Origin of the sequence: Chryseobacterium endalhagicum, from assembly GCF_016745235.1 — a bacterium.
Taxonomy (GTDB): domain Bacteria; phylum Bacteroidota; class Bacteroidia; order Flavobacteriales; family Weeksellaceae; genus Chryseobacterium; species Chryseobacterium endalhagicum.
On sequence record NZ_JAELVM010000003.1, the window covers coordinates 403701 to 1120425 of the forward strand.

598 protein-coding genes, 15 tRNA genes, 2 pseudogenes and 2 riboswitches are annotated in these 716725 nt (G+C 38.8%); of the genes and pseudogenes, 272 read left to right on the forward strand and 343 right to left on the reverse strand.

The annotated features are described in order from the left end of the window. Positions 1-153: 153 nt before the first annotated feature. The 3 genes from JET18_RS17540 to JET18_RS17550 form a co-directional block, all read right to left on the reverse strand. Positions 154-705, reverse strand: coding sequence for an NADPH-dependent FMN reductase (locus JET18_RS17540; protein WP_202093177.1), 552 nt, complete (start codon positions 703-705; stop codon positions 154-156). A gap of 37 nt (positions 706-742) precedes the next feature. Then, on the reverse strand, positions 743-1471 hold the full coding sequence (locus JET18_RS17545) for a pirin family protein (RefSeq protein WP_202093179.1): 729 nt from the start codon (positions 1469-1471) through the stop codon (positions 743-745). Positions 1472-1974: 503 nt separating this feature from the next. Next, positions 1975-2352, reverse strand: coding sequence for a winged helix-turn-helix transcriptional regulator (locus tag JET18_RS17550; protein WP_228728588.1), 378 nt, complete (start codon positions 2350-2352; stop codon positions 1975-1977). A gap of 88 nt (positions 2353-2440) precedes the next feature. Between JET18_RS17550 and JET18_RS17555 the strand changes: the two genes are divergently transcribed. Next, the gene (locus tag JET18_RS17555) at positions 2441-3040 is read left to right on the forward strand and encodes an FMN-dependent NADH-azoreductase (RefSeq protein ID WP_202093184.1); all 600 of its coding nucleotides are present in this window, start codon (positions 2441-2443) and stop codon (positions 3038-3040) included. Positions 3041-4256: 1216 nt separating this feature from the next. Here the strand turns inward: JET18_RS17555 and JET18_RS17560 are convergent. From JET18_RS17560 to JET18_RS17590, 7 genes are all read right to left on the reverse strand, one after another. Beyond that, on the reverse strand, positions 4257-5660 hold the full coding sequence (locus JET18_RS17560) for an MFS transporter (RefSeq protein WP_202093186.1): 1404 nt from the start codon (positions 5658-5660) through the stop codon (positions 4257-4259). Continuing rightward, positions 5660-6184 carry a nuclear transport factor 2 family protein gene (locus JET18_RS17565; RefSeq protein ID WP_202093188.1) on the reverse strand — a complete coding sequence of 175 codons (525 nt, stop codon included), beginning with the start codon at positions 6182-6184 and terminating at the stop codon, positions 5660-5662. Before JET18_RS17565 ends, JET18_RS17560 begins: the two co-directional genes overlap by 1 nt. A 7-nt stretch (positions 6185-6191) precedes the next feature. Then, the gene (locus tag JET18_RS17570; RefSeq protein ID WP_202093190.1) at positions 6192-8060 is read right to left on the reverse strand and encodes a glycoside hydrolase family 13 protein; all 1869 of its coding nucleotides are present in this window, start codon (positions 8058-8060) and stop codon (positions 6192-6194) included. A gap of 157 nt (positions 8061-8217) precedes the next feature. Next, positions 8218-10374, reverse strand: coding sequence for a glycoside hydrolase family 97 protein (locus JET18_RS17575; protein ID WP_202093192.1), 2157 nt, complete (start codon positions 10372-10374; stop codon positions 8218-8220). 76 nt (positions 10375-10450) lie between these two features. Continuing rightward, the gene (locus JET18_RS17580) at positions 10451-11566 is read right to left on the reverse strand and encodes a SusE domain-containing protein (RefSeq protein ID WP_202093195.1); all 1116 of its coding nucleotides are present in this window, start codon (positions 11564-11566) and stop codon (positions 10451-10453) included. Positions 11567-11584: 18 nt separating this feature from the next. Beyond that, positions 11585-13189 carry a RagB/SusD family nutrient uptake outer membrane protein gene (locus JET18_RS17585; protein ID WP_202093204.1) on the reverse strand — a complete coding sequence of 535 codons (1605 nt, stop codon included), beginning with the start codon at positions 13187-13189 and terminating at the stop codon, positions 11585-11587. An 11-nt stretch (positions 13190-13200) separates the two neighbouring features. After that, positions 13201-15954, reverse strand: a complete 2754-nt coding sequence (locus tag JET18_RS17590) for a SusC/RagA family TonB-linked outer membrane protein (protein WP_202093206.1) — start codon at positions 15952-15954, stop codon at positions 13201-13203. Positions 15955-16281: 327 nt separating this feature from the next. Here JET18_RS17590 and metG point away from each other — a divergent pair, with 327 nt between their 5' ends. Then, positions 16282-18318: a methionine--tRNA ligase gene (gene metG, locus JET18_RS17595; protein WP_202093215.1), complete on the forward strand. Its 2037-nt coding sequence runs from the start codon at positions 16282-16284 to the stop codon at positions 18316-18318. A 227-nt stretch (positions 18319-18545) separates the two neighbouring features. Here the strand turns inward: metG and JET18_RS17600 are convergent, their stop codons facing one another. From JET18_RS17600 to JET18_RS17630, 7 genes are all read right to left on the reverse strand, one after another. Further along, on the reverse strand, positions 18546-19250 hold the full coding sequence (locus tag JET18_RS17600; protein ID WP_202093218.1) for a class I SAM-dependent methyltransferase: 705 nt from the start codon (positions 19248-19250) through the stop codon (positions 18546-18548). A gap of 363 nt (positions 19251-19613) precedes the next feature. Next, complete coding sequence (locus JET18_RS17605; protein ID WP_202093221.1) at positions 19614-20426, reverse strand: siderophore-interacting protein; 813 nt, start codon at positions 20424-20426, stop codon at positions 19614-19616. 123 nt (positions 20427-20549) lie between these two features. Beyond that, entirely contained in the window at positions 20550-22142 is a 1593-nt protein-coding gene (locus JET18_RS17610) for an MFS transporter (protein WP_202093223.1), read from the reverse strand. Positions 22143-22371: 229 nt separating this feature from the next. Next, on the reverse strand, positions 22372-23484 hold the full coding sequence (locus JET18_RS17615; protein ID WP_202093225.1) for an HlyD family secretion protein: 1113 nt from the start codon (positions 23482-23484) through the stop codon (positions 22372-22374). Positions 23485-23506: 22 nt separating this feature from the next. Then, positions 23507-24817, reverse strand: a complete 1311-nt coding sequence (locus JET18_RS17620; RefSeq protein WP_202093228.1) for a TolC family protein — start codon at positions 24815-24817, stop codon at positions 23507-23509. An 89-nt stretch (positions 24818-24906) separates the two neighbouring features. Continuing rightward, positions 24907-25752 (reverse strand): helix-turn-helix domain-containing protein, encoded by an 846-nt coding sequence (locus JET18_RS17625; RefSeq protein ID WP_202093230.1) that lies wholly within the window; start codon positions 25750-25752, stop codon positions 24907-24909. 39 nt (positions 25753-25791) lie between these two features. Next, positions 25792-26859: a DUF2891 domain-containing protein gene (locus JET18_RS17630; protein WP_202093232.1), complete on the reverse strand. Its 1068-nt coding sequence runs from the start codon at positions 26857-26859 to the stop codon at positions 25792-25794. A gap of 151 nt (positions 26860-27010) precedes the next feature. On the opposite strand from JET18_RS17630, the gene JET18_RS17635 reads away from it, so the two are divergent. Next, entirely contained in the window at positions 27011-27886 is an 876-nt protein-coding gene (locus JET18_RS17635) for a DUF4349 domain-containing protein (protein WP_202093234.1), read from the forward strand. Between the two features lie 148 nt (positions 27887-28034). Here the strand turns inward: JET18_RS17635 and JET18_RS17640 are convergent, their stop codons facing one another. The 5 genes from JET18_RS17640 to dnaA form a co-directional block, all read right to left on the reverse strand. Beyond that, on the reverse strand, positions 28035-28412 hold the full coding sequence (locus JET18_RS17640; protein ID WP_202093235.1) for a hypothetical protein: 378 nt from the start codon (positions 28410-28412) through the stop codon (positions 28035-28037). Positions 28413-28580: 168 nt separating this feature from the next. After that, positions 28581-30377, reverse strand: a complete 1797-nt coding sequence (locus JET18_RS17645) for a lytic polysaccharide monooxygenase (RefSeq protein ID WP_202093238.1) — start codon at positions 30375-30377, stop codon at positions 28581-28583. 486 nt (positions 30378-30863) lie between these two features. Further along, positions 30864-31562: an SAM-dependent methyltransferase gene (locus tag JET18_RS17650; protein ID WP_202093239.1), complete on the reverse strand. Its 699-nt coding sequence runs from the start codon at positions 31560-31562 to the stop codon at positions 30864-30866. Positions 31563-31573: 11 nt separating this feature from the next. Next, positions 31574-32044 carry a low molecular weight protein-tyrosine-phosphatase gene (locus JET18_RS17655; protein ID WP_202093241.1) on the reverse strand — a complete coding sequence of 157 codons (471 nt, stop codon included), beginning with the start codon at positions 32042-32044 and terminating at the stop codon, positions 31574-31576. 132 nt (positions 32045-32176) lie between these two features. Next, positions 32177-33631 (reverse strand): chromosomal replication initiator protein DnaA, encoded by a 1455-nt coding sequence (gene dnaA / locus JET18_RS17660; RefSeq protein WP_040996098.1) that lies wholly within the window; start codon positions 33629-33631, stop codon positions 32177-32179. A 136-nt stretch (positions 33632-33767) separates the two neighbouring features. On the opposite strand from dnaA, the gene JET18_RS17665 reads away from it, so the two are divergent. From JET18_RS17665 to JET18_RS17685, 5 genes are all read left to right on the forward strand, one after another. Continuing rightward, positions 33768-34178 carry an acyl-CoA thioesterase gene (locus JET18_RS17665; RefSeq protein WP_202093244.1) on the forward strand — a complete coding sequence of 137 codons (411 nt, stop codon included), beginning with the start codon at positions 33768-33770 and terminating at the stop codon, positions 34176-34178. 194 nt (positions 34179-34372) lie between these two features. Next, entirely contained in the window at positions 34373-35221 is an 849-nt protein-coding gene (gene pheA, locus JET18_RS17670; protein WP_202093246.1) for a prephenate dehydratase, read from the forward strand. Positions 35222-35598: 377 nt separating this feature from the next. After that, entirely contained in the window at positions 35599-36306 is a 708-nt protein-coding gene (locus JET18_RS17675) for a hypothetical protein (protein ID WP_202093248.1), read from the forward strand. A 110-nt stretch (positions 36307-36416) separates the two neighbouring features. Continuing rightward, complete coding sequence (locus tag JET18_RS17680) at positions 36417-38630, forward strand: DUF2339 domain-containing protein (protein WP_202093250.1); 2214 nt, start codon at positions 36417-36419, stop codon at positions 38628-38630. A gap of 235 nt (positions 38631-38865) precedes the next feature. Beyond that, positions 38866-39297: a hypothetical protein gene (locus tag JET18_RS17685; protein ID WP_202093252.1), complete on the forward strand. Its 432-nt coding sequence runs from the start codon at positions 38866-38868 to the stop codon at positions 39295-39297. A gap of 211 nt (positions 39298-39508) precedes the next feature. Here JET18_RS17685 and JET18_RS17690 read toward each other — a convergent pair whose 3' ends face one another. Beyond that, complete coding sequence (locus JET18_RS17690) at positions 39509-40786, reverse strand: replication-associated recombination protein A (RefSeq protein ID WP_202093254.1); 1278 nt, start codon at positions 40784-40786, stop codon at positions 39509-39511. A gap of 101 nt (positions 40787-40887) precedes the next feature. On the opposite strand from JET18_RS17690, the gene yidD reads away from it, so the two are divergent. Continuing rightward, on the forward strand, positions 40888-41139 hold the full coding sequence (gene yidD / locus JET18_RS17695; protein WP_202093255.1) for a membrane protein insertion efficiency factor YidD: 252 nt from the start codon (positions 40888-40890) through the stop codon (positions 41137-41139). A 441-nt stretch (positions 41140-41580) separates the two neighbouring features. Further along, positions 41581-42429: a prolipoprotein diacylglyceryl transferase gene (gene lgt / locus JET18_RS21905; protein WP_317193282.1), complete on the forward strand. Its 849-nt coding sequence runs from the start codon at positions 41581-41583 to the stop codon at positions 42427-42429. Between the two features lie 186 nt (positions 42430-42615). Here the strand turns inward: lgt (JET18_RS21905) and JET18_RS17705 are convergent, their stop codons facing one another. Further along, positions 42616-44133, reverse strand: a complete 1518-nt coding sequence (locus tag JET18_RS17705; RefSeq protein WP_202093259.1) for an NAD(P)H-hydrate dehydratase — start codon at positions 44131-44133, stop codon at positions 42616-42618. Positions 44134-44376: 243 nt separating this feature from the next. On the opposite strand from JET18_RS17705, the gene mscL reads away from it, so the two are divergent. Continuing rightward, positions 44377-44757, forward strand: coding sequence for a large conductance mechanosensitive channel protein MscL (gene mscL, locus JET18_RS17710; protein ID WP_202093260.1), 381 nt, complete (start codon positions 44377-44379; stop codon positions 44755-44757). 374 nt (positions 44758-45131) lie between these two features. Here mscL and JET18_RS17715 read toward each other — a convergent pair whose 3' ends face one another. Both JET18_RS17715 and JET18_RS17720 read right to left on the reverse strand, forming a co-directional pair. Further along, positions 45132-46091, reverse strand: coding sequence for a D-2-hydroxyacid dehydrogenase (locus tag JET18_RS17715; protein ID WP_202093262.1), 960 nt, complete (start codon positions 46089-46091; stop codon positions 45132-45134). Between the two features lie 99 nt (positions 46092-46190). Further along, positions 46191-46592: an LNS2 domain-containing protein gene (locus JET18_RS17720; RefSeq protein ID WP_202093264.1), complete on the reverse strand. Its 402-nt coding sequence runs from the start codon at positions 46590-46592 to the stop codon at positions 46191-46193. Positions 46593-47041: 449 nt separating this feature from the next. On the opposite strand from JET18_RS17720, the gene idi reads away from it, so the two are divergent. The 3 genes from idi to gcvT are packed head-to-tail and all read left to right on the forward strand — an operon-like array spanning position 47042 to position 49111. Then, entirely contained in the window at positions 47042-47551 is a 510-nt protein-coding gene (gene idi, locus JET18_RS17725) for an isopentenyl-diphosphate Delta-isomerase (protein ID WP_202093266.1), read from the forward strand. A gap of 3 nt (positions 47552-47554) precedes the next feature. Further along, positions 47555-48025, forward strand: coding sequence for a hypothetical protein (locus JET18_RS17730; RefSeq protein WP_228728589.1), 471 nt, complete (start codon positions 47555-47557; stop codon positions 48023-48025). A gap of 9 nt (positions 48026-48034) precedes the next feature. After that, the gene (gcvT, locus tag JET18_RS17735) at positions 48035-49111 is read left to right on the forward strand and encodes a glycine cleavage system aminomethyltransferase GcvT (protein WP_202093270.1); all 1077 of its coding nucleotides are present in this window, start codon (positions 48035-48037) and stop codon (positions 49109-49111) included. A 60-nt stretch (positions 49112-49171) separates the two neighbouring features. On the opposite strand, the gene JET18_RS17740 is transcribed toward gcvT, so the two are convergent. Next, positions 49172-49357 (reverse strand): hypothetical protein, encoded by a 186-nt coding sequence (locus tag JET18_RS17740; RefSeq protein ID WP_202093272.1) that lies wholly within the window; start codon positions 49355-49357, stop codon positions 49172-49174. A 168-nt stretch (positions 49358-49525) separates the two neighbouring features. On the opposite strand from JET18_RS17740, the gene JET18_RS17745 reads away from it, so the two are divergent. Then, the gene (locus tag JET18_RS17745; protein ID WP_202093274.1) at positions 49526-51277 is read left to right on the forward strand and encodes an alkaline phosphatase D family protein; all 1752 of its coding nucleotides are present in this window, start codon (positions 49526-49528) and stop codon (positions 51275-51277) included. 301 nt (positions 51278-51578) lie between these two features. Here the strand turns inward: JET18_RS17745 and JET18_RS17750 are convergent, their stop codons facing one another. Next, positions 51579-51941, reverse strand: a complete 363-nt coding sequence (locus tag JET18_RS17750; RefSeq protein ID WP_202093276.1) for an arsenate reductase family protein — start codon at positions 51939-51941, stop codon at positions 51579-51581. Positions 51942-52065: 124 nt separating this feature from the next. Between JET18_RS17750 and JET18_RS17755 the strand changes: the two genes are divergently transcribed. The 5 genes from JET18_RS17755 to JET18_RS17775 all read left to right on the forward strand — a co-directional run bounded on the left by JET18_RS17755 (position 52066) and on the right by JET18_RS17775 (position 58053). After that, on the forward strand, positions 52066-52533 hold the full coding sequence (locus tag JET18_RS17755) for an acyl-CoA thioesterase (protein ID WP_202093278.1): 468 nt from the start codon (positions 52066-52068) through the stop codon (positions 52531-52533). 40 nt (positions 52534-52573) lie between these two features. Beyond that, entirely contained in the window at positions 52574-54196 is a 1623-nt protein-coding gene (locus JET18_RS17760) for a T9SS type A sorting domain-containing protein (RefSeq protein WP_202093285.1), read from the forward strand. A gap of 140 nt (positions 54197-54336) precedes the next feature. Then, positions 54337-54404: riboswitch (Fluoride riboswitch) on the forward strand. Positions 54405-54435: 31 nt separating this feature from the next. Then, positions 54436-55704, forward strand: a complete 1269-nt coding sequence (locus JET18_RS17765; RefSeq protein WP_202093287.1) for a voltage-gated chloride channel family protein — start codon at positions 54436-54438, stop codon at positions 55702-55704. Positions 55705-56152: 448 nt separating this feature from the next. Next, positions 56153-57034 carry a LysR family transcriptional regulator gene (locus tag JET18_RS17770; protein ID WP_202093289.1) on the forward strand — a complete coding sequence of 294 codons (882 nt, stop codon included), beginning with the start codon at positions 56153-56155 and terminating at the stop codon, positions 57032-57034. Positions 57035-57096: 62 nt separating this feature from the next. Continuing rightward, positions 57097-58053 (forward strand): YeiH family protein, encoded by a 957-nt coding sequence (locus JET18_RS17775; protein ID WP_202093291.1) that lies wholly within the window; start codon positions 57097-57099, stop codon positions 58051-58053. Between the two features lie 82 nt (positions 58054-58135). On the opposite strand, the gene JET18_RS17780 is transcribed toward JET18_RS17775, so the two are convergent. The 9 genes from JET18_RS17780 to JET18_RS17820 form a co-directional block, all read right to left on the reverse strand. Then, positions 58136-58315 carry a hypothetical protein gene (locus JET18_RS17780; protein ID WP_202093293.1) on the reverse strand — a complete coding sequence of 60 codons (180 nt, stop codon included), beginning with the start codon at positions 58313-58315 and terminating at the stop codon, positions 58136-58138. 280 nt (positions 58316-58595) lie between these two features. Continuing rightward, positions 58596-58781, reverse strand: coding sequence for a hypothetical protein (locus JET18_RS17785; RefSeq protein WP_202093295.1), 186 nt, complete (start codon positions 58779-58781; stop codon positions 58596-58598). 283 nt (positions 58782-59064) lie between these two features. Further along, positions 59065-60306, reverse strand: coding sequence for an MFS transporter (locus JET18_RS17790; protein WP_202093297.1), 1242 nt, complete (start codon positions 60304-60306; stop codon positions 59065-59067). A gap of 75 nt (positions 60307-60381) precedes the next feature. Then, a complete protein-coding gene (rny, locus tag JET18_RS17795; protein WP_202093299.1) occupies positions 60382-61950 on the reverse strand; it encodes a ribonuclease Y in 1569 nt (522 codons plus the stop codon). 228 nt (positions 61951-62178) lie between these two features. Then, complete coding sequence (locus tag JET18_RS17800) at positions 62179-62466, reverse strand: cell division protein ZapA (RefSeq protein ID WP_080778693.1); 288 nt, start codon at positions 62464-62466, stop codon at positions 62179-62181. Beyond that, positions 62466-62768, reverse strand: coding sequence for a hypothetical protein (locus JET18_RS17805; RefSeq protein WP_062652529.1), 303 nt, complete (start codon positions 62766-62768; stop codon positions 62466-62468). Before JET18_RS17805 ends, JET18_RS17800 begins: the two co-directional genes overlap by 1 nt. 140 nt (positions 62769-62908) lie before the next feature. Beyond that, positions 62909-63691: a type IX secretion/gliding motility protein PorT/SprT gene (porT, locus tag JET18_RS17810; RefSeq protein WP_202093301.1), complete on the reverse strand. Its 783-nt coding sequence runs from the start codon at positions 63689-63691 to the stop codon at positions 62909-62911. Between the two features lie 3 nt (positions 63692-63694). Further along, positions 63695-64426, reverse strand: a complete 732-nt coding sequence (gene ubiE / locus JET18_RS17815; protein WP_034726327.1) for a bifunctional demethylmenaquinone methyltransferase/2-methoxy-6-polyprenyl-1,4-benzoquinol methylase UbiE — start codon at positions 64424-64426, stop codon at positions 63695-63697. A 3-nt stretch (positions 64427-64429) separates the two neighbouring features. Beyond that, complete coding sequence (locus JET18_RS17820; RefSeq protein WP_202093302.1) at positions 64430-64999, reverse strand: hypothetical protein; 570 nt, start codon at positions 64997-64999, stop codon at positions 64430-64432. A 101-nt stretch (positions 65000-65100) separates the two neighbouring features. Between JET18_RS17820 and JET18_RS17825 the strand changes: the two genes are divergently transcribed. Together JET18_RS17825 and JET18_RS17830 are read left to right on the forward strand one after the other, a co-directional pair. Continuing rightward, positions 65101-66168, forward strand: a complete 1068-nt coding sequence (locus tag JET18_RS17825) for a 3-oxoacyl-ACP synthase III family protein (protein WP_202093303.1) — start codon at positions 65101-65103, stop codon at positions 66166-66168. A gap of 69 nt (positions 66169-66237) precedes the next feature. Then, the gene (locus tag JET18_RS17830; protein ID WP_202093304.1) at positions 66238-67443 is read left to right on the forward strand and encodes a metallophosphoesterase; all 1206 of its coding nucleotides are present in this window, start codon (positions 66238-66240) and stop codon (positions 67441-67443) included. A 423-nt stretch (positions 67444-67866) separates the two neighbouring features. On the opposite strand, the gene JET18_RS17835 is transcribed toward JET18_RS17830, so the two are convergent. Both JET18_RS17835 and JET18_RS17840 read right to left on the reverse strand, forming a co-directional pair. After that, entirely contained in the window at positions 67867-68619 is a 753-nt protein-coding gene (locus JET18_RS17835; RefSeq protein ID WP_202093309.1) for a polysaccharide deacetylase family protein, read from the reverse strand. Between the two features lie 84 nt (positions 68620-68703). Further along, positions 68704-69669: an NAD-dependent epimerase/dehydratase family protein gene (locus JET18_RS17840; RefSeq protein WP_202093310.1), complete on the reverse strand. Its 966-nt coding sequence runs from the start codon at positions 69667-69669 to the stop codon at positions 68704-68706. Between the two features lie 282 nt (positions 69670-69951). Here JET18_RS17840 and ggt point away from each other — a divergent pair, with 282 nt between their 5' ends. Both ggt and JET18_RS17850 read left to right on the forward strand, forming a co-directional pair. Continuing rightward, positions 69952-71640, forward strand: a complete 1689-nt coding sequence (ggt, locus tag JET18_RS17845; RefSeq protein ID WP_202093311.1) for a gamma-glutamyltransferase — start codon at positions 69952-69954, stop codon at positions 71638-71640. A 233-nt stretch (positions 71641-71873) separates the two neighbouring features. Then, entirely contained in the window at positions 71874-73154 is a 1281-nt protein-coding gene (locus JET18_RS17850) for a dicarboxylate/amino acid:cation symporter (RefSeq protein ID WP_202093312.1), read from the forward strand. Positions 73155-73413: 259 nt separating this feature from the next. On the opposite strand, the gene JET18_RS17855 is transcribed toward JET18_RS17850, so the two are convergent. The 6 genes from JET18_RS17855 to gyrB all read right to left on the reverse strand — a co-directional run bounded on the left by JET18_RS17855 (position 73414) and on the right by gyrB (position 81750). Continuing rightward, on the reverse strand, positions 73414-74265 hold the full coding sequence (locus JET18_RS17855) for a diacylglycerol/lipid kinase family protein (protein WP_202094356.1): 852 nt from the start codon (positions 74263-74265) through the stop codon (positions 73414-73416). A 44-nt stretch (positions 74266-74309) separates the two neighbouring features. Then, entirely contained in the window at positions 74310-75137 is an 828-nt protein-coding gene (locus JET18_RS17860; protein WP_202093313.1) for an RsiV family protein, read from the reverse strand. A gap of 77 nt (positions 75138-75214) precedes the next feature. Continuing rightward, a complete protein-coding gene (locus JET18_RS17865; RefSeq protein ID WP_202093315.1) occupies positions 75215-77152 on the reverse strand; it encodes a transglutaminase-like domain-containing protein in 1938 nt (645 codons plus the stop codon). Between the two features lie 7 nt (positions 77153-77159). Continuing rightward, on the reverse strand, positions 77160-79052 hold the full coding sequence (locus JET18_RS17870) for a DUF3857 domain-containing protein (protein ID WP_202093317.1): 1893 nt from the start codon (positions 79050-79052) through the stop codon (positions 77160-77162). A 253-nt stretch (positions 79053-79305) separates the two neighbouring features. After that, a complete protein-coding gene (locus JET18_RS17875; protein WP_202093319.1) occupies positions 79306-79731 on the reverse strand; it encodes a DUF5684 domain-containing protein in 426 nt (141 codons plus the stop codon). A gap of 84 nt (positions 79732-79815) precedes the next feature. Beyond that, complete coding sequence (gyrB, locus tag JET18_RS17880; RefSeq protein WP_202093321.1) at positions 79816-81750, reverse strand: DNA topoisomerase (ATP-hydrolyzing) subunit B; 1935 nt, start codon at positions 81748-81750, stop codon at positions 79816-79818. A gap of 231 nt (positions 81751-81981) precedes the next feature. On the opposite strand from gyrB, the gene JET18_RS17885 reads away from it, so the two are divergent. Continuing rightward, complete coding sequence (locus tag JET18_RS17885) at positions 81982-83325, forward strand: cytochrome ubiquinol oxidase subunit I (RefSeq protein WP_202093331.1); 1344 nt, start codon at positions 81982-81984, stop codon at positions 83323-83325. Further along, the gene (locus tag JET18_RS17890) at positions 83322-84326 is read left to right on the forward strand and encodes a cytochrome d ubiquinol oxidase subunit II (RefSeq protein WP_202093333.1); all 1005 of its coding nucleotides are present in this window, start codon (positions 83322-83324) and stop codon (positions 84324-84326) included. Before JET18_RS17885 ends, JET18_RS17890 begins: the two co-directional genes overlap by 4 nt. Positions 84327-84401: 75 nt before the next feature. Here JET18_RS17890 and lysS read toward each other — a convergent pair whose 3' ends face one another. The 4 genes from lysS to JET18_RS17910 all read right to left on the reverse strand — a co-directional run bounded on the left by lysS (position 84402) and on the right by JET18_RS17910 (position 88107). Beyond that, on the reverse strand, positions 84402-86096 hold the full coding sequence (gene lysS / locus JET18_RS17895) for a lysine--tRNA ligase (RefSeq protein ID WP_202093335.1): 1695 nt from the start codon (positions 86094-86096) through the stop codon (positions 84402-84404). Positions 86097-86585: 489 nt separating this feature from the next. Next, positions 86586-87512 (reverse strand): 23S rRNA (adenine(1618)-N(6))-methyltransferase RlmF, encoded by a 927-nt coding sequence (rlmF, locus tag JET18_RS17900; RefSeq protein WP_202093337.1) that lies wholly within the window; start codon positions 87510-87512, stop codon positions 86586-86588. After that, entirely contained in the window at positions 87512-87889 is a 378-nt protein-coding gene (locus JET18_RS17905; RefSeq protein WP_202093340.1) for a c-type cytochrome, read from the reverse strand. The genes rlmF and JET18_RS17905 overlap by 1 nt, the downstream gene beginning before the upstream one ends. Continuing rightward, the gene (locus tag JET18_RS17910) at positions 87889-88107 is read right to left on the reverse strand and encodes a hypothetical protein (protein ID WP_202093342.1); all 219 of its coding nucleotides are present in this window, start codon (positions 88105-88107) and stop codon (positions 87889-87891) included. Before JET18_RS17910 ends, JET18_RS17905 begins: the two co-directional genes overlap by 1 nt. A gap of 139 nt (positions 88108-88246) precedes the next feature. Here JET18_RS17910 and JET18_RS17915 point away from each other — a divergent pair, with 139 nt between their 5' ends. From JET18_RS17915 to JET18_RS18000, 18 genes are all read left to right on the forward strand, one after another. Next, on the forward strand, positions 88247-88891 hold the full coding sequence (locus JET18_RS17915) for a hypothetical protein (protein ID WP_202093344.1): 645 nt from the start codon (positions 88247-88249) through the stop codon (positions 88889-88891). A 252-nt stretch (positions 88892-89143) separates the two neighbouring features. After that, positions 89144-90568, forward strand: a complete 1425-nt coding sequence (locus JET18_RS17920; RefSeq protein WP_202093346.1) for an anthranilate synthase component I family protein — start codon at positions 89144-89146, stop codon at positions 90566-90568. 100 nt (positions 90569-90668) lie between these two features. After that, positions 90669-91277 (forward strand): anthranilate synthase component II, encoded by a 609-nt coding sequence (locus JET18_RS17925; protein WP_202093347.1) that lies wholly within the window; start codon positions 90669-90671, stop codon positions 91275-91277. A gap of 38 nt (positions 91278-91315) precedes the next feature. Next, positions 91316-92305: an anthranilate phosphoribosyltransferase gene (trpD, locus tag JET18_RS17930; protein ID WP_202093348.1), complete on the forward strand. Its 990-nt coding sequence runs from the start codon at positions 91316-91318 to the stop codon at positions 92303-92305. Between the two features lie 98 nt (positions 92306-92403). After that, a complete protein-coding gene (gene trpC, locus JET18_RS17935) occupies positions 92404-93183 on the forward strand; it encodes an indole-3-glycerol phosphate synthase TrpC (protein ID WP_202093349.1) in 780 nt (259 codons plus the stop codon). 18 nt (positions 93184-93201) lie between these two features. Further along, complete coding sequence (locus tag JET18_RS17940) at positions 93202-93873, forward strand: phosphoribosylanthranilate isomerase (protein ID WP_202093350.1); 672 nt, start codon at positions 93202-93204, stop codon at positions 93871-93873. 52 nt (positions 93874-93925) lie between these two features. Beyond that, positions 93926-94378: an IS200/IS605 family transposase gene (tnpA, locus tag JET18_RS17945; RefSeq protein ID WP_202093352.1), complete on the forward strand. Its 453-nt coding sequence runs from the start codon at positions 93926-93928 to the stop codon at positions 94376-94378. A gap of 103 nt (positions 94379-94481) precedes the next feature. Continuing rightward, on the forward strand, positions 94482-95006 hold the full coding sequence (locus tag JET18_RS17950; protein WP_202093354.1) for a hypothetical protein: 525 nt from the start codon (positions 94482-94484) through the stop codon (positions 95004-95006). A 51-nt stretch (positions 95007-95057) separates the two neighbouring features. Next, the gene (trpB, locus tag JET18_RS17955) at positions 95058-96245 is read left to right on the forward strand and encodes a tryptophan synthase subunit beta (protein WP_202093356.1); all 1188 of its coding nucleotides are present in this window, start codon (positions 95058-95060) and stop codon (positions 96243-96245) included. 146 nt (positions 96246-96391) lie between these two features. Next, entirely contained in the window at positions 96392-97126 is a 735-nt protein-coding gene (gene trpA / locus JET18_RS17960; RefSeq protein ID WP_202093358.1) for a tryptophan synthase subunit alpha, read from the forward strand. Positions 97127-97203: 77 nt separating this feature from the next. Then, on the forward strand, positions 97204-97932 hold the full coding sequence (gene lipB / locus JET18_RS17965) for a lipoyl(octanoyl) transferase LipB (RefSeq protein ID WP_202093360.1): 729 nt from the start codon (positions 97204-97206) through the stop codon (positions 97930-97932). Between the two features lie 583 nt (positions 97933-98515). Beyond that, on the forward strand, positions 98516-99559 hold the full coding sequence (locus tag JET18_RS17970; RefSeq protein ID WP_202093361.1) for a serine hydrolase domain-containing protein: 1044 nt from the start codon (positions 98516-98518) through the stop codon (positions 99557-99559). Between the two features lie 404 nt (positions 99560-99963). Beyond that, positions 99964-100917 (forward strand): protein-glutamine glutaminase, encoded by a 954-nt coding sequence (locus JET18_RS17975; RefSeq protein WP_202093362.1) that lies wholly within the window; start codon positions 99964-99966, stop codon positions 100915-100917. A 58-nt stretch (positions 100918-100975) separates the two neighbouring features. Continuing rightward, positions 100976-101287, forward strand: coding sequence for a hypothetical protein (locus JET18_RS17980; RefSeq protein WP_202093364.1), 312 nt, complete (start codon positions 100976-100978; stop codon positions 101285-101287). Between the two features lie 331 nt (positions 101288-101618). Next, on the forward strand, positions 101619-102251 hold the full coding sequence (locus JET18_RS17985; protein ID WP_202093366.1) for an NAD(P)H-dependent oxidoreductase: 633 nt from the start codon (positions 101619-101621) through the stop codon (positions 102249-102251). A gap of 33 nt (positions 102252-102284) precedes the next feature. Further along, entirely contained in the window at positions 102285-102719 is a 435-nt protein-coding gene (locus JET18_RS17990; RefSeq protein ID WP_202093368.1) for a MarR family winged helix-turn-helix transcriptional regulator, read from the forward strand. Continuing rightward, positions 102720-103142 (forward strand): organic hydroperoxide resistance protein, encoded by a 423-nt coding sequence (locus tag JET18_RS17995; RefSeq protein ID WP_202093370.1) that lies wholly within the window; start codon positions 102720-102722, stop codon positions 103140-103142. 71 nt (positions 103143-103213) lie between these two features. Then, positions 103214-103933, forward strand: a complete 720-nt coding sequence (locus JET18_RS18000) for an NERD domain-containing protein (RefSeq protein WP_202094358.1) — start codon at positions 103214-103216, stop codon at positions 103931-103933. Positions 103934-103948: 15 nt separating this feature from the next. On the opposite strand, the gene JET18_RS18005 is transcribed toward JET18_RS18000, so the two are convergent. The 9 genes from JET18_RS18005 to JET18_RS18045 form a co-directional block, all read right to left on the reverse strand. Then, the gene (locus JET18_RS18005; RefSeq protein ID WP_202093372.1) at positions 103949-104578 is read right to left on the reverse strand and encodes a peptide deformylase; all 630 of its coding nucleotides are present in this window, start codon (positions 104576-104578) and stop codon (positions 103949-103951) included. A gap of 268 nt (positions 104579-104846) precedes the next feature. Beyond that, positions 104847-105719 (reverse strand): ChaN family lipoprotein, encoded by an 873-nt coding sequence (locus JET18_RS18010; protein ID WP_202093375.1) that lies wholly within the window; start codon positions 105717-105719, stop codon positions 104847-104849. Between the two features lie 364 nt (positions 105720-106083). Then, a complete protein-coding gene (locus JET18_RS18015) occupies positions 106084-107112 on the reverse strand; it encodes a hemin-degrading factor (RefSeq protein WP_202093377.1) in 1029 nt (342 codons plus the stop codon). A 4-nt stretch (positions 107113-107116) separates the two neighbouring features. Further along, positions 107117-107767 carry a class I SAM-dependent methyltransferase gene (locus tag JET18_RS18020; RefSeq protein WP_202093379.1) on the reverse strand — a complete coding sequence of 217 codons (651 nt, stop codon included), beginning with the start codon at positions 107765-107767 and terminating at the stop codon, positions 107117-107119. A 2-nt stretch (positions 107768-107769) separates the two neighbouring features. Further along, positions 107770-108540 (reverse strand): heme ABC transporter ATP-binding protein, encoded by a 771-nt coding sequence (locus JET18_RS18025; protein WP_202093381.1) that lies wholly within the window; start codon positions 108538-108540, stop codon positions 107770-107772. Continuing rightward, entirely contained in the window at positions 108540-109580 is a 1041-nt protein-coding gene (locus JET18_RS18030; protein WP_202093382.1) for a FecCD family ABC transporter permease, read from the reverse strand. Before JET18_RS18030 ends, JET18_RS18025 begins: the two co-directional genes overlap by 1 nt. Then, positions 109564-110442: a heme/hemin ABC transporter substrate-binding protein gene (locus tag JET18_RS18035; RefSeq protein WP_202093384.1), complete on the reverse strand. Its 879-nt coding sequence runs from the start codon at positions 110440-110442 to the stop codon at positions 109564-109566. Before JET18_RS18035 ends, JET18_RS18030 begins: the two co-directional genes overlap by 17 nt. Positions 110443-110463: 21 nt before the next feature. Then, positions 110464-111570 (reverse strand): HmuY family protein, encoded by a 1107-nt coding sequence (locus JET18_RS18040; protein WP_202093385.1) that lies wholly within the window; start codon positions 111568-111570, stop codon positions 110464-110466. A gap of 15 nt (positions 111571-111585) precedes the next feature. Further along, on the reverse strand, positions 111586-113691 hold the full coding sequence (locus tag JET18_RS18045; protein ID WP_202093386.1) for a TonB-dependent receptor plug domain-containing protein: 2106 nt from the start codon (positions 113689-113691) through the stop codon (positions 111586-111588). A 93-nt stretch (positions 113692-113784) separates the two neighbouring features. Here JET18_RS18045 and JET18_RS18050 point away from each other — a divergent pair, with 93 nt between their 5' ends. Next, positions 113785-114603 (forward strand): T9SS-dependent choice-of-anchor J family protein, encoded by an 819-nt coding sequence (locus JET18_RS18050; RefSeq protein WP_202093387.1) that lies wholly within the window; start codon positions 113785-113787, stop codon positions 114601-114603. 181 nt (positions 114604-114784) lie between these two features. Continuing rightward, a complete protein-coding gene (locus tag JET18_RS18055; RefSeq protein ID WP_202093388.1) occupies positions 114785-116074 on the forward strand; it encodes a T9SS type A sorting domain-containing protein in 1290 nt (429 codons plus the stop codon). A gap of 174 nt (positions 116075-116248) precedes the next feature. On the opposite strand, the gene JET18_RS18060 is transcribed toward JET18_RS18055, so the two are convergent. The 3 genes from JET18_RS18060 to JET18_RS18070 form a co-directional block, all read right to left on the reverse strand. Then, positions 116249-116539, reverse strand: coding sequence for a putative quinol monooxygenase (locus tag JET18_RS18060; protein ID WP_202093389.1), 291 nt, complete (start codon positions 116537-116539; stop codon positions 116249-116251). 88 nt (positions 116540-116627) lie between these two features. After that, positions 116628-117515: a sulfite exporter TauE/SafE family protein gene (locus tag JET18_RS18065; protein ID WP_202093390.1), complete on the reverse strand. Its 888-nt coding sequence runs from the start codon at positions 117513-117515 to the stop codon at positions 116628-116630. A 134-nt stretch (positions 117516-117649) separates the two neighbouring features. Beyond that, positions 117650-118057 (reverse strand): RrF2 family transcriptional regulator, encoded by a 408-nt coding sequence (locus tag JET18_RS18070; RefSeq protein WP_202093392.1) that lies wholly within the window; start codon positions 118055-118057, stop codon positions 117650-117652. A gap of 96 nt (positions 118058-118153) precedes the next feature. On the opposite strand from JET18_RS18070, the gene JET18_RS18075 reads away from it, so the two are divergent. The 3 genes from JET18_RS18075 to JET18_RS18085 all read left to right on the forward strand — a co-directional run bounded on the left by JET18_RS18075 (position 118154) and on the right by JET18_RS18085 (position 121247). Next, entirely contained in the window at positions 118154-118582 is a 429-nt protein-coding gene (locus JET18_RS18075; RefSeq protein WP_202093394.1) for a DUF4268 domain-containing protein, read from the forward strand. Positions 118583-119200: 618 nt separating this feature from the next. Continuing rightward, positions 119201-119872 carry a hypothetical protein gene (locus tag JET18_RS18080; RefSeq protein ID WP_202093396.1) on the forward strand — a complete coding sequence of 224 codons (672 nt, stop codon included), beginning with the start codon at positions 119201-119203 and terminating at the stop codon, positions 119870-119872. Positions 119873-120011: 139 nt separating this feature from the next. Then, a complete protein-coding gene (locus JET18_RS18085; RefSeq protein ID WP_202093398.1) occupies positions 120012-121247 on the forward strand; it encodes a serine hydrolase domain-containing protein in 1236 nt (411 codons plus the stop codon). 135 nt (positions 121248-121382) lie between these two features. On the opposite strand, the gene gldG is transcribed toward JET18_RS18085, so the two are convergent. The 4 genes from gldG to kbl all read right to left on the reverse strand — a co-directional run bounded on the left by gldG (position 121383) and on the right by kbl (position 125778). Beyond that, positions 121383-123053 (reverse strand): gliding motility-associated ABC transporter substrate-binding protein GldG, encoded by a 1671-nt coding sequence (gene gldG / locus JET18_RS18090; RefSeq protein WP_202093400.1) that lies wholly within the window; start codon positions 123051-123053, stop codon positions 121383-121385. Between the two features lie 4 nt (positions 123054-123057). Continuing rightward, the gene (locus tag JET18_RS18095) at positions 123058-123786 is read right to left on the reverse strand and encodes an ABC transporter permease subunit (protein WP_202093401.1); all 729 of its coding nucleotides are present in this window, start codon (positions 123784-123786) and stop codon (positions 123058-123060) included. 60 nt (positions 123787-123846) lie between these two features. Continuing rightward, positions 123847-124398: a CopD family protein gene (locus JET18_RS18100; protein ID WP_202093402.1), complete on the reverse strand. Its 552-nt coding sequence runs from the start codon at positions 124396-124398 to the stop codon at positions 123847-123849. Between the two features lie 183 nt (positions 124399-124581). Further along, complete coding sequence (gene kbl, locus JET18_RS18105) at positions 124582-125778, reverse strand: glycine C-acetyltransferase (protein WP_202093403.1); 1197 nt, start codon at positions 125776-125778, stop codon at positions 124582-124584. Positions 125779-125938: 160 nt separating this feature from the next. On the opposite strand from kbl, the gene JET18_RS18110 reads away from it, so the two are divergent. Next, complete coding sequence (locus JET18_RS18110; protein WP_202093404.1) at positions 125939-126817, forward strand: cupin-like domain-containing protein; 879 nt, start codon at positions 125939-125941, stop codon at positions 126815-126817. 186 nt (positions 126818-127003) lie between these two features. On the opposite strand, the gene JET18_RS18115 is transcribed toward JET18_RS18110, so the two are convergent. The 11 genes from JET18_RS18115 to JET18_RS18165 form a co-directional block, all read right to left on the reverse strand. Next, complete coding sequence (locus tag JET18_RS18115; RefSeq protein WP_202093405.1) at positions 127004-128935, reverse strand: M1 family aminopeptidase; 1932 nt, start codon at positions 128933-128935, stop codon at positions 127004-127006. A 254-nt stretch (positions 128936-129189) separates the two neighbouring features. After that, a complete protein-coding gene (locus tag JET18_RS18120; RefSeq protein ID WP_202093407.1) occupies positions 129190-131115 on the reverse strand; it encodes a M1 family aminopeptidase in 1926 nt (641 codons plus the stop codon). A gap of 82 nt (positions 131116-131197) precedes the next feature. Continuing rightward, the gene (dacB, locus tag JET18_RS18125; protein WP_202093409.1) at positions 131198-132667 is read right to left on the reverse strand and encodes a D-alanyl-D-alanine carboxypeptidase/D-alanyl-D-alanine endopeptidase; all 1470 of its coding nucleotides are present in this window, start codon (positions 132665-132667) and stop codon (positions 131198-131200) included. Positions 132668-132827: 160 nt separating this feature from the next. Next, positions 132828-135275, reverse strand: coding sequence for a replication restart helicase PriA (gene priA, locus JET18_RS18130; protein ID WP_202093411.1), 2448 nt, complete (start codon positions 135273-135275; stop codon positions 132828-132830). An 845-nt stretch (positions 135276-136120) separates the two neighbouring features. Further along, positions 136121-137029 carry an AEC family transporter gene (locus tag JET18_RS18135; protein WP_202093413.1) on the reverse strand — a complete coding sequence of 303 codons (909 nt, stop codon included), beginning with the start codon at positions 137027-137029 and terminating at the stop codon, positions 136121-136123. A gap of 297 nt (positions 137030-137326) precedes the next feature. Further along, positions 137327-139825, reverse strand: a complete 2499-nt coding sequence (locus JET18_RS18140; RefSeq protein ID WP_202093415.1) for a beta-mannosidase — start codon at positions 139823-139825, stop codon at positions 137327-137329. Continuing rightward, positions 139818-140204, reverse strand: coding sequence for a GxxExxY protein (locus JET18_RS18145; RefSeq protein ID WP_202093417.1), 387 nt, complete (start codon positions 140202-140204; stop codon positions 139818-139820). The genes JET18_RS18140 and JET18_RS18145 overlap by 8 nt, the downstream gene beginning before the upstream one ends. Positions 140205-140749: 545 nt before the next feature. After that, a complete protein-coding gene (locus tag JET18_RS18150) occupies positions 140750-141412 on the reverse strand; it encodes a copper homeostasis protein CutC (RefSeq protein WP_202093418.1) in 663 nt (220 codons plus the stop codon). 27 nt (positions 141413-141439) lie between these two features. Continuing rightward, positions 141440-141973 (reverse strand): hypothetical protein, encoded by a 534-nt coding sequence (locus JET18_RS18155; protein ID WP_202093419.1) that lies wholly within the window; start codon positions 141971-141973, stop codon positions 141440-141442. A gap of 100 nt (positions 141974-142073) precedes the next feature. Then, on the reverse strand, positions 142074-143066 hold the full coding sequence (locus JET18_RS18160) for an isoaspartyl peptidase/L-asparaginase family protein (RefSeq protein ID WP_202093420.1): 993 nt from the start codon (positions 143064-143066) through the stop codon (positions 142074-142076). A gap of 143 nt (positions 143067-143209) precedes the next feature. Continuing rightward, a complete protein-coding gene (locus JET18_RS18165) occupies positions 143210-145477 on the reverse strand; it encodes a glycoside hydrolase family 20 protein (protein ID WP_202093421.1) in 2268 nt (755 codons plus the stop codon). Between the two features lie 102 nt (positions 145478-145579). On the opposite strand from JET18_RS18165, the gene JET18_RS18170 reads away from it, so the two are divergent. Beyond that, positions 145580-146389: a DUF4197 domain-containing protein gene (locus tag JET18_RS18170; protein WP_202093423.1), complete on the forward strand. Its 810-nt coding sequence runs from the start codon at positions 145580-145582 to the stop codon at positions 146387-146389. A gap of 1158 nt (positions 146390-147547) precedes the next feature. On the opposite strand, the gene JET18_RS18175 is transcribed toward JET18_RS18170, so the two are convergent. After that, positions 147548-148201, reverse strand: a complete 654-nt coding sequence (locus JET18_RS18175; RefSeq protein WP_202093425.1) for a CoA transferase subunit B — start codon at positions 148199-148201, stop codon at positions 147548-147550. 339 nt (positions 148202-148540) lie between these two features. Here JET18_RS18175 and JET18_RS18180 point away from each other — a divergent pair, with 339 nt between their 5' ends. Continuing rightward, a complete protein-coding gene (locus tag JET18_RS18180) occupies positions 148541-150343 on the forward strand; it encodes an ABC transporter ATP-binding protein (protein ID WP_202093428.1) in 1803 nt (600 codons plus the stop codon). Between the two features lie 232 nt (positions 150344-150575). Here JET18_RS18180 and JET18_RS18185 read toward each other — a convergent pair whose 3' ends face one another. After that, on the reverse strand, positions 150576-151277 hold the full coding sequence (locus JET18_RS18185) for a CoA transferase subunit A (protein ID WP_202093429.1): 702 nt from the start codon (positions 151275-151277) through the stop codon (positions 150576-150578). A 160-nt stretch (positions 151278-151437) separates the two neighbouring features. Between JET18_RS18185 and JET18_RS18190 the strand changes: the two genes are divergently transcribed. The 3 genes from JET18_RS18190 to JET18_RS18200 all read left to right on the forward strand — a co-directional run bounded on the left by JET18_RS18190 (position 151438) and on the right by JET18_RS18200 (position 154953). Then, positions 151438-151920, forward strand: a complete 483-nt coding sequence (locus tag JET18_RS18190) for a DoxX family protein (RefSeq protein ID WP_202093431.1) — start codon at positions 151438-151440, stop codon at positions 151918-151920. A 303-nt stretch (positions 151921-152223) separates the two neighbouring features. Then, positions 152224-153750, forward strand: a complete 1527-nt coding sequence (locus JET18_RS18195; RefSeq protein WP_202093432.1) for a toxin-antitoxin system YwqK family antitoxin — start codon at positions 152224-152226, stop codon at positions 153748-153750. Between the two features lie 513 nt (positions 153751-154263). After that, positions 154264-154953, forward strand: a complete 690-nt coding sequence (locus JET18_RS18200; RefSeq protein ID WP_202093433.1) for a DUF3667 domain-containing protein — start codon at positions 154264-154266, stop codon at positions 154951-154953. 107 nt (positions 154954-155060) lie between these two features. Here JET18_RS18200 and JET18_RS18205 read toward each other — a convergent pair whose 3' ends face one another. Next, the gene (locus JET18_RS18205; RefSeq protein WP_202093434.1) at positions 155061-157799 is read right to left on the reverse strand and encodes a fibronectin type III domain-containing protein; all 2739 of its coding nucleotides are present in this window, start codon (positions 157797-157799) and stop codon (positions 155061-155063) included. Between the two features lie 292 nt (positions 157800-158091). On the opposite strand from JET18_RS18205, the gene rplS reads away from it, so the two are divergent. After that, entirely contained in the window at positions 158092-158448 is a 357-nt protein-coding gene (rplS, locus tag JET18_RS18210; RefSeq protein WP_034704964.1) for a 50S ribosomal protein L19, read from the forward strand. Positions 158449-158849: 401 nt separating this feature from the next. Here the strand turns inward: rplS and JET18_RS18215 are convergent, their stop codons facing one another. From JET18_RS18215 to rpsA, 5 genes are all read right to left on the reverse strand, one after another. Next, positions 158850-159845 (reverse strand): alpha/beta fold hydrolase, encoded by a 996-nt coding sequence (locus JET18_RS18215; RefSeq protein WP_202093435.1) that lies wholly within the window; start codon positions 159843-159845, stop codon positions 158850-158852. Between the two features lie 242 nt (positions 159846-160087). After that, positions 160088-161068, reverse strand: a complete 981-nt coding sequence (locus JET18_RS18220) for an EamA family transporter (protein WP_202093436.1) — start codon at positions 161066-161068, stop codon at positions 160088-160090. A gap of 288 nt (positions 161069-161356) precedes the next feature. Further along, positions 161357-163957 carry a T9SS-dependent M36 family metallopeptidase gene (locus tag JET18_RS18225; protein ID WP_202093438.1) on the reverse strand — a complete coding sequence of 867 codons (2601 nt, stop codon included), beginning with the start codon at positions 163955-163957 and terminating at the stop codon, positions 161357-161359. Positions 163958-164313: 356 nt separating this feature from the next. Continuing rightward, complete coding sequence (locus JET18_RS18230; protein ID WP_202093439.1) at positions 164314-165732, reverse strand: T9SS type A sorting domain-containing protein; 1419 nt, start codon at positions 165730-165732, stop codon at positions 164314-164316. 200 nt (positions 165733-165932) lie between these two features. Then, positions 165933-167723, reverse strand: coding sequence for a 30S ribosomal protein S1 (gene rpsA / locus JET18_RS18235; RefSeq protein ID WP_202093441.1), 1791 nt, complete (start codon positions 167721-167723; stop codon positions 165933-165935). A gap of 268 nt (positions 167724-167991) precedes the next feature. Here rpsA and JET18_RS18240 point away from each other — a divergent pair, with 268 nt between their 5' ends. Both JET18_RS18240 and JET18_RS18245 read left to right on the forward strand, forming a co-directional pair. Beyond that, a complete protein-coding gene (locus JET18_RS18240) occupies positions 167992-169260 on the forward strand; it encodes a C45 family peptidase (RefSeq protein WP_202093443.1) in 1269 nt (422 codons plus the stop codon). A gap of 339 nt (positions 169261-169599) precedes the next feature. Continuing rightward, entirely contained in the window at positions 169600-170907 is a 1308-nt protein-coding gene (locus tag JET18_RS18245) for a DEAD/DEAH box helicase (RefSeq protein WP_202093445.1), read from the forward strand. Between the two features lie 85 nt (positions 170908-170992). Here the strand turns inward: JET18_RS18245 and JET18_RS18250 are convergent, their stop codons facing one another. Further along, on the reverse strand, positions 170993-171886 hold the full coding sequence (locus tag JET18_RS18250; RefSeq protein WP_202093447.1) for an SMP-30/gluconolactonase/LRE family protein: 894 nt from the start codon (positions 171884-171886) through the stop codon (positions 170993-170995). A 268-nt stretch (positions 171887-172154) separates the two neighbouring features. On the opposite strand from JET18_RS18250, the gene ccoG reads away from it, so the two are divergent. Then, positions 172155-173597, forward strand: coding sequence for a cytochrome c oxidase accessory protein CcoG (gene ccoG / locus JET18_RS18255; protein ID WP_202093449.1), 1443 nt, complete (start codon positions 172155-172157; stop codon positions 173595-173597). Positions 173598-173729: 132 nt separating this feature from the next. On the opposite strand, the gene JET18_RS18260 is transcribed toward ccoG, so the two are convergent. The 4 genes from JET18_RS18260 to JET18_RS18275 form a co-directional block, all read right to left on the reverse strand. Next, entirely contained in the window at positions 173730-174611 is an 882-nt protein-coding gene (locus JET18_RS18260; protein WP_202093451.1) for an AraC family transcriptional regulator, read from the reverse strand. A 115-nt stretch (positions 174612-174726) separates the two neighbouring features. Then, positions 174727-177393: a reprolysin-like metallopeptidase gene (locus tag JET18_RS18265; protein WP_202093453.1), complete on the reverse strand. Its 2667-nt coding sequence runs from the start codon at positions 177391-177393 to the stop codon at positions 174727-174729. 281 nt (positions 177394-177674) lie between these two features. Further along, positions 177675-180350 carry a reprolysin-like metallopeptidase gene (locus tag JET18_RS18270; protein WP_202093455.1) on the reverse strand — a complete coding sequence of 892 codons (2676 nt, stop codon included), beginning with the start codon at positions 180348-180350 and terminating at the stop codon, positions 177675-177677. A gap of 281 nt (positions 180351-180631) precedes the next feature. Beyond that, positions 180632-183304, reverse strand: a complete 2673-nt coding sequence (locus JET18_RS18275; protein WP_202093457.1) for a reprolysin-like metallopeptidase — start codon at positions 183302-183304, stop codon at positions 180632-180634. 314 nt (positions 183305-183618) lie between these two features. On the opposite strand from JET18_RS18275, the gene JET18_RS18280 reads away from it, so the two are divergent. Both JET18_RS18280 and JET18_RS18285 read left to right on the forward strand, forming a co-directional pair. After that, positions 183619-183963: a MerR family transcriptional regulator gene (locus JET18_RS18280; RefSeq protein WP_034704939.1), complete on the forward strand. Its 345-nt coding sequence runs from the start codon at positions 183619-183621 to the stop codon at positions 183961-183963. Positions 183964-184162: 199 nt separating this feature from the next. Then, positions 184163-185443, forward strand: coding sequence for a helix-hairpin-helix domain-containing protein (locus JET18_RS18285; RefSeq protein WP_228728590.1), 1281 nt, complete (start codon positions 184163-184165; stop codon positions 185441-185443). A gap of 452 nt (positions 185444-185895) precedes the next feature. Here the strand turns inward: JET18_RS18285 and JET18_RS18290 are convergent, their stop codons facing one another. The 7 genes from JET18_RS18290 to JET18_RS18320 form a co-directional block, all read right to left on the reverse strand. Continuing rightward, positions 185896-187116, reverse strand: a complete 1221-nt coding sequence (locus JET18_RS18290) for a hypothetical protein (protein ID WP_202093460.1) — start codon at positions 187114-187116, stop codon at positions 185896-185898. Positions 187117-187356: 240 nt separating this feature from the next. Then, positions 187357-188079, reverse strand: coding sequence for a 23S rRNA pseudouridine(2604) synthase RluF (rluF, locus tag JET18_RS18295; RefSeq protein WP_202093462.1), 723 nt, complete (start codon positions 188077-188079; stop codon positions 187357-187359). Between the two features lie 61 nt (positions 188080-188140). Further along, the gene (gene truB / locus JET18_RS18300) at positions 188141-188839 is read right to left on the reverse strand and encodes a tRNA pseudouridine(55) synthase TruB (protein ID WP_202093464.1); all 699 of its coding nucleotides are present in this window, start codon (positions 188837-188839) and stop codon (positions 188141-188143) included. Next, on the reverse strand, positions 188839-189288 hold the full coding sequence (locus JET18_RS18305) for a hypothetical protein (protein ID WP_202093466.1): 450 nt from the start codon (positions 189286-189288) through the stop codon (positions 188839-188841). Before JET18_RS18305 ends, truB begins: the two co-directional genes overlap by 1 nt. 4 nt (positions 189289-189292) lie before the next feature. Further along, a complete protein-coding gene (locus JET18_RS18310; RefSeq protein ID WP_202093468.1) occupies positions 189293-190111 on the reverse strand; it encodes an undecaprenyl-diphosphate phosphatase in 819 nt (272 codons plus the stop codon). Positions 190112-190206: 95 nt separating this feature from the next. After that, the gene (locus tag JET18_RS18315; RefSeq protein WP_202093470.1) at positions 190207-190503 is read right to left on the reverse strand and encodes a DUF3098 domain-containing protein; all 297 of its coding nucleotides are present in this window, start codon (positions 190501-190503) and stop codon (positions 190207-190209) included. Between the two features lie 2 nt (positions 190504-190505). After that, complete coding sequence (locus JET18_RS18320; protein ID WP_202093472.1) at positions 190506-191405, reverse strand: cell division protein FtsX; 900 nt, start codon at positions 191403-191405, stop codon at positions 190506-190508. A gap of 91 nt (positions 191406-191496) precedes the next feature. Here JET18_RS18320 and rsmA point away from each other — a divergent pair, with 91 nt between their 5' ends. Further along, positions 191497-192267: a 16S rRNA (adenine(1518)-N(6)/adenine(1519)-N(6))-dimethyltransferase RsmA gene (gene rsmA, locus JET18_RS18325; RefSeq protein ID WP_202093474.1), complete on the forward strand. Its 771-nt coding sequence runs from the start codon at positions 191497-191499 to the stop codon at positions 192265-192267. Positions 192268-192468: 201 nt separating this feature from the next. On the opposite strand, the gene JET18_RS18330 is transcribed toward rsmA, so the two are convergent. From JET18_RS18330 to JET18_RS18365, 8 genes are all read right to left on the reverse strand, one after another. Further along, the gene (locus JET18_RS18330; protein ID WP_202093475.1) at positions 192469-194847 is read right to left on the reverse strand and encodes a choice-of-anchor L domain-containing protein; all 2379 of its coding nucleotides are present in this window, start codon (positions 194845-194847) and stop codon (positions 192469-192471) included. A 139-nt stretch (positions 194848-194986) separates the two neighbouring features. Beyond that, entirely contained in the window at positions 194987-198592 is a 3606-nt protein-coding gene (locus JET18_RS18335; RefSeq protein ID WP_202093476.1) for a choice-of-anchor L domain-containing protein, read from the reverse strand. Between the two features lie 172 nt (positions 198593-198764). Continuing rightward, on the reverse strand, positions 198765-201134 hold the full coding sequence (locus tag JET18_RS18340; RefSeq protein WP_202093477.1) for a choice-of-anchor L domain-containing protein: 2370 nt from the start codon (positions 201132-201134) through the stop codon (positions 198765-198767). 347 nt (positions 201135-201481) lie between these two features. After that, entirely contained in the window at positions 201482-202030 is a 549-nt protein-coding gene (locus tag JET18_RS18345) for a DUF1003 domain-containing protein (RefSeq protein WP_202093478.1), read from the reverse strand. A gap of 12 nt (positions 202031-202042) precedes the next feature. Next, positions 202043-202813 carry a TIGR02757 family protein gene (locus JET18_RS18350; protein WP_202093479.1) on the reverse strand — a complete coding sequence of 257 codons (771 nt, stop codon included), beginning with the start codon at positions 202811-202813 and terminating at the stop codon, positions 202043-202045. Positions 202814-202820: 7 nt separating this feature from the next. Further along, the gene (locus JET18_RS18355; protein ID WP_202093480.1) at positions 202821-203735 is read right to left on the reverse strand and encodes a ribonuclease Z; all 915 of its coding nucleotides are present in this window, start codon (positions 203733-203735) and stop codon (positions 202821-202823) included. Between the two features lie 55 nt (positions 203736-203790). Next, on the reverse strand, positions 203791-204366 hold the full coding sequence (gene rdgB / locus JET18_RS18360; protein ID WP_202093481.1) for an RdgB/HAM1 family non-canonical purine NTP pyrophosphatase: 576 nt from the start codon (positions 204364-204366) through the stop codon (positions 203791-203793). Positions 204367-204440: 74 nt separating this feature from the next. Beyond that, positions 204441-205271 carry a CPBP family intramembrane glutamic endopeptidase gene (locus JET18_RS18365; protein WP_202093482.1) on the reverse strand — a complete coding sequence of 277 codons (831 nt, stop codon included), beginning with the start codon at positions 205269-205271 and terminating at the stop codon, positions 204441-204443. A gap of 566 nt (positions 205272-205837) precedes the next feature. On the opposite strand from JET18_RS18365, the gene JET18_RS18370 reads away from it, so the two are divergent. Further along, complete coding sequence (locus JET18_RS18370) at positions 205838-207433, forward strand: peptide chain release factor 3 (RefSeq protein ID WP_202093483.1); 1596 nt, start codon at positions 205838-205840, stop codon at positions 207431-207433. Between the two features lie 73 nt (positions 207434-207506). On the opposite strand, the gene JET18_RS18375 is transcribed toward JET18_RS18370, so the two are convergent. Together JET18_RS18375 and JET18_RS18380 are read right to left on the reverse strand one after the other, a co-directional pair. Further along, a complete protein-coding gene (locus JET18_RS18375) occupies positions 207507-209765 on the reverse strand; it encodes a zinc-dependent metalloprotease (protein WP_202093485.1) in 2259 nt (752 codons plus the stop codon). Positions 209766-209772: 7 nt separating this feature from the next. Then, positions 209773-210162 carry a hypothetical protein gene (locus JET18_RS18380; protein ID WP_202093487.1) on the reverse strand — a complete coding sequence of 130 codons (390 nt, stop codon included), beginning with the start codon at positions 210160-210162 and terminating at the stop codon, positions 209773-209775. Between the two features lie 387 nt (positions 210163-210549). Here JET18_RS18380 and JET18_RS18385 point away from each other — a divergent pair, with 387 nt between their 5' ends. After that, positions 210550-211500, forward strand: coding sequence for a DUF4349 domain-containing protein (locus JET18_RS18385; protein ID WP_202093489.1), 951 nt, complete (start codon positions 210550-210552; stop codon positions 211498-211500). A 202-nt stretch (positions 211501-211702) separates the two neighbouring features. Here JET18_RS18385 and JET18_RS18390 read toward each other — a convergent pair whose 3' ends face one another. After that, positions 211703-212068, reverse strand: a complete 366-nt coding sequence (locus JET18_RS18390; protein WP_202093491.1) for a hypothetical protein — start codon at positions 212066-212068, stop codon at positions 211703-211705. Between the two features lie 23 nt (positions 212069-212091). Next, positions 212092-213231 (reverse strand): acyl-CoA dehydrogenase, encoded by a 1140-nt coding sequence (locus JET18_RS18395; RefSeq protein ID WP_062652654.1) that lies wholly within the window; start codon positions 213229-213231, stop codon positions 212092-212094. A gap of 243 nt (positions 213232-213474) precedes the next feature. Between JET18_RS18395 and JET18_RS18400 the strand changes: the two genes are divergently transcribed. Beyond that, positions 213475-215253 carry an AMP-dependent synthetase/ligase gene (locus tag JET18_RS18400; RefSeq protein WP_202093493.1) on the forward strand — a complete coding sequence of 593 codons (1779 nt, stop codon included), beginning with the start codon at positions 213475-213477 and terminating at the stop codon, positions 215251-215253. Between the two features lie 343 nt (positions 215254-215596). On the opposite strand, the gene JET18_RS18405 is transcribed toward JET18_RS18400, so the two are convergent. Both JET18_RS18405 and JET18_RS18410 read right to left on the reverse strand, forming a co-directional pair. Further along, positions 215597-216373 (reverse strand): zinc ribbon domain-containing protein, encoded by a 777-nt coding sequence (locus JET18_RS18405; protein ID WP_202093495.1) that lies wholly within the window; start codon positions 216371-216373, stop codon positions 215597-215599. A gap of 2 nt (positions 216374-216375) precedes the next feature. Continuing rightward, positions 216376-217473 (reverse strand): Nif3-like dinuclear metal center hexameric protein, encoded by a 1098-nt coding sequence (locus JET18_RS18410; RefSeq protein WP_202093504.1) that lies wholly within the window; start codon positions 217471-217473, stop codon positions 216376-216378. Positions 217474-217534: 61 nt separating this feature from the next. On the opposite strand from JET18_RS18410, the gene JET18_RS18415 reads away from it, so the two are divergent. Beyond that, positions 217535-218362 carry an ion transporter gene (locus JET18_RS18415; RefSeq protein WP_202093505.1) on the forward strand — a complete coding sequence of 276 codons (828 nt, stop codon included), beginning with the start codon at positions 217535-217537 and terminating at the stop codon, positions 218360-218362. Between the two features lie 46 nt (positions 218363-218408). Beyond that, positions 218409-218567: a hypothetical protein gene (locus JET18_RS18420; protein WP_162265933.1), complete on the forward strand. Its 159-nt coding sequence runs from the start codon at positions 218409-218411 to the stop codon at positions 218565-218567. Between the two features lie 97 nt (positions 218568-218664). On the opposite strand, the gene JET18_RS18425 is transcribed toward JET18_RS18420, so the two are convergent. The 5 genes from JET18_RS18425 to dnaE all read right to left on the reverse strand — a co-directional run bounded on the left by JET18_RS18425 (position 218665) and on the right by dnaE (position 232092). Next, positions 218665-220248, reverse strand: coding sequence for a GEVED domain-containing protein (locus JET18_RS18425; protein ID WP_202093507.1), 1584 nt, complete (start codon positions 220246-220248; stop codon positions 218665-218667). 115 nt (positions 220249-220363) lie between these two features. After that, positions 220364-221671 (reverse strand): T9SS type A sorting domain-containing protein, encoded by a 1308-nt coding sequence (locus JET18_RS18430; protein WP_202093509.1) that lies wholly within the window; start codon positions 221669-221671, stop codon positions 220364-220366. A 292-nt stretch (positions 221672-221963) separates the two neighbouring features. Further along, positions 221964-223448, reverse strand: a complete 1485-nt coding sequence (locus JET18_RS18435) for a T9SS-dependent choice-of-anchor J family protein (protein ID WP_202093511.1) — start codon at positions 223446-223448, stop codon at positions 221964-221966. A gap of 294 nt (positions 223449-223742) precedes the next feature. Further along, positions 223743-227099, reverse strand: coding sequence for a fibronectin type III domain-containing protein (locus JET18_RS18440; RefSeq protein ID WP_202093513.1), 3357 nt, complete (start codon positions 227097-227099; stop codon positions 223743-223745). A gap of 331 nt (positions 227100-227430) precedes the next feature. Continuing rightward, positions 227431-232092: a DNA polymerase III subunit alpha gene (gene dnaE, locus JET18_RS18445; RefSeq protein WP_202093514.1), complete on the reverse strand. Its 4662-nt coding sequence runs from the start codon at positions 232090-232092 to the stop codon at positions 227431-227433. Between the two features lie 375 nt (positions 232093-232467). Between dnaE and JET18_RS18450 the strand changes: the two genes are divergently transcribed. The 3 genes from JET18_RS18450 to JET18_RS18460 all read left to right on the forward strand — a co-directional run bounded on the left by JET18_RS18450 (position 232468) and on the right by JET18_RS18460 (position 238021). Continuing rightward, positions 232468-234594, forward strand: coding sequence for a S8 family peptidase (locus JET18_RS18450; RefSeq protein ID WP_202093516.1), 2127 nt, complete (start codon positions 232468-232470; stop codon positions 234592-234594). 199 nt (positions 234595-234793) lie between these two features. Further along, positions 234794-236866 carry an alpha-ketoacid dehydrogenase subunit alpha/beta gene (locus tag JET18_RS18455; protein WP_202093518.1) on the forward strand — a complete coding sequence of 691 codons (2073 nt, stop codon included), beginning with the start codon at positions 234794-234796 and terminating at the stop codon, positions 236864-236866. A 129-nt stretch (positions 236867-236995) separates the two neighbouring features. Then, positions 236996-238021 carry a bestrophin family protein gene (locus JET18_RS18460; protein ID WP_202093520.1) on the forward strand — a complete coding sequence of 342 codons (1026 nt, stop codon included), beginning with the start codon at positions 236996-236998 and terminating at the stop codon, positions 238019-238021. A 1-nt stretch (position 238022) separates the two neighbouring features. Here JET18_RS18460 and JET18_RS18465 read toward each other — a convergent pair whose 3' ends face one another. Then, positions 238023-238481, reverse strand: coding sequence for an Lrp/AsnC family transcriptional regulator (locus JET18_RS18465; protein ID WP_202093521.1), 459 nt, complete (start codon positions 238479-238481; stop codon positions 238023-238025). A 158-nt stretch (positions 238482-238639) separates the two neighbouring features. Here JET18_RS18465 and JET18_RS18470 point away from each other — a divergent pair, with 158 nt between their 5' ends. Then, the gene (locus JET18_RS18470) at positions 238640-239866 is read left to right on the forward strand and encodes an aminotransferase class I/II-fold pyridoxal phosphate-dependent enzyme (protein WP_202093522.1); all 1227 of its coding nucleotides are present in this window, start codon (positions 238640-238642) and stop codon (positions 239864-239866) included. A 602-nt stretch (positions 239867-240468) separates the two neighbouring features. Here JET18_RS18470 and JET18_RS18475 read toward each other — a convergent pair. Beyond that, positions 240469-241473, reverse strand: a complete 1005-nt coding sequence (locus JET18_RS18475) for a glycosyltransferase (protein ID WP_202093523.1) — start codon at positions 241471-241473, stop codon at positions 240469-240471. Positions 241474-241673: 200 nt separating this feature from the next. Here JET18_RS18475 and JET18_RS18480 point away from each other — a divergent pair, with 200 nt between their 5' ends. Both JET18_RS18480 and JET18_RS18485 read left to right on the forward strand, forming a co-directional pair. After that, entirely contained in the window at positions 241674-242687 is a 1014-nt protein-coding gene (locus JET18_RS18480; protein WP_202093524.1) for an SDR family NAD(P)-dependent oxidoreductase, read from the forward strand. Positions 242688-242725: 38 nt separating this feature from the next. Next, positions 242726-243532 (forward strand): helix-turn-helix domain-containing protein, encoded by an 807-nt coding sequence (locus JET18_RS18485; protein ID WP_202093525.1) that lies wholly within the window; start codon positions 242726-242728, stop codon positions 243530-243532. Between the two features lie 120 nt (positions 243533-243652). Here the strand turns inward: JET18_RS18485 and JET18_RS18490 are convergent, their stop codons facing one another. Continuing rightward, on the reverse strand, positions 243653-244531 hold the full coding sequence (locus JET18_RS18490) for an endo-beta-N-acetylglucosaminidase H (RefSeq protein ID WP_317193274.1): 879 nt from the start codon (positions 244529-244531) through the stop codon (positions 243653-243655). Positions 244532-245098: 567 nt separating this feature from the next. Between JET18_RS18490 and JET18_RS18495 the strand changes: the two genes are divergently transcribed. Beyond that, positions 245099-246022: a hypothetical protein gene (locus tag JET18_RS18495; RefSeq protein WP_202093527.1), complete on the forward strand. Its 924-nt coding sequence runs from the start codon at positions 245099-245101 to the stop codon at positions 246020-246022. Between the two features lie 283 nt (positions 246023-246305). On the opposite strand, the gene JET18_RS18500 is transcribed toward JET18_RS18495, so the two are convergent. Next, positions 246306-246722 carry a branched-chain amino acid ABC transporter substrate-binding protein gene (locus JET18_RS18500; protein ID WP_202093528.1) on the reverse strand — a complete coding sequence of 139 codons (417 nt, stop codon included), beginning with the start codon at positions 246720-246722 and terminating at the stop codon, positions 246306-246308. A gap of 172 nt (positions 246723-246894) precedes the next feature. Further along, positions 246895-248058 (reverse strand): THUMP domain-containing class I SAM-dependent RNA methyltransferase, encoded by a 1164-nt coding sequence (locus JET18_RS18505; protein WP_202093530.1) that lies wholly within the window; start codon positions 248056-248058, stop codon positions 246895-246897. A 136-nt stretch (positions 248059-248194) separates the two neighbouring features. On the opposite strand from JET18_RS18505, the gene JET18_RS18510 reads away from it, so the two are divergent. Together JET18_RS18510 and JET18_RS18515 are read left to right on the forward strand one after the other, a co-directional pair. Further along, entirely contained in the window at positions 248195-248923 is a 729-nt protein-coding gene (locus tag JET18_RS18510; RefSeq protein WP_202093532.1) for a class I SAM-dependent methyltransferase, read from the forward strand. After that, positions 248920-249627 carry a ZIP family metal transporter gene (locus JET18_RS18515; RefSeq protein ID WP_202093540.1) on the forward strand — a complete coding sequence of 236 codons (708 nt, stop codon included), beginning with the start codon at positions 248920-248922 and terminating at the stop codon, positions 249625-249627. Before JET18_RS18510 ends, JET18_RS18515 begins: the two co-directional genes overlap by 4 nt. Before the next feature lie 566 nt (positions 249628-250193). Here JET18_RS18515 and JET18_RS18520 read toward each other — a convergent pair. Further along, positions 250194-251597 carry an OmpP1/FadL family transporter gene (locus JET18_RS18520; RefSeq protein ID WP_202093542.1) on the reverse strand — a complete coding sequence of 468 codons (1404 nt, stop codon included), beginning with the start codon at positions 251595-251597 and terminating at the stop codon, positions 250194-250196. 29 nt (positions 251598-251626) lie between these two features. Continuing rightward, a complete protein-coding gene (locus JET18_RS18525; protein ID WP_202093544.1) occupies positions 251627-252697 on the reverse strand; it encodes a prolyl-tRNA synthetase in 1071 nt (356 codons plus the stop codon). Positions 252698-252841: 144 nt separating this feature from the next. Between JET18_RS18525 and proS the strand changes: the two genes are divergently transcribed. The 5 genes from proS to dnaJ all read left to right on the forward strand — a co-directional run bounded on the left by proS (position 252842) and on the right by dnaJ (position 259255). Then, positions 252842-254317, forward strand: a complete 1476-nt coding sequence (proS, locus tag JET18_RS18530) for a proline--tRNA ligase (RefSeq protein WP_202093546.1) — start codon at positions 252842-252844, stop codon at positions 254315-254317. Positions 254318-254435: 118 nt separating this feature from the next. Further along, the gene (locus tag JET18_RS18535; protein WP_202093548.1) at positions 254436-255734 is read left to right on the forward strand and encodes an OmpA family protein; all 1299 of its coding nucleotides are present in this window, start codon (positions 254436-254438) and stop codon (positions 255732-255734) included. Positions 255735-255848: 114 nt separating this feature from the next. Further along, on the forward strand, positions 255849-257180 hold the full coding sequence (locus tag JET18_RS18540) for an Nramp family divalent metal transporter (RefSeq protein ID WP_202093550.1): 1332 nt from the start codon (positions 255849-255851) through the stop codon (positions 257178-257180). Between the two features lie 354 nt (positions 257181-257534). Continuing rightward, positions 257535-258071: a nucleotide exchange factor GrpE gene (locus JET18_RS18545; protein ID WP_202093552.1), complete on the forward strand. Its 537-nt coding sequence runs from the start codon at positions 257535-257537 to the stop codon at positions 258069-258071. A gap of 62 nt (positions 258072-258133) precedes the next feature. After that, entirely contained in the window at positions 258134-259255 is a 1122-nt protein-coding gene (gene dnaJ / locus JET18_RS18550; RefSeq protein ID WP_202093554.1) for a molecular chaperone DnaJ, read from the forward strand. Between the two features lie 99 nt (positions 259256-259354). On the opposite strand, the gene JET18_RS18555 is transcribed toward dnaJ, so the two are convergent. Further along, complete coding sequence (locus JET18_RS18555; RefSeq protein ID WP_202093556.1) at positions 259355-260254, reverse strand: DUF808 family protein; 900 nt, start codon at positions 260252-260254, stop codon at positions 259355-259357. 165 nt (positions 260255-260419) lie between these two features. Here JET18_RS18555 and JET18_RS18560 point away from each other — a divergent pair, with 165 nt between their 5' ends. Continuing rightward, a complete protein-coding gene (locus tag JET18_RS18560) occupies positions 260420-261808 on the forward strand; it encodes a serine hydrolase (protein WP_202093558.1) in 1389 nt (462 codons plus the stop codon). A gap of 92 nt (positions 261809-261900) precedes the next feature. Then, positions 261901-262770 (forward strand): alpha/beta hydrolase, encoded by an 870-nt coding sequence (locus tag JET18_RS18565; protein ID WP_202093560.1) that lies wholly within the window; start codon positions 261901-261903, stop codon positions 262768-262770. Between the two features lie 558 nt (positions 262771-263328). Here the strand turns inward: JET18_RS18565 and JET18_RS18570 are convergent. Beyond that, positions 263329-264024 carry a DedA family protein gene (locus JET18_RS18570; protein ID WP_202093562.1) on the reverse strand — a complete coding sequence of 232 codons (696 nt, stop codon included), beginning with the start codon at positions 264022-264024 and terminating at the stop codon, positions 263329-263331. Positions 264025-264111: 87 nt separating this feature from the next. Then, positions 264112-265224 carry a peptide chain release factor 2 gene (prfB, locus tag JET18_RS18575; protein WP_202094362.1) on the reverse strand — a complete coding sequence of 371 codons (1113 nt, stop codon included), beginning with the start codon at positions 265222-265224 and terminating at the stop codon, positions 264112-264114. A gap of 303 nt (positions 265225-265527) precedes the next feature. Between prfB and JET18_RS18580 the strand changes: the two genes are divergently transcribed. Continuing rightward, the gene (locus JET18_RS18580; RefSeq protein ID WP_202093564.1) at positions 265528-265671 is read left to right on the forward strand and encodes a hypothetical protein; all 144 of its coding nucleotides are present in this window, start codon (positions 265528-265530) and stop codon (positions 265669-265671) included. A 221-nt stretch (positions 265672-265892) separates the two neighbouring features. Here the strand turns inward: JET18_RS18580 and JET18_RS18585 are convergent, their stop codons facing one another. The 3 genes from JET18_RS18585 to JET18_RS18595 all read right to left on the reverse strand — a co-directional run bounded on the left by JET18_RS18585 (position 265893) and on the right by JET18_RS18595 (position 269773). Then, positions 265893-266999: an NAD(P)/FAD-dependent oxidoreductase gene (locus JET18_RS18585; protein WP_202093566.1), complete on the reverse strand. Its 1107-nt coding sequence runs from the start codon at positions 266997-266999 to the stop codon at positions 265893-265895. Between the two features lie 227 nt (positions 267000-267226). After that, positions 267227-268591: an ATP-binding protein gene (locus JET18_RS18590; protein ID WP_202093568.1), complete on the reverse strand. Its 1365-nt coding sequence runs from the start codon at positions 268589-268591 to the stop codon at positions 267227-267229. Positions 268592-268777: 186 nt separating this feature from the next. Continuing rightward, positions 268778-269773, reverse strand: a complete 996-nt coding sequence (locus JET18_RS18595; RefSeq protein ID WP_202093570.1) for an alpha/beta hydrolase — start codon at positions 269771-269773, stop codon at positions 268778-268780. Between the two features lie 192 nt (positions 269774-269965). Between JET18_RS18595 and JET18_RS18600 the strand changes: the two genes are divergently transcribed. Next, a complete protein-coding gene (locus tag JET18_RS18600; protein ID WP_202093572.1) occupies positions 269966-270877 on the forward strand; it encodes an ABC transporter ATP-binding protein in 912 nt (303 codons plus the stop codon). After that, the gene (locus tag JET18_RS18605; protein ID WP_202093575.1) at positions 270870-271715 is read left to right on the forward strand and encodes an ABC transporter permease; all 846 of its coding nucleotides are present in this window, start codon (positions 270870-270872) and stop codon (positions 271713-271715) included. The genes JET18_RS18600 and JET18_RS18605 overlap by 8 nt, the downstream gene beginning before the upstream one ends. Before the next feature lie 338 nt (positions 271716-272053). On the opposite strand, the gene msrB is transcribed toward JET18_RS18605, so the two are convergent. The 4 genes from msrB to JET18_RS18625 form a co-directional block, all read right to left on the reverse strand. Beyond that, positions 272054-273151 carry a peptide-methionine (R)-S-oxide reductase MsrB gene (gene msrB / locus JET18_RS18610; protein ID WP_202093583.1) on the reverse strand — a complete coding sequence of 366 codons (1098 nt, stop codon included), beginning with the start codon at positions 273149-273151 and terminating at the stop codon, positions 272054-272056. 56 nt (positions 273152-273207) lie between these two features. After that, entirely contained in the window at positions 273208-273657 is a 450-nt protein-coding gene (locus JET18_RS18615) for a DUF417 family protein (RefSeq protein WP_202093585.1), read from the reverse strand. Between the two features lie 80 nt (positions 273658-273737). Beyond that, a complete protein-coding gene (locus JET18_RS18620) occupies positions 273738-274010 on the reverse strand; it encodes a hypothetical protein (RefSeq protein ID WP_202093587.1) in 273 nt (90 codons plus the stop codon). Positions 274011-274027: 17 nt separating this feature from the next. After that, positions 274028-274579, reverse strand: a complete 552-nt coding sequence (locus tag JET18_RS18625) for a sigma-70 family RNA polymerase sigma factor (RefSeq protein ID WP_202093589.1) — start codon at positions 274577-274579, stop codon at positions 274028-274030. A 642-nt stretch (positions 274580-275221) separates the two neighbouring features. On the opposite strand from JET18_RS18625, the gene alaS reads away from it, so the two are divergent. The 6 genes from alaS to JET18_RS18655 all read left to right on the forward strand — a co-directional run bounded on the left by alaS (position 275222) and on the right by JET18_RS18655 (position 286835). Further along, positions 275222-277825, forward strand: coding sequence for an alanine--tRNA ligase (gene alaS / locus JET18_RS18630; RefSeq protein ID WP_202093591.1), 2604 nt, complete (start codon positions 275222-275224; stop codon positions 277823-277825). Between the two features lie 194 nt (positions 277826-278019). Beyond that, positions 278020-279501, forward strand: a complete 1482-nt coding sequence (locus JET18_RS18635) for a hypothetical protein (RefSeq protein WP_202093593.1) — start codon at positions 278020-278022, stop codon at positions 279499-279501. A gap of 67 nt (positions 279502-279568) precedes the next feature. Beyond that, positions 279569-281383, forward strand: coding sequence for a cytochrome-c peroxidase (locus JET18_RS18640; protein ID WP_202093595.1), 1815 nt, complete (start codon positions 279569-279571; stop codon positions 281381-281383). 1292 nt (positions 281384-282675) lie between these two features. Continuing rightward, positions 282676-285090, forward strand: coding sequence for a hypothetical protein (locus tag JET18_RS18645; RefSeq protein ID WP_202093597.1), 2415 nt, complete (start codon positions 282676-282678; stop codon positions 285088-285090). A 31-nt stretch (positions 285091-285121) separates the two neighbouring features. Beyond that, positions 285122-285358, forward strand: a complete 237-nt coding sequence (locus JET18_RS18650) for a hypothetical protein (RefSeq protein WP_202093599.1) — start codon at positions 285122-285124, stop codon at positions 285356-285358. Positions 285359-285365: 7 nt separating this feature from the next. Continuing rightward, positions 285366-286835: a M20/M25/M40 family metallo-hydrolase gene (locus JET18_RS18655; RefSeq protein WP_202093601.1), complete on the forward strand. Its 1470-nt coding sequence runs from the start codon at positions 285366-285368 to the stop codon at positions 286833-286835. Positions 286836-288866: 2031 nt separating this feature from the next. Here JET18_RS18655 and ilvA read toward each other — a convergent pair. From ilvA to folP, 7 genes are all read right to left on the reverse strand, one after another. Then, positions 288867-290123: a threonine ammonia-lyase IlvA gene (gene ilvA / locus JET18_RS18660; RefSeq protein WP_202093603.1), complete on the reverse strand. Its 1257-nt coding sequence runs from the start codon at positions 290121-290123 to the stop codon at positions 288867-288869. Between the two features lie 12 nt (positions 290124-290135). Beyond that, on the reverse strand, positions 290136-291182 hold the full coding sequence (gene ilvC / locus JET18_RS18665) for a ketol-acid reductoisomerase (protein WP_202093605.1): 1047 nt from the start codon (positions 291180-291182) through the stop codon (positions 290136-290138). A gap of 53 nt (positions 291183-291235) precedes the next feature. Continuing rightward, entirely contained in the window at positions 291236-291517 is a 282-nt protein-coding gene (locus JET18_RS18670) for an ACT domain-containing protein (RefSeq protein ID WP_202093607.1), read from the reverse strand. A gap of 18 nt (positions 291518-291535) precedes the next feature. Beyond that, positions 291536-293263: a biosynthetic-type acetolactate synthase large subunit gene (ilvB, locus tag JET18_RS18675; protein ID WP_202093609.1), complete on the reverse strand. Its 1728-nt coding sequence runs from the start codon at positions 293261-293263 to the stop codon at positions 291536-291538. 11 nt (positions 293264-293274) lie between these two features. Next, positions 293275-294954: a dihydroxy-acid dehydratase gene (gene ilvD / locus JET18_RS18680; protein ID WP_202093611.1), complete on the reverse strand. Its 1680-nt coding sequence runs from the start codon at positions 294952-294954 to the stop codon at positions 293275-293277. Between the two features lie 212 nt (positions 294955-295166). Beyond that, on the reverse strand, positions 295167-296039 hold the full coding sequence (ilvE, locus tag JET18_RS18685; RefSeq protein WP_202093613.1) for a branched-chain-amino-acid transaminase: 873 nt from the start codon (positions 296037-296039) through the stop codon (positions 295167-295169). A gap of 350 nt (positions 296040-296389) precedes the next feature. After that, positions 296390-297160: a dihydropteroate synthase gene (folP, locus tag JET18_RS18690; protein ID WP_202093615.1), complete on the reverse strand. Its 771-nt coding sequence runs from the start codon at positions 297158-297160 to the stop codon at positions 296390-296392. A gap of 814 nt (positions 297161-297974) precedes the next feature. Here folP and JET18_RS18695 point away from each other — a divergent pair. The 6 genes from JET18_RS18695 (at position 297975) to tpiA (ending at position 303728) form a co-directional block, all read left to right on the forward strand. Then, positions 297975-298538, forward strand: coding sequence for a DUF1599 domain-containing protein (locus JET18_RS18695; RefSeq protein WP_202093617.1), 564 nt, complete (start codon positions 297975-297977; stop codon positions 298536-298538). Positions 298539-298544: 6 nt separating this feature from the next. After that, entirely contained in the window at positions 298545-299657 is a 1113-nt protein-coding gene (locus JET18_RS18700) for a BT_3928 family protein (protein ID WP_202093619.1), read from the forward strand. Positions 299658-299661: 4 nt separating this feature from the next. Continuing rightward, the gene (locus JET18_RS18705; protein WP_202093621.1) at positions 299662-300342 is read left to right on the forward strand and encodes a DUF6058 family natural product biosynthesis protein; all 681 of its coding nucleotides are present in this window, start codon (positions 299662-299664) and stop codon (positions 300340-300342) included. A gap of 2 nt (positions 300343-300344) precedes the next feature. After that, a complete protein-coding gene (locus tag JET18_RS18710) occupies positions 300345-300695 on the forward strand; it encodes a tellurite resistance TerB family protein (protein ID WP_202093622.1) in 351 nt (116 codons plus the stop codon). A 27-nt stretch (positions 300696-300722) separates the two neighbouring features. Next, positions 300723-302849: a S9 family peptidase gene (locus tag JET18_RS18715; protein WP_202093624.1), complete on the forward strand. Its 2127-nt coding sequence runs from the start codon at positions 300723-300725 to the stop codon at positions 302847-302849. Between the two features lie 117 nt (positions 302850-302966). Beyond that, positions 302967-303728, forward strand: a complete 762-nt coding sequence (gene tpiA / locus JET18_RS18720; protein ID WP_202093626.1) for a triose-phosphate isomerase — start codon at positions 302967-302969, stop codon at positions 303726-303728. Between the two features lie 147 nt (positions 303729-303875). Here tpiA and JET18_RS18725 read toward each other — a convergent pair whose 3' ends face one another. From JET18_RS18725 to dnaG, 3 genes are all read right to left on the reverse strand, one after another. Beyond that, the gene (locus JET18_RS18725) at positions 303876-305138 is read right to left on the reverse strand and encodes an esterase-like activity of phytase family protein (protein WP_202093628.1); all 1263 of its coding nucleotides are present in this window, start codon (positions 305136-305138) and stop codon (positions 303876-303878) included. 171 nt (positions 305139-305309) lie between these two features. Further along, on the reverse strand, positions 305310-306002 hold the full coding sequence (clpP, locus tag JET18_RS18730) for an ATP-dependent Clp endopeptidase proteolytic subunit ClpP (RefSeq protein WP_202093631.1): 693 nt from the start codon (positions 306000-306002) through the stop codon (positions 305310-305312). A 122-nt stretch (positions 306003-306124) separates the two neighbouring features. After that, a complete protein-coding gene (gene dnaG / locus JET18_RS18735) occupies positions 306125-308107 on the reverse strand; it encodes a DNA primase (protein ID WP_202093633.1) in 1983 nt (660 codons plus the stop codon). Between the two features lie 263 nt (positions 308108-308370). On the opposite strand from dnaG, the gene tsaE reads away from it, so the two are divergent. The 7 genes from tsaE to JET18_RS18770 all read left to right on the forward strand — a co-directional run bounded on the left by tsaE (position 308371) and on the right by JET18_RS18770 (position 315087). Further along, entirely contained in the window at positions 308371-308778 is a 408-nt protein-coding gene (tsaE, locus tag JET18_RS18740) for a tRNA (adenosine(37)-N6)-threonylcarbamoyltransferase complex ATPase subunit type 1 TsaE (protein WP_202093637.1), read from the forward strand. A gap of 69 nt (positions 308779-308847) precedes the next feature. Continuing rightward, positions 308848-310041: an alanine dehydrogenase gene (locus JET18_RS18745; protein ID WP_202093639.1), complete on the forward strand. Its 1194-nt coding sequence runs from the start codon at positions 308848-308850 to the stop codon at positions 310039-310041. Then, positions 310041-310412 (forward strand): hypothetical protein, encoded by a 372-nt coding sequence (locus tag JET18_RS18750; RefSeq protein WP_202093641.1) that lies wholly within the window; start codon positions 310041-310043, stop codon positions 310410-310412. The genes JET18_RS18745 and JET18_RS18750 overlap by 1 nt, the downstream gene beginning before the upstream one ends. Before the next feature lie 185 nt (positions 310413-310597). Beyond that, on the forward strand, positions 310598-311368 hold the full coding sequence (locus JET18_RS18755) for a histidine kinase (RefSeq protein ID WP_202093643.1): 771 nt from the start codon (positions 310598-310600) through the stop codon (positions 311366-311368). Then, complete coding sequence (locus JET18_RS18760; RefSeq protein WP_202093644.1) at positions 311346-312056, forward strand: LytR/AlgR family response regulator transcription factor; 711 nt, start codon at positions 311346-311348, stop codon at positions 312054-312056. Before JET18_RS18755 ends, JET18_RS18760 begins: the two co-directional genes overlap by 23 nt. A gap of 108 nt (positions 312057-312164) precedes the next feature. Further along, positions 312165-312554 carry a hypothetical protein gene (locus JET18_RS18765; protein WP_202093645.1) on the forward strand — a complete coding sequence of 130 codons (390 nt, stop codon included), beginning with the start codon at positions 312165-312167 and terminating at the stop codon, positions 312552-312554. A gap of 244 nt (positions 312555-312798) precedes the next feature. After that, positions 312799-315087 carry a cation:proton antiporter gene (locus JET18_RS18770; protein ID WP_228728593.1) on the forward strand — a complete coding sequence of 763 codons (2289 nt, stop codon included), beginning with the start codon at positions 312799-312801 and terminating at the stop codon, positions 315085-315087. Positions 315088-315215: 128 nt separating this feature from the next. On the opposite strand, the gene JET18_RS18775 is transcribed toward JET18_RS18770, so the two are convergent. After that, positions 315216-315875: a hypothetical protein gene (locus tag JET18_RS18775; RefSeq protein ID WP_228728594.1), complete on the reverse strand. Its 660-nt coding sequence runs from the start codon at positions 315873-315875 to the stop codon at positions 315216-315218. A 356-nt stretch (positions 315876-316231) separates the two neighbouring features. Here JET18_RS18775 and JET18_RS18780 point away from each other — a divergent pair, with 356 nt between their 5' ends. Beyond that, entirely contained in the window at positions 316232-316711 is a 480-nt protein-coding gene (locus JET18_RS18780; protein ID WP_202093646.1) for a hypothetical protein, read from the forward strand. 209 nt (positions 316712-316920) lie between these two features. Beyond that, entirely contained in the window at positions 316921-317763 is an 843-nt protein-coding gene (locus JET18_RS18785; protein WP_202093647.1) for a prephenate dehydrogenase, read from the forward strand. A gap of 121 nt (positions 317764-317884) precedes the next feature. Here the strand turns inward: JET18_RS18785 and JET18_RS18790 are convergent, their stop codons facing one another. From JET18_RS18790 to JET18_RS18820, 7 genes are all read right to left on the reverse strand, one after another. Beyond that, positions 317885-319303, reverse strand: a complete 1419-nt coding sequence (locus tag JET18_RS18790) for an L-serine ammonia-lyase (protein WP_202093650.1) — start codon at positions 319301-319303, stop codon at positions 317885-317887. Between the two features lie 98 nt (positions 319304-319401). Further along, on the reverse strand, positions 319402-320748 hold the full coding sequence (locus tag JET18_RS18795) for an ammonium transporter (protein ID WP_202093652.1): 1347 nt from the start codon (positions 320746-320748) through the stop codon (positions 319402-319404). Positions 320749-320857: 109 nt separating this feature from the next. Next, positions 320858-321499: an alpha/beta hydrolase gene (locus JET18_RS18800; RefSeq protein WP_202093654.1), complete on the reverse strand. Its 642-nt coding sequence runs from the start codon at positions 321497-321499 to the stop codon at positions 320858-320860. A 269-nt stretch (positions 321500-321768) separates the two neighbouring features. Continuing rightward, positions 321769-322398 carry a YceI family protein gene (locus tag JET18_RS18805; protein ID WP_202093655.1) on the reverse strand — a complete coding sequence of 210 codons (630 nt, stop codon included), beginning with the start codon at positions 322396-322398 and terminating at the stop codon, positions 321769-321771. Positions 322399-322476: 78 nt separating this feature from the next. Then, positions 322477-323043 carry a YceI family protein gene (locus JET18_RS18810; RefSeq protein WP_202093656.1) on the reverse strand — a complete coding sequence of 189 codons (567 nt, stop codon included), beginning with the start codon at positions 323041-323043 and terminating at the stop codon, positions 322477-322479. A gap of 147 nt (positions 323044-323190) precedes the next feature. Continuing rightward, positions 323191-324240 (reverse strand): glucokinase, encoded by a 1050-nt coding sequence (locus JET18_RS18815; protein WP_202093657.1) that lies wholly within the window; start codon positions 324238-324240, stop codon positions 323191-323193. Between the two features lie 114 nt (positions 324241-324354). Beyond that, positions 324355-324918 (reverse strand): hypothetical protein, encoded by a 564-nt coding sequence (locus tag JET18_RS18820; RefSeq protein ID WP_202093658.1) that lies wholly within the window; start codon positions 324916-324918, stop codon positions 324355-324357. Positions 324919-325157: 239 nt separating this feature from the next. On the opposite strand from JET18_RS18820, the gene JET18_RS18825 reads away from it, so the two are divergent. Beyond that, positions 325158-326537: a DUF1800 domain-containing protein gene (locus tag JET18_RS18825; protein ID WP_202093659.1), complete on the forward strand. Its 1380-nt coding sequence runs from the start codon at positions 325158-325160 to the stop codon at positions 326535-326537. Positions 326538-326731: 194 nt separating this feature from the next. Beyond that, positions 326732-327916, forward strand: coding sequence for a DUF1501 domain-containing protein (locus JET18_RS18830; RefSeq protein ID WP_202093660.1), 1185 nt, complete (start codon positions 326732-326734; stop codon positions 327914-327916). Positions 327917-328275: 359 nt separating this feature from the next. Here JET18_RS18830 and JET18_RS18835 read toward each other — a convergent pair whose 3' ends face one another. The 3 genes from JET18_RS18835 to JET18_RS18845 form a co-directional block, all read right to left on the reverse strand. Next, on the reverse strand, positions 328276-330027 hold the full coding sequence (locus JET18_RS18835; protein WP_202093665.1) for a hypothetical protein: 1752 nt from the start codon (positions 330025-330027) through the stop codon (positions 328276-328278). Between the two features lie 184 nt (positions 330028-330211). Continuing rightward, positions 330212-330310: transfer RNA gene (locus tag JET18_RS18840), tRNA-OTHER, on the reverse strand. A 107-nt stretch (positions 330311-330417) separates the two neighbouring features. After that, positions 330418-331800: an RtcB family protein gene (locus JET18_RS18845; protein WP_202093668.1), complete on the reverse strand. Its 1383-nt coding sequence runs from the start codon at positions 331798-331800 to the stop codon at positions 330418-330420. Between the two features lie 193 nt (positions 331801-331993). Between JET18_RS18845 and JET18_RS18850 the strand changes: the two genes are divergently transcribed. From JET18_RS18850 to JET18_RS18860, 3 genes are all read left to right on the forward strand, one after another. Continuing rightward, positions 331994-332326 carry a HopJ type III effector protein gene (locus tag JET18_RS18850; RefSeq protein ID WP_202093669.1) on the forward strand — a complete coding sequence of 111 codons (333 nt, stop codon included), beginning with the start codon at positions 331994-331996 and terminating at the stop codon, positions 332324-332326. Positions 332327-332638: 312 nt separating this feature from the next. Beyond that, positions 332639-333658, forward strand: coding sequence for a helix-turn-helix transcriptional regulator (locus JET18_RS18855; protein WP_202093670.1), 1020 nt, complete (start codon positions 332639-332641; stop codon positions 333656-333658). 124 nt (positions 333659-333782) lie between these two features. Beyond that, the gene (locus JET18_RS18860; protein ID WP_202093671.1) at positions 333783-333920 is read left to right on the forward strand and encodes a hypothetical protein; all 138 of its coding nucleotides are present in this window, start codon (positions 333783-333785) and stop codon (positions 333918-333920) included. 221 nt (positions 333921-334141) lie between these two features. On the opposite strand, the gene cobC is transcribed toward JET18_RS18860, so the two are convergent. The 3 genes from cobC to cobT are packed head-to-tail and all read right to left on the reverse strand — an operon-like array spanning position 334142 to position 336468. Then, on the reverse strand, positions 334142-334696 hold the full coding sequence (gene cobC, locus JET18_RS18865; RefSeq protein ID WP_202093672.1) for an alpha-ribazole phosphatase: 555 nt from the start codon (positions 334694-334696) through the stop codon (positions 334142-334144). Next, positions 334681-335463, reverse strand: a complete 783-nt coding sequence (locus tag JET18_RS18870) for an adenosylcobinamide-GDP ribazoletransferase (protein ID WP_228728595.1) — start codon at positions 335461-335463, stop codon at positions 334681-334683. The genes cobC and JET18_RS18870 overlap by 16 nt, the downstream gene beginning before the upstream one ends. Beyond that, positions 335464-336468 carry a nicotinate-nucleotide--dimethylbenzimidazole phosphoribosyltransferase gene (gene cobT, locus JET18_RS18875; protein ID WP_202093673.1) on the reverse strand — a complete coding sequence of 335 codons (1005 nt, stop codon included), beginning with the start codon at positions 336466-336468 and terminating at the stop codon, positions 335464-335466. Positions 336469-336921: 453 nt separating this feature from the next. Between cobT and JET18_RS18880 the strand changes: the two genes are divergently transcribed. From JET18_RS18880 to JET18_RS18905, 6 genes are all read left to right on the forward strand, one after another. Then, positions 336922-337665, forward strand: a complete 744-nt coding sequence (locus JET18_RS18880) for a nucleotidyltransferase domain-containing protein (protein WP_202093674.1) — start codon at positions 336922-336924, stop codon at positions 337663-337665. Between the two features lie 273 nt (positions 337666-337938). Beyond that, a tRNA-OTHER gene (locus JET18_RS18885) sits at positions 337939-338071 on the forward strand. A gap of 102 nt (positions 338072-338173) precedes the next feature. Further along, positions 338174-339550, forward strand: a complete 1377-nt coding sequence (locus tag JET18_RS18890) for a TROVE domain-containing protein (RefSeq protein WP_202093676.1) — start codon at positions 338174-338176, stop codon at positions 339548-339550. Positions 339551-339603: 53 nt separating this feature from the next. Continuing rightward, positions 339604-340038 (forward strand): AAA family ATPase, encoded by a 435-nt coding sequence (locus tag JET18_RS18895; protein WP_202093678.1) that lies wholly within the window; start codon positions 339604-339606, stop codon positions 340036-340038. Continuing rightward, a complete protein-coding gene (locus JET18_RS18900) occupies positions 340028-340789 on the forward strand; it encodes a tRNA(His) guanylyltransferase Thg1 family protein (RefSeq protein ID WP_202093680.1) in 762 nt (253 codons plus the stop codon). Before JET18_RS18895 ends, JET18_RS18900 begins: the two co-directional genes overlap by 11 nt. Before the next feature lie 8 nt (positions 340790-340797). Next, the gene (locus JET18_RS18905; RefSeq protein WP_202093682.1) at positions 340798-341856 is read left to right on the forward strand and encodes a nucleotidyltransferase domain-containing protein; all 1059 of its coding nucleotides are present in this window, start codon (positions 340798-340800) and stop codon (positions 341854-341856) included. A gap of 325 nt (positions 341857-342181) precedes the next feature. On the opposite strand, the gene JET18_RS18910 is transcribed toward JET18_RS18905, so the two are convergent. Further along, positions 342182-342526, reverse strand: coding sequence for a TfoX/Sxy family protein (locus JET18_RS18910; RefSeq protein ID WP_202093684.1), 345 nt, complete (start codon positions 342524-342526; stop codon positions 342182-342184). 154 nt (positions 342527-342680) lie between these two features. Here JET18_RS18910 and JET18_RS18915 point away from each other — a divergent pair, with 154 nt between their 5' ends. The 7 genes from JET18_RS18915 (at position 342681) to JET18_RS18945 (ending at position 352917) form a co-directional block, all read left to right on the forward strand. After that, the gene (locus tag JET18_RS18915) at positions 342681-343196 is read left to right on the forward strand and encodes a DUF2975 domain-containing protein (RefSeq protein WP_202093686.1); all 516 of its coding nucleotides are present in this window, start codon (positions 342681-342683) and stop codon (positions 343194-343196) included. 1 nt (position 343197) lies between these two features. After that, a complete protein-coding gene (locus JET18_RS18920; protein WP_034726695.1) occupies positions 343198-343401 on the forward strand; it encodes a helix-turn-helix domain-containing protein in 204 nt (67 codons plus the stop codon). A 243-nt stretch (positions 343402-343644) separates the two neighbouring features. Beyond that, the gene (locus tag JET18_RS18925; RefSeq protein WP_202093688.1) at positions 343645-344517 is read left to right on the forward strand and encodes an ABC transporter ATP-binding protein; all 873 of its coding nucleotides are present in this window, start codon (positions 343645-343647) and stop codon (positions 344515-344517) included. Positions 344518-344519: 2 nt separating this feature from the next. Further along, the gene (locus JET18_RS18930; RefSeq protein ID WP_202093690.1) at positions 344520-347687 is read left to right on the forward strand and encodes an ABC transporter permease/M1 family aminopeptidase; all 3168 of its coding nucleotides are present in this window, start codon (positions 344520-344522) and stop codon (positions 347685-347687) included. 257 nt (positions 347688-347944) lie between these two features. After that, entirely contained in the window at positions 347945-348385 is a 441-nt protein-coding gene (locus tag JET18_RS18935; protein WP_202093692.1) for a MarR family winged helix-turn-helix transcriptional regulator, read from the forward strand. Between the two features lie 5 nt (positions 348386-348390). After that, complete coding sequence (locus tag JET18_RS18940) at positions 348391-350805, forward strand: TonB-dependent receptor (RefSeq protein ID WP_202093694.1); 2415 nt, start codon at positions 348391-348393, stop codon at positions 350803-350805. 45 nt (positions 350806-350850) lie between these two features. Next, positions 350851-352917: a M13 family metallopeptidase gene (locus JET18_RS18945; protein ID WP_202093696.1), complete on the forward strand. Its 2067-nt coding sequence runs from the start codon at positions 350851-350853 to the stop codon at positions 352915-352917. A gap of 440 nt (positions 352918-353357) precedes the next feature. Here JET18_RS18945 and JET18_RS18950 read toward each other — a convergent pair whose 3' ends face one another. Together JET18_RS18950 and JET18_RS18955 are read right to left on the reverse strand one after the other, a co-directional pair. Beyond that, positions 353358-354008, reverse strand: coding sequence for a hypothetical protein (locus JET18_RS18950; protein ID WP_202093698.1), 651 nt, complete (start codon positions 354006-354008; stop codon positions 353358-353360). Between the two features lie 482 nt (positions 354009-354490). After that, entirely contained in the window at positions 354491-356752 is a 2262-nt protein-coding gene (locus JET18_RS18955) for a polyribonucleotide nucleotidyltransferase (protein ID WP_202093700.1), read from the reverse strand. A gap of 697 nt (positions 356753-357449) precedes the next feature. Between JET18_RS18955 and JET18_RS18960 the strand changes: the two genes are divergently transcribed. Beyond that, on the forward strand, positions 357450-358871 hold the full coding sequence (locus JET18_RS18960; RefSeq protein WP_228728596.1) for a sugar MFS transporter: 1422 nt from the start codon (positions 357450-357452) through the stop codon (positions 358869-358871). A 217-nt stretch (positions 358872-359088) separates the two neighbouring features. Further along, positions 359089-359454, forward strand: a complete 366-nt coding sequence (locus tag JET18_RS18965) for a DUF4260 domain-containing protein (RefSeq protein ID WP_202093705.1) — start codon at positions 359089-359091, stop codon at positions 359452-359454. Positions 359455-359676: 222 nt separating this feature from the next. Here the strand turns inward: JET18_RS18965 and rpsO are convergent, their stop codons facing one another. Further along, positions 359677-359946: a 30S ribosomal protein S15 gene (gene rpsO / locus JET18_RS18970; RefSeq protein WP_202093720.1), complete on the reverse strand. Its 270-nt coding sequence runs from the start codon at positions 359944-359946 to the stop codon at positions 359677-359679. Between the two features lie 174 nt (positions 359947-360120). Between rpsO and JET18_RS18975 the strand changes: the two genes are divergently transcribed. From JET18_RS18975 to JET18_RS19000, 7 genes are all read left to right on the forward strand, one after another. Beyond that, positions 360121-360672, forward strand: coding sequence for a pyruvate decarboxylase (locus JET18_RS18975; RefSeq protein ID WP_202093721.1), 552 nt, complete (start codon positions 360121-360123; stop codon positions 360670-360672). Between the two features lie 334 nt (positions 360673-361006). Continuing rightward, positions 361007-361159, forward strand: a complete 153-nt coding sequence (locus tag JET18_RS18980) for a bacteriocin-like protein (protein WP_202093722.1) — start codon at positions 361007-361009, stop codon at positions 361157-361159. Positions 361160-361197: 38 nt separating this feature from the next. Next, a complete protein-coding gene (locus tag JET18_RS22010) occupies positions 361198-361341 on the forward strand; it encodes a bacteriocin-like protein (protein WP_449507508.1) in 144 nt (47 codons plus the stop codon). Positions 361342-361377: 36 nt separating this feature from the next. Next, on the forward strand, positions 361378-361521 hold the full coding sequence (locus tag JET18_RS18985) for a bacteriocin-like protein (protein WP_202093726.1): 144 nt from the start codon (positions 361378-361380) through the stop codon (positions 361519-361521). 27 nt (positions 361522-361548) lie between these two features. Then, positions 361549-361713, forward strand: a complete 165-nt coding sequence (locus tag JET18_RS18990; RefSeq protein WP_202093728.1) for a bacteriocin-like protein — start codon at positions 361549-361551, stop codon at positions 361711-361713. Between the two features lie 379 nt (positions 361714-362092). Next, positions 362093-363415: a magnesium transporter gene (mgtE, locus tag JET18_RS18995; protein WP_202093734.1), complete on the forward strand. Its 1323-nt coding sequence runs from the start codon at positions 362093-362095 to the stop codon at positions 363413-363415. Positions 363416-363437: 22 nt separating this feature from the next. Further along, positions 363438-364175: an ABC transporter substrate-binding protein gene (locus tag JET18_RS19000; RefSeq protein WP_202093742.1), complete on the forward strand. Its 738-nt coding sequence runs from the start codon at positions 363438-363440 to the stop codon at positions 364173-364175. A gap of 302 nt (positions 364176-364477) precedes the next feature. Here the strand turns inward: JET18_RS19000 and JET18_RS19005 are convergent, their stop codons facing one another. Both JET18_RS19005 and JET18_RS19010 read right to left on the reverse strand, forming a co-directional pair. Continuing rightward, the gene (locus JET18_RS19005) at positions 364478-364927 is read right to left on the reverse strand and encodes a GAF domain-containing protein (protein ID WP_202093744.1); all 450 of its coding nucleotides are present in this window, start codon (positions 364925-364927) and stop codon (positions 364478-364480) included. A gap of 14 nt (positions 364928-364941) precedes the next feature. Continuing rightward, entirely contained in the window at positions 364942-366369 is a 1428-nt protein-coding gene (locus tag JET18_RS19010; RefSeq protein WP_202093746.1) for a TonB-dependent receptor, read from the reverse strand. Positions 366370-366423: 54 nt separating this feature from the next. On the opposite strand from JET18_RS19010, the gene JET18_RS19015 reads away from it, so the two are divergent. Next, the gene (locus tag JET18_RS19015) at positions 366424-367191 is read left to right on the forward strand and encodes an MBL fold metallo-hydrolase (protein WP_202093749.1); all 768 of its coding nucleotides are present in this window, start codon (positions 366424-366426) and stop codon (positions 367189-367191) included. 68 nt (positions 367192-367259) lie between these two features. Next, positions 367260-367339, forward strand: a tRNA-Leu gene (locus tag JET18_RS19020). 180 nt (positions 367340-367519) lie between these two features. On the opposite strand, the gene JET18_RS19025 is transcribed toward JET18_RS19020, so the two are convergent. Then, entirely contained in the window at positions 367520-369013 is a 1494-nt protein-coding gene (locus JET18_RS19025; RefSeq protein ID WP_202093751.1) for a BspA family leucine-rich repeat surface protein, read from the reverse strand. A 478-nt stretch (positions 369014-369491) separates the two neighbouring features. Between JET18_RS19025 and JET18_RS19030 the strand changes: the two genes are divergently transcribed. Next, positions 369492-370277, forward strand: coding sequence for a LuxR C-terminal-related transcriptional regulator (locus JET18_RS19030; RefSeq protein ID WP_202093753.1), 786 nt, complete (start codon positions 369492-369494; stop codon positions 370275-370277). Positions 370278-370393: 116 nt separating this feature from the next. On the opposite strand, the gene JET18_RS19035 is transcribed toward JET18_RS19030, so the two are convergent. The 7 genes from JET18_RS19035 to JET18_RS19065 form a co-directional block, all read right to left on the reverse strand. Then, entirely contained in the window at positions 370394-370822 is a 429-nt protein-coding gene (locus JET18_RS19035; RefSeq protein ID WP_202093755.1) for an META domain-containing protein, read from the reverse strand. A 59-nt stretch (positions 370823-370881) separates the two neighbouring features. Beyond that, positions 370882-371688, reverse strand: coding sequence for a hypothetical protein (locus JET18_RS19040; protein WP_202093756.1), 807 nt, complete (start codon positions 371686-371688; stop codon positions 370882-370884). Positions 371689-371741: 53 nt separating this feature from the next. Beyond that, positions 371742-372722, reverse strand: coding sequence for a hypothetical protein (locus JET18_RS19045; protein WP_202093758.1), 981 nt, complete (start codon positions 372720-372722; stop codon positions 371742-371744). 294 nt (positions 372723-373016) lie between these two features. Continuing rightward, entirely contained in the window at positions 373017-373940 is a 924-nt protein-coding gene (locus tag JET18_RS19050; RefSeq protein WP_202093760.1) for a carbohydrate kinase family protein, read from the reverse strand. A gap of 113 nt (positions 373941-374053) precedes the next feature. Continuing rightward, positions 374054-374788, reverse strand: coding sequence for a hypothetical protein (locus JET18_RS19055; protein WP_202093762.1), 735 nt, complete (start codon positions 374786-374788; stop codon positions 374054-374056). A 25-nt stretch (positions 374789-374813) separates the two neighbouring features. Further along, positions 374814-376160, reverse strand: coding sequence for an MFS transporter (locus tag JET18_RS19060; protein WP_202093764.1), 1347 nt, complete (start codon positions 376158-376160; stop codon positions 374814-374816). Positions 376161-376166: 6 nt separating this feature from the next. Further along, positions 376167-377603 (reverse strand): mannitol dehydrogenase family protein, encoded by a 1437-nt coding sequence (locus tag JET18_RS19065; protein ID WP_202093766.1) that lies wholly within the window; start codon positions 377601-377603, stop codon positions 376167-376169. Between the two features lie 163 nt (positions 377604-377766). On the opposite strand from JET18_RS19065, the gene JET18_RS19070 reads away from it, so the two are divergent. Continuing rightward, the gene (locus JET18_RS19070) at positions 377767-378774 is read left to right on the forward strand and encodes a LacI family DNA-binding transcriptional regulator (RefSeq protein ID WP_202093767.1); all 1008 of its coding nucleotides are present in this window, start codon (positions 377767-377769) and stop codon (positions 378772-378774) included. 94 nt (positions 378775-378868) lie between these two features. On the opposite strand, the gene JET18_RS19075 is transcribed toward JET18_RS19070, so the two are convergent. The 4 genes from JET18_RS19075 to JET18_RS19090 form a co-directional block, all read right to left on the reverse strand. Next, positions 378869-380125 (reverse strand): hypothetical protein, encoded by a 1257-nt coding sequence (locus JET18_RS19075; protein WP_202093769.1) that lies wholly within the window; start codon positions 380123-380125, stop codon positions 378869-378871. 262 nt (positions 380126-380387) lie between these two features. After that, positions 380388-381203, reverse strand: coding sequence for a ferritin-like domain-containing protein (locus tag JET18_RS19080; protein ID WP_202093771.1), 816 nt, complete (start codon positions 381201-381203; stop codon positions 380388-380390). Between the two features lie 25 nt (positions 381204-381228). Further along, positions 381229-381942: a ferritin-like domain-containing protein gene (locus tag JET18_RS19085; RefSeq protein ID WP_202093773.1), complete on the reverse strand. Its 714-nt coding sequence runs from the start codon at positions 381940-381942 to the stop codon at positions 381229-381231. A gap of 81 nt (positions 381943-382023) precedes the next feature. Further along, on the reverse strand, positions 382024-382593 hold the full coding sequence (locus tag JET18_RS19090; RefSeq protein WP_202093775.1) for a fasciclin domain-containing protein: 570 nt from the start codon (positions 382591-382593) through the stop codon (positions 382024-382026). A 249-nt stretch (positions 382594-382842) separates the two neighbouring features. Here JET18_RS19090 and JET18_RS19095 point away from each other — a divergent pair, with 249 nt between their 5' ends. Both JET18_RS19095 and JET18_RS19100 read left to right on the forward strand, forming a co-directional pair. Beyond that, positions 382843-383439 carry an RNA polymerase sigma factor gene (locus JET18_RS19095; RefSeq protein WP_228728597.1) on the forward strand — a complete coding sequence of 199 codons (597 nt, stop codon included), beginning with the start codon at positions 382843-382845 and terminating at the stop codon, positions 383437-383439. Between the two features lies 1 nt (position 383440). Beyond that, a complete protein-coding gene (locus JET18_RS19100; RefSeq protein WP_202093777.1) occupies positions 383441-384250 on the forward strand; it encodes an anti-sigma factor in 810 nt (269 codons plus the stop codon). Between the two features lie 447 nt (positions 384251-384697). Here the strand turns inward: JET18_RS19100 and JET18_RS19105 are convergent, their stop codons facing one another. After that, a complete protein-coding gene (locus tag JET18_RS19105; RefSeq protein WP_202093779.1) occupies positions 384698-385645 on the reverse strand; it encodes a beta-1,6-N-acetylglucosaminyltransferase in 948 nt (315 codons plus the stop codon). 511 nt (positions 385646-386156) lie between these two features. On the opposite strand from JET18_RS19105, the gene JET18_RS19110 reads away from it, so the two are divergent. After that, positions 386157-386813 (forward strand): DEAD/DEAH box helicase, encoded by a 657-nt coding sequence (locus JET18_RS19110; RefSeq protein ID WP_202093781.1) that lies wholly within the window; start codon positions 386157-386159, stop codon positions 386811-386813. A gap of 110 nt (positions 386814-386923) precedes the next feature. Further along, entirely contained in the window at positions 386924-387118 is a 195-nt protein-coding gene (locus tag JET18_RS19115; protein ID WP_034741125.1) for a cold-shock protein, read from the forward strand. Between the two features lie 319 nt (positions 387119-387437). Here JET18_RS19115 and JET18_RS19120 read toward each other — a convergent pair whose 3' ends face one another. Further along, positions 387438-388346 carry a helix-turn-helix domain-containing protein gene (locus tag JET18_RS19120; RefSeq protein WP_202093783.1) on the reverse strand — a complete coding sequence of 303 codons (909 nt, stop codon included), beginning with the start codon at positions 388344-388346 and terminating at the stop codon, positions 387438-387440. A 104-nt stretch (positions 388347-388450) separates the two neighbouring features. Next, positions 388451-389386 (reverse strand): NAD-dependent epimerase/dehydratase family protein, encoded by a 936-nt coding sequence (locus tag JET18_RS19125; RefSeq protein ID WP_202093785.1) that lies wholly within the window; start codon positions 389384-389386, stop codon positions 388451-388453. A gap of 237 nt (positions 389387-389623) precedes the next feature. On the opposite strand from JET18_RS19125, the gene lgt (JET18_RS19130) reads away from it, so the two are divergent. Then, on the forward strand, positions 389624-390460 hold the full coding sequence (gene lgt / locus JET18_RS19130; RefSeq protein ID WP_202093787.1) for a prolipoprotein diacylglyceryl transferase: 837 nt from the start codon (positions 389624-389626) through the stop codon (positions 390458-390460). 432 nt (positions 390461-390892) lie between these two features. Here the strand turns inward: lgt (JET18_RS19130) and JET18_RS19135 are convergent, their stop codons facing one another. From JET18_RS19135 to JET18_RS19150, 4 genes are all read right to left on the reverse strand, one after another. After that, entirely contained in the window at positions 390893-391594 is a 702-nt protein-coding gene (locus JET18_RS19135) for a LytR/AlgR family response regulator transcription factor (RefSeq protein ID WP_202093789.1), read from the reverse strand. Next, positions 391575-392648, reverse strand: a complete 1074-nt coding sequence (locus tag JET18_RS19140; RefSeq protein WP_202093791.1) for a sensor histidine kinase — start codon at positions 392646-392648, stop codon at positions 391575-391577. Before JET18_RS19140 ends, JET18_RS19135 begins: the two co-directional genes overlap by 20 nt. A 79-nt stretch (positions 392649-392727) precedes the next feature. Then, complete coding sequence (locus JET18_RS19145; protein WP_202093793.1) at positions 392728-393123, reverse strand: DoxX family protein; 396 nt, start codon at positions 393121-393123, stop codon at positions 392728-392730. Positions 393124-393399: 276 nt separating this feature from the next. After that, positions 393400-394155, reverse strand: coding sequence for an SDR family oxidoreductase (locus JET18_RS19150; protein WP_202093795.1), 756 nt, complete (start codon positions 394153-394155; stop codon positions 393400-393402). A 708-nt stretch (positions 394156-394863) separates the two neighbouring features. Here JET18_RS19150 and JET18_RS19155 point away from each other — a divergent pair. After that, on the forward strand, positions 394864-395292 hold the full coding sequence (locus JET18_RS19155) for a cold-shock protein (protein ID WP_202093797.1): 429 nt from the start codon (positions 394864-394866) through the stop codon (positions 395290-395292). Between the two features lie 197 nt (positions 395293-395489). Here the strand turns inward: JET18_RS19155 and JET18_RS19160 are convergent, their stop codons facing one another. The 4 genes from JET18_RS19160 to queG form a co-directional block, all read right to left on the reverse strand. Further along, the gene (locus JET18_RS19160) at positions 395490-395945 is read right to left on the reverse strand and encodes an SRPBCC family protein (RefSeq protein WP_202093799.1); all 456 of its coding nucleotides are present in this window, start codon (positions 395943-395945) and stop codon (positions 395490-395492) included. A gap of 16 nt (positions 395946-395961) precedes the next feature. Further along, positions 395962-396609 carry a murein L,D-transpeptidase catalytic domain-containing protein gene (locus JET18_RS19165; protein ID WP_202093801.1) on the reverse strand — a complete coding sequence of 216 codons (648 nt, stop codon included), beginning with the start codon at positions 396607-396609 and terminating at the stop codon, positions 395962-395964. A 5-nt stretch (positions 396610-396614) separates the two neighbouring features. Then, on the reverse strand, positions 396615-397292 hold the full coding sequence (locus JET18_RS19170) for a TIGR02117 family protein (protein ID WP_394369526.1): 678 nt from the start codon (positions 397290-397292) through the stop codon (positions 396615-396617). A gap of 770 nt (positions 397293-398062) precedes the next feature. After that, positions 398063-399019, reverse strand: coding sequence for a tRNA epoxyqueuosine(34) reductase QueG (gene queG / locus JET18_RS19175; protein ID WP_317193275.1), 957 nt, complete (start codon positions 399017-399019; stop codon positions 398063-398065). Positions 399020-399120: 101 nt separating this feature from the next. On the opposite strand from queG, the gene JET18_RS19180 reads away from it, so the two are divergent. From JET18_RS19180 to JET18_RS19190, 3 genes are all read left to right on the forward strand, one after another. Continuing rightward, complete coding sequence (locus JET18_RS19180) at positions 399121-400332, forward strand: outer membrane beta-barrel protein (protein ID WP_202093805.1); 1212 nt, start codon at positions 399121-399123, stop codon at positions 400330-400332. Between the two features lie 73 nt (positions 400333-400405). Next, a complete protein-coding gene (locus JET18_RS19185) occupies positions 400406-400705 on the forward strand; it encodes a rhodanese-like domain-containing protein (RefSeq protein ID WP_202093807.1) in 300 nt (99 codons plus the stop codon). Between the two features lie 26 nt (positions 400706-400731). Continuing rightward, entirely contained in the window at positions 400732-401349 is a 618-nt protein-coding gene (locus JET18_RS19190; protein WP_202093809.1) for an HD domain-containing protein, read from the forward strand. A 492-nt stretch (positions 401350-401841) separates the two neighbouring features. Here the strand turns inward: JET18_RS19190 and JET18_RS19195 are convergent, their stop codons facing one another. From JET18_RS19195 to JET18_RS19235, 9 genes are all read right to left on the reverse strand, one after another. Continuing rightward, positions 401842-402612 (reverse strand): alpha/beta fold hydrolase, encoded by a 771-nt coding sequence (locus JET18_RS19195; protein WP_202093812.1) that lies wholly within the window; start codon positions 402610-402612, stop codon positions 401842-401844. Between the two features lie 16 nt (positions 402613-402628). After that, positions 402629-403618 (reverse strand): NAD(P)H-dependent flavin oxidoreductase, encoded by a 990-nt coding sequence (locus JET18_RS19200; RefSeq protein WP_202093815.1) that lies wholly within the window; start codon positions 403616-403618, stop codon positions 402629-402631. Between the two features lie 445 nt (positions 403619-404063). Next, positions 404064-405428: a peptidylprolyl isomerase gene (locus JET18_RS19205; protein ID WP_202093817.1), complete on the reverse strand. Its 1365-nt coding sequence runs from the start codon at positions 405426-405428 to the stop codon at positions 404064-404066. A gap of 87 nt (positions 405429-405515) precedes the next feature. After that, positions 405516-406439 carry a PfkB family carbohydrate kinase gene (locus JET18_RS19210; protein ID WP_202093819.1) on the reverse strand — a complete coding sequence of 308 codons (924 nt, stop codon included), beginning with the start codon at positions 406437-406439 and terminating at the stop codon, positions 405516-405518. Positions 406440-406466: 27 nt separating this feature from the next. Continuing rightward, positions 406467-407024, reverse strand: a complete 558-nt coding sequence (gene gldD, locus JET18_RS19215) for a gliding motility lipoprotein GldD (RefSeq protein ID WP_202093821.1) — start codon at positions 407022-407024, stop codon at positions 406467-406469. 44 nt (positions 407025-407068) lie between these two features. After that, positions 407069-408100, reverse strand: a complete 1032-nt coding sequence (gene mutY / locus JET18_RS19220; protein ID WP_202093823.1) for an A/G-specific adenine glycosylase — start codon at positions 408098-408100, stop codon at positions 407069-407071. 67 nt (positions 408101-408167) lie between these two features. Beyond that, complete coding sequence (locus tag JET18_RS19225) at positions 408168-408641, reverse strand: hypothetical protein (RefSeq protein ID WP_202093825.1); 474 nt, start codon at positions 408639-408641, stop codon at positions 408168-408170. A 65-nt stretch (positions 408642-408706) separates the two neighbouring features. Beyond that, complete coding sequence (locus JET18_RS19230; RefSeq protein ID WP_202093827.1) at positions 408707-410068, reverse strand: DUF5458 family protein; 1362 nt, start codon at positions 410066-410068, stop codon at positions 408707-408709. Positions 410069-410089: 21 nt separating this feature from the next. After that, positions 410090-410536, reverse strand: coding sequence for a type VI secretion system contractile sheath small subunit (locus JET18_RS19235; protein ID WP_167443735.1), 447 nt, complete (start codon positions 410534-410536; stop codon positions 410090-410092). A gap of 486 nt (positions 410537-411022) precedes the next feature. On the opposite strand from JET18_RS19235, the gene JET18_RS19240 reads away from it, so the two are divergent. Next, positions 411023-412069: a hypothetical protein gene (locus tag JET18_RS19240; RefSeq protein ID WP_202093829.1), complete on the forward strand. Its 1047-nt coding sequence runs from the start codon at positions 411023-411025 to the stop codon at positions 412067-412069. Between the two features lie 517 nt (positions 412070-412586). Here the strand turns inward: JET18_RS19240 and JET18_RS19245 are convergent. The 7 genes from JET18_RS19245 to JET18_RS19275 form a co-directional block, all read right to left on the reverse strand. Beyond that, a complete protein-coding gene (locus JET18_RS19245; protein WP_202093831.1) occupies positions 412587-414683 on the reverse strand; it encodes a M13 family metallopeptidase in 2097 nt (698 codons plus the stop codon). Positions 414684-415073: 390 nt separating this feature from the next. Then, positions 415074-417131, reverse strand: a complete 2058-nt coding sequence (locus tag JET18_RS19250; RefSeq protein ID WP_202093833.1) for a M13 family metallopeptidase — start codon at positions 417129-417131, stop codon at positions 415074-415076. Between the two features lie 115 nt (positions 417132-417246). Continuing rightward, positions 417247-418497 carry a CinA family nicotinamide mononucleotide deamidase-related protein gene (locus JET18_RS19255; RefSeq protein ID WP_202093835.1) on the reverse strand — a complete coding sequence of 417 codons (1251 nt, stop codon included), beginning with the start codon at positions 418495-418497 and terminating at the stop codon, positions 417247-417249. Positions 418498-418624: 127 nt separating this feature from the next. Continuing rightward, positions 418625-419167 (reverse strand): lipocalin family protein, encoded by a 543-nt coding sequence (locus tag JET18_RS19260; RefSeq protein ID WP_202093837.1) that lies wholly within the window; start codon positions 419165-419167, stop codon positions 418625-418627. A 73-nt stretch (positions 419168-419240) separates the two neighbouring features. Beyond that, complete coding sequence (locus tag JET18_RS19265; protein WP_202093839.1) at positions 419241-419975, reverse strand: LytR/AlgR family response regulator transcription factor; 735 nt, start codon at positions 419973-419975, stop codon at positions 419241-419243. A gap of 53 nt (positions 419976-420028) precedes the next feature. Next, a complete protein-coding gene (locus tag JET18_RS19270; RefSeq protein WP_202093842.1) occupies positions 420029-420742 on the reverse strand; it encodes a PA3715 family protein in 714 nt (237 codons plus the stop codon). A gap of 10 nt (positions 420743-420752) precedes the next feature. Beyond that, the gene (locus JET18_RS19275) at positions 420753-422534 is read right to left on the reverse strand and encodes a histidine kinase (RefSeq protein WP_317193276.1); all 1782 of its coding nucleotides are present in this window, start codon (positions 422532-422534) and stop codon (positions 420753-420755) included. A 473-nt stretch (positions 422535-423007) separates the two neighbouring features. On the opposite strand from JET18_RS19275, the gene JET18_RS19280 reads away from it, so the two are divergent. From JET18_RS19280 to JET18_RS19295, 4 genes are all read left to right on the forward strand, one after another. Further along, entirely contained in the window at positions 423008-424762 is a 1755-nt protein-coding gene (locus tag JET18_RS19280) for an amidohydrolase family protein (protein WP_202093851.1), read from the forward strand. 226 nt (positions 424763-424988) lie between these two features. Then, complete coding sequence (locus JET18_RS19285) at positions 424989-425663, forward strand: SIMPL domain-containing protein (protein WP_202093853.1); 675 nt, start codon at positions 424989-424991, stop codon at positions 425661-425663. 153 nt (positions 425664-425816) lie between these two features. Then, a complete protein-coding gene (locus JET18_RS19290; protein ID WP_202093855.1) occupies positions 425817-427421 on the forward strand; it encodes a DUF4139 domain-containing protein in 1605 nt (534 codons plus the stop codon). 18 nt (positions 427422-427439) lie between these two features. Continuing rightward, positions 427440-428633, forward strand: a complete 1194-nt coding sequence (locus tag JET18_RS19295) for a vWA domain-containing protein (RefSeq protein WP_202093857.1) — start codon at positions 427440-427442, stop codon at positions 428631-428633. A 34-nt stretch (positions 428634-428667) separates the two neighbouring features. Here JET18_RS19295 and JET18_RS19300 read toward each other — a convergent pair whose 3' ends face one another. Further along, positions 428668-429348, reverse strand: coding sequence for a hypothetical protein (locus JET18_RS19300; RefSeq protein WP_202093859.1), 681 nt, complete (start codon positions 429346-429348; stop codon positions 428668-428670). Between the two features lie 213 nt (positions 429349-429561). Here JET18_RS19300 and JET18_RS19305 point away from each other — a divergent pair, with 213 nt between their 5' ends. Next, the gene (locus JET18_RS19305) at positions 429562-430140 is read left to right on the forward strand and encodes a Crp/Fnr family transcriptional regulator (RefSeq protein ID WP_202093860.1); all 579 of its coding nucleotides are present in this window, start codon (positions 429562-429564) and stop codon (positions 430138-430140) included. 33 nt (positions 430141-430173) lie between these two features. Here JET18_RS19305 and JET18_RS19310 read toward each other — a convergent pair whose 3' ends face one another. Further along, positions 430174-431379 (reverse strand): NAD(P)/FAD-dependent oxidoreductase, encoded by a 1206-nt coding sequence (locus JET18_RS19310; RefSeq protein ID WP_202093862.1) that lies wholly within the window; start codon positions 431377-431379, stop codon positions 430174-430176. A 116-nt stretch (positions 431380-431495) separates the two neighbouring features. Between JET18_RS19310 and JET18_RS19315 the strand changes: the two genes are divergently transcribed. Further along, positions 431496-431876: a SpoIIAA family protein gene (locus JET18_RS19315; protein ID WP_202093864.1), complete on the forward strand. Its 381-nt coding sequence runs from the start codon at positions 431496-431498 to the stop codon at positions 431874-431876. A 327-nt stretch (positions 431877-432203) separates the two neighbouring features. Here JET18_RS19315 and JET18_RS19320 read toward each other — a convergent pair whose 3' ends face one another. Then, on the reverse strand, positions 432204-433406 hold the full coding sequence (locus JET18_RS19320) for an MFS transporter (RefSeq protein WP_202093866.1): 1203 nt from the start codon (positions 433404-433406) through the stop codon (positions 432204-432206). Between the two features lie 193 nt (positions 433407-433599). Here JET18_RS19320 and JET18_RS19325 point away from each other — a divergent pair, with 193 nt between their 5' ends. After that, positions 433600-434460, forward strand: coding sequence for an AraC family transcriptional regulator (locus JET18_RS19325; RefSeq protein ID WP_202093868.1), 861 nt, complete (start codon positions 433600-433602; stop codon positions 434458-434460). Between the two features lie 370 nt (positions 434461-434830). Here the strand turns inward: JET18_RS19325 and lipA are convergent, their stop codons facing one another. Next, positions 434831-435697: a lipoyl synthase gene (gene lipA, locus JET18_RS19330; protein WP_202093870.1), complete on the reverse strand. Its 867-nt coding sequence runs from the start codon at positions 435695-435697 to the stop codon at positions 434831-434833. 212 nt (positions 435698-435909) lie between these two features. Between lipA and JET18_RS19335 the strand changes: the two genes are divergently transcribed. Further along, positions 435910-436542: a hypothetical protein gene (locus JET18_RS19335; RefSeq protein WP_202093872.1), complete on the forward strand. Its 633-nt coding sequence runs from the start codon at positions 435910-435912 to the stop codon at positions 436540-436542. A gap of 228 nt (positions 436543-436770) precedes the next feature. On the opposite strand, the gene JET18_RS19340 is transcribed toward JET18_RS19335, so the two are convergent. Further along, complete coding sequence (locus JET18_RS19340; RefSeq protein ID WP_202093873.1) at positions 436771-437331, reverse strand: RNA polymerase sigma factor; 561 nt, start codon at positions 437329-437331, stop codon at positions 436771-436773. Between the two features lie 215 nt (positions 437332-437546). Between JET18_RS19340 and tyrS the strand changes: the two genes are divergently transcribed. Next, entirely contained in the window at positions 437547-438842 is a 1296-nt protein-coding gene (tyrS, locus tag JET18_RS19345; RefSeq protein WP_202093874.1) for a tyrosine--tRNA ligase, read from the forward strand. A gap of 235 nt (positions 438843-439077) precedes the next feature. On the opposite strand, the gene JET18_RS19350 is transcribed toward tyrS, so the two are convergent. Next, positions 439078-439584: an outer membrane protein gene (locus tag JET18_RS19350; RefSeq protein WP_202093875.1), complete on the reverse strand. Its 507-nt coding sequence runs from the start codon at positions 439582-439584 to the stop codon at positions 439078-439080. Positions 439585-439775: 191 nt separating this feature from the next. Between JET18_RS19350 and JET18_RS19355 the strand changes: the two genes are divergently transcribed. Then, on the forward strand, positions 439776-441773 hold the full coding sequence (locus JET18_RS19355; protein WP_202093876.1) for a tetratricopeptide repeat-containing sensor histidine kinase: 1998 nt from the start codon (positions 439776-439778) through the stop codon (positions 441771-441773). After that, positions 441748-442401 (forward strand): response regulator transcription factor, encoded by a 654-nt coding sequence (locus JET18_RS19360; RefSeq protein ID WP_317193277.1) that lies wholly within the window; start codon positions 441748-441750, stop codon positions 442399-442401. The genes JET18_RS19355 and JET18_RS19360 overlap by 26 nt, the downstream gene beginning before the upstream one ends. Before the next feature lie 66 nt (positions 442402-442467). On the opposite strand, the gene JET18_RS19365 is transcribed toward JET18_RS19360, so the two are convergent. Beyond that, positions 442468-442890 carry a hypothetical protein gene (locus JET18_RS19365; protein ID WP_202093877.1) on the reverse strand — a complete coding sequence of 141 codons (423 nt, stop codon included), beginning with the start codon at positions 442888-442890 and terminating at the stop codon, positions 442468-442470. 225 nt (positions 442891-443115) lie between these two features. On the opposite strand from JET18_RS19365, the gene JET18_RS19370 reads away from it, so the two are divergent. The 3 genes from JET18_RS19370 (at position 443116) to JET18_RS19380 (ending at position 445731) form a co-directional block, all read left to right on the forward strand. Further along, the gene (locus JET18_RS19370; RefSeq protein ID WP_202093879.1) at positions 443116-443754 is read left to right on the forward strand and encodes an alpha/beta hydrolase; all 639 of its coding nucleotides are present in this window, start codon (positions 443116-443118) and stop codon (positions 443752-443754) included. Between the two features lie 117 nt (positions 443755-443871). Beyond that, on the forward strand, positions 443872-445200 hold the full coding sequence (locus JET18_RS19375) for a PDZ domain-containing protein (protein ID WP_202093882.1): 1329 nt from the start codon (positions 443872-443874) through the stop codon (positions 445198-445200). Positions 445201-445203: 3 nt separating this feature from the next. Then, positions 445204-445731, forward strand: coding sequence for a hypothetical protein (locus JET18_RS19380; RefSeq protein ID WP_202093884.1), 528 nt, complete (start codon positions 445204-445206; stop codon positions 445729-445731). 175 nt (positions 445732-445906) lie between these two features. On the opposite strand, the gene JET18_RS19385 is transcribed toward JET18_RS19380, so the two are convergent. Together JET18_RS19385 and JET18_RS19390 are read right to left on the reverse strand one after the other, a co-directional pair. After that, positions 445907-446929: a L,D-transpeptidase gene (locus JET18_RS19385; RefSeq protein WP_317193278.1), complete on the reverse strand. Its 1023-nt coding sequence runs from the start codon at positions 446927-446929 to the stop codon at positions 445907-445909. A gap of 128 nt (positions 446930-447057) precedes the next feature. Beyond that, positions 447058-447816, reverse strand: a complete 759-nt coding sequence (locus tag JET18_RS19390) for a response regulator transcription factor (protein ID WP_202093888.1) — start codon at positions 447814-447816, stop codon at positions 447058-447060. A gap of 161 nt (positions 447817-447977) precedes the next feature. Between JET18_RS19390 and JET18_RS19395 the strand changes: the two genes are divergently transcribed. Further along, positions 447978-448355 (forward strand): hypothetical protein, encoded by a 378-nt coding sequence (locus tag JET18_RS19395; RefSeq protein WP_202093890.1) that lies wholly within the window; start codon positions 447978-447980, stop codon positions 448353-448355. 357 nt (positions 448356-448712) lie between these two features. Here JET18_RS19395 and JET18_RS19400 read toward each other — a convergent pair whose 3' ends face one another. Genes JET18_RS19400 through JET18_RS19410 form a run of 3 tightly spaced genes read right to left on the reverse strand, consistent with a single transcriptional unit; the run spans position 448713 to position 450564 of the window. Continuing rightward, on the reverse strand, positions 448713-449543 hold the full coding sequence (locus tag JET18_RS19400) for an XAC2610-related protein (RefSeq protein WP_202093892.1): 831 nt from the start codon (positions 449541-449543) through the stop codon (positions 448713-448715). Positions 449544-449557: 14 nt separating this feature from the next. Then, positions 449558-450133 carry a hypothetical protein gene (locus JET18_RS19405; protein ID WP_202093894.1) on the reverse strand — a complete coding sequence of 192 codons (576 nt, stop codon included), beginning with the start codon at positions 450131-450133 and terminating at the stop codon, positions 449558-449560. An 11-nt stretch (positions 450134-450144) separates the two neighbouring features. Then, positions 450145-450564: a hypothetical protein gene (locus tag JET18_RS19410; protein WP_202093896.1), complete on the reverse strand. Its 420-nt coding sequence runs from the start codon at positions 450562-450564 to the stop codon at positions 450145-450147. 212 nt (positions 450565-450776) lie between these two features. Here JET18_RS19410 and JET18_RS19415 point away from each other — a divergent pair, with 212 nt between their 5' ends. Beyond that, a complete protein-coding gene (locus JET18_RS19415; protein ID WP_202093904.1) occupies positions 450777-451457 on the forward strand; it encodes an aspartate/glutamate racemase family protein in 681 nt (226 codons plus the stop codon). 483 nt (positions 451458-451940) lie between these two features. On the opposite strand, the gene JET18_RS19420 is transcribed toward JET18_RS19415, so the two are convergent. The 21 genes from JET18_RS19420 to JET18_RS19520 all read right to left on the reverse strand — a co-directional run bounded on the left by JET18_RS19420 (position 451941) and on the right by JET18_RS19520 (position 468473). Next, positions 451941-452014 (reverse strand) — tRNA-Asp (locus JET18_RS19420). Between the two features lie 32 nt (positions 452015-452046). Then, positions 452047-452120: transfer RNA gene (locus JET18_RS19425), tRNA-Asp, on the reverse strand. A 33-nt stretch (positions 452121-452153) separates the two neighbouring features. After that, positions 452154-452227 (reverse strand) — tRNA-Asp (locus JET18_RS19430). Positions 452228-452262: 35 nt separating this feature from the next. Continuing rightward, positions 452263-452336 (reverse strand) — tRNA-Asp (locus JET18_RS19435). Positions 452337-452468: 132 nt separating this feature from the next. Then, positions 452469-452786 carry a thioredoxin gene (gene trxA / locus JET18_RS19440; protein WP_202093911.1) on the reverse strand — a complete coding sequence of 106 codons (318 nt, stop codon included), beginning with the start codon at positions 452784-452786 and terminating at the stop codon, positions 452469-452471. 85 nt (positions 452787-452871) lie between these two features. Then, positions 452872-454047 (reverse strand): cysteine desulfurase family protein, encoded by a 1176-nt coding sequence (locus JET18_RS19445; RefSeq protein ID WP_202093913.1) that lies wholly within the window; start codon positions 454045-454047, stop codon positions 452872-452874. 2 nt (positions 454048-454049) lie between these two features. Further along, complete coding sequence (locus tag JET18_RS19450) at positions 454050-454514, reverse strand: hypothetical protein (RefSeq protein ID WP_202093915.1); 465 nt, start codon at positions 454512-454514, stop codon at positions 454050-454052. Positions 454515-454537: 23 nt separating this feature from the next. After that, complete coding sequence (locus tag JET18_RS19455; RefSeq protein WP_202093917.1) at positions 454538-455125, reverse strand: HAD family hydrolase; 588 nt, start codon at positions 455123-455125, stop codon at positions 454538-454540. A gap of 639 nt (positions 455126-455764) precedes the next feature. Further along, the gene (locus JET18_RS19460; RefSeq protein WP_202093925.1) at positions 455765-456490 is read right to left on the reverse strand and encodes an SDR family NAD(P)-dependent oxidoreductase; all 726 of its coding nucleotides are present in this window, start codon (positions 456488-456490) and stop codon (positions 455765-455767) included. Further along, on the reverse strand, positions 456490-457809 hold the full coding sequence (locus JET18_RS19465) for an FAD-binding oxidoreductase (RefSeq protein ID WP_202093927.1): 1320 nt from the start codon (positions 457807-457809) through the stop codon (positions 456490-456492). The genes JET18_RS19460 and JET18_RS19465 overlap by 1 nt, the downstream gene beginning before the upstream one ends. Beyond that, positions 457806-458693 (reverse strand): decaprenyl-phosphate phosphoribosyltransferase, encoded by an 888-nt coding sequence (locus tag JET18_RS19470; protein WP_202093929.1) that lies wholly within the window; start codon positions 458691-458693, stop codon positions 457806-457808. The genes JET18_RS19465 and JET18_RS19470 overlap by 4 nt, the downstream gene beginning before the upstream one ends. A gap of 108 nt (positions 458694-458801) precedes the next feature. Next, positions 458802-459491 carry an OmpA family protein gene (locus JET18_RS19475; RefSeq protein ID WP_202093931.1) on the reverse strand — a complete coding sequence of 230 codons (690 nt, stop codon included), beginning with the start codon at positions 459489-459491 and terminating at the stop codon, positions 458802-458804. A gap of 25 nt (positions 459492-459516) precedes the next feature. Next, positions 459517-460008 carry a lipocalin family protein gene (locus tag JET18_RS19480; protein ID WP_202093933.1) on the reverse strand — a complete coding sequence of 164 codons (492 nt, stop codon included), beginning with the start codon at positions 460006-460008 and terminating at the stop codon, positions 459517-459519. A gap of 125 nt (positions 460009-460133) precedes the next feature. Further along, a complete protein-coding gene (locus JET18_RS19485; RefSeq protein WP_202093935.1) occupies positions 460134-461816 on the reverse strand; it encodes a S8 family serine peptidase in 1683 nt (560 codons plus the stop codon). Between the two features lie 25 nt (positions 461817-461841). Further along, positions 461842-462459: a WbqC family protein gene (locus tag JET18_RS19490; RefSeq protein ID WP_202094371.1), complete on the reverse strand. Its 618-nt coding sequence runs from the start codon at positions 462457-462459 to the stop codon at positions 461842-461844. Between the two features lie 65 nt (positions 462460-462524). Further along, entirely contained in the window at positions 462525-464165 is a 1641-nt protein-coding gene (gene lepB / locus JET18_RS19495) for a signal peptidase I (RefSeq protein WP_202093937.1), read from the reverse strand. Positions 464166-464292: 127 nt separating this feature from the next. Continuing rightward, positions 464293-464994, reverse strand: coding sequence for a 4-hydroxy-tetrahydrodipicolinate reductase (gene dapB, locus JET18_RS19500; protein ID WP_202093939.1), 702 nt, complete (start codon positions 464992-464994; stop codon positions 464293-464295). Between the two features lie 67 nt (positions 464995-465061). Next, the gene (locus JET18_RS19505) at positions 465062-465727 is read right to left on the reverse strand and encodes a DUF5683 domain-containing protein (RefSeq protein ID WP_202093941.1); all 666 of its coding nucleotides are present in this window, start codon (positions 465725-465727) and stop codon (positions 465062-465064) included. Further along, complete coding sequence (locus tag JET18_RS19510; RefSeq protein WP_202093950.1) at positions 465727-466617, reverse strand: ParB/RepB/Spo0J family partition protein; 891 nt, start codon at positions 466615-466617, stop codon at positions 465727-465729. The genes JET18_RS19505 and JET18_RS19510 overlap by 1 nt, the downstream gene beginning before the upstream one ends. A gap of 71 nt (positions 466618-466688) precedes the next feature. After that, the gene (locus JET18_RS19515) at positions 466689-467462 is read right to left on the reverse strand and encodes a ParA family protein (protein WP_202093952.1); all 774 of its coding nucleotides are present in this window, start codon (positions 467460-467462) and stop codon (positions 466689-466691) included. Positions 467463-467624: 162 nt separating this feature from the next. Further along, the gene (locus JET18_RS19520; protein ID WP_202093954.1) at positions 467625-468473 is read right to left on the reverse strand and encodes an energy transducer TonB; all 849 of its coding nucleotides are present in this window, start codon (positions 468471-468473) and stop codon (positions 467625-467627) included. A gap of 390 nt (positions 468474-468863) precedes the next feature. Between JET18_RS19520 and JET18_RS19525 the strand changes: the two genes are divergently transcribed. From JET18_RS19525 to JET18_RS19545, 5 genes are all read left to right on the forward strand, one after another. Continuing rightward, positions 468864-470465 carry a hypothetical protein gene (locus tag JET18_RS19525; RefSeq protein WP_202093956.1) on the forward strand — a complete coding sequence of 534 codons (1602 nt, stop codon included), beginning with the start codon at positions 468864-468866 and terminating at the stop codon, positions 470463-470465. Positions 470466-470650: 185 nt separating this feature from the next. After that, positions 470651-472555 (forward strand): hypothetical protein, encoded by a 1905-nt coding sequence (locus JET18_RS19530; RefSeq protein WP_202093958.1) that lies wholly within the window; start codon positions 470651-470653, stop codon positions 472553-472555. A gap of 240 nt (positions 472556-472795) precedes the next feature. Then, complete coding sequence (locus tag JET18_RS19535) at positions 472796-473623, forward strand: N-acetylmuramidase domain-containing protein (protein ID WP_202093960.1); 828 nt, start codon at positions 472796-472798, stop codon at positions 473621-473623. A gap of 593 nt (positions 473624-474216) precedes the next feature. Further along, positions 474217-475011, forward strand: coding sequence for an FkbM family methyltransferase (locus JET18_RS19540; protein WP_202093962.1), 795 nt, complete (start codon positions 474217-474219; stop codon positions 475009-475011). Between the two features lie 8 nt (positions 475012-475019). Next, on the forward strand, positions 475020-476498 hold the full coding sequence (locus JET18_RS19545) for a lipopolysaccharide biosynthesis protein (RefSeq protein ID WP_202093964.1): 1479 nt from the start codon (positions 475020-475022) through the stop codon (positions 476496-476498). 779 nt (positions 476499-477277) lie between these two features. On the opposite strand, the gene JET18_RS19550 is transcribed toward JET18_RS19545, so the two are convergent. From JET18_RS19550 to JET18_RS19565, 4 genes are all read right to left on the reverse strand, one after another. Further along, positions 477278-478324 carry a hypothetical protein gene (locus JET18_RS19550; protein ID WP_202093966.1) on the reverse strand — a complete coding sequence of 349 codons (1047 nt, stop codon included), beginning with the start codon at positions 478322-478324 and terminating at the stop codon, positions 477278-477280. A gap of 171 nt (positions 478325-478495) precedes the next feature. Then, positions 478496-479350: a glycosyltransferase family 2 protein gene (locus JET18_RS19555; RefSeq protein ID WP_202093968.1), complete on the reverse strand. Its 855-nt coding sequence runs from the start codon at positions 479348-479350 to the stop codon at positions 478496-478498. Positions 479351-479452: 102 nt separating this feature from the next. Further along, positions 479453-480853, reverse strand: coding sequence for an aspartate ammonia-lyase (gene aspA / locus JET18_RS19560; RefSeq protein WP_202093970.1), 1401 nt, complete (start codon positions 480851-480853; stop codon positions 479453-479455). Between the two features lie 67 nt (positions 480854-480920). Continuing rightward, positions 480921-481946 carry an N-acetylmuramoyl-L-alanine amidase gene (locus JET18_RS19565; protein WP_202093972.1) on the reverse strand — a complete coding sequence of 342 codons (1026 nt, stop codon included), beginning with the start codon at positions 481944-481946 and terminating at the stop codon, positions 480921-480923. A gap of 135 nt (positions 481947-482081) precedes the next feature. On the opposite strand from JET18_RS19565, the gene JET18_RS19570 reads away from it, so the two are divergent. The 5 genes and pseudogenes from JET18_RS19570 to JET18_RS19590 all read left to right on the forward strand — a co-directional run bounded on the left by JET18_RS19570 (position 482082) and on the right by JET18_RS19590 (position 482858). Next, a tRNA-Ser gene (locus JET18_RS19570) sits at positions 482082-482166 on the forward strand. 28 nt (positions 482167-482194) lie between these two features. Beyond that, positions 482195-482269, forward strand: a tRNA-Pro gene (locus JET18_RS19575). 32 nt (positions 482270-482301) lie between these two features. Continuing rightward, positions 482302-482375: transfer RNA gene (locus JET18_RS19580), tRNA-Arg, on the forward strand. Between the two features lie 174 nt (positions 482376-482549). Beyond that, positions 482550-482753: pseudogene (locus JET18_RS21985) on the forward strand (GIY-YIG nuclease family protein); the annotation flags it as partial. Further along, positions 482740-482858 (forward strand) — tRNA-Ile (locus tag JET18_RS19590). The pseudogene JET18_RS21985 and the gene JET18_RS19590, both read left to right, overlap by 14 nt. 227 nt (positions 482859-483085) lie before the next feature. Here the strand turns inward: JET18_RS19590 and JET18_RS19595 are convergent. Continuing rightward, positions 483086-484174, reverse strand: coding sequence for a fatty acid desaturase family protein (locus JET18_RS19595; protein WP_202093974.1), 1089 nt, complete (start codon positions 484172-484174; stop codon positions 483086-483088). 609 nt (positions 484175-484783) lie between these two features. On the opposite strand from JET18_RS19595, the gene JET18_RS19600 reads away from it, so the two are divergent. Then, on the forward strand, positions 484784-485869 hold the full coding sequence (locus JET18_RS19600; RefSeq protein ID WP_202093976.1) for a serine hydrolase domain-containing protein: 1086 nt from the start codon (positions 484784-484786) through the stop codon (positions 485867-485869). Between the two features lie 22 nt (positions 485870-485891). Here the strand turns inward: JET18_RS19600 and JET18_RS19605 are convergent, their stop codons facing one another. Then, positions 485892-487844, reverse strand: a complete 1953-nt coding sequence (locus JET18_RS19605) for a KUP/HAK/KT family potassium transporter (RefSeq protein WP_202093978.1) — start codon at positions 487842-487844, stop codon at positions 485892-485894. A gap of 443 nt (positions 487845-488287) precedes the next feature. Between JET18_RS19605 and JET18_RS19610 the strand changes: the two genes are divergently transcribed. From JET18_RS19610 to JET18_RS19635, 6 genes are all read left to right on the forward strand, one after another. Then, positions 488288-489565, forward strand: coding sequence for an erythromycin esterase family protein (locus JET18_RS19610; RefSeq protein WP_202093980.1), 1278 nt, complete (start codon positions 488288-488290; stop codon positions 489563-489565). After that, on the forward strand, positions 489565-490467 hold the full coding sequence (locus JET18_RS19615; RefSeq protein WP_202093987.1) for an ABC transporter ATP-binding protein: 903 nt from the start codon (positions 489565-489567) through the stop codon (positions 490465-490467). Before JET18_RS19610 ends, JET18_RS19615 begins: the two co-directional genes overlap by 1 nt. Then, on the forward strand, positions 490460-491230 hold the full coding sequence (locus JET18_RS19620) for an ABC transporter permease (protein WP_202093989.1): 771 nt from the start codon (positions 490460-490462) through the stop codon (positions 491228-491230). Before JET18_RS19615 ends, JET18_RS19620 begins: the two co-directional genes overlap by 8 nt. Before the next feature lie 246 nt (positions 491231-491476). Further along, positions 491477-491551 (forward strand) — tRNA-Pro (locus tag JET18_RS19625). 32 nt (positions 491552-491583) lie between these two features. Continuing rightward, positions 491584-491657 (forward strand) — tRNA-Arg (locus tag JET18_RS19630). Between the two features lie 307 nt (positions 491658-491964). After that, positions 491965-492522 carry a DUF7010 family protein gene (locus JET18_RS19635; protein ID WP_202093991.1) on the forward strand — a complete coding sequence of 186 codons (558 nt, stop codon included), beginning with the start codon at positions 491965-491967 and terminating at the stop codon, positions 492520-492522. A 79-nt stretch (positions 492523-492601) separates the two neighbouring features. On the opposite strand, the gene JET18_RS19640 is transcribed toward JET18_RS19635, so the two are convergent. From JET18_RS19640 to JET18_RS19675, 8 genes are all read right to left on the reverse strand, one after another. Beyond that, the gene (locus JET18_RS19640) at positions 492602-493444 is read right to left on the reverse strand and encodes an SH3 domain-containing protein (protein WP_202093993.1); all 843 of its coding nucleotides are present in this window, start codon (positions 493442-493444) and stop codon (positions 492602-492604) included. Between the two features lie 19 nt (positions 493445-493463). Next, the gene (prmA, locus tag JET18_RS19645; protein WP_202093995.1) at positions 493464-494291 is read right to left on the reverse strand and encodes a 50S ribosomal protein L11 methyltransferase; all 828 of its coding nucleotides are present in this window, start codon (positions 494289-494291) and stop codon (positions 493464-493466) included. 385 nt (positions 494292-494676) lie between these two features. Continuing rightward, positions 494677-495390: a 3-ketoacyl-ACP reductase gene (locus JET18_RS19650; protein ID WP_202093996.1), complete on the reverse strand. Its 714-nt coding sequence runs from the start codon at positions 495388-495390 to the stop codon at positions 494677-494679. Between the two features lie 696 nt (positions 495391-496086). Further along, positions 496087-497652 carry a calcineurin-like phosphoesterase C-terminal domain-containing protein gene (locus tag JET18_RS19655; RefSeq protein ID WP_202094373.1) on the reverse strand — a complete coding sequence of 522 codons (1566 nt, stop codon included), beginning with the start codon at positions 497650-497652 and terminating at the stop codon, positions 496087-496089. A gap of 61 nt (positions 497653-497713) precedes the next feature. After that, positions 497714-499159, reverse strand: coding sequence for a SusD/RagB family nutrient-binding outer membrane lipoprotein (locus JET18_RS19660; protein ID WP_202093997.1), 1446 nt, complete (start codon positions 499157-499159; stop codon positions 497714-497716). A gap of 11 nt (positions 499160-499170) precedes the next feature. Beyond that, positions 499171-502143, reverse strand: coding sequence for a SusC/RagA family TonB-linked outer membrane protein (locus tag JET18_RS19665; protein WP_202093999.1), 2973 nt, complete (start codon positions 502141-502143; stop codon positions 499171-499173). A 411-nt stretch (positions 502144-502554) separates the two neighbouring features. After that, positions 502555-503301, reverse strand: coding sequence for a glycerophosphodiester phosphodiesterase family protein (locus JET18_RS19670; protein ID WP_202094002.1), 747 nt, complete (start codon positions 503299-503301; stop codon positions 502555-502557). A gap of 61 nt (positions 503302-503362) precedes the next feature. After that, positions 503363-506449 (reverse strand): TonB-dependent receptor, encoded by a 3087-nt coding sequence (locus JET18_RS19675; RefSeq protein WP_202094003.1) that lies wholly within the window; start codon positions 506447-506449, stop codon positions 503363-503365. 327 nt (positions 506450-506776) lie between these two features. On the opposite strand from JET18_RS19675, the gene ligA reads away from it, so the two are divergent. The 3 genes from ligA (at position 506777) to JET18_RS19690 (ending at position 514859) form a co-directional block, all read left to right on the forward strand. Continuing rightward, on the forward strand, positions 506777-508783 hold the full coding sequence (gene ligA, locus JET18_RS19680; RefSeq protein ID WP_202094004.1) for an NAD-dependent DNA ligase LigA: 2007 nt from the start codon (positions 506777-506779) through the stop codon (positions 508781-508783). Positions 508784-508887: 104 nt separating this feature from the next. Beyond that, complete coding sequence (locus JET18_RS19685; protein WP_202094007.1) at positions 508888-511473, forward strand: DUF7619 domain-containing protein; 2586 nt, start codon at positions 508888-508890, stop codon at positions 511471-511473. Between the two features lie 917 nt (positions 511474-512390). Continuing rightward, positions 512391-514859: a DUF7619 domain-containing protein gene (locus JET18_RS19690; RefSeq protein ID WP_202094016.1), complete on the forward strand. Its 2469-nt coding sequence runs from the start codon at positions 512391-512393 to the stop codon at positions 514857-514859. A 78-nt stretch (positions 514860-514937) separates the two neighbouring features. Here the strand turns inward: JET18_RS19690 and JET18_RS19695 are convergent, their stop codons facing one another. From JET18_RS19695 to JET18_RS19745, 11 genes are all read right to left on the reverse strand, one after another. Then, entirely contained in the window at positions 514938-515399 is a 462-nt protein-coding gene (locus tag JET18_RS19695) for a hypothetical protein (RefSeq protein ID WP_202094018.1), read from the reverse strand. Between the two features lie 7 nt (positions 515400-515406). Then, positions 515407-516846, reverse strand: coding sequence for a hypothetical protein (locus JET18_RS19700; protein WP_202094020.1), 1440 nt, complete (start codon positions 516844-516846; stop codon positions 515407-515409). A 170-nt stretch (positions 516847-517016) separates the two neighbouring features. Continuing rightward, on the reverse strand, positions 517017-517529 hold the full coding sequence (locus JET18_RS19705; protein ID WP_202094022.1) for a hypothetical protein: 513 nt from the start codon (positions 517527-517529) through the stop codon (positions 517017-517019). Continuing rightward, positions 517526-517720 (reverse strand): hypothetical protein, encoded by a 195-nt coding sequence (locus tag JET18_RS19710; RefSeq protein WP_202094023.1) that lies wholly within the window; start codon positions 517718-517720, stop codon positions 517526-517528. Before JET18_RS19710 ends, JET18_RS19705 begins: the two co-directional genes overlap by 4 nt. A 273-nt stretch (positions 517721-517993) precedes the next feature. After that, positions 517994-519706, reverse strand: a complete 1713-nt coding sequence (locus JET18_RS19715) for a HAMP domain-containing sensor histidine kinase (protein ID WP_202094026.1) — start codon at positions 519704-519706, stop codon at positions 517994-517996. A gap of 5 nt (positions 519707-519711) precedes the next feature. Then, positions 519712-520821 (reverse strand): sensor protein KdpD, encoded by a 1110-nt coding sequence (locus tag JET18_RS19720; RefSeq protein WP_202094027.1) that lies wholly within the window; start codon positions 520819-520821, stop codon positions 519712-519714. Between the two features lie 702 nt (positions 520822-521523). Next, entirely contained in the window at positions 521524-522609 is a 1086-nt protein-coding gene (locus tag JET18_RS19725) for a porin (protein ID WP_202094028.1), read from the reverse strand. A 237-nt stretch (positions 522610-522846) separates the two neighbouring features. Next, complete coding sequence (locus JET18_RS19730; RefSeq protein ID WP_202094029.1) at positions 522847-523404, reverse strand: K(+)-transporting ATPase subunit C; 558 nt, start codon at positions 523402-523404, stop codon at positions 522847-522849. A gap of 10 nt (positions 523405-523414) precedes the next feature. After that, entirely contained in the window at positions 523415-525454 is a 2040-nt protein-coding gene (gene kdpB, locus JET18_RS19735) for a potassium-transporting ATPase subunit KdpB (RefSeq protein ID WP_202094030.1), read from the reverse strand. 171 nt (positions 525455-525625) lie between these two features. Then, the gene (kdpA, locus tag JET18_RS19740; RefSeq protein ID WP_202094031.1) at positions 525626-527320 is read right to left on the reverse strand and encodes a potassium-transporting ATPase subunit KdpA; all 1695 of its coding nucleotides are present in this window, start codon (positions 527318-527320) and stop codon (positions 525626-525628) included. Positions 527321-528091: 771 nt separating this feature from the next. Then, the gene (locus JET18_RS19745) at positions 528092-529417 is read right to left on the reverse strand and encodes a sigma-54-dependent transcriptional regulator (protein ID WP_202094032.1); all 1326 of its coding nucleotides are present in this window, start codon (positions 529415-529417) and stop codon (positions 528092-528094) included. A 244-nt stretch (positions 529418-529661) separates the two neighbouring features. Between JET18_RS19745 and JET18_RS19750 the strand changes: the two genes are divergently transcribed. Continuing rightward, positions 529662-532529: a M16 family metallopeptidase gene (locus tag JET18_RS19750; RefSeq protein WP_202094033.1), complete on the forward strand. Its 2868-nt coding sequence runs from the start codon at positions 529662-529664 to the stop codon at positions 532527-532529. Between the two features lie 328 nt (positions 532530-532857). Here JET18_RS19750 and JET18_RS19755 read toward each other — a convergent pair whose 3' ends face one another. From JET18_RS19755 to JET18_RS19765, 3 genes are all read right to left on the reverse strand, one after another. Next, on the reverse strand, positions 532858-533937 hold the full coding sequence (locus JET18_RS19755; RefSeq protein WP_202094035.1) for a GNAT family N-acetyltransferase: 1080 nt from the start codon (positions 533935-533937) through the stop codon (positions 532858-532860). Continuing rightward, entirely contained in the window at positions 533934-534932 is a 999-nt protein-coding gene (locus tag JET18_RS19760) for a polysaccharide deacetylase family protein (protein ID WP_202094042.1), read from the reverse strand. Before JET18_RS19760 ends, JET18_RS19755 begins: the two co-directional genes overlap by 4 nt. A gap of 69 nt (positions 534933-535001) precedes the next feature. After that, positions 535002-537140 (reverse strand): S46 family peptidase, encoded by a 2139-nt coding sequence (locus JET18_RS19765; RefSeq protein ID WP_202094044.1) that lies wholly within the window; start codon positions 537138-537140, stop codon positions 535002-535004. A 536-nt stretch (positions 537141-537676) separates the two neighbouring features. Between JET18_RS19765 and JET18_RS19770 the strand changes: the two genes are divergently transcribed. Further along, positions 537677-538165, forward strand: a complete 489-nt coding sequence (locus tag JET18_RS19770) for a copper resistance protein NlpE (RefSeq protein ID WP_228728598.1) — start codon at positions 537677-537679, stop codon at positions 538163-538165. 38 nt (positions 538166-538203) lie between these two features. Here JET18_RS19770 and JET18_RS19775 read toward each other — a convergent pair whose 3' ends face one another. Continuing rightward, a complete protein-coding gene (locus JET18_RS19775; RefSeq protein WP_202094046.1) occupies positions 538204-538851 on the reverse strand; it encodes an MgtC/SapB family protein in 648 nt (215 codons plus the stop codon). Between the two features lie 130 nt (positions 538852-538981). On the opposite strand from JET18_RS19775, the gene JET18_RS19780 reads away from it, so the two are divergent. The 6 genes from JET18_RS19780 (at position 538982) to JET18_RS19805 (ending at position 542953) form a co-directional block, all read left to right on the forward strand. Then, positions 538982-539539 carry a YdeI/OmpD-associated family protein gene (locus JET18_RS19780; protein WP_202094056.1) on the forward strand — a complete coding sequence of 186 codons (558 nt, stop codon included), beginning with the start codon at positions 538982-538984 and terminating at the stop codon, positions 539537-539539. Between the two features lie 28 nt (positions 539540-539567). Continuing rightward, the gene (locus tag JET18_RS19785) at positions 539568-539966 is read left to right on the forward strand and encodes an immunity 22 family protein (RefSeq protein ID WP_202094060.1); all 399 of its coding nucleotides are present in this window, start codon (positions 539568-539570) and stop codon (positions 539964-539966) included. A 121-nt stretch (positions 539967-540087) separates the two neighbouring features. Beyond that, positions 540088-540564 carry a hypothetical protein gene (locus tag JET18_RS19790; protein WP_202094062.1) on the forward strand — a complete coding sequence of 159 codons (477 nt, stop codon included), beginning with the start codon at positions 540088-540090 and terminating at the stop codon, positions 540562-540564. Between the two features lie 153 nt (positions 540565-540717). Further along, a complete protein-coding gene (locus JET18_RS19795; protein WP_202094065.1) occupies positions 540718-541332 on the forward strand; it encodes an FEKKY domain-containing protein in 615 nt (204 codons plus the stop codon). 66 nt (positions 541333-541398) lie between these two features. Further along, positions 541399-542133, forward strand: a complete 735-nt coding sequence (locus JET18_RS19800; RefSeq protein WP_202094069.1) for a protein phosphatase 2C domain-containing protein — start codon at positions 541399-541401, stop codon at positions 542131-542133. An 88-nt stretch (positions 542134-542221) separates the two neighbouring features. Next, positions 542222-542953 (forward strand): hypothetical protein, encoded by a 732-nt coding sequence (locus JET18_RS19805; protein WP_202094070.1) that lies wholly within the window; start codon positions 542222-542224, stop codon positions 542951-542953. A 445-nt stretch (positions 542954-543398) separates the two neighbouring features. On the opposite strand, the gene polA is transcribed toward JET18_RS19805, so the two are convergent. The 17 genes from polA to tssO all read right to left on the reverse strand — a co-directional run bounded on the left by polA (position 543399) and on the right by tssO (position 565540). Further along, entirely contained in the window at positions 543399-546236 is a 2838-nt protein-coding gene (gene polA / locus JET18_RS19810) for a DNA polymerase I (RefSeq protein WP_202094071.1), read from the reverse strand. Positions 546237-547001: 765 nt separating this feature from the next. Beyond that, on the reverse strand, positions 547002-547406 hold the full coding sequence (gene tssD, locus JET18_RS19815) for a type VI secretion system tube protein TssD (RefSeq protein WP_202094072.1): 405 nt from the start codon (positions 547404-547406) through the stop codon (positions 547002-547004). A 372-nt stretch (positions 547407-547778) separates the two neighbouring features. Continuing rightward, positions 547779-548039, reverse strand: a complete 261-nt coding sequence (locus JET18_RS19820; protein ID WP_202094073.1) for a tetratricopeptide repeat protein — start codon at positions 548037-548039, stop codon at positions 547779-547781. A 198-nt stretch (positions 548040-548237) separates the two neighbouring features. Next, complete coding sequence (locus tag JET18_RS19825; RefSeq protein ID WP_202094075.1) at positions 548238-548825, reverse strand: hypothetical protein; 588 nt, start codon at positions 548823-548825, stop codon at positions 548238-548240. A 164-nt stretch (positions 548826-548989) separates the two neighbouring features. Next, positions 548990-549445, reverse strand: a complete 456-nt coding sequence (locus tag JET18_RS19830; RefSeq protein ID WP_202094077.1) for a tetratricopeptide repeat protein — start codon at positions 549443-549445, stop codon at positions 548990-548992. 3 nt (positions 549446-549448) lie between these two features. Further along, positions 549449-550087: a hypothetical protein gene (locus tag JET18_RS19835; protein ID WP_202094078.1), complete on the reverse strand. Its 639-nt coding sequence runs from the start codon at positions 550085-550087 to the stop codon at positions 549449-549451. A 390-nt stretch (positions 550088-550477) separates the two neighbouring features. Then, positions 550478-551821, reverse strand: a complete 1344-nt coding sequence (locus JET18_RS19840; RefSeq protein ID WP_202094079.1) for a hypothetical protein — start codon at positions 551819-551821, stop codon at positions 550478-550480. A gap of 112 nt (positions 551822-551933) precedes the next feature. Beyond that, positions 551934-552503 carry a hypothetical protein gene (locus JET18_RS19845; RefSeq protein ID WP_202094080.1) on the reverse strand — a complete coding sequence of 190 codons (570 nt, stop codon included), beginning with the start codon at positions 552501-552503 and terminating at the stop codon, positions 551934-551936. Position 552504: 1 nt separating this feature from the next. Continuing rightward, positions 552505-553566, reverse strand: coding sequence for a LysM peptidoglycan-binding domain-containing protein (locus JET18_RS19850; RefSeq protein ID WP_202094081.1), 1062 nt, complete (start codon positions 553564-553566; stop codon positions 552505-552507). Positions 553567-553570: 4 nt separating this feature from the next. After that, positions 553571-555742 (reverse strand): type VI secretion system Vgr family protein, encoded by a 2172-nt coding sequence (locus JET18_RS19855; protein WP_202094082.1) that lies wholly within the window; start codon positions 555740-555742, stop codon positions 553571-553573. 223 nt (positions 555743-555965) lie between these two features. Continuing rightward, the gene (gene tssD, locus JET18_RS19860) at positions 555966-556376 is read right to left on the reverse strand and encodes a type VI secretion system tube protein TssD (RefSeq protein ID WP_202094083.1); all 411 of its coding nucleotides are present in this window, start codon (positions 556374-556376) and stop codon (positions 555966-555968) included. 359 nt (positions 556377-556735) lie between these two features. Then, the gene (locus JET18_RS19865) at positions 556736-557605 is read right to left on the reverse strand and encodes a lytic transglycosylase domain-containing protein (RefSeq protein ID WP_202094085.1); all 870 of its coding nucleotides are present in this window, start codon (positions 557603-557605) and stop codon (positions 556736-556738) included. A gap of 77 nt (positions 557606-557682) precedes the next feature. Further along, positions 557683-560178, reverse strand: a complete 2496-nt coding sequence (locus tag JET18_RS19870) for an ATP-dependent Clp protease ATP-binding subunit (protein WP_202094087.1) — start codon at positions 560176-560178, stop codon at positions 557683-557685. An 889-nt stretch (positions 560179-561067) separates the two neighbouring features. After that, on the reverse strand, positions 561068-563467 hold the full coding sequence (gene tssR, locus JET18_RS19875; protein ID WP_202094089.1) for a type VI secretion system protein TssR domain-containing protein: 2400 nt from the start codon (positions 563465-563467) through the stop codon (positions 561068-561070). Between the two features lie 47 nt (positions 563468-563514). Then, positions 563515-564423, reverse strand: a complete 909-nt coding sequence (locus JET18_RS19880; RefSeq protein ID WP_202094092.1) for a PKD domain-containing protein — start codon at positions 564421-564423, stop codon at positions 563515-563517. A 40-nt stretch (positions 564424-564463) separates the two neighbouring features. Continuing rightward, entirely contained in the window at positions 564464-564988 is a 525-nt protein-coding gene (locus JET18_RS19885; protein WP_202094094.1) for a type VI secretion system transmembrane protein TssO, read from the reverse strand. An 18-nt stretch (positions 564989-565006) separates the two neighbouring features. Next, entirely contained in the window at positions 565007-565540 is a 534-nt protein-coding gene (gene tssO / locus JET18_RS19890; protein ID WP_202094096.1) for a type VI secretion system TssO, read from the reverse strand. 181 nt (positions 565541-565721) lie between these two features. On the opposite strand from tssO, the gene JET18_RS19895 reads away from it, so the two are divergent. The 7 genes from JET18_RS19895 to JET18_RS19925 all read left to right on the forward strand — a co-directional run bounded on the left by JET18_RS19895 (position 565722) and on the right by JET18_RS19925 (position 572573). Then, complete coding sequence (locus JET18_RS19895) at positions 565722-566393, forward strand: LuxR C-terminal-related transcriptional regulator (protein ID WP_202094098.1); 672 nt, start codon at positions 565722-565724, stop codon at positions 566391-566393. Positions 566394-566530: 137 nt separating this feature from the next. Continuing rightward, positions 566531-566821 carry an HU family DNA-binding protein gene (locus JET18_RS19900; protein ID WP_002984212.1) on the forward strand — a complete coding sequence of 97 codons (291 nt, stop codon included), beginning with the start codon at positions 566531-566533 and terminating at the stop codon, positions 566819-566821. 367 nt (positions 566822-567188) lie between these two features. Then, on the forward strand, positions 567189-568748 hold the full coding sequence (locus tag JET18_RS19905) for an Rne/Rng family ribonuclease (protein ID WP_202094100.1): 1560 nt from the start codon (positions 567189-567191) through the stop codon (positions 568746-568748). A 64-nt stretch (positions 568749-568812) separates the two neighbouring features. Beyond that, positions 568813-570201, forward strand: a complete 1389-nt coding sequence (locus JET18_RS19910) for a T9SS type A sorting domain-containing protein (protein WP_202094108.1) — start codon at positions 568813-568815, stop codon at positions 570199-570201. Between the two features lie 86 nt (positions 570202-570287). Next, positions 570288-571217: a PD40 domain-containing protein gene (locus JET18_RS19915; protein ID WP_202094117.1), complete on the forward strand. Its 930-nt coding sequence runs from the start codon at positions 570288-570290 to the stop codon at positions 571215-571217. Between the two features lie 10 nt (positions 571218-571227). Continuing rightward, positions 571228-571698: an OsmC family protein gene (locus JET18_RS19920; RefSeq protein ID WP_202094119.1), complete on the forward strand. Its 471-nt coding sequence runs from the start codon at positions 571228-571230 to the stop codon at positions 571696-571698. 224 nt (positions 571699-571922) lie between these two features. Continuing rightward, positions 571923-572573, forward strand: coding sequence for a response regulator transcription factor (locus JET18_RS19925; RefSeq protein WP_228728599.1), 651 nt, complete (start codon positions 571923-571925; stop codon positions 572571-572573). A gap of 528 nt (positions 572574-573101) precedes the next feature. Here the strand turns inward: JET18_RS19925 and JET18_RS19930 are convergent. The 6 genes from JET18_RS19930 to JET18_RS19955 all read right to left on the reverse strand — a co-directional run bounded on the left by JET18_RS19930 (position 573102) and on the right by JET18_RS19955 (position 578561). Beyond that, on the reverse strand, positions 573102-574613 hold the full coding sequence (locus tag JET18_RS19930) for a carboxypeptidase-like regulatory domain-containing protein (protein ID WP_202094123.1): 1512 nt from the start codon (positions 574611-574613) through the stop codon (positions 573102-573104). An 11-nt stretch (positions 574614-574624) separates the two neighbouring features. Then, positions 574625-575989 carry a CsgG/HfaB family protein gene (locus tag JET18_RS19935; RefSeq protein WP_202094125.1) on the reverse strand — a complete coding sequence of 455 codons (1365 nt, stop codon included), beginning with the start codon at positions 575987-575989 and terminating at the stop codon, positions 574625-574627. 26 nt (positions 575990-576015) lie between these two features. Next, positions 576016-576426 (reverse strand): curli production assembly/transport component CsgF, encoded by a 411-nt coding sequence (locus JET18_RS19940; protein WP_202094126.1) that lies wholly within the window; start codon positions 576424-576426, stop codon positions 576016-576018. An 11-nt stretch (positions 576427-576437) separates the two neighbouring features. After that, complete coding sequence (gene csgH, locus JET18_RS19945) at positions 576438-577169, reverse strand: curli-like amyloid fiber formation chaperone CsgH (protein ID WP_202094128.1); 732 nt, start codon at positions 577167-577169, stop codon at positions 576438-576440. 10 nt (positions 577170-577179) lie between these two features. Continuing rightward, positions 577180-577581 carry a hypothetical protein gene (locus JET18_RS19950; protein ID WP_202094129.1) on the reverse strand — a complete coding sequence of 134 codons (402 nt, stop codon included), beginning with the start codon at positions 577579-577581 and terminating at the stop codon, positions 577180-577182. Between the two features lie 161 nt (positions 577582-577742). Beyond that, on the reverse strand, positions 577743-578561 hold the full coding sequence (locus tag JET18_RS19955) for a hypothetical protein (protein ID WP_202094131.1): 819 nt from the start codon (positions 578559-578561) through the stop codon (positions 577743-577745). Positions 578562-578911: 350 nt separating this feature from the next. Between JET18_RS19955 and JET18_RS19960 the strand changes: the two genes are divergently transcribed. From JET18_RS19960 to JET18_RS19975, 4 genes are read left to right on the forward strand one after another with little or no spacing between them, the layout of a single operon-like run. Further along, entirely contained in the window at positions 578912-579541 is a 630-nt protein-coding gene (locus tag JET18_RS19960; protein WP_202094133.1) for an NUDIX hydrolase, read from the forward strand. A gap of 27 nt (positions 579542-579568) precedes the next feature. Beyond that, entirely contained in the window at positions 579569-580375 is an 807-nt protein-coding gene (locus JET18_RS19965) for a lysophospholipid acyltransferase family protein (RefSeq protein ID WP_202094135.1), read from the forward strand. A gap of 15 nt (positions 580376-580390) precedes the next feature. Next, on the forward strand, positions 580391-580828 hold the full coding sequence (locus tag JET18_RS19970) for a hypothetical protein (protein ID WP_202094136.1): 438 nt from the start codon (positions 580391-580393) through the stop codon (positions 580826-580828). A 6-nt stretch (positions 580829-580834) separates the two neighbouring features. Next, a complete protein-coding gene (locus tag JET18_RS19975) occupies positions 580835-582172 on the forward strand; it encodes a UDP-N-acetylmuramate--L-alanine ligase (protein ID WP_202094137.1) in 1338 nt (445 codons plus the stop codon). A gap of 411 nt (positions 582173-582583) precedes the next feature. Here the strand turns inward: JET18_RS19975 and JET18_RS19980 are convergent, their stop codons facing one another. From JET18_RS19980 to JET18_RS19995, 4 genes are all read right to left on the reverse strand, one after another. Beyond that, on the reverse strand, positions 582584-583027 hold the full coding sequence (locus JET18_RS19980; protein ID WP_202094138.1) for a lipocalin family protein: 444 nt from the start codon (positions 583025-583027) through the stop codon (positions 582584-582586). Between the two features lie 232 nt (positions 583028-583259). Beyond that, complete coding sequence (locus JET18_RS19985) at positions 583260-584321, reverse strand: NAD(P)H-dependent flavin oxidoreductase (RefSeq protein ID WP_202094139.1); 1062 nt, start codon at positions 584319-584321, stop codon at positions 583260-583262. A 619-nt stretch (positions 584322-584940) separates the two neighbouring features. Next, positions 584941-585645: a DNA alkylation repair protein gene (locus JET18_RS19990; protein ID WP_202094140.1), complete on the reverse strand. Its 705-nt coding sequence runs from the start codon at positions 585643-585645 to the stop codon at positions 584941-584943. Between the two features lie 116 nt (positions 585646-585761). Continuing rightward, positions 585762-586637, reverse strand: coding sequence for an aldo/keto reductase (locus JET18_RS19995; protein ID WP_202094141.1), 876 nt, complete (start codon positions 586635-586637; stop codon positions 585762-585764). 234 nt (positions 586638-586871) lie between these two features. On the opposite strand from JET18_RS19995, the gene JET18_RS20000 reads away from it, so the two are divergent. After that, positions 586872-587306, forward strand: coding sequence for a GNAT family N-acetyltransferase (locus JET18_RS20000; RefSeq protein WP_202094143.1), 435 nt, complete (start codon positions 586872-586874; stop codon positions 587304-587306). Next, positions 587307-587774 carry a GNAT family N-acetyltransferase gene (locus JET18_RS20005; RefSeq protein ID WP_202094144.1) on the forward strand — a complete coding sequence of 156 codons (468 nt, stop codon included), beginning with the start codon at positions 587307-587309 and terminating at the stop codon, positions 587772-587774. On the opposite strand, the gene JET18_RS20010 is transcribed toward JET18_RS20005, so the two are convergent. After that, positions 587727-588647, reverse strand: coding sequence for a LysR family transcriptional regulator (locus JET18_RS20010; protein WP_202094145.1), 921 nt, complete (start codon positions 588645-588647; stop codon positions 587727-587729). The two genes, JET18_RS20005 and JET18_RS20010, sit on opposite strands and share 48 nt — an antisense overlap. A gap of 41 nt (positions 588648-588688) precedes the next feature. After that, the gene (locus tag JET18_RS20015; protein WP_228728600.1) at positions 588689-589450 is read right to left on the reverse strand and encodes a metallophosphoesterase family protein; all 762 of its coding nucleotides are present in this window, start codon (positions 589448-589450) and stop codon (positions 588689-588691) included. 172 nt (positions 589451-589622) lie between these two features. Here JET18_RS20015 and JET18_RS20020 point away from each other — a divergent pair, with 172 nt between their 5' ends. The 6 genes from JET18_RS20020 (at position 589623) to JET18_RS20045 (ending at position 594915) form a co-directional block, all read left to right on the forward strand. Then, complete coding sequence (locus JET18_RS20020; protein ID WP_202094146.1) at positions 589623-590237, forward strand: NAD(P)H-dependent oxidoreductase; 615 nt, start codon at positions 589623-589625, stop codon at positions 590235-590237. Between the two features lies 1 nt (position 590238). Next, positions 590239-591123: an NAD-dependent epimerase/dehydratase family protein gene (locus JET18_RS20025; protein WP_202094147.1), complete on the forward strand. Its 885-nt coding sequence runs from the start codon at positions 590239-590241 to the stop codon at positions 591121-591123. Positions 591124-591125: 2 nt separating this feature from the next. Next, positions 591126-591413, forward strand: coding sequence for a putative quinol monooxygenase (locus JET18_RS20030; protein WP_202094148.1), 288 nt, complete (start codon positions 591126-591128; stop codon positions 591411-591413). 79 nt (positions 591414-591492) lie between these two features. Continuing rightward, positions 591493-592167, forward strand: a complete 675-nt coding sequence (locus tag JET18_RS20035) for a type 1 glutamine amidotransferase domain-containing protein (RefSeq protein WP_202094149.1) — start codon at positions 591493-591495, stop codon at positions 592165-592167. A gap of 717 nt (positions 592168-592884) precedes the next feature. Beyond that, a complete protein-coding gene (locus JET18_RS20040) occupies positions 592885-593868 on the forward strand; it encodes an aldo/keto reductase (RefSeq protein ID WP_202094152.1) in 984 nt (327 codons plus the stop codon). A 75-nt stretch (positions 593869-593943) separates the two neighbouring features. Beyond that, positions 593944-594915 carry a cyclase family protein gene (locus JET18_RS20045; RefSeq protein WP_202094153.1) on the forward strand — a complete coding sequence of 324 codons (972 nt, stop codon included), beginning with the start codon at positions 593944-593946 and terminating at the stop codon, positions 594913-594915. 83 nt (positions 594916-594998) lie between these two features. Here the strand turns inward: JET18_RS20045 and JET18_RS20050 are convergent, their stop codons facing one another. From JET18_RS20050 to JET18_RS20060, 3 genes are all read right to left on the reverse strand, one after another. After that, a complete protein-coding gene (locus JET18_RS20050; RefSeq protein ID WP_202094154.1) occupies positions 594999-595442 on the reverse strand; it encodes a carboxymuconolactone decarboxylase family protein in 444 nt (147 codons plus the stop codon). Positions 595443-595450: 8 nt separating this feature from the next. Further along, positions 595451-595879, reverse strand: coding sequence for a DoxX family membrane protein (locus JET18_RS20055; protein ID WP_228728601.1), 429 nt, complete (start codon positions 595877-595879; stop codon positions 595451-595453). 63 nt (positions 595880-595942) lie between these two features. Then, the gene (locus JET18_RS20060; protein ID WP_202094157.1) at positions 595943-596515 is read right to left on the reverse strand and encodes a Crp/Fnr family transcriptional regulator; all 573 of its coding nucleotides are present in this window, start codon (positions 596513-596515) and stop codon (positions 595943-595945) included. 65 nt (positions 596516-596580) lie between these two features. Here JET18_RS20060 and JET18_RS20065 point away from each other — a divergent pair, with 65 nt between their 5' ends. Further along, a complete protein-coding gene (locus tag JET18_RS20065; RefSeq protein ID WP_202094158.1) occupies positions 596581-596946 on the forward strand; it encodes a DUF1304 domain-containing protein in 366 nt (121 codons plus the stop codon). A gap of 446 nt (positions 596947-597392) precedes the next feature. Here JET18_RS20065 and JET18_RS20070 read toward each other — a convergent pair whose 3' ends face one another. After that, the gene (locus JET18_RS20070) at positions 597393-597770 is read right to left on the reverse strand and encodes a winged helix-turn-helix transcriptional regulator (RefSeq protein WP_202094160.1); all 378 of its coding nucleotides are present in this window, start codon (positions 597768-597770) and stop codon (positions 597393-597395) included. 91 nt (positions 597771-597861) lie between these two features. Between JET18_RS20070 and JET18_RS20075 the strand changes: the two genes are divergently transcribed. Both JET18_RS20075 and JET18_RS20080 read left to right on the forward strand, forming a co-directional pair. Continuing rightward, entirely contained in the window at positions 597862-598854 is a 993-nt protein-coding gene (locus JET18_RS20075) for an NADP-dependent oxidoreductase (protein WP_202094163.1), read from the forward strand. Beyond that, the gene (locus JET18_RS20080) at positions 598847-599317 is read left to right on the forward strand and encodes a cupin domain-containing protein (protein WP_202094165.1); all 471 of its coding nucleotides are present in this window, start codon (positions 598847-598849) and stop codon (positions 599315-599317) included. The genes JET18_RS20075 and JET18_RS20080 overlap by 8 nt, the downstream gene beginning before the upstream one ends. Positions 599318-599929: 612 nt before the next feature. Here JET18_RS20080 and JET18_RS20085 read toward each other — a convergent pair. Continuing rightward, complete coding sequence (locus tag JET18_RS20085) at positions 599930-600391, reverse strand: thioredoxin family protein (RefSeq protein ID WP_202094167.1); 462 nt, start codon at positions 600389-600391, stop codon at positions 599930-599932. Continuing rightward, positions 600388-602457, reverse strand: a complete 2070-nt coding sequence (locus JET18_RS20090; protein WP_202094168.1) for a TonB-dependent receptor plug domain-containing protein — start codon at positions 602455-602457, stop codon at positions 600388-600390. The genes JET18_RS20085 and JET18_RS20090 overlap by 4 nt, the downstream gene beginning before the upstream one ends. Before the next feature lie 121 nt (positions 602458-602578). On the opposite strand from JET18_RS20090, the gene JET18_RS20095 reads away from it, so the two are divergent. From JET18_RS20095 to JET18_RS20130, 8 genes are all read left to right on the forward strand, one after another. Continuing rightward, a complete protein-coding gene (locus JET18_RS20095; protein ID WP_202094169.1) occupies positions 602579-603766 on the forward strand; it encodes a homogentisate 1,2-dioxygenase in 1188 nt (395 codons plus the stop codon). A gap of 25 nt (positions 603767-603791) precedes the next feature. Beyond that, positions 603792-605063, forward strand: coding sequence for an acetyl-CoA hydrolase/transferase family protein (locus tag JET18_RS20100; RefSeq protein WP_202094170.1), 1272 nt, complete (start codon positions 603792-603794; stop codon positions 605061-605063). A 139-nt stretch (positions 605064-605202) separates the two neighbouring features. After that, positions 605203-605997: a hypothetical protein gene (locus tag JET18_RS20105; RefSeq protein WP_202094171.1), complete on the forward strand. Its 795-nt coding sequence runs from the start codon at positions 605203-605205 to the stop codon at positions 605995-605997. A 234-nt stretch (positions 605998-606231) separates the two neighbouring features. Then, positions 606232-607362: a 4-hydroxyphenylpyruvate dioxygenase gene (gene hppD, locus JET18_RS20110; protein ID WP_202094172.1), complete on the forward strand. Its 1131-nt coding sequence runs from the start codon at positions 606232-606234 to the stop codon at positions 607360-607362. Between the two features lie 70 nt (positions 607363-607432). Further along, positions 607433-607891 carry a hypothetical protein gene (locus JET18_RS20115; RefSeq protein ID WP_202094173.1) on the forward strand — a complete coding sequence of 153 codons (459 nt, stop codon included), beginning with the start codon at positions 607433-607435 and terminating at the stop codon, positions 607889-607891. 84 nt (positions 607892-607975) lie between these two features. Then, positions 607976-609223: a fumarylacetoacetase gene (fahA, locus tag JET18_RS20120; RefSeq protein ID WP_202094174.1), complete on the forward strand. Its 1248-nt coding sequence runs from the start codon at positions 607976-607978 to the stop codon at positions 609221-609223. Positions 609224-609325: 102 nt separating this feature from the next. Further along, positions 609326-609739 (forward strand): GxxExxY protein, encoded by a 414-nt coding sequence (locus JET18_RS20125; protein WP_202094176.1) that lies wholly within the window; start codon positions 609326-609328, stop codon positions 609737-609739. An 87-nt stretch (positions 609740-609826) separates the two neighbouring features. Further along, entirely contained in the window at positions 609827-610648 is an 822-nt protein-coding gene (locus JET18_RS20130) for a flavin reductase family protein (protein WP_202094178.1), read from the forward strand. Between the two features lie 530 nt (positions 610649-611178). On the opposite strand, the gene JET18_RS20135 is transcribed toward JET18_RS20130, so the two are convergent. Further along, positions 611179-611691 carry a hypothetical protein gene (locus tag JET18_RS20135; protein ID WP_202094180.1) on the reverse strand — a complete coding sequence of 171 codons (513 nt, stop codon included), beginning with the start codon at positions 611689-611691 and terminating at the stop codon, positions 611179-611181. A gap of 306 nt (positions 611692-611997) precedes the next feature. After that, positions 611998-612840 carry an alpha/beta hydrolase family protein gene (locus JET18_RS20140; protein WP_202094182.1) on the reverse strand — a complete coding sequence of 281 codons (843 nt, stop codon included), beginning with the start codon at positions 612838-612840 and terminating at the stop codon, positions 611998-612000. Positions 612841-612987: 147 nt separating this feature from the next. Between JET18_RS20140 and JET18_RS20145 the strand changes: the two genes are divergently transcribed. Together JET18_RS20145 and JET18_RS20150 are read left to right on the forward strand one after the other, a co-directional pair. Continuing rightward, the gene (locus tag JET18_RS20145) at positions 612988-613761 is read left to right on the forward strand and encodes a HipA family kinase (RefSeq protein WP_202094184.1); all 774 of its coding nucleotides are present in this window, start codon (positions 612988-612990) and stop codon (positions 613759-613761) included. Further along, positions 613748-614131, forward strand: coding sequence for a DUF3037 domain-containing protein (locus tag JET18_RS20150; RefSeq protein ID WP_202094186.1), 384 nt, complete (start codon positions 613748-613750; stop codon positions 614129-614131). The genes JET18_RS20145 and JET18_RS20150 overlap by 14 nt, the downstream gene beginning before the upstream one ends. Before the next feature lie 58 nt (positions 614132-614189). Here JET18_RS20150 and JET18_RS20155 read toward each other — a convergent pair whose 3' ends face one another. Both JET18_RS20155 and JET18_RS20160 read right to left on the reverse strand, forming a co-directional pair. Continuing rightward, positions 614190-614678, reverse strand: a complete 489-nt coding sequence (locus JET18_RS20155; protein WP_202094188.1) for a hypothetical protein — start codon at positions 614676-614678, stop codon at positions 614190-614192. Between the two features lie 41 nt (positions 614679-614719). Beyond that, on the reverse strand, positions 614720-616801 hold the full coding sequence (locus JET18_RS20160) for a hypothetical protein (protein ID WP_202094189.1): 2082 nt from the start codon (positions 616799-616801) through the stop codon (positions 614720-614722). Positions 616802-617278: 477 nt separating this feature from the next. On the opposite strand from JET18_RS20160, the gene JET18_RS20165 reads away from it, so the two are divergent. From JET18_RS20165 to tenA, 5 genes are all read left to right on the forward strand, one after another. Then, positions 617279-619120, forward strand: a complete 1842-nt coding sequence (locus tag JET18_RS20165; RefSeq protein WP_202094191.1) for a carbon starvation CstA family protein — start codon at positions 617279-617281, stop codon at positions 619118-619120. A 54-nt stretch (positions 619121-619174) separates the two neighbouring features. Next, a riboswitch (TPP riboswitch) is annotated at positions 619175-619268 on the forward strand. Positions 619269-619329: 61 nt separating this feature from the next. Further along, positions 619330-620127: a hydroxyethylthiazole kinase gene (gene thiM, locus JET18_RS20170; protein WP_202094193.1), complete on the forward strand. Its 798-nt coding sequence runs from the start codon at positions 619330-619332 to the stop codon at positions 620125-620127. Beyond that, positions 620124-620759 carry a thiamine phosphate synthase gene (gene thiE / locus JET18_RS20175; protein WP_202094194.1) on the forward strand — a complete coding sequence of 212 codons (636 nt, stop codon included), beginning with the start codon at positions 620124-620126 and terminating at the stop codon, positions 620757-620759. Before thiM ends, thiE begins: the two co-directional genes overlap by 4 nt. Then, positions 620756-621589, forward strand: a complete 834-nt coding sequence (gene thiD / locus JET18_RS20180; protein WP_202094196.1) for a bifunctional hydroxymethylpyrimidine kinase/phosphomethylpyrimidine kinase — start codon at positions 620756-620758, stop codon at positions 621587-621589. The genes thiE and thiD overlap by 4 nt, the downstream gene beginning before the upstream one ends. Next, the gene (gene tenA / locus JET18_RS20185) at positions 621576-622226 is read left to right on the forward strand and encodes a thiaminase II (protein ID WP_202094202.1); all 651 of its coding nucleotides are present in this window, start codon (positions 621576-621578) and stop codon (positions 622224-622226) included. The genes thiD and tenA overlap by 14 nt, the downstream gene beginning before the upstream one ends. 427 nt (positions 622227-622653) lie before the next feature. On the opposite strand, the gene JET18_RS20190 is transcribed toward tenA, so the two are convergent. Then, entirely contained in the window at positions 622654-625380 is a 2727-nt protein-coding gene (locus JET18_RS20190; RefSeq protein WP_202094203.1) for a TonB-dependent receptor plug domain-containing protein, read from the reverse strand. A gap of 585 nt (positions 625381-625965) precedes the next feature. Continuing rightward, positions 625966-628296 carry an ATP-dependent helicase gene (locus JET18_RS20195; protein ID WP_202094204.1) on the reverse strand — a complete coding sequence of 777 codons (2331 nt, stop codon included), beginning with the start codon at positions 628294-628296 and terminating at the stop codon, positions 625966-625968. Between the two features lie 348 nt (positions 628297-628644). On the opposite strand from JET18_RS20195, the gene JET18_RS20200 reads away from it, so the two are divergent. The 4 genes from JET18_RS20200 (at position 628645) to secG (ending at position 633040) form a co-directional block, all read left to right on the forward strand. After that, the gene (locus tag JET18_RS20200) at positions 628645-628887 is read left to right on the forward strand and encodes a bacteriocin-like protein (protein ID WP_202094205.1); all 243 of its coding nucleotides are present in this window, start codon (positions 628645-628647) and stop codon (positions 628885-628887) included. A 250-nt stretch (positions 628888-629137) separates the two neighbouring features. Further along, complete coding sequence (locus JET18_RS20205) at positions 629138-630451, forward strand: M16 family metallopeptidase (RefSeq protein WP_202094206.1); 1314 nt, start codon at positions 629138-629140, stop codon at positions 630449-630451. Between the two features lie 54 nt (positions 630452-630505). Then, positions 630506-632551 (forward strand): M16 family metallopeptidase, encoded by a 2046-nt coding sequence (locus JET18_RS20210; RefSeq protein WP_202094208.1) that lies wholly within the window; start codon positions 630506-630508, stop codon positions 632549-632551. Between the two features lie 132 nt (positions 632552-632683). Further along, positions 632684-633040 carry a preprotein translocase subunit SecG gene (gene secG, locus JET18_RS20215; protein WP_202094210.1) on the forward strand — a complete coding sequence of 119 codons (357 nt, stop codon included), beginning with the start codon at positions 632684-632686 and terminating at the stop codon, positions 633038-633040. 52 nt (positions 633041-633092) lie between these two features. On the opposite strand, the gene JET18_RS20220 is transcribed toward secG, so the two are convergent. Both JET18_RS20220 and recR read right to left on the reverse strand, forming a co-directional pair. Further along, a complete protein-coding gene (locus JET18_RS20220) occupies positions 633093-633932 on the reverse strand; it encodes a glycosyltransferase family 2 protein (protein ID WP_202094377.1) in 840 nt (279 codons plus the stop codon). Continuing rightward, the gene (recR, locus tag JET18_RS20225) at positions 633928-634539 is read right to left on the reverse strand and encodes a recombination mediator RecR (protein ID WP_202094211.1); all 612 of its coding nucleotides are present in this window, start codon (positions 634537-634539) and stop codon (positions 633928-633930) included. The genes JET18_RS20220 and recR overlap by 5 nt, the downstream gene beginning before the upstream one ends. 429 nt (positions 634540-634968) lie before the next feature. On the opposite strand from recR, the gene JET18_RS20230 reads away from it, so the two are divergent. The 5 genes from JET18_RS20230 to JET18_RS20250 all read left to right on the forward strand — a co-directional run bounded on the left by JET18_RS20230 (position 634969) and on the right by JET18_RS20250 (position 638825). Next, positions 634969-635574 (forward strand): LURP-one-related/scramblase family protein, encoded by a 606-nt coding sequence (locus JET18_RS20230; RefSeq protein WP_202094212.1) that lies wholly within the window; start codon positions 634969-634971, stop codon positions 635572-635574. A 21-nt stretch (positions 635575-635595) separates the two neighbouring features. Continuing rightward, positions 635596-636087, forward strand: a complete 492-nt coding sequence (locus JET18_RS20235; RefSeq protein WP_202094213.1) for a hypothetical protein — start codon at positions 635596-635598, stop codon at positions 636085-636087. Between the two features lie 119 nt (positions 636088-636206). Continuing rightward, positions 636207-637652, forward strand: a complete 1446-nt coding sequence (locus JET18_RS20240; RefSeq protein WP_202094214.1) for an aminoacyl-histidine dipeptidase — start codon at positions 636207-636209, stop codon at positions 637650-637652. Positions 637653-637857: 205 nt separating this feature from the next. Further along, on the forward strand, positions 637858-638439 hold the full coding sequence (locus JET18_RS20245; protein WP_202094215.1) for an LOG family protein: 582 nt from the start codon (positions 637858-637860) through the stop codon (positions 638437-638439). Positions 638440-638456: 17 nt separating this feature from the next. Further along, positions 638457-638825, forward strand: coding sequence for a hypothetical protein (locus tag JET18_RS20250; protein WP_202094216.1), 369 nt, complete (start codon positions 638457-638459; stop codon positions 638823-638825). A gap of 70 nt (positions 638826-638895) precedes the next feature. On the opposite strand, the gene JET18_RS20255 is transcribed toward JET18_RS20250, so the two are convergent. Together JET18_RS20255 and JET18_RS20260 are read right to left on the reverse strand one after the other, a co-directional pair. Further along, positions 638896-639225 (reverse strand): 2Fe-2S iron-sulfur cluster-binding family protein, encoded by a 330-nt coding sequence (locus tag JET18_RS20255; protein WP_202094217.1) that lies wholly within the window; start codon positions 639223-639225, stop codon positions 638896-638898. Positions 639226-639237: 12 nt separating this feature from the next. Continuing rightward, a complete protein-coding gene (locus JET18_RS20260; protein ID WP_202094219.1) occupies positions 639238-640293 on the reverse strand; it encodes an NAD(P)/FAD-dependent oxidoreductase in 1056 nt (351 codons plus the stop codon). Positions 640294-640450: 157 nt separating this feature from the next. Between JET18_RS20260 and JET18_RS20265 the strand changes: the two genes are divergently transcribed. Continuing rightward, the gene (locus tag JET18_RS20265; protein WP_202094221.1) at positions 640451-641221 is read left to right on the forward strand and encodes a DUF3108 domain-containing protein; all 771 of its coding nucleotides are present in this window, start codon (positions 640451-640453) and stop codon (positions 641219-641221) included. Positions 641222-641279: 58 nt separating this feature from the next. Here the strand turns inward: JET18_RS20265 and JET18_RS20270 are convergent, their stop codons facing one another. The 3 genes from JET18_RS20270 to JET18_RS20280 form a co-directional block, all read right to left on the reverse strand. Beyond that, on the reverse strand, positions 641280-641837 hold the full coding sequence (locus tag JET18_RS20270) for a hypothetical protein (protein ID WP_202094223.1): 558 nt from the start codon (positions 641835-641837) through the stop codon (positions 641280-641282). 402 nt (positions 641838-642239) lie between these two features. Then, the gene (locus JET18_RS20275) at positions 642240-643250 is read right to left on the reverse strand and encodes a phenylalanine--tRNA ligase subunit alpha (protein WP_202094225.1); all 1011 of its coding nucleotides are present in this window, start codon (positions 643248-643250) and stop codon (positions 642240-642242) included. A 126-nt stretch (positions 643251-643376) separates the two neighbouring features. Further along, complete coding sequence (locus JET18_RS20280) at positions 643377-644036, reverse strand: YceI family protein (RefSeq protein ID WP_202094227.1); 660 nt, start codon at positions 644034-644036, stop codon at positions 643377-643379. A 75-nt stretch (positions 644037-644111) separates the two neighbouring features. Here JET18_RS20280 and JET18_RS20285 point away from each other — a divergent pair, with 75 nt between their 5' ends. Then, positions 644112-645047 (forward strand): sulfate/molybdate ABC transporter ATP-binding protein, encoded by a 936-nt coding sequence (locus JET18_RS20285; protein WP_202094228.1) that lies wholly within the window; start codon positions 644112-644114, stop codon positions 645045-645047. Positions 645048-645334: 287 nt separating this feature from the next. On the opposite strand, the gene JET18_RS20290 is transcribed toward JET18_RS20285, so the two are convergent. Continuing rightward, positions 645335-645679: a zinc ribbon domain-containing protein YjdM gene (locus JET18_RS20290; protein WP_202094229.1), complete on the reverse strand. Its 345-nt coding sequence runs from the start codon at positions 645677-645679 to the stop codon at positions 645335-645337. A 465-nt stretch (positions 645680-646144) separates the two neighbouring features. On the opposite strand from JET18_RS20290, the gene JET18_RS20295 reads away from it, so the two are divergent. From JET18_RS20295 to JET18_RS20380, 18 genes and pseudogenes are all read left to right on the forward strand, one after another. Continuing rightward, entirely contained in the window at positions 646145-647350 is a 1206-nt protein-coding gene (locus JET18_RS20295; RefSeq protein WP_202094230.1) for an RsmB/NOP family class I SAM-dependent RNA methyltransferase, read from the forward strand. A 214-nt stretch (positions 647351-647564) separates the two neighbouring features. After that, positions 647565-649232 (forward strand): GLPGLI family protein, encoded by a 1668-nt coding sequence (locus tag JET18_RS20300; RefSeq protein ID WP_202094231.1) that lies wholly within the window; start codon positions 647565-647567, stop codon positions 649230-649232. A 319-nt stretch (positions 649233-649551) separates the two neighbouring features. After that, positions 649552-651225 carry an asparagine synthase B gene (gene asnB, locus JET18_RS20305; RefSeq protein ID WP_202094232.1) on the forward strand — a complete coding sequence of 558 codons (1674 nt, stop codon included), beginning with the start codon at positions 649552-649554 and terminating at the stop codon, positions 651223-651225. A gap of 544 nt (positions 651226-651769) precedes the next feature. After that, a complete protein-coding gene (locus tag JET18_RS20310) occupies positions 651770-652582 on the forward strand; it encodes a hypothetical protein (protein ID WP_202094233.1) in 813 nt (270 codons plus the stop codon). Between the two features lie 137 nt (positions 652583-652719). Continuing rightward, a complete protein-coding gene (locus JET18_RS20315) occupies positions 652720-654123 on the forward strand; it encodes an MFS transporter (RefSeq protein WP_202094234.1) in 1404 nt (467 codons plus the stop codon). 112 nt (positions 654124-654235) lie between these two features. Beyond that, a complete protein-coding gene (locus JET18_RS20320) occupies positions 654236-655111 on the forward strand; it encodes a pirin family protein (RefSeq protein WP_202094236.1) in 876 nt (291 codons plus the stop codon). A gap of 234 nt (positions 655112-655345) precedes the next feature. After that, positions 655346-655658, forward strand: a pseudogene (locus JET18_RS20325) (GNAT family N-acetyltransferase). A 57-nt stretch (positions 655659-655715) separates the two neighbouring features. Continuing rightward, positions 655716-656615 (forward strand): pirin family protein, encoded by a 900-nt coding sequence (locus tag JET18_RS20330; protein ID WP_202094238.1) that lies wholly within the window; start codon positions 655716-655718, stop codon positions 656613-656615. Between the two features lie 22 nt (positions 656616-656637). Next, positions 656638-657177: an NADPH-dependent FMN reductase gene (locus tag JET18_RS20335; protein ID WP_202094240.1), complete on the forward strand. Its 540-nt coding sequence runs from the start codon at positions 656638-656640 to the stop codon at positions 657175-657177. Next, positions 657170-657748 carry a TMEM175 family protein gene (locus JET18_RS20340; protein WP_202094242.1) on the forward strand — a complete coding sequence of 193 codons (579 nt, stop codon included), beginning with the start codon at positions 657170-657172 and terminating at the stop codon, positions 657746-657748. The genes JET18_RS20335 and JET18_RS20340 overlap by 8 nt, the downstream gene beginning before the upstream one ends. A 1-nt stretch (position 657749) precedes the next feature. Continuing rightward, positions 657750-657968: a (4Fe-4S)-binding protein gene (locus tag JET18_RS20345; RefSeq protein ID WP_202094250.1), complete on the forward strand. Its 219-nt coding sequence runs from the start codon at positions 657750-657752 to the stop codon at positions 657966-657968. Further along, entirely contained in the window at positions 657968-658363 is a 396-nt protein-coding gene (locus JET18_RS20350) for an OsmC family protein (RefSeq protein ID WP_202094252.1), read from the forward strand. The genes JET18_RS20345 and JET18_RS20350 overlap by 1 nt, the downstream gene beginning before the upstream one ends. 1 nt (position 658364) lies before the next feature. After that, the gene (locus JET18_RS20355; RefSeq protein WP_062653147.1) at positions 658365-658652 is read left to right on the forward strand and encodes a GNAT family N-acetyltransferase; all 288 of its coding nucleotides are present in this window, start codon (positions 658365-658367) and stop codon (positions 658650-658652) included. 113 nt (positions 658653-658765) lie between these two features. After that, positions 658766-660205, forward strand: coding sequence for a sodium:solute symporter (locus JET18_RS20360; protein WP_202094253.1), 1440 nt, complete (start codon positions 658766-658768; stop codon positions 660203-660205). An 86-nt stretch (positions 660206-660291) separates the two neighbouring features. Then, positions 660292-660981, forward strand: coding sequence for an SGNH/GDSL hydrolase family protein (locus JET18_RS20365; RefSeq protein WP_202094255.1), 690 nt, complete (start codon positions 660292-660294; stop codon positions 660979-660981). Positions 660982-661075: 94 nt separating this feature from the next. After that, positions 661076-661594 carry a hypothetical protein gene (locus JET18_RS20370; RefSeq protein ID WP_202094257.1) on the forward strand — a complete coding sequence of 173 codons (519 nt, stop codon included), beginning with the start codon at positions 661076-661078 and terminating at the stop codon, positions 661592-661594. 106 nt (positions 661595-661700) lie between these two features. After that, positions 661701-662555: a transketolase gene (locus JET18_RS20375; RefSeq protein ID WP_317193283.1), complete on the forward strand. Its 855-nt coding sequence runs from the start codon at positions 661701-661703 to the stop codon at positions 662553-662555. Between the two features lie 85 nt (positions 662556-662640). Continuing rightward, positions 662641-663588, forward strand: a complete 948-nt coding sequence (locus JET18_RS20380; protein WP_111959260.1) for a transketolase family protein — start codon at positions 662641-662643, stop codon at positions 663586-663588. A 69-nt stretch (positions 663589-663657) separates the two neighbouring features. Here JET18_RS20380 and JET18_RS21910 read toward each other — a convergent pair whose 3' ends face one another. The 3 genes from JET18_RS21910 to JET18_RS20395 are packed head-to-tail and all read right to left on the reverse strand — an operon-like array spanning position 663658 to position 665204. Then, positions 663658-664170 carry a hypothetical protein gene (locus JET18_RS21910; RefSeq protein WP_228728603.1) on the reverse strand — a complete coding sequence of 171 codons (513 nt, stop codon included), beginning with the start codon at positions 664168-664170 and terminating at the stop codon, positions 663658-663660. Continuing rightward, complete coding sequence (locus JET18_RS20390) at positions 664167-664631, reverse strand: hypothetical protein (protein WP_202094261.1); 465 nt, start codon at positions 664629-664631, stop codon at positions 664167-664169. Before JET18_RS20390 ends, JET18_RS21910 begins: the two co-directional genes overlap by 4 nt. Before the next feature lie 33 nt (positions 664632-664664). Next, positions 664665-665204 (reverse strand): hypothetical protein, encoded by a 540-nt coding sequence (locus JET18_RS20395; RefSeq protein ID WP_202094262.1) that lies wholly within the window; start codon positions 665202-665204, stop codon positions 664665-664667. A 348-nt stretch (positions 665205-665552) separates the two neighbouring features. Between JET18_RS20395 and JET18_RS20400 the strand changes: the two genes are divergently transcribed. From JET18_RS20400 to gwsS, 4 genes are all read left to right on the forward strand, one after another. Beyond that, positions 665553-665870, forward strand: coding sequence for a grasp-with-spasm system A modified peptide (locus JET18_RS20400; RefSeq protein WP_202094263.1), 318 nt, complete (start codon positions 665553-665555; stop codon positions 665868-665870). A gap of 50 nt (positions 665871-665920) precedes the next feature. After that, positions 665921-666814, forward strand: coding sequence for a hypothetical protein (locus JET18_RS20405; RefSeq protein ID WP_202094264.1), 894 nt, complete (start codon positions 665921-665923; stop codon positions 666812-666814). A 5-nt stretch (positions 666815-666819) separates the two neighbouring features. Next, complete coding sequence (gene gwsG, locus JET18_RS20410) at positions 666820-667722, forward strand: grasp-with-spasm system ATP-grasp peptide maturase (protein WP_202094265.1); 903 nt, start codon at positions 666820-666822, stop codon at positions 667720-667722. A 175-nt stretch (positions 667723-667897) separates the two neighbouring features. Then, positions 667898-668971 (forward strand): grasp-with-spasm system SPASM domain peptide maturase, encoded by a 1074-nt coding sequence (gene gwsS, locus JET18_RS20415; RefSeq protein WP_202094266.1) that lies wholly within the window; start codon positions 667898-667900, stop codon positions 668969-668971. Positions 668972-668991: 20 nt separating this feature from the next. Here the strand turns inward: gwsS and JET18_RS20420 are convergent, their stop codons facing one another. The 3 genes from JET18_RS20420 to JET18_RS20430 form a co-directional block, all read right to left on the reverse strand. Beyond that, complete coding sequence (locus tag JET18_RS20420; RefSeq protein WP_202094268.1) at positions 668992-669369, reverse strand: hypothetical protein; 378 nt, start codon at positions 669367-669369, stop codon at positions 668992-668994. A gap of 70 nt (positions 669370-669439) precedes the next feature. Beyond that, positions 669440-669910 (reverse strand): Lrp/AsnC family transcriptional regulator, encoded by a 471-nt coding sequence (locus tag JET18_RS20425; protein ID WP_047455018.1) that lies wholly within the window; start codon positions 669908-669910, stop codon positions 669440-669442. A gap of 134 nt (positions 669911-670044) precedes the next feature. After that, entirely contained in the window at positions 670045-674835 is a 4791-nt protein-coding gene (locus JET18_RS20430; RefSeq protein WP_202094270.1) for a translocation/assembly module TamB domain-containing protein, read from the reverse strand. Positions 674836-674839: 4 nt separating this feature from the next. Here JET18_RS20430 and tsaD point away from each other — a divergent pair, with 4 nt between their 5' ends. From tsaD to JET18_RS20445, 3 genes are all read left to right on the forward strand, one after another. Further along, complete coding sequence (tsaD, locus tag JET18_RS20435) at positions 674840-675856, forward strand: tRNA (adenosine(37)-N6)-threonylcarbamoyltransferase complex transferase subunit TsaD (RefSeq protein WP_202094272.1); 1017 nt, start codon at positions 674840-674842, stop codon at positions 675854-675856. Continuing rightward, on the forward strand, positions 675853-676263 hold the full coding sequence (locus tag JET18_RS20440; protein WP_202094274.1) for a hypothetical protein: 411 nt from the start codon (positions 675853-675855) through the stop codon (positions 676261-676263). Before tsaD ends, JET18_RS20440 begins: the two co-directional genes overlap by 4 nt. 244 nt (positions 676264-676507) lie before the next feature. Beyond that, positions 676508-677209, forward strand: coding sequence for an RsmE family RNA methyltransferase (locus JET18_RS20445; protein WP_202094275.1), 702 nt, complete (start codon positions 676508-676510; stop codon positions 677207-677209). 77 nt (positions 677210-677286) lie between these two features. Here JET18_RS20445 and JET18_RS20450 read toward each other — a convergent pair whose 3' ends face one another. Further along, positions 677287-677958, reverse strand: a complete 672-nt coding sequence (locus tag JET18_RS20450) for a TrmH family RNA methyltransferase (RefSeq protein ID WP_202094276.1) — start codon at positions 677956-677958, stop codon at positions 677287-677289. A gap of 81 nt (positions 677959-678039) precedes the next feature. Here JET18_RS20450 and JET18_RS20455 point away from each other — a divergent pair, with 81 nt between their 5' ends. From JET18_RS20455 to JET18_RS20465, 3 genes are all read left to right on the forward strand, one after another. Further along, positions 678040-679056, forward strand: coding sequence for an asparaginase (locus JET18_RS20455; protein WP_202094277.1), 1017 nt, complete (start codon positions 678040-678042; stop codon positions 679054-679056). Between the two features lie 56 nt (positions 679057-679112). Continuing rightward, positions 679113-679199, forward strand: a tRNA-Ser gene (locus JET18_RS20460). Between the two features lie 304 nt (positions 679200-679503). Then, the gene (locus JET18_RS20465; RefSeq protein ID WP_202094278.1) at positions 679504-680232 is read left to right on the forward strand and encodes a DUF2490 domain-containing protein; all 729 of its coding nucleotides are present in this window, start codon (positions 679504-679506) and stop codon (positions 680230-680232) included. Positions 680233-680454: 222 nt separating this feature from the next. Here the strand turns inward: JET18_RS20465 and JET18_RS20470 are convergent, their stop codons facing one another. From JET18_RS20470 to JET18_RS20535, 14 genes are all read right to left on the reverse strand, one after another. Beyond that, positions 680455-681156, reverse strand: a complete 702-nt coding sequence (locus JET18_RS20470) for a hypothetical protein (RefSeq protein WP_202094279.1) — start codon at positions 681154-681156, stop codon at positions 680455-680457. A gap of 357 nt (positions 681157-681513) precedes the next feature. Beyond that, positions 681514-683046: a M20/M25/M40 family metallo-hydrolase gene (locus JET18_RS20475; protein WP_202094280.1), complete on the reverse strand. Its 1533-nt coding sequence runs from the start codon at positions 683044-683046 to the stop codon at positions 681514-681516. Between the two features lie 122 nt (positions 683047-683168). Further along, positions 683169-683630 (reverse strand): hypothetical protein, encoded by a 462-nt coding sequence (locus JET18_RS20480; RefSeq protein ID WP_202094281.1) that lies wholly within the window; start codon positions 683628-683630, stop codon positions 683169-683171. Positions 683631-683779: 149 nt separating this feature from the next. Then, complete coding sequence (locus tag JET18_RS20485; protein ID WP_202094287.1) at positions 683780-684181, reverse strand: hypothetical protein; 402 nt, start codon at positions 684179-684181, stop codon at positions 683780-683782. Between the two features lie 26 nt (positions 684182-684207). After that, complete coding sequence (locus JET18_RS20490) at positions 684208-684630, reverse strand: hypothetical protein (RefSeq protein WP_202094289.1); 423 nt, start codon at positions 684628-684630, stop codon at positions 684208-684210. 175 nt (positions 684631-684805) lie between these two features. Further along, positions 684806-685129 carry a hypothetical protein gene (locus JET18_RS20495; RefSeq protein ID WP_202094291.1) on the reverse strand — a complete coding sequence of 108 codons (324 nt, stop codon included), beginning with the start codon at positions 685127-685129 and terminating at the stop codon, positions 684806-684808. Positions 685130-685223: 94 nt separating this feature from the next. Then, complete coding sequence (locus JET18_RS20500; protein WP_202094293.1) at positions 685224-688880, reverse strand: DUF6443 domain-containing protein; 3657 nt, start codon at positions 688878-688880, stop codon at positions 685224-685226. Positions 688881-688889: 9 nt separating this feature from the next. Next, positions 688890-690014 carry a hypothetical protein gene (locus JET18_RS21915; RefSeq protein ID WP_228728604.1) on the reverse strand — a complete coding sequence of 375 codons (1125 nt, stop codon included), beginning with the start codon at positions 690012-690014 and terminating at the stop codon, positions 688890-688892. A gap of 12 nt (positions 690015-690026) precedes the next feature. Next, a complete protein-coding gene (locus JET18_RS20510; protein WP_202094295.1) occupies positions 690027-693410 on the reverse strand; it encodes a hypothetical protein in 3384 nt (1127 codons plus the stop codon). 3 nt (positions 693411-693413) lie between these two features. Further along, positions 693414-695039 (reverse strand): T9SS type A sorting domain-containing protein, encoded by a 1626-nt coding sequence (locus JET18_RS20515; protein ID WP_202094296.1) that lies wholly within the window; start codon positions 695037-695039, stop codon positions 693414-693416. Between the two features lie 258 nt (positions 695040-695297). Then, on the reverse strand, positions 695298-696740 hold the full coding sequence (locus JET18_RS20520) for a TolC family protein (RefSeq protein WP_202094297.1): 1443 nt from the start codon (positions 696738-696740) through the stop codon (positions 695298-695300). Further along, positions 696727-699921: an efflux RND transporter permease subunit gene (locus JET18_RS20525; RefSeq protein WP_202094298.1), complete on the reverse strand. Its 3195-nt coding sequence runs from the start codon at positions 699919-699921 to the stop codon at positions 696727-696729. The genes JET18_RS20520 and JET18_RS20525 overlap by 14 nt, the downstream gene beginning before the upstream one ends. A gap of 22 nt (positions 699922-699943) precedes the next feature. After that, a complete protein-coding gene (locus tag JET18_RS20530; protein WP_202094300.1) occupies positions 699944-701029 on the reverse strand; it encodes an efflux RND transporter periplasmic adaptor subunit in 1086 nt (361 codons plus the stop codon). 146 nt (positions 701030-701175) lie between these two features. Beyond that, positions 701176-701565 carry a hypothetical protein gene (locus JET18_RS20535; RefSeq protein WP_202094301.1) on the reverse strand — a complete coding sequence of 130 codons (390 nt, stop codon included), beginning with the start codon at positions 701563-701565 and terminating at the stop codon, positions 701176-701178. Between the two features lie 560 nt (positions 701566-702125). Between JET18_RS20535 and JET18_RS20540 the strand changes: the two genes are divergently transcribed. The 3 genes from JET18_RS20540 to JET18_RS20550 all read left to right on the forward strand — a co-directional run bounded on the left by JET18_RS20540 (position 702126) and on the right by JET18_RS20550 (position 704427). After that, positions 702126-703127, forward strand: coding sequence for a hypothetical protein (locus JET18_RS20540; RefSeq protein ID WP_202094302.1), 1002 nt, complete (start codon positions 702126-702128; stop codon positions 703125-703127). Positions 703128-703558: 431 nt separating this feature from the next. After that, positions 703559-703951: a hypothetical protein gene (locus JET18_RS20545; RefSeq protein ID WP_202094303.1), complete on the forward strand. Its 393-nt coding sequence runs from the start codon at positions 703559-703561 to the stop codon at positions 703949-703951. Positions 703952-703992: 41 nt separating this feature from the next. Then, positions 703993-704427, forward strand: a complete 435-nt coding sequence (locus tag JET18_RS20550; RefSeq protein ID WP_202094304.1) for an META domain-containing protein — start codon at positions 703993-703995, stop codon at positions 704425-704427. 187 nt (positions 704428-704614) lie between these two features. On the opposite strand, the gene JET18_RS20555 is transcribed toward JET18_RS20550, so the two are convergent. The 9 genes from JET18_RS20555 to JET18_RS20595 form a co-directional block, all read right to left on the reverse strand. Beyond that, positions 704615-704872, reverse strand: a complete 258-nt coding sequence (locus JET18_RS20555; RefSeq protein WP_202094306.1) for a SemiSWEET transporter — start codon at positions 704870-704872, stop codon at positions 704615-704617. Positions 704873-704911: 39 nt separating this feature from the next. Continuing rightward, complete coding sequence (locus JET18_RS20560; protein ID WP_202094308.1) at positions 704912-705946, reverse strand: NAD(P)/FAD-dependent oxidoreductase; 1035 nt, start codon at positions 705944-705946, stop codon at positions 704912-704914. A 56-nt stretch (positions 705947-706002) separates the two neighbouring features. After that, the gene (gene porN / locus JET18_RS20565) at positions 706003-706941 is read right to left on the reverse strand and encodes a type IX secretion system ring subunit PorN/GldN (protein ID WP_202094315.1); all 939 of its coding nucleotides are present in this window, start codon (positions 706939-706941) and stop codon (positions 706003-706005) included. A gap of 20 nt (positions 706942-706961) precedes the next feature. Next, positions 706962-708554: a type IX secretion system motor protein PorM/GldM gene (porM, locus tag JET18_RS20570; RefSeq protein WP_202094318.1), complete on the reverse strand. Its 1593-nt coding sequence runs from the start codon at positions 708552-708554 to the stop codon at positions 706962-706964. Positions 708555-708606: 52 nt separating this feature from the next. Beyond that, on the reverse strand, positions 708607-709299 hold the full coding sequence (gene porL / locus JET18_RS20575; RefSeq protein WP_202094320.1) for a type IX secretion system motor protein PorL/GldL: 693 nt from the start codon (positions 709297-709299) through the stop codon (positions 708607-708609). Positions 709300-709359: 60 nt separating this feature from the next. Further along, entirely contained in the window at positions 709360-710781 is a 1422-nt protein-coding gene (gene porK / locus JET18_RS20580) for a T9SS ring complex lipoprotein PorK/GldK (protein WP_202094322.1), read from the reverse strand. A gap of 108 nt (positions 710782-710889) precedes the next feature. Beyond that, positions 710890-712743: a glutamine--fructose-6-phosphate transaminase (isomerizing) gene (gene glmS, locus JET18_RS20585; protein ID WP_202094324.1), complete on the reverse strand. Its 1854-nt coding sequence runs from the start codon at positions 712741-712743 to the stop codon at positions 710890-710892. A gap of 39 nt (positions 712744-712782) precedes the next feature. Further along, positions 712783-714414 (reverse strand): DUF4270 family protein, encoded by a 1632-nt coding sequence (locus tag JET18_RS20590; protein WP_202094325.1) that lies wholly within the window; start codon positions 714412-714414, stop codon positions 712783-712785. Positions 714415-714427: 13 nt separating this feature from the next. Continuing rightward, complete coding sequence (locus JET18_RS20595) at positions 714428-715198, reverse strand: glycogen/starch synthase (protein WP_202094326.1); 771 nt, start codon at positions 715196-715198, stop codon at positions 714428-714430. A gap of 171 nt (positions 715199-715369) precedes the next feature. On the opposite strand from JET18_RS20595, the gene panC reads away from it, so the two are divergent. Further along, complete coding sequence (panC, locus tag JET18_RS20600) at positions 715370-716218, forward strand: pantoate--beta-alanine ligase (protein ID WP_202094327.1); 849 nt, start codon at positions 715370-715372, stop codon at positions 716216-716218. 193 nt (positions 716219-716411) lie between these two features. Here the strand turns inward: panC and JET18_RS20605 are convergent. Then, a tRNA-Lys gene (locus tag JET18_RS20605) sits at positions 716412-716484 on the reverse strand. Positions 716485-716725 lie beyond the last annotated feature (241 nt).

Consider the following 716725-nt stretch of genomic DNA (forward strand, 5'->3'; position numbering starts at 1 on the left):
CGACAATCTTGGTAGATTATCGGCCGTTATATTATCTCAGAATTTCAGAGCCCATAGTTTTCCCTTTCTTTGAAAAACATTCTTTAAAAGTGGTCTGAATTTTCATCTCTTTTCTTTTTGCAAAAATAGTAATTTTAAATTAATATTCAAACTCTATTTTTCAAGGATCGTTTCAATGGCTGAAATCTTCTTTATTTTTTCTCTTAATTCGCTGTTTTTCTCCTCATTAGAAATCTTCTGAGCTGCTTTATCAAAGTTGTCATTAAAGAAAGGCAATGAAAATGTTTCTACAATATTTCCACCATGGAAAGGGAAACGCTTGGATGCAGCTTCCAGAACCCCGGCTCCACCTCTTCCTCCGGGAGAGGTAGACATCAGTAACATCGGTACTTCATTCCAAACGGTTCTGTCCTTGATTCTCGATACCCAGTCGAACACATTTTTAAAGGCTGTAGAATAAGTTCCGTTGTGCTCCGGCAATGCAACCAGAAGGAGGTTAGCTCCATCTATTTTTGCTGCAAAATCCTTTGCTTCCTGAGGAACTCCGCCTGCCAGTTCTCTTTCGTGCTTATAGATCGGCATTTCAAAAGGGTTCAGGTCTACGACTTCTACTTCTGCATTCTCAAATAATGATGATGCATAAGCCACTAACTGTCTGTTCATTGAAGCATCCGAATTGCTTCCTGCTATTGCTAAAACTTTCATTTATTTTTATCTATTTTTTAATGTACAAATTTAATTTTTATTTAAGATAAGCCGGCAGGTCCATTGGAACTTCCATTAAAAGGATCTCAGCATCGTCTATGGCTTCAATATTAAAGCTCTGGGTGTCCCAAATACCTAATCCGTCTCTTTCATTCAATATTCTGTCTCCTACTTTTGCACTTCCTTTTAAAACAAAGGCATATACTCCGTTTCCTTTTTTGTTAAGCATATAATTCTTACCGTTTCCGGCTTTGAAATTAGCCAGATTAAACCATGCATCCTGATGGATCCATACACCGTCATCATTTTTGTTTGGAGAAAGGATCTGCTGGAATCCGTTGATCTTTTCGCCTTCTTTTATGCTTTTCTGATCGTATCTTGGTTCAACATTCAGTTCTTTAGGGAAAACCCAGATCTGAAGAAACTTCACTGCCTCATCTTTATTTTTATTGTATTCGCTGTGCATGACACCTGTTCCGGCACTCATCACCTGAATTTCTCCTTTTTTGATAACCGCTGTAGTTCCCATGGAGTCTTTGTGTTCCAGATCTCCTTCCAACGGAATTGAAATAATTTCCATATCCCTGTGGGGATGTGTCCCGAATCCCATTCCCTGCGAAACGGTGTCGTCATTCAACACTCTTAGTACTCCAAAATTCGTTCTGTCTTTGTTTTGATAGTTGGCAAAACTGAATGTGTGGTAGCTGTTTAGCCAGCCGTGATCTGCGTGGCCTCTTGAATCTGCTTTATGATATACTGTTTTCATACTGTGATTATTTTATGGTACAAATGTAGTGGATAGAAGCTTTTGAAAGTGTTGATGTAGGTTAAGAAAGGATTTTTTGCACTAAAAGAAATGAAAATTGTGATTGTTTTTGGTAATGTTTTTTGGATAAACGCAAAGGCGCAAGAAATTACTCTTCTTTGAATCTTTTTAAGGCGCAAGGATTTTATCAAAGATAAAATTGTTTGAGGATATAAATTGGTTTTGAAATGTATAATTTTCTTATCTCGCGGATCTGGCAGATTGAGCTAATTTATAAAATACATTTATCTGTGTTATCTGCAAAATCTGTGGGAAAATATGTTGCAAACCTTATTTAAACGAATGATGTGATATTTTATATTTGGGCTAAAGCCGTTCTAATGCAGCATATTTTAAAGCGGGCTAAAGCCCGCTCCTATTGAGTTTTTTTAAGAATATTTTCTGGATAAACGCATATGTTGTTATCTCTCGCGGATCTGGCAGATTGGGCGGATTGGTAATGGCTACTTTTGATCAACATTTTCTGTTTCTGCAGGAGTTCCGAAAATATGTTTACGATGGTTTTGGCCCCAGTCTTTCAAAGATTCAACAACAGGCTGAAGTGTTTTGGTATAAGGTGTAGGGCAATACTCAATGCTTACGGGATAGGTGTCTTTGACTATTCTTTCAACCAATCCGTTTTGTTCGAGCTCTTTTAATTCTTTGGCTAAAACTTTTGAGGTAAGCTTTGGAATGCTTCGTTCAATCTCCGTGAAACGTTTATTTCCTGCATTTAACGAAATAATAATCTGCAGTTTCCATTTGCCATTAATGACATCAAGAGTGTCACGAACAGGTTTTAATGCCTGCATGCAATCTTTATGATTATGTTGTTTTTCCATTTTTCACTTTCCTTTAGGTAACCACTATACTTTGGAAAGTAAATTTACAATAATTTTGTCAGTAATAAAAATCAAAAAATTTAAAACAATGGCAAATATTTTAAATATCCAAACCAGCATCAGCGGAGAAAATTCTGTAAGCAACAAACTTTCTCAAACCGTCATTAATCAATTGCTGGACAAAGATCCAAACAGTAAAGTTCTGGTTCGTGATCTGGCTTTAAACCCGATTCCCCATCTGGAAATTCATCATTTCAGTGCTTCCAGAATTCCGGACGAGGAAAAAAATGAGGAACAGAAAAAAGCATCCCAATATTCTGATGAAGCATTAAAAGAAATTCAGGAAGCTGATATTATTGTGATTGGAGTTCCTTTCTATAATTTCACTTTTCCATCTACTTTAAAATCATGGATCGACAGTATTGCTGTTGCCGGAAAAACATTTTCTTATGCTGACGGAACACCAAAAGGTCTTCTCCAGAACAAAAAATTATATTTAAATTTTGCCATAGGCGGCGTGTATGAAAACGGGCTTATTGAGAATATGGAGCATTATTTAAAAACATTATTCGGTTTCATCGGGATTACTGATGTGGAAGTTTTTAAATCCCAGGGAATGATGGTTCCTCAACTGAAAGATGAGAATTTTTCTAAGACGGTGGCGGAAATTGAAACGGTTTTGGCGTAAATAAGTTTAATTGTTAAGATATTAAGTCTTTCTTGACTTATAGAAGCTGTCTCTTTTTGAGGCGGCTTTTTCTATTAGATTTTTGTTAGCCATTATTTGTTGGAAAACGCAATGGCGCAAGGCTTTTTTATTCTTTCTGAATGTTTTAAGACGCGAGGATTTTATCGAAGATAAAATTGTTTGGGGATATGAAGTAGTTTTGAAATGTATTGTTTCTTATTTCACGCAGATCTGGCGGATTTGGCAGATTTTTATAATCCGGGATTGTGTGTATTCTAAGACATATGCGGGACTGATCTTTTAAACCATTAAGATCAATTAAGCAGATAGGGAAAGTTAAGATCAATGATTCTTCAGCGAGTATTACTTAAAGCGAAGCTTGCCTTAATAATCTTAACAACTTAAAATTCCTTAATGGTTTCCAAAAATAAAAGATCTGTGTCATCTGAGAAATCTGTGGGAGAATATATTGCAGACCTTCTTTATGTAAGACGAATGATGTGATATTTTATGTTTTGGCTAAAGCCGTTCTACTCCTGCATATAATAAAAGCGGGCTAAAGCCCGCTCCTATTGAATTTCTTGAGAATATTGGATAAAAACGCAATGGCGCAAGGTTTTTTATTCTTTGTGAATGTTTTAAGACGCGAGGATTTTATCGAAGATAAAATTGTTTGGGGATATGAAGTAGTTTTGAAATGTATTGTTTCTTATTTCACGCAGATCTGGCGGATTTGGCAGATTTTTATAATCCGGGATTCTGTGTATTTTAAGACATGTGTGGGAACTGATCTTTTAAACGATTAAGATCAATTAAGCAGATAGGGAAAGTTAAGATCAATGATTCTTCAGCGAGTATTAATTAAAGCGAAGCTCATCTTTATAATCTTAGCAACTTAAAATTTTTTAATGGTTTCCAAAAATAAAAGATCTTTGTCATCTGAGAAATCTGTGGGAGAATATATTGCAGACCTTCTTTATGTAAGACGAATGATGTGATATTTTATGTTTTGGCTAAAGCCGTTCTACTGCTGCATATAATAAAAGCGGGCTAAAGCCCGCTCCTATTGAATTATCTCGTGATTATTGATATAATATCTTCAAAATTTCCATCTTCATCATCAACTCTCCAGCCCCTTCCTCTAACTTCTAACTTCTAACTTCTAACTTCTAACTTCTAACTTCTAACTTCTAACTTCTAATCTCTAACCTCTTTTCTAAAAATGCACCTGTTTGATCTCCTCTTCTATTTCCTGAGGAGTTTCATCTTCAGACTTTACGAAAATCATGGTCACTACAGCGCCAATCAGCATGCAAATTCCTCCGACAACGATATAATCAATGGCTTGTTTTCCAAAAACACTGCTTACAATTGGACCTCCGAAAATACCGTTGATAATTTGCGGGATGACAATAAAGAAATTGAAAATTCCCATATAGACTCCCATTTTCTTTTGCGGGATAGAGTCAATCAGCATAGCGTAAGGCATGGCTAAAATACTTGCCCATGCAAATCCTAATCCGATCATGGAAATCCAGAGGTTATGAATATCTTTAATGAAATACATGGAGATCAAACCCAGTCCTCCACAAGCCAAAGCCAGTGCATGGGTCTGTTTCTTGCCTATAAACTTTGCAATGGGAGTTAGTGCAAAAGCAAAGAAAATTGCATAGAAATTATAGCTTCCGAATAAACTTCCCGTAAGATCTCCAGCTTTATTAAATTCTGCAGAATGCGTATCGTCAGGAGAAAGCCCGAAATGGTGGGTTGCCAGCGCACTGGTCGTGAACACCCACATCGTGAACAGGGCAAACCATGAGAAAAACTGCACGATTCCCAGTTTCTTCATCTGAGAAGGCGCATTCCTGAAATCTTTAAAAATATCTGAGAATTTCGATTCGTTTTTTACAACAGGTTTTCCTCCTTCGAATGAGGCAAATTCCTCCGGAGAATATTCTTTAGTGGTAAAAATGGTGTATAAAATTGACAGAATCAAAACGGCTGCTCCAATATAAAAAGCATAGATTACATTATCTGCCACAAATCCTTTCGGTGCCTCATTGGAAACACCCCACTTAGTCAGCCAGCCCGGTAAATCGGAACCGATTACGGCCCCAATCCCGATCAGAATAGTCTGAACAGAGAATCCAATGGTAGCCTGATGTTTCGGAAGCATATCTCCTACCAGTGCACGAAAAGGCTCCATGGCTACGTTGATGGACGCATCCATCATGGCCAGGAAAATAACAGCGATGAGTAAAACATTGGCAGCCATCATCTGTGTTGCAGAAGCGGCATTCGGAAGCATGACTAAACCGATGGCACACAAAACGGCACCAATCAGAAAATAGGGTTTCCTTCTGCCCAGCGGACTCCAGGTATTATCTCCCATATGCCCGATAATAGGCTGAACAATGAGTCCTGTAATAGGAGCAACAAGCCAGAACCATGAAAGTTCATGAACATCTGCCCCGAAATTGGCCAAAATCCTGCTCGCGTTGCCGTTCTGCAGGCCAAAAGCCATCTGAATTCCCAAAAAACCCATGCTCATATTGATGATCTGGGCCATTGAAAGGTTCGGTTTTATCTTTCTTGAAAGAGTACTGTTTGAAGGATTCATTACTCTTGCTTTAATGCTTTTATTAAGGTATCCTCAATAGCTGCTTTTTCTGAAACTACTTTATCCACTACATCATTCGGAACGGTTACAGAAAGTACATATTGTTTTACTTTCCAGCTTCCGTTTATTTTTTCCACCACGCCTGAACCTCTGCAGATCTTCATTTGGGTATCCAGCAATTCATCGAACCAGGCCAGTTTTCCGTCTTTGCTGAAATACACATTTCTTTTAAGAGCTTTGAAGTTCCAGGTTTTCTTTTTGTCGAAATAAGGTTTTGCCCAAACCATGAACGCTTTTTTATCCCAGATTTCCGTAGCATCGGTGCCGATGAAGGTGGATTCATCTGCGAAGTAGTCGAAATAGGCATTGAAATCAGCCTGTGCCGCGGCAGTATTGAAACCGTCCAGCATCGTTCCTATTTCCGTTTTTTCTTTTTCAAACTGAGTTCCTTTGGATTGGGCATTCATCCCTGTAAATCCAAACATAAAAAGCACCAGTGTGCAGATGATTGTTATTTTTTTCATTGTATAATTAATTTTTGTTTTGGAATTCGATGATCAGAGGCGTTTTAGCAGGTACAGCAAGACTGTTTTCCAGAGAAATATCTTTTCCTGAAATAACCTCTTTACCTTTTTTCACCCCGTTCAATGATTCAGAAAAACGTTTTAAGTCTACCATCTGATCTTTTTCATTATTGTTGATGACCACCATTACATTTTCTTTATCATTGTATCTAAAATACACAAAAATATCATTCTGGGGAACGTAATTTTTAGTTTTTCCGGTATGGATCACGTCTTTTCCTTTTCTCCAGTTCAATAATTTTTGCGAAAACTGATAAAAATCCTTTTGTTCAAGGGTTTGTGATGAAGGGTTGAAAGCATTTTGAGTATCAGATTTCCAGCCACCCGGAAAATCCCTGCGGATATCGGCATCACCGCCTTTGGTTTTATCACCGCGCATCCCTATTTCTGAGCCGTAATAAATTTGTGGAGTTCCTCTTACCGTAGAAATCATGGCCAGTGCCATTTTATAAGCCTTTGGATCGGCATTGAAAATCTCGTTCCATCGTTCCGTATCGTGATTTTCAAAGAAAACCAGAAGATTATTAAGATCAGGGTACAGGAAATCGCTTGTAAAAACATTGTAAAGCTTGATCATTCCGGTATCCCAGCCTTCTTTTTCTTTGAGGGCTTTCGGCATATCGGCAAACAGCATAAAATCCATCACGGAAGGCAGATTGGAATTGTATCCGGCGGCTTCTCCGGTTTTAGAGTTTTTCTGCCATGCGGAGATCTGTCCGGCGGTATACAGCCAGGTTTCACCTACAATATTGAATTTTGGATATTCATCGGTAATGGCTTTTGCCCATTTGGCCATAGCCTCTTTATCATTGTATGGATAAGTATCTACGCGTAAACCGCCCAGTTCGGCATATTCTATCCACCAGATTGCATTTTGGGTGAGGTATTTTAAGACCAGCGGGTTTTTCTGGTTAATATCGGGCATTGTTGTATCAAACCATCCGTCCAGTGCATATTTCTTATCAATTTCTGATGCATTGGGGTCAAACTGTGTGGTGGTTTTGTAATTGGAACGGTAAAAGCCGTTTTTCCCTTCATCAAACCAATGAATCCAGTCTTTGGAAGGAAGATCTTTGATCATCCAGTGGGAAACACCCCAGTGATTCGTTACATAATCCATGACCAGCTTCATATTCCGCTTGTTCAGTTTCCGGGAAAGTTCGCGGTATTCTTCATTGGTTCCGAAGCGTCCATCAATTTTATAAAGATCCGTCTGTGCATATCCGTGGTAAGAGTATACTTTTTCATTGTCTTCATTCACGGGTGTGAGCCAGACAGAGGTTGCGCCAAGGTTCTGGATATAATCGAGGTTGTTGATAATTCCCCGAAGGTCGCCGCCGTGTCTTCCGTTCGGTAAGCTGCGGTCATTTTTTTCAATGAGATCAGGTCTGGAATCATTCTTTTCATCTCCATTGGCAAAACGGTCCGGCATAATGAGGTACATGACATCTTTTGAAGTAAAAGATTCGCGGTCCGCAGAGCCGGCTGCTCTCTGTTTAAGCTCATAATCGTAGGAACTTATATTTTTCTTTCCTTTTTTAATATTGATTTTAAACTTTGGAGCATTGATCTCGTTGGTATTAACGGTGATAAATACATAGTTTGGGTTTTCAACTTTTTTGATATCTTTTATCTGAATACCGTCGGAAAGCTCAATTTCATTTTGTGCAATATTTTTTCCATAGACCAGAATCTGAAGCTCAGGATTTTTCATTCCTTTCCACCAGAATGCAGGCTCTACTTTTTCTAAAGGTTTGGTCTGGGAAAAGGCTGCAGCAGCTATCGAAAGTGCCAATACAATGGATAGTTTTTTCATTTTTTCAGGATCAAATTTCAATTTAATACTATATTTCGAAAACAAGGTTAGAAAACGTAAAATTTTTCGCGTGATTATCGTGCAAAAAAGATAATGCCCCGGATCATTTTCCTGATGTACAATGAGCCGGGGCATCCCTGAAATATCAATTCAGATCTTAATTTACAGGCTTCACAGAAACTGCGAAACCGCCGCTTCTCGCCATTTTGAAATTCAATTTAGATTTGCTTGTGATCTGTTTTTTGTAGATGTTATAGCTTTGAGGATTGTCGATGTAGTCTGCATCTTTTCCGTCCTCATACACCGTTACTTCATATTTTTTGCCCTTATCAAGGAATGAGAAATCTACCGTGTATTCACGTTTGTTTTCATCGGTAATACCGCCTACGAACCAGTTTTCTGTTCCTTTTGCTTTTCTTGCCGTGATGACATAATCGCCGGGCTCGGCTGATAAGATCCTGGTATCATCCCAGTCTGCCGCCACATCCTTGATGAACTGGAAGGCATCCATATGCTTTTTGTAGTTCTCAGGAAGATCCGCCGCCATCTGAAGAGGCATGTACATGGTAACATACAGCGCCAACTGTTTTGCCAGTGTGGTTTTCACAAAACGTTTATCTCCAGGGAAATAATAGTCTAATTTCGTCTGGAAGATTCCCGGTGTATAATCCATAGATCCACCCATCCATCTGGTGAATGGAAGAACGGTCTGGTGATCCGGCTTGTTTCCTCCGAATGCTTCATATTCAGTTCCTCTGGCCGCTTCTGCCGAAATATAGTTCGGGTAGGTACGGCTTTCTCCTGTAGGACGAACGGATTCATGGGAATTGACCATAATTTTATACTGATTCGCTTTTTCAGCAATTCTGTAGAAATGGTTGATCGTCCATTGGGAATAATGATGCTCCCCTCTTGGAATAATATCGCCTACGTATCCTGTTTTCACGGCATCATAACCATATTTATTCATGACTTCAAAAGCTTTATCAGCCCATCTTTCATAGTTGGTTGCAGAACCTGAAGTTTCGTGGTGCATGATCAGCTTAATTCCTTTTGAATGGGCATAATCATTCAGCATTTTGATATCAAAATCCGGGTAAGGGGTAATGAAATCAAAGACATATTCTTTGGAGTGACCGAACCAGTCTTCCCATCCGATGTTCCAGCCTTCAATCAATAGTCCCTGGAAGCCGTTTTCAGCAGCAAAGTCAATATATTCTTTAACTTTTGTATTGTTGGCTGCATGTTTCCCGTTCGGGGTAAGCTTTGCAAAATCTGTTTTGTCCAAATGAACATTTTCTGCTGTAGAGTAAGCCCACTGGGATTTTCCGATGATCATTTCCCACCAGACTCCCATGTATTTTGTAGGGTGAATGTAAGAGGTATCGGTATATTTTGTAGGTTCATTAAGATTGAAGATCATTTTGGAATCCATCACTTCTTCAGCTTTCGGAGCAACAATAATGGTTCTCCACGGCGTTACAGACGGTGTCTGAATGTATCCTTTCGCACCCTGTCTGTCAGCCGTAAGATGGGTTTTGAATTTAAAATTCTGAGCATCCACTTCAAGATGGGAAGCCGGGTAATCCAAAACGGCTGCTTCTGCAACGTTTACATACAATGGCTCTTTACCTTCTTTTTTAAGCATTAACGGAGACTGAACCGCATTTTTAACCAGTTTCTGTGAAGCGTTGGCATCAAATGCTTTGTCCCACTGTGCAGGAATTTCGGAAATTTTGGTTTCCTGATACTGGTATTCCTGAGAATCGTAATCTGCCACCATCCACCAGGCTTTCATATCGGTAGGAAAATCGATTTCGGAATCTTCTTCCCTGATGACGAAATAATTCAGGTTTTTCTGCTGCGGGAATTCATACCGGAATCCAAGACCGTCATTGAACAGTCTGAACTTTACGACAATACTTCTGTCTGTAGAAGCCTGATCAAGGGTAACCGCAAGCTCGTTATAATGATTGATATAGTTTTTCTTTTCGCCAAGAACCGGCTGCCAGGTTTCGTTTTTGGAGTCGCGTTTTTCATCTTTTTTCGTGAACCCGTTATTCAGATCAAATTTGGCATCATCCGGTTTTGCAATTTCGGATGCAAATTTAATGGCTGAGTCTTTAAATAATCTCAATCCTAATTTAGAATCTTCCACGACCACAGCCCCGTTGTATTTCAGGTTGTAATAAGGTACTCCCTGTTTCAGCTGAAAGTTCATTTCAAACTTTCCATCCGGTGATTTCAAAGACTGTGCATTCACCCCCACGAACATCATTGAGAGCAAAAATGCTCCAACTGTAATTTTCTTCATAATGACTATTTATAAACTTAAAAATAGATAAAGTGCTGCGGTAAAGCAACACTTTATCTGCTTAATTGGTATTATTTTACAATTTTGTAACCGTTAACTTGTAATAGGCTGAATTATGAAGATCCAGTTCTATTTTATAGTTTCCTGCTTCTGATACTTTATAGCCAGGATCACCGTCTACTGTATTTTCAGCATTGAAATAAGTCTGTACGGCTTTTCCTGAAACCAGTGCTTCATCCGTTTTCTTAGGCTGGATTTTCAACAACCAGTCGTCGTTTGCTCTGAACTTAAACAATCCTGTGCTGTTCAGCATAATAGAATTGATTACATAAGTTTTGGTAGCCGGATTATAGACAAAATCTGTATCTGAACCCCATCCCGCAGGCGTGGCATCTCCAATCACCCCGAAGTTGGCCAGTACCGAAGAATAGGTATTGGCTGCCCAGTCCACTTTCATGTAGAAGGTTCCTGCTGAAGCCGGCACGATATCTGACCCGTCTACAACCAGTTTTCCGGTTTTTGTTCCGTCATCCCCTTTATTTCCCGGCCAGTCCTGATTAATCGCGAATTTGTACTTCCCGTTATCACCTGCTGCATTGTTAATCCAGATAAATCCTCTGTAATTATCATTCTTTTCAGGGGAAAACAGGTTGGGAGAATTGGCTGGCGTCCAGTTGGCATATCCCGCCGCTCCTGCATAAGCTCCCGGTACATTGATCTTTGGATAGATCAGATCCGGATTTGGAGTATAAGGCGTTACTTTAATCGCTATTACATTGGAATAAAAAGCTGCTGATCCTACAGATGTTTTTAATCTTGCTTCCACTTCATTCACCACATCCGGAGTGGCCCCGATGTTGAACATCGCAGCATTCACCGCGGCATGGGTAGCAGAACCTTGTGTAACATCATTGGAAAAATCAATGGTCGCACTTTTTTTGAAGCCATCTCCTTTTAAACCAAATTCTATCTGCTGAGAAGGAACTACGGCAATATTAAATGATGGTTTTGTCCATGAAAAGCTGATGACAGCATCATTTGCCGTAAGCTCACTGAGAATTATTGTATTTTTATCAGAGGAGACCTTACCTGCAGAAGTTTCGCTGATTACTGCCTTGTCTTCGTCCTTTTCACAAGATACCAGCAATATTCCCAGTACGGACAGGGATAATATTTTGAATAAATTTTTCATTTTAACAGTTTTTAAAGGTTAGTAACCAGGATTCTGAATCAGGTTAGGGTTAGCGATAATGTCTTTGTTCGGAATAGGGAAAAGATTTCTATAGCTTTCCACTGCTTTTCCATCTTTCACATTTCCTTTCCAAGGCCATAGATAATCTGCTGTTGTATATCTGTTAAAACGCACAAGGTCTGATCTTCTGGTTGTTTCCCATGAAAGTTCTCTTGCTCTTTCATCCAAAATAAAGTTCAGATTGATTGAGGTTACGTTTCCACTTGTATTTCCGTAAGCACGTTCTCTTAACTGGTTCACGTAGCCAACTGCAGTTGCCTGGCTTCCTCCGCCACCGCCTCTAAGGACTGCTTCAGCGTACATCAGATAAATATCCGCAAGACGGTATAAAGGAATATCAGCTTCTACCCAGTTGTTGTGGGCTCCTGCTGCTCCATTGCTTTTTATATTTTTATACTTGATAAATGCATAACCATCGGTAAATGAACCTAAGTCATTAATTTCCAGGTTTTGTCCTGCTGTAAAGAATCTTCCTCTTTTATCACTTCCATTAGATGGGAATAGTCCTACAAATGCTTTCGTGGTTCTTAAACCGCTCCATCCGCCATTAACTCCGAATTCCACTGCTTTCATATCACCCCCGATCGCAGCATGCACAAGGAAAGTGGTTCCACCATTGGTTTGTGTATTGATTCCGTCAAAATTGACACTGAAAATCTGCTCCGGGTTGTTAAGATTATTATCTGCAAGGAACAGCTCATCGTATTTCGGCTTTAAAGAGTAACCTGCTGCAATGACTTTGTTACAATAGGTGATACAATCTGTATTTCTCTGTGTTCCTGTATATACTTCTGCATTTAAATATAATTTTGCCAATAATGACCATGCAGCGGCTTTATCCGCTCTTCCGTACTCATTGGTTTTAGGGTCTTTCAATTCTGCTGCTACGGCAACCAATTCAGACTCAATAAAATTAAATAATGATTTTCTGTCTATTCTCTGTGGCGGATTTACCGATCCAGGAAGATAGGTTTCATCTACAAAAGGAACATTTCCAAACATATCTATGGCATGCGTATAAGACTGTGCTCTCAGGAAACGGGCTTCTGCTCTCATAAGTTTTGCCTGGGCAAGATTGTCTCCTGTAATATTATTTTCCGTCAGCTTTTCATCCGTTACATTTCTCAGGAACTCATTACAGAAAGCAATTTCCGTATAGATCCTGTAATACATGGCTGCAATGAATTCGTTGGAAGAATCCCAGGTCATTTTGTGCAGGGTATGAAGGTTTCCGTCATTCCACCCGATTACAGCTTCATCAGTGGTAACCACATTCAGATTGTACAGTAATCTGGTGTACTGGGAGAATCCACCGTTGATTCCATTGATATCACTATCAGGCTGGTCACCATCCCCGCTTATCTGCCCACCCATAGCAAAACCTCCATAAAGCTTGGCTAAAATATTTTTATAATTAGAGAAATCTTTGTAGATATTCGCTGATGTTACGTCCGTAATAGGCTCTCTTTCCAGATCACTGATACATGCAGATGCAGTAGTGAGTAAAAATGCAGCAGAAAGAGGCAGTACTATATTTTTAAGTTTGATTGTATTTAGTTTCATCGTAATAAAATTTAAAATTGAAAGTTTAAGCCTAATGAATATATTCTAGGCATCTGATAGTATCCGTTGTCTATGCCGCCAAAAACTTCAGGATCTACTCCTGTATATTTGGTCACTACAAAAACATTCTGAGCCATACCATAGATTTTCAGGTTGCTTCCCTTAGAGAAAACTTCTCCGAAATTGTAGCCCACATTAATATTATCCAATCTTAAGAACGATGCGTTCTCTACATAAATATCTGATTTATACTGAGGTACAGCGAATTTATATTCCGGTGCCGAGGAGAATACATTCTGAAGGTATTCATTGGTGGATGTAGACTGTATTGAGCTGTTGGAAGCCATATTGTTATACACATAGTTTCCTAAAACCGCTCTTGCACTCAGGGCAAAATCCCAGTTTTTATGAGATACTTTTGTTGAGAATCCTAAAATTGCATCCGGAGTGGTAGATTTGTAATAATACATATCTTTAGGTGTGATAGTCCCGTCTCCGTTTCGGTCTACAAATGCGCCGTCCACAGGTTTTCCGTTACTGTCATATACCTGCTGATATACCCAGAATGAATTGGGAGCATATCCTACGGCGTGAGCCTGGATTTTGTTTCCTGAACCTCCTTCAATGCCTCCAACTTCCATGTTGAAAGATTCATCAGCCCTATCTTTAAGCTTGGTCACTACCGGTTTGTAATGAGTTGCATTAAAACTCATTTCCCATGTTGTTTTTTCGTTTTTAACAGGGATTACCGTAATGCTTCCTTCAATTCCCTGATTCTTCATATCCCCTACATTCTGCCAGCTGGCGTTGCTTAAACCTCCTGCAGCTTCATCTGCATATACTAAAAGGTCTTTGGTATCTTTTCTGAAAAGATCAATGGATCCTGTAATTCTATTTTTAGCAAAACCATAATCTAAACCTATATTCTTTGTAGTCGTAGTTTCCCAGGTAAGATTCGGATTATAGTTAGCAGGTCTGAACATAAAATAGAATTCATTTCCAAACTGGTAACTTGCTTCAGGGTAACTTGGATTATAAGCTGCAAAAGCCGGATAGTTATTAGGTTTATTACCATTTAAAGCGGGAAGTTCCTGCTGTCCTGTTTTCCCCCAGCCTGCTCTCAGTTTCAACGTACTGATGGCAGAAATATTTTTGATAAAACTTTCCTCGTTAAGCTTCCAGGCTAATGAAACTCCCGGAAAAACACCCCATACGTTATCTCTTGTTTTGTTAAAGAATCTTGAAGAACCGTCCTGACGAACAGATCCTGAAATAATATATTTATTCGCTACTGTAAAAATTGCTCTTCCATAAAAAGAAACCAGTGTATATTGAGTCCTGAAATCCAAGTCCTGTGTATTAATTCCGGTTCCTCTATAGGTAACAGCTCCCGGAATACTCATACGGAAATCCTGGTAAGCATATCCTGCCGTAATATCCACACCGGTATTAATGGCACTGATAGTCTTCACATAATTAAAATAGGTTTCCAAAAGCTTGTTGTTCTTTTCCATTGTATAGAAGTTCGAACTTCCCTTGTCTTCAAAACCTGGTCTATAAGTGGCATCTTTATACTTATGTCCTTCACTTTTTGTATAATCATAACCAGCGTTTACGTTAAAATGCAGGTCCGGAAGAAAGTGAAATTTATAGTCTAGCTGAATATTTCCCAATCCTCTGGTAACGGAAGATACATCTCTTACCCCATAGATCAGTCCAAGTGGATTGGTGTTGGCGTTCACATTGTATCCTGTTGCAGATCCCGCAGCCAGCCATTCATAATACCCTCCGTAATTGGAATTTCCTGAATACACAGGTTGTGTAGGATCAAAATAGGTAGCCGCCTTGATTACTCCGCCATCTACAAACCGGTTATCCGTAAAGGTCCCTTTTGCATTTACATTTACTGATAAGTGATTGTCAAAGAATTTTGGATTTAAATTCAAGCCTATTGAAGTTCTTCGGAAAGAGTTCGACTTTACGATACCATTCTGCTCATTATACCCTAATGATAAACGGTAAGGCAGTCCTTTAATACCTCCGGCAAGGGCTAAGTTGTTATCTGTTCCCCATGCAGCCTGATAAATCTGGTTCTGCCAGTTGGTATCAGAAGTTCCAAGCTTGGCTTTGTAATTGGCAGATCCATAGGTATTCACAAAATCTCTGAATTCCTGCGCATTAAGCACATCCACATTTCCCATCTTAGTGGAAACTGAAGCCACTGTAGAGAAATTTACCTTAAATTTTCCGGCACTTCCTTTTTTAGTCGTGATCAAAATAACCCCGTTGGAAGCTCTGTTACCATAGATCGCAGTAGCAGAAGCATCTTTCAGGATATCAAAGGTCTCAATATCATTGGGATTGATTAAAGATAGAGGATCAGAAACCCCGTTCATTCCCACAAAATCCTGAGGAACTCCGTCAATGACGATCAATGGGGAGTTTTCTCCACTCAAGGAAGAGGTACCCCTGATTCTGATCTTGGTTCCTGAACCTGGTGCACCACTGTTGTTCGTGATCTGCACCCCTGGTGTTTTCCCCTGAATCAATTGCCCGGCAGAAACTGCACCTCCGTTAAAATCCTTTGAACTTACGGAAGTAATGGATCCGGTAAGGTCTGATTTTTTCTGCTTCCCATATCCGATCAATACCACTTCCTCGATCTTTTTCTCCTTTGTAGCGGAGTCCTGTGCCTGCGCATGCATCATTGAACCAGCCAATAGAAATGCAGGCGCTATTTTTAACACCGTTGTAAAATTTCTCACAATATCGTTTTTTTAGTTTCGTTTTAATTAAGCTGTCTGACCAGCTTTGCAATTTATAAAAAAATTATAATTATCATAAAATTATTGAAAATTTGCACAATTTTACGTAAATTTACAATCCATTCAATACCAAATACCTGTTATTCATAACTTTACGTTAACTTATGCAAAGCATAATACGTGAATTAAATTAACATTTAGTTAAACATTTGTTTAACTAAATGTAATATCCTTCGCTTCCTGAAGAGGAAAAAACTTATTATAATGGAAGTTTAAGCGGTTTTACTGAGATAATCCTTATCTTTGCAGTTAAAACTTTACTATAAAATGTCAAACAGAAAGATGATTACGGCAGCTTTGCCTTATGCAAACGGACCGGTTCATATAGGACATTTGGCAGGTGTATATATTCCTGCGGATGTTTACGCAAGATTTCAAAGAAGATTAGGAAAAGATGTAGCGTTTATCTGCGGGTCGGATGAACACGGAATTCCTATTACCATCAGAGCAAAAAAAGAAGGAGTAACGCCTCAGGATATCGTAGATAAATACCACGAGATCATCAAAAAATCTTTTTCGGATCTGGGAATTTCTTTTGATGAGTATTCCAGAACGACCTCTAAAAAGCATTACGAAACCAGTCAGGATTTCTTCAAAGTTCTTTATGAAAAAGGGAAATTCACGGAAGAGGTTTCTGAGCAGTATTTTGATGAGCAGGCCGGAGAATTCCTGGCAGACCGTTATATTGTAGGAACATGCCCGAACTGCGGCAATGAGAATGCTTACGGAGATCAGTGTGAAAAATGTGGCTCTACCCTGTCCCCTTCAGAACTGATCAATCCGAAATCGATGCTGAGCGGAAATATTCCGATCCTAAAAGACACCAAAAACTGGTATCTTCCTTTAAATGAATACGAAGACTTCCTGAACGAATGGATCATTGAAGGCCATAAAGACGACTGGAAGCCGAACGTTTACGGACAGGTTAAATCCTGGCTTAATGACGGTTTAAAGCCGCGTGCAATGACCAGAGACCTGAACTGGGGAGTTCCGGTTCCACTTCCAAATGCGGAAGGTAAAGTGCTTTACGTATGGTTTGATGCGCCAATCGGATATATTTCTTTCACGAAAGAATGGGCAGAGAAAAACGGAAAAGACTGGAAAGATTACTGGCAGAACGAAAACAGTGACCTGGTTCACTTTATCGGAAAGGATAATATTGTATTCCACTGCATTATTTTCCCTGCGATGATGAAGGCTCACGGAGATTATATCATGCCGAAAAACGTTCCTGCATTTGAATTCCTGAACCTTGAAAACGACAAGATCTCAACGTCAAGAAACTGGGCAGTCTGGGCGCATGAATATGTGGAAGAATTCCCGGGACAGCAGGATGTTTTAAGATATGCACTTCTTTCCTCCGCTCCTGAAACAAAGGATAATAATTTTACATGGAAGGATTTCCAGACTAAGAATAATTCTGAACTGGTAGGAATTTTCGGGAACTTTATCAATAGAGTTGCTGTACTGATTCATAAATATTATGATGGTGTTGTTCCTCAGGGAGACGTCAACAGCCCTGAATTAGTAGAAATCAACAAAGCGGCTAAAGAAATTTCAGGATTCCTGGAAAATTATGAATTCAGAAATGCTTTAACTGCGTTAATGAATCTTGCCCGTTTTGGAAACCAGTATCTTCAGACTGAAGAGCCCTGGAAAACCATTAAGGACAGCCCTGAAAAAGCAGCACAGTCTTTATTTGTTGGTGCTCAGCTTGCTGTTGCATTAGCTCAGTTATGTGAACCATTTATGCCTTTCAGCTCTGAGAAGCTACTAACAATGTTTAATGCTCAGCAGGTAAACTGGAATGATGTAGAAACTCAATCTGTCTTAGTAGAAACAGGTCATAAAATCAATGAAGCTTCTCTTCTTTTCTCTAAAATTGAAGACAGCGTAATTGAAGCTCAGATTGAAAAACTGGAACAGACGAAACAAAACAATAAAAAAACAAACCCTAACGCCAACCCTATGAAAGAAGAGATTTCTTTTGATGATTTTGCTAAAATAGACCTTAGAACAGCAACCATTTTAGAAGCTGAAAAAGTAGAAAAAGCTGATAAATTACTGAAATTCAAAGTAGATACAGGTGTTGATATCAGAACTGTAGTTTCAGGTGTGGCAGAAAGCTTTACACCGGAAGAACTGGTAGGAAAACAGGTAATGATCCTGTTAAATCTTGCTCCAAGAAAAATAAGAGGCATTGAGTCTCAGGGAATGTTCTTATTAACTACAAAACCGGACGGAAAACTGTCTTTCGTAACCCCGGATGACAGCAATGTAGAAAACGGTATTGAGATAGGATAAACCTATATTTCAGATAAAACAAAAGACACACGATTTTCGTGTGTCTTTTTTATTTTGTTCCTATCATTGCGAGCGAAGCGAAGCAATCTCTTAAAACGAAGTTTATACTTAATAATCTTAAAAACTTAATTTTAATCTTAATGGTTCAACAAATAAAACCATTAAGGACCGTTTAGCGATTAAGAATATTAAGAGATTGCTTCGCTTCGCTCGCAATGACAGAAGAGTTACTTTTTAGTCAGCCTTGTCAGGTAAGCATCTTCATCCTGCATTACTTTTTCTACTGTAAAACCATTATTTTCTGCAGCATTTTTCAAGGTCTGAAAATCAAGATACAGCCATTTGATCGGGTTTTCGGATTCTCCTTTGTAATGAACTACGTAATCCAGCTCGCCATAATAACCGCCAGCCGGAATATATACACCACCGTCTTCATCACGGTCGAACATATACAGGATATCTGTGCTATCGATTAAGATTTGTCCGTTATCATTCAGGAAAGTGTGAAGTTTTTTAAGGTAGGTATCAATTTTGTCCAGGCTTTCAAAAATTCCGGTTCCATTCATCAAAAGCAGAACGGTATCGAAAGTTTCACCGGAGAAATCAAGCATATTTTCACAAACCGCTTTTTTTATTCCACGGAGTTTGCAGACTTCAATCGATTTTGGTGAAATATCTAATGCCAAAACATCAAGATTCCTTTCATTCTGAAGATACAAAGCATGAGAACCGGCACCGGCACCAATATCCAGCACCTTTCCCTGAGCTGCATCCAGCGCTTTCTGCTCAATATCGTTCATCTCTTCAAAATCCCTGAAAAGGTAGTCTACCGGAAGTTCATCCAGTTCCGATATTGAAGTTTCCGTCTGCAGATCTTCTGGATTTTCGTTGTGAAAATAATCCCAGACTGCCTTACCCATTAAATCTTTCATTGCTGTCTTTAAAAGTGCAAAGATAAGGGTTTCGGGGGCTGGGTGCAAGTTGTTTCGGGGTACGGGGTTCGCGGTACGAGGTATGGGGTTCGAGTTTCGGGGTACGGGGAATTATGGTTTTAGTCAGAATAGTAAGGTCAATGGTGAATTTTGCTTCGCAAGTGAGTGGTGAATGGAGGATTCAAGAACCAGGAACCAAGAAACCAAACATCACACAACGGGTATCAAAAATAATACACCCTTATTAACCGAACTACTCTAACCAGTAACCAAAAAGCCAGCAACCAGCAACAAAAAACTCGCAAATAAAAAACAAAATCCACATCTCGAATCCCGAAACCCGAACCACGCATCCCACAACACCTACCCCATCGAATCCTTCTCCTTATGCCTATCCTTCTCCGATTCATTTTCCGCTACGCCCGCTTTCCAGTAGGAATAGGCGTTCAGCTCCTGTGCGGTCCAGTTTTTTTCTTTCCGCAGGTAAGTCCGTATGTCTTTGACACTTGAAAATTCTGCTGCAATGTACCCGAATTTTGTGGTTTCCGGAATATTGATGCTTTTTACGGTATCAGCCATTTCACTGCTGATATGAGGTGTTGCGTTATGAAGCCAAATGAATTCAATATCAGCTTTGGTTTCAAAAATCTGTTCGTCTTCTTTTCCGTGAACTTCGATGATGCAGACTCCTTTTGCTTTTTCCGGCAGTGTTTCCAGCATGGCTCCAAGAACCGGAATGGCTGTAGCATCTCCAGCAAACAGGTACCAATCTGCTTCCGGATACATTTCTTTTGTTTCTGTACGCATCATGATGCCGAGCTTTGAACCTGCTTCAGATTCTCTTGCCCATTTTGAAGCGGGACCACCGTCTCCATGATCCACAAAATCGATGATCAGTATATTTTTCTCAAGATCTATTCCGCGATGGGTGTAGGTTCTTACGGCCGGAGCCACTTCTTTTGGAGGATAAACCCACTGGCGGTTTTCATCCAGAGTGGGAAAATGGATTTCATTTAAACCCGCCGGAGGTACAGCAATTTTATTATTATCGCCGATGGAAGTATTTTTGAACAAATGAGCATCAGGAGAATAGAGATACACTCTTATAAAATGGCCTGTGATATATTCTTTTCTGATAAGTTCTGCAACAACGCGGCCTGTTGGAATTCTTGTCATCTTTTTATTTTTTATTCAATACAAATTTAATTTTATTTTGTCTAAATAAAAACAATTAATCTAAAAATGTAAAGCTCCGCTACAAAATTGCAGCAGAGCTTTACGGTGAAAAACAAGGTATCTTTAAACCGCAGGTCCTGCTGCGTCTTTTATTTCTTCTATTAATTTTTTATGTTCGCGAAGTCTTCTTCTCGCAATTACAGATTTACCGCCTAAAACCCTGATAAATCTTAAATACTGGAATCTTTCTCTTCCGAAATGATGGGTCAGTACATAGAGCAATACTCCAAACCCGGTTAAAATAATGTATCCAAAGATCTTTTTACCGGATACGATAATGGCATTCAGCTGAATAGTCTTCATATTGGCTGCTATATTCTGGGGACTCACCGTCATTCCATCAATATACACAGCAAGATCACCTACCGCCGTCACCTGAAAACGGTACTGAAACCATGAATACAGTGCTGAGAAAAAGCCCACCGCCAGGAAAGTTCTCCAAACCAAGACCAGCCCGATGGCTGCCAGCATATCATCCAGTTCAAGTTTATCCAGCGTATAAAACCACACTGAAATAAACAGCGAACACATTCCATATCCTTTTAAAAACATCGGCAGATACCAGTTTTCATAATTGAATTCCAGGACCATTGAAAAATACATGATCAATGAATATCCCATCATCGCAGAAAAACCGGAGAAGATGAACATTTTCAGGGGTATTTCTTTTTTGAACCAGAATACAGCGACTGCACCTGCCAGAATAATTCCCGGAATCATCAGCATATTCAATCCAGCATTCGTCTGTTGGTCGTAACCAAGAACTCCTACCGCAAAGGTATTCTGAAGTGAAGTCGTTCCTAAGAACATTCCCAGGCACAACAGCATAAACAAACCATGCTGCACATTATTTTTTGTGAAAATTTTGAATGATAAATAAGGTCTTTTTAAAGTAAACTGACGAACCACCAGCAATGCAAAGCTTACAAAAGCCGCAATGCTCGCATTCATAATGTCTTTTGAATTCCACCAGTCCTGCTGTTTCCCGAATGAAAAAACATATGCGGAAAACATAAACGTCGAAACGAAGAGCATGATACTCATCCAGTCAATGTAGTGTAACGGAACTTTTAATGCAAAATATTTATCATGCATAACAACCCAGTGAATCAATGCCAGTATAAAACATAATACCGCTGCAATCACATAAAAATGCTGCCAGTTGTAATTAATAGAAACTACCGCTGCATAATAAGCCGCCACCTGATTCATCGCCAAAACAAAGGTGTAAAACAATCCGTAAAACATCCCTCTGTTCCCGATCATCGCCATAAGGGGAAGAAACAGCTCAATCGTCACCATCATCTTTAAAAAACCGATAAACAGAGCCGTAAATACAAATATCATAGGCTGCATTGTCGTTCCGTTGATGTAGCTCAGCAGTCCTAACAATACGAGCAGTATGGTCATTTTATCCCTCACCTTGAATCTCATCTTCAGTCTGAGGACAATCGGCATACAGGCACCCATTCCTATGGTTGTCGCATAATTAGCCCACATGAAATATTCGGTCATGGCTCCGGTACCGCTTACCAGATAACTGATATTTCCCGTATACACACCACCAAGCGGCATCACCACAGCCAGCAGCAGTACGATAAGCAGAAGCTGTACGGGTTTTGGTACCCAGTTGTTGTATAGTCCTTTGTTGTACATGAATTTAGAAGTTAGATATTAGAGGTTAGAAGTTAGAGGATGGAAGCGGGAGGATGGGAGATGGAAGTTTATCTTTGTCGTTATACTTCTGCATTCCAAATAAGTTCCTTTAGAAAAATTAGAAATTATCAGAGAGGAGCCAGAAACTGTTTTTTCATCTGCATCAGCTTCCCTCTTCTGGCTTCCGGCTTCCTTTCTTAATCTTTTAATCTCTAAATTTTTTAATTTTTTAATTTACATTCACATTCATATTCATTCCCGCACTCAGCTGAGCCAGGTCTTCCTTTTTATTGGCAGTGCTGAATTCTATCCTTACCGGAATTCTCTGCTGTACCTTGATAAAGTTTCCTGTGGAATTATCGGTAGGAACGTTTGAATATCTTGAACCTGTTGCAGCGGAAATAGCCGTAACCGTTCCTTCAAATTTCTTTCCTCCCAAAGCATCAGCAGTCATCATCATTTTCTGACCGACTTTAATATTCGGCATCTGTTTTTCCAGGAAATTGGCGGTTACCCATTTCTGACCGTTCAGAACGATGGTCGCCACCTGCTGACCGGGCTGAATCAGCTGTCCTTCAGAAATCGTTCTCCGTCCCATTACCCCATCATAAGGTGCTGTGATTACGGTATAAGAAAGATTGATCTTCGCCATATCCAGTGCAGATTTCGTTCTTTTGATCTCCGCATCATTGATTCCTAATTTACTTTTCACCTCAGTGGTAGAAAGATTGGCAGACTGCTTCTGATTCACCAGTGTTTCATACGCTGCTTTCTGCGCATCATATTCAGTTTTGATCTGGTCATACTGCTGTCTGGTCACCGCTTCTGCAGCAAGAAGGTTTTTATATCTGTTTAAATTTTGCTCGGCATTCCACAATCTGGCTTTAGCACCTGCAATATTGGATTCCATCACGCTTACGTTATTGGAAACGGTATTGACGGATGAACTTGTTGCCGATCTCTGTGCCAGTGCATTCTGATAAGCAGCTTCCGCCTGACCCAATTGGGTTAAAAGTTCATTTTTATCCAGAATAACCAAGGTATCTCCTTTTTTAACTTTCTGGTGTTCGATGAATTTTATGTCTTTAATATAGGCTGAAACCCTTGTATTGATCGGGTTGATGAATTCTTCTACCTGAGCCGCTTCCGTATACGTTTTATCTCCAATGTGGAAATATTCACGGACCAGCCAGAAAAGCCCGAATCCTATTACCAGAAATACTACGATATTAGAAATTACCGCTCTTATTTTATTCTTTTTATTCTGTTTCTTTTTCACCACCGCTCCTGACTGTGCCGGAGCCGCCTGAGTATTTTGAGTTGTTTGTTCCTTGTTTTCCATTGTCTTGATTTTCAGTTTTAAATTAAAGAGTCCCCGCAGCTTTCAGCAGGTTGTAATATTGATACAGCACATTGATTTCCGCATTGGCAAAATCCAGCTCCGATTGCAGCTTCTGATTTTGTGCATCAATCATTTCTGCCTGTACTGCCAGCTGGTTCAGGTATTTCGCTTCCGTAATCTTGTAGTTTTCTTCTGCCAGTCTTTTCGCATCATTCAGAATATCAGCCTGCTGGATCGATTCCTGGTATTTTACATAAGAAGCATTTACCGCCATGTCCACATTCTGCTGAACCAGCGTTACCGCGTCTCCTGCCTGTGTTTTCTGCAGTTCACCAAGCTTTACTTTCTCCTTTGTTTTATACAGGTTATCAATATTATAGCTTAATGAAACGCCAGCCTGCCATCCTCCTGAATACATATCCAGAACAGGATTTCTGTTTGTAACCGGACGCTGTAAAGTATATCCTCCAAACCCTGAAAGTGTGGGCATCTGATCTGTTTTGATGATTTCTATATTTTTATAAGCAACATCAATGTTTTTCTTGGCAGATTTCAGCTGTGGATGGCTGTCATGGGCAAGATCCATATAATAATCCATGCCGATACCGGATTCTTTACCTTCAAGACTTTCAACAGGAACAATTTCCGTTTCAGAAGGCAGTCCCAATGCCATATTTAAATTATAATTAAGGATCTTTTTATTGTTCGTTAAGGTCAGAATTCCCTGATCCAGGTTTTTGATCGCCAGCTCTCCACGGATCACTTCATTACGGGTCACCATACCCTGCTGATAAAATTTCTGAATGTTTTTAAGACGTTCCTGTGCCAGCTTTTTATTATTCTGAAATACAGATTCCTGATTCACCATTTTGTAAACGTCCAGATAATTGGAGATCACAAGAAATTTTACATCAAGTTTGTTTTTTTCCAGATCCAGTTCGGAAAGCTGTTCACGAAGAGCCGCCATTTCAACGGATTTATTCACTAAACCTCCTTTAAAGATCAGCTGCGTTGCCTGTACCGCATACGAGCTTCCGTAATGAGGCATCGGAATATTGGTTGAGCTTGAAAAATCTTTGTCTATGGCTACCGCATCACCTAAATAGAACTGGCTTGTAGAAGCTGTGATATTAGGGAGCTTTTGAAGTTTTGCCACATTTGTATTCTGTTTCGCAATGTCTATATTCTGAGCAGACACTTTTAACTGCTGATGGTTTTTCACAGCCAGATCGGCCGCTTCACCTGCAGTCATCTGTTTGATCTGTTGAGAAAAAAACAGCGCAGGGAATAGAGCTACCACGAGTGATAGTGCTGTTTTTATATTCTTTGTCATTTTACCTTGTTTTACGAAGGCAAAGTTACGGCAGCTATGAAGTCAAACAAATGTTTGAATTTTGGAAAAAGATGTTCAAATGTAAGATTTTAATTTTCGAACTGATGTCTGTACTGGGTAGGACTTACATCAAGATGCTTTTTAAAAAAGTGGGAAAACGAGTATTGATCGCTGAATCCAAGGATTGAAGACACCTCTGAAACCGGTTTATTGGAGGAGTTTAAAAGCACTTTCGCTTCATTCATCACAATTAAAGCAATAATCTGGCTTGCAGACTTTCCTGTAATGGATTTCACCACCGAAGAAAGATGTCTGGTTGTAATGGACTGGCGTTCGGCATAGAACTCTACCGTCCGCTCGGTAAGATGATGGTTGGAAAGATCCGTAAGAAATACAAAAACAATCTCCTCCTGTCTGGACATCTGATTCATAGAGTAGCTGTCCTCTTTAGAAATAATTCCGGACATCTGATAGCAGAAAACCGAAAAAAGATGCTCTACCATTTCTTTTTTATACAGCATTTCTGCATCTGAATCCAGAATAAATTTCAGGAAATTGACACTTTTCCAGACTATATCCATTTCGTTTTCAGGAAAAGGAACGCCTTTATTCATCTGCTGGCGGAAATAGCGGTACGTGATCAACCTGTTGAATTTAAGGGACAACGCAGAGATAAATTCTCTTTTATAGGAAACCATCCGGGACTGAAAATCCCCGCTTACAGAAACCATCTCATAGATCGTCTGCGGATCGGTAACCATAAACATATTGGCGGAAAGCTCCAGATCACTGAAATGCTGACGGAGCTTTATAGTCCCCGACTTGATAAAAATAAAGGCAGGATTTTCCGGGCGGAAAGGCTTATCCGCAGAAATTCTCTCGAAAATATTATGTTGGGTAAAAATCTCAACACCGAATTTTTCTAAGGCTGACATATCACAAATGTAGCCAATATATTCTGTGTCTACAATATTTTAGTCTTCCAGGGAATACACTGCAAAGCTCGCCAGCCAGTGATCTCCGCCATAATTTCCCTGAAACAGCAGAGGAAGCCCGTTCGCTAAAAATACATCAGCCGTTTTTCTGAAATCTTTTTTCAAAGGATGACCGTCAGGAAGTGCTTTTGATATTCCTTTCATACACCAGGCTTTGGAAAAGGACAATCCCACAAGGTGAACGGTCTGATAATCGCTCAGGTCGCTTACCACAGGAATTTTTTCAATATTCTCCAGGCTTCTTTTTTCATAGAAATTATTCAGCCAGACGACAAACTCCTTCTGAGGAAGCACTCTTCTCATCAGGTCGGCAATTTCAAGACTTGGCGAAAAGAAGTCGGATCCGTCCGGTTCCAGATACGCAGGGGTTTTCTGGTCTTTTCCGTAAAAATATTTTGCTTTTTCTTTCAGCTGATTCTCAAATTCCTTATCATTGTTTGCAATAGCCCAGTCGATGGCAAAAGCCAGTCCGAATGCAGTATTCGGGTGAACTCCGGTTCTGTTCGGGTAGGTTTGTTTGGGAAGATAAGTCTTCCAAGACTGTAAGATCTTATCTGTTAATGGTTTTAAATTTTCGTGCCAGATCTTAGCTTTAGGATGATTCCAAGTAGTCAACTCTTCATCAAGCTTTAGCAGCCATGCCCAGCCATAGGTTCTCTCAAACGTTGTAGTCAGCTGATATTTAGTGAAATAATCAGCTTCGGTCTGTAGGTTTTCTTTATTTAACGAATTGTCAAGAATTTTCTCGATGTCTTTAGCATTGGCAAGATTCGGTTTTGTCTTCAGCAATCTCACAAGCATCCAGTGGCCGTGGACAGAGCTGTGCCAGTCGAAACAGCCATAAAAGCTTGGGTGAAGATCTTTTGGCGTCAGAGGAACTTCTCCGGCATTATTAATGATATGTGCCGTTTTATTTGGGTATTCCTGATTGATACAGTGAAGAGGTTTTTCCAATAATTTAACCGCCATTTCATCAGTTAATTTCGGAGCTTCCTGAGCATACATCAGAAATGGAGAAAACACGAATGCTAAAAGACTTTTTTTCATTGTATAAAAATAGAAAATAATTTAGATTCAAAAATGATTTTTAAACTTCATTAAAATATATAAATCATAAAAATTCTCATAAAACAATATGAATTTTTAACAAAACAAAGATTTGTGCATAATTTTTGATAAGATTCAATAAAAAATATTCATGATCAAATTATTTTTACCTTTATGTATGCTTCTTTTAATGAGCAGCTGCAAAAAATCTGAAATGGATGCTGTAAGTTCTCCAGATATAGTTAATAGTCAGCCTCCACCAAGAGAAGAAGCCTATCAAATGGCGCCTGTAAGCTCTATTTCAGAAAAATCAGAAACAGTAGATCAGTCTCCACAACCCGCTCTATCGCCAAAACCAATCGACACCATCAGTAAAAAGGTCATTAAAAACGGCAATATGAAAATCCAGGTGGGAGATATTAAAAAAGCACAGAATCAGGTAGGAGATATTCTGAAGAAAAACAATGCTTATATTCAGACTGAGCAGTATCAAAACACCGATAATGATGATAATCTGGATCTTGTGATCCGTGTTCCGCATAAAAATTTTGATGCTTTAATCAATTCTTTTTCTGACGGAGTGGGCTCTGTTTTGTCCAAAAATATTTCGTCTGATGATGTTACAGAAGAATATACGGATGTTTCCATCAAATTAGCCAATAAAAGAATTTATCTGGAAAAGTACCGGAATATGCTCAGAAGTGCTTCTACCACTAAAGACATGATTGAAATTCAGGAGAAAATCCGTGAACTTGAAGATGAAATAGATGTTGCGGAAGGCAGACTTCGGTTTATTGATGACCGTGTGAATTACAGTACACTCAACCTGAGTTTATACAAAGAAAAAGTGAGAAGCTCTGCTACCTCAAAAATTGGCTTCGGAAGCCGGTTTGCCGATTCTGCCACTGAAGGCTGGAACAGTTTTGTAAGTTTTCTGCTGGGAATTATTTCATTCTGGCCGTTTTTATTGCTGATTCCAATTCTTATTTATTTGTGGAGAAAATGGAGAGCCGGAAGAAAAAAATAGCCTGAGGTTTCGGGATGCGGGGTTCGGGGTTCGAGTTTTTGAGATTCGTGTTTCCGGGTTCGGGCTAAATGACAAGAATAATGTTTTATATATACTAAAAATCCGGATATCGTGAAGATACCCGGATTTTTATTGCATGATCTGTTATTTAAGCATTAAAATGTTCTTTAACCTTTTCCAGCACCTGCTCATCCGACATTTTCTGCGCGGTATCCAGCGTTATGCTAAGGTTTTTAAACTGAGCTGTATCGTGAAGATAATTCTTCAGCTCTTCCTGAATGGTTCCCGGACCTGTAATATAAACTTCCTGGGAGTTGGTAAGAAGATGTTCCACTTCTTTGAAGAATTTGACTCTGTTGGTACGTTCTGCATTGTTGGCTGCATTTTCACTGGAATTTCCGTGCTGTATTTCTGCTTTCACGGGGCTGCAGAGAAAAAATTTGAATGCATTCTGAGCATCGTGATTTTTTACAACAATTGCTTTTTCCGTATCAATCCAAAGTCCTGCTAATTTCTTGTCTGACATAATTTATTTTTTTGTGTTATGTCCTGTATAAAACAAGAATGGTGCAAAGGAGATGTTAAGGGCTGTTAAATGTTTTTTGAAGCTACTTTCAGATGTATACAGACCGTAAAAAAGCCACCTTTATCATAAAGATGGCTTTAATTGATTTTTTATGTATTAACCTGTATTCTACTTTTTGATCGTTTTAGTGACACTGCCTCCATCTTTGTATATAATTTTTACAAAATAGATTCCGCGTTGAAGAGTACTGATATTCAAGCTGCTTTTTGAAACGTTTCTTGAAGAAAGCATCTGAAGACCTTGAGTATTAATTACCTGCACTTCACTGATCTTCCCGTAATAGCTTTCCGGTGCAAAACTGATCAGATGATCCGATACAATTACTGAAAGTCCGTCTTCCTGACTATTTCTTCCAACAGCAGTACATTCCGGACCTTCATTGCAATTGCTTACAACTTTCCATACGGCATTGCTTCCCGGTGCTTCTCCCGGATTTGCATACCATTTGTTTTCCCAGATTTTGCAGGCATGAAATACTTTTGTACCCGCAGTTGCGTAAGCCTTAGCCGGATTATATGATTGTGATCCGCAATAGGTAACTGGACCGCTTGTCTGGCAGTTCGGGCCTTCTGTACATGTACTGATTTCTTCCCAAACCATATTGCTTCCGGGAAGTTCATTCGGATTAGCATACCATTTATTTTTCCAGATTTTACAGGCATAGAATACGCTTGTCTGAGCCGTTGGATAAGCATTGGCCGGATTATATTGCTGCGCTCCGCAATACACTCCATTTCCGCCTTCTATTTTTTTAGTTCTGATTTTTAATTCATTGCTGGCATCAGAAATCTGGTCGTTCTGCGCCACAGCTTTTATCGTGTAGCGATATTCCGTGTCATGGTTTAAACCTGTCCGTAAGAAGCTGGTTTGCGTTGTTTCTCCAACTTTGGCTCCATTTTCAAAGATTTGATAATTCTTAATGCCCAATGTATGACTTGAAGCCATCCACATCAGTGAAACAGAGTTTTCAGTGACGCCCATTGAATGGAGATTCGCTGGGGCTACAGGTTTTTCAGGAGTATTCTGACTGTCGGTTTTCACAATAAGCGGAGCGCTTTTCGGTGAAGTCAGTCCTGTAGAACCTTTAGCCTGTATTTCATAAGTGTAATTCGTATTGGCAGTTAAGCCGCTATCTTCAAATTCAGGAACGTTTACATTCTGTACAGCCTGTCCGTTACGGAAAACCGTATAGGATGCAGCATCTGACTGCGGTGTCCAGCTGATTTTTGCCGTAGAGCTTGTTACTCCTATTTTGGTGAGACCTGTAGGGGCAGCCGGCTGTGTAGGCGTTACTGTTGATTGTACATTCACATCAATGACATTATAAAATGCATTCTCGGTATCTGCCACATCCCAAACGGCAAGAATAACGTGATACCCCTGACGGTTAGCGGGAATAGTGATATGATGCGGTGTATTATCCTGAGGCGGCGTACCATTATGGACCACCTCACCGATAAGCTCCAAGTTCTGACGTGAAAGCGGCTGATTGGGGTTCCAGCCCGGTTTCGTCATATAATAATGCCATTTTGCTGTGGCGTGATAAGCGAGATACTTCCAGATAAAGGTATTCACTCCGGTTGTGATATTGGTTTTCTTCCATCGGTCGGCGGTTTGAAGGTCCAGAACCGTATTGCCTCCTATACTTCCATTGGCAGAAGCGATCATTCCGTCTGCCGGACCGAATGCCGGAAATCCTTTTTTGGCTTCGAGAGATCCGGGTTCATTGATTACACTGCCATAAATTCCCAATGCAGCGGTGTAACCGAGTGTAGCCTTGTCAAGACTTCCCTGATAGCCCCGTGAAGCCGGACTCATTACGTATCCGTGGGCTGACAGCTGTGTTGAAGAAAATGCCAGAGCACACAACAATAGTGCTGAAAAAAAGTTTCTAAGTTTAATCATATTTAATGTATTTAAGGTGTTTCATTATTTTTCCAGCTAATCTGACGGAAAGACTACTCTATTTTATCATCACCAGATCTTTAATAAAAACCGGGTATTTTCTGATCAAAAAAATGATGAGCGGACATCCTAAAGAATTCGCTGTTAATCATAACAATTAAAAACCATAGGAGTATATGATTAGCTATTTAAGCACTGTAAACGGAATTCGTTAAAGCGATACTCAAATTTAAAAAAACATCTTATAATTAATACATTTAAGTGAAAATTAATTCAAATAAATATAATTATGATTAATATTAATCAACATAAATTAATTATGAAATAAATTACTTTAATTTCAAAAATCATTAGAATTATCTTCAAGTTCAGACGCAGCAAGACCACCGATTTTCGTCACTTTTCTTAGTGCCAATCAGTGTTAATAAGTGAAATTAATGAATGTAAACCCGGAAAAATTAAAAATGGATTTATCTTTTCAGCCTTTTATTTTCCCAGTACAAAGACAGCAGGGATTTTATGAAGTTCCGGTTTTACCTTTTTCCAGTCGTTGATGGTTTTGGTCTGGATGAATTCATGTTCCGGATCGTTGATATTGGCTGCGATGCAGAGCTTTGTGTTTGGAGACAGAAATTTAGTCAGATCTTCAAAAAGCGCATTGTTCCTGTATGGTGTTTCCATAAAGATCTGTGAATATCCGGTTTGCTGAACCAGGCTTTCAAGGCGCTGGATCTGTTTTTTCTTTTCTCCTTTATCAATCGGAAGATACCCGTGAAATGTGAATTCCTGCCCATTAAATCCACTGGAAATTAATGCCAGAATAATAGATGAAGGCCCTGAAAGCGGAATCACTCTGATATTTTTCTCATGGCACCATTTTACAATCAGGTTTCCGGGATCAGCAATACATGGGAGCCCCGCCTCAGAAAGCAATCCGAAATCCTGGCCTTTAAGCATCAGATTCTGAGCTTCTTTGATATCCGCATTTTCCGTGTATTTATCCAGCAGAAACAGATTCAGATCAGCCTGCTTCTTTTCAGGAGCGAAAAATTTAACCACTTTTCTGGCTGTTTTTTCGTTTTCCACAAAGAAGTAATCCGTCTGCATAATATACTCTTTCAGAACGGGTGAAAAATGAGTGATAGACGTGTTTTCTGATAAATAAGCAGGGAGTAGAAAAAGCATTGTATTGTTTTTTAGTTCTTTATTGGATTAATGACAGAAGAAAGCTGGTTCTTAATAGCTTCACAGCCTCTGTCTATCAGCTGGAAAACTTCTTCAAAATCGTTCATATCTCCCCAGTAAGGATCGGGAACTTCTGTATTTTTGTGATCACCAAGGACTTCCAGAAATAATGAAACTTTCTGACGCTGTTCTTCATTGCGTGTCTTTGAGACCACATCTGCATATACATCAATATCCATGCAGTAAATCTTATCAAAAGTATCAAAGTCAGCTTTGGTAATGGGTCTGGATTTCTGTTTTGAAATATCAATCCCATGATTTGCAGCCGTCTTGACAGCTCTGTTATCTGGATGTTTTCCTTCATGCATGGAAACGGTTCCTGCTGAGTCTACAAAAACATTTCCAGGAACTTTCGTCTTCATAATACCTTCTGCTAAAGGACTTCTGCAAATATTCCCGAGGCAGACCATTAGTATTTTCATATATTTTTTAATTGAAAGATTAAATAATTTAATGATTTAAAGATTTTGCCGCTGTTCACCAGAAGCAAAACTAAATAAAAAATGAAGAATACTGCTATTCTCCATTTCAATTTATTCAGATAAAATTATTTTCTATTTTTTGATTCTTTCAGCAAGATCTTTTACATACTTCTTTACTTCTTTATCAATTTTTGATACATCCTTGATGGTATCGCAGGCGTACATTACGGTTGAATGGTCTTTCCCACCCATTTCCTCACCTATTTTTGTAAAGGTAGCATTCGTTAATTCTTTTGAGAAATACATCGCCAGCTGTCTTGGAAGGGCAATTTCTCTTTTTCTTGTTTTGGAAAGAAGCTGCTCTTTCTTGATTCCGAAATAATCGCACACCACTTCCTGAATATAAGGAATATTGATGACTTTCTTCTGGTTCGCAGCAATTTTATTGATGGTATCTTTCAGCAATTCAAGGCTAAGATCTGTTCTGTAAACCGTAGAGTAAGCAATTACAGAGTTGATCACCCCGATAAGTTCTCTTACATTGGTTTTAGCTTCAGCAGCTAAGAAATCAAGCATATCCCCCGGAAGAACGATTCCATCTCGGCTTAATTTATCTACAATGATCTGTCTTCTTGTAGAAAGATCCGGAGATTTGATCTCAGCAGAAAGTCCCCATTTGAAACGGGAAACAATTCTTTCCTGAATATCCATAATATCTGCAGGTGCCTTATCTGAAGTAAGGATGATCTGCTTTCCGTTCTGGTGAAGATGATCAAAGATATGGAAGAAACTGTCCTGTGTGGCAGATTTACCGGACAGGAACTGAATATCATCAATGATCAGAACATCCACCATCTGGTAGAAGTTGGCAAACTCGGTCTGCTTATGAGCTTTCGCGGCAGAAATAAACTGCTGGATAAATTTTTCAGAGGACAGATAAAGGACTACTTTATCCGGAAACTGGTTTTTCACTTCAAGGCCTACCGCCTGTCCCAGGTGTGTCTTCCCTACTCCATATCCTCCGTGAAGGAATAATGGATTGAAAGCGGTTGCTCCTGGTCTTTTAGCAATGGATCTGGCTACCGTAGCAGCAAATTTATTACTTTCTCCTTCTATATAATTATCAAAAGAATAGTCAGACTTCAGGTTTGAGTCTATATTTACCTTTCTGATTCCCGGCACTACAAAAGGATTCACAATATTGGCAGAGAATCCCTGCGGCATTGTTTCCTGCATTTTTGGTGTTGGAACGCTTTTCCCCTTCATGTTCATCGTTACTGGCTTTTCCTCTCCGGTAGGCCTGTTTTCCATCACAGAGTACCACAATTTCACTCCTTTTCCAAGATTTTTCTTCAGGGCAGCAGAAAGCAGGGATAGGTAATTATCCTCAATATATTCCTTGTAAAAATCGCTCGGCACTATAAGCGTAAGGTTATTGGCAACCAACGAAAGTGGCTGTACCTTATCGAATAGCATGTCGAAGGATTTTTCAAGCTTCTTTAGATCAGAATTGTCTTCAGCTGCGTTCAAATTATCACGCATGAACTGAAGGCACTTCTGCCATATCATCATTAAATTTTCATCCATATTTATGCCCCGATTAATTCTTTGTTAGTACTTTTTGTAGAAGGAAGACAAAGGTCCAATTTTTTCTTTTTAAAAAAAAATATTGCGGGTATTGATTATTTAAAAATATATTTGTATGTATAAATACAGACTAAAAATGATACATACAACCCACTCAATACGAGTACGTTACGGAGAAACAGACCCTATGAAATATGTGTACTATGGGAACTATGCAGAGTACTTTGAAATTGGAAGAGTTGAACTGTTCAGAAACATAGGAATGTCATACGATGAAATTGAAAACCAAGGAATTTGGCTCCCTGTTTCAGACTATAAAATCAAGTATCTGCGTCCGGCCTTATATGATCAAAAATTGGAAATCCATACGTATGTGAAAAAAATTCCCGGTGTAAGAATTGAATTTGAATATGAAATTTACAATGAAGATCAGGTGAAAATCACAGAAGCATCCACCACTCTATTCTTTTTGGACGCCAAAACCAACAAGGTGATCAAGTGTCCGGATTTTCTGATGAAGCTGATTGAGGAGAACTGGAGTAATTAGATGTTAGGTGGCAGATGTTAGGTGGCAGGTCGCAGATGATAGGTAGCAGGTTATAGGTAGCAGGTGGCAGGTTATAGGTGAAAGTTTAGATATGGAGAAGGATAGTTCCTTAAAGTATGGCTGTTTTTAAACTAATTTGCATCTTTGCACTTCCATAATAATTATTTTAATACTATATACATTTATATATATCTATGAAGATCGCATTTTTGGGCCCGCATGCAAGTTTCACACAACTTGCGGCCACGCAGCTTTTTCCTGATGATGAACTCCTTCCCCAAGCCAATATTTTAGATTGTTTTAATGCAGTGAATTCCGGGGAAGCGGACAAAGCAGTTGTTCCTTTGGAGAATTCTATTGAAGGAACGGTTTCTATGACGCTGGATTATTTATACAAAACACCATCCATCAAAATAGAAGCGGAAGGCGTCATGCCCATCGCCCACCATCTGATGATCCATCCCGAGAATACTATTGAGGATGTTGAAAAAATATATTCGCACCCGCAGGCTCTGGCGCAAAGCTTTCATTTCCTGGATACCCGTTTTAAAGAAATAGGAAGACAGGATTTTTCCTCCACCGCCGCCGCCGCAAAATATGTTTCGGAAAATAAGGATCTGAAAATAGCAGCAGTCGCCAATCAGTTTGCGGCTAATTTATATGGATTAAAGATTGTTCACCGCAATATCCAGGATTTTGAACAGAATCACACCCGGTTTATCGTGATCTCAAAACAGCAGAATACATACCATAATGAAAGTCTTCAGGTGCTGGGTGAGAAATCAGGAATGCTGATCAATCTTCCGGAAGATCACCCGGGAGGTCTCCATCAGGTACTTTCTGTTTTTGCATGGAGAAAAATGAACCTCAGCAAAATAGAATCCAGAACTTTAAAAACAGGACTTGGAAATTATTTCTTCTTCATCAATGTTGCCGGAAAATGGGAAGACATCCTGCATGGGAACGCACTTCTGGAACTCCAGTCGATCAATGCAGAAGTTGATTTTCTCGGAAATTACAAAGAATTCCTTCTGGAAAGCTAAAAAACATTCATTTTTACCCCATAGACACTGCTTCGAAAGGCAGTGTTTTTTTTGTTACATTATTACTCCAAAAATCCCATTATCATTTGGGTACTGACAGAATTACTCCACTTTTTGTCACAAAAAATGACAGTTTTTGACATTTTTTCATGTTAAATATTTCATTAATTAGTGATATAAAGAAATAAATTACATATTTTTACAGCATAAAATAAATTCTAAAATAAAGATACATAACCACATTACGGGATAAAGTCAAATAAATAATAAACATATGTTTAAATTATTCATACGATAATTAATAATTTATTAAATAAATCATAAATAAGGCATGATTTTTGCATTACTTCTTTGAAAACTAATTAAAAAACTTACACATGAAAACCAAAATCTACAGCTTATTATTAGCTCTGTCTACCGTTCCCGTATTTTCCCAAGTTGGGATAAATACAGCTTCGCCTTCAGCTACATTGGACGTTAATGGTACTGTAAAGGTGCGTGACATTCCTTTAACTACAGCCCTTCCAGGGTATGAAATTCTCGCATTGAATACCGGAAGTGCACAGATCGCCAAAGTAGACCCTCAAGTTCTTTACAATTCTACCGTAAATACCAGTGTTTATGCGGCCAAAAAAACTACAGGAATCAATCTTCTGAGTTTAGGTCTTTTCCCGGATGGATTCAGGGCGGTTAACTTTTTAGCTTCCGAAAGATCAGTAGGATCCGCAGCACTATTCTCTGATACGGATAACACGTTCACCATCCCTTCTACAGGGGTTTATCAGGTAGGATTTTCGTTCCGTTATGGCGCAGGGCTTCAGGCAGCCATTCTTACAAATACGCCGGGAATTGGAATTTTTAGAAACAGAGCAGGTGTTGGTACTCTTATCGACAATCGTGTATTCAGCGGCCTTACCATTCCTCTTTTATTAAGCTTAACCATTTCAGACAGCTCTATTAATTCCCTGTATTCATTTCAGGCAGGAGACAAGATTTCATTCGGGCTTACAGGATCTTCTGCTTTAGAGGCAGCAATACTGGGGACAAGTGTCAGCTCTTTCTTTATCTACAAAGTATCCAATTAGAACAAAAATCATTTAATCACTCTACACAGTTAATCCATCACAGAATATGTGGTGGATTAATTTTTGATCCGGTTAAAAACATTTGCTTTATATTTGATAAAAACTAAAGAATGAGTGAAGTTCTCTTAATTATATTAATCATAGCTATCCTGTTTTTTATCTTTAACAACCTTAATGCTAAGATTAAAAGGCTTGAGAGAGAGGTTGATGATTTAAAACTTAAATTTCATGAGCCTCAAAAAAATGCGGTAGATCAACAGTTTGAAAGAGAACCTGCCACAGAATCTGAAATACTGCAGCAGGCTCAAAATACTCCGGAACTTCAACAATCCAATGCTCCCGAACTTCCTTCACCTCCTCAAAAAGATTGGCTGGAGCCTGTTTTTGATTTTCTGAAACAAAATATCCTGACGATTATTGGTATTTTTACCCTTGTTCTTGGGATAGGGTATTTTGTAAAATATGCCATCGACAAAAACTGGATCGGTGAAACAGCAAGAGCCGGAATAGGTCTTGCGGTGGGAGCAGGAATTATACTGGCCGGACATTTCTTACGAAAAAACTATGCAGTATTTGCATCCATCATCACCGGAGGCGGCATCGCGGTTCTGTATTTTACAACCACTATTGCCTTCAGGGAATATCATCTTTTTACACAGAATACGGCTTTCTTCATCACTACACTGATTACCGTAATTTCTATTGCTCTCGCCTATTATTATAAAAGTGAACTTCTTATTATTTTTGCACTGCTGGGCGGGTTTTCAGCACCGCTGATGATCAGTACGGGACAGAGCAATTATCTGTTCCTCTTCACTTACCTTACTCTTCTGAATATCGGTATGCTTGCCGCTGCATTTCTTAAAAACTGGAGAAGTGTGGGTTGGACGGCTTATGTTTTCACGAGTCTCTATCTGTTTTCCTGGACTTCTGAAAAGCCGGAGCTGCTTACCGTGTTTTTTTATATGATCAGTTATATTATTTTCTACTTTTTTGCCCTTCAGGATTATATCAGGAACAAAGTACTTTCGCCCTGGAATACCTTAATGCTTGTTCTGATCAATTTTTCGGGTATTATAGGCTTAATCTATATTTTCAACACAGCCGGCTACGAGCCTGTTATTATTTTCCCGCTTATTTTTGCTGTGGTTAATGCTGTTCTTCTTTTAAAGGAATATCAAAAAAAGGATTTCGGTTTCAGCTACTCTATCTTTGCGGCACTCACCATCAGTCTTATCACTGTTGCGGTTGCTCTTCAGTTTAAAACACACCTCATAACCAGTGTTTGGGCTGTAGAAGCATCACTTCTGCTTTATATCTGGAAAAAAAGTGGTCATCGCATTTTCAAAACCTGTTTTTATGTTTTGTTTCCGCTGGTGATTATGGCCCAGATTGTGACGTGGTCCACCTATTTCAATAAGGAAAATATGACTGTGGTTTTTAATCCGGTATTTCTGACCAGCCTGGTTACCATTGCGACAACAATCGTGAATCTTTTTCTTCTGAAAAAAATCAATGAGGACAGAAAAACGGAAGACGGTTTCTTTGAGACTGTTTTCTCAATAGCAAGTTATGGGATTATCTATCTTGCTTTGCTGCTGGAGATCACTTATCATATTTCAGACAGGCCATGGTCTGTTATCATGAGTATCGGAGTCCTTTTCAGCATCTATTATATTTCCGGCCTGCTGCTGCTCAGAAAAAAACTGGATATAGACAAAACCATCCAGGCCGGACTGGTCTACCTCATCCTGATCCTGATTGCTTTTAATGCTTCATTTGTAGCCTCAGAACTGGCAACCTCAGTCTTATATAAAAACGTGGCGCTCAGTTTTTATATGCTTCATCTTTTGCACTGGATTCCTTTTGTTTATATCCTTTGGAACACCTCTCTTGTTCCTGATTTTTATAAATCAAACATTTCTTACTGGGCCTTGTCTGCAACGCTTACAGTTGCGGTGAGCTGCGGTTTTTACAATACCTACCTTGTAAGTTCTGTAACTGACCTCGACCAGATTTACAAAGCAAAAGAACACTTTACCATTCTTTATCTTCCTATTATATGGACAGTTCTGGCAAGTCTGTTTATCTATATCAGCCTGAAAAAAAACATTCCGGAATACAGCAGAATCGGCTTTATCCTCATTGGAATCATGGTTCTGAAGCTCTACAGCTATGATGTCTGGCAGATGGACAATATCTCCAGAATTACGGCATTTATTATTCTGGGAGTTATTTTATTATTGAGTTCGTTTACGTTCCAGAGGCTGAAGAATATTATTAAAAATATGGTTGATAAGAAGGAGAAAGAGGAAGATGTTTAATGTTTAATGTTTAATGTTTAATGTTTAATGTTTAATGTTTAATGTTTAATGTTTAATGTTTAATGTTTAATGCAAAATTAAACAGTATTTGGGGACTTCCCTCTTCCAGTCGCGTAGGTTATTTCCGAAAAAAGCTATTATTTCTAAACAATATTTAAAATATCGTAAAAATTCATTCACATTTTATAAAAATTAGTTATATTTATCCAGTTTTTAACAGTTACATATTCTGGTTATGAAAAAAATTCTCTATTCTTTTTTAATATTATCATCTGCAACATTATTTGCGCAGAAGAATCCTTCTGTAAAATTTGCCGTTGCCAATGATATTGTCGGAACAGTTGGTATGTTCAATGCAAAAAAAGCCATCGTTCAGAGCTCAAACGCTTACAAAAATGCTGCAGGACTGCCTCAGGGATTAAAAAAATACGGCTTTATTGCTGAAAGAGGTCTTACAGAGTTCAAAATCAAAAACGGTTACGAAGCTCTTGACAGAATATCCCTTGCTGAACTGAACACTCAAAACGGTGTTGCGGAAAATACCCCTGTTTTTATTGAGGGCTATGAATTTCCGGATACCAACATCAAGATTTACGGTGATATACTGGGCAAAACGGAAGTTAAAGATCACAACGGGAAGAAAACAGTATTCCTGAAGGTTCTTTAAAAATACTTTGTCTACAACAATATAAAAAAGGATACCATGGCGGTATCCTTTTTTATGGTCAGGAAGTTTGAAGATGGAAGTTGTTGTGGCCGAAAGTAAAACTACAGTGTTTTCCTGTTTAATTTTTAGCCTTCTACATCAAATTTTAGAGAACCGGTTAAAAGTATCGACTACGAATAACCTCAAACTTCCCTCTTCCAGCTTCCCATCCTTAATATCTGTCGCTCCATTTTTTCTTAAGCTCCTCATAGATTTTTTTCTCAGTGGCATTACTGCCGGGCTGATAAAGTTTTACATTTTTAATTTCTTCCGGAAGAAAATCCTGATCTACAAAATTCCCTTCGTAGGAATGGGCATACTTATAGTCTTTCCCATAATCCAGATCTTTCATCAGCTTGGTGGGTGCATTTCTCAGATGCAGCGGTACCGGTAAATTTCCGGTCTGCTTCACCAGAGCCAGCGCCTCATTGATCGCCATATAGGTTGAATTGCTTTTCGGGGAAACCGCGAGATACACCGCAGTCTCACTCAAAATAATTCTGGATTCCGGATTTCCGATCACATTAACCGCCTGAAAACAGTTATTCGCAATCACCAACGCATTAGGATTGGCCAGCCCGATATCTTCAGCCGCCAGAATAAGCATTCTTCTTGCAATGAATTTAATATCCTCACCTCCCGCAATCATCCTTGCCAGCCAGTAAACGGCACCGTTGGGATCACCGCCACGCATGGATTTTATAAAAGCGGAAATAATATCATAATGCTGCTCACCGTTTTTATCATAAAGGGCCATGGTTTCCTGCAGAACCTCAAGAACATCTGCATTGCTGATCTCTTCCTTATCCGAATTTTTGTACTGGTTAAGGACAAGCTCAACAGAATTGATCAGTTTTCTTGCATCGCCTCCGGAATACTGGATGAGTGCTTCATTTTCTTTGATTTTAAAATGAGTTCCTTCATCTTTATTATATCTCTGTGACGCGGTATCAATCAATTCCTCTAGTTTTTCATAGCTCAGTGCTTTCAGAATATAAACCTGGCTTCTGGACAAAAGCGCCGAAACCACTTCAAAGCTTGGGTTTTCTGTGGTCGCGCCAATTAACACAATCCACCCTTTCTCAACGGCATGCAGAAGCGAATCCTGCTGGGACTTATTGAACCGGTGAATCTCGTCTATGAATAAAATAGGAGATTTCCCTGAAAATAAATTCTGCTTTTTGGCATCTTCAATCACATCACGTACGTCCTTCACTCCTGAGGAAACCGCAGAAAGCTTATAAAACTTCCTCCCGGATTTTTCAGAAATAATTTCCGCCAGCGTTGTTTTCCCTGTTCCCGGAGGCCCCCAGAGAATGAGTGAATTCAGGGTATTATTTTCGATCATCTTCCTGATCGTGCCCTTTTCACCGGTAAGATGTTCCTGCCCCAGAACTTCCTCCAGGGTTTTGGGTCTTAATTTTTCGGCTAATGGTATATTTTGGCTCAAGATAATTTAATTTTTAGGATGAACAGCTTCAGTTTTTTGTCTCTGAAACTTCTAACAAAATTAAACTAATTTTAATTTTTTTACCCTATTTTTGCATTGTTTTGAAACTTACATTCAATAAAATCATTAGTTTTCCTTTGGTAATTTTGATCAAATTTTACCAGTGGTTTATTTCGCCCCTGCTTCCCAAAAACTGCCGTTATCAACCTACCTGCTCACACTATATGGTGGAAGCTCTTCAGGTGCACGGTATTTTCAAAGGACTCTGGCTGGGAGTAAGAAGAATTTTAAAATGCCATCCGTGGGGAGGCAGCGGCTACGACCCTGTTCCGCCTAAAAAATTAAATCAATAACAAACTATTAAATCAATAGAAATGAGTAACCTATTTTTCAGAATTTATCTTGTTGTATTTGCATTTATGATGCAGTTCACATTTGCTCAGGACTATCCTGGAGGTTTATCAGACGGTACCCTGAAAGTAAACGGTGGAAACGTTCCTGTAAAAATCTTTTCTACCACCGAGATAGACCAGCTGAATGCTTTTCCTGAAACAAACGCAGGCAGTAATGTTCTGGTCATTCTGAACGAATCCAATTTTGAACCGGCTTACGTGAATTACAGTATGACCACGCTGGAAAAATACAAAGGTTTACAGTACCAGTTCTTCGACAAAAATTTTAAACTGATCGACGGTCCTGCTACAAAAGATAATATCACTCATTTCAAGTATGCGGTGAAAACTGCAAAACCGATCAGCGGATCAGATACTGTTGCGCTTGACACTCCATTTAAAATCTGGGATCCTTCCAAAGGAATTCAGCTGGGGCCGGTTACCCTGCATTTCTACAGCTTAATGTTCGTTTTTGCCTTCGGGTTTGGGTATATTTTAATGCTCAGAATCTTCAAAATTGATAATGTGAACCAGAAATATCTGGAACCGCTTTTCACATGGACCTTAATCGGAACCATTTTAGGAGCAAGACTTGGGCACGTTATTTTCTATCAGCCTGAACTGTTCAAAGAAGATTTCTGGAGTGTATTTTTACCGATAAGCACTAAAAACGGATTCAAATTCACAGGATTCTCCGGACTTGCGAGCCACGGAGCTACCATAGCACTGATTTTCACTACCTTATATTATTCATTTAAGATCATTAAGAAAAACCCTTTCTGGGTGTATGACAGAATCGGAATCGTGGTTGCTTTAGGCGGTGCTTTTGTAAGAATCGGTAATTTCTTCAATTCTGAAATCGTAGGAAAAGCTGTTGATCCTAATTCTCCATTGGCTGTTCTTTTCCCGCAACAGAGCAGTGAATACGGTGCTACCGTTCCCCGTTATCCAGGACAACTTCTTGAAGCTGCCGGATATTTCCTATTGTTCCTCCTATTATGGGTATTATACAGAAAAACAGACAAAAAATATCAGCAGGGATGGCTGTTCGGATTATTCTTTATCATTCTTTGGGCTGTAAGATTCTTTGTTGAATTCTTAAAAGAGCCTCAAGGCGATGAATTTATCCAGATCGGCGGACTCAACACGGGACAGGTACTTTCCATTCCGTTTATGATTGCCGGGGTTGTAATCATGATTATTTCCAAGAAATTTAAAATCACTCAGGCGGAAAACGAGAAACCTGAATAAATATGAAAGGGCAAATTGGCGGAAAAGCGAATTTGCCCTTTTTTTATTGGGATAAGAGCCAAGAAGCAAGATGCCAGACATCAGACGTCAGACATCAGACTGAACCAGCTAACCGGCAAATGGCAAAACCCATTAAGTTTAAACCTTTCAAACGTCCTGACTCTAAAACTCTAAAACTCTCTGACTCTAAAGTTTCACGCCGTTTCTCCTGTTTAACTCTTCGAAGACACTTCCAAACGTATTAATTACATCCGTAGGAAGCATAGATTCTTTAGAATACTTTTCAGCCGCTACATCTGCTGCTTTTCCGTGAAGCCATACCCCTAAAATACAGGCATTTTTTGCAGAATATCCCTGTGCAAGCAGTGACGTAAGAACTCCGGTGAGAATATCTCCACTTCCGCCTTTTGCTAAACCTGCATTTCCGGTAATGTTATAATATGTTTCTCCTTCAGGAGTCACGATCTGGGTATGATGGTCTTTTAATACGATATAGATATTGAATTCCGCAGCTTTTTCGATGGCAAGCCTTAGCCGTTCAAACGAATTTTCTGTACTCCCAAATAACCTTTCAAATTCCCTTGGATGTGGAGTTATAATAGATTTTCCGGGAACCTGCCTGAGGTATTCCGGATTTTTTGAAATGATATTCAGGGCATCAGCATCTAGTATAAGAGGTTCTTTATAGTTTTTCAGAAAATGTAAAAGTCCTTTTTCAGTCTGGCTGTCACTTCCCAGTCCTGGCCCGATTCCGTATACCATCCCCTCTTCCGCTTCAATGTTTTCAATATACCGAGTTCCGCTTTTTATAAACATGGCTTCGGGACAAGAGGTTTGCAAAATAGCATAACCGCATTCCGGAGCCAGCGTAAAAGTAAGGCCGGCACCTGTTTTTAATGCCGCTTTGGTCGCCAAAACCACAGCTCCTATCTTTCCATAGCTTCCTCCTGCTATCGTAACTTTCCCATAGGTTCCTTTATGGGAGAATTCCTGTCTGGGTTTAAAAATGCTGTCTGCAAGCTTTTCATCAATGACAAAATCTACAGCAGCTTCTGTATGAGAATATTCAGGATGGAGATCTATATCAAGGATGATCACTTTTCCTGCATATCTTCCGGTTTCAGGATGAAGAAAACTTTTTTTCCAGCACTGAAAGCTTAAGGTATAATCTGCTTTAAAGATGACTGCTCCCTCTTCAAACAGATGATCGGCAGGCAGTCCCGAAGGAACATCAACTGACATTTTAATACAGCTTTTTTCATTCAGAAATTCAACTGTTTCTTTGCTGATTCCTTCTAATGGGCGGGAAAGACCAGTTCCAAAGAGAGCGTCAAGAATAATCGTTTTACTGTCAAAATTATACTGATCGGCTTCTTTAAAATCTTTCACAGAAATTCCTGAAAAATCCCGGAGTCTTTTTAAGTTCACCGAAGCATCATCTGAAAATTTCCCTTTCACATTCTTTACAAATACATCTACATCAAAGCCTTTCATATAAAGAATTCTTGCGGCTGCCAATCCGTCACCGCCATTGTTCCCGTTTCCACAAAACAGCGCTATTTTTTTGTGGTTTTTGCAGTTTTCCGAAATCCAGCCCGCCAGTGCTTCTGAAGCTCTCTCCATCAACTGTATGGAAGAAACCGGTTCTTGCACAATGGTAAACCGGTCCCAGCCGCGTATCTGTTCTGCAGAAAATATTTTCATAGGATGTTCAAACTTTTAACCAAATTACGAAAGTTTTCCTGTTTGATTTGTTTCTTCATGATAAAAATACATTTAGATCATTATGGCAAGAAAGCTTTCAACCGACTGATTCTGATCTGGTGAAAAACCTTTTAAATGCTACGCATAATTCAATATTGATGGAATAAAAAAACTTTGAAAAGTTATGTTTTTTACATTTTTTAATTCTATTTTTGTGTATATACTAATTAAAAAATATAAATTATGGGATTTGTTAAAGAATTTAGAGACTTTGCTTTCAAGGGCAATGTACTTGACCTGGCTGTCGGTGTCATCATCGGTGGAGCGTTCGGGAAAATTGTTTCCTCATTGGTAGAAGATGTTATTACACCGCTTTTGCTGAATCCGGCTTTGAAAGCTGCAGGTGCTGAAAACATTTCAAAACTTTCATGGAACGGGGTAACTTACGGGAATTTCATTTCTGCTGTGATCAGTTTCCTTTGTATTGCCATGGTGCTGTTCTGGATCATCAAAGGAGCCAATAAAATCGTTAAAAGAGAAGAGGCTGCTCCGGCAGGACCTACTGCAGACCAACAATTGCTTACGGAGATCAGAGATCTTCTTAAAAGCAAGAATAATATATAAAAACAGAAAAGACTGCCTTAAGTGGCAGTCTTTTTTTTACTATTTTGATTTGTTCTTTTGCCTTGAAGCAAAATGAACCAAAAATTCAAGACTTAGAAACTTCCACTAAAAATGAAATCTGTTCTCTAAAAACTCTAAATTGACTCTCTCCGTTCGTCGAACCACTTCGTTAGGTTTCGTGCGGAAGCATTCTATGTTTAGAATTAAAATCTGTCCCGCACTCGGACAATAGAGTTTTCTTAACGTTCACAGAATTCATTTTCTTAACCTTCCAGTTTCTTAGGTCACTTGTAGGACTTTCTATTTAATTTAGTCAAGAAAAAGACCATCTCAGTTAAGAGACAGCCTTCTTTTATTTTTATATGGTTCAGCTGTTACTGAATCTGTAAAATGCTTGAGATCTGCTCTGCCAGAGAAAGCCCGATCCTGTCCTGTGCTTCTAAAGTAGAGGCTCCGGTGTGAGGCGTCAGGGAAATCTTTGAATGATTCAGTATAGCTTTGGAAGGCGTAGGCTCATTAATGAAAACATCAAGTCCTGCAAATTTCACCTTTCCGGAATCCAATGCATCAATTAATGCTGATTCGTCGATAACACCACCTCTTGAACAGTTCACGATGGCAACACCGGTTTTCATCATCTCAAATTCATCTTTCCCGATCATGTATCCGTCTTTCTGAGCCGGAACGTGAAGCGTGATGAAATCCGAATGTTTCAAGACGTCCTGAAGCGGTTCTGTTTCAATATCTACGTTGATGAACTGGTTATTGTAGAATTTCACCTTGATGCTTGCTTTTCCTACATTATTATCCGCAGCTACCACTCTCATTCCTAATCCAAGGGCAATTCTGGCTACTTCCTGTCCTATTCTTCCCATCCCAACGATTCCGATGGTTTTTCCTCTCAGTTCAATCCCTGCAGTATAGGCCTTTTTAAGTCCGGCAAATTCCGTATCTCCTACCAACGGCATTTTTCGGTTTGAATCCTGAAGGAATCTCGCTCCTGAAAACAGGTGGGCAAAAACCAGTTCAGCCACTGATTCTGAAGAAGCAGAAGGCGTATTGATTACATGAATTCCTTTCTCTCTTGCATAATCGACATCAATATTATCCATTCCTACTCCGCCACGTCCGATAATCTCTATGGAAGGACAGCCGTCAATAATATCTTTTCTTACCTGTGTAGCACTCCTTACCAACAGGGTACGGATCTTATGCTCATTAATGTAATCTACCAAAAACTCCTGCGGAACTTTTGCAGTGATTACTTCAAACCCTTTTTCAGCCAGCGCATCAATTCCAGATTGATCCAGCCCGTCATTTGCTAAAACTTTCATAAATACAATTGATATTAAAAGTGAAAAAGATTTAAAAATTAAAGGTTTCGGGTGTGTACACCTCAGTCATTTAATTTTTAAATCTTCGTATATGTTGTCTTAATCTTTGAAAACTTCAATAGTAACCTGCTTTTCTACAAGGTCTGTAAATTTGCCTTTGTATCTTGTAGCTCTCACCAGGTGGTTGTCTATCCAGTGGTAGTTTCCTCCTCTTGGTTTTCCGCAGAGTACGCTGTGGTATTTGAAACCATGTTTATCAAGCCAGTCGATGGTGATTTGCTTCAGATTTTCTGTTCTTGAAGTAAAAAAACAGATCTGATGTCCTTCGTCATACCATTTATTCACTGTAGCAAGCGCATCAGGATAAGGCTCACAGGTAACCATTCTTTCCGGTTCTTCATTCGGAACGTCATCTGTAATGGTTCCGTCAATGTCTATTAAGTAATTTTTTACTCCATCCTTAAGAATCGGACTTAAATGCTCTTTGTATTCTAACTCCATTACTAATTATTAAGATGCAAAGTTAAGACTTTTATAAACAAAGAAAGTATTAAATTGAGTTTAAGTTAAAAATTTACTATAAAAAATGTTATTTAATGAATAAAATAAGTAATTTATTCGTTTTTTAAAGCATTATGATTAAAAATTTTCTTATTTATCTTTTTATCCCTATAATATTAAAATTAGATAGTATTTATCCTACTTAAAGTTTGACCTAATGATATTTTATTTTTTTAACCACAGATGGCACGGATTTTCACAGATGATTATGTTTTAGCTTTGTTTTGAATGATTAGTTGATCATTGCCGTATTTTTACTTATAGTCTGAAACTCAAAAATCAGCAATTTTGCCTTTCCGCTTTTTTTCCTTTTTCTCTTGCCATTCCAAAGAATATGATGTTTATCCAAAAATTTTCAAAATACATTTATTAGGCTTACATTTGTAGAAATGGAAGAATTTGTAGTTTTAGTAAATCCTGAAGATGAAGTTCTGGGTCTTATGGAAAAGCAGCAGGCTCACATCAACGGTCTTCTGCACCGTGCATTTTCTGTATTTTTGTTCAACAGCAAAGGTGAGATGCTCCTTCAGAAAAGAGCGTCCGGAAAATACCATTCTCCCAATCAGTGGACCAATGCCGTATGCTCTCATCCAAGAGAGGATGAAACGTATATAGACGGTGCCAAGCGCAGATTACAGGAGGAACTGGGAATTGAAGCTGAGCTTTCGGAAAAATTCAATTTTATCTATAAGGCAGATGTGGGAGGCGGTCTTTGGGAACATGAACTGGACTATGTTTTTACAGGAGATTATGAAGCGGATTTTCATTTGAATCAGGACGAGGTGGAAGAAGTAAGATTCATTTCCATTGAAGATCTTGATAAGGAAATGGCTGAAAATCCTGAAAATTTTACGGCATGGTTTAAAATTATCCTTGAAGAATATAAACACCATTTTTAATTGATGAAAAAAATCCTTCTTGTCTCCGCTTTTTTATCGGTAAGTCTGTTTTTTGCCCAGAAAGCAAAAGTGTACGACACGCCCAGCTACTCTATCAACGTTCCTGAAGGCTGGAGATCTACGAATGACAGTGAAATAGTGAATATTTTCCCTGATAATGAGATCGGAGCCATTACCATTTCGGAATACCACGATCTGAATCTTCCGAAAACAGAAATGAAAAAATTTATCCTGGCTCTTTACAAATCTGAGGAACCGGAGAGTAAAATAAAAGAAAGCAGGGGTAAAAAAGGATACACCGAATTTTTTTACGAATATTTTGATGAAAAGGAAAAACTGTTCTGGATCACCAGAGCATTTCAGAAAGACAAGGATTTGTATCTTGTTTCTATCAACTGCGGCCAGAAATTCTGGAACGGAAATTATATGAGCCTCTTTAACGAAACTTTCAACAGCTTTAAAATAAAGAAATAAAAATTAAATATGAAGAAAACAGCCTTATACGATAAACACGTTTCTTTGGGCGCTAAAATCGTACCTTTTGCAGGATTTGAGATGCCTGTACAATATTCCGGTGTTACGGAAGAGCATTTTGCAGTAAGAGAAAAAGCAGGATTGTTCGATGTTTCCCACATGGGACAGTTTTTTATTGAAGGTCCGGGATCTAAAGATCTTTTACAGTTTGTAACAACGAACAATGTAGACGCTCTTGAAAACGGAAAAGCCCAATATTCTTGTCTTCCCAACGAAAACGGAGGAATCGTGGACGATCTGATTGTTTACAAAATGGAAGACGACAAATATTTTGTTGTGGTAAACGCTTCAAATATTGAAAAAGACTGGAATCATATTTCAAAATATAATACGTTTGGTGCCCAGATGACCAACGCTTCTGACGAAATGTCATTATTAGCAGTTCAGGGACCAAGAGCTACGGAAATCCTTCAAAAGCTTACAGAAACCAACCTTTCTGAAATTCCTTACTACAGTTTTGTGGTAGGAAGTGTAGACAGAATTGAGAATGTGATTATTTCCAACACAGGATACACGGGAAGCGGTGGTTTTGAGATCTATTTCAACAATGCAAACGCAGAACAGCTTTGGGATGCTATCATCAATGCAGGTGAAGCAGAAGGAATTGTTCCTGCCGGACTTGCTGCCAGAGATACTTTAAGACTGGAAAAAGGTTTCTGCCTTTATGGAAATGATATTGATGATACGACCTCTCCTATTGAAGCAGGATTAGGATGGATCACCAAATTTGATAAAGATTTTGTTTCTAAAGAGACATTCGCAAAACAGAAAGAAGAAGGCGTTACCAGAAAACTGGTAGGTTTTGAACTTCAGGACAAAGGCGTTCCAAGACATGATTATCCGGTAGTGGATGTGGAAGGAAATGTGATTGGAAAAGTAACTTCAGGAACACAGTCTCCTATGAAAAAGATTGGATTGGGTCTTGCTTATGTAGCTAAACCTCACTTCAAACTGGGTTCTGAAATCTTCATTCAGGTTAGAAATAAAAATATTCCTGCAAAAGTAGTGAAAGCTCCTTTCGTATAAATATTCAAAATATTCAGAAAAAGAAGAGGCTGTAATTCATTTTACAGCCTCTTTTTTTGATTAGTAGCAGATACAGCAGATCGATCTGTCCGGATTGCAGGCATCACCGATACCCGGTCTGTTGGAAATCACACCTCCTGCCGGGCCGCATAATATACTACATACCGGAATCCTTGCTGCTCCTCCGCTGATCTGTTTCAATTCAGATCTGTTCAGTTTTTTTGTTGTTAAAAAGTTTTTTTTCATGTTACTATTTTTTTGGTGATTCTAATATAAGCATTTAAGAATTAATGGTTTTCGAATTGGTTTCTTAAAAGTATTATGCAATACATGAATTAAATAATCATAAAACATAATTAAAGCTGAGTTAATAGACTTATTCTTTCAATTATCTTCTTTTGCAGGAAAAAATTGATGGATAACAAAAACTCAATCAACAGAAGGAAATTTCTTAAACATTCACTGCTTGCAGCAGGAGGAATCTTTATTGCTCCTTTAATTGAAAGCTGCTCGGACGATGATATTACCAATCCCGGAAGTGGCCCTGTTGATCTGCAAAATAAAGGATTTGAAACCGGAGTAGCCAGTTTTGATCCCACCCAGACAGGCGTGATCATCTGGACGCGATACTCTGTAGCTGTAGATGCTGAAATTACCTGGGAAATCAGCAGAAACAGTAATTTTTCCGATATTGTAAGATCAGGAAAGGCCAATGTAACGTCAGTGAATGATTTTACCGTGGCCGTGGATGTTCAGAATATTCCATCCCATACGAAATATTACTACCGATTTTATAATATTAAAACCAAGGAAACCAGTGTGACAGGAGAAACGCGAACGCTGCCGTCAAAAACAGATTCAGTAAATGACGTGAAAATGGCCGTGGTTTCCTGTTCTAATTTTCCTGCGGGGCTTTTTAATGTCTATGGAGCAATCGCTCAGTCTGATGCAGATGTAGTGGTTCACCTGGGAGATTATATCTACGAGTATGCTCCGGGACAGTACGGAACCAACCCTTATACCAATCAGTTGGGGAGAGCTCATCAGCCTGCAAAAGAAATCCTTACGTTAAGCGATTACAGGGAAAGATACAGACAGTACAGAGGAGATAAGAACCTTTTGCTCCTGCATCAGAAAAAACCGTTTATCTGCGTTTGGGATGATCATGAGTTTGCCAATGACACCTATAAATCCGGGGCAGAAAACCATCAGCCCAATGAAGGAAGTTTCGATGCCCGGAAGATGGCCGCATTCCAGGCGTATAGCGAATATATTCCTTTAAAAACAGGAAAAGATCTGAGAATCTACAGAAGCTTCAACTTTGGAAACATTGTATCGCTTTATATGATGGATACAAGAGTAATTGCAAGGGACAAGCAGCTGGACTATGCAGATTACCTGGATGCCGCCGGAAATTTCGATCAGGTAAAATTTAAAACCGATTTTCTAAGTTCCGGCAGAAAACTGATCGGAAGTGAACAGATGTCATGGCTTGGTTCACAGATCAATGCGGACACCTCAACATGGAAAGTTTTGGGCCAGCAGATCTTAATGACCAAAATGCTGATTCCCGCCGAAATGCTGATGGTACTGAACAGAATTCTTGCAGAAATAAAACAGTACGGAAGTGCACAGCCTGCCACGATGTTATTACTTAAAGACACTATTTCCCAGCTGATTGTTCTGAAAATGAGACATCAGCAGCAGGATCCTACCCTTACCCCTCAGGAAATCGCGAGAATTACAACCACCCTGCCTTATAATCTTGATGCCTGGGACGGTTACTTTATGGAAAGAGAGCAGCTCTACTCCATTCTTGCAGGAAAAAAAGTAGTGGTTCTTGCAGGAGATACCCACAATGCATGGCTGGGAAAACTGACGAATGCTCAGGGGAATTTTATAGGAACAGAACTGGCTTGCAGCTCCGTCTCATCTCCGGGACTGGAAGGCTATCTGGGGATCACTTCTGATCCTACACAGGCTATAGAACTGGCCCAGGCATTTTCTGTCCTTATAGATGATCTGGAATATGCCAATCTGTATAAAAGAGGCTATCTGAATGTGAAATTTACTTCGGGAAGTGCACAGGCAGAATGGAAATTTGTAGACAATATCGTTTCAGAAATCTATACTACAGTGACCGAGAAGACGTATACAATCAACTGATAAGAAATGCATTTAACCTGAGGATTAAAAGGCGGGAAGCTGGAAGATAGAGGCTGGAAGTTAATATTAGACAATGATTCAACAGCTGCCTTTAAATTGGTTGAAGCGGGATTAAAAAAATAATAAAAACCCGGGATTTCTGGCTTTAGGCTTCAATAACTTCCCTCTTCGTGCCTCAGACTTCCTGACCCGATCATACAAACGAAAATGTTTTATTCCGAAGTCAGGGTACATTTAATTTAAAATAGAAAAGAGCTGTAGAATGAATCTGCAGCTCTTTTATAATCGTATAAATATTTTTTTAATCTTCTGCTTCCACTCCAAAGAATACCCTCAAAGCTTCCACATTCTTTTTATCATTTCCAACAAAGATCTCCTTATCTGTAAGGAAAACCGGACGTTTTAAAAAGGTATAATGATCCAGAAGAAGATCTTTAAAATCTTTCTCTTCAAGCGTTTTTACATCCAGATTTCTTAATTTGATCTGTGTGGATTTTTTACTGAATAAGGCTTCGTAGGATTTTGTTTTTTTGTGCATTGCACTCAGCTCCTCCTTTGTAATGGGTTCTTTTTTGATCTCACGCAGTTCCCAGTCACTCAGGTCGAATTGCGCTAAAATCTTTCTGCATGTATCGCATGTATTAAGGTAAAATACTTTCTTCATTATGATTCTTTAAATCTGTTTGTTATTTAAATTCCACCGCTTTTCAGCAGTTTGGTCTTTCAAAAGTAGGATTTAATCCAAGATTCTGGAAATTATTAAATAACTTTATTAAAATTTTATAAAGATGCAGAACAAGCCCATCACTTTTCAGTTTATTTCAGAGCCTTCAGATGTCAATTACGGAGGAAATGTACATGGAGGAAGCGTTATGAAATGGATTGATCAGGCAGGTTACGCCTGTGCCACCACATGGAGTGGAAATTATTCGGTGACCGTTTATGTGGGCGGGATCCGTTTTTATGAGCCTATCAAGATCGGGGAAGTGGTAAAAGTAGATGCACAGGTGATTTATACGGGATCATCCAGCATGCATATTTCCATTAATGTATTTTCCAGAAACCTGAAGCAGCCTACTTTTGATAAAAAGACGCACTGCATCATTGTTTTCGTGGCAGTGGATGAAAACGGCAAAAAGCTTCCCGTTCCCAAATGGATTCCTGAAACCCCAGAGGAAAAGCAGCAGGAACAGTATGCAAAACGCCTGATGGATCTGAGAACCCAGATTGAGGATGAAATGAAGCCTTTTTTATAAGCTATCAGTTTTTTTCTTAATTTTGTATAAAACTTTAACTATGAAAAAAATATTAATAGCATTTATCTTAGCTGGCCAATTTTCTTATGCACAGTCCATTGATCCCTACTTTGGATCAGGAGGTACCTTGACATTAGGTGAAAGTAGCGAAATGGGAAGCATGATTTTCAATTCTGACGGTAATCTTATTATTTCAGGAAACTTATATGGAAAGTTATCAATTCATAAGGCCACTTATAACGGGCAATATATTAATGATAATTTTGCTCAGACCAATACAACTATCTGGCGTGGCATTGTTGTCCTTCCATACGGAAATTTTCAGGGACAAACTTTTTATGAATCTACCTATACGAAACTGATTCAGTTAAGTAATAATAAATATTCAATATTGGGTAACTACAGGTCAGAATCACCTTCCTCCAGTGTTAAATCATTTTATAGTCTGTTACTTAATAATAATGGTGTTGCAGAAAAATACAACTCTATTAAAATGGATTATCCGAATTATGCCACCAGTAATTCACCTAGTTTCTATGACAAAGTCACTGATTTTGTAGAGTTATCTGACGGAAAGGTGTTACTTTGTGGAATTGCAGATTATAATTATCCTAAAACCAAGACTGCGCTGACTAGATTTAACCAGGATGGAACTGTTGACACCACTTTCGGAAATAACGGACGATTATATATAACAATAAATGAAAACAATAGCAATGAAAGTTCAGGAGCAAAGAATGTTTTTCTTCAAAACGACAAGCTGATCATTGTAGGTACCGGTAATATCAATGACCCTTCAGGAACTCCCATCAATAATGACATTTACATGATCCGATTAAATCTTGACGGGACCTATGATACAACTTTCGGAAATAACGGGAGGCTGATATTTAATCTAGATATTCCCAATCCTTCTCAGTATTCAAAAGCAGTTTGGGATAATAATGGCAATTTTTATATCACCGGCTACTCCAATTTATCTAGTGTACCCGCATCTCCATCCTACCAGACTTGGATTGCAAAGGTATCACAAGATGGAATAATGAACTCTTCATTTGGAACAAACGGAATCGTAAAACATAATTCGTATATGCTTACTGGTAAAAGTGGAAGACTCTTAACTGTAGCAGCCAATAATACAGGAGTGTATATTGCCCAGGAATATCCTGATATGTCTCATGGCTCAAATGTTAGCGGACCTGATGCATATATTAGTAAATTTAATGTAAATGGTACTATTGACAATACCTTTGGAAACAACGGGTTATTTTATTCGATTGGTTCTACTCCCAAAACAGATATGATCTTCGATAATCAAAACAGACTTATGATTTCCGGTAAAGTATATGGACCCAATCACATTAATGGTGCGGTAAGAAGACTCTCCCCAACAACATTATCGACATCTGAAACGACTCCATCAGAAGTTTTTTCATATTATCCAAATCCTGTAAAGGATGTCTTACATATTGTTATGAAAAGAGAAAGCGAGATCAAGGAAATACAGCTACTAAGTTATTCGGGACAGTTTATCAAGAATATTACTTTTAATAAAAACAGTAAAACTATTTCCGCTGATGTAAAAGATGTTGCTTCCGGAAGTTATCTTCTTAAAATTAAAACTAATGATAATTATCAAACCTTAAAAATTATAAAAGAATAAGTAACTGTTTTTTTATATTCGATAATCCTGTATCTGATAGTGTAGTTAACAAATACATCATAACTATTAATCAATAAAGTGGATATAAATCATTTTCAAAACAATTATTAAACATAAAAACTAAATCTTATTTCTATATTTGCATCAAAGGAAATGGTGCTCTTCCTTACCCAACCGCTTTACAGAAGCTGATGACGCCTGATTAAGAGATTATTAACCAATAACTTATCAGGATTATCATGTCAAAAAATCAAAGAACAATACGCAGAAAAGCAGTTTTTCATACCCGTTTTTTTTTCAGAAAATATCCGGCACTGCCTTATATTTCCAAATGGTTATGCATCAGTATCATTATTGGTGCTTTGGTGGGAACAGCTTCTGCAGGATTTTTACAGTCTCTGAACTGGGCAACGCAATTCCGGGAACATCATATCTGGCTGATCGCCCTGCTTCCTGCTGCCGGTTTCTTGATTGGTCTCCTTTACCATTATTTCGGAAAAGATATTGAGGCTGGAAATAACCTGCTCATCGACAGTATTCATGATCCTAAGGAGATTATTCCTTTCAGAATGGCGCCTTTTGTTTATCTCGGAACTATTGCCACCCATTTCTTTGGAGGTTCAGCAGGCCGGGAAGGTACTGCCCTTCAAATGGCCGGAGCTATTGCAGACCAGCTCAGCAAACCGTTTAAACTTGACAGAAACGAAAGAAAAATACTACTGATCGCCGCCATTGCAGCAGGTTTCGGATCTGTTTTCGGGACACCGCTCGCCGGGGCCGTTTTCGGACTTGAAGTTTTTCTGATCGGAAAAATACGGTATAATGCCATCTTCCCGGCATTTGCTTCAGCTATTCTTGCAGATATGGTCACCAATCTCTGGAACGTCAAACATACCCATTATCATATCGCCAGTATTCCTAAGCTGGAATTTCTGCCTATTTTGTACAGTATTCTTGCAGGAATTGCTTTTGGAATCTGTGCAGCAGCTTTCAGCAAGGTTATTCACTGGGCCGGTTCGGTTTTTAAATCAAAGATCAAATATCCGCCATTCCGTCCTGTAATTGGAGGAATTATCGTTGCTCTGGCAGTTTTTGTGATGGGAACAACGAGATATATAGGATTGGGAATCCCCGTGATCCTGGAATCATTTGAAAAACAGCTTCCATTATATGATTTTGCGTTAAAAATGATCTTTACCATCGTAACCCTTTCGGCAGGATTTAAAGGCGGTGAAGTCACTCCTTTATTTTTCATCGGAGCAACTCTTGGAAGCGCATTATCACTGTTTATTCCCTTACCGTTTGGGCTTCTTGCCGGAATGGGTTTTGCAGCCGTTTTTGCCGGAGCTACCAACACTCCTCTGGCCTGCATGCTGATGGGAATTGAATTATTCGGAGCAGAATCCGGAGTGTATATTGCCATTGCGTGCGTGGTCTCCTATCTTTTATCGGGACACAACAGTATTTATAGCAAACAGAGGATGGGTGAAGTGAAAAGCGGGAGGTGAGTGCGGGTTTCGAGGTTCGGGTTATCGGGGTTGCGAGTTGCTGGTTGCGTAGGAGAGTTGGAGGGTTTTAAGGAGAAGGAAATATTACTGGTGGTTTCGAGAACCTCAACCACCAGATGGTTGTCCTTTATTCAATATTTCTGAATCACAGTCTCAAACTCGCCAAACCTGAAATACTAAAACACTCCTTTTATAAAATCTAAAACATTTCCACTCTCACCTCGTAACCTGCCACCCTGATAACCCGAAACACTAAAACGCTCCAACTCGTATCCCGCATCCCGAAACTAATCACTCATCATTTATAACTCATAACTCAAACAAGCGCTCCAACTCTAAAACCCTCCAACCCTAAAACTCTCCAACTCTCCAACACCAAAACCCTCCCACACAACCCGAATCCGAATCTCACATAATTTAACTAAATTTGTTATCCAAGACTAATACCATGTTTGATTACAGACTTAAAGTTTTTCATACCGTAGCTTCCAGACTGAGTTTTACAAAAGCTTCGGAAGAGCTTAATATTACCCAGCCCGCGGTCACCAAGCATATCAAAGAAATTGAAAATCAGCTTGCTGCCAAATTATTTGACCGGAAAGGAACGAGCATCCAGTTAACTGCGGCCGGAGAAATTCTGTTTGAATATGCAGAAAAGATCCGGAGTCTGTACCGTGACCTTGAATTTGAAATCAACCAGTTTAATCAGGAGCATAAAGGAAAACTGATTGTAGGGGCAAGCACAACGGTAGCCCAGTACGTTCTGCCTGAAATTCTGGCCACTTTCCATTCTTATTACAAAGACATTAAAATTGAACTGATTACCCAGAATACGGAAACGATTTCGGCTCTTCTTAAAGAGGGAAAAATAGATGTAGGCATTATTGAAGGGGAATCGCAGTCTTCATTTTTTGAATATCACCCCTTCAAAGCAGATGAAATTGTTCTGGTCGCCAAATCCAATCATCCGCTGGCCCGTAAAAATCTGCATCTGAAAGATTTATATGATCTGGATCTTATTTTCCGGGAGCAGGGTTCGGGAACGCAGGAATTTATTCAGAACCGTTTAAAGGAAAAAGGGATTCACCTGGAACATCTTACCGTCATTATGCAGCTTGGAAGCAGTGAAAGCATCAAGAACTATCTTCTTCATTCCGAATGTATGGCTTTCCTGTCCATCAGCACGGTTTTGAGTGAGCTTAAAAACAATACCCTCAGCATTATAGATATCAGGAACTTCAGCATTGAAAGGAACTTTCATTATATTCTTCCCAAAGGGGAACAGTCCGAGCTGATCAAACTTTTCCTGAAACACCTTAGTTATAACTAAAAGTTATATTCAATAACAAAATACAATTTATTTTGTGATGATAATTTGCGGAATTTTGAAGCATGATTTCAAAGTTCTATAACGTGAAAAGTTTTATTCAAAATGAAGCCTCACAAAAAATAATTTTCATCGGATCAGGTCTTATCTGTCTCACTCCATTGGTCTCCTCACCCATTGCACTGGCTTTAGGTTTTGGATTGGTCGTTTTTATAGGCAATCCGTTTGAAAAATATCTTCATCAATATATCCATCTTCTGCTTCAGATCTCTATTGTCGGGCTGGGTTTCGGTCTTAAGCTGGATGAAGCACTTCAGGCAGGAAAATCGGGTTTTGTTCTTACTGTTGCGAGTATTTTAACAGTAATGATTGCCGGATACATTTTAGGAAGGGTATTTAAGCTTGAAAAAAAACTATCCTATCTTATTTCTGCGGGTACGGCTATTTGTGGCGGAAGTGCCATTGCAGCGGTCTCTCCGATCATTAAGCCGGCAACAAAAGAAATCTCTCTGGGACTTGCCATTATTTTCACTCTGAATTCAATCGCATTGTTTGTTTATCCGGCTGTAGGACATTTACTGCAGCTTTCGCAGGAACAGTTCGGCCTTTGGTGTGCGGTGGGAATTCACGATACGAGTTCTGTTGTAGGTGCAGCGGGAAAATATGGTGATGAAGCTTTAAAAATAGCAACTACTGTAAAGCTGGCGCGTGCTTTATGGATCATCCCGGTTTCTGTGATCACGATGTTTATCTTTAAAAATAAAGAATCCAAAATTAAAATACCGTGGTTTATCGGCTGGTTTATTCTCGCTATCCTATTGAATACTTATTTTCCTGTGTTTGACAAAATCAGCAGTTCTGTAACTACCGTAGCGAAATCCGGACTGAATCTCACTTTATTCTTTATCGGTTCTACCCTTTCACTTCAGACTTTAAAAACAATCGGGATCAAACCGTTGGCCGCTGCGGTTATCTTATGGGTGATGATCAGTGTAGGAAGCCTTATTTATATCATCAGCTAAATGACAAAAACCTTTTGGAAGGTCCCAAAAGGCTTTTGCGTTTATTAAATGTGGAAATGTTTATTTCTTACTGAAACAGTTCTTAAATTGCTGACTGGTCACAAGTATACACCTGTGGACAACCAATATACTCTACGCAGTACCAAGGTCCTGTTACAGAACCTGAACAGCTGCATCCGCAAAGTGATAAATCAGGTTTTCCGCTGATTCCTCCGATAATGTTTTTTAGATCTGCCTTTTTTAATTTTTTAGCGTTTTTCATAATGTTACGTGATTTAGTTTAAGATTAAACGATATAGTTTAGTTACCTTTCAAAGTTAAACAAATATTAATTATTCGCAACATAATTTATTACAAAATATATAAAATACTGATTTCATTGACATTAATAAGCAATCAATGAATTTCAGGCTGAAAATATTTTTAAACAAGTATACTATTTCATGAATTAAATTGTTCCCTGTTTCAATTTTTTGGGTGCAATAAAAATAAAACCTTTCAATAGCTTGAAAGGTTTTTTATTATAGTTAATTGTTTTTCTGTTAGCAGGTGATTACCTGAAGACACTTTTTGTATTTTACACAATAGGAAGGTCCCGTTACTGCACCTGTACAGCTGCAGCCACATTTTGAAAGGTCCGGGGTTGTTACGCCGCCAATCCCTCCGATAATGTTCTTAAGATCATCTTTTTTTAACTTTTTCGCTTTTTTAAAAATTTCCTGTGACATGATGTTTTGATTTTAATTAAACAATAGAATTAATTCGGTTACTTTCAAAAGTAAACAAATAATAATGTTTATAATCACAAAAAAATGTTAATACGTTCATTGAGTGGTAGATATTTATTGGAAGATCGCAAGGACTCAAGGGTTTTTATGCTTTATTATTTTTAAAAGACACAAGAAAATCAAAGATTTTCAGCTAAACTGGCTATCAAATATTTAAAATAAACAGTGCTTACTATAAAAAATATTAGTTAAATCACTTTAAAACTCCTGATCCTCCAGTGGTTTATTCTGTAAATTCAAGGTCTTTATCATGGGTTTCTGAAATGGTCAGGGATGAATAAAAAGCGAGTCCGAAGACAACAATTCCGACCACAGCCGCGCTTATAATTACTGTAAAATTATTTTTCAGCAAGTCGAATGCAAGAATCATGACAGGTACTAAGCCTCTTACCATATTGGGAACGGTGGTAGTAGCCGTATTTCTGATATTGGTTCCGAACTGTTCCGCAGCCAATGTCACAAACATGGCCCAATAGCCTGTCCCCAATCCCAGCCAGACACAGAAAATATAATATCTGGTTTCTGTATTGGTATTTCCGAAGAGCATTACAGCCACGCCAATTATAGTGAACAGCAGCATATAAAAAATAGCCATCTTACGGGATTTGAGGGCATGGGAAATAAATCCGCTCATCAGATCACCGACAGAAATACCCACGTAGGCCCACATAATGGCTTTTCCGGGATTCAGCTCCGTGATTCCCAATTCAGGGGCAAACTGATTGGCCAAAACAGCCAGAATACCTATACAATACCACGTAGGCAGCCCTACGGCTATGCATTTGAGATATCTGATCAATCTGTCTTTATTGGTAAAAAAAGACAGGAAATCTCCTTTGGAAATATTTTTATGCTCTAAATTTTTATAGATCCCGGACTCCGAGACACTTATCCGCAGGATTAACAGCATAATTCCCATGACCCCGCCAATGATGTAGGAAATATTCCATCCGCCGGCCAGTTCCACGGTGAGTTGGGCAACTACCGCACCCATTAATCCGAAACCTGCAACAACAGACGTCCCGATTGCTCTTAAACTCTTCGGCAGACTTTCAGAAACCAGGGTAATTCCGGCTCCAAGCTCTCCGGCGAGTCCGATTCCTGCAATAAACCTTAAACCCGCGTATTGGTAGACCAAATGTTCTTTGGGAAAATAGGGCAGAAATCCGCAGGCGATGTTTGCTAAGGAATAGACCAGGATAGATCCGAACAGTACGGACAGCCTTCCTTTTTTATCACCGAATATTCCCCAGAAAACACCTCCGATAAGAAGCCCTACCATCTGACAGTTGAGAATAAAGGTTCCGTCGGCATCAGGATTGAGGCCTAATGCCTTTAAACTGGGGATACGTACGATACCGAACAAAAGCAGATCGTAGATATCTACAAAGTAGCCCAGGGCTGAAATAATAACAGGGATAGAGAAGATGTACTTCAATTTTGAAGACAAAGACAGTTCATTCATATTTATGTTTTTGCTAAAAATAAAAAAAACCTTCCAATTATTTGAAAGGTTTTTATAAATATTTTGATATTGCTGTTATCTTGCAATATTCACAGCTCTTGTTTCTCTGATCACGGTTACTTTTACCTGTCCAGGATACGTCAGTTCATTCTGGATCTTTTCGGAGATGTCGTAAGATAACTGGTTTGCTACTTCGTCATTTACTTTTCCGCTTTCTACCATTACCCTCAGTTCTCTACCTGCCTGGATTGCATAAGCGCTGGATACCCCATCGAAGCTTAATGCAGCAGATTCAAGATCTTTCAGTCTCTGGATATAAGATTCCAGCACCTGTCTTCTTGCTCCCGGTCTTGCTCCTGAGATGGCATCGGCTACCTGGATGATTGGTGATAATAATGACTTCATTTCAATTTCGTCGTGGTGAGCTCCGATTGCGTTTACAACTTCTGCGTTTTCACCATATTTCTCTGCCCACTGCATCCCTAGTAAAGCGTGAGGAAGTTCTGATTCCTGCTCCGGCACTTTACCGATATCGTGCAAAAGACCTGCTCTTTTTGCTAGTTTTACGTTTAATCCTAATTCAGCAGCCATAGTTGCAGCAATGTTCGCTACTTCTCTTGAGTGCTGTAGTAAGTTCTGTCCGTAAGAAGAACGGTATTTCATTCTACCTACGATTTTAATCAGTTCCGGGTGCAATCCGTGGATTCCAAGATCAATGATGGTTCTTTTACCCACCTCAATGATTTCTTCTTCGATTTGCTTTCTTGTTTTCTCTACTACTTCTTCAATTCTTGCCGGGTGGATTCTTCCGTCCGTTACCAATCTGTGAAGGGATAGTCTTGCAATCTCTCTTCTTACCGGGTCGAAACATGAAAGAAGAATAGCTTCCGGAGTATCATCAACGATAATTTCCACACCTGTTACCGCTTCTAAAGCACGGATGTTTCTACCTTCTCTACCGATGATTCTTCCTTTTACCTCATCTGATTCAATATTGAAAACAGACACTGAATTTTCAATCGCCTGCTCTGTCCCGATTCTCTGGATGGTCTGAATCACAATTTTTCTGGCTTCGTTCTTAGCATTCAGCTGAGCTTCTTCCATAATCCCCTGAACATGTGCCTGAGCTCTTGTTTTGGCTTCTGCTTTCATGGTTTCTACCAATTCTGCTTTAGCTTCTTCAGCGGTGTAATTCGCTATTTTTTCCAGAATTTCTACCTTTTTAGTGGTAGCTACATCCAATTCCTGCTGTTTTCTGTCTAAGATCTCGTTTTTCTTGGCGTAATCTCCAATCTGTCTGTCAAGATCTTTTTCAAGTTTTCCGGTCTTGCTCAGCTCATCATTAAGCTTGTGCTCCTTGTCTTTGATCCTTTTTTCCACTTCCTGCATTTTTTTCTCGCGGGACTGGATATCTGCATCATGCTGGGATTTCAATTCCAGGAATTTTTCTTTGGCCTGCAGATTCTTTTCTTTTTTTATGGATTCAGCTTGAACGTTTGCTTTTTCTATAAGGTTTTCGGCATTTTTCTTTGCATCATCTACAATAAATTTTGCTTTGGTATTGAGCGAGCTTTTAGAGAAAAGTATCCCTACTACTGCCCCTACTACTAAGCAAATAACGCCGACTATAATGGCTGTTGTCATAATATATATTGAGTTTTAATTGTCTTACACTTATCTAAATAAAAAAAACCTACAACAATTCAGGGATTGAGAGTAAACTCCTAATCAACACGATTTGAACTGATTTCCACTGTCTGTAATCCGGAGAACCGGCGCGCCATTCAGCGGACATTTGCTCGGTAATTGTTTAGCGTTGAGTTTACCTTAAATGTGTTAGAATTATTGTAGGCAGTCTGATGGGAAAAAAATCTATTTCCCAATTTCATTCAACGACTGATTGATTTTCACTAATCTTTCGTTGGTAGAATTTATATTTTTTTCGTAGTTAAGAGAAACTACTTCCGCATTGGTCCCCAGTTTAAGGGCACACATGGCCAAAGCATCCTGTTTATCTCTTACATCGAAGTTCTGTTCAAAATCTTTAATCATATTCTCGATCTGCTTTCCTACCTTACGCAGAGTTTCTTCCTCGGCGGCCGGCACGTTCAGCGGATATACCCTTCCTGCAATGTTGATGGTTATTCTTCTTACCTCCATTATAATCCACTGTTTTGAAGCTGTGCAATACAGAAGTCAATTTCTTTTACCAATCGGTTGATATGGTTTTTCATTAACCTGTTGTGTTCAGGATTTCCTGATATTGCTGAATAAAGTTTTATATTTTTTTGTTCTTCTGCTAATACCTGATTTCTTCTTCTTTCCTCATCATATTTCGTCTTCAGTTCCTCATGCTCAATACTTAAGTCTGATAATCTTTCAGTAAGATTTTTATAATTCCTTTGTAAAAGCAAAATCTTTCTCTCTAATTCTGAAAAATTGTTTTCTAAATCTTGAAGCATTTCAGGTTTTGTATATTCTAACTAATAGCAAAAATAACAAAATAATAACAGTAACAAAAATAAATGCCCCTATATTTTGAATAGCAACAAAAAAAGGAGATACTGATGCATCTCCTTTGGTATTTTTAATGTATATTCTTCTATTCGAATTTCAACACAAACATGATGGCTCTTGTCTGAAGTGTAGACATGGCCGTAGCCCAGTATGGAGGCGTATTGGCGTTATCAGCAACCTTCTCATTGTTCATGAAAAATGTTCCTCTTACCGCCGGAGTAAGTTTGAATTTGTTGAAATAAAACTGGATTCCCATTTCAGCTGACCATGCAAAGTTATGCGTGGTAGATCTGAACACCTGCTGCATGTTATCATCTTCAGAATCTGAATTGGACTGAAGGTTCACCACATAGTTCACCCCTGCCGCAATGTAAGGTCTGGAATTGTACCATCTGTTCCCGTGAAGTTCCAAGAGTACAGGAATGTCTACCAATGTAGATTTAATTTCTCTTACTTTATCTTTCTCAGTTAAAGCAATTGGGAAAAAAGGAGGGTTCGTCAATGTTCCAGCAGCGTACTGGTCATTGGACTGGGTATTGAAAGTCAACTGCCTTTGAGCAAATTGCAAGCCTGGTTCCAATCTTAAATCCAAATGATCATTCAGTCTCCATTTGGCGATCAAACCTGCCCCGAAGCTGTAGCTTTCTTTGGATTTAACAAGATTCTGATTCCCTTCCGAACCGTATCTCGGATGAAGGACGATACGGTAGTCCAGCCTGTTGCCGTTTAAATAAAAACCCCAACTGAATTTCTGCTCGTCAAAGTCTTCCAACTTATCCATTCTGTTTCGGGTTCTGAATTGCGCATCTGCAAAAACTGCAATATTAACTGAGGCTAAAACCAGTGCTCTTAATAGAAATTTATTCATAGGTTACTTTGTTGCTTTATAAATTGTGGCTATACCTAAACTTAGCTTTTTATATTCTACTTTCTTAAATCCTGTATCTAAAAGAATTTGCTTCATCTTTTCCCCGAAAGGAAAAGCATTTACAGAATCCGGAAGGTATGTATACGCCCTATTATCTTTGGAAACCAATCTGCCGATGGCAGGTAATATATTTTTGAAATAAAACATATAAAATGGACCTAAGAACCCCTCAACCTTTGAAAACTCCAGTATATAAACACTCTTGTTATCTTTAACTACTCTTCTTAATTCTGCCAAACCTTTGGTAAGGTTTTCAAAATTCCTTACTCCAAATGCAACGGAAACAGCATCGAATCTATTGTCCTCGAAAGGTAAATTTTCTGCATCTCCTTTTTGCATGGAAATTTTGCCGTCTAATTTAAGTTTTTTTATTTTAATAACGCCAACATTCAGCATTTGTTGTGATAAATCTAAACCAATTACTTTCGCATCGGTTCCTTTTTCAATGGTAATTGCTAAATCTCCCGTTCCTGTAGCCACATCCAGCACTTCCTGCGGATTGTCTTTTTTCATCATTTTCACCAGTGTATTCCTCCATAAAACATCAATTTTCATGGATAAAACATGATTCAGAAGGTCGTACTTCGGTGCAATATTGTCGAACATATCCTCTACCTGGCTTTTCTTGGTAGCCTCGGAATTGTAGGGAGTAACTTTGGTAATATCTTTTGTCAAAACTTAAAACTTGTAATATTCTTTGTAATAATTTAGGAAATCCTGCTTTCTGAAAATCTTTGATCTGGATTCCACTTTCTGGATATTTTTGATCACTTTGTCATAATCTTCATCCACATTGTAATAAAAATCTTCAGAATAAAGCTTGTTGAAGTGCTTAGCTCCTCCAAAATAATCTTTTCCGTCTATCGTGATTTTATCAAGAGCCAAAAGTAATGAATCTTTTTTAAGATTGTATCCATAATATTGATCATTGATATAATAATCCTGATGGGCGATATTGATCAGCCCGCGGATCTTATTCACTTCAAATGCAGAATCATAGAGCATTTTCTTATTCTGGTCAAAAACCTGAATAGCGTTTTTCCCCTGCTTCAGGTCTACATGCACATACTGCCCCGCAGAAATAATTCCCTCGGAACCATTATTGATCTTGAAATAATAGGTGTTGGAAGTAGGATTATCTACGACAAAATAATTTTTCTTTGCTAAAAAAAAGAAGTAGATCCCAAAGGCGAGGATAAACACCACAGCTGCAATAAGTAAGCCTTTTAAGGACGAGTTGTTTTTCATACGATTGTAAAGTACAATTTTTGCAAATTTAATAATATTTTTAATTCTCCGTTATTAATATTAATTATTAACTTTGCATCTTTAAAAAATCATATAAACGAATGCCGAATACGATCATTATTGGTTCCGGGTCCTATATTCCTAACAGAGTTATTGGTAGAGATTATTTCATGGATTCTGAGTTCTACACTGAAGACGGAGTAAAGATTGAAAAACCTGCTGAAGAAACCATCGCGAAGTTTGTAGAAATCACAGAAATAGAAAACAGAAGATTTATTGAAGACGATCTTTCCAACTCGCAGATCGGCTCTGAAGCTGCAAAAGCGGCGCTTGAGGATGCTAAAATAGATGGTGAGGAACTGGATTATATTATTTATGCAAGCAACTTTGGAGAAGTTACTGTAGACGGATATGTGAACTTTATGCCTAATATGGCAGCAAGGGTAAAGAATAAGCTGGGCATTAAAAACAGAAAATGCATCACTTATGATATGATCTTCGGATGTCCGGGATGGGTGGAAGCCATGATCCTTGCCGACAACCTTATCAAGGCAAAAGCTGCCAAAACCATTCTTGTGATTGGGGCAGAAACCTTAAGCCGCGTTACTGATCCGCATGACAGAAACAGAATGATCTTTGCTGACGGAGCGGGTGCTGTAGTGGTACAGGCTACCGATCAGGAAAATGTAGGTATTATTTCACACAACACAATCTGTGACAACGGTCCTGAGCTGTGTTATCTTGAAAATGCGCCATCAATCAACGCCAATGTAGACCAGAGACGCCTTTATGTAAGAATGCAGGGTAGAAAGATCTATGAATACGCGCTTAAAAATGTACCTTCAGCCATCAAGGAAACTATAGAAGACGCAGGTCTTTTGCTTGAAGATATCGATAAGATCCTGATCCACCAGGCGAATGCAAAGATGGATTATGCCATGATCGAAAGACTTCACAAGCTGTATGACGTGAAAGATTATGACCATGCGATCTCTCCTATGACAATCCAGGACTTTGGAAATACGTCTGTAGCAACCATTCCTACCATGTATGATTTAATAATTAAAGGAAAAATGGAGGGTCAAACGTTTAAAGATAAAGGTAACATTGTGATGACGTCGGTAGGTGCCGGAATGAACATCAATGCTATCGTTTACAGATTTCCTTAAAAATATTTAATTAACAAAAAAATATAAAGCACAGGGAAACAAATTCTTTGTGCTTTTTTTAGACCGATTATGCAAAGAAATTTTTTGATTATTGCTGCCATATTCCTGTTTCTAGAAGTATATATCTATCAGGCCATCAGAACTTTAACAGATAATTTCTGGATCAGGCTCGGGTATTGGGTGGTATCTTTAACTGTGTATGGGATTTTCGCCTATGAAATTACCCATTTCCAAAGATCAGACAAAAGCTCCATGAGGGTCCAGATCACCATTTCACTATTCCTGATCTTTATATTGCCCAAAATCTTTGTGGTTCTGTTTTTACTGATTGATGATATTTTCCGCACCGGAACTTATCTGATCGGCTTAACCAGGCCCCAGGAAAACTTTTTCCCGGAAAGAAGAAAGTTCCTGAGCATGGTAGGATTAGGCCTTGGAGGCGTTCTTTCGGCACTGTTTATCGACGGAATTACGTTTGGGAAATACAGGCATACGGTAAGAAAAATCAAGATTAAAATACCGGGTCTTTCAAAAAAATTCACCGGATATAAAGTGATCCAGATTTCCGACGTACACAGCGGCAGCTTCTCGGACCCATCCAAACTTCAGCATGCCATTGATCTGATCAACGAACAGAATCCGGATCTTGTGCTTTTCACCGGAGATATGGTGAATAATATTTCTGATGAATTCAAACCATTCATTCCCTTATTTTCAAAAATTAAGGCTAAAGATGGCAAATTTGCTGTACTGGGGAACCATGATTACGGCGACTATGTAACCTGGACTTCTGTGGATGCTAAAAAGAAGAACCTCGACACCCTTATCGAATACGAAAGACAGGCCGGTTTTGATATGCTGAGAAACGAACACAGAGTGATCGAAAGAGACGGCGAAAAACTTTACATTCTCGGCGTTGAAAACTGGGGACTGAAGCCATTCCCTCAATTCGGAAAAATAGATGACGCGTTAAAAGGAGTTCCGGAATCCGCTCCGAAGATCCTGATGAGTCATGACCCTACCCACTTTGATTATGTGGTCAAAAAACACCCTGGAAACATCCATCTGACCCTTTCAGGACACACCCATGGGATGCAGTTCGGTCTGGATCTGAAAAACATCAAATGGTCTCCCGTTCAGTACCGTTATCCAAAATGGGCTGATTTGTATGAGAGCGAAGGCAAAATGCTGTATGTAAACAGAGGATTCGGTGTATTAGGATACCCGGGAAGAGTGGGTGTACTGCCGGAGATTACTTTGTTTGAGCTGAGCTAGTTTTGAGTTTGAGAGGGAGAGGGTTTTAGGGTCTGAGAGTTTTAGAGTAAATGAGTTTGAAAGTGGTTGCTGGTTACGAGTTGTGTGATTCGGGGTTTCGTGATTCGGGTTATTAAGATTTGAGATTATAGATTTTCAAATTAAAGATTCACAATTGACAATTAATTTCACTCATTTGTAAGTTACTGGTTGCTAGTCTGTAAAAGTAAAGTTTATGAGTAATCACCTCATGATTGGCGTCTAAAGTCTGACGTCTGTCTACCCCACCATTCACTTGCGAAGCAAAATTCACTATTGACCAGTAATCCGTCTGAAATCCAAGTCAAAAGACCATAGTTTCAACCTTCGGCAAAATCCCCAATCCCTAATCCCTAATTCCTAATCCCTACAACCTATCACCTGCTACCTAATATCTGCCACCTATTAAAAAATATAATCCTTCATCCGCGACGTCGCCATATCATGCTCATTGATCCAGGTAAGGAGCGTATCCAGCTTGTCTTCCATTTTCTTTCCTGAGAACAGGCTTCTGTAAAACGGGATATCAAACCTGTATTTCTTAAAATCCGTAAACTGCCAGGAATTGAGATAGATTAAAACAAAATCATCATTCTTGAGGGTTTCAAAAACCATACTCTGATAATACTTCATCGGCAGGATCTGGAACACGAAATCATTATACGGCAGCTGGCTGTAGGGTGAGATGCTTTCGGGTACAATACTCAATCCGTCCTCTTCGTTGATCTCCGTATCTCTTTTTAATCTTTTGAATGGAAAAAGAATGTCTGCATTATCGATATTGGAGACATAATTAAACTCCAGCAATTTCAGATTTTCCTGAGGAATTTTAAAATCTTTCTGCCGGATTCCCCGCACCTGTTTTTCTAAAAGATCCTGAATATTTTTTTTGACTTCTTCAATTTTCTGAAGTTCAGAATTCAAATTATAAAAAGCAATTTCATGCCCTTTGGATGAAATTGCTTTTATTAAATTCTGCAGTTTTTCTGCGATGGAAATCTCCACAAAAAAACTGGCTTTGATGTCATGAATATCTAAAATCCGAAGGACAGCTTTCGTGTTGTCTTCGGTGATCTTCAGTCTCTCTTCATCAGAAATCTGACCGCTGTTTTTGGCTTCAGCCTCAATATTTACGATGTTAAAAGTCAATAAAATCATTTAAATTAAATTTTAGATAATATTTGTAATTAATTAAAAATCAAATGTTAAAATAACTTTTATCTAAACATTAACTTTAAGTAATTAATTTTTGTTTAATTTCACTCTAAGATTCTTGATCATGTCTTTAGACATTTCAGAAATTCCGAAATCATACGTCAGTCCCCAGTCTTTTTTCGCTACGGAATCATCAATGGAAGCCGGCCAGGAATCTGCAATTGCCTGTCTGAAATCCGGCTGATAATCGATGGAAAAATCCGGGATTTCTTTCTTGATTTCTTCCGCCAGTTCTTTCGGCGTAAATGACATTCCTCCTAAATTATAAGACGAACGAACCGTAAGACTTTCCTTCGGAGCATCCATTAATTTCAAGGTCGCGTTGATGGCATCATCCATATACAACATCGGCATTCCTGTATCTTCGGAAATGAAACTTGTGTATTTCCCATCCTCTATGGCTTCGTAAAAAATCTCAACAGCATAATCTGTAGTCCCTCCACCTGCAGGAGTTTTCCAAGAGATAAGACCAGGATATCTGATGCTTCTCACGTCTACTCCGTATTTATCGAAATAGTATTCACACCATTTTTCTCCGGCCATTTTAGAGATTCCGTACACAGTTGTAGGATTTAAAACCACATCCTGTCCTACATTATGTTTTGGAATTCCTTTTCCAAATACCGCGATTGAACTTGGCCAGAAGATCTTTTTAAGAAGCCCTTCCTTTGCCAGTTCGCAAAATTGAAGCAGAGGTTCGAGATTCAGTTTCCATGCGAAAATAGGCTGCTTTTCTGAAGTTCCGGACAAAAGAGACGCCAGGTGATATACTGTAGTGATTTCATAATCCTTGATCACCTGTCTTACCAGCTGCGTATTGGTCACATCCATTCTTTCGTAGTGCCCTGCAGCGGTAATTCCTTTCTGCCATCTGTCCAATCCTGAGGCTACAACATTTTCAGCGCCGTGAATTTCAACCAGTCTGTTCGTCAATTCGGTGCCGATCTGTCCCAAAGCACCTGTAATCAATATTCTTTCCGTATAGGATTCCATTTTACTTATTTTTTTTAGAGTTGTACAAAAGTAAAAAAATCATGCTTATCATAATAAAAAAGCTGTATTTAAAAACAGATTACTGATTTGTACTATGAAAAAGTGATTAAAAAAATAATATTTTATAAATCAATCATATTCATCATTTCATGAAAATTCATTAAAAATACCTGACCATAACTATTGTTTCTTTATAAATAAGATCCCGAACAGTTATTTCACAGGTTCAGCCTGCATTCTTTACATTAAAAAATTATCTACTTTTGTCTTAAACATAATCTTATGAAGAGAGTATTTCTGGCTGCCGTGCTTATGGCATTTCATTTTTCACCTGCGCAGTTTACAGGGTTCAATATCATTAAGGAAGTAAAAGTAAAGAATAAGGGCGTGGTAGTCTCCGCGCATCCCCTTGCCAGTGAAGCCGGCGCGGAAGTGATGAAGATGGGCGGAAATGCCTATGATGCCGTTGTTGCCACCCAATATGCGCTGGCTGTAGTGTATCCTCAGGCCGGAAATATTGGCGGCGGAGGTTTTTTAGTAGGCGTTAAAAATAACGGTGAAAAATTCACGCTGGATTATAGGGAAACCGCTCCTAAAAAAGCATCCAGAGATATGTACGTGGACAAAAACGGAAAAGCCAATACAGATCTTTCCCAATACGGAAGGCTTGCTGTAGGTATTCCGGGAAGTATTGCCGGATTTTTTGCCACTTTAAAGCATTGCAGACTTCCGATGGATAAAATCATCCAGCCTGCGATAGATTTAGCTGAAAAAGGATTCGCTATCACAGAAATGGAAGCCGAAATGCTGAATACGCACAAAGAAAAATTCCTTAAACACAATACCTCTTCCATTGCTTTTGTAAAAGATACTCCATGGAAAGCCGGGGATATTCTCGTACAGAAAGAACTGGCGGCAACGCTGAGATTGATTCAGAAACAGGGAGCAAAAGGATTTTATGAAGGGAAAACAGCTGACCTGATGGTGGCTGAAATGAAGAAAGGAAACGGAATCATCACCCTGGAAGATCTTAAAAATTATAAAACCGCAGAAAGAAAACCTCTTGAGTTTGATTATAAAGGAAACCGTGTAGTCACGATGCCTCTTCCATCAAGCGGCGGCGTGCTCCTTGCCCAAATGCTGACCATGGCCGGATACGAAAATCTGGAAAAATACCAGCAGAATTCTACGGAAGCCGTACAGATCATGACCGAAGCTGAAAGAAGAGCTTTCGCAGACAGGGCCGAATACATGGGCGACCCGGATTTCATTGAAGATAAAACGACTTATCTGACTTCCGATGCCTATTTAAAAAGCAGATGGAAAAGCTTCAGCTTCAGTAAAGCTACCCCAAGCTCAGAAGTTGGAAAAATCATCAGCCAGCCGAATGAATCAACGCAAACGACTCATATTTCCGTGATTGATAAAGACGGAAACACGGCCTCTGTAACGACTACCCTTAACGGATATTATGGAAGTAAAGTGGTGGTTTCAGGAGCGGGATTCTTTCTAAATAATGAAATGGACGACTTCTCTATCAAGCCCGGAGTTCCCAATATGTTCGGAGCTGTAGGCGGAGAGGCCAATTCTATCCAGCCCAATAAAAGAATGCTTTCTTCAATGACGCCTACCATTCTTCTTAAAAACGGAAAACCCTATATGGTGGTAGGTACTCCGGGAGGAACCACTATTCCTACCTCCGTTTATCAGTCTATTGTAAATGTGGTAGATTTTAAGCTGAATGCGAATATCTCTGTAAATGCACCCAAGTTTCACCATCAATGGCTTCCTGAAAAAATTACAGTAGAAAATAATTTCCCCGAAAGTACAATCACAGCACTTAAAAGTAAGAATTATGTGATTGAAAAGATAAAATACATCGGAAAAACAGAACTGATCCTGATGGACGACAACGGTAATATTCATGCAGTGGCGGATGGCCGCGGGGATGATTCTGTTGCGGTGGAATAAGCCGGATCCGGGATTCTGATTATACATGCTTCGACTCCGCTCAGCATGACCCATTACATCAACATGGTCATTCTGAGTGGAGTCGAAGCATTATTTTATCCACTATTATTACCTATAACCTACAGAACCTCCATCTCCCATCTCTTTCTTCCATCATTAATTTTAACTGACTTTCGTCATGTTTTCAGATAAAAATTCTTAATTTTCGGTTTCAAAATCTAAAAAAACATCCTTTGAAAGCAAAAGAATTCTATCATCAGCTTTATTTTCAGGTTATTATTGCCATAGCAGCAGGTATACTTTTAGGAACGTATTATCCTGAACTGGGCGAAAAAATGAAACCGCTGGGTGACGGATTCATCAAACTGGTAAAAATGATCATCGCTCCGGTGATTTTCATTACCCTTACTTTAGGGATTGCTCATATGACCGATCTCAAAAAAGTAGGCCGTATTGCCGTAAAAGCCATGATTTATTTCTTTACATTTTCCACTTTAGCATTGATCATAGGATTAATTGTGGGAAATCTTTTACAGCCGGGACATGGTTTAAATATTGATCCCGCCACTCTTTCCGGCGATGTTTCCCAATATCAGCAGAAGGCCCACGACTCTACGCTGACGGGTTTTATCATGAATATTATTCCTGAAACGCTTTTCAGTCCGCTGGTGGGAGAAAATATTCTTCAGGTGCTGCTTGTTGCTATTTTAATGGGTATTGCATTGGTTTTGACTAAAGAAAAAAGCCAGAAAGTCACTGATTTCCTACAGGATCTGTCTACCCCGATTTTCAAAATCGTCCATATGCTGATGAAGCTGGCTCCGATAGGAGCTTTTGGCGCCATGGCTTTTACGATTGGAAAATATGGTCTTCATTCTGTCCTGAACCTGATATTTCTGGTGGGAACGTTCTACATCACCTCTATCCTGTTTGTTGTTCTTGTTTTGGGAGCAGTGGCATGGTACAACGGATTTAATATATTCAAACTGATGTATTATCTGAAAGAGGAACTGCTGTTGGTTTTAGGAACCAGCTCTTCTGAATCTGCTCTTCCGGGAATTATGGAAAAACTGGAAAAGGCAGGCTGCTCAAGAGCTATTGTAGGGCTTGTAGTGCCTACCGGATATTCTTTTAACCTGGATGGAACCAATATTTATATGACGCTGGCTTCTCTTTTTATCGCTCAGGCTCTGAATATTGATCTTTCTTTGGAAAAACAGCTGATGCTTCTTCTGGTTGCGATGCTAAGTTCAAAAGGTGCAGCAGGCGTTACAGGCGCCGGATTTGTCACCCTGGCAGCAACACTGGCTGTTGTCCCTGAAATTCCGATTGCAGGAATGACCCTGATCCTGGGAATAGATAAATTTATGAGTGAATGCAGGGCTTTAACCAATGTTGTTGGAAACTCCGTAGCAACTGTCGTTGTGGCCAACTGGGAAAAGCAGCTTGATAAAAAACAGCTGCAGTATTGCCTGGATCATCCCGGTGAAATTGAGAAGAAACTGGAGGTTTGATTGGGAAAGAAAGGAAGATGGAAGCTGGGTGCGGGAAGTTTTTTTTCCGCGTATATTTCAGGATGGGTGATAAATATCAATAATGTTGGCTTTTTCTAAACCTTATAGGGTTAAGGTTTGTGCGCTGTCAAAAATGATACATGAAAAGACTAGAAAAGTTCTTCATCCTATTTTCCACAATGAATCCCGAGCCTTTACACTCTAAAAACATTAAACATTAAACATTAAACTTTAAACATTAAACTTTAAACCTTGAACCTTAAACCAAAATATTCAAGCTTGCCGGAGAAACCTTCACATGAATGGGTGATTTTATTTTATTGAATTCCCCATCCAGATGCCAGTTTTTGGTATTGACTTTAAATGAAATTTCTGAAACGGGAAGATACGTAACGTATTCATCATCCTTCAGTCTTTTGGTGAACATTCTGAATGCAAAAAGCGCTGAATAGGTCAGTGGAAATTTTTTCACAAGAACCATATCTACCAGTCCGTCACTTTTACTTGCGTTGGGAGCAATGTAAGCATTATTTCCAAACTGGCGGGTATTGGCTACGTTCAGCATCAGGTATTTTCCATTGTACTGCTGGTAGGCTTCATCAAAAAATTTAACCTTGATGGGTTTATAATTAAAGAAAGTTTTCAGGGAAACCTTAATGTAATTCTTGAATCCACGGCTGGTTTTTTCGAATTCTTTTACCACTTTTCCGTCAAATCCGGTTCCTGAAACATTGATAGACAATCTGTCGTTAACCGTAAAAGTATCTATTTTCCTGGATGATTTGGCTTTAATCTTTTCTAAAAGTTCGTCAAGATTCTTACTGAATTTAGTCTCATTAGAAAAACCATTCCCCGATCCGGCCGGGAATATGGCAAGGATCTTATCTGTATGGATCAGGTTTCGGGCCACTGTTGAAATGGTTCCGTCACCGCCGATGGCAACAAATATATCAACTTTATCAAAACGCTCCTGGATAAATTCATCCGTCCCCGCTATAGAATCTGAGATATAATAGGAAGGACGGTCCACCTTCTTTTTTAACTCGTCAAGAAAGGGCTGATAATTCTTTTTGGCCGAAAAAGGATTGATAATAAAAGCTACTTTTTCCATTACCGCAAAAATAGAAAATGCTTCCGCATCCGGAAGCATTAATTTTACTTTATTTTCATTCTTTCTTTAAACTCACCATTGATTGTGCCTTCAAGCTCTTTCCAGGAAACTGGAATTACTATGTCTCCGGCAGCGAAAGCCGCAATTTCGTAAGGGCTGTAATGGAAATACAGGTTTTTCTGATCGAAATAAAAATTATTGCTCGCCGGAATAACTTCTACCAGCAACATATCTGAATTTTTTACATCTCCTCCACTGTCTGTTGTTCCGCTTTTAACATTATTAATATTTTTCATCAACAAAGCTTCAAGTTTAGCTTTTGGCATGGATGTAATGTCTTTAAGCTCCAACTTTCTGTTGTTTTTAAGGTCAAAAACCCTTTCAGAGAATCCATAATTATCATGGGCTCCCCCTTCATATGAACTTCCTGCATATTGGATATGCATATAATCATTTTCATTGGAAATCAAATTCATAGAGGAGTTTGAATACCATTCCTGAGCATAGGAAATATCTGAAATCCAGTCTTTGCTGTCACTTTTAATCGATTGAAAATATTTGTTTTTTTCTTTATCCAGATAGGCTTCCAGTCCTTTTTTGGAAAAGTCTTTGATTCCCTGGTTATGAAAATAAATACTGTCCAACAGTTTTTTATCTTTCAGGGTTGGAAAAACAAGCAGCTTGGAAGTGAAAGCTACTTTCAGTGAATCTGAAATCTTTGAGGAATCACTCACTTTCGCAGAGTCTATTACAAATTTTTCCGGTTGTGAAGCTTCAGTTGTATTAGAGGAAGCGGCTGTATTTTCTCCTTTTTTACAGGCTGAGAATGCCAGGAGCGAAGAAACTGCCAGAACGGCAATTGTGTTTTTCATAATTATCTTTTTAATATGAATGCAAAAACCATTCAAAAATGAATGGTTCTGCAAAATTATTTTTATTAATCTGGAAATTATGACTTTTTGATCAGGCTGATGACCTGGTTTTCGCTTTTTGAAGCAGTTTCCCATATCTGCTTGAAAGCGGGATAATATTCTTTAGGATAATCCGGGCTGGCAATTTTTGTAGTGGAAACCACCTCCAGTTTATTGCCTTTCTGTTCGGCAACATAGCTGTATTCAATTTCTTTATCCTGGGTAACGATTTTTTTACTTTTAGGCATGGCTTCGATTACATATCCTTCCGGAATTTCCAAAATTACTTTTTTCACTTTGGTAATGGAAGAAATAAAATCGATCTGGTATTTTCTTTCTTCGGTCTGATCAAATTCATTAGAACTTTTGCTCAGAAAAAGCATAGGGCTGATGATCATCTTTTTCCCTATTTTATCGATCATATTTTCTGAAGAAAACTTCATTGTACTTTCGAAATCTCCGTTTTCCAAAATTTTGGAATCAATTCCTGTAAAATCTACCGAGAAATTATCTTTATACTGTTTCTTGTACTTTTCTGCATTTTCATCATAGTTTTCTTTTGCAAACATAGCATATGAGCCTGTATCTTTATCGGAATAGGTCCCTGAAACACTGCCATCATCGTTGATCTTCGCTTCTGTGGTCAGGTAGGTGAAACTTGCCGTGGTATTTCCCATCTGCATCAGTGATGCTTTGTCTTTAGCCATCAGAACGCCAAACTGATTCCAATCTCTTGGAGGAAGGTTATTCATTGACGACTGTTTTGAAGTGGCGTCGTACAGATTCATTCCGTCTTTTATTTTAACGGCAGCGATTACAAAATTCATACTGACTACACTTGGAGATGCTAAATTCAGTAAACCGTTGTCTATGGTGGAAATAGTCAATGGATCTGCTTTCAGTCCGGCTTCTCTAAGCATCATAATAAGAAAAAGATTGATTTCGGCAGCGTTTCCTGTTTTGGTTTCAATCAGTTTTTTTATCCCGTCTTCTGTATAGATTCCTCTGTCTTTATTCCAGGTAAATGTATTTTTTACATAATTAAAGATGGCATCCGCTTTTTCAGCATCAGAAGACATTCCAGCAACAGACGCCGGCATATTTTCTTTGGCCAGTTTGGTTTTTCTCAGTTCTACTCCGAAATCTTCGTCTTTATAAAGCTGGTCTTTGATTTCTTCCCATGAAGAGGAATGCATTTTAAGCTCTCTAAAATTCGTAGAGTGAAGCTCCGCGCTTATTTTTGTACGGTAATTTCTGTCATTATTAACAAATTTTTCAGTTTTAAAACCTTTTAGATTTTCATATCCGAATCTATAGGTTTTATAATCCGATCCATATAAAGTTTTAGCCTCTATCATTCTATATTTGGGTGATAAAGAACCTGTATAATTTACGTTGTAAGCAATATAAGCAGGACTATCCAGAACATATTCGGTATACAATGAAGGGGTATCAGACTCTATGATAACCTGGGGTATCGCATATAAAAACGGAGAAAAAACTTCATACTGATATTCTATGATGGAACCGTTCTTTACCCCGGGAAAGGCAAATTTGGTTATCGTGGTATATTTACTTTCCTTGCTTTTATATTTTGAGCTTTTATCCACTTTTGTAGCTACTGATGCTCCATTTTCCAGATTATAAACAAAAGCTTTCATTTTATTTAAAACCTCTTCATTTCCCTTTGAGTTCTTATAAAGCGGAATTTCCAGATTCAACCAGTCTTCTGCTTTGGCTTTATCATAAATTTTAACCCTGTAAAAGACTTTTTTCCGAAGATCTCCCGAAGAAGTATCGATCCCAAAATGTACGGATTTGTATAAAATTTCCGCCGGAGCATTTTCATCAAGAGCCGATTTTGTTTTGGAAAGATCTGTCTCATCAAATTTCGGAGGATTCAGAAATTCGTGCTTCTGACCGCTCACAAAGACCAAAGTGCCGGAACAGAAAAAGGTTAAAAATATTCTTTTCATGGATAGTTTAAATTTTGGTTAATAGAATTTTAGAATTATCTCCGTTTAATGTTTTTTTACGGAAACTTACATAGTCATTGTATTTTTCCTTTGGAAACACACCTTTGTTAATTTTAATGAACCGTTTTACTTTCAAAGATTCACCATTCTTTACAAGGGTCAGTGTATAAGTTCCAAATTCCGAAGTGATCAGAAGATTCTGTGGAAGTTCATCTATTTTATAGTTTTTTGGAATGGCAAAATCTATTTCATATTCATCCTGAAAAGACTGTCCGATTTCAAATGGAAGTTCCCTGTTTTCGTCTGTTTTATAAAAATTATTGGTAAAAATAGGTACCGCCCGGAAAATGAGGTTATTTCCAGCCGTTTTGGAGTAATGATTCGCTTTAAAGTCCAGACTGAATCTGATCACTGCATTATCCTTATCATTGACAAAGTCTTTGATTTCAGCTTTATCAAAATTAAGAACATCAAATCTCTTTTTCACAGCCTCCATCCTTTCTTTCGGGGCAAGATAAGTGTAAGACATATTCATATCATACTGGCTTCCCGTGTAGGCAAACTGAATCTCTCCATTGATACTGTTGTCTTCTGCAAGATTAATTTTAAGCGTCTGCTTTTCTTTGTTTTGTTCTGCAGTATAACTTGGTGTGCTGATAAGTTCGATTCCTTTTGGGGTAATGGCAAGAACATTCCGGTCTGTTGTACGGTATCCTAAATGGTTAAAAGCCGTCTGCTGTGACGTATTTTCAAGCCAAATGTTTCCTTTTTCAGTAGGAACCATCAGGATGGCATGATTTCCACCCATTGACGGAAAGTCAGGATCAAAGGAAATATCTGATAAACCGGAGGTAATCACACAGTAATGAGACGGTATTCCGGCCTCATTCAGCATGGTTTTCATGTAATTGGTAAGCCCTTTACAGTCTCCGTAGCCCTTTTTCTGAACTTCATCCGGCGTCATCGGAAGCCAGCCTCCAATGCCAAGTCCTACTGCTATATACCTGGTCCTGGATTGCATATACTGGTAGATTTTCCTCACTTTTTCCTCCGTTGAGCCCTGCAGTTTAAGGGCTGCCACTTCAGCTTTAATAGCAGGAGTAGATACGGAAACAGGTTCTATGAGATTATTATAATACCATGTTCCGAAATCCGTCCAGCCATTCAGAGTGCCCTGTCTGCCTTCAAGATTGAATCTTGTCAGCGTAAAACTTACTTTAGGCAGGATTTTTTCCGGTTGGGGCAGCATCAGAACATTATCCACGGCCGGAACATTTTTATAGGAATATGTTTTCTCATTTCCATTGTCGGCAACAGAAACTTCAGCATAATTGTATTTTGACGGATATACTTTGGTCTTCAGATCAATCCCGGATTTATTAATTATTTTAAACTGAGCATCTTCCAGAGAGGTATTCTGAGAATAGAAAGGCACAAAATCCTGAATAAAAATGGTATTCTCATCCGTTCTCTGATACGAGAAATCTATGGTATAAGGATAATGAGCCGGGGTATACGGTAATGCTAAAATTCTGCTGTCAGAATAAAATATGCCTTCAGAATTGTTGGCAAAGTCTCCGAAATCAGACTTTGAAAAGCTTTTCACCTTCTTCCCGGATTCATCATAAACCGTCACTTTCACATCGGAAATATGATCTCCTTTTTTGTATGGAATATAAACCTCAGCTTTGGAATCCCCATCTTTACTTAAAACGGTGGTCACATTATTATACTGATATTTAATTTCATCAATTTTGTTAATCAGTACCGTCTTATGATCCTTCCTGATGACCACATCCGCATTTTTCTTCAGATTTTCAGGAATGGCAGAAACAGGATAAGTTTGTGCGAAATATAAAGATGCCGTGAAAAGCGCCCCTATAACTAAAATTTTCATCATGGTTATTATAATTGCGCAAAAATAATAAAATCTTAATAAATGTTAATTTTTTATTTTAATGTAAAATATAAATACTATAGAAAACTATTAATCAATTATTTATTTTATAGCAATTATTTTATGACTTTATATCTCAGGATAAGGATATTTTATAATTCTGTTAATAAATTATATTTTTTTGATTATTTATTAAAACCGGAAACAAAAAAAAGACCTCATCTCTGAAGTCTTTATATATAATCTTTATTTTACTTTACTGATCATTGGGAATTCTGTTGCTGTCGTACTTATCACTGCTGAAAGCAAGAACCGGAACGAAAATAAACCCAAAGAAAAATAACAGAATGGTATACACCGGAGTTTCTTTTCCGAAAGCTTTCGCCAATCTATCATTTACAACCCAATAAGCATATAGATTCACAAATGGAATTATAAATAAAATGATCCACCATATTGGTTTTTTTACAATATCCAGCAGAACTATACTATTGTAAATTGGAACAAAAGCAGCCCATGCATCTTCTCTTCCTGCTTTCTGAAATATTTTATACATACAGTATCCATAAAATATATAAATCAGCAGTCCGAAGATCATAGTGCCCATTCCAAGTCCTGCAGCTGCCGCACCAGACATTGCATCCACCCCTTCATAAGGGTCTGTTTGTAAAAGAGTTAACATATTATTAATTTTTATTGGTTTCCACCAAATATAAAAAAAGCTTCTAATACATAGAAGCTTTTTTCAATTTATTTTTAATAATAATTATGCGTCGATCTTTGCATATTTTGCATTTTTCTCGATAAATTCTCTTCTTGGCGGAACCTCATCCCCCATTAACATTGAGAATATGCTATCTGCTTCTACTGCATTATCAATCGTTACCTGCTTTAAGATTCTGTGTTCAGGATTAAGCGTTGTTTCCCAAAGCTGCTCAGGATTCATCTCTCCAAGACCCTTATAACGCTGAACTTCTACACCTTTTCCGTCCGGAGCCATTTCCAGTGTAAATTCTTCACGCTCTTTCTCATTATAAGCATATACTTTTTTATTTCCTTTCTTCAATAAATACAAAGGCGGCTGAGCGATATAAATGTATCCGTTCTCAATAAGTTCCTTCATAAATCTGAAGAAGAATGTAAGGATCAGGGTAGAAATGTGAGATCCGTCAATATCAGCATCGGTCATAATTACGATTTTGTGATATCTCAGTTTAACCATATTCAGGGCTTTACTGTCTTCTTCGGTTCCTACAGAAACTCCAAGAGCAGTATAGATATTCTTGATTTCCTCGTTGTCATATACTTTATGAAGCATAGATTTTTCAACGTTCAGGATCTTACCTCTTAATGGTAAAATAGCCTGAAAATGTCTGTCTCTACCTTGTTTAGCCGTTCCACCTGCGGAGTCTCCCTCTACAAGGAATAGCTCAGATTCTGCCGGATCTTTGGATGAACAGTCAGATAATTTACCAGGAAGTCCTGAACCACCCATCGGAGATTTTCTCTGAACCATTTCACGGGCTTTCTTGGCGGCCTGTCTTGCTTTTGCGGCTAAAACAACTTTCTGAACAATAATTTTCGCCTCGTTAGGATTTTCTTCAAGGAAATTGGTAAGCATTTCCCCTACAATTTTATCTACAGCACCGGAAACTTCAGAGTTCCCCAGTTTTGTTTTGGTCTGTCCTTCAAACTGAGGTTCCATTACTTTTACTGAAATTACGGCTGTTAATCCTTCACGGAAGTCATCCCCTGTAATTTCTACTTTTTCTTTTTGCGGAATACCCAGATCATCTGCATATTTCTTCAGTGTTCTTGTCAAAGCACGTCTGAAACCGGCAAGGTGGGTTCCTCCCTCGTGGGTATTGATATTATTAACGTAAGAGTGCAGGTTTTCGCTGAATGACGTATTATAACGCATCGCCACTTCTACAGGAATATCATCTCTTTCCGCTTCCATGAAGATCACGTTCTCCATGATAGATTCTCTGCTTCCGTCGATATATTCTACAAATTCCTTTAAACCTCCTTCAGAGTGGAAAATTTCCATAGGGAAAGATCCGTCCTCATTTTCTGCTCTCTCATCAACAAGGGTGATGGTAATCCCTTTGTTAAGGAAAGCCAGTTCACGCAATCTTGTCGCAAGGGTATCATAGTTGTACACAAGCTCCTGGAAGATGGTACCATCCGGCTGGAAGAAAACTTCTGTTCCTCTTTCCGTGGTGGTTCCCACTACATCCACTTCTGTAAGTGCCTTACCTTCTGAATATTTTTGCTGGTATAATTTACCGTCAAGGCTCACGGTAGCAACCAATAATGTAGAAAGTGCATTCACACAGGAAACCCCTACACCATGAAGACCTCCGGATACTTTGTAAGAATCTTTATCAAATTTTCCTCCTGCCCCGATTTTAGTCATTACCACCTCAAGAGCCGATTTCTGCTCTTTTTCGTGGAAATCTACAGGAATACCTCTACCATTATCTTTTACAGAGATAGCATCTCCTTTATGAATTCTTACTAAAATAGTATCACAATGCCCTGCTAAAGCCTCATCAATAGAGTTATCTACTACTTCATAAACCAAATGATGAAGACCTCTTACTCCTACATCTCCAATGTACATTGATGGTCTTAATCGAACGTGTTCCATACCTTCTAAGGCCTGGATACTGCTAGCTGTATATTGTTTTTGACTCATATAAAAATTAATAATTTTGCTTAATGCAAAGACCTACAAATATCGTGATTTTTTTCGACTTATGAAAGTTAAAATGTGTCAAAAAAGAGCAGAGTTTTTAACAGAAAAAGAGAATCATCCTGAGGCTAAAAAAGCTTAAAGTTATTACCTATTTACCAAATACCATCTGTATAAAATCATATTATACATCCGTATTTTATGCTTAAATTTATTTACTCAAAAGTTGATAGTATGGATGATTTTATTGCAGCCCGTGCGCAGATGGCTCTGTCGCTGGGTTTTCATATCATTTTCGCATGTGTGGGAATGGTAATGCCCTTCCTGATGGCCTTCGCCCACTGGAAATACCTTAAAACCAACAATGAAATATACAAGGGCCTTACAAAAGCCTGGAGCAAGGGAGTTGCCATCCTTTTTGCCACAGGTGCCGTTTCAGGAACCATGCTTTCTTTTGAGCTTGGGCTTCTGTGGCCGGGATTTATGAAACACGCCGGCCCCATCTTCGGAATGCCTTTTTCTCTTGAAGGAACTGCCTTTTTTATTGAAGCGATCGCCATGGGATTCTTTTTATATGGCTGGGAAAAATTCAACAAATGGTTCCACTGGTTTTGCGGATTTCTGGTAGGTTTAAGCGGTTTGGCTTCAGGTATACTGGTGGTTGCCGCCAATGCATGGATGAATTCACCAACGGGTTTTGATTATATTAACGGACAGTATGTAAATATAGATCCTATTAAAGCCATGTTCAATGATGCATGGTTTCCGCAGGCCCTTCACATGACGGTTGCTGCGTTCTGTGCTACAGGATTTGCAGTGGCTGGTGTTCATGCCTTTTTAATTATGCGGAAGAAAAATGTGGAATTCCACACCAAAGCATTCAGAATTGCGGCGGGATTTGCTTTAATCGGGGCTTTCGGAGCACCTTTAAGTGGTGATGTAGCTGCAAAATCTGTTGCAGAAAGACAGCCTATTAAACTTGCCGCGATGGAGGCTCACTTTGAAACCGAAAAAGGAGCTTCATTTGTACTGGGAGGTATTCCCGATGAAGAAAAAGGAGAAGTGAAATATGCTGTAAAAATCCCAAAAGTATTGAGTTTTCTGGTAAGTAATGATTTTAATTCCGAAGTAAAAGGTTTAAATGATTTCCCAAGAGATGAATGGCCTCCGGTATCCGTTGTTCACTATGCTTTCCAGATTATGATTTTCTTTGGAGTGGTGATGATCTGTATTGGAGCTGTTTACCTGTATGCTTTCTTTTTCAAAAAGGAGTGGCTGAACAAAAACTGGCTTTTAAAAACATTCCTGATCGCGACTCCTTTCGGATATATTGCCCTGGAAGCCGGATGGACAGTTACAGAAGTGGGAAGACAGCCCTGGATCATCTACGGAATCATGAGAACGGTAGACGCAGTGACGCCGATGCCGGGAATCCAGTATTCTTTCTACTTTTTCACCGCTATCTTCGTTTCATTATCCCTGATTCTGATTTTCCTTCTGAGAAGACAGATCCAGATGGTACCGAGACTTTACGACCCTACCGATGCTCAGTTTAACGATAAAAACAAAAAATCATGATTTACGTTGTTATAGGTTTTCTATGGCTCTCTATCTGTCTTTATATTATTTTGGGCGGTGCTGATTTCGGAGCCGGAATTGTTGAGCTTTTCACCCATAAAAAGGCTCGTCACAAAACAAAAGAGATCATGTATGAATCTATTGCGCCCGTATGGGAAGCCAATCATATGTGGCTGATTATTGCGATTGTAATTCTTTTTGTAGGATTTCCTGAAATTTACACCACGATGTCTACCTACCTTCATATTCCTTTGGTTTTAATGCTTTTAGGAATTATTGCGAGGGGAACAGCCTTTACATTCAGGCATTATGATGCGGTGAAAGACAACTGGCAGGTGCTATATACTCAGGTATTTTACTATGCAAGCCTGTTAACGCCGTTTTTCCTCGGATTGATTGCGGCTGCAACGGTTTCGCATTCCATCAATCCTGATGCAACAGGTTTTTTAGACTTATATATTTTCAGCTGGCTGAACTGGTTCGGCGTTTCCGTAGGCCTTTTTACAGTAGCACTTTGCGCTTATCTGGCGTCTATCTTTTCATTAAGGGAAACCCGTGACAAAATGGATCTTACCCTCATGATCAAAAAATCCAGACAGACGATGGTTTTTGTTGTGATCACTGGAATATTGGTGTTTTTGACAGCTTACATTTCTGATATTCCTCTTGTGATGTGGGTATTTTCAAAACCATTAGGAATCATGGCGATTTCCTTTGCCACTGTGGCTTTAGGACTTATCCTCCGCTCCCTTCATCAGCGAAAACTACTTCCTGTACGGGCATTAGCCGGTTTCCAGATCGTGATGATCCTGATTGCAGCTACCTATCAGCATAATCCCGATATTATCCTGCTTGGAAACGGACAGCATCTTTCATTACTGGAACATATGGCTCCGCCAAAAACCATTGCAGCTCTGGGCTGGGCACTGATGCTGGGTTCGTTGTTTATCCTGCCGTTTTTGTTTTATCTGATGGCTTCATTCAGTAAGCTGAGAAAGTAAAACTGACAAAGAAATAAAAAAAATAAACCGGTACAGAATAGCTCTGTACCGGTTTTTATTTATTTTAAAGTAAGCTTACGCGAGTTTCATCAAAAGAATCTCATCAATCTTCTCCACTTTCACCAGATTATTCTTCGTTAAAGTTTTAGAAGCTTTATCCCACTTCTTGCCGGAAAGCTGGCTTTGCTGTTTCACATCATTTAATGGAAGCTGTTCTCCTGATTTTAAAATTTCAAGGATCACTTTTTCATCTTCGCCCAGTTCAATCTGAGGAACCGTTTTTTCCGGTCTCATCTGAGGGAAGAATAATACTTCCTGAATGGATGCATTGTTCGTAAGGAACATAATCAGTCTGTCCATTCCAATTCCTAATCCGGAAGTTGGAGGCATACCATATTCCAATGCTCTCAGGAAGTCCTGATCGATGAACATCGCTTCATCATCTCCTCTTTCGGATAAAGCCATTTGGGATTCGAAACGCTCTCTCTGATCAATAGGGTCATTCAGCTCGGAATAGGCATTGGCAATTTCTTTTCCGCAAACCATTAATTCAAAACGCTCCGTTAAGCCTTCTTTGCTTCTGTGTTTCTTTGTCAATGGAGACATTTCAATAGGATAATCTGTAATGAAAGTCGGCTGAATGAAGTTTCCTTCACACTTTTCACCGAAGATCTCATCAATTAATTTTCCTTTCCCCATCGTTTCATTCACATCAATTCCGATAGATTTGGCAAAATCAAACAATTCCTCTTCAGTTTTTCCGGTGATATCGAAACCTGTATATTTTTGGATGGCTTCTGTCATAGAGACTCTTGGATAAGGAGCTTTCCAGTTGATTGTATGTTCCCCGAAAGTAGATTCCGCACTTCCGTTCACCTGTGTAGCGCAGAATTCAAGAAGTTTTTCCGTGAAATCCATCATCCAGTTGTAGTCTTTATAAGCTACATAAATCTCCATTGCTGTAAATTCAGGATTATGGGTTCTGTCCATTCCTTCATTTCTGAAGTTTTTAGAGAACTCATAAACTCCGTCAAAACCACCAACGATCAGTCTTTTCAGATATAATTCGTTCGCAATTCTTAAATATAAAGGAATATCTAAAGCATTGTGGTGCGTGATAAACGGTTTTGCCGCCGCTCCTCCTGGAATTGACTGCAGAATCGGTGTTTCTACCTCAAAATATCCGGCATCGTTGAAGAAAGTTCTCATCGCATTGAACATTTTTGTTCTTTTTACGAAGATTTCTTTCACCTGCGGATTAACCGTTAAATCTACATAACGCTGTCTGTATCTCAGTTCAGGATCGGTAAATCCGTCGTGTACCACTCCATTTTCATCAGTTTTAGCCTGAGGAAGCGGACGAAGCGCTTTGGTAAGCAGCGTAAAGTTCTTTACTAAAATGGTCATTTCCCCTACCTGAGTAGTGAATAAAGTCCCTTCAATACCGATAATATCACCGATGTCCAAAAGGTGCTTATATACTTCATTGTATAATTCTTTATCTTCACCCGGACAGATCTCATCCCTGTTAAAATAAACCTGGATTTTACCCTTAGAATCCTGCAATTCTGCAAAAGAAGCCTTCCCCTGAATTCTGCGGGACATCAATCTACCAGCGATCTTCACCTGTTTATTCTCAGAAAAATCCTGTTTTATAGATTCTGTAGTATCTGTAATGGTATACTCCTCCGCCGGGAATGCATTAATTCCCATTTCAGTAAGCTTGTTCAGCTTTTCTCTTCTAATGATTTCTTGTTCTGATAATTGCATTTCTTATTTTTCTAAAAGCGTACAAATTTAGGCATTTTTGGTGAGTTGTCAATGATGATTTTTTTAATTGTCAATGGTCAATCGTGAATTGTCAATCGTGAATCTGCTTCGCAGGAATTTCTTATACGGATTAGATTGACCATTGACTTGCAAAGCAAAATTCACCATTCACAATGTAAAAGGTGAACCGTCAATCGTGAATCTGCTTCGCAGTGAATTTATTGTACAGACAAAAATTGACCATTGACTTGCAAAGCAAAATTCACCATTCACAATGTAAAATGTGAATCGTCAACTGTGAATCTGTTTCGCAGTGAATTTATTATACGGATTAGATTGACCATTGACTTGCAAAGCAAAATTCACCATTCACAATGTAAAAGGTGAACCGTCAATTGTGAATTAGCTTCGCAGTGAATTCATTATACGGATTAGATTGACCATTGACTTGCAAAGCAAAATTCACAATTGACAATTAACCGTTGACCTTTAAATCCAACCTCTTCTATCTTTCTCAGCAACAAAAGTCCATGCCAGCATTCTGCTGATCTTCTGCCCCTGAGCCATATCGATTGTTTTAAAATCAATTGCTTTGACCTTTTTTAAAAGTGTGGTTAATTTATACAGATTATCTTTTTTAGAGACTAAACAGGTAAACCAAAGAACCTGTGAGGAATATTGGATGCTTTCCTCAATCATTTTTGAAATAAAAGCCAGCTCACCGCCTTCACACCACAATTCCGACTGCTGGCCGCCAAAATTAAGCACCGGCTTTTTAGACTTTGAATGATTGATGTTTTTCGTTTTTCTGAGGTTTCCTTTCAGTGCAGATGCTTCGGAATCGTGAAAGGGAGGATTGCACATAGAAAAGGTAAAACGGTCTCCGGAACCTATGATATTTCTGAAAATATAATCCGGATTGGGTTGCTTTTTTAACTGAATAACCGATGATAAATCGGGATTATGATCTAAAATCCGCTGTGCATTTTCCAGAGAATCCTGATTGATATCCGTTCCCAGCATCTTCCAGCCATAAGATCTGTGAGCAAGCAGAGGATAAACAAGATTGGCTCCTGTACCGATATCCAGACCTGATACAGAATTTCCCAAAGGAATTTTGCCCTGATGTTCAGCTAAAAGATCGGCAATATAATGCACGTAATCTGCCCGTCCCGGAATGGGCGGACATAAATTAGCATCAGGAATATCCCAGTTTTTAATGTTATAAAAATGTAAAAGCAGGGCTTTATTGAGAAGCTTGACTGCTTTGGGAAGACTGAAATTGATCGTTGCCGTTTGATAGGCATTTACGAAAACATAGTGTTTCAGTTCTGGCACACAAGAAATAAGCTGATCAAAATCATAGGGATTCCGATGCAGATTTCTTGTGTGCAGACTGGATTTTTCGGTAGACATTATTTTTGTTTCTGACTCAGAATATATTCCACCATTTTTTTTGCATCTTCTTTAGATACCTGTGGATGGGCAGCCATCGGAACACCTCCCCAAACTCCGCTTCCGCCTTCTATGATCTTGGAGGCCAGCAGTTCAATATCTTTTTCAGAATATTTTGCTGCGATCTCCTTATAAGAAGGTCCTATCATTCTCTCATTTACGGAATGGCACCCTGAGCAGTCTAATGTTTCGATGATCTGATCACCGGAAAGATTAGCTTTTGCCGGTTCCGAAACAGCGGATGTTTCAGAAGCCAGACTAGGTACTTCCGTATTTTCTTTTTTAGAACAGGAAAGGATAAAAAATCCCGTAATTCCTGCCAAAAGCAGTTTTTTCATTATTTTTTTGCTGCAGTAGAATCTGTTTTAGCAGCTTCAGGAGCTGGTGTTGCAGGAGTCGCCGCTGGAGCAGGAGTTTTGGCAGTAGAATCTACTACTGTTGCAGCTTCAGGTTCCGGCAGCATTGTGTTGCTGTCTTGTAATTGGTGATCCGGCTTCTTAGAACAGTTTACCACGAATAAACTTCCAACGAATGCAATTGCTAATACTTTTTTCATTATTTTTTCTATAAAATTTAGACAAAAATATAAAAAATAAGCTTTTAAACTCATGACTTATCTCCACATTGCTCATATTTTTCAGGAAATTTAATGATTATATGATAGGTATATGTGCTGAAAATTCTAAATTTAACCTATGATTTTTATCTCCAAAATTCTGTTTTTCACCAGTCATCATGGTTTTTACACAGTGATTATTTTGCTTGTATTCTTTGTTCTGCTCTCGTGGGTCACAAAAAAGGCATGGCTTCTGGCCCCAATTCTTCCTCTGGCCATTCTGAACGGTTTTGCAGGACAGTACCTGAATGCCTGGTTTTTAAACCGATATGGTGTGGAAAGTACGGCGGTCATTACTTCTGATGTACAGACCAATTCAACGCTGAATGACATGTACATTCATGATTATGAAGCCATTGTAAAGAAACAGGACGGAAAATATGTTTCCACTTATTTCTCAACAACCAGTGCTGCGATCTACCCTATTGAAAATGCCATCAGAATTCCGGGAATGGAACAGCATTTTCCGGTAAAATATATTCCGGGATACGAGAAAAACATTGTGATTCTTTATTATAAGTCTGAAGAAGGAAACGCGCTTCTGCAGTATGAAAAAATGGCTCCGGTGAATTCTGCAAAAATCAAATATGAGGCAGACAGAACGAATAAAGAATTTATTGAAGAATATATTTCGGCCTTGGAGGAATACGTAAAATCCTACAATAATGAAGAATACAAAATAAAAATTGAAGAATTAAAAAAGGAGCTGAAAGAGCTTCAGTAAAGGATTCCAATATTAAATTTTTTATTTTCTGTCTTTTTTTTGTTTTTGTATTAAAAAAAATTTCTACATTTGTCCCATGTTAAATATGAGCAACAATAATTGGTGGTGGCTTTCAAACTCTTCGTCGGGTCTGGAGGTATTATCATGTTGCTAAAAGTATAGCAGAAGTAATTAAAATACACAATATATAGGCTTTGACGGATTCCGTTGAAGCCTTTTTTTATTAGTCCAAAACAAAAAAATACAAGTCAGATGACCACTCAAAAAATAACAATTAAAACCGATTCCAAGAAAACGCTGGGAGACCTTTATACTCCTATGAATATTTATCTTCAGATCAGAGACCGTTTCAGGGATACCATTCTTCTGGAAAGCTCGGATTCCAAGAATATTGACAATAATTTTTCATTTATTGCGGTAAATGCTGTGGCAGGAATTGAAGTGAAGAACCTTAGTGAATTTGAAATCAAGCTTCCGGGTTCAGATCCTGTGAAACAATTGATCGGCGAACGCAATATCACTGATATTTTTGATGAATTCCAAAGCGTTTTTGAATGTGAGACTACGCATGATCCTATTGAGCAGACTGCTCAGAGCCTTTTTGGATACACGAGTTTTGAAGCTGTACAGTTCTTTGAAGACATCAGTTTAAAACCGCAAAGTCCGGAGGTAGAAATTCCCATCCTACGCTACAGACTGTATCAGTACGTAATTGCGATCAATCATTACAATGACGAAATGCATATCATCGAAAACCGTATTCCCGGTTTGAAATCTGAGCTTTATCTTCTGGAAAACCTCATCAGAAACCAGAATACGCCAGTCTATCCTTTTGAAAAAACAGGTTACGAAACTTCTAACCTTACCGATGAAGAATATATCGAGCTGGTAAAAACAGCCCAGAAACACTGCATGAGAGGGGATGTTTTCCAACTGGTTCTGAGCAGAAGGTTTGAACAGAAGTTCAAAGGTGATGAATTCAATGTCTACCGCGCACTTAGGAATATCAACCCTTCCCCGTATCTTTTCTTTTTCGATTACGGGAATTATAAATTATTTGGTTCCAGTCCGGAAAGCCAGCTGATCATCAAGGATCATAAAGCAATTATCCACCCTATTGCCGGGACCTTCAAAAGAACAGGACATCTTGAAACCGATCTTGAATCTATTGAAGCGTTAAAAAATGATCCGAAAGAAAATGCAGAACACACCATGCTGGTAGATTTAGCCAGAAATGACCTTGGCAAGCTCGGAAAAAATGTAACTGTTACAAAACTGAAAGAGATCCAGCTTTTTTCCCACGTGATCCATATGGTAAGTGAAGTGACCGCTGATCTTCCTGAAAACATCAATCCTCTGGATATGGTTTCCGCAACGTTTCCCCAGGGTACTTTAAGCGGTGCTCCAAAACATAAAGCATTACAGCTTATTGATCAGTATGAAAAAGATTCCCGTGGGTACTACGGCGGCTGTATTGGCATGATCGGGTTAAACGGAACCTGCAATCAGGCGATTATGATCCGTACTTTCTTAAGCAGAAACAATACCCTTTATTATCAGGCCGGAGCCGGATTGGTTGCAAAATCCGTTCCTGAAAATGAACTTCAGGAAGTGAATAACAAATTGAATGCTTTGAAAAAAGCGGTAGATAAAGCGGGGAAAATAGTGATGAGTTAAAAGTGATGAGTGATAAATTAACAATAACCAACAACTGACAACCAGCAACCAGCAACAAAAAACTAATAATCAGCAATTCAAACAACTAAAAAAACAAAAAATGAACAACAATATAAACCAACCGGCAACTCAGGAACCACTTAAAGTTCTGGTTTTTGACAACTATGACAGTTTTACCTACAATCTGGTTCAGATCATTGAAAGAATTCTGGATCAAAAAGTGGATGTCATCAGAAACGATCAGATTAGTTTGGAAGAAATCGGAAAATATGATAAAATTATCCTTTCTCCAGGCCCTGGAATTCCCGAGGAAGCAGGAATTTTACTGGATCTGATCAGAGTATATGCTCCTACTAAAAGTATTCTGGGTGTATGTCTTGGACAGCAGGCCATTGCAGAAGCTTTCGGTGGAAACCTGATCAATCTGTCTGAAATTTTTCATGGTGTAGCGACCTCTGCAGAACTGGTTAAAGAAGACACTAAAATTTTCAGGAACCTGACCTCCGGAATGGAAGTCGGAAGATACCACAGCTGGGCAGTTAACCCTGAGGGTTTCCCGGAAGAACTGGAAATTACAGCCGTAGACAAAGACGGAATGATCATGGCACTGCAGCACAAAACGTATGATGTACATGGCGTACAATTCCACCCGGAAAGCATTTTAACGCCTGATGGAGAAGTGATTATCAGAAATTTCCTTTTGTCTTGAAAACTACAGAAATGCCCAACATTATAAAAACTCCACAAATGAAAGAAATATTACAATACCTGTTCAATCATCATACCTTGTCCAAATCTGAGGCAAAGGCCACCATGATTGAAATTGCTCAGAATAAATTTAATTCTGCAGAAGTTACCGCTTTTATCAGTGTATTTCTGATGCGGAACATTACAGTGCAGGAACTGGAAGGTTTCAGAGAAGCGCTTCTCCAAATGGCAGTTCCTGTACATCTGAACACTACGGATACTATGGATATCGTAGGTACCGGAGGCGATGGAAAAAATACGATCAACATTTCAACTTTAGCAAGCTTTGTAGTTGCCGGAACGGGGCAGAAAGTCGCAAAACATGGAAATTACGGAGCATCTGCCACTACAGGATCATCCAATGTAATGGAGCAGCTTGGTTATCAGTTTAAAAACAGTTCGGATCAATTAAATGAAGATCTTGAAAGAGCCAATATCTGTTTTCTGCATGCTCCCTATTTTCATCCGGCCCTTCAATCTGTAGGTGCTTTGAGAAAATCCCTGGGGCTGAGAACATTCTTTAATCTTTTGGGTCCGCTGGTAAATCCTGCTAAAGCCAAATACTCTGTGATCGGGGTTTATAATCTTGAAATTGCCCGGATCTACCAATATCTTCTGCAAAAGGAAGACCGTGAGTTTATCCTCGTTCATGGCCTGGATGGATATGATGAAATAAGCCTTACACAGGACAGTAAGATCATTACAAAAAATGGGGAAGAGATTTATTCTGCTCAGGATCTTGGATTTGATTCTGTAAGCCCGGAAGATATCAAAGGAGGGGAAACTCCTGAAGAATCGGCAAGGATTTTCAGAAATATTCTGGAAGGAAAAGGAACTTCACAACAGAATTCCGTGATTCTGGCCAATGCATCTACAGCCCTTTTCCATACGCAAAAATTCGGAACCTATGAAGACTGTATCCTGATGGCAAAAGAAAGTCTGGAAAGCGGAAAAGCATTGAAAAGCCTGGAGTTATTGATTAATAATTGAGAGTGAAAAAGTTGCGAGATGCGGGGTTCGGGATTACTATTTCACGGATTTTCTAACTTCTAATTTCTAGCTTCTAACTTCTTATAAAAAACAAGCACATGACCATACTGGATAAAATTATTGAAAGAAAAAAAGAAGAAATCGCGGTTTCAAAATCAGAGATTTCAATTGCTCAACTGAAGGATTCTGAGTTTTTTGGAAGACAAGGTTATTCACTTAAAGAATCCATTGAAAATAAAAGCGGAATTATCGCTGAATTTAAAAGAAAATCTCCATCAAAAGGAATTATCAACGATAAAGTTCAGCCTTTGGAAGTCGCTTCTGCTTATGAGAAATTTGGAGCATCCGGAATTTCTATTCTAACGGATAAAGATTTTTTCGGAGGAAGCTTTGATGATATTTTAGCGGTAAGAAACGCGATCAGAATTCCCATTCTCAGAAAGGATTTTATGGTGGATGAATACCAGTTTTATGAAGCCAAAAGTATCGGAGCAGATGCAGTATTGCTGATTGCAGCCTGCCTTTCACCGAATCAAGTTCAGGAATTTACTGAGTTGGCCCACGAGCTGGATCTGGAAGTTTTGCTGGAAATTCATACGGAAGAAGAGTTACAGCATTTTAATTCTAAAATAGATCTCGTAGGTATCAACAACAGGAATTTAAAGGATTTTAAAGTTGATCTTCAGCATTCTGTCCTTTTAAAAGACCAGCTTCCGAAAGATGTTTTATCTGTGGCAGAAAGCGGAATTTACAATATCGAAGATTTTAAATATTTAAAGGAAAAAGGCTTCGACGGTTTCCTGATGGGAGAATATTTTATGAAAAATGAAGATCCGGCGAGTACATTTGCTGAATTTGTATCCAATGTAACAATATAACAGTCTAGCAATTTAACAATGAAGAACGGCCCGCCATCTAAACTGAAAGTCTGTGGATTGACAAAATTAGATCAGATTCAGGAACTGATTTCCATGAAAACAGATTTTCTTGGGTTTATTTTCTATGAAAAATCCCCGAGATATGTTTTGAATCATTTGGAATTGAAAGATATAGCCAAGATCAATCATCCGGGAAAGACAGGCGTTTTTGTGAATGAAGACATTGATAATATTATAAGGATTTCAGAAAACGCAGAATTGAATCTGATTCAGCTTCACGGCGATGAAAATGAAGATTTTATTCTTGAATTAAAACAAAAATTACATCCGGACGTTAAAATTATCAAGGTCATAAGAATGGGAAGCAATAATGGGGAAACCAGAAAAAAAACAGAAGAAAAGATTAATTCCGGACGTTTAATGGTCAATTATTTCCTTTTTGATACAGATAGTAAGGCATTCGGAGGAACGGGAAAACAGTTCGACTGGACCCTATTGGATGAAATGGAGATTCCACTTCCCTATTTTCTTAGCGGCGGCATTTCAGAGGGAAACATTGAAAATATCAGCCTTTTAAAACAAAAGCCTTATGCCATTGATATCAATTCAAAATTTGAAATTGACCCCGGAAATAAAGATATTGAAAAAATAAAAAAAACATTTCAAAAGAGTCCCAACGGGACGATTTAACAAAGCATTGGATGCAGTCCAATGAAATTAAAACACAAAAAAAAACACAAAAATGCCCCAATCCCTCGTAAAAAATTACATCCATATAGTTTTCAGTACGAAGCACCGGGAGAATTTCATTGATGATGAAATAGAAAAAGAATTATTTTCCTATATCGCAGTATTATGCAAAGATTTTGAAAGTCCTGCGTTACAGATAGGAGGAACTGATGATCATATCCATATTTTATGTGTCCTTTCACGGAAAATAGCATTGATGAAGCTGGTACAGGAAATTAAGGCACATTCCTCAAAATGGATCAAGACAAAAGGATCTAAGTATGAAAATTTCTTCTGGCAGAACGGATATGGAGCATTTTCTGTCGGTAGAAATGAAATCAATAGAGTCGTTAATTATATCAAAAACCAGAGGTTGCATCATAAAACGCAAGAGTTCAAAAATGAACTGATTGAAATGCTGGACAGCCACAATATTGAATATGATGAAAGATATATCTGGGACTGAATTTCGTGATAAATGATAATTGATAGTAATAAAGGACTTCATCCTTTACTATAAAATTAAATCGTCCCTTCGGGACTCTTTATATAAAAAAATACACACTAAGATGATGAACATACATCTGTTAAGAAAAACATTCTATAAAACCTTATTTCCGCCCAAGTTCGGGAATAAAAAAATCCAGTTGCTGTATAATTTTGTTTCGCAGAATGACAGTGATGCAGAATACTGGACCATAGATGGGCAGCTGAATGAATTTATAGGAATTATTAAGAATTTTGAAGCAAGTGATATTCAGTATTTTTTTGAGAGAATCAGTTTATGGAACAGCTATTATCTGGTCATTATTTCTGATAAATTTCTGGATAGTCATGTGAAGGCCAATGTCAACTATGATCTCGGGAAGATTTATGCGAAGATCTTTCTGCTGTATGAAGAGGCTGACCCCTATTTTTTAATCGATAATCTCGAAATTGCAGTTACCATGTATGATTCAAAGATAGACGTTGCGACTTTAATTGACCTGATCAGTAAAATTGAAATGCTGCAGCATAAAAAGCTGATTACAAAACAGCAAAGAAATTACAACATACAATTTATCAACAGTTTGAATGATGAATTATCAAGTTAGACTGCTTGGTCCCGGAAAAAATGCATATTTAACAGACTAAAAAATACGACAATGAATTATAAAAACCCTGATGAACACGGATATTATGGAGAATTCGGAGGTGCTTTCATCCCTGAAATGCTTTACCCGAATGTAGAAGAACTACAAAACAATTACCTGGAGATCATAGAATCTGAAGCGTTTCAGAATGAGTATCAGGACCTGCTTAAAAACTACGTGGGCCGTGCGACACCGCTTTATTTTTCTAAAAATTTAAGCCAAAAATATAATACCCAAATTTATCTGAAAAGAGAAGACCTCAACCATACCGGAGCGCATAAGATCAACAATGCCTTAGGACAGGTTCTTCTGGCAAAACGTCTCGGAAAAACAAGAATTATTGCTGAAACAGGTGCCGGACAGCATGGTGTGGCTACCGCTACGGCCTGTGCCCTTCTTGGTCTGGAATGCATTGTCTATATGGGTGAAATTGATATCCAGCGCCAGGCCCCGAATGTCGCAAGGATGAAAATGCTGGGGGCAGAAGTTATTCCTGCCACCTCAGGTTCCAAAACACTGAAAGATGCTGTGAATGAAGCCCTTAGAGATTGGATCAATAATCCTGTGACCACGCACTATGTGATCGGAAGTGTGGTGGGACCTCATCCTTTCCCGGATCTGGTGGCAAGATTTCAAAGCATTATTTCAAAAGAAATCAAGGAGCAACTGCACGAAAAAATCGGAAGGAAAAATCCAGATTATGTTATCGCCTGTGTAGGCGGTGGAAGTAATGCAGCAGGAACTTTCTATCATTTTGTGGAAGAAAAAGACGTAAAAATTATCGCTGCGGAAGCGGGCGGTCTCGGTGTGGATTCCGGGAAATCTGCCGCGACAACCTTCTTAGGAACACTGGGAGTTCTACATGGAAGCAAAAGCCTTGTCATGCAGACTGATGACGGGCAGGTGATTGAGCCCCACTCTATTTCTGCCGGACTGGATTATCCGGGAATCGGGCCATTCCATGCTCATTTATTCAAGGAAAAAAGAGCCGAATTTTTCAGCATCAATGATGAGGAAGCATTGAAATCTGCTTTTGAACTGACGAAGCTGGAAGGAATTATTCCCGCTCTGGAAAGCTCCCACGCGTTGGCTGTTTTAGATAAAAAGAAATTCAGTGAAAATGATGTGGTCGTGATCTGCCTGAGCGGACGTGGGGATAAGGATATGGAAACGTATTTAAGAGAAATGAAAAGTGAATAGTAAAGAGTGAATAGTAAAGAGTGAATAGTGAATAGTGAATAGTGAAAAATTAGTTTTTATGACTTCAAATTGTACTATTCCCCCTTCTAACATCTAATCTCTAACTTCTAACTTCTAACTTCTAATACCTAACATCTATTATAACAATGAAAAAACTAAACATATATTTCACAGCAGGAATTCCGCAACTGGAAGATACCGCTGAGATTCTAAAACTGATCCAGAATTCCGGTGCAGATATGATGGAAATCGGAATGCCCTATTCTGATCCCGTAGCAGACGGGCCGGTAATTCAGCTGGCTCATGAGCTGGCTTTAAAAAACGGAATGACCATTGAAAAACTGTTCTCACAGCTAAAAACAGTAAAAGATGAAATTAAAATTCCGGTTATTCTGATGGGCTATATCAATCCTGTTTTAAGCTTCGGATTTGAAAAATTCTGTCGTGAATGTTCGGAAAGCGGAGTTTCGGGACTTATTATCCCTGACCTTCCTCCTATTGAATTTGAAAACAACTACCAGCAGATCTTAAAAAAGTATAACCTTAATTTTACGTTTCTGGTAACACCTGAGACTTCGGATGAAAGGATTCTCTATCTGGATTCTTTAAGTTCCGGGTTTCTGTATGCAGTAAGCTCTTCATCCACAACAGGAAATGACAATGCCGTTCTGAAAAATGAAAACTATTTGTCCAGGCTGGCTTCCCTTCCTATTAAAAATCCGGTGATGATCGGTTTTGGAATCAAATCTAAAAATGATTTTGAGAATGTCACGGAAAAAGCAGACGGCGGGATTATAGGAACCGCCTTTGTGAATACCCTTTTAAACAATAAAGACTGGAAGAATGCTGCCATAGATTTTATCCATGCTGTAAAAGGGTAAAATTCACTAAATTTGTATGTCAAAAAATGGTATGAAATTAAAATTTCACAGCCATTAAAGAAAACAGACATCAACTTATGAATACAAATCAGAATAAGTCAGTAGAATTTGAAGATCTGGGGATAAAAGAATATCAGCCTGCCTGGGATTATCAGGAAAGTCTGATGAAAAATATTATTGACACCAAGATTAAAAACCGTGATTTACCGGCAGAACAGCATATCACCACTCCTAACCACCTCCTACTGGTAGAGCATCCGCACGTGTACACACTGGGGAAAAGCGGCCATGAAGAAAATATGCTTGCAGGGATTGATAAGCTGAAAGAAATTGACGCTACTTTCGTAAAGGTGAACCGTGGCGGAGATATCACGTATCATGGTTTCGGACAGATCGTTGGCTACCCTATTCTGGATCTTGAAAACTTCTTTACGGATATTCATTTATATATGAGAAATCTGGAAGAAGTGATCATCAGAGCCATTGGCGAGTTTGGACTTAAAGGTGAGCGTTCACCGGGAGAAACGGGAGTATGGCTGGATGTAGGGAAACCTTATGCCCGAAAAATATGTGCCATGGGTGTAAAAGCTTCACGATGGGTAACCCTTCATGGTTTTGCGCTGAATGTAAATACCGATATGCGTTATTTTGAATACATTATTCCGTGCGGGATTAAAGACAAGCAGGTAACTTCCGTAAAAAGAGAGCTTGAAAGAGATCTGACCACCGAAGAAGTAGAAGACCTGAAAGCCAAGATCAGAAAGCATTTTGCAGATGTTTTCGGAGCTGAACTGATCTATAAGTAAATTATTTATCAATATATATACAGAAGCTATCTCAAAATTGAGATGGCTTTTTTTGACTATTACCCAATAACATTATTAATCCTATTAAGTGCAATGTCAACCATCAGCTTCATCACTGACGAAGTCAGAATTCTTTGCTTTCCTCAGATAAAGCGGTTTGCTAGATAAATCTTTGCGATAAAAATTCTATATTTCTGGATCTGCAAAGATTTTTTGTATGCCGGTTTGTACGGATTGATAGAAATACAAAATTTATTAAGCAAAGATGAAATATTTTAAACACAAATTTCACGAATGAATTCACGGATAACACTAATCTGATAGGCAAAAAAATCTGTGCAATTCGTGTGATCTGCGAGAGATTTTAACTCAAAGTTTTAATATTATATATTTTAAGGAGGTCAAAGGTAAAAATCAAGCTTCGACTGATTCGATGAAGGGTCTGCATATTGTGTTTGCTTCATCAATTGCGTAGCCAGAATTTTTTGCCCGCCAATAAACATCTGTGAAATTATCTGACCATGATGTTATTTTAAAACTTATTTTTGATGATCCTATTATTTCTCATCAAATTAAAAAATTAATGAAATCAGTAATCAGAATCTGCTGCACAGCTGCATTCCTTGTATTTGCATCCCAATCCTGTGCCCAAAACAATACTCCCTGTTCCAAACAGATTGACAGTTTGATACAATCACCTTCCCCAAGACCATTTAACGGGGTTATCCTGATTACTAAAAACGGTAAAACCCAATATTCCAAAGCGTATGGTTTTAAAGACAACAGAACAAAGGTGCCTTTAAAAATGGATGATCAGTTTGAAATCATGTCCAACAGCAAACAGGTCACCGCTATTTTGTTATTGAAACAGTCTGAAAAAGGAAAAGTGGATCTGCAGGCTCCTATCAAAAAATATATTCCAACTCTGACACAGCCCTGGGCCGATTCGGTTACGGTTCATCAGCTTTTAAATCATACCCACGGAATTCTCGATACGGAAAAACCTCTGGCCTTTAAACCCGGTACGGAATTTAAATATGGCAACCTTTCCAATATTCTTTTGGGACAAATCATTGAAAACACTTCCGGTTCTTCTTACATCCAGCAAGCCAACGCCTTGTTTAAAGAACTTCATATGAAGAACACCTTCTGTTATTCAAAAAATAATAACAGGAATCTGGTATCCGGCCATATGAATAAAAATAATGTATTTACTCCTGTTGAAAATTCATTTATCAACGATACCAATATGCCTGCTGACGGAATTATCAGCACCGCCCGGGATATGGCATTATGGAATACTCTGCTTCATAACGGGAAAATCCTGAATAAAAAAAGCTATGCATTAATGACCAGTTCATCCGTACTCTCTGAGCATGATGTTTTCGGAAAAGGCAAAATGGGTTACGGTTATGCCATCCGGATCGTGAATTATAATGGCATTCCCTATTTCGGCCATACAGGTTTGGGTGACGGTTTTGCTTCCCTGAGTGTGTATGTTCCAGGTTCAGATGTCAGCATTGTGGTCATGGAAAACCAGATGAGTGAGGACAGTACGCTTTATTATTATCATGAGGCGCTGATAAGGGATATTGTTTTAAAAAGCAGTCTGATAAAGGATAAATAAGAGGTCTGAAGATGGAAGTTACTAGTAGGCACTAATATTGAATATCCATGTTTAAACTTATTAACTCTATTTTAAAAATTAATAAAACCACATTATATTTCTGTTTTTAGGCTTCAATAACCTCCATCTTCGGGCTTCCATCTTTCTTACCATAATAAATGCAATTCTATTAACAAACTCATAGTCAAAGCCAAATAAAAGCTTTTAAATACAGGCTTTATTTAGTGTAATCCTAAAATAATCAGTTTTTTATTGAAAAATAATTTGCTGGTATTGTATTTTTATCTACTTTTAATATCACAATAAAGTGAACTATTTTTATTGAAATAATTCATCTTTTAATGAAACGACACACACCAAAAACTTAGATATACATTTATTACTAACACCAAACTATGAGAATTATGAAAAAACTAATCTTATCAATGATGGTATTTGTGGCAGCCCTGTCATCTAATGCCTGTAAAGATTCTGTTGCAGAGCAGCAGATGATTCAGACCGAAGCTAATAGCAAAACCTTTACAGATCTGGGAAAAACAGTTCCGGTAGGGATAGAGAATGAAAACGGTACCCTTAAAGTATCCTTCATTGTTACGGCACAGTTCTACACAATCGCTCCTTCAAAGGAAAATGAAAAGTACATCAGCCTGATCAGGGAAGCGGTTAAAAATGAATCTCCTATTCAGGTTTTTATCAAGCCTGGAACGCATGAAATTGCAAAAGTAGAAAAAGGAAACGAAGAAGATATCCGCTTCTTCAAAGCGGCTTATACAAAAGAGGTTAAAAATGAAACAAACAAATTAACCAGCGTTCTTCCCAACGTAGCTACTCTGAACAGTATGTTTAATTTAATCAAAAATCAGGCTTGCGGTACTTCTACGGCATCTTCTCCGTGTATCACTTTCAGATATCCTGTAGACGGATGCTACGCGAGAGCCCATAAAATGAGACAAATCCTGATCAACAACGGCTACGACTGTGAGAAACAGTTTGTATACGGAAACTTAAAAGCATCTACCGGAACCTGCTGCGTTGCATGGAGTTATCACGTTGCGATCCTGGTAAGCTACAAAAATGCATCAGGCGTTACTGAAAAAAGAATCATAGATCCTTCCCTGTTCCCAAGCGGACCGGTTACGGATACTGCATGGAGAAACGCATGCATCAACACAACCTGTGGATCTGCCTCTGTTTCTTCTTATGCTAATACTGCAGGGAATGTATATTACAGAAGCCCTAGCGCATCTTATCTGTATGACAATAATTTAGTGAACACCAACTGTGTCCTGAATATATTCTCATCACTTTCAGGATGTTCACCATCACCGGCTCCAAGTGTGGCAAGCTGTGGATTCTAATTAACTTCCAAAGCTCCTGTCATTAAAAAGCCAGGAGCTTTGTATTAAAATATTTTTTATGAAAATCTGGACTTATATACTATTCATCCTATTTATGATCACATCCTGTTCCGGCAGTTCAAGTTCACAGAACCTGACCTGGTATAATAACTCGGTTATCACCAATGTAGCTGAAGATCCGGAAAAACCGGAAGAATTCATGCGGGTATCCATTGGAATAAGTCCGCAGATTTTTTATTTATCTAAAAAAGGAGCAGATTACAAAGCTCTCCTTGAAAAAGCAAGCCAGAGCCACAAAAAAGGAAAAGCATATAATATAGGTATTGAAAATAATACCAACATTATAAAACAGGTCAATGAAGTTCCGTGACGTGACTCCCTTTTTTTGCACAATATACTGCTTTAAAAAAGCAGGCCGATGAAAAAAACACACCACTTACCCCTCAAAAATCCCCCATCACAACGCTGATGGGGATTTTATTTTACCTAATAACAGAAATTCCGGCATCTACCCTGGTCTTTGTTTTATCATTTTGCCTTTTTACCCTATCATTTACATTTTCCTAAAATCGTTATAAATTAAATCTATTAAAATTAAATTGCACACAATTTAATTGGTCTTATATTTGCACTGTTATTTTCATCTCAGCATTTAATTTATCGTGTGAGATGATCGAAAAGTATAATTTAAAATAATAGAAATGTCATTAATAGAAAACTTACAGTGGAGACATGCAGCGAAAGCCTATGATCCATCTAAAAAAGTATCAGAAAAAGATCTTAACACCATATTGGAAGCCACAAGACTGGCTCCTACTTCTTCAGGGCTTCAACCTTTCCGCGTTATTGTTGTGGAAAATCAGGAATTAAAAGAGAAAATGATGGCAGGGGCTTTAAACCCTGAAGTGATGAGAGATTCATCTCATGTTTTGGTATTTGCTGCCTGGGACAGTTATTCCAATGAAAAAATTGATCAGGTTTATGATTATCATACCGACGTAAGAGAGCTTCCAAGAGGACGTTTTGGAAGCTACACGGATAAAATCAAGGCGATGTATGATGCACAGACTCCGGATGAGCATTTTGCACATACAGCCCGCCAAACCTATATTGCGCTGGGATTTGCTTTAGCCCAGGCTGCTGAATTAAAGATCGACAGTACACCTGCCGAAGGATTCAGTAATGAAGCAGTGGATGAAATTCTTGGATTAAAAGAATTGGGATTAAAAAGTGTCAGTCTTCTGTATCTTGGCTACAAGGATGAAGAAAAAGACTGGCTTTCAACGATGAAAAAAGTAAGGGTTCCTATGGAGGAATTTATCATCAAAAAGTAATATATTCAGTATAAACTTTCAAAATCGGGTATTATGGAAAATTCAAAATCTTTACAGCTGGAAAATCAGATCTGCTTTCCGCTGTATGTTATTGCAAAGGAGATCACGGGACTTTACCGTCCATTCCTTGACGAAATAGATATTACGTATCCACAGTATCTCGTGATGATGGTTTTATGGGAAAATGACGGACTGGCGGTAAACCATATCGGTGAAAAACTGTTTCTGGACAGCGGAACTTTAACACCTCTTTTGAAAAGACTTGAAGCTAAGGGAATTATTACCCGGAAAAGAAAAAAAGAAGATGAAAGGGTGGTTGAAGTTTTTTTAACAGAATCAGGAAAACAGCTGCAGCAAAAGGCTTGCGAAATTCCCGGAAAAATACAGAATAAAATTGGGGTAGAGACGGAAGATCTGCTCCATCTTAAAGAAACAATATTAAAAATATTAAACAAAATAGAAAAATAAATGAAAACATTATATACAACGAAAGTTACAGCACAAGGCGGAAGAAACGGCCACGTAAAAAGTGAAAACGGAGTATTGGAACTGGATGTAAGAATGCCTAAAGCTTTAGGTGGCGGCACTGATGATTTTGCCAACCCTGAAATGCTTTTTGCAGCGGGATATTCGGCTTGTTTTGATAGTGCGCTAAACAGAGTGATCAGCTTATCCAAAGTAAAAACCGGAGAAACCACCGTTACTGCTCAGGTAACTATCGGGCAGCTGGACAACGGAGGATTCGGGCTGGCGGCAGAACTGGATGTGAATATTCCGGGAGTTTCTCTTGAAGAAGCACAGTCTCTGACTGAAAAAGCCCACCAGATCTGTCCGTATTCTAATGCGACGAGAAATAATATGGAGGTAAAGCTTTCGGTTACGAATAACTAAGCCTTAATTTCTTTAATTAAAATAAAATCTGTTTCTTTTGGGAGCAGATTTTTAAATATGATACCAACAGCATGGACAATAGTTTTTTAATCATTTTTATTTTAGGCATCCTGTACCTGGTCATTAGATATTATACTCCCAAAATAAAGGGATATATTGGCGAGCGCAGGGTTTCTGAAAGTCTTAAAAGATTAAACACTAAAGAATATATTGTCCTGAATAATATTGAATTAAAGATTAAAGGCTCCATTTCACAAATAGATCACATCATTGTTTCGGATTATGGAATATTTGTTATTGAAACCAAGAATTATAAAGGCTGGATTTTAGGCTATGAAAAAGACAGGTACTGGTATCAGGTCATCTATAAGTACAGACGTAAGTTTTACAATCCTGTTTTACAAAATCAGGGTCATATTTATGCTTTAAAGCACGTCCTGAAAAACTATAATTATTTGAGATATTACTCCATCATTGCATTTACAAAAAGGGCAACCCTTAAGACCAAAACATATACTGATGTGGTTTATACCAATAAGTTAGTGAAAACCATAAAAAAATATGATTCAGCTTATATCAATGAACGGACCAAGAACGAAATTGTCGCAGCCATTCTCACGGCAAGAAAAAACAGTCGTACTGAAGATAAAAAAGTAATAGCCAACTCTACTATCAACCGAAATATTTGCCCAAATTGCGGAGGAAACCTTATTAAAAGAGATGGTCAATATGGGGTTTTCTGGGGCTGTTCTCATTTCCCGAAGTGTACATATACAAGAAACAACAGGTAAGACTTCTATCAGATATTATCTCGTGGTAGAATCACTTTTCTTAAAGGCATCGACCTTTTTGTACAAATCGTTTGTCTCCTTTTCTTTTTTATCAGAAATTAATATCCCAAAAAGATGGTCTATTTCATGCTGGAAAATTACTGCGGTAAAACCTTCCACAATTTCTGAATACTTCTGCCCTTTCAAATCCACATATTCCAGCTGAATCACCTTGCTTCTGTAAAACTGATCTCTAAATTCAGGAATTGACAAATCGCCTTCAGGGCCAAGGTTCTGTAATTCTGAGCGCCATACAATGACAGGATTGATGAAATATTCCAAAGGATTCCCTGTTTTATCGAAACGTTCCACCCAGATCACTTTTCTGTTGATGCCCACCTGGGGTGCTGCAATTCCTACTCCACCGTCTGTGGAAAGGAGAGATTCTTTCATTCTTTTAACCAAGGTTGCGGTATTGGAATCCATTGGATCAATTTCCGTGGAAAGGCTTAGTAAAGTTTTGTGCTGATCAGCATCTGTAGTCTGATAGATAGGCAAAGCCGTTTTTATATCGCCTTGAGTGATAATTGAAAGTTCGGTTGATGTAAGCTTCTGAGCATTGACCAATCCGATAAAAAGAATCAGCAGAAAAGGTATTTTTTTCATTTTTATTATTTGTGATACAAAGATAGGTAATGTGCTTCAAACATATAATTCTGTTTTTTATAAATTAAACGGGCTAAAGCCCGTTCCTATTGAATTTTAAAGGATTCATTATATAGATATCTGAACTGCATTTGGAAAGGCTTCGACTCCGCTCAGCCTGACAGTCGATAACATTGTGCATAGTATTAGCATTGTCAGGCTGAGCGGAGTCGAAGCCTCATGATATTTTAAACAAAAAAAACGGACCAGAGCCCGTTTCTATTGAATATTAAAATGTTTTCGTCATATCTGCAGGAATGATCAGATTGAAATCTGTAGGAATGTATTCTTTTGCAGGAACTTTCAATTCCGGATCTTCAGACTCAAAAACAGAAATCACTGCCATTTTAAGGTTTGGATTTTTCTGTTTGATATACCAATAAATTCCACCGAATTCCTTGCTGTGATAGTTTCCGTTGTAATGGATGAACGTTTTTCCTGCCTGCATACTTTTCAGGATAGATTCAGCCATGGTAGCGTCTTTTGTAGCTTGTGCCGAGATAAAATTCATCACTTTGGTGCCTTCCGCGTGATCACCCATCATGGCTTTCATTTCCTGATATCCAGGGGTATCCAGCGTCACTTTAATCGGAAGCTGGGCAATGTACGCTTTCTCCTGAGCACTCAATTTATTCAGAGATTCCAGACCTTCTTTTGCCGTCTGGGAAGCATATCTTCTTGGAATATTGGTGGCAATGAAGTTCAGCTTTTTGGCTTTGGCAAAATCAACGAGAGGCTTATAATCCGTAGGATAATTATTCCACAAACGGGCGGAATCTTTTAATGTTTTAGCATCAAATTTTCCTTCCAGATATTGATTCAGCTGAGACTGGTTGTCTCTTTCGAACATCTCTGCCCCTAAAATAATCTGACCGTTTTTCTTTGCAAATAAACCTTCAGTAACTTTGAGCTGAAGCCAGTGATTAATGGAACTGTTATGATTTTCACCAAAGAAAACCACATCATATTCAGCCAGCTCTTTAATCAGTTTGTCTGTCTTTACTTCCTTTCCTTTTTTATCATAAAACTGATAGGCTTTCAATTCCTGAGCCTGGATCATTCCCAAACCCATCATGAGTATGGCTATGAAAATATTCTTCATTTTTATTTTATTTAAACACAAATTACACAAATGTTTCTTCACAAATATCACAAATCTTTACATTGATTTATAACCACAAAAGTCACAAAAGACTTTTAACACCTTCGTTATTTCTAAAATTAAATACTTTACGAACAAGAAGTACACTTAAGTTCTATAAAAATCTTTGATTTTCAGCTTATGTGCTCTTGTTATGCCAGAGTTTTAAAACTAAAGTGCTCTAAACTGTCCAAATAAAAAACTTTTGTGACTTTTGTGGTTAAAAAATTTGCAATTTCTTTTTCTTCAGCAAATCCGGATCTGCTTCAAAAAAAAGCCGCCTTGAATTAAAAAACAAAACGGCTCATTCAAAATCATCTAATTATTATTTCTCTAATTCTGCTACAAGATCTTTCCATTCCTGAAGTTCCGGAATACCCGGTTTTCTCTTTCCAAAGAACTGAACGATAAAATCACCTTCTTTGTTGAATACTTCGATAGCCGTTACCTCACCGTCTTCAGTAGGTTTCTTCACGATCCATGCTTCAGCAATTTTCGTTACATCCAGATGCAGGTTGAAATCAGGGTCCATGACATTGAACCACTGCTGATGCCAAAGGGTTTTCTTTACGTTTCCGGTGTGGATCTGGATAATTCCTCTGTTTCCAACGAATACCATGATCGGAATGTTCTTTTCTGAAGCATCTTCAAGGATGTTTACCACTTTAGCATTGTCGATTTTTTTAGCAAATCCTTCCGGAGCCAGTCTCAATGCCTGAGTTCTGCTTACCCCGAATTTTCTGGTCATCATGAAGAAGTCGTGGGTGTCTTTTAATTCAGTCCATGCTGTTTTGAAACCTTCCACATCAATCTCAGCGTCTGCTTTTTCAGGAGCTTTCGGAGCTACGGCTTCAATAGTTAATGCCTGATTCTGATCTTCTGCCTTAAATTTTTCTACGATTGCATCGAAAGCAGCTTCATTGCTGGTCTTCGTCAGATAGATCTTATGAAGGGCAAGACCGTCTTTACCAAAGAACTGAAGGCTTTTTTTATCTCCTTCCACTACGGCGAATGCAGATTTCCAATGGTTAAGGAATATTCTAAGGTCAATATCTTCCCCTACGAAAAGCTGTGCATGCGGGCTGCTAAAATCACCGTTCTGGTAAGTTCCCTTTCTCTCGTGTACACATTCATCGTTACGGGTAAGTGCCATTACCTTTCCAAGCTGTTCTGCTTCGGTAAGGATCGCAGGAAATTCAGGGTTCAGTACGGTTACGCCTTCTCCTATGCTTGTTGCCAGTAATTCAGCTTCGCTTACCTCCAGCTGTGCTGCTGCATTTCTTATTCTTATATGTGGATTTTCTGCTTTCAGAGCCTCCCATTTTTCCTTTAAATCATTAACTAACGTGCTCATTATTTTATTTTTTTATGGTTAAAACTGTGTAGATTCTATGAATGGTTTCGTTTCCGGATTTGCTTTGGATGTCTTCTTCTTTTTCGGAAATCTTCATCCTCTTGAAATGGCTTTTGGAAACCAGCTGCTCCATTTCGCTGTTGCTGTACATGGTAAAATTGTATTCTGTAAACGGCAGAGTCTCCATGAATTTCCGCTGTCCGAAAGTGAGGACAAATGTTCCGTCCTTCTTTAAAACCCTGTAAATCTCGTTGAGAAATTCAACCGGTTCTTCCCAGAAATAAACGGTATTGACGGTAAATATTTTGTCAAAGGTCTTGTCTTCAAAAGGAAGCTTTTTTCCTTCATACAGTACAAATTCTGCCTGGTTTTCAAAGTCTTTATTGAGCTTTCTGGCTTCGTTATACATGGTTTCGGAAATATCTACGCCTGTATATTTCAGATTCTGTGCTCTGTTCAGAATGTTTTTCAGGTGTCCGGCATTTCCGTGTCCTATTTCAAGGATGTGCTCATCATCTTCTATTAAAAGCGTTTTAATGCTTTCTAAGGTCATGCTGATGTTGGTTTCATTCATCATCCCGGCAATCTCAATTCCTTTTTCTCCCTGTGGATTGGCAAGGTTCTGAGCGAGGATTTTTAATTCATCTTTTTCCATGGTTATCCAAAAATGATCATTGGGTTATTGGTAATAGGGTGTTCGCAGATGGTGCACGGAAAATTGTAGGCATGGCTGATATTTTCAGCGGTGAATACTTCTTCCGGCGTTCCGTATGCGGAAACCTTTCCTGATTTCATTAATAAAATTTTGTCTGCAAACTGTGCCGCAAGATTAAGATCGTGCAGGACAACAATCGCTGAATTGGCTTTCTGAGTGAATTTTTTGATGATATCGAGCGCTTTATACTGATGCTTTATATCAAGATTATTCAATGGCTCATCCAGAAATACCAGTTTATGGGCAATATCGTTTTCAAGCTGAGACATCACCCGGGACAAATGTACCCGCTGTTTTTCACCTCCGGACAAAGTGTTGTATTCCCTGTCTTTAAGGTGGAAAATATCGGTTTCATACATCATCTTATTGGTGGCCTCAAGGTCTTCTTTTCCGGGCTGAGTCTCAAAATAAGGGTATCTTCCCATCATAATGACGTCTTTTACTTCAAGAGGAATGTCATTGCTGTTGTGCTGTGAAAATTTAGCCTTATGTAAAGACAGCTCTTTCACGTCCCATTTTGTAATTGCTTTATCCTTAAACAATACGTCCTGTCTGGATTTCACCTCATTGGCCAAAACACTGAGGAGACTGGATTTTCCTGCTCCGTTCGGGCCTACAATAGCAAGAAACTCACCATATCCGAGCGCGACATCTACTCCGTCCAGAATATGAAAGTCCTTATGCTTGTAAATGATCTGATGTGCCTTTATCATTACAGGGATTTTTTGAATTTAATTAAAATAGCAATAAAAATCGGCCCTCCCATAAGCGCGGTAAGAATTCCGATCGGAAGTTCGGAAGGTTCTACGATGCTCCTGCTGAAGGTATCTGCCGTTAACAGTAATATACTTCCGCATATGGCTGACAAAGGCAGAATAAATGTATAATTTGATTTAAATAAAAGCCTTAAAATATATGGTACGATAAGGCCTACAAATCCTATGGTTCCGGAAAATGCCACGCTGATTCCCACCATTAATGCTACAATAATAATGATCTGCTTTTTAAGCCTTTCTACATTGATTCCCAAATGCTGGGCATCTTTTTCTCCAAGCATCATGGCATTTAAAGCCTTTCCTTTTGGAAGCAGGATGACGTAGGAAATGATCAGCACTACTCCTAAAATAATATTCTTCGTCCATGTGGCGGCTGCCAGACTTCCCAGGTTCCAGAACGTAAGATCCCGCAGCTGTTCGTCTTTTGAAATATAAATCAAAAATCCGGTGATAGAAAATCCTATTGCCGTAATAGCCACTCCCGTAAGGAGCATCATCACAACATTGGTTTTTCCACCGCTTGTAGAAATCCTGTATACCAACATCATCGATAAAAAAGATCCTATGAATGCCGCGATTCCCACCAGCGAAAATTGTACGGCTTCAGGAAGATACTGTTTAAAATGCCCTCCTAAAACAATGGCAATGGCCGCCAGCAATGTGGCTCCCGAGGTAAGTCCTATCAGGTCTCCCGTCGCCAGAGGGTTTTTGAAAAGCCCCTGCAGACCGGTTCCTGAAACGGCGAGCATACTTCCTATTAAAATAGCCATAATAATTCTCGCTGCCCGTACATCCCAGATTACATATTTATGGCTTAAAGATAAGCCCGGATCTCCTTTTATATACTGCCACAAAACTTTGAAAGGCGATGTTCCCCCAAAGTCATAGACTCCTGTATTAAGTGCCAGTACTGCTATAATAAGAAGCAGTACGACACCTATAGCTGAATAAAAGTACAGTTTACTTTGTGTTCTCAATTAAAAGTTTGTTTAATCCTACTGCTGCTTCTCCTAATCTCGGTCCGAAACCTGAAATTAATCCTCCATCCATTGCGATGATCTTCTTGTTTTTACCTGCGTTGGTTTGTGCTACGCCCGGCATTTTAAGAGCTCCTTCGTTTCCGCCGGCACCCTGAAGGCCCGTTGAGAAGAAGAATAAAACATCCGGATTGGCTTTTACAACCGCTTCCGGTGTCAAAGGCTTGAAATCTTCAAAATCGGTTACTGCGTTTTCTCCGCCTGCAATACTGATCAGTGAAGCCATAGGGGTATTTTTCCCGGCTACCATCATCATATTTCCTCTTGCATAGATGAACAGTACTTTTGGTTTTTTGGCAATGGGCTGGATCTGCTTTAAATCCGCATCAATTTTATCGGTTAATTTCTGATAATCAGTATTTCCAATTGCTTTGGCTACATCAGTGATCAGTTTTTTAGTTCCTTCTACAGTGTAATCCTGCTTGAAAACCTCAGTTTTAATTCCTGATGACTTGATTTTACCCATCAATTCAGGATTGATATCTTTTTCTGAAGCTAAAATTAATGTAGGATTTACAGCCATGATCGGCTCAATGGTGATGGATCTTACATGACCCAGATTTTCAGCCGTCTTTTTCAATGTTTCAGGATAGGTGCTGGTAACATCTGTGGCTACAATTTCTTTTTCGTGGCCCAGCGCACTTACAATTTCGGTAATACCTCCGCTTAATGTAACGATTTTATTATTGCTTTTCGGAGCTTCAGCAGATGCTTCTGTTGCATTTTCTTTTTTAGCCCCTTCTTCTTTTTTACATGAATATACAGCCATCATAATGGACGCTGCAAGGATTAATTTTTTCATAATCTACAATTTATTTGATTATTATAAAGGTTCGAATTCGAAGTTGGTCGTTCCACGGTGTCCGTCTTCGCTTTTCATGGTATTGAATCTTAGTTTAAAATAAAATCCTTCGGCATCTTTAAGAATGAAAAAACGGTCAGCGTATACATGGGGCTGCGGATTGCTCTCCGTCCCTGTAGTTGTTCTCCATTTATCACCCAGTGCTCTCTGATCATTAAATACAAATTTGCTCTGATCAACATCACCTAATTTAAATGCACCGTAAGCCTGATCAAGGTTTCCGGTAGGAGTTACCTGATATACGCCCACTCCATTAAACGTATTCGTCACCACAAAATCTGCAAAGAAGTAGCTTCCCGCACTTACTCCGGGTGCTGTGAACACTTCATTGGTGAAAGTTGTAAAACCAAGATCCCAGTTTTTCTTTTTAGGTTGAATTTTTACAGGTGCCCCGGTATTAAAACTGAAAAAAGTGAAATTATATTCTGTGTCTTTTGGCACTAAATATTCGCTGTAGGTTGTATCGCCTACATTAGCGTATCTTATTTTATAACCGTTCAGGGCTCTTAAAATCTGGATTTTCTTCCAGCCTCTGGCAGCACCGGAAAGACTTACGGATCCCGGACCGATATTGTTGGAAGATGGAATTTCTCTTCCCAGATTTAACAGATATACAGGGTTTTCTGCATCATTCTCCTTAATAGGTTCAATTCCTGACGTCTGAGTAAGGAAATTACCATCAGGATGATCAATATATTTCATATTGGCAGGATTGAATGTTCCTACCATTGCACTTTCCTTAAGGGCTGCTACATCTGCTTCAGTTACTGCTTTGATGTCTTTTGCATTTGGGATTTTGGCTACAGTCATAGCAATAGAACCGTTAATGACCACATGAAAACCATCTCCGGTATAGAATCCCAGGTCCCAGTCTGTTCTTTTATTGGCAGCCTGGTTCTTAAGTTCACTTAGATCTATCCACACCTGATTAGGCTCGGTAGCTCCTCCTATTTCTACTTTTACTACAGACCCGGTAATAGGAGGTGCCGGAACCGGATCTTCGTCAGCCGAAATACAGGACTGTAAAGCAATCGCTGAAAAAAGAGCAAATATTTTTAAATAATTCATAAGGGTAGCTTTTGTTTAGAACTGATAGATTAATCTCGCAAAATAACTTCTTCCGTAGTACAGGTTAAGGCGGTCTGGCGCTGCATTATGAGCGGTTCCTGCCGTTGCGGTCGAATTTAAAGTGGTTACATCAAATATGTTTTTTACGCCCACAGAAAGCTCCAGACGGTCTTTCCAGAATGGCTGGCTTACAATAAAATCCATCATATGGAAATCATCTACTTTTCCAAGTCTGAAACCTTTCGCTTCGCTTTCCAGGACATAATTTCTTCCTGAACCTGTATATTTATAGTATAAAGCAAAACCTGTGTTGATATTTTTTAACTTATAGGTTGCCGAAGCGCCTGCCTGAACCAGATATTGATAATCTGTAGGCGATGTATGATAAAGACTGCTCAGAGCTACGGAAGTTCCGCTTACAGACCCTCTTAAGGATAAGGCCAACTGATCCTTTCTAAAATCTATGTTGGCAGAAAGCAACATATTTCTGTACTTATCCATATTCATGAACTTGTAGGTAGAAGGATCTTTCACCAGTACCATTTCTATCCGGTCCTGTACATCTAAATATAATGCATTAACGCTATAGGCAACTTTCCAGTCTCTCATTGAAAAATTCTGATCCCAGAAAGCTCCGGCTGAAAAACCTTTTTCAGGATTCAGATCAGGATTTCCCTGTACATCGTGATTGATATTCACAAAATAGGTATAGAGCTCATCATAGGTAGGAAACCGGTTTGCGGTTCCTGCTACAGCTCTTAAATTAGAATTTTCAGAAGTTTTATATCGTGCAGAAAGTGAATAATTAAACTGGTTATCAAAATTCTCGCTTACAGAAAGCCTGGCTCCCGGTCTTAATGAGAATTTATCTGAAATATTCCATTCCGCTGAAAGGAAATTGGAGTAAGTAAAAATCTTTCTTTTCACAGCATTACCAAAGAAATCACCTGCAATGAGTGCGGCATACCCATTGGTATAATCCAGTTCGTAACCCAGCTGGAAGTCAAATGTTTTGTTATTCAGGAAATTGCTGAACATTCCTCTTGAATAGATCACATCCGTTTTGTAATAGGATTGTTCATCCCTGCTGATGCGCACTGATCTGTTTGGAATATCATAATTATAATCCTGGTATTTTCTGTCCTGATTCTGGTAAGAAAAATCTCCCATATATTTGATATTCCCGATATTGGTCTGAATATTAAACTGATGAGCCCATCGCTTGGTATTGAATTCTCTGTCGATACTTTCGTAAAGTGCTCCTCCCATTCCATCGTTCAGCGGAATCCGGGCTACTTCCGGATTGTAGAAATTAAATTTTTCATACAAATAGGAAAGTTTATAGAAAAACGTTGTTTTATTTTTTGAATATTTGATAAGTGCTGAGGCATCGTACTGATCTTTAGGATTCCAGTCAAAGCCTCTTTTATTATCTCTTTCAAAGTATTTATATCCTTTGCTTTCCCCTTCATACCCCATAAACTGGTTGTGGTTGAAGTTGATATTGGCAAACCAGTTGTCACTGATATTATAATCAAAATTAAAGTTCTGGATATGTCTGCCGTTTCCTTTTTTCTTTAAATCGTAGTTATCTCTAACGCTTTCCTCCTGAAGAGATGCTCTGAAACTAACTTTTTTACTGCTGCTTTTCCTGGTGATAATATTGATAACTCCGGCCACGGCCCCGTTACCATATTCTACGCCCATACTTCCCTTTACAATCTCAATTCTTTCTATATTATTCAGTGAAAGTTTGGTCAGGTCTATATTACTTCCCAGCCCTGTATCCCCTACTACCGGGATATTATCAATCAGTACTTTTACATAACTTCCATTCAGTCCCATCATATTCGCTGTAGAATTTCCGGAGCGGGTGTCTGGAGTGATCTGTATGTTAAGACTTTGATTTAAAACATCCGCTACATTGGTAGCCGCCATATTTTTAATCTGCTGGGCATCTATCACTTCAACTTTATATATTGATTTGTTAATCGACTGCTGCATATACTGTCCGGTAATAACAACTTCCTCTATTTTATTTTTATTAAGAGAATCTTTTTCTTGTGCATTCATCCAAAAGGCAATGGATAATGATAGAACGGAAAGCACTTTCTTCTTCATAGAGTAAAAATTTTCGCAAATATAATGCTTTATTTAGAATAGTTAAAAATAAATACTTATTTTTGTAGAACAATTCTAAATAAAAATAACGTTATGAAATTAAAACTACTTTTAGGAACATTGATGTTAACGGCTTTCACAGCGAATGCACAAGTAGCCACGCTTAATGAGAATTTCAACAACTTTACACTTGGAAATACCACTTTCCCACAAGGGAACTGGTCTGCAGTAGTAGCTCCGATTACCGGATCATTTCCACCTGTATCTCCAAGAATGATTGTAGCTGCCCTTGATACTGACAACTCACAGAGATTTATCCAGTCCTATGCCGGAAATAATGCAACAACTCCTTCCTATCTGATTTCACCACAAATTGAAACTCCGACAGGAAATAAGACCCTTACATTTAAAACTACGCTGGTATCTCCATCTCCCGGCCCGGGAACCATTCAAATCGGAGTGGCTTCAAGCCCAACGGATATGACGACATTCGTACCGGTTGGAAACCTCATTAACGTTACCACCATTGGAACTGTACAAAATATCAGTGTAAATATTCCTGCTTCTACAGGTTCTTATATTGTTTTTAAATTTACTCCGTCCGCTACACACGTTGCTATACAGGTAGACGATGTAGTATACAATACTTCTACTACACTGGCGGTGAATGATATTGCAAAATCAAACGAGAACTTGAAATTTGCAGTAAATTCAGACAATACCGCTTTGGAATTCGTAACGAAATCAGAGCCTAAAAATATCGAAATCTATTCTGCTGCAGGGCAAAAAGCTGCGGAAGGAAAATTAAAAGGACAGAAATTTGATATCAGCGGACTTCATGCCGGTGTTTATTATATGCTTATTGAAACTGCAGAAGGCACAGCAGTAAAATCTAAGTTCATTAAGAAATAAGGTTTATTAGACAGTATACCTTTATAAAGCCGGCTGGATATCGTTCAGCCGGCTTTTTTATGTCTGAAATTGTCATCTTTTAAGATAAAACACGACAAATATCATGTTTTTATTTAGAATCATTAAAAATAATTATTTACTTTTGTGGAATCATTCTAAATAAGAATCTAAACAATCAGTTATGAAAACAAAACTATTATTGGCTTCGGTACTTGCTCTTTCTGTTCAGCAGACTGTTTTGGCACAGACTGACGCATTGGGATACACGCAGGCAAATATGACGATGGGACCTTCCTACCAAAATCGTGTGTTTTTTAACCTTGCCAATGGCAATATGGTTTCTCAGCAGGCTAATACCTGGGATGTAGCTTTTTACAGAAACTCCAATTATGCATTTGGAACAAGAATCAATGATGCGCTTAATATTGAAGTATACACAGCATCTACTACTCTTGCAGACTGGGACAACATTAACATCAGCAATATAGCAAGCTGGGGAGCTCCGCTTTACAACCCGGATCAAACAACTGATCTTAGCAAGGGAGCTTTTGAACAGGGGCCTATTACCCATGCTACTCTTCCTGCAACAGGCTGGGGTGTATACAATTCTATGACTCATCATATTGAAGGAAAGGCCATATTTGTACTAAAATATACTACATCCAATACGTATGTGAAATTTGCCATTGAAGATGCTTTTGGCGGATATACCTTTAAATATTCCAAGTGGAACGGAACCGCATGGGGACCTACTGAAACAAGAACCCTTGCCAACGGATCGGATGATGCTTATTTCAACTATTTCTCCTTCACAACAGGAGCAAAAGTTCCTGATATGGAACCTTCAAAAAGTGCGTGGGATTTCATGTTTACAAAGTATTACACGTTCTACAACAACATGATGATGTATCCGCTTACAGGAGCTATCCAGGGACCCAGTGTAAAAGTAGCGAAAGTTCAGCCTGAAACTCAGGCAACAGCAACATTTGCAACGCCTGCGGATACCAGCTTTTCTTCAAATATCACCACTATAGGCCACTCATGGAAAGGTATCGGAAACGTTTACAGTGACGTAGTGTATTATGTGAAAAAAGGAAGTGATTATTACAGAATGTACTTCACTACCAATGGAGGAGCGACTACCGGAGATATGTATTTCAAATATAAAAAGATCACAGCGACCTTAGGAATAACGGAAGTGAGCAAAAAAGCATCATTCGGAATTTATCCAAACCCTACGGCTGCTGACAAAAAAGTGACTGTTTTGTTTGATGTGAAAGAAAAAGCTGACAACAAAGGAAGCATCGAGGTGTATGATCTTACCGGTAAAAAAGTATATACTTCAGAACTGACCAATCAGTCAGGATTCTACAAGCAGGATCTGAACTTATCCCATCTTACTTCCGGAAATTATCTGGTAAAAATCAGTTTCGGAGGAAGTACGGAAACCAAAAAACTTATTGTAAAATAAACTCAAAACTTTAATACTTTCTATTTTTTCTAATCAAAAGGCGGTCTCAGATTCTGAAACTGCCTTTTATTTTTTTTAAATTAGATATTAGAGGTTAGATTTTAGATATTAGATTTGGTACTGATTAAAATCTCCCGTAATATTTAAATACTTAAATCTTTAAATTTTCAAAAATCAATAAATCTTAAACCCCTTATACACTTCCACAGCGCTCTCCATCATTTTTGAAGCATCTCTACGGAAGTCCAGCAAATGATCCTGTCCGTTGTGTCTGTTGTGATGGTCAACGCTTTCCCAAAGTTCAACCAGAAAGAAAGTTCCTTTATTGTCTTTGTCCTCAATAAGGTCGTACTGAAGGCATCCTTCTTCTTTTCTCGTCTCTTTTACAAGGTTTTGAAAAAGTTCCACAGCGTCCATCAGATAGTTTTCATTAAACTTAAAAAGCGCTACGATATGTAAATTCATGTTCTGTTATTTAGAGATGTAAAAGTATACTATTTTCAAAACCGAAAGCATTTTTGAGGCTTTATTTTTACACAAAAAACATTATTTTTTATTTAAAAACTGATTTATAAATAGTTATACAGCTCATGACAATAACCAGGATTCCGATCACCAGAAACATCTTTTTTACAGGGAGCTTTGCAGTAAGCATCGCTGAAAATGGAGCTGTAATAATCCCGCCAATCAGAAGGCCGAGAATAATATTCCAGTGCTGAATTCCGAGGGTGAAGAAAAAAGTGACTGCGGCTGTTATGGTCAGGATAAATTTTGCCACTGTAGAACTCCCTACTGCAAATCTCGGGGTAAATGCATTCTTGATCAGTGTTCCGGTCACCAAAGGGCCCCAGCCTCCTCCCGCAAAAGAATCGATGAATCCTCCGATCACTCCCAGTCTGGTAAGATTGGTTTTCTTCTTCATCGCGCGGTTCTGTTTTTCTTTAAACGCATTGGAAAGAATCTGAATTCCCAGATAAAGGGTATAAAATGCAATGATTGTTTTGGTGATTTTGGCGTAATATTCACCTAAATACGTAAGACTTACCGCTCCTATAATGGCTCCGATCACTGCCGGAATGGCAAGCTTCTTCACTAAACTTTTGCTGACATTCTTAAGTTTGATATGGCTTATACTTCCCGCAGCGGTTGTAAAACTTTCAGCAGAATGGATACTGGCACTTACAATATGAGGCGGAATATTCAGAAACAGCAGCGTGGTAGTACAAATTACGCCATACCCCATCCCCATTGATCCTGCTACGATCTCTGCAAAAACTCCAACCAGCATCATCCAGTAAAAAATATAATGGTCTTTGGCCAGAATATTCAGCAGTTCATCCAGATAGCCCATTTCGTACATAGATACAACACCAATCAACAGTATTGCAGCCGTAACAAAGAACACATTGAGTCTTATCTGAATTTTTCTTGAAATAATCATATGCAATATCAAAACTTTTAAAACGTTCCCGCAGCCCGTTTCAGGTGAGTGAATCATTTGGAGTACTGCAAATATCAAATAAAAATATTACCCTACCAAAAAAGTAGACTAATTATTCAAAAAAAAGGACCAGGTTAATCAACCAGATCCATTAAAGTTTTTCTCTCAAGAATATTCAGTGAGGCATCCCGGACTTCAATCAGTACGTCATGCAGGCCGCAGTGGTCTTCATTGCAGTCTTCGCATTTTTCATAGAAGTTTAAACTTACGCATGGAAGCATCGCAATGGGACCATTAACCAGACGGATAATTTTTGCGAGTTTCACATTTTCAGGGTTTTCCCGTAAGAAATAACCTCCTCCTTTTCCTTTTTTACTGTCAAGGATGTCCGCTTTTTTCAGTTCCAGCAGAATATTTTCTAAAAACTTCAAAGGGATCTTCTTATGTTCCGCAATTTCGGATATAAGGACCGGGCCGTCATTCCTTTTCTCTACAAGGTATGAAAGCGCTTTGAAAGCATATTGGGATTTTTTTGAAAGCATTACAGCAAAAGTAAGAAAATTGTTTGAAATAGATAAATGGAGGAAGCGAAATAGCTTTCTTTGCCTTTTTCCCATTAAATCCTTAAGTTTGTTCCTATGTTCAGTAAACAAGAAGCACAGCAGTTAAAAAAGGAGTTTTGGACGGCTTTTGGAAAATCATTTCCGAGAAAATGGCTCCTGTACGATACCAAGATCAAGGACATGTCATTTAAATTTCATGCCGACAATAAAAAAGCAGAGGTCTCCCTTGATATTGAAATGAAGGATGAGATTTTCCGGAATGCTTATTATGAAAAGATCTGGTCACTGGAAGATATCCTGAAAGATTTTATTGGAGATTTTCAAAAGGAAGAATATTTTACGCTGGACAACGGAAAAATGATCAGCAGGATCTGGGTTGAGAAACATGGTGTTTCCGTATTCAATAAAAATACATGGCAGGAAACTTTCGAATTTTTCCGGGAAAAAATGGATGGCTTTGAGAGATTTTATTATGAATACGAGGATTTTATCAAGGATGTATAGGAAAATAATTCTTTTCAGAACAAAAAAATCTCCGGAAGAACGTTATATGTGATTCAAATAAAACATCATCGGAAGTTTTTTTAGTCATCACAAAGATTGAGTTTAACATTATTGTCTCTTTTTAAGATTTTAAAACCCCTTCAAAAAGGCTCTATATCTCTTTTTTAAGGATTTCGTGATTTTTTTTCTAAAAATTCATGTTAAAAATTTCAAATATTATTCTTTAATTCTCTGATTTTAAATATATTTGAACCTATAAAAAACATCCCCATGAAAATTGAGTATAGAAATGAGAGTTTTAAGCTCGTGGACAGCATCCATGCCTATGGGAAAAAATACAAATGGTACGTCATACAGACAACCAGAATAAAGACCAGATAACTTCATGCAGCGGATAAAAAACTCCGCCTGGGATACCTGCATGATACACTACCGAATTTCTACCGAACTATAAAAAAACGGCCTTAAATTTCAGAATGAATACTTCTGGAAAAGTTTCTGCGTAAAAAACGCATGAAATTCCCAAAGCCAACTTAACCAATTAAAGATAATTCCATCTAAAGGGTGGAGGTTTTCAGGGTTTGTAAGATAACCCCGATTCCCTTTGATATAAACACGATGAAAACACTAACATTAAACGAACTAAGCATGAGAAAAGTATACAAAAACATTTTTGGAGAAGTGATTTCAAAAGCAAAAGCTGAGAAACTGGATGATTATCATCTTTATTATTATGAAAAGGATTCTGATGTACTGAAAGAGATTGAATTTCTCTCAGAAGATGAGATCTACAGCATCAACTACTATATCAGTGATGATGAAAATGAGCAGCAGATTGTAAATTATCTGAAAGAAAAATCTGATCTTTTCGATATTGAAAAGAGAGAATCTGCAGGAAATTTCATTATTGCGACCAACAAAATGTATTCGCTGGCTGTAGAGGATAAACCATTGATTTCAAAAACGGTTTTTTATCAGGATGATCCGGAAAACTTCATCTGCTCCCAGATTCTTGATAACGAAACCCTTCAACCGATTCCGGAAAGAACCACAAAATGCTGGTACACTACTGATGAAAACGGCGAAAAATATGCAGCCATAGAATTCAGCTACCAGGAAGACGGAAAACTTGAACTGGCCATCGACAAAACCCCTAATCCTGAGAATGATCTGGATTGGGAGCACTACGAATACTCCACTTTCAAGAATCTCCAGAATCAGATTGATGCGGATATAAGCTATTATAAAACAGCGGCTTTGCTTCCAAAAACAGCTGATAAAGAACACTAAAAAATCTTACACAAAAATATCAGAATAAAATGCCGGGTTTAAGAGCTTCAACACTTTTAAACCCGGCATTATTATTTATTATTAACATTCAATGACGTAATAAATCTGCTGTACCGGCTGTTATACTATTAAAAGACATATGAAAAAAAATCTCTTACTTATTTTTGTCTATGCTGCTTTAACATCCTGTAACTCATTAAAAGTCAAACCTATTCAGCCCCATATAAAAGATTCGCTGAATACAGAAATAAACGCTTTATACCAGCAGGGAATTTTCAACGGGTTTGCTGTTTCCATCGTTGATGATACCTCAACGCTCTATCAGCAGGGATTTGGTTTTTCAGAAACAAAAAGTAAAAAAGCCTACACCAATCATACTCTTCAGAATATCGCTTCTGTCTCTAAAACATTTGTTGGAATTGCCCTTCTGAAGGCTCAGGAACTTGGAAAATTCCATTTGGATGATCCCATTCAAAAGTATCTGCCCTTCAAAGTGGCCAATCCCAATTTTCCACAGACTCCTATTACCATCCGCCAGCTGGCAGCGCATACTTCTTCAATTACCGACAATGAATTTTATCTGTCCAAAACCTATTATCTGAAACCGGATCAAAATCTGGCCGGTGCTAAGCTTAATTTTGATGATGAACAGGTTTTTAACCCTTCCGGTTCCATTATTTCTATGGCTTCATTTTTAGAAAATGTCCTTACAGAAAACGGAAAATGGAACAAAAACAGTTTTTCAGCCCATAAGCCCGGAACTATTTACGAATATTCCAACGTAGGAACCACGCTCGCTGCTTTTATTATAGAACAGGCCACAGGACAGAGTTTCAGTGATTTTACAAAACAATATATTCTGAAACCTTTAAAAATGAATGACTCAGGGTGGAAATTTGAAGAAATTAATTTTTCAGCGTTTTCCCGTCTTTATGAAAATCCTCAAACCGTCCTTCCCTATTACCATTCCATAACGTATCCGGATGGAGGCCTGATCACCAATATCAATGATCTGAGCAAGTATTTAGCTGAACTGATGAAAGGGTATAACGGCAAAGGAACTTTACTAACCTCGGAAAGCTATAAAGAATATTTTAAACCACAGCTTGCTGCCAAGAATTTTACTGAAAGAAATGAGCAGAATCCCTACAGTGAATCCTACAATACAGGAGCTTTTATCGGATATGGTTATACCGGATTTATAGGCCACACGGGAGGAGATCCGGGCGTGATGTCCATCATGTTTTTTGATCCGAAGAATAATCTGGGGCGGATTATGGTTTTTAATACCAATTTTTCAGATAAAAAAGGAAATGATGTCTTTTATGGGATATGGAATGTGCTTGAGAAATACCAGGGTAAGCTTAGTAAATAAGCTGCTTTTATTTTTTATCGCAAAGTAAGACAAAGATTTGTTATGTGATGAAAATTTTAAGCTAAACAATGGCGCTGACGCTTATCAGAGAAATACAATGACAAAAAAAGAGGCTGTTGAAACAGCCTCTTTGTATTATCCAAACTTCCTTTTCCTCATCCAGAAGAACAATCCTCCCAGCAGTCCGATTACTGCCAAAGGAAGCAGGAGGTTAAGCCACTGCCAGTTTGTTTTTTCTTCTGTGATTCGGTTTCTGTCGAGAAGTCTTTCTTCAATATTTCTGTTTCGGAGCGCCATCAGGTTGCTGTCGTCCAGAAGATAATCCAGGGCATTTCTCAGAAACTGTTCGTTTCCAAATTCCTGGTTGGTCAGGCGGTCAATTCCCATCGGAAGCGGCTCGCCTTTGTGTATTTTATTTCTTCCGACATCTCCGTCAGCAATCACGATCATTTTATTTTCAGGGCTCTGGTTTTTGAAACCGGGATAGCCTTTTCTTTCAATTCTTGATGCGTAAGCAGAGTTAAATTTCCCTTCCAGTGCCACGGCAAAGATTTTTGGTGTGCTTGGTTTTTCCATCTGTCCAAGACTGTCCACACTGGCAATTTCTTTCAGATCCACATAGTTCGGAACCTGCTTCAGAAGGGTTCTTTCACTGGATTCAAAAAGAACATTGGTTTTAATATTTTTTCTTCCGCCCAAAGTATCAATAGACGTCGGGAATTCAAATTTTACCGGATTGATATTTTTCGTAATGGGGTTATCATTTTCAGCAATTCCCAATGGAAAGTACGGCCATGGCAGACTCGTATACTGCGGATTCCCTCCTACTTCACCGGTTACCAGTTTCAGCAGGGCAAATTTCTTCACATCCTTTACCAGCGCAGGATTGATCCTGATTCCGTAATTGAAAAAGAAATCTGTCATATTGATATCTACAGGGAAAGGCATCACTTTCTGAGACCTTGTCAGCGTATCCATTTCAGCGTTCACGGCATCGATCATCCAAAGTGTTTTTCCGCCGTTCATAATAAACTGGTCAAGGATCACTTTTTCGTTATCTGTAAATGCTTTTCTAGGTTTTGCAATCACCAAAGCACTCATCTGCTTCAGCAAAGGAAGATCTTCCAAAGTAAGCTCTGTCTGGTTTTTCGGAATCACAGGACCGGCATCATAATTTTCCATGGCCAGCTGCATAAATCCGTGGAATTCTTCAGGGCTCAGTTCATCATGATTCACCAGAATTCCTACTTTCTTTCTTCTGTCGGCTGCAATATTTTTGATATTGGAAACAAGGCTGTATTCCAGACCTTCTATCGATCTTGTGAGCTGCTGATCTGCATCTATTCCGGCCTGCTGTACCACCAAAGGTATAGAAACTCCCCTTTTGTCATACTTTATAACCGCATAAGGAAAAAGGGTGATCTGTGAAATTTTTCCGTCTTTGATATCAGGAAGAACCGAAGGCTGCATTCCCATAGCCATCAGCGTGTCCTGAGACATTTTGGTTTTAATAGGATCTATGAATTTAAAATCGATCTTCGGATTGATCTTTCTGAATTCTTCCAGCATAAATTTGGTTTCATTCTGAAGCTGTTTAAAGCTGGCCGGAAAATCACCTTCAAGGTAAACATCTACGGTAAGCGGCTTTTTCACAGACTCCAGTACTTTTACCGTGCTTTCAGAAAGCGTATATCTTTTTTCTTTCGTTAAATCTAATCTGATTCCGGAATACGTAAGCAGGATTACCAAAGGAACCACTGCGATTAAGAAAATTCCCAACGGAGATTTTATATTGAACTTCTTCATGATGCTACTTCTTTTTGGTGATAAAATGGTTGGACAATAATAACGTTGCACCAATGATCAGGATAAAATAAGCTACATCCTTAAAATCGATAAGTCCTCTTGTAAAGCCCAGGAAATGCTGGTAGAATCCTATATTCTGAAGGATAAAATCTGCCCCGCCCAACAATTTATAGCTGGCCAGCTGCTCTATTCCGAAGTACATGATGAAACACATGAAAACGCCCAGCAAATAAGCCATGATCTGGTTCTGCGACAATGAAGAAGCCAGAATTCCTACTCCTGCAAAAGCTGCAATCAGCATAATCAACCCGATATAACTTCCGAAGGTCATCCCAAAATCAATATTCCCGGCAGGAACACCAAGTACATAAATGGTATAAAGATAAATCAGTGATGGAATAAGACATAAAACTCCAACGATCCACACTGAAAGGAATTTCCCTGTCACGAGTTCTGAAACTTTTAACGGCTGTGAAAAAAGCCAGTTCAGGGTCCCCGTCTGCTGCTCTTCTGCAAAGGTTTTCATAGAAAGTGCAGGAATAATAAACATCAGCAGCCATGGAACGAGTACGAAATAGCTCTGTAAAGAAGCCATTCCGATATCGAAAATATTGGAATCATTTTCGAAAAAAAACAGGAAAAGAGCGGTTATCAGACTGAATGCTGCGATGATCACCCAAGCGCTCCAGTTTCCAAAGTAACTCCAAAGTTCCTTTTTTAAAATTGCAATCATAGTTTTTTTGTAAAATGTAAAAAGTAAAATGTATTTATGTAAATATCCTACTTAGAACAATTATTTGTTTTTTTTATTCTTATTAACGAGTTTAACGGTCATCATGATCAGAAATACAAGAACGAAAAATCCGGCGATTAATTGCCACCAGTACTCAATGACCGATGATTTCAGAATTACGGTGAAAACAACGAGAAACAGAAGGAATGTCGCAATTTCGTTAGCCTGTCTCAGCTTGATATTGGGTGTTTCTATGGTATTGCCGTTCAGTTCTTTTAATTTCAATACTTTTTTCCAGCACCAGTAATGATATACCGCAAGGCCGATCAGAAAGGTAAGTTTAACGTGGAACCACGGCATTTTCATCAGTCCGGTATTCAGAAAGATCATGACAATTCCGCAAACCGCCATAATCACTCCTGCCGGAACCGTAATAATATTCCAAAGCCTCCGGGCCATGAAAGTATACTGTTCTCTCAGGATCTTCTTTTTCTCTTCTGCAAATTCATCGGTATCCTTGTAGTAAACGAAAATTCTTACGAGATAAAAAATTCCCGCAAAATAGCTTACCATAAAGATAATATGCAGTGCTTTGATTATTGTGTAAAGCATTTTTTAAAATAATGGCAAATATAATGTTAATAACAAAAATATCTGATAGAAATAATGATAAAAATGCTTCGGCTGCGTTCTGCGTGACCTCAATTGTGCTGACATTTTTCATTCTGTTAAAATCCAAACGTAAGAATCGGGTCATGCTGATCGAAATCGAAGCATTTGTATTTTGTTTTTTACTTAAGAAATCACACCCAGCTCTTTTCCTACTTTCTCAAAAGCAGCAATAGCTTTATCAAGGTGGGCTCTGGTATGGGCAGCGGAAAGCTGCACTCTGATCCTTGCTTTTCCTTTCGGTACTACAGGATAGAAGAATCCGATTACGTAAATGCCTTCATCCATAAGCTTTTCGGCCATTTTCTGGGCAAGAGGTGCATCGTAAAGCATCACCGGAACAATGGCAGCATCACCTTCAGGAATATCGAATCCTTTGGCAACCATTTCTGTTCTGAAATATTCTGCATTTTCCATTACCTGATCACGAAGTGAAGTATCCTCAGAGATCATATCCAGAACTTTCAAAGCAGCTCCCACGATCCCAGGCGCCAGTGAATTTGAGAATAAATACGGACGGGAACGCTGTCTCAGCATATCGATAATCTCTTTTTTACCGGAAGTAAATCCTCCCAAAGCACCTCCTAAAGCTTTTCCTAATGTAGAGGTGATGATGTCTACTCTTCCCATCACTTCATTCGCTTCATGGGTTCCACGGCCTGTTTTCCCGATGAAACCTGTCGCGTGTGAATCATCAACCATCACTAAAGCATTGTATTTATCTGCAAGGTCGCATACGCCTTTCAGGTCGGCAACAATACCATCCATAGAGAAAACCCCGTCGGTAACGATGATCTTGAAACGGTGATTCTTTTCGGAAGCCGCAATCAACTGAGCCTCCAGATCAGCCATATTATTATTTTTATAACGGTATCTCGCTGATTTACATAAACGTACCCCGTCAATAATGGAAGCATGGTTCAGTTCGTCTGAAATAATTGCGTCTTCTTCTGTAAATAAAGGCTCAAAAACTCCTCCGTTGGCATCAAAACAGGCGGCATACAGAATAGTGTCTTCAAGGCCCAGAAAATCTGCAATCTTTTTCTCCAACTGCTTGTGAATATCCTGAGTTCCGCAGATAAAACGTACGGAAGACATTCCATAACCATGAGATTCTATCATATCCTGAGAGGCTTTCATCACCTCAGAATTGTTGGATAAACCCAGATAGTTATTCGCACAGAAGTTTAAAAGCTTCTTTCCGTTGGCTTCAATTTCTGCACTCTGCTGAGAAGTGATGATTCTTTCTCTTTTGTAAAGACCGTCATTTTCAATGTTTTGCAGTTCATTCTGTAAATGTTGAAGATATTTTTCAGAGATCATTTTTTAGTAATTTTTTAGATGTGCTAATTTAATAAAAAGGCTTTAAACTATCAGCTTTTATCCGTTTAATTCTAAAAATGAAGATCAATTTCAGTTTTAACACAATTAGTCTACTAATTTAGTAGGATAATAGTTATATTTGTTCCATAAATTCAGGAATATGAAACTGACTCCGATAAAAAAAGTAAATACGATAAGTTCCCGAAGCTTTATAAAAAACCATATGAAGCCGCGTCTTCCCATCATTATGGAAGATTTTATCGACCCGGAAAGTCCTGCTTTTAAAAAGTGGAATTATGAGTATTTCAAGAAAATTGCAGGGGACCACAGGGTCAATATTTACGGAAGTGAACTGGAATCTCTGGACCGGGTGGCGAGCAGTCCCATCGGGCAGACTACCTTTTCGGAATATCTGGATCTGATCAGCACGACGCCTACAGAGCACAGGCTTTTTTTGTTTAATTTACTCAATATCAGACCGGAACTCAAAGATGACATTCAGTATAATGACGTCACTAACGGGAAGATTTTAAAATGGCTGCCTTTCATGTTCTTCGGCGGTGAAGGCTCCATTACCAGAAACCACATCGATATTGATATGTCCCATGTTTTTCTCACCCAGTTTCACGGGATCAAGAGAATATGGCTTTTTCCGTGGGAACAGTCGGATCTGATGTACAAACTGCCTTATAACTTCCACAGCCTCCCGAATATCAAAGATCCTGATTACAGAGAATTCCCTGCCCTCCTCTATCTGAACGGCTATGAAGCGGTATTGCAGCCTGGGGAAACGCTGTACATTCCTTCCGGCTGGTGGCATTATATTCAATATGAAACTGAAGGATATTCTATTTCCATCAGAGCACTTCCGTCAAATCTCCTGGAAAAATGGCGGGGTTTCAAAAATATGGTCGTCACCCGGAATTTTGACAATATCATGCGCCGGATTTTTAAAGAAAAGTGGTTCAGGTATAAGGTAAAAACGGCCCGTAAAAGAGCTGCCAAAGCTGCCAGAAGGCACAAAAGTTTTTTGATCTGAAATTCTTCAACATATATTTAACCTTAAAATCATTTCAACTATGGAATTACTATATGCCATAACCTCTGCAGAACGTTCTCTGCATTCTTTCTATCCTCTTTTTTATCATCTTTCTTATTGATGATACTCCTGAAAATAACAAAAACGGACCTGCGGCCCGTTTTTGTTATCCTATTCGAAGTATTTTTAATGTTTTAAAAACTTAATATTTTTTTCTTGAACCGTAAAGATATAGGTTCCCGGAACCAGTTCAGCGATTCCAACTGGTTTTCCTGGCTGATAGACATCTTTTCTGATCAATTTCCCGTCCGCAGAATGAATGGAATACTCTACAGATCTGTCGATTCCCTTCAGGTATAATTCATTTTTTGCAGGATTCGGGTATAGTGCAAACTCTTCTTTTTCTACGGAAGATACACTTAATGTATTGTCCTTAACTACGGTAGAGTTTTTATCTAAAATCTGGTGCTCATAGTTGAACTGAACGCTCGCAACAGGGAAAGAAACCGTTTCCAGAAACCCCTGATTGTTAGCGGTATGATTCAGTACAAAATAAGCAACTTCTCCTCCGGTTCCATTAACTTTGATCGGTAAAGGCATTTCAAAAAAACTTACCGAAGAGTGGCTCTGCGTCTGGCCTGCCTTAAAAAGGATCTGATTTCCTGTCTGTCTCCATTTGATCGTATACGTAGGATATCCCTGGCCGTATAACCAGTCATTGAAAAATTCTGTAAAATCTTTTCCTGTGGATTGAAGAAACGAAGCTTTGAAATCTGCTGTACTCGCATACCCGTAAGCTAGATTCGGTCTTGCATGGTAGTCTTTTACGGCCTGATAGAAAGCGGTATCACCTAAGATCCATTTAAGCATTCTTACGATATAACCTCCTTTTGCGTAGGAAAGCCTTCCGCTGAAAATCCTGTTTGAGCTGGACAGTTCTGCATCCGATACATAAGTACTTCCTCCCGGAGAACTTGTAATATTATTTTTCTCACCCAACAGATAATTCATAAACTGGGCATTGCTCATCAAAAGTTTTTCATTAGCCAGATGTTCTCCGAATGTTGCAAAACCTTCATTCAGCCAGATATCATTCCATGTAGCGCAGGTGATTTTATCTCCAAACCATTGATGGGCAAGCTCATGGGCGATAATACCCCTGCTCCATGTACCCATAGAAGACATGGTCTGATGCTCCATACCACCACCCCAGGTGAATTCCATATGGCCGTATTTTTCGTTGCGGAAAGGATAAGGTCCTAAATAGTTTTCAAAGGTAGTCATCACCTGTTTGGTCCACTCAATATTTGACATATCTGTAGCATCAGCGTTGGTAGACGGAAATACATAGTTCACAAACGGAAACGGCGGATTACCTATCGTACTGGTGAGTTTCGTGAAATTGGTAATAGAAAGGGCAATCAGATAAGCGGCTGTTGGATAAGCAGTTCTCCAGAAAGTCAGTTTCTTAGAACCCGGAAGTGTGGTCTCAGACATCAGCTTGCCATTTGCTGCTACATTATATTGAGAGGGAGTTGTGATTTTAAAATCAAATCTTTCAATTTTATCATTTAAGCTCTGCTTGGTCGGGAACCAGTCCTGAGCACCGTAAGGCTCGCTTAAAGTGGAAAGGACAGCTGTTCCGCCCTGATTCCCATTAAAAAAAGCACTGTTAGCATTTGATGGCGCTCCTGAATAGTTGATAGTCAGGGAATCCAATGTGTTGGCAGGAATTGCTGCCGGAAAATCTATTTTCAGTTCTTTTGTAGAAAGCTGCTGGAAACTAAGATTATTCCCATGGTACTTCACCTGAGAAACGGTCAGTACATTTGACAGATCAAAATAAATGCTGCTCATGTTCTGATTCGGCTTAAAGTGAGAAGTCACAGAACCTGAAATATTATAAACGGCAGGATCCAGGGAAATATCCATTCTCTGGTACTGAAGATCATAGTTTAAGGTATTGGGATTCACATTATAAGTGGTCATTTTTTTAGCAAAAGATTTCATTTCTGATGCTATCAGGCCTTTCTTTTCAATATTGTGATCATGTTCATGCTGGCTGTATGCAACCTGTGGAAGCAATAAGCTCAGAATCAGAAGATAAAGTGTTTTCATACCCAAATAAAATTTTACGCTCAAATATAAATAAAAACCTTTCAATCAGGGATTAAAAGGTTAATTTTATTCAAAATGAATTTTACTATAAAAATTTATTTAAATTATTGATTTATTAGAATATTTATTTCGTTTAATTCTCAATAATATATAATTTTTTAAATATCCAATAAGGCGAAATCAATGTTTTAATTTACAATTTTATAACGCCAGGCACCTAATATTAATGATCAATCAGAAAATATATTGCTTTTTTAATATTTAATAAACTTAATATGCTCGTCTTTAATGGTAAAAATATAAGTCCCGGGAACCAATGTTGAAATTCCAATTGCTTTTCCAGGCTGACAGGTTCCTTTGATGACTAATTTACCGTCTGCAGAATGTACAGCATATTCCATAGACCTGGTAATTCCTTTCAGATAAAGTTCATTCTTTGCAGGGTTCGGATATAAGGCAAAATCTTCTTTTATCACAGAATCTACGCTCAGTGTATTGTCCTGAACTACCGTAGAATTTTTTTCCAGAATCTGGTATTCATAGTTGAATTCCACACTGGCAACGGGGAAAGACACTGTTTCAAGGAATCCCTGATTATTTGCTGTATGATTCAGTACAAAATAAGCGGTTTGGCCGCCGGTTCCATTTACTTTGATCGGGAGCGGCATTTCAAAGAAACTTACAGAGGCATTACTCTGCGTCTGTCCTGCTTTAAACAGAATCTGGTTTCCGGTTTGCCTCCATTTAATTGCATAGGAAGGATAACCCTGACCATACAGCCAGTCATTAAAGAATTCTGTAAAATCTTTTCCGGTAGATAATAATAAGGATGCATTAAAATCTGCAGTTTTTGCATAATTATAAGCCAGATTGGGTCTTGCATGATAGTCTTTTACGGCCTGATAAAAAGCAGCATCACCCAAAATCCATTTGACCATTCTCAAAATATACGCCCCTTTTGCATAGGTCAGCCTGTTGCTGAAAATCCTGCTGACCGAGGAAAGATCAGCATCCGGAACATAGGTGGAACCATCGGGAGCAGAGGTAATATTATTAATTTCTCCCAGCAGGAAATTCTTAAATTCCGCAGGGGTCATGAGTAATTTTTCATTGGCAAGAACAGCCCCGAAGGTTGCAAAACCTTCATTCAGCCAGATATCGTTCCATGCCCCGCAGGTCACCTTGTCGCCAAACCACTGGTGTGCAAGCTCATGGGCAATCAATCCTTTACTCCAGCTTCCCATGGAAGACATGGTCTGATGCTCCATTCCTCCGCCGAATTTAAACTGCATATGCCCGTATTTTTCATTTCTGAAAGGATAAGGTCCGAAATAGTTTTCAAAAGTATTCATAATTTCCTTGGTCCATTCAATATTGGACATGCTTACAGGATCTGCATTGGTAGACGGATATACGTAATTGACGAACGGGAAAGGTGGATTTCCTATGGTATCATTCAGCTTCACAAAATTGGTAATGGAAAGGGCAATCAGATAAGCAGCGGTAGGATAAGCCGTTCTCCAGAAGGTTAGTTTCTGGCTGCCGGGAAGAGCCGCTTCAGACATCAGTTTTCCGTTGGCAGCAACGTTATAGGCTGAAGGTGTGGTAATTTTAAAATCAAATCTTTCAATTTTATCGTTCATGCTCTGTTTGGTCGGAAACCATTCCTGTGCGCCATAAGGCTCACTCAAAGTGCATAAAATAGGAATTCCGCTTTGCAGAGTGGTTGAGAAAGCATTTCCTGTTGTAGGTGCTCCTGAATAATGAATGGTCAGGGAATCAAGGGTATTCGCCGAAATAGAAGCCGGGAAATCTATTTTTAATTCCTTGGTAGGAAGCTGCTGAAAAGCGAGATTGTTTCCATGATACTGCACCTGTGAAACCACGAGAATATCAGACAGATCAAAATAAATGCTGCTCATATTCTGATTAGGTTTAAAATGAGAAGTCACAGAGCCTGAAATATTATATACCGCAGGATCCAGCGTCACATTCATTCTCTGATACTGAAGATCATAATTCAGGGTATTGGGATTGATGTTGTAGGCGGTCATTTTCTTCGTAAAAGCATTCATTTCTTTCGCGATGAGCCCCTTCATTTCAATATTTTGTTCCTGGATCTGGCTGTAAAACGGCTGGGACATCAGAAAGCCCAGCATCAGAAGATAAAATTTTCTCATACTCAGAATGTTAGATAAGATCAAAGATAAAAAAAACCTTTTAACAAATTGCTAAAAGGTTTTTTTAAAAGTATATTGTCTGTTAAAGATCCAGAGCCGGCTCAAGGATTTTTTCCATCCTTTTCTTGACCATATCCACAGATCCTGAATAATTATTGACCATTAGGGAAAACACCAGCGTTTTTCCTGAATTCGTTTTTAGGTATCCTGCCAGGGTTTTTACTTTATTTAAAGTTCCTGTCTTGGCAAAAACCTGTCCGTTTCCGGTTCCGATGAACATTCTCTTCAAAGTCCCGGACTGTCCTCCTACCGGAAGTGAAGTGAAATAGGTTTTATAATATTTTTCATCCATCAGCGAAGTTAAAAACTTCACCTGGGAAATAGGTGTTACGTTATTACCTCTTGAAAGTCCGCTTCCATCCATATAATTCAGGCCTATCATATCAAAGCTTTCGTCTTTCAGGTGATTGGTTACGACCATTCTTCCCGATTCTGAAGTCTGATCCCCTAATTTCTGGAAACCTACTGTTTTCAGCAGAGCTTCAGCCAGTGAATTGTCACTGTGCTGGTTGGTATAGTATACAATATCACCTAAAGTAGGAGATTTATAGGCAGCAACCAATTTTCTGCTTTCAGGAGCTGCATCTGTCATTTTAGGCGTTACTTTACCGGTTACTCCAATTCCGCTTTTTACCAGCGTCGTTCTGAAAGAATTGGCAAGGTAAGCCGGAGCATCAGGAAGTTTTGTGGTAAGGATACCGTCTCCGTCATACTTTTCTGCGTACACCGTCTGTTTTACATAAGGAGAAACGTAGAAATATTTTTTGTCAGAAGAAAACCCTGATTTTTTCACGATCAGCTTTTCGTTGGCAGGATTGATCTCGCGGGTAGTTCCTACAGGCAGATAGTAATTATTGTTTTCAAGCCATACAACATTTTCCGGAAGCACTGCAATATTGCCTTTGAAAAGCGCTGTCTGAATGATAATATCACCATTTACCTTTTTGATACCTTCGCGGGAAAGTCCGCTCATGAAGTCTGAAATAATGTCTCTGTAAGACCATGCTCCTGCTTTATTGGTTCCCAGTGAAGGGTCGCCGCTTCCTACTACATACAGATTTCCGTTTAAAGTTCCATTCTCGTCCACAGTTCCCGAATACTCCAGCTGAGTCATCCAACGGTAGTTTTCGCCCAGAATATTCAGGGCTGTTTCCGTGGTTAACAGTTTGGTCGTGGAAGCCGGAACTAAGGGAGTATTTTCATTGTACGAAGAGATTACTTTCTTCGTTTTAGGATCGTACACTACGAATCCCCAGGATGCATTTTTCAGCACAGGATCCGCCATCATTGTGTTTACATTAATATCTACAAGTTCTTTGGCAGACAAAATCGTTTTCTCCGCTACGGAAGTAACGGGAGAAGGAAGATTCAGAGAATTTCTTTGATTTTCGTAAGCCTGTGAGTAAAGAACTGTAGAAACGGTAGATTGAGCAAGGAAAAACCCAGAAGCCAATACCGCTACACCTGAAATATATTTTCTGTAATTTACCATCTATCTTTTTTTGGTTCCATAGTTTGACACAGTAAAAAGTGATAAGTTAAATCACCCGATTAAAGAGTCAAACACTTAATCAACGACCAAATGTAGAAATTATTGTGAGAAAAAGGATCACAGGGATCTTATAAAAGACCGTAAAGTTTGTTAAAAATTGTTAAAAATCTACAAAAACATCTTTTTTAATACTTTGATAAGCAGTGATTTCATCGAATTCATTCAAACTCAGCAAAACCATTTTTTTGAATTCATCATACTTTTTACCACGTGGAAGTTTAAGCATAATCTGGAACTGATATAAATTATTCAGCCTTGCGATCTGGGCTCTTTCCGGTCCCAAAACACATTCTTCAGGAAGATATTTTCTAAGAATAGATCCTAAAAACTGAGAAGCACGGTTTACTTTGTCTTCTTTTCTGTGTTTCAGCTCGATCATAATCAGCTTTGTGAATGGCGGATAGTGGAATTTCTGCCGTTCGGTAAGGATGTATTTATAGATCTTGGCAGGATTATTCATCTTGATCAGCTGGAATACGGAATGATCCGGATTATAGGTCTGAATTAAAATTTTTCCTTTTCCGGACACTCTTCCCGCTCTTCCGGATACCTGAGTGATCAGCTGGTAAGCTCTCTCTTCCGCCCTGAAATCCTGTACATACAGAAGGGAATCTGCTTTTGGAATGGTCACCAGTTCAATATGATCAAAATCGAGACCTTTGGAAATCATCTGCGTTCCTACAATAATATCCGTTTCCCGGTCTTCTATTTTTTCATAGAGCTTTTCATACGCAAATTTTTTACGCATGGAATCTACATCCATCCGGTCTACTTCATGATCAGGAAAGAGTTTGGACACTTCTTCATGAATCTGCTCCACGCCTACACCTCTTTCGTTCAGGTTTTCCGACTGGCATTTCGGGCAGGATCTGGGCTTTGAAGCTCTCTGTCCGCAGTAGTGGCACTTCATTTCATTGGCAGCCTTATGATAGGTCATCACCACATCGCAATTGGAACAATAGTTCACGTATCCGCAGGTTTCACATTCTATCACATTGGCATAACCACGGCGGTTATGAAGCACAATGGCCTGATTTTTTTCGTCCAGTGTTTTTTTGATCTCATCAATTAAGTGTAAAGAAAAATTCCCTGACACCTTTTTGGATTCCTGGGCTTCTTTAAAGTTGATCAGTTCATATTCAGGCAGATTGACGTTCCCGAACCTTTCGTTAAGGAAAATATATTTTATTTTGTCTTTTCTCGCGTTGTAATAACTTTCTACAGAAGGCGTTGCGGAGCCTAAAATCACTCCGGCTCCGTAAAAATTACCCAGCACCAACGCAGCATCTTTTGCATTGAAATAGGGTGAAGCTTCTCTGGGCCTGTATGCAGAATCGTGTTCCTCGTCTACCACAATAAGTCCTAAGTTCTGATAAGGCAGAAACATGGCATTCCGGGTTCCGATAAGAACTTTAATGTCGTTCTGTGTAATTCTCCTCCATACTTCCACGCGCTCAAAATCCGTCAGTTTCTGATGGTAAAAACCAAGCTGCCGCCCATATTTTTTCTCTAATCTCTGGGTAATTTGTTTGGTCAAAGAAATTTCCGGAAGCAGGAACAGTACATTTTTCCCTTCCTGAATGCATTCTTCAATTTTCTCCAGATAAATGTGGGTTTTCCCTGAGGAAGTCACCCCGTGAAGGAGGACATTTTTCCCTTCTTCAAAAGCTTCATCAATCTCAATTTTGGCTTCTTTCTGCTGTTCGGACAGTTCATCCAATTCTTCAATTTCCCCTTCATAGCTTTCAATCCGGTCTTTCTGCATATGGTATTCTTCCACAAGACCTTTGTCCAGTAATCCTTTAAGATGGCTGGCCCCGAAATAATCATCTTCAAACAGGTCTGCCTTTTTGATGGGAGTTTCAGGATGCTCGGTCTGCTTTTCCAGAATCGCCAGAAAAAGATCTTTCTGCTTGGCGGCCCTGCTGAGCTTTACCAGAATATCCGTCAGGTTCTGATTGTTCAAAACCCCATCACTGATTTTTACGTAAGCAACTTCTTTCGCTTTATATTTCTCAGCAATCTTTTCATCAATTTCAATATACTGAAGATCAATCAGGGAATTGATTGTTTTGATGATTTCTTTTTTGGGAATAAAGGCTTCAATATCGGTAAGATTGATCAGCTGACGTACTTCCAGCGCCTGGATAAGATACATTTCATTGACATCCAGATTTTCAAAGTCAACCGTTATATTGGGCTTTAATTTTAAATAGGTTTCGCTTTCGAGTTTTAAAGAGGAAGGAAATGCAAAGCGGTAAATCTCTCCCAGCCCGCACAGGTAATAGTCTGAAAGCCAGTTCCAGAAACTGATCTGTTCTTCCGGCAGAATAGGTTTGTCATCCAGAATACTGATGACTTCCTTTGCCACAAAGCTTTCAGGAGCGTTATCATGAAGTTCAAATACAATTCCGGTATAAATCTTTTTCCCTCCAAACGGTACCAGCACACGCATTCCGGGCTGAATACCAGGTATCAGCTCTTCGGGAACTTTATAGGTGAAGGATCCTTTTAAATTAAGGGGTAAAACGATTTGGGCGTACTGCACAAGGGAAATTTTTAAAGTGTAAAATTAGATTTTTCCTGAGAGAACTGCAATTTTTTGTTGAGATTGTATTTTGTTGTTTATAATTTCAAATGAAGGTTTAAAAGGGAGTGTTTAAATTTTAAATTTCGGCTAAAGCCATGGGCATGATTTTAAAATAAAACGGGCTAAAGCCCGTTCCTATTGAATATATTGGTCTTCTATAGGAAATTTGGACAGCTCATTTATGTGTGCCTGTTAATTTATTGGTTGAAAAAATATTCCGTGACATGTTACATTAAAATTTATTCCCGCGAAATATGCAGATTTTCATTCTCAACTTTTAAACCATTAAGATTGGTTAAGGAAGGAAGAATAATTAAGGTAAAATCTAAAGATTTTTTAAGCCATACGTCTTAAAGCAAAGCTCACCTTAATACTCTTAAAATCTTAAAGCCTCTTAATGGTTCAGATTTTTATTTCCCACAGATCACGCCGATTACACAGATTGCTGAAATTACAGATATAAAAAAACAGCGTAACCCTCTGCTGAATCTGTAAAATCTGCAAGAGGTTATTGTTTTAAAAGAAATATTCGGGGATATGGTATCATTAAAATTTATTCCCGCGGAATATACAGATTTTCATTCTCCGCTTTTAAACCATTAAGATTGGTTAAGGAAGGAAGAATAATTAAGGGTAAATCTAAAGATTTTTTAAGCCATACTTCCTAAAGCAAAGCTCAACTTAATATTCTTAAAATCTTAAAGCCGCTTAATGGTTCAGATTTTTATTTCCCACAGATCACGCCGATTACACAGATTAAAAGAATAGTGTAAACTTTTGCTAAGTCTGTGCGAGGTTATTTTTTAAAAGAAATATTCGGTGATCTGGTACCAAACCGCTGAAGTGAGAAAGCCCACAATGATACTGAATCCGATAATCAGGTTGGTGAGTTTGGTATTCAATCTGAACTGTTCTGCAATAATACTGGAAGTAACCACGGTAGGCATCGCAGCCTCGAATACGGTAATTTTTGCTACGTCACCTTTTACATTCAAGAGTAAAGCCAGTCCCAGCACAATAGCCGGGGCCAGGATCAGTTTATACAACATGGAAGCAGACATCTGCGGAATAAGTTTTTTCCAACCGTTGAATTTAAGCTGAAGTCCCACAGAAAATAACGCTAATGGGCTTACTGTGGCTGCGAGCTTATCAAAAAACGGTTCTGCGGCAGAAAAATCTATAAACTGCGATAAGACCAATGCTGCTACACATCCTATCAGCGGAGGAAATGTAACCAGTCTTTTGAGAATAAATACAGCACTTACTTTTCCCGACCTGCTGCCTCCCTTCACCGCAGCAATAATTCCTAAGGTAGAAAGCGCTAAAAACATGGTCTGATCGCAGATAATGGCAATACTTAAGAGACCTTCTCCATAAAATGCACTGATCAGGGGAAAGCCTATAAACGAAGTATTGCTGTAGCCGCTTGTCAGTTCGAGTGTGCTTCTGGAACGCCTTGAATAGCCTTTGCTTTTGCTGTAAAACATCATGAAAAAGAAACAGAAAACAGCGATCAGAAAGGTGGCTGCAATGGGAAACAGCATTTCGGTTGTCCATTTTACTTTGGGCAGATATTTAAATGAAACAGCAGGCAGGGCAAGATAAAGGATCCAGGTATTAATGCCTTTGTGGGCATCGGGATGGATAGATTTTGTTGCTTTGAAAACCATTCCTGCGATAATGCACACTGCAATCAGAACAAAATTTACCATAGGATTTAAGAAATATGATGCAAAGTTACGGCTGATTTTTTAGTTGGGAATAGAAAAATTAAGTTTTTTAATATGTTACGCGGAAGGATTGTTCTGGGTATTTTGTTGGGATTTCGCAAAGTTGCGAGGATATTTTAACGGATACTGTTTTTAAGGCGCGGAGATTTTATCTGCGATAAAATTTGATTGGAGTGTAATTAAATTATAAACCTCATAGGTTTTGAAAACCTATGAGGTTGTTTTTTTGTTGCCGCAGATTTTTCGGATTCTGCAGATCCTTTTATTCATTTACAGATTTTAATTGTTTATCACATCCCACAGGCTCAACACTTCAATTTTATCAATAGATTTGGAAAGTTTAATTCTTTTTGAAGTATGGGGAAGAAGATCAAAGAAGTTATCGCTGAAGTGGGTATCTCCTACCAGATAAACGTCTTTGGCCAAAACATTTGTAGAAATTTCAATCTCATCAGATCCTATTCTTTTGATTTTAATGTCCGGTTTTGTAAGCTCCAGATCTTTAGGTTTGGAAAAGAAATGCTGATTGACTGCAATACTATTTCCGTCTTTATCTTTTAACGTAAGTTGTAAAAAGACTTTATTTTTGTCAGATTCCGGAATAAGATCTTTAATTTGAAGAGGATCGAATTTCAGCATACTTTCCAATGATTTTTCCTTTGAAACCGCTTTGATCTTTTTTATCGTTTTACCATCAAAACGTACAGCTTCTATTTCTAAATGAATTCCGTTGAAAGCCTTTAATCCATCATTAACAGCATAAAAATGTAAAAGTCCCTGCTTCTCTTCTGCCAGAATGATCTGCTGCTCAAAGCTTCTTTTCATCTGGTAGTGTAAAGCTTTCCAGTTTCCTAAATAATCAATGGAAGACCAGGAAACAACAGGCCAGCAATCGTTCAGCTGCCAATATAAAGTTCCCATATTGTAAGGTTTTGCACGGCGGTGGGCTTCAACGGCAATTCTCATTCCCCTCGCCTGCAACAGCTGGGAAACATAGTTGTATTTCACAAAATCTGCCGGAATTTTATAATCTCTTTTGAGGTATTCATTGATGATTTCCCAACCTCTGCTGTGCTTTTCATGCGCTTTGATGACCGGATTCTGTACGTTGAGATCGGGAACTCCTGAAAACATAGATTTTACAGCTTCCAGAGTTGGCATTCCCTGAAAACCATATTCGGACATGAACCTGCCTACCTTTTCATTAAAAATCTCAAACGGCTGCTCGCCCCACCAGACGCCCCAGTAATGGGAATCTCCTTCCGTAAGGCTTTCTTTATGCCCCCATCCAATGGAAGGAGAGCTTGGCCAGTATATATTTTTGTCCGCGGTAAGATTTTCTTTTAAAGTATTGGGAATCAATTCATGGAAGAGTTTTTTATAATCTTTCCAAACCTGCAGTGAATCTGCTTTTGAATATTTGAACTGCTTTTGGTAACCCCAGTTGACGATGGCTTCATCCACTTCATTATTTCCGCACCACAAAGCAATAGACGGGTGATTCTGAAGTCTTTCCACCTGATCTTTCACTTCTTCTTTTACATTCGTTAAAAAAGCTTCATCAGCAGGATAAAAACTTCCTGCAAACATGAAATCCTGCCAGACCAGAATACCGTTTTCGTCGCAGGCTTTATAAAATTCATCATCTTCATAAATTCCGCCGCCCCAGATACGGATCATGTTCATATTGGCATCCTTCGTATCTTTGATCAGCTTCTGGTACTTTTCTTTGGTCATTCTTGGTGAAAAACTGTCTCCGGGAATCCAGTTGGTTCCTCTGGCGTACAGTGGTTTTCCATTCACTTTAAAATAAAACGATTTTCCCGCTGCATCTTTTTCCTGAACCAGTTCTACCATTCGTAATCCGTATGAAACCTTGGAATCATGAACAATCTTACTTCCTTTGTCTGTAAAAAGACTGATCCTCGTCGTAATCAATTCCGGATTTCCCCATCCATTGGGCTGCCACAGTTTCGGATTTTTTATTTTATAGGGAACGGATATTTTATTGAGTCCTTTTTTAAGATGAAAGCTGCGTTTTCCTTTATTTAAATTAATTCCAACGGTATATTCTCCTTCTGCATCTGCCCATATCTGGATATTAAAATAAATTTCGGCTAAAGCTTCTGTCAATGTATGCTGTTGAATCTGGATGTTTTTGACTTTTGCTTTATTCCAGAATTCCAGTTTTGCATCTTTCCATATTCCGGCAGTGACCAGTCGCGGGCCCCAATCCCAGCCAAACTGATACTGTGCTTTTCGGACAAAGCTTCTGGGGGATTCCGGCATGGTAAACGGAACTTTTTTAGCTAATTCTTTTCCTTCTGTTACTGCCGATCTGAATTTAATCAACAAATCATTATCTCCTGCTTTCAGATAGTCTTTTACAGGAATTTCCCACTTCCTGAACATATTGTCTGTTTTCTTCAGCAGTTTTCCGTTCAGATAAATTTCTGAAAAAGTGTCAAGACCATTAAAAACAAGATCTATATGCTGGTTTTTGAGTTCTTCCGATGAAGTTTTAAAGCGGGTCTGATAGTCCCAGTCTTCATTTTCTATCCCCAGTACTTTTTTTTCATTTTCATCTTTGAAGGGATCAGGAATGATCTTATTATCCATGAGATCAAGATGTACCGTCCCTGGAATTTTTGCAGGCAGCCAGCTTTGTTCCTTTGCATTTCTGAACTGCCATTTTTCTGAAGATAAATTCCGTTCTGTGATCTGTGCAGTCATTGTATTCAGAATAAAAAGTACAATAAAAAGGATAAATCTATTCATTAATGAGTTTGTTTACAATTCTGTGAATCCCATATTTGATGAGTTCGCTGTTAAAATTTATCAGTAGTCCAAGCTTAAGATCAGTCAGTTTTAGGTAGGTTAAAACCTGAGAGTGAAAAACAGGATTCAGATCAAAGACGGCTTTTACTTCAATGATCACCTTATTTTCTACAATTAAATCAATCTTATAAGCATTTTCTACTATAATTTCTTTATACTCTAAGGGTAAGGAAATTTGTTGTTTTACCTCCATCCCCAGTTTTTTCAATTCATACGCCAGAGCGGTTTCATAGGCATTTTCTAATAATCCAACTCCAAGATTTCTATGAACTTCAATCGCAGCTCCTATTATTTTGTAGGATAATTCGTTTTCTGTCATTCATTTGTGTTTTATATTTTGAATTTTAATAAAATGTTTTTTTGACGCAAAGTTTCATTGTAATACTTGATATTTTGAGGTGGCAAAGACGGAATCAATTATCATTGATTCGATTAAGCGAACGTATTATCCATTCGCTTCATCACGACGCAGTCGAACTCTTTGCTTTCCTTTAAATTCAGCATTGTCTAAAGTAAAACTTTGCGTCAAAAAAAATATAAAATTTAACGCAAAGTTTCATTTTCATACTGTATATCCTGAGGTGGCAAAGACGAAATCAATTATCATTGATTCGATTAAGCGAACGTATTATCCATCAGCTTAATCACGACGCAGTCGAACTCTTTGCTGTCCTTTAAATTCAGCATTGTCTAAAGTAAAAACTTTGCGTCAAAAAAAATATAAAATTTAACACAAAGCTTCATTCTAATACCGCATACCTTGAGCATGCAAAGACGAAATCAATTATCATTGATTCGATTAAGCGAGCGTATTAAACCACTCTCTTTGCTTTCCTTTAAATTCAACGCGGTATGAAAGAAAAACTACTCATTTTTCAAAGCGATCACTTCATCCGGGTTTGCAAAAGCTCCGCCATCCGTGATTGCCGAGGAATGAAAATAGCCTGCATGGGTAAATGCTCTGATCTCTTCAATATTGGTAGATCTAAGGCCGCCACCAATCAGTATTTCGATTCTTCCAGCTGAAAGTTCTACCAGTTTTTTCAGGTTTTCCTTACCTTCTGAAACATTAGGTTTCTGGCCTGAAGTGAGAATGGTTTTAAAACCGCACTCAATTACTTTTTCCAGGGAATTTTCAAGGTCAGCTGCTCTGTCAAATGCTCGGTGAAAGGTACATGGAAGTGGAGCTGCCATTTCAACCAAAATTCGGTTCTGTTCTACATTAACCTCATCTTTTTCATTTAAGATTCCAAAAACAAAACCGTCTATGTTAAGGGATCTCAGTGCTGTCAGTTCCTTTTTCATCTGTTCAAATTCAGATTCTGAATAGGTAAAATCTCCTCCTCTCGGGCGGATCATGACAAAGATTGGTATATTTATTTTATCTCTGAGTTCTTTCGCGGTGTTAAAATCAGGGGTTGTTCCGCCTTCACTCAATCCGTCACATAATTCTATTCTGTCTGCTCCGTTTTCAAATGCAATCACTGCTGATTCGGGATTGAAGCATGCTATTTCTATTTTTGACATTTTATTTTCCTTATTTATTTTTTAATCTTACTGAAGAACATCTGCAATGAGAAAACTGTTTTCTCCCGATTCTACCTTTATTTTAACAGGATATTCTGCCTTTAGGTTCTTATCGGAAAGGACTACATCAAACATCTTGTCCTCTTTGTTTTCCGAGATCAGCTCACATTTTGATACTTTTATCTCATCCCAATCCTGTCCGGTTATTAAAAATCCGGAACCGATTCCTGCTTTAGCGGTATCAAACCTGCCTTTCCATTTGCTTTGAAATTCTTTTTCAGAAAGGCTTCCATCAACATCCATATCGACATTCATAGCATCGGTTTTATAATCATAGTAATCCGGGGTCGTTATCTTCTGCATCATTTTGTCTGATGCTCCCAGATCAGCTTTAAAATAGTTTTCCATACTTTTCATCAGCCATTTTTTTGCTTCTTCGGACTTATCCGGTTTGTCTTCTGCAATGACTTTGTGGGAAGGTTCCTGTTGGGCTGAAACCTGTTTCTGTTCTTCTTTGCAGGCTGTTATTATAAGCAATAACGCGATGACTGCTTTTTTCATATTCTGACTGATGTTTTTATATTTTGGCTAAAGACATTTGAATGTATGTATTTGAGAACGGGCTAAAGCCCGTCCCCATTGAATTTTAAAAAGTATATGATTATTTCAATGCAAATTCCGGCTTTTCCAGACGGTTTCCTTTCTGATCATACACGGCATAGTTAAATCCATCCTGAATACAGTATGAACCGTATTCTCCTTTTTTATTTAATGCAATAAAACCGACCTGTATATCTTTCAGGTTTTTATTTCTTCTCTGGGCAATTTTTACAATTCTTTCAACCGCTTCTTTGCAGGCCTGCTGAGGATTCCGGCCCTGTCTCATCAATTCAACGACCAGGTGGGTTCCAACGGTGCGGATCACTTCTTCACCATGACCGGTAGCGGTAGCCGCGCCCACTTCATTATCTACAAATAATCCTGCGCCGATAATAGGAGAATCTCCTACCCTGCCATGCATTTTAAAGGCCATACCGCTGGTAGTACAGGCTCCGGATAGATTTCCTTTCGCATCCAGTGCGATCATTCCAATGGTGTCATGGTTCTCAATATTGGCAACCGGCTTGTATTCACTGGTTTTCAGCCATTCTTTCCACTCTTTTTCCGAATCGGGAGTGAGAAGGTTTTCTTTTTTAAATCCCTGTGATAGTGCAAACTGTAGTGCTCCGTCTCCAACCAGCATGACGTGAGGTGTTTTTTCCATCACTGCTCTGGCCACTGAAATAGGGTTTTTAACATATTCCAGGCAGGCTACCGATCCAATATTATAGTTTTCATCCATAATACAGGCATCAAGGGTGACTCTTCCATCCCTGTCCGGACGGCCACCGTAACCAACACTTCTTTCAGCAGGGTCCAGCTCTACCAGACGAACTCCTTTTTCCACTGCATCCAGAGCTCTTCCGCCTTTGCCTAAAATAGTCCAGGCTTCTTCGTTGGCTTTCAGTCCGAAATTCCAGGTGGAAAGAACGATAGGTTTGCCAACGGTTGTATTACGATCAGGAAGTTCCGAAGCCATAAGATCCAGAGGATTTACAGCCAATGCCAGAGATGCGGCGGCAGTTTTTTTAATGAAATTTCGTCTACTTTGCATATGAGATTATTAGGCTTACAAATTAATAATTTTCCGGCTAGCATAAAAGGAAAAAGACCACGACATCGAAGCCGTGGTCTTTTTTTATTTTTTACAGTCAAAATGATCAATTGATTTAATTTATTTACTGACCATGTGTTTTATTAATCCGCCCCAATTTCATCAACAAAAAGCCATGCTTTTGAATCTGCTCCGGGGTTTCCTGCAGGAATAATTCCGGCATTTTCTACTTTAAGCCTGATGTATTTTGAATTCTGGTTTCCTACGTTCAGTTTTATTTTCCCTTTTGCATTTTGGATTTCATCTTTACCAATTTCTTTGATCATTTTAAAATTCGTACCGTCATCAGAAATAAAGACCTGTGCAGATTTAGCCAGATGAATCCAGCTTCCTTTGTTTTCTAAAGTATTAAAGTAAACCTCTGAAAAGCTTGTTTTCTTTCCGAAATCAATGGTTGCAACTACATCTTTTCCCTGAAATCCCAGCCATGTCTTGCCCAATTGTCTGGTGTTTCCGATAATTCCGTCTACCAGAGTAAAGGCTCCTCCAAAAGAATAATTTTCGCTCGGCTGCTGTTCCAGTGTGATTTTTTTTCCGGTTGTTTTTGAAACTTTAAATTCCTGTGTAGAAACGGCACTTTTCAGTTTTCCGTCTTCAAAATAGGCAGATTTAATGATCAGAGATTTTGATACGGGAATCCCTCCTTTATAAACCTGTGAATTCATGGAAGGTTCGGTACCGTCTGTTGTGTATCTTATTCCTTTTGGATCCTGTGATACGTTCAGTTCATATACCACACCGTTGTCTGCCGGAATTACTTTTCCGGAGATATTGTAAATGCTTTTGGCGTAATTGACATTCATTTTGTCCAGCACTTTGAACTGGCTGATGACCCTGTTTTCAAATTCTTTGTAGTTTTTGGGATCAGATGTTCCCCATCCTACTTCGGAAAGTGCCATCAGTCTTGGAAATATCATATACTGAACCTGTTTAAAATCTGTGATATATTCTGTCCATAAATTAGCCTGAACGCCCATAATATATTTAGCCTGTTCAGCATTCAGTTCGGAAGGAATGGGATTATAGGAATAAATTTTATCCAACGGTGTAAAACCACCAAAAGCATTTGGTTCAGATTGTGGATCACCCTGATAATGGTCAAAATAACAATATGCACCCGGCGTCATCACGGCAAAGTGTCCGGATTTTGCCGCTTCAATTCCTCCATTTACGCCTGTCCAGCTCATCACTGCTGCGTTTGGAGCCAGTCCGCCTTCCAGGATTTCATCCCAGCCAATGATCTTTCTGCCTTTACTGTTCACATATTTTTCAATTCTCTGGATGAAATAGCTTTGCAGACCATGTTCGTCTTTCAAATTATTTTTTTTAATCAGTTCCTGGCAGTGGGCACATTCTTTCCATCTTGTTTTCGGGCATTCATCGCCGCCGATATGGATGTACTGCGATGGAAATAATGCAATAACCTCATCCAAAACATTTTCAAGGAATGTAAATGTTTCATCTTTTGGACAGAAAACATCATCAAAGACACCCCATTTCGTCGCAGATTCAAACGGTCCTTTGGTACAAGCCAGCTCCGGATAAGCCGACAAAGCGGATAAGGCATGCCCTGGCATTTCAATTTCCGGCACAACTGTTATATGTCTTTGCTGGGCATATTTCACGACATCTTTGATCTGCTCCTGAGTATAAAAATATGGACCATAAGGTTTTCCATCAAAAGTATTGTCTACGTAAGCTCCGATCATTGATTCTTTACGTTTTGAACCAATCTGCGTGAGTTTCGGATATTTTTTTATTTCAATTCTCCATCCCTGATCATCCGTCAGATGCCAGTGAAAAGTATTCAGCTTGTACATGGCAAGATAATCGATGTACTGTTTCACCTCATCCACCGTGAAGAAATGGCGGCATACGTCCAGGTGCATCCCACGCCAGGCGAATTTTGGATGGTCCTTTATTTCCATGGCCGGAATTTCCTTGTCATTCTTGTGTTCTTCAAACAGCTGTATCAGTGTCTGAAGGGCAAGAAAATAGCCTTGTTTTGTACTGGAACTGATCAATATTCTTTTCGGAGAAATGTCAATAGAATAAGTTTCCTTATCTCCATCAGCATTTACCGGAGTTTTTGGCTGGGGAATCTGCATATACATTAACTGAGCCTCAGCCGCATTGCTGCTGAATTTAAACTGAACGGATGAACCGAGACGTTTTTTTAAGTATTCAGTCTCTTCTTTGGGAAGTTTGTCATTCAGTATCAAAGTTTCAGGAATGATAAATTTTCCCTGCTGTATGCTTACACTTTGAGGGTAAGGAATTAAATTCGGCTTCTTCTGAGCAGAAAACATCGTGGAAAAAAGAGCAGAAAACATAAAAAGAAAACGTCGCATTGATTAAGGATTAAGGTTTAAGCTAAGATAAATATTTTCTAAAACTCCCGGGTCATTTTTAACCTATTAAATAATAAAACATCTAAATTTGCAAAAAATACAATGAGAAAAAACATTCTTTTTGCGGCAGGACTCTTATTTTCAGTTTCCGCACAGGCACAGCTTTTAGACATAATCAAATCTACAGTGAAAAGCCAGACAGGGGTTGACCTTGAAAACCCTTCAAAGCCTAAAACTTCCACAACTGCTGCTACCACTACAACAACTCCAACTAAAAGTTCTTCTGTAAATCTGGGAAGCCTTACCTCATCGCAGATCTCTTCCGGACTCAAAGAAGCTTTAAGCATGGGAGTAACAGATGGAGTAAAAAAACTGGCTTTAACAGACGGTTTTTTGAAAAATGAAGCGGTTAAAATCTTAATGCCGGAAAAGTTAAGAAAGATCGATACCACACTCCGTTCCTTAGGAATGGGAAGCCTTGCTGATGAAGGGGTTAAATTATTAAACAGAGCTGCCGAAGATGCGGTAACGGAAGCTGCTCCTATTTTCACCAAAGCCATTACTTCAATGACTATTGCTGATGCTAAAAATATTCTGCTGAGCAGTGATAATGCAGCCACCAATTATTTACAAACCAAAACACAGAGCCAGCTGTTCACCGCTTTCCAGCCGAAAGTAAAAGCTTCACTGGGAAAAGTAGGCGCAGATACAGTCTGGAAAAACCTGATTTCAAAATACAATACGTTTACAGGACAATCTGTAACGACCGACCTTAACGAATACGTTACGACAGAAACCATCAATGGGGTTTTCAAAATGGTCGCTGAAAAGGAAAGCAGAATAAGAAATACGCCTGCCATGAGAACAACTTCTATTTTACAGAAGGTTTTTGGAGCTCAGGATTCGAAATAGATGTTTGTTGGCTTACAACTAAGATTTTTAGTGATGCCATACCGAGGCAATGTATCTTCAACTATATTTCAGTATTAGACAAATTTAAGCATAAAAAGGCTGTTTTGAGAGATTGAAACAGCCTTTTTCTTTTGCCTTGAAGCAAAAGAAACAAAAATTGTCTCCATAAAGTCGACGAATGATATTTCAAGACCGGGAAACTTCCGCTAAAAATAAATTCTGTTCACTAAAAATTCTAAAACTTGCGCGGATGTACTGTTGCTTTTTCGTTTCAACAGCTGTCCCGCGCTTCGGACAGTAGAATTTTCTTAACGTTCACAGCATTTATTTTCTTAACGCTCCATTTTCCTATGTCGGTTTTGTCGTAGCTGGAAATATTAATCTTTGTAAAAATCTGTGCTAATCTGTGTAAATCTGTGGGAAATATGACAATAAACAAACTTTTTTTATCCTATTATTCTTTTGTCTTGAAACAAAAGAAGCAAAAATTGTCTCCATAAAGTCGACGAATGATATTTCAAGACTGGGAAACTTCCGCTAAAAATAAATTCTGTTCACTAAAAATTCTAAAACTTGCGCGAGTTCAATATGGGTTATTCGATTCAGAATAGGTCTCGCGCTTCAGACAATAGAATTTTCTTAACGTTCACAGCATTTATTTTCTTAACGCTCCATTTTCCTATGTCGGCTTTGTCGTAGCTGGAAATATTAATCTTTGTAAAAATCTGTGCTAATCTGTGTAAATCAGTGGGAAATATGACAATAAACAAACTTTTTTTATCCTATTATTCTTTTGTCTTGAAACAAAAGAAGCAAAAATTCAAGACCGGGAAACTTCCGCTAAAAATAAATTCTGTTCACTAAAAATTCTAAAACTTGCGCGAGTTCAATATGGGTTATTCGATTCAGAATAGGTCTCGCGCTTCAGACAGTAGAATTTTCTTAACGTTCACAGAATTTATTTTCTTAACGCTCCATTTTCCTATGTCGATTTTGTCATAGTTGGAAAATCAATCTTTGTAAAAATCTGTGCTAATCTGTGTAAATCTGTACTTGAAAAGTTTGCCCAATCTGCAAAATCTGCGAGCGTAAAACACTTGTGGGAATACTTTTTTACATGATATAAAAAAACCTCGCTATCGGCAAGGTTTATTGTATTTAGAATTGCATTTCAGGAATTTCACCTTCAATGATCAGATCTGCTTCTGTAGATTTTATGATGTGTTCCACTGAAACGCCCGGTGCTCTTTCAATAAGTTTGAACCCAGCCGGAGTAACGTCCAGTACAGCTAATTCGGTTACGACTCTCTTCACGCAGTTGACCCCTGTAAGCGGAAGGCTGCATTTTTTCAGGATCTTGCTTTCTCCTGCTTTGTTCACGTGCATCATGGCAACGATAATGTTTTCTGCAGAAGCCACAAGGTCCATTGCTCCACCCATTCCTTTGACCATTTTTCCGGGAATTTTCCAGTTGGCAATATCTCCGTTTTCGGATACTTCCATGGCTCCAAGAATAGTAAGATCTACTTTCTGACCGCGGATCATCCCGAAACTGAAAGCAGAATCGAAAAATGAACCTCCCGGCAGAATGGTGATGGTCTGTTTTCCGGCATTGATGATATCGGCATCTTCTTCTCCTTCGAAAGGAAACGGCCCCATTCCCAGAACTCCGTTTTCACTCTGGAATTCTACGGAAATACCATCCGGGACATAGTTGGCAACCAAAGTAGGAATCCCGATTCCCAGGTTTACATAATAACGATCTTTCAGTTCTTTTGAAATTCTTTTGGCAATTTGTTCTTTTGTAAGCATAGTAAAAACTTAGACTGCAATTTAATTCTTTTCACTTGAATACAAAAGGGCTTTGTGATTCAAAATTAGTGATGCCGGATTTCAGGTATGAGGCTAAGGTTGAGGTAAAGGCTGAGAGAGACTAAGAAGGCGATCTGTATTTTCAATATTAAAACATTATAAATCTTTCACTCTTATACCCGTATCCCATATTCAGAAACGCTCAAACTCTCCGACACTTAAACCCAAACCCCGTAACTTAAAGCCTCCAGCCATGTAATATTAATTTTTTTAACCCAAACTCACCTTAATACCATAAGTCAAAATAATATCTCTAATTTTGCAACATTATTTATCAGAATGAAAATACTTTTAAGATATCTCAAGCCTTACCAATGGCTGATTGTCATTTCTTTGCTGTTGGCAACCATTAATCAGGTTTTTTCTTTATTTGCGCCGGCTATTACGGGTAATATCCTGGATCAGCTGGTTACGCATCCTAATTTTTTCGATAAGGAAAAGCTTTTACCCCGTAATCTGAACGAATATTTATACGGGAGCGAAGCCTATCACGGTGCTTTCTATTTTTTGGGACTGCTGATCGGAACTGCGATGATAAGCCGTATTGCCAAGGCTTTTCAGGATTATGCGGTAAGTGTTATTACCCAAAAATTTGGAGCGAAAATCTTTACAGACGGTCTGAAACATTCCATGGCGCTGCCTTATCAGGAATTTGAGGATCAGAGGAGTGGTGAAACCTTATCTATATTAACGAAAGTAAGGGAGGATTCTGTAAAATTCATCACCAACTTCATTAATATTTTCTTTGGAATTTTAGTCAGTATTATTTTCGTTTCCGTGTATGCCATCCGCCTTCACTGGTCGATTATGCCGGTTTATATCTGCGGAATTTTTCTGATCGCCTTTATCACCAACTTACTGAGTAAAAGAATCAAAGTTATTCAGAAGAATATCGTATCGGAAACCACATCTTTGGCCGGAAGTACCACGGAAAGCTTAAGGAATATTGAAATTGTAAAGAGTTTAGGATTAACCAATCAGGAAGTTATCCGTTTAAATAACAATACGTATAAAATTCTCGGGCTGGAACTCAGAAAGGTTAAAAGCATCCGTTCTTTGAGCTTTATTCAGGGAACAATGGTGAATTTTCTACAGCAATTGATCACATTAACCTTGTTGTATTTGATCTTTAAAAATATTGTAACTCCCGGACAATACCTGTCTCTGATGTTTTATGGATTCTTTATTTTCGGACCGATGCAGGAAATCGGGAACATCATTATTTCTTACCGTGAAGCTGAAGCCTCACTTCAAAATTTTGATAACCTGATGAAAAAAGATGTGGAAGAAAAGCCTCTGCATCCGAAACAGATCGGTGCTATTGAAGAACTGGAATTCAAACATGTATCTTTCAAACACCAATCAGCCCAGTATAAAGCATTGAATAATATTTCTTTTGATGTTAAAAATGGAGAAACCATTGCTTTTGTGGGACCAAGCGGTTCGGGGAAAAGCACCCTGGTAAAGCTGCTGGTTGGGCTTTACAGGCCTCAGGAAGGCAATATTTTCTACAATACGATCAACGGGAAAGAATTTGATTTTGATGAACTGAGAAACCAGATTGGTTTTGTGACCCAGGATACCCAGCTTTTTGCCGGAACCATCAAAGAAAATCTTCTTTTTGTGAATCCAAATGCTACGGAATCTGAACTGGCTGTTGCTTTGGAAAAATCAAGCTGTACCGCATTACTGGAAAGAGCGGAAAAAGGAATTGAAACGGTGATTGGTGAAGGCGGACTGAAATTAAGCGGCGGGGAAAAACAAAGAATTGCTATTGCCCGAGCTCTTTTAAGAAAGCCTCATTTACTGATTTTTGACGAGGCCACTTCAGCGCTGGACAGCATCACTGAAGAGGAAATCACATCTACAATCAAGAATATTTCAAAAGAAAGAGAACAGATCACGGTTCTTATTGCTCACCGTCTGAGTACGATTATGCATGCAGACAGAATTTATGTTCTTGAACGCGGACAGGTCGTGGAAATGGGATCTCACGAGAATCTGATTTCTGAAAAAGGATTATACTACGCCATGTGGCGGCAGCAGATCGGGGAAAGAAAAACCCTCAATCCGCAGGCATAAAACAAACAAAGCGCTGAAGATAACTTCAGCGCTTTGTTTTTATTGTAAAAATTCCTGGTTAAAATCTGTTTTTGAACGATTAAGAGTTTAAGAGGATAAGTTTAGTGAAGATGAATCATTCTGATTTTTTAAGCTGTACTCTTCTTAAAGCAAAGCTCAACTTCATATTCTTAATAACTTATTTCACCTTAATGGTTCAAAATATAAAATTTTAAACAAGTTTATCATTAAACTATTCTTTAGTTCTGACTGTTCTCTGCTCGATTCTTTTTTCAAATTTCTCGCCCTGGAATATTCTCTGGATCATAATTCCCGGAATGTGAATCTGGTTGGGATCAAGGGTTCCCACTTCTACCAGCTCTTCAACTTCAGCGATGGTAATTTTTGCAGCACCTGCCATCGGATGGTTGAAATTCCTTGCCGAACCTTTGAAGATCAGGTTTCCGGCATGATCGCCTTTCCATGCTTTTACAATTGAGAAATCTGCGTTGTAGGCATGTTCAAGGATATGAGGTTTTCCGTTAAAATCTTTCACCTCCTTCCCTTCTGCGATCTCTGTTCCGTAACCTGCAGGTGTATAAAAAGCAGGAATTCCCGCCTGTGCCGCTCTGCATTTTTCTGCTAAAGTTCCCTGTGGTGTCAGTTCTACTTCCAGCTCTCCAGACAGCATCTGTCTCTCAAATTCTGCATTTTCTCCTACATAGGAAGAGATCATTTTTTTGATCTGTCTTTTCTGAAGCAGCAGTCCTAATCCAAAATCGTCGACGCCTGCATTGTTTGAAATACATGTTACATCTTTCACATCGCTTTCTACCAAAGCATTTATTGAGTTTTCAGGAATACCGCACAGACCGAATCCGCCCAGCATTAAAGTCATTCCATCTTTAATTCCTTCGATGGCTTCCTTTGCATTTTTTACTCTTTTATCTATCATGAAATATTAGATTTTCTGTCCGTTAAATTTAATCATTTTTCTCATATCTACAGTACTCAGGAATTTATTTGAATTCTGATCTAACTTTTTGCGTATTTTGTTATCATAGTTGGGAACATCCTTCACAAGCAGAAAAGTTTTAAACGATTATCAATATTAAATGGAAAAAAATACATTCACTAAAGCCGGAGACCTTTTTTACGTGATCTGCAGAATCTGCATCGGACTGTTCTTTTTTATTACCGGATTGAATAAACTTTTCCATCCTGTTTTCCAGGGTTATATGCTTAAAACCATCAGCAGCTTAGGCTTTTCCAATCCTCAGTTTATGGCCGATTTTGTGGCTTTTAACGAAGCATTCTGGGGACTTCTTTTATTATTGGGGTTGCTGACGAGATTCAGCTCGCTGTCGTTAATTGTCATTATGCTTGTGGCTTTGGTCACTAAAGATCTGCATTCCATTCCTACCGAATTGGTTCCCATTGATCCTGCTGTAGGAACGCGCTCTATGGACGGTTTCACATGGCTTACGTACTTCTTTTTTCTGCCACAGGTTCTGTTTATTATGCTATTGGGAATGTTTTCTCTTTACGGATATAAAGCTTTCGGAATCGACCGATGGATACACTGGAGAAGGAAATAATCATTATTCATTTACAAAGATCATTCTACCTGATTTTCTGAAAAATTCCGTGATTTTACGGTGGTTTTCAGCTTGAAATTTCATTTATTTCTCATCAATTTGACTTATATTTGACATGATAAAATCAAAGGTTGGCTTATTTCAACCGGGATCATCACATCAACAAAATATTGAACGCAATTTGTATGAAAAAAATTTTCTCTGCTAATCCAGCAGTTTCTTCTCTGTGCCGTGTTTATTTCCGGAATATTTTAACTCAACACCCTATTTTAAAAGCTAAATCATTTAAACTATCATAAAAACATGAAAAAATTATTTACTTCAGCAGTTCTTGCCCTGTTTCTAAGCATCAGCATCAGCGCTCAGGAGAAGATCTATTTTGATGAAAACTGGGAAAAAACCACTCAGGATAAAATGGAATTTTACCGGGAAACTGAAACCAAAGGCAAGCTTACCCTGATTAAAGATTTCTATAAAAACGGAAAGCTTCAGATGGAAGGCCTTGCTTCGGATGCTACACCGGGCAGCGAAATTTATGACGGTAAAGTAACATGGTACAGCCCTGAAGGCAAAATCGTAAGCTCAGGTACCTATTCGGAGGGGAAACAGATAGGACCTTCACAGACTTATGATGATAAAGGAAGGCCTTTGGAGGATCTGGTTTATAAAGCAGACGGCACTTTTAAGGGAAAAATGTACACTTATAAAGATCCGGACGGCTATTCTCTTTTTAACAGCATCACGACTTATGAAAGCTCTGATTCTTTTAAAACCATCGCTTATGATGAAGACATCAAAGGGATCCGTTATGAAATTACTACAGACAGCAGCGGTAAGTATGAAACTAAATATTACGGTGATAAAGGAAAACATATTGGCACCAGTAATTCCGGCAGCGCGGATGAAACTATTCTGGTAGAATATTATTTTAACCCAATGAAGGTTTCCAAAATTGAAAAGTACAAGAGCGACGGAACTGTAAAGGAAGGAGTTACCTATTCAAAAAGTGGAAAAATCCTTCAGGAACAGAAAATGAGCAAAAAAGACGGCTATAAAACAACCTATGATGAAGCCGGAAAAAAATTAGGAAACCTAACCTATGTATATGACAAGGAATCGAATGTCTATACGCCTCAGGATGGTGAAGATTATCAGTACAACAGTGAACTTACCGGTTTTTCTACCATTGATATTTATAAAAACGGTTCTCCTATACTGAATAAATTTTTTGATGACAACGGAAAACTGTCTTCTGAAAATGTATTAAAAGATGGTTCAATACAGGAAATCAAATACTATTCCCCGGACGGAGGACTGAAAGGGACGTTAACCTATAAAGATGATCTGCCCTATAACGGAACGGTGTATGACGGCAATATGGGTGAGCAGCAATATAAAGACGGTATTCTGGTATATTCGAAATCATTTGGTGAAAACAAAAGAGTAAAATCAGAGAAAAAGCTGAATACCAAACAAACCGGGTACGATTCAACCATTTATGATGATAAAGGAAGTGTTGTCTATACCTACAGCCAGCCTTTGGAAGAAGCGGAAGGTTTTACAGCCCAGATTGTGCAGTATGTGAAAGGAAAGCCGGGAAATAAAGCTGTTGTAAAAGACGGTGTTCTTCAGAGCGGAAAAATCAAGTATAAAACCGAGTCTGGGTTAAAAGAAATAGAACGCAGCGGAAAATGGCTGCTATTGAAGTTTTATAATCCTGAAGGAAAGCTTGTTCAGGATTCAAAACTCCTTGCAGATGCTGAACCTCAGGATCCTTATACTGCTTTTAGCGCGACTTTACAGGAAGCTGATCTTCTGTATGATTTCTAAAATATTTTAAATTTCAATAAAAAACCGGCTGTTTGTAATGGTCGGTTTTGTTTTTTCTAAGATTTTAAACGGTTTATGTATGTGTGATTTTTTAAACACGAATTTCACAAATGTTTTTCACGAATGGCACAAAATCTTTGACATGATGGTGCTATTTGTGAAATTATTTGTGCTATTTGTGGTAAAAAGAAGATGTTCATTTGACGCAAAGAATGATTTATTATGCTGTAGATTGAAGCGAAGCAAAGAGGAAATCAATCTTCGATTGATTTGACGAAGCGAAGTGTCTGAGTGCATAAAAAAATCTGAGAAATCTGTGGAATCTGCGGGAAAATATTCAAGTAAAGAATGATTGAATATACCGAAATTTATCCTCAGCATTATTTTTTTCTGTTCTGTTGGATAATGAATTTGTTTTAAATTTTTATTGGTAAAAAGCATTAAAAACTAAACTAAAGTGTAAAGCTTATTTCAATTCATTTAGCTTTTTTTGCATTTAAAACTTAAACTGCTATGAATGAAGAATTTTGCTCAAACTGTCAACAAAATTTAAAACCTAAGAGAATAGACGGACGTTACATTCTCCATGAAATTGAACACGTTTTACATTTTGAAAGAGGTATTTTATATACGATAAGAGAATTACTGATAAAACCCGGAGAAAACATCAGGCATTTCATCAGTGAAAACAGAAGCAGGCTTGTGAAACCGGTGATATTTATTATTGTCACCTCACTGATTTATACGCTGATCAATCATTTTTTCCATATTGAAGCAGGCTATATAAAAATTGACGGTGGAAAAGATCAGCAACTCAATGCTATTAACAGCTGGGTTCAGGGGCATTACGGATATTCCAATATTATAATGGGTGGGTTTATTGCTTTCTGGTTAAAAATATTTTTCAGGAAGTATGATTACAATTTTTTTGAAATATTAATTCTGCTATGCTTTATTCTTGGAATGGAAATGCTGATGTTCTCGGCTTTTGCCATTTTGGAAGGAGTGACGAAATTTCATCTCATGCCGATTGCCGCCGTGATTGTGTTTGCCTATTTTTCCTGGGCTGTAGGGCAATTCTTTGATAAATCCAGAGCAGCCAGCTATTTTAAAGCCCTTGCTTCCTACGTATTGGGAATGATCACGTTTGGTATTTCGATCATGATTTTAGGAGCTTTAATGAACCTAATCGTACACCATTAAAAAGTAAAAGCGATGATTATTGTTATTTGTATTTTCCTGTTCCTGTTTATATTACATAAAAAAAGCAGGAAATAAATTTCCTGCTTTTTCACGATATTGTTAGAATCTTACTGTATTACCAGTTTTAAAGTAAATAATTTTCTGGTGTGAACTTTCACGAAATACACTCCTTTCGGAAGGTTTTCATTCACTAAAGAGAAGCGCTGGTTATTGATATTCTTTGATTCATACAGCAGTTGTCCTGATGCTGAAACAAGTTCAATCTTCTCAATCGGGTAATCACTCTTAATGAAGGTTGGTTCGCCCGGTTTTGTAGGATTAGGATATAAAACTACATTTTTCTCGGTACTTTTTGCTTCATCCGTTCCCAATGTTCCGGCTGTTACCTGGAACTGCTTTCTGTTGGATACTTCCGTATAGGAGTCATTCGTAAACATCACCATATAATAATTACCCGGAGTGGTAGGAAGTGCTGTTCCCTGAATTGTTTTTGTTCCCTGGGTAACCCCGTCAAAGTAAGTATAAGAAACAAAATTATCATCCGGTGTCTGAATGCTCTGAGGATAAATTCCCAGCCAGTCTTTGATAATTCCCGGAGAATCCGTCCATGAAGCTGTAATATTTTCACCTAATGTATACACCGGCTTGTTGATCCACAGTTCCGTTACAATATCCCCTACTTTAAAGAATACTTTATCTCCGATTCCTGTATATCCGTCTTCAAGCAGGTACTGGGCGTAGTAATATCCTTTCGGAAGCCCTGTGAAATTCAATGTTCCGGAAGGTGTTGTCACGTAGCTCCATTTGATAGAAGTATTCGTTCCCGGTGTCTGGCCCATTTTATAAATCCCGATCCAGTCTTTCACTAAATTCGGTCCGTTGCTGTAATTAATAACCACTGTTCCGCCTACCGGATACGTATCTGCGGTAGTCTGAAGCTGTACTTTCGGGCCTACATAAAAGCTTTTTCTGCCTGTAATTTCCGTGTAGCCTCCATTCGCAAAGAATCCTGCGAAATACTGACCTTTATTGGCTAAACCATTGGTGAAAACTGCTGTTCCTGCGGTCTGTCCGTTCGTATAAAGGAAGCCTTGGGAAGTGGTTGCAGCAGGTGTCTGTCCTTTTTTGTAAAGTCCTACCCAATCCTGCTGATTTCCCGGACCACCAGTGTAAGTAGCTGTTATAGGCTCATTCTGTGTGTATTCAGTTTTATCTAAAACAAATGTAGGATTTGAAACCACACTTCCTGACACTTCAAACTGTTTCACATCGCTCCAGTCGCTCCATTCCAGGTTTCTGTCTCTGTATCGGACTTTTACGTAATATATTCCGTTTGAAATTGAGTTTGCTGCGATTGTTGCTTTGGTAATATCAACCCCGGCATTTAAATCTTTTGTTCTGTCCGGAGTTCCGTTTCCGTCTTTTCCGAACCAGTTTTCATAGTCACGGTAGAATTCTTTTTCAACTACAGAGAAATCAGGAGCTTTACTGATCATGAACTGTGTCGTGTTCAGAAGTTCGCCGTTGGATGATGCAAAGGCGCTTCCGTTCAGTGTAAGCGGCAGCGTTACCGGAGCTGTGAAAGTATTGCTTACACTCGGTTTCGAAGGCTTCGGCTGGTTTTTATATCGGTGGAAAGTATCTACAAGTTCATTGTATTTTCTGTTATAAACTCCCCCTATTGAATAGGATTCGATATCTACTTTTCCATTTTGTGTATCTACCTCTACGATCTGGTAAGTCCAGTCCGTCAGTGTTTTCTGTACATCATCAAAATCCTGCTCATTAGACATTCCCCAATACTGGTCCCATGCTGTACCTCCGGAAATAATCTGGTAATTCGGGGTATTTTTCAGCTGTCCTCTGTGGTATAAATGGTGGTGGGCTCCCACATGCATTAAATATTTATTGGAAGTCGTCAGTAAAGGAACCGCATTATTTCGTACCCATGTAGAAATATCTCCCACATACTGCTCTGCCTGGTAAGGCCTGTGGCTTAAAGAAATGATCCAGTCAACCGTAGGGTCATTATTTGCCTCAGTCAAAACCTGGGAAAGCCACGTCTGCTGGGCTGTTCCTGTATGTTCAGAGCTTAAACTTACAAACAGAACGTTTCCTGCCTGCTGGGCATAATAGTTTTCGTTTCCTGAAAAAATATTTTTGTATCCTATTTCATCAATATAGAAGTGGGCATAATAAGAATTCATCCCAAGGCTTCCATACGTCTCATGATTTCCTACCGTGGTCTGGATAGGAAGGTAAGGTGATAACTTGATGTTCTTTTTAAAGTGAACATTTTCATAATGATCCAAAGTTCCCACGTCTACCTGGTCTCCCACCATAAAAGTAAGGGCAATATTATCAGAAGGATCAGAATTGGCTCCGAATTTCTGTTTTAGTTTTTTGTAAGCATTCAAAGTCAGAGAATCATATCTAGGTTCCGCTTTGATCTGGTTGTCTCCCATGATCAGGAAACGTATTTTTCCATCTGCTGTTACTGGCTGTCCCGGTAATGGAAGTGTTCTGAAGTTGTAGACTGCCGATTCCGTAGTTCCGGTCTTTACCTTATAATAGTATTTTGTATTCGGCTGCAGGCCTGCAATTTTTGCAGTGTGGTAATAATAGTTGTTGTTATAACCTGTATCAGAGAAAATGTTTGTTGTTCCGGTAACCGTTACATTCAAATTGGCTGCAGAGGTTCCGTAGATTACTGTAGTTTCGTTATTGGAGGCTGTTTTCCAGTTGACGATCATTGAATTCGGCGTCGGATTCTGCAGATAAGGAAACAGGGTCTGCCCGAATGCCATCTGGACGGCAAAACAGAAAAAGAAGAAATAATGTTTCATAAAATTTTTACTTTTGTATAGATTTATTTTAATTTGTAAATCAGATCATTAAAAAAATTCTGAACTGATTTTTTAATTTCCGGCAAAAGTAGAATTCCTATATAAACTGTTCCTGATGGGAATTTAAAAGAACCGTTAATTTTACGGCCTGTTTTGGGTGAAAAAATTATTGTTTTTAGCACATTAATTATTTGGCAGAATCAAAAACTATTTTGTATCTTTGCGACCTGTTATTCAACCTCTGACGAAGAACGTGTAAGTTGCTTAGCTTTAACATTTTATTTTATTAAAAATGGATTTATTAAAGTACGTACAAGATCAGTACATTACTAAAAAAGATTTCCCTGAATTCAAAGCAGGAGACACAATTACTGTGTATTACGAAATTAAAGAAGGACAGAAGACAAGAACTCAGTTCTTCAAAGGTACCGTTATCCAATTAAGAGGTACTGGCGCTACAAAAACATTCACGATCAGAAAAATGAGCGGTGATGTAGGTGTAGAAAGAGTATTCCCTATCAACATGCCTGCACTTCAGAAAATTGAAGTTGACAGAAGAGGTAGAGTTAGAAGATCTAGAATCTATTACTTCAGAGACCTTAGAGGTAAGAAAGCTAGAATCAAAGATGCTGCTTACAAGAAAAAGTAATTCAGACAACAATACATACAAAAAGAGGCTATCTAATTCAGATAGTCTCTTTTTATTTGGGAGCTTCGAGAGCCTCAGCTCCCGATTACAGTTTTAATTTCAAGAAAAGTTACTCTTTATATTTGTTCTTTTGTCTTAAAATCACAGATCAACGTAGTCAAACAAAATGAACCAAACTTCAAGACTGGAATCTTTGTATTTCGAAAATAAGTGAAACGCCTTTGTTTATCTTAATCTAAAGCAATTAAAATCAGTTCTTAGTCTTTCCTTGTGTTTAATTATCGCAAGGCTAGACAAAGATTTTTTAATTAAGATAAACAAAGGCATTTCATTTAAAAAAGTAAAACAAAAAAAATACACTTAATTATCAACAAATTAAGATTAATATAATACACAAATATCTATTTAATAAAATCATATAAGGATGTGAAAAATTTCGGATAGACTTCAATATGAGGAAGGTGGCCTACGTTTTCGAGTTCAACTAATTTTGAGCCGGGAATTTCACGCTGGGTCTTTTTGCCCAGTTCCTGATACTGCCCCATTTTAGGCTGAAGTTCTTTGGGAGCTCTGTCCTTTCCTATGGCAGTTCTGTCCCTGGTACCGATGATAAGCAGCGTTGGTGTTTTGATATTTTTAAATTCGTAGCAGACAGGCTGGTTATAGATCATATCTGTGGTTAAAGCAGCATCCCATGCTACCTTCGGATAATCTTTATGAAGCGTCCATCCTGCAATGAGATCCAGCCACGGCTGATATTCTTCTTTCCACTTGTTGTCGTAGTAAAATTTAAGCTGATAGTTTTTATACGTTTCCGCAGTATTTTTCAGCTCCGACTGGTACGCCTTATCAATGGTCTGATAGGTTGCAAAGGCTTTATAATCTTCGAGCCCGATTGGGTTTTCCAGGATCAGCCTCTGAACTTTTTCGGGATAAAGAAGGGTAAATCTTGTGGCTACCATTCCACCCATAGAATGTCCAAGCACTATTGTTTTATCAATCTGAAGTTGATCTAAAATCGCTTTTGTATTTTCAGCCAGCTGCGAAAAAGAAAACTGGTAGCTTTGGGGTTTGGAAGATTTTCCAAATCCGATCTGATCCGGAATGATCACTCTGAACCCTTTTTCCGAAAGGTCTTTTGCCGTCTTTTCCCAATAGGCTCCGTTAAAATTCTTTCCATGGAGAAGCATGATCGTTTTTCCGTTTGGCTTTTGGGGTTTTACATCCATATAAGCCATTTTAAGATCGTTATGCTGAGATTTAAGATCCAGATAATGAACTTCATATGGATATTGATAATCGGACAGCATGGCATCCAGTGGTTTTATCTGCGAAAATAAGAAGGTGGGTACTGCAGCCAGCATGGTTACAGCCACTGCCTTTCTGAAATAGGTCATGAGCGGTTTGTTTTAGATATTAAAATTAGCATAGTTCGGAATAGGACATTTCTTATAATTTTGTCAGGAAGCCTGAAGCTGGAAAAGGGAAGTTATTGAAGTCCAAAGATGGAAACATTCCCTGGCTTTATTAATTTTTAAACTCTTCCAATCATTTAATCTTACCTGTTAACCCGAACTCAGGTTAAAATTAAAAAAACCGCTCCAAAAGGAACGGTTTTTAACACTATTTAATTGTTTTTTTAAGCTACTTCAACTGTTTTCAATTCTTTTTTTGCAGGTAAATTCATCAGAACAATTGCAAAAAGGATGAGGATAATTCCTACCCACTGTACGAGTAAAACTTTTTCACCCAGCAGAACAAACGCCATCGTTACTGAAACCGGCAGCTCCAATGATGAAACAATGCTTCCCAGTCCCAATCCTGCATTCGGGAAACCGATATTGAACAAAATAGGAGGAACAATGGTTCCAAATAAAGCCAGAATAAACCCGTACGTCCAGAATATTGAGTAATTGAACGCGTGAATATGCTCTGTATTTTCTGTAAAATTTAAATATAATGATCTTAATCCGTCCGAATACATCGGCCCGATCTGGGCAAAAAACAGGAAGCCAAACACAACCACTGCCCCTCCGCAAAGCATAATAATACTTTTTCTGAATACGGGAAGATGGGTTGCCAGTGTATTGGATGTGAACATGGTCATCGTATAGGAAGCGGCGGCCATCATCCCCCAGAATACCCCGTGCCAGTCGAGTTCGATATCCATATTGATCAGGTTGGTAGCCAGTATCGTTCCTGCAAGAACAATAATTACTGAAACTACTTTTCTTGCATTAGGCAGCTTCTTTGCAATGATGCTTTCCACCACCACACTGAACCAAACAGACTGCATCAGCAGTACGATTGCTATGGAAACATTGATATACTGAACGGCAATATAATAGAACAGACTGGTACACCCTAAAGATGTTCCGGCAAGCAGCAGCATTCTCACTTCTTTAGAACTTGGCGATGAAAGTTTCTGCTTTGAGGTGATGGTCTGGATAAAATTCAGGATTAAAAGTCCAACAATTCCCAGCAGAAACTGTGAAGTGGTCACTTCAGATGTCGTAAAGCCATCATGATAAGCCATTTTTACAAATGTAGCCAGCATTCCGTATATACTTGCCCCGATTCCTACGAATAAAACTCCCTTGAGTATATTTTTCTTCTTCATAATTTTTTTAACAGCCTGCAAAGTTACAACATAATAATGAAAGTACCCTGAGACGTCAGGATGATAGATAAATAAAATCGCCGCAAGCTTTGCTTGCGGCGATTTTTAAAATTGATTGTGTAAGTAAGACAAAAGGATGGAGGATGGAAGTTAGTTTTATACTATATACTAATCACCACTTTTAAATTTATTGAAGGAGTTAAAAATTAATAAAGCCAACCTGCATTTCTTTCTTTGGACTTCAATAACTTCCCTCTTCCGGCTTCCTTACCTATTTATAAATCTTAATTATTTTTTAACGATTACTTTAGCTGTAGATTCGAAACCAAGGCCTTTTACCTTTACCATATAGGTTCCGTTCACTAAATTATTCGTAGAAACTGCTTTTTTGGAATCCGGTGAAATCTTATCTTCCGAAGAAACCAGTTTTCCGGACATATCATAAATCTCCAGGCTTACTTTTCCAATCGTAGTGCCTGGGAAGTTAATATAAAACTCGTCCTTAGCAGGGTTTGGATAGATGGAAATTTTATTTTTAGCAGCCTGAACTTCTTCTGTTGACAATGCTGCACATGCCTCAGGAAGAGTAAAGCTTTCCGTCTGGTCGTTGATATTCTGCTTATTTCCAGCCGTAGCTCCTGTTCCTAAACCTCTTTTTGCAAAGACTCTCCAGATCATACATTTATCCACTCCGGCAGTTGTTGCCATTTCAGCCTGAAGTATAGCATCTCTGCCATCAATAAAAGTAGGATTACATGCCTGAAGCTTTAATGCGTCTGTTACCAGCTGAAGTACTCTTGCGCTTCCACTTGTGGCATTGGCTGTTACCTCGGATGCATAACCGTATTTTTCAACATACTTCCAGTGAAGATCCCATAGCATGGTTGCCCAGATAAATCCGATAGAGTGAACATCCGGAACAAGAACCCCATTTTGATTGGCATACTCCATTCCGTTGGTATCTCCGTAAGTAAAGCCATTGATGGCAAAATCAGGAGAATATTTCGCAGGTCTGATACCACCTCCGGTTGTTGCCTGACCGATAGGATAAGTTCCCATTCCTCTTGGTACGGAAGCATTGTCGCCAGGTCTGTTCGTTACCATCAAGGCAAAGAAATCGGACCAGCCTTCTCCCATCTGCTCTCTGTCCGCATTTGAGTTTAAACAATTATATCCAGTACCTGTCATTCTGTTAGAGATTCCGTGACCGTACTCGTGGGTAACGATTCCGTTATCGAAACTTCCGTCATACTTGGCATCCACTCTTAAATCAACGTTAACTGTAGTACTTGCCGCCAGTTTTGCTTTAATATACTCTCCTTCAGCATTTGTAACCAGGATAGACGGTATTGTAACAGTAGCATCTGTCCCTCCCATATTAATTAAGGTAGAACCATTGGCAGTATTGTTATAGATAATAGTTCCAATAGCCCCTGCATTCTGAGTATTTTTCACTTTTACTGAAAATCCGCAAACGCCTCCTCTTTCTACCAGACCTATTTTTCCGGCTAATTCTCCGGCAGGCAATGCTGCACATCCGTCAATAACGCTGGCAAGCTTTATATCTCCGGTGATTCCTACATCATTAAGAGGAGTCCCAAACTGGGCAACACCAGCATTTACAATACGGCCAACAGCATCGGAAGGCGCGTTGTAAAACAGTTTACGGTTTGATCCCAACCACAGATACATCTGCATTACAGGGTTGTAGTTATCAGGATAAGAGGCAAAATTGGCATTGTTGAAGCCTCCGCCATCCTGAGATTGGGCAAAAACCTCATCATCATCAAGGCCTCCGTTTCCAAAGTTATTGCTCTGGAAGTTTCTTATAGATTCGGTAAACCCGAACTTATAGAAAATATCATGTACTTTATTGCTTATATAAAACAAATTCGTGGTAGCAGCAGACAGATTAGCAGAAGCTAAAGCCGTTGAGCTGTACGGGAAATCAAAGTTTCTTGCTGCCCCGCCATCCGGAGAAATCCCGAATGTGTCCTCATCATCATCTTTATCATCATAAGCATATACGTTGTTTCCTCTTGTGGTTGTATAATGGTTAGTTACATTAGAATGCCATCCTTCCGGTGAAGACGTAATAAGCCATGGATTGTTTACAATAGCTCTTGTTCCAAACGTAGGAGATTCTACGGGTAATGGGAAAACGTTGTAGGAAGCATTATCCGGTGCTAAAGTCACCAAATTACTGTTACTTGCAGGGTAAGCCGTTTCTATCTGAGGCAGGGAAGCCATTGTATTTTCACCGTGAGCAAATGCTTCATCATGGAAATTACATGAAAGGTTCAGATCAAGCTTACTTAGAATTTTCCCGGTATGGGCATCAACCAGAATATTCCAGTGGTTTGATGTTTTAGGTACATGTACCAGATACTCATAGGCCAGTCGCAGGTTTTGAGTTTCATCTGCTGTGTACATCAGCCTTTGTTTGGCTGCTGTCAGTTTATTAGGTCCTTTTTCGAAAAAGTTCATGATCGGAAGTCTGGAAACCTCCTCATTCCCTAAATCTTCAGCAATTCTCTGCAATGCTGCTTCTTTTGTAATTCCTACCGTAGCAGAAGTAGATCCGTTATAATCTTTTAAAAAGTTATCTGAATAATAAACAACTTTATTATCCTTAATTAACACGGTTCCTGCAGTACCATACACCGGCATTCCGTTATAGGTCTGATGGAACTTTACAACTTCTCCGCTCATTGACTTTGAAGGGTCAACATTATCAATGACGAAATTGGTAAGATCGTTCTTCTTATATTCTCTGGTTTTGTTTTGAGAAATATAATCTTTAATCAGCTTATTGTTATCCTGAGAAAATAAACTAATAGGAAATGCTGTGAATACAGCAAACAAAAGAGGTAGAGTTATCTTTTTCATTTTTACTATTAAACGGGCAAATCTACAAATAATTCACATTTAAAATATTGAAAAATAAAATTATTTTAAAAAATAAAAGCAATTGGTAGAAAATTATAATAAAACACCTTAATTATTACTTTATCAATGGAGTGTTTTTTGGGGATGCGGGTTTGAGTTGGAGTGTTTTAGAGTTGGATCGTTTTTGGGTTTCAGGTTGCAGAATTTTGAGATTGAAGATTGTAAATGCAGAAATATTGAATGAACGGCAAATATCTGGTGGCTGAGGCTCCCGAAGCCACCAGTAGTACTATCCAGCCAATAAAAAAGCCGCTCAGGTAAATGAGCGACTTCTATAATCAATGGGTCCGTCCGGCTTATTTTTTAATTATTTTTTCTGAATAGATTTCGTTCTTATCATTGATAACATTCACGATATAAACCCCTTCTTTTCTGGAGCTGATATCAATATCTATTTCTTTTTGATTGCGTAATACTTTATTGTACACTGCATTTCCGTTCAGATCTCTGATTTCCAGCCGTCCTGATTCAAGGTTGTTTTTCAGAATTACTTTAAACAATCCGTTGGTAGGATTGGATGTCAGGGTAAACATTTTTTCTTTTGGCTGGGCACTTCTCAGTACAGGACATTTCATATTAATATCATAATCAAAATAAGGATAATTATTCCAGCTGTAAGCAATCTTATATTCTCCGTTCTGAAGATATACCATACTTATTCTGAACTTCTGCAGGCCTGTAGCTCCGTTACTTGCCGGATAATTAAAATCCGACGGCTGAAAAAAATAATTGTAGAAATTCCCGGGACCAAAGGAAGGATTAAATGTTACCGGGTATACAGTTCCATCCTCTAAACCTATGAGCTCCAGTCTCATATTGACCAAAGTAGCTCCGGCAGGAAGGTTATAATATCCCCCAATACCGGACGTACTTTCTATACATTCTCCCGGTTCATATCTGAAATCTATAGTCGCTAAATTACCTGAATTACAAATATTGGTGGCCAGCTCCTTCCAGTAATCCACTTCAGTATGTCCTATAAAAAAGCCATTGGGTCTGTTATAATACAGTCTTGGCAAAACACCATTATCAGGATCCGAGGTATTGGTTTCCAATGGTCCGGTATATAAGCCACCTGCACTGGAAATAGATGCTGCAGCGTTTAATGCCTGAGTATTTGTATTGGCATGAATCATTGTAAACTGGGCTTGTCTGCCAACTTTAAGCTTCACTACAGTATCAAATGCCGCAGGATCATTAAAAGCTGTATTATTGTAATTAACAAGATAGGAGTCGTGAGGAGTTCCTGAATTCCTTTCTGCATCAGTAAACACAACAATCTTCAGAGGCTGGGCAATGTTTAAAGTATTCTGGATGCTTACAATATCTCCGTTAAAAACTCCACTGAAAGCATTTTCCATCAGCTCCAGGGACTCACGAAAATAATCTCCAAAATCCAGACGTCTTTTAAAATTTGTTGCTGTGAAACCATCATTGGTAAAATCACTTTCAATATAAATTAAAGCTTTATTTACTCCGGCCGGGTTACCGTATATTCCGGCACCGTATTGTACAACTGCTACTCTATTTTCAGGATTACAGGCTAAAAGCTGCTCTATCAGTTTAACTGCGCCGCGTTTCATGTGAACATAGCTGTCATTAGTAGTAGATCCTCCGTTATCGAGCATAATGATGTAATCTGAGGATTGCTGGGCATTAAGATTACCCAATGACATGATCAATGCCACAAAGAAAAATAAGAATGTTTTTTTCATGGTTACTATTTTAAATTTAGTCGGCTAAAAATAATATTTTTTCCCAATTTGATGAAATATTTCAACCATAATTAAAATAAATTAAAAAATACATCCAAAACATCCATTATTTCAATGTTAAACGTTTTTTATCTATTATATGAAAACAAAAAAAGCCGCTCAAATAAATGAGCGGCTCTGTATGATCAATGGTTCAAAGATTATTTACCTTCTTCCATTTTTCTTTTCAATTCTGCTAATGCATCGATATCTCCAAGAGTTGATCTTTCTTCGTTGTTTGAAGAAGAAGATACATTTCTAGAAGAGATGTCCTTCATATTTTTCTTCTCCTCGTCTCTGAAAATTCCAGTGTGAGAAACAACTACTCTTTTGAATTCTTTGTTGAATTCGATCACTTTGAACTGAGCATCTTCACCTTTCTTGATTTTAGATCCATCTTCTTTCTCTAATAATCTTGATGGGCAGAAAGCTTCTACTTCTACGTCTTCGAACTGTACAGAAGCTCCTTTATCGTGAACCTCTACAGCTTTACCAGCGTGGATAGTACCTTCAGCATACTTAGTTTCGAATTTATCCCAAGGGTTTTCAGTCAATTGCTTGTGACCTAGAGATAATCTTCTAGCCTGGATGTCTAATTCAAGAACGATAACATTAAGTTTATCACCTACTGCACAGAACTCAGATGGGTGCTTGATTTTCTTAGTCCAAGAAAGATCAGAGATGTAGATTAATCCGTCGATACCTTCTTCTAACTCTACGAATACACCAAAGTTAGTGAAGTTTCTTACAGTTCCTACATGCTGAGATCCTACCGGATACTTAGCTTCGATGTTCTCCCATGGATCTTTAGATAACTGCTTGATACCAAGAGAAATTTTTCTCTCTTCTCTGTCTAGTGTTAATACTTCAGCTTCTACTTCATCACCTACCTTCACGAAGTCTCCTGCAGATCTTAAGTGAGTAGACCAAGACATTTCAGAAACGTGGATCAATCCTTCTACACCTGGAGCGATTTCTACGAATGCACCATAGTCAGCAAGAACTACTACTTTTCCTTTTACTTTGTCTCCTACTTTCATGTCAGCAGAAAGAGCATCCCAAGGATGAGCTTCTAGCTGCTTCATACCTAACTGGATTCTTGTTTTCTCATCATCGAAATCAAGGATTACAACTTTCACAGTCTGTCCGTCCTCAAGGATTTCAGATGGGTGGTTCACTCTAGACCAAGAAAGGTCTGTAATGTGGATCAATCCATCTACACCTCCTAAGTCAATGAATACACCGTAAGAAGTAATATTCTTAACAGTACCTTCAAGAACCTGACCTTTTTCAAGCTGCGCGATGATTTCTTTTTTCTGACCTTCGATATCTGCTTCGATCAATGCTTTGTGAGATACTACTACGTTTTTGAACTCTGGGTTGATTTTCACAACTTTGAACTCCATAGTTTTACCTACGAACTGATCGTAATCTTTAATTGGCTTAACATCAATCTGAGAACCTGGTAAGAATGCTTCGATTCCGTGTACGTCAACGATCATACCTCCTTTAGTTCTAGACTTAACAAAACCGTTAACGATTTCTCCAGTTTCGTGAAGTTCGTTTACTCTATCCCAAGCTTTAAGCGTTCTTGCTTTTCTGTGAGATAACTGTAATTGTCCGGTTTTGTCTTCTCTTCTGTCTACCATTACTTCCACATCGTCTCCTACTTTAAGACCTGGGTTGTAACGGAATTCGTTAAGAGAAATAACACCTTCAGATTTGAAATCGATGTCTACGATAGCTTCTTTATCCGTCAATCTTACAACTTTACCAACGATAACGTCGTTATCATTTAAGCTGCTTAGAGATCCGTTATAGATTTCTTCTAAATCGCTTTTCTCTTTTCTTGCATCTGCATCAAGACCTGATTCGAATGAATCCCAATCAAATTGTTCTGGTGCTACGTTTTGGTTTAATAAAACCTCTGCTGAATTTGTCTCTTTTGACATTTTCTAATAAAATTTGTATTCCTTCTTTTTTAACGGTTTGATAAATGCGGATTAAAAAATACGGAAGTAATTAATTATAAGTAATTTACTCTTCAAACCTTTTCGCCCCAAAAGTGGGTGCAAAGATAAGGATTTTATTTTATATTACCAATGGATTACGCTGTCTTTCTTATTAGAAATCAAGCACAAACTTTAGGGTTCATGTAATGCATCCGTTCCATGAAGTGTTTTAATAAAAGAACCTGTACCATTCACAAATACACCAGCCATGCAAAAAACACTTCTTCTGTTTTTAATCAGCTTATTTTCATATAGTATGAACACGGTAAAAGCCTGTACCATATTTTCCTGCTCCAGAGGTGGAGAAACCTTCGTTGCTGCCAATGAAGATGATATGACGCCTTTTACCAGAATCTGGTATAACCCAGCCTCTAAAGACCGTTACGGCTCTGTCAGCTTCGGGGCTCCGGATATGCAGGCCGCCGCAGCAATGAATGAATACGGACTGTTCTATGATTTTGCAGCAGCCAACTACGACCTGAGTAAACTGACCCTGAAAAATCCCTATAAAGGAGATCTGATGTGGGAAATATTAGGAAAATGCAAAACCGTAAAAGAAGCCATGGTCCTTCTGAAAAAATATGACTTTGCTATATCTGCCAAAGCTTTATTAGCCGACAAGGAAGGAAACTCTATCGTGATCACTCCCGGAGGTATCACAGAAAAGACAGGCGATTTTCAGGTGAATTCCAACTGCAATATGATCAATGGAAAACTGTCATGCAGAAGGCCGGACATCGCCAATGAAATGCTTGCCACTTCCAAGGAAAACAATATTGGGTTTCTGAAAACTATTTTAGACAAGACCCATCAGGAAGGAGAACTGAACACTTTATATTCTACCATCTGCGATCTTAAAAAAGGAATTATCTATGTGTATCTTTTTCACGATTACAATACCGTTTATAAGATTGATTTAAAATCTGAACTGAAAAAAGGATATCACATAGAAAATCTGGCTGATCATTTCCCTGCTTCATTTGCTTATGAAAGCTTCTCCAAAAATCATGCTTTATACCTTAAAGAATCTATTTTCAAGGAAATGCTGGAGAAAGGGACAGAAACCACCATTGACCGTTATATTGCAGAAAGTAAAAAATCAGATCCAAAAAATAAAAATCTGGATCCCGCCTTACTGGAAGCTGCTTTACAGCTTATCAAATATTCATGGAACGAACATCATAATGGTGCCATGTGGGATTATTGGTTCAGTAAACCCACCGGATACGACTACAAACCGTACAAAGATTCCCGCCTGAATTCCGCTGAAAAACTGTTAACATACCTCAGCATCAAAGAAGAAAAAGATCTCAAACTCCGCAATTTCATGTACGAAATGACCGGCTTCATCAATTTCACCCAGGGAAATACCGCTGCCGCTAAAGAATTCTACGAAAAAGCCATTGCCAACCCTGATGAAACATATCCGGTTACTTTACTGCGCGGGAAAGAAATGCTGGGCAGGCTGAAGTTGTGATGTGGCTTGTGAATAGTGTATTTTGCTTTGCCAGTCAATGGTGAATTTTTTAAGGGCAGGTTTAGATATTTGAGACGGTATTACTGGTGGCTTCGGGAGCCTCAGCCGCCAGATAGTTGCCGTTTATTCAATATTTCTGAATTCACAGCCTAAAACGCTCCCACCCAAAAACTCAAAACGCTCCAACCCTCCTACTCTCATTATTCACATCCCGTATCCCCGAAACCCAAAAACTCTCAAACTCTCAAACTCTCAAACTCTCATACTCTCCAACCCTCCTACTCACACACTCGCAACCCGCATCACAAACTCTCCACCCAAATTCACTACCTTTGCAGCATGGAACTACAATCAATTTATCAAAAGCTGCAGATTCAGGACATGAATCAGATGCAAAAATCTGCTTATAAAACTACTGAAAACAACACGGATGTTGTCTTGCTTTCGCCTACAGGTTCAGGAAAAACACTCGCTTTTTTATTCCCTGTTCTCCGAAATCTTAAAAAGGATGTTTCCGGAATTCAGGCATTGATTTTAGTTCCGGCGAGAGAATTAGCATTGCAGATTGAGCAGGTTTTCAAATCTATGGGAACAGATTTTAAGGTTTCCGTATGTTATGGCGGTCATGATAAAAAGATTGAAGTCAATAATCTGATTGAAGCTCCGGCGGTTCTGATCGGAACTCCGGGAAGAGTGGTTTATCATTTAAGAAATAACAATTTTGATCCTAAAACGATTAAAACATTGGTTCTGGATGAATTTGATAAAGCCCTGGAATTAGGCTTTCATGAAGATATGGAATTTATTTCCAATGCTCTGAAGGGTCTTTCGCAAAGAATTCTGACCTCAGCCACAGCAATGGACGAGATTCCGAAGTTTACAGGCTTAAAAAATGAAAAGATCATTGACTTTTTAAAATTAAGTGAAGTAAAGCCGGATATCCAACTGAGAAAAGTTATGACCATTTCTGAGGAAAAACTGGACACACTGTTTAACCTAATCTGCAAAATAGGAAACAAAAGAACGCTGATCTTCTGTAACCACCGTGAGGCTGTAGACCGTATTTCTGATCTTCTGGCTGAAAAAGGAATCGACCGGGAGACTTTCCACGGCGGTATGGAACAGGACGAAAGAGAACGCGCTCTTTTGAAATTCAGAAATGATTCTGCAAGGATTCTGATCACCACAGATCTGGCTTCCCGCGGCCTGGATGTTCCTGAGGTGGAATCCATTGTTCATTATCAACTTCCCCCTAAAGAAGATGCTTTCATCCACAGAAACGGCCGTACCGCAAGAATGAATGCCAAAGGTTTCGCCTACCTGATCATGACTGCAGACGAAAATTTCCCGTTCATTAAAAGTAATACACCGGAAGAAAGTGTGGAAGGCTTCAATAAAGTTCCTGAAAAAACACCTTTCCAGACCATTTACATCAGTGCCGGAAAAAAGGATAAAGTAAATAAAGTGGATATTGTAGGCTACCTGATTAAAAAGGGAGAACTTCAGAAAGAGGATATCGGCGTTATTGAAGTGAAAGATACCACTTCTTACGTTGCTGTATCAAGAAATAAAGTAGCTTCTGTTTTGAGAAAATTAAGTACAGAAAAACTGAAAGGTAAAAAAGTAAAAATGGAAGTAGCTTATTAAGACTAAGGTTAAGACTTTATCATATTCAGCCTTAACCTTAACCTTAACCTTAACCTTAACCTTAACCTTAACCTTAACCTTAACCCTACTTCACTCCCCTCACCTTTGTCGGTAAAGTATACACAGATTTTGAAGCGGTGATGAATAAAACCTCATTATTTTCGCCTCCGAATGTGACGTTGGACGTCCAATCTTCTTCAATAGGAATATGGTAGATTTTCTTTCCATGGCGGTTGAAAACATGAACCCCTTTTCCGGTCAGATAAAGATTTCCGTGTTTATCCAGCGTCATTCCGTCTGAACCCATTTCGCAGAATAATTTTCTTTCCGATAATTTTCCATCGCCAAGGATATCATACACATAGGTTTTTCCGGCGTCAATATCTGAAATATATAGCTTTTTAAAGGTTTCGCTTCCTACGATCCCGTTGGGCTGTACAAAAGTTTCCAGCTTAATGGTTTTCCCTTCTTTTGTTCTGTAATAAAGGCTTTTGTGAGCAATTTCCTGCTTAAAATCAACCCAGTAATCCCTTTTGTATAAAGGATCTGTAAAATACATGCCGCCGGAAGAATCATTCCAGACATCATTAGGTCCGTTCAGTCTTTTACCTTCGAAACCTTTCAGGATCACTTGCACTTTTTTGTCTTTGGAAATTTTCCAGATCTCGCCCTGATCATCAGAACAGGTGATGAGATTTCCATCCCTGTCGAAATGAGTCCCGTTGGCACGACCTGTTTTTCCTAAAAATTCCGTGATGGTATTGGATTTCCAGTCCCAGTAGTAGATCTTATCATTGGGCTGGTCTGTGAAATAAACGTTTCCCTGCTGATCCGAAGACGGTCCTTCTGTGAAACTGAACTGATCTGAAACCTTCTCCGGCTGTACATCTCCATAAAACATTTTGCTGTAATTTACTGATTGACAGTTTAGCAATGCGAAAACCAAACCAACCATGCTTATTTTACCGATCTTTTTCATTCTTCATTTCTTTAAAGCACGCAAGTTACAATATCGCGGGTAAGATCCCAATATATTCACCCAATTTGATACAATAAAAATCAAAACATAAAATGTCTCAATTGTCCTATTTTGGAAGCAGATGGTATTAGTTAAAAAAATGGATTATCCGGACCTTTGCTGTGGTAAGATCAACACTTCTTTTCCCTCTTTAAAACTGACTGAAAAACAGCTTGATCCAGCCTCAAAATATCACCTTAATACTTTTTAACTTAACAAAAGTACCGCAATGAGTGCAGAATCAAGCAGTGACAAATTCATAGAAACGGAAAATGACACGTTCAGGAATTCAGTGGGAACCATGGATGAAACCGGAAAGAGAAAATGGGTCTTTCCCCGGAAACCTAAAGGAAAATACACCAACTACAGGAATTACACCAGTTACATCATGCTGGCTATATTTTTCGGACTGCCATTTTTGAAAATTAATGGAAATCCCTTCCTTCTGATTAATGTGATCGACAGAAGATTCTTCATTATTGGCCAGCCTTTTTACTTACAGGATTTCTTTATTCTGGCTTTGGGAGCGGTAACTTCCGTGATCTTCGTCATGCTGTTTACCGTGGTTTTCGGAAGAATATTCTGCGGATGGCTGTGTCCGCAGACGCTTTTTATGGAAATGGTATTCCGTAAGATTGAATACTGGATCGAAGGCGACAGAAATAAACAGATGAAACTCGACAGACAGGAATGGGATGCGGAGAAAATCAGAAAAAGACTTTTGAAATGGTCTGCTTTTGCATTCATTTCTCTGGTTATCGCCCATTTTATGTTCATGTACATTGTGGGATATGAAGAGGTTTTCCGGATCATGAGTGAAGGCCCTGCCCATCATTCCCTGAAATTCCTTGTGATGATCTTTTTCACCATGACATTTTATTTTGTTTTTGCGTGGCTGCGTGAGCAGGTTTGTACGCTGGTATGTCCGTACGGAAGGCTTCAGGGCGTACTGATCGACAAACAGACCATCAATGTTTATTATGACTTTAAAAGAGGAGAAGGCCGTTCAAAATGGAGAAACAATGAAGACCGGAAAGCCGCTGGAAAAGGCGACTGCATCGACTGCCATCAGTGCGTAGTGGTCTGCCCTACCGGTATTGATATCAGACATGGACAGCAGCTGGAATGCGTCAACTGTACAGCGTGTATTGATGCCTGCGACGAGGTGATGGAAAAAGTGGGCCTTCCAAAAGGATTGATCCGTTATGCTACAGAAGCGGAAATTGAAAATCAGGCTGCTTTTAAGTTCACCTCAAGAATGAAGGCTACAACGGTATTTCTGGCTCTTCTCATCGGATTTTTAGGATTCTTAATGTATGACCGCGGATCTATGGAAGCCAAATTCATTAAGCCGGCAGGCTCCACCTTCTTCATTAAAGACGGTAAGATCACGAATACTTTTATCTACACTCTTTTAAATAAATCCAACGAGAAAAAAATCCTGACCATTAAGGTAATGACTCCCGCGCATGCAGAAATTACCTACTTCGGTCCGAAAAAGATTACATTAAAGGGTGATGAAATCCTGAAAGGGAACATCAACATCACTTTCCCGGAGGAAGAAATTAAATTTTCCAAGCAGAATATGGTAATCGGCGTTTTTGATGAAAAAGGCGAAATGCTGGATTCATTTGAAACTACGTTTGAAGGACCGTTTAAGCTTTTGCTGTGATGCGGAGGTTACGGGATGCGGGTTACGGGGTTCGGGATTGGAGACATTACAGACTAAGACTTCTATAACTTCCTCTCCCATTCTTAAACTTTAAACTTTGAGCCTTAAACCTTGAACCTTGAACTTTGAACTTTAAACCTTATATTTTCTCATAAACTGAGTAGGAGTCATTCCGGAGCTTTTCCGGAATACTCTTACAAAGTAGGAATATTCTTCATAGCCAAGCCGGAAAGCTATTTCTCCAAGGCTTTCATCCAGATAAATCAGCATCCTTTTAGCCTCCAGTACGACCCTTTCGGTAATGACATCGGTTGCGGTTTTCCGGACAACGGCCTGAGCAATCCTGTTTAAGTGTTTTGGGGTGATTCCCAGTAATGAAGCATAGTAAGCTATCGATTTCTGGTTCGTAAAATGCTGTTCTATCAGGTTTTCAAAATCCTGATAATGTTTAAAATAAGAAAGGCTGGCAGAAGAAGAAAGTACATCTGTATCTTTTGAAAAAAGCCGTGTTGCATTGATAAAAACCTGTGACATCAGGGAAAGGATAAACCCTTCTTTCATCACGCCCTGAGACTGATGCTCTTTTCCTAACTCCTGAAAAAGATGTCCAGTTTTCTCTAGTTCTTCAGCATCCAGCTGCAGCTTTCGCGGAAAAGATACGGAGCCGAAAAATGGAAAATTCCGGAGTTTCTGGCTGACATAATGCATTTCGTAAAACTCCTGCGAACAGAAAAAAATATAGCCCTCAATATCTTCCGAAAGTTCCCAGCTATGAATCTGGCCCGGCGAAAGAAAAAACAGACTTCCCTCAGAAACATCATATTTCTGGAAATCGATCTCATGAACTCCTTTTCCCCCGGTAAAAAGAACAGCTGCGTAAAAGTCGTGGCGGTGCGGTTTTTCAATATGACGGTGTCCCACAACGAGATGTTCTTTCATGGTATTGAAATAAAAATCTGAAGTATTCCTGCCGGACTGGAAAAGTTCAATATGAAGGACAGAGATGGAATTCATTACGCGTAATACAGATCGTAGTTAAAGGATAAAATTACTGCAAAAAGCGGGAAAATACAAACGCATAAAAAAGGACCGGCTTTCACCAGTCCTTTATTCAGATATTATTGATCTGTTATTTAATGACAAGCTTAGTGTTGTAAGCTCCTTTTGAAGAGCTGATGCTGATCACATAAACTCCTTTCGGAACGTTAACGTTAAACTCTTTCGTGCTGTTGTTTTCACTTTGATAAGCGGACGAGAATACCAGTTTTCCACTGGCATCAAACATTCCTACTTTTAATTCTCCTTTTAAATTTCTGGATTTAATGAAGAAGTTCCCGTCGCTTGGATTAGGATAAATCTTAATATCATCTGCCAATGGAGAAGAAACCTCGTGAGTGGCCAGAGTCTGGGTTTCTCTTGTACATACTTCCAGAGACCAGGCAGTTACCGTTCCTGCATTTCCTGCATTGTTATCGGTCGCATAAAGCTTCCATTCTCCCTGCGCTTTGTGCCCTTTGAAGATTCCAAGGGATTCATTGGATTTGGTTTCTCCCTGAACCGGTGAAGCACAGACTACTGCATTCCCTGCATCACTGAATGAAGCTGAGATTCCGGACTGTCCGGAGCATTGTCTGTTCCAGATAAGAGCGGATGATCCCACAGGGCTTTCAATTCCTACCGCAAGCTGATTAATGCCTGGATGGGTAATAGAAGTAGTTACCTTTATTTTGGTGATGGTCCCTGTATTGTTGACCGTTAAAGGAATGACAGTTTTAGGCGCTGAGATACCTGAACCGCCCGGTCCGTCTGTAATGGCTACTGCCGCACCGCCGTATGTATAGGTATTACAGGTTTCACCAGTTACCGTGTAATCTATCACAAAACTTGGGCTCACCGCATAATAAACGTTTCCTACCGCTTCAATCATAATGTATGCATTCGCAGTGGTAGAACCTGCCGGTATTGTGATCTGCTCGCTCCCGTCATTAGGAGTATTGGCTGCAATAACCGTAAAGGTTTGTCCGCCGTCTTTGGATAATTTAATATTAACATTTGCCGTATTTACCGGAGCCTGGTTGGTATTGGCAACGTCCCAGGTTACATTTACAATCCCTCCGGAGTTCAAAGACTGTCCGAAAGCAGGAGCTGTCACCTGGAAAGGACCTGATGCTGCATCTACCGTAATGGCCATTGCATCTTTGGACACCTGTGGCTGTATTGGGTTATTATCTCTCAGTGTCGCCGCAAAATTAAGGCTTCTTCCTACACTTGAAACGGCTTCCCAACGGGTTGATAAAACACCGGCCAATACTTTATTAAAATCAGGAAAATACCGTACAGGAGCACTTATCGGAGAAAAGGATCTGAAAGTAGGTCCTGTAGGCTTTGTAGGATAAGCTATTGAAATATCTCCGGCTCCAATCTGGGCAGCAGCAGCCTGATCCGCCTGTTCCCACGTATAGGTATAGGAAGCAGTATTGGCATCTGTAGTGGTTGCTGTAAGTACAAACGGTGTAGATTTAGGAATGGTATAATCCGCTCCGGCATTGATATTGGGAGCAGGGTTTGCAAAAGGTGTATTGGCTCCGCAGGCAATACTATTCAGTTTATTTCTGATCTGTGTCACACTGTTGGTATGGAAATAATCATTGGAGTTGAACTGCACATCCGAAGCTGTTGTTATTCCGGTGTATGCCATGATGGTACTTCCGCTTCCCGGCTCCACTTTCTGATCGGACTGTGCAGACCTGTACGTATAGGAATGCCCGGCTCCCAGCTGATGCCCCATCTCATGGGCTACATAGTCTATATCAAATTTATCTCCTTCAGGGAAATTATGGGCGGTCCATCCGGCTCCTTTGGAATTATTATTACAGATTACTCCTAAGCCAGCAGATCCATTTCCTCCTTTTTTGTCTATTAAGTGCCCCATATCATAATCCTCGGCAGCAATTCTTGCAGATATCTGAGTATGTGCCTCATTCGGACCACCGCTTACATAAGGATCGGAGGTCGCTTCCAGAAATATCAGGGTGTCATTATTGGCAATAAGATTAAAATGGAATGACAGATCTTTTTCAAAAACGCCGTTCAGCCTTGTGAGTGATGCATTCATTGCTGCAAGGACAACCGCTTTTTTCTGGGCATCTGTAGCATTAGCCGGAGTACCTGCAGCCGTTAGATGATATTCTGCATATTCTCCTGTACAGGACAAGGCGAGCCTGAAAATATTAAAACCTGCTAGTTTTTTATTGGTGCTTTCATTATTTTCAACATTTTTCTGTACGGTTTCAGTAACAGAACATTCAAAAGGTTCCGTGTCCTGTCCTCGTTTTGCATTCGAATCAAATACGGCATAAACTGCTCTATCCTGCGTATAAGGTTCGATGAACTCTGTAGAGCCCGAACGGGTGATCATGGATGAAAATCCTACGGGTGACATACTGAATCTCAGATAAACCGAAGGATCATCTACACCACTTCCTACGTATGATTTGATATCCTGATATTTTTTCTGAAGAGCGGGATCCATATTGGAAGATTCCCAAACCTGAAATTTTTCAATTTTTCCTCCTGCAGTAGGAAGTGAAACGATTACTCCTTTGGATCCTGAAAAACGTTCCGGAGTATTTTTTAAAGCCAGCTTAAGCTGATGGGTATCTAAGGAATACAGTCCTGCGTATTCCAGTTTTTCCTGTGACGCTTTTACTTTCTGCGTCCTGACAGATGTTTTTGTCCATTGCGAATATCCTAAAAAAGGAAGCATCAGCATGGAAGCTAAGATAAAATTCTTCATAAATATTATTATTTGTATGGTTTATCAAAAATAACAATATATAATTAAAAATTAATAATAAAATTCAAACAAAACATGAAAATAATATATTTTTGATAATAAAAACATCAAAATAAAACAAAATACTAATTAAAAGACTAAATTATGTAAAACATACGTTATTTTATATTTAATTAAGAAAAAAATAAAGATTTAAAATACTAAATAATAATCAGTTAGATATATTTTAAAATAAAAAGGACCGGCATTCACCGGTCCTTTATTCAGAAATTTCTTATCTGTTATTTAATGACAAGCTTAGTGTTATAAGCTCCTTTCGAAGAGGTGATGCTGATCACATACACTCCTTTTGGAACATTAACATTAAACTCTTTCGTACTGTTGTTTTCACTTTGATAAGCAGACGAGAATACCAGTTTTCCGCTGGCGTCAAACATTCCTACTTTTACTTCTCCTTTTAAGTTTCTGGATTTAATGAAGAAGTTCCCGTCGCTTGGATTAGGATAGATTTTGATATCATCTGCCAATGGAGAAGCAGTATCTTTTACGCCTAATGCCTGGGTCTGGCGTGTACATACCTGAAGTGACCATCCGGTAATGCTTCCGGCATCTTCGGTATAATTATCAGATGCAAATAACTTCCATTGTCCCTGAGCCGGATGTCCTACAAAAATTCCCAATGATTCATTGGATTTCACTTCTCCCTGAATCGGAGTAGCACACACAGCAGCATTTCCTGCATCACTGAAGGTCGCTGTAATATTATCCTGCGATCCGCATTGTCTGTTCCATACAAGGGCAGAGGTTCCCAAAGGACCTTCTATTCCTATAGACAGATCTTTTACATAAGGATGCGTAATAGAAGGAATCACTTTAATCTTAGTTACAATCCCCGGATTATTGACCATCAAAGGAACAGAAACTTTAGGCGATGCTATAGCGGCATTTCCACCCGGGCCATCTGTAATCGCTACTGCGGCACCTTCGTAAGTATAGGTAGTACATGTTTCTCCGGCAATGGTATAGTCAATCACGAAGCTAGGGCTTACTGCATAATAAATATTTCCTGCAGCTTCCACTAAAATATAGGCATTGGCAGAAGTAGATCCTGAAGGAATCGTAACCTGCTCACTGCCATCGTTTGGAGTATTGGCTGCAACAGTTGTGAAGGTCTGCCCTCCGTCTGTAGACAGTTTTATATTAACATTAGCTGTGCTTACAGGTGCCTGTGTGGTATTGGCTACATCCCATGTCACATTTACAGACGCTCCTGAAACAGCTGCCTGTCCAAATGTTGGTGCCGTAACTTTAAACGGACCAGCGGCACCATTTACTGCTATTGACATTGCATCTTTATTGGTCTGAGGTGCTGTAATATCATTGTTTCTTACCGTTACAGCAAAATTAAGGTTTCTTGCCACACTGGAAACAGTTTCCCATTTCGTAATAAGTACACCGGCCAAAACATTATTGAAATCCGGGAAATACCTTACCAATTTGTTTACAGGCTCAAAGGAGCGGAAAACAGGTCCGGCAGGCTTGGCGGTATAAGGTATTGAATTGTTTCCAAACTGACCTGAAGCAGCATCCATCTGTTCCCATGTATAGGTATAGGCCGCGGTATTGGCATCGGTAGTTGTTGCTTTTAAGACAAACGGTGTAGACTTGGGAATGGTATAATCTGCTCCTGCACTGATATTGGGAGCCGGATTGGCAAAAGGTGTATTAACTCCACAGGCAAGTGCATTGATCGTATTTTTAATTTCTGTAATATTAAAAGTATGAAAATAATCATTGGAATTAAACTGTACATCATAAGCATTGGTGATTCCCGTATAAGCCATGATTGTGGAACCGCTGCCGGGCTCTACCAGAGAGGTTGGATCCGCAGATCCATTTTGGTAGCTATATGAGTGGTTAGCTCCTAACTGATGCCCCATTTCATGAGCTACATAATCGATATCAAAGGTATCGCCTTCCGGGAAATTACTGGCAGTCCATCCCTGGGCTTTTGAAGCATCATCACAGATCTCCCCTGGAGCATACCCGTTTCCGTCTTCTTTATCGAAAATATGCCCCATGTCATAATTTGCGGCACCTATATTATTTGTAATTGTAGTTTGGGCCTGCGGATTTTGCTCATCAAATTCGCCGTAAGGATCTGTTGCAGGATCTACATAGATAACAGCATCATTATTAGCCACCAGATTGAAATGGAGTGAAAGGTCTTTCTCAAAAACTCCGTTCATTCGGGTGAGAGAGGCATTCATCGCAGCTAAAACTACTGCCTTTTTCTGGGCTTCTGTAGCATTGGCCGGAGTTCCCGCTGCTGTCAGATGATACTGTGCATATTCTCCGGTACAGGTAATAGCAAGCCTGAAAACATTAAATCCGGCAAGCTTTTTATTGGCAGCTTCGTTTTTTTTTTCAGAATCTTTAGCTTTCGGCTTATCAGGGGTAGAGCACTCAAAAGGTTCTTTATCCTGTCCTCTTCTTGCATTGGAATCGAATACGGCATACACTGTTCTGTCTTCTGTATAAGGTTCAATAAATTCTGACATGCCGGAACGGGTAATCATGGAAGAAAACCCTACAGGTGACATGCTGAACCTCAGATACACTGATGGATCCTCAATACCTGTCCCTACATAGGATTTGATATCCGGATATTTTTTCTGAAGAGCGGGATCCATATTGGAAGATTCCCAAACCTGAAATTTTTCAATTTTTCCTCCTGCGGTAGGAAGGGAAACAATCACTCCTTTGGATCCTGAAAAACGCTCCGGAGCATCTTTCAGAGCCTGCTTAAGCTGATTTGCATCTAAGGAATACAATCCTGCGTACTCCAGTTTTTCCTGGGACGCTTTTACTTTCTGCGTCCTGAGAGATGTTTTTGTCCATTGCGAATATCCTAAAAAAGGAAGCATCAGCATGGAAACAAAGATAAAATTCTTCATAGATATTGTTATTTGTATGGTTTGTCAAAAATAACAATATATAACTTAAAAATAATAGTAAAATTCAAATAAAAGATTAAAACATTATCGTTTTGATAATAAAACATATTAAAATAGAATAAAATACCAATTAAAACAAAGTATAATGTAAAACATACGCTATTTATTATTTAATTAAGAAAAAAATAAACATTTAAAACATTCTCAAACAATCAGTTATACCTATCATCAAATAAAAAGGACCGGCTTTACCGGTCCTTCATTCAGAAATTATTGATCTGTTATTTAATGACAAGCTTAGTGTTGTAAGCTCCTTTTGAAGAGGTGATGCTGATCACATACACTCCTTTCGGAACATTCACATTAAACTCTTTTGTACTGTTGTTTTCACTTTGGTAAGCGGAAGAGAATACCAGTTTTCCGCTGGCATCAAACATTCCTACTCTTACTTCTCCTTTTAAATTTCTGGATTTGATGAAGAAGTTCCCGTCACTTGGATTAGGATAGATTTTAATATCATCCGCCAATGGAGATGCTGCATCTTTTACACCTAATGCCTGAGTCCCTCTTGTACATACTTCCATAGACCATCCTGTAATAGATCCCGTACTTCCAGGATTATTATCTGATGCAAAAAGTTTCCATTCTCCCTGTGCTGTATGTCCCTTAAATATTCCTAAAGATTCAAAAGATTTTGTTTCTCCCTGAACAGGTGAAGCACATGCCACAGCATTTCCTGCATCACTGAATGATGCTGTAATCCCTGAACTGTTTGCACAGCTTCTGCTCCAGATCAGCGCAGAAGAACCTACCGGACTCTGAATTCCGATAGCCAGATGCCGCACGTTTGGATGGGTAATGGAAGGGGTTACTTTAATTTTCGTAATGGTTCCGGTATTATTGACCATCAACGGGGCAGAAACTATTGGAGCAGAAATATCTGAACCTCCCGGGCCATCTGTTATTGGAACGGCAGCACCGGCATAAGTATAGGTATTACATGTTTCTCCGCTCACAGTATAATCTACTACAAAGCTAGGGCTTACTGCATAATAAACATTCCCAACAGCCTCAATCATAATGTATGCATTGGCAGAAGTAGAACCTGCAGGAAGCGTAACCTGCTCACTTCCATCATTCGGGGTATTGGCTGCAATAACCGTGAATGTCTGCCCGCCATCTGTAGACAATTTTATATTGACATTAGCCGTACTGACAGGTGCCTGGTTGGTATTGGCAACATCCCAGGTTACATTAATTGCACCCCCGGAACTCAGTGACTGCCCAAATGCAGGTGAAGTCACCTGGAAAGGTCCTGCAGCTGCATTAACTGTGATAACTGCTGCATCTTTAGCCGTCTGGGGATCAACAGGATGATTGGTTCTGAGCGTTACACTAAAATTAAGGTTTCTCGCTACACTGGAGACGGATTCCCATCTTGTAGTAAGAACTCCGGCAAGCACTTTATTAAACTCAGGAAAATATCTTACAGGAGTACTTACGGGAACTACAGATCTGAAGTTAGGTCCTGCAGGTTTTGCAGCATAGGCAATGGTATTGGCACCTGTCTGAGCGTTCGGGGCGGCATCCACCTGCTCCCAGTTATAAGTATACGCTGCACTGTTTGCGTCTGTGGTTGTGGCTTTTAATACATAAGGTGTGGACTTAGGAATGGTGTAATCCAGACCCGCATTTACTACCGGCGCCGGATTTACGAACGCAGTATTGGCCCCGCAGGCAGCGCTGTTTATTGTATTTTTAATTTCTGTAACATTTACAGCATGAAAATAATCATTGGAATTAAACTGAACGTCATCGTTTCCTCCCATGATTCCGGTATAAGCCATAATGGTAGATCCGCTTCCCGGTTCCACTTCTGTAGTTCCTGAGCCATCAAGATATAAAGAAAACGTATGGTTCGCTCCCAACTGATGCCCCATTTCATGCGCCACATAGTCTATATCAAAGCTGTCTCCTTCCGGAAAATTACAGGAAGTATATCCTCTCGCTTTTTGGCTGTTGAGGCAGATTACACCTAAACCTGCTACTCCGTTTGCATTTCTTTTATCTATTAAATGCCCCATATCATAGTCTTCAGCAGGAACTCGTGCAGATATTGCAGCTTGTGCTGAAGCGGTACCAAAGCTGGTATAAGGATCAGAAGCCGCATCCCAGAATATAAGTACATCATTATTCGCAATTAAATTAAAATGCAGCGACAGATCTTTTTCGAAAACACTGTTCAACCGGGTAAGTGATGCGTTCATGGCTGCAAGGATGGCTGTTTTTTTCTCGGCATCGGATGCTGTAGCCGGTATTCCTGCAGCGGTAAGATGATACTGCCCATACTCACCGGTACCCGACAATGCCAGTCTGAACACATTAAACCCTGCTACTTTCTTATTGGCAGCTTCGTTTTTTTTTCCGGCAGAAATTTTCCCGGCTTCTTCTTTCACAGAGCACTCAAAAGGTTCTTTATCCTGCCCTCTTCTTGCATTGGAATCAAATACGGCATACACCGCTCTGTCTTCTGTATAAGGTTCAATGAATTCTGATATACCGGAACGGGTGATCATGGAAGAAAACCCTACAGGCGACATGCTGAATCTCAGATAAACCGAAGGATCCTCAATACCTGTCCCTACATAGGATTTGATATCCGGATACTTTTTTTGAAGAGCGGGATCCATATTGGAAGATTCCCAAACCTGAAATTTTTCAATTTTTCCTCCGGCAGTAGGAAGGGAAACCATTACTCCTTTGGATCTTGAAAAACGCTCCGGAGCATCTTTCAGAGCCTGCTTAAGCTGGTTGGTATCTAAGGAATACAGTCCTGCGTATTCCAGTTTTTCCTGTGACGCTTTTACTTTCTGCGTCCTGACAGATGTTTTTGTCCATTGTGAATATCCTAAAAAAGGAAGCATCAGCATGGAAGCTAAGATAAAATTTTTCATAAATATGGTGATTTAATAATATGGTTCGTATATTTTGTTAAATCTAAGAAATACATACTACATAAAACACTCATTTAAAGATATTTACACAGTTAAAAACAATAATTCAACACTTTAATTGAATTTGATTAATTTATTACATTCAATAAAACGATTATGTGTAAAAATTTTATCTCTTTTGAATATCAAACACAAAAATTAGGTCATTTTTTTGGATAAAAAAGTTCCAAATAACAATGTACAGGATATTTACCGTCCCCATATTTGCATCAGAGTTTAAAAAATATTTATCTTTGACTTTTAGGATCTGTAAAATGAAGATAAATTTGCCCGATAAACTGTATTATTCCATAGGAGAAGTTGCAAAAGCTTTTGATGTAAACACCTCACTGATACGGTATTGGGAACAGGAGTTTCCTATCATTAAACCTAAAAAGAACAAAAAAGGCAACCGCTACTTCACGCCTGAAGACATCAAAAATCTTCAGATGATTTATCACCTGGTCAAGGAAAAAGGCTATACACTGGATGGGGCACGGATTGCATTAACCACAAACAGTAAGATTTCTGAAACCGTAACGATTATCGACCGTCTGGAATTTATCAAAGCTGAACTGCAGAAACTCAAAGCTTCCCTGGCGGACAGAGATTCCGAATAAAACAGGTTCTATTATAAAAAGCATTCTTCAAAGGATGCTTTTGTTTTTCCGAAGAATCTACATTTAATTTCTTTAAATCATTCTCCGGAAAAGGTAATCAAATGGAATTTAAAAATCATTTGAAAGAAATTACTGTACAAAACAATCCAATCTTATTTTTCCCATTGCCTTGATTTATTTTTATTGATAAGTTTACGCAATGATGAGAAAAAACTATTACCAGAAACTGGCGTTCATGGGAGGTCTGCTGATTCTCCTCCTCACCTTCCAGAAGTATACCAGCAGGGAAAAAGAAGATTTTCCTGAGATCCGGTTTATCACAGAAAGTACGGTTCCATTGGATCTGGATGATTTTAACCCCAATGATCTTGATGAAAAGCAATGGCAGCACTTAGGGTTTTCTGAAAAGCAGACAGCTACAATTCTTAACTATAAAAAAATAGTCGGAGGAACATTCACTTCAAAGGAGCAGTTCAGAAAATGCTATGCAGTTTCTCCTGAAAAATTTGCAGAGCTCAAAGCCTTCCTGATGCTTCCGGAAACAGGCAGAGAAGCGCATTCCGAAAAATTTAAAAGCTATGAGAAGAAAGAGATCACTGTCTCTAAAAGATTCAATCCGGACAGATTTTCTGCCGGCGAATGGATCAGTATGGGTTTCAGTGAAAAGCAGGCAGAAGCCATTTTAAAGTACAGGAATTATCTTGGTGGAAGCTTTGTAAGTAAGGAGAAATTCAGGGAGTGTTTTATTATTTCTTCAGAAAATTACAGTAAACTTGAGCCCTATCTAGTGCTTCCGGAAAAAACACCTGACGGTTTTAAACATTCAGGACAGCATTACAGTACAGCCTCTAAAATTCAATACCGCTCATTCGATCCCAATGCTTTAGATATGAGTGGATGGAGAGCTTTAGGATTCTCTGAAAAGCAGGCGCAGACCATCGTAAACTACCGGGACCGAAACCTTAAAGGAAGTTTTACCTCGTTGGAAGATATTCAGAAATGTTTTGTCATTTCTCCGGAAAAATTCGCGGAATTACGACCTTACATTAAGCTCAGTCCTGATATAAATAAAAAGCAGGAATCCAGACAGGAAACTGATTTCTCAAAAACCGATCTCAATACCATTACCTTTAAACAGCTTCTGGAGTTTGGATTGGATGAACGGAGCGCAGGTTCTATGCTTGGATTCAGGAAAAAGCTGGGTGGCTTTGTCAATAAACAGCAGATCTTGGATACTTATAATATTGATAAAGAGATGGTTCAGAAACTGATTTCCACATGCCTGCTCAATACCTCCAATGTTCCTAAATATTCCCTCACCGATGCTCCTGAAGAATGGCTGAAAGATCATCCCTACTTCAAATATTCTGCTGAAAAAATTATATTCTACCGGACTAGCTACCATGATGATAAGAAAATTCTGAAGCTTTTAAAACTAAAGCCAGAATATGAGGAAAGAATGAAATTATATTTAAAATAACCGGAGTTTGAGGGGGAAGTTATGAGTTATGAGTTTTGAATTATGAGTTTCGGGGTGATTTTGGTTGCTGGTTGCTAGTTCATGAGTTGCTGGTTGGTAGTAATTAAGCTAATAAATTATCGTCCGATGTCTTGTGTCTCATGTCTAAAATCTCTACAACCTGCCACCTAATATCTGCTACCTGCCACCTAAAATTCACCATTCACCTGCGAAGCAAAATTCACCATTGACATCAACACCACCTAAAATCCAAACCAAAAGCTTCCTAGTTTTAACCTTTGGCACAGTCTCTAATCTCTACAACCTGCCACCTAATATCTGCTACCTGCCACCTAAAATTCACCATTCACTTGCGTAGCAAAATTCACCATTGACATTTTTACTGCCAGTTGAAAGTCTGATGTCTGATGTCTAAAAAAATATCTTATCCCGAACTCAGGTTATTTTACGTTTTAATGGTGCATGTAGCTGCCTGGGCCATTGGTGCCTTCAATGGATTCAGGCAATATTCCGTATTTGGTGCGTAAATCTACTGTTCCTAACGTTTTTCCTGTCTCGATTTCAATGATACTAATGGTGCCGGAATTTAAGTTCGGGATATTCAACAGGTTATTTTGTACTGCTACAACTTCTTTTCCTTTTTTGGTTTTAAAGAAAACCATATGATGTGCTCCTTTATCTGCGGTAAGGGTTTTTAAAAGCTTTAGTTGAGGAAGATTACTTATATCAAAGACCAAAACTTTTCCAGGATCTGCAAAACTTACATAGAGCCTGCTGTTATCATCAATGTACATTTCGAGTGTCCAGCCTAATCCCTGCGTGCTTCCATCAAATATTTTACTAAAAGCATCATATTTTTTGGTTGCAGCATTGTATGGCGCGATCCAGATATCACCGCCCAGCATTGTGGTTGCAAGGGCATATTGTGGAAATTTCCCACGCAGTAACAGAACCTCGACAGGACTTGACATATCCGTTTGCGAGTCTGCTACCAGATAGGTCTCTTTTAATTCATAGGTATTCATATCTAATAACGTGCAGGTGTTTCCCTTTCCGGTCGTAAGATCCGGGTGAATGGTTGAGGTGACCATCATTATTCCTTTTTCCTCATTAACGGAAATACCATGCGGATACATAATAAACTGATTGGGATTGGCCTGAACCGGTGCTTTAATAGTTTTGATAAGCTGGTTATTGCTGGCATTAAAAACACCTATACTCCCATCCTTTGGTCCTCCTGCCCCTCCCATAAAAGTCATAAAATATCTTCCGTCATTCGTAAAAAACAAATTTTCACCTACCGTATTCTCACCTGTATCAATAGGTGTTGCATTCACTAATTTTGGCTGTCCGTTTTTGTCTTTTTCCGTTTTTATCTGGTAAAGATAGCTTCCTCCTAAAGCAGTGGTGTATAGTTTGTCTGCACCCTGATTATAATAAAGATGATGAGGCAGGACACCAACACCCAATTCAAGTTTACTGCTGATATGTCCAAAATTTGGAGCTTCAGGATCGAGCTCAATGACAGCTACTCCATCCGGTAATCCTTTCAGGCTTCTGTAATCAATGTAAAATGTAGAATCGTGCGGAAGATCCGGATTATGGTTATCATTTTGGCAATTTGAAAATGCTAATAAAATAACAAGGGAAAGTGGATTAAACTTTAATTTCATGGTTTTTAGTTTGTTAGTGGTTACTATTATAAATATACCACATATCCACTAACAAACTAAAAATATTACACTAATGTGTGAATTTTATTTAAAAATAACGTCTTATATATCTTTTCCATTGATTTTATTCAGACTGATTATCTGGAGACAGAAACTCTAATTTGCGTGACCAAAACAGGAATAAAAAAAGTAAGCAGGAGATATCCCCTGCTTACCATCTTATTTATTTATGATAACATCTTAATCGATTGTTTTAATAGAATCAGAAAGGAGGTTGTTCAGCGAGCTAAGTTCCTCATCTGTAAGATCGCGCCATTTTCCCACCGGAAGATCCAGTTTGATGTTCATGATACGGATACGTTTCAGTTTTTTCACTTCATAGCCCAGAAATTCGCACATTCTTCGGATCTGCCTGTTCAGTCCCTGGGTAAGGATAATACGGAACGTCATGTCATCAATCCTTTCCACTTCACATTTTTTTGTAATGGTATCAAGGATGGGAACGCCATTCCTCATTTTTTCAAGGAATTTAGGGGAAAGAGGTCTGTCAACCCGCACGATGTATTCTTTCTCGTGGTTATTTCTTGCCCTGAGGATCTTGTTGACGATATCACCATCGCTGGTCAGAAGAATCAGGCCTTCACTGGGTTTATCCAGTCTGCCTATCGGGAAAATTCTTTTCGGATGGTTAATATAATCTACGATATTATTTTTCTCACGCTTGGTATCAGTAGTACAAACGATACCTATAGGCTTATTAAAGGCGATATAAACAGGCTTATCCTGAGGTTCACGGATAGGCTTTCCATCTACTTCTACAAGGTCTTCATCAGAAACTTTCGTTCCCATCTCAGGAACCTTTCCGTTAATCGTTATTCTGCCTTCCTCCAAAAGCTTATCTGCGGCTCTTCTTGAACAGTAGCCTACTTCTGATAAATATTTATTGATGCGCGTTTTTTCCATTAATCTTCTCCGTAACCTGTATAATTTTTATTGCTGATATCTGTAAAAGTACAACTTCTGATTATAAATTTTCAAATCTGTATTCGTTTTCCAAAAACTCAACTGTAGCGTTTTCAATGGAATAATCTCCAATTTTTGTACGTCTGAGCTGGGTTAGATAAGCTCCTACCCCCAACTCCTGGCCAATATCATGAGCCAGACTTCTGATATAGGTTCCTTTTGAGCAGCCTACCGTAAAACTGACCAAAGGAAGCTCTATTTTAATATCTTTAATATAGAAAATCGTGGTTTTTCTGGATTTCATTTCCACCTCTTCTCCTGCTCTCGCCAGATTGTAAGCTCTCTGCCCGTCAATTTTTATTGCTGAATATACGGGAGGCTTCTGCTCGATTTCTCCAACGAATTTTTCCAGTGCTTCCGTAATCAGCTCTTCAGTAACGTGGGCAATATCCTGCTGAAGGATCTCAGGTTTTTCAGTATCGTAAGATTCTGTCTGTACCCCGATCTTGATCTCGGTCCAGTATTCTTTGGGGGCATCCTGAATTTCAGGAATTTTCTTTGTAAATTTTCCACAGCAGACAATAAGAAGGCCCGTAGCTCTGGGATCCAAAGTTCCGGCATGGCCAATCTTGAATTTCTTGGGAAGATTAAACTCTCTTTTGAGCTTGTATTTCATTTTATTCACTGCCTGGAAGGAAGTCCAGTCCAGAGGTTTGTCCAATAAAAATACATATCCTGATTGCAGTTCTTCAGCTGTCATTATTCTAAAATTTCTGTAATGCTTACCATCCCGGGAAGCTTATTGGTTTTCTGCTTACAGTCCGGACCGTTCTCTACGTTGATAAAACATTTTTTATCTCCTGAGAAATAATATATATTCTGGAATGGATATACGGAACTATTGGGAACAATGTTCACGGTATAATTCTGCGGTAAATTGAATTTATAGCTGGTCTTGCTGATCGTTGTGATTTTCTGCTGATAGCACTTTCCTTCTTTGTTGTATTCTATAAAAGCTTTATGTTCCAGCTTTTCATCCGGTACAAGCTCTTTACAGATCAGCAAATCTCCAATGGGAGCTTTTTCTTTAAGCTCTACCGTTACTTCTATTCTTTCCGCCGTATTATTTTTCACAAATAAGGTATGGGCAGGTGCACAGGAAACAATTGAACCGGAAAAAGCCAGTATCTTTAAAACAGTATTTTTCATGGTCTTACTTAAAGAAATAGAAATAGATCAAAAGGGCAATTCCTACAAAAATACGGTACCAGCCCCAAGGTTTAAAACCATATTTATTCAGTACTCCAATAAACGCTTTAATAGCAATTAATGCCACGATAAACGCTACGATATTTCCTATCACAAAAATCATAATATGATCCTGAGACGCCATAATCATTTCGTATCCTTTTTGCGGATGTCCGGTTTCTTTACCCCATGTTTTCAGGAAAACCGAATAAACCGTTACCGCCAGCATGGTAGGAACTGCCAGGAAAAACGAAAATTCAGCAGCTGCTTTTCTCGTCAACCCCTGCGACATTCCCCCAATGATGGATGCTGCACTCCGGCTGGTTCCCGGCATCATGGCCAGACACTGCCAAAATCCTATGGTGATGGCACTTCTTACCGTAATTCCTTTTTCATCATCAATTTTAGGATTCTTGAACCATTTGTCTGCGAAAAGCAGAACCACACCTCCCAGTACCAATACGGAAGAAATAGCAATCTGGTTTCCAAGGACGGCTTCAATTTTATCATCAAATAAATATCCTAAAACCAATGCAGGAACCACCGCAAAAGCTAATTTATAATAGAACTGAAGGTTTTTCAGATCAAAGAATTTTTTCCAGTATGCTACCACAACGGACAAAATAGCTCCAAACTGGATGGATACCTGAAACATTTTCAGAAATTCATCATCCTGCAGACCCATCAGGTTCGCCGCAAATCCCATGTGTGCCGTTGAAGAAATAGGAAGATACTCGGTAAGTCCTTCAATGATAGCAATAATGATTGCTTTAAGTAAATCCATAATATTGATAAAATTAAAAGATTAAGAGACTCCGGTATTTAGAAAATGCTTCTAAACTCCTTAATCTCTTAATCTCTAAATAAAAATTGTATAATTTATTTTCTTTTTAAGATCGCATACACTTCTATGACAAAGCCTATCACGATAAACAGTGGTGCTATTCTGATCCTGCGGATGGAAAAAATACCGTCATTCCATGAATTGGGATCAAATTTACCGTCTACCGTATTCGCATCGGGTCCCATCATCAGAAGGAATCCTACTACGATAAATGCCAGACCTATCAGCATCCACTTGAAGTTCTGCTGTCCGAAATAAAAGGTGTTTTCCTGTGGTACTTCGGTTTCCTTGCCAAACTCTGAGGCGGCAAATTTATTTGTTTTTTTGCTCATTGTTAAGAGTAATATAGATCGTCAACGTTTGATTTTAAGAATCTCCAGGTAGCGAAAATGGTACTTAGGACAGATATGAAAACGCCTACACCAAGCACTAAGATAACCAGCCAGAAATACTGGGTGTTGTCCTGTACGAAAGCTGAACCGATCTGATTTGTAAAATAATACCATACACCGCCAAGTGCCAGAAGACCGATTACAGATCCGATAGCCCCTAAAATAACAGCTTCAATGATAAACGGCTTAAGGATAAATCTTCTTTTCGCCCCTACCAGCTGCATGGTTTTGATAATAAATCTTTTGGAGAATATTTTCAGCCTGATGGAATTGTTGATCAGGACCACTGCCAGGATCAGGAAAAGAACGGAGAATCCTAAGATCCACTTTAAAATCCTGCTCAGGTTGTTATACACATCCACCATCAAAGTACTGTCGTTTTTCACATCCACAATACCCGGAACGGCTTTGATTATTTTGATGGCCCCGTCTATTTTTGCCGGATCCACATATTCAGGTTTTAATGCCACTTCAATAGATGAAGGGAAGATGTTTTCTTCAAAAAGCGCGTCACTGTCTATCCCCATTGTTTTCTTGGCTTCTTTAGCCGCCATATCCCTTGAGATGTAAGTTGCTTTTTTTACAGGAGCTAACGTCTGTACCTTTTTAAAAGTTTCTTCCTCCAGTTTTGCAATTTTTACAGAATCTTTCGCGTCATAGTTTTCGTCAAAATAAGCATTCACCACCAACTGTTCTTTGATATAGTCTGAATACTTCTGGGCATTGATTAAAATAAGCCCCATTAATCCTAACAAAAATAACACTAAGGCAATACTTATTACTACTGTAATATTGCTGGACCGAAGCCTTTTCTTATTAAACTCATCTACAGATTTAGCCATTAATATTAAAATTTTTGGCTAAATTAGAAAAAAACTTCCGAAATTTGGGACGAAATAAAGAAAATCATTGTTAATAAAATCATAAAAAACTTTGAGTGTAAAAGCAAAAAAACATCTCGGACAGCACTTTCTGACAGATGAGAATATCGCGAGAAAAATCGTGGAAGGCCTTCATTTTGAAGACTATAAAAATGTCATGGAAGTAGGTCCCGGAATGGGTGTCCTTACCAAGTATCTTTTTGAAAAAGACCAGACCGTTTATCTGGCTGAGATTGATACGGAATCCATAGAATACCTGAAAAACAACTATTCCAAGATCACAGAAACTACTTTTGTGGGAGATTTCCTGAAACAGGATTTTAATTTTATCAATGGAGAGCAGATCGCTATCATTGGTAATTTCCCTTATAATATTTCTTCCCAGATCCTTTTTAAAATCGTTGATTACTATCAGCAGATCCCTGAAATGGTAGGAATGTTCCAGAAAGAAGTGGCAGAAAGAACGGCTGCCGTTCCAAGAACTAAAGATTACGGTATCCTGTCTGTCCTGATTCAGGCTTATTATGATGTGACGTATCTGTTCACGGTTCATGAAAACGTTTTCAATCCGCCTCCGAAAGTAAAATCGGGCGTTATCAGACTGACCAGAAATCCTAAAGAAGGGCTGGCCGGAAATGAGGTTCTTTTTAAACAGATTGTAAAAGCAGGATTCAACCAGAGGAGAAAAAAACTTTCCAATTCTCTGAAAATACTTAATATTCCTGAAGCCTTAAAAACCCATGAGTTTTTAGACAAGAGAGCGGAAGAGCTCAGCGTTCTGGATTTCATTGGTTTTGCTAATCTCTGGAAAGAAAATCAGTAATTAAGGCTGGAAGCTGGAGGAGGGAGGCTGGAAGTTATTGAGGTCTGAAAATATAAATCTACATTGTAGTTTCACTTATTTTGAAATTCAAGATACAATTGTTTAATAATATTCTTCATCCATTATCCTTCATCTAAACCTTGAAAAAATAAAAAAGCCTTTCAATTTTACTTGAAAGGCTTTTTTGTATGTTTTATCCTATTATTCTCTGTTCTTCAGCATAATCCATCCGGACCAGTTCATCATCACTTTTGATTTAGGATATTCAAAATTGAATTTATACCAATACGTGGCTGTTGAAAGTCTCTTACCTGCTACAGTTCCGTCCCATACCGGTTTTTCTTTGGAGAATCTGAACATTTCCACACCATATCTGTCATAAACAGATCCGGTAAAGTTTTTGAACTCTCCTAGAGCTTTAAGATCCAATACATCATTCACACCGTCATCATTAGGGGTAATGATATTATTGATCTGTAAAGTATAGAAATCAAATGTTCCCACACAATGCGTTCCTACTCTTCTAATCAATACGGTATAATTGGTATTGTCCAAAAGATTGGTAAAGATGTTGGATTCCTGCCATGTCACTCCGTTGTCTATAGAAAATTCTAAAGTGCTCGGCGTGTTGTTCATCATAGGATTCTCAGCAATGATCGTTACAGTTTTCTTTGCACTTTCATAATTGACTGCAGTAACGTAAGGAGTCGCTGCCCCGCCTACTTTAGCCGTGAAGGTTTTTTTACAGAAACCATTATCAACTTCTACAGAATAAACGCCCCAGCTGTCAACGGTAATCGTTTGCGTGGTAGCACCTGTGCTCCATAGATATTTATAATTCAGTCCGGCTCCTGCGTCCAGAACAACGCGGTCACCTATACACATTTCAACGTCTTTTAGCGGAGAAGTGATCTCAGGCGTCACCTCTACTCTAATGGTAGCCGGATTCAGAGAGCGGCATCCTTTTGCTCCTACTGCATACACTGTAAAAGTAGTGGTCTGATACAAGGTTACCGTCTGTGTATTCCCCGTACCAGGGAAGTTAGTCCATTGGTAGGTTACGCCTCCATCTGCAGTCAGTGTTACTGTTTCTCCCGGACATATTTTTATTCTGGAAGATTTCAGACCTGCTGTAGGAGTTATTTCTCTAAGCAGCTTCAATTCGATGAGCTTGCTGCAGAATCCTCCGTTTGAAACCACTGTATAAAGAATCTGGCCGTCTGTCCCGTTATAATTTAAAACATTTGTAATGTAGTTGCCATTTTGGGCAATAGCATCTGCCTGATCCACATAAAATCTGAAAACAGCACCAGGTGTAGGGCTTATTGAAGGCATTGCATTGGTCAGGTCAAAGGTGGTAATATCCGGTGTTGCACAGAGCAGCAATGTGGCATCCTGCGCCTGAGGAGTAGTCCCGCCGTGTATCTGTATGGTTGCTTTACCGGGACATGGATTTCCCGGAACACTTACTTCAATAGTATACGTTCCCGGCTGTACCGCTGTAATGGTATTGGAAGTAGCACCAGGTACCGGAGCTCCGTTCAGAAACCATTGGTATAATAAGTTCGGATCACTTACGGAAGCTGTAATCACCTGCGGCTCATTATCACACACATTAATATCTGAAGGTAATGTAGCACCACTCGGATCCAGAAGTTCTACCCCGATATTAAATGATCCTCCTTCCAGGAATACTGCAGAATCCCAACCGTGGTCTTCAAAGCTTCCCGGTGCAAAATCCGCAACCACCATTTTAAAGTGATATTCCTGTCCTGCCGTTACAGTAGCCGTTGCAGTAAGAGGAATTGTTCTTCCTTCGAAATTTGTTTCTATATTGGTTGTATTGTAGCCGCCAAAAAACTGTTCGTTTACAGCAGCACAGCCTCCAAATCCTGAAATCAGGGGATGGATATTGGTAATGCTTACAGGACCTGCACCTCCAGGAAGCACGGCCATATTCTGGTAAGGACCTCCGGATGTCGGTCTAAGCAAAATGGCAAATGCATCGGCATACTGACAAGGGAATGACCCAGAATATTCTTCAGAAGCCAGGATATAATTAAATTTAATCTGTGACGTTGTAGGAACGAAATCGAATTCCAGAAGAACACCATCCGTTAGTGTTCCGGTAGATCCTATGGCCTGTGCCAGGTCAGAATCTGTTCCACCGCCGTTATTGTCACTCAGGTTTCCCTCAAGGGCATTTCCGGCTCTTCTTGCTTTCCCGGTAGAAAGTACGATACCGTCTTTGAACGGGAAATTGGTTGTTGCTTTGTTGAAATATCCCCAGGATCTGTCGGCATCAGTTACTGCATGGTTAGGTGTTATCTTCACGTTTGTTACGGTGGGTGTCACACACGTATTGGTTCCGGAAGAGATCAGAACATCTTTTACCAGCTGCGTAATTGAATAAGATGATGCCGGATAGTTGGGCGTATTGACATCTATAAAATTACCGGCTTTCTGAACTGCCGCTGCGGAAGGCTTATCTTTGGGCGGCTTCCGGGGGCCATTGACTTGGGAATAAAAAAAGGTCGAAGTGACCAGGAAAAATAAAAAAATTAGGAGATTTCTTCGCATAATACTTTTGTTTCAACAAATTTAATTTTTTTCCAAACATATCCTCTATTTTTTATATATTTTTTAACGTATCATCTGTTTTTTTATGGTTAATACCGTTAAAAAAAAACAAACCTTCCATATGTGGAAGGTTCGTCCTTTAATTTCTATTTTTCAGCAATATCCAGCCCGATCGCTGTTCCAGCTTTTTACTGGCCGGATTTTCCCACTGTACTTTATACCAGTAAGTGCCTGTAGCCATGTTCATTCCTTTCAGAGAACCTTTCCAGACTGCATCTGTTTTGGTTGCCCTGAAAATCTCTGCACCATAGCGGTCAAAGATTGATGCTGCAAAATTATTATATCCTCTGATTCCTGAGAAGTCTATGGTATCATTTATCCCATCCATATTTGGCGTAATGGCATTCCTGATCACAAATGTGAAGAAATCTATTGAGTTGCCACATTTCGCATCTTTTACTCTTACCATAATATGATAATTCGCGTTATCCAGCACATTGGTAAATATATTGGAGTTCTGCCATGTGATTCCTCCATCTATTGAAAACTCCAGTATTCCTGATGTAGGGTTGCTTGCCGTAAGGGTCAGCACATGGTTTTCATACACTATATTCGTAAACTTCGGCAGCTCAGGATTGATCAGTTTTGCAGAAAAAACTTTGGAACACACTCCATTGCTGATGGTAACGGTATACGTTCCCGGAACATTGGTAGAGATGGTTTGGGTAGTTGCTCCGGTACTCCACAAATACGTATAGTCTGTTCCCGCACCGGCATCTAAAATTCCGGTATCTCCGGCACAAACATATACATCCTGTAATGTAGAGACAATGGCAGGAACCACCTGTATAATTACTTTCGCAGCATTTACCGAGCTGCAGCCGTTGCCTCCAAGGGCAAATACAGAATATTCAGTAGTAATTGTTGGAGTAACCACCTGGGTATTTCCGTTGCCCGGAAGTCCTACCCAGTTATAGGTAATTCCTCCGGTAGCCGTTAATGTAACGGATTCTCCCACACATATTTTTGTTTTGGATGCTGCTATACCCGCAATTGGCGGTCCTACCACTACAGTAACGGTGGCAGGCGTTGCAGAAATACATCCATTGGCTCCTACTGCAAATACTTCGTATACGGTAGTAACCGTTGGAGAAACCACCTGGGTATTTCCGTTCCCCGGAAGTCCTGTCCAGTTGTAAGTAGCTCCTCCGGAAGCCGTCAGCGTTACAGATTCTCCCACACATATTCTAGGTTGGGAAGAAACTACTGCGGCTACCGGGAGTGTTGTATTTTGAGTCACGGTAACGTTTGCTGTATAAGTACAGCTTAAATTCCCGGGTTGTGATACATTGGTAATCGTAAGTGTATATGTTCCGCCTGCATTCACAACAGGAGTCAATGTGTTGGCACCTGATACAATATTTCCTCCTCCGGCTGCTGTCCAGGTAATGGTAGATCCGGCAGGGACTACAGACGCTGAAGCATTTAATGTAGTCTGAGGTGTGGTACAGGTAATTTCCTGTGGTGCTGCTATCGTAAGGGTTGTTTCAGCGGTTCTCAGTAACTGAAGGGAAACTACATAGTGACATCCTCCGTTTTTCACTAAAACATATATGGTTTGGTTTCCTGGTGGCGCATATGCGTTTGGCGTTGCAATAAAGTTGGCATTACCGGCCTGAGCATCAGCCTGATTGACATAATAGGTAAAAGTTACCCCTCCTCCAGCGGTAGTGATCTGGGGCTGAGCCGTTGTAAGATCATACGTAAGTCCCGGAGCATAGCATTTATGCAATACAGCATCCTGTACAGTGATAGGCTGTGAAACCTCAATGGTGATGGTTGCTGGGTTTTGGGATATACAACCATTGGCACCTACCGCAGTTACTGTGTAGGTAGTAGTGGTGGTAGGTGATACCGTCTGTGTATTTCCTGTGCCTGTAAGCGGCGCTCCCCAGTTGTAAGTCGTACCTCCGGAAGCTGTTAAAGTTACCGAGCCACCGTTACATATCTGTATTTTACTCGCTGTAAGTCCTGTAACCGGCGGAGCACTGTCTCCTGTTACGGTTACATTGGCAACACCTGTACACAGTACATTCCCCGGCTGGAAAGTATTTGAGATGGTTAATGTATACGTTCCCGGAGCATTGATAACGGGATTTAATGTATTTCCTCCTGAAACAATGTTTCCTCCTGTAGTAGTCCATGCAAAAACAGATCCCGCCGGATAAACGGAAGCTGAAGCATTTAAAGTCGCTTGTGAGCTTGCGCAGGTCAATACCGGCGGCGGCGCAATGGATGCTGTAATCTGAGGTGCTTTTACCAGCTGAAGCTGAGCTATTTTGGAACAGAATCCGTTTTTAACCAAAACATAAATAGTCTGAGCACCCGGACTAGAATAAGCTGCGGGAGTAGGAATTGTATTTCCGTTTCCGGCAACTGCATCGGCCTGATTGATATAATATGAGAATGTAGCACCAGCCGTCGTACTTATGGAAGGCTGTGCCAAAGGTAAATTAAAAGTGGCGTTTCCTGCTTCATAACAGGCGGTGAGGGTTGCGTTCTGCACAACAGGGGAAGTTCCGCCTACTACCGTAATACTGGCAGTTCCCGGACAGCTGTTTCCCTGAATAAATACCTCAACCCTGTATACTCCCGGCTGTGTAGCCGTATAGCTAGCTCCGGTCTGGCCCGGAATAGGATTATTATTTAAAAACCATTGATAGGTAACATTCGGGGCCTGTACTGAAGCGGTAAATGTCTGTGGGGTATTATCACACATATTGACAGATGCCGGTAGCTGTACTCCTGCCGGATCCAGGATCTTTACACCGATGTCAAATGAACCTGCTTCAAGAAAAACAGCGGAGTCAAAATTGGGATCTGAATAATCTGCCAGAACCATTTTAAAATGATAGGTTTCACCCGGAATTACCGTTGCTTTAGCCGTCAAAGGAATGGTACGCCCGTCAAAATTAGTCTGAATCATCGGGTTATTATTGATCCCTGCAAAATATTGTTCATTGACAGGACCACATCCTGCTGTTCCTGGAATCGGCGGGTGAATATTGGTTACACTTACAGGTCCTCCCGCTCCCGGAAGTACAGCAAGATTCGTATAGGTAGGATCGGTAGCTTTTTTTAAAAGCAGGGCAAATCCATCGGATATGGAACATGCAAACTGGTGCGAGGTATCATATTCTTTGGAAGCAAATAAATACCTGAATGTTATTTCTGTAGAACTCGGAATAAAATCAAACTCGATATAGGTAGCATCGCGTAATGAACCATTATTTACATTCAATGCCGTAGCAAGATCTATATCTCCCATAGTAGGAAGAACATCACTTAATGAAGCCTGAATACTATTCCCGGCTTTTCTGGCGTATCCTGTTGTAAGGACAATTCCCTTCGCAAAAGGAAAAGCGGTAGTTCCTTTATTGAAATAGCCCCAGCTTCGGTTGACATCATTTACTGAAAGATTGGGAGAAACATTCACATTGCTTACATTGGCAGTAGAACAGGCGCCGCCCGATATCAGTACATCTTTTACCAGCTGTGTAATGCTAAAGTTGGATTCCGGATAGTTGGGTGTATTCACATCTATAAAAGCCCCTGCTTTCATAGAACCGGCGCTGATTTTTTTTGCTGGTATTTTAGATCTGTCCAGGTTTTGAGCGAAAACAGAACTTCCGAGCAATGCAAAAAATATCACCAAAAATAAACTTCCAATCCTCCTTTTTAACATTTTATAGTATTTGAAACAAAAATACTATTTTTTTTGATTGAAATTCAATTTAGAACAATTTACATTATCATTACTATAAGTTTATTTATTTTAATATATAAATTCACTTTAATTAAAAACAATAAAAAAAGGCTGGCAAAAATGCCAGCCTTTATACATATTATATAAAAACTTATTCCAGATTTTTAAGGAGTATCCATCCTGTTTTCACTGCAGTCTGTTTACTGGCCGGATCCTCATAGGTCACCTGATACCAGTAAGAAGCGGTAGGCAGACGTTTTCCCTGGAAGAAACCATCCCAGTAAGGTCTTGTTTTCCCGGCTTTGAAAACTTCTCTTCCGTAGCGGTCAAATACAAAGCCTTTGAAGTCTTTGTAGCCGCTTACTCCACTGAAGTCGATGATATCATTTACTTTGTCTCCGTTAGGTGTGATCACATTTTTCATCACAAATGTAAAGTATTCCAGGAAGCCTTCACAGCTTGTATTTTTCACTTTCACACGGATTGAGATAACGGTGTTTTTAGGAACATTGGTAAATATATTGGATGTCTGCCAGGTATAGCCGTTATCCACCGAATACTCCAATGGTCCGTTACTAGGATTGCTGGCTGTAAGAATCATGGTTCCCGTTCCGTTTTCACTATACTCTACTTTTATGATCTGAGGAACTACAGCACGGATTACCTGAGTTTTGAAATCCTGGGAACATACTCCATTGGATATGGTCACCGTATATTCACCCGGTGTGTCTACTGTAATGGCCTGGGTAGTTTCTCCCGTGTTCCATTCATAAGTATAACCCGGACCGGAACCTGCATCTAAAAGAATGGTATCTCCCACGCAGATCTGTCCGCCTTTCAATGAAGATACAATAGCCGGTACGACATCAATCGTAATGGTAGCCGGCTGAAGAGATTTACATCCCTGTGCCCCGATAGCATATACAGTGTACGTAGTGGTCTGTGTAGGGCTTACGGTTCTTACGCCTGCAGTAGAGGAAATATCACCCCACTGATAAGTTACTCCGTTGATTGCTGTTAATACCAGAGATTCTCCGGCACATATTCTCAGCCTCGGGGCACTTACCTGTGCGATAGGTGTTTCTTCTCTTCTCAGGGTTAATGTAGTCATTTTGCTGCAGAAAGCTCCGTTTGAAACCACTACATAAATGATCTGTCCATCCGTCCCGTTATAATTGGTAAGGTTGGTAATAAAGTTATTATTCTGAGCCTGTGCATCAGCCTGGTTGGCATAAAAACGGAATACCGCCCCTGCCGTTGTACTGATCTGTGGTTTTGAATCTTCCAGATTGAATGTGCTCTGGGTAGGCGTTGCACATAGCTTTAAAGTTGCACTTTGCACAGTTGGTGAGGTTCCGCCTACAATGGTAATACTTGCTTTCTGGCATTCCGTTCCGCCTACAAAAGTTTTCACTTCGTATACTCCCGGTGAAGTAGCAATGTATATGGCACTGGTTGCATTGGGAATCAAAACACCGTTTTTGTACCATTTGTAAGTCATTCCCGGAACGGCACTTACCTGTGCTTTTAAAACCTGCGGGGTATTATCACACATATTGATGCTGTCTCCAAGCGGATTTCCGTTGTTGTCTACAATAGTCATCCCAATGTCAAAAGATCCTCCCTGCAGAAATACAGCAGAGTCATAACGCTGGTCCGAAGCATCCGCAAGCACCAGTTTGAAATGATAGGTCTGTCCTGGAATTACCGTTGCAATCGCTGTAAGAGGAACTGTTCTTCCGATGAAATTAGTTTCAATATTCGTAGTGTTCAGTCCTCCGAAATACTGTTCGTTAACAACATCATCGTCACATCCTACTCCCAGCGGAATAATATTGGTCACACTTACAGGTCCCGCTCCCCCTGGCAAAACAGCCAGATTGGTATAAGTAGGGTCACCTGCTTTTTTCAGAAGAAGGGCAAAACTGTCCGCAAAATTACCGCACGGAAATCCACTGGTATACTCTTCTGATGCAAATAAATAATTAAATTTCACCTGATTACTGTTCGGAACAAAGTCAAATTCCACGGCTACTACATCCTTGAGAATAACCGGAGGATTCACTGCTGCAACCAGATCCGGATCGTCAACTCCTGAATTCGGAACCTGATCCGAGAGTTCCCCGGGTCCTTCAAATGCATTTCCGGCTCTTCTGGCTTTACCAGCTGCCAGTACAATTCCATCGGTGAAAGGGAAATTGGTCGTTCCTTTATGAAAATACCCCCATGCTCTGTCTGCATCCGTAACCGGCTGGTTAGGCGTAACGGTCACGTTACTTACATTGGGGGCCGCACATACCGAACCTCCCGATATCAGCACATTCTTCACAAGCTGCTCAATCGTATACAGAGATTGAGGATAAGTAGGTACGTTCACGTCTATAAACACTCCGGCCTTCATGGTAGCCTGACCCGCTTTCTTCGGAGGTGATTTCTTCCTGATATTCTGAGAAAATACTGTTGCAGAGGTTAACAGTAATGTCAGAACTAAAAAGTAATTGTTCAATCTATAACCTAACATTTTTATTATTGTTTGTTCAAATGTAGCAAAAATATCCATAAAATAAACTTTTTTTAGCACAAACAATATAATTCACCACCTGTATTATCAATAAATCTATTTTATAATTACATATTCCACAAAAATAGTAGGATTAAATTTTGAATTCAAAAATCATATAAAAAAAATCAGACCTGAATTTGTAAAGGTCTGATTTTGTATATACTGGTCAGGAAGTTTGAAGCTTGAAGACGGAAGCTATTGAAGTCTAAATATAACTTCCATCCTTTTAATCTTAACTTCTTATCCCAAAATCAGGTTATTTGCTAAGATTCTTATTGAATAATTTAGGTGGAGATCATTCATTATTATTTTTTCAATTGATCGATCTCATTCTGAAGCTGGCTGATAATATCTTTCAAAGCTTTTATTTCATTTTTATTGGAGTTCACATTGCTTTTGAGGATAACGTTCTTAGCGCGTTCATTATGGTCTTCATCATCCTCATCCTCGTTGATCTCCTCAATATCTTCCTGAATGTCCTCAATATCTTCGTTGATCTCTTCGATATCCTCGCTGATCTCTTCAATGTCTTCACTGATCTCCTCAATATCTTCCTGGATGTCTTCAATATCTTCGCTGATCTCTTCGATATCTTCCTGGATATCCTCAATTTTCTCGTGACTCTTATTTACGGACATCTGGATGAAAATAGCCAGATAGATCGCCTCCAGAGAAACCACCGTGGTAAGGATCAGCAGCATTTTATCAAACTCAACAAGATTGAGCATCGGCAGAAGAAACGATGTGATAAAAAATAACGTATGAACGATAAGTGACGGAATAGAACCTACCCACCACGTAATGCCGTTCGCAATTTTTTCTAAAACTTCTGTTTTTTCTTTGTCTTTTTTCATCGTTTTCTGATATTATAAGAGTTCTTTGGTTACTCCAAGTCCAAAAAGAGCAAAATCATACTTAGCCGGATCTTTGTCATCAAATTGTCTGATGGCTATATCCAGTTCTTCCACCGTTTTCCAGTCATTCTGCGTTCTGAAAACCAAACCGAGTTTTCTCGAAATATTTCCGGTATGCACATCCAATGGAATAGAGAGGTTTTTCTGATCTATGTTTTCCCATATTCCAAAATCTACGCCATGCCTGTCTTTCCGAACCATCCAACGCAAAAACATAATGATTCTTTTGGAGGAAGAATTTTTGTACGGTGAACTTATATGCTTATGGCTTCTATGTTTTTCCTGATTCAGAAAGCTGTTTCTGAACCTTTCGATCGCATGGAAAAAATTAGTTTCACCATCATTGACTATGAATAAATTTTCCAGACTTTCGTTTTCTTTATAAATCTTATTGAACTGTCTGATGAAGTAAGCAAAATCTTGACCGTTAAAAGTTCTGTGAATACTTTTATCATTAAGGATTTCCAGGTCTTTTTCAGAATGATTCACTACAAAATCATACGGAGAATTTCCCATGATATCGAGCATTTTATCGGCGGATCTGATGATAGACTTCCGGTTTCCCCAGGAAATAGTGGCGGCCAGAAAACCTGCAATTTCTATATCCTGCTTTAAAGAAAAACGGTGCGGAATCTGTATCGGGTCATCCTGAATAAAATCGGGACTGTTGTACTGATCTGCCTTTTCGTTCAAAAAGCTTTTTAATTCTTCAAAATTAAGCATACAGGTTTTAAATTTTTACGCTTTCCAAAGCTTTGGGAAGGAAGGTATTCGGGAAAACGGTTCTGGCTTCATCGGTAAATACGGTCAGGTCTCCATATCTGTTGGAAAAATGTCCCAGGATCAGCTTCCCCACTTCTGCTTTCTGCGCGATCATTGCCGCTTCAAGAGCAGTTGAATGACCTGTATAATCTGCCATTTCTTTCAGATCGTGAAGGAATGTAGATTCATGGTAAAGAACGGTGACATTTTTAATGATCGGAAGTACCGTTTCAAGGTAGCGGGTATCACTGCAGAAGGCGTAGGAAACAGGAGGTGCCGGATCCACCGTCAGTATTTCATTTTTAAGGACGTAACCATCGCTCAGAACCACATCTTTTCCGGCTTTTATATTATGATAATCGCAGGTTTCTATTTCGCTGTATTTGGCGATTTCCTTCATATTCAGGTGTCTGTCTTTCGGTTTTTCTTTAAAAAGATACCCGTTACAGTATATCCTGTGGTCCAAAGGAATGGTATAGACTTCTACCCTGCTGTCTTCGTATATTTTTTCGGAATAATCTTTGTCCAGCTCGTGATAAATAACATCAAAGCCACGGTGTGTTTCTGTAATGGTAAAAATGGTTTCCAGCATTTTTTTAATGCCTTTGGGACCGTAAACATGCAGAGGATTGTCTCTTCCAAGCAGACGGAAAGAGGCAATGAGCCCCGGCAAACCAAAACAGTGATCGCCGTGAAGATGCGAAATAAAGATATGATTGATCTTTGAAAATCTCGCTTTTGCTTTCCTCAGCTGTACCTGGGTTCCTTCTCCGCAATCGATCAGGAAATGTCTTTCTTCTATTTCCAGCAGCTGGGCTGTAGGTGAAGAATTGATGGTCGGAATAGCTGAATTAAAGCCTAATATCGTTAAATAAGTACTCAAATCAATAGTTTATTATAACAAATGTACGACAGAAAATCTAAACATCGGTTTAGAATCAGTCTTTTACTTTCAGGAAATCCAGGAACAGATCCAAAGCCTGTTTTCTGTGGCTGATGCTGTTCTTATCTTCGGGGTTCATTTCTGCAAAAGTCCTGTCATATCCTTCAGGAACGAAGATAGGATCATATCCGAATCCTTTGTGTCCTTTATTTTCGGTTAATAAATTCCCATGGGCTCTGCCTTCAAAATAACGGGCTCCATTTTCATCATAATAGCATAAAATCGTGATGAAATAGGCTTTTCTGTTCTCTTCGCCTTCCAGTTCGGTTAAAACCTTTTCAATATTTTTAGCAAAATCATGATCTCCTGCATAACGTGCGGAAAAAATCCCCGGTCGGCCGTCCAGAGCTTCTACAGCAAGCCCGCTGTCGTCTCCTAAACTTGGAACTCCGGTTTTTTCAAAGCAGTATTTGGCTTTAATCAGAGCATTGGCATTAAAGGAATCACCGTCTTCTACAATTTCTTCGTGAATGTTGTAATCGGTAAGACTTTTTACGGTAAATTCATTTCCCAGAATCTGCTGGATCTCTTCTTTTTTGTGAACGTTATGTGTAGCTACTAATAATTCCATAATCTATTATTCATTTGATACAATTGGTTTCTCCCAGGCATCTGGTTATCATTAATTGTATATTCTATTCTTTACTATATTTCGGCGTAATGTACTTTATTCTTTTTTGTGAAAAGATAATAAAACAGGGAAAAAAGCACAATTCCCACAGCCAGAATGACCCATTCTGAAATTTTAAATGCATCAGCAAAGCTTTCACTTTTGGTATAAGTGACCAGCAATGAAGAACACAGGTTATTGAATCCATGCAGCAACATCGGCAGCAACAGGGATTTTGTTTTATAATACACCATCCCAAGCACGCATCCCAGCAATACCGCTCCTACGAACTGCCACGGATTTCCATGAACCAATCCAAAAATTACAGAGGCGTAAAAAATAGCTCTTCTTGGATCTACTCCTTTATTGATCAATCCTTTCTGGATAATTCCCCTGAAAATAATTTCTTCAAAAACAGGAGCCATGATCACTGTCATAATAATCATAATGACCGGTTCAAAGGTAAGCTGCTCCATCAGCTGTGAGAAATAATCATAGTATTTACCCCAGAAAGGTCCTGTTGTGGGAATAAGCGATGTGATAAACTCTGAGATGAACATCATCCCGATCATCATGGGAAATATCAGGAGATAGGTATAAAAATTGGTAGGTGAAAAATTGAAATTCAGTTTTTTACCGGTTGAAGGTCTGACGATGAAAAAATCAAAAAAAGCAATAGCAGTAAGGAATCCGGCGGCATTGGTCACCATCAGGAACCAGTCTTTCAGTTCCAGATTTTCCCGGAAAGCTATTTTCCAGAAACTGCCGAAAAAGGAAACAGCCATTGTTCCTATAAATAATCCTGCCAGCAGCACAAGACCTCCGATCCATGTGAACGTAAACTTCGGATACCTGCTATTTTCCATACTTTTCTTTGTGAAATTTATAAAAACAAAGGTAATTTTTTTGAAAACCCGAAGCAACTAAAAAAGGAACTTGTTTTGGGGTGTGAGGTGCGGGATACGAGTTACGCGGGTTTCGAAGGTTCCGAGTTGCTGGTTGCTCGTTTTGAGTTCCGGGATTCGGGATTCGGGGTGTGGGTATATGTATGGGAGCCGGTGGCTTCGAGAACCTCAGCCGCCGGGTATTTGTCGCTTATTGAATGTTTTCGGATTTATATGATGCTGCAACCGCACTACTGGTGGCTTCGAGGGCCTCTGCCACCAGATAGTTGTCGTTCATTCAAGATTTCTGAATTTAGATCTTCAGCTTCAAAACTCTAAAACTCTCCAACCCTCCAACTCAAAATCCCGCATCCCGAAACTCACCCACACTCCTACACTAAAAACCCGCATCCCGAAACCCGAAATCCCGAAACCCGCAACTCTAAAACCCTCCCACACTCCAACTCAAACTCTCCTCTACAACTTATTCCGCCAAATTATTTGAAACCTCATAAAAATTCCCGATTTTTGCAACTTCAAAATACACTATGTCAGACTTAATCAAAGAAATACAAAAAAGAAAGACTTTCGGGATCATTTCCCACCCGGATGCCGGAAAAACAACCCTTACGGAAAAATTACTTCTTTTCGGGGGTGCTATTCAGGAAGCCGGAGCGGTAAAGTCGAATAAAATAAAAAAAGGAGCTACCTCCGACTTTATGGAAATCGAGAGACAGAGAGGGATCTCTGTGGCGACTTCCGTATTGGCTTTTGAATATAAAGACCACAAAATCAACATCCTTGACACACCCGGTCACAAGGATTTCGCTGAAGATACTTACCGTACTTTAACTGCTGTAGATTCCGTAATCGTTGTGATTGATGTAGCCAAAGGGGTTGAGGAACAAACTGAGAAACTGGTTAAGGTCTGCAGAATGAGAAACATTCCGATGCTGGTTTTCATCAATAAGCTTGACCGTGAGGGTAAGGATGCTTTTGATCTTCTGGATGAGGTGGAACAGAAATTAGGACTGAGAGTGGTTCCATTATCTATTCCGATTGGAATGGGAAGTGACTTCCAGGGAATTTATAATATCTGGGAAAACAATATCCAGCTGTTTTTGGAAGAAAAGAAACAGAAAGTGGGCGATACTGTTAAGTTTGATGACATCAATGATCCATCTATCGATGAGGTGATCGGAGAAAAAGCAGCGCAGAATCTTAGAGATGAACTGGAACTTGTACAGTCTGTTTATCCTGAATTCAGCCGTGACGATTATATGTCCGGAGACCTGCAGCCTGTTTTCTTCGGATCTGCTTTAAATAATTTTGGGGTTCGTGAATTATTGGATGCATTTATTGAAATTGCGCCTATGCCTCAGCCTAAGGAAAGTGATACGCGTCTTGTAAAACCTGAGGAAAGTAATTTCACGGGATTTGTTTTCAAGATCCACGCCAATATGGATCCTAAGCACAGAGACAGACTTGCTTTCGTAAAAATTGTTTCCGGAACATTTAAAAGGAATGAAAATTATCTGCTGGTAAGAGAAGGCAAGAAGATGAAATTCTCTTCTCCGAATGCATTCTTTGCTGATAAAAAAGAAATTGTAGACGAGAGTTTCCCCGGAGACATCGTTGGCCTTCATGATACCGGAAGTTTCAGGATCGGAGATACGCTGACAGGAGGTGAAAAACTGAGCTTCAAAGGAGTTCCAAGTTTCTCTCCGGAGCATTTCCGTTATATCAACAACAATGATCCGCTTAAAGCCAAACAGCTTGCGAAAGGGATTGATCAGCTGATGGATGAAGGGGTTGCCCAGTTATTTACCCTTGAAATGAACAACAGAAAAATCATTGGAACCGTTGGAGCCCTTCAGTATGAGGTGATCCAGTACCGTCTGGAGCATGAGTATGGGGCAAAATGTACTTACGAACCTTTATCCATGCATAAAGCATGCTGGGTGGAAGCTGATGAAAAGTCTGAGGAATTCAAAGAATTTGCCAGATTAAAGCAGCGTTTCCTGGCAAGGGATAAGTACAATCAACTGGTATTCCTTGCAGATTCTTCGTTTACCATTCATATGACACAGGAGAAATTCCCGAATGTAAAACTGCATTTTATCAGTGAATTCAGTAATGACTAATATTACATTCAGTAAAAATAAAACCCGTTCAATTTCGTATTGAACGGGTTCTTTTTTTGTAATAAGATCTATATTACTTTTTGATGATCAGTTTCTTGGAAATTTTCTGACCGTCTTTTTCTACCTGAATAAGGTACACTCCTGAAGGAAGGTAAGATAAATTAACTTCTTCACGGATTTTACTGCCTTTAAGCTCTTTTTTAGCATTGACCAGTTTTCCGTCCATCGCAAAAACAGTATACGTCATACCGTTTGAGGCTTCAGTTTCTATGGTGAAAATTCCTTTTGAAGGGTTAGGATAAATTTTTATTCCTGATTCAGCTTTTTCAGCCTCACTGATTCCCAATGTAGAATTGATGGTGAAGTTGGTGGTATTCACATTTAAAAATACATTATCAATAGCTTTGATCATAATTCTTGCTGTAGAAGTAGTTCCCAGACCTCCCGGAACATTAAATGCATAAGAACCGTTGTTTGGTGTACTGGCTACAAGCGTGTGAGGGAAGGTAAGCCCTCCGTCTTTGGAAAGTAAGATCGTTACGTTGGCTGTATTTACAGGTGCTGCATTGGTATTGGCAACGTTCCAGGTAATGGTTTGAGGTGTACCTATATCCCATACAACGCCTGCTGCATTCTGAGAACTTACGGTAAACGGCCCTGCTGCAGTAGATACGGTAAGCTGGATATCATCACGTCCTGTCTGTCCGCCAACCGGCTTATTATCTCTTACTAATAAAGAGAAATTTAAAGTTCTTGCTACGGTAGACAATTTTTCCCATGACTTAGGGTTTGAAGGTGTAATAATGGTTGAATTGTACCCTTCAACAATGGTTGAAAGTTTTGGGAAATATCTTGTTGGAGATGTGGTAGCCCACAGCGATCTGAACATAGGTCCTACTGTGTTTGCAGGTCTTGGAGGCATGGTAGCAGCACCAAAGTCAATCTGTTCCCAGTTGTAGGTAATTGCATCACCATCCGGATCGGAACCTACACCTGTTAAAGCAAATGGGGTTCCCATAGGGATTGTTTTATCCGGTCCTGCATTGGCAGTCGGTTCATTGTTTCCTGTTGCTGTATTGGCGGCACAGTTTCCTCCTCCGGTAATTCTTGTGTACATTTCACGGATGCTCACGGCATGGAAATAAGCATCACTGTTATTCTGTACATTTGGAGAACAGATTCCTGCATATCCCATGATAGAACTTGCACTTCCAGGTTCTACTGAAGTATTGTTATTTCTGTTACAGCCATTATTCTGGGTATGATTTGCTCCAAACTGGTGTCCCATTTCGTGTGCTACGTAATCAATCACAAAGGGATCTCCTACAGGAACTGCTGAACCTGTAACGCCTCCCGCTTTTACGCTGCCACATACAGAAGGGGTATACGCCAATCCGTTATCATTCCCTTGAGTAGCCTGGAAGAATACGTGTCCCAGATCATAATTATTAACCCCGATCGCATTATTGGTTACTACAACGTTTTCATCAATCATCTGATAGGCATCCAGCGCATCAAAGGTATCTACAGAAGTGAAAAATAACAGATCCGTATTGGCTATAAGCTGTAAAGACACAGAAATTTCATTTTCAAATACCTGGTTAAGTCTTGCTACCGCCAAATTAACCGCAGCAAGTACAGCCGCTTTTTTCTGGGCATCAGTTCCGGCACCTACACCAGCCTGCTGTGCTGTATAAGTGGTATATTCCGTTGTGGTACTGATAGCCAGACGGTATCTGCGCATCAAACCGTCTACAACCGTTTTACCCTGTATATTGGGAGCCAGGTCGGCCAAAGGAGAATCTCCTTTAAACAGACAGTCAAAACGGCTTTGTGAAGTGGCATTTTTACGGTCATATACCATATAGGTCTTGTTATCTTTGGAATAGGAATCTATATAATACATTCCTTTTATTCCTCTCACTACCGCATTCAATCCAAAGTACGGATCGTAGGTAAATCTGATATTGGTGGCAGGATCTCCTACTTTCTGCCCCATATAAGATCTTATGTCGGAATATCTTGACTGTAAATCAGGATGCATGGTAGATGCTTCAAATACTTCATAGGTATCGAATGTTCCCTGATCATTCGGGAATTTCACAAGAATACCCTTTTCTGAAGTAAGTCTGTTTCTGTCAGGTGCCAGATTAAGCTGGTGTTTCAGTTCATCTGTATTCAAACTGACCAACTGGTATTCTGAAGTTCTTACATTTCTTTCTCTTGTTTCTTTCACGGTTTTATCTGTGGTCCTGCTCCACGTGTTCTGCTGGGCTGCAGCTGTTCCCGAAAGAAGCACAAGACTCGTCAGAAATAATAGTTTTTGTCTCATAATTTATTTAAATAGTGGTTAATTTAATTTTTTTAGGACTGTCCATGATTTTCAGGATTAATATAGGATTCGATTGCTTCTTCTCCGCATATTCCTGATTTTCAATTTCTTTATAAAAAACATTCAGAGTAGATCCGTCTGTTTCCAGTTTTTCTATTTCAAGGTCTCCGTTCTGTACTTTTTTCAATTTCGGTTTCAGGACCAGAAAATATTCTCCTTCTTCTAAAACGGGTATGGGCGCAGATCTGGAATATCGGGAATCATTGAATTTCATGTAGAGTTCTTTAATTCCTTTGGTAGAAGTTATGACCGTATATTCATCGAGATCATGATTAGAGTTTAATCTTCTTATTTCAGTGAATTCTACTTTTTGAGAAATTTTACTTTCCTGATTCATTGGTGAAATACTTTTATATTCGGCACAATTAAGCACTAAAAAGTTAGAAAAATTCAATAAAATAAAACATTTAATATATAAACCCATAATTACAAATATAGAAATTATTTAAACACAATCACTTAATTTAAGTTATCATTTTTCACAATAAAGATCTAAAAATGAGACAATAAGAATCAAATGATGATCTCATCTTTTTTAAATATTCAAAATCATAACACACTATGATTAACAGGATAAAATGCCAGACGTAATTTGTAAAACAATTGTAAAACAAATACAAAATACTGGTTTTAAACCACTTAATATTTTACCAGAACAATACTTTGCATTTACAAAAACCTGTCCCCGATCCCCGCTAATTTTACTTCATCAAAAATTAATGTTATGAAAAAGTTCATATTACTGGTTGCTTTATCAAGCACTTTCATTATGTGTAAAAAGGGAGAAGCTGCAAAATCCCAAATCGAGGATACTTTACATGCTGCAGACAGTGCGGCTTCGGCTGTAACAGAAGCCGCGAATGATATTAACAGTACCGCCAGCAAGGTTCTGGATTCTGCTAATATTAAAATAAAAGACTTTGAAGATACTAAAGGCGAGATTCAGCAGAAAATAGACAACACTTCCAAAATGGTAGATTCGATATCCGATAAAATTTCATCTATAAAACTGGAATCGAAGATCGAAAAGAAGGATTCCACAGAGAAAAAAGCTGAAAAGATTGTTGTGAATGTACCTGCTCCCAAAGTGATCAAAGAAACCAAAGTAGTTTATAAGGACAAGCCACAGAATGACAGCTACGAACTTAAAAATAAAATGGTGAAAACCGGTATTCTTTCCGTAAAAGCTGATAACGCGGAAACCGTAAAAGAACTTGTAAGAGAAGAGACGATAAGAAATAACGGATATGTAAAGGGTGAAGAACTGTCCTATATTACAGCAGAAACCGCCAACAGAGATTCTTCTTATCCTGAAAACAGTCAGCGAGTATATTATATGGATATTAAAGTTCCTATCCGGAATTTTGATCAATTAATGAATGACCTGAGCAATATCGGGGATATTGAAACGAAAAACATACAGGTTTCCGGAAACAATTATGTAGATAATACCCTGTGCACGATAACCATGACCCTTACCGATCAATCTGACTCTGAAAAGGAACCTAAAAACTTCGGCGAAAAATCACTGGCTGCTATATCTTCCGGCTGGGACGTGATCACTTCTATCTTTCTTTTCCTGCTTCCGCTATGGCCTTTATTCCTGATTGCCGGAATCGGATATTATTTTTATAAGAAAAGAAGCAAAAAAACGACTGATGACCATCCTCAATAAAAAGGAATTCACCGAAAGAAGGATTTTTTAATATTATTTTAATGACGATGAAAAATTAAACCCGCTACTTCTTCTTATATTTATCACCATAAGGAAAAGCTTTATTTCCCTATGAATTTAAACAGAGAATGATAATATCTCATATATTATTAAATTAAGTGGTTTGTAAAAAGAAAGGCTCCCGATCGGGAGCCTTTCTCTATTATTTCATATTCACTACTTTGTCTACAATAAACTTTGTGTTTCCTCTCCACGGAAGTGCTCCGTTGTATTCTTTGTAATGAAGATCAAAAGTTTTGCCGCTGTTGGTTTCCAGCTGCTTAAAAATCTCAGGATCTTCTACAGAAAATTCAAATTCGTAGCTTGTAATGGTTCCGGTTTTACCTTTTCCAAAGCCTTCCTGGATGAGTTTTCCTTCATAGGTTTTGAAGACATAGCCCTTTTTCATGGCATAATTCAGATAACCGGATTTTACCCCTTCCCCAAAAACGAAATAGTATTTATACCATACTACTACGCCTATCAGGAGAAGAACTACGCCGAGGCTGATCCACAAAGTTTTTTTCATAAGAAGTGTGTTTACTATTCAGTTTATTTTGCAATACTTCTGGAGATCACAATTTTCTGGATCTCGGAAGTACCTTCATAGATCTGCGTGATCTTCGCATCTCTCATCATTCTTTCTACGTGGTATTCTTTCACGTATCCGTATCCTCCGTGGATCTGTACTGCTTCAATAGTAGTATCCATCGCCACCTGAGAAGCATATAATTTTGCCATTGCTCCGCTTTCAGAAATATCTTTACCGGCATCTTTTTCACATGCAGCTTTGAAACATAACATTCTTGCAGCCGTGATCTGGGTAGCCATATCCGCTAATTTAAATGCAATAGCCTGGTGGTTGATGATCTCTGTTTTGAACGCTTTTCTTGTTTTAGCATATTTTAAAGCCAATTCATAAGCCCCTGAAGCGATACCTAAAGCCTGGGAAGCAATCCCGATTCTACCGCCGTTCAATACAGCCATAGCAAAATTGAATCCAAAACCGTCTTCTCCGATTCTGTTTTCTTTTGGTACTTTTACATTGTTGAAGATCAAAGAGTGTGTATCACTTCCTCTGATTCCCAATTTATCTTCTTTCACCCCTACTTCAAAACCTTCCCATCCTCTTTCTACGATGAACGCATTGATTCCTTTGTGCTTTTTCTCAGGATCTGTCTGTGCAATTACGATATAGTAAGAAGCTGTCCCACCATTGGTGATCCAGTTTTTGATCCCGTTTAAAAGGTAATAATCTCCTTTGTCTTCTGCTGTTGTTTTCTGAGAAGTAGCATCAGAACCTGCTTCAGGCTCAGATAATGCAAAAGCTCCGATCACTTTTCCGCTTGCAAGAGGTGTAAGGTATTTCACTTTCTGCTCTTCGGAAGCAAATTTTTCAAGACCTGCACATACCAGTGAGTTGTTTACAGACATTACAACAGCTGCAGAAGCATCTATTTTTGCAATCTCCTCCATCGCCAAAACATAAGAAACGCTGTCCATACCAGCACCTCCGTATTTAGGATCTACCATCATTCCCAAAAGACCCATCTCACCCATTTTCTTCACCTGTTCTGTAGGAAATTTCTGGTCGCGGTCTCTTTCGATAACTTCGGGTAATAGTTCATTTTGTGCAAAATCTCTTGCAGCCTGCTGAATCATCAGCTGTTCTTCCGATAAATTAAAGTCCATAAAAAAATAATAATTAGATAGGCGTAAATTTACACTTTTTAACGAAATCTGAAAATATAAATAGAAGTTAGAGATGAGAAGTTAGAAGTTAGAGCCGGAGCCTTCAAATTTTAGGAGTACAACCAATGGAAAGTCCCGGATATTATGGCAGGCATTCAATTAATTCCCAATTAATCATTTCTGGTTACTACAATTAAAAAAAATGCTTATATTTAAAATTCTTTAAAAATTGCTTAAAAAATCATGACGATCAAAAGATTATTCGATATTCCACAGTACGCTTTAGAAAAATTTCCTAAAACGGATATGTTTGTGACGAAATATCAGGGCGAATGGAAAAAAACTTCTACACTGGAGTTTATCAACCAGGGAAATAAGATATCAAGGGGGCTTTTAAAACTGGGTATTAAGCCTGGAGATAAGATTGCCTTGATCACTACCAATTCCCGTACGGAATGGGCTGTTATGGATCTGGGGCTGTCTCAGATCGGTGTGGTTTCCGTGCCTGTATATCCGAGTATTTCTGCTGAAGATTATGAATTTATCTTTAATAATGCTGAAATACAGTACTGCTTTGTGTCAGATAAGGAACTTCTTACGAAGGTGATGAAAGTAAAACACAATATTCCTTCTCTACAGGGTATTTTTACTTTCGATACTATCAGCGGAGCAGCCAACTGGAGAGAAATTCTGGATCTGGGTGAAGATGACTCAACTCAAATTGAGGTAGAAGACCTTTCCAACGCGATCAATTCTGAAGACCTTGCTACTATTATTTATACTTCCGGAACCACGGGAAGGCCAAAAGGGGTCATGCTTACGCATCACAATATTGTTTCGAACGTTCTGGGTTCAATTCCAAGAATTCCAAAGAGAAAAGGTCTTGATTATAAGGATTCGAGAGCGTTAAGCTTCCTTCCGATCTGCCATATTTTTGAAAGAATGCTTTTCTATCTGTACCAGTACAATGGTTTTTCCATCTATTTTGCCGAAAGTATTGACAAAATGGGCGAAAACATCAAGGAAGTGAAGCCTCAATATATGACGGTAGTACCGAGATTGGTAGAAAAAGTTTACGATAAAATCTATAACACAGGATCGTCTGCGGGCGGCCTGAAATCCAAAATATTCTTCTGGGCACTGAATCTGATCACCAAAAAGAAAACCATTTCAAAACCATCCGGACTGCAGGAAATCATTGCAGATAAACTGGTATTTTCCAAGTGGAGAGAAGGTTTGGGTGGCGAAATCGTGACATTGGTTTCCGGTTCTGCAGCTTTGTCTACAAGATTAAATATGATGTTCCAGAATGCCGGAATTCCTATTCTGGAAGGCTATGGATTGACAGAGACTTCTCCCGTAATCGCTGTGAACAGTTTTGATAAAATGAAGGTAGGCACCGTGGGGATTCCATTGGATAATCTACAGGTTAAGATCCAGGAAGATGGTGAAATTACGGTAAAAGGACCGTCTATTTTCAAAGGTTATTTTAAAAATGAAGAAATGACCAAAGAAGCTTTCACAGAGGACGGCTATTTCAGAACAGGAGATATCGGACATATTGATTCAGAAGGATTCCTTCAGATCACTGACCGTAAAAAGGAAATGTTCAAAACTTCAGGCGGAAAATATATCGCTCCGCAAACGATTGAAAATCTGGCGAAAGCATCCAAATTCATAGAGCAGATCATGGTGGTAGGTGACGGCGAAAAAATGCCTTGCGCACTGGTACAGCCTGATTTTGAATTTGCTAAAAACTGGGCGATGAGAAATAACCTGAATATCGGTTCCACCCCTGCTGAGATTGCCAAAAGCCCTGAACTGAAGGAAAGAATTGAGAAAGAAATGGAAGGCATCAACGAACACCTCGGAAACTGGGAAAAGATCAAAAAAATTGAGCTTACCCCTGAAGTCTGGGCGATTGATACGGGACTCCTTACCCCGACTTTAAAGCTTAAAAGAAAAGCGATCAAAGAAAAATTCATGGATCTGTACAATAAAATGTACGAACACCACGATTAATAATACAAAAGCTGCTTCACAAATGGAGCAGCTTTTTTTATGTCTTTTGCTATGTTTTGGCTAAAGCCTTTTTCATTATATTAATATTTGAGAACGGGCTAAAGCCCGTTCCTATTGAATATTTCAGTTGTATCTACGAAACCTGCTGTTTCTGAATATTGAAAATGATAACTATTTTCTGTGAGAACGGGCTAAAGCCCGTTCCTATTGAATATTTTCCACGCTATGAGATCTGTGTAATCGGCTAAATCTGCGGGAGATAAAAAAATATTTCCATTTTTCCGGATAACAAAAAAAGTGCTTCATTTCTGAAGCACTTTTTAATATTATTTACGAATTGTAATTAGAATTTAATTACAGATTTCATTTTGTCGTTTTCTTCCATTACCAACTCATCATCAACAAGGATTTTCCCAGAGTGCTCATCAATAATGATTTTCTTTCTTTGCGCGATCTCCATCTGCTTTTGAGGAGGAATGGTGAAGAATGATCCTTTCGGAGCTCCTCTTTCCAATCCTACTACAGCTAATCCATTGATAGAGCTTTTTCTGATTCTGTTATATGAAGAAAGCAATCTTTCGTCAATTTTACCGGCAAACTCTTTAGACTGCTCAATTAAGTATTCTTCTTCTTTCTGAGTTTCAGAGATAAGACCATCCAATTCTTCTTTTTTGAATTTCAAATGGTTTTTCAAATCACTGATTTTGTCGTTAAGCTCGCTTAAAGTTTCATTTTTGTGAGCAATTTTAGCTCCGAATTCTTTAATTCTCTTTTCAGCAAGCTGAATTTCAAGATCCTGGAACTCCATTTCTTTTCCTAATGCTTCAAACTCTTTATTGTTTCTTACATTATCCTGCTGAGATTTGTATTTTTCAATTAAAGTTTTTGCATGGTTAATCACTTCATGCTTGGTTTTGATCTGATCGTCCTGATCTTTGATGTCTGCATGAAATTTTTCAGCTCTCTTCTCAAGTCCTTCAATCTCAATTTCAAGATCTTCAACTTCAATTGGCAATTCTCCTCTGGTATTTCGGATTTCATCCAATCTTGAATCAATGATCTGCAAATCGTATAAAGCTCTTAATTTTTCTTCAACTGAAATATCGTTGGTTTTTGCCATATTTAAATGAAATAATTTACTGGGTTTGTTTTTTCAATAGATTTTGAAATTGCAAATGTACTAAATTTTTGTGATAAAATTTCAAATAATTGTTGAGTTACAAATTGTTCGGATTCATAATGGCCTATGTCACAGATCATCATTTTGGATTCTGCCAGAAAATAGTCGTGGTATTTGATATCTCCGGTGAGATAGGCATCGCATTTCTGAGCCAAAGCCGCCTTGATTCCGCTGGCTCCGGATCCTCCCAGAACCCCTACTCTTTTGATTTTTTTATGGGTAAAATCTGAATGTTTGATTAATTCCAGTCCGAATTTCTCTTTCACAAATCTTAAAAATTCCTGTTCATCCACCGCTTCCTCAAAATCTCCGTACATTCCCAGACCTGTATGCTGGTTCTCGTTGTCCAGCTGATACACCTGATAAGCCACTTCTTCATAAGGATGCGCGGCTTTCAGTGCTGAAATAATTCTTCCTTTTTTATAGTCTTCAAAAATCACTGAAATCATATCTTCGTCAGCATTTTCACGGATGTTCTGCTGTCCGGAGAACGGGTTTGAACCTTCAATGGGTCTGAAAGTACCATTTCCGTTAAGCGTAAAGCTGCATTCGTCATAAAAACCAATATTTCCGGCTCCGGCACTGAATAATGCTTCTTTTACTTTTTCAGAATGATCTTTCGGAACAAAGACGGTAAGCTGTTTTAAATTATTTTTTTTAGGCTGAAGGATTTTCAGATCTTTTAATCCCAGTTGGGTGCAGATTCCATGGTTTACGCCAAAGAAATCATTATCAAATGCTGTGTGAATGGCATAAATGGCAATTTTATTTTCAATGGCTTTTAAAACCGCTCTTTCCACATAATTTTTCCCGGTCAGGGATTTTAATCCTGAAAAAATAATAGGGTGAAAACATACGATCATATTACAGTTTTTCTGAATAGCCTCCTCCACTACATTCTCCAGAGCATCATGACACACCAGTATTCCGCTCACATTCCGGTCCGGAACTCCGCAAAGCAGTCCTACATTGTCAAAATCTTCTGCCTGCTGCAGGGGAATACGGTTCTCTATTTTTGAAATTACTTCGCTTATTGTCATTTTATTCTGTATGTTTGCTACGAAAATAACGATTATTTGTTAATTTTAAAAAACATTAAAAATGGAAAGAGAACATAATCTTGTTCCCGAAGACAAGCTTTGGAAAAGATTTCTTTACAGGATTATCTACCGTGCCGACACGAAACTCGGAAAGTTATTTGACATTATTTTATTATCACTGATCCTGATAAGCACAGCCATTATCATGATGGAAAGTGTTGCTCAACTGGATAAACGGTTCCATAAAACATTCATCATCCTGGAATGGGTCATTTCTATATTTTTCACGATTGAATACTGGCTGCGGATCAGTGTCGTTAAAAATAAGAAACATTATATTTTCAGCTTTTTCGGGATTATAGATTTTCTTGCGCTGGTTCCTTTTTATCTGAGTTTTTTCTTTCCTGTCACCAAGTATTTCCTGATCTTCAGAATGCTGAGAATGCTGAGAATCTTCAGGATATTCAATCTTCTTGATTTTATGAATGACGGTTACCTTATCGTCCGTGCCTTAAAGAACAGCTCCAGAAAAATCTATATTTTCCTGTTATTCCTTATCATTTTTTCAGTGATCGTAGGTTCTCTGATGTTTATGGTGGAAGGCGGAAGACCCGGCTTTGAAACCATTCCGCAGTCTATCTACTGGGCCGTCGTTACAGTAACTACGGTAGGTTATGGGGATGTTTCGCCTATTACTCCAATGGGTAAGTTTTTTGCCGTTATTTTAATGCTTGCAGGTTACTCCATTATTGCGGTTCCCACCGGAATTGTAACAGCTGAAATGCGGAACAAAAGACAGAACCTGGAAAAGATCTGCGACCAGTGCGGTAATGAAGATATAGATGATGATGCGAGATACTGTAAACAATGTGGCAAGAAATTAGCTTAGTATCTGGTATTGATATTTAATCTATTAACCAAATACCACAAAAATCATGGAACCACAAAAGAAAAATAAACCGAACAGTCTGGTCATTATCCTTTTTGCTTTAATTGTATTAATGATCATTATCTATTTTATACTGGTGATGTTCTTCCCTGCTGTCTTTGAGAGTATGAATACGGGAGATATTCAGCCAGTGCCGAATAAGTGATAAGTGATAAGTGAAAAATGATGAGTGATGAGTGATGAGTAACATAAAAAAAGACGGCTGGTGCCGTCTTTTTTCAATATGATACTGTTGTTATTCTTTATTTCTTGATCGCTTTGATCATTTGTTTTGAACCGTCTTTCATGTTTAAGGTAAGGAAATACAATCCCTGTTTCAGATCTCCCAAGTGAAGGGATGAAGAAGGATTATCAATGGTTTTCACCAATCTTCCTGATACATCGGATACTGAAACAGATTTTACAAGATCTGCTTTGGAAATATTCAGTACATCAGTGAAAGGGTTTGGATAAGCCTTAATGACGTCTTTCGCTTTGGTCACTTCTGATGTTGCCAATTGTGCTGATTCTACTTTAAAATTATCAACAAAGAAATCGTAATCTTCAGAATCATTTACTGTTCCGTCCGAAGCAAAAAATGCAAATACGGTATTCGCTCCTGTATAATTTGCCAAATCAAAAGAATAGGTCGTGGAAGTATTGGTTGGTGTATTGGCTGCATCCCATGTCTGCAGAACAGTCCATGTAGCTCCGCCGTCACCTGATACCAGGAACTGCACCACATCATCCGATCCCATAGCTGAAGGCGTAACATCAAAAAATTCTGTAACTCCATAGTCAAATTTCACTCTGTATCCTCCTGCTGACAGATTGAAAGGAACGGTTTTCAGCCATGCTGCCGTATCATCGGAATAAAGGTTGATTTTTGCAGCGTTGTTCCCATCGCCTGCATTCAGGAAGTCTCCGTCAAACCATGACTCATCTGTTCCGGTAGGTCCTGTTGTGGCATCACCGCCTGAAGCCTGCTCCCAGCAGCTTCCCGGGAATGTTGCAAAATCATTGGTATACGTTGTTGTAGGAGTTACAGCAGCGCACTCAGTCGTAAATGATGTTCCTACAGACCATCCGCTTTTATCTGTAGCAGTACATACAGATCTTACCCATACATAATAAGTGGTTGCCGGGGTAAGCGAGGATAATGGCACTGATAAGGCATTTGCTCCTACACTTCCTGTAGCTGCAGTAGCACTTGTAGGTGCTGTATTTGATGGATCATAATAATAGTCGTAACCTACTCCCACCGCGCTGGTAGATGCAGTCCAGGAAACAGTCGCAGAATTGGATGTAACCAAACTTGATGATAAGTTACCCGGTGCCAGACAGCTTGGAACAGCTCCGATAACCACCGTATAATCATGTGCTTCTCCATACCCTGTTGTATTACATGGTTCAGGATCGCTCAGGAAACGGTCTGCTATCCTCATTCTATACGTTCCCGGTGTTGCAGTGGCAGGAATTGTGATCACACCGTCAGTAAATAAATTACTTCCACTGGAAGCCTCACCTACCAGCTCCGGAGCTGTATCATCAAAAGTTCCGTTGTTATCAAAATCTATCCAGACCCTTACGACTTGGTCTTCATATCCATGGGTAACAGAAAAGGAATAATTAACACCTGCATTCATGTTGATGGTCTGGCTGGTATAATCTCCATACGCCGACTGGCTGCACCCTGTATCCAGATGACTGAATCCGGCGGATGGGATCGTAAAACTGTCGATCATATCTCCGCCATCACATCCTTCATCAAATTCAGGGATGCAATAAGTCTGTCCAAAGGCAAATGCGCTAATCATTAATAAATTCACAAGTAAAATCTTTCTCATATATATTTTTTTTATGGTTAAAACAAATTTAATGAAAAAAACATAATTACAATTTTTTTATCATGAAAAAAGAGACGGCTTTTTGGCCGTCTCTGATAAATATATTCACTAATGATTATTTTTTAATTGCTTTGATGGTCTGTTTAGATCCGTCTTTCAGGTGAAGAGTTACCAGATAAATTCCCTGTTTCAGGTCTTCTAAGTGAAGTACTGATGAAGGATTATCAATGGTTTTCAAAACAATTCCATCAGAATTGACAATAGATACCGACTTTACTTTGGAAATATTAGAAATATCAAGAATATCTGTAAAAGGATTCGGATATCCTTTAAAACTATCTTCTTTTTCAATACGGGATGTATTCAACGGAATACAATTCTGTGCAACAGAAAGCTTATAATTCCCAAACTGTGCATTAAAGCTTGTCAACAAAATATAGTATGTGGTACCAGCTGTTGCATTAAATGTATAGGCCGGGAAGGAAGACGTATTGTAATCACCTTCACATCCATCTTCTGCAGCCCCAATACATCTAAGAGCAGAACAGCTTCCAGAATATATTCTAAGGTATGCATCAAACTCGGTACCACAGGCACTCACTGTAATTGTTCCTGTAGTCTGAGCTTTCACTGTATACCATACTCCTCTTGAAATTGCATTAGGAGCAACCTCTCCGCAAATATCACCTGTAAGGACTTCTCTGTTTGCCAGAGCATTATTACCTTCTACGGTACCTGCGCATGGTATTGCTATAGCACCAGAACATGTATCATTGGAAGGTATCACAGGCGTTGTGATACAAATCTGAAAATTAGAGCTTACGGAAGGATAATCTATTGTTGAATATACCCTTACATAATATAGTTCTCCAACGGTAAGATTTTGTACCAGCACATTGGAGTTTCCGTAGGCTCCAAAATCACAAACAATAGAAGTCAAGTTTCCGCAAGACCCTGAGTAAACCTGCGTGCTGGTTTCGGCCCCCGTATAATTTACATTAACTATATGCGCATCAGCTGTGGCGGTAAATGAATACCAAACGTCATCATCTGCCTCACCTGTATGACATGGCGGAGGTGCATCATTACTTGGGGTTGCCCCATTAGTAGAACCGTTTATCGGATTTGTACATACAGCCGTATTGCTTACAGACAGTGAAACTGCATTGACACAGTTATCATTCTCCGGTACCGAAGCTTTTGTAACTAAATAACGGGCGGGCTGATTACATTGGATTGCAGCTACATTTATTCCTGATTGTACTAAAGCAGAAAAATGTGGTCTGGCCACCCAACTATTAACATCCCCTCCGTCTATAACATTTCTGCTTCTGGGAAACATCGTTCCGGAGTCCAAATTCTCTGCTCCATATCCAAAAATAAAAACAGGAAAAATTAAAAGTAAAAAAAACATTTTTTTCATATTGTGAAATTTTAAAATTACCTCATAAACTTATCAATTAAATTTAATAATTTAATAAAAACACAATAATTAAGCACAATTAAACATTTAAATAATTGTATTTTACCAAATTTATATCATTCAATTATTTTATTAACTATTAACTTATAATAGCAAAAAAAACAAAATAGCTTAATTAGGTTTTTGATGTCATTTTATCTCCCATTTTGGACATAATAATTTATAAATGGATAGATCAAAAAAACAGCAGTCTTCCGGCTGCTGTTTTATATTATATAGTCAAAAAAAAATATTATTTCTTAATGGCTTTGATGGTCTGTTTAGATCCGTCTTTCAGGTGAAGAGTTACCAGATAAACTCCCTGTTTCAGGTCTTCTAAGTGAAGTACTGATGAAGGATTATCAATGGTTTTCACTAGTCTTCCTGCAGCATCAAGTACAGATACTGATTTCACTTTAGAAATATCTGAAATAGACAGAACATCTGTAAAAGGATTCGGATAGGCTTTGATGTCATTTTTAGCTGCTGAAACTTCTGACGTTGCCAGCAGAGAGGAATCGTAAGCAGAAATCTGGAATTCTCCGTCTACACCAGTTCCTAACGAATACCTCCAAACACTGAAGTAAATTGTAGAGCCTGGTGTTTGACCGGTTAAAGCAATTTTAGAGTAATTGCCATCACCATTATCATCATCACAAGCTAAATCCACCAATGCTCCGCAATTTCCTGTATAAGCAGATAAGACAGAATCTATAAACCCTGATCCGGTAACCGCCTTCGTTTCTACGGTTACAGATCCGGATGCAGGAACTACCACTGAATACCAAACATTATCAGCCCTGTTTGACTGACAGGTTGTTGTACCATCGGTAATACCACCTACATTTGTTCCAATAATATCATTTGCTGCGAAATTTCCTCCAACTGTTAAAGCTATGGCTCCTGAACAATTATCATTAGCAGGAGCAGCCAATGTTGTAAATGAAATTTCAGAACATCCTACAGCATCACCAATGGCATTATATGGTATCACTGTGGCATAATATGTTGTCTGAGGACTGAGGCTGCCCGGAATATTATAGGTGTTCACATTTCCTGCATCGGTATTATTTACAATATCAGTGCCTCCGGTCGCAGTACCCACTTTAATTTTATATCCTGTAGCTTCTGATACCAGATTCCAGTTCAGGATGCCGTCTGCATTTACTCCTGTAGCCCCATTTGCCGGCAAAGTAAATGTTGTACAAGCAGGTGCGGTGGTAGGAGGTGTATCTACAACAAAATTATCTGCAAAAAGATAAAACTGATCTGTATCCGTTGCATGAATTGCTACATACACCGTTTGTCCCACGTATGCAGATAAACTAATTGTTTTTTGTGTCCATGTACCCGAAGCCTTTGACGTAGCCTGAATCACTGTGGAAAAAGCTGCTTGTGTCTGGTCTGTTGTTGAAAGCAGGACTTCATAATTTTCCAGAGCGAATGTATATCCTGATTTTATATAGAAAGAAAATCTGTCACTAATCCCTGCCTGAACATTGATAGCTTTTGTAATCAAATAATCATCATGAGCTGTAGAATTATATTTAATTCCCGCTACGTTTGTACCGGACTGTGCTGTTCCTATATTCGGCACACGAATATCCCAGCCATTACTGCCGCCGCCGTTAATGACAGCCCAACCTGTGGGAAGTGTCGTTCCGGAATCAAAATTTTCTGTCCACTGTCCAAAGATAAAAACAGGAAACATTGTCATAAAAAATAAGAGTTTTTTCATATCCTAAGAGTTTAAAATTAATAATGGTAATGTATCAAATATTTCATCATTAGAGCAATAAATCAATCAATTACATAAAAAACAAACACTTCATTTATTTCTTATTATTAATAATGGAATCCTGTTTCATATTTTAACAATTATCTATAATTCACCATATGAAATTTATTTTTAAAATAATCCCCTATCTAAATTTTCCGCCCATTTATACAAGACAGCTTCAACAAAAGATCTTCATCAAAAAAAACAGCAGCCTTCCGGCTGCTGTTCTATATCACATGGTCAATAAAAATATTATTTTTTAATGGCCTTAATGGTCTGTTTAGATCCGTCTTTCAGATTAAGCGTCACAAGATACATACCTTGTTTCAGGTCTCCTAACTGAAGCGCTGACGAAGGATTATCAATAGTTTTCACTACTCTTCCTGCAAGATCCACGATAGATACTGATTTTACTTTTGAAATATCAGAAATATTCAGGACATCTGCGAAAGGATTCGGATAAGCTTTAAGATCATTTTTAGCTGCTGAAACTTCAGAAGTTGCCAGCAGAGATGCGTCGTAAGCAGAAACCTTGAACTGCCCGTCTGTTCCACCTCCTGCGTTGGAATATCTCCACACACTTACATAAAGTGTTGCACCAGGCGTCTGCCCTGTAAGAGAAACTTTTGAGAAGTTACCATTACCGGAATCATCATCGCAAGAAATAGAAGTCGTACTGTTACAGTCTGCAAATACTGACATCACTGTATCGGTCAATGCTGTACCTGTAGTTGTATCTGTTTCAACGGTAACACTTCCTGAAGCAGGAACCACTACTTTATACCAGACATTTCCTGCAACATTCGTTGTCGTTGTAAGACAGCTGGCTGTTAATGCAGGTGTATTTGTAGAACCTGCCGTAGTTCCTGTTACCGCATTTTGTGCAAATGTACCTCCTACTACCAAATCCACGGCAGAAGCACAGTTATCATTGGCAGGCGGACTTGCCAGCGTTGTGAAAGATCCCGAAACCCATGCACTTTCCATACCTGCACACATAGATCTTACCCAGTAGTAATAGGTAGTTTGAGGCTGTAAAGGACCAAGGTTCTGAGTCATAGCCGCAGTAGATGTTCCGGAAGCAGGAGCCGTATTAGTTGTTGAATAATAATACTGATATCCATTCGCCGGAGCAGCTGATGGAGCAACCCATGAAATTGTAGCTGAAGCATCTGTTACCGCTGAGTGACTTAAACTTCCAGGAGTATCACAAGCCGGAATTGCTTCTACTGCAAAATTATCTACAAAGAAATCATAATCAGGGGCATCATTAACTGCACCGTCACTTCCGTATATTGCAAATACTGTATTCGTTCCTAAAAAGTTACTTAAGTCAAAAGTATAGGTATTTGAAGTATTGTTAGGGGCATTGGCTGCGTTCCAGGTGTTTAATACTTCCCATGTGGTTCCGCCATCTACAGAAACAAGGAACTGCACTATATCGTCAGAACCCATAACACTGGTTGTTGTAACGTCATAACCGGTTACTCCATAGTTAAACTTCACTCTGTATCCTCCTGCAGACAGATTAAAGGCAGGAGATTTTAACCATCCGTTTCTTCCTGTAGAATAAAGGTTCATTCTGGCAGCTCCTGAAGATCCCACGTTAAGGAAACCATCATTAACCCAGTAATTCGTAGTACCTGTACCAGGACCGGTAGCAGGTGTTCCGCCATTGGCCAGAGACCAGCATGATCCAGGGAATGAAGCAAAATCATTAGTATAAACCGGCGTGATCACACCACAAATGGTGGTAAAACTTCTCACTGTACATGACGTAGAAGTTACTCCGGCGTTATAAGAGTTTATGGTATAATAGTAAGTTGTAGAGGTGTTAAGTGCTGTAGGCAGCGTATACGTTGTAACGTTACCAAGGTCTACATTATTTAAAATATCCGTACCTCCTGATGTAGTTCCGATAGTCAGTCTGTATCCTGTGGCATCAGCATTTGCAGCCCATGTAAATGTAGGCGTCAAAGAAACTCCGGATGCAGAAGCAGCAGGCGCTGAAACTACCGGACAGAATGCTTTGGTGGTAAAGGATGGCCCGGCAATCCAGATACTTTGATCCGTAGTGCTGCAACGGGATCTTACCCAAACATAATACGTGGTAAGCGGATTCAGGTTGATCAGGGTATTGGTTGTTCCTGTAGCACCTATTACATTAGGTGTACTTCCGCTGGTAGGAGCGGTATTGGTTGTACTGTAATAAATATCATAAGAAGGTGCAGGGGTAGCAATAGTCCAGCTTACAGATTCTGTAGTAGCTGTTGAAGTCCCTACAGTAACTGTATCCGGCATTAAGCAGGTAACAGCACTGATACTTACATTATCAATATAAATATCATCACTTCCGTTATCACCTGTTGCCAGGAATCTCACTATTGCAGTGGCACTGCTGGTTCCCAGATCAACATATTTGCTTGACCATGATGCTGAAACACCATAAGTAGAGCCTACAGCATTGAATGTTGTTCCACCATCCGTGGAAACCTGTATTTTCAGGTTATCCGTTCCGGTTGGGTTAATATAATCAAAACTTAATATTCTGCTTCCGGCACCGGCGGATAAATCAATGTATAAATCCATATACCCTGAAGCATTTACTGTATTGTACGCGTGAAATCTTGCCGTAGGAGCCACAGCAGGTGCAGCAACAGTAGCGGTACCACTTGTACTGGTCCATCCGGACACACTTGAAAATCCGGAAGTGGAATTATCACTTGCTCTCCAGGAGTTATCCCCTCTTGAAGGCCATGTTCTCCAATTGGCAGCATTCGGAAGATCGCCTGTTGAATTTCCGTTTGCCCATGATCCGAAAGATTCGGTGAAAGGCAATGTGGCATAGGTTGCTGGTGCAGCAATCCATGTTCCCGGAGTATAGGTAAAAGTAAGACCGGAAGCAGGAACTGTAGTTCCGTTGCTTGTCCCTAAAGTACAGCTGGAAGTATTGGATGTTCCGATAGCGGTAGCGGTCCAGTCTGATCCCGTTCTGTTGTTAACATCAGAGCTTTCGGCACCCCGTATCCCCACCTGTCCAGTTATTGTCGCAGTTCCAGAAACACAATTTCCATATACGATATCCACTGTATTGGATGTTAGATCAAGCTGTATTTGAAAGTTAAGCAACTGGGCAGCTGCAGCAGAGTTCCCCTGCAGATCCGTAAACTGAACAATAAATTTGGAGCCTACGGTTTCATAGGAAATTTCAGACGTTGTAGTACTTGCATGTCTTAGGTTAACAGCAAATCCTGCAAAAGAACCTTCAAACGGCGTAGTGGTATCCGTAGAAAGACCACTGTAAGTACCTGCTAAAGCGGGAGTACCAAGCGTTACAAAACCATTATTGCTGATGTAAACGCTGGAATAGGATTTACCATTGTATTTAAAAACCGACGGTAAATTAATAGCTGCCGATACAGCATCTGTTCCCAGAGTTGCACCGGATTGCCAGATGGTACGACCTGCTGACAGCGGAGTGTAGGTTCCGCTGCTCTGCGTAAACCCGTACCCATTGTTGGTATTGGGGTTTGCTGCCTGTGGCGGACCTACCTGTGCATAAGCCGCCATACTCATGGAAGCCAGACACGTTAGTAGAAGTTTTTTCATATGTAGTAAAAATAAAATTAGAGGGTAAAAGTAAACAAATATTCCCTCTAAATTCTAAAATTATCATAAAATATTAGTGAAATATTCTTAAAATAATTACTTTATTGCCTAAAATTAAACATATATTTAATTTTAATGTTAAATAATCAACCCTGATAAAAACACAACACCACTGATTAACAACAACTTAAATTAAATTTTAAAGTCACAAATAATGGAAAAATTTCTATTTAACATAAAAAAATATTTAAAATTTTCACCAAATAACGATATATTATTAATAAAAAAAGCGGCAAAAAATGCCGCTTTTTTATAAGATATTTCACAAATCCTAGTTCAAATAAAACTCATATTTGTTAAGGAGCTGAATCTGCTTGATCAGATCACCGTTCAGATCCACGGAATGTTTCATAGATTGCACTTCAATATGGGAATCATCATCAATATTTTTAATAAAGAATTTAAGCTTCTGGTTTCCTTTATTCCTGTCGAGAACCGTTCTGAAAAACTCAAGGTCTTCCGTACGCACATCCATCACATCCATCACCAGGGAAATGCTTTTGGCAAATCTCTCAAAAGCTTCCTGAAGTTCAATCACATCGTTCACATTCACGAAAACCCTTCCATCCTTCACCTGTGCAAATTTTATTTTAAAAATCACAAACCTCTGAACCTCCAGCTTTTCCTTCAGACGCATATAATCCCGGTCTCCCAACCTGAAAGAATACGACCCGGAATAATCTTCAAGGGTAACAAAAGCTACCTTTTCACCACTTCTGAAGCCATCCTGAACCCTGTATTCCGTAATCAGCCCGGCCACTGTATATTCTTTTCCGGCGCCGCCATTTTCGCGCTCCTTCTGCATGGTTTTCCAGTCTTTCTTCTTTTCCTCAAACAGTTCTTCCTGTTTATTGGAGAAAGCCTGTTCTTTATAAGCATCCACCTCATCAAGGTTTAAAAAGAGGAAATTACCTTTCGGTTCTGCTTTTTTCATCACTTCCTCTATTACTTCCTCTTCACCGATGGACAGATCATCAGAAATAATTTCCGTAAGGTCTACCGTTTCATCCTGGGTATCCGTTTCTAAAATAGGCACTTCATCTGTTACCGTTTTTTCTTCTCCTTCTTTTTCCAGTACACTTTTTTTGGAAAGCTGTCCCTGCATAAACTGGAACTGATATTTGAATTCATCCAGCGGATGCGCAGAAAGATAGAATCCGATGATTTCTTTTTCTTTATTAAGCTTGTGCATATTCGGCCATTCCGGGCAAGGCAGCAGTTTGGGCTGCTCGATCTGTACCTCATCGGCAAAATCAGCAAAAAGAGAATGTTCCATTTCATTCTTGCTTTCCTGGAAACTCTGTCCGTATCTGATCAACCGTTCAAGGTTAGTTTTCCCTGCCATATCAATATCGAAATACTGGCCTCTGTGGTAAGAACCCAGTTCATCGAAAGCACCTGCCAGCACTAAGCTTTCTGCCACTCTTTTATTCATCTGGGAAGGAAGAATCCTTTCAAAGAAATCATAGATATTTTTGAATCTTCCATTGGCTCTTTCTCTTGTAATAGCCTCACTCGGTCCTTCTCCGATTCCTTTAATCGCACCCAGTCCAAAACGGATCTGTCCTTTTTCGTTTACAGAGAATTTATACTGGGATTCATTCACATCCGGACCTAAAACATCCACCCCGATACTTTTACAGTCTTCCATGAACATCGTAATAGAATCGGTATTGTTAATGTTATTACTCATCACACTCGCCATATATTCTGCCGGAAAATTCGCTTTCAGATAGGCTGTATGATAAGCAATCAAAGCATAACAGGTAGAGTGGGACTTGTTGAAGGCATATTCTGCGAACGCTTTCCAGTCATTCCAGATTTTGTTTAAACGGTCTTCATCCAGATTGTTTTTCTTTCCGCCCTCAATGAATTTAGGGTACATTTTATTCAGAACGTCAATCTGCTTTTTACCCATCGCCTTTCTCAGCGTATCCGCCTCACCTTTGGTAAAATCGGCCAGTTTCTGGGATAAAAGCATTACCTGCTCCTGGTATACGGTAATTCCGTAGGTTTCTTTTAAATATTCTTCAGTTTCCGGTAAATCGTAAACAATTTCTTCGATTCCGTGCTTTCTGTTGATAAAGTTCGGGATATATTTAATCGGGCCCGGACGGTATAAAGCATTCATGGCAATAAGGTCGGCAAAAACCGTAGGCTTAAGCTCTCTCATGTACTTCTGCATTCCCGGACTTTCATACTGGAAAATCCCGATGGTTCTTCCTTCTTTAAATAACTGGTAGGTTTTGGCGTCGTCAAGCGGAATCTCGTCCGGATCAAGATCGATATTATGTCTCTGCTTAACCAGTTTCATCGCATCTTTAATAATCGTAAGGGTTCTCAGTCCCAGGAAGTCCATTTTCAGAAGTCCTGCACTTTCCGCTACCGAGTTATCGAACTGGGAAACCAAGATATCGGCATCTTTCGCTGCAATCGTTATCGGAACAAGATTACTCACATCTTCAGGCGTAATGATCACCCCGCAGGCATGAATTCCCGTGTTCCTGATACAGCCTTCCATTTTCTTCGCACTCGCCAGTACATCGAAACGCGGATCCTCAGGATTATCGAGCACCATCCTCATTTCATCTACCAGCATCTGCTCTTCAGGCTTCAGCTTGTCGTATTTTGCCAAAGCTTTGGCAATATTCATTCCCGGGCTGGCCGGGATCAGTTTTGCAATATTGTTCGTGTCAGGAATCGGAAGATCCAATACCCTTCCGGCATCCTTGATGGCTGATTTCCCTCCCAGAACCGAGTAAGTAATGATCTGCGCTACCTGGCTCTGGCCGTATTTTTCAATTACCCATTTAATAATCCTATCCCTTCCTTCATCATCAAAGTCAATATCAATATCAGGCATGGAAACCCTCTCCGGATTCAGGAATCTCTCAAAAAGGAGATCATATTTAATTGGGTCTACATTGGTAATCCCGATGGTATAGGCTACCGCAGAACCTGCTGCAGATCCCCTTCCCGGTCCTACCCAAACGCCCATATTCCGGGCTTCATTACAGAAATCCTGTACAATAAGGAAGTATCCCGGGTATCCGGTATTGGCGATTACATCAAGCTCAAAGTCCAGACGTTCTTTGATTTCTTCTGTAATTTCAGTATATCTTTTTCTCGCTCCTTCATAGGTAAGATGGGTCAGGTAGGCCATCTCCCCTCTTTTACCCCCATCCACAGCATCTTCCGGACGGATAAATTCTTCAGGAATATCAAATTTTGGAAGAAGAACATCCCTTTTTAAGGTATAAGGACTGAATTTTGCGAGGAATTCATCATAAGCCTCAAAAGCATCCGGATAAGCCAGAAACGCTTCTTTGATCTCTTCACTGTTTTTTATATAATATTCTCCCGTGGTAAGCCCTCTTCGTTTTCCGAATCCCTTTCCTACTGGGGTATTTAGTTTTTCACCGTCTTTGATGCAGCTTACAATATCCTGGATATTGGCATCATCGCTGTGGGTATAAAATGTTTCGTTCTGGGCCAGAATTTTGGTGTTGTATTTATCTGCCAGATAGAGTAAAACTTCATTCAAATGCTCTTCCTCGGGAAGTTTATGATTCTGAAGCTGTACATAGAAATCATCCCCGAATGTTTCTTTCCACCATTTGAAAAGCTCTTCCCCTTTCTGCTCTCCCGTATTAAGGATCGCATCAGGAATATCACCTAAAATTCCGGAGGTTACGGCAATCAATCCTTCTTTGTATTCAGCAATTAATTCCCTGCTGATCCTCGGCACTCCAAAATAGAATCCTTTCAAAAATCCTATACTGGAAAGTTTGGCGAGGTTTTTATAGCCGTTAAAATCTTTGGCCAAAAGAACCATCTGCGTTCTTCTGTCCGGATCATCTTTGGTAAACTGCTTCTGCTCGTATCGTTCTGAAATATAAAATTCACAGCCTACAACAGGGATAAGCGGCGTTGAAACGGGTTCTGCTTCTGTAAATTCTGTTCCATTCTCTTCCGCTTCCTGCTTTTTCGCAAGGAATTCCTTATGTTTTTTTGAACGGTCTGAATTCGCGGATTCTACAGCTGAAACAAATTTGAAAGCTCCCATCATATTTCCGATATCCACCATTCCTACGGCAGGAAAGTTATCATCGGCAGCTTTTTTTATAAGATCATTGATGCTGGAAGTGGCCATCAAGGTGGAGAAAACACTGTGGCTGTTGAAATTGAAATATTTTCCGATATCAATCTCGTCAATACTTCCAAAATCCTGCTGTTTTTTCTTATTATTGAAATCTGCAACCTGTCTTCGGATCACAATATCAAACGCCTGTATCGGGTCCGGATAAAGTGTTTTGAAATAGGTCAGCTGATCTTCAGAGATCTTCAGTACTTCGGCAGGAATTACGCCTATCCTCATCATTTCGAAGAAAACCCGGGCTGTTGCATTTACGTCGGCAGCAGCGTTGTGAGCTTCATCAAATTTATGTCCATAGAGTTTTTCATATAACTCTTCAAGCTTTGGAGACTTGTATCTTCCGCCTCTTCCGCCTCCAAGTTTACAGTAATCTGTCCCTAAAACCATGGTATCGGCTTTGGGCTTTTTCTGAAGATTGTCCTCTATATTTTTTCTGAAAAATTCTGCTCCTACAATATTATAATCGAATTCCACGTTGTGTCCGGAGACTACTCTTACCCTGTCCAGCGCTTTTGAGAACTCTTCCAGGATTTCCTGCAGGTCACGTCCTTCTTCATTGGCGATCTTGGTGGTAATTCCGTGAATTCTTGCGGCATTGAAGGGAATATCATACCCTTCAGGTTTTATAATATAATCCTGGTTTTCAATTAATTTCCCATCATCATCGTGGATCTGCCATGCAATCTGAACCATTCTTGGCCAGTTGTCAGAGTCTGAAAGCGGAGCATTGAAATTCTTGGGTAAACCGGTTGTTTCTGTGTCAAAAATTAAGTACATATAATTTTCTAACTTTTTTAAAAAAGAGAATGTAAAGTTACTCCATTTTTTTCAAAAATTCAGCAGGAAAAACATCAAAGAACAGGAATAGATTTTTCACAATAAAACAAAATATTCTTATGAAAACAATCTATTTTACACTGATAATAAAATATAATTCACAATAAAAAACAGTTTATTCAGGCGAACTAAACATAATATTAATTTTTTCTGTAGAATAAAAAAACGCAATACTTTTTATTTTATAAAAAATATTCATCAATAGATAAAAATTAATTCAAAATTTAAACCAAACAATTCATTTACAACCACTTAAGTTAAAAACAATAACCTTTATTTATATATTTACATCATATTATAATTATATAAACTGTTATGAGAAAAATTTTTATCCCGGTCTGCACTTTGGCCGTTATAACTTTAAGTGCACAAAATAATAATGAAAGTTTAAAAAGAGAATTCTCCAGGCAGAATACTGAGAACAATGAAAGATTTGATGCTTATGCAGCCAAACTTTATGGAACTGAAAGAAATCCTGACGTTGCAAAGAAAATTGAAGAACAGCGGGCCAACCTGGCAGGATTTTCACTAAACGGAAACCCTTATTTCCATCAGTCAGAAGATATTAACCAGATTAAAAATTCTAATTCTGATTTTCTTCAGAACGGTACCATTAATGGACTGAATGGCTCTTTTAACGGTGAAAACATTAAGTTCACCGTGTTTGATGGCGGAAGAATATTTGGTGGGCATAGCCTTTTCAACAATGCTCCCAACAGAATAACGAATATGGAAGCCAGCACAATGAATTACAGTGCTCATGCAACCAACGTTGGGGGATTTATTGGAGCTAAGCCTGCTAGTCTTTCCGGCGGCGGCAATACCTATAACCCTAAAGGAATAGCGATGAATTCCACGATGGATTCTTATTCATTTCAAACCACCACACTACCCGGAAATGCCAGTACCAGTACAGTATTTCAAAAAATACTGACCGCACAGCCAAAAATATCCAACCATTCTTACGGAACCAATCAGGGATGGACGGACAGCGATCCGAATCAGCCCAATGGATTGGTGTGGAACGGGAATTATGAAGCCGGAGGTACGAACATCTATGATCTTCAGGGAACTTATTATTCTAATGATCAAAATTATGATCAGATTGTTTATAACAATCCGTCCTATATTATTGTAAAGTCCTCAGGAAACTATTTTGGAATGGGACCTACTGGCAATAATACTCCAAAATACTATAAGAATTTTTCAGTAACACCAACCCAATATGTACAGTTTACAGCCAATGCGGCCAACCTTCCGCCCAACAACTGCTCTTTAGGATATGACTGTATCGGCCCCGGTTCATTAGCAAAAAACATTATCGTGGTGGGTGCATCAGATATAATCACAGCCAACGACGGAAGATATACCGCAGCGGCAGATGTTGTCCGTTCCAGTTACAGCAGCGCAGGACCAAGGGATGATGGTGGGATTAAACCTGATATTACAACCGTGGGAACCAATGTTGCCAGTGGTTCTACCGTTGAGGATACAACAGGAAGCAGTACTTATATTGTAGGCAGCGGTACCTCTTACTCCGCACCGGTAGTTACCGGAATTATCGGATTGTGGACTCAGATTAATAAGCAATTGTTTAATAATGCAGAATTTAATGCGTCATCAGCCAAAGTATTAACGATCCACTCTGCATCTGAAGCAGGAAACGTGGGCCCGGATCCTTGGCATGGCTGGGGATTCATCAATGCTAAAAAAGGAGCCGAACTGCTTGTTGCAAAATCCAACAATACCATCATATTTAAAGATGAAGTACTTAACAGCGGAACCGCGAACCGTAAAACCGTAACGGCTTCCGGCAGCGAGCCTCTTAAAGTAACCATTTCATGGATTGATCCTGAATACAAACTTCCGGCAGCAGCTACTTTAACAGTTGCAGATGTTTACAACAACAGGGCTTCCAGGCTTGTTAATGATCTAGACTTAAGAATCATAGATACTACTGATAATACAATTTATTATCCATGGAAACTGAACGCCAACAGCCCGATGACGCCAGCTACAAAGGCTGACAACACGGTAGACAATGTAGAGCAGGTGGTAATTGATGCTCCGGTTGCAGGAAGAAACTACAGAATAGAAATTACAAACAAAGGAAATCTTGTGAATAATGCGGGTGTGAACGCTCCTCAAAATTATTCCATTCTGGTTAGCGGTTACAGCAATGAAGTGCTTGCCACCCAGGAAACGAAGGCAGCGTCAACAATTACGATTGCCCCTACCCTTACGAAGGATATTGTTAAGATATTAAATGCACCTCGCAAGGCTGCTTTCAGTGTGTATGACCTTTCAGGTAAAAAATTACAGAGCGGAACAACCAATGGTGATACTGAATCTTTAGACCTTTCAGCATTCACTAAAGGTATTTATATCATTGAAGTAAAAACTGAAAAAGAAACAGTTTCCAAAAAAGTTATTAAAGAATAGTCAATTAATTCTTTATTCATTCCAGCCGTTTTCATATGTTGAAAGCGGCTTTTTTGTATAGGTAAACTATGATAAAGAACACAGCCTGAAAGCACTGATTATTTAAAAATCTGTCACATAATAAATCCTTTCGTACAACAATCTCAAGAAAACACTAACACTTGTTCGTATTTTGTTTTTTTGTGTATATTTGCTTCCTATGGAAAATACACTTCACGAAAAAGTTTCTCAGGATATTTTGCTTAAGGCGTACAATCATATGATGCTGGCCAAAGCCATGGCGGATATCTATGAAGAAAACAGAAATATCTGTAAATATGTTCATAGTACCTCAAGAGGCCATGAAGCCATTCAGCTGGCAACTGCTTATCAGCTGAAAAAAGAAGACTGGGTATCTCCTTATTACCGTGATGAAAGTATTCTGCTAGGAATAGGTTTTGAACCTTATCAGCTTATGCTGCAGCTTCTGGCAAAGGCAGAAGATCCTTTTTCAGGAGGAAGATCCTATTACTCCCACCCATCAAGCAGAGATGAAAACAAACCGAAAATCATCCATCAGAGTTCTGCAACAGGAATGCAGACGATCCCTACTACAGGGGTTGCGCAAGGTATAAAATATATCCAGGATTTTGATTTACAGCAATTCGAAAATAATCCTGTTGTGGTTTGCAGCCTTGGAGACAACTCGGTAACGGAAGGTGAAGTAAGTGAGGCTTTGCAGTTTGCAGCCCTTCATCAGCTTCCTATTATATTCCTTGTACAGGATAATGAATGGGGAATTTCTGTGACCAAAGAGGAAGCAAGAACATGTGACGCCTACGATTTCGTGGCAGGATTTACCGGCCTTAGCAGAATGCGTGTAGACGGAACTGATTTTGTGGAAAGTTTCGAAGCTATGAAAAAGGCTGTTGATTTTGTGAGAAACGAAAGAAAGCCTTTGGTCGTTTGTGCTAAAACGGTTCTTATCGGGCATCACACTTCCGGGGTAAGAAGAGAATTTTATAGAGACGAAGAAGATTTAACAAAACATAGAGCTAAAGATCCGGGTGAAATCCTTAGAAAACAGCTTCTGGAATCAGGAGTTGATGAAGATCTTTTGAAACAGATCACTAAAAAAGCCCGTCTTGAAGCAGAAGAAGCTTTTGAAAAAGCTAAAAACGCAGAAGATCCGAAGCCTGAAACAGTAATGCAGCACGTTTTCGCTCCCACTCCGATTACTGAGGAAACGGGAACACGTGAACCTGCGGGCGGAGAAAAAATCGTTATGGTGGATGCTGCTATCCACGCCGTACAGGAGCTGATGTGGAAACATCCTGAAGCACTTCTTTACGGACAGGATGTAGGAGAAAGAATCGGGGGCGTTTTCAGAGAGACCGTTACTTTAGGGAAAAAATTCGGAAGCAAAAGAGTATTCAATACAGCAATTCAGGAAGCCTATATCATCGGGTCTACTGCAGGAATGAGCGCGGTAGGATTAAAGCCTATTGTAGAAGTTCAGTTTGCAGATTATATTTATCCGGGGATCAACCAGCTTATCACTGAAATTTCAAAATCAAGTTATTTAAGTCAGGGAAAATTTCCTGTAAGCAATATTATCCGTGTACCGATTGGTGCTTACGGCGGCGGCGGGCCTTACCACAGTGGAAGTGTTGAAAGTATTTTGGCCAATATTAAAGGAATCAAGATCGCTTACCCAAGCAACGCTGCCGATTTCAAAGGCTTATTAAAAGCAGCTTATTACGACCCGAATCCGGTAATCATGCTGGAGCACAAAGGTTTATACTGGAGCAAAGTTCCGGGAACTGAAGATGCCAAGACGATTGAGCCGGCAGAAGACTATATCCTTCCGTTCGGAAAAGGAAGAGTGATCATTGAAGCTGATCAGAATGAAACCGAAAAAGGAAGAACTTTATTGGTGGTTACTTACGGAATGGGCGTTTACTGGGCAAAAGAGGCTGTAAAGAACTTTAACGGAAGAGTTGAAGTAATTGACCTGAGAACCATTATTCCTCTTGATGAAGAACTGGTATTCGAAAGAGTAAAAGCCCACGGAAAATGTATCGTTCTTACGGAAGAGCAGCTGAACAATTCATTTGCCGAAGCATTTGCACACCGTATCTCGAAAAACTGTTTCAAATATCTGGATGCTCCTGTAGAAACCATAGGATCTCTGGATGTTCCGGCGGTTCCTATCAATCTGGTACTGGAAAAAGAAATGCTTCCCAATGCTGAAAAATTAAGCAGAAAGATTGAAGAAATGCTGAAAAATTAATCAACCCATATTAATTATATGAAACCTCTAATTTTCTTAGAGGTTTTTTTATTACATTTATTAAACGAAAGGAATACCTTGTTTTGGTATTTCTTTTGCTTATATGCACACCAAACTTGATGAAACAATATGATCACCACCAAATATTTTAATTACAAACAGGTTCTCAATCTCGCAGGCGGACATATTATCTGGCTTACAGCATGGTGCAGCTTAGTGGCAGCACTTTTCTATTTTTTTAAGTGGAAGTGGATGATCATTCCCTGGGTGCCCGTAGCCCTGATCGGTACTGCGGAAGCCTTTTATGTAGGTTTTAAAAACAACCAGGCTTATGACAGATTGTGGGAAGCCCGTAAAATCTGGGGTGGCATTGTGAATTCCAGCCGGTCTTTTGTCTCTATGCTGTATGCATTCAATACCAATGGTGAAGGCAATAGCGAAACGGAAACGATAAAGAAGAAAATCGCCTACAGGCATATTGCGTGGCTGTATACTTTCCGTGAGCAGCTTCTGGTTCCTACGGAATGGGAGCATATGTCGCAGAAAAGACATTTCGGGGATATCAATATCAAAAGACACAGACTGATCAAGGCCGGATTTCCGGATTACGGGAGAACTCCCATTTTCCTTCATAAATATCTTTCTGAACAAGAACTGGAATTACAGTCAGAATATAAGAATTTTGCCACTTACCTGATTTCAAAACAGGCCAAAGAGGTCAATGACCTGAAAAACTTCGGGGATATTTCAGATTTTAATCAAATGCAGCTGCAGGAAGCACTGAATCTTTTTTACGACTATCAGGGACAGGCGGAAAGAATTAAAAAATTCCCTTCACCGCGACAGTTTGCCAGTACTGCCTTTATCTTCAATGTGATTTTCATTATGCTTCTTCCGCTGGGGCTTGTCAATGAATTTGCCAAGCTCGGAAACTGGGGAATATTAATAAGTGTTCCTTTCTGCGTCATCATCGGATGGATCTATATTGTCATGGAATTAGTCGGTGATTATTCCGAAAACCCGTTTGAAGGAATGATGTTTGACATTCCCATGCTTTCCATCTGCCGGACCATCGAAATTGATGTCCTTCAAATGATCGGGGAACATGATGATCTTCCTGAGCCTATTGCTTCCAAGAACGGAGTCCTCGTATAATTTACAGCACGATAGCCGTTGTATTTTTCACTTCAGAGATCATAAAAGAGCTGTGCGTACTTGCTATGTGCTGAAGGGCCGTTAATTTGGTCAGCATAAAATTACGGTAATCCTCCATGTCTTTCACGCCTATTTTAAGAATGTAGTCGTAATCTCCGCTTACATGGAAACATTCCGTGACCTCCTGAAGATTCATAACTTCTCTTTCAAACTGCAGAACAAATTCTTTTTTGTGCTGGGTGAGTTTTATATGGCAAAGAACAATAAAATCCCTGCTGATTTTATGCCGGTCCAGTAAGGCTACATATTTTGAGATCACCCCAAGATTTTCAAGCTTTTTGATCCGTTCATAAACAGCCGTTACGGACAAACCAAGCTTGTAAGACAGTTCTTTGGTGGTCTGCTTACAGTCTTCCTGAAGGAACAGCAGCAATTTTTTATCGGTTTCATCAAAATTCATAGATAATTTTTTGGATAAAGTTTAACAAATTCAAATATAATAAACATATTTTCTATATAAAATAAAAAATATAGATTTATATTCTACATATTTAAATATATCTTGTAATTATTATGAAAACAGAGCATATTTAGGCCAACAAATAAAACCTAAAGCTTATGGAAAATTTTAATGCAGCCAACGAGATCCAGGATCTGCAATATTTTGGTGAATTCGGAGGCGTAAATCCATCGATTTCTGACAGCTCCACCTATACCTTCCTTTCGGCAAAAACAATGTTCGACACCTTTGAAGGAAACGCTGAAGGATGTTATTTATATTCAAGACATTCATCCCCGATGAACCTGTATCTTGCACAGGCACTGGCTAAAATGGAAAACACAGAGGCAGCCAACGTTACGGCATCCGGAATGGGCGCCATTACTTCTGTCCTCATGCAGGTTTGCAAAAGCGGAGACCATATTATTTCCAGCAGAACCATCTACGGCGGAACCTATGCTTTCCTTAAAAATTTCCTGCCTCCTTTTAAAATCGATACCACTTTTGTAGATATCAGCAATTTTGAGTCTGTAGAAAACGCTATAACGCCCAACACTAAAGTAATCTACTGCGAAAGTGTAAGCAACCCGCTTCTTGAAGTGGCAGACCTTAGAAAACTTTCTGAAATCTGTAAAAAGCACAACCTGAAACTGATCGTAGACAATACCTTCTCTCCTCTTTCTGTTTCTCCAACGCTATTGGGAGCAGACATCGTGATCCACAGTTTAACGAAGTTCATCAACGGAAGCAGCGATACGGTAGGCGGTGTATATTGTGGAAGCCAGGAATTCATTAATGACACGAAAAATGTCAATAACGGAGCCTGTATGCTTCTGGGACCAACCATGGACAGTTTCCGTTCTGCAAGCATCCTGAAAAACTTAAGAACCCTTCATATCAGAATGAAACAGCACAGCCACAATGCCTTGTATCTTGCTGAACGATTTGAAAAAGACGGGTTGAAAGTATCTTATCCGGGACTGAAATCCCACAAAGACCATGAGCTGCTGAAAAGCATGATGCATGAGGAATACGGATTCGGAGGACTGCTGACGGTAGATGCCGGCACTACAGACAAAGCCAATGAGCTGATGGAAATGATGCAGCAGGAAAACCTGGGGTATCTGGCAGTAAGCTTAGGATTCTATAAAACTTTATTTTCATGCTCGGGAAGTTCCACCTCATCGGAGATTCCGGAGGAAGAGCGTGAAGCCATGGGCATATCGGACGGACTGATCAGATTCTCTATCGGACTTGATCATGATATTGCCAGAACTTATGAAAAAATGCGGGAATGCATGCTGAAAACAGGCGTTCTCAACCATGAAACTATATTCATATCTTAATTTATTGTTATAAAAGCTGTTGGAACTTCCGGCAGCTTTTATTTTTGTGCTTAAAGCCTGTTTTAATTTATATTTTTAAGATATGATACAAAATCCAGGGCTCCACAAAAATTTTGCATTGTTAAACACAAATAGCATAAATATTTTACGCTAACGACACAAGTATCTCATACACAGAAGGTTCTTTATTTATTTAATGTCCTTTTGTCTTGAAACAAAAGAACGAAAAATTCAAGGCTGGAATCTTTCGCTAAAAATAAATTTTGTTCTCTAAAAATTCTAAACTTGCGCGAATTCAATATGGGCTACTCGATTCAAAACTAGTTTCGCGCTTCGAACAGAAGAATTTTTTTAACGTTCACAATATTTATTTTTTTAACGCTACAGCTTCCGAGGCCACTATCACAGCCTGCAATACAAAAAATGTTTTTTATTTAAATAGTCAGACACGAATTTATCCAGCTGCTTCATCGGATCAATTGAAAATTGATCACACCTTTACAGGCTTAACATATAACGTATGATAATTAAACTTTGCGTTAAATTGAACCACTCCTTATTTCACTCTAATTCTTTTAAGCCTAAATCAATTAAAGAAGTTTCTATTTTATATGAAAATGTTTCGGGAATGCGTCTTCCGGTTTCATTCTGAGGATATTCAGGAGTACCCATGATTTGAGGAAACCATATCCATACGAGAACATCTGGATATAGGTTGAGATAACCGCCATTCCGGCAATACTGATGTTTTTGGTTACGATCATAGCATGGAATAATACCAGAAATGTGTACAGTCCATAGAACGCGAGAATAATTCCTCTTCCTAGCACAAAATATTCAATAAATCCTAAGATATAGCCCAGCATAAAAAGTGTGGGAAATGCAAATGAGATCTTTACATAATTGGGATGCCTCTGATTCAGAATAGGTCTTGCACATCCGAACTGATACACCTGTTTGGAAAATTTACCCAGGTCTACCCTTCTCTTATGGTACACTGCAATATCATCGAAAAATGCTGTTGTAAAACCGTTTTCCCAAAGTGTCATGGACAGATCCGGATCTTCCCCGATCCTCATTTCAGAAAAACCGCCTACTTTTTCAAAGACTTCTTTTCTGACACCCATATTGAAGCTTCTCGGCTGGAATCTGGATACCGCTTTTTTACTTCCTCTGATTCCTCCGGTGGTAAACACTGAAGTCATGGAGTAAGAAATCGCCTTCTGCATCAGATTGAAACCTTTGTGGGCCTTATCCGCTCCTCCGAAAGCATCACAGGGAATGGTTTCTATATCTTTTTTAATATTTTCGATATAGTCTTTTTCTACGATCACATCGCTGTCTACAAAAAGCAGCCATTCATTCTGAGCTCTTTTGGCACCGTAATTCCTTGTAAGACCCGGTCCTGAGTTATCTTTTCTGAAATACTTAATGTTTAACAGCTCGTCAAAATTCTGAATGGTAGGTTTAAGGTCAATAAGAGAGCCGTCGTCCACAATAATCACTTCAAAGTCTTTGTCCGTCTGAAATGTCAGCGAATTCAGGAGTTCAAAAAGCTCGTCTTTTCGGTTGAAAATAGCAACAACAATGGAAATGGTAGGTCTCAAATTGAAAATTTTTCAAAATTACTTATTCGCAGAGGAATCCGCAAACAGTTTAACAGCTTATTCAAAGAAATTAACTTTCAAACGGAATTATTCTAAAAGAAATCAATCCTGACATTTTCAACACAATTATTTGACATTTTAAACAAAATGACCCTCACCGACAGCCTCTACCTTTGCTATAGAAATTTAAACCAAAAAAAATGATACAGAACATCAATCCCCAACAGCATCCTCTTCAATCCGGCTTCAATGCAGCATCTACTGCTCAGGAAATTATCAAAGGAACCGATCTTACCGGTAAAACTGTGATCATTACCGGCGGATATGCAGGAATAGGTCTTGAAACCACAAAAGTCCTTGCCTCTGCAGGCGCAAAAGTAATTGTACCGGCAAGAGATATGGAAAAAGCAGGAAAAAACCTTACCGGTATCGAAAACATTGAACTTGAAAAAATGGATCTTATGGACCCTGAATCCATCGATACATTCAGCGAAAGATTCCTGGCATCCGGGAGAAAGCTCGATCTCCTGATTAACAATGCAGGAATTATGTGGGTTCCTCTGAAAAGGGACGGCAGAGGTATTGAATCCCAGCTGGCAACCAATTATCTCGGACAGTTTCATCTTACGGCAAAACTCTGGCCCGCGCTGAAAAAAGCAGACGGGGCAAGGGTGCTCAGCGTTTCTTCTTACGGGCATCAGATGGCTCCGTTTGATTTTGAAGACCCGAATTTTGTAAACAGAGAATATCAGACGCTTTTGGGTTACGGACAGTCGAAAACTGCCTGTAATTTATTTTCTACAGCTCTGGATGAAAGAGGAAAAAAATTCAATATCAGAGCGTATTCTCTGCATCCGGGGTCTGTGTATGGAACTGATCTGGGAAGAGAGGAGCCGATTGATCTTTATATCCAGATGGGAACGCATGACAAGGATGGAAAAATAAAACCTGAGGTTGAAGCTAAACTGAAAACCATCCCACAGGGTGCTGCCACAACGGTTTGGTGTGCAACCAGCCCTCTTCTTGAGAATATCGGCGGGATGTATTGTGAAAACTGTGATATTGCCGAAATAAATCTTGGGCAGATAGAACACAGATATGATGAACCGGCAACCATCCGTGGAGTTCAGTCTTATTCCATCGACAGGGAAAATGCAGAAAGATTGTGGAAATTAAGTGAAGAAATGCTTGGCTTTACATTCGCTGCAGACTAACACTTTTTAAATACATTTGTACTTATAAACTTCAGGCCATGGATTTTCAGATACAATATATCACACCGGATATTAAACTTTCCACCTATGACGACAAGCTTTTCAAAACGGAAACTGTTTTTGAATTCCATATGCTGGTCTGGTTTATTTCCGGTGAAACTAGAATTATCCAGGCTGATAAAACCTATGTGTTCAAAGCGGGAGATATTTTCCTGATTCCGAGGAATCATCTCGCCACAATCATTAATTATCCTAAAGACGGACTTCCTCATAAGGCTGTAGTCATGCATCTTACCACAGAAAAGCTGAAACATTTTTATGCCACAGTGGAAACGGAACCCAGTACTTTTACCCGTGAATCCAAGATCCACAGCTTTCAGGATCATCCTCTTCTGAAAAGCTGTCTCGCTTCCCTGATTCCTTATTTTGATTTGCAAGGCCACTTTCCTGAGAACATTGCTTCTTTAAAAATCACTGAAGCGATCAGTATTTTAAGGGAAATTGACAAGGAAATAGATGCTGTCCTCACCGATTTTGAGGAGCCGGGAAAAATTGATCTGGCAGGCTTTATGGAAAAAAATTATATGTTCAATATGTCTCTGGACCGTTTCGGATATCTTACAGGCAGAAGCCTTTCCACTTTCAACAGGGACTTCAGAAAGATCTTTCAGACGACCCCTCAGCGGTGGCTTACTCAAAAACGTCTGGAACTGGCTTATTATCATTTAAAGGAAAAACATAAAAGACCTTCGGATGTATTTCTGGAGGTCGGTTTTGAGGATCTCTCCCACTTCTCTTATGCCTTTAAAAAACAATATGGCCTTGTGCCGTCTGCTTTAAGCTGATTCGACGAAGAGAATAGTTTAAATAAAAAAAGGACAAATTTTCCAAGAAAATTTGTCCTTTTACAAAATTATGCCTTATTCATTTGATTCTTTAGATTGAATAAACCAATCAAACAGCAGTTAATTCTGATATACCGTGTTTTGTCCGTACAATACACTCGTTGCATTTGAAAAATAAGACGCAATATTTGTAGATCCTAAATCATAATACAAGAAAACACCATACCCGTCATTCTTAGTTCTCTGCGCGTAATTTGTTACAGTAGAACTGCTTGTAAAAGTAGAGGTTCCAGGTTTTACATTGACTGCTGCAGCCCCTTTATGCGCATTATCCAAACCAGGTATATTAGGAGCGGAATAGGTGCTGTAGTATGGGTTCCATGCAAAATCTACTTTGGATCCGACTGTTACCCCGTTGTAAGAAAGGTTACTAGCAGAAGGTCCGATATTATAGAATGAAATGATTTTATCCGGAAGCAGCTCTCTCAGGGCAGTCACCAGATATACGAATGAGGACTGATTCGGTTGGGAAGTTCCGTTGGCTCCGTAATTTGCATATTCATCATCAAAGTCGATGCCGTCCAAACCATAGGTATTCACAGCGTTGGCTAATTCCTGGGCGAACGCTTTAGCAGCAGTCTGATTCGGAAAATTGGCAAACCCTGCTCCCTGATGGTTTCCAAGAATGGACAGCATTACCTTGATTCCTTTATCCTGTAAAGGTTTTATGTAAGTAGTTTTATTAGTAAGTACATTGGTAACCTGATCATTAAAATGGAGATAGGCTTTCTGGGTGGAAGTATTGTAATTGATATTGGCCGCAAAAATAATAGCGACATCAAAAAGCTGTTTCCCATCGGCCAGCTTATACTTGCCTACTTCCCTGATATCATTATTGTTGACTTCAACATACATCACTGACAATGGTTTCTTTCCGAAAGCGGCCACTTTTGACGCTGTGCTACCTTCAGCTAATACGGATTCATTAGAATTTAACACGTCATCTGATCGTTCTGAACTACACGAATTAATTATGAACATACCAATACATAAAATTGGCAGATACATTAGGCTTATCCTTTTCATATTGTTAATATTTAGTTGTTTTATACGAATTTAGATAAGGTCAAATAAAACATTTAATAGTAAATCGTCAAAATATGTTATTATTTTATCATTAAAAATAACAACCATTGAAACATTTAAAATAGATTAATAAAATTCTATCCATTAAAAGAAATATTACAAATTTTAAACAGAAACCATCTTTCACTGATGCATTAATTTTTAATCCAGCTTATAAAAAGTGGTTCTGTGATATTCATAGATATTGGTTTCAAAAGTTTCTCCCACTCTTTTATGCCTTTAAAACACTACAAATATCCCCTGCATTAAGCTGATGGGAAGCGCAGAATATAAAATCCGTGATTATACCCCTATAAAAGATTAATAGTAAAGAAAAGCAAAATGTAAATACTTATGATTGAATAGATTTTAGTATTTTTGATTAAATCAACTCATTATCGTTTCGAATTACAAATAATTTACTTTAAAAAATCACAATCTATGAAAACACAATTAGCAGCTATTGCATTCGTCATAAGTGCATTCTCAAACGCACAGGTGGGAATCGGAACAAATACACCGGGAGGCGCTTTTCATGTGGATGGTAATAAGGATAATGCAGCTTCGCCTACAGCTGCACAAACGGCCAATGATTTCATTGTAACATCTACCGGTTCTGCTGCCTTGGGGACTATTACACCGGATGCGTCCGCCAAATTTCAGATCAATGCCACTGATAAAGGAATGCTGATTCCCCGTGTCGCATTAACAGCCCCTAATGACGCAGCAACCATATTATCCCCCGCAAAAGGACTTATTGTTTACAACACCAATGTGAATACCAATATGGAGGAAGGATTTTACACCAATTACGGTACACCTGCCGTTCCTAAATGGATCACCTACCAGCAACGCGATAAAACAGCCTGGAAACTTGATAACGTTTTCGACGTGACCGCTACAGCTCCTGTAGACCAAACCGTGACCGCTACCACTGCAGTGAATAATATTAACTTGGGATTGAGTATAACCATCACCGTTCCGGCATTTACACAGGCAAAACTGGTTACCACTTACAGTGTTCCCATGGGGACTACAGCGATAGCAACCAGTTTCGGAGGTTATTTTGGCGTCCGGTTTTTAAAGAACGGAACAGAACTTCCGGCAGGTTCAAGAAAATATACCGTTCCGGCGGTTTCTTCCAGTGCCAGCTCAAGAATGGCCTCTGTTAATGCTACGGTAGGAGATACGGTCACTAACAATACCGCTTCGCCAGTCAATGTCACTTATGCACTGAACGGTTATGTAGAGCCTACCGCGGATACAGCGACCATAAGATTTAATATGTGGTCTACTGCCGATCCGAACTTCAACTGGGGAAGAGGCTATATGTCTGTACAGATGTTTACAAAAACAACATTGTAAGTTGAATAAAATAGTATTTAAATTAAGCTCCTTAACAGGGGCTTTTTTATTTAAAAATATAAATCTGAACGATTACGGAAAGCAACGGGAAAATTTTTCAACGCAAAAAAATTATTATTATTTCAGATTTGAGGAGGCAAAGAGGAAATCAACTTCGTTGATTTTGATGAAGCGTTGTGCCTAAGTGCTGACGATAAAAAAATTCCCTCATAAAAAATCTGTGCAATCCGTGGAATCTATGGGAAAATTCATCGGACAAAATGATCATTATTAATTCAATATTTTAAATAAACAGACCCGACCTGAAGTAAATACAAAGTACAAGAGAAGTAAAAAACAGAACTACCGAACCGCTGAAGAGCAATAATTTAAAAAGATTTTTAAAATAATAAAGCTCCAAAACATAAAGAAGAAAAAACAGGAGGCCTGAAATTCCGGTTCCTATCAATGAAGCCACGACTAAGGTTTGGGTATAATTTTCAGCTGGAAGCGGATCTTTAAATACAAAGAAAAGTAAAATGACAGCCGCTATTATAAAGCCTGCACTTACTTTTTCAGTGAAATACTTTGATCTTTTCTTTTTTGCAGGTTTATCATTGTAATTCAGGCTCGCAGAAGATGAAGAGCCACCGCCAAACAGATGCAGTACGTCTAAAGCATCCGAGATATTTCCTAAGATCTCAAAAAGGTTCCAGGCCATACTTTTAATTTGAGTTTGAACAAAAATAAAAAATATTTTGATGCGAAAAACAGTAAGAGGAGGTATGGATATTAAACTCAAATGACAACCTCATCTTTCAGAATCAAGCTTCCTTGCCCCATTTACACAAAAAAACCTCCCATTTACGGAAGGTTTCTATTTAAAAAAATGATTATTCTTTTTCCAGTTTATGAAGTTTTTTCGTCCCTTCGTACATTTCATATTGAAGGAATCTCGTTTCCAGTTTTCCGTTGAAAAGTTTGATCTTTCTTGAAGGACGAAGACCGATTTTCTTCACCGCTTCCAGATCGGAAGAGATCAGCCAGGCTAACGTATTCGGATAACTTGTCTTGAAGGTGTCACCAATTTTCTTGTAGAAATCTTCATCATTAATGGAAATTCTTTCATCATATGGCGGATTGAAAACCATCAGCAACGGGAAGTGCTCTTTTTTGGATTCAAAGAAATCCTGCTTTTTCACCTCAATTACATCTTCCATTTCAGCGGCTTCAATATTCGTTCTTGCTGCGTTCAGCATTCTGCCATCAATATCGTAACCTATGATTTTTCCGGTAAATTCTTTTACTCTGTTTATTCTTACTTCTCTGATTTTTGAAAAAAGATCGGCATCATAATTCTTCCAGTTCTGGAATGCAAATCCTCTTCTGAAAGTTTGTGCAGGAAGGTCCAGGGCAATCATTGCCGCTTCTACAAGAAGGGTTCCGGAACCGCACATCGGATCCAGGAAGTTTCCTTTCCCATCCCAGCCTGCCAGCTGAAGCATACCGCTTGCCAGCACTTCGTTGATAGGTGCCTCGCCCTGCTCTTTTCTGTAACCTCGTTTAAACAAAGGATCTCCGGAAGAGTCCAAAGAGATTGTTACCAATTCTCTGTCAATATGCAGGTGAAACTTGATATCAGGGTTTCTGGTCTCTACATTCGGGCGTCTTTTGAATTTATCCTGGAAATAATCTACAATAGCATCCTTCATTTTCAACGTCACAAACTGTGAATGCTTGAATGTTTCGGAATTTACAGTAGAATCTATCGCGAAAGACTGGTCTACATCCATATACTCTTCCCATGCAATCGCAGAAAGCTTATTATAAAACTGATGCTGGTTGAATGCTTTGAATTCAAAAACAGGAATTAAAATTTTTAACGCTGTTCTTGCAGAGTAATTAATTTTATAAAGAAAACCAAGGTCGCCTTCACAATTAATTGCCCGGTTTTTAATTTCAACGTTTTTTCCGCCTAATTTTTTGATTTCTTCAGCAAGAATCTGCTCCAGTCCGAAGAATGTCTTTATCTGAATCTTTAGATTTTCTGTGTCCATAAATATATATTAAAAGATTTAATGATTTAGAAATTAAGAGATTAAGGCTATCTCCTTCGTACTTATTGAATTTTTCAATGCTACAATCTCTAAAATACTTTGCTTTTAACCGCACAAATTTAGTTATTTTTGCATTATGGAATGGTTTGAATCTTGGTTTGATACACCTTATTATCATCTTTTGTACAGTAACAGAGACTATACGGAAGCCGAAAATTTCATTACAAAGCTTACTGAAGACCTTCAGTTACCGCAGTCATCCAAGATTATTGATCTGGCTTGTGGAAAAGGAAGGCATTCTGTTTTCCTGAACAAATTAGGATATGATGTATTAGGGCTGGATCTTTCCAGACAGAGTATTGAATTTGACAAGCAGTTTGAAACACAAACGCTTCTTTTCAATGTTCATGACATGCGAAACCCTATTGATGCAGATCCTATGGACGCTGTATTCAACTTATTTACAAGCTTCGGGTATTTTGAGAATGAAACGGATGATAAAAAAGTATTTCAGTCGGTTTACAATGTCTTGAAGCCGGGAGGTTATTTTGTTCTGGATTATCTGAATGAAGAATTCGTAAGAAAACGTATTGTTCCTGAAACTACCATAACCCGCGGTGATATTGACTTTAAAATCCTTAAAAAAATCGAGGGCAGACATATTATTAAAGACATCCGCTTCGAAGCAGACGGAAATTCTTTTCATTTCTTTGAAAAAGTAAAGCTTCATACGCTGGAAGCCATCAATTCATATGCAACAGACTGCGGCTTTGAAAGAGTAAAAATCTGGGGCGATTATCAGCTGAATGAATTTGACCGTGAGGTTTCGCCACGATGCATCAATTTATTTAAGAAAAAGGCATGATAACGGTCGTTTTACTGATACTAAGCGTTGTAACAGGCGTTTTTCTCGGCAAGCATTTCGGAAAAAAAGAAAAGCTGGCTAAAAATCTGCTGGTTCTGAGTGCAGGATTCCTGATCACCATCTGTCTGAATGAAGTTTTCCCGCAGGTGTATACCTCACAGGCAGGAAGCAGCCTGGGAATTTTTGTGATTGCCGGAGTTTTGCTTCAGATGATCCTGGAAGCGCTTACCAAAGGTTTTGAACACGGACATTTCCATCATCACAGTGAACATAACATTCTTCCTGTGGCACTGATGGTTGGTTTATTTATCCATGCTTTTATAGAGGGAATTCCTTTGGCTAATGAAAAACAGCAGCTCTCCCCTTACCTTCTCGGAATTGTATTTCACAACCTTCCGATTTCGTTTATTCTGGGAGCTTTTTTATTCAACAGAAAAAAAGAGTCTAAAACTTCACCTTATCCTTCGCTTTTAATAGTGGCTTTATTTGCCCTTGCTTCCCCGATGGGTATGCTGCTTGGGAATTATTTCAATCCAAACCTTCAGCCGTATTTCCTGGCTATTGTAGGCGGAATTTTCCTTCATATTTCATCTGTGATCATTTTTGAGAGCAATAAAAACCATAATATCGACTGGGTAAAGATTGGCCTTGTGATTCTTGGGGTTTCTTTAGCCCTGATCATGCATCTTTTCCATGCACATTAATTTTCGTAATCATTAATTTATTACAGCACGAATATCTACATCATAACCTATGATTTAGGTTTTATGCTATTATCTCGCAGATTTCGCTGATGATGCAGATTTTCACCTATGCATTGTTGGGTATACGCAGAGGCGCAAGCAATTTAAAATTATTGTGTTGTTAAGAAGCGAGAAAATCCAAGATTTTCAGCAAGTTTCAGTGAGTATTTTTTGCGGTTTACAATTTTATCTTCGATAAAATCCTTGCGTCTTTTATACAGCATTTTTGTGAATAAACTTCGCGTCTTGGCGTTTAAAACCATTTAAGATTAATAGGGAAAGTGTGTTTGTTGGCTATCGCAAAGACGCAAAAAATTTAAAATTGTTATGTTGTTAAGGCGCAAGAAAATCCAAGATTTTCAGCAAAGCTTTATATATTATTTTCGTGAAAGGAAAGAACTTTTGCGTCTTGCGATGGACCAACAAAAAGCTATTTGCATTTGTATTTCAAATCTTAAATAAAAAACAAGAAGCTCCGGATCTTCGATCCGGAGCCTCAATTTAATCACTCATTACACAATCTGGAATTAGAACTTCCAGCCGAATGTAATAAAGAAGTTATTTCTGTTATTTTTAACCTCAGAAACCGCAAAGTAATCTGATGACATAATTCTGTTTTCAGAGTAATAAGCAGTGTCTGTAGCAGGATCTCCTGTATTGATTCCTCTAAGGAACGGATTGCTGTACTTAGACGTTACATACTGGTAAGATGCATCCACATAAAATGCTTTGAAATCATATCCTATACCGAATGAAGCAAGGTTTCTGTTATTCAGCATCATATCATTATAAGATCTGTCAGATGTTGAAGCATCAGGATTCACCTGGCTTACCGTAACAGCATCGAAAGGATTGGAAACATAAGAATACCCTCCTCTTAATCTAAACTGACTTACTCTGTATTCTGCCCCGATTCTTACTTCTGAAGTGTTTTTATAATTGTCTTTGAAAAAACTGTTCAGCTCACTCTCAGCACCTGTAACCACTTTATATTTAGGTCTTGTAAGTCCCAGTGTATAATCTACATTCAAAGAGAAGTTTTTACTGGCTACAAATGCCGCACTTACTGTGGCTTTAAGCGGAGTGGTAAGATCTCTCGATTCTGTCCCTGTACCGTCTCCGTAATCAGGATCATTATAAAAATTATAATCTCTGTCTATACGCCAGAATGTCGGGGTTTCAATAGCACCCCCTATTCTGAAATTCGGGCTGAGTTTTCCGATTACCCCTACGGTAGCTGAAAAACCGGAAGATCTTTCAAACATAGGTGTATTTTGTCTGTCAAAATATTCCAGAGAGCCATTGGAAAGTGATTTAAAGGCTGCTGTATCATACTGGTCAATAGATGCATTGAAAAAATTAATTCCCGCACCCAAATATAAAGTATGATTATAGTTGGCCCCTACCCCAAAGCTTGTCTTGGAAAGATTTCCATACCTGTTGTAGGCATGACCGGAAAGTGATGCACTTTTATCGGTGAAATCTTTGATCACATTATCACTTCCGGGAGATTCTACATAATTATCCAGTGACTGGTTGGAGAAATTGATCCCGATATTGATAAACTTCCATCCTGATTCAGACATTAACGGGAAGGCAATCACACCTCCTACATTGCCAAGGTCTGTATTGGTCTTACTGTAGTCGATAGTAGAACCAGCCCAGGTACTTTTATTTTTATTTCCTGCGATAGACAGTGTTCCGGAAACTTCACCGGAAATAGCCACTCCCAAACCGGCAGGGTTGGTAAGCAGTGAATTGGCATCACCTCCTAATGCTCCATTAGCTCCAGCCATTGCATTAAACTTGGACGAACCCACCATAGGAGTACTGGAATAAACATCTACAGTATTTCTCAATATAGAAACATCCTGAGCCTGCGCAAAAAATGCAGCAGAGATACTCATTAATACTAAAGATTTTTTTAACATTATTTTTTTAATAGTTATTTAATTTGAAATTATCTTCCTCCGGATCTGAAGCCGCCACCTCCGCCGCCGCCAGATCTGAAGCCGCCTCCGCCACCGGAAGAACCTCCTCTGAAGCCTCCTGATGAACTTCCGCTGGATCTGAATCCTCCGCTGTCATTGGATCTGAAACCACCGTTATTGTTGTTATTGTAGCTTGGCTGAGAATTTGAATTACGGAATCCTCCTGACTGCTGCTGCGGTCTGTAACTTCCATTTGAATTTCCGCTTCTGAAGCCGCCATTGGAATTATTCGTTCTGTATCCTCCATTGGTCCCGTTTCTGAAACCTCCGTTGGTGCTTCCGCTTCTGAAACCGCCATTATTAGTATTTCGGAATCCATCACTGTTTCTGAATCCATTACTTCTGGAAGTATTCGTTCTGTACACAGCATTGCTTAAACCAGGATTGCTGAATCCTCCGCCTCCGCTTCTTCTGTAAACCACAGGTCTGTAGCTGTTGCCCCAGTAGCCGCCGCCATAGCCCCAACCATAACCACCGCCCCAGAACGGGTCATAATATCCACCCCAGTAAGGAGAATATCCATAGCCCCAGTAAGGACTTCCCCAGCCCATAGAACCGCCCCAGCCCCAGCCGAAAGATCCGCCCCAGCCAAATGATCCACCCCAGCCCCAGCCGCGATTCATGCCCCAATAAGGGCTGTAACCGCCGTACCATCCCCAGGGAGATCCCCAGGAATTGTCATAGTAGTTGGTCTGAGACCCTGCAAACGCACCCCAGTCTGAATCCGTAGCATTGGTATTCCAGTTGTTATCGCTCCAGGTATTATATCTGTTTTCTTGTTCTCTTGAATTATTCTGCGCATTCTGGATTACATTCGAGTCCTGGTAGTAATCGTAATTCTCTCCCACTCTGTTTCCGCCATCATTGATGATCACCCCTTCTGGCAGCGTATCTTTATTGGGGTCGTAGTATACCCCGTCGGTCTCCGTGTATCCTCCCATCTGGGCTCCACAAGACACAAGCAGTAATCCGCCTGATATCGCTAAAATCCCTTTGGACTTTAACAGACCGAGCAAATTTTTATGTATATTTCTTTTCATGATAACGTAAAGATTTTTAATTTAAATTATATTTGCAATCTGTACCAAAAATGTACCAAAATACTGGTAAAAAAATCTATCAAAAATAGATTTTTATTTTTAGATTACAATAATGTACAAAAGTTAAAAAAATTTTAAAAAAGAATGGCAAAATTAACCTCAAGAAGCGAAGATTACAGCAAATGGTATAATGAGTTGGTGGTAAAAGCTGACTTAGCTGAAAACTCTGGAGTGCGAGGATGCATGGTGATCAAACCATACGGCTATGCAATCTGGGAAAAAATGCGTGATGAAATGGACAAAAGATTCAAAGAAACAGGTCACGTTAATGCTTATTTCCCGCTTTTTGTGCCCAAGAGCCTCTTTGAGGCAGAAGAGAAGAATGCAGAAGGTTTTGCTAAAGAATGTGCAGTAGTTACCCATTATAGATTAAAAACAGATCCAGACAATCCACACAAACTGATTGTAGATCCAGATGCCAAATTAGAAGAAGAACTTATTGTACGTCCTACTTCTGAAGCCATTATCTGGAATACCTACAAAAACTGGATCCAGTCTTACAGAGATCTTCCGATACTGATCAACCAGTGGGCCAATGTTGTTCGTTGGGAAATGAGAACACGTCTGTTCCTCAGAACAGCAGAATTCTTATGGCAGGAAGGGCATACGGCACACGCTACCAAAGATGAAGCGATAGAAGAAGCTGAAAAAATGAATGACGTCTATGCAGATTTTGCAGAGAAGTTCATGGCGATGCCTGTTATCAAAGGATTAAAAACACCGTCTGAAAGATTTGCAGGAGCAGATGAAACCTACTGTATTGAAGCATTGATGCAGGATGGAAAAGCGCTTCAGGCAGGAACCTCTCACTTCTTAGGCCAGAATTTCGCGAAAGCTTTCGATGTAAAATTCACCAACAAAGAAGGAAAGATAGAGCACGCATGGGCAACATCATGGGGTACTTCTACCCGTTTGATGGGAGCTTTAATCATGACCCACTCTGATGATTTCGGATTGGTGCTTCCTCCGACTCTGGCTCCGATCCAGGTTGTCATTGTTCCTATCTTTAAAGGAGAAGAGCAGCTGGCACAGATCAGTGAAGTAGCTCTGGAGATTCAGGCTAAATTAAAAGCAAAAGGAATTTCAGTGAAATTCGATGACGATACGCACAACAAACCAGGCTGGAAATTTGCAGAATACGAATTAAAAGGTGTTCCTGTAAGAATTGCCATGGGACCAAGAGATCTTGAGAACAAATCTGTTGAAATTGCCAGAAGAGATAATTTAACAAAAGAAGTTCGTTCTATAGACGGCTTAGATGCTTACATCGAAGAACTGTTACAGACCATTCAGAAAGATATTTACGAAAAGGCGTTCAACTTCAGAAACGAGAACATTACAAAAGTAAATACTTACGAAGAGTTCAAGAAGGTTCTTGAAGAAAAAGGAGGCTTCATCTATGCCCATTGGGATGGAACAGCTGAAGAAGAAGAGCAGATCAAGGATGAAACGAAGGCTACCATCAGATGTATTCCTTTAGATGATGACATTGAAGAGGGTATTTCCCTGGTAAGTGGAAAACCGTCCAAAAGACGTGTATTATTCGCAAAAGCGTACTAATAATTTTTGGTGGATATTCAAAAACTCAACAGAAAATTAAATAAATATTCAAGAAAAGTGACATTTGGACAGATTTTTGTTTAAATTTATGCAACATTAATCTAAAAAATAATTTATTATGTCTTTAAATGTCATTGATTTAATTAAAGGACAGTTGGGTCCCGCTTTGGTTTCACAAGCAGCTTCTCAATTTGGAGAAAGTGAATCCGGTATCTCAAAAGCAATTGGAGGTATGCTTCCCGCAGTGCTGGGAGGATTAGCTAATAATTCCGATAACCCGGGAGTTTTGGATGCAATTTCCAACGCCTCGTCGAGCGGAATTTTAGGAAATCTATTAGGTGGTGCATCCAGCAGCCCTGTAATTTCCACGCTGCTGACCTCTATTTTTGGAGATAAAATCAGTGGAATAGTAAATGCTATTGCTACGTACGCAGGAATCAGTAATAATTCTTCGAGTTCATTGCTGAATTTAGTAACAGGAGCTACGGTAGGTTCTATCGGAAAATATGCTGCTGATAATAATTTAGACAAATCAGGTATTTCAAGCCTGTTAGGTGAGCAGAAAGGAATTGTTTCTTCACTCCTACCGGCAGGACTTTCCCTGGCATCCTTAAATTTAGGAAGCTGGTTTGGTGGAGGAAGTTCTAATGCAGATGTTGCACCTAGAACAGAAGAACCGAAAATAGAAGTTACAAGAAGTACTACAGCTGCAGGAACCAATCCTGACAGAAATAATAATGAAGGCGGAGGTTCAATCTGGAAATGGTTGCTTCCGCTTTTACTTTTAATTGCCGCAGGATATTTCCTTTGGAAACAATGCGACAAAAAACAAACAACCACTACCACTACAGTTACTGATTCTACAGGATCTGCAACAGATACAGCTGCTGTAACGACTCCTGCGGACACTTCTGCTTCCACTACAGCAACGCCAGCTGCAAAAACCGATGAAAACATCGATCTTAACGGCGTAATGCTGAAAGGGTACAAAGGAGGTATGGAAGATCAGATGATTACCTTCCTGAAGTCCGGAAACTACAAAAATGCAGCGGATGATGCAGCATTGAAAGATAAGTGGTATGATTTTGACCACGTAAACTTCAAAATGGGAAGTTCTACTGAACTGGAAGCAGGTTCTCAGGGACAGCTTGATAATTTAGTAGCAATTCTGAAAGCATTCCCGGATGCAAAAATCAAAATCGGCGGTTACACTGATAAAACAGGAAATGAAGCAGCCAACGTAAAACTATCCAAAGCAAGAGCTGAGTTCATCAAAGCGGCTTTAGGAAAAGCAGGAGTTGGTGCTCAGGTTTTGGAAGCTGAAGGTTACGGAAGTAAATATGCTAAAGTAGATGCTAAAGCTTCTGATGCAGAAAGAGCTGCAGACAGAAAAATGGCTGTAAGATTTGCCAAATAGATCTTTAGAATCTTTAAAAATAGAGTCCCGGAAGTTAATTTCCGGGATTTTTTCATCCCCTTACTTCCGTATTTATATTTATTTAATTAAATTTGTTAGTCATTTCTAACATTTATGAATTTTAATATAAACAACGCCTGGCGTAAAGATAAAACTTCCCACTCTCTGTCCGAAGTATATTCAACGATAAAAGTACCCCGCAAAGGCAATTTCTGGAGAAAATATCTGGCTTTTGCCGGTCCGGGACTTATGATCGCCGTAGGATATATGGATCCGGGGAACTGGGCTACAGATATTGCAGGAGGCGCGCAGTTTGGATATACATTGCTTTCGGTGATTCTTATCTCAAATATTTTTGCGATGGTTTTACAGCATTTATCCGTAAAACTGGGTGTAGTGGCAGAAAGAGACTTGGCCCAGGCCTGCCGTGACCACTTCAACCCTACCACCAATTTTATTTTATGGATTTTCTGTGAAATAGCCATTGCCGCGTGTGATCTCGCCGAGGTGATAGGTTCAGCCATTGCATTAAACCTTCTGTTCCATATTCCTCTGACCTGGGGAATTGTGATCACTACAGTAGATGTTCTGATCATTCTTTTGCTTCAGGCTAAAGGTTTCAGATGGATCGAGAGTATCGTTGGCGGACTTATTTTCATTATTCTGGCGTGTTTTATCTATGAAATTGCAATTTCCCAGCCTGCGTTCAAAGAAATCCTTGGAGGTCTTGTTCCTCAAAAAGAAATTATCCAGAATCCGGCTATGCTCTATATTGCCATAGGAATTCTGGGTGCTACCGTTATGCCCCACAATTTATATCTCCACAGCAGTATTGTGCAGACAAGAGATTACCCGCGTGATCGTGAAGGAAAGAAAGAAGCGATAAAATTTGCCACATTAGACAGTACCGTTTCGCTGATGCTGGCATTCTTCATCAACGCAGCCATTCTTATTCTGGCGGCGGCTACTTTTCATACCACAGGGAACAAGCATGTAGCAGATATCCACGATGCCTACAAAATGCTGACTCCGATCCTTGGTGCTTCTATGGCAAGTATTGCTTTTGCCATCGCTTTGCTGGCATCCGGACAGAATTCTACGCTTACCGGAACACTTGCAGGGCAGATCGTCATGGAAGGTTTCTTAAATATCCGCCTGAAGCCATGGCTGAGAAGACTGATCACAAGGCTGATCGCCGTAATTCCGGCTTTAATTGTCACCATTATCTACGGTGAGGAAGGAACAACAGATTTATTGGTATTAAGCCAGGTTATCTTATCCATGCAGCTTAGCTTTGCAGTGGTTCCTTTGGTGATGTTCACCAATGATAAAGCCAAAATGGGAGAATTCGTCAACAAACCTTTTCTTAAAGTTATGGTGTGGATTATTTCCATTGTGATTATTGTTTTAAACCTTTATCTGCTGTACCAGACTTTTACAGGATAAAAAAGGTGAATGGTGAATCGTCAATGGTGAATTTTTTCCAACGGATTATTGACATTTGACTTGCGAAGCAAAAATTGACATTTCACAAAATAATGTGAATGGAGAATCATCAATGGTGAATTTCCCCCAACGGATTATTCACATTTGACTTGCGAAGCAAAATTGACAATTCACAAGAATACTGTGAATGGTGAATCGTGAATCGTGAATTTCTCGAGCCATAATATTCACTATTCACTTGCGAAGCAAAATTGACCATTCCCCTCCAACACGCTGCGTTTTTTCTGCCTTAATGTCCATATTTTCTATTTGGCAGGTTCTTTGTCAATCATTTCTTTAAATAAATATTGAATTATGGACAATCAGGATATTAACGAAGAAAGCATCAATAATCACGAAGAAAACAACATTCAGAACGAAGTGGCAGCTGAAGAAAATGTGACAGCAAAACCTTCTGCAGAGGAACTTTTGGCAGACGAAAAAGACCGTTACATCAGATTGTACGCTGAATTCGAAAATTATAAAAAAAGAACGGCAAAGGAGAAGATGGAATTCTTCCAGTATGCCAATCAGGATATGATGATTTCTATGCTGGGTATTCTGGATGATTTCGAAAGAGCTTTAAAGGAAATTGCTAAAAACGGAAATTCATCTGATCTTCAGGGTGTAGAACTGATCTATCAGAAATTTAAGAACAGACTTACCGAAAAAGGCCTAAAAGCTATGGAAGTAAGAGCAGGTGATGCATTTAATGTAGACTTCCACGAAGCGATCACTCAGATTCCTGCGCCTTCTGAAGAACTGAAAGGTAAAATTGTAGACGTTATTGAAACCGGGTATACTTTAAGTGATAAAGTGATCCGTTTTGCAAAAGTAGTAACCGGAAACTAAAAATATCAATGATCAATGATGAATGGTAAATGATCATTCATCAATAATCAATCATAAGCATTATGTCAAAAAGAGATTATTACGAAGTTCTTGAGATCAGTAAATCTGCATCGGCCGACGAGATAAAGAAATCATACCGAAAAATGGCCATCAAATTTCACCCGGATAAAAACCCAGGTGACAAAGAGGCTGAGGAAAAATTTAAGGAAGCTGCAGAGGCCTATGAAGTACTGAGCGACGACCAGAAACGTGCGAGATACGACCAGTTCGGACATGCCGGAATGGGCGGAAACGGAGGTTTCGGAGGCGGAGGCTTCGGCGGAGGCATGAACATGGAAGATATTTTCAGCCAGTTTGGAGATATTTTCGGAGGCGGAGGCTTCGGTGGTTTTGGCGGCGGTGGCGGAGGACGTCAGCAGGTGAAAGGTTCTAATTTAAGGATCAGAATCAAGCTGAACCTTGAGGAAATGGTGAACGGAACGCAGAAAACCATCAAAGTAAAAAAAATGAAGATGGCAGAAGGTGCCACTTCAAAAACATGTCCTACCTGTAACGGTTCCGGTGTTCAGCTTAAAGTGATGAATACGATGTTCGGACAGATGCAGACGCAGACCACCTGTAGTACCTGTCAGGGAATCGGTAAAGTAGCCGATAAAATTCCTGCAGGAGCCAATGCACAGGGACTGATCAAGGATGAGGAAGAAATCTCCATCAATATTCCGGCAGGAGCCAGAGACGGTATCCAGCTTAATGTGAGAGGGAAAGGAAATGACGCACCATTTGGTGGAATTCCAGGGGATTTATTGGTAATCATTGAAGAGGAAGTAGATAAAACAATTAAGAGAGAAGGAGATAATCTTCACCAGGAACTTTATGTTTCTTTTGCAGAAGCTGCTTTGGGAACCAAAAAAGAAGTGCCTACCGTAGGCGGTAAAGTGAAAATTACCGTTGATCCGGGAACTCAGTCCGGAAAGATCCTTAGACTGGCTGGAAAAGGGCTTCCAAGCATCGACAGCTATGGTAAAGGTGATATGTTCATCCACATCAATGTATGGACCCCACAAAAGCTTACGAAAGACCAGAAGGATTTCTTTGAGAAGCAGATGTCCAGCGGAGAAATGGTGGCAGAACCTTCCGGAAAGGAAAAAACTTTCTTTGATAAAGTGAAAGATTTATTCAACTAAAATATAAAAAGAGGCTTTTGTTAGTCTCTTTTTTTGGTTATAAACGTATCGGCGCGGCTTCTTCGAAGCCGCGCCGATACGTTTATTTATATCAAATTTCTATTTCTTCTTTACCAGAGAAACAACACCTTTTCCCATGGTGAAAAGGGCTACAGCAAATAAACCTCCTATAAGTCCGAGGATAATTTCTTTTAAAATAGTAAGCATTTCATTTGAAGACCAGGAAGGTAGAACATGGTGAAGGAATTCTATTCGGTGTGCAAAAATACCGCCGGCTACCATAATCAATGCGATGGTCCCTATAACTCCCAACGCTTTAATAACAACCGGTAAGGCTTTCACCAAAAAGTGTCCAAGCATTCCGAAGAAGCCTTTGTCATTGCTCTTTTTGATTAATTTAAATCCTGCATCATCCATTCTTACGATCAAAGCAACAATTCCGTACACTCCCACTGTAGCGATAAAGGCAACCAGACTTGTCACCAAAATCTGGGTAATGAAAGGATGGCTTTCTTCCAAAACCGTTCCTAAAGCAATGATGACAATCTCAACAGATAGAATAAAATCTGTAGTGATAGCCGATTTTATCTTTGCTTTTTCTATTTCTTCATCACTCTTTTCGTCTTCTACAATTTCTTCTACCACTTCGTGACCTTTTTTGTCCCGGTGAAAAAGAAATTCTATGATCTTTTCAACACCTTCGAACGCCAGATATAGCCCTCCGGCAATCAATACATAATTAATGGCGGGAGCATAAAGCCAGTTGAGAAGGAATACAACAGGAAGAATAATCAGTTTATTGATAAATGATCCTTTTGTAATTGCCCACAAAACCGGAATTTCCCTTGAAGAAAGGAAACCCGTAGCTTTCTCTGCATTCACAGCCAGGTCATCGCCCAGAATACCTGCTGTTCTCTGTGTTGCTATTTTACTTGTAACAGCTACATCATCCATCAGCGCCGCAATATCATCTAAAATTGCAAAAAAACCAGATGCCATATTATTTTAATATTTTTTTAATATTTGTTAAGTGGAGCAAAAATAATTATTAAAATCTATTTTTATTTGTTTCTGGATATTAATTTTAAATATTTTCTGATATTGAAGTGTTTATTTGAGAAAAACTCTGCTTACTTTTACCCTGTTTTTAAAAACAATAACACCATGCGCCGTAAATACTCTATTCTCTTTTTAGGAGGTATCACTTTTATATTCAGTACATTCTGTTCTTCTTTCAATGCTCAAAAGAAAACAGAATTTACCGGGGAAAAACTGGAAAGAAAAAAACAGGAGATAGACAGTATTATCAAAGCTTATGCAACCATTAATAAGTTCAATGGAACTGCTTTGGTTCATGATCAGAATAAAACCATTTTCGAAAAATCTTACGGCTGGCAGGATGCAGAAAAGAAAATCCTTAATCATAACAGCAGCATTTACCAGATTGCTTCTTTAACCAAATCTTTCACGGCCTTAACCATTGTAAAGCTTACAGAAGATGGAAAACTCTCCATAAAAGACCCCATTTCTAAATTTATTCCCGATTATCCGAGAGGCAGTGAAATAACGGTTGAGCATCTGCTTACCCACACTTCCGGAATTTATGAGCCTCTTCGAAATAAAGAATATGTCCGCCTTCTTCACACCGAAGAAAGCATCAGCCAGGCTAAGCAAATTTCTTTTTTCAAAGATGAGCCTCTGGATTTCGAACCGGGAACAAAGTTCTCGTACACCAATTCCGGATATATCCTGCTGGGAGCCATTATTGAAAAAATCACAGGTCTTTCGTATGAAAAGGCAGTAAGAAAAATCATTTTAAATCCGCTGAATATGAGTCATACAGGATTTGTTTATTCTTCACTGAAAAGCACGGACAAAACGGTTCCTTATGCATTCCTTTCAAAAACAAAACAGGAAAAAACAGAAATATGGAATCCAGAACTAACGGGTGCTGCCGGGCAGATTTACAGTTCTGCCGAAGACCTTTATAAATATTATGAAGGAATCAGAGACTATAAAATTGTTTCGAAAGAAGCCTTTAAAAAAGCAACGACACCTTTCCTGAGTGGTTACGGTTACGGCTGGTTCATTGATGATCTTTACGGAAAAAAAGTGATCAATCACGGAGGAAATATTGAAGGAGCTACAAGCTATCTGGCTATGATTCCTGAAGATGATATTTGTATTATACTGCTTAATAACATCACCAGTAAAAAACTGGAAAAAGCCGGAAATACTATTCTCGCTGCTCTTTTAAATAAGCCGTATCAGCTTCCTAAGCCCAAAAAAGAGATCGTTCTTGACAGTCTGATCCTAAAAAAATATACGGGTAATTATCAACTTTCGGAAGATGATGTGATTCACGTTACGTTTGAAAACGGACAACTATTCTTTCAAAACAACAAGGGACCGGTTTTAAGAATACTTCCGGAAAAAGAAAATTCGTTCTTTATTTTTGATGATGATACGGAAATTACATTTTCCAAAGACGATGGGAAAGAAATAATCCAGGTGAAAAACGGACTTTCCAGCAAGACAGCAGAAAAGCTGTAAATACTTTTTAACGGTTGAGTAAAAGTTTTATGCTCTTCTAAAAATCATAGTTTTCCGTTCTATCTGCCAATTTTTTTCAGTATTTTTAAGGTATGAAAAAGCTTGTCCTCAGATACCATTTTTTCATTGTAGGATGCCTCAGTTTCCTGCTGCAGTCATGCAATACAAAATTCAAAGTTTGGGTGGGTACGGGCGGCCAGCAGAAAATTTACAACTTAAAATACGGAGAACATAAAAGACAGAAAATGGATGTTTTTCTTCCATTGGACTATGCCCAAGATGCTCCTGTTCTGCTGATTGTTCATGGCGGCGCATGGACACTCGGAAAAAAGGAACATATGATCCAGGTTCAGAAAATGCTTTTCGAACATAAGATTCCAAGCATTAATATGAACTACAGGCTGGTTTCTAAAAATAAACAAATTACTTATAAACAACAGCTTGAAGACATCGGAGCAGCTATTGAAAAATTCAATTCCCTGGCTGAAAAAGCGGAACTTCAGCCTAACAATTATATTCTTCTGGGAGAAAGTGCCGGAGGACATCTTGCCCTGCTTTACGGATACAGACATCCTGAACAGATCCGGAAAATTATTTCTATGAGCGGCCCTACAGATTTCTACAGCCCGGAATACCTCAATTCATTTTACTCAAAATATACTTCCCCGACTTTCCAGAAAGTGGTAGGAACGAAATTTGACCGGAAAAGTATAGCTGAAGCTTTCAAAGAAGCAAGCCCGATCGCCAATATTTCCAATGTTCCTACATTGCTTTTTCAGGGAAACAATGATTTTCTGGTAAACCAGCATCAGGGTCTTGCCATGGATTCTGCACTCACCCGGCTGAATGTACCCCACAAACTTATCTTTATGAAAAGAACCGGCCATGTTCCGAGGTTTTTCAGCAAAGTAAAAAGGGACAGCATTATTTATCCGAATATTCTGGAATGGATTAAAAAGTAAGTTACTTTTTACAAGGATAAGTATTTTAAAGTTCTAAAAATATAGAATTATTAAAACGCAAAGTTTCCATTTGATACATACTTGATTTAAGTGAAGCAAAGAATCTGACTTCGTCAGTGATTAAGCCGTATGGCCAAAGCATCCGTTTCATCGGATTAATCAAAGATTGATTCTGTCTTCGCATCTTTAAAATATGCAATATTAAAATGGAAACGTTAAAATATATATTTTTTTTTCACGCAAAGAAAAACAAAGGATTGATTTAATTTCTTTACAATAAGATAAACAAAGGCGTTTCACTTATTTCCGAAATACAAGGGTTCCAGCGCTGAATTTTTGTTTCACTCTGTTTCAATAGAAAAGAACTCGTTGAACTTTGGTATTGTTTTACTTTTTTAAATGAAATGCCTTTGTTTATCTTTACTAAACCAGCTTCACTTCAAAAAACCTTTGTTTACCCTTGCGATTATTGAGCCTGAACTTTGTTTTGATAGAATTTATGTAAATAAAAAAGGCTGCCCTGTAGAGCAACCTTGATATGTGTATTGAGATTATTTATTATTCAAAATCTTTGTCTTCAAATTTTGAAAGGTCTTCTTTCTTCCCAAAAACAAATTTAATGATCACCGGAAGCGTTGTTACCAAAACAATGATAATGATGATCAGCTCCAGCTTCTCTTTTAAGTTGATGCCAAACTGCTCCTGGAAAAGTTTGTCCAGATAATGTCCTGCAAAGATCAGAATGAACGACCAAAGAACAGCTCCAATGATATTGTCTCTTAAAAACTCTTTTTTGTCCATTTTTACAATTCCTGCCACAATAGGCGTAAAAGTTCTTACTACCGGTAAGAATCTTGCCATAATAATCGCCAGGGCACCGTGTTTTTCAAAAAAGTCATGAGCCTGATAAAGATATTTCTTTTTAAAAAGCATGGTATCTTTCTTTTTGTATAAAGCAGGTCCTGCTTTTACCCCAAAGTAATACCCTACTTCATTTCCTATAATGGCAGCCAATGCAACACTGGAAGCCAGAATAGTAGTATCCAGAAAATCGCTCCCTGTGGAGCCTATAGTCTCTTTGATGATTTCAACGGCATAAATTCCTGACACGAACAGTAATGAATCTCCAGGTAAGAAAAACCCTACAAAAAGACCTGTTTCGGCAAAAACAATAAATAAAATAAGCCAGAACCCACCCATTTTAATATAAAACTCGGGGTTCAGTAAATCTCTCCAGCTATTGAAATCTTCCATATATAACGATTAGCAACAAAAATAGGGGTAAAAAGTCTGAAACAAAAATTAATTATAAGATTTTAACTAAAATACAGACATGATATTTTACAAGTCCAGATCATCATCTGAAACCGCAGTCCCATCGGCCATCAGAAAGGCTTTCAGGAATGGCGTGATATTTCCGTTCATCACGGAATCCACATCTGATGTTTCATGAGCTGAACGGACATCTTTTACGAGCTTATACGGATGCATCACATAGTTTCTGATCTGGCTTCCCCACTCTATTTTCATCTTGTTGGCTTCAATCTCGGTTCTTGCTTTCATACGGGCTTCAAGCTCCATTTCATAAAGTCTGGAACGAAGGAGCTGCATGGCTTTTTCTTTATTCTGAAGCTGGGAACGGGATTCGGAGTTTTCAATGATAATTCCGGTTGGTGCGTGACGAAGACGTACGGCAGTTTCTACCTTGTTGACGTTCTGACCTCCGGCTCCTGAAGATCTCATGGTTTCAAATGAAATATCGGCAGGATTGATGTTGATTTCAATGGTATCATCCACCAAAGGATAAACGTATACCGAAACAAAACTTGTGTGGCGTTTTGCATTGCTGTCAAAAGGAGAAATCCTTACTAATCTGTGCACGCCATTCTCACCTTTCAGATATCCGAAGGCATATTCGCCATCGATCTCAAGAGTAACGGTCTTTACTCCGGCGACTTCACCTTCCTGATAGTTGAGTTCACGGATCTTGTAGCCCTGCTTTTCCGCCCACATGGTATACATTCTCATCAGCATTGATGCCCAGTCACAACTTTCCGTACCTCCTGCTCCCGCTGTGATCTGAAGAACCGCAGAAAGCTCATCCCCTTCATTGGAAAGCATATTTTTGAACTCAAGGTCTTCTATTTTTTCTACAAGCTTTGGAAATGTCTCATCCAGCTCTTTTTCAGAGTCGGGATCTTCGCGGGCAAATTCTGCCAGCACCTGAAGGTCTTCAAACTGGGTATTGATTTCCTCATAATCTTCCACCCATCTCTTTTTCGAACGGAGCTGTTTCAGAAATACTTCTGCCTCTTTGGGATTGTCCCAAAATTCAGGAGCAGCGGTTTTTTCATCATCATTCGCTATTTCGATCTTCTTTTTTTCAATCTGAAGGTATTTATGTAAGTCGCCGATTCTGGCCTGAACTTCTCTTATCTGGTCGTTGTTGATCACGAATTTTTTTATTTTATACAAAAATACGGAATTTTTCGGGTTTGAGTACTTGGGGGGGGTGAGTGTTTTAGGGTAGGAGAGTTTTTTGAGCTCCGAGGTTCGGGTTGCTGGTTTTCTGGTTGCGAGTTGCGGGTTGAGTGGGAGAGTTTTAGAATTTTAGGATGTCATCCAGAAATATTTAATAAAAGACAAACATCCAGTGGCTGACATATACCTCGGTGGAGGCACTCGAAGCCAACATTAGCACATCCCACATCTGATGTCTGAAATTTTCTATATTTATAATCTTAAAAATTTTGTTGGATGGATATCAACTACATGAATATTTTAATTAATGAGCGGAAAGCGTATTTTGTGGAATTAAAAAAGCTCATTGCATCTATGAATTTAGTTCGTGGAATGGATAAGGACCAATATGTTCCCATGGCTGAGGCACTACTTCAGTAATTGGAGAAGGGTAGCTCCAAAGAAAAACTGAACCAGATTATTCAATCACAATTATGTGCATATGGACTTTTTTCCTATGAATTTGATTCAGAAAAGATCACCGGGGAGATTATCCACTGGTGGGAAAACAAATAATAAAATGTGCTTTTCATAACCAGAAAACCTCACATCACGCATCCCATAACCCGAACCCTTGAATCTCGCAACCCGAACCCCACACCTCAAACCATCCCGGCCATCATCTCCCCTATTTTCGGGGCCAGTGCCACACCCATTCCAGAGAGTCTTACAGCACAGAACTGTCTGTTTGAAAGCTGCTTTACAATAGGTGTTTTTTCAGATCCCATAGCCATGATTCCTGACCAGCGAAAGGCAATTTTCACTTCCTGATCCGGGAGAATTACTTCTTTTAAAAATGCTTCCAGATGATTCTGGAGAAATTCTGTAGTTTCAAAGGAGGTGGTTTCTTCGGTTTTAAAATCCTGATTCCGCCCGCCACCCAAAAGAATCCTGTTTCCAAGATTTCTGAAATAGTAAAAGCCTTCGTCGTAGTGGAAAGTTCCTTTAAGCTTTAAATTCCCGATCGGTTCTGTTAAAAGAATCTGTCCCCGGGCCGGTATAATTTCTTCTTTTTCAAGGAATTTTGAACTGAAAGCATTGGTACAGTAAATAATCTTATCCGCCTTTACAGAAAGCGTTTTCGAAAGATGAATATTAACCTCATCAGCATTTTCATCAATACTTTTCACTTCTGTTCCGAAAAGAAACTCAACTTTCAGTTCATAACATTTTTCCAAAAGCTTTTGCAGTAGTTTTCCGGAATGCAGACTTCCTTCGCATGGATTTTCAATCAGAAATTCAGATTTTCCGAGACCAAATTCTTTGATCTTCCCCTGATTCAGAACGTAGGTTTTATCGAGACCGGTTATCGTTTTCAGTTTTTCATTAACGATATCCAGCTGCTGTAGGGGTTCATCATTATTTAAAATTTCATAGCCTCCGGTCAGATCGAAATCTATATCATCATTGTTAAAATACTGTCTGATTTTCCGGAGTCCTTCGAACCTCATCTTCACCAGTTCCAGAGTCTTTTCCCAGCCCATTTTCTGAGCATCTGCAATGACTTCCGTAAGGCTTCCAAAACAGGCAAATCCTGCATTTCTCGTTGAAGCTCCCAGCGGAACCGGACTTCTTTCGATTATTAAAACAGATTTTTCGGGATATTGTTCCTTAATAGACACAGCAGTCCACAGCCCGGAAAATCCGGCCCCGATAATAACGATGTCTCTTTTCCTGTAGAAGGTTTCCAGTTCCCAGATGCTTTTCATAAGTAATAAGTAATAAGTAATAAGTAATGAGTAATTTTTGTGGTATGATTTAGTTTAGGATGGCAGATTTCAGATGTGGGATGTGCTAGTGGTGGCTTCGGGAGCCTCAGCCACCGGGTGTTTGTCGCTTATTCAATATTTCTGGATGACATCCTAAAATTCTAAAACTCTCAAACCCGAACCCCGAAACTCTAAAACTCTCCTACCCTAAAACTCTCCAACCCACATCACCCCTGCGCTCCGCCATCACCCTCTTCCCCATTATGCTGAAATCCGATGGCTCTTCTTGGTTCCTCGACTGCTTTATAGGTATCGAGTTCTTTTTTCAGGGCCTGAATTCTGAACCTGAATTCGTCAAAATTATTGATAATAGCATCTGCCAGGAATCTTGCTACCTGTTCCAGATATTCTTCAGTAAGTTTTCCGGCTGCGTCTCTTAGAGCAGCATTCAGAAGACCCTGATCAATTTTAAGGTTTTCATTTTTGGTTCTCTGGTATTGATTTTTCAGGCGTTTTTTAAGACTTTGGGTAAAATCAATCAGCATGGTATTGCTGAATGCTTTCATTCTGGATGAAATCTCATGCCAGAACGGAACTTTATCGGCTTTGTTCTTTTTAATGATTTTGTAGAGGAGCGAATCTTCTTCCAGCCCTCTGGTCATCGCATACAGAATAATTTCTGAGCGTTCTGCGGCATTCGGCGGAAAGACCGGGATCATCACATCAAATCTTCCCGGAGCGAGAATTTCCTCATCGATCTCGGAAACGGAGTTGGCGGAACCTACCATCAACAGCTCTTCTTTTTCAAATTTCCCGATATAATGGAGCACCAGTTCCTGGGTTTCCAGATTACAGGAAGCCACATCGGTTTCAGCTCTTCTTTCCATCATAATCTCATCAAAATCATCAAGGAAAAGCAGTACTTTTTCTTCTTTCATCATGCTGAGCAGAAAATCATTGAAATTGGTTTTATTCCCGTCTACAAAAGAGGTTCCAAGGTAATGTTTTTTAACTTCTTTAAAGTGATATCCGATAATTTCAGCAATTTTGGTTGCCCAGAATATTTTTCCGCTTCCCGGAGGTCCGTATAAGATGATTCCTGCGGGTTTATGAATTCCCCAGTCTTTGATCTGCTGGGGATTCAGGAAGGGTTCCAAAGCGGATGATATATAAAAGAAAAGATCTCTGTAGCCAATAAAATCGCGATGCATCAGACTGGTTTTATGGCCAAAATAATCATAGACAAACTGGTAATTTCCACCTAATTTATTATCGATTCCATAACTGGAAATTGACGAACGGAAAAAACCATTATCAAAAATATTGGGATTGTCCTCTTTTATAGCTTCTTCTACTTTTTCTTTAGGCTGATTGATCACCTCGGCGATCTGTTCCAGGGTTTTATTTTTGTCCAGATCTTTTTCATAAAGCTTTAAAAAATCCAGATTTTCACGGGCAAATTTCTCGAAATCTTCCTTCACTTCAAAGTTCGTGCTGATGCAGACACCCAGTTCAAGATCAAAATCCTGGATAAATTGTTTAATAGCTTCTGCCGAAACATTAAGCTCCTTTGCTAATTCAATTAACTTCATAAACAAACGATTAATTCTATCAAATTTAAATATTTTAATTTTGAAAATCTATTGATGTATGTTAAAATAAATGAAGTTGTAAGGAAGCCCAAGGCTGGAAGAAGGAAGTTATTAAGGCCGAAAAGAGCATCTGCAGCACTCATTCACCCCAAAACCCGAATCCAGAAACCCGCACCAAAGTATTTTTTATTTCCCAGAAACTTTTTCTACCATCTGATTCACGGCATCTTCAATAATCTTCGGCTGATCCTGATTGATATAATGACCACTCGTTGGCAGCACGATCTGCTTGCTGTCTGTAGATAGATTTAACAGGTCTTTCTGCATTTTCGCCCAGGCTCCAAGCATTTCGGTTTTTGTTTTTTCATCTTTAATGAAATTGTCATACCTCGTTTTATCTCCTGCTGTAAGGACGTACAATGGAACTGAACCAAAGGAATTGATAGCCGCAGCCTCCTTTTTCATGGATTTCATGTGATCCTGTTCCTCCAGCGTGGCATCAGCACTTTTGTAAAGCAGTGCCGGCATGATGGTATTCTGATATTTGTACTGAGGCTCTGCGGGAAACATATTTTTAAACATAAGTCTTGCCGCTCCAAAGGTATTCGCAAACTTCAGGAATCCCCCAGGCAGACCCTGATTGACCATTTTATACAGTTCAGGGGACAGGTATTGATCATCCGCCGGATACTGGCTGTCTACCAATATCACTCCGGCCACGTCCTGAGGATATTTTTTAACAAAAAAGCGGGTAAGCATGCCTCCAAAAGAATGTCCGACCAAAATATACGGTTTGGGAGCGTTTGATTTTTCCAGAAGGGCATGAAGCTCTTCGGCTATTTTATCTCCTGATTTGGGATTTTTTCCTCTTTCGCTCCAGAGAATTCCGGACCTGTCATAGGAAAATGTAGTATAAGTTTTGGGAAGGTTCTTCTGAATATGATACCACTGCAAATGCCCGGCGGGATCAAAAGCGGTTTCAAAAACTACGGTTGGGCCGCCTGTTCCTTCTTTCAGATAGTGCATCCTGTGTTGGTCAACTTCTGCAAACTGACCGTCAGCCTTCATCTGTTCTGCCTTTGCTCTTGATATTTTCTCAAAAACAAATCCTGTAATAAGCAGCAGCACGAAGATCAGAAAAAGCAGCATGCCTAATCTTTTGATCCATTTTAAAATTTTCATAGTTATATTGTTTAATGATGTTTTGCTAATGAGTATTCTTTCTTTAAAAATAGTTACATGTATAAAACAATGATTGTCTGAATCTTGTTACATCAGGCATCAGAAAAATTTACTTCACTTTCTCTGAAAAAAATGACAGGATTTGTAACAATATGAATTTTACATAGACTACTACTATGTAAAACAAATTACATGGAAAAAATTTTGTCAGTAAAGAATTTAACTAAAAAATTCAAAAGAACTGTAGTCAATAATATTTCCTTTGATGTGGAAAAAGGAAATGTTTATGGTCTGTTAGGGCCTAACGGAAGTGGAAAATCCACAACTTTCGGGATGCTGCTGTCTACCATTAACCCAACCAGCGGCGATTGGTACTGGTTTGGAAAAAAAGGAACGGATCCGGATACCCTGAAAAAGATAGGGGCTATTATTGAACAGCCTAATTTTTATCCTTATCTCGATGCTGAAACCAATCTTAAGATCGTCGCCGAGATTAAAGAAACGCCTTACACAAGGATCGATGAAGTTTTGAAGACCGTCGGTCTTTTTGACAGAAAAAAAGATACTTTCAAAACCTATTCCCTGGGGATGAAGCAGCGTTTATCCATAGCTTCGGCCATGCTGAACAATCCTGAGGTGATGATCCTTGATGAACCTACCAACGGTCTGGATCCTGAAGGAATTATCCAGATCAGGGAAATTATCAGCAATATTGCGAAACAGGGCATTACCATTATCATTGCCAGCCACCTGCTGGATGAGATTGAAAAAATCTGCAGCCACGTTATTGTTTTAAAGGAAGGGAATTCCATTTATTGCGGACGAGTGGATGAAATGACCGCCAATAACGGATATTTTGAATTAAAAGCAGACAACAATACTTTGCTTTTAAGTGCTTTGGAAGAGCTTCAATGGTTTACTTCCGTGAAATCCGAAGGCGAGATCATCAAAGCACAGATCCGGGAAGATGCCTCTATATCTGCTTCAGCTTTGAATCAGAAGCTTGCTGAAAAGGGAATTTATCTTTCTCATTTGACGAAGAAAAAGCTTTCTCTTGAAACTCAATTCCTTGAACTTGTAAAAAACACAAACGATCATGCTTAAATTATTAAAACTTGAATATTACAAAAATCTGAATTACCAACCGTTCAAGGTTTTCAGTATTTTATATTTTGCTATTCTCATCGCTCTTCTTTTCATTGGCCTGGTAGATCTGAATGTATTTGGAGCTACCATCAATTTAAAGGAACAGGGTATTTATAATTTTCCGGAAATCTGGAATTTCACGACCTGGATCGTAGCCCTGCTGAAAATTTTCCTGGGACTGATTATTGTTTTCTCCATCTCTCAGGAGTTTACCAACAGAATGTTTAAGCAAAACACCATCGACGGATTAAGCAGAAAGGAATTTATAGCTTCAAAACTATTAACCATTACGATATTTACGGCTGTTTCCACATTGATTGTGTTTGTGATCACTATGTTTTTGGGACATCAGTATTCCAAAGTCACAGATTCTTCTAAAATGTATGCCGAGATTTATTATATCGGAAATTACTTTGTGAAGCTGTTCACATTCTTTTCTTTCCTGATGTTCATTTCCGTATTGCTGAGAAAATCCATGTTTGTATTTCTTGGTTTCTTTGTATACTGGGTTGTTGAAAAGATTCTGACAGGTATAGAAACCTTCCAGAGATTATCCGGAATACAGGACGCCCAAAGAAAAGCAGTCCTTGAACATGACTTTTTTGTGACCAGCCTTCTCCCTTTGGAAAGCATGTCCAATTTAATTCCCAATCCGTTAATGCGGTTGGATATGATCAAAGTGATGGGCGTGAAATATACCGTCAATTATCCTACAGAAAGCATGTTCGCATGTATCATCTGGAGCGTGATCTTTATTGCAGGTTCATACTGGATTCTGAGAAAAAGGGATTGGTAGAGGTTTTTGAAAGATTTAAAAATTGAAAGATTTAATTAATTTAAAAATAAAGTGGTCCTGTGGATCACTTTTTTTGTTTTTAATAAAATAAGCACAAACATCTGCGTCATCCGCGAGATCTGCGGGAGATTTTTAATCTTATTATTGAATCAATTATATATTTTACTTTGTTGGACAATCGCAATGGCGCAAAGTTTTTCATTATTAAAATTGTTTTAAGGCGCGAGAAAATCAAAGATTTTCAGCTATCCTTTACTTCAAAATATATAATGACACCAGATTTTTGATTGTTGTTGATGAATAAAAAAAGACCGCTTTTCAGCGGTCTCTTCTTCATATTACTTTTTATCCAGCAGGGAGATATAGTCTCCGTAGCCTTTTTTCTCCATTTCAGCTTTGGGAATAAACTTCAGGGAAGCACTGTTGATACAGTACCGAAGTCCTCCTTTATCTTCAGGACCGTCTGTGAAAACGTGACCCAGGTGGGCATCTCCAGTTTTACTTCTTACTTCCACCCTTATCATTCCAGCAGATTTATCCATTTTCTCATCGATCAGTTTTTTCGTGATCGGTTTTGAAAAACTTGGCCATCCGCATCCGGATTCAAATTTATCTGTCGAAATAAATAATGGTTCTCCTGTGGTAACATCTACGTAGATTCCTTCCCGTGTTTCGTTCCAGTATTCATTTTGGAAGGGTCTTTCCGTGGCGTTTTCCTGAGTTACATTATACTGTTCTGCAGTCAGTTTTTCTTTTAAAGCTTTTTTGTCCTGCTTCTGGTATTTTACTTTCGGAAGCGGATTGGCATTTTTAGCCATTTCAAAAAGTCCCGGTTCGATATGACAGTAGCCACCCGGATTTTTATCCAGATACTCCTGGTGGTAATCTTCCGCTTTATAGAAGTTTTTCAACGCGATCGTTTCTACCACCACAGGCTTGGAGTAATTCTTAGCCAGTTTCAGCACCTCATTTTTCACAAGTGTTTCATCTGCTTTGTTGGTGAAATAGATTCCCGTTCTGTACTGATTTCCTCTGTCGTTGCCCTGTTTATCAAGACTTGTAGGGTCTATTGTTTTAAAATAAAGATCAATTAATAATTTCAGATCAACCTGTTCAGGATCGTATTTTACTTTTACGGTTTCTGCAAAACCTGTGGTATGGCTCACAACCTCTTCATAAGTAGGATTTTGGGTATTCCCGTTGGCATAGCCTACTTCAGTTCCCACCACACCACGGATCTGTTGGAAAAAGTGTTCCGTACCCCAAAAACATCCGCCTGCAAAATAGATTTCTCTGACATTTTTATTATCCATAATTTCCTGATTTTCTTTTTCTTTTGTTAATTCTTTCGGCTTATTTTTCTTAAAAAGCCCTGATCCGGCAGCAAAAACTGCGATACCCAGAATAATTCCGAGTACGATAAATATATTTTTCATTTTTCTCTTTTTATTCATTACTTTTTTATTGAACTTATTTAAATATCAATCTATTTTTAAACAGATTTGTTTTGTATGATCATCAATCCGAATCCCAATAGCATCAGGTCTTTCAGAATAAAAAAATCTGTGACAGGAACTCCATCCACTATTTTCCATACTCCGGGAGTTGTGAAAAGGTAGCTCAGCGTTACCAGAAATGCCATGATCATCCCGATTCCGGCAAACTTCCTTAATGATGCAAATTTCGCACTAAATATCAGCAGTAATGCAATGATAATTTCTATCACTCCGATAGCATTTGACACCGTCTGGACACTTGCTGTTTTATATACGAAAAAAGTCAGAAAATGGTTTTCTACCAATGGTTTTATCGCGGCAGCTTCTGTTGGGGTAAACTTAAATATTCCAATCCAGAGCAAAATAAGTGCAGCTCCGAAAAGCGAAATATAATATCCCGTTTTGTATGTCTTTGATTCGACGTTAAGTGTTGATGTTCCTTTCATGTTGTTAAGATTTTGAATGATACTTTATTATTTTCAAAAGTATAGTCGGAACAGTTTCAAAATCCTGACAGAAATTTCTTCTAAATATCTAATTTTTCTAAAACCTTACTTTTAAAGTTCTGAATATCAACATCATTAATTTCTGTTTTTTCGTTGCGGGAAAGTTTCCGTTTCAGAATATCATCCAGTATTTTGAGCTTTTCTTCATAGGCTCTGCACCATTTGCAGATTTTCAGGTGCATGGAAAGCTGCCAGTCTTCCTTCCGGGAGATGGCTTTTGCATTCCTTTTTTCCATCAGCATCGTTGCTTTACTGCATGGCAGGAACAAAATATGAATAAATTTCCTCAACATTTTTTATGATACGGTTATTAGTTGGCAAACCAGTTATTATCTAAGCATTCCCTCAGCTGCATTCTGCTTCGCTGAAGGATCTTCCATAGATTAGTCGCAGAGATCTGCAATTCCTGACTCACTTCCGGTGCTTTTTTTTCCTGAAGATAATACATTTTCACTGGAATCTTCCATCTGGCGGGCAGATCCTCAAGGCATTCTTCCAGGGTTTTATTAAAATCTTTATTGTCTAAAAGTTCAGAATTTACCTCTGAAACATTCCAGTCATTCAAAACACCATCATTTTTCCAGGAACCTGTTTCATCAAAAAAATGATCCAGCCTGATCTGCGGTTCCGATTTATATTTTTTCCGGTAAAAATCAGCAGCCTTTCTGTTTAAAATAGCTGTCAACCAGGTATACGGCTGGCTTTTTCCTTCAAAAGAATCATAGGACGAAAATGCGGCTAAGAAAACATCCTGCACCATATCTTCCGCTTCTACTCTATCTGAAAGCAGATAAGCCGCTCTTTTCAGAAGAGGCCCCGAATACTGCTCTACCCAGCTTTTCAGCACTTCATTTTTCGTCATTCCTTATTGTTTAATATTATAAAAACTATGAATTCCATAAAATAGATTCCTTTATCATGCAAAGTCTTTATCTTAATATTAAAACGAATATAAAAAGTTAAATGATAATATACAAAAATTTAAATAAAATTGCTTCTTACCTGTGATGGATATATGCTAAAATATTGTAGATTTAAAGTAATAGCCTATAATGATACACTCACAAAACCCTATAGGTTTTAAAAACCTATAAGGTTTATATAGAACAATAATTAAACCTCAACTTTAAGATTATTTCGTCGCACATGATCTATGCAGAATTATTGTTGGATTAACGCTAGGACGCAAAGATTATTTACAAAAATACTGTGGAACAGACGCAAGGATTTTATCGAAGATAAAATTGCATGCCGTTGATACATACTCCAGCATACAGATGAGCTGAAAATCTTTGATTTTCTCTCGTCTTAAAACAGTTTCAATAGTAAAAACTTTTGCGCCCTTGCGTTTATCCAACACAAAAAGAAACACTTCCTATTATATTGGAAATACAGCATAGCAGTACCATTCAAAACATAGCATAAAAATTATTTACAAATCGCTTAAAAACATTAAATTTGCATCTTATCAAAAATCTGATAGTTTTAAAAGCAAAGCAATACTATGACATCACAAGAGATACGTCAAAAATTTTTAGATTATTTTAAAAGTAAAGACCACCTTATCGTTCCTTCAGCGCCTATCGTGCTGAAAGACGACCCTACCCTTATGTTTTCCAACTCAGGAATGACGCAGTTCAAAGATTTTTTCTTAGGCTACAAAACACCTACAGCCCCAAGAATTGCCGATACACAGAAATGTCTGAGAGTTTCCGGAAAGCATAATGACCTGGATGATGTGGGAAGAGATACCTACCACCATACCATGTTTGAGATGTTGGGGAACTGGTCTTTCGGTGATTATTTCAAAAAAGATGCTATTGCTTTTGCCTGGGAATTACTGACTGAAGTATTCGGAATTCCAAAAGAAAATTTATACGTAACGATTTTCGAAGGAGATGCTTCGGAAAACCTTGAAAGGGATCAGGATGCCTACGATTTCTGGAAATCACACATTTCAGAAGACAGAATTATCAATGGAAACAAGAAGGATAATTTCTGGGAGATGGGAGAAAGCGGACCGTGCGGACCGTGTTCAGAAATCCACGTTGACCTTAGAACTGAAGAAGAGAAAGCTAAAGTTTCAGGACTTGATCTGGTGAATAACGACCATCCTCAGGTAGTGGAAGTTTGGAACCTGGTTTTCATGGAATTCAACAGAAAAGCAGATAAATCTCTTGAAAAGCTTCCTGCACAGCATGTGGATACAGGAATGGGCTTTGAGCGTCTGTGCATGGCACTTCAGGGTAAATCTTCCAACTACGATACGGATGTTTTCACACCGCTTATTGCTAAAGTGGAAGAACTTTCAGGTAAAAAATATACAGGAATTTTAGAGGACGAAAAAGATATTGCGATCCGTGTTGTGGTAGACCATATCAGAGCGGTAGCATTTGCTATTGCTGACGGGCAGCTTCCTTCCAACGGAGGTGCTGGTTATGTAATCAGAAGAATTTTAAGAAGAGGAATTTCCTATTCCTACCGATTCCTGGGGATGAAAGAACCATTCCTTTACAAGCTTGTTGCTGTACTTCAGGAACAGATGGGACCCTTCTTCCCTGAATTGGAAAAACAAGGAAAACTGGTTTCAGAGGTGATTAAAAGTGAAGAAGATTCATTCTTAAAAACCATTGAAAACGGACTGATCAGAGTTGAAAAATTAATTGAGCAGACCATTGCAGACGGTTCAAAAGTATTACCAAGCGAAGAAGTTTTTGAATTATATGATACATACGGTTTCCCGGACGATTTAACGAGAATTATTGCAGAGGAAAAAGGGCTTACCATTGATGAAGCAGGATTTAAAGCTGAAATGGAAAAGCAGAAACTGCGTTCAAAAGCTGATTCTGCACAGAAGGTTTACGACTGGGTAACTTTGGAAACGAAGCCTGAAAACTTCGTAGGCTACGATCAGATCGAATCTGAAACCTATATTACAAGATACAGAAAAGTAGAAAATAAAGACGGGGAATTCTATCAGGTAGTATTGAGCAGCTCTCCCTTCTACCCTGAAGGCGGTGGCCAGGTAGGCGACAAAGGAGTTCTGGAAAATGCCGTTGAAAGCTTTGAAGTTTTAGAAACCAAAAAAGAAAACGGACTTATTATTTCCTTGATCAACGGACTTCCAAAAGATGCCGGAGCTGTTTTCTACGCGAAAGTAGATGCAACGGACAGAAAAAATTCTCAGGCGAATCACTCTGTAACCCACCTTTTACACGAGGCTTTAAGAGAAGTTTTAGGAACTCACGTTGAACAGAAAGGTTCATACGTAGGTCCTGATTATCTTCGTTTTGACTTCTCTCATTTCAGTAAAATGACGGAGGAAGAACTGGCTTTGGTAGAAGAAAAAGTAAATCATAAGATCAAGGAAAGTATTGCTTTGCAGGAATTCAGAAACATTCCGATTCAGGAAGCTCTGGACAAGGGAGCAATGGCTTTGTTTGGTGAGAAATACGGAGACAGCGTGAGAATGATCCAGTTTGGAAGCTCTAAGGAACTTTGCGGTGGAACTCACGTTAAAAACACCATGGAGATCGGCCACTTTAAAATTGTTTCCGAAAGCTCTGCAGCAGCAGGAATCAGAAGAATAGAAGCTATTTCCGGGGATAAATCTGAGGAATATTTCAAAAATCTGGAAAATCAGATCCTTGAGCTTACCCAATTGCTGAAATCTAAAGATGTGGTAAGATCTATCGAGAAACTGATTGAAGAAAATGCGTCTTTAAAATCTGAAGTGGAAGCCTTTAAAAAGGAAAAAGCTAAAGGCGAGATCGGTGAATGGAAAAATGCTTACGAGCAGAAAGGAAACAAACAGCTGTTGGTGAAGAAAACTTCTCTGGATGCAGGTTCTGTGAAAGACATCGTATTCCAGCTGAAAAGAGAAATCCCGACTTCGGTAACGATCATTCTTTCCGATGCCGATGGAAAACCTATGATCACGGTAGGTGTTTCTGACGATCTGGCAGCAGATTATCAGGCCGGAGCCATCATCAAAGACCTGGCAAAAGAAATCCAGGGCGGCGGCGGCGGAAATCCGGGTTTTGCCACGGCAGGAGGTAAAAATCTTGACGGTTTGGAAAATGCTTACCAAAAAGCTTTAAATATTTAGGATTAAGCATTCTTTTATTATAAAACATTTAAACTCCTGAAAATTTCAGGAGTTTTTTTATTTATAACCATTCTAATTATTGATCTTATCTTAACAAACCATTACCTAAACTTAAACTATTTGTTTCGTCCCCTTAAAATATAGTTCATAATAGACCTCTAGTTTTGCTACAATCGAAATTCAAAAAAGTAATTATGAAAATTAACAAAACTATCGGAGCTTTATTGTTCGCTGCTATGGCCTTTCAAGGCTGTAATGATGACAATAATGAAGGTCAGGAAACCAATCCTGTGAATGAAAATATCAAAATTGAAAACTTCTCTCAGGAGCCGGCTTTCGTTTATGGTATGCAGGGATTTGAAAATCTGAACATCACCACCCTGATTTCAAGTTCAGATGTTCTTGCAGGAACCCCCAACTTCGTTTTTGCTGGCCAGCCGGACGGAATGGGAATTATGAAAGATCCGAACTCCGACGGTTATTTAATGATCACCAACCACGAGATCACCCAATCTGTATCAAGAGTTTATTTAGATAAAACATTCAAGCCTGTAAAAGGAGAATACATCCTGAACGGAATCGGTGGGATGACCAGATTATGTTCTGCGACCCTTGCCACTCCGGAAACCCATGGATTCAGTGCATTCCTTACCGCTGGAGAATCCGGTGAAGAAAGTATGGTTCACGCTATTAATCCATTGGCTCCTGCTTCTCAGGCTGCAGACCAGACCAGAGTAAAGCCCGCTTTGGGAAAAGCTTCTATGGAAAATGCCGTTCCGCTTCCTAAAGATGTTTCAGGAGGGAAAACCTACATTATGATTGGGGAAGACCAGTCTTATTCTTCATCACACCAGTCTGCAGGACAGCTGATCATGTATGTTTCCAATACCCAGGGAGATCTTGAGAACGGAAAATTATATGCTTTGAAAAGAACGAACAGCAACTATACGGAAACCGATATGGTAAAAGGAGGTTCTTACGATGTGGAATTTGTAGAAATTACCAACGCTAAAAACTCAACCGGCGCGCAGATCAATCAGAAAAATATTGACAACAGCGCGATCCGTTTTTCAAGAGTTGAAGATGTAGATTACAGAAAAGGAGCCGGAAAAGGAAGAGAAATCTACTTTACGGCAACCGGAGAATCTTCAGACGGTGTTACTCCAAAACCGGGACTTACGATGTGGGGAAGAGTCTACAAGCTGGTTCTGAATGAAAACAATATGCTGACAGGAAAGCTGGAAGTGGCAGCAGAAGGAGATTCAAATCCGGGGCACAACCTGATCAATCCTGACAACCTTTGTGTTACTGAAAACTTTGTGTATATCCAGGAAGACGGAGATTCATATTATCCGGCAGCCACCCACGATTCTTATATCTGGCAGCTGAATATTGCTACGAAGCAGTACAAGCCATGGCTAAATATGAAACACAACAGAGGAGATGCTGCATGGCAGACCGCTTACAACCAGTCCGGAAACCTTCAGAAATTCGGTTCATGGGAATTTGGAGCCATGGTTGATATTTCAGATATCATCGGAATTCCGAATACTTTCGCAGTCAATATCCACTCTCATACATGGCAGAAAGATAAATTTAAAAATGCTGACGGTGCCGGAGTGAATACCAATAAGGAAGGAGGCCAGATTGTAATCATCAGAAACGTAGAGAAATAACTTTTCAATATTCAATAAAAATCCAGAGTATCAGCGGGAATATTTCCGTTGATACTTTTTCATGCCTATGAAAATATTTTCAAAATATCCGGTTCTTTTTGCTGTATTTACTGCAGCTGTTCTTTTTATTCTTTTTCAATGTAAAACCGATAAACACCAGCCCATCAACGAGGATCTGGGGACGGTAAAAAATGAAATTTCCAAAACCAATACTGCATTTGAAAAACAGATCAATGAACTGATGGCTCTTGTTTCCAGAAATGCAGATGAAAAAGCTATTCAGACTAAGTTTGAAGAACTCAGAATCACTTATAAAAAAATGGAATGGGCGGTAGAATATTTTCTTCCGAATTCTGCCCGATTTATCAACGGTCCTGCCCTGCCGGAAATTGAGATGGATGAACATACGGAACTGGAACCTGAAGGACTTCAGGTGCTGGAAGAGCTTTTCTATCCATACACTCCCGAAAATAAGGATGAAGCGGTACGTTATCTCAAAAAGCTGATCAATAAAAGCAATACCATTAAAACCAATTTCCAAGCGATCACCATCAGCAAAGATCAGATATTTGATGCTGCCAGACAGGAAATTTTCAGGATCTCAAGTTTGGGTATTTCCGGTTTTGACACGCCCGTTTCCGGAACATTTTTAAAGGAAATGCCGTATTCGCTGGAAGCTGTTCAACTCACTCTACAGCAGATCTCTACCGAAAAATCAAAAGAAAAAGCACTGAAAGACATCAACTCAGCGATTGGTGCAGCAGTGAATGTTCTTAAAAAAAATACAGACCGGAATACTTTTGATTATGTGAATTTTATTCCCGGCCATTTAAATAAAATCACCTCTTTATTACTTGAATTTAAAAAGCAGGAAGCCATCCCGGATATTGAAGTGACTTCAGCATTAAGCAAAAGTGCCGCTACTTTTTTCTCCAAAAACGCTTTCAATCCCAATGCCTTTGTTCCCGGAAAAGAATTCGCGTTCTCTGATGAAAAGGCTGCTTTAGGCAAAAAACTGTTCAATGATAAAATTCTTTCCAACAACAATACCAGAAGCTGTGCGACCTGTCATATCCCTGAAAAAGCCTTTACAGACGGACTTGCAAAATCCATGTCCCTTGAAAATGCAGAACTTCTGAGGAATACCCCTTCCTTAAACTATGCAGGTTTCCAGCACGGACAGTTCTGGGATATGCGGAAAGATGATCTGGAAGGCCAGAGCTCGGATGTAATCTCCAATAAAGAAGAAATGCACGGCGACCTGAATATTATTCTCGGTAAGATCAATCAGAATCCTGACTACCTCCCTGAATTCAAAAAAATCTATCGTACCTCAAAAGCTGAAACATGGCAGCTTCAGAATGTACTGGCAAGCTACATCCGTTCTCTCGCGAAATTCAATTCCAATTTTGATGAATATATGCGTGGAAACCGCTCTGCCATGACAGAAAACCAGAAACAGGGCTTCAATCTTTTTGTGGGAAAAGCCCAGTGTGCTTTGTGCCATTTTATTCCTTTGTTTAACGGTACCGTTCCTCCAAATTTCAAAAAAACAGAGCAGGAAGTACTGGGAACGGCCGTAAACGGAAACAATCAAAGTTTTGATCAGGATCTGGGAAGAGGAAAATTCCATCAGACAGTGGAAGCATTACAGCATTCCTTTAAAACCCCAACTTTAAGAAACATTAGCAAAACAGCTCCATACATGCATAACGGAGGTTATAAAACATTAAAAGAAATCATGAATTTTTACAATAAAGGCGGCGGAAAAGGTTTCGGTTTTAAAGTAGAAAACCAGACGCTTTCCGATACTCCGCTGCAGCTTAGTGATCAAGAAATGGATCTTGTGATTGATTTTATGGGAGCTTTGAATGACCGGTAAATGTTATTTTGTCTCAAAACAAAATCGTGTCAATCTGCGAAAATATATGGTCAAAAAATAATCTTCATTATCTGCAAAATCTGCGAGAGATAAAACTTTAAACCATTAAGATTTCTTTTAAGTTTTTAAGAGTATTAAGTCTGAGCTTCGCTTTAAGGCATTCTTTCTTAAAAATCTTTAGATTTTACCTTAATTATTCTGATTATCTTCATTTATCTTAATGTTTCAAAAAACTATGCGCAGTCATTGTGCTTTAATAATTTGCTTTCTCTACATATTCTTTTGTCTTGAAACAAAAAGAATCAAAAATTCAAGACCTGGAAACTTCCGCTAAAAATAAATCCTGTTCTCTAAAAATTCTAAAACTTGCGCGAGTTCAATGGGGATTACTCGGTTCGGAATGAGTCTCGCGCTTCAGACAGTAGAATTTTCTTAACGTTCACAGCATTTATTTTCTTAACGCTCCATTTTCCTATGTCAATTTTATTGCAGTTATAAAAACCCACCTTTAAAAAATCTGGGAAAATCTGTGAGAAATATATAAAATCCAACATTATCAAATTTTATCGCAGATAAAATCCTCGCGCCTTAAAAAAAGTTAGTTTTAAAGAAAATTTGCGCCCTTGCGTTTATCCAACAATTTAAAGAAATCAATATCAAAAATATTTTATTATATTCTTTTGCCTTGAAGCAAAAGAAACAAAAATTCAAGACCTGGAAACTTCCGCTAAAAATAAATCCTGTTCTCTAAAAATTATAAAACTTGCGCGAGTTCAATTGGGATTACTCGGTTCGGAATGAGTCTCGCGCTTCAGACAGTAGAATTTTCTTAACGTTCACAGGATTTATTTTCTTAACGCTCCATTTTCCTATGTCAATTTTATCGCAGTTATAAAAACCCAGCCTTTTAAAAATTTGTGTCAATCTGCAAAAATCTGTGGTTAAAAAATAATCTGCATTACCTGCAAAATCCGCGAGAGATAAAATATTAAACCATTAAGATTCTTTAAGTTTTTAAGACTATTAAGCTTAAGCTTCGCTTTAAGGTATATGTCTTAAAAAATCTTTAGATTTCACCTTAATTATTCTTATTATCTTCATTTATCTTAATGTTTCAAAAAACTATACGCAATCATCTGTGAAAATCTGTGAAATCAGTGGTTAAAAAAATAAATACAGCATTTTCTTGAACTCAATTATTCTATCAGAAAATTAGATTAAATCAATGTATTAACAAATCATAAAAACTTTCCAGACACAAGAAATATTACTATTTTTGATCTAGTTTTTGCATGAAAAGGTTTTTATTTTTAGTGTTCTTGTTAATCTGTTTCTTTGGTTATTCCCAATCAAAGATCAGAGTTATTGACGAAGTTGATCAAAAGCCTGTTTCGAATGCAAAAATATCCTGTGACGGAAAGGTTTTGGGATACACAGACGTTCAGGGGACGCTGGAGTTTAAAGCCTCATGCAGCACCTTAGAAATTCAGGCTGAAAAATATCAGAATGAAACAGCAACTACAGAAGCAGATATGGAGGTTTCGCTGCTTAGAAAAGCATCAAAGACCACTGATATTGAAGAAGTAATTATTGAAGACCGGAGCGATCCCCGTGCTTTGGAAGTCCTTAAAAAAGTGAACCAGCTTTTCAATGAAAATTCACCGAAAAGTTTAGGATCCTATTCATTCAAATCTTACGAGAAGGTTTCCCTGGATATCGATCAGGACAGTATTTCACAATTTAACCAGTTTTTTAATGACACGAATCTTTTCAGAAAAAAAAGGGAAAAAGATTCTATAGGCAACCTTTCTGCAAAACAGATTTTTTCAAAAAGCAAACTTTTTCTGTGGGAAAGAGCCCAGGAGTTTCTCTATTCTAAAAAATATGGGGAAAAGGTCAATATTCTGGACAATAGAATTTCCGGTCTCAAACAGCCGATCTATGAAATGATTGCCATTCAGCAGAGCAACAGAGATAAAATCCCCAATCAGATCAAGCAGGAAAACCGGGGACTTTACCGTTTTTTCCTTTCAGACACCATTGAGGTGGGTGGAAGAAAAACTTTTGTGATCCGTTTCCGTGAAGTGAATTATAAAAAGCCGGATAAACGAAGAAAATACAACGGTGCCATTTATATAGATACTGAAACCTACGGAATTCAAAAAATCGAGAATTTCAGCAAGAATAAAAACGATGGGATTATCACCAGCACCTGGGTTTTCTACAATAATAAATGGTTTCTTGCTCAGGAAAAGGTAAAACTGAGGATGAGCAGAGTGGCTATGGAAGAGGAAAATAAAGAAAAGAAGGAAGAACATTCCGAGAAAAAGGATAAAACCAGTTTCGGAACGTATGCTTTCCTGACATCTACCTATTTTGATTTTAAATCGCCGATTGAAGAAGAGCGAAATGATTTTAAAGGCTACACCTATTCTGTAAAAAATGCGGACGGACATCTTCTGGACCAGTACAGAACAGACCCTCTGACGGAACGGGAGCGCAATACCTACACAACGATCGATAGCCTGGGTAAAAAATATAATATCGACAGTAAAGCAAAAATTCTGACGGGTCTCATCAATGGACAGATCAGAATGGGCATCGTGGATTTTGCTGTAGATGAAATTGTGAATTATAGCTTATATGAAGGTTTCCGACTTGGTTTAAAAGTCAAACTGAATGAAACTTTCAATCCTTACTTTTCACCGGACTACTATTTCGCCTACGGTTTCAAAGATGACAAATGGAAATATGGAATCGGTCTTGACATGAAGACGACGCTGGATAAAAATTCATTCTTCAGAATCGAGTATTATGATGACGTAACAGCTTCAGGAGAGTTTTACCGCAGGCTCTGGAATTTCAAGATGAGAACGATGAATTACGGAAATAACATCAACAATGATAAATACTACCACTTCCGGGGTGGTTCACTATCTTATCTGAACGATGTAACCAACGGGCTCACGCTGGTTTTTGCTGCCAAAAGAAATATTGAAGAGGCTAAGTTTGATTATGAATTTAGAGGAAGAGGCGGCGAATTCGATAATTTCAATACTTTATTTACATTAAAATATTCTCCGAACTCTACGAATATCATGACCCCACAGGGAAAATCGATCATTGATCAGAAGTATCCTGAGCTGTATTTTAACTATGAACAGAGCTACAAGGCTTTAGGCGGAGATTTTAATTACACCCGTTTCGATGTGCTCTTTGTTCACAATTTTAAGACAATGCTTGGGACTACAGGGTTCAGGCTGTATGGGGGAATGGTTTTGGGAGAAGCTCCGATCTGGAAGCATTTTACCATGAATGGTCTGGCCTCTCCCAGAAAGGATTTTAATTTCAACTTAACTTCTTATCTTGGTTTTGCAACGCTGGAAGGCGGAAAATACTATAATGATAAATTCATTGCGTACTATTTCACCCATAAACTTCCTTTATATTTTAAAAGTTTCGGGCAGAATATTTCCAGCTTTGATTTTGTTTTAAGAGGAACCATCGGAGATATGAAGCATCCGGAATACCATCAGTTTAAATTCAGGAAACTGGATCATCTTTATCAGGAAGTCGGCCTGGAGTGGAATAATTTCCTGTCCAGCTACTTCAATCTGGGTTTATTCTACAGAGTCGGATATTACACCACTCCCAATTTTAAACAGAACTTCGCGATTCAGTTTAAGCTGAAACTATTAGAATTTTAAACAATATTTATCAATACATAAAAAACAAAACATGCAGAGAATAGAAATAAAAGCAGAACAGTTTTTTGAATTACTAAGACTGAAAGATACTCCGATGTGGGAAATTTTCGCACAGATGATCGATGGTAATGAAAAGGAGATTATATTTCTTGACAATGAAGATAAAGTCCTTTTTAACTATATCCTTCCTGCTGACAAAGAAAAGCTGGAGGAAGACAGAAAGGAATTTTCAAAACAGTTCTCAGATAAATTGGCTAACTTCAATTAAAAATCTGATGAATAAAAGTTACGTATTCTCTATACTCAGTATTTTCCTGTTCAGCCTTGGGAATGCCCAAAGCTATAAAAAGCCGCTGGTCTCTGCCATCAAAGAAACCGATCTCAGAAAAGACATGTACGAACTGGCTGCAGATCAGTTCTGGGGCCGTGAAGCCGGAACTTTAGATGAATTAAAAGTTTCCATGTGGCTTGCTGACAAAGCCAAAGAAGCCGGAATGAAACCTGCGGGTGACAACGGCACATTCTTCCAGTTTTTTGATATGTACAGGCATCAGGTGATTCCTCAAAGCAGTTTTAAAATTGGAGACAAAAACCTGAAACTCTGGAGAGATTTTCTGGTGTCCGAACCTGTAAATTCCTCCATAGATTCTGAAATTGTATATGCCGGAAATACAGAACCTGAAGAGCTGTCCAAACTAAATATCAAAGGAAAAGTTCTTGCTGTGAACGCATCAGATAAGAATATCGATAAGGAAATGACGCTTTTTGTAAGAAGATATCCCGGATTTGTAAGGACAAAATATTACAGCAAAGCTCTTGAACTGGGCGCAAAAGCCGTGATTTTCATCACAGACGATATTTCTGAAAAAAGCTGGGTGGAAGTGCTTCCTCAGATGACGAGAGGCACCTACGGCGTGGAAGGTCTGAGAGAGAAAATAACAGATAATATTCCGGTTTTATGGATCAAAAGAGAAAATGCAGACTGGGTGAAAAGCAATCCTAAGATGTCTCTCAACCTCATCACGGAAACCTACAAATATCCTTCTGTCAATATCATCGGAAAGATAGAAGGTACCGATCCGGTTCTTAAAAACGAATACGTTTTACTCAGCGGTCACCAAGATCATGACGGAATCAGACATCCGGTAAAAAATGATACGATCTACAACGGTGCCGACGATAATGCCAGTACATGTGTTGCCATGCTTGCCATGGCCAGAGCTTATAAAAAGCAGCCGGGAAAAAGAAGTATTTTGTTTGTTTTCCATGGAGCGGAAGAAAGAGGATTACTCGGTTCCAGATGGCATGCCGCTCATCCGGTTGTTCCAAAAGAAAAGATCGTAGCTGTATTGAATGGTGATATGATCGGAAGGAATGACAATAATGAAGCTGCCCTTCTTGGAGGAAACGTACCCCATAAAAATTCTGAAGAGCTGGTAAAAATGGCCGAGGAAGCCAATAATGAAAGTACAAAATTCACATACCTGAAAGACTGGGATTCTCCGAATCATGCTGAATATTTCTACTTCAGAAGTGATCATTTGCCGTATGCAAAAGCCGGAATTCCTGCAGTATTTTTCACCAGTGTGCTGCATGATCAGTACCATACACCACAGGATGAATCTGAAAATATCAACTATAAAAAGCTGTATAAAATGACGGAATGGATGTACAGAACATCCTGGAAGGTTGCCAATGAAACAGAGCGGCCGAAAGTGATTTCTAATTTTACGCTTGAGAGATAAATGAAAGTATCGGCGGCCCTTCGGGCCGCCGATACTCTTTTTTGTCATTGCGAGGAGCGCAGCGACGAAGCAATCTCAAAGAAGAAAGCTTAGCTGCTGTCTTATATAAACCTTATAGGTTTTAAAAACCTATAAGGTTTGCTCCCTTACTATTATAAGTCACATTATGGAAACATAGCAGTCTACAGCATTTAAATTTTATCTTTGATAAAATCCTTGCGCCTTAAAATATTTGGTTTGAAAGAAAATTTGCGCCCTAGCGTTTACCCAACAATTTACAGAAATTAATCTCAAAAATATTCTATCATATTCTTTTGCCTTGAAACAAAAGAATCAAAAATTCAAGACCGGGAAACTTCTGCTAAAAATAAATCCTGTTCTCTAAAAATTCTAAAACTTGCGCGGATGTATTATTTCTGCTTCGTTTCAATTCTTGTCCCGCGCTTCAGACAGTAGAATTTTCTTAACATTCACAGCATTTATTTTCTTAACGCCCCATTTTCCTATGTCAATTTTATCGCAGTTATAAAAATCAACCTTTGAAAAAATTTGTGTCAATCTGCGAAAATCTGGGGTAAAAAAAATCTGCCCTATCTGCAAAATCCGCGAGAAATATATAAATCCAACAGCATTAAATTTTATCTTTGATAAAATCCTCGCGCCTTAAAACATTTGGTTTGAAAGAAAATTTGCGCCCTAGCGTTTATCCAACATTACAGAAATCAAGGTCAAAAATATTCTATCATATTCTTTTGCCTTGAAGTAAAAGAATCAAAAATTCAAGACCTGGAAACTTCCGCTAAAAATAAATCCTGTTCACTAAAAATTCTAAAACTTGCGCGGATTTACTGTTGCTTTTTTGTTTCAATATTTGTCCCGCGCTTCAGACAGTAGAATTTTCTTAACGTTCACAGAATTCATTTTCTTAACGCTCCATTTTCCTATGTCAATTTTATCGCAGTTATAAAAATCAACCTTTGAAAAAATTTGTGTCAATCTGCGAAAATCTGGGGTAAATAATCTGCCCTATCTGCAAAATCCGCGAGAAATACATCAAATCCAACAACATTAAATTTTATCTTTGATAAAATCCTTGCGCCTTAAAACATTTGGTTTGAAAGAAAATTTGCGCCCTAGCGTTTACCCAACAACTTACAGAAATTAATCTCAAAAATATTCTATCATATTCTTTTGCCTTGAAGCAAAAGAATCAAAAATTCAAGACCGGGAAACTTCCGCTAAAAATAAATCCTGTTCTCTAAAAATTCTAAAACTTGCGCGGATTTACTGTTTCTTTCTCGTTTCAATTCTTGTTCCGCGCTTCAGACAGTAGAATTTTTTTAACGTTCACAGAATTTATTTTCTTAACGCTCCATTTTCCTATGTCAATTTTATCGCAGTTATAAAAATCAACCTTTGAAAAAATTTGTGTCAATCTGCGAAAATCTGTGGTTAAAAAAATCTGCCAAATCTGAAAAATCCGCGAGAAATGCATCAAATCCAACAACATTAAATTTTATCTTTGATAAAATCCTTGCGCCTTAAAACATTTGGTTTGAAAGAAAATTTGCGCCCTAGCGTTTACCCAACAATTTACAGAAATCAATGTCAAAAATATTCTATCATATTCTTTTGCCTTGAAGCAAAAGAATCAAAAATTCAAGACCTGGAAACTTCCGCTAAAAATAAATCCTGTTCTCTAAAAATTCTAAAACTTGCGCGGATTTACTCTTTCTTTTTCGTTTCAATATTTGTCCCGCGCTTCAGACAATAGAATTTTCTTAACGTTCACAGCATTTACCATTTTCCTATGTCAATTTTATCGCAGTTATAAAAACCAACCTTTGAAAAAATCTGTGCCAATCTGCGAAAATCTGGTTAAAAAAATTGCCAAATCTCAAAAATCCGCGAGAAATACATCAAATCCAACAGCATTAAATTTTATCTTTGATAAAATCCTCGCGCCTTAACAACGCATTGCATGAAAAAAATAGCGACTTTGCGAAATCTAACACCATTTCACACCCCGTTTTAAATAAGCAAATTCATCAAAGACGGATCATTATTCAGATAATTGACAAAGAAATCATACTTCTTCATATTATTGAGCAGCGGAGTAAAATCTTCACTATCCTTCAGCCCGATTCCTAAAACAGCAATTCCCTTTTCCTTTGAATTTTTCTGAGTATATTCAAAAAAAGTGATATCATCATTCGGTCCCAGAACATTCAGAACAAAATTCTTCAGAGCTCCCGGACGCTGGGCAAACCTAACCAGAAAATAATGTTTTAAACCAGCATATAAAAGCGCTTTTTCTTTAATCTCTTCCATACGGGTAATATCATTATTGCTTCCGCTGATGATACAGACCACATTTTTTCCTCTGATCTGATCTTTATATTTTCCGAGGGCTGCCACGGAAAGGGCTCCGGCAGGTTCCACGACCACAGCATCTTTATTGTAGAGAGAAAGAATAGTTTCACAGACCATTCCTTCGTCCACTAACGCCATATCGTGCAGCACATTTTTACAGAGTTCGAAATTAAGATCTCCTACTTTCTGTACGGCAGCTCCATCTACAAAACGGCTGATTTTTTCAAGAAGCACCGGTTTTCCTTTTTCCAGTGCTTTTTTCATACTTGCTGCTGCAGAAGGTTCTACCCCAATAATTTTCGTACGCGGTGACAGTTCCCGGAATACAGAACAAACGCCTGCAGCCAGGCCACCCCCTCCAATTGGAAGAAAAAGATAATCAATGGGCTCATCCGACTGCTCAAGAATTTCCAGTGCTGCTGTAGCCTGCCCATTAATAATATCCTGATCATCGAACGGATGAATAAATATTCCCTGATTTTCTTTGCAGAACTTCAGGGCGGCATCTTTAGCTTCATCGAAAGTATCCCCGTAAAGCACAATATCAATATCATCCCTTCCAAACATTTTCACCTGTTCCAGCTTTTGTCCCGGCGTGGGCAGAGGCATGAAAATGGTTCCTTTCACCTTCATGGTGCTGCATGCAAAAGCTACTCCTTGGGCATGGTTTCCGGCACTGGCACACACCACGCCTTTGGCAAGATCTTCAGGTGACATTACCGCCATTTTATTGTAAGCTCCTCTGATTTTATAGGATCTCACCTGCTGCAGATCTTCTCTTTTAAAGCTAATCTTTGCATTATAAATACCGGAGAGATGATTATTGATCGCCAAAGGGGTTCTTACCACTACATTTCTGAGTCTTTTTGCTGCTTTATAGACATTGTCCAAAACAGAAGGATACGTTTCTTCCATTGTTTTTCGTGATTAATTGTTCTCTGGTCTGAGACTGCGGACTGTCTTTCCGGCTCTCCACATTTCGCTTTCTCTAAGCTCAGTCAGTTCTACTTCCAGTTTTTCCCTGTAATCGTGTTTGCTGTTGCTGTCGATGGACCGTTGGGCTTCATCTCCTTTGGCAACACTGTCGTATAATTCTTCAAACAAAGGAGAAGTGGCATCTCTGAAACGTTTCCACCAGTCCAGTGCTCCTCTTTGTGCGGTAGTACTGCAGTTCGCATACATCCAGTCCATCCCGTTTTCCGCAACTAATGGCATTAATGATTGGGTTAATTCTTCAACGGTTTCGTTAAATGCTTCTGAAGGGCTGTGACCATTTTTTCTCAATACATCATATTGGGCGGCAAATATTCCCTGTACGGCACCCATCAAGGTTCCTCTTTCTCCTGCAAGGTCGCTGAATACTTCTTTTTTAAAATCTGTTTCAAATAAATAACCGCTTCCGATGGCTATTCCCAAAGCCGTTACTCTTTCTCTTGCTTTCCCGGTGGCATCCTGATAAACGGCAAAGCTGCTGTTCAGTCCGCGATCCTGAAGAAACATTCTTCTTAATGAGGTTCCCGATCCTTTCGGAGCAACAAGAAATACATCAACCTCAGCCGGAGGAACAATTCCGGTGCGTTCATTAAAGGTAATTCCAAATCCGTGTGAGAAATACAGTGCTTTTCCAGGGGTAAGATGCTGTTTAACTTTCGGCCAGTATTCGATCTGGGCGGCATCACTTAAGAGATAGCAGATAATCGTTCCTTTCTGCAGGGCTTCTTCTATTTCGAATAATGTTTCTCCGGGTATGAATCCGTCTGCCACAGCTTTATCCCATGATTTTGAGTTTTTTCTCTGGCCAACGATCACATTGATTCCGTTATCTTTCTGGTTAAGCGCCTGTCCCGGCCCCTGTACGCCATAACCGATTACCGCTACTATTTCATCTTTTAATACTTCCTGAGCTTTATGTAATGGAAACTCCTCTCTTGTTACTACATTTTCTTCTACTCCGCCAAAATTCAATTTTGCCATTTTCTTAATTTTTATTGATTGTTAATGATTGTTTTTATGATATTATTTTCTGATCAGCTTGCATGTTCCACCGCTGTCAGATATGGATTTTTGTGGTAATGAACCTGAAGTACATCTACCTGTTTTTCCATCTGTCGTGTAATTTTTTCTACAGAATCTTCCGATTCCCGGATAACGATTACAAATTTTTTGATCTTTTCCATTTCGGAAGGTCCTACATTCAAATTCACAATAGAAACCCTTCTTCTGGAAAATATGGCATTGATCCTTCCAATCAGGCCTAAATAATCCTCTGTATAAGCAGTAATGGTGTATTCTTTATTTTCTGATTTCATCTTTTTATTATTTAAATTTTAAACTTTAGTATGATTCAGGACAATCTCCGAAACGCTTTTCCCCTGGGGAATCATTGGAAAGACATTATGCTCTTTTCCCGTCATGACTTCCAGAAGGAAAGCACCTTTATGATGAAGCATTTCGCGGAGGCCGGCTTCCAGTTCTTCCCTCTGTGACACTTTTTTCCCCGGAATACTGTAGCCTTTAGCCACCTGTACAAAATCCGGACTTTGGATATCTACCGAAGAATATCTTTCCTCGTGAAACAGTTCCTGCCATTGCCTCACCATTCCCAGATAGCAGTTATTAAGAATTAAAATCTTGATATCCGGCTGATACTGCATCAATGTTCCCAATTCCTGGATGTTCATCTGAGCTCCGCCATCACCCATCACGGCGATAACCGGACGTTGAGTTTCTCCGTAAGCAGCTCCTATAGCGGCAGGAAGACAGAATCCCATCGTTCCTAACCCGCCACTGGTAATATTACTTCTGGAATGTTTGAAGCGGGAATATCTGCACGTTGCCATCTGATGCTGTCCCACATCGGTCACAATTACAGCTTCCCCTGCTGTCATTTCATTCAGGTGCCGGATCACTTCTCCCATCGTTATTTCCCCTGATGAGGGATAGAGTTCATGATTAATCAGCTTCAACTGTTCAATTTCTTCACAACCTTTAAATCTCTCAAACCACTCAGAATAATTTTTAACCTCAATCAATTGGGTTAAAAGAGGTAGCGTTTCTTTACAATTTCCCAAAACCGGTACATCAACTTTTATATTTTTATTGATCTCTGCTTTATCAATATCAAAATGAATAATGCTGGCCTGTCTCGCATACTGATCAATTTTTCCGGTCACCCGGTCATCAAAACGCATCCCCACAGCAATCAGAACATCACATTCATTGGTAAGAATATTGGGTCCGTAATTTCCATGCATTCCCACCATTCCTACTACCTGCGGATGATCTGTAGGAATAGCACTCATTCCTAATACTGTCCATGCTACAGGAATTCCTGATTTTTCGGCAAACTGCAGAAACTCTTGTTCAGCTTTTCCCAACATAATCCCCTGCCCTGCGATGATGAACGGTTTTTCCGCTTTGTTGATCAGGAAAGCTGCTTTTTCAATATAGTCCATATCCGGAACAGGGTCCGGTGTGTAGCTTCTTAAAAACTCACAGGGCGTATATCCTTTATCAAAAACCTTTTGCAGCTGGGCATTTTTTGTAACATCGATGAGTACAGGGCCTGGTCTTCCCGATCTTGCGATGTAGAAAGCCTTCGCCAGTACCTCAGAAAGTTCATTCGCATCTGTTACCTGGTAATTCCATTTGGTAACGGGGCTGGTAACATTCATCACATCTATTTCCTGAAAAGCATCTGTTCCTAAAAGATGGTCAAAAACTTGTCCTGTAATGCAGACAACAGGCGTATTATCCAATAAAGCATCAGCTAAACCTGTCACAAGATTGGTAGCTCCGGGGCCGCTGGTAGCCAATACCACTCCTACTTCCCCCGAAACTCTGGCCAATCCCTGCGCTGCATGGACAGCCCCTTGCTCGTGGCGGACCAGTATATGCTCTAATTGGTCTTTGTAATCGTAAAGTGCGTCATAAATAGGAATAATAGCTCCTCCCGGATATCCGAATATTGTTTTTACTCCTTCCTGAAGAAATGCTTCAAGGATGATCCGGCTTCCGCTGATTTCTTTTTCTGTGGATAAATTTTCATTCTTCATTATATTTTCTCTTAGGTGATTTCGTCTGTTACACAACCTTCTGCTGCGGATGATACGGTAAGTGCATATTTATACAGCAATCCTTTTTTTACTTTGAGTTCAGGCTTTTGCCATCCTTTTTTTCTCTGTTCGATTTCTTCTTCTGAAACTTTTAATTGTATGGTATTGTTTACAGCATCAATTTCAATCAGATCATTATCTTTTACGAAAGCGATCAGGCCGCCTTCATAAGCCTCGGGAGTAATATGCCCTACTACGAAACCATGGGTTCCGCCGCTGAAACGTCCATCGGTAATTAAAGCTACACTTCCACCCAAACCTGCTCCGATCAGAGCGCTTGTCGGTTTCAGCATTTCCGGCATTCCCGGTGCGCCTTTTGGGCCTTCATGGCGGATGACAATAACGTCCCCATGCTGAACTCTTCCATTTTCAATCCCTTTGATCAGATCTTTTTCACCATCAAATACCCGGGCTTTTCCTGAAAACTTCTCGCCTTCTTTTCCGGTGATTTTCGCAACACTCCCCTTCTCAGCGAGGTTTCCGTATAGTATTCTCAAATGTCCCGTTTCTTTGATTGGATTTGATAAAGGTCTGATGATCTTTTGCTTTGTAAAATCAAGGCTGGGAACATTTTCAAGATTTTCAGCGATGGTTTTTCCGGTAACCGTTAAACAGTCGCCATGCAGTAAACCTTCTTCCAGTAAGTATTTCATGACGGCAGGTATTCCTCCATGGTTATGAAGATCCTGCATCAGGTATTTTCCACTTGGTTTCAGGTCTGCCAATACCGGAGTGATGTCGCTCATCTTCTGGAAATCATCCTGGGTGATGGAAACGCCAACGCTTTTCGCCATGGCTATAAAATGGAGCACCGCATTGGTACTTCCGCCCAGGATAACAATCAGACGAAGTGCATTTTCAAAAGCCTTACGGGTCATGATATCTGATGGTCTGATGTCCTTTTCCAGCAGTATTTTTATATATTTTCCTGCTTCAAGGCATTCCTCCTGTTTCTCTTTACTCAATGCCGGGTTTGATGATGAATATGGAAGGCTCATTCCCAGTGCTTCTATGGCTGAAGACATGGTATTCGCTGTATACATTCCTCCGCAGGCTCCTGCACCGGGACAGGAATTTTTAATTACGCCATTGAAATCTTCTTCCGAAATTTCTCCGGCAATTTTTTTACCCAAAGCTTCAAAGGCAGAAACGATATTAAGGGGTTCATCTTTATAACATCCCGGAGCTATGGTTCCTCCATACACCATGATGGATGGTCTGTCCAGTCTTCCCATGGCAATAATGGTTCCCGGCATATTTTTATCGCAACCCGGTAGTGCGATAATCCCGTCATAATACTGGGCTCCGCAGATGGCTTCGATGCTGTCTGCTATTACGTCTCGGCTTACCAGTGAATACCGCATGCCGTCCGTACCGTTGCTCATTCCGTCACTTACTCCTATGGTATTAAAAATTAAACCGGCAAGTCCGTTATCCCAGGTTCCCTGTTTTACCACTTTGGCGAGATCGTTAAGGTGCATATTGCAGGTATTCCCATCGTACCCCATACTCGCAATCCCGATCTGGGCCTTGTGCATATCTTCTTCTGTAAAGCCTATCCCGTAAAGCATGGCTTTTGCGGCGGGCTGTTCATTGTTTTGTGTGAATGTTTTTGAATATTTATTTAACATATTGTCCTGCATTTTCTGTTCTTATCATCACCTAGTTTGGTATCAAATTTTTTAATTTTGGAGAATTCGTATAAGAAGCTTTTACTTAATTTTGGTCCAAAACTACAGCTTGTCATATTTTTTTTATTTTCATTTTTACGAAAAATACAATATTCAACTGTTCGAAAAATAGATACATATAACTGATAATCAAATAATTAAATTCTTAATATTTACAATGACAGAAGTCTTACCCGTTTCTGATAGGCCTGCTGTACCTTTTCACTTGCTGTATCATTCCAGCCTTTAGTGAAAGGAATATCATCCAAAGATTCCAACGCTACAATTTCAGCTGCGGTACCACAGAAAAAAGCGGCATCGGCTCCTCTCATTTCTTCGGGTTTAAAGAAGGTTTCTTTAACAGGAATATTCAGTTCGTCACATATTTCAAAAACGGTCTGTCTGGTGATGCCCGGCAGTATACTTCCTTTTGCGGGCGTGAATAATGTTCCGTCTTTTTCATAGAATATATTGGCTCCTGAACTTTCGGCAACATTTCCGTGCTCATCAAGCAAAAGGGCTTCGTCATAGCCTTTGTCTTTGGCATCCTGGCAGGCGAGAATAGAATTCACGTAATGTCCGCCTACCTTAGCTTCCACTTTAAAGGCTGTGGGATTGGGACGTTGAAAACCTGAGGTCATGATTTTCATTTTGTCTGCGAGATAGCCATTGCTCCATTCCCAGGCCAGCAGGGAGAGATAGGATTTTTGTCCTTTTGAAAGGGACATATTGGGCGAACAGGTTACCAGCGGGCGGATGTAAGCATCACTGAACCCATTCCGTTCTAAAAGTTCGTAGGTAAGCTCCGTTAATTCACTGGCTGAATAGTCAAACGGGATATGCATAAGTTCTGCGGATCTTTTGAGTCTTTCATAATGTTCTTCTGCTTTAAAGATCCTGGTTCCGTGGTCTGTGCGATAGGATTTTATGCCTTCAAAAACGGAATAACCGTAATGAAGAGATTGCCCGTAAAGGTCCATTCCGGCTTCGTTTGCCTTGAGAAATTTTCCGTTAAAATAAACGATCGTGTGGTCGTTGTAATACATTGTATGAGGTTTAAAAAATTAACAAAAAGGGAATAAAAAAAGCCCTCTCACGCTGTGAGAGGGCCCAAATATGTACAGTCATATTCTTTCCTTCTCACAGACGCAAGGGAATAATAATGACGATAATAATTACTGTTAATAACTGATACATAATTTCTGAAATAAAAAAAAGCCGCTTCAATATGAAACGGCTTATATAATTTAAATTAAAATATTTTACAATGCCGCTTCCTTACTGCTGTTAACCACAACAATAATGTTAGAAATGACAATAATATTTTTCTGATTCGTAAAATTCATACTGCAAATGTATTAATTTTTAAATACTGAGCAAGTTTTTTTAACACTTTTTATTTTTTCCGTAAAAACTGCCTTAGGATTTCTGCGGTTTCCGCCACATCATGTACCCTTAAAATTCTTGCTCCCTGCTCCAAAACTGTCAGATGAAGTTTCTGGGTTTCTTCATTAATGTCCAGCGGAGATTTCCCCAGCGGTTTATAGATGAACGATTTTCTGGAAATGCCTATTAGCAAAGGAAATTTCCCAAAACCCAAATACCCGGTTTCGCCAATCATTTTCATCTGATCTTCCACCGTTTTTCCAAATCCGAAACCGGGATCAAGGATAATATCTTTCACTCCTTTTTCAAGAAGTTCTGTGGTCTTTTTAGAAAAATAACGGTTGACTTGAAGGGAAATATCTTCAAATTTTACTTTATCATGCATCGTCTCATAAGATGGATTCACATGCATCAGAATGTAGGGAAGTTTCGTTTCAGCGGCAGTTTCGAACATTTTGTGATCATACTGCCCGCCTGAAATATCATTGATGATATCAATCCCTTCATTAAACCCGAATTTCACGGTTTCTGCATAAAATGTATCCAGTGAGATCAATGCTTGTGGAAATTCCTTTTTAATCCGGGAAATCATGCTTCCGATTCTTTCAATTTCCTCTTTACTGCTCAAAAATTCCGCATTCGGGCGTGTAGATTGCGGTCCGATGTCGATGATCTCTGCCCCATCCTTCAATAACTTCTCCGCATGCTCCAGTGCTGATTTTTCACTGTTAAATTTCCCACCGTCTGAAAAAGAATCCGGGGTAAGGTTGAGGATCCCCATGATTTTTGGGACGCTGAGTTCTACCAGTCTGCCATTGCAATTGATCGAGTGGAAAGGTTCGAGTGTCTTAAAGTTTGAGTGTGGGAGGGTTTCGGAGTTTGAAAGCATGCTTTGTTTATGATTGATAAGTGATGATTGGTAGATGATACTATTCTGCAAAATTACTACTTATTGTGGAATGTTGCTAGGTGACAGTTGCTAGTTGTCAGTTGCTGGTTGTTGGTTTGTTATTGGTTGATAAGGGTTTGGGCAGAAACGAGTGCTTTTTAGATAGAAATTAAATTTATATTCTTTATTTTAAAATTTCCCAACAAGAAACCAGCAACTGACAACCAACACCAACGCTCCTACTCTCACCCCTACCCTAAAACTCTCCCACACTCAAACCCTAATACTCTCAAACTCTCCACCCCAAAACCTAAACTCTGACAAAAACATAGTATAAAGAAATTGAAATCAATTCTTCTTCCTTTTTTGTTTAATAATCGCAAGGTTAAACAAGGCTTTTTTTAGAATAAAATAGCATTTAATAAGATAAACAAAGGCATTTCATTTAAGAAGGCAAAACACAAATCATAATTCAAAACCTATTTTCCAAATCCCACCGGGAACCAGAAACAAAAAAACCAACAACTGACAACCAACACCAACGCTCCTACTCTCAAACCCTCTCACCCGAATACCTACCCTAAAACTCTCCCACACTCCAACTCTCCCACTCTCTCCACCCCAAAACCTAAACTCTGACAAAAATCAACCCCTGATTCCTGCTACCTAAAACCTAATTCGTATATTTGGGAGATTAAGAGAATTTATGTCAGAAACATCAGTACAGTTCGGGAAAGTTATTAGTCAGTGCCGTGATCTATTCAGTAAAAAATTACAGGATTACGGAGCCGCATGGAGGGTTTTGAGACCCAGTTCCATTACGGATCAGATTTACATTAAAGTGAACAGAATCCGGACGCTGCAGATGACGGATAAAAAAATGGTGGACGAAAGCGAAGAGGATGAATTCATTGCGATTGTAAACTACTCTATCATCGGGCTTATCCAGCTTGAAAAGGGACTTTCCAATGATTTTAACGAAAATAAGGAGGAGGTTTTAAGTCTTTATGACCGATATGCTCATGAAGCCCAGGCCTTAATGGAAAGAAAAAACCACGATTATGGTGAAGCCTGGAGGGATATGAGAATCTCTTCCATTACCGATCTTATTTACCAGAAAGTACTGAGAACGAAGCAGATTGAAGACAACCAGGGAAAAACCATCGTTTCTGAAGGTCTGGATGCCAACTATTTCGATATGCTGAATTATGCTGTTTTCTGCCTGATTAAGTTCTCCGAAAAAGAAAATATTTCCGAAACCCAAAAATAATTTACTATGATCAAAGGTTTATTACGCTTTATTATTGCTGTTATCTTCATACTTTCAGGTTTTGTAAAGGCTGTGGATCTGGTAGGATTTTCTTTCAAAATGGAAGAATATTTTGCCCCCTCTGTTTTCAATATGCCTTTCCTTGAAAAATTTGCGCTTCTGTTTTCAATTATTGTCGTTGTACTGGAGCTTTTCCTGGGATTTATGCTTTTATTAAAACTGAAGCTTAAGTTTACCCTTTCAGCATTAATTGCCCTTTGTATCTTCTTTGGGTTCCTTACTTTTTACTCGGCTTATTTCAATGTGGTGACCGACTGCGGATGCTTTGGGGATGCCATCAAGTTTACCCCGTGGCAGAGCTTTATCAAAGATATTGTTCTTCTTGCAGGACTTATCCTTCTGTTTATCCTTTACAGAAAGGAGTTCCAGAAGAAAGACGAATACAGCAGCAGCGGCCCTAAAGAGCCTTCCGGTAAGTTAAGATATGCTGTTCTGGGACTATTTTCAGTGGTTATGATTTACATTATGGCACAGGGAATTATGCATGAACCTCTGATTGATTTCCGTGATTATAAAATTGAAACAAATATTAAAGCAGAAAAAGAAAAAATCAATAAAAATCCTTCTGAATACAAAACTTTTTACTCTCTTAAAAACCAGAAAACAGGAGAAGTTTTAAAGGTGAATCAGGATGATTATATTAAAGAAACAAAATACTGGGCGGAAGGTTCTCCATGGAAAATTGAGGAAGGAAAAAATGAATCGGTACTCGTAAAAGAAGGGTACAAATCTGAGATCGTAAAATTCAAAATTGAAGATCCTACAGGTATGGATCTTACGGACGAAATCATCAATGCGCCAAAAGCTGTCCTGGTTTTCTCTTATCATCCGAAAGAAGTTCCCGCTGAACTGATCCGGAAAGTTGAAGCCAAAGTGAACGCACAGAAAGGAGCGGTGATCTACGGTGTATCTACAGATCATAATACTTTTAAAACCATTAAAAATGCAATGATGGACGGAACAGCGATCAAAACCATCGCAAGAAGCAATCCGTTTGTCCTGATCTTGGAAAAAGGGAAAATTGTGGACAAGCAGCCTGCTAAAGATTATATAAAATAAAGTCATGGAAAAGAATTTGAGATATATTAATGAAAATTACATTACTGAAGATAATGTATGTGCTGTAACAGGCATTACCAAAGATGAACTTAACATACTTATCCAAAGCCATTTAGTTCCGGATGCCTCTTATGTTATTTCTCAAAATATAAAAATCACTTCATCTCTGAATGATGAATTCCAAAGTGAAATCACAGAAAAATATTTCAGTAAAAATTGTATTCAGCTGATTCATGAACATAAAAATCTGGAGAATTCTCTGCAATACAAAGCTGAATTTAAAGAAAAATTTATTCAGGATCTGATGAAGAATCCTAGTAAAAATTTTGCTTATCCTTCTATTTTGAAAGATGATTTTGAAGATGAGCAAAAAATCAATGAAATTTTTGAAGAGGAATGGGATGCTTATTGTAAAGGTATCTACGGAATCTGTACTCTTCATTCAACTGAAGAAGAAATTGTAAAAAAGGAAATTATTGTCAAGAAATTAATACAATTCAACTCGCTGTTTTCTCAAAAGATGCTTAGCGACAATGAAAAAGAGGAGCTTATGAAATTAAATGAAGAGTTTAATGAAGTAGCATCAAAATTTGCGCCCTACCAAAGGGAAGCAAGCAGCAGAGGGAAATATCTTGATAGAATTTTAGAAAAAAATAATTTAGACCATTTAATAAAGAATTACTAAATATGCAAAAATCAAATAAATCCATCGCCGGTTATCATCTGTTAATGATCCTTTCTTCTGTAGACGGAGAATTTGCTCCTGAGGAAGGAATGCTGATCCAGCAATATATGGCGGACGAGTTCCCGTTCAGAATGAATCTTGACAATGAGCTTGAAACTTTGGCATTATTACAGCCTGAAGAGTGGAAAGACCATTTTGAATTCCACGCCAGATGTTTCTTCGATGATTCTACGGAGGATGAACGTGTAAAATTTGTGAAATTTGCCAAAACATTGATCAAAGCTGATAATAAAGTGACCGATGAGGAACATACTTTCTACAAACTTTTAAAAAATCTGTGGAATTTAGCCTAAAACTGCGCCAAAAAGACAAAATATATTATGAAAAAATTTTATCTAGGAATTTTAATCATGAGCGCATCTACAGTACAATCTCAGAAATTCCCTGCCCTTAAGGCTCCTATTGCCGAAAAGCAGGAACACATCCGCGAAATTCACGGAGATAAAGTGAATGATCCTTATTACTGGATGATTGATTATTTTAAGAAAGGAAAAGATTCTACGAAAGTCGTTGATTACCTGAAAGCCGAAAACACCTATTGGGAAGGCATGATGAAGGATACGGAACCTTTCAGGGAAGAGCTTTTCAAGGAGATGAAGGCCAGAATCAAGGAAAAGGATGAATCTGTCCCTGTTTTTAAGAAAGGATATTATTATTACAGCCGTACGGAAGCGGGAAAACAATATTTTAAGTACTGCAGAAAAAAGGGCAGTCTTACAGCTCCTGAGGAAATTCTTCTTGATATAGATAAAATGGCGGAAGGACATTCTTATTATTCTGCTTCAGGTTTCAGCATCAGCCCTGATAATACCCAAATGATCTATGGTGTGGATGATGTTTCGAGAAGACAATACAAACTGTTTTTGAAGGATCTGAGTACAGGAAAAATTACCGATCTGAATATTAAAAACACCGGAGGTTTTGCAGAATGGGGAAATGACAACAAAACCATTTTCTATACGGAGAACAATCCTGTAACGCTTTTATCTGAAAAAATCAAGAGACATACTTTAGGAACGGATCCTGCGAAGGATGTCACCGTTTATGAGGAAAAAGACAAAACGAATTATATTTCGGTGTATAAATCCAAAAATGAGAAATTCATTTTTATTTATTCCAAAGCTACTACTTCCTCTGAAACCAAATATCTGAATGCCGATCAGCCCAACGGAGAATTCAAGGTTTTTCAGCCAAGGATGAAAAACGTGCTGTATACGGTGACTCCCTTGGAAGACAGATTCCTGATCAGAACGAATAAGGATGCCTTAAACTTCAAGGTTGTTGAAACTCCTTTGGATAAAACAAGTATTGATAACTGGAAGGATTTTATTCCGCACAGAAGTGATGTGCTGATGCAGAGTATCAGTGCTTTTAAAAATTACCTTGTTTTTGGAGAAAGACAAAACGGACTTTCCCAGCTGGTGATTTATGACAGAAAAACCGGTAAGAAGGAATTTCTGAAATTTGATGAGCCTGCCTATACTGTTTATTCATCAGATAATCCGGAGTACAATACGGACAATTTCCGTTTTGGCTATACTTCACTGGTAACACCGAGTTCCCAGTTTGAGCAGGATTTAAAAACCGGAAAAAGAACTTTATTAAAGCAGCAGGAGGTTTTAGGCGGTTATGATAAAAACAATTATGTCACGGAAAGACTTTTTGCAACAGCCAAAGACGGAACGAAAATTCCTATCTCTATTGTTTATAAAAAAGGATATAAAAAAGATGGAAACAGCCCGCTTCTGCTCTATGCTTACGGATCTTACGGAAGCTCAATGGATGCTACTTTCAGCAGTACAAGATTAAGCTTATTGAACAGAGGTTTTGCCTTTGCCATCGCGCATATCCGTGGCGGTCAGGAAATGGGAAGACAGTGGTATGAAGACGGGAAAATGATGAAAAAGAAGAATACTTTCGCTGATTTCATTGATTCAGGAGAATATCTGGTTAAAGAAAAATATACCTCGCCGAAACATCTTTATGCTCAGGGCGGAAGCGCCGGAGGTCTTCTGATGGGAGCGGTTGTAAATATGAGCCCGAATTTATGGAATGGGGTGATCTCACAGGTTCCTTTCGTAGATGTGATCAATACGATGCTCGATGAAAGTATTCCATTAACGACTAATGAATATGACGAATGGGGCAATCCGAATAATAAGGAAGCTTATTTCTACATGAAATCCTATTCGCCTTACGAAAATATAGAAAAGAAAAAATATCCTAACATCTTAGTAACTACAGGACTTCACGATTCTCAGGTACAGTATTTTGAGCCAGCGAAATGGGTTTCCAAGTTAAGAGATATGAAAACAGACAAAAACGTTCTGCTTTTAAAAACGGATATGGAATATGGCCATGGCGGTGCTTCCGGAAGATTTGATTATCTGAAGGATACGGCTTTGGTGTATGCTTTTATGTTTAAACTGGAGGGAATTAGTAAATAAGCATCACGCAGATTTTGCGAATTTTGCAGATTTTATTGTTTTGAAAATAATTATCTGAACCCTAAAATCTGCGAGAAATAAAATAATAAAAATAAATTTTACATAATTAGGAAGACTATGAGAAGAAAAATAGTTGCAGGAAACTGGAAAATGAATAAAAATGTCATTGACGCACAACAGTTGATGATTCAATTACTGAGCTATAAAAACAATAACACCACCAACTGCGAAGTATGGATTGCACCGCCTTCTTTATACTTAATGATGGCCAAAGACATCTTTGAAAAAGATGAGATCGGTGTATTTTCTCAGGATATGAGTGAGCATGAAAGCGGTGCTTACACGGGTGAGCTATCTGCTGATATGCTTGAATCCATTGATGCTACAGGTTCTTTGATCGGGCACTCTGAAAGAAGACAGTACCATGGTGAAACTGATTCCCACTGCAACAGAAAGATCAAATTAGCTCTTGATAAAGGACTTATTCCCGTTTATTGCAATGGAGAAACTCTTGAGCAGAGAAAAGCAGGGCAGCATTTCGAAGTGGTAAAAAATCAGACTGAAGTGGCTCTTTTCACGCTTTCGGCTGAAGAAATTAAGAAAGTAGTAATTGCTTACGAACCGGTTTGGGCTATTGGTACAGGTGAAACGGCAACTCCGGAGCAGGCTCAGGAGATTCATGCACATATCAGAAGCATCATTGCTGCAAAATACGGACAGGAAGTTGCTGACGAGGTTTCTATCCTTTACGGAGGTTCTGTGAAGCCAGATAATGCTAAGGAAATTTTCTCTCAGCCTGATATCGACGGTGGATTGATCGGAGGGGCAGCTTTAAAACTGGAAGATTTCTCAAAAATTATTGAGGGATTCAACGCGTAGGTTTTGGCTAAAGCCAATGGAATTTCTATTTTATTAAATTAAATGGGCTAAAGCCCATTCCTATTGAATATTTAATCATATAGTCAAAACATATAGTCAAGAACGGCGGCCTCTTCGAGGCCGCCGTTTCTTCTTTAAAAAATCTAATTATTGAATATCGACTACATACATTGTTCCTTTATCCTGCTTACCTGTTTTCGGCAGCACTTTCGTTTTTGGGTTTCCGTTGCCATCGTCTGCAACACCAAAGTCGTCATCATTGAAAACCGCCAGCTTATTATTTCCCAGATACACGATGCCTTCAAATTTATCATGGTCATAGCCTAATTTAGCTACCAAATCTACAGCCAGTGTTTTTGTAACAGGTTTTATTCCTGCTGTATTGATTTCGTCCCAGGTATTTTGTTCAAGGGATTTCCCGTTGACTTTCATTCCGTCCACAGCCGTTAAATCCGTTCCTGAAATATCGGAAGCTCCTGAAAGATTGATTCTGTACACTTTTTTAAGTCCGCCTGAAGAGCCGAAATTTCCGTCTCTTTCGATCACCAGAAACTCCGTATTGCTGATTGGGGTAATATCACAGACAGAATCTGAAGCTCCGCCGTCCTGTTTGTATAGGTATTGTTTCGTCTGTCCGGTTGCCAGATCGAAAGTGATAATTCTCGTTAAAGTCGTGTTCGTGGCCAAAGCTTTTGTAGGAACATACATGGTCGACTGCATTGTACCTACAAGCATTTTCCCGTCCGGGGTCATGCACATTCCTTCCATTCCGCGGTTGGGTCTTCTTTTGGAAAACACAGCAGGTAGCTTTCTTGTTCCGGTGTTCACACCAATCGGGCTGATTCTCTCCAGCTCTACTCCATCCGCGCTGTAATGAACAATATGAGGACCATATTCATCAGAAACCCAAAAGGTTCCATCTGTAGCAGCCACAACACTTTCACTGTCCAGACCATACTTATCCGTTCCAAGAATACTTCCGTCCGCAGCATAGGCGGTTTCGCCCGTACTGCCCATTCCTACAGGATTTGGAAGTCCTGTAATAGGCTGCCCGGAAGGATTTTTGAGTTTAATATATTTAATAACTTCAATATTCCCATCTGCATTGATTTTGAAATGCATAATCGTTGGCGTAAAGTTCGGAACCAGGATTTTGATTCCGTTCTGGTAAGCTACATTGGGACCACGGTCGGTAATTACATAGAATTCCCCTTTCTGGGTCGGGTGTGCGGCAGCTCCGGAACCGAATCCGCCGTTAATAACATTAACTCCATTTAAAGTCATTAAGGTAGAAAAAGGAAATTCCTGAGGAAGCTTGGTATAATTGATGTTCTGGTTACTCACATTATCGTCATCTTTACATGACATGATGGCCGTGAATAGGATCGCTGACAGCAGCAGTTTTTTCATAGTTACTTTTATGCCGCGAAAATATAGATTGATTATAAACTGATCTTAAATTTAATAATAAATATATTTTAACAATGTAAGACGTTCTGGTTAAAAGGCTGGAAGTTACTCTTGTGATAAAACAAAAAAAACGCACCGAAACCAGTGCGTTTTTCATTATTCCCAAAGGAATTATTTTTTTTCTTTATCTGTAGATCTCTGTAAAACTTCGTCTACCATTCCGTAGCCTTTTGCTTCTTCAGAAGTCATCCAGTAGTCTCTGTCTGATGATTTCTCTACCCACTCGTAAGTCTGTCCTGAGTGGTGACCGATGATCTCATACAATTCCTGCTTCAGTTTAAGCATTTCTCTCAAGTTGATCTCCATATCTGAAGCTACTCCCTGAGCACCTCCTGAAGGCTGGTGGATCATTACTCTTGAATGCTTAAGTGCTGAACGTTTTCCTTTTTCACCTGCAACCAGTAGAACAGCTCCCATAGAAGCGGCCATTCCTGTACAGATCGTAGCTACGTCCGGCTTAATGATCTGCATCGTGTCATAGATCCCTAAACCTGCATAAACGCTTCCACCCGGAGAGTTGATGTAGATCTGAATATCTTTTGACGGATCTGCACTTTCTAAGAATAAAAGCTGAGCCGTTACGATATTGGCAACCTGATCGTCAATTCCTGTTCCCAGGAAGATAATTCTGTCCATCATCAGACGTGAAAATACGTCCATCTGAGCAACGTTTAATCTTCTTTCTTCCATGATGTACGGCGTAAGGTTTGTTGGGCCGTACATTCCCATATACTGATCGGTAACCAGACCGCTATTTCCTAAATGTTTTACAGAGAAATCTCTGAAGTCTTTTTTAATGTCCATATTTCTATTATGTATTATTAAATATTTTTTTCGAAGTTTAAATTACAACTTTTATTCCTAAAATTTTATAGGACTTTTTGTCACAGAATATCCCGCTGATTCTTAAAATACAGGACGTCGGTCTATCTTCTTCTGTCCACATAGATTCCTTTGATAGGAGAATATTCTATAATATCACTTAATCTCATGGAAGCCTGTTTCAGCAGGGTGATCTTTTTAATCAGTTCATAATACTTTCCTTCATCCTTACCGCTGTACTCGTCGAGCTGCTTTGCGGTTTCCTTGATCAGATAATCAATATACCTGTATTTATGCAGCAAAACATCACCCTGTACCTGTTCTGCTATTTTGTCGCCGTAGTTGGGAGGATAAATATTTCTGGAACCCCAGTTTTCCAGTTCGTCCGGAGGCATCAGTGCATCTACGACCTTGGAAGTAATTTCTTCATCCATAAATGACACAAAGAAGTTCCCGCTCCTCAGCTCATCCTTTTGTATTCCCTCTTTTACCTGATCAATGATGATTTCATTTCCTTTGACCAGAAAGCTGTACTGTTCTTCTTCAAAATGCAGCAGAATCTCTTCTATAACCGTGATCTGGTATTCTTCGTTTTTTTCATTGGTCCTTTTCAGAACAATATCGCCAAACATCAGCATATGATCTACCAGCTTGCTTTCCATAAACAGAACATCATACAGATAAGGATCTTCTTTTTCCTCATTTAAAGGAACAATTTCCAGTTTTGGCTGAACTTTTTCCTTCTGCTGCTGGGCATGCTGGTTCTGGTTTTGGGTGATCTGCTTCTGAACATCTAGCTCGTTGAAAAGACTCTGCTCCGACAATCCGAATTTATTGGAAACCTGCTTCAGATATACTTCTCTTTTCAAAGCATTCTGAACGAACCCAACAGATTTTACAATATCCCTGATCGCTTCTGCCTTTTTGATCGGGTCATTTCCGACTTCCTTTAAAAGAATTTCGGCTTTAAAATCGATAAAATCCATCGCTTCATTTTCGATGAATTTTTCTACATATTCCTGCGAATGTTTCCGGGAAAAAGAATCCGGGTCATCACCATCGGGAAACAGAAGAACACGGATGTTCATTCCTTCGGTCAAAAGCATGTCGATACTTCTGAAACTCGCTTTGATACCGGCATTATCCCCGTCAAAAAGAATGGTTACATTTTCTGTAAGCCTTTTGATCAGCTTAATCTGCTCCGTGGTCAGAGAGGTTCCTGAGCTCGCCACAACATTCTCGATTCCGGACATATGAAGCGCAATAACGTCCATATACCCTTCCACAAGAAGACATATATTCTTTCTGGAAATTGCCTGCTTGCTCTGATTTAAGCCATAAAGCACATTGGATTTATGGTAAATCTCAGTCTCCGGCGAGTTTAAATATTTAGCCGTTTTTACATTATTCCTTAAAATTCTGGCACCAAAACCTAAAACCCTCCCCGAAAAACTATGAATCGGGAAAATAACCCTTTCCCGGAAACGGTCGATCCCGGAAGGTGTATTTTCAGGAAATATGGAAAGTCCGGATTTTTCAAGGATTTCTTTGGTATATCCTTTTTCCTCAGCATACAGTGTAAAAGCATTTTTCTTTTCCGGAGAATACCCAAGCTGGAATTTTTTAATGATATCATCTTTCAGCTCACGTTCCCTGAAATAGGCCAGACCAATGCTTTTTCCTTCTTCCGAATCCCAGAGAATCTCCTGGTAATAAGAATTGGCCACTTCATGAATTTTATACAGCTGGTCTTTTTCTGTCTGTGCATGTTTGGCTTCTTCGGAAAACTCACGCTGATCTTCTTCAATTTCAATTCCGTATTTTTTTGCAGCATGGCGAAGGGCCTCAGGATACGTGAAATTCTCGATTTCCATTAGAAAAGAAATGGCAGTCCCTCCTTTTCCTGTGGAGAAATCTTTCCAGATCTGCTTGCTTGGCGAAACTACAAAACTTGGTGATTTTTCCTCATGGAAGGGACTGAGTCCTTTGAAATTAGACCCTGCCCTTTTCAGCTGAACGTACTCTCCCACTATTTCTTCTACCCGTATCGTTGAGAAAATTTTATCTATGGTCTGCTTGGAAATCATAGTGTAAAAATAAGGAAATTTTTAGAGTTGGAAGAGTTTGAGGGTTGGAGAGTTTTAGAGTGAAAGCGTCTTTTGAGTTTATTAGCCTTAGAAACATAAATATTTTTTACGATTAAGAAACAAAAAAAACATATTTCCCGCCCCCTCGTCACTCTGTTACACTCCCACCCCCACACCCTCAAACTCTCAAACTCTCCCACACTCCCACATTCAAACTCCCCTACACTCAAACTAAATTCCTTATTTTTGCACAAATTACTTGTATGCAGTTTACGATCAATACGCTTGAAGACTGGCAGGAAGTTGTCGATAAGATTATTCCTGACTTAAAACATAATATTCTTCTTTTAAAAGGAAACCTGGGAGCAGGTAAAACAACCTTCACTCAATTTCTGCTTAAAAATCTGGGCAGTCAGGATGAAGTGAACTCTCCTACTTACTCTATTGTCAATGAATATACTACACCGAAAGGAAAAATTTATCATTTTGACCTTTACCGTTTAAAAAACATTGAAGAAGTGTATGACATCGGTATTGAAGAATACCTGGACAATGCTTTTTTATGCATCATAGAATGGCCGGAAGTGTATGAAGAAGAGCTCTACGGGCTTAAGTACCACACAATGAGTATCGTGAATACCGGTGATGAAAGAGACATCTCATTCGAGTAAATATTATGTATCTTTGCTTCCTGATTCAATTGTAAAATAACAACCTGTAAGACCTAATTTAATTAAAGAATGAGTACTACAAATATTTTTACTCCTTTTACCGAAGAAGAATTGATGCCGAAGGAAGAAAAGTTGGAGGTTATAAAGAAAGGAAAACAATTCAGTATTGGAATTCCTAAAGAAACCTGTCTTAATGAAAGGAGAACATGCATCACTCCGGACGCGGTACAGGTCCTGGTAGAACACGGTCATGAGCTTATTATAGAAGCCGGTGCCGGGGAAGGTTCTTTTTTTACAGATCTGCAGTATTCCGAATCCGGGGCTAAGATCACCAATGATCCCAAAGAAGCATTCGGGCAGGATCTTATTTTAAAGGTGAATCCGCCTACAGAAGAGGAAATTGAATACATGAAGCCTAATACGTACCTCGTTTCAGCGCTACAGATCAACCTCAGAGATAAGGATTACTTCTTAAAGCTGGCAGAGAGAAAAATCAATGCCATCGCATTTGAATTTATTGTAGACGAATATAAGCAGCTTGCTCTGGTAAGACTGGTGGGCGAGATTGCAGGAACCGTTTCTATATTATATGCATCAGAACTTCTGGCTTTGTCGAACGGCTTAATGCTGGGCGGTATTACAGGGGTAAGACCTGCAGAAGTTGTTATTTTAGGGGCAGGAATCGTAGGAGAATTTGCTACGAAGGCAGCCATCGGACTTGGAGCCAGCGTAAGGGTTTTTGACAATTCACTTTCCAAGCTGAGAAGGCTTCATACGCTTGTAGACAGCCGGGTTCCGACTTCCATTATTGATCCTAAAGAATTAAGCAAAGCGTTAAGACGTGCCGACGTAGTGATCGGAGCTCTTCCGAGATTAAATATGACCCCGATCGTTACCGAAGAAATGGTTGCGAAAATGAAGAAAGGCAGCGTCATCATCGATATTACCATAGACAATGGCAAGGTGATCGAAACTTCTGAACTTACCACCATGGATAATCCATACGTCATCAAGCACGGTGTCATCCACTGCGGACTTCCGAACCTTACGTCCAGAATGCCGAGAACGACTACAAAAGCAATTTCCAATTTCTTCCTTTCCTATATTCTGAATTACGATGAAGAAGGCGGTTTTGAAAATATGCTGATCCGCAAAAACGAAATGAAGCAGAGCCTGTACATGTACAAAGGAAGACACACCAAAAAGGTGATCTGCGACCGTTTCGGACTTACTTACCATGATATCAATCTTTTAATTTTCTAATGAAAAAACTTAAATTCTTTTTAATAGGTCTTATTCCCGGGCTGATACTTGTATTTTTTATTTTAAACAAAAAAGGCGCGAGCTGCAGCGGATATCTTCCGAACAGTCGTGTAATAGCTGAAACCCTGTCTAAAGAATTCAAATATTCTGAAGACTTCAAAAACGGAATGAGTACTTATCAATTAGATGAAAAATTTATAAAGGACAGCATCATCACCAATGGAAAAGTAGATTTCGACAAAAGCCACGCGCAGAAGAAACCTTGCCCTGATTATGTAATCATCTATCCGGAAAAAAATCCTGTGTATGAAATTACGTTTGAAAAATGTGAGGAAACCGTGATGTTGAATGCTCTGAAGAAATTGAAATAGGGTTTAGAATAGTAAGAAATTAAGGAACTTAGAGATTCAGCTGAAAATTATTAAGAGTTTGGCTCCGTCAAATATCTTTGATTTTTATCTTAATAAATCTTAATCACTTAAATATTCTTAATGGTTTAAAAAAATTAAGTTTAAAAATACATTTTAAACATTAAAAACTACCAAAAACTATTTTTATGGAAGGCAATTACTACATGATCCACGATTATCTGATATTCATTGGAGTTTTTGCTATTTTCTTTCTTCTTACCGTCGGTATTTACCTGTTCAGCCAAAACACCAGGCTCAAACAAAAAAATACCCGGCTTTCTGAAACGAACAAGATCATCGAGCAGAAACTGAATGAAGTACAGCTGGAACACATCGGTACAAAGCTGAATCCTCATCTGTTTAAAAACATCCTGAATTCCGTACAGTCGCATGCCTACCAGACCTATATGTCGCTGGATAAACTGGCGAATGTCCTGGATTACATCTTATACGAAAGCAACAATAAATTTGTAAGCCCGAAGGAGGAACTGAATTTTGCATTAAGCCTTATCGAGATCAATAAAATAAAGATCAATCCCCTTTTTGACTTCAGGATCAAATCCAGAATCAACAAATCTGATGCGGTATATGAAGAAAAGGTTTTTGCCCCGCTGATTTCCGTTGACCTTATTGAGAATGCCTTTAAACATACAGATTTTCTGGCTCAGGATTCCTTTATTTCCATCAGTTTAGAGCTTGAAAACAGTATTTTCATCATGAAAGTCAGCAACAAAGCTTCCTTGAAGAACGTCCTTGAAAAGGAAAACAGCGGTTTCGGAAGCCAGTCTCTGGATCAGCGGCTTAAAATGATTTACAACAATCATTATCAGCTTGAAAAAAACTCAAAAAACGGTATCTTCACCGCAGAATTAAAAATCAATTTAGGCGAATTCTATGATAAAATGCGTTATTCTTGATGATGAATTACTGGCGATCAGCTACTTAAAACTTCTCTGCGAGCAGATCGAAAATGTAGAAGTGGTAAAGGCATTCAACGATCCTAAAATCTTCCTGAACGAAATAGACAATATCGACTGCAATCTGTGTATTCTGGATATTGAAATGCCGGGTATGACCGGACTTCAGGTCGCCGAGCTTATTTCCGGCTCCAAAAAAATTATTTTTACTACGGCTTACAAAGAATATGCAGCAGAAGCTTTTGATCTGAATGTGGTGGATTATGTCCGGAAACCCATCAAAAAGGAAAGACTTATCCAAGCCTTTGAAAAAGCTAAAGAATTGGTAGATACTCCTCATAAAAAGGATTTGATTGAATGGAATACCAACATCGGCAGAACCGTTATTTTTACCGAACAGATCGCCTATATTAAGACCTCTGAAATCGACAGCCGCGATAAGGACATTATCCTGAATGACGGAACCACAATTGTTCTTAAAAACCTTAATTTTAAAAATCTTCTTGAAATGCTTCCCTCAAAAGATTTTGCACAGGTAAATAAAAAAGAGATCATCGCTCTTTCTTCCATCAAAGTATTTTCTACCAACGAAATCATTACCACCATTCAAACAGAAGGAGATCATTTCCTTAAGCTCCAGATCGGGGAAGCTTACAAACATTCATTAATGGAGCTGTTCGGAAAGTAGATCTTTCAAACCTTTCCGGTTTTGCTGCAGAATACGGCAGTTTCATTACATCCTCCTGTTTAAGCCAGTTTCACAGTGTATTTTTGCTGCTGATTAAATGATTGTATCATGAAAAATTGTATGTATGCAGTGGGAATTCTCATATCCGGGCTTTGCTTTTCACAGGAAACCGGATCGCGGATCAAAGCTTCCTTTTTCGATGGAGTTGCCGTGGCCGGATATGTGGATCATGGGGCTTTTATCAACTTTACAGGGCCTAACGTAAGTTTTACCCATAACAGCCTCAAACTTATGGCCGGAATGCTTCCTTCGCTCAGAATTAAAGAGGACCGCTCTTCCGGAACCAAAAACAGTCCGGTTATGCCGACTCTCGGCGCTGGTCTTACCATAATTTACAAAAAGATCGCGGTTCAGATACCGGTTTATTACAATTCAAAAACGGCTTCAGAAGACGGCTCGTGGAAAGTGGGCGCAGGACTTGGCTATTCTTTCAGATAATCTGAGGCTGAAAACTGGAAGAAGGCAATGGTTCTGGTAAAATTGGATGGAGGAACTTTAAAAATTTAATAACAATGCAGCGGAGTTCTGCCTTAGAACTTCAATAACTTCCCTCTTCCAGCCTCAAGCTTCCTGACTTATTAAACGAGTTTATTACATTTTTTAGAACATTTATTACATTTTAAAAAGAATAGTATTTAACATAAACATATTCTTTGGAAATTTACACTAAAATTAACGGACTATGAATTTGGGGAAATACAAAAATATTATCTTCTATATCAGTACCATCGCATTCTTTTCATGCCTTATGTACTGGTTTTTTATTGAAGGTAAGACATTGGAAATAGGGGAAAACATTACTCCCAGCAAAGCCACAGGCGCTACGATGTGGGAAAACTTCACAGATTCTTTTCTGACGAATCTTCATCATCCTTTGGCGCTTCTTCTTGCTCAGATCGTAACCATTATTCTGGTTGCCAAACTTTTCGGATGGATCTGCGTAAAACTGAAACAGCCTTCCGTAATTGGAGAAATGATTGCAGGTATTGTTCTGGGCCCATCCCTTTTCGGACTGTATTTTCCGGAACTTTCAGCTTTTATTTTTCCTAAAGAATCTTTGCCAAACTTGCAGTTTTTAAGCCAGATCGGTCTGATTCTGTTTATGTATATCGTAGGAATGGAGCTTGATTTGAGTGTTTTGAGAAAAAAAGCTCATGATGCTGTGGTGATCAGCCATGCCAGTATTATTATACCTTTCGCACTGGGCGTTGGGCTTTCTTATCTGATTTATAAGGAATTTGCACCGGAAGGCATCCAGTTCAGTTCCTTTGCTCTCTTTATAGCCATTGCCATGAGTATCACGGCATTTCCCGTGCTGGCAAGAATTGTTCAGGAACGGAATCTTCACAAGACCAAAATAGGAACCGTAGTGATTACCTGCGCCGCGGCAGACGATATTACAGCCTGGTGTATTTTGGCGGCAGTTATAGCAGTGGTGAAAGCAGGCTCTTTTTCAGGATCCGTTTTCGTGATTTTAATGGCGATTCTGTATGTTTTCATCATGATCAAAGCCGTGAGACCATTCCTGGCCAGGATCGCTGAATCCCAGAAAGGAAAAGGCTTTATCAGCAAATCACTTGTTGCAGTATTTTTCCTGATCCTGATTATTTCGTCTTACGCTACAGAAGTTATTGGAATCCACGCACTTTTCGGGGCGTTTATGGCCGGAGCCATTATGCCTGAAAATGTAAAATTCAGAAATCTTTTTATAGAGAAAATTGAAGATGTTGCTCTGGTGCTTTTACTTCCGCTTTTCTTTGTATTTACGGGATTAAGAACACAGATCGGGCTCTTGAATGATCCTCACCTTTGGAAAATAGGCGGGTTAATCATTTTAACCGCAGTAATCGGAAAATTTGTAGGAAGTGCACTTGCCGCGAAATTCCTGAATTTAAGCTGGAAAGACAGTCTCACGATTGGTGCCTTGATGAATACCAGAGGGCTTACCGAGCTTATCGTTCTGAATATCGGGTATGATCTTGGTGTTTTAGGCCCTGAACTGTTTGCAATGCTTGTGATCATGGCATTATTTACCACGTTTATGACGGGACCATGTCTTGATCTGATCAATTATCTTTTTAAAGGTAAAAAATCAATGATAGAAGATGAAACAGAAGAGGAAAACGACTCGAAATACCGTGTCCTTCTGTCTTTTGAAACCATAAAATCGGGAAGTACCCTGCTCCATCTGGCAGACAATCTTACCCGTAAAATGAATGGAAATAAAAGTGTAACAGCCGTTCACATTGCCCCTGTAGATGAACTTCACGCGTTCGATATCAACGATTATGAAAAGGATCAGTTCAAAGATGTTATTGAAACCTCACAGGAACTTAACCTGGAAATCACGACTCTTTTTAAAGCCTCTACCGATGTTGAAAGTGATCTGGCGAGTATTACAAACAGAGGAAATTACGATCTTCTGCTGATCATGCTTGGAAAATCAATGTATGAAGGAAGTTTATTGGGAAGACTGCTAGGTTTTACAACAAAAATCATTAATCCTGAAAAATTATTAAATACGGTAAAAGGAAAAGGAAATATTTTCAACAATTCTCCTTTTGACGATATTACGCTTCAGCTTTTGGATAAAGCCACAATCCCGGTGGGAGTTCTGGTTGACAAGAAATTCCAGTCCGCGGATAAGGTGTTTGTTCCTATCTTTAATTTAAGCGATTTTTACCTGCTTGAATATGCAAAAAGGCTCATCAATAATAACAATTCCCAGATTATTATTTTAGATGTGGCAGGACAGATCCGCAGCAATATTGAGGTGAAAGAACTTATCCGAAGTATTGAGCAGGTAGCCCCGAATCACATCACACTATACAACGAAAAGAAGATTGAGAAAGAATTTCTTGATGCCCAGGACCTGATGCTGATCAGTGCCAAAAGCTGGAAAAACCTGCTCGATACAAAAAGTCTCTGGCTGTCTGACATTCCATCGACTTTAATTATCTCTAATCCTTAAATAATGTAACAATGTAACAGTATAACAGTTTACCAATAACGTACTCGGTTCATTAGTTTTTGACATTGTTACATTGTTACATTGTTACATTGTTACATTGTTACATTGTTACATTGTTACATTAAACATTATTTCTCTTTTGACAGTTTCAACAGCTTGTTAAAAAGCTCAGTGATTCTCTTTTCCTCCTCCATCATATAATCACCGCTGAAAGGGGCGCCGCAATCCAGACTATTGAGTACGTGAACCAGTTTTCCTTTTTCAAAATAGTTCCGGTTTTCTTCTATTTCTGATTTTTCGAAGTCAAAAGCTTCGGTATCATTATTTTCTTTCATGGCTTTGGCATCATAAAACAAAGGCCGGTTGTATTTATACATCTTTTCAAAAACAAAAGATAGCTGGCCGTTAAGCAGATAATACTCCGTAAGCGTCTGCCCCATTTCTCCGTAAAGCCTTACATTAATTTTTTCAAGCCGGTCTTTCTGCCTGTAAAATACGGCCTCACCGCCTTCTGCCGACTCTCCTTCTACGTCTCTTTTTGTGATGGAGCTCCATCTGGTAATGGAATTGATTCTTTTAAAATTTCGGCGGATAGGTTTCAGTCTGTCTGTTAAAAATTCATTGACAGCAATGTCTTCCTGGTTAAAGGATTCTTTGATCTTGATGGTATCCGATTGTAATGCACTGACAGTAACAGATTTCTTCACAATCTGAAAGTCAATAGCTGCATGAACTCTATTGAAAGCTGCTGCTGAAATGAGTAAGGTGTAAAAAAGGATGGTTTTCATGGCTTTTGTGTTTGGGTTGGGCTGTTTTGCAAATCTAGCAATTCTTTACCTACATAATCATCTGATGAAATGTATTTTATCTACGGAAAATTTCTGTTTGTTGTTGTTTTTAACCACAGATGACGCGGATTTGCACAGATGTTTGCGTTTCAGGTGTTTGGATAAGAAAAAACATGCTTAAAAGTATAGTGAATCTGCTTAATCCGTAAAATCTGCGTGAATAAATCCGGGCTCAAAGAATATCAATTATAATGGCTTAAAAATAATGATCATTCTATTATTAATGCACGTTTTCTCAACAATCAGAGTTATAAAAAATCATATCTTTGCTGACCAAAAAATTTAAAATCACACTCATGAAAAAAATAAGCTTCTTGTGTATCAGTCTACTAATTTTTACAGCCTGTAAAAACGATTCAAAAACAACAACTGAAACCTTAACGGCTGAAAAAGATACCGCTGAAGCAAAAGCAATTGCTGTGGAAAATAAAACGGCTTCTGAAAAGAAGGAAATCCCCGCATTAAAAAAATGCACCGAGAAACAGATAGAATACGAAACGGAACAGGAATGCATCTTTAGCAATGCCCATATTGCTGATGTCTACAAAACGACAATACAAGATCAAGAAATAGAAAAATCAGAGCTGTTGCTGACGGAGCTTCCCAAAGAAAATATCACTAAAGAAATCAATCAGGATGGCCTTATTTCCATCAGTTATACGGTGACTCCTAAAAAAACTGATATTGAATTTTCCTTTGAAGGCGGCGTAACCACTTTAAGTCTGGAACAGCAGAACAAGGACGTTAAAAGGCTCATTATACACAGCGCCGATTAAAAATGAACCCTTAAATCTGATATCTCAAATAAGAATTTAAGCCAAAATATCCTGAGTTTAAAAAATATTTTATACCTTCGCTCTGTGAATTTTAATAACGGAACATATTATTATAGAATTATTAACTCAGATCTGGGCTAGGATTCTTATGAACATAACTTAAAACCTCGTCCTGGGACGGGGTTTTTTATTTTAAAAAATTTAGAAAGATGAAAATAAGTATTATCGGTGCAGGTTTAATCGGTGGTTCAATGGCTTTAAAATTAAGAGAAAAAGGCATTGCGGATTTCATTTACGGAATTGATAACAATCAGCAGCATATCTCCAAAGCACTGGAGCTTGGTATTATTGATGCCGGTACAGATCTCGAATATGGAATTAAAAACGCTGATTTCATTATTCTTGCCATTCCGGTAGATGCCGCCCGAAAGCTTCTGCCCAGCGTGCTTGATCTTATCTCCGACAAACAGACGGTGATGGATGCAGGCTCTACCAAAGCAGGAATTGTGAATGCTGTAAAAGACCACCCGAACCGTTCAAGATTTGTGGCATTCCACCCGATGTGGGGTACAGAAAACAGCGGTCCGCAGTCTGCTGTTTCCGACAGTTTTTCCGGTAAAGCCGGAGTGATCTGCAATAAAGAAGAATCTGCCGCCGATGCCCTGCAATTAGTTGAAAAAGTTGCAGAAAATCTGGATATGCACCTGATCTACATGGATGCACAGGATCACGACATCCATACAGCCTATATATCCCATATCTCACACATTACGTCGTATGCGCTGGCCAATACCGTTTTGGAAAAAGAGCGTGAAGAGGAAACCATTTTCCAGCTTGCCAGTTCCGGTTTCTCCAGTACGGTACGTCTCGCAAAATCTCACCCGGAAATGTGGGTTCCGATCTTTAAGCAGAATAAAGAAAACGTCCTGGATGTTCTGAATGAGCATATTACCCAGCTTAGAAAATTCAAAGCTGCTCTGGAAAAAGAAAATTATGAGTACCTGGAAGAGCTTATTACCAATGCGAACAGAATCAGAGGAATTTTGAGGTAAGAAAGTAAAAGACAAAACAGCAAAAGGGCAAAAGTAATTCATTAAAATCGCTTTTGCCCTTTTGATTAAGTATTTTAGGTATTTAGGTATTTACCTGTCAGCTGACTCGCCTTTTTATTGCTTAACATTCCGGAACATTCACCGCAATGGCCAATCCACCTTCTGAAGTCTCTTTGAAACGGTCACTCATGGATAATGCAGTTTCCCACATCGTCTGGATTACTTCATCCAGCGTTACTTTTGCCTTCGTAGGATCACTTTCCAGGGCAATATTGGCAGCTGTAATCGCTTTCATGGCTCCCATTGTGTTCCTTTCGATGCATGGGATCTGCACAAGCCCTTTGATCGGGTCGCAGGTAAGTCCAAGGTGATGCTCCATGGCTATTTCCGCCGCCATCAACACCTGTCCTATGCTTCCTCCTAAAATTTCTGTAAGCCCGGCCGCAGCCATCGCTGATGAAACCCCGATTTCAGCCTGACATCCGCCCATTGCCGCAGAAATGGTAGCATTTTTCTTAAATAAAGTTCCGATCTCTCCGGCAACCAGTAAAAATCTTACAATATCATCATCGCTTACAAACTCGGTAAACGCCTGTGAATACATTAAAACGGCAGGAATTACACCGCTTGCCCCATTTGTAGGTGCTGTGATGATTCTTCCGAAACTGGCATTCTCTTCATTTACAGCAAGGGCAAAACACGCAATCCATTTATTGATATTCGTGAAATTTTCTTCTGCATCTACCACCAGCTGGAACCATTCATCCATATTTTTATAGATCTTATCGCCCAAAAGCTTTCTGTTGATTCCTGCCGCTCTTCTGGTTACATTCAGGCCTCCGGGAAGGATGCCTTCTTTGTTAACGCCTTTGTAAATACATTCTTTGATATTTCGCCAGATATTCAGGGCTTCCTGTCGGGTTTCTTCCTGGGATCTCCAGCTTTCTTCGTTGATCAGGATAAGATCTGAAAACCTTTTAAATCCAAGCTTTTCGCAATATTTTATAATATCCGAACCGTGATGACACGGGTACAGGGTTCGTACGCATTGTTTCTGGATGGAATTTTTTTCCTGGCTGGCAATAAAACCACCTCCTACAGAATAAAAATCCTGAACAAGCTCGGTTCCGTCTTCAAAAACAGCCTTAAAAATCATACCGTTGGGATGAAAATCAAGGGATTTATGCATATTTAAAACCAGATGATAGCCGTAGATAAAAGGAATTTCTTTTTCTCCACCAAGCTTAATCGTCTGATCTTGTTTTATTTTTTCTATTTTTTCATCAATTTTTGAGGTATTGATGGTTGTAAAATCTTCTCCGTTCAGCCCAAGCATTCCGGCAATATCAGTTCCATGCCCAATCCCCGTTTTTGCCAGTGAACCGAAAAATTCAAGGAAAACTTCCTTTACCTCTGCAATAGACCTTTCTCTTTTTATAATTCTGATAAATGCAGACGCTGCATTCCAGGGCCCCATCGTATGTGAGCTGGACGGGCCTATTCCTACTTTAATAATCTCAAAAACCGATATTGATTCCATAAATCACTTTTCATTTTCCACTTAAAACAAAGATACATGATAAATATTAATACTGCCAGTATGAAATCAGGTTTATGAGTGAATTAATGACCCTAAATTTACCATTTCAGGCTTTCTTCATGCTGGGAAATATCAAGCCCTTTATTTTCAGCTTCTTCGGAAACTCTGAGCGTGATCATAACGTCTGTGATTTTATATAAAAGCAGGGAACCAAAAAACGTAAAAACGGACACAAGAACCAAGGCTGCCATGTGATGGGCAAAAACTTCAATTCCTCCATGCAGAAGACTGGCATTTTCACCGTGGGCAAAAACAGCAGTCAGGATCATTCCCATAATTCCTCCTACTCCATGACAGGCAAAAACATCCAGGGTGTCATCTATTTTCTTCAATGCTTTCCAGTTAATCATCAGATTGGAAACAATAGCGGCGGCAAATCCTATAAAAAGGCTCTCCGGAATAGTGACAAAACCGCAACCGGGAGTAATGGCTACCAAACCAACCACAGCTCCGATACAAGCTCCCAATGCAGAAACACTTCTCCCGTTGATCCTGTCAAAAAATATCCAGGTCATCATTGCGGAAGCGGAAGCTATCGTCGTAGTTCCGAAAGCCATGGCTGCCGAGGCATTGGCACTTAAAGCAGATCCGGCATTGAACCCAAACCATCCGAACCACAGCATTCCCGTTCCTAAAAGAACATAAGGAATATTGGAGGGTTCATGATGTGGATTTTTTCTGTTGCCCAGCACTAAAGCACCCGCCAGCGCTGCAAAACCGGCACTCATATGCACAACTGTTCCGCCTGCAAAATCCTTTACGCCAAAATATTTATTTAAAAGTCCGTCCGGATGCCACACCATATGGCAAAGCGGTGTATAGATGAAAATACTGAAAAGGACCATAAACAGCAGATAAGAGATAAACCGTACCCGTTCGGCAAAAGATCCTGTAATAAGAGCAGGTGTAATGACGGCAAATTTCATCTGAAAAAGGGCAAACAATACGAAAGGAATGGTAGAAGCCATCATTTTGTGAGGCAGTACACCTACTCCACTGAAAAAAGGATAACTCAAAGGATTTCCGATAATTCCGTAATGCACTCCATTCACTTCAAACCCCAGAGAATCTCCGAACGAAAGTGAAAAGCCGACAACCACCCATAAGATAGAAATAACTCCAAGTGCAATAAAGCTTTGCAGCATCGTGGATATTACATTTTTCTTTCCTACCATTCCTCCGTAGAAGAATGACAGGCCGGGCGTCATAAGCAGTACAAGGCCTGCTGCTGCAAGAATCCAGGCTACATCTGCGCCTACGATTTTATCTTCACTGAGAAACTCTCCGTTGTTGGGGAAATCTACAATCGGGCTCCAGAGTAATCCCCCGAATGCAACAAGGGTAATGACCGAAAATGAAACGATCCATTTTAAACCAACTTTCATATAATTTACATTTAACCCTATCAAAATTAAATATAAATTTTATAAAAACATATTATTTTTAAAAAATACCCCTTAAAAAATTAAACAAAAATTTAAAAAAAGCTCATTTTCACACAAACACCTCCTTCAATATTTTAGAAACTTCTTTATATTTTGTAGCTGGAAAGAGATGGGTTCCCCCTTTGATCACATAATCCGGTTTTGAATATTTAATAGGAAATACAATATCCTTGTCACCCAATATCTGGATCACATTCGGGATTTCTTCAAACTTCCATTCGGACACTTTTTCCACCGACCATTTCAGGTAGTATGGATCTCTGACCCTGAAATATTGGAGAATTCTGGGATTTTTGGGATCAAACAGTTTTCTCACCACAGAATAAACGTTCGCCGCTTTATCATTAAACATGCCTGTAGGAAGTATTCGCGGAAGTTTTGTGATTTCTCCGGTTTTAATAAATTTAGATTTTTCTTTATCTGATCTGATGCTTCCCATGATCACCACTTTCTGGGCAGGTTTCAGCTGATTGATTTCCTGGACCATAATGCCGCCAAAGGAATATCCAAGCAGAGAAAACGGCTCGGAAACATCTATTTTTTCAGCCATTCTTTCCACATAGGAATGAAAGGGCTCGTTTTTCTCAGGAATGAGCCAGTCTATAAAAACCAATTCGCAGTTCTCCGGAAACTCAAGTCTTTCCAGCACTTTAAAATCTGCTCCCAGACCGCTTACTACATAAATTTTCATAGGACTAATTTAGGAAAAATAGATTAAATTCAGTGAGGTTCTGAGCTGTTAAAAAGATTAAAGGTTTTTAGAGTTTGAAGATAGACTTGATACTTTAATTGATTTTTTTTAACACAAATACCACAAATGCTTTTTCACAAATATCACCAGTATGTCAAATGTATTTAGTGTCATTCGTGAAAAAATATTTGTGAAATTAGTGTTTAATGGAGTATCAAAAAAAATGGGCAGTTGATAAACCGCCCATTATTATATTGTAGTATTTAAACTTATTTCTTTTTCTTCACAGGAACCCTGTTGTCGTTATCCAGTTTTTCTGTGGAAACTTTGAACTGAAAATCCATTTCGTCCTTGATGAAATAATCTTTTAATGAAGACTGGTAGAATACTTTAAAGTCTCTTCTGTTCAATGAGAATTTAGCTGATTCTATCACTACTGTAAACTGCGTTACATAAGCATTGGCAGGGAAAGTAATGGTTTTTCTCACGCCTTTGATGGTAATATCACCGTAGATGGTTGAATTGTACTCACTGTTTGCTAAAGGAATAATTTTAGTCAAGTGGAATTTTGCGATCGGGAATTTTTTCACTTCGAAGAAATTCGTGCTTTTCAGCTCATTGGTCAGCTTGATCTGATCTTCCTCGGAAACATCTCCCGCCATCATGCTTCTCATATCTATAATAAACTCTCCGTCTACCAGAACCGTTTTATCAAAATTGAATTTTCCACTTTTCAGTTTTACCGTCCCTGAATGTGAAGAAGCCTCAGTTTTTACAACTTTATATCCCCACCACCTGATCTCTGATGAAGTCACTTTTGACACCTTATCAAACTTCTTCTGTGCAGAAACAAATGATATGCTGGCGCACACCATAGCAAACAATAGTAATCTTTTCATTCTTTTTTATTTACAATTCAACAAAAATAAAAAAAAGTGTAGAACTTCTACACTTTTAACAATCTTTTTTTGATTAAATTATTTAGCACTTACCTTTACAAGCATTTCAATGTCATCTTTCACAAAAACATCCTGCATGGTAGACTTGTACGCTACATCAAATTTCTGTCTGTCGAAAGAGAACTTTTCAGAAACCAGGCTTACCACTCCTTTGCTGTATGAAATTTTAGCAGGGAAAGTAATCGCGCTTGTTTTTCCTTTAACAGTAAGGTTTCCTGTTACTAAAGAATTATAAATCTTATCGCTGTTTTTCTTTACAGAAGTGATTTTGAAAGAAGCAGTAGGGAATTTTTCAACTTCAAAGAAGTCACCGTTCTTAAGGTGCCCGTTCAGTTTCTGCTGATATTCTCCGGAAAGGTCAGTTGCATTGATAGACGTCATATCCAGAACAAAACTTCCTCCTACAAGGTTGTTTCCTTTCATGATCATATCTCCTGATTTTACTTTCACGGTTCCGTCGTGAGAGCTTGCTTCAGATTTTGCTACTTTATACCCCCACCAGTGTACATCAGATGCTACTACTTTCTTTGACTGTCCGAATGCAAGACCACTGGCTACAACTGCCAATAAGAATATTTTTTTCATTTTTGAATAAGTTATTTACTTGTTTAACGGTGCAAATATAGTCTACTTATTTAATAGATTTCATTGATGTATATCAATAATATTAATTATTTTTATGAATAATATCATCCCATAAAAAAACTCCGAAAAGTTTCGGAGTTTGGTATCTTAATTTTGGTAATAAGCGGTATAGAGCGCGACCCCTTTTAATGCCGTGTGGTTCTGTTTGATCAGATAAAGCGGTGTATTTTTCAACATGCCTTCCATCTTATCACTGATCTTGAACTTATCATAGAATTTTCCTTTATCGATATATTCTCTGATCGTTTGCGGAATATCTCCTGAAATCAGAAGTCCTCCGGTAGCTTTCAGTTTCAGCACAAGGTTGTTGGCTTCTCTCGCAAGGAATTCAAGGAAAGTATCCAAAGCAATTTTACAGATTAAAACATCCTCTTCCACTGCCGCCTTGTAAATTTCTTCTGCAAAGTTTCCTCCGGCAAGACGCTCAGCAAGCCATTCCGGTTCCGGATGTCTTTTTACGTCTCTTAGGAATCTGTAAATATTGAAAAGACCTGTTTTGGAAAGTACATTTTCCCAGCTCACAATCCCGTAGATATTGTTCAGGAACTGGTAAAACTCAACCTCAACATTCGTTCTCGGTGAGAATTCCGAGTGGCCTCCTTCCGTAGCAAAAGGTCTCAGATATTTTCCGTCAAAGAAATATCCGGCTTCACCCAGTCCGTTTCCGGGAGCCAGGATCGCTACATTTCCTTTTTCAAGGTGTCCGCTGGTATAGATCGGGTCAAGATCGCTGTCTTCAAGAAGTGCCATACCGTAAGCAGAAGCTTCAAGGTCATTCAGCATATCTCCTTTCTCAAATCCGAAACCTTTGGTGTATTCTTCAATATCAAGGTCCCAGCCTAATCTTGCAGGGCTGCTCTTCCCGTCAATTACCGGTCCCGGTACAGCCATGGCCAGACGCTGAACATTCTGCAGCTGGTTATCCTGAATGAATTGTTTCAATATATCAGAAAATGAAGTATAGTCTTTGGTGCTATATTCATTCTGAATTTTTATCTCAAGACCTCCGTTACTGGAAACAAAATAGCCTAAGATGGTTATATCTTCACGGAGACTTGCTCCAATGATAGTAACATTATCATTATTACTGTTCTCTACTCCTGGTAAATAAAGCGGAAATTTTGGATTCAAAATCATACCTTCAAATTTTATCAAATATAACAATAGTTTTGGTAAATCCTGCAGGGAAGGAAAAAACCTTTTCATTTTCATAAAAAGGTTTGGCTAATAATTGTTTATATATAAATCTTACTACTTCCCTAATGGAATATTGTATCCGAAACCTACTCCGATATTCCCCACATTGTAGTCCTGACCGGCGATATCGCCTTTATCTCCTACAAAAACTTTTTGGTATTGTACGAAGAAATTCCAGTCTCTGTTGTGGTATCCGATCTCCGGTTTGATGTAGAAACCTCCGTCCGGTCTGTCCACAGAACTGTTGGAAGCTACTTTATCATCTCCTACAAGGAAACCGTATCCTAAGTCAGTTCCAAAATAGAAACCAGTCTGTTTAGGATAGATTCTGATCAAAGCGCCTACAGGAACTACGCCTACATCATTGTTTTTATAACCGTTGTTATCTTTTCCGAAATAATGAGTATACCCTGTTGCAATACCCAGTCCAAAGCCGGGAGTGATCAGGTTCTGGTAAGATACATCTACCCCTGCAGCTGCGGATAAGTTATCTGCAGGAACTGCTAAACCAACATTCGCGCCTACCTTGATCATGTTATTCATCTTTGAGTTCTGTGCGCTTGCGATACCTGCTGTTAAGATTCCAGCCAGTAATATTGCTTGTTTTAACATTTTCATAACTCTAATTTTAAATTTTACTAATCGAATAAGCTGTAAAAATCGTGCCAAGGGAAGCTTTTGCATTGATTTTAACACATAACCCGTTTGTAAAATAATGAATATCAATATGTTAATTTTATTTTAAAATTAAATGATTGTTTAACTAAATCTTAACAAATCATACGATTACTCCTCATTTACCGTTCTTGTTTTAACCTTTCGCTTTTCAGAATATCCAAAAAACAAATGCTCTCAATATGGCTGATTCATTATTACATCATAAACATCTCCTTTGGCGTGCCGGTTTCGGAATGGGAATCAACCAAATCAGTGATCTGGAGAATAAAAGCATGAAAACGCTGGTCAATGATCTGCTTCATGAACAAAGCTTCACCGAAATCAACTATGATACTCCTGACACCCCTATTTCAGATAACATGATGGCTACCCCAGCCGCAGCAGAAATGAAAAAGGAAATGCAGCAGATCATGAGGAAGCAAAATAATGAACTGAACCTTAATTTTCTTGATCAAATCGTCAACAGCAAAGATCAGCTGAGAGAAAAGATGGCCTTTTTCTGGCACGGACATTTTGCAACGAGGATCAACAACTCGAAATTCAGCAGACAGCTTCTTAATACCATCCGAAAGAATGCGCTGGGAAATTTTAAAGATCTTCTTTTCGAAGTGAGCCAGTCCCCTGCCATGCTCAATTTCCTGAATAACCAGCAAAATAAAAAAGGCCATCCCAACGAAAATTTTGCCCGTGAGGTGATGGAATTATTTACCATGGGAAGAGGAAATTATACGGAAAAAGACATCAGAGAAGGGGCTAGGGCGTTTACAGGCTGGGGCTATAACAAGGAAGGTCATTTTAAGGAAAGAAAAAACCTGCATGACGAAGGGTCCAAACAATTTCTGAACAAAACCGGAAACTTTACAGGAACAGATATTCTGAATATTATTCTGGAACAGAAAGCCACCGCAGCATTTATTACCGGAAAAATCTACAGGTTTTTCGTCAATGAAAATGCAGACAGCCGGATTGTGGAGCAGTTAAGCACCGATTTTTACAATTCCGGATATGATATCAAGAAACTGATGAATACGATCTTCTCCAGCACCTGGTTTTATGATAAAAAAAATATCGGAAACAGAATCAAATCCCCGATAGAGCTGATGGCCGGAATGATGCGGATGCTTCCGATGAATATCCAGAATCCTGAAAACCTGATCGTTTATCAGAAGCTTCTCGGGCAGATGCTTCTCTACCCTCCCAATGTAGCCGGATGGCCCAGCGGAAGATCATGGATAGACAGTTCTACGCTTATGCTGAGGCTGCAAATCCCACAGATATGGTCCGGATTACGCCCTCTGGAATACAGTCCGCGCCAGGATGATGATATTGATATGGGGATGAAGTCCCGTGAAACCGCTTTGAATAAATCATTTAAGAACCCCAATATTACCATAGACTGGAGCAGGCTGGAAAAAGTTTTCGCCAACAGAAACTGTGAAGATTATCTGATCCAAAACACAAAAACGCTGGATATGGATTCGGTAAGGAACTTTTCGGACAGAAGTATAAAGATGACTATCATTAATCTGATGTCTACACCGGAATATCAGTTGTGTTAGGTTGCAGGTTTTAGGTTGCAGGTAGCAGTAATAGTGTTCGGCGTTTAGCTATGCAACCCTTGATTTATGATTTGCTGCTTTAAAAATATTAATAATAAATACCTGGAATTAGTAAAATTGAGATCCAGCCCCTGCAACCCGCCACCTAACACCTAATCCCTAATCCCTAATCCCTAATCCCTAAAAAAGAAATCATGCTAATCAAAAGAAGAGAATTCCTAAAAATAAGTTCATTAGCTACCGCATCACTCATGATGCCCAATTTCCTGAAAGCAATGACGTTGGATGAAGCATTAGAGCCCAATCAGAAAATTCTTGTCGTGTTGCAGTTTACGGGCGGGAATGATGGCTTGAATACGATCATTCCAACAAAAAATGACATCTATTTTAGGGAACGGAATCATATTGCAATCAAAGATTCTTTGGTGCTCAACGATGAAACCGGGATTCATCCCTCGCTTTCTTATTTTAAGGAGCTTTTCGATAACGGAGAACTTTCGGTGATGAATAATGTAGGGTATCCCGATCCCGACAAATCCCATTTCAGAAGCATGGATATCTGGCATTCCGCAAGCCGCAGCGATGAGTTTCTGGAAACAGGCTGGCTGGGACGGTTTCTGGACGAGGAGTGCTACCGCTGCGAACATCCTACCCAGGCATTAGAGGTAGATGATATGCTGAGCCTGGCACTGAAAGGAGAAAATAATAAAGCTTTTGCCTTCAAAGACCCGAAAAGGCTGTATCAGACCAGTCAGGAGAAGTATTTCAAATCTCTTCATGACCATCATCACGAGGATGAGACGGTTTCTTATTTATACCAGACCCTCGGCTCCACCATCAATAATGCAGATTATATTTTCGAGAAAAGTAAATCAAAAAAAACAGATCAGATCTACCCGAACTCGCAGCTTGGAAAAGATTTTAAAACAGTCGCTTCACTGATCAGATCTGATATTAATACGCAGGTTTATTATCTTTCCATAGGCAGTTTCGATACACACGTTAACCAGAATGACCGGCAGAAAAAACTCTTCACGGACATTAATGAAGCGGTAAAATCTTTTGTAGCCGACCTGAAAAGTAACGGACTTTTTAATAATGTACTTCTGATGACATTCTCAGAATTCGGACGCCGGGTGGCTCAGAATGCCAGCAACGGAACTGATCACGGAACCGCCAATCAAATGTTTTTTATCAGCGGCGGTCTTAAAAAGAAAGGTCTTCTGAATGCTCTTCCGGATTTACATAAACTGAATGAGGGGGATCTGATCTATACGGAGGATTTCAGAAAGGTTTATACCACAATTCTTAAAAACTGGCTTAAAGCAGATTCTTCCAAAGTATTGGGCTGGAAAAACGGGATCTATGATTTTATTTAATTCATATTAAAAAGCAGGAAGCTGGAGGGCAGAAGCTGGAAGTTACTGTTACACAATAATATTAAACAGCTACCTTTAAGTTTATTGAAGCAGATTAAAAAAATAATAAAAACCCGGGTATTTCTGCATTTTGACTCCAATAATTTCCCTCTTCCGGCGTCAAAATTCCTGCCCCCTATTATATAAACGAAAATGCTTTATACCTGAACTCAGATTATTTAATATTACAAAATAAAACCTCATAGATTTTTGAAATCTATGAGGTTGGGTTGAGATTGAAATAAAAATTAAGAGTATTTTCATAAAGCTGCCGTAGATTTTGCAGTTGGCTCAGATGTTTGCTTTACACTTATTTTGTATTATTTAAAAACCTTTGTAAAACTATCTTTTTCAAGGTTTCCAAGTGAGAAATCGAAATTGGCCTCAGCTTTTTCGGAGGTGATTTCTGCACCCAGTTCTGTTACCAGCATATTGAATGATACAGGTTCGTACCATTGCTGGTAAAGTGCATCCGTAGCCATCACTGACACTTCGGAACTTCCTGAAACATGAGTATGTCCGGCTCCAAAATTAAGCAGTACAAAGCATTGTTTTTCTCCTTTCGGAAGCATCATTCCCAGAACCGTCTGTCTTTGAACGGATTTACATTTCACTTCTGCAAAAAGATGATCAGGATTCATCATATATTCTCTCGAAATATCATCTCCTTTTCCGATCACAATTTTATATCCACAGTCCGTACTTCCGGAGTATATATTGTTCATGATGAGTGTCGGAACATTCAGGCCATTGGCAGCGTACAGATATTCAACGGCCCCTTTAGGCGCAGAGGTCATATCTCCGGAATACATCAGGCTTCCGTTGTTTTGGTTATAAGCCGCATTCCAACCTGTCTTTCCGCCTATATTCAGTCCGGAAAGATCAAGATCATTGGCTCCCCAATCATCTTCCCAGTAAATTCCCACAGCCAGTTTCTCTCCGAAAAACCTTGTTCCCGCAGGAATATTTCCTACAAACATTTTTTCAGAAGTCGGGAGCCCGAATTCCACATTTTCAGGGAAATAGAATTTCTTTCCGGAAAGATCAAATCTTGACTTCAGATAATTTAAAATAAAATCATAGTTCCTTTCGCTCACTGAGCCTGCATTTCCGGTTCTCACCCAGGATTTTCCGTTTCTGATTCTGTAAACAAAGGTATCCTGACCGTACATTCTGAGATAACAAGCGGACAAAGCCTTAAACAATGTAAAAGGAGTCGCATGATCCAGCCAGTGCAGATCGTTTTTATCCAGCAGTGCATGGGTTGCCTCATTCAATGGATTGGATACCAATGGCTGGTGAAACGTTTTCGACAGCTTTGATATTTTGTTGACCGTTTTCCCCGATCTTTTTTTATAGGCTAAAAACAAGGGCTTAAACCTGTTGAAAATCTCAGCAAGTTTCTCCAGACCATAGTTTTCAAACAATGCAGAGGGATTAAACCTGCTGTTTTTAATAGCATTAATCAGCTCTTCATTTTTGATCAGAAGTGTAGTGTCTGTTGTTTTGTAAATAATATATCTGAAAAATTCTACCGGATTTGAAGGATACACCTGATACAGATCCGCTATTTTTACAAGGGCTTCTTTATTTCTGATGTTTTCGGTTCCCGTAAAAGTATAATTCAGTTCTTTAGTTAAGACAAAAAGCAGATCATCGATCGTTTTTTCCTGCAAAGCAATTCCCGATTTCAGCAAAGAAAGGCATTTTTCAACCATTTCTTCTGCAGTATATGCTTTGATTACTTTAAAAATAAGTTTTGTATTGGGAACATTCAACACTTCATCAGGAATATAGATTTCATCCTGAAAATTACTTCCATAGGTAGACATATAATGCTTCAGCTGCTCTATGAACAGCTCTATTCTCGTGCTTTCCTTTATTTTCTGCCAGGATTTATGGAACGTCTTATTCAGATCATTTCCGTTTAATCTTTCTTTTGCATAAAATTTTATGATCTCATCTTTAGCCCAGAGAGCATCAGCCTCAATCACAAAGCCTTCATTCGAAATAAAAGGCTCATTTCCTGTTTTTTTAGCCAGCACGGCATTAAATAATTGAAGTGTTTTCATGTTGTTAAAATTAAAATAAGTGAGGAGTATGGTTTTGTAAAGAAACAGTATAGGAACTCCTTTTACCTATTATTTTGAAAAGGCGGAGAGTAATTACCAATTATAGGAACTCTTTTTGCCTTATTTTTTTGCTGATAAAAACACTTCAATGATATTCAAATATAAGTATTTTTTATCAGTCTTGTGGAGCAGACAGAAATCGAACCTGTGACACGTAAAATAGGAACTTTATTTGCCAAAAAGCGGAAAGTGATCACTGCTCTACCGTCTGAGCTACTGCCCCGTTGATATTGATTTTCTATTGTATAAACTCTTTTAAGTTGATCATCGTCGGGAATATAAACCTTACAGGTTTTAAAAACCTATAAGGTTTAATCATCGTTATAATAATTATGCCTTTCTGAATTTCTTCTTTTTCTTCCACGGTGCGTTTTTACCCACATCGCCGGCCATGATACATCCGTAAGGCATCACCTCATCCAGAACTTCGCAAAGTCCGTATTCTTCAATCTGAGCTCTCACATTTTTAGCACTTTTATAGGCACTTGGCAGCTCGGAAATATCAATTTCATTGGAGAAAAAACGGATATCCAATCCTTTGGTCTCTTCCTCAAAAATTTCCTCAACCGTTTTATGGGCCAGTGATTTTTTATGCTGTGTTCTGCTGAAATTTCTTCCGGCTCCATGAGGCGCAAAACCCAGATTTCTCTCGTTGGTTTTTCCCTGAACAATCAGAACAGGTTCTGACATATTCAACGGAATCAGACGCGGTCCTGTAATATCCGGCATAAATTTATCATCCAGCGGCGTGGCTCCTTTCGCATGATAAAACAGGTCCCCATCTTTGAAAACGAAGTTATGCTCGTTCCAGTATCTATCTAGCTTTTCTGTTCCCAGTTTATTCAAAACCGCATCATGGATGTTCGTATGGTTTTCCTTAGTCCATGTTCTTATCAGCTGAAGGGCTTCCCAATAGGCTTTTCCTTCTTCCGTATCGAAAGGGATCCATGCATTTTCTTTCAATGTTTCAGGAGAAATATCCTGTCTGAAACGGTTCGCTACCTTCATTCCTTTATCGTAAAGGGCTGCTCCCGGAGCTCTTGAACCGTGATGAGTAACCAACATGGTATTTCCTGTGTTTTTGGACGTTCCAACAAACAGGAAATGGTTTCCGTCCCCCTGAGTTCCCATATGTGAACGGGCAATGCTGATCAGTTTTTCATCATTCAGGAATTCATTTTCCCTGAACGCATCCATTAATTCCTGAGACATAGGCATCTGTTCTCCTCTTGGTCTTCCTCCATATCCGAAATGCGTCACTGAATGGGCTGCATCCAGCACTTTTTTAGGATCTGCATCTCCAAAATCGGTTAACATCACAGAACAGCAGATATCTGCACTATGGAATCCCGGGTGGATCGCATTTTTAGCCACAACCACTCCACCTACCGGAATTAATCCTTCAGGACCTGTAGGACAGGCATCGGGCATCAGGGCACCGGCAGTAAGCGTAGGCGTTTTCATCAGGACTTTCATCGTATTGATTACTTTTTCTACGTTATCCGTTTCGGTTTCATGCTCAGCTCTGATATTGATGATAAAGTCTTTCGCCGTATCATGAAGCGGAATAATATCAGGCTGTCTGAACTGCTCCAGATATTCTGTAATCTGAACGTCATCCAGATTATTCTCGTTGATATGTGTGATAGCATCTTTAAACCATTTAGCTGGTCTATATCCTAATTCTATTAAATGATTTCCGTTAAATTCCATGTGTCTTTTCATTTTGATAGTGCAAAGTAACAACGTAAGTACGCAATAATTCTGCGTAGATAAAATTATTTTCATTATTTTTGTGGAAAGTTGTAAAAAGGAGGGCAAAGAATGCTAAGATAATGAAATCGCAAAAGAGTAAAAAGGCTTGTTTGATTCCTTCGAACGATCTACCAATATTAAATAGAAAAATATGTTATTAGAACAATTAAAGAACAATCCTGAAACTATTCAATTTAAAGAGGTTATTGCTTATATTGATGAACATTATGATTTCACACCTGTTTCTTTTAAAAATGGAAATACGGTGAATGAAGCCGGCCAGAACAACGGTTCATGCAAGGTTTTCAGTTTTGCAAAACTTCAGAATCTTCCAAAAGATCAGGTCCTTCCGCTTTTCGGGGAGTTTTACAGAGAAGATGTTTTAAAAAATCCGGAAGGAACAGATCACCAGAATATCCGGAACTTTATGGAATACGGATGGGAAGGGATTTCTTTTGAAGGAGAAGGATTGAAAGAGAAATAGCTTTTTAAGGTCAATGGTGAATTTTGCTTCGCAAGTGAATCGTCAATTTTGAAAACAATTCATATATTAGGAAATGACACATTGGAAAAGAAATATTTCAAGGTCAATGGTGAATTTTGCTTCGCAAGTGAATGGTGAATTATGGTGGCTATAAAGAATTCACAATTGACTATTGACAATTCACTTTCATTATCCGTGAATGGTGAATATGAAAACAATTAAAAAATTGACTTGCAAAGCAAAATTCACCATTGACCATTGACCATTGACCATTGACATTTCACTACTTATTATCCAAAAAATAACACAACCATGTCATCCAATAAAAACGCACTCATCCGGTACAAAACATTAGACAAATGCCTTAAGAACAAATACAGGAAATATACCCTGGAAGACCTTATTGATGCCTGTTCTGATGCTCTTTTTGAATTCGAAGGAAAAGAATCTTATGTAAGCCGGAGAACGGTTCAGCTCGATCTGCAGAATATGCGGAGTGAAAAATTCGGGTATGAAGCTCCGATTGAAGTTTACGACCGGAAATATTACCGCTACAGCGATTCCGAATACAGCATCCATAATATATCGGTGAATGAAAGCGACCTGAAAGCCATGAATAATGCCGTTCAGATTCTGAAACAGTTCAAAGATTTCTCGATGTTCAAAGAAATGAACGGGGTTATACAGAAGCTGGAAGATTCCATTCATTCTACGGGGCAGAAATCGATCATTCATCTGGATAAAAATGAGCAGCTGAAAGGGCTTGAGCATATTGATATTCTTTACGAAAGCATCTCAAACAAAAGGGTTCTGAACATTCTCTACCGGAGTTTTACCGCCAGAGAATCCAGCAGCTATGTGGTTCATCCCCAGCTTTTGAAGGAATTTAATAACCGCTGGTTCCTGATCTGTCAGCACAAAGGTAAAATGTACAATTTAGCTTTAGACCGGATGGAAACCATTAGTCCCGAAGAAAATATACCTTATATTGATAAGGATCTGGATGGTGATGAATATTTTAAGGATATTGTAGGGGTTACTGTTTCTGAGACTATGGTTCCGAAGAATGTTGTTTTCTTTGTTGATTCCCACAATGCGCCGTATGTAAAGACAAAACCTCTTCATAAAAGCCAGGAAATTATCAGTGAAACTGAAGAAGGCACCTTATTTAAGATCTGTGTACAAATTAATTTTGAGCTGGAAAGGCTGCTGCTTGGATTTGGAGAGTCGCTGATTGTTCACAGGCCGAGAAAATTACGATTAAGACTTCATGATAAATTCATGGCTGGCTATAAAAATTATGAAAGTCTGCCCGCTGATGGTGAAAATTGATGTTTTTTAAACCTCTTTTTATACGATTGAGTAACTCTACAACGGCTCTTCTATAACCTGCCAGTAGGGATTTTTTTAAAATGGCTTGGAAATTGTATTAGTTTATTTATAAAAAAGTTAAACTATGAAATCAAGAATATTTAAAGCATTAATTGCTATCATAGCGCCGATTGCAATAGAGTATATTGTAAAGAAAATATCTGAGAAACTGGATAAAAAAGATCAGGATAAAGGAAATGGACCCAAGCAGATTAGTGCTTAAAACATATAAGTAGTTAGAATTTAATTTTATTGAAAAGAGGCAGTACATTTTTGTTACAGCCTCTTTTTTTTGTGATTTGATGGTTTAAAATTTGGCTTGTTTCAATCGCAAAGGCGCAATTTTTTATCATGTTGCGTTTTAAAAGACGCGAGGATTTTATCAAAGATAAAATTGATGACCGAAAATTATTTAGGCTTTACTCCTTTGATATTAAAAACAGTTTATACATTCATTCTGTTTACAGAAAAATGTCCTTCATTGAGGTGAATAATTACTTTTTTTCCGTAATCGATTTGCAGCTTAAAAATGTTATTCAGAGGAAATTCTAAAACAGACTGAACGATCAGACGGATCACTCCGGCATGGGTAATAATTAAAACTTGATCTGTTTTTTCTAAACCTTTGATCTCGTTCCAGAAATCCATTACACGGGCCTGCATGTCTAGAAGATTTTCACCGGACGGAGTTTTTATAGTAACAAAATCTTTGTACCAGGGATTGATTTCTTCTTCAGGAATATCTGTCCATTTTTTCATTTCCCAATCGCCAAAGTTCATTTCCCGGAGCCTTTCATCCGTTTTATAATTCAATTTAAAATATTCTGCTAAATGAGTACATCGCTGTGAAGGACTTGAAATAACCAGATCAAAAGTGTTACCGGGATTAGCCGCTTTAAAATCTTCAGCAAAATCTTTTCTTAACGGAATATCTGAAAAACCATAACACAGATTTTCAGGATTTTCTACAGCAGTATGACGGATCAGATGAATTTCCATACGATGATTGTTCCTAAATAAAATAAAACTTCAGTTACCTGCTGAACCGCTCCCAGGCAGTCTCCGGTGTAGCCCCCAATATGTTTTTTGAAATACCAGCCCAAGCAGATTTTCCCGAAATAAGCCAGTGCAAAAGCAAAAACCAACCGCCAGTCCGGAATCAGAAGAAATGATACCAGGACACTTATAAAGCTTACTAGTAAAGACTTTTTATCAAGAGGTGTATTGGCTAAAGGTTTCGATTTGCTTACGTCTATATCCGTCACATACTGATGGGTGTAGATCATCGTTCCCGAAATAAACCGGCTTGCCGTATGAGCCAGAACAATAATACCGAGAACTTTAAGTAAATCTATATTTCCCAAAGCCTGAATACAAAAGAATTTCAGGGCAAATAGTAATACAATCCCTACCGCTCCATAAGCTCCTACCCGGCTGTCTTTCATAATGGTAAGGATCTTTTCTTTTCCATAGCCACCGCCGAAACTGTCGCATACATCGGTAAAACCGTCTTCGTGAAACGCTCCGGTGAGGAGAACACTGGAAATCATCATGAGAACAATGGCAATATCAAGATTAAAAAGATGATAGGACAGATACAGAACACCTGCATTGATGAGGCCTACCAGCAATCCTACCCAGGCAAAATATTTCTGCGACCGGTTCATGATGTCACTGGAGTACGGAACCGCAAAAGGAACAGGAATCCGGGTGAAAAACATAAGAGCCGTAGCGAAATAGATGAGTTCGTTTTTAATCAATTCCATTTATTCTTTATTTGAAACATGAGCATCTTCAAAACTTGACATTTCATTCAGGAAATTAACCGCACTTTGAATCAACGGATAGGCTAATGCACAACCTGTTCCTTCCCCTAAACGTAGATTAAGGTTCAACAGCGCTTTCTGTCCCAACAGTTCAAGAAGCTTCTGATGGGCATTTTCATCACTGACATGGCAAAAAATGCAGTTGTCCAGAATCTCAGGAATTTTCTTCCAGACTGCAGCAGCAGCCACACTGGCAATAAATCCATCAACCATGATCAGCATGTTTCTATGATAGGCTTCTTCCATGGCTCCCATCATCTGCACAATTTCCAGTCCGCCAAATGTCTGCGCAATTTCATCCGCAGTTTTCACATCGGGATATTTTTCAATGGCTTCTGATAAAACCTGAATTTTATGCAGCAACTGAATATCATTCAACCCGGTTCCACGACCGATACAGCTGACAACCGGAAGATCAAAAAGCTTGCTCATCATCAGTGAAGATGCAGAGGTATTTCCGATTCCCATTTCTCCGAAACCTATAATATTACATCCTGTTTTTATAATCTCCAATACCACAGATCTTCCGTTTTCCCGCGCTTGTTGATATTCCTCTGAAGTCATTGCCGGTTCCTGCAGGATATTACGGCTGGATTTCCGAATCTTTTTATCGATCAGCTCCAGACCTTCAGGAAAATCGAAATTCACTCCGGCATCCACAATCTTTATGGTTATCCCATGCTGTCTGCAAAAAACATTGATCGCCGCACCGCCACCCAGAAAATTCATCACCATCTGATAGGTAACTTCCTGTGGATAGGCACTTATGCCCGATGCCGCAATGCCATGATCTGCCGCAAAAACCACCATATGAGGATTGGAAAGTATGGGCGAAACCGTTTTCTGAACCATTCCTATTTTGTAAGCAAGGTTTTCTAGATGTCCCAAAGCACCCAAGGGCTTTGTCTTGAAATCTATTTTATGCTGTAATTCTTCTGTTAACATTGATGTGTACGTAGTTTTGGTTGAGTAGTAAAGTTGCAATAATAGTGAAATTAGGGATAAATTCAAGATTTTACTGGTGGCTTCGAGGTCCTCAGCCACCAGATATTTGTCGTTTATTCAATATTTCCGGATTCACACTCTTCAGCTCTCAAACTCAAAAACGCACCCCGTATCCCGTATCCCGTATCCCGTATCCCGAAACTAACTACTCATAACTACAATCAAACACTCCAACTCTAAAATTCTAAGACCCTTATCCCGAAACTAAACACTCATAACTACGCTCAAACCCTAAAACTCTCAAACTCTAAGACACTTACGAAACTAAACATTCATAACTACACTCCAACCCTAAAACTCTCAAACCCTCCAACCCAATAGCTCTCCAACTCAGCAAAGCAACGCAAAAACACTGCGCACTCCCACCTTTACTTTGCATTAAAATTAAACAAAATGACACCAAAAATAGTAGAAAAAATAAGAGAAATAGAGGCTGAACGAGGGATAGAAGTCCTTCTGGCCGTGGAATCCGGAAGCAGGGCCTGGGGTTTTGCTTCTCCGGATAGCGATTATGATATACGTTTTATCTACCGTCATGAAAAAGACTGGTATCTTTCTCCGTGGGATAAAGATGAGACGATAGAATTCATGACTGAAGATGATCTGGACGGCTCCGGATGGGATCTCCGCAAGACTTTTCATCTGCTGTTGAAATCGAATGCAGCTTTATTGAGCTGGTTTTATTCTCCAATCGTTTATAAGGAAAATACAAGGTTTACAGAGCTGTTTACTCCTTTGGCAGATGCCTGTTTTTCTCCGGTAGCGGTTTCTTATCATTATCTGAGTATGAGCAAAAAATATCTGGAAGCCTGCAGAAATGATGAAGTGAAACTGAAAAGTTATTTTTACTGTCTGAGAACCGCACTGACGGGAAAATGGATCATAGAAAAAGGAACGGTTCCGCCTGTTTTATTCAGTGATCTGCTTGTTTTAACGGATGATTATACCCGGAAAAAGATAGAAGACCTTGTTGCTCTGAAAGCGACCAAAGGTGAATCTTATTACCATCCGAATGATTGGGAACTGTTTGGATTTCTTGAGAAAACGGTTTTGGAAAACGAAGAGAAGTCTAAAAGTCTTGGAAGTGGAAAAACGGATAAAAATGAGATGGAGAGGGTTTTTAGGGAGATCTTGTGAGTGATGAGTTAAAAGTGATGAATGATGAGTTATGTGAAAAATTAGACTTGTTCACTCAAATTTGAGTTTGTATAAAAAAGTTCCTTTTGTAAGGGGCTTTTTTTTATTGGTATAGGTTTTCAAATTCACTCAAAATAAAAAAAAAAAAAAACAAATTGAAAATCAATAATTTATGTAAATATTTATCTTTTTTTTCAATTATTTTCCATTAAAAAATTGCTACGCAAAAACACTGCGCACATGCTCCCTTACTTTGCATCATCAAACAACAAGGAAGCTGTAGCTCAGTTGGTAGAGCAACGTAAAAACACTTTATACTAATTTTAATCTGCTTTGGCAGGTGTGTTCCATAAAGTTACTTCGCCTTTTAAGCCGTATGCCGCCGGTTCGAGCCCGGCCAGCTTCCCAGATTGAAGCGGTGTGAGATTTAGGTTACTTCGATTCCAAACAAAAAAGCCTTAATCAATTTTAAACCGCTTCTTTTATATTAATTTAAAAAACTAAGAATATGTCAAAATTTAACACAAGAAAAACTGGGTTTGACTCCGGCATCATCGCTGGAAACTTGACAGATAAAGCAGGAAAATACTCAGATTATGAACTATTGAGAAGAGTCACTCTTGCCAATATGCTTTTTGAATCCAACTATTACCAGTCTGCAGATGAGATCATGAAACAGATTGAAGACCTTTGCTATAAAGTAGCGGGTGAAAAAATCATTGAACTGGCTTTGGAGTGCCGTTTTGAACAGAAATTAAGACATACACCGCTATGGCTGTTGATTCTTGCCAGTGAAATTCATGATGTTTCCGTGAAAGATGCTTTGGCCAGAATTGCCAACAGACCGGATATGACCATTGATGTTCTTCAGATGCTAAAGGTGAGAAACGGTTCATATAAAATGTCAAAATCCATTAAAAAAGGTTTGGCTAAAGCGTTCGATAACTATGATGAATACCAGATCGCCAAGTATAGAAAAAGCAATATGGAAATGTCTCTGGTAGACGTAGTGAATCTGGTACATCCTAAACCAACCGCCAAAAATGAACAGGCTTTGAAAGGACTTGTTGCAGATACGCTACAGCCAGCCAATACCTGGGAAACAGCCCTGTCACAAGGTGCTGATAAAAAAGCGACTTTTGAAAGAATGATCGGTGAAAAAAGTCTGGGTTCTCTGGCGATCCTGAGAAACCTTAGAAATATGACGGAAGCAGGACTTTCAAGAGAATATATCAGAACTGCCTTATCACAGGTGAACAGCTATTGGTTAACGCCTCTGAACTTCCTGGCCGCTCAGAGAAATGCACCGGATTATACCGCTGCAATTGATGAAGCCATGGAAAAATGTTTCGTACAGGAAAAGATCAAAGGAACCACCATTCTGGCGATTGATGTTTCCGGAAGTATGGGATCTGTGACGTCCTCCAATTCAAAGTTTTCAAGAATGGATCTGGCATTTGCCATGGCAGCTGCGGGTTCTTATATTTTTGAAGATCTTATCCTTGTATTCACTGCCGGAAGCGATGGTGAGAGAAAAGGTAAGCATATGATCTGGAACGGATCGAAAGGTTTGGGACTGTTCACTAATTATAGCAAAATTTCCCTTGAAATGGGAGGTGGTGGTATTTTCACGTATCAGCTGTGTGAATGGCTGAAGGAGAACGGTTATGCCAAAAATGCCGAAAGACTGGTCGTAATTTCTGATAGTCAGGATATCGACGCTCATTACGGACTGGATAGAAAACCGGATACTTCACCGTATAAAGCCTCTTATATCATTGATATCTCAACGCAAACCCACGGTATAAAAACCGGAAACTGGACGGCTGAGATCAACGGATGGAGTGATAAAGTATTTCATTATATTAAAGCTCTGGAAAACTGATGGTTTTCCGGAGTTTTTTACTGTAACAAATTAACTGTTTAAATAGTAACACAATGGAGATGATTATTTTTATCGGAATCCCTGCCAGCGGAAAAAGTTCTTTGTATAAGGATATTTTTTTCAATACACATATCAGGATCAGCATGGATCTTCTTAATACGAGAAATAAGGAAGGAAAACTGCTTCGGTATTGTTTTGAAACACAATCCAAAATGGTTATCGATAATACTAATATCACAAAAGAAGACCGTAAAAAATATATAAAACTGGCAAAACAAAATAAATATAAAGTTGTAGGATATTATTTTGAAAGTAATATTTCGGATGCTTTGGAAAGAAATAAATACCGTAAAGATACCATTAATGAAGCCGGTATAAAATCAAAATATAAGGAACTGGAAAAGCCTCTCTATGAAGAAGGTTTTGATCATATCCATACTGTAAAAATTATAGATAATAAATTTATAATCAGCCCTTATGAAATTTGAAGAAATTGAAATCTTAATGAGGAAAAATGAAATCTTATCCGAGCAGTATATTCTTCCCGGAAATTTTATCATCGTAAGATTAGACGGAAAAGGTTTTACGAAACTCACCAAAGAAAAACTGAATCTTGAAAAACCTTTTGATGAAAGATTTCATCAGGCTATGACAGCAACAACGCAACATCTCTTCACTGTAGGATTTAGAGTATTGTATGGCTACACGCAGAGCGACGAGATTTCGCTATTAATTCACAGAGATGAAAATACATTCAGTAGAAAAATAAGAAAATTCAACTCAGTTTTAGCAGGAGAAGCAAGTGCGTTTTTCAGTTTACAGTTTCAGCAACTCTGTGTTTTCGACTGCAGGACGATCGCGATCCCTAACCATGATATGATTCTGGATTATTTCTGCTGGAGACAGGAAGATTCTCACCGGAATTCTCTTTCTGCCTATTGCTACTGGACTATGATAAAAAATAATTTCACCGCAAAACAGGCTACTGCAAAAATTGAAAAAATGTCACAATCAGATAAAAATGAATTGCTTTTTCAGTTCGGAATCAATTATAATAATCTCCCGCTATGGCAAAAACGTGGTGTAGGCATTTATAGTAAAGTAGTAACGAAAGAGGGTTTTAATCCTTTAACACAAATGACTTCACAATGTTTGAGAAATGAGCTGTATCATGAAAAAGATTTACCGATAAGAGAAGATTATAGATTATTTTTGAAAGATATTCTGAAGATAAAATAAAAGTTATCATGACCATCCAGCACCTGAAAAACCAAAACCTCATCCTCTTCGAAACCATTTCCGGGAGTCGCTCATTCGGGCTGGCGACGGAAAATTCGGATACGGATATCCGTGGGGTTTATTATCTGCCGAAAGAAGATTTTTTCGGACTGAACTATATTCCGCAAATCTCCAACGAAACCAACGATATTACTTATTACGAAATCGGAAGATTTATAGAACTCTTACAGAAAAACAACCCGAATATCCTTGAAGTACTGGCGAGCCCGGAAGATTGTGTACTGCAAAAACATGCGGTAATGGACAGTCTGCGTACCGAAGATTTCCTTTCGAAATTATGTAAAGATACTTTCGCCGGATATGCTGTTTCACAGATTAAAAAAGCAAAAGGACTGAATAAAAAAATTCTTAATCCCATAGAAAAAGAAAGAAAATCTATTCTCGATTTCTGCTTCGTTCTTGAAGATCAGGGATCCGTTCCTCTGAAAAAATGGCTTGCCGGGAACGGAAAAGTTCAGGAGAAATGCGGACTGATCAGTATCGGAAATACGCATGGGATGTATGCGCTGTTTTATGATGAATCGGAAGCTTTGGGGTATAAAGGAATTATTCAGCAGGAGGAAGCCAACCAGGTTTCGGTATCGCCGGTTCCTAAAGATGAAAAACCGGATGCTTATCTTTCCTGCAATCTGGATGCCTATTCCACGTACTGCAAAGATTACCGGGAATACTGGAAATGGGTTTCTGAGCGTAATGAAGACCGTTATAATGTCAATCAGACGCATGGCCAGAACTACGACAGCAAAAATATGATGCATACCATCCGCCTGCTGCAGTCCTGCGAACATATTTTTAGAACAGATTCTCTGCAGATCCGTGTAGACAACAGGGAAGAATTACTCGATATCAAAGCCGGAAACTGGTCCTATGAAGCGGTTATGCAAAAGGCGCAAGACCTGATAGCATCTATAGACCATTACCACTCGGCCTCTACCCTTCCTGATTATCCGGATGTAAAAAAGACAGAGAAAATTTTAATTGAGATACGGGAGAATTTATACCGCTAAGCCTTATTTTAGAGCCTGTTTAAATTTCTAAGTTTGATTTTTTGCATAACATTCAATTCTTTAAAAAGATTTTAATTGTTCTCGCAGATGCCACAGATTGAGCAGATTTTTTTTTTACACATAACAAGCTGTGTCAAATTAAACCTTATAGGTTTTAAAGCTCCTGCATATTAAAACCTATAAGGTTTAGTCCCTTTATAAAATCAGCTTAAAATCAGCGTCCTTTGCAAAATCAGCGAGAGAAAAACACTCACAAACAAATGTAAAAACTAATTTATTTTTAACCATTAAGATTTAGGTTTAGTGGTTTAAGTATTTTCCAAAATTATTTTTTCTTTGAAACTTTGGCTATTGGATTGTAATCAAGACATATTTTTATCCAGTATTCAAAATCATCGGGTTTTTGAAATCCTGCGGGTTCTACATAGCAATATCCGGCAAGCTGTTTTCCTTTCATAATCATGGGAAGAAAGCCTGTTTTTTCTGCAATTTCTTCTTCCAGATCAGGATGGTATCTGCACATCAGATTATCGTGGCTTATATTGATGCACATTTTATCATTGACCAAAAATGACAGTCCACTGAACATTTTCTTCTCGGTGATCTCAAGATCCGCATTCTTCAAAAGCCTTTCACGGACTCTGTCGGCCAGTTCAATGTTGTACGCCATTGTCATTTTTTTATCATTTAAAATTAGCTAAAAAATCCCATAAGCAAGGTATTTTTTCCGTTTCAGAAATTATAAAAATAAAATTTTATATAAATTAATTATTGTTTTACGATAATTAATTATACATTTGCAATAGTTAAAATAATTTATTGCCATGAATCAGACCAAAATTATTTCGAAGATTCTGTATTACATCTGCTCCGTGCTTTCGGCGGGCTACCTCATTACTTTAGCCTATTCTGTTTTCTGTCTGGCTACAGGTTATGGGGTGACACCTTATAAGAACGGTGAGTTTCTTCACATCAATTTTCCTTTTACAGAACAGCCGTTTCTGAATATTGAAGACAATTATCCGTACATTATTTTTTCATTTCTTACAGTTTTGCTTTCCTACGGAATATTTTTCTGGCTGTCGGCCATTGTTTTCAGGGTATTTTTCCAGGAAAAGCTGTTTACGGCAGACCATATACATCAGCTCACGATATTTTACAGATACAATATTTTCATTCCATTGCCTTTGGTCATTGTCGCCAGTTTTTTTGTGGAAGTGGAAAGCATGATCTGGGGATTGGTATTTATCCATTTCATGCTTGGAATTTTCTGTCTGTTTCTTGCGAATATCTTTAAGCAAGGACTACATTTGCAAAACGAACAAGATCTATTTATATAAAATGCCAATTATAGTCAACTTAGATGTCATGCTAGCCAAACGAAAAATGCAGAGTAAGGAATTGGCAGAAAAATTAGGGATCACGCCCGTTAATCTCTCTATTCTGAAAACCGGAAAAGCAAAAGGTGTCCGCTTTGATACCCTGGAAGCCATCTGCAAAATCCTGGAATGCCAGCCGGGAGATATTCTTGAGTTCCGGGAGTAGTTTTCGGTTCCGGGGTACGTGTTTCGAGATTCGGGTTCCGGGTGCGAGGTGCGGTTTATCAATCCGGAAATATTGCAAAACGACAAACACCTGGTAACCGATAAACAGCCGGTGGCTGAGGCTCCCGAAGCCACCCTCAAGTCTGAAATCTGATGTCTGACATCTAACTTCTAAAATCTAACTTCTCATATTAAGCAAGCCTCAACAGCCTGCCCTGTCCTTCTATTACCTAAACCTAATCATATGAATACCTTATCTATTAACAATCTAAGCCTTATTTACAAAAATGGTTATCAGGCAGTTAAAGACATATCGCTTGAAATATCCAATGGCATGTTCGGTCTTCTGGGGCCTAATGGCGCCGGAAAGTCATCGCTTATGAAAACCATTGTGGGACTTCAGAAACCTACTTCCGGAACTGTTATCTTCAACGGAACCGATGTCTCCAAAGATCCGGATTATATTAAACAGAATCTCGGCTTTCTGCCACAGGATTTCGGGGTTTATCCTAAAGTTTCAGCGTATGATCTTCTGGAACATATTGCTGTCTTAAAAGGCATTACCAATGCTACCGAACGTAGAAACCAGATCATGGGTCTGCTCGAAAAAGTCAACCTTTCCGATTTCAGGAAAAAAGAGGTTCATACTTTCTCCGGAGGGATGAAACAGCGTTTCGGGGTTGCTCAGGCATTACTGGGAAATCCGAAAATCATTATTGTGGATGAACCTACAGCCGGCCTCGATCCTGAAGAGCGCAACCGTTTCAATTCTCTCCTGAACGAAATCAGCCAGGACGTAATTGTCATTCTTTCCACGCATTTGGTGGAAGATGTCAGAAACCTGTGCTCGGAAATGGCTGTGATGAATAAAGGACAGATCCTCAGACAGGGAAAACCCGCAGAATTAATTACTGAACTTGAAAACAGAATCTGGTCAAAACCGATAGACACAACCGAACTGGAAAATTACCATTCCAGCCACGAGATCATCAGCAGACAGCTGATTGAAAGAGCCCTTCACATCACTGTGTTTTCAGAGGAACAGCCTACAGACTTTACAGCTGTAAACCCACTGCTGGAACACGTTTATTTCCATACTCTTACCCAAACACCTTAATCATGAACGCCATATTTTCATTCGAAGCCGGACGCATCTCCAAGCACTGGCCAGCCTATCTTATCGCTTTTATTTTAGCAGGCATTGGTATTTTCTGCGGCAGCCAGTTCAACCTTGCCACCGGAGACGGAATCTTCCTGAACTCACCCTATTCTATTGGTTTTATGACCGGAATGCTGAGTCTTTCCATCATATTTATCGCCGTGATCTATGCTGTACAGCTGCTGTTTAAAGATCAGGATTCCAAATTTGATCTCGTGCTCTTTTCTTTTCCAGTTTCCAAACGGGCTTATCTGAGCGGAAAATTCAGCATTTATTTCTTGCAGACATTACTTAGCTTTTCTTTTTTAATGCTGGGTTTCCTGATCGGTCAGATCACGCGCACAGGCAGTGAAATGCAGTCTTATTTCAATATAGGCTATTATTTGTATCCGATGCTGATTTTCGGGGTGATCAACTCTTTTTTTGTATGCAGTTTTCTTTTTTTTGTGTCCCTCATAAGTAAGAAAAAACTGCTGGTGGTCGTAGGCGGGTTGCTGCTCTACGTACTTTATATGGTGGTTCTGGTTTTTTCCAATTCCCCGTTTATGGCCGGAGCTCTGCCACAATCGATAGAAACACAGCAGACTTCAGCGATCCTGGATCCGTTCGGATTATCGTCCTATTTTTTTGAAGCAAGAACCTTTTCTGTTCAGCAAAAAAACACCTTACTGATCCCTTTTTCCGGATATTTATTATTCAACAGGATTATTTTCCTGGCAGCCACTGCCGGATTTCTCTTTCTCACTTATTTTTCGTTCTCTTTTTCAAATATTTCTAAGCAAAAAGTAAAGAAAATATCTTCTGAACCCGAAACTCAAAAGATCTCAACCTCCAGTTATACAGTAACCCAATTAGATTTTGGCTCGAAGAACACATTCAGTTCTGTCCTTTCCTTTGCCAGGATTGATTTAATCTACCTTTTCAAAAGCATCAGTATTCCGGCAGTTTCCCTGTTGTTGTGTTTCTTCGTGGGCATGGAAATGTATGCAGAGATTGAAAAAGGAATCCGCCTTCCCCAGAAGTACGCAGGGTCCGGGCTTATGGCAGCGACCATTTCAGAAAATTTTCCGCTGTTTGGATTTCTGCTGTCGGCTTATTTCATTAATGATTTGTACTGGAGAAGCCGTTCATCCGGATTTTCTTTAATTGAAGACAGTACTTTCTTTTCAAAAAGTAAACTGACCGGACATTTCATTGCCATAAGTGTTCTTCTGCTGTTTTTTACCGGAATTTTAATTGCGGAAGGTATTCTGTTTCAGGCCGCTTATCAGTATTTTACTATTGATTGGAACGCCTATCTCTGCGTTTTTCTTTTCAATACATTCCCGCTGATTCTCTTCTCAGCACTTATTCTGCTGATCAATAATAACATCAGAAATAAATTTATTGCTCTGGGAGTTTCCGTTCTGGCGGTGTTCCTGCTGACTGGTGCCGGATCTTCCAAGATATTTCCTTATCCTCTTTTAAGAATATTTTCAGATTTTACCGGAAGTTATAGTGATTTTAGCGGTTACGGCATTTATGTTTCTGCTTTCACGATGAGACTTTTATTCGGGATAGGAATTATTTCATTGCTATGGATGATGAACAGAGTCATTAAAACGAAAAAAATAAACAGCAATTCAGTTATTTTTTGCTTAATCCTCTTGATTTCAGGCATTTTTGCAGGAACAGTTTTCATGAAAGGCTACATTCCGAAAAATGAAGACCAAGCCATTCTGGAAGCTGTTCAGTATGAGAAAAATTTTAAGAAATATGAAAACCTTCCTCAGCCGGAGATTTCAGATGTTGTTACTGAAATTAAGCTTTATCCTTCTGAAAATTCATATGAGATCACTGGAAAATACATCCTGACCAATTTTACAGATCAGCCTGTTGACAAAATCCTTGTTAATTTCAATCCTGATCTCAGACTTGAATCTGCCGCTTTTCAATCCGGTTCTGAAACCATCAAAATCAATAAAAATGTATCTGAAGTTCAATTAAAACATCCGTTACAACCTAATGGAACTGCTTATCTGGATTTTAAATTGTCCTACAAATGGTATGCGGTTAATGGTCATCAGTCTTTCAATGCGGTCATAGAAAATGGATCTTTTATGAGGATCAGCAGATATTATCCGGTGATCGGCTATCAAAAAGGGGAAGAAATTCAGGATGAGAAGCTCAGAAAAGACCATCAGCTCACAAAACTTATCGCACTGAAAAAACCGGAAGCTCCGGAGAATTCTGAAAATGATTTTATCAATTTAAACATGACCATTTCCACTGAAGGCAGCCAAACCGCCATAGGAACAGGAGATCTTGTGAAAAAATGGACCGAATCAGGACGGAATTATTTTCAATATAAAGCTGAAAGTATTCCATTCCGGTTTGCCGTTTCTTCAGCGGATTATGCTGTGAAAAGTGTTTTGTATAAAGGTATTCCGATAAATATCTTCTATCACAAAAAACATTTTGAAAACGTGGATCATCTCATTGAAAATGCAAAGATCACACTGGATTACTGTACGCAGAATTTTGGAAAATATCCTTTTAAAACGATCAATTTTGCTGAAATTTCATCGTTTACAAGAGGTTTTGCCGCCACAGCATATCCGTCCGCTGTTTTTATGCCTGAAGATATGGTTTTCCATGCCAATATTCATGCGGATAAGGAGCAGGACGTCATCAATGAGCTTGCCGGGCACGAGCTTTCCCATCTCTGGTGGGGCAACAGTCAGATTGATCCTGATGACAGAGAAGGCTCCGTAATGCTTACTGAAACGCTCGCCATGTACACGGAAATGATGCTGTATAAAAAAATGCACGGACAGGAAAAAATGATGGACAGGATAAAAATGCACCAGCAAATCTATGACAACGAAAAAGGACTGTCTGAAAACGTTCCAATCTACAGGGCAACCGGAGATGCTCCTCACATTGCGTATTCCAAAGGGGCTGTGGCCATGGTTCAGTTAAGCAAGCTGATCGGGGAAGAAAAAGTCAATGCTGCCTTGAAAAATTTTCTTCAAAACAATACATATCCTAAGAAACCTTCTTCTTTAGATCTTCTTAATGAATTTTATAAAGTTTCACCGGATGTTAAAACAAAAAAACAGATAGACGCACTTTTCAAAACATTATAAAACATTAAATTTTAAATAAATTATTCATCTAGATCTGCCCAATCTGCTTAATCTGCGAGAAAACATTTATCTCGCGCGGATTGAGCAGATAAAGCAGATTTTTTAATTTTTATGCTATCTGGCTGCAATACATTTGCAGTCTTTTTTCATTCGTAGAAAAAATATTTTCAGGAATCTGTAACGAAATAAAATCACTTACTACAAATTAGTTGATATATCAATAATTGATTAATCATTTTAATTGGAATACTGAAAACATGGAAAAATTAAATTCAATCATATTCTACAATATCGATAAAGCGATCAGATCTTACAGAAACTATGCGCAGCGTCAGCTTAAAGCCAATGGTTTTACAATTACCATTGATCAGTGGCTGATTATTAAAGCAGTTCTGGAGAATCCGGGGATCACGCAGAACGAAATTGGTGATCTGGTTTTTAAGGACAATGCTTCGGTGACAAGAATCATCGACCTGATGGTAAAATCGGGATATGTAATCCGCCATATTCATACGGAAGACCGCAGAAAAACCAATCTTGAGGTCACAGAATCCGGGATCAAGATCATCAAAGATGTACAGAAAATTGTAGAAAGCAACAGGAAAAAAGCTTTAGACACTGTCACAAAAGAAGAGCTGGAAACGATGAACAATGCCCTGCTCAAAATATCAGAAAACTGTATCAATCCTAAAAAATAAACACAATGGCCAGACTATTTTTACTTTTATCGGCATGGGCGCTGACCTTCTTCAGCAGCCTGCTTTCCGCACAGAGTGTCCAAAATTTTTCGCTCTCGGGAAACATCAATGCGGAGAAAACCGAACAGATGGAAATCAACCTGTTTGATTCCGGAAATGCTTTAGTTAAAACAGAAATTGCGGAACAGAACGGGAAATTCACCTTCAATGATCTGAAGGAAGGAAATTATAAATTAAAGATCAGCAGAAACGGAACGGAGGTCTATCAGTCGGAGAACATTCAGATCGCGGAAAACAAAACCCTCTCTCCTATTGACCTCAATGTAAAATCCATTGAAGGGGTGACGATCACAAAAACCAAACCTTATATTGAACGCCAGGACGGAAAAATGATCCTTAATGTGGAAAACAGTATTGCCAGCACGGGAAATTCAGCTTTTGAGGTATTGGAAAAGGCTCCGGGTGTGAATGTAGACAGCAATGACAATATCAGCCTCCGCGGCAAAGGAAACCTGCTGGTACAGATTGACGGTAAAAATACGCCGATGACCGGAGCAGATCTGGCAGCTTATCTGCGGGGAATTCCTTCATCAACGGTAGAAAAAATAGAATTCATCACCAATCCGTCTTCCAAGTATGATGCGGCGGGAACTTCAATCATTAATATCAGATTAAAAAAGGACCAGCGAAAAGGGACCAACGGAAGTGTTTCAACTTCTCTCGGAACCGGAAAATTCATCAAAAACAATAATAGTTTCAGCATCAATCACAGAAACAAAAAAGTGAATGTTTTTGCGAATTACAGCTTTGCATACAGGGAATTTTACAATCATCTGGTTCTGGACAGGAATTTTTACACAGGCGATACTTTTGATAAGGCTTACTTACAGGATAATTTCCTGAAGTTCAATTTCAGAAACCACATTGCAAAAACGGGAATGGATTATTATATGAATGATAAAAATGTTCTTGGATTCTCCGTAGGTTTTGTGAGCAATAAATTTGATCCGAAAGGTGATAATTCAAGCTTGATACTGGGCAGCGACCGCCTTCCTGACGGCAGTTTTACCACGAAGAACCGTTCTCATGACCACTGGAAAAACATATCATTCAACCTGAACCATAAGTATACGCTGGACTCATTGGGATCGGAGATTACCACGGATTTTGACTTTATCAACTATTCCAATACTTCGCTTCAGAATTTTGAAACGAGAACGTATGCGAAATCGGGAAGTCTTGATAATCTTGATATTCTGCAGGGAGATATCGATGGAAACCTGAATATTTATTCTTTAAAATCGGACTTAACGAAAACCCTTAAAAACAGCTGGAAACTGGAGGCCGGGATTAAAACAAGTTTTGTGAAGGCAGATAACGATCTGAAATTCTTTGATGCCAGCTCAGGAACTCCGGAACTGGATCTGAATAAAACGAACCATTTTATTTATGAAGAAAACATCAATGCAGCGTATGGAAATGTTTCTAAAAAGTGGGAGAAGTTCAGTGCCACATTTGGATTAAGAGCTGAAAATACGAATGTAACGGGAACGCAGATGACCACTAATCAGGTGAATAAAAAGAATTATACCCAGCTGTTTCCAAGTGCGGTTTTCTCCTATGATTTATCGGAAAAAAATAATCTGGAAATCAATTTCAGCAGAAGAATTACAAGACCGAGCTATAATCAGTTAAATCCATTCAAATTTTACCTGGATCCTACGACTTATAAAGCCGGAAATCCGGAACTGAATCCGCAGACGACCATGAACTATGAGCTGACGTATAGCTTAAACAGTAAATATTTTGCGACCTTAAGCTACAGCAAAACGAATGACAATATTACAGATGTCATCAAACCGGTTGTAGAAAACGGGGAGAATATTACGGTTCAGACGAATGAAAACCTGAATTCTGCTTCATATTTCGGCCTGTACCTGATTGCTCCTGTAAAAGTGACGAAATGGTGGGACATGAACAACAGCGCGAATTTCTATTACGGCTCGTATACCGGAAATGTTTCGGGAACGCAGATCAATAATAAAGGGAATTTCACTTTCAATCTGAACAGCATCAATTCTTTTAAACTGGGGAACGGTTTCACGGCTGAATTTACCGGAAACTACAGAGCCAGAGAAGTATATGCCTATATGGATGTAAAACCGAACTGGTACCTGAACATCGGGGCTCAGAAGAAATTTAAAAACAACAGCGTTTTGAAGTTTTCGTTTAACGATATCTTCTTTACGAGCAATCCGCAGGCACAGACCACTTTCAATAATTATGTAGAAAACTTCGTGGTGAAAAGAGATTCCCGTGTGGCTACGATTTCCTACACCTACAATTTCGGATCTTCCAAAAACGGGCAGCCAAGAAAAACCGGAGGCGCGGATGACCTGAAACAGAGAATCGGAGCCTAATGAATACTAAGGATACAATAAAAAATTAACGATAAAAACAGCACTATGAAAAAACTTAACATCACCCTATTGGCTATTGCTTCTCTTTTAGCCTTTGATCATGTAAAAGCTCAAAAATCCGGGCCCAATGCAACATCGGTAACGTCTACCGCAAGCGATCCGGGTATTGATATGTCCCTGATGGATATGTCTGTACGTCCTCAGGATGATTTCTACAATTTCGTGAACGGAAAGTGGATGAAAACAGCGAAAATTCCTTCCGACCGTTCGAGATGGGGAAGCTTTGACCAGCTTAGAGAAAATACTGATAACAATTCGATCTCTATTCTGAATTCTCTTTTAAAAGATAAGTTTGCGGATGGAAGCGAAGGTAAAAAAATCCAGAATCTGTATCTCACTTATATGGATATGGAGAAAAGAAATAAGGACGGAATCTCGCCTTTAAAGGAAGATCTTTCTAAAATTGATGCCATCAAAACCGTTGCAGATCTGAATCAATATCTTACGGCAGCCACCAGACAGGGTGACAATCCTTTTTACGGCTGGGGTGTGAGTGCGGATCTTGCCGACTCAAAGATGAATGCGGTTTATCTGGGCGGCGGTGCTCTGGGAATGGGCCGCGATTATTATCAGAAGGTCAACGAAAAGAATGCGGAAGCCATTAAAGAATACACGAAATACATTGCTGCCATACTGAATGTTCTGGGATATAAAAACGCTCCGGAAGCCGCCGGAAAGATCGTTGATTTTGAAAAATCTATCGCTAAAACTTTGCTTACGAATGAACAGATCCGCGATATTAATCTTCAGAACAATCCGAAAACCATGGCTGAGCTTTCTGCTTTGGTTAAAAATACAGATCTCCCTTCATACCTGAAAAAGGCAGGCGTACAGACTGATAAAGTGATTATCGGGGAGCTGAATTATTATAAAAATCTTGACAATTTGCTGGTTGCCCAGAATATTGGTGTCATCAAAGATTATTTAAAATTCAATCTGTTATCAGGAAATGCAGCTTCCCTTACGCAGCAGCTGGACGAAATGAAGTTCGGTTTCTATGGCAAATACCTTCGCGGCCAGAAAGAGCAGAGAGCCTTGAACAAACGCGGCTATGAGCTGATCAACGGCAGCCTGGGCGAAGCTTTCGGTAAATTATATGTTGAAAAATATTTCCCGGCAGAAGCTAAAGCTCAGATGGTGGAACTGATTGATTATTTAAAGAAAAGTTTTGCCCAACACATCAGCAATCTTTCGTGGATGTCTTCTACGACAAAGGAAAAGGCATTAACCAAGCTTAATAAATTCACGGTAAAAGTAGCTTATCCGGATCAATGGAAAGATTATTCCAAGCTGAATATTCTGTCTGAAGCCCAGGGTGGAAATCTATATAAAAATCTTCAGAACATCACTGAATGGAAATATCAGGAAGCTCTTGACAAAGTAGGAAAACCTGTAGACAAATCAAGATGGACAATGTCTCCTCAAACTGTTAATGCATATTACAATCCACAAAATAACGAGATTGTATTCCCGGCTGCGATTCTTCAGCCGCCGTTCTTTAATCCAAAGGCTGATCCTGCCATTAATTTTGGTGGTATCGGAGCGGTTATCGGTCATGAAATCACCCATGGTTTTGATGATTCCGGAGCGCAGTTTGATGCAGAAGGCAACCTGACAGACTGGTGGACTCCTGAGGATAAAGCCAATTTTGAAAAAGCCACAAAATCTCTTGCTGCCCAATATGATAAGTACGAGCCTGTAAAGGGAACTTTCGTGAACGGAACTTTTACCAATGGAGAAAATATTGCAGATCTGGGAGGGGTAAACATCGCCTATGATGCCCTTCAAATGTTTCTGAAAGACAAAGGTCAGACCCCGAAGATCAGCGGCTATACACAGGATCAGAGATTTTTCCTGAGCTGGGCAACGGTTTGGAGAACACTTTACACGGAGCCTGCTTTAATCAACCAGATTAAAACAGATGAGCATACACCGGGAATGTACAGGGCTTTTGGACCATTGGTGAATACGGAAGCGTTTTACAAAGCTTTTGATTTGAAAGCCGGAGATAAGCTTTATAAAAAACCGGAAGAGAGAGTGAAAATCTGGTAATTCAATGATATTATATTAATGAAATAGCCCCGTTGGAAAATTCCGGCGGGGCTTTTATTTATCACTTTATGAATGTTTAAATTGTTTTAAACGCTAAGACGCAAAAGATTATTTACAAAATCGCTGTGGAAAAGACGCAAGGATTTTATCGAAGATAAAATTGTATACCGCCGTCATTGCGAAGAGCATAGCGACGAAGCAATCTCAAAAAATGGTTAAAATCTCTGATTTTATCGCGCCTTAAAGCAATGTTAAAAGTAAAAACCCTTGCGCCCTTGCGATTTTCCAACATACACGTCATCATTCCAATATTTTAATTTCTGAAGATAAATTGTATAAAAAACCACTGAAATTTCAGTGGTTCATTTTGTTTCGTTGATATATTTCCCAAAAGGGCCGGCTGCTGCTTTTTCCTATTGGAGTACGGGAATAGAAAACTGTTAATAATCATTGTACATTGCAAATGCCTGAAATAGCGTCCCTGCATAGTTTCCTCCCTGAACACACTGACTTGCCGTTGTGAAGTCAAAACATGTTCCCAAAAGTTGTATGGAATGGGTTCCTGCTCCCAGCAAGGCGATATAACTTCCGGTATTATAAAAGATTCCGGTTAAATTAGATCCTGTAGCAATTCCGTTCGTATAATTATTTGAAGATCTCACAACATTCGTTCCGTTAACATTTAAGTGTGTTCTCAGCATCTTTAACCTCTGATCCGAAAATGCGGCTGACAAGGTAACGGGAACTGAAAAATTAATCATTACAAAAGCTGGTTTTGCCAAGGTGACAGACTGATTGCTGATACTCACCGGAGCCGTTCCGTCTCCTCCTGTATTTACCGTATTCAAAGTACTGAGACTGAATAGCTGTACCATCTGTTGGTTGAGTACATTTTTTTTAATGTAATCAACATTTCCATCTGCATCTGCAATCTGTACATTATCATACGATGCATTGGCAGACTGGTTGGTTTGGGTTCTTACTCTTAAGTTTCCGTTAACATCAAGGCTTCTGGTAGGAGTCGCAGTATACACCCCAACCTGAGCACTTACTGAAGCATAAGACAGGATTAAAAAAATTATTTTTTTCATGATTTCTGGTTTAAATGATTATGGTTAGAATAATTTTATGTGTTTTACATCCTTAAGTAAGAGGTACGTAAAACTTATGCTTCTACGTTGATAGTAGTGACTTTCTCTCTAAACAATGATGTTTTTCTTAAAAAGAAATTTATTATAAGTATTGCGGAAATTATGTTAAAAAAACTCATTGATTATTAACAAATATATCAATATAATTCACACGAAAATGAAAAATTTTTTTATGTTAAATCACTGATATACTAGATATTAATTCCTACTTGTGCGTTTGCATTTATTAAGATACCACACAAAAAAAATTAATTAGTTTTTAAAGTACTTTCAGAAGAATGAAGAAAGTAAACCTTTATCATTTTAAAATCAGGACAACCTGAAAATGATATTCCCGCTGATCAATAATAAAGCTGTATCATGAGTATTAAAAATAAAAAATCCCTCAAAATTGAGGGATTCGATATATATAAGAATTAATCTTAAGCTTCAGTTGAAGGGTTTTGATCTACGGCTGGCTGATCACCTTCCGGTCTTCCATTTCCTTCGTTTCTTGCCGGTCTTTCAGGTCTACCCTGTCCTTCCGGTCTGCCCTGACCTTCTGGTCTTGGTTTTCCTTCCGGTCTTGGAGGTCTTGGTAAAAGTACTTTTCTGGAAAGTTTCATTTTCTTACGGTCATCGTAACCCATGAACTTCACTTCTACTTCATCACCTTCTGCATAAGGAACTTTGTCAAGACGAGCCCACTCGATTTCTGAGATGTGAAGAAGTCCTTCAGTACCTTTTGCAATCGCTACAAAAGCTCCGAAATCCATTACTTTCACTACTCTACCATTGTAAACTTCACCTATGACAGGAACGAAAGTAATTTCGTTGATCTTAGCCACAGCAGCATTGATCTTCTCTCTGTCTGTACCTGCAATCTCGATACGTCCGATTTCTCCTACTTCTTCAATAGCGATAACGGTATCCGTATCTTTCTGCATCTGCTGAATGATTTTTCCACCAGGCCCGATTACTGCACCAATAAAGTCTTTAGAGATCTCCATTACTACCATTTTCGGAGCGTGAGGCTTCACATCAGCTCTTGGTTCAGCAATTGTTTCTGTGATTTTATTTAAGATGTGTAATCTTCCATCTCTGGCCTGCATCAAAGCTTTCTCCATGATATCCATAGAAAGTCCCTGAATTTTGATATCCATCTGACAAGCAGTGATACCGTCTGCAGTACCTGTTACTTTAAAGTCCATATCTCCAAGGTGATCTTCATCTCCTAAGATATCAGAAAGTACAGTGAACTTCCCTGATTTTGTATCAGTAATAAGTCCCATTGCAATACCTGAAACCGGTTTTGTAATCTGTACACCCGCATCCATTAGTGCTAATGTTCCGGCACAAACTGTTGCCATTGAAGACGAACCGTTGGATTCAAGGATATCAGAAACGATTCTGATGGTATATGGATTTTCTTCAGGAATAACTGCCTGTAGTGCTCTTTGAGCAAGGTTTCCGTGTCCTACTTCTCTTCTTGAAGTTCCTCTTAAAGGTCTTGCTTCACCCGTTGAGAATGGAGGGAAGTTATAGTGTAGGAAGAATTTCTCGTCGTGCTGAGAGATAACGCTGTCCACCATGTTCGCATCTTTTACAGAACCAAGGGTAACAGCAGTCAGAGACTGAGTTTCACCTCTTGTAAATACGGCAGAACCGTGAGCTCCCGGAAGGTAGTCAATTTCTGACCAGATCGGACGGATCGTTTGAGGATCACGGCCATCAAGACGGATATTGTCTTCAAGGATCATCTGACGCATGGCTTCTTTCTCTACATCATGATAATATACTTTTACGAAAGGAGTTACCCTTTCCAATTCTTCTGCATCATCCACATATTGAGCTAAAAATTCTTCACGAACTGCTTTGAATTTTTCTCCTCTCTCATCTTTTCCGGATGGAGTTCTTGCTACTTCATATACTTTATCGTAAGTCTCTTTCCACACTTTCTCACGGATCGCTTCGTCGTGATTTTCGTGGCTGTATTCTCTTTTTGGTAAAGATTTTCCAACTTTTTCAGCTAATCTTTCCTGAGCTTCGATTTGTTTTTTAATTTCAGCATGACCGAAGATGATCGCTTCCAGCATTTCCTGCTCAGAAATCTCCTTCATCTCTCCTTCTACCATTACGATGGAATCTTTAGTCGCTCCTACCATAATATCCAGCTCTGAAACCTTAAGATCTTCATAGCTTGGGTTAACGGTAAGTTTTCCGTCGAATCTCGCTACTCTTACTTCAGACATTGGCCCGTTGAAAGGAATATCTGTAATCGCGATCGCAGCAGAAGCCGCTAAACCAGCTAAATCATCAGGAATAGATTTTCCATCATAAGAAATAAGAGAGATCATTACCTGAACTTCAGCATGGAAATCTTCAGGGAAAAGCGGACGTAGAACTCTGTCTACCAAACGCATCGTTAAAATTTCCTGATCTGAAGGTCTTGCTTCTCTACGGAAGAAGTTTCCAGGAATTCTTCCACCTGCATAAAATTTTTCTCTGTAATCTACTGTTAAAGGTAAAAAATCTACACCAGGATTTGCTTCTTTGTTGGCTACAACAGTTGCTAAAAGCATTGTTCCACCCATTTTTACTACCACAGATCCATCAGCCTGCTTGGCTAATTTTCCCGTTTCGATAGTGATTTCTCTGCCGTCTGCAAGAGTAATCGTTTCTGTAAACGCTTGAGGTACACTCATAAATTTGTCGTCTTAATACTCCGTATTGAGTATGAATTAATATTTAAACTCTTTAAATTTTCGTCTGCAAAGGTAACATATAATAATGAAATATTAAATTTTCAGCCTCAGAAATAGCATGCCGGATCATAAGATAATCCCCTTGTCTATTGTCAAAGCTTTAAAAATTATGTATGCCCTGTTCAATTTATTCATCATATTCCGTTAACATGAACCTCGTTTTGCATTTTTGAATTCTTGTATTTCGAAAATAAGTGAAACGCCTTTGTATATCTTAATTTAAAGGATTTAAAATCAAATCCTTGTATTTCCTTGTGCTTATTAATCGCAAAGCCAAACAAAGTTTTTAAGTAATGGTTATTAAAAAAGATAAACAAAGGCATTTCATTTAAAAAGGTAAAACAAAATACGTGCTTAATTATCAATCAATTAAGACTAATCCCAAAACAAACACCAAATCCTCTGAAGTTTTTTCAGAAAAATCAATTACAGAGTCCATTCGTTTTCGTATTATTGTCTCAAAATAAGTAAATAATGTTTTTTATCTTTTACAAAGACAGATTATTTACAGAAAAACACCTGAAAAGTTGCAGAAAAAAGGTTTCAGACCTATATTTGCCTTGCTTCTCAAAATATATGCAGCAGACGAAAACAACTGAAAGAGCCTAACAATTCTTTTTCAAATAAATACATGTTTATGATCAATAAAGAAGTAAAAACACAGAGCAGGAATTATACGATTCCTTTAATTACCATTACCCTGCTCTTTTTTATGTGGGGATTCATCACCTGTATGAATGATATCCTGATCCCTTATCTGAAACAGCTTTTCAAACTCACCTTCTTTGAATCCATGCTGGTACAGTTCTGCTTTTTCGGAGCTTATTTTATCGGTTCACTGATTTATTTCCTGATCTCTATTTCAAAAGGAGACCCCATTAACAAGGCGGGTTATAAAAAAGGGATTTTGTTCGGGATCTTTCTCGCAGCATTTGGCTGTATTTTATTTTATCCGGCCGCTACATTTTCCTATTATCCTTTATTCCTCGGAGCTTTGTTTATTCTGGGACTTGGTTTTACCGTCCTTCAGATCACAGCCAACGCTTATGTTTCATTGCTCGGCAGCGAAGAATCTGCTTCCAGCCGTCTGAATATGACGCAGGCTTTCAACGCATTCGGAACCACAATTGCCCCTGTTCTTGGAGGACATTTGATCTTTGAATTTTTCTCAGCTCCGGACGGTTCGTTCAGTGCTGTGGCTACAAGAATTCCTTATCTGATCTTTGCAGGAATCCTGTTACTGGTCGCTTTATTGATTTCAAGGGTAAAACTGCCTTCATTCCAGTCTCAGGAAGAAGAAATCGTAAAAGGCTGGGGCGCTCTTGAGTTCAGTCACTTGAAATTCGGAGTTTTTGCCATGTTTTGTTATGTAGGCGGAGAAGTAGCCGTAGGAAGTTTCATTATCAGCTTTTTGGAGCAGCCTCAGATCATGGGTTTTAATGAAATTATCAGTAAAAATTATCTCGCTCTTTACTGGGGCGGTGCTATGATCGGGCGTTTTCTGGGAGCTATTTCTTTAAACCAGTCATTGAGCCAGGCTAAGAAAGCCATTTATATGCTGGGAGCCGCAGCCGCAGTTTTCCTGGTGATTTTCAGCATCGTTGATTTGAGTTTTGCACAGATCAGCTTTTTCCTGGTATTCATTGTGCTTAATTTCGCCGCTTTCTTTGTGGGCAAAGCAGCTCCGGCAAGAACATTATCTATTTTTGCGGCCATCAACGTCGTTCTTCTGATTTCAGCCATGGTAAATCACGGTGAACTGGCAATGTACAGCATTTTAGGAATCGGGATCTTCAATTCAATCATGTTCTCCAATATTTATACATTAGCTATTTCAGGCTTGGGTAAATATACAAGTCAGGGATCTTCATTGGTGGTCATGGCCATCCTGGGAGGTGCCATTGTTCCGATTTTCCAGGGATTTCTGGCGGATCAGTTTGGCGTGCAGCATTCATTCATCATTCCGGTATTCTGTTATCTCGTGATCCTGATTTTTGGAGCGTACTGCACAAAATATTTAGGCCATGTGGAAACTACGGAAGCGAAATCCGGACACTAGATTTTTTTATTATCGCAAAGTCAGACAAAGAATTACAGGCAGTAACTTGCTTTTAAGATATACAAAGCCGCTAACGCTTATTTTAAGTAATACAAGGTTTTGGTTAATACAATCAAGTGGGATGTTTTTAAAACGTCTCACTTTTATTTTTACCTATTCGAAATGTAACTTTTATTTACAAACAGACACTCATCAGATAATCAATATGTTTACGATTATGAAAATCCAATTACAGCTCGAATATCTTGCTTTTATAGTGCTGGGAATTTTTGCCTTTGCACAGACAGGTATTTCCTGGTGGTGGTTTGCCGGACTCTTTTTTGCTCCGGATCTTTCCATGCTTGGATATTTGATCAATACTAAAACCGGGGCATTTTTCTACAATCTGTTCCATCATCTCGGACTGGCCATTGTGCTCTACCTTGCCGGAACTGCCCTTTCTCTTCCCTATCTTCAGATGGCTGGAGCCATTATGTTTGCCCACTCATCTTTTGACAGGCTCTTGGGCTATGGACTGAAGTATCCGGACAGCTTCCAGAACACCCACTTGGGAAAGATCGGAAAAAAAGCACTTAATCTTTAGTATTTTTGAAACATTAAGAGCAATGAAGAAGGTAAGGAAAATTAAGAAAAAATCAAGTGATTTTTTTAAGCTGTGCTTCTTAAAGTGAAACTCTCCTTCATATTCTTAAAAACTTCATCCATCTTAATGGTTCAATCAAGATTTTTGCATCTTTTATGGTTAATATCTGACAAAAAAAAGCAGCTTCTTTCGAAACTGCTTTATCTTGAAAATCTTTGTAGATTATTTTCTTAAACCTAGTTCAGCGATGATCGCTCTGTATCTTGCGATATCCTTATTTTTAAGGTAATCTAGTAAACTTTTTCTTTTACCTACTAATTTTACCAAAGATCTTTCCGTAGCGAAATCGTGACGGTTAGCCTTTAAGTGTTGAGATAAATGGTTGATTCTGTAAGTGAAAAGTGCAACTTGTCCTTCAGCACTTCCAGTGTCTGTTGCAGATTTCCCGTGTTTTGAGAAAATTTCCTGCTTTTTTTCTGTTGTTAAGTACATTCCAATATTGTTTAATGATTATTATGTAACGGGTGCAAAATTACAACTATTTTTTAATTCTACAAAACATTATTGATTTCATGTATCAAATTTGATAGAAAAAAATGTTAAAAATTTCTTAATAAAATGTATGTCATCCAATGAAAAGGCAGTAATTTTGCATACGAATTACAAATGAGAAAAATTATATTCTTTACAGCAGTCAGTACTTTTTTATTAGTCGGTCTTGCTTCAGTAAAAGCACAGAAAAATGCCGACCATAAAATAAAAAAGATCCTATACTTCAATCCCGAGGTAGAACCGGATATTGAGGAAATTAAAGAACCTACCAACCTCGCTTTTTTCAGTGCGGTTTCAGATAATTTCAGCGGAAGAAAAAATAAAATGCTCAGAGCTGAAGTACAAATTCCTTTCGACAGCGTAGAAAAACAAACGATCACCGATTACTGCGTCAACAATGATGCAGATTTTGCCATTGTTCCCAAAGTAAGATATTTCAAAGTAGGCATCGGAAAATATGTGTTCTCCAATCAGGTTGTCATCAGCATGAAACTCTTTGATGCAGGCGGAAATCTGGTAACGGAAACAGATTATGACACCTACCGTAAAAATATGCGCCTTTTAGGTTCTACCGAAAATTCCATTAAAATAGGAACAGACGGAGCGATCAAAGGGATCTTAAAAAAACTCAGAAAACTTAAATCCGGGGCTGAAGCAGAGCTTTAGTGGTCAATTGTGAATTTTGCTTCGCAAGGCAATTGTCAATTATTGCAGCAGATGAAATTCACTCATTGACGATTTACAATTCTTTTGTGTGAATGGTCAATTTTGCTTCGCAAGTCAATAGTGAATCGATGCTGCTCCAAAATTCACCATTGACGATTCACAATTCACAATCTATTCAGCTTCCTTTTACAAACATATTCTCCTGGTAATAATTTTTCAATAAAATTTTAAAAACCTCCAAACATCCTGATTATTAGTTAAATATTTTCATCACATAGTGAATAATGTAATATTTTTTTACTATTTTAGTTGTACAAATTAAAACTTATACAATATGAAAAATTTAAAGAAGCTCAACAGAGAGCAGCAAAAACAAATTAATGGAGGCGCTATTAACAGATGCAATAATACCAACAGACCTTGTTCTATAGGATGGTGCTGCAGCGGAGTATGCTCACCTTATGCATGTATTGATCCTGAACTTTAAGTATTAGATCTTTTATCTTAATGATTAAATCTATTGATATGAACAATCTAAAGAAATTAAACAGAGAACAGCAAAGCCAGATCAATGGCGGGGCTATCGCAAAATGCAGTTTAACCAGACCCTGCACCGTTGGATGGTGTTGTGATGGAGTATGTAGCCCACACGCATGTATTGAATTCTAAGAGTCTTATCTTTTACTGAACTAAAAAATATTTATCATGAAAAATTTAAAGAAACTCAACAGAGAACAGCAAAGAAAAATCAACGGAGGAGCTTTTGAAAAATGCAGCGCAACCAGACCATGTTTTATTGGTTTCTGCTGCTGGGGCGTGTGTATGGAATATGACTGTATTGAAGAATAAATCAGTTTTTCCCTTAATACCAAATCCATGAAAAATATAAAAAAACTCACCAGAAAAGAACAGCAGACGATCAACGGCAGCGGACCGGGCAAAAAATGCCAGGTTCATACGCAGTGTGGATTCGGTGAATGCTGTGAAGGAGGAATGTGTATGCCTTCCCCTTACCCATTGTGCGGACCTATTCTTGAATAATATAGGTATTATGAATTAAAATTTAATTTTTGAACATCCGCTCCGGCGGGTGTTTTTTTGTTTAATAAGGTCAGGAAGTTTGAAGCCTGAAGAGGGAAGCTATTGAAGCCCAAAGGCAGAAATACACCGCGCTTTTTATTAGTTTTTTTAATCCGCTTCAGGAAATTTAAAGGCAAATGTTTAATATCGTTGTCTCATAGTAACTTCCAGCCTCTGCCTTCCAGCTTCCTGCCTTTTAATCTTAACTTCATATCCTGAACTCAGGTTTAAAAATAAGTCTGATCAGATATTTTAAACTTTAATTAATCCTTAATTTTCCCGCTTTCCTTTATAGTCTTAAATTTTTGAATTATTTTTGCATATCCTAAAATTTCACGTTTTGAATTCCAGAGACGAACTTATCTTTAATCCTGCCGACATTGCCGAAACTCTTAGCAACCTTCCTGCTGACGAGAGGCTTCTGGCGTTTTTGAAGGTTCCGAAGGAGTACAAAGCGGAAGTTTTCTCCCACCTCGACCCTGACTTCCAGGAGGATACCATCAGAAGTATCGGAAGTGAAGAGGTTTCTGAAATCCTGAACGGAATGACACCGGATGACAGAACGGCTCTTTTTGAGGACTTCCCGGATGAGCTGATCAAATATTCCATCAATCATCTGAACCCTCAGGAAAGAAGAATTGCCCTGAAGCTTTTGGGCTACAATTCCGATTCTATTGCCCGTCTGATGACGCCTTATTACATCCAGATCCGTAAGGAATGGACGGTAAAACGATGTCTGCAGCAGATTAAAAAGGTCGGTAAAAGAGTGGAAACCATGAACCACCTGTATGTGGTGGATGAAAGGAACCGCCTGATTGATGATATTGCTTTGGGAAGCCTTCTTTTGGCTGAGGAAGATACTTTGATCTCTGATATGACCGACAATCATTTCGTTGCGATCACCACCGTTACTTCAAAGGAAGATGCGGTAACGTATTTTGAAAAATATGACAGAACAGCCCTTCCCATCATCACGGAAGCTGGTGTTCTTGTAGGTATTGTAACGATTGATGACATCCTCGACCAGATTGAGCAGCAGAATACGGAAGACATCCAGAAATTCGGGGGTCTTGAAGCTTTGGATGATCCCTATACCCAGACTTCCCTGATCGAGATGATCAAAAAAAGAGGAACCTGGCTGATCATTCTTTTCTTCTCAGAAATGCTGACAGCTTCTGCGATGGGTTATTTTGAGGATGAAATTCAAAAGGCAGTGGTACTGGCTTTATTTGTCCCGTTAATTATTTCCAGTGGAGGAAACTCCGGTTCTCAGGCTGCAACGCTTATCATCCGTGCGATGGCGCTTCAGGAAATTGGCCTGAAAGACTGGTGGTATGTGATGAAAAAAGAAATCTTTACCGGGCTGGCACTCGGCGGTATTCTTGGGATTATCGGATTTTTAAGGATTATGGTGTGGCATGAAGCAGGATTCTTCGATTATGGGATGTACTGGCCTTATGTAGGTTTGAGTGTAGGCGTTTCTCTCGTCATGATCGTACTTTGGGGAACACTTTCGGGCTCCATGGTTCCTTTTATTTTGAAGAAATTAAACCTTGACCCCGCTACTTCTTCTGCTCCATTTGTAGCCACTCTGGTAGATGTTACCGGACTTATCATTTATTTTTCCGTTGCGGGACTTTTCCTGACAGGAAAACTTTTGTAATTTAGGCAGACAAAGTCTGAATATGAAAGTTGTTTCTCTTGTACCCTCTATCACAGAGGCATTATTTGACCTGGGTCTTACCGAAAATGAAGTCGTTGGCAGGACAAAATTCTGCATCCATCCCGAAGACAGCATAAAAAACGTCGCGATTATCGGTGGTACAAAAAACATTAATATTGATAAAATAAAAGCTTTACAGCCGGATCTTATTCTGGCCAATAAGGAAGAAAACATCAAAGAACAGGTAGAAGCTCTGATGGACGATTTTAAAGTCCTTGTCACCAACGTAGAGACCATCGAAGACAATTATTACCTGCTAAAAACACTCGGAAACACCTTTAATAAAGAGGAAAGAGCACAGCAGTTCAATCTTAAGATCTATGATATTTTAGAACAGGCAAAGCTCGATTCACCTGTAAAAACCGCTTATCTTATCTGGAAAAATCCTTATATGACCATCGGTTCTGATACTTTCATCCACCGGATATTATCAGAAATAGGTTTTGAAAATATTTTCAAAGACAAAACCCGTTATCCTGAAATTCAAATGGAAGATCTGGCCGATGCAGAGGTGATTATGCTATCTTCCGAACCTTTTCCTTTTAAAGAAAAACATATTGAGGAAATGAAAGCCTTTTATCCTGATAAAAAGATTATGATTGTGGATGGAGAGGCGTTTTCCTGGTATGGAACACACATTGCAAAGTGCGGGGATTATTTTAAAGAATTACTGAGTGAGATTCATGCGATGCAGCGGTGATTCTTTTACCACAAAAGGTGCAAAAGATTTTAAACACTTAAGTTTTTTAAGTTATTTGCTGCATGTAAAGAAGAACACTTAAGTTTTCCGAAAATCAAAGATTTTCGATTTCCAGGATTAACAATCTTCATTGAAGAATATCATCTCCTAACTAATATCGCTTAAACCAACCGATTGGTGGCTGAGGACCTCGAAGCCACCACAACCGCCCGCTTCGAGGCCCTCAGCCACCGGTTCAAATACAAAAAAAGCCCCGACTTTAGATCAGGGCTCCTATTTTATATTTCAAATTGAAATTTCAATTACAAAACTTTGGATACTTCATTACAAAGCCATTCCAGAAGTTCACGGTCTTCAGCTGTAAATGGATCAACCGTATGGGAATCAATATCGATCTGGCCGATATTTTGACCGTCTCTGAAGATCGGAACTACGATTTCAGCCTTTGTGTCAATAGAGCAACTTAAATAATTGCTTTCCTGATGTACATCCGGAACTACGAAGGTCTCATTGGAAACCGCAACCTGCCCGCAGATTCCTTTTCCGTAGGGGATAATCGTGTGATCAGTAGGGGCTCCAACATATGGACCTAATTTCAACTCATCCTTATCTCCGTTCTTAAAGTAGAATCCTGTCCAGTTGAAATAGGAAATTTCCTGGTCCAACAGGTGGCACACCTTCTGAAGTTTTTCTTCTGTATTATGTTTTGGACTTTCAAGAATGGAAGAAAGTCTTTTCTTTAATTCTGACATTTTGTTTTATTTTTTTAAGAGAATTGTTTGAGAGAAAGTTCTTCTTTGTACCCAAACATTCCACGTTCTTTTATCATTTCTGCAACACCTTCAGGAACCTGGTTTTCCCAGCCTTTGATGCAGCAAGCAATTTTTCTTAGTATCTCTCTTGAATAAATTTCCAAAAACTCCGGATTGTGGTTCGTAATATCTACAATACGGTTGTTATGTTTGAAATATTTATAAAGCTCTTTTAAATTTTCTTCTACTTTAAGATTTTCGGAATCCAGTAATTCGTGGGTTTCAGGGTCTTTGTAAGGATAAAGATATACTCTCATTCCGTTTCTGAAGAATTTTCCGAAGGCTTCCAGAATTCCTCCTGAAAGGTCTTTGTAATACTTCTCGTCGAAAACCATCAAAAGGTTATTCACTCCCATGGCCACACCAATATCTCCGGAAGTATAGGAGGCAAAATAATCAATCAGTCTGTAGTATTCCGAGAAGTTTGAAATAATAACGGTATAGCCTAATTTCCCAAGAATATCTACCCTGTCCATAAAGTCTCTTTCATCGATATCTCCGTCTGCCCTAAGGTTTGAAATCGTGATCTCAATCAGAACTTCGGTCTCTTCATGGGTACAGGTCGCATCTTTCTGGAACATCTCAAGACCGTTTTTAAGCATGTCGATATTCACCTTCGTTACAGGTCTGAAACTTCCTCTTACCGCAAATATATTCTTCTTGTACAAAACATCTGCGGGAAGCATATTGCTGCCCTGAGAATTGAAGATCACAGCATCTGTCATGCCATGTTTTACAAGCTGCAGAGACATTAAACGGTTATCAACGTAATCAAAAGCGGGACCGCTGAAATCGATCATATCGATCTCCAGACCGTCTTTTGCAATATCGTCGTATAAGGATTCGATTAAAGTTCTGGGATTGTCGTAGTAGTGGAAAGCTCCGAAGATCAGGTTTACCCCAAGGTTTCCTAAAGTTTCCTGCTGTAAGGTAGCATCATTTTCCTTGAATTTTACGTGAATTACAATTTCGTTGTAATTTTCGTTTTCTTTGGTCTGGAAACGGATTCCTACCCAGCCGTGGCCTTTGAGCGTTTTGTCGAAATTAATGGTCGTTACCGTATTGGCATAAGAGAAAAATTTTCTATTCGGATTATTTTCCCTTGAAATTCTTTCTTCAATCAATGCTACTTCATAGCGGAGCATTTTTCGAAGCCTGTTTTGGGTGACATACCTGTTTTTTGCTTCTTTTCCGTAGATGGCATCACTAAAATCTTTGTCGTAAGCAGACATCGCCTTAGCAATTGTACCGGAAGCCCCTCCTGCTCTAAAAAAGTGACGAACAGTCTCCTGCCCTGCTCCAATTTCTGCGAAAGTACCATAAATAGTAGGATCTAGATTAATTGTTAATGCTTTTTGTTTAGGAGTTAGTTTCTGATACATTAGGACGTAAAATTTTTCGTAAATTTACCAAAATTAAACCAACCTCAAAAGAAAATGAAGTTGAAATTTTTAGGAACCGGTACTTCCCAGGGTGTACCCGTTATAGGCTGTACCTGCGAAGTGTGTACCTCCGAAAATCCCAAAGACAAACGTTTCCGATCCTCCGTAATGATTACTACAGAGGAAAGCCGGAAAATACTGATCGACTGCGGACCGGATTTCAGGGAACAGATGCTTCTGAACCACGAGCACAACGTAGATATTGCCCTTCTTACCCACGAACACAATGACCACGTAATAGGCCTCGATGATATGCGACCGCTGATCTTTAAAAGCGGGAAAGACATGCCCATTTACTGTTACGAAAGAGTGGGTCACGAGATCAAAAAACGTTTCCCTTACGCTTTCACGGATATAAGATATCCCGGCGCTCCGGCTTTTGATCTTCATGAAATTGAGAACAAACCTTTCCATGTATTAGACACGGAAATTACTCCCATTGAAGTTATTCACTATAAAATTACGGTCTTCGGCTATAAATTTAAAAACCTGGCGTATATCACGGATGCCAATTTCATTTCAGATACAGAAAAAGAAAAACTGAAGAATCTGGATGTGCTGATCTTAAACTGCATCAGGAAATTTGATCCGCATCCTGCCCATTTTGTCCTTCCGGACGTCATTGCCCTGTTTAAGGAGCTTCAGCCTAAAAAATTATTTTTAACCCACATCAGCCACCATCTGGGACTGCATGATATTGAAGATAAGGAGCTTCCGGAAGGAATGCATCTGGCCTACGACGGACTGGAAATAGAATTTTAAAATTTTTCCTCCAAAAAGCTTTTGAACATTAAAAAAAGTTTCTATATTTGCACACCAATTTAACACATGCCCAAGTGGCGGAATTGGTAGACGCGCTGGTCTCAAACACCAGTTCTTAGGAGTACCGGTTCGATCCCGGTCTTGGGTACAAAAAACCTCTGAAATCTTTTGATTTTCGGAGGTTTTTATTTTTGTGGGTGGTTAAAAGGATAACCATTTCTTTTACAACAACCCAACCTGGATCTTTTTCGTTTATAAAACTTAAAAAAGCTCCAAAGTACAATGACTCTGGAGCTGAATTTAAATAGGTAACCTTTCAGCTGATCTGCTATTCCTTGATTATTTTAGTGAAGACAGTGTTTCCTTTTAAGAAATAGTTCCCTGATGGATATTCAGTAAGATCAATCGTATTTTTCCCTTTTCTGAATATCATATTTTTAATGAGTTTACCGTTGATGTCATATAAATGAACATTTTCGTCCGCTGAGGATTCCACATTGATCACTCCTGTCGTGGGATTAGGATAAGCCGAAGTTTTTGTTTTTGCTGAAACTTCTCTTGTGGACAGAAAACAACCGGAAATATAGGAATCTCCAATAATATTAAACCCTTTGTTGATCAGTTGGGCTCTGGCCAGCATGGCTTGCGGTGTAGAATAAATAAGTCCTGTTGCATCTATCGTTCCGGACGTTATTGTTGAGTTCGTCCATGTGGGATTATTATTCAGAGCAATGAGAAAATTACTGTAATTCGTACATGATAAGCCGGCATTTTTAAAGCCAAAATAGATTGAATTCCATGTGAAGTTCTGAAGCTTGATATTCCACGAAGAAATATCCTGGTCAAAATGTAAAGCACCCGCAAACATATTAAATCCGGCAAAATAATCAACCTTACTTACATCCCAGTTTCCGATGGGCTGATTGAATGATACTGCATTTTCAAACATATGCTCAAAATCTTTTGCGTTACCTGTATTCCAGTTATTAAGAGGCTGATTAAATGCTGCTGCATTATAGAATGTATAGCGGAAATCAACAGCATTTTCAGTATTCCATGAATTTAATGGCTGGTTGAAAGCTGTGGCATCCGAAAACATGGAAGAGAAATCGGTTCCGGATATCGTGTTCCAGCCAGAAATATCCTGATTGAAAGAAGAGGCAAAAGAAAACATGCTGCTAAAATTTGTTACTTTTCCTGTATACCAGTTTCCAATATTCTGATTAAACAGAGTGGCTCCGCTGAACATACCGCTCATGTCCTTAACATTGTATGGATTCCAGTAAGAAAATGAAGTGTGACCTGTCAAAGATGAACAGTTAAGAAACATTTGTGATAAACTGGTAATCTGGGTCAGATCAGGACCGTCTGCAGCCGTTACGTTAAGATTGGGACAGTTGGCGAATGCGCTGTCGAATTGCTGAAGCCATGTAGTATTTCCCCACTGGCTCACTTCTATGAGCTCCTGATTTCCACCGGGAGGCATAATGCCGGTATTGGCCCTGAACCCATAAAATAGCCCGTTACCGCCGGATGCTTTCACTTCGTAGGTTGCCTGCAGGGGATCTGTATGTAATGATGGTCCGAAATTTATGGTTATAGGATTGTTGCTGTTAGAGGTTACAGAACTCATGAGTCCGTTATGCTCAGGATATCCTACTTCTTCCCAATAAATGGTGTAATCGGTTCCTGTGCCGCCGAAAGTTATGGAATGGTCAATAATACCATTTGCATTGGGTTTCCAGAGCGTAACAAATTCATTCTGCGCGTAGGAAATGAAAAATAAAAAAAGAAAAACGATGGTGAGTTGTTTTTTACACATAATTTAAAAGAGTTATTTTAAGGTTAAAAATTTTAGTAAGACAATTAATTTCCCGGGATTCTTTATCTTATCTCTGATACAAAGGTACTGGCACACAGCGTCATAACTTGTCGCATTATAATTTAATCGCTTATTTTTTTGTTTTTTTTGATGAAAATAACACTATAAAATATGGGTGGCAGCAGACCAGCTGAATGGAAGAAATGGAAAGTAAATTGACCGTTTTTATTTTTTTTGGAATTGAGGAAAAGTGATTGAAAAATATTTACCCACTCCTCTTAAGAAACAATAAGTAACTTCATTTTCCTATTCTATGATTCATGCTTTGATTCGAAGAATGTTTTATTAACCTTAGTGACATCCCCATTTACAGAGTATTACTTTAAAGATTAAATTAATCTAAAAACCACCCTTATTTCCCTTCTCCTTCATTATTTCACTAACTTTATTGTCCTTAATTTTATAAAAAACAACTTATATGAAAAAAATTCATCCTATCAGCACTGATGAACTGCTCAGTTCGCTTGATCATAGGAATAATACACAAATAAAATATTATAGTTTTTTTGAAGAAAAAATAAACAGTATCGCAGACCATGCCATCAGTACTTATTTTTGGATTCTCCTTAACCGATCGGAATGGAAAATTGAAATGGTAAGTGAGAATATTGAACAGTTTACTCCTACTAAAAAAGATGACTGGATTCAAAGCTTCGAAAATCATTTCTACATGGAGCTATATCATCCTGAAGACAGAGAATATTTAAATGCTGCTTTTCAGTTTGCGGAGAAAACACGTTTAAGTTTACCTGATTCCAAAAGAGGGACATTAAAATTTAATTTTTATGGAAGAATGAGGGATCGGAATAATGAATATCGTTTGGTAATGATTAAATCAATAGGCCAATATATTAATGATAAAAATGAAATAGAAGCCTCTTTAGTTGTGATTTATGACATTTCCCATTTTAAGATTCCTAATCTTCCATTATTTTCCGTAATTGACGATAGTAAAGAAACACAGTATTATAAATATATTGAAAGAGAGATTAAAAACATTGAGATTGATGTCCCAAAAATAAGTAAAAGGGAAAAGCAAATCCTGGAACTCATTTGCTCAGGCTATAATACTCCTCAAATTGCACTGAAACTTTCTATTTCGTACTATACAGTGGAAAATCACAAACAAAATCTCCGAAAAAAAACCAATACAAAAACATCATCTGAGCTCGTTGCATTTGTTATGATTCACAACTTAATATAAAAGCGCTCTCGTCATCAGCCGGAAAAAATTTGTAATTGAATTTTTCTCTTCGTTTAAATATAAAAACACCTGCTTGCGTAAACGAAGCAGGTGTTTTTAATCATTACCAATCTGTCCTATTTTACAATATGAGAGGATTCAGCTACATGAAATTTCAACAGTAAAGTTTCAGCCTGGTACAACTCCAAATTATCACCATTGATTACATACTTATTAGTCTTTTGAAGCAGACTCAGGAAATTCTGCTCTGCGTCTGGGTTGGGACAAGCCATTTTTGTGGAACCAATCTTCCCTACTGAAAAAGCCCCGGACGAAGCCTCTGTTGTAATAGTACCAAAATAATTATTGCAGCCTGTATTCCCATTTATTTTTTTGCCTTTAATGTGTAAGGTTGGTATTCTCCTCTGCCCGTCACCTATCAAGCTCCATGCTGTATTATCAAGATCAGGCTGAACTCTTACTTTATTAGAAGTCTTTACATGAGTTGTTGTTTTACAAGATGCCAAAGCAGTAACAACACCAAAAATTAAAAATATTTTTTTCATTTTCTTTTGTTTTATTGTTATAAACTTTAAAAGTCTTCATGGTGATTTCAATTAGATTTTTACCCTAATCTTGTTATAAATATATTAACCTTGCGCTGTGTATTACTCGGTACTCCCTGGATGTCATAACAGAACCATTCAATCCTATATGCTTTCTCCTTAATCATAAGAGTGACCATAGCATTAGTGGCGTAGGTGCTTCCCCAGGACGGCATAGTTCCTGTCGATGAATTAGGGCTACTAGAATTACCAAATGGAAACCATTGCCCAGACGCTGGTATAGAAAGGTAGCCATGGCTATAAGAAGCGTTATTATAGCCCATTGTATAACTGATAGTTATGGAATTTGCCGTAGTGTTGTAAAATTTAGGATGATAGGCATAAGTGCCAGTGTAGGAATTAATATCTATCATCAATCCATCTAAAATTGGAAGAGGTTTTACTAATGGCTGATTACTCAAATCCTGGTTGCTTGAACCATTTAAATGGAAGATTTCTGTATAATAGATCGTTTCTCCCGGTAAAATAGATCCTCCATTACTTTCACCTTTTATAGGTTTCCATATAGAATTAGGTGCATCATAATAATAAAAACCTGTAGCTTTAACATTAATGGTTTTGAGACTGTTCCCAATTCCTTCAGTTACAAATATCAGGGTTCCATTTTGATCAGCCCCATATGCATTATCTTTTTTACCAAGGTCTGGGGCTGTGTATCTGGGAATCAAAATTCCATCCGGATTATTAACATTCGTTCCTCCTACAATATCAAGAGTAGATTTTGGATTCGAATGATTTATCCCTATTTGTGCCTGAAATCCGCCCCATATCAGCATGGGGATTAAAAGTAACTTATTGTTTTTCATCACTTGTGATTTTTATATTTGTATTATGTGTTTTTTAAATTAGGTCTTGGCAATCAATTTAAGCGTTGAGCAGTAAAGTAAAAATAGTAGTTGACAGTATCTCTTGTCGCATGCCATGTACAATTGTACCACTCTCCATTAGGAAAGGTGATCATGGTATTCACATACTCTGATAGATCTATGCTATCTGTTCCGAAAGTATCATCTCCATCAATTTTATAACTGTAATAAAAACCAGGCCCGGCAATAGTGGTATTAGCTCCATTCATATATCGATCGTTTGTTGAAAGAGAAGAAACACCATATGTAATTGGAGCAGAGGTAACATTACAAAATTTAGGGCTTACATTTCCTGATGATGTAGCTTCCAAAAAATCCATTCTTAACCCGTTAATCACAATAAATTTTGCCTGATCAGTAACATTGGAAAGCTCATAGGCAGACCGTCTATCGGTAGTAGTCGTATTGCTTACTGCTCTCCCGGTCATTATATTTCTTGTTCCTCCATTAGCTGTAAAAATATTAATTGGCACAACCGCCCTAAACGATTTAATGGCACCTACCGGAATAGTATTATCATTAGAGACCGTAGTCTGTTGAAAAATATCCCATAAAGGAGTTGTTGTCCCATTATTTGAATTTTTAACGACCATTACCGATTGTCCCGATTTAATAATAATAGTATTGGCGATGGAAACGGGACCAGTTTGAAGCAGCTGTGTACCCTTCCCTTTGATAGTGACATCAAAAGAAGACGTATTCTTAATATGATATACTCTACCATAAAACGAATTTTTCACTACATCTGCTACAACAGCATCAGGAAGAGTAATGGTAACACCAGATGAGGCTCCTACTACATTTACAAATTGATCAGCAATGGTTAAGTCAGCATCCACTGCTACCGACTTATAGCTCCCTGCATATGATCCATTTACAGCCAGCGTACTATTAGGATACTGTGTGCCAATCCCAACCTGCGAATATGAAATTGAGGAAATAAGAAGAATTCCTAATCTAATCATTTTTTTCATTGTGTTTTTGTATTTAATTATTCAGCAAATTTACTGAGTTTAAACACTCGAAAAAATAATAGATTTCCCTCATTTTTCAATAATTTTATTCCAATCAACAGCCATTTTTGCTTGGTATTGAAATTTAAAACTTGGGTAAAATTTCCTGTTTTCAGACAAACAAAAATCATTAAATTTTGTTGTTAAACATTGTCAAAAAGGGCAAATTTTCAGCACATCAGATCATCAATACTATAAAAAAACCTCTGAAAATCAAAAGATTTCAGAGGTTTTTATTTTTCACTTATTATTCCCTTAAAAACTCAGAGCCTCCAGCTCATTCCTCCCCTTAAAACCAAGAAATTCCTCCAGCGTATACTCCGGACACGCGCCTTCCTGCGAGGTAATGAAAGCTCCCAATGATACAGCCTGAGCCATAATTTCATGAGCGGAAGATTCTTTTTGTAACCTTTTGGATAAAAATCCGGCTAAAAATGAATCGCCACTGCCAACAGTGTCTTTAACCTCAACGGGAATGGTCGGATACAGATAAAAATGGTCTTCATGAGCATACAGAGCGCCTTTACTTCCTTTTGAAACGATGATCTCGCGGATGTTAAATTTATCCTGCAGGAATCTGATGCTGTCTTTTTCATCCTTGTATTCCTTCTTTAAAAAGTCAAGGACCATGCGGAGTTCCGCTTTATTGAATTTGGCCAGCTGGGTTTTGTGCAGCAGTTCATTAATAATTCTGATATCATAATACGGTTCCCTTAAATTGATGTCAAAAACATTGTACGAGCTTATTTCAAGCAGTTGAAACAACGTATTTTTCGACTTCTCATTCCGTGCAGCCAGTGTTCCGAAGATCAAAGCATCAGCTGTACTGAGTACCTTTTGATTTTCCTGGGTAGTTTCAATAAAATCCCAGGCTACATTTTCTACAATTTCATAATGGGCATCATTGTTTTCGTCCACAGACGCAATTACTGTGCTTGTAGGATACTCCTCAGTGATCTGAATATGATCTGTAGAGATCTGCCAGTTTTTAATTTTATTCAGCAATTCACGGCCAAGATCGTCATCCCCAACGCTGCTGATCATCTCTACATCAAGACCCATTTTAAAAAGATGATACGCGACATTAAACGGCGCGCCCCCAATCCTTCTCTGCTCTCCAGGAAATATATCCCAAAGGACTTCCCCAAAGCAGACTGCTTTATATTTTTTATCTTCCATGATCCGTTAAATTATATGTTCAAATAGATAGGTATTGTTTTATCATACCAGTAAATTACTAAAAATTCTATAGGTTTAAATAAGACAGAAAAACTTCTGCCCGGTTTTTATTTTTAAAATGAATACGCCTGAACGGAGAACTGAAGAAACGCATTGTTATTAACCGGATTCCACATCGCCCATATTCCGACAGGGATTTTGTAGCCTTCAATGGTAAAGCTTTTCGAAAGAATAAGACTTATTTCATTGAACCCTGCGTCTTTTGCAAAGAAGTTGTTCTTTTCTCCGTTGCTGTTATTCAGGGCAAAACTGTAGCCTAACCTTCCCCGAACTTCAAGGCTTTCTTTTTTATACACAGGATATTCTCCCGAAACAAAAGTGGAATATTTATTTTCCGTATTGATGCTGTTCCTGTCCCTTCCGAAAACCACTGTATTCCAGCTGAGAATCAGCGGAAACTGCTCACTCATGGTGTAATAGGACCTGAAATCCCAGAAACGTCCGGTTTCACGGGCAGAATAATTAAAATATTCCTTATTATTATACGTTGCACCCGGAGAGAAATTATAAATATCCCACAATTCAAGGACCAGATGTTTGTTCTTATACCCGATGTAGTGGTTAAATTCCTTATAAGAACCATCGAAATTACCACCCGCCCAGAAACCTCCGTAGAAATTTTTAAAATCCAGATGTACATCTCCCGTGTAGATGAACCCTGCAGACACTTCAAGCCCTCTCCAAAGATGACTGTTTCTAAGCTGCAGGGCAGAATGCAGCTCCTGTGCGCCCACCGATACACTCCCAATGATCAGCGAGAAAAAGATGAATAGATTATATTTAAGCATATTGTGTTTTTTAATGGAAATATGATCAGGTTAAAAGGTCTTTCTCGCGGATACGGGATCCGAACAGTGCATAAGCCAGCATTAATAATTCACAGATTACGGTAAGGGACCACGTCCATCGCCATGATCCGAGAATATCCGCCAAACCTCCCTGCACAAGGGTAAAAACAGCACCGCCAAATACCGCAGAGATAAAAATTCCGGACGCTTTGGAAGTATATTTATTCAAACCTTTTATAGACAGGGAATAAATGCAGCTCCACATGGAAGAATGCAGAAGCCCGATGGCCACCAGGAACCATAAATTCTGAGTGATCATTGAAACCAGGGCAAGTATCGTTGCTAAAACCGTAGTTACTGCCAGCTGTGTTCTCGCGGAAATACTGCTCAAAAAACTGGACACCGCACGGCCTACCAGGAATCCTCCCCAGTACAGTGTGGATAATAAAGCATGAATTCCCAGATCCATTCCTCCGATGATAATATCAGTCTTCCCAAAGAAAGTGATCGGATGTCCGGAATCCATCAGTTCAAAAGCATACAGATTGATATTCGCACCGATCGCCACTTCTGTTCCTACATAAAAGAAAATAGCAATAACCCCGAGTACAAAATGCCTGAAAGACCAGATGCTTCTTTCCAGTTTTTCGCCTGCTACAGCACGTGTATGGGCTATGTCGGGAAGATGAAGCCTTTTGGTGATCACAATAATAATCAGGATGCACAGGATAAGGATCGAAAGTGGCAGCAACAGCTGTCTGATCTCAATATTTTCAATAGAAATCCCGCTGAACATCACAACCGTAACAAAAAACGGCGCAGAAGTCGTTCCGATGGAATTGATCGCTGTTAAAATATTTAAACGCTGTACAGGCTGGGTTCCTTTTAATTCATAAGAGGCCGCATAAGGATTCACAACTACCTGAATGACCGCTGCCGCAGTTCCCATTAAATAAGATCCGATCACAAAAATCACAAAACCAAAAGGGATCACCGCATCTTTGATATTGAATTTCAGATCCGGATACTTATACCCGAACCACGATGAGCACAGATACATAAACAGTCCGGAGATCATAAAGAACAGCCCGCGGAGGATCGTGTTTTTGTACCCGAAAGCGTTGACCCATTTACTGCCCAAAGTTCCGTTCAGCAGATACCCCAGAAAAAAGAAAAAGGAGATCAGCGTGGTGAACGTATTTTTAAGCCCTCCGGCCTGGCTGAGAAAGGTAAATTTCAAAGGAGCCTGAAGCTGTTCGTTCACGGTGGTCAGAAAGCCCACAATGAAGTAGATGAATGTTATAATAACAAACGGCAGGATCGGGTTACTGGCCTTTGATCCTGAAGGCTGGATATCAGAGTTTATAATCATGGTGCGTTATTTTATAATTGATTTTAAAACCGGACCGGCGCCCTGGTTCTTAATTTTTTCTGCAAAATCCCTGTACAGTTCCACAAATTTTACAGAACCTTTTACATCCGCTCCCTTAAAAGCAGACAGATCTAAAAACGCAGCAGGATCTTCAGCATCAATCAGCTTCTGATCTTCTGCAGTCAGCCACGGTTCAGCGGTTTCATAAGACTGTCCGCGGTCATCGGTTTTGTATTTGAGATAATGTTTGTAGGAAGCCATCAGAAACGTCACACGGGTGACATCCATGCCGGCTTTGATCATCGTAATCAGATTGGGAATGATATACACCGGAAATTTTGAAATTCCGTCGAAACACAGTCTGCTTACCTGGTCACTTACGCTGTGATTCGCAAACCTTTCGATCAGTGTTTTTTTATATTCTTCAAGATCGGTATTGGCGGGAGCGGGGACAAGAGGCGTAATATCCGTATCCATAAAATTACGCACGAATTTCACGACATTCTGATCTTCCATGGCTTCGTCTACCCTTCTGTAACCCATCAGAAAAGATGGATAAGACAATAATGTATGGGATGCGTTGAGCAGGCTCAGTTTCATATTTTCAAAAGCGGTGACATCATCGGTAAATTCCACCCCGGCTCTTTCCCAGGCGGGCCTTCCTGCTGCAAAATGGTCCTCGATCACCCATTGGGCAAAATCTTCACAGTAAACAGGAGCCAGATCTGTCATTCCGCTTTTACGGTTCAGTCTTTCCACATCTTCCGGAGATACGGCAGGCGTAATGCGGTCTACCATACTGTTGGGAAAGGTAACATGATCTTTTACCCATACGGCCAGGTCTTTATCCTGAGCTTCGATGAATGTGGTAAAGGCTCTTTTGGCTGTATTTCCGTTGTGCTGAAGGTTGTCACACGAAAGAATCGTTATTCCTTCCCCGTTTTTTGCTTTTCTCCGGCGAAGCCCTTCCGCTACAAATCCAAAGACTGTAGAAGGAATTCCTGTGTTTTTTAAATCCTGCTGAATTTTTTCATCCTTTGTCATAAATTCACCGGTTTCCTTATCCAGATTGTAGCCGCCTTCAGTAATCGTCAGAGTGATTATTCTGATGGAAGGATCAGCGATTTTGTTGATCACGGCTTCCGGATCTTCAATGCCCCAGATCAGTTCCCGCAGCGATCCTATCTGATGTACCTCATCGGTTCCGTTTCTTCCGCATACGGTAAGGGAATATTCAAGATTCTGAGCTCTTAAATTGCGCACTATCTTTTCGTCGGATGGTAACAGGCAGACTCCGCAGATCCCCCATTGTCTCTGATCTTCAGACTCCAACAGGATATTGGTATAAAACTGCTGATGCGCGCGGTGGAAATTTCCCACGCCGATGTGCAGAATTCCAGAAGTTATTTTTTTGGCATCATAATGATAAGAAATGGTATTCATAGGTAAAGGATTATTAATATATTAGTCAATGTGTTAAAACTATATTAACAATCAGTTCATCATGAGTTTTTTTTGAAAAATATTCATTGGGAACGTTCCCGAAACTCAGGGAACGTTCCCAATTGGTTATTTTTTTATTATTTTTATCAAAAAACAGAGTCCGATGAAGCGAATTACCATAAAAGATCTGTCTAAATTTTTGTCATTATCTACCTCTACCATCTCCCGGGCGCTGCTTAATGATAAAAATGTAAACTTGGAAACCAGAAAACGGGTACTGGATGCTGCGGACCAATTGGGCTATAAACCTAACCTTACGGCTTTGAATTTAAAATCCGGGCAGTCCAAAACAATAGGGATCGTGGTTCCGGAGATGATCACTCCGTTTTCCGCGAAGGTTCTGGAAGGAATTCAGAATGCACTTTATCCGCTGGGTTACAGGCTGGTCATTACCCAGTCTGATGAAAATCCGGTGATTGAAAGAAAGAATCTGCAGCTTCTGGAAGACTTTAATGTGGATGGAATCATTATCAATTTATGCCATGAAACGTATAATAACGATCTGTACCAACAGATTATGGATCAGGGAACTCCGTTGGTATTTTTTGACAGAATTCCTGGTAAATCTCTTGATGTTTCCAAAGTGATCGTGGACGACTCCATCAATTCATCCTTAATGGTTGAATATCTCATTAAAACCGGAAGAAAAAGAATTGCCCACATCATGGGACCGCAAACCATCCGCAATGCTGTGGAAAGAGCCAATGGCTACAAACGTATCATGACCAAATACAATATTTTTGATGAAAACCTGATTATTTCTACGGAAGGAATGAGCTTCGGACATGGAAAAGAAGCCGTACAGCAATTGCTGGAAAGAGAAGTGAAATTTGACAGTATTTTTGCATTCAGCGATACTTTAGCGATCGGAGCCATGAATTTTCTCCTTGAAAACAATATTAAAATTCCCGGTGACGTTGCTGTAGCGAGTTTTTCAGGAACTGAACTTTCCAGTATTGTGTATCCTCAGCTGACCAGTGTTCAGCAGCCTTTAAAAAGCATGGGCGAGGCCGCAGCCGGATTAATGCTGGAGAAGATTAAAGACAGTTCAGCACCCAACAGAACTGTTTTAATGGATGCAGAGCTGGTGTATAGGGCTTCTACATTGTAAAACATTTCTATTTAATGATCTGGCTACATAAAATATATAAGCCCTGAAATTAGACTTTCAGGGCTTTTTTATTGAAAATACCGGCTTATCCTCTCTACCATTTGATTCTCGGCAGTACTTTTTTGATCTCTTTCCCGATATTGTTTCCCGCTTTTCCCAGTTCGTTACCTACATTTGTGAGAATCTTTACGGCTTCATGATTTTTGCCCGGACCGTATTGAATGTCATGTACGGTAGTATTCCATGTTCTGACAATGTCATTGGTAGGACCAAACTGGTTCTGTAACTCTGAACCTATTTTATTTAAACCTTTAACAATATCATTATTTTTACCAAAGCATCCTGAGTCTCCACCTACCCCATCGGTAAAACATTTATCAAGCTCTCTTGCCATCAACTGGCCGCCTGCACAGCCTGCAAAAACGTAAGGCTGACCTCCGGAAGTTACGGCACACTGCACAACGATCTGGGCTTCGGTATTCAAATTAAGCTTGCCTGCTCCATAACATACCGCTGTATTCATAAAGCTTACCTGCCCATACTGCCCCTGCTGCTGTACACAGGAAAGAAGCCTCTGAAGTTCGGGATCAGAAGATTCTCCGGCTAAGCATAAGGGATATTTGCTGTAATCGTTTCCATACTGTTTGTAACATTTCAATAAGGAAGCAGAGATCCGCTTCTCATTCGTACCTCCCATGGTTCCTACCAGGCATAAGGCCTGCTCCTCAGGAGTTGAAGCATTTTTAACACAGTTATAAATTTCATTTTCTTTCTTTCCGGCCATGTTCGCAACCATACAATCTCCGAATTTCTGTCTGTCCAATGCACCGTTAAAACCTATTGACTGATCGTAGCAGCCTTTAGCAGTCTGTCCATTTGTTATCATCAGATCACCATATGGATTATTAGTATCTACAATCTGGCTGGGTAATGGCTGAAAACCAGTTGCTGTCTGAATTCCAACATTTTGACTGTATACCGGTGGAATATATTGTATCATCGGGTTCGGGGGGATCTGAATATCTGCAAAACCTATGATTCTGCTTCCCAACATATAATCAAGCTCAATAACATTTTTGTTATAATCCAGAAAAAAGGCTTTCTGGTACGGATTGGCAGCAGGCAGCCTCAGATACATTATTCCTGAAGGGTCCCGGGAAGCTATTCCTTTGTTCATGGGATTTCCATCCTGAATCATCATTCCATCACTGTACAGAACAAAGGACTGCCCATGTGCCTGGTCATAAATCCTGCCTACCAGAACCGGAGGCTGTGAATAAAGATCTGTAAACAGAGCAAGTAAGAACAAGCTCACAAAAATCTTTAAGCTTTTTAAATGTAATGCTTTCATGGTATTTTGTTTTTATTAGCAGTTATTGATTATTAAAATTCAACTTCATCTGAAGATTAGAACCTCCAGTAGCTCGCAGTTTCATGGTTTTCATCATAAGTTTTTACCCTTATTATTTCTATAGTAAAACTGGTCATAAAAACAAAACAAATCAATTACCCTTTTGGGTACTATTTCTCCGTACATCATTATAGGATAAAAAAAATCCTATCCTCAGACATTTTCTAAGGATAGGATTCACACCTAAAAATAAAATCACTTTTCAGACAATAAACAGGCCTGCGATAGCCTGAGCTTCGCTTCCTGTTAGAATTTCATCATAAGCCGCAGATCCTGCCGCTGCTCCAAAAGCGGCCCCGGCATTGAATCCTGCCTGATCTACATTACCTTCTCCCGCATACACAGGATTCGTGGCAGCAGGCATATTTCCTCCGTCAGCAAGTTCTATCCAGCCTTTATTGGCTCTCATCCTTCTTACCTGTGAAGCGTGTCTGGCTTCCACAGAATGGATCTGAAGGGCAGCCTGCAGTACCGCTTTATTGGACATCACATTTCCAGCCTGACCTTTGTAGGCCCGTACTCCGGTGTCTTCAAAAGCCTGAGCCAGAACCAGAAACTGGTTATAATCCGTGAAAGGCGTAAAACTTCCTCCGACAGTAAAATCAAAGACCGGTTTTGCTCCCGGTGTTTCTCCTAAAGAGGTCAGGGTACTTTTCAGGAACCCAACATGGGCTGATTCATGTTTTGAGATCTGCATGAAAACAGCCCGGTCGGAATTGGGTATTAATCCGGCAGCCGCCAGACCTAGTGCGTAGTATTCATTTTCCAGATATTCCAGAACCAGTGCCAGTTGTAAAGCATCTGTCAAAGCATTTTTAAAGAAGCTTACGGAAGCGGTTGTATCTAAAGTTTCCGCTTTGGCCGGAGTGGCCATCAATGCTCCCAATCCAAGTGGAACGGAGGCTGCTGCTGCTTTTTTACCAAATGTTGACATATTGGTGATCGTTTCTAATCTTGTAGCTTCTGTGGTAAAAAATTTATCGTTAGAAAGCTTATCTAGTAATTTAAGAATGTTCATAATGGTAGATTTTGAAAATGAATAATTAGCTGATTCCTCTTTCTTTCCATGTGAAAGGAGTTTTTATAAACCCTCCTGCCGCCATCACAATATCTTTAGGCTCTTTGGCAAGGTCCAGTCCGTTTGCGTCAATCACATCATCTCCGGAAAAATCCGTAGATCCCGGATTAATAAGATTCCTGATCGCGGAAGCATGTCTCGCCTCTACAGAAACGATCTTTCCTGCAATAACCAAATACGCAGGGTTGGTAATATATTTACCGGCACCGTTGTATGCAGCCACCCCTGTATCTTCCAGTGCTTTTGCCGTGGCCAGAACAGAATTTCTGTCGTTGAAATTCACATTGGTGTACTGGAACTGAAGCGTTGGCAGAACTTTCTGGGTCACCCCGCTAATGGCCGCTTTAAAAAAGTCCCTGTGAATAACTTCATGATGGTAAAGATCTGTGAACAGTTCTTTTTCAACACTTGAAATTCCGGAGTAGAAATTATTCACCACTTTAGTATAAAAGTCAGCTTCAAGCTGTTCCAGCGCGTAGGCGTAATTCAGCACACCTACATCTCCGGTGCCGAGGTCAAAAATCTGACCGTCATCCATCATTCCATAATCATTATCATCATCACAGCCAATGAGCGTAAGTCCTGCCATAGCAAGCCCTATACCGCCCAGTTTCAAAAAATTTCTTCTGCTTGTATCCAGAGTCACTCCCTGGTTAGAAACATTAATCGTTTTTTTCATAATATTAGGTTTTAAGTGTTATATCATTTTCAGAAGAGAAAAAAACAGCATAATAAATTATGCTGTCTAAAAACTAAAACATTACGGCATCAACACCGTGTCTATCACGTGGATCACCCCGTTTGACTGATTCACATCAGCTATGGTCACCTTAGCACTCTTTCCTTTTGCATCCTGTACATAGAGATCTTTTCCTTTGGTCCAGAAAGTCAGTCCCTCCCCTTCTACCGTTTTCATCAAGCTCTTTCCGTTTCCTGCTTTTACAGCAGCCCAGATGTCTTTAGCGCTGTATTTTCCTTCAAGAACATGGTAGGTAAGGATTTTGGTAAGCATTTCTTTATTTTCAGGCTTTACCAGAGTTTCAACTGTTCCCTTCGGAAGTTTTGCAAAAGCTGCATCTGTAGGAGCCAGTACGGTGAAAGGCCCTGCTCCCTGAAGTGTTTCTACCAGGCCTGCAGCTTTTACCGCAGCTACCAAAGTCTTATGATCTTTGGAATTAACTGCATTTTCAATAATATTTTTAGATGGATACATGGCTGCACCGCCTACCATCACTGTTTTTTCTTTCATCGTCTGTGCAGTTACCTTTCCACTGAAAGCGAATGATAAAGCGGTCATTGCCAGTACTGCGATTTTTGATCTTGTGTTCATTGTTTTGATTTTTTGAATTAATATGTATTTGAATTGTGTTCTTAGTATCATCTACGAGGTTGGTTTTGATTTAGATTTAAAAAAGTTTGATTTTTATTAAATATTTTAAAATCTGGCTCCTTTATTTCCAGAACCGGAACCAGGAAAATCAAAAACCGAAAACATCTTTATATTTTTTATTTTCATATTTGATCATTCTAAAGGATTCCTTAAAATCATTTACGATATAAAAGATTTTTCGGATGTTCTTTGTTATATGTTTTATTTTATTACATTTGGAATGAAAAATTACAAGCTATTAAAACAACCTATTCGGAAGAAGAGCTTATCGTTTTACTGAAAGAAAAAAACGAAACCGGCTTTCATTATTTATATGATCACTATGCAGGTGCCCTGTATGGGGTGATTCTCCGAATTGTACAGTCAAAAGAATATACGGAAGAAATCATTCAGGATGTTTTTGTTAAAATCTGGAATGCCGCTCATCAGTATGATTCATCAAAAGGAAGATTTTATACCTGGATGATTAATATTGCGAGAAATACCGCAATTGATTATTTAAAATCAAAAGCTTTTCAGAACGAACTTAAAAACCAGCCACTTCCGGATTTCGTATATAACTCTACAGAACTTTCAACGACTAATAATTCGTCCGATTTTATTGGATTTAATAATGTGCTTGAAGGTCTGGAAACAGATAAACAGGAACTTATTAACCTGGCTTATTACCAGGGATATACTCAGAACGAGATATCGGAAAAGCTGAAGATACCCCTTGGAACGGTGAAAACCAAAATGCGGAACGCACTGATGAAATTAAAGGACTTGTTAAAAGATTATCAATAAATTGAACACTAAAGAATACATATCATCCGGAATTATAGAATCTTATATTCTAGGTTTTGCTTCTCCCGAGGAAGCAGGGATTTTGGAGTGTGTGATGAAAAACAATGCCGAAGTGAAGGCGGCTTTTGAAGAAGCCCAAAAAACTTTGGAAGATCTGGCAACCAGCCAGGCTGTAGCACCTCCATCCGACTTAAAATCTAAGATCTGGAATAAGATCCAGCAGGAACAGACTGCGGAAGAAGTGCAGCCTGCGGTTATTCAGGATATTCCAGCTGTAAGGCCTCAACAGGACATTAAGCCTCAGCATAAAAGCAGCTGGAAGACATATGCTGTTGCCGCTTCTGTATTATTCTTAATCAGTGCGGCCGGGAATCTTTTCTGGATGAATAACCAGTCTAAAGCCAAGGAGGAAATTGCCAAGATGCAGACCGAGAAAAAAAATCAGGACCTCGCGATGCAAAAAATGAATCAGAAAATGAGCATGGTTTCCAATCCTGATATGCAGATGGTTATGCTGAAAGGTGTAGAAAAGCATACGGATTCCAAAGCCATGGTTTTCTGGGATAAAAAAACAAAAGAGGTGTACCTCAATGCTGAACATCTCCCGAAAGCACCGGAAGGAATGCAGTACCAGCTGTGGGCTATTGCCGACGGGAAACCTGTAAGCGCCGGAATGTATACCGAAGAAAAAGACAGCAAAACAGCCCTTGCCCAGATTCCAAATGCGCAGGCATTCGCTATAACCCTTGAAAAGCAGGGAGGCAGCGCAGTTCCTACCATGGAGAATATGTACGTGATGGGCGAAATTTAAGACCTATTTTACTTCCTTTTCAATTTCAACTAAAAACTTGTCAGCCTGAATCGTGATCTATATTCATGCATAAACCATATTGGAGTTTATTCATCAATGTACGGAGATCCGGCTTTGTCAGGAATCATCTGTATGCTGTTCTATGAGGCCTGAAAGGTATAACCCATTGAAAATAAATGCTTTTTTGTAGTAGTATTCATTTTGAATCCCTTACATTTAATACAGAAATAGAGCTTAAAAAAACACAATATTTATATTTCTACTATCCCCGTCATGGGGATTTTAATGAAAATTATTTCAGATAGCGATATTCAATGTCTTGATTTATAGTTAAAGAACATTTAAATTGAAACAGTTTACATGTTTATTGGCCTCTTGTTAATAGCAGGAGGTTTTATTTAAATTCACTTTCAAAAAATCGGATGGTAATTTTTAGCACATACAGGGTTAATTATCCTGTCTTCGGTCTATTTTCAGCTCTCTTTCCACTTCATTTACATTCGGCAAAGGGAAATCATAGCTTTCTGCAATGTACTTCAGCACTTCTTCTTCCGTTTTATCATTGATTTTTCTGATGAAAAGATGATTGGTGGTTTTCAGAAAAAGAATGAGTTCCTCCGCCGTCTGCTTCTTTCCGAATATGGATTTTTCAATGACAGCTCTTTTGTCATCATTCACAATGAGGTCATTGAACGAGGTATTCATCAGTACGGTCTGAAAAAATGATTCTGCCGGCAGAAATGTATGGAGATAGTAATCCTCAAAATTCATCACTCTTTTGTTATTGGCGAGAAAAGCGCAGGTATCCCTGGTGAAAATCACCCATTTTCCGCCTATGTAAGGGGTCACTCCTTTCATAAACTCTCTTTTGTACATAAGGGATGAGATCTTATAAGACAGTTCCGTGAAATGATTCTGTATCCTCTGCAGCGTATCCGGACGGTAAAACTTCTGGTCATAATAGAAAAGATAATTACGCCCATTGTTCGCCGTAAGGAATTTCCTGATGATATTCTGTGATTTTAAAGGATAGTCTTCACCACTCAGATTAACGAAATAATCCCATTCCTGACTTACATTAAGCAGAAATTCCATGGCATCAAGTTCCACCTGAATCATACTGAATCCGCCCGAAACAATGTTGATGCTCTCCAGAATATAGACGTTGGGAAACTTTACGAGGTACATCTGAATCTCATCGGTAATCTCCTCCTTCGCCTTACGGTCGATATGAATCAGGTAAAACTGATCTCTCGTGTAAATCTTCTGAAACATAGACTTGAATACTTCCGGCTTGTGATGAACCATAATGAAATAGGCAATTCTCACATGCTGGTCTGAGTGGGATTCCAGAGCTTGAGGCTGGGGGCTGGGTGAAGGAACGGAAATCTGCATAGGTACGGATTTAAAATTATCCGCTGGCTGCAAACAATTCAGTTAACGTGCGAAATCTACGAATAAATTTTTGATAATCAATTATTTAAACCTGTTATTATTCAATTTCTTTATTGTAGATTTGCAAAGCATTTATAAAAACAGGCCTCTGCCTTCTGCTATTCTGTAAGTTTAAAATCCTCATTTTTCTTTTCAGTTTTGCTTTTTCAGCTGCCCGGTTAAAATTTATTTTTTTAAATAATTTTTAATACTGCCTGCTTGGTTTTCAGGTTTAAAAAAGCAGTTATAAAGCTCAGGACAGTATGGCTCTTCAAAAAGACCCTGGCTTGAGAATGAACGATATTGCACTCCTCAGTATATATATTCCATTGAATGTATGATCAGGTTAATGCAAAGTAAAACAATAATTAAAGATAATGCCTATCCTGATTGAGAATCATTATACTTAATACAAGACAACAATTCAGATCTTAACGGATCTGGCCACTCAGAACCGGATATCCGGTAGAATATGATGAGTTTTAAAAATTTAAATTTAATAAATCCTATTGTCCGTGCCGTTACAGAAGCCGGATATTCCAAACCTACAGAAATACAGTATATGGCTGTTCCCCATATTTTAGCGGGAAGGGATGTTATAGGACATGCTCATCCCGGAACAGGAAAAACGGCAGCATTTGCAATGCCTATTCTTCAACTTTTAAAAAGAAATACACCAGATCATAAAGAAATACGGACTTTGATATTAGCTCCAACCAAGGAACTCGTCCTGCAGCTGGAAGAAAATTTTAAAATCTACAGTAAATATCTGCCATTATCACAATTCGCTATTTTTGGAGGGGTATTGTCGGGAAGCCAGCTGGCTGCTCTCAGAAAAAGAGTGGATATCTTAATCGCAACTCCGGAAAGATTATTAAACCTGGTAAGCCAGAGATCTATTGACCTTTCCAAAATTGAAATCCTGGTACTGGATGAAGCTGACAAAATGCTGAATATAGGATGTGCGGATGATATAAAAAAGATCTTAAAACTAACCTCAGCAAAAAAACAGACGCTGTTCTTTTCATCCACCATGCCCTCGGCAGTCCGTAAATTCGGGGAAAGTATCCTGAAAAATCCTGTGGAAATTGCGGCAGATCCCGTACCGTCTCCCAATATAGACCATTAATCAATCTGCTTAGTTCGTTAATCTCCACATTAAATCATACAATAACAAAAAACCGGCTTTATGTAAGCCCACAAAATAAATAATACAATAATTTTTTAATACCCATTACAATGCAAGAAGGCACCGTAAAATTTTTCAATGAAGCAAAAGGCTTCGGATTTATATCTCCAGCAGACGGAGGTAAAGATATTTTTGTACACTCTTCAGGATTAGACACAAGATCTATCCGTGAAAACGATAAAGTAGTTTTCGAAGTACAAAAAAGCGACAAAGGTTTAAATGCAGTTAACGTAAAGTTAGCATAGTTTGAATATAACGTTTAAACGAGTATTGATTGAGAAGTAATACTATTTCTTATTTGATGCCCGTTAAAACCTCTTACTTGATGTGAGAGGTTTTTTTATTCACCCTGAATTCGGAATAAAAGTTAAGACTAAAAGGCCGGAAGCCGGAAGACAGACGCTGAAAGTTACTACCAGACAATAACAGTAAACAGCTGCTTTTAAATTTGTTGATGCGGATTAAAAAATTAATTAAAACAGTGGTGTATTTCTATCTTTGAACTTCAATAACTTCCCTCTCCCAGCCTCTGACTTCCCGACCACCCTACCATATCTGAAGGTTTCAGTTAAAAGAATCCCTGAATTCCAGCGGGGAAACAGACACGCGGTTTTTGAACAAACGATGAAAAGACTGCGGATGCTCAAAACCAAGCTGATAAGCGATCTCGGAAACCGACATTGATGTTGTGGACAGTAATTCTTTGGCTTTTTCTATCAGCCTGTTCTGAATATGCTGCTGCGTAGTCTGCCCTGTATGAATTCTAAGCATATCACTCAGGTAATTGGGACTAATGTCAAGCTCACCCGCTATGTATTGAACAGATGGAATTCCCTTGAGGATCAATTGATCATTATTGAAATAATCATCAAGTACCTGTTCAAGCTTACTTAAAATGTCCGTATTTACTTTTTTTCTGGTGAGGAACTGGCGGTTGTAGAAACGGTTGCAGTATCTCAGCAGAAGATCAATACTGGATATTAAAAGATCGTGGGTAAAAGCGTCCATATTGTTTTCTGTTTCCTGCCTGATATTCTCCATAATATCTGTAACAGATTTTTCCTCTCTTTCGGAAAGATGAAGAGCCTCGCTGCTGGAATAGGAAAAATAACCATACTTCCTGATCCCGCCGGCTAATGAATAGCCATGTAGAAAATCCGGATGCACAGCCAAAACACTTCCCCTTACCTCATCCAGCAATATATCTTCAAACTGGAGTACCTGCTGCGGCGCTGTGAAATACATGATCCCGTCATTGAAATCATAATACTGCTGCCCATATCTGAATTTTCCCGCACAGTCTTTTTTAAGAGCTATAAGATAGAAGTCAGTAGTTACCGCATTCTTCAGACTGGCCGCATCTGCTGAAATTTCAGTAAAATCAAAAACGCTAATCAGGGGATTTGAAGGCTTTTTCAGCTGAAGGTATTGATGCAGAGCATGGATTGAAGCTATTTTTTCCGGTGCTTTCATGAGTTTTAATTAATTAAGTAAGCAGATCAGAGGTTGAAGAGAGAAGTTATTGAATGCATACAGAACAGTTATAGTCCTGTTCATAACTTCCACGCCTAAAATTATTACTTTTTTCGCTGCTGTTCTTCCTTAATCTGCTCTATTCCCTGCTTGTATGAAGTAACTTTAAAATCAGGGAAACGTTTTCTGAATTTTGAGTCATCGAAAATATTATCATAGCCGTATCTTGGAAGCAGTTCCTGAAGTTCTTTTGCCTGCTTATTCAAAAACGCGCCTATTTTAAATATAAATTTTGGAATGACGGAATATTTTAACTCCTGTCCGTAAACCTGTGATGCCTGCTCTATAAACTGTCTGTAAGTAAGCTTATGTTCATCCACCGGCAGATGCCACGTCTGTCCATAGGCATCCGGGGTATTTCCGATCAATGCAGTTGCCCTGCTGGCATCCGGTGTCCAGATCAGGCTTCTTTTTGTATCATCTTTTAAAGGAACTTTCAGTTTTTTACGAGCGCTTATATTATTAAAAATCAAGGTATTCGTAATACTTTGTGTTTTACCGGGGCCATAGAATTCAGGAGCCCGGCAAATAACCGCATTGAGTGCTCCGGCTTTCATTTCTTTCAGAATCATATCTGCCATATTCTGCCTTACCTTCCCTTTTCTTCCTACAGGCTTAAAAGGAGTCTGCTCCGTAAGAATGCGGCCATCCTGAGGGTACATATAGGTATTATCAAAAAACACAAGTTTTGTTCCGTTGATTTTACAGGCATCGATTACATTTCTAAGAATAATTTCGAACTGCTTTTCCCATAATTCCGTATTCATGGGCATCCCAAGGGTAAAATAAGCAATTTTACTCCCTTTTACCGCTTCAATAGCCTGTTCCCGGTCTGAAAGATCTGCTGAAAACACCGTATCCGTATCATTCACTTTCGCCGCATTTCTGCTAACAATCCTAATATCGGATGTATAATTCCGCTTAAGTTCTCTGGCTAATTCTTCCCCGATCTGTCCATTGGCGCCCAATATTGTCTGCATAATTTTCTTTTTTTAAATTTAACGGAACAAAGCTCCGAAATCATCACAATTAAGAAGTATCCTAATGTACGGAAGTTGTAACAGTATCTCTGTTCAAATGTAAAATTTAAATTTAATTTTTCCCTTCAAAACATGATATCCTCCCTAAAAATATCCTAAAGTTTACGTTCTGTTCCTTAAAAAACAGCTATATCCGCTATATTTGCCCGAATAAAAATAATTCCACAATTATTATCAATGAATTTACTATACGTTAACTGGGATGTAAGTCCCGAAATTTTCAATATCTCCGGATTTCCACTAAAATATTACGGACTTTTATTTCTTGCCGGACTAGTTTTGTGCTACACGATCCTAAAATCAATTTATAAAAAAGAAAATCTGAGCGAGAAGGCTCACGAAGCTCTTTTCTCCTATGCTTTTATAGGAATTTTAGTGGGGGCAAGATTAGGACACTGCCTGTTCTATGATTTTGATTATTACTCCCAGCACCCTGTTGAAATATTCCTTCCGATACAGAAAGGAGCAGACGGTGCTTACCACTTTTCAGGCTATGCAGGTCTGGCCAGTCACGGAGGCGGGATCGGGCTTATCATTATGCTTTTGATTTATGCCAGAAAATTTTCCATCAAATTTATGACTGTTCTGGATGTTATCGCGATTGCAACACCTCTGGCCGGAGCTTTTATCAGGTTGGGAAATCTGATGAATTCTGAAATCATAGGTACGCCTTCTGATGCACCATGGGCTTTTGTGTTCACACAGGTGGACCAGATTCCGAGACATCCTGCACAGCTGTATGAGGCTGTTTCTTATTTTCTGATCTTCCTTATTGTGTACATGATGTATAGAAAAGACAGCTTTAAAGTAGGAAAAGGATTTTATTTCGGAATCACGACTCTATTGATTTTTATCGTCCGGTTCTTTGTAGAATTTATCAAAGTAGATCAGGTGGATTTTGAACAGGGAATGAGCCTGAATATGGGCCAGATTTTAAGTATCCCGTTTCTGTTTATCGGACTTTTCTTTATTATTAAAAGTATCCGTGATAAAAGGGAAATGAAGGTTTCTTAATCAAAAAATATACGTTTAAAAAAATCTCCGGAAGCCTTTGGCTTCCGGAGATTTTTTTGTTATCATCAATAAAAAATTGGCTTAAAGTTATTAAGCCAATCCGCATTCTTCAGTCAGAATACTAAACATTCACATTTATTTTAATTACAGTAACCGGTTATTTTTCTTTAAAATTGCTTAAAACAAGAGAACAACAGAAGAAAAAGCTATCAAATAAAGGTTTGGGTCTATGAAGGATTTAGAGGTTTGGGATACGGGGTACGAGGTACGGAGGTTCGGGATATGAAATATGGGTTATCTTGCGACCTTAACCTTAACCTTAACCTTAACCTTAACCTTAACCTTAACCTTAACCTTAACCTTAACCTTAACCTTAACATTAACCTTAACCTTAACATTAACTTTAACTTTAACTTTAACTTTAACTTTAACCTAAAACTCTATAAAAGGCTTATAAGTCCTTCCAATCGGAAGCTTCTTCCCATTCACCTGGATCATGCTGGCAGAACGGACTTCAATTTTAGATCTGGAAATAATGTAAGATTTATGGATCCTGACAAACATTTTCGGGTCCAGGCTTTCTTCTATCCTGCTGATAGGCATTTTTACCGTAATGGTTCCCGCTTTGGTGTGAATGTGGATATACTCCCGTAAACTTTCAATGAAAAAAATATCGTGAAGAACAATTTTTATTTGTTTTTTTCCACTGCTGATAAAAATATGGTCACGGTCTGCCGCTTCCAGTAAAGCCTCTTCCGCATTCATAAGATACTTGAATTTTTCAACCGCTTTCGTGAACCTTTCATAGGGAATGGGTTTCATCAGATAGTCTACAATATCCAGCTCATAGCCTTCCACAGCATATTGATGATAGGCCGTAGTAACAATAACCAAAGGCGGATTTTTCAGTTTTTTAAGGAATTCAAAGCCTTTTATCACCGGAAGATGCAGATCCAGAAACATGAGATCGATATCCTGCCTGTTCAGGATACTTCCGGCATACACCGCATCTGAACATTTTTCTACCAGATGCAGTTCTTCATCCTTTGACACGAAGTTTTCAAGGATTTCTGCAGCTATCGGTTCGTCTTCTACGATAATGCAGTTGTATTTTTTAGAAACGGGATGAGTCATTCAGGTCAATAATTAAGGTTACAATATAGCGGTCGCTGGTACTTTCAACGGTAAGAATATGCTTTGGGTAAAGCAGTTCAAGCTGTCTTCGGATATTCTTCAGGCCTATTTTTGTAGAATTTCCGTGGGGTTTTTCTTCTTTTGAATTTTCGATATGGTAATGGAGAATGCCGCTTTTCAGCTGAATATCAATATGAATAAAACTCTGTCCCAAAGTCTCAGAAACACCATGTTTAAAAGCATTTTCAACAAACTGGATCAGAATAAGCGGTGAAATTTCCTGGGAAGGATGATCAATATCTTCATTAAAACGGATCACCAGATCATGGTGGCGGATCTGCTGGATCTGCAGGAAATCCCTGATATTTTCCACATCTTTATCTATCGAAATATATCTTTCCGCAGCCTCATAAATATTATACCGCATCACTTTGGAAAGCTGCAGGATGACATCAGGCGTTTCATCGGCTTTTTTAAGCGCCATTCCATAGATATTATTAAGGGTATTAAAGAGAAAATGAGGATTGATCTGGGCTTTTAACATCGTCAGCTCCTGATCCAGCTTTTCTGCTTTTAATTGCGAGAACTGTTCCTTCAAAACATTTTTCTGCCGGGTAATTTCCACGCCGAAAATCAAGCCTGCCAGGAAAATAAGATCCATAAAGGAATTGAAAACCACCAGCCCGTTGATAAACCCAGAAGGTTCTTTTCCATCCAGTGTTTCCACAACTCCATAGATGTGGGGATAAATAATATAATGGGTAAAAAAACGGTGCGCCAGAACGGCTGCAACAATAATAAAGCAATAGAAAATGGAGTTCAGAAATTTCCTGATTCCGCTTTTTTCATAAACATACAGCAGTGCATACGCCATCGGCATTTTGATCAAAAGATAGCCGAATTCCAGAAGCACTGTATTCTGAAGCCTTGTCTGCCATTCTGCATCGGGAAACTGATACCTTGACCAGTAAAAATCCAGATAAACCTCCAGAATATAGTACAGGATCCAAAAGAGCAGATGCACATATAATTTTGATTTTCTGTCTGGTTTCAAAGGTGATGGGATTTACTATGCAAAATACTATATTTCGGCATGAGATAAAAATATAAAACATACAACCCCAACTAAGCGTCTACGAACTCCGGTTTTCTTTGTATTGGTAAAGGTATTTTGTAAATATAAGCTGTAAGAAACAACAGATGAGCAAAACATTAAATTCAATTCCATTGGTCCCGCCACCTACTACGTACCAGCCGTTTTGCCAGTGTACTAAATAAATTCCTAGCATGAGGATCAAAATATGAGCCACAGAAACCGCTTTAACATACCGGTCCGACCAGATCAGAAAAACAGAAAAAAGATGAATCAGCTTCACGGTCCAGGCCAGATAGATCCCGAACGGGCTGAAACCGATGGTATCCAGATAAAGACGCCCAAAATCATTGACATCTCCGCTGAAAATAGAGACTACACTGTGCATCAGTAAAATAACCGACAATGCTGAACGGAGATAGAAATTCTGTTTCATGAATCTAAGTTAAAAAATCATGGAAAAGAATGGGAATTGCGGCTTATGAACGGCTTAAAAGTGTATATGAAGGAGGGAAGTCAGAGGATGGAGGATGGAAGTTACTATCAGCCTGAAGATTTCTGGAAGTCAGCTCATATAACTTTTGTCTTCTAAATTTTAATGGTTAGGAGAAAGGAAGTCAGAAGAGGGAGGATGGAAGTGATTGGCAGACTTACATTTATCATAGCCCGCTTTCACAACCTCCATCTCCCCTCTTCCCTCTTCCAGCCCTGATTATCTCGTCGTATATCCGCCGTTCGCGAAGATCGTCTGTCCGGTGATCCACCATCCTTCGGTTACAAGGAACTCTACTAATGGAGCGATATCTTTAATATCCGTTAATCCACCCAATGCAGACGCAGATTTGTGATAAGCCACGGCATCCTCAGTTTCCTGCCCGTAAAAGAAAGGAGTATCCATAGGACCCGGCGCTACTGCCGTTACAGAAATTCCTCTTCCTCCAAACTCTTTGGAAGCCGCTCTTGTAAAATGTTCTACCGGAGCTTTTGCCCCTGCATAGGTAGAATATAAGCCTGTATATGCAGCCAGCAATGAAGTAACGATCGTACAGATTTTACCGTTGTCATTCAGTTTTTTACCGGCTTCCTGAAGAAAGAAATAAGCTGATTTTGAATTTACATTGAACATGGTATCATATTCTTCTTCCGTGGTTTCGCCGAAAGGTTTTTTAAGCACCATTCCTACGGTATTGATCGCAATATCTATCCCTCCGAATCTGGCTACGGCTTCATCAAAGAATGTTTTAATATTCTCTACTTTGGTAAGATCTCCCTGAAACAGGAATGCTTCTGCTCCAAGCGCCTGAACTTCAGCCAGAGTCTTCTCACTATCTGCTCTTGAGCTTTCACTGTTATAATGAATCGCCAGTTTTGCACCTTTTGCAGCAAAATCCCTGCTCAGCAATCCTCCTAAATTTTTGCCGCCTCCGGCAATTAATACTACTTTTCCTTTGACATCTTGTGTTGACATTATGTGTTGTTTTTAAATGTTACTGAAACAAAGATGGACAAAGACCGCCAATTCATCATGGTGAATCTTTCGGAAACTGTAATGAATTCCGAATTTCCCACACCTATCAGAGCAAAACATTAATTAAAATCTAAGAACAATATTTTTTTTCAGAAACTTTTATAAAATATATCACATTACATACCAGCAGGATACACTCTTCAAACGGCCTGATATTCAATATCCGCACAATAGATCTCCAAAATAAGTGATTTTTAGGCACAGCATTTGCAGCTCCATGAACCGTATTATACACCACTTCATTTTTATAATATATTTTTTTTATAATCCTCAGAATCCTGAGGATTTTTTTATTTTAAACAAGACAAATAATGAAACAAATACTTCCTTTTTCAGAGAACACAAAATACTTTTTTGATAATCAATGATTTAAAATAGGTTTATTCGGTTAATTGTCGTATATTTGTACATTAATTAATAGGCCGATGCCTTTGCCCTCTGTTATAGTTTAGAAAATCATTCTTTTCAGTCCCCGCTTTTTCAGACGCCTCATTTTTTAAAATGACTTCTTTTATTCATAAACAGCCCAGATACAACTTTGGCGTTTGGTTTCACAAAGAAGGACGGACGGACAACCGCAGACTTTACAAGTACACGGCAGATCAGGTAACAAATATTACAATTTAAAATTAAATACTACAATAATTTATGGCAGACTCTTTTTCTAAAAAAGAAAATTTCAAGAAAAAAATTCAAAAGCAAAAAGAAAAAGCGCTGAGACGCGAAGATCGTAAAACGAACAACAACAAAGGATCGGAAGATGTTTTCATGTATGTAGATGAATTCGGAAGACTTACTCCTACACCTCCTGAAGACAGAGAAAGACAGGAAGTAAACATTGATGACATCCAGCTTGGTGCTGCTCCTATTATGGAGGAAGATATCAGAAAGTCAGGAATCATCACTTTCCACAGTGAAAAAGGATACGGATTCATTACGGAAGACAATACCAAAGAAAATATTTTCTTCCACAACAACAGCTGTGCTCATCCTGTAAAAAAGGGGAACAAGGTTTCTTTCGAGAAAGAAAAGTCTCCAAAAGGATTCTCTGCTGTTAATATCCAGTTGATCAAATAACATAACAGATCTGCACGATTGACGCAGATTAGTAAGACAATAAAGAAAGCCGTCCTTTTGGGGCGGCTTTTATCCTTTAAAACATAAAAAATTTAACGCAAGTTTTCTATTTTAATACTGCCTATTTTAAGATGGCAAAAACAGAATCAATTATCATTGATTCGATTAAGCAGATGTGATATTAATTCAATTGAGATTTATTTGAACATTTTTTCCAGCACGGCATACCGGTAATCGAAAATATGCTGTAATTTCTTCCTGACAAAAAGAGCGTGCGCTATTTCACCCAAAAATCCCAGCGGAAGTTCGTAATCTATAGTATCTTTCATCAGGACTCCTTTTTCATTGGGAATAAACTCGTGATGATGGTGCCATAATTTATAAGGTCCTTTGTTCTGAAAGTCAATAAAGCTTTTCTGGAAATCTACTTTAATGATTTCGGTCTGCCATTTCATTTTTATTCCAAACAGCGGTGAAACATAGTAATCGATCAGCATTCCTTCATAAATCTCATCATTTTCCATTGCGGTCAGTACAATGAAATTCATGTCTTTTGGGGTAATCTCGGAAAGGTTACCGGCTCCGGAAAAGAATTTCCAAGCTGTTTCAATCGTACAATTCAGCTGCTGTTCGCGAAAAAGGCGGTGCTTCATGTTTTCTGTGTATATTTTATTGATACATCCACATCAGAACCGGCTTCCGGGTCTTCTGTAGCATTGGGTCTATTTCTCTCATGGCATTATTGGAAACCGTAGGACAGCCCCAGCCTTCCGGGGAGCCTTTTGGAAAAACTTCGTCATCACTCATCTGATCCCAGGAGTGAAATACAATATATCTCTTCAAAGCATTGCTGTTGGTTTCTTCCAAGCCATGCATCAGGTATTTGACATTAATTCCCCATTCGCTGTGGCCTCTTCCTTCCAGTTTATATTTTCCCAAAGATGAAAGATGGCTTCCGTCTTCATTACTGAACTCAGGGCGGTCCTTTGAACCGTCAAAGCTCCATGGGTTGGAACCGCAACCATGACCAACGAGATATTCCCTGATCACTGATTTCTTTTTAAAATCCCAGACAAAAAATCTTTTGACTCCGGAATGGATGCTCATATCGATCAGGATACAGAAATCTGTACTGAATTTTTTTGCAACACAGAATTTCAGGGCTTCTTCAGCTTTAGCTTCGATTTTGGAGAAATCAGGTTCAGTTTTTTGCGGCTCTTTTACAACAGAATTTGTTACCGGAACACGTTTCTCCTTAGGCTCGTAGCTGCAGGAAAACACCAGATGAATAGCCAGAAGAACGGCAATAATCTTCATTAAAACTATTTATAATGTCTGAAAATCCCAAAATCTGATGCTGTCCAAAGAGCGGCTTTCTGTCCGGCAGCCTTCAGCGCATCGTTCGACCAGGTGTTGCAGGTATTGAGGAAACTGTATTTCCCTTTCGCATCATAAAACGCATCATTAACGTCATAAACAGCATCTGTAGGAATCAGGATGAAGTTTCCGTTCTGATCCCTGTCAAATTTATCTTCCACGAATTTTACCAGTTTTTTGTACTGATCTCTGCTGATCATGATCATTTTACAGTCATCCCCTTCTTTCATAGTTTTATAATAAGAACAGTGCATAGCAGAATCACTGAGCCAGAATGCAGCATTGAAAGCCGTGGAAAACTTCAGATCCGCCCAGGTCGGGGTATCAAGATAAAAGCCTTTATCGCCCCAGCCTATTCCTATATAATTATAATCCGTACGCTTTGATTTTGTATTGGAAAACGGAACTTTTGCTCCCCAATCCTGAAGATCATTCTTTACAGGCATCACAATATCGGTATGAACGCCATTGGTATAGATATAAATCGGAATATCTTTCGGCTGCCCGTCATCTTCTGCAGAAACTTCTATCAACGGCAGTACAAGCGCCAGAACAACGTAAAGCGCAACAATTCCTACAATAACTCCCAGCGTTTTCAGGATATAAATCAATACAATTTTCACATTCATGTTTAATAAAATTTAATCTTCAATTTTCTGTAAAAGTATTTGTTTTAATCGAAAAATTGATTAAATTTAGTTACGAAATATTCACAAATATGCGTAAAAATACAAAATCCCAAAAAAGATTTAAAGTAAGAGTAAAAACAGCTCCAAAAAGAGTACAAAAAAAACGTTGATTTTCGGTGGGACTTCCGTCTCCTGAGAGTCAATTTTTCTTTTTAGGAAAAGCTTTTTAAAGATTCTTATACCATTAGATCTTATCCTCCTTAAAGCAGACTGCTTAAGGGATGGCTGGTTATCCTCCTGAGTTTTGGAACCTTAAAATTCCAGATGAGGATTTGTCACCAAAATTTTGGATAAAAAAAGATTGTGAATAGAGAATGGGGCAATTGTCAATGAGTGAATGGTGAATTTTAGAACTGCAGTAATTGACTATTGACTTGCGAAGCAAAATTGACATTTCACACTAAAGATTGTCAATGAGCGAATGGTCAATTGTGAATTTTAAAATTGCCATAAATTGACTATTGACTTGCGAAGCAAAATTGACATTTCACGGTAATGAACACAACCCGCGACTAGCGGTGGCTTCGAGAGCCTCAGCCTCCGGTAGAAATCTCACTTACAAATCTTTATCATTCTTACAAAATTTTGGACTTATTCTTTCCAACTTTAAAATGTTCCAAGCAACTCGTATCCAACAATCCGAGAATATCATTTATAGCTCAAAAACACTTAAACCCTCCTATTCTCAAACCCGCAACCCGCAACTATAAACCGCTATCCGAAGATCGTTCCAGAAACTCTATATTTCGTTTCAGGCCGGCAAATTTGGTTCTCTTCACCGGAGATTTTCTGAATATTTCGGAGAATATTTCCTGGGTAATTTCCTTCCACTCTTCTTTCTTAAAGCTTTTCAGTGATTCGTTGGGTGCAAATTTCGCCTGACGGTTGGGTGCAGAGAACCTGTTCCATGGGCAAACGTCCTGGCAGATATCACATCCGAACATCCAGTCCTCCATTCTTCCTTTAAAATGGTCCGGAATTTCATTTTTCAGCTCTATTGTGGCATAAGAGATACAGCGGCTTCCATCAATGATTTTATCGGAGACAATTGCATCTGTAGGACACGCATCGATACATTTTCTGCAGGTCCCGCAATGATCTGTGGTGGCATGATCAGGAGTCAGTTCCAAATCGCAGATGATTTCTGCCAAAAAGTAAAATGAGCCGTTCTGTTTGGTAATAAGATTGGCATTTTTCCCAACCCAGCCAATGCCTGACTTCCTTGCCCAGCTTCTTTCCATCACAGGCGCAGAATCTACAAAAACCCGGAAGCCAAACTCTCCTATTTCTTCCTGCAGCTCTGAAACCATCTCGCGGAGAATTTCTTTCACTACTTCATGATAATCTTCAGCGTAAGCATATTTGGAAATCTTATAATTTTCCAGGGCAGAAATTTTTTCTTCAGGAAAGTAGTTGTAAGAAAGTGAAATAACAGATTTCGAACCTTCTACAAGGAGCCTTGGATCAAGTCTTTTATCGAAATGATTTTCCATGTATTTCATTTCACCATGGAAGTTATTTTTCAACCAATTTTCAAGATTAGGTGCATCTTCTTCTAAGAAATCCGCTTTCGAGATACCGCAGCTCTGAAATCCAAAACGTTCTGCTTTGGACTTTATTAACTGAGCGTGTTTTCCGGCATTGGAATTGAGAATTTTCACCTTGCAAAATTAAGATTAATTTATATATTTGCGGCGGTTAAAAAAATCATTATTTTAAATAGAGATTTAACACATTTATAAAAAAAACGAAACCATAAATTATGAAAAAAACCGGTCTGCTGATTGCTATTCTGGCTGCAAGTGTTTCTTATGCACAAATTAAATTTGAAAAAGGATACTTCATTAACAACTCGGGTGAAAAAACAGAAGTATTTATTAAAAATTTAGACTGGAGAAATAATCCTGTTGAATTTGAATATAAGTCCGAAGAAAAGGGAGAAATCAAAAAGGAAAGCATCAAAAATATCCAGGAATTCAGCATCGATGGAACCAGCAAATATATAAGAAAAAAGGTGATGATGGACCGGTCTTCTGCCAACCTAAACAGGATGTCTGACGAAAAAGCTCCGGATTTTAAGGAAGAAACTATATTCCTGAAATATATGATAGAGGGAAAAGCATCCCTTTTATACTATAACGGCCGAGATACAAAAAGATTTTTTTACAGCATAAACGGCTCTGAGCCTCAGCAGCTTATTTACAAACCTTATTACGTTACTGAAAACAAGGTTGCCTATAATGAAGAATATAAAAAGCAGATCGCTGAAAATCTGGACTGCGGTATAAACAGTAAGGTTCTTGAAAAAGCAGAATACAAAGAAAAAAACTTAACCAATCTCTTTGTTCTGTATAATCAGTGTTCCGGCGGCGGAGTTTTACAATATGAAGAGGAAAAGGAGAAAAGGGATCTTTTTAATCTGAATATCAGACCCGGAATTAATTTTTCTTCATTTAGTACCACCTATGCAGGTTTCTACTCTACTGATAAAACCAATTTTGCAAATAAAACATCATTCAGAATAGGACTTGAAGCTGAATTTATTTTACCGTTTAATAAAAACAAATGGGCCATTTTCGTGGAACCAACGTATCAGTCATACAAAAGTGAAGCAGAAGAAACTGTTAGTCCGGGCACTCTCTTTGAATACAAAATGAAAAGCAACATAGACTATAAGTCGATAGAAGTTCCTTTTGGTATAAGACATTATTTTTTCCTAAGCAATAACTCAAAGGTTTTTGTGAACGCAGGCTATCTTATAGATTTTAAAATGAGTTCAAGTTTTACTCAGGGGCAACAATCCATTGAAGTGAAACCGGGAGGCAATTTTCTATTTGGAGCCGGATTTAAATACAATGACAGATTCAGTGCTGAAGTTAGAGTCGGAACGGCAAGAAGTCTGACTGGAAACTACCGTTTTCTGAGTTCTGATTACAGAACGGCATCAATAATTCTGGGCTATACCCTTTTCTAAAAATTTTAAGACTTTTTTCAGAAAAAAATTACGTATTTTCGTTCTTATTTTTTAATCTATAAATTGAATACTTATGTCTTTAATAGAAGTTATACAATCAGGAAATTATGAATTGATCGATGTCCGTGAGCCAATGGAGCTTGAAATGGACGGAAATATAGACGGAGCCAAAAATATTCCTCTGGGAGAGGTTGAAGACAGAAAAGAAGAGATTCTAGCTGTTGAAAAGCCTGTGATTTTGTTCTGCAGAAGCGGAAACAGAAGCGGAAAAGCATTGGAATATCTTAACGGACAAGGTTTGAAGGACGGTCATAACGGCGGAGGCTGGGCTGAACTGAAAGCTGTACTGGAAGCAAATCAAGGAACTTTTTAAAGTTCCTTTTTTTATCTTCATTCGTCATGAATCTGAAAGAAAAATTTACAGTTCTTGGTCTCTCCTACACAGAAAACCAGGACCTCATCGATAGTCTTTGGCAGGAAATAGAAATCCGCTATTCAGAGAAAGGCAGGCATTATCACAATCTTTTGCATCTTGAAAACATGTTTCTGGAACTGGAAACTGTGAAAAGTACTATTGCAGATCTCACAGCCATTTCATTTTCTGTGTTTTACCACGATGTGATTTATGATGCCACGTCAAAATCCAATGAAGAGAAAAGCGCATTATTTGCCGCGGAGAGACTTCAAAAACTGAGTTTAGATCAAAATATAATTTCAAAAGTTTCAGAACAGATCTTAGCCACAAAATCTCATCAAAAAGCTGTTGATACGGACACCAATTATCTTCTCGATGCTGATCTTGCCATTCTGGGAAAGGAACTATCCGTTTATATGGAATACACGCGGCAGATCCGGAAGGAATACTCCATTTATCCTAATCTTCTGTACAAACCGGGAAGAAGAAAGGTGCTCAGACATTTTCTTGAGCTTGAAAGCATTTTTAAAACTGAAAAATTCAGGGATCAGTATGAAGTGCAGGCCAGGGAAAATATAGCGGAGGAGCTTAGGATCTTGTAATCAAGAATCAAGAATCAAGAATCAAGATAAAAAAATAAAAAAGGAGATGCAAAAAATTGCATCCCCCATCATGAAAAACATCCATTTCTCAACACCAATAGATCACATTCATTAGATCAAAACCATTTGAAAATCTCTTTACTGATGATTCAAAAATAAAGATCACTACAGTATTTTCATGCGATTTGGATTGTATCTTTTGTGTAAGATCGCAGTATGACAAAGGAGAAAATTTATCCTTAATATCTTTGAGAAAAAATATTTAGAAGCTCAAAAAAATAATTTAAAAATTATCTCAGATATTAATTCTTACTTTTTGATTTCCGTTAAAAAATGCATAATAAAGAAAGACAAATCATACAAAAAAGCACGCAAAAAAAGCTGTAAACCAAAGATTACAGCTTTTTTTGTATAGAAAATTGTACAAATGAATCTTTATGCATTATTTATGTACAAGTAAAATCTTTTTCAAAGTCTTTTCTTCCTTTGTAATCAGATATTTACAGCGATAAACTCTGCTGCTTTACTGAGAACCAGCTCCGGAACTTCTTTATGCGGCGTATGCCCTACTCCGGGAATTATGTACTTTTCTGCGGGTCCGTTTACCTGGGAAACTGTTTTTTCAACCTGATCCAAAGTTCCGTATTCATCAGCTTCTCCCTGGATAAAAAGTAACGGACACTGAATATTTTTAAGCAGATATTCTATATTCCAGCTTCTGTAGTCTTCGCGGGTCCAGGTTTCTGTCCATGCTCTGAAAAGTGTTTCCACTTTATCACCGTGGTACTTTTGGAGACGTTCCGCCAGATTGGTGGTTTTATAGGCTTCCCATGCATCATAAACGCCTTTTAACGTTACATCTTCTACAAATATATGTCCTGCTTCACAGATAACAGCTTTTACTTTCTCAGGATATTTCGCTGCTGTGATCAATGCAATCGTTCCGCCATCACTGTGTCCGAAGAGAATAGCATTGCTGATATTAAGCTTAATCAAAAGGTCATTCAGCAAATCGGCTTCCAATTCCATATAATTGACAGGTCTCTCATGGGTCAGCATCGGCCCGGATTTTCCGTAGCCCAGTCTGTCATACACTAAAATATTACAGCCAGTGAGTTCAGACAATTTTACAGGCAGATCTCTCCAAAGCTGTGTGCAGCCTAAAGAATCGTGCAGAAAAACAAGTACAGGTTTTCCTTCAAATGAGTTATTACAGGTGATATAAAGTTTCTGTTCCCTTACTTCAATTATTCGTTCTTCCATTGATCTTTTCCTCTATTTATAAAACCGGTGCTGTTGCTTCCTTAAACTCTTTGAGTAAATTGTTGAAAACAGTTTCTACAGGTAATATATCATCAATTAAGGCGGAAACCTGCCCTATTTCCAGTTCGCCGTCTTCCATATCTCCTTCAAACATTCCGCGTTTGGCCCTTGCGCGACCCAGAGAAGCAATCAGAGCCTCTTTATTTCTTCCCGACTGGTATATCTCTTCCAGCTCGCCAAAGAACTTATTTTTAACCATTCTTACGGGTGCCAGCTCTTTTAAAGTAAGATGAGTGTCGCCTTCATTAAGTTCGGTAATTTTCTTTTTCCAGTTTTCATGAGCACTTGCTTCAAGAGTGGCTGCAAAACGGGAACCGATCTGTACGCCATCTGCCCCTAGAATCATGGCTGCCTTCATCTGTGAGCCCAATGCAATTCCTCCTGCGGCAATCAGCGGTTTGGAAATATGTTTTTTCACATTCGGGATCAGGCATAAAGTAGTAGTCTCGTCTCTTCCGTTGTGCCCTCCGGCTTCAAAGCCTTCGGCTACGACTGCATCTACTCCGGCTTCTTCACATTTTACAGCAAATTTGGTTGAAGAAACTACATGGGCTACTTTTATTCCTTCTTTCTGAAGGGTTTCCGTATAGGTTTTAGGGTTTCCTGCGGAGGTAAAAACAATCTTCACGCCTTCTTCCAGGATAATCTGGATAATCTCTTCCAAATTGGGATACAGCATGGGAACATTCACGCCAAAAGGCTTATCCGTAGCCAATTTACATTTCTGTATATTCTCCCTTAAGATGTCAGGATACATACTTCCTGCGCCTATCAGACCCAATCCGCCACAGTTGGAAACCGCCGAAGCCAGCTTCCATCCTGAGTGCCATATCATTCCGGCTTGAATAACAGGGTATTGTATATTAAAAAGTTCGGTAATTCTATTTTGGCCAGCCTGAGCTTCCTGAAGCTTTTTAGCTGAATTGAAATCTATAAAATTGCTCATGCGTAAAAATAATAAAAACCTCGGTTTTCAAGAGGTAAAAAATAAATAAAATCACTGGAAGCTGTAAGTTTTGGGATGCGGGTTTTTGAAGGTTGCGAGTTGCTGGTTGCTAGTTGAGCCAATTGCTTCCAATATGTTTTACTTAAAAAGTTTTGGGGTGAGGGTGCGGGTTTCGAGATATCGAGTTATGTGTGGCAATTATGAGTCATTGATTCGAAATTGTTTACTCAAAAAACACTACTATTCTCAAACCCAAAAACCTGCAATCAGCAACTCGCAACTCATAGCCCGAAACTCATAACTCGCAACTTTCTAAAATCAGCAACCCGTACTCCGGAAACCCGAAACCCGCATTACTTTAGATTTATGATCTCAATATAATTTTTTTAGAAAGATGATAAGTATTGAAATAAAAAAACCTTCAGAATTTCTGAAGGTTTTCTATTTATTTTTTGATCGATTCTTTTTTCCAGTTGGCTTTGAAATTACAGGCATCGTAACGTCCGTCTATGGAGATAAAGGTTGTCGGTAGTTTAGAGTTGACAAACTTTTCAATCATTTCATTACGCTTTTTATTAAGCGCCATCTGCTTGATCCTGTTGTAATCCGTTTCCATTGTGATCTGGTGAGCAGGAATCACATCTTCCTGTTTGATGATCTTTACCACTTTTCTTTTATTGTCCTCATCTTCAAAAGGGGCGGTGATATCTCCTTTGTTCAAACCGGCTAATTCATAACTGATCGTTCCTGGAATACTTTCTCTTTCAATTTTATCAGAACCATCTGCTCCTGCAATAATTCCTGCATTGAACTTTGTTCTTTTATCATCTGAAAATTTAAAAGCGGCATCTTTAAATGTCATTTTACCGGCAACAATAAGACCTTTGATACTGTCCAGTTTTGCTTTTGCCGTTTTCATTTCATCATCTGTAGGAGTAGCTTTTAACAGGATATGTCTCGCATCATATACTTTCCCTGATTTTTTGATCAGCTGGATGATATGATATCCGAATTCAGATTCAATAGGTTCTGAGATTTCATTTTCCTGAAGGTTCATGGCAGCCGCTTCAAACGGTTTTACCATCTGTCCTTTAAAAATATTCTTGTACAATCCTCCGTTTGCAGCAGATCCTTCATCTTCAGAATAAATTCTAGCCTGGCTTTCGAAGGTTTCTCCGCCTGCAATATCCTGCTTGATTTTCTTTAATCTTTTGATAAGATCTTCCTTGTGCGCTTCTGTAAGCTTAGGATACATCATGATCTGAGCTAAAGAAATCTCATCTTTCACTTCCGGAAGCTGCGATTTGTACAGGTTATAGAAATCGGTAACCTCATTGGGTGTTACGTCTGCTTTTTCAGTAATACGCTGATATTTTGCCTGCCCGTAGTATTGATCCACGTCTATCTTTTCGATAGCGTTTTTCATTTCAAATGCATTTCTGAATTTATAGGCAGTAAGCATAGTTTTTTCGTCCGGGAACTGGGAAAGTAACTGACGGTATTTCGCATTCGCCTGCTCTTTAATGGCAGCAGAACGGTTTTCAATTAATGTATCTTTTTTGGCTTCGTATACAAGAAGCTTGTTGCTGATCAGGTTTTCAAGGAAGTCACATTTATCAGTCTGTGAAGCTCCCTGTTGTTTGGCATAGTTCATCTGCTCATTCACATCAGATTCCAGAACAATTTCATCCCCGATAACAGCAGCAATACCATCCACTAATTCTCCCGGTTTTAGCTGAGCATTCATGTTTGAAGAGAATATCATCATGAAAATCCCAAGAAGAAAAGTGATTTTTAGTTTATTTGTCATTTTACTATTTTAAACAAGTTGCAAATTTAGAATTCTTAACGAATTACTCTAAATTTTTTATTATAAATATTTCTTAAAAAGACTTATTTATTGCAGTTCAACATCGAATGTTGTTAATTCTTTAAATTGTCTTAATCTGCTGAACACATCAGATTCATTTACTTCTTCAATTCTTTCCGTTCCGAATTTCTCCACGGTGAAAGAAGCCATCGCAGAACCTACGATCAATGCAGACTTCATCGTCTCGAAATCAAACTTACCTTTTTTAGCAAGATAAGCGGCGAAACCTCCTGCAAAAGTATCTCCGGCTCCGGTAGGATCGAAAACATCTTCCAGCGGAAGCGCAGGGATAGCAAATACTTTATTGTCGTGGAAAAGTAAAGCTCCGTGCTCTCCTTTTTTGATGATCACATAGTCAGGACCCATGGTGTGGATCTTTTTAGCTGCTTTTACCAAGGAATATTCTCCGGAAAGCTGTCTGGCTTCTTCATCATTGATGGTGATTACATCGGTTTTAGCAATCATATCCATCAGGATGTCCAAAGCACAGTCCATCCAGAAATTCATCGTATCAAGGATAACCAGTTTAGGACGGTTGTTCATTTTTTCCAGTACGGAAAGCTGAACGCCCGGGTGAAGGTTTCCAAGCAGAAGGATCTCTGCGTCCTGCATAGAGTCAGGAATTTTCGGATCAAAGTTTTCTAAAACATTCACTTCTGTAGCCAAAGTATCTCTGGTATTCAGGTCATTATGGTATCTTCCGGACCAGAAGAACGTTTTTCCTTCTTTTACGATCTCAATTCCTTCAATATTTATATCTCTGTCTGTGAACATATCAAGGTGTTCCTGTGGGAAATCTCCTCCTACAACAGAAACAATACCAGATTTAACGCCCAAAATAGAAGAAGTGATCCCAATATAAGTGGCTGCACCTCCTAAAATTTTATCTGTTTTACCAAACGGCGTTTCGATTGCATCGAATGCAACACTTCCTACAACTAAAAGTTTCATATATTTTTCAATGTATTTTAAAGTCTATTATTTTTTCCATTCAAAAGTGTCCAGCATGTGTTTCATATCGTTTTTGATATAGTTCACCGCCGGGGCCAAAGAATCAGGTTTCGGCCTTGTGTTAAAGTATAAATAAGCAGTCACAAAGTGTTTTGTGCTGTCTGTAATGTAAAATTGAAGATTGGAAGCGCTCTGCCCCTTCAGTTCATAGAAATTTCCGTAGACTTTTTTGTCCGGATATTCAAATGATTTGGTATCTATGGAGCTTGCCTTGATCGTGTGTTCATACACCATCTTTTCTGTTTCTTTGATATGATCTGCAAAATCATTCTGGATAGGGTAATACGTCACGAACAGCTTTGCTTTCATTTTCGGGTAGTTGATATAATACCAGCACGGCTTTTTAGCATCTGTAATCCTTGCAAAATCCGAATATTCAAAAGTATAGGCACAGCTGTTTTCAAATTTCTGATACCTTGGCTCCGGGTACTCAAGACGGAGTTCACCGGAAGGCTTGGGAACGTGGTCTTTCCCACAGGAAATTAAAAGCAGTGACACAAAAATAAAAATGACGTTTTTTATCATTTTGCAAAAGTACAAATTAGATTTTAGATTTTGGGAGACAAATTTCAGTCTTTCAGTGAGTTTTGAATGTAGTTTTCCAAAGGCTTGGGAAAAGATTTGTCATGGGAGGCTTCAAAGTCTGTAATCATGTACTGATTCTGTACTATAAAGCTGTTCCAGACCGCTTCTGAATCCACCTCAACATTTGAAATTTCAATGGTGAGATTCTTGTGGGTAAGCTTATGCGTAATTGTTTTCACATTTTTTATAAAGGGTTCCAGATCAGCAGAAATTGCCGGTGGAAATTCAAATAATTTCTTCCAGATAAAATCGTCTTTTCTCTGCCGGATCAAAAACTGTCCGTTTCTGTGCACAAAATAATACGTCAGAGCCAGGTCTTCCGTTTTTACTTTTTTCGTTTTTACCGGATATTCTGATATTTTTTCCATGGTAAAGGCCAGACAGTCATCATTAACGGGGCATTCACCGCAGAGAGGATTTTTGGGTTTACAGATTTCAGAGCCCAGATCCATCATGGCCTGATTAAAATCGCCCACGTTTTCAGGCATAATCAAGGTTGCAAGCTGTGAAAAATAGGTAAAAGCCCTAGAATTGGAAATATCAAAATCATCGGCAAAAATACGGCTTAAAACACGGTAGAAATTCCCGTCCACAGCAGGCATTCTCCCTCCAAAGCAGATGCTTGAAACTGCAGCTGCGGTGTATTTTCCGATTCCTTTTAATTTTAAAATTTCTTCATACTCAGCAGGAAAACTACCCTGGTAGTCATTCATAATCTGCTGTGAAGCTTTATGAATATTAATAGCTCTTGAATAATATCCAAGCCCTTTCCAATACAGTAAAACTTCATTTTCATCAGCTTCTGCCAATGTTTTTACGTCCGGAAATCTTTTGATAAAGTTATTATAGTGATTCAGCCCCTGACTGATTCTTGTCTGCTGAAAAACAATTTCGCAGATCCAGATTTTATAAGGGTCTTTAGTCTGTCTGAATGGCAGATCTCTTGCATTTTTTCCGTACCAGCTGAGGAGTTTGTTTCCTATGTGTCTGAAGTTATCGTTTTCTATTTTTTCCAAAGGTTCTTCTTCATTATGGATGCTTCGTGAATTTACAGACGTTTAATTCTTCTCTGCAAAGATAAAACTATTTATCCTTTTTCACGGAGTATACAGGCGCTGCTTTCAGCCATTCGTATTTTAGATTTCGTTCTGCGGCAATAAACCTGTAGCCGTCCAGCTTTTTAAGATAGAGATATATCGAATCATTTTTAAGCTTGAGTCTTTGCTGGGAAAGGAACATAAAAGGATAATCTGTCACAGAATCTCTCACTGTTTTCAGAACTTTTCCGGATCTTACTTTATACAGAAAGAATGTTTTGCCTCTTCCTTTTGAACTGTCTGCAAGCTTTACAGCAGAACTTGCGATGACCAGCTCGCTGCCGTCAAAGCATTCTTCTTCATTCATAACATAAGCTTTTCCCTCTTCGCGTTCGCCTTTAAAAAGATCCACCGAATAATGATCCGGTGCCTGGTATTTTTTTTCACATGCTGATAAAATAAAGAGCATGAACAGAGGCAGGAAAAAGACTGAACTTTTTTTGATCACATTAATTTTCATATGAATTGGCAGTAAAAAACCGATGTGAAATGCATCGGTTTTTATTATTAAAAGTTGGTATATTATTATTCCTGAGTATATTGTGCATCCCACTCGTTGCCATCATCTCCTTTGTGTCCGTCCAATTTGATAACGAAACTTTTAGTAGGAAAATAAGGAGTCATACGGATATCAAGCCATACTCTGTCTTTGTTTACTCTGTCCTGCTCGAAACGAACAATTTTGAATTTTTCAATCAATTTATCCGGACCTTTGATATTGTCAAGGAAAGTAACGATCTGTCTTCTCAGATCATCTTCGTTCTTGGCATTCCAGTTTTCGAAAGCTCTTCTGTTCAGGAAGTCAAGTAAAACTTTAGTTACGTAGTCGAATACTCGTACTACAGAATAGGTCTGTAGACCGATGTTATCTCCTGTAAATAATGTTTTGGCAGAGAATGCCATGATCTTTCCATATTCGTTAACCATCGGAACCAGACCCATTTTTTCCAACTGAGAAATTTCACTTTTCTTCAATTCGAATTTTACAGCGTCTACTTCGTTGATGTTACCATGTTTTTTACCTGCTGCTACCTGAGACATCAGCGTTTTGTGGATTTTTCCGGCCAATGAAGTGGAAGGTGGAAGTTCTACATTTTCCTCTTCTCCTACTTCTTCAGCTTTTCCTCTTCCCACAAGCCAGTTACACGTCATGATCACGTTACTTCTGTGAAGCTCTCCACCTGTAAGATTAGCAGAGTGGAATAAATCTACCACGTCATCCGGCTTATCAAGGTTAGCGAAATCGGTAACCATCATTACTTTATTCTCGTTACAGATTTTTGCCCATTTTTCGATGACTTTATTTGACCCTAAATATCCAGGTATAGCCAGGATAGAATAGTTGTCTCTCAGGTCTAAACGGTCATAGTAGTTCTTGAATTCTTCGGAAATAGCATCGATAAATAAAGGATTATCCAGATCTGAAACCTGTTCAAGACTTGCATTCACGATGCTTACGTTATCCACTTTATCCAATTCTGTGTTTTTGTAGAATTGAGCTACAGTTCTGTAGTTAGTTTCCAGCAAACGAACGGAATCCAGTGTATTTTTTAAGTTGGTCTTTAAATTCTGATCGGCTGCCTGTGCTTTGGTTTTGCACGTATCAGCCATTTTATCTGCAGATTCACTTCCTTCCAAAAGACTTACCCAAAGGTTTATTTTCTGAAGAAGTTCTTTTCTTTCATCTGATTTATTATTGTCGTTCAGGAAAATTTCTTTCCTTGCTTTTCTCGTTGGGTTCATATTGGCGATACCGTCTACAACGGATTCAACAAAGCCAAAACCTCCCATTTTATTAAGCTCCGCAAGCGGGTTGCCTTTCGGCTGCCCTGCATGTTGCTGCTGACCCTGCTGTTGGCTTTCTTGTGCCTGTAATTTGCTATCCATGATTTGATTTAGTGTAAATAATTATTTTTCAAGTTCTTGTGCCACATCTTTCAATACTTCGATGAAGGCAGCTCTCGTCTGCTCGTTCTCCAGCATATTACGCAGAATCTTATTGGTTTTCAATTGACGTACGATTTTATTGTACTGCTCCTGTTCCATGCTAAGCTGCTGCAGATAATCTGATTTCTGAGTAAGGTTTTTGGGTGTGAAGTCTGCAAGATTCTGAAAACGGAATTCTTCTTCTACCACGCCTCCATCTTCTGTTTCGTGCTGTACGGCCACAGAAGGCTGGAAATGTCTGAAAACATCATCCACCGTCTTTAATCCTGTAACGATTTCAGGGGTATAAGATTCTTCTGTAGTAAGCTGGCTTACGATCAGAGATTTGTTTTCCTGTATTTCCTGAATAGCTTCATTAGCGTCTACTTTTACCTCGTTTCCGCCAACACCATAATTAAACATTGCCATATTATTATTATTTTGAGATTTCTGATTTTGGTTTGGATCTGTCTTTGAGTAATTTACTGATGAATCAAATAAATTACCAATCCAATGTTTAAATTTAAAAAAAAACTGTAACATACAAAATTTTGTCAAGATTTTTCTTGAAATATTTAAATTAACCCATATTATATATATCGTAAAATCATGACTTTACGATGTCACTAAACTATGAAAAAATAAATAAACTTAAGCAGTCCGGATCAGAAATTAATATTATCCGGCTGGAAGCTGGAAAAGGGAGGCTGGAAGTTAACTATGGTAAGGGTTAAACCTTGCCATGCTCAGGCTACAAAACTGTTTGCAGTGCTGATTTTAGTTTCAACACCCTCCTTTTCCGGTTTCCTGATATCATTAAAAACAAAATATCTTATCCATGACTCCTATTAAAATAAGAATTCCTCCGGTGAGGGGAAAAAATATTCTTTATATTTAAACAAAGTAAACAGAGTCATGAAAGATGTAAAGATCGCGTTTAGAAAACCCATATATCCTGTTTCAGAAGCATTACAGCAGTATCTGGAAAAGCATAACAGAACCACCAAGATTCAGTTTTTATATGAAGACCTGCTCAGGTTCAGCGACAGTGTGAGGATTCTTGATAAGGAGGGCAAAGATACTTTGTGGCTTGGTGTATTGTATTCTGAATATGAATTTAAAGAAATAGAAGCCAATTTAAACAAGATCTACACGCTTCTTCATTCTGATGGAGACGAAGCTACTCTGCCCTATCTGAAAGTAGATACCATCGACTTCTGCACCTTTGGAAACTCCAAACCTTTCCGGATCCGGGTGAGGAATATTCTCAACGACAATCATACCAATTTTTATATTAAACAGGCCGATGCTTCCCGCATCTACGGACTGGAAATTGAAGACCTGCTTTCACCCAACCGGATTAACTTTCTGATTTACAAAAACACCCTGATTGAAGAGCATATCCTGGGAATTCCCGGTGATGTTTTTATTCAGAATCATTTGCACAAGTGTACGGAACTGGAGAAAGCACAGATTTCCAAGGAATTTGTAAAATTCAATGAGCGCTGCCTTATTGGGCTGCTTGGTGATATGCGTTCTTATAATTATGTGATTATTCCTATTCACGATTTCGATCAGGTTATTTACAGAATCCGCCCCATAGATTTTGACCAGCAAAGTTATGAAGGCAATCTGAAAGTTTATCTTCCCCAGTATTTCAAAGAAAACAGCGTGATGGTGAATATGGTCCTGGAAAAACTGAAGCCCAATTCCATAGAACAGTATCGGAAAGAAGTCCGTTCCCAAATTGTAAAAAGAGTGACCAGCAGCAGAAGCAGATTCGATGAACTTATTTCTATTATGAAAAAAGAAGATATTGCCCCGGAAGCCAATGTTACAGAGCTGAAAACAGCTTTGCAGAAACTCACCTACGACGTCAATTTCAAGTATTGCAAAACCATGGGAGATATTATAGAAACGGGAATAAATTTTGTTCTCCGGAATTATAAGAAAGCCTATTAAAAGAAAGCAAACTTGCTCAAAGGTGACGCATTTTTTTGTGACTAAGCATCCAATAGCATTGTTGATGTGATAAGCGTAATTTCAACCAATAGCTTCATCAATGGCACAGCCATCTTCTTTGCTTTCCTCTGATAAAGCGATTTGTTAGATAAGCTTTACGTATAATAATTCTGCATTTTTATATATGCAAAGCTTTTGTTGAATCCCGGGGGTTGTAACAGATGATAAAATGTAAACTTCATTAAGGATTTAACGCAAAGTTTCATTATAATATTGCATATTTTAAGGTGGCAAAGACGGAATCAATTATCATTGATTTGATTAAGCAGACGTATCATCCATTCGCTTCATCAGTAACGAAGTCGAACTCTTTGCATTCCTTTAAATTCAACATCGTCTAAAGTAAATCTTCGTCAAAAAAAATTATAAAATTTACCCTGCAAAGTTTTCATAAATATACGAAAAGGCTGTCCCTTTTGAGACAGCCCCATTTCTTTTCTAACAATTTCCGGTGATTCTACCAGATTTTTATCCTGTCCTGAGGAGCTTTGTACATTTTGTCTCCAGGTTTAATATCGAATGCCCTGCTAAATGCATCCTGATTTACCAGCGGACCGAATGCCCTGAACACTCCCGGAGAGTGCGGGTCTGTCTTCACCTGGTTAATCATATACTGATCCGTTGATTTTGTTCTCCAAACCGTTGCCCAGCTCATAAAGAATCTCTGATCCTGCGTAAATCCGCTGATCTTCCCCGGATTTCCTTTGTCTTTTAAATACATCTGAAGAGCATCATAAGCCACTGCTACGCCACCAAGGTCTCCGATATTTTCACCGCTTGTGAATTTACCGTTCACAAAGCTTCCTTTTACCGGTTCGTAGGCGCTGTACTGGGCGGCTAGCTGGCCTACCTTGGCATCAAAGTTCTTACGGTCTGCATCCGTCCACCAGTTATTAAGATTTCCGTCTCCGTCAAAACGTGATCCGCTGTCATCAAATCCATGAGAGATTTCGTGACCGATTACAGCTCCGATACCTCCGAAATTCACTGCAGCATCTGCTTTAGGGTTATAGAAAGGAGGCTGAAGGATCGCTGCAGGGAAAACAATTTCGTTGTTTGAACCGTTGTAGTAAGCATTTACCGTTTGCGGAGTCATTCCCCATTCTGTTTTGTCTACAGGCTTTCCAACTTTATCAAGGCTTTTCTGATACTGCCATGCAGCTACATTCTGAAGATTGGAATATAAAGTCGCTCCCTGTTTTGGAGATCCAACTTTTAACTTAGTATAATCTTTCCATTTATCCGGATAAGCGATCTTGACTGTAAATTTGGAAAGTTTCTCCTGAGCTTTAACTTTGGTTACCGCAGACATCCAGTCCATATCATTAATATGCTGCTTGAATGATTTTAAAAGGTAATCAATATAAGTTTCCATCTGGGATTTTGCTTCCGGGGTGAAATATTTTTCAACATATAATTTACCGAAAGCCTCACCAAGAACACCATTAACAAGAGTAAGTCCTCTTTTGTCCATCGGACGCTGCTCTTTCTGGCCCTGAAGATATTTGGAATAGAAATCAAATCTGATCTGCTCCAGATTATCATCCAGATTGCTGGCATTTCCGTTGATTAAATGATATTTTAAATAGTCTTTCAGCAGCGGAAGGTTCTTATCCGTGATGAACTGATCCATATTCTGATAATATTTCAGTTCCCCGATAATCACTCTGTCCGTATTCACACCTGCATCCTTCAGGTAATTTGCCAGATTGACATTTTTAACCAGCCCTGAAAGTTCAGTTACGTTTTTGGGATTGTATCTTAAATTGGCATCTCTGTTCTGCTCCAGCGTCAGCAGGTAGTTGGCCAGCTGTTTTTCAAAATCCACGACATTTTGTGCAGCCTGTGCTGAATTTTTATGCCCCAGAACTCCAAATAATTTTCCTACATACGTCTGATATTCCGCTAATGTTTTGGTATTGGCATCATTTACTTTCTGATAGTAATCTCTTCCCAATCCAAGATCCGGGCCGCCAAGATACACTGTATTCATTTTAGAGTTCTTCATATCTGCACCTACTCTCCATCCGTAGAAAGAATTGTCGCCTAATTTCGTAGCTTCAAGGAGATATTTCTGCAGATCATTAAGGTTTTTGATCGCTTCAATTTTGGCTAAATCTCCTTTGACAGGAGCCAGCCCATCAGCATTTCTTTTGTTCACATCCATGAAAGATGCATAAAGGTTCTGGATCTTCTGACCTTCTGAACCTTCAGAATAGGTTTCGGATAAAATGGTGTTCAGAATATCCAGTGAAGCATCATCCACATTCTCTCTCAACGCATTGAAAGAACCCCAGCTTGCTTTATCGGAAGGAATCTGGGTTGTTTTTACCCAATTCCCGTTCACATAGCTAAAAAAATCATCCTGCGGGCGTACATTTTTATCCATATAAGATAAATTGATCCCTTCCTCTTTTACTTCTTCTTTCATAGGCTCTGCAGCAGTTACGGTAGTTTCTGTTTTAGTTTCTGTACCTGCCGTTTTCGCCGTTCCGCATGAGTTTAAAAATACAACGCCGGAAAGAGCAAGTATCCCAATATTTAGCTTTTTCATTAAAAATTATTTAGATTATATCAAATATACAAACTTTGATGATAAGTGATTAATGATAATTGATAAAGAGTTTTCGAGGTGCGAGTTTCGGGGTTTTCGGGTTTTGAGTTTCGGGTTGCGGGTTTTGAAGTTGCGGGTTGCTAGTTTTGGGTTTGAGAGTATTTGGGGTTAGAGAATGGTAACGTTTTTGAGTAAAAAGCAATCTTGAAATCAATAGCTCATAACCCGAAACCCGAAACTCGCAGCCCGTAACTCGTAACTCGAAACTAGCAACTCCAAAACCAGCAACCCGAAACTCGAACCCCTCACCTGCAACCTAACATCTGCCACCTGCCACCTAAAAAAACAAAAACCGCCCATTGCTGAGCGGTTCGTTATTGTTACCGGATGTTACCAGATCTTGATTCTGTCTTCCGGAGTTTTGTATAGTTTGTCTCCTTGTTTTACGTCGAATGCTTTGTAGAAAGCGTCAACGTTGATAAGCGGACCAAAGCTTCTGAAATATCCCGGAGAATGCGGGTCAGTTTTCACCTGGTTGATCATATATTTTTCGCTGGATAAGGTTCTCCAAACGGTTGCCCAGCTCAGGAAGAATCTCTGATCCTGAGAGAATCCACTGATTTTCCCTGGATTTCCTTTATCTTTCAGGTACATCTGAAGCGCATCGTAAGCGATATTTACCCCTCCTAAGTCAGCGATATTTTCACCGTTTGTGAAAGTACCGTTCACGAAAGTTCCTTTTACCGGCTCGTATTTGTCATATTGAGCGGCCAGGGCTTTTGTTGCTTTTTCGAAGTTGGCTTTATCTTCCGGAGTCCACCAGTCTACAAGGTTTCCGTCTGCATCAAACTGCGCTCCTGAATCATCAAATCCGTGGCTCATTTCGTGACCGATAACTGCACCGATTCCTCCGAAATTCACAGCAGCATCAGCTTTAGGATTGAAGAAAGGCGGCTGAAGGATAGCAGCAGGGAATACAATCTCATTATTTACCGGATTGTAGTAAGCATTTACCGTCTGCGGCGTCATACCCCATTCTGTTTTGTCAACAGCTTTCCCGATTTTTGCAAGATCTTTGTTGTATTGCCATTCTGTGATATTCTGAAGGTTACCGTATAGGCTTCCTCCTTTAGCTTCAGAAACAATATCCAGTTTTGAATAATCTTTCCATTTGTCCGGATAAGCTACTTTTACGGTAAACTTGTTCAGTTTGTTCATTGCTTTTTCCTTCGTTGTAGAAGACATCCACGCCAGGTTATTGATGTGAACGGCGAAGCTTTTCTTTAAATAATCAATCAGTTCCACCATCTGAGCTTTAGCTTCAGCCGGGAAATATTTTTCAACGTATAGTTTTCCGAAAGCTTCCCCAAGGGTACCGTTGATCAACTCAAATCCTCTCTTGTTCAATGCTCTCTGCTCCTGCTGGCCTCTTAAATATTTACCATAGAAGGCAAATTTCGTGTTTCCAAGGTTTTCGCTCAGGTAAGAAGCACTTCCGTGGATCATGTGGAATTTCAAATAATCCTTAATCACAGGAAGATTCTGAGCATTCACTAATTTATCGAAATCTTTATAGTACCCGATTTCCCCGATGATCACTTTATCAGCGCTTACTCCAACTTTTTTAAGATAAGCAGGAATATCCACCCCTTTTACCAATGTTGAAAGTTCAGCCATTGTTCTTGGGTTGTACTGAAGCGTATTGTCACGGCTCTGCTCGTTCGTCAGATACGTTTTAGCAATGCTTTTTTCGTAATCAACGATTCCTTTAGCGGCAGCATCAGCATTTTTGTAGCCTAATTCTTTAAGCATAGAAGCTACATACTTCTGATATTCAGCAAGAGCCTCTGTATTTTTTTCGTTTACTTTCTGATAGTAATCTCTTCCTAATCCTAAAGAAGCATTTCCTAAGTAAACGGCATTCATTTTAGAGTCTTTCAGATCTGCATCCACACCCCATCCGTAGAATGTATTTTCTCCGTCTTTGGTCACAGAAATCAGATAATTCTGAAGGTCTGCAAGATTTTTAATGGCATCAATTTTATTCAGGTTTTCCTGGATAGGCTTGATTCCATCAGCGTTTCTTTTCTGCATGTTCATATAAGTAGCATACAGATCCTGGATCTTTTTACCCTCGCTTCCGTCAGCAAATTTATCTTTCAGAAGAGAGTTCAGAATAGTCATTGAGTTGTTGTCTGTATCTTCAGCCAGTTTATTGAAACTTCCCCAAGTTGGCTTATCGGAAGGAATTTTGGCTGTTTTCATCCAGGTTCCGCTTACGTAATTGTAAAAGTCATCCTGTGGACGTACAGAAGTATCCATAAGGCTAATATCCAAGCCTTTATCTGTGCTGTTAACTGCTGTTTTCACGGCTTTAGCCTGTCCGTTCACTGTATTCAGCGAGCAAACTCCTGCCAATAAAAACAAAGAAAGCGTTAGTTTTTTCATTATGATAGCAATTTTTTGTTATATGTCTGTCTTTTTTAGAATTTGTTACGATTCTTTTTAATAAAAATTCAACAGGTCTCAATATGGATTGTATTAAACCTTAATAGTTAAAAATTTATTCTGAAATTAATAATCCCACCAGATCCTGGATGATCTTCTGTGAAACAAAATTCATGAAATCAAGCCGGTCTAAATGAGGCATGTACAACTTTGAGGTAACTTCCCTGTCTTTGATCCTGATGGTATAGAAAACGGTTCCCACTTCTTTTCCGTCCTCTCCTTTTCCCGGACCTGCCACGCCTGTTGTGGAAAGGGAAATATCGGTGTCAAACAGTTTCTGGCAGCCAAGCGCCATTTCAGCGGCAACCTGCTCGCTTACCACAGTAAACTGATCTACTGTATCTTTGGAAACCTTTAAAATCTCAATTTTCTTTTCGGTAGCATACGGCACGATCCCGCCGAGAAAGTATTGGGAACTTCCGGAATTGGATGTGATCATTTTTGCGAGCTCACCACCCGTACAGCTTTCTGCTGTTGAAATCGTAAGTTTTCTCTCGATAAGAAGTTCTGCCAGTATTTTTTCTATTTTGTCCTCAGTCACGGCAATGACATGACCTTCCACAAGGGGAAGAAGTTTCCGGATCTCATCCTCAGCCTGCTGTTTCAAAGCCTCTTCGTTATCTCCTGATGCTGTAATCCTCAGCTTTACACGGGTTCCAACAGGCAGATAAGACAACGCCATATTTTCAGGCAGGGCCAGTTCCCATTCTTCAATAGTGTCTGCAAGGATACTCTCAGGAATTCCCACTACAGAAACTATTCTTGTGTGGATATAATAAAGGTTGAATTTTTCTTTTAAATAAGGAACAATCTGATCTCTGATCAACGGTTTCACTTCATAAGGAACGCCGGGAAGACTGAAAGATAATTTTCCGGCCTGCTCCATCATCATACAGGGTGCAGTTCCGAAATGGTTCTGAAAAACGGTAGATTTTGTAGGTACGAAAGCCTGTTCTTTATTCCTTTCAAGAATATCGATGCGGCCCCGCTTTTCCATATAATTTTTAAGGTGATTGAATGTGACCTTATCCAGCGCAATTTCGTCATTGAAATATTCTGCCAGCGCTTTTTTGGTTTTGTCATCCCTTGTCGGACCCAGGCCTCCTGTTGTAATCACCAGGTCACCCAGCTCAAAAGCAGCTTTTAAAGTAGTTTTAATGGTATCAATCTCATCAGATATTGTGAAGATCTGTGTAACCTGTATGCCAATATTTTTAAGCTCGGTAGCTATAAAATTGGAATTGGTATCAACCGTGTTTCCGGAAAGAATTTCATCACCTATAGTAATGAGAACAGCTTTTTCCATATCGTAATTCTTGAAAAAAAATCTTCTGCAAAGGACGGTAAAAAAGGTGAATGGGCAAAATAGGTTAGAGGCGAAAAAGAGAAAGGGCCAAATCGCTATTCCGCTCTTTTGCCCTTTTGTTGTAAAATTACTGGTTATGCTTCACCCAAATAAGCTCATCCGTCTTATAACCAAGCTTTTTTGCTTTTTCAAGGAATCTTTGTCTGATACTTTCGGGGATGGTTGTCGTACGGGAAAGGATCCAGAGGTATTTTAAACTGCTTCCGGCCACCAGTGCATACTGGTAATCTTCATCAATATCAATCACGTTGTAGCCGGCCCATACCGGTTTAAAGAATGAGACTTTCAGGCGGGCTTCAGTTTTATCTTTTACAAACCTGGCTTCCCCAATCGCTTCTTTCCATTCCTTTTTAACGTAATTATAGCCTTTGTTGCTGACACGGATGGAACCGTTTGGATTTTCTGAATATTCAGCGGTGACGTTGTCCATATTTCTTTCGAATCTGTAATCGAAACGGGCAATTTCGTACCACCTTCCCAAATATTTTTTAGCATCAAAATTACTGACTGCTTTTGCTCCTTTTGGAATACCTGCTGAACAGGAATGATACAGAATCAGGCCTAAAACACCTAATGTAACCGGAACAGCAATTTTCTGAAAAGTCTTCATAATGGAATATTTTGCGTGATTGCCATGAAAACTTCAAAAATAATGCCTTTAAGATGTTAAGGAACAATAAATTCTAGGAAAAGACCTTCAGGAAATTGTCCTTAAAGCTGCCTGAAACTTCAATCTCCGTATCATCTGAAAGCATTACGGTTCCGCTTTTATGGTAAGATTTTACAAAACCTGCATTGATGATATGGGAACGGTGAACCCTTACAAAAGGATTTTCGAGAAGATCATCAAAATGCTTCAGGAATCGGCAAACCATTTTCTTTGAGCCATCGGTAAGATAAACCTGGGTAAAGTTTCCATCTGCCTGCAGCCTTAAAATATCCTCTGTTTTCACCACATCAAACCCCTGAAGTGTAGGCAGAATGAGCTGCTGTTTTTCGGGTTTTAACTTTAAATTTTCGAGGAGAATTTTATTACGGTTAAGTTCTTCTTTTTTTTCAAGGCTTTCCGCTACTTTATTAACCGCCAGAATAAGTTCCTGGATATCTATCGGCTTTAAAATATAATAACTGGCAGATTTATTAAGCGCCTGCAGTGAATATTGGGAAAATGCGGTGATAAAAATAGTTTCGTAGGAAAACTCCTTAGTTGCTTCCAGCACATCAAATGCATTTCCGAACGGCATTTCCACATCCAGAAATACCAGTTGCGGCTGTTCTTCAGCGATCAGAGGAACGGCTTCTTTGATATTTTCCGCCTCGCCTACAATTTCTATCTGCGGGCAGTATTTGGTGAGATAATTCCTAAGGACTTCTCTTGCAATGAGCTCATCGTCTACGATTACGGATTTTATTTTCATTTTAAGGGATTAGGTTTTAGGGATTAGGGATTAGGGATTAGGGAAAGGAAATGTTATTGGTATTTTCCGTTTTTGAATTTCAGGATGTTGTATGAGGTATGTGATACTTCATTTTGTTTGCAGTCTCCGTTTTTTTCTTCGTTTTTTGTATTGACGGATATGGTTTTGATCTTTAAATCTGTAAAATTATTGGTTTTTGTTTTATCCATCATGATTACGGAATTTTCGTCATTAAACTCCCCGTTGCATCGGGTATCCCATTCTCCGCCATGGGTATTTAATTCTAAATTATTTAAAACTTTTTTAATCCCGGCTCCAGCAGGATAATACAGCGAAATGACTTCTGATGAATAAGGATTGGGCTGGCTTCCGTTTCTGACACTTATTTTCACTCCAAATGCCCTGATTCCATTGCTGATATGGTATAAACCCGTATCTATCGTAATTTCCTGAAGCATTACCGCATCGGAAGTGATTTCATGAGGATCGAAATACTGGTTTTTAATTCCTCCGTTTTCATCTGTAATGACAATATAATTCCTGAATACAAAAAAGCCGTCCCCATCTTTTTCCTGCACGACAGGAATAACGGCAATATAGGAATCCTGTTCGTTCGGCATTTTCTTTTCGGTAGAGAACTCTTCTTTGATATTCGTTTTATCCAGTTTCAGATGTTTCACTATATTTTCATAGCGGACACTGTTGATTTCCTGTCCGTGCACTGTTGCTGTGAATATCACAAACCAGATGAATATATATTTCTTCATTTCCATGCTATTAAGCCAGATTGATTTTTATATGAACTAAAACGCCGCTGCTGCCTTCCTTATCCTTGATGGAACAGGTGATGTCTTTTTTATACAGCTCATTCAGCAGCCTGATTCTTTCTACCGTATTTTTCATCCCGCGTCCTTCTCTTGTCTTCTGGTGCTCGGTCTTTTGCTTTTTACTTTCTTCAATCCCGATGCCATTGTCTTCAATGGTGATTTTTAAATACTGGTCTTCTTTTTCAAAACTTAATTTCAAAAATCCTTTATCATTTCTGTAGCGCAGCCCGTGCCAGACGGCATTTTCAAGGAACGGCTGAATGAGCATTCCGGGAACTTTCAGGCTCTGCATATTCAGGCTTTCGTCTACCTCAATTTCGTAATCGAATTTATCGGCAAAACGTGTTTTTTCAAGGGCAAGATAATTCTGAAGCAGATCCAGCTCCTGCTGGAACGGAATAAAATCCTCGGCAGAATTTTCCATTACACCTCGCATCAGCTTTGAGAATTTCGTCAGGTACTGGTTGGCTTCCAGCTCGTTATTCGTCGCAATAAAATGATTCACACTGTTTAAACTGTTGAAGATAAAATGCGGGTTCATTTCACGTCTCAGCGATTGCAGGGCGATTTTTTTATTTTTAATCTGAACTTTTTTCAGGGTTCTGAAAATAAAGATGATCAAACCGGTCAGCAGGATCAGAACTCCGATCAGGCTGTAATTAAATACACTTTTCTTGCGGATCAGCTCGTCTTTAAGCCCTTTTTCTTTTTCAAGCTGTGAGATTCTCTGTTCAGTATCTTCAAGTATTTTATTGTCTACAAGGCTTCTGTCCTTTGAAACCAGATCAGGAAGTTTCCCCAGAAAATCCCGGTACAATGTCACAGAAGCATTGGTATTTCCCGATATATTGTAAAGGCTGTCCAGTCTTTTTACACTTTTCTGCGCTTCCAGGGTATGTCCTTTTTCAAGGGCAATTCCGTATGCATTTTTAAGTAAGACCACCGCTTCCTCAGGATCATTTTTCTTAATATAAATATCGGCCAGCTCCTGAATCTGATTGACTTTTTCCTGTGAATTCTCTTTCACAAAATCTTCTTTCAGGACTTTCTTTTTGGCTTCAATGGCTTTTTCAAAATTCCTGTTTTCAACATAGAAATTGGTCAGCTTCTGATTGATCTCCAATGCCTGCTGCGGTGCTTCTTTTTTAGACAGAACATACGCGTTGTTCAGGTTTTCTTCCGCTTTGGGAATATTATTCTGCTGGATATTCACATCAGCCAGCTGACTGTAATTTTCGGCCAGATCGCCTTTATCCTTTTCTTTAAGATTGAGTTTAATATTATCCTGGATGGCTTCCGCTCTCTGTTCAGGTGTCGGAGAAGAAAGTCTGGCAGCATCATTGGTATTCACGGCCTTGCTTTTTTCACTGTAGCTCATCTCGGCGGCCATGCTGTAATTGCTGATCGCCGGAGTTATTTTGTTCTGTTTTTCCTGGGACTGGGCAATTTTCCGGGTAACGGATTCCAGATTTTTTTTATCATTGAGATTTTTGTAAATCGTTCTGGCCTTCACCAAAAACTCTTCACTTTTGGCATAATTCCCTTGATTGTAATAATCACCGGCAATTCCCACATAGCTGTCGGCCACGCCTTTATTATCATTATTGTCTACCGCTTTTTTCAGCCTGGCTGTAGATTTATAAGCCTTGGTAACCCGCGTAGAATCCTGTGCCTGACAGAAATTTCCTGCAGCCAGAATGAAGATAAAAAGTATTTTAAAAACTATATTCACGGATTTCAGATCTTTAATGCAAAGTAACTAAAACTTTATGTATCTGATCCTATTCTCCACCAAGTCAAAACTCTGTTTCACCAAGTTTGATTGAAATATAGGGTACTGTAATTTTTTTTAACCAGTTTGGGACAAGAAGTTAAGAGGAAAAGGCTGGAAGATGGAAGCTAGAGGCTGGAGGTTACTACACACAATAATATTAAATAGCTGCCTTTAAATTTATAGAAGTAGATTCAAAAATTAATAAACCGCGATATATCTCTGTCTTCGGGCTTCAATAACTTCCCTCTTCCAGCTTCAAACTTCCTGACCCTATTATACAAACGAAAATGCATTATTCCGAACTCAGGTTAATGAGTAAAAATCATTCTGATTTTTAAGCCGGGGTTTTAAAAGTTTGATAAAGGGGATTTATTATATACCACTGAAGCGTGAGTCTTTTGCTATCTTTGTCTGGTACTTACATTAAAATCATGAATAAAAAACTCCGAATTATACTTGTAGCTTTATTTTATGCAGGTAGTTTTAATGCACAGATCTACATTCAGAATGTAACGGTTGCGGATGTTATCCATAAAAAGATGATTCCGGGCCAGACTGTTATCATGAATGGCAAAACCATTACAGCAGTAAAACCCAGCAAGCAGGTTAAAATCCCTCAGAACTCCCATGTCATTAATGGTGAAGGTAAATACCTGATTCCCGGGATGACGGATGCGCACGTTCACTTTTTTCAGAGCGGAGGCTTGTATACCAGACCGGATGCCCTTGATCTCAGAAAGCATGTTCCTTACGAAAAAGAGATCAGCTGGAGCCATAATCATATGGAAGGTCTTATGCAGCGTTATCTTAAAATGGGGATTACTTCGGTCATTGATCCGGGAGCGACCTATAATTTGCTGAAACTTAGAGATTCCCTGAAAGTCAATGAGCGTCTGCCTTCAGTGTATATGTCCGGACCGCTGATTACCACATACGAACCGGAAGTTTTTAAAAATCTCAATAAAAATGAACCTTTCAGGCTGCTTACATCCATTGATGATGCCAAAAAGCTGGTACAGGAACAGATTCCCTACAAACCTGACTTTATCAAAGTATGGTATATCATCACGGGAGATCCTGCTAAAAAGAAAGAACAGACGAAGAAGCTGGAACCAACCATAAAAGCTGTTATTGATGAAGCCCACAGAAATAATTTAAAAGTAGCCGTTCATGCTACAGAACGCTTTACGGCAGAAACCGCAGTACTCAACGGTGCTGATTTTCTGGTTCATAATATAGAAGATGAGATCATTTCTGATGATTTTGTAAAGCTTTTAAAATCAAAAAAAGTCATTGTAAGCCCTACCCTCACGGTCATGGATAATTATTATGATACCTATGGACAAAAGAAAGTCTACAATACTTACGAACTGGAAAATTCCGATCCTGAAAGCATCGGCTCTATGTACGACCTGAAGCATCTTACGCAAACCTCAGATTCTGTGGTGCTCAATAAGTTTAAAGCAAGATTCAATACCCCTCAAACAAAAGCTTATATTTCAAAAATGGATTCTATCCGGAAAGTCAATCTCAAAAAACTGGCTGACGGAGGGGTAATGCTTGCTGCAGGTACCGATGCCGGAAATATCGGAACTCAGCATGCTTCATCTTTCATTGCGGAACTTAAAGCCATGAAAGAAAGTGGGATGAACGAATGGCAGGTCCTTCAGTCAGCGACCATCATTCCTGCAAAGATCCTTAATAAAGAAAACGAGTACGGCAGCATAGAAGCAGGTAAAACCGCCGATTTTGTATTACTGAATGCTAATCCGGTTGATCAGCTGGATAATCTTACAAAAATCGATCTGGTGATGAAAAACGGGTTGCCTGTAGATCTGGCAAAAATTGTAAACGTCACACCGGAATCTCTGGCCCAGCAGCAGCTTAATGCGTACAACGCAAGAAATATTGATGCTTTTCTGGAACCTTATGCCGAGGATGTGGAGATGTATTTATTCCCTTCAAAGCTGATCAGCAAAGGAAAAGAGGCTATGAGAAAAACCTATTCCGCTATGTTTGAAAAATATCCTGATCTGCACTGCGAGCTTAAACAGAGGATCGTGAATCTTAATTCTGTTATTGATAAGGAAAGTGTTTCCGGAATGAGACCGGGTATGAAAACCGAAGCAACGGCTATCTATGAGATTAAAAATGATAAAATTTCAAAGGTTTACTTTTTATATTAAAATGTGACTGGAGGCTGGAAGTTACTGCCGGAAACCATGTCAAGGTTTTGAACCTTGACATGGTTTGTTGATAAAAAAAGCCTATTCAAAAAGCTTGAAAAGACGATTCTCACGGGGATCGTCTTTTTTTTGACCATCCACCAAGTGAAAAGCTCATTTCACCAAGTCTCTTTATTTCGGGTTCCGGATCGCAGTAATTTTACATCAGAATTTAAAACAGAAAATTATGAAATTAAGACATTTTTTATTAATCGGGATCTTTACACTGGGAAGTTTTGCGAATGCACAGGAAGTAAAGAAAAATGCAATTGAAGTTACAGGAATGGCAGAAATGGAAGTGGAACCGGATGAGATCATCTTCAGCATCGGCATCAAAGCTGATAACAAGAATGAACTGGCAGACAATGAAAAGAAGCTGTTCGAAACGTTGAAGAACGGAGGTGTTAAAAACGAAGACATCAAATTCAAATCCATGTACCAGAACATATATGCTAAAAACGGAAAGTTCACGAAGAGCTACCAATTTAAAGCCAATACAAAAGCGAACATCAGCAAAATATTTGAAGACCTGAACCAGAAATGGGTAAGCAACCTGAATGTAGCTGAAGTGAAAAACACTAAAATAGCAGATTTCAGAAAAACGATTAAGATCAATGCTTTAAAAGCAGCAAAAGAAAAGGCAGATTACCTGTTGGAAAGTATGGGTAAAAAAACCGGAGCTCCTCTGGAAATCATCGAAATTGAAGATTATACCAGCGATATGGTTCTACCCGTAGCCTATAAAAGCAGTGTGAGAAATATGCAGCTGGAAGCAGCAGATGCCGCGGTAGATTTTTCTTTTGACAATATTGAGAATATCAAGCTGAAATACAGCATTAAAACAAGGTACGAAATCCTTTAAAATTAACAGATTTAAGACAGTCCGAAAGGGCTGTTTTTTTGTTTTTCAACCTGCTTTTTCAACTCACCAAGTGAAAGGCCTGTTTCACCAAGTCTCCCGGTTTTGAGCCTTAAATACTGATAATTTTACTTCAGGAATTTAAAATAATATACTATGAAACGCTATTTAATACTACTCATTGCATTTTCTGTTTCATTTTTAAAAGCACAGGAAATAAAAAAAGAAATTGATATAAAGCAGGCTACCGTATACCTGCAGGGAGCCAAAGTTTTCGGAAGCACCAATATCAGCCTTCAGAAAGGAAAAAATAGGGTGAGAATCATCAATCTTCCGAACAATCTGGACGAAAATACCTACAAGATCAATCTTGAAAAAAATACTACGCTTCTTTCTGTGACGCCACAGAGCAACTTCCTGAAAAGTGACGAATTATCTGAAGGAGAAAAGAAACTGGATGATGAAAGAAAAAAATTACAGCGCCAGGCCAGTCTCCTGAACATTCAGATCAAAAATCTGACGGGTGAGCAGAATATCATCAATGATAATTTAAAGATTTCCACCAATGATAAATCTACTCCGCAGGAACAGCTGATCAAACTGACTGAATTCTACAGAAAAAGAATGCTGGAAATTGACAACCAGGTTTTTGTACTGAATGAGCAGAAATCTGTTTTGGATGAAAGCATTGCCAAAATCAATAAGCAGTCCGCGGAAGAGCAGACGAACAAAAATACCAACAGAAAAGAGCTTCTTCTGGAAATCCTTGCAGATTATGAAACGAACCTGAACTTAGGCGTAAGCTATATTGTTTCTGATGCGGGATGGATTCCATCTTACGACCTGCGTGCAGAATCTGTAAAAAAACCTCTTGAAATGGTTTACAAGGGAAAAATCTATCAGAAAACCGGTCAGGACTGGAAAAATGTAAAACTGTTTGTGTCAACGTACAGACCTTCTTACAACCAGAACAGACCTATTCTGTCTCCGCTTTATGTAGCTGAATATACGGCTTACAACGCACAGGCTGAAACGGCCAATTACAAATTAAAAGCAGCAGCCAAGGAAGTTAATTCTTACCAGATGAGAGATGAGGTCGCGGTGGCAGCACCAAGCCAGATTCCTGTAGCAACAGTTTCGGACAGCCAGATGAATGTGATTTATGAACTCAATTATAATCAGACCATCTTAAGCCAGGAAAAAGAACAGTACGTTATTCTTGACAAAAAACAGATTGAAGCTACCTACAAATACCACACAGTTCCAAAACTGAATAACCAGGTATTCCTGATGGCCTTCATCAAAAACTGGCAGAATCTGAACCTGATTTCCGGAGAAGCCAATATTTATTTTGAAGATAATTATATCGGAAAAACAGATATCACCACCCATTATGTAAAGGATGAATTCCCGATTTCTCTGGGTGTGGACGAAAGAATTACGGTGAAAAGAATCAAGCTGGAAGATAAAACTTCGCAAAAAACACTGAACAGCAATAAATGGGAAACAGAATCCTATCAGATCAGCATCAGAAACAATACGAAGGAAAGCATTGAACTGGAAATCCTTGATCAGCTTCCGATCAGCGAAAATTCTAAAATTCAGGTTAAAGCCCTGGAAATTGGAAACGGAAGTTTTGATGAGAAAACGGGCAGCATTCTTTGGAACAGAAATATCGGCAGCGGAAGCTCGGACAAAATTAATTTCTCCTACGAAGTGAAGTATCCGAAAGAAATGCAGATTCAATATTACAGCAGATAACCAATAAAAAAATATATTATGACAACTTTAAAAATCTTATCAATGGCCGCAGGTGTAGCGTTTTTAAGCTCCGGCAGTTTATCAGGCATACGCTGTTCGGACAGTAATAAAACGAACAGAGCAACACAGCTACAGAATGCTTCCATAGCCCCAACAGTAACCGCGGGAAAAGACAATAAAATTCAGGTCGCCCTTCTTCTGGATACCTCCAACAGCATGGACGGGCTCATCGATCAGGCGAAATCCAGACTATGGAATATTGTGAATACACTAACCACTTTAAAATACAACGGCCAGGCTCCACAGGTAGAAATTGCTCTTTATGAATACGGAAATGACGGGATCCGTGATGAAAATTACATCCGGCAGGTAACACCGCTTACCCAGGATCTGGATCTGGTTTCCGAGAAACTGTTTTCTTTAAGGACCAACGGTGGAAATGAATATTGTGGGGCCGTGATCCGCGATGCGGCAGCCAATCTGAACTGGGACGGCAACGAAAAAAGCATGAAACTTATCTACATCGCCGGAAATGAATCATTTGACCAAGGAAAAATAGATTATAAGGATGTGATTTTAAAAGCAAAAAATAAAAACATCTATACAAACACTATTTTCTGTGGAAGCAGAGAGGAAGGAACCCAAACCTTCTGGCAAAACGGAGCCACCGTAGGAGGCGGTAAATATTTCAATATCGACAGCGACAGGAAGGTGATCTACATTGAAACACCATATGATGTAAGAATCTCAGAATGCAACGCCAAACTGAATAATACCTACATCTACTATGGAAGTCATGGCTCTGAATACAAGCTTAAGCAAGCCGCGCAGGACAAAAATGCTGAAGTGCAGTCGGTATCAAATTATGTGGAACGAACCGTTGCCAAGTCCAAAAAGAACGCCTATAAAAATGATCACTGGGATCTGGTAGACAAAGCTGAAAAAGATGCCGGTTTTATTGCCACCGTTAAGGATGATGCGCTTCCCGCCGAACTGAAAGGCAAAAGCAAAGAGGAACTTAAAAAAGTGGTTGCTGTAAAATCTGCGGAACGTGGAAAAATCCAGAAAGAGATTGAAGAACTGTCCAGAAAACGCCAGGAATATATTGATGCTGAGATGAAAAAACGAGGCGGCGCAGATTCTGATGATCTTGGAAAAGCCATTCAAAGGTCTATCATAGATCAGGCGAAAAAAAACGGGTACACCAACTAAAACAGATGCCGGCCAGAAAATGAGCCGGCATTTTTTATTTTATCTGATAAATTGAAAAAAATGACGAGCCGCTACCCAGCAGTTCCAACGACAGCAGGCTGGTCTTGGCTCCAAAAAACATCTGATCCCCGGCCTCCAATGCCACTATTGTCTGTGTATTTCTTGTAGGAGGTGAAACATTGATTCCCAAAACACTTACATTAAGGTAACTTTCATCTGCAATCAATTCAGGAGAGCTGCTCCCTCTTTTTACAAAGATTCCTACTCCGAAATCCCCTGCAGAGAGAAGGGAAGATCCTTTCAGCTGGACGTATACCTCGTATATTCCTTTCCGTGGGGCCGTGAATATACTGTTTACCATATTGAAATCGTTATTTTCATCAATCTTTTCCTGATCAAATGATACTTTCAGCCAATTTGAGAGTAAGACAACAGATAGTAAAACAGTCCCGCCGCTTACGGAGCCGGAAACATATGACCTTCCTGAATTCAATACCTGATCTCTTGAAATGGTCTGAACATAACCACCGTTGGTTTTCACAAGGATGGAGTCACCACAGGAATCGCCTTCACATTTTTCTACTTCCCGTACACGGAGGTTACCATTGACATCTAACATAGCCTTCGGATCATTAGTATTAATACCAACCTGAGACCATAGATCTCCTCCCGATAACAAAAGAAATAGGATTAGAATAAATTTTATTGTTTTCATGATTGTCGATTTAGCATAACAAATTTATGTTTTCCCAACACAGAAAAACCACTTTACTCCACTGCGAAGTGATTTATTAACTACGGCTAAATGATTTCTTAACATAGGTTAATAACCAATCAAAAAAAACTTTTAGCATCATATTTATCCTAGCCTTGGATCAAGAAACTTAAATAATATTTATAACTTCGAAATTATAAAAACACAATTTAAATGAAATACAATGAATTTATAGAAACTTATTTTGATCAAAATAAGTTTTTAAACGACCGCGATAAAGAAAAGCTAACGGAAATGGTTCAGATTATTAATTATCCCGCAAATAAAATCATCATGCACAGAGGTGAGCCTATGAAACAGGTGGGGATCGTAGCTGAGGGCCTGATAAGAGCCTATGACAAAAACAATAAGACCGTCTGGCTTTTCTCAGAAAACAGTACATACGGATCCATGGAAACTCTAACCCTTAATCGCCCTTCATCATTAACTTTTGAAACGCTGGAGGAAACTTCCCTATTCATGTTCAATTATAATGATCTCGAGAATACCATCAGGGATTATCCCAATATTACGGCTCTCCTGTTAGCGCTCTGGAAAAAAACGGCAATGGATATTTATGTTAAATTCTACTCTTTTTTGCATCTTACTCCTGAAAAAAGATACCTCCAGCTGCTTCAGCAAAATTCGAAGCTTATCCTCCGGGTAAAATCCAAGGATCTGGCTACCTATCTTGGAATGCACCCTGTCTCGCTGAGCAGGCTGAAAAAAAGATATTTTATACAAAATAAATAACTGTATCCTGATCATCCAAGATTTGAATATAATTTATCGGTTAAATTTGAAATATTTTGAGAGCGAATGTTTTTTGTTTTTCATAAACTGAGAAGCCATTTCCATTCCCGTGACGGAAAATGTAATTCCGTTTCCTCCGAAACCCAGTACGAAATAGGAATTCTTAAACTTTTTATGTTCCCCGATATAAGGCAGACCGTCTTTCGTCTCCCCGAACGTTCCGGCCCAGACAAAATCTGTGTAAAAATGATAATCGGGTTTTATTTTTTTCAGGTTTTTTAATATTTCTTTCTCTTTTTTATTGAGAAGGGCATCCCGTTTTTCAGCATTATAAAAATCTTCGTCTCCCCCGCCGATCAGAAGTCTTCCGTCATCTGTGGTACGCATATAGATATAGGGGTCATCTGTATTCCAAACCAGTGTACTGGTGATATTTTTGAATTTATCATCATCAATTTCTGAAACGATGGCATAGGTGCTTTTTAAATCTACAAAATTTTCTTTCAGGAGGGTTTTACTTTCATAACCGATGCAGTAGATCACTTTTGTAGCTTTTATCTGAAAACCGCTGTCAACCGTCACCAGATTAAAACCTTTATGATACTCCACTTTTTTCATTTCGGTTTTATCAAATATTTTCAGTCCTTTTTTTGCATTGTGCTCCAGTAATTCATGGGCAAATTTAAAAGCATCAATACTGGCTCCCTGTCTGGAAAGAATTCCTCCGTACGTATTTTCAAAGCCAAACTGCCTGATAATCTGGTCCGCTTCGAGCCACTTTACATCAAACCCTGCGTCTTTTCTGGCTTTATATTCCTTTTTAAGCCAATTCACATCTTTCTTTTTTGAAGCGAAATACAAAGATTTCTTCCGTTTAAAACCTGCATCAGATCTGATCTGTTTTGAAAGTTTTTCAAGAATATCTATGGCATCAGAACAGGCTTTATAGCTTTGAACGGCTCCTTTTTCGCCAATCATATCAGTGAGTTCAAAAAGGGGTACATCTATTTCGTATTGCAGCATGGATGTTGTGGCAGAAGTGCTTCCATTACAGATCTCGCGCTTATCGATAAGGACTGTTTTATAGCCGTCACTGATCATCTGATGAGCAATAAGACTTCCTGTAATGCCTCCGCCAATAATCAGAACATCGCATGATTCATCAGATTTCAGGGATGGGTAAGAAAATGTAAGTCCGTTTTTCAGCAACCAGAAAGGTTCGTTTGATTTTAAATCCATAATTGAATATTATATTAGAAAATGTACCACATGTGTGTTTTTTAACTATTTATTATCAATTTATGGTGCAATTATTGTACCCAGTTTTAAAATCCAACCACCTAAAAAAAAATAATATGATAACGATTATTCCAGAAGCTCCGGAAAATGTTGCAGCATTCAGTGCAAACGGAGAAGTGACTAAAGAAGATTTTGAAAATCTTGTAATTCCTCATGTAAAAGAGAAAGTGGAGGAGTTTGGTGAGCTGAATTACCTCCTTTATTTAGATACCGATCTGGATAATTTTACCATGGGAGCATGGCTTCAAGATGCATTTTTAGGATTGAAAAATCTTACAAAATGGAACAGAGCAGCCATCGTTACAGATAAAGAAGGGGTACAGAACTTCACCGATATTTTCAGTGTCCTGATGCCGGGAGAATTCAAATCTTTTCCCAAAGAAAATCTATACAATGCCCTTTACTGGTGTAAAAACGGTAATGAGGTAGAAGTGTGATGCTACGCTGAACGTAACGGGTATGGGATTCGTGTTTGAGGGATTTAATCCAGAAGAGAGTTGCTGGTTGACAGTTGCTGGTTGGCCGTAATTACGACAAATATTTTAGTAGCCGGCATGTCTTGCATCTTGATTCTTGATTCTTGATTCTTGTTTCTTAATTCTATCATCCACCATTAGTATTTCCACCCTCAGCTGTAATATAATAAAAAAGAGACTTTGTCCATCCATTGAACAAAGTCTCTTTTTGTATGTATCCGTTGATTGGTCAAGCAGGAATCAGCAAATTGCTTTGATGAAATAGCTGCTTTAATTTATATTCCTTTCTTATTTATCACAAGGCACACATTCCACAGAAGCGTCCTCATTTTCCGGAGATTCTTTACCGTAAAGATATCTGTATCTCAAGCTTATGGCAAGGCCAATGAATGTCATTCCTACGCCTACCAGTGACGGATATTTGAAAGAAAGACCATATTCCAAAGGAATTCCACCCAGGAAAGCCCCCATCGCATTGGCTATATTAAAAGCAGCCTGCATAAATGCAGCGGCCATCATTTCACTCTTAGGAGCTGCTTTCATCATCATAATATTAATAGGTGCCGCAACGGACATCGATAATGCTCCACAGATAAAGGTCAGCACCAGCGCCATATTTTTATGTTCAGCAAGAAAAAATACGCCTGCCAGAGAGATCATCATTAAAAAGATCAGCAACGCACATGTTTTTTCAGGTCCCAGCCTGTCAGAAATAAATCCCCCGGCAAGATTTCCTACCACCATTCCGGCTCCGGCAAGGATCATTACATACGCCATCTGATTGCTTTGAATGCCTGCTACTATGGTCATTAACGGGGTAATGTAACTGAACCATGTGAAAAGCCCTCCAAATCCGATTGCCGTAATTCCCAATACCAGCCATGACTGCTTGTTTTTAAGAAATTTCAGCTCTTCAAGGAAATGGGTATCCTGATTCGATTCTATAGCAGGAAGCCATAATTTCAGGAATAATATGGCGAAAAGTCCGATCAGGGCTACAATAGCAAAATAAATCCTCCAGTGATATACATGCCCGATGTAGGTTACCAGCGGAACCATCAGCAGGTTTGCGACCGTAAGCCCCGTAAACATCAGGGATATGTAAAGTGCCTCCTTCCCTTTTCCGGCCATTCTGGATGCTACCACTGTTCCTACCCCGAAAAATGCTCCATGGGGAAGCCCGGACATAAATCTCATGATCAGCATGCTCGTGTAATCTGGCATCACTGCAGAAAGTCCGTTAAATAAAGTGAAGAGGATCATTAAAACCATCAGCACTTTTTTAGGAGGAAATTTCACAGAATATCCGATCAGGATCGGAGCCCCGATAACCACGCCCATCGCATAGGCGGAGATCAAGTGTCCAGCTTCAGGAATGGTAATTTTTAACGTATTTGCAATATCGGGAAGCAGTCCCATTACGGTAAATTCCGTGGTTCCGATTCCCAAACCGCCTATGGCCAGCGGTATTATTCTTTTATCAATCTTCATGATCAGTAAAACTTTTTTCGAATTAATATTCAATGGTTTTTCAAGAAAATCCGGGATGATGCTCCATCTTTATTTTGAAAGTGCAAAAATCGTAAGAAATATCGGGTATTACTTCTCTTTAAATGATAAAAATTTGCTCTCTATTAACCTTTTTATGTAATTTTAAAATCAGAAACAATCAAATCAGAACAAGATGAAAATTCAGAAGGAAGTCATAGAGTTTGAAAAAGGAAAATCTTTCAAGCTTTTCTCGCCGTCTTTAAAGAACTGTTTTTTCTGGCATCACCACCCTGAAATAGAGCTGGTGTACGTGGAAGCTGTGAACGGTATCCGCCATGTTGGAAGGGATATTTCAGGCTTTACGGAAAGCGATCTTCTTCTGATAGGCTCCAATGTGCCTCATCTGAATTTCGATTACGGCATCCAGACGGAATGCAGGCAGATGGTTCTGCAGATGCGGGAAAATTTTCTTCAGGACATTATCCTTCCCGTTCCGGAATTTGAAAATATTAAAAAGCTTCTCGAACGGTCTTATCTGGGCCTTTCTTTTTCAGGAGAAACGAAAAAACTGGTGGTCAGAAAAATGAATGAAATCATGGATAAAAATTCTTTTGACGCCCTGATGGGACTTATTGAAATCCTACAAACCCTTGCTGCCTCAGAAGAAGTGAAAGAACTGAATAAGGAAGATACCCGGATAAAATGGTTTCTGAATGATAAAATCAGAATGGGAACGATCTATGATTATATCCATGAGAATTACGATAAAAAGCCGAACGTTAATGAAATTGCGAAGATGGTAAGCCTGAGCACTCCCGCTTTCTGCCGGTATTTTAAAAAACAGACGAATATGACGTTTACGGAATTTGTGAATAACTACCGAATCAATCAGGCGAAAATCTTTCTTTTGAAGGATTATTCTGTCACGGAGGTTTGTTTTCAGGTGGGTTTTGAGAGTCTGTCTTATTTTAATAAACTGTTCAGGCAGCATACGGGTGAAACGCCTTCTGAATTCAGGAAAAAGCATTTGAAGAATATTGAAATGGGTGGTTAGAATTTTTTATTGAGTTTTTTTTAACCACGGATTGCACGGATTTGCACAGATGATTGCATTTTAGGTTTTGGCTGAAGCCTTGATGATGTTTACTATTTTGAAAATGGGCTAAAGCCCATTGCTATTGAATTTAATGGATTGATTTAATCATTTAATCATTTAATCATTTAATCATTTAATCATTTAATCATTTAATCATTTAATCATTTAATCATTTAATCATTTAATCATTTAATCATTTAATCATTTAATCATTTAATCATTTAATCTTTTAATCATTTAATCATTTAATCTTTTAATCTTTTAATCTTTTAATCTTTTAATCTTTTAATCAAACAATAAAACCGCTCTTTGGAGCGGTTTTATTGTTTTAGTGTATATGTTTTTCAGCGTGGTAAGAGCTTCGTACCAATGGTGAGCTTTCCACATGTCTGAAACCTAAGCTTCTTGCAAAATCTCCGAGTTCATCAAACTCTTCGGGCGTGATGAATTTTTTTACCGGCAGATGTTTTTTGGTAGGCTGAAGATATTGTCCAAGGGTGATTACATCCACATTGGCATTTCTGATGTCTTCAATGGTTTGGAACACCTCATCTTTAGTTTCACCTAAACCTAGCATTACTCCGGTTTTTGTTCTTCTCTGGCCGGCTTCTTTTAAGTATCTCAATACCTCTAAGCTTCGCTCGTATTTAGCCTGGATTCTTACTTCTCTGGTCAGACGTTTTACCGTTTCCATATTGTGAGAGATCACTTCCGGAGCTACGGCTACCAAACGGTCAAGGTGTTTTGTAAGCCCCTGAAAGTCCGGAATCAACGTTTCCATAGTGGTTCCCGGAGATATTCTTCTTACGGCATTTACGGTTTCACCCCAAAGGATTGAACCCATATCTTTTAGGTCATCACGGTCTACAGAGGTAAGAACAGCATGCTTGATCTTCATTAATTTGATAGAACGCGCCACTTTTTCAGGCTCATCCCAGTTCACATCAAGCGGTTTTCCTGTTTTTACACCGCAGAATCCGCAGCTTCTGGTACAGATATTTCCTAAGATCATGAACGTGGCCGTTCCTTCTCCCCAGCATTCTCCCATATTCGGACAGCTTCCGCTCTGGCATATGGTATTTAATTTATATTTGTCCACCAAAGTCCTAAGCTCTCTGTAATTTTTTCCGGTAGGAAGTTTTACACGGATCCACTTTGGTTTTTGAACGGTAGTATCTTGCACTAAATTTTCCATCTCTAAAATTGAAGTTCAAAGTTAAGGAATTTTTAATGGAAACCATCTAATGGAAAAATTGATGGAACAGATAATCTTCAATAATGATTTTAATGAGGTCAGGAAGTCTGAAGCTGGAAGAGGGAAGTTATTAAGGTCCCGAGCACAGGCAACACAGTTTTATTAATCTGATTCAAAATATAATTGTAATTTTAAATGATCAAATTGACGTCATGAAAAAGATCCTCCTTGCCCTATCCGTTGTTTTTACTACCTTTTGCTATGCCCAGAAAGAATTTCAGCCGGCCGGATCTGAAGTGATAGAAACTGTGGAAGGAGATCTCGATGGTGATAAAATTCCTGAAAAAGTTATCATTTACAACACCAAAGATGAAGGGGAACTGGGTAAGGTTCGTGAAATTCAGATTCTGAAAAAAAGCGGTGGAACGTGGAAGATTCTTGCTAAATCCCGAAATGCGATACTGGAAAGTGCAGGCGGCGGCATGATGGGCGATCCTTATCAGGGAACCACTATTGAAAAGGGGATCCTGAATATTACCCAGGCCGGTGGCAGCAGCTGGAAATGGGGCTATACGGACAAATACAGGTTTCAGAACGGACGTTTTGAGCTTATCGGACATTCTTCAGAGAACGGAAGACCCGGAGATTATTGGACGGAAGTGGATTTTAACCTTTCCACCGGGCAGATCAACTATAAAAAAGAAGTAGAAAACACTAAAGAATATGGCCAATCCAAGCAGGAAGTCTATATTAAAAAGGGGTTAAAGATTGATCTTCAGAACAGGCATCAGGAGAAACAGAGGAAATTTATTCTTCCTAAGACGAAAGAGGATATTTATTTGTGAGAATTTTGAACCGTTAAGATTGTTTAAGTTTTTAAGAATAGTAAGGATGAGCTTCGCTTTAAGTTTAAAAGCCATTCAAAAGCTACCGGGATTCTTATCGCATTAACCTTAGTTGAATTACTAGTCTCGAAACACGAAACCCGCATCCCGAAACACAATGAACTCATCTGAAATCTGGCCTCTGAAGTCTAAAATCCTGGTTCTTGATTCTTGGCTCTGATCTCAAACCTAATTATCATCAAAATCATTATTTTTCAGCAGCTCTGCAAGGACTTTCTTGGCCCGCATTACCCTTACTTTGGTATTGGCAACGGAAATTCCCAGTTCTTCTGCAATTTCTTTAATGCTCTTTTCTTCAAAAAATCTTAATCTGAGAATATCCTGGTAATTGGCATCCAGTGATTCAATGGTTTTAATGATCTTTTTCTGTTCTTCATCGGAGATCATAAGTTCTTCCGGAGACTTTGCAAACTGGTTTTTCACTTCATCAAGGTTCTCCGTAGGGTCCTGATTTTCCCGGCTTCTTTTTCTCCAGAAATCAATTACCGTATTTTGGGCAATGGTCAATATCCATGTTTTAAACTGAAAGTGCGGATCATACATATCGAGCTTCGACAGCACTTTGGAAAAAACATTCACCGTGATTTCATCTGCATCATTTTCGTCTTTCACTTTTTTCATCACAAAAGCAAAAACATCCACCCAAAAAACATTGATGAGTCTGGTCTGGGCCTTCTGGTCCTTTTCTTTTGCCTTTTGAATAAGCAGGAATAGCTGTTCGTCGTTCATTATTAACAAATATAAATGATTTGGATGAAAATTGCAAAGGGGTTAAATGGTTAAAAGGCGAAACTGCAATGATCCATCAGGAAATCCGTTTCTCAGGTATTAAAGACCCTGTGAAAGCTATTTTACACTTTTGCCGTTCTGCCGTTCTGCCTTTTTGCCCTTCATACTCCTGAATTTACTATCTTTGCACCATTAAATTTTAAAGAAAACAGAGAATGAATTCCTTTATAGAAGAACTGAAATGGCGTGGTCTTTTTGCCGATATGATGCCGGGAACCGATGAACAACTGAATAAAGAGGTAACTACTGCATATATTGGTTTCGACCCGACTGCTGATTCTTTGCATATCGGAAGTCTTATCCAGATCAAAATCCTGGCACACTTCCAGCAGCATGGCCACAAGCCTATTGCATTGGTAGGCGGTGCTACGGGAATGATTGGTGATCCTTCAGGAAAATCTGCGGAAAGAAACCTGCTGGACGAAGCCACCCTTCTTCATTATGTAGACTGTTTAAAGAACCAACTTTCAAGATTCCTGAATTTTGAAGACAATGGTCCTAATAAAGCGGAATTAGTGAACAATTACGACTGGATGAAGAATATTTCTTTCCTTGATTTTGCCAAAAATGTAGGAAAAAATATCACCGTAAATTATATGATGGCTAAAGATTCCGTGAAAAAGAGATTTTCCGGAGACGGCGGTGCAGACGGGATGAGTTTTACGGAATTCACGTACCAGCTTATTCAGGGATATGATTTCCTTCACCTGTATCAGAATAACAATGTGAAACTGCAGATGGGAGGTTCTGACCAATGGGGAAATATCACCACGGGAACTGAACTGATCCGTAGAAAGGCTCAGGGAGAAGCATTTGCATTAACGGTTCCATTGATCACCAAAGCTGACGGTTCCAAGTTCGGAAAATCCGAAAGCGGTGAAAATTACTGGCTGGACAAAAAGAAGACATCTCCTTATAAATTCTACCAGTTCTGGCTGAATGCTACAGATGAAGATGCTGAAAGGTTCATTAAATTCTATACTTTCATCGGAAAAGAAGAAATTGAAGCTTTAATTGAAGAACATAAAACCGCTCCTCATGAGAGAAAACTTCAGAAGAGACTGGCGGAGGAAGTAACGGTTTGGGTACATGGAAGAGAAGAGTATGAAAAAGCACTGAAAGCTTCTGAAATCCTTTTCGGACGTTCTACAGCTGAAGATCTGGTAAGCCTTGATGAGGACACTTTCCTTGAGGTTTTTGACGGTGTTCCACAGAAAGAGCTTCCAAAGGCTGATGTTCTGGGAGTAAATATTGTAGACCTTCTTTCCGAAAAATCAGGTTTTTTGAAATCTAAAAGTGAGGCACAGAGAGAGATCAAAGGAAATGCAATTTCTGTGAACAAGAATAAAGTAAACGACACGTATACCGCGAATGAAAACGACCTGATTGACAGTAAATTTTTACTGCTTCAAAAGGGTAAAAAGAGTTATTTCATCGTAAAAGTTCAATAAGATACTTCATATATAATCATATCAAAAGGCTGTTTTTTTTAAACAGCCTTTTTGATTTCGTAAAAATTTAAAATAAAAACCGTGGAATGACTCACGGCCTTTGTAGAGAGAGTTATCATTTTAAAGTTTTGATAATCTTCATTATTCACTTCAAAATTGACATGAAAAAACTATTATAAAAATTACATATGTTTAGTGTTTGGTGAGTTTTTCCTTTTGTTTGATGGGTATCTGTTTAAAATTTATATGAAATCCCGGCTTTCCCTCCTGATGCTACACTTCCACCTCCTACTTCCACATTCACTGCGAAATGATCTGTGAAATAATAACGGCCGCCAATCTGGCCGGCAAAGCCTACACCTGAAGAGTCTCCGTCTAAATAATCATAATCCGAGTCTCTGTATTGGTAAGAAAAAGAATTATAGGCTAAGGTAACTCCTGCGTATACATCAAATTTATTCGGAATTTTAAGCAGGGTATTGAAATGGTAGTTTCCGTTCACTCCTACTCCGAACCATCTTCCTTTGATATCGCCAGAATATTTTTCGGTAGCAAAACTTCCTTCAATCCCTACGGTAATATCTTTGTGAACTCCATAATCCAGTCCCGCATAAACAGGCATTCCCCATCCGTTAGCAAGTCCGATCCCTGCGTTGATCTGAGCGTCACCTTTTTGTACCCTCTGGGCATTCATAATTCCAAAAAAGGAAAATAAGCCCAGTAAAAAGATCTTTTTTTTCATTCTATATATTTTAAGTTTTAATGTTGTTTGCTTTTGTGTGTGTTAAGACTTCTGCAAAGCTATCGGCGGAAGAGGTGGAAAACAATCCTTGAAAAGCTGTAATTTTTTCTACTGATTTTTAGGTATTTTTAATCATTGTATTTTTAACTAAATTCAGCCTTTTACAAATAAAAAATCATCAAACTAAAGAGATGAAGAGAATAATGTTTTTTCTATGCATTCTGACGGCTTTTGTACTAAAGGCACAGGAGCTGGTTCCGCTTAATGAGAAAAAATATACAGACAGTTTACAGACGACTGCGGATAACCAGAGAAACAGCGGCCTTTCCAGGGCTGATGCTTACTTTTTATTGTCCAGTTATTACCGGAATTTTGATCCTGCATCAAGCCGGAAGTATCTGGATAATGGAAAAGCACTTATGGGTAAAGATCCTTTCACTGCTGCTAAGTATTTTTATTATGAAGGGCAGTATTATACGGATCAGGATAAAGAAAAAGCAATTTCATACTACCAGAACGCCATTCAGGCATTTTCAAAACTAAAGTCCAAAGAGTCTGATTTCTATCTGGCTTTGTGCTGGTACAACTACGGTATAGCGAAAAAGAACACAGAAGGTTATCCCTACTTAATAAAAACCATGCTTGAGAAAAGCATCCCGATAGCTGAAAAACATGGCGAAACCAAGGTATTGGGGTTTCTGTATACGCAGCTTGCCCTGATGCTTACGTATAATGCAGAATTTGAAAAAGCAGGCAATTATAACACAAAAGCCCTTCAGGTTCTGGAGAAAACAGCACCTCAATCTCCCGAGATGTTTTTTACCTACCTTAATATGACCAGCAATTATTGCTATCAGGTAAAGGCAGACATGGGAAAAAAGTTTCTGGATAAAGCAGAAAAAATGATTTCCCCTTATCCCGATTCTTCTTCAAATGCATCTTTCTACTATAATAAAACGCTTTATTTTGTAAGTAAGCAGGAGCATGATCAAGCATTGCAGGCTATAGATAAGGGACTGTTCTACACTAAAAAATTCAGGATGAAACTGATGATGCAGATGTTCTATTTCCATAAATATGATATCTTCAAAAAACAGAAAAAATTTACTGAAGCCAAAAATTTACTGGAAGATATCCTTGCAGAAAAGACCCTGGCAACAGATCTCAATAATAAAAAAATAATGTATCAGCATCTTTCCGACATCAATGAAATCCTGGGAGATCCTGTACAGGCTTTGGTATGGCAGAAAAAGTATTCCAAACTGAATGACAGCTTAAATGCGGAAAACATCAAGCTGGAGATCAATAAGATTGAAAGAAAATACAATACCTCCGAAAAGGAGAAAAAAATAGCCTTCCTGAATTCGGAAAAGAACCAGAAGGAAATGGAGGTCAATAAGAAAAATTATTATTTGTGGGTATTAAGCCTTGTTCTCTTATTGATCATTATTCTCTTAATCTTCCTTTTCGTTATTTACAGAAATAATAAAAAACTGTCCGAACAGAAAGAGATCAACCTTCAGCAGAAAATAGAAGATATTAAACAGAAAGAGGAACTCACTTTAACGAAAGCGATTCTGGAAGGTGAAGAAAAAGAAAGAGAACGTATTGCAAAGGATCTTCATGACGGTCTTGGAGGAATGCTGGCCGGCGTTAAAATTAATTTTTCCACCTGGTCATCTGCCCATCTGGAAGCAAAGAAACATGGAGATTTTTACAAAATCTTAGATCAGCTTGACCTTTCAATCGCTGAACTGAGACATGTTGCGAGAAATCTGATGCCGGAATCCCTGCTGAATTTCGGTCTTGAAACGGCTTTACATGATCTGTGCGAATTTTACATCCGGAAAGATCTGGACATTTATTTCCAGCCCATTAATATTGAAAAGAAACTTCCTCTTACGATTCAGCTTAATATTTACAGGATTGTACAGGAACTGCTGGCCAATGCGGTGAAACATTCCGGAGCAAGTAACATTCTGCTGCAATGTTCTCAGTCCGGAGAAAATTTCCTGATCACCATAGAAGATAATGGTAAAGGATTCAATAAAGAACGCCAGGAACCGGTAAAGGGCATGGGCTTTTTAAATTTAAAAAACAGGGTGAACTACCTGAAAGGAAAAATAGAAATACACTCAGACCCTCAGGGAACAACTATTAACATTGAACTCAGTACACATGGTGAATGAAAAAATAAATATCGTTATTGTAGATGATCACCCTATCGTTATCGAAGGGCTTAAAATGATGCTGAAAAGCCAGCCTTTTTTTAATATTTCCGAAAGCTTTACGTCCGGTTCAGAGATCCTAAGTTTCATCCGTACCCATGAAGTGGATATTATCCTTCTGGACATTACCCTGCCGGATGCCAATGGAACAGAACTCTGTCGTGAAATTAAAAAGATATCACCCCAAACCTCGGTGATCATGTTCAGCAACCGCTCGGAGCGAAGCATTATCATGCAGGCTATACAGAACGGAGCCAGCGGTTATCTTCTGAAAAATACGTCTATAGATGAACTGGTCGTGTGCATCAAAGGGGCACTTTCCGGGAATATTGTATTTTGTAATGAAACCAAGCAGATCATCAGCAGACCGTCTCAGAACGACCACCCTATACCAAGGCTTACCAAAAGGGAAAAACAGATCCTTCAGATGGTTGCGCAGGGGAAAACGAGTGCTATGATTGCGGAAGAACTGTTTCTCAGCCCTCTGACTGTGGACACCCACCGAAAGAACCTATTGCAGAAATTTAAAGCCAAGAATTCCACTGAGCTGATCAACCGCGCTGTCCAGCAGCATCTGCTTGAAGAATAAATTGACAAAGATTACAATAAAAAAAACCGCTTTTTAAAGCGGTTTTGATATATATGAGTATATATTTTATAATTCCAGGAAGCTGTAATCAATAGAAGCTACCAGAGGACCTGCTCCTTTTTTCTTCTGTGTTCTTACGATTTCTCCGTCTATCCAAAGATTAACGACCAATTCTGAATCGGCATCCGGAAGATCTGCTTTCGCATCAAGATTCAACTGAGCCTGGCTGGAATTAACGAAAAACTCTCCGCTCGTCCAGGTTGTCCCTACAGGATCGAAAATATCAGTTTTAGCTGTTCCTACCTGCGTTACAATAGCTTTAATAACACCTCCGGTAGTTGTTTTCACTTCAAACTGAACAACGTGATCTGTAAATTCCTCATCATCATCATCCTTTTTACAAGAATTAACCACAGTAATTACAGAAAATAACAGAACGAATAAAAAAGAAAGTCTAAGTAAACTTTTTGATTTGTAAAATTGCTTCATTTCTCCAAATAGATTTTTAATGTTTCAAATATAAGTTTTTTATTAATATAAAAATAACTTTTATGAAAAATTTCCAATAAAGATTTCCAATTAATATCAAATCAGCAAAAACAATATTTTCAGGATCAGTCCGTATTGGAACGTGTAAACAGCTTCATCACAAAGACAAAAATCAGCACCGATTTTGGAGTGTTTTCAATGTAATTTATTAATTATATTTGCTGTATGAATTTAGATTATATAGTAAGAGAACCGGAACATATCACCCCAAATACCACAGTCCTTTTCATGCTTCATGGCTATGGCAGCAACGAACAGGATCTTTTCAGCTTCAGGGAAACCCTTCCTGCCGACTGGCTTATCGTAAGCTTCAGGGCACCCAGAGATACCCAGTTTGAAGGTTATTCATGGTTTGATATTGACTTTAATAATGCTGAGAATTTCATTGATCTTCCACAGGCTAAAGAATCATTGAACGGAGTGCTGGAAAGCATCCTGAAAATCGTTAATCATTATGGACTTACCGAAGGCAAGGTGCATTTATGCGGCTTCAGCCAGGGTGGAATATTATGCTATGCGCTGGCATTGAAACATCCGGATATGTTTAATTATGTAGCGTGCCTGAGCAGCTATCCTGAAGAAAAGCTTCTGGATGATATTGTAAAAGACAAAAAGAAACTGGAAAGACTTCGTTTTTTCATATCACACGGAACAGATGATGCAGTGATCCCTATGGAATGGGGAAGAAAAGCGGCAGACCTTCTTTATGACCTGAGCTGCTATTTTACTTTCAGGGAATACATGAGCGGGCATGGAGTGAATCAGAAGAATTATATGGATCTTATGGATTTCTTTTCAAAATAACCCACGAATTATAATAATTTAATCAAAACACCCATCTTCATTGAAGTTTATATAAACATTCCTGTATTTGGAATGTTTTTTTATTGACATTAGGGATTATTTCACTAAATTCAGTAAATGAAAGTAAAGCTTTTTCTTCTGGTATTGTTCCTTAGCATTTTTCTCAGTGCCCAGAACTCTTTTGAGCTCATTAATACAAAAAAAGCAGTGATTCCTTTTAAGCTTATCAACAATCTTATTTTCATCCCGATCACTGTAAATGGTGCAGAACTGACTTTTATGCTGGATACCGGAGTGGCGGAAACCATTCTTTTCAGCCTGGACAATAAGGAAGTGAAGCTGCAGAACATAGAAAAGATAAAATTTTCAGGGCTTGGAGGTAATTTAAGTATTGACGGTTTTAAATCTGACCGTAACATAGCCAAGATCGGTGATAACGTCATCAATTCATCAATGCTTCTGTATATTGTTGTTGATGAAGAATTCAACATTTCATCCCACATCGGAATTCCTGTAAACGGGGTAATAGGATATCATTTTTTTAAGAATCATCCCATTTCAATAGATTATACATCCAAAAAATTAACCATTTATCAGGACGAGAAAACATTTAAAAAGAAAATCCGGAAGTTTGATGTACTGCCAATGAGCATAGAAAAAGACAAACCTTACCTCTATGCCGACATCGAAATGACCAACGAAAAAAGAAGCTCAAAACTGCTGATAGATCTTGGAAACAGCGATGCGATATGGCTCTTCCCTACCCTTATCAAAGATTTTGTCTACAACCGGCCGAATATTGATGATTATCTGGGCCGGGGATTCAATGGGGATATTTTTGGTAAAAGAAGCAGAATTCACAACTTTTATCTCAATGATTTTAAATTTGAAAAACCTCTTACCTCCATGCCTGATGAGTATTCCATCCAGCATGTTACGCTTGTAAAAGACAGAAAGGGCTCTGTGGGCGGAGAAATAATGCGCAGGTTTTCTATAGTTTTCGATTATCCGGGAGAAAAACTATATTTGAAGAAGAACAGGAATTTCAATGATCCTTTTCATTTTAATATGAGCGGACTGGATTTTAAGCAGGACGGATTGGAATGGCAGCAGGACCGGGTAAAAATTGAGCCCAAACAGCTATCACCCACTTCTTTTGGCACTGAAATTTCCATGGGAAATAATTTTCAGTATAAATTTACACTAAAACCCATCTTTTCCGTAGCCGGAGTCCGTAAAGACTCACCTGCATTTAATGCCGGGCTGAAAAAAGATGACCGCATCATTACCATCAACGGAAGCCGGACCTCGGACATGACCATGGAAAAAATCCTGGAAATCATGAAATCTGATGAAGGAAGAAATATCACCATGGTGGTCATGAGAAAGGACAAAGAAATGACCTTTAGTTTTGTACTGGAAGATCCTATACCTTATCGAGAATAGCCTATGAAAACAGAAGAAAGCACAATAGATAAAATAAGAACCCGGCCGAGATTCAAGATGTTTACCCATCTTACGAAAGAAGAATATGCTGAAAATCTGAAAAAATATCTCGCCGATCATAAAGAAGAATTTTCCGGAAATATCAACAAAGAAGTAGCCACCATCTGGGTTCAGACAGAATACGATAATTACTGGAAGCCCAGATTATCTTTACGGGTAGAAATTGAAGATGACGAAACGGCTATCCGGGGAATATTCGGGCCGAGTTCTGCGGTCTGGACATTTTTTATGTTCCTGTATTTTTCGTTTTCCATTCTCTGGATGACGTTTTTCACGATGTACTATGTAGAAAAGCAGATAAAAAGCGCTGAGTTCCCGTGGGCCCTGAGCGCTTCATTCGTTATGATATTCTTTATCCTTCTTACTTATGCGGCAGCCAGATTCGGGCAGCACAAGGGCAAGGAAGAGATGCTTAAGCTGAGAAGATTTGCCGAAGAATCTACATTACAGTTTGAAAAGAAAATTAATTAAGTAATACGGTCAGGAAGTTTGAGGTCCGAAGATGGAAGTTATTGATGCCCAAAAGCAGCATTGTCATATCGTTTTAATATTTCCAACCTACTTCAAGGAATAATTTTAAGGTAACTATTTAATAGTGTTGCCTAACAGTAACTTCCAGCCTCCCGCTTCCATCTTCCAGCCAGAATTAATTAGCAGGAATTTCAGCCGGCTTTTCAGTCTGGGCCGGTACAGCCATAGCTTTAGCCGTTTTAATGGAATCTGCTACTTTTTCCCTGTTATCCTGTTCTTTGATCATTTTATCAACATGAGATTCCAGAAGCTTGGTCATTTCTTCCACAGAAATATTGTTCGCATTAGGGTCTTCCAGAAGTTTTCTCCAGGGTTTTCTTCCACCCCATTTATAATCCCCGAACACCATCACAGGCGTTCCTTTCGCTTTGGTTGTTGCACCTCCGGGATTCAGGATCCAGGTGTCAGCATAAGAATACAGCCACTGGGCATCTTTCATCAGCAAACGTAAACATGAGTGTGAGGCCGGATATCCCGGAAGATCATACTGGTGCCATCCGATACCGCCAATATTATGGATATTGAAATTATACGGAAGTTTCCACTCGCTGCTCACTGTAGAGATGGACAGCTTCTTTTTCCAGTTGGCAAACGTAAGTCCACGTGTGGTCTGCGCTGCTTTTTTACCCATACTCGTCGGGCCCCATTTCACAAGGCTCCCGTTGGAATAAACCCCGTAAGCCTGTATTGGATAGGAAAAAATCACAAATTTCTTCACGCCGCTTAATATGTCAAGCTGCATCGGAAACGGTGAATAAGACATCAGTGTGGTATCTATTTTGGCAGGAACCACCAAAGTATCAGAATTCCATTTATTCTTGGAATCCAGTCTGTTCAGAGCAAGGATAGCATAGCGCTCCTTCTCATTGTATTTCTTGCTGAATTCTGCATATACGGAATCTCTCAGCTTTTTATCTTTTGGAAGGACAAACGCGTTATAAAAACCGGTTTCCTGCATGGCAGGCGGCACAGATTCCTTTTGCACCACAGAATCTTTCTTGATAGAATCTTTTTCTACCGCCGGAGTTTCTGATGAAGAAACGGTATCTTTTAAAGTATCGCTTATTTTTTCAATTTCTTTTTTACATGAAACCAGCATTGCAGCGCAAAAACCGGCATATAAAAGTATTTTTTTCACAGATATGTTTTTCATAAATAAATCAGGTCATCTAGTTTGGCTACCCAGTGCAAATATCAGACCTAAAACTGAACAAAAAAAGAGCTTGTGAAAAATACCGTAAAAAAACGGTATGGATGTAAATGATTTTAAAGCAGTTTATTGGTTTGAGCATACGCAAGTGCTTCTGCTATGTTGTTTACTCCAATTTTTTCAAAAAGTTTTTTGCGGTGAAATTTTACGGTATCTGCCGAAATAAATAATTTTTCTGCAATTTCATTAATCGTCAGTCCGCTGGCGTAAAGACTCAGGATTTCAGACTCCCTCTGCGAAAGTTTTATTTTTTCATCTTTCAACCATTTTCCGGCTTCAGGATCAAATTTCCAGACATCATCGGAACCTTCCCGGCTGATCACAATATTTCCGGCAGAAGTACTGTTGGAAAGCGAAACAATACACAGTGCCTTCCAGATCTGCCCTTCCTCGGTAAGGAACATAGGGGTAAGTTTATGATTGACCAGCACCATATTCTTTTTGCCGTTGATCAAATTGAAATCATAAGAAATGGAATACAGCTTCCGTTCCTCCACAGGAATTTTATCATAAAAATTAAACCCTGCTTCATTGATTTTGATCAGCAGTTCCACGTCTTCGGGCTTTACATTCTGAAAATAAAAAGCATAGCCCATCTCTTTCACTTCTTCCGAGGTTTTCCCACATAGAAAAAGAGGATTGTCCGACACATAATCGAATTCTCTGGTCTGATAATCTATTACATACAGACTTTGGTAGGTAAGCCTTGAAAACGCTTTCACCGTTTCAAGATATTCCGCGGTCTGGCTGCGGTTGATGTCAGCATCGCTGCGGACATCATTTTTATCGTTAAAAAATCTGTTAATTTCTTCCATATACTATTGATCAATCAACAAAACAGCTACCCAAAAGTGTAGTATTTCTCATCCATCAGCAAATCTACACAAAAGTGTAGTGGCTATCAAAATACCGTGATTTATTTTTGTTAAAAATAATTATAATTCTGCATCATAAAAACAAATCAGATCGTTAAAAAATGAAAAACCTTTATTTTTATTCACTATTGATCGCCGGTGCAGCATTTATTCTTACCTCTTTTCAGATTACCCGGGGCAGACATATCTACCGCAACCAGTGGAATATCCCCTCCCATAAAAGTTTAAGCATAAAAAATTCAGCAAAAGAAAGTCTTGAAGTGGTTTTATACAATCCTTCACAGACCGATTTTCTTCAATACAGAATCAATAACCATGAAATAAAGGAGCTGCCCAAAAACGATTCGGTCTACGTTACAATAAATTTCGCCCATGAAGTTTTTATCGTAAATAACTCAACCCATGCGGGTGCATTCAGACTGAAGATATTAAAAAACAAAGGCCGGATTAAAGCAGCCCTTAAAGATCAGCAATTTTAATCATAGAATTAATTTTTGCAAAAAAATCACACAAACTGAGCGAAGCATCATACGCTGATCTTATAATTACTGTCTTTTCGGGCAGTAATTTTTTTTTACACAAGGTTTGAGTTTAGGATTTGAGAGTAGTAGCCCTTGAGGGTTTGAGAGTGGAGCGTTTTAGAGTTTGGGGTGCGAATCCCGGAAATATTGAAAGAAACGGCAAATAACTGGAGGCTGAGGCTCCCGAAGCCACCAGTATCATTATCTATCGTCTGATATCTGACATCCAGAATCTTGATTCTGAACTCTGAAAATTCACCATTCACTGTGGAGCAAAATTCACCATTGACAATTTCCTATCTAAAATCTCTATTCTCATTCATGCGAGCCAACCCACTTCAACGTTCCATTTTTATCAAAACGGTAAGCATCCTGATACCAGGAAGCTCCTCCTCTGCATCCGGTGTACAGCACTTTATTTATTTTGTCTACAGCCACATCGCAAAGGCATGAGCATTCGGACTTTGAGTAATCCGGTTCTTTGAACAGATTAAACCGCTTTGTTTTCGGGTTATAAAGGTAGATGGTAAACATACTGTAAACACCCATTCCTGCATCCGGAATGGTGAAAGCAAGATCATCGTATCCGTCAAAATTATAATCTTCAATAATGCTTTGCTGGACCGGATCAGGTCTGTCCGGAAAAGGAAGTTCTGCATTCATCTTCCTCCCATCGGGATATTCAATCAGCAGTTTGTTATTATAAAAATGATTAAAAGAGATCATAGCACCATACAGCAGGTATTTGTCATCGCCATCCGGATCTCCTTCTTCTTCCACAAGCTCAAGGTTGAAATGTCTGAAACCTGTTGCTCTCAGATAAGAAGCATCTACAATAAAGTTTCCCATTTGCAGCAGTTTATAGGTTCCGTTAAATTTCCCGTTAACCATTTCATCCCAGGCAAAATAATGTTTGGCAGGCTGATCCGGGCCTCCTGAAATAGTATCCAGCCTGTAGCTTTTAACTCTTAACGGAATAATATCTTTCTTCCCTTCATACTGTACAAAGGCCCCTTTTCCGCCATTTCCGTAATACAGTTTCAGCCTGAACTCTTTTTCTGCATCAACAGATTTTAAAGTAATGGGCTGGGCATGCAGAAAAGTCCCGAAAATAGCAGCTACAAAGAGGAGAAAAAGTTTTTTCATGGTTATCTTACGTTTTATGGTTTTATATTTTTTATGGATACTCTTAGAAAATAATCGGAGCCGGGTTCATTTTCATCTTTTACTTTAAGGATGTACCATGTTGTTTCTATCTGCTTTTCATTTTGGATATTCTGAAGGATCTCATATTTTCCATTATGAAATTTACGGACATTATCGGGCGTGATATCTTTGAAATCCCTTCTGTCTTTCAGCAGGTCATTGTATTCTTTTATGGTTAAATAAGCGGAAAACTCAACCATACTGAGCTTTTTAGCCGGATCCACATAAAAATCTACAATATTTCTTTTTTTGATTTTTAAATTTCTGAACAGGAACATTCCTTCTGTTACGTATTCCGGCAATATCCTGTAAATTTTATAAGGTATTATTTTTCCATCAACTGTTTTCTCCGTGGGTATCTGATAGTATTTTTCAACCTTGGATAACAGATGGTCCGGATCTTCTTTGAATGTTATTTTATCCAGATCGAAAGCACCATATGACGGACCAATAAATTCGGGATTCTCCTGTCCGCTGCAGGACATGAAAAGAAAAGCAAACATCAATAATAGTAGAAATCTTTTTGTCATGGTTCAATATACTATTTAAACAGAGAAATAAATTTATAATAGTAAAAAGTCCAGATAAGAAACCACGGTACATCAGCAATCAGAAAGAAAACCACAGTCTCTTTATCTATATTCCCACCGGAGATTCCTGCCAAAAAACATCCCGCCAAAAGTACCGGAAGAGCAAACCAGCACAATCCCCTTTTTATATTTCCCCGGAACCCTTTTAAAAGAGAAAAAAGACTGCTGATGGAAACCAGACTCAAAGACAAAACCCAGAACAATACAATGCCATACGCCAGACCGCTCATATCACAATTTCTGGGAGGACTGCCATCCTGTACGGGAATTTTGGTCGCTGCCAGATAAGTAATCAAAATGATCATTGAAATAACGGCAGCCATAAACCATGTTTTAAGGATGGAAAGCAGAATAAATTTTCTCTGTGACATTGAATCTCTTTATGCGTTTCACTAATGTAGCAATAAACCATGAATAAATCATTTGACAGGACAGGTTATCTGAGCAAAAACAGCAGTAAAATATAAATACACGGCCACACCCTTGAAAAACTGAACCCGTGTTTAACGAAATTTTCCTACAGACATACAACATACAGTGGAAACTTTTATCTAGATTTGCCTTGAATCAATAACAGAATTTTATGAAAAAAGTAGGATTGGTAGGAGGAATAAGCTGGGTATCCACCCTGGATTATTATCAATTCATTAATGAAGGCGTTAATGCCAGGCTGGGTGGACTGAATGCCGCTGAATGCATGATCTATTCTTTAAATTTCAATGACGTTCAGGCCAAAGGCTGGGTGAATTCCTTTGATTTACTGCTCAACGCCTGCCAACACCTGAAAAACAGCGGTGTGGACAGCATTGTCCTGTGTGCCAATACCGCTCATCTCTTTGCAGACGAACTTGAGGATAAGGTACAACTTCCAATCATCCACATTGGGACTGAAACGGCAAAAGCAATACAGAAAGCAGGGCTTACAAAAGTTGGATTAATCGGAACCAAGTTTACGATGGAAATGGATTTTTATAAAAATAAGCTGGAAGAATACGGCCTGGAAGTACTGGTTCCGGACAGTCAGGAAACTAGGGATTATATCCAGCATACCGTAAAAGATGAACTTGGCGTGGGATTCATTAATCCTGAGACTAAAACCCGCTATATTTCCATTGTAGGAGATCTTATAAGCCGCGGCGCAGAATGTATTATTCTCGGCTGTACAGAAATTCCTATGCTGATCAGCCAGGATGATTTCAGCATTCCGGTTTTTGATACAACGAAAATACATTGTGAGGCCATTGTGGACTATATTGTTTTATAAATACTGATGAACTTTTAACTTTAGCTATCCCCAGCCCCAGAAATGAAAAATTAAATGATTTATCACTGTTCTTTTACCTTGAAGCAAAAGAACCAAAAGTTCAAGACCTGGAAACTTCCGCTAAAAATAAATCCTGTTCTCTAAAAACTCTAAAACTTGCGCGGATGTATTGTTGCTTTTTCGTTTCAATTTCCGTCCCGCGCCTCGGACAGTAGAATTTTTTTAACGTTCGCAGCATTTATTTTCTTAACGCTCCATTTTCCGAAGTCGATTTTATCATAGTGTCAATATCAATCTTTGTAAAATCTGAACAGAAGGTATATTTAAATAACGAAACCTTATAGGTTTTAAAAACCTATAAGGTTTGATTGTGTATTATTTTTTTGATTTTTGCACCTTATCCGGTAAAATTTATCCTTAGGTCGTGGATAGACATACAAACAAAAATCCCTTTCAATTGCTTGAAAGGGATTAAAGATCTTGCGATCCGGACGGGACTCGAACCCGCGACCTCCGCCGTGACAGGGCGGCATTCTAACCAGCTGAACTACCGGATCAATTTTTTTAAAGTAAATTGAGAAAACTTCTGCGATCCGGACGGGACTCGAACCCGCGACCTCCGCCGTGACAGGGCGGCATTCTAACCAGCTGAACTACCGGATCAATTTTTTTAAAAAGAAATTGAGAAAACTTCTGCGATCCGGACGGGACTCGAACCCGCGACCTCCGCCGTGACAGGGCGGCATTCTAACCAGCTGAACTACCGGATCTAATTTTTTTTTTAAAGTAAATTGAAAAACTTTTGCGATCCGGACGGGACTCGAACCCGCGACCTCCGCCGTGACAGGGCGGCATTCTAACCAGCTGAACTACCGGATCATTTTCTGTTGTGATAAAGAACTACGTTTCTTTTTTGTGATTGCAAAATTACACCTTTTTTCGTTATCTGCAAATTATTTGCAAATAAAAAGCCTTCCAAAAACGGAAGGCATTCATTATCAAAGTTATTTTTTACAAGTGCGCGCTTAATTTTTCAGCGATAATCTCCTTTGGAGTTACACCTACTAATTTATCAACCACTTCACCGTTCTTAAAAATCAGAACTGTAGGGATATTTCTGATGCCATACTGCATAGAGATTTCCTGATTGTTGTCTACATCAACTTTTCCTACCACTGCTTTTCCTTCAAAATCTGATGCTACTTCTTCGATGATTGGTCCTAAAGTTCTGCATGGTCCGCACCATACTGCCCAGAAGTCTACCAATACCGGCTTGTCTGATTTTAAAACCGTGTCCTGAAATGAGCTGTCTGTAATTTCTAAAGCCATTTTGTTTCTTTTATTTAAATTAATATTATATTCTTGTTTCAATCCTTAATTGGATATTCAAAATTACGCTTTTTAAGCGATAAGACTATCTATGCTCAACATTTGTTTTTTCTATAGCAAAGTCCTTTGAAATTTCTGCCAAAGCCTCTGCCAGCGCATCGATTTCTTCTTTTGTCGTCATATGGCTGAAAGAAATACGCAATGGCGTACAATGATCCATCTCATCCTCAGAAAGAACCATCATCATTACCATAGAAGGTTTTGATGCTCCTGAAGAGCATGCACTTCCCTGAGATATTGCAATTCCCTTCATATCCAGCTGAAGCCCGATCAACGGGTTTTTATACGGCAGCAATGCACTTAACACCGTGTAAAGGCTGTTTTCCTTCTCGGCACTTCTTCCATTGAATTTAATCCCCGGAATCACTGCAGAAAGTCTTTCTATCGTATAATCTTTGATCTCCTGCATATGGCGGGTGTATTCTTCCATATGATTTAAAGAAAGTTCCAGAGCTTTACCAAGCCCTACGATACCGCTTACATTCTCAGTTCCGGCTCTTAAGCTTCTTTCCTGAGGTCCTCCGGTAATGATTCCCTTCATTCCTGTGGCTTTTCTGATGAAAGCGAAGCCTACACCTTTCGGACCATGAAACTTGTGGCCGCTGCATGATGCAAAATCTACTTTAATATCTGAAAAATCCAGATTCATGTGAGCCATAGTCTGAACAGTATCCGAATGGAAAAGAGCGTTATTTTCTTTGCATAATTCAGCAATTTTCCTGATATCTGCTATATTTCCGATTTCGTTATTGGCATGCATTAAGCTTACCAGTGTTTTTTTATCCGAAGCTTTTAATAATTCTTCCAGTTTATTCAGGTCGATATCTCCTTTTTCATTAGGACGAATATAGGCTACTTCTACCCCTTTTCGTGCCTTCATATCCAGAATACTCTCTGAAACACATTTATGCTCAAGCGGTGAACTGATGATTCTTTCTACGCCAAGGTGTTCTACACTGGATTTAATGATCATGTTGTTCGATTCTGTTCCGCACGAAGTAAAGATAATCTCCGCAGGCGTTACGTGAAGATAATCTGCCACCTGTCTTCTCACATTTTCTATAAGGATTTTTGCTTCCTGTCCGAAACTGTGGGTAGAAGAAGGGTTTCCGAAATTCATTTTCATAGTTCCCACCATGGCATCTATTACTTCTTCTGAAAGCGGAGTTGTAGCAGCGTTATCTAAATATATTTTGTTCATTTTTATTTTGAGTATTTTAATTCTACTGAGGTAAACTGATAATCCGAAGGAACGGCAACCATAAACCAGGGATTTGAAATCACCTGAATTTCCATGCCGCCCGAAGGAGTTTCAGGAACCTCTACGTATAGGATATTGTTTTTTACGAAAGTATTTTTAACGGTATTAATTCTGTGGCTTCCCGATCTGAACATGCCCATATGATACAAAACCACTTTTTTGTTTTTGGGAAATTTCGGGTAGTTGATAGAAGGCTCTTTACCCACTTCAATAAGACCGAAACTACCTTTGATGACATCCCGGAATTCCTGTTCATTCTTTACAATCTTGAATCCGGATTGATCCGGGCCGCCCTGTGCCTCGGAAACCAGAAGTTCTGAGCTTTCCTGCATACCTGGTGATTTTTGAGACGGCGTCGCTGCACAGCTCATTATGATTGCAGTACATAAAATAAGCAGTCTGTTCATTTTTACATTTTTACCTCCCAAAATTAGTGAAAAAATTGGTAATGACCTTCATTTGCCCATTTCAGCATCTGGCGGTCTCCGGAAGTATCTCCGAAAGCAATTATTTTATCGTATTTAGAGTCGTGTATTTCAGCTTTTATTCTTACCAGTTTTTCTTTTCCATTGCAGTTTTTTCCGATGAAATTCCCTGTAAAGATGCCGTTTTTAAACTCTGCACGGGTAGAAACCAGCTGCATTTTCAGTTCTTCCGCAAAAGGTTTCACCCAGATATCAAGCGAAGCGGTAACCAATAAACTCTGTGTATTATCCCTATCGATATTTTTAATAAAGTCAAGAGCGTTTTCCCGTACAATTTTCGGGTAATGGTGCTCGAAAAACAGTTTGGATTTCATTTCTATCTTTTCCTGGCTCTGCCCTTTGAGAATAGATCCTATAAAGCTTTTCTTCACTTTTTCCGTTTCGGCAAGCTTCAGTTTCAATAAAATAAAGAGAGGAACATGTCTTAAAAATTGTATCCGGAATTTGGTAGAATCGTAGAATTTAAGATACATGAACATGGTATCCTTATACGTTATGGTTCCGTCAAAATCAAAACAATACAACTTTTTCATAAATCTATGGCTTAAGGTAAATTTTATGAGTTATTGATTAAAGCGTTCGATAACCCGGCAATCAAAAATAAGCAAATTATTAAAAACAAAATCATAGATAAATTTTGAAAAACAAATTCTCCGGTGGTTAATCTATTTACTTCAACATTTCCTTCCTTTCTTTTTATTTTTTCCACTAATTTTCTCACTTCCCTGAATTCGAAATCATCTAAAGCATAGGTTCTGATTTTTTTGCCGTTTTTCAGTATAATGAATGTTTCAAAAATAGTATAAACAGTTTTCTGCTTCTCAAATCCTTTCGAATATTTTACAGGTCTTGGTATCTGTTTGAATCCCATAATATCTTCAAGCGAAATCTTTCTTGAAAAAGGTAAAAACTGGTAGGAAACAATCAGGTCATTGTGGGTTATTTTAATGACCTGAGTCTTTAGAAAATAGAACAATGAGCCTAACGCAAACAGTAAAAATCCAGAATCAATAATATAAAGCGCAATTTTCGAATCTGTATCTGAATGTTGTTCCAGAGAGCTGTAACTCAAAACAATCATTAAACTGAAGAAAATAAATCCCAGAAAAAAAACGAAAAGATTAATTGAAAAAGAATTGGACTTATATATGATTTTATCTTTCAAAATAACGCTAAAGCTTTAATTTCTTGAATATAAATTCAGGTATATTTCTGATAATCATCATAATAATACTCCAAACCGGCAAAACATAGGCTACATTCTTCTGCTTTTTGAAGGCTTTGTAAATGCAGGCCGCAGCTTGTTTAGGTGTAGCCGTCAGTTTGGGATTCAATGGCAGTCCTTCCGTCATTTTTGTGGCCATAAAACCCGGTTTAACGGTAAGAACATGTACTTTCTTCTCAAAAAGATAGTTTCTGAGCCCGCTAAGATAAGCTGTAAAAGCCGCTTTTGCGCTCCCATAGATAAAATTACTCTGTCTTCCACGATCTCCGGCTACGGATGAAAGCCCGATAATGGTTCCAGATCTTCTGCTTTCAAACTTCTGAGCAAAATAGTTCATCACCGGAATCAGCTTTGAATAATTGATATTAATGATCTTTTCCGTATTCCTGTTGTCATAAAGACCTTCCTCGGTTCCGTCTCCCAAATACCCTACGGCACAAAATAATATGTGCGAACTGACATGATCAAAGGTAGTATAATCAATTTCTTTCATCAGATCAATCTCTATCACCTCGGATTGCTGCAGAAATTTGACATCAATATGCCTTGCAAATCTTTCGGTAGTCTCCTTACTCGAAGTGAAAAGATAAATTTTTTCAAACTTTTCTCCTTCCTGGAGCGCCTTTTCCACAAAAGCCTGCGCCACTTCAGACGTACTTCCCAGAACTATCATTATGAATTGTTGTTTATGATTCTTTTGTGCTGTAATGACACAAATTTTGAACTTTGAATATTTTTCAGGTAATTCGTGAGCGAAGATCTACTCATGCTGTCTTTGGTAAGATAGATCCTTCCTCCGAACTGCTGTACAATATCATCGAGTTTTTTCACGAGTTTTTCCAGTTTTGAATTCACTTTAAAATCAAGGGCGAGCGTATAGCCTTCAAAAGGAAATGAATTGTAAGCTTCCGGATTATTCTTTCCGAAGAGCTTTAAAACAGCTAAAAACGACCCGTTCCCGCTTGCAGCAATGGTTTCCAGAATCTGCTTCATGCCTTCTCTTCCCGTTTCTTTCGGAATAACCATCTGATACTGGATAAAACCGGATTTTCCGTAGATCTTATTCCAATCTGTAATGGCATCCAGCGGATAGAAAAAGGTTTCATAATCAATGAAGGATTTCACTTCTTTTCTGGCCTGCTTTTTATAATACAGAAGATTGAAGATCTTTACGGTGAGCGCATTCAGAACAAATCCCGGAAAATAAAACGGAACGGTAGGCTGCAGTTTTTTCTTTAATCTTAAAGGCTGTCTGGCCAGATTTTGCGGAAGTTCGTGCTGAAAAGCGTGTTCCCCTCTCATTAAAATGCTTCTTCCCAGATTTTTTCCTTTCTGAAGACAGTCGATCCACGCTACGGTATACGTCCAGTTTTCGCTTTCTTCAAAGAGCCTGAATATCTCATCCAGATTCTCTGCTTTAATGCTTTCCTGGCGGATGTAAGCAGATTCTATATTTTTAAGCTTGAATTTTACGGTAAGAATAATTCCTGTAAGCCCCATTCCTCCGATGGTCGCCCAGAATTTATCTGGATTTTCCTCTCTTGAACAGGTGATGATCTCCCCATTTTCAGTCATTAATTTAAAATCAATAACATATTCTGAGAAGCAGCCTTCTGCATGATGGTTTTTTCCGTGAACATCTGAAGCAATGGCTCCGCCTACGGAAATAAATTTGGTCCCGGGAGTCACATACAGAAAGTAGCCCTGCGGAACTGAAATTTCAAGTATATCTGAAAGCAGTACGCCGGATTCACATTCTATTACCCCGTTGAGACGGTCAAAACTGATGAATTTATTTAATTTTTTGGTGGAAAATATGGTCTCTCCCAGTGAAGCATCTCCATAGCATCTTCCGTTTCCCCTTGCAATGACTTCATTATGACCGAGTACAAACTCCTTTATTTTTTTGAAGCTGTCCTCGGATCTCATTTCTTTTTCTACGACCGGGAAATTACCCCAATTGGTCACTTTCTGTGTGAAATTCGGCTTCATTTTTTAAAGTAAATCTGAATTAAAAATGCGGCGACCCATAACACTAAGGTTATCTGAATATACCTGTCTCTGTAAACTATTTTCGTAGGAGACTCCGTTCTGTTGTACACTAAAGTCTGCTGCAGATATCTTAAAAATGCAAAAACAACGAATATCACGGTATAAAAAACCCTTTCATGAAATCTTGCCTGTACTTCGGGAGACAGGGTAAACATCAGGTAACAGACAATCGCCAGCGTCACTGAAATGGAAAGGGCAATATCTGCAAACTGTACGTTATAGCCATCCAGCGCTTTTCTTGTTTTCCCGGAAACCTGAGCATTAATGAGTTCTCCCCTTCTTTTTCCGATCGCGAGGACAAGGGCGAGTACAAATGTCAGCAGGATCGCCCACTGCGAAATACCAATCCCCGTAATATAACCACCGGCCAGAACTCTGAGTACAAAACCTAATGCGATAATGAATATATCAATAATGGGAACATGCTTCAGCTTGAAAGTATAAGCGAGATTGATCACAATATACAAGCCTATGATGGTTGCAAACTTCCATAAAGATTCCTGAAAATAGATCTGGGCAAGAAATACAAGAGCCAGATCGGCAATAACAAGCCCTGTGAGAATTCCAACAGCTTTTGATTTTGAAATAGCGCCACTGGCAAGCGGCCGTCTTCTTTTTTCGGGATGCTTCCGGTCTGCCTCAATATCATTATAATCGTTAAGGATATAAACAACACTGGCGGCAAGGGAAAAAATAATGAAAGCAAAGACACTTTTGGTCAGTAAGTCTATGTTTGTAATGTTTCCGGAAAAAAACAGAGGGACGAAAACAAACAGGTTTTTCACCCATTGCTCCACACGGAGGAGTTTAAGATATTTCTTCATTTATGCTATTTCGGTTACAAAAATAGTGAATTCAAAATTCAAAACATAAAAATACAAAAAAAACCGCCGGGGCGGTCTTTTACGAAAATATTTATATAATTAAATTAATTACTGCCCTTGTTTGGCTTCATTAATCATTTTTTCATTCGCGGTAATAGCAAATTCCACTCTTCTGTTTTTAGCTCTTCCTTCGTCTGTATCGTTGGTAGCCACCGGCATAGATTCACCTTCACCTTTTGTAAACATTCTGCTTGATGCAATTCCTTTACCGGACAAATAAGCTTTTACAGCATCTGCTCTTCTCTGAGAAAGAGAAAGGTTGTAAGAATCTGCACCTTTGCTGTCTGTATGACCGTAGATGTTGATATTGGTATCCGGGTTATCAGCAAGAACCTGAGCTAATTTATTAAGGTTGGTCTGAGCAACAGAAGTAAGGTTTGAAGAGTCAAACGCAAAGTTTACGATGCTTTCGTTCATGGTAATCTTAATACCGTCCCCTACTCTTTCTACTTCAGCACCTGGTAAAGTTTCTTTGATCTGCTTAGCCTGCTTATCCATTTTGTTACCGATTACGTTACCTGCAACACCACCGATAATACCTCCCAATACTGCTCCTAAAGCTGAGTTTTTACCACTTCCTACATTATTCCCCAAAATACCTCCAATTACAGCACCTGATGCAACCCCTACGGCTGTACCTCTCTGCTGGTGGTTAGAATTCTGAACAGCCTCACAGCTTGTTAATAATAATGCGGATGATAAGAAAAGAGCTCCTATATATGTTTTAGTAAATTTCATTTTTTTGATCTTTTATGTTGATAAATTATTTCATTCCTGTTCTCTGGAAGTTGTAAACCACCTGTACTGTGCTTCCGTCGAAAGGAACATTCTGTACAAGGGAAAACTGATCCGTAGACTGGTTGGTAATCGTCAGGGTATATCCTGCCAGATTTTGCTTGGCTTTAGTACCTGCAGCAATTTTCTTAAACATGAAGGTATTGCCGTCCTTTACTTCGAATTTAATAGGCTGGGTAACGCTTGGGCACGCTCCACCGCCGTTTAAGGTGTATGCACCTGTGTAGTTATTTGGAATTAATCTCCAATGGCTTCCTACAAAACACTGAGCGTCTGCTCCTTCATCAAAAGGCTTGATTTTAAGTCCTTTTTCATAATCTATACTGGTAATCTGCCAGTCACCTTTTAATTTAAGGTATTCAACTCTCTGATTTTGTGAATTTTCTGCATTTTTCACTGAGGAACAAGACACTGCAAAAAGAGATGTTCCAATCAATCCTGCAAGTAGTAACTTTTTCATTATGTTGTTTATTATTTTGTTATTTATAAAGCTACAAAAAACCGTGCCAAATTGAATTATAAAAATAAAAAAAGTCCGAAAATTTCGGACTTTAAATGGTTTCTCCTTCTATACAGGAAGATAAATTATTTTTTAACAGCCTTTTTTACGGATTTCGCAGGCTTCTTGCTTACCGAAGATTTCCCTTTGTAAAAGTTGGTATACGCATATTCTGCTGCTTTCTGAAGATCTATAACGCCTCCAGCCTGAGAATAGTCTGGGAATTTGTTTTCAGCGCTCAGATTGCTGCTTTTTACCAATGCTTCAATGATCTGATCAGGCTTCAGTTCTGGCATATAGGCTAATAATACAGCCGCTGCTCCCGCTACAACCGGTGATGCCATAGAAGTCCCCTGAAGGTATTTATATTCGTTTTTAGGAACTGTAGAGTAGATTTGTTCTCCCGGTGCAAAAACGTTCACCATTTTCTTGTTGTAATTGGAGAAGCTTGCTCTTAGGTCGCTATTTCTGTTTGTGCTTGCCCCTACAACCAATACGTTGTTTACGAACGGTTTTTCGTCTGCCACATTTTTAAAGTTCGTAGGGAAAGCAAGGTGCTCGGCTACGTCTTCATTTTCATTACCAGCTGCTTTTACGAGAAGAACGCCTTTGTCTTCAGCATATTTGAAAGCATCCCAAACCACATTTTTCCCTGGTGATACAGGTTTCCCGAAGCTCATGTTAAGGATCTTCGCTCCGTTATCTACGGCATATCTGATGGCATTGGCAACGTCTTTATCTCTCTCGTCTCCGTTTGGAACAGTTCTTACAGACATAATTTTAGCTACTTTTGAAGCTACCCCGTACTGTATTTCTTTTCCCTGCGGAAGACCGGCAATAATTCCAGCTACGTGAGTTCCGTGCTCTGCATCAGGACCTTCATAGTCGTTGTTTCCGTAGCTTTTTTCAGAATAGTCATCGTAGTTATCGCCTACAATTTCTTTTCTCGGATCATAGCTCAGATCATACTGCTTAGCTTGTGGCGCAAAGTGATCAATAGCTTCTTTCATCTGCTCTTTCATGATTTTTTCAAATTCAACAGCAGATTTACCCTGGAATTCAGGATTTGTTGAAACCTGGCCCAGAACCTGAAGCGCAATCGCATCATCCTGTGCTGTAGAAGGTTTAATTCCTTCCAGTGTAGCTGCAGTAACAGGCTTGCCTCCCAACAGTTTTACCATATTAGGAATAAGACTGTTGATTTTTGTATAAGTCTGAAAGCCCTGTTTTGCTTCTGCACTTTTAGCAGTAAAAAGCTCTTTAGCCTTCATATACATCGCAAATTCTTCCGGCATTTTAGACTGATTTGCTTTGTTTTTTGTAGAATCATCCCCTTCGAAAACAGGCTTATATTTAGCAACAACTCTGGTTACTTCCATATTGTCGATATCAATATCTCCGTTTTTCCCACCGATAAAATTCCAGCCGTGTACGTCATCGATGTATCCGTTTCCATCATCATCTTTTCCATTTCCAGGAACTTCATTAGGATTTGACCATACATTTTTCACAAGACCCGGGTGGTCTACCTGAACTCCGCTGTCTAAAACTCCTACTACAACCGTTTTAGGCTTAAGACCTTTAGATTCTAAATATTTATAAGCGTTTGCCGTATTGACTCCGTATACTTTTGATGTTGAAAAATCTTTATGATACCAAGTCATCAGATCTTTATCTTCTTTTGGATCAATGCTCTTCGCCTGAGATTCCTGAGCGTAAGAGAAGCTAAAACCTGCCAGAAAAACAGCAGCTAATAATACCTTTTTCATATGTTGATAATTATTTTTACCTTAATTAAAGTTTGATACTTTTTATATAAGTCAGAGATTCAGGGCCTTTGTTACAAATCAGGTCCAAAACTGATAAATCTTTCAAAAATCCAAGTTTATCAGAGAAGGTCTGGTAATAGTCTTCCATCTGAAATTCAGAAGGAATTTTGGCTGAAAATTTCTCTCTGAAACTGATACTTTCCGGATTTTTGATATATTCTTCATTCAAAGACTGTGCCTTTTCTGTTTTAAGAATCTGCTGAATAATTTCCAGGCCTTTAAGGTTGAAATCAAGAAGAAATTTCTCTTCCAGCTCAAATATTTTCCTGAGCTTATCTTCATAATATTCAAAATAAGGCGAGCTCTGATAAGCGGTCTTGATGGATTTCCAGTGCAGATTTCTCCAGTCTTCACGGTAGGAGATCTCAATATCTTTGTATTCTCTTTTACCGTTATGATTGATCGGAATGATCAAAGAAAGCTTCCCGTTGGCTCCATAGATGTTGGCTCTGTTTCTATAGGTCTGCTTCGGAAAGTTTTCAAACTGTTCAAATATAATCTCGTTTTCAGGATTTAAAAACACTGAAAACCATGAAACCGGAGGCATATAAAATACCGGCAATAATACATTCGTCATATTCATGATACAAAAATGAAGTATTTTTTCAAACACTTCATTCTATTTTAAATTTTTTAATTCAATAATAACTATTCTTCCGTTTTGTTCTTTCTGAACAATTTCACGAAATACTCCCATCCGAAGAAAAGGATAAGAATCATGGCAGCAATCCACCAGTATGAAGTTTTATTGGCTTCTCCTGTGTTTGTTGCTTTAAACATTCTGTCCCAACGGATCTTGAACGGCGCCTGATAAGAAGAGCTGCTGTCTGAGAAAGCTCCCTGAAGACTCATCCATGTGAACATCGGTTTTCCAACGATATTTTCTTCCGGAACCACACCAAAGAATCTTGCATCCAATGAAGCATCTCTGTTATCCCCAACCATCATATAATAATCCTGCTGAATGGTATACTGAGCCGCTTCTTTACCATTGATGAAGATCTTTCCGTTCTTTTTCTCAAGGCTGTTGTGCTCATACTCGGAAATAATCCACTGATACATTGGAAGGGTCTCGTTATTGATCGCTACTACATCACCTTTTTTAGGGATTTTAAGCGGTCCATACCAATCCTGGTTCCAGGGTTTGTTGATCGGATAAATGGATTGTGTAGTGTCTATTTTTGTTTTGGCTTCGTCTCTGTAATATACCGCGGCTTCACCTTTTGGAGTGATATCCTCCTTCATGTCGATAACCTGAGGAAGTTCTTTGATTTCCTTAGCTGTTTTATCAGTCAGTCCCTGGAAAGCATACATATATCCTTTATCACTCTGAATTTCCTGTACAGGTAAGAATCCATAGGTGTTATATAATGCAGGAATATCCAGTTGGCTCCCTGTATTCACGATATATCTGTGCTGTACTTCCTGATCTCCTAAAACCGTTTCAGGTTTTCCGTTAACAAAAAGTCTTCCAGCTCTCATTTCGAAAGTATCTCCGGCTACAGCCACACATCTTTTTACATAAGGATCTTTTCTGTCGATCGCTGTATGCACGGAATCTCTTGGATAGTTGAAAACCACCACATCATTTTTCTGCGGCTTGCTGAACTGAAAAATTCTTGTATAAGGAAGTTTTACGGCATCCACATAAGATTTCGCATCATCTTTAGGGTTACCTTTCTGTCCTGTATCCATAATGGTTCCCTGAAGGAATGGAATGGCCACAGGGCGCATCGGCATTCTGTATCCGTAGCTCCATTTGTTCACGAAAAGGAAGTCACCTACCAGCAATGTTCTTTCCATGGATCCTGTAGGAATCCCGAAAGGCTGGGTTACAAATACGTGGATGATAGTGGCAAAAACCACAGCAAAGGTAATAGACCCAATGAATGTATCTTTCTTTTTTGATTCTTTTTCTTCGTCTGTAATGAAAAGATCATTCGCGTTTTCATCTTCTATTTCTACGTCTTTAGAATAGTTTACCGTAGCCATATAAATGAAAGGCAGAATCACCGTAAGAAGCTGGTTCTGGAAAAGGCTCTTTCCGAATTTCTTCATTAAATAAATATGAAACACAGACATCATAATAGGCCCCACTATCGGAAGATAGGACAGGATAGCCCACCATTTCGGATGCTTGGTCTCCTTTAAAATAATAAAGTAATTATAGAAAGGGATGAATGCAAATAAGGGACTATACCCCATTTTTTTGAACAGCTTCCAGGTGGAAATTCCCATCAGTACAGACAGAATGAGAACATATACTGTATAAGTTAAAAAATAATTCATAATTTTTCTGTGCCTATTCTAAATATATAAATGATGAGTAATAAATGATTACAGCGCTCTGCTATTCATAATTTACTATTCATCATTTTGTTTTTATTGGTATGCAATTTAAAGAATTTGTTACAAATTAAAGCCCCAAAACGTCTTTCATTGTAAAATTTCCTTTTTTATCCCTGATCCATTCTGCAGCCACTACAGCTCCGAGTGCAAACCCGTTTCTGTTGAAAGCCGTATGTTTGATCTCAATTTCATCCACCTCGCTTTTATAAAACACGCTGTGGGTGCCGGGAACCTCATCTTCGCGGACCGCAAAAATTCCAAGCTGATCACTTTGTGTTTCTTCCAGTTTCCAGGCGTTAAATTTAGGATTGTTTTTGATGATTCCTTCCGCGATGGAAATTGCAGTACCGCTGGGAGCATCTTTTTTGTGAACGTGATGAATTTCTTCCAATTGGCAGGAATATTCATCTACATTTTTCATGATTTCGGCTACTTTTTCGTTCAGGGCAAAAAATAAATTTACCCCTAAACTGAAATTTGATCCGTATAGAAACGCTGCATCATGATCTACAGCCATTTTTTCCACCTCTTCTTTTTTCTCCAGCCAGCCTGTGGTTCCACAGATCACGGGAATTTTATTCTCAAGACAGGCTTTGATATTGTCAAATGCCGCTTCAGGCAGTGAAAATTCGATAGCTACATCCGGATTGTTAAGATTTTCAGCAGTTGGAGTTTCTTTCAGCCGTGCCACGATTTCATGACCTCTCTTCTGTGCGATCTCGTCAATGATCTTCCCCATTTTACCGTATCCAACTAATGCTATTCTCATGTGGTATATTTTATGATGATCTCATGACCCTTAAGGTTTCTGATGATCTTTTATTTAAAATTCGTTTTTAAAATCTGTAACTTAAACTTAAACCTGTTTTCGGTGTGGAAAACCCGTACTGATCCTGGATTACCGTAGGATTGAAGGTAAGATCCGGGTCATGGCGGCTTTCATACAGATGGGCATCAACCACGGCATCCACAATATTCAGAATGTAGATCAGGCCTGTGATGGCTATTGCATAGTCTCTCTGTCTTTTTGACCGGTCCTGGGCATTACCCAAAGCCACTTTATCCAGCCACGGATGGGTATCTACGAATTCATTGGGTGTTCCGTTCAGTTTGGCAATATAATATTCCCTGTATTTTCTGTACTGGTTGTTGCTCCATATCGCATAACCCACTCCGGCCCCTACAGCGCCCCAAACAATAGGAATTTTAATATACTTTTTATTGTAATACTGTCCCAAACCCGGAAATACGGCAGAGTACAATCCTGCTCTTGTCGGATTAAGCTTGATGGTTTTTTTCGTAGGCCCGTTTGCGTTTTCAAGATCTTCAATAAGCTTGGCTTCAGTCTTCGCTGGTTTTACAGATTTTACGGGCTGCTGGGTCACGATGGCTACCGTACTGTCCTTTGGAAGAGGCCCTACACGAACCGTGTCGCCCGGGGTTACCTGCGAATACATGAAAGCAAAAGTGCACAGAAAAAATGTGAAAAATATTTTCTTCATTATTTAATATGGGATAAAATATACTCCAGCTCTTCTTCATTTTTGAAGTCCAGGACTATTTTACCTTTTTTACCGTTTCCGGAGGTTTTGATCTCAACTTTTACGTCTAAAATATCAGCGATCGTTTTCTGGGCTCTTTTATAATTATTGGAAAGCTCAGCATTTACTTTTTTCGCTGCCGATGATTTAGGATTCTTCAATGCAGTGGCAGCCTGTTCGGCCTGGCGTACATTAAGTTTTTCTTTAATGATCAGATCAAATAAAATCTGCTGATGCTCTTCACTTTCAAGACTGATGATAGCTCTCCCGTGTCCCGCAGAAATCTCACCGCTTCGGATGGCGTTCTGGATATCCGGGTTCAGTCTTAGCAATCTGATCGAGTTGGTAATGGTACTTCTGTCCTTCCCTACTCTCTGGCTCAGGTTTTCCTGGGTAAGCCCGATCTCATCCAAAAGTCTCTGATACGTCAAAGCAATCTCAATAGCATCAAGATCTTCTCTCTGAATATTTTCAACAAGAGCCATTTCAAGCAGCTCCTGATCGTTTACTAAACGGATATAGGCAGGAATCGTCGGAAGACCGGCAATTTTACTGGCACGGTAACGTCTTTCCCCTGATATGATCTCAAACTTCTCACCGTCTTTCCTTAAGGTAACCGGTTGGATTACTCCTAAGTTTTTAATAGACAGGGCAAGCTCGTTTAATGCTTTTTCGTCAAAATAAGTCCTTGGCTGGGTCGGATTCGGATAAATATCTTCAAGGGCAACCTCTACGATATTTCCTACAAACTTATCTGCTCCTTCATCGGTAGCGGAGTTGATACTCGCTTTGGATTCAGCACTTAAAATAGCGCCCAAACCACGTCCCATAGCTCTTTTTTTGTCCTTCATATATATAATTGATAAATGATGATTGATAAGTGATGGTGCTCATTCACTTATAAGGTCCATTTATTATTAAATTAATTTTTTACTAAATTTTCGTTCTTCAATAAAACTTCTTCTGCCAGCTGAATGTACTGGATGGCTCCTTTGCTTTCTGCATCGTAATTCAGGATACTTTCCCCGAAACTCGGTGCTTCACTCAATCTTACGTTTCTGCTGATGATGGTTTCAAAAACCATGTCCGGAAAGTGAGAATTTACTTCTTCCACTACCTGGTTTGACAATCTTAATCTGCTGTCATACATCGTAAGAAGCAGCCCTTCGATTCCAAGATCTTTGTTGTGGATCTTCTGTACATTCTTAACGGTATTTAAAAGCTTGCCTAATCCTTCCAGGGCAAAATATTCGCACTGGATCGGGATAATCACGGAATCTGCTGCGGTAAGCGCATTCACGGTAATAAGTCCTAAACTCGGCGCGCAGTCGATAATAATATAATCATAATCATCTCTCACTTCCGCCAATGCTTTTTTCAGCATATACTCACGGTTTTCTTTGTCCACAAGCTCAATTTCAGCTGCGACAAGGTCTATATGTGAAGGGATGATATCCAGATTGGGAGTTGCTGTTCTTTTGATGCATGCTCTGGTTTCTGCACTGTGCTCCAGAAGATTGTATGTGGAATACTGAACATCTTCCACCCCAAGACCTGAAGTGGCATTCGCCTGTGGATCTGCATCAATGATCAGTATTTTCTTTTCCAATACCCCTAATGCTGCCGCCAGATTTACAGCTGTTGTTGTTTTTCCAACTCCTCCTTTTTGATTAGCGATACCTATGATTTTTGCCATTATTAGAACTTTAGGTTTCAAAAATACACTTTTTTCTTTGCTCCCGGTGAGTGGCGAAATTCAAAATTGAGTTAAAATATTGTTAATAAGCCACTTAACAATTAAAAAAATTATCCACAAAAAAAATTCTTTGTGGATAACTATCAGGATTTGTTTTTTATCTTATTGTTCAAAGTTCATGGAAATCGGAAATTTGAAATAGCTTCTTACGTTTTCACCTTGCTTATTTTTAGCAGGTTTCCATAATCCTTTTACATTTTTAATGGTTCTGATGGCTTCATTATTAAATTCAACATCCTTACCGTTGGCTTTAATTCCGGAAATTGTTCCGTCTTTTTCTACAATAAAGGTGATCATTGTTCTCATTGTATCTCCACTGGATTCAAAGCCTGAACCGTCAAAACTGTTCATTACTTTATTTCTGAATGAATCAATTCCTCCTGCGAATACGGCTTCAGCACTTAGCTCGCCTTTATCTGCAATATGATTGTCATCCACTTTTGGAGCAGGCGGAGTCGGTGGAATATAAGGCACTGCCGGTCCTGTTCCTGCCTGAGGAGGTACTGGATGATAATTTGTTGTTGCAATGATTCCATCTTTATTATTTTGCGGTCCTGCAACGGCTCCTTCAATTTTTTCTACCACTTTTTCATTCGTCACATGGGCTTTTGGCTCTCCCAGACTCGCATCATAAGTTTTAACTTTCTGTGGCTGAACTTCTGGCTTCTGAATCTGTACAGGCGGTTTAACCTGAACATCAGGCGGAACAACCGGATCTACTAATTCTATTTCTACTCCATCCCTGCCTACTGATCGCACATCACTCTGAAATGCTGAAATTACAAACGGTGTTATTGAAATAGCAGCCAGTAAGCTTACGCCCACAAAAAGCGCTTTGGTTAATATTCTATCAGATTCATTTCTTAATGCATAAGCGCCGTATTCTTTGTTCCGGTGCTCGAAAAGAACTTCGTTGAAACGAAATTCCTGGTTTTGGTTTAGGTGTTTCATCACTATTAAAATATTTAAACTGTTAAAATAAGTGATTATTAGTTTTTAGTGTTCTTATCGATAAGTAATGATTCGATATCAAAACATCTGCCAAAATTTTGTCAAAACATCAGTATTTTAAAAAATTTTATAACAATATGTAAAATTTAACATTCTCATCGCTCCGAAATCTTCAAAAAACAAGTTCAATCCATTTAATTTTTCGCAAAAAAGCGCCTCTTATTTATAATATATGTACCATAAAATTAAAAACAGTGAAAACCACATCATAAAACAGGAAAAACACTGATGAATTAATTGCGAAACCAAAATACATTTGTACCATAGAAAAATCGGGGATGCTGAAAACCGAAAAGAGTAAGCAAAGAAATTTTTAAAAACTAATATACCATGCCAACTTTAACTCAAGACGCAAAAGCCAATTCATTAATGAGCATGCTTTTAAAGCAGGTTTATGACACAGTAACCAACGGAGGAAATCCTGAACACCTGGGAACAGATGATTTCATCGCATTTGATCCGGTAGGGATTACACTTTCTGAAGACACTTTCGATTATGCCCTGAACGGACTGTTCGGAGACGCTCCTTCACCAAAACCAATGCTTGACGGGACAGGAAAGCCTGTTCTGGATGCAGACGGAAATCCTAAAATAGATATGGAAGCTTATCAAACGGCTTTGTCCAACAGTAAATTCAAGAAGTATCTTCAGATGGAGCAGTTCGCCGCTATGGCTGACGCTATCCCATCGCAGCTGCCACCCCTTACCGAGGATGGAAAAGGAAGAGCAATCACCATTATGAACGATTCACAGAAAAGGGTTTCAAAGGTTTACGAAGATCTTTTACAGTGGTCTGTAGTAGTAGATACGGATTTCGACAAGAAAACGGAGAAAAAACTGGATTCACTGAGAGATAAATTATTCAAAATTAAAAAGGTAAAGAATCCTGATTTTGATGAAAACGCTCCGGTAGATGATTTCAACAAGCCTGAACTGATTCATACTTTTGTAGCGCCTACTTACGCAAAATATGTAGAGTACCAAATGAAGTATTATGATATCGTGGATGCCAACAACGAGATCAGAACTGCCGCAGACAACGGAGACACAGATGCGATGGCTAAACTGTCTATCGACGGGAAAAACATGAAAAAGCGTGAAGATGCTGCTTTAAAAGCATGGCAGTCTCTAGGATATAAAGAAGCTGTGGAAAGAATTCAGAATTATCTGAGCGAAATTGAAGAAAAGCATATGCTTGTGATCAAGAAGAGAATTCAGGCTGAATTCAGAAATAGCCAGAGAACAAGAATTTTAGATTACACCAATTATTCGCCGTGTATTCCGGTAGCAGCCAATGCTTTGAGGGAATCCAAAGGCTGGCCTGAAATTTCAATTTCTCAGGGGAAATCAAATTACGATTATTCCAAATCCATTCATAACTGGGGAGTAGCCGGAGGTTTCAGCATGGGATTATTTTCCATCGGAGCAAAAGCTGGCGGTAAAAACGAAAAAACACAGATAAAATCTGACTACACCAGCATGGACATCTCTTTCAAAATCGGAAAGGTAAGAGTGGAAAGAGGCTGGTTCAATCAGCAGTTTATAGAATCCAAATACTGGAAGCTTCACGAGCAGTCTCCACAAACCCTGAACGGCGACATGATCAGTGATGGTAAAGGTAAAGGATTAATGCCGGCCATCATCACAGAACTCATCATTGCAAAAGATGTTTCCTTGAATTTCAAGGATACCAGCTCTGCCTACACTGAAGCGAAAAACTCCATCAATGCAGGCGGTGCCGTGGGAATAGGACCTTTCATGATCGGCGGAAATTACAGCTACGACAACCAGAATGTAAGATCCAGCTATGAATGGGAAGGTAAAAAACTGACCTCAAAAGGAATTTATATCATCGGGTACAAATGTCATATTGTTCCTAAATCTCCAAACCCGAACCCGGAAATTAAAAAATGGGCGGACGGAAAGTCTTAAGAAGTAAGGGAGTCTGAAGATGGAAGATGGAAGTTATTGAGACGAAAAAATCAATATAGTACACTAACTTCAAGCTTCCCTCCTTCCCTCTTCCCATCTTATAAACCTAATATATCCTTCTCAATAGAATAACCGGCGGAAGTTTTTTTCTGCCGGTTATTCACCTAAAACTAAAAACCATAACCATGAAATATTTTGTAGCCGTCTATCAGAAGCTGAAAAACATTTATATGTCTCAGAGTTCGATGGAAAACGACCTGCCGATGATCTGCCCTTCACTCCGCATCTATGATAATGAGGAACTGGAACTCCTGAAGCCTCAGAGCCTCCTGAATGATGAGCAGAAAAAAGCGCTTTCGATCATTAAAAAACAGAATGTGGCCTATGAACTGAATTCGGTTCCTATTTCACCCAATTTCTGGGACCTGAACCCGAATAATTCCCTGTTTGATATTTACAGGGATATCCTGGACAAAAACAACCTGAAGGATCTGGAAGAAAACCTGGACAAAGTCCTTGACAGCAAAAGCACGGTTCTTTTCGATGCTAAAAACAGCGATACCAAAGAATTTAAAGCTTATAAAAAATACAGAACATTATCTGAAGATACGGTCAATAAAATAAGCGATCACTTGTTATTATTTGACGCCCTGGATACTGATGAAGAAAAAAACAACTGGAACGACAGACTTGTGAGCCTTAATAATCTTAAAGAGTTAGCCTTTTCTGAATGGAAAGTAAAAGGATTCAAGGATACCATTGAAAAAGAGCTGACAAGAATCAATAAATCTTCTGATGCCGATCTCTATCTGGCGATGGCACAGAATGCCAAACATAGTTTTGAGGCAGCGGAAAAAACGGATGTGATCAGCAATTCTTCTATTCACGACATCAATTTTATTCCGTATGATTTTATGGAGAATGAATCCGGATGGAACAGCATGCGTATTGAAAAATCTGAACTGGAAGGACTGCATTCGGAGGCCAAGAACAGTAATGAAAATCTTCCTTCAGAAATTTTATCCATCGATTATGATGAAAGTATGATCCAGGCTGTGGAAGTTGAATATTCTTTCGTGCATTTAAAAAGAAACTGGTTCAATAAGAATTTTATGCTGTCCAATCATTTTGAATGGAATGAGGCTAAAAAAATATCAGACGGACAGACCATTTCGAATGATTTCAAGCTTCCCGCATTTCCAAAAACCATGATCCTGATCAAAAACCTGAAAGTGATTCTGGATCCGTCTATCATCAGCACGAGTGTCAGCAATGCTGAACAGCTGGTTTATTTCGGGCCGATGGTGATGAAACAGCAGGTTTTTGTGAATAAAAATAACAATCAGAAGTTCCTGAAAGCGATAACGAATGTAAAAACAATCAAATCTGACCAGCTTAATTATTTAGCTAAAAAAACGATGATCGCTGAAACTCAAAAAGCGACAGTAGTCAATAGCATGTCAGCCAGAACCACAATGGATGCCGAACCCGTGGAAATGATGAAAACAGAGGCCACAACAGCTTTTGCCGGAAAAATGAACACAGGAAATATCCTGAACAACATAAAAAATTTAAGACCGCTTAATCCTGTCCCTCACGGAGCCAGTCCGGTACAACCCACACCTCAGCCTACCAGCCCTATAAAAGGACCGTGGGGTTCCTGGGGACCCAAGTTCCCGACTATCCCGAGGCCGATCCCAACACCGATTCCGACTCCAATGCCTACGCCGATTCCTATTCCGGTTCCACCTCCGCCTCCTTTAGGCGCTATGGTACAGTTCAATATTCTGGATAAGATCAACAATGAGCCGATCTACAAATGCGCAATCTCCATAAAAGGAACCAATAACAACAGAATCTTTGAGATCGAGAGCAATGAAGCTGGAATCATCAGCCAGCTAATTCCTCCCGGAGAATACGGAATTGAACTGAGAATTGACGACTATGCTGTTTTAAATCAAAACTTCAGTGTAAACAGCGCGTTACCGCTTAATCTTGAATATAAACTTCAAAGAGAGGAAGTGAAATTCAAATCCTATTTTCTGATCGGGATGATTTGTGAGAGGATGCCGAGGATACCGGTTGGGTAGATGCGGGTTTCGAGTTCCGAAGATTCGGGGTGCGAGTTCTGAGGTTGCGGGTTATATTGTCTAGCTTTAAGAATTCGGGGTGAGTTACGGAATTTACTTTAAATCGACTTCCGAACTCCTCAAATATCTCAAAACCAGCAACCAATAACCAGCAACCAGCAACTCAAAAACACAAACTTAAAAAACTCGAAACACGTAACTCGTAACTCGTAACAACTATTTAACAAAAAAAACATCATCATGAAACTTTTAAAATATTATACAAAAGCACCGGAAGTGCTTACTTTGTGCGAGATTCTTTATCAGCTGGGATACAGCATTAAGATCTCAGATTCATTCAGTCTTGAAGTGGATGCTGCCGTAAAGGATTTTCAGCAGAAAAATGCTTTGGTTGTCGATGGAATTGTCGGGGTAAAAACCTGGGCCGTCCTTCTGGAAAAAGACACCAGACCTGTCAGTCAAACCGACAAATTCCTTAAAGAAAGCGACCTTGCCGGTTTTGCAGACGAATACAATCTTGAACTGGCTGCTGTAAAAGCTGTTAATGAAATTGAAAGCAGCGGTAAGGGATTTTTAATCAACAATAAACCCAAAATCCTATTTGAAGGCCATGTTTTCTGGAACGAACTCAAAAAAAGAGGAATTGATCCCAATTCATATTATAATACAGATAGCCGGAATGTTCTTTATCCGAAATGGACAAGAGCTTTCTATCAGGGCGGAGTTAAGGAATACGACCGGCTGAATGAAGCCATCGGCCTGAATCATGATCCCAGTTTCAAAGAGGCGGCACTATCTTCCGCTTCATGGGGAAGTTTTCAGATTATGGGTTATCACGCCAAAAATTTAGGCTATCCGAGTGTGGATGATTTTGTTTCAAAAATGGAGATGAACGAGGGTGAACATTTGAAAGCATTTGGAAAATTTCTGGAGAAGAACGGATGTCTTCCCCATCTCAGAAATAAAAACTGGGCAGGTTTTGCCAGGCTTTATAATGGAGCAGGATACAAGGAAAATAAGTACGATGAAAAGCTGGCGAAAGCTTATGCTAAATATTCTCAGAACTAATTAAGTAGTTTTTTTTAAAGTTCCTGCGGATCTAAGAATTTTGAAGGTTATAGCTTTTGAATTTTGGTGATCTGTGGGAATTTTGTTTTTTAGTTTCCCGTTGATTGAGCAGATTATGCAGATCTTTGAAATTAAATGTATTAACATTTTTGATTTTTTATTCCTACAGATGGCACGGATCTTCACAAATTTATAGATACTATTTACTATAAAAATCTTTGATTTTTTTTAAAACTTATGTGCACTTCTTTTTCGTATAATTTTTAACTTCAAAATACATTTAAAACTTTTGTGGCTTTTGTGGTTAATTTTTTTCACCACAGATGACGCAGATTTTCACAGATGTTTGTGGATATTATTCTTTATGAAAAGATTAAATTTTTTGATAGTATAATTTACCGCTGATAGAGCTAGATTGTATTTAAAATATTTCTTTTAATCGTCTTTACAGCAAAACGGGATATGCTAAAATTCATTTTTATATAAAACTGATCTTAAAATTTATAAATTGATAATCAATGGGTTATATTTATTATTTTTTAACATTAGTTTAACATTTTTGCTTATCTTTGCTTTTCGTCAAACAACCAGGGATGTCTTTATACCAAAAAATTGCAGAAAAGCTACAATATATAAGTCCGAGCTTTTACAAAAAAAGATATTTTAAGAATTTAATCCATCTTACCAAAGATAATTTTTCGGCACGGAATGTAGAACCGGAACTGGTCTGGATTAAAGATTATCTTCCGAAAAATGCTGTAATACTGGACATCGGGGCCAATGTAGGAACTTTTCTCTACCAGTTGGAGAATAAGCTGAACCATGAACACATTTATGGTTTTGAACCGAACAAAAAACTGTACCGCCGTCTGAAAAGGCTTTTCCCAAGAATGAGAGTACTTCCCCTGGCGCTTTCTGACGAAAATACAACGGCTGAATTCAAGGTTCCCATCATTAATGGTAAGCTGATTGCTTCCCGCGGAACTTTAAACACGTCGTACAAAGAAAAAGGCGAAGAGAAAAGCTACACTGAAAAGGTAAAAGTGATCAAGCTGGATGACTGGGCTGCTATAGAACATTTTGACAGACTGGATTTTATCAAAATAGATGTAGAAGGAAATGAAATGAGAACGTTGTACGGCGCTGAAGAAATCATCAAACGATTCCGCCCGACGCTGATGGTAGAAATGGAACAAAGACACCACAAAACCCCTATCTGGAATGACATTACTGAAATTAAGAACTGGGGATATGAAGCAAAATACCTAAACCGCAACAGTTTTGAGCTGGAACTGCTGACTGAGGAAATTTTAATAAAAAACATTAACGACGAAAAAAATAAGACCAGCTATATCAACAACATTATTTTCACGCCAAAAAATCAATAAAAGACATTATGAGTGTAGTAGCGAGACAGGGCTTCAAATATTCCATCATAGGTTATATTGGTTTTCTTCTGGGTACCATATCCGCGATTTTTATTTTCCCGTACAATTTTGAGTTTTACGGAAAGCTGCGCTACATCCTTCCCACTGCGGAAATGCTGGTCCCTGTTGTTGTTCTGGGAATCTCATATTCCAATGTCAAATTTTTTCACAGGGTAAAAGAAGACGGCAAGGAGCAGAATATGCTGTCGCTGTCGCTGCTTGCTATTTTTATTAATTTTATCATTTTCATGGGTGTATTTTTCATACTCCCTTATTTTTGGCCAAAATTCAGATATACAGAAGCATGGAAGCTTAAAGAAATGATCCTTCCATTGATTCTGACGCTTTCCTTCTGTGCTATTTTCAACAAATACACCTCTAACTACAAGAGAATTGTGGTTTCCAATATTTTTGACAATCTTTTCCCTAAAATAGCCAATCTGGGAGCGTTTTGTCTTTCTGCTTATTTTTTATTTTCCCAGGAAATAGCGTTTGGTTTCTTTTTCGGAATTTTCGCTTTAATGCTTTTCGGATACATTTACTACACGAACAGACTTGAAAGGATACAGCTGGATTTTAATACGGATTATTTTAAGAAAGATGGTTTCTGGAAAGAGTTTTTCAATTACAGCTTTTTTGGATTTCTGGGGACTTTCGGGAATTATTTAGCGATCAACAGCTTTATGATCGGCGAATTTATGGGAATGGAGGAAGTGGGAATTTATTCTGTACTGTATGCCCTGATCTCATTAATCTCGGTTCCACAGCTTGGACTGTTCAATATTTCAGCTCCGATCATCAGCAAAACACTGGCAGACGGCGATATGGAAGAACTTGACAGGTTTCACAAAAAAACGTCTTTATCTTTATATTTTTTAGGTGCCGTTTTGTTTTCATGCATTATGGTAGGATTTCCTTATCTGACTGAATTTATGCCTAAAAACGGAACCATGCTGAGAGAATATGAACCTGTGGTATGGATCTGGGGATCTGCTGTGTTAATCGATCTGGCAACGGGATTCAACGGAAATATCATTTCCCTTTCCAAATATTACAGATTCAATATCCTGATCATGCTTCTTCTGGCTGGTCTTACGATCGGACTGAATTATTATTTCATTAAAAATACGGATCTGAAATTAATCGGAATTGCTTTATCTACCGCTATTTCACTGACGACTTATAATGTTATCAAGATCGCTTTCAATTATTTTGTCTTTAAAGTTTCGCCGCTGACGATAGAAATGATTTTCGTTTCCATCATCTGTACTCTGGCGATCACAGTAGCTATTGTACTGCCGAATTTTAACAATAATTTTATCAATCTGGTCTATAAACCTGCTGTTGTTCTGATTCTGATCTACATCGGAAATTATTTCACAAAAGTATTTCCACTCGAGGATTATCTGAATGTAAGATTTATTAAAAGTATCTTTAAATTTAAATAATCTGAGCTTAGGTTAAAAAAGTTAATATTTTTTATCGTTGGAATCTCGCGAAGACGCAAGTTTTTTTCTAATTCACATGCTTTAAGGCGCAATGATTTTATCTGCGATAAAATTTCACCCTGTCATTGCGAGGAGCAGAGCGACGAAGCAATCTCAAAAAGTTTTTTATTGACCACATATGGCGCTGATTTCCACAGATGTTTAGGTATATTGCCTAGTATAAAATCTTTGATTTTTTTAAGTTTATGTGAACTTCTTCTTCGTATCGCCTTTAACTTAAAAATAACTTAAGTGTTAAAAACTTTTGTGCCTTTTGTGGTTGTTTTTCTCACCACAGATGGCGCTGATTTCCACAGATATTTAGGTATATTGCCTAGTGTAAAATCTTTGATTTTTTTTAGCTTATGTGAACTTCTTCTTCGTATCGCCTTTAACTTAAAAATAACTTAAGTGTTAAAAACTTTTGTGCCTTTTGTGGTTGTTTTTTCACCGCAGATTACGCTGATTTCCACAGATGTTTAGGTGTATTGCCTAGTATAAAATCTTTGATTTTTTTTAGCTTATGTGAACTTCTCTTTCGTATCGCCTTTAACTTAAAAATAACTTAAGTGTTAAAAACTTTTGTGCCTTTTGTGGTTGTTTTTCTCACCACATATGGCGCTGATTTCTACAGATGTTTACGTAAATTTTCAGTATAAAAAACTTTGATTTTATTATGTCTTAAAAAGCAAAAAGACCTTGCGAGTTTGTGTTTACAAACAAGAAATATATTGAGTCAATTAAACAGAAATTAAATTGGTAAGTACAGCTTCCAGTTTTTTCAGAACAGATGCTTTGTTGTAATTCTTTTGGAAATCGAAATGAGTATTTTTCAGCCCTTTACACTGTTCCAAAATATTATCTTTTTCAGGAACAATAAACGCTAACTTTGAAGGATAATCCTTTGGAAAAATAGCTGTTTTACCAAACTTAATGGCGTCTCCCAGGTTTCCGGTCATTTTCGTAAGTCCGTAAATTTCCTCTCTGCTGAAAAATTCGGTTTTCTGCTGAATCGGGCACCATAAAACATCTGCCCGCTGCATTCCTTTTTCGAAATCAGAATGAGAAACACGGTCTGAAAAATACTGTATTGAAATATGATCAGGCAGATTTTTTGCCAGTTTTTCCAGCTGCTTCAGTTCGCCGTCCTTAGCTTTTCCTAAAAACACGAATTCACATTTCTCTTCAGTTTTTAAATTCTGAATGGTCTTAAACACATGATGGTAATCCCTTCTTTTCTGAGAAACTCCTCCGGGAATAACAACAGTAAGGTTATCATTCTCCGGTTTTTCAAAATTTTCACTGTAAAATAAGGGAAGAAATTGATACGTCTTTGATGAAAGCTCTTCATCCAGAACGAGTAAATTTTTAGCGTTTCTGTAGGCTTTTGAAGTATAAAACAATCCTTCTTTCCACCAAAGCTTTAATCTGTAAATAAGATCCCCTTTGAAAACACTTTTCATCAGAGCTGCTTTTGAAGCCACCGAAAAATTGATATTATGAACAATGACCGATGCATTGTATTTTTGAACCAACGCATGAAAAGTATTGAAATAACGGTGAACAGTCCCGATAATAATCAGATCGTATTTTTTCAGCTTCAGCTGTTCCATGATCATTGAACTGTCGGACAGAAACACCATTTCCCCGTTATCCTTTACCAGATCTCCTATCTTTTTTGAAAAGTAATAATCCACACTAAATTCCGTAGAATCCCTCATAATATCCATGAAAGCCTGGGCAATCTCTGCGTGGGTATCGATTTCTATGTAGGCGATTTTTTTCAAAAGGTTTAGGGTTTAGGGTTTAGGGTTTAGGGTTTAGGGTTTAGGGTTTAGGGTTTAGGGTTTAGCAAAGGTAAAACCTCTGATTGAATGCAATCCATTTTTTCTAAAAATTTTACTGGTATTTTTTTGTAATTCATCTCTTTGCCCTTCTGCGGTTTTGCCTTTTCGGCGTTACATTTTCAGCCATTTCTTCTTCAGCATTTTCCACCTTTTATCATTGATGGCTTTCTGCTCTTCTTTCGAGATTTTCAGCTCCAGTTTATTGGTTTTGCAGGCTTCGTAGGCTTTGACGATTTTAAAGAAAAAAGAGGCCGATTTGCTCTTTGCCGCTTCTTTTGAGGCTGCAATGTAGGCAAGGAACCTGTTCAGGCCTAAAAAGTAAAAATAACGGCCGTAATAGTCCGCAGGTCTTATCGTATAATCTGCACCTTTCACTTTGATCAGCTTTACATGGAGCTCAGGCAGGACCACTTCTTTCCAGCCCAAATTTTCCAGCAGAATGGAATCAATATTATCCCAGCCTAAAGTTTCCCTTAAACCTCCCATCTGCAGAAAACATTCTTTGCGATAGGCTTTCATAGGGCCCCGTACATGATGTTTATTTGAATTGCCTTCATACACCCAGTTTCCATCCTTTTCTACATACAGCAGGCCACCGACAAGCCCATATTCAGTATTGTTTTCAAAAGCATTCTTTACAGTTTCCAGATAATTTCCGGGCAGGATAATATCCGCATCGAATTTACAGATGATATCAAACCCGTCTGTATTCTGGGTCTTCAGTCCGTTTTTAAATGCATTAACAACCTTAGAGCCCGGCTGATGGGCAGATTTCTGCAGATCCACCGTTTCAAAACGGGAATCGTTATCCATGTATTTTCTGATCAGTTCCGGTGTTTTGTCCGTAGAACCGTCATTAACAACAACGGTTTTGAAATCTTTAAAGCTTTGCTGCAGTAAAGAATCCAGGGTGAACGGAAGATTTTCCTCTTCGTTGTGGGCAGGAATGATGATTAAAAACCTCACGTATTTAGGTATGAGTGGTGAGTAATAAGTGATAAGTAATGACAAGTGATGAATTCGTGATGTTTATAATCATTCATCACTTATCATTATTCACTAATAATTTTATTTGTTGTGCGGTTTCAGCATGTTTTTAGGATCCAGAATTTCGTCCAGCTTTTCCTGAGAAAGAACGCCTTTCTCCAAAACAAGGTTGTACACACTGTTTCCGGTTTCCAGAGCTTCTTTTGCAATTTCTGTAGACTTTTTGTATCCGATGTATGGATTAAGTGCCGTTACAATTCCGATGCTGTGTTTTACCATATTCAGGCAGATCTCTTTGTTGGCTGTAATTCCTACCACGCATTTTTCACGAAGCGTATCCAGCGCGTTGGAAAGGAAGTTGATATTTTCCATGATAGCATGAGAAAGCACAGGCTCCATTACATTAAGCTGTAACTGTCCGGCTTCTGCAGCAAAGGTTACCGTAAGATCATTTCCGAATACTTTAAAGCAAACCTGATTCACTACTTCCGGGATAACAGGATTTACTTTTCCAGGCATAATGGATGATCCCGGCTGCATCGGAGGAAGATTGATTTCAAACAATCCGGCTCTTGGACCTGAGGAAAGCAATCTTAAATCATTACAGATTTTGGAAAGCTTTACAGCAAGACGTTTTGTAGCGGAAGAATAGATCACATAAGAACCTGTATCAGGGGTTGCTTCCACAAGATCCGGTGCCGAAACAACCGGAAAGCCAGTAATCTGAGCCAGATTTTTAGCACAAAGTGTAGCATAACCAACCGGAGCGTTCAGTCCTGTACCAATAGCCGTTGCCCCCATGTTTACTTCCACAAAAAGGTTGGCATTGTTATTTAATTTGGAAATATCTTCTTCCAGCGTAGCGGCATAGGCTTCAAATTCTTGTCCCAAAGTCATTGGAACGGCGTCCTGAAGCTGGGTACGGCCCATTTTGATCACATCGTGAAACTCTTTTCCTTTCGCACGGAAAGCCTCAACAATTTTCTCCAGTCTTTCAACAAGTCCGATGTTCATATGCAGCAATCCCATTTTGATGGCTGTAGGATAAGCATCGTTGGTTGACTGGGAAAGGTTGATATGGTCGTTGGGTGAACAGAATTCATATTCCCCTTTATTTTTTCCAAGTTTCTCCAAAACAATATTGGCGATCACTTCGTTGGCATTCATATTAATTGAAGTTCCTGCCCCGCCCTGGATCATATCTACAGGAAACTGTTCGTGGTATTTTCCGGCTACAATTTCATCACAGGCTTCCGCTATTTTGAAATATAGGTTTTCCTCAAGCAGACCCAATTCGTAATTGGTTTTTGCAGCTGCTTTTTTTACAAAAGCCAGACCTTTGATGAAGTCCGGGTATGATGACAAAAGCTGTCCTGAGATCTTGAAGTTATCGATCGCTCTTTGCGTCTGTACCCCATAATATGCACCTGCAGGCACATTGAGTTCGCCCAGCAGATCACTTTCTTTTCTGAAATTTTCCATTACAGATAATTTGTTTTTATTTTTTTAAATATAGCAAAAACGCATCTTAACCGATGCGTTTTAGTTGTTATTTCGCTGGATATTTTTGGTTCAGAGCCTGTAAGATGGCCCATGTTTCGGCATCCATGATTCCATCATAATTTTGCGGACGGAAATGATACTGTAAAGCTTCAATGGTTCTTTTGGTTCCATCGTCCCACTTTCCGCTAAGATCAATATAATACCCGAATTTCTGCAATGCCGTCTGGATCGCAAAGATAAACGACGGATCGTTATACTTTAAAGGGACTTCTTCCTGTGCCACAGACAGGAAATTCTGTTTTGCCGTTTCATCATACCACATTCCAATCTGGTATTCGTCATAGAGTTTTTTCCATGGAAACAAAGGTCCCGGATCCTGCTTTCTCGTTGGAGCAATATCTGAATGAGCCAGAACATTGGTGGCCGGGATCTGATATCTGTTAACAATATCTTTAGCCAGGGCAGCCACTTTTTTCACCTGATCATCACTGAATCCTGCAAATATCTTTTTCCCTGTTGCATCTGAAGTATAACCTGCATTAACGATTTCAATTCCTATAGAAGTATCATTAAGGTTTTTATCATTTCTCCAATTGCTTACACCTGCATGATATGAACGTTTGTTCTCATCAACCAACTGGTAAATCTCATTATCTCCGGTATTATTAACCAGGTAATGTGCACTTACTCCCTGCTGGGTAAGAACGGTAATGGATTTATCGTCGGCAAGCGCCGTATAATGCAATATAAGATAACGCTGTCTGAAGTTCTGTCCTATGGCAGGAAAATGGGTCTTCACCACTTTGTATCCGGCCGGTTTTGCTGACACAATAGAACCGTAGCTTATGGTGTTATCATTTTTCGTAATATCTGCAACATTGGTAGTAAAAAATTCTACCCCGTGTTCGTTGGTAATTTTAGGTTTCGAAGTTTCAGCTGCCGGAGTTTTAACTGCCGGTTTTGCCTGTGATACCGGGGTTTTCGGCTTGTATGTATTTTTTTTCACATTTTGCTGGGAAGTACATGAAAAAACAAAAGCACTTAATCCGATGATATATAATGTCTTACGCATCCGTTTAATTTTTTAATCATTTATCACCTCAAAAATACGCAAATTTTTCTTGAATTTTATTTGGTAAATAAAGAAATCTGTTCTATATTTGCACTCGCAATAACGGAACAACGATCATTAAAAAATAAGAGAAAAGGAGGGTTGCCAGAGTGGTTAATGGAGCAGTTTGCTAAACTGTCGACGCGAAAGTGTCGCAAGGGTTCGAATCCCTTACCCTCCGCTATTTTTTCTTACCTTCAAATATACTTCGGGGCGTAGCGTAGTCCGGTCATCGCGCCTGGTTTGGGACCAGGAGGTCGCAGGTTCGAATCCTGCCGCCCCGACAGTTTTATTAATTTTTTCAAAATTATTTAATGGGTGCGTAGCTCAGCTGGATAGAGCATCTGCCTTCTAAGCAGACGGTCAAAGGTTCGAATCCTTTCGCGCTCACTTACAAAAGACTTTACAGAAATGTGAAGTCTTTTTTGTTTATTGTAAGCTATAAAGCAGACAAGGATAGAGCATCCCGATTTGTAATCGGGACGACAAAGGTTCGAATCCTTTCGCGATCAATTACTTATAAATAATTTACGTAATTATGAAGTCTTTTTTTATATTAGCTTCATGTGTTATTGCTACATCCTTTATTCCGAATCTTTGGAAAAGTATTATATTGGACATTCCTGTGAAGATCTGCAAGAAAGGTTAAGAAAGCACCTTTCAGATCACAAAGGATTCACTTCAAAAATTAAAGACTGGATTATTGTTTATTTTGAAATTTTTGTTTCAAAATCTGAAGCTTACAAAAGAGAACGGGAGATTAAAGCTTGGAAAAGTAAAGCCATGATTCAAAAACTCATTAATCAATCTGAAAAGATAGAGCATCCCGATTTATAATCGGGACGGTCAAAGGTTCGAATCCTTTCGCGCTCACTTACAAAAGACTTTACAGAAATGTGAAGTCTTTTTTGTTTATTGTAAGCTATAAAGCAGACAAGGATAGAGCATCCCGATTTGTAATCGGGACGACAAAGGTTCGAATCCTCCCCCTTTATTCACTTAAAAATACAGATTGTATTTAACTCTGAAACTATACTCTTCTACTCTCTTTCATAAACTAAAATGACCGCACTTGTACAAAATTACCAGGTATGCTCTGGTTAATTGGCGGCTGCTTCTTTGCCAAATTTTTTCAGCGTTAGAAAATGTGAACGCAGCGCAGATAAAAAACTCTTATTTTCATTGTAAGGCAAATTAAACTCCATCGCTGTCTTCTTCACAATGACGGAGATCTCTCCATAATGTATGTGGCATACTTTAGGAAACAGGTGATGCTCGATCTGCCTGTTCAGCCCGCCAAGAAAAAATGCAACGAGCTTATTGTGAGTTGCAAAATTCGCGGTTGTATGCATCTGATGTTCCGCCCAGGCCTCTTCCATCTGCCCGGCTTCGTTGGGCTCCGGGAAATTGGTACCTTCCACAACGTGGGCCAGCTGAAACACCAGTCCCATCGTCAGACCTTCGGCAATATGCAAAAGCAGAAAGCCGATCAGAAACTGCCACCAGCTTACATCCAGCACCAATAGCGGCAATCCAATAAAAAGAAAGTAATAGACTGCTTTGTAGAAAAATAAATTGAAATACTCTACCTTGGGATGTTTGTTCTGATGGGCACCAATTTTTTTCTGGAAAAACTTCACAAAATCCTTACGAAACACCCATGACAGGGAAGCCAGACTGTAAAGCGGAAAGGCATACCAATGCTGGTATCTCTGAATACGGTTCACTTCATCTTTTTCAGCAATCCGGATCAATCCCGGAGCGACTTCAATGTCTTCATCATGTCCAGGGATATTGGTATAGGTGTGGTGAACCATATTATGGGTAATGCTCCAAACGTATGGATTGGCACCGATCAGATTAAAAATAAACCCGAACACCTTATTCACCTTTTTATTACCGGAGAGGGCGCCATGTATGGCGTCGTGGCATACATTAAAGCCTACAAAGGCACTAAATACTCCCAGCAGTGCGGCAAGCGGCAACAGCATCCAGACAGGCACCAGGCCCGAAATAATTGTAAGGTAAATTCCGGTGAACCCGGAAAGGAAAAATACAGTTTTGCCCCACATGTGAGCATTGGCATGCTGGCTTAATTCGCGCTGGCTGAAAAACTGATCTACTCTGCTCCTGAGGGTAGCATAAAAACTAGACCCGGAAGCTGATGAGAATTTTACTTTCTGTGACATAACTATCTTGTTTGATCTACCTGACGCGAACAAACAGATGTGCTAAAATCGGGTGTTGGAATGAGGAAGGTATTGAGTTTTCCGGCACATTACCGGATTGTATGCCTATATAACGTATTAATTTTTGATTTATTATAACCTCACACCTGAAGGTTTGTTTTATTACTCGAATGAATTGCTTCTTTTGAGGTTCGCTTAGAAAAGACTTTACAGAAATACTGAATCTTTTTTATTAATCCATAATATAAATTAAATAAGGCACCAGCCTTGAAGACAGATGCTCCCGCACTCACTTAATGAGGCATTATTTACATCTTTTTAAGCTGCTAAGTCTATTTTGTTTCACAAAACATTTATATTCAGAATTATATGTTTAAAAAATGGTAGATTTACCTCTCACCACACCAGCCCATATTTATGAAAATAAAAGATCTAATTGAAAAAACATCAGCAGATTCTCAAAATTATTACCGCTTGATAGGGATTGACAGCCAAACTGCGTCTTGGAAGAGAAATAAAATCACGAAAACGATAAATATCAAATCATTTTTCATCTGTTTTATCTTGTGTATCCTGTCTCTTTTTTCCTGTACTTCAAAGAAAGGTATAATGGCGGAACATAAAGCAAATACTGACGTTAATGATCAAGATTCACTGTATAAAGAAATTCAGAAAATAGGTTTAGAATATACTCAAAAAAGTAATGTCCCAGGTCTTGCTGTTGCTGTAATTAAAAATGGAAAAGTTGCATGGATACAGTGTATCGGATGGGCAGATGTAGAGAGCAAAAAGCCTGTAACAACCAAAACTATTTTCAATGTGGGTTCTGTTTCAAAATTGGTAGCTTCATGGGGATGTATGCAATTGACGGAGAAAGGTCTGGTAAAACTGGACGACCCTGTTAACCAATACCTGACACGCTGGAAATTACCAGAGTCTTCTTTCGATAATTCCAAAGTTACCTTAAGGCGGATGCTGAGTCATACAGCCGGACTTTCCGTGCACGGATACGGAGGTTCTGAACAAGGGGCAAAACTGTTGTCTTTGGAAGAATCTCTTTCAGGAAAAACCAAAAGAAACAGAGAAAGCGTAAGCGTTATCATGGAGCCGGGAACCCAGTGGAAATATTCGGGTGGCGGTTATACGCTCGCCCAGTTATTACTTGAAGAGAGAACCAAAGAAAAATTTGCTGAATACATGAGAAACAATGTTTTTAAACCGTTGGGAATGAATGACAGCAATTATGAATGGACAGAGGAAATGAAAGCCAATTCAGCCACTGCTTATGACACACTCAGAAAGCCTATCAAAAACAGAATATTTACCGAGCAGGCTGCTGCAGGGTTACAGACAACCATTTTAGATTTATCTCACTTCGCTGAACTGTCCATCACCGCTGATCGTAAAGAATTAAACAAAGTTTTAAAACCTGAAACTATACGTTTAATGGAGCAGCCCATCCAGCCCGCATCCGATAACGGACAGAGCGGATTGGGCTATAGATTTTTTAATTTTGAAGGGCTTCCGACCGTTGGACACACAGGTGAGAACGATGGCTGGTGTGCCTCTCTATTTTTGCACATGCCTACCAAAAGCGGTTTAGTGATTCTTTGCAACGGCTCCAGCTGGATGGACAACCCCAGAAATCCTATTTATAGCGCCTGGGCGAAAACCATTTTAAAAAGCCTGGATTAAATGCAGCGATACACTCATTTATTTACATCTTTCTTTCCATCTTATTTTCAGCAAACGGAACAACCACTAACGGATACTGCTCGGTCTCCATATGGCTTTTGTCTAATCCAAAATTGATGTGATCTTTCACTGAAAGATAACGTAGATTGTAATACCCCTTCATGATAAAGTTTTTCCAGAAAGGCATTCTGTTATCATACGAAAGAAAGCTGTCCATGATCATAAATTTAAAATCCCCGATTTTGTTCTGCTGATAGGCTTGTTCCGGAGAATCTTCAACATCAACTTCATTATTTTCAACCATATCATTAAACACCTGCTTAAAATAATACCCTACTCTAGGGTCTTCACGGAATCCCAGGTCAAACTGAATATAATACACATCATTCCTGATAATGGTATCTACAGAATACTTCTGTGCATAGGGTTCATCCAGAATGTTAATATGTACAAACCAGTAGATATCAGCCCGTTTTGGAAGTCCAAATTTTAAGATGGAATCCATGATTGTCTTTTCAATCTTTTTTTCTGAGTCTGATGTGGTCAGGTAGATCAGATTTGTTGCATATTTCGGAAGATTTTCTTCAGTGCTCAGCTTGTTCAGCAGCGGAAGATAATCTGAAAGCTTCACAAATGACTGGATCTGTGATTTGATGTGTCTTCCTCTCCACCAGATATACATTACAGCAAACAAAGAAAAGCCCAGTATCAGGGTTATCCATCCTCCCTCCTTCACTTTCTGCAGATTGGCTGCCAGAAAACTCAGTTCAATCAATAAGAAAACGCCTGTAATCATTATATTAAAAATAAAAGGAACTCTTTTTATCCGGAGATAAGCATTGATCAATATGGTACTCATGAGCATGGTAAGGGTTACACTTAAACCGAATGCAGCTTCCATTTTAGTACTTTCTTTAAAATACAGCACCATTCCCACGCAGCCGCACATCAGAAACCAATTGATGGCAGGAATATATAACTGCCCTTTTACATTACTGGGAAACAGGACAAGATGTTTGGGCCAGATATTAAGTCGTATCGCTTCATTGATCAATGTAAAGCAGCCGCTGATCAAAGCCTGTGAAGCAATAATTGTGGCGAGTGTTGCAATCCCCAGTGCCAGCCAGAAAATGGATTTTGGAACAATATGATAAAAAGGACTTAAGCTTCCTACTTCTTCTCCAACATGATTGAGAAGCCAGGTCGTTTGTCCCGCATAACAAAGTATGAGCGCAATTTTTATAAAAATCCAGCTGATCCTGATATTATTTCTTCCGCAATGCCCCATATCACTGTAAAGAGCCTCTGCCCCTGTAGTACAAAGGAAAATACTTCCCAAGAGCCAAAATCCTTTCGGTTCGTTAACCAGCATCTGGTAAGCGTAGTAAGGGTTTAAAGCTTTAAAAACCTCCCAGTTGTCACCCAGTGCCATCACCCCAATTCCTCCGATAAATCCAAACCAGATAATCATCGCAGGGCCAAAAACCTTACCTATCTTATCTGTCCCAAACTGCTGAAAAATAAACAGTACTATCAGAATCCCAATAATTACGGGAACAGTATTAAAGCCGGGAACTACCGCCTGAACTCCTTCCACTGCCGAAGCTACAGAGATGGGAGGTGTAATGATACCGTCAGCCATTAAAAATGCACCTCCAGCCATAGCAATATAAACAAGCCATTTGCCACTGTATCTCCTCACGAGAGCATACAGGGAGAAAATTCCTCCTTCTCCTTTGTTGTCCGCCTGTAAAGTAATGAGAACATATTTAATGGTTGTCTGAAAAACAAGCGTCCAAAAAATACAGCTTAAGCTCCCAAGTGCTATCGCTTCTGTGATTATCTTGTGATGAAATACCGCATTAAGTGTATAGAGCGGAGAAGTACCAATATCTCCAAATACGATGCCTATTGCGATCAGCGATCCTGCAAGCGTAATTCTTTTGTGGAAGTCTGAAGTGTTTTGTCCGGACATGATTTATTTTTTTACAAATTAAATCAAATTTCAACATGAAAACGGAACAGAATATATTTTTTGCATATAAATACTTATTAACACAACCTGAGTTCGGGATAATAAGCTAAGATTAAAGGGCTGAAAAGTGGTATTCATACCAGTTATAAAAGGATATCAGATACAAATTAGTAAACGTACATTTTCTGTTAGTAAGTGTTGCGTCCCACATGTTAATTGTAACAAAACAGCATGATTACCTCTTCTCAAAAAGAATTTCAATTTCCCGGATTAAATATCTTTACCATCGAAAAGGCCAGATGCCAATTCGCCATATCTTTTGTTATGGTATTATTTTCGTCATCAGCGTAAATAATTCACACAGGAGAGTAACAATATTTAACAGAACCACACCAATTATAAAAAAACACCGCATCATTCAATAATCATGTAAATTCTCAAATATGAAGAAAATACTGTACGCCTTTATTATTTCTGTGATTGCAGCTTTTGTTCTGAACAAGCTGGTGTTCCGGGATGTTCCGCAAAAGGAAAGACAGAAATTCCTTACTGAAGTTCAGCTTTACAAACACCCCATTAAAAGCGTTTCTCCGGATTATCAGGACAACAGCGACCTAAAAGTTCTGGATTCTGTCTTAAAGGGCAACAGGGTCCTGATGCTGGGTGAAAACACGCATTATGATGGCGCCACATCACAGGCTAAAAGCAGACTGATCAGATATCTTCATGAAAACCTGAACTACAATGTTGTCCTGTATGAGGCCGGGCAATACGACACATGGGTCATGAACGAAGAAATGAAGACTCACAGGATGAAGGTGCCGGCAGATTCTATCGGAGGCCTGGGACTTTTCTGGTTCTGGTGGCAGACTAAAGAATCTATGCCTCTGATCAATTACTATCAAAAAACTAAAACCTCTCCGAATCCCATTGAAATCGGAGGTTTTGACATCCAGCTTACGGGAAGCCATCTTTTCAAAAAACGCGCGAAACTCCTGAAAGATTTTTTAAGCAAAAACAAGATCAACCTCAACAGTTTTCCTGTTTTCAGCAAAAATATGGATAATCTGGAGTATTTAACCTTTAAAAGTACTGCTGATAAGATTCTTCAAGGAAATAAAAAGAAATTCCTTCTGGAAATCAGCCAGCTCGAGCAAGCGGTCTTACAACTTGAAAAAACACCGGAAAACACTATTTATGCCCAATATTTTCATGATATGAGGGACACATTCAATAAATCATGGAAATACGAACCCCAATCCCTGCCGAGCATGCAATTACGGGATTCACTGATGGCGAGGAATCTTATTCATCAGATTGATTCTGTATACAAGGACCAAAAAATCATTGTATGGTGCGCCAATATACACACATTCACAGAAAAATATGAAAAGGTATACGTTCCGTTGGGAACTTATATCAAGAATAAATATGGCAAAGCTTCTTATATGATTGATTTTTCATCCTACGGCAAAAGGGGCGATCATGGTAATATCACTAATAAACCCGGGAAATTTGCCATCGAAAATGTATTCCACGAGACAAAAACCCCTTACTTTTTTATGAATCTGAGGGATATTCCTAAAAGCTCACCTCTGAAAAAGGAATTCGTATCCACCATCAATCAGGGAATTGATCAAAAAAAGATATGGAGCCGCTCTTTTGACGGAATCTTTTATATAGACATTAATACCAAGCTAACACCACTACAAAAGAAATAATGGAAAGCATCACTACACAAAACCTGAGTTATGCCATAGGTTCTAAAACTATTCTGGACAATATCAGCCTGAATGTTCCGAAAGGCAGCATTTACGGTTATCTGGGAAGAAACGGAGCGGGAAAATCGACCACGATAAAGCTTCTTCTGGGTCTTCTGGAGGAAACCGGCGATAAGATTTTTATTCAGAATAAAAGTTTAAAGCACAACAGAACGGAAATTCTTTCTTCCACAGGAAATCTTATTGAATCTCCCTGCTTTTACACTAAACTTACTGTTTTTGAAAATCTAAAATACCTGGACATTATCTACGGGAAAGGAAATAAGAGAATTGATGAAGTTCTGGAGCTTGTAGACCTTCAAAAAGAGAAAAAGAAGAAGGCAAACGCCTTGTCTATGGGGATGAAACAGCGGCTGGGCATTGCCATGGCCATATTTCATGATCCTGAATTACTGATTCTGGATGAGCCTTTAAACGGTCTGGATCCTCAGGGAATTTTTGAAATGAGGAAACTGTTTCAAAAGCTGAATGAGCAGGGAAAAACTATTTTCCTTTCAAGCCATATCTTAAGCGAACTGGAAAAAACAGCCACTCATATAGGAATTATTGAGGGCGGAAAGATGGTTTTCCAGGGAATGAAAAACGAACTTTTGAGCCAGGTTGAAAAGAATGTTATTTTGAAAGTCAGCAGCGGCGAAAAGGCGGCTTCTCTCCTTCAGGAAACTTTTTCTGTTTCTCAGAATAAACCTGATAAAATTTCAGTAAAAACCAGTGATGATAAGGAATTCAACACCGTTCTAACAACCATGATCAGTAATGGTATTGAAATTTATGACATCGAATCCCAAAGCGCGAACCTTGAACAGATCTTTATTAACCTAATCTCAAAAAGCCATGACTAATACTTTCTACAAAGCTTTTTCGTCCGAACAGTACAAACTCTCCAAAAACAGGGAGATCTTCGGAATTCTTCTGATGCCGGTCGTGGTTATTTTAGCCATAGACTTTTATATTATTTATGAAGCTATACGCTCCGGAAATACTGAAGCAGAAGGCAATCCATGGAAACTGATACTGGGAAGATATGTTTTTATGTTTTTTTATATGCTGTATCCTATCCTTGTGTCGCTGTTTGTACATGCCTGCTGTGATGTGGAATACCGGAACAACAATTATAAGATCCTGTTTACGATCCCTGTTTCAAAACTGAAAATATACGTTTCCAAGGTTTTATTTATTCTGATCACGGTTGTATTCTCTTTGCTGCTATCCTATATTACATTTCTGGCAAGCGGTTATGTTCTGGGAACACTGTTTCCCGGTCTGGGATTTCATGACTATGATTTCAGGGAAGTGATATTTTATGTTTTCTTAAAATTTTCCATCACCCTTTGTGCAATTGCCATGGTGCAGCTGACCTTAAGTCTGACCTTTAAAAGCTTCATCTACCCTATCGGATTCAGTATGTTTATGCTTTTGTTTTCCGCACTTGCCAAAGAAAAAAAATTCTCCGATTTTATAGTCTACACCGGCGGATATAAATCTTGTGATAATTTATCATTTGAAAATATTGCTTTTGAAAGACTCGATTACTGCAATATCGCTGCTGTATTTATTTTTGCCGTTTTGGGCTGTTATTTGTTTGTTCGTAAAAAAGGGAGTTAATTTTTTTTAAAATATAATTATCGGGTTAAAACTTTAAATCAACAGATTTTTTCATTCATAATCCACTGATCTATAATGAACAATATCCGAAAGCTTTGGAAAACAGGGATTCTCTATGTTCATCATTGTTTGACAGGGCTCAATAATATTTTAATATTTTTTTACATTTCTCTTTTTTATTTAAAAAAAGTTGCTATCTTTGCACTCGCTAAAACGAAGTAAATATTCGTTTAGATGACCATCAATCGGGGCGTAGCGTAGTCCGGTCATCGCGCCTGGTTTGGGACCAGGAGGTCGCAGGTTCGAATCCTGCCGCCCCGACTGTTTTATAATTTTACATAAAATTATTGAATGGGTGCGTAGCTCAGCTGGATAGAGCATCTGCCTTCTAAGCAGACGGTCAAAGGTTCGAATCCTTTCGCGCTCACTTAAGACTCACAATGAAAATTGTGAGTTTTTTTGTTTTATAATACTTCAGTAAAATTTACAAGTTTAGATAGAGCATCCCGATTTTGTAATCGGGACGGCAAAGGTTCGAATCCTTTCGCGCTCACTTATAAAAAGACTTTACAGAATTGTGAAGTCTTTTTTTGTTTTGAATCGCTATTCTTTCAGGCAGTGAAAAAACCTTGTTATGTAGAGAAATCCCTGTTGTTCATAGATTTTCAAACGTATGGTTTGTTTAGTAAATAAAACTTTTGCATATTTATTTTGACTAAAACAACTCCTTACCTATGAATCATTTAGACGAAGCTCAGCATGATATGAAAGACGGTTACGGCTATGGATCAACCGGCGTTCTTATTTCCGGAATGATCTGGATGCTTTCAAGCCTGGCAGTACATTTTTATACTCCGCAAAAAGGCATCTGGTGTTTAATTATTGGCGGTATATTCATTTTCCCAGTTTCAACACTCATAGGAAAACTGGCAGGAATCAAAGGAGCTCATCAAAAGACTAATCCTCTCGGAAAACTCGCCATGGAAGGCACGATCTGGATGATTATGTGTATCCCTCTGGCATACGGACTATCTTTACACAAAGCTGAATGGTTCTTCCAAGGAATGCTGATGATTATTGGCGGAAGATATCTGACGTTTGCCACCATTTACGGCACAAAAATTTATTGGATCCTGGGAGCTGCTCTGGGACTGGCAGCCTTCATTCTTTTTAAAACAGGTGCAGGAGCTTTTCTATCTGCCCTTGCAGGAGGTTGTGTGGAAATAATATTTGGTTTTATTATTTACGGACTTTACAGAAATGATAAACAGAAGAACCTCAGCAACAACTAGTATTAACCTGATCTCATTAATCCTGCATAAAAAAACCGCCGTAATTGATACAGCGGTTAATTTATTTTCAGCTAAAAGCTTATTTGATTTTATAAGAACTTCCGTCCCAAAGATAGGTTTTGGAAGAACGTTTTTTCTTTTCCCTGTCTTTGTCATCTCTTTCCATTTCCTCTGTTTTAAAGATAAAAGCATTGGGAATTCCTCCTTTATCATTGGGAAATACAAATTCTTCTGAATGATAATATACATCAGCATCCCCTACATTTGTAAGTTGTGGCAGCGCAACCAATTTCTTATCTCTAAAAAGAACATACTGGTCGTAGCTTGCAATTCCGCAGGCCTCGCCGGAAACCATGGCTTTAAGGGTTAATTCCACATTCTGCAACTTATGACCGCTTTCAATGGTAAATGTGGCATAACTCATCTCTTCTCCTCTTCCTGTATCGAAATACACCTCATCAATTAAGGAGGTTCCTTCAAGAACTTTTATCCCTGCAATATTCTGTTTAATGGTTCCGCTGTTGTCTTTACTTTTTCTGTCTACCGTTTTTGAAAGCCCAAAAAGGAAGTCGTAACCGTTTTTGTTTCGGTACCCTACACATAGATTTCCGCCCCAGATGTAGCCTTCGGAAACAGCATCTCCTTTCTGATAGGAAACTTTGTACCAGTTGGCCCCTCTTTCACCTAACCTAAGAATAGCCTCTTCTTTTTTAAGGATCATCACCTGCTGATTGGTCTGCAGTGAATCCAGAACTTCTGATTTTACATCCGGTTCTTTTCGAACTCTGGTCCAGTCTGTAAAAATTTTCTGGGCTTTATTTTCCTCAAAACCAAAAACACCGTCAGCATACGTCATACTTTCTTCCTGCGCTGAAAAAAACTGCAGCACCATTAAAAATAAAACCGTCAATAAGGATTTCATATTTGTATTTGTTTTTCTATTATTTCTCAAGCAGTAAGCTTACCCATTCTTCACGCTGTAACTTTTTAGTAAGCTCCAGGCCGCTTTCTTTACACACTTCAAGAATATCATCCACATCAAAGAAACACAGTCCAGAAAGCAATAATTTACCACCCTCATTCATTACAGAAACATAGGTTGGAATATCGGAAATCAGGATATTCCTGTTGATATTGGCTAAAATAATATCAAAATTTTCTTTTCCTAAATTGTCTGCCGTTCCCAATTCAATATCCAATTCAACACCATTTCTGGCAGCGTTTTCTTTTGAATTTTCTACAGACCATTCATCAATATCGATTGCTTTTGTATCTCCGGCTCCCTGCTGTTTGGCATAAATGGCCAATACAGAAGTTCCGCATCCCATGTCCAGAACTTTTTTACCGTTCAAATCCATATCCATCATCTGCTGGATCATCAGGTGGGTGGTAGGATGATGCCCGGTTCCGAAAGACATCTTAGGCTGAATGATAATTTCATGCATTCCCGGTACCGATTCATGGAATTCTGCTCTGATCAATACTTTATCATCAATATTGATCGGTGAAAAGTTCTTCTCCCATTCTTCGTTCCAGTTGATGTTCGGCATTTCTTCGAAAGAATAAGTGATCTGTACATTTTCATTTTCAAAAAGCGGGAGTGTTTTAAGCTCTTCTTCGTTGAACAGTTCTTTCTGAATATATCCTAAAATTCCGTCAATTTCTTCTGTAAAGCTGTCAAAACCTATTTCAATAAGCTCTGCCATTAGGATCTCGTTCCATGGCTGTAGTGGAGAAATCTTGAAATTGAATTCTAAATAATTTTGCATGTGAGTGAATAATTTAATGCAAAAATAAGGATGTTATTACGGTTAAAAAAATGGAAGTATGACCTTCAGTGATTTTTTTAATTTTTATTCTACTGCAGATATCTAAATTTTGACTGAAGCCTGATGCACCTGTATGAATAGAAAAGCGGGCTAAAGCCCACTCCTATTGAATATCTTTACTATTTTTTGATTTTACCCGACATACAATGCCGCATCAAAACCTCATCAACGTTAAATCAAAAAAGCGGGCTAAAGCCCGCTCCTATTGAATATTTATTATCTAAAAATCAGTCATACACCGACCCCGTAACCGGAATCCCATAACTAATAACTAATAACTAATAACTTATAACTTATAACTTATAACTTATAACTCATAACTCCCCTACGGATTCGTAGAAAAAATTGAACCGTTCGCGATCAGTGCTCTTCTGTTCATTTTCAAAATATCTCTTACCCATTCTGCAAAATCTTCCGGCTGAAGGACTTTATCAGGATTTCCGTCTGTAAGTCCGCCCTGGATACTCATATCAGAAGCAATGGTACTTGGCGTCAAAGTGATTACACGGATATTCTGCTTTCTCCATTCCGCCATCATGGATTGTGACAATGAAACTACCGCTGCTTTAGAAGCTGCGTACGCTGACATATTCGGGCCCCCTTTCAAACCTGCGGTAGAAGCCACATTTACGATATCTCCTTCGCCATTGGCTTTCAGAAACGGATAAACTGCTTTAGCCGCATAATAAACTCCAAAAAGATTGGTTTTAATCACCTGCTCCCAGGTTTCGGAAGACATGTCTTCAATGCTTCCAAAATCTCCAATTCCTGCATTATTAACCAAAATATCTACGCTTCCAAGTTGTTTGGCAAGAGATTCAATTCCTGCTTTTACTTCAGATTCATCATCAATGCTGAAAACTGCATAGGCAGAATTTACACCTAATGCTTTAATTTCCTCAACCGTATTTTTAAGATTTTCTTCGTTTCTTCCCGTCACCGCAACATGTACGCCTTCATGAGCCAGAGCTATCGCAACAGCCTTTCCTAATCCTCTTCCTCCACCTGTAACGATGGCATTTTTTCCATTTATATTCATAATGATATTGTTTCGCAGCACAAATTTACAAAAGAACATTTTTACAAGGCGGGAAGAATCCAGATTTAACTGAATTTTAATAACAGAGTCGGATCTGAAGATTTTTTTTTAACCACAAAAGTGACAAAAGTTTTTTAACACTTAATTATTTTGAAGTTAAAAGCTTTTTGATAAGAAGATCACATAAGTTGTTTAAAAGTCAAAGATTTTTATACTGAATATGCTTAAATAAAGTTGGATAAACGCAAGGGCGCAAGTTTTTTATTTAACGCGTTTTTAAGGCGCAAGAAAATCAAAGATTTTCAACCATTTTTGAGATTGCTTCTCGCTATACTCCTCGCAATGACGGCAGTATACAATTTTATCGGAGATAAAATCCTTGCGCCTTAAAGCATTCGGATTAAAAAAAATTGCGTCTTTGCGATGTCCAACAAAATGTATAAACATCTGTGAAAATCCGTGTATCCGTGGTGAAAAAAACAACCACAAAAGTCACAAAACTTTTTAACACTTAAGTTATTTTGAAGTTTAAATACGTTGTGAATAAGAAGATCACATAAGTTTAAAAAAAATCAAAGATTTTTATTCTGATGATTATCAAAATCTGTGTAATCCGTGATCTGCGGGAGATAAAAAAACAAAACCGGCTTATTATAAAACCGGTTTCTATTGAAAGTATAGTAGAAAAATGAAAAGCTATGGAATAAGAACCGGGTTCTGCACCTCGAATTCTTCTGAAGCCGTAAACTGATTTCCGTACATATCAGCTGCTCTCACTTCAAGTTTATGTTTCCCTAATGCAAGTTTCTTTGGAAAACCGGCAGCCCAGATATGCTTTGACATTTCAGGATTGGAAGGTCTTCTTCCCGGAAATAAATTCTGTGTAGAATCCCATTTGAATACGGAAAGGGCAAAATTCGGATCTACTGCTTCATCGTACTCCATTTCCTCCCAGTTTCCGTTGTCTATCCTGTATTCTACTTTATCCTTTTTGCTTCCCATAAAGAAGTTGGCAAGAATTTTCGCAGACGTTTTTGACGGATAAGGAATTACTTTCGGAACATACAGTTTGATCTGATAGTCCTCCGGCTTCCCTGCTGTCTTATATTTAACTTTATACTGATTATCATTAAAGCTGATGAAAGAATAGCCTTTCGCTGTTCCATCTCTCATCGTGGAAGTAGGAAGTCCCGCATCATCCGGTGTTCCGGAATACCAGTCTCCACACGTGGTTCCAACATTGTATTCATGAAGGTCTTTTACTCCGTTCCAGCCTGATTTTTTGGTGTAGAAAATCTGCTGCTGAATATGGGTATGAGCCGATAAAAGAAGAACGTTTTCAAAAGGATTCAGGAAATCAAATAATTTCTGGCGGTCAGCATTTCTGAAATTGTCTTCGTTGTTATGCTCCAACGGAATATGGAAAGAGATAACGATCAGTTTGTTTTTATCAACCAGTTTCAGATCGTTCTCAATAAATTTCAGCTGATCCTCACGGAATCCGCCCCAATAGCCTTTTCCGTCTCTTGGATCGGGATACAGAATATCATCTAGAATAATAAAATGTACATTTCCGTAATTGAAAGAGTAATTGGCCGGGCCGAAATTATGTTCAAAAGTTTCATCTGAAAAACGGTCTTCCTTGGCGTCATAATTCATGTCATGATTTCCCATCACATTGTACCACGGCAGCCCGATCTCTTTCATTACATCCGCGTAAGGTTTCTGAAGACTTAAATTATCACCCACCAGATCTCCAAGACTGATTCCCAGCACTGCATTTTTCTTGGTGTTTTTCACTTCATTCACGATGCCTCTTTTGAAATAATCCAGCTCTTTTTCCGTGTAAGGCTGCGGATCTCCAAAAACAAGGATGTCAAAATTTTTACTTTCCTCTTTTTTATAAAGTGGGAAATTCAGCTCTTTTGGAAGTTCTCCTGTTGGTGCTGTTCCTTTATATTTAAAATCAGACGGTGAACCTTTTGGTTTGTGATGATAATAAAACTGCGGCAGATTATTCGTGTTCAGAGCAGTCTGGTATCCTGAAGGTTTGATCACAAAGATAGTCTGGTCTTCCTGAACCGGCAGACTGTACCTTCCGTTTTTATCGGTAAGCACCACCTGGACTCCATTGGAAACGGCAACGCCTTCAATTCCTTTTTCCCGTTTTTCTTTCTTTTGGTTCCTGCTGCTGTCTTCAAACACATATCCTGAAACAGAATCCTGTGAGAACGCCATCGCTGAAATCAGCACACACGGCATTAAAAGTTTTACTCTTATACTCATATCTTTATTCTTTATTCTTTATTCTTTAATTAAAATTCTACTTATTCCACCACATTCTCACATTCACATCATCTCCGCCCATCTGCTGTACTGCTGCCTGGTAATTAGCCGTGTTCAGAACTTTGGGATTGGGAGGATACATTAATCTCTTTGGCATGGCACCGCCATTCAGAAGACCGCCGTTATCCGGAAGCACAGGGAATCCCGTTCTTCTTTTTTCAAACCACTGCTGCTGATCCACAAAGAAAAGGGCAACATATTTCTGAAGCATAATTCTTTCCATATTGGGTTGATAAGCCACATTGGAATTACTGAAATAATTGGCAGGAACCACAGCTCCCCACTGTTCTATCGCTGCTTTTACACCATTTTCATAATACGTTTGTGCGCTTCCCTGGATAATTCCTTTAAAGGCAAGCTCGGACAGGATGAACTGCAGCTCAGCATACGGATACATCAGGATCTTCAGAGGTGCTTTGGCAAGGTTCTGATTAAGATTGGAAGGCTGATAATCGAAGGTTGTTCCAAAAGGATAACCGGAAGGTGCACCTTTATACCCGATATTTACATTGTTCAGATCTTTGGCCTGGGAGAAGAACATCGCCAGGCGCGGATCATTATTATTTTTTAATGTAGATACAAAAAACTCGGACGCAGCTCTTCCCGTGGTAAAATCCTGAGGTCTGGCAATAGGCGGCATCAGAGGAGAAACTCCCGAAATATCCAGCTTGGCTCCATCAGCATTGCTCTGAAAAATCGGATAGACCGTTGGATTACCGATGATCTCCTGAATTCTCGCATGAACATTCACTTCGCCGTTTTTACTTAAAATTCTTGTCAGCAGTCTTAAAGAAAGTGAATTGCAGAATTTTTTCCAGTTGGTAATTCCGTTCGCATCCGATTCCGCCTTGTAAAACAGGTCATTTCCTGTAAGCACTTTATTGGTAATAAAAAGGGAATTGGCGGTTTTCAGATCATCCAGCAGTTTTACATAAATATCTTTCTGCCTGTCAAATTTAGGCTGTAAAATTCCTTCATCAAGTTTCAATGCTTCAGAAAAAGGAATATCGCCATACGTATCGGTCAGGTTGGAATAGATCCATGCATTCAGGACCAAAGCAATGGCTTCATAGTTTTTGTCGCCTTCATCTATGGCTGCTTTTTTCAGGTCGTCCACCTGCTTCAGCCATCTGTAGGAATTATTCCAGAATCCGGAACCTGTATTTTCAGTGATGTAGTAACGGCTCAGCGAGTTTCCTTCATTGGGAAAGTCCAGAGATACCTGCATCAGGTCGAAAGTAAAATCATTAGCCCTGTTATAGCCTACTGAAGCCATATTATACTGTACCGGAAGCAGCAGGGAGCTGGCCACGGGTGTATTGATCCGGCTCTGGTCTTTATTGATCTCATCGAGATTTCTGTCGCATGACACAGCAGTTCCCAAAAGCACAAGAAATGCAGATATATAGATAAGTTTTTTCATTGTTCTGATTTTTAAAATTTAACGTTTAACTGTATTCCAACTGTTCTTGAAGTAGGCAGCTGCCCCATTTCAATCCCCGGTGTAATGGTAGAATCATCCAGTGTTGCGGCCTCCGGATCAAAGAGTGGAAATTTGGTCCACATCCAAAGGTTTCTTCCGAATAAGGCAAGCGTGATATCCGTAACTTTCAAAGGATCAATAATTGATTTCGGGAAAGAATAAGAAATCCTGGCGTCTCTAAGCTTGATGAATGAAGTGTCGAATGAATTGGTTTCCACATTGGCTCTTCTGTAATAATCTGCATAATACGTAGGAACGGCAACTCCTTTGGTATTCGTGGAGAAACTTCCATCCGGATTTTGAACCACGCCCTGCCCTACAATAAGGCCGTTCGGATTATCTCTTCCCCAAAGGGTGTGCTCAAGTTTACCCTGTTCGGACATTTTGTGATGGGACTGGGAATAGGCAATTCCTTTATACTGCCCATCAAATGAGAAACTTAACGTTATATTTTTATATTTAAATTCATTCTGAAGACCGGCTCTCCATTTCGGATAGGCATTTCCGATCTTTTTCATTTCCGTAGGTTTTGCTGTAAGCCCGTCGCTGCCGTAGATCACCTGTCCGTCCGGAGAATACATCAGGCCGTAACCGTACATATCACCCAGCGAACCTCCTACTACAGCATTGTAATAAACCACTCCGCCTACACTTCCGATGGTATAAGGTTCACCGTGGAATTCTTCAGGAAGGGAAAGAATTTTATTTCTGTTCATGGACCAGTTGGCGCTGATATTCCACGAGAAGTTTTTATTCTTTACCGGATAGGCATTCAGCGTCATTTCAATTCCTCTGTTTCTGATTTCACCGGCATTAATGATCCTTTTATTATACCCGACTTCATACAAGACCGGGATCACAATCGTCTGGTTCCTGGAATTGTTCTGATAGGCCGTGATATTATAGTTTAATCTGTTTTTAAGGATCGTGAAATCCATTCCTCCTTCGATATTCGTGATCATTTCCGGTTTAAGATCCGGGTTGGGATACAGCAGCGGAGATTCTACGGAACCTGCAAAAGAGCTGTTCTCATAGTATTTGTCAAGCATATAGTTGTAGGTATCGTTTCCTACTTTTGACCATGACAGTCTCAGTTTCCAGAAATTGAACTGGTCCGACTTTATTTTGAATATATCAGACAAAACAAATGATGATGATACTGATGGATAGAAGTAAGACCTGTTGTGTTTAGGCAGCGTACTGCTCCAGTCGTTTCTGGCAGTCACATCCACAAAAACAAGATCTTTATAACTGAAGTTTGCCAGTGCATAGGTACTGTTTACCTGATTATCATTAGGTTTCGGAAGCTTATTATCCAAAGCGACTGCATTGGTGAGCTGATATACGCCTGCTTTATTGAGACCTATCGCCCTGTAGTCGTTCATGCTCTGCTCATAATACCTGATATTTCCTCCGGCCGAAGCTGTTACGCCAAAATCTCCGAATTTATTTTTATAGGTAAACAAAATATCATTATTCAAATCAAAATACCGGATATACTGCTCTCTGTAATAACCTTTCAGATAGTTGGCAGAACTCCACGGCCTTCTCTGGGTACGGAATTCATTGCTCCATTCCAAACCGGATTTAAGGGCAACATCAAAGTTTTTTGCCAGCTGGTAATTTACGTTGATATTTCCGGTAATGATCTTTTTATCTGTAGAATTCAGGTTTTCATATGCAATAACGTAAGGGTTATCGATGTAAGAACTGAAAGGATGGATCTGGTCTACCTGTTCCTGTCCGTTTTTCCAGATAGGTCTGTACCACGCCAGATCTACGTTGGGATTCTGGAAGATCATGAAATAGGAGATCGACTGGTTGTTGTACCCTGTAGCCGGAAGGTTATCACTTTTGGTCTGGCTGAAATTCAGTTTGGTCCCGACTCTCAGCCTGCTGCTCATTTTATGATCAACGGATACGGCAGCATTTAATCTGTCAAAGCCGGTATTCGGCATCATCCATTCATTTTTAAGGTAAGAAAGAGATGATCTGAAAGCGGTGGTTTCATTAGAATGTTCCAATGACAGACTGTTTGAGTAAGTGGTTCCAACCTGCCAGAAATCTTTAATATTGTTTTTGTAAGGCCTCCAGAGTTGTCTTTCTTTACCCTGCCCTTCTACCGACGGATCATACTGAAAATAGTACTGCCCGTCAAATTTCGGTCCGAAAGCGCTGCTGGTAGATCCGGTATTCACTCCATCTGCAGAAGCTCCGTAAGAGTAGTAATAATTTCCGCCTTTATCTTTCTGCATGGTCCCCTGCCCGTACTCATACTGGTAATCCGGCCATTTAAGAACGGTATCAAAGCTGGTATATGAATTCAGGGTGATCTGAACCTTTCCTTTTTTTGTTTTTCCGGATTTGGTGGTGATCATAATGGCTCCCCTGGAACCTCTGGAACCATACAATGCGGATGCACTCGGTCCTTTCAGAACGGTAACGGATTCTATATCATCCGGATTGATGCTGTTGTAGCTGTCTCCATAATCAATGGGAAGATCGCCTCCCGAACCTGCGCCATAGGCTGAAGTTCCGGTTCCGTTTCTTCTGTCGCTTAAAGGAACACCGTCTACAACGATCAGGGCTCCGTTATTGCCCATATTCATCGAAACATCTCCTCTGAGGGTAATGCGGCTGGTTCCCAATGGTCCCGCTCCTGCGGTCTGAACTTTCAGTCCGGCCACTTTTCCTTCCAATGCCTGTGCCCAGTTGTTGTTCTGGGTTTTGAGGATTTCTTCTGACTTTACAGTCTGGGTAGAGTATCCTAAAGACTTGTCCTGTCTTTTGATCCCAAGAGCGGTTACCACCACCTCATCAATGCCTCTAACAGTATCTTTTTTTACTTTCTGCTGAGCTGCCAGATTGACGCTGACTAATCCCAGCAGCGACAAAACCAGCAGTTTTTGTATCTCTTTACGCATATCCTTTTTGTTTGCGCAAAATTAAAATTACATTATGGCTATGGTTTTAACATCATTTTAACATTTATTAAAAGATTATTAAACAAAAGATGAACAGATCCTTAACAACATTGATACACGCCTGATAAACAAGCGTTTAGAGAATTAAGGATTATTAATGCCGTTTTATATCATCATTCCTCTAACTTTATTGTCTTTTTTTGATAAAATGTAAAATATTGATTTACAGAATGGAAGATAGAGGAAGGGAGGAAGGAAGCTATGGTTGGATTCCTAATTTCCGGCAGTGAATAATTCACTATTTCGGCTTTAAAATCTTATTTTATTATTTAAGGCATAAAAAAAGCCTGCCTCAGAATAGAGACAGGCTTTAGATTTTAGTATTCAGCCTAATTTCTTAGGATACCTCTGTTATTTATTTTTCAACTGATCCGGAATATTGGTGGTAATAAAACCGATCCCCTGATTTTTCAGTTCCTGATACACTGCTGCATCATTCACTGTCCAGGAATTTGTGATCAGTCCCAGTGCTTTAGCTTCAGAGATCCATGTAGGATTTTTCTGGAAAACGCTGTAATGATAATCCATTCCGTCCAGACCTTCATTTTTGATCTGCTCAGGAGAAAGCTCACCGTTCAGATACTGTACTTTGAATTTCGGTTCCAGCTTTTTGATCTGCTTGCAGATGTTCAGGCTGAAAGAAATATACTCGCTCTGCCCTTCCAGCTTCATATCCTTAATCATTTTAAGGGTTTTCTGAGTGATCTCGTTTTCGATTTCGGGAGTTTTAGCGGGCTTAATTTCGACAATCAGCTTTAAAGAAGGATCTTTTTTACCCTGCTTCAGATAATCCTTTAAGGTGGGAAATTTTTCACCGTTAGAAAGTTTCAGCTTCTCCAGTTCCTTGAAAGAAGTTTCGGAGATCTCCATTTCGCCGTGATGCTCATCATGATTGATGACAAGAACGCCGTCTTTGGTCATTCTCACATCAAATTCGGATCCGTATATTTTTAATTTCTGGGCATTTTCTAAAGATGCCACAGAATTTTCCGTTGTGGGCGGCTGGGCCTGGAAATAGCCTCTGTGCGCAATAATCTGGGTTTGTGCCTTCATTACAACTGTGCTTAAAACTGCTAACCCTAAGATAATTTTTTTCATAATACAATTCGATAATTAAATTAAAAACTTAAAAACGTCTGATAAAGGTAACGTTAAAATATTAAAAGCTGTATTTCGCCCCGATCTGGATCTGGTAAGGATTTCCGGAAAGTGGTGCCAGACCGCTGGTATTTTTAACGTATTCAAACTGTTTGGTCTCGTGGTTGAATTTGGTTACTCTGTACAACGACATATTACCGTAAGATTTATTCACGCCCCATTCCTTGTTAAGAAGGTTGGCTACATTGAAAATATCTACAGAAATTTCAAAAGCACCGATTTTTTCAAACTTGATCTTTTTGGCAACACGCACATCCCATACGCCGAAGAACCCGTTTTTACCCCCGTTACGTTCCGCAATGGCATTATTGTATTTCTCAACATAATCTTTCAGGGCCTGTCCTACTTCCGGATCATTCAGAAGCGGCTGGGTAATGATTTCCGGGAAAATATAAGCAAGGTCGTTGGAATCCACGAAATCACCGTTGATATTTCCTCCCGCAGTCACCGAGAAACGCGTTCCTCCGATCCCTGAATAACGTACTCCAAGCGTAAATCCTGCAATGGTAGGCGAGTTACCGTAAACCACGATCTTGTTTCTGAACTGGTTGTCAGAATAAGTCATCCTTAAATCTCTCGGATCGCTCTGAACCGGAGTGGAAAGGGTGGCCGTATTTGCTACGTTTCCGTTGTATGAAGTATTGTCTTTGATATCAGACCATGTATAACTTGCCGTGATCTCTCCATCTTTCCAGTACCGGTAGCTGGTATCTACTACAAATGAATACTGGTTCACTTTACCGTCACTTACCAGTTCAAGTACTCTTCCGAATTTTTTATTGATTCTTCCTTCTTTCCAGTCGATGCTCACACTTTTATTATCATTATTGATGATGGTAGAACCCGGAACATACACTCCTCTTCCTCCTTCATTGGCTAAAGTGAAGAACGGATTGGCCATCATGTTTCTGTCATAGTAGAAGTAATTGTTTCTTCCCAATGCCATATATCCTGCAATTCCTGCCCTGAATCTTTCATTAAAGAAGTGGGTATAAGAGATATTTGCTTTGTAAACGATTGGAACTTTTGCATCTTTTCCAGTATAATTGATGGTCGGAATCTGATATTGTGACAATGAAGGAACCGCTCCGTAATTTTCTCTATATCCTGGAAAATCAGGAGTAAGACCTACAGTACCAGGATTCACATCCACTGTTGCCAGATGTTTTCCGTCGAAAACAAGATTATTGATCACCATGTAGTTGTTGATATCGGAAGAGAAGAGTCCCGCACCAAATTTCAGGAAATCTTTATTTTCTTCATTGATATTCCAGTCAAACTGAAATCTAGGCTGAACCACAAAAGATTTGATTGTGTTATCCGTTCTGATGCCCATTTCGTCAAAAAGCTTTTGATTGAATTCAGCTTTCGGATAGCCTCCGTAATCGAATCTCAATCCGGCCATAAAGTCAAGGCCTGTCGCTATTTTGGTCTGAATCTGCCCATACACTCCGGCATTCCAGATGCTGGATTTTACAGACGGATCATCCATCAAAGGAACTTCTCTGTAGAATCTGTATGGTGTAAGATTGGCAAAATTCGTCATTCCCTGAAACTGGAATCTTCCGTTCACTTCACTTCCGTAGATAGATTTTGATCTCGTATACATCAGATCTACCCCAAAAGTATATTTAATTTTATCTGTGTTGTAATATAAATTATCTACAATCTGGAATACATTATTCCGGAAACCTTCCTGCCCGAAACGATGTCCTCCGATCTGGATATTGGTTGCTCCAACACTGGAAACAACTCCTTCAACCACTGCTCTCGGAACCGTTTTTCCTAACTCACTGTTCTGATAACTGTCCTGGAATGTATATAAATACTGTGCCTTTAATTCGTTCGTCAGATTAGGTTTTAAATTTGTTCTTAACGTTAAGAGTAAGCTGTTGTCAAGGTTTTTATCACTTCCGTAAGACTCAAAAAAGTTGATGGCGGTATTATCCCCCAACCCGTTTTTATTCAGGTCATACGTGAAATTGTTTCTTAAGGTCAATAAGTTTTTTTCGTTGATCTGCCAGTCTAAACGAAGGAATCCTGCATCCGAATTTCTCACCCTGTCAAAACTTCCGAACTGCGGCGTATTGGCTACCCCGTATTTAGATCTTGCAATATCCAGAAACTGGTTGAGCGTCTGCGTTGTGGTATTGAATCTTTTCTCGTCATCTGCAGATTTGATATCTGCAATCTGTAAAGGTCTTGAATCCAGCTGGTGATCCCATGCCACAAAGAAGTGTAATTTATTCTTAATAATTGGTCCTCCCAATGAAAATCCGAACTGGGAAGTAGAGAAATCGTTCTCCCTTTTATTTCCCCTGATGTCGTATGGACTGGACAGCCAGTTGGTTCTTAAGTATTCCCAGGCACTTCCGGAAAATTTATTCGTACCGGATTTGGTAACGGCGCTTACTGTTCCTCCACCGCTTCTACCCAGCGTTACATCATACTGGTTGGTGGTTATTTTAAATTCACGTACCGCTTCAATGGAAATAGAGAATGGCGCACCGCTTCGGCTGGTTGTAGATCCCGCTGACGTTGGGTTTTTTGCCGTCATTCCATCGATGGTAAAATTCGTGGAAGATCCCAGCTGTCCGGAAAGGTTTCCATTTTTTCCGCTTAACGGGGACAGTTCTGCAAGATTGTTGAAATTTCTTCCGTTTACCGGGAGCATGCTGATGTTCTTCGCTGAAATAGCGGTAGCTGCCCCAAGGTTTCCGATCTTGTTTTTAAGATTTCCGGTAACCACTACTTCTTCTATCTGGTTCTGCTCGCCGCCCAGGCTCATATTCACCGTAACCTGGTCTCCGAAGTTCACGTTGTAGCCTTCTTTTTTCTCCTCGTTCACGATAATGGTGTACGGACCTCCCAGAGGAATTTCCTTAAAAATATATTCTCCCTTTGAGTTGGTCTCCGTCTCCGTCCTGAACCCTGTAGACTCGTTCACGATCGTTACTTTCACTTTTTCCTGAGCTGTACTGCCCAGTCCGGTTACTTTTCCCACAATAGAAGCCTGCGTAGTCTGCGCATAAGCCAGTGTTCCAAATCCCAAAAACAATAATCCTAGTACAATCTTTACTTTTCTCATCTCTTCCGAAAATCTTTTTTATTAATTTTTATGGCCGTCAGGAACCTGAATAATTTTCACTTTACGAGAAACTGTACAATCATCCAGATTTCTTCAAATCAGATGTGCAAAGGTATTTTGACTTTCCGAGCTGCGTGTTTACGGGAGTTTTAACAATTTTTCAATTAAATCATAACATGATGTTAAATTAATTTAAACAAGTGTTTTAATCTGCTATTATTCAACACCTTAAATAATGTTACGCTTTTTTAATGTTTTCAGAATATTTTATTCCGGTATTTTTTAATGAGATTAGTTTAGCTATTTTTGCTTAAAAGATAGAAAGGAATGTCTGAAAACATACAGCAAAGAATAGAACAGCTCCGGAAAGAGCTTCACCAGCATAACGAAAATTATTACCTTCTGGACGCAGCTACCATCTCTGATTATGAGTTTGATATGCTTCTGGAAGAGCTTCAGGATCTGGAAGCAAAACACCCTGAATTTTACGATGAAAACTCTCCTACCATGCGTGTAGGCGGCGGAATTACAAAGGTTTTTCCTACAATTCAGCATAAATTCAGAATGTATTCTCTGGATAACTCCTATGATTTTGATGATCTGGAGGACTGGGAGAAAAGAATCATCAAAACCATCAATGATCCGGTGGAATTTGTAGCAGAGCTGAAATACGACGGTGCTTCTATTTCTATCCTTTATGAAAACGGAAAACTGGTTCAGGCTGTCACCCGCGGCGATGGCTTTCAGGGCGATGAAATCACACCAAATGTGCGTACGATTTCAGATATTCCGCTGACGCTGAAAGGTAATTTCCCACCTCATTTTTTCATGAGAGGTGAAATTTATTTAACGAGAAAGAATTTCGACAAGATCAATAAGCTGCGTGAGGAAGAAGGTTTGGACCCTTTTATGAATCCGAGGAATACCGCCAGCGGAAGTTTAAAAATGCAGGACAGCGGAGAAGTGAGGAAACGCGGACTTTCATCTGTGCTGTACCAGTTTATTTCTGAGGATATTCCGGCAAACAGCCACTGGGAGCTGCTTCAGAATGCCCAAAGCTGGGGCTTTAAGACTTCACAGCAGGCCAAACTGTGTAAAACAATGGACGAAGTGAAGGAATTCATTAATTTCTGGGATACGGAACGCCACAATCTTCCTTTTGAAATTGACGGAATTGTTTTGAAAGTAAATTCCCTGCAGCAGCAAAGGCAGCTTGGGTATACGGCAAAATCACCGAGATGGGCCATGGCGTATAAATTCAAGGCTGAAAAGGTGGAAACTGAACTTCAGAGCGTGTCTTACCAGGTAGGAAGAACGGGCGCCATCACTCCGGTTGCCAATCTGAAACCTGTACTGCTGGCCGGAACCATTGTAAAAAGAGCCTCGCTTCACAACGAAGATATCATCAAAAAACTGGATCTTCATGAGCATGATTTTGTGTATGTGGAAAAAGGCGGTGAGATTATCCCGAAAATCGTAGGGGTAAATACTGAAAAAAGAACCTCCGAAAGCAAAGAGATAGAATACATCAAGCACTGCCCTGAATGCGGAACAGAGCTGGTGAAAGTAGAAGATCAGGCGATTCATTTCTGCCCGAACGAACTTCACTGCCCGCCGCAGGTGGTGGGGAGAATGATTCATTATGTTTCCAGAAAGGCTCTGAATATTGATAATCTCGGAAGTGAAACGATAGAGCAGCTTTATAGAGAAAGGTTAATTGAAAATCCTGCAGACTTTTACGCTTTAACGAAGGAACAGATTCTTCCGCTGGAAAGAATGGCTGAAAAATCTGCACAGAATATTATTTCGGGGATTGAAAAATCAAAGGAAATTCCGTTTGAAAAGGTTCTGTACGGAATCGGGATCAAGCATGTGGGAGAAACGGTTGCAAAAAAGCTGGTGAAAAATTTTGCTACAATTGATGAGCTTAAAAGTGCTACCGTGGAAGAGCTTTGCCAGGTGGAAGACATCGGGGCGAAGATCGCTGTAAGCATTGTGGAGTTTTTCAACAATCCGGAGAACATTCTGATGATCGAGCGGTTGAAATCATACGGTGTTCAGCTTGAAAAGGGAGAAAGCACGAATGAAGTACTGTCTAATGTTCTGGACGGAAAAGCTTTCCTTTTTACCGGAAAATTATCTTTATTCACAAGAGAGCAGGCTGAGGAAATGGTGGAAAAGCACGGCGGAAAAAACATTTCTGCGGTTTCCAAAAACCTCAACTTCCTGGTGGTAGGTGAAAAAGCGGGAAGCAAGCTGAAAAAAGCCCAGGATATTGGTACGATCACGATTCTTGATGAACAGGAATTTCTGGATCTGATAGAGAAACAATAATTTCTTTAACAAATAATAAATAAACCATTGAGATGACGTTTCAATGGTTTATTTTTGTTTCTTTTTCACCAAGAAAAGAATAATAAACTAAATAAAACTAATTCATGAAAAAAATCTACTTAGTCATTTGTATGATTATGCTTTCTGTGTTTCATGCACAGGTCCTGAATATTCCGGACAGCTATCTGAAATCAAAATTACTTACGTACGGATCAACCAGTAATTCCAGCGGAAGCTATATCACTCTTGATGCGAATGGTGACGGAGAAATCCAGGTATCAGAAGCAGCAGCGGTTTATAAAATCAATATTTTTGACCTTAATGATACAGTGACAAGCTTATCTGGTCTGAATACATTTCCCAATCTGACTGAACTGACATTAACCAATCCTGATATAACAGCCTATCATCTGGTTTTCAGCAATTATCCTAATCTTCAGACCCTCAAATTTATGGGCGGCCAGGTTGCCAACGTAACGATTGAAAACTGTAATGCTTTAAATCTTGCCAGTCTGGGAGCTCATGGAAACATAATCAACATACAGAATACGCCTGTTCAGGAAGTTAAGCTGAATAATATAAATGCTGTAAATATTTCATCAACACCAAACCTTAAAAAATTCTCTCTGTATGCTTCAGCGATAACTTCATTAAACCTGAGCAACATCCCTTCGCTTGAGGAAGTAAGCATTACTGAAAATCAATCTCTGACGGATATAAATTTTGCAGGAGATATAGCTTTAAAAAAATTGGATTTATTCCGTAATAAACTAAGCAGCCTCAGCGTTCCCAACCCTTCTCTGGTTAATCATTTAACTATCTCTACGAATCTTTTCCAGACTTTTGATCCTGCTCCATATACGGGATTAGTAACCTTTTACGCGCATGAAAACCAATTGACCAGCCTGGATTTCAGCTCTAATCATTCGCTTGCTTCGCTTACAGTGACCAATAATTTACTTTCAACATTAACGTTCAACAACAATACGAATCTGCAGTATCTTTATGCCGGCAGTAATCAGTTACAAAATCTGGCATTCAACCAGATTCCCTATGTGGCCGGAATTCAGATCCAAAGTAATCTGTTTACCACTATTGATTTTTCATCTAATGTTGCCATGATTTCTTTTGACTGTTCTAATAATCTGAATCTCAAGACTCTTATTATGAAAAACGGAAAAGAAAGTTATAACGGTTCCGGATCAGCCTGTGCGTTTGCCAATACTCCCCAGCTGAAATACATCTGTGTGGATCAGGGAGAAAGTTATGTCGTTAATGCTCTTCTCACCCAATACAATCAGCCAAATGTGGTTGTAAATTCTTACTGTACTTTTACACCGGGAGGAAATTCTTATCTGGTTCAGGGGGCGACAAGATTTGACAGCAACGGAAACGGATGTGACAGCGGCGATCCTTCAAAACCTTTCCAGAAGTTCAATATCTTAACGTATGGATCAGGAATATCCAGCACCATTGCCAACGGCAGCGGTTCTCATCAGATGTATCTTCCGGCAAGCACCAATGTAATCACACCTGTTTTGGAAAATCCGTCATATTTTACGGTTTCACCAACTTCAGCAACGGTTAATTTCCCTACTCAACCGGCGCCTTTTACTCAGAATTTCTGTCTTACTGCGAACGGAAATCATAATGATCTTGAAACCGTTATTCTGCCGGTTACGATCGCTCGTCCGGGTTTTGAGGCCCAATATAAAATCATTTATAAAAACAAGGGAACATCTGTACAGTCAGGAAATCTTACTTTTAATTACAATGATAATGTAATGAATTATCTGTCTTCAACACTTTCCCCGAATTCACAATTGCCGGGAGCCCTGAACTGGAATTTCAGCAATCTTCTTCCTTTTGAGACAAGAGAAATCACGGTAACGGTACAATTAAATACGCCAACGCAAAACCCGCCACTGGACAGCGGAACGGTTCTTCATTATAATGCACAAATCAATGGTGCAGCGGATGATACGCCTCTTGACAATACATTTACACTGAATCAAACGGTGGTTAATTCTTTTGATCCGAATGACAAAACCTGCCTGGAAGGAACTTCAATTTCCCAGACAAAAGTGGGAGATTACGTTCATTACTTGATCAGATTTGAAAATACAGGAACTGCCAACGCGCAAAATATTGTGGTAAAGGATGATATTGATGCTTCCAAATATGACGTATCAAGCCTGGTTGCCCTGAACGGAAGCCATAATTTTGTCACAAGAACGAACGGAAACAGTGTAGAATTTATATTTGAAAATATTCAGCTGCCATTCGATGATGCGAATAATGACGGGTATGTTTCATTCAAGATCAAAACAAAATCCACTTTAGTGCTTGGTGACAGCTTCAGCAATAAAGCCAATATCTATTTTGATTACAACCACCCTATCATCACAAATACGTACACGACAACGGTACAAAATGTATTGGCCGCATCTGAGGTGGTCAATACAAAAAATGATTTCGGCATTTATCCTAATCCGGTAAAAGATATGCTGTATATCCAATCGAAGGATGAAGTGATTAAGGCTGATATTTATGATGCATCGGGAAGAATCCTGAATACAACGGGTGTAAAGGACAATGCTGTAGATGTTTCCGGCCTGAATAAAGGAAACTATATCATCAGGGTTTCTACAAAAAACAAAACAGTGACGCTTAAATTTATTAAAGCTTAATTTTTTTAGGTTCCGAATAATGGAAAGACTGTCTCATTTTTGAGATGGTCTTTTTTGTTTCCCACAGATGCCGCAGATTTCCACAAATGTTTATGGATATCATTCTGGATAAAATCTTTGATTTTTTCTAAACTTATGTGAACTTCTTTTCATCAAGCTTCTAACTTCAAAATAACTTATCTGTTTAAAGCTTTTGTGACTTTTGTGGTTGATATTTTTCACCACGGATAGCACGGATTTTCGCAGATATTTGTGGATATTATTCTGGATAAAAATCTTTGATTTTTTCTAAACTTATGTGAACTTCTTTTCATCAAGCTTCTAACTTCAAAATAACTTATCTGTTTAAAGCTTTTGTGACTTTTGTGGTTGTTTTTTTCACCACGGATTGCACAGATTTTCACGGATGTTTATGGATATTATGCGGTATAAAAATCTTTGATTTTTTCTAAACTTATGTGAACTTCTTTTCATCAAGCTTCTAACTTCAAAATAAATTAAGTGTTTAAAGCTTTTGTGACTTTTGTGGTTGTTTTTTTTCACCACGGATTGCACAGATTTTCGCAGATGTTTGTGGATATTTTCCTCGCAGATTGATCAGATTACGCAGATTTTTATGAATGCGGCTGAGATATTCAATAGGAAGGGGCTTTAGCCCCTTCAACCTTTAATAATTATGAGAATGGCTTTAGCCAAAATTTAAATTTGATGTAAAAAAACGGCTATTCTTTTTATTATAATCCAAGATTCCGCATAAATTCAACATAAAATAAAATTCACTCAAAATCAATATTTAAATAAATTAATTAAATAAAAATCAAACAATTCAATATTATATAAAATAATAAAAAACAAAAAGTAATTATTTTTCGTAATACAATTTTTTATATATTTATCAAAACAAATATCACTTAACTATGAAAAAACTCTACTTATTTGTGCTCTTTCTGGCGCACTTATCTGTCGTTGCACAGATTGTTAACATTCCGGATCTTCAGTTTAAGACCAACCTCCTTTCCGGAACGGCTACCAACGAGATCACACAGGATCTTGCAGGCAACTGGATCTCCATGGATCTCAATAACGATGGTGAAATACAGGTTTCCGAGGCTGCCAATATCAGGAATATCAACATCTACAGCTCAAATGGCAGTCCGTTTCAGATTTCCTCTATTGTGGGGGTAAAATCTTTCACGAATCTGGAATATCTGGAGGTATCCGACTCTCCGAACCTTCTTTCTGTAGATGTCAGCGGGATGCAAAAAATAAAGCTGGTAAGCTTTACGGGGAACATCAATATGACTTCCGCGAACTTTACAGGCTGCCCTGTTCTTGAAAACATCAATGTCTCCAATTCCGCAATTGTGAATCTGGATATCTCGAATCTTCCAAAAATGAATATCCTGACATGCAACGGAGGGAAACTGCAAACAATTAATTATGCAGGAAGTACAACGATGAAATATCTGCTTTGCAGCAATAATGACATTGCCAGCATTGATGTAAGCCCACTGGTGGATCTCTATAGCTTTAATATTTCAGGAAATCTATTAACAAGCCTTGATGTGAGTAATCTGACAAAGCTTGAAACCCTGAACTGCCCTTCCAACCAGCTTACTTCAATCAATCTTCAGAATACGCCTAAATTAAAATACCTGGAAGCCAGCTATAATAATCTGTCTTCTTTAAATTTAAGCCAAAGCCCTGTTTTAAATTATCTGAGAGTCTTCAACAATCAGTTCACAAGTATTGATCTTTCAATGGTGCCTTTACTGCAGACGCTTTTCCTTAATAATAACCAGCTTACATCTCTGGATATCAGCCACAACACCATTCTGAACACGTTCAGTGCTCCCAACAACAATTTACAGAGCATATTTATAAAAAACGGCAGAATGACCTCGGGTATGTATCAGAACAATCCCAATTTAAGCTATATCTGCTGTGATGATCTGGAACTCAATAATATCATGAACCAAAATGCTACGTACGGCTATAATAATGTAACGGTGAACTCTTACTGTTCATTTACTCCGGGCGGAACATTCTACACCATCAAAGGAAATACAAAATATGATCTCAATGGCAGCGGCTGTGACGCAACAGATCCAAATAAAGCATTACAAAAATTCAATATTGCAGGAGGCGGAACTACGGGAAGCATTGTAAGCAACCAATCCGGAGACTACTCTATTCCGGTGCAGACAGGGTCACACACCATCACTCCGGTTCTTGAAAACCCGGCCTACTTCAGCATATCGCCGGCATCTTTTACGGCTAATTTCCCGATGATGACCAGTCCATTAACTCAGAATTTCTGTATCACGGCCAATGGTTCCCATCCGGATCTTGAAATTGTCATTATTCCATTGGATTCTGCGGTACCTGGATTTAATTCAGATTATAAAATCGTTTACAAAAACAAAGGGACAACGATGCAGTCCGGAACTGTTGGATTCAGTTACAATGATAATATTATGGATTTTGTAAGCTCTACGGTAACACCGGATTTGCAATCTACAGGAAGCCTTACCTGGAATTTCACAGGATTGGCTCCTTTTGAAACCAGGGAAGTAAAGGTTAAATTTGAACTGAATACGCCTACTGACACTCCACCTGTTAACGATGGTGACGTGCTTCATTACACGGCTCAGATCAACGGAGCTCCGGATGATACTCCGGCAGACAATACCTTTACCCTGAACCAAACGGTGGTAAACTCTCTGGATCCGAATGATAAAACCTGTCTTGAAGGAACGATGATTGCACAAACCCAGGTGGGAGACTATGTGCATTATCTGATCCGGTTTGAAAACAAAGGGACAGCCAATGCCAGAAACATTGTGGTGAAGGACGAAATTGATACTTCAAAGTTTGATATTTCTACTTTGACTCCTTTAAACGCAAGCCACAGTTTTGTAACGAGAATGACCGGAACGAACAAGGCCGAATTTATTTTCGAAAATATACAGCTTCCGTTTGATGACGATCACAACGACGGATATATCAGTTTCAAGATCAAAACAAAATCTACGCTGACTCTGGGTGATGCATTCAGCAATACGGCAGGTATTTATTTTGATTATAATGCTCCGATTATCACCAATACCTACACGACCACGGTGAGAAATGTACTGGCTGTTTCTGAGACCAAACCAGGCAGGGAAAATGTAAGCATTTATCCGAATCCGGTACAGGATATTCTTTACATCAGATCCGGTGAGGAGATCATTAAAGCTGAAATTTATGATGCTTCCGGAAGAATCCTGAATACTACAGGGGTAAAAGGAAGCTCGGTGAATGTAGCTGAGCTGGCCAAAGGAAACTATATCATTAAACTGTTTACAAAAGACAAAACAATGATTCAGAAGTTCATCAAAAAATAAACTAATAACCTGATCTATATCTGCAGGGCTGTAATTTTTTACAGCTCTGTTTTTATTTAAAAGGATGCAGCAAAGTATCTATTTGAAAACAAGAATCGTGTAGTTATCCTGTTCTGTTGCAGGCATTACGATTCTGATCTGTGATTTGTTTCTGAAATAATCAACATACGTTTCCCCGGTGATGATCTTCCCTTTTTCGGTCTGTTTATACCCTGCTCCGAGAACTGCCTTTAAATAAATATCATGATCTTTTTTGTCTTTAAAACTGAATTCTATCCGGTCCTCAGACTTTTCTTCCGTATATTCAAATTTGCCGATCTTGTAGGTATAATCCGGGCTTTCGTATTCATACAGGACAAATGCAGGACTTTCTGTTTTGTCATAGTATTTATACTGATGTTTTTTAATTTCTGTTTTAAAAGCAGCCATATCAAGCCTGTTGAATCCGGCAAGCTCTTCCAGTTTGAAAGCCTGTCCCGAAACCTGAGCGTGAAACAGCATGAAAAACAGGTTGATAAAAATGATTTTCAGAGCATTCATAATCCGGTTATCCTTTAATATTATTTTCTTTGATAAAATTTCTGTATCTCTCTTTCCATACCGGAAATTTCTCAAATTCTGCTTTTCTGCTGACAATAATAACGGCCCCTTCACTGAAAAGCTTTTCATCTTTGAGCATTTTCAGACCATCCATGATCGTGAGGGCACCATAAGCATTTTCATTATTTCTAACCCTGTCCAGAAGAACATCCTTATGCTGAAGTACAGCATCATTATCTTTCAGTTTTGAGATGAAACGGTTCAAATCAAGATCATCCAGATACTGAAGAGAATTTCTTACTCCCTTTTCATACGTTTCCCTGGAAATCTTTTTTGTTTTTTCCAGCAGTGCAGCAAGCCTTAGATTATCATCAAAAGTCATTTCACCGGATACATAATCCTCCACATGATCCATATCGTACGCATTCACCGCAATAATTTCAGCTTGTCCGGGTTTCAAAAATCCATCCAGGAGAAATTTTGCGGTTTCTTTTTTTGTGTGTGTTTTTTCATAGGCATCCAGAATATCAAAAGAAATGATCTTATCCGTTACCCAGAGATCAGCCAGTGCAGCATCATACAGCGTACATTTTCTCATGGAAATCTGCTGATAGAGGAAGGCCAGACAATCGCCGCCACAATCCTTTCCCTTATTGGTTTTCTTATTGTATTCAATAGCTTTGATTACGATTTCTTTAGCCTCTTCACCGCAGAATTTAGATAATGCAAACATAAAAGCAAAATGAGAAGAGTCAGTAATATGTTCCTTCATCATCGGCAGAAACGCAGGATCCGGAAATTCTTCAATGGCTGGATACGCCTGTTTTCCGAAGCTTTTGATCAGATCAATATCATTCGGATTTTTATATTTTGCAAGATTCACAAGCAGTATGGGTGATTTTGTATCTATTACCAGTTTTCTGATTTTACCATAGAGATCATTATCCGTCGGTAAATCATAGATCAGGGCTTCAAGAAGCTCCGCATTAATAGGTTGGGCATTCAGAGCAATTGATACCATCTCGCGGTGGAGATTCTCTTTTCCTTTTTCTGAAAAATTATCCCCGGCAGAGACACCTTCAAAAACATACGCAGATAAAAGATGTTCACTTACAGTACAACCTCCTCTATAATGTAATTTCTCCTTTGAATGAAGGTTTTTCTTAAACACATCCAGCATTTTTTCACCCTCTTTTTTATGGGCCAAAACATCAATAGCTACTGCTTTTATATGAACGTTTTTGCCTTTCTCTGCCAAGTAGACAAGTTCTGCCAAACGCGCGTCATTAAACAGTAATTCTTCCACCTTTTTTATTTCTTTGTCATCATTTGAATAAAACAATCTTGTTTTTTCAAGAGGTTTAATGATGGCAGCCGTTCTCTTTGAAACCTGAGAATAGGAATAGAAAAAGAACAGGAGTAATAACAGGCTGATAGGTCTTTTCATGGAATGGTTTGCTATTCTGTAAATGTAAAAGAATTTTGTTAATGTCGAACAGAAGGCATTCTATTCTTTAAAGCTTCCTGGAAAAGTTTGATCTGGTCAGGCGTAAGATCCTGTCAATCAAATCAGTTTTTGGACCTGATATATTCATGTTGTGTAATTTTAATTCAAATTTAAACGATTTCACCTGAACCAAATTTCTTTACATCATTAAAAGTTTCAAGCCTCGAATTCAAAAGTTCCAGTAAAACTTTTGCTTTGACATTTAAAATATCAACCTGTATAGATTGCTGGTTGAAGGGTGAAGACTTCCCTCCTTTTCTATTTTGATAAGCAGACTTTAAAACGATAAAAATATGTTCAGTTGTTTTAATTCCACGGTGTCTTGTGTCCGATACATAAAATGATACAATATCACCAAAACCAACTGAAACCGGCTTCGCAAACATATGGTAAATAATAATCTGATGATCAGTAATAGTAAGCAGGGGCTTTCTTCGAAACAATAAAACAATGGAATAGATAAGACCCAATGAGAATAGAGCAAAACCCAAATTATGCATAACTACCATAAACACAGAATACCGATCCTGATCCAAAGAAAAAAACAGATAAACAAATACCGCAGAGATTACAAACAAGATAACGCTTGTCATTTTACTCGAATAGAAATGGAGTTCTTTCATTGGAGGCTCAGATATATCAAATCTCCATTTTTTAAAATTTCCTCCATATCCTGATTGGCTTTATCCTCTGTAAGATACGCTGAATTTTTGTATTCTTCTCTAGCTTCTACTATCCTATCTTCTTGAGATTCATTCAGATTAAATTCGTTTTCGTTCAATTTAAAATCAGTTTTCGGGTCTGGTATATTCATCTCGTGTGATTTTAATTCAAATTTAAAAAAAATAGCCTAACCAAATCATGAATAGCTGTTTCGTTTGTGATGACATCAGGAAGCTTGAAGCAGGAAAATAAAAGTTTATTGAACGCAGAGTTGCAAGACAATTTTATTTCCTAGCTTTGCCTTTACCTAGAAATCCTTGTCAAGGTTTAAAACCTTGACAAGGATTCACAGTAGCTTCATTCTTACATTTCAGCTTCCGCCCAGCTTATTTTTAAATCTGCAATTAGATTATTTAAAACTTTTTTACACCACAGGCAGCCTGAAATAAAAAGTACTTCCCTGGTTGGGAGAACTCTGCACGCCTATTTCACCGCTCTGTTTTTCTATAAAGTTTTTAGAGATGGCCAGCCCGAGGCCGGTCCCATTCTGCTGCTCTCCCGGCACCTGAAAATAGCGGTCGAAGATCTGGCGGTGGTACTTTTCATCAATTCCGCTTCCGGTGTCGGTAATGCTGAACTGGATCATAGCATCTGCTTTCTCTACCCTGATCTTAATATTTTCATCCTGGAAGGAGTGTTTTACAGCATTGGTCAGGAAATTATTCATTACCCAGACTGTTTTATCAAAATCTGCATTCACAAAATCATCACCTGACAGATATTCCGTGCTGATGGAGATATTTTTCTGTTCCGCCAGTTTCTCAACATTTTTTACAGCTGTCTGTACCATTTCCTGTGGTGAACATTTCTCAATGGTCAGACGGATATTTCCGGTTTCTACTTGTGAAAGATTCAGCAGTTCTCCGGTGATATTCAGTAATCTCTGTCCGTCATCATTAATGCTTTTCAGGAGTTCTTTCTGCTGGTCATTCAATTCCCCGAATTTTTGATTTCCAAGCAGCTGTACACCCATTTTTATGGCAGATATCGGGGTTTTCAGCTCATGGGAAATGGTTGCAATAAAATTGGTTTTAGCAAAATCAAGCTCTTTGAAAGGCGTAATATTCCGGAGAAGAATCACTTTTCCAATATATTTGGTTTCCTTTTCACCCGTTTTTACAATATTGATGGGAATAATATCCTGTTCAAAATAGTTTTCCTTATGATCGCGCACGATCTTAATAGGTTCTTTAACCGGATGGTCAATATTTTTAAGCAGCTCACGCATCAGATCATTATTCACAGCCACCTCATGAGCTGTTTTTCCGATAATTTCCTCTTTACGGAGATTCGTGATCTTCAGAGCCTCATCATTGATCATGTAGATAAAATGGTTTTCATCCAATCCGATCACGGCATCATGCATATTGTTGACCAGCGTTTCAATACGCTTTTTCTCCATCAGCTGTCTGGAAAGGCTGCTGCTTTCGTATTCCTGCAGTTTTTCCGCCATGGTATTAAAAGAATCTGCAAGGCTGTTGAATTCTTCACTGCCTTTGAAATGAACCCTTTCGTTATAATTTTTCGCCGCAATCTGCCTGATACTGAAGGTAAGCTGATTGATAGGTTCAGCAATCGTCTGCGGAAGATTGAAAAGCAGGATAAAAGCAATCAGGAAACACACGGTTCCGAGACTGACGATCCAGAAGGTGGCATTTTCGGCAGTAATGATAGCGATATCACTTTTTCTTTCAATACCTTTCATATTCAGGGACATGATTTTGGCAAGATCTTCACGGATCAGTTTCTCTTTTTCCGGAGCGGGATGCTGAAGATAGTTTTTGAAATGCTGATTGAGGTTTTGGGTCGCTTCCTTTTCGCCAAATTCGGTAAGATTTTTCTCCTGCATCCTGTTGTATTTCTGAAAATCCGTGATGGCAACAGCGCTGTCTGTACTTATTCTGTCCAGTGCCAGCAGCATATTTTTGGAAAATTCCAGACTGTTGTAATTGGCAGTAAGGATTTTCTCCGTATCAGATTTCAGTTTATTGATATAGACGGATCCGATGACCGACATCAAAACAATCAGTAAAAACAGGAGTCCTACGCCTAAGGTGAGTTTTGTTTTAAGTTTCATTACTTCTAAGATAAAATAATAATATCTATCTGCCTTTCATTCAGCCTGTTCATCAGCGTATAGATCCAGCTGTAGCCGGAAAGACGTTGCCAGAGCTTTGCATGGGGCTTTCCGATGCATACTGTGGTGATATTGTGGGCAATCACATAGTCCAGAATTCCATTGTGGACACTGCTTTCTTTCACCCGCACCACTTTTGCGCCCAATTCCTGTGCTAAATTAAAATTATTAATCAAATACCGCTGTTTGTCGAGGGCAATTTTTTCCGGATTTTCAGATGGCTTCTGTACATAAAGAACAGTCCAGGGACTGTTGTAATAACTTGCCAGACGGGCCGTTTTCCTGATGATATTTTTCGCGATCTTTTCATTGCTGCTGATACAGGCCAGGAATTTGATAGGTTTAAAATTTTCCGTTTTAATCTCCGTTTCGACCTTTCTTTCAACGTGGGCAGCCACTTCTTTTAAAGCCAGTTCGCGGAGCTGAAGGATATGCCCGCTTTGGAAAAAATTGGTAAGTGCCGTCTGGATTTTTTCTTTTTTGTAGATTTTACCTTCTTTCAGACGGGTCAGCAGTTCATCGGCGGTAAGGTCTATATTCACTACCTCATCAGCCAGTGCAAGGATTTTATCCGGAACGCGTTCAGCCACTTCTATTCCGGTGATTTTTTTTACTTCTTCATTGAGGCTTTCTATATGCTGGATGTTCATCGCACTAATGACATTAATGCCGTTGTCAAGGATTTCCAGCACATCCTGCCACCTCTTTTTATTTTTTGAACCCTCCACATTAGTATGGGCCAGTTCATCCACGAGAACAACCTCCGGATGTTCATTGATAATAGTCTGGAGGTCCATTTCTTCCAGGTTTTTACCTTTATAGAACACCGATCTTCTCGGTATTTCAGGAATTCCGTCGGTAAGGGCTACGGTTTCTGCACGGTCATGGGTTTCTACATAGCCGATTTTCACATCAATGCCGTTCCGCAGAAGAGACTGCGCTTCCTGAAGCATCCGGAATGTTTTTCCGACGCCCGCACTCATCCCGATATAGATCTTGAATTTTCCTTTCCTGGATTTCTGAATCAATTCTAAAAAATGTTTTGCTGATGACATTGATTTTTTTTGCTTTATTTTTTTTAATACAAAAGGCACAAAAGGTTTATTTTCCAACACTTTAGAATGTATAAGTAAGTTACGATTATTCTGAATAAAAATGTTTCGCTGAACGATCTTGTTGATGTATTTTATCTCCCGCAGATCACACGGATTACACAGATTTTGATAATCATCAGAATAAAAATCTTTGATTTTTTAAAAACTTATGTGATCTTCTTATTCACAATGTATTTAAACTTCAAAATAACTTAAGTGTTAAAAACTTTTGTGACTTTTGTGGTTGTTTTTTATTCACCACAGATGACACAGATTTTCACAGATGTTTAGACACTTTGTTGGACATCGCAAAGACGCAAGTTTTTTTTAAATCCGAATGCTTTAAGGCGCAAGGATTTTATCTCCGATAAAATTGTATCCCGCCGTCATAGCGACGAAGCAATCTCAAAAAATGGTTGAAAATCTTTGATTTTCTTGCGCCTTAAAAACGTGTTAAATAAAAAACCTTGCGCCCTTGCGTTTATCCAATATTATTTCAATACATGTTTACGCATATGATTCACTATAAAAATCTTTGATTTTTTTAAACTTATATGATCTTCTTATTCACAATGTATTTAAACTTCAAAATAACTTAAGTGTTAAAAACTTTTGTGACTTTTGTGGTTAATTAATCACTCTTCATTATTCACTTTTCACTTTCTAAAACCATGCAGCCAGACTCGTCGTTACAAAGAAATTCCCCTGCTTCATCTCATCATTCTTCACAAAAATGGCATCTTTAGACGTAAATCCTCTTGCTTCTGTACGGAAAACCACATTTTTCAGGATCGCATAATCTACATTTAAAGAATATCCGAAGGTCTGGAATCCATTGGGTGTTTTCGTGCTGATGATGACTCCGTTTTTATCGTTGTAGTATTCAAATCTTCCTGCCAGAGCCCATTTGCTGTCCAGTTGGTATTTCATTAAGACATTTGGGGTATACCAGATATTGTAGTTGCTGCTTCCTTTCTCTTTCTGTTCTGCTCCGATGTCGAAACCAAGTACGGCAGAGAATTGATCTGTCAGCTGAAAACTTCCAAACAGGTCATGAAAGTAGCGCATTCTTTTTTCATCTTTTGCCTTATCATTTCCGATGAATGAGCTGCTGTTCAGGGTAATCTTATCATTCGGTTTGTAGGTCACCTGATGTCCGAATGAAATGGTTTGATTGCCTTCAGGTTTTGCGATGCGCTGCCAGCCGTTCAGGACCAATCCACTCAGAAACCATTTTCCGTTATCTGAAGTATAGGAAATCTTGGCTCCGGTCTCGAAATAGGGTGAATTTTCTGCGGCAAAACTTCTCGTAAGGTTTATATTGTCCTTTCCTATGGCGCTTTCCCAGCCGATATGGGAAGGCATAATTCCTGCATCAATCCACAGGTTTTTGGTCTTTGAAATTCTGATTCCCACATTCGCTTCATTGACGTAACGCAATGCATCCTGTTCCGCAGCCATATTGTCCTGAGCATAGGTTCCGGCCATTAAAGCAACATTGGCACGGAGGTTTTCACTCTGATAATTGGCTTTGATCAATCCTAAATTGAGATTCACTTCATTATGCCTGTTGTAGGAGTATAAAAAATTCTGGCGGAGATGATTCGCGGGCTCATTCAGATCATAGGTGTAGAACATTTCTGCATAGGCAGAAAAAGTGACTTTATTCTCTGTTTTCAATGAGTCTGATGATTGTGCTTTCGGGAAAAAAATTCCCAGCATAATTCCTAGAATAATATATTTTTTCATAAAAGTTCTAAAGTTGTATCTTGTCCTGACTTTGGAAATGGAGGCGTTAAAAAAATAATTGATGTGAACGTTAAAAAAATTCTTGTGTTTGAGTGCGGGACGAAGTATGAATCAAATGAGAAATAATCTTTCCGCACGAGTTTAGAATTTTTAGAGAATATCATTTATTTTTAGCCGGAATTTCCAGGTCTTGAATTTTTCTTTCTTTTGTTTCAAGACAAAAGAAAATAGAGGTTATTATTTTAATTGATCCAAAGCGATATTAAGCTTCAGTACATTGACTTTTGAAGGTCCTAAAAGTCCTAAAAACGGTTTCTCTGTCTGGTTTTTCACTAAATCTTTTACCTTTTCTTCAGAAAGATTTCTTACCTGGGCAATTTTTTTGACCTGATACAAAGCCCCTTCTTCGGAAATATCAGGATCCAGACCGCTTCCGCTTGCCGTAACAAGCTCAACTGGAACTTTCGTATTTCCCATTTGAGGATGACTCATTTTTAAAGTGTCAATTCTTTTCTGTACAGTTTCAAGGTATTCCTGATTACTTGGACCTTTATTGCTCCCGCCGCTCCCTGCAGCGTTATAATTAACGGATGACGGACGACCGTGAAAATACTTATCAGACTTAAACTCCTGACCGATATTCGCATAGAATTTTTGTCCGTTTTGAGTGATGATCTCTGCATTTCCTTTCGTAGGCAATACTTTGGAACCTCCATACACGATAAGCAGATAAATTCCTATGACAGCCAGCATTACAATAGTCAGTCTGAATGCTGTAACAATATGATTTTTCATTTTTAAAATTTTAATAGAATAAACTGATCACTAAATCGATGATTTTGATGCCAATAAATGGAACTATTACCCCACCCAAACCATAGATTAAAAGGTTTCTTCTTAAGAGTGCACTGGCCCCGATTGGTTTATAAGCCACTCCTTTTAATGCTAATGGAATAAGGAAAGGAATAATCACGGCATTGAAAATAACAGCGGATAATATGGCAGTTTCCGGGCTGTGAAGATTCATAATATTCAGCTTTTGAAGTGAAGGAATGAATGTAATAAACAATGCGGGAATAATGGCAAAATATTTAGCTACGTCATTCGCGATACTGAAAGTTGTCAGCGTTCCACGGGTCATCAGCAGCTGTTTTCCAATCTCTACGATCTCGATCAGTTTTGTAGGGTCATTGTCAAGATCTACCATATTTCCGGCTTCTTTTGCAGCCTGGGTTCCACTGTTCATCGCTACACCCACATCGGCCTGAGCCAGTGCCGGCGCATCATTCGTCCCGTCTCCCATCATGGCCACCAGCTTTCCTTCCTGCTGTTCTTTTTTAATGTAATTCATCTTATCTTCCGGTTTCGCTTCGGCAATGAAATCGTCTACGCCCGCTTTTTCAGCAATGAATTTTGCAGTCAGGGGATTATCTCCGGTGACCATCACCGTTTTCACGCCCATTTTTCTCAGTCTCTGGAAACGTTCCTGAATTCCTGTTTTAATGATGTCCTGAAGCTCAATTACACCCCATACTTTTTCATTCACAATAACCACAAGAGGAGTTCCACCGTTTTCAGAAATTTTGGTTACCGCATCCTGGGTTTCTTTCGGGAAGGTGTTCCCGGCTTTTTCAGTCAGTTTTTTTATCGTGTCGTAAGCTCCTTTTCTGATTCTTGTGTCTTCAAAATCAATTCCGGAGGTTCTTGTTTCTGCCGTAAAATCAATATAAACAGGATTGGGAACAAGAAGATCTTCTGATTTTAGCTGGCTCAATTCTATAATGGATTTTCCTTCCGGTGTTTCATCGGCTACTGAACTCAATGCAGCAGCTTTAATGAAATCCGGCAGCCTGATTCCGTCTGCGGGGTGAAATTCCGTTGCTTTACGGTTTCCAATGGTGATGGTTCCTGTTTTATCAAGAAGCAATACATCAATATCTCCTGCAGTTTCTACGGCTTTACCGCTTTTGGTGATTACATTTGCTCTCAGGGCTCTGTCCATTCCTGCGATCCCGATTGCAGAAAGCAGACCTCCAATGGTTGTGGGAATCAAACAAACGAAAAGTGAAATAAATGCCGCAATGGTAATTGGTGTCTGCGCGTAGTCTGCAAAAGGTTTTAAAGTGAGTGTTACGATAATAAAGGTCAGGGTAAATCCTGCCAAAAGTATAGTTAATGCGATTTCGTTAGGTGTTTTCTGTCTTGATGCTCCTTCTACCAGGGCAATCATTTTATCTAAAAAGGATTCTCCCGGTTTGGTGGTCACTTTTACTTTTATTCTGTCCGAAAGCACTTTTGTACCACCGGTTACAGAGCTTTTATCGCCTCCGGATTCACGGATCACGGGTGCGCTTTCTCCGGTGATGGCAGATTCATCAATGGTGGCAAGTCCTTCGATGATCTCTCCGTCCATCGGGATCTGATCTCCGGTTTCACAAAGGAAGATATCACCAAGCTTCATTTCGGCAGACATTCTCAGAACGGTTTCTACCTGAAAGCCCGGTTTGTTCTCCACAACGACTTTGGCGGGAGTTTCTTCACGCGTTTTTCTGAGGGTATCCGCCTGAGCCTTTCCTCTGGCTTCTGCAATGGCTTCCGCAAAATTGGCGAACAGAACTGTAAAAAATAATATGATGAATACTGTGAAATTATAAGCAAAGCTTCCCTGTGATTTGTCGCCTGTAAGACTGAAAAGACTTACAATGAACATCACAACAGTTCCGACCTCCACCAGGAACATCACGGGATTTTTAAACATGATTTTCGGATTCAGTTTAACGAAAGACTGTTTGATCGCTTCGTTCACCAAATCTTTTTGAAACAATGTCTGTGATTGATTTTTCATTTTTTTGAAAGAGTTATATCATTATAAACCAACGGTAACCATTAAGACAGACTAAAAAAACAAGGTTTGAAAATGGATAATATATTCAGGTGAATGTTTCGATGAGTTTTTAGACTGGTTCCCCGATATTTCTATCTTCCTAATGGTTGACTATTGATTTTAATTTAATTTTTATTTAGAGAAATACTGGATCTGTTCTGCGATAGGTCCCAATGTAAGGGCCGGGAAGAAAGACAGGGCTGCAATAAGAAGGATCACCGCCAGCGTCATAAAGCCGAAAGTAGCCGTATCCGTTTTCAGGGTTCCTGAACTTTCCGGGATGAATTTTTTCTGGGCCAGTAATCCTGCAATCGCTACAGGTCCTATGATCGGAATAAATCTGGACAACAGCAATACAATTCCCGTTGAGATATTCCACCATGGGGTATTGTCGCCAAGACCTTCAAAACCGGAACCGTTATTCGCAGAGGAAGAAGTAAACTCGTACAGCATTTCACTGAACCCGTGGAAACCCGGATTATTCAATGTTTTGGCTCCAAATTCCGGCAGATAAGCGGTTAGAGCGGTTCCTACAAGGATTAAGAACGGATGGAACAGCGCTACGATCATAGCGATCTTCATTTCCTTAGCTTCAATCTTTTTACCCATAAATTCCGGGGTTCGTCCTACCATCAGACCACTGATGAATACAGCAAGAATGATAAAGATGAAATAGTTCAGAATTCCTACGCCGCAGCCTCCGTAGAAACAGTTGATCATCATCGCCAGCAATTGATTCATTCCTGAAAGCGGCATGGTACTGTCGTGCATGGAGTTGATAGACCCTGTAGAAATTACAGTCGTTGCAATACTCCAATATCCTGAAGACGCACTTCCAAACCGGATCTCCTTTCCTTCCATAGCACCAAGGCTGCTGTCTGCTCCCATTTGGGTGATAAGAGGGTTTCCATTGGTTTCATTCACAATATTCGGGATGGTAAGGGCCAGAAAACCGACTGTCATTACGGTAAAGATGACCCATGACAGTTTTCTCTTTTTCAGATAAAATCCTAAAGCAAAAATCATGGCAAACGGAACGATCATCTGAGTGACCATTTCGGTCATATTGGTTATATAATTCGGGTTTTCAAGCGGATGTGCAGAGTTGGCTCCAAAGAAACCACCCCCATTAGTTCCCAAATGTTTAATGGCTACAAAAGCAGCTACAGGACCTCTGGAAACGTCAACTTTTTGTCCTTCCAGTGTTGTGATAGGGTCTTTTCCTTCGAAAGTCATCGGACTTCCGTTGGCAGAAAGGATCAGAGCAACAAGGATACTGATCGGAACGAGTATTCTGACCACAGATTTAGTAAAGAAATCATAGAAATTCCCTAATTCCGTAGTTGTTTTTTCTTTAAAAGCTTTAAAAAGAACGGCCATTGCTGCCATTCCGGTCGCTGCGGTCACAAACTGCAGGAACATCAGATACAGCTGGCTCAGATAACTTACCCCCGTTTCTCCCGAATAATGCTGTAGATTACAGTTCACCAAAAAGGAAATAGCTGTATTGAAAGCAAGATCCGGTGACATATTCGGGTTTCCATCCGGATTCAGGGGAAGCCATGACTGGTTCAGCAGGATAAGAAATCCTATAACGAACCACACCAGATTGATCGTCAGCATGGCATACATATTCTGCTTCCAGTTCATCTGACGGGCCGGGTTGATCCCCGATATTTTATAAATTAATTTCTCAACAGGTTCAAAAACAGGATCTAAAAAGGTCTTTTTGTACCCATACACATTGGCAATGTATTTTCCAAGAAATACTCCGATCACCAGTGTGATAGCAAACATGGCAATTACGCCTAAAATTTCTGTATTCATGACCGGTTAAAATTTTTCAGGTTTTATCAAAACATAGCAGATGTACACAAAGGCCAGAATTGAAAGGAAAAATAAACTCCACATATTTTTTATATTTTATCAAAAAATTCAACGGATTTGTAAAGAAGCCAGAACATCACTGCAAAAAGCAGGATCAAACTTATCAGCATCATATCGAAATCATTAGGATTAAAAGGGTAAGAACTACATACGATACCACCAGCCGGCTGAAAACGGCATGCTCACGTTTTTTGAACGTTTTTCTTGAAATTGTCATTTTTAAAATATTTTATTTGAAACCTATAGGCCAAAATAAAGTCCATTCTCAAAATAAAACAATCAACATATTGAATTACAGTAATTTAATTAAAACAACTCAACGATATAAAAGCGCGAAAGCCTATCATTTTGATAGGCTGGTTTATTGAAATGATAGGGATCAGGGGTTAGGTTGCAGGGATTAGGGATTAGGGCTGGCCGAAGCTGTAATCGTGGTTGTGAGTAATGAATTTGCTTTGCAGGGGAATGGAGGGTTGATAGATTCAGGAAATAAGACTTTAGATGCCAGACGTCAGACATCAGATTTCAGATTTCAGACGAGGACGTTATTAGTGGTGGCTTCGGGAGCCTCAGCCACCGGGGATTTGTCGTTTATTCAATACTTGCAGATTCGCACTCTTCAACTTTCAAACTCAAAACATTCTAAAACCCCTCCAACAAGTCGTACCACGAAACTCTCAAACCCTAAAACTCTCCGACTCTCAAACTCACTTACCTCAATCCATACTCCTCCAACTTTCTGTACAGCGTTGCAATACCAATTTCCAGCAGTCTTGCCGCTTCGGCTTTATTGCCTTTGGTGTATTGAAGGACTTTCTGGATGTGTATTTTCTCGAGGGATCTTATGCTTAAAGAGTCGTTTTCAGGAATCTGTTTTTCGGAATAATGGGGAAGGCTGTCGACATCCAGGATATTATTGTCCATTAAGATAAGGCTTCGTTCCACGGCATTTCTGAGCTCGCGGATATTTCCTTTCCAGTCGTTTTTTTCCAGCATTTTATAATAATCCGGATTCACCTGAAGAGATGAAAGATGAAGTTTCCGGGAAAACATATCGATGAAATTTTTAGCCAGCATTTTCAGATCTTCTTTTCTTTCGCGCAATGGCGGAAGATGGATTTCAAAAACATTCAGCCTGAAATAGAGATCTTCGCGGAAATGTCCCTGTTTGATTTCGTCTTCAAGATCCCGGTTGGTGGCGGCAATCAGTCTGAAATCAGATCTGGAGACTTTGGTTTCACCCATTTTTATGAATTCTCCTGTTTCCAGAACACGGAGCAATTTCGCCTGCAGTTCTACGGGCATCTCTCCTATTTCGTCAAGGAATAATGTTCCTCCGTTGGCTTCTTCAATCAGTCCTTTTTTATCTTTTACAGCCCCTGTGAAAGCGCCCTGTTTATGTCCGAAAAGTTCACTTTCCAGAATTTCTTTGCTGAAAGCCGAACAGTTGATGGCAACAAAATTATTTTTCTTCCTTTCGCTTCCGTCGTGAATGGCATTCGCAAAAACTTCTTTTCCGGTTCCGGTTTCTCCTGTCAGAAGAACGGCAGCATCTGTCAGTGCTACTTTTTCTGCCAGTTTTTTAGACTGCAGGATCAGCGGAGATGTACCGATGATCTGTTCAAATCCTTTTGATACATTGATTTTCTGAACTATTTTAGATCTGTTGTCTTTTACTTTTTCCAAGGCTTTATAGACCAGCGGAATAATCTTCTCATTGTCGTCCCCTTTCACCAGATAATCATACGTTCCGTTTTTCATGGACTGTACCGCATCGGTAATATTTCCAAACGCTGTCATCAAAATAATTTCAAGATGCGGATATTTGGTCTTAATGGATCTTACCAGCTCTACCCCATACGCATCCGGAAGCCGGACATCACTGAGTACGACATCAAATTCGTGCTGCTCCAGCATCGTCATCGCAGACCGTGCTGTAGAAGCTTCTTTAACGTTAAAATTTTCTTGGGAAAGGATCATTCCCAGTAATTTCAGGAGCTTGATCTCGTCATCAATGATCAGAATGTTTCCGGACATAGTGGTTGTTTTTGGAAAACCTGTACAAACTTATTGAATTTATTTTGGAAAAGAAGTAAAGAAAATGAAGAAGGTGAACCAGTATATACTTTCTCTGATACCTGTTTCCAATTTTTAATTTACCCCAGATTTCTCTGATATAGATTAAAACTATAGATGCAATAATGAGGAAATTCAGGTTCTTCTTTCCCGATTGCTTACATTTGTAATGCATTCGGATTTAAAAGAATGAAAAACAGAGTATATGATTGACCAAAAGCATAAAGAAACGCTTCATACAGATAAAAACAACTACGAATATATTACAGTAACCAATGACGACAATCAGGTAAGAATTTATACCCTGAAGAACGGCCTTAAGGTCTTTCTTGCGCAGAATTTTGATGCCCCAAGAATCCAGACCTATATCCCTGTAAAAACGGGAAGCAATAATGACCCGGCAGATAATACCGGACTTGCCCATTATCTGGAACATATGATGTTTAAAGGAACTTCCAGAATCGGAACCCAGAACTGGGAGAAGGAAAAAGAACTTCTTGATCAGATTTCAGGATTATATGAAGAGCATAAAGCCGAGCAGGACCCTGAGAAAAAGAAGGAAATCTATAAAAAAATAGATGAAATCTCTCAGGAAGCCAGCCAGTACGCCATTGCGAATGAGTATGATAAGGTGATTTCTTCACTCGGGGCCAACGGTACCAATGCCCATACCTGGTTTGATGAAACAGTATATAAAAATAATGTCCCGGCTAATGAGCTTGAAAAATGGCTTAAAATAGAAAAGGAAAGATTTTCAGGCGTTGTTCTTCGTCTTTTCCATACGGAGCTGGAATCCGTCTATGAGGAGTTTAACAGGGCTCAGGATAATGATTCAAGGCTTGTGAATTATGAACTGATGGATGCGCTTTTTCCTACGCACCCGAACGGCCAGCAGACGACCATCGGAAATCCGGAACACCTGAAAAATCCTTCTATGAAGGCTATTCATAAATATTTTGATGAATATTACGTTCCGAATAATTATGCAATGGTTTTGGTGGGAGATCTGGATTTTGAGGAAACCATCCAGCTGGTTGACCAATATTTCGGAAGTATTCCGTATAAAGAACTTCCGAAAAAAACGCCAATCGTTGAACAGCCTTTAACAGAAATCGTAAAAAGAACGGCAAAAAGCCCTACCACTCCAAGAGTTCAGCTGGCGTGGAGAACGGATAATTATGGGACTAGGGAAGCGATGCTGGCTGATATTACGGCCAATATTCTCAGCAACAGAGGAGAAGCAGGACTTCTGGATCTTAATATCAACCAGACCCAAAGAATGCTGTGGGCACAGGCTTTTTCTGTAGGTTTAAAACAATACGGATATTTTTCGATCGTAGCCGTTCCGAAGGAAACCCAAACCCTGGATGAGGCAAAAGAAATGGTTCTTGAAGAGATAGAACTGATCAAAAAAGGAGATTTTCCGGACTGGATGCTTCCTGCGATCATCAACGATTTTAAACTTCAGCGTCTGAAAACCCTGGAAACAGCTGACGGATTGGCGACTAACCTTTATGACAGCTATATCAAAGGAAGATCATGGGAACAGGAACTGAATGAACTGGATGAATATCAGGAATTTACCAAAGAAGATGTAGTAGATTTTGCCAATACTTTTTTTAAGGACAATTATGTTATTGTTTACAAAGAAAAAGGGGTTAATGATCAGTTGGTAAGAGTTGAAAACCCTGGAATTACGCCTATTAAAATAAACCGTGAAGCACAGTCAGATTTTTTAAAGGAAATTATTGCTGAAAAAACGGAAGATATACCTCCGGAATTCATTGATTATGAAAAGGAAATCACTACAGATACAGTCAAAGATAAGAAGCTGAGTTTTGTCCGTAATAAATACAACGATATCGCCCAGGTTCATTTTATTTTCCCTTTTGGAAGTGATCATGACAGGGATCTTGGAATTTCCACACAGCTGCTGCAGTATCTTGGAACTGAACAGCTTTCTCCTGAAGATTTAAAAAAGGAATTCTTTAAAATCGGGGTGACGAATGATTTTAAAACCACCAATGACCAGCTCATGATCTCACTGAGCGGCCTGGAAGAGAACATTGAAAAAGGAATTGAACTTCTTCAGCAATGGATGTACGGTGTACAACCTGATACGGAAATTTACCGCCAGTTTGTGGAAACCGTTATAGAAAACCGTCAGGCCACCAGAAAAGATAAAAACAGGATCATGACTGCGCTGACCAATTACACAAAGCTGGGCAGTTTATCCCGTTACACAGATATTATTTCCAAAGAAGAGCTTGAAAGCAGCAATGCAGAGGTATTTACGGACAGGATGAAAAATCTTTTCAAATACCCATATCAAATATTTTTCTACGGCAAGGATCTTGAAAGGTTCAAGCAATACATTGGAACCTATGTGGAAAATGAAACCTTCAAAATCCCTGAACCTAAACAATATCCTGAGCCTGAAACCAGCGGAAACGTTTATTTCACGGATTATGATATGGTTCAGATGGAAATGAGCAAAGTAGGAAAAGGACACGCAGTGGAAACCTCAAACTTCGGAAAGATCAATGTTTTCAACGAATATTTCGGAAGAGGATTGTCTTCTATCGTGTTTCAGGAAATCCGTGAAAGCAAAAGCTTAGCTTATTCCGCCTACGTTTCCTATGCTGCCAATTCTGAACTGGGACATCCTGATTATATTACGACGTATATAGGAACCCAGCCGGATAAGCTTCAGACCGCAGTAAGTACTATGAGCGAGCTGATGAACGAGCTTCCGCAAGTTCCGATCCAGTTTGAAAGTGCAAAAAATGCAGCCCTGAAACAGATCGCTTCAACAAGAATTACCCGGAATAATATATTTTTCAATACTTTACGACTGAAAAAGCTCGGGATTTATCACGATTTCAGAAAAGATATCTACGGACAGATTGAAAACCTGAACTTTGAAGACCTGAAAGTTTTTTATCAGACAGCCATCAAACCAATCCATTTCAACACCGCCATTATCGGTAAAAAAGAAAACCTGAACATGGATGCCGTGAACCAGATGGGAACTTTTAAGGAACTGACACTGGACGAAATTTTCGGCCGTTAAAAATAGAGACCGCTTCTGTAATAGGGAGCGGTTTTTTGTTTTAGATGCTAGATGCTAGATTTCCGATGTCAGATGTCAGACATAAGACATTACTTTTGGTGGCTGAGGCTCCCGAAGTCACCAGACATTTATGGTTTATTCGATGTTATCATAACGACCGGTGGCTTCGGGAGCCTCAGCCACCGGCTATTTGTCGGTTATTCAATACTTGCAGATTCGTACTCTTCAACTCTCAAACTCTCCAACGCTCGCACCCCGAAACTCGAATCCCGTAACTACTCTCTCAAACCCTAAAACACTCCCACTCTCAAACACTCCCACACCAAATTTATGTCATCATACAATCCCCGTCCCCATCCTGATATTCCGGGTTGAAGTTTTCAGGAAGATGCTGGATCAGCTGCTTGTGGAACAGGTATCTTCTTTCAAAATCCCGTTCGTAGATCTTTGGGAATACTTGTGAATGTTCTATTTTTTTATTGAGCTCCTTCTGATAGCTGGTGAGGGTTTTAATTTTATTTTTGACGATAAAATAGCTTAAAAAGTGAATAAAACGATCCAAACCGGAGTCTGAAAACAGGTAAGGGATCTTAAGATTTCCATCTCTGAGCTGAAGCAGTGAGCAGGCGGCTAATGTATTGTTTTCATCGTATACTTTTATCCAGAAATATTTAAAAACGCTGGCATAGCTTGAAAAAAGATACCGGTCTTCTTTATCTGAACCTTCCAGAACCCAGGGATGTTTCATGTAGACGTTGAGTTCATCAGCATTGCGTCTGCATGGGAACCCAGAGATCCATCCGGAGCTTTCCGTGTCAATATGGTCAAGAATTTCAAATTTGAATGCCGGTTTTTTTATCGAAATATTTTTCAGGGCCAGTACAGAATTGGCGGCTGCATCAGCTATTTGAAAAAGGGGCTTTAAAGGCTTTGTTCCGGGCTTTTTTTCGGGAATAATGAAAGATGCGTCTGAACGGAAATAGTATCTTTTTCCTGCCTTTGGATGTACATAATCAAAAACACCTAAAATGTTGTAAAGGGCTTCGGCTTCTTTGGTAAATTCGGTTGCGATAATATTGCCATCATATTCTTCAAACATTTTATTCAACAGGTTTTTTGCAATCCTTTTCCCGCGGAATTCTTCACTTACAAATAAAGTACTCAGCCAGGCATAACGGAAAATTTTTCCATCAATGACATAGTAATCAGGAAAACATCCCACATAACCGGCCAGCTTTCCATCATACAAAGCCAGAACTAAAAGCGTCTGGTCATCTGAAGCTTTAGGGTTTCTGATCTGGGACTTTGCGCGGTGCTCTGAAATCGGAAGAAAATCAAAGCTGCTGAACTCCCCTGACGAAATGAAATCTTCAAGTTGTTTTTTGTTGAATGTCTTCAGCTCTGTCATCTCCGTACTATTTTATTTTTGTTTATCATTTTTTTCAGCCTAAAGTAAGCGGTTTCTTTTTTAATGGTCTGTTCCCCGCTTTCGCCCATTTCCATTGGGATTCTATGAAAATTTCTTTCCACACTGTCCAATTTTGCGCCTGCGCTTCCGAAACTGCAGAATATCTCCTCATTTTTAAACAGCTCATCAAAGAAATCTTTTTTTACTCCAAAGTCTGTAAATGGAAATGCAAAACTCTCGTAGATAAAGCCGTTTTCCTTCAGATAGCTGAAGGTCCGGTTTGTACTCTCCATCTGTTCCTGTAACGAAAGTTCTCCGTATTTCGGATGATCCCAGCTGTGAGAAGAAATTCCATAGCCTTTCTGAGTCAGCGTTTTCAACTGGTCAGTTGTCAGGTAAGGACTATGTTCTCTCAAGTACATTTCACAATCGATTTCAAGTTTTTCAGTAAGCTTATCCAGGATTTCCCTTTGATGATATCTGATATTTAATACTTGTTGCCTGAATGCTTCCTTGGATGGATTTTCTAAGGAAAGCATTCTGTAAACTTCCGGATTTAGTGTTTTTGCTTTTTGCGAAGCCTCTGCAATTAAACTGGCTTTACATCTGAACATCAGTTCACGATTGTCGATAAACGCGGGATTTACAAAGTTGCACGCATATATTCCCTTCCGTTCTAAAACAGGAAGAACAATGTCATAAAATTCCCTGAAACCATCATCAAAAGTAAGGAGGGCAATCTTTTTTGCCGGTTTAAAGCTGCCATTAACAAAATCTTTAAATTCCGACCAGTTTATAAATTGAAAATGTTTTGAAAGATAGTCCAGATCTTCTTCAAACTGCTTTGTATTTTTATACTGAATGATGTGCCTGATGTGCGGCAGATCCTCATCAGAAACGCAGTGATAAACGGGCAGGCAGTACTCCATCGGAAAAGATTTCCCGGTATTTTCTGTTTCGAAACCTGCCAGTATACTGATGATCTTATCTTTCATCTCTGTTAAATAAAAAGAATCTATTCAAATTGGATTTAAATAGATTCTTAAAGGTATTACTTTTATGTATTATTTGATCACCTTCATTTCGTCGATAAGCCATTTTGAATCGGCAAATTTATCGATGATGAAGAGGATGTATTTGGTATCTACCATGATATTTCTGCTGAAACGCGGGTCATAATTGATGTCGCTCATCGTTCCTTCCCACTGTCTGTCGAAGTTAAGACCTACAAGGTTTCCATTGGCATCAAGAGCCGGACTTCCGGAGTTTCCTCCTGTCGTGTGGTTGGTAGCGGTGAATCCCACAGGAACATCTCCTGTTTTGTCCTTATAAAAACCGTAATCTTTTTTGTTGTAAAGATCGATCAGCTTTTTAGGGACATCAAACTCATAATCTCCGGGAACATATTTCTCAATAACACCGGCTAAATGCGTCTGATAACCGTAAGAAACAGCATCTCTGGGCGTAGACCCCTTTACTTTTCCGTAAGTTACACGAAGCGTGGAATTGGCATCCGGGAAGAATTTTCTGTCTTTATCCGTTGCCATCTGCTGTGCCATGAATTTCTTCTGAAGAACATCAATTTTCCCCTGAAGAGCTGTGAACTGAGGATCTGCAATCTTCATATACGTTTCCTTCATTGAGACAAACAGCTGATAAATAGGGTCTTTTTTCAGTGTTTTGATCAGTTTGTCCTGATTGGAAAATGCTTTGTCAATATCTGTTGTAAGCGCAGCTCCATTTACCTGGGTTCTTCCTGTAATGATAGAGTTTTTAGACATTTCCTCTATCATCGGAATATTCTGGTTTTCGTCTTTGTATTTGCTGAATCCTGTCGGCAGGAACTGGGGTGCTGTTTTATTGGCGTATAAAGCCAGTAATTTCGCGGTTACTTTCGCATCAAGCTCTGCACTGTAATCCTTGTAGAACGAAGTGATTTTTGACTTTAATTTGGCAAGGTCTTTCTCTTCCACTCTTCCGGCTTCCACAGAAGCTATATAATCGTAGTAATCTCCTGCAAGCTTAAGCGTTTCAGCATTTTTGATCACTTCGGTATAATAGGCATTGTTTAATGCAAAAGGTGCCTGGTCGTTATACAGTTTATTCAGTTGGTCCAAAGTTGATTTGATCTCAGGGTTTTTAGCTACCAAAGAACCTTCGTACATTACTTTTTTCTCTACTGCATTGGATTTTTTAAGGCCTTCTACCTCACCTATCCATTTTTTCCAGTAATTGGCTACTGAAGCATATTTTGACGAATATTTGATACGTGTTTCACTGTCAACACGCATTTTTTCGTCCAATGTTTTCAAAGCTACTTCACGAACGGCGATTCTTGCCGGATCAATATCGGTCATGACCTTCTCCACAGCTACTGCAGGAAGATATTCCGTAGTTTTCCCCGGGAAACCGAATACAAAGGTAAAATCGTTTTCAGCTTTATCTTTTATCGAAACGGGAAGGTAATGTTTCGGAACGTAAGGAACATTGTCTTTTGAATATTCTGCAGGCTTATTGTCTTTTCCGGCATAAATTCTGAACATGGAGAAATCTCCGGTATGTCTCGGCCAAACCCAGTTGTCTGTATCACTTCCGAATTTTCCAATGCTTTGAGGCGGTGCGCCTACCAGACGGATATCTTTATAGGTTTCCGTGGTATAAGCGTAATATTTGTTACCGTAGTACATTGATTTTACAATGATCGACTGGTAAGATTCTATTTTCTGAGAGTTTTTATAAACCTCGATATTTTTATTGATCCTTTTAGTATACTCAGGCTCCAGCAGGTTATCCGTGCCTTCCAGGATCTGATCCGTCACTTCTTTGATGTCTACAATAAAGTCTACTTTTACACCCGGATTGGGAAGTTCCCCGTTCGGATTCTTCGCCCAGAATCCATTGGAAAGAAGGTCATTCTGCACTGTAGAATGCGCCTGGATCTGTCCGTAACCACAGTGGTGATTGGTAAGCAATAATCCTTTAGGTGAAATGATTTCGGCAGTACATCCGCCGTTAAACTGTACTACTGCATCTTTTATGCTCGGCTTCTGGGTATTGAAAATATCTTTGGCAGAAATTTTCATTCCCAGATCCTTCATTTCTTTTTCATTCAGCTCAGTGGGAATCCACATTCCACCATATTGTTGCGCAAATGCCATTGCAGCCGGCAAAAGAAATACAGATAAAAGTATCTTTTTTGTCATAATCAAAATTTTGCCCTAATTTACAAAGAATATTGTATATATGCCTTATGAAATGGATGGGAAATTGGAGTTTTCAGATTTGAGAATCAAGAGCCAAGAATCAAGATTTTAGATATCAGATGTCAGACGCCAGATTTCAGACATAGGATGTGAAATGGCTACCGGTGGCTTCGGGAGCCTCAGCCACCGGGTATTTGTCGCTTATTCAATACTTGCAGATTCACACTTCAACTCTTAAACTCAAAACATTCTAAAAACCCCGCAAGTCAACTGGTATCACGAAATGACCGGTGGCTTCGAGGTCCTCAGCCACCGGGTATTTGTCGTTTATTCAATACTTGTAGATTCGTACTCTTCAACGCTCAAACTCAAAACATTCTAAAAACCCCGCAAATCAACTGGTATCCCGAAACTCATCACTCATCACTCATCACTCACCCACACTCTAAAACTCTCCTACCCTCAAACCCTGAAACGGCTCAGTTTTTGTTCCAGAAAAAGCACTTAATTATTAATATATTTAAAATTACTTTATCATGATGAATGGCAAACTATTTATTTTAGGAATTGCATCCGCTGCGTTTTTAGCATCGTGTAATCCTAAAGAAAAAACCACTGAAACTACTGATGCAACGACAGATTCTGCAGCAGTAACGACCCCGCCTTCTGACAGCATTACAAAAGCAACGCCAACCGCGGCTGGTGATACTTCGGAAAATGCTCTCGACTGGCCAGGAACTTACGAAGCCGTTGTTCCATGTGCTGATTGTCCGGGAATTAAAACTTCCCTTACGATTAACAATGACAAAACATTCAGCATTACAGAGGAATATATCGACAGAAATTCCAAGAACCAGGACAAAGGAACTTTTGAATGGGATGCTTCAGGAAGCGTTATCACATTAAAAGGAAAAACGGCCAGCTACAAATATAAAGTAGGCGAAAACAAGCTTTTCCAGCTGGATATGGACGGTAAGGAGATCACAGGGGTAAACAAAGACCTGTATGTTTTCACGAAGAAATAAAAAATAAGGGCTCAGGCCTTTATTTTTTTGCCCTGTTTTTAAAACTGGTAAGCGGTAATTTTAGGATCGTTGATGAGGCTTCTGACCACCTCATCATGTCTGGTATGCTTTCCGGTGAGTCTCCACGTAATGGAAAGACTTCCCTGTGTATACTGAAGTTTCAGCATAAAAGATTTCAGGTGATGCTCTTCAAATATTTTTTCGCAGTGTTTAATATCTTCTGATCCGGCCACAGTGATTTTATATTCCCGGATTTTATGGCTGCTGTCTATAAAATTCTGAAGATAGATCAGCGCGCTAAGGATTAAAAGGACCAGCGCAGTTCCCAGCAGTGAAAGGTAGACATATCCTGAACCTACAGCCATTCCTATGGAAGCGGTGGCCCAGATGGTGGTGGCGGTTGTAATTCCGTCTATTTTATTATCACCTTTAAAAATGACGCCTGCTCCGAGGAAACCTATTCCGGTGATGATATTGGCTGCCAGACGGTCCGGATTCTCAACGCCTATTTTAATGGAAAGAATGGTAAACAAGCAGGATCCGAAACATACCAGAATAAAGGTCCGCAGTCCTGCAGACTTGTTCCGGTATTCACGCTCTGCACCGATGAACAGTCCGAGAATAACGGAAATAAGGATGAGCAGCAACTCGTTCTGGACGGCATAATGATCCTGAAGAAAATCCATGGTATAGCGTTTTATCCGAATAAAATTACAATAAAAAAGTGGATCATGATATTTTTGATCTGCCTACTTTGTATTGTTTAAAAGAAAAGTTTTGTAATATTACATTTTAATATCAGCAAACAGATTCACGATGACACCTATATTTTTTGCCACCAAGGAAGAATTCAGAAAGTGGCTGGAGGAAAATCATACGGAAGAAAAGGAAGTTCTGGTGGGCTTCTATAAAAAAGGCACCGGAAAACCTTCTATGAACTGGTCTGAATCTGTGGATCAGGCTCTGTGTTTCGGGTGGATAGACAGTGTGCGGAGATCTATAGATACTGAAAGCTTTACCAACCGTTTTACCCCGAGAAAATCAAATAGCATCTGGAGTATCATCAACATTAAAAAAGTTGAGGAGCTCACCAAAGCCGGGCTGATGACGCCGGAAGGACAGAAAGCATTCGAAGCGAGGAAAGAGGACAAAACAGGAATCTATTCGCATGAGAAGGAACAGATTATTTTTGATCCCGGATACGAAAAACAGTTTAAAGCGCATAAAACGGCGTGGGAATTTTTTGAGAAGCAGGCTCCTTCTTACAAAAGGACGATCATTCACTGGCTGATGAGTGCCAAGCAGGAAAAAACACAGCTTTCAAGACTTGAGAAGGTTATTCATGAAAGTGAACAATTAAGAAGATTAAAATAACATACAGTATACTTTTAAAAAATAATTTATGGAGAAAGAGATTTCACACTTTTGGTTGGGATATTTTAAAAATGAGGAAGATTTTATTGATTTCGCCGAGGAGGATGAAAGATATTATACGGAAGAGGAAAATGAGGACCTGTACGTCTCAAAATTTGCAGAAACCCAGCAGATACAATGGTTTGATTACGATTTTATAGAATATGGTTTTGAAGAGGAAAGTCTGGGCATCTATGAAAAATTCACAGATTATTCTTATGCTGACCAGTGGCTTCCGGCCGTTGAGCGAAAAATCAATGAACTGGGTCTGGAAACTCCGGTGAATGCCATTATTTTTGCCAGCAGACATATCATTCCCAAGCCGGTTTCGGTGGATGACGAGGAATATGCTTTGTACTATATCGGCGAAATTGAATACGAAATATAGCTTTGTAAAAAGGCTTTAAAAAGAGGATCACATCAACTTCCCGGAGTTTCTGTGATCCTTTTTGTTTGCAGGAACTCTGGGTGTCTACTTTTTTAAGTATCTTAGGTTTAATAATTTATTCATGAAACAGCTTCTATTTATTCTATTGATATTGTCTGCATCATTGGTTTTCGGGCAGAATAAATGTGCATTAAAACTCGAATCCGGCACCGCCAATCTGCAAAGCAAGGGAATTGTAGAACTGACTGTCACCAATACCGGGAACACAAAGGTCAGAATCAATACATATTATTCTCCATACCGGCTGCAGCTTGAAAACATCCGGGAAAATAGTAATAGCGGAGAAAATAAAATACATTATACAGCTGATGTAGACTGTTTTACCGACTGCATCAAAAAAACGGTAAAGCTAAGGCCGGGACAAAGCTATCTTTATACCGTTCCCATCAAAGAAACCATACAATATTCCAAGCTGCTTAATGGCAGAAATTATACTTTCAATTTCTTTTTCGACCTCATCGACCTGAGTCCTGAAAACTGTAGTATTTCAAGACCTGCTGATGAAGAGATCACATATACAAAAACCAGCCATGAATAAGTGTCCGGGAACTTTTGATTCATGAAATTTACACCTGAATTCTTTCAATCTGAATTATATAGTATGCAGTGTATATTTCGAAAAGTTAAAATCACTAAAGCGTATTAATTATCGATAGAAAATCTTAATTTTAAGTAAGCTAAGGTTTCTGATATGTACAAAAGACTTATTGCCTTCAATCTGGGCGTGATATTGCTGGTAACTGCTGTGTATATTGTGGGATATTATTTTATCAATTATCCCATGAAGTTTGATTTGTGGTTCATGATAAAAGAATGCGGGCTCCAATACCTGGCAGCCGTTTTTGTCGTGACAGCACTGGCTTCTTACCTGATCAGCAGTTTAGATTTTAAAAAATTAAATTTTAAGTCTAAATTTTTAAGCGTTTATCCTCTTTTAAACTTCCTGGCGATGGCATTTTTCATTTATATTGCTGCAGAAGAATTTATCAAAAACAAAAAAGCGCTCAGTATTCAGGAAAACCATTACATCAGGGAAGCTGAAAAAGATATCAAAAATGATTTGATCGTCAGCAGATACAGTGGATTTGCTCTTCCTCCGCAAGACGAGAAAAAAGCGAGACTCATCCACAGTATTTACAGAAAATATGGCATTGTTTTAAAAAATACAGGATGTATTATTGATAAAACCGACAGTAAAGCTCAGGAAAAATACACCGAGCTTACGGATGCCTATCTTGAAAAAAGAAATGGAAAGGGCTGGAAGGAAAGGATGAAAAAGGAGATTGATAAGGTGGAGGAAAAGTAGAAATGCAGAGTGGAAATATTTCATTAATTCTTTTCAATTTCCAGAATTAAACTATTTTTACAATCAATGAATATTTACTCGGCCCTTCAAATGGGAGATTATCATACTCATCACTGCGAAGATGATTTAATCATAAAGAAAATTGTTTCTGATAAAATACTATGTGCTGTCATGGATGGTTGTTCTACAGCGATGGACAGCCACTTTGCCTCAACATTAACCGGAAAAATTTTACGAAAAACAGCAATCGAGAAAGGCTATCAGGAGCTTTATGAAAATGCCTGTACCAAAAACCTGGAAGAACAACTGAAAGAAATCGTTCAAAACCTATTCAATGAGATGGGTTTGGTTAAAAACCGGCTTATGCTTGATGAAAAGGAGCTTTTGAGCACTGTAATCATTCTTCTTTATAACTTTAGGGAGGATAAGGGCATCGTTCTATCGATCGGGGACGGAGTAATCTGTATCAATGGAGAAATAACCGAATTTGACAGGGACAATAAACCTGATTATATGGCATATCATCTTCATGAGGATTTTGAAAACTGGTATTCCCAACAAAACCAAAAAATAGGCTTTGACAGTCTGAAAGATATTTCTATTTCCACTGATGGTATTCTAACGTTTTCTCCCATCAAAAAAACGGATAACGACGAAAAAATTAACGCAGCTGAATATTTAATGATTGATCCACCACTTGCTGATACAGAGGAAATGCTTAATAAAAAACTAAAAAAGCTGGAACATCATTATGGTTTAAAGCCAACGGATGATCTTGCGATGATAAGATTGATACGGTAACAAATAAGTTTAATGGGGTTAGAAGATATAAATTTTGGTTAATTGTAAATAAATTCTTTCCTAAATTCACTACACAAAAACAAAAACCTTGAAAAAAATTCTACTGCTTCTCTCCGGATGCGTTCTTCTGCTCTATTCCTGCAAAAAAGATCAAAAGCAGGACAAAAATGGTAAAAATGATAGTATTGTAAAAAACATAAAAACAGATTCGATACACTCTTTATCTGAGCAGCCAACACAATCTCTTCAAACCGGAAAAAAGCCTTCCGATCTCGTTCCCGATGGTTACGAGATTCAGTATGATGCGGAAGGAGATCTTAATCTGGACGGGATGGCAGATGCTGCGTTGATCGTCAGAAAAAAAGAAGATACGCTGGCAAGAAGAAAAATGCTGATCCTGCTGAAAAACATAGATCAGACTTACCGCCTGTACAAAACCTCAGACACCGTTTTGCCCGATGAATACAATGAATCCGGATATAAGATACACGACCCGGAGGATATTGCCATCGAAAAGGGAGAACTGCATATCAGTTTGTATGATGTGGGACCGTATGGAAATCAATTCAGCCGGTTTAAATACATGGATGGAAACCTCATTTTATCTTATATAGAAACCTACAATATGGGAGCCGGGTCTCATTCCGCGATGTTTTATCTGCCGATGAAGGGAAAGGTCACCCATGAAACCATCAACACAATGGAGGAAGAAATGCCGGCAGAATCCAAGACCTCATCTATTAAAAAGCAAAGATTTTTATTTGAAAATGCTTCCCCGGATGATATTATACAGAAAGTGTATGATTCTGTCAATGAATAAGTTTCTTTTATGTTAAAACTACCACAAAAGTAGTATTTCGGGTTTAGTTTATACTTAATATCTTTATCCTGTATTAATCTGAATGAATAATTATTTTTTTCAGATACAGGCCTTAAAAAACCAGAGACGAAGGTAAAACCGATGAGGTGAAAAATGATTACAAAAAATTCCTGTCAAAAGCAGCAGTTTTAGAAGGCTAAAGTTTTTAGTCTTCTTTTTTATTGGTCTGGCATAAAGCTGTCCTGTAGTTCTGATTTGGTTTCAAATGCAATGCTAAACAAAGGAATTTAACCATATGATACTTAGTTTTTAAGATATACAAAGGCGTAAACTCAGCAATGCAATCCAATGGTTTGCTTATGATAAATGCAATTAAAAAATCAAATAAGATAAAAGCAAAATAAAAGGTGAGTTTTAAAAACTCACCTTTTTGTAATTTATAATATTAATGCGCTTCCAGCCAGTTATTCCCGACACCTACTTCCACCAATAATGGAACCTTTGTTTCCAAAGCACTTTCCATTTCGGTTTTAATCAGTTTTGAAGCGGCTTCAATTTCTTCTACCGGAGCTTCAAATATAAGTTCATCATGTACCTGAAGAAGCATTTTGGTCTGCAGCTGCTGGGCTTTAAGCTCCTGATCAATTTTAATCATGGCCAGCTTTACCACATCTGCCGCACTTCCCTGTACAGGCGCGTTCACAGCATTTCTTTCTGCATGTCCACGTACCACAAAATTATTGGAATTGATGTCTTTTAAATGACGTTTTCTTCCAAGAATTGTTTCTACATAACCTATCTGGCGGGCTTTGCTTACCTGCTCGGCCATATATTCCTTTAATTTCGGATAGGTTTCAAAATAGGCCTCAATCATCTGTTTCGCTTCCGTTCTGGAAAGCCCGGTCTGCTCTGCCAGTGCAAAAGCTCCCTGTCCGTAGATAATTCCGAAATTAACGGTTTTTGCCTGGCTTCTCTGTGTTTTGGACACTTCCTCCAAAGGAATTTTAAACAGTTTAGCTGCCGTGGATGCGTGAATATCTTCACCATCCTGGAAAGCCTGGATCATATTTCCTTCTCCTGAGATCTCAGCGATCAGACGAAGTTCAATCTGTGAATAATCGGCAGAGATGATTTTTTTTCCTTCTCCTGAAACAAAAGCGCCACGGATCTGCTGCCCACGGACTGTTCTTATCGGGATGTTCTGAAGGTTTGGATTCACACTTGCCAGACGGCCTGTAGCAGCTGTGGTCTGGGAGAAATTGGTATGTACTCTTTTGTCCAGCTTATCAATCTGCGAAGGCAGCGCGTCTACATAAGTTGACTTCAGCTTCTGATAGGTTCTGTATTCCAGGATATGCTTGATGATCTCATGTTTCGAGGAAAGTTTCTGTAAAACATCCTCGGAAGTTGCGTACTGTCCGGTTTTTGTTTTCTTTGCTTTCGGATCGAGCTGCATTTTCTCGAACAGGATTTCGCCAAGCTGTTTGGGAGAGTTCATGTTGAATTCTTCCCCTGAAAGTTCAAAAATTTTGGTTTCCAGCTGTCGTAGGTCGTTTTCAAGATCAATACTTTCCTGTGCCAGCCATTTTTCGTCAAGAGAAATACCGGACAGTTCCATTTTAGCCAGAACTTCCATCAGGGGCATTTCTATTTTAAAGAAAAGATCTTCGAGGTTTTCTTTTTTCAGCTGCGGAGCAAACAGTTCGTACAACTGGAAAGTAACATCGGCATCTTCTGCAGCGTAATCCGTCTGCGTTCTCAGGTCTGCGTCTCTGAAAGTTCCCTGATTTTTTCCTTTTTTCCCGATAATGGTCTCAATAGAAACAGGTTTGTAATTCAGATAGACTTCGGAAAGATAGTCCATGCCGTGTCTTCCGTCCGGATTCAGCAGATAATGGGCGATCATGGTGTCAAACATGGCACCTTTCACCGTAATATCGTACTGTTTTAATATTTTATAATCGAATTTTAAATTGTGTGCAATTTTCAGAAGATCCTCCTTTTCAAAGAAAGGTCTGAAAATTTCAAGTGTCTGAAGCACTTCTCCCTTATCCTCGGATAAAGGAATATAGTATGCAAGGCCTTTTTTATAGGAAAAACTCATTCCTACAAGCTCAGCTTCCAGTTCGTTCAGTGAGGTGGTTTCGGTATCAAAACAGACTGCTTTCTGCTTTAGTAAATTATTAACCAATACTTTCTGCGCCTTCGGATTGTCTACAAACTGATAGAGATGGTCATTGTGCTCAATATTGGATTTGGTGGAAGTCGCCTGCTCAAGCTCTTCAAAATTAGCAAACAGATCGAGCTGCATCACCTGGCCTTTCACTTCAGTGCCTGCCGGTGTCTGCTTCACCTCAACTTCACTTACCACAACCGTTTCTACAGGTGCCGCTGTAGCAAAAGCCCTGTACAGGTTTTCATATAATCTCCTGAACTCAATTTCATCAAAAACTTCTTTCACTTTTTCGAAATCCGGTGTATCCAGATCGTATTGTTCCTGATGGAATTCTACAGGAGCATCACAGATAATAGTCGCTAATTTTTTGGATAAAATTCCACGTTCTGCGGAAGCTTCTACCTTTTCTTTGAGTTTTCCCTTCAGCTTATCGGTATTGGCTAGTAAGGTTTCAATATTTCCAAATTCTTTAAGGAATTTCATGGCGGTTTTTTCACCCACTCCATCCAGACCCGGAATATTATCTACCGCATCGCCCATCATTGCAAGAAAATCAATCACCTGTTTCGGATCTTCAATTTCGTATTTTGCCTTTACTTCTTCTACACCCAGAATTTCAATATCACCTCCTTTTAAGCCGGGTTTATAAATTTTGATCTTATCGGTAACCAGCTGGGCAAAATCTTTATCCGGCGTTACCATGAAGGTGGTATATCCTTCTTTTTCTGCTTTGCAGGCAATAGTTCCTATAACGTCATCCGCTTCATAACCTTCCACGCCCAAAATCGGAATATGCATCGCTTCAAGGATCCTGTGAATGTATGGAACCGCAATTTTAATCGCCTCCGGAGTTTCGCTTCTGTTGGCTTTGTAGTCTGAATAATCATCAGTCCTTACACTTGCCTGTCCTACATCAAAAACAACGGCTAAATGAGTCGGTTTTTCTCTTCTGATCAATTCTATCAAAGAGTTGGTAAAACCAAAAATAGCAGAAGTATCCAGCCCTGTACTGGTGAGTCTCGGATTCCTGATGAGTGCGTAATATCCTCTAAATATCATTGCATAAGCATCGATGAGAAAGAGTCTTTTATCTTGTGTTGCGTCCATAATATCTATAATGAACAAATATAAGAAAATAGGAATGTTTTTAGGAGTGATGGGTGATAAATTATGAGTGATGAGTTTTGGGGTGCGGGTAAGTGAGTTGGAGAGTTTGAGAGCTTGAGAGTGGGTTGGTTATGAGTGATGAGTTATAAATGATGAGTGATGAGTTTCGGGATGCGGGTTTGAGAGTTGGATTGTTTTCGGGTGCTGGTTGACAGTTGCTAGTTCACGGGTTGAGCTTTTTTAGATTGTCAATCCTGAAATATTGGATAACGACAAATATCTGGCGGCTGAGGCTCCCGAAGCCACCAGTACTGATGTCTGGCATCTGATATCTAAAATCTTGAATCTTAACTCCAAAATTCACCCACAAAAAAACAGAACAGCATTTCTGCCATTCTGTTCTGATGTTATTTTTTACTGAGAGTTTGAGAGTGGGTGGGTTATGAGTTATAAATGATGAGTGATGAGTTTCGGGATGCGGGTTTGAGAGTCGGAGTGTTTTCGGGGTGCTGGTTGACAGTTGCTAGTTCACGGGTTGAGCTTTTTTAGATTGTCAATCCTGAAATATTGAATAAACGACAAATATCTGGCGGCTGATGCTCCCGAAGCCACCAGTACTGATGTCTGAAATCTGGCATCTGATATCTAAAATCTTGATTCTTGGCTCTTGAATCTTAACTCAGAATTCACCCACAAAAAAAACAGAACAGCATTTCTGCCATTCTGTTCTGATGTTATTTTTTACTAAAAGACTTGGGTCTGTTATTAAGCTCCCGGCCACATTCCACGGTACTCAGATGTACCAAGACCGATAACTTCTGCGCTTATTACAAAGCTGATCAGCATACTGTTTGTGTCTACTGCGTCGAAGTCTACTTCGTGCTGGATTACATATCCGTTCTCCCATGTAAGAGTAGTTAATGTACCTTCTTCGTGAGATTTATTGAAAGTAACTTCCCCACTTGTAGGCTTGTATTTTCCGTTCAATAAACTTTCTAAGATATCAGATTTTTCTGTAGCTTCTACTGTAATTTTGATCAATGCGTTGGAAGGGTCTGATGCTACACGTCCTGAAACGTCTGTAGATCTCGACACGCTATAGTTAAGCTTTAATAATTTTTGTCCTTCTCCTCCGTTGAATTTTAAGATTCCTCTTGAATTTGCTGCCATGATTGGTGAATTTTAATTGTTATATAATTTGTGATTAGTGATTGAATACAGAGCAAAGATAGACCCGAACAGAGTAAATAAAAAGTTTTTAAATACAAATCTCAGATATTGTAGTAATACTACGATTTGATGTAGTAATTCTACTACTTTTGATTTAACATAATACGGAAAGCTTTGTTTTATAAGAGGTTTGATACAATTAACCCTTCTAGAAAATATATTTTTTTCACTTTTAAAGGAAATAATACAGAGGGAATTATTATCTATTTTTAGGTCTCTGGATACTTCATAAAAAAAGACCTTTTTTCCAGGTCTTTTTTTATGAATGCTTTTTGAATTTCTCTGCCGAGAACTTAAATTTATAATATCATTTTATTTATTTTGAACCTGTTCTAAGGAGTCTAAAATCTGAAGATTTCTTTTACTGTTAGGATTTCCTGATTTTTCAGCTTCCTGAAGAAAATATTTTGCATTCTTCAGATTCCTTGTCTCAAGATAGCAATATCCCAAAGAGTTGAGAATTTTACTAAAATCCTCAGGGCTGTAGGCTTTTTTATTCTTATAGGCTTCTTCAAAATTTATTATTGCTTTGTCATAGTCTTTAAGCTCTAAATATGAAGCCCCCAAAGCCATAGGAATATCAGGAAATTTGTTTTTGTCTACCTTACTAAAATAAAATGCAGCCAGCTCATACTGTCCTTTTTCATGTGCCGTCCACCCGTCATCATAAAACTGAGCATTTGCATCTGTAAAAATTGCATTTTTAGCGATTACAATGATAAAGCCTAATGCAATTATCCCGATTGAGTATTAGAAATATCTTTTTCATTACTATATAATAAGATTTATAATATTTATAATTGATAATATCCAGAAAATATAATCATTCATTTTAGTAAATTTCGATTTATTCTCTGTCTCGGTAGTATTAAATCCGATCTTTTTCGCTAAAAATTTTAGCAATTGAGGAACCAACAGAAAAATTAGAAAAACCCACCAATGATAATTGTATTTCCATATATCAGATAGGAGGGTCATCTCATTTGCTTTTACATTAATGTTCCGAAGCCCAAAAAAAGGAATAGATTCTAATTCGTTCAGTTTTCCTCCAAAAATATCTTTTCTGTATGCAATTTCATTATTTTCAATCTTCATGTAATCCTTTTCCCGAATAAAAAATGAAATATCCAGTTTTTGATCTTCTTTATTAATTCCCCAGATCCATGTATTGAAGCCTTCTAAAATACCCGGATACTTACGACTGATTCTTACATTATCTTTTACAAAATTATAAGTAACCGTTGTACTTCTTCTGCTTGAATATACGGAGCTTTGGTTTTCTGCCTGCTTCCAGGTAATATATTTTACGTGGGAAAAATCGTAGAGAGAGACTGCAATGGTGTAAAATGTATATAACACCCAAAAATATATGGATATGGGTAATAAATTTAAGTTGATTCTTTTCATTTGTTTTTAATTCATTTTTCATTAAAACCATAATAAAAAAAGACCTTTTCAGGTCTTTTTTATTTTTAATGCTTTCTAAATTTTCTCTGTCGAGAGCTTAAATTTATAATATCGTTTTATTTATTTTGAACCTGTTCTAAGGAGTCTAAAATTTTAAAATTAATTTGAATATCCGGGGTTCCTATTTTTTTTGCCTCATCTAAATAATATCTTGCCTTTTTTAAATCTCCGGAATATAAATAGCTCATCCCTAAAGAAACCAAAACTTTATTATAATCTTCTGTTCCCTTCCCATAACCAATATCATAAGCTTTTTGTAAATGCTGGATAGCATTATTATAATCACCAATTTTTGAATAAGATGAGCCTAGCCCCACCAAAACATCAGGATGCTTAGTTTTATCTACATGGTTAAAATTGAAAATTGCCATTTCATATTGATTTTTCTCATAAGCTTCCCACCCATCATTATATGATTTTGTGTTACTGTCTGTAAAAAAATTATCCTTAATAATAACTACTAAGAAACCCAATGCAATAATACCTAAAATAATTTGTACTATTTTTTTCATAAACTAAACGATTAAGTTAATAATTAAAATTATAAATGATAAAATCATATATCCTCCGATCTCACTTTGTTTAACTTTGTCCTGATTCTTTTCTATTTCTATTTTAAACACTTTTTTTAAGATAAAGAAGAGTATGTAAGGAAGAATAATTAAAAAAAAAGCAAATAATATCGAATAGTTATATTTCCAAATATCCAATATCAAAAGAAACTTATTGGATTCTATATTTATTTCTCTTAATCCAAAAAATGGAATGGCCTCTAACTCATTCAATTTCCCACCAAAAATATCATGCCGATTTCTGATTTTATTATTTTTAATTTTATGATAATCTTTTTCCTTGATAAAAAAGGATATATCAACAACATCATTCTCTTTATTAATTCCCCACATCCATGTATTAATGCCCTCTAAAATTCCTGGATATTCCCTACTGATCCTGATGTTATTTCTTACAAAATTATAAGTAACAATAGTACTTCTCCTACTCGAATAAACTGTACTCTGGTTTTCAGCCTGCGTCCAGTTTTCACGTTTTAAATGAAAGGCATCGTATGCAGTAAGACCTATTGAATATAAAAAATAAATGAAGCCTGATAAAGCTATAGCTTTTTGAATATTAAACTCTTTGACTCTCATCATACAAATTAATCTTAGCGGCTAACACGTTTATTTTTGCTCTTCCTGCTTGAGTTAAACATTGAGGTTTTTTATGCGTAATCTGATACATATATTTATTCATTTGTTTTATGTGGGATTTATTGGAAATTATGGTCAATTTTTCTGTCTCAGCATATTTCATAAAAAAAGACCTTTTCAGGTCTTTTTTTATGAAATATGCTTTCTAAATTTTCTCTGCCGAGAGCTTAAATTTATAATATCATTTTTATTTATTCTGAACCTTTTCTAAGGAATCTAAAATCTTGAAATTAATTTGAATATCCGGAGTTCCTATTTTTTTGCCTCCTTTGGTTATATTCTAAATTTAGAAAGAACTTGATTAATAAAAAAATAGTCCATAAATATTACTTTTTAGTCTACAGGGGTATTAGCAACAACACTACTACCATTAGGTTCAGCAGCCATGTCATTAGCCATTCCTCCTGCTAACGCTGCTCTTGCTTCTTCTGAAAATATAGTACCTATAAATGGTATTAAAAACAACCCTCCTTGTATCGAATTGGATTTAAGAGTTCCAAGACTTGATTTTAAATTTTCAGCTACTATTGTTCTTCCATCATCAACCATACTCGGGGTCATCCTGCCATTATTATAGAATCTTATAGAGTTTTTCCACTCCGGATATTTACCACTATTTAAATCATTCAATAATTGTTTGGCCAGAGGATTATTTCTTAAGACTGGACGACTGAGACCTTCCAGTTTATCCAACTGCTTCATTAAATCTTTATTATCAGAATAAATTGTATAAGATGTAACAACATTAGTTACTTTACTCAAAACAGTAATATTATATTTCCCTCCACTCTTTTCCACTTTAAGAAGATCTTCAGAATCTTGTGTTAAGTCATCAGGTTTAGCAGGGGGAGCCCAATACTTGTTTTCGTCAATATCTGTTTCTTCTGGTTTCCCTGTTTTCGGATCAATAATATTCTCCTTATGATTATTCATATTATCATAAGTAGTATTATCCTTTAAGTCTCCATTGTTTTCATGTATCCATCTCATTCCTCCTCTAAGTCCGTAGTTTATACTGCTAAAGGCAAGAAAACCCAATCCGAATCGTCCAACTGTCATCCACGCTTTCATTCCAATTGATGCCGTTCCAAATCCTGCAAATGCACTTGGAAGAAAAAAACCTGCTCCAAATGAAGCAACAACATTAATTCCCAATTCCCACTTATTCTTGGTGGCAATAGAACTTGCTGCTGCTTTTGCAGATGCTTCATCAAAAAAAGGAGTAAGAATACCATCTTTTTTACATTTTAAAATAGATGAACGGGTGATAGCTGAAGCTCCGTTGATCTTTACACTATTATGTGCTAAAAACCATTGTCCTCCATTTAAAGGATCAGTACATTTATGATTAACTGCAACAACAGCTGCAACAACTCCGGAAGCCAATAAAATACCTCCAGCAGCTAATGCAACCCAACCTAAAGGGTTTGATAACAACAAAGCTCCGACAATAAGCCCTGCACCAAAAGCTAATAAAGTACCGGCTAAGTTTGCAGGAGATTTACATGTAAATTCAACCATAATATTTTTATCATCAACCGTTAATAAAGGCTGTTTGGTATTTTGATAATAAACATCTGCCGTTTTTCTGCTGAAAGAAAATTTTTGCGGATCTGAACTTAGCTGGTAAGTACATACTGCAAAAACTTTATCTTGTGGAATATATGAAACTGCCATAATCTTTTTTAACATTTAATTTAATACGAACTGTATCTATTTTTCAATCATTTTCTTATAATATTGATTTTTCTTATTCCATGTGATTAACTTATTCAAGTAAATGTCTATTTTATAAAGAAAATACATAAAAGAAGCCTAATAATAAAGTTACTAGTCCTAATGCTAATAATATAAAAGGTATCCAAGACAAGAATATGATACAGTAATCTATACTTTTTTTAATCTTTTTTGTCCTTAATAACTCTGCTATATCTTTCTGAAGATTTTTAACGTTATTTGTTTCTTCTTCACTAATTTTTTGAAGACTAACCCATACAATCCAGTAGAAATACTCTTTATTTTTTGTATTTATCCTCAACAAATGTCCCATTGTTTTATGAGTTAATAAATAGAAATCATAATCAATGACATCGCCTTCCTCTATTGCTATATTTTTATTGTTTTCAATTACATTTATACTATTATTTACATTACGAAATGAAACTAGTTTCGAAAATTTTAAATTGAAATAAAACATCATAAATGTAAGTAAGGACAATCCACATATTAAGAAATAAGTTTGGTTAATAGTATAACTAAACTTTTGAGCAAAATAAATTAATACGACTACCAATATTCCCATTGCCAGCATAGATAGGAGTAAAACTTTAAAGTTTGCGATTCTGTATTGCGCTTGCATATTATAATTCTACTTGTTTAATTTTATATTCAGTAATTATTTCGAAATTATTTTTTACTTTCTCTGCTATTGAAGCTTTTCCTTCTGTTATAAAGTTATTTTTTTTATTTATTGTATAAGTTATTCTATAAACAAAATCAAATTCAGAATAGCTATATTTAAGGGTAGGCTTATATATTTTATCATACATATCTGTAAGAATTTCTTCAGACAAGTTACTTCTATTAAGAGTTCCTACAAGGCGATAAGTTGCCGAATTTTCATCTTCATTAACCACAGACTTTACAACATCCGTTGATAGATTAATATTCGGGAAAATCTGTGAGAATTGGTCTATCGTATAATTTTCAAGGTTTCCTCCCTGAAAAGCCCTAAAAAAGATATGATAAAAAAGATTTTTATCCACCATTCTAGCAAAATTATCTTCTTTCAAAAACTCTTTATTTCCAGTATCTACAACATCCTTAGCCTGTGTAGGTGCCTGCGAAGAAAGTTGTTTAAACATATCATCATTTACCAACTCAAAGTCTCTAAATTTAATCCATCTCTGTTCAATATCATCTCTGTTATATACTCTATCAACCGTACCATATTTTGATATTTCAACAGTTATAGGACTTTTTATTTTTTCGAATTTATGTGAAAATTCAAAGCCTTTATTAAATACTGCTGGATCTACACTAAATGTAAAATCAGTCATACTGATATTAAAAATAGCACTATAATCAACTTTTTGAACTAAAAATTCTAAATAAGTACTGGCAGACATTGTAATAACCTCGTTGTTTACTCTAGTAATATTAAGTTGTTCACAACGATATCTGGATTTTAAATTAAAATTTAAATCTTTAACATTCTGATTTTTGTGCAGAACATCTTTAAATGATTCTGCGTTTATAATTACATGATTAAGCTGAATAGGCAATTTATCTCCAATGATTAAACTTGCCAAACCACTATGGGAATTATGAAAGGTTTTTAAATACTCAATACCAATTTCATATTTTTCTGCTATGGATGCTAGTGTATCCCCTTTCTTTATCTCATATTTAATTACTTTCATATAATTAATTTATCTCTACTTTTCCACCTGTTATTTTCGTATCCCCTTTAAAATTAGCCGTAGCACTACCTGCCTTGATATCCACCTCACTACTCGTTATCGAAATTTTCGTACCGGTAATCACAATTTCACTGCTTCCTACTTTAAGGGTAATTTTACTAACTCCGGTCAGGTCGATAACTCCTGCGTTATCCATTTTAAATACACTATTTTCACCACCAACCGCTACTTTATGGGTATTTCCCACATCGGCAATATGGTCGCATCCTACTTCCAGCTTTTTATTGTTGCCTACTTTATCTGTTTTATCGTTTCCGACTGTTTTGGTACTGTCATTGTTCGCATTATGCACTACATTTCCAGCTCCGTCAAAAAACATATTGGCACCTCCCTGATCCTTAAGGTTCATAGATCCTGCGCCATTATCATATTTTAATTCGGCACCGCTTCTTCCACTAAAGCTCATCACATTATTCCCTGCACCGCCTCCGGCTCCGATAGATCCATGGAACATACCTCCCATTACGAAAGGACGGTCCGGATGCTGATGGACAAAATTGATGATCACCTGATCATTAACCTCCGGAACAGACATGAAACCACGGTTTTTGTTTACTTTATCACTGCTTCCGGCATCCGGAGACATGACGCGGATAAACTCTGTGGTATCCTGTCCTGCCTGCCAGTCAAACTGCACTTTTACTCTTCCCTGGTTTAAAGGATCGGTATTGGAAATTACTTTGGCAAACTGGGCTTCTGCTTTCGGGTTTTCAAATTCCGGACGGGGAATAAATCCTGTATCCGCAGCAATAGCTTCGAATGTTCCGTCGTAATACCCTCTGGCATCTACCTCATGGGTAGCGCCTATGATCATTAATTTGGTAAAATAAGAGGTATCATTGGTATCTGCTTTACGCATTTCAATATCGGCAGTACATCCCGGGTATAAGAACGGAACGGTTGTAGATCCTGAAGTGATGAATACTTCTGATGCTTTACTTCCCGCAGTCCCTTTCTGAGAGGCATCAATATCCATAAATGAGGTAGCTTTGATAGGCGCCACTCTCAATGATGGGGTTTTAAACGTTCTTTCCGATATTTCATAAGCACGCTTAGCGATATCTGAAGTATGACTGATTTTTGAGTTTCCTGTCGTCAGTTTCTCATTTTTACTGCTGTTATACCCATAAAAGCTTGGACTTACGTGCTGAGCCTTCATTTTGATGGCAATATCACTTACACTGCTTCCATACGTAAGCTTAACAGGCTTTTCCTGAGGCGGAAGTTTCCCGAAATGCAGGACCTCACCGTCATAGTAAAACTGCTCACCATAGGCTTCCGCAATTCTTGCCAGATAATTATAATGAGTTTCTTCGTATTGAGAGCTGTAAGGTACATTTCCATGCTGGGCATCAACCCTGAAATCGAATTTATTTTGTCCCAGGCCTTCTCTTATCACATGATCAGCAATACTGTTCAGACTTACTTCCTGTCCGCCTCCGAAACTTTGAATGTGAGGGGCAGCATCCAACAGAACTGTCGGGCTGAAGCCTGTAAGAACAATATTTCCAAGACTTCCTTTTTCCTGACTGAATCCTACTTCTGTAATGACTCCAACGAAATTACGCTCAGGTCCCTGTTCAATATCTTTATATTTAAATACGACAGTAATTCTTTTTCCTAAAAAGTTCTGGGCTTCCTGTAAATTATGATTTTCCGCACCGCCTAATGTATCGTGGGCAAGCATCAGACTGAATTCATGATGTTTTGAAGCACTCTGCACCAGTTTAAAATGCTTAAAATGCTTGATTAACTGCCCTTCAATGACAATATCAAGCATGACAACGCGGTTGATTCCGGCAATAAAGCTTTCGGGAATCGCGGCGGCGTTATGTATTTTAGAAGTCGGCTGTTTAGACCAGACTTTATTTTCTACAATGGATGGGTTATTGGGAACCAGGGTTTGGTTCATAAACATTTTGGATCCCTGAGCGGTCCCGGAATAAATTTCCTGAGCCTTTTTTGCAGATTTTTTCACTGCTTCATCAGCTTTCTGAAGCTTATCATCTACTTTCTGCATCGCTACATTTTCAGCATTTTTCAGCTGCTCCCCTGCCGTATTTTTTATACTGCTTTTCGGGTTTTGTATTTTTATCGATTGATCATCCTTAAACATAATGAGTGTTTTTTTGTTTAAATTATACAATAAAATTAAATAGCTTCCAGGTACTTACAGCAATATAGAGGCCGTTTTTCATTCTTAAATAAAGACGCTGGAAAAGCTATCTGCATGAGTCATAATCGCGTTCCTAACGTCTACATACGACAAAACAGAACAGTATATTCTTCCGAATACACCGTCCTGTACCAATTTATTTTTACTAAGATGATTGTCCAGATTATTTTCCGTCTGAAGGCCACATTCCACGATACTCAGAAGTTCCTAAAGTGATCACTTCTGCGCTTATTACAAAGCTGATCAGCATGCTGTTTTCGTCAATTGCGTCGAAATCTACTTCGTGCTGAATCACATATCCGTTTTCCCACTTCAGAGTAGTCAATGTTCCTTCTTCGTGAGATTTATTGAAAGTAACCTCTCCTGTAGTAGGCTTGTACTTTCCGTTCAGTAAGCTTTCAAGGATGTCAGATTTTTCAGTAGCTTCTACTGTGATTTTGATCAGTGCATTGGAAGGGTCTGATGCTACACGTCCTGAAACGTCTGTAGATCTTGAAACGCTATAATTTAGCTTTAATAGTTTTTGCTCGCCTCCGTTGTTGAATTTTAAAATTCCTCTTGAATTTGCTGCCATGATTTGTAAATTTTAATTATTAATATTTTGTGATTTGGTGATTGATTACATAGCAAATATATAACGTCCTTTTATAGTAAAAAAGCTTTTGAATATAAATCTGAGAATTTGTAGTAATTCTACGATTTGATGTAGTAATTCTACGACTATAGATTTAAGAACACACATTAAATAATTGATTATAAATTATTTACATATATTAAAACATTAATCTTTCAACTATTCTTTTACACTTAAAAGAGAAATATTAAGAGTTTTTAAGAATTATAAGTTCAATTTTAACAAGGTTTCTAAAGTTTTAAAAACCATAAAAAAAGCCGTCACTTTTAGTAACGGCTTTAGAATTATATTGTTGCGGTTTATTGTTGCATCCTGCTTCCTTCTTTTATAGATCGTGAAAGGATTTTAGTTTTTCTCAAAAGAAAATCCGGCATCAGATCCGTGGGAAGATACAGAGAACTTTCGCCTTTTTTCTCCAGTTCTTCTACGATTCCGGGGTTCCAGGCAAGGATTTCATTCACCTGTACTTTCAGTTCATCTGCAATGACATTCAGATTAAATCCTGCATTAATTTCCGTTTCCTGAAGAGATACTGCATTATTTTCACTGCTTCTGCCTTCTGCAAAGAATACTTTATTCAATCTTGAAGAATTGTAGTTATTCAAAACACTTTCCAGCTCACCGGTGGCATAGCATGCGTTCAGGTATTTTTTAACATGAGTAATGGTTTCTCCCGGTAAATACTGGGAAAATATGTGATATTGTGTGGAACCTGCAGCCTGCATAGCTTTGGCAATATTTCCTTCCCCGCAGTTATAGGCGGCCACCACAGTGATCCAGTCGCCGTATTTTTTATAGAGATTCTTAAGGGAAATTACGGCTGTTTTGGTGCTTTTATACACATCTGTACGTCCCTGATCCGTAAGGCCATACTGATTGGCGTGCGCGGTCATAAACTGCCACATCCCTACCGCTCCGGCTCCCGAAGTGATCGTTCTGTTAAAGTGTGATTCTATCAGCGCAAGATTTCTCAAATGCTTTGGAAGACCTTTCTCTGCCAATGAGTATTCGATGAATTCTACGATGTCTTTATTGGATTTAATAATGGTATTGTACTTCCTCACACTGCTTTCCGAAGTATCGGAGGCGGCAAGAAACTGTCCGTTCACCATTACAAAGCTCCCTGCAAGCATGAATCCTGTAAAGATATTTTTAAATAGGGTTTTCATTGTATTATGTTTTAAGCCTAAAGACAAAGGGCTAAAAAGCAAATTGCATATCAGCCCATTACCTTTTTTAGCGTTTTTTAATCTACTTTCCAGGTCAGTTTTGCTTCTTCATTATTCCAGTCTACATGCATGGTCTGCCCTGTTTTCACTTCTTCTCTTACGATCATTTTTGAGATCGGTCTTGCGAGCTGTGCACGGATCACTCCGGAGATCTGTCTTGCTCCGTATTTACTGCTGAATCCTCCCAGTGCAAGGTTTTTCACGGCTTCGTCGCTGATTTTTAAAGCCATCCCCAGTCTTGTGAGTGAGGTATGAAGTGATTTCAGCTGAATATTGAAAATTCTTTCTGCGATAGATTCTGTGATTGGTGCAAAAGGAATAATTTCTGTGATCCTCGCTAAAAATTCAGGTCTGAATCTTCCTGAATTGGACATGATCTGCATCAATGAGGATGATTCCGGAATTTTTCCCTCTTCAAACTGTTTTACAATCTCTTCACTTCCTATATTGGAAGTAAATAATATCAGGGCATTACTGAAATCCCCTTCTTTTCCTAATTTATCATGCACTTTCCCTTCATCCATAATCTGAAGAAATACATCAAAAACGGAATGGTGGGCTTTTTCAATTTCATCAAATAAAACTACGGTATAAGGCTGCTGTCTGATCTTGTTGACCAGCATTCCCCCTTCTTCATACCCTACATATCCCGGAGGCGCACCATACAGTAACGCAGCGGAATGTTCTTCTTTAAATTCAGACATATCAAAACGTACCATGGCTTTCTCATCGTTGAAAAGAAGTTCTGCCATAGATTTTGCCAGTTCGGTTTTTCCTGTTCCGGTAGGCCCCAGAAGGAAGAATGATCCGATAGGCTGTCCCGGTTTGTTCAGTCCGCTTCGGTTTTCAACAATCGCGTCCGACAGAATTTTCAGTGCGTGATCCTGCCCTACGACCCTGTTCATCAGAAGGGATTCCATATTCAGGAGTTTTTCTTTTTCCTGAGCCTGAATTTTTCCGATAGGAATATTGGTTTTTGCCGCCATTACTGCTGCCAGCTCTAAACGGTCTACTTTTTCTCTTTTCACAGCGGCATGCTCCAAAAGCTCTGCATAAGTATCATCAATAATCTTGTGGATCTGGTCAATAGGCATGGAATTGTCTATCACCGGCTGCTCGCGCAGGGATCCCCAAAGAATAGGACTGATTTTATCTCTCAGCAGGTTATAATTCCAGATCAGCTCATTAGCCTGGTCTTTAGGATCTGTAAATTCTTCTTTTAAAATGCCTTCATAGGTTTCTTTCCAGCTTGCGAGTTCTTTTTCTGAAAGTTCGTCCAGCATTTTGATGGCTGCCATGGTTCTGTCCAGTAAGTCGATCGCTGCATCCGGCAGTTTTTTACCTTTTGAATATCTTTTGGCCAGACGTACACATTCGCGGATGGATGTTTTTTCCACTTCAATGCCATGGTGTTTTTTGTAGCCATCAAGAAGTACATCGATCATTTTTACGCAGGTCTGTTCATCCGGTTCATTCACCGTCAGAACTTCAAAACGGCGGTTGAAAGCCTGTTCCGGCTCGATAATTTTCCTGTATTCTTCCTGTGTGGTAGCTCCTATGACGGTAATTTCTCCTCTGGCCAGCTCCGGCTTAAGAAGATTGGCTACATTTCCAATGCTTCCTTTAGGATCTAAAAGGGTGTGTATTTCATCAATGAAAAGAACTGCTTTTTCAATCTTCTTACATTCATTGATCACCTTTTTCAGTCGGTCTTCAATTTCACCTTTATAAGATGTTCCTGCCAATAAAGCTCCGGTGTCCAGCTCCAGAAGGGTGGCATTCTTAAGCATTTCAGGAACGTTTCCTTTGGTGATTTCTATGGCAAAACCTTCTACCAATGCTGTTTTTCCTACACCCGGCTCACCGATGATGATTACATTCGGCTTACTTCTGCGGCAAAGGATTTCAACAAGCATTCTAAGTTCTTTGTCTCTTCCTATAATATTTTCCAGATCTCCTTTTCTGGCCTGTGCTGTTCTGTCTACACAATAGCTTTTAATGGATGGAAATGAGGAGTCTGTGAAATCCGAACCGTTTGAAAACAGTGACGAAAAATCACCATCCTCTGATACGGCAAAAGGGGTATCTTTTCTATATAAATTGAAGATCTCATGTTCTCTCAGCGGCAGCGACTTCAGCTGCTGAAGTGAAAAAACGACTTCAGGTTTTACAATAGCGGTAAGGATACAGATCGGTGTGATCTCGTCCAGACCCAGTTTTAAACGGATGTCGTCCGCTTCTTCCGTAAGAACATCTATTGCGTCATCCTGACGAACTTCATCCGGAATATGGGCTGTTTTCGGATACTCTTCAATGCGGACATCTGCCCATTCGTAGAAGTAGCCGGGATCTTTATCTATACTTTTCAGAAATTCGTTAAGGCCAATGTCTTTGTGCATCAAAGCCTGCAGGATGTGCGGGCCGCCATAGGTAGCATTATAATTCTCCTTCGCTATCGACTGAGCAATATGAAATAGCTGTTTTACTGTTTCGTTGGTTACTAGTACTCCCATTTATAATTTTTCTAATATTAATATGTATGTGTTCTTTTTAGTTTTTATCCGATTATTTGGTGCAATCTGTCTTCATATATCTTTTTACAAATATATCTTTTTTATACAAAATGTACGTAGAGATAAAGATAGTAATTCTTTGATTAGAGAAGTAATAAGTTTTTTTTGAGTGTTTTTATGGTTGGGTTAATTTTAATTTCATGAATGGATGTGTTTTTCGGAATAAAACTTCAAATCCGGTGGTCTTAGACAAAAAGACTGTCTTTATAAAGGACAGTCTTTTTTATGAATGTTGATGTGTAATAGTGTCGCTTAATTAACAGCTATTAATATTTTGTGATGTGGTGATTGTTTAACAAATATAGAGAGCCTGTTTCTATTCTGAAAGTATTTGAATATAAATTTCATATTTTGTAGTAATTCTACGATTTCTTGTAGTAATTCTACGACTATAGATTTAAAAATCGCCGTTACAGATCACTGGAAGCCGTTTCGCAATTTTTGCAAAAACCCTGAAAAAATGAAATTTTACACTTATTTGAGAAATAGCTCCTGATTTGAGCACTCATTTTCAGATTTTTTATTCCTGATTGGGAGATTTAGTGTTTAAATTATGAAGGTTTCGGGTTTCGGGTTTCGGGATACGAGGTCCGGATGTGAGATGCGAGATCCGGGGGGTGCGAGTTTTAGGGTTGGAGTGTTATAGAGTAAAACAGCTTTAGAATCTAAGAGTGAATCCGGAAATATTAATAGAACGACAAATACCAGGTGGAGGCGCTCGAAGCCACCGGCAGCATACGTCTGATATCTGATATGTAAAACACCAACCCCATTTCAACAAAAAAAGCAGAAGTTACAACTCCTGCTTTTTGATATAATAGATTACTAATTAATGTTTTGTGTATTCCGGCTCTTCAATAATCTGAGTGGTCGGCATAAAGTATTCATTAAGCCAGTAGAAAGTCTGTCCGTTCTGCTGGATTTTTACCGCAGGATTATTTCTGTGGGTCAGCATTCTTTCAGCAAGATCCTTGTAATCTTTGAAATACTTTCTTACGGTTTCCTTCAAAACAATCTTAGGTTTCTTCCAGCCTTTCAGCTTGAATTTTGACATCAATTCTTCTTCTGAATTATCAAAACCTGTACTCAAAGCTACTGCATAAGACATCGGCTTTTCGTATAGTTCAGATTTATCCAGGAATTTCAAGGTAGGATTGTATTTCTTCAGAAGCCTGATATACTCTTTAATGGCTCTGGATTGGTTGAACCCTGGCTTTTCAGGCTCTGTTCTTAGATGAACTTCGGTATAGAAATTTTTAAGATTGTCGTATTCTGATTCGGAAATAAGAATTCCTTTTTCAATACTCGGTTTAACATCTTTCAGTTCTTTCGGAATATGCCCTTTCACAAGGAATGGGTTACCATAGTTGATCAGCTGTGCCGCAATTCCTGCAGAAACAGGATTGGTAAGACCCGGATACAGATATTTGTACTTCAGATCCACATCTGTTTTCCCTGCTCCTACTGAAGAGTGGAAGTATTCGTTAAGTGATTTATCAATCGTCTCATTATCCAGTGTAACTTGTGCAATAAGGCTGTCCACTGATTTTTTCAGGTAACCAGGCGTCGTTACATCTCCTTTTTTAGGGAAGATTACAAATCCCTGAGACATACTCTGTTTTGGATAATCCAATGAAAAGAATCCGGCATCACCTTCTACAAGGCTGAAATTATTTTTAGTAAGAACATCATTCTGATTAATGATCTTCTGTTTTTTAAGTTCTGCAATATTTTTTGCGGTATTGGTTACCACATTCTCAGCCATCAATACAAAATCATTGTATGTATCGGATGATCTCGCGCTGGTCTGGAACATGATCACTCTGGCCTGTGCCTGGGTAAGAGAACTGATCACGCTGTACATATTTCCGCTCTGGTTGGCAGAAGTTCCTACTGTTACCACGATATTGGTTTCATCCGGAACATTGGCCAAAAGGTTTCCTGCAGCAGTAAGTGCTTCCCCTACCGGCTGGTATCCGCTGTTGCTGGCACAGTTCATCTCATTGGTTCTCTGATCGATGAAAGCGGTAATTTTGTTATAGTCCGTACTTAGATTGGAAGCCAGAACATTCTCTCCACATGGATTATTTTTGTATAAAACCACTCCGTATTTCACTCCGTTAAAGTAAGAAGGCTTTTCAAATCTAAGCTGAAGATCCTGCAGAAGTGATTTTACGATAGGGGCATACGGTGCATTAGGAGCACTTACATCTAAAGCAAAAACGATATTGATATTTTTATCTCTTTCCGTGATTTCTCTATAACGGTTAAAGTAAATAGGCTCTCCCAAAACATTGAATATATAGTTTTTGCTATAATCCAGGATATTGGTAAAATATTTTGTTTTGGAATCCGGTGTCGGAGCTTCATTCAATGCTAAGTTTACAGGATAAATGTTTTCAAGAGGTGTTCTCTTGTTGACATCCGTAAGAAGTATTGCTGTTCTGCTGCCATCATCCATTCCACCAGGATATCCTTCATGTATTCCTAATTCGGTGTCGGTAATTCCGGTATCATTTTTAAGTTTAATGGCAGAACGCTCGCCCCATGCAGAGATTACGTTGGCACTTACCCATCCGTAAAGGTTCGTACTGATGCTGTCTATATCAATGGAAGGTTTTTTACCTACCAGAAAACGCTTGTTATTTTCCGCCTGTTTGTAGACGTATACCATCTGTCCGTTTGGAATTTTCACATTGGCTGCTTCTATAAGACTTGGTGAGTTGAACACCATGATAGAGTCATTCTTATAGTATCTTTCTGAGCTTCTGATCACTTCACTGTTGTTCGGCACTACAGCTACTCTTACAGGATAACCCGTCTGCTCGCTTTTTAAAGAATTATTCCATAAAAGAAGATCAGATTCAGGAATCCAGCCGTATGTTTTAATGGATTTTGGAGACACTTTTTTCATTAAAGCATCCGGAACGTATTCCGCCACTTTTACCATTCCGTCTCTGTTTTTCAGAACCATTAAAGGCTCAAGAAACTTAACTTCCTTATAGGATTTCTCGTCGTTTTTATCGAGGTATGCTGTATTTCTGGAACGGTCCGAAATCACGATCCATGGAACTGATTTCTTCGGATATCCGTTGACCACCTTTGAGTTGTCCACTGATCCGTATTGCGACGGTTCTGGTGTTTTCTTATATGGCAGTTTCACCTGACAGCTCGTTATTAATACTGATAATCCTATGTAATATGCTGCTAGAGGAAATTTATTTTTCATTCCTATTTTATTTTAATGATTGGTGTAGCCGGACGTGCCGGATCGTATTATTTGCTTTGGTTAATGTCAACTTTCGTTACACAGTTCTGCTTATCATCCAGATTTACTTTTACACTCTGGATAACTACATTTTTATCAAACTGAAGCCCGGCACAGTACATATAGAAGTTGTTGGCTTTGCTGTCGCTTACTTTTACCACTGTGTTTTCATTGTTACACAGATAGGTATTCAGAAGATAATTGTAATGCATATTGAAGCTGTTTCCGTTGGCAATCTGCTGCAGGTGGTATTTGAAATCGTCATCCACCTTTTTGTAAGCATCTTCTACCGGTATTTCATCCTGTTCCAGAGAATTGTAGGCAGGAAGAATTTTGATGGTGTGGAACACCGGCTCTTCGTTTTCTTCCGTATACAAAGTAACACGGTAGTCTCCCGGCTTTTTGTATGAGTAAATTGTCATTTTCTCTTTAGCATCCGTATTTCCTGTTTCACCGAATTTCCATGCAAACTTGGTCGCTTCCGAAATAGCACGGAAGGTAACGTTCTCATTCTGCATAGCCTGTAAAGGAGCCTCAATGGTGGTGGTCATTCTTACACTGTCTTTTACTTTCTGAGGTCTTGCGGATACCATTACCGGAAAGGTTTTGGTATACTTGTTATCAATGATCAGGCTGATCAGATAATACCCAGGTTTGTTGTAAAAGTGTATGCCCGAACTTTTGTCTGAGCTCGTTCCATCTGCAAAAATCCATCTTTTGGTCTTTGCAAACTGGGTTTTGTCCTCAAACAGAAGGGTATCCCCAACAGATAATGAGGTTGGACTGACAATTCCCACAATATCATCGGCAGAATGGATCACCTTTTTCTGCAGCCATAGCGCAACGAGGGCCGCAATGAGCAGCGTTGCGATAACACCAATAATAATGTTCTTCTTGTTTTTTTGAAAATAATTCATAGTTAAGTGATTGTGATGTATTTTATTCCTTTAATGTTCCTTACTGAGTTCTTTCCCTTAATGCATTCTGCCTTTCAAACAGACGGTTCTGAGTGTCTTTGAAACCTATTCTGCAGTCTTCCACTTCTTTTTCAAATTTCTTGATATCCTCTGTAGTGGTAGAAATAACTTTTTTGTCATCATAGTACATTTTATAGAAATGGGCAATCTGTGCATAGCCGTCTTTACGGATGTCTATCACCTGATTGGCATTAAAAAAGCTGGCGATACCATTCACTCCATTCATAATATTACCCTCTTCAAATGGTTCCGGAGCTTTGTCCCTGATTCTGCTGATTCTGGCATAAGCACTGTCTACTTCCGGCTGTATCACCTTTTGCTGACGTTCAAACTCGGCTTTCTGCTTCAGACTCTCCAGCCCTCTTACATCTTCATCAGAGAATGGAGAATCAAATCCTTTTAAAAATATAATTCCAAGGAATATCATAGCTGCCAGAAGCATCAGTATTAAGTAAAAAAACTGATAGTGTCTTTCTTTTTTAGATAGTGTAATGTGACCCTGCATGTGTTTTTGTTTTTAATATTATCTTCTTCTGCCTCCTGTAAAATTCCTTGTCGGATCTTTTCTAAGCTGGCCATTGGCTCTTTGTACCTTAGACATACAGTCGTCGAGATCCCTGAGAACTCCTCTTTTTCTATACTCTACTCCGGCAATATCATTTTTCAAAGTCAGCATTGGACCTATCTGTTTCAGCAAAATAGCATAGTGCTTGAAATTATCCGCACTGTCTTTACCCATGATCAGCTTCGCATCATTGATATCATCCATAATGCTGGTTTTTAAGAAAACTTCATTCTCAACCTTATTGATGTTATATTGATTCATCCGCTCATATATTTTCTCAACCTGAGCTCTAAGAACATCGCCGCGAACCATAAGATCCCTGTAAGCATCGGCATCTTTGGTAATTCCTTCCCTTTGTATGCTGTAACTTTTAAAAAAGAGAAACAGGCACATAAAAGACACTACTGACAGAACGGCGAAAGAAAGAATAAACTTCCAAATGCCCGCTCTGACGTCAGATTTGTTTAATTTTTTTTCCCTGCTAGAAGACATATATTTGCAATTTGTTTGGCCTGTGAAAGTATAAAAAAAAAATTTTATAGGCAACACGTATTTTCCCTGAGGCTGATCCGGGAAAACCCTAATTAACCGAAGATTAATTTCAACTCTCATAAGTTTTTCCTAAATTAGACCTCTCGATTTTAAAAAACTAGGACCAAACAGATATTAAAAGGTGAGTAAACTACTATCAAATACATTACGGTTTTCTATTGCAGACAGTGATTTTTACTTCAAAAAGATCATGATCAAAACCCTTATGGAAAATCCATTCTATATGCTTCTGAATGACTGTAACAACGGGCACGAGCTTGTGAACAGAATCTACAGAAGACAGGAAGATGTGTTTATTATAGAACTGTTTATGCCGGTATTAAGCGGGATAGAGGCTATCAAATACATCCGGAAAAACAATACGGAAACTCCTATCGTTACTTATTCCAGCACTTATCAGGAAGATATGGCCGAAATCCTGTCCAAAATCCCCAATATCTATTACTGCCAGAAAAAAAGCACCATTATAAAGGATATCATTAAAGGCAGCATTGCTTCTGACGGCTTCGATTATGAGCAGTATTCCAAAGAATGGGAGCAGCAGCCACTTGCTGTGCAAAACTACATGGAAAGGCAGAAAAAGGGCCAGGAAGAGCTTAATCCTACTGAAATACAGCTGATGAAATTCTGCTACGAAGGCTACAGCAACAAAGAAATTGCAGAAAAACTGAATCTCAGCACCCGGACTATTGATACCTATATCAACAGGCTGACGGAAAAACTGGGTCTTAAGACAAAGCTTCATCTCATCCGTTTCTGCGTTGAAAATGGGTACTACAATTCCAGCATGTAGGAAGATTTAACGTAATATTAATATAGGGTAAACATGAAAACTCTAACTCTTTACACAAAAAATTTCACCACTAATTTGCTAGTATTCAATTTTTTTAACTAAATTTGCACACCTAAAATTTAAAATTAAAAAAGGAAATGACAAAGGCAGAATTGGTAAACACCATCTCAAATAAGTTGGGAACAGAAAAGAATGAAACACAGAAAGTTGTAGAAGCTTTTATGCAGGAGATCAGGACTTCTATGTATAATGGAGATAACGTTTATCTAAGAGGTTTTGGATCTTTTATCATTAAAACAAGAGCTGCTAAAACAGGAAGAAATATTTCTAAGAACACTGCAATTGAGATTCCTGCTCACAATATTCCTGCTTTCAAGCCTTCAAAATCTTTTGTGGAGAAAGTAAAAACAAAAGTCGCAGTAAAATAAAAAATTAACTGAATATTAACTAGTTACTAAAAAATTAAAATTATGCCAAGCGGAAAGAAAAGAAAAAGACACAAGGTTGCAACTCACAAGAGAAAGAAAAGAAGAAGAGCAAACAGACATAAGAAAAAATAATCTCTTTTTCTCGAGATTTACAATATAATAATATAGTTGGTGGTTTTAATTATTTAGAGTTCACCGACTATATTTTTGTTTGCAACTATAAGATTCACGGGAAAAACAACGGCTTCTGCAGATATTTTCAAAAAGATAAAGCAGTTTCATTGTAAATGCTTATATTTAATATTATTTATCTGCTAAAAAAAGCGCCGGTTTCCTATAATCTTAATAATTTTTATCTTATAACAAAATGAAGAAAGAACTAATAGTTTCGCATGAAGATGATCTTACAAAGATTGCGCTACTGGAAGACGGAAGACTATGTGAACTTCATGAGCAAGAGGACAAAAGCGAATTTATAGTTGGAGATCTGTTTGTAGGAAGAGTAAAAAAACTGGCACCCAATCTGAATGCAGCATTCGTAAACATAGGGTACGATAAAGATGCATTTCTTCATTATCAGGATCTGGGACCTCAGTATCTTACCTACAGAAAGTTTTTAAAGGATACCATTTCCAAAAAACAGAGCACTTCAAGCTTAAAGAATTTCGAAATACAACCCGAAATTGACAAAAACGGAACCGTAGACAAAGTCATAGCAAAAGACGATCTCGTTCTGCTTCAAATCACCAAGGAACCTATCTCTACCAAAGGTCCGAGGATCTCTACCCAGGTTTCACTTACAGGACGTTTTCTGGTTCTGATCCCTTTCGACAACAAAGTTTCTATTTCCAAAAAAATCAGAACTTTTGAGGAAAAAGAAAGACTGCGAACGCTTATTGACAGCATCAAGCCTGAAGGTTTTGGCGTCATCATAAGAACGGTAGCAGAAGGAAAGAAAGTGGCGGACCTTCACAATGACATGAATCAGCTGATTCAGAAATGGGAAACCACCTTCAAAAATATCCAGAAAAGTAAAGTTCCGGCCAGGGTTTTAAGCGAAGAAGACAAAGCTTCAGCTATTTTAAGAGACAATTTCAACCAGGATTTCGTGAGTATCATCTGTGATGATGAACAGATGGTAGACGATATGACGAATTATGTAGAAGTCATCGCTCCCGAAAAAAAGAATATTGTCCAGTTTTACAATTCCCACATTCCTCTCCTCGAATATTATAACGTTGAAAAACAACTCAAGCAGAGTTTTGGAAAACACGTTAATATTCCAAGTTCAAAAGGTGCTTATCTTGTTATTGAGCATACAGAAGCACTTCACGTGATTGATGTAAATTCCGGAAATAATATTACCACCGGAGCCGCCGTAAACAAAGAGCACGCTCTGAAAGTAAACAAAATGGCAGCCACAGAAATTGCCAGACAGCTTCGTCTCCGTGATATGGGAGGCATCATTGTAATCGACTTCATCGATATGCAGAACCCCGAACACAGAAGGGATCTGTACGAACACCTGAAGGAAGAAATGAAGCGCGACAAAGCTCGCCACAAAATTCTTCCGCCAAGTAAATTTGGTCTTATCCAGATCACCAGACAAAGAAACCGTCCGGAAAAACAGATCGAGACCAAAGAAGAAAACCCGAACAAAGATGGAGAAATTGTAGCTCCTATCGTGATCGTGGAAAGAATGGGCGAAACACTCAGAAGCATCCTGCAGAAAGAGAAAGGAAAAGTTTTCCTGCATGTACACCCGTTCGTGGAAGCCTACCTTACCAAAGGCATCAAAAGCATCCAGATGAAATGGTTCATTAAATACAAAAAATGGGTAACCATCATCCCAAGGGATTCTTTCAAATATTTAGAATACAAGATTTACAATTCCAAAAAAGAAGAATTGATCGAATTTTCTAATTAAGACAAAATTTAAAACCTCCTCTCCGGAGGTTTTTTTATTATATTTGCCTCCAAAATATAACACAATGAAAAAAAATTTACTTCTTGTGCTGCTTTCCGCAGTACAAATTACTTTTGCGCAGATTATTTCTAAAGATCCTACTTTTGCTTCAAACGGCATCCACTCCATAGCAAGCACCAACAATTCTGTTGCTCCATCGAGAATGGTACAGAATTCTGACGGAAGCATTTATTTTACCTACGACAGAAACAACAGCACTACCGGAGGCCTTGAAAAATCTTTCCTGTCAAAGCTTAATGCAAACGGACTCGTAGACACCTCTTTCGGGACCAATGGAGAGCTTGAGCTGCCCTATTTTACGGATGACAGCCAGTTAAAAAAACAATCCGACGGAAAACTTGTCATTCTGAGTTCTTCAAACACCGGGCCTGCTATTTTAAGAATTCTGCCAACCGGGCAGTTCGACAGCACTTTTGGGGCTAATGGGATCTCTTCAGCAGTTCCGGCGTTGGGTGTTGACGGAAATGGAGGTTCTTATGGAATTATTCTGCAAAACGGAAAAATAATGGTTTATGGCGTTGACACTTCGGACAGTCTTCTAAGACATAGAATTTACAGACTGAATGCGTCCGGAGCGATTGATACCAGTTTCGGAAATAACGGTTCTATATTCACACTCGGTACATGGTCGAACTTAACTTCTACGTTTGTTGACAATCAGTTTAATATCGTTTGCGGTCATGCCAATGGAATTATGGAAAAGTTCACTCCGGATGGACAGCCGTTAACCGGTTTTGGAAATAACGGTACGGTGCAGACCCTCTATAATTCAGGAGGAATCATGGACAGCAATAACCATATTCTTCTTACCAATTCAGTGGGACAAATCAGCAGATTCAAGCCGGACGGGACATTGGACAGCTCTTTCGGTTTCAATCCTGCCACTCAGATTGGCTTTCCGATATGGATCTTAAGTATTGTTGAAAAAAACGGGTCCTATTATATTGGCGGGGCAAAAGAAGAAAATAACAACAACCGGTTTTTTATTTCCAAATTAAATCAAAACGGTACCCTAGATCCCGTGTTCAATTATTATGTAGAAAGCAATGCCAGCTTAAATTACATCAATGATATGATCATCAATCAAAATAATATTATTGCTAACGGAAACGGCTACATGGTAAAATATCTGTTTGCGAATACAACTTTGTCTGCAACAGAAACCTTTAAAGAAAACACCGGTATTTCCTTTGAAAATCCTGTTAAACAAAATCTGGTTTACCAATCAAAAGAAAAAGTAAGCCAAATTGAAATTTATTCGGTTGACGGAAAAATAATAAAAACACTGCATGGCAGCAATACTCATGTTTCAGAATTAGTAAAGGGAACTTATATCGCAAAAATCACTTTCGAAAATAAAAAAGTGGTGACTAAAAAACTCATCAAGAATTAATTGAATTTCTCAACTAATAAAAATTTAAACCTCCGGACCTGCATCTGGAGGTTTTTTATATTAAATTAGACCATAAATTTCTCACGATGAAAAATATTTACACAGCTGCTCTATTCCTTCTCATCATCAATTTGTTTAATGCTCAAAACACAACCGCAATCACTCTTTTCGATAAAAAACTCAATCCATTTCTCAATGTAAGGGATTTCTCAGTTTCAGAAGATGGTAATGAAGCTTTTTTCACCATACAAAGTCCCAATCAGGAAGTTTCCCAAATTGCAAGTATTAAAAAAGATAAAAACAGCTGGTCTGAACCTGAACTGCTGCCGTTTAATAACGCATATTCTTATATGGAACCCTTTTTGGCGGATAACGGAACCCGGCTGTATTTCGCATCAGACCGCCCTTTAGATAAAACAAAAACAGAGAAAAAGGATTTTGATATCTGGTATGTGGAAAGGAAAAATATAAACTCGGAATGGTCTGAGCCCGTCAATATGGGGAAACCTGTGAATTCTGATATGAATGAGTTCTTTCCATCCCTTTCTAATAATAAAAATTTATATTTCACGATGGAATCTCCCGCCGGAATGGGTAAAGACGATATTTATTTCAGCAAATGGGAAAACAACACATATTCCGAGCCTAAAATATTGGATGAGAATATCAACAGCAGCGGTTATGAATTCAATGCATTTGTTTCTAAAAAAGAAAATTTTATCCTTTTCACCAAATACAATGAAAAAGGCGGCCAGGGAAGCGGCGATCTTTATATGTCTAAAAAAGGTGCTGACGGAAAATGGCAGAAAGCTGAGAATCTGGGAACTCCCGTCAACACAAAATGGATGGAGTACTGCCCTTTTTATGATGAAAAAGAACAGGTTTTATATTTTACCAGCAGAAGAAACAATTTATCGCCTAAAAAATTCAAAAATATCTCCGATTTTCAGCAATATACCACCGAAGGCGAAAACGGGTTAAGTAAAATTTATAAAGTCCCATTTACAATACAATAATTCATTCATCATGAGTAAAGAACATCACTACAAAGCAGCCATCCAATGGACAGGAAACACAGGAACAGGCACCAGCAGCTACAGAAACTACGAAAGGAGCCATACCATTCAGATTGAAAACAAAATGCTTATTGAAGGTTCTTCTGATCCTGCTTTCAGAGGTGATAAAACCAGGCACAATCCTGAAGATCTGTTTCTATCTTCGCTTTCTTCATGTCACATGCTTTGGTATCTTCATTTCTGCTCCGAAGAAGGCATTATCGTCACCGACTACACAGATGAAGCCACAGGAATTATGACTGAAACCTCAGATGGAGGCGGACAGTTTACATCCGTCACTTTACATCCTGCAGTCACTGTAACAGAAGAATCCATGGTTGAAAAGGCAAAGGAACTTCATCACAAGGCCGGGCAGTTTTGTTTCATTGCAAGATCAGTTAATTTTCCGGTAAAACATATCCCCAGCGTGTTAGTTAAATAATTTTTATTAGAAATTAAATATCGCATAAATACCATCAATACAGAATTTTAACTATAATAACTCTAAAATAACCATTCAAAACTCCACAATAAGAGAATTATTTATCAAATAATCAATAAAAATTAAGTTTTACCATCATTATTTATGTAAAAAATTACAATTAATTGTTATTTTTATGTAAAATGTAAAGATTTTTTTATATTTTTATATAAACAAAACTAACCATGATGAAACCGAGATTAACCATTTTTGATGAGCCGCTACTGTATACAGAAGGTTTATCAAAACTGCTCTCCCAGAGCAAAATTTTTAACACGATTGACATTTGTAATTCTTATGAACCCCTATTTGAACAATTAAAAGAAGATCCTCCTGAAATCCTGGTGATCAGTTCCAATATGCTGATGCTTACCGATATTTTCAGACTCGTAGAAGACATTACCTCAAAAGACAAAAAAATCAAAATTATTGTCATAGGCAGTAGTTATGATATGATTGACATCCGGAAGCTTTTCAACAAAGGCATAAAAAGCTATCTTGACAAAAACAGCAGATATGATGAATTTCTGAAATCCATCAACGCTCTTCTGCTGAACGAGATCTACATCTGCGACAACGCAAAAGAAAGAATGATCAACTTTATCAGCAGTGAAGAGGGAAAACCCAATCCACACATTAAAGAACCATTAACACGCAGAGAAATGGAAATCCTGAAACTGATATGCGACGGCTTCAGCAGCAAAGATATTTCTGAAAAACTTTTCATAAGCATCAATACGGTAGAAACCCACCGCAAGAGGATTCTCTTAAAATTAAACGCAAAAAATTCAGTAGGAATTGTAAAATACGCCTTAGAAAACCACATTATCGACTGATGAATAACCAATTTCGATTAACTACAAAAAAATCCAAATCAAAGATTTGGATTTTTTTTGCAAGTGAATGGTGAATTTTGCTGCGCAAGTGAATGGTGAATCTATTATACTGGTGGCTTCGGGAGCCTCAGCCACCAGGTATTTGTCACTTTATTCAATGTTTTCGGATACACAAAATACAACTTTCTGGTTCTATATGACTCAAACCAAAAAACGCTCGTATTTCGTGCCCAATAACTGTATGTGGTGGCTGAGGCTCCCGAAGCCACCACAGACTTGCCTTCATTTTATACTTTCGGATTCAAACACCCAAACTTTCAAACTCTAAACACTCCAACTCACATCCCGTATCCCGAAACTAACGGTGGCTTCGGGAACCTCAGCCACCAGATATTTGTCGGTCATTCAATATTTCCAGGTTAACGATCTAAAAAACTCTCAATCCTAGAACTAGCAACTGTCAACCAGCAACTCTCTCACCCTCATATACTCTACAACTCTCCTACTCTCAAACTCAAACCCAATCCCCTACTCATAATCCGCCATTTCCCCATTACTGAACAGGGATTCCCGTTCAAGATCTGTCATCGTACTGTTGAGATCAATCACCATCACGTTTTTCTGGGAGATATTGTCATTGGAAGTGTTCGTAAAGATGATCTGGGCATTATTCGGGGAGAATCTTGGATCAAGATCATTGGTTCCGAGCGGTTTTTCGCTTTCTTCAGAGATATTGTATACGGTATCATTGATGAGATTATAGATAAAAATACGGGAATCCAGCTGGCGGTAATTTCCGCTTCCATCCTGATAACCGGCCACATCTCTTGTGTAGACAAGCATTTGTCCGTCCACAGAGAAATTCAATCCTCCTGCGGCTCCCGCCATGCCTGACAGAACGGTTTTTAAGATATTTCCGCTCATATCAATAATATAGATCCGGGTACTGTACCCGCTGTAATCATTGGTTTTTAAAGCAATTTTGCTTCCGTCATAGCTCCAGTCGCATTCGGAAATCATGCTGCCATCGGGAGTGGTGTATACCAGATTCAGCCCGCTTCCGTCTTTATTGATTCTGTATAATTTATTGAAATTCGAATAAATAATTTCCTGACCGTTCGTACTCCATGCAAAATCCATTTCATAATTATTAAATCCTGCTGCGGGTACCGAGGTGACCTTAAATGGATTGGATCCGTCAGGATTAGCCGTATAAATATGGGTACTTCCGCCTTCTGTACGTAGAAACGCGATCAGCCCGGCATTATTATTTTTCCTTGGTCTCCAGCTGTTGTAGGATGAATTCGTAAACTGGAAGCTGTTTCCCTGCTCGTCACTGGACATGATCACAAAATTTCCGTTTTGCTTCTGAACATAATGGTAGCGGTTGGCAGGAACTGTATTGGTGGTAAATTTACTGATAGAGCTTAAAACTGGCGGGTGAATGCCGTCCGAAACAGACACCTGCCAGAAGTAACTAACACCAAACTTCAAATTGGAAAGCGAATAGTGATTCGCCGCCAAATCATTAATCTGAACCACCTGGGTATCAAGATTATTTTTAATTGTTAAACTATATCTTAAAACATCTGCTGTATCGGGATCTGTAGCAGTCCACGTCAGCTCAACGTTTAAGGGCTGATTCACCGCATTGTCTACCGGACTGAGCAGCTGCGGTGCGGAAGGAGGAGAATTAAGTGATTCGTCATCATCCATTTCAAAAACCACGGTAACTACCTGGTTCTGATTCTGTATATTAACACCCTGAAAATTGGTGATATATCCTGATAGTTCGGCCTTTACAGAGTAATTCCCAACAGGCATGGCCGCAATTTCAAAAGTGCCGTCTGTCCCGCTGAAAACCGTCTGAGTAGTAGGGGCTGTAAAAATTTTGACATTTGAAATAGGCACATTGGTACCTCTTTTTACAACTTTTCCTTTCAATGATCCTGTCTGAGCCTGTTCTATAAGATCTTCATCACATGAAAACAGACAAAAAGTAAGGATGAATATGCTGAGTATTTTGATTAAAGTTTTCATAGTTCATGTTTTTATTTGTTTCCAAGGTAAAAATTGATTCCAATCGCAAACCGGAGTGCCTGATCTTTTCTTTTTCCGTTCACCATACCTTCCCAGTTGTCTTTAAAACCGATATCATATTGTGAGGAAGCGCGGATGGCGGTGTTATTCCCGACCATATATTCCAGACCGCCGCCCACCTGGCCTTTGTACTGTGGTTTGTATTTTGAAAACATGGCTCCCAGCCCGCCATAGATGTACGGACTCAATCTGTATTTTGGGAACAGCAGAAATTCGAGATTAAACTCAGGAACCACGTAATTTCTTTTGAGAATATTTTTATTTTCTAATGTGAAATAGCTTCCGCTGGCCTCAATATTGAAATTGGGACTTATAAAATATTTGATTCCCAGCTTTCCGCCCACATTCATTTCAGGATTTACATAGTCATCTTTGATCTTTTGTGCTTCAATATTCGCAAAAAAGGAAACTTTCTGTCTGTAATTTTCAGGGAATTTATTTCCAACCGTTCTGCCTGCATTTTCTTCCTGCTCTCTGTTATACTCATTAATCATTGCCTGATACCCTGTTAAGTTTTCTGAGGCTTTTCCCCATATTTTATCCCTGATGCCTTCAACAATCAAAGATCTTACGGCCTTTTCAATGGCTTCGGTCACGGCAAGCTGTACGGGTTCATTCTGAGTAAGCCCTACTTCCGCTTCCAGCAGTCTTTCCGTATCAATATATCTGAAGAAGCTTCCGTTCACGCTGGTGGAAAGAATGGTTTTGGAAATGTAAACGGTTTTCAGGATCTCGCCGTTAAGCGTAGAAACAGCACGCAAATAGATGGTGATCCTGTCCTGGCGGTACTGGGTGGACGCCCCTATTCCGAAGTATCTTGCTCCGAGGCCGCCGGTCATCACATTGCTGTCATAGGAGATCACCCCGCCTTCCAGGAGAATTCCTGCATAGAGAAGAGGCGGCAGTGCCTGGCTGTTTTTATCGGCATCTTTCATATATTCCTGTCTTGTGGACCGGATGATCTGCCTTTCGTTTAAAAGATTGGCAATATTTTCTCTTTCGATAGGGATGAACCACCGGCTGTCTTCCAGTGCCTTGATCAGAATGGTAGTGGTTCCCTGGGGCACGGCTGTACTCCAGTTGTTCCCGTTTTCAGACGGTTTATACTGGCCGGTCTGGTCTCTGAATTTGTATACGCCGATGACGATTTTTTCTTTGGGAAGAGGAAGGTTCCTCAGTTCTGCAGTGGATGGTGTGAGCTCTCCCATCGTGGATCTTTCGGGATCGGAAGGAAGCCCCAGGATCGAACTGCAGGCCTGCATGATGCACAGGAGCAACGTACAGAAAAAAATTCTGGTGTAAGTGTAAGTTGTCATGGTTAGTTTGGTTTTTAGTTATTTTTTTATTTTGGAATTACGATCTCGGACTGATCGCCTGTACTGGTATCCAAAATATTGATCAAAAGTCCCTGGGCTGTAGTAGTAATCTGCAGATAAAGCGAACCGAAAAGATAATTTCCGGGCTTAATACTGCCCTCCCCGAACTGATCTTCAAATAATTTCCTGGACAGTTCGCTCAGCACCTGCCTGTTGAGGCTCTGGCTGAAACTGTCTAAAGAATTGATGTCATCCAGCAGACTGCTGTAATCATCTTTTTCGTCAAACTGATTCTGAGCGTTTGCTGAACTTAAAAGCCACTGGTAATTAAAAGTATCACCTCCGAATGCCGGATTGACGGGCTTATAAACGAGCTGCTGAGATTTTCCGGAGAAAATACCCGCAATAAAGGTCAAAATAATGATAAAAGTTTTCATGGCGGACGTTTTTAGTAGATAAATTCATTTTTAATAAGATTTTTCCTGGTATTAAATTCTTTGATATATTTTAAGCTGGCTACCAGCTGTTCTTTGAGATAATCATCATTGGGATTGGTCATAAAACTGTAAATAACCTTGTCATCAATCTGAATGCTGATCTGGCCGCTTGTCCCACGGAGCGGAAGCTCTGAAATGGTCACTGCTCCGCTGCTTTTCTCCGGAAGCTGGCTATACTGAAGATAAAAGAGATCATAAAAATCTTTCCCGACCTTTGTTTTGGTTTCATCAATCGTAAGACCTTTCAGCTCAAAGACGGCATCTTCTTCCACTTTGGCGGTTTTCTTTTTAAACAGATCTGTATTCAGTTCCAGGCTGTCTTTGGCGACAAGTTTCTGTGTTTCTTCATCTTTTACATAGAGAAAGGCTTTCAGGGCATCTTTCTGTTCAAGATTTACATTGATCTCAGATAAAACTTTTACTTCATTGGGATTGATGGAAAATTTCCCGCTTTGCTGGTTATTGGAAAGGTTTCCTGCATTTCCTTTTTTAATGGAAATCAAAAGGTAATTGAGTTCTTTATAGACTGCGGTATTATTGGTCACCACCGCTTTGAGCCTGATCTGGTTTTCAAGGACATCACTTTCGATCTTGGCGTTCACTTTTTTATCTTCCTGCCCGTCAACTGTTGCAGACAGGAAGATAAATAAAGTGCACAGGCTCAGGGAATATAAAAGTTTCATCACGTGTGTTTTAATAATTCCTCATGAAAATAGTTTTGTTGTCGCCTTTTACATTAATCTGCATTCCGTCTGAGACACTGTTGCTTCCGGTAATATCAATAATATTGTTATTTCCCTGTGCAGTAACGGCAGTTTTGTTTTCTTTATCAGTAAAAGAATTGATAAAATAAAGCGTATTGTAATCTCCCAGCTGCTGTATGGCAATATTTGTTCTGGCATTAAGAGAAAGCTGCGCATTATTCTGGTCCCCGATCTGGATGATATGGGAACCGTAAAGTCCCTGCTGTTCGGTCTGCTGTCTTGCTATAAGTTCAATAACTGTATGGCTGTTGACCTTGTCCCAGTCTATCTGCTGTGCATGTAAACAGGTTACTGCGAAAAGTGTAAAGGCACCCCACCCCGGTTTAAACATGGTATTAATTTTTAATAAAGGTACATGAATAGAGTATCCGGAAAAACACACCCGGCAGGTAGATATATAAAATCACGGTTTCCGGGTATGCTGATCATGAAAAGCTTAAAAAAAGGAGATAACCGCAGCTACTCCTTTTTATTTTTGATTACAGTACATTGTTAGTTGGATTGGTTAATCACCATTGAGTTTCCGTTACCCATCTGAGTTCCTACATGAATGTGGGAATCTCCGCTTTGAGCCACCCAGGTAAAGTTATTGTTACCCATCTGAACATCCACTGCTGTGTTGGAATCTCCTAACTGAAGCTGATATAACTGGTTGCTGTTTCCAATCTGAACACCAATAGCTGTATTATCATCTCCTACCTGAACTGAAGCGGCAATATTATTGTTACCTGCCTGATCGTGTGTAGCACTGTTGTCATTACCATCCTGATATTGAACCAAAAGGTTGTCGTTACCTACCTGAAGGCCGCTGGCATCATTTCTTCTTCCAAGCTGGATCTGGTAAGCATCGTTTCCGTTACCGATCTGAATAGCTGAAGCATCATTTCTTCTTCCATCCTGATACTGTACTACTGCGTTTCCTATACCCAGCTGTACAGAGGATGTTTCATTTCTTCTTCCGATCTGAGTTTGTTCTGTAGAGTTAAAAGCACCAAGCTGCCAGGTTACTGCAGAGTTTCTGTTTCCCATCTGGCTTACATCATTTGTATTTCCGAGACCTGCCTGGTCCACGTCAATTGAGTTTCTGTTACCGATACTTTCTGCAGTATTGACATTGAGAACACCTACCTGATCAATGTCTGCCGTATTACGGTTTCCATCCTGTGTAAGGGTGTTGATATTTAAAAGACCTGTCTGACTAACAGTAGCGGTATTCAAGTTTCCGATCTGGGCAGTAATATCAATATTTGATTGTGCGAAGCTGAAACTCATGGCCATTAGTGTAAATACACCTGAAATAAAGTTTTTCATTTTGATAAAAATTAATTGGTTAATAGTATGACAAAGGTATAGGCAAAACCAAAATGAAAAACCACGGCTAAAGTGTAAATTTTTAAAATCACTGTTTACAGTTTTAGAAGTCACTGTTTACAGCTTTTTCCATATCACCTGTTTCAGTTACGGGGAAATACGGTATTTTAAATATTGATTTTCAAATAGATAAATAAAATAACTCTAATTTCCAACACAAATTAATCTATCTCCTCTCAAGTCTTTCAATTTTTAAATCATTCAATCCTTAAATCATTTAATGACTACCCAATGGTTAATTAATGTTAACGCCTGTTCTTTTCTTCAGTATATATTGCTAAATTTACGGTATGGAAAGTTTTGGAAAAGATTTATTGCGGAAAATAACCAATGTGGAACTGCCGGGAATCAATGCCCATGGGGTATTTTCGCCGCCTTCCCGACCTGTATTTACCTATGATGAAGTGCTGGCAAAAAATCCAAAGTTTGCAGCCGTTAATATCGTTCTGTATTTAAAAGACAATGAATGGTATTTCCCTTTGATCCAAAGAACCATCAACGAGCACGACAGACACAGCGGCCAGATTTCACTTCCGGGCGGAAAACGTGAGGAAATGGACCGGGATTTTGCTGAAACTGCAGTACGTGAAACTTCGGAAGAAATTGGTATAGAAAAGCATTATATCCGGATCATCAGGGAAATGTCTCCTATCTATATTCCGCCGAGTAATTTTTACGTATATCCCTATATTTCGTATACTAAAAAGAATCCGCTTTTCGTTCTCCAGCAGAGCGAAGCAGTGGAAACCATAGAATTTCCTATCACTTCTTTCCTCAATCTTCCTGATAATCCCGAGATGATGGCCCTGCCGGGTGCCGCCGGGCATGAAGTTCCGGTGATTAATTTCAACGGGTATATTATCTGGGGGGCTACAGCGATGATATTGAGCGAGTTTAGCCAGTTGCTGAAAAAAATGTAACTTTGCACTACCGTGTTTAATTGAGAGATGGCGAAGAAAAATATTTTCACCGATGCATTCGGAACACCTTATTTTTTAAAAAGGTTGGTTATTTTTATTTTAGGAATTGTATCCTACAGAAGGTTCAACGGCTTTAATAAACTGAAGATAACCGGTACGGAACACCTTGTGGATCTTCCGGATTCCAATGTGCTTTTTGTATGCAACCATCAGACTTATTTTGCAGACGTGGCAGCCATGTATCATGCATTCTGCGCTGTGAATAACGGATATCTGGATACGATAAAAAACCCGATCTATCTGCTTAATCCAAAGATCGATTTTTATTATGTAGCAGCCGAAGAAACCATGAATAAAGGAATTCTTCCCAAGATCTTCAAGATCGCAGGTGCTGTAACGGTAAAAAGAACGTGGAGAGCGGAAGGTAAAAACGTCAACAGAATGGTAGACCTTACCGAGGTAGACAATATTATGAAAGCTCTGGACAACGGCTGGGTAGCTACTTTCCCTCAAGGTACTACATCTGCTTTTGCACAGGGACGAAGAGGAACAGCCAAACTGGTCAAAAACCAGCGCCCTATCGTGATCCCTATCAAGATCAACGGGTTCAGAAGGGCATTTGACAAAAAAGGCCTCCGTGTAAAGGTTACAGGCGTAAAACCTACCATGGAATTCAAAGCACCTCTTGATATAGATTACGACAACGAAAAAGCGCCTGAAATTTTATTGAAGATCATGACTGCTATAGAGCAGACGGAAGACTTCAATGTACTGCACAATTATGATGAAGAACTTAAAGCTAAAAAATTAGAACAAAAGGACTCAAATAATTAATAGTAAGTAAAAATTATGAACAAAATATTAGGGATCATATTCGCGGTCATAGTATTAGTTTCGTGTAACAGCCAGAAGGTGTATTCAGATTTTGACATCAGCTTTTCAAGAAGCGGTGGTTTTGCCCCGGTATATGAGAATTTGCTGGTCAAAGGAAACAATGCCCATTATTCCTATGAAGGTCAGGGGAAAAAGTTCAGACAGGACTTTAAAATCTCCAGTGAAGACCTGAAGAAGCTGAACCAAACCCTTTCCCAGAATAATTTCAGAAGGATACAGGAAGACCGTAAAAAACTGTATGATAATGTAAGTACTTCCATCAACATCAAGAAAGGCCCGAATGAAGGCAGCAAGACTGATGCAAGTATGATCATGCCGAACTTTACGACCAACTGGAACAATATCGTGAATGCTTTCCAGGAAATCATTAATAACAATGTAAAAAAACAGTAAATACAATTGAAAACCCACTTCATTGCTATAGGCGGAAGCGCCATGCATAATCTTGCTATTGCGTTAAAAGACAAAGGATATCAGGTGACCGGTTCAGATGATGCTATTTTCGAGCCTTCCAGATCCAGATTGGAAAACAAAGGAATTCTGCCTCAGGAAATGGGCTGGTTCCCGGAAAAGATCACTGCGGATATTGATGCCGTGATCCTTGGAATGCATGCACATCAGGACAATCCTGAGCTGGCAAGAGCAAAAGAGCTGGGTTTAAAGATTTATTCATACCCTGAGTTTCTTTACGAGCAGTCGAAAAACAAAACCAGAGTAGTTATCGCCGGTTCACACGGAAAAACAACGATTACTTCGATGATCCTCCACGTTCTGAACTTTCACCGGAAAGATGTAGATTTTATGGTGGGTGCTCAGCTGGAAGGCTTTGACTGTATGGTAAAACTAACCCAGGACAACGATTTCATGGTGCTGGAGGGTGATGAATACCTTTCCTCTCCTATCGATCTGCGTTCAAAATTTCTTCTGTACCAGCCGAATATTGCTTTAATGAGCGGTATTGCCTGGGACCACATCAATGTATTCAAAACGTTTGATGATTATATCGATCAGTTCAGAAAATTTGTAGCGAGCATTACGCCAGGCGGTGTTCTGGTGTACAATGAAGAAGATGCCGAAGTGGTAAAAGTAGTGGAAGCCGCTGAAAATTATTTCAGAAAAATCCCTTACAAAACCCCTGAATATGAGATCAGCAACGGAAAAGTATATTTAAAAACCGAAATGGGCGACGTTCCGCTTTCTGTTTTCGGTGCCCACAACCTTCTGAATATGGAAGGCGCAAGACACATCTGCCAACAGCTGGGAATCATGGATGAGGCTTTTTATGAGGCTATCATGAGTTTTAAAGGTGCTTCAAAACGTCTTGAAAAAGTAGAGAGAGAAGATCACGGAACATTATACAAAGATTTCGCCCACGCGCCAAGCAAAGTAAAGGCAACAGTGAAGGCATTCCAGGAACAGTTTAAAAAGGAAAAGAAATACGGTTTCCTTGAGCTTCACACCTATTCCAGCCTGAATCCTGTTTTCCTTGAGCAGTACGACCACGCGATGGACGGATTGAATGAAGCCATAGTTTTCTATTCTGAAGATGCTTTAAAAATCAAAAGAATGGAGCCTATTTCTCCGGAATTCATTAAGGAAAAGTTTAAAAATAATACTTTAAGAGTGTTCACCAATGCTGAAGAACTTCATGCCTATTGGGAAACTTTAGACAAAACAGACGGCGTTTTCCTGATGATGAGTTCAGGGAATTTCGGAGGTCTTAATCTGACGAGGTGATGTGATGATTTGGTGATGTGATAATTTGATGATGCGATGATGTGATGATTTGAAAATTTCAGGTAATTATCTATTTCAGGTTTTCTAAACATAAAACAAAGAGGCTGTCTCAAGTGAGACGGTCTTTTTTTTGATTAATTTTCAATACAAAGTTTCCATTAACAAATGATTGAATTAAGTAAGTAAGTAAGTAAGTAAGTAAGTAATTAAAGCGTAACCAAAACAGCAGCTTAGTCAAATCAATCAAAGATTGATTCATCTTTGCAACCTCAAATATCCAGTATCAAAAATTAAGCTTTGCGTCTAATAAAACTACTCGTTTTGCCGGAAATCTTGAAAAAAATAATCTAGAAAGAAAAAAAGCCTTAAGAATTATTCTTGGGAAGCTTTTTTAAGCAGCATCTTTTTATATTATTTAATTCTCTGAAAATAGTATTTAATGACGTCATTAATACCATCGCCATCAATATCATCCACATTACTTTCCAGAATCATCTGGGTGGCGGTTAATTGCGGAACCCTATAAGGATAATCATACTCTTCTTCATACCAGAATTTTTTAGATTGCTGATCGTAGGTATATTTTCTGGTTACCGTTTCATCAGGAACACATACATTATTCTTCTTAGTAAAATGTATGGTTGTCATATCTCCCGATCTGAATTCATTGGTCATTTCTGCATCACAGCCAGTCGGAACCCGTGTTTCCGTCTCCTTTATAGAAGATTTGTAGGCTTCTACCTTCGTCATTTTCCATGTACCGATCATGGTACGCTGGTCATCTTCCTTTTCATCATTGTTGTCGCTGCATCCCATCATCGCAAACAGAGTCAATGGTAGAAATATTTTCTTCATAATTTAGTTTTAAGCTTCAATAGTTGCAAAATTAAACTAATTTTCATTAAATAACTGGAGTTCGGGATATGGCATGTTTGTCTGTGATAATGTCAGGAAGCCTGAAGTCGGAAGATGGAAGTTATTGATCCGTTTAAGAACAACTAAAAGGCAGTTTTTATATTTTTAAAAGTACTGGTAGAAAATGAATGACCAGTAGTACCTCCAGCTTCCCTCTTCGTGCTCCAAACCTCTAAATCCCTTCTACATCCGCTATAAGTTGATTCAGGATCTGTTCCGTAGACAGATAACTGTACTGATGAATCGACTGTCCAGCCCAAATGCTTACAAAATCTGTATTCTGCAAAGCTTTTGAAACCTTCCTCAGCTCATTGGTCAGTTTATTCTGATAAGGATAAGGCAGAATATCACCTGAAGCTTCCATATTTTCGATAAACTTATTCCGGATTCCTCTTGCATACCGCCCTGAAAAACTTCTGGTCAGGACAATATCTTTTTCCACCACTCTGCTGAGCCCTTCCTTTTCAAATGGCTTCAACGCACTTTCCTGAGAGGCCAGCAATATACTTCCCACCTGAAAACCCTGCGCTCCCAGTTCTTTCGCAGCTCTTAAGGTTTTGCCATTATAAATTCCTCCAGCATAGATCAATGGAACCTTTACATGATCATATACCTCAGAAAGTAAAGTCATTCCGCCAATCATCGGGATATTTTCAGCATCAAACGTTCCGCGGTGTCCTCCCGCTTCAATTCCCTGAACACAGATGACGTCAATTCCTGAATTTTCCAGCATCAAAGCTTCCTCCACCGAAGTACAGGTACCCACAAGAGTCACTCCATTTTCTTTCAGTTTCTGAATACTCTCATCATCCAGATTTCCAAAGGTAAAACTCAGAATCTTACAGCCTTCTTCAATAACGACATCCAGCTGTTCGTGGTAGCTTTTAACCTTAATATCTTCAAGATCAGGAAGATCAACCTCCAGATTATTTTCTTTTGCAAGATGGGTAATTGTCTGTTTTGCTTTAAAGAATTGCTGCTTTAAAGAATCTGTAATTTCCGGAATATCATGAACAAAAATATTAACTGCAAATGGCTGGTCAGTGAGTTTTTTAGTTTCCCTGATCAGTTCAGCAGACTGATCCGTTGAAAGATCTGCCAGTGCCAGAGAACCCAGACATCCGGCTTTTCCTGCGGCGGCGGTCATTTGCGGTGTGCTTACTCCAAACATCGGAGCCTGGATGATGGGATATTTAACTTTGAATTTTTGAGTAATAGTGTCGGGCCAGATCATAGGGATTATTTTAATTAAAATTTACGAAAAAACAGTGATATCATTTGATTTTTAAAGGATGATATTGCTCACGAAACTTCCCTGGATATATTTTTCTTTAACTGATTTTTTTTCAGATGAACCATTAAGAATAATTTAAGGGTTAAGGATCGTTAAGATAAATCTATAGATTTTTTAAGTAATACTGCTTAAAGCAACGCTAATCTTAATATTCTTAAAAACTTAATGGCTCTTAATGGTTTAAATTTTATTTCTTTTTTTTACACAGATTCTCACAGATGATTATGGATATATATTATAGAAATCTTTGATTTTTTTTAAAACTTATATGTATATGAACTTTTTCTTCATAAAGTATTTAAACTTCAAATCACTTATGTGTTAAAAACTTTGGTGACTTTTGTGGTTGTTTTTTTTGACTACAGATGACGCAGATTTTCACAGATGATTGTGGATATTATGCAGTTTAAAATCTTGATTTTTTCAAAACTTATGTGAACTTTTTCTTCGCAAAGCTTTCAACTTCAAATCACTTAAGTGTTAAAAAACTTTTGTGACTTTTGTGGTTGTTTTTTTGACCACAGATGACGCCGATTTTCACAGATGATCGGGGGATATTCTAAGCTTTCTTTCGGAGGTCTTTATAATGCTTTTTGGTATCAGCATCGAGTTTTTCTATTGCGTAGGAAAATGTTGCAGCGGGCATTGTTTTGATGTACTGATCCAGAAAATGATGCAGTCTTCTGGGATTTTTCTTGCCGGCTTCCCTTACCCAGCTTCCAACGGCTTTATTCACCAGCTCGTTAGGGTCATGGACAAGAATTTCTGCAATATTGAAAGTGTCTTCTGTATCATTTTTCCTGATAAAAGCATGGGTACTCACTACGGCCGTCCTTCTTTCCCACGGATTTTCAGATTCAGCCAGCTGGTACAGGATATCCCGCGGCTTATCAATTAAATATTCACCTATGACATTCCGCGCTGCCCGGTCTACAAAATCCCAGTTGTTCAGACGGTCATGGCGTTTTAAATAGAGATCAAAGAGTTCTTTTTTCTTTTCTTCAGACGTTTTTTTGTTTCCTGCCTGAAAGTCCATGATGCTCACTGCACCCATTCTTACTTCATAAAAATCGCTGTCCAGAAGCTTGTTAATTTCTTCCAGAGACATTGCAGAGAACGCTTTGGCTATCTTAAAAACATCCCCGAACTTCACCCCGAAAGGTTTCGTTATCCCATCATTTCCTTTAAAAAATTTGTCAACCTTATCGATCTCTTTCTCATTCCGGAAAGTAGATAGCTTTTCTATGAATTGTCCAGCGGTCATGGTTTTTATTTAAATTTAAAAAAATTCCCGCAGATCAGACCGATTCAGCTGATGATTATAATAAAAATCTGTGCTGTCTGCCTGATCTGCGGGAGAAATATAATGGGTATATCCTGCTAAATATCTGCTACAGATTTCAGCATTTTCTGCTCCCATTCCGGATCTTTCGGATCAAAGAAAAGTCTTTTTCCAGTGTCTAAAGAACGGACAATGTTCATTTCATCTTCCGTCAGTTCAAAATCAAAAACGTTGAAATTTTCTTCAATTCTGGAAGGCGTTACAGATTTAGGAATCACTACGAATCCTTCCTGCAGGTGCCATCTTAAAATCACCTGAGCCACTGTTTTTCCGTATTTTTCAGCAACAGCTTTTAATTCGGAATTATTTAAAAGATCCGCATTTCCGTTTCCAAGCGGACTCCACGGCTGTGTGATGATATTATTTTCCCTGTCGTACACCTGAAGTTCCTTCTGCTGGAAAACCGGATGCAGTTCAATCTGATTAATCACCGGAAGAACCGTAGAATTCGCTTTCAATTCCTCTAGTTTTTCCACTGTAAAATTACAGACCCCGATAGCTTTGATTTTTCTTTCATTATAAAGATCTTCCAAAGCTTTCCATGTTCCCAGGAAATCACCGTACGGCCAGTGGATCAGGTACATATCCAGATAATCCATCTGCAGCCTGTCCAGCGTTCTCTGAAATGCTTTTTTTGCCTGTTCGTAGCCGTGATCCTGAACCCATACTTTAGAAGTAATAAAGAGTTCATCCCTGCTGACACCGCTGTCTTTCACCGCCTGGCCTACTGCCGTTTCGTTCTGGTAAATGGCTGCCGTATCAATCATTCTGTACCCTGTGTGAATCGCCTTTACTACAGCTTTTTCACATTCATCCAGGTTTTCCATCTGCCATACTCCAAAACCTAAAGCAGGAATATCCACCCCGTTATTTAAAGTCACTACAGGCTGGCCTGCATATGTTTTCTTTTGCATAATTCTTTAATTTAATGTTTAATATTAATGTAAAGCCTAACAAATTTCCGATAAAAAATTGGAATACCGGCTTACCATTTTTACTGTTTTATCCGTATTTTTTAACTGCCACTTTTTTCCTTTATAAAAATTCTAGCTTCTAAATTCTAATCTCTAACTTCTAACTTCTAAATTCTAACATCTAACTTCTAATTTCTAACCTCTAATTCCTATTTTTGCAGGAAACTCAAACTCATGTCACACCTGATCAGACTGGCGCATGCTGAAGATTATCCCAGAATCATGCAAATCTGGGAATCTGCGGTAAAAGCCACCCATGATTTTCTTGCAGAAGAAGATTTTAATTATTTTAAAGAAGTCATCCCAAGAGATTATCTTCCTAACCTTGAAGTCTATTTAATCACTGACAATAATGAAGCTCAGGGTTTTGCTTCCGTTGCTGAAGACAATCTGGAAATGCTTTTCATTCATAATAATGCACGGGGAAAAGGTTACGGGAAAAAACTTTATGAGTTCATGAAGGAAACAACCGGGCTTACCAAAGTAGACGTTAACGAACAGAATCCGCAGGCAATCGGGTTTTATGAAAATATGGGATTTAAAAAGGCCGGAAGATCCGAAAAGGACGGCTCAGGAAAGGATTATCCTCTTATTCACATGAGTCTGTAAATGGAGAATTTCACTTTTTATAAACTTGATTCAGGTTCAGATATTCCTTATGAATTGCTGCTTCTGGCGGATGAAACTGTGGAAGCAATCAATCAATATATCTTCAATTCTGTTATTTATCTTTTAAATGACGGCATGAAGGATATGGCCGTACTTGCATTGTATCCCAACAGCAGTACAGAACTTGAAATCAAAAATATAGCAGTCACTGAAGACTACAGAAGTCAGGGAATTGGCAGTATCCTGATCAAAAAATCAAAAGAAATTGCCACAGAAAACGGCTACAAGACTTTAACCGTCGGTACTTCAGATACAGGATTTCAGCAGATCCGCTTCTACGAAAAAAATGGTTTTATAAAAAAGGGAATACGCAAAAACTTTTTTACGGAGCATTACCCATTCCCTATTTATGAAAATGGTTTACAGATGCGCGACATGATCGTTCTGGCTCATGACCTTTCTGAATAATCCTTTGATATGATCAATTTCGGCCTGATAATTTGTTTTTTTCCGGCATCCGAAATACAGGGTATTTTCCAATTTTTTCTCTCCTTCCCAGATAAGTTTCACTTCTCCGCTTTCTATTTCGTTTTTGCACAGGAAATTGGGAATCACAGCCAGTCCGGTTCCTCCTTTCAGACAGCGGATGATGGAATTTAAATTCGGAACGATATAGTTGGGACGGAAATTCGGTTTATGCCCGAAATTCATGATCCAGAACTGAAATAAATGTTCCATATCTCCCGTAGTTCCATACCATTTTTCCTGCTTCAGCCATTCTTCCACATGTTCGATGCCTTTGGTACTGACGGTTTCCTGAAAACTTTCAAGATCCACATCTTTTCCGCCTACCAAAATAATCTGTTCGGAAGAAAACGCTTCATGTTCTATATTCGGTGAAACTCCTTTTTTGGGGGTAATGATAAGATCCAAGATCCCTTTATCCAATTGGTCCAGCATTTCCGGGTACTCTCCGAAGCTGATGATCAGGTTAAAAGGCAGCGTAGAAACATACTGCTCCAAAGTTGTCTGGAAAGTTTCAAAACACATTCCAACGCTTATGGTCGGCGTAAGTTTTTCTGTAGATTTCTGGAAATTCTTCTCTACATCTTCCAATTTGGAAATAGGTTCAGAAACAGCATTGAACAAGACTTTTCCTCTTTCCGTGGGGATCATTTTCCTTCCGGTCCTGTCGAATAACTTATAGCCCACATAAGCTTCCAGTGAGCTTAAATGAAGACTCACTCCAGGCTGTGAGATAAACAGGGAATCTGCAGCACCGGTGAGGGTTCCGGTTTTGTATATCGCTTTAAAAGTGCGGTACCATTCTAGATTGACCATAACTTTAATTATTAATATTCTGATACAAATTTACAAAATAATTATAATACTGATATGTTTTCGTTTTTCAGGAACGCAGCATAATAGTCAGGAATCGCACTTTCCATGATGGCAAGAGCTGTTTCTTCAATTGGATAAGTGATCTGGATAATTTCAGGAAGGATCTCTTCTTCATCCATCGTCAGGATCAGATAGGAAGCCAGGCGGTTTTCTTCTTTTGAACGGCCTACAGAACCACAATTCACCGCCCATTTTTTATTCTCAAAAGGTTTTTTAAATGATAAATGAGTGTGCCCCATAACTATAATATCAGACTGAGATTCTTCGAGCATATCCATAAAAACCTCATCATGCTCTGACTCATACAGATACGTATCATTACTGGACAAACCTGAATGAACCAGCTGGATATTCCAGTGCTTCTGCCCTATTTTGTAGTTTAGTTTTAAATGAAATGGAAGTTCCGATAAAAATTTTTTATTCTCAGCTGTGATCAATTTTTTAGAATGATCAATTGCAGCAAATCTGGCCTCCGTTTCTTCTTCAGAATGCTTGGATAAAGGAATCACAGGAATATCAAAAGCAATCCGTTCATCATGGTTTCCCATAATACAGGGAATATTCAGATCTCTGATCTTTTCAATCACCTCATTTCCCCAGGGAGCAAAATCGACGAGGTCTCCCAGACAGAACTTCTGCCGGATTCCTCTTTTTTCAATATCATTCAACACCATTTCCAATGCCGGAAGATTTCCATGCACATCACTGAAAACTGCAATCTGTACCCTATTCATTGTATTCATCAAACAAATGTACAAGAGACCCGGGACAACATGAATAATAAAAAGTATGACATTTTACATGAATGATAAAATTTAAACTATCATTATTCTAATAGTTACTTATAATTTATACTATTTTTATTATACAAACCCTCCCTGTAACTTTGCATCATAAAATTTAAACAATCATAAAATGAAAAAAGTATTGATCATCAACGGAGGACAAAATTTCGGACATTCCGGAGGAAAATATAATGACACTATCGCGCAAAATACACTGGAAGTACTTCAGAAATTCGGAAATGTAGAAATAAAAACCACTCAGGTTGCTGAAGGTTTCGATAAGAATGAGGAAGTAAAGAAATTTGTATGGGCAGATTTTATCATCTACCATACCCCGATCTGGTGGTTTCAGCTTCCTAATGGCCTTAAAAAATACATCGATGAAGTTTTTACGGCCGGACACGCCAAAGGAATTTATATGAGTGACGGAAGAAATGCAGAAAATCCGAAAATTAATTATGGAACGGGAGGAATGCTTGGCGGAAGAAAATATATGGTAACCACCAGCTGGAACGCCCCTGAAACAGCCTTTACCCTTCCCGGAGAATTCTTCAATGAGACAAGTGTAGATAATGGACCGTTATTTGGTTTCCATAGAATGAACGCCTTTGTTTCTCTGGAAAAAATGGAAAGTTTTCACTTCCATGATGTAGAGAAAAACGCCAATATAGAGCGCGATATGAAGCTGTACAGAGAACACCTTGAACAGGTTTTCGAGAAAGAGCTTAAACCACAATTAGCCTAATATGAAAAAGGTATTTATTACAGGAATTACCGGCTACATCGGCGGTACTGTTGCCAGAAAGTTATTAGACAAAAACTACAGTGTATCAGGACTTGTACGCAATGAAGCAGCAGCAGAAAAACTGAAACAACTGGGAATTGAACCAGTTATAGGGAATATCCATGATGAAGCCGTTTTGAAAGCTGCAATTTCCCAGGCCGATGTGATTATCCACACGGCAGATTCTGCCGATGACGCCTATGCTGCCGACAGTTTCATCAATGCACTGGAAGGAAGCGGCAAAACATTTATTTTCACTTCAGGTTCCGCCATTTTTGGAGGAAAAGAGAATGGAGAAAAAAGTGAATTTGTCTACACGGAGGACGTTCCTTTACAGCCAAGACTGGAAATGGCTTCAAGGGTACTGATCAACAATTATGTTCTTCAGGCGGCTAAAAAAGATATCAGAAGCATTGTTATTGTACCCACAATGGTTTACGGAGAAGGTCTGGGACTGAAAAAGGACAGCATTCAGCTTCCGGCTTTGATCAATTTTTCTAAAGAAAAAGGGTTTGGAACCTATTTTGGAAAAGGAGAAAACAGATGGTCCAATCTCCATATTGAGGACCTGGCAGATCTGTATGTACTCGCATTGGAAAAGGCAAAAGCAGGCTCTCTTTATTATGCAGAAAACGGATCTTCAACGATCAGAAATCTGGCAGAAAATATTAGCAGACAGTATCATTTACAACCTGCACAATCTGTGAGCATACAGGAAGCCGTGAATACTTTCGGTCCGGCAGGCGGATATTTCGGATTTGCCTCCAACAGCCTTTGTAATGCAGACAAGGCAAGAACAGAACTGGGCTGGAAACCCCAATATCAATCTATTGAAAAATTTATTTAGTTATGAAAATTTATCTTACAGCAGTTATAAAAGCAAAAGAAGAACATCAGGCGGAAGTACTGGAAATTCTTCAGAATATGGTAAAAGAAACCCGAAAAGAAGAAGCGTGTGAGCTTTACAGCCTTCACCAGGGTATTGAAGACAAAAACCAGTTTATTTTCTACGAAATCTGGAAAAGCGAAGAAGGTCTGGCAGAACATAACCAACAGCCTTACATCAAAGCTTTCGGAGCCATCATTGATGAAAAATTACAGGAACAGCCACAAATTTATCTCACTAATATTCTTTAATATGAAAAAATTAGCCGTCTTATTTTTAACCCTGTTCACTATAGGAATTATTCATGCACAACACCAAAAATCTAAACCTATGAAAAAGAAAATTTTATTTGTCGTGACCAGTCATGATAAAAAAGGAAACACCGGAGAAGATACCGGCTATTATCTGGGCGAAGTTTCCCATCCGTGGGAAGTGCTTCACAAAGCAGGATATGAAATTGATTTTGTAAGTCCGAAAGGCGGAACTCCTCCGGTAGACGGATTTGATTTAAAAGATCCCGTTAACAAAGAATTCTGGGAAAACAAGGAATACAAAAATAAAATCAACCATTCTTTGCAGCCTTCTCAGGTAAATCCAGCCAATTATAGCGCTATTTTCTACGCTGGAGGGCACGGCGCGATGTGGGATTTTGCAGATAATACGGAACTGGCAACTATTGCTTCAAAAATTTATGAGAACAATGGTATTGTAGCAGGTGTTTGTCACGGTCCGGCAGGTCTTGTCAATATTAAGCTCAGCAACGGGAAATACCTGGTAGACGGAAAAAAGATCAATGCTTTTACCAATGAAGAAGAAGCTGAAGTAAAACTTACTCATGTGGTTCCTTTCCTTTTGGAAGAAAAACTGAAAGAAAGAGGGGCTAAATTTGAAAAATCAGGGCTTTGGCAAAACCATGTGGTGACAGATCAGAGAGTGATCACAGGACAGAATCCGCAGTCTGCAAAAAGTGTGGGTGAAGCGATTTTAAAGGAACTTAGCAAATAATTTTTTTAAACCACAAAAGACACAAAAGTTTTTAGCACTTAAATGAGTTAAAGTTAAAAGATTTACGAAGAAGATGTTCACATAAGTCCTTAAAAAATCAGAGATTTTACATTAAATAATGCATAAACATCTGTGAAAATCTGTGTCATCTGTGGTTAATAAAAAAACAACCACAAAAGACACAAAGTTTTTGACACTTAAGTGATTTGAAGTTTAATACTTTATGAATAAGAAGTTCATATAAGTTCTTTAAAAATCAGAGATTTTTATATTGAATGATATACCTCTGTGAAAATATTCTTTTTTAAGTTGGATAAACGCAAAGACGCAATTTTTTTATTTAGGATACGTTTTTAAGGCGCAAGAAAATCAAAGATTTTCAGCTATTTACTTAGTATACAATAAACCTGTTCAATTTTATCGCAGATAAAATCATTGCGCCTTAAAGCATTCGAATTAGAAAAAACTTGCGTCTTTGCGATACCCAACAAAATACATAAGCCTCTGTGAAAACCTGTACAATCTGTGGTTAGTAAAAAAACAATCACTTTTTGAGATTGCTTCGTCGCTCTGCTCCTCGCAATGACAGGAGGAAATTTTATCGCAGATAAAATCATTGCGCCTTAAAGCATTCGAATTAGAAAAAACTTGCGTCTTTGCGATACCCAACAAAATACTTTGTGGTTTAACATTTAAATAAAAATTCAAAACAAAAAAATGGAATACAGAAAATTAGGAAATACGGAACTGGAACTGTCTGCAATTACTCACGGTGCATTCGCTATCGGAGGAAATATGTGGGGCGGCAATGAAAAACAGGATTCCATCAATTCAATTCATGCCTCTCTGGATCACGGCGTAACTTCTATTGACACCGCGCCATTCTACGGTTTCGGGCTTAGTGAAGAGATGATCGGGGAAGCCATTAAAGGAAAAGACCGTTCAAAGATTCAGTTACTGACCAAATTTGGTCTGGTATGGGACGGCAGCAACAACGGAAAAGGTGAATTTTTCTTTGATGCTGATGATGAAGGTAAAACACTTCCGGTTTACAAATATGCCTCAAAAGCCAATGTCATCAAAGAAGTGGAAGAAAGCTTAAAAAGACTGGGAACAGATTATATTGACCTTTTACAGCTTCACTGGCCGGACAGTACAACGGCCATCTGTGAAACCATGGAAGCCATGGAACTCTTGATCCAGCAGGGAAAAGTTCTTGCCGCGGGAGTCAGCAATTATACGGTTCCGCAAATGCAGGAAGGTAACAGAACACTGCATTTAGCAAGCAACCAGGTTTCCTACAGCATGCTGAACAGAGCCATTGAAAGTGATCTTGTTCCCTATTCTCTGGAAAACAATTCGGGAATTATCGTTTACAGTCCTATGGAAAGAGGTCTTCTGACCGGAAAATACTTCAAAGAAGATAAATTGAAAGATAACGACCACAGAAACGGTTATTTTTCACAGTTTGATTTAAATAAAGTAAAAATTTTCTTAGAAAAAATCGAGCCTATTGCCAGAGAAAAAGGAGCTTCCCTTTCACAGCTGGTATTGCGCTGGACTACATTACAGCCGGCCATTACAGTGGTTTTGGCAGGAGCCAGAAATGCTCAGCAGGCTATTGAAAATGCTCAGGCGATGTCCATTGACCTTTCTAAGGACGAATTGAATTTCATCAATTCTGCGCTTAGCGAAATCTAATTTCATACAATCAGTAAACTGTTTCTGATAAATTTGTTTACTGATTTTTCTCTTTTAACCCATACATGATAAAAAATGAAAAAGAATCTGATCAAAATGTTCGGGTTGGTTACTCTATTGACTATCAACAGCGTTGTTTTAAAAGCGCAAAATTTAAGTATCAACCCAAACGATACCTCATGGTATCCTTCTGTTTATGGTGCTCACGATGAAATAGGAGCCGCCAATCTGTTGACCCCCGAAGTGGTAAAACAGGCCATAGAATTAGTAAAACAGGGGAAAACACTTCCTTTAGCCGTGCCTATTGATAAAAATCTTCCGGCATTCAGACACAGAAGCTTTAATTTATACAACATCCAGCCCGGTCAACAGGCAGGAAAAAGCATTGGACCGAATAAATTCACCTTTAATGATGAGCTTGTCAATGCGTGGACCGGAGTAGGAACCCAATTGAACAGTATCGGCCACATCGGGATTGATAATACGTACTACAACGGAAATAAAGCCGCTGATTTTGTAACGGTAGAAGGCGTAAAGAAACTAGGAATTGAAAAAGTGCCTCCTTTCGTGACCCGCGGAATTGTTTTAGATATGACCGCTCATTACGGAAAAGCAGTCGTTCCGGGCGGTACGGAATTTACTACTGAAGATATTAAAGCCGTTTTAAAGAAACAGGGAATTACCCTCAGAAAAGGAGATATTGTCCTCTTCAACACAGGCTGGCTGGAACTGATTGGAAAAGAAAATCAGAAATTCTTAGAAACAGAACCTGGAATTGGTATGGAAGCAGCACAATGGCTTGCCTCACAGGGTATTGTTGCTTTCGGAGGAGACACATGGGCTTCAGAAGTTTATCCTAACCCGAAATCCAAAGAAGAATTTCCTGTCAATCAGTTTATGCTGGCCAAAAAGGGAATTTATAATCTTGAGCTGATAGACAGCCGGCCATTGGTAAAAGACAAGATCTGGGAATTTTTATTTGTTCTGGGGCAGCCTTTGTATACAGGCTCTACGCAGGTGAATATCAATCCGGTTGCGGTCTACTAAATATTCTGCGGGATTCAGCTAAAAGAAAAAGAGCCTTCAAAACTGAAAGGCTCTTTTTGTTAATAATTTTCTAAACAAAAAAATTATCTTGGAACTTCTAAATGTGTACTTACAGCAATTCTGTTCCATGCATTGATGGTTACAATAGCCATGATGATCTGAGCAATAGCTGCTTCATCAAAATACTGTTTTGCTTTCTGGAACGTTTCTTCTGTAAGTCCTTTATCGCTGATCAGGGTAATTTCTTCTGTCATCGCCAAAAGAACCTGCTCTTCTTCCGTGAAAAAGTCTTTCGCTTCTCTCCAGCCGTTAAGAATAAAAATTCTCTGCGTTGTTTCCCCGTATTTAAGGGCATCTTTGGTGTGCATATCCAGACAGAAAGCACATCTGTTGATCTGGGAAGCTCTGATCTTGATTAATTCCTTTTGAATGTGGTTTAAAGAAATGGTCTGAAGGTATCCTTCCAGTCCTAGCATCGCTTTGTAAGCTGCTGAATCTACGTTGGCAATATTTAATCTTGCGCTCATAATATTATTTATTTATTGGTTGAATGATCTATACTGAAAAAATATGTTGGCTGAACGGCCAGTAAAAATGCGGCAGCACTTCCTACCCATACGGAATAATCAAGTGGCGCTTTTGGTCCCAAAGCCATCGTCATCGACAAAGCAAAAACAAGCAGAAGAAAACCCGCCCCATAAGCTCCAACTCTGGTTTTCCAGCCGAAAAGCAGCATTAAAGGAAAAAGAATTTCAAAAAAAGTGGCTGCATAGGCTGAAGTAACACTTAAAGACTCCGGAAGAAAAAAGGTCAGCTTTTTCGTATACGCTTCAAAATTTGCCCAGTTTCCCCAGGCAGCATCCGCACCCCAGAAACCGAACCGGTCCGCCACCGCAGAAAGCATGGTCACAGCAATGGAAAGTCTTAAAAATAACTGTGGGAACTTAATATTTTTGTCTGTCATGATATTGGCTTTTAATAACATGACAAATCTCCGACTTATAATCGGTAAAAATCTTAAACTGGTTTAAGAACGTAATTTCGCCCTGATTTCACTCAGATATTCCGGAGTAAGATTTAAAAAAGAAGCAATTAAATATTGAGGAATCCTCTGAATAAACCAAGGATACAAAGTACTGAAATGAACATACAGCTCTTCCCTGGACATCTCATATAAATAACGGATCCTCCTCTCCGAAGCGGCATAAGCCCTCTGGTAAATCATCCTGAAATACCGTTCCATAATAGGATGCTTCTGCAAAAGAAGTTCCTGCTGCTGAAGATCAATCACAAGAATGGAAGAGCGTTCCACCGCCTGGATAGAAAATCCGGACTGAATTTGTCTTTCATACGCGAAAGTATCCGTCATCCACCAGTTTTCTATGGCAAATTCAGTAGTCTGCTCCGCTCCTTTCTCATTGACAAAAAACTTTCTCAAACAGCCCGTCATCACAAAATACATCGATCTGCAGATCTCACCGTGAAGCATCAGATCCTGCTTTTTCTTCACTTCCATCTCCCTGAAAAAAGAAAATATAGACACATATTCTTCATCCGTGACCGTAATAAATTTATTTAAATGTTGTTTGAAAGTATCCATCTTTGCAATTGAGTAATCAAACTTAACTTTATTTTTTTAGTTTTACAATTACAAAATAATAAATCATGGAACTCGTTGCTAAAATTCTCATCGCCATCGTGGCACTGGAACATATTTATATCCTTTGGATGGAAATGTTCGCCTGGGAAACCAAAGGAAAGGAAGTGTTTAAAGCGGCATTACCCGCAGATATGTTTAAGCCTACCAAAGGTTTGGCTGCCAATCAGGGACTTTACAACGGATTTCTTGCGGCAGGACTGATCTGGTCGTTCTTCATTGATGATCCGAAGTGGCAGACCAATGTTGCATTATTTTTTCTGAGCTGTGTGGCAATAGCGGGAATTTATGGAGCTGTTTCTGCTACGAAAAGGATATTTTTTGTTCAGGCATTACCGGCGATACTGGCGATAATTGCTGTTCTTTTGAAATAATTCTGAAAAGCTATTGAATTATTTTTTGGCTTGTATTTTAAAAAATTTGTTGGTCATCGCAAAGACACAAAATTTTTCCTGATTCAAATTTTTTAGGACGCAAGGATTTTATCTCCGATAAAATTTCATCCTGTCATTGCGAGGAGCAAAGCGACGAAGCAATCTAAAAAACGGCTCTTTGCTAAATAAATTTGAGATTGCTTCACCTAAAGGTTCACAATGACAGAGATAAAAAGACAGAAATAAAAAAATTAGCTGAAAATCTTTGATTTTCTTGCGCCTTAAAAACGCATCCTAAATAAAACCCCTTGCGCCTTTGTGTTGACCAACAAGCTTATAAAGTTTTATATTCCCACAAATCGCGCAGATGACACAGATCTTAGAAGAATAGTCGTAGACCCCAAATCTTTAAATTTTTAAATTCTTCAATTTTTAAATTAAATCAATCACCCCATCGACTCTTTAATCTTCTCCCGATGAATAATTCCCCAATTCACTAAAGTCTCCGTCACCGGGAAAACTGATTTTCCGTATTCCGTAACCGCATAAGCTACAGTGATTGGTTTTGTGTCCTGAATGGTTCTTGTGATGAGAAGGTTTATTTCCAGTTCTTTCAATTCCTTGCTCAGCATCTTTGCCGAAATTCCGGTAATACCGCGCTGCAGCTTTTTAAAATGGATCTGCTGATCGGTTCTGTTGGTCAGATACCGGATAATCATCAGCTTCCATTTTCCGCCTAAAACATCCAGACTGTCGCGCATTGCATAGAGCTCTTCCGTGCAGCTGGCCTCCCTTTCTATTCCGTTTTCAATGATTTTTGCCATAATGGTTTCATTAAGGTAACTAGTTACCAATAGTTAACTGGTAGCAAATATAAACTATTCTGTTTTTACATTTGTCTATCAAATTACTCTTATGAAAGCCATTATATTAAATGAAAATTTCCAGCTCAGAGAGGCGGAGATAGAAACACCTAAACCGAAAAGTCATGAAGTTTTAATCCGGATCAAAGCCAGTGGATTCAACCCTATCGATTATCAGATGATTGAGAACGAGCTGGAACGGAAACTGCTTAAATCACCTGTTCTAGGCCGGGAAATGTCGGGAATTGTGGTTGAAAAAGGAGCAGATGTTCATCAGTTCAATATCGGAGACGAAGTATTCTGCGGAAGCGGGTCTATGGGAAGCAACGGTTCCTATGCCGAATATATTGCTGTTCCTGAGGCTATTGTTGCATTAAAACCTAAAAGTATTTCTTTTGAACAGGCGGCTGCTATTCCTTCTGCGGGACTTACAGGGCTACAGACCGTCAACCGTTTAAAGCTAAACGAAAATGATACTGTCTTAGTGACTGGAGCAACAGGCGGAGTCGGTTCTTTTGTGATTAAATTTTTAATCGCGAATCAATTCCAAAACATTACAACGACGGTCGGAAGTGAAGAAAACAGACAGATTCTCCTTGGATTGGGCCTTAAAAATCATCAGATCATCAATTATAAAGACGAAAACCTTGCAGACCATCTTTTAAATGCCAACAATGGTCAGCTTTTTGATTTCGGAGTTGATCTCGTCGGAAATTATATGTCGGAAATCACGGCAGGGGTTTTGAAAATCAATGGGACTTATGTGGATGTAACCGCGTTAATTTCAAAAGATGCCCACGAAACCCTTTTCAATAAAGGAACAGTGATCATGAATATTTCCAATTACTCCTACAGCATGAACAAAGACTATCAATATTACAAAGGAAACTTAGAGAAAATTTCAACATTTATTGAAAACGGAAAAATCAGCCCCCCTAATTATAAAACCGTAGGAGATCTTTCTCTGGATACCGTTTTAAAAGCCCATTCTATTCTTAAAGACAACCAGACCCAAGGTCATAAATTAATCATGAAACATGAATAAAATCCCCAGACGTATCGTCACAGGAATTAAAGACGGAAAATCTATTATTATTGAGGACCGGCAATCGGAAAATGTTGTAGAACATTTTCCCGGATTAATTATTTCAGATATCTGGAATACACAGGAAATGCCTGCAGCATTAGATCATGAAACCCGAATTCCCAACACAGGATTTCCACAGACTCCGAAAAACGGAACGTATTTCCGCTATGTGGTTATTCCACCGGACAAAGATCTCGGCGTGGAATTCAAAACCGGGGAACCTCACCCTATGATGCATCAAACCCCAACCTTAGACTATATTATTATTCTTTCCGGTGAACTTTATTTAATCATGGAAGAAGGGGAAACACTCCTCAAACCTGGAGATATTGTTATTCAGAGAGGAACCAATCATGCATGGAGCAACCGGTCGGATGAGCCGTGTATTCAGCTCGCCGTTTTGATTGATGCGGAACATTAGATTTAAAGATTGAAGTATTGAAAGATTTAAGCATTTAAAGGATTTAAAGATTTGGGGTCTACGACTATTCTTCTAAGAAAAGGCCTGTGTTATCTGTGCGATTTGTGGGAATAAAAAACTTTAAAAGCTTGTTGGTAAACGCAAAGACGCAAGTGTTTTTATTTAGGACGTGTTTTTAAGACGCAAGAAAATCACAGATTTTCAGCTATTTTTTTGTCGTTGTCATTGCGAACCTTTAGGTGAAGCAATCTCAAATTTATTTAGCAAAAAGAATCATTTTTTTAGATTGCGTCGTCGCTTTGCTCCTCGCAATGACAGCGGTATTCAATTTTATCTCTGATAAAATCCTTGCGCCTTAAAGCATCCGAATTGGAAAAAATCTTGCGTCCTTGCGTTGACCAACAGACTTCTGAGATTACTTTGTCACTTTCCTCGCACTGCCAGCAGTATTCAATTTTATCTCCGATAAAATCCTTGCGCCTTAAAGCATCCGAATTGGAAAAAAATCTTGCGTCCTTGCGTTGACCAACAGACTTCTGAGATTGCTTCGTCGCTTTGCTCCTCGCAATGACGGTGTAAAAATATTTCGTCCTTACATTCGCCAACAAAAAACTACAAAGCAGAAATTTCCAGAAGTTTCTGCTTCATGATTTCAGGTTTCATCATCCCTTCATGATAATACACCAGCTTCTGATCCTTATCCAGAACGATCCACAAAGGATAAACAGGCTGATCTTTATTTTTTGACAAAGCCAGAGCCAGTTCATGAATCCCGGAATTTCCATTCGGCAGATATCCGAATTCCCTTCCCTGAAATTTTATCTTTTCCTTCGTCTTCTCCGCTTCAAAATTGACCATATAAAAATGCTCATTGATCAGATCAATCGCTTCTTTGTCTTTATTCAAAGTATATTTCTCCATTTTACAAACTGAGCACCAGTCCGTGTACATATGGATGATAACAGGTTTCGGATCTTTCTTCATTGAAGTTTCAAGATCGGAAAAAGTGCCTGTCTTCATCTGAGACAGATAAAAACAGGGCACTAACATTAAAAATAAAATAAAAGTTTTCATTTCAAAGTATATTTTACCCCCAGAAAACCTCTGATCTTCTGCATTGGCGCATAGCCATAAGCGGTATCAAAAGTATAATGGTTCGGGTTATTGATCGGGTCGTCCGCATATTTATCAAACGGATCAAACGGTCTCATTAAAGGATCTTTTGGTGTAAAATTGAAGAGGTTTTTAATTCCACAATACACCTCAAAACCGGATTTGAAACTTTTTGAAACCTGAATATTAGCCAGAGAATAAAATGGTGAATACTCAGGGCGGTAGTCATTCGGAAGTACAGGAAGTCTCATTGGTCCGTAGAACTGTCCTGTAAAATCTATGGTCAGATTACTTGGGAATTTATACGAAAGATTGTAGGTTCCACTCCACTTCGGGGCATGCAGCTGCTGTGATTTTTCGGTCTCACCATCAAATTTCTGGTATACGTCCAGATAAGTCACGCCCAGATTGATACTCAGAGGAAAACTGAAATTATAATCTACATTCAGGGAAGCACCTCTTGAAATTCCGTATCCATGGAGGTTGTCATAAATAATTTTATCCGGGTCGGTATCAAAATCCCCTACGATTTTATTGCTGAAATAAGTGTAAAAGGCTGAAGCATCCAATTGCAGCATACGGGTTCCCACCGGAATTTTCCAGATGTAATTTAAATTTCCGTTGATGGATTTTTCAGGTTTCAAATCAGATTTAATTAAAACTTCACGTGAACCGGTCAGTGCCGCATGATCTTCCGTAAACAGATTCACCACTCTGAAACCTGTTCCGAAATTGAACCTCAAAGTATGGTAAGGATTCGGGGAAAATTTCCAGGCGAATCGTGGGGAATGAACTTCGTGATGAATCTTATCATAATCAAACCTATATCCTAACAATAGTGTATTTTTTTCGTTAATTTCCCACTGATCCTGAACAAAAGCTCCCCAGATCGGAGATTTCATTGGTGCGTTGGTGATTCCGTCTGAAGACATCGTTCCGGGTGTGTTGTCATCATAGAATGTTCTTTTGAACGTAATTCCTCCCGTCAGATCATGCTGTCCCAGTTTTTTACTCCAATATGTTTGGGCAAAAGCCACTTTCTGCAATGCATCATAAGGATTGCTGCCGTAAAAAGAATCCTGGTCATGGTAATTATAGGAAAACTGGGTAACGATATATTCTTTTAAGGGCCACTGATACAGTCCGAAAACCTCTGCCCTGTTGGTATAAATGCTTTCACCATATACGTCGCTGCTTCCACGGTGAGATTTGTCCCACTGCATTTCGCCGCCGAAACGGTCTTCATACAAATATCTCAAGGCAAAACTTGCCTGGCGGTTTTCTTTCCGTTGAAAATTCCATTTATTGAAAACGGAAACCCTGCTCTGCAACGCTGAATCTGTAAAATTGTCTTTATTCTGATCTATTTTTTCTTTAAAACTGAAATAATTTAAGCTTAATAATGCTGCTGCATTCTTTCCGACCTTAAATTTCGTGGAAAGATCAACATTATTTTCACTCCAAGTGCTGGTCATCACGTCTACGCTCAATTTTGGAGCTGTCAGGGCATTTTTGGTAATAATATTGATCACACCACCCATTGCTTCGGAGCCGTAGATGGAAGAGGCCGGGCCTTTTACCACTTCAATTCTGTCAACAAGGCTGTTTGGAATTCCGCTTAAACCATAGACGGTAGACAGGGAGCTTACAATAGGCATCCCATCGATCAGGATCATCGTATAAGGTCCTTCCAGCCCGTTGATATGGATGTCTCCGGTGTTGCATACGGAACAGTTAAGCTGAGGTTTTACCCCGTTCACCATCGCAATGGCTTCAAAAATACTCGGAGTGGGATTTTTCTGAAAAAACTTCTGGCTGTATACCTCTACGGCCACCGGACTTTTTGATCTGCTGAAAGGCTTTATGGTTCCGGTAAGAACCACATCATCAATATTACTTGTTTTAATTTTCGCCTTCGGAATTAACGTAGAATCTCCCTTTATGACTGGCTGTAAACCCAGGCTGTCCGTTTCCTGGGAAAAGCAGTAGGAAGATAAAAAAATAATAGAAAATAGTATTCGCTTCATGAAATCATAATTGTTAGACAAATCTAACAATTATTTTTGAATTACAAAACATCATGATAAATGTTGTTGAAATCAATTCGCGAAAAATGATTAAATTTGAGAAACTACATATAAAAGTAAAATGAGATATCATCAAGCGGGAAATATCCCACCAAAAAGACATACGATTTTCAAGTCACCGGAAGATAAATTTTACTATGAACAGCTTTTCGGAACGGAAGGCTTTCACGGAATTTCCTCACTGCTCTATCATACACACCGCCCAACCCAGATCAAATCCATCGGTCCGGCAAAAGATGTAACGCCCAAAATTGCTGTGGAGAAAAATGTGGCTCCAAGAATGTTTAAAGGTATGAATGTAACGCCTGAAGACGATTTCATGGACAGCAGAAAGATCCTTCTGATGAACAACGACCTGAAAATGGGACTGGCAAAACCAAGAAAGTCGATGGATTATTTCTACAAAAATGCTGAATGTGATGAACTTTTATACGTTCACAACGGAACAGGAATTCTGAAAACTTTTGTAGGCGACCTGGAATTTGTAACGGGTGACTATCTTATTATTCCGAGAGGAACTATTTATCAGGTGGAGCTGAAATCAGAGGACACCGTATTTTTTGTGCTTGAAAGCCACTCTCCTATTTACACGCCGAAGCGTTACAGAAATGAATTCGGGCAGCTTCTGGAACATTCTCCGTTCTGCGAAAGAGACATGATTGCTCCGGTTTTTAAAGAGCCGAAAGATGAAAAAGGAGAATTCTTAATTAAAGTAAAAAAAGAAAACCAGATCACAGATTTCATCTACGCCACCCATCCGTTTGATGTTGTGGGCTGGGATGGATATTTTTATCCATATAAATTCAATATCAAGAACTTTGAACCTATTACAGGAAGAATTCACCAACCGCCTCCGGTACACCAGAATTTTGAAGGCCATAATTTCGTAGTCTGCTCATTCTGCGCCAGAATGTATGACTACCACCCAATGGCGATTCCGGCTCCTTACAACCACTCCAACATCGATTCTGATGAGGTTCTGTTCTACACGGAAGGCGACTTTATGAGCCGTAACCACATCGATTTAATGGACTTTACCCTGCATCCGGGAGGAATCGTACACGGACCTCACCCTGGCGCTATGGAAAGAAGTATCGGTAAGAAATTCACTGAAGAATATGCGGTGATGGTAGATCCTTTCCGTCCTTTGAAAATTACGGAGGAGGCTTTAAAAGTAGAAGATCCTTCTTACAAAACTTCATGGCTGGAAGAATCAGACAAAACCATGGAAGACCGTTCTCAAGAATAAAAAATCATTCATAAAAAATTTCATTATGTACAATTATATTAGTGCAGAAGAAGCGATATATACCATAAAAAGCGGAAACCGCGTATTTTTCCACGGAAGTGCGTGTACCCCGAATTATTTAATAGACGAGCTGGCAAGACAGTCTCACCGCCTGGAAAATGTGGAAATGGTTTCCATTACGCAGCAGGGAAACGTAGAAATTGCAAAACCGGAATATAAGGACAGTTTCTTTGTTAATTCACTGTTCGTATCCACTCCGGTGCGGGATGCGGTGAATTCTGACCGCGGAGATTTTGTTCCTGTTTTCCTGAGTGAAATTCCAATTTTATTCAGAAAAAACATCCTGCCTTTGGATGTAGCTTTAGTAACGGTTTCTCCACCGGACAGACATGGCTTCTGTACTTTGGGAACTTCCGTAGATGTGGCCAGAGCAGCTGTTGATACGGCTAAAATCATTGTTGCCATCGTGAATCCCTTAATGCCGAGAACCCACGGAGACGGGATGATTCACATCAGCAGAATCCACAAGCTGGTATGGCATGAAGAAGAACTTCCGACAGTAGATTACGGTTCGAAAGTAGGCCCTGAGGAAATGCTTGTCGGAAAAAATGTAGCAGAACTTATTGAAGATAAATCCACCCTGCAGATGGGTATCGGAACAATTCCTGATGCCGTCCTGAAATGTCTGAACAACCATAAAGACCTCGGTGTTCATACAGAAATGTTGAGCGATGGTGTTATAGACCTGATCCAGAATGATGTCATCAATAATAAATATAAAGGTTATAATGACAATAAGACCATTACAAGCTTCTGTTTCGGAACGAGAAAGCTCTACGACTATGTGGACGACAATACTGTTTTTGCCTTCAAAGATGTAAGCGACGTGAATTTCCCGATCAATATCATGAGAAACAAAAAGATGGTAGCCATTAATTCTGCCATTGAAATTGACCTTACGGGACAGGTTTGTGCAGATTCCATCGGAACGCTTCAGTACAGCGGAATCGGCGGCCAGATGGACTTTATGAGAGGAGCCGCTTTAAGTGAAGACGGAAAACCGATCATTGCCATTACCTCAAGAACCAAAAAAGGAATCTCAAGGATTGTTCCTTTTCTTAAACAGGGTGCCGGAGTTGTGACAACAAGAGGACATATCCATTATGTAGTGACAGAATATGGCACAGCTTATCTTTACGGCAAGAATCTCCGCCAAAGAGCACAGGAACTGATCAGCATCGCACATCCTGATGACAGAGAGATGCTGGAAAGAGCTGCTTATGAACGGTTTAAATAATAAAAAAAATGTTTTACAGTTTATATACAATATCTGCTTAAAGTGAGCTATATTTATATGAATCAAAAACAAAATGAAACTTAATAAAACTTTAACATTTTGGCAGTGTTTTTGATAAAACCATTCAAAACCAAGGAAATTGAAAACGATATATAATTCGATACGGGAAGAAGTTGAAAAACATTCCAAGGTAAGGAATTCTGTTTTGGGGAATGTGAGTGAATGGAAGAGAAGCCATTATATTATTCTTTCCGAAATTATAAAAGATGAATTATCTGAAGCCGAAGAACTAAAAGGCGGAAAAAAATTTGAAATAGGAAATACGATATCACACGTTACTTTACAGCGTTTTTTTGAAAATGACTATCAGGACAAGACCCATAATGATCTCAGGTTCCTGAAAACACTGGATAAGATCTGTATTTTCCTCGGTTACAAAGACTTAAATGATTATATACAGTCGTTAAAATTAAACAACCATGTACAGGAACCGTCAGGAAGTCTGGAATTTCTTACAAAAATGGTGTATGATTATTGTGCTACCACTTTCGAATTTTATAAGAATTTTCCCAGTCATCAACCTGAAATTTTTAAAGAACTGGTTTTTGACGGGTCTCCGTTTTTAGAAAGAACTTCACAGTTCAGCAAAGAATTATGTGAAAGAGATTTTCAGCTGGTCACCAAAAACAACCGTTCAAATTACGAAGTTTTTGATATCCATCTTGTTACGGATGAGCCGGATAAGAAAATCCTGGAAACCCAGGAATTCTGGAATCTTCTGTTTAAAGTAGGTGAAACCGGTGAGGAACACTTTGTCAATCAACTGAATACGCAAATCTATTTTATCCGGAAAATAGACAACATCTGGAAGATCTGGGATAATTATAACCCTGATGCCGGAAGACTGAACAGGAAATTTGAAATAGAAAAATAAAGAAAGCCGTAGAAATTCTACGGCTTTCCTGTTTCGAAAATATTCTTTTTTTCACTTGTTCTTTGTGATAACAAATGTAGACATCCCTTTTTATTATAAAGAAACTTAAATATACTTAAATGAACACTTCTTTAACTTTATGTTAAGTATATTCAAGGAAACCTCTTCAATGTTTTCGCCATTTATAAGATTTTCGTAATTTGCATACATTAAAATAAAAGTAAAAATAGAACTATGTCAACACTTACATTTGCCGAAAAAATTGCTCAAGCTGAGAATTTTTTACCGATCAACGGTACAGATTACATTGAGTTTTATGTAGGAAATGCTAAACAGGCTGCCCATTATTACAAAACCGCTTTCGGTTTTCAGTCTGTTGCATATGCGGGTCCTGAAACAGGAGTAAGAGACCGTGCTTCTTATGTTCTTCAACAAGGGAAAATAAGATTGGTATTAACAACCGGGCTTAAATCCGATTCACCAATCAGCGAACACGTAAAAAAACACGGTGATGGAGTGAAAATTTTGGCACTTTGGGTAGATGACGCTTACCAGGCTTTCGAAGAAACTACGAAAAGAGGCGGAAAACCTTATCTGGAGCCTGTTACTTTAACGGATGATAACGGTGAAGTAAGAATGTCCGGAATTTATACCTACGGAGAAACGATCCACATGTTTATCGAAAGAAAAAACTATAAAGGAGCGTTCATGCCTGGTTATGAAAAATGGGAAAGTGCTTACAATCCTGAAGACGCAGGTTTATTATACGTAGACCACTGTGTAGGAAACGTAGACTGGAACAGAATGATCCCTACCGTAGAATGGTATGAAAAAGTAATGGGATTTGTGAACATCCTTTCTTTTGACGATAAGCAGATCAACACGGAATATTCTGCATTGATGTCCAAAGTAATGTCCAACGGAAACGGATTTGCTAAATTCCCGATCAATGAGCCTGCAGAAGGTAAAAAGAAATCTCAGGTAGAAGAATATCTTGATTTCTACGAAGGAGAAGGAGTACAGCACATTGCTGTGGCTACAAAGGATATCATCCACACGGTAACTGAACTGAAGAAGCGTGGTGTAGAGTTCCTTTCCGCTCCACCAGAGGCTTATTATGATATGGTTCCGGAAAGAGTTGGCCATATTGATGAAGATATTAAAAAATTACAGGACTTAGGCATCCTTATTGATCATGATGAGGAAGGCTACTTACTTCAGATCTTTACAAAGCCTGTAGAAGACCGCCCTACTCTTTTCTTCGAAATCATTGAAAGACACGGTGCACAGAGTTTTGGTGCCGGAAATTTCAAAGCTTTATTCGAAGCATTGGAAAGAGAGCAAGAGAGAAGAGGAAATCTTTAATTTTACAATAAAATAATAAGTTTTGTCAGGATGAACAGTCTTGACAAAACTTTTTTATAAAACACATATTATGAGAAAATTTTTAATTGGGATCTTATTTTTCGGAACATTAGGGCTTAAAGCTCAATATGGTACGCTCAACGAGATTCTTAACCGCCTGGAAGAAAGAAAAGGAATCAATCAGAATCTTGAAAGTGTAAATATCGACAATAAGAAGTTTGTGTACATTAAAGATGAGGCAGACCATACAGAAAGAGATTTTATCATCATCAAAGGAAACGAAGCTACCTATGTAGAAGTTTTTGATGACAAAGCAACGGGAGAAAGCAGTTCAAATGTTTTTACAGGCGATATTGTCAGAAGAAAAAATATTCTTTCCCTGCGGGCAGACAAGCTTGAAAATAAAAAAGTTCCGATGCCTGTAACCAAAACTTTGCTGCTGACGAAGCAGGATAATATTCTGTATCTGATAGATGTCAATACAAAAGCCAGATGGATAGACGAAGCCTCTTATTCCAAAAAGAAATAAATTCCTCTCTGACAACAGACAAAAGGGATAGCAGATCATTATAGATTGGTTATCTTACACCTTAATTTAATTCCAAAAAAAATTATGAAATCATTTGTAGAATATACTTCGGATTCAGACTTTTCTATACATAATATTCCTTTCGGAGTAGCAGTTTTTAACAAAGAATATATCGGATGCTGTACAAGGATCGGAGATCAGGTAGTTGATCTTGCTACCCTGTATGACCTTGGTTATTTTGAAAATATCGAAGGATTGGGCGACAATGTGTTTGAAGCCTATACCATCAACGAATTTATTGAGCTGGGAAAACCTGCGACCAATGCGGTACGTACCAGAATTCAGGAGCTTCTTCAGGAAGGTTCCATATTGTCAAAAGACGAAAAAACCATCGAGGATGCATTCTATGATCTTGATAAAGTAAAAATGATGATGCCTGTACACATCCCGAATTATACGGATTTTTACAGCAGCATAGAACATGCAACCAACGTAGGAAAAATGTTTCGCGATCCGGAAAACGCATTGCTTCCCAACTGGAAACATCTTCCGGTAGGCTATCATGGAAGAGCGTCTTCAATTGTTGTTTCAGGAACAGAAATCAACCGTCCGAAAGGCCAGACAAAACCTGCTGATGTAGAAAAACCGATTTTCGGACCAAGCAAGCAGCTGGATTTTGAACTGGAAATGGCTTTCATCCTGAACAAAAACACAGAAATGGGCGAAAGTATCTCCACAAAAGATGCTGAAGATGCCATTTTCGGAATGGTGGTATTCAACGACTGGTCTGCGAGAGACATTCAGGCCTGGGAATATGTTCCGCTGGGACCTTTCCTTGCCAAAAACTTCGGTTCATCCATTTCTCCATGGGTCGTTACCCTTGAAGCCCTTGAACCATTCAGAACAGCTTCTCCAAAGCAGGATCCTGAAGTTTTAGATTATTTAAAGTTTGAAGGCGATAAAAATTACGATATCAATCTTGAAGTCTATTTACAACCTGAAAACGGTGAAGAAAACCTGATTTCAGAAAGTAATTATAAATTCATGTACTGGAATATGACGCAGCAATTAGCTCACCATACGGTAAACGGATGTAACGTGGAAGTTGGAGATCTGTACGCCAGCGGAACCATTTCCGGAAGCGATCCAAAGTCTTTCGGATCCATGCTGGAACTGACGTGGAGAGGACAAAATCCTTTACAGCTAAGCAACGGCCAGGAAAGAAAATTCATTGAAGACAATGATACGGTTACGATGAAAGCGTGGGCTGAAAAAGATGGTGTGAGAGTAGGTTTCGGTGAAGTTTCCGGTAAAATTATTCCGACAGTTTAATCTTTTAAACACTTTAGTTTAATCAAGTTACATGATAATGGAAAATTTAAGTTCACTTTAGTTTTTTGAAAATCTTCGATTTTCATTGATATTACTACGCTTATGATTACACAAAAATTAATCAACGAGCTTTCTTATAAAATTGTTGGAGCTTGTATAGAGGTCCACAAATTGGCAGGTCCTGGTTTGTATGAAGAAGTATATCATCAATGTTTAGAAAAAGAATTTCATCTGTTAGGTTTAAAATACCAAAGTGAACTTGAAATTCCATTTATCTATAAAGGAAAGCTTATAGATTGTAAGTTGAAATGTGATTTTTTCATTGAAGATTTAATTGTCCTGGAATTAAAATCTATTTCTGAAATTCATCCTCTTCATAAGGCTCAAACAATGAACTATATGAATCTTCTAAAAGCACCTCGTTCAATCTTGGTCAATTTTAACGTTAATAACCTCTATCATGAAGGTTGTGAGTTTTTTGCGGCTAAATCTTTTAGAGATCTGCCAAAAGTTTGAAAATCTACGATTTTCAAAAAGCTAAAGTGCTCTTATAAAACATAAGCAAAAAAACTAAAATTAACTTAAGTGTTAAATAAAAAAATAATGAAAACAGTTATCCCCTCCGAATTATCCCCCGTACAGCTTCAGACCATTATGCAGACCGCGGTATCACCACGTCCCATTGCTTTAGCGTCAACGGTAGATAAAAACGGAACCATCAATTTATCACCATTCAGTTTTTTTAATATGTTCAGTACCGTTCCGCCGATATTGATTTTTTCACCATCAAGGAGAGTACGCGACAATACCACAAAACATACCCTGGAAAATGTTCTGGAAGTTCCGGAAGTCGTGATTGGAACCGTGAATTTTCCTATCGTACAGCAGATTTCTTTAGCGTCTACAGAATATGAAACCGGAGTCAATGAATTCATTAAATCCGGCCTCACCATGAGAGATGCAGATCTTATTCAGCCTAAACTGATTGATGAATGCCCCGTGAACTTTGAATGCAAAGTTTTGGAAGTGAAATCACTCGGAGATCAGGGCGGCGCAGGAAATCTGGTGATCTGTGAGGTTCAGAAGATTCACATCAGGGAAGAATATCTGAATGAAGCAGGAAATTTAGATCAGCAAAAACTCGATATGATAGCCCGTCTGGGAAGCAACTGGTATTCCAGAAGCAATGAAAACAGCCTTTTCGAAGTTCCGAAACCTTTGGTAACGAAAGGAATCGGGTTTGATCTTCTGCCGGACTCCATCAAGTACAGCAAGGTATTTACAGGAAATGATCTGGGAATGCTTGCCAACGTAGAAATACTTCCTGCCGGAGATTTTCATGCGGACGAGAATGTTCATATCAACGTTCAGAAACTACTGCTGGAAAGTAAAATTGAAGAAGCCTGGACGCTTTTAACAATATAATTAATTCCACAAAAAACAAAACCAGCCTGCAATCAGGCTGGTTTTTTATTTATTTTTTTAGCTGTAAAATTTAAATGCTCTCACACTCCTTCGTCAAATCAACTTGTTGATTTCCTCTTTGCTCTACTAAAATAAACAGGTTTAATTTAAAAACTTTGCGTGAAAAAAAACTGCTCACTCTATTTATGTTGGAATTCGCAAAGACGCAATTTTATAAACAAATCCGAATGCTTTAAGGCGCAAAGATTTTATCTCCGATAAAATTGAATCCCGCCGTCATTGCGAGGAACGAAGTGACGAAGCAATCTCTTAAAATAATTCATCTGCAGTTTCAATCTCATGAGGTTGCTTCACCTGAAGGTTCGCAATGACAGCTTGTTGTAGTCCCATGAACATAAAGAATAGCTGAAAATCTTCGATTTTCTTGCGTCTTAAAACGTAATTCAGGTATAGCCTTGCGCTTTTGCGAATTCCAACAAATGCAAGGTTTATAGCCCACAGATCGCGCTGATGACACAGATGATTAAATTTTATTTAGACTTCAATGCATCTGTAACGGTAATTTTCCCTTTCTCAGCAAAATCTGTTACTTTTCCGTTTTTATCGATAGACACATTCAGGTTATCAGCCTTGGAATCATAGAAGATCGATGTTGAATATCCCGGGCAGTCATGCTGCTTACAGCCTGTTACTTTATAGATTCCGTTTTCAGAAACAATAGGAGATTCAACGTTGAAATTTTTAAGCATTTCATCATATTGCGCTCCGGTAAGTTTTTTAACACGGTCTGCAAAACTCTTATCTTCAAATAACTTAATATCATGCGGATATTTACCCGTATTTTTAGTGATAATATTATCCGCAGAAGCCGTTACAGCAGGTGTAGAAGTTGCTGAGTCTGTTTTAGGTGTTGTTACAGAATCTTTCGGCATGGTAGTCGCTGAAGAGTCGCCGGTGGCAGGGACATCAGCTTTTGCTTCTTTTTTACATGAGGTCACTGCGAATAATGAAAACGCGCATGCGCTTACGATCAATTTTTTCATAATAATTTAATGTGGTGGTTAATAATTAATCTGAGTTCCGGATAAAAAGGTAAGATTAAAAGGCCAGAAGATGGAAGCTGGGTGATGGAAGTTACTATTGTCAATAAGTATTTAACATTTCCTTTTAAATTGATTGAAGTCGTTTTAAAAAGATGAATAAAACACCCTTGTATTTCTATCTTTTGACTTCATTAACTTCCCTCTTAGAGCCTCTGACTTCTTTACGTCATAATAAAAATCTAGATTTCTTACGCCGAACTCAGTTATTTAGAACGTTAACATTCAATTTTTATTCCACTATTAAGCTTATTTCATATTCTTATTAATAAAATCTATACATTTTTCAGTGACAATTTTCAGGTTTTCCGGAAGGTCTTTTTCCGTCCACGGTTCCTTTGATCCGAAAGTATGATCTGCGTTTTCAACCAGGAACAATTCCGAATTCGGATTCAGGATATGAAGATGCTCGGCACTTTTTACATCAACGCTTTCATCGTGGGTTCCGTGAACAACGAGTACATATGCTTTGGCCATTTCTGTCGCCCTTTCCACATCAAAACGGTGGATATTCTTTTCAAAATCCTCATAAAACTGGTAATAGTGAGGCATTTCCTGTTTTGTACGACCGTTCAGGACATAATATACTCCGTCTTCTTTCCATTTTTCCAGGGCATTATCTTTCGGAAAACGCTCTAAGGTATCGACACTTGCCAGCGTAATAAGCCCATTGATCCTTTCATCTTCAAATGTTTTGATGATAGAAATTCCACCTCCTCTGCTGTGTCCGATCAGAATAATTTTCTGGTCATCCACATGAGGATCTTTTACAAAATGATCGATCACAACCCCCAGATCCGAAAGTTCTTTTGAATAGTTATTATTTCCGAAAGCCTCCAGATCACCAAAATTATGTGGATCTTCCACAGTAGTTCCGTTGTGAGATGAATTAAATTTAACAAAGAAAAAACCGGCCTCAGCCCATTTTTCAGCCATCAGATTCCATGCTCCCCAGTCTTTATATCCTTTGTAGCCATGAACAAAAATAACAAGCGGCAGTTTTTCATTCGTTTCAGGGTAAACAGCATCAGCCAGAAAATCCCTGGTTTCTGCATTTCCGAGTTTTATATTAAGGCTTTTTATCAATTTCATATCAAATTATTAATTAGTATTCCCAAACAGCGGACTTACCGCCGTATTCACTTTAACCGAAATATATAAAAAAATATTTATCTGAAAAAGTGATTCCTTTGTTCCGGAATTGACTGAATAATTATAAAATAACCTTATTTTTGCGGTATGCTGGATTTAAGAACGGTAACTGTCATGCGTTACATTCTTCCTTTAAGAGAGGGAGGATCTCTTCCTGCTTTGGCAGAAGCTGATGATGATTTTAAATATGTACTGAAATTCCGGGGCGCCGGACATGGGGTAAAAATGCTGATCTCCGAGCTCCTGGGCGGCAAGATCACGGAAGCGTTAGGACTGAGAATTCCTGAGCTGGTATTTGTGAATCTGGATGTAGATTTCGGGAGAACGGAAGCTGATGAAGAAATTCAGGACCTGCTGAAGTTTTCGGAAGGTCTGAACCTGGGACTTCACTATCTTTCGGGTTCTATCACTTATGATCCCGGCGTAAAGGTTGATCCGCTTCTTGCCTCAAAAATCGTATGGCTGGATGCCTTCATTACGAATATTGACCGTACTTTTAAAAACACCAATCTTTTGATGTGGCATAAGGAACTCTGGGTGATCGACAATGGAGCCTCTTTTTATTTCCACCATTCATGGCAGAATTTCGATACGGCTGCGAAAACCCCTTTCAAATATGTGAAGGACCACGTCCTGCTTCCAAAAGCTAAAATGCTGGATGAAGCGGATCAGTTTGCCCATGAAGTGCTGAATGATAATTTATTCAGAGAGATCGTCAATTTAATTCCTGAAGACTGGCTCCACTGGGAGGATGCCGATGAAAGTCCGGAAGAGATCCGCGAGATCTATTTCCAGTTCCTGAAAACAAGGTTACAAAATTCTCAAATCTTTATAAACGAAGCCAAAAATGCAAGAAGATAAAATATACGAATACGCGGTTATCCGCCTGGTCCCGAAAGTTGAAAGAGAGGAATTTTTCAATATCGGTCTTGTGATGTTTTCCAAAAAAGAGCAATTCATCCGCATGGAGTTTCACCTGTGTCCGGACAAATTCAAACTGATGCACAGTAAAATGGATTTTGAAGATGTCCTGCAAAATCTCGAAAGCTTCCAGAAAATTGCCAACGGCGACAAAGAAGGAGGCCCGGTTGCTCTGATGGAGATTCCGGAACGTTTCCGCTGGCTGACAGCTGTAAGGAGCTCTGCCATTCAGACCTCAAGACCTCATCCGGGAAAATCAAAAGATCTGGAAAAGACGTTTGGTAAACTTTTTGAGGAATTGGTCGTATAATTTTTTATTCATAAATCAATCCGCAGCGGCATTCCTGCGGATTGATCATAAACAGTATTTATTTCCAAAAATTCCAGACCTTCCCATCAAATACAGCAAAACTCTTGCTATTAACATCATAGCAGATTGTTCCGGGATAGGGACTTGGCATTTGTTCTACATTGGAAACATAAGGCAATATCAATGCTTTATCTTCGGCTTCAAAAATCAAAGCACCACCTGAAACTGAAGAGCTTGAGTTTCCTATGATTATATGATTAACTCCTGATGCTCTTGGTGCAGAACTGTTGTAGGTTACCATGGAAGTATCCCCGGTACCGCTAAGATTCAGTGGTCCGCTACCGGTTATTCCTTTTATGACACTTTGATGCATCAGTATAGTTCCCGGCGAAGGATTAAGGTTAACAGATGTACTCAAAATAGGAATAATAATTCCTTTATCCTGTCCTTCTGCAAAATCCAGAATTCCACTTCCTCTTACGGATTCTCTTTCCACTCCTATCTGTGCGTTTGCTGCGGCAGCAAAAAAGAGTAGAAAAAAAGTCATATTTCTTTTTAGATATTTATTATTCATATTTAGCAGATATATTATTCATTACATGATTTCTGAATACACTTCCAAGCCGTACCATTATATAAACTGAAACAGTTTTTTGATGTATCATAAATGAGCATCCCTTCAATAGGCTTAAGAATTTTTTCCGGTGTAGTTCTAGTGAGGACTATTCCTTCAAATCCGGATTCCACAGCAATAAAACCGTTGGGTATCTTACCGGGCCAGTTATTCTGGATTTTTTCATATCCGGATATTCCAATTTTCGTAAACTTTTCAGGGGTGGCTGTAGATGGCGACTTAACACATGAATTCGAGCATGTTCCTGTTATCGTAAAAGTACTCCCTGGAGATTCGCAGTTATTTAATGTATCTTTATATGAAACAATATAGGTTCCCGGATGGTTCACATGAGTGGGATCCAATATCTCAGCATTGGTAGTACCTGACCTCCAGATAATTTTCAAATTGTATGGATTTGGGTTTAGGGAAGTCACAAAATTATTAAGATTAACCATTCCATTGGCACAGGCAATAGAAGTTGAAGTGAGAACTGGTGCTGAATTGGGAGCATTACAGGTAAAAAGAATTTTCGTTTTATTATTATATTGGCCGGCAGTACTTCCAAAATTAATGGAAATGCCAATTCCATTATCTGTACTCGCATTTGGATCGATAGTATTTTTAAAAGTCAGATTATTGGATAGATCCCCATTTCCTCCGCTATAACTGGCAGAATAATATCCACTCCACTTTACTCCGGACACATATTGAAAGGCTTCATAAATCCCTTCCACATTAGGGTTATATACGCCTACTGTTAAATTGGGGGCTTTTCCGTAAACAAATCCCGGACCCCTGTCATTGCCGGATAAATAGGTATCCCAGCCGTGAGCCAGCTTTATTTCCTCTGTATTACCTGCCGGAATATCAACATGATAATCAACCATAATAAAACCATCAGGTTTCTTATAGGTATACGTAAGGGTAAGATAGTAATCCAGATTATTTTTGGTGGCTTTCAAACGGATAACATTTTGCTCAAATCCTTGTGCATCAGGACCTGTACTGCCTTGGCATGTACTAGATAAGATGCTTAGTCTCCCCCCGTCAGTATACCCAAATGAAGCCTCGGTTCCTCCCCCCGTATACTGTGTTTTTCCAATACCCAATACAATCCCGTGAAAACCAAATGAAGACGGTGTTGAATAAGGACTGGATGATCCTGAAGCAAGTACATTGTTCTGTCCGTAAATTTGTCCTTTATTATTTCTAAGGATCTGTAGATTACCTGCCCCACTCATAATGACACGCATACCGTCCGCAGTATTTGTTCCGCCAGTCCCATTGAGTAAAGTTCTCCCGGTACAGATTATAGAACAGTTGGTAGGAGGTGTAAAAATATAAACCTGATTAGTGGCCGGTCTATTGGCAATATCTGCAGTCTTAATATCAGAAGCTGTAGGAGATGCAGAGGAATTATTCAGCCATCTTTTTTTTGACGAATCATTATCATCATAAAGGCCGATGCTGGCAGAAATATTATTCCCTCCACTTGCACTTTCCTGCTTATAGATATATTGGATGACATTCGTTCCTTCATATAACTTGATTTGAAAAGAAAGAGAACCGGATGAGAAAAAACCTGACATTTTCCAGTTTTTCCATTCTATACTGAAAACCCTGCCTGGAGCCACACCTTCGGTCTTGTAACTTGCCGTACCTCCTGTTCCATCTAAATCATCCCAAAAAGGAGCTAAAAATTTACCGCTTGGTGCCGATGAATTATTATAATTACTGTCAAAGATACCAAGAGCTAAAAAAGATAAAAACCCATTTGAGCTTGCATATACGCTAGTATAATCCACACAGGCAAATTTAAAGGTAAACCCTAAAGGGATACTTCCACTTGTTTTATCATTTCCATTAATGCTTACCCCTGTTCCTCCTGATAGATAGCTAAAACTCTGTGAGTTCGTAGAAAGTGCATAGGCGCTGTAGTTTGTATTGGTTAATTGTGAATCCTGGCAATACAACCCGGGAGAAATTAAAATAAAGAGAGTAAAAAACAATAAAATACGGGGAAGTGAAGATCCCAAAAAAGATAGATTTTTCATAGATTCATTAATGTTTTTCAACAAAAATATATGTATCTCAAAAAATCACCAACATTAATGAGATGAAATAATATTTCATCAAAAAAAACGCAATAAATTTATTAATTATATAAAAAATATACATAAAGAAACAACATTGACACTTATTTTTTTTAAATTACATCAAAACAATTCAAAAAACTAATAAATATATTTACAGCTCCAGCTAAATATAAAGAGGCGTAACCTCCATAATAATCTGCTCATTCACAAGTTCAAAATAAAGGACAATATATACATACTCGAAATCGAAAATACTCAATTAACTAACAATCAAAACAAAAAATAAATAAAAGGTTCAAAAAAAATACAAATTTGCTAGATTGATATACATATCATCATTTTTTATATCTAAAATAATTAACTTGGCTTTTGTTTAAATTATTCTTAACAAAACATCCAATATTTTTAATTATTCATGCTTAAAAAACCGATGATATGGATTTTCTGAATAACACCAATGCACTCACCCTGATCTTCGTATCGATACTGATCTTCGCGATCGCTTATCGCTTTTATGGAATTTTTATTGCCAATAAAGTACTACGCCTCAATGATAACAATACCACTCCGGCCGTAGAATTTGCTGATGGTAAAGATTATGTAGCAACCAATAAAAATGTTCTGTTCGGGCATCATTTTGCGGCTATTGCTGCGGCGGGACCATTGGTTGGGCCTGTGCTTGCTGCCCAGTTCGGTTATCTTCCCGGCGCATTATGGATCCTGATCGGTTGTGTACTCGGGGGCGGTGTTCATGATATGGTGGTTCTTTTTGCTTCCGTACGACACAAGGGTCAAAGCCTTGCTACCATTGCTTCTAAAGAAATCGGGAAGACTACGGGAACAGTTGCCGGCTTCGCCATTCTATTTATATTAATCCTTACGCTGGCAGGTCTGTCGCTGGCCTGTATCAATGCGATGCATGAGGCTTCATGGTCTCTTTTCACAGTTGTGATTACCATGCCTATTGCAGTGATCATGGGTCTGATCATGAGGTACAGAAAAAACAGTGTGCTTTTCGCCAGTATTTTAGGAGGGATCCTTTTGGTGGCGGGAATTATTGGCGGCCACAGCTTAATGCAGAACGAAACGATGAATAACCTGTTTACCTGGGATATAAAAACGATTTCTATTGCTATTCCTTTGTATGGTTTTCTGGCTTCTGTGCTTCCGGTTTGGCTGCTTTTAGTACCGAGAGATTATCTTTCAACCTACTTAAAAATAGGAACCATCATTATGCTTGCTGTGGGTGTGATTGTAATTCATCCAACGATTCAGATGCCTGCCCTTACAGAGTTTGTGAACGGTGGCGGACCAGTTATCGGCGGACCTGTACTTCCTTTTATTTTTATTGTGATCGCTTGTGGAGCCATTTCAGGTTTCCATGCTGTGATTGCAACAGGAACAACACCTAAGATGCTTAACAAAGAAAAAGAGATCCTTTTTGTAGGGTACGGAGCAATGCTGGTAGAAGGTTTTGTGGCTTTAATGGCTCTGATTGCAGCCTGTACACTTATGCCTGGTGATTATTTTGCCATCAATACTCCGAAGGAATCCTATGATGCTTTTCTGGCAGCCCATCCTTCCCTTCACGGTGTAGACATCGATTATTATTCACAAAAAATAGGCATTGAGCTTCACGGAAGAACGGGTGGAGCAGTGTCCTTAGCCGTTGGAATGGCTCATATTTTCAATAAAATTCCTTACATGGACCAGCTTACCGCGTATTGGTATAATTTTGCCATCATGTTTGAAGCTGTATTTATCCTTACCGCCATTGATGCAGGCACAAGAGTCGGCCGTTTCTTTTTACAGGAAATGTTGGGTTCTGTGATTTCAAAATTCAATGATAAGAACTGGATTCCGGGAATTATTATCAGCAGTCTTTTATTTACTTTTGCCTGGGGCTACCTGGTATTTACGGGGAATGTAAGCAGTATCTGGCCGTTATTCGGGATCAGTAACCAGCTCCTGGCAGCCTGCGGATTGATTGTCTGTACCACGATGCTGATCCGGATGAACAGAGGGAAATATGCATTATGTTCGGCGGTTCCGGGAGTTTTTATGGCCGGAATTACGTTCTGGGCAGGCTATATCCAGGTCACTGCAATTTATCTTCCCAAAGAACAGTATCTACTGGCAGGTTTAGCCGTAACGGCTATGGTTCTGATGCTGATCGTATTCATTGGAGCTTTTATCAAATGGTATCAGCTTCTGAAAATCAAAACCACAGTGACGGATTATTACGGGGAACCTGTCAAAGAGCTGGTGGAAAGATAGAAAGTCATAAATCCTTTCTGAGTTTTTGCCTGCTCTGATAATTTTTATACATTTGTTTTGCTTTAGGGGTATTCTGAAAAAGAATTGAGAGAGTCCCTTTGAACCTGATACGGCTAACACCGACGTAGGGAAAAGCAAAATGACATTGTGAACAGTGTACTTTTTGTTTTGGATTTTTTCCTGAAGCTATTTTTATTTAAATGATAACAATGGAAAAAATTCTTTGGGAACAGGTACAGCTTGTCAGACAGCAGTCTCCACTGGTTCATAATATCACCAATTATGTGGTGATGAACAACACCGCCAATGCCCTTTTGGCTGCAGGAGCCTCTCCTATCATGGCGCATGCAAAATCTGAAATTCAGGAAATGATCGCTATTGCACATTCAGTGGTCATCAATATTGGTACGCTGGATGAATACTGGTCGGAATCTATGATCCTGGCTGCTAAAACTGCACATTCAACCGGGAAGCCATGGGTTTTAGATCCTGTGGGAGCCGGTGCGACTAGTTTTAGGGATGAAGTTTTACATCAATTATTACAACATCAGCCTACTGTTATCAGAGGAAATGCTTCTGAAATTATTGCATTAGCCAAAGCCAATACCACTGCAACGAAAGGAGTGGACAGCACTGCACAGAGTAATGAAGCTATAGATGCTGCTCGCAGTCTTGTTAACCAATATGACACCATTGTGTGCATCTCCGGCGAGACTGATATTATTCTGGATCCTAAACAGGAAATTTTCATTAAAAACGGACATCCGCTTATGACGAAAGTAACCGGTCTGGGATGTTCTGCCACAGCCTTAATCGGTGCATTCATCGGCGTTACAGAGGATAAAACAATAGCTGTCGCTGCTGCCATGACATTGATCGGGATTGCGGGTGAACTGGCTGCTGAGGAAAGCAAAGGTCCCGGAAGTCTTCAGGTGAACCTCATCGATAAGCTGTATACAATCACTGAGCAGGAATTTTCCACCCGTTTAAAAATAGAAAGGAAATGAGTTTAAATCCTTTTCCTTATCAGCTTTATCTGGTTATTTCTGAAGCTGACTGTGCTGGTAGAAATTTCCTGCAGGTGGCCGAACAGGCTATTCTCGGAGGAGTTGATGTGATTCAACTGAGAGAAAAGAACAGCAGTACAGATTCCTTTCTTACAAAAGCTCAACAGCTTATTGAATTGACAGATAAACATTCCGTTCCACTCATCATTAACGATAATATAGAGGTTGCAGAAAAGGTGAATGCAGCAGGCATTCATGTGGGCAATAGTGATGCTTCGCCGGTTTATTTAAGACAACAGCCTCTTCTCCATCATAAAATCATTGGCTATTCAATCGAATATCTTTCCCAGCTTGACAATGAACAGACAACCGTTTCCGATTATCTTGGAATCAGTCCCGTTTTCAGAACCGACACGAAAACAGATACGGTTACAGAATGGGGACTTGAAGGAATTAAAACCATCAGACAGCTTACAGAAAAGCCTTTAGTAGCCATTGGTCATATTCATTCAGGAAATGCAAAAGCGGTAATCAACGCAGGTGCAGACTGTCTTGCTGTTGTCTCTGCTATTTGTAGCGCTCCTGATCCTCAAAAAGCAGCCTATCAATTAAAAAACGAAATTTTAAAATGAAAAAATACACCTATCCATCGGTACTAACGATCGCCGGATTTGACGGAAGCGGCGGCGCAGGCATTCAGGCTGATATTAAAACAGCATCTGCACTGGGTTGTTTTTCGACATCTGTATTAACGGCTTTACCTGTACAAAACACGCAAGGGGTAAGGAAAATATATCCTGTTCCGGTAGAAGCGGTAGCCGATCAGATTGAAGCCATTCTGGATGATATTTTTCCGGATGCTATAAAAATCGGGATGGTTCATACTCCGCAACTGGTCGAAACCATTGTTTCAACGTTAGGGAAGTATAAAAAAATACCGCTTGTATTTGATCCTGTCATGGTTGCTACAAGTGGTCACCGCCTGATTGAAGAAGATACGATAGCAGCCATTACGGAGAAACTTTTCCCGATTGCTGATGTGATTACGCCTAATATGGACGAAGCGGCCATTTTAGCCAAAATGAAAGTCGAGACCCTTGAAGATTTGTATGATGCCGGAAAAGAAATAAAAAAGCTGGGCTGTAGAAGCATTCTTTTGAAAGGCGGACATCAGGAAACCTCAACGATCACGTCTTTATTTTATGATGAACATGAGAAATTCCATTCTTTCGAGACGGTGAAATTTAACACCAATAATACCCACGGCTCAGGCTGCACGCTTTCTTCTGCCATTGCGTCCTATCTGGCTCAGAGTAAAACTTTATACGATGCCGTTTCTTTGGGACAAGACTACGTTTATCAAGCCATAGAAAACGGAAAAGACGTACAAACAGGACATGGAAACGGTCCGCTTAATCACTTTTTTAACCCTCAAAAACTCATTAAAAATGAAATGGTCTGAACACACCTGGCAAGCTATAGAAGAACGTTATCAGTCTATTCTGGACATGCCGTTTATCAAAGAATTATCGGACGGAACCCTACCGCAGGAAAAGTTCCGGTTTTATATGGCTCAGGATTCTTTATATCTTGAACATTTCGGAAGAACGCTTTCTCTGATTGCAGCCAAAATTCAGGATCTTCAGGATGTCCTTGCGTTTATGCGATTTGCTGAAAATGCAATTGTGGTGGAAAATGCACTGCATGAATCCTACTTTGTTGATTTTGGCGTTACGGATAAAGGCATATTAGAGCCCGCCTGTCATCATTACATTCACTTCCTGAGAAGTACCGCAGCTTTAGAATCTGTAGAAGTTGCCGTGGCGGCCGTACTTCCGTGCTTCTGGATTTACAGGGAAGTCGGAGATTATATTTTCAGCACTCAAAACACCATCAACAATCCTTATCAAAAGTGGATTGAAACCTATGGAGGGGATGAATTTTCTGCTGCTGTAGATCAGGCTATTGCGATCTGTGACCGATTGGCAGAGAACAGTACGGAGGAAATAAGAGAAAAGATGACTGAAGCTTTTATCATGTCCACGAGAATGGAATTCCATTTCTGGGAGGGTGCGTACGAGCTGAAAACTTGGAAGTAGATGAATCTGAGTTCAATTGAATAAAAGGCAAATATCTGGTGGCTTCGAGGCCCTCAGCCACCAGATATCAAAAGCGGATTCAAAAATTTGAATCCGTTTTTTTGATATGGAATTTTTTTGTTTTTTTGTTGGTAAACGCAAAGGCGCAAGTTTTTTTAATATGAAACTGTTTTAAGGCGCAAGAAAATCATAGATTTTTAGCTATTTTTTACATCCTGTCATTGCGAACCGTTAAGGTGAAGCAATCTCATAAGAATTTGCAGAGAGTTATTTTAAGAGATTGCTTCGTCGCTCTGCTCCTCGCAATGACAGTGGTACTCAATTTTATCAGAGATAAAATCCTGGCGTCTTAAAACGTTTTTTTCAAGTAAAACTTGCGTCTTTGCGATGCTCCAACTTATAAATATTTTTTAAACAGACTTATGATTTAAAAATTAAAATTAAGTCTTGTGAAAACATATCTCCCGTTCTGCCCAAACTGAGATGTAGAACGCGAATAAACAAACTGATCATTATTGGTAGATGCGGTAAGGTTTTTATCCGGATAAATATCAAACAGATTATTAACCCCGATGGTCAGTCCTACATTTTTTGTAAACTGGTAAGCTAATGAAAGATCGGTAATGATCTTGTCCCCGATCTGCTGATGCTCGTTAAACCCTATAGTCCCGTCACCGTTGGCATCAATAATATCTGCACCTGTCACCTTTCCGAAATAGGTATTTCTAAGATATACACTTGCATTTTTCCATGAAAGCGTGTGGGATAAGCTTGCTTTTACCCTCGGAACCGCTTCTTCCAGATATACTCTTGATTTCTCTGAGAAATAGATTTTTTCAAGATTGGGAGACTGCAGCAATCCTGAGGAGTGGGTATCACCTACTTTTCTGGTCTCGCTGATATTGGCCGCAAAGCTGTTCTCCAGTTTTAAACCTGAAAATCTGGCATTATGGGAAATCACAAGGTCTATTCCTTTTGTTTCCGTGTCAATGGCATTAGTGAAAAACTGTGCGCCATTAACCCTTTCTTCATCAAAAGCTGCCTGGGCTTCAACCGGAACATCCGATCTTAAGAACTGGTCTGTAAGAATAATTCTGTTGTTGATTCTGGTAAAATATCCATCCGTCGTAAAGGTAAGGCCTGCAGAAGGAATTCTGTACGTAAATCCTACACTGGCAGATTTAGAGGTTTCCTGTTTCAGTTTTGGTATTTCCAGCAGTCCTGCAATTTTTGAATCATTACTGAAAGTTCCCACTTCCAGAAGCTGGCTGTTGGTAAATAAAGTAGAGGTTACGTTATAATAGATCTGATGAATGGAAGGGGCTCTGAACCCGGTAGAACCTGCCAGCCTTACATTAAAATCAGGAGTAACTTTAATTCTTGAGGCCAGCTTATAATTAAAAGTAGACCCGAAATCCGAATAGTTCTCATATCTCGCTGCAGCATCCACTAATAACCAGTTCGTAAAATTAAATTCCACATCTGCATACGCCGCTACTGCCTGTCTGTTTTTATCAACGGCATTCACCGGTTTAAATCCTCCAAACACCTGAGAACCTCCCGGAAGTGCATTTCCAAAGAAATCCGTAGCTCTCGGGCTACTATTATTCCAAACATTTCCTGCGGCATCATAAGTCGTGTAAGAAGCTTCGTCACCCTGCGTTATTTTAAAATTCTCATACCGGTGTTCTGCTCCGAAAGCGACATTAATCCCATTCCAGACATCGTATTTTTTAGAAAAATCAAGGTTGATGGTATTCTGGGAAAATCTCAAGCCTCCTGCATCAAACTCGTCAGGGGATGCAAAACGTAAAGAAGTATTTCCCGTGTTCCTGATATTATAAGTGAATGAATTCTGTCCGAACGTATTACTCAAATCAATATTCCAGCCGTCCCAGTTTCCTTTGATTCCTGCTGAAAGTGATAAATCCTGGATATCCGTTCCAATCTGTGGCAGATAACCGTCTGAATACAGTCCTGTAAAGGTTCTGCTCTGATTCGGTTTTCTGTAGAATCCTCCCGAACTTCCGTGTCTGAAACTGTATCCTCCGAAAGAATATACTTTCCAGTTGTCATTAATTGGAACTTCAATATTGGCAAAAAGCTGATGGTTATTCAGTTTAGACTGCCCTACCTGCATGTTGAAATCTTTTCTTTCCTGTCCTCTGTACGCGAGTTCCTGATCTGTAAAATCCCCCTTCAAAAGTCCCTGCAAAACTCCAATGCTGTTGGCTCCCTGAATCTGATTCTGCAGATCCTGAGAAAAATAATTGACGCCTTGGGCATATTGATGAATATAATTGATCAGCTGCTGAGAATTGGGTACATTATTGATATTGGTGAACAGTGAAGACAAATTGACTCCGTCATTCAGAGCACGTCTTTCAATAGCGTTGTAAGCATTATAGATCGCTCCGCTTTCGGCGCCGGCTCTGAAAGTCGGGTTTCTGAACTGGGAAGACCAGGTAATATTATAAAAACCGCCTTTATTTCCGATCTTATTTCCGTAGTTAAGATCCACCTGAATGTTCTGTCCGTCAAAATTTCCGGTATGATCATTGGCCGTTGGGGTTAAATTTCCACCGTAGCTCACTTGTCCAGCGAGTTTTCCGGTATCTCTTTTCAATTCAAGGTTGATAACCCCTGCAATAGCATCCGATCCGTACTGAGCTGAAGCCCCGTCACGCAATACTTCAATTCTGTTTAAAGCAAAAGAAGGAATTGAGTTTAAATCGGTTCCTACCGTTCCTCTTCCGGGTGTTCCGTTAACATTGACCAATGCAGAAGTATGTCTTCTTTTTCCATTCACCAGAACCAATACCTGATCCGGGCCTAATCCTCTCAGCTGTGCAGGATCCAGGTGATCCGTTCCATCCGAATTCGTCTGAATGGTAGATGTAAAAGAAGGTGCCACTGCATTTAAAATCTGTCCTATACTGGACTGCGGCAGTACTACTGATGTTTCTTTTATATTGAAGACATCCACGGGAACCGGGCTGTCTGTTTTTGATCTTGCTCCTCCTCTTGAGCCCAGCACCACCACTTCTTCTACAGTATTGGTTTTCACACTGTCTTTTCCTTTTTCCTGCCCGAAAGCATAGGTTCCGAGGAAAAACAGTACGGAAGCTGATAAAATAGTCTTTTTGTTTTTCATACCCTTACATCAATTTATAGTTTATGTTTTTTTGAGTGGCAAATGTAAAACAATTTTACTAGTCTACAAAATCAATAGACTTTTGTTTTTTGAAAGGTTATAATAGTTTTAGTCTATTGTTTTTTTAAACACGAATGACACAAATATCATCACAAATGGCACTAAAACTTAAAATAAATTTGTGTTATTCGTGAAAAACATTCGTGATATTTGTTGCGTTTGATGAATTGAGTTTTAAACACTAATGACACAAATACTTTCACAAATGGCACTAAGGATGCAAAATATATTCGTGTTATTCGTGAAAAACATTTGTGCTATTTGTGTTGTGAGAGCGTATTTTTTAATTTTTATCACAAAGAAAGACAAAGATTATATTAGATATTTTTTTAAGAAAGACAACAATAGGAATTGCCCTTGTTTTACATTGATAAGTCTACGCCTTTGTTTATCTTAATAATAGCATTCAAAGAAATAAACCTTTGTTTTCCTTTGTGATAAAAAATAATCAATAAAAAACGGACTCCAAATAGAATCCGTTCTCAATTTTATGATTTCCAGTTTTTACAACTGGGAAACCTGCTTTTATATTTTCGTCAGCTTAGCATATTTCAGGATCAGGTTTTTCTCTCCTTCATGAATGAATATCACTTTCGCTTTGATATTCTGAGGATCCGTACCATCCAGGAAAGAAACTTCCCCGATTCCGAAACGGTCGTGTCTCACCTTATCTCCTACCTCAATATCCTGAGAAGAAGCTCCGCTTGGATTGATGATTTTGGCTGTACTCACCGGTTTCAGTTTTCTGACTTCCGGTGCAGGTTTTGAGCTGTCTCCTTTATCAATGGTTTTCTTTTCAACTCTCCTGAATGCTTTCTGTTCTGAAGGATGTTCATCAAAAATATTGGATTTGATCCCTGCGTTATTGATAAATCTCTTTTCCAGAGCAGGATTTAAGAATTCAATATATTCTTCATCAATTTCGCTTAGGAATCTAGATGGCTCTGCATCGGTAATTTTACCCCATTGGAAACGGGAAACCGCATACGAGAAAAAGACCTGCTTTTCAGCTCTTGTCAATGCCACGTAAAATAAACGTCTTTCTTCTTCCAGATCTTCTCTGGTAGCAGAACTCATAAAGCTCGGAAAGAGATTTTCTTCCAGACCTACAAGGTGTACTACCGGGAATTCCAGACCTTTGGACAGGTGAATGGTCATTAGTGAAACCATATCTTCATCTGTATTTTTATCCTGAGTATCTGCTGAAAGCGCGATATTCTCCAGGAAATTCGGAAGGCTCGGATCTCCATCTTCCAACTGCATCTGCTCTTCAATGAACCCCTGCATGGAGTTCATCAATTCCTGCACGTTTTCTACACGGGAAATTCCTTCCGGCGTCTGGTCGTCTTTTAAGAATTTAATCAGTCCGCTTCGTTTCGCCACTTCCATGGCTACGCTGTATGCCGTATCGGTTTTCAGCAATACCTGAAAAGCCTTGATCATGGACCAGAAGTCATTCAGCTTATTTAAAACCCCGTTATTTAAACCTAACTGAGGGGAATACATCGAAAGATTATCTAAAACTTTCGAAATAGCAATATTATGGGCATCTGCAAAAACGATCAGTTTGTTCTGAGTGGTTTCACCGATTCCTCTTGCAGGATAATTGATAATTCTCATCAAAGCTTCCGAATCATTTTCATTGATCAGAAGACGCAGATAAGCAATCAGGTCTTTCACTTCTTTCCTTTGGTAGAAAGAAAGTCCGCCGTAGACTTTGTACGGGATATTTTTACGTCTCAGTGCATCTTCAAATGCTCTGGTCTGAGAGTTGGTTCTGTATAAAATAGCAAAATCGCTGTATTTTCTCTGATCGGTATTTCTAAGTTCCCAGATATTTCCTGCTACGAAATTCGCTTCGTCCGCATCGGAAAGAGAGCGGTATATTTTGATCTTATCTCCTTCTTCATTGTCACTGAAAACGTTCTTTTTAAACTGCTGCAGGTTTTTTGCAATGACAACGTTGGCTGCATTCACAATATTCTGGGTGGAACGGTAATTCTGCTCCAGGGAAACCGTCAGGGCATCAGGATAATCTTTCTTAAAATTCAGGATGTTATAAATATTCGCCCCACGGAAGGAATAAATGGACTGTGCATCATCCCCTACCACACAGATATTTTCAAATTTGGAAGCCAGCGCCTTTACAATAAGGTACTGGGAATGGTTCGTATCCTGGTACTCATCCACCATGATATACCTGAATCTGTCCTGATATTTGGCCAGCACTTCAGGAAAACGGGTCAGCAGCTCATTGGTTTTCAACAGTAAGTCATCAAAATCCATGGCTCCGTTCTTAAAACATTCTTCCACATATTTCTGGTAGATCTTCCCGATAAATTTCATATTGGCTTTTTCATCAGCTTCCATCAGCTCAGGATTGTTGAAATAAGCTTTTACCGTGATCAGGTTGTTTTTGTAGGTTGAAATTCTGGCCTGAACTTTTTTAGGTTTATAAAGATCAGCATCAATATTCATGTCCTTGATTGCCTTTCTGATCACATTCAGGGCATCCTGCTGGTCATAGATGGTAAAATTGGACGGATAGCCCAGATAATGACCTTCTATCCTCAGAATTCTTGCAAAAACAGAGTGAAAAGTTCCCATCCACAGGCTTCTTGCATTGCTGTCTCCTACTACTTTCGCGATACGTTCTTTCATTTCACGTGCCGCTTTATTGGTAAAGGTCAGGGCCAGGATATTGAAAGGATCCACTCCGTTGTGGATCAGGTGGGCAATACGCATGGTAAGCACACGCGTTTTCCCGGAACCGGCACCGGCAAGAACCATCAATGGTCCCTGTAGTGAGGTAACGGCTTCATATTGTGATTCATTGAGTCCTTTCAGATAATCCATGCTGCAAAAAATTTTGGGAACACAAAATTAATGTATTCAAAGGACAATTCAAATTATGAAACCGCTTAACTTAATTTTTGCACTTTCCGGGAATCATTGGAAGTGATTTTCAAACATCATTTTTATGTTTTAAACAATATGATCCATCAATCAGCCTAATTGTTTTTTATTAAAATCTTTAAAAATAAAATTCTGTAAAACTCCAATTACTGTGAATATTAAGAATAAAACAACTAAAATATATACTGTTCATCATACAATAGCCACTTAACATAATAAAATTTTTCTTTCTCTGGTGAACTATTTTTCTTACTTTCATGGCCTAAAACATTAAAACTACTATTAAAAATGAAAAATCTTAAAAAACTGTCGAGAAACGAGCTTAGAAAATTAACCGGAGGAGAAGGAAGCCTGGTTTGCGGAATGACATGTTCTTCGGGCAAAGTAATTTCTATGCACCACTGTGACAGCTGCGCGCCAATGAGCGGAGGAGCAGGAATGGGATGCGGTGTAAAAAGCAACGGAATCGGAACAAGTACAGATCTTGGAAGAGGACCACTAGAAATGACTATGTATGTACAAGAATGCTAAATAACAGGGCCGCATCTTTTTGATGCGGTTTTTTATTTTTATTGAGGCATTTGACTGAAAAGAATTTTTTACAAAACCTTTTCTGATACTTTTCAAAGTCTCTTCCTTGATATTTCTTCTCAATTGATTAAATAATTTTCTTTTTTTCCGGTATATATTAATTTATAACATCATTTTTCTGTAAATTTTTCATAGGAAACTGTAACAAATGAGGTGTTTTTGACACTAATTGGCAAACAATTTCTATTTTATGAAAAAGCGACTTCTTTCTGTTGCGGCGGCATCTTTCTTTGGAATGGTTCTGAATGCACAGCAAATTAAATTCGAAGAGTATGATCTTCCCAATGGTCTTCACGTAATTCTTCATCAGGACAATTCTGCTCCGGTAGTTACCACAAGTGTAATGTACCATGTAGGGGCGAAGGATGAAGTAAAAGGAAGAACGGGTTTCGCACACTTTTTCGAACATCTTCTGTTTGAAGGAACCCCAAATATCAAAAGGGGTACATGGATGAAAATTGTTTCTGCAAACGGAGGACGAAACAATGCCAATACATCAAACGACAGAACCTATTACTATGAAACTTTCCCATCCAACAACGAGCAGCTGGGACTGTGGATGGAAGCTGAAAGAATGCGCCATGCAATCATCAACCAAATAGGAGTAGATACTCAGAGAGAGGTTGTGAAGGAAGAGAAAAGACTGAATATGGATAACAGACCGTATGGAAATCTTTTAACAGCTATTCTTAATAACCTATTCACCAATCACCCGTACAACTGGCCAACCATCGGTTCTATGGCAGATTTGAATTCTGCAAAACTGGAAGAGTTTCAGGCTTTCTATAAAAAATACTATGTTCCCAACAACGCTACATTAGTGGTTGCAGGAGACATCAAACCTGAGCAGACTAAAAAATGGATCGAGGAATATTACGGAGGTATCCAGAAAGGAACAATTTATCCGAAAGATTTCCCGAAAGAAACGCCTATCACTCAGGAAAAAGAAGTAACGGTGACGGATGCGAACATCCAGCTTCCTGCGTATATTTTTGCGTACAGAACTCCTGCCAATAAGGAAAAAGATGCTTACGTTCTTGATATGCTTTCGTCTTACCTTAGCAACGGTAAATCTTCTGTTTTATACAAAAAATTAGTTGACCAGGACAAAAAGGCGCTTGCTGTACAGGCATTCAGCCAGGGTCTTGAAGATTACAGTATTTTCGCATTTTTCACAATCCCGATGGGACAGACTACGAAACAGACTTTACAGGCTGATATTGATGCCGAAATCAAAAAAGTTCAGACCAGCCTTATCTCTGATGAAGATTATCAAAAATTGCAAAACCAGTATGAAAATCAGTTTGTAAATGCCAATTCAAGCATCGAGGGAATTGCTGCTTCATTAGCAACCAACCACGTATTGATGGGTGATACCAATTTGATCAATAAGGAAATCGACATCTACAGATCTATTACAAAGCAGGATCTGCAGAACGCAGCGAAGAAATATCTGAATTCTAATCAAAGGGTAATCATCAATTACGTTCCTGAAAAAAAGTAATCATTTAAAACTGTCAGGTTTAAAATATGATTATTAAAAATTAAATTTTTACAAATGAAAAAGCAATTAACATATATAGCTGCAGCGTTTTTATTCGCAGGAACGGTTTCTGCACAAAAAATAGATCTTAACGCAATGCCGAAACCGGGACCAACACCCGCGATCAACATTGCAAAACCAAAAACTTTCCAGCTGAGCAACGGTCTTACGGTAATGGTAGTGGAAAACAATAAACTCCCAAGAGTAAACACTACCCTTTCTATGGACAGACCTCCATTCCACGAGGGAAATGTAACCGGAGTAAGCTCTATCATGGCTGAACAGTTTGAAAACGGAACCACCAATATAAGCAAGGACGATTTCAACAAAAAAGTAGATTATCTGGGAGCTAACCTTGGCTTTTCTTCCAATGGTGCTTCTTCGAATTCTCTTTCCAAATATTTCCCTGAGGTATTGGGCTTAATGGCAGATGCCATCATCAATCCTAAATTCTCTGCGGAAGAAATTCAAAACTCAAAGGAAAGAGCTTTGGAAGGATTGAAGGCAGATGAAAAAAATGCGTCTTCCATTGCTTCAAAAGTTTCCAATGCCTTAATGTATGGCAAAAACACTTCAAGAGGTGAATTTGAAACAGAAGAAACCATCAACAAGATCCAGCTGGCCGATGTACAGAACGTTTATAAAAAATATTACGCTCCGGACAATGCTTACTTAGTGATTGTAGGAGATGTGAAATTTGATCAGGTGAAATCTTTGGTTGAAAAAACTTTTGGCAGCTGGAAAAAGGCCAATACCCCTGTCACAGCTCTGGAACCGGCTTCCAATCTGGCTAAAACAGAGATTAATGTGGTAGATGTTCCTTCTGCAGTACAGTCTGTAGTTTCTGTGAACAACCTGAACAATCTTAAGATGAAGGATCCGAACTATTTCGCAGCTGTAATGGCCAACTACATCTTAGGCGGAGGCGGTGAAGCGAGACTTTTCATGAATCTTCGTGAGAAAAACGGATTCACGTACGGAGCGTATTCCAGCATCAATGCAGATAAATATTCTTCTGATTTTTCAGCTAACGCCAGTGTGAGAAATGAAGTTACAGACAAGGCGGTGAAGGAATTTATGAATGAGCTTAATGGCATTTCTACGGTAAAACCAGAAGAACTTGCCAATGCCAAAGCAAAACTGAAAGGTTCTTTCATTATGTCTCTGGAAAAGCCTGAAACCATTGCAAAATTTGCTTTAAACCAAAAGGTTCAGGATCTTCCTTCTGATTTTTACACCAATTATTTAAAGTCAATTGATAAGGTAACTGCTGCAGATATTTCCACTGCTGTAAAAGCGAATATTCTTCCTAACCAAAGCAGAATTTTCATTGCAGGTAAGGCCTCTGACATTTCTGAAGGACTGGAAAAATTAGGATATCCTGTAAAATATTACGATAGAGAAGCGAATCCGGCAGCAAAACCAACGGTACAAAAGGTTGATGCTGCTGTAAGTGTAGCTTCTATTGCTGATAAATACATCAACGCCATCGGAGGGAAAGCTAATCTTGCCAAGATCTCTTCTTATACAATGAATGCTTCTATGTCTATGCAGGGGCAGAATATTGATTTTAAGATCATAAAAGCACAGGGCGGAAAAGAATTAACGTCTGTTACAGCCATGGGACAGGTGGTTCAAAAGCAGGTTTTCGACGGGAAAGAAGGATATTCTGAGCAGATGGGACAAAAAGTTCCTATGAAACCGGAACAGGTTGCTGAAAAACAGAAAAATACTGAACTTTTTGAAGAACTGAACTTTGCAAAATCTCCGGATTACAAAGTAGCAGGTATTGAAAAAATATCAGGCGAAGATTCTTATGCTGTGAAAGGAAAAAGTACCACGTACTACTACAGTGTAGCTACAGGCTTGAAAACAGGAGAAACCAGAACGGCTAAAGCGCAGGGACAGGAAATCACCATTCCTACGGTTTTTTCTAATTACAAGGATGTGAATGGTGTGAAAATGCCTTTCACCATTACAGTAAACCAAATGGGCATGGACATGACGATGAGTGTAAAATCATACGATGTGAACCAGGCTAAAGATTCTGATTTTAAATAAGAATCCTTTTCAATTATAGAAAAAACGGCAGCTGACGCTGCCGTTTTTATTTTTAATAACATTTACCATGATCTTCTTTGTCATTCGGTAAAAAAAGATTAAATTTGCCCATTCAAAAAGATATCAGAATTAATGGATACTATATTTACACTATTGATGGTTCTTGTTATGATCGCCAGCATCTTATTGGTAATCATCGTTATGGCTCAAAATCCTAAAGGCGGAGGTCTTTCCAGTACTTTCGGAGGTGCATCACCTGCACAGTTCGGGGTACAGAGAACCAATGACTTCATGGAAAAAGCAACATGGACTCTGGGCGCAGTAATCATCGTTCTTATCCTGATAAGCGTTGTGATCACAGGGAAGCCTACAACAGCAGCTCCTGCACAACAGCAACCCGTGAAAAAAGAAGCTCCCGCAAAGCAGACAACAGCTCCGGCAGCTTCAACTACCACTCCGGCTCAGACTCCTGTAGCTCCGGCAAAATAATACAAGATTTATCTTATTATAAAACAAAAGCAGTTCAAATTGAACTGCTTTTTTATTTTAGTTTGATTTTCTCAATCTTATGGCGAAGCTTCAACCCTGCCTTTAAAAATGAATACTGCATGGGCTTGGATTCTTTATAATATTTATCGATGAATATCTGCATGGCCCCGTAAAACCGGTCTAGATATACTTCATCTTTAATGGTGCTTTCGCCTTTATAGTGAAGAAGGGAAGCTTTTCCGTAATAATAGTTTTTGTACCCGTTGATCAGCAGGGTATAGCAAAGATCAATATCTTCCCCATACATAAAATAGGTTTCATCCAGTCCTCCTGTTTTTTCGTACACATCTCTTCTGATCAATAAAAAAGCTCCGGTAACCACTTCTACTTCTGCAATGGCGGTTTCATCAATATCACTTCTGTAGTAAGATTTTGAATTGCTTCTTTTAAAATTTGTAAACAGTTTTTCAAAAGAATTGAACATATCGGGAACGGAACGTTTGCTTTCCGGCAGAAAATTCCCTTCTGCATCATGCATTCTTACGCCCAGGCATCCGAAATCCTGCTTTGAATCTGCAAAATCAAGAATATCTTTCATATAAAACCCCTCAAGTTCAGTATCCGGATTCAAAAGAAGAATATATTCCCCGGCTGCTGTTCTGATAGCTTTGTTATTCGCGATGGCAAATCCGTCATTATGTTCTGAGGACATAAAACGGACCGTCGGAAATTCAGGAATAAGATCGCCCCAGGAAGTATCTGTGGAGGCATTATCAATAACAATCACTTCATAATTCTCTCCTTCAGTATACTTCCGGATAGACAGAAGGCAGTTTCTCAACAGCTTCGTGACATTATAGTTAACAATAATTATTGAGAGTTTCATACTAATCCTTTTCGTTATAAGGCAGCCTGTTCATAATGGATCTTCCCAATGAGACCTCATCCGCATATTCCAGCTCATCCCCTACTGAAATTCCTCTCGCAATGCTTGAAAAATTAACATTAAAGTTTTTAAATTTCTTATAAATATAATATGCTGTGGTATCCCCTTCCATCGTCGCACTGAGTGCAAAAATAAATTCCTTCACCATGCCTTCATTTACTTTTCTTTCAATACTTGGAATATTGAGCTGGTTAGGTCCTACCCCTTCCATTGGCGATATTTTCCCGCCTAAGATCAGATATTTTCCTGTAAATTTTCCTGTGTTTTCAATAGCAATCACATCACGTACATCTTCAACGATGCAGATCAGTTCACTGTTTCTTTTTTCATTACTACAGATTTCACACACGTCAAAATCTGAAAAATTATGACATTCTTTGCAGTATTTTATTTCGTTGACAAGGTTGATCAGTGAGTTTCCAAGACTTACCGCTCTGGAGCTGGGCTGTTTCAGCAGATGCAGTGCCAATCTCAAAGCTGTTTTTCTCCCAATTCCGGGAAGCCCTGAAATTTCATCTACAGCTTTTGCCAAAACTTTACTAGGATAATCCATAAGTACAAAAATAAGGAATATTGTTGAGAATTGGTGCGGGTTTCTGGGTTTTAGAGCGCGAGAGTTTTTGGGTGGTGAGTTTCGGGATGCGGGGTTCGAGCGTTGGAGAGTTGGAGAGTTTTAGGGTTGGAGAGTATCTTAGTTATGAGTTATAAATTTCGGGGTACTGGCTGACAGTTGCTGGTTAGGGGTTGAGAGTCGGAGTGTTTTAGGGTTGGAGAGTATAAATCCGGAAATATTGAATGAACGACAAACACCAGGTGGCAGAGGCTCCCGAAGCCACCGGAGTAATGTCTCATGTCTGAAATCTGGCATCTGACATCTGATGTCTAAAACCCGGGTTCCTGGCTCCCGCTTCCTGGCCGTATTCCCCCATTCTAAAAAAACCTCTATCTTTGGGGTTCTAATATGAAAAAAAATAGACTAATAATGGTACTTAAAAATTTAAATTATCCTCTGGATTTCAAATTCAAGATTTCAACGCTGGCAAGTGATTTCAATATTACTGACAGAAACGGAAGTTATGTAGCGTATGTGCGTCAGAAAATGTTTAAATTGAAAGAAGATGTGGTGGTTTTCAATGACGAAAGTAAATCCAAAGAGCTTTTCAGAATTAAAGCCAACCAATGGATCGATTTCAATGCTTCTTACTCGTTGAATGATCTTACCGATAATAAAAACTACGGAAGACTGGCCAGAAAAGGAATGCGTTCTCTCTGGAAATCCAGCTATGATATTCTGGATGCCAACGATCAACCCAAATTTACCGTTACAGAAGATAACGGATGGACAAAATTCTTCGATGGAATGGTGAGTGAAATTCCAATTATTGGGATGTTTACAGGTTATTTTCTTAACCCGGCTTACACGGTAAGAGGGATAGACGGAAAAGAATATTTTAAACTGAAAAAAATGCCGTCATTCTTCGGAAGAAGGTTCCAGCTGGACAGAGTGATTGATATTGATGACGAAGACGAAAGCTTAGTGATCTTATCCCTACTGATGATGGTTCTTCTGGAAAGAGCCAGAGGCTAAAAAAATAAAAAATCACCGACAATGAAATATCTAATCATTTTCTTTTCAGCGTTTCTTTTAACCGCATGTAAAAAAGACAAAGAAACCGTTCAAAGTTCAACATCTGCAGATTCTTTAAATCTTGTAAAGGATTCTGCAAAAACACAGGCTGCATCAGGAAAAGTACTGGTAGACATCATTCCTTTTCCAAAAGAGATCAAAGAATGCTCCTGCTATTTTGCCAGAAACAAAGCTGATTTCGAGGCTGAAAAATACATCTACGCTGACGATGCGGGAAAAACCGCCTATATGAAACTTGACGGTAAAAGAATCGCCATGAATCTTATTTCCTCGAGCGATATGGAAGTGGATGAAGAACTGACCAAAGAAATTGAAAGCGATCACTACAAAATCTCTGTAAAAGGGAAGAAAATAAAAAGCGAGGAAGCTTTACTCTTCGAAGGCACCCTGACGATTGAAAAACCGGACGGGACGGTAGAAACGATTCCTATTTATGGGGAATGCGGATGCTAGCCTGAAACTAAAAAGCTAATTTGCTGTTTCGCGATTTCGCCCTAATACAACTCACAAAAAATGCTTCTGAATTCACGGAAGCATTTTTTATTTCGTAATTTTGAGAAAAATAAAATTTCATGGAATTATCTAATATAGAACCGCAGATCATCTGGAAGAATTTCTCCAAGCTGAATGCTGTTCCAAGACCATCTAAAAAAGAAGAAAGGGTGATTGCTTTCATCAAAGAATTTGGTGAAAATTTAGGATTGGAAACTACGGTAGATGAAGTAGGAAACGTGATCATCAAAAAACCGGCTACTCCGGGTATGGAAAACCGTAAATCCGTAGTGCTTCAGTCGCACCTGGATATGGTTTGCCAGAAGAACAATGACGTCAATTTTGATTTTGATACAGAAGGAATCAAAATGGAGGTCGATGGTGACTGGGTAAAGGCCAAAGGAACCACTTTAGGAGCCGATAACGGTCTGGGAGTGGCTACCATCATGTCTATCCTTGAAAGTACAGATATTCCTCATCCGGCTATGGAAGCGCTTTTCACAATAGATGAAGAGACAGGTATGACGGGTGCTTTAGGTTTAAAACCGGGGCAGCTGACCGGAGAAATCCTGTTAAATCTTGATACGGAAGAAGATGATGAAATTGACATCGGCTGTGCAGGCGGTGTAGATGTTACCATTACTCAGAATTACGGAACAGAAGCGGCAAAAGGACAGATTGTAAGAATTGAAGTGAAAGGACTTCAGGGAGGACATTCGGGAATGGACATCCACAAAGGTTTCGGAAATTCCAATATTATTTTAGGAAGACTTCTTTACAGCGGTTTGGCTAAGCAGAATGTTCAGCTGATCTCTGTAGATGGCGGCGGATTGAGAAATGCCATTCCAAGAGAAGGAGTAGCCCTTATTTCTGTGAGAAATGCCCAGGAATTTATTGAAGAAGCTACAACAGGTCTTAAAAAAGAAATCCTTGAAGAGTTTGCTTCTGTAGAACCAGGTTTGCAGATCAATATTGAAAACTCTACCACTTCAGACAAGGCTCTTTCTGAAGAAGATTCAAAGAAAATCATCCTGACTTTAAAATCTCTTCATAACGGAGTTTACAGAATGAGTCCTGATGTAAAGGATCTTGTAGAAGCCTCCAACAATGTTGCAAGAGTGGAATTAAAAGGCGGTGAGCTTAAAATTTTAAACCTTACCAGATCATCTGTAGATTCCTCTAAATATTCTGTGGCAGAACAGTTGAAATCCGTTGCGGAATTAGCTGGTATGAATGTGGAATTCAGTGGTTCTTATCCGGGATGGAAACCAAAACCGGGTTCTGAAATCGTTCAGCTGATGGAAAAGATCTATACGGAGAAATTTGGTGAAAAACCTCACGTAGTTGCCTGTCACGCGGGACTGGAATGTGGTATCATCGGAGCTAATTATCCTGAAATGGAAATGGTAAGCTTTGGACCTACCATCAGAGGCGCGCACTCTCCGGATGAAAAAGCGAATATTCCTTCTGCTCAGAAATTCTGGAGCTTTACTAAGGATATTTTAGCGAATATTCCTTTAAAATAAGAAGATAGAATTGCTATATTGAATATCCAAAGTCGTATGATTTTGGATATTTTTAATTTGAACCATTAAGGTTTGTTTAAGTCGTTAAGATCATTAAGAATCCATATGCATTAGGCTTAAAAATATCTTTGATATTTTACTTAACAACCCTTAATAACTTCATTGATCTTAATGGTTTAAAAATTATGTAACAAGATTTAAAATAATGAAAAATATTACAGTATTCTGCGGCTCAAGTTTCGGCTCAGATAACATTTTCCAAGAACAGGCTTTCCTGCTTGGTCAGACATTAGCGAAAAAACACATACAGCTGGTGTACGGCGGTGCAGACACAGGTTTAATGGGAGCCGTTGCAGACGGAGCTTTAAGTGAAAACGGAAAAGTCACCGGAGTTCTTCCCCACTTCCTGCAATCCAAAGAAATTGCCCATAAAAACCTCACTGAACTCGTCATCGTAGAAACCATGCACGAAAGAAAAACAAAGATGAATGATCTCTGTGACGGCGTGATCGTTCTTCCGGGCGGCTATGGAACCCTGGAAGAATTTTTTGAAATGATCACCTGGGCCCAGCTGGGACTTCATAAAAAACCGATCGGCATTCTGAATATTGACGGATTTTATGATGATCTTATCAAGCTGGTTCAAACGATGGTGGATAAAGGATTTTTAAAGCAGGTAAACAGAGATATGCTTTTAATAAGTGGAAACATAGAAGAGCTTTTGGAAAAAATGAGGAATTATGAGGCGCCTACTGTTGGGAAGTGGATTTCTAAGGATGAAGTTTAAAACCTTTATAGTTTCATATGAGTAACTACAATGTTAATAGGGAAATGGCTGGAGTTGCTATTATATCTGTAGTCTTTATCTTTATTCTTCCAACCTTATCTCCTTACCTTACAGAAGATTGTAAAACAAAAATTGAAAGAATCAAAAAGGAAGAATGTAAAATTAAGATCGAAAAAATTGATCATACAGGAACATTTAAATTAATAGGAACTGATATGGAAACCTTTCAACCCTGTGAATGCAATGATGGTAACAGATGGTGGTCTTTCTATAAAAAAGAATTTGAGCCGGGTGATTATTTTATAAAAAATAAAGGAGAGCCATATTATAAAATAATTAAAAAAGATACTGTAATCATTCACGAAGAGAAGTGTTATTCAAAATGATAATTAATGCACAAAACAAAACCCGTTCGGATTTTCGAACGGGTTTCTATGAAGATTAAAAAAATATATTCTAAGGATAAGGAGCAATCTCCACTTCAAGACCTTCCATTTCATCCATCATATGCAGCTGGCATCCCAGTCTGCTGTTGCCTTTTACGTGGTAAGCTTCCGCCAGCATGGCATCTTCTTCATCGCCCATAGGCTCAAGGCCCGGATCATGGATCACATACACCTGACATGAGGCGCACATCGCCATTCCTCCACATACTCCGATGGTTCCTTCTTCCGCCAATTCATAAGAACGGATGATCTCCATCAGGTTCATAGACATATCTGTAGGTGCTACAACATCATGGGTAATACCCTCCCGATCGGTGATCTTTATATTAATATCTGACATAATAATGCAAAATTAGTCAATTTTTTTCACAACTGCCTTTTCTGCTTCCTTACGGCTGCCGTCGAATCCGTCCACACCGCTTACTGTCGTATATTTTAGTACAAATTTCTTGCCCGGGTTCAGTCTGTTATACACACTCTGACACATCAAAGTTGCTTCGTGGAAACCACAAAGGATCAGCTTTAATTTTCCAGGATACGTATTGATATCACCGATTGCGTAGATTCCGTCGATGTTCGTCTGATAATCAAGTGCATTGTTTACAACAATTGCATTTTTCTCGATATTCAGTCCCCAGTTTCCGATCTCACCCAATTTTGGAGTCAATCCGAATAGAGGAATAAAATAATCCGTTTCAATATCGTAAGCTTCCTGTCCTTCAATTTCTACCGTGATCGCTTCTACTTTTCCGTCACCTTTGATACCGGTAACTTCTGCAGGCGTAATCAATTTAATTTTTCCTTCATTTTTAAGATCTTGAACTTTCTCCACGGAATCCAAAGCTCCTCTGAATTCGTTTCTTCTGTGGATCAGCGTTACTTCACTCGCAACGTTTGAAAGGAAAACGCTCCAGTCCAAAGCAGAATCACCACCTCCGGCAATAACCACTTTTTTGTTTCTGAAATGCTCAGGTTCTTTAACGAAATATTCAAGCCCTTTTTCCTCATAATCCGCTACATTGTCGAAAGTAGGTTTTCTAGGCTCAAAAGTTCCCAATCCTCCCGCAATAGCAATCGCTTTACATCTGTGAACCGTTCCTTTATTCGTGATCACTTCAAACCACTCATCATCTACCTTGGTATAGGAAACCGCAGTTTCTCCCAAAGTGAATCCCGGCTGGAACTGCTTGATCTGCTCCATTAAATTATCTACCAATTCTCCGGCATTTACCGAAGGATAGCCCGGAATATCGAAAATAGGTTTCTTAGGATAAAGCTCAGCTAGCTGTCCTCCCGGCTGCGGAAGTGCATCAATAATATGGCACTTCATTTTTAATAAACCTGCTTCAAAAACAGCAAAAAGCCCGGTAGGCCCGGCACCTATGATCAATATATCAGTGGTTATCATAATAATAAGATAATTTAATTATACATGTAAGTGCAAATTTACTAATTTTAATGCGAAGCATATTTAATTGATTCTAAATAAAAACCTGAGATTTATCAAATCTCTGTAAATACTTAAGAATCTTAAATTTGGCAGTGTTTTTGTTAAATGTGATACCATGAAGAAATTTTTAAATCTTTTTGCAATATTTATGTTCCTGTTGGGCCATGCTCAGATTGATAATATTGCTGACGGCGAGTCTATTACCTTCAGAATCCACTACGGAATCCTGAATGCCGGAACCGCCAATCTTACCACAAAGAAAGTAAACTATATGGGCAATCCCCATCTGTATGTTAAAGGTACCGGGCAGACCACAGGTGCTGTGAAAGCCTTCTTTAAGGTAGAAGATTTATATGAAAGCTTTATTAATACTGATACCGGACTTCCCAGCTTTTACGTGAGAAATGTACGCGAAGGAAGCTACCGCCAGCATTTCGAGACCGTTTTCAACCATGACAACCATACTTTGATCCTTACTGACAAAAAAACACCGACCAACGGTTCAAAGGTATTGAAATCAGTAAAGGGCGTGCAGGATATGCTTTCCTGCTTCTATTTCCTCAGAAGTAAAAGTACAAGTGAGCTGAAGGTAGGAACCGTTATCAATATGAATGTCTGGATAGACGATGAAATGTTCCCATTCCAGCTAAAAGTGACTGGAACGGAAGATCTAAAAACGAAATTCGGGACTATAAACTGTTTAAAAATCATTCCATCCGTAAAAAGCGGAAGAGTTTTCAAGGAAAAAGAAGGGGTAACCATGTGGGTAACCAATGATGCGAACCATATCCCGATGCTTCTGAAAGCTGAACTGGCTGTAGGTTCCCTGAAAGCGAGTATCGACGATCTTAAAAATGTGAAATACCCTTTGAAATATATTAAATAAGGATATTCAGCTTATAAATTTAAAAGGAGTAGTTATTTTAACTGCTCCTTTTTAGTTGCTAAAACTGGTAGGAAACACCTCCCTGGAGAATTCCCCTGATCCCGATATTGGTTTCAAGGAAAACACTCAGATCTCCCCCATACTTAACGCCAATAGGAGTAACGTTGAATGCAAACATCCCATAGTTATCCTCTATTTGATTATTGTTTTGATTAATGTAGGTATTGCTTACAAAATTGACTCCGGCACCTGCCCCTGAATACAATCCTAATTTTTCTTTTTTAAGCCAGAAATAATCTACTTTCGGTAATACCGAGAACATGTTTTCTTTGGCAGTAGATGTGTTATTGAAAAACTCATTCGCAATATCTACCCCAAAACGCCATTTCGTATTTTCACTGTACATCGCTACTCCTATGATAGCAACTCCCATACTTGAAGGGCTACGGCCATCTCCATTGCTAACACTGGTTGGAATAATACCGTTTGCAATATCATACGACAGTCCATAAGATCCGCCGTACATAGAAGATATTCCATAACTCGCAGAAACCTCTATTTTTTGGGCACTAAGAAGCCCACCCGCCAATAGAAGCGGTAATACTATTTTTTTCATTTTTTAGTTTGTTTAACAAATTAAAAGTAAATAAAAAAGCATCTGGTGCTGGTGTTAAGCCGCTGTTTAACATTTAATCGGTATGATCCATAAGCAATATCTTAAACAAATAAAATAATTTTCTTTTTTTCAAAAAATATGTAATGGATTTTTAATATGGATTGTCTTATTAATAACGGAAGACATAAAGATTCATGGGGATAAAAAACAGTACCATCACGCTTCGATTCCGCTCAGCGTGACACAGCTTTCAGAAAAGGAAAAAATTAATGTAAAATTAATATGCCTCTATTAAAACAATACACGTTGTAATTTTTCAATAAATCTCGTTTTTAATTACGTTTTGTTTCTTAGGTCAGTAATTAAAAACAAAAACCTCCGGAAATTCCGGAGGTTTGATTTTTATAGTGATTTAAACTGTTCTAAAGTTCTGATATCATTTTCGAAGAACATTCGGATATCGCTCATCTGGTAAAGAAGCATCGTGATTCTTTCAATACCCATCCCGAAAGCATATCCTGAATATTTCTCGGAATCAATATTCACATTTTTCAGAACGGCAGGATCTACCATTCCGCAGCCCATAATTTCCAGCCAGCCTGTTCCTTTGGTAATTCTGTAATCGGTTTCAGAATTTAATCCCCAGTATACATCAATTTCGGCACTAGGCTCTGTGAAAGGGAAATAAGAAGGTCTCATTCTGATCTTGGATTTTCCGAAAAGCTCCGTAGTAAAGAACTGAATCGTCTGCTTAAGATCTGCAAAACTTACATTCTCATCAATATATAATCCTTCAATCTGATGGAAAATACAGTGTGAACGTGAAGAAATAGCCTCGTTTCTGAATACTCTTCCCGGAGAAAGAATTCTGATCGGCGGCTGATTTTCTTCCATATAACGGATCTGTACGGAAGATGTATGGGTTCTTAAAAGAATATCCGGATTCTGCTCAATGAAGAACGTATCCTGCATATCTCTTGCCGGGTGGTACTCCGGAAGGTTAAGAGCCGTAAAATTATGCCAGTCGTCCTCTATTTCAGGACCGTCGGCAACTGCAAAGCCTATGGATTTGAAAATCTCAATAATCCTGTTTTTCACCAGATTGATAGGGTGTCTTGACCCAAGATCCAATGGAAAAGCAGGTCTCGTAAGATCTTCCTTTTCCGTAATAATAGCAGACTGGGAAGCATCTTTAAGATCTTCTAATTTTCCGGCAACAGCCTGTTTCAAAGAATTGATCTTCTGGCCGAATTCTTTTTTCTGGTCGTTTGGAACTTCTTTAAATTTTTCAAAAAAATCATTCAGAACACCTTTTTTACCATTATACTTAATCCGGAAGTTTTCAATTTCCTCTTTAGACGTAGCATTGAAGCTGTTTACTTCGGTAAGTAGTTCTTCTATCTTTTCTATCATTGTTTTACCCTTTCAAAATGTTTTGCAAAAATACGTTTTTTAAGTTTAATAATGAATCTGTGATAAAAAAATCTGCCCCTTTATGGGAGGCAGACTTCAATCACTTATTTCACTTAAATAAAAAAATTATTTCTTTTCTAAAGCTTTAACGTTGATCTGAAGCGTTACCTCATCCTTGATCACACCGTTTTCAGCAGGAGCCTGGAACTTTACGCCAAACTCTTCTCTTTTAATATCCTTAGGCTCAGTAGCCACACTTACTTCTCCGTCTTTCACAGATACATTGGCTTTAAACTGAACCGGTTTTGAAATCCCCTTGATCGTTAAATTTCCATCAAGAAGTGTATTGTAATCGCCTTCAGTAGCGGGTGTTACTTTTGTAATTTCAAAAGAAGCTGTCGGAAATTTTTCCACTTCAAAGAAATCTCCGCTTTTAAGGTGTCCGTTTAGTTTTGCCAGCTGATCTGCATCGTCCTTAAGATCTACAGAGGTTAAAGAATTCATGTCAGCAACAAATTTTCCGCTTTCAAGCTTTCCTTCTTTTACGGTTACATCACCACTTTCAAACTTAATGGTTCCGAAATGGCTGGTACTTTCAGACTTGAATATTTTATATCCCTTCCACTCCACTCTACTGTTTAAAGTATCCACTGTAAACTGATTCCCGTCCTTTGTAGTGGTCACTTCATTACTTTCGCTGGTAACCGGTTTGTCTTTTTTACAAGAAACCATTACAGCCGTCACCAATAAAGCAGGAATAGCCAGTGAAAACAGCTTTTTTTTCATCTTTGATATATTTTTATTACTTCCGCTAATATAATAAAAAAAATTATTTTTTCATAAAAACCTTACATTTGTATTATGCTATTAGAAATAAACAATTTATATTTTTCCCATACTAAAGATAAACCCCTGTTTCAGAACCTTAATCTGGGATTTGAGGAAGGCAGGATCATTGCCCTGGCCGGAGAAAGCGGATGTGGAAAGTCTACATTGCTCAACCTTATTTACGGACTTCTGGACTGGGAAAGCGGTGAGATTATTTTTAACGGCACCAGACTTTTAGGCCCAAAAGGAAATTTGGTTCCCGGAGAAGCGGAGATGAAGCTGGTCGCTCAGAATTTTGATCTGATGCCTTACGCCACTGTTGCCGAAAATGTGGGGAAGTTTATTTCCAATATCAATTTAGCCCAAAAGAAAGAAACTGTTCTGGAACTTCTTGAGGTAGTGGGACTGCAGGAATTTGCCGGTGTTCTTCCCAAATATTTAAGCGGAGGCCAGCAGCAGAGAGTGGCCATCGCGCGGGCCCTTTCCGTATTGCCCAAACTGCTTGTTTTGGATGAACCGTTCAGCAACCTGGATTTCTCAAGGAAAATAGAACTCAGAGAAAGACTGTTCAGGTACGTGAAGCAGCACCAGATCTCCTTGATTATTTCTACCCACGAACTTCAGGAAATCATGCCGTGGCTCGATCAGATCGTTATTCTGCAAGATGGAAGACTGATCCAGAACGAAAGCCCTGAAGAAACTTACAAACGTCCTTACAATTCTTATGTAGCCAAACTTTTTGGTGAAGTCAATATTTTCAGTGAAGAAGAAGCGGCAGATTTTCAGCTTCCTAAATTTTCATATTATCCTAAAGAAATAAAAATTTCGGACCACGGTACCGAAGCCGAACTCCTTGAAAGCAGATTTGCCGGAAACCACTACTGGAACAAAGTCCGGGTGAAGAATAAAGAACTGATTATGTATACGGATGAGAAGGTTGAAGGGAATATTAAAGTCTCTTTTGAGTAAAGGCGAAACAGCGGAAGGACAAAGCTAACTTATACATTTTCTTACAGTTATTGTTAATATGTGGATAAAAAAAATACAAATCTAAGAAGCCGTCTGAAACTTTTTCTTACATTTGTATTTCCACAGCATAAGGAAATTTTTGGTTAATTCTCTTTCTGCCTTAAGACGGACATTAGCACCTCCCTGCAATTAAGTCTTTGAAAGATTACACTGTCCAATTCTTTCCTTTTTTTATGCGCTGCTGTCAGCAAACAGCTTATCCTGCGCAGCTAAAAGCCAATTATATTTTATGCTTTCTTTACGAATTCTGATTTCAAAGCCATAGATCCGAAACCATCAATTTTACAGTCAATATTATGATCGCTGTCCGGTCTTAAGCGGATATTTTTAACTTTTGTTCCAGCTTTTACAGGCTTTGGGGCTCCTTTTACGGGAAGATCTTTAATAACAACCACAGAATCTCCGTCCTGAAGTTCATTTCCGTTTGAATCCAGTATTTTTCCTTCATTAGCTGTTTCTGCAGCAGTTTCTTCCGGGCTCCATTCGTAGAAGCATTGAGAGCAGGTCATCATATTATCACTTGGGTAAGTAAATTCAGAGCCGCATTTCGGACAAAGTACAGTATCACTCATATTTTTGATTTTTGCAAAGGTAGGATTTTTTGAATTAGATAGATCTGAAATGGTGAATAGTGAATTTTGCTTCGCAAGGGAATGGTGAATTTTTAGAGTCAAGATTTTAGATTTCAGATGCCAGATTTCAGATTTCAAACAGAAAGACTGGTGGAGGCTCCCGAAGCAACCATATATTTGTGGTTTATTCAATGTTATCGTAACAACCGGTGGCTTCGGGAGCCTCTGCCACCTAGTATTTGTCACTTATTCAATACTCTCAGATTTATACTCTCAGATTTATACTCTCCAACCCTAAAACACTCCGACTCTCTACCCCGCATCCCGAAACTTATAACTCATAATTTATAACTCATAACTAAATACTCTCCAACCCTAGAACTCTCCAACACTCAAACTCAACAACCTTCATCAACTCTCAACTATAATTCGTACTTTTGCAGATTCAAACAGCGTAGCAAATTTATGGAACTTATTCACAGAAACTTAGCCATCGGAATTCACGATGCTTTACAAGAAACATTTTTCGAGAAAAACAAATACGCCGATAAGGTGATCGAAAGACTTTTAAAAGCTCATAAAAAATGGGGAAGCCAGGACAGAGCCGTTGTTTCTGAGATTTTCTATAATATTATCCGCTGGAAAAAACGTCTTGAATATTATATGGGAGAAGGAGTAAAGCCCAATAATATTTATAAACTGATTATTGCTTACCTGCTTTGGAGTAAGACCAATTATAAAAAGTTTGAGGAATTTGACGGAATAAAAATCGCCGATATCCTGACTAAACTTAAAAAAAATACAGTTCCTACCAAAGCTATTGAACATTCTATCCCTGAATGGCTTGCTGAAACTCTTGAAAAAGAACTGGGAGCAAACTGGGAAAAGGAAATGAAGGCTTTAAATGAGCAGGCTCCAACTGTTTTGAGAGCAAACAGCTTAAAAACTTCAACCAAAGAGCTGATCTCTGATCTTGCTGACGAAAATGTTGTGGCTTATACAGTAAGAAACTATCCTGATGCTGTACAGCTTGAGGAAAAGAAGAATGTATTCCTTACAACAGCATTTAAAGAAGGTTTATTTGAAGTTCAGGATGCTTCTTCACAGAAAATCGGGTATTTTCTTGATGTAAAAGAGGGACAGCGGGTAGTGGATGCTTGTGCAGGTGCAGGCGGAAAAACACTTCACTTAGCGGCATTGATGGGAAATAAAGGCCAGATCGTGGCTTTGGATATTTTTGAATGGAAGCTTGCCGAACTGAAACGCCGTGCAAAAAGAGCGGGAGCACACAATATTGAAACCCGTATGATTTCTGACAATAAAGTGATCAAGCGTCTTCATGATAAAGCAGACCGTCTTCTGATTGACGCTCCTTGTTCAGGACTTGGTGTTTTAAAGAGAAATCCGGACAGTAAGTGGAAAATTGACCAGGATTTTATCGACAGAATTAAAAAAGAACAGCAGCAGATTCTTCAGGACTACTCCAAAATGCTTAAAGTAAGCGGAAAAATGGTGTATGCAACCTGTTCTATCCTGCCTTCAGAAAACAATCTGCAGGTTGAAGAATTCCTGAAAAACAATCCGAACTTTAAACTGGTTAATGATGAGAAAGTAATGCCTAGCCAGGGTTACGATGGATTCTATATGGCTCTGATTGAAAGGGTTTCTTAATCTGATTCAATTATAAAAATATATAGCTGCTCTGTTTGGGGCAGCTTTTTTTATTGGAAAAATATCATCCGGATCTATCGGTTTTTTTATCAAATTAAAAGCAGTTTGTAACATCCGGATCATTAATCCCTACTTATTATCATGTAATCCGTTTCAAAAACCTGTGAAAAAATGATCAAAATATTAGAATTATTTTTGCAGAAAACCCGTTCCTATGTATAAAAAAGCCTTATTTAATTTTTTTGCCTTATTTCTGTGTTGTATTGCATATGCACAAACATATGAGATCCAGTACACCAGCTCTTACAACGGAAAAGTTCTTACTGAGCAGTCTCCTACCCTTGTGTGGGCAGACGGAAAAGAAAATTTTATTCTGAATAATACCATCAGAGAACAGAAAAGCGATTATCCATTTGAAATTACCAAGGTTGAAAGACCATCCAACACCATTGTTTCCTACGCTTTCCTGAAGCCGGGAGAAATTATTTCCTCTTCAGATGCGGAATCTATAGGAAAACAGACCTTTGAATTAACCAATGAAACAAAAAAAATTCTGGGTTATACCTGCAAAAAAGCAGTCACAAAGATCAATTCCAATACCATTGAAGTTTGGTACACTCAGGATTTAAAAATCAATGGCGGGCCTTCTGTTTTGGGGCAAAACTTAGGATTTGTGCTGGAGATTGAAAGAAATAAAAATTCAGTCATCACAGCCAGCTCTGTTAAAAAGGTCAAAAAAACAGATATTGATGCTATTTTAAAAGGATCTATCCAGTCTACAGACCTGTTGGGCTATAAAGATCTGTTATGGAAAAGCCGTTTTACCACACTCAAAGTCTTCGATAATGAAACCATTAACTTTTCAGATGAATCAAAGTCGAATGAGACGGTAAAAAAATTCGCCAACGGAACCATCATTCTAAAAAAAGTACAGTTTCCGGCCATTAAGGAAGGTGAAAATATTTTTGTTGAAGTGAAGCAGCAGTCCAATGGTGATGCTTACGACAGAACTGGAACCGTATTCTTTATTCCGCAGGATAAGACTTCTTCTTTTTTTGACGGACTGGAAAAAGGTGCAAAGACGCTTCCTGTGTATGAAAACGGAAACGGAAAGCAGTATTACGGCGTAACAGCTACAGAAAATTATAATCCAGCTACAGAAATGATGCGGTTTTTCACTGCTTTCGGCATCCAGAAATTCAATCATATTCAATTGAAAGGAAAAGACTGGCAGACGATCAGCCCTTACCGCCAGGATATTACAGAATTAAAGCCTTCTCTTTCCGGCAAGGAACTTTGGGTAGGCGCTTTCATTGGTAATTATGATAAAGGCGGACACAAAATAAGCCTTGAAATCACCATTCACAAAAGTGATCAGACGGTTTATAAAAACAATACGGTTATTCCTCTTTTTAATACCTTGAATATTATGGAAATGGCCGGTCAGGAGTATTCCACGATGTTTGATAAGGATAAAGGTCTTTTGGTGGAATTTACCCTGAAGAAAGACCTAAAAAATGCTCAATTGAGATACATCACTACCGGGCACGGAGGCTGGGAAAACGGAGATGAATTTGTTCCGAAAGCCAATTCTATATTCTTAGACGGAAAAATGATCTTCTCTTTTACCCCTTGGAGATCAGACTGTGGTTCGTACAGGCTTTATAACCCCGCATCAGGTAATTTCCCGGACGGGCTTTCCTCTTCAGACCTCAGCAGATCTAACTGGTGCCCGGGAACGGTTACGAATCCTAACTTCATTCCTCTTGGAGATTTGAAAGCAGGCCAGCATACCATACAGGTGAAGATTCCTCAGGGAGCGATGGAAGGTACAAGTTTCAGTTCATGGAACGTTTCCGGCGCTCTGCTAGGGTCCCAATAAAACAAAACCTTCTTGCAAAGAGAATTGCAAGAAGGTAAAAACACAAATGATGAAAAAAAATTATTTCGAGCCACAAAGTAAGGGTTAAAATTCGTATAATAAATTACCATATATTAATAATTATTTCATTTTAATTTTGTATAGGATATAAGACTTATTTTCCCTCAGCGAAAAAAATTAATTAAATACGCTATAATTAACCCGAATAGTTAAAATTTTTCGCCAAAATAAATTAATAAGTTAAAAATATTAACTTTTATTGATTTTTTATTGTTATTTATAAACATCAAATCTAATTTTGTATCAAATAATTAACAATATGTGTGGAATTGTATGTTTGTTTGATGCCAAACAAAAGACCGAAATACTAAGACCCCAGGTTTTAGAAATGTCAAAAAAGATCCGTCACCGCGGGCCGGACTGGAGCGGTGTGTTTCAGGATGAGAAAGTGGTGTTCTCCCATGAAAGGCTGGCGATCGTAGATCCTACTTCAGGAAAACAGCCTTTATTCACCAAAGACGAAAAAATCGTTTTGGCGGTGAACGGTGAAATTTACAACCACAGAGAATTAAAAGAAGAATTTCCTGATTTTGAATTCCAAACCCAGTCGGATTGTGAAGTGATCCTCGCCCTGTACAAAAAATACGGAAAAGATTTTATTGAAAAGCTGAACGGTATTTTTGCTTTTGCCCTTTATGATATAGAAAAAGGAATCTATCTGATCGCCCGTGATCACATGGGAATCTGCCCGCTTTATCAGGGTTGGGACAAAAACGGAAACTATTACGTTGCCTCCGAACTGAAAGCCCTGGAAGGCATCTGCAAAACAATTGAAACCTTTCTTCCCGGACATTTAGTATACAGTCCGGACGGTGCAGAACTTCAACAATGGTACAAAAGAGACTGGGAAAGTTTTGACCACGTAAAAGACAACAAAACCGATATTCCCCAAATAAGAAAAGCCCTTGAAGACGCCGTTCACAGACAGCTGATGAGCGATGTTCCTTATGGCGTACTTCTTTCCGGAGGCCTGGATTCGTCCATAATTTCTGCGGTGACCGCCAAATTTGCAAGACAGAGAATCGAAAGCGGCGACACGCAGGAAGCCTGGTACCCAAGACTACACAGTTTTGCGGTGGGATTGGTAGGTTCTCCAGATCTGGCGGCAGCAAGAAAAGCGGCAGATCATATCGGATCGGTTCATCATGAAGTTAATTTTACCGTTCAGGAAGGCCTGGATGCCGTACGTGATGTGATTTACCATCTGGAAACTTATGATGTCACGACCATCAGAGCTTCCACCCCAATGTATCTTCTGGCCAGAGTGATTAAATCTATGGGAATAAAAATGGTTCTTTCCGGAGAAGGCTCAGATGAACTGTTCGGAGGCTATCTGTATTTCCACAAAGCTCCCAACGCGAAAGAATTCCATGATGAAACGGTAAGAAAACTGGGCAAGCTCCATTTGTATGATTGTTTAAGAGCCAACAAGGCTTTGATGAGCTGGGGAATTGAAGGCAGGGTTCCTTTCCTTGACAAAGAATTTATGGATGTTGCCATGAACGTAAACCCACAGGATAAAATGATCAATACCGCAGAAGGAAAAATTGAAAAATGGGTCTTGAGAAAAGCTTTCGAGGATATTCTTCCGGAATCTATCGCCTGGAGACAGAAAGAGCAGTTTTCAGACGGTGTGGGATATTCATGGATCGATACCTTAAAAGAAGTGGCAGAAAAAGAAGTTACCGATGAAATGATGGCCAACGCAAGATTCAGATTCCCGCTGAACACGCCTCAAAACAAAGAGGAATACCGATACAGAACCATCTTTGAAGAACATTTCCCAAGTGAAACTGCTGCGGCAACGGTTCCATCTGTTCCTTCAGTAGCCTGCTCCACGCCTATCGCTCTGGAATGGGACGAAGCTTTCAAAAAAATGAATGACCCGAGCGGAAGAGCGGTAAAAGTGCATGAGACGAGCTATGGTTCATGATGCGGAGTTCCGTGTTTCGTGATTCGGGGTTTGAGAGTCGGAGTGTTTTAGTGTTGGAGAGTATAAATCCGGAAATATTGAATAAGCGACAAACACCAGGTGGCTGAGGACCTCGAAGCCACCGTTCGTTTCGGGGTGCTGGTTGACAGTTGCTAGTTCAGGGTTTGAGAGTCGGAGTGTTTTAGTGTTGGAGAGTGTAAATCCTGAAATATTGAATAAGCGACAAACACTAGGTGGTAGAGGCTCTCGAAGCCACCGCTTGTTACGAAAAACATTGAATAAGCAACAAATATCTGGTGGCTTCGGGAGTTCCTACCCACCAGTTCTGCCCTCACCTGTCTGAAATCTGACATCTGGCATCTGATCTCTCTAACTTCTAACCTCTAATTTCTAACTTCTATTTCTCAAAACATTATCAATCCTGTAGCAATACGGGATTTTCTTTTGAATAAACGTTAATAATATAATATAATTTAACTGACAATCAAAAATAATATCCAAGAAATAATTATATTTGGACAACGAAAATATCAATTATAAAAAAATGAGAAGAAATCTTACTGTTTTATTTGCCTTGCTATCCATCAGTTTTGCTTTTGGACAGGGAAAATATGGCAAATACTTGAATTCAAAAAAGCTTGCCTTAACTTATAAAAGCGTGAAAGATGCTGATAAGGATGATTACTATCAACAGTTTTACTGGCTGGTAAAGGCAGAACAGCTTAAAACGTATCCTCACCTGAAAGATATAAAGCCTGTTGTTTTATATGAGTTTGTAAAATATGTAAATCCTCAGAATCCTACCAAAAAGCTGGATGAAAGGGGAAAAGAACTCAGAGCAACAGCAGAATTATCTTTAAATCAATATTTTAAAAATAAGAACTTCGAGAACAATTCGGTTTTAATGTACAACCTTGAAACCTATGTAGATCCTTCCAAAGGACAGTTCTATACCAAAGTGGACCCTGAAAAGATCAAAGAAATGGTTCCTAAAGAATTGTTTGCTTTCAACTCTGTCAACAGAAACTTAGGAGAAGAAAAAACATATTATTTGTGGATCGACAAGAAAAAAGATGATCTTAATATTGTAGACATCATTCCTAACGAAAAAGAAGACAAAGCGTTCTACACAAGATTGAAACAGTATCTTCCAAGCTATAAGTTTTCCAAGTACGTTCCTACAGTGAAAAAAGGAAACAAATCAGACAAAACAGATATCGATTACTACTATATCATGCCGTTTGAACAAAACACCGATAACATCGAGTACAAAACAAAAGATTTCAAAACTTACATCTTAAGCCAGTACAGAAAAGCCGGCGACGAATGGAAAGGAGTAGAAAAACCTAGAAAATAAATCAAAAAGTCCTGTGAAAATTCACAGGACTTTTTTAATTTTATATGAAATCCTTTATCTAAGGATCAAACGGTTTTAAAACAGCCATCGATTAAAAAAACAAATCTGGAATCCATCAGGTTTCCAGTCTACACCCAATGACAGAAACAAGCCCGCAACAGACCTCTGTAAAAAAAATACTTCCACTCATCCTGGCTACTGCTATCTTTATGCAGATGCTGGATTCCACCATTCTGAACACTTCCCTGCCCTCAATCGCCAAGGATCTTCATGAATCTCCGCTGAATATGCAGAATGCTATCATCAGTTATGTTCTGACTTTAGCCGTTTTCATGCCTGCGAGCGGTTTTCTGGCGGACCGGTTCGGAACTAAAAAAGTATTTATTTTTTCACTGGTTCTTTTCAGTCTGGGTTCACTGTTCTGCTCTATGTCTCAAAATCTTACGCATCTGGTGATTTCAAGAGTTATTCAGGGGGTTGGAGGAAGTTTGATGACTCCCGTAGGAAAACTGGCCCTCATTAAAACTTTTGATAAAAGCGAACTGCTTAAAGCCATGAATTTCGCTATCATCCCTGCCTTAATAGGCCCTGTACTGGGTCCACTGGTCGGAGGTTATATGGTAGATTATCTTTCCTGGCACTGGATCTTTCTGATTAACATTCCAATAGGAATTCTAGGAATTATTTTAGGCTTAAAATATATGCCCGATTACAAATCCGCCGATGTCGATTTCGATCTGAAAGGGTTCCTGATTTTTGCAGCAGCATCGCTTCTGTTATCCATTTCTCTGGAACTCTTCGGAGATATGCAGAATATCAGTCCGGTTCTTTTTGTTTTCATTCTTGGTTTCCTGTTCCTCTACTATTATTACAAACATGCCAAACGGGGAGGAAATCCTATCTTTCCGCTGGATCTGTTTCAGGTAAGAACTTTCCGTGTTGGAATTGTGGGGAATCTGGCTACCCGGCTGGGGATCAGTTCCGTTCCGTTGCTGCTTCCTTTGATGATTCAGATTGCTTATAAACAATCTGCCGTAACTTCGGGCTGGATCATTGCTCCCATGGCGCTGACCGCCATATTCGGAAAATCATCGGTGATTAAAATTCTGGATAAATACGGGTACCGCCAGACTTTAATGGTGAATACCTTCATCATCGGAACCCTGATCTGTCTTCTTGCCATTCCTGATATCCATACCAATTTATACTGGTTCGTTCCCATTATTGCCATTCTGGGGTTCTTCAATTCCATTCAGTTTACTTCTATGAATACCATTTCTATTGCTGATCTCAGGAATTTCCAGACCAGCAGCGGTAATTCACTGATCTCCGTCAACCAGCAGCTCGCCATCGGGTTTGGGATTGCTTTCGGATTGATTGTTTTAAAATTATTTGAAAATTCAGACCTTATCGAAGGTGAAATTCACAACGCATTCCGCTATACTTTCCTTACTGTAGGCATATTGACCATCATCTCCGGTTTTGTGTTCAGAAGACTTCATATTTCAGATGGGAAAAATATGAAATCGAAGGAGGAGTAAGACAAAAAGGCTGATAAGCAAATTTGCTTTCTTCGCCCCTTTCGAACTTAACACAGATCAATGCCCCCGATTGCCCGCTTCACTATATTTGTTATATAAAATTCACAATATTATGACAGCGAAAAAAGTAGAAATCGTAGTATCACCAAGACCTGCACATTTTGTAGGCGATGGTTTCAGGGTTCATAATTTTATACCAGGGGTACAAGGTTTGGACATGAAAAGAATGGACCCGTTCATTATGCTTGATTACAACTCAAAATTCCATTTCAACGGTTCTGAAAGACCCAGAGGTGTAGGCGTTCATCCTCACAGGGGTTTTGAAACCGTAACGATAGCTTATCAGGGTAAAGTAGAGCACCACGACAGCTCAGGAGGCGGCGGCGTTATCGGAGAAGGCGACGTACAGTGGATGACCGCGGCAAAAGGCGTTCTTCACAAAGAATACCATGAAACCGAGTGGTCTAAAAAAGGCGGTATTTTCCAGATGGTTCAGCTTTGGGTCAATCTTCCGGCCAAAGATAAAATGAGCCAGCCCAAATACCAAGCGATAGAAAATTCAGCTATGGAGCGTGTGGATCTGGGTGAAAATGGTTTTGTGGAGATCATTGCAGGAGAATATAGCGGTCACAAAGGTCCGGCAGAAACTTTTACACCACTGAATATGATGAATGCCAAATTAAAATCCGGTGGAAAAGCTGAGTTCAGTTTTCCGGCCCGTTTTAATACAGCGGCATTGGTCATTGAGGGGAGCATTATGGTAAACGGAGAAGAAAAAGCAAAATCAGATCATCTGGTTTTATTTAAAAATGAAGGCGATACATTCACCATAGAAGCTCTTGAAGATGCTGTTGTACTCATCATCAGCGGAGAGCCTATTAATGAACCGATCTATCCGCATGGCCCTTTCGTGATGAATTCCCGGGAAGAAATCATGCAGGCGTTTGAAGATTTCAATACCGGAAAGTTCGGCTATCTGGAAGATTGAGAAATTTAAATTTATCTTAATCTTAGATTATTCCTTTTTTATTAACTTTATATAATAGTGTTTGGTGAAACGCAGAGACTCAAATTCAATTGAAATATGATGTTATAATAAATACATCAAACCTTATAGATTTTTGAAACTTATAAGGTTTAGTGAAATAAAGAAAAGCATTATAAATATTCAATTTTTTTTTAGTCTTTGCGGTCCGCCAGCCTACTTACAATACAACAATTTATGAAACCAGAATTTGAAAATATACCTCTTGTAAAGGCAGAGAAAAGATTTGAAATAGAAATCGACGGACATTTTGCATTTATCGATTACCGTGAAATGGGGCCACCAGATCGCTCTGATACACACCGAAGCAGAGCCTGAACTTGCGGGAACGGGGGCAGCTGTTGCCGTTGTAGAAAAAACATTGGCTTATATTGAAGAAAACGGGAAAAAACTTCTTCCGTTCTGCCCTTATGTTTTTGCCTATATCAAGAAACATCCGGAGTGGAAACGTATTGTTGATGAAAGATTTGAAGGATACGACAAACTGTAGCCATCAATTCAACCTCTATTCATTAACTTAATCTCAATTCAAAAACATTATTTTATCATGTCAAATATCGGACTTATCATAGAAGAAAAAGCAGCAGATATAGGAAATTTCCTGGTGGGAAGGCTTCTTCCGTTCCGCGAAAAAAGAGCAGTGGGACCTTTTGTTTTCATTGATCATATGGGACCGTCTGAACTGAAGGATTACCAGAACCTTGATGTTCCGCCGCATCCGCATATCGGATTATCTACTTTAACCTATCTTCTGGAAGGATCTATTTTTCACAGAGACAGCATCGGAAGTGCTGTTGAAATCAAACCGGGCGCTGTGAACTGGATGACAGCCGGAAAAGGCGTTGTACATTCCGAAAGAACCCCTGAATATTTAAGACACAGCGACAAGCGGCTTCATGGGTTTCAGATCTGGGTAGGCTTACCAAAGCATCTGGAGCAGACCGAGCCCAGTTTCCATCATATTGAAGCGGATGAAATCCCGGTATGGGAAGAAGACGGAGTTCAGTATAAACTGATTGCCGGAGAAGCATTCGGAAGAAGCTCTGCAGTTCCTGTTCACAGTAAATTATTTTTTATTGAGATCAAAACTAAAGAAGCGAAGAAAATAAGCATAGGAAAAGATCTTTACGGCGAAGCAGCCATGTATGTTCTGGACGGAACGGTTTCCACGGATGGAAATTCTTACGGTTCAAAACAGCTGATGATTGCTAAAGACACGAAACTTTGCGAATTTGAAATGAGTGAAAACGGAACGGTATATCTTTTCGGCGGCGAGCCGTTTGAGGAGGAGCGTTTTATATTCTGGAACTTCGTGAATTCAGATAAGGAACTGCTGGATCAGGCCAAAGTCAACTGGAATGATCAGAATCACGATGCATTTCCTCAGGTTCCGGGCGACGACAAAGAATATGTTCCACTTCCAAAGGCCATTTTAAACAGAAAATAACAGCCTTACAGATTATTCAACCATGAAAATATTAGCATTTGCAGGAAGCTCATCCTCTACATCCATCAACAGGGAGCTGGTAAAATTTGTTCTGAAAGATTTTCAGGACGAGGAAATCAATCTGATTGATCTGAATGATTTCACCATGCCCGTTTTTTCTGTAGACCTTGAAAAGAAAGGATTTCCGGATGAAGCCCATCATTTTTTAAAGGAAATTGAAGCATGTGACGTGATCATCTGCTCTCTTGCAGAGCACAACCGGTCTTACAGCGCAGCTTTTAAAAATGTCTTCGACTGGTCGTCCAGGATCAATGTAAAAGTTTTTCAGAACAAACCCATGCTTTTGATGAGTACATCTCCCGGAGGCTATGGCGGCGGTAATGTGATGAATACGGCAAAAACATTTTTCCCCCAGTTTGCAGCAGATATTAAGGATACGTTCTCGCTTCCCAAGTTTTATGAAAATTTTGATCTTGAAAGCGGCGTGATCAATCCGGATATGCTTAAAGATCTCAAAGACAAGATCGCACGCTTTAAAAATGAAATAAAAACCAATGACTAAGGGAAGACTTGAGGCTTTCAGTGATGGCGTTATGGCGATCATCATTACCATTATGGTCCTTGAACTTAAGGTACCTGAAGGAAGCAGCTGGATGAGCCTCAAACCTTTACTTCCCAAGTTTCTTGCTTATATTTTCAGCTTTATTTATGTAGGAATCTACTGGAACAACCATCATCATATGTTTCAGGCTGTAAAAAAGGTGAACGGAAGCATCCTGTGGGCCAATCTTCATCTGCTGTTCTGGCTTTCATTAATGCCCATCGCAACAGAATGGATCGGAGCCACGCATTTTGCAGAAAATCCGGTCGCGGCGTACGGCATATGCCTGATCATGTCTGCAGTAGCCTATACGATTATGGAGCATCTGATTGTACAGTGTGAGGGTGAAAATTCCAGATTAAAGGAAGCGATACATTCAAAGTTTAAAGAATATATCTCCATCATATTTTATGTCCTCGGAATCGCTGTTTCATTTTTTTATCCTTATATTGCCATAGGTTTTTATTATCTCGTGGCTCTGATATGGCTGATTCCGGACAAAAGAATCGAAAAATTACTAAAAGAAGATTAATATGGAAACACACGAGTATCCCAACGGCAGTATCACTGTCATCTGGCAGCCCCAGAAGTGTATCCACTCGGCTGTCTGCGTAAAAATGCTTCCCAAAGTCTACAATCCCAAGGACAGACCGTGGATAAAAGCAGAAAACGCAAGTCCAGAACAACTTAAAAACCAGATAGACCAATGTCCTTCGGGAGCATTGAGTTATAAATTCAATACAGAACAATAATGGCGGTAACCGTAAAAGCAAGTTTAGGAAAAACAAAATATTATACCGAGGTAACGGCTGGCGAAAACCGGATCATTACCGATGAACCTATAGATAAAGGCGGGCAGAATAAAGGGTTCAATCCATTCGAAATTTTAGCAACTTCCCTGGCAAGCTGTACTGCTGCCACTTTAAGAATGTATATTGAAAGAAAGGAATGGGATGTGGAAAACATCCATGTGGAAGTAGAGCTGGAAAATTATCCTCTCACGAAAAGAGCTGTTTTCAAAAGGGATATTGCCTTTGAAGGCATTCTGGATGATGAGCAGATAAAAAGACTCCATACCATCGCAGATGCCTGCCCTGTACACAAAATGCTAACCAACGAAATAGAAATACTAACCAAATTTTCATAATATGACCGAAGTAAAACAAAACAACGACGAAAAACACGGAAGTTTTGAAGCTTTCATAGATGGAAGACGCGCAGGAATGATGACGTATACCTGGGCTGGAGAAGAAAGATTCATCATAGACCACACAGAGGTGGAAGAAGCCTATAACGGAAAAGGTGTAGGCAAAGAAATGCTTCTGGCAGCCGTAGACTTTGCCAGGAAAAACAACAAAAAGATCATCCCTCTCTGTCCGTTTGCCAAAGCAAGTTTTCAGAAAAGTGAGGAACTGCAGGATGTTTTAGTCAACTAAGTCTGATTTCTGTCCTTAAGATACAGGCCTTCCGGAGTATACTTCCGGAAGGTTTTTTATTTTCAGAACCGAACAGAAAAAAACTATATTTGTAAAATTTTAATTGAAAAACTATGTCTCCAGTTATATTACTCTCTATTATTATCGTCTACTTCGCATTGCTGCTGTGGGTAGCCTACAGAACAGGAAAAGGAAGTGATAATGAAAGTTTCTTCATCGGAAACCGTAAGAGTAACTGGATGCTTGTAGCTTTTGGAATGATCGGGACGTCCCTTTCGGGAGTAACGTTCGTAAGTGTTCCCGGAGCAGTAGGAAATGATAAGTTTGCGTACCTGCAGATCACTTTGGGTTATCTTATCGGATATATTGTGGTTGCGTATGTTCTTCTTCCTCTGTATTACCGCTTGAAGCTGACCTCTATCTATGGTTATCTCCAGCAGCGAATGGGCCAGCTTTCCTATAAATCAGGGGCATGGATCTTTATTGTTTCCAGACTGGTAGGGGCTACAGCAAGGCTGTATCTTGTAGTGAATATCCTTCAGATCTCTATTCTGGACAACCTGGGAGTTCCGTTTATTGTGACAACGCTGATCATTTTAGCCATGATTATTCTGTATACCTATGAAGGCGGGGTAAAAACAATTGTATGGACGGATACTTTACAGACTTCATGTATGCTTCTGGGACTGATCATCTGTACGGTTTATATGCTGAATCACTTAGGATTAAGTTTCGGCGAAAGCTTTACCGCTATGCAGGATAAAGGCTACACCAAAATTTTTGATTTTGATCCGAACCAGAAAAGCTTCTTCATCAAGCAGATTCTTGCAGGAGCTTTCATTACCATCACCATGACCGGAATAGATCAGGAAATGATGCAGAAAAGTTTATCGGTAACCAGACTGAAGGATTCACAGAAAAATATGGTGACTTTGGGCTTCATTCTTCTTGGAGTTATTTCATTATTCCTTTATATGGGCGGGCTTCTTCATCTTTACGGAGCTCAGGAGCATGTGGCCAGCTCAGGAGACCAGCTTTTCCCTGACGTTGCACTGAACCATATGCCCGGTTTTATTTCCATCATCTTTATTATTGCCCTGATCTCAGCATTATTTCCAAGTGCGGACGGTGCAATGACGGCTCTTACCTCTTCTTTATGTATTGATATTTTCGGGATGAAAGAAAAGCAGGACTGGGATGATTCCAAAAAAGAAAAATTCAGAAAAAGAATACACCTTATTGTCGCCCTATCCTTCCTGATTATGGTCGTGATCTTTAAGGTGATCAATGACAATTCCATGATCGGTCTTATTCTGAAGCTTGCCGGATTCACTTACGGGCCGCTTCTGGGACTTTTCGCCTTTGGAATTTTCACTAAATACAAGGTTAATGACAAGCTGGTTCCTTATGTATGTATCGCAGCACCGGTAATCTCATTTTTCATTGACAAATACCAGGAAAACATCTTTGGAGACTTTAAAATAGGACTGGAACTGCTGATCATCAACGGATTGCTGACGTTTATAGGACTTTGGCTGATCAGAAAGAAATAACAGGCAATTTTGTTAAAACCAGAGAGTTTCATCGTATTTTTGTAAAACTGCGGCTGTTCGCAGCTATCTGAAACAAAACAATCTGTATGAAATTATCTGTTTTCCTTCTCATGGGTTTATTCTTAGGCGTATTTTTCAAAGCTCAGAGTGCTGTTGATTTTGCTAATCTTGCGAGATACAAAGATGACAATGCCACTATTCTTAATGCCAGGAAAAAAACGGATGTGGTCTTTATGGGCAATTCCATTACGGAAGGCTGGGTTAAAAGCCATCCTGAATTTTTCTCTGAGAATAATTACGCTGGCCGCGGCATCAGCGGGCAGACCACCTCACAAATGCTGCTAAGATTTCAGAATGATGTGGTGGCTTTAAAACCAAAACTGGTCGTCATTAACGGAGGCACCAACGATATTGCTCAAAATACCGGAGCTTATGATCCTGATTTCACTTTCAACAACATCAAAGCTATGGCTGATATTGCCCACAGCAACGGAATAAAAGTGATTATTGCATCCGTACTCCCTGCCGCAGCATTCCCGTGGCGCAAGGATATAACCGATGCTGTCCAGAAAGTAGATGCTCTGAACGTCAGACTGAAACAATACTCACACGCCAGTAAACTCACCTTCGCTGATTACAATACAGCAATGCGTAATGAAAAGGGCGGCATGCGGGAAGGCCTTTCAAAAGACGGTATCCATCCGAATGCTGCAGGTTATGCCATTATGGAACCGATTATTAAAAAAGCCATTCAGAATGCATCAGGAAAAAAATAAATTCCAGATCTTTTTACCCATCCCCCAGCAACCTTAACCTTAACCTTAACCTTAACCTTAACCTTAACCTTAACCTTAACCCAAATCATACACCATGAAAAAAATTATTTCTCTTTTTGTATTCATCCTCACATTCACTGGCATGACAGCCCAGGATTTTGAGGTATCAACGCTGAGGATCGGCCCGTACAAAGTTTTTATGGAAAAAACAGAAGCTGAGAAAATTTCCGGAACAAAACTGAAAACAACAGACGGAACTACCAAAAACAATGTGAAGCATAACGGAGAAACCATCCAGATTGATCTTTACGATACCTATATCAGCGAAGCAAAACCCAGCGTGGCAAGCATTATGGGACTGACGACCACGAGTAAAAAATTCAAAACAAAAAGCGGAATCGGTATCGGAAACACGAAAGACGACCTGATCAATGCTTACAGAAATCATCCCAGCTTTACGGTACATCCGGCATGGGATGACAAGGGTGAGAAACGGCTGAAAGACACCGGATATTTCACTTTGGAAGATCTTGATGCAGGCACCCAGCTTTCCTTTAAATTTGTGAACAACATGATTACAGAAATCTCTGTATACCTTAATGAAGGCTGTTAAAACCAGTATTTCTTATAAATAATTCTAAATCCGGATCTTAAGTCTGGATTTTTGCATTTCCATAAGCCATTAAAAAATTGTAAATTCGCGTGCAAATAAATCAGATATAATGAGTAAAAGTATCGAAGAGTTAAAATCTCTTACTACGCAGATCAGAAGAGACATTTTAAGAATGGTTCACGCTGTAAATTCAGGTCACCCGGGCGGAAGTTTAGGTTGTACGGAATATTTCACAGCGCTTTACGGAAAGGTGATGAACTACAGTCTGCCTTTCACTATGGAGGGGAAAAATGAGGATCATTTTTATCTTTCAAACGGGCATATTTCACCGGTTTTCTATTCTACTTTAGCGAGATTTGGCTTTTTTCCTGTAGATGAACTGAGAACTTTCAGAAAACTGGATTCAAGACTTCAGGGACACCCAACTACTCATGAGGGTCTTCCGGGAATCAGAATCGCTTCAGGATCTCTTGGTCAGGGACTTTCTGTAGCACTTGGAGTAGCTCAGGGTAAAAAACTGGATGGCGACCCATCTCTTGTTTACACGCTTCACGGTGATGGTGAACTTCAGGAAGGTCAGGTTTGGGAAGCTTTGATGTATGCTGCGGCTAAAAAAGTTGATAATATTATTTCAACGATTGACTACAACGGGCGCCAGATCGACGGAGATACGGATGATGTATTGAGCCTTGGAAATCTTCATGCTAAACTTGAAGCATTCGGATGGACTGTTCTGGAAGAGAAAAACGGTAATGATCTTGAAGCGGTAATCGCGATCCTTGAGAAAGCAAAAACTGAAACCGGAAAAGGAAAACCTGTAGTGATCATTCTTCATACAGAAATGGGTTACGGTGTAGATTATATGATGGGTTCTCATGCATGGCACGGAAAAGCTCCTAATGATGAGCAGCTTGACAATGCATTTAAGCAGCTTTATCTGGAAGCTCCGGCAGACTATTAATTATAAATGATAAATTTTCACCGATAAATGATGAGATTATAAAGTTTAAACCTATCATTTATCACGACCAAAAACTTTAGTAAAAATGAAATATACATATACAGAAAAAAAGGATACACGTTCAGGTTTCGGAGCGGGATTAGCAGAACTGGCTGACAAAAATCCTAATGTAGTAGCGCTTTGTGCAGACCTTATCGGTTCTTTGAAAATGGAGAAATTCATTGAAAAGGCACCGGAAAGATTCTTCCAGATTGGAATTGCAGAGGCTAACATGATGGGGATTGCAGCAGGTTTGAGCATTACCGGAAAAATTCCTTTTACCGGAACTTTTGCCAACTTTTCTACTTCAAGAGTGTATGACCAGATCCGTCAGTCTATCGCTTATTCAGGGAAAAATGTAAAGATCTGTGCATCTCACGCCGGACTTACATTAGGTGAAGACGGAGCTACCCACCAGGTTCTGGAAGATATCGGGATGATGAAAATGCTTCCGGGTATGACGGTTATCAACCCATGTGACTACAACCAGACGAAAGCGGCTACTATTGCTATTGCTGAGCACGATGGTCCTGTATATTTAAGATTCGGAAGACCTACAGTTCCTGTATTTATCCCTGAAGATATGCCTTTCGAGATCGGAAAAGGAATCCTGCTTCAGGAAGGTACTGATGTAACGATTGTTGCCACAGGACACCTGGTATGGGAATCTCTTGTAGCGGCTGATGAGCTTGAAAAAGAAGGGATCTCTTGTGAAGTGATCAACATCCACACGATCAAACCTTTAGACGAGGAAATCATCATTAAATCTGTTGAAAAAACCGGAAAGATCGTTACTGCTGAAGAGCACAACTATCTGGGTGGTTTAGGAGAGTCTGTCGCGGGAATGCTTGCAAGAAAAAGACCTACAAGACAGGAATTTGTTGCTGTAAATGATACTTTCGGAGAATCTGCTACGCCAGCGGAATTGATGAAGAAATACAAGATTGATGCTGCGGCTGTAAAAGAAGCTGTAAAAAGAATCTTAGCGAACTAAGATTGGCTATATCATATAGATTCGGGCTGTTTCTTCGAAACAGCCCGATTTTTTTATAGATCTGGATTATTACAGAGGCCTGTTTATCGGCTGTTCAAGTGCATCAAGAACCGGATAGAGTATTTTCTGAAGGAATTCATTTTCCCTTTCCCGGGATGTCTTGGAACCTGAAAAATAATTACTGACCTTATAGTTTTTAATGAACTGGCTTCTTTTTTTTGCGATTGCATAATAATATCCCCCGCTGTCTTCATTGATAAAATAGGTCATTTCATCAAAGTTCATGATCTTTTTAGTGGTAAAATGTTTTCTGTAGATGGATTTTTCCCGCTTATCGAAAATATATTTCACAGGAACCCTGAAAACCAGATCCACCAGAAGGTAGCCCATATAGACAACCCAGAGGGCAAAGGCAATGATCAGGACCTTTTCATTGACGGTGTCTTTTAACCAGTAGCCAATCGGGACGACAAGTATTCCGGCCGCCAGCCACCATCTCAGGGTACGCAGAAAATAATAGTGGGGCATAAAAGTGATTTCGCTGCCGTTTTCTTCAAATCGATACCGGTCTGCAGTGTTCATCGTATATTTTCATTTAAACGCATGATATCTTCGGTTTCATTCACCATTTTCTGTATCCCTTTACGCGTCAGGGTCTGCCCTATCGTAAGTTTTTCATCTTTTCCGTTGATATTAAAATGAATAGAAAGGATCACATTGGTTGTGATGAATCCCATATATTTCATTGCCAGGGTCTCGAAATTGGTAAAATCCTGGAAGGAATAGGTTTTTGCAGAAACGAAAATACTATGCTTTCCGGTGATCGTCTTCCGTTCAGTATCTATCACCAGTTTTTTTGCAAAGAAATTAACGATGATCAGTATTCCAAACGCAATAAGGAACAGACCTAATAAAGGAATTCCATATTTATAAGCCAATCCTGCGGCAATAAAAAAAAGAATAACCAGTATGGAAATAAATACCGGCTGATTTTTGAAAACAAATAAAGTTCCGTCTTTTTTGTAAAATTGATAAGAGTTCATGATTAATAGTAATTTGTTTAAGGTATAGCTATATTACAGAGTTTTAAAACGTTCTGCAATCTCGTCGTCGTTTATGGTTTTAAAGGTATTCAAATCTGTTTTAAAATACGAATCATGGATAGAAAAATAAGCATCTTTACTAACTTCCGCCTGCGTTGAAGCAATTTTCCAGCATTCGCAGAACCAGTCTTCAAATATTTTATATTTTTCGTCATTGTATTCGTCCCAGATCTCATCAAATTCTTCGTCATCTTCACTGTTCTCCTGAAAATCTGCAGCTGCATCCCATATTTTTTCCGGCAGAAAAGCATTCCAACTGTCTTTTTTCACGTGGACAGGCAGGTGTAATGGTTCCGTAATGATCTCTCCTTTTTTGTCTGCAGCCCAGGCAGTAATGTTCAGATAATCGTATTCATATTCAAAATACAGGGCTCCGGTATCTATTGCGCTTTTATCTTTGAAATAAGTTAACAGACCTCCTTTAAGCATTTGTACAAAGTCTTCAACCATCTGCTCTGTAGTAGTGGCAAGATAATTTTTTAACTCAATATTGAGATTTTTAAGATTCTGCATAAGACAATTGGGTGATTTGGTTTTCTGATGACCATTAAACTACAAAAATAGATGAAAAATTGAAGGTTTGAACTATCAATTGGCACATTCTACATCTTATTTTTGTGTATGCATCAGCCTTTTATCCTTTTGTACAAAAGGAATATCAGAATATTTGTCCTGTGATGCAATCCTATCGGTTCATCCGCTTTATTTTAGAATTTTTAATTAATAAAATTTTCCATTAAAAGCTTTTTAAAGATTCATTTACCTATGTACAAACCTGTGTACAAACCCGAAAACTCACAAAAAATACGCATTATTACTCACAAAGATGTGATGTAATTATTTCTAGTTTTGAAACCATCAATGTTGATTGTCTGTTCGGCAGATCCGCCTGTAAGTGTACAGTACAGAAAGAAAAACAGAACAGCAAAACCCAATGCCAGGGATGATATGGCAGCACAAATATTAATTAAAAATTATTCAATTATGAAAAAATTACAAGGAATGAAGAACTTTTCTTCATTGGAAAACAAGAAGCTGAAAAATTCAAAAGTTATTTTTGGAGGTGGTACAAATGTTAGAACAACCCAAGAAACGGCTCCTAATGGTCAGCCTGGTAATACTGGTGATACCAGACTTCTGAATGATGGAAAACCTCATTCTACCATAACAGTTGATTAAATAGGAGGGGGAATTTCCCCCTCTTTTTCATATAACAAAATACGTTGGTTATGAAATACAGAATAATCTTTTTCCTGCCACTGATAATACTCACTCTTATTTCCTGCAAGAGTAAAAAGCTTAACTACATCAATTATTACAATAAGGTTTATGCAATTGATAGTACTTTCAGGGTCGATAAAGATACTTTAGCAACCATAAGAAAGTACAGAAAACTGTTCAGGAAATTTCCTCCTGTACAGAATGAAAGAATGGAGGAATATGAAACTTACATCAGATATGCAGACCAATATCATAGAAATTTTGGTGGAAAAAGAAGTCTTGATAAACTCATAGCACAGGCTGCTCCCAATTGGAAATACAAAAGGTTGGAACCTGATTTTTTTAAACTCTATAAAAAGTATGGAATTGACAGCATCACTGTTGAGCAAAAAGTTCTTCAATGGAAAAAAAGTTTGAACAAAACTCTGATAGATTCTTTTAGCATTGCATTTAAACGTGATCAGCATAATGACCGCGTTGGACCATATGTTGAAATGAATGATCGGAAAAATGCAGAACTTCTGATCTGGACCTTTAAAAACTATGGATTTCCATCCAGACAGAAAATAGGTCTTTATGGAAACAATGAGCAGTTTATGTATATGGGAACCCTTCTCAATCATATGGCAGGAACAAAGCATTATGAATACTTCAAGACAAAATTACTGGAATATGTAAGATCCGGTGAGTGTACCCCAAGGGATTATATTGAGATGGTAGACAAATTCCAATATATTCATTATCTACATCCTATTTACGGAGTATATATGCATTATGACACGAATTTTAGTACTGAAGATTCTATAAGAATAAATCGCGACCGGCAAGCAGTAGGCTTTCCCACATTCAAACAGTCTTCAAAAATAACAAAAGACTTCCAAAGAAAAATAAATAATCATTAATTTATATGATCCTGATTATCTCTCAAAATAATGACATCACTACAACAGAAGTTATTAAATATCTTATTCAGATGAAGAAAAAATTTATCCGTATTCATGAGGATGAATTTTTTGAGATAAAAACCCGTAGTAAGAAGATTTTTCTTGAAAGCAGCCGTAATACATTCTTCCTTGATGAAATAAAAAGTGTCTGGTACCGCAGAGGAGGATTAAATTTTAAAAGATTGAAATATACTAATCGTTCCATTCATTTGAATATGGCGGAGACACAGCACTGGCTTGAAGACTATATCCGAAAGGTACTGGAATCCAAAAAAAGCATAAACAAAGAAAGTAACAGCGACGTTAATAAGCTTATCGTGCTGGACAAAGCAAAAGATATTGGATTTGATGTTCCTGAATACTTTTTAGCAGAAAATACTGACCATGTAGAAATAGAAAAGACCATTATAAAAACATTGAATGGAAATGTTATGCTGGATGAGATCAAAAAAAATGCCGGTGGTTTTATGTATACAGCTGTGGTTAAGGATCAGGAAGAAGGAAATTTTTTCATCACTTTTTTTCAAGAGAAGATTGAAAAAGATTTCGAAATAAGAACGTTCTATTTAAATGGCCAATGCTGGTCTATGGCTATATTCTCACAAAATGATGCACAAACTCTGGTAGATTTCAGAAAATATAATGAAATGAAACCCAACAGAAATGTTTCCTATCATCTTCCCTCTACTATTGAAAAAAAAATTCATTTGCTCATGCAGTCTTTGGATCTTAACTCCGGGTCACTGGATTTTATAAAGAAAGGAGACAGATATTATTTCCTGGAGGTTAATCCAATTGGTCAGTTCATGGGACTTTCCAACACATGCAATGGTTTCCTCGAACAAAAAATAGCCGAATACTTATGAAAAGACTTTATCACGAAAAAAATAAATTACCTCTTACGTTCAAATATATTGAAATCTTTAAAACCAAAAATGTAGGTAAAACCCATAGCAACATGTTATTTTTTGTACACAGTGAAAAGTACCAGACAGAACATCATGTAAGAGAAAAACCGCTAAAACCGCTTATAAGAATTTTATGAAATATTTTAATGTATTCAATAATATCCTCATAACTAAAGGAGCCACACGCATTTTAGTCTCTGATCTTCAAAGAAACTTTTCGGAACTGTACCCTTTGGAATTGTATGAAATTATAGGGGAACTGAAGAATAAGTCTATAGAAAATATCCTGAAAAATTATGATACAGAATCCATCCTATTCGTCCAGGAATATATTAATTTATTGATTGAAAAAGAATACGGTTTCATAACGGAAGGAGATTGGGACAGGAATTTCCCGCCACTTTCTTATCAATTTTATGAACCCAATGAAATTTCTAATATCCTCATCGAAATTAATGACATTTCAGTTCTGGACAAAATCAAACAGGATGTAGAAAACCTTGGAGTGAAGCATCTTGTTATTTACAGTCATAAAAAACTTTCGCTTAGGGACTTCAAGGATATTGACTTAAAATTTAAAAGTTCAGTCTTAAACGGTATTGAAATGATCTCTCCTTTCCACGCTCATGTAGACCGAAAATTTATTGATTCTCTTCATCAAACCGTAGACAGAATTTATAATTTGGTATTTTATAATTGCTCAAAAACTCCGTTCAGACACAAACATGAATTCAGATTCACCTTACAGTTCAGCCGTGAAAATCTCAAAATTTCCTCCTGCGGAAAAGTAGACCTGAAATATTTCAATACCAATATCTCAAAAGTTTCGGAAGCCATCCATCATAATTCCTGCCTTCACAAAAAGATCGGAATAGATATTCACGGCAACATAAGAAACTGTCCGTTAATGCCTGAAAGCTATGGAAACATTAATGATACCAGCCTGGAAGAAGCTTTAACCAAACCAGGATTCAGAAAATACTGGAATATCACCAAAGATCAGATAAATGTCTGCAAAGACTGCGAATTCCGGTATATCTGTACAGACTGCAGAGCCTACACGGAACGAAACCACAAAGACAGTGAGGGATTAGATATTTCCAAGCCTTTAAAATGCGGTTATGATCCTTATACGGGAAAATGGGAAGCGTGGAGTACAAATCCGCTAAAAAAAGAGGTTATCAGCTTCTACGGACAAAGCAGCTAATGCTTAGTGTTCTGAAATTCCTATCTGAAAAATTTCCATTTCGGAATAATCGCCAGCATCCCGAATCCTGTGAACAGAAAAAGATTGGTTACATCCGTATATAAAAAGGTAGACAGATAATAGTTGTGCATAAAGAAATGCAGGACCAGCAAAGCCGGAAACATAAAAATTCCGATTTTCCTGTAGAAAAACATCAGGACAAGCCCGATAATCATCAGTACGTCAATAGAAAAGATCACGAAAAAATACCACCTCGGGATCTGAAGATATTCGTGCTGCAGATATTCATCCACATCTATTCCCAGCCCCATCACGGTGAACAGCATCAGTGCTGCAAATGCTAAAATAAAACCCCATCCTTTCTTTGGATCCTCATCAAAATAACTGTATTCTTCCATAGGTACAAAATTAAAGAACTTATGAATAAATCCATAAGTTCTTTAATATAATATTCGTTTAAAATTTGAATTATATAGAAATAGCGTTGATCAATCTGTTTTTGTCGCTCAAATACTCCTCCATAGAGATCATACTTTCGGTTCTCATTACATCTTGAATGTCGTCTATCTGATAAATAATTCTCTTCGCATCCTCTGTATTCTTAGCTCTTACTTTACAGAAAATATTATATTTCCCGGAAATAACGCTTGCTTCGATTACATTTGGAAGTATTGATAATTCTTTCAATACCTCTTGAGTGCGGTTTGATTTTGTCAAAAGGATCCCAATGAAAGCTGTAAAGTGATAGTCCAGCTTACCATAATCGATATTAAGAGATGATCCCAAAATAATACCTGCATCCTCCATTTTTTTCACTCTTACGTGAATTGTTCCAGCAGAAACATCCATCTGCTTTGCAATTTCAGTAAAAGGCATTCTTGTGTTTTCGACTAAGAAATCAAGAATCTTCTTGTCTATTTCGTCCAGTTGATAGTTCATATTAGTTAAATTACAATTTTCTTAAAAAATCTATGTATTTGTTGCAAATTTATAAAAAATAATTTAACTAAAAAAATTATATCAAACATTAACAATAATTAACACAGATGATAAAAATCATTAAAATATTACGATTATTTACTCCCTGATTTTGTTGAATCTGTTTTTATTTCCACTTTCGCTTCCGGTGGTTTTTTGTCTTTTCTCTTCTTTTTAAATAGGGAATTAAAGCTTTTACTCCACACTACACCCCCACCATACGCTTGATTTGCAGAACCATTCGTACTTACCATTCCGATATTGGTAGGTTTGGAGTATCCTCTCAGAACGAGACTTCCGTCATTCTTTTTGGAAATATCATATTCAATAGATCCTTCTCCGGAGAGATAATTGTTTTGTGTGCCTTCTGTTTTTGTTAAAGGAATCCCCAGTCCGGTCTTAATATTAATCCTCGGTGAAAGCGCTACACTTACCCCGGCATTGGCCCGGTCTGCAGTATTGGAGTTCTGATCTCCTTTTACATAGTTCAGGTCAATCTGGAATTCGTTACTCATTGTGTTCAGAACAGATCCAAGCTGTTTCAGAAGCATATTATATCCTGAAGATTCTGCGACTCCTGCCACATCAAAATCTACGCCTCCACTATTGGACACGTTAAATGTACTCAACAAAAGGATTGACCCAAACTGAAGGACCTTTTCCCCTTCCTGGCTCATCTTGGCCGCCAAAGTTTCTTTAACCTGGCTCGATACATCCAGCGCGGTTACATTCAGGTCTATTTTCGGATTGATCAATGACTGGGTAATATTCGCCTGAAGCAGGACACTGATAGGCTGCAGTTTCCCCATACTTAAATATTCACCTGCATTGGATACCATTCTTACATAATTGGCTGTAATATCCAGCGCCGGTTTCATGGCGTCCCCATCCCATCGGATGCTGCTGTTCTTCTCAATCTGGAAAGTCTTATTCAGGATCGCTTTGGAAACAAAGGTTCCGTTATCTACTTTATAGGTACCGTTCATGGCAATCGCGCCCTGTCTTCCCATCTGGAATCTAAGTTTGTCCGCCACTCCTTTTACCGTAATATTTCCTACATCATCGCCTACCAGTACATTCACGGTAGTGCCTTTATCTACATCCAGACTGAAGTCAATATTCATGTTGGCTCCCGTCTTTTTCTTTTCTTCCAGAGTGATCAGGCCGTCTTTTCCTTCTTTCAGGAACCTCAGCATTTTAAATTCTTCTACATTCGATGTTGAGCTTGAATTAAAAGTAAAATTACTACCATTCAATGCCTTCATATTTGGGGTGGAAATACTCAGTCCGGAAACAGGTCCGTCCACATACAGATCTCCCTGTCCGTAAACCCTTCCCCAGAAAAGGTCATACTCTTTTTGGGTCGTGTTCAGCATCAGAAGGTTATCTGCTCTCATGATCAGGTTGACTCCCATTGAAGAAATGGTTTCAAACTGGATGGCTCCGGAAATTGTTCCTTTAGAATTGGATCTTCCGTCGTGAACTTCAATATTGTTAAGGATGGCAAGTCCTCGGGAAAGCGGAATCACGGTATCATCAAATGAATAATCTACGCCTGTAAAGAGAAGTTTCAGACCAAAGCCTTTCATTGCAATGTCGCCGCTGTAGTCAAGATCGCTCAGCTTTCCATTGATTTTAAGGTCTCCCGTAGCTTTTCCACGTAAGTTTCCAAAAATGGTCTGAACAAACTGCTGGGTAAAAGCAATGTCAAAATCACGCATTTCAGCCGTCAGATCAATCGTGGGAGAAGCCGTATTATTATTTACTGTTCCTGTCAGATGCAGGTTGTTATTTCCCAGAACTCCAGCCGAAGCTACTTTTACATCAACATCATATACATTTAATGAGAAACCGTTGGTTGCGGAAATCGTAAGATTCCCCATCTCATTGCCATTCATCATAATATTATCTACCGTAAGATCTACAAGCGGCTGCAATGTACTTTTGTCCATCTTGATCTTCACACTTCCGTTGGCAAGGCCTTTAATACCCATCGGGTTACCTCCGGACTGCATTTCAAGCAGCTTTTCTACGGCAAATTCTTCAATATCCGCATCTACATAAAAATCTTTTGCAGATTTAAACTGAGCCTCTTTAATAAACAAAGCACTTTTATCCGAGAATACCCGCAGGTTCCGGATATCAAAATCTGAGGTGGCTTTTCTATAGGTAATGGAATGATCCAGCTCAGGGCTTGTATCAATAGCCCAGGTCACATCATTGAATTTAACTTCTGTAGGTTCAAATCTGAAAACATAATCTCCTGCCGCATTGGTAGACTGGTCTACATTAATCGCGTAGGCTTTGAGATTTTCATTCAGCTCATCTTCCGGACTTCCGTGCTTGAAAGTCGTTGCGAGGTGAAGGGCAGTTCCGTTTTCATTTTTCCCTTTAAGTTCAAAATCCTTGATAATATTTTTATTGTATACCAGTTTGCTGATCCTTGCATACAGCTGCTCATTAAGATTGGCCGTATTGATCCTCACCATCACACTGTCGATCATCGCACTGTCCCTGGAAATATTGTCCCGGTCATTGATCTTATAATCAGGATTTGCGGCTGCCAGAGCTTTGTCTGCATCCGTTATCTCCTCTTTCTTCGTCATGAGATATTTCAGAGCGTTGGCATCCAGATTCAGGATCAGATCATTTGAATCTCCGTTGTATTCTCCTTCTACTACAGCGCCTTGCGGAAGTTTCAGGTCAGGAAGGAAATAATTCACCACACCCTGCTGAATATCAAAATTCATTTTAAAATTCTGGCCTCTGTATAATTTTCTAGGCGGCGGCCCTACCAATATTCTTCCGATCCCGTTTTCTACCATTCCGGCAAGGTCTGCCAGGTTATATTTCCCGGAGATCTTCCCGCTTGCAGCTCCCGGTGCATCCACATCAATCACACGTCCTCCGGCTTCTATGAAAGTTTTAATTTTCGCGTTCGGAATATTATATTTTTGGGTGGCTGTAGCAAAATTAAGGTTATTGGCATCAACGTCCAGCGTAAGATCATTAATGGAAGACATAGACATTTTACCTTCCACCTGGCCGCTTACGATCTGGCTTCCCGGTTTATTGGTGAAATAATTCATATTCAGATGGGTAACATCTGCATTCACATTCATATTGATCCTTGGCGTGCTGAAATCAATAAGTCCTTTAATCGTAGCTTTAGCCTGTTCATCATTCATGGTGATGAGTCCGTTGTATTTTTTATGATCCAATAATCCGTCCAGATACACATTACTGATGTGCTTATCCATAATATCAATGCTGGTGATCTGGGATTTGGTGGTCAGACGCATGGTATTGACGTCAAAACTCTGTCCGTTCAGATCAAATTTACCGGAAATCAGACCCACTGCTTTACTTTTCGTGATCACAGACGTGTTCAGGTCTTTTACTTCCAGATATCCGGAATATTTAGGCATTGCCGTGCTGTAGTCGGTAAGTGAAAGTTTGCTGATCTTAGCCTGCCCGATTCCTGTCATCAGATTTCCATCCGTCACGTATACCTGCTTCGGATCTACTTTTGCCGTTCCGTTATATTTCAGTTTCCCGAAGTCATCTGCAAAATTCTTCATCTTCTTTGAAATAAATGAAGGCATCATGGCTTTAAGGTCTTTGTAGGTAAAATCGGTGGAAAGATCTTTGGTTTCGATGGAGAAGTTTCCTTTCAGCAGCCGGTCAACTTTCATTGTTTTGGTCGCAATATTCACATCAGGATTTCTGATCAGGAAGTTTTCCAGGTGAAACTTATTCAGCGGGCCGGTCATTTTTCCTGCCAGATTGAACGGTTTAAAATTATCCCAGTTCGTTACAAAATAGCTGATATCATACCCGCTAAGCTGGCTTCCCTGCTTAATTTCCATATCCCAGCGCACGCGGTCTGCAAAATCGGACCACGAGCCGTCATGAAGATTGAATTTGATATTTCCCTGAAGAAGTGAATGATCGGTATTTAAGGTAAGATCCTTCAAAGACAAAAACTCAGGGGTCAAAGAAAGTTCGGTGGAAAAAGTATCTACAAAATGGGATTTCCCCCATCTGGAAGTGACGAAGGACATATTATTGATCAGCGCTGAAATATTAGGACCATTGACCTTTACATTGGGGGCTTTTAAATTGAATTTTGTTGCGGTAAGCCATTTTCCCGGTTCTCCCGGAGAGTTCTGACTGGTAATGGAAACCTTGGAATCAATGATCTGAACCCGGGAATCCAATTGGAAAGGAGGTTTTTTAGGATCTCTTTTTTTACCGCTGTCGAAAAGCTGCGTAAATCTTATAAAATTGGAAATACTGTCCCCTTTGTAAGTGATGACCTTTACATCTGCATTGACAAGGGTAAGGGAATTGAAACTTAAGGAATTGCTGTTTCCGGAAATCGCATTGTAAGCAAGGGCCATCCAATCGGAATTGGCGCGGAACTCTTTTGCTGTGATGAATTCCAGACCTTTGTAATCTTTGATCTTTAATCCCTTTATCGTTACATCTCCGAAATAATCTACTTCTACACTTTCGGTAGTCATCCCGGATTTAAAATCTTTATTAACGATCTGAAGTGCCTGATCTGCCGCCCATTGCTTGGTGGCAGGAAGATTAATCACGATCAGAACACCTCCCACAATAACCACGCCCAGCCAGAAAAGGATCAGGAGAAGTTTGGCCCACCAGGAATAGCTGGTGACATCTTTCACCGCCTGCTTTCCAAATTCTTCAGCCGTCTCCACGGGATGATGAATAGCATCCGATGCCAGCTCAGATGCTTCTTTAACTGTTTCCTTTACAGCACCTTCTACATTCTCAACAGTCTTCTGTACCTGATCACCTATGTTCTCAGCTACTGATTTTTTATTCTCATTCTCGTTATTATTCTCTAACTTTGCCATTATTATGAGCGACTCTATAATTTTAGGTATTGAATCGTCCTGCGACGACACCTCAGCAGCTATCATCAAGGGAAACTGTATTCTATCGAACATCGCTGCGAATCAGGCCATCCATAAAGAATATGGAGGTGTAGTCCCGGAACTGGCATCGCGAGCGCATCAGCAAAATATAATCCCCGTTGTTGAAAAATCTCTTACTAAAGCAAATATACAACAAAATGCTATTTCAGCTATAGGATTTACACGCGGCCCCGGACTTTTAGGATCACTACTGGTAGGAACATCATTTGCTAAGTCTTTGGCTATGAGCTTAAATGTTCCGTTAATTGAAGTAAACCATCTCCAGGCCCACATTTTAGCCCATTTCATTGACGATGCAAATCCTATGCCGCCAAAATTCCCCTTCCTGTGTCTTACGGTAAGCGGCGGCCATACAATGATTGTCCTGGTAAAGGATTATTTCGACATGGAAATTATCGGGAAAACTATTGATGATGCAGCAGGAGAAGCTTTCGACAAAATCGGAAAGATCTTCGACCTTGATTATCCTGCCGGACCTATTATAGACCGACTGGCGAAGGAAGGAAACCCGAATGCATTTACATTCAACAAACCCAGAATGGAAAACTATGATTATTCATTCAGCGGTATCAAAACTTCGGTTCTGTATTTCATTCAGAAGGAAGTGAAAAAAAATCCGGATTTCATCAAAGAAAACCTCAACGATCTTTGTGCTTCCGTTCAGAGAACCATTATTGAAATCCTGATGGCCAAACTTGAAAAAGCAGCCCAGGAATTAAATGTAAAAGAAGTAGCCATTGCCGGTGGTGTTTCTGCCAATTCCGCATTGAGAACAGCGATGCAGGATAATCATGAAAAATTAGGCTGGAATATTTACATTCCAAAATTTGAATATACCACAGATAACGCTGCGATGATCGCCATGGTCGCCCAGCTGAAATTTGAAAGAGGAGAATTTACGGATATGAGAATTTCCGCAACTGCAAAATATGATTTATGAAAATACTCTTAGAAGAAAAAGTACTGGGAACGCAGTCTAAAAAGAACTCAAAATACTACTGGGTTTTAGAAACCGTTACAGGAAAAAATGAAGTGACAGAAACATCTGAAGACGAAGATTATTTAATGATCAGTTCAGAAATCGGATATGTTCAAAATATAAAGGAAGAGATCGTAGAGAAAATCAATTCAGAAAATGTATTTAGTTTTCCTTACGAGCCCAAAGAAGGAGATTATTTATCCATCAAAAATAATTTAAGAAAAAACGAATATCTGAATTTAATTTTTCTGAATAATAAGTGGGTGGAAGAAATTTACTCATGTTCATACAGAGATTGTGAAGGTGATATTTATACCACGATAAAAACTGGTGTCGCATTTTTAAGCGAGAATGAAATTACCTTTTAATCATCAACGTGAGTTCGGGTTTATCATAACGGAAGGAAGTCAGAAGCCCGAAGAGGGAAGTTATTGAAGTCCAAAGATAGAATATAGGTGTTTTAATTAATATTTTCAAAACTACTTCAATCGATTTAGAAGAAATTGTTAAATACTTACGGTCCAATAGTAACTTCCATCCTCCAGCTCCCATCTTCCAACCTTTTAATCATCCCTTATCTATAAAATTCAGGTGCATTCTAAATATCAATATATGAAACTTTTTTTTGGCGAAATTAATAACGGAAAGGCAATAATTAATGACGAAGAACAGCAGCACATTGTGAAAGTTCTTCGTATGAAAGATGGTGAAGATATTTATGTGACGGATGGTAAAGGGAATGTTGCTTCCGGAAAATTAGTGATCGAAGGGAAAAAAGCCGGCCTTGATGTTTCCGAAATTAAAAAAGATACTCCGGACTTCAATCCTAAACTTCACATCGCTATTGCTCCGACAAAGAACATCGACAGGATCGAGTTTTTTGTGGAAAAAGCCGTGGAAATGGGCATCTCTGAGATCAGTATTATTATTACGGAGAAAACCGAGCGTAAAAACATCAATATTGATAAAATCAGGAAACAGGCAGTTGCGGCATCCAAACAGAGTCTGAGATTTCATTTTCCGGTGATCAATGATGCTGTGAAACTGACGGATTTTCTAAAAAATATTGATCCGGAACATACTTTTGTCGCTCACTGCCATGAAAACCTTGAAAGGATTGAACTTAAAAATATTCCTGCTTTGGAACAGATCACTTTCTTAATTGGTCCCGAAGGGGATTTTTCTGAAAGGGAAATCCAGTTTCTGTCCGACAGTAATGTAAAAGCAGTTTCACTTGGAAACCAAAGGCTCAGAACTGAAACGGCGGGTGTATTTGTGGCGGCGTGGAATTATTTCAATATGATGAGGAATTAGATGTTAGAGGCTAGAAGTTAGAAATTAGTATGTCCATTTATCAACATATCATCCAATTAACACATCATCACATCAACTTACATTTCAAGGTTGTGGTCTCTCAGATATTTTTCGAAGATTTGCTGTCCGCTCCGCATGGAATTGACGGCCCAACGGATCTTCATTCTCAGCAGTTTTTCTTCGCTTAATTTATAGTCAATCCCTGATTTCAGAAGTTTTTGTTTCAGTTCGTACATACAGATTCCGGCGGCTACGGAAACATTGTAACTTCTCGTTAAGCCATACATCGGAATCGCCAGGGTTTCGTCTGCAAAATCTATCACTTCTTCAGATACGCCTTCCATTTCGGTTCCAAATACAAGGGCAACAGGTTCTGTAATCTGATAATCAGGAAGCATCACCGCATTCTTTTCCAGCGAAACAGCCAGAATTTTATAGCCTCGGTCCTTAATATTCTGTAACGAAGCTATATTTTTAGGCATTTTCTCAACTTCCACCCATGTTTCGGCACCTTTGGTCACGGTAAGATTAGGATCAAAAATATTCTCCTCTTCCATCGCCACCACTTTATGAAAAGCATTGGCTTCTACGGATCTTATGATGGCTGCTGCATTTCTGAACTGGTACACGTCATCCATCACAGGAAGAATAAAATCGGAACTTTCCTGAGAAAAATGCTCTATTTTTTCTAATCTCTTCTCTGTTAAAAACTGCTTTAAATATTCAAAAGTTTGCGCTAAATCTTCCATTCATTTTCAAATCTTTGCAAATTAACGTAATTTTGGGCTATGAACCTGAACGAGGCTCAATTTCTTAGAAAAAAGTAATTCATGAAACGAAAAGTCCTGCTCATTTATACCGGAGGAACCATCGGTATGGAAAAAGATTATGAAACCGGAAGTCTCCGTGCCTTTGATTTCGGAAATATTTTCGAAAAAATGCCTGAGATGAAATTAATGGAATGTGAAGTATTTGTCCATCCATTTGCAAAACCGCTGGATTCATCGGATATGGGACCTGAGGAATGGAAGGTAATTGCCAACTATATTCTCAAAAATTATGAGCTGTATGACGGTTTTCTGATCCTTCACGGAACGGACACGATGTCTTATACGGCTTCTGCTTTAAGTTTTATGTTGAAAGGCCTTAGAAAACCTGTGATCATGACCGGTTCGCAGCTTCCGATCGGAGATCTGAGGACTGATGCCAAGGAAAATCTTCTGACCAGTCTTTATTATGCCAGTCTCTATGAAAATGATGAAGCTGTAATTCAGGAGGTTGCCGTTTATTTTGAATATAAATTGTTAAGAGGAAACAGAACGCTGAAATATTCTGCGGAGTATTTTGATGCGTACTCAAGCCCCAACTACCCTATTCTGGGACAATCGGGCGTTCATTTAAATATCATTAAAGATAATCTGTACCGTTGCGACCCTGAAGTGGAATTTCACGTAGATGAACATATTTCTGAAGATATTCTTTTCTGGAGAATTTTTCCGGGAATGCACCTGAGCCACTTTAAAGAAATCCCTAAAATGAAGGTGCTGATTCTTCAGGTTTTTGGTTCCGGAACGATTTTCAGCAGTGAAAAAACCCAGGAAACGCTTGAAGAAATCAGAAGCAATGGAACCGAAATTGTGGTGGTAAGTCAGTGTATATCAGGCGGTATTTCATTTGGAAAGTATGAAAACAGCAATATATTCTCAAGGATCGGAGCAATCAGCGGAAGGGATATGACCGCCGAAAGCGCTATCACCAAAGCAATGCACCTGATTGATAACCCCAACTACACAGGAACCTTCGCCGACAACTTCACCAGAAGTCTTTGTGGAGAAATAACTGACTAATTTTTCAATAATAATTTGCAGATTCCAGAAATTACCCTATTTTTGCAATCTCAAATAGAGAGGTGTCCGAGTGGTTGAAGGAGCTACCCTGGAAAGGTAGTATACGGGTAACTGTATCGAGGGTTCGAATCCCTTCCTCTCTGCAAAATTATAAAAGTCTTAAACTTAGTTGTTTAAGACTTTTTTGTTTATAAATTGGTGCTACTTTATCGCAAGGTTAATTAAATTCCAGTGTATTATCAGGGTAAACAAAGGCGTAAATGCTTAAAAAGGTAATACAATAATATATTCCCCTACCCGTCATTAAATTTAATCAAATCTTTCTTTTAAAAACCATAAGCCACTACTGATTGTCAGCAGGCTTTTCTATTCCTAAAATATTCCTAAATCATGTCTTTCATTTGTCCTGTTTATCAATAGTGTTGATATCAATCAGACAGTTATTTAATGAAGAAAGACTTTATGTTCGGAATGATTTTTAGAACTAAAATTAGTATCGGAATATTTTTATCCGTATTAACAAGCAGTTTATTACAAGCGCAGATCAGTCCGCCGGGGCTTGGAGATGCCAATACTGCTTCGTGGTTAGCTTTTGGAGTAAAGAAGCGGCTGGATTCATTAGGAAAGAAAGAAACTTTAAGCTATATCGCTCTGGGCCGGAAAAGCAGCCCGGACCAGTATAATCCGGTTTCGAAACAGGCTATTGTTGTTTTAAACCATGAAGTCTACCATTCTTTTGCTCCTCATCAGCAATACAGTTACGCTATCAGTTACCGCAGGCAGCCAAAATATGAAAGTGCTTCGCCTTATAAAAAGGAGGTTACGGAACAGGAATTCAGAATGTACGGAAGATATGCCTACACTTTTACTTTAGGAAAACGATGGAAACTGAAGAATACCGTCCGCCAGGAGTTCCGGAAGTTTTTTGATTCTGATTTTCGTCAGGCTGAAGAAAATTTTCAACTGAGAACGAGGATAAAAAGTCAGCTGACCTATACGCTATCAAAGAAAAATAATCAGAAACTGGCTTTAAGTACTGAAGGTTTGTTTTCCACCAGTTATCTTAATCAGCCAAACCGGAAATGGACATCATTCGGGTACAGGGAAATGCGGGTTGCGGCTTATTATATGTTCAATATTCCTCATTCTCCTTTCACCGTGGAAGCAGAAGTGTGAAGAAAGGCGGAGTGCATTATCTGGCGGTGGATGTTATATGGAACCTTAGTTATAAGTGATGAATGATGAGTGATAAGTGATGAGTGAATGGTGAATGGTGAATGGTGAATGGTGAATGGTGGCAAAATTAAACAAAATCCCAACAGAAATGCCGGGATTTGTCTGGAGGATCTGTCCGGATCTTCCACAATATAATTTAGATATGAATGTTTGGTCGAAAATTTAATTACAAATGGTCAGAAACTGATGGCTCATCTGCACTTTGAATTTGGCTTCCGATTTAAGTTTTGCATACGAAGTATATTCAAAAGCCTGTACGGATTTCAGTTTCTTATCGATATATTCTGCGATCTGGGCCACAGAAAAAATAAAATCCCTGTACACTGCCATATCAACAGTCTGTCCATAATAAGGAAGATAAGCCTTCAAAAAAGGAACTGCAGCCTGATGCCTGCCATAATTGACACAATATCCGGCTCCTTCCCTTGACGTAATAATCTCACGATCATTGATATAATCCAGGATCGTTTTATTTCCGTCCAGTGTATTTCCGTTTTTTAGGAGATGCCTGTTGATTTTATCCAGGATGTGCTGGGCATATTCCATCATCGTAATGGTTTTCCATTCAAATATATGGTTCATGCCTTTGGAAGCCTTAGGATCTTTTCCGTTTTCACAGCTTGTGCAGAAAGAAAGTCCGATCTTTTCGTGATAAGGAAAAAAGCAGTCTTTGATCTCCATGGAAGCATCAGCCATCAGCCTGTCATCTGCAAAGTTATAGTACAAATACGGACTGTAAAGATCTGCAAGCGCCTTTAAATAATCAATTTCGCTGGCATTGTGATATTCTTCAAACCATTTTTCAAGGGTATCGTAATAATGGCTTTCAAATTCTTTAAAACTTAAGTAAAACGGCAATTCCATAGCTCTGTAATTTTGATAAGACAAAGCTATTGCTGTAATGCGACAAAACTTGACGTGTTATTTTTTTTATAAGAGATAAGAGGCAAGAACCAGGAAGCAAGATGTTAGATTTCAGATGTCAGACACCAGATTTCAGACAAGAGATAGTATTACTGGTGGCTTCGAGAGCCTCTGCCACCAGATGGTTGTCGTTTATTCAATGACAATTTAAAACTCACTCACTCCGAAACCCGAAACGACGGTGGCTTCGAGGGCCTCTGCCACCTGGTGTTTGTCACTTATTCAATATTTCCAGATTTATACTCTCCAACTCTAAAACACTCCGACTCTCCAACCCCGGAACTCGAAACCCCGGAACTATTGATCATAATTCGTCATCATAAATTCAAAATAACGAATCATCTTCAGGTAGTTCTCGATACTGAGGTATTCATTGGTACTGTGGATGCTCTGCTGCTCTGATCTGTTGATGCGGATAGGCATAAATCTGTAGATATTTTTACTTACGATCTGGTATTTGTAGGCATCGGTTCCGGCCATGGTAAGGTATGGAGTGACGATGGCACCGGGATAAATTTCCCTGATACCGGCTTCTATCAGTTTAAAACTTTTAGTATTGGAAGGAGAAACGGCGGAAGCTTCTCTTGTATTGTCGATTTCTTCTACCTCAACGTCGAAGCCTTCTGTCGCTTTTGCAATGTGGTCACGCACATCTTTCAGACTGTTTCCGGGAAGAAGTCTGAAATTGACTACAAATTCCACTTCAGGGGAAAGAACGTTGGTTCCGTCGCTTCCTTTCATCATGGTTAAAGCGGTAGTAGTCCTTACAAGCGCGTTGGTGGTATTATTTTTTGTGAGTTGCGATAAAAGAAGAGGTTTCAGCAGCCACTGATTGGAAATGGCCAGCCTGCTGGTGAAAGGCATGGATCCGCCAATATTATCGAAAAATTCTTTGATCAATGGGGTGATCTCCGGCTTCATCTGATCATCCTCAAGACGCTGCATAATAACGGCGGCTTTTCCGATGGCACTTTCCATAGGAGGCATTGAGGAGTGCCCGCCAAGTCCTTTCACCTTGATCTTGGCCGATAAAAAGCCTTTTTCTGCACAGCCTACTACAGCGACGTCCGAATCTATTCCTGCTATATTTCCTTTCCGCATAATGAGGCCGCCTTCATCATATACTGCTTCGAACTTCAATCCTTTTTTCTTAAAGTACTCTGCAATCTGCATCGCCCCTTTTTGTCCGCCCACTTCCTCATCGAAACCGAAAGCCAGATAAACATCCCGTTTGGGAAGCTTTTTGCTCTCAATAACCGCTTTCATGGATTCCATCAGGGAAAAAAGCATTCCTTTCATATCAATGGCTCCCCTACCGTAGATTCTTCCGTTCGCGACGGTTCCTGAAAAGGGTTCGAAATCCCAGTCTTCTGACACTTGGGAAACGGGAGGCAGCGGCTTATCACCTGGCCGGAAAATATTCTGTTCATTATTTTTCACATCGGCATCTCCGGGAGGCACTACATCTATGTGGGAAAGGAAAAGTATGGGCTCTAACACAGGATCACTTCCTTTAAGCCTGAACACCAGGGCATGGGTATTGATTTCCGTGTTTTCAGTAGATTGATATACCGATGGATAGGCTGTTTTCAGGTATTCTTTAAACTGATCAAAGGGAGCGTAATTGAATTCGCCCAGGCTTCCGGTAGAAACTGTAGGAATTTTGAGACCGCCTGAAAAACGTATCAGGGCAGAATCATTTTTCACGGGTTTCCAGCCGTCCGAATTTCCAGCTGTATTTTTTTTAAATGGGTAGGTATACATTTTGATCAGCAGTACAGCAACCAAAATAACAAGAATCCCAAGAATGATGAGAAGGAACTTTTTCATGGCAGTAGATTTTGTGTGGTGTAACAAATATACCAAACAAAATAATGATACCTGTACGAAAAGCTTAGTATTTCTCTAAAAAAGGGATGAACAATTTTGGGTGCTCGCTTTAAGCTTATCCTTTAATTAATTTCTAATCTATTAATTTCCTGAACCTCCATAAGCTTATGGCTATATTGAGTTTTGACAAGTATATCCAATATGTCTTGCGGTAGTTCATTCAATTTTAATGGATTTTCTGGACCAGCAACTAAATGATAATAAGGCTCTGAAAACTGATTTGGATAAGATTTATCAAAAGAATATAACCCTTTCTTTGTCATCGATACATAGTCTTCCAAATATCTTTCATCAGCTCCTGAACCTGATATTTTAATCAATATGCTGTCTAATTTTGAACTAACTTCTACTTCAGATATTTCGGGTAAGTTTCTAAAATAATGTACTAATATTTGACGCTTTTCTTCAGATTCAGCTACAGAATCAGGTAGCTTTCCACCACCGGAAGCCATAAATCCCACATATTCAGCATCTGTGAAAAACCAATCCATATCCATTGTTTGTTGTTCAATTTCTGTTATCATAATCAATATTTAGCTATTAAAAGGTTTTTTACAAATTTGATTTCTTAGGTCTTGGAGACTTTAATTTAAGCTAAAATAATAACACCACTACAAAACAGTGATCTTTACGAAGACATGGGCTACAAGCTCGCGCCAGCCGGGGACTTTGCTCAGTGTTTTTTATCTATAATCTTTTTATAACAATTCTCCCCATCATGGTAGCCAAAGCAAAGTATAATATTCTTATCTTTTTTCTCAAAAAAAGTAGTATAGGTCATATCAGTATCATTCACATCTTCTGGAAAGGCAATTAAATCTTTATCAAAATTTAAATAAAAATCATTAAACTCTATTGTGTTACCTTCTAATTTGTATTTCGAATTGTAATTCAACAATTTCTTCCCTTTTATATTGTAAATTACTCTGTTATAAACCCCATCCTTGTTAATCGTTAAAGTGTCATATGTATTCTTGTATGATATGGGTGAATATTTTCCATATATATCTTCATTACTAATATTTTGGCAAGAAAATAAAAAAGGTAATAAAATTAAACTTATACTTTTTTTCATATTTATTAAATTTAAGTTTGTTCGATTTAAAATCTAGGTCTTGTTAGTATAGATGGTGGTGTTATAGCTTGTTTAAAAACGTTATTTGAGGTTGGGTTAACTACTTTTTGTTGAACTTCGGACTTGCTTTCAGTCCATATATAAGTCTGATATGTATTGTCATAACTATTTACCTTTCCATCGGTTCTTTCAAAATTATTTACTGGTAATCTATAAAACAATGACTCTTGTGACTTAGAATCAGTCATTAAAAAAAGTGTTTCATCTCCTAATTTATACCAAGATACATTTGATCTTCCCCACATTTGCTCATACATATCAAAATTTGCTGTTATGGGGTTAGCTTGAAGATAATCCAATCTTGTATTTCCTAAATGATCAGTGTAATTGTACACATACTTCCCGGTATCAGAATTATAATAGCCTTCTGCCGTTGGGAAGAATTTCAATGTGCCGTTTTCATACTGGAAGCCGTCTATATAATCTGTGGTGTCGGTACCGAAGATCTTTCTTACTTTATTTTAAGCTAAAATAATAAAACCACTGCAAAAAACAGTGGTTTATTTTTATTACTGGTGCGAGCGTCCCGGGCAAAAGTTGAGACGAATTCTATATTATTAACACTTAATTATTTTTACTCAATTTTTTACATTTACATGGCGGAGGGGCGCCATCAAAATTCTTACTATCAAAATGCAAATAATATTTTTTATTCTGACCTTCAATAAAAAGTGTTAGATTGTTTTTTTCTTTAGAAACATGATCCCCTATTTGAATTTTATTTTTCCATTGGTCAAGCATAGGTAGACAAATTTCACCAAAATTCATATAAGCATTCATATGATTTGCAGTATCTGCAACTTCACCTAAATATTTATTTCCTCTCATTTCAATGGGAGAAAATTCATTTATAAATGATTCTTTCCCCGATTTGAAAAAATCAGACATATTATTCTTTTTTGAACTAAAATAGATAAAAAGAATTATGAATCCGATTAAAGAGATGATGAGTAATATTTTATTATTTTTTAACATTTCAACATTAATTTTTAACGGGTGTAGTTCCAAAAAGCTTCGTTGCTCCGTATTGATATGATAAGCCTAAGCCAATTGGATTGGTACCAATACCAAAAGTTGTATAACCTTTTGCACCATTATTATTTAGTCCAAAATTACTCGGGCTCATATCTCTAAATTGAAATTTTCCATCGTAGTCCGTTCCTCCGTAAGAAGCATTTAAGAAAGGAACTCCTCCTGAATAGCTCATACCATTTCCCGCAAAGTCCCCAATTTTAAAATCATGCCCTGCAGCAGGAGTAACACTATACATACTAAAAGAAGGTCCTACATCATAACCAACTCCAAAATTTATATTAGCATAAAAAGAACTCCCATTATTATTATCTGCAGAAACATATCCTATAGCTCCAGACCATCCAGCCCCAATTATTGTACTAAATCTAAACTCTCCACCCATTCCACCAGATCCAGCTAAAGGTAATTGACTTATAGTAGCTAACATCTGACTATCAGGATTCACCCCAATTTGCGTTCCTCCTCCAGTTGTAAAAGATTCTGTCATTACCTTTCCACTTGAGTCAGTTGCCACACCTGAAGCATCTAAAGTATATTGATAATTTTGTTGCCCATTACTAGTCCCGGTTACAGTTAGGGCATCATAATATTCTTGAACTCCAGTATATTTCTTATCTTTTGCATCTTGTAGTGAATGAACATCTTTGTCATAAGTGATACTTGTTTTTCCATCTAATATTGTTTTGATCCACCCATTTGCCTCCCTTCCGTCGGGATCTATAAAGCTAATCGGATTATTAAAAGCATAATTATAAGGACTATGACGAGTCATCTTCTCTGCCAACGGATCCACAACTCCCCATCTACCCAGATCAGCCATATACATCCTCGCTCCATAATCATACATCCCACTTTCCTGAAGCTCTTTCCCATTATACTTGTATTTATACGCCGGATTCCCCAGCAAAACATTATACCCCTCATGCTTCAAGCCAAACGGATAATAATTGCTTTCCTCAATAATTTCCGCTCCTGCACCGTTTTTAAAGTAGCTTAGTCTCGTATTTCCTAAATGGTCTGTATAATTGTACACATACTTTCCAGTCTCAGAATTATAATAGCCTTCTGCAGTCGGGAAGAATTTCAATATCCCATTTTCATACTGGAAGCCGTCTAAATAATCGGTGGCTTCTGTTCCAAAGAGCTTTTTAACTTTTACCCCATCTGCTCTGTAAGTATAATCTGTTACTTTGGAGTTTTGGGTAACCTTGCCTGGTAAATTTAAATAATTATATTGAATAGAAATACCTTTATCTGATTGAACCGTCATATTTCCATTCAGATCATAGTTGATAATGCTTCCTGTACTTCCGGATGCCAGTGGATAGCCGCTTAATGCATTACCGGTTCCTTTTTCTTTAAGGTAGGCTAATTTATTACTCTGTTCAGCATTTTCATAATGATATTCCAGGTCATCCATCACTTCAGGGGCGGTGTAGCCGGGAAGCTGTTTTCCTCTTCTGAGAAGGGTTTTGATGTTTCCGTTCAGATCGTAGGTAAGCTGCTCATGGTATTCTCCTCTGTCTAAGTTCATGGCATCCCAAAAACGGCCTTCTTTAAGACGGTTCAGGGGATCATATTCATAGGAGTAGTTTCTTAATACGGCATCATTTTGGGTAATCCATGACATCTGGGAAATATTTCCATTATACTTTGCAGAGCCGGAAAACTGGCTGTCCGGTTTGTTATACCTCAGCTCATAGGCAAAGAGTTTATTCTGCAGATTGGAGGGGTCATTTAATCTGGTAAGCCATCCTCTGATGTTGTAGGCATATTTCACAGTCTGCAGCGGGCTGCCTGTAGTATTTCCAACATTTTTGGTCTGGATCTGCCCAAGGTCATTGTACAGGTTTTCAGCAAGGAGTTCCTGTGCCCCACCGTTGAGCTGGTGCCAGTGTCTTACCATTCTTTCCTGATGGTCGTATTCAAAAGTCTCTTTGATATTTACTTTTGTACCACCTGCCACTCTCTGATGCTCGGTAAGGGTATACTCCGGCACGCCTGAAAATTTCAGAAAGCTTTCGGTTTTGGTATAGCCTCCAAGATGATTGACGGAATGGGCAGATATCGCTCTTCCTTTTTTATCGTAATAGGTATACGTCTTGGTCCAGCTGTCATTTTCAACATTCTTTACATAAGATGCTGTAGGCAGACTTTTGGTACTTACACTTGAATTCTGGGTAATCTGCGGTAAAACTTCCTGTGTTAAAATAGTTCCGGGAACCGCCGGAGCACCCTGAGGATAAGTATCATAATAATTTACTGAAAGGATCTTATCGATACCTGTAGGATAAGAAACATTTCCGTATTCTATAGCTGTTCCATTAAGGGAGAAGCTTCCGCCACGGGTTTCGTGGGAAACGTTCGCAGCCTGATTATCGACATAATTCTGAATATCCTGTCTTGGTGTTCCATCTCTTGAAATTCCGGTATAGACTACCCTGCCAAACTGATCATATTTGGTAAAAATCCATGAATTATCAGCTGTAAAATTGGAAATTCCATTTTTCAGGACAATATCCCGGTACAGGATTATCTGGTCTTTTTTATTATAGACCATCTGTTCTTTGCCTTTTCCGGGAAGTTTCTTTTCTACCAGCCTGTTTCTGCCATCATATTTATACTGGTAGCATAAATGTTCCAAAGCTGAAGCAGATACTGATGTGGAAGAGGCAGCCAATGGCGGAATCACGAATGCCAGCTGGTCATATTCGTTGTAGACATAATAGGTGTCTGCATTTTCAGAGGCGCTGATCACTTTTCTAACCAGAAGGGTCTGCCCATTGCCATTTTTGAATTCTATGGTTTTATTGCCATCTTCATCGGCAACGGTATTTTTATACAATTGTGAGGCCCCATAATTTCCTGATATGCTTAATACGGAAGACGTTGCTCCATCAACCCAGCTGGTTACGGTGGTATATTTTTTCACTTCATCTGCCGTATTGGTATCATAACCGAATACTACGGGCTTGTTCTGCCAGTCGGTACCGGGATTTTTCTGGCTCAGAATTCTGTCCAACGGAGAATTTTCCAGATTTTTATGGCTGAAAGGATAGGAATCATTAATTCCGTTGGCCTGATAATAAGTATTGGTACTGCTTTCCACTCCAGTCTGGATATTTCCATTCTGCGAAGACATAGGAACGGGAAGCCAGCTGTCTACCTGTCTTCCAAATCCATCATACGGAATATGGGTGACCAGATCTTTTCCGGTAGGCGTAGATTTGATGCTTACCGACTGTTTGGGTCTTCCTAAGCCATCGAAAAACTGTACGCTCTGTATCTGCTGCAGAGAGCCGTTTGAAACCTCAGTGGGTACTAAATACTGTCTGGTATAAATATAATTTTCAGTATTGGGAATCGTAGAGGAATAATCAACCGTAATAGGCGTATACGTATTACCGGGATTTCCTGTAGAAGATGTTCCGATATAAGCCCTGAAGGTTCCGTTCACAGAACTGAAGCTGAATCCCGGAAGCATCCGGATCTTTTGGGGATCGGCAACTTCTGTATTGGGAGCGGGAGGAGCAGTCAAAACAATCTGCCCATAATGATAGCTGCCCAATATCAATGCTATGCCCAGATATATTTTTTTGTGCATATTATTAAATTAATGGGTGGTACTGCTTTTCATTTGACGAATTTCTTCTTTCAGCTGCTTCATTTCTGATGAAATACTCTGTAATGCTGAATTCTCTGCTTCTAACTTCTGAATTTTTTCCCGCTGATCTTTCAGCTGTCTGTTTTGCTCAATGGCATATAAGGTCAGTTCTTCAATCTTCTGCAACAGCTTAATCTGAAACTCCCCCACATTAACGCCTTCTTTTTCCATTACTCTGGCAGAAGCTATTTCGGGTAAATGTTTTTTCTCTTTGATATGCTTCTCCACCTCTTCCAGCTTGGGAAGGTCATAATTTTCTTCAAAAACGAAATCTGCAGTTGGAGTCAGGGTCACTTTTATTTCTTTGGCTTCCAGTTTTCCCTGAAGAAGAGCATTTCCATTCAAGGAAATTTTCATAACTTCATTCATCGATACAGGAGCATTTAAAGCAACCTGCTGATTAGACTTGGTTAAAAAACTGATTCCTTCATTATCAAGTGTAATGGCCACTTTTGCAAAGTCAAGTGTTCCATTACTGGATAACCATCCCAAACCTGCGCCATTTGCCTTAACTCCAAAACTCATATATGTTGATGTTGAACTCCTTAAAGATCCCCAGTTATTTAAGGAACCATCTTCATATCTAATCGCAAAAGCATTAATTCCTTCAGAAGAATTGCTGCCACCCGCTAATACATTACCTGAAACGTCCAGTTTTTCCCGGGGAGCGGAAGTTCCTATTCCTATATTTCCATTCCTAAGGATTGACAATCTTTCTACCAGACTTGCCGCACTGTTGCCGTCATTCACTGAGATAGAAAATTTTGAGGCATAGGTATTTCCTGTTTCCTCCGTAGCTGTTATTCTGGCTTTGGGAGAGTTCTGGTATCCTGTAAATTCTAAAGCAGGATATTTTGGATTTGCCGAAAAGGCACTCCATCCCCCCGTTGAAATGGTTATTTTACCCCCATTCTGGTCTGCTACTTCTAAATTGGAGTGAGGATCATGAACCCCAATTCCTACATTAGCTGATGTTGGAGTGGATGTTGGGTTGATAATACTTCCAGATGTATATAGTTGTCCAGAAGCCAATTGAGCAGCAAAAATGCCTGCGATGAATATTGTTTTTTTCATAATCTGAGTTTTTTATTGTTTGTAATTGTATTTGAATTCTTTTAAAATTTTTCCTGTAGTACTATTTTCTCTGACCTCCATTAATCTATTGGCTGTATCATAAATATATACTTCCCTGATTCCTGAGGGCGGGGTGATACTTTTTACACCGATTAAAGGATCATAAGTGTAGGTGCTAATCTGATAGGTTGACAGTCCGGTATTATTTCTGAATAAATCTAAAGCGGAGATCAAAGACTGTTCAGAAGCATCTGTACCTTGCTGAGCATCATTAACAGAGGCATTAACAATATTATCTATCAATGTTTGTGGAATATCTGAGAGTTTTGCGCCTTCTATTTTAGCAATAGGCTGGGTATTATTGTAGCCCCAGATGATCGTGGTTGAAATACCGTTTTTGGTTGTATATTGCTGCAGATTGCCATTAGAATCATATTTATCATAGGTAATCTCGGTAGATGGAATTGTTCCTGTCTGAAGATCGTAGGAAAGAACTGAACTAGGAAACAGATTGGAAGGACTATCATACTTCGTTTCGGATCTTGAAATTATTTTCCCGGTATCACTTTCATTTTGTTTTTTCTTTACAACAGTTCCTAAAGGTATCCCTACCATATTGGCATTAATCAGCTTTGTATTATTCTTCTCATGAGCATACTGGTAAACCGTCTCTTGAGTACCAAGATCCGGGAAAACATTTTTTTGAGCAGTCAGCTGATAATGATCATTACTATCATATGAGAAAGTATCCTTAAAGGTTAAAACCTGATTATTCCTGTACTCATAATTTGTAGTTTTATTTTTTTCAATTTTACCACTGTTAAAATAATAAGGCTTATAGTATATTTTAAAATTATCCCCATAATCTGCAACTAAAAAATTATTATGCGGCAGAGGTTTGTTTACCAGATGAGAAAGATTCATATACATTTGAGCCAGTGGGACAACATAATAATTTCTGTTTTTAGTATAGCCAGTGATTGCTCCGTCTGCAGATTCAAAACCCATCGGGGGACTGATTTCATAAGGAGTATCAAAACCACCGAACTTGTATTCATTCAATTCTTCCTGCAAAAGTCTGTAAGAATTATTGATGTTCTCAAAATATTTTTTTGATATCAAAAGTCCTCTTGACCACTGGTTATCAGTAGGTAAAGTAAAGGGGTATTTTAAGAAATTATTCCCATCGGCAAAATTTGTAAATTCATAATCCGTACGTCCTTTGTTTTCAAGTTCATCACCTTGGTACTCTTTTACATAACTATATCCCATGCTGTTAGACTCCAGAGAAGAGTTTATTGAACCAGCGAAAACACCTTTTGGATCTAAAATGCGAACATTATTGGCATTCAACCCCACAATCCCTACATATTCCTTCATTCCAAATAAATCTCCACTGCCTTTTCCTGTAGGCCCTTTATATTCAAATGTTTTTTTAATTTTTAATTGATTATTATCTAAATATCTGATTTGCCTGATCCTATTTCCTGGTCCGTAGTAAAATGTCTCATTATTAGTACTATTATTTGCTACTTTATAATCTAATATCAGCGAAACACTTTCAGATTCGTTAGAAATTATATCATCCAATGAGCAGCCGTATGCTGTTATACCTAATTTGTATGACGAACCTCCGGTTAATGCTCTGGTCGTAGAAGTACCTTTCACAATGGTTTTATTAGCCCCTATATTGGGGAAAAGAATAACTCTTGTACCATTTTGCTCTACCCAACCGGTGTAATAACTGCATTGCGTAGGCATATTAGGATTTACAAATGCGTGATAATCAAGTGTTATCTTTACTTCTGAATCATACAAGTTGGGATCTATAATAATATCTTTATAGTATGAATTTGTAGCAGTATTGTAATTCGGAAGTATATCTCCTGCTTTTAGAAGAATTTCAGATTTAGTTTGGTATGGAGCGTTAATCGTACCCAATGTCCCCTCCATATTAAAAGTAGGTTTCAGAAGATTATTTTCGTAGGTAAATTCAGTTTTTAATCCTGTAGAATGGTTTATTGATTCTAAGATTCCAGCTTTAGACCCTTCCTCGTTACTTTCTCTGTTGCTTGATAAGTGTCCGTTATAATCAAAAAAATGCAGATAAGACCCGTTTGCAGCATTATTATAATATCCCCACATATCCTGAGATGTTGAAAATCTATTGGGAAGCAAAGTGGTGGTGTAATTATAATTATACTTTTCAATAACCGTATTTTCTTTCGAATAACGGATAGCTTCACTTAAAAACATTCTTTTATTTGAGGAAGTATCTAATAAAGCCAATAGTGAATTCATATTTGGATTCTGGAGTGATTCCTGAATATTATAATTAAATTTAAAGTATTCAATCAAATGATCTTTACTGTCAAAAATCTGAATTTTATCGAGTGCTTTTCCTCCCTGAATGTCTGTACGATTAACAGAAGATGGTAAAAATTTAACTTTTCCTTCAGAAAATTCAATTGATTCCAGAATATATTTATTTTCAATAATCTTAGAAAAGTAGGTATAAACTCCCGGGTTGGTAGGCTGATCACAAGGTGTAGAAATACAAGGATAAACAATCTTGTCGTAATCTTTTTTATAATAATAAGACTCATCCAAAGTATAATTATATTTTATCAGATCACCACTAACAGTCTCAATCTGAATTAAATACCAGGTATCAGTATATGCATCTTCTGAGTTGTCACCATTTAAATCATAAGAATTTAAGGGTGTACCAGTTTGAATATAGCTTTGTATCTGAAGTGAACTTTTAAAAGATTTTGGGCCTAAAGTTCCATAGTGAAACTTATTTCCCTTGTCATCAACGATTACCCAACTGTTCAGTAAAGAATTTTGAGTGGCAGTTGGTGATATTTTATAATCACTAAAAGGCTGTTGAACAATTTTTTTATCGAGTTGGTCAAAGATAAATTTTCCAGAATAACCTGGTGTAGAAAAATAAAACTGATCAGGAACCAAATCTCTTGTTGGCGAGGCAATTGTTTGGTTGTAGACCGCAAATCTCTTTTGAAGATCGCTAAAAAAATTAGTATAACTATCAGTAATCAGATAGCCGTTTGATGAATCATCAGGTCTGTCTCTCACCTGTCTGCTAATCATACCACCATAGCTTAGACTCCATCCTAACCCCACTGTTGAAGCTATATCTTCTACCCTTATTCCTCTTGAATGGTAATCCAATTGAATAGGGATAGCCAGATCCTTTGTCTTTATTGTATATATTGGCAAATTAATATTGACAAGTCCATTATTGAGAGAAACCGGTGTTTCTGTAAATTTAAACACCGATGATGCATCAAGATTAGGTGATTTTACATTGATCTGAGCAGAAACATTTATTGTATAATTCAAAACTATCAATAATAAAATTTTATTTTTCATTTCTTATTTTTTTATCAGTTTAGCACTCGCCGTTTTATTCGCATCCGTTTTTATCGTCACCAGGTAAGCGCCCTGAATTAAATTCTGCGTATTAATCTTCGTCACTTTATTCTTAGTCTTCAAACTCTGAAGCTGTCTGCCACCCATATCATACAACAGAATATCTGCTTCCTTAAATTCATATCCGATTTCCACATAAGCATAGTCTGAAACCGGATTCGGATAAATTTTAATGTCTTGTTTTTCAATCAGCTTATTGATTTGGCTATCACCCAGCTTTACAATCTTCCAGTTCTCTTTTCCCAGTTCTTCTGCGCTGGTTCCTGCAAGAACAATAGAACCGTCCCTGTTCAGTTTAATATCTGAAAGCCTTTCCTCTCTTTTTCTGGATTCTCCTTTCACATGCTTTCTCCACTGTTCATTGCCGTCCTGATCCAGATACAGCATCCAGAAGGTTTCGTCATCTGCTGAGGTTCCTGAGCCTGTCGAAGGACCTTCTGCCTGCGTATATCCGCCTAATAAAATTCCTTTTGAAGATTTATCATCAGCTGAATGCAGAACACTTGTTCCCATTAAAATGTCCCTATTTCCAAAATTGTAAGATTTCTGCCAGATCTCTTCACCTCTTTCGTTAAGTGAGATCAACCACAGATCTGTTCCTTCTTCAATTCCTACAGTTTTATTCCCTGATTTTTCTGATCTGGATTCTCCACCAATCAAATATCCGACGGATGTTAATGCCAGAGTTCTTATATGATCATCTCCTTTTCCTCCAAAGTTCTTTTCCCACTCTACTTTTCCTTCTTTTGAAAGCTTTACAATCCAGTAATCGCCTTCACCGTAGTTATCTGTAGATTTCGGGGTGCGGGATACGGGATACGCGGTAGCTCCAGCCGTTTTATCAACTGAACCCGAAACACGAACCTCGGAACTCCTTGAGTAGATCCCTAGCAATGCTCCTCCATCCTTCGTTGGAATTATTTTCTCCACTTCATCAAGACCTTTTCCACCCAAAATGGTTTCAGAAAGAATTTTTCCGTTCTTGTCAAGTTTAGTGATCAGAACATCTTTGGAACCGTAACCTTTGGAAGAATTCTGGATATTTCCAGCCACAACAAATCCAAAATCTGTAGTCTGAATAACCGATCTGGCTTCCTCATCTGAAGAAGTTCCCAGCGTTTTCTGCCAAAGTTCATCTCCAAATTCATTCAGTCTGATTAACCAGATATCTGAACCCCCTTTTGAATCTTCTTTTTTATCTAATCCTTTTCCGGAATAGGAAGTTCCTGCAATTAAAAATCCTCCTTCTTGAGTAGCTACAGAAGCTGAAAGATAATCATGGTTTTGTCCTGAGAAATACTTTTCCCAGACTTCTTCACCCTGCTGGTTTAATTTGATTAAGTGAAAATCGTAACCGTTATTCTGCTTACTTGCTGTTCCCTGAGGCTCTCGAAGGGAACCTGCCTGAATAGAGCTACCACTTATCAGATACTGCTGATCAATCGTCGTCGTTATCTGGCTTAGAAAATCCTGTGTAGAAGATTTGATGTCCTTCTGCCACAATACTTCCTGAGCAGACAGCCCAAGAAGTGTGCACAAAGTAAATGCACCGGAATAGAATTTCTTCATCTGCTTGTGTATTTTAGTTTAAGATTAGTTTTATAATTTCGCGACAAATTTAACACTTTTTAACGTACCACAAATCTCATTGCCGAGATTTAATGTAAGTTTTAAAGGAATAGAATATTATTCATACTTCCCTTTTAATTTGTGAACAAAATTAACTCTGTGATGCGACAAAACTTGACGTATAAAAATAAAAAGGACTGACCCCCGAAAGAATCAGCCCAAAACATTAACTGTTTATATAGATAGAATTATGATGTCTTATTTCCAGCCTCCACCTAAGCTTTTGTAAATATCTACCACGGTGCTCAGCTGTTTCTGTTTGGCTTCTATCAGCTCCATTTTCGCATCCAGAGCGTCCCTCTGGTTCAGAAGCACTTCAAGATAATCAGCCCTTGAGTTCCGGAACAGTTGGTTCGCAATATCAATAGACTGATCCAGCGCTTTGGTTTCCTGCGATTTCATCTGATAGTACTGGTCAATATTTTTCACCTTCGACATCAGATTGGCCACATCCAGATAAGCATGCAAAATGGTTTTATCATACTCATATAAGGACTGGATCTGTTTCGCATCTGCAGTCTGAAAGTTCGCTTTGATGGCACTTTTGTTGATCAGCGGACCCGCCAGTTCACCCGCTAAATTATAAGCAATAGATTCCGGCATTTTAACCAGATAAGAAGGCTTGAATGCTTCCAGACCTAATGTTGCTGAAATTTCCAGCGATGGATAAAACTCCTTTCTTGCAGCTTCCACATCCAGCTTTGACGCTTTCAATTCCAATTCTGCCTGTTTGATATCCGGACGATTCGCCAGTAACTGGGACGGTATTCCTGTATACACCGTTTGCGGCATCGTAGACATAAAACTCTCCTTCGATCTTACAATAGGCTGCGGATATCTTCCCAGCAATGCATTGATCTGGTTTTCTTTTTCCGTGATATCCTGGCGGATGGTATACTCCGCGGCTTTGGACTTGGCCAGCTCTGCTTCAAACTTCTTCACAGCCAATTCCGTAGCGGCAGCAGCCTCTTTCTGAATTTTAGAAATTTCCAGTGCTCTCTGCTGCAGTTTGATATACTGCTGAATAATATCCAGCTGATTATCCAGTGCCAGCAGCTCATAATAATTATCCGCTACTTCTTCAATAAGATTGGACAGCACGAAATTTTTTCCCTCAACTGTAGAAAGATAATGGGCAACAGCCGCTTCTTTCTCCGTTCTGAGTTTTTTCCAGATATCAATTTCCCAGTTCGCCATCAATCCGCCTTCAAAATTACCCAGCGGATCCGGCATTTCTCTTCCGGGTTCTATTTCTGTAGTGGCATCACCGGCACCCTCACTCGTGTAGCGGCCTGCTTTTTTCAGTCCCGCACCTATTCCGGCAGAAACGGTTGGAGTCAGCTTTCCTTTTTTAGCTAAAACACCGCTTTTTGCAATTTCAATTTCCTGAAGCGTGATCAGTAATTCCTGATTGTTTTTTAAAGCTGTTTCAATTAAGCTTACCAGATTCGGGTCTGTAAAAAACTGTCTCCAGGGAGTTGTTCCACTGTTTACATTCGCATTCTGCTGCTCTTCCTGATTGAAATTCTGAGGGATGTTTTCTTTCACCTCATCTTTTATAACGGTGGCCATAGGCGCTCTACAGCCTGTGAGTACAAGCGATAAGGCGATGGCTGCTATATATTTACTATAAATCTTCATGTTTGTCATCGTGTTGATAAGGTTCAGTTTGTTCTGTTAAAGGATTTTCCTCCTCATATCTTGCCAGTCTTGATTTCTCTGCGATGGTTCCGAAAATATAATACAGCCCCGGAATAATCATCAGCCCGAAAATAGTTCCGATCAGCATCCCTCCGGCTGCGGCAGTACCAATCGTCCGGTTTCCTACTGCTCCCGGCCCGGTTGCCATCACCAACGGAATAAGTCCCGCAATAAAGGCAAACGAAGTCATCAGGATCGGACGGAAACGGATGGCCGCCCCTTCAATAGCCGCTTTCGCAACCGGAATTCCTTCCTCCGCTTTCTTCTGAACCGCAAATTCTACGATCAGTACGGCATTTTTACCCAGCAGACCAATCAGCATCACCATTGCCACCTGAGCATAGATGTTGTTTTCCAGACCTAATAATTTTAAACATAAAAACGCTCCGAAAATACCTGTAGGAAGGGATAAAATCACCGGCAGCGGCAGAATAAAGCTTTCATACTGCGCCGCAAGGATCAGATACACAAATCCAAGACACACCAGGAAGATAAATACTGCCTCATTTCCTCTGCTTACTTCATCTTTGGAAATACCTGCCCAGTCGATACCGAAACCTCTAGGAAGCGTTTTATCCGCAACTTCCTGAATGGCTTTAATGGCCTGCCCGCTGCTGTATCCCGGTGCCGGCGTTCCGCTCACCTCCGCAGAATTGTACATATTATGTCTGGTGATTTCTGACAGTCCATATACTTTTTCCATTCTCATAAAATCTGAATACGGAACCATCTGGTCTTTATCATTTTTCACATATAATTTAAGCAGATCGGTAGGCAGCGCACGGTACTGAGGTCCGGCCTGCACAATCACTTTATAAGGTCTGTCAAAACGGATGAAACTCGTTTCGTAGTTGGACCCGATCAAAGTAGACAGGTTGTCCATTGCATTTTCTATCGTTACTCCCTTCTGTTCAGCAAGATCGTTATCCACTCTAAGCATATACTGTGGAAAACTTGCAGAGTAGAAAGTAAATGCAGATCCGAGTTCTGGACGTTTCTTCAGCTCTTTTACAAAATCATTGCTGACCTGCTCCATTTTATGGTAATCCCCGCTTCCGGCTTTATCCAGTAAACGAAGCTCAAAACCTCCTGCAGCACCATACCCTGGAATGGAAGGCGGCTGGAAGAATTCTATATTGGCTCCCGGAATATTCTTGGCTTTTTCTTCAAGCTTTTCAATAATCTCAGCAGCGGATTCTTTTCGTTCTTCCCAGCTTTTAAGGTTAATCAGGCAGGTTCCGGAGTTGGATCCCGTACCTTCTGTTAAGATTTCGTACCCAGCCAGTGAAGAAACGGACTGCACCCCATCAATATCTTCAGATTCTCTTAATAATTCTTTCGCGATCTGGTTGGTTCTTTCCAGAGTAGATCCCGGAGGTGTCTGGATAATGGCGTAAATCATCCCCTGATCTTCCGCCGGAATAAATCCTGAAGGAAGTGAATTGCTCAGGAAGAAGGTACAGGCACAGAATGCCAGCAATAAAGGAAGTGTGATTGATTTTTTCTTAACGGTTTTGTTAAGCATTTTCTCATATCTTCCGGCTCCTTTCGTGAATAAATTGTTGAATTTATCTAAGAAAATGGTAATCGGGGTTTTCTTTTTAACTTTTCCGTGGTGATTTTTTAAGATCAAAGCACATAAAGCCGGCGTCAGTGTTAAAGCTACAACTCCCGAAAGGATAATGGCAGAAGCCATCGTAATGGAGAACTGACGGTAAAATACCCCAACAGGACCTGACATAAACGCAATCGGAATGAATACAGAGGCCATAACGAGGGTGATTGCGATAATCGCTCCGCTGATCTCATGCATCGCTTCTTCTGTTGCTTTTAACGGTGACAATCCTTTTTCTTCCATCTTCGCGTGAACGGCTTCAATCACCACAATGGCATCATCGACGACGACCCCGATGGCCATTACCAAGGCAAAAAGTGAGATCATGTTCAGCGTAATTCCAAATGCGGACATGACGGCAAATGTACCAACCAGTGAAACCGGAACCGCCAGCGCCGGAATTAAGGTCGAACGCCAGTCTCCAAGGAACAGAAATACCACAATGGCTACCAGAATAAAGGCCTCAAACAAAGTATGAACCACCTTTTCCATGGATGCATCCAGGAATCTGGAAACGTCATAGCTGATGTCGTAGTGCATTCCTTTCGGGAAGTTGTTTTTCTCAAGATCTTTCATCAAAGTTTTTACATTTTTGATAACGTCACTTGCATTGGAACCGTACGATTGTTTTACAGTAATCGCAGCAGAAGGTTTTCCATTTAATGTAGAATAAATATCATACATGGAAGAACCGAATTCTATATCTGCAACGTCTTTTAATCTTACAAATTCGCCGCCCGGTTTTGCTTTCAGGATAATATTCCCGTAATCTTTTTCATTGTTGAAACGTCCGGAATATTTCAGAATATATTCAAAGGATTGAGAACGTTTTCCTGAACTTTCACCTGTTTTACCCGGAGAAGCTTCTAAACTCTGCTGGTTCAGGGATTCCATCACTTCGTCGGCGGAAATATTGTAAGCGGTAAGCCTGTCCGGTTTAAGCCAGATACGCATGGCATATTCCCGGGTTCCAAGGATATCAGCGAAACCTACTCCACTTACCCTTCTCAATTCGGACATCACATTGATATCTGCATAGTTGAAAAGGAATTTCTGGTCAGCTTTGGGATCGTCACTGTACAGGTTAATGTACATCAACATATTCGGTTCTTCACGGGTAATTTTTACCCCTTCACGCACTACCAGCGGAGGAAGTTTGTTGACCACGGAAGATACACGGTTTTGAACGTTTACTGCGGCTACATTGGGATCTGTTCCAAGATCAAATACGATCTGGATGGATGCTTCCCCGTCGTTACCGGCATCGGACGTCATATATTTCATACCCGGAACTCCGTTCAGTCCTCTTTCGAGGGGAATTACTACTGATTTGATCAATAGTTCGTTGTTCGCGCCCGGATATTCTGCGGTGATATTTACTTTTGGGGGTGAAATGGAGGGAAACTGGGTTACTGGAAGTTTTACCAGCGACAGAATCCCCATAAATACAATGATCAGTGAGATCACAATAGACAGAACAGGTCTGCGGATGAATTTCTTAAACATACTGCTTCGTTTTACGAGTAGACTACTCTGCTTTTAGTTTCAATGACTGAAGAACTTTTTTAGGATCCTGGAATTTGATCTGTATTTTCTGATCGTCTTTCACTTTCTGAACACCTTCCAAAAGGATTTTATCTCCTTCTGCAAGCCCTGAACCCACTACATACAGATCAGGGAGTTCATAAGCTACTTTTATATTTCTGGATCTGGCAGTCCCGTTTTTATCAATGATGAAAACATATTTCTGATCCTGAATTTCGTACGTGGCTTTCTGAGGAATAATAAGTGCATTGTGAACCGGAAGTGTCATCTGTACTTTTCCGGTTTCTCCGTTTCTAAGCAGCTTATCAGGGTTCGGGAATTTTGCTCTGAAGGCGATATTTCCTGTTTCGTTGTCAAATTCTCCTTCTATGGTCTGGATTTCACCTTTTTGAGGAAGCATTTCCCCATTGGCCATAATCAGAGATACCTGGTTGCTGCCTCTGTCCGCCGCATGAGTCTGGTAGCTGATATATTCCGGTTCCGAAACGTTAAAATAACTGTACACATTAGTATTGTCTGATAAAGAGGTTAGTAAATCTCCTTCATCTACAAGGCTACCAAGTTTCAGCGGAATTCTATTGATCACCCCAGAAAAAGGGGCTTTGATATCGGTAAAAGACAGGTGGATCTGGGCCAGTTTCATTTCAGCATTGGCAGCATCCAGCTTGGCTTTGGCCATGGCTCTTTCGTTTTTCGAAACAATATTGTTGCCTGCCAGCGTACTGGCGTTCTTCAGTTCTATGGAAGCCTGCTCCACTTCTGCTTTGGCTTTTAATAATTCCGCCTGATAAAGCTGCGGCATAATTCTGAAAAGGGTCTGCCCGGCATGTACATACTGACCTTCGTCTACATAAATTTTTTCAAGAAATCCTTTTTCCTGTGCACGGACTTCAATGTTCTTTACAGACTGGATCTGGGCTACATATTCTTTGTTGATCACCGTGTCCATTTTTACAGGGCTGGTCACGGGATATACTGCGGCTTCTTCTTTTTCTTCTTTCTTCTGACTGCAGCCAACGGTCAGTAAAAGGGTGCTTATCGCAATGCCTGAGGCAACTCTTTTGATCATAATTCTAGAGTTTAATATAAATCGTTAATGTTTTGAATGAAAAGGCGGTAATAGAAGTCCTGCGCCGTGATGATTACCGGCATATACAACGCAGTTGTTCTCCTGGCCGGATTTCGGACAGAAAACAGATCTCGGAAAATGAAATTTTAAATTCTGATAGAACGGATCAGAATGAATGTTTTAACATTGGAATACAGCGAAAGAAAGCCATGAATACAAGGTTTTCTGCTTTTAAAAGAACGAAGTCCAAAAATATAGACCAAACTGAATACACTGGCAAATACAGCAATGATCTGTATGGTATCAGACAGCTGAAAGTCATCTTCAGCAAGCTCCAGCGTGGAATTATCAATATTGTCTGCCATCTGCTGCACCGAAAGCTTTTCGAAGGTTTGGTTCAGGCGGTTGGCTTTTTTGGGCATATGGTGAGAAACATGACCTGAATAGTCATTTCGGAGTGTTTTAACACTAAGCCTGCTCTCTACTACGAAAAGCAGAAAAAGACCGGTTAAAAAGTAAATAATAAAGTTTCTCATTTTGAAGTGGCAAATGTACATTTAGAAAGGTATATCCTCATAGCAGATTAACAAAATTTAACGCTCCTTTAAATTAGCTGAATGAGCCTATTTCTCAGAATTATTATTAAAAATCATGGAAATTAAAAAATAATAAGACCTAACATTTAATGCAGAAAGAAATATTATACAAAAAAACAGTTAACAGAATTCAAAACTCAATACAATATTAATTATTATTTAAAAATATATTATATATTAATATTATTCATAATAATTTGTATATTTATTAAAAATTAATAACAATAAATCAATTATTTAACACAGTTTGAAAACTTAAAAAAAATAATATAACTGTAATTTTTGATTTAATAGTTATTTTTTAAACTAACCAACCATAGAAAATATTAATTATGAAACAAAGAGTCTTTCTTACCGGTCCTTAACTCTGCTCAGGCGAAAACAACCACTACAGCCTGGCCATCTTTTATTTTACGAAATCTTTAATTGTCTCCACTTAAATGAAGACAAGATTTTGGTTTTTCTCAAACTGAACTAATCACCTTAATACTTTTTTTAATATGAAAAACAAACTATTTTTACTAGGATTAACGCTGATTTCATCATTATTTACAGCACAGATCGGAATTAACACCCCCAATCCGCAAAACACCTTCCATGTGGATGGGGCCAAGGACAACTTACCGGTAGGAACCCCCACTTCTACCCAGCAAGCCAACGATTTCATTATTACCTCAACCGGCAGTACCGGAATTGGAACAACAGCTCCGGATGCCTCCGCCATTCTGGAGATCAATTCGCCTGACAGAGGAATACTGGGACCCAGAATCAGCCTTACTTCAGCTACGATGCAGCTCAGCGGAAACCCGAACGCCACAGGTCTTCTGGTATACAACACAGGCCCGGTTCTTCCTTCGGGGTATTATTTCTGGAACGGCTCTGAATGGAGAGTCTTCAATACTTCTTCATCGGGAGGCGGCGGCGGAAACGGACCTATTGCGAGCATTGAGAACATAGCAGTTATGGGACCACTTACAGCAACCACCGATAACGGAAGAACTGGATATGCTCTGGCGATCACCACACCTGACGGGAAATTCTCTGTCCGGACCTTCATCCCCACAAGTTTAGCTTTTTCTCAGGTTAACCTTCAAATCAGAAATAATTCAACCGGCAATGTGGAAATCATTTCCAACGGACACTATCTTTGGAGTGGCGCCGGAGGATATCAGCAAAATCAGCTCAGACTTCCTCCTGGAGCATGGGCAGGTGACAATGCCCTTTCGAGTGCAGCTCTTATTGACGCCACAACCGGCGCAAGAATTCAAACAGCATCCACCAATCCTTATTGGGGAGATCCGGAAACCTACGCAGGAGGGATGCCTGAGCAGAGAATTTATGCATGGACTACCAACAGCGGTACCGACAAGGTGTTTTATAAACTGTATTACATGATGGGCTCATCTTCACCTACAAGTGTAGGAAACGCTACCACCTGCCCGGGAGGCACATGCAGCACAACTAAAGCATTTTTCACCATTGACCAGATCACAGCTCCTTAAAAGCTTTACAAAATACCGATTACAGAGAACTGCATTTTTCAGTTCTCTTTTTTTATGCAACACTTCAAAAAGCAAACTCCCGACGGCATGATTTAAATCATTTTTTACTGGGTATCAGCATTATATAATTTTTAATAAATTTGCACCCAATTAAAACAACAAATGTAACCATGAAAAAAAAATGTACTTTTTTATTCTTAAAACCGGCTGCTTAAAGCAGTATTCCAACGGTAATCTGCATAATCCACCTTTAAAGAACACAGTCTCTTCTACGATTTATAAAAAGACACTGCAAAGAAGCCGTAATGCAGAACAAATAGAAAAATAAGATTAATTTATGTAAAATTAACATATATTTATTAGAAATATTTGTAAATTTATGTAGTATTAATATCACAATTTCATGACACACTTACAAATCACTTATCACTATGAAAAAATTATTCACATCGGTCCTTATCGGGCTGGCAGTCCTTTCCTCAACAGCGTGTAAACATCCGGGCAAAGAAGCGGAAACCGTAACCGAGGCAGTTCCTGAAAACAAAGACGAGATCTCAAAAGATGTTTTCACCGATGCTTATGGAGAAAAAATTGAGGTCACCATCAATCACACAAAAAGTACAGCAACCGTTCATCTGGAGGGTAAAACCTACGATCTTAAAAAAAGCGATGCTCTTCCTGAATACACGGCAAGTAATGAGGAATATCAATACTCTGATATTAAAGGAAATATTACCCTGCTTAAAAAAAATGTAGATATGGTCCTGTTTCACGCCAAACGTGATCCCAAAGGTTCCGGACCTGCAAAAATGGCTTCTTATTAATTGAGGAAATCCACAAAAATCAAACATCACAAAATCATACTATGAAAAACTTATATTATTATTTATCCACGCTGGTTTTGCTCGTATTTCTTACGGCATGCAAAACTCCCCCGGCACAGACTACAACAGCTGATATCATGGGGAAAACATGGAAACTGACGGAGCTGAACGGGCAGCCGATACAGCTTAAAAATCCTAAAAATAACCCTTACTTCAAACTTAATACGGAAGGCATGAGATATGAAGGACATGCAGGATGCAACGGTGTAGGCGGAACTTTTGAGATCAAGCCCGATGCCATGAGAATTAAATTCAACCAGGGAATGTCTACGATGATGGCTTGTGACGATCTTGAAACGGAACAACGTTTCACGAAAGCTTTACTGGCTGCAGACAATTATTCTGTAAACGGAAATACATTGACTTTAAATAAAGCGAGAATGGCTCCTTTGGCTAAATTTGTTCTTCAACCTTAATTGGGAGAGACCAAAAAGCTGATAAAACAGAAAAGGCAAATGGGCAGATAAGCACATTTGCCTTTTTTATTTACCCTGAGTTCGGGATAATATTTGTTTAAAATATCCTGTACGTTTATACTATTTTTAACTAGATATCCGCAAAGCTCTTTTAATTCTTTTATTTTCCGGTCGCAAAGACACTCTGTTAAGACTTCCTATAGAACATATAGCAGATCAGCAGGCTTATATTGACCAGAACGGCAAATGCATTAGACAAAATAATAGGCAGCTCATCTTTCTTAAAACCATACCAAACCCAAAGCGACAGGCCGGAAATAAGAACCAGAAGCATCACCAGAGATATATCTTCCACATTCTTCTCTCTGATCACCTTGATCAGCTGAGGGATCATAGAAATGGAGGTAAGAACCCCTGCAATGATACCCAGAATATTTTCGTCCATAGTTTAATTTTTTTTTGGTTAATGGCTTCTAGCTTTTGCTTATTTAAATCTGTCACTTGAAACTTCTTCGTGCAGTGGAATATTTTCTTCAATAAACTGATACAGGCTGTGAGAGAAATAACAACCATTAAGAATTCCTCTTGCCCCAAGTCCATTGAAAACGTACAGATTATCATAAGTTCCATGTCTTCCTATGATGGGTCTTCTGTCTTTCACAGTCGGTCTGAAACCAAAATTCACTTCTTCCACCTCAAAATCATAGGGATAAATTTCGGACAGCCCATTTACGAGTTGAGCTACTGCGGATTCGTCTACGTGATGATGCAATTGTTCTCTGTCATAGGTTCCGCCATAGAAATGGAGTCCGTTATCCGTCGGAAACAGAAAATGTTTCTTTTTGATCGTTATATCTTCAGGAATAGGTTCTGAAAGTTTTACCTTGATGTGATGTCCTTTGTTCGGAACTACTGCAATATCCGAAAAGAAAGGATTTTCTTTCACACCCATTCCTTCACAGAATATCATATTTTTAAACTGAAGATCTTTGTAGATTCCTTCAGAAGCCTCTACTTTTCCGTAATCAAACTTTTCTTTGATCAGAAGTTCATTTTTTTCTAAAAAATCAAATAGATCCATGAAAAATCCATTTACCTGAAGTCTGGCAGACTGATTGACCTTTCCGGTGTTAAAGTCGTTTTTTACTACCTCTAAATGATCGAATTTTTGATCAAGAAAAGCAGAAAGTTCTTCATTGCCCGATTTTTTCAGCCAGAGCTTCTGTTCGTTCTCATCATGAAAAATTCTGTGGATGGGTGAACTGATCAGATAATTTTTTCCGGTGTAGGATTCTATCTCTGCTAAAGTATCTTTAAGAAAGTCGATCTGTTCCTGCGCTTTCCAGAAAGTCGTGAATTTCTTAAGCACCACAGGGTTGATAATTCCTGCAGAAACCTGAGAAGCACTTTTTCTGCCTTCTGAGAAGAGGACAAAAGATTTGTTGTGCTTTATTAACTGATGAGCGAAAAACAACCCCGCATACCCATCTCCAACGATAATATAGTCTATATGTTTCATAAATAAAAAAACCTGAGTAAAAGTACTCAGGTTTTGTATAAATATCAAGTGAAATCTTAGTAATTCCACATATCATTTTCCATGCTAAGGATCTGACTTTTGATTCTTTCGCTTTCTTCCATCTGATCGTCAGCATCTTTAGGGATATAGTCCTTGATGGTACCGTCACCTAAACCGCTTGATGATTTATAGATTACTGAAGAGAATCTTCTTGCATTGATGATATCATCGAAAGACAGGTCTGCAGAAGAATTTTTTCTGTTGTACACAAAATTGTTTGCCAACACGTCTCTTGCATTCGGATAGAAAATCCAGAACAGGTCGATAAGCTCGTCATTGCTCGCAATAGGCTTACCATCTGGTCCGATAACACCCTGTACAGCAGGATCTGGTCCCATAGCTGCAATACCAAGAGGTCTGTATTTCATCTGCCCGTCTCTCTTATCGATAAACCACATACCCATGATTTTAAGAACTTTTACTTTATCAGTAGTCGTCTTGAAAACGTCGGTATATTCTTTTTTCTCCTGTTCAGTTAATTGTCTTCCTGAGTTAAGGATATCAATAGCAGCATCATTGATGATTACTTTTTCCAATCTTTTCTGAATTCCTTCCGGAGAAAGTTTCACTGTAAAGTTTTCATCATCATAAACCTGCTCGATCTTTCCGCTTAATGCAGCATCCAGTAATAACTGATACAGGGATCTTGTAGGTGTAGCCAAAAGCCCATCCGGATTATCATAGTAGAATGGCTGGTTGATCTTATCATTCATATCAATGATCTCCCAAACAAACATACTCTTATAGATATCTTTATCTTCTACAAAACCGTACTCAAGAGGCTTTACCGTTTTATCAACAATAGTATCACCAACTTTTTGTTTGTTTTCCTCTCTCATCTGTCTGAACTCTTCCGGCGAAGCTGCGTTCAGAATAGTCTGGGAAAAAGCAAATCCCGAAACTAATACTAAAAGGGTGCTAATATATTTTTTCATAATAAATTACAATTTTAGTCCTATGGAATATTAATGATAATAGGAGTAATGTTTTTAATTACCTGGCCATCCAGTCCTTGAGCCGTAACTTTGATATCGAAGATGGAAACTACATCTCCAGATCTAAGATTCTTCACCAGTCCAGCGGCGTCATTCAATGAATTTCCGTGAACTAATAGTGCTGCTCTACCTGGTACTCTCACCATAAACTGCGTTACAGTAAATGAAACCGGGAAGTCAAAGTCAGGAATCGCTGCCTGTACTGTCTGGTTCTGGATTGAACCTGGCGGCATCGCTACGATACTCTGTCCTCTGATCTGACCTTGTGGCGGCGGAACATTCTTAATTCTATATTCAAATACCTGAGATACAGATTTTCCGTAAGGATCAGTTCCTGATAATGTAAGTTTAACCGTATTCCCTGAGGTAGGTTTCACATTCCATTTTCCTGGACCTGTACTTTTCACTGAAGCTCCCGGAGCAGATAATGAAAGTTTAGAATTATCAGCACCTAAGATTGATCCTGAAACAGGGTTCTCAAGTCCTCTATACATTACATTCATTTTATCCGCAGAAAGCAATAATCCTTTTTCAAGTTTTACTTCTCTTGGTCCTGCGATTACGTTATACGTGTGCGTCCATGGGAAACTCTGAGGTTTTCCTGAAGCATCCGTTAAAGTAATTGTTCCTCCCAGTTTGTGCTCGCCGATACCGGAACCTGAAATAGAGGTAATCCCTTTTCCGTTCTCTACTCTGCCTACCCCTGAGATGGCAATCTTGTTACTTGTAGAATAAGTACCCAACATTACTTTTACTTCAGCCTGTTTTCCTGCCTGGATATCTACCGGACCTGAAACAATAGGCTCATAGCTTGAGAATTTGATACTTGCATCCACTTTCTCCTGAAGTAATAATGCCAATGCATCAGACTGTACGTTTCTCGCATCATTCTGGATAATCTCTAAATTAGAGATAGCGGCGATTAACGGCTGGTGATAGAATTTATTCTGAAACCAAGTCTTGTCATTCGGAGATTTTCCTTTTGGATATTCAGCGATCAGAGATTTGTTAGCTCTGTCTACTAAATCTTTCAATTGAGGATTGTTTCCAAAAGTTGCATTGATATAATTTCTTACGTCGTCAATTTTTGCTTTTAAATCTAAAGCTCCTTTTGAAGGCGTATTTTCTTCTCCTTCTTTGAAGAAATATTCTGTAGTCGCTTCATTATTATTCAGCGCTGCGAAATTTTCGCTTACATCAATATCTTTTCCTGTTTTCGGATCTTTATCATGAAAATCCGAAGATTTTTTTAAAGCATCCTTGATCCCCTGTGCCGAAGCCACCAAAACATCAATTTTACCTTTTAAAACTTTATACTGTCCCCAAGGCTGTGCATAAGTATCCGGTACCTGCATCGCTTTAGCCTCAAGCGTTTTTTCGAAAATCTTTTCGTTTTTATTCTCTGTTAAAGTCCTTGTTTCATTCAATGCTCTGGTAGAGTCATAGTATGATCTGATGATTTCTGCATCAATATTTAGGGCCATCATCGCGATGAACACCAAATACATCAGGTTGATCATCTTCTGACGAGGGGTCTGTTTTCCTTGTGCCATTCTCTTTTCTTTTGTTTTAGATTAAGTAGTTAAATTTAGAAATGGTTAGGAATTAAGACTTCATAGCAGTAAGCATACCACCATAAACTCTATTTAAGCTGTTAAGATTAGTTGTTAAACCTTGTAACTCTTGATTGAATTTTTCAGATTGCTCTGCAGACTTCTGCATATCTGCTACATATTTGTTAGCAAATTCAGATTGTCTTTTACCGCTTTCAAGCTGCATTGCGTATAAAGCATTCATACTTTCCATATGCTGAGCAGCTTTGTTAAGCTGATCGTTATATTTATGAGTAGAAGCAGAAACGTCAACAGTCTGGTTGATCTGGTCTACAGAATTAGAGAACTTGTCGATACCGGTTCTTAATCTGTCGAACAACTGAACGTCCAGTTTTGCATCCTGAAGCATTTTGTCTAATTTATTTGAAAGAGAATTTTCTAATTCTGCAAACTGCTGTGCATTGTTTTTAGATGACACATTAGAATGTAAAGGGTTTGGGTTAGCATGCTTATCTAATAATTCAGGATAAACGTTTTCCCATGCATAAGATTCTTCTGATTTAGGAGGGTCGAATGCGAAAATGATAAAGATAATAGCCTCCGTAATAAGTCCCACTGTAAGAGCGATATTACCGTTAATAGGTCCCAAGGTAATGTGAGTAATTTTAAGCCAAGCTCCAAGAATTACAATTGCAGCACCGAATGAATAAAAGAAATTCATCCAAGCATCTTTAGTCTTAAACATATTAAGTTAGTTTTTTTAATGTTAAATAAAATTGTTATTGAAAAATAATTGTATGGTTAATTATCTGTTAACTCTTCTTGGCTTCACTGCTGCTTCAGGAATATCCTGTACAGTTCTGAATCCGATATAGCTTCTTGCGGAATCTTTTCTTTCCCAATCTCTTGCACCTGTCATCAGGGCATATCCTATATCTTTCCAAGATCCACCTCTTACTGATCTCTTCGTATCCTTTTTATCTTTTGTAGAAGGATTTAACGTGGATGAGAATCCGTAAGAAGAGTTGTTATATGCAGATTCTGTCCATTCAGAAACGTTTCCAGCCATATCAAATAACCCAAATCCATTTTTCTTAAATTTCTTTACTGGAGCTGTATATGTATAAGTACCTTTTTTCTCGTCTTCCATGTAGTTACCTCTCTTAGGTTTGAAGTTGGCAAGGTAGCAACCTCTGTCATCCATTAAATATGGACCACCCCAAGGGTAAGTAGCATTCTGCATTCCGCCTTTTGCTGCATATTCCCATTCGATTTCTGTAGGAAGACGGAATATCAATGGTCTTTGTTTTTTTCTTTTTAAACTTTCGTTGTAATCTGTTTTCAGTTTAGATCTGAAGTTACAGTAAGCTCTTGCCTGATCCCACGTTACCCCTACTACAGGATAATCTTTATAGGCTTTGTGCCAGAAATACTGCTCGAACAATGGTTCGTTGTATGTAAAGTGGAAATCATTTACCCAAACTGTAGTATCAGGATAAATGGCGATGCTTGAACTTTTAAGGTAGTTAGCTCCTCTTTCGTTGTCAGCAAGCGCAGCATCCATATCTCCCCACTGATAGTTGTATTTTAGTTTACTTACGTCTAAAATCCTTTCGTTTCCGATTCTTGAAGAAGCAGGCAAATACATAGATTCCAGAACTTCCGCATATTCTACATCAGGATACTTTCCAGTGCTCCAGTGTAATGGGATTTTCCAGTCTAATTTTTTAGAAGCATCATATCCTCCATCTTCTCTTCCTCCTTGGCCGTCTAAATATTCTTGATAAGGTGTTAAATTTTCTTCTTTTTTAGCAAGATATGCATAGTCACCGATGCTTGCTCCTCTACGTCCGCCTTCTTCACCGCCTTCCCCAGCAGCTTCCGCAAGTAGAGTTCTCGCAATGGAATCTCTTACATAATTGATAAATACTCTGTATTCTGCATTGGTAGTTTCCGCTTCATCCATAAAGAATGAGGAGACAGTAACCGTTTTCAATGATGCTTTTTCAGGGGTATTTGTTGGATCCTGATCAGCAAGACCAGCAACAAATGAACCTGCAGGAATAGCAACCATTCCAAATGGTCTTTCCGCAACAAATGATTTCGTTTTTTCTCTTGGTATCAACTCTCCTTTCGTTCCAGGCTTCCCTACAGAAGAACTGCCACCACCTGAACAAGATACTGATGCTACCGACGCAGACAATAATAAAAGAAATATCCTTTTCATGTTAATTTTTATAATTAAGCCGTAAATATATAATTTTTTTAAGAAACTTTTAAGATTTTTTTTGAAATAACGGAAGAAATCTAAATTTATTTTATTTACAACTCTTTTTTATTCCACGGTCACCGATTTTGCAAGGTTTCTCGGCTGATCTACATTGGCTCCACGGTATACAGCGATATAATACGCTAACAGCTGTAGAGGCACTGATGCAACGATTGGTGAGAAACATTCCGAAGTTTCCGGGATTTCAATAACATAATCCGCCATTGAGCTTACCTGCTGATCTCCTTTATTCACTACAGCAATCACTTTTCCTTTTCTGGCCTTAATTTCCTGAACATTGCTTACAATCTTGTCATAATGCCCTTTTTTAGGCGCAATGATTACGATTGGCATATTCTCGTCGATAAGGGCGATAGGACCATGTTTCATTTCTGCAGCAGGATATCCTTCAGCATGAATATAAGAGATTTCTTTCAGTTTAAGGGCCCCTTCCAATGCAGCAGGATAATTGTAACCTCTTCCCAGATAAAGGAAATTGGTTGCGTTTACAAAGTCTTTTGCAATATTCTGCGTAAGCTCGTGGGTGGTACTTAAAACTTCTTCGATCTTTTTAGGGATAGCATCCAATTCAGAAATTAAGCTCATGAATTCTGCGTTTCCTAGGTTACCATTATGTTTTCCTAATTTGAATGCAATTAAGGTAAGAATGGTAAGCTGAGCTGTAAATGCTTTTGTAGAAGCGACCCCAATCTCAGGACCGGCGTGTGTATATGAACCGGCATCTGTAATTCTTGCAATGGAAGAATCCACTACATTACAAATACCGTATATAAATGCTCCTTTTTCTTTTGCTAATTTTAATGCAGCCATCGTATCAGCAGTTTCTCCGGATTGAGAGATGGCGATAACAACGTCTTTATCTGTAATAATAGGGTTTCTGTATCTGAATTCGGAAGCGTATTCCACTTCTACAGGAATCCTTGCATATTCTTCAATAAGATATTCCCCGATAAGGCCTGCATGCCATGAAGTACCACAAGCAATAATGATAATTCTGTTGGCATTCTTGAATCTTTCCACATGATCCCAGATCCCTGCCATTTTGATAACGCCTTCATCTACAAGAAGTCTGCCTCTCATCGTATCGTGGATAGATTTAGGCTGCTCGAAGATCTCTTTAAGCATGAAATGCTCATAACCTCCTTTTTCAATCTGTTCAAGGCTTAATTTCAGTTCCTGGATCTCAGGCTCAATTTTCGAATTATCGTTAATAGTTCTGATATCTACTCCATTTTCCAATGAAATAGTAGCCATATGACCTTCTTCAAGATAGATCGCTTCTTTTGTAAATTCTACGAAAGGAGAAGCATCAGAGGCGATGAAATATTCTTTATCACCAATTCCGATTGCTAAAGGAGATCCTAATCTTCCAACAACCAATACTCCCGGATAATCTTCGTGAAGCACAGTAATAGCGTAGGCTCCGTATACTTCATTCAAAGCATATCTCACCGCAGTAGGGAAATCTATTTCCGTATTCACATCCATGAAATACTGGATAAGGTTTACCAGAACTTCCGTATCTGTTTCAGATTTAAATGTAAATCCTTTTTCCGTAAGCATTTTTTTAATGGTATCATAGTTTTCTATAATTCCATTGTGTACAAGAGCGATCTTGTTATTGTTTGATAAATGCGGGTGCGAATTTCTATCACTTGGAACTCCATGTGTAGCCCATCGCGTATGTCCCATTCCTATTTTGGCTGTGCCTTTCAACTGCGCTGAAATATTCACCAAATCATCTACCTTGCCTTTTGTTTTTTCTACTTCAAATTTTCTGTCTGAACCTTCTAAAACGATTCCGGCACTGTCATACCCTCTGTATTCTAATCTTCTAAGACCGTTGATTACAATTTCATACGCATCTTGAAATCCTGTATATCCTACAATTCCGCACATATTTTTATTTTGTCTAGTGTTTGTTTATTTTTATCTGTACTATTGTTTAGTACCGTAAATGACTCTTAACTGAATTCTTTTTGGATTTGTTTTGTCTGAACCAACATAAACGCCTCTTTCTGTTTCAAATGCTCTTTTTGTATATCTGTATCCTAACGGGGCAGTATCAGACATAACAAACTTCCCAATGTTTAGCAATAGTAGTTTATTAGTCTTAGTAGTTCCATCTTCCGCCGGTTCCACAATATCCTTTACTGTTTTCGTTACTGTAAATTCATAGTAAGAAGGATTTTTATCCAGATCATATGATCTTAGCCATGTAAAACCTACAGAGGTATCAGCGAGGAATTCCTTCGGAGTAAATACTCCTGACCCTGTTGCAGTTTCTGTTAAAAAAAGAAGAGTAAAATTATCTGCTATTTTTTTATACTTATTGCTCCAGCTTGCAGCATCTGTATAGATTCTGATTTTTGCACTTACAATAGCCGCTTTTTTCTCATTATACTGCTTTTTAAGTTCTGTAATAGTTTCATCCGGTATTTTTACACGTACCGAAGGACCTCCCATTCCCTGAAGATAAAGTTTAGGATCTCCGGTTGTTGTATTGATCATGTCCTTTGCAGTATTCCAGGCAGAACCTATTCTGTTGTATTCATACTGGCCGAGACGTGCATTACCAAGACTTCCTGTTAACAGTAATTTAAAAGTAGACTGTGGTCTTGTAATAGTACCATTGGTGTCCTTCTCGTTGGTGTAATACATGATAATCTCCATATTATCAGGAGCCATCTGTAAAAGATATCCGTCTGTATCGGTTACGGAAAGTCTTATCCCCTTAAAATATCTTGTAAAGTTGGCTGCATCCATCAGCTCCGGTTTCCCGTTCTTGTCAAGAATCTTGGTCTGGAAAAAATCGTTTTTCAAACGGATTCTAAGTCCCGGCTCTGAAGTAAATACTGTTGAATTATCTGATTTTTTGGTAATGGTTTTAGCGGTTACCCGTCCCTCAAGAATACCAGATCCCAAAGATTCTCCGGTACTTACAGACGCATTGGAATATCTGAAAGCATCTGAATTACCATCTAAGAATGTAGTAATTTCATCTACATTGATGTGCATCAGACTATGAGATCCACCGGAACCTAGCTTTGTCTTACCGTATTTAAAAGAAAAATCGGTAGGATATGTTTTTATATCTGTAGAAACAGCTACATTTTCGGTTCCTATCAATATATTTTCGTCTTTAAGCGGACGCGTTACTATCGAATCGGCAGCAGAAGAAATATAAGGTTTCATGACCAATACAACAGAATCTACTTTTGGCGTTTTACCGAAATCAAAATTATCCGTACTCATTCTCAGCTGGGTAAGATAGGATGCTTTCTGCATACCAAACTGCGGCTCGTTGAAAGCCCCTAAAACAGCAAGAGATAAACTTGATCCTGTAGTACTTACCTGGCTTACAAGTCTTCCTGCATCACTTCGGATAGAATCATTATTATTAACATTATAAGCAATAAGGTCATATGAAGTTACATTCCCTTCCGCAGCACCGTCAAGAAACAGCTGCTCACCCAACGAATCCAATTCCGGTTCGCAGTTATAAAGAAGGGTACTTCCGAAAACAGCCACAAAAAGCATGGCTAAAGTCCTTTTAACAGTATGAGTCATTAAAAAAGTGTTTTTAATAAAGTTGGTTTATAGAATCTACGTCCACGTATTCAGATTTCGGAGCTGTTGTTTCATTGAAACCTTTATCCAGATCTTCATCCAGAAATTCATCTCCTTTCACTACCATGTTTACGTAGTTCATACTTTCGATAACGAAGTTTTTGATCGTCGGATTATCTAACGCTTTTAATCCTGAAATATTATCGAATGCTAATTTCTCAGAAATCTTTTTATCCAGATTCGCGTCTTTCTCATTATACAGGGAAAGAACTATTTTGGCGTCTTTGAAATAAGTATCAGATTCGTAATAGGTTTTAAGGTAAATTGGAACGAAAGAAGACATCCATCCGTTCAGGTGGATTACATCCGGAACCCAGTTCAGTTTTTTGATGGTCTCAATAACTCCTCTGGCAAAGAAAATCGCTCTTTCATCATTATCATCAAAAGGATTTCCTTCATCGTCCACATAATATTGTTTTCTTTTGAAGTATTCTTCGTTGTCAATAAAGTATACCTGAAGTCTTTCCCCAGGAAGAGAGGCTACTTTGATGATCAGAGGCTGATCCAGATCATTGATGATGATATTCATTCCTGAAAGGCGGATCACTTCATGAAGCTGGAATTTTCTTTCACTTATTTGTCCAAATCTTGGCATAAAAACTCTTACATCATTGCCTTCATTGTGCATCTTAAGTGCCATTTTGTTTACCACTGCAGCCATATTTGTATCTTCCTGATATGGATACATCTCTGTAGTAATGTACAGTATTTTTTGATTCGGCATAAATTTCTATCTATATTTTTGTAAAAATGCTTTAATGTGCAAAATTACAAAAAAACATCCAACATTATTTTAATTAACATTATTTTACGATAATTCCTATTTTCAAATTATTAAAAACTCATATAATTATGTGATATTTTTAGTATTTTTGAATTAGTATTAAAATAAACTATGGAAGTTATAAAGAACAAGAAAACCCTTCAGGATTTCATTGAAAGACAGAAAGAAATGGGAAAAAAAATAGGCTTTGCCCCTACTATGGGAGCGCTCCATAAGGGCCATCTTTCCCTGTATGAAGAAGCCAGAAAAGATAATGACCTCGTAATTTCTTCAATTTTTGTAAATCCAACCCAATTTAATAATCCTGAAGATCTGGAAAAATATCCAAGAGACATCAACAGGGATATTCTTATACTTGAAAACTCAGGACTGGTGGACGCTGTGTACATCCCAGAAGTAACAGACATTTACCCTGAGAAAGCCGTAAGCCAGCATTATGATTTCGACGGACTGGAAAATGAAATGGAGGGAAAATCAAGACCCGGGCATTTTGACGGTGTAGGAACTGTTGTGGAAGAGCTTTTCAGACAAATCCATCCGGACAATGCTTATTTTGGGGAAAAAGATTTTCAGCAGCTTGCCATTATCAGGAAAATGGTAGAAAAAAAGCAGCTTCCGGTGAAAATAACCGGTGTTCCCATTTACAGAGCCGAAAACGGTCTGGCACTGAGCTCAAGAAACCAAAGACTTCACGAAGACAGAAAAGAAGCCTCAAAAGTTATTTATCAAACCCTGAATAAAGTCAATGACTGGTTCCGTGCCGTAACTATTCCTGAAATCAAAGAAAGGGTAACGGATATTTTCGATCAGCAGCAGGGAATGAAATTAGAATATTTTCTGATCGCTGACGAAGAAACACTGAAAGAAACCGATTTCTTCTATAAAGACAGAAACTATCGTGCATTCATCGTAGTTGTAGTGGATGGAGTAAGATTAATTGACAATATGCACCTTGATTAATATTAAACACGTGTTCAACAAAAACAGAAGGACACACTTCTAATAAAAAACAAAGCTCTGATTCTGTGGATCAGAGTTTTTTATTTTTTTGTACAGTCACTATATAAAAAAATCAAAGGTCTCTTGCGGAGACCTTTGAAACACCAAATCACAAAATATTAATATGAAAAAAATTTACTTTTCAGTAAACTTGTGACCCGGCTGGGATTCGAACCCAGGACCCATACATTAAAAGTGTATTGCTCTACCAGCTGAGCTACCGAGTCGGTCACTTGCTAACGACGGCATTGACCAGCAATGTTATCGTTTTTAAGAGGTGCAAAGATATAAATCTTTTTTTATTCCTGCAATAGGATTTTCAAAGAAATATTAAAAAAATCAAAGGCCTCTTGCGGAGACCTTTGAAACACCAAATCACAAAATATTAATATGAAAAAAATTTACTTTTCAGTAAACTTGTGACCCGGCTGGGATTCGAACCCAGGACCCATACATTAAAAGTGTATT

Excerpts from the sequence above, each read along its gene's own strand:
- JET18_RS17540 (WP_202093177.1), bottom strand. The coding sequence starts at position 705 with ATGAAAGTTTTAGCAATAGCAGGAAGCAATTCGGATGCTTCAATGAAC.
- JET18_RS17545 (WP_202093179.1), bottom strand. The coding sequence starts at position 1,471 with ATGAAAACAGTATATCATAAAGCAGATTCAAGAGGCCACGCAGATCAC.
- JET18_RS17550 (WP_228728588.1), bottom strand. The coding sequence starts at position 2,352 with ATGGAAAAACAACATAATCATAAAGATTGCATGCAGGCATTAAAACCT.
- JET18_RS17555 (WP_202093184.1), top strand. The coding sequence starts at position 2,441 with ATGGCAAATATTTTAAATATCCAAACCAGCATCAGCGGAGAAAATTCT.
- JET18_RS17560 (WP_202093186.1), bottom strand. The coding sequence starts at position 5,660 with ATGAATCCTTCAAACAGTACTCTTTCAAGAAAGATAAAACCGAACCTT.
- JET18_RS17565 (WP_202093188.1), bottom strand. The coding sequence starts at position 6,184 with ATGAAAAAAATAACAATCATCTGCACACTGGTGCTTTTTATGTTTGGA.
- JET18_RS17570 (WP_202093190.1), bottom strand. The coding sequence starts at position 8,060 with ATGAAAAAACTATCCATTGTATTGGCACTTTCGATAGCTGCTGCAGCC.
- JET18_RS17575 (WP_202093192.1), bottom strand. The coding sequence starts at position 10,374 with ATGAAGAAAATTACAGTTGGAGCATTTTTGCTCTCAATGATGTTCGTG.
- JET18_RS17580 (WP_202093195.1), bottom strand. The coding sequence starts at position 11,566 with ATGAAAAATTTATTCAAAATATTATCCCTGTCCGTACTGGGAATATTG.
- JET18_RS17585 (WP_202093204.1), bottom strand. The coding sequence starts at position 13,189 with ATGAAACTAAATACAATCAAACTTAAAAATATAGTACTGCCTCTTTCT.
- metG (WP_202093215.1), top strand. The coding sequence starts at position 16,282 with ATGTCAAACAGAAAGATGATTACGGCAGCTTTGCCTTATGCAAACGGA.
- JET18_RS17600 (WP_202093218.1), bottom strand. The coding sequence starts at position 19,250 with ATGAAAGATTTAATGGGTAAGGCAGTCTGGGATTATTTTCACAACGAA.
- JET18_RS17605 (WP_202093221.1), bottom strand. The coding sequence starts at position 20,426 with ATGACAAGAATTCCAACAGGCCGCGTTGTTGCAGAACTTATCAGAAAA.
- JET18_RS17610 (WP_202093223.1), bottom strand. The coding sequence starts at position 22,142 with ATGTACAACAAAGGACTATACAACAACTGGGTACCAAAACCCGTACAG.
- JET18_RS17615 (WP_202093225.1), bottom strand. The coding sequence starts at position 23,484 with ATGGAAAACAAGGAACAAACAACTCAAAATACTCAGGCGGCTCCGGCA.
- JET18_RS17620 (WP_202093228.1), bottom strand. The coding sequence starts at position 24,817 with ATGACAAAGAATATAAAAACAGCACTATCACTCGTGGTAGCTCTATTC.
- JET18_RS17625 (WP_202093230.1), bottom strand. The coding sequence starts at position 25,752 with ATGTCAGCCTTAGAAAAATTCGGTGTTGAGATTTTTACCCAACATAAT.
- JET18_RS17630 (WP_202093232.1), bottom strand. The coding sequence starts at position 26,859 with ATGAAAAAAAGTCTTTTAGCATTCGTGTTTTCTCCATTTCTGATGTAT.
- JET18_RS17635 (WP_202093234.1), top strand. The coding sequence starts at position 27,011 with ATGATCAAATTATTTTTACCTTTATGTATGCTTCTTTTAATGAGCAGC.
- JET18_RS17640 (WP_202093235.1), bottom strand. The coding sequence starts at position 28,412 with ATGTCAGACAAGAAATTAGCAGGACTTTGGATTGATACGGAAAAAGCA.
- JET18_RS17645 (WP_202093238.1), bottom strand. The coding sequence starts at position 30,377 with ATGATTAAACTTAGAAACTTTTTTTCAGCACTATTGTTGTGTGCTCTG.
- JET18_RS17650 (WP_202093239.1), bottom strand. The coding sequence starts at position 31,562 with ATGCTTTTTCTACTCCCTGCTTATTTATCAGAAAACACGTCTATCACT.
- JET18_RS17655 (WP_202093241.1), bottom strand. The coding sequence starts at position 32,044 with ATGAAAATACTAATGGTCTGCCTCGGGAATATTTGCAGAAGTCCTTTA.
- dnaA (WP_040996098.1), bottom strand. The coding sequence starts at position 33,631 with ATGGATGAAAATTTAATGATGATATGGCAGAAGTGCCTTCAGTTCATG.
- JET18_RS17665 (WP_202093244.1), top strand. The coding sequence starts at position 33,768 with ATGATACATACAACCCACTCAATACGAGTACGTTACGGAGAAACAGAC.
- pheA (WP_202093246.1), top strand. The coding sequence starts at position 34,373 with ATGAAGATCGCATTTTTGGGCCCGCATGCAAGTTTCACACAACTTGCG.
- JET18_RS17675 (WP_202093248.1), top strand. The coding sequence starts at position 35,599 with ATGAAAACCAAAATCTACAGCTTATTATTAGCTCTGTCTACCGTTCCC.
- JET18_RS17680 (WP_202093250.1), top strand. The coding sequence starts at position 36,417 with ATGAGTGAAGTTCTCTTAATTATATTAATCATAGCTATCCTGTTTTTT.
- JET18_RS17685 (WP_202093252.1), top strand. The coding sequence starts at position 38,866 with ATGAAAAAAATTCTCTATTCTTTTTTAATATTATCATCTGCAACATTA.
- JET18_RS17705 (WP_202093259.1), bottom strand. The coding sequence starts at position 44,133 with ATGAAAATATTTTCTGCAGAACAGATACGCGGCTGGGACCGGTTTACC.
- mscL (WP_202093260.1), top strand. The coding sequence starts at position 44,377 with ATGGGATTTGTTAAAGAATTTAGAGACTTTGCTTTCAAGGGCAATGTA.
- JET18_RS17715 (WP_202093262.1), bottom strand. The coding sequence starts at position 46,091 with ATGAAAGTTTTAGCAAATGACGGGCTGGATCAATCTGGAATTGATGCG.
- JET18_RS17720 (WP_202093264.1), bottom strand. The coding sequence starts at position 46,592 with ATGGAGTTAGAATACAAAGAGCATTTAAGTCCGATTCTTAAGGATGGA.
- idi (WP_202093266.1), top strand. The coding sequence starts at position 47,042 with ATGGAAGAATTTGTAGTTTTAGTAAATCCTGAAGATGAAGTTCTGGGT.
- JET18_RS17730 (WP_228728589.1), top strand. The coding sequence starts at position 47,555 with ATGAAAAAAATCCTTCTTGTCTCCGCTTTTTTATCGGTAAGTCTGTTT.
- gcvT (WP_202093270.1), top strand. The coding sequence starts at position 48,035 with ATGAAGAAAACAGCCTTATACGATAAACACGTTTCTTTGGGCGCTAAA.
- JET18_RS17740 (WP_202093272.1), bottom strand. The coding sequence starts at position 49,357 with ATGAAAAAAAACTTTTTAACAACAAAAAAACTGAACAGATCTGAATTG.
- JET18_RS17745 (WP_202093274.1), top strand. The coding sequence starts at position 49,526 with ATGGATAACAAAAACTCAATCAACAGAAGGAAATTTCTTAAACATTCA.
- JET18_RS17750 (WP_202093276.1), bottom strand. The coding sequence starts at position 51,941 with ATGAAGAAAGTATTTTACCTTAATACATGCGATACATGCAGAAAGATT.
- JET18_RS17755 (WP_202093278.1), top strand. The coding sequence starts at position 52,066 with ATGCAGAACAAGCCCATCACTTTTCAGTTTATTTCAGAGCCTTCAGAT.
- JET18_RS17760 (WP_202093285.1), top strand. The coding sequence starts at position 52,574 with ATGAAAAAAATATTAATAGCATTTATCTTAGCTGGCCAATTTTCTTAT.
- JET18_RS17765 (WP_202093287.1), top strand. The coding sequence starts at position 54,436 with ATGTCAAAAAATCAAAGAACAATACGCAGAAAAGCAGTTTTTCATACC.
- JET18_RS17770 (WP_202093289.1), top strand. The coding sequence starts at position 56,153 with ATGTTTGATTACAGACTTAAAGTTTTTCATACCGTAGCTTCCAGACTG.
- JET18_RS17775 (WP_202093291.1), top strand. The coding sequence starts at position 57,097 with ATGATTTCAAAGTTCTATAACGTGAAAAGTTTTATTCAAAATGAAGCC.
- JET18_RS17780 (WP_202093293.1), bottom strand. The coding sequence starts at position 58,315 with ATGAAAAACGCTAAAAAATTAAAAAAGGCAGATCTAAAAAACATTATC.
- JET18_RS17785 (WP_202093295.1), bottom strand. The coding sequence starts at position 58,781 with ATGTCACAGGAAATTTTTAAAAAAGCGAAAAAGTTAAAAAAAGATGAT.
- JET18_RS17790 (WP_202093297.1), bottom strand. The coding sequence starts at position 60,306 with ATGAATGAACTGTCTTTGTCTTCAAAATTGAAGTACATCTTCTCTATC.
- rny (WP_202093299.1), bottom strand. The coding sequence starts at position 61,950 with ATGACAACAGCCATTATAGTCGGCGTTATTTGCTTAGTAGTAGGGGCA.
- JET18_RS17800 (WP_080778693.1), bottom strand. The coding sequence starts at position 62,466 with ATGGAGGTAAGAAGAATAACCATCAACATTGCAGGAAGGGTATATCCG.
- JET18_RS17805 (WP_062652529.1), bottom strand. The coding sequence starts at position 62,768 with ATGCTTCAAGATTTAGAAAACAATTTTTCAGAATTAGAGAGAAAGATT.
- porT (WP_202093301.1), bottom strand. The coding sequence starts at position 63,691 with ATGAATAAATTTCTATTAAGAGCACTGGTTTTAGCCTCAGTTAATATT.
- JET18_RS17820 (WP_202093302.1), bottom strand. The coding sequence starts at position 64,999 with ATGAAAAACAACTCGTCCTTAAAAGGCTTACTTATTGCAGCTGTGGTG.
- JET18_RS17825 (WP_202093303.1), top strand. The coding sequence starts at position 65,101 with ATGCCGAATACGATCATTATTGGTTCCGGGTCCTATATTCCTAACAGA.
- JET18_RS17830 (WP_202093304.1), top strand. The coding sequence starts at position 66,238 with ATGCAAAGAAATTTTTTGATTATTGCTGCCATATTCCTGTTTCTAGAA.
- JET18_RS17835 (WP_202093309.1), bottom strand. The coding sequence starts at position 68,619 with ATGATTTTATTGACTTTTAACATCGTAAATATTGAGGCTGAAGCCAAA.
- JET18_RS17840 (WP_202093310.1), bottom strand. The coding sequence starts at position 69,669 with ATGGAATCCTATACGGAAAGAATATTGATTACAGGTGCTTTGGGACAG.
- ggt (WP_202093311.1), top strand. The coding sequence starts at position 69,952 with ATGAAGAGAGTATTTCTGGCTGCCGTGCTTATGGCATTTCATTTTTCA.
- JET18_RS17855 (WP_202094356.1), bottom strand. The coding sequence starts at position 74,265 with ATGGAAAAAGTAGCTTTTATTATCAATCCTTTTTCGGCCAAAAAGAAT.
- JET18_RS17860 (WP_202093313.1), bottom strand. The coding sequence starts at position 75,137 with ATGAAAAACACAATTGCCGTTCTGGCAGTTTCTTCGCTCCTGGCATTC.
- JET18_RS17865 (WP_202093315.1), bottom strand. The coding sequence starts at position 77,152 with ATGAAAAGAATATTTTTAACCTTTTTCTGTTCCGGCACTTTGGTCTTT.
- JET18_RS17870 (WP_202093317.1), bottom strand. The coding sequence starts at position 79,052 with ATGATGAAAATTTTAGTTATAGGGGCGCTTTTCACGGCATCTTTATAT.
- JET18_RS17875 (WP_202093319.1), bottom strand. The coding sequence starts at position 79,731 with ATGTTAACTCTTTTACAAACAGACCCTTATGAAGGGGTGGATGCAATG.
- gyrB (WP_202093321.1), bottom strand. The coding sequence starts at position 81,750 with ATGAGTCAAAAACAATATACAGCTAGCAGTATCCAGGCCTTAGAAGGT.
- JET18_RS17885 (WP_202093331.1), top strand. The coding sequence starts at position 81,982 with ATGGATGATTTTATTGCAGCCCGTGCGCAGATGGCTCTGTCGCTGGGT.
- JET18_RS17890 (WP_202093333.1), top strand. The coding sequence starts at position 83,322 with ATGATTTACGTTGTTATAGGTTTTCTATGGCTCTCTATCTGTCTTTAT.
- lysS (WP_202093335.1), bottom strand. The coding sequence starts at position 86,096 with ATGCAATTATCAGAACAAGAAATCATTAGAAGAGAAAAGCTGAACAAG.
- rlmF (WP_202093337.1), bottom strand. The coding sequence starts at position 87,512 with ATGTCTACCGAAAAATCCAGTCTGCACACAAGAAATCTGCATCGGAAT.
- JET18_RS17905 (WP_202093340.1), bottom strand. The coding sequence starts at position 87,889 with ATGAAAAAACTGCTTTTGGCAGGAATTACGGGATTTTTTATCCTTTCC.
- JET18_RS17910 (WP_202093342.1), bottom strand. The coding sequence starts at position 88,107 with ATGAAAAAAGTATTAGCAATTGCATTCGTTGGAAGTTTATTCGTGGTA.
- JET18_RS17915 (WP_202093344.1), top strand. The coding sequence starts at position 88,247 with ATGATTTTTATCTCCAAAATTCTGTTTTTCACCAGTCATCATGGTTTT.
- JET18_RS17920 (WP_202093346.1), top strand. The coding sequence starts at position 89,144 with ATGACCACTCAAAAAATAACAATTAAAACCGATTCCAAGAAAACGCTG.
- JET18_RS17925 (WP_202093347.1), top strand. The coding sequence starts at position 90,669 with ATGAACAACAATATAAACCAACCGGCAACTCAGGAACCACTTAAAGTT.
- trpD (WP_202093348.1), top strand. The coding sequence starts at position 91,316 with ATGAAAGAAATATTACAATACCTGTTCAATCATCATACCTTGTCCAAA.
- trpC (WP_202093349.1), top strand. The coding sequence starts at position 92,404 with ATGACCATACTGGATAAAATTATTGAAAGAAAAAAAGAAGAAATCGCG.
- JET18_RS17940 (WP_202093350.1), top strand. The coding sequence starts at position 93,202 with ATGAAGAACGGCCCGCCATCTAAACTGAAAGTCTGTGGATTGACAAAA.
- tnpA (WP_202093352.1), top strand. The coding sequence starts at position 93,926 with ATGCCCCAATCCCTCGTAAAAAATTACATCCATATAGTTTTCAGTACG.
- JET18_RS17950 (WP_202093354.1), top strand. The coding sequence starts at position 94,482 with ATGATGAACATACATCTGTTAAGAAAAACATTCTATAAAACCTTATTT.
- trpB (WP_202093356.1), top strand. The coding sequence starts at position 95,058 with ATGAATTATAAAAACCCTGATGAACACGGATATTATGGAGAATTCGGA.
- trpA (WP_202093358.1), top strand. The coding sequence starts at position 96,392 with ATGAAAAAACTAAACATATATTTCACAGCAGGAATTCCGCAACTGGAA.
- lipB (WP_202093360.1), top strand. The coding sequence starts at position 97,204 with ATGAATACAAATCAGAATAAGTCAGTAGAATTTGAAGATCTGGGGATA.
- JET18_RS17970 (WP_202093361.1), top strand. The coding sequence starts at position 98,516 with ATGAAATCAGTAATCAGAATCTGCTGCACAGCTGCATTCCTTGTATTT.
- JET18_RS17975 (WP_202093362.1), top strand. The coding sequence starts at position 99,964 with ATGAAAAAACTAATCTTATCAATGATGGTATTTGTGGCAGCCCTGTCA.
- JET18_RS17980 (WP_202093364.1), top strand. The coding sequence starts at position 100,976 with ATGAAAATCTGGACTTATATACTATTCATCCTATTTATGATCACATCC.
- JET18_RS17985 (WP_202093366.1), top strand. The coding sequence starts at position 101,619 with ATGTCATTAATAGAAAACTTACAGTGGAGACATGCAGCGAAAGCCTAT.
- JET18_RS17990 (WP_202093368.1), top strand. The coding sequence starts at position 102,285 with ATGGAAAATTCAAAATCTTTACAGCTGGAAAATCAGATCTGCTTTCCG.
- JET18_RS17995 (WP_202093370.1), top strand. The coding sequence starts at position 102,720 with ATGAAAACATTATATACAACGAAAGTTACAGCACAAGGCGGAAGAAAC.
- JET18_RS18000 (WP_202094358.1), top strand. The coding sequence starts at position 103,214 with ATGGACAATAGTTTTTTAATCATTTTTATTTTAGGCATCCTGTACCTG.
- JET18_RS18005 (WP_202093372.1), bottom strand. The coding sequence starts at position 104,578 with ATGAAAAAAATACCTTTTCTGCTGATTCTTTTTATCGGATTGGTCAAT.
- JET18_RS18010 (WP_202093375.1), bottom strand. The coding sequence starts at position 105,719 with ATGAAGAATATTTTCATAGCCATACTCATGATGGGTTTGGGAATGATC.
- JET18_RS18015 (WP_202093377.1), bottom strand. The coding sequence starts at position 107,112 with ATGAGCACGTTAGTTAATGATTTAAAGGAAAAATGGGAGGCTCTGAAA.
- JET18_RS18020 (WP_202093379.1), bottom strand. The coding sequence starts at position 107,767 with ATGGAAAAAGATGAATTAAAAATCCTCGCTCAGAACCTTGCCAATCCA.
- JET18_RS18025 (WP_202093381.1), bottom strand. The coding sequence starts at position 108,540 with ATGATAAAGGCACATCAGATCATTTACAAGCATAAGGACTTTCATATT.
- JET18_RS18035 (WP_202093384.1), bottom strand. The coding sequence starts at position 110,442 with ATGAAAAAATTAATCCTTGCAGCGTCCATTATGATGGCTGTATATTCA.
- JET18_RS18040 (WP_202093385.1), bottom strand. The coding sequence starts at position 111,570 with ATGAATTATTTAAAAATATTTGCTCTTTTTTCAGCGATTGCTTTACAG.
- JET18_RS18045 (WP_202093386.1), bottom strand. The coding sequence starts at position 113,691 with ATGAAGAAGAAAGTGCTTTCCGTTCTATCATTATCCATTGCCTTTTGG.
- JET18_RS18050 (WP_202093387.1), top strand. The coding sequence starts at position 113,785 with ATGAAATTAAAACTACTTTTAGGAACATTGATGTTAACGGCTTTCACA.
- JET18_RS18055 (WP_202093388.1), top strand. The coding sequence starts at position 114,785 with ATGAAAACAAAACTATTATTGGCTTCGGTACTTGCTCTTTCTGTTCAG.
- JET18_RS18060 (WP_202093389.1), bottom strand. The coding sequence starts at position 116,539 with ATGAATTTACATATCGTAGCGCTTTTTAAGTTTAATGAAAACTATCTG.
- JET18_RS18065 (WP_202093390.1), bottom strand. The coding sequence starts at position 117,515 with ATGATTATTTCAAGAAAAATTCAGATAAGACTCAATGTGTTCTTTGTT.
- JET18_RS18070 (WP_202093392.1), bottom strand. The coding sequence starts at position 118,057 with ATGCTTTCAAAAAAATCCCAATATGCTTTCAAAGCGCTTTCATACCTT.
- JET18_RS18075 (WP_202093394.1), top strand. The coding sequence starts at position 118,154 with ATGTTCAGTAAACAAGAAGCACAGCAGTTAAAAAAGGAGTTTTGGACG.
- JET18_RS18080 (WP_202093396.1), top strand. The coding sequence starts at position 119,201 with ATGAAAACACTAACATTAAACGAACTAAGCATGAGAAAAGTATACAAA.
- JET18_RS18085 (WP_202093398.1), top strand. The coding sequence starts at position 120,012 with ATGAAAAAAAATCTCTTACTTATTTTTGTCTATGCTGCTTTAACATCC.
- gldG (WP_202093400.1), bottom strand. The coding sequence starts at position 123,053 with ATGAAGAAGTTCAATATAAAATCTCCGTTGGGAATTTTCTTAATCGCA.
- JET18_RS18095 (WP_202093401.1), bottom strand. The coding sequence starts at position 123,786 with ATGATTGCAATTTTAAAAAAGGAACTTTGGAGTTACTTTGGAAACTGG.
- JET18_RS18100 (WP_202093402.1), bottom strand. The coding sequence starts at position 124,398 with ATGCTTTACACAATAATCAAAGCACTGCATATTATCTTTATGGTAAGC.
- kbl (WP_202093403.1), bottom strand. The coding sequence starts at position 125,778 with ATGATCTCTGAAAAATATCTTCAACATTTACAGAATGAACTGCAAAAC.
- JET18_RS18110 (WP_202093404.1), top strand. The coding sequence starts at position 125,939 with ATGAAACTGACTCCGATAAAAAAAGTAAATACGATAAGTTCCCGAAGC.
- JET18_RS18115 (WP_202093405.1), bottom strand. The coding sequence starts at position 128,935 with ATGAAAACACTTTATCTTCTGATTCTGAGCTTATTGCTTCCACAGGTT.
- JET18_RS18120 (WP_202093407.1), bottom strand. The coding sequence starts at position 131,115 with ATGAGAAAATTTTATCTTCTGATGCTGGGCTTTCTGATGTCCCAGCCG.
- dacB (WP_202093409.1), bottom strand. The coding sequence starts at position 132,667 with ATGGTAAATTACAGAAAATATATTTCAGGTGTAGCGGTATTGGCTTCT.
- JET18_RS18135 (WP_202093413.1), bottom strand. The coding sequence starts at position 137,029 with ATGGTAAATTTTGTTCTGATTGCAGTGTGCATTATCGCAGGAATGGTT.
- JET18_RS18140 (WP_202093415.1), bottom strand. The coding sequence starts at position 139,825 with ATGAATAGATTTATCCTTTTTATTGTACTTTTTATTCTGAATACAATG.
- JET18_RS18145 (WP_202093417.1), bottom strand. The coding sequence starts at position 140,204 with ATGACAGAAAACGAATTATCCTACAAAATAATAGGAGCTGCGATTGAA.
- JET18_RS18150 (WP_202093418.1), bottom strand. The coding sequence starts at position 141,412 with ATGTCAAAAATAGAAATAGCATGCTTCAATCCCGAATCAGCAGTGATT.
- JET18_RS18155 (WP_202093419.1), bottom strand. The coding sequence starts at position 141,973 with ATGAAAAAAGCAGTCATCGCGTTATTGCTTATAATAACAGCCTGCAAA.
- JET18_RS18160 (WP_202093420.1), bottom strand. The coding sequence starts at position 143,066 with ATGCAAAGTAGACGAAATTTCATTAAAAAAACTGCCGCCGCATCTCTG.
- JET18_RS18165 (WP_202093421.1), bottom strand. The coding sequence starts at position 145,477 with ATGCGACGTTTTCTTTTTATGTTTTCTGCTCTTTTTTCCACGATGTTT.
- JET18_RS18170 (WP_202093423.1), top strand. The coding sequence starts at position 145,580 with ATGAGAAAAAACATTCTTTTTGCGGCAGGACTCTTATTTTCAGTTTCC.
- JET18_RS18175 (WP_202093425.1), bottom strand. The coding sequence starts at position 148,201 with ATGCTTACAAAAGAACAAATTGCCAAAAGAATTTCAAAAGAACTGAAA.
- JET18_RS18180 (WP_202093428.1), top strand. The coding sequence starts at position 148,541 with ATGAAAATACTTTTAAGATATCTCAAGCCTTACCAATGGCTGATTGTC.
- JET18_RS18185 (WP_202093429.1), bottom strand. The coding sequence starts at position 151,277 with ATGATAGATAAAAGAGTAAAAAATGCAAAGGAAGCCATCGAAGGAATT.
- JET18_RS18190 (WP_202093431.1), top strand. The coding sequence starts at position 151,438 with ATGGAAAAAAATACATTCACTAAAGCCGGAGACCTTTTTTACGTGATC.
- JET18_RS18195 (WP_202093432.1), top strand. The coding sequence starts at position 152,224 with ATGAAAAAATTATTTACTTCAGCAGTTCTTGCCCTGTTTCTAAGCATC.
- JET18_RS18200 (WP_202093433.1), top strand. The coding sequence starts at position 154,264 with ATGAATGAAGAATTTTGCTCAAACTGTCAACAAAATTTAAAACCTAAG.
- JET18_RS18205 (WP_202093434.1), bottom strand. The coding sequence starts at position 157,799 with ATGAAACATTATTTCTTCTTTTTCTGTTTTGCCGTCCAGATGGCATTC.
- rplS (WP_034704964.1), top strand. The coding sequence starts at position 158,092 with ATGGATTTATTAAAGTACGTACAAGATCAGTACATTACTAAAAAAGAT.
- JET18_RS18215 (WP_202093435.1), bottom strand. The coding sequence starts at position 159,845 with ATGACCTATTTCAGAAAGGCAGTGGCTGTAACCATGCTGGCTGCAGTA.
- JET18_RS18220 (WP_202093436.1), bottom strand. The coding sequence starts at position 161,068 with ATGAAGAAGAAAAATATACTCAAGGGAGTTTTATTCGTAGGAATCGGG.
- JET18_RS18225 (WP_202093438.1), bottom strand. The coding sequence starts at position 163,957 with ATGAAAAAGATAACTCTACCTCTTTTGTTTGCTGTATTCACAGCATTT.
- JET18_RS18230 (WP_202093439.1), bottom strand. The coding sequence starts at position 165,732 with ATGAAAAAAACATTCTTATTTTTCTTTGTGGCATTGATCATGTCATTG.
- rpsA (WP_202093441.1), bottom strand. The coding sequence starts at position 167,723 with ATGTCAAAAGAGACAAATTCAGCAGAGGTTTTATTAAACCAAAACGTA.
- JET18_RS18240 (WP_202093443.1), top strand. The coding sequence starts at position 167,992 with ATGCAAAAAACACTTCTTCTGTTTTTAATCAGCTTATTTTCATATAGT.
- JET18_RS18245 (WP_202093445.1), top strand. The coding sequence starts at position 169,600 with ATGGAACTACAATCAATTTATCAAAAGCTGCAGATTCAGGACATGAAT.
- JET18_RS18250 (WP_202093447.1), bottom strand. The coding sequence starts at position 171,886 with ATGAAAAAGATCGGTAAAATAAGCATGGTTGGTTTGGTTTTCGCATTG.
- ccoG (WP_202093449.1), top strand. The coding sequence starts at position 172,155 with ATGAGTGCAGAATCAAGCAGTGACAAATTCATAGAAACGGAAAATGAC.
- JET18_RS18260 (WP_202093451.1), bottom strand. The coding sequence starts at position 174,611 with ATGAATTCCATCTCTGTCCTTCATATTGAACTTTTCCAGTCCGGCAGG.
- JET18_RS18265 (WP_202093453.1), bottom strand. The coding sequence starts at position 177,393 with ATGAAGAATTTTATCTTAGCTTCCATGCTGATGCTTCCTTTTTTAGGA.
- JET18_RS18270 (WP_202093455.1), bottom strand. The coding sequence starts at position 180,350 with ATGAAGAATTTTATCTTTGTTTCCATGCTGATGCTTCCTTTTTTAGGA.
- JET18_RS18275 (WP_202093457.1), bottom strand. The coding sequence starts at position 183,304 with ATGAAAAATTTTATCTTAGCTTCCATGCTGATGCTTCCTTTTTTAGGA.
- JET18_RS18280 (WP_034704939.1), top strand. The coding sequence starts at position 183,619 with ATGAAGATAAATTTGCCCGATAAACTGTATTATTCCATAGGAGAAGTT.
- JET18_RS18285 (WP_228728590.1), top strand. The coding sequence starts at position 184,163 with ATGATGAGAAAAAACTATTACCAGAAACTGGCGTTCATGGGAGGTCTG.
- JET18_RS18290 (WP_202093460.1), bottom strand. The coding sequence starts at position 187,116 with ATGAAATTAAAGTTTAATCCACTTTCCCTTGTTATTTTATTAGCATTT.
- rluF (WP_202093462.1), bottom strand. The coding sequence starts at position 188,079 with ATGGAAAAAACGCGCATCAATAAATATTTATCAGAAGTAGGCTACTGT.
- truB (WP_202093464.1), bottom strand. The coding sequence starts at position 188,839 with ATGACAGCTGAAGAACTGCAATCAGGATATGTATTTTTATTGGACAAA.
- JET18_RS18305 (WP_202093466.1), bottom strand. The coding sequence starts at position 189,288 with ATGAAAAATACTGTTTTAAAGATACTGGCTTTTTCCGGTTCAATTGTT.
- JET18_RS18310 (WP_202093468.1), bottom strand. The coding sequence starts at position 190,111 with ATGGATTTACTTAAAGCAATCATTATTGCTATCATTGAAGGACTTACC.
- JET18_RS18315 (WP_202093470.1), bottom strand. The coding sequence starts at position 190,503 with ATGAGCAAAAAAACAAATAAATTTGCCGCCTCAGAGTTTGGCAAGGAA.
- JET18_RS18320 (WP_202093472.1), bottom strand. The coding sequence starts at position 191,405 with ATGGCTAAATCTGTAGATGAGTTTAATAAGAAAAGGCTTCGGTCCAGC.
- JET18_RS18330 (WP_202093475.1), bottom strand. The coding sequence starts at position 194,847 with ATGCGAAGAAATCTCCTAATTTTTTTATTTTTCCTGGTCACTTCGACC.
- JET18_RS18335 (WP_202093476.1), bottom strand. The coding sequence starts at position 198,592 with ATGTTAAAAAGGAGGATTGGAAGTTTATTTTTGGTGATATTTTTTGCA.
- JET18_RS18340 (WP_202093477.1), bottom strand. The coding sequence starts at position 201,134 with ATGTTAGGTTATAGATTGAACAATTACTTTTTAGTTCTGACATTACTG.
- JET18_RS18345 (WP_202093478.1), bottom strand. The coding sequence starts at position 202,030 with ATGAAAAAAGACAAAGAAAAAACAGAAGTTTTAGAAAAAATTGCGAAC.
- JET18_RS18350 (WP_202093479.1), bottom strand. The coding sequence starts at position 202,813 with ATGCTTAATTTTGAAGAATTAAAAAGCTTTTTGAACGAAAAGGCAGAT.
- rdgB (WP_202093481.1), bottom strand. The coding sequence starts at position 204,366 with ATGGAATTATTAGTAGCTACACATAACGTTCACAAAAAAGAAGAGATC.
- JET18_RS18365 (WP_202093482.1), bottom strand. The coding sequence starts at position 205,271 with ATGGAAAATAGCAGGTATCCGAAGTTTACGTTCACATGGATCGGAGGT.
- JET18_RS18370 (WP_202093483.1), top strand. The coding sequence starts at position 205,838 with ATGTCAGACTTAATCAAAGAAATACAAAAAAGAAAGACTTTCGGGATC.
- JET18_RS18375 (WP_202093485.1), bottom strand. The coding sequence starts at position 209,765 with ATGAGACAAAAACTATTATTTCTGACGAGTCTTGTGCTTCTTTCGGGA.
- JET18_RS18380 (WP_202093487.1), bottom strand. The coding sequence starts at position 210,162 with ATGAATCAGGAAAGTAAAATTTCTCAAAAAGTAGAATTCACTGAAATA.
- JET18_RS18385 (WP_202093489.1), top strand. The coding sequence starts at position 210,550 with ATGAAAAAGTTCATATTACTGGTTGCTTTATCAAGCACTTTCATTATG.
- JET18_RS18390 (WP_202093491.1), bottom strand. The coding sequence starts at position 212,068 with ATGAAAAAAACTTTGTGGATCAGCCTCGGCGTAGTTCTTCTCCTGATA.
- JET18_RS18395 (WP_062652654.1), bottom strand. The coding sequence starts at position 213,231 with ATGGACTTTAATTTATCGGAAGAACAGCTGATGATTCAGCAGGCTGCA.
- JET18_RS18400 (WP_202093493.1), top strand. The coding sequence starts at position 213,475 with ATGACGATCAAAAGATTATTCGATATTCCACAGTACGCTTTAGAAAAA.
- JET18_RS18405 (WP_202093495.1), bottom strand. The coding sequence starts at position 216,373 with ATGGCAAAAACCAACGATATTTCAGTTGAAGAAAAATTAAGAGCTTTA.
- JET18_RS18410 (WP_202093504.1), bottom strand. The coding sequence starts at position 217,473 with ATGACAATAAGCGAAGTAATTTCAAAAATAGAGAACCGTATTCCCCTG.
- JET18_RS18415 (WP_202093505.1), top strand. The coding sequence starts at position 217,535 with ATGGAAAGAGAACATAATCTTGTTCCCGAAGACAAGCTTTGGAAAAGA.
- JET18_RS18420 (WP_162265933.1), top strand. The coding sequence starts at position 218,409 with ATGGAACCACAAAAGAAAAATAAACCGAACAGTCTGGTCATTATCCTT.
- JET18_RS18425 (WP_202093507.1), bottom strand. The coding sequence starts at position 220,248 with ATGAGAAAGATTTTACTTGTGAATTTATTAATGATTAGCGCATTTGCC.
- JET18_RS18430 (WP_202093509.1), bottom strand. The coding sequence starts at position 221,671 with ATGAAAAAAATGTTTTTTTTACTTTTAATTTTTCCTGTTTTTATTTTT.
- JET18_RS18435 (WP_202093511.1), bottom strand. The coding sequence starts at position 223,448 with ATGAAAAAACTCTTATTTTTTATGACAATGTTTCCTGTTTTTATCTTT.
- JET18_RS18440 (WP_202093513.1), bottom strand. The coding sequence starts at position 227,099 with ATGAAAAAACTTCTACTAACGTGTCTGGCTTCCATGAGTATGGCGGCT.
- dnaE (WP_202093514.1), bottom strand. The coding sequence starts at position 232,092 with ATGTACTTAATTTTTGACACAGAAACAACCGGTTTACCCAAGAATTTC.
- JET18_RS18450 (WP_202093516.1), top strand. The coding sequence starts at position 232,468 with ATGAGAAAAATTTTTATCCCGGTCTGCACTTTGGCCGTTATAACTTTA.
- JET18_RS18455 (WP_202093518.1), top strand. The coding sequence starts at position 234,794 with ATGGAAAATACACTTCACGAAAAAGTTTCTCAGGATATTTTGCTTAAG.
- JET18_RS18460 (WP_202093520.1), top strand. The coding sequence starts at position 236,996 with ATGATCACCACCAAATATTTTAATTACAAACAGGTTCTCAATCTCGCA.
- JET18_RS18465 (WP_202093521.1), bottom strand. The coding sequence starts at position 238,481 with ATGAATTTTGATGAAACCGATAAAAAATTGCTGCTGTTCCTTCAGGAA.
- JET18_RS18470 (WP_202093522.1), top strand. The coding sequence starts at position 238,640 with ATGGAAAATTTTAATGCAGCCAACGAGATCCAGGATCTGCAATATTTT.
- JET18_RS18480 (WP_202093524.1), top strand. The coding sequence starts at position 241,674 with ATGATACAGAACATCAATCCCCAACAGCATCCTCTTCAATCCGGCTTC.
- JET18_RS18485 (WP_202093525.1), top strand. The coding sequence starts at position 242,726 with ATGGATTTTCAGATACAATATATCACACCGGATATTAAACTTTCCACC.
- JET18_RS18495 (WP_202093527.1), top strand. The coding sequence starts at position 245,099 with ATGAAAACACAATTAGCAGCTATTGCATTCGTCATAAGTGCATTCTCA.
- JET18_RS18500 (WP_202093528.1), bottom strand. The coding sequence starts at position 246,722 with ATGGCCTGGAACCTTTTTGAGATCTTAGGAAATATCTCGGATGCTTTA.
- JET18_RS18505 (WP_202093530.1), bottom strand. The coding sequence starts at position 248,058 with ATGGACACAGAAAATCTAAAGATTCAGATAAAGACATTCTTCGGACTG.
- JET18_RS18510 (WP_202093532.1), top strand. The coding sequence starts at position 248,195 with ATGGAATGGTTTGAATCTTGGTTTGATACACCTTATTATCATCTTTTG.
- JET18_RS18515 (WP_202093540.1), top strand. The coding sequence starts at position 248,920 with ATGATAACGGTCGTTTTACTGATACTAAGCGTTGTAACAGGCGTTTTT.
- JET18_RS18520 (WP_202093542.1), bottom strand. The coding sequence starts at position 251,597 with ATGTTAAAAAAATCTTTAGTATTAATGAGTATCTCTGCTGCATTTTTT.
- JET18_RS18525 (WP_202093544.1), bottom strand. The coding sequence starts at position 252,697 with ATGAAAAGAAATATACATAAAAATTTGCTCGGTCTGTTAAAGTCCAAA.
- proS (WP_202093546.1), top strand. The coding sequence starts at position 252,842 with ATGGCAAAATTAACCTCAAGAAGCGAAGATTACAGCAAATGGTATAAT.
- JET18_RS18535 (WP_202093548.1), top strand. The coding sequence starts at position 254,436 with ATGTCTTTAAATGTCATTGATTTAATTAAAGGACAGTTGGGTCCCGCT.
- JET18_RS18540 (WP_202093550.1), top strand. The coding sequence starts at position 255,849 with ATGAATTTTAATATAAACAACGCCTGGCGTAAAGATAAAACTTCCCAC.
- JET18_RS18545 (WP_202093552.1), top strand. The coding sequence starts at position 257,535 with ATGGACAATCAGGATATTAACGAAGAAAGCATCAATAATCACGAAGAA.
- dnaJ (WP_202093554.1), top strand. The coding sequence starts at position 258,134 with ATGTCAAAAAGAGATTATTACGAAGTTCTTGAGATCAGTAAATCTGCA.
- JET18_RS18555 (WP_202093556.1), bottom strand. The coding sequence starts at position 260,254 with ATGGCATCTGGTTTTTTTGCAATTTTAGATGATATTGCGGCGCTGATG.
- JET18_RS18560 (WP_202093558.1), top strand. The coding sequence starts at position 260,420 with ATGCGCCGTAAATACTCTATTCTCTTTTTAGGAGGTATCACTTTTATA.
- JET18_RS18565 (WP_202093560.1), top strand. The coding sequence starts at position 261,901 with ATGAAAAAGCTTGTCCTCAGATACCATTTTTTCATTGTAGGATGCCTC.
- JET18_RS18570 (WP_202093562.1), bottom strand. The coding sequence starts at position 264,024 with ATGGAAGATTTCAATAGCTGGAGAGATTTACTGAACCCCGAGTTTTAT.
- JET18_RS18580 (WP_202093564.1), top strand. The coding sequence starts at position 265,528 with ATGGATATCAACTACATGAATATTTTAATTAATGAGCGGAAAGCGTAT.
- JET18_RS18585 (WP_202093566.1), bottom strand. The coding sequence starts at position 266,999 with ATGAAAAGCATCTGGGAACTGGAAACCTTCTACAGGAAAAGAGACATC.
- JET18_RS18590 (WP_202093568.1), bottom strand. The coding sequence starts at position 268,591 with ATGAAGTTAATTGAATTAGCAAAGGAGCTTAATGTTTCGGCAGAAGCT.
- JET18_RS18595 (WP_202093570.1), bottom strand. The coding sequence starts at position 269,773 with ATGAAAATTTTAAAATGGATCAAAAGATTAGGCATGCTGCTTTTTCTG.
- JET18_RS18600 (WP_202093572.1), top strand. The coding sequence starts at position 269,966 with ATGGAAAAAATTTTGTCAGTAAAGAATTTAACTAAAAAATTCAAAAGA.
- JET18_RS18605 (WP_202093575.1), top strand. The coding sequence starts at position 270,870 with ATGCTTAAATTATTAAAACTTGAATATTACAAAAATCTGAATTACCAA.
- msrB (WP_202093583.1), bottom strand. The coding sequence starts at position 273,151 with ATGAAAAATATATTTATCGTACTCGGAATTATTCTGGGTATCGCAGTT.
- JET18_RS18615 (WP_202093585.1), bottom strand. The coding sequence starts at position 273,657 with ATGAAAGGAACATCAACACTTAACGTCGAATCAAAGACATACAAAACG.
- JET18_RS18620 (WP_202093587.1), bottom strand. The coding sequence starts at position 274,010 with ATGTTGAGGAAATTTATTCATATTTTGTTCCTGCCATGCAGTAAAGCA.
- JET18_RS18625 (WP_202093589.1), bottom strand. The coding sequence starts at position 274,579 with ATGACGAAAAATGAAGTGCTGAAAAGCTGGGTAGAGCAGTATTCGGGG.
- alaS (WP_202093591.1), top strand. The coding sequence starts at position 275,222 with ATGACATCACAAGAGATACGTCAAAAATTTTTAGATTATTTTAAAAGT.
- JET18_RS18635 (WP_202093593.1), top strand. The coding sequence starts at position 278,020 with ATGAAAATTAACAAAACTATCGGAGCTTTATTGTTCGCTGCTATGGCC.
- JET18_RS18640 (WP_202093595.1), top strand. The coding sequence starts at position 279,569 with ATGAAAATATTTTCAAAATATCCGGTTCTTTTTGCTGTATTTACTGCA.
- JET18_RS18645 (WP_202093597.1), top strand. The coding sequence starts at position 282,676 with ATGAAAAGGTTTTTATTTTTAGTGTTCTTGTTAATCTGTTTCTTTGGT.
- JET18_RS18650 (WP_202093599.1), top strand. The coding sequence starts at position 285,122 with ATGCAGAGAATAGAAATAAAAGCAGAACAGTTTTTTGAATTACTAAGA.
- JET18_RS18655 (WP_202093601.1), top strand. The coding sequence starts at position 285,366 with ATGAATAAAAGTTACGTATTCTCTATACTCAGTATTTTCCTGTTCAGC.
- ilvA (WP_202093603.1), bottom strand. The coding sequence starts at position 290,123 with ATGGAAGAAACGTATCCTTCTGTTTTGGACAATGTCTATAAAGCAGCA.
- ilvC (WP_202093605.1), bottom strand. The coding sequence starts at position 291,182 with ATGGCAAAATTGAATTTTGGCGGAGTAGAAGAAAATGTAGTAACAAGA.
- JET18_RS18670 (WP_202093607.1), bottom strand. The coding sequence starts at position 291,517 with ATGAAATCAGAAAATAAAGAATACACCATTACTGCTTATACAGAGGAT.
- ilvB (WP_202093609.1), bottom strand. The coding sequence starts at position 293,263 with ATGAAGAATGAAAATTTATCCACAGAAAAAGAAATCAGCGGAAGCCGG.
- ilvD (WP_202093611.1), bottom strand. The coding sequence starts at position 294,954 with ATGTTAAATAAATATTCAAAAACATTCACACAAAACAATGAACAGCCC.
- ilvE (WP_202093613.1), bottom strand. The coding sequence starts at position 296,039 with ATGTATTACAACGACCACACGATCGTTTATTTTAACGGAAAATTTCTC.
- folP (WP_202093615.1), bottom strand. The coding sequence starts at position 297,160 with ATGGGGATCCTCAACCTTACCCCGGATTCTTTTTCAGACGGTGGGAAA.
- JET18_RS18695 (WP_202093617.1), top strand. The coding sequence starts at position 297,975 with ATGTCAGAAACATCAGTACAGTTCGGGAAAGTTATTAGTCAGTGCCGT.
- JET18_RS18700 (WP_202093619.1), top strand. The coding sequence starts at position 298,545 with ATGATCAAAGGTTTATTACGCTTTATTATTGCTGTTATCTTCATACTT.
- JET18_RS18705 (WP_202093621.1), top strand. The coding sequence starts at position 299,662 with ATGGAAAAGAATTTGAGATATATTAATGAAAATTACATTACTGAAGAT.
- JET18_RS18710 (WP_202093622.1), top strand. The coding sequence starts at position 300,345 with ATGCAAAAATCAAATAAATCCATCGCCGGTTATCATCTGTTAATGATC.
- JET18_RS18715 (WP_202093624.1), top strand. The coding sequence starts at position 300,723 with ATGAAAAAATTTTATCTAGGAATTTTAATCATGAGCGCATCTACAGTA.
- tpiA (WP_202093626.1), top strand. The coding sequence starts at position 302,967 with ATGAGAAGAAAAATAGTTGCAGGAAACTGGAAAATGAATAAAAATGTC.
- JET18_RS18725 (WP_202093628.1), bottom strand. The coding sequence starts at position 305,138 with ATGAAAAAACTGCTGCTGTCAGCGATCCTATTCACGGCCATCATGTCA.
- clpP (WP_202093631.1), bottom strand. The coding sequence starts at position 306,002 with ATGGACATTAAAAAAGACTTCAGAGATTTCTCTGTAAAACATTTAGGA.
- dnaG (WP_202093633.1), bottom strand. The coding sequence starts at position 308,107 with ATGATTTCCAAGCAGACCATAGATAAAATTTTCTCAACGATACGGGTA.
- tsaE (WP_202093637.1), top strand. The coding sequence starts at position 308,371 with ATGCAGTTTACGATCAATACGCTTGAAGACTGGCAGGAAGTTGTCGAT.
- JET18_RS18745 (WP_202093639.1), top strand. The coding sequence starts at position 308,848 with ATGAGTACTACAAATATTTTTACTCCTTTTACCGAAGAAGAATTGATG.
- JET18_RS18750 (WP_202093641.1), top strand. The coding sequence starts at position 310,041 with ATGAAAAAACTTAAATTCTTTTTAATAGGTCTTATTCCCGGGCTGATA.
- JET18_RS18755 (WP_202093643.1), top strand. The coding sequence starts at position 310,598 with ATGGAAGGCAATTACTACATGATCCACGATTATCTGATATTCATTGGA.
- JET18_RS18760 (WP_202093644.1), top strand. The coding sequence starts at position 311,346 with ATGATAAAATGCGTTATTCTTGATGATGAATTACTGGCGATCAGCTAC.
- JET18_RS18765 (WP_202093645.1), top strand. The coding sequence starts at position 312,165 with ATGAAAAATTGTATGTATGCAGTGGGAATTCTCATATCCGGGCTTTGC.
- JET18_RS18770 (WP_228728593.1), top strand. The coding sequence starts at position 312,799 with ATGAATTTGGGGAAATACAAAAATATTATCTTCTATATCAGTACCATC.
- JET18_RS18775 (WP_228728594.1), bottom strand. The coding sequence starts at position 315,875 with ATGAAAACCATCCTTTTTTACACCTTACTCATTTCAGCAGCAGCTTTC.
- JET18_RS18780 (WP_202093646.1), top strand. The coding sequence starts at position 316,232 with ATGAAAAAAATAAGCTTCTTGTGTATCAGTCTACTAATTTTTACAGCC.
- JET18_RS18785 (WP_202093647.1), top strand. The coding sequence starts at position 316,921 with ATGAAAATAAGTATTATCGGTGCAGGTTTAATCGGTGGTTCAATGGCT.
- JET18_RS18790 (WP_202093650.1), bottom strand. The coding sequence starts at position 319,303 with ATGGAATCAATATCGGTTTTTGAGATTATTAAAGTAGGAATAGGCCCG.
- JET18_RS18795 (WP_202093652.1), bottom strand. The coding sequence starts at position 320,748 with ATGAAAGTTGGTTTAAAATGGATCGTTTCATTTTCGGTCATTACCCTT.
- JET18_RS18800 (WP_202093654.1), bottom strand. The coding sequence starts at position 321,499 with ATGAAAATTTATGTAGTAAGCGGTCTGGGAGCAGATTTTAAAGTGCTG.
- JET18_RS18805 (WP_202093655.1), bottom strand. The coding sequence starts at position 322,398 with ATGAAAAGATTACTATTGTTTGCTATGGTGTGCGCCAGCATATCATTT.
- JET18_RS18810 (WP_202093656.1), bottom strand. The coding sequence starts at position 323,043 with ATGAAAAAAATATTCTTATTGGCAGTTGTAGCCAGTGGTCTTGCATTC.
- JET18_RS18815 (WP_202093657.1), bottom strand. The coding sequence starts at position 324,240 with ATGATTTTGAATCCAAAATTTCCGCTTTATTTACCAGGAGTAGAGAAC.
- JET18_RS18820 (WP_202093658.1), bottom strand. The coding sequence starts at position 324,918 with ATGAAAATGTTAAAACAAGCAATATTACTGGCTGGAATCTTAACAGCA.
- JET18_RS18825 (WP_202093659.1), top strand. The coding sequence starts at position 325,158 with ATGGCTGATTCATTATTACATCATAAACATCTCCTTTGGCGTGCCGGT.
- JET18_RS18830 (WP_202093660.1), top strand. The coding sequence starts at position 326,732 with ATGCTAATCAAAAGAAGAGAATTCCTAAAAATAAGTTCATTAGCTACC.
- JET18_RS18835 (WP_202093665.1), bottom strand. The coding sequence starts at position 330,027 with ATGAAAACACTTCAATTATTTAATGCCGTGCTGGCTAAAAAAACAGGA.
- JET18_RS18845 (WP_202093668.1), bottom strand. The coding sequence starts at position 331,800 with ATGGAATTTAACGGAAATCATTTAATAGAATTAGGATATAGACCAGCT.
- JET18_RS18850 (WP_202093669.1), top strand. The coding sequence starts at position 331,994 with ATGTTATTAGAACAATTAAAGAACAATCCTGAAACTATTCAATTTAAA.
- JET18_RS18855 (WP_202093670.1), top strand. The coding sequence starts at position 332,639 with ATGTCATCCAATAAAAACGCACTCATCCGGTACAAAACATTAGACAAA.
- JET18_RS18860 (WP_202093671.1), top strand. The coding sequence starts at position 333,783 with ATGAAATCAAGAATATTTAAAGCATTAATTGCTATCATAGCGCCGATT.
- cobC (WP_202093672.1), bottom strand. The coding sequence starts at position 334,696 with ATGGAAATTCATCTGATCCGTCATACTGCTGTAGAAAATCCTGAAAAT.
- JET18_RS18870 (WP_228728595.1), bottom strand. The coding sequence starts at position 335,463 with ATGGAATTGATTAAAAACGAACTCATCTATTTCGCTACGGCTCTTATG.
- cobT (WP_202093673.1), bottom strand. The coding sequence starts at position 336,468 with ATGTTAACAGAAGAATTACAGCATAAAATAGATTTCAAGACAAAGCCC.
- JET18_RS18880 (WP_202093674.1), top strand. The coding sequence starts at position 336,922 with ATGACACCAAAAATAGTAGAAAAAATAAGAGAAATAGAGGCTGAACGA.
- JET18_RS18890 (WP_202093676.1), top strand. The coding sequence starts at position 338,174 with ATGTCAAAATTTAACACAAGAAAAACTGGGTTTGACTCCGGCATCATC.
- JET18_RS18895 (WP_202093678.1), top strand. The coding sequence starts at position 339,604 with ATGGAGATGATTATTTTTATCGGAATCCCTGCCAGCGGAAAAAGTTCT.
- JET18_RS18900 (WP_202093680.1), top strand. The coding sequence starts at position 340,028 with ATGAAATTTGAAGAAATTGAAATCTTAATGAGGAAAAATGAAATCTTA.
- JET18_RS18905 (WP_202093682.1), top strand. The coding sequence starts at position 340,798 with ATGACCATCCAGCACCTGAAAAACCAAAACCTCATCCTCTTCGAAACC.
- JET18_RS18910 (WP_202093684.1), bottom strand. The coding sequence starts at position 342,526 with ATGGCGTACAACATTGAACTGGCCGACAGAGTCCGTGAAAGGCTTTTG.
- JET18_RS18915 (WP_202093686.1), top strand. The coding sequence starts at position 342,681 with ATGAATCAGACCAAAATTATTTCGAAGATTCTGTATTACATCTGCTCC.
- JET18_RS18920 (WP_034726695.1), top strand. The coding sequence starts at position 343,198 with ATGCCAATTATAGTCAACTTAGATGTCATGCTAGCCAAACGAAAAATG.
- JET18_RS18925 (WP_202093688.1), top strand. The coding sequence starts at position 343,645 with ATGAATACCTTATCTATTAACAATCTAAGCCTTATTTACAAAAATGGT.
- JET18_RS18930 (WP_202093690.1), top strand. The coding sequence starts at position 344,520 with ATGAACGCCATATTTTCATTCGAAGCCGGACGCATCTCCAAGCACTGG.
- JET18_RS18935 (WP_202093692.1), top strand. The coding sequence starts at position 347,945 with ATGGAAAAATTAAATTCAATCATATTCTACAATATCGATAAAGCGATC.
- JET18_RS18940 (WP_202093694.1), top strand. The coding sequence starts at position 348,391 with ATGGCCAGACTATTTTTACTTTTATCGGCATGGGCGCTGACCTTCTTC.
- JET18_RS18945 (WP_202093696.1), top strand. The coding sequence starts at position 350,851 with ATGAAAAAACTTAACATCACCCTATTGGCTATTGCTTCTCTTTTAGCC.
- JET18_RS18950 (WP_202093698.1), bottom strand. The coding sequence starts at position 354,008 with ATGAAAAAAATAATTTTTTTAATCCTGTCTTATGCTTCAGTAAGTGCT.
- JET18_RS18955 (WP_202093700.1), bottom strand. The coding sequence starts at position 356,752 with ATGAGTGTACCTCAAGCGTTTACAGAAACGATTACTCTTGCAGACGGC.
- JET18_RS18960 (WP_228728596.1), top strand. The coding sequence starts at position 357,450 with ATGATCAATAAAGAAGTAAAAACACAGAGCAGGAATTATACGATTCCT.
- JET18_RS18965 (WP_202093705.1), top strand. The coding sequence starts at position 359,089 with ATGAAAATCCAATTACAGCTCGAATATCTTGCTTTTATAGTGCTGGGA.
- rpsO (WP_202093720.1), bottom strand. The coding sequence starts at position 359,946 with ATGTACTTAACAACAGAAAAAAAGCAGGAAATTTTCTCAAAACACGGG.
- JET18_RS18975 (WP_202093721.1), top strand. The coding sequence starts at position 360,121 with ATGAGAAAAATTATATTCTTTACAGCAGTCAGTACTTTTTTATTAGTC.
- JET18_RS18980 (WP_202093722.1), top strand. The coding sequence starts at position 361,007 with ATGAAAAATTTAAAGAAGCTCAACAGAGAGCAGCAAAAACAAATTAAT.
- JET18_RS22010 (WP_449507508.1), top strand. The coding sequence starts at position 361,198 with ATGAACAATCTAAAGAAATTAAACAGAGAACAGCAAAGCCAGATCAAT.
- JET18_RS18985 (WP_202093726.1), top strand. The coding sequence starts at position 361,378 with ATGAAAAATTTAAAGAAACTCAACAGAGAACAGCAAAGAAAAATCAAC.
- JET18_RS18990 (WP_202093728.1), top strand. The coding sequence starts at position 361,549 with ATGAAAAATATAAAAAAACTCACCAGAAAAGAACAGCAGACGATCAAC.
- JET18_RS19000 (WP_202093742.1), top strand. The coding sequence starts at position 363,438 with ATGAAAGTTGTTTCTCTTGTACCCTCTATCACAGAGGCATTATTTGAC.
- JET18_RS19005 (WP_202093744.1), bottom strand. The coding sequence starts at position 364,927 with ATGTCAGAATTAAAGAAAAGACTTTCTTCCATTCTTGAAAGTCCAAAA.
- JET18_RS19010 (WP_202093746.1), bottom strand. The coding sequence starts at position 366,369 with ATGTATCAGAAACTAACTCCTAAACAAAAAGCATTAACAATTAATCTA.
- JET18_RS19015 (WP_202093749.1), top strand. The coding sequence starts at position 366,424 with ATGAAGTTGAAATTTTTAGGAACCGGTACTTCCCAGGGTGTACCCGTT.
- JET18_RS19025 (WP_202093751.1), bottom strand. The coding sequence starts at position 369,013 with ATGTGTAAAAAACAACTCACCATCGTTTTTCTTTTTTTATTTTTCATT.
- JET18_RS19030 (WP_202093753.1), top strand. The coding sequence starts at position 369,492 with ATGAAAAAAATTCATCCTATCAGCACTGATGAACTGCTCAGTTCGCTT.
- JET18_RS19035 (WP_202093755.1), bottom strand. The coding sequence starts at position 370,822 with ATGAAAAAAATATTTTTAATTTTTGGTGTTGTTACTGCTTTGGCATCT.
- JET18_RS19040 (WP_202093756.1), bottom strand. The coding sequence starts at position 371,688 with ATGAAAAACAATAAGTTACTTTTAATCCCCATGCTGATATGGGGCGGA.
- JET18_RS19045 (WP_202093758.1), bottom strand. The coding sequence starts at position 372,722 with ATGAAAAAAATGATTAGATTAGGAATTCTTCTTATTTCCTCAATTTCA.
- JET18_RS19050 (WP_202093760.1), bottom strand. The coding sequence starts at position 373,940 with ATGGAAGATAAAAAATATAAAGCAGTCTGCTTTGGGGAAGTCCTTTGG.
- JET18_RS19055 (WP_202093762.1), bottom strand. The coding sequence starts at position 374,788 with ATGCTTAAATATAATCTATTCATCTTTTTCTCGCTGATCATTGGGAGT.
- JET18_RS19060 (WP_202093764.1), bottom strand. The coding sequence starts at position 376,160 with ATGATTATAAACTCTGATATCCAGCCTTCAGGATCAAAGGCCAGTAAC.
- JET18_RS19065 (WP_202093766.1), bottom strand. The coding sequence starts at position 377,603 with ATGAATACCATTTCTTATCATTATGATGCCAAAAAAATAACTTCTGGA.
- JET18_RS19070 (WP_202093767.1), top strand. The coding sequence starts at position 377,767 with ATGAAGCGAATTACCATAAAAGATCTGTCTAAATTTTTGTCATTATCT.
- JET18_RS19075 (WP_202093769.1), bottom strand. The coding sequence starts at position 380,125 with ATGAAAGCATTACATTTAAAAAGCTTAAAGATTTTTGTGAGCTTGTTC.
- JET18_RS19080 (WP_202093771.1), bottom strand. The coding sequence starts at position 381,203 with ATGAACATTCTTAAATTACTAGATAAGCTTTCTAACGATAAATTTTTT.
- JET18_RS19085 (WP_202093773.1), bottom strand. The coding sequence starts at position 381,942 with ATGAAAAAAACGATTAATGTTTCTAACCAGGGAGTGACTCTGGATACA.
- JET18_RS19090 (WP_202093775.1), bottom strand. The coding sequence starts at position 382,593 with ATGAACACAAGATCAAAAATCGCAGTACTGGCAATGACCGCTTTATCA.
- JET18_RS19105 (WP_202093779.1), bottom strand. The coding sequence starts at position 385,645 with ATGCAGATTTCCGTTCCTTCACCCAGCCCCCAGCCTCAAGCTCTGGAA.
- JET18_RS19110 (WP_202093781.1), top strand. The coding sequence starts at position 386,157 with ATGATGAGTTTTAAAAATTTAAATTTAATAAATCCTATTGTCCGTGCC.
- JET18_RS19115 (WP_034741125.1), top strand. The coding sequence starts at position 386,924 with ATGCAAGAAGGCACCGTAAAATTTTTCAATGAAGCAAAAGGCTTCGGA.
- JET18_RS19120 (WP_202093783.1), bottom strand. The coding sequence starts at position 388,346 with ATGAAAGCACCGGAAAAAATAGCTTCAATCCATGCTCTGCATCAATAC.
- JET18_RS19125 (WP_202093785.1), bottom strand. The coding sequence starts at position 389,386 with ATGCAGACAATATTGGGCGCCAATGGACAGATCGGGGAAGAATTAGCC.
- lgt (WP_202093787.1), top strand. The coding sequence starts at position 389,624 with ATGAATTTACTATACGTTAACTGGGATGTAAGTCCCGAAATTTTCAAT.
- JET18_RS19135 (WP_202093789.1), bottom strand. The coding sequence starts at position 391,594 with ATGACTCATCCCGTTTCTAAAAAATACAACTGCATTATCGTAGAAGAC.
- JET18_RS19145 (WP_202093793.1), bottom strand. The coding sequence starts at position 393,123 with ATGAAACAGAATTTCTATCTCCGTTCAGCATTGTCGGTTATTTTACTG.
- JET18_RS19150 (WP_202093795.1), bottom strand. The coding sequence starts at position 394,155 with ATGTCAACACAAGATGTCAAAGGAAAAGTAGTATTAATTGCCGGAGGC.
- JET18_RS19155 (WP_202093797.1), top strand. The coding sequence starts at position 394,864 with ATGGCAGACTCTTTTTCTAAAAAAGAAAATTTCAAGAAAAAAATTCAA.
- JET18_RS19160 (WP_202093799.1), bottom strand. The coding sequence starts at position 395,945 with ATGAAGCACCGCCTTTTTCGCGAACAGCAGCTGAATTGTACGATTGAA.
- JET18_RS19165 (WP_202093801.1), bottom strand. The coding sequence starts at position 396,609 with ATGAAGATTATTGCCGTTCTTCTGGCTATTCATCTGGTGTTTTCCTGC.
- JET18_RS19180 (WP_202093805.1), top strand. The coding sequence starts at position 399,121 with ATGAAAAAAACCGGTCTGCTGATTGCTATTCTGGCTGCAAGTGTTTCT.
- JET18_RS19185 (WP_202093807.1), top strand. The coding sequence starts at position 400,406 with ATGTCTTTAATAGAAGTTATACAATCAGGAAATTATGAATTGATCGAT.
- JET18_RS19190 (WP_202093809.1), top strand. The coding sequence starts at position 400,732 with ATGAATCTGAAAGAAAAATTTACAGTTCTTGGTCTCTCCTACACAGAA.
- JET18_RS19195 (WP_202093812.1), bottom strand. The coding sequence starts at position 402,612 with ATGGAAGAACGAATAATTGAAGTAAGGGAACAGAAACTTTATATCACC.
- JET18_RS19200 (WP_202093815.1), bottom strand. The coding sequence starts at position 403,618 with ATGAGCAATTTTATAGATTTCAATTCAGCTAAAAAGCTTCAGGAAGCT.
- JET18_RS19205 (WP_202093817.1), bottom strand. The coding sequence starts at position 405,428 with ATGACAAATAAACTAAAAATCACTTTTCTTCTTGGGATTTTCATGATG.
- JET18_RS19210 (WP_202093819.1), bottom strand. The coding sequence starts at position 406,439 with ATGAAACTTTTAGTTGTAGGAAGTGTTGCATTCGATGCAATCGAAACG.
- gldD (WP_202093821.1), bottom strand. The coding sequence starts at position 407,024 with ATGATAAAAAACGTCATTTTTATTTTTGTGTCACTGCTTTTAATTTCC.
- JET18_RS19225 (WP_202093825.1), bottom strand. The coding sequence starts at position 408,641 with ATGAAAATTAATGTGATCAAAAAAAGTTCAGTCTTTTTCCTGCCTCTG.
- JET18_RS19230 (WP_202093827.1), bottom strand. The coding sequence starts at position 410,068 with ATGGATAGCAAATTACAGGCACAAGAAAGCCAACAGCAGGGTCAGCAG.
- JET18_RS19235 (WP_167443735.1), bottom strand. The coding sequence starts at position 410,536 with ATGGCAATGTTTAATTATGGTGTTGGCGGAAACGAGGTAAAAGTAGAC.
- JET18_RS19240 (WP_202093829.1), top strand. The coding sequence starts at position 411,023 with ATGAAAGATGTAAAGATCGCGTTTAGAAAACCCATATATCCTGTTTCA.
- JET18_RS19245 (WP_202093831.1), bottom strand. The coding sequence starts at position 414,683 with ATGAAAAAGCTAAATATTGGGATACTTGCTCTTTCCGGCGTTGTATTT.
- JET18_RS19250 (WP_202093833.1), bottom strand. The coding sequence starts at position 417,131 with ATGAAAAAACTAACGCTTTCTTTGTTTTTATTGGCAGGAGTTTGCTCG.
- JET18_RS19255 (WP_202093835.1), bottom strand. The coding sequence starts at position 418,497 with ATGGAAAAAGCTGTTCTCATTACTATAGGTGATGAAATTCTTTCCGGA.
- JET18_RS19260 (WP_202093837.1), bottom strand. The coding sequence starts at position 419,167 with ATGAAGACTTTTCAGAAAATTGCTGTTCCGGTTACATTAGGTGTTTTA.
- JET18_RS19265 (WP_202093839.1), bottom strand. The coding sequence starts at position 419,975 with ATGAAAATAAAATCCGTAATCGTAGACGATGAGCTCATTGCAAGAGAA.
- JET18_RS19270 (WP_202093842.1), bottom strand. The coding sequence starts at position 420,742 with ATGAAGAAATATATATTCATCTGGTTTGTGATATTCACAGCAACAGTG.
- JET18_RS19280 (WP_202093851.1), top strand. The coding sequence starts at position 423,008 with ATGAATAAAAAACTCCGAATTATACTTGTAGCTTTATTTTATGCAGGT.
- JET18_RS19285 (WP_202093853.1), top strand. The coding sequence starts at position 424,989 with ATGAAATTAAGACATTTTTTATTAATCGGGATCTTTACACTGGGAAGT.
- JET18_RS19290 (WP_202093855.1), top strand. The coding sequence starts at position 425,817 with ATGAAACGCTATTTAATACTACTCATTGCATTTTCTGTTTCATTTTTA.
- JET18_RS19295 (WP_202093857.1), top strand. The coding sequence starts at position 427,440 with ATGACAACTTTAAAAATCTTATCAATGGCCGCAGGTGTAGCGTTTTTA.
- JET18_RS19300 (WP_202093859.1), bottom strand. The coding sequence starts at position 429,348 with ATGAAAACAATAAAATTTATTCTAATCCTATTTCTTTTGTTATCGGGA.
- JET18_RS19305 (WP_202093860.1), top strand. The coding sequence starts at position 429,562 with ATGAAATACAATGAATTTATAGAAACTTATTTTGATCAAAATAAGTTT.
- JET18_RS19310 (WP_202093862.1), bottom strand. The coding sequence starts at position 431,379 with ATGGATTTAAAATCAAACGAACCTTTCTGGTTGCTGAAAAACGGACTT.
- JET18_RS19315 (WP_202093864.1), top strand. The coding sequence starts at position 431,496 with ATGATAACGATTATTCCAGAAGCTCCGGAAAATGTTGCAGCATTCAGT.
- JET18_RS19320 (WP_202093866.1), bottom strand. The coding sequence starts at position 433,406 with ATGAAGATTGATAAAAGAATAATACCGCTGGCCATAGGCGGTTTGGGA.
- JET18_RS19325 (WP_202093868.1), top strand. The coding sequence starts at position 433,600 with ATGAAAATTCAGAAGGAAGTCATAGAGTTTGAAAAAGGAAAATCTTTC.
- lipA (WP_202093870.1), bottom strand. The coding sequence starts at position 435,697 with ATGGAAAATTTAGTGCAAGATACTACCGTTCAAAAACCAAAGTGGATC.
- JET18_RS19335 (WP_202093872.1), top strand. The coding sequence starts at position 435,910 with ATGAAAAAGATCCTCCTTGCCCTATCCGTTGTTTTTACTACCTTTTGC.
- JET18_RS19340 (WP_202093873.1), bottom strand. The coding sequence starts at position 437,331 with ATGAACGACGAACAGCTATTCCTGCTTATTCAAAAGGCAAAAGAAAAG.
- tyrS (WP_202093874.1), top strand. The coding sequence starts at position 437,547 with ATGAATTCCTTTATAGAAGAACTGAAATGGCGTGGTCTTTTTGCCGAT.
- JET18_RS19350 (WP_202093875.1), bottom strand. The coding sequence starts at position 439,584 with ATGAAAAAAAAGATCTTTTTACTGGGCTTATTTTCCTTTTTTGGAATT.
- JET18_RS19355 (WP_202093876.1), top strand. The coding sequence starts at position 439,776 with ATGAAGAGAATAATGTTTTTTCTATGCATTCTGACGGCTTTTGTACTA.
- JET18_RS19365 (WP_202093877.1), bottom strand. The coding sequence starts at position 442,890 with ATGAAGCAATTTTACAAATCAAAAAGTTTACTTAGACTTTCTTTTTTA.
- JET18_RS19370 (WP_202093879.1), top strand. The coding sequence starts at position 443,116 with ATGAATTTAGATTATATAGTAAGAGAACCGGAACATATCACCCCAAAT.
- JET18_RS19375 (WP_202093882.1), top strand. The coding sequence starts at position 443,872 with ATGAAAGTAAAGCTTTTTCTTCTGGTATTGTTCCTTAGCATTTTTCTC.
- JET18_RS19380 (WP_202093884.1), top strand. The coding sequence starts at position 445,204 with ATGAAAACAGAAGAAAGCACAATAGATAAAATAAGAACCCGGCCGAGA.
- JET18_RS19390 (WP_202093888.1), bottom strand. The coding sequence starts at position 447,816 with ATGGAAGAAATTAACAGATTTTTTAACGATAAAAATGATGTCCGCAGC.
- JET18_RS19395 (WP_202093890.1), top strand. The coding sequence starts at position 447,978 with ATGAAAAACCTTTATTTTTATTCACTATTGATCGCCGGTGCAGCATTT.
- JET18_RS19400 (WP_202093892.1), bottom strand. The coding sequence starts at position 449,543 with ATGAAAAAACTTTTTCTCCTCTTTGTAGCTGCTATTTTCGGGACTTTT.
- JET18_RS19405 (WP_202093894.1), bottom strand. The coding sequence starts at position 450,133 with ATGACAAAAAGATTTCTACTATTATTGATGTTTGCTTTTCTTTTCATG.
- JET18_RS19410 (WP_202093896.1), bottom strand. The coding sequence starts at position 450,564 with ATGTCACAGAGAAAATTTATTCTGCTTTCCATCCTTAAAACATGGTTT.
- JET18_RS19415 (WP_202093904.1), top strand. The coding sequence starts at position 450,777 with ATGAAAAAAGTAGGATTGGTAGGAGGAATAAGCTGGGTATCCACCCTG.
- trxA (WP_202093911.1), bottom strand. The coding sequence starts at position 452,786 with ATGGCTTTAGAAATTACAGACAGCTCATTTCAGGACACGGTTTTAAAA.
- JET18_RS19445 (WP_202093913.1), bottom strand. The coding sequence starts at position 454,047 with ATGAACAAAATATATTTAGATAACGCTGCTACAACTCCGCTTTCAGAA.
- JET18_RS19450 (WP_202093915.1), bottom strand. The coding sequence starts at position 454,514 with ATGAACAGACTGCTTATTTTATGTACTGCAATCATAATGAGCTGTGCA.
- JET18_RS19455 (WP_202093917.1), bottom strand. The coding sequence starts at position 455,125 with ATGAAAAAGTTGTATTGTTTTGATTTTGACGGAACCATAACGTATAAG.
- JET18_RS19460 (WP_202093925.1), bottom strand. The coding sequence starts at position 456,490 with ATGATAGTTCTGGGAAGTACGTCTGAAGTGGCGCAGGCTTTTGTGGAA.
- JET18_RS19465 (WP_202093927.1), bottom strand. The coding sequence starts at position 457,809 with ATGAAGCCGAATTTCACACAGAAAGTGACCAATTGGGGTAATTTCCCG.
- JET18_RS19470 (WP_202093929.1), bottom strand. The coding sequence starts at position 458,693 with ATGAAGAAATATCTTAAACTCCTCCGTGTGGAGCAATGGGTGAAAAAC.
- JET18_RS19475 (WP_202093931.1), bottom strand. The coding sequence starts at position 459,491 with ATGAAATTTACTAAAACATATATAGGAGCTCTTTTCTTATCATCCGCA.
- JET18_RS19480 (WP_202093933.1), bottom strand. The coding sequence starts at position 460,008 with ATGAAAAAGTTACTACTTGCAGGATTGATTGGAACATCTCTTTTTGCA.
- JET18_RS19485 (WP_202093935.1), bottom strand. The coding sequence starts at position 461,816 with ATGAAAAAGGTATTATTAGCTGCTGTTTTTCTGGCAGGTTTTAGCTTC.
- JET18_RS19490 (WP_202094371.1), bottom strand. The coding sequence starts at position 462,459 with ATGAATATGACGAATGTATTATTGCCGGTATTTTATATGCCTCCGGTT.
- lepB (WP_202093937.1), bottom strand. The coding sequence starts at position 464,165 with ATGAATTATTTTTTAACTTATACAGTATATGTTCTCATTCTGTCTGTA.
- dapB (WP_202093939.1), bottom strand. The coding sequence starts at position 464,994 with ATGAGAATAGCATTAGTTGGATACGGTAAAATGGGGAAGATCATTGAC.
- JET18_RS19505 (WP_202093941.1), bottom strand. The coding sequence starts at position 465,727 with ATGAAGAAAATATTTTTCACATTTTTTCTGTGCACTTTTGCTTTCATG.
- JET18_RS19510 (WP_202093950.1), bottom strand. The coding sequence starts at position 466,617 with ATGAAGGACAAAAAAAGAGCTATGGGACGTGGTTTGGGCGCTATTTTA.
- JET18_RS19515 (WP_202093952.1), bottom strand. The coding sequence starts at position 467,462 with ATGGCAAAAATCATAGGTATCGCTAATCAAAAAGGAGGAGTTGGAAAA.
- JET18_RS19520 (WP_202093954.1), bottom strand. The coding sequence starts at position 468,473 with ATGAAACACCTAAACCAAAACCAGGAATTTCGTTTCAACGAAGTTCTT.
- JET18_RS19525 (WP_202093956.1), top strand. The coding sequence starts at position 468,864 with ATGCCAACTTTAACTCAAGACGCAAAAGCCAATTCATTAATGAGCATG.
- JET18_RS19530 (WP_202093958.1), top strand. The coding sequence starts at position 470,651 with ATGAAATATTTTGTAGCCGTCTATCAGAAGCTGAAAAACATTTATATG.
- JET18_RS19535 (WP_202093960.1), top strand. The coding sequence starts at position 472,796 with ATGAAACTTTTAAAATATTATACAAAAGCACCGGAAGTGCTTACTTTG.
- JET18_RS19540 (WP_202093962.1), top strand. The coding sequence starts at position 474,217 with ATGTCTTTATACCAAAAAATTGCAGAAAAGCTACAATATATAAGTCCG.
- JET18_RS19545 (WP_202093964.1), top strand. The coding sequence starts at position 475,020 with ATGAGTGTAGTAGCGAGACAGGGCTTCAAATATTCCATCATAGGTTAT.
- aspA (WP_202093970.1), bottom strand. The coding sequence starts at position 480,853 with ATGGAAAATTTCAGAAAAGAAAGTGATCTGCTGGGCGAACTCAATGTG.
- JET18_RS19565 (WP_202093972.1), bottom strand. The coding sequence starts at position 481,946 with ATGCGTAAGACATTATATATCATCGGATTAAGTGCTTTTGTTTTTTCA.
- JET18_RS19595 (WP_202093974.1), bottom strand. The coding sequence starts at position 484,174 with ATGTCACAGAAAGTAAAATTCTCATCAGCTTCCGGGTCTAGTTTTTAT.
- JET18_RS19600 (WP_202093976.1), top strand. The coding sequence starts at position 484,784 with ATGGCGGAACATAAAGCAAATACTGACGTTAATGATCAAGATTCACTG.
- JET18_RS19605 (WP_202093978.1), bottom strand. The coding sequence starts at position 487,844 with ATGTCCGGACAAAACACTTCAGACTTCCACAAAAGAATTACGCTTGCA.
- JET18_RS19610 (WP_202093980.1), top strand. The coding sequence starts at position 488,288 with ATGAAGAAAATACTGTACGCCTTTATTATTTCTGTGATTGCAGCTTTT.
- JET18_RS19615 (WP_202093987.1), top strand. The coding sequence starts at position 489,565 with ATGGAAAGCATCACTACACAAAACCTGAGTTATGCCATAGGTTCTAAA.
- JET18_RS19620 (WP_202093989.1), top strand. The coding sequence starts at position 490,460 with ATGACTAATACTTTCTACAAAGCTTTTTCGTCCGAACAGTACAAACTC.
- JET18_RS19635 (WP_202093991.1), top strand. The coding sequence starts at position 491,965 with ATGAATCATTTAGACGAAGCTCAGCATGATATGAAAGACGGTTACGGC.
- JET18_RS19640 (WP_202093993.1), bottom strand. The coding sequence starts at position 493,444 with ATGAAATCCTTATTGACGGTTTTATTTTTAATGGTGCTGCAGTTTTTT.
- prmA (WP_202093995.1), bottom strand. The coding sequence starts at position 494,291 with ATGCAAAATTATTTAGAATTCAATTTCAAGATTTCTCCACTACAGCCA.
- JET18_RS19650 (WP_202093996.1), bottom strand. The coding sequence starts at position 495,390 with ATGAATATAAATGGAAAAAATGCCATCGTTACAGGTGGAGGAAGAGGA.
- JET18_RS19655 (WP_202094373.1), bottom strand. The coding sequence starts at position 497,652 with ATGCCGTGTGTGCTGATTTCAGCGATGGCGTTCTCACAGGATTCTGTT.
- JET18_RS19660 (WP_202093997.1), bottom strand. The coding sequence starts at position 499,159 with ATGAAAAAACTTATCTATATATCTGCATTTCTTGTGCTTTTGGGAACT.
- JET18_RS19665 (WP_202093999.1), bottom strand. The coding sequence starts at position 502,143 with ATGCGTAAAGAGATACAAAAACTGCTGGTTTTGTCGCTGCTGGGATTA.
- JET18_RS19670 (WP_202094002.1), bottom strand. The coding sequence starts at position 503,301 with ATGAAAAAAATTATCTTAGGGTTAGCAGTTTTAAGCACAGTTGTAATG.
- JET18_RS19675 (WP_202094003.1), bottom strand. The coding sequence starts at position 506,449 with ATGAGAAAAGTAAAGATTGTACTAGGATTATTGTTTTTGGGATTTGGA.
- ligA (WP_202094004.1), top strand. The coding sequence starts at position 506,777 with ATGTCTGAAAACATACAGCAAAGAATAGAACAGCTCCGGAAAGAGCTT.
- JET18_RS19685 (WP_202094007.1), top strand. The coding sequence starts at position 508,888 with ATGAAAAAAATCTACTTAGTCATTTGTATGATTATGCTTTCTGTGTTT.
- JET18_RS19690 (WP_202094016.1), top strand. The coding sequence starts at position 512,391 with ATGAAAAAACTCTACTTATTTGTGCTCTTTCTGGCGCACTTATCTGTC.
- JET18_RS19695 (WP_202094018.1), bottom strand. The coding sequence starts at position 515,399 with ATGAATGCTCTGAAAATCATTTTTATCAACCTGTTTTTCATGCTGTTT.
- JET18_RS19700 (WP_202094020.1), bottom strand. The coding sequence starts at position 516,846 with ATGAAAAGACCTATCAGCCTGTTATTACTCCTGTTCTTTTTCTATTCC.
- JET18_RS19705 (WP_202094022.1), bottom strand. The coding sequence starts at position 517,529 with ATGAAAGAACTCCATTTCTATTCGAGTAAAATGACAAGCGTTATCTTG.
- JET18_RS19710 (WP_202094023.1), bottom strand. The coding sequence starts at position 517,720 with ATGAATATACCAGACCCGAAAACTGATTTTAAATTGAACGAAAACGAA.
- JET18_RS19715 (WP_202094026.1), bottom strand. The coding sequence starts at position 519,706 with ATGAAACTTAAAACAAAACTCACCTTAGGCGTAGGACTCCTGTTTTTA.
- JET18_RS19720 (WP_202094027.1), bottom strand. The coding sequence starts at position 520,821 with ATGTCATCAGCAAAACATTTTTTAGAATTGATTCAGAAATCCAGGAAA.
- JET18_RS19725 (WP_202094028.1), bottom strand. The coding sequence starts at position 522,609 with ATGAAAAAATATATTATTCTAGGAATTATGCTGGGAATTTTTTTCCCG.
- JET18_RS19730 (WP_202094029.1), bottom strand. The coding sequence starts at position 523,404 with ATGAAAAATCATATTGTTACAGCATTCAGACTGACTATTGTAATGCTG.
- kdpB (WP_202094030.1), bottom strand. The coding sequence starts at position 525,454 with ATGAAAAATCAATCACAGACATTGTTTCAAAAAGATTTGGTGAACGAA.
- kdpA (WP_202094031.1), bottom strand. The coding sequence starts at position 527,320 with ATGAATACAGAAATTTTAGGCGTAATTGCCATGTTTGCTATCACACTG.
- JET18_RS19745 (WP_202094032.1), bottom strand. The coding sequence starts at position 529,417 with ATGTCCGGAAACATTCTGATCATTGATGACGAGATCAAGCTCCTGAAA.
- JET18_RS19750 (WP_202094033.1), top strand. The coding sequence starts at position 529,662 with ATGATTGACCAAAAGCATAAAGAAACGCTTCATACAGATAAAAACAAC.
- JET18_RS19755 (WP_202094035.1), bottom strand. The coding sequence starts at position 533,937 with ATGACAGAGCTGAAGACATTCAACAAAAAACAACTTGAAGATTTCATT.
- JET18_RS19760 (WP_202094042.1), bottom strand. The coding sequence starts at position 534,932 with ATGAAAGATAAGATCATCAGTATACTGGCAGGTTTCGAAACAGAAAAT.
- JET18_RS19765 (WP_202094044.1), bottom strand. The coding sequence starts at position 537,140 with ATGACAAAAAAGATACTTTTATCTGTATTTCTTTTGCCGGCTGCAATG.
- JET18_RS19770 (WP_228728598.1), top strand. The coding sequence starts at position 537,677 with ATGATGAATGGCAAACTATTTATTTTAGGAATTGCATCCGCTGCGTTT.
- JET18_RS19775 (WP_202094046.1), bottom strand. The coding sequence starts at position 538,851 with ATGGATTTTCTTCAGGATCATTATGCCGTCCAGAACGAGTTGCTGCTC.
- JET18_RS19780 (WP_202094056.1), top strand. The coding sequence starts at position 538,982 with ATGACACCTATATTTTTTGCCACCAAGGAAGAATTCAGAAAGTGGCTG.
- JET18_RS19785 (WP_202094060.1), top strand. The coding sequence starts at position 539,568 with ATGGAGAAAGAGATTTCACACTTTTGGTTGGGATATTTTAAAAATGAG.
- JET18_RS19790 (WP_202094062.1), top strand. The coding sequence starts at position 540,088 with ATGAAACAGCTTCTATTTATTCTATTGATATTGTCTGCATCATTGGTT.
- JET18_RS19795 (WP_202094065.1), top strand. The coding sequence starts at position 540,718 with ATGTACAAAAGACTTATTGCCTTCAATCTGGGCGTGATATTGCTGGTA.
- JET18_RS19800 (WP_202094069.1), top strand. The coding sequence starts at position 541,399 with ATGAATATTTACTCGGCCCTTCAAATGGGAGATTATCATACTCATCAC.
- polA (WP_202094071.1), bottom strand. The coding sequence starts at position 546,236 with ATGGACGCAACACAAGATAAAAGACTCTTTCTCATCGATGCTTATGCA.
- tssD (WP_202094072.1), bottom strand. The coding sequence starts at position 547,406 with ATGGCAGCAAATTCAAGAGGAATCTTAAAATTCAACGGAGGAGAAGGA.
- JET18_RS19820 (WP_202094073.1), bottom strand. The coding sequence starts at position 548,039 with ATGGCTTTGGGGGCTTCATATTTAGAGCTTAAAGACTATGACAAAGCA.
- JET18_RS19830 (WP_202094077.1), bottom strand. The coding sequence starts at position 549,445 with ATGAAAAAAATAGTACAAATTATTTTAGGTATTATTGCATTGGGTTTC.
- JET18_RS19835 (WP_202094078.1), bottom strand. The coding sequence starts at position 550,087 with ATGATGAGAGTCAAAGAGTTTAATATTCAAAAAGCTATAGCTTTATCA.
- JET18_RS19840 (WP_202094079.1), bottom strand. The coding sequence starts at position 551,821 with ATGGCAGTTTCATATATTCCACAAGATAAAGTTTTTGCAGTATGTACT.
- JET18_RS19845 (WP_202094080.1), bottom strand. The coding sequence starts at position 552,503 with ATGCAAGCGCAATACAGAATCGCAAACTTTAAAGTTTTACTCCTATCT.
- JET18_RS19850 (WP_202094081.1), bottom strand. The coding sequence starts at position 553,566 with ATGAAAGTAATTAAATATGAGATAAAGAAAGGGGATACACTAGCATCC.
- JET18_RS19855 (WP_202094082.1), bottom strand. The coding sequence starts at position 555,742 with ATGTTTAAGGATGATCAATCGATAAAAATACAAAACCCGAAAAGCAGT.
- tssD (WP_202094083.1), bottom strand. The coding sequence starts at position 556,376 with ATGGCAGCAAATTCAAGAGGAATTTTAAAATTCAACAACGGAGGCGAG.
- JET18_RS19865 (WP_202094085.1), bottom strand. The coding sequence starts at position 557,605 with ATGAAAACCCTATTTAAAAATATCTTTACAGGATTCATGCTTGCAGGG.
- JET18_RS19870 (WP_202094087.1), bottom strand. The coding sequence starts at position 560,178 with ATGGGAGTACTAGTAACCAACGAAACAGTAAAACAGCTATTTCATATT.
- tssR (WP_202094089.1), bottom strand. The coding sequence starts at position 563,467 with ATGAAAAATAAATTTCCTCTAGCAGCATATTACATAGGATTATCAGTA.
- JET18_RS19880 (WP_202094092.1), bottom strand. The coding sequence starts at position 564,423 with ATGAATTATTTTCAAAAAAACAAGAAGAACATTATTATTGGTGTTATC.
- JET18_RS19885 (WP_202094094.1), bottom strand. The coding sequence starts at position 564,988 with ATGCAGGGTCACATTACACTATCTAAAAAAGAAAGACACTATCAGTTT.
- tssO (WP_202094096.1), bottom strand. The coding sequence starts at position 565,540 with ATGTCTTCTAGCAGGGAAAAAAAATTAAACAAATCTGACGTCAGAGCG.
- JET18_RS19900 (WP_002984212.1), top strand. The coding sequence starts at position 566,531 with ATGACAAAGGCAGAATTGGTAAACACCATCTCAAATAAGTTGGGAACA.
- JET18_RS19905 (WP_202094100.1), top strand. The coding sequence starts at position 567,189 with ATGAAGAAAGAACTAATAGTTTCGCATGAAGATGATCTTACAAAGATT.
- JET18_RS19910 (WP_202094108.1), top strand. The coding sequence starts at position 568,813 with ATGAAAAAAAATTTACTTCTTGTGCTGCTTTCCGCAGTACAAATTACT.
- JET18_RS19915 (WP_202094117.1), top strand. The coding sequence starts at position 570,288 with ATGAAAAATATTTACACAGCTGCTCTATTCCTTCTCATCATCAATTTG.
- JET18_RS19920 (WP_202094119.1), top strand. The coding sequence starts at position 571,228 with ATGAGTAAAGAACATCACTACAAAGCAGCCATCCAATGGACAGGAAAC.
- JET18_RS19925 (WP_228728599.1), top strand. The coding sequence starts at position 571,923 with ATGATGAAACCGAGATTAACCATTTTTGATGAGCCGCTACTGTATACA.
- JET18_RS19930 (WP_202094123.1), bottom strand. The coding sequence starts at position 574,613 with ATGAAAACTTTAATCAAAATACTCAGCATATTCATCCTTACTTTTTGT.
- JET18_RS19935 (WP_202094125.1), bottom strand. The coding sequence starts at position 575,989 with ATGACAACTTACACTTACACCAGAATTTTTTTCTGTACGTTGCTCCTG.
- JET18_RS19940 (WP_202094126.1), bottom strand. The coding sequence starts at position 576,426 with ATGAAAACTTTTATCATTATTTTGACCTTTATTGCGGGTATTTTCTCC.
- csgH (WP_202094128.1), bottom strand. The coding sequence starts at position 577,169 with ATGAAACTTTTATATTCCCTGAGCCTGTGCACTTTATTTATCTTCCTG.
- JET18_RS19950 (WP_202094129.1), bottom strand. The coding sequence starts at position 577,581 with ATGTTTAAACCGGGGTGGGGTGCCTTTACACTTTTCGCAGTAACCTGT.
- JET18_RS19955 (WP_202094131.1), bottom strand. The coding sequence starts at position 578,561 with ATGAAAAACTTTATTTCAGGTGTATTTACACTAATGGCCATGAGTTTC.
- JET18_RS19960 (WP_202094133.1), top strand. The coding sequence starts at position 578,912 with ATGGAAAGTTTTGGAAAAGATTTATTGCGGAAAATAACCAATGTGGAA.
- JET18_RS19965 (WP_202094135.1), top strand. The coding sequence starts at position 579,569 with ATGGCGAAGAAAAATATTTTCACCGATGCATTCGGAACACCTTATTTT.
- JET18_RS19970 (WP_202094136.1), top strand. The coding sequence starts at position 580,391 with ATGAACAAAATATTAGGGATCATATTCGCGGTCATAGTATTAGTTTCG.
- JET18_RS19980 (WP_202094138.1), bottom strand. The coding sequence starts at position 583,027 with ATGAAGAAAATATTTCTACCATTGACTCTGTTTGCGATGATGGGATGC.
- JET18_RS19985 (WP_202094139.1), bottom strand. The coding sequence starts at position 584,321 with ATGATCTGGCCCGACACTATTACTCAAAAATTCAAAGTTAAATATCCC.
- JET18_RS19990 (WP_202094140.1), bottom strand. The coding sequence starts at position 585,645 with ATGACCGCTGGACAATTCATAGAAAAGCTATCTACTTTCCGGAATGAG.
- JET18_RS19995 (WP_202094141.1), bottom strand. The coding sequence starts at position 586,637 with ATGCAAAAGAAAACATATGCAGGCCAGCCTGTAGTGACTTTAAATAAC.
- JET18_RS20000 (WP_202094143.1), top strand. The coding sequence starts at position 586,872 with ATGTCACACCTGATCAGACTGGCGCATGCTGAAGATTATCCCAGAATC.
- JET18_RS20005 (WP_202094144.1), top strand. The coding sequence starts at position 587,307 with ATGGAGAATTTCACTTTTTATAAACTTGATTCAGGTTCAGATATTCCT.
- JET18_RS20010 (WP_202094145.1), bottom strand. The coding sequence starts at position 588,647 with ATGGTCAATCTAGAATGGTACCGCACTTTTAAAGCGATATACAAAACC.
- JET18_RS20015 (WP_228728600.1), bottom strand. The coding sequence starts at position 589,450 with ATGAATACAATGAATAGGGTACAGATTGCAGTTTTCAGTGATGTGCAT.
- JET18_RS20020 (WP_202094146.1), top strand. The coding sequence starts at position 589,623 with ATGAAAAAAGTATTGATCATCAACGGAGGACAAAATTTCGGACATTCC.
- JET18_RS20025 (WP_202094147.1), top strand. The coding sequence starts at position 590,239 with ATGAAAAAGGTATTTATTACAGGAATTACCGGCTACATCGGCGGTACT.
- JET18_RS20030 (WP_202094148.1), top strand. The coding sequence starts at position 591,126 with ATGAAAATTTATCTTACAGCAGTTATAAAAGCAAAAGAAGAACATCAG.
- JET18_RS20035 (WP_202094149.1), top strand. The coding sequence starts at position 591,493 with ATGAAAAAGAAAATTTTATTTGTCGTGACCAGTCATGATAAAAAAGGA.
- JET18_RS20040 (WP_202094152.1), top strand. The coding sequence starts at position 592,885 with ATGGAATACAGAAAATTAGGAAATACGGAACTGGAACTGTCTGCAATT.
- JET18_RS20045 (WP_202094153.1), top strand. The coding sequence starts at position 593,944 with ATGAAAAAGAATCTGATCAAAATGTTCGGGTTGGTTACTCTATTGACT.
- JET18_RS20050 (WP_202094154.1), bottom strand. The coding sequence starts at position 595,442 with ATGAGCGCAAGATTAAATATTGCCAACGTAGATTCAGCAGCTTACAAA.
- JET18_RS20055 (WP_228728601.1), bottom strand. The coding sequence starts at position 595,879 with ATGACAGACAAAAATATTAAGTTCCCACAGTTATTTTTAAGACTTTCC.
- JET18_RS20060 (WP_202094157.1), bottom strand. The coding sequence starts at position 596,515 with ATGGATACTTTCAAACAACATTTAAATAAATTTATTACGGTCACGGAT.
- JET18_RS20065 (WP_202094158.1), top strand. The coding sequence starts at position 596,581 with ATGGAACTCGTTGCTAAAATTCTCATCGCCATCGTGGCACTGGAACAT.
- JET18_RS20070 (WP_202094160.1), bottom strand. The coding sequence starts at position 597,770 with ATGGCAAAAATCATTGAAAACGGAATAGAAAGGGAGGCCAGCTGCACG.
- JET18_RS20075 (WP_202094163.1), top strand. The coding sequence starts at position 597,862 with ATGAAAGCCATTATATTAAATGAAAATTTCCAGCTCAGAGAGGCGGAG.
- JET18_RS20080 (WP_202094165.1), top strand. The coding sequence starts at position 598,847 with ATGAATAAAATCCCCAGACGTATCGTCACAGGAATTAAAGACGGAAAA.
- JET18_RS20085 (WP_202094167.1), bottom strand. The coding sequence starts at position 600,391 with ATGAAAACTTTTATTTTATTTTTAATGTTAGTGCCCTGTTTTTATCTG.
- JET18_RS20090 (WP_202094168.1), bottom strand. The coding sequence starts at position 602,457 with ATGAAGCGAATACTATTTTCTATTATTTTTTTATCTTCCTACTGCTTT.
- JET18_RS20095 (WP_202094169.1), top strand. The coding sequence starts at position 602,579 with ATGAGATATCATCAAGCGGGAAATATCCCACCAAAAAGACATACGATT.
- JET18_RS20100 (WP_202094170.1), top strand. The coding sequence starts at position 603,792 with ATGTACAATTATATTAGTGCAGAAGAAGCGATATATACCATAAAAAGC.
- hppD (WP_202094172.1), top strand. The coding sequence starts at position 606,232 with ATGTCAACACTTACATTTGCCGAAAAAATTGCTCAAGCTGAGAATTTT.
- JET18_RS20115 (WP_202094173.1), top strand. The coding sequence starts at position 607,433 with ATGAGAAAATTTTTAATTGGGATCTTATTTTTCGGAACATTAGGGCTT.
- fahA (WP_202094174.1), top strand. The coding sequence starts at position 607,976 with ATGAAATCATTTGTAGAATATACTTCGGATTCAGACTTTTCTATACAT.
- JET18_RS20125 (WP_202094176.1), top strand. The coding sequence starts at position 609,326 with ATGATTACACAAAAATTAATCAACGAGCTTTCTTATAAAATTGTTGGA.
- JET18_RS20130 (WP_202094178.1), top strand. The coding sequence starts at position 609,827 with ATGAAAACAGTTATCCCCTCCGAATTATCCCCCGTACAGCTTCAGACC.
- JET18_RS20135 (WP_202094180.1), bottom strand. The coding sequence starts at position 611,691 with ATGAAAAAATTGATCGTAAGCGCATGCGCGTTTTCATTATTCGCAGTG.
- JET18_RS20140 (WP_202094182.1), bottom strand. The coding sequence starts at position 612,840 with ATGAAATTGATAAAAAGCCTTAATATAAAACTCGGAAATGCAGAAACC.
- JET18_RS20145 (WP_202094184.1), top strand. The coding sequence starts at position 612,988 with ATGCTGGATTTAAGAACGGTAACTGTCATGCGTTACATTCTTCCTTTA.
- JET18_RS20150 (WP_202094186.1), top strand. The coding sequence starts at position 613,748 with ATGCAAGAAGATAAAATATACGAATACGCGGTTATCCGCCTGGTCCCG.
- JET18_RS20155 (WP_202094188.1), bottom strand. The coding sequence starts at position 614,678 with ATGACTTTTTTTCTACTCTTTTTTGCTGCCGCAGCAAACGCACAGATA.
- JET18_RS20160 (WP_202094189.1), bottom strand. The coding sequence starts at position 616,801 with ATGAAAAATCTATCTTTTTTGGGATCTTCACTTCCCCGTATTTTATTG.
- JET18_RS20165 (WP_202094191.1), top strand. The coding sequence starts at position 617,279 with ATGGATTTTCTGAATAACACCAATGCACTCACCCTGATCTTCGTATCG.
- thiM (WP_202094193.1), top strand. The coding sequence starts at position 619,330 with ATGGAAAAAATTCTTTGGGAACAGGTACAGCTTGTCAGACAGCAGTCT.
- thiE (WP_202094194.1), top strand. The coding sequence starts at position 620,124 with ATGAGTTTAAATCCTTTTCCTTATCAGCTTTATCTGGTTATTTCTGAA.
- thiD (WP_202094196.1), top strand. The coding sequence starts at position 620,756 with ATGAAAAAATACACCTATCCATCGGTACTAACGATCGCCGGATTTGAC.
- tenA (WP_202094202.1), top strand. The coding sequence starts at position 621,576 with ATGAAATGGTCTGAACACACCTGGCAAGCTATAGAAGAACGTTATCAG.
- JET18_RS20190 (WP_202094203.1), bottom strand. The coding sequence starts at position 625,380 with ATGAAAAACAAAAAGACTATTTTATCAGCTTCCGTACTGTTTTTCCTC.
- JET18_RS20195 (WP_202094204.1), bottom strand. The coding sequence starts at position 628,296 with ATGGATTATCTGAAAGGACTCAATGAATCACAATATGAAGCCGTTACC.
- JET18_RS20200 (WP_202094205.1), top strand. The coding sequence starts at position 628,645 with ATGAAAAATCTTAAAAAACTGTCGAGAAACGAGCTTAGAAAATTAACC.
- JET18_RS20205 (WP_202094206.1), top strand. The coding sequence starts at position 629,138 with ATGAAAAAGCGACTTCTTTCTGTTGCGGCGGCATCTTTCTTTGGAATG.
- JET18_RS20210 (WP_202094208.1), top strand. The coding sequence starts at position 630,506 with ATGAAAAAGCAATTAACATATATAGCTGCAGCGTTTTTATTCGCAGGA.
- secG (WP_202094210.1), top strand. The coding sequence starts at position 632,684 with ATGGATACTATATTTACACTATTGATGGTTCTTGTTATGATCGCCAGC.
- recR (WP_202094211.1), bottom strand. The coding sequence starts at position 634,539 with ATGGATTATCCTAGTAAAGTTTTGGCAAAAGCTGTAGATGAAATTTCA.
- JET18_RS20230 (WP_202094212.1), top strand. The coding sequence starts at position 634,969 with ATGGTACTTAAAAATTTAAATTATCCTCTGGATTTCAAATTCAAGATT.
- JET18_RS20235 (WP_202094213.1), top strand. The coding sequence starts at position 635,596 with ATGAAATATCTAATCATTTTCTTTTCAGCGTTTCTTTTAACCGCATGT.
- JET18_RS20240 (WP_202094214.1), top strand. The coding sequence starts at position 636,207 with ATGGAATTATCTAATATAGAACCGCAGATCATCTGGAAGAATTTCTCC.
- JET18_RS20245 (WP_202094215.1), top strand. The coding sequence starts at position 637,858 with ATGAAAAATATTACAGTATTCTGCGGCTCAAGTTTCGGCTCAGATAAC.
- JET18_RS20250 (WP_202094216.1), top strand. The coding sequence starts at position 638,457 with ATGAGTAACTACAATGTTAATAGGGAAATGGCTGGAGTTGCTATTATA.
- JET18_RS20255 (WP_202094217.1), bottom strand. The coding sequence starts at position 639,225 with ATGTCAGATATTAATATAAAGATCACCGATCGGGAGGGTATTACCCAT.
- JET18_RS20260 (WP_202094219.1), bottom strand. The coding sequence starts at position 640,293 with ATGATAACCACTGATATATTGATCATAGGTGCCGGGCCTACCGGGCTT.
- JET18_RS20265 (WP_202094221.1), top strand. The coding sequence starts at position 640,451 with ATGAAGAAATTTTTAAATCTTTTTGCAATATTTATGTTCCTGTTGGGC.
- JET18_RS20270 (WP_202094223.1), bottom strand. The coding sequence starts at position 641,837 with ATGAAAAAAATAGTATTACCGCTTCTATTGGCGGGTGGGCTTCTTAGT.
- JET18_RS20275 (WP_202094225.1), bottom strand. The coding sequence starts at position 643,250 with ATGATAGAAAAGATAGAAGAACTACTTACCGAAGTAAACAGCTTCAAT.
- JET18_RS20280 (WP_202094227.1), bottom strand. The coding sequence starts at position 644,036 with ATGAAAAAAAAGCTGTTTTCACTGGCTATTCCTGCTTTATTGGTGACG.
- JET18_RS20285 (WP_202094228.1), top strand. The coding sequence starts at position 644,112 with ATGCTATTAGAAATAAACAATTTATATTTTTCCCATACTAAAGATAAA.
- JET18_RS20290 (WP_202094229.1), bottom strand. The coding sequence starts at position 645,679 with ATGAGTGATACTGTACTTTGTCCGAAATGCGGCTCTGAATTTACTTAC.
- JET18_RS20295 (WP_202094230.1), top strand. The coding sequence starts at position 646,145 with ATGGAACTTATTCACAGAAACTTAGCCATCGGAATTCACGATGCTTTA.
- JET18_RS20300 (WP_202094231.1), top strand. The coding sequence starts at position 647,565 with ATGTATAAAAAAGCCTTATTTAATTTTTTTGCCTTATTTCTGTGTTGT.
- asnB (WP_202094232.1), top strand. The coding sequence starts at position 649,552 with ATGTGTGGAATTGTATGTTTGTTTGATGCCAAACAAAAGACCGAAATA.
- JET18_RS20310 (WP_202094233.1), top strand. The coding sequence starts at position 651,770 with ATGAGAAGAAATCTTACTGTTTTATTTGCCTTGCTATCCATCAGTTTT.
- JET18_RS20315 (WP_202094234.1), top strand. The coding sequence starts at position 652,720 with ATGACAGAAACAAGCCCGCAACAGACCTCTGTAAAAAAAATACTTCCA.
- JET18_RS20320 (WP_202094236.1), top strand. The coding sequence starts at position 654,236 with ATGACAGCGAAAAAAGTAGAAATCGTAGTATCACCAAGACCTGCACAT.
- JET18_RS20330 (WP_202094238.1), top strand. The coding sequence starts at position 655,716 with ATGTCAAATATCGGACTTATCATAGAAGAAAAAGCAGCAGATATAGGA.
- JET18_RS20335 (WP_202094240.1), top strand. The coding sequence starts at position 656,638 with ATGAAAATATTAGCATTTGCAGGAAGCTCATCCTCTACATCCATCAAC.
- JET18_RS20340 (WP_202094242.1), top strand. The coding sequence starts at position 657,170 with ATGACTAAGGGAAGACTTGAGGCTTTCAGTGATGGCGTTATGGCGATC.
- JET18_RS20345 (WP_202094250.1), top strand. The coding sequence starts at position 657,750 with ATGGAAACACACGAGTATCCCAACGGCAGTATCACTGTCATCTGGCAG.
- JET18_RS20350 (WP_202094252.1), top strand. The coding sequence starts at position 657,968 with ATGGCGGTAACCGTAAAAGCAAGTTTAGGAAAAACAAAATATTATACC.
- JET18_RS20355 (WP_062653147.1), top strand. The coding sequence starts at position 658,365 with ATGACCGAAGTAAAACAAAACAACGACGAAAAACACGGAAGTTTTGAA.
- JET18_RS20360 (WP_202094253.1), top strand. The coding sequence starts at position 658,766 with ATGTCTCCAGTTATATTACTCTCTATTATTATCGTCTACTTCGCATTG.
- JET18_RS20365 (WP_202094255.1), top strand. The coding sequence starts at position 660,292 with ATGAAATTATCTGTTTTCCTTCTCATGGGTTTATTCTTAGGCGTATTT.
- JET18_RS20370 (WP_202094257.1), top strand. The coding sequence starts at position 661,076 with ATGAAAAAAATTATTTCTCTTTTTGTATTCATCCTCACATTCACTGGC.
- JET18_RS20380 (WP_111959260.1), top strand. The coding sequence starts at position 662,641 with ATGAAATATACATATACAGAAAAAAAGGATACACGTTCAGGTTTCGGA.
- JET18_RS21910 (WP_228728603.1), bottom strand. The coding sequence starts at position 664,170 with ATGAACACTGCAGACCGGTATCGATTTGAAGAAAACGGCAGCGAAATC.
- JET18_RS20390 (WP_202094261.1), bottom strand. The coding sequence starts at position 664,631 with ATGAACTCTTATCAATTTTACAAAAAAGACGGAACTTTATTTGTTTTC.
- JET18_RS20395 (WP_202094262.1), bottom strand. The coding sequence starts at position 665,204 with ATGCAGAATCTTAAAAATCTCAATATTGAGTTAAAAAATTATCTTGCC.
- JET18_RS20400 (WP_202094263.1), top strand. The coding sequence starts at position 665,553 with ATGTTGATTGTCTGTTCGGCAGATCCGCCTGTAAGTGTACAGTACAGA.
- JET18_RS20405 (WP_202094264.1), top strand. The coding sequence starts at position 665,921 with ATGAAATACAGAATAATCTTTTTCCTGCCACTGATAATACTCACTCTT.
- gwsG (WP_202094265.1), top strand. The coding sequence starts at position 666,820 with ATGATCCTGATTATCTCTCAAAATAATGACATCACTACAACAGAAGTT.
- gwsS (WP_202094266.1), top strand. The coding sequence starts at position 667,898 with ATGAAATATTTTAATGTATTCAATAATATCCTCATAACTAAAGGAGCC.
- JET18_RS20420 (WP_202094268.1), bottom strand. The coding sequence starts at position 669,369 with ATGGAAGAATACAGTTATTTTGATGAGGATCCAAAGAAAGGATGGGGT.
- JET18_RS20425 (WP_047455018.1), bottom strand. The coding sequence starts at position 669,910 with ATGAACTATCAACTGGACGAAATAGACAAGAAGATTCTTGATTTCTTA.
- JET18_RS20430 (WP_202094270.1), bottom strand. The coding sequence starts at position 674,835 with ATGGCAAAGTTAGAGAATAATAACGAGAATGAGAATAAAAAATCAGTA.
- tsaD (WP_202094272.1), top strand. The coding sequence starts at position 674,840 with ATGAGCGACTCTATAATTTTAGGTATTGAATCGTCCTGCGACGACACC.
- JET18_RS20440 (WP_202094274.1), top strand. The coding sequence starts at position 675,853 with ATGAAAATACTCTTAGAAGAAAAAGTACTGGGAACGCAGTCTAAAAAG.
- JET18_RS20445 (WP_202094275.1), top strand. The coding sequence starts at position 676,508 with ATGAAACTTTTTTTTGGCGAAATTAATAACGGAAAGGCAATAATTAAT.
- JET18_RS20450 (WP_202094276.1), bottom strand. The coding sequence starts at position 677,958 with ATGGAAGATTTAGCGCAAACTTTTGAATATTTAAAGCAGTTTTTAACA.
- JET18_RS20455 (WP_202094277.1), top strand. The coding sequence starts at position 678,040 with ATGAAACGAAAAGTCCTGCTCATTTATACCGGAGGAACCATCGGTATG.
- JET18_RS20465 (WP_202094278.1), top strand. The coding sequence starts at position 679,504 with ATGAAGAAAGACTTTATGTTCGGAATGATTTTTAGAACTAAAATTAGT.
- JET18_RS20470 (WP_202094279.1), bottom strand. The coding sequence starts at position 681,156 with ATGGAATTGCCGTTTTACTTAAGTTTTAAAGAATTTGAAAGCCATTAT.
- JET18_RS20475 (WP_202094280.1), bottom strand. The coding sequence starts at position 683,046 with ATGAAAAAGTTCCTTCTCATCATTCTTGGGATTCTTGTTATTTTGGTT.
- JET18_RS20480 (WP_202094281.1), bottom strand. The coding sequence starts at position 683,630 with ATGATAACAGAAATTGAACAACAAACAATGGATATGGATTGGTTTTTC.
- JET18_RS20485 (WP_202094287.1), bottom strand. The coding sequence starts at position 684,181 with ATGAAAAAAAGTATAAGTTTAATTTTATTACCTTTTTTATTTTCTTGC.
- JET18_RS20495 (WP_202094291.1), bottom strand. The coding sequence starts at position 685,129 with ATGTCTGATTTTTTCAAATCGGGGAAAGAATCATTTATAAATGAATTT.
- JET18_RS20500 (WP_202094293.1), bottom strand. The coding sequence starts at position 688,880 with ATGCACAAAAAAATATATCTGGGCATAGCATTGATATTGGGCAGCTAT.
- JET18_RS21915 (WP_228728604.1), bottom strand. The coding sequence starts at position 690,014 with ATGAAAAAAACAATATTCATCGCAGGCATTTTTGCTGCTCAATTGGCT.
- JET18_RS20510 (WP_202094295.1), bottom strand. The coding sequence starts at position 693,410 with ATGAAAAATAAAATTTTATTATTGATAGTTTTGAATTATACAATAAAT.
- JET18_RS20515 (WP_202094296.1), bottom strand. The coding sequence starts at position 695,039 with ATGAAGAAATTCTATTCCGGTGCATTTACTTTGTGCACACTTCTTGGG.
- JET18_RS20520 (WP_202094297.1), bottom strand. The coding sequence starts at position 696,740 with ATGAAGATTTATAGTAAATATATAGCAGCCATCGCCTTATCGCTTGTA.
- JET18_RS20525 (WP_202094298.1), bottom strand. The coding sequence starts at position 699,921 with ATGTTTAAGAAATTCATCCGCAGACCTGTTCTGTCTATTGTGATCTCA.
- JET18_RS20530 (WP_202094300.1), bottom strand. The coding sequence starts at position 701,029 with ATGATCAAAAGAGTTGCCTCAGGCATTGCGATAAGCACCCTTTTACTG.
- JET18_RS20535 (WP_202094301.1), bottom strand. The coding sequence starts at position 701,565 with ATGAGAAACTTTATTATTTACTTTTTAACCGGTCTTTTTCTGCTTTTC.
- JET18_RS20540 (WP_202094302.1), top strand. The coding sequence starts at position 702,126 with ATGAAAAACAAACTATTTTTACTAGGATTAACGCTGATTTCATCATTA.
- JET18_RS20545 (WP_202094303.1), top strand. The coding sequence starts at position 703,559 with ATGAAAAAATTATTCACATCGGTCCTTATCGGGCTGGCAGTCCTTTCC.
- JET18_RS20550 (WP_202094304.1), top strand. The coding sequence starts at position 703,993 with ATGAAAAACTTATATTATTATTTATCCACGCTGGTTTTGCTCGTATTT.
- JET18_RS20555 (WP_202094306.1), bottom strand. The coding sequence starts at position 704,872 with ATGGACGAAAATATTCTGGGTATCATTGCAGGGGTTCTTACCTCCATT.
- JET18_RS20560 (WP_202094308.1), bottom strand. The coding sequence starts at position 705,946 with ATGAAACATATAGACTATATTATCGTTGGAGATGGGTATGCGGGGTTG.
- porN (WP_202094315.1), bottom strand. The coding sequence starts at position 706,941 with ATGAAAAAATATATTAGCACCCTTTTAGTATTAGTTTCGGGATTTGCT.
- porM (WP_202094318.1), bottom strand. The coding sequence starts at position 708,554 with ATGGCACAAGGAAAACAGACCCCTCGTCAGAAGATGATCAACCTGATG.
- porL (WP_202094320.1), bottom strand. The coding sequence starts at position 709,299 with ATGTTTAAGACTAAAGATGCTTGGATGAATTTCTTTTATTCATTCGGT.
- porK (WP_202094322.1), bottom strand. The coding sequence starts at position 710,781 with ATGAAAAGGATATTTCTTTTATTATTGTCTGCGTCGGTAGCATCAGTA.
- glmS (WP_202094324.1), bottom strand. The coding sequence starts at position 712,743 with ATGTGCGGAATTGTAGGATATACAGGATTTCAAGATGCGTATGAAATT.
- JET18_RS20590 (WP_202094325.1), bottom strand. The coding sequence starts at position 714,414 with ATGACTCATACTGTTAAAAGGACTTTAGCCATGCTTTTTGTGGCTGTT.
- JET18_RS20595 (WP_202094326.1), bottom strand. The coding sequence starts at position 715,198 with ATGCCGAATCAAAAAATACTGTACATTACTACAGAGATGTATCCATAT.
- panC (WP_202094327.1), top strand. The coding sequence starts at position 715,370 with ATGGAAGTTATAAAGAACAAGAAAACCCTTCAGGATTTCATTGAAAGA.